Origin of the sequence: Pseudomonas sp. S49 (assembly GCF_009866785.1) — a bacterium.
GTDB lineage: Bacteria > Pseudomonadota > Gammaproteobacteria > Pseudomonadales > Pseudomonadaceae > Aquipseudomonas.
Genome location: NZ_CP019432.1, coordinates 1,395,618 through 2,318,363 on the forward strand (window position 1 = coordinate 1,395,618; position 922,746 = coordinate 2,318,363).

Annotated in this window: 808 protein-coding genes, 14 tRNA genes, 1 other RNA gene, 4 pseudogenes and 2 riboswitches (1 of these 829 cut by a window edge); of the genes and pseudogenes, 487 read left to right on the plus strand and 340 right to left on the minus strand. The window is 59.3% G+C overall.

Features of this window, described 5'->3' with window-relative positions:
• Positions 1–53 carry the 3' portion of a cell division protein FtsB gene (ftsB, locus tag PspS49_RS05995; RefSeq protein ID WP_007908838.1) on the plus strand. Its footprint begins 226 nt before the window's first position, so 53 of the gene's 279 nt are visible here — the last part of the coding sequence; its start codon lies beyond the left edge, outside the window; it ends in the stop codon at positions 51–53.
• On the plus strand, positions 50–757 hold the full coding sequence (gene ispD / locus PspS49_RS06000; RefSeq protein ID WP_127926019.1) for a 2-C-methyl-D-erythritol 4-phosphate cytidylyltransferase: 708 nt from the start codon (positions 50–52) through the stop codon (positions 755–757). Before ftsB ends, ispD begins: the two co-directional genes overlap by 4 nt.
• A gap of 144 nt (positions 758–901) precedes the next feature.
• Here the strand turns inward: ispD and PspS49_RS06005 are convergent, their stop codons facing one another.
• Positions 902–1,798 (minus strand): LysR substrate-binding domain-containing protein, encoded by an 897-nt coding sequence (locus PspS49_RS06005; protein WP_127926020.1) that lies wholly within the window; start codon positions 1,796–1,798, stop codon positions 902–904.
• 116 nt (positions 1,799–1,914) lie between these two features.
• Here PspS49_RS06005 and PspS49_RS06010 point away from each other — a divergent pair, with 116 nt between their 5' ends.
• The 8 genes from PspS49_RS06010 to rpoS all read left to right on the plus strand — a co-directional run bounded on the left by PspS49_RS06010 (position 1,915) and on the right by rpoS (position 9,152).
• A complete protein-coding gene (locus PspS49_RS06010) occupies positions 1,915–3,027 on the plus strand; it encodes an S-(hydroxymethyl)glutathione dehydrogenase/class III alcohol dehydrogenase (RefSeq protein ID WP_007908835.1) in 1,113 nt (370 codons plus the stop codon).
• A gap of 90 nt (positions 3,028–3,117) precedes the next feature.
• Positions 3,118–3,969 carry an S-formylglutathione hydrolase gene (gene fghA / locus PspS49_RS06015; RefSeq protein ID WP_174245100.1) on the plus strand — a complete coding sequence of 284 codons (852 nt, stop codon included), beginning with the start codon at positions 3,118–3,120 and terminating at the stop codon, positions 3,967–3,969.
• A gap of 44 nt (positions 3,970–4,013) precedes the next feature.
• Positions 4,014–4,487 carry a 2-C-methyl-D-erythritol 2,4-cyclodiphosphate synthase gene (ispF, locus tag PspS49_RS06020; RefSeq protein WP_034149878.1) on the plus strand — a complete coding sequence of 158 codons (474 nt, stop codon included), beginning with the start codon at positions 4,014–4,016 and terminating at the stop codon, positions 4,485–4,487.
• Positions 4,484–5,542: a tRNA pseudouridine(13) synthase TruD gene (truD, locus tag PspS49_RS06025; RefSeq protein ID WP_160038512.1), complete on the plus strand. Its 1,059-nt coding sequence runs from the start codon at positions 4,484–4,486 to the stop codon at positions 5,540–5,542. Before ispF ends, truD begins: the two co-directional genes overlap by 4 nt.
• The gene (surE, locus tag PspS49_RS06030; RefSeq protein ID WP_007908831.1) at positions 5,530–6,279 is read left to right on the plus strand and encodes a 5'/3'-nucleotidase SurE; all 750 of its coding nucleotides are present in this window, start codon (positions 5,530–5,532) and stop codon (positions 6,277–6,279) included. Before truD ends, surE begins: the two co-directional genes overlap by 13 nt.
• A 41-nt stretch (positions 6,280–6,320) precedes the next feature.
• Positions 6,321–6,956 carry a protein-L-isoaspartate(D-aspartate) O-methyltransferase gene (locus tag PspS49_RS06035; protein ID WP_172828219.1) on the plus strand — a complete coding sequence of 212 codons (636 nt, stop codon included), beginning with the start codon at positions 6,321–6,323 and terminating at the stop codon, positions 6,954–6,956.
• A gap of 212 nt (positions 6,957–7,168) precedes the next feature.
• The gene (locus PspS49_RS06040) at positions 7,169–8,038 is read left to right on the plus strand and encodes a peptidoglycan DD-metalloendopeptidase family protein (RefSeq protein ID WP_016985074.1); all 870 of its coding nucleotides are present in this window, start codon (positions 7,169–7,171) and stop codon (positions 8,036–8,038) included.
• Positions 8,039–8,144: 106 nt separating this feature from the next.
• Positions 8,145–9,152 (plus strand): RNA polymerase sigma factor RpoS, encoded by a 1,008-nt coding sequence (rpoS, locus tag PspS49_RS06045; RefSeq protein WP_160038514.1) that lies wholly within the window; start codon positions 8,145–8,147, stop codon positions 9,150–9,152.
• 509 nt (positions 9,153–9,661) lie between these two features.
• Here rpoS and fdxA read toward each other — a convergent pair.
• Positions 9,662–9,985 (minus strand): ferredoxin FdxA, encoded by a 324-nt coding sequence (fdxA, locus tag PspS49_RS06050; protein ID WP_007908827.1) that lies wholly within the window; start codon positions 9,983–9,985, stop codon positions 9,662–9,664.
• A gap of 163 nt (positions 9,986–10,148) precedes the next feature.
• Positions 10,149–12,719, minus strand: coding sequence for a DNA mismatch repair protein MutS (gene mutS, locus PspS49_RS06055; protein ID WP_174245101.1), 2,571 nt, complete (start codon positions 12,717–12,719; stop codon positions 10,149–10,151).
• A 252-nt stretch (positions 12,720–12,971) separates the two neighbouring features.
• Here mutS and PspS49_RS06060 point away from each other — a divergent pair, with 252 nt between their 5' ends.
• The 53 genes from PspS49_RS06060 (at position 12,972) to recX (ending at position 52,751) form a co-directional block, all read left to right on the plus strand.
• Positions 12,972–13,721, plus strand: a complete 750-nt coding sequence (locus tag PspS49_RS06060) for a DNA-binding protein (RefSeq protein WP_160038518.1) — start codon at positions 12,972–12,974, stop codon at positions 13,719–13,721.
• A complete protein-coding gene (locus tag PspS49_RS06065) occupies positions 13,688–14,179 on the plus strand; it encodes a hypothetical protein (RefSeq protein WP_160038520.1) in 492 nt (163 codons plus the stop codon). Before PspS49_RS06060 ends, PspS49_RS06065 begins: the two co-directional genes overlap by 34 nt.
• A gap of 561 nt (positions 14,180–14,740) precedes the next feature.
• On the plus strand, positions 14,741–15,121 hold the full coding sequence (locus PspS49_RS06070) for a DUF1090 domain-containing protein (protein WP_150774123.1): 381 nt from the start codon (positions 14,741–14,743) through the stop codon (positions 15,119–15,121).
• A complete protein-coding gene (locus PspS49_RS06075; protein ID WP_158013173.1) occupies positions 15,114–15,359 on the plus strand; it encodes a hypothetical protein in 246 nt (81 codons plus the stop codon). Before PspS49_RS06070 ends, PspS49_RS06075 begins: the two co-directional genes overlap by 8 nt.
• Before the next feature lie 64 nt (positions 15,360–15,423).
• Positions 15,424–16,158: an XRE family transcriptional regulator gene (locus tag PspS49_RS06080; RefSeq protein ID WP_007908821.1), complete on the plus strand. Its 735-nt coding sequence runs from the start codon at positions 15,424–15,426 to the stop codon at positions 16,156–16,158.
• Between the two features lie 509 nt (positions 16,159–16,667).
• Positions 16,668–17,069, plus strand: coding sequence for a tail fiber assembly protein (locus PspS49_RS06085; protein ID WP_150749432.1), 402 nt, complete (start codon positions 16,668–16,670; stop codon positions 17,067–17,069).
• A 110-nt stretch (positions 17,070–17,179) separates the two neighbouring features.
• The gene (locus PspS49_RS06090) at positions 17,180–17,602 is read left to right on the plus strand and encodes a tail fiber assembly protein (protein ID WP_160038522.1); all 423 of its coding nucleotides are present in this window, start codon (positions 17,180–17,182) and stop codon (positions 17,600–17,602) included.
• A gap of 131 nt (positions 17,603–17,733) precedes the next feature.
• Positions 17,734–18,162, plus strand: coding sequence for a tail fiber assembly protein (locus PspS49_RS06095; protein ID WP_224790070.1), 429 nt, complete (start codon positions 17,734–17,736; stop codon positions 18,160–18,162).
• A 142-nt stretch (positions 18,163–18,304) separates the two neighbouring features.
• Entirely contained in the window at positions 18,305–18,652 is a 348-nt protein-coding gene (locus tag PspS49_RS06100) for a phage holin family protein (protein WP_127926031.1), read from the plus strand.
• Positions 18,653–18,676: 24 nt separating this feature from the next.
• Complete coding sequence (locus tag PspS49_RS06105; protein ID WP_127926032.1) at positions 18,677–18,868, plus strand: hypothetical protein; 192 nt, start codon at positions 18,677–18,679, stop codon at positions 18,866–18,868.
• A gap of 91 nt (positions 18,869–18,959) precedes the next feature.
• Positions 18,960–19,451 carry a phage tail tube protein gene (locus PspS49_RS06110; RefSeq protein WP_127926033.1) on the plus strand — a complete coding sequence of 164 codons (492 nt, stop codon included), beginning with the start codon at positions 18,960–18,962 and terminating at the stop codon, positions 19,449–19,451.
• Positions 19,452–19,459: 8 nt separating this feature from the next.
• Positions 19,460–19,810: a phage tail assembly chaperone family protein, TAC gene (locus PspS49_RS06115; protein WP_127926034.1), complete on the plus strand. Its 351-nt coding sequence runs from the start codon at positions 19,460–19,462 to the stop codon at positions 19,808–19,810.
• A gap of 29 nt (positions 19,811–19,839) precedes the next feature.
• Positions 19,840–20,094, plus strand: coding sequence for a hypothetical protein (locus PspS49_RS06120; protein WP_127926035.1), 255 nt, complete (start codon positions 19,840–19,842; stop codon positions 20,092–20,094).
• 80 nt (positions 20,095–20,174) lie between these two features.
• Positions 20,175–21,377, plus strand: coding sequence for a phage tail tape measure protein (locus tag PspS49_RS06125; protein WP_238786330.1), 1,203 nt, complete (start codon positions 20,175–20,177; stop codon positions 21,375–21,377).
• A gap of 37 nt (positions 21,378–21,414) precedes the next feature.
• Positions 21,415–21,753, plus strand: a complete 339-nt coding sequence (locus PspS49_RS06130) for a phage tail protein (RefSeq protein ID WP_127926037.1) — start codon at positions 21,415–21,417, stop codon at positions 21,751–21,753.
• A 66-nt stretch (positions 21,754–21,819) separates the two neighbouring features.
• Positions 21,820–22,503 (plus strand): phage minor tail protein L, encoded by a 684-nt coding sequence (locus tag PspS49_RS06135; RefSeq protein WP_127926038.1) that lies wholly within the window; start codon positions 21,820–21,822, stop codon positions 22,501–22,503.
• A gap of 2 nt (positions 22,504–22,505) precedes the next feature.
• Positions 22,506–23,309, plus strand: a complete 804-nt coding sequence (locus tag PspS49_RS06140) for a Mov34/MPN/PAD-1 family protein (RefSeq protein WP_127926039.1) — start codon at positions 22,506–22,508, stop codon at positions 23,307–23,309.
• A 27-nt stretch (positions 23,310–23,336) separates the two neighbouring features.
• A complete protein-coding gene (locus tag PspS49_RS06145) occupies positions 23,337–23,942 on the plus strand; it encodes a tail assembly protein (RefSeq protein WP_127926040.1) in 606 nt (201 codons plus the stop codon).
• A 30-nt stretch (positions 23,943–23,972) separates the two neighbouring features.
• Positions 23,973–24,578 carry a tail assembly protein gene (locus PspS49_RS06150; protein WP_127926041.1) on the plus strand — a complete coding sequence of 202 codons (606 nt, stop codon included), beginning with the start codon at positions 23,973–23,975 and terminating at the stop codon, positions 24,576–24,578.
• Between the two features lie 68 nt (positions 24,579–24,646).
• On the plus strand, positions 24,647–28,219 hold the full coding sequence (locus tag PspS49_RS06155; RefSeq protein ID WP_160038524.1) for a phage tail protein: 3,573 nt from the start codon (positions 24,647–24,649) through the stop codon (positions 28,217–28,219).
• Between the two features lie 8 nt (positions 28,220–28,227).
• The gene (locus PspS49_RS06160) at positions 28,228–28,608 is read left to right on the plus strand and encodes a hypothetical protein (RefSeq protein WP_224794564.1); all 381 of its coding nucleotides are present in this window, start codon (positions 28,228–28,230) and stop codon (positions 28,606–28,608) included.
• Entirely contained in the window at positions 28,608–29,333 is a 726-nt protein-coding gene (locus PspS49_RS06165; RefSeq protein WP_150749427.1) for a hypothetical protein, read from the plus strand. The genes PspS49_RS06160 and PspS49_RS06165 overlap by 1 nt, the downstream gene beginning before the upstream one ends.
• Before the next feature lie 18 nt (positions 29,334–29,351).
• A complete protein-coding gene (locus PspS49_RS29785) occupies positions 29,352–30,479 on the plus strand; it encodes a phage tail protein (protein WP_224790068.1) in 1,128 nt (375 codons plus the stop codon).
• On the plus strand, positions 30,479–30,796 hold the full coding sequence (locus PspS49_RS06175; RefSeq protein ID WP_160038526.1) for a hypothetical protein: 318 nt from the start codon (positions 30,479–30,481) through the stop codon (positions 30,794–30,796). Before PspS49_RS29785 ends, PspS49_RS06175 begins: the two co-directional genes overlap by 1 nt.
• Positions 30,793–31,149, plus strand: coding sequence for a phage tail protein (locus PspS49_RS06180; protein WP_150749425.1), 357 nt, complete (start codon positions 30,793–30,795; stop codon positions 31,147–31,149). The genes PspS49_RS06175 and PspS49_RS06180 overlap by 4 nt, the downstream gene beginning before the upstream one ends.
• 90 nt (positions 31,150–31,239) lie before the next feature.
• Positions 31,240–32,208, plus strand: coding sequence for a hypothetical protein (locus PspS49_RS06185; protein ID WP_160038528.1), 969 nt, complete (start codon positions 31,240–31,242; stop codon positions 32,206–32,208).
• Positions 32,209–32,304: 96 nt separating this feature from the next.
• Positions 32,305–32,889, plus strand: coding sequence for a hypothetical protein (locus tag PspS49_RS06190; protein WP_150749424.1), 585 nt, complete (start codon positions 32,305–32,307; stop codon positions 32,887–32,889).
• On the plus strand, positions 32,886–33,065 hold the full coding sequence (locus PspS49_RS06195) for a DUF2635 domain-containing protein (protein ID WP_034154909.1): 180 nt from the start codon (positions 32,886–32,888) through the stop codon (positions 33,063–33,065). Before PspS49_RS06190 ends, PspS49_RS06195 begins: the two co-directional genes overlap by 4 nt.
• Positions 33,065–34,561, plus strand: a complete 1,497-nt coding sequence (locus tag PspS49_RS06200; protein WP_160038530.1) for a phage tail sheath subtilisin-like domain-containing protein — start codon at positions 33,065–33,067, stop codon at positions 34,559–34,561. Before PspS49_RS06195 ends, PspS49_RS06200 begins: the two co-directional genes overlap by 1 nt.
• A 67-nt stretch (positions 34,562–34,628) precedes the next feature.
• Complete coding sequence (locus tag PspS49_RS06205) at positions 34,629–34,976, plus strand: phage tail tube protein (RefSeq protein WP_007908779.1); 348 nt, start codon at positions 34,629–34,631, stop codon at positions 34,974–34,976.
• Positions 34,973–35,269 carry a phage tail assembly protein gene (locus PspS49_RS06210; protein WP_007908778.1) on the plus strand — a complete coding sequence of 99 codons (297 nt, stop codon included), beginning with the start codon at positions 34,973–34,975 and terminating at the stop codon, positions 35,267–35,269. Before PspS49_RS06205 ends, PspS49_RS06210 begins: the two co-directional genes overlap by 4 nt.
• Positions 35,270–35,399: 130 nt before the next feature.
• Positions 35,400–37,385, plus strand: a complete 1,986-nt coding sequence (locus PspS49_RS06215; RefSeq protein WP_160038532.1) for a hypothetical protein — start codon at positions 35,400–35,402, stop codon at positions 37,383–37,385.
• Complete coding sequence (locus PspS49_RS06220) at positions 37,372–38,607, plus strand: DNA circularization N-terminal domain-containing protein (RefSeq protein WP_150749421.1); 1,236 nt, start codon at positions 37,372–37,374, stop codon at positions 38,605–38,607. Before PspS49_RS06215 ends, PspS49_RS06220 begins: the two co-directional genes overlap by 14 nt.
• Before the next feature lie 3 nt (positions 38,608–38,610).
• Complete coding sequence (locus PspS49_RS06225) at positions 38,611–39,654, plus strand: phage baseplate assembly protein (protein WP_127926052.1); 1,044 nt, start codon at positions 38,611–38,613, stop codon at positions 39,652–39,654.
• 141 nt (positions 39,655–39,795) lie between these two features.
• The gene (locus tag PspS49_RS06230) at positions 39,796–40,305 is read left to right on the plus strand and encodes a phage baseplate assembly protein V (protein WP_127926053.1); all 510 of its coding nucleotides are present in this window, start codon (positions 39,796–39,798) and stop codon (positions 40,303–40,305) included.
• Positions 40,302–40,700 (plus strand): phage GP46 family protein, encoded by a 399-nt coding sequence (locus tag PspS49_RS06235; RefSeq protein ID WP_127926054.1) that lies wholly within the window; start codon positions 40,302–40,304, stop codon positions 40,698–40,700. The genes PspS49_RS06230 and PspS49_RS06235 overlap by 4 nt, the downstream gene beginning before the upstream one ends.
• Complete coding sequence (locus PspS49_RS06240; RefSeq protein ID WP_127926055.1) at positions 40,690–41,733, plus strand: baseplate J/gp47 family protein; 1,044 nt, start codon at positions 40,690–40,692, stop codon at positions 41,731–41,733. Before PspS49_RS06235 ends, PspS49_RS06240 begins: the two co-directional genes overlap by 11 nt.
• Positions 41,721–42,320, plus strand: coding sequence for a putative phage tail protein (locus PspS49_RS06245; RefSeq protein ID WP_095112473.1), 600 nt, complete (start codon positions 41,721–41,723; stop codon positions 42,318–42,320). The genes PspS49_RS06240 and PspS49_RS06245 overlap by 13 nt, the downstream gene beginning before the upstream one ends.
• A 14-nt stretch (positions 42,321–42,334) precedes the next feature.
• Entirely contained in the window at positions 42,335–43,066 is a 732-nt protein-coding gene (locus PspS49_RS06250) for a hypothetical protein (RefSeq protein ID WP_160038534.1), read from the plus strand.
• A 1-nt stretch (position 43,067) separates the two neighbouring features.
• Positions 43,068–43,493: a tail fiber assembly protein gene (locus tag PspS49_RS06255; protein ID WP_127926058.1), complete on the plus strand. Its 426-nt coding sequence runs from the start codon at positions 43,068–43,070 to the stop codon at positions 43,491–43,493.
• A gap of 57 nt (positions 43,494–43,550) precedes the next feature.
• Positions 43,551–44,645, plus strand: a complete 1,095-nt coding sequence (locus PspS49_RS06260) for a phage tail protein (RefSeq protein WP_127926059.1) — start codon at positions 43,551–43,553, stop codon at positions 44,643–44,645.
• An 8-nt stretch (positions 44,646–44,653) separates the two neighbouring features.
• On the plus strand, positions 44,654–45,220 hold the full coding sequence (locus tag PspS49_RS06265) for a tail fiber assembly protein (protein WP_160038536.1): 567 nt from the start codon (positions 44,654–44,656) through the stop codon (positions 45,218–45,220).
• 22 nt (positions 45,221–45,242) lie between these two features.
• Complete coding sequence (locus tag PspS49_RS06270; protein ID WP_127926061.1) at positions 45,243–46,169, plus strand: hypothetical protein; 927 nt, start codon at positions 45,243–45,245, stop codon at positions 46,167–46,169.
• On the plus strand, positions 46,169–46,636 hold the full coding sequence (locus PspS49_RS06275) for a phage tail assembly chaperone (protein ID WP_127926062.1): 468 nt from the start codon (positions 46,169–46,171) through the stop codon (positions 46,634–46,636). Before PspS49_RS06270 ends, PspS49_RS06275 begins: the two co-directional genes overlap by 1 nt.
• Positions 46,637–46,676: 40 nt before the next feature.
• Positions 46,677–47,597, plus strand: coding sequence for a phage tail protein (locus PspS49_RS06280; RefSeq protein WP_127926063.1), 921 nt, complete (start codon positions 46,677–46,679; stop codon positions 47,595–47,597).
• A gap of 2 nt (positions 47,598–47,599) precedes the next feature.
• The gene (locus PspS49_RS06285) at positions 47,600–48,040 is read left to right on the plus strand and encodes a phage tail assembly chaperone (RefSeq protein WP_160038538.1); all 441 of its coding nucleotides are present in this window, start codon (positions 47,600–47,602) and stop codon (positions 48,038–48,040) included.
• A gap of 9 nt (positions 48,041–48,049) precedes the next feature.
• Positions 48,050–49,210, plus strand: coding sequence for a hypothetical protein (locus PspS49_RS06290; protein ID WP_160038540.1), 1,161 nt, complete (start codon positions 48,050–48,052; stop codon positions 49,208–49,210).
• Positions 49,210–49,464 (plus strand): hypothetical protein, encoded by a 255-nt coding sequence (locus PspS49_RS06295; protein ID WP_160038542.1) that lies wholly within the window; start codon positions 49,210–49,212, stop codon positions 49,462–49,464. The genes PspS49_RS06290 and PspS49_RS06295 overlap by 1 nt, the downstream gene beginning before the upstream one ends.
• A gap of 37 nt (positions 49,465–49,501) precedes the next feature.
• The gene (locus tag PspS49_RS06300) at positions 49,502–50,068 is read left to right on the plus strand and encodes a glycoside hydrolase family 19 protein (protein WP_160038544.1); all 567 of its coding nucleotides are present in this window, start codon (positions 49,502–49,504) and stop codon (positions 50,066–50,068) included.
• Positions 50,047–50,565, plus strand: a complete 519-nt coding sequence (locus PspS49_RS06305) for a lysis system i-spanin subunit Rz (protein ID WP_160038546.1) — start codon at positions 50,047–50,049, stop codon at positions 50,563–50,565. Before PspS49_RS06300 ends, PspS49_RS06305 begins: the two co-directional genes overlap by 22 nt.
• Before the next feature lie 67 nt (positions 50,566–50,632).
• Positions 50,633–51,133, plus strand: a complete 501-nt coding sequence (locus PspS49_RS06310; protein ID WP_127926069.1) for a CinA family protein — start codon at positions 50,633–50,635, stop codon at positions 51,131–51,133.
• Between the two features lie 83 nt (positions 51,134–51,216).
• Positions 51,217–52,272 (plus strand): recombinase RecA, encoded by a 1,056-nt coding sequence (recA, locus tag PspS49_RS06315; RefSeq protein ID WP_160038548.1) that lies wholly within the window; start codon positions 51,217–51,219, stop codon positions 52,270–52,272.
• A gap of 8 nt (positions 52,273–52,280) precedes the next feature.
• Positions 52,281–52,751 (plus strand): recombination regulator RecX, encoded by a 471-nt coding sequence (gene recX, locus PspS49_RS06320; RefSeq protein ID WP_095112456.1) that lies wholly within the window; start codon positions 52,281–52,283, stop codon positions 52,749–52,751.
• A 55-nt stretch (positions 52,752–52,806) separates the two neighbouring features.
• On the opposite strand, the gene PspS49_RS06325 is transcribed toward recX, so the two are convergent.
• Positions 52,807–53,925, minus strand: a complete 1,119-nt coding sequence (locus PspS49_RS06325) for a TIGR00730 family Rossman fold protein (RefSeq protein ID WP_150749413.1) — start codon at positions 53,923–53,925, stop codon at positions 52,807–52,809.
• A gap of 351 nt (positions 53,926–54,276) precedes the next feature.
• Here PspS49_RS06325 and PspS49_RS06330 point away from each other — a divergent pair, with 351 nt between their 5' ends.
• Complete coding sequence (locus PspS49_RS06330; protein ID WP_034154934.1) at positions 54,277–54,471, plus strand: hypothetical protein; 195 nt, start codon at positions 54,277–54,279, stop codon at positions 54,469–54,471.
• Here PspS49_RS06330 and PspS49_RS06335 read toward each other — a convergent pair whose 3' ends face one another.
• Complete coding sequence (locus PspS49_RS06335) at positions 54,472–54,897, minus strand: PA3611 family quorum-sensing-regulated virulence factor (RefSeq protein WP_008077172.1); 426 nt, start codon at positions 54,895–54,897, stop codon at positions 54,472–54,474.
• A 189-nt stretch (positions 54,898–55,086) separates the two neighbouring features.
• On the opposite strand from PspS49_RS06335, the gene PspS49_RS06340 reads away from it, so the two are divergent.
• The 3 genes from PspS49_RS06340 (at position 55,087) to PspS49_RS06350 (ending at position 57,144) form a co-directional block, all read left to right on the plus strand.
• Positions 55,087–55,833 carry a tRNA-uridine aminocarboxypropyltransferase gene (locus PspS49_RS06340; RefSeq protein ID WP_160038550.1) on the plus strand — a complete coding sequence of 249 codons (747 nt, stop codon included), beginning with the start codon at positions 55,087–55,089 and terminating at the stop codon, positions 55,831–55,833.
• Positions 55,834–56,056: 223 nt separating this feature from the next.
• Positions 56,057–56,707, plus strand: a complete 651-nt coding sequence (erdR, locus tag PspS49_RS06345; RefSeq protein ID WP_160038552.1) for a response regulator transcription factor ErdR — start codon at positions 56,057–56,059, stop codon at positions 56,705–56,707.
• A 74-nt stretch (positions 56,708–56,781) separates the two neighbouring features.
• Positions 56,782–57,144 carry a diacylglycerol kinase gene (locus PspS49_RS06350; RefSeq protein ID WP_042557932.1) on the plus strand — a complete coding sequence of 121 codons (363 nt, stop codon included), beginning with the start codon at positions 56,782–56,784 and terminating at the stop codon, positions 57,142–57,144.
• Here PspS49_RS06350 and PspS49_RS06355 read toward each other — a convergent pair.
• Complete coding sequence (locus tag PspS49_RS06355; protein WP_160038554.1) at positions 57,141–58,067, minus strand: LysR family transcriptional regulator; 927 nt, start codon at positions 58,065–58,067, stop codon at positions 57,141–57,143. The genes PspS49_RS06350 and PspS49_RS06355 overlap by 4 nt on opposite strands.
• Positions 58,068–58,200: 133 nt before the next feature.
• Between PspS49_RS06355 and fpr the strand changes: the two genes are divergently transcribed.
• Entirely contained in the window at positions 58,201–58,980 is a 780-nt protein-coding gene (gene fpr / locus PspS49_RS06360; protein ID WP_007908723.1) for a ferredoxin-NADP reductase, read from the plus strand.
• Between the two features lie 110 nt (positions 58,981–59,090).
• Here fpr and tsaA read toward each other — a convergent pair whose 3' ends face one another.
• The 6 genes from tsaA to rimO all read right to left on the minus strand — a co-directional run bounded on the left by tsaA (position 59,091) and on the right by rimO (position 64,664).
• Positions 59,091–59,789: a tRNA (N6-threonylcarbamoyladenosine(37)-N6)-methyltransferase TrmO gene (gene tsaA, locus PspS49_RS06365; RefSeq protein ID WP_174245045.1), complete on the minus strand. Its 699-nt coding sequence runs from the start codon at positions 59,787–59,789 to the stop codon at positions 59,091–59,093.
• A 168-nt stretch (positions 59,790–59,957) separates the two neighbouring features.
• Entirely contained in the window at positions 59,958–60,728 is a 771-nt protein-coding gene (locus tag PspS49_RS06370) for an SDR family oxidoreductase (protein ID WP_127926074.1), read from the minus strand.
• A gap of 129 nt (positions 60,729–60,857) precedes the next feature.
• Positions 60,858–61,328 (minus strand): DUF1456 family protein, encoded by a 471-nt coding sequence (locus PspS49_RS06375; RefSeq protein WP_160038556.1) that lies wholly within the window; start codon positions 61,326–61,328, stop codon positions 60,858–60,860.
• 72 nt (positions 61,329–61,400) lie between these two features.
• Positions 61,401–62,111: an rRNA pseudouridine synthase gene (locus PspS49_RS06380; protein ID WP_150774142.1), complete on the minus strand. Its 711-nt coding sequence runs from the start codon at positions 62,109–62,111 to the stop codon at positions 61,401–61,403.
• Between the two features lie 191 nt (positions 62,112–62,302).
• Positions 62,303–62,776, minus strand: a complete 474-nt coding sequence (locus tag PspS49_RS06385; RefSeq protein WP_150774143.1) for a GNAT family N-acetyltransferase — start codon at positions 62,774–62,776, stop codon at positions 62,303–62,305.
• 550 nt (positions 62,777–63,326) lie between these two features.
• Positions 63,327–64,664 carry a 30S ribosomal protein S12 methylthiotransferase RimO gene (gene rimO, locus PspS49_RS06390; protein WP_095188906.1) on the minus strand — a complete coding sequence of 446 codons (1,338 nt, stop codon included), beginning with the start codon at positions 64,662–64,664 and terminating at the stop codon, positions 63,327–63,329.
• A 289-nt stretch (positions 64,665–64,953) separates the two neighbouring features.
• On the opposite strand from rimO, the gene PspS49_RS06395 reads away from it, so the two are divergent.
• Positions 64,954–66,855: a potassium transporter Kup gene (locus PspS49_RS06395; RefSeq protein WP_095112451.1), complete on the plus strand. Its 1,902-nt coding sequence runs from the start codon at positions 64,954–64,956 to the stop codon at positions 66,853–66,855.
• A 184-nt stretch (positions 66,856–67,039) separates the two neighbouring features.
• On the opposite strand, the gene PspS49_RS06400 is transcribed toward PspS49_RS06395, so the two are convergent.
• Positions 67,040–67,363: a DUF3077 domain-containing protein gene (locus tag PspS49_RS06400; RefSeq protein WP_160038558.1), complete on the minus strand. Its 324-nt coding sequence runs from the start codon at positions 67,361–67,363 to the stop codon at positions 67,040–67,042.
• A gap of 403 nt (positions 67,364–67,766) precedes the next feature.
• On the opposite strand from PspS49_RS06400, the gene PspS49_RS29640 reads away from it, so the two are divergent.
• Positions 67,767–67,913 carry a hypothetical protein gene (locus PspS49_RS29640; protein ID WP_174245029.1) on the plus strand — a complete coding sequence of 49 codons (147 nt, stop codon included), beginning with the start codon at positions 67,767–67,769 and terminating at the stop codon, positions 67,911–67,913.
• 196 nt (positions 67,914–68,109) lie between these two features.
• Here PspS49_RS29640 and PspS49_RS06405 read toward each other — a convergent pair whose 3' ends face one another.
• The 4 genes from PspS49_RS06405 to PspS49_RS06420 form a co-directional block, all read right to left on the minus strand.
• Positions 68,110–69,405 (minus strand): AcvB/VirJ family lysyl-phosphatidylglycerol hydrolase, encoded by a 1,296-nt coding sequence (locus PspS49_RS06405; RefSeq protein ID WP_160038560.1) that lies wholly within the window; start codon positions 69,403–69,405, stop codon positions 68,110–68,112.
• Complete coding sequence (gene mprF, locus PspS49_RS06410; protein ID WP_160038562.1) at positions 69,405–72,044, minus strand: bifunctional lysylphosphatidylglycerol flippase/synthetase MprF; 2,640 nt, start codon at positions 72,042–72,044, stop codon at positions 69,405–69,407. The genes PspS49_RS06405 and mprF overlap by 1 nt, the downstream gene beginning before the upstream one ends.
• A gap of 279 nt (positions 72,045–72,323) precedes the next feature.
• A tRNA-Met gene (locus PspS49_RS06415) sits at positions 72,324–72,400 on the minus strand.
• Between the two features lie 223 nt (positions 72,401–72,623).
• Positions 72,624–72,700, minus strand: a tRNA-Met gene (locus PspS49_RS06420).
• 280 nt (positions 72,701–72,980) lie between these two features.
• Here PspS49_RS06420 and dinB point away from each other — a divergent pair.
• On the plus strand, positions 72,981–74,042 hold the full coding sequence (gene dinB, locus PspS49_RS06425) for a DNA polymerase IV (RefSeq protein ID WP_150749402.1): 1,062 nt from the start codon (positions 72,981–72,983) through the stop codon (positions 74,040–74,042).
• Between the two features lie 102 nt (positions 74,043–74,144).
• On the opposite strand, the gene PspS49_RS06430 is transcribed toward dinB, so the two are convergent.
• The 4 genes from PspS49_RS06430 to PspS49_RS06445 form a co-directional block, all read right to left on the minus strand.
• A complete protein-coding gene (locus PspS49_RS06430) occupies positions 74,145–75,098 on the minus strand; it encodes a hypothetical protein (RefSeq protein WP_160038564.1) in 954 nt (317 codons plus the stop codon).
• Positions 75,099–75,115: 17 nt separating this feature from the next.
• On the minus strand, positions 75,116–76,831 hold the full coding sequence (locus tag PspS49_RS06435) for a proline--tRNA ligase (RefSeq protein WP_150749400.1): 1,716 nt from the start codon (positions 76,829–76,831) through the stop codon (positions 75,116–75,118).
• A 129-nt stretch (positions 76,832–76,960) separates the two neighbouring features.
• Positions 76,961–78,520, minus strand: coding sequence for an AmpG family muropeptide MFS transporter (locus PspS49_RS06440; protein WP_150651372.1), 1,560 nt, complete (start codon positions 78,518–78,520; stop codon positions 76,961–76,963).
• Positions 78,521–78,563: 43 nt separating this feature from the next.
• Positions 78,564–78,917, minus strand: a complete 354-nt coding sequence (locus tag PspS49_RS06445; RefSeq protein WP_122608732.1) for an MGMT family protein — start codon at positions 78,915–78,917, stop codon at positions 78,564–78,566.
• 161 nt (positions 78,918–79,078) lie between these two features.
• Here PspS49_RS06445 and PspS49_RS06450 point away from each other — a divergent pair, with 161 nt between their 5' ends.
• Complete coding sequence (locus PspS49_RS06450) at positions 79,079–80,086, plus strand: DUF481 domain-containing protein (protein WP_160038566.1); 1,008 nt, start codon at positions 79,079–79,081, stop codon at positions 80,084–80,086.
• A gap of 115 nt (positions 80,087–80,201) precedes the next feature.
• Here PspS49_RS06450 and PspS49_RS06455 read toward each other — a convergent pair whose 3' ends face one another.
• Positions 80,202–80,411, minus strand: a complete 210-nt coding sequence (locus PspS49_RS06455) for a cold-shock protein (RefSeq protein WP_002554837.1) — start codon at positions 80,409–80,411, stop codon at positions 80,202–80,204.
• A gap of 354 nt (positions 80,412–80,765) precedes the next feature.
• Here PspS49_RS06455 and dcd point away from each other — a divergent pair, with 354 nt between their 5' ends.
• Both dcd and PspS49_RS06465 read left to right on the plus strand, forming a co-directional pair.
• Positions 80,766–81,332 (plus strand): dCTP deaminase, encoded by a 567-nt coding sequence (dcd, locus tag PspS49_RS06460; RefSeq protein ID WP_007918616.1) that lies wholly within the window; start codon positions 80,766–80,768, stop codon positions 81,330–81,332.
• Positions 81,333–81,439: 107 nt separating this feature from the next.
• Positions 81,440–81,649, plus strand: a complete 210-nt coding sequence (locus PspS49_RS06465) for a hypothetical protein (protein ID WP_127926082.1) — start codon at positions 81,440–81,442, stop codon at positions 81,647–81,649.
• A gap of 42 nt (positions 81,650–81,691) precedes the next feature.
• Here the strand turns inward: PspS49_RS06465 and pdeM are convergent, their stop codons facing one another.
• The 11 genes from pdeM to PspS49_RS06520 all read right to left on the minus strand — a co-directional run bounded on the left by pdeM (position 81,692) and on the right by PspS49_RS06520 (position 96,193).
• Complete coding sequence (gene pdeM / locus PspS49_RS06470) at positions 81,692–82,348, minus strand: ligase-associated DNA damage response endonuclease PdeM (protein ID WP_127926083.1); 657 nt, start codon at positions 82,346–82,348, stop codon at positions 81,692–81,694.
• Positions 82,345–84,834, minus strand: a complete 2,490-nt coding sequence (locus PspS49_RS06475) for a ligase-associated DNA damage response DEXH box helicase (protein WP_160038568.1) — start codon at positions 84,832–84,834, stop codon at positions 82,345–82,347. The genes pdeM and PspS49_RS06475 overlap by 4 nt, the downstream gene beginning before the upstream one ends.
• Before the next feature lie 196 nt (positions 84,835–85,030).
• Positions 85,031–85,795 (minus strand): ATP-binding cassette domain-containing protein, encoded by a 765-nt coding sequence (locus tag PspS49_RS06480; RefSeq protein ID WP_127926085.1) that lies wholly within the window; start codon positions 85,793–85,795, stop codon positions 85,031–85,033.
• Positions 85,796–85,808: 13 nt separating this feature from the next.
• Positions 85,809–86,927, minus strand: coding sequence for a succinylglutamate desuccinylase/aspartoacylase family protein (locus PspS49_RS06485; RefSeq protein WP_150749396.1), 1,119 nt, complete (start codon positions 86,925–86,927; stop codon positions 85,809–85,811).
• Between the two features lie 28 nt (positions 86,928–86,955).
• Positions 86,956–87,666 (minus strand): ABC transporter permease, encoded by a 711-nt coding sequence (locus PspS49_RS06490; RefSeq protein ID WP_016986412.1) that lies wholly within the window; start codon positions 87,664–87,666, stop codon positions 86,956–86,958.
• Positions 87,663–88,391 (minus strand): ABC transporter permease, encoded by a 729-nt coding sequence (locus tag PspS49_RS06495; RefSeq protein ID WP_150749395.1) that lies wholly within the window; start codon positions 88,389–88,391, stop codon positions 87,663–87,665. Before PspS49_RS06495 ends, PspS49_RS06490 begins: the two co-directional genes overlap by 4 nt.
• 56 nt (positions 88,392–88,447) lie before the next feature.
• Entirely contained in the window at positions 88,448–89,230 is a 783-nt protein-coding gene (locus PspS49_RS06500) for a transporter substrate-binding domain-containing protein (protein WP_007918608.1), read from the minus strand.
• A 323-nt stretch (positions 89,231–89,553) separates the two neighbouring features.
• Positions 89,554–91,242, minus strand: a complete 1,689-nt coding sequence (locus tag PspS49_RS06505; RefSeq protein WP_160038569.1) for an ATP-dependent DNA ligase — start codon at positions 91,240–91,242, stop codon at positions 89,554–89,556.
• On the minus strand, positions 91,239–92,273 hold the full coding sequence (locus PspS49_RS06510; protein ID WP_127926089.1) for a ligase-associated DNA damage response exonuclease: 1,035 nt from the start codon (positions 92,271–92,273) through the stop codon (positions 91,239–91,241). The genes PspS49_RS06505 and PspS49_RS06510 overlap by 4 nt, the downstream gene beginning before the upstream one ends.
• A gap of 623 nt (positions 92,274–92,896) precedes the next feature.
• Positions 92,897–95,347, minus strand: a complete 2,451-nt coding sequence (locus PspS49_RS06515; protein ID WP_160038570.1) for a penicillin acylase family protein — start codon at positions 95,345–95,347, stop codon at positions 92,897–92,899.
• Between the two features lie 201 nt (positions 95,348–95,548).
• Positions 95,549–96,193, minus strand: a complete 645-nt coding sequence (locus PspS49_RS06520) for a glutathione binding-like protein (protein WP_127926091.1) — start codon at positions 96,191–96,193, stop codon at positions 95,549–95,551.
• Positions 96,194–96,339: 146 nt separating this feature from the next.
• On the opposite strand from PspS49_RS06520, the gene PspS49_RS06525 reads away from it, so the two are divergent.
• The gene (locus PspS49_RS06525; protein WP_160042472.1) at positions 96,340–96,897 is read left to right on the plus strand and encodes a cysteine hydrolase family protein; all 558 of its coding nucleotides are present in this window, start codon (positions 96,340–96,342) and stop codon (positions 96,895–96,897) included.
• A gap of 155 nt (positions 96,898–97,052) precedes the next feature.
• On the opposite strand, the gene PspS49_RS06530 is transcribed toward PspS49_RS06525, so the two are convergent.
• From PspS49_RS06530 to PspS49_RS06545, 4 genes are all read right to left on the minus strand, one after another.
• On the minus strand, positions 97,053–97,256 hold the full coding sequence (locus PspS49_RS06530; protein WP_034154967.1) for an SEC-C metal-binding domain-containing protein: 204 nt from the start codon (positions 97,254–97,256) through the stop codon (positions 97,053–97,055).
• The gene (locus tag PspS49_RS06535) at positions 97,253–97,747 is read right to left on the minus strand and encodes an LEA type 2 family protein (RefSeq protein WP_127926092.1); all 495 of its coding nucleotides are present in this window, start codon (positions 97,745–97,747) and stop codon (positions 97,253–97,255) included. The genes PspS49_RS06530 and PspS49_RS06535 overlap by 4 nt, the downstream gene beginning before the upstream one ends.
• 112 nt (positions 97,748–97,859) lie before the next feature.
• Complete coding sequence (locus PspS49_RS06540) at positions 97,860–98,336, minus strand: YchJ family protein (protein WP_127926093.1); 477 nt, start codon at positions 98,334–98,336, stop codon at positions 97,860–97,862.
• A gap of 4 nt (positions 98,337–98,340) precedes the next feature.
• The gene (locus tag PspS49_RS06545; protein WP_150749387.1) at positions 98,341–98,838 is read right to left on the minus strand and encodes a DUF6231 family protein; all 498 of its coding nucleotides are present in this window, start codon (positions 98,836–98,838) and stop codon (positions 98,341–98,343) included.
• A gap of 199 nt (positions 98,839–99,037) precedes the next feature.
• Here PspS49_RS06545 and PspS49_RS06550 point away from each other — a divergent pair, with 199 nt between their 5' ends.
• The 4 genes from PspS49_RS06550 (at position 99,038) to PspS49_RS06565 (ending at position 101,743) form a co-directional block, all read left to right on the plus strand.
• Positions 99,038–99,733 carry an OmpA family protein gene (locus PspS49_RS06550; protein ID WP_095119209.1) on the plus strand — a complete coding sequence of 232 codons (696 nt, stop codon included), beginning with the start codon at positions 99,038–99,040 and terminating at the stop codon, positions 99,731–99,733.
• Between the two features lie 91 nt (positions 99,734–99,824).
• Positions 99,825–100,547 (plus strand): OmpA family protein, encoded by a 723-nt coding sequence (locus tag PspS49_RS06555; protein ID WP_160038571.1) that lies wholly within the window; start codon positions 99,825–99,827, stop codon positions 100,545–100,547.
• A 163-nt stretch (positions 100,548–100,710) separates the two neighbouring features.
• Positions 100,711–100,992, plus strand: coding sequence for a DUF1145 domain-containing protein (locus PspS49_RS06560; RefSeq protein WP_038358130.1), 282 nt, complete (start codon positions 100,711–100,713; stop codon positions 100,990–100,992).
• Positions 100,985–101,743, plus strand: coding sequence for a collagen-like protein (locus PspS49_RS06565; RefSeq protein ID WP_160038572.1), 759 nt, complete (start codon positions 100,985–100,987; stop codon positions 101,741–101,743). The genes PspS49_RS06560 and PspS49_RS06565 overlap by 8 nt, the downstream gene beginning before the upstream one ends.
• A gap of 107 nt (positions 101,744–101,850) precedes the next feature.
• Here PspS49_RS06565 and PspS49_RS06570 read toward each other — a convergent pair whose 3' ends face one another.
• Entirely contained in the window at positions 101,851–102,309 is a 459-nt protein-coding gene (locus PspS49_RS06570; RefSeq protein ID WP_160038573.1) for a CopD family protein, read from the minus strand.
• Positions 102,310–102,408: 99 nt separating this feature from the next.
• Here PspS49_RS06570 and dinG point away from each other — a divergent pair, with 99 nt between their 5' ends.
• The 5 genes from dinG (at position 102,409) to pdxH (ending at position 110,357) form a co-directional block, all read left to right on the plus strand.
• On the plus strand, positions 102,409–104,553 hold the full coding sequence (dinG, locus tag PspS49_RS06575; RefSeq protein WP_160038574.1) for an ATP-dependent DNA helicase DinG: 2,145 nt from the start codon (positions 102,409–102,411) through the stop codon (positions 104,551–104,553).
• A 95-nt stretch (positions 104,554–104,648) separates the two neighbouring features.
• A complete protein-coding gene (locus PspS49_RS06580; RefSeq protein WP_160038575.1) occupies positions 104,649–107,129 on the plus strand; it encodes a beta-galactosidase in 2,481 nt (826 codons plus the stop codon).
• Positions 107,130–107,319: 190 nt separating this feature from the next.
• On the plus strand, positions 107,320–108,465 hold the full coding sequence (locus tag PspS49_RS06585; RefSeq protein ID WP_127926099.1) for a serine hydrolase domain-containing protein: 1,146 nt from the start codon (positions 107,320–107,322) through the stop codon (positions 108,463–108,465).
• A 113-nt stretch (positions 108,466–108,578) separates the two neighbouring features.
• The gene (locus PspS49_RS06590; RefSeq protein WP_095119202.1) at positions 108,579–109,685 is read left to right on the plus strand and encodes an OmpA family protein; all 1,107 of its coding nucleotides are present in this window, start codon (positions 108,579–108,581) and stop codon (positions 109,683–109,685) included.
• Between the two features lie 24 nt (positions 109,686–109,709).
• Positions 109,710–110,357, plus strand: coding sequence for a pyridoxamine 5'-phosphate oxidase (pdxH, locus tag PspS49_RS06595; RefSeq protein ID WP_127926101.1), 648 nt, complete (start codon positions 109,710–109,712; stop codon positions 110,355–110,357).
• Between the two features lie 5 nt (positions 110,358–110,362).
• Here the strand turns inward: pdxH and PspS49_RS06600 are convergent, their stop codons facing one another.
• Positions 110,363–110,599 (minus strand): hypothetical protein, encoded by a 237-nt coding sequence (locus tag PspS49_RS06600; RefSeq protein ID WP_150749381.1) that lies wholly within the window; start codon positions 110,597–110,599, stop codon positions 110,363–110,365.
• Positions 110,600–110,779: 180 nt separating this feature from the next.
• Here PspS49_RS06600 and PspS49_RS06605 point away from each other — a divergent pair, with 180 nt between their 5' ends.
• Entirely contained in the window at positions 110,780–111,244 is a 465-nt protein-coding gene (locus PspS49_RS06605; RefSeq protein WP_007918566.1) for a glycine zipper 2TM domain-containing protein, read from the plus strand.
• 61 nt (positions 111,245–111,305) lie between these two features.
• Here the strand turns inward: PspS49_RS06605 and PspS49_RS06610 are convergent, their stop codons facing one another.
• The 3 genes from PspS49_RS06610 to nhaA all read right to left on the minus strand — a co-directional run bounded on the left by PspS49_RS06610 (position 111,306) and on the right by nhaA (position 114,139).
• Positions 111,306–111,560 (minus strand): colicin E3-like toxin immunity protein, encoded by a 255-nt coding sequence (locus tag PspS49_RS06610; protein ID WP_127926103.1) that lies wholly within the window; start codon positions 111,558–111,560, stop codon positions 111,306–111,308.
• 7 nt (positions 111,561–111,567) lie between these two features.
• Complete coding sequence (locus tag PspS49_RS06615; RefSeq protein ID WP_160038576.1) at positions 111,568–112,788, minus strand: S-type pyocin domain-containing protein; 1,221 nt, start codon at positions 112,786–112,788, stop codon at positions 111,568–111,570.
• Positions 112,789–112,948: 160 nt separating this feature from the next.
• Positions 112,949–114,139: a Na+/H+ antiporter NhaA gene (gene nhaA, locus PspS49_RS06620; RefSeq protein WP_150775288.1), complete on the minus strand. Its 1,191-nt coding sequence runs from the start codon at positions 114,137–114,139 to the stop codon at positions 112,949–112,951.
• Between the two features lie 251 nt (positions 114,140–114,390).
• Between nhaA and PspS49_RS06625 the strand changes: the two genes are divergently transcribed.
• Positions 114,391–115,485 carry a PLP-dependent cysteine synthase family protein gene (locus PspS49_RS06625; protein ID WP_160038577.1) on the plus strand — a complete coding sequence of 365 codons (1,095 nt, stop codon included), beginning with the start codon at positions 114,391–114,393 and terminating at the stop codon, positions 115,483–115,485.
• Between the two features lie 130 nt (positions 115,486–115,615).
• On the opposite strand, the gene PspS49_RS06630 is transcribed toward PspS49_RS06625, so the two are convergent.
• The 3 genes from PspS49_RS06630 to PspS49_RS06640 all read right to left on the minus strand — a co-directional run bounded on the left by PspS49_RS06630 (position 115,616) and on the right by PspS49_RS06640 (position 118,639).
• Positions 115,616–117,229, minus strand: coding sequence for an NAD(P)/FAD-dependent oxidoreductase (locus PspS49_RS06630; protein ID WP_150749377.1), 1,614 nt, complete (start codon positions 117,227–117,229; stop codon positions 115,616–115,618).
• A 97-nt stretch (positions 117,230–117,326) separates the two neighbouring features.
• Positions 117,327–117,980: a hypothetical protein gene (locus PspS49_RS06635; RefSeq protein ID WP_150749376.1), complete on the minus strand. Its 654-nt coding sequence runs from the start codon at positions 117,978–117,980 to the stop codon at positions 117,327–117,329.
• A 59-nt stretch (positions 117,981–118,039) separates the two neighbouring features.
• On the minus strand, positions 118,040–118,639 hold the full coding sequence (locus tag PspS49_RS06640; RefSeq protein ID WP_127926109.1) for a short chain dehydrogenase: 600 nt from the start codon (positions 118,637–118,639) through the stop codon (positions 118,040–118,042).
• Between the two features lie 104 nt (positions 118,640–118,743).
• Between PspS49_RS06640 and PspS49_RS06645 the strand changes: the two genes are divergently transcribed.
• Entirely contained in the window at positions 118,744–119,658 is a 915-nt protein-coding gene (locus PspS49_RS06645) for a LysR family transcriptional regulator (RefSeq protein ID WP_160038579.1), read from the plus strand.
• A 109-nt stretch (positions 119,659–119,767) separates the two neighbouring features.
• Here the strand turns inward: PspS49_RS06645 and PspS49_RS06650 are convergent, their stop codons facing one another.
• The 9 genes from PspS49_RS06650 to PspS49_RS06690 form a co-directional block, all read right to left on the minus strand.
• Positions 119,768–120,244: a DoxX family protein gene (locus PspS49_RS06650; RefSeq protein WP_160038581.1), complete on the minus strand. Its 477-nt coding sequence runs from the start codon at positions 120,242–120,244 to the stop codon at positions 119,768–119,770.
• The gene (locus PspS49_RS06655) at positions 120,241–120,999 is read right to left on the minus strand and encodes a DNA-binding domain-containing protein (protein ID WP_160038583.1); all 759 of its coding nucleotides are present in this window, start codon (positions 120,997–120,999) and stop codon (positions 120,241–120,243) included. The genes PspS49_RS06650 and PspS49_RS06655 overlap by 4 nt, the downstream gene beginning before the upstream one ends.
• Positions 120,996–121,883 (minus strand): DUF692 domain-containing protein, encoded by an 888-nt coding sequence (locus PspS49_RS06660; protein ID WP_160038585.1) that lies wholly within the window; start codon positions 121,881–121,883, stop codon positions 120,996–120,998. Before PspS49_RS06660 ends, PspS49_RS06655 begins: the two co-directional genes overlap by 4 nt.
• A gap of 25 nt (positions 121,884–121,908) precedes the next feature.
• Positions 121,909–122,214 carry a DUF2282 domain-containing protein gene (locus tag PspS49_RS06665; RefSeq protein ID WP_127926114.1) on the minus strand — a complete coding sequence of 102 codons (306 nt, stop codon included), beginning with the start codon at positions 122,212–122,214 and terminating at the stop codon, positions 121,909–121,911.
• A 291-nt stretch (positions 122,215–122,505) separates the two neighbouring features.
• Positions 122,506–123,207 carry an ABC transporter ATP-binding protein gene (locus PspS49_RS06670; RefSeq protein ID WP_003222380.1) on the minus strand — a complete coding sequence of 234 codons (702 nt, stop codon included), beginning with the start codon at positions 123,205–123,207 and terminating at the stop codon, positions 122,506–122,508.
• A complete protein-coding gene (gene livG / locus PspS49_RS06675; RefSeq protein ID WP_077571419.1) occupies positions 123,208–123,975 on the minus strand; it encodes a high-affinity branched-chain amino acid ABC transporter ATP-binding protein LivG in 768 nt (255 codons plus the stop codon). It lies immediately after the preceding gene.
• Positions 123,972–125,228 (minus strand): high-affinity branched-chain amino acid ABC transporter permease LivM, encoded by a 1,257-nt coding sequence (locus tag PspS49_RS06680; protein ID WP_038358181.1) that lies wholly within the window; start codon positions 125,226–125,228, stop codon positions 123,972–123,974. Before PspS49_RS06680 ends, livG begins: the two co-directional genes overlap by 4 nt.
• Entirely contained in the window at positions 125,225–126,148 is a 924-nt protein-coding gene (gene livH / locus PspS49_RS06685) for a high-affinity branched-chain amino acid ABC transporter permease LivH (protein ID WP_007918526.1), read from the minus strand. The genes PspS49_RS06680 and livH overlap by 4 nt, the downstream gene beginning before the upstream one ends.
• A 231-nt stretch (positions 126,149–126,379) precedes the next feature.
• Complete coding sequence (locus tag PspS49_RS06690; RefSeq protein WP_077571420.1) at positions 126,380–127,507, minus strand: branched-chain amino acid ABC transporter substrate-binding protein; 1,128 nt, start codon at positions 127,505–127,507, stop codon at positions 126,380–126,382.
• Between the two features lie 352 nt (positions 127,508–127,859).
• Here PspS49_RS06690 and PspS49_RS06695 point away from each other — a divergent pair, with 352 nt between their 5' ends.
• Complete coding sequence (locus PspS49_RS06695) at positions 127,860–128,180, plus strand: DUF2288 domain-containing protein (RefSeq protein ID WP_160038587.1); 321 nt, start codon at positions 127,860–127,862, stop codon at positions 128,178–128,180.
• A gap of 279 nt (positions 128,181–128,459) precedes the next feature.
• On the opposite strand, the gene PspS49_RS06700 is transcribed toward PspS49_RS06695, so the two are convergent.
• On the minus strand, positions 128,460–130,658 hold the full coding sequence (locus tag PspS49_RS06700; RefSeq protein ID WP_160038588.1) for a hypothetical protein: 2,199 nt from the start codon (positions 130,656–130,658) through the stop codon (positions 128,460–128,462).
• A 194-nt stretch (positions 130,659–130,852) separates the two neighbouring features.
• Here PspS49_RS06700 and PspS49_RS06705 point away from each other — a divergent pair, with 194 nt between their 5' ends.
• Complete coding sequence (locus PspS49_RS06705) at positions 130,853–131,749, plus strand: NAD(P)-dependent oxidoreductase (RefSeq protein WP_174245046.1); 897 nt, start codon at positions 130,853–130,855, stop codon at positions 131,747–131,749.
• Here the strand turns inward: PspS49_RS06705 and PspS49_RS06710 are convergent.
• Both PspS49_RS06710 and PspS49_RS06715 read right to left on the minus strand, forming a co-directional pair.
• Positions 131,640–133,922: a bifunctional diguanylate cyclase/phosphodiesterase gene (locus PspS49_RS06710; RefSeq protein WP_160038591.1), complete on the minus strand. Its 2,283-nt coding sequence runs from the start codon at positions 133,920–133,922 to the stop codon at positions 131,640–131,642. The two genes, PspS49_RS06705 and PspS49_RS06710, sit on opposite strands and share 110 nt — an antisense overlap.
• Before the next feature lie 149 nt (positions 133,923–134,071).
• Positions 134,072–134,440 carry a YkgJ family cysteine cluster protein gene (locus PspS49_RS06715; RefSeq protein WP_034155003.1) on the minus strand — a complete coding sequence of 123 codons (369 nt, stop codon included), beginning with the start codon at positions 134,438–134,440 and terminating at the stop codon, positions 134,072–134,074.
• A gap of 301 nt (positions 134,441–134,741) precedes the next feature.
• On the opposite strand from PspS49_RS06715, the gene PspS49_RS06720 reads away from it, so the two are divergent.
• Positions 134,742–136,091: an MFS transporter gene (locus PspS49_RS06720; protein WP_160038593.1), complete on the plus strand. Its 1,350-nt coding sequence runs from the start codon at positions 134,742–134,744 to the stop codon at positions 136,089–136,091.
• Between the two features lie 185 nt (positions 136,092–136,276).
• Here PspS49_RS06720 and rapA read toward each other — a convergent pair whose 3' ends face one another.
• Positions 136,277–139,123, minus strand: coding sequence for an RNA polymerase-associated protein RapA (gene rapA, locus PspS49_RS06725; protein ID WP_127926121.1), 2,847 nt, complete (start codon positions 139,121–139,123; stop codon positions 136,277–136,279).
• 251 nt (positions 139,124–139,374) lie between these two features.
• Between rapA and PspS49_RS06730 the strand changes: the two genes are divergently transcribed.
• The 3 genes from PspS49_RS06730 (at position 139,375) to ccoM (ending at position 140,234) form a co-directional block, all read left to right on the plus strand.
• On the plus strand, positions 139,375–139,716 hold the full coding sequence (locus PspS49_RS06730) for an aspartate-semialdehyde dehydrogenase (protein ID WP_077571425.1): 342 nt from the start codon (positions 139,375–139,377) through the stop codon (positions 139,714–139,716).
• Positions 139,717–139,813: 97 nt separating this feature from the next.
• Complete coding sequence (locus tag PspS49_RS29645) at positions 139,814–139,975, plus strand: hypothetical protein (protein WP_095119184.1); 162 nt, start codon at positions 139,814–139,816, stop codon at positions 139,973–139,975.
• Between the two features lie 145 nt (positions 139,976–140,120).
• Positions 140,121–140,234: a cytochrome c oxidase subunit CcoM gene (gene ccoM / locus PspS49_RS30025; protein WP_003222396.1), complete on the plus strand. Its 114-nt coding sequence runs from the start codon at positions 140,121–140,123 to the stop codon at positions 140,232–140,234.
• 888 nt (positions 140,235–141,122) lie between these two features.
• Here the strand turns inward: ccoM and PspS49_RS06735 are convergent.
• Positions 141,123–142,598, minus strand: coding sequence for an inorganic phosphate transporter (locus tag PspS49_RS06735; RefSeq protein ID WP_034153067.1), 1,476 nt, complete (start codon positions 142,596–142,598; stop codon positions 141,123–141,125).
• A 374-nt stretch (positions 142,599–142,972) separates the two neighbouring features.
• The gene (locus tag PspS49_RS06740) at positions 142,973–143,173 is read right to left on the minus strand and encodes a hypothetical protein (protein ID WP_127926122.1); all 201 of its coding nucleotides are present in this window, start codon (positions 143,171–143,173) and stop codon (positions 142,973–142,975) included.
• Between the two features lie 652 nt (positions 143,174–143,825).
• Here PspS49_RS06740 and pcaR point away from each other — a divergent pair.
• From pcaR to pcaC, 11 genes are all read left to right on the plus strand, one after another.
• Positions 143,826–144,668: a pca regulon transcriptional regulator PcaR gene (gene pcaR, locus PspS49_RS06745; protein WP_007917109.1), complete on the plus strand. Its 843-nt coding sequence runs from the start codon at positions 143,826–143,828 to the stop codon at positions 144,666–144,668.
• 294 nt (positions 144,669–144,962) lie between these two features.
• Positions 144,963–146,309 (plus strand): MFS transporter, encoded by a 1,347-nt coding sequence (locus tag PspS49_RS06750; RefSeq protein WP_160038595.1) that lies wholly within the window; start codon positions 144,963–144,965, stop codon positions 146,307–146,309.
• 272 nt (positions 146,310–146,581) lie between these two features.
• A complete protein-coding gene (locus tag PspS49_RS06755) occupies positions 146,582–147,439 on the plus strand; it encodes a CoA transferase subunit A (RefSeq protein WP_099758203.1) in 858 nt (285 codons plus the stop codon).
• The gene (locus PspS49_RS06760; protein ID WP_064393051.1) at positions 147,439–148,218 is read left to right on the plus strand and encodes a CoA-transferase subunit beta; all 780 of its coding nucleotides are present in this window, start codon (positions 147,439–147,441) and stop codon (positions 148,216–148,218) included. The genes PspS49_RS06755 and PspS49_RS06760 overlap by 1 nt, the downstream gene beginning before the upstream one ends.
• Positions 148,215–149,420 (plus strand): 3-oxoadipyl-CoA thiolase, encoded by a 1,206-nt coding sequence (gene pcaF, locus PspS49_RS06765; RefSeq protein WP_174245047.1) that lies wholly within the window; start codon positions 148,215–148,217, stop codon positions 149,418–149,420. Before PspS49_RS06760 ends, pcaF begins: the two co-directional genes overlap by 4 nt.
• 36 nt (positions 149,421–149,456) lie before the next feature.
• On the plus strand, positions 149,457–150,161 hold the full coding sequence (pcaH, locus tag PspS49_RS06770) for a protocatechuate 3,4-dioxygenase subunit beta (protein WP_008080089.1): 705 nt from the start codon (positions 149,457–149,459) through the stop codon (positions 150,159–150,161).
• A gap of 1 nt (position 150,162) precedes the next feature.
• On the plus strand, positions 150,163–150,729 hold the full coding sequence (gene pcaG, locus PspS49_RS06775; protein WP_095119179.1) for a protocatechuate 3,4-dioxygenase subunit alpha: 567 nt from the start codon (positions 150,163–150,165) through the stop codon (positions 150,727–150,729).
• A gap of 187 nt (positions 150,730–150,916) precedes the next feature.
• On the plus strand, positions 150,917–152,215 hold the full coding sequence (locus PspS49_RS06780; protein ID WP_122845035.1) for an MFS family transporter: 1,299 nt from the start codon (positions 150,917–150,919) through the stop codon (positions 152,213–152,215).
• 46 nt (positions 152,216–152,261) lie between these two features.
• Complete coding sequence (locus tag PspS49_RS06785; protein WP_150749363.1) at positions 152,262–153,626, plus strand: 3-carboxy-cis,cis-muconate cycloisomerase; 1,365 nt, start codon at positions 152,262–152,264, stop codon at positions 153,624–153,626.
• Positions 153,627–153,638: 12 nt separating this feature from the next.
• Complete coding sequence (gene pcaD / locus PspS49_RS06790; RefSeq protein ID WP_127926129.1) at positions 153,639–154,427, plus strand: 3-oxoadipate enol-lactonase; 789 nt, start codon at positions 153,639–153,641, stop codon at positions 154,425–154,427.
• Between the two features lie 13 nt (positions 154,428–154,440).
• On the plus strand, positions 154,441–154,833 hold the full coding sequence (pcaC, locus tag PspS49_RS06795; protein ID WP_025110738.1) for a 4-carboxymuconolactone decarboxylase: 393 nt from the start codon (positions 154,441–154,443) through the stop codon (positions 154,831–154,833).
• Positions 154,834–154,955: 122 nt separating this feature from the next.
• Here the strand turns inward: pcaC and PspS49_RS06800 are convergent, their stop codons facing one another.
• Together PspS49_RS06800 and PspS49_RS06805 are read right to left on the minus strand one after the other, a co-directional pair.
• Positions 154,956–155,759: a methyltransferase domain-containing protein gene (locus PspS49_RS06800; protein WP_127926130.1), complete on the minus strand. Its 804-nt coding sequence runs from the start codon at positions 155,757–155,759 to the stop codon at positions 154,956–154,958.
• A 279-nt stretch (positions 155,760–156,038) separates the two neighbouring features.
• Complete coding sequence (locus tag PspS49_RS06805) at positions 156,039–157,298, minus strand: OprD family porin (protein ID WP_160038597.1); 1,260 nt, start codon at positions 157,296–157,298, stop codon at positions 156,039–156,041.
• A gap of 486 nt (positions 157,299–157,784) precedes the next feature.
• Between PspS49_RS06805 and PspS49_RS06810 the strand changes: the two genes are divergently transcribed.
• On the plus strand, positions 157,785–158,273 hold the full coding sequence (locus PspS49_RS06810; RefSeq protein ID WP_160038599.1) for a hypothetical protein: 489 nt from the start codon (positions 157,785–157,787) through the stop codon (positions 158,271–158,273).
• A gap of 80 nt (positions 158,274–158,353) precedes the next feature.
• Here PspS49_RS06810 and emhC read toward each other — a convergent pair whose 3' ends face one another.
• The 3 genes from emhC to PspS49_RS06825 are packed head-to-tail and all read right to left on the minus strand — an operon-like array spanning position 158,354 to position 164,121.
• The gene (gene emhC / locus PspS49_RS06815; RefSeq protein ID WP_127926133.1) at positions 158,354–159,814 is read right to left on the minus strand and encodes an efflux RND transporter outer membrane subunit EmhC; all 1,461 of its coding nucleotides are present in this window, start codon (positions 159,812–159,814) and stop codon (positions 158,354–158,356) included.
• Positions 159,811–162,960 (minus strand): efflux RND transporter permease subunit EmhB, encoded by a 3,150-nt coding sequence (emhB, locus tag PspS49_RS06820; RefSeq protein ID WP_160038601.1) that lies wholly within the window; start codon positions 162,958–162,960, stop codon positions 159,811–159,813. Before emhB ends, emhC begins: the two co-directional genes overlap by 4 nt.
• A 3-nt stretch (positions 162,961–162,963) precedes the next feature.
• Complete coding sequence (locus PspS49_RS06825) at positions 162,964–164,121, minus strand: efflux RND transporter periplasmic adaptor subunit (protein WP_150749358.1); 1,158 nt, start codon at positions 164,119–164,121, stop codon at positions 162,964–162,966.
• A gap of 266 nt (positions 164,122–164,387) precedes the next feature.
• Between PspS49_RS06825 and emhR the strand changes: the two genes are divergently transcribed.
• A complete protein-coding gene (gene emhR, locus PspS49_RS06830; RefSeq protein ID WP_007917080.1) occupies positions 164,388–165,020 on the plus strand; it encodes an efflux system transcriptional repressor EmhR in 633 nt (210 codons plus the stop codon).
• 386 nt (positions 165,021–165,406) lie between these two features.
• Here emhR and PspS49_RS06835 read toward each other — a convergent pair whose 3' ends face one another.
• The 3 genes from PspS49_RS06835 to PspS49_RS06845 are packed head-to-tail and all read right to left on the minus strand — an operon-like array spanning position 165,407 to position 167,988.
• Positions 165,407–166,456, minus strand: a complete 1,050-nt coding sequence (locus PspS49_RS06835) for an alkene reductase (protein WP_127926136.1) — start codon at positions 166,454–166,456, stop codon at positions 165,407–165,409.
• Positions 166,457–166,484: 28 nt separating this feature from the next.
• On the minus strand, positions 166,485–167,651 hold the full coding sequence (locus PspS49_RS06840; protein ID WP_160038603.1) for an MFS transporter: 1,167 nt from the start codon (positions 167,649–167,651) through the stop codon (positions 166,485–166,487).
• Between the two features lie 34 nt (positions 167,652–167,685).
• Entirely contained in the window at positions 167,686–167,988 is a 303-nt protein-coding gene (locus PspS49_RS06845; protein ID WP_007917068.1) for a metalloregulator ArsR/SmtB family transcription factor, read from the minus strand.
• A gap of 170 nt (positions 167,989–168,158) precedes the next feature.
• Between PspS49_RS06845 and PspS49_RS06850 the strand changes: the two genes are divergently transcribed.
• On the plus strand, positions 168,159–168,743 hold the full coding sequence (locus tag PspS49_RS06850; protein ID WP_160038605.1) for an ACP phosphodiesterase: 585 nt from the start codon (positions 168,159–168,161) through the stop codon (positions 168,741–168,743).
• Between the two features lie 103 nt (positions 168,744–168,846).
• On the opposite strand, the gene PspS49_RS06855 is transcribed toward PspS49_RS06850, so the two are convergent.
• Positions 168,847–169,641 carry a lysophospholipid acyltransferase family protein gene (locus tag PspS49_RS06855; protein WP_127926139.1) on the minus strand — a complete coding sequence of 265 codons (795 nt, stop codon included), beginning with the start codon at positions 169,639–169,641 and terminating at the stop codon, positions 168,847–168,849.
• Complete coding sequence (gene olsB / locus PspS49_RS06860; protein WP_016982801.1) at positions 169,641–170,396, minus strand: L-ornithine N(alpha)-acyltransferase; 756 nt, start codon at positions 170,394–170,396, stop codon at positions 169,641–169,643. The genes PspS49_RS06855 and olsB overlap by 1 nt, the downstream gene beginning before the upstream one ends.
• 153 nt (positions 170,397–170,549) lie before the next feature.
• Between olsB and PspS49_RS06865 the strand changes: the two genes are divergently transcribed.
• The 5 genes from PspS49_RS06865 to PspS49_RS06885 all read left to right on the plus strand — a co-directional run bounded on the left by PspS49_RS06865 (position 170,550) and on the right by PspS49_RS06885 (position 174,855).
• Positions 170,550–171,428 carry an acyl-CoA dehydrogenase family protein gene (locus PspS49_RS06865; protein ID WP_160038607.1) on the plus strand — a complete coding sequence of 293 codons (879 nt, stop codon included), beginning with the start codon at positions 170,550–170,552 and terminating at the stop codon, positions 171,426–171,428.
• Between the two features lie 167 nt (positions 171,429–171,595).
• The gene (locus PspS49_RS06870; RefSeq protein WP_160038609.1) at positions 171,596–172,669 is read left to right on the plus strand and encodes a serine hydrolase; all 1,074 of its coding nucleotides are present in this window, start codon (positions 171,596–171,598) and stop codon (positions 172,667–172,669) included.
• Entirely contained in the window at positions 172,666–172,962 is a 297-nt protein-coding gene (locus PspS49_RS06875; RefSeq protein WP_127926142.1) for an amidase, read from the plus strand. Before PspS49_RS06870 ends, PspS49_RS06875 begins: the two co-directional genes overlap by 4 nt.
• A 143-nt stretch (positions 172,963–173,105) precedes the next feature.
• Entirely contained in the window at positions 173,106–173,696 is a 591-nt protein-coding gene (locus PspS49_RS06880; protein ID WP_150775313.1) for a YceI family protein, read from the plus strand.
• A 1-nt stretch (position 173,697) separates the two neighbouring features.
• Entirely contained in the window at positions 173,698–174,855 is a 1,158-nt protein-coding gene (locus PspS49_RS06885; protein WP_127926144.1) for a phosphatidylserine/phosphatidylglycerophosphate/cardiolipin synthase family protein, read from the plus strand.
• Between the two features lie 140 nt (positions 174,856–174,995).
• On the opposite strand, the gene bglX is transcribed toward PspS49_RS06885, so the two are convergent.
• Positions 174,996–177,287 carry a beta-glucosidase BglX gene (gene bglX, locus PspS49_RS06890; protein WP_160038611.1) on the minus strand — a complete coding sequence of 764 codons (2,292 nt, stop codon included), beginning with the start codon at positions 177,285–177,287 and terminating at the stop codon, positions 174,996–174,998.
• Between the two features lie 261 nt (positions 177,288–177,548).
• On the opposite strand from bglX, the gene PspS49_RS06895 reads away from it, so the two are divergent.
• The 4 genes from PspS49_RS06895 (at position 177,549) to PspS49_RS06910 (ending at position 181,109) form a co-directional block, all read left to right on the plus strand.
• Positions 177,549–178,157: a LemA family protein gene (locus PspS49_RS06895; protein WP_095119162.1), complete on the plus strand. Its 609-nt coding sequence runs from the start codon at positions 177,549–177,551 to the stop codon at positions 178,155–178,157.
• A gap of 13 nt (positions 178,158–178,170) precedes the next feature.
• Positions 178,171–178,926: a TPM domain-containing protein gene (locus PspS49_RS06900; RefSeq protein ID WP_160038613.1), complete on the plus strand. Its 756-nt coding sequence runs from the start codon at positions 178,171–178,173 to the stop codon at positions 178,924–178,926.
• A 33-nt stretch (positions 178,927–178,959) separates the two neighbouring features.
• Entirely contained in the window at positions 178,960–179,577 is a 618-nt protein-coding gene (locus PspS49_RS06905) for a membrane protein (protein WP_007916305.1), read from the plus strand.
• 314 nt (positions 179,578–179,891) lie between these two features.
• A complete protein-coding gene (locus PspS49_RS06910) occupies positions 179,892–181,109 on the plus strand; it encodes an SAM-dependent methyltransferase (protein ID WP_160038615.1) in 1,218 nt (405 codons plus the stop codon).
• Between the two features lie 66 nt (positions 181,110–181,175).
• Here the strand turns inward: PspS49_RS06910 and PspS49_RS06915 are convergent, their stop codons facing one another.
• Positions 181,176–182,081, minus strand: coding sequence for a DMT family transporter (locus tag PspS49_RS06915; protein WP_160038617.1), 906 nt, complete (start codon positions 182,079–182,081; stop codon positions 181,176–181,178).
• 279 nt (positions 182,082–182,360) lie between these two features.
• Here PspS49_RS06915 and PspS49_RS06920 point away from each other — a divergent pair, with 279 nt between their 5' ends.
• The 3 genes from PspS49_RS06920 (at position 182,361) to PspS49_RS06930 (ending at position 183,789) form a co-directional block, all read left to right on the plus strand.
• Positions 182,361–182,942, plus strand: coding sequence for a DJ-1/PfpI family protein (locus tag PspS49_RS06920; RefSeq protein ID WP_095049176.1), 582 nt, complete (start codon positions 182,361–182,363; stop codon positions 182,940–182,942).
• Positions 182,943–182,955: 13 nt separating this feature from the next.
• The gene (locus PspS49_RS06925; RefSeq protein ID WP_160038619.1) at positions 182,956–183,261 is read left to right on the plus strand and encodes a ribbon-helix-helix domain-containing protein; all 306 of its coding nucleotides are present in this window, start codon (positions 182,956–182,958) and stop codon (positions 183,259–183,261) included.
• 183 nt (positions 183,262–183,444) lie between these two features.
• Positions 183,445–183,789, plus strand: a complete 345-nt coding sequence (locus PspS49_RS06930; RefSeq protein WP_102900217.1) for a YegP family protein — start codon at positions 183,445–183,447, stop codon at positions 183,787–183,789.
• Positions 183,790–183,933: 144 nt separating this feature from the next.
• Here the strand turns inward: PspS49_RS06930 and PspS49_RS06935 are convergent, their stop codons facing one another.
• Positions 183,934–184,815, minus strand: a complete 882-nt coding sequence (locus PspS49_RS06935; protein WP_160038621.1) for a dihydrodipicolinate synthase family protein — start codon at positions 184,813–184,815, stop codon at positions 183,934–183,936.
• A 22-nt stretch (positions 184,816–184,837) separates the two neighbouring features.
• On the minus strand, positions 184,838–185,620 hold the full coding sequence (locus tag PspS49_RS06940) for an aldolase (RefSeq protein WP_007911518.1): 783 nt from the start codon (positions 185,618–185,620) through the stop codon (positions 184,838–184,840).
• Positions 185,621–185,726: 106 nt separating this feature from the next.
• Here PspS49_RS06940 and PspS49_RS06945 point away from each other — a divergent pair, with 106 nt between their 5' ends.
• Positions 185,727–186,269, plus strand: a complete 543-nt coding sequence (locus PspS49_RS06945; RefSeq protein WP_150706184.1) for an XRE family transcriptional regulator — start codon at positions 185,727–185,729, stop codon at positions 186,267–186,269.
• A gap of 101 nt (positions 186,270–186,370) precedes the next feature.
• Here PspS49_RS06945 and PspS49_RS06950 read toward each other — a convergent pair whose 3' ends face one another.
• Positions 186,371–187,390 carry a DUF4917 family protein gene (locus tag PspS49_RS06950; RefSeq protein WP_160038623.1) on the minus strand — a complete coding sequence of 340 codons (1,020 nt, stop codon included), beginning with the start codon at positions 187,388–187,390 and terminating at the stop codon, positions 186,371–186,373.
• 156 nt (positions 187,391–187,546) lie between these two features.
• On the opposite strand from PspS49_RS06950, the gene yiaY reads away from it, so the two are divergent.
• Positions 187,547–188,695, plus strand: coding sequence for an L-threonine dehydrogenase (gene yiaY, locus PspS49_RS06955; RefSeq protein ID WP_160038625.1), 1,149 nt, complete (start codon positions 187,547–187,549; stop codon positions 188,693–188,695).
• Between the two features lie 28 nt (positions 188,696–188,723).
• On the opposite strand, the gene PspS49_RS06960 is transcribed toward yiaY, so the two are convergent.
• Positions 188,724–189,347 carry a hypothetical protein gene (locus tag PspS49_RS06960; RefSeq protein WP_160038627.1) on the minus strand — a complete coding sequence of 208 codons (624 nt, stop codon included), beginning with the start codon at positions 189,345–189,347 and terminating at the stop codon, positions 188,724–188,726.
• 218 nt (positions 189,348–189,565) lie between these two features.
• On the opposite strand from PspS49_RS06960, the gene PspS49_RS06965 reads away from it, so the two are divergent.
• Together PspS49_RS06965 and PspS49_RS06970 are read left to right on the plus strand one after the other, a co-directional pair.
• The gene (locus tag PspS49_RS06965) at positions 189,566–190,843 is read left to right on the plus strand and encodes a hypothetical protein (protein ID WP_150749340.1); all 1,278 of its coding nucleotides are present in this window, start codon (positions 189,566–189,568) and stop codon (positions 190,841–190,843) included.
• Positions 190,844–190,926: 83 nt separating this feature from the next.
• Positions 190,927–191,838: a LysR family transcriptional regulator gene (locus PspS49_RS06970; protein WP_127926159.1), complete on the plus strand. Its 912-nt coding sequence runs from the start codon at positions 190,927–190,929 to the stop codon at positions 191,836–191,838.
• Between the two features lie 42 nt (positions 191,839–191,880).
• Here PspS49_RS06970 and PspS49_RS06975 read toward each other — a convergent pair whose 3' ends face one another.
• Both PspS49_RS06975 and PspS49_RS06980 read right to left on the minus strand, forming a co-directional pair.
• Positions 191,881–193,047 carry an MFS transporter gene (locus PspS49_RS06975; RefSeq protein ID WP_150749339.1) on the minus strand — a complete coding sequence of 389 codons (1,167 nt, stop codon included), beginning with the start codon at positions 193,045–193,047 and terminating at the stop codon, positions 191,881–191,883.
• 15 nt (positions 193,048–193,062) lie between these two features.
• Entirely contained in the window at positions 193,063–194,298 is a 1,236-nt protein-coding gene (locus tag PspS49_RS06980) for an aminotransferase class I/II-fold pyridoxal phosphate-dependent enzyme (protein WP_238786331.1), read from the minus strand.
• A gap of 377 nt (positions 194,299–194,675) precedes the next feature.
• On the opposite strand from PspS49_RS06980, the gene PspS49_RS06985 reads away from it, so the two are divergent.
• The 10 genes from PspS49_RS06985 (at position 194,676) to PspS49_RS07030 (ending at position 203,523) form a co-directional block, all read left to right on the plus strand.
• A complete protein-coding gene (locus PspS49_RS06985; protein ID WP_127926162.1) occupies positions 194,676–195,869 on the plus strand; it encodes a CaiB/BaiF CoA-transferase family protein in 1,194 nt (397 codons plus the stop codon).
• The gene (locus tag PspS49_RS06990) at positions 195,866–196,792 is read left to right on the plus strand and encodes a hydroxymethylglutaryl-CoA lyase (RefSeq protein WP_160038629.1); all 927 of its coding nucleotides are present in this window, start codon (positions 195,866–195,868) and stop codon (positions 196,790–196,792) included. Before PspS49_RS06985 ends, PspS49_RS06990 begins: the two co-directional genes overlap by 4 nt.
• 172 nt (positions 196,793–196,964) lie before the next feature.
• A complete protein-coding gene (locus tag PspS49_RS06995; protein WP_150749335.1) occupies positions 196,965–198,296 on the plus strand; it encodes an MFS transporter in 1,332 nt (443 codons plus the stop codon).
• 333 nt (positions 198,297–198,629) lie between these two features.
• Complete coding sequence (locus PspS49_RS07000) at positions 198,630–199,364, plus strand: hypothetical protein (protein WP_160038631.1); 735 nt, start codon at positions 198,630–198,632, stop codon at positions 199,362–199,364.
• Between the two features lie 29 nt (positions 199,365–199,393).
• Positions 199,394–200,122 (plus strand): hypothetical protein, encoded by a 729-nt coding sequence (locus tag PspS49_RS07005; RefSeq protein ID WP_160038633.1) that lies wholly within the window; start codon positions 199,394–199,396, stop codon positions 200,120–200,122.
• 4 nt (positions 200,123–200,126) lie between these two features.
• Positions 200,127–200,543 carry a fosfomycin resistance glutathione transferase gene (gene fos, locus PspS49_RS07010; protein ID WP_127926166.1) on the plus strand — a complete coding sequence of 139 codons (417 nt, stop codon included), beginning with the start codon at positions 200,127–200,129 and terminating at the stop codon, positions 200,541–200,543.
• A 60-nt stretch (positions 200,544–200,603) separates the two neighbouring features.
• Positions 200,604–201,242, plus strand: a complete 639-nt coding sequence (locus tag PspS49_RS07015) for a LysE family translocator (protein WP_127926167.1) — start codon at positions 200,604–200,606, stop codon at positions 201,240–201,242.
• A gap of 79 nt (positions 201,243–201,321) precedes the next feature.
• Complete coding sequence (locus PspS49_RS07020; RefSeq protein ID WP_160038643.1) at positions 201,322–202,671, plus strand: diguanylate cyclase; 1,350 nt, start codon at positions 201,322–201,324, stop codon at positions 202,669–202,671.
• 116 nt (positions 202,672–202,787) lie between these two features.
• Positions 202,788–202,943 (plus strand): KGG domain-containing protein, encoded by a 156-nt coding sequence (locus PspS49_RS07025; protein ID WP_007911485.1) that lies wholly within the window; start codon positions 202,788–202,790, stop codon positions 202,941–202,943.
• A gap of 76 nt (positions 202,944–203,019) precedes the next feature.
• Positions 203,020–203,523, plus strand: coding sequence for a DUF4142 domain-containing protein (locus tag PspS49_RS07030; RefSeq protein ID WP_160038645.1), 504 nt, complete (start codon positions 203,020–203,022; stop codon positions 203,521–203,523).
• 86 nt (positions 203,524–203,609) lie between these two features.
• Here PspS49_RS07030 and PspS49_RS07035 read toward each other — a convergent pair whose 3' ends face one another.
• The 3 genes from PspS49_RS07035 to PspS49_RS07045 all read right to left on the minus strand — a co-directional run bounded on the left by PspS49_RS07035 (position 203,610) and on the right by PspS49_RS07045 (position 205,310).
• The gene (locus tag PspS49_RS07035) at positions 203,610–204,020 is read right to left on the minus strand and encodes a low affinity iron permease family protein (protein WP_102900234.1); all 411 of its coding nucleotides are present in this window, start codon (positions 204,018–204,020) and stop codon (positions 203,610–203,612) included.
• Between the two features lie 121 nt (positions 204,021–204,141).
• Positions 204,142–204,681 (minus strand): AidA/PixA family protein, encoded by a 540-nt coding sequence (locus PspS49_RS07040; RefSeq protein WP_160038647.1) that lies wholly within the window; start codon positions 204,679–204,681, stop codon positions 204,142–204,144.
• A gap of 125 nt (positions 204,682–204,806) precedes the next feature.
• Positions 204,807–205,310: an inclusion body family protein gene (locus tag PspS49_RS07045; protein WP_016982769.1), complete on the minus strand. Its 504-nt coding sequence runs from the start codon at positions 205,308–205,310 to the stop codon at positions 204,807–204,809.
• A 379-nt stretch (positions 205,311–205,689) separates the two neighbouring features.
• Between PspS49_RS07045 and tam the strand changes: the two genes are divergently transcribed.
• Positions 205,690–206,460, plus strand: coding sequence for a trans-aconitate 2-methyltransferase (tam, locus tag PspS49_RS07050; RefSeq protein WP_150749329.1), 771 nt, complete (start codon positions 205,690–205,692; stop codon positions 206,458–206,460).
• Positions 206,461–206,638: 178 nt separating this feature from the next.
• Here tam and PspS49_RS07055 read toward each other — a convergent pair whose 3' ends face one another.
• A complete protein-coding gene (locus PspS49_RS07055; RefSeq protein ID WP_150749328.1) occupies positions 206,639–207,367 on the minus strand; it encodes a class I SAM-dependent methyltransferase in 729 nt (242 codons plus the stop codon).
• 564 nt (positions 207,368–207,931) lie between these two features.
• Between PspS49_RS07055 and PspS49_RS07060 the strand changes: the two genes are divergently transcribed.
• Positions 207,932–208,294, plus strand: a complete 363-nt coding sequence (locus PspS49_RS07060) for a DUF6124 family protein (RefSeq protein ID WP_150749327.1) — start codon at positions 207,932–207,934, stop codon at positions 208,292–208,294.
• A 76-nt stretch (positions 208,295–208,370) separates the two neighbouring features.
• Here PspS49_RS07060 and PspS49_RS07065 read toward each other — a convergent pair whose 3' ends face one another.
• The 16 genes from PspS49_RS07065 to PspS49_RS07140 all read right to left on the minus strand — a co-directional run bounded on the left by PspS49_RS07065 (position 208,371) and on the right by PspS49_RS07140 (position 225,015).
• Positions 208,371–209,630 carry a type II toxin-antitoxin system HipA family toxin gene (locus PspS49_RS07065; RefSeq protein ID WP_127926174.1) on the minus strand — a complete coding sequence of 420 codons (1,260 nt, stop codon included), beginning with the start codon at positions 209,628–209,630 and terminating at the stop codon, positions 208,371–208,373.
• Positions 209,623–209,940, minus strand: coding sequence for a helix-turn-helix transcriptional regulator (locus PspS49_RS07070; protein WP_127930362.1), 318 nt, complete (start codon positions 209,938–209,940; stop codon positions 209,623–209,625). The genes PspS49_RS07065 and PspS49_RS07070 overlap by 8 nt, the downstream gene beginning before the upstream one ends.
• A gap of 143 nt (positions 209,941–210,083) precedes the next feature.
• Positions 210,084–210,491, minus strand: a complete 408-nt coding sequence (locus PspS49_RS07075; RefSeq protein WP_137218087.1) for a type II toxin-antitoxin system HicB family antitoxin — start codon at positions 210,489–210,491, stop codon at positions 210,084–210,086.
• A gap of 34 nt (positions 210,492–210,525) precedes the next feature.
• Complete coding sequence (locus PspS49_RS07080; RefSeq protein WP_150773830.1) at positions 210,526–210,681, minus strand: type II toxin-antitoxin system HicA family toxin; 156 nt, start codon at positions 210,679–210,681, stop codon at positions 210,526–210,528.
• A 278-nt stretch (positions 210,682–210,959) separates the two neighbouring features.
• Positions 210,960–211,033: transfer RNA gene (locus tag PspS49_RS07085), tRNA-Gly, on the minus strand.
• A 158-nt stretch (positions 211,034–211,191) separates the two neighbouring features.
• Entirely contained in the window at positions 211,192–212,076 is an 885-nt protein-coding gene (locus PspS49_RS07090) for an alpha/beta hydrolase (RefSeq protein WP_064119706.1), read from the minus strand.
• A gap of 316 nt (positions 212,077–212,392) precedes the next feature.
• Positions 212,393–213,085, minus strand: a complete 693-nt coding sequence (locus PspS49_RS07095) for a pseudouridine synthase (RefSeq protein WP_160038649.1) — start codon at positions 213,083–213,085, stop codon at positions 212,393–212,395.
• Positions 213,086–213,118: 33 nt separating this feature from the next.
• Positions 213,119–213,349, minus strand: a complete 231-nt coding sequence (locus PspS49_RS07100; RefSeq protein ID WP_127926178.1) for a cysteine-rich CWC family protein — start codon at positions 213,347–213,349, stop codon at positions 213,119–213,121.
• Positions 213,342–214,829 (minus strand): sensor domain-containing diguanylate cyclase, encoded by a 1,488-nt coding sequence (locus PspS49_RS07105; RefSeq protein ID WP_127926179.1) that lies wholly within the window; start codon positions 214,827–214,829, stop codon positions 213,342–213,344. Before PspS49_RS07105 ends, PspS49_RS07100 begins: the two co-directional genes overlap by 8 nt.
• A 384-nt stretch (positions 214,830–215,213) precedes the next feature.
• Complete coding sequence (gene atzF / locus PspS49_RS07110; RefSeq protein ID WP_160038651.1) at positions 215,214–216,986, minus strand: allophanate hydrolase; 1,773 nt, start codon at positions 216,984–216,986, stop codon at positions 215,214–215,216.
• Positions 216,987–217,010: 24 nt separating this feature from the next.
• Complete coding sequence (uca, locus tag PspS49_RS07115; RefSeq protein ID WP_160038653.1) at positions 217,011–220,643, minus strand: urea carboxylase; 3,633 nt, start codon at positions 220,641–220,643, stop codon at positions 217,011–217,013.
• Positions 220,644–220,924: 281 nt separating this feature from the next.
• A complete protein-coding gene (locus PspS49_RS07120) occupies positions 220,925–221,566 on the minus strand; it encodes an urea amidolyase associated protein UAAP2 (protein WP_127926182.1) in 642 nt (213 codons plus the stop codon).
• An 11-nt stretch (positions 221,567–221,577) separates the two neighbouring features.
• Positions 221,578–222,303: an urea amidolyase associated protein UAAP1 gene (locus PspS49_RS07125; RefSeq protein ID WP_160042474.1), complete on the minus strand. Its 726-nt coding sequence runs from the start codon at positions 222,301–222,303 to the stop codon at positions 221,578–221,580.
• 25 nt (positions 222,304–222,328) lie between these two features.
• Positions 222,329–223,117, minus strand: coding sequence for an ABC transporter ATP-binding protein (locus tag PspS49_RS07130; RefSeq protein WP_160038655.1), 789 nt, complete (start codon positions 223,115–223,117; stop codon positions 222,329–222,331).
• Complete coding sequence (locus tag PspS49_RS07135; protein ID WP_160038657.1) at positions 223,114–223,929, minus strand: ABC transporter permease; 816 nt, start codon at positions 223,927–223,929, stop codon at positions 223,114–223,116. The genes PspS49_RS07130 and PspS49_RS07135 overlap by 4 nt, the downstream gene beginning before the upstream one ends.
• Before the next feature lie 18 nt (positions 223,930–223,947).
• The gene (locus PspS49_RS07140) at positions 223,948–225,015 is read right to left on the minus strand and encodes a putative urea ABC transporter substrate-binding protein (protein ID WP_160038658.1); all 1,068 of its coding nucleotides are present in this window, start codon (positions 225,013–225,015) and stop codon (positions 223,948–223,950) included.
• 63 nt (positions 225,016–225,078) lie between these two features.
• A riboswitch (guanidine-I (ykkC/yxkD leader) is annotated at positions 225,079–225,179 on the minus strand.
• 166 nt (positions 225,180–225,345) lie between these two features.
• Here PspS49_RS07140 and PspS49_RS07145 point away from each other — a divergent pair.
• Both PspS49_RS07145 and PspS49_RS07150 read left to right on the plus strand, forming a co-directional pair.
• Positions 225,346–225,564: a hypothetical protein gene (locus PspS49_RS07145; RefSeq protein ID WP_150749320.1), complete on the plus strand. Its 219-nt coding sequence runs from the start codon at positions 225,346–225,348 to the stop codon at positions 225,562–225,564.
• A 57-nt stretch (positions 225,565–225,621) separates the two neighbouring features.
• Positions 225,622–226,029, plus strand: a complete 408-nt coding sequence (locus PspS49_RS07150; protein ID WP_127926187.1) for a hypothetical protein — start codon at positions 225,622–225,624, stop codon at positions 226,027–226,029.
• 54 nt (positions 226,030–226,083) lie between these two features.
• On the opposite strand, the gene PspS49_RS07155 is transcribed toward PspS49_RS07150, so the two are convergent.
• Positions 226,084–227,196 carry an enoyl-CoA hydratase/isomerase family protein gene (locus PspS49_RS07155; protein ID WP_160038659.1) on the minus strand — a complete coding sequence of 371 codons (1,113 nt, stop codon included), beginning with the start codon at positions 227,194–227,196 and terminating at the stop codon, positions 226,084–226,086.
• A gap of 132 nt (positions 227,197–227,328) precedes the next feature.
• Here PspS49_RS07155 and ung point away from each other — a divergent pair, with 132 nt between their 5' ends.
• On the plus strand, positions 227,329–228,021 hold the full coding sequence (ung, locus tag PspS49_RS07160) for a uracil-DNA glycosylase (RefSeq protein ID WP_007911441.1): 693 nt from the start codon (positions 227,329–227,331) through the stop codon (positions 228,019–228,021).
• 127 nt (positions 228,022–228,148) lie between these two features.
• On the opposite strand, the gene PspS49_RS07165 is transcribed toward ung, so the two are convergent.
• Genes PspS49_RS07165 through PspS49_RS07185 form a run of 5 tightly spaced genes read right to left on the minus strand, consistent with a single transcriptional unit; the run spans position 228,149 to position 233,530 of the window.
• Complete coding sequence (locus tag PspS49_RS07165) at positions 228,149–229,183, minus strand: AbrB family transcriptional regulator (protein ID WP_038358335.1); 1,035 nt, start codon at positions 229,181–229,183, stop codon at positions 228,149–228,151.
• A complete protein-coding gene (locus tag PspS49_RS07170) occupies positions 229,176–230,690 on the minus strand; it encodes a tripartite tricarboxylate transporter permease (protein ID WP_007911435.1) in 1,515 nt (504 codons plus the stop codon). The genes PspS49_RS07165 and PspS49_RS07170 overlap by 8 nt, the downstream gene beginning before the upstream one ends.
• 1 nt (position 230,691) lies before the next feature.
• Positions 230,692–231,150, minus strand: a complete 459-nt coding sequence (locus PspS49_RS07175) for a tripartite tricarboxylate transporter TctB family protein (RefSeq protein ID WP_007911434.1) — start codon at positions 231,148–231,150, stop codon at positions 230,692–230,694.
• 56 nt (positions 231,151–231,206) lie between these two features.
• Complete coding sequence (locus PspS49_RS07180) at positions 231,207–232,184, minus strand: tripartite tricarboxylate transporter substrate binding protein (protein WP_160038660.1); 978 nt, start codon at positions 232,182–232,184, stop codon at positions 231,207–231,209.
• Between the two features lie 53 nt (positions 232,185–232,237).
• The gene (locus PspS49_RS07185) at positions 232,238–233,530 is read right to left on the minus strand and encodes an OprD family porin (protein WP_127926190.1); all 1,293 of its coding nucleotides are present in this window, start codon (positions 233,528–233,530) and stop codon (positions 232,238–232,240) included.
• A gap of 236 nt (positions 233,531–233,766) precedes the next feature.
• Here PspS49_RS07185 and PspS49_RS07190 point away from each other — a divergent pair, with 236 nt between their 5' ends.
• Both PspS49_RS07190 and PspS49_RS07195 read left to right on the plus strand, forming a co-directional pair.
• Positions 233,767–234,438, plus strand: coding sequence for a response regulator (locus tag PspS49_RS07190; protein ID WP_122600688.1), 672 nt, complete (start codon positions 233,767–233,769; stop codon positions 234,436–234,438).
• Positions 234,431–235,816 (plus strand): sensor histidine kinase, encoded by a 1,386-nt coding sequence (locus tag PspS49_RS07195; protein ID WP_095119116.1) that lies wholly within the window; start codon positions 234,431–234,433, stop codon positions 235,814–235,816. Before PspS49_RS07190 ends, PspS49_RS07195 begins: the two co-directional genes overlap by 8 nt.
• A 106-nt stretch (positions 235,817–235,922) precedes the next feature.
• Here the strand turns inward: PspS49_RS07195 and PspS49_RS07200 are convergent, their stop codons facing one another.
• Together PspS49_RS07200 and PspS49_RS07205 are read right to left on the minus strand one after the other, a co-directional pair.
• Complete coding sequence (locus tag PspS49_RS07200; protein WP_016984704.1) at positions 235,923–236,744, minus strand: HDOD domain-containing protein; 822 nt, start codon at positions 236,742–236,744, stop codon at positions 235,923–235,925.
• Between the two features lie 35 nt (positions 236,745–236,779).
• The gene (locus PspS49_RS07205; protein WP_127926191.1) at positions 236,780–237,721 is read right to left on the minus strand and encodes a folate-binding protein YgfZ; all 942 of its coding nucleotides are present in this window, start codon (positions 237,719–237,721) and stop codon (positions 236,780–236,782) included.
• A gap of 150 nt (positions 237,722–237,871) precedes the next feature.
• Here PspS49_RS07205 and PspS49_RS07210 point away from each other — a divergent pair, with 150 nt between their 5' ends.
• Both PspS49_RS07210 and PspS49_RS07215 read left to right on the plus strand, forming a co-directional pair.
• Positions 237,872–238,126: a succinate dehydrogenase assembly factor 2 gene (locus PspS49_RS07210; RefSeq protein WP_007911418.1), complete on the plus strand. Its 255-nt coding sequence runs from the start codon at positions 237,872–237,874 to the stop codon at positions 238,124–238,126.
• Positions 238,110–238,562: a protein YgfX gene (locus tag PspS49_RS07215; RefSeq protein ID WP_127926192.1), complete on the plus strand. Its 453-nt coding sequence runs from the start codon at positions 238,110–238,112 to the stop codon at positions 238,560–238,562. The genes PspS49_RS07210 and PspS49_RS07215 overlap by 17 nt, the downstream gene beginning before the upstream one ends.
• Here the strand turns inward: PspS49_RS07215 and nadB are convergent.
• Positions 238,531–240,147, minus strand: coding sequence for an L-aspartate oxidase (gene nadB, locus PspS49_RS07220; protein WP_127926193.1), 1,617 nt, complete (start codon positions 240,145–240,147; stop codon positions 238,531–238,533). The genes PspS49_RS07215 and nadB overlap by 32 nt on opposite strands.
• A 559-nt stretch (positions 240,148–240,706) precedes the next feature.
• Here nadB and rpoE point away from each other — a divergent pair.
• From rpoE to PspS49_RS07240, 4 genes are all read left to right on the plus strand, one after another.
• Entirely contained in the window at positions 240,707–241,288 is a 582-nt protein-coding gene (gene rpoE, locus PspS49_RS07225) for an RNA polymerase sigma factor RpoE (RefSeq protein WP_003172477.1), read from the plus strand.
• 30 nt (positions 241,289–241,318) lie between these two features.
• Positions 241,319–241,906 (plus strand): RseA family anti-sigma factor, encoded by a 588-nt coding sequence (locus tag PspS49_RS07230; RefSeq protein WP_034153146.1) that lies wholly within the window; start codon positions 241,319–241,321, stop codon positions 241,904–241,906.
• 8 nt (positions 241,907–241,914) lie between these two features.
• Positions 241,915–242,880 carry a MucB/RseB C-terminal domain-containing protein gene (locus tag PspS49_RS07235; RefSeq protein ID WP_127926194.1) on the plus strand — a complete coding sequence of 322 codons (966 nt, stop codon included), beginning with the start codon at positions 241,915–241,917 and terminating at the stop codon, positions 242,878–242,880.
• Positions 242,881–243,090: 210 nt separating this feature from the next.
• The gene (locus tag PspS49_RS07240) at positions 243,091–244,524 is read left to right on the plus strand and encodes a DegQ family serine endoprotease (protein ID WP_160038661.1); all 1,434 of its coding nucleotides are present in this window, start codon (positions 243,091–243,093) and stop codon (positions 244,522–244,524) included.
• Between the two features lie 81 nt (positions 244,525–244,605).
• Here the strand turns inward: PspS49_RS07240 and PspS49_RS07245 are convergent, their stop codons facing one another.
• Positions 244,606–246,039, minus strand: coding sequence for a M48 family metalloprotease (locus PspS49_RS07245; protein WP_160038662.1), 1,434 nt, complete (start codon positions 246,037–246,039; stop codon positions 244,606–244,608).
• Between the two features lie 98 nt (positions 246,040–246,137).
• On the opposite strand from PspS49_RS07245, the gene PspS49_RS07250 reads away from it, so the two are divergent.
• Positions 246,138–246,377, plus strand: a complete 240-nt coding sequence (locus PspS49_RS07250; RefSeq protein WP_038358357.1) for a sulfurtransferase TusA family protein — start codon at positions 246,138–246,140, stop codon at positions 246,375–246,377.
• A gap of 31 nt (positions 246,378–246,408) precedes the next feature.
• Positions 246,409–247,479 (plus strand): AI-2E family transporter, encoded by a 1,071-nt coding sequence (locus PspS49_RS07255; protein WP_150651474.1) that lies wholly within the window; start codon positions 246,409–246,411, stop codon positions 247,477–247,479.
• A gap of 131 nt (positions 247,480–247,610) precedes the next feature.
• Here the strand turns inward: PspS49_RS07255 and PspS49_RS07260 are convergent, their stop codons facing one another.
• On the minus strand, positions 247,611–248,084 hold the full coding sequence (locus PspS49_RS07260; protein WP_007911395.1) for a peroxiredoxin: 474 nt from the start codon (positions 248,082–248,084) through the stop codon (positions 247,611–247,613).
• 10 nt (positions 248,085–248,094) lie between these two features.
• On the minus strand, positions 248,095–248,655 hold the full coding sequence (locus tag PspS49_RS07265) for a glycine cleavage system protein R (protein WP_038358363.1): 561 nt from the start codon (positions 248,653–248,655) through the stop codon (positions 248,095–248,097).
• 329 nt (positions 248,656–248,984) lie between these two features.
• Between PspS49_RS07265 and dapA the strand changes: the two genes are divergently transcribed.
• From dapA to PspS49_RS07310, 9 genes are all read left to right on the plus strand, one after another.
• Positions 248,985–249,863: a 4-hydroxy-tetrahydrodipicolinate synthase gene (gene dapA, locus PspS49_RS07270; protein WP_127926200.1), complete on the plus strand. Its 879-nt coding sequence runs from the start codon at positions 248,985–248,987 to the stop codon at positions 249,861–249,863.
• Positions 249,864–249,880: 17 nt separating this feature from the next.
• Positions 249,881–250,996: an outer membrane protein assembly factor BamC gene (gene bamC / locus PspS49_RS07275; RefSeq protein ID WP_034153155.1), complete on the plus strand. Its 1,116-nt coding sequence runs from the start codon at positions 249,881–249,883 to the stop codon at positions 250,994–250,996.
• 6 nt (positions 250,997–251,002) lie between these two features.
• Positions 251,003–251,764 carry an MBL fold metallo-hydrolase gene (locus PspS49_RS07280; protein ID WP_095119104.1) on the plus strand — a complete coding sequence of 254 codons (762 nt, stop codon included), beginning with the start codon at positions 251,003–251,005 and terminating at the stop codon, positions 251,762–251,764.
• A gap of 28 nt (positions 251,765–251,792) precedes the next feature.
• On the plus strand, positions 251,793–252,506 hold the full coding sequence (gene purC, locus PspS49_RS07285; RefSeq protein ID WP_008077821.1) for a phosphoribosylaminoimidazolesuccinocarboxamide synthase: 714 nt from the start codon (positions 251,793–251,795) through the stop codon (positions 252,504–252,506).
• 83 nt (positions 252,507–252,589) lie between these two features.
• Positions 252,590–252,679 (plus strand) — tRNA-Ser (locus PspS49_RS07290).
• A 626-nt stretch (positions 252,680–253,305) separates the two neighbouring features.
• On the plus strand, positions 253,306–254,343 hold the full coding sequence (locus PspS49_RS07295; protein WP_160038664.1) for an acyltransferase: 1,038 nt from the start codon (positions 253,306–253,308) through the stop codon (positions 254,341–254,343).
• A 162-nt stretch (positions 254,344–254,505) separates the two neighbouring features.
• Entirely contained in the window at positions 254,506–254,682 is a 177-nt protein-coding gene (locus tag PspS49_RS07300; protein WP_160038666.1) for a hypothetical protein, read from the plus strand.
• Between the two features lie 388 nt (positions 254,683–255,070).
• Entirely contained in the window at positions 255,071–258,943 is a 3,873-nt protein-coding gene (locus PspS49_RS07305; RefSeq protein ID WP_160038668.1) for a glycosyltransferase, read from the plus strand.
• 31 nt (positions 258,944–258,974) lie between these two features.
• Positions 258,975–259,955 (plus strand): class I SAM-dependent methyltransferase, encoded by a 981-nt coding sequence (locus PspS49_RS07310; protein ID WP_160038670.1) that lies wholly within the window; start codon positions 258,975–258,977, stop codon positions 259,953–259,955.
• Positions 259,956–260,138: 183 nt separating this feature from the next.
• Here PspS49_RS07310 and PspS49_RS07315 read toward each other — a convergent pair whose 3' ends face one another.
• Positions 260,139–260,900 carry a hypothetical protein gene (locus PspS49_RS07315; RefSeq protein WP_160038672.1) on the minus strand — a complete coding sequence of 254 codons (762 nt, stop codon included), beginning with the start codon at positions 260,898–260,900 and terminating at the stop codon, positions 260,139–260,141.
• Positions 260,901–261,134: 234 nt separating this feature from the next.
• Complete coding sequence (locus tag PspS49_RS07320; protein ID WP_016984684.1) at positions 261,135–261,326, minus strand: DUF1508 domain-containing protein; 192 nt, start codon at positions 261,324–261,326, stop codon at positions 261,135–261,137.
• Between the two features lie 278 nt (positions 261,327–261,604).
• Between PspS49_RS07320 and PspS49_RS07325 the strand changes: the two genes are divergently transcribed.
• From PspS49_RS07325 to PspS49_RS07350, 6 genes are all read left to right on the plus strand, one after another.
• The gene (locus tag PspS49_RS07325; protein ID WP_127926201.1) at positions 261,605–262,570 is read left to right on the plus strand and encodes a glycosyltransferase family 2 protein; all 966 of its coding nucleotides are present in this window, start codon (positions 261,605–261,607) and stop codon (positions 262,568–262,570) included.
• Positions 262,571–262,573: 3 nt separating this feature from the next.
• Positions 262,574–263,284: a class I SAM-dependent methyltransferase gene (locus tag PspS49_RS07330; RefSeq protein ID WP_127926202.1), complete on the plus strand. Its 711-nt coding sequence runs from the start codon at positions 262,574–262,576 to the stop codon at positions 263,282–263,284.
• Positions 263,281–263,667: a GtrA family protein gene (locus PspS49_RS07335; protein WP_160038674.1), complete on the plus strand. Its 387-nt coding sequence runs from the start codon at positions 263,281–263,283 to the stop codon at positions 263,665–263,667. Before PspS49_RS07330 ends, PspS49_RS07335 begins: the two co-directional genes overlap by 4 nt.
• A complete protein-coding gene (locus PspS49_RS07340; protein ID WP_160038676.1) occupies positions 263,664–265,760 on the plus strand; it encodes a DUF6311 domain-containing protein in 2,097 nt (698 codons plus the stop codon). Before PspS49_RS07335 ends, PspS49_RS07340 begins: the two co-directional genes overlap by 4 nt.
• Before the next feature lie 74 nt (positions 265,761–265,834).
• Positions 265,835–266,755, plus strand: a complete 921-nt coding sequence (locus tag PspS49_RS07345; protein WP_007911372.1) for a LysR substrate-binding domain-containing protein — start codon at positions 265,835–265,837, stop codon at positions 266,753–266,755.
• Between the two features lie 165 nt (positions 266,756–266,920).
• Complete coding sequence (locus tag PspS49_RS07350) at positions 266,921–267,286, plus strand: 5-carboxymethyl-2-hydroxymuconate Delta-isomerase (protein WP_127926205.1); 366 nt, start codon at positions 266,921–266,923, stop codon at positions 267,284–267,286.
• A 3-nt stretch (positions 267,287–267,289) separates the two neighbouring features.
• Here the strand turns inward: PspS49_RS07350 and PspS49_RS07355 are convergent, their stop codons facing one another.
• Together PspS49_RS07355 and PspS49_RS07360 are read right to left on the minus strand one after the other, a co-directional pair.
• Complete coding sequence (locus PspS49_RS07355; RefSeq protein WP_127926206.1) at positions 267,290–268,225, minus strand: LysR family transcriptional regulator; 936 nt, start codon at positions 268,223–268,225, stop codon at positions 267,290–267,292.
• A gap of 182 nt (positions 268,226–268,407) precedes the next feature.
• Positions 268,408–269,595, minus strand: coding sequence for a cyanate transporter (locus PspS49_RS07360; protein WP_160038678.1), 1,188 nt, complete (start codon positions 269,593–269,595; stop codon positions 268,408–268,410).
• Positions 269,596–270,009: 414 nt separating this feature from the next.
• On the opposite strand from PspS49_RS07360, the gene PspS49_RS07365 reads away from it, so the two are divergent.
• The 4 genes from PspS49_RS07365 (at position 270,010) to PspS49_RS07380 (ending at position 274,283) form a co-directional block, all read left to right on the plus strand.
• Positions 270,010–271,659 carry a phosphoethanolamine--lipid A transferase gene (locus PspS49_RS07365; protein WP_160038680.1) on the plus strand — a complete coding sequence of 550 codons (1,650 nt, stop codon included), beginning with the start codon at positions 270,010–270,012 and terminating at the stop codon, positions 271,657–271,659.
• A gap of 163 nt (positions 271,660–271,822) precedes the next feature.
• Positions 271,823–272,956, plus strand: a complete 1,134-nt coding sequence (gene rnd / locus PspS49_RS07370; RefSeq protein ID WP_077571546.1) for a ribonuclease D — start codon at positions 271,823–271,825, stop codon at positions 272,954–272,956.
• Entirely contained in the window at positions 272,953–273,246 is a 294-nt protein-coding gene (locus PspS49_RS07375; RefSeq protein ID WP_007911350.1) for a YcgL domain-containing protein, read from the plus strand. The genes rnd and PspS49_RS07375 overlap by 4 nt, the downstream gene beginning before the upstream one ends.
• A 104-nt stretch (positions 273,247–273,350) precedes the next feature.
• Positions 273,351–274,283, plus strand: coding sequence for a D-2-hydroxyacid dehydrogenase (locus tag PspS49_RS07380; RefSeq protein WP_127926209.1), 933 nt, complete (start codon positions 273,351–273,353; stop codon positions 274,281–274,283).
• A gap of 132 nt (positions 274,284–274,415) precedes the next feature.
• On the opposite strand, the gene PspS49_RS07385 is transcribed toward PspS49_RS07380, so the two are convergent.
• Positions 274,416–275,009 carry a nitroreductase family protein gene (locus tag PspS49_RS07385; protein WP_116028869.1) on the minus strand — a complete coding sequence of 198 codons (594 nt, stop codon included), beginning with the start codon at positions 275,007–275,009 and terminating at the stop codon, positions 274,416–274,418.
• Between the two features lie 280 nt (positions 275,010–275,289).
• On the opposite strand from PspS49_RS07385, the gene PspS49_RS07390 reads away from it, so the two are divergent.
• The gene (locus PspS49_RS07390) at positions 275,290–275,739 is read left to right on the plus strand and encodes a YcgN family cysteine cluster protein (RefSeq protein WP_160038682.1); all 450 of its coding nucleotides are present in this window, start codon (positions 275,290–275,292) and stop codon (positions 275,737–275,739) included.
• A 35-nt stretch (positions 275,740–275,774) separates the two neighbouring features.
• Positions 275,775–277,004 (plus strand): hypothetical protein, encoded by a 1,230-nt coding sequence (locus PspS49_RS07395; RefSeq protein ID WP_160038684.1) that lies wholly within the window; start codon positions 275,775–275,777, stop codon positions 277,002–277,004.
• Positions 277,005–277,107: 103 nt separating this feature from the next.
• On the opposite strand, the gene PspS49_RS07400 is transcribed toward PspS49_RS07395, so the two are convergent.
• The 4 genes from PspS49_RS07400 to PspS49_RS07415 form a co-directional block, all read right to left on the minus strand.
• Positions 277,108–277,485, minus strand: coding sequence for a DUF2892 domain-containing protein (locus PspS49_RS07400; RefSeq protein ID WP_127926211.1), 378 nt, complete (start codon positions 277,483–277,485; stop codon positions 277,108–277,110).
• Positions 277,486–277,566: 81 nt separating this feature from the next.
• On the minus strand, positions 277,567–278,037 hold the full coding sequence (locus PspS49_RS07405) for an RNA methyltransferase (protein WP_150730362.1): 471 nt from the start codon (positions 278,035–278,037) through the stop codon (positions 277,567–277,569).
• 192 nt (positions 278,038–278,229) lie between these two features.
• Complete coding sequence (locus PspS49_RS07410) at positions 278,230–278,601, minus strand: YajD family HNH nuclease (protein WP_007911336.1); 372 nt, start codon at positions 278,599–278,601, stop codon at positions 278,230–278,232.
• 48 nt (positions 278,602–278,649) lie between these two features.
• Entirely contained in the window at positions 278,650–279,336 is a 687-nt protein-coding gene (locus PspS49_RS07415; protein WP_007911335.1) for a spermidine synthase, read from the minus strand.
• Positions 279,337–279,416: 80 nt separating this feature from the next.
• On the opposite strand from PspS49_RS07415, the gene PspS49_RS07420 reads away from it, so the two are divergent.
• Positions 279,417–279,701, plus strand: a complete 285-nt coding sequence (locus PspS49_RS07420) for a hypothetical protein (RefSeq protein WP_160038686.1) — start codon at positions 279,417–279,419, stop codon at positions 279,699–279,701.
• On the opposite strand, the gene PspS49_RS07425 is transcribed toward PspS49_RS07420, so the two are convergent.
• Positions 279,698–280,171, minus strand: a complete 474-nt coding sequence (locus tag PspS49_RS07425) for a cyclic nucleotide-binding domain-containing protein (protein WP_034153174.1) — start codon at positions 280,169–280,171, stop codon at positions 279,698–279,700. The genes PspS49_RS07420 and PspS49_RS07425 overlap by 4 nt on opposite strands.
• Positions 280,172–280,372: 201 nt before the next feature.
• Positions 280,373–282,427 carry a S9 family peptidase gene (locus PspS49_RS07430; protein WP_160038688.1) on the minus strand — a complete coding sequence of 685 codons (2,055 nt, stop codon included), beginning with the start codon at positions 282,425–282,427 and terminating at the stop codon, positions 280,373–280,375.
• Positions 282,428–282,653: 226 nt separating this feature from the next.
• Here PspS49_RS07430 and PspS49_RS07435 point away from each other — a divergent pair, with 226 nt between their 5' ends.
• Genes PspS49_RS07435 through PspS49_RS07445 form a run of 3 tightly spaced genes read left to right on the plus strand, consistent with a single transcriptional unit; the run spans position 282,654 to position 284,498 of the window.
• A complete protein-coding gene (locus PspS49_RS07435) occupies positions 282,654–283,151 on the plus strand; it encodes a hypothetical protein (RefSeq protein WP_038358408.1) in 498 nt (165 codons plus the stop codon).
• A 15-nt stretch (positions 283,152–283,166) separates the two neighbouring features.
• Positions 283,167–283,943 (plus strand): class II glutamine amidotransferase, encoded by a 777-nt coding sequence (locus PspS49_RS07440; protein ID WP_007911322.1) that lies wholly within the window; start codon positions 283,167–283,169, stop codon positions 283,941–283,943.
• A gap of 12 nt (positions 283,944–283,955) precedes the next feature.
• Positions 283,956–284,498 (plus strand): DUF2937 family protein, encoded by a 543-nt coding sequence (locus PspS49_RS07445; RefSeq protein ID WP_034153178.1) that lies wholly within the window; start codon positions 283,956–283,958, stop codon positions 284,496–284,498.
• 109 nt (positions 284,499–284,607) lie between these two features.
• On the opposite strand, the gene PspS49_RS07450 is transcribed toward PspS49_RS07445, so the two are convergent.
• The gene (locus tag PspS49_RS07450) at positions 284,608–285,519 is read right to left on the minus strand and encodes a LysR family transcriptional regulator (protein WP_127926215.1); all 912 of its coding nucleotides are present in this window, start codon (positions 285,517–285,519) and stop codon (positions 284,608–284,610) included.
• Positions 285,520–285,678: 159 nt separating this feature from the next.
• Between PspS49_RS07450 and PspS49_RS07455 the strand changes: the two genes are divergently transcribed.
• The 5 genes from PspS49_RS07455 to PspS49_RS07475 all read left to right on the plus strand — a co-directional run bounded on the left by PspS49_RS07455 (position 285,679) and on the right by PspS49_RS07475 (position 290,056).
• Positions 285,679–286,965, plus strand: coding sequence for an MFS transporter (locus PspS49_RS07455; protein WP_127926216.1), 1,287 nt, complete (start codon positions 285,679–285,681; stop codon positions 286,963–286,965).
• 62 nt (positions 286,966–287,027) lie between these two features.
• A complete protein-coding gene (locus tag PspS49_RS07460) occupies positions 287,028–287,780 on the plus strand; it encodes a 5-oxoprolinase subunit PxpA (RefSeq protein WP_160038690.1) in 753 nt (250 codons plus the stop codon).
• On the plus strand, positions 287,777–288,481 hold the full coding sequence (locus PspS49_RS07465) for an allophanate hydrolase subunit 1 (protein ID WP_150749308.1): 705 nt from the start codon (positions 287,777–287,779) through the stop codon (positions 288,479–288,481). The genes PspS49_RS07460 and PspS49_RS07465 overlap by 4 nt, the downstream gene beginning before the upstream one ends.
• Complete coding sequence (locus PspS49_RS07470; protein ID WP_160038692.1) at positions 288,478–289,395, plus strand: biotin-dependent carboxyltransferase family protein; 918 nt, start codon at positions 288,478–288,480, stop codon at positions 289,393–289,395. Before PspS49_RS07465 ends, PspS49_RS07470 begins: the two co-directional genes overlap by 4 nt.
• A gap of 118 nt (positions 289,396–289,513) precedes the next feature.
• Positions 289,514–290,056: a hypothetical protein gene (locus PspS49_RS07475; protein ID WP_127926220.1), complete on the plus strand. Its 543-nt coding sequence runs from the start codon at positions 289,514–289,516 to the stop codon at positions 290,054–290,056.
• A 41-nt stretch (positions 290,057–290,097) separates the two neighbouring features.
• Here PspS49_RS07475 and PspS49_RS07480 read toward each other — a convergent pair whose 3' ends face one another.
• Positions 290,098–291,276 (minus strand): VWA domain-containing protein, encoded by a 1,179-nt coding sequence (locus PspS49_RS07480; RefSeq protein ID WP_064388394.1) that lies wholly within the window; start codon positions 291,274–291,276, stop codon positions 290,098–290,100.
• Positions 291,277–291,288: 12 nt separating this feature from the next.
• Positions 291,289–292,134, minus strand: a complete 846-nt coding sequence (locus PspS49_RS07485) for a MoxR family ATPase (protein ID WP_127926221.1) — start codon at positions 292,132–292,134, stop codon at positions 291,289–291,291.
• 288 nt (positions 292,135–292,422) lie between these two features.
• Between PspS49_RS07485 and PspS49_RS07490 the strand changes: the two genes are divergently transcribed.
• Positions 292,423–292,719: a DUF2442 domain-containing protein gene (locus PspS49_RS07490; RefSeq protein WP_238786332.1), complete on the plus strand. Its 297-nt coding sequence runs from the start codon at positions 292,423–292,425 to the stop codon at positions 292,717–292,719.
• On the opposite strand, the gene PspS49_RS07495 is transcribed toward PspS49_RS07490, so the two are convergent.
• Positions 292,679–293,755, minus strand: a complete 1,077-nt coding sequence (locus PspS49_RS07495) for a DUF748 domain-containing protein (protein WP_127926223.1) — start codon at positions 293,753–293,755, stop codon at positions 292,679–292,681. The two genes, PspS49_RS07490 and PspS49_RS07495, sit on opposite strands and share 41 nt — an antisense overlap.
• Positions 293,756–293,883: 128 nt before the next feature.
• On the opposite strand from PspS49_RS07495, the gene cysK reads away from it, so the two are divergent.
• Both cysK and PspS49_RS07505 read left to right on the plus strand, forming a co-directional pair.
• Positions 293,884–294,858, plus strand: coding sequence for a cysteine synthase A (cysK, locus tag PspS49_RS07500; protein WP_127926224.1), 975 nt, complete (start codon positions 293,884–293,886; stop codon positions 294,856–294,858).
• 184 nt (positions 294,859–295,042) lie between these two features.
• Positions 295,043–295,981, plus strand: a complete 939-nt coding sequence (locus tag PspS49_RS07505; protein WP_160038696.1) for an aspartyl/asparaginyl beta-hydroxylase domain-containing protein — start codon at positions 295,043–295,045, stop codon at positions 295,979–295,981.
• A 59-nt stretch (positions 295,982–296,040) separates the two neighbouring features.
• Here PspS49_RS07505 and PspS49_RS07510 read toward each other — a convergent pair whose 3' ends face one another.
• Together PspS49_RS07510 and PspS49_RS07515 are read right to left on the minus strand one after the other, a co-directional pair.
• The gene (locus tag PspS49_RS07510; RefSeq protein WP_127926226.1) at positions 296,041–296,241 is read right to left on the minus strand and encodes a hypothetical protein; all 201 of its coding nucleotides are present in this window, start codon (positions 296,239–296,241) and stop codon (positions 296,041–296,043) included.
• Positions 296,238–296,765: a hypothetical protein gene (locus tag PspS49_RS07515; RefSeq protein ID WP_127926227.1), complete on the minus strand. Its 528-nt coding sequence runs from the start codon at positions 296,763–296,765 to the stop codon at positions 296,238–296,240. Before PspS49_RS07515 ends, PspS49_RS07510 begins: the two co-directional genes overlap by 4 nt.
• A gap of 451 nt (positions 296,766–297,216) precedes the next feature.
• Here PspS49_RS07515 and PspS49_RS07520 point away from each other — a divergent pair, with 451 nt between their 5' ends.
• Positions 297,217–298,080 carry a DMT family transporter gene (locus PspS49_RS07520; protein ID WP_150749304.1) on the plus strand — a complete coding sequence of 288 codons (864 nt, stop codon included), beginning with the start codon at positions 297,217–297,219 and terminating at the stop codon, positions 298,078–298,080.
• A 121-nt stretch (positions 298,081–298,201) separates the two neighbouring features.
• Here the strand turns inward: PspS49_RS07520 and PspS49_RS07525 are convergent, their stop codons facing one another.
• Complete coding sequence (locus tag PspS49_RS07525; RefSeq protein ID WP_127926229.1) at positions 298,202–299,110, minus strand: DMT family transporter; 909 nt, start codon at positions 299,108–299,110, stop codon at positions 298,202–298,204.
• Positions 299,111–299,195: 85 nt separating this feature from the next.
• The gene (locus PspS49_RS07530) at positions 299,196–300,821 is read right to left on the minus strand and encodes a methyl-accepting chemotaxis protein (protein ID WP_150773804.1); all 1,626 of its coding nucleotides are present in this window, start codon (positions 300,819–300,821) and stop codon (positions 299,196–299,198) included.
• Between the two features lie 398 nt (positions 300,822–301,219).
• Between PspS49_RS07530 and aceK the strand changes: the two genes are divergently transcribed.
• The 5 genes from aceK (at position 301,220) to PspS49_RS07555 (ending at position 309,554) form a co-directional block, all read left to right on the plus strand.
• On the plus strand, positions 301,220–302,941 hold the full coding sequence (aceK, locus tag PspS49_RS07535) for a bifunctional isocitrate dehydrogenase kinase/phosphatase (protein WP_127926231.1): 1,722 nt from the start codon (positions 301,220–301,222) through the stop codon (positions 302,939–302,941).
• Between the two features lie 269 nt (positions 302,942–303,210).
• Positions 303,211–307,122 carry an ATP-dependent RNA helicase HrpA gene (gene hrpA / locus PspS49_RS07540; RefSeq protein WP_160038698.1) on the plus strand — a complete coding sequence of 1,304 codons (3,912 nt, stop codon included), beginning with the start codon at positions 303,211–303,213 and terminating at the stop codon, positions 307,120–307,122.
• Positions 307,123–307,450: 328 nt separating this feature from the next.
• Positions 307,451–308,572: a beta-ketoacyl-ACP synthase III gene (locus tag PspS49_RS07545; protein WP_116028888.1), complete on the plus strand. Its 1,122-nt coding sequence runs from the start codon at positions 307,451–307,453 to the stop codon at positions 308,570–308,572.
• A gap of 137 nt (positions 308,573–308,709) precedes the next feature.
• Entirely contained in the window at positions 308,710–309,321 is a 612-nt protein-coding gene (locus PspS49_RS07550) for an RNA polymerase sigma factor (RefSeq protein ID WP_127926234.1), read from the plus strand.
• Positions 309,315–309,554, plus strand: a complete 240-nt coding sequence (locus PspS49_RS07555; RefSeq protein ID WP_127926235.1) for a zf-HC2 domain-containing protein — start codon at positions 309,315–309,317, stop codon at positions 309,552–309,554. Before PspS49_RS07550 ends, PspS49_RS07555 begins: the two co-directional genes overlap by 7 nt.
• Before the next feature lie 255 nt (positions 309,555–309,809).
• Here PspS49_RS07555 and PspS49_RS07560 read toward each other — a convergent pair whose 3' ends face one another.
• The gene (locus PspS49_RS07560; protein ID WP_127926236.1) at positions 309,810–311,132 is read right to left on the minus strand and encodes a putative porin; all 1,323 of its coding nucleotides are present in this window, start codon (positions 311,130–311,132) and stop codon (positions 309,810–309,812) included.
• 282 nt (positions 311,133–311,414) lie between these two features.
• Between PspS49_RS07560 and PspS49_RS07565 the strand changes: the two genes are divergently transcribed.
• On the plus strand, positions 311,415–312,539 hold the full coding sequence (locus tag PspS49_RS07565) for a GNAT family N-acetyltransferase (protein ID WP_160038700.1): 1,125 nt from the start codon (positions 311,415–311,417) through the stop codon (positions 312,537–312,539).
• A 126-nt stretch (positions 312,540–312,665) separates the two neighbouring features.
• Here the strand turns inward: PspS49_RS07565 and aqpZ are convergent, their stop codons facing one another.
• The 5 genes from aqpZ to PspS49_RS07590 all read right to left on the minus strand — a co-directional run bounded on the left by aqpZ (position 312,666) and on the right by PspS49_RS07590 (position 317,864).
• Positions 312,666–313,361, minus strand: a complete 696-nt coding sequence (gene aqpZ / locus PspS49_RS07570; RefSeq protein WP_064586473.1) for an aquaporin Z — start codon at positions 313,359–313,361, stop codon at positions 312,666–312,668.
• A gap of 279 nt (positions 313,362–313,640) precedes the next feature.
• The gene (locus PspS49_RS07575; protein ID WP_038358471.1) at positions 313,641–315,473 is read right to left on the minus strand and encodes an ABC transporter ATP-binding protein; all 1,833 of its coding nucleotides are present in this window, start codon (positions 315,471–315,473) and stop codon (positions 313,641–313,643) included.
• Positions 315,474–315,561: 88 nt separating this feature from the next.
• Positions 315,562–316,119 (minus strand): peptidylprolyl isomerase, encoded by a 558-nt coding sequence (locus tag PspS49_RS07580; RefSeq protein ID WP_095119068.1) that lies wholly within the window; start codon positions 316,117–316,119, stop codon positions 315,562–315,564.
• Between the two features lie 3 nt (positions 316,120–316,122).
• On the minus strand, positions 316,123–316,926 hold the full coding sequence (locus PspS49_RS07585; protein ID WP_160038702.1) for an alpha/beta hydrolase: 804 nt from the start codon (positions 316,924–316,926) through the stop codon (positions 316,123–316,125).
• Positions 316,927–316,940: 14 nt separating this feature from the next.
• Positions 316,941–317,864: a LysR family transcriptional regulator gene (locus PspS49_RS07590; protein WP_007914443.1), complete on the minus strand. Its 924-nt coding sequence runs from the start codon at positions 317,862–317,864 to the stop codon at positions 316,941–316,943.
• A gap of 49 nt (positions 317,865–317,913) precedes the next feature.
• Here PspS49_RS07590 and PspS49_RS07595 point away from each other — a divergent pair, with 49 nt between their 5' ends.
• The 3 genes from PspS49_RS07595 to PspS49_RS07605 all read left to right on the plus strand — a co-directional run bounded on the left by PspS49_RS07595 (position 317,914) and on the right by PspS49_RS07605 (position 320,272).
• The gene (locus PspS49_RS07595; RefSeq protein ID WP_102900300.1) at positions 317,914–318,228 is read left to right on the plus strand and encodes a 3-phosphoglycerate kinase; all 315 of its coding nucleotides are present in this window, start codon (positions 317,914–317,916) and stop codon (positions 318,226–318,228) included.
• A gap of 231 nt (positions 318,229–318,459) precedes the next feature.
• Entirely contained in the window at positions 318,460–319,059 is a 600-nt protein-coding gene (locus PspS49_RS07600; protein ID WP_150749298.1) for an FMN-dependent NADH-azoreductase, read from the plus strand.
• Between the two features lie 346 nt (positions 319,060–319,405).
• On the plus strand, positions 319,406–320,272 hold the full coding sequence (locus PspS49_RS07605; protein ID WP_160038704.1) for a carboxylate/amino acid/amine transporter: 867 nt from the start codon (positions 319,406–319,408) through the stop codon (positions 320,270–320,272).
• 24 nt (positions 320,273–320,296) lie between these two features.
• Here the strand turns inward: PspS49_RS07605 and PspS49_RS07610 are convergent, their stop codons facing one another.
• On the minus strand, positions 320,297–321,595 hold the full coding sequence (locus tag PspS49_RS07610) for a mechanosensitive ion channel family protein (protein WP_160038706.1): 1,299 nt from the start codon (positions 321,593–321,595) through the stop codon (positions 320,297–320,299).
• A 191-nt stretch (positions 321,596–321,786) separates the two neighbouring features.
• Here PspS49_RS07610 and PspS49_RS07615 point away from each other — a divergent pair, with 191 nt between their 5' ends.
• Positions 321,787–323,127 (plus strand): DEAD/DEAH box helicase, encoded by a 1,341-nt coding sequence (locus PspS49_RS07615; RefSeq protein WP_007914470.1) that lies wholly within the window; start codon positions 321,787–321,789, stop codon positions 323,125–323,127.
• Positions 323,128–323,179: 52 nt separating this feature from the next.
• Here the strand turns inward: PspS49_RS07615 and PspS49_RS07620 are convergent, their stop codons facing one another.
• The 3 genes from PspS49_RS07620 to PspS49_RS07630 all read right to left on the minus strand — a co-directional run bounded on the left by PspS49_RS07620 (position 323,180) and on the right by PspS49_RS07630 (position 324,913).
• The gene (locus PspS49_RS07620) at positions 323,180–323,779 is read right to left on the minus strand and encodes a hypothetical protein (protein WP_127926243.1); all 600 of its coding nucleotides are present in this window, start codon (positions 323,777–323,779) and stop codon (positions 323,180–323,182) included.
• Positions 323,780–323,791: 12 nt separating this feature from the next.
• Entirely contained in the window at positions 323,792–324,376 is a 585-nt protein-coding gene (locus PspS49_RS07625; protein WP_160038708.1) for a papain-like cysteine protease family protein, read from the minus strand.
• A gap of 261 nt (positions 324,377–324,637) precedes the next feature.
• Positions 324,638–324,913, minus strand: coding sequence for a hypothetical protein (locus tag PspS49_RS07630; protein WP_127926245.1), 276 nt, complete (start codon positions 324,911–324,913; stop codon positions 324,638–324,640).
• Positions 324,914–325,349: 436 nt separating this feature from the next.
• Here PspS49_RS07630 and PspS49_RS07635 point away from each other — a divergent pair, with 436 nt between their 5' ends.
• Complete coding sequence (locus tag PspS49_RS07635) at positions 325,350–336,149, plus strand: hemagglutinin repeat-containing protein (RefSeq protein WP_160038710.1); 10,800 nt, start codon at positions 325,350–325,352, stop codon at positions 336,147–336,149.
• Positions 336,150–336,225: 76 nt separating this feature from the next.
• Here the strand turns inward: PspS49_RS07635 and PspS49_RS07640 are convergent.
• Positions 336,226–336,960: pseudogene (locus tag PspS49_RS07640) on the minus strand (thioredoxin family protein).
• Positions 336,961–337,136: 176 nt separating this feature from the next.
• Between PspS49_RS07640 and PspS49_RS07645 the strand changes: the two are divergent.
• Positions 337,137–337,529 (plus strand): transcriptional regulator, encoded by a 393-nt coding sequence (locus PspS49_RS07645; RefSeq protein ID WP_127926248.1) that lies wholly within the window; start codon positions 337,137–337,139, stop codon positions 337,527–337,529.
• Positions 337,530–337,651: 122 nt separating this feature from the next.
• On the opposite strand, the gene PspS49_RS07650 is transcribed toward PspS49_RS07645, so the two are convergent.
• The 3 genes from PspS49_RS07650 to PspS49_RS07660 form a co-directional block, all read right to left on the minus strand.
• Positions 337,652–338,521: a DUF6279 family lipoprotein gene (locus PspS49_RS07650; protein ID WP_150749292.1), complete on the minus strand. Its 870-nt coding sequence runs from the start codon at positions 338,519–338,521 to the stop codon at positions 337,652–337,654.
• Positions 338,522–338,599: 78 nt separating this feature from the next.
• A complete protein-coding gene (locus PspS49_RS07655; RefSeq protein ID WP_160038713.1) occupies positions 338,600–339,316 on the minus strand; it encodes a TorF family putative porin in 717 nt (238 codons plus the stop codon).
• Positions 339,317–339,523: 207 nt separating this feature from the next.
• Positions 339,524–339,712 (minus strand): hypothetical protein, encoded by a 189-nt coding sequence (locus PspS49_RS07660; protein ID WP_016985943.1) that lies wholly within the window; start codon positions 339,710–339,712, stop codon positions 339,524–339,526.
• A 340-nt stretch (positions 339,713–340,052) separates the two neighbouring features.
• Here PspS49_RS07660 and PspS49_RS07665 point away from each other — a divergent pair, with 340 nt between their 5' ends.
• From PspS49_RS07665 to PspS49_RS07675, 3 genes are all read left to right on the plus strand, one after another.
• Entirely contained in the window at positions 340,053–340,889 is an 837-nt protein-coding gene (locus PspS49_RS07665; RefSeq protein WP_160038715.1) for a S1-like domain-containing RNA-binding protein, read from the plus strand.
• A gap of 46 nt (positions 340,890–340,935) precedes the next feature.
• Positions 340,936–341,334, plus strand: coding sequence for a DUF2177 family protein (locus PspS49_RS07670; protein ID WP_160038717.1), 399 nt, complete (start codon positions 340,936–340,938; stop codon positions 341,332–341,334).
• A gap of 248 nt (positions 341,335–341,582) precedes the next feature.
• Positions 341,583–342,515: a DMT family transporter gene (locus PspS49_RS07675; RefSeq protein WP_150749647.1), complete on the plus strand. Its 933-nt coding sequence runs from the start codon at positions 341,583–341,585 to the stop codon at positions 342,513–342,515.
• Here PspS49_RS07675 and PspS49_RS07680 read toward each other — a convergent pair.
• Entirely contained in the window at positions 342,460–343,641 is a 1,182-nt protein-coding gene (locus PspS49_RS07680; RefSeq protein ID WP_160038718.1) for an MFS transporter, read from the minus strand. The two genes, PspS49_RS07675 and PspS49_RS07680, sit on opposite strands and share 56 nt — an antisense overlap.
• A 104-nt stretch (positions 343,642–343,745) precedes the next feature.
• On the opposite strand from PspS49_RS07680, the gene PspS49_RS07685 reads away from it, so the two are divergent.
• Both PspS49_RS07685 and PspS49_RS29965 read left to right on the plus strand, forming a co-directional pair.
• Complete coding sequence (locus tag PspS49_RS07685) at positions 343,746–344,639, plus strand: LysR family transcriptional regulator (protein ID WP_150749289.1); 894 nt, start codon at positions 343,746–343,748, stop codon at positions 344,637–344,639.
• 142 nt (positions 344,640–344,781) lie between these two features.
• Complete coding sequence (locus PspS49_RS29965) at positions 344,782–344,910, plus strand: PA1414 family protein (RefSeq protein WP_007914492.1); 129 nt, start codon at positions 344,782–344,784, stop codon at positions 344,908–344,910.
• Positions 344,911–345,015: 105 nt separating this feature from the next.
• Here PspS49_RS29965 and PspS49_RS07690 read toward each other — a convergent pair whose 3' ends face one another.
• The 6 genes from PspS49_RS07690 to speB all read right to left on the minus strand — a co-directional run bounded on the left by PspS49_RS07690 (position 345,016) and on the right by speB (position 350,856).
• Positions 345,016–345,264, minus strand: coding sequence for an acyl carrier protein (locus PspS49_RS07690; protein ID WP_160038720.1), 249 nt, complete (start codon positions 345,262–345,264; stop codon positions 345,016–345,018).
• A gap of 43 nt (positions 345,265–345,307) precedes the next feature.
• The gene (locus PspS49_RS07695) at positions 345,308–346,033 is read right to left on the minus strand and encodes an MBL fold metallo-hydrolase (RefSeq protein ID WP_160038722.1); all 726 of its coding nucleotides are present in this window, start codon (positions 346,031–346,033) and stop codon (positions 345,308–345,310) included.
• A gap of 349 nt (positions 346,034–346,382) precedes the next feature.
• Complete coding sequence (locus PspS49_RS07700) at positions 346,383–347,762, minus strand: sodium:solute symporter (RefSeq protein WP_127926257.1); 1,380 nt, start codon at positions 347,760–347,762, stop codon at positions 346,383–346,385.
• Between the two features lie 153 nt (positions 347,763–347,915).
• Positions 347,916–349,418: a cytosine permease gene (locus PspS49_RS07705; RefSeq protein ID WP_160038724.1), complete on the minus strand. Its 1,503-nt coding sequence runs from the start codon at positions 349,416–349,418 to the stop codon at positions 347,916–347,918.
• A 54-nt stretch (positions 349,419–349,472) separates the two neighbouring features.
• Complete coding sequence (locus PspS49_RS07710; RefSeq protein WP_160038726.1) at positions 349,473–349,895, minus strand: nuclear transport factor 2 family protein; 423 nt, start codon at positions 349,893–349,895, stop codon at positions 349,473–349,475.
• Between the two features lie 10 nt (positions 349,896–349,905).
• Entirely contained in the window at positions 349,906–350,856 is a 951-nt protein-coding gene (speB, locus tag PspS49_RS07715) for an agmatinase (protein WP_003222717.1), read from the minus strand.
• Positions 350,857–351,251: 395 nt separating this feature from the next.
• Between speB and PspS49_RS07720 the strand changes: the two genes are divergently transcribed.
• Positions 351,252–352,145, plus strand: a complete 894-nt coding sequence (locus PspS49_RS07720; protein WP_007956593.1) for a LysR family transcriptional regulator — start codon at positions 351,252–351,254, stop codon at positions 352,143–352,145.
• A gap of 18 nt (positions 352,146–352,163) precedes the next feature.
• Entirely contained in the window at positions 352,164–352,760 is a 597-nt protein-coding gene (locus PspS49_RS07725) for a DTW domain-containing protein (RefSeq protein WP_160038728.1), read from the plus strand.
• 114 nt (positions 352,761–352,874) lie between these two features.
• Here the strand turns inward: PspS49_RS07725 and PspS49_RS07730 are convergent, their stop codons facing one another.
• The 3 genes from PspS49_RS07730 to PspS49_RS07740 form a co-directional block, all read right to left on the minus strand.
• Positions 352,875–354,236: an HlyD family type I secretion periplasmic adaptor subunit gene (locus PspS49_RS07730; RefSeq protein WP_150773789.1), complete on the minus strand. Its 1,362-nt coding sequence runs from the start codon at positions 354,234–354,236 to the stop codon at positions 352,875–352,877.
• Between the two features lie 10 nt (positions 354,237–354,246).
• Positions 354,247–356,406 carry a type I secretion system permease/ATPase gene (locus PspS49_RS07735; RefSeq protein WP_160038730.1) on the minus strand — a complete coding sequence of 720 codons (2,160 nt, stop codon included), beginning with the start codon at positions 356,404–356,406 and terminating at the stop codon, positions 354,247–354,249.
• Positions 356,407–356,563: 157 nt separating this feature from the next.
• Positions 356,564–357,922 (minus strand): TolC family outer membrane protein, encoded by a 1,359-nt coding sequence (locus tag PspS49_RS07740; RefSeq protein WP_064388304.1) that lies wholly within the window; start codon positions 357,920–357,922, stop codon positions 356,564–356,566.
• 532 nt (positions 357,923–358,454) lie between these two features.
• Here PspS49_RS07740 and PspS49_RS07745 point away from each other — a divergent pair.
• From PspS49_RS07745 to PspS49_RS07760, 4 genes are all read left to right on the plus strand, one after another.
• Entirely contained in the window at positions 358,455–367,067 is an 8,613-nt protein-coding gene (locus PspS49_RS07745; protein WP_160038741.1) for a retention module-containing protein, read from the plus strand.
• Positions 367,068–367,531: 464 nt separating this feature from the next.
• The gene (locus PspS49_RS07750; RefSeq protein WP_238786333.1) at positions 367,532–369,568 is read left to right on the plus strand and encodes a hypothetical protein; all 2,037 of its coding nucleotides are present in this window, start codon (positions 367,532–367,534) and stop codon (positions 369,566–369,568) included.
• Between the two features lie 129 nt (positions 369,569–369,697).
• Positions 369,698–371,629 carry a hypothetical protein gene (locus tag PspS49_RS07755; RefSeq protein ID WP_174245048.1) on the plus strand — a complete coding sequence of 644 codons (1,932 nt, stop codon included), beginning with the start codon at positions 369,698–369,700 and terminating at the stop codon, positions 371,627–371,629.
• A gap of 224 nt (positions 371,630–371,853) precedes the next feature.
• The gene (locus PspS49_RS07760; RefSeq protein ID WP_160038743.1) at positions 371,854–374,139 is read left to right on the plus strand and encodes an autotransporter outer membrane beta-barrel domain-containing protein; all 2,286 of its coding nucleotides are present in this window, start codon (positions 371,854–371,856) and stop codon (positions 374,137–374,139) included.
• A gap of 263 nt (positions 374,140–374,402) precedes the next feature.
• Here the strand turns inward: PspS49_RS07760 and PspS49_RS29790 are convergent, their stop codons facing one another.
• From PspS49_RS29790 to PspS49_RS07775, 3 genes are all read right to left on the minus strand, one after another.
• Entirely contained in the window at positions 374,403–378,938 is a 4,536-nt protein-coding gene (locus PspS49_RS29790; RefSeq protein WP_238786334.1) for an Ig-like domain-containing protein, read from the minus strand.
• A gap of 248 nt (positions 378,939–379,186) precedes the next feature.
• Positions 379,187–379,582 carry a YbaN family protein gene (locus PspS49_RS07770; RefSeq protein ID WP_127926265.1) on the minus strand — a complete coding sequence of 132 codons (396 nt, stop codon included), beginning with the start codon at positions 379,580–379,582 and terminating at the stop codon, positions 379,187–379,189.
• 10 nt (positions 379,583–379,592) lie between these two features.
• Positions 379,593–380,180: a YecA family protein gene (locus tag PspS49_RS07775; protein WP_127926266.1), complete on the minus strand. Its 588-nt coding sequence runs from the start codon at positions 380,178–380,180 to the stop codon at positions 379,593–379,595.
• Between the two features lie 396 nt (positions 380,181–380,576).
• On the opposite strand from PspS49_RS07775, the gene recQ reads away from it, so the two are divergent.
• From recQ to PspS49_RS07790, 3 genes are all read left to right on the plus strand, one after another.
• Positions 380,577–382,706, plus strand: coding sequence for a DNA helicase RecQ (gene recQ, locus PspS49_RS07780; protein WP_127926267.1), 2,130 nt, complete (start codon positions 380,577–380,579; stop codon positions 382,704–382,706).
• 503 nt (positions 382,707–383,209) lie between these two features.
• Positions 383,210–383,644 carry a MarR family transcriptional regulator gene (locus tag PspS49_RS07785; RefSeq protein WP_007919713.1) on the plus strand — a complete coding sequence of 145 codons (435 nt, stop codon included), beginning with the start codon at positions 383,210–383,212 and terminating at the stop codon, positions 383,642–383,644.
• 127 nt (positions 383,645–383,771) lie between these two features.
• Positions 383,772–385,541 carry a FimV/HubP family polar landmark protein gene (locus tag PspS49_RS07790; protein WP_160038745.1) on the plus strand — a complete coding sequence of 590 codons (1,770 nt, stop codon included), beginning with the start codon at positions 383,772–383,774 and terminating at the stop codon, positions 385,539–385,541.
• 143 nt (positions 385,542–385,684) lie between these two features.
• Here PspS49_RS07790 and PspS49_RS07795 read toward each other — a convergent pair whose 3' ends face one another.
• Entirely contained in the window at positions 385,685–387,874 is a 2,190-nt protein-coding gene (locus tag PspS49_RS07795; RefSeq protein WP_150749275.1) for a patatin-like phospholipase family protein, read from the minus strand.
• 71 nt (positions 387,875–387,945) lie between these two features.
• Between PspS49_RS07795 and PspS49_RS07800 the strand changes: the two genes are divergently transcribed.
• The gene (locus PspS49_RS07800) at positions 387,946–388,233 is read left to right on the plus strand and encodes a SelT/SelW/SelH family protein (protein ID WP_127926270.1); all 288 of its coding nucleotides are present in this window, start codon (positions 387,946–387,948) and stop codon (positions 388,231–388,233) included.
• On the opposite strand, the gene PspS49_RS07805 is transcribed toward PspS49_RS07800, so the two are convergent.
• Both PspS49_RS07805 and PspS49_RS07810 read right to left on the minus strand, forming a co-directional pair.
• On the minus strand, positions 388,227–389,120 hold the full coding sequence (locus PspS49_RS07805; protein WP_160038747.1) for a DMT family transporter: 894 nt from the start codon (positions 389,118–389,120) through the stop codon (positions 388,227–388,229). The genes PspS49_RS07800 and PspS49_RS07805 overlap by 7 nt on opposite strands.
• A gap of 154 nt (positions 389,121–389,274) precedes the next feature.
• On the minus strand, positions 389,275–390,039 hold the full coding sequence (locus PspS49_RS07810) for an AraC family transcriptional regulator (RefSeq protein WP_160038749.1): 765 nt from the start codon (positions 390,037–390,039) through the stop codon (positions 389,275–389,277).
• 134 nt (positions 390,040–390,173) lie between these two features.
• On the opposite strand from PspS49_RS07810, the gene PspS49_RS07815 reads away from it, so the two are divergent.
• On the plus strand, positions 390,174–390,989 hold the full coding sequence (locus PspS49_RS07815; RefSeq protein ID WP_160038751.1) for a UDP-2,3-diacylglucosamine diphosphatase: 816 nt from the start codon (positions 390,174–390,176) through the stop codon (positions 390,987–390,989).
• A gap of 84 nt (positions 390,990–391,073) precedes the next feature.
• Here the strand turns inward: PspS49_RS07815 and PspS49_RS07820 are convergent, their stop codons facing one another.
• Together PspS49_RS07820 and PspS49_RS07825 are read right to left on the minus strand one after the other, a co-directional pair.
• Complete coding sequence (locus tag PspS49_RS07820) at positions 391,074–391,664, minus strand: HD domain-containing protein (protein ID WP_160038753.1); 591 nt, start codon at positions 391,662–391,664, stop codon at positions 391,074–391,076.
• A 14-nt stretch (positions 391,665–391,678) separates the two neighbouring features.
• On the minus strand, positions 391,679–391,990 hold the full coding sequence (locus PspS49_RS07825) for a DUF962 domain-containing protein (RefSeq protein WP_150773778.1): 312 nt from the start codon (positions 391,988–391,990) through the stop codon (positions 391,679–391,681).
• Positions 391,991–392,154: 164 nt separating this feature from the next.
• Here PspS49_RS07825 and PspS49_RS07830 point away from each other — a divergent pair, with 164 nt between their 5' ends.
• A complete protein-coding gene (locus PspS49_RS07830; RefSeq protein WP_202982099.1) occupies positions 392,155–393,216 on the plus strand; it encodes an AraC family transcriptional regulator in 1,062 nt (353 codons plus the stop codon).
• On the opposite strand, the gene PspS49_RS07835 is transcribed toward PspS49_RS07830, so the two are convergent.
• Positions 393,173–394,627 carry a TrkH family potassium uptake protein gene (locus PspS49_RS07835; RefSeq protein ID WP_127926275.1) on the minus strand — a complete coding sequence of 485 codons (1,455 nt, stop codon included), beginning with the start codon at positions 394,625–394,627 and terminating at the stop codon, positions 393,173–393,175. The two genes, PspS49_RS07830 and PspS49_RS07835, sit on opposite strands and share 44 nt — an antisense overlap.
• Before the next feature lie 121 nt (positions 394,628–394,748).
• On the opposite strand from PspS49_RS07835, the gene PspS49_RS07840 reads away from it, so the two are divergent.
• On the plus strand, positions 394,749–395,312 hold the full coding sequence (locus PspS49_RS07840) for a nitroreductase family protein (protein WP_160038755.1): 564 nt from the start codon (positions 394,749–394,751) through the stop codon (positions 395,310–395,312).
• A gap of 301 nt (positions 395,313–395,613) precedes the next feature.
• On the opposite strand, the gene PspS49_RS07845 is transcribed toward PspS49_RS07840, so the two are convergent.
• The 6 genes from PspS49_RS07845 to PspS49_RS07870 form a co-directional block, all read right to left on the minus strand.
• Positions 395,614–396,954, minus strand: coding sequence for a HAMP domain-containing sensor histidine kinase (locus PspS49_RS07845; protein WP_160038757.1), 1,341 nt, complete (start codon positions 396,952–396,954; stop codon positions 395,614–395,616).
• Positions 396,955–397,128: 174 nt separating this feature from the next.
• Entirely contained in the window at positions 397,129–397,578 is a 450-nt protein-coding gene (locus tag PspS49_RS07850; protein ID WP_016987938.1) for an LTXXQ domain-containing protein, read from the minus strand.
• A 231-nt stretch (positions 397,579–397,809) separates the two neighbouring features.
• Positions 397,810–398,487 carry a response regulator transcription factor gene (locus tag PspS49_RS07855; protein WP_150749267.1) on the minus strand — a complete coding sequence of 226 codons (678 nt, stop codon included), beginning with the start codon at positions 398,485–398,487 and terminating at the stop codon, positions 397,810–397,812.
• A 7-nt stretch (positions 398,488–398,494) separates the two neighbouring features.
• The gene (locus PspS49_RS07860; RefSeq protein ID WP_127926279.1) at positions 398,495–398,905 is read right to left on the minus strand and encodes a translation initiation factor 2; all 411 of its coding nucleotides are present in this window, start codon (positions 398,903–398,905) and stop codon (positions 398,495–398,497) included.
• 122 nt (positions 398,906–399,027) lie between these two features.
• Positions 399,028–399,327: a YciI family protein gene (locus PspS49_RS07865; protein ID WP_007919677.1), complete on the minus strand. Its 300-nt coding sequence runs from the start codon at positions 399,325–399,327 to the stop codon at positions 399,028–399,030.
• A gap of 1 nt (position 399,328) precedes the next feature.
• On the minus strand, positions 399,329–399,925 hold the full coding sequence (locus PspS49_RS07870) for a septation protein A (protein WP_127926280.1): 597 nt from the start codon (positions 399,923–399,925) through the stop codon (positions 399,329–399,331).
• Between the two features lie 87 nt (positions 399,926–400,012).
• Here PspS49_RS07870 and PspS49_RS07875 point away from each other — a divergent pair, with 87 nt between their 5' ends.
• The 6 genes from PspS49_RS07875 to rluB all read left to right on the plus strand — a co-directional run bounded on the left by PspS49_RS07875 (position 400,013) and on the right by rluB (position 405,038).
• Positions 400,013–400,876 carry a PHP domain-containing protein gene (locus PspS49_RS07875; RefSeq protein WP_160038759.1) on the plus strand — a complete coding sequence of 288 codons (864 nt, stop codon included), beginning with the start codon at positions 400,013–400,015 and terminating at the stop codon, positions 400,874–400,876.
• A 13-nt stretch (positions 400,877–400,889) separates the two neighbouring features.
• Complete coding sequence (locus tag PspS49_RS07880; protein WP_038363745.1) at positions 400,890–401,519, plus strand: L-threonylcarbamoyladenylate synthase; 630 nt, start codon at positions 400,890–400,892, stop codon at positions 401,517–401,519.
• 123 nt (positions 401,520–401,642) lie between these two features.
• Positions 401,643–402,341 carry a ScpA family protein gene (locus PspS49_RS07885; RefSeq protein WP_174245102.1) on the plus strand — a complete coding sequence of 233 codons (699 nt, stop codon included), beginning with the start codon at positions 401,643–401,645 and terminating at the stop codon, positions 402,339–402,341.
• A gap of 11 nt (positions 402,342–402,352) precedes the next feature.
• Positions 402,353–403,354 carry an SMC-Scp complex subunit ScpB gene (scpB, locus tag PspS49_RS07890; protein WP_160038763.1) on the plus strand — a complete coding sequence of 334 codons (1,002 nt, stop codon included), beginning with the start codon at positions 402,353–402,355 and terminating at the stop codon, positions 403,352–403,354.
• Between the two features lie 128 nt (positions 403,355–403,482).
• Positions 403,483–403,674 (plus strand): DUF1289 domain-containing protein, encoded by a 192-nt coding sequence (locus PspS49_RS07895; RefSeq protein ID WP_127926283.1) that lies wholly within the window; start codon positions 403,483–403,485, stop codon positions 403,672–403,674.
• Positions 403,675–403,817: 143 nt separating this feature from the next.
• Positions 403,818–405,038, plus strand: coding sequence for a 23S rRNA pseudouridine(2605) synthase RluB (rluB, locus tag PspS49_RS07900; protein ID WP_038363752.1), 1,221 nt, complete (start codon positions 403,818–403,820; stop codon positions 405,036–405,038).
• 190 nt (positions 405,039–405,228) lie between these two features.
• Here the strand turns inward: rluB and PspS49_RS07905 are convergent, their stop codons facing one another.
• Positions 405,229–406,194, minus strand: a complete 966-nt coding sequence (locus PspS49_RS07905; protein ID WP_160038765.1) for a leucyl aminopeptidase — start codon at positions 406,192–406,194, stop codon at positions 405,229–405,231.
• A gap of 70 nt (positions 406,195–406,264) precedes the next feature.
• Complete coding sequence (locus PspS49_RS29650) at positions 406,265–406,402, minus strand: hypothetical protein (RefSeq protein ID WP_003222780.1); 138 nt, start codon at positions 406,400–406,402, stop codon at positions 406,265–406,267.
• 892 nt (positions 406,403–407,294) lie between these two features.
• Here PspS49_RS29650 and PspS49_RS07910 point away from each other — a divergent pair.
• Positions 407,295–408,713 (plus strand): amino acid permease, encoded by a 1,419-nt coding sequence (locus PspS49_RS07910; protein WP_160038767.1) that lies wholly within the window; start codon positions 407,295–407,297, stop codon positions 408,711–408,713.
• A 74-nt stretch (positions 408,714–408,787) separates the two neighbouring features.
• Here PspS49_RS07910 and PspS49_RS07915 read toward each other — a convergent pair whose 3' ends face one another.
• Positions 408,788–410,137 carry a serine hydroxymethyltransferase gene (locus PspS49_RS07915; RefSeq protein WP_150749263.1) on the minus strand — a complete coding sequence of 450 codons (1,350 nt, stop codon included), beginning with the start codon at positions 410,135–410,137 and terminating at the stop codon, positions 408,788–408,790.
• Between the two features lie 564 nt (positions 410,138–410,701).
• Between PspS49_RS07915 and PspS49_RS07920 the strand changes: the two genes are divergently transcribed.
• Both PspS49_RS07920 and PspS49_RS07925 read left to right on the plus strand, forming a co-directional pair.
• A complete protein-coding gene (locus tag PspS49_RS07920; RefSeq protein WP_127930367.1) occupies positions 410,702–411,307 on the plus strand; it encodes a helix-turn-helix transcriptional regulator in 606 nt (201 codons plus the stop codon).
• Positions 411,291–412,169 carry a queuosine precursor transporter gene (locus tag PspS49_RS07925; RefSeq protein ID WP_122608336.1) on the plus strand — a complete coding sequence of 293 codons (879 nt, stop codon included), beginning with the start codon at positions 411,291–411,293 and terminating at the stop codon, positions 412,167–412,169. The genes PspS49_RS07920 and PspS49_RS07925 overlap by 17 nt, the downstream gene beginning before the upstream one ends.
• A 57-nt stretch (positions 412,170–412,226) precedes the next feature.
• Here PspS49_RS07925 and queC read toward each other — a convergent pair whose 3' ends face one another.
• Positions 412,227–412,925, minus strand: coding sequence for a 7-cyano-7-deazaguanine synthase QueC (queC, locus tag PspS49_RS07930; RefSeq protein WP_160038769.1), 699 nt, complete (start codon positions 412,923–412,925; stop codon positions 412,227–412,229).
• Positions 412,926–413,082: 157 nt separating this feature from the next.
• Here queC and arfB point away from each other — a divergent pair, with 157 nt between their 5' ends.
• The gene (gene arfB / locus PspS49_RS07935; RefSeq protein WP_007920134.1) at positions 413,083–413,496 is read left to right on the plus strand and encodes an alternative ribosome rescue aminoacyl-tRNA hydrolase ArfB; all 414 of its coding nucleotides are present in this window, start codon (positions 413,083–413,085) and stop codon (positions 413,494–413,496) included.
• Here arfB and PspS49_RS07940 read toward each other — a convergent pair.
• The 6 genes from PspS49_RS07940 to phhA all read right to left on the minus strand — a co-directional run bounded on the left by PspS49_RS07940 (position 413,493) and on the right by phhA (position 417,904).
• Complete coding sequence (locus PspS49_RS07940; protein ID WP_174245103.1) at positions 413,493–414,680, minus strand: MFS transporter; 1,188 nt, start codon at positions 414,678–414,680, stop codon at positions 413,493–413,495. The genes arfB and PspS49_RS07940 overlap by 4 nt on opposite strands.
• Before the next feature lie 114 nt (positions 414,681–414,794).
• On the minus strand, positions 414,795–414,977 hold the full coding sequence (locus tag PspS49_RS07945) for a hypothetical protein (RefSeq protein ID WP_127926289.1): 183 nt from the start codon (positions 414,975–414,977) through the stop codon (positions 414,795–414,797).
• 71 nt (positions 414,978–415,048) lie between these two features.
• On the minus strand, positions 415,049–415,180 hold the full coding sequence (locus PspS49_RS29970) for a hypothetical protein (protein WP_008088845.1): 132 nt from the start codon (positions 415,178–415,180) through the stop codon (positions 415,049–415,051).
• Between the two features lie 265 nt (positions 415,181–415,445).
• Positions 415,446–416,639 carry an amino acid aminotransferase gene (locus tag PspS49_RS07950; protein ID WP_160038771.1) on the minus strand — a complete coding sequence of 398 codons (1,194 nt, stop codon included), beginning with the start codon at positions 416,637–416,639 and terminating at the stop codon, positions 415,446–415,448.
• Positions 416,639–416,995, minus strand: a complete 357-nt coding sequence (locus PspS49_RS07955) for a 4a-hydroxytetrahydrobiopterin dehydratase (protein WP_003222798.1) — start codon at positions 416,993–416,995, stop codon at positions 416,639–416,641. The genes PspS49_RS07950 and PspS49_RS07955 overlap by 1 nt, the downstream gene beginning before the upstream one ends.
• Positions 416,996–417,112: 117 nt before the next feature.
• Positions 417,113–417,904, minus strand: coding sequence for a phenylalanine 4-monooxygenase (gene phhA / locus PspS49_RS07960; protein WP_007920123.1), 792 nt, complete (start codon positions 417,902–417,904; stop codon positions 417,113–417,115).
• A 373-nt stretch (positions 417,905–418,277) separates the two neighbouring features.
• On the opposite strand from phhA, the gene PspS49_RS07965 reads away from it, so the two are divergent.
• The 54 genes from PspS49_RS07965 to PspS49_RS08230 all read left to right on the plus strand — a co-directional run bounded on the left by PspS49_RS07965 (position 418,278) and on the right by PspS49_RS08230 (position 477,667).
• On the plus strand, positions 418,278–419,843 hold the full coding sequence (locus tag PspS49_RS07965) for a sigma-54-dependent transcriptional regulator (RefSeq protein ID WP_127926292.1): 1,566 nt from the start codon (positions 418,278–418,280) through the stop codon (positions 419,841–419,843).
• Positions 419,844–420,142: 299 nt separating this feature from the next.
• Positions 420,143–420,883 (plus strand): flagellar basal body rod protein FlgF, encoded by a 741-nt coding sequence (locus tag PspS49_RS07970; protein WP_007920119.1) that lies wholly within the window; start codon positions 420,143–420,145, stop codon positions 420,881–420,883.
• Between the two features lie 45 nt (positions 420,884–420,928).
• Positions 420,929–421,714 (plus strand): flagellar basal-body rod protein FlgG, encoded by a 786-nt coding sequence (flgG, locus tag PspS49_RS07975; protein ID WP_007920118.1) that lies wholly within the window; start codon positions 420,929–420,931, stop codon positions 421,712–421,714.
• A gap of 52 nt (positions 421,715–421,766) precedes the next feature.
• Complete coding sequence (gene flgH, locus PspS49_RS07980) at positions 421,767–422,462, plus strand: flagellar basal body L-ring protein FlgH (RefSeq protein ID WP_007920116.1); 696 nt, start codon at positions 421,767–421,769, stop codon at positions 422,460–422,462.
• A 27-nt stretch (positions 422,463–422,489) separates the two neighbouring features.
• Complete coding sequence (locus PspS49_RS07985) at positions 422,490–423,578, plus strand: flagellar basal body P-ring protein FlgI (RefSeq protein WP_064119566.1); 1,089 nt, start codon at positions 422,490–422,492, stop codon at positions 423,576–423,578.
• Positions 423,579–423,589: 11 nt separating this feature from the next.
• Positions 423,590–424,882: a flagellar assembly peptidoglycan hydrolase FlgJ gene (gene flgJ, locus PspS49_RS07990; protein WP_127926293.1), complete on the plus strand. Its 1,293-nt coding sequence runs from the start codon at positions 423,590–423,592 to the stop codon at positions 424,880–424,882.
• Between the two features lie 24 nt (positions 424,883–424,906).
• Positions 424,907–426,952 (plus strand): flagellar hook-associated protein FlgK, encoded by a 2,046-nt coding sequence (gene flgK / locus PspS49_RS07995; protein WP_160038773.1) that lies wholly within the window; start codon positions 424,907–424,909, stop codon positions 426,950–426,952.
• Positions 426,953–426,965: 13 nt separating this feature from the next.
• Entirely contained in the window at positions 426,966–428,534 is a 1,569-nt protein-coding gene (locus PspS49_RS08000) for a flagellar hook-associated protein 3 (RefSeq protein WP_160038775.1), read from the plus strand.
• A 108-nt stretch (positions 428,535–428,642) separates the two neighbouring features.
• A complete protein-coding gene (locus PspS49_RS08005; RefSeq protein WP_127926296.1) occupies positions 428,643–432,236 on the plus strand; it encodes a glycosyltransferase in 3,594 nt (1,197 codons plus the stop codon).
• 233 nt (positions 432,237–432,469) lie between these two features.
• Complete coding sequence (locus PspS49_RS08010) at positions 432,470–434,458, plus strand: calcium-binding protein (protein ID WP_150773766.1); 1,989 nt, start codon at positions 432,470–432,472, stop codon at positions 434,456–434,458.
• A gap of 779 nt (positions 434,459–435,237) precedes the next feature.
• Complete coding sequence (rfbF, locus tag PspS49_RS08015) at positions 435,238–436,011, plus strand: glucose-1-phosphate cytidylyltransferase (RefSeq protein ID WP_108226864.1); 774 nt, start codon at positions 435,238–435,240, stop codon at positions 436,009–436,011.
• A complete protein-coding gene (gene rfbG, locus PspS49_RS08020) occupies positions 435,993–437,075 on the plus strand; it encodes a CDP-glucose 4,6-dehydratase (RefSeq protein WP_160038777.1) in 1,083 nt (360 codons plus the stop codon). Before rfbF ends, rfbG begins: the two co-directional genes overlap by 19 nt.
• Complete coding sequence (gene rfbC, locus PspS49_RS08025) at positions 437,072–437,632, plus strand: dTDP-4-dehydrorhamnose 3,5-epimerase (RefSeq protein ID WP_150749258.1); 561 nt, start codon at positions 437,072–437,074, stop codon at positions 437,630–437,632. The genes rfbG and rfbC overlap by 4 nt, the downstream gene beginning before the upstream one ends.
• Positions 437,629–438,855: a class I SAM-dependent methyltransferase gene (locus PspS49_RS08030; RefSeq protein ID WP_150773765.1), complete on the plus strand. Its 1,227-nt coding sequence runs from the start codon at positions 437,629–437,631 to the stop codon at positions 438,853–438,855. The genes rfbC and PspS49_RS08030 overlap by 4 nt, the downstream gene beginning before the upstream one ends.
• The gene (locus PspS49_RS08035) at positions 438,852–439,703 is read left to right on the plus strand and encodes an NAD(P)-dependent oxidoreductase (RefSeq protein ID WP_150773764.1); all 852 of its coding nucleotides are present in this window, start codon (positions 438,852–438,854) and stop codon (positions 439,701–439,703) included. The genes PspS49_RS08030 and PspS49_RS08035 overlap by 4 nt, the downstream gene beginning before the upstream one ends.
• Positions 439,700–440,770 (plus strand): class I SAM-dependent methyltransferase, encoded by a 1,071-nt coding sequence (locus PspS49_RS08040; protein ID WP_150773763.1) that lies wholly within the window; start codon positions 439,700–439,702, stop codon positions 440,768–440,770. Before PspS49_RS08035 ends, PspS49_RS08040 begins: the two co-directional genes overlap by 4 nt.
• Before the next feature lie 17 nt (positions 440,771–440,787).
• A complete protein-coding gene (locus PspS49_RS08045) occupies positions 440,788–441,525 on the plus strand; it encodes a cephalosporin hydroxylase family protein (RefSeq protein ID WP_093439633.1) in 738 nt (245 codons plus the stop codon).
• A 55-nt stretch (positions 441,526–441,580) separates the two neighbouring features.
• Complete coding sequence (locus PspS49_RS08050; protein ID WP_127926302.1) at positions 441,581–444,496, plus strand: TIGR00180 family glycosyltransferase; 2,916 nt, start codon at positions 441,581–441,583, stop codon at positions 444,494–444,496.
• Positions 444,497–444,526: 30 nt separating this feature from the next.
• A complete protein-coding gene (pseB, locus tag PspS49_RS08055; RefSeq protein WP_160038779.1) occupies positions 444,527–445,528 on the plus strand; it encodes a UDP-N-acetylglucosamine 4,6-dehydratase (inverting) in 1,002 nt (333 codons plus the stop codon).
• The gene (gene pseC, locus PspS49_RS08060) at positions 445,525–446,682 is read left to right on the plus strand and encodes a UDP-4-amino-4,6-dideoxy-N-acetyl-beta-L-altrosamine transaminase (protein ID WP_160038781.1); all 1,158 of its coding nucleotides are present in this window, start codon (positions 445,525–445,527) and stop codon (positions 446,680–446,682) included. The genes pseB and pseC overlap by 4 nt, the downstream gene beginning before the upstream one ends.
• Before the next feature lie 31 nt (positions 446,683–446,713).
• Positions 446,714–447,334 (plus strand): pseudaminic acid biosynthesis-associated methylase, encoded by a 621-nt coding sequence (locus tag PspS49_RS08065; RefSeq protein WP_127926304.1) that lies wholly within the window; start codon positions 446,714–446,716, stop codon positions 447,332–447,334.
• Positions 447,331–448,026, plus strand: a complete 696-nt coding sequence (gene pseF, locus PspS49_RS08070) for a pseudaminic acid cytidylyltransferase (RefSeq protein WP_160038783.1) — start codon at positions 447,331–447,333, stop codon at positions 448,024–448,026. The genes PspS49_RS08065 and pseF overlap by 4 nt, the downstream gene beginning before the upstream one ends.
• A complete protein-coding gene (pseG, locus tag PspS49_RS08075; RefSeq protein WP_150749251.1) occupies positions 448,023–449,528 on the plus strand; it encodes a UDP-2,4-diacetamido-2,4,6-trideoxy-beta-L-altropyranose hydrolase in 1,506 nt (501 codons plus the stop codon). The genes pseF and pseG overlap by 4 nt, the downstream gene beginning before the upstream one ends.
• The gene (pseI, locus tag PspS49_RS08080; protein WP_095050171.1) at positions 449,521–450,573 is read left to right on the plus strand and encodes a pseudaminic acid synthase; all 1,053 of its coding nucleotides are present in this window, start codon (positions 449,521–449,523) and stop codon (positions 450,571–450,573) included. Before pseG ends, pseI begins: the two co-directional genes overlap by 8 nt.
• 225 nt (positions 450,574–450,798) lie before the next feature.
• Positions 450,799–451,725 (plus strand): ketoacyl-ACP synthase III, encoded by a 927-nt coding sequence (locus PspS49_RS08085; protein WP_016984292.1) that lies wholly within the window; start codon positions 450,799–450,801, stop codon positions 451,723–451,725.
• Positions 451,726–451,812: 87 nt separating this feature from the next.
• Positions 451,813–453,102, plus strand: coding sequence for a 6-hydroxymethylpterin diphosphokinase MptE-like protein (locus tag PspS49_RS08090; RefSeq protein WP_127926308.1), 1,290 nt, complete (start codon positions 451,813–451,815; stop codon positions 453,100–453,102).
• Entirely contained in the window at positions 453,099–453,365 is a 267-nt protein-coding gene (locus tag PspS49_RS08095; protein WP_127926309.1) for a hypothetical protein, read from the plus strand. Before PspS49_RS08090 ends, PspS49_RS08095 begins: the two co-directional genes overlap by 4 nt.
• A 242-nt stretch (positions 453,366–453,607) precedes the next feature.
• Positions 453,608–454,468, plus strand: a complete 861-nt coding sequence (locus PspS49_RS08100) for a flagellin domain-containing protein (RefSeq protein ID WP_016771090.1) — start codon at positions 453,608–453,610, stop codon at positions 454,466–454,468.
• A 73-nt stretch (positions 454,469–454,541) separates the two neighbouring features.
• On the plus strand, positions 454,542–454,898 hold the full coding sequence (locus PspS49_RS08105) for a flagellar protein FlaG (RefSeq protein WP_108226850.1): 357 nt from the start codon (positions 454,542–454,544) through the stop codon (positions 454,896–454,898).
• Between the two features lie 82 nt (positions 454,899–454,980).
• On the plus strand, positions 454,981–456,423 hold the full coding sequence (gene fliD / locus PspS49_RS08110; protein ID WP_127926310.1) for a flagellar filament capping protein FliD: 1,443 nt from the start codon (positions 454,981–454,983) through the stop codon (positions 456,421–456,423).
• Between the two features lie 129 nt (positions 456,424–456,552).
• The gene (gene fliS, locus PspS49_RS08115; RefSeq protein WP_095122701.1) at positions 456,553–456,951 is read left to right on the plus strand and encodes a flagellar export chaperone FliS; all 399 of its coding nucleotides are present in this window, start codon (positions 456,553–456,555) and stop codon (positions 456,949–456,951) included.
• 11 nt (positions 456,952–456,962) lie between these two features.
• Positions 456,963–457,259, plus strand: a complete 297-nt coding sequence (locus PspS49_RS08120; RefSeq protein WP_095122700.1) for a flagellar protein FliT — start codon at positions 456,963–456,965, stop codon at positions 457,257–457,259.
• Between the two features lie 172 nt (positions 457,260–457,431).
• Positions 457,432–458,907: a sigma-54 dependent transcriptional regulator gene (locus PspS49_RS08125; RefSeq protein WP_007920053.1), complete on the plus strand. Its 1,476-nt coding sequence runs from the start codon at positions 457,432–457,434 to the stop codon at positions 458,905–458,907.
• Between the two features lie 127 nt (positions 458,908–459,034).
• A complete protein-coding gene (locus PspS49_RS08130; RefSeq protein ID WP_174245104.1) occupies positions 459,035–460,228 on the plus strand; it encodes an ATP-binding protein in 1,194 nt (397 codons plus the stop codon).
• Between the two features lie 5 nt (positions 460,229–460,233).
• The gene (locus PspS49_RS08135; protein ID WP_127930368.1) at positions 460,234–461,625 is read left to right on the plus strand and encodes a sigma-54 dependent transcriptional regulator; all 1,392 of its coding nucleotides are present in this window, start codon (positions 460,234–460,236) and stop codon (positions 461,623–461,625) included.
• 128 nt (positions 461,626–461,753) lie between these two features.
• Entirely contained in the window at positions 461,754–462,083 is a 330-nt protein-coding gene (gene fliE, locus PspS49_RS08140; RefSeq protein WP_123452716.1) for a flagellar hook-basal body complex protein FliE, read from the plus strand.
• 15 nt (positions 462,084–462,098) lie between these two features.
• Entirely contained in the window at positions 462,099–463,886 is a 1,788-nt protein-coding gene (gene fliF / locus PspS49_RS08145) for a flagellar basal-body MS-ring/collar protein FliF (RefSeq protein ID WP_150749250.1), read from the plus strand.
• Complete coding sequence (fliG, locus tag PspS49_RS08150; protein WP_007920042.1) at positions 463,879–464,898, plus strand: flagellar motor switch protein FliG; 1,020 nt, start codon at positions 463,879–463,881, stop codon at positions 464,896–464,898. Before fliF ends, fliG begins: the two co-directional genes overlap by 8 nt.
• Positions 464,899–464,902: 4 nt before the next feature.
• Positions 464,903–465,709, plus strand: coding sequence for a flagellar assembly protein FliH (gene fliH, locus PspS49_RS08155; RefSeq protein ID WP_160038785.1), 807 nt, complete (start codon positions 464,903–464,905; stop codon positions 465,707–465,709).
• Entirely contained in the window at positions 465,699–467,057 is a 1,359-nt protein-coding gene (gene fliI / locus PspS49_RS08160; RefSeq protein WP_064119534.1) for a flagellar protein export ATPase FliI, read from the plus strand. The genes fliH and fliI overlap by 11 nt, the downstream gene beginning before the upstream one ends.
• A 6-nt stretch (positions 467,058–467,063) precedes the next feature.
• Positions 467,064–467,516, plus strand: coding sequence for a flagellar export protein FliJ (fliJ, locus tag PspS49_RS08165; RefSeq protein WP_127926314.1), 453 nt, complete (start codon positions 467,064–467,066; stop codon positions 467,514–467,516).
• Between the two features lie 190 nt (positions 467,517–467,706).
• Positions 467,707–468,012 (plus strand): STAS domain-containing protein, encoded by a 306-nt coding sequence (locus tag PspS49_RS08170; RefSeq protein WP_150749249.1) that lies wholly within the window; start codon positions 467,707–467,709, stop codon positions 468,010–468,012.
• Between the two features lie 5 nt (positions 468,013–468,017).
• Entirely contained in the window at positions 468,018–469,721 is a 1,704-nt protein-coding gene (locus tag PspS49_RS08175) for a fused response regulator/phosphatase (RefSeq protein ID WP_160038787.1), read from the plus strand.
• Positions 469,722–469,752: 31 nt separating this feature from the next.
• A complete protein-coding gene (locus PspS49_RS08180) occupies positions 469,753–470,100 on the plus strand; it encodes an Hpt domain-containing protein (RefSeq protein ID WP_127926317.1) in 348 nt (115 codons plus the stop codon).
• Positions 470,101–470,204: 104 nt separating this feature from the next.
• The gene (locus PspS49_RS08185) at positions 470,205–471,566 is read left to right on the plus strand and encodes a flagellar hook-length control protein FliK (protein ID WP_150749246.1); all 1,362 of its coding nucleotides are present in this window, start codon (positions 470,205–470,207) and stop codon (positions 471,564–471,566) included.
• A gap of 327 nt (positions 471,567–471,893) precedes the next feature.
• Positions 471,894–472,397 (plus strand): flagellar basal body-associated protein FliL, encoded by a 504-nt coding sequence (gene fliL / locus PspS49_RS08190; RefSeq protein ID WP_007920033.1) that lies wholly within the window; start codon positions 471,894–471,896, stop codon positions 472,395–472,397.
• A 9-nt stretch (positions 472,398–472,406) separates the two neighbouring features.
• Positions 472,407–473,375: a flagellar motor switch protein FliM gene (fliM, locus tag PspS49_RS08195; protein WP_007920032.1), complete on the plus strand. Its 969-nt coding sequence runs from the start codon at positions 472,407–472,409 to the stop codon at positions 473,373–473,375.
• A gap of 53 nt (positions 473,376–473,428) precedes the next feature.
• Positions 473,429–473,881 carry a flagellar motor switch protein FliN gene (gene fliN, locus PspS49_RS08200; RefSeq protein WP_174245049.1) on the plus strand — a complete coding sequence of 151 codons (453 nt, stop codon included), beginning with the start codon at positions 473,429–473,431 and terminating at the stop codon, positions 473,879–473,881.
• Positions 473,882–474,334, plus strand: coding sequence for a flagellar biosynthetic protein FliO (gene fliO / locus PspS49_RS08205; protein ID WP_160038789.1), 453 nt, complete (start codon positions 473,882–473,884; stop codon positions 474,332–474,334).
• Complete coding sequence (gene fliP, locus PspS49_RS08210; RefSeq protein ID WP_150649707.1) at positions 474,334–475,092, plus strand: flagellar type III secretion system pore protein FliP; 759 nt, start codon at positions 474,334–474,336, stop codon at positions 475,090–475,092. Before fliO ends, fliP begins: the two co-directional genes overlap by 1 nt.
• Positions 475,089–475,358 carry a flagellar biosynthesis protein FliQ gene (gene fliQ, locus PspS49_RS08215; protein WP_038363854.1) on the plus strand — a complete coding sequence of 90 codons (270 nt, stop codon included), beginning with the start codon at positions 475,089–475,091 and terminating at the stop codon, positions 475,356–475,358. Before fliP ends, fliQ begins: the two co-directional genes overlap by 4 nt.
• Positions 475,359–475,361: 3 nt before the next feature.
• Complete coding sequence (gene fliR, locus PspS49_RS08220) at positions 475,362–476,147, plus strand: flagellar biosynthetic protein FliR (RefSeq protein WP_160038791.1); 786 nt, start codon at positions 475,362–475,364, stop codon at positions 476,145–476,147.
• 3 nt (positions 476,148–476,150) lie between these two features.
• Positions 476,151–477,290: a flagellar biosynthesis protein FlhB gene (gene flhB / locus PspS49_RS08225; RefSeq protein WP_127926321.1), complete on the plus strand. Its 1,140-nt coding sequence runs from the start codon at positions 476,151–476,153 to the stop codon at positions 477,288–477,290.
• Positions 477,291–477,430: 140 nt separating this feature from the next.
• Entirely contained in the window at positions 477,431–477,667 is a 237-nt protein-coding gene (locus tag PspS49_RS08230; protein WP_160038793.1) for a hypothetical protein, read from the plus strand.
• A gap of 168 nt (positions 477,668–477,835) precedes the next feature.
• Here PspS49_RS08230 and PspS49_RS08235 read toward each other — a convergent pair.
• Positions 477,836–478,075, minus strand: a pseudogene (locus PspS49_RS08235) (hypothetical protein); the annotation flags it as partial.
• A 228-nt stretch (positions 478,076–478,303) separates the two neighbouring features.
• On the opposite strand from PspS49_RS08235, the gene PspS49_RS08240 reads away from it, so the two are divergent.
• Entirely contained in the window at positions 478,304–478,972 is a 669-nt protein-coding gene (locus tag PspS49_RS08240; RefSeq protein WP_160038795.1) for a hypothetical protein, read from the plus strand.
• Between the two features lie 220 nt (positions 478,973–479,192).
• Here PspS49_RS08240 and PspS49_RS08245 read toward each other — a convergent pair whose 3' ends face one another.
• From PspS49_RS08245 to PspS49_RS08255, 3 genes are all read right to left on the minus strand, one after another.
• Positions 479,193–479,552: a hypothetical protein gene (locus tag PspS49_RS08245; protein ID WP_102900463.1), complete on the minus strand. Its 360-nt coding sequence runs from the start codon at positions 479,550–479,552 to the stop codon at positions 479,193–479,195.
• 414 nt (positions 479,553–479,966) lie between these two features.
• Positions 479,967–484,046, minus strand: coding sequence for a hypothetical protein (locus PspS49_RS08250; protein WP_160038797.1), 4,080 nt, complete (start codon positions 484,044–484,046; stop codon positions 479,967–479,969).
• A gap of 152 nt (positions 484,047–484,198) precedes the next feature.
• Complete coding sequence (locus PspS49_RS08255) at positions 484,199–484,558, minus strand: hypothetical protein (RefSeq protein ID WP_127926325.1); 360 nt, start codon at positions 484,556–484,558, stop codon at positions 484,199–484,201.
• 589 nt (positions 484,559–485,147) lie between these two features.
• On the opposite strand from PspS49_RS08255, the gene flhA reads away from it, so the two are divergent.
• From flhA to PspS49_RS08325, 14 genes are all read left to right on the plus strand, one after another.
• Positions 485,148–487,277, plus strand: a complete 2,130-nt coding sequence (gene flhA, locus PspS49_RS08260) for a flagellar biosynthesis protein FlhA (RefSeq protein ID WP_127926326.1) — start codon at positions 485,148–485,150, stop codon at positions 487,275–487,277.
• An 11-nt stretch (positions 487,278–487,288) separates the two neighbouring features.
• Positions 487,289–488,629, plus strand: coding sequence for a flagellar biosynthesis protein FlhF (gene flhF / locus PspS49_RS08265; RefSeq protein ID WP_008077677.1), 1,341 nt, complete (start codon positions 487,289–487,291; stop codon positions 488,627–488,629).
• Positions 488,630–488,745: 116 nt separating this feature from the next.
• Complete coding sequence (gene fleN, locus PspS49_RS08270) at positions 488,746–489,576, plus strand: flagellar synthesis regulator FleN (protein WP_003222917.1); 831 nt, start codon at positions 488,746–488,748, stop codon at positions 489,574–489,576.
• Positions 489,573–490,313 (plus strand): RNA polymerase sigma factor FliA, encoded by a 741-nt coding sequence (gene fliA, locus PspS49_RS08275; protein ID WP_007920004.1) that lies wholly within the window; start codon positions 489,573–489,575, stop codon positions 490,311–490,313. Before fleN ends, fliA begins: the two co-directional genes overlap by 4 nt.
• Before the next feature lie 166 nt (positions 490,314–490,479).
• Positions 490,480–490,851, plus strand: coding sequence for a chemotaxis response regulator CheY (locus PspS49_RS08280; RefSeq protein ID WP_161986607.1), 372 nt, complete (start codon positions 490,480–490,482; stop codon positions 490,849–490,851).
• 18 nt (positions 490,852–490,869) lie between these two features.
• On the plus strand, positions 490,870–491,658 hold the full coding sequence (locus PspS49_RS08285) for a protein phosphatase CheZ (protein WP_034151516.1): 789 nt from the start codon (positions 490,870–490,872) through the stop codon (positions 491,656–491,658).
• A gap of 54 nt (positions 491,659–491,712) precedes the next feature.
• The gene (locus tag PspS49_RS08290) at positions 491,713–493,983 is read left to right on the plus strand and encodes a chemotaxis protein CheA (protein ID WP_160038799.1); all 2,271 of its coding nucleotides are present in this window, start codon (positions 491,713–491,715) and stop codon (positions 493,981–493,983) included.
• 49 nt (positions 493,984–494,032) lie between these two features.
• A complete protein-coding gene (locus PspS49_RS08295) occupies positions 494,033–495,181 on the plus strand; it encodes a chemotaxis response regulator protein-glutamate methylesterase (RefSeq protein WP_127926328.1) in 1,149 nt (382 codons plus the stop codon).
• The gene (locus PspS49_RS08300; RefSeq protein ID WP_016987476.1) at positions 495,181–495,921 is read left to right on the plus strand and encodes a flagellar motor protein; all 741 of its coding nucleotides are present in this window, start codon (positions 495,181–495,183) and stop codon (positions 495,919–495,921) included. The genes PspS49_RS08295 and PspS49_RS08300 overlap by 1 nt, the downstream gene beginning before the upstream one ends.
• Positions 495,922–495,933: 12 nt before the next feature.
• Positions 495,934–496,824: a flagellar motor protein MotD gene (gene motD / locus PspS49_RS08305; protein WP_064390875.1), complete on the plus strand. Its 891-nt coding sequence runs from the start codon at positions 495,934–495,936 to the stop codon at positions 496,822–496,824.
• 43 nt (positions 496,825–496,867) lie between these two features.
• Positions 496,868–497,656 (plus strand): ParA family protein, encoded by a 789-nt coding sequence (locus PspS49_RS08310; protein ID WP_008077691.1) that lies wholly within the window; start codon positions 496,868–496,870, stop codon positions 497,654–497,656.
• A 105-nt stretch (positions 497,657–497,761) separates the two neighbouring features.
• Positions 497,762–498,727 carry a CheW domain-containing protein gene (locus PspS49_RS08315; protein ID WP_160038801.1) on the plus strand — a complete coding sequence of 322 codons (966 nt, stop codon included), beginning with the start codon at positions 497,762–497,764 and terminating at the stop codon, positions 498,725–498,727.
• 90 nt (positions 498,728–498,817) lie between these two features.
• Complete coding sequence (locus PspS49_RS08320) at positions 498,818–499,303, plus strand: chemotaxis protein CheW (protein WP_007919980.1); 486 nt, start codon at positions 498,818–498,820, stop codon at positions 499,301–499,303.
• Positions 499,304–499,696 (plus strand): DUF2802 domain-containing protein, encoded by a 393-nt coding sequence (locus tag PspS49_RS08325; protein ID WP_008083419.1) that lies wholly within the window; start codon positions 499,304–499,306, stop codon positions 499,694–499,696.
• Between the two features lie 123 nt (positions 499,697–499,819).
• Here the strand turns inward: PspS49_RS08325 and PspS49_RS08330 are convergent, their stop codons facing one another.
• Both PspS49_RS08330 and PspS49_RS08335 read right to left on the minus strand, forming a co-directional pair.
• The gene (locus tag PspS49_RS08330; protein ID WP_150774407.1) at positions 499,820–500,149 is read right to left on the minus strand and encodes an EscU/YscU/HrcU family type III secretion system export apparatus switch protein; all 330 of its coding nucleotides are present in this window, start codon (positions 500,147–500,149) and stop codon (positions 499,820–499,822) included.
• The gene (locus PspS49_RS08335) at positions 500,146–501,720 is read right to left on the minus strand and encodes a flagellar hook-length control protein FliK (protein WP_127926330.1); all 1,575 of its coding nucleotides are present in this window, start codon (positions 501,718–501,720) and stop codon (positions 500,146–500,148) included. Before PspS49_RS08335 ends, PspS49_RS08330 begins: the two co-directional genes overlap by 4 nt.
• A gap of 197 nt (positions 501,721–501,917) precedes the next feature.
• Here PspS49_RS08335 and ccmA point away from each other — a divergent pair, with 197 nt between their 5' ends.
• The 12 genes from ccmA to PspS49_RS08395 all read left to right on the plus strand — a co-directional run bounded on the left by ccmA (position 501,918) and on the right by PspS49_RS08395 (position 510,122).
• Positions 501,918–502,553, plus strand: a complete 636-nt coding sequence (gene ccmA / locus PspS49_RS08340; RefSeq protein WP_160038803.1) for a cytochrome c biogenesis heme-transporting ATPase CcmA — start codon at positions 501,918–501,920, stop codon at positions 502,551–502,553.
• Complete coding sequence (ccmB, locus tag PspS49_RS08345; protein WP_007919970.1) at positions 502,550–503,218, plus strand: heme exporter protein CcmB; 669 nt, start codon at positions 502,550–502,552, stop codon at positions 503,216–503,218. The genes ccmA and ccmB overlap by 4 nt, the downstream gene beginning before the upstream one ends.
• A 78-nt stretch (positions 503,219–503,296) precedes the next feature.
• Positions 503,297–504,052 carry a heme ABC transporter permease gene (locus PspS49_RS08350; protein ID WP_016987487.1) on the plus strand — a complete coding sequence of 252 codons (756 nt, stop codon included), beginning with the start codon at positions 503,297–503,299 and terminating at the stop codon, positions 504,050–504,052.
• Positions 504,049–504,225: a heme exporter protein CcmD gene (ccmD, locus tag PspS49_RS08355; protein WP_003222944.1), complete on the plus strand. Its 177-nt coding sequence runs from the start codon at positions 504,049–504,051 to the stop codon at positions 504,223–504,225. Before PspS49_RS08350 ends, ccmD begins: the two co-directional genes overlap by 4 nt.
• Positions 504,222–504,677, plus strand: a complete 456-nt coding sequence (gene ccmE, locus PspS49_RS08360; protein WP_007919964.1) for a cytochrome c maturation protein CcmE — start codon at positions 504,222–504,224, stop codon at positions 504,675–504,677. The genes ccmD and ccmE overlap by 4 nt, the downstream gene beginning before the upstream one ends.
• A gap of 3 nt (positions 504,678–504,680) precedes the next feature.
• Positions 504,681–506,669, plus strand: coding sequence for a heme lyase CcmF/NrfE family subunit (locus tag PspS49_RS08365; protein ID WP_160038805.1), 1,989 nt, complete (start codon positions 504,681–504,683; stop codon positions 506,667–506,669).
• Positions 506,666–507,202, plus strand: a complete 537-nt coding sequence (locus tag PspS49_RS08370) for a DsbE family thiol:disulfide interchange protein (protein WP_007919961.1) — start codon at positions 506,666–506,668, stop codon at positions 507,200–507,202. The genes PspS49_RS08365 and PspS49_RS08370 overlap by 4 nt, the downstream gene beginning before the upstream one ends.
• On the plus strand, positions 507,199–507,669 hold the full coding sequence (locus PspS49_RS08375) for a cytochrome c-type biogenesis protein (RefSeq protein ID WP_160038807.1): 471 nt from the start codon (positions 507,199–507,201) through the stop codon (positions 507,667–507,669). The genes PspS49_RS08370 and PspS49_RS08375 overlap by 4 nt, the downstream gene beginning before the upstream one ends.
• Positions 507,666–508,868 carry a c-type cytochrome biogenesis protein CcmI gene (gene ccmI, locus PspS49_RS08380; RefSeq protein WP_150752212.1) on the plus strand — a complete coding sequence of 401 codons (1,203 nt, stop codon included), beginning with the start codon at positions 507,666–507,668 and terminating at the stop codon, positions 508,866–508,868. The genes PspS49_RS08375 and ccmI overlap by 4 nt, the downstream gene beginning before the upstream one ends.
• A 25-nt stretch (positions 508,869–508,893) precedes the next feature.
• Positions 508,894–509,298: a hypothetical protein gene (locus tag PspS49_RS08385; RefSeq protein ID WP_016987493.1), complete on the plus strand. Its 405-nt coding sequence runs from the start codon at positions 508,894–508,896 to the stop codon at positions 509,296–509,298.
• 204 nt (positions 509,299–509,502) lie between these two features.
• Positions 509,503–509,718 (plus strand): type II toxin-antitoxin system HicA family toxin, encoded by a 216-nt coding sequence (locus PspS49_RS08390; RefSeq protein ID WP_127926334.1) that lies wholly within the window; start codon positions 509,503–509,505, stop codon positions 509,716–509,718.
• On the plus strand, positions 509,718–510,122 hold the full coding sequence (locus PspS49_RS08395; RefSeq protein ID WP_123374656.1) for a type II toxin-antitoxin system HicB family antitoxin: 405 nt from the start codon (positions 509,718–509,720) through the stop codon (positions 510,120–510,122). Before PspS49_RS08390 ends, PspS49_RS08395 begins: the two co-directional genes overlap by 1 nt.
• A gap of 69 nt (positions 510,123–510,191) precedes the next feature.
• Here the strand turns inward: PspS49_RS08395 and PspS49_RS08400 are convergent, their stop codons facing one another.
• Positions 510,192–511,379, minus strand: coding sequence for an MFS transporter (locus PspS49_RS08400; protein WP_160038809.1), 1,188 nt, complete (start codon positions 511,377–511,379; stop codon positions 510,192–510,194).
• Positions 511,380–511,623: 244 nt separating this feature from the next.
• Here PspS49_RS08400 and PspS49_RS08405 point away from each other — a divergent pair, with 244 nt between their 5' ends.
• The gene (locus tag PspS49_RS08405) at positions 511,624–512,244 is read left to right on the plus strand and encodes a DUF5666 domain-containing protein (protein ID WP_160038811.1); all 621 of its coding nucleotides are present in this window, start codon (positions 511,624–511,626) and stop codon (positions 512,242–512,244) included.
• A gap of 239 nt (positions 512,245–512,483) precedes the next feature.
• Here PspS49_RS08405 and PspS49_RS08410 read toward each other — a convergent pair whose 3' ends face one another.
• The 8 genes from PspS49_RS08410 to gcl form a co-directional block, all read right to left on the minus strand.
• Positions 512,484–513,482, minus strand: a complete 999-nt coding sequence (locus tag PspS49_RS08410; RefSeq protein WP_038363913.1) for a sulfate ABC transporter substrate-binding protein — start codon at positions 513,480–513,482, stop codon at positions 512,484–512,486.
• A gap of 104 nt (positions 513,483–513,586) precedes the next feature.
• Positions 513,587–514,411 carry an ion transporter gene (locus PspS49_RS08415; RefSeq protein ID WP_038363916.1) on the minus strand — a complete coding sequence of 275 codons (825 nt, stop codon included), beginning with the start codon at positions 514,409–514,411 and terminating at the stop codon, positions 513,587–513,589.
• 21 nt (positions 514,412–514,432) lie between these two features.
• Positions 514,433–515,347 (minus strand): urea transporter, encoded by a 915-nt coding sequence (locus PspS49_RS08420; protein WP_160038813.1) that lies wholly within the window; start codon positions 515,345–515,347, stop codon positions 514,433–514,435.
• A gap of 137 nt (positions 515,348–515,484) precedes the next feature.
• Positions 515,485–516,900 (minus strand): pyruvate kinase, encoded by a 1,416-nt coding sequence (gene pyk / locus PspS49_RS08425; protein WP_110720781.1) that lies wholly within the window; start codon positions 516,898–516,900, stop codon positions 515,485–515,487.
• Positions 516,897–518,171 carry a glycerate kinase gene (locus PspS49_RS08430; protein WP_160038815.1) on the minus strand — a complete coding sequence of 425 codons (1,275 nt, stop codon included), beginning with the start codon at positions 518,169–518,171 and terminating at the stop codon, positions 516,897–516,899. The genes pyk and PspS49_RS08430 overlap by 4 nt, the downstream gene beginning before the upstream one ends.
• A gap of 162 nt (positions 518,172–518,333) precedes the next feature.
• Positions 518,334–519,227, minus strand: a complete 894-nt coding sequence (locus tag PspS49_RS08435) for a 2-hydroxy-3-oxopropionate reductase (RefSeq protein WP_007919937.1) — start codon at positions 519,225–519,227, stop codon at positions 518,334–518,336.
• 128 nt (positions 519,228–519,355) lie between these two features.
• Entirely contained in the window at positions 519,356–520,138 is a 783-nt protein-coding gene (gene hyi, locus PspS49_RS08440) for a hydroxypyruvate isomerase (protein ID WP_077571696.1), read from the minus strand.
• Between the two features lie 138 nt (positions 520,139–520,276).
• Positions 520,277–522,052 (minus strand): glyoxylate carboligase, encoded by a 1,776-nt coding sequence (gcl, locus tag PspS49_RS08445; protein ID WP_008083509.1) that lies wholly within the window; start codon positions 522,050–522,052, stop codon positions 520,277–520,279.
• Between the two features lie 268 nt (positions 522,053–522,320).
• Between gcl and PspS49_RS08450 the strand changes: the two genes are divergently transcribed.
• Both PspS49_RS08450 and PspS49_RS08455 read left to right on the plus strand, forming a co-directional pair.
• Positions 522,321–522,761: a heme-binding protein gene (locus PspS49_RS08450; protein WP_160038817.1), complete on the plus strand. Its 441-nt coding sequence runs from the start codon at positions 522,321–522,323 to the stop codon at positions 522,759–522,761.
• A 212-nt stretch (positions 522,762–522,973) separates the two neighbouring features.
• On the plus strand, positions 522,974–523,432 hold the full coding sequence (locus tag PspS49_RS08455) for a transposase (RefSeq protein WP_150774397.1): 459 nt from the start codon (positions 522,974–522,976) through the stop codon (positions 523,430–523,432).
• 114 nt (positions 523,433–523,546) lie between these two features.
• Here PspS49_RS08455 and PspS49_RS08460 read toward each other — a convergent pair whose 3' ends face one another.
• Entirely contained in the window at positions 523,547–524,152 is a 606-nt protein-coding gene (locus PspS49_RS08460; RefSeq protein ID WP_007919931.1) for a TetR/AcrR family transcriptional regulator, read from the minus strand.
• A gap of 135 nt (positions 524,153–524,287) precedes the next feature.
• Between PspS49_RS08460 and PspS49_RS08465 the strand changes: the two genes are divergently transcribed.
• Positions 524,288–525,202: a DUF808 domain-containing protein gene (locus PspS49_RS08465; RefSeq protein ID WP_160038819.1), complete on the plus strand. Its 915-nt coding sequence runs from the start codon at positions 524,288–524,290 to the stop codon at positions 525,200–525,202.
• A gap of 181 nt (positions 525,203–525,383) precedes the next feature.
• Here PspS49_RS08465 and PspS49_RS08470 read toward each other — a convergent pair whose 3' ends face one another.
• On the minus strand, positions 525,384–526,172 hold the full coding sequence (locus PspS49_RS08470; protein ID WP_127926343.1) for a VacJ family lipoprotein: 789 nt from the start codon (positions 526,170–526,172) through the stop codon (positions 525,384–525,386).
• Positions 526,165–527,463 (minus strand): serine/threonine protein kinase, encoded by a 1,299-nt coding sequence (locus PspS49_RS08475; RefSeq protein WP_034151543.1) that lies wholly within the window; start codon positions 527,461–527,463, stop codon positions 526,165–526,167. Before PspS49_RS08475 ends, PspS49_RS08470 begins: the two co-directional genes overlap by 8 nt.
• A gap of 224 nt (positions 527,464–527,687) precedes the next feature.
• Between PspS49_RS08475 and PspS49_RS08480 the strand changes: the two genes are divergently transcribed.
• Complete coding sequence (locus tag PspS49_RS08480; protein ID WP_077571702.1) at positions 527,688–528,056, plus strand: hypothetical protein; 369 nt, start codon at positions 527,688–527,690, stop codon at positions 528,054–528,056.
• A 98-nt stretch (positions 528,057–528,154) separates the two neighbouring features.
• Here PspS49_RS08480 and PspS49_RS08485 read toward each other — a convergent pair whose 3' ends face one another.
• Entirely contained in the window at positions 528,155–529,750 is a 1,596-nt protein-coding gene (locus PspS49_RS08485; protein WP_160038821.1) for a glycosyl hydrolase family 17 protein, read from the minus strand.
• Positions 529,751–530,036: 286 nt separating this feature from the next.
• Here PspS49_RS08485 and PspS49_RS08490 point away from each other — a divergent pair, with 286 nt between their 5' ends.
• The 3 genes from PspS49_RS08490 to PspS49_RS08500 all read left to right on the plus strand — a co-directional run bounded on the left by PspS49_RS08490 (position 530,037) and on the right by PspS49_RS08500 (position 533,096).
• On the plus strand, positions 530,037–530,888 hold the full coding sequence (locus PspS49_RS08490; RefSeq protein WP_105709413.1) for a glycine betaine ABC transporter substrate-binding protein: 852 nt from the start codon (positions 530,037–530,039) through the stop codon (positions 530,886–530,888).
• A gap of 241 nt (positions 530,889–531,129) precedes the next feature.
• A complete protein-coding gene (locus PspS49_RS08495; RefSeq protein WP_007919908.1) occupies positions 531,130–531,441 on the plus strand; it encodes a DUF485 domain-containing protein in 312 nt (103 codons plus the stop codon).
• Positions 531,438–533,096, plus strand: coding sequence for a cation acetate symporter (locus PspS49_RS08500; RefSeq protein WP_150752222.1), 1,659 nt, complete (start codon positions 531,438–531,440; stop codon positions 533,094–533,096). The genes PspS49_RS08495 and PspS49_RS08500 overlap by 4 nt, the downstream gene beginning before the upstream one ends.
• A gap of 1,104 nt (positions 533,097–534,200) precedes the next feature.
• Here the strand turns inward: PspS49_RS08500 and gltA are convergent.
• Positions 534,201–535,490, minus strand: a complete 1,290-nt coding sequence (gene gltA / locus PspS49_RS08505; protein WP_003222994.1) for a citrate synthase — start codon at positions 535,488–535,490, stop codon at positions 534,201–534,203.
• Between the two features lie 363 nt (positions 535,491–535,853).
• Between gltA and sdhC the strand changes: the two genes are divergently transcribed.
• From sdhC to PspS49_RS08565, 12 genes are all read left to right on the plus strand, one after another.
• Positions 535,854–536,228 carry a succinate dehydrogenase, cytochrome b556 subunit gene (sdhC, locus tag PspS49_RS08510; RefSeq protein WP_034156251.1) on the plus strand — a complete coding sequence of 125 codons (375 nt, stop codon included), beginning with the start codon at positions 535,854–535,856 and terminating at the stop codon, positions 536,226–536,228.
• Positions 536,222–536,590 (plus strand): succinate dehydrogenase, hydrophobic membrane anchor protein, encoded by a 369-nt coding sequence (gene sdhD / locus PspS49_RS08515; RefSeq protein WP_007977503.1) that lies wholly within the window; start codon positions 536,222–536,224, stop codon positions 536,588–536,590. The genes sdhC and sdhD overlap by 7 nt, the downstream gene beginning before the upstream one ends.
• A 3-nt stretch (positions 536,591–536,593) precedes the next feature.
• Positions 536,594–538,366: a succinate dehydrogenase flavoprotein subunit gene (sdhA, locus tag PspS49_RS08520; RefSeq protein ID WP_038363946.1), complete on the plus strand. Its 1,773-nt coding sequence runs from the start codon at positions 536,594–536,596 to the stop codon at positions 538,364–538,366.
• A gap of 11 nt (positions 538,367–538,377) precedes the next feature.
• Positions 538,378–539,082: a succinate dehydrogenase iron-sulfur subunit gene (locus PspS49_RS08525; RefSeq protein ID WP_038364054.1), complete on the plus strand. Its 705-nt coding sequence runs from the start codon at positions 538,378–538,380 to the stop codon at positions 539,080–539,082.
• Positions 539,083–539,333: 251 nt separating this feature from the next.
• Positions 539,334–542,165, plus strand: a complete 2,832-nt coding sequence (locus PspS49_RS08530) for a 2-oxoglutarate dehydrogenase E1 component (RefSeq protein ID WP_150649672.1) — start codon at positions 539,334–539,336, stop codon at positions 542,163–542,165.
• A 42-nt stretch (positions 542,166–542,207) separates the two neighbouring features.
• Positions 542,208–543,428, plus strand: a complete 1,221-nt coding sequence (gene odhB, locus PspS49_RS08535) for a 2-oxoglutarate dehydrogenase complex dihydrolipoyllysine-residue succinyltransferase (RefSeq protein WP_160038823.1) — start codon at positions 542,208–542,210, stop codon at positions 543,426–543,428.
• Between the two features lie 97 nt (positions 543,429–543,525).
• Positions 543,526–544,962: a dihydrolipoyl dehydrogenase gene (lpdA, locus tag PspS49_RS08540; protein ID WP_077571707.1), complete on the plus strand. Its 1,437-nt coding sequence runs from the start codon at positions 543,526–543,528 to the stop codon at positions 544,960–544,962.
• Between the two features lie 182 nt (positions 544,963–545,144).
• A complete protein-coding gene (gene sucC, locus PspS49_RS08545) occupies positions 545,145–546,311 on the plus strand; it encodes an ADP-forming succinate--CoA ligase subunit beta (protein ID WP_007919879.1) in 1,167 nt (388 codons plus the stop codon).
• Complete coding sequence (gene sucD / locus PspS49_RS08550) at positions 546,311–547,192, plus strand: succinate--CoA ligase subunit alpha (protein ID WP_008082972.1); 882 nt, start codon at positions 546,311–546,313, stop codon at positions 547,190–547,192. The genes sucC and sucD overlap by 1 nt, the downstream gene beginning before the upstream one ends.
• Before the next feature lie 319 nt (positions 547,193–547,511).
• Positions 547,512–548,825: a branched-chain amino acid transport system II carrier protein gene (brnQ, locus tag PspS49_RS08555; protein WP_127926346.1), complete on the plus strand. Its 1,314-nt coding sequence runs from the start codon at positions 547,512–547,514 to the stop codon at positions 548,823–548,825.
• A gap of 265 nt (positions 548,826–549,090) precedes the next feature.
• Positions 549,091–549,828, plus strand: coding sequence for a DUF599 family protein (locus PspS49_RS08560; protein ID WP_034156247.1), 738 nt, complete (start codon positions 549,091–549,093; stop codon positions 549,826–549,828).
• On the plus strand, positions 549,828–550,229 hold the full coding sequence (locus PspS49_RS08565; protein ID WP_160038825.1) for an MAPEG family protein: 402 nt from the start codon (positions 549,828–549,830) through the stop codon (positions 550,227–550,229). The genes PspS49_RS08560 and PspS49_RS08565 overlap by 1 nt, the downstream gene beginning before the upstream one ends.
• 78 nt (positions 550,230–550,307) lie before the next feature.
• On the opposite strand, the gene PspS49_RS08570 is transcribed toward PspS49_RS08565, so the two are convergent.
• Positions 550,308–550,544 carry a hypothetical protein gene (locus tag PspS49_RS08570; RefSeq protein ID WP_007919867.1) on the minus strand — a complete coding sequence of 79 codons (237 nt, stop codon included), beginning with the start codon at positions 550,542–550,544 and terminating at the stop codon, positions 550,308–550,310.
• Positions 550,545–550,702: 158 nt separating this feature from the next.
• Here PspS49_RS08570 and PspS49_RS08575 point away from each other — a divergent pair, with 158 nt between their 5' ends.
• From PspS49_RS08575 to PspS49_RS08590, 4 genes are all read left to right on the plus strand, one after another.
• Positions 550,703–551,179 carry a PaaI family thioesterase gene (locus PspS49_RS08575; protein ID WP_127926347.1) on the plus strand — a complete coding sequence of 159 codons (477 nt, stop codon included), beginning with the start codon at positions 550,703–550,705 and terminating at the stop codon, positions 551,177–551,179.
• Complete coding sequence (locus PspS49_RS08580) at positions 551,176–551,628, plus strand: PaaI family thioesterase (RefSeq protein ID WP_127926348.1); 453 nt, start codon at positions 551,176–551,178, stop codon at positions 551,626–551,628. The genes PspS49_RS08575 and PspS49_RS08580 overlap by 4 nt, the downstream gene beginning before the upstream one ends.
• A gap of 82 nt (positions 551,629–551,710) precedes the next feature.
• Positions 551,711–553,615, plus strand: a complete 1,905-nt coding sequence (gene htpG / locus PspS49_RS08585) for a molecular chaperone HtpG (RefSeq protein WP_127926349.1) — start codon at positions 551,711–551,713, stop codon at positions 553,613–553,615.
• A gap of 68 nt (positions 553,616–553,683) precedes the next feature.
• Positions 553,684–554,412, plus strand: a complete 729-nt coding sequence (locus PspS49_RS08590) for a dienelactone hydrolase family protein (RefSeq protein WP_150752225.1) — start codon at positions 553,684–553,686, stop codon at positions 554,410–554,412.
• A 350-nt stretch (positions 554,413–554,762) separates the two neighbouring features.
• Here PspS49_RS08590 and PspS49_RS08595 read toward each other — a convergent pair whose 3' ends face one another.
• Positions 554,763–555,629: a pirin family protein gene (locus PspS49_RS08595; RefSeq protein WP_160038827.1), complete on the minus strand. Its 867-nt coding sequence runs from the start codon at positions 555,627–555,629 to the stop codon at positions 554,763–554,765.
• A gap of 61 nt (positions 555,630–555,690) precedes the next feature.
• The gene (locus PspS49_RS08600; RefSeq protein WP_007919858.1) at positions 555,691–556,107 is read right to left on the minus strand and encodes an OsmC family protein; all 417 of its coding nucleotides are present in this window, start codon (positions 556,105–556,107) and stop codon (positions 555,691–555,693) included.
• Between the two features lie 153 nt (positions 556,108–556,260).
• Here PspS49_RS08600 and PspS49_RS08605 point away from each other — a divergent pair, with 153 nt between their 5' ends.
• Positions 556,261–557,292 carry an amidohydrolase family protein gene (locus tag PspS49_RS08605; protein WP_174245050.1) on the plus strand — a complete coding sequence of 344 codons (1,032 nt, stop codon included), beginning with the start codon at positions 556,261–556,263 and terminating at the stop codon, positions 557,290–557,292.
• Positions 557,293–557,422: 130 nt separating this feature from the next.
• A complete protein-coding gene (locus PspS49_RS08610) occupies positions 557,423–559,048 on the plus strand; it encodes a methyl-accepting chemotaxis protein (protein ID WP_127926354.1) in 1,626 nt (541 codons plus the stop codon).
• 271 nt (positions 559,049–559,319) lie between these two features.
• On the opposite strand, the gene PspS49_RS08615 is transcribed toward PspS49_RS08610, so the two are convergent.
• From PspS49_RS08615 to purM, 3 genes are read right to left on the minus strand one after another with little or no spacing between them, the layout of a single operon-like run.
• Positions 559,320–560,033: a DUF3108 domain-containing protein gene (locus tag PspS49_RS08615; protein ID WP_127926356.1), complete on the minus strand. Its 714-nt coding sequence runs from the start codon at positions 560,031–560,033 to the stop codon at positions 559,320–559,322.
• Between the two features lie 8 nt (positions 560,034–560,041).
• On the minus strand, positions 560,042–560,692 hold the full coding sequence (gene purN, locus PspS49_RS08620; protein WP_150752228.1) for a phosphoribosylglycinamide formyltransferase: 651 nt from the start codon (positions 560,690–560,692) through the stop codon (positions 560,042–560,044).
• The gene (purM, locus tag PspS49_RS08625; RefSeq protein ID WP_077571719.1) at positions 560,692–561,750 is read right to left on the minus strand and encodes a phosphoribosylformylglycinamidine cyclo-ligase; all 1,059 of its coding nucleotides are present in this window, start codon (positions 561,748–561,750) and stop codon (positions 560,692–560,694) included. The genes purN and purM overlap by 1 nt, the downstream gene beginning before the upstream one ends.
• A gap of 373 nt (positions 561,751–562,123) precedes the next feature.
• Here purM and PspS49_RS08630 point away from each other — a divergent pair, with 373 nt between their 5' ends.
• From PspS49_RS08630 to PspS49_RS08650, 5 genes are all read left to right on the plus strand, one after another.
• A complete protein-coding gene (locus PspS49_RS08630) occupies positions 562,124–563,182 on the plus strand; it encodes a DUF2066 domain-containing protein (protein ID WP_160038831.1) in 1,059 nt (352 codons plus the stop codon).
• 34 nt (positions 563,183–563,216) lie between these two features.
• The gene (locus tag PspS49_RS08635) at positions 563,217–564,290 is read left to right on the plus strand and encodes an AI-2E family transporter (RefSeq protein ID WP_102900818.1); all 1,074 of its coding nucleotides are present in this window, start codon (positions 563,217–563,219) and stop codon (positions 564,288–564,290) included.
• 207 nt (positions 564,291–564,497) lie between these two features.
• Entirely contained in the window at positions 564,498–565,202 is a 705-nt protein-coding gene (gene hda, locus PspS49_RS08640; RefSeq protein ID WP_007919828.1) for a DnaA regulatory inactivator Hda, read from the plus strand.
• 214 nt (positions 565,203–565,416) lie between these two features.
• Complete coding sequence (locus PspS49_RS08645; RefSeq protein ID WP_007919826.1) at positions 565,417–566,034, plus strand: NlpC/P60 family protein; 618 nt, start codon at positions 565,417–565,419, stop codon at positions 566,032–566,034.
• A 219-nt stretch (positions 566,035–566,253) separates the two neighbouring features.
• A complete protein-coding gene (locus tag PspS49_RS08650) occupies positions 566,254–566,790 on the plus strand; it encodes a C40 family peptidase (RefSeq protein WP_007919825.1) in 537 nt (178 codons plus the stop codon).
• Positions 566,791–566,925: 135 nt separating this feature from the next.
• Here PspS49_RS08650 and PspS49_RS08655 read toward each other — a convergent pair whose 3' ends face one another.
• A complete protein-coding gene (locus PspS49_RS08655) occupies positions 566,926–568,239 on the minus strand; it encodes a sorbosone dehydrogenase family protein (protein WP_160038833.1) in 1,314 nt (437 codons plus the stop codon).
• Between the two features lie 66 nt (positions 568,240–568,305).
• On the minus strand, positions 568,306–568,890 hold the full coding sequence (locus tag PspS49_RS08660) for a hypothetical protein (RefSeq protein ID WP_150774386.1): 585 nt from the start codon (positions 568,888–568,890) through the stop codon (positions 568,306–568,308).
• 163 nt (positions 568,891–569,053) lie between these two features.
• Positions 569,054–569,284, plus strand: a riboswitch (cobalamin riboswitch).
• A gap of 80 nt (positions 569,285–569,364) precedes the next feature.
• Between PspS49_RS08660 and cobO the strand changes: the two genes are divergently transcribed.
• The 14 genes from cobO to PspS49_RS08725 all read left to right on the plus strand — a co-directional run bounded on the left by cobO (position 569,365) and on the right by PspS49_RS08725 (position 580,960).
• Complete coding sequence (gene cobO, locus PspS49_RS08665) at positions 569,365–569,976, plus strand: cob(I)yrinic acid a,c-diamide adenosyltransferase (protein ID WP_003223053.1); 612 nt, start codon at positions 569,365–569,367, stop codon at positions 569,974–569,976.
• A complete protein-coding gene (locus tag PspS49_RS08670; protein WP_160038835.1) occupies positions 569,973–571,373 on the plus strand; it encodes a cobyrinate a,c-diamide synthase in 1,401 nt (466 codons plus the stop codon). The genes cobO and PspS49_RS08670 overlap by 4 nt, the downstream gene beginning before the upstream one ends.
• Complete coding sequence (gene bluB, locus PspS49_RS08675) at positions 571,370–572,020, plus strand: 5,6-dimethylbenzimidazole synthase (RefSeq protein WP_160038837.1); 651 nt, start codon at positions 571,370–571,372, stop codon at positions 572,018–572,020. The genes PspS49_RS08670 and bluB overlap by 4 nt, the downstream gene beginning before the upstream one ends.
• Positions 572,017–572,925, plus strand: a complete 909-nt coding sequence (cbiB, locus tag PspS49_RS08680) for an adenosylcobinamide-phosphate synthase CbiB (protein ID WP_160038839.1) — start codon at positions 572,017–572,019, stop codon at positions 572,923–572,925. Before bluB ends, cbiB begins: the two co-directional genes overlap by 4 nt.
• On the plus strand, positions 572,918–573,910 hold the full coding sequence (cobD, locus tag PspS49_RS08685; RefSeq protein WP_160038841.1) for a threonine-phosphate decarboxylase CobD: 993 nt from the start codon (positions 572,918–572,920) through the stop codon (positions 573,908–573,910). The genes cbiB and cobD overlap by 8 nt, the downstream gene beginning before the upstream one ends.
• A complete protein-coding gene (locus tag PspS49_RS08690) occupies positions 573,907–575,358 on the plus strand; it encodes a cobyric acid synthase (protein WP_160038843.1) in 1,452 nt (483 codons plus the stop codon). The genes cobD and PspS49_RS08690 overlap by 4 nt, the downstream gene beginning before the upstream one ends.
• A 148-nt stretch (positions 575,359–575,506) precedes the next feature.
• Entirely contained in the window at positions 575,507–576,028 is a 522-nt protein-coding gene (gene cobU, locus PspS49_RS08695; RefSeq protein ID WP_160038845.1) for a bifunctional adenosylcobinamide kinase/adenosylcobinamide-phosphate guanylyltransferase, read from the plus strand.
• A complete protein-coding gene (gene cobT / locus PspS49_RS08700; protein ID WP_160038847.1) occupies positions 576,025–577,080 on the plus strand; it encodes a nicotinate-nucleotide--dimethylbenzimidazole phosphoribosyltransferase in 1,056 nt (351 codons plus the stop codon). Before cobU ends, cobT begins: the two co-directional genes overlap by 4 nt.
• The gene (gene cobC / locus PspS49_RS08705) at positions 577,077–577,652 is read left to right on the plus strand and encodes an alpha-ribazole phosphatase family protein (protein ID WP_160038849.1); all 576 of its coding nucleotides are present in this window, start codon (positions 577,077–577,079) and stop codon (positions 577,650–577,652) included. The genes cobT and cobC overlap by 4 nt, the downstream gene beginning before the upstream one ends.
• A gap of 1 nt (position 577,653) precedes the next feature.
• Positions 577,654–578,385: an adenosylcobinamide-GDP ribazoletransferase gene (locus PspS49_RS08710; protein WP_160038851.1), complete on the plus strand. Its 732-nt coding sequence runs from the start codon at positions 577,654–577,656 to the stop codon at positions 578,383–578,385.
• A gap of 174 nt (positions 578,386–578,559) precedes the next feature.
• Positions 578,560–578,964 (plus strand): MarR family transcriptional regulator, encoded by a 405-nt coding sequence (locus PspS49_RS08715; RefSeq protein ID WP_007919794.1) that lies wholly within the window; start codon positions 578,560–578,562, stop codon positions 578,962–578,964.
• 53 nt (positions 578,965–579,017) lie between these two features.
• The gene (locus PspS49_RS08720) at positions 579,018–580,226 is read left to right on the plus strand and encodes an MFS transporter (RefSeq protein ID WP_127926370.1); all 1,209 of its coding nucleotides are present in this window, start codon (positions 579,018–579,020) and stop codon (positions 580,224–580,226) included.
• A complete protein-coding gene (locus PspS49_RS29975; protein ID WP_275113740.1) occupies positions 580,223–580,345 on the plus strand; it encodes a hypothetical protein in 123 nt (40 codons plus the stop codon). The genes PspS49_RS08720 and PspS49_RS29975 overlap by 4 nt, the downstream gene beginning before the upstream one ends.
• Positions 580,346–580,399: 54 nt before the next feature.
• The gene (locus PspS49_RS08725; RefSeq protein ID WP_160038853.1) at positions 580,400–580,960 is read left to right on the plus strand and encodes a glutathione peroxidase; all 561 of its coding nucleotides are present in this window, start codon (positions 580,400–580,402) and stop codon (positions 580,958–580,960) included.
• A 199-nt stretch (positions 580,961–581,159) separates the two neighbouring features.
• On the opposite strand, the gene PspS49_RS08730 is transcribed toward PspS49_RS08725, so the two are convergent.
• The 3 genes from PspS49_RS08730 to PspS49_RS08740 all read right to left on the minus strand — a co-directional run bounded on the left by PspS49_RS08730 (position 581,160) and on the right by PspS49_RS08740 (position 583,558).
• The gene (locus tag PspS49_RS08730) at positions 581,160–582,431 is read right to left on the minus strand and encodes an outer membrane protein transport protein (RefSeq protein ID WP_127926372.1); all 1,272 of its coding nucleotides are present in this window, start codon (positions 582,429–582,431) and stop codon (positions 581,160–581,162) included.
• 146 nt (positions 582,432–582,577) lie between these two features.
• Entirely contained in the window at positions 582,578–583,060 is a 483-nt protein-coding gene (locus PspS49_RS08735) for a hypothetical protein (protein WP_127926373.1), read from the minus strand.
• Positions 583,061–583,333: 273 nt separating this feature from the next.
• Positions 583,334–583,558: a hypothetical protein gene (locus PspS49_RS08740; RefSeq protein WP_034156218.1), complete on the minus strand. Its 225-nt coding sequence runs from the start codon at positions 583,556–583,558 to the stop codon at positions 583,334–583,336.
• A gap of 962 nt (positions 583,559–584,520) precedes the next feature.
• Between PspS49_RS08740 and PspS49_RS08745 the strand changes: the two genes are divergently transcribed.
• Positions 584,521–584,844, plus strand: coding sequence for a sel1 repeat family protein (locus tag PspS49_RS08745; protein ID WP_127926374.1), 324 nt, complete (start codon positions 584,521–584,523; stop codon positions 584,842–584,844).
• A gap of 175 nt (positions 584,845–585,019) precedes the next feature.
• Positions 585,020–586,384 (plus strand): DNA recombination protein RmuC, encoded by a 1,365-nt coding sequence (gene rmuC, locus PspS49_RS08750; protein WP_174245105.1) that lies wholly within the window; start codon positions 585,020–585,022, stop codon positions 586,382–586,384.
• A gap of 20 nt (positions 586,385–586,404) precedes the next feature.
• On the opposite strand, the gene PspS49_RS08755 is transcribed toward rmuC, so the two are convergent.
• Together PspS49_RS08755 and PspS49_RS08760 are read right to left on the minus strand one after the other, a co-directional pair.
• The gene (locus tag PspS49_RS08755; protein WP_160038857.1) at positions 586,405–589,875 is read right to left on the minus strand and encodes a PAS domain-containing hybrid sensor histidine kinase/response regulator; all 3,471 of its coding nucleotides are present in this window, start codon (positions 589,873–589,875) and stop codon (positions 586,405–586,407) included.
• Between the two features lie 222 nt (positions 589,876–590,097).
• Positions 590,098–590,640 carry a TetR/AcrR family transcriptional regulator gene (locus PspS49_RS08760; protein ID WP_150752242.1) on the minus strand — a complete coding sequence of 181 codons (543 nt, stop codon included), beginning with the start codon at positions 590,638–590,640 and terminating at the stop codon, positions 590,098–590,100.
• A 91-nt stretch (positions 590,641–590,731) separates the two neighbouring features.
• Between PspS49_RS08760 and PspS49_RS08765 the strand changes: the two genes are divergently transcribed.
• The 4 genes from PspS49_RS08765 to PspS49_RS08780 all read left to right on the plus strand — a co-directional run bounded on the left by PspS49_RS08765 (position 590,732) and on the right by PspS49_RS08780 (position 595,513).
• Positions 590,732–591,919, plus strand: a complete 1,188-nt coding sequence (locus tag PspS49_RS08765) for an MFS transporter (RefSeq protein WP_160038859.1) — start codon at positions 590,732–590,734, stop codon at positions 591,917–591,919.
• Between the two features lie 51 nt (positions 591,920–591,970).
• Entirely contained in the window at positions 591,971–592,282 is a 312-nt protein-coding gene (locus PspS49_RS08770; protein ID WP_160038861.1) for a cupin domain-containing protein, read from the plus strand.
• 105 nt (positions 592,283–592,387) lie between these two features.
• On the plus strand, positions 592,388–593,539 hold the full coding sequence (locus PspS49_RS08775) for a TDT family transporter (protein WP_160038863.1): 1,152 nt from the start codon (positions 592,388–592,390) through the stop codon (positions 593,537–593,539).
• Positions 593,540–593,638: 99 nt separating this feature from the next.
• The gene (locus PspS49_RS08780; protein WP_127926380.1) at positions 593,639–595,513 is read left to right on the plus strand and encodes an MFS transporter; all 1,875 of its coding nucleotides are present in this window, start codon (positions 593,639–593,641) and stop codon (positions 595,511–595,513) included.
• A gap of 97 nt (positions 595,514–595,610) precedes the next feature.
• On the opposite strand, the gene sugE is transcribed toward PspS49_RS08780, so the two are convergent.
• The 3 genes from sugE to rdgC all read right to left on the minus strand — a co-directional run bounded on the left by sugE (position 595,611) and on the right by rdgC (position 598,083).
• Positions 595,611–595,925 (minus strand): quaternary ammonium compound efflux SMR transporter SugE, encoded by a 315-nt coding sequence (gene sugE, locus PspS49_RS08785; RefSeq protein ID WP_122597317.1) that lies wholly within the window; start codon positions 595,923–595,925, stop codon positions 595,611–595,613.
• Positions 595,926–596,048: 123 nt separating this feature from the next.
• Positions 596,049–597,014 carry a bile acid:sodium symporter family protein gene (locus PspS49_RS08790; RefSeq protein ID WP_077571745.1) on the minus strand — a complete coding sequence of 322 codons (966 nt, stop codon included), beginning with the start codon at positions 597,012–597,014 and terminating at the stop codon, positions 596,049–596,051.
• A gap of 148 nt (positions 597,015–597,162) precedes the next feature.
• Positions 597,163–598,083: a recombination-associated protein RdgC gene (gene rdgC, locus PspS49_RS08795; protein WP_127926381.1), complete on the minus strand. Its 921-nt coding sequence runs from the start codon at positions 598,081–598,083 to the stop codon at positions 597,163–597,165.
• A 159-nt stretch (positions 598,084–598,242) separates the two neighbouring features.
• Here rdgC and PspS49_RS08800 point away from each other — a divergent pair.
• The 5 genes from PspS49_RS08800 to PspS49_RS08820 all read left to right on the plus strand — a co-directional run bounded on the left by PspS49_RS08800 (position 598,243) and on the right by PspS49_RS08820 (position 600,346).
• Positions 598,243–598,318 (plus strand) — tRNA-Val (locus PspS49_RS08800).
• Between the two features lie 19 nt (positions 598,319–598,337).
• A tRNA-Asp gene (locus PspS49_RS08805) sits at positions 598,338–598,414 on the plus strand.
• Between the two features lie 191 nt (positions 598,415–598,605).
• Positions 598,606–598,681 (plus strand) — tRNA-Val (locus PspS49_RS08810).
• 19 nt (positions 598,682–598,700) lie between these two features.
• Positions 598,701–598,777, plus strand: a tRNA-Asp gene (locus tag PspS49_RS08815).
• 204 nt (positions 598,778–598,981) lie between these two features.
• Positions 598,982–600,346 carry a hypothetical protein gene (locus PspS49_RS08820; protein ID WP_160038865.1) on the plus strand — a complete coding sequence of 455 codons (1,365 nt, stop codon included), beginning with the start codon at positions 598,982–598,984 and terminating at the stop codon, positions 600,344–600,346.
• Here the strand turns inward: PspS49_RS08820 and PspS49_RS08825 are convergent, their stop codons facing one another.
• Together PspS49_RS08825 and PspS49_RS08830 are read right to left on the minus strand one after the other, a co-directional pair.
• On the minus strand, positions 600,347–601,480 hold the full coding sequence (locus tag PspS49_RS08825; protein ID WP_174245106.1) for a catalase family protein: 1,134 nt from the start codon (positions 601,478–601,480) through the stop codon (positions 600,347–600,349).
• Positions 601,481–601,506: 26 nt separating this feature from the next.
• Positions 601,507–603,315, minus strand: a complete 1,809-nt coding sequence (locus PspS49_RS08830; protein WP_160038867.1) for a di-heme-cytochrome C peroxidase — start codon at positions 603,313–603,315, stop codon at positions 601,507–601,509.
• A gap of 270 nt (positions 603,316–603,585) precedes the next feature.
• Here PspS49_RS08830 and PspS49_RS08835 point away from each other — a divergent pair, with 270 nt between their 5' ends.
• The 7 genes from PspS49_RS08835 to PspS49_RS08865 all read left to right on the plus strand — a co-directional run bounded on the left by PspS49_RS08835 (position 603,586) and on the right by PspS49_RS08865 (position 611,708).
• Positions 603,586–604,302 carry an FKBP-type peptidyl-prolyl cis-trans isomerase gene (locus PspS49_RS08835; RefSeq protein WP_007919751.1) on the plus strand — a complete coding sequence of 239 codons (717 nt, stop codon included), beginning with the start codon at positions 603,586–603,588 and terminating at the stop codon, positions 604,300–604,302.
• Positions 604,303–604,596: 294 nt separating this feature from the next.
• Complete coding sequence (locus PspS49_RS08840) at positions 604,597–605,052, plus strand: YkvA family protein (protein ID WP_122608401.1); 456 nt, start codon at positions 604,597–604,599, stop codon at positions 605,050–605,052.
• A gap of 112 nt (positions 605,053–605,164) precedes the next feature.
• Positions 605,165–605,506, plus strand: coding sequence for a helix-turn-helix transcriptional regulator (locus PspS49_RS08845; protein WP_127926385.1), 342 nt, complete (start codon positions 605,165–605,167; stop codon positions 605,504–605,506).
• Positions 605,503–605,874 (plus strand): hypothetical protein, encoded by a 372-nt coding sequence (locus PspS49_RS08850; protein WP_003223109.1) that lies wholly within the window; start codon positions 605,503–605,505, stop codon positions 605,872–605,874. The genes PspS49_RS08845 and PspS49_RS08850 overlap by 4 nt, the downstream gene beginning before the upstream one ends.
• Complete coding sequence (locus PspS49_RS08855) at positions 605,875–606,282, plus strand: sel1 repeat family protein (protein WP_127926386.1); 408 nt, start codon at positions 605,875–605,877, stop codon at positions 606,280–606,282.
• A gap of 240 nt (positions 606,283–606,522) precedes the next feature.
• Positions 606,523–611,283, plus strand: a complete 4,761-nt coding sequence (locus PspS49_RS08860) for an RHS repeat-associated core domain-containing protein (protein ID WP_160038869.1) — start codon at positions 606,523–606,525, stop codon at positions 611,281–611,283.
• 8 nt (positions 611,284–611,291) lie between these two features.
• Positions 611,292–611,708, plus strand: a complete 417-nt coding sequence (locus tag PspS49_RS08865) for a hypothetical protein (protein ID WP_150776496.1) — start codon at positions 611,292–611,294, stop codon at positions 611,706–611,708.
• 37 nt (positions 611,709–611,745) lie between these two features.
• On the opposite strand, the gene PspS49_RS08870 is transcribed toward PspS49_RS08865, so the two are convergent.
• Together PspS49_RS08870 and PspS49_RS08875 are read right to left on the minus strand one after the other, a co-directional pair.
• Entirely contained in the window at positions 611,746–613,536 is a 1,791-nt protein-coding gene (locus PspS49_RS08870) for a bifunctional diguanylate cyclase/phosphodiesterase (RefSeq protein ID WP_150776495.1), read from the minus strand.
• 134 nt (positions 613,537–613,670) lie between these two features.
• Positions 613,671–615,755 (minus strand): carboxy terminal-processing peptidase, encoded by a 2,085-nt coding sequence (locus PspS49_RS08875; RefSeq protein ID WP_174244439.1) that lies wholly within the window; start codon positions 615,753–615,755, stop codon positions 613,671–613,673.
• Positions 615,756–615,893: 138 nt separating this feature from the next.
• On the opposite strand from PspS49_RS08875, the gene PspS49_RS08880 reads away from it, so the two are divergent.
• Complete coding sequence (locus PspS49_RS08880) at positions 615,894–616,856, plus strand: zinc-binding dehydrogenase (RefSeq protein WP_160038871.1); 963 nt, start codon at positions 615,894–615,896, stop codon at positions 616,854–616,856.
• A 145-nt stretch (positions 616,857–617,001) separates the two neighbouring features.
• Here PspS49_RS08880 and PspS49_RS08885 read toward each other — a convergent pair whose 3' ends face one another.
• The 7 genes from PspS49_RS08885 to PspS49_RS08915 all read right to left on the minus strand — a co-directional run bounded on the left by PspS49_RS08885 (position 617,002) and on the right by PspS49_RS08915 (position 622,575).
• The gene (locus PspS49_RS08885) at positions 617,002–617,655 is read right to left on the minus strand and encodes an HAD family hydrolase (RefSeq protein ID WP_007916329.1); all 654 of its coding nucleotides are present in this window, start codon (positions 617,653–617,655) and stop codon (positions 617,002–617,004) included.
• Between the two features lie 34 nt (positions 617,656–617,689).
• A complete protein-coding gene (locus PspS49_RS08890; RefSeq protein ID WP_127926393.1) occupies positions 617,690–618,679 on the minus strand; it encodes an ABC transporter ATP-binding protein in 990 nt (329 codons plus the stop codon).
• Positions 618,676–619,476: an ABC transporter permease gene (locus tag PspS49_RS08895; RefSeq protein ID WP_007916333.1), complete on the minus strand. Its 801-nt coding sequence runs from the start codon at positions 619,474–619,476 to the stop codon at positions 618,676–618,678. Before PspS49_RS08895 ends, PspS49_RS08890 begins: the two co-directional genes overlap by 4 nt.
• Positions 619,463–620,308 (minus strand): ABC transporter permease subunit, encoded by an 846-nt coding sequence (locus PspS49_RS08900; protein ID WP_102901194.1) that lies wholly within the window; start codon positions 620,306–620,308, stop codon positions 619,463–619,465. Before PspS49_RS08900 ends, PspS49_RS08895 begins: the two co-directional genes overlap by 14 nt.
• Positions 620,305–621,111, minus strand: a complete 807-nt coding sequence (locus PspS49_RS08905; protein WP_137219056.1) for an alkaline phosphatase family protein — start codon at positions 621,109–621,111, stop codon at positions 620,305–620,307. The genes PspS49_RS08900 and PspS49_RS08905 overlap by 4 nt, the downstream gene beginning before the upstream one ends.
• A 180-nt stretch (positions 621,112–621,291) precedes the next feature.
• Positions 621,292–622,359 (minus strand): ABC transporter substrate-binding protein, encoded by a 1,068-nt coding sequence (locus tag PspS49_RS08910; protein WP_007916337.1) that lies wholly within the window; start codon positions 622,357–622,359, stop codon positions 621,292–621,294.
• A 75-nt stretch (positions 622,360–622,434) separates the two neighbouring features.
• A complete protein-coding gene (locus PspS49_RS08915; RefSeq protein ID WP_160038873.1) occupies positions 622,435–622,575 on the minus strand; it encodes a hypothetical protein in 141 nt (46 codons plus the stop codon).
• 134 nt (positions 622,576–622,709) lie between these two features.
• On the opposite strand from PspS49_RS08915, the gene PspS49_RS08920 reads away from it, so the two are divergent.
• Entirely contained in the window at positions 622,710–623,423 is a 714-nt protein-coding gene (locus PspS49_RS08920) for a UTRA domain-containing protein (RefSeq protein ID WP_007916338.1), read from the plus strand.
• A gap of 526 nt (positions 623,424–623,949) precedes the next feature.
• On the opposite strand, the gene PspS49_RS08925 is transcribed toward PspS49_RS08920, so the two are convergent.
• The 8 genes from PspS49_RS08925 to minC all read right to left on the minus strand — a co-directional run bounded on the left by PspS49_RS08925 (position 623,950) and on the right by minC (position 632,114).
• Positions 623,950–625,284 (minus strand): amidohydrolase, encoded by a 1,335-nt coding sequence (locus PspS49_RS08925; RefSeq protein ID WP_160038875.1) that lies wholly within the window; start codon positions 625,282–625,284, stop codon positions 623,950–623,952.
• Between the two features lie 64 nt (positions 625,285–625,348).
• Positions 625,349–627,502 carry a mechanosensitive ion channel domain-containing protein gene (locus tag PspS49_RS08930; RefSeq protein WP_160038877.1) on the minus strand — a complete coding sequence of 718 codons (2,154 nt, stop codon included), beginning with the start codon at positions 627,500–627,502 and terminating at the stop codon, positions 625,349–625,351.
• Positions 627,503–627,580: 78 nt separating this feature from the next.
• Positions 627,581–627,757, minus strand: a complete 177-nt coding sequence (locus PspS49_RS29655; RefSeq protein ID WP_174245051.1) for a hypothetical protein — start codon at positions 627,755–627,757, stop codon at positions 627,581–627,583.
• 188 nt (positions 627,758–627,945) lie between these two features.
• Positions 627,946–629,235 (minus strand): M18 family aminopeptidase, encoded by a 1,290-nt coding sequence (locus tag PspS49_RS08935; protein WP_007919200.1) that lies wholly within the window; start codon positions 629,233–629,235, stop codon positions 627,946–627,948.
• A 178-nt stretch (positions 629,236–629,413) separates the two neighbouring features.
• Positions 629,414–630,049 (minus strand): RluA family pseudouridine synthase, encoded by a 636-nt coding sequence (locus tag PspS49_RS08940; protein ID WP_007960625.1) that lies wholly within the window; start codon positions 630,047–630,049, stop codon positions 629,414–629,416.
• Between the two features lie 91 nt (positions 630,050–630,140).
• Positions 630,141–630,395 (minus strand): cell division topological specificity factor MinE, encoded by a 255-nt coding sequence (gene minE / locus PspS49_RS08945; RefSeq protein WP_003223146.1) that lies wholly within the window; start codon positions 630,393–630,395, stop codon positions 630,141–630,143.
• The gene (minD, locus tag PspS49_RS08950; RefSeq protein WP_007913953.1) at positions 630,395–631,207 is read right to left on the minus strand and encodes a septum site-determining protein MinD; all 813 of its coding nucleotides are present in this window, start codon (positions 631,205–631,207) and stop codon (positions 630,395–630,397) included. The genes minE and minD overlap by 1 nt, the downstream gene beginning before the upstream one ends.
• 169 nt (positions 631,208–631,376) lie before the next feature.
• Positions 631,377–632,114, minus strand: coding sequence for a septum site-determining protein MinC (gene minC / locus PspS49_RS08955; RefSeq protein ID WP_026000431.1), 738 nt, complete (start codon positions 632,112–632,114; stop codon positions 631,377–631,379).
• A 117-nt stretch (positions 632,115–632,231) separates the two neighbouring features.
• On the opposite strand from minC, the gene PspS49_RS08960 reads away from it, so the two are divergent.
• Positions 632,232–633,164: a lipid A biosynthesis lauroyl acyltransferase gene (locus PspS49_RS08960; RefSeq protein WP_150775437.1), complete on the plus strand. Its 933-nt coding sequence runs from the start codon at positions 632,232–632,234 to the stop codon at positions 633,162–633,164.
• A 35-nt stretch (positions 633,165–633,199) separates the two neighbouring features.
• On the plus strand, positions 633,200–634,372 hold the full coding sequence (locus PspS49_RS08965; RefSeq protein WP_127926398.1) for a patatin-like phospholipase family protein: 1,173 nt from the start codon (positions 633,200–633,202) through the stop codon (positions 634,370–634,372).
• 90 nt (positions 634,373–634,462) lie between these two features.
• On the opposite strand, the gene PspS49_RS08970 is transcribed toward PspS49_RS08965, so the two are convergent.
• From PspS49_RS08970 to puuE, 8 genes are all read right to left on the minus strand, one after another.
• On the minus strand, positions 634,463–635,248 hold the full coding sequence (locus PspS49_RS08970) for an outer membrane protein OmpK (RefSeq protein WP_095119997.1): 786 nt from the start codon (positions 635,246–635,248) through the stop codon (positions 634,463–634,465).
• A gap of 373 nt (positions 635,249–635,621) precedes the next feature.
• Positions 635,622–636,407 carry an outer membrane protein OmpK gene (locus PspS49_RS08975; RefSeq protein ID WP_110721144.1) on the minus strand — a complete coding sequence of 262 codons (786 nt, stop codon included), beginning with the start codon at positions 636,405–636,407 and terminating at the stop codon, positions 635,622–635,624.
• A 162-nt stretch (positions 636,408–636,569) separates the two neighbouring features.
• On the minus strand, positions 636,570–637,928 hold the full coding sequence (locus PspS49_RS08980; protein ID WP_007913967.1) for a nucleobase:cation symporter-2 family protein: 1,359 nt from the start codon (positions 637,926–637,928) through the stop codon (positions 636,570–636,572).
• 166 nt (positions 637,929–638,094) lie between these two features.
• Complete coding sequence (locus PspS49_RS08985) at positions 638,095–639,402, minus strand: urate hydroxylase PuuD (RefSeq protein ID WP_150751666.1); 1,308 nt, start codon at positions 639,400–639,402, stop codon at positions 638,095–638,097.
• Between the two features lie 51 nt (positions 639,403–639,453).
• Entirely contained in the window at positions 639,454–639,957 is a 504-nt protein-coding gene (locus PspS49_RS08990; RefSeq protein WP_127926402.1) for an ureidoglycolate lyase, read from the minus strand.
• Between the two features lie 119 nt (positions 639,958–640,076).
• Entirely contained in the window at positions 640,077–641,072 is a 996-nt protein-coding gene (gene alc / locus PspS49_RS08995; RefSeq protein WP_007913974.1) for an allantoicase, read from the minus strand.
• 88 nt (positions 641,073–641,160) lie between these two features.
• On the minus strand, positions 641,161–641,676 hold the full coding sequence (gene uraD, locus PspS49_RS09000; protein ID WP_034151758.1) for a 2-oxo-4-hydroxy-4-carboxy-5-ureidoimidazoline decarboxylase: 516 nt from the start codon (positions 641,674–641,676) through the stop codon (positions 641,161–641,163).
• Positions 641,673–642,599: an allantoinase PuuE gene (puuE, locus tag PspS49_RS09005; RefSeq protein ID WP_038366990.1), complete on the minus strand. Its 927-nt coding sequence runs from the start codon at positions 642,597–642,599 to the stop codon at positions 641,673–641,675. The genes uraD and puuE overlap by 4 nt, the downstream gene beginning before the upstream one ends.
• Positions 642,600–643,019: 420 nt before the next feature.
• Between puuE and uraH the strand changes: the two genes are divergently transcribed.
• The gene (gene uraH / locus PspS49_RS09010) at positions 643,020–643,373 is read left to right on the plus strand and encodes a hydroxyisourate hydrolase (protein WP_007913983.1); all 354 of its coding nucleotides are present in this window, start codon (positions 643,020–643,022) and stop codon (positions 643,371–643,373) included.
• Positions 643,374–643,554: 181 nt separating this feature from the next.
• On the opposite strand, the gene PspS49_RS09015 is transcribed toward uraH, so the two are convergent.
• The 8 genes from PspS49_RS09015 to PspS49_RS09050 form a co-directional block, all read right to left on the minus strand.
• Entirely contained in the window at positions 643,555–645,471 is a 1,917-nt protein-coding gene (locus tag PspS49_RS09015) for a hypothetical protein (protein WP_160038879.1), read from the minus strand.
• 54 nt (positions 645,472–645,525) lie between these two features.
• Complete coding sequence (locus PspS49_RS09020) at positions 645,526–647,379, minus strand: hypothetical protein (protein WP_160038881.1); 1,854 nt, start codon at positions 647,377–647,379, stop codon at positions 645,526–645,528.
• A 95-nt stretch (positions 647,380–647,474) separates the two neighbouring features.
• Positions 647,475–649,190 carry a hypothetical protein gene (locus PspS49_RS09025; RefSeq protein ID WP_160038883.1) on the minus strand — a complete coding sequence of 572 codons (1,716 nt, stop codon included), beginning with the start codon at positions 649,188–649,190 and terminating at the stop codon, positions 647,475–647,477.
• Positions 649,191–649,425: 235 nt separating this feature from the next.
• On the minus strand, positions 649,426–651,297 hold the full coding sequence (locus PspS49_RS09030; protein WP_160038885.1) for a hypothetical protein: 1,872 nt from the start codon (positions 651,295–651,297) through the stop codon (positions 649,426–649,428).
• Between the two features lie 170 nt (positions 651,298–651,467).
• A complete protein-coding gene (locus PspS49_RS09035) occupies positions 651,468–654,974 on the minus strand; it encodes a calcium-binding protein (protein ID WP_160038887.1) in 3,507 nt (1,168 codons plus the stop codon).
• 239 nt (positions 654,975–655,213) lie between these two features.
• Positions 655,214–655,843, minus strand: coding sequence for a LysE family translocator (locus PspS49_RS09040; protein ID WP_160038889.1), 630 nt, complete (start codon positions 655,841–655,843; stop codon positions 655,214–655,216).
• Positions 655,844–655,930: 87 nt separating this feature from the next.
• Positions 655,931–657,280, minus strand: a complete 1,350-nt coding sequence (locus tag PspS49_RS09045; RefSeq protein ID WP_007914003.1) for an NCS2 family permease — start codon at positions 657,278–657,280, stop codon at positions 655,931–655,933.
• Between the two features lie 291 nt (positions 657,281–657,571).
• Positions 657,572–658,018, minus strand: coding sequence for a MarR family transcriptional regulator (locus PspS49_RS09050; RefSeq protein ID WP_127926410.1), 447 nt, complete (start codon positions 658,016–658,018; stop codon positions 657,572–657,574).
• Positions 658,019–658,100: 82 nt separating this feature from the next.
• Between PspS49_RS09050 and PspS49_RS09055 the strand changes: the two genes are divergently transcribed.
• Entirely contained in the window at positions 658,101–659,267 is a 1,167-nt protein-coding gene (locus PspS49_RS09055) for a PLP-dependent aminotransferase family protein (RefSeq protein WP_160038891.1), read from the plus strand.
• A 144-nt stretch (positions 659,268–659,411) separates the two neighbouring features.
• Here PspS49_RS09055 and PspS49_RS09060 read toward each other — a convergent pair whose 3' ends face one another.
• The 5 genes from PspS49_RS09060 to PspS49_RS09080 form a co-directional block, all read right to left on the minus strand.
• A complete protein-coding gene (locus PspS49_RS09060) occupies positions 659,412–659,783 on the minus strand; it encodes a glutathione S-transferase N-terminal domain-containing protein (RefSeq protein ID WP_127926412.1) in 372 nt (123 codons plus the stop codon).
• A 103-nt stretch (positions 659,784–659,886) separates the two neighbouring features.
• Positions 659,887–660,432 carry a GTP cyclohydrolase I FolE gene (folE, locus tag PspS49_RS09065; protein WP_003204506.1) on the minus strand — a complete coding sequence of 182 codons (546 nt, stop codon included), beginning with the start codon at positions 660,430–660,432 and terminating at the stop codon, positions 659,887–659,889.
• A gap of 77 nt (positions 660,433–660,509) precedes the next feature.
• A complete protein-coding gene (locus PspS49_RS09070; RefSeq protein WP_150751657.1) occupies positions 660,510–661,067 on the minus strand; it encodes a Smr/MutS family protein in 558 nt (185 codons plus the stop codon).
• Between the two features lie 74 nt (positions 661,068–661,141).
• Positions 661,142–661,462, minus strand: coding sequence for a hypothetical protein (locus PspS49_RS09075; protein ID WP_007914024.1), 321 nt, complete (start codon positions 661,460–661,462; stop codon positions 661,142–661,144).
• A gap of 130 nt (positions 661,463–661,592) precedes the next feature.
• Entirely contained in the window at positions 661,593–662,183 is a 591-nt protein-coding gene (locus PspS49_RS09080; protein WP_007914026.1) for a cysteine hydrolase family protein, read from the minus strand.
• Positions 662,184–662,422: 239 nt separating this feature from the next.
• Between PspS49_RS09080 and prmB the strand changes: the two genes are divergently transcribed.
• The gene (gene prmB, locus PspS49_RS09085) at positions 662,423–663,331 is read left to right on the plus strand and encodes a 50S ribosomal protein L3 N(5)-glutamine methyltransferase (protein ID WP_064118639.1); all 909 of its coding nucleotides are present in this window, start codon (positions 662,423–662,425) and stop codon (positions 663,329–663,331) included.
• 191 nt (positions 663,332–663,522) lie between these two features.
• Here the strand turns inward: prmB and PspS49_RS09090 are convergent, their stop codons facing one another.
• A complete protein-coding gene (locus tag PspS49_RS09090) occupies positions 663,523–664,314 on the minus strand; it encodes a hypothetical protein (protein WP_127926455.1) in 792 nt (263 codons plus the stop codon).
• 99 nt (positions 664,315–664,413) lie between these two features.
• Positions 664,414–665,367: an alpha/beta fold hydrolase gene (locus PspS49_RS09095; protein ID WP_127926456.1), complete on the minus strand. Its 954-nt coding sequence runs from the start codon at positions 665,365–665,367 to the stop codon at positions 664,414–664,416.
• A gap of 130 nt (positions 665,368–665,497) precedes the next feature.
• Between PspS49_RS09095 and aroC the strand changes: the two genes are divergently transcribed.
• The 5 genes from aroC (at position 665,498) to mtnC (ending at position 669,717) form a co-directional block, all read left to right on the plus strand.
• A complete protein-coding gene (gene aroC / locus PspS49_RS09100; protein WP_077571784.1) occupies positions 665,498–666,589 on the plus strand; it encodes a chorismate synthase in 1,092 nt (363 codons plus the stop codon).
• 31 nt (positions 666,590–666,620) lie between these two features.
• Positions 666,621–667,766: an MFS transporter gene (locus tag PspS49_RS09105; protein ID WP_160038893.1), complete on the plus strand. Its 1,146-nt coding sequence runs from the start codon at positions 666,621–666,623 to the stop codon at positions 667,764–667,766.
• Positions 667,763–668,389 carry a methylthioribulose 1-phosphate dehydratase gene (locus PspS49_RS09110; protein ID WP_007959997.1) on the plus strand — a complete coding sequence of 209 codons (627 nt, stop codon included), beginning with the start codon at positions 667,763–667,765 and terminating at the stop codon, positions 668,387–668,389. Before PspS49_RS09105 ends, PspS49_RS09110 begins: the two co-directional genes overlap by 4 nt.
• Positions 668,390–668,483: 94 nt before the next feature.
• Positions 668,484–669,029 (plus strand): acireductone dioxygenase, encoded by a 546-nt coding sequence (locus PspS49_RS09115; protein ID WP_160038895.1) that lies wholly within the window; start codon positions 668,484–668,486, stop codon positions 669,027–669,029.
• A gap of 4 nt (positions 669,030–669,033) precedes the next feature.
• Entirely contained in the window at positions 669,034–669,717 is a 684-nt protein-coding gene (mtnC, locus tag PspS49_RS09120) for an acireductone synthase (RefSeq protein ID WP_160038897.1), read from the plus strand.
• Between the two features lie 182 nt (positions 669,718–669,899).
• On the opposite strand, the gene PspS49_RS09125 is transcribed toward mtnC, so the two are convergent.
• Complete coding sequence (locus PspS49_RS09125) at positions 669,900–670,178, minus strand: DUF3509 domain-containing protein (protein ID WP_008080936.1); 279 nt, start codon at positions 670,176–670,178, stop codon at positions 669,900–669,902.
• A 388-nt stretch (positions 670,179–670,566) separates the two neighbouring features.
• Between PspS49_RS09125 and PspS49_RS09130 the strand changes: the two genes are divergently transcribed.
• The 10 genes from PspS49_RS09130 (at position 670,567) to PspS49_RS09175 (ending at position 679,741) form a co-directional block, all read left to right on the plus strand.
• On the plus strand, positions 670,567–672,405 hold the full coding sequence (locus PspS49_RS09130) for a long-chain-acyl-CoA synthetase (protein ID WP_150751654.1): 1,839 nt from the start codon (positions 670,567–670,569) through the stop codon (positions 672,403–672,405).
• A gap of 97 nt (positions 672,406–672,502) precedes the next feature.
• Positions 672,503–673,021 carry an ankyrin repeat domain-containing protein gene (locus PspS49_RS09135; protein ID WP_160038899.1) on the plus strand — a complete coding sequence of 173 codons (519 nt, stop codon included), beginning with the start codon at positions 672,503–672,505 and terminating at the stop codon, positions 673,019–673,021.
• A 132-nt stretch (positions 673,022–673,153) separates the two neighbouring features.
• Positions 673,154–673,684, plus strand: coding sequence for a hypothetical protein (locus tag PspS49_RS09140; RefSeq protein ID WP_150775449.1), 531 nt, complete (start codon positions 673,154–673,156; stop codon positions 673,682–673,684).
• A 71-nt stretch (positions 673,685–673,755) separates the two neighbouring features.
• Entirely contained in the window at positions 673,756–673,947 is a 192-nt protein-coding gene (locus PspS49_RS09145) for a PLDc N-terminal domain-containing protein (RefSeq protein ID WP_007914053.1), read from the plus strand.
• Between the two features lie 231 nt (positions 673,948–674,178).
• A complete protein-coding gene (speE, locus tag PspS49_RS09150; RefSeq protein ID WP_016982904.1) occupies positions 674,179–675,054 on the plus strand; it encodes a polyamine aminopropyltransferase in 876 nt (291 codons plus the stop codon).
• Positions 675,055–675,290: 236 nt separating this feature from the next.
• Entirely contained in the window at positions 675,291–675,524 is a 234-nt protein-coding gene (locus PspS49_RS09155; RefSeq protein ID WP_007914057.1) for a hypothetical protein, read from the plus strand.
• A 209-nt stretch (positions 675,525–675,733) separates the two neighbouring features.
• Complete coding sequence (locus tag PspS49_RS09160) at positions 675,734–676,081, plus strand: ribonuclease E inhibitor RraB (protein ID WP_007914059.1); 348 nt, start codon at positions 675,734–675,736, stop codon at positions 676,079–676,081.
• A gap of 487 nt (positions 676,082–676,568) precedes the next feature.
• Positions 676,569–677,978 carry a circularly permuted type 2 ATP-grasp protein gene (locus PspS49_RS09165; RefSeq protein WP_016982906.1) on the plus strand — a complete coding sequence of 470 codons (1,410 nt, stop codon included), beginning with the start codon at positions 676,569–676,571 and terminating at the stop codon, positions 677,976–677,978.
• A gap of 12 nt (positions 677,979–677,990) precedes the next feature.
• Positions 677,991–678,941 (plus strand): alpha-E domain-containing protein, encoded by a 951-nt coding sequence (locus tag PspS49_RS09170; RefSeq protein WP_007914063.1) that lies wholly within the window; start codon positions 677,991–677,993, stop codon positions 678,939–678,941.
• Positions 678,938–679,741 carry a transglutaminase family protein gene (locus tag PspS49_RS09175; RefSeq protein ID WP_038366909.1) on the plus strand — a complete coding sequence of 268 codons (804 nt, stop codon included), beginning with the start codon at positions 678,938–678,940 and terminating at the stop codon, positions 679,739–679,741. Before PspS49_RS09170 ends, PspS49_RS09175 begins: the two co-directional genes overlap by 4 nt.
• 119 nt (positions 679,742–679,860) lie before the next feature.
• Here PspS49_RS09175 and PspS49_RS09180 read toward each other — a convergent pair whose 3' ends face one another.
• Positions 679,861–680,682 (minus strand): cytochrome c, encoded by an 822-nt coding sequence (locus PspS49_RS09180; RefSeq protein ID WP_160042482.1) that lies wholly within the window; start codon positions 680,680–680,682, stop codon positions 679,861–679,863.
• A gap of 585 nt (positions 680,683–681,267) precedes the next feature.
• Here PspS49_RS09180 and PspS49_RS09185 point away from each other — a divergent pair.
• The 3 genes from PspS49_RS09185 (at position 681,268) to PspS49_RS09195 (ending at position 685,457) form a co-directional block, all read left to right on the plus strand.
• Positions 681,268–682,473 (plus strand): acetyl-CoA C-acetyltransferase, encoded by a 1,206-nt coding sequence (locus PspS49_RS09185; RefSeq protein ID WP_160038901.1) that lies wholly within the window; start codon positions 681,268–681,270, stop codon positions 682,471–682,473.
• Positions 682,474–682,497: 24 nt separating this feature from the next.
• On the plus strand, positions 682,498–684,642 hold the full coding sequence (locus tag PspS49_RS09190; protein WP_160038903.1) for a 3-hydroxyacyl-CoA dehydrogenase NAD-binding domain-containing protein: 2,145 nt from the start codon (positions 682,498–682,500) through the stop codon (positions 684,640–684,642).
• 92 nt (positions 684,643–684,734) lie between these two features.
• A complete protein-coding gene (locus tag PspS49_RS09195) occupies positions 684,735–685,457 on the plus strand; it encodes an amidotransferase (protein WP_127926465.1) in 723 nt (240 codons plus the stop codon).
• A 108-nt stretch (positions 685,458–685,565) separates the two neighbouring features.
• Here PspS49_RS09195 and PspS49_RS09200 read toward each other — a convergent pair whose 3' ends face one another.
• The 3 genes from PspS49_RS09200 to PspS49_RS09210 all read right to left on the minus strand — a co-directional run bounded on the left by PspS49_RS09200 (position 685,566) and on the right by PspS49_RS09210 (position 688,300).
• Entirely contained in the window at positions 685,566–686,537 is a 972-nt protein-coding gene (locus PspS49_RS09200) for a magnesium and cobalt transport protein CorA (protein ID WP_127926466.1), read from the minus strand.
• A gap of 134 nt (positions 686,538–686,671) precedes the next feature.
• Entirely contained in the window at positions 686,672–687,394 is a 723-nt protein-coding gene (locus PspS49_RS09205; protein ID WP_160038905.1) for a 1-acylglycerol-3-phosphate O-acyltransferase, read from the minus strand.
• Between the two features lie 216 nt (positions 687,395–687,610).
• Positions 687,611–688,300 (minus strand): crotonase/enoyl-CoA hydratase family protein, encoded by a 690-nt coding sequence (locus tag PspS49_RS09210; RefSeq protein WP_160038907.1) that lies wholly within the window; start codon positions 688,298–688,300, stop codon positions 687,611–687,613.
• Between the two features lie 295 nt (positions 688,301–688,595).
• Here PspS49_RS09210 and PspS49_RS09215 point away from each other — a divergent pair.
• Together PspS49_RS09215 and PspS49_RS09220 are read left to right on the plus strand one after the other, a co-directional pair.
• Positions 688,596–688,685 (plus strand) — tRNA-Ser (locus PspS49_RS09215).
• 143 nt (positions 688,686–688,828) lie between these two features.
• Positions 688,829–689,149, plus strand: a complete 321-nt coding sequence (locus PspS49_RS09220; RefSeq protein WP_016985528.1) for a YbjQ family protein — start codon at positions 688,829–688,831, stop codon at positions 689,147–689,149.
• Between the two features lie 60 nt (positions 689,150–689,209).
• On the opposite strand, the gene PspS49_RS09225 is transcribed toward PspS49_RS09220, so the two are convergent.
• Positions 689,210–689,494 carry a hypothetical protein gene (locus tag PspS49_RS09225; RefSeq protein WP_127926469.1) on the minus strand — a complete coding sequence of 95 codons (285 nt, stop codon included), beginning with the start codon at positions 689,492–689,494 and terminating at the stop codon, positions 689,210–689,212.
• 240 nt (positions 689,495–689,734) lie between these two features.
• Here PspS49_RS09225 and PspS49_RS09230 point away from each other — a divergent pair, with 240 nt between their 5' ends.
• From PspS49_RS09230 to PspS49_RS29660, 4 genes are all read left to right on the plus strand, one after another.
• The gene (locus tag PspS49_RS09230) at positions 689,735–689,923 is read left to right on the plus strand and encodes a hypothetical protein (RefSeq protein WP_095050941.1); all 189 of its coding nucleotides are present in this window, start codon (positions 689,735–689,737) and stop codon (positions 689,921–689,923) included.
• A 323-nt stretch (positions 689,924–690,246) separates the two neighbouring features.
• Positions 690,247–690,618 carry a hypothetical protein gene (locus PspS49_RS09235; RefSeq protein WP_038366883.1) on the plus strand — a complete coding sequence of 124 codons (372 nt, stop codon included), beginning with the start codon at positions 690,247–690,249 and terminating at the stop codon, positions 690,616–690,618.
• Between the two features lie 137 nt (positions 690,619–690,755).
• Complete coding sequence (locus PspS49_RS09240) at positions 690,756–691,175, plus strand: YMGG-like glycine zipper-containing protein (protein WP_007914081.1); 420 nt, start codon at positions 690,756–690,758, stop codon at positions 691,173–691,175.
• 122 nt (positions 691,176–691,297) lie between these two features.
• Positions 691,298–691,465 (plus strand): hypothetical protein, encoded by a 168-nt coding sequence (locus PspS49_RS29660; protein WP_007914082.1) that lies wholly within the window; start codon positions 691,298–691,300, stop codon positions 691,463–691,465.
• A gap of 75 nt (positions 691,466–691,540) precedes the next feature.
• Here PspS49_RS29660 and PspS49_RS09245 read toward each other — a convergent pair whose 3' ends face one another.
• From PspS49_RS09245 to PspS49_RS30030, 4 genes and pseudogenes are all read right to left on the minus strand, one after another.
• On the minus strand, positions 691,541–691,969 hold the full coding sequence (locus PspS49_RS09245) for a hypothetical protein (RefSeq protein ID WP_160038909.1): 429 nt from the start codon (positions 691,967–691,969) through the stop codon (positions 691,541–691,543).
• Entirely contained in the window at positions 691,966–693,978 is a 2,013-nt protein-coding gene (locus PspS49_RS29795) for an RHS repeat-associated core domain-containing protein (RefSeq protein WP_342799419.1), read from the minus strand. The genes PspS49_RS09245 and PspS49_RS29795 overlap by 4 nt, the downstream gene beginning before the upstream one ends.
• A gap of 10 nt (positions 693,979–693,988) precedes the next feature.
• Positions 693,989–694,036, minus strand: a pseudogene (locus PspS49_RS29800) (hypothetical protein); the annotation flags it as partial.
• Between the two features lie 53 nt (positions 694,037–694,089).
• A pseudogene (locus tag PspS49_RS30030) lies at positions 694,090–696,741 on the minus strand (DUF6531 domain-containing protein); the annotation flags it as partial.
• A 244-nt stretch (positions 696,742–696,985) separates the two neighbouring features.
• Here PspS49_RS30030 and PspS49_RS09255 point away from each other — a divergent pair.
• Positions 696,986–697,681: an HAD-IA family hydrolase gene (locus PspS49_RS09255; RefSeq protein ID WP_026000652.1), complete on the plus strand. Its 696-nt coding sequence runs from the start codon at positions 696,986–696,988 to the stop codon at positions 697,679–697,681.
• Positions 697,682–697,754: 73 nt separating this feature from the next.
• Here the strand turns inward: PspS49_RS09255 and PspS49_RS09260 are convergent, their stop codons facing one another.
• Entirely contained in the window at positions 697,755–698,501 is a 747-nt protein-coding gene (locus PspS49_RS09260; protein WP_160038913.1) for a 3-oxoacyl-ACP reductase family protein, read from the minus strand.
• A 126-nt stretch (positions 698,502–698,627) separates the two neighbouring features.
• On the opposite strand from PspS49_RS09260, the gene PspS49_RS09265 reads away from it, so the two are divergent.
• Positions 698,628–699,554: a LysR family transcriptional regulator gene (locus PspS49_RS09265; protein WP_160038915.1), complete on the plus strand. Its 927-nt coding sequence runs from the start codon at positions 698,628–698,630 to the stop codon at positions 699,552–699,554.
• Positions 699,555–699,674: 120 nt separating this feature from the next.
• Here PspS49_RS09265 and PspS49_RS09270 read toward each other — a convergent pair whose 3' ends face one another.
• The 3 genes from PspS49_RS09270 to PspS49_RS09280 form a co-directional block, all read right to left on the minus strand.
• Positions 699,675–700,403 carry an aspartate/glutamate racemase family protein gene (locus PspS49_RS09270; protein WP_102900795.1) on the minus strand — a complete coding sequence of 243 codons (729 nt, stop codon included), beginning with the start codon at positions 700,401–700,403 and terminating at the stop codon, positions 699,675–699,677.
• Positions 700,404–700,457: 54 nt separating this feature from the next.
• Complete coding sequence (locus PspS49_RS09275) at positions 700,458–701,996, minus strand: NCS1 family nucleobase:cation symporter-1 (RefSeq protein WP_160038917.1); 1,539 nt, start codon at positions 701,994–701,996, stop codon at positions 700,458–700,460.
• A 576-nt stretch (positions 701,997–702,572) separates the two neighbouring features.
• Complete coding sequence (locus PspS49_RS09280) at positions 702,573–703,307, minus strand: phosphoadenylyl-sulfate reductase (protein WP_141129074.1); 735 nt, start codon at positions 703,305–703,307, stop codon at positions 702,573–702,575.
• 165 nt (positions 703,308–703,472) lie between these two features.
• Here PspS49_RS09280 and thrH point away from each other — a divergent pair, with 165 nt between their 5' ends.
• Positions 703,473–704,090 (plus strand): bifunctional phosphoserine phosphatase/homoserine phosphotransferase ThrH, encoded by a 618-nt coding sequence (gene thrH, locus PspS49_RS09285; protein ID WP_095047760.1) that lies wholly within the window; start codon positions 703,473–703,475, stop codon positions 704,088–704,090.
• An 87-nt stretch (positions 704,091–704,177) separates the two neighbouring features.
• Here thrH and pabB read toward each other — a convergent pair whose 3' ends face one another.
• From pabB to PspS49_RS09305, 4 genes are all read right to left on the minus strand, one after another.
• The gene (gene pabB, locus PspS49_RS09290) at positions 704,178–705,521 is read right to left on the minus strand and encodes an aminodeoxychorismate synthase component I (RefSeq protein ID WP_160038919.1); all 1,344 of its coding nucleotides are present in this window, start codon (positions 705,519–705,521) and stop codon (positions 704,178–704,180) included.
• A 310-nt stretch (positions 705,522–705,831) separates the two neighbouring features.
• Complete coding sequence (locus PspS49_RS09295; protein ID WP_122605876.1) at positions 705,832–706,818, minus strand: alpha-L-glutamate ligase-like protein; 987 nt, start codon at positions 706,816–706,818, stop codon at positions 705,832–705,834.
• Entirely contained in the window at positions 706,818–708,353 is a 1,536-nt protein-coding gene (locus PspS49_RS09300; protein WP_150751645.1) for an inactive transglutaminase family protein, read from the minus strand. The genes PspS49_RS09295 and PspS49_RS09300 overlap by 1 nt, the downstream gene beginning before the upstream one ends.
• A 5-nt stretch (positions 708,354–708,358) precedes the next feature.
• On the minus strand, positions 708,359–708,895 hold the full coding sequence (locus PspS49_RS09305; RefSeq protein ID WP_016983749.1) for an ATP-dependent zinc protease: 537 nt from the start codon (positions 708,893–708,895) through the stop codon (positions 708,359–708,361).
• Between the two features lie 402 nt (positions 708,896–709,297).
• Between PspS49_RS09305 and PspS49_RS09310 the strand changes: the two genes are divergently transcribed.
• The 6 genes from PspS49_RS09310 (at position 709,298) to prpD (ending at position 718,197) form a co-directional block, all read left to right on the plus strand.
• Positions 709,298–710,020 carry a GntR family transcriptional regulator gene (locus PspS49_RS09310; RefSeq protein WP_172828118.1) on the plus strand — a complete coding sequence of 241 codons (723 nt, stop codon included), beginning with the start codon at positions 709,298–709,300 and terminating at the stop codon, positions 710,018–710,020.
• Complete coding sequence (gene prpB, locus PspS49_RS09315) at positions 710,017–710,910, plus strand: methylisocitrate lyase (protein WP_016983750.1); 894 nt, start codon at positions 710,017–710,019, stop codon at positions 710,908–710,910. The genes PspS49_RS09310 and prpB overlap by 4 nt, the downstream gene beginning before the upstream one ends.
• A 147-nt stretch (positions 710,911–711,057) precedes the next feature.
• On the plus strand, positions 711,058–712,185 hold the full coding sequence (prpC, locus tag PspS49_RS09320) for a 2-methylcitrate synthase (protein ID WP_160038921.1): 1,128 nt from the start codon (positions 711,058–711,060) through the stop codon (positions 712,183–712,185).
• A gap of 200 nt (positions 712,186–712,385) precedes the next feature.
• Positions 712,386–714,980, plus strand: coding sequence for a Fe/S-dependent 2-methylisocitrate dehydratase AcnD (gene acnD, locus PspS49_RS09325; protein WP_160038923.1), 2,595 nt, complete (start codon positions 712,386–712,388; stop codon positions 714,978–714,980).
• A 54-nt stretch (positions 714,981–715,034) separates the two neighbouring features.
• Positions 715,035–716,225 carry a 2-methylaconitate cis-trans isomerase PrpF gene (prpF, locus tag PspS49_RS09330; protein ID WP_160038925.1) on the plus strand — a complete coding sequence of 397 codons (1,191 nt, stop codon included), beginning with the start codon at positions 715,035–715,037 and terminating at the stop codon, positions 716,223–716,225.
• Between the two features lie 487 nt (positions 716,226–716,712).
• Entirely contained in the window at positions 716,713–718,197 is a 1,485-nt protein-coding gene (gene prpD / locus PspS49_RS09335; RefSeq protein WP_160038927.1) for a 2-methylcitrate dehydratase, read from the plus strand.
• Here prpD and PspS49_RS09340 read toward each other — a convergent pair.
• On the minus strand, positions 718,190–719,095 hold the full coding sequence (locus PspS49_RS09340) for an EamA family transporter (RefSeq protein ID WP_174245107.1): 906 nt from the start codon (positions 719,093–719,095) through the stop codon (positions 718,190–718,192). The two genes, prpD and PspS49_RS09340, sit on opposite strands and share 8 nt — an antisense overlap.
• 114 nt (positions 719,096–719,209) lie before the next feature.
• On the opposite strand from PspS49_RS09340, the gene PspS49_RS09345 reads away from it, so the two are divergent.
• Complete coding sequence (locus tag PspS49_RS09345; protein WP_160038929.1) at positions 719,210–720,619, plus strand: PLP-dependent aminotransferase family protein; 1,410 nt, start codon at positions 719,210–719,212, stop codon at positions 720,617–720,619.
• Between the two features lie 114 nt (positions 720,620–720,733).
• On the opposite strand, the gene PspS49_RS09350 is transcribed toward PspS49_RS09345, so the two are convergent.
• On the minus strand, positions 720,734–721,552 hold the full coding sequence (locus PspS49_RS09350) for a pyruvate, water dikinase regulatory protein (protein WP_007916411.1): 819 nt from the start codon (positions 721,550–721,552) through the stop codon (positions 720,734–720,736).
• Positions 721,553–721,726: 174 nt separating this feature from the next.
• On the opposite strand from PspS49_RS09350, the gene ppsA reads away from it, so the two are divergent.
• From ppsA to PspS49_RS09390, 8 genes are all read left to right on the plus strand, one after another.
• Positions 721,727–724,102, plus strand: a complete 2,376-nt coding sequence (gene ppsA, locus PspS49_RS09355; RefSeq protein WP_127926486.1) for a phosphoenolpyruvate synthase — start codon at positions 721,727–721,729, stop codon at positions 724,100–724,102.
• 183 nt (positions 724,103–724,285) lie between these two features.
• A complete protein-coding gene (locus tag PspS49_RS09360) occupies positions 724,286–725,275 on the plus strand; it encodes an alpha/beta fold hydrolase (protein ID WP_150751637.1) in 990 nt (329 codons plus the stop codon).
• 225 nt (positions 725,276–725,500) lie between these two features.
• Positions 725,501–725,992, plus strand: a complete 492-nt coding sequence (gene rraA, locus PspS49_RS09365; RefSeq protein WP_160038931.1) for a ribonuclease E activity regulator RraA — start codon at positions 725,501–725,503, stop codon at positions 725,990–725,992.
• A 22-nt stretch (positions 725,993–726,014) separates the two neighbouring features.
• Complete coding sequence (locus PspS49_RS09370) at positions 726,015–727,010, plus strand: zinc transporter ZntB (RefSeq protein ID WP_160038933.1); 996 nt, start codon at positions 726,015–726,017, stop codon at positions 727,008–727,010.
• A gap of 63 nt (positions 727,011–727,073) precedes the next feature.
• On the plus strand, positions 727,074–727,322 hold the full coding sequence (locus tag PspS49_RS09375; protein WP_008076827.1) for a hypothetical protein: 249 nt from the start codon (positions 727,074–727,076) through the stop codon (positions 727,320–727,322).
• 2 nt (positions 727,323–727,324) lie between these two features.
• On the plus strand, positions 727,325–728,149 hold the full coding sequence (locus PspS49_RS09380; protein WP_007916401.1) for a mechanosensitive ion channel domain-containing protein: 825 nt from the start codon (positions 727,325–727,327) through the stop codon (positions 728,147–728,149).
• Positions 728,150–728,239: 90 nt separating this feature from the next.
• Positions 728,240–728,830, plus strand: coding sequence for an RNA polymerase sigma factor SigX (gene sigX / locus PspS49_RS09385; protein ID WP_011333251.1), 591 nt, complete (start codon positions 728,240–728,242; stop codon positions 728,828–728,830).
• Positions 728,831–728,937: 107 nt separating this feature from the next.
• The gene (locus PspS49_RS09390) at positions 728,938–729,972 is read left to right on the plus strand and encodes an OmpA family protein (RefSeq protein ID WP_126361745.1); all 1,035 of its coding nucleotides are present in this window, start codon (positions 728,938–728,940) and stop codon (positions 729,970–729,972) included.
• Between the two features lie 97 nt (positions 729,973–730,069).
• Here the strand turns inward: PspS49_RS09390 and cobA are convergent, their stop codons facing one another.
• The 8 genes from cobA to PspS49_RS09430 all read right to left on the minus strand — a co-directional run bounded on the left by cobA (position 730,070) and on the right by PspS49_RS09430 (position 741,878).
• Positions 730,070–730,837, minus strand: a complete 768-nt coding sequence (cobA, locus tag PspS49_RS09395; protein ID WP_127926490.1) for a uroporphyrinogen-III C-methyltransferase — start codon at positions 730,835–730,837, stop codon at positions 730,070–730,072.
• 13 nt (positions 730,838–730,850) lie between these two features.
• Positions 730,851–733,565, minus strand: a complete 2,715-nt coding sequence (locus tag PspS49_RS09400; RefSeq protein ID WP_160038936.1) for a nitrate reductase — start codon at positions 733,563–733,565, stop codon at positions 730,851–730,853.
• Positions 733,565–733,882, minus strand: coding sequence for a nitrite reductase small subunit NirD (gene nirD, locus PspS49_RS09405; protein ID WP_095120050.1), 318 nt, complete (start codon positions 733,880–733,882; stop codon positions 733,565–733,567). Before nirD ends, PspS49_RS09400 begins: the two co-directional genes overlap by 1 nt.
• Positions 733,879–736,332: a nitrite reductase large subunit NirB gene (gene nirB, locus PspS49_RS09410; RefSeq protein WP_127926492.1), complete on the minus strand. Its 2,454-nt coding sequence runs from the start codon at positions 736,330–736,332 to the stop codon at positions 733,879–733,881. Before nirB ends, nirD begins: the two co-directional genes overlap by 4 nt.
• 423 nt (positions 736,333–736,755) lie before the next feature.
• Complete coding sequence (locus PspS49_RS09415; protein ID WP_160038938.1) at positions 736,756–738,426, minus strand: bifunctional protein-serine/threonine kinase/phosphatase; 1,671 nt, start codon at positions 738,424–738,426, stop codon at positions 736,756–736,758.
• Between the two features lie 7 nt (positions 738,427–738,433).
• Positions 738,434–739,645: a nitrate/nitrite transporter gene (locus PspS49_RS09420; RefSeq protein WP_095111816.1), complete on the minus strand. Its 1,212-nt coding sequence runs from the start codon at positions 739,643–739,645 to the stop codon at positions 738,434–738,436.
• A 430-nt stretch (positions 739,646–740,075) separates the two neighbouring features.
• Positions 740,076–740,651, minus strand: coding sequence for an ANTAR domain-containing protein (locus PspS49_RS09425; protein ID WP_038365449.1), 576 nt, complete (start codon positions 740,649–740,651; stop codon positions 740,076–740,078).
• 15 nt (positions 740,652–740,666) lie between these two features.
• Positions 740,667–741,878 (minus strand): CmpA/NrtA family ABC transporter substrate-binding protein, encoded by a 1,212-nt coding sequence (locus PspS49_RS09430; RefSeq protein ID WP_160038940.1) that lies wholly within the window; start codon positions 741,876–741,878, stop codon positions 740,667–740,669.
• Between the two features lie 223 nt (positions 741,879–742,101).
• Here PspS49_RS09430 and PspS49_RS09435 point away from each other — a divergent pair, with 223 nt between their 5' ends.
• Positions 742,102–743,121 carry a quinone-dependent dihydroorotate dehydrogenase gene (locus PspS49_RS09435; protein ID WP_034152862.1) on the plus strand — a complete coding sequence of 340 codons (1,020 nt, stop codon included), beginning with the start codon at positions 742,102–742,104 and terminating at the stop codon, positions 743,119–743,121.
• Between the two features lie 252 nt (positions 743,122–743,373).
• Here PspS49_RS09435 and PspS49_RS09440 read toward each other — a convergent pair whose 3' ends face one another.
• Positions 743,374–743,589, minus strand: a complete 216-nt coding sequence (locus PspS49_RS09440; protein WP_003223300.1) for a ribosome modulation factor — start codon at positions 743,587–743,589, stop codon at positions 743,374–743,376.
• 532 nt (positions 743,590–744,121) lie between these two features.
• On the opposite strand from PspS49_RS09440, the gene rlmKL reads away from it, so the two are divergent.
• Positions 744,122–746,392 carry a bifunctional 23S rRNA (guanine(2069)-N(7))-methyltransferase RlmK/23S rRNA (guanine(2445)-N(2))-methyltransferase RlmL gene (gene rlmKL, locus PspS49_RS09445; RefSeq protein ID WP_127926495.1) on the plus strand — a complete coding sequence of 757 codons (2,271 nt, stop codon included), beginning with the start codon at positions 744,122–744,124 and terminating at the stop codon, positions 746,390–746,392.
• Between the two features lie 145 nt (positions 746,393–746,537).
• Positions 746,538–748,919: a diguanylate cyclase gene (locus PspS49_RS09450; protein ID WP_127926496.1), complete on the plus strand. Its 2,382-nt coding sequence runs from the start codon at positions 746,538–746,540 to the stop codon at positions 748,917–748,919.
• A gap of 119 nt (positions 748,920–749,038) precedes the next feature.
• Here the strand turns inward: PspS49_RS09450 and dacB are convergent, their stop codons facing one another.
• Positions 749,039–750,499 carry a D-alanyl-D-alanine carboxypeptidase/D-alanyl-D-alanine-endopeptidase gene (gene dacB / locus PspS49_RS09455; RefSeq protein ID WP_127926497.1) on the minus strand — a complete coding sequence of 487 codons (1,461 nt, stop codon included), beginning with the start codon at positions 750,497–750,499 and terminating at the stop codon, positions 749,039–749,041.
• Between the two features lie 233 nt (positions 750,500–750,732).
• On the opposite strand from dacB, the gene PspS49_RS09460 reads away from it, so the two are divergent.
• Positions 750,733–751,077, plus strand: coding sequence for a YggL family protein (locus PspS49_RS09460; RefSeq protein ID WP_007916365.1), 345 nt, complete (start codon positions 750,733–750,735; stop codon positions 751,075–751,077).
• A gap of 242 nt (positions 751,078–751,319) precedes the next feature.
• On the opposite strand, the gene PspS49_RS09465 is transcribed toward PspS49_RS09460, so the two are convergent.
• Positions 751,320–752,510, minus strand: a complete 1,191-nt coding sequence (locus PspS49_RS09465; RefSeq protein ID WP_150751629.1) for a benzoate/H(+) symporter BenE family transporter — start codon at positions 752,508–752,510, stop codon at positions 751,320–751,322.
• A gap of 357 nt (positions 752,511–752,867) precedes the next feature.
• Between PspS49_RS09465 and PspS49_RS09470 the strand changes: the two genes are divergently transcribed.
• Positions 752,868–753,632, plus strand: a complete 765-nt coding sequence (locus PspS49_RS09470; protein WP_127926499.1) for a GntR family transcriptional regulator — start codon at positions 752,868–752,870, stop codon at positions 753,630–753,632.
• Between the two features lie 177 nt (positions 753,633–753,809).
• Here the strand turns inward: PspS49_RS09470 and guaD are convergent, their stop codons facing one another.
• From guaD to xdhA, 4 genes are all read right to left on the minus strand, one after another.
• Positions 753,810–755,114: a guanine deaminase gene (guaD, locus tag PspS49_RS09475; protein WP_160038942.1), complete on the minus strand. Its 1,305-nt coding sequence runs from the start codon at positions 755,112–755,114 to the stop codon at positions 753,810–753,812.
• 13 nt (positions 755,115–755,127) lie between these two features.
• On the minus strand, positions 755,128–755,985 hold the full coding sequence (xdhC, locus tag PspS49_RS09480; protein ID WP_160038944.1) for a xanthine dehydrogenase accessory protein XdhC: 858 nt from the start codon (positions 755,983–755,985) through the stop codon (positions 755,128–755,130).
• A gap of 126 nt (positions 755,986–756,111) precedes the next feature.
• Positions 756,112–758,505: a xanthine dehydrogenase molybdopterin binding subunit gene (gene xdhB, locus PspS49_RS09485; RefSeq protein ID WP_150751626.1), complete on the minus strand. Its 2,394-nt coding sequence runs from the start codon at positions 758,503–758,505 to the stop codon at positions 756,112–756,114.
• Positions 758,498–759,952: a xanthine dehydrogenase small subunit gene (gene xdhA / locus PspS49_RS09490; protein ID WP_160038946.1), complete on the minus strand. Its 1,455-nt coding sequence runs from the start codon at positions 759,950–759,952 to the stop codon at positions 758,498–758,500. Before xdhA ends, xdhB begins: the two co-directional genes overlap by 8 nt.
• Positions 759,953–760,220: 268 nt before the next feature.
• Here xdhA and PspS49_RS09495 point away from each other — a divergent pair, with 268 nt between their 5' ends.
• The 6 genes from PspS49_RS09495 (at position 760,221) to ffs (ending at position 769,484) form a co-directional block, all read left to right on the plus strand.
• Positions 760,221–760,880: a GntR family transcriptional regulator gene (locus tag PspS49_RS09495; RefSeq protein WP_160038949.1), complete on the plus strand. Its 660-nt coding sequence runs from the start codon at positions 760,221–760,223 to the stop codon at positions 760,878–760,880.
• A gap of 2 nt (positions 760,881–760,882) precedes the next feature.
• Positions 760,883–764,371 (plus strand): chromosome segregation protein SMC, encoded by a 3,489-nt coding sequence (smc, locus tag PspS49_RS09500; protein ID WP_150775100.1) that lies wholly within the window; start codon positions 760,883–760,885, stop codon positions 764,369–764,371.
• 259 nt (positions 764,372–764,630) lie between these two features.
• Positions 764,631–765,494: a cell division protein ZipA gene (zipA, locus tag PspS49_RS09505; RefSeq protein ID WP_150751623.1), complete on the plus strand. Its 864-nt coding sequence runs from the start codon at positions 764,631–764,633 to the stop codon at positions 765,492–765,494.
• 86 nt (positions 765,495–765,580) lie between these two features.
• The gene (gene ligA, locus PspS49_RS09510; protein WP_160038951.1) at positions 765,581–767,938 is read left to right on the plus strand and encodes an NAD-dependent DNA ligase LigA; all 2,358 of its coding nucleotides are present in this window, start codon (positions 765,581–765,583) and stop codon (positions 767,936–767,938) included.
• A gap of 151 nt (positions 767,939–768,089) precedes the next feature.
• A complete protein-coding gene (locus tag PspS49_RS09515) occupies positions 768,090–769,253 on the plus strand; it encodes a putative zinc-binding peptidase (RefSeq protein WP_160038953.1) in 1,164 nt (387 codons plus the stop codon).
• 134 nt (positions 769,254–769,387) lie between these two features.
• An RNA gene (gene ffs, locus PspS49_RS09520) (signal recognition particle sRNA small type) lies at positions 769,388–769,484 on the plus strand.
• Between the two features lie 196 nt (positions 769,485–769,680).
• Here the strand turns inward: ffs and PspS49_RS09525 are convergent.
• On the minus strand, positions 769,681–770,430 hold the full coding sequence (locus PspS49_RS09525; RefSeq protein WP_160038955.1) for a transporter substrate-binding domain-containing protein: 750 nt from the start codon (positions 770,428–770,430) through the stop codon (positions 769,681–769,683).
• Positions 770,431–770,575: 145 nt separating this feature from the next.
• Here PspS49_RS09525 and dnaX point away from each other — a divergent pair, with 145 nt between their 5' ends.
• The 5 genes from dnaX to PspS49_RS09555 all read left to right on the plus strand — a co-directional run bounded on the left by dnaX (position 770,576) and on the right by PspS49_RS09555 (position 776,393).
• A complete protein-coding gene (gene dnaX / locus PspS49_RS09530; protein ID WP_127926509.1) occupies positions 770,576–772,666 on the plus strand; it encodes a DNA polymerase III subunit gamma/tau in 2,091 nt (696 codons plus the stop codon).
• A 66-nt stretch (positions 772,667–772,732) separates the two neighbouring features.
• On the plus strand, positions 772,733–773,071 hold the full coding sequence (locus tag PspS49_RS09535; RefSeq protein ID WP_016984747.1) for a YbaB/EbfC family nucleoid-associated protein: 339 nt from the start codon (positions 772,733–772,735) through the stop codon (positions 773,069–773,071).
• Between the two features lie 275 nt (positions 773,072–773,346).
• Positions 773,347–774,381 carry an NADP-dependent oxidoreductase gene (locus PspS49_RS09545; RefSeq protein WP_160038957.1) on the plus strand — a complete coding sequence of 345 codons (1,035 nt, stop codon included), beginning with the start codon at positions 773,347–773,349 and terminating at the stop codon, positions 774,379–774,381.
• A 67-nt stretch (positions 774,382–774,448) separates the two neighbouring features.
• Complete coding sequence (recR, locus tag PspS49_RS09550) at positions 774,449–775,051, plus strand: recombination mediator RecR (protein ID WP_127926511.1); 603 nt, start codon at positions 774,449–774,451, stop codon at positions 775,049–775,051.
• Between the two features lie 193 nt (positions 775,052–775,244).
• Positions 775,245–776,393, plus strand: a complete 1,149-nt coding sequence (locus PspS49_RS09555) for an acyl-CoA dehydrogenase family protein (RefSeq protein ID WP_160038959.1) — start codon at positions 775,245–775,247, stop codon at positions 776,391–776,393.
• A gap of 110 nt (positions 776,394–776,503) precedes the next feature.
• On the opposite strand, the gene PspS49_RS09560 is transcribed toward PspS49_RS09555, so the two are convergent.
• Together PspS49_RS09560 and fnr are read right to left on the minus strand one after the other, a co-directional pair.
• Positions 776,504–777,052, minus strand: a complete 549-nt coding sequence (locus tag PspS49_RS09560; RefSeq protein WP_003223345.1) for an adenine phosphoribosyltransferase — start codon at positions 777,050–777,052, stop codon at positions 776,504–776,506.
• Positions 777,053–777,130: 78 nt separating this feature from the next.
• Entirely contained in the window at positions 777,131–777,865 is a 735-nt protein-coding gene (gene fnr / locus PspS49_RS09565; protein WP_003223347.1) for a fumarate/nitrate reduction transcriptional regulator Fnr, read from the minus strand.
• 154 nt (positions 777,866–778,019) lie between these two features.
• Here fnr and PspS49_RS09570 point away from each other — a divergent pair, with 154 nt between their 5' ends.
• On the plus strand, positions 778,020–778,502 hold the full coding sequence (locus PspS49_RS09570; protein ID WP_150751617.1) for a hypothetical protein: 483 nt from the start codon (positions 778,020–778,022) through the stop codon (positions 778,500–778,502).
• Here the strand turns inward: PspS49_RS09570 and hemN are convergent.
• The 6 genes from hemN to ccoG all read right to left on the minus strand — a co-directional run bounded on the left by hemN (position 778,499) and on the right by ccoG (position 785,659).
• Positions 778,499–779,881: an oxygen-independent coproporphyrinogen III oxidase gene (gene hemN, locus PspS49_RS09575; protein ID WP_160038961.1), complete on the minus strand. Its 1,383-nt coding sequence runs from the start codon at positions 779,879–779,881 to the stop codon at positions 778,499–778,501. The two genes, PspS49_RS09570 and hemN, sit on opposite strands and share 4 nt — an antisense overlap.
• Positions 779,882–780,052: 171 nt before the next feature.
• Positions 780,053–780,736: a sulfite exporter TauE/SafE family protein gene (locus tag PspS49_RS09580; protein WP_039770036.1), complete on the minus strand. Its 684-nt coding sequence runs from the start codon at positions 780,734–780,736 to the stop codon at positions 780,053–780,055.
• Positions 780,729–780,941, minus strand: coding sequence for a cbb3-type cytochrome oxidase assembly protein CcoS (ccoS, locus tag PspS49_RS09585; RefSeq protein WP_064378774.1), 213 nt, complete (start codon positions 780,939–780,941; stop codon positions 780,729–780,731). The genes PspS49_RS09580 and ccoS overlap by 8 nt, the downstream gene beginning before the upstream one ends.
• A 22-nt stretch (positions 780,942–780,963) precedes the next feature.
• A complete protein-coding gene (locus PspS49_RS09590; RefSeq protein ID WP_160038963.1) occupies positions 780,964–783,414 on the minus strand; it encodes a heavy metal translocating P-type ATPase in 2,451 nt (816 codons plus the stop codon).
• Between the two features lie 278 nt (positions 783,415–783,692).
• A complete protein-coding gene (locus tag PspS49_RS09595) occupies positions 783,693–784,232 on the minus strand; it encodes a FixH family protein (protein ID WP_127926516.1) in 540 nt (179 codons plus the stop codon).
• An 11-nt stretch (positions 784,233–784,243) separates the two neighbouring features.
• A complete protein-coding gene (ccoG, locus tag PspS49_RS09600) occupies positions 784,244–785,659 on the minus strand; it encodes a cytochrome c oxidase accessory protein CcoG (RefSeq protein ID WP_160038965.1) in 1,416 nt (471 codons plus the stop codon).
• A 524-nt stretch (positions 785,660–786,183) separates the two neighbouring features.
• Here ccoG and PspS49_RS09605 point away from each other — a divergent pair.
• Complete coding sequence (locus PspS49_RS09605; RefSeq protein ID WP_127926518.1) at positions 786,184–787,188, plus strand: metallophosphoesterase; 1,005 nt, start codon at positions 786,184–786,186, stop codon at positions 787,186–787,188.
• A 53-nt stretch (positions 787,189–787,241) separates the two neighbouring features.
• Here PspS49_RS09605 and ccoP (PspS49_RS09610) read toward each other — a convergent pair whose 3' ends face one another.
• The 8 genes from ccoP (PspS49_RS09610) to ccoN (PspS49_RS09645) form a co-directional block, all read right to left on the minus strand.
• Entirely contained in the window at positions 787,242–788,225 is a 984-nt protein-coding gene (gene ccoP / locus PspS49_RS09610; RefSeq protein ID WP_127926519.1) for a cytochrome-c oxidase, cbb3-type subunit III, read from the minus strand.
• Positions 788,222–788,407: a CcoQ/FixQ family Cbb3-type cytochrome c oxidase assembly chaperone gene (locus tag PspS49_RS09615; protein WP_003175465.1), complete on the minus strand. Its 186-nt coding sequence runs from the start codon at positions 788,405–788,407 to the stop codon at positions 788,222–788,224. The genes ccoP (PspS49_RS09610) and PspS49_RS09615 overlap by 4 nt, the downstream gene beginning before the upstream one ends.
• A gap of 5 nt (positions 788,408–788,412) precedes the next feature.
• On the minus strand, positions 788,413–789,021 hold the full coding sequence (gene ccoO / locus PspS49_RS09620) for a cytochrome-c oxidase, cbb3-type subunit II (protein ID WP_064391307.1): 609 nt from the start codon (positions 789,019–789,021) through the stop codon (positions 788,413–788,415).
• The gene (gene ccoN, locus PspS49_RS09625) at positions 789,021–790,463 is read right to left on the minus strand and encodes a cytochrome-c oxidase, cbb3-type subunit I (RefSeq protein ID WP_064391308.1); all 1,443 of its coding nucleotides are present in this window, start codon (positions 790,461–790,463) and stop codon (positions 789,021–789,023) included. The genes ccoO (PspS49_RS09620) and ccoN (PspS49_RS09625) overlap by 1 nt, the downstream gene beginning before the upstream one ends.
• A gap of 481 nt (positions 790,464–790,944) precedes the next feature.
• Positions 790,945–791,898 (minus strand): cytochrome-c oxidase, cbb3-type subunit III, encoded by a 954-nt coding sequence (gene ccoP / locus PspS49_RS09630; RefSeq protein WP_150774914.1) that lies wholly within the window; start codon positions 791,896–791,898, stop codon positions 790,945–790,947.
• Positions 791,895–792,092, minus strand: coding sequence for a CcoQ/FixQ family Cbb3-type cytochrome c oxidase assembly chaperone (locus PspS49_RS09635; protein ID WP_095111798.1), 198 nt, complete (start codon positions 792,090–792,092; stop codon positions 791,895–791,897). Before PspS49_RS09635 ends, ccoP (PspS49_RS09630) begins: the two co-directional genes overlap by 4 nt.
• A 5-nt stretch (positions 792,093–792,097) precedes the next feature.
• Positions 792,098–792,706 carry a cytochrome-c oxidase, cbb3-type subunit II gene (ccoO, locus tag PspS49_RS09640; protein ID WP_003223389.1) on the minus strand — a complete coding sequence of 203 codons (609 nt, stop codon included), beginning with the start codon at positions 792,704–792,706 and terminating at the stop codon, positions 792,098–792,100.
• Between the two features lie 10 nt (positions 792,707–792,716).
• A complete protein-coding gene (gene ccoN, locus PspS49_RS09645) occupies positions 792,717–794,141 on the minus strand; it encodes a cytochrome-c oxidase, cbb3-type subunit I (protein ID WP_034152830.1) in 1,425 nt (474 codons plus the stop codon).
• A 95-nt stretch (positions 794,142–794,236) separates the two neighbouring features.
• Here ccoN (PspS49_RS09645) and PspS49_RS09650 point away from each other — a divergent pair, with 95 nt between their 5' ends.
• From PspS49_RS09650 to rffA, 8 genes are all read left to right on the plus strand, one after another.
• Positions 794,237–794,929, plus strand: coding sequence for an alpha/beta family hydrolase (locus tag PspS49_RS09650; RefSeq protein ID WP_160038967.1), 693 nt, complete (start codon positions 794,237–794,239; stop codon positions 794,927–794,929).
• 137 nt (positions 794,930–795,066) lie between these two features.
• Positions 795,067–796,239, plus strand: a complete 1,173-nt coding sequence (locus PspS49_RS09655) for a hypothetical protein (RefSeq protein ID WP_150774912.1) — start codon at positions 795,067–795,069, stop codon at positions 796,237–796,239.
• The gene (locus tag PspS49_RS09660) at positions 796,236–796,928 is read left to right on the plus strand and encodes a WbqC family protein (protein WP_160038969.1); all 693 of its coding nucleotides are present in this window, start codon (positions 796,236–796,238) and stop codon (positions 796,926–796,928) included. The genes PspS49_RS09655 and PspS49_RS09660 overlap by 4 nt, the downstream gene beginning before the upstream one ends.
• Entirely contained in the window at positions 796,925–797,905 is a 981-nt protein-coding gene (locus tag PspS49_RS09665; protein WP_202982100.1) for a glycosyltransferase family 2 protein, read from the plus strand. Before PspS49_RS09660 ends, PspS49_RS09665 begins: the two co-directional genes overlap by 4 nt.
• Positions 797,893–798,573, plus strand: a complete 681-nt coding sequence (locus PspS49_RS09670; RefSeq protein ID WP_150774910.1) for a NeuD/PglB/VioB family sugar acetyltransferase — start codon at positions 797,893–797,895, stop codon at positions 798,571–798,573. Before PspS49_RS09665 ends, PspS49_RS09670 begins: the two co-directional genes overlap by 13 nt.
• Before the next feature lie 7 nt (positions 798,574–798,580).
• The gene (locus PspS49_RS09675) at positions 798,581–798,997 is read left to right on the plus strand and encodes a GtrA family protein (RefSeq protein WP_150774909.1); all 417 of its coding nucleotides are present in this window, start codon (positions 798,581–798,583) and stop codon (positions 798,995–798,997) included.
• Positions 798,994–799,860, plus strand: a complete 867-nt coding sequence (locus tag PspS49_RS09680; protein WP_202982101.1) for a class I SAM-dependent methyltransferase — start codon at positions 798,994–798,996, stop codon at positions 799,858–799,860. Before PspS49_RS09675 ends, PspS49_RS09680 begins: the two co-directional genes overlap by 4 nt.
• Positions 799,857–801,002: a dTDP-4-amino-4,6-dideoxygalactose transaminase gene (rffA, locus tag PspS49_RS09685; RefSeq protein ID WP_160038971.1), complete on the plus strand. Its 1,146-nt coding sequence runs from the start codon at positions 799,857–799,859 to the stop codon at positions 801,000–801,002. The genes PspS49_RS09680 and rffA overlap by 4 nt, the downstream gene beginning before the upstream one ends.
• Positions 801,003–801,336: 334 nt before the next feature.
• On the opposite strand, the gene PspS49_RS09690 is transcribed toward rffA, so the two are convergent.
• Complete coding sequence (locus PspS49_RS09690) at positions 801,337–801,804, minus strand: hypothetical protein (RefSeq protein WP_160038973.1); 468 nt, start codon at positions 801,802–801,804, stop codon at positions 801,337–801,339.
• Positions 801,805–803,006: 1,202 nt separating this feature from the next.
• Here PspS49_RS09690 and PspS49_RS09695 point away from each other — a divergent pair.
• Entirely contained in the window at positions 803,007–803,372 is a 366-nt protein-coding gene (locus tag PspS49_RS09695; protein ID WP_127926523.1) for a hypothetical protein, read from the plus strand.
• 208 nt (positions 803,373–803,580) lie between these two features.
• On the opposite strand, the gene PspS49_RS09700 is transcribed toward PspS49_RS09695, so the two are convergent.
• The 4 genes from PspS49_RS09700 to inhA form a co-directional block, all read right to left on the minus strand.
• Positions 803,581–804,051, minus strand: coding sequence for a hypothetical protein (locus tag PspS49_RS09700; RefSeq protein ID WP_160038975.1), 471 nt, complete (start codon positions 804,049–804,051; stop codon positions 803,581–803,583).
• Between the two features lie 333 nt (positions 804,052–804,384).
• Positions 804,385–805,950: a PAS domain-containing methyl-accepting chemotaxis protein gene (locus tag PspS49_RS09705; protein WP_016983500.1), complete on the minus strand. Its 1,566-nt coding sequence runs from the start codon at positions 805,948–805,950 to the stop codon at positions 804,385–804,387.
• Positions 805,951–806,052: 102 nt separating this feature from the next.
• On the minus strand, positions 806,053–806,844 hold the full coding sequence (locus PspS49_RS09710) for a CPBP family intramembrane glutamic endopeptidase (protein ID WP_160038977.1): 792 nt from the start codon (positions 806,842–806,844) through the stop codon (positions 806,053–806,055).
• 231 nt (positions 806,845–807,075) lie between these two features.
• Positions 807,076–807,762, minus strand: coding sequence for an isonitrile hydratase (gene inhA, locus PspS49_RS09715; RefSeq protein ID WP_150774903.1), 687 nt, complete (start codon positions 807,760–807,762; stop codon positions 807,076–807,078).
• A gap of 89 nt (positions 807,763–807,851) precedes the next feature.
• Between inhA and PspS49_RS09720 the strand changes: the two genes are divergently transcribed.
• Positions 807,852–808,835: a GlxA family transcriptional regulator gene (locus PspS49_RS09720; protein ID WP_160038979.1), complete on the plus strand. Its 984-nt coding sequence runs from the start codon at positions 807,852–807,854 to the stop codon at positions 808,833–808,835.
• 15 nt (positions 808,836–808,850) lie between these two features.
• Here PspS49_RS09720 and PspS49_RS09725 read toward each other — a convergent pair whose 3' ends face one another.
• The 3 genes from PspS49_RS09725 to PspS49_RS09735 all read right to left on the minus strand — a co-directional run bounded on the left by PspS49_RS09725 (position 808,851) and on the right by PspS49_RS09735 (position 812,171).
• The gene (locus PspS49_RS09725) at positions 808,851–809,240 is read right to left on the minus strand and encodes a hypothetical protein (protein ID WP_150751607.1); all 390 of its coding nucleotides are present in this window, start codon (positions 809,238–809,240) and stop codon (positions 808,851–808,853) included.
• Between the two features lie 311 nt (positions 809,241–809,551).
• The gene (locus tag PspS49_RS09730) at positions 809,552–811,378 is read right to left on the minus strand and encodes a glycoside hydrolase family 15 protein (RefSeq protein WP_150751606.1); all 1,827 of its coding nucleotides are present in this window, start codon (positions 811,376–811,378) and stop codon (positions 809,552–809,554) included.
• The gene (locus PspS49_RS09735) at positions 811,371–812,171 is read right to left on the minus strand and encodes a glucose 1-dehydrogenase (RefSeq protein WP_160038981.1); all 801 of its coding nucleotides are present in this window, start codon (positions 812,169–812,171) and stop codon (positions 811,371–811,373) included. Before PspS49_RS09735 ends, PspS49_RS09730 begins: the two co-directional genes overlap by 8 nt.
• Before the next feature lie 259 nt (positions 812,172–812,430).
• Here PspS49_RS09735 and PspS49_RS09740 point away from each other — a divergent pair, with 259 nt between their 5' ends.
• A complete protein-coding gene (locus PspS49_RS09740) occupies positions 812,431–813,603 on the plus strand; it encodes an MFS transporter (protein ID WP_160038983.1) in 1,173 nt (390 codons plus the stop codon).
• A gap of 111 nt (positions 813,604–813,714) precedes the next feature.
• Here the strand turns inward: PspS49_RS09740 and PspS49_RS09745 are convergent, their stop codons facing one another.
• The gene (locus tag PspS49_RS09745) at positions 813,715–814,848 is read right to left on the minus strand and encodes a cupin-like domain-containing protein (protein ID WP_160038985.1); all 1,134 of its coding nucleotides are present in this window, start codon (positions 814,846–814,848) and stop codon (positions 813,715–813,717) included.
• A gap of 129 nt (positions 814,849–814,977) precedes the next feature.
• Here PspS49_RS09745 and PspS49_RS09750 point away from each other — a divergent pair, with 129 nt between their 5' ends.
• From PspS49_RS09750 to PspS49_RS09770, 5 genes are all read left to right on the plus strand, one after another.
• Entirely contained in the window at positions 814,978–815,715 is a 738-nt protein-coding gene (locus tag PspS49_RS09750; RefSeq protein ID WP_160038987.1) for an alpha/beta fold hydrolase, read from the plus strand.
• 244 nt (positions 815,716–815,959) lie between these two features.
• Complete coding sequence (locus PspS49_RS09755) at positions 815,960–828,280, plus strand: non-ribosomal peptide synthase/polyketide synthase (protein ID WP_160038989.1); 12,321 nt, start codon at positions 815,960–815,962, stop codon at positions 828,278–828,280.
• The gene (locus PspS49_RS09760) at positions 828,280–841,806 is read left to right on the plus strand and encodes a non-ribosomal peptide synthase/polyketide synthase (RefSeq protein WP_160038991.1); all 13,527 of its coding nucleotides are present in this window, start codon (positions 828,280–828,282) and stop codon (positions 841,804–841,806) included. Before PspS49_RS09755 ends, PspS49_RS09760 begins: the two co-directional genes overlap by 1 nt.
• Positions 841,803–845,033, plus strand: a complete 3,231-nt coding sequence (locus tag PspS49_RS09765; RefSeq protein WP_160038993.1) for an amino acid adenylation domain-containing protein — start codon at positions 841,803–841,805, stop codon at positions 845,031–845,033. Before PspS49_RS09760 ends, PspS49_RS09765 begins: the two co-directional genes overlap by 4 nt.
• 337 nt (positions 845,034–845,370) lie before the next feature.
• Positions 845,371–847,851 carry a TonB-dependent siderophore receptor gene (locus PspS49_RS09770; RefSeq protein ID WP_150774894.1) on the plus strand — a complete coding sequence of 827 codons (2,481 nt, stop codon included), beginning with the start codon at positions 845,371–845,373 and terminating at the stop codon, positions 847,849–847,851.
• A 154-nt stretch (positions 847,852–848,005) separates the two neighbouring features.
• On the opposite strand, the gene PspS49_RS09775 is transcribed toward PspS49_RS09770, so the two are convergent.
• From PspS49_RS09775 to PspS49_RS09795, 5 genes are all read right to left on the minus strand, one after another.
• Positions 848,006–852,178, minus strand: coding sequence for a non-ribosomal peptide synthetase (locus PspS49_RS09775; RefSeq protein WP_160038995.1), 4,173 nt, complete (start codon positions 852,176–852,178; stop codon positions 848,006–848,008).
• 126 nt (positions 852,179–852,304) lie between these two features.
• On the minus strand, positions 852,305–853,966 hold the full coding sequence (locus PspS49_RS09780; protein ID WP_127926542.1) for a cyclic peptide export ABC transporter: 1,662 nt from the start codon (positions 853,964–853,966) through the stop codon (positions 852,305–852,307).
• Positions 853,967–854,128: 162 nt separating this feature from the next.
• On the minus strand, positions 854,129–855,040 hold the full coding sequence (locus tag PspS49_RS09785; protein ID WP_160039005.1) for a formylglycine-generating enzyme family protein: 912 nt from the start codon (positions 855,038–855,040) through the stop codon (positions 854,129–854,131).
• 46 nt (positions 855,041–855,086) lie between these two features.
• Positions 855,087–856,373, minus strand: a complete 1,287-nt coding sequence (locus tag PspS49_RS09790) for an aminotransferase class V-fold PLP-dependent enzyme (RefSeq protein WP_160039007.1) — start codon at positions 856,371–856,373, stop codon at positions 855,087–855,089.
• Positions 856,370–857,740 carry a dipeptidase gene (locus PspS49_RS09795; protein WP_127926545.1) on the minus strand — a complete coding sequence of 457 codons (1,371 nt, stop codon included), beginning with the start codon at positions 857,738–857,740 and terminating at the stop codon, positions 856,370–856,372. Before PspS49_RS09795 ends, PspS49_RS09790 begins: the two co-directional genes overlap by 4 nt.
• Before the next feature lie 251 nt (positions 857,741–857,991).
• Here PspS49_RS09795 and PspS49_RS09800 point away from each other — a divergent pair, with 251 nt between their 5' ends.
• The gene (locus PspS49_RS09800) at positions 857,992–859,611 is read left to right on the plus strand and encodes a PvdJ/PvdD/PvdP-like protein (protein WP_160039009.1); all 1,620 of its coding nucleotides are present in this window, start codon (positions 857,992–857,994) and stop codon (positions 859,609–859,611) included.
• A gap of 122 nt (positions 859,612–859,733) precedes the next feature.
• On the opposite strand, the gene PspS49_RS09805 is transcribed toward PspS49_RS09800, so the two are convergent.
• From PspS49_RS09805 to PspS49_RS09815, 3 genes are read right to left on the minus strand one after another with little or no spacing between them, the layout of a single operon-like run.
• Positions 859,734–861,128, minus strand: coding sequence for an efflux transporter outer membrane subunit (locus PspS49_RS09805; protein WP_160039011.1), 1,395 nt, complete (start codon positions 861,126–861,128; stop codon positions 859,734–859,736).
• 7 nt (positions 861,129–861,135) lie between these two features.
• Positions 861,136–863,109, minus strand: a complete 1,974-nt coding sequence (locus PspS49_RS09810) for a MacB family efflux pump subunit (RefSeq protein WP_160039013.1) — start codon at positions 863,107–863,109, stop codon at positions 861,136–861,138.
• Positions 863,110–864,282 carry an efflux RND transporter periplasmic adaptor subunit gene (locus PspS49_RS09815; protein WP_150751591.1) on the minus strand — a complete coding sequence of 391 codons (1,173 nt, stop codon included), beginning with the start codon at positions 864,280–864,282 and terminating at the stop codon, positions 863,110–863,112.
• Between the two features lie 319 nt (positions 864,283–864,601).
• On the opposite strand from PspS49_RS09815, the gene PspS49_RS09820 reads away from it, so the two are divergent.
• The 8 genes from PspS49_RS09820 (at position 864,602) to PspS49_RS09855 (ending at position 875,803) form a co-directional block, all read left to right on the plus strand.
• Positions 864,602–865,084 (plus strand): sigma-70 family RNA polymerase sigma factor, encoded by a 483-nt coding sequence (locus PspS49_RS09820; protein ID WP_127926551.1) that lies wholly within the window; start codon positions 864,602–864,604, stop codon positions 865,082–865,084.
• A gap of 132 nt (positions 865,085–865,216) precedes the next feature.
• Positions 865,217–866,551, plus strand: a complete 1,335-nt coding sequence (locus tag PspS49_RS09825; RefSeq protein ID WP_127926552.1) for a SidA/IucD/PvdA family monooxygenase — start codon at positions 865,217–865,219, stop codon at positions 866,549–866,551.
• A 574-nt stretch (positions 866,552–867,125) separates the two neighbouring features.
• Positions 867,126–869,825: a magnesium-translocating P-type ATPase gene (gene mgtA / locus PspS49_RS09830; RefSeq protein WP_160039015.1), complete on the plus strand. Its 2,700-nt coding sequence runs from the start codon at positions 867,126–867,128 to the stop codon at positions 869,823–869,825.
• Positions 869,826–869,967: 142 nt separating this feature from the next.
• Positions 869,968–870,684, plus strand: a complete 717-nt coding sequence (locus tag PspS49_RS09835; RefSeq protein WP_127926554.1) for an MgtC/SapB family protein — start codon at positions 869,968–869,970, stop codon at positions 870,682–870,684.
• Positions 870,685–870,861: 177 nt separating this feature from the next.
• Positions 870,862–871,257 carry a hypothetical protein gene (locus PspS49_RS09840; protein ID WP_160039017.1) on the plus strand — a complete coding sequence of 132 codons (396 nt, stop codon included), beginning with the start codon at positions 870,862–870,864 and terminating at the stop codon, positions 871,255–871,257.
• A gap of 111 nt (positions 871,258–871,368) precedes the next feature.
• Positions 871,369–871,812 (plus strand): chemotaxis protein CheY, encoded by a 444-nt coding sequence (locus PspS49_RS09845; RefSeq protein WP_160039019.1) that lies wholly within the window; start codon positions 871,369–871,371, stop codon positions 871,810–871,812.
• A 135-nt stretch (positions 871,813–871,947) separates the two neighbouring features.
• A complete protein-coding gene (locus PspS49_RS09850; protein ID WP_127930374.1) occupies positions 871,948–872,574 on the plus strand; it encodes a response regulator transcription factor in 627 nt (208 codons plus the stop codon).
• Between the two features lie 10 nt (positions 872,575–872,584).
• On the plus strand, positions 872,585–875,803 hold the full coding sequence (locus tag PspS49_RS09855; protein ID WP_160039021.1) for a transporter substrate-binding domain-containing protein: 3,219 nt from the start codon (positions 872,585–872,587) through the stop codon (positions 875,801–875,803).
• Between the two features lie 18 nt (positions 875,804–875,821).
• On the opposite strand, the gene dkgB is transcribed toward PspS49_RS09855, so the two are convergent.
• A complete protein-coding gene (gene dkgB, locus PspS49_RS09860; protein WP_160039022.1) occupies positions 875,822–876,625 on the minus strand; it encodes a 2,5-didehydrogluconate reductase DkgB in 804 nt (267 codons plus the stop codon).
• Between the two features lie 218 nt (positions 876,626–876,843).
• Positions 876,844–877,752: a LysR substrate-binding domain-containing protein gene (locus PspS49_RS09865; protein ID WP_160039024.1), complete on the minus strand. Its 909-nt coding sequence runs from the start codon at positions 877,750–877,752 to the stop codon at positions 876,844–876,846.
• Between the two features lie 105 nt (positions 877,753–877,857).
• On the opposite strand from PspS49_RS09865, the gene PspS49_RS09870 reads away from it, so the two are divergent.
• The 3 genes from PspS49_RS09870 (at position 877,858) to ycaC (ending at position 880,177) form a co-directional block, all read left to right on the plus strand.
• Positions 877,858–878,724: a pirin family protein gene (locus PspS49_RS09870; protein ID WP_160039026.1), complete on the plus strand. Its 867-nt coding sequence runs from the start codon at positions 877,858–877,860 to the stop codon at positions 878,722–878,724.
• A gap of 86 nt (positions 878,725–878,810) precedes the next feature.
• Positions 878,811–879,494, plus strand: coding sequence for an isochorismatase family protein (locus PspS49_RS09875; protein ID WP_008084027.1), 684 nt, complete (start codon positions 878,811–878,813; stop codon positions 879,492–879,494).
• 56 nt (positions 879,495–879,550) lie between these two features.
• The gene (gene ycaC / locus PspS49_RS09880; protein ID WP_127926560.1) at positions 879,551–880,177 is read left to right on the plus strand and encodes an isochorismate family cysteine hydrolase YcaC; all 627 of its coding nucleotides are present in this window, start codon (positions 879,551–879,553) and stop codon (positions 880,175–880,177) included.
• A gap of 54 nt (positions 880,178–880,231) precedes the next feature.
• Here the strand turns inward: ycaC and PspS49_RS09885 are convergent, their stop codons facing one another.
• On the minus strand, positions 880,232–881,173 hold the full coding sequence (locus PspS49_RS09885) for a transposase (protein ID WP_108227338.1): 942 nt from the start codon (positions 881,171–881,173) through the stop codon (positions 880,232–880,234).
• Between the two features lie 401 nt (positions 881,174–881,574).
• Between PspS49_RS09885 and PspS49_RS09890 the strand changes: the two genes are divergently transcribed.
• Complete coding sequence (locus tag PspS49_RS09890; RefSeq protein WP_150773980.1) at positions 881,575–883,017, plus strand: mechanosensitive ion channel family protein; 1,443 nt, start codon at positions 881,575–881,577, stop codon at positions 883,015–883,017.
• Positions 883,018–883,020: 3 nt separating this feature from the next.
• Here the strand turns inward: PspS49_RS09890 and PspS49_RS09895 are convergent, their stop codons facing one another.
• Complete coding sequence (locus tag PspS49_RS09895; RefSeq protein ID WP_160039028.1) at positions 883,021–883,602, minus strand: GNAT family protein; 582 nt, start codon at positions 883,600–883,602, stop codon at positions 883,021–883,023.
• A gap of 129 nt (positions 883,603–883,731) precedes the next feature.
• Between PspS49_RS09895 and xth the strand changes: the two genes are divergently transcribed.
• The gene (gene xth / locus PspS49_RS09900) at positions 883,732–884,526 is read left to right on the plus strand and encodes an exodeoxyribonuclease III (protein ID WP_127926563.1); all 795 of its coding nucleotides are present in this window, start codon (positions 883,732–883,734) and stop codon (positions 884,524–884,526) included.
• A gap of 101 nt (positions 884,527–884,627) precedes the next feature.
• The gene (locus PspS49_RS09905) at positions 884,628–885,470 is read left to right on the plus strand and encodes an arylamine N-acetyltransferase (RefSeq protein WP_160039030.1); all 843 of its coding nucleotides are present in this window, start codon (positions 884,628–884,630) and stop codon (positions 885,468–885,470) included.
• On the opposite strand, the gene PspS49_RS09910 is transcribed toward PspS49_RS09905, so the two are convergent.
• The 3 genes from PspS49_RS09910 to PspS49_RS09920 are packed head-to-tail and all read right to left on the minus strand — an operon-like array spanning position 885,452 to position 887,171.
• Complete coding sequence (locus PspS49_RS09910) at positions 885,452–885,877, minus strand: DUF4952 domain-containing protein (protein ID WP_160039032.1); 426 nt, start codon at positions 885,875–885,877, stop codon at positions 885,452–885,454. The genes PspS49_RS09905 and PspS49_RS09910 overlap by 19 nt on opposite strands.
• Positions 885,878–886,627 carry a hypothetical protein gene (locus PspS49_RS09915; RefSeq protein WP_102900937.1) on the minus strand — a complete coding sequence of 250 codons (750 nt, stop codon included), beginning with the start codon at positions 886,625–886,627 and terminating at the stop codon, positions 885,878–885,880. It lies immediately after the preceding gene.
• A gap of 49 nt (positions 886,628–886,676) precedes the next feature.
• Positions 886,677–887,171: a PAAR domain-containing protein gene (locus PspS49_RS09920; protein ID WP_102900938.1), complete on the minus strand. Its 495-nt coding sequence runs from the start codon at positions 887,169–887,171 to the stop codon at positions 886,677–886,679.
• A gap of 210 nt (positions 887,172–887,381) precedes the next feature.
• On the opposite strand from PspS49_RS09920, the gene PspS49_RS09925 reads away from it, so the two are divergent.
• A complete protein-coding gene (locus tag PspS49_RS09925) occupies positions 887,382–888,905 on the plus strand; it encodes a nucleobase:cation symporter-2 family protein (RefSeq protein ID WP_116255283.1) in 1,524 nt (507 codons plus the stop codon).
• 144 nt (positions 888,906–889,049) lie between these two features.
• Here PspS49_RS09925 and PspS49_RS09930 read toward each other — a convergent pair.
• Positions 889,050–889,125 (minus strand) — tRNA-Asn (locus PspS49_RS09930).
• Positions 889,126–889,344: 219 nt separating this feature from the next.
• Here PspS49_RS09930 and PspS49_RS09935 point away from each other — a divergent pair.
• Complete coding sequence (locus tag PspS49_RS09935) at positions 889,345–889,575, plus strand: hypothetical protein (protein ID WP_127926567.1); 231 nt, start codon at positions 889,345–889,347, stop codon at positions 889,573–889,575.
• On the opposite strand, the gene PspS49_RS09940 is transcribed toward PspS49_RS09935, so the two are convergent.
• Both PspS49_RS09940 and PspS49_RS09945 read right to left on the minus strand, forming a co-directional pair.
• Positions 889,572–889,772 (minus strand): hypothetical protein, encoded by a 201-nt coding sequence (locus PspS49_RS09940; RefSeq protein WP_016983541.1) that lies wholly within the window; start codon positions 889,770–889,772, stop codon positions 889,572–889,574. The two genes, PspS49_RS09935 and PspS49_RS09940, sit on opposite strands and share 4 nt — an antisense overlap.
• Positions 889,773–889,996: 224 nt before the next feature.
• Complete coding sequence (locus tag PspS49_RS09945; RefSeq protein ID WP_038363598.1) at positions 889,997–891,193, minus strand: amino acid aminotransferase; 1,197 nt, start codon at positions 891,191–891,193, stop codon at positions 889,997–889,999.
• Positions 891,194–891,530: 337 nt separating this feature from the next.
• Here PspS49_RS09945 and uvrB point away from each other — a divergent pair, with 337 nt between their 5' ends.
• Positions 891,531–893,546, plus strand: coding sequence for an excinuclease ABC subunit UvrB (gene uvrB / locus PspS49_RS09950; protein WP_007913411.1), 2,016 nt, complete (start codon positions 891,531–891,533; stop codon positions 893,544–893,546).
• 114 nt (positions 893,547–893,660) lie between these two features.
• On the opposite strand, the gene PspS49_RS09955 is transcribed toward uvrB, so the two are convergent.
• Positions 893,661–895,151, minus strand: a complete 1,491-nt coding sequence (locus PspS49_RS09955; protein ID WP_174245108.1) for an MDR family MFS transporter — start codon at positions 895,149–895,151, stop codon at positions 893,661–893,663.
• A gap of 49 nt (positions 895,152–895,200) precedes the next feature.
• Complete coding sequence (locus PspS49_RS09960) at positions 895,201–896,250, minus strand: HlyD family secretion protein (protein WP_127926569.1); 1,050 nt, start codon at positions 896,248–896,250, stop codon at positions 895,201–895,203.
• A gap of 228 nt (positions 896,251–896,478) precedes the next feature.
• On the opposite strand from PspS49_RS09960, the gene gltX reads away from it, so the two are divergent.
• The 12 genes from gltX (at position 896,479) to PspS49_RS10020 (ending at position 906,029) form a co-directional block, all read left to right on the plus strand.
• Positions 896,479–897,960 (plus strand): glutamate--tRNA ligase, encoded by a 1,482-nt coding sequence (gene gltX, locus PspS49_RS09965; RefSeq protein WP_160039036.1) that lies wholly within the window; start codon positions 896,479–896,481, stop codon positions 897,958–897,960.
• Between the two features lie 203 nt (positions 897,961–898,163).
• A tRNA-Ala gene (locus PspS49_RS09970) sits at positions 898,164–898,239 on the plus strand.
• A 79-nt stretch (positions 898,240–898,318) separates the two neighbouring features.
• A tRNA-Glu gene (locus PspS49_RS09975) sits at positions 898,319–898,394 on the plus strand.
• Positions 898,395–898,447: 53 nt separating this feature from the next.
• Positions 898,448–898,523: transfer RNA gene (locus tag PspS49_RS09980), tRNA-Ala, on the plus strand.
• Between the two features lie 80 nt (positions 898,524–898,603).
• Positions 898,604–898,679: transfer RNA gene (locus tag PspS49_RS09985), tRNA-Glu, on the plus strand.
• Between the two features lie 182 nt (positions 898,680–898,861).
• Positions 898,862–899,401 carry a TetR/AcrR family transcriptional regulator gene (locus PspS49_RS09990; RefSeq protein WP_007913421.1) on the plus strand — a complete coding sequence of 180 codons (540 nt, stop codon included), beginning with the start codon at positions 898,862–898,864 and terminating at the stop codon, positions 899,399–899,401.
• Positions 899,402–899,431: 30 nt separating this feature from the next.
• Entirely contained in the window at positions 899,432–900,265 is an 834-nt protein-coding gene (locus tag PspS49_RS09995; protein WP_150773989.1) for an alpha/beta fold hydrolase, read from the plus strand.
• Between the two features lie 46 nt (positions 900,266–900,311).
• The gene (locus tag PspS49_RS10000; protein WP_127926571.1) at positions 900,312–900,761 is read left to right on the plus strand and encodes a thioesterase family protein; all 450 of its coding nucleotides are present in this window, start codon (positions 900,312–900,314) and stop codon (positions 900,759–900,761) included.
• A 158-nt stretch (positions 900,762–900,919) separates the two neighbouring features.
• Positions 900,920–901,879 carry a tRNA-dihydrouridine synthase gene (locus PspS49_RS10005; protein WP_150773990.1) on the plus strand — a complete coding sequence of 320 codons (960 nt, stop codon included), beginning with the start codon at positions 900,920–900,922 and terminating at the stop codon, positions 901,877–901,879.
• A 121-nt stretch (positions 901,880–902,000) separates the two neighbouring features.
• Positions 902,001–902,447: an Hsp20 family protein gene (locus PspS49_RS10010; protein ID WP_127926572.1), complete on the plus strand. Its 447-nt coding sequence runs from the start codon at positions 902,001–902,003 to the stop codon at positions 902,445–902,447.
• 187 nt (positions 902,448–902,634) lie between these two features.
• Positions 902,635–903,330: a DUF1266 domain-containing protein gene (locus tag PspS49_RS10015; RefSeq protein ID WP_160039038.1), complete on the plus strand. Its 696-nt coding sequence runs from the start codon at positions 902,635–902,637 to the stop codon at positions 903,328–903,330.
• Positions 903,327–906,029: a DUF805 domain-containing protein gene (locus PspS49_RS10020; RefSeq protein ID WP_160039040.1), complete on the plus strand. Its 2,703-nt coding sequence runs from the start codon at positions 903,327–903,329 to the stop codon at positions 906,027–906,029. Before PspS49_RS10015 ends, PspS49_RS10020 begins: the two co-directional genes overlap by 4 nt.
• On the opposite strand, the gene PspS49_RS10025 is transcribed toward PspS49_RS10020, so the two are convergent.
• The 3 genes from PspS49_RS10025 to PspS49_RS10035 form a co-directional block, all read right to left on the minus strand.
• Positions 906,026–907,717 (minus strand): molecular chaperone HscC, encoded by a 1,692-nt coding sequence (locus tag PspS49_RS10025; RefSeq protein ID WP_160039042.1) that lies wholly within the window; start codon positions 907,715–907,717, stop codon positions 906,026–906,028. The genes PspS49_RS10020 and PspS49_RS10025 overlap by 4 nt on opposite strands.
• Before the next feature lie 86 nt (positions 907,718–907,803).
• Positions 907,804–911,082 (minus strand): bifunctional diguanylate cyclase/phosphodiesterase, encoded by a 3,279-nt coding sequence (locus PspS49_RS10030; RefSeq protein WP_127926576.1) that lies wholly within the window; start codon positions 911,080–911,082, stop codon positions 907,804–907,806.
• Positions 911,083–911,156: 74 nt separating this feature from the next.
• On the minus strand, positions 911,157–912,041 hold the full coding sequence (locus PspS49_RS10035; protein WP_095124821.1) for a LysR family transcriptional regulator: 885 nt from the start codon (positions 912,039–912,041) through the stop codon (positions 911,157–911,159).
• A 140-nt stretch (positions 912,042–912,181) separates the two neighbouring features.
• On the opposite strand from PspS49_RS10035, the gene leuC reads away from it, so the two are divergent.
• The 8 genes from leuC (at position 912,182) to truA (ending at position 922,693) form a co-directional block, all read left to right on the plus strand.
• Positions 912,182–913,600 (plus strand): 3-isopropylmalate dehydratase large subunit, encoded by a 1,419-nt coding sequence (gene leuC / locus PspS49_RS10040; protein WP_016984527.1) that lies wholly within the window; start codon positions 912,182–912,184, stop codon positions 913,598–913,600.
• A gap of 11 nt (positions 913,601–913,611) precedes the next feature.
• Positions 913,612–914,256 carry a 3-isopropylmalate dehydratase small subunit gene (gene leuD / locus PspS49_RS10045; RefSeq protein WP_007913445.1) on the plus strand — a complete coding sequence of 215 codons (645 nt, stop codon included), beginning with the start codon at positions 913,612–913,614 and terminating at the stop codon, positions 914,254–914,256.
• Positions 914,257–914,391: 135 nt separating this feature from the next.
• Positions 914,392–915,159 (plus strand): class I SAM-dependent methyltransferase, encoded by a 768-nt coding sequence (locus PspS49_RS10050; RefSeq protein ID WP_160039044.1) that lies wholly within the window; start codon positions 914,392–914,394, stop codon positions 915,157–915,159.
• A 54-nt stretch (positions 915,160–915,213) separates the two neighbouring features.
• Positions 915,214–916,296 carry a 3-isopropylmalate dehydrogenase gene (leuB, locus tag PspS49_RS10055; RefSeq protein ID WP_160039046.1) on the plus strand — a complete coding sequence of 361 codons (1,083 nt, stop codon included), beginning with the start codon at positions 915,214–915,216 and terminating at the stop codon, positions 916,294–916,296.
• 66 nt (positions 916,297–916,362) lie between these two features.
• Entirely contained in the window at positions 916,363–917,475 is a 1,113-nt protein-coding gene (gene asd, locus PspS49_RS10060) for an aspartate-semialdehyde dehydrogenase (protein WP_007913448.1), read from the plus strand.
• Positions 917,476–917,725: 250 nt separating this feature from the next.
• Entirely contained in the window at positions 917,726–918,736 is a 1,011-nt protein-coding gene (locus PspS49_RS10065) for an aspartate-semialdehyde dehydrogenase (protein WP_160039048.1), read from the plus strand.
• 208 nt (positions 918,737–918,944) lie between these two features.
• Positions 918,945–921,599, plus strand: a complete 2,655-nt coding sequence (locus PspS49_RS10070) for a FimV/HubP family polar landmark protein (RefSeq protein WP_127926580.1) — start codon at positions 918,945–918,947, stop codon at positions 921,597–921,599.
• Positions 921,600–921,868: 269 nt separating this feature from the next.
• Complete coding sequence (gene truA, locus PspS49_RS10075; protein ID WP_034152768.1) at positions 921,869–922,693, plus strand: tRNA pseudouridine(38-40) synthase TruA; 825 nt, start codon at positions 921,869–921,871, stop codon at positions 922,691–922,693.
• Positions 922,694–922,746: the final 53 nt, after the last annotated feature.

A 922,746-nucleotide genomic window follows, 5' to 3' on the forward strand; every position in this document is an offset into this window, starting at 1 on the left:
ACGAACTGGGCATGGTCAAGGACGGCGAAACCCTTTACCAGTTGGCCCAATGATCAATTCCCTGCCGGCCTTCTGGGCCGTGATTCCTGCCGCGGGTGTCGGTGCCCGAATGGCCGCGGACCGTCCCAAGCAATACCTGCAACTGGGCGGACGCACAATTCTCGAACACAGCCTCGGCTGTTTCCTCGATCACCCAAGCCTCAAGGGGCTGGTGGTCAGTCTTGCGGTTGATGATCCTTACTGGCCGAACCTGGCGTGCGTCAGCGATCCGCGTATTCAGCGGGTTGAGGGCGGGGCCGAGCGTTCCGGCTCGGTGCTCAATGCCTTGCTGCACCTGCATGCGCAGGGTGCTGATGATGAGGATTGGGTGCTGGTGCACGATGCGGCACGGCCCAATCTGAGTCGCGATGATCTCGACAAGTTACTGGATGAACTGGCGGATGATCCGGTGGGCGGTTTGCTCGCCGTCCCTGCGCGCGACACGTTGAAGCGCGTCGACAAGCACGGTCGTGTGGTGGAAACCGTCGATCGCAGCGTGATCTGGCAGGCGTATACGCCGCAGATGTTTCGTCTTGGGGCGTTGCATCGGGCGTTGGCGGACAGTCTGGTGGCGGATGCGGTGATTACCGATGAAGCTTCGGCAATGGAGTGGGCGGGGCTGAAGCCGCGTCTGATTGAGGGGCGGGCGGATAACCTCAAGGTGACCCGGCCGGAAGATCTCGAATGGTTGCGTCAGCGTTGGGCGAATCGCCGCTGAATTTTTGTGGTGCCTGTTGAATCGCCATCGCGAGCAGGCTCACTCCCACCTTTGAATAACGCCGAACACGAATTTTGTATCCACTGGAGATCCCCTGTGGGAGCGAGCCTGCTCGCGAAAGCGATAGTTCAGGCAACCCATCACTCAGCTTCGATACTCCGGCCGCTCAGCCAATCCTTCCTTGAGAAAATCCACCAACTTGCGCACCTTCGGCGACAGATGCCGCTGTTGCGGGTACAGCGCCCACACCGCCGTATTCGGCGGCTGGTGCGCCTCCAGCAACGAAATCAACGCACCGCTGTGCAGATGCTCCAGCACGTAATAGTCCGGTAGCTGACACAACCCCACGCCTTGAAGCGCCGCATCCAGCACCGCTTGCCCACTGTTGCAACGCCAGTTTCCCTGCACGCGCTGGGAAAATTCCCGCCCGTTTTGCTCAAGCTGCCAGATGTCTGAGCTGCCGATGAGGCAGTTATGGCGAGACAGTTCCGACAGGCTGTGTGGGCGTCCATACCGTTCAACGTAGGACGGAGAGGCGCAGAGATACATGCGTCGTGGCGCCAGCCGGGCGGCGACCAGGCGCGAGTCCTGCAACCGACCCAGGCGAATCGCCAGATCCAGCCCTTCATGCACCAGATCAAGTTGGCGATTGCTCAATTCGATATCGATGCGCAGCTGCGGATACAGCCCCATGAACCGCGTCACCAACGGCACGATAAACCGCTCGCCGTAGGCGACGGCGCAGGTCATGCGCAGCATCCCTTTTGGTTCGCTGGTCAGATCGCCGACAGCGCGCAATGCTTCCTCGCGACCATCCTGCAAGCGTTGGCAATGTTGCAGAAAGGTCTGCCCGGCCTCGGTCAGTGTCACGCGACGGGTACTGCGATAAAGCAGCCGCGTCTGCAAGCGCTCTTCCAGTCGTACGATTTGTCGACTGACGTGAGAGGAAGAAACCCCAAGACGTTCGGCAGCGGCGGTGAACTGGCTGCATTCGGCAACGGCAACAAATTCGTCGATGCCTTCCCAGCGGTTTTCGGACATTCGATTATCCCTGTACGGCAATAATATTTTGCATTTGTCCGGATTATTAATCAGTTGGCGCTGAACTACACTGGCTGTCTGGTTTTTTTATTCAATGGATTCACTGGAGAGTCAGCATGATCAAGTCGCGCGCCGCCGTTGCCTTCGAGGCCAAGAAGCCGCTGGAAATCGTAGAAGTCGATGTCGCCATGCCCAAGGCCGGTGAAGTGTTGCTGCGTGTAGTCGCTTCCGGTGTTTGCCACACGGACGCCTACACCCTGTCCGGCGCTGACCCGGAAGGCATCTTCCCGTCGATCCTTGGCCACGAAGGTGGCGCAATCGTTGAAGCGATCGGCGAGGGCGTGACTTCGGTTGCCGTTGGCGATCACGTCATTCCGCTGTACACCCCCGAATGCGGCCAGTGCAAATTCTGCAAGTCGGGCAAGACCAACCTGTGTCAGGCAATTCGCGCCACTCAGGGCAAAGGTTTGATGCCGGATGGCACTTCACGTTTCTCCTACAAGGGCGAAACGATTTTCCACTACATGGGCACTTCGACGTTCTCGGAATACACCGTGTTGCCGGAAATCTCCGTGGCCAAGATCTCCAAGGACGCGCCACTGGAAAAGGTTTGCCTGCTGGGTTGCGGCGTCACCACCGGCATCGGTGCAGTGCTCAACACCGCCAAGGTCAAACCGGGTGACACCGTGGCCATCTTCGGTCTGGGTGGCATTGGTCTGTCTGCGGTGATCGGTGCCGTGAAAGCCAAGGCTGCACGCATCATCGCCATCGACATCAACCCGGCCAAGTTCGAGATCGCCAAGCAACTCGGTGCAACCGACTGTGTGAACCCGAAAGATTTCGATCGTCCGATCCAGGAAGTGATCGTCGACATGACCGATGGTGGTGTCGACTTCTCCTTCGAGTGCATCGGCAACGTGCAATTGATGCGCGCCGCCCTTGAGTGCTGCCATAAAGGCTGGGGCGAGTCGGTAATCATCGGCGTGGCCGGAGCCGGCCAGGAAATCGCGACCCGTCCATTCCAGTTGGTCACCGGTCGCGTCTGGCGCGGTTCGGCATTCGGCGGCGTGCGCGGTCGTACCGAGTTGCCAAGCTACGTCGATATGGCTCAGAGCGGTGAAATCCCGCTGGATACTTTCATCACCCACACCATGGGTCTGGAAGACATCAACAAGGCCTTCGACCTGATGCACGAAGGCAAGAGCATCCGTACCGTCATTCATTTCTAAAAGCAGCCCCAAGTTACAAGCTTCAAGCTGCAAGCAAAGGCGCTTTTGCCTTTTCTTGAAGCTCGAAGCTTGCCACTTGCAGCTGGGAGAATCCCCATGAGTCTGGAAAACATCTCCTGTCAGAAAAGTTTTGGCGGTTGGCACAAACGCTATCGCCATCGCTCCGACGTGCTCGGCTGCGACATGGTGTTCGCCGTCTACCTGCCACCGCAAGCGGAGCAGGGCGGCAAGTTGCCGGTGCTGTATTGGTTGTCGGGCCTGACCTGCACCGATGAAAACTTCATGCAGAAGGCCGGCGCGATGCGCATGGCTGCTGAACTGGGTTTGATCATTGTTGCGCCGGACACCAGTCCGCGTGGCGCCGATGTCCCGGGTGATCCGGACGGCGCATGGGATTTCGGCCTCGGCGCCGGGTTCTATCTGAATGCCACGCAAGAACCCTGGTCGCGGCACTATCGGATGCATGACTATGTCGTGCAGGAATTGCCTTCACTGGTTGAAGCGCATTTCCCGGCATCGGACAAGCGCAGCATCAGCGGACACTCCATGGGTGGCCACGGTGCGTTGGTCTGCGCGTTGCGCAATCCTGGGCGTTACCAATCGGTGTCGGCGTTCTCGCCGATCAATAATCCGATGGATTGCCCATGGGGCCAAAAAGCATTTTCCCGCTACTTGGGCGAAGACCGTTCGAAATGGAAAGAGTGGGATGCTTGTGCGCTGATTGCCGAAGCGGATGAAAAACTGCCGCTGCTGGTCGATCAAGGCGATCGCGATGACTTCCTCGCTACCCAGCTCAAACCCGAAGCCTTGCAACAAGCGGCAAAACAAGCGGGCCATCCGCTGACATTGCGCCTGCAACCGGGCTACGACCACAGCTATTTCTTCATCTCAAGCTTTATAGACGACCACTTGCAGCATCACGCACGCGCTCTGCGCGGTTAATGCGGGTAGAATCACGCCCTGACAAAAATCGGGGCGTTTTTTTTATGCGTATTGGCCACGGCTATGATGTGCACCGTTTCGCTGAAGGCGATTTCATTACTCTGGGCGGCGTGCGCATTGCACACAGCTTCGGGCTGCTCGCTCATTCCGACGGTGACGTCCTGCTGCACGCCTTGAGCGATGCCTTGCTCGGCGCCGCTGCGCTGGGTGATATCGGCAAGCATTTCCCGGACACCGACCCGCAATTCAAAGGCGCCGACAGCCGTGCGCTGCTGCGTCATGTGGTCGCGCTGATCCACGCCAAAGGCTGGAAAGTCGGCAACGTCGATAACACCATCGTCGCCCAGGCGCCAAAAATGGCCCCGCATATCGAATCGATGCGCGCGCTGATCGCGGCGGATCTTCAAGTTGAGTTGGATCAAGTGAACGTGAAAGCTACCACCACCGAAAAACTTGGCTTTGTCGGTCGCGAAGAAGGCATCGCCGTGCACTCCGTTGCCTTGTTGCTGCGCGCATGAATGAACTGCAATTGCTCGGCCCGCGGGCCTGTGGCGAACCCCTCGGCACCGCTGTACTGAAAGCCATCGCTGAAGATTTTCAGGTCGATGAAGTGCTCGACATCCCGTTCAGCGGCGATGGCGAACACCTGTGGATCTGGGTTGAAAAGCGTGGGCTCAACACTGAGGAAGCCGCACGGCGTATTGCCAAGGCTGCCGGCGTGCCGTTGCGCACCGTCAGTTATGCGGGCCTCAAGGATCGTCAGGCGCTGACCCGCCAGTGGTTCAGCGTGCAATTGCCGGGCAAGGCCGATCCGGATCTGACAGCGGCGGAAAACGATACGCTGAAGATCCTCAAGACCACCCGCCACAAGCGCAAGCTGCAACGTGGCGCGCATTCGGCCAACGGTTTCACTTTGCGCCTAACTCAGTTCGCTGGCGACAAAGACGCGATCGAGCAGCGCCTGCAACTGATCGCTAAACAAGGTATTCCCAATTATTTCGGTGCCCAGCGCTTCGGCCATGACGGCGGTAACGTCGTCGATGCGCGTTCGTGGGCGGCACGCAAGGCCTTGCCGGAGCAACGCAATGTGCGTTCGCGGCTGCTCTCGACCGCGCGCAGTTTTCTGTTCAACAAGGTGCTGGCGGCGCGTGTTGCCGATGGCACCTGGCAAAAAGCCCAAGTCGGCGATCTGCTGGCCTTCACTGACAGTCGCAGTTTTTTCCCTGCCGGTGAAGCTGAGTGCAGCGATCCGCGTCTGGCTATTCTTGATTTGCATCCGACCGGCCCGCAGTGGGGCGAAGGTGACTCGCCGACCGCAGGGGCTGTCCATGATCTGGAGCAGGGGATTGCCGCTGGTGAAGCGGATCTGCGCGATTGGTTGATCAACGCCGGCATGAGCCACGAACGTCGCATCCTGCGGCTGCCCATTGGCGGGTTGACGTGGCATTATCCCCAGCCTGACATTCTGCAACTGGAATTCGTCCTCCCGGCCGGATGCTTCGCCACCGTATTGGTGCGCGAGCTCGTTGATCTGGTGCCGGTGGGGCAGACGGACAGCCCATGCGTATTCTGATTTCTAACGACGATGGGGTAACCGCACCCGGTCTCGCCGCGCTTTATGCTGCGCTGGCGGATTACACCGAGTGCGTGGTTATCGCCCCGGAGCAGGACAAAAGCGGCGCCAGCAGTTCGCTGACGCTCGACCGTCCGCTGCACCCGCAATACCTGGCCAACGGCTTTATCAGCCTCAACGGCACACCGACCGACTGCGTGCACCTGGGCCTCAATGGCTTGCTGGAGCGCGAGGCGGACATGGTGGTCTCCGGGATCAACCTCGGTGCCAACCTGGGTGATGACGTGTTGTATTCCGGCACCGTCGCGGCAGCGCTCGAAGGGCGCTTCCTCGAGCGTCCCTCGTTTGCCTTTTCGCTGGTCTCGCGGCAGGTGGATAATCTGCCGACGGCGGCGTACTTTGCGCGCAAACTGGTCGAGGCCCATGCCGGGCTCGATCTGCCGCCGCGCACGGTACTCAACGTGAACATTCCCAATCTGCCCATCGATCACATTCGTGGCATCCAGCTGACCCGTCTCGGCCATCGCGCGCGGGCGGCGGCGCCGATGAAAGTGGTCGATCCGCGTGGCAAGGCCGGTTACTGGATTGCCGCTGCCGGCGATGCCGAAGATGGCGGCCCGGGGACTGATTTTCATGCGGTGATGCAGGGCTATGTTTCCATCACTCCGTTGCAGCTCGATCGCACCTTCAACGATGCGTTCAGAAGCCTCGACGGCTGGCTGGAGGGACTGCGCTGATGGCCCGTGAACACGAAGACCGACTGCGCAGCGGTATCGGCATGACCTCCCAGCGTACCCGCGAGCGGCTGATCCAGCGCTTGTATGAGGAGGGCGTGTCCAACGCCAAGGTGCTGGAAGTGATTCGGCGTACGCCGCGCCACCTGTTCGTCGACGAGGCGCTGGCACATCGCGCTTACGAGGATACGGCGCTGCCGATCGGCAATAACCAGACGATTTCCCAGCCTTATATGGTGGCGCGCATGAGCGAGCTGCTGCTGGAGGCGGGGCCGCTGGATAAGGTGCTGGAGATTGGCACTGGTTCCGGTTACCAGACCGCTGTGTTGTCGCAATTGGTCGAGCGAGTGTTCTCGGTCGAGCGCATCAAGGTCCTGCAGGACCGGGCCAAGGAACGTCTGGTTGAACTGAACCTGCGCAACGTGGTGTTCCGCTGGGGCGATGGCTGGGAAGGCTGGCCGGCGCTGGCACCGTATAACGGCATTATCGTCACGGCCGTGGCCACCGATGTACCGCAAGCCTTGCTCGATCAACTGGCTCCGGGCGGGCGCATGGTGATCCCGGTGGGCTCGGGAGAAGTGCAGCAATTGATGCTGATCGTGCGTGAGGAAAACGGCTTTTCCCGGCATGTTCTGGGCGCCGTTCGTTTCGTGCCGTTGCTTAATGGGCCACTGGCCTGAGCATTTGTCTGCGTGCGCTGAATTCCTTTCGTTCGCCTGTGTCTTACTCCGGCAGCGATGGTTTAAACGCAGCAGATTGTCAACTTGCAAACGTGTGCGCGAAGCGATTTCGCTTCATTAAAGGTAAAGCCGATCCGGCCCGTTATACTGGCGACACCTCATGCCGGAATCCGGCATTTCACATTTTTCAGCCACCACAAAGGGAGCGGCGGGTGAGTCTCACAGTCATTGCGCAGCGTATGGGTAACACGAGCTTTCAGCGCCTGGTGACTGGCCTTGTCTTGAGCACCTTGCTGGTCGGTTGCTCCAGCACCAAATCGAGCAATGTCCGGGTGGTCGATCGCAACAATGCGGTGGCCCAGCGTCCTACCGTTACGACCGGACAGTATGTAGTCCGTCCGGGCGATACGATGTTTTCGATCGCGTTTCGCTACGGTTGGGACTACAAAGCCCTCGCGGCCCGGAACAATATTCCTACGCCGTATACGATCCATCCGGGTCAGACAATTCGCTTTGATGGCCGCACCGGTTCAACGCCGACGGCGGTGGTGAGCAACAGCAGTTCTTCGCCTTCTTCGTCGAGTAAAACCACGGTAATCCGGCGCCAGGCAAATGGCACGACAACCACCACAACCACCGGTTCTACGGGGGCTGTACCGTCCGTCGCCAGCAAACCGGCCCCCGCGCCACTGCCTCCAGCGGGCCCGGCCCCGACCGGCTGGGGATGGCCATCTAATGGCATTCTGATTGGAAAATTCTCTTCAAACGGTAGTTTGAATAAAGGAATTGATATCGCCGGAGATTTGGGACAGCCTGTTTTAGCTGCGTCTGATGGGACGGTGGTATACGCCGGGAGTGGCTTAAGGGGCTACGGCGAATTAGTCATCATCAAACACAGCGAAACCTACGTCAGTGCCTACGGACATAACCGCAGGCTGTTGGTTCGGGAGGGACAGCAGGTCAAGGTCGGACAGACAATTGCCGAAATGGGGTCAACGGGTACAGACCGGGTGAAACTGCATTTTGAGATTCGCCGCCAAGGTAAACCTGTAGATCCACTGCAGTTCCTGCCAAGACGTTGATTTGTAAGCCAGCCTGTTCCGTCGCGTAGAGGGGACAGGCTCCAGCGCTGCCAAGGATAAAGGCGTCGCTTGAGCTTGGGGTCGAACTCACCAAAGGACTATAACAATGGCTCTCAGTAAAGAAGTGCCGGAGTTTGACATCGACGATGAGGTTCTCCTTATGGAGACCGGCATCGATTCGGATTCGATGTCGAATGATGAAGGGGCTGCTTCACCTTCCGTTCGTTCCAAATCCAAACACTCCGCTTCACTTAAACAACATAAGTACATCGATTACACGCGGGCACTTGATGCCACGCAGTTGTATCTCAACGAAATCGGCTTTTCCCCATTGCTCTCCCCGGAGGAAGAAGTTCATTTTGCGCGCTTGTCGCAAAGTGGCGATCCGGCCGGGCGCAAGCGCATGATTGAAAGTAACCTGCGGCTGGTGGTCAAAATCGCCCGGCGTTACGTCAATCGGGGGCTGTCGCTGCTGGATCTGATCGAAGAGGGCAACCTCGGACTGATCCGGGCGGTGGAAAAGTTCGATCCCGAGCGCGGCTTCCGCTTCTCGACCTACGCGACCTGGTGGATTCGTCAGACCATCGAGCGCGCGATCATGAATCAGACCCGGACCATCCGGTTGCCGATTCATGTGGTCAAGGAACTCAACGTGTACCTGCGGGCTGCACGGGAGCTGACGCAAAAGCTCGACCACGAACCTTCACCCGAAGAGATCGCCAACCTGCTGGAAAAACCGGTGGGCGAGGTCAAGCGCATGCTTGGTCTGAACGAGCGGGTTTCTTCGGTCGACGTCTCGCTGGGTCCGGATTCGGATAAAACCCTGCTGGACACCCTCACCGATGATCGTCCGACTGATCCTTGTGAACTGCTGCAGGATGACGACCTGTCGCAGAGCATCGATCAATGGCTGTCTGAGCTGACCGACAAGCAGCGCGAAGTGGTTGTACGCCGCTTCGGCCTGCGCGGTCACGAAAGCAGCACGCTGGAAGATGTTGGCCTGGAGATCGGCCTGACCCGGGAGCGGGTGCGGCAGATCCAGGTGGAAGGCCTCAAGCGCCTTCGGGAAATCCTGGAGAAGAACGGCCTGTCGAGCGAGTCGCTGTTCCAGTAAGCGCCTCAAACGCCCGCCCGCAAAAGCCCCGACTGGTTCGGGGTTTTTTGTTGGCCTGGATTTAATGGTCATTTCGCAAGCCTTTTTCATTGTCAGACGTACGGTTGGCATTTCCATCGTTTGTAGTCTCGCGGTGTAAGCCTTGGCTTACTCTCTCGTAAGTGTTCCCTATTTTTACAAGACGGCAGACGTCGATTACTTTCAGTGCTGAGATTTAACTATTTGTTTTATATGCTTATTTTTTAATGTGAAGTGCTTATTACAGCGCTCTTCCGCTCCGAGGGCCGATTGCTCTCGGCAGGGAACTCTTTAGTATCTGGGGTGTGTCGACGGACAGACACGCCCTTCAAGGATGAGGGGAACGGACATCGCAGGACGCGATTCATCAGGACGATGAAAAGGAATACAGGGAATAGGGAAAAAATGTGGGCGGGTCATACCGCCCCTTTTTTTGTCTGCAGAAAAGCAAAAAGGCCCGCAAGGGGCCTTTTATTCGAGCGCGTGACAGATCAGCGTTCGAGGTCTTTGATCTTGCCTTTGACGCCATCCCACTCTTCGGCATCCGGCAGCGATTCTTTCTTCTCGGTGATGTTCGGCCAGATTTCAGCCAGCTCAACGTTGAGTTGAATGAATTCCTGCATCTCTTCCGGAACTTCGTCCTCGGAGAAAATGGCTACGGCCGGGCATTCCGGTTCGCACAGGGCGCAATCGATGCACTCATCCGGGTGAATCACCAGGAAGTTCGGGCCTTCGTAAAAGCAGTCCACCGGACAGACTTCTACGCAGTCGGTGTACTTGCACTTGATGCAGTTGTCGGTGACGACGAAGGTCATTTCTAATTTTCTCCTCAGGCGGCGGCAGCGTTGCCCCTTCACGGTTGGGGTCGCCAGGTTCGGGAGCGATACCTGCTGGCCAGGCTATTAGCCAGCAGCATCCCAAACCGCGCGAGATTCTAACAGCTTGAAGCCGTTTGCGTTATATCCGCTTCTTCAGTACTTATATCCGGTTCTTCAGTGCATAGAGCATTTCGAGTGCACGACGCGGGGTCATGTCATCGATATCCAGCTTGGCCAGCTCATCCAGTACCGGATGCGGCAGGCTGGCGAACATGTCGCTCTGCTGCGGTGTTGCTGGTTTGCCCTTGGCAGCCGGCTTCGGCGTCTCGTGGGGCAACGCAGTGTCTTCCAGTCGGCTCAGGTGTTCGCGTGCACGCACGATCACTTCGCTCGGCACACCGGCCAGTTGCGCCACTGCCAGACCGTAACTCTGGCTGGCCGGCCCTGGCAGCACGTGGTGCAGGAACACGATGCGTTCATTGTGCTCTGTAGCATTGAGATGCACGTTGGCCACTAGTGGCTCGGCTTCTGGCAATACGGTCAATTCAAAGTAGTGCGTGGCGAACAGAGTATAGGCACGCAGATGGGCCAAACGCTCGGCCGCGGCCCATGCCAGCGACAGACCGTCGAAGGTGCTGGTGCCGCGACCGACTTCGTCCATCAGCACCAGACTGCGCTCGGTGGCGTTGTGCAGGATGTTGGCGGTTTCGCTCATCTCGACCATGAAGGTCGAACGGCCACCGGCCAGGTCATCGCTGGAGCCGATTCGGGTGAAGATACGGTCGACCAGCGACAGTTCGCAACTGGCCGCCGGTACGAAGCTGCCGATATGCGCCAGCAGCACGATCAACGCGGTTTGACGCATGTAGGTGGATTTACCGCCCATGTTCGGGCCGGTGATCACCAGCATGCGCGTGTTGTCGTCCAGGCTCAGGTCGTTGGCCACGAACGGCGTGGTCAGCACTTGCTCAACCACCGGGTGACGACCCTGGGTAATACGCATGCACGGCTCACTGACAAAGCGCGGGCAGTTCAGGTCGAGGTTCAGCGCACGCTCGGCGAGGTTGCTCAACACGTCGAGTTCGGCCAGCGCGCCGGCGGTGTCCTGCAGCGGTGGCAACTGGCTGATGAGGTCTTCCAGCAGTGCCTCGTAGAGCATTTTCTCGCGGGCGAGGGCACGGCTCTTGGCCGACAGTGCCTTGTCTTCGAATTCTTTCAGCTCAGGCGTGATGAAACGCTCGGCCCCTTTGAGGGTTTGCCGACGGATGTAGTCCGCCGGCGCCGACTCGGCCTGTTTGCTCGGCAACTCGATGAAGTAGCCATGAATGCGGTTGTAGCCGACTTTCAAGTGGCTCAGGCCAGTGCGGGCTTTCTCGCGGGCTTCGAGATCGATGAGGAACTGGCCGGCGTTTTCGCTCAGCGATTGCAGCTCGTCGAGTTCGCTGTCATAGCCGGTTTTCAACACGCCACCGTCGCGGATCACCGCTGGCGGGTTATCGATAATGGCTTTTTCCAGCAGTGCCGCCAGTTCCGGGTAAGTGCTGGTGGTGGTCGCCAGACCTTGCAGGTGCGGCGCTTCCAGATCGGTCATCGCCACTTGCAGTTCAGGCAGGGCGCCAAGGGCGTCACGCAGCCGTGCGAGGTCACGAGGACGGGCATTGCGCAGGCCGATCCGCGCGAGAATGCGCTCGATGTCGCCGATTTCCTTGAGCTGCGGTTGCAGCTTTTCGAAACGGTAGCGATCGAGCAGGCAAGTGATCGAGGTCTGTCGCGCCAGCAGCACGGTCAGATCGCGCAACGGGCGATTCAGCCAGCGAGTCAGCAAACGGCTGCCCATTGCGGTCTGGCAGCGATCGACCACCGATTGCAGGGTGTTGTCGCGGCCACCGGCCAGGTTGGTGTCAAGTTCAAGATTGCGGCGGCTCGCGCCGTCGAGTACCACCGTGTCGTCGAGTCGTTCGTGACGCAAACTGCGCAAGTGGGGCAGGGCGGTGCGCTGGGTTTCCTTGGCGTAGGCCAACAGGCAACCGGCGGCGCCGATGGCCAGGGTCAGGTTCTCGCAGCCAAAGCCCTTCAGGTCTTGGGTGGAGAATTGCTGGCAAAGGCTTTTCAGTGCTGAGTCGCGCTCGAAATCCCACGGCGCACGGCGACTGACGCCACGGCGTTTTTCCGCAGGAAGATCCCTCGGCCAATCGTCCGGGATCAGCAATTCCACCGGGTTGATCCGCTCCAGTTCCGCCAGCAGATTTTCCCAGCCTTTGATTTCCGACACGCTGAAACTGCCGCTGGTGATGTCCAGCACGGCCAGACCGAACAGACGCTCGTCACCCAGCAGCGCAGCGATCAGGTTGTCGCGGCGCTCATCGAGCAGCGCCTCATCACTGACCGTGCCCGGCGTGAGGATCCGTACGACCTGACGCTCCACCGGGCCTTTGCTGGTCGCCGGGTCGCCGACCTGTTCGCAGATCACCACCGACTCGCCAAGCTTGACCAGTTTTGCCAGATAGCCTTCCGCCGCATGGTAAGGAATGCCACACATCGGAATCGCCTGCCCCGCCGACTGCCCACGCGCGGTCAGGGTGATGTCGAGCAACTTGGCCGCCTTCTTCGCGTCTTCGTAGAAGATCTCGTAGAAGTCGCCCATGCGGTAGAACATCAGCTGATCCGGGTGCTGATTCTTCAGGCGCCAGTACTGCTGCATCATCGGGGTGTGGGAGGACAGGTCTGAAATGGCTTTATTCATCAGGGGTTTAGCTATACCGGAAAAAGTGACAAGACAAAAAACGGGGTCGTTCGCATCTACGAAATGGCGAGTGTTTGCCAGCGATGCGGCCCGAGGGTTGATTCAGTGGGGCTGAGTATGAAGTTTTTTTGAGGTGGATGCAGCAACCCGCCGCCGCTCGGGTTGGCATTGTGTCCTATAGTGCCGAAAAGCTATCGAATGATCGGAGTTCGTGGGTTGAAGGTCAGTTGAGGAAGCAGCGTGGAACAGTCTGAAGGCATTGGCTCAGGATCGACACCGAGCGATTGCTACTACGATGCAGAAAAAATGTCCCTCACTCGGGCGCAGCGATCAGTCTGTCTGGGCAGCAATGAAAGTGATCTGTTGTTGGCATTGATCGCCGGAGTTACCGATAAGGAACAGCTCATCTCGCGGGTCTGGGGTGAGCGCGGGCTGGTGATTTCCGACAGCAGTTACTACAAGACCCTGCACTTGCTTCGCGCGCACCTCGCTGACGTCGGTTTGCCACGGGACAGTCTCAAGACCTTGCCGCGCCGAGGCGTGGTGCTGTTGTGTGAAATCAGGCTGGTCAGCGCTACTGTCGCCGAGATTGAATCCCCGCCTGCGCCAGTAGCCTCTGATGAGCAGGCTTGCATTACCGTTACGAAGTCGTCGCGCCGCTACTGGCGCTTCCTTCTGTACGTAGTCGTTGCGTCGGCAATTGCACTTCCACTGTTTTACGCTTACTTGATCTTTAAGAAGCCCGCCGATCTGGAAGAGTGGAAACTCGTCTGGCGGGAAGGCGATGCGAAGTTATATGTGGAAGAAAGTGAAAGGATGTCCAAGGACGAAATTGTAAAAGCGCTCAGCGAATTCGAACCGCTCATTGTGTTGTCCGATACGAATTTCTATGTGCGAAAGCCGCTCTCCCAGTTGTTGATCAAGTGCGTAAAACCTGAAAGTAAGGGGGAGGCCATATGCGTGAATTATCAGCTCGTTGGAAAAAAATAATCGCACTCTCGGCTATCTCATCGGTGTTGATTTTCGGTGTATTGGTTGTTCGGTATTTCTATTTGATCAATCGCGACATTCCGCGTGCACCGTGTTTTGCTTCCATCGATTTTGTGCATACCCATGATCACAAAGTTCGCTGGCATGGCGTCGGTGATATGACGATCGACCCGAAAGAAGGCGCCCTTTATGTTTATTACCTGGTGAAAACACCAGAGGGCAAAGTCTATACCTATGATCGAAAGTTCAACATTGTCCTCACTCATCTTGACACTTCCAGGTTCTTGTTCAAGACGCGATCGGTTGTAAAGTTTGACGCCGATACTGCAGAAGATGAACTGCCGTTCATGGAAAGAGGCTTTCAAGGCGGAATGGTGACGTTTAATTACTTCTCTGATGCCGATTACTACTACAACATCAATAACCTGATCAACGGCGTCTGCCACGTCCCGCGTTAGCGAAAAACCCGCTGGCGCAAGGCCCCGGAGTGACTAAGTAAGACTGAGTAAGATGCCAGTAAGGCCGTGATGGTCCTGCGTTGTTAATGTGATTCGAGTCAGGCCAATAGCCTCTGCGACTGTAACGGAGAGTCAGCGCAGTGCGGCTGTTGTTATTGCCTGCAAGCATTCGACGACGTTTAGGATATTGAGGGGGGCTTTATAAATGCTCTGGTTTTGCGTGCGTAATCATCATGGGGTTCAGGCTCCGGCATGGAAACGATCCATTGCTATTAATAAAGAGGGCACTGTATTCGTTGCAGCAGCGATTGCTGGAAAAGAAAAAGACGTGAGTATTTCCACATTATCTGATCGCACGCCGGTGTTGCTGTGTTTTGATCATGTTTACGTACCCGTGGCGTGGCTGGTCAAACACTTTCCAATATGTAAGGCGCTCTGTCGCGATATGGTGTCGGCAGCCTTGTTCGGCCTACAGAGAATATTGAGATGCCGTGATGCCTGGAGTCGCGTCAGCTATTTCTGCAACCGTTCGGGTGAGAATAGTTACTTGGGGTATGTCTCATGAGGCCAAGTCTGTTTTGCAGTCTGTCTCTGGCCGTCAGTTGCGTTTTAATCATTGATCGTTCATTCGCCGACGCGCGTCAAAGTTGCGCGCCGCGCCGTGCTGAACTTGTCCGACAAATAGAGCGCGCCAACGCAGCGGATAATGTTTATCGCAAGGCCGGCCTGGAGCAGGCGCTGGCCAATGTCGAGCGTTACTGTCGCGAACCGTCGGTAGAGGATGACCACGAAAAAGCCATCCAGAAAGCCGAAGCTGAAATTCGGCGCAGACAAAACCATCTGAAAGCGGCGCGTCAGTACGGTGATGTGAAAGTCATCAAGAAGCAAGAAGCCAGGCTCGAACGGGCCCAGGCAAAACTGCAACGGCTTGTGAATGAGTAAGCGCCAGTTCGGCTGTGAACCAACCTCTGTATCAGTGACCACCGGAAATTCGATGATGAAAAACGCACTTGTCTTTGCTTCACTCTTTACCTCTGCCATTTTGCTCTCCGGTTGCACCGCCACCGATTGGGTACACGCTGCTGGTGGAATCCTCGGCGCCAAAGACGACTACGACAAAAAAGCCCGAAACGATCGGCTCAAGCGAGCGAATGCGGCGGCACGTCGAACCAAATACTGATTTATGCATAAGTTATGCAAATCAGCATTTGTCTTCGCGTGTAACTTCAAGCACTATGCGCGTTATGCAAAAACGCAACGTAGCCTCCGTCTTAAGAGCACTGCTCGACCAGCACGGGATCTCCCCCACGGAGCTCCACCGTCGCACCGGCGTGCCTCAATCCACTCTCTCGCGGATTCTCAGCGGGAAGATCGTCGATCCCTCGGATAAACACATTTCGAAGATCGCCGAGTACTTCGCCGTGAGCACCGATCAATTGCGCGGGCGCGCAGATGTCGCCCCGTCGGCCGGTGCCGCGCGCGATGACGTACACGCGGAACTCAAGGACATAATGCTGTGGGACGACGATACGCCTGTCGATGATGACGAAGTATCGGTGCCGTTCCTTCGCGAGGTTGAATTGGCTGCTGGATCAGGAAGATTCGTCATCGAAGAGAGCGAGCGCTCTAGCCTGCGCTTCGGCAAGCGCAGCCTGCGTCATAACGGTGTGCAGTTCGACCAGGCCAAATGCGTGACCGTACGTGGCAACAGCATGTTGCCGGTGTTGCGTGATGGCGCCACCGTCGGTGTGAATGCGGGCAAGTGCGGCATCGGTGACATCATTGATGGCGACCTGTACGCGATCAATCACAACGGCCAGTTACGCGTAAAGCAGCTTTACCGCTTGCCTACCGGCATTCGTCTGCGCAGCTTCAATCGCGATGAACATCCGGACGAGGACTACAGCTTCCAGGAAATCCAGGAAGAGCAGATTGTCATCCTCGGTCATGTCTTCTGGTGGGGCATGTACGCCCGCTAACCCGACCCTCTCCAGAAAAACCCGTCCATTGGCGGGTTTTTTTTCGCCTGAATGAAACCGTCAAGCCCTTGAGTTGAGGGGCTTTCATGCATTTCAGCATTTCTTGCGCATAAATAAATGCATTTACGCATTGACTGTATATGCATACATGCATATTCTTGCCACCAAGCCGCTCGACAAAGCGGCTGGCAAGAAAGCTCTTTAGTTCCAAAAGAACAGGCAGCGATGAACCGGCCTCAACGGTTCAGAGGGTTGGCAACTGACCCGGGTGTGCAGCGTAAAGCACCAGAAGCAGTTATCCGGCGGGCAGGGACCGCGGTCGGAAAAACAATTTGAATGGACTCGTACCGCGCCAGTAGCGCCGAAAAGTCAGCTTCCTTCTTGAACACAGGATTTGAAGGAAGGCGAAGGAGCGCATTACTGAAAAGCCCGGTGCATCACCGGGCTTTTTGGAATGCCTTTATGACCGCGTTACCCATTCACCGAATCAAAAAGCGAAGGAGTATCAAATGAACCTTTATGCACTGATTGAGTACGGCAAAGTCAGTCAACTGAAAGAAAGCGAAGCCGAGCCACCTTTTGTATCGGCAATGACTGTCTGGGTCGATGTGACAGGAAATACGGAAGTGCGGGTTGGCTGGAAGGCAACACTCAATGGCGTCTGGACGTTTACTGCGCCATCCGAGCAAGACTTGCGCAATGACGCTCAGGAAAAGAAATGGCAGTTGCTGAATGGGGCCACGATGTGGCTGATGCTCAACTCTCTGCAATTCAAGGCGGATCTTGACGTAGCAGACCCGCAGGAGCAGGCGTTGCTACTTCTGCACAAACAGTACTGCATTGCTCTCAGCGATATCGATAAGCAAGCAGGTTACCCGGTGACCATTGATTGGCCAACCGTACCGTACTGACAAGAGCACATTGCCGGTCGCTCCGCTGATAGCAGTTTAAGTGCCTGCCTGAACTCGCAGATGTTTAAATCAAGGTAAGTACTGATTTAAAAATACATAAGGAAGTAACAATGAACCGTTATGCTCTTATTGAGACGGTGTATCAACAAAACTATTACGTCGTCACGCAACTAGTGGATGCGGATGATTTTCCTCCCTTCCCTGGAAATGGCGGGGGAAGCTGGATTGATACCGCGGGACTCGCGGTTCAAGTGGGTTGGCTGGCTCAATTTCAGACGTTTCAGTGGGTCTTTACCGAGCCGGACTACGAGGCTTACGTGCGACTTGCCACGGCCCGAATGAGCGAGCGTTTTGACAAAGCCATTCACTGGCTTACCTTTAATCCACTGCAATACAAAAAAGATATCGGTACTGCCACGCCTGACGATGAAGCTGCACTGCTTTCTTACAAGCAGTACTTTGTCGCCGTCAGCGAAGTAAAAAACCAGTCTGGTTATCCATCAATCATCAACTGGCCAATCGCGCCATTCTGAAAAATAAAAGGCTCGGTGAATTGCCGGCTTTCTTACATGTTCATTTACTCGCCGCACTTATTTCGACCGGATGAGTTGAAAGTCGAGAAGTGCCGAATCACGCATGTTGTTAATACAAACAAGGAATTAACATGAATCGTTACGTATTCATTGAGATGAGTAATCAGTACCCGTTTTCCCGGGTTGCGGAGATTATCGAGTCTGAAGAAACACCGCTCACTCCTCCTCAGGGGATCTCGGGCAGTTGGTACCAGGTTGCAACGGACACCATCGTTCAAGTGGGCTGGAAGGCTACGTACGCGGCAACTGGCTGGGTCTACTCGGAGCCAACGTATCAGGACTATGCCGATCTCGTCTTGACGCGTATTCGTCAGCGCATCGGTGCTGCGTCCAGCTGGCTTGATCTCAATCCCGTGCATTACAAGGTCAATCTAGGTGTCGCCACGCCAGAAGAAGAGGCCGCCTGGACTTCTTACCAGCAGTACTACATCGCTGTCACCGCTGTGAAAAATCAACCGGACTACCCGTTCACGATCGACTGGCCGGTAGCGCCCTTCTGATTACGTAGCGCCTGTCAGACGAAACCGAGAGTGCATTACTGAAAAGCCTGGCCCAAGCGCCGGGCTTTTTGGAATGCCTACCTGAAGAGACATCGCTTGAGCCCAACACACATCACTCATCAATCACCTACGGAGGCGTGAAATGACAAACGAGCAACAAGCGTTGGCAGACATGCCTATCTGGCTGGTCATCCTCCTTGCCGTCGTCGGCGGGGTGTCCGGCGAAATGTGGCGCGCCGACAAGGAGGGCGCTCGTGGCTGGCCGCTGTTACGGCGTCTGGCCCTGCGCTCCGGCGCCTGCATGATCTGCGGCGTGTCGGCGATCATGCTGCTGTATGCCGCCGGCATGTCGATCTGGGCTGCCGGCGCGTTCGGTTGCCTCACCGCAATGGCCGGGGCCGACGTGGCCATCGGTCTGTACGAGCGCTGGGCGGCCAAGCGCATCGGCGTCTGCGAAGTCCCGCCGCGCGATTCGCCGACCGATCCATGATTCCCGCAAAGAGAAACGCTGAATATGAATGACGAAGATCTGGCCGCAATCAATCGATTGGTTGCGGCGCTGCAAATCCAGTCCGACAGTCAGACGGCATTGAGTGCCTCCATTCGATTGTTGGCGCAAAGCAATCAGGCACTGGTCGATTTGATAAAGAGCCGAGAACCGGATCCCAACGCACCGCCCTATCTGGACGGTACACCTGCACCCTGACTGAACGCCGCTCGCAACGCCGAGACAGGTCCATCCGAGTAATACCCTCAACCCCGCTATTGCGGGTTTTTTGTTCAATGGAGAACGCCAGATGTCGATTCTTACCCAAGGTACTCAAATTTTCGCCCTTGTTCCGCCAGCCGCAGGCACCGGCCCTTACACCGTACTGGAAATCGAGCACGCTACTTCGTTCGATCCGGGCGGTGCCCCTGCAGAACAGATTGAAGACACCAGTCTCAACGCTGAAGAGCGCACCTATAAAAAAGGTCTGCGCACACCTGGTACCGCCAGCCTCGGCCTCAACGCCGACCCGACCAACGCCAGCCATATCCGTCTGCATCAATTGTCGGAAGCCGACGGTGATACCGGCATCAAATGGGTTGTGGGCTGGTCTGACGGCAAAGGTGTTGCGCCAACGGTGAATGCTCAGGGCAATGACTTCGAATTGCCAGCCACCCGTACCTGGTTCGCCTTCGACGGTTATGTGTCGGACTTCCCGTTCAACTTTGCACTCAATGCCGTCGTCACCACTACCGTCACTATTCAGCGTACCGGTGGGTCCGCCTGGATCAAGAAAGCCTGAGATCAGCCATGAACCTCAAACAACTGAAAGCCAAGGGCGGCATCGTCGACGGTCAGCCGATCAAAAAAGAAGTGAGTTGGACTCATCTCGATAGTCAATCGGGCAAGGAAGTCACTGACACTTTCACGTTGCACATTCGCCGACAGTCGTTCGGCGTGATTGAGCGACTGTTCGCCCAAGGTGAAAACGAACAGAGCCGGAACGCGAGTTACATTGCGGCGTCGGTCTCGTTGGGAGCCGAAGGCGCGGAAGCACTTTCCTACGACGACGCCTATAACCTCGAACCTTCGTTAGGGTTTCTGTTGCTCAACGCAGTCAATGAGGTGAATGGCACAGGCGGTAGCGCAGTAAAAAACTGACTGCCGCCGATGAGTTCTGGCACGAATTGGTGCTGAACGGAGTCGGCGGCCGCACGATTGCCGAAGCCAAGGAACGTATGACCTACCAGGAAGCCCTGGCATGGGGTCGATACATTGATCGATATGGATCGCTTCATACCGGTAGGCGGCTGGAAGCGGGTAGCGCAATGGTTGCGCTACAGACTCACCGGCTGGGCGGCGGTCTGGCGGAACTGCTGGACTTCATGCCTCATGAGCAGCGTCAGGGGCTTTCCCTCGAGCGTGCGATTGAGCAATGGCAATAGCCAGAAATTTATATGACCCGTTTCGGCGGGTTTTTTCATAGCCCGGAGAAACGCACATGGCAGTTACTTCCTCTGCAGGTTTGACGCCGAACCTCGACGGCCTTGAACAAGCCTGGACTCAGGCGTCACGTATCACCGAACAAAAGCTGCGTCAGATGCAAAAGCAGATCGAGGATGCCGCAAAGAAAATCGGCGTAACGCTGCATGCGTCGGCCAACTCGATTGCGCAAGCGAACATCGCTACTTACGTCGACGTTCAGGAGCAAGCCAGTCAGCAAGTCAACTATTCAAACGACTTCGACAAGTTGCGGCGCGATGGCTCGCTGGCTGCCGCACTCGTTGGAATGGGCTCACGAGAAAGTGATCGTGCGAAAGCGTTGAGTGAAATCGACCAGAAATATGCAGTCTCGCGAAAAGCGCTGGATACTCCTGTGTCTGGAGGTGTTGCGCCTCAAGACAGCGCCGACTACGGCACTCGACTGGCGGCGTTGAAGTCCGAGCACGACTCAATGACTCTTCAGGTTCAAAGCAACTATGAGTCGATGACCGAGGCTCAGGGCAATTGGATCAACGGGGCCACTTCGGCCTGGGATGATTACCTGACCAGCTCCAACAATGTTGCAGCTAAATCCAAGGCAGTGTTTACCAATGCGTTCAACACCATGGGCGATGCGGTTTCGACATTTGCGCTGACAGGCAAGTTTTCGTTTTCCGATTTTGCCAAATCGGTGCTTGGAGACATGGCCAAGCTGGCCGCTCAAACAGCGATGTCCAAAGGTCTGAGTTCGTTGTTCGGTCTGGTCGGAACGGCGGCGACGTCGCTGTTTGGTGGTGGCAGCGCACCTGGGGTGACGACCGCCAGAGTAGGGGCGGACACCACCATCTTCAACCCGGCTTTATCGCTTGGGTCGGATTTCAGATACACCGGATTCGCCAAGGGTGGTGCCTTTACAAGCGGCGTTGCTACGGGGCCGATCCTGGCGCCGATGGCCATGTTTGGCGAAGCAGGACCGGAAGCCATCATGCCGCTCAGCCGCGGTTCCGATGGTTCCCTCGGCGTGCAAGTGCAGGGTGGTGCGCTGGGCAGTACCAGCAGCCATCAAGTGGTGATTCAGCAAACAATCAATGTGGGTGACAGTTCAGGTGGTGGCGCAGCGGGCGACATTAATTCGCAAACCGTCGCCAAGGCCTACGCCGGTGCAGCCAAACAGGGCGCCGCCGAACAGATTGCTCGTGACCTTAAACCGGGTGGGCAGATCTGGTCCGCCATCAACGGCCGCTGACGATCAGCGGCTGCAATCACTCACGCCCGGAGAAAACATGAGCACGGAAACATTCAGCTGGCTTCCAAAAGTAGAGCCTGTCGGCAATGTCGAGTTTCGCCTCAAGTCGGCGAAGTTTGGTGACGGCTATCAACAAGTGGCCGCAGACGGTATCAACAACAAATCACAATCCTGGCCGTTGACCTTCGTCGGTGACGAGGCGCGGATCAAATCCATTGTGCAGTTTCTTGATCGTCATGCTGGAGCCGCGCCTTTTTACTGGGCGGCACCGCTGAGCGAGCCGGCCCTCTATCGCTGCAAAGGTTATCAACCGACTCCGATGGGAGCAGGTCTCTTCACTTTGGTAGCCACCTTTGAGCAGGCATTTCACCCGTAAATCGGGATACGCCTGACGCGAAAACCACCCTGCCTTGTGCGGGGTTTTCTTTGCCCGGAGATTCAAATGTCCATTACTGCAGATATCCAGGCGCTGGAACCGGGCGCCTGGGTCGAGCTGTTTGAACTCGATGCCACCAGCCTCGGCGCCGAGCTATACCGCTTCCACGGCTATCCACAGCAAGCCTCGATCTTCTGGCAAGGCCTCGAGTATTCACCATGGCCCATTCAGGCCGAAGGCTTTGAAATGACCGGGCAGGCCACACAGCCGACTCCATCGCTTTCGGTCGGTAACGTCGGTGGTTTTATCACTGCTCTGGTGTTGTATTTCGATGATCTGGTCGGGGCGCGGCTGATCCGTCATCGCACGTTGGGCAAGTACCTCGATGGTCAGCCTGAAGCCGATCCCGAAGAAGAACTGCCTCCAGATGTCTGGTACATCGAGCGCAAGGTCAGTGAAGACAGTGAAGTGGTGAAGTTCGAACTCGCCAGTGCACTGGACTTCAATGGCGTACAACTGCCGCGTCGACAAATCGTTGCCAATGTCTGCTGGTGGCTCAGTTGTGGCGGTTATCGCGGTCCGTACTGCGGCTACAACGGCGGTCCTGTGGCGGATGCCAATGACGTGATCGTCAGCGATGCGGCCAAGGACAAGTGCGGTGGACGCCTGAGCAGCTGCAAGCTGCGTTTTGGCGAAAACAATCCACTGCCATACGGCTCGTTTCCGGCCGCAGGTCTGATTCGGAGCTGATCATGAACAAGACCACGCTGGCCGCCATCGAGCGTCATGCCATTGCGCAGTATCCCGACGAATGCTGCGGTTTGCTGATTCGCGACGGACGCAGACAACGTTATGTGCCGTGCCGCAATACTGCGACGACGCCCAGTGAGCACTTTCGTCTGGCACCACAAGACTACGCAGCGGCCGAGGAGTGCGGCGAGATCATCGCCGTCGTTCACAGCCATCCTGATTATCCCGCGACGGCCAGTGAGGCAGACCGGGTCTCTTGTGAAGCCTCTGGGTTACCGTGGCACATTCTCGAAGTGCGCAAGGATGATGAAGGGCAAGTTCACAAGGGTGAACTGGTCACCATCACACCCAGTGGATATCTGGCGCCCTTGATTGGGCGCGCATTCGTCCACGGTGTACATGATTGCCTGAGCATCATTCTTGACTATTACCGAAGGGAAATGGGTATCGAACTCGGTGACTATGACCGCGAGGACGGCTGGTGGGACAAGGGCGCAAATCTCTATCTGGAGAACCTGCCCGCCGCTGGTTTTGAACAGGTCAGCCAATTGCAGCAGGGCGATATCGTGCTGATGCAAATTCGTTCGCCGGTGCCCAACCATGCCGCCATTTATCTTGAAGATGGCGTACTCAAGACTGATCCCGATCGCTTCCCCGCGCCGGGTTCAATCCTGCATCACCTTTATGGGCGAGACAGCCGGCGCGATACCTATGGCGGATACTGGACAGAAGTGACAGTGAGCTGTTGGCGGCATCAATCGAAAATTTCGCATCACCAGCCCCCTGACTCAATGACTGAAACCTGACTGGAGGTCTTCTCCTGGAGCTGTGAAATGCATCAGCAAAAACTTAGGACTATTCGCCTTTATGGCACCTTGGGTGCCAGCTTTGGTCGCGTGCACCGGCTGGCTGTGAACAACGCCGCGGAAGCCATTCATGCCTTGTGCATTCTCGTTCCGGGATTTGAGCGCTTTCTGATGGAGTCCAGGGACCGGGGGCTTACGTACTCTGTTTTCCTGGGGCGCGACAACATTGGCCATGACCGGCTCAAAGCGCCAAGTGGCACGATGGATATTCGTATTGCGCCAGTGGTTATTGGCAGCAAGCGAGCGGGCTCATTGCAGACGGTTGTCGGGGTCGTATTGATCGCCGCAGCAACATTTTTCACCGGTGGTTTTGCAGGCATTGCCGCTGGCGGTACCTGGGGCGCAGTGGGGTCTGTAGGGATATCCATGGTGATTGGTGGCGTCATGCAGATGCTTTCTCCACAAGCCAAAGGCCTGGGCACCCAGGACGGTCCTGCCAACCGAGCCAGCTACAGTTTCAACGGCCCCACCAATACCAGTGCTCAAGGCAACCCTGTGGGTCTGCTTTACGGCCAGGCCATTGTCGGCAGCGCAGTGATCAGTGCCGGGATCTACGCGCAGGATCAACTGTAGCGAGCGGCTTTTTCACTGCCGGAGAAAACTATGGCAATGCAAACAGATCAACAAAAAATTCAGACGGTCCTGTTATCCGGATCCCTTGCACGATTGTTTGGGCGCAAGCATCGCGTGACAACTTCCGGCGGGTTTCGGGATGTCATGGGCTACTTCAAGCAATTCCCCGGTTTCGAAAGGTATATGAACGAAAGCGCTGGCAAAGGGCTCCGGTTTGCGCTGTTCAATGGTCGAGAAAATCTTTCGCAAGATGAACTGGGTAAGCCAACCGGCAAAGAGGTGCTGCGAATTGTGCCAGTCATCGCAGGGTCAAAGCGCGCAGGCTCACTGCAGACCATTGTCGGCAGCGTGATGATTGCCGCCGCTTTCGTTCTGTCATTTACGCCATTCGCCGGTGCTTCACCTTTTCTGTACCAAATGGGAACCGCCATGGTGATCGGTGGCGTTTTGCAAATGCTGTCCCCCCAAGCCAAAGGCCTGGGGGCTCAGGACAGCCCCGCCAATCGCGCCAGTTACAGCTTCAACGGCCCGGTCAACACCAGCGCCCAAGGTAACCCGGTCGGTCTGCTGTATGGCCAGTTGGTCGTCGGCAGTTCCGTGATCAGCGCTGGTATCTACGCGCAGGATCAACTCTAGCGTTCGATCTTTTATTGACGTCCACCCAACCCGCCCTGTGCGGGTTTTATTTCGCCTGAAGGAAAGCCATGACTGACCTCATTCTCGCTGGCAGCAAAGGTGGCGGCGCCAAGCCGCGCCCCTCCGTGGAGGCGCCAGACAGCCTGCAAAGCACGGCTTACGCTCGTATCCTCGATCTCGTCAGCGAAGGCGAGATTGTCGGTCTGAAAAATGATTCCCGCTCGGTGTTTCTGGATGAAACACCGCTGGCCAACGACGACGGCAGCCTGAACTTCAATGGTGTCACGCTGGATGTTCGTACCGGTAGCCAGGATCAGGCACATATCCCCGGTTTTCCCGCGGTGGAAAACGAGACGGTCGCAGCGGTCGAGCTGCGTAGTGATCAACCGTGGACCAAGGCCTTTACCAACCTGCAACTGTCGGCTGTGCGGATTCGTCTGGCGGTGGCGCGACTGGCGCAGACCAATACCAGCAACGGCGACACTAACGGTTATACAGTCAAATACGCGATCGATCTGGCCACCGATGGCGGTGCCTTCGTCGAGGTACTGGCGTCCGCGTTCAGTGGCAAAACCACCACCAAGTACGAGCGATCGCACCGCATCGATCTGCCCGCGGCCAAAAGCGGTTGGACCGTGCGAGTGCGCCGTTTGACCCCTAACTCCACCAGCGGCGCCATTGCCGACACCACCAGTGTCGAATCGAGTACGGAGGTAATTGACGCCAAGCTGCGCTATCCCGGCTCGGCGATCATCGGTTTGCAATTCGACGCCTCCCAGTTCCAGTCGATACCGTCGCGTTCCTTTGAATTGCTGGGACGGATCATTCGGGTGCCGAGCAACTACGACCCGCAGAGCCGCACGTACAACGGCATTTGGGACGGTACGTTCAAATCGGCCTGGACCGACAACCCGGCGTGGATTTACTACGACCTGCTGCTGCATCCGCGTTATGGCCTGGGCCATTTGCTCAATGCCGGTCAGGTCGATAAATGGGAGCTGTACCGCATCGGTCAGTATTGCGATCAGCCTGTCTCCGACGGAAAGGGCGGGACTGAACCGCGCTTCACCTGCAACCTGTATCTGTCGGTGCGTGCCGATGCCCTGAAGGTTTTGCAGGATCTGGCTACCACGTTTCGTGGCATGTCGTATTGGGGGGCGGGTTCGGTCATGGCGGTGGCCGACATGCCGGAAGACCCGGTGTACACCTACTCCAACGGCAACGTCATTGGCGGCAAGTTCGTCTATGGCGGGTCGGCGAAAAAGACCCGTTTCAGCGTGGCGCTGGTCAGTTGGAATGATCCGACGGACTTCTACCGGCAGAAGGTTCAATACGTCGATGATGCTGAGGGTGTCGCTCGCTATGGTGTACAGCAGACTGAGATCACCGCTACCGGTTGCACGTCTCAGGCCCAGGCCCAGCGCATCGGTAAATGGGCACTGCTGACCAATCGCCTGGAAACTGAAAGTGTCACTTTCTCCGTCGGTCTGGACGGGACGCTCGCGCGTCCGGGACAAATTATCCGCGTGGCTGACAACGATCGTGCCGGCAGACGGATTGGTGGCCGCCTGCGTGGTGCAACACTCGATACGCTGACCCTGGATGCCCACGTGACCGCCGAAGCTGGCGATACGCTCACCCTGGTCATGCCGACCGGTAAAGCCGTTTCCCGCGTGATCAAGTCAGTGAGCATCAGCGACCAGGCTCAACGTGTGATCCTGGCTCAGCCCTTGAGCGAGTTGCCACCGGCACAGTCGATGTGGGCCATTGATTCCGCTTCCCTGGCTGCACAGCAATTTCGCGTGTTGTCGATTGCTGAAGACTTCACCGACACTGAAATCAAGTACAGCATCAGTGCAGTCAAACATGTGCCGAGCAAGTACGGCGCGATCGACAACGGCTCCCGTATCGAACGCCCCCCTGTCACGGTCATACCGCCAGGCGTTCAGGCGCCACCGACTTCAGTCACGATCAGTAATAACCACTTCGTCGATCAGGGCAGTGCAGTCGGTGTGATGACCATCGAGTGGGCGCGCCCGGCCAACGCCATTGCATATGAAGTTTACTGGCGCAAGAACGACAGCGAATGGGTGTTTGCCGGTCGAACCGGTGGTTCGTCGATGGAGGTACGCGGCATTTATGCCGGGCGTTACGTGGCCAAAGTGCGAGCCATCAACGCGCTGGACATCGGTTCGATCTATGCGACTTCGGTGGAAACGCAACTGTCCGGGAAAACCACGCCACCGCCTTCAGTGACTTTCCTCAAGGCTGACAGCCTGCTGTTCGGTATCGGCCTGAAATGGGAGTTTCCGGCGGGCGCCGAGGACACACAGCGAACTGAAATCTGGTATGGGCCAACGGCAAACCTTGAGGCCGCTACCAAACTGGCCGACCTGGCGTATCCGCAAAGTGATTACACGATGCAGAGCCTGTTGGCAGGCACGTCGTTCTTCTTCTGGGCGAGACTGGTCGATCGTACGGGCAATATCGGGCCGTGGTATCCGACCGGTAATGGCGTGCTGGGGCAGGCCAGTTCGGAGGCTGGACCGATTCTTGACCTGCTCGCTGGCAAAGTTTCGCAGACGGAATTGGGCAAAGACCTGCTCACCGAGATCGAGAAAATTCCGGGATTGCAGAATCAGATTGATTCGCTGGATGAAGCTTACGACTCGGCCAAGACCTATGCGAAATACGCAATTGTTCGTCTTGGCGATCGTCTGTATCAGGCCAAAGGGCCAGTGCCGATCAACCTGCCGCCACCGAATGCCGAGTATTGGGTCGATGTAGGGCAAACGGTCGAGACTGCCACTGGACTGGTTCAACAAGTCGAGACCAACACCGCCGATATCAGCAAGATCGATGGCACGGTAACGGCGCAAGCCGCGGCATTCCAGGCGTTACGAGCATCCTCCCGGGACGACAACGGGGAAGGTGAACTGGCAGATGCCCTCAAAGGGTGGACCAGTACGGCAGCCATCGCTACGGAAAGCAGTGTCCGGGCTTCCCAGAACGAAGCCACTGCCCAACGCGTTTCTACACTGGAAACAAGCATTGGAGATAACGCGGCAAGTATCCAGTCGCTCGAGAAAGTTGTAACAACCAATAGCTCGGCCACGGCGACAAAGCTTGAACAGTTGAACGTGTCCGTTGGGCAAAACACTGCAGCCGTTCAGCAAGCCTCAAGTGCCATTGCCGATACCAATGGCAAGTTATCGACGATGTGGTCGGTGAAGATGGATACGACGGCGGGCGGCCAAAAATATGCTGCGTCGTTTGGTTTGGGGCTGCAGGTCGATCCTTCTGGTGTTTCGTCACAATTCGTCGTGCGCGCCGATACGTTTATGTTATTGAATCTGGCAAACGGAAAACCGGTATCGCCTTTTACCGTGACCGGCGGTCAAACCTTTATTAATGATGCCTTTATCCAAAATGGCTCGATTAATATGTTGAAAATTGGCGATAGCTTGCAGTCGGATAATTATTATCCGGGGACATCTGGGTGGAGGCTGACCAAATCCGGTGGCTTTGAAATAAACAGCAGCGTAGTCGGGCAGGGACGAGTCATCATGACTAACAGGTCGCTACGGGTGTTTGATGCCAATAATGTCAAGCGCGTACAACTTGGAGATCTGAGTGAATGAGCTTCGGGATGACGGTATTTGATGCCAATGGTGTACAAACGTTGGGTATGGAAGATTTTACGATTGAAAAGCTGGCGCAGATGAACTTGCCCGCCGCGCGCAAGATGGGAAATGGCATCAGGTCTGATTATATTGTGATGGACGTTCCAGGGTATAACCCAGCTACTTGTTTTGTTGTGATTACACCGCGGGTTTATGCTGGGTATAGTCAACCAGGTTATCCGGATATGTGGGGATATGTACCTACCTATAAGGACTTGGGTGGGACACAGATCGGTATTTTTACATACGTGAACAGGCGGCGACCTACCGGCTATCACAATAACTACGTTGACGAATGGACCGAGCATACAGTCGAGTGCGTGGTCGAAGTCGTGAGGGTATTGTAATGGCGGATTACGGACTTTCAGTGACGAATACGTATGGGGCTGTTGTTATCTCCAGCACCTATAAAGTGATGGTGTTTTCCGAGCGTGGCAGTTTCAGAATACAGTCCAGGTATACCGATCGCGAAGGCAGCGGCGCTGTTGCGTTCGTGAAACCGATCCTGACACAGGAGGCTCCACAAGTTTTTTTCAGACATGTAAATGGGTTTCATACATCTCTGGGTGTTTATATCACCATGTTGGGAGGACCTGGGAACTGGACGGGTTTTCTGGTGACATCAGCAGTGCGTAATGGGAGTAATTTACAGAACTATTTGATGGAGTATGTCATCTGTAAGTTTTCCGATCAGCCCAGTCCGCAACGGTATGGCATGAATATCTTTGATGCCCAAGGCCGCATCGTATTTTCTTCCGAAGACAGAGTTGTTCGCTATCACAAGTTTGCCAAGTCATGGTCTCTGGTAGTAGGTGATTATGTAGATACATACAAAAGCAACCTTGTCATCGAAGCGGATGATTTCGTGTGTGTTTCGAGTATTGATCGTGGTGTCACGTGGTTTGCTGATGGTTTTGGTTTTGTAGGTATGAGCTTGCTGGATAACAATGTTCCTGTACTGAATATTACCGCACAAAGGGCGGGCGGCGGATACTGGTATTACCAAGGCACAAATGGAACTTGCTTCGGAATCCCGGTGTGCAAGTTTCCATCGTCTAGATATTACAACTAGCCAACTGAGGAGATCGGTATGCCATGGAGCAAGACCGGAACAGTAAGCGTCACAAATAATTCCAATTCAGTTATCGGCGTCGGGACATCCTTTATCGTTAATGGACGTGTAGGGGATGCGTTCAGAGGCCCTGATGGCAGTTGGTATGAAGTCACCAACATTGCCAGCGATACGGCCATGTCGATTTCGCCGAACTATCAGGGCGTGACTGACGGAGCAGGCGGGTATGCATTGGCGCCGCTGCAAGGCTACGTAAAAGAGTCAGCTGATACGTTGCGGGCTTTGGTCAACACCTACGGTACCAAGCTTGCGGCATTGGGGGCCACCGCTAACTTCGACGTGCTGCCTGTCTCGAAAGGCGGGACTGGCGGCGTGTCACCGGCCGCAGCTCGCGCTGCTCTGGAGCTGGGCAGTGCCGCTTCAGCCACCCTTCAAACCCATTACAGCGACGCCACGGCAGGCCGCGTGATGCAGGTCGGAGCATTTGGGATCGGCGGTGACGCCCCGGTCTACAACGGCAACATCGACGACACCGCAACTGTTCCGGCGGGGCGCTGTTTTGTCATTAACACCGCCACGGGCGTGAAACCGACGGGATCGTCCTACGGTTTGATGGACACCATCAAATACGTCGGTCAGCCGGTTCATCAGGCCTGGCACGAGGTCAACGGCATTGCCGGCGGTGGCACTCTACGGACCTGGGAGCGAGATCAGTACGGTACGGGCGTTTTCGGCCCATGGCGCATGGTTTACCGACAGAACAACATAATCGGCGTCGTTTCGGGTGCCGGTGCACCTACCGGAGCCATTATCGAGCGGGGGGCCAATGCCAATGGTGAGTACACCAAATTCGCCGATGGCACACTTGTCTGTTGGAAGGTGATTGCCACCAACTCGACGGGTACCTATGCCGTGGGTGCATTGTTCGGCAGTGATGCTTATGCCCCGGGTGCCTATCCATCAGCCTTTGCATCGATTCCCACTGTGACGTCGGCAGCGATTGGCAAGGTCTACGCCGACTGTGTAATGGCCAGTGCCTGGTTTCCCCCGTCTATTGCCAACTGGGGCGCCTGGCGCGCCATCGCTACAACGAACGCAGCCTCGGCTGCGCAAATCAATTTGATCGCAATAGGCAGGTGGTATTGATGAACATTGTTCTGTCTCCGCAACGCAGAGAGGATGCTCTGAAGCTGCACAAGTCGGGTGCCCTGATCACGGTGAACGGCGAAACGTTCGATTTTTCGCGGTTGTCCGACGGCGACACGCTACCGCGAGCCGCAATCGACTCTGAATGGTTCGTGGGTGACGTTTTCCACGAGAACGGCCATTTGACCCTTCACCTGTTGCTGCCGATTCCGGCCGATTACAGTCAGGCGCAAGCGTTTCCTGCCGACCTGATCGATATTCCTGACGGTGACGTGGCATTGCCACAGCCTTTGCCGCAAGCGGAGGTTGAAGTATGAACATCGACTGGTCGCAATTGATCACCAAAGCCATGAAAGAGGCAGCGGCTGCCGCAGCACGATTGACCGAAGCTCAAGCACTGCTCAAGAGCAAAAACGAGGTGGCTGCAGCGCAGGTCGCTCGCATTCAGGATCGGATCGACACCCTCGGTTACGGCATCGATCTGGGGGAGGCGACGTCTGAGGATGAGGCGGAACAGCAAGCACTGCTTGCCAACCTGAAACAGTGGAAAGCCTACAAGTTCAGCTTGGGCAAAGTGAGCACACAAGCTGCCTGGCCCGTGGCGCCAGAGTGGCCTGTCCAGCCCGATGTTCCGGTAATTGTGGTTGATCCGGTGCTGCCGCCGGGCTGACTGGCTTTCTGACAGCTACCTGATCGAGATCGTCTTGAACACCCATACCGCCGAGTGCGGTTTTTTTTCGCTTAAAAAAAGGACTGCACCATGCCATGGCTTAGAACAGGTTCGGTCAACGTCAGCAACAACTCGCCTGCAGTCATCGGTGTCGACGTTGATTTCGTCACCAACGTCCGGGTGGGCGATGCCTTCGTCGGACCTGATGGACGACAATATGAAGTCAGCAATATCGCCAGTCCGGTCTTGTTGTCGATCACCCCGGCTTACCAAGGCGCAACGGCAAACGACGCGTCCTATTCGATCATGCCGGTGCAGGGGTATCCCAAAGCACTGGCTGATGCATTCAACAACCTTAACGTTCAGTACGGCCCGAAGCTGGCAGCACTAGGTGATGCGAGTGGTTTCGATGTCCTGCCGCTGCGAAATGGCGGCACCGGAGGAACGGATCTTGTTTCTGCTCGCCAGGGCCTTGGCCTGGGTGCAGTCGCAACCGACACCATTGTGCCCATCGTACGTGGTGGCACCGGTGCGACGGATGCCGCGTCGGCGCGCCAGGCGCTTGGACTCGGTGCTGTGGCAACGGACGCTGTTGTACCGGTGGCACGAGGTGGCACGGGTGGCAACTCCCCGGCAACCGCTCGGTCGGGTCTCGGACTGGGCAGTGCCGCCGTTGCCGCGTTGGTCGGAGCGGTCAGCCAGGACAAAGGCGTTCCAACCGGAGCCGTCATTGAGCGCGGCGCCAATGCCAACGGTGAATACGTCAAGTTTGCCGACGGCACGTTGATTTGCACCCTCTGCAACACGGGCGGCGTAGTGTTTAACAACCCGTCCAACATGGGCTTCAACTGGTCTTATCCGATGCCCTTCGTGACGCTGGGATTTGTCATTGGGAATCTGGTTGGAGTATTGGGTGTGACAAGGGCGGTGACCAGCGTCAGCGCCTACAGCAGAGGGCTCGGTTTTGCCAGCATCTGCGCTTTCAGCCTTGGTCAGTTCGTACAAGGTGACGAGCTAATAGTCTCGTTTGACTGCTTCGCCATCGGCCGGTGGTTCTAAGCAAAACCCAGACTGAAAACTGCGGGCTGGGGTTCCTCGTTAAATCGGGTTGAGTACAGGCGCTGACCTGCGACCGCCCCCACTCGGTACTTCCTCATGAAAATGACCCCTCTGGTCACGCAATTGCGTGCTCAGTGCCCGACGCTGGGCAATCGGATCGCAGTAGGCATTGATGTTACGGCATTGCAAGCCGATGCCTCGCTGCAAACCCCGTGCGCCAGCATCACACCCCTGGCCGATCTGGCCAGCAACAGCACCACCCAAAACCTCACCACCCAACCGATCCGCGACCGCTTCGAAATCGTCCTGGCGCTTGACGCCACCGACGCTACAAAAGCGCTGGATCTGTTGCACGACCTGCGCGCCGAACTGTGGCGTGCGCTGGTGGGGTTCAAGCCCGATTCCGACTACAGCGCCATCGTCTACGACGGCGGCGAACTGGTCTCGATCAACAGCAGCCGCGCCTTTTACCGGCTGCGCTTTTTTGCCGAGTTCCAGCTCGGTCGCAATCTGCCGAGTCAGCCTGCGGAGAGTTGGCACGAACGCGAACTGGACGGTTTGTCGTCCTTTACCGGGGCCACCGTGCGGGTCGATGCGATCGATCCGGCCGACCCCAACCTGAAACGCCCGGGCCCCGATGGGCGCGTGGAAATGACTTTCTCTGCAGAGGTAACCCCATGAGCAATCGCATCACCGTACTGCCGGCCGCTGGCCGCGTCGTACCTGACCCGGAGGCCGGCGATCTGCTGCCGCTGGAAGGCCGTGAAGTGCTGGACAGCGCCTGGTGGCGCCGACGTCTGGCCGACGGCGATATCACCCTCAAAACCGCACCAGCCAAACAAAAGGGAGCCAAATAATGGCGATCGGATTCAGCAACATCCCCGCGGACATTCGTGTACCGCTGTTCTATGCCGAAATGGACAACTCGGCCGCCAATAGCGCGAGCTCGACCCTGCGTCGTTTGATCGTCGCTCAGGTCAACGACAACATCGCCCCGACCGAAGTCGGCAAACTGGTGCTGGTCTCCAGCGTTGCGCTGGCCAAGAGCATCGGCGGCCAAGGCTCGATGCTCGCCTCGATGTACGAGACCTTCCGCAAGGCTGACCCGATCGGTGAGATCTGGTGCCTGCCGCTGCACAATACCGAAGGCGCGATCGCCAAAGGCGTGCTGACCCTGACCGGCACCGCGACCCAGGCTGGCGTGTTGAATCTGTATGTCGGCGGCGTGCGTGTGCAAGCCACCGTGGTCAACGGTGCCACCGCTGCCCAAGCGGCCACCGCACTGGCGCAGAAAATCAACGCCACCGCCGACCTGCCGGTCAGCGCTGCCGCTGCCGAAGGTGTGGTCACCCTGAACGCCAAATGGACTGGCGACAGCGGCAACGACATCAGCCTGCAATTCAATCGCCTGGGCAAGAGCAACGGCGAAGAAACCCCGGCCGGCCTGACCACTGCGATCACCGCCATGACCGGTGGCGTCGGCGTGCCGGATCAAGTGGCGGCGATTGCCGCACTGGGCGACGAGCCGTTCGAGTTCATCGCACTGCCATGGTCGGATCTGTCGACGCTCAATACCTGGCAAGCGGTCATGGATGACAGCACCGGTCGCTGGTCGTGGGCCAAGCAACTGTTTGGTCACGTCTACAGTGCCAAGCGCGGCACTGTCGGCACTCTGGTTGCTGCCGGCCAGGCACGCAACGACCAGCACATGACCATTCAGGCGCTGGAGCCGGGCGTTCCGCAACCGTTCTGGGTGCAAGCCGCCGCACTGGCTGCACGCACGGCGGTGTTCATCTCTGCCGACGCCAGCCGTCCGACTCAGAGCGGCAGCCTGCCGGGTGTCGATCCGGCACCGGCCAGCGAACGCTTCACGCTGACCGAGCGTCAGTCGCTGCTCAACTACGGCATCGCCACCGCGTACTACGAAGGCGGCTACGTGCGTATCCAGCGCTCGATCACCACCTACCAGAAAAACGCTTACGGTCAGGCCGACAACTCCTACCTGGACAGCGAAACCATGCACCAGTCGGCGTTCATCGTGCGCCGTCTGCAAAGCGTGATCACCAGCAAGTACGGCCGCCACAAACTGGCCTCCGACGGCACCCGTTTCGGCGCCGGCCAGCCAATCGTGACGCCTGCGACCATTCGCGGTGAGCTGATCGCCCAGTACGCCAAGCTCGAACTGGAAGGCCACGTCGAGAACGCCGAGCTGTTCGCCGAGCACCTGATCGTCGAGCGCGACGTGCAGGACCCGAGCCGTGTGAACGTGCTGTTCCCACCGGATTACATCAACGGTCTGCGCGTGTTCGCACTGCTCAACCAGTTCCGTCTGCAGTACGACGACGCGGCTTGATAGCCGCGTTTGACGGTAAGTTTTCAGCCCACCTCGCGTGGGCTTTTTTATTCAAGGGAGTAACACCATGGGTCAACTGATTGCAGGCACCTGCTACGTCAAAGTCGACGGCGCACAACTGACCATCAATGGCGGCTGCGAAGCCCCGCTGATGGCGGTCAAACGCGAAACCGTCGTACCCGGTTTCTACAAGGAAACCGATATCGCGCCGTCGTTCAAAGTGACCGCGCTGCACACCGCCGACTTCCCGCTGAAGAAGCTGATCGAAGGCACCGACATCACCGTCACCTGCGAATTCAGCAACGGCAAAGTCTACGTACTGGCCGGCGCTTATCTGGTTGAAGAGCCAGTTTCCAAGGGCGATGACGCCACCATCGAACTGAAATTCGAAGGCATCAAGGGGACCTGGCAATGAGCGGCGCCGTGAAGCTTCAGGTTGCGATCGAAGCTCACGGCGAGCCCCTGACCGAACTCGTCCTGCGCCGTCCGACGGTGCAGGAAGTGCGAGCGATCAAGGCGCTGCCGTACAAGATCGACAAGAGCGAAGAAGTCAGCCTCGACATGGACGTGGCGGCCAAATACATCGCCGTGTGCGCCGGCATTCCGCCGTCGTCGGTCAACCAGCTGGATCTGGCTGACCTCAATGCGCTGAGCTGGGCCGTTGCGAGTTTTTTCATGAGTGCGGCGTCGGCGCCATCACCGACCTGATCGCCGTCGCCTATGACCTGGCCTGGTTCTGGAAGGTTGACCCCGAACAGATGATGGCCAGGCCACTGGATGTGCTCCGCGAATCGCTGGAGCACGCGCAACGGATCAATGCGATGCAGCAGGTGCAATGATGGCGAATACGAATTTGAGCCTGATTCCGCAGACCTTTCCTGTCACGGTCAACATGCTCGTGGTGCTCAAGGGCGCCGAGAAGATGGAAGCCGAAATGAAAGGGCTGCGCGGCAAGGTCGCAGCATTCAAGAAAAGCATGGAAGACAGCGGCCTCGAGCCGCTGGACGTCGCCGGGTTCATCTCCGAAGGTGGCTTGCTCAAGCCGTTTCAGGACGGCATCAAGAAAGCCATCGAGGCGCAGGATGCGCTGGCGAAAAAGGTCGCGGCGAACAAAGGCCTGAAACTGCCGAAAGTGGTGCAGGGGGAAACCTCGGCCAACCTGGCAAAGTTCAACGAAGCGCTGGACAAGATCTCGTTGAACATTGGCAATGCGTTGTTGCCAGCGGTGAACGGTATCGTTACCGCAATCACGCCGGTGATCACCTCGATTGGCCAGTTTGTGGCGAACAATCCTTCTCTTGTCGAAGGGCTGGCGGCGGCAGCCGTCGCGTTCACGGTAGTCACCGTGGGTGCGATGGGGCTGGTCGGTGTATTGGGCATTCTGACGTCACCGATCGGTTTGATTGCCGCCGCGATTGCGGCCGCGGTGGCGATTATCGTGATCGGCGCGCGCTTGATCAGCAACAACTGGGGGGCGATCTCGGGCTTCTTCAGCCGGACCTGGCAATCGATCAGCGATGCGACCCGTCGCGGCATCGACGACGTGCGCAAAGGCTGGGATGAGATGGTCGCGGATGGCAGGCAACAGTTCGAGTCGATGCGTGCCACAGCTTCGCAGAAGTGGCAGGAGATGCGCGCTGACGCTATCGCTGGTGCCAGCCGTCTGGCGGCGGGAGCGTCCGAACGTCTGCACGCATTCGGCGCGTCCATCGAGCAGACCTGGGATTCTGCTCGCAGCTCCGTCGGCGCTTACTGGGACAGTGCAGCTGCCAGCACTGCGGCTGGATTGCAAAGCCTCAAGGCCCGGTTGTACACCTCGCCACTGGAGAAGATGAGCGCACTCTGGGACTCGGCCGATGAGTCCGTCACCGGTTACTGGAATCGTAGCTATGCAGCGACGCAGTCCGGTTGGGAATCGGTCAAGTCGACGTTTGACGGCACGCTGACAGCAAAAATGTCAGGCGCATGGGATGCCGCACAAAGCGCGGTCTTCACGGCCATCGACGATATGAGCAACAGGGTTGCAACCGGTTGGTCGAACATCACATCGCTGTTCGACGGCACGCTGGCAACCAACATGTCGACGGTCTGGGGTTCTGCGCAAAGCACGGTTTTCGATGCGGTTGGCAGCATGCACAGCATTGCGGCGAGTGGTTGGGAGCAACTCAAATCGACGTTCGCCTGGTCTCCGACCGCGATGGTCGAAAGCGCCTGGCAACCCTTGGCACCGGTTTTTTCAGCGCTGTGGGACGTTCTTCGCGCGGGTGCCCAGCCATTGAAGAGCGAGTTTCAGAACTTGTTCGGCAACGCTCCCGTGGAAGCGGTCATGGCGAAATGGAATGGCGTCACGGAATATTTTTCCGGTTTGTGGGCAACGCTGAACACCGACGCACAATCGGTGAAAGCAACCTTGGGTGATCTGTTCAGTCAGTCGCCGCTGGAATCCATCCAGGAGAAGTGGCAGCCCGTTCTCGTCTGGTTCGGTGATATGTCGACAAGACTCCAAGGTATTTTCGCACAGGTCAAAGAACTGCTCGGCGGCAATGTCTCCGGGTTCTTCGCCACGATCACCGGCACCAGCGCTGCGGTGCCTGCCGGGGCGCCAGGAATGAGCAGCACACTGCCGCAAACCTCTGGCGCGCTGATTCAACAAAGTGCAATCAACAACCGCACGCAGCTCGAAGGCGGCCTGACCGTACGCTTCGAAAATGCGCCGGCCGGGTTGCGCACCGATCAACCACAAAGCAATCAACCGGGCCTGGCGCTGTCTTCGCGCATCGGCTATCGCTCGTTGTCGATGGGAGGTTCCAATGAACTGGCGTGACCGTTTGTTGCCGGCATCCTTTCGCGGTGTCGGGTTTTGGATCGATCAGGCGAAAACCCCGGTCGGTCGCAAAGGCCAGTTGCACGAGTATCCGCAACGTGACCTGCCGTATTTCGAGGACCTCGGCCAGCAGGCAAGGATTCACGATGTCACGGCCTTCATCATCGGCGCCGATTGCCTGGAACAGCGCGACAAGCTGCTCAAGGCATTGGAGGCGGGCAGTGGTGAACTGGTGCATCCGTGGCTCGGGCGCCTGCAAGTCAAGGTCGGCGAATGCGACATGACCCACACCCGCCAGGACGGCGGGTTGGTGACTTTTACCCTGAAGTTCTATCCAGACCAACCGCTGCCGTTTCCGACCGCTACCGTCAGCACACAGAAAGTGTTGCTGGCCAAGGCCGACACGCTGTTGGGGTCTGCGGTGGCGCGTTTCGAACAGGCGATGACCTTGATCAAGGCTGCGCGGATCGGCATCGCCAATCTGCGCAACAGTCTGACCGGAGTCTATGAGGTGATCAAAGAGCAGCTCAAACCGCTGATCGAGCAGTACCGGCAGATCACAGAACTGGTCAAGGCAGTGAAGGAGTTGCCCAAGGAGGTGGCGGCTGAGTTCAAAGGTTTGCTCGGCGATATCAAAGAGCTCAAGGAATTCGCGAAGGAGGGCTACCGTGGGGTGATTGCCGACGTGTCCCAACAACTCGAAGCGATTCGCAAGGCGGATGCGCCGAAGATCACCACCGGCAAGGACACCAACGCCGCGGCACAAGCCATGGCCGATCTGGTCCAGGACACGCTGATCGTGAAAGCGGCGCAGTGGATCGCATCCATGCCGGTGGCCACCAAACCGGTGAAATTGCCGTCGACACCTTCCGTCGATCAGCAGGCGAACCAGCCGATCAATCGTCCGGACGTGCCCGCCATCGATGATGTGCAGGCGATTCAGAAGACGCTGATCGAGACCCTGAATCTGGTGAAGACCAAGGCCGGCCCTGCGCACCACCAACTGATCAGTGATCTGCAGGATGCGGCGGTCGCGCACCTCAAGTCGGTCGCATCGTCCGGTGTGCGCCTGGTGACTAAAACCATCCAGGAAAGCGCTCCGGCGGTGGTAGTGGCCTACAAGTATCTGGGCGATGCCACACGGGTCACTGAAATCACTCAGCGCAACGGGATGAACCATCCAGGTTTCTCGCCCAACGATGTGAAAGTCTCCGGGGAGTGAACCATGAGCGAAATGGACAATCGCGTCACGCTGACGGTCAACAACATGGAATACGGCGGCTGGAAAAGCGTGGAAATCACCGCTGATCTGGAGCGCCAGTTTCGCACCTTCAAACTCGACATCACCTGGCAATGGCCGGGGCAGACTGTCGCCAAACCGATCAAGCCCGGTGACCCGTGCGAAGTGCGAATCGGCAAGGATCTGCTGCTCACCGGTTACGTGTTCAAAGCCCCGATCAGGTATGACGGGCGGCAGATCAGCCTGACTATCGAGGGCAGTTCCAAGACTCAGGATCTGGTCGATTGCGCCGCCAGAAACCAGCCGAACCAGTGGCAGGAGCAACCCCTGTTGAGCATCGTTCAGGCGCTGGCGATGGAGTACGGGCTGATGGTGGTCAATGAAATCCCCGAGACTGCAAGGCTGACCAAGCACACGATCGTGCCGGGTGAAACGGTGTTCCAGTCGATCGACCGGTTGCTCTCGTTGCTGCGGGTGTTTTCCACCGATGACGAACAGGGCCGGCTGGTGCTGGCCAAACCCGGCAGCGGTGGTCGGGCCAGCGATGCGCTGGAACTGGGCAAGAATATTTTGTCCGCCAGCGCGTCGATGGATTACAGCCAGGTGTTCTCCGAATACCGGGTGATCGGCCAGCAAAAAGGTTCGGATACCAAAAGCGGCGCGGCGGCCAGCGAAGTCGAATCCACAGCGGCGGACCTGACCTTCAAGCGTCGGCGCACCACGGTGATCAACGAGGGCACGCAACTGACCTTTGAGTTGGCGCAGCAGCGAGCCCAATGGGAAAGCGCGACCCGCATGGGCCGAGCGCAGACCACCACTTATCAGGTGCAGGGCTGGCGTCAGTCCAACGGCGATTTGTGGCGCCACAACACGCTGGTGCGGGTCAAGGATCCGGTGCTGGAGTTTGACGGCGACATGCTGATTTCCAAAGTCACTTATTCGCTGTCGGCACAAGGCTCGGTGACCACACTGCAAGTGGCGCCGCCGCATACCTTCGATCCTGATCCAACACCCCCGAAAAAAACCTGAGCCTGACTCCGGACCCTGTGGGAGCGAGCCTGCTCGCGAAAGCGCTGGCAGCTTCAACATCACATTGCCTGACCCAGCGCATTCGCGAGCAGGCTCGCTCCCACAGTGGATCGCGTGATGCCTACCTCTTGAGGACAATTCATGAGCCTACTGACACGCCTGCTGGCGCGCGGCACTGTCGTGCTCGCCAATTCGGCATCCAAGCTGCAATCGCTGCAAATGCGCCTCACCGCCGGTGAAGTGAACGATGATCTCGAACACTTCGAACCCTACGGTTTTACCAGCCATCCGTTGGCCGGCGCCGAAGGTGTCGTCACCTTCATCGGCGGCGACCGTTCCCACGCCATCGCTCTGGTCATCGCCGACCGCCGCTATCGCCTGCAATCGCTGGCGTCGGGCGAAGTGGCGATCTACACCGACGAGGGCGACAGGATTCACTTCAAGCGCGGGCGGATCATCGATATCGAAACCGCCACGCTGAACATCCGCGCCAGCAGCGCGGTGAACTTCGATACGCCAGTGATCAACCAGACCGGCAAGATCGTGTCCACCGGTGATCAGTTGGCCGGCGGCATCAGCCAGATCAAACACGTGCACGTCGGTGTGCAGGCCGGCAGCGGCCAGACCGGCGCGCCGGCAGGAGGCAAGTGATGCTGAGCCCGAACCTCCACGCTGCACTGACCCGCTCTGTACTGATCAGCCTGTTCACCTGGCGCCGCGCCGCCGATGACGACGCCCTCGACGACGACGAACGTTTCGGCTGGTGGGGCGACACCTTTCCCACCGTCGCCGACGATCGCATCGGTTCGCGGCTGTGGCTGTTGCGCCGGGTCAAGCTGACTCGACAAACGCAGATGGACGCCGAGTTCTACGCCCGCGAAGCCTTGCAGTGGCTGATCGACGACGGCCACTGCAGCGCCATCGACATCATCAGCGAACGCCTCGACGCCCAGCGCCTGAACCTGCGCACGGTCCTGACTCTGGCCGACGGCGAACGTCTGGACATCAACCCCGATAACAGTTGGCAGGTGATCTATGCCGTTTGAAACCCCTTCGCTGCCGGTGCTGATCAAGCGCACCCAAAGCGACCTGGCCGGCGATTCGCTGCGCCAGTCCGATGCGCAAGTGCTGGCCCGTACCCTCGGTGGTGCGGCTTATGGTCTGTACGGTTATCTCGACTGGATTGCCGAGCAGATTCTGCCGGACAAGGCCGATGAGTCGACCTTGGAACGCATTGCCGCTCTGCGTCTGAACCAACCGCGCAAACCCGCGCAAGTGGCCACCGGCAGCGTCAGTTTTACCGCCACTGCCGGCGCGGTGCTCGACGCCGATACGCTGCTGCAAACCAATGACGGCCGCACCTACAAAGTCACCGCCGCGCGCACCACCGTCAATGGCAGCAACACCACCACGATCGCCGCGCTGGATGCCGGCAGTCTGGGCAATGCCGACGCCGGGCTGGCGCTGACACCGGTGCAGCCGATTGCCGGTGTGATCGGCAACAGTTTTGTGGTGCTGGCGCCGGGACTCAGCGGCGGTGTGGCGCGGGAAAGTCTGGAGTCGCTGCGTTCGCGGGTGATCCGTTCCTACCGCGTGATTCCCCATGGTGGCTCGGCCAGTGACTACGAAACCTGGGCGCTGGAAGTGCCCGGCGTGACGCGCGCCTGGTGCCGTGGTGGCTTCCTCGGCCCAGGCACCGTCGGCGTGTACATCATGCGTGACGACGATCCGCAACCGGTGCCGAACGACGAGCAACTGGCCGAGGTGCAGGCCTATATCGAACCGTTGCGTCCGGTGACGGCTGAAGTGCATGTGCGTCCGCCGATTCAGGTGCCCGTGACCTATCGCCTGAAGTTGACCCCCGACACCAGCGCCGTACGCGCGGCGGTCGAAACCCAATTGCGCGACTTGCACAACCGTGAGGCTGACCTCGGCGAGGATCTGCTGATCAGCCATATTCGCGAAGCGATCAGCAGCGCAGCGGGTGAAACCGACCACGTACTGACGGCCCCCGTCGCCAACGTTTCGGCCAACGACAGCGAACTGCTGACCTTCGGAGGTTGCGTATGGGGGGCATAAGAACCGCCGCGCAATATCAGGCGCAACTGCGCGCCTTGCTACCCAGTGGCCCGGCATGGGATCCGGAGCGCGTGCCGGAGCTGGAAGAAGTGCTGCAAGGCGTCGCCGTCGAACTGGCACGCCTCGATGCGCGTGCTGCCGACCTGCTCAACGAAATGGACCCGGCCGGCGTCAGCGAACTGGTGCCGGATTGGGAGCGGGTGATGAACCTGCCCGACCCGTGCCTGGGCGCGACGCCGCTGTTCGACGACCGCCGCCTCGCCGTACGCCGGCGCTTGCTCGCGGTCGGCAGCCAGGCCGTCGGCTACTACCTCGACATCGCCAAAAGCCAGGGCTACCCCAACGCGACCATCACCGAACTCGAAGCCCCGCGCATGGGCCGTTCGCGTTTCGGCTCGGCGCACTGGGGCACGTGGGAGGCGCAGTTTATGTGGACGCTTAACACCGGCGGGCGCCTGTTGCTCGGTCGACGTTACGGCGCGAGCTATTGGGGTGAACGGTTCGGCGTCAACCCGGGTTCGGCGCTGGAATGCCTGATTCATCGCAGTGCGCCGGCGCACACCAAGGTGCATATCAATTATGACTAGGGAGGAATGACGGGATGGATTATCCGAAAAGTGTGCCCAGTTCAGGGCTGGTGAATGGCAAGTTTGTTGATGAAAACCCATTGATGGGCACGCCGGGATCGCTGATTCCGGCGCGGTGGGGCAACAGCGTCACCGATGAAATCATCAACGCGATCACTGCTGCCGGGCTCGTCCCCGACGAGGGCGACAGTACGCAACTCAGAGCGGCGATTTCGGCAATTGTCGAAAAGAACAAAAGTGATTCTCTGGCAACCAAGGATGAAGCAGAGGCGGGCACAAGCAGCAGTCGCCTGATGACCCCGCAGCGGGTGTTTCAAGCGATCGAAAAGAAAGTGGTGCAAGCCACGGAAGCTGTTTTTGGCTGGGCGCGGATCGCGACTCAAGCCCAGGTCAACGCAGGGACTGATGACACCACCATCGTCACACCGAAAAAGCTCTGGTTTGGTGTTTCCTACAGCATTGGCGCGAACGGCTATATCGCTTTTCCGAGCTGGCTGGGCGGCTTCATGATCCAGTGGGTCGTGATCACCATCGCTACAGATAAAACCTATGTTGCAAAACCCTGGCCGGTGGCTTTCAAGACCCAGTGCGCCGCTACCTGGGCAAGTTACTCGCACAGCGGCAACGCACCCTTTTTCGATATCGTCACTCCACCTTTGGTGACCTACTTTGATCCCAGCCAGGTTCAAGTCTTGAGCAATTCCGGTGGCTCCGGTTTTGTCACTGTCCTGGGGGTGGGGAACTGACATGAAACGTTTCTATAGCCGCACCACCGGCAACACCTATTTGTCGGGTTATCACACCAGCCTTCCAGACGATGCCGTTGAAATCGACGAGGCGCGTTATGAGTCGGTCATCGCAAACCCAGTAGCGGGTACCGAGCGATCTCATGACGATCACGGTCTGCCGATCCTGGTCGAGTTGACAGCTCTTTCTGATGAGCAAACTTCGGCCGAAGCCAAGGCGTGGCGCGATCAGGAATTCAACCGGGTTGCCTGGTTGCGCGATCGCCACCGTGACGAAGTGGAGCTGATGAAGGCCACCACGCTGTCCGACGCTGAATACCTGACGCTGCTGACTTACCTGCAGGCGCTGCGCAAGTGGCCCCAGGCGAAGAAATTTCCCGCCAAACGCTCTCGACCGAAAAAGCCTGCCTGGATGACTGCCGAGTGACTGGATGCTGCGTTGTCGGCATCGCCCATCAATGTTCCAGGTATAGGAAAACCAATTATGGATTATCCAAAAAGCGTCCCCAGCGTCGGTCTGGTCGATGGCCGCTTCGTCGATGAAAACCCGGTGGCGGGTACGCCGGGGTCGTTGATTCCGGCGGTGTGGGGCAACAGTGTGACTCAGGAAATTCTGAGTGTGATTACAGCGGGTGGGTTGGTGGCCTCAGAGGCGGACACCACTCAGTTGTTCAAGGCGATTCAGTCGATTGTCGGCAGCACGAGTCCGATGCGTTCGGTCATCACCCGATTGGCCGCGTCGAAAACCCTGACTGATGCCGAACTCGGCCTCGTCCTGATCGATGGCAGCACCGGCCCGGTGACCTTGCTGCTACCACCGGCCAACGTCGCACTCGGTGTGCGTGATGTGATTGTTCGGCGGGTGGACAACAGCGGCAACCGCATGGTCATCCAGGCATCGGGCACGGATCGCATCCGCTTTCATACGCATCTGGCGGCCAGCGGTTATCCATTTTTCGTGTTGATGGGCGGCGGAGACTGGTGGCATTTGCGCAGTGATGGGGCCGGGAGTTGGTGGCCGGTCGGACGCTTCGACAATACCCCGCTTGGCCGGCCGTTTTTCGAGACAACCATCATGCTCAGCCCCGGCGGATACGGTGCGCTTAATGGCACCGTCATGAAACGCGCGGAATGGCCGTGGCTGTGGGATCACGCTCAGCAATCAGGCATGTTGGGCGCTGAAGCCTTTCGGGCGAGCACTGAGGGCAAATGGACCACCGGTGACGGTGCAACGACGTTTCGCGGTCCTGATGGGCGAGGGGAATTCCTTCGGGTTCTGGATGAAGGTCGTGGTGTGGATACCGGACGCGGGATGGGTACTTTTCAGACTGGATCGACGCACTCGTATGCGATGGGGGCGAATGGTGGCGGCGCCGTCGGGTCGCGCTGGACGGACAGCCTGACGGCAGTGGGGGCGGATACTCGAGAGGAGCCTCAATACGTTTCGGGGTTGAGCAATGGCGGTCCGATTTATCCAGTGGGTACCAATTATCAAATGGACCCGTCAGCGACTCTGCTCTACGCCTTCAAATCCCGCCCGCGCAACATGGCCTATCCCGGTCGCATCAAACTCATCTGAGGCGCTTTATGTTCAATTATCTATTTGATGGTTCGGGCGCTCTGTCCGGGCCTGTCGAGTTCATTGCCACGCCAGGCATCGGCGTTCAGTTGCCCGGTAATGCCGTTGAGCTGGCCTACGAGTTGCCCGAGCCGGAAGCCGGTCGCAGCTGGGCGCTGATCAACGGTGTACCCCGTGAAGTGATTGACCGCCGCGGTGTGGTTTATCGCAAGGACGGCGGTGCCCAACAGATCTGGACCGAGCTGGGAGAGTTGCCAAACACCCTGACCGCACAGCCGTGGCCAGGGGAGTTCCATGTCTGGCGCGACAACGCCTGGGTACAGGATGAGCAGGCTCGCTTGGTGAGCGTAAGACAGCAATGCCTCGATCAGCGCGACGTACTGCTACGCGATGCCGTACTGCGCATCGCACCCCTGCAATACGCCGAAGACATTGGCGATGCCAGCCATGACGAACAACTGCTGCTGATCGAGTGGAAGCTCTACAGCGTCGAGCTGAACCGCATCGAAAAACAGGCCGGTTTCCCCGATGAAATTACCTGGCCGGTCGCACCCGGCGCAACCGTAGCCAACTGATTTCAGCACAGGAAGCAGTGCAATGGATTATCCAAAAACTATCCCCGGCGTGGGACTGGTCAACGGCGGCTTCGTCGATGAAAACCCGCTCGCCGGAACACCGGGATCGTTGATTCCGGCGGCGTGGGGCAACAGTGTCACGCAGGAAATTCTCAACGCGATCAAGGCCGCCGGATTGACACCGGATGAAGCCAGAACCGATCAGCTGGCCAGCGCAATCGGTGCACTGGTCGACTTCAGCAAACTGAAAAATACCCCAACCACGTTGGCCGGTTATGGCATCACCGATGCGGTGGGGCGGTTGCTGGCAGTCAGGCAGTTCGAATCCGTCGGTATCACGCTTTACAAACCCCATCCCCGAGCGAAACGCATACGTGTGCGCTTGGTCGGCGCGGGTGGTTCCGGTGGTGGCTGTGAACCTGTCCCCGCCAATAATCACCGTATTGGTGGTGGCGGTGGTTCCGGCGCCTATGCGGAGAGTCTCTACGACGTGACCGCGCAAATGCTGGCTGGCGTGCCTGTGTCTTTGGGGGCGGGCGGCGCTGCAGTCAATACGACCGGGATGACCGGGGGCGGTGCTTCCTTCGGCACCTATATGAGCGCCGCTGGCGGTGCAGGCGGGCAAATCCTTTCATTCCCGGTGACAGCAACGACGGTCGGTTTCGTCATGGGCGGTGCTGGCGGTCAAATCGTCACGGGTGGTGGTCTTGCCAACGCTCGTGGCAGCCCTGGTGAGTTCGCGATGTACAACTTCAATTGGGGTGTCGTTTCCGGCGCCGGGGCTGCCAGCCCGTTTGACGGTGGTGGCACACGTGTAGGCGTCAATGGAAATGGCATCTCCGGCGGGCGAGGCTCCGGTGGCAGCGGATCCTGTTCGGTCAATGCGTCCGCTTCAGTCGTCAGCGGCGCCGGCGGCCACGCCTTCTGTGAAATCTGGGAGTACGAGTAATGGCCGTTTATGCACGGATCGAGAATGGCGTGGTCGTCGAGCGGATCGACACCGGTGACTACGCAATCAGCCAACTGTTTGCGCCGTCTTTTGTGGCGTCGATGGTGCGAGTTCCGGATGGTCAGGCGGTCGAAATCGGCGCGCCGATCAGTGAGTTGCCGACAGCTGCCGACCCACTGCCCGCGCAGCAAAGTCCGGTGATCCTCCTGGCGCCGGTTGCTGCAGATCAAACGCCTGCGGCAGCGGAACGTAGCTGGCGTCAGGCATCCCTTTCAGCGACCGAATGGCTGGTCACTCGCCATCGCGATGAGCAGGAACTGGGGCGTGGAACCTTGCTCAAGGCTGCGCAATACCTGGAACTGCTCGAGTACCGACAAGCGCTGCGCGACTGGCCTGATTCCAGCCATTTTCCGGGAGTGGTTTCCCGGCCGTCAGTGCCGCTTTGGCTGGCCAGCGCGATTGGCTAAGGCCTGCGCGCCCACTGTATTTCAATCAAGGAGATGAACATTGGACTATCCCAAGAGTGTGCCCAGTGTCGGACTGGTCAACGGCCAGTTTGTCGATGAGGACCCAATTGCCGGAAAACCCGGTTCGCTGATCCCGGCGACATGGGGCAACAGCGTCACGCAAGAAATTCTCAACGTTGTTCAAGCTGCCGGTCTGACGCCGAACGAGTCGTCAAACAATCAGTTGCTGGGGGCGCTGCGCAGCCCGGCATTGTTCATGACAGCGCCTCAGTTTGATGGCGGGCGCTCGGCAGCAACGTCCGAGTTTGTGCAGCGGGCGCTGGGCAGCTACGCAAGTGCTCGCGGTATATTCGCCGCCACCCAATTGACCCAGGCCGACGTTGGCTGTTCGATCGGTCTCGGTGGCAACGCCACGTATACCGTGACGCTTCCGGATGCCGCTGCGGTGCCGAGTGGTGCCACGATCAGCCTGCACTGCCGTAACAGCGCTCCCGTCACCGTGGCCAGTAAAACCGGCACACAGATCAGCCCGCAAGGTGCTTATCTGGCGTCGATCGTTTTGAACAATGGTGAGAGTGCGAACTTTGTCAGAGAGTCTGGAGTGTGGGTGGTGTATGGCACCGCTGCGCTCAAGTACTCCGTCAATTACGCCGCACAGTTCGCCACAGCGGGATATCAAAAGTTTCCCAGCGGTTTGATCCTGCAGTGGGTAACGGGGGGCTCCGATGCGAATGGCAACATGACGGTGTCGCTGCCGATCAGGTTTCCCAATGCTGTCGTCGGCGGTGTTGCCAATGAAGGCTACCCGTCAGGTTGGGGGGCCTCCAACGTCACCGTTTGGGCATTTGACGGCGCGAACTCCACGACAACGACAGTGGTGGCTCGGGTCCGAAGTGTCCAGGCTTCAAGTGTCAAGGTTGATTCGGGCATTTCGGGTCGCATTCTGGTTTGGGGGTACTGACCATGACTATTTATTTCTATGCGCAAAGCCTCGGTTTTGACCGGGTCGAAAGCGCACTTCCCGAACTGCCTGAAGGGGCGGTGGAAATCACCCAGGCGCAATACTCCGAACTGTTTGCCGGCCAGGCGAGCGGCAAAATCATCAGCGCCAGTGCCAGTGGTCAGCCCGTTTTGACCGACCCCGTCGTTTCTCCTGAAACGCTTGCCAGCCACGAGCGCGCATGGCGCAACCGCGTTCTGCAAAACACCCAGTGGCTGGTGTTTCGTGATGCCGAAGAACTGGAAGTGGGCGAGGGTACGACTTTGCGCTCCGAGGAATTCAAACAACTATTGGCGTATCGGCAGGCACTGCGTGATTGGCCGAATGACCCGGACTTCCCGAATTTGCTTTCCCGACCCGTTGAGCCTGACTGGCTGGAAGGCTTGCTTCGGACAGACAGTTGAGGAACTAACGTGGACTATCCAAAAAGCGTTCCCAGCGTCGGGCTGGTGAATGGCAAATTCGTCAATGAAGACGTCGTTTCGGGATTGCCCGGATCGTTGATCCCGGCGACCTGGGGTAACGTTGTCACCGATGAATTGTTGAACGTCGTCAGATCTGCGGGTCTTGAACCCAATGAAACCGATGCGACGCAGCTGTTGCAGGCGCTGAAAAAAATCAGTCAGGCCGGTGAAGACAAGCATGCAATCGATATCGGCGCCGCCAATCTGTACATGGCCAACTACGTGCCGGCCATCAGTACGTTGAAGGACGGTCTGGCGCTGCGCTTTACTGCTGGTAATGCCAACACTGGAGCGAGCACATTCGCGCCGAATGGCTTGCTGCCCAAGCCGTTATTGAGCCTTGGGCTGAGTGCATTGCGGCCAGAGGAGATTGTCGCCAGCAGCCTGTGTTCGGTGATGTACAGCGCTGCACTGGACAGTTGGGTGCTGGTGTATGCCAGCGGCGGTAATGCTGTAAGCGGCCGGTTGTTGGGAGTGAAGACGTTTACCGCATCCGGCACCTATGAGCCGACAACCGGGATGAAGCATGTTCTGGTCAAGGTGGTGGCCGGCGGTGGCGGAAGTGCGGGAGTCGGTGCGACCACAACCTCCCAGTATGCAACCGTGGGTGGCGGCGCATCCGGAAGTTATGCTGAAGCATGGCTGTCTTCCGACACGATTGGTTCTCGTCAGGTCGTCACGGTGGGGGCTGGCGGAAGCGCGGGACTGGCAGCGGCGAATGCCGGAGGTGGTGGTACCAGTTCTTTCGGTTCGCTGGTTTCTGCTGCCGGTGGTGGAGGGTCGCCGTGGATTGGATTTGTCGCGAATCAGGGCATGGGGCTTTATACCGGAGGCTATCCCGGTCAGACGGCCAGTGGAGGCAACATCGTCAATAGCGCGGGAAATGCAGGCACCCCCGGAATATCTGTCAACGGCTCGACCCTTGCTGGGCACGGTGGCAGCTCGCCGTTGGGCGGAGGCGGTTTTGGCAACAGCGCAGCAGGCTCTCTGGCCGCACCAGGTTCCGGTTTCGGTTCCGGTGCGGGAGGAATCGCCAACGCCCCCAATCAACCTGGCAGACCAGGTGGCACAGGTGCTTCAGGCGCCGTGATCATCTTCGAGTACGCCTGATGAAAACCTACGCACGCATCACCCACAACACCGTGGTCGAACTGTTCTCGACCAACGGAAACATGGCCGAAATGTTTCATCCGGATCTGCTCTGGGTCGACATCACTGAAATCACTCCGGCACCGCAAATCGACTGGACTGCCAATTTCGGCACACTCGGTTGGATGTTCACATCCCCCGAAGAACTTGCGCCGGAGAACTCACTGAAAAATCTGGCAAGAAAATGGTTCACAGGTGTTGGTCGTCAATCGTGATTCAATCGGGGGCAATATCCAGGGAGGATCAAGCATTATGCAAATAACTGAAAACAACCTTATCGACATCATGCCCAACGCCCGCTCCCAAGCGGGCGTTTTTGTTTCTGCACTCAACAGTGCCATGGCTCGGCGGCGTATCGACACGCCTAAACGTATCGCGGCGTTCCTTGCGCAAGTCGGCCATGAGTCGGGGCAATTGCGTTATGTGCGCGAACTGGGCAACAACCAATACCTGAGCAAGTACGACACGGGTACGTTGGCCTTGCGTCTGGGCAACACGCCGGAGGCTGACGGCGACGGGCAAAAATTCCGAGGACGCGGGTTGATCCAGATTACTGGCCGTTCGAATTATCGCCAGTGCAGCCTCGGTCTGTTCGGCGATGAGCGTCTGCTGTCCCTGCCCGAACTGCTCGAACAGCCACAATGGGCCGCCGAGTCCGCGGCATGGTTCTGGGAGCAGAACGGCTTGAACGAGCTGGCCGATCGCGATCAGTTCAACACCATCACCCGACGCATCAACGGCGGGTTGAACGGGTTGCAGGACCGCCTGGAAATCTGGGCGCGGGCGAGGGCGGTGCTATGCCAATCCCTTGGCGAATGATCGGCATCCTGATGCTGGCCGCTGGTGCTTTTGCCGCGGCCTGGCAGTTTCAGGACTGGCGCTACGGGCGGCAATTGGCGGAGCAGGCACGGCTAAACGCCGAAGTCCTCAATCAACAGAATGTTGCTGCTACCTCAGCGCAACAGGCTGAGCAGGATAAACGTCTGGCGCTGGAGCAACGACTCGCCGCCAGTGAACAAACCCATTATCGAGCGCTGAGCGATGCCCAACGTGATCAGGATCGCCTGCGCGATCGTCTTGCCACTGCTGATGTGCGCCTGTCAGTCCTTCTCGACGCCAGCGACGTTGCCCCAGGCTGCAACATGCCAGCCACCGCCGGCCCCGGCGGCGTGGATCATGCAGCCGTACGCGCCCGACTTGACCCGGCGCATGCTCAACGAATTATCGCCATCACCGACACCGGCGACCGTGGATTGATTGCGCTGCAGGCATGCCAGGCCTATGTCAGAGCGCTCGCGCCTGCACATTTTGAATGAGTCTGTGTATTGAAAGCGCAACCGGCTCGTGTACGGTGGAGGCATTCCACACGATCCGGAGCACGCCGTGAAAGAGATCACTCAACTGGCCGCCGAACTGGGCCGACGTCTGCAACTGCTCAATGCCCACGTCACCACCGCTGAGTCGTGTACCGGTGGCGGGATTGCCGAAGCCATCACACGGATTCCCGGCAGTTCGGCGTGGTTCGAGGCGGGCTATGTGACGTATTCCAACCGGCAGAAAACCCAGCAACTGAATGTGCCGGCCGAGCTGTTCGAAACGGTGGGCGCGGTCAGTCGCGAGGTGGTCGAGGCGATGGTGCGTGGTGCCCAGGACAAAAGCCTGGCGCGATTTGCCGTGGCGGTCAGCGGTGTGGCCGGGCCGGACGGTGGTTCACCGAACAAACCGGTCGGCACTGTATGGCTGGCGTGGGGTGTTGGCGAAACGGTCACCAGTGAAGTTCAGCACTTTCCCGGTAACCGCGATGATGTCCGCCGACAAACGGTGAAGGCCGCGCTAGAGGGGCTCCTGCGACTAGCGGCACGAGAAATCGAAAATCAGGGGTAGGCGATCCGCGAACGCTGTGGAATAATACTGGCTACTTATACAGGTGTTGGCCGTCAGGCCTTATTGATTACGTGAGGACTTTAATGGACGACAACAAGAAGAAAGCCTTGGCTGCGGCCCTGGGTCAGATCGAACGTCAATTCGGCAAGGGTGCCGTGATGCGTATGGGCGATCAAGACCGTCAGGCGATCCCGGCTATCTCGACTGGCTCTCTGGGTCTGGACATCGCGCTCGGCATTGGCGGCCTGCCAAAAGGCCGTATCGTTGAAATCTACGGTCCTGAATCCTCTGGTAAAACCACACTGACCTTGTCCGTGATCGCCCAGGCTCAAAAAGCCGGCGCGACCTGCGCATTCGTCGACGCCGAACACGCCCTCGACCCTGAGTACGCCGGCAAGCTGGGCGTCAACGTTGACGACCTGCTGGTTTCCCAGCCGGACACCGGCGAACAGGCGCTGGAAATCACCGACATGCTGGTGCGCTCCAACGCCGTTGACGTGATCATCGTCGACTCCGTGGCGGCACTGGTACCGAAGGCTGAAATCGAAGGCGAAATGGGTGACATGCACGTGGGCCTGCAAGCCCGTCTGATGTCCCAGGCGCTGCGTAAAATCACCGGTAACATCAAGAACGCCAACTGCCTGGTAATCTTCATCAACCAGATCCGTATGAAGATCGGCGTGATGTTCGGCAGCCCGGAAACCACCACAGGTGGTAACGCGCTGAAGTTCTACGCCTCGGTTCGTCTCGACATCCGCCGTACCGGCGCGGTGAAGGAAGGCGACGAAGTAGTCGGCAGCGAAACCCGCGTCAAGGTTGTGAAGAACAAGGTCGCTTCGCCGTTCCGTCAGGCCGAGTTCCAGATTCTTTACGGCAAAGGCATCTACCTCAACGGCGAGATGATCGACCTGGGCGTGCTGCACGGTTTCGTCGAGAAGTCCGGCGCCTGGTACGCTTACGAAGGCACCAAGATCGGTCAGGGCAAGGCCAACTCGGCCAAGTTCCTGGCGGACAACCCGGAAATCGCCGCGAAGCTCGAGAAACAACTGCGTGACAAGCTGCTGACGCCGGCAGTGATCGACTCCAAGTCCTCTGCAGTCAAAGAGACTGAGGACGACCTGGCCGACGCTGATATCTGATTGCAGCGATGACCACCGCCGTACTCGATACCCTCGTCGCTGTGCGGCGAACCGCCATGGACCTGCTCGCACGCCGCGAGCATGGTCGAGTCGAGCTGACGCGCAAACTGCGTCAGCGCGGCGCCGAGGCGGAGATGATCGAAACAGCCCTCGACCGTTTAACGGAAGAGGGGCTGCTTTCCGAAGCCCGTTACCTTGAAAGCTTTGTTTCCTACCGTGCCCGTTCCGGCTACGGCCCTCTGCGGATTCGCGAAGAGCTGAGCCAGCGCGGTTTGCAACGCGCCGATATTGAACTCGCCCTGCGCGAAAGCGGTATCAGTTGGCAGGAACAACTTCAGGAAACGTGGCGCCGGAAGTTCTCCGGGCATTTACCGATTGATGCGAAGGAACGGGCCAAACAAGGCCGATTTCTGGCGTATCGGGGGTTTTCGATGGAGATGATCAACCGCTTGTTCAGCGGTCGAGGGATGGACGATTAAACTGCTTCAATAAAAACGGCCCGCTATGAAAATAGCGGGCCGTTTTTTTTTGCTCTCAAATTACCTTTGAGGGTTCGCACGAACGTTGCGCTTTTTGCGGTTTTGAATCAGCCCAGTTTTCCGGCAGGTTGATGTAGTCGATCAACTCCCTCAGACGCCCATGAGTGCGGGCATTGAAGGCAAAGGCCAGCCGCGCCAGATGGCTGAACTGTGCTTCATCCTGTTCCTCACCGCTGTAGGCGTGTTGATGGAACTGGCCGCTCAGGCACAAATCCGCGAAGGCATCCTGCATATGCTCCAGTGCCTGATCGCTGAGCTTGTGATGCATGCGGATCACGAATTGCCGCTTGAGCCAACGGCTGGAGTGGAAGTTGCTGTAGAACTGGTTGATCTGATCCACCGCCTCTTCGACGGTGTAAACCAGTCGCATCAGTTTCATGTCGGTAGGCAGGATGTAGTGGTTGGCCTCCAATTGCTGGCGGATGAAGTCCATCGCGCCTTGCCAGAATGTGCCGCCCGGCGCATCCAGCAGCACCACCGGCACCAATGGACTTTTGCCGGTCTGGATCAAAGTCAGCACTTCCAATGCTTCATCTAACGTGCCGAAACCGCCGGGGCACAACACCAGTGCGTCAGCCTCTTTGACGAAGAACAGCTTGCGCGTGAAGAAAAAATGGAAAGGCAGCAGATTACCGGTGCCATCGACAGTGGGGTTGGCATGTTGTTCGAAGGGCAGGGTGATGTTGAAGCCGAGGCTATGATCGCGGCCGGCACCTTCATGGGCGGCGGCCATGATGCCGCCCCCGGCGCCAGTGATGACCATCATCCCCGAGCGGGTCAACGCCGCGCCGAGTTCACGGGCCATGGCATATAGAGGATGTTCGACTGGTGTACGCGCCGAGCCGAACACCGTGACTTTACGTCGGCCCTTGAATTGTTCCAGCACCCGGAATGCCTGCTCCAGTTCGCGCAGGGCTTGCAGGGTGATCTTGGCGTTCCAGCGGTTGTGGTCTTCCTGAGCCATGCGCAGCACGGTCAGGATCATGTCGCGGTAGATCGGAATGTTCGGGCTGTTGGGGGAAACACGGTTGAGTTGTTCTTCGACCTTACTGATGAGGTCGGGGCCGCTTTCCTGAAAATGACGACTCAAGAGGTCATTCGGTTGGTAAGGCATTCAACGTCTCCTTCTGCACAGAGCGGTTGGCCCTGACGAGCGGCGTCAGTGCCGCGCTGCAAAAAACACACGATCGACAGTTCCTTTCCTGCCGTTGAAAAGTGATCGGGAATACTCTGAATCTAGACCCTTGCGCGCAATCGCGCTGACTTGATCATTGCGTTGCAAGGTTTTGGCTGGCAACCGTTTATTGATTTTCCGCCCGTTCCGTCACCGCTCGTCCGAACGTGCGCCGAGTGGCAATCCCTCTGATTAACTAACTCACAGGCGCCGTACGACAGCTTTGCGTCAACAAACGTACGCAAGGTGCACGCGATTCAAGGATTTGCGGGTGGCAAGGAGGCGGGGCACATGGCCAGAGTGATTCTGGAGATCGATACGCAGCTGTATCGAATGTTGAAGGCATCAGCCGAGACCAATCATCTCAGTCTCGAAGAAGAGTGCTGCCGGCGGTTGGCGGGCGGCGAGCGCCGTTCGCACTATTTACAGGCCTTGCTGGCCGAACTGCGCGCCGAGGATGAACAGCGGCGCGCCAATTCTCGATGATTACTTCTTCTTCGCCGGCCCGGCTTTCGGGCAATCCGATTCCTGGTAGCTGGCGGAGCCGATCGCTTTGTTGGTTTTCACTTCCGTGAAGTCGTAACGCATGATCGCGCCCTTGGCCATCAGCTTGCGAAACGACGGGTTGTTGCACACCGAAGCGCCCAACTGGAAATACACGGCTTTAGGATCAGCGCGCATCTTGTCGGCGTGGCTCTTCTGCACGCTCAGGTGGTTGATCAACTGCGTGCCTTCAACGGTGAAGCCCTGATCAAGAATGTCTTCACTGATGGCGCGTGGCGTGCCGACGCTGCTCTGGGCGGCGACGTTGCGCAGCTCGCGGTTCAGATTCTGCTCACTCAGGGAGGCAGCCTGAGCGGTGAAGGACGACGCCAGCAGAATGGCAGCGGTGGGAACGATAAGGCGCAGCATGAAACTCTCCTGGTTCAGTGACTGGTGGTTCGACCAGCCACGTGACTGTGCGTTCAGTGGCGGCGAATTATAGGGGAGCCGGTCGGGAGGGTACAGGCTTGTGCCCGTCGCTCTGGTAAACTGCCGGCCTTTATTGCCCTGCCGAGTGTTGTTCGTGTCGAGTTTTCCTGCTTTTCGGCGTTATCCGCGATGAATCATGCCCCCAACGCCGTCGCTCGTCTGCGTGACCAGCGTGAAGATGAAGGCATCAAGCCGATTCAGGCCCGTGGCTTTCGCTCTGAGCGTTGCCGCGACTGCCGGGTGATCATCAGCCATTGCTTGTGCGCGTGGCGGCCGAGCGTCGAAACGCGTTCGGGCGTGTGTCTGATCATGACCGGCAAGGAAGTGTTCAAACCGAGCAACACCGGTTGGCTGATTGCCGATGTCGTGCGCGATAACCATGCGTTTATCTGGTCGCGCACCGAGCCCGATCCGCAGATGCTGGCGCTGCTCAACGATCCGCAGTGGCAGCCATACCTGGTGTTTCCCGGCGAATACGTCGAGCCATCGCGCGTGACCAACACCGTCGCGATCGATAGCAGCAAACGTCCGCTGTTCATTTTGCTCGATGCGACCTGGACCGAAGCGCGGAAGATTTTCCGCAAGAGCCCGTATTTCGATCGTTTGCCGATCTTGAGTCTGCTGCCCGACAAACTTTCGCGCTACCGCTTGCGTCGTTCGACCCGCAGCGAGCACTTGTGCACTGCCGAAGTCGCCGCGTTGTGTCTGGAACTGGCCGGTGACAGCGACGCCGCCTCTGCGCTGGACGCCTATTTCGACGTGTTCAGCCAGCATTACCTCGGCGCCAAACAGCAGGTCGACATGAATGAGTCCACTCCTGCTCACGCCGAGTTGCTGCCCTATATACGAAAGCCGCAGCCGGAGTTGGCCCAATAGTGGCCCATACTGTGCACAACGGCGGCCGTGCTGCTTGACCACCCAGTCTGCGCTGGGCATGCTTGGCGCCGATTGGGGTGCGGCCAAGGTTTGAAACGCCGTGTTTGCTGTTGATTGGCGTTGAACGTGCCCCTGTGGATATCGCTGCCAAGCGGTATCTTGAGTTGCTTTGGCCAGACCGGAATGCACCGCGTCTGCCATCAAAAACAGGATCATTTGAAAAATGGCCACATACGACATCCTGATTGCCGATGATCACCCCCTGTTTCGTAGCGCCCTGCATCAAGCGGTGACGCTGGGCCTGGGCCCGGATGTGCGGTTGGTGGAAGTGGCGAGCATCGCCGAACTGGAAACCCGCCTGACCGAAAAAGCTGACTGGGATCTGGTCCTGCTGGACCTGAATATGCCCGGCGCTTTCGGATTTTCCGGATTGGTCATGCTACGCGGACAGTATCCGCAGATTCCGGTGGTGATGGTCTCGGCGCAGGAAGAAGCTTCGGTGATGGTCAAATCCCGTGAGTTCGGCGCCAGTGGCTTCATTCCCAAGTCCAGCGACCTCAGCGTGATTCAGCAAGCCGTGCGCAAAGTGCTCGACGGCGATGTGTTCTGGCCACCGCAGGCGTTCGAAGCGGTGAGCGTTTCCGACGAAGCCAAAGCCGCCAGCGATGGCCTCGCCAGCCTGACGCCGCAGCAGTTCCGCGTGTTGACCATGGTCTGCGAAGGCCTGCTGAACAAGCAGATTGCCTATGAGTTGAGCGTGTCGGAAGCGACCATCAAGGCCCACGTCACGGCGATCTTTCGCAAGCTGAATGTGCGCACTCGTACGCAAGCGGCTTTACTGTTGCAACAACTTGAGTCAATTCCGAGCCAATAATGGCTGGCGTCTTCACGCTTTTTTGACTTTTGTTGATCTAGTTTTCCCACTCCTTTTTGGTTGGTTTCTACTTTATGTCACCTTTCAAGGGCCAGACCGGCCTGAAACGCATCCTCAACGCTTCCGGCTACTCGCTGGACGGTCTGCGCGCAGCCTTCACCGGTGAGGCGGCATTCCGTCAACTGGTGCTGCTTAATGTCGTGCTGGTTCCGCTGACGTTCTTCCTCAATGTCAGCCGTGTCGAGCAGGCTTTGCTGATTGCCGTGTGCCTGTTGGCGCTGATCGTCGAGCTGTTGAACTCGGCGGTAGAAGCGGCCATCGACCGCATCTCGCTGGAACTGCACCCGCTGTCGAAGAACGCCAAGGACATGGGCAGCGCCGCGCAATTCGTGGCACTGAGCATGATCGCGCTGGTGTGGGCGGTGATTCTGCTTTAAGCGATTGTCGGCAAGACGATCTCGTCGCTGCGCTGCACCCCGGCGGTGAAAGCGCGGCACAGATCGAGAAATTCGCGCATGGCGGAAGTCTGGTACTTCTGCTTGTGCCAGATGAAGTAGAACTGCCGGGCCAGATCCAGATCCGGCGTTTCCACCGGCACCAGACTGCCGCGGCGGAACGCATCGCGCAGCGCCAGCCGTGAGATGCAGCCAATCCCCAGGCCCGATTCCACCGCGCGTTTGATCGCTTCGGTGTGTTCCAGCTCCAGTCGGATATTCAGCGCACTGCGATGGTGACGCATGGCCTGATCGAAGGTCAGGCGTGTGCCGGAACCCTGTTCGCGCAGAATCCACGCTTCATGAGTCAACTCTTCCATGCTCGCGCTGCCGCGTTGCGCCAGTGGATGCTGCGGCGCGCAGAACACCACCAGCTCATCCTCGACCCAGCTCTGCACTTCGATGTCCGGGTGGCTGCAATCGCCTTCAATTAGACCCAGATCAATTTCGTAATGGGCGACTTGTTGCACGATATTGGCAGTGTTCTGTACATGCAGCTTCACCTGACTTTCCGGGTGGCGCTGCATGAAACTGCCGATCAGCAGGGTCGCCAGGTAGTTGCCGATGGTCAGCGTCGCGCCGACTGACAGCGAGCCGAAACCGGATTTGCCGTTGAGCAGGTCTTCGATTTCCTTGGCCTGATCGAGCAGGGCCACCGCCTGCGGCAACAGCTGTTTGCCGAGGGCGTTGAGGCTCAGGCGTTTGCCGGCGCGATCGAACAGCTGGCAGCTGGATTGGCGCTCGAGCTCGGTGATCGAGGTGCTGGCGGCCGACTGCGAGAGGTTGAGCAGACCCGCAGCACGGGATACGCTTTCCTGCTGGGCGACGGCGACGAAGACTTGAAGTTGACGGAGAGTAAATCGCATATCGATATAACCGATAACCCTTATCTTAATAATCCAGTTAACAGATATTGTCGTCGCTATTAGAATGCGATGCAATTGCGCACCGTCGCCTTCAAAAGCCAGCGCAGACCCAATCTCCAGGAGTCAAACGTACATGAGCAACATGAACCACGAGCGTGTCCTCAGTGTTCATCACTGGAACGACACTCTGTTCAGCTTCAAGTGCACCCGCGATCCGGGCCTGCGCTTCGAGAACGGTCAGTTCGTGATGATCGGCCTGCAACAGCCAAACGGCCGCCCGCTTATGCGCGCTTACTCGATCGCCAGCCCGAACTGGGAAGAGCATCTGGAGTTCTTCAGCATCAAGGTGCAGGACGGCCCGCTGACCTCGCAGTTGCAGCATTTGAAGGAAGGCGACGAGATCATCATCTCGAAGAAGCCTACCGGCACCCTGGTTCTGGATGACCTGAACCCAGGCAAGCACTTGTACCTGCTGAGCACCGGCACTGGCCTGGCGCCGTTCATGAGCGTGATTCAGGACCCGGAAACCTACGAGCGCTTTGAAAAAGTGATCCTGGTTCACGGCGTACGCTACGTCAACGAAGTCGCCTACCGCGAATTCATCACCGAGCACCTGCCGCAGAACGAGTTCTTCGGCGAAGCGCTGCGTGACAAGCTGATCTACTACCCGACCGTGACCCGCGAGCCTTTCGAGAATCAGGGCCGCCTGACCGACCTGATGCGCAGCGGCAAGCTGTTCAGCGACATCGGCCTGCCACCGATCAACCCGCAGGACGACCGCGCGATGATCTGCGGCAGCCCGAGCATGCTCGACGAGACCAGCGAAGTGCTCGACAGCTTCGGCCTGAAGATCTCGGCGCGGATGCGCGAGCCGGGTGATTACCTGATCGAGCGTGCGTTCGTCGAGAAGTAAGCGTTTGGCCGGTGACGCGGAGCGTCACTGGATGCATTCCCACGCGGAGCGTGGGAACGATCAGCCCGCGTTGCCTGTTAAGGCAGCGCGGGCTTTTTCGTTTCCGGGGGTTACGCTTCGGCAGGGATGACTTCGAGAACGCGGATCTGCTCAGGCGTCGGGTAATGCCAGCGTACGTCCAGATCCCAGAACTGCGCGCCGTACTCGCGTTCCGGCACCGGGGTTTGATACGCCGGACGCGGATCCTGGGCCAGACACTGTTCAATCAACGCCACCAACGGTTCATCAAGACGCTGAGCGTGTGCGTGCGCCTGTTGCAGCGCGGAATCCGTCCACTGCACGTCAATCAGCTGTGGCGCAGCGCTGGCGATGCTGTTGGCAGCCTCGGGAATGATGTCGGCGTAAGGCACGTAGGGTTTGATGTCGAGAATCGGCGTGCCGTCGAGCAAGTCGATGCCGGAGATGAACAGGCGATTGGCTTCGACTTTGTCCAGTTTCACCACGGACTGGCCGATGCCATTAGGACGGTGTGTGGCGCGGGTGGCGAACACGCCCATGGACTTGTTGCCGCCCAAGCGGGGCGGACGGACTTTCAGTCGCGGTTTATCTTCCAGCGCTTGATGAAACAGGAACAGCAGCCAGACATGGCTGACCTGCTCCAGGCCTTGCACCGCGTCACCCTGATCGAACGGCGCCACCAGTTCCAGCACACCTCGGGCGGCTGGGGCCAGTTGCGGTTGGCGCGGGATGGCGAATTTCTCCTTGAAGCAGGAGCGCACGAAGCCGATGGGGGAGACGCTGTAAGTCATGGTTTGCATTCGAAGCGGGGCAGGGGTGGGCATGATAACCCGACAGGCCTAAAGTCTGGTGTTAGCAGGGCAGGCCTCTTCGCGAGCAGGCTCGCTCCCACAGTGGATCTATGTCGTGCACAAAACCCTGTGGGAGCGAGCCTGCTCGCGAAGGCCGCACCGCCAATCTCAGAGGCTGAACCCACCATCCAGCGGAATAATATTCCCCGTCATATAAGCCCCAGCCGTACTCGCCAGACTGATCGCCAGCGCCGCCATCTCCTCTTCACGCCCCCAACGCTTCATCGGAATCAGCGCCGTGTCTTCAGCCAATGCCTGCTGATCGCTGCCAATATGCTGAGTCATCTTGCTCGGAAAACGCCCCGGCGCGATCACGTTGACGTTGATGTGCTGGCTCACCAGCTCCCGCGCGAGAATCCGCGACAACTGATGCAGGGCCGCCTTGCTTGGCCCGTAGGCATACGCCTGCTCGCCAAACGAAGAAATCCCCGCCACCGAACCGATATTGATAATCCGCGCCGGATTCGCCGCAGAGCCGGCCTTGCGCAACAACGGCAGAAACTGCTGGATGCAGGTGAACACCGACGTTACGTTGAGCTGCATGACCTTTTCCCAGCCCTTGACCGGATAACTCTCCAACGGCGCGCCCCAAGTGGTGCCGGCATTGTTCACCAGAATATCCAGATGCGTGATCTGTTCGCCCAAGCGCGCCGCCAGTTCCTGCACGCCTTCTTCAGTCGCCAGATTCGCCGCCACGCCGTGGCACTTGCCCAAGGCGCTGAGTTCTTCAGCCGTTTGATGGCAGGCTTCGGCATCGCGCGAGCAGACATAGACACGCGCGCCAGCCTCGACAAAGGCCTTGGCGATCATTTTGCCGATACCACGGGTGCCGCCAGTCACCAGAGCGGTGCGGCCTTGCAGGGAGAAATACGGGTGCATGGCGAGTCCTGAGGATTAGGGATCAGTACACCCTAGTCGTCAGCAGCACAAAGCGGAGCCATTATTTCTGGAGGGAATGAGCAGTCATGCGTTGCGGCGGCGACCATCAGTCGCCACCGCAGAAGGGGATCAGGCCGGGCGAACGCGCAGGGTCAGACCCTTGAGGAAGTTGCGCAGCAACTGGTCGCCGCACGGGCGGTAGTTGGTGTGGCCGACCTTGCGGAACAGCGCGCTCAGCTCAGGCTTGGACACCGGGAACTCGGCGGCCTTGAGGATTGCGTGCATGTCGTCTTCTTTCAGTTCGAAGGCTACGCGCAGCTTTTTCAGGATGTTGTTGTTGGTCACCGGCACTTCGATCGGCTGCGGCGGACGGCTTTCGTCCTTGCCACGCTTGAAGATCACCAGACCGTCGAGGAAGTGCGCGATGACTTCGTCCGGGCAGCGCACGAAACCTTCTTCGTCTTCTTCCTTCTTGTCGAGCCAGGTCACTACGTCGGCGAGCGCTACGTCCATGCCACCGAGTTTGATGATCTCGACAACCTTCTTGTCGCTGATGTCGAGCATGTAGCGCACGCTGCGCAATACGTCGTTATGAATCATGTGAGTAATCCTGATAAGCGTTGTGGGCAGCACGCGGGCGCGCTGCCGGAATGTGTGGCGGCAGTGGAAGTCTTAGAACTTCTCTTTGCCGGACAGGTAGCGCCATTGGCCGACCGGGACTTTGCCGATCGAGACGCCGCCGATGCGGATGCGGCGGATGCCGATGACCTTCAGGCCGACCGCTTCGCAGAACTGGGCGATGATCCCCGGCTGCGGATTTTTCATGGCGAAGCGCAGACGGTTTTCGTTCTGCCAGCTGGCCTTGACCGGCGGCAGCTCCTTGCCCTTGTGGGTGAGGCCATGCTGCAAACGGTTGAGGCCGTGGGCGACCATGTCTCCTTCGACTTCAACCACGTATTCCTGCTCGATCTTCGCGGCGTCAGCGGTGAGCTTGCGCAGGATTTTCCAGTCCTGAGTGAACACCAGCAGACCGCTGGCCTTGGGCTGCAGATCGGCACTGGCGGTCAGGCGCAGGAAGTGCCCGCGCAGAGGGCGTTTGCTGAAGCGGTGTTCTTCGCTGAGGGTTTCGGCGCTCAGCGATTGCATGGCGGTTTCAACGTCCATGCCGGCAGGGGCGTTGAGCAGGATGGTCACCGGCTCCGGCGCGGTGGCCTTGGCGTCCTTGTCGAGCTCGACCTTCTGCTCGCCGACCTTGAATTGCGGCTCGTCAATCACTTCGCCGTCCACGGTGACCCAGCCGCCCTCGATGAACAGCTCGGCCTCCCGGCGGGAGCAACCGACCAGTTCGATGAGGCGTTTGGAGAGGCGAATCGGGTCAGTCATGACAGGGCCGTAACAAAAAAGGGGTGGGCATTGTACCTGTGTGGCGCCGGTTAAGCCCGGTTCCATTTACAGGCTGTTCGCAATTCCCTGTGGGAGCCAGCCTGCTGGCGATTGCATCACCGCGGTGTATCTGACTGACCGCGTCGCCTGCATCGCTAGCAGGCTAGCTCCCACAGTTGTTTTGGATTGTGTCAACCGTTACTGGAGCGCTGCTGGTTCTGGCGCAAACGCATATGCAACAACGGATACGGCTGGCCCATGCCATCGACCTCCGAGCGGCCGATTACCTCGAAACCCTGCTTGAAGTAGAACCCCAGCGCCTGCGGGTTCTGTTCGTTGACGTCCAGCTCATCGGCATTCAGATGCTGCATGGCATAGTTGAGCAGTTTCTTGCCCAAGCCCTGACCGCGATGATCGGGATCGATGAACAGCATCTCGATCTTGCCCGCCGCGACTCCGGCAAACCCGGTGATGCGCTGGTCGGCGTCCTTGGTGCAAACCAGCATCACCGCATCGAGATAACGCGTGAGCACCAGATTGCGCAGCAGCTCGATATAGCTGTCCGGCAGAAAGTCATGGGTGGCGCGGACCGAGGCCTCCCAGACCCGGGTCAGTTCCTGATAATCGCTGAGTTTCGGCGTGTGGATGACCGAATGGTGACGCATGCCTGTCTGCCTCTTGTCCGTTTCAAGGGAGTCCGTCCCCCGCTAAACGATAGCCGTAAAAAAGCCCCGCATCTTGTAAAAAGAGTGGGGCTTTTTGTATTTGTTGCGGTGTCTGGCTGGCTATTTCTGTCGCCAGCAAGATCTCTCCCCCTCACCCCAACCCTCTCCCCCAAGGGGGCGAGGGGGAAGGGCGCAGATCTTCGTGCTGTTCAAAACCTGAGTTCGACTCGAACGTTCAGGTCGCCGCAATTCTGAAGAACACCTCGATCAGTTCCTTCTCCCCCAAGGGGGGAAGGGCGCAGATCTTCGTGCTGTTCAAAACCTGAGTTCGACCGGATGGCTCAGGTCGGTGCAGCACGCGAGAACACATAGATCAGTCCCCGCGCCCTCCGGGAGAGGGAGAGGGCGAGGGGGAAGGGAGCTTATCTTCGTGCTGTTCAAAACCTGAGTTCGACTCGAACGTTCAGGTCGGTGCAGCTCGCAAGAACACCTCAATCAGTCCCCTCTCCCTCTGGGAGAGGGCTAGGGTGAGGGGCTTTTGATCTTCAGGTCAGATCTGCTCAGCCCACAGGTCATATTCGTCAGCGTCAGTAACCTTGCACCAGACCTTGTCACCCGGCTTCAGATTGCTGCCGTTATCAATAAACACGTTGCCATCGATTTCCGGGGCATCGAAGAAGCAGCGGCCGACCGCGCCTTGCTCGTCGACTTCGTCCACCAGCACTTCGATTTCACGGCCGATACGCATTTGCAGGCGCGCCGAGCTGATCGCTTGCTGGTGCGCCATGAAGCGATCCCAACGATCCTGCTTGACGTCGTCCGGTACGATCTCCAGATCCAGATCATTCGCCGGGGCGCCATCCACCGGCGAGTACTGGAAGCAACCGACGCGGTCGAGCTGGGCTTCGGTCAGCCAGTTCAGCAGGTACTGGAAGTCTTCTTCGGTTTCGCCCGGGAAGCCGACGATGAAGGTCGAACGGATGATCAGGTCCGGGCAGATTTCGCGCCAGTTCTTGATGCGCGCCAGGGTCTTGTCTTCGAAGGCCGGGCGTTTCATCGACTTCAATACTTTCGGGCTGGCGTGCTGGAACGGGATGTCCAGGTACGGCAGGATCTTGCCGGCGGCCATCAGCGGGATCAGCTCGTCAACGTGCGGGTACGGGTAAACGTAGTGCAGACGCACCCAGACGCCGAGGGTGCTCAGGGCTTCGCAGAGTTCGGTCATGCGGGTTTTCACCGGCGCGCCGTTCCAGAAACCGGTGCGGTATTTCACGTCAACGCCGTAGGCGCTGGTGTCTTGCGAGATCACCAACAGCTCTTTGACGCCGGATTTGACCAGACGCTGAGCTTCGTCGAGCACATCACCCACCGGACGGCTGACCAGTTTGCCGCGCATCGACGGGATGATGCAGAAGCTGCAGCTGTGGTTGCAGCCTTCGGAAATCTTCAGGTACGCGTAGTGGCGCGGGGTCAGCTTGATGCCTTGCGGCGGCACCAGGTCGATCAACGGGTTGTGATCCTGACGCGGCGGTACGACTTCGTGCACGGCGTTGACCACTTGTTCGTATTGCTGCGGACCGGTCACGGCCAGCACGCTCGGGTGCACGTTGCGGATGTTGCCTTCTTCCACGCCCATGCAACCGGTGACGATGACCTTGCCGTTTTCCTTGATCGCTTCGCCGATCACTTCCAGCGACTCAGCCTTGGCCGAATCGATGAAACCGCAGGTGTTGACGACTACAACGTCGGCGTCCTGATAGGTGGACACCACGTCATAGCCTTCCATGCGCAGCTGGGTCAGGATGCGCTCGGAGTCGACCAGTGCTTTCGGGCAACCCAGAGATACAAAGCCAACCTTTGGATTGGCCGGCGCAGGAGTGGTGGACATGTCTAACCTCGGTATTTTGTGACATCGCTTTCTTGGTGCGAAAGCCGACGGACGGGCGCTTAGGGCGCGCCTCTGATCAAAAAGTGCGCAATTCTAGCGGCGGGCAACGCACTTGACCAGCTTTATGCAGGGAAATACGACGAGTGCTGCGCTATGCTTCGCGCCGTTGAGCTTTACCAATTTTTTACAGTCAACAAAACGTCTGTAACAACAGGTAAAACAGCGCATGCTGCACCACAAAGCATAGTGCTTCATTCAAGAAGCCGGTTCTGAGAAGTAGGAGTGTTGGATGGGTCAGGCAAGTAGTCATGCGGCAGGCGCCGAGGGTTCGGCCTCCAAGCCGCTGAGCATGCTGGTCGCGGCGGTCGGGGTGGTTTACGGCGACATCGGCACGAGCCCGTTGTACACCCTCAAAGAAGTGTTTTCCGGCGCTTACGGCGTATCGGTCAATCACGATGGCGTGCTGGGCATTCTGTCGTTGATCTTCTGGTCGCTGATCTGGGTCGTGTCGATCAAATACATGATGTTCGTGCTGCGCGCCGACAACCAGGGCGAGGGCGGCATCATGGCGCTCACCGCACTGGCGCGACGGGCGGCAGGGCATCGCAAGAAATTGCGCTCGTTGTTGGTGGTTTGCGGGCTGATCGGCGCGGCGCTGTTTTATGGCGACAGCATGATCACCCCGGCGATTTCCGTACTGTCGGCGATTGAAGGTCTGGGGCTGGCATTCGATGGCATCGACCATTGGGTGGTGCCGTTGTCGCTGGTGGTACTGGTGGCGCTGTTTCTGATTCAGAAACACGGTACGGCGCGGATTGGCATTCTGTTCGGGCCGATCATGGTCACCTGGTTCCTCGTCCTCGGCGCCCTCGGTGTATATGGCATCAGTCACGCGCCAGAAGTGCTGCATGCGATGAACCCGATCTGGGCGGTGAATTTCTTCGTGGTTCATCCGGGCATGGGCGTAGCGATCCTCGGCGCCGTGGTGCTGGCGCTGACCGGTGCCGAAGCGCTGTACGCCGACATGGGCCACTTCGGCCGCAAGCCGATTGCCCGCGCCTGGTTCATCTTGGTGTTGCCGGCGCTGGTGCTCAACTACTTCGGTCAGGGCGCCTTGCTGCTGGAAAACCCGGAAGCAGCGCGTAACCCGTTCTATCTGCTGGCACCGAGCTGGGCGCTGATTCCACTGGTCGGTCTGTCGACCCTGGCCACGGTGATTGCCTCGCAAGCGGTTATTTCCGGTGCATTTTCTCTGACCCGTCAGGCGATTCAGCTCGGTTACATCCCGCGCATGTACATCCAGCACACTTCCAGCGACGAGCAGGGCCAGATCTATATCGGCGCGGTGAACTGGGCGCTGATGGTCGGCGTGGTCCTGTTGGTGCTGGGCTTCGAATCCTCCGGCGCACTGGCCTCGGCTTACGGCGTGGCAGTGACTGGCACCATGCTGATGACCACCATTCTGGTGTCGGCAGTGATGCTGCTGCTGTGGAAATGGCCGCCGATCCTCGCGGTGCCGGTGCTGATCGGCTTCCTGCTGGTGGACGGTCTGTACTTCGCCGCCAACGTGCCGAAGATTGTGCAGGGCGGTGCTTTCCCGGTCATTGCCGGTATCGCGCTGTTCGTGCTGATGACCACTTGGAAACGAGGTAAGCAGTTGCTCGTCGATCGCCTCGACGAAGGAGCGCTGCCGCTGCCGATCTTCATCAGCAGCATTCGCGTGCAACCGCCGCATCGTGTGCAGGGCACTGCTGTGTTCCTCACCGCGCGCTCCGACGCCGTGCCGCATGCGCTGTTGCACAACCTGCTGCATAACCAGGTACTGCACGAGCAAGTGGTGTTGCTGACGGTGGTCTACGAAGACATCCCGCGCGTACCGCCATCGCGGCGCTTCGAGGTCGAAGCGCACGGGGAGGGTTTCTTCCGGGTGATCCTGCACTTCGGCTTCACCGACGAGCCGGACGTGCCGCAAGCGCTGAAGCTGTGTCATCTGGATGATCTGGACTTCAGCCCGATGCGCACGACCTACTTCCTCAGCCGCGAAACGGTGATTGCCTCGAAACTTGAGGGGATGGCGCGTTGGCGTGAGGCGTTGTTTGCGTTCATGTTGAAGAATGCCAATGGGAATTTGCGGTTCTTTAATTTGCCGTTGAACCGGGTGATTGAACTCGGCACGCAGGTAGAAATGTAAGCCTGGCCTCAAGCGAAAAGCCCCCGTCAGCCTTGTGGCTGGCGGGGGCTTTTTTGTGCATGCACATAAACCTCAAACCCACGCAAATCCCCTGTGGGAGCTAGCCTGCTAGCGATGGCTGAGTGTCAGACAGCACATCTTTACCAGATCCACCGCAATCGCTAGCAGGCTAGCTCCCACAGGGTTAAGTGGTGCGTTCAGGCAGATCGATTTCAGATTCAGTCTTCGTCCGCGCAGGTCGTGGCATCAACGCCTGAATCACATCATCAATCAAGGCTTTGCCCATCACCGTCAGGTAATGCGCGGCCCAGGCATGGCGATCGGTGTCTCTGATGAAGGCAGCGTCTTCTGCGAAGGATTTGGCGAGGGATAGCAGGTCGGAGGATTGGGACAAGGCATCGATGATCGGGATGCCGGAGCGGACGTTGAAATACGCTTGATCCGAGTTGTAGAGGAAGGGGGTGAAGCCGATGGTTGTAGTGTCTGAAGGCGTACCTGTTTTACTCATTGTTTTGCTCCTTAACGCGGGGAGCTGCTCCATTTCGTTACCACGCGAAAGGGTGGCAGCTGTACGCAGGGTGGTAAACCGGGAGCAAAGAAACCGGCAGACCCGAAGGTCTCCCACGCACAGCCGCCATTACACTGAATTACAGGCATCAAAATGCCTATTGTCGTGATGGGGCGCTGTTGCGCTTTGCATAGCCGGGTTACCACACCCGATCGCTGAATGGGTCAGCGACGTCCGGAGAGTATCCCGTCGAAAAACAGCGCAATAGAGCGGCACAGCGCCCGAACACGAGTTTCGGAGTTTGCCTACAAGGTCTGTGGGCGTCATCTGATATTGCGAGACTGGAAGTAAACGATACTAAACGTCTGACACGAACTGGCGTGTGCAAATGAGCGAGGCATGTATGACGGCATCATCGGAACAAGAAAAGCATGATGATCTCGAGAACCTTCGAATTGAAGCCGAAGCGATGGAACGATTGATCAACCTCGATCCGGCTCAAGTGATCAGCCATGACGATATGCGGGCAAGATACGCTTGCCAGGACTAACGATTATTTGAGTCCAGGGCAATTCCCCTGTGGGAGCGAGCCTGCTCGCGAAGGCATAGTGTCAGTCGACGAATCTGTAAACTGACCCACCGCTTCGCGAGCAGGCTCGCTCCCACAGGGGATTTTGGTGGCTGCTGGAATGTAAAAGCCCCCGCAACCGTGAAGTTGCGGGGGCTTTTTATGGGCGTGGCTCAGATCACTCTTCGGCGACCGAGTCCTTGCTCTGACGCTTCTCGATCAAGTCCACCAGACGCTTGGCCAGCGCCGGGTAGTTCTCATCGAAGTGGTGGCCGCCAGGCAGTTTCACTGCTTCGCCAACGGCAGTCTTGTCCGTGCAGCCACTTTCATCCGTCTCTTCTTCACCATAGATGCACACAACCTTGGCCGGTGGCAGCTTGGCCATTTCCGGGCCGGTGGCGGCTTCTTTGCCGGCGTTACCCAGCCAGCCTTCGACTTCGATTTCGAAGCTGCCGGTGCGGGCGAAGGCGAGCAGGATGATTGCGTCGACGCGTTGCTGCTCGGTTTCCGGCAAGCGGTTGTAGATCGCCGGCAGGACGTCAGCACCGAACGAGTAACCGGTGAGGATGAAGCGCTTGGTGCCCCATTTCTGCCGGTAGTGCTGCATCAGTTCGGTCAGATCCAGTGCGCTTTGCTCCGGGCTCTTGTGCTGCCAGTAGTAGCGCAGGGTGTCGATGCCGACCACCGGGTAGCCTATCTTGGCCATTTCACCGGCCACGTCGCGGTCGAGGTCGCGCCAGCCACCGTCACCGGAGAGGAACAGGGTCACGGTGTCTTTGGCTTGGCCGGCCGGCACTTCAACCACCGGGATCGCCAGACCGCCGTTGGCCTTGTCGCCGCCAACGAGGATTTTACGCAGTTCGTTGTTCAGCACTTGCGGCAGGTTGATGTCGTAGTCGCTGATGCTGGTTTCGGCGTTCGGTTGGTCGCGTACGAAACCTGCGCTGGCGTCGTCCGGGTTATCGTTCCACGCCACCAGCCAGTGGCCGTGGGCGGCGGATTTTGGCAGCAGGTGAGTGCAGCCGGGTTTTTCCAGCGCCAGGTCCACGGAAATCGCTTGGGCCTTGTCGTCCTTTTGCTCGGACAACCAACGCCAGGCCAGTACCGCGCCGGGGCCGATACCGCTGACCAGCGTAGCCGGGCCGTTCAGTTCGCGCAGACCGGTTTGCAGGGCGCGGCTTTGCAGCAGGCAGTCCTTGGGCAGAATCACCTGAACGATCTGCGCCGAGGCGCTGCGGCTCAGGGTGGTCAGTTGTTTTTCAGAGAGTTTCTGGTCGTCGTTGACCGCAACCAGCACTTGAGCCTTTGGCTTGGTGCCAGGGATGACGCGGGTCATGGCGGCGCCATCGGCCGGGTTGAGCTGTTCGACGGTCGGTTCCGGTGCCGGGCGTTTGAGGTACCAGAAACCGCCGCCGGCAATCACGGCCAGCACGATCAGTGCAGCCAGGATGTACTTCAGGGAGCGTTGAATCATCAGCGTTTCACCAATCCAGTCAAGCCGCCCGCGATCAGGGCAGCAGTGTCGGCCAGCGCCACCAGCGGATCGAGTCCGGCGGGCACGGCCATATAACGGGGTTCCCAGTCAGGCTGGAACTTGTCTTTGAAGCGGCGCAAGCCTTGGAAGTTGTACAGCTGCTCACCACGGCGGAAAACCATCGAGCCCAGACGCTGGGTCAGCGGTGCACCACGGCGGGGTTGCAACCCCGACAACGGCACCATGCCCAGGCTGAAGCGCGCGTATCCGTGACTCTTATAGTGTTGAATCAGGCCGACCATCATGAATTCCATGGTCAGCTTCGGCGCATCCGGGTGCGCGCGCATCAGGTCGAGACTGGCCAGGTCATGGCTATAAGTTTCGAGCAGGTTGGCGAACGCCACCGGGCGACCTTCGAAGCGAATCACCGCGATGCGGAAATGCTTCAGGTAATCGTCGCTGAAACGGCCGAGGGAGAAACCTTTCTCACGCACGTTCTTGCCGGTCAGCCACGCATCGGAAATCACTTTCAGCTCATCCATCGGCGCCTGACCCGGCTCGTGGATCTCCAGCGACAAACCATCGCGGGTGCCTCGGTTCCAGGTGTAACGCAGATCCTTCATCTCTTTGCCCTTGGCTTCCAGGTCAAAGCGCAGCAGATCGACCCGGGCTTCTTCGCCGAGTTTGATCGCGGTCAGGCCGATGTCCATGTAGTACGGCAGGTTCTCCGCGCGCACCTGGTAGAACACCGGGCGAGCGTGGTGAATGTCACAGAGGTCGCGGAACTGCCAGATCATCTCGGCGCGTTGCTGGCCGGGGCCGATCGGGTCGTACAGCGCCACCAGACTGCGGCCACGGCGCGCGTACATCAGGAACGCTTCGTCGTTCTGGTGAAACAGCAGCGCCTTGTCACCAGTCAGCGCGAGGCCACCGTCGGGTTGCGACGACGCCATCAGGATCTTCGCTGCACGATCGAGTTCGTCAGGCGTCGGCAGGTGAATGACCGGGCGCGCGGTGCGCAGCAGCCAGGTCAACGCGATCACCAGCAGCAGGACGGCGGCGCCGAGCAGCGAACGCAGGCCACGTGGCGCGTCAGCGTCGAGGGTGAACTGCCACCACAGTTGATGGCTGTACGGCACGTCCTGATAAGCGAACAGCAGCAGCCATGTCGAAGCGCCGAGCACACAGAGGCTGGCCACTAGGTACAGCGGCGAGAACGGCAGTTCGGTCAGGCGACTCGGGCGATAGAACGAGCGACGGAACACGCCGAGCAGCGCTGCCGTCAGGGTCATCAGTGTCGCCTCTTCCCAGTCAAAACCTTTGAGCAGCGAGAGCAGGGCGCCAACCAGCAGCAGAATGGTGGTGAGCATCCATGCCGCCGACAGGCGACGACGCAGGCCCTGGGCGAGCATCAGGCAGAGCACGCCGATCAGGCTGGCGCCGAAGTGCGAGGCGTCGACCAGGCGATGCGGGATCAGAAAGCCGATGTGCTCCAGACGTGTGTCGATCTCGGGAGTAGCGCCGGAAAACAGCAGCACCACACCGGACAGGAACACCAGCACCGCCAGAATCGGCGCGGCCAGACCAGACGCGGCGCGCATGGTTTGGGTCTGAAACAGGCGCTGACCTTCGTTGATCAGCAGGAATACGCAGGCCACCAGCAGCGGCAACACCACGTAGATCAGGCGATACAGCAGCAGCGCCGCGGCCAGTGGTGCGGCACCGAGCTTGTCGGCGAAAGCGGCCAGCAGAATCGCTTCGAACACACCCACGCCGCCCGGCACATGGCTGAGTACACCGGCAGCCAGTGCCAGCAGATACACCAGCAGGAACGCGCCGAACGGTGGCGCTTCTGGCAGCAACAGATATAGAACAGTGGCAGCCGCCGCAACGTCGAGGGCGGTAATGATCAGTTGCAGGAAGGTCAGGCGACGCCCCGGCAAGCGCAGCGTGCGGCGGCCAACCCTGACCAGCAGGTTGTCGCGCAACGGTTGTTCCGGCAGGCGCCGACGGTAGATGCCGATAGCCAATACTGCGCCAAGCGCCAGCACGACAGCGGCGATGGTGCCGAGCAGTCCTTCGGACAATCCCAGCGCCTGCGAGGCAGCAGGCAGGTCGCTCAGCGTTGCCAGTGCGGCCAGCGGCGGCAAGGCGCAGCCCAGCGACAAACTGGCGAACAAGGTCATGTGCGCGACTTCCGACGCGCCCAGGCCCAGTCGTGCATATAAACGGTAGCGCACCGAACCGCCGGACAGCAGCGACAGACCGATCGCATTGCCAATCGCAAACGCGGTGAAGCCGCCCAGCGCCAATGTGCGCGGCGGCAAGGTCACGCCGGCATAGCGGCTGGCCGACCATTCGTAGCCCAGTAGAATGATGAAGCCGACCACAGTCGCAGCAAACGCACCGAGCAGGGCGGGTTTCGGCACGTCGAGAATCGAGTCGTGCAGCGCATCGAGATCAAGCTCGGCAAGCAGATGACGACAGGCAATCAGCGCAATGGCGAACAGCAGCAAAGTCACCGCCAGACCAATCGGTTGTCGGTATTTGCTCAACCGATCCAGCAAGCGCAGACGCTCGGGTTTGATCGGATGTTCCGCTGTGACGGTGTCTTGTGGATCAGACGAGTTGGCGCGCATCAATCACCTCTTGGATTGTGCGCGACAGGATGGAGGTATCCAGCCAAGTTACCAATCCCTGTAGAAAAAAATAATCACAAAATACTACGCCTCTCACCGGGTATCGGCGAGGGCAGTTCCTGGATTGCAGAGGCCTTGCCTGCGACTCAAGCATAGTCGCAAGTGAGTACTTCTGAAGATCCCAAGCGGTTCACTGCACAGTGACAGATCATTGTTGCGAAAGGACTTTTTCAACAGATACAAAAAAGGCCACTCTTTCGAGTAGCCTTTTTTGATGTTTGGTTGCGGGAGCCGGATTTGAACCGACGACCTTCGGGTTATGAGCCCGACGAGCTACCAGACTGCTCCATCCCGCGTCTGTGTGGCGGCATTCTACAGGCGAACGGCGAGGTGTCAACCGCTAATCCCGTAAAGGGTCAAATAAGTGTGCAATCGCGTCAAACGGTCGCAGGTAGCGCGTTAAGTTTCGGAAATGCAACGAATTCCTGTTTGGCGATCGCTTTCTCTATAAGAAGAGTAAATCGACAAAACAGACGCGCACAAAAAAGGCCACTCTTTCGAGTAGCCTTTTTTGATGTTTGGTTGCGGGAGCCGGATTTGAACCGACGACCTTCGGGTTATGAGCCCGACGAGCTACCAGACTGCTCCATCCCGCGTCTGTGTGTCGGCATTCTACAGAGGAACGCTGGGGTGTCAACCTTCAATCTGGATAAAATCTGTTGAGGTTCAATCGGTTAGCGCTTTTTCTCGGGCGTTTTTCCGTGCGCAGGGCAGGCGGGGCAAGGCTTTCAGCTCTATTGGAGGCCGTTTGTCGATTGAGAAAATAAATTCAAAGGCCTTTTCCCACGCGCGGAAAAGAACATTCTTACCACTGGTGCTATATACAGGTGTCAGTGAGATACTGCCCATCCGGCTCGCCACGTTTCCTTTTCTGACATGACTCAGCGAAAAATCATCCACATCGACTGCGATTGTTTTTACGCCGCCATCGAAATGCGCGATGACCCGCGTCTGGCCGGCAAGCCGTTGGCAGTGGGCGGTTCGGCGGATCGGCGCGGGGTGATCGCCACCTGCAACTATGAAGCGCGCGCGTATGGTGTGCGTTCGGCGATGGCCTCGGGGCATGCACTGAAGTTGTGTCCGGACCTGACCATCGTCAAGCCGCGAATGGATGCCTATCGCGAAGCCTCGAAAGAAATTCACACGATCTTTGCCGATTACACCGACCTGATCGAGCCGCTGTCGCTGGATGAGGCCTATCTGGATGTCTCCGACAGCGCGCATTTTGGCGGCAGCGCTACACGCATTGCCCAGGACATCCGTCGCCGGGTTTCCAATCAGTTGCACATCACCGTTTCCGCTGGCGTGGCACCGAACAAGTTTCTAGCGAAGATCGCCAGTGACTGGAAAAAACCCAACGGGCTATTCGTGATTACGCCGGATCAGGTCGAAGACTTTGTCAGCGATTTGCCGGTCAGCAAACTGCATGGCGTCGGCAAGGTCACCGCCGACAAACTGGGCAGGCTCGGCATCGTCGACTGCCTGCAATTGCGCGAGTGGGACAAGCTGGCGCTGGTACGCGAATTCGGCAGTTTTGGCGAGCGACTGTGGAGTCTGGCCCGTGGGATCGATGACCGGTTAGTGCACAACGACAGTCGGCGTCAGTCGATCAGCGTGGAAAATACCTACGACGTCGATCTGCCGGACCTGCGCAGCTGTCTCGACAAACTGCCGGAGCTGCTGGAAACCCTGAAAACCCGTATGGCGCGGATCGACAGCAGTTATCGGCCGGGCAAGCCGTTCGTCAAAGTGAAGTTTCATGACTTTACCCAGACGACACTGGAGCAGGCCGGGGCAGGGCGGGATCTGGGCAGTTATCAGTTGATGCTGACGCAGGCGTTCAATCGCGGCGGGAAACCGGTGCGGTTGTTGGGGGTTGGGGTGAGGCTGGAGGATTTGCGCGGCGGGTTTGAGCAGATGGAGTTATTTGAGCGGTAGATTTGCGGTGTCTGTCGGGGCCTCTTCGCGAGCAGGCTCGCTCCCACATTTGGAATGTATTCCACCCTGTGGGAGCGAGCCTGCTCGCGAAGCTTTTAGCTGTCAGTTCGGCCCTGGATCCGCCACCAGACGCCCGGCATCCTTGGTCAGCGACTTGAGAAACTCAGTCTGCAACTCAGGATCGTTGCGCGTCAGTTCGATCAGGCTTTGTTCCAGTTCGCTGGCTTCTTCTTCCAGACCCAGTTCCGACAGACGTTTGACCCGGTGCACCCACTGGCTCACTTCGTCGTCTTCAAGGTCGTCATAAATCAGCCCGTGCGCTTCCAGCAACTTGCCACGCAGATGACTGCTGATCATCAGCGAAGAGTCCGAGTGCACGTCATCCTTGGCGTCTTCGACACTGATCTGCAATTTGCCGACATGATTGAGATCATTTTCGGCAAACGGGCTGTCGAGCAGGTTCAGACGCAGCACACCGTTACGATCGGTGGTCATGTCGAAGGTCTGCTTGCCAGCCTTGACCTGCACCGGGCGCTCGCTCCACGGCAGGCTCGAATACTCCGTGCGCTTGTCACGCTGGATTTCATCGATACCGGCGAGGTTCTGTTGCGCACGACCGTTGGACTGCACGTTCATGAACGGGTTGAGCCCGGCAAAACCGTAGCTCAGCCAGTCCTTGGTGACGCTGTCCGGCAGGTTGCCGAGAGCAAACACATTGACCACATTGGCGCCTACGCCGCCGACCACGGCTACCGCCCCCAGCGGGATCTCGTAAACCTCCCGCCAAGGCTGGTAAGGCGTGTAGCGATCGTAGCGACGCGTCACTTCGAACTCGGTGACTTCAAAAGTCTTCTGTTCGTTGATCTTCACGCGTCGTTGCGGCAGCTCAAGCTCCTTAGGCTCACCGACATCAATCTGCAGGCTATGGTCGAGCAACTTTCGCTCGACCCGCTCTTCGTGCTCGCTGCGTTGTGACATGTGATTGGCACAGCCGCTGACCAGCAGGGCGCCGCACAGGGCGGTGCCTCCGAGGCCTAAGGTGTTTCGCTTGAACATGACGTCTCTATCTGGTTTCAGCGGCGGATACGGGCCTGAAGGAAGGACAATACGTCAGCCACCGGCAATGCTTGCGCCTCGCCTTGGGTACGACTCTTGTATTCCAGGTTGCCTTCGGCGAGGCCGCGGTCGCTGACCACGATCCGGTGTGGAATGCCGATCAGTTCCATGTCCGCGAATTTGATGCCCGGGCTGGTTTTCTTGTCGCGATCGTCCAGCAGCACTTCGAAGCCGGCGGCCGTCAGTTCGGCGTACAGCTTGTCGGTGGCTTCACGCACCTGCTCGGTTTCATAGCGCAGCGGTACCAGAGCAATCTGGAATGGCGCCAGGGTGTCGCTCCAGATGATGCCGTTTTCGTCGTTGTTCTGCTCGATGGCAGCAGCCACCACGCGGGATACGCCGATGCCGTAGCAACCCATTTCCAGGGTAACCGGCTTGCCGTTCTCGCCCAGCACTTCGCACTTCATCGCCTTGCTGTACTTGTTGCCCAGCTGGAAGATGTGCCCGACTTCGATGCCGCGTTTGATTTCCAGGGTGCCTTTGCCGTCCGGGCTTGGGTCGCCGGCGACTACGTTACGCAGGTCAGCCACGGTTGGAACCGGCAGATCGCGCTCCCAGTTCACGCCGAAGTAGTGCTTGTCGTCGATGTTCGCGCCGATGCCGAAGTCGCTCATCAGCTCGACCGAGCGGTCGATGATGATCGGCAGCGGCAGATTCAGCGGGCCGAGCGATCCGGCGCCGGCGCCAATGGCGTCACGCAGTTCGGCGTCGGTGGCCATGACCAGCGGGCTGGCCACGCCAGGTTGCTGGGCAGCCTTGATTTCGTTGAGTTCGTGGTCGCCACGGATGACCAGCGCGATCAGCTTGCCTTCTTCTTCGGCGCGTACGATCAGGGTCTTGATGGTCTTTTCAATCGGTAGATTGAATTTTTCCACCAGCGCCGCGATGGTTTTGGTGTCTGGTGTATCGACCAGGCGCAGCTCTTCGGTCGCGGCAGCGCGCGAGGTTTCGCGTGGCACGGCTTCGGCTTTTTCGATGTTCGCTGCGTAGTCGGAACCGTTGCTGAAGACGATGTCGTCTTCGCCAGACTCGGCCAGTACGTGGAATTCGTGCGAACCGGCGCCACCGATCGAACCGTTGTCGGCTTCAACCGGACGGAATTTCAGGCCAAGACGGCTGAACACGTTGCAGTAGGCCTGGTGCATGCGGTCGTAGGTGACCTGCAGCGAGGCTTGATCAGCGTGGAACGAGTACGCGTCCTTCATGATGAATTCGCGACCGCGCATCAAACCGAAGCGTGGGCGGATTTCGTCACGGAATTTGGTCTGGATCTGGTACAGGTTGATTGGCAGCTGTTTGTAGCTGCTCAACTCGTTGCGCATCAGATCGGTGATCACTTCTTCGTGGGTCGGGCCCGCGCAGAAGTCGCGACCGTGGCGGTCTTTGATGCGCAGCAGCTCAGGGCCGTATTCTTCCCAGCGCCCCGATTCCTGCCACAGCTCGGCCGGTTGGGTGCTCGGCATCAACACTTCCAGAGAGCCGGCGGCGTTCATCTCTTCGCGAACGATGGCTTCAACCTTGCGCATGACTCGCAGGCCCATGGGCAGCCAGGTGTACAGGCCCGAGGCGAGTTTGCGGATCATGCCGGCGCGCAGCATCAGCTGGTGGCTGATCACGACCGCGTCGGAAGGCGTTTCTTTCTGTGTGGCGAGCAAAAATTGACTGGTGCGCATGGTTGGCCGTTGTCGGTTGCTATGACTGGAAATGACTCCGCAGTGTACCGGCGAGTTTTGCCGACGTACAGGCGTGAGGTCAGTGGGGAGGCACGACGGCGGGATTCCTCCCGCCGTTGCCGAAACGTCTTACGATTCTTCTGTGACCGGCGTCGGCACAGGCTCGGGCGTTGGCGTCGGGCCTTCGCGGCGGCTTTCCTGGAACCAGTGCAGGGCGATCAGTACCAGTGTCGGCACGCCGAGCAGGGCAGTGATCAGGAAGAAACTGTGGTAACCGAACTTCTCGACCAGAACCCCGGAGTAGCCGCCCATCAGGCGCGGCAACAGCAGCATGATCGAGCTGAGCAGGGCGTATTGGGTGGCGGAGAACTTCAGGTTGGTCAGGCTCGACAGATAGGCAACGAACGCCGACGTCGCCAGGCCCGAGCTGAAGTTGTCGAGGGAAATGGTCACCACCAGCATCTGCAGATTCGGGCCCATGTCGGCGAGCATGACGAACAGCAGGTTGGTGGCCGCCGAGGCCGCGCCGCCGATGAACAGAATCGGCAGGATGCCGAAACGCACGATCAGCAGGCCGCCCATGCCGGCGCCAACCAGCGTCATGATCAGGCCGAAGATCTTGCTGACACTGGCGATCTGATCCTTGGTGAAACCCTGGTCGATATAGAACACGTTGGCCATGACGCCCATCACCGTGTCCGACATGCGATAGGTAGCAATCAGGCCGAGCAACAGCAGTGCCTGCCAGCGGTAACGCAGAATGAAATCGTTGACCGGCGTCAGCACCGGCGCCAGGCCGCGACGGCCCATGGTCGACAGGCACAGGCCAGTCAGCAGCGTATAGAGAATGGCGCGCAGGAAGGCGCGGTCTTCGAGCAGCAGGTCGAGCGGGCTCATGTCGCCGAACAGCACACCGGCGAAATCGGTGTTGTACAGCTGAGTGAACATCGCCGGCACCGAGACCAGCAAAACAATCAGCACAAACACCGACATCAACTGATGCATGAAGGTGTAACGCCCGGCCTGCAACTGCGTGCGTAGTGGCACTGGCGGTTCGCGCATGAATAGCGTGGTCAGCAGCGCGGGCACCATCAATGCACCGAACAGTGCGTAAGTGCCGGCCCAGGCCGAATGTTGATAGTTGAAGCCCGTGGAGCCGAAGCCCTCAGCGAAGAACAGCGCACCGGCAGTCGCCAGCAGTGCTGCCACGCGATAACCGGACATATAACTGGCGGCAAGGGCGGCCTGGCGGTTGTCCTCGGCGATTTCCAGGCGATAGGCATCCACCGCAATATCTTGAGTGGCGGAGGCAAAGGCGACGACAACGGCGATCGCGATCAGCCAGGACAGATGTTTCTGTGGATCACAGAAACCCATGCCGATCAGCCCGAGGATGACCAGCACCTGTGAGAGCACCAGCCACGAGCGGCGACGGCCAAGCTTGCCCAGCAACGGCAGGCGCCATTGGTCGAGCAGGGGTGACCAGACCCATTTGAACGCATAGGCCAGACCGATCAGGCTGGCATAGCCGATGGTTTCACGGGCCACACCGGCCTCACGAAGCCAGACGGAAAGCGTTGAAAACACCAGCATGTACGGCAGGCCGGCGGCGAAACCGAGCAACAACAGCACGAGCGTCGAAGGACTGGCATAAGCGGCTAGCGCGGCGCGCCAGGTTTTACGGGGCATGGGCTGGAGTCTGCCTCAAGATTGCGAAAACAAAGCGCGCACTCTAACCGCTGTGCTCTACCGGACGCCAGCCATGGCGCTGAATATCCACACGATTGTTCAGGACGGTGATGCCTTCCATGCGCAATCGGGCCCGTTGTTCATCGCCCGAAGGGCTGCCCACCGGCAGGCTGATCCGACCGCCGGCGCCGAGCACGCGGTGCCAGGGCAGCCTGGTATCGCCGGGCAACTGGCTCAAGGTGCGGCCGACCCAGCGGGCGGCGCGCCCCAACCCGGCAAGTTCAGCTAACTGACCATAGCTGACGACTTTGCCCTCGGGCACTTGGGCGAGCGTGGAATAGAGCGCCGTGCGTCGGATTTGCGCTTCACTGTCACGATCGTGGGGCTGCTCTGTCACGTGCGCGGCTCCTGAACATGGGCGGATTGATGCTTCAAGGGTAATCCGTCGCGGCGCAGTTGAGAAATGAACTCAATGGAAATCGTCCGGTCAGTCCTTGTCAGGGTCTTATTCCTACGGATAATGCCGACCTTTTCGCAAACTGAGCCCTAGATTCGCTTATGTTTTCCAGATCCTTGCTGTGCCTTGCTGTATTCAGCGCGTCCACGCCCCTGCTTGCCGACACCGTCTGGTTGAAGAACGGTGACAAGTTGAGCGGCACTATCACCGTGTTCGATGGCGGCAAGCTGTTGATCCAGACCAAATATGCCGGTGCGGTCACGATTGACTGGAAAGAGGTCAAGACCCTGGACAGCGATCAGCACCTGCTGGTCAAGCAGGATGCCTACACCGGGGAAGTGTCCAAGTCGCTGATGGCTGCCGAAGATGGCAAGGTCACTCTGGCCAACGGAGAGGCGCCGAAAACCGTCGAACTGGCGAGCATTCAGCAGATTCTCAAACCCAAACCGGTGGTCGAGGATCTGGTGTGGAAGGGCAATGTCGACCTGGCGCTGGACTATCAGCGCGCCGAGAAGGACACCGATGACTACGATGTCGGCTTCAAGACCTCAGCGCGTCATGGTCGCTGGCGTCATACCGCCGAAGGTGAATACAACCGCGAAGTGCAGGACGACGAAACCACCACCAACAACTGGCGCGCCGAATATGCACTCGACCGCTTCCTGACGGATCAATGGTTCTGGCAGGGCCGCCTGAACTACAAGCGTGATCACATCGAAGAGCTGGCGCGTCAGCGCGTGGTCGGTACCGGTCCTGGCTACCAGTTCTGGGATGACGAGCTGGGCGCGTTCTCGCTGGGCTCGCTGCTCAACCGTACCGATTACGAGTATCGCGATGGCAGCAAGGACAACTTCTATTCCGTCGCGATGAAGTGGGATTACAACCGTTACCTGATTGGCAAGAAGGTCGAATTCTTCACCAACGGTGAAGTGGGCAAGCCGCTGTCGGGTGTTGCCGATTACGCGCTGGATGCCGAGATGGGCTTGCGCTACAAGGTCACCGATTGGGCCTCGCTCAATCTCAAGGCTGAGCGTGACATCATCAGCGGCACCAACGATGCGGATCTGAACAAGACCCGTTATACCGCTGGGTTTGGCGTGGCCTGGTAAACCCTTCATAAAAAACGCAGCCTTCGGGCTGCGTTTTTTTGTGCCTGTACAAAACAGACGCCCACAAAAAAGCCCCGCTTTTAAGGGCGGGGCTCTTTTCTAAAGAAGCTACAAGTTAGATAACTTGTACTTCTTCAGCTTGCATGCCTTTCTGACCGCGGGTAGCGATGAAAGAAACCTGTTGGCCTTCTTTCAGGCTTTTGAAGCCGTCGGATTGGATAGCTTTGAAGTGAACGAACAGGTCGTCACCGGATTGTGGAGTGATGAAGCCGAAGCCTTTTTCATCGTTGAACCACTTAACGGTACCGGTTTGGCGATTAGACATGGTGTAACTCCTTGAACAAAGATAACTGCGACTCAGGAAGAACCCTGGCCGAGACTGAGTGCAAAGAGCAGGAAAAATTCTTGTAGATGGTTGGATCGAAATTCAACATATCGTGTAGAGATTCTCAGTGACACAAGCAACACAGTGACGCCACCTTAACCCAGTTTCCGAGAAGTGCCAATGCTTCTTGCGAAGGTTTCTCTGTTTTCGGGATCGGCGGTGTGACGGTTCGTCGCCAAAGCCCGTATTTCATGGGTGTTCGGCGAGAATTGCACCGCGCACTTTGAACCGGGCGGCGCGCCCGGTAAGATGCCGGACAGAATTTTTCCACCTCGCTATTCAGGACACCCCGCCATGAGCATCAAATCGGACAAGTGGATTCGCCGCATGGCGCAGGAACACGGCATGATCGAACCGTTCGTCGAGCGCCAGATGCGCGGCAGTGATGACAGCCGAGTGATTTCCTACGGTGTGTCGAGCTACGGCTACGACGTGCGCTGCACCAATCATTTCAAGGTGTTCACCAACATCAACTCGTCCATCGTCGACCCGAAAAACTTCGATCCGGGCAGCTTCGTCGACGTCCACAGCGACGTCTGCATCATTCCGCCGAACTCCTTCGCGCTGGCCAGCACCGTTGAATACTTCCGCATTCCACGCAATGTATTGACCATCTGCCTGGGCAAAAGCACCTACGCGCGTTGCGGCATCATCGTAAACGTCACGCCGCTCGAGCCAGAGTGGGAAGGCCACGTGACGCTGGAATTTTCCAACACCACCAACCTGCCGGCGAAGATCTACGCCAACGAAGGCGTGGCGCAGATGCTCTTCCTCGAATCCGACGAGGAATGTGAAGTGTCTTACAAGGATCGCGGCGGCAAGTACCAGGGCCAGCGTGGCGTGACCTTGCCGCGCACCTGATCGGCCCATCCGACAGATCGCGGGAATTCTTTGGCGGGCAGACACTCTATGGGGTGTACTGCCCGTTTTTGCTTTCGGCAAAACGGGCCTTCGCCGAGGAGTGCCCCATGAAGATCGATCCGCAAATCACTGCCGAACTGGCAAGGCTTGAGCCCAATCAGGTTGGCGTATTGGCCTGGTCATTGTTGGCGCATCCGTCGCTGAGCATGGCTGGCGGAATTCCCGGACAGCCCGATCCCGATACGCCCAACGAACAACCGACCGAGCCGGGCGAACCGACCCTTCCGGACGAGCCGCCACCGGCGCCTGTCGCCTGATAAGCCGTGAAAATGGTCAGCCAGACGAGGTCTGCAAAGACTTCAACTGACTGGCCATATTTCGTTGTCGCCGATGACGAAGATTCTGCAGCTTTCATCCTTCTCGACTAAATACCCCCCAGTAAAGGCGCCAAATGCCGGCAGCAGACTGATGCGTTCGCCGAGCTTGAAACACGCCAGGCGCAAGCGTTGTCGACCCTTGCCGTGCAGCCGATAGACCGGGTGTACGTGACCCGCCAGCACGTGCCTTTCAGGATGCGGGTCAGGTTCATGCTGCAAGGCGAATGGCCCGAGCAGCAGCGGTTCCGGCACCACCCGGATGTTCAGCGATTCAGGCGGGTCACCAGCGCGTTTGTCGTGGTTGCCGCGAATCAGCGTCATTGGCAGCTCAGCGTGGCGCGCACGCCATTGCGCCAGCGCGCTCAGCGTGCGTGTGGCATGAGAGCCGGGCCCGTGCAGGAAATCCCCGAGAAAGATCAATAAACGGCAGGGCAGCTTTGCCAGCAGCCGATCAATCACGGCGATATTGCTCGCCGTGGTGCCATGCGGGACCGGTTGACCAAGACTGCGGTAAGCCGCGGCTTTGCCGAAATGCACATCGGCAATCAACAGGACCTGCTGCGCGGGCCAGTACATGGCTTTCTCGGGCAGGAGCCAAAGTTCTTCGCCGGCCAGACGCACCGGGTAGGGCGCATTCATCGGGATTTATCCTTGTCGGCGCTATTCTCCAGATCACCGACCATTCGCCTGATGCGATCAGCGAGTTTTTCCGAACTCATGCTTTCGCGCATGCGTTCCACCAGCAGCGGAAACCCTAGCGGTGTAGGACGTTTGAGCTGATGCACGTCCAGTTTCATCCCGTTGATCCGCTCCAATGTCTGTTCCAGGCGACGAATATCCAGTTCTTCGCGTAAGACTTCTTCCCCGGCCTGCGCCAGCAACAGGTTGTCGGCGTCGTATTGTTTGAATACTTCGAAGAACAAACCGCTGGATGCCTGTACCTGCCGGGTGCTTTTCGGCGCGCCTGGGTAGCCGGCGAAGACCAGCCCGGCAATCCGCGCGATCTCGCGAAAGCGCCGCAGCGCCAGTTCGCCGGCATTCAGGCTGGCCATAACGTCCGTTAACAAATCATCAGCATTGAAGAGATCGGTATTCAAATACTCGGCCCAGTCGATCGGCGTAGCGCTGAGCAATTCCAGGCCGTAATCGTTCACCGCAATGGAAAACGTCACGGGCTGCCGTTGACTGACGCGCCATGCCAGCAGGCTCGCCAGGCCCAGATGCACTTGGCGCCCGGCAAACGGATAAAGGAAAAGGTGCCAGCCCTCGCGGGACTTCAATACTTCGGCCAACAGGTTTTCTGTGGTGGGCAAACCCGACCAGCGCATCTGGGTTTCCAGCAAGGGTCGCAATGCCTGCATTTCCGGGCCGATAAACTCGCCCTGCGCGGCGGCACTGAAGCGCCTGACCACGGCCTCAGCCAATTCGTTTGAAAGTGGCATCCGCCCGCCATTCCAGCGCGGTACGGCGGCTTTCTTCGCAGTGCTGCGTTTGACGTAAGCGGTCATGTTTTCCACTCGCACCAACTCCAGCAAACGCCCGGCGAAGAGAAAACCATCACCGGGTTTGAGCCGTGCGATAAAGCCTTCCTCGACACTGCCCAGCTGTTTACCACCGCCGCCCTTGCTCCAGAATTTCAGCTGGATGCTGGCATCGCTGACGATCGTGCCGATGCTCATGCGATGACGCCGCGCCAATCGTGCATCGGGCACACGCCAGACGCCGTGCTCGTCCGGTTCGACCCGGCGATAGTCCGGATAGGCTGTCAGAGACATCCCGCCATGGCGTACGAAAGCCAGCGCCCACGCCCAATCGGCGGGTGTCAGGTCACGATATGCCCAGGCACCGCGGACTTCTTCGTACAAGTCCTCAGGAATAAAGCCACCGCCAAGGGCCATGCTGACCAAATGCTGCACCAGTACATCCAGCGGTTTGTGCGGTGACAGGCGTGGTTCGATGCGCCGTTGTTCGACGGCATCGCCGGCGGCAGCCGCTTCGATCAATTCAAGGCTGTGCGTTGGCACCAGTGTCACTCGCGACGTGCGTCCCGGTGCATGACCGGAGCGCCCGGCGCGTTGCATCAAACGCGCGACACCTTTGGCCGAGCCTATTTGCAATACGCGCTCGACCGGCAGGAAATCCACGCCCAGATCCAGACTCGATGTGCAGACCACGGCTTTCAGTTGCCCGTCCTTCAAGGCCTGTTCGACCCAGTCGCGGGTCTCGCGAGACAGTGAGCTGTGATGCAACGCGATCAACCCGGCCCAATCCGGCCGTGCCTCCAGCAGTGCCTGATACCAGATTTCCGATTGCGCCCGGGTGTTGGTGAAGACCAGCGTGCTGGCGCAGGCATCCAGTTCAGCAACGACCTGCGGCAACATTTTGAGACCGATGTGCCCGGCCCAGGGAAAACGCTCGATGGCCGGCGGGAGGAGTGTGTCAACCTTCAGCGATTTTTCGCTTTGTCCTTGAATACTGATTCCGCCGCCCTGCGGGATTAGCACCTGCTCGGCGTGGGATTGATTACCGAGGGTCGCGGATACGCCCCAGACAATCAGATCAGGTTGCCAATGGCGCAGGCGGGCCAAGGCCAATTGCAACTGCACGCCGCGCTTGTTGCCCAGCAGTTCGTGCCACTCATCGACGACGATCATACGCAAACTCGACAGCGCGACTTGTGCGTCGGCGCGCGCCAGCAGCAGTGTCAGGCTTTCCGGCGTGGTGATCAGCGTGGTCGGCAGGCGTCGGCTTTGGCGGGCGCGTTCGCTGCTGCTGGTGTCACCAGTGCGCAGGCCGATGCTCCACGGGATCTGCAGATCATCGAGAGGTGTTTGCAAGGCGCGTGCAGTATCGGCGGCGAGCGCGCGCATGGGGGTGATCCACAGCACTGTCAGCGGTTCGGCCGGTTGTTTGCGTTTACGCGATGTTTCGACGGCAGGCTGCGAGCGGGCAAAGCGATTGAGCGCGGCAAACCACACCGCATAGGTTTTACCGGCACCGGTGCTCGCGTGCAGTAGACCGGACTCACCGTTTTTGACCGCCGCCCACACCTGTTTCTGAAAGGCGAACGGCTTCCAGTCGCGGGCGCTGAACCAGATTTTTGCCAGGTCGGAGGATTTCGCCATGCGGGCTGCGCGCGCTCTGGAGGGGTTCTTCCAGAGACCGCGGGGCGGGCAGACAAGTTTGATTTTTCAGGCTGGCACGGTGTGCTTTTTGTAGGAGTGAGCCTGCTCGCGATAGCGGTGTGTCAGTCACATTAGTATTGGATGTAATGACGCTATCGCGAGCAGGCTCACTCCTACAGGGGGATTGTGTGCGGCGTTATTTGAGGTTACCGCTGAGGAATTGCTTCAGGCGTTCGCTTTTCGGGTTGCCCAGCACTTCTTCAGGCGCGCCTTCTTCTTCCACCAAACCCTGATGCAGAAACAGCACTTGGCTGGAGACTTTGCGGGCGAAACTCATTTCGTGGGTCACCATGATCATGGTCCGGCCTTCTTCCGCCAGACCCTGAATCACCTTCAACACTTCCCCCACCAACTCCGGGTCGAGCGCCGAGGTCGGTTCATCGAACAACATCACCTCCGGTTCCATCGCCAACGCCCGGGCAATCGCCACGCGCTGCTGCTGGCCGCCGGAGAGAAACGCTGGATATTGATCCGCCACCCGCGCCGGCAGACCGACCTTGTCCAGATAACGCCGCGCACGATCGTCGGCTTCCTGTTTGCTGCAACCCAACACCCGGCGCGGGGCCATGGTGATGTTTTCCAGCACGGTCATGTGGCTCCACAGGTTGAAATGCTGGAACACCATTGCCAGACGCGTGCGCAGGCGTTGCAGCTCAGCAGCGTCGGCGACGTGCATGCCGTGGCGGTCGGTGACCATGCGGATCGCCTGGCCATCGAGGCTCATGGCGCCGTCGTTGGGTTGTTCGAGAAAATTGATGCAGCGCAAAAAGGTGCTTTTGCCCGAGCCGCTGGCGCCGATCAGGCTGATCACGTCGCCGGTCTTGGCCTTGAGCGACACGCCTTTGAGCACCTGATGGTCGCCATAGCTTTTATGCAGGCCTTCAACGGTCAGTTTGTACATGGGACAGACATCCTCAAGGCGAAAGTAGGTAGCCGCTGCGATAGGCTTCGGCGCCCGCGACGTGGGCGATGACCATGCCGGCGGTGGCCATGCGTCGCAGCGAGCGGGCGTACATCACGCCGGCGCTGGTGCAATGAATGGGGGTGATCCGGTCGTTGATCGGGTCGATGATTTCAGCAATCTGTTGTCCGGCTTCGAGGTATTGACCGGCCACCGCTGTGTACACCAGCAGGCCACCGACCGGCGTGATCACCGGCTCCACACCCGCCAGTGGCGTGGCGGGATAGGGCAATGGCGGCTGCGGTTTGGTTTCGCCGACGATCGCATCGGACTGGATCAGATAATCGATCAGCGCCTGGCAGTCGCGGCTGGCCAGCGGATGGGTGACGTCACCCTGGCCGCGCAACTCGACGGTCACCGAGAAACTGCCAAGCGGAATTTCGAAGTGCTCGCCGAAACGTTCCTTCAGTTGCCACCACAGCAGGGTGAAGCATTCATCGAACGACTGGCCGCCGGAATCGGTGGCCAGCAGGCTCGCCTGAGCTTCGATGTAGCGCGCCAGCGGTTCAACCTGCGGCCACGCTTCGGGCGTGGTGTAGAGGTGCACCACCGATTCGAAATCACAGTGCAAGTCCAGCACCATATCCGCGTCGCAGGCCAGCCGTTGCAGGGTCAGACGCTGGGATTGCAGTTGCGTGCTGGCGGTCTGGCGGGCGAGGGCGTTGCGCAGATGCGTGCGGATCAGTTCGAGGTTGTGCTGCGGATCGTCATTCAGCCTGCCTTCGATGGCGTTGCCGATTTCTTCACTGAGGTCGACGAACCAGCGGTTGAAGTTTTGCCCGCTCTCCAGTTCGTAGCGGCCCAGCGGTACGTCCATCAACACTTGTTCGAGGCCGACCGGGTTGGCCACCGGTACCAGCACGATTTCGCTGCGCAGGCGGCCGGCCGCTTCCAGCTCGGCCAGACGTTGCTTGAGGTGCCAGGCGACGAGCATGCCCGGCAGTTCGTCGGCATGCAGCGAAGACTGAATGTAAACCTTGCCCTTGGCCTGTTCCGGGCCGAAGTGGAAGCTGTGGATCTGTCGTGCGGTCCCCGGCAGCGGGGCCAGCAGGTCATGGATCAGGTGGCGCATTTTTTATCTCTTTATTCCTGAGCTGGGCCTAGTGAGTCGGGCCGAGGAAGGCCAGCCATCGGCGTTCGGCAAGGCGGAACAGGCCGACCAGCGCAAAGGTAATGGTCAGGTAGATCAGCGCGGCAATGCCGAACGACTGAAAGGTCAGGAAGGTCGCCGAGTTGGCGTCCCGCGCGACTTTCAGAATGTCGGGGATGGTTGCGGTGAAGGCCACGGTGGTCGAGTGCAGCATCAGGATCACTTCGTTGCTGTAATACGGCAACGATCGGCGCAGGGCCGAGGGCATGATCACGTAGGCATACAGCTTCCAGCCGGTTAGCCCGTAAGCCTTGGCGGCTTCGACTTCGCCGTGGTTCATGCTGCGAATCGCCCCGGCGAAAATCTCCGTGGTGTAGGCGCAGGTGTTCAGGGCGAAGGCGAGGATTGTGCAGTTCATCGCATCGCGAAAGAAACTGTCGAGCAATGGCTGCGCACGCACGGCGGCGAGGCTGTAGATCCCGGTGTAGCAAATCAGCAACTGGATATACAGCGGCGTGCCACGGAACAGGTAGGTGTAAAACTGCACCGGCCAGCGAATGTAGAAGTGCGGCGAAACTCGCGCAATCGACAACGGAATCGACACCAGAAAACCGATGAAGATCGAGGCGCTGAGCAGCCACAGCGTCATCGCCAGCCCGGTGATGTTCTGGCCGTCGGTATAGAGGAAGGCGCGCCAGTATTCCTGCAGAAGTTCGATCATCGTACGGCCTCCCGGGCGCCGGCGGCGTAGCGGCGTTCGAGCCAACGCAGAATGAAGTTCGAGGCACTGGTGATCAGTAGATAGATCAACGCGGCGAGAACCAGGAAGTAGAACAGTTGATAAGTGCTTTTACCGGCGTCCTGTGCAGCTTTGACCAGGTCGGCAAGGCCGATGATCGACACCAGTGCGGTGGCCTTGAGCATCACCATCCAGTTGTTACCAATGCCCGGCAGGGCGAAGCGCATCATTTGCGGGAACACCACGTAGCGAAAGCGCTGGCCGCGTTTGAGGCCATACGCGGTGGCGGCTTCAACCTGACCGCGCGGCACGGCGAGAATCGCGCCACGGAAAGTTTCGGTGAAATACGCGCCATAGATGAAGCCCAGGGTCAGCACCCCGGCGCTGAATGGGTTGATCTCGATGTATTCCCATTCCATGTAGTCAGTCAGGGACGTTAGCCAGGTTTGCAGGCTGTAGAAAATCAGCAGCATCAGCACCAGATCCGGCACGCCGCGAATCAGCGTGGTGTAGAGCTGGGCAGGCAGGCGCACCAGTTTGACTTTTGACAGCTTGGCACTGGCGCCGAGCAGGCCGAGCAACACGGCCACCAGCAGCGACAACGCCGATAATTTGATGGTCATCCAGGTGCCTTCCAACAGCAACGGGCCAAAGCCCTTGAGGCTGAAGGCTGCGAGCCCCAGATTTTGTAAGAGGTTTTCAAACATAAATCAGCAACCTGAGCGGATGGAAAAGGCGCCCATCGAGGATGGGCGCCGGGGCATTATTTGCCGCTGTACAGATTCAGATCGCCAAAGTGTTTCTTTTGAATCTCGGCGTATTTGCCGTCATCGTGTAACGCTTTGATACCTTTATCTAAAAGCGCTTTCAGCTCAGTGTTACCTTTCTTAATACCGACAGCGGTTTTGGCTGGCAGCAATTCGCTGTCGACTGGCTTGCTGACGTCATAGTCGGCGCCCTGTGGCGACTTCAAAAAGCCCAGTTCGGCTTGCAGCATGTCCTGGATACCGGCGTCGAGACGGCCGGAGGTCAGGTCGGAATACACCTGATCCTGGTTCTGATAGGCCTGGGTTTTCACGCCGGCCTTGTCCAGCACGGCTTTGGCATAGGCTTCTTGAATAGTGCCTTGCTCGTAGCCGACGGTTTTGCCCTTGAGGGACGCGACGTCTGCGGTGATGCCGGAGCCTTTCTTGAACACATAAGCGGTCGGGCCGGAGAACAGTTCGCTGGAGAAGTCGATGACTTTTTCGCGGGCCGGGGTCACGGTCATCGACGAGATCACGCCGTCGAATTTGTTGGCCTTGAGGCCCGGAATCATGCCGTCGAAGTCACTTTCGACCCACTTGCACTTGACCTTCAGTTCGGCGCAGATCGCGTTGCCCAGGTCGATGTCGAAGCCCACCAGGCTGCCGTCGGCCGCTTTCGACTCGAACGGTGCGTACGAAGGGTCAACGCCAAAGCGCAGCTCTTTGTATTCCTTGGCCAGCGCGGAGCCAGCGGCCATGCACAACGCCAGTGCAGAAAGGGTCAGCAATGCTTTTTTCATTATTCAATCCCTAAGAACCAATATGAGCGCTTGTGGCGCAGAATTATTGTTACTGGAACGCGTACGACCTATAGAAAGTAGCAATTTCCGAACCAGAGTCCCGAACAAGTGTTTTAAAAGGTTGGCGCAGCGATTGGATGAGCGAGTCAGTGCCCGCAAACGGGCACTGAAAATAGCTTGCACTGATTTAGGGCTGATCGTTCCCACGCTCTGCGTGGGAATGCAGCCCGGGACGCTCCGCGTCCCATCCAGAGCCGAACGCGGAGCGTCCGTTGAGGCATTCCCACGCGGAGCGTAGGAACGATCTTCGCGTCATGTTGAACTCAGGCGAGAAGATCCTGCAATGTGGCTAGGCTATCCGCCTCATCCACGGTTTTATCCTGGCGCCAGCGCAGCATCCGTGGAAACCGCACGGCAATTCCGCTCTTGTGCCGCCGCGACAGGGCAATGCCTTCGAAACCCAGCTCAAACACCAGACTCGGTTTCACGCTGCTCACCGGGCCAAACTTCTCCACCGTGGTCTTGCGCACAATGCTGTCGACCTGACGCATTTCCTCATCGGTCAGCCCCGAATACGCCTTGGCAAACGGCACCAGCGCGCGCTGACTCGAGTCGGGCGGGCCGTCCCACACTGCGAAGGTGTAGTCGCTGTACAGACTGGCCCGCCGACCATGCCCGCGCTGCGCGTAAATCAACACGGCATCGACACTGAACGGATCAACCTTCCATTTCCACCAGACGCCCATGTCCTTGGTGCGGCCAACCCCGTACAGCGAATCCCGCGCCTTGAGCATCATCCCTTCAACGCCCAGCCGCCGCGAGGACTCGCGCTGGCGGGCGAGGTCGAACCAGTCGCTGCCGGTCAGCACCGGTGAGGCCAGCAGCACCGGGCTGTTGCAACGGGCGATGACCTCTTCCAGTTGCGCGCGGCGTTTGGCCTGCGGCTGGTTGCGCCAGTCTTCGCCTTGCCATTCGAGCAAGTCGTAGGCGAGTACCACCACCGGCACCTCTTCGAGGATTTTCCTGTCGAGGGTTTTGCGACCGATACGTTGTTGCAGCAGGGCGAAGGGCTGCACGGCCGGCGGTTGGGTCGATTGCGGATCAAAGGCGTCTTCGGTGCCCGGATGGGTGCTTTTCCACACGACGATTTCGCCGTCGATCACCGTGCCGTCAGGCAGGCCGTGCACCAGCACTTCCAGTTCGGGAAAACGCTCGGTCAGCAGTTCTTCGCCCCGCGACCAAATCCACAGCCGCCCCTCACGCTTGACCACTTGCGCGCGGATGCCATCCCACTTCCATTCGATCTGCCAGTCGCTGGCAGGCCCGATCAGTGCTTCGAACTCTTCCACCGGTTGTGACAGGGCATGAGCGAGGAAAAACGGGTACGGCTGACCACCGCGCTGGGCATGTTCATCGCTGGACTCAGGGGCGATCAGCTTCAGGTAGCTGGCGGCGCTTGGCCGATTGGACAGGTCGGTGTAGCCAACCAGACGCTGCGCCACGCGTTTGCTGTCCAGCCCGGCCATCGATGCCAGAGCCCGGGTGACCAGCAGTTTCGATACGCCGACGCGGAAACTGCCGGTGATCAATTTGATGCACAGCATCAGGCTCGATCGATCCAGTTGCGCCCACAGGGCGGGCAGTTGTCGGCTGAGGTATTCCGGAGTTTCACCGCGTAGCGGCAGAAGTTTATCTTCGATCCACTCGGCGAGGCCGGCGTCGGAACTGTGCGGGTTTTCCGCGAGCACCAGCGAAATAGTTTCCGCCAGGTCACCGACCGCTTGATAGCTTTCTTCGAACAGCCACGGTTCCAGGCCGGAAATCTCGACAGCCAGTTCGCGCAAGATTCTCACCGGCACCAGTTGCCGGGGCCGGCCACCGGACAGAAAGTACACCGCCCACGCAGCGTCATGCGGTTCGGCCTGGGCGAAGTATGTCTGCATCGCCGCCAGTTTGGCGTTGCTCGACGTAGTTGCGTCGAGTTCGGCATATAACTCGGCAAATGCTTTCATGCGGGCATCTCGACGATGGTCGGTTCGGTGGCGATGTTTTCTTCTTCGTCATCGCCGTATTCAGTGTTGAAACCTTGGGCATCCAGGCCTTTTTCACGCAGATGCCGCACCAGCACGCCAATCGAGCCGTGGGTGACCATCACCCGTTCCGCTCCGGTCTGTTCGATGGCCCACAACAGACCGGGCCAGTCGGCGTGATCGGAGAGCACGAAACCGCGATCGACACCGCGCCGCCGCCGCGTGCCACGTAAACGCATCCAGCCGCTGGCAAACGCGTCGCTGAATTCACCGAAGCGGCGCATCCAGGTGCTGCCTCCCGCCGAGGGCGGGGCGATGACCAGGGCCTGGCGCATGATCGGGTCGCTTTTCTTTACGTCGCCGGCGTAGATCGTCGGCGGCAGGTACACGCCAGCCTCGCGGTAAACCCGGTTCAGCGGCTCGACCGCGCCGTGACTGAGGATCGGGCCGAGGCTTGCGTCGATACCGTGGAGAATCCGCTGGGCCTTGCCGAACGAATAGCAGAACAACACGCTGGCTTTGCCGGCGGCAATGTTTGCTGCCCACCACTGATTGATCTCGCTGAACACCTGCGCCTGTGGCTGCCAGCGGTAGATCGGCAGGCCGAAGGTCGATTCGGTGATGAAGGTGTGGCAGCGCACCGGTTCGAACGGGGCGCAGGTGCCGTCGGGTTCGATTTTGTAATCGCCGGACGCCACCCAGACTTCGCCGCCGTATTCCAGACGCACCTGCGCCGAGCCGAGCACGTGGCCGGCGGGATGAAAGCTCAAGGTGACACCGTGGTGCGTCAGGCGCTGGCCGTAGGCGAGGGTTTGCAGGTTGATGTCCTGCCCCAGTCGCGCGCGCAGAATCCCTTCGCTGGCGCTGCTGGCGAGGTAATGCTGGTTGCCGGTGCGCGCGTGATCGCCGTGGGCATGGGTAATGACCGAGCGCTCGACGGGGCGCCACGGATCAATGTAGAAATCCCCGGCAGGGCAATAAAGACCTTCGGGACGGGCGATAACAAGGTCCATGTCGTTACCAGGAATGGGGGGCTTGTTAGCTATGAGGTTGGCGCGTGTTCAGAAGTTCTATCGACTTTGAAGAGCGACCCTCACCCCAGCCCTCTCCCGGAGGGAGAGGGGGCCGACCGAGGTGTCTGGCGAGCTACATCGACCTGAAAAACCGAGTCGATTATGGATTCGGCAACGCACGAAACGGCTTAACTCAGGATTCGGCAGAGCACGAACCAAGTTAACTCCGGATTCGGTACAACAGTTTCAGGTCGGCGTAGACCTGCAGCATCCCCCAATCAGTCCCCTCTCCCTTTGGGAGAGGGCTAGGGTGAGGGGCTTTTGATTTACAAGGCCGACCGAGATGCCCGACGAGTTGAACCGAGCAAATTCCGGATTCGGCAGTGCCCGTTCAGGTCGGCGTATGACTCAATCAACCCCCAGTCAGTTCCCTCTCCCTTTGGGAGAGGGCTAGGGTGAGGGGTTTTTGATTTACAGGGCCGACCGAGATGCCCGACGAGTTAAACCGAGCAAATTCCGGATTCGGCAGTGCCCGTTCAGGTCGGCGTATGACTCAATCAACCCCCAATCAGTCCCCTCTCCCTCCGGGAGAGGGTTAGGGTGAGGGGCTTTTGACCTTTGCCTTATTTGCCGGGAGTAAGAGTCAAACGGGCCTTGCCATACACCCGGTCAAAGTTCTGCGGCTGCATCGGCAAACCGATGTACTGCCCCTTCAACCACGCATCGATGCCATTGAGGTAGTTGGGACTGACCGGATTCCCCGATTGCCCCGTACCGTTCTGCCCCAGCAACGGTTCAGTCTGGCCGAAGTCGACAATGAAACGCATCGATGGCGCACGTGTGGTGGTGAAATCCTGCCCCCAAGCGAACGCCGAAGTGTTCAGCGTCGTGTGATCGCCACCGGCCGCCAGCGGCCCGCGCACGGTCTGACCATTGCTGTTCTTCCAGGCATAGCTGTGCAACTTGCCCCACTGCCAGGTACGTCGATCGCCGCCCAACAGACTGTCGCCAGCGCTGATCGCCGCGGCGAAGCTGCGGGCGAGAATCACCGCCTTATCCTCTTTCTGCGGCGTGCGCAGGTCATCCCAGAACGGACTGTCTTCACGCTCCAACAGATGATCGGCCTGCGCCGCGTAAGACAAATCACCATTGGCAATAAACGCCTTCCACGCAGGGCTCGATTCCGGACCGAGCTCATCGAGGAAGATCTGCTTCATGCTTTCCTGCAGGAACAGTTCGTAAATCGCCGCGTCTGCCGAGGTCGGGCTGAGCTTGCCGTCGAACGCCATCAACCGGGTAAACGCCTCGCGGGCCTTGCTGCGATCCGCTTCCGGCAGGGCATCGATTGCCTGTTTCAGCGGTTGTTTCATGCCCGGTGCTTCGAAGACTTTTTTCAGCTTGGCGGCGAAGGTGGTGGTCTGGTCGTACTGCATAGCGAGCACGCTGCGGCTGTCGTGCTTGCCGCTGCCGGCCAGTTCCGCCAGACGTTCGCCACGCTCCGGTGCGGCCCAAGAGTTCGACAATTGCATGCCGTAACCGTGCGGGATCACGCGCTGGTTGGCGGTGCCGAGCCAGCCTTGTGCCGGATCCTGATCGTAAGGATGCAGCATCGGGTCGGCGTAACCGTCCCAGTCGTAACGACCTTCCCAGCCCGGTGATGGCAGCAAACCTTCACCTTCGCGGCGATTCGGGAAGCGCCCGGTGACTTGCCAACCAATGTTGCTTGCATCGGCGAACACCAGATTCAGGGCAATGGCGCGGATTTCCCGGCTGGCATCCGAAGCTCGTTCTACGGTTTGCGCGCGGGTCAGATCAAAAAACGCATCCAGCGACTTGTCGTCGGTGAAGCTCGGCGTTTGCAAGGCCAGGCCGAAACCGCTGCCTTGGGCCGCTGCCTGAGCACTGTTGAGCAACGCGCCGTGGCGGGTTTCGTATACCGCTTCACGAATCGGTCGCTGGCCTTTGACGAAGTAGGTTTCGTTGCGCACGCCCAGCGGCTGCCATTTGCCGTTGACCTCGTAGGTCAAACTGGTGCCCTGGCGACGGATTTTTTCCAGGAATAGGTCCTGGTTGTCGCCGAGCACGCTGGTCATGCTCCACGCCACTTTGCCGTTGAAACCGCCAAGGACCAGTGGCAAACCGGCAACCGTGACGCCTGCGGCCTGATATTTCGGTGCGCGGATCTGCACGAAGCTCCACAGCGACGGTGCGGCCAGCGGCCCATGGGCGTCGCTGGCCAGCAGGCTCTTGCCGCTGCGGCTGCGTTGCGGGGCGATCGCCCAGTTGTTCGAAGACGTGGTGCCCAGGAGGTTCAGTGCCGACAGTTGCTGGCTGGCGCTGCTCAGTTCGGTCAGCCCCGGGATTTGCCCGTTGAGCTTGAGACCTTGCAGCTTGTCAGCCTCGGCCAGTGGCAGATTCTCGTCGGGTGCGGACGGCGTCAGCCAGGCGAGTTTGTCGCTGGTCACGGTTTGCGCGAGCACCAGCGAGGAAATCTCTTCCGGCAGGTTGGCCGACTGGCTGAAATTCAGCAGGGCGAAAATCAGCGCCGAATCTTCCGGCTTCCAGTATTCAGGCTTGTAACCGCTGGAGGCGAGGTCGCCCGGCAACTTGTCGGCGTAGCGGAACAGGTAGGCGTTGACGCCCCGCGCATAGACTTCGAAGAAACGCTTGAGGCGTGGCGACGAAGCCTTGTACAGCTCGCCGGCGCTTTTCTTCAGATTGACCGCGCGCATGTAGCGGTCGGCGTCGAGCATCGATGCGCCGGACATTTCCGCCAACCGGCCCTGCGCCAGCAGGCGCAAGGTGACCATTTGATTGATGCGGTCGCTGGCGTGCACATAGCCGAGGCTGAACAGCGCGTCGTGAAAGGTGTTGCTCTCGATCAACGGCATGCCCATGGCATTGCGTCGCACCGACACGTTCTGCGCCAGGCCCTTGAGCGGTTGCACGCCGGAGGTCGGCGGGAGGGTGTCCTGAGCATTCCAGGTCTGGCAACCGGACAGGCCCAAAACACCGGCCACTGCTGCGGCAACGCCGAACCGGGGAAGAAAATGTATGAGGGCTGGCGAGGCCATGGCAAAGCTCCTGCGGGGGTGTAGAGGCTGGGGGCGCAATAAAGCCGCTACGTTAGTGAGCAGGAGGTGGCCGCGCAAGCGGGGGCAGGGGTTATTTGTGTATTTCTGTCGAATGGAAAAGATCGCAGCCTGCGGCAACTCCTGCATAGGCATGCATTCCCATGTAGGAGCTGCCGCAGGCTGCGATCTTTTGCCGTTAAATCAGGATTTGGGTGGATTGATTTTCTGCACCAAGGCGTAGGCCTTCACGGTCGCCGGGCGATCCTTGATGTGGTTGAACCAGCGCAGTACATGCGGGAAGTCTTCCAGGTTCTGGCTCTGCCATTTGTGTGAAACGATCCACGGATAAATCGCCATGTCGGCAATGCTGTATTCGCTGCCGGCGACGAATTCGTTATCAGCCAGTTGCTTGTTCAACACGCCATACAAACGTGCGGTCTCGTCGATGTAGCGCTTGATCGCGTAAGGAATTTTCTCCGGAGCGAACTGGCTGAAGTGATGGTTCTGCCCGGCCATCGGCCCCAGGCCACCCATTTGCCAGAACAGCCATTGCAACGCCGTTTGCCGACCGCGCAGGTCTGTGGGCAAAAACTTCCCGGTCTTCTCCGCCAGATACAACAGGATCGCCCCGGACTCGAACAGCGACAGCGGTTCACCGCCATCGGCCGGTTCATGGTCAACAATGGCCGGAATGCGGTTGTTCGGGGCGATCTTCAGAAAATGTGGCTGGAACTGCTCACCCTGACTGATGTTGATCGGGTGCACGTTGTACGGCAGGCCGGCTTCTTCGAGGAACAGGGAAATCTTGTGGCCGTTGGGGGTGGTCCAGTAATACAGGTCGATCATGGAGAACTCCAAAGCAGAAATGGACTTGCGTGCGGACAGCAAACGCCGGCGTCAGGTCGTCCCGTGTGCATTCGATAGCTTGCTTAACAGGAAGAGGTGATGCTGAACTGCGCAGAATTCAATGACCCCGCGTGAGAAAAATCGCCATGGAGCTTGAGGCCAACGCTGCACTGATCATCATCGACCAGCAAAAGGGCATCCTGCAGCCGCGTTTGGGACGGAGGAATAATCCTCAGGCGGAAGCGCGAATCCTTGATCTGCTGGGGCATTGGCGGCGTAGCGGGCGACCGGTGATTCATGTGCAGCACCTGTCGCGTGAGCCTGATTCAGTATTCTGGCCCGAACAGGAAGGGGTGGAATTTCAGCAGCGGTTTTCGCCGCAGAACGGGGAATGGCTGATTCAGAAACAGGTGCCGGATGCGTTTTGTGCCACCGGACTAGAGGCGCGGTTGCGTGAGGCGGGGATCGGGCAACTGATCATTGTCGGCGTGGCGACCAACAACTCGGTGGAGTCAACGGCGCGCACGGCGGGCAATCTGGGGTTTGCAGCTTGGGTGGCGGAGGATGCCTGTTTCACCTTCGACAAGGCCGATTATTTCGGCACGTTGCGAACGGCTGAAGAGGTGCACGGGATGTCGCTGGGGAATCTGGATGGGGAGTATGCGACGGTGGTCAGTGCGAAGCAGATTCTTGCGGCGGGCTGAATAACTTCGCCGTATGCGCCGGCCCCTTCGCGAGCAGGCTCGCTCCCACAGGGATCGCGGTGGGCACAAAAGCCCTGACCGGCGCAGATCAAATGTGGGAGCGAGCCTGCTCGCGAAAGCGGTCTGTCAGGCGAAACGACTGTCCGCCCAGTGCATCACGCGCCGTGGCACTTCTTGAATTTCTTGCCGTTGCCGCATGGGCAAGGGTCATTGCGGCCGACGTCTTTCAGGGCATTGCGCACCGGTTCCTGGTGGGCGTGGCCGCAGTTCGGGCCGTGAACATGGCCGTGGTCATGCTCGTGATGATGGTCATGATCGTGGTTGCAGTCAGGGCCATGGACATGAGGTTGCTGGGTCATCGGTGTTGCTCCGGAATTAAATCGGCGGGGATTATCACGCCATTGCGCTCAAGGTGCACGTAGTGAGCGATGAATAAACCGGTTTCCATTTCGCCCTGCAAACGATAGGGAATCTGCTGGTTCGGATTTTTCAGCATTTTCACCACGTCTTTTACCTTCGGCCAGAGGTTGGTGCGGATCGGCACTTTGAAATAGGCGCTGCGCTTGGGCCCGACGGTGAACCAGTGTTCATGCTCGCCTTCGGCCAGCAGCATATCGGCCAGATGAATGCGGTATTCGAGGCCCCGCACGGTCAGGTCGCTGTCGTTGGGGTTGTCGATGCGAAAGTGCAGGATGAATTTCTGTTCGAGCAGCTTGGCGCGCACCACTTCGACTTTTACCAGGTGCACGGCGGGGTCGACGCTGTCATCGCTGAACCACGACGCGCAGCCGCCGAGATTGAGGATCAGCATCAAAAACAGAAAATGTAATGTGCGCTGGCAACCGAGCATGATTTAACTCCCTTTGGTGCCAGTCTAGACGCTAAAAGATCGCAGCCTTCGGCAGCTCCTACAGAGAAACGCATTCCATATAGGAGCTGCCGAAGGCCGCGATATTTTGATCTTAAGCGCCAAAATACCCCGCACAGCACTTCTTGAACTTCTGCCCACTGGCGCACGGGCAGCTGTCATTGCGCCCCAGCTTCAACTGCACCGTCGGATCAATGAAGTACCAACGCCCGGCATTCTGCACAAACGACGAGCGTTCGCGGTGGCTGTGTTCGCCCTGGCTGTCGTGCCAGCGTGCAGTGAAAGTGACGAAGGCGTGTTCCGGCTGGCCACCGAAGACTTCCGAACTTTCGACATCGAGGCCGAGCCAGGTGCTCTGCGCGCTCCAGTCGCTGATCGACTGACGATTCAGTCCCGCTTGCTGAGCAGGCAGGGTGGTCGCCACAAGGTAATCGATCAAACCCAGCACATAGGCGCTGTAGCGCGAACGCATCAAGGCTTCGGCGCACGGCGCAGGATGGCCATCGTGATAATGACCGCAGCAGGCATCCAGCAGATTGCCGCTGCCGCAGGGGCAAATGGCTGTACTCATTGCATTACCACCAGTATTTCCCGAAGTTTTCCGGATTGGCCCAGAACCGCGAGTTGAGCCAGTCGGGGACTTGTTTGTAGTCAAGCAGATCGTAGGTGAACAGGGTCAGCACTTGATCGTCGCGTTGAAAGCGCTCGCTGGCCTGCAGCGCCAGCGAATAGAAGTCGGTTTCCTGCCAGCCGCTGGCCGACAGATCCGCCAGCACGGCAATGCGGCTGGCGTTGAGATTACGAATTCCGCCCAACAGATTCAGGCCATCGCGCTTGGGCAAGTGTTCCAGGCAATCGACCACCAGCGCCAGATCGAAACGTTGCGCGGCCAGTTCGGCGGGCAATGCGCCCGGCGCCGTATGGGCGACGACGGTGTCTGGGTGCGCCACTTTAAAGGCGCTCAGGGCTGGAAATTCGCTGGCGCCGATCAGCAGCAGACGGGCCGGGGCGTAGCGATCCAGCAAAGCGGCCAACGCCTGTTGCGGCGTGCGGGAAGAAATGGCGACGTTCATCAAGGCTCCTCAATCAGACCGCCAAGACTAGCCTGCCTGACGATGTCGGCAAAGAGCGCAGTTCCGTCAGTTACCGACGATTGCGCCAAAGTCCTGTGAACACGGTCGCAAACAGGCATGGCCTATTGCTGGCGGAGATTAAAACTCCGGTCTTTACTCCCTGAATCGGTTTTAAGCCGATCCCTCAGGAGAAAACCAGATGAGCATAGTTCGGACAGCATTACCTTTGATTCTGCTAACCAGTGTGTTGACTGGTTGCGCAGGTTTGCAGAAAACCGACTGGCCGACCTGTGCGGCGGTCGGTGGTGTCGTCGGTGCCGGTCTCGGCGCAACCGAGAGTTCGGCGTGGGCCGGCTACGGCGCGTTGTTGATCGGTGGCACGGCAGCGGCCTATTGCTGGGTACACGGTGATGGCGACGAAGACGGCGATGGCGTGCCGGACAGTCGCGACAAGTGCCCGGGCACGCCTAAAGGCGTGCAGGTCGACGCTGACGGTTGCCCTCCACCAGCGCCTGCACCCGTGGTCGAAGAAGCTGTAGTGGTCAAGGAAGAAACCATTGTTATCCGTGATGTGCACTTCCAGTTCGACAAAGCCACGCTGACCGGCCCTGACAAGCAAGTACTCGACAAGGTCGCCACCCGCCTGAAACAGGAATCCTCGACGGCGCAACTGACCGTGACCGGTCACACCGACAGCGTGGGCAGCGATGCCTACAACAAAAAACTGTCGGATCGTCGCGCGCACTCGGTGGTGGATTACCTGATCCAGCAAGGTGTGCCGCGCGCCAGCTTCGTTTCGGTGTCCGGTCTGGGTGAAAGCCAGCCAGTGGCCGACAACAAAACGGCGGATGGTCGTGCACAAAACCGTCGTACCGAAATCAAAATCCAGCGTTAAGCCCCTCTCGCATCCGCGGCTTGTGCAGTCGCGGATGCGGGTCTTTACTCCTGTGTAACCGGTATGGGCCGGTGACACAGGAGCTTTCACAATGACTGTTTTCTCAAGGTCCGTCTTGCCGGTGCTGCTGCTAGGCAGTTTGCTCACCGGTTGCGCCACCCACAGCGATGGCACTGCACCCCTCAATCAACGTACGTGGCCGATCTGCAGCCTTATTGGCGGGCTGGTCGGTGGCGGTCTCGGCGCCATTGAAAGTGGCGGCTGGGCCGGTGGCGGCGCAGCGCTGGGGATTCTTGCCGGCGGACTGATCTGTTATGCCCAGGACGGCGATGAAGACGGCGACGGCGTGTTCGACCGCCGCGACCGTTGCCCGGACACCCCGGAAAACACCCCTGTCGATCACCGTGGTTGCCCGCTGCCGCAGTACCCGGTCACGGAAAAAGTGCCGGAGCCCGCGCCGCAAACTGAAGTCATCACCCTCAGCGATGCCGGCAACGTGCTGTTCGATTTCGACAAATCCGACCTGACCCCGGCGGCGAAAGCCCAGCTCGATACGCTGATGGACAAGCTGCGCAATGCCGATGTGGTGAGCATCAAGGTCATAGGTCACACCGACAGCAAAGGTTCGGATGCGTATAACCAGGCTTTGTCGGAACGGCGGGCGAGCAGTGTCGCGGCGTATCTGCTGAGTCAGGGGCTGGCGCCGAACAAGCTTACCAGCGAAGGGCGCGGAGAAAGTGAACCGGTGGCCGATAACGCAACCGATGAAGGGCGCGCGCAGAACCGTCGTGTGGAGTTGCATATCAATCGCTAGGACGCCTCTGTAGGGCGCAGGCTAGAGCTGCCGGACGATTATCAAAGTCGTTCCGGCAGCCATTTGGCGGCGCGGCGAAGTTTTTTCATTTGTGCCTCTGGCTTATCCCCCGCAGAAGCCGTTACTGTGCGCCCAAAGAATAATTCGCAACACGGGGGAGCGTATGAAAGTGTTCTGGGGGCTGGGGCGGTTGTTGACCCTGCTGTTCTGCTGCGTGGTGCTGGCCAATCAGCTGGTGCCGTTCGTACATCCGCTGCATCTGCTGGTCAATCTGGCTGGCGGCCTGCTGTTGCTGATTCATCTACTCGAAGTGCTGCTGTGCAATCGCAGCCTCAAAGGTCGTCCGCACCCTTGGCGTGACCGTGGCCGCATCCTGCTGTTCGGCGTATTCCACTTGCAATCCATCCCGGCCCCGGCCGCTCCGGAGGCTTCTTCCCATGCGTAAACTTTACCTGCTCGCTGCATTCATCAGCCCTTTGGCCTGTGCCCAAGTGGTCAGTGTTGAAACCAATTCGCTGATGCGTTTGCCCAACACGGCCAGCACGTTGCAGCTGGAAAAACTGGAAGTGGCCGATTACGGCACGTTGCTGATTCCTGCCAACGTGACCGAACTGACCGTGGGCGAGTTGCGTCTTGGCCATGAAGCCCGTATCGCGATCGTTCCGAGCGAGAACGCTTTGGAGATGAAGGTCGTTCGTGCAGAGCTGAGCGATGGCAGCCGGATTACTGCACGGGGTGCACCGGGTACTTATGAAAAAGCCGCCCGTGCCGGGCGCAATCTGAATCTGCAATTCAAGGCATTGAACGCGCCGCAACTGTTGGTCGATGCCCGTGGCGGCACCGGTGCGCCGGGTTTTGTCGGCCTTGATGGCGGTAATGGTGAAGACCCGGGCTGCACTTATGGCTCGGCCGGGCACGGTTTTGACGGCAGCAACGGGAGCGACGGCCAACCGGGTGCACCGGGAGCGCTGGTACGCCTTGAAGTGCCGCGCGAGTTTCCGGCCGAGCTGATCAAGGTCAATGTCGCGGGCGGTGCTGGCGGCCCGGCGGGTGTGGGTGGCAAGGCAGGGAAGGGCGGCAAGTCCAAGGGCTGCCTGGTGTACCGCGCCGATGGCGGCAAGAACGGCAAGGCCGGGGCGGATGGACAGCCTGGGCCAGTGGGGGCAGCGGGGGCGGTGACTGTGCAGCGCTTGTAAGATCACTGATTGTTCCCACGCTCCGCGTGGGAACACAGCCCGTGACGCTCCGCGTCACTGGACGCAGAGCGTCCCTTGCGGCATTCCCACGCAGAGCGTGGGAACGATCACGGCCTCGCCGCCGCAATCGCCACCAATACTAACCCCACAATCAGATTAAGCCCCACCACCCGCCGAATCCGCCCCAGCACCGCCGCACCCGCCGGCCAGTCCTTTGCATCAACCGCCGTACGCAACTCCGGCAGCATCAAGCCCTGAATGCGGATAAACAGCGCCGTCATCACCACATACAAGCCCATCATCACCTGCACATATTTCGGCGCGGTCTCAAAGCCGACCTGCTGCAAATGCAACATGCCCACGCCGCTGATCGGCAACAGGAGCACCGCAACCCAGACCCAACGGAAAAAACCTTGAAACACTTCCACCCACAAGGTCAGTCGGGCAGGGCCGTCGAGGGCCTTCACAGCCGCCGGGCGCAAGACCATCCAGGCGAAAAACATGCCGCCGACCCAAACCAGTGCGGCTAATACATGCAGGGGGTAGACGAAGCTAAAAAGTGTCATTGGGTTACTCCGTTCTGCGCAGGATCGATTCGCGGGGTATGATAGCCGCCGATTCAAACCACTGAAAATTTATCCAGCGTTTTTTGCGCCCGACACTCAATGATCAGCACTGAACTCAAAACCACGATCCAGGGCGCCTATTCGCGTTTTCTAGAGGCCAAGAGCCTCAAGCCGCGTTACGGCCAGCGCCTGATGATCGCTGAAATCGCCAAAGTCCTCGGGGATATCGACACCGACGACGAAGGCCGGCGCAGTGGCGACCCCGCGATTGTCGCGGTGGAAGCCGGCACCGGTACTGGCAAGACAGTTGCCTACAGCCTGGCCGCGATCCCGACCGCGAAACTGGCCGGCAAACGCCTGGTCATCGCCACCGCGACCGTGGCCCTGCAAGAGCAAATCGTCTACAAGGATTTGCCCGACCTGATGCGCAACAGCGGGCTTAATTTCAGCTTCGCGCTGGCCAAGGGCCGTGGTCGCTACATGTGCCTGTCCAAACTCGACATGCTCTTGCAGGAAGGCCACGCGCAAACCGCCACCGCCCAGCTGTTCGAAGAAGAAGGCTTCAAGATCGAGGTCGATGAGGCCAGTCAGAAGCTGTTCACCAGCATGATCGAGAAACTCGCGGGCAATAAGTGGGACGGCGACCGTGACAGCTGGCCGAGTGCGCTGGAAGACGCCGATTGGGCGCGCCTGACCACCGATCACAGCCAGTGCACCAATCGTCATTGCCCGAACTTCGGCCAGTGCGCCTTCTACAAGGCCCGCGAAGGCATGGGCAAGGTCGACGTGATCGTCACCAACCACGACATGGTTTTGGCTGACCTGGCATTGGGCGGCGGCGCTGTGCTGCCGGACCCGCGTGACACCATTTACGTGTTCGACGAAGGCCACCACTTGCCAGATAAGGCGATCGGCCACTTCGCTCACTACACGCGCCTGCGTTCCACTGCCGACTGGCTGGAAACCACGGCGAAAAACCTGACCAAGCTGCTGGCCCAGCATCCGCTGCCGGGCGATCTTGGCAAGTTGATCGAGCAGGTGCCGGAGCTGGCGCGCGAGATCAAGGCCCAGCAACAGTTCATGTTCAGCGCCTGTGAGCAGGTCGCCGATTTCAAACCCGGCGAAGACGTCGAAGGCCGTGAGCGTCCGCGCCATCGTTTCGTCGCCGGGGTGATTCCCGAACACATGCGCGAAATGGGCATCGAGCTGAAAAAAGGCTTTTCGCGCCTCAACGATCTGTTCACGCGCCTGACCGACCTGCTCAAGGAAGGCATGGACGGCGAGGTCAACATCGGCATTGCCAGCAATCAGGCCGAAGAGTGGTATCCGCTGTTCGGCAGCCTGTTGTCCCGCGCTTCGGGCAACTGGGAACTGTGGACGGCGTTCACCGCCGAAGACCCGGAAGACAGTCCGCCGATGGCACGCTGGCTGACGTTGGCCGAAAGCGGTTCGCTGTTCGACATTGAGGTCAATGCCAGCCCGATCCTCGCCGCCGAAACCCTGCGCCGCAGCCTGTGGAACGTGGCTTATGGCTGTCTGGTGACCTCGGCGACTCTGACCGCGCTGGGCACTTTCGACCGTTTCCGCATGCGCGCCGGTCTGCCGAAAAAAGCCGTCACCGCTGTGGTGCCGAGCCCGTTCCATCACGCCGATGCCGGTGTGTTGCGCGTGCCGGATCTGAAGGCCGATCCACGCGATGCCGCCGCACACACGGCAGCGATCATCCGTGAGTTGCCTGATCTGGTTGAAGGATCGCGCGGCACCCTGGTGCTGTTCTCCTCGCGCAAACAGATGCAAGACGTGTTCGACGGTCTCGACCGCGACTGGCGCAAGCAAGTGTTCATTCAAGGCAACCTGTCGAAACAGGAAACCCTGAACAAGCACAAGGCGCGGGTCGATGGCGGTGATTCCAGTGTGCTGTTCGGTCTCGCCAGTTTCGCCGAGGGCGTCGACTTGCCGGGTGCCTACTGCGAACACGTGGTGATCGCCAAGATCCCGTTTTCGGTACCGGACGATCCGGTCGAAGCGGCGTTGTCGGAATGGATCGAGGCCCGTGGCGGTAATCCGTTCATGGAAATCTCCGTGCCCGATGCCTCGCTGAAACTGGTGCAGGCCTGCGGGCGTCTGCTGCGTACCGAAGAAGACCGCGGCACCATCACTTTGCTGGATCGGCGGCTGGTCACCCAGCGCTACGGCAAGGCGATCCTCAATGCGTTGCCTCCTTTCCGTCGTGAAATATCCTGAGACAACGGTGGGCAGTTTTGCCCACCGTGTTGTCTATCTCTCTGCCATCGCTTTTCCATTGGCCATTGTTGGTCGTTAGGGAGAACTCCGTTCTTATGATCCGCCGTTCGTTGCCTGCCGTATTCGCTTTGATCTTCGCCACGCCGCTGTTCGCAGCGCCTGCGGGTCAGCAGACCCTGTTCAACTTTGTCCGTCCTGCCGACGTGGTGAAAATCGCCACCGAAAACGCGGATCTGCCGCAGGCCAACGCCGAGCAAACGCCTGAGGGCGAAGTGCTGCGCCGGGTGACGTTCAATCCGGTGGCCCGCCCGACCTTGCGCCTGACGCCGCAGACTGGCGCCTGGGACTGGTCGCAGTCAGGCATGATGACCTTGCGTTTGCAGAGCGCAATGGACTGGGCTGTGACGGTCTACGTGCAAATCCAGAGCAATGACGGTCGCACACTGCTCAGCCGCGTCGACCTGCCGGCCGGTCCTGCGCAGACGTTGCTGGTGCCGCTGGTGGCGTCCGCACCGCTTGGCCAAGGCATGAAGGCCGGGCCGCCAATGCCAATGACGGTCGATGGTCAACGGATCCTGCTGGCCAGCAGCAGCGGCGAAATCGACCGCAGCCAAGTGGTCTCGGTGAGCCTGTCGATGGATCAGCCGAAGGTCGCGCAGAGCTTGCTGCTCGAGCGTTTCGGCGTGCAGGACGGTGAATCGGTCACCCAAGCGGTGTACGGCAATCTGGTCGACGCTTACGGGCAATCGACCCGCAGCAAGTGGCCGGAAAAAGTCGCCAATGACGAACAGCTGAAATCCGCCGCCGCCAAGGAACAGCAACAGCTGAAAACCTGGCTGGCCGAGCGCGAAAAGTCCTCGCTGGACAAGTTCGGTGGCTGGAACAAAGGCCCGGCCTTCAAGGCCAGCGGTTTCTTCCGCACCGAAAAGCGTGATGGTCGCTGGTATCTGGTCACGCCTGAAGGGCATCCGTTTTACTCGTTGGGCGTGAATACCGTCAGCCCGCAGGTCAACCAGACCTACGTGGCCGGTCGTGAGTACATGTTCGAATCCCTGCCTAAACCCGAAGAACCGTTGGCCAAGCATTTTGGCGAGGGTGACAACCGTGGCGGCAATGGTGTTGATCAGGGCCGGGGTTATGCAAACGGGCGCTGGTACGACTTCTATGGCGCCAACTTGCAGCGTGTTTACGGAGATCCGTGCAAAACAGACAGCGAAGGTAAATCCGGCGTCGCTGAAGCGGCCAAGTCCGAAGCCGCCGAATCTGCGGCGGTGAAAGCGGCTGAGCCTGTTTCGGCGCCTGCGGAGCCGAAGTCCGGTGTCGCTGAGGCAGCCAAAACTGAAACCGTACAAGTGACGACAGAAAAAGCTGCCGAGCCGTGCAAGGCCTCTATCGATGAGCAGCAGTGGACCAGCCACACGCTCGATCGCCTGCAAGCCTGGGGCTTCAACACGGTCGGCAACTGGAGTGCCGATTCGCTGACTGAAGCCGAGCGTGTGCCGTACACCTTGCCGCTGTCGATCGTCGGCGACTACACCAGCATCAGCACCGGCAGCGACTGGTGGGGCGGCATGCCCGATCCGTTCGATCCGCGTTTCGCCATGGCCACCGAGCGCGCCGTCGCCATCGCCGCCCGCGATCACCGCGACGATCCGTGGCTGATCGGCTATTACGCCGACAACGAACTGGCCTGGGCTGGTCCCGGTGATGATCCGAAATCCCGTTACGCGCTGGCCTATGGCACGTTGAAAATGACCACCGACGTGCCGGCCAAGCGTGCGTTCCTCAAGCAATTGCGCGACAAGTACCGCAATCAGGCCGGGCTGTCGAAAGCGTGGGGCATTGATCTGCCCGCGTGGGAATTGATGGAAGATCCGGGTTTTGTACCGCCGCTGCCGAACCCGGAGCACCCGGAAATCGAGGCTGACTTCAAATACTTCCAGAAGGTTTTCGCCGATACCTACTTCAAAACCATTTCCGACTCGCTGAAATGGCACGCGCCGAACCAGTTGCTGCTTGGCGGCCGTTTCGCCACCAGTACGCCGGAAGCCGTGGCGTCCTGCGCGCAGTATTGCGATGTGCTGAGCTTCAATATGTACACGCTCAAACCGCAGGATGGTTATGACTTTGCTGCGTTGGGGGCTTTGGATAAACCGGTACTGATCACCGAATTCAACTTCGGCTCAGCGGATCGTGGCCCGTTCTGGGGCGGCGTCACGCCAGTGGTCAGGGAAGAAGATCGCGGCCCTGCATACGCCAATTTCCTCAAGCAGGCCTTGAGCGAGCCGTCGATTGTCGGCGTGCATTGGTTCCAGTATCTCGATCAACCGGTGACCGGGCGTCTGCTCGATGGCGAGAACGGTCACTTTGGTCTGGTGGGCGTGACGGATCTGCCGTATCAGGGCTTTGTCGAAACCGTGCGCAAGAGCAATTTGCAGGCGATTGATCAGCTTGGCAAAGAGGCAGAGAAAGCGGCCGCAGCAGCGGAGCATGAGGCTGAGGGCGGGCGCAAAGGCGAGGCTGGTAAAGGGCCGGGGGCAGGGCATGCCGGTGGACATTCCGGCAATGGTCACTGACCTTTGATGCTCTAAAAAGATCGCAGCCTGCAGCAGCTCCTGCATGGGAACGCAATCCATGTAGGAGCTGCCGCAGGCTGCGATCTTTTGACTTGGCTTTTAACCGTCTGGCCCGCAGCTGTTCCCAAATCCCTCAAGGGCTGGAACAATGCGGGCCACTTTGTAGAGCGTTTTCGCGGGGGAGTTGCGGGTGCAGATTCAGGGACATTACGAGCTTCAATTCGAAGCGGTGCGCGAAGCTTTCGCCGCACTGTTCGACGATCCCCAGGAACGCGGCGCAGCCCTGTGCATCAAGGTCGGTGGAGAAACCGTCCTCGACCTCTGGTCCGGTACTGCCGACAAGGATGGCGCCGAAGCCTGGCACAGCGACACCATCGCCAACCTGTTCTCCTGCACCAAAACCTTTACCGCCGTCACCGCCCTGCAACTGGTCGGTGAAGGCAAGCTGCAACTGGATGTTCCGGTCGCCCGCTACTGGCCGGAATTCGCCGCCGCCGGCAAAGAATCCGTGACCCTGCGCCAATTGCTTTGCCACCAGGCCGGTCTGCCAGCTCTGCGTCAATTGCTCGCGCCGGAAGCGCTGTATGACTGGCAAACCATGGTCGATGCCCTTGCAGCCGAAGCACCATGGTGGACGCCGGGCACCGGTCACGGTTATGCCGCGATCACTTACGGCTGGTTGATCGGTGAATTGTTGCGCCGCGCCGACGGTCGTGGGCCGGGCGAATCCATCGTCGCCCGTGTCGCCAAACCTTTGGGTCTGGATTTTCACGTCGGTCTGGCTGACGAGGAATTCCATCGCGTGGCGCATATCGCGCGCGGCAAGGGCAACGCTGGCGATGCCGCCGCGCAACGTCTGCTGCAGGTGACCATGCGCGAGCCCACCGCGATGACTACCCGCGCTTTTACCAACCCACCTTCAGTGCTCACCAGCACCAACAAACCGGAATGGCGGCGCATGCAGCAACCGGCGGCCAATGGCCACGGCAATGCGCGCAGTCTGGCCGGTTTCTACGCGGGCCTGCTCGACGGCAGTCTGCTCGAAAGCGACATGCTTGAAGAGCTGACCCGCGAACACAGCCTCGGTGAAGACAAGACACTGTTGACCCAGACCCGTTTCGGTCTGGGCTGCATGCTCGATCAACCGGACGTGCCCAACGCCACTTATGGCCTCGGCCCCAAGGCGTTTGGTCATCCGGGCGCGGGCGGCTCCATCGGTTTCGCTGATCCTGAGCATGATGTCGCCTTCGGTTTTGTGACAAATACCCTTGGGCCGTACGTCTTGATGGATCCGCGCGCGCAGAAGCTCGCGCGGGTGCTTGCCACTTGTCTGTAAAGTTGCATCCGAGGTCCCAGGGTCGGAACCTCAAGCGGTTTTTCGTTTCAAAACGGCTGTTTATCCGGGCGAAAGTGCTCTGATTTTTCATTACTTCATTTTGTGGATTTTCAATGTCATCTAAAAAGACCCTCGCCCTGGCCCTGTGTGTAGCGATCACCGGTTGTGCACAGACCCCGAAAAACGATGCGGACGGCGGCAGTTGGTGGCCGTTCGGTTCGTCCGACAAAGTTGCGGCCAAGGAGCCGGCACCGGCTCCAGCCCCTCTGAAACCTGCGGCCACTGCACCCGTGGCCAAGACTGAAAGCAGCAGCCCTTGGTACTGGCCGTTCGGTTCCGATGATGAAGCCGTCAAAGCGGACATGAAGGCTGAGGTTGCCCCGGAAGCGAAAAAGCCAGTAGCCGTTGCCAAAGCTGAAGCCGACGCGGGTGGCAAATGGTGGTGGCCGTTTGGCGGCAAGGATCAACCCACGACCAAAGCCGTGCCGATGCCGGATCCGAAAGTGACCCAGGCCTGGCTCGACGATTACGAGCCGCGTCTGCGTGAAGCGGTCAAGGACAGCAACCTGCAACTCGAACGCCGTGAAAACGTGCTGGTCGTGACGGCACCGGTCGAAGGTTCGTTCAACCCGGATCGTCCAGCCATGCTGCTGCCGGTCACCCTCGGCCCGTTCACCCGAGTGGCGAAAATCCTTGAAGCCGACCCGAAAACTGCCGTGCTGGTCCTTGGCCACAGCGATTCCAGCGGTGCCGCGCCTGCCAACATCAAACTGAGCCAGGAACGTGCCCAGTCCATTGCGGCGATCTTCCGTCTCAGCGGCTTGCAGCGTGATCGCCTGATGCTGCGCGGCATGGGTTCCGAAGCGCCGCGTGCGGCCAACGACAGCGTTGAGGGTCGTGCCCTGAACCGTCGCGTTGAGCTGCTGGTGACCCCGCAGAACACCATGGTTGCCCTGCTGAGCAAGTACAACATGCCGGCACCGAAGCCAGTGACCATGGTTGCTGCGCAGGACGCCAAGCCCGCCGCCAAACCGGTAACCCCGGCTCCTGCGGCGAAAAAAGCTGCTGTTCCGGCAACCAAAAAGGCTCCGGCCAAGAAAGCCGCTGCCAAGGCTCCAGCGAAAAAAGCTCCAGCCAAGGCTCCAGCGAAAAAAACTGCACCAGCCAAAGCCGCCGCAACCGACAAGAAAGTCGCCGCGACCGATGCCACCAAAAAGTGATCCGCTAACGAAAAGGAATGCGCCATGACCCAGGCTCTGGCAGATATGCGTCGTGATTACACCCGGGATGGTCTGACCGAGGCGCAAGCCCCGGCCGAGCCGTTTGGGTTGTTCCACCAGTGGTTTGCCGACGCGGTGAAAACCGAACAGGCGCCGGTGGAAGCCAACGCCATGACCCTGGCCACGGTCGACAAGGATGGGCGACCGCACTGTCGCATTCTGCTGCTCAAGGGCCTGGACGAGCAGGGTTTCACTTTCTTCACCAACTACGACAGCGCCAAGGGCCAGCACCTGGCGGCCAACCCGTTCGCCGCCATGACCTTCTTCTGGCCAACCCTCGAACGCCAGGTGCGCATCGAAGGGCGGGTGGTGAAGGTCACGCCCGCGGAGTCGGATGCGTATTATCAGGTGCGGCCACTGGGCAGCCGTCTCGGTGCCTGGGCATCACCGCAGAGCCGGGTGATCAACGGGCGCGGTGAACTGGAAGATTTGCTCAAGGCTACCGAGCAGCGCTTCTCCGATACTCAGCCCGACTGCCCGGAACACTGGGGCGGTTATCGCTTGCTGCCGGAGCGCATCGAATTCTGGCAGGGCCGTCCGAGCCGTCTGCACGATCGCCTCAACTACCGTGTGCAGGGCGCCGACTGGATTCTTGAACGTCTGGCACCCTGAGCAGTCTACCGAGCGGGATAGCCTGCCGCAGCGGCCTCCAGCCACTTCGGCAGATCCCGGCGCTTGATCTTCTGCGCCTGAGCGTTCGCCAACTGCTCGAGCATGAAGGCGCGTTTGCCTTCATCCTTGCCGGCCAATGACAGCGCCAGGTCGCGATCCATCCAGCGTTTGATCCGCACATACAACCACCCATGGAAGTACAAACCGGCGGCCGTGGTGACGACGATGATGAAGTAATCCATGAAAATCCTTGGTGTCGGTGGCGCAGATTTGGCAATTTGGCGCTACTGTAGGGGCTATGTCAGGGAAAGCGTGCAGGCGTCTGTACCGCGCCTGAATGAAAGCCAATTTATCCGGGCTGCGTCGTGACAGGCGTCAAGCCACGGAGTTTAATGACTATATGTTTCTTTGGAGTTGATGCTATGCGTAAGTCTGTTCTGCTGGTTGCTTCCTTTTCCACGATGGCGATGTTGCTTACCGGCTGCCAATCGAGCCTGACCGGTGACTCCTACTCCCGTGACGAAGCGCGTCGTGTGCAGACGATTCGCATGGGCACCATCGAATCCCTGCGCCCGGTGAAAATCGAAGGCACCAAAACCCCGATCGGCGGCCTCGCTGGTGCAGCGGTCGGCGGCGTCGGCGGCAGCGCCATCGGCGGCGGCAAGGGCAGCATCGTTGCTGCGGTCATCGGCGCGGTGGCGGGCGGTCTGATCGGTTCGGCGACTGAAGAAGGTTTGACCCGCACCCAGGGTGTGGAAATCACCGTACGTGAAGACGACGGCAGCATGCGTGCCTATGTGCAGCAGGTGCAGGAGAATGAAGTGTTCCGCGTTGGCGAGCGCGTGCGCATCTCCACCGTTGGCGGGACCAGCCGCGTTTCGCACTAAGCGGGATGCAGGGTAAAGAAAACCCCGATCAGGTGACTGGTCGGGGTTTTTTGTTGGTTGCTTACCAATGGTCGCGGTAGACGAAAGCGACCTGAAAGTCGAAAGAAGATAAATCAATGGTTTGTCTAAAATGGGGTTGCAGGATATTGACCCATTGCGAGGGCACATCGAATCCTCCGTTGTTCACATTATTTTCGATTGGTATTCCAAGTGATTCGATAATTGAACCGTCATCACCGAAGTCTTTCGATAATTCTTCTCCTTCGCCCAGTTCAGTTTTCTTGTCATACCATTCAAGCCTGGCTCTTAATCCCATAGATCCCTCATAGATATTTCTTAATGCTGCGTTTCTTCTTTTTTGGCGGATCTAACTGCTTACCGGTTTTGTGGTCGAACGATCCCAAGTGAGTGCCATCACTTGCCCGGTACGTCTCAAGTTCTCCATGTAGAAAATCCCATTCATATATTGTTCTGCCTTTCGCATCCGTCCAGCGATCTCGGAGACCACCCGCGTATGGGGTTTTCTTTTTTGCTCTTCTCAAACCGGGAAATGCAGTGATATCGCTTGTTTCGGGAGCAGGATGGTAGGTATGTCCAGCTTCGGCGGTACCGTGGCGTCGAACATTTAGAACAATATAAACCGGCCGAACCCCGGAGTTCGGGGGAAACACCAGAATAAAATCCCGGTACTCCGGCGGATAAACCGGATTCACCAGAATTCCATCCGCCGCTTTCGTCGGCGGATAAACCCAGATGTGCGGTGCCTGCGGTGCAGCCTCCAGCGCGGGAATACCGAGGATGTCCGAGCCATCCACAGCAGGCGTCCAGATCAGTTCTACACCTTCGTCCAAGTCAGCAATGAACTGGCTGCCACGCAACTTGAACTGCACGACATCAACCATTTCCCAATCGCGATTCTTGCCGGTGTAGAAGCCGTAGCCCTTCAGGCTGCCGTCGGCCTGTTGTTCGATCCTCAGTCGAACACGGGTTCGCGCCTGTTCAAGTCCACGCAACTGCTCGTCGGTATACAGCGCACTGTCGCCAAGACTCGATGGCATGAACAGCGCAACCAAACCAACTAAAGGCGCAACAGCCGCACTTGATACAGCAGCGGGCAGTGCTTCAAACACCGATCCCGCCAAAGCCAGACTGCCAAATCCGGCCGGAACAGCAGTTGCGCCGATTTTCTTGAGAGGAACTGCGCCGCTTTCATCGGCTTCACGCGCGCCCAGCAGGATCAGGTCGCCGTAATCCTTCAGGCTGTCGGTCGGCACCATCCCCGCAGGACTGGAGTAATCGATGATCGCATCCGGCAATTTGCAGGACTTGGCGAAGACGCAGCCAGCCCGAACGGGCTCTGTCTTCTTAACCGCCACCTCACGGCTGCGCTCGAAAGCCTCCTGCCGCGCCAGCATGGCGTCGTAAGCGTTTTGTCTGGCGTCGCGCTCGGCCAGTTCAGTGGCCGTCATGTAGCGGTAGGTGACGTGATGCCCGTCGCCTTGCGGTGGGTTTTGAACCCGGGGAATGTCCTTGTTGCCAGCCACTGATCGTCCTTTCGCTCATCCATCGACAGCCCTTCGCAAAGGGCTGCGCAACGTTAACGAAGCAGGAAAGTGGTGGCTGTAGGACGCGTCGCTAAAGACGTGGGGATTTGTCGCTGTGGTATCAGAAGGGCGAGGGGAAAGTCCCCTCGCCGCAGGTTTTCTATGCGTTAGGCAATGCTGTATTCCGGCGACTCGCCGCCGCCGTCACCGCATAACCAATCAACGCCGCCAGAATCGACCCGGTCAAAATCCCCATCCGGTCCATGCCTGCGTAATCACTCACGCCCGGTTCAAACGCCAGCGAGCCGACAAACAGGCTCATGGTGAAGCCGATCCCGCACAGGATCGCCACGCCCAGCACCTGACCCCAGTTGGCGCCTTGCGGCAGCGCGGCGATTCCGGTTTTGACCGCGAGCCAGGTCAGGCCGAACACGCCGACGGTCTTGCCCAGCAGCAGGCCGACCGCGATGCCCATCGGCACGTGATGAGTGAAGCTTTCCATGGTGACGCCGGTCAGCGACAGGCCGGCGTTGGCGAAGGCGAACAGCGGCAGAATGCCGTAGGCCACCCACGGATGCAGCGCATGTTCGAGGGTCAGCAGCGGCGAGGGTTCGGCGTTTTTCGTGCGCAGCGGGATGCAGAAGGCCAGGGTTACGCCCGCCAGTGTGGCGTGGACACCGCTCTTGAGGACGCAGACCCAGAGGATCAAACCGATGATCATGTACGGCCCGAGTTTGACCACCCCGAGCCGGTTCATCGCCACCAGCGCTGCAATGCACGCTGCCGCCAGACCCAGCGACAGAGTCGACAGTTCGCCGGAGTAGAAGATCGCAATGATCACGATGGCGCCGAGGTCATCGATGATTGCCAGGGTCATCAGGAACAGCTTCAGCGATACCGGCACGCGCTTGCCGAGCAGGGCCAGCACGCCGAGGGCGAAGGCGATATCGGTGGCAGTGGGGATCGCCCAGCCGTCGAGGGCTGCAGGATTGTCACGGTTGAGGAACCAGTAGATCAGCGCCGGCACCAGCATGCCGCCGATCGCTGCGGCGCCGGGCAGGACAATCTGCGACGGTTTCGACAGCTGACCGTCGAGGACTTCGCGCTTCACTTCCAGGCCGATGAGCAGGAAGAACATCGCCATCAGACCGTCGTTGATCCACAGCAGCAGGGGTTTAGCGATTTTCAACGCACCGATCTGCGCCACCACCGGGGTGTCGAGCAGGCCGGTGTACAGCCACGACAATGGCGAGTTGTTGATAATCAGGGCCAGGATGGCTGCAGCGATCAATAACAGACCGCTGGCAGCTTCCAACTGAAAGAAACGCGTGAAAGTGCTACGCAGAGGCAAGGTCGCTCTCCATCGAATCGTCAAAAAGGTGGGACACCCTAACCCGTACTGTTAGTTGTTAAAACAAAAGTTATATTCTTTTTTGTTATATGGCGTTACAAGGTGTCTGGCTCAAGCCACGCTGAGCCTAGCAGTTGTCTGACATATTGAGACTCAGCTGTATCTGTGCGCGCTATCGGATTTTTCCTAAGCTGATGAGTGAGCCTTTCGAGCCGATTCATCTCCTGCCCGATTCAACGAGAACCCTCACCATGAGCGACAACCGACAGTGGGCCCGCGAAGCCATCCGCATCATCGAAGCGGATTTTCAGCGCAGCGCCGACACCCACCTGATTCCTTTGCCGCTGCCGGGTTTTGCGGGCATCGAGTTGTATTTCAAGGATGAATCCAGCCATCCGACCGGCAGCCTTAAACATCGCCTGGCCCGTTCGTTGTTCCTCTATGCGTTGTGTAACGGCTGGCTCAAGCCCGGCGCGCCGGTCATTGAGGCATCCAGCGGTTCGACGGCGATTTCCGAGGCTTATTTTGCGCGGATGCTCGGTGTGCCGTTCATTGCGGTGATGCCGGCGACCACGTCCAAAGAGAAGATCGCCCAGATCGCGTTCTACGGTGGCCAAAGCCATCTGGTGAAAGATCCTACGCAGATCTACGCCGAATCCGAGCGTTTGGCCCGCGAGCATGGCGGCCATTTCATCGACCAGTTCACCTACGCCGAGCGCGCGACCGACTGGCGGGCTAACAACAACATCGCCGAATCGATCTTCCAGCAGATGCGCTATGAGAAACATCCGGAACCGAGCTGGCTGATTTCCAGCCCCGGCACCGGCGGCACCACCGCGACGCTGGGTCGTTACGTGCGCTATCGCCAGCATTGCACCCGCGTGTTGTGCGCGGATGCCGAGCGTTCGGTGTTCTTTGATTACTACCAGACCGGCGACGCCGATTTGCGCCTCGATTGCGGTTCGCGCATTGAAGGCATTGGCCGGCCACGCGTTGAGGCCTCGTTTCTGCCCAAGGTGATCGATGCGATGGTCAAGGTGCCTGACGCCTTGTCGCTGGCGGCCATGCATTATCTGGCGCAGCGTCTGGGACGGCATGTTGGCGGGTCGAGCGGGACCAATCTGATCGGCGCCTTGATGGCGGCGCAGCAGATGAAAGCGGCGGGGGAGTCGGGATCGATCGTGGCGATTTTGTGCGATGGTGGCGAGCGGTATGCCGACACCTATTACGATCAGGATTGGCTGAAGGCGCAGGGGTATGAATTGAATGGGTTGATCGAAGCGGTGGCGGCGAGTGCCGAGCGCGGTGAGCTGTTACCGACCTCAGTCCTGCGCGCCAATATCTGAAGAAACACAAAAACCAATGTGGGAGCGAGCCTGCTCGCGAAGGGGGCAGCTCATTCAACATCATCGTTGACTGAAATACCGCTTTCGCGAGCAGGCTCGCTCCCACATGGATTTGAGTTACTTCAGATGATTAGTCAGTCAGGCCGAGGATGTCGCGCGCCACGGCTTCTGCAATGCGAATCCCATCCACACCCGCCGACAGAATCCCGCCCGCATAACCCGCGCCTTCACCGGCCGGGAACAAGCCCTTCACGTTCATGCTCTGCAGCGTTTCGTTACGAGTGATGCGCAGCGGTGACGAAGTACGCGTCTCGATCCCGGTCAATATCGCATCGTGCAGCGAGTAGCCGCGAATCTGCTTCTCGAACGCCGGCAACGCTTCGCGGATTGCCTCAATGGCAAAATCCGGCAAGGCCAAGGCCAGATCACCCAGCGCCACACCCGGTTTGTACGACGGTTCGACTTCGCCCAGTTCGGTCGATGGGATGTCGTTGATGAAGTCGCCAACCAGTTGCGCCGGCGCCTTGTAATCGCTGCCGCCGAGGATAAAGGCGTGGGATTCCAGGCGTTCCTGCAACTCGATCCCGGCCAGCGGGCCGCCCGGGTAATCGACTTCCGGCGTAATCCCGACAACGATGCCTGAGTTGGCATTGCGCTCGTTACGCGAGTACTGGCTCATGCCGTTGGTGACCACGCGGTTGGGTTCGGAGGTCGCCGCGACCACGGTGCCGCCCGGGCACATGCAGAAGCTGTAGACCGAGCGGCCGTTCTTGGCGTGGTGCACCAGTTTGTAGTCGGCAGCCCCGAGTTTCGGGTGGCCGGCGTACTTGCCCAGACGCGCGCGGTCGATCAGTGATTGCGGGTGTTCGATGCGGAAACCCACCGAAAACGGCTTGGCTTCCATGAACACGCCACGGCTGTGGAGCATGCGGAAGGTGTCGCGGGCGCTGTGGCCGAGGGCCAGAACCACGTGTTTCGAATGCAGGGTTTCGCCGCTCGCCAGTTGCACACCGACCAATTGGCCGTCTTCGATCAGCACATCGGTGACGCGTTCCTGGAAGCGCACTTCGCCGCCCAGTTCGCGGATCTGCTCGCGCATGTTTTCAACCATGCCGGTCAGACGGAACGTACCGATGTGCGGCTTGCTGACGTAGAGGATTTCTTCCGGCGCGCCAGCCTTGACGAACTCGTGCAGGACTTTGCGGCCGAGGAACTTCGGGTCCTTGATCTGGCTGTACAGCTTGCCGTCGGAGAACGTGCCCGCACCGCCTTCGCCAAACTGCACGTTGGATTCCGGGTTGAGCACGCTTTTACGCCACAGGCCCCAGGTGTCTTTGGTGCGCTGGCGGACTTCGGTGCCGCGTTCGAGGACGATCGGCTTGAAGCCCATTTGCGCCAGCAGCAGGCCGGCGAAGATCCCGCACGGGCCGAAACCGACAACGATCGGACGCTGGCTCAGGTCGCTTGGCGCTTCACCTACGAATTTGTAGCTGACATCCGGCGCCACGTTGACGTTACGGTCATCGGCGAACTTGCCCAACACGTTGGCCTCGTCGCGTACGTTGAGGTCGATGGTGTAGATGAAGCACAGTTCGGAGGACTTTTTGCGCGCATCGTAGCTGCGCTTGAACAAGGTGAAATCGAGCAAATCATCGCTGGCGATGCCCAGACGTTGCACGATCGCAACGCGCAGGTCTTCTTCGGGATGGTCGATTGGCAGCTTGAGTTCAGTGATTCGTAACATGGCGAGGATCCGGGTTCGCGGGGCGCACAACTGCGCCAGGGCGTTTGAAGGCCGCGATTATAAGCCGCAAAGGCCGGATCCGGTGAGGCTAAAACGCTCAGTCGTTGCGCGATCCGCCGAAATACCCGCAACCGCGCTGCACCTGGCCGTCGATGCGCAACTCGGCGCTCATGTGCTGCACGCTGCCGGTGCTGCTGTCGACGCAGCGTTGCGGCGCGACCCACAATTCGATGCGCTGATTGTTGGCTTCGCTGCTCAGGTTGAAGCGGCCGTCGCCCAATTGATCTTCAATATACGGCACGGCAAGTGGCGGCTGACCTTCGCGGTCGATGACCATGCCTTTGCCGCTGACTTTGACGTTCCATTCCGGGCCGTGGCCGGTGGCGCGCAGGATCAGCAGTTTGAAGTTGGGGTCATCGCAGGCAGTGCCCGAGCGTTCGACGCGATACAGCTGCGTCAGATCGAGTCGATCACCGGCGACTTTGCCGCGAACGTCGGCAAACAGTTTGCCTTGCTCGTCGGCGAGGGTCGCGGCTTCCTGCAGAATGCTGGTGCCACCCATGTCATTGACGACGAGTTGGCGCTGATCCTGGCATGGCTGGAACACCAGTTTGCCGTCAGCGGCGGTCAGTTGCCCCTGCATCCGCGTCTGCCCGACGTGCGAGGCACTTTCTCGCTGGCCATCGAACAACTGGCAAGCGGCAAACAACGGCAGCAGGGCAACAACGACTAACGAACGGGCAACACGCATCTTCGGCTCTCCAGACAAGTGTCGCCACGTTACGCAGCCTGACCGTTCATCACAAGGGTTTAGCCCACGTGAAATGTCTGACCTGTCTGCAGGCCTTCGACACTCTTCGCGTAGGCCAGCGCCACATCCGCCGCAGGAACCGGCTTGTAACCACGGAAATACGGGGCGTAGCTACCCATGGCTTCCAGCAGTACGGTCGGGCTGATCGAGTTCACTCGCAAGCCGCGTGGCAGTTCGATGGCCGCTGCGCGGACGAAGCTGTCCAGCGCACCGTTGACCAGTGCTGCCGAGGCACCGCTGCGGATCGGATCGTGGCTGAGTACGCCGGTGGTGAAGGTGAACGAGGCGCCATCGTTGGCGAATTCGCGGCCGATCAGCAGTAGATTGACCTGGCCCATCAGTTTGTCTTTGAGACCGAGGGCGAAGCTGTCTTCATTCATCTCACCAAGCGGGGCGAAGGTCACGTTGCCCGCCGCGCACACCAGTGCATCGAACTTGCCGGTCTGTTCGAACAGTTTGCGGATCGATGCGCTGTCACTGATATCGACATTGAAATCGCCGCTTTTGCGACCGATACGAATGACTTCGTGGCGTTGCGACAGTTCTTTGTCCACGGCCGAACCGATGGTGCCACCAGCGCCTATCAACAGAATTTTCATCGAGCCGTACCTCAAGTGATTGAACGAGGCTTCAGTCTAGAGTGGTTTTTTCTGCGGATAAGCGCGCTAATAGGCAACCTTTGGTTTTCAACTGGAAACAATCCATGAGCGAGATGGATGATCTGGCGGCGTTCGCGGTGTTGATCGAAGCGGGTAGTTTTACCCTGGCGGCGCAGCAATTGGGCTGCAGCAAGGGCCAGCTGTCCAAACGCATCAGCCAGCTCGAAGCGCAGTTTTCCGTGGTGTTGCTGCAACGCACCACTCGACGCTTGAGCCTGACCGCTGCCGGCGCAGCATTGTTACCACAAGCGCAGGCGCTGGTCGTTCAGGTGGAAAGGGCGCGTCAGGCCTTGGCGCGGTTAAAGGACGATATGGCCGGACCGGTCCGCATGACGGTGCCGGTGTCGTTGGGCGAAACCTTCTTCGATGGTTTATTGCTGGAGTTCTCGCATCAATACCCCGATGTGCAGATCGAACTGGAGCTGAACAACAGTTATCGCGATTTGTCCCGGGACGGCTTTGATCTGGCGATCCGCAGCGAGGTGGCCAATGACCAACGACTGGTGGCCAAACCGTTGCTGGCCTGGCAGGAAATGACCTGCGCCAGCCCGGCTTATCTCGAGCGTTTCGGTGAACCGCTGACACCGCAAGCACTGGCCGAACATCGCTGTTTGCTCAACAGCCACTACAGCGGGCGCGAGGAATGGCTGTATCACCAGCAGCATGAATTGCTGCGGGTTCGCGTGTCAGGACCGTTTGCCAGCAACCATTACAACCTGCTCAAGAAAGCCGCGCTCAGCGGCGCTGGTATCGCGCGATTGCCTTCCTACTTGCTGCAGGCGGAATTGGCTGACGGCCGATTGCGCTGGCTCCTGCGTGATTATCAGACACGACGCATGCCGATGTACCTGGTGCATCCGTATCAGGGCGGACTGCCGAAACGCACGCAGGTGCTGGCGGATTACTTGATCGGCTGGTTCAAGCGCAGTGGCGAAGCGCTGGATCGCCTCCAGCGCTGAACCGTTCCTTTGTAGGAGTGAGCCTGCTCGCGATAGCGGAGTGTCAGTCGCGGATGAGTTACCTGACACACCGCTATCGCGAGCAGGCTCACTCCTACAGGGATTTTGCTTAGCGGGAAAGACGGCGGGCGATCAGATGATCAATCGACAACTTGCCCGGCCCGGTCGCCATCAGGTACAGCAGCACCGCCGCCCAAGTGCCGTGAGTCGGATACGCATCGGGATACACAAACAGTTGAATGGTCATGGTCATCCCCAACAGCGCCAGTGCCGAAAACCGCGTGGCGAAGCCGATCAGGATCAGCAGCGGAAAAAAGTGCTCGGCAAACGCCGCCAAGTGCGCGGCAATCTCTGGCGACAGCAGCGGCACGTGGTATTCGCTTTTGAACAACGGAATGGTCGAATCGGCCAGACGTGGCCAGCCGACTTGAAAGGAGCCATCGATCAGATCGATCGCCAAGCCTTCAACCTTGGTCTGCCCTGACTTCCAGAACACGGCGGCAATCGAGAAACGTGCAATGAAAGCGATCACGCTGAGAGGGATTTTTTCCAGCAGCGTGATGGCACGGGCAATAAGCGTTTTCATGGCAGTTCCTTGTTATGCAAGTGGGTGATGGCGTTACGCGTGATCAGCAGGCCGAGGGTTTGCCCGAGATCGAATTCAGGACTGTTTTCGGCCGCTGTCAGTAGCGCTTGGCCGTCGATCAGGTGGCGGATAAACATGCTGGCGCCGGGCTCAAGGGCGAACACTTCGACGTCCAGACCATTGCGCAGAACCAGAGCGTGTTGCCGCCGATTGATCTCGATGCCTTCCAGCGTCGCGTTCTGTTGATGCACTGCCCAGATCGCAACCACGGCATAAACCGAATCGAGCAAGTGCAGCGATGGATGAAGTGCTAGGCAGAGTTCGCTCAAGGTGTGTGGGGAGGCTAGCGCTGCGGTGATTTGCTCTTGTCGCACCGGCTCGGCATCGGCGGCGTGATAGGCCTGTGTGCGCAGGTGCTCAAGGCGCGCGACATCGGCCAGGTAAGGCACGCTGGAGGCCGGCTCGAAGGCGTCGATGAAATCCGCGAACGCTTCGCCATAGCGACTCATCAACGGACTTTGTGGCGGCTGCTGCTGGACGAAAATAGCCGCCATGGCGCGAAAGAATTCAGCGCCGACCAATTGCGCCACCACCGGATAACTGTCTCTCAACGCATTGATCAGCGAGCCCTGCACGTTGTTGCGATACACCGCGAAACGGCTCGCCGGATCAGCGCCGTTGGCGCTACACAAACCTTCTGGGCAGGGCAGTCGCGTGTCGATGAGTGCCGCCGCGAAAGCGCGTTGAGTGCTCATGTGCGTGCTCCGGCATCCAGCAAAAGCGCATCAGCTTTCCGAGCTTCCGCCAGTAGCACCGCAAACGCCGGCACTTGATTGTCGCGCTCGATCAACGTCGCCACCGGGCCGATGCGTTGCAGCACTTGCCGGTACAACCCCCAGACGGCTTGATCGATCGGCGCGCCGTGATCGTCGATCAGCAAGCGATCGCCAAGGCTGTCGCTATCTTCGGCAAACCCGGCCAGATGAATTTCACCCACCGTGTGTAATGGCAGCGCATCGAGATACACCAGCGGATCGCGCTGATGGTTCACGCAAGAAACGTAGACATTGTTGACGTCCAGCAGCAGGCCACAGCCGCTGCGGCGGATGACCTCGGCGATGAAATCTGCCTCATCGAGGGTTGAGCTTTGAAACGCCAGACAGGTTGCCGGATTCTCCAACAGCATTGGCCGTTTGAGCGTGTTCTGCACTTGATCGATATGCTCGCAGACGCGATTCAACGTCGGCGTGTCATAGGCCAGCGGCAACAGATCATTGAGAAACACCGGGCCATGGCTCGACCAGGCCAGATGTTCGGAAAAGGCTTGCGGTTGATAGCGCTGAATCAGCTCGGCAAGGCGTTGAAGATGTTGTTTATCCAGCGGCCCTTCAGCGCCGATGGACAAGCCGACACCGTGTAGCGACAGCGGATACTGCTCGCGGATCAAACCGAGAAAATGATGAAACGGACCGCCGGCCACCATGTAGTTTTCGGCGTGGACTTCGAAGAAACCGATGTCCGGTTGTGAGCCGAGCACTTCACGAAAGTGCTCGGTCTTGAGTCCCAGCCCGACACGGGACGGGAGCCCGGTGCGGGCTGCCTGAGTGCGGGATTGGGCATGGTCATTAATAGTGAACATGATCGTCACTCAGGCAGGCCAACGATCAGGACTTGGCTTTGAAGGCTTCCAGCTGGCCGAAACCGGTCGGCGAAGTCTTGCTCTCAGTGGTGGCGCAGGTGCCTTTCGGAACGAGTTTCCAGGCGTTGGCCTGATAGTCCATTTTCGACGTGCCGGCACAGGTGGTGCCTGCGCCTGCGGCGCAATCGTTGTGACCTTTCATGGCCACGCCGAAGCATTTTTCCATGTCGGCGTCTGCGGCATGGACGGTCGATACAGCAGCCATGCTCAGGGCAGAACCGAGGGCCAGAACCAGGGCGGTGGCGGACAGGGTGCGAGTGGTAGCAGTCATGATGTTTCTCCAGTCTTGGTCAGGGTTTTTACAAGCGCGTTTGCGCTTGCTTGTCCCTCTAGAGAAACGAGGTGGCGTTGCGTTACAGCCCGCTCAAAATCTTTTTGGAAAAACGCAAAACCCTGTAGGAGTGAGCCTGCTCGCGATGGCGTCATGTCAGATACTGGCGATGTTGAATGACACGACGCCATCGCGAGCAGGCTCACTCCTGCAAGGGATTTTTGGAGAATCTGAAATCGTGCAGGCACAAAAAAACGGCCCGAAGGCCGTTTGTTTGTTTGGCGACATGCATCAACCGCCGAGATACGCCTCGCGTACTTTCGGGTCGGTCAGCAGTGCTTCACCGGTGCCTTGCATGACCACGCGGCCGTTCTCCAGAACGTAGGCACGGTCGGCGATTTTCAGCGCCTGGTTGGCGTTCTGCTCGACCAGGAACACCGTTACACCGTCCTTGCGCAGCTGTTCGATGATGTCGAAGATCTGCTGGATGATGATCGGTGCCAGGCCCAGCGACGGCTCGTCGAGCAGCAGCAGCTTGGGCTTGCTCATCAGCGCACGGCCGATGGCGAGCATTTGCTGTTCACCGCCGGACATGGTGCCGCCGCGCTGGTTGAAGCGTTCTTTCAGGCGCGGGAAGAGGCCGAGGACCTTGTCCATTTGCTCCTGATAGTCGCCCTTGTCGGTGAAAAAACCGCCCATGGACAGGTTTTCTTCAACGGTCAGGCGGGCAAACACCCGACGACCTTCCGGCACCACCGCAATGCTCTTGCGCATGATTTGCGACGAGTCCTGGCCGACCAGTTCCTCACCCATGTAGCGGATGCTGCCGCTGTGCGCTTGCGGCGAACCGCAAAGCGTCATCAGCAGCGTCGACTTGCCGGCACCGTTGGCGCCGATCAGGGTCACGATCTCACCCTGACGGACTTCGACGTTGACGCTGTGCAGGGCCTGGATCTTGCCGTAGAAGGTGGAAACGTTTTCGAACTGCAGCATTTACGCTTCCCCCAGGTAGGCTTTGATCACTTCAGGATTGTCGCGGATCTGTTCCGGCGTGCCGTCGGCCAGAGGCGTGCCCTGGTTGATCACGACGATGTGGTCGGAAATGCTCATGACCAGTTTCATGTCGTGTTCGATCAACAGCACGGTGACGTTGTGCTCCTCACGCAGCACGCTGATCAGCGCCTTGAGGTCTTCGGTTTCCTTCGGGTTCAGGCCGGCGGCCGGTTCGTCGAGCATGAGGATCCGCGGACGGGTCATCATGCAGCGGGCGATTTCCAGACGCCGTTGCTGACCGTAGGCCAAGGTGCCGGCGGTACGGTTGGCGAACTCCTTGAGGTTGACCTTTTCCAGCCAGTACTCGGCAAATTCCATGGCCTCGCGCTCGCTTTTGCGGAACGCCGGGGTCTTGAACAGGCCGGCCAGGAAGTTCGTGTTCAAGTGACGGTGCTGGGCGATCAACAGGTTCTCGACCGCCGTCATGTCCTTGAACAGGCGCACGTTCTGGAAGGTGCGCACCACGCCTTTGAGGGCGATCTTGTGGCCCGGCAGGCCTTGAATCGGCTCGCCGTCGAGCAGGATGCTGCCACCGGTAGGCTGATAGAAACCGGTCAGGCAGTTGAACACGGTGGTCTTGCCCGCGCCGTTCGGCCCGATCAAGGCAACCACTTGTTTCTCTTTGACGGTCAGGGCCACGCCGTTGACCGCCAGCAAGCCGCCGAAGCGCATGCTCAGGTTCTCAACTTTTAAGATCTCGCGGCTCATTTTCGCAACTCCATGTGTGGGCGTTGCATCGGCAGCAGACCTTGTGGACGCCAGATCATCATCAACACCATCAGGGCACCGAACATCAACATGCGGTACTCGCTGAACTCACGCATCATTTCCGGCAACAGGATCATTACCACGGCGGCCAGAATCACACCCAACTGCGAGCCCATGCCACCCAGCACCACAATGGCGAGGATGATTGCCGACTCGATGAAGGTGAACGATTCCGGGGTCACCAGACCCTGACGGGCAGCGAAGAAGCTACCGGCGAAACCGGCGAACGCAGCACCGAGGGTGAACGCCGACAGCTTGATGATCGTTGGATTCAGACCCAGTGCGCGGCAAGCGATCTCGTCTTCACGCAGCGCTTCCCACGCACGGCCGATCGGCATGCGCAGCAGGCGGTTGATGACGAACAGCGCCGCCAGCGCCAGCAACAACGCTACCAGGTAAAGGAAAATCACCTTGTTGATCGAGTTGTATTGCAGGCCGAAATACTCGTGGAAGGTTTGCATGCCTTCCGCCGCTTTACGTTCGAAGGTCAGACCGAAGAACGTTGGTTTCTCGATGTTGCTGATGCCGTTCGGACCGCCAGTGATGTCGGTCAGGTTACGCAGGAACAGACGGATGATCTCACCGAAACCAAGGGTCACGATCGCCAGATAGTCACCGCGCAGACGCAATACCGGGAAGCCCAGCAGGAAGCCGAACGTCGCCGCCATCAGACCGGCAATCGGCAGGCAGATCCAGAAGCTCAGGCCGTAGTAGTGCGACAGCAATGCGTAGCTGTAAGCACCCACGGCGTAGAAGCCGACGTAACCGAGGTCGAGCAGACCGGCCAGACCGACGACGATATTCAGGCCGAGGCCGAGCATCACGTAAATCAGGATCAGCGTCGCGATGTCCACTGCGCCACGGGAGCCGAAGAACGGCCACACCAGCGCCACCAGGATCAGCGCAATGATGAAATAGCGCTGGGTGGTTGGCAGGGTGAGGAAGTTGCTCGCCTTGGCCGGGATCAGCGGCAGGCCCGGCGACGCACGCCAGGCTTTGCTGATCTGCTGGTTGAACAGCACGCGCAGGAACATCAGCACCGAACAGATGGCGATGGTCGCCAGCACGGTCGGGCTGGTGTTGTGCACTTCCAGGTTGATGCCGACGATGGTCAGTTTCAAACCGAGTACCGGGTAGGCCACGGCCCACACCAGCAAGGCACTGAACAGTGCCTGTTTAAGATTCCTAGTCATACTTTCTCAACCTCCGGACGGCCCAGAATGCCGGTCGGACGGAACAACAGCACCAGAACCAACAAGCCGAAAGCCACGACGTCCTTGTACTGGTCGCCGAAGATATCGGCACCAAAGGCTTCCGCCACCCCAAGCACCAACCCACCGAGCATGGCGCCGGGGATGCTGCCGATGCCGCCAAGTACCGCAGCGGTGAAGGCTTTGAGGCCGACGAGGAAACCGGCGTTCGGGTTGATCACCCCGTATTGCATGCTCAGCAGTACAGCCGCAACGGCTGCCAGCGCGGCACCAATGACGAAGGTCAGGGCGATGATGTTGTTGGTGTTGATGCCGAGCAGGTTGGCCATCTTGATGTCTTCGGCGCAGGCGCGGCAGGCGCGACCCAGGCGAGAGCGGGAGATGAACAGCGTCAGGCCGAGCATGGCGATCAGGGTCACCACGAACACCACGATTTGCATGTAGGAAATCAGCACTTCTTGTGCGCCACCTGGGCCGAAGGCAATGTTGCCCGGAATCAGGTTGGGGATAGCTTTGTCCTTGGAGTCTTGCGCCAGCAGAACCGTGTTCTGCAGGAAGATCGACATACCGATCGCGGAAATCAGCGGGATCAGACGGTTGCTGCCGCGCAGGGGGCGGTAGGCGATCCGTTCGATGCTGTAACCGTAGGAACTGGTGACGACGATGCTGGCGATGAACGCCGCAGTCATCAACAGCGGGACACTGTCGAGTCCCATCATGGTCAACCCGGCGATGGCGATGAACGCCACGTAGGAGCCAATCATGTACACCTCGCCGTGGGCGAAGTTGATCATTCCAATGATGCCGTAAACCATCGTGTAGCCGATGGCGATCAAGGCATACATGCTGCCAACGTTCAGGCCGTTAACCAGCTGTTGGAAGAAGTGATAGATGTCAGGCATTACAGCGCTCCTAAAAACCTGATACGCATTTCACTGGTGGAGTCATTTTCCCGCCCGGCCCCGTGGATCTTTATCCACTTCGAATCCGGGTTTTGCCAGCGAACCGCTGATGACGGTTTTGAGATTTTCAGGTGGGGAGACTGGCGGATCACGCCAGCGCGGCCCAATACATTCGTAAAACAAAGCCCACGGCACGCCGTGGGCTTTATTGGCAGTCAGTCAGGCAGCGCCTTACTGAGGCGATACTTCAGTTTTAGGTTTGCCGTTGTGCCACTCGTAAACCACGAATTTGAAGTCTTTCAGGTCGCCCTTGGCGTCGAAGCTCAGGTCGCCAGTCGGGGTCTTGAAGGTACCGGCGTGAATGGCTTCAGCCACTTTGGTCGCGTCTTCGGATTTGGCTGCCTTGATGCCTTCGGCAATCACTTCAACCGCCGAGTAGGACGGGAACACGAACGGACCGCTCGGATCTTCTTTCTTCGCTTTGAAAGCATCGGCCAGGGCGATGTTGGCTGGATCCTGGTCGAAGGATTTCGGCAGGGTCACCAGCAGGCCTTCAGACGCGTCCTTGGCGATCTGGGTGATCGAGTCGTTGCCCACGCCTTCCGGACCCATGAACTTGGCTTTCAGGCCTTTTTCCTGGGCTTGACGCAGGATCAGACCCAGCTCTGGGTGGTAGCCGCCGTAGTAAACGAAATCGACGTTGGCTTGCTTGAGTTTGGCGATGATCGCCGAGAAATCTTTGTCGCCGGCGTTGACGCCTTCGAACACGGCAACCTTGGTGCCTTTCTTCTCGAGAGTCGATTTCACCGCGGTGGCGATGCCTTCACCGTACTGCTGTTTGTCGTGCAGTACGCCGACGATTTTCGGTTTCACGTGATCGGCAATGTAGTTACCGGCGGCAGGGCCCTGGGCGCTGTCGAGACCAATAGTACGGAAGATCATTTTGTAACCACGGGCGGTGATGTCCGGGCTGGTGGCAGCCGGGGTGATCATGATCACGCCTTCGTCTTCGTAGATGTCCGAAGCCGGTTGAGTGGAGCTGGAGCACAGGTGACCGACCACGAACTTGACGCCGTCGTTGACGACCTTGTTCGCGACCGCTACCGCTTGTTTTGGATCGCAGGCATCGTCGTATTCAACGGCTTCGAGTTTCTTGCCGTCGACGCCGCCCTTGGCGTTGATTTGCTCGATGGCCATTTTTGCGCCACTGAACTGCATGTCGCCGTACTGGGCTACTGGACCGGTTTTAGGGCCGGCGATACCGATTTTGATGGTGTCAGCTGCGAACGAATGGCTGGCAACCCCGGCCAGAACCATAGCGGCAAACAGTTTGGAAATCTGCTTAGTAGCCTTAGTCATAGTGCTCCACTCTTACTGTTGTAATTTTTTTGAGTTCTGGCGCCGTAGCAGCAGAACCGGGTCAGATATCTTTGCGATACCCTCCGGATATGCCCCCGGCAACTGTACCGGTACAGTGTAGAGCGCCGGTTGTCAGCCTGGGAAGCGGGCGCCGAGGGGCAAAACTTGGGGGTGTCGCATTTTTGAATGAAAAAGACAGAATTGCGGCGGGGCGTTCGTGGGCATATAGCCCAATCAGCAGCATTCCTTGGCTTTCCTGCTCTTTTCGTTCGGTGCAGCCTTTTGCAACCGGGTTTTGCTGGCGGACCACCAACGTTATTATTCGCGTCGATTTCTTTTCCGGACAGCACCCATGAATCAAGAACCTAGCACCCTCTATGCCAAGCTGCTTGGTGAAACCGCATCTATTACCTGGAAAGAGTTGGAGCCGTTCTTCGCCAAGGGTGCCCTATTGTGGGTCGACCCTGACCTGGATTTGATCGCGGCTGCTGAGGCCGTAGCGTCGGACGAAGGCGAGAAAGTCGCTGCCTGGCTGGCCGAAGACAAGGTCGCCAAGCTCTCTGAAACGCGGGCGCTGGATCTTTTCGAGCGCGATCCTTCGTTGTGGGCGGTGGTGGTTTCGCCGTGGATTCTGATCCAGGAAAGGGCAGTCGCTTCTGACGTTGCACCTTGATGGTGCGACCTGTCGTCAGCGAAAAGTGTGTAGCGGAGTAGCGTGATGGCACGTTGCCGTAGAGAAACACCACAAGCGCGGGCGGCCTCACGGTGACGTAAACGTAACGGGAACAGTTTAGTAAGCAGCCTAACGGCTGCTTAATTGTTTCTGGATGTTGGAAAGGCTGAAATCTTCAGTGAATTTCAAGGCCTCTTCGCGAGCAGGCTCGCTCCCACATTGGAATGTATTCCCCTGTGGGAGCGAGCCCGCTCGCGAATGGGGCGACTCGTTCTCAGATCAGACCGAGAACGACTTCCCGGTATGGTTATTGAGGGAAATAACCTTGGTCTTGCCAATCCGGTGACGATAGATCTCGCGCAGGTACTTGATCGACTTCTTCACGCAATCACGCGACAAACGAATGTCATTGATCGAAACAAACTTCTCTTTGTCGTTGATCAGCTCGCGGTACTTCTTCTCGTACATCGGCTTGATCGCGTACCAGTTGGTATCGAGGATCTTCGCCGGGTTCTCGAACTCGTTGAGCAGGTCATCGATGCGGTCTTCGTCGAACTCTTCGTTAATGATGAAATCGAGGATCGAGTTGTCCAGGGTCTCGTCGAAGCGGTACGGGTTCTTCGCGAAGCAACGTTTGATAAACGCGACGATCAGGGTCAGGAAGTCGTCCGACAGGCACGGGCTCTTCGCAATCAGCGTGGTCAGCGACAGGTTGGCCGAGGCGCCGATTACCAGTGCGTAACGCTTGAGCGTGGTGTTGGGGAACAGGCTGTTGAGGTGGGTCTTCAACCGATTCAGGTCCATGTACGACAGTTTGTAGTCTTTCGGCAGCGAGACGATCGAGACCACCGACGAGCAATTCTTGAAGAAGTGCAGATCGTGCAGGGCGGCGGCGTCGTAGTCGGAATTCTTGTACTGCTCAAGCGAAGCGCGATAACGCTTGGACTCGATCGGCAACAGGCTGATGCCTTCAATCGCCTGCGTCACTTTGTTGAAGTGCGGCAGGTCGATCGAGCGGAAGAACAGGTCGTCGATGTTCAGGCGCTGCGGCTCTTTGTCGAACACCTTGAACTTGTCGCTGCTCGGCGGCGGGGTTTCTGGCACCACCGATTCGGCGTAGGCAATCGCCACCGGGCCGGCCAGGCTCATGAACAAGTCGTTGGCGTCGAGGCGAATGGTTTCGCCAATGTCGATGCCGGCGCGGCGGAAGTAGTTCTGGTCGTAGTCAGTGGTGACTGCCTGCGCCGTCAGAATGTTGAAGATCTGCTGCGAGATGTACTGGTTGGCGTGTTTCTCCATCGCATTGACATCAATGTTCTGGATGTTGCCGTCATCGCTCTCTTCGGCGTAACGCATGATGTCGTTGGAGATCAGCATCATCGCGTTCCATGGGCGGATACGACCCATGACGCTGGCTTCGCTGCTGTCTTCATTGGCGAAGTTGTAGGAGAAATCCCATTCTTCCGAGAGGTATTTGCACAGCAGGCGACCGGCGTTGATGTGCAGCGCCTCGGACATTTCGCTGCGGTGATCGGAAATGTTCGGCAGCACGCAGATGCCGCTGGTGAAGATCGGTTCGAACACGAACGAATGACCGCTCTTGCCGTCATGTTCGTCCATCGGCTTGGTGTCGAACGTCTTGTTCATGTACGAGTGCTGCTGGGCCAGACCGAATTCCGACGCCATGCCGGAACCGGTACCGCCGCCGGCACTGAAGATCGAGAAGTACAGGCGCGACTGGTTGGCCTTGATGCCACAGCTGTCGATCAGGTACGAGTGGATCATTTTCCAGTCTGGGCTGGAGAAGCGCTGGGTGTCCTTGTTGAGGATGATCTTCGCCAGGTACTGGCCGAGGATCGGCGCGTTACCGGCGCCACCGGCGTGGACTTCGGACAAGTCCATGATCTTCATTTTGCTGTAGTCGCGCAGGAAGCCGCTTTTCTCGCCCTTGCGCGAGAACCGGATACGCCCGGCGATGTCCTTGTCGAGGTCGCCGAGCATCACCAGCGGTTCGACCAGGAACACCGGTTTGGTCGATTTGTTCGGGCCGATGCGCAGGTTGTTCTTGATCCACTGCGCCGGGCTGTAGCCCTTGTCGGCCAGTCGGCGATCCGCCGCGCGGTCTTCGTTGTTGAATTCGTTGAGGTAGAACTTGCGCGCGTTGTACACCAGTTCCGCAACATCGAGGGCGATGTTCGAGCCGCAGCGACCGAGGCCGATCAGGCACACCGAGGGGAATTCCTGATCGTTATGCTGTTCGTTGTCGCCTTCCAGGTGCGGTGGGCGCGGGAACACCAGATCGCGCAGGCCGTCGAGGTTGTCGAGGATGCGGTCGGTATTGGTTTCGGTGAAGTACAGGTATTGCTGAGTCGACAGCGGGCGCGACGGGACCAATGGCTTCGACGATGACGGGCTGTTGGCGGCGGGGCTCAAAGTCAGATCGGATACCGCAGTGGCGGGATTATTTTTAGAAGTCATTGTGCGCCATATACCTGGACTGGTTGGCTCGCTGGCCTTTGCCTACGAACCTCACGGAATAAGATCTCGCGTCTTTTGTGCGCGAATTGAGCCCGAGCATCAGGGTTTTGGCCTGACTGTCGCTGGGGGGAATCCTTTCCTGATCGTTGATGAATCGGCCATTATTCGGCGATCTTTAATCGAAAAGAGGCAAAATGATGTCAACGCTACCTTCGTTGGGGTTCGCCGGAATCGGTCTGATGGGCCTGCCCATGTGCCGGCGTCTGTTGGCAGCGGGTTACCCGCTGACCGTGTGGAACCGCAACCCGGCCAAGTGCGCGCCACTGGTCGAGGCCGGTGCCCGGCAGGTGGTGAGTCCGGCTGAACTGTGCGAACACGCCGACGTGGTGATGTTGTGTCTGGCCGATACGGCGGTGGTTCGCGAGGTGGTGTTTGGCGCTGGCGGTATCGCCGAAGGCGCGAAAAACGGCCAGTTGCTGGTGGATTTTTCCAGCCTTGAACCGACGGCTACTCGCGAAATGGCGGCGCAACTGCTGGAGAAAACCGGCATGGCCTGGCTGGACTCACCGGTGTCCGGCGGCGTGGTCGGCGCCGAGGCGGGCAGTCTGGCGATCATGGTCGGTGGTGAGGCGGCGGATCTTGAACGCGTGCGCCCAGTGCTGCTCAACCTAGGTCAGCGCGTCACGCACATGGGCGGCATCGGCGCGGGGCAAGTGACCAAGGCCTGCAACCAGATGATCGTCGCCTGCAATGCGCTGGTGATCGCCGAGGTGGTGGCGCTGGCCGAGCAGTCCGGCGTCGATGCGAGCCTGATCGCCGAAGCGTTGGCCGGTGGATTTGCTGATTCGAAACCGTTGCAGATACTCGCACCGCAAATGGCCGAAAGCCGCTTCGAGCCAATAAAGTGGCACGTACGCACCTTGCTCAAGGATCTCGATACGGCAGTGAAGTTTTCCCGCGAACAAGGCTCGGCGACACCGATCAGCGGATTGGCCGCACAATTGATGCGCCTGCATGGGGCGCAGGGCTTTTTGGCGCAGGATCCAGCGACACTGGTGCAAATGTACCGCGCGCCAGAATCAACGGATTGAGCGCGTGTGAATGTTTGCGCTGATTGATTTCTTCCAGCACCGGGCGCAGCTCGTCCAGCGGTACCGGGCGGCTGAGCAGGTAACCCTGAATGAAGTCGCAGCCCGAGCGTTCAAGAAATTCGTATTGCTCCAGGCTTTCCACGCCTTCGGTGACCACCTGCAAATGCAGGGTGTGCGCCATGACGATGATCGCCTGGACAATCTCCATGTCGGCGGTTGCCGTGGGAATGTCGAGGATGAACGAGCGGTCGATCTTCAAGGTGTTGAGCGGCAGGCGCTTGAGGTAAGCCAGCGACGAGTAGCCAGTGCCGAAGTCGTCGATCGACAGCGACACACCGAGCGCGCGGATCTGCCGCAGCAGCACCAGGGTGTTGGCGATGTTACCCATCAACGCGTTCTCGGTGACTTCCAGTTCCAGCCGTTCCGGCGCGACACCGGCAGTGCGCAAGGCACTTTCGATTTCAGTGGCCAGTTCTTCCCGGGCGAGATTGAGCGGCGAGCAGTTCCAGGCGATTTTCAGCTCTTCGCAGCCATGCCGTGACAGTTCACCCAGATCCTTGCAGGCGCGGCGCAGCACCCAGTTGTCCAGTTCGGCGATCAGGCCGTTGTTTTCGGCAATCGAGATGAAACGATCCGGGGTCAGCAAGCCATGCAGCGGATGCTGCCAGCGAATCAATGCTTCAAGCTTGGTGACGCGGCCGGTTTTCAGTTCGAAGATAGGTTGGTAATACAGCATCAAACCGTTTTCTTCGCGCAGGGCATGGCGCAGTTCTTCTTCCAGTTGCAGCTCGAAGCTGGCGCGGGTCTTGAGGTTGGAACTGAAAAAATGCAGGCCATTACGCCCCGCGCCTTTGGATTGATACAACGCCAGATCGGCGTGCTTGAGCAGTTCCTCGCAGGTGCTGCCGTCCTCCGGAAACAGACTGATGCCGATGCTGGTGGTCATCACCATGCGACGTCCGGCCAGTTCGATCGGCTCCTTCATCTTGAGCATGATGCGCTGGGCCATGTTGCGGGCTTCTTCGCGGTCATGCAGGTTGATGAGGATGCAGAACTCGTCGCCGCCGAAGCGCGCGACCACGTCTTCATGGCTGCGCACCGAACCTTTGATGTGATTGGCGATGACCTTGAGCAACTCGTCACCGGCGTCATGGCCGAGGCTGTCGTTGATCCGCTTGAAGTGATCGATGTCGAGAAACATCACCGCGAGCATGCCGCCTTCGCTGGTTTTCTGGCTGAGTTTCTCGGCGAATATCTGGTTGAAACCGCGACGGTTGATCAGGTTGGTCAGTGCGTCGTAGTTGGCCGCTTGTTGCAGCGACATGCGCGCCTGATCGAGCTGGCTGAGCAGGGCGTTGACGCGGCGCAGGTCCTCTTCTTTGTTCTGCAGTTTCTTGTCGGCCAGCGCCGCACTGATCGCACTGCCAAGGATCAGCAGGATGATCAGCGCCACGGTCAGGCCCAGTTGCAGATGCCCGTTATCGCCGCCGCTCGCTGTCAGGCCTCCCTCGGGAAGAACCAGATCCAGCGCAGCCATGCCGGTGAAATGCATGCTGATGATGCCGGCGCCGAGAATCAGCGCAGCGCTGTACTTGAGCAACTGATGCGCCACGCCGCCGCCTTCGCTCAGATAGCGGGCCACCCACAGCGCGGCGAAACTGGCGCCGATGGCGATCGTCACAGACAGCGCGAACAGTCCTGGTTGATAGTAGGCGGTGGCGCTCGACTTCATCGCCGCCATGCCAACGTAATGCATGCCGGCGATGCCCAGGCCGATGACAAACGCGGTTTTCAAGCAATGCAATGCACTCGGCTGCGCTTCGCTCAGGGTTTGCATGGCCAGCCAAGAGGCGAGCAGGGCAATCAGCAACGAGAAAAGGGTGATGCCAAGGTCGTACTGAATGTCGATCGGTGTCTGGAAAGCCAGCATGCCGATGAAATGCATGGCCCAGATGCCGCCGGCCAGGCAGGTCGCGCCGATCCAGCGCCAGATCCGCCGCGACCCCGGATCTTCGGCATTTACAACGCGCTCAGCCATATCCAGAGTGGCGAAACTGGCTGCGCAGGCGACCAGATACGCAACCATCACCAGGAGAGGGTTGTGACTGCAATCGAGGATGACCTGCCCGCTCTCCGGCAGCTCGGTAACAAACTGCAAACCAAGCCACTCCATAGCATGCCCCATCTCTGAAGTCGTCCTGACTGCGCGGTGAACGCAGGCGAATGACTGGAGTATAGAGGCGGTTTTAGCCGTGCAAGGGGTAGTGGCACATTGGCGCTAATGATTTCGGCATTAGCGTCATAGCGATTGGCGCTAAAGGCTCAAGCGATCTGTTCGAAAGGAATTTGCGCCCAGTCCGGTTGCAGCGGCGGCAAGCCAAAACGCGCGCGGGCCTTATCGCAGTCGACATTCTGTTCGCCGTTTTCCCAGGACGATTCGAATTCACGGCAAGGGCTGGAGCGCAATTCGTAAATCGAGCACTTCACCTCGCTGCCGACTTCGCCGACCAACGCCGTGCAGCGCGGCGATTTGCAGTCGGTGCCGTTCATCGCCACCCGACTGGGGCTGATTTGCGTGACCAGTTCATCGGGCACCGTGCCGCCGGAGGAAGCGCACTCACCCCAGAAAAAAGACACGCGAAAATGGGAACAGCAGGCACCGCAATTCAGACACGGACTGACTTCGGACATGGGCGGGGGTATCAAAGGGATTGATCGGGAGATCCGGACGGATCCGGCGGCCATTCTAGGCTTTGCCGCAGACTTGGGAAGGGGGGCGCGAAACTATTTTTTTGTGGCAAGGTTTTGCCGCAAAAGCCCCGGTTTCAGGGGGATTTCTGACTTATCAAGGGCTTACGTTTCGTTACAGTGCCATGGCCCGATATCAGGCAGACGAATGATCACAGACAGCCCCGTCATGCCTGACTAGATTGCAGGTTCCGGGCTCGGATGCGTTGGCAGTGAAGCCCTATAACAATAAAGAGACGGACCCATGCAGAACTCGACCCAAGCGGCGAATGCCTGGCGCATTCTGTTCCTGCTGTTCCTCGCCAACCTGTTCAACTTCTTCGACCGCACCATTCCGGCGATCATCATCGAGCCGATCCGCATGGAGTGGCACCTCAGTGACTTTCAACTGGGCATCGTCGGTACCGCATTCACGATTGTTTACGCGATTGCCGGGCTGCCGCTGGGGCGCATGGCCGACACCGGTTCGCGCAGCAAGCTGATGGGCTGGGGCCTGGCGACGTGGAGTGCACTGACGGCGGTCAACGGCCTGGTCGGCAGTTTCTGGAGTTTCCTGATCGTGCGCATGGGCATCGGCATCGGCGAGGCCAGTTATGCACCGGCGGCCAACTCGCTGATTGGCGATCTGTTTCCGGCGCATCGTCGGGCGCGGGCCATGGGCATTTTCATGTTGGGCTTGCCGCTGGGCCTGTTGCTGGCTTTCTTCACCATCGGCTGGATGGTCAAGGCGTTCGACAGTTGGCGCGCGCCGTTCTTTATTGCGGCGGTGCCGGGGCTGCTTCTGGCGATCTTCATGTTCTTTATCAAAGAGCCGAAGCGCGGCGCAGCGGAAACCGTGCAGGTCTCGCAAGAGAAGGTCGACAAGCCGATCCGGCGGATTCTGGCGGTGCCGACCTTTCTCTGGCTGGTGATGGCCGGGTTGTGCTTCAACTTCGCGACGTATGCCTGCAACTCGTTTCTGGTGCCGATGCTGCAGCGCTATTTCCTCATGCCGTTGCAGGAAGCAGCGGTGGCGACCGGGGTAATTGTTGGTGTGACCGGGCTGGTCGGGTTGACGCTGGGTGGCTGGATTGCTGACAAGATTCACCAGCGTGTGGCCAATGGTCGGTTGTTGTTCGCCGCGTTCAGTCTGATTATTTCGACGTTGTGCACGGCGTGGGCGCTGCATGCCGGCCGTATCGAAATTGGTGTGTTTGTCGCGGTGTTCAGTGTTGGTTGGCTGTTTGCCTACAACTTCTACACCTGTGTTTACACGGCGATTCAGGATGTGGTCGAACCACGTTTGCGGGCGACGGCGATGGCGTTGTTCTTTGCCGGGTTGTATCTGTTGGGCGGTGGTTTGGGGCCGGTGGTGGTCGGTGGCTTGTCCGATCACTTTGCGCATACCGCGATGGCGGCGGCGGGGGCTGAGCAGATGACCGAGGCGTTCAAGGCAGTCGGGCTGCATGATGCGATGTACCTGATTCCGGTGGCGCTGTTTCTGACGATGGTCTTTCTGTTTCTGGCGGCGCGGTGTTTTGTCCGGGATGCGCAGCGGATGAAGGAGGGGTTGGTTGCGGTGGTTGAGCCAGAGGTCGCAGCGGCGACGGCATGATGATCGTTCCCACGCTCTGCGTGGGAACGCAGCCCGGGACGCTCTGCGTCCCTTTCCGGAGCTGGAACGCGGAGCGTCCCCTGAGGCATTCCCACGCAGAGCGTGGGAACGATCTAAATCACAGGCAACAAAAAAGGCCCGCATCACTGCGGGCCTTTCTGTTTTCAGCGCTGGAGCAGGGCGGTTTAACCCGCCACCAACACCCGAATCGCTTCCAGACGCAACGCCGCTTTATCCAGCATCGCCAGACCCTGCTCACGCTGCTGGCGCAACGCGTCCAGTTCGCTGTCACGCACAGTCGGGTTGACCGCTTGCAACGCGGTCAGGCGCGCCAGTTCTTCGTCGGTGTCGGCCGCCAGACGGCGACGGGCCTCGGCCACGCGCTCGGCGTGACGCGGGGCGATCTTGTCTTCACCGGCGTTGATCCGTGGCGTCAACTGATCGCGCTGGGCCTGGATGAACTTGTTGGCGCTGGCGCGTGGCACGCTTTCCAGCTGATCGTTCAGCGTTTCGAACGAGACGCGTGGCGACAGATCGTTGCCATTGGCATCGAGCAGGCAGCGCAGAGCAGCTGGCGGCAGGTAACGGCCCAGTTGCAGCGAACGCGGCGCCACCACTTCGCTGACATACAGCAGCTCGAGCAGCACGGTGCCCGGTTTCAACGCCTTGTTCTTGATCAGCGCGACGGCGGTGTTGCCCATCGAACCGGACAGCACCAGGTCCATGCCGCCCTGCACCATCGGGTGTTCCCAGGTGATGAACTGCATGTCCTCGCGCGACAGCGCCTGGTTGCGGTCGTAAGTAATGGTCACGCCTTCGTCGTCGCCCAGCGGGAAACTGGCGTCGAGCATCTTCTCGCTCGGCTTGAGGATCAGGGCGTTTTCCGAATGGTCTTCGCTGTCGATGCCGAACGCGTCGAACAGGGTTTCCATGTAGATCGGCAGGGCGAACTGATCGTCTTGCTCGAGGATGTCTTCGACCAGCGCTTCACCTTCGCCGGCGCCGCCGGAGTTGAGTTCCAGCAGACGGTCACGACCGGTGTGCAGTTCGGCTTCCAGACGCTCACGCTCGGTGCGCGCTTCGTCGATCAGCGCTTGCCACTCGCTGTCGTCGGCTTCTTCGAGCAGCGGCAGCAGGCGCGGGCCGAACTGGTGCTGCAAGGCGTTGCCGGTCGGGCAGGTGTTGAGGAACGCGTTCAGCGCTTCGTGGTACCACTGGAACAGGCGCTCTTGCGGGCTGGTTTCCAGGTAGGGCACGTGCAGTTCGATGATGTGCTTCTGGCCGATCCGGTCGAGACGGCCGATCCGCTGCTCGAGCAAGTCCGGGTGCGACGGCAGATCGAACAGTACCAAGTGGTGAGCGAACTGGAAGTTGCGACCTTCACTGCCGATTTCCGAGCAGATCAGCACTTGCGCACCGAACTCCTCATCGGCGAAGTAAGCAGCGGCGCGGTCACGCTCAAGGATGTTCATCCCTTCATGGAACACCGTGGCCGGGATGCCGGAACGCACGCGCAGGGCGTCTTCCAGGTCCATCGCGGTTTCGGCGTGGGCGCAGATCACCAGCACCTTGGTGCGCTTGAGCATTTTCAGCTGATCGATCAGCCACTCGACGCGCGGGTCGAATTTCCACCAGCGTTCTTCTTCGCTGGCGTCCGGTTGCGCCTGGAAGCTGACTTCCGGGTACAGCTCGGCGTGTTCGCCCAGCGGCAGTTCGAGGTATTCGTCCGGGCACGGCAGCGGGTACGGGTGCAGTTTGCGCTCCGGGAAACCCTGCACGGCGGCACGGGTGTTACGGAACAGCACGCGGCCGGTGCCGTGGCGATCGAGCAGCTCACGCACGAGGCGGGCGCTGGCTTCGGTGTCGCCATCGTTGACCGCCGTCAGCAGCGCTTCGCCTTCGTTGCCGAGGAAACCCTGGATGGTTTTGTGCGCTTTGGCCGAGAGACGGCCCTTGTCGAGCAGTTCCTGCACGGCTTCGGCCACCGGGCGATAGTTGTCGCTCTCGGCGCGGAAGGCGGCCAGGTCATGGAAACGGTTCGGATCGAGCAGACGCAGGCGAGCGAAGTGGCTGTCCTGACCGAGTTGTTCCGGGGTCGCGGTGAGCAGCAACACACCGGGGATGGTTTCAGCCAGTTGCTCGACCAGGGTGTATTCCGGGCTGGCTTTTTCTTCGTGCCAGACCAGGTGATGTGCTTCGTCGACCACCAGCAGATCCCAGCCGGCAGCGAACAGCGCGTCCTGCGCTTTCTCGTCGTCGACCAGCCATTCCAGCGCAACCAGCGCCAGTTGGGTGTCTTCGAACGGGTTGCTGGCATCGCTTTCGATAAAGCGTTCTTCGTCGAACAGCGCGACCTGCAGGTTGAAGCGGCGGCGCATCTCCACCAGCCATTGGTGCTGGAGGTTTTCCGGGACGAGGATCAGCACGCGGTTGGCGCGGCCCGAGAGCAGTTGGCGATGGATCACCAGACCGGCTTCGATGGTTTTACCCAGACCCACCTCGTCCGCCAGCAATACGCGTGGTGCGATACGGTCGGCGACTTCACGAGCAATGTGCAGTTGATGCGCGATCGGTTGCGCACGCACGCCACCCAGGCCCCAGAGCGAAGATTGCAGCTGGCGGCTGGTGTGTTCGAGAGTGTTGTAACGCAGCGAGAACCACGCCAGCGGGTCGATCTGCCCGGCGAACAGACGGTCGCTGGCCAGACGGAACTGAATGAAGTTCGACAGCTGGGTTTCCGGCAGGGTGACGGCTTCGTTCTGCCCATTGAGACCGTGATAGACCATCAGGCCGTCGACATCGTCGACTTGCTGCACGGTCATCTTCCAGCCTTCGAAGTGGGTGATGCTGTCACCCGGCGAGAACCGCACGCGGGTCAGGGGCGCATTCCGTAGCGCGTACTGGCGGGTTTCGCCAGTGGCCGGGTAAAGCACGGTCAACAAGCGGCCGTCCTGTGCCAGAACGGTGCCTAAACCAAGCTCTGCTTCGCTGTCACTGATCCAGCGTTGCCCCGGTTGATACTGCTGCGCCATGCTGCCTGACTCCCACCTTGAAAAAGCGGGCTATCTTAACGGAATGAGGGCTTCAGGGCCAAAGATTACTGGGGAGGAGCTGCCGAAGGCTGCGATCTTTTGATCTTTGAGAACCCTTGAGGTTAGAGCTGTCTGATAAAGATCGCAGCCTGCGGCAGCTCCTACACGTGCCAAGTGCGTCACAGATTTACGACGGATGGCTCAAGGCGCCTTTGCCGCAGCCGATAGCCTGCTGACAGGAGACCCTTTATATGTTGCCACCGATGCTCCCCCTGAGCGCCGTGCCGATCACTTCCCAGCAGGATCCGATCCGCCAGCGGCCGGACATTCCTCCGGTGGTGCCGGTGCAGGAAAGCTCCAACGAAAGCACGATCGATCTGCAAAAACGCGATCCGGAAGAGGATCGATTGCTGGCGCGCGAAGAACAGCGTCGCCAGCAAGAACGTGATCGCCGTCGTCGCGAAGCCGATGAAGATCCGGAAGAACACCTGGCCATACCCGGTACCGAGTTGAACGCCGACAACACCGTGCCGGTGGTGCCGCTGATGGAAGATCAGCCGCGTCAGGGTTTGTGGGTCGATATCGAGATCTGATCTTCGGCTGGTCAGCGCTGGTGTGACGTTGCATTATTGACATGGTCCTGCCGGTGATGTGGCAGTTGTGATCCTTTACTGCGATGTACTGAACGCCATGAGCCAAGACGACAAACTGATCGACCTCAGCACTGAGCGCGCCAAGCGGGTGCATGACATAAAAGAGAAGCGCCTGAACGAAGTGCGCCAGGCTTTCGAGCAGGCGATGCCGTTGGGAAAAGCCAGGAAAAAGTCGAAAAACAAGCCGAAAAAGCGTTGATCTGCTCCTGCATCCTTTGATGCAGGTCATTTAATTCCCCTCCTTTATCTCCCTTCCTTGCTGGTATTGATCCCGGTCAATTTGTGCGCCTGTGTGTTTGGTAACTTAGGTCCATCGCAGCAGAGCAGGGGCCAGGAGGCCAGTCATGTTTTTCGATAACGTGGTGTTTGCCGGGGTCCTGACTGTAGGGCTGATGGTTCTGTTTTTTGCAGGGTTTGGATTTTTTATCTGGAAGGATGCGAATAAGCGCAAGAAGTGATTCTTCTGGATTGATGGGCACGCAAGGCATTTTGGGGCGACTTCGGTTGCCCCTTTTTTTTTTTGACTTGGCGGCCTTTGGGCCGACCATGTTCTTGGGGGGTTGGGTGTATATCCGTTTTTTCGGGTGTTGCCACTGGCGGTTTCGCCCTTACGGCGACTCACTTTTTTTCAAACGCCAAAAAAAGTAAGCAAAAAACGCTTGCTCCTACGTGCGGCCCGCTCGCTGGGGCTCGGGGTTCCTTCGCTGCGGGATCGATCCGGGCGCAGCGCCTACGGTTTGCTTCGCTGCACCTCCTCTCGCTGTGTTTGGCTGCGCCAAACGGTCGCTACGCTCCCACCCCCGGATCAATCCCTCCACTCAGCCTTCCGACGTCGCCTTACAGATCAAGATCAAGAGCAGGCGAGCTGACACTCGGCCTATTGAGTGGTGAAAAGCGGATGTTCGGCTTTGGAATTGTGGTGGATTTGCCCCTCACCCCAGCCCTCTCCCGAGGGAGAGGGGGCCGATTTGTGAGCCTTTCAGAATCTGAGTTCAACGCGATATCGCATGTCGGCGTGCCTCCCCCAAACACCGCGATCAGTCCCCTCTTCCTCCGGGAGAGGGCTAGGGTGAGGGGCTCTTGATCTGGCTTTTGATCTTGCTTCGGCTTTTGATCTTTTACCCCACCGTAGCGAGGGAACACTGAGCCTCAGCGAAGTGCCGTACGCCGGGGCAAAGCCTTAATTTGGGTTACCTTTTCGGCGTTTGAAAAAGGGACTCGCTGTAAGAGCGAAACCGCCAGCGGCAACCCCCGCAGCAACGGATATGCCCCCAAATTCCAAAACCCCAACCACAAAAAAAGGCGCGATCCTCTCGAATCGCGCCTTTCTCATGTACCGCTATCTATCAACTACCCAGCGCCTTCGACGCCAGCCAGAACAACCCGGCCGACAGCGCAACAGTCGCCGGCAAGGTCAACACCCACGCCAACAGAATGGTGCGAACCGTGCCACCCTGCAGGCCGCTCTTGTTGGCGACCATGGTGCCCGCCACGCCCGAGGACAGAACGTGCGTGGTCGACACAGGCAGACTGAAGATGTTGGCCATACCGATCAAACTGGCAGTAGTGATCTGCGCGGACATGCCCTGGGAGTAGGTCATGCCTTGCTTGCCGATCTTCTCGCCAATGGTCAGTACCACGCGCTTCCAGCCAACCATAGTGCCCAGGCCCAAAGCCAGTGCGACCGCCAGAATCACCCAGAACGGCGCGTATTCGGTGGTGGTGGTCAGGTCTTTGCGCAGCTTGTCGAGGTCAGCCTTTTCACGCGGTTCCAGCCCCGGCAGCTTGCCAACCTTCTTCGCGGTGTCGTCCAGGCAGAGCAGGTAACGACGCACTTCAATGCGGCTTTCCGACGACAGCGAGTGGTAGTCCGCAACACCTTTGAGGGTGTGCAGCAGGGCGCTGATGGTCGGTTCGGTCTGCTGCGGGTTGCAGCGGAATTTCTCCGGCAGGTCGCCTTCTACGCTCTTGCCCAGGGCCAGGAACTCACCCAGCGAATCGGCGTTGCGCTGGTAGAACTGGCTCAGGTGCAGGGTCGCATCGCGAGTACGTTCGATCTGATAGGTGGTGCTGTTCAGGTCGAGAACGAACTGCGCAGGCACGATACCGATCAGCACCAGCATGATCAGGCCGATGCCTTTCTGGCCATCGTTTGAACCGTGCACGAAGCTCACGGCCATGGCCGAGATCACCAGGACCAGACGGTTCCAGAACGGTGGGTGCTTCTTGTCGTCGATCTTGCGGCGCTGTTCCGGTGTCTTGTGCATCTTCGACAGCGGACGCCACCACTTCAGGCCGATCAGGATCAGCGCGGCGATCAGGAAACCGGCCATCGGCGAAAACACCAGCGAGGCGCCGATGTCGATCGCTTTCTGCCAGTTCACGCCGTCGGCCAATGGAATGTCGTTGATCAGGGCGTTGGCCAGGCCGACACCGAGGATCGAGCCGATCAAGGTGTGCGAGCTGGAAGCCGGGATACCGAAGTACCAGGTGCCCAGGTTCCAGGCGATTGCCGCGGCGAGCAACGAGAACACCATCGCCAGACCATGGCCGGTGTTCACATTGATCAGCAGTTCAACCGGCAGCAAATGGACGATGGCATACGCCACGCCAACGCCACCCAGCAGCACGCCGAGGAAATTGAACACACCGGAAAAGAACACCGCCAGGTGAGGCGGCATGGCTTTGGTGTAGATAACAGTGGCTACCGCGTTAGCGGTGTCATGAAATCCATTGATGAACTCGAAGGCGAGGACAAACGTCAGGGCGAGCAAGAGGCTCACAAGCACCCAAGCATCCAGTCCGCTGAATAAATCGATCATGAAGGTTTTCTGACCCGGTCGTAAGGGGGCGCGATTATGCCAGAAAAGACTGGAAATCGATCCCCTACCTGCTCATCGGTTACACACTTCTTCGATTTAATTTGTTGCAGCGCATGAAAACCTAGCGTTGCGCAGGGTTTTTCAAGTCATTGATTTAATTGATAAAAGCCTTTTTTCGTAGGCGATTTTACCGACGCGAAGAGGTCTCAAACGCTTGTCTGAAATATCTGTGAAACCTGTAGGACGCCCGTCCTCAGTCTGCCTGGCCGGGTGATGGCCGCTGCCCGCGGGTAGCGGGCGCGCAAGGCATCGTCGTTTCACCGCGCTTGTAACCGGTGCGGACGCAAACCTTCAAAAGATGCAAAAACCGTGGCTCAAGGCTCTTCGGCTTTGCGTTCCTTTTCGATCTTTTCGATTTCTTGCTTGAAGACCTGATCCTGAACGGTCGGGCGTTTACGCCACGCTTTGCGTTCCGGTTCTGGCTGAGCGGCGTAGGTGGTGACTTCCCCGCCGTAAACTTCCTTGTAACGTTGTTCCTGGCGCTCAAGTTCCGCGCGCAGTTCGTCTTTCGTCACAGTGCTACCTGTATGAGTTGAGTGAAGTGTCTGGTGAAACGCACTGCAACGAATCGATTGAACGAAGCCACCGAGAGTTCAATGCCCAGACAGGCATTGGTTTTATCGGTGGGACGATCAAGACTTCCGTGTTACAGGCGGCTACGGCACCAGATAAAAACTGACGCAGCATCAGTTTCCTGTTTCAGCGAGCGCAGGCGTTGCATGAGTGATGCGTGTCGGGCGCTGGCCGGGCTGTTGGCGATGGACATCGCCTCAGCGGGTGACGGCCTCGGCGATTAAAAACGAGGTGCCACTGAGGTGCATTATAGCGGTCGATTCGGGAATGACTATCTTTGCCAAGTTAAAAACGGTTCTGGATGTGTGATTGTTTTGTGACTCGCAACTTTTGTCGCTAGTTGAAGTGTGCGTTGGCCGTTATTTGCCACGCGATCGGTTTTTGGCGTCATTTAGTCGAACAACTAAAGCAGTGATTCAGATAACGGCTGAAGTTGAGCGAACCCCGGAAAGGGTTTGAAGCAAGCCGAACGGCCGATTGCGATTATCGACCGACGGTTCGATAATCGCCCAATCTTGCAGGCCAGACGCTTGTGCATTTGCCGGCGAGCCGCTTGTATAGCCCATTGATCCGTGCCGGATAAAAGGACAAGAAATGAACGATCAAATGCGCAACTCTTTCACCTCCGTGGCGCCGCCGATCGTCGCCTCGCCGGCCAAACGCATCCAGGCGCTGACCGGTGATCCGGACTTCATGACCTCGCTGGCCCGTGGCTTGGCGGTGGTGCAGGCGTTTCAGGAGCGCAAACGCCATCTGACCATCGCCCAAATCAGTCACCGCACGGAAATTCCCCGCGCCGCCGTGCGCCGTTGCCTGCATACCTTGATCAAACTCGGCTACGCCACCACGGACGGTCGCACCTACTCATTGCTGCCCAAAGTGCTGACCCTCGGCCACGCCTATCTGTCGTCGACGCCGTTGGCAGTGTCCGCCCAGCCGTACCTCGACCGCATGAGCGAGCAACTGCACGAAGCCTGCAACATGGCCACACTCGAAGGCGACGACATTCTCTACATCGCCCGTTCGGCGACCACGCAGCGGCTGATTTCGGTGGACCTGTCGGTGGGCGGTCGCTTGCCGGCGTACTGCACGTCGATGGGGCGGATTCTGCTGGCAGCACTGGACGATACGTCGCTGCGTGAATACCTCGATCACGCCGAACTGGTCGCCAAGACCAGCCGCACGATCCATACACCCGATGCGCTGCTCGAATGCCTGCAGGAAGTGCGACAGCAGGGCTGGTGCATCGTCGATCAGGAACTGGAACAGGGTCTGCGCTCGATTGCCGTGCCGGTCTATGACGCTTCCGGCCAAGTGGTCGCAGCGCTCAACGTCAGCACCCACGCCGGTCGCGTCAGCCGTACCGAGCTTGAGCAGCGCTTCCTGCCGGGCTTGCTCAGTGCCAGCCGCGACCTCAGTGCGCAGTTGTTTGCCTGATGAAGCTGTTCGATAAACGCACAGTGTTGCGTTTATCGAATTGACGCTAAAACCCTCGGATCATTAATGTCGCGGCAGCGTCATCCGGCGCTGATGTGAATGAGCCCGCCGGACTGTCGACTCCCATAATAATGACAAGAGGCAACTCACCATGCGCATGCTCCCCGACTGTCTCCGCTCCATCCCCTGTTGCCGGGTTCACCGCAACGCCTGATCCAGACCTTCTATTCTTGTGACCGTGCTGCTCTCTGGCCGGCCGCCGTTCGACTGCGTTTTTTGCGTGGAATAAAAATAATGAACCAGCCTCAGTCCGCTGTAGGTAACTGCCTCGACGTGCAGACCTTCATCAATGCCCAACCGATCTCGCGCTATCAGTGGCGGGTGGTGATCCTGTGTTTCCTGATTGTCTTCCTCGATGGCCTCGACACCGCGGCGATGGGCTTCATCGCCCCGGCGTTGTCGCAGGACTGGGGCATCGACCGCGCCAGCCTCGGCCCGGTGATGAGCGCTGCGTTGATCGGCATGGTCTTCGGCGCATTGGGTTCCGGCCCTCTGGCTGACCGCTTCGGGCGAAAAGTCGTCCTCGTCGGCGCGGTGGTGCTGTTCGGTGCCTTCAGTCTGGCGTCGGCGTACAGCACCAACGTTGAACAACTGCTGGTGCTGCGCTTCCTCACCGGCCTGGGTCTGGGCGCGGGGATGCCCAATGCCACCACGCTGCTCTCGGAGTACACCCCGGAGCGCAAGAAGTCGCTGCTGGTGACCAGCATGTTCTGCGGTTTCAACCTCGGCATGGCCGGTGGCGGGTTTATTTCCGCCAAGCTGATTCCGGCGTTCGGCTGGCACAGCCTGCTGCTGATCGGCGGGATCTTGCCGTTGATTCTCGCGGTGGTGCTGCTGTTCTGGCTGCCGGAATCGGCGCGCTACCTTGTAGTCCGTAACCGTGGCACCGACAAAATCCGCAAGACCCTGGCACCGATCGATCCGGTCACTGTTGCCCAGGCCTCGAGTTTCAGCGTGCCGGAACAGAAAACCGTCAAGGCGCGCAACGTTTTCGCCGTGATCTTCTCTGGCACTTACAGCACCGGCACCTTGTTGCTGTGGCTGACCTATTTCATGGGCCTGGTGATTGTTTATCTGCTGACCAGTTGGCTGCCGACGCTGATGCGTGACAGTGGCGCGAGCATGGAACAAGCCGCGTTTATCGGTGCGTTGTTCCAGTTCGGCGGAGTATTGAGCGCGGTGGCGGTGGGATGGGCGATGGACCGCTTCAATCCGCACAAGGTCATTGGCACTTTCTACCTGCTGGCCGGGGTGTTTGCCTACGCGGTCGGGCAGAGTCTGGGGAATATCACGTTGCTGGCGACGCTGGTGCTGGTGGCAGGGATGTGCGTGAACGGTGCGCAATCGGCGATGCCGTCACTGGCGGCGCGGTTCTATCCAACGCAGGGGCGGGCGACCGGGGTCTCGTGGATGCTGGGGATTGGCCGCTTTGGCGCGATTCTCGGGGCGTGGATGGGCGCGACCTTGTTGGGCCTGGGCTGGAATTTCGAGCAGGTGCTGACGGCGTTGGTGATTCCGGCGGCATTGGCCACCACGGCGGTGGTGATTAAAGGCATGGTCAGTCATGCGGATGCGACTTGAGTTTCATGCGTAGAAATATTCGTTGAGTGTTCTGGCCTATTCGCGAGCAGGCTCGCTCCCACATTTGGAATGCGTTCCCCTGTAGGAGTGAGCCTGCTCGCGATGCTTTTGATTCGATTGTTAGGAGAACAACAATCCGTTCGATAAACGAACACTCAGTCGATTATCGGATTGTTTGGCCATTTCCCCAGGCTTAATCTTCAGTGACTCCGGCGCTGAACCTCGCGCCTTTTTATCACTGGCGATTCATTACAAAAACAGGAGCCCGCTCCATGGCTGAGATCCTTTCGCTGCACGACGCGGTGAAGCAATTCGTCAACGACGGCGACACCGTCGCGCTCGAAGGCTTCACTCACCTGATCCCTACGGCCGCAGGTCATGAAATCATTCGTCAGGGCAAGAAAGATCTGACGCTGGTGCGGATGACGCCTGACCTGATCTACGACCAACTGATTGGCGCCGGTTGCGCACGCAAACTGATTTTCTCCTGGGGCGGCAACCCGGGCGTCGGTTCGCTGCACCGTCTGCGTGACGCGGTCGAGAAGCAATGGCCGCACGCGCTGGAAATCGAAGAGCACAGTCACGCCGACCTGGCCAATGCCTACGTCGCCGGTGCGTCCGGCCTGCCATTCGCGGTGCTGCGTGCTTACGCCGGCTCCGACCTGCCGAAGGTCAATCCACTGATCAAAACCGTGACCTGCCCGTTCACCGGTGAAGTGTTGGCGGCCGTGCCGTCGGTGCGCCCGGACGTGACCGTGATCCACGCACAGAAAGCCGACCGCCAAGGCAATGTGCTGCTGTGGGGCATTCTCGGTGTGCAGAAAGAAGCCGCACTGGCCGCCAAACGCTGCATCGTCACTGTTGAAGAAATCGTCGACGACCTCAACGCGCCGATGAACGCCTGTGTACTGCCGACCTGGGCCTTGAGCGCGGTCTGCCACGTGCCCGGCGGCGCGCACCCGTCCTACGCCCACGGTTACACCGAGCGCGACAATCGTTTCTATCAAGCGTGGGATCCGATCGCCCGCGACCGTGAGACGTTTACCGCGTGGATCAATGAATACATCCATGGCTGCGCTGACTTCAGCGCGTTCCAGGCCAAGTTGGCCGCTGCTTCGGAGGCCAAGTAATGACTTACACCACCAATGAAATGATGACCGTCGCGGCGGCGCGTCGCCTGAAGAACGGCTCGGTGTGTTTCGTCGGCATCGGCCTGCCGTCGAAAGCCGCCAACCTTGCGCGTCTGACCTCGTCGCCGGACGTGGTGCTGATCTATGAGTCGGGCCCGATTGGCGCCAAGCCAAGCGTGCTGCCACTGTCGATCGGTGACGGTGAGCTGGCGGAAACCGCTGATACCGTCGTACCGACCGGTGAGATTTTTCGCTACTGGTTGCAGGGCGGGCGCATCGACGTCGGTTTTCTCGGCGCCGCGCAGGTCGACCGTTTCGGCAACATCAACACCACCGTGGTCGGCGATTATTTCTCGCCGAAAGTGCGCCTGCCGGGTGCCGGTGGCGCGCCGGAAATTGCCGGTTCGGCGAAAAGCGTGTTGATCATCCTTAAACAGTCGGCGCGTTCGTTTGTCGACAAGCTCGATTTCATCACCTCGGTCGGTCACGGCGAGGGCGGCGATTCGCGCAAACGTCTGGGCCTGCCGGGCGCCGGTCCGGTCGGGATCATCACCGACCTGTGCATCATGGAGCCGGAAGAGGGCACCCATGAGTTCGTGGTCACCGCGTTGCATCCTGGCGTGACCCGCGAGCAAGTGGTCGCGGCCACCGGTTGGGCGATCCGTTTTGCCGAGCATGTTGAAAACACCGCTGAACCGACTGAAGTCGAACTGACTGCGCTGCGCGATCTCGAAGCGCGTACTGCCGCCGCCCACGGCCAGGCACCGGGAGAAGCATGATGCGTGACGTTTATATCTGCGACGCGATTCGCACCCCAATCGGCCGTTTCGGCGGCGGACTGTCGGCTGTTCGCGCCGATGACCTGGCCGCCGTGCCGATCAAGGCCTTGATGGAACGCAATCCCTCGGTGGACTGGAGCGCCATCGACGAAGTGTTCCTCGGTTGCGCCAACCAGGCCGGTGAAGACAACCGCAACGTTGCGCGTATGGCCCTGCTGCTGGCGGGCCTGCCGGAAACCGTACCGGGCGTGACCCTCAATCGTCTCTGCGCTTCGGGCATGGACGCCATCGGCACGGCATTCCGGGCGATTGCCAGCGGTGAGATGGAGCTGGCGATTGCCGGCGGCGTCGAGTCGATGTCCCGCGCACCGTTCGTGATGGGCAAGGCTGACGCGGCGTTTTCGCGCAACATGAAGCTGGAAGACACCACCATCGGCTGGCGTTTCATCAACCCGTTGATGAAGGCGCAGTACGGCGTCGACGCGATGCCGCAGACCGCCGACAACGTCGCCGACGACTATAAAGTCTCGCGCGCCGATCAGGACGCTTTCGCCCTGCGCAGCCAGCAACGTACCGCCGCCGCGCAGGCCGCCGGTTACTTCGCCGAAGAAATTGTTGAAGTACGGATTGCCCACAAGAAGGGCGAAACCGTGGTCAGCCAGGACGAACATCCGCGCGCCGACACTACGATTGAAGCGCTGACCAAGTTGAAACCGGTCAATGGCCCGGACAAAACCGTCACCGCCGGCAATGCCTCCGGCGTCAACGACGGTGCTGCCGCACTGATTCTGGCTTCCGCCGAAGCGGTGAAAAAACACGGCCTGACCGCCCGCGCCAAAGTGCTCGGCATGGCCAGCGCCGGTGTCGCACCTCGGGTGATGGGCATCGGCCCGGTGCCGGCGGTGCGCAAATTGATCGAGCGCCTGGGCGTCGCGGTCAGCGATTTCGACGTGATCGAACTCAACGAAGCGTTTGCCAGCCAAGGTTTGGCGGTGCTGCGTGAACTGGGTCTGGCGGATGACGCCGCGCAGGTCAACCCGAACGGTGGCGCGATTGCCCTCGGTCACCCGTTGGGCATGAGCGGTGCGCGTCTGGTGCTGACCGCGCTGCATCAGTTGGAAAAGACCGGTGGCAAGAAAGGTCTGGCGACCATGTGCGTCGGTGTCGGCCAAGGTCTGGCCCTGGCCATCGAACGCGTCTGACGCAAGCCGTGACGAAAAAGAACAGAGGAAAGCGACATGTCTGACAAGCCTGGTTACCGTCGTCCGCAGGAAGGCACTCAGCCTGAGTACCTGCACCCGACGTATCAATCCACCAACCTGCGCTCGCCGTCGAAGCCATTGGTGTTTCTGCCGCACTCGCTGTCGGAAATCACCGGCCCGACTATCGGCGCCGAGCGTGTGGGCGACACCGACAACGACTTGACCGCCCAGCATGAAGGCGAGCCACAGGGCGAACGCATCATCATTCACGGCCGTGTGCTCGACGAAAACGGTCTGCCGGTGCCGGGGATTCTGGTGGAGATCTGGCAGGCCAACGCCGCCGGTCGCTACAACCACAAACGCGACCTGCATGACGCGCCGCTGGACCCGAATTTCACCGGCACTGGCCGCACCGTCACTGACGCCGACGGCTGGTATCAGTTCCAGACCATCAAGCCCGGCGCCTATCCGTGGGGCAACCACCACAACGCCTGGCGTCCGGCGCACATCCACTTTTCGCTGTTCGGGCCGAGCATTCTCACGCGTCTGGTCACGCAGATGTACTTCCCGGGCGATCCGCTGCTGGCCTACGACCCGATCTACAACTGCGTGCCGGACACCTCGGCCAAGGAACGCCTGATCGCCAGTTTCGATCTGGAAAAAACCATTCCGTCCTACGCCCTCGGTTATCGCTGGGACATCGTGCTGCGCGGGCGTGAAGCCACGCCGATGGAGAAATAAGATGACGCTGACTGCGACCACGTCCCACACCGTCGGGCCGTATTACCACATCGGCCTGACCTGGCTGAACCGCGAAAACCTCACCGTCGAGCAGACTCTTGGCGAGCGTGTGGCGATCACCGGGCAGGTGGTGGATGGCAATGGCGATGTCGTCAACGACGCCATGCTTGAAGTCTGGCAGGCGAATGCCGCCGGCAAGTACGACCACCCGGAAGACGAGCAGGACAAACCGCTCGATCCGAACTTTGAAGGTTTTGGCCGGGTGCCGGTGGACGCTGAAGGGCGTTTCCGTTTCACCACGATCAAACCGGGCACGGTTGAAGGCTTGAAAGGTTCGACCCAGGCGCCGCATCTGGTGGTGCTGGTGTTTGCCCGTGGCTTGGTCAAGCACTTGCTGACGCGGATCTACTTTGAAGGCGAGCCGGCCAACGTCGATGATCCGTTGCTCGAATGTGTGCCGGCCGAGCGTCGTAGTACGTTGCTGGCCAAGCAGGACGCCTCGGGTGTTTACCAGTGGAATGTGATTCTGCAGGGCACTGATGCCGAGACGGTGTTCTTCGATTACTGATCGCTGCCTACTGATCGTTCCCACGCTCTGCGTGGGAATGCCGCCATGGACGCTCTGCGTCCACTGTGACGCGGAGCGTCACCGGATGCGTTACCACGCGGAGCGTGGGAACGATCGATATAGGATGTGGAACGGGACTGTTGCAAAGTATGTCTAGACTCTCACTGTCCCTATCGAGTGAAAAACAATGACAACCACCACTGCCTCCCATTACACCGGTGAAGAGCGCAGCAAGCGTATCTTTGCCATTGTCGGCGCCTCGTCCGGCAACCTCGTCGAATGGTTCGATTTCTACGTCTACGCCTTCTGCGCGATCTATTTCGCCCCGGCGTTTTTCCCCTCCGACAACCCGACCGTGCAACTGGTCAACACCGCAGGCGTGTTCGCTGCCGGTTTCCTGATGCGGCCGATCGGTGGCTGGATTTTCGGCCGGGTCGCCGACAAGCACGGGCGCAAGAATTCAATGCTCATCTCGATTCTGATGATGTGCTTCGGCTCGTTGCTGATCGCCTGTTTGCCGACCTATAAAGACATCGGCGTCTGGGCACCGGTGCTGTTGTTGTTCGCCCGTCTGCTGCAAGGGCTGTCGGTCGGCGGCGAGTACGGCACCACTGCGACCTACATGAGCGAAGTCGCCCTCAAGGGCCAGCGCGGATTTTTCGCCTCGTTTCAGTATGTGACCCTGATCGGCGGGCAACTGCTGGCGGTATCGCTGGTGGTGGTTCTGCAGCAATTCCTCACCGAAGAAGACCTGCGTGCCTACGGCTGGCGGATTCCGTTTGTGGTCGGTGCGGTGGCGGCATTGATTTCGCTGTTCCTGCGTCGCAGTCTGAAAGAAACCACCAACAAGGAAACCCGCGAACACAAAGACGCTGGCAGCATCGCTGCGCTGTTCCGCGATCACAAAGCCGCGTTCATCACCGTGCTCGGTTACACCGCCGGTGGCTCGCTGATTTTCTACACCTTCACCACGTACATGCAGAAGTACCTGGTGAACACCGCCGGCATGCACGCCAAGACCGCCAGCTACATCATGACCGGCGCACTGTTCCTTTATATGTGCATGCAGCCGCTGTTCGGCATGCTCGCCGACAAGATCGGCCGACGTAACTCGATGCTTTGGTTCGGCGCGCTCGGTACGCTGTTCACCGTGCCGATTCTGTTGAGCCTGAAAAGTGTCAGCAGTCCGTTCCTCGCGTTTGTGTTGATCACCGTGGCGCTGGCAATCGTCAGTTTCTACACCTCGATCAGCGGCCTGGTGAAAGCCGAGATGTTCCCGCCGGAAGTCCGCGCCCTCGGCGTCGGTCTGGCTTATGCGGTGGCGAACGCGATCTTTGGCGGTTCGGCGGAATTCGTCGCGCTGAGCTTGAAGAACATCGGCATGGAAAACTCCTTCTACTGGTACGTGACGGCGATGATGGCGATCGCCTTCCTGTTCAGTTTGCGTTTGCCGAAGCAGGCGGCGTACTTGCACCACGATCTCTAACCCGATGCGCGCGGGTCGCCTCGGCCCGCGCCGGCAAGGACTGTTTATGACTCAGCGACCGGGCAATCAATTGTTCGATGCCTACTTCACTGCCCGCGATATGCGTGAGGTGTTCTGCGATCAGGGCCGTGTGCAGGCCATGCTCGACTTCGAAGCGGCGCTGGCCCGGGCCGAGGCGCGGGTAGGTCTGATTCCTTCTGCGGCTGTCGCACCGATTGCTGCGGCGTGTAACGCGCGGTTATATGACTTTGCGGCGCTGGGCGAGGCGATTGCCACGGCCGGCAATTCGGCGATTCCGTTGGTCAAAGCGTTGGGCAAGCAGATTGCCGCGACCAGTGCCGAAGCCGAGCGTTATGTGCATTTGGGGGCGACCAGTCAGGACGTGATGGACTCCGGGCTGGTGCTGCAATTGCGTCAGGCATTGGTGTTGATCGAAGACGATCTGGCGCAACTGGCCGACTCTCTCGCTGTTCAAGCCCAACGCCATGCTGCAACGCCGCTGGCCGGACGCACTTGGTTGCAACACGCGACGCCGGTGACCCTGGGCATGAAAATCGCCGGCTGGTTGGGCGCCGTGACTCGCAGCCGCCAGCGTCTGCGCGAACTCAAGCCGCGTCTGCTGGTGCTGCAATTTGGCGGTGCTTCCGGGACGCTCGCAGCCTTGGGCGAACAAGCCTTGCCGATTGCCGAAGCGCTGGCTGAAGAACTGCAACTGACCTTGCCGGAACAACCGTGGCACACCCAGCGTGATCGCGTGGTCGAGTTCGGCGCGGTGCTCGGTTTGATCGCCGGCAGCCTCGGCAAATTTGGCCGCGACATCAGCCTGTTGATGCAGACCGAAGCGGCTGAGGTTTTCGAACCCTCGGCGCCAGGCAAGGGCGGTTCGTCGACCATGCCGCACAAACGTAATCCGGTCGGCGCGGCGGTGTTGATCGGCGCGGCGACGCGGGTGCCGGGTCTGGTCTCGACGCTGTTCAGCGCGATGCCGCAGGAACATGAACGCAGTCTCGGCCTGTGGCATGCCGAATGGGAAACCTTGCCGGAGATTTGCTGCCTCGTTTCGGGTTCGCTGCAACAGGCACGCTTGTTGGCCGATGGCCTGGAAGTCGATGCCGAGCGCATGGGCCGCAACCTTGATTTGACTCAGGGGCTGGTGCTCGCCGAAGCCGTGAGCATCGTCCTCGCCCAGCGTGTCGGCCGCGACACTGCGCATCATCTGCTTGAGCAATGCTGCAAACGCGCGGTGGCCGAGCAGCGCCATTTACGCGCAGTGCTAGGTGATGAACCGCAAGTCACTGCTGAGCTGAGCAACGCTGAACTCGATCATCTTTTGAACCCCGCCCATTATCTCGGTCAGGCGAAAACCTGGGTCGAGCGTGCGGTGGCCGAACACAACGCATTGTCTGACTGAAAGGAGAGGGCTGTGGCTTTCGTTCAACTCGCCGATGGCGAACTGCACTATCAAATCGAGGGCCCGGTCGATGCGCCGGTGCTGGTGTTGTCCAACTCGCTGGGCACCGATCTGCACATGTGGGACGTGCAGATGCCAGCCTTCACCGAGCACTTTCGCGTGCTGCGTTTCGACACCCGTGGTCACGGCAAATCGCTGGTGACGCCGGGCCCGTACAGCATCGAGCAACTCGGTCACGACGTGCTCGGTCTGCTGGATGCACTGCATATCGAGCGTGCGCATTTTTGCGGACTGTCGATGGGCGGCTTGATCGGCCAGTGGCTGGGCATCAATGCCGGGCATCGTCTGAACAAGCTGATCGTCTGCAACACCGCAGCTAAAATCGGCGATCCGTCGGTGTGGAACCCACGCATCGAAACCGTGCTGCGCGATGGCGCAGCGGCGATGGTTGCCCTGCGTGATGCGTCGATTGCCCGCTGGTTTACTCCGGATTTTTCGGCGGCGCATCCGACGGCGGCCAAGCAGATTACCGACATGCTCGCAGCGACTTCGCCTGAAGGTTACGCGGCCAATTGTGCGGCGGTGCGTGATGCCGATTTCCGCGAGCAACTGGCGTCGATCAATGTGCCGTTGCTGGTGATCGCCGGGACTGAAGATGCGGTGACGCCGCCGTCTGGTGGGCACTTCATTCAGGAACATGTGCGCGGTGCCGAATACGCCGAGTTCTATGCGGCGCATCTGTCCAACGTGCAGGCCGGTGCAGATTTCAGTGATCGTGTTCTGGCGTTTCTGAACGCTTGATAAGGGGATTTTCGTGGACGAGAAACAACGTTACGACGACGGTATGCAGGTACGCCGCGCGGTGTTGGGTGATGCGCATGTCGATCGCAGCCTGACCACGCTGACCGAGTTCAACTCGGAGTTCCAGGAGATGATCACCCGGCATGCCTGGGGCGATATCTGGACGCGTCCGGGTTTGCCTCGGCACACGCGTAGCCTGATCACCATCGCGATGCTGATCGGCATGAACCGCGAAGGTGAGCTGAAACTTCACCTGCGTGCGGCGGCCAATAATGGCGTGAGCCGGGGCGAGATCAAGGAAGTGATCATGCAGAGTGCGATTTACTGCGGGATTCCGGCGGCGAATGCGACGTTTCATCTGGCTGAATCTGTGTGGGATGAGCTAGGAGTTGAATCCCGGGAGTGAGGTTGTTGCCACTGACGCCTTCGCGAGCAGGCTCGCTCCCACAGGGAAATGCATTCCAATGTGGGAGCGAGCCTGCTCGCGAAAGCGGCAGACGCCGTTGCGCATCAATCAGCACAACTCATTCAAACCGTGGCAACAATAAATATCCGCTTGAACGCAAACAACGTACGCCCATCCCCCTCCTGCGGATAATGCTCATGCACCCGCATCAGGTAGTGATAGATAAACCGCGTCTGTTCCTCTGGACTCAGCGCCTGCATCACCGGCCGCAGCGCCGAGACTTTCACCCAGTCGTACACCGGTGATTTGCCGTCGACTACCTGCAACTGCTCGGTCTCCCAGATATCCAGCGACGAGGTCAGCGGCGCGAGCAAACGGTAGTAATCCTCCAGTGCCAACAACGGCCGTGCGGCCATGCGCTGACGCAGTTCTGGTGTGCCTATTGGCGTGCCGCCGGGGCCGCCGTCTTCGAGGGTGTCGAGCATCAGCCGATACCACAGCGCATCACGCCAGTCCGGCATGTGCGCTGCCAGACAACCGCCGGGATTCAGATAACCGAGCAGGTGCGGCAGCAGCGTTTCATGGCCCCCGATAAAGTGCAGTACGGCGGCAGCGAGCAGCAGATCCGCTGGCTGCTCTGGTTGCCAGTCGAGCAGATCGCAACACTTCCACTGCGCCCGGATCGGCAGACAGCGCGCTTCATCGAGCATCTGCGTGGAGCTGTCGACGCCCTGCAACTGCGCGCGCGGCCAGCGTTCGGCCAACAACTGCGTGGCAATGCCGGTGCCGCAGCCAAGGTCGTAAATGCGTTGCGGGTTGGGCAGGTCGACACGGTCGAGCAATTCATGGACTGGGCGTTGCCTGAGACGGGAAAACTGCTGGTACGCCTTGGCGTCCCAGTCGGGTGTTGCGAGACGAGAGATCATTGAGGTGGTCCTCCGGTGATCGTTGGTGTCTTCCGATGACAACCTGGCTCCCAGCTTGAGGACCGACTACGACGACGGAAGCGGAAAGGTGAAGCACCTGAATCCTTCAGGTTTTGTCACTTTACCTGCCGGCCGGCGAAGTGCCACTTCTCCTGACCAATGGCTCAGAACCAATGTGGGAGCGAGCCTGCTCGCGAAGGCGGTGTATCAGTCAACATCTCTGTTGAATGTTAAGCCCTCTTCGCGAGCAGGCTCGCTCCCACAGGGGAATATCAGTGTTTAGAGGAGGCTGATCGGGTAGCTGACGATGAGTCGATTCTCGTCAAACTCGTTATTGCTGAAGTCCCGGCGCATGGTCGAGTTGCGCCATCTGACGTTCAGATCCTTCAGCGCGCCGCTCTGCACGGTGTAGCCCAGTTCCGATTCGCGGCCCCATTCCTTGCCGTCGGTGATCGTCCCGGTGTGCACGTTGTCGCCGCTGATGTAGCGGTTCATCAGGGTCAGGCCGGGGATGCCCAATGCCACGAAGTTGTAGTCGTGACGCAGTTGCCAGGAGCGTTCCTGCGCATTGTCGTAGCTGGCGTTGTAGCTGTCGTTGGCCAGCGTGCCGCCGCTGGTGCCGTTGACGCGCATCCAGGCGCTGTCGCCGGTGAGTTTCTGCAGGCCGACGTAGAAGGTGTTGCCGCCGTACTTCGCCGAGAACATCCCCGACCAGGTTTTGTTGTCGAGGTCGCCGGCGCGGGCGCTGCCATCGTCCTTGCCGTAGAAGAAGCCAAGGTTGGCGCCGAGGGTCCAGTCGCCGAGTGGCTGGCTGTGGATCAGGTTGACGTATTGCTGGCTGTAGATGTCTTTGAGTTCGGCATTCCACAGGCCGATCTGTGTGCGTTTTTCGTTGAAAACGTACTCACCGCCCTGAAAGTTGAAGCGATCAGAGGTGAATGCCGCTTTGCCGGTCATCGACATGTCGCTCATGCTGCTGTCGTCGCGCGGGCTGTTGGCGCGGAAGTGGCCGCCGTAGAGGGTCAGGCCGTCGATTTCCTTCGAAGTGATCTGCCCACCGCGGAAGGTCTGCGGCAGCGAGCGGCCGTCGTCCGAACGCAGGATCGGCAGCACCGGCATCCACTCACCGACCTTCACTTCGGTCTGCGAAAGCTTGGCTTTGAAGGCGACGTTGGTTCGGCCGAAGTTGTCGGCCGGACGACCGTCGCGATCCAGCGGCAATAACTGGGTGCCGCCCGTGCCTTTGCCGCCATCGAGCTTTACCGAATACAGGCCGAGCACATCCATGCCGAAGCCGACGGTACCTTGGGTGAAGCCGGATCTGGCGTCGAGAATGAAGCTCTGCGTCCATTCTTCAGCCTTGCCCTGGGCCTTGGTCGGGTTGGTGAAGTTGCGATTGATGTAGAAGTTGCGCAGGTTCAGGTTGACCTTCGCGCCCTCGATGAAGCCGGCTTCTTCAGCCGCAGCGGGCAGCGCCGCGCTGGCTAGAGCCAGGGCGATCAGACCGGGAAATGCGTAAGGCGCAGGGGAAGCTGTCATGGGCTCGGGTCTCTCTTGTTTTTTTAAGGCGAACGGGTGCGCTGCTGCCGTTTTTTACGGTGCAGAAATGCGATGAATTCAGGGGGTGAAGCGACGGCGATCAGCCGGTCGGAGCAGGGCGCGGGAGCATGGTGTCGAACCTGTTGTTATTGGTTTTGTTGATCGAATGGTGCGGGGGGCGGATGTTCGGATTCAATTGGGTAAAGCGGGTTTTGGGCGATTATCGAACGCAAGATTGAACTTGGTTTTTGATCAATGGGGGCCCTTTTTCAGGCAAGCCTGTACAAACATACTTCTGGCTGGCAAAAAAGTTGCCAATCGCTGTTAGTGGTTGCTGGAATCATTATCTAATTAGATTTGCCAGTCCTATAGAATTCCTTTTGAATTGTCAACTGTCAGCTATGACAGTTGTAGGTGAGATTGCCGGGGTGTAGGTTTTGTTACTTGTAAGTGCATATTAAACTCACGATGCAGGAGGGGCTTGCTATGAATAGCGTTCATTTTGGGTCAATTAAGAAATTTGGTGAAAATCTAAATCAGGTCAGAGCTACAAGTGGTTATATTAACCTTCGAATCACCCGCGAGGGTCTACCGAGTGAAGAGCTGAAAACGGGATGGTTCAATTTCTATATTGAGAGCTGGCGTACTGTAGTCGAGGCTTATTTTGGAAATGATACTGACGAAAAGGTCCCAGCAGTGATGTTGCTGGCGAACCATAAGCTGGAGCAGAAGACCTACGAAATAAAAAATCCCTTCGACGATGATTGGCAGGTTGGCGCTATATTTGGTGCCGGCAGGCCTAATGGGGGAATTGCAGGGGATGCATTTGGTAAAGGTGTACTTAAAGTTCATCTTGTCGTTGATGATGCGGAAAAGCAGCGTATTGAAGGGACTTTTTCGTTTAATTATGTAGACGCTCTCGGGAGCGTGGTTAAAGTGGAAGCTGAAAATTTCTGGGCGGAATTTGAAAAGTGATATTTGTCTATTAAGTTTGGTTTTCTATCTTTGTTAAAAAAGCCCGCCTAAATGGCGGGCTCTTTTTGTTCAGCTGATGATCAGAACAACTTCATCTTCGGTGCTTCTTCTTTCAGCGGTTCGTTCTGCGCGGTCTGCGCATTCCAGCCACCGCCCAGGGCCTTGTACAGGTTGACCGCACTGGTCAGCTGCGCGAGGCGGTCGGTGATCAGCGCTTGTTGCGCGCTGAACAGCTGACGCTGGGCATCGAGGAAGGTCAGGTTGCTGTCGACGCCGATGCGGTAGCGACGTTCGGCCAGACGGTAGTAATCCTGGTTGGCCTGAACGAAGTCACGCTGCGCTTGCAGCTGTTCGGTGTAGGTCTGGCGGGCGGCCAGGCCGTCGGCGACTTCCTGGAAGGCCGTTTGAATGGACTTCTCGTAGTTCGCCACGCCGATGTCCTTCTGGATCTTGGCGTAGTCGAGGCTGGCGCGCAGGCTGCCGGCGTTGAAGATCGGCAGGTTGATCTGCGGCTGGAACAGCCACGTTCCCGAACCACCCTTGAACAGGCCGGACAGATCCGGGCTCAGGCTGCCCGCGTTGGCGGTGAGGCTGATGCTCGGGAAGAACGCGGCACGGGCCGCGCCGATGTTGGCGTTGGCCGCTTTCAGGTTGTATTCCGCTTGCAGGATATCCGGACGACGTTGCAGCAGGTCCGAAGGCAGACCGGCCGGTACGTCGCTGAGCAGGTCATCCGACAGCGGCTTGGCCGCTTGCAGATTGGCCGGGATACCGGTGCCGAGCAGCAGCGTCAGGCTGTTTTCGTCCTGTGCCACCTGGCGGGTGTAACGCGCCAGTTGTGCCCGGGCGTTCTCGACCGAGGTGCGCGACTGCGCCAGATCCAGCGCCGAAGCCACACCGACTTCGTTGCTGCGGCTGGTCAGCTTGTAGCTTTCTTCGAAGGCACCGAGGGTGTCCTGGGTCAGCTTGAGCAGTTCCTTGTCTGCTTGCCAGGTCAGGTAAGCATTGGCGACGCTGGCGACCAGACTGATCTGGGTGCTGCGCCGTGCTTCTTCGGTGGCGAAGTACTGTTGCAACGCTTGTTCGCTAAGGCTGCGAACCCGACCGAACAGGTCGAGTTCGTAGGCGCTGATGCCGACGGTGGCCGAGTAGGAACTGGTGATGCCCGCTTCACCGGTCTGCGATGCACGAGCCGGAACTCGCTGACGGCTGCCGCTGGCATTGGCCGAAACCGCCGGGAACAGGTCGGCACGCTGGATGCGGTATTGAGCCGCATAAGCGTCGATGTTCAGTGCCGCGACACGCAGGTCACGGTTGTTTTCCAGCGAAACCTGAATCAGCTGTTGCAGCGCCGGGTCATGAAAAAACTGTTTCCAGCCCTGCTCGGCAGCGGCCTGCGCCGGAGCCTGGGCCGGCGAATACGCCGGCCCCTGCGGGAACTGACCTGCGACCGGAGCCTCAGGCTGCTGATAGTCAGGTATCAGCGAGCAACCGCTCAGCACGAAGGCGGCGACTGCGATGGAGAGTAGCGACTTGCTCATTGGCCAGCCTCTTTAGGAGTTTCAGTAGCTTCAGCCTCGTCAGCGATTTTACGCTGGCCCAGGGACGAAACCGTAACGAAGAACAGTGGGACCCAGAAGATCGCCAGGATCGTGGCCGTGAGCATACCGCCAATCACGCCCGTACCGATCGCATGTTGACTGCCTGAACCGGCGCCCGTGGAAATCGCCAACGGTACAACACCGAGGACGAAGGCCAGCGAGGTCATGATGATCGGTCGCAGACGCATGCGGCACGCTTCAATCGCCGCATCCCGCAGGCTGCGCCCTTGCTCATGCAGTTCCTTGGCGAACTCGACGATCAGAATGGCGTTTTTAGCCGCCAGACCGATGGTCGTCAACAGGCCGACCTGGAAGTACACGTCGTTGGACAAACCGCGCAGGCTGGTGGCCAGCAGCGCACCGATGATCCCCAGCGGCACCACGAGCATAACCGCGATCGGAATCGACCAGCTCTCGTACAGCGCCGCCAGACACAGGAACACCATCAGCAGCGACAGGGCGTACAGCGCCGGCGCTTGCGAGCCGGACAGACGTTCCTCATAAGACAGACCCGTCCAGGAGATACCGACACCCGCCGGCAGCTTCTTGGCAATCGCTTCGACTTCGGCCATCGCATCACCGGTGGAGTAACCCGGCGCCGGAGAACCGAGGATCTCCATCGCTTCTACACCGTTGTAACGCGCCAGTTTGGGCGAACCGTAGATCCACTCGCCCTTGGCGAACGCGGAGAACGGCACCATGGTCCCGGCGCTGTTGCGCACGTACCACTTCTTCAAGTCTTCAGGGCTCATGCGAGCACCGGCCTGACCTTGCACGTACACCTTCTTCACCCGACCACGGTCGATGAAGTCGTTGACGTAGCTACTACCGAAGGAGATCGACAGCGTGCTGTTGATGTCGGCAATGCTCACGCCGAGGGCCTGGGCCTTCTGATCGTCGATTTCCAGGTGGTATTGCGGCTCGTCGTTCAAGCCGTTCGGACGCACCTGATAGAGCACCTTGCTCTGCGCGGCCAGACCGAGGAACTGGTTGCGCGCCTCCATCAGTTTTTCGTGACCGATACCGGCACGGTCCTGCAGGAACACGTCGAAACCGGTGGCGTTACCCAATTCCAGTACCGCTGGCGGGGCGAAAGCAAACACCATCGCGTCGCGGAAGCTGAAGAAGTGTTGCTGCGCACGCTGGGCGAGGGCGAACACGCTGTTGCTCGCGTCACGCTCGTCCCACGGTTTGAGCATGATGAACGCCAGACCCGAGCTCTGACCGCGACCGGCGAAGTTGAAGCCGTTAACGGTGAACACCGAGGACACCGCACCGGATTCTTTCTCCAGCAGGTAGGAACGCATTTCGTCGATCACGACTTGGGTACGTTCGGCACTGGAGCCGGCCGGGGTTTGCACCTGGGCGAACAGTACGCCTTGGTCTTCTTCCGGCAGGAACGCGGTTGGAATACGGGTGAACAGCCAGATCATGCCGACCACGATCAGCAGATAGGCGAGCAGGTACGGCGCTTTGCGCGACAGCATGTTGCCGACACCGCGCTCGTAGCTCTGCACACCACGGTCGAAATTGCGGTTGAACCAGCCAAAGAAACCCTTCTTCGGCGTGCCATGCTCGCCTTTCGGAATTGCCTTGAGCATGGTTGCGCACAGCGCCGGGGTGAAGATCAGCGCGACCAGTACCGACAGGGCCATGGCCGAGACGATGGTGATCGAGAACTGCTTGTAGATCACACCGGTGGAACCGCTGAAGAACGCCATCGGCAGCAATACCGCCGACAGCACCAGCGCGATACCGACCAGGGCGCCCTGGATCTGGCCCATGGACTTCTTGGTCGCTTCCTTCGGTGACAAGCCTTCCTCGCTCATCACCCGCTCGACGTTTTCCACCACCACGATGGCGTCGTCCACCAGCAAGCCGATGGCCAACACCATGCCGAACATGGTCAGGGTGTTGATGCTGAAACCGAATGCCGCGAGGATGCCGAACGTACCGAGCAATACCACCGGCACAGTCATCGTGGTGATGACGGTAGCGCGGAAGTTCTGCAGGAACAGGAACATCACCAGGAACACCAGCACGATCGCTTCGACCAGGGTTTCAACCACACCCTTGATCGACTCGGTCACCACCGGGGTGGTGTCGTACGGGAACACCACTTCCATGCCTTGCGGGAAGAACGGCTTGAGTTCGTCAATCGTCTTGCGCAGGGCTTTGGCGGTGTCGAGGGCGTTGGCGCCGTTGGCCAGTTTTACCGCCAGACCGGAGGACGGTTTGCCGTTGAACTGTGCGGAAATGGTCGAGTTCTCACCACCCAGACCGACATCGGCGACATCACCGACGCGCACTTGCGAGCCGTCCTGATTGACCTTCAGCAGAATCGCCTTGAACTGCTCAGCGGTCTGCAGACGGGTCTTGCCGATGATCGTCGCGTTCAGTTGCTGACCTGGCAGCGCCGGCAAACCGCCGAGCTGACCGGACGACACCTGGACGTTCTGCGCCGAGATGGCGGAGCTGACATCAGACGGGGTCAGGTTGTACTTGTTCAGCTTGGCCGGATCGAGCCAGATGCGCATCGCGTACTGGGCACCGAAGACCTGGAAGTCACCGACACCGGCGGTCCGCGAGATCGGGTCCTGCATGTTCGACACGATGTAGTTGGACAAGTCATCCTTGGTCATGCTGCCGTCACGCGAGACCACACCGATCACCAAGAGGAAGTTTTTCACTGCCTTGGTGACGCGGATACCTTGTTGCTGCACTTCCTGCGGCAACAGCGGGGTAGCGAGGTTCAGCTTGTTCTGAACCTGCACCTGCGCGGTGTCGGAGTTGGTGCCTTGCTCGAAGGTCGCGGTGATGGTCATGCTGCCGTCGGAGTTACTTTCCGAGGACACATAACGCAGGTTGTCGATACCGTTGAGCTGCTGCTCGATCACCTGGACCACGGTGTCCTGCACGGTTTGCGCCGAAGCGCCCGGGTAGGTCACGGAGATCGCAATGGCCGGCGGCGCAATGCTCGGGTACTGGTTGATCGGCAATTTCAGGATCGAAAGTGCCCCGACCAGCATGATCACCAGGGCAATTACCCAAGCGAAAATCGGACGGTCGATGAAGAATTTTGACATGGATTACTCCCCTTTGCCGCCGGCGGCTTTGTCAGCTGCCTGAGCGGGGGCCGGGTTCTTGTTGCCTACGTTAGTGGCTTCGGTCGGGTTGACCTGAACACCTGGACGCACGTACTGCAGGCCTTCGGTGATCAAGCGATCGCCGGCCTTCAGGCCGTCTTCGATCAGCCACTGGCTGCCGACGGTGCGGCTGGCCTTGAGCTGACGCAGTTCGACCTTGTTATCGGCGCCGACGACCAGTGCGGTCGGAGTGCCTTTGAGGTCACGGGTCACGCCTTGTTGCGGCGCCAGAATGGCCGCAGCGTTGACGCCGGCCTGCAACTGGGCGCGGACGAACATGCCTGGCAGCAGGGTGTGATCCGGGTTCGGGAACACGGCGCGCAAGGTCACGGAACCGGTAGTCGGGTCAACCGTGACTTCGGAGAATTCCAGCTTACCGTCAAGCTTGTACTGGCTGCCGTCTTCCAGGGTCAGTTTGACCGCTGCGGCGGTATCGCCGGACTTCTGCAGGCGACCGCTTTCCAGCTCGCGGCGCAGCTCCAGCAGTTCAACCGAGGACTGGGTGACGTCGACGTAGATCGGGTCCAGTTGCTGGATCGTTGCCATCGCGTCGGTCTGGCCATTGCTGACCAGTGCACCTTCGGTGACCGAAGAACGACCGATGCGGCCGGAGATCGGCGCGTACACCTTGGTGTAACGCACGTTGATCTGCGCGGTCTGCAACGACGCTTCCGATTCCATGCGGTTGGACACGGCGGTGTCGTATTCCTGACGGCTCACGGCCTGCTCGTCGACCAGTTGCTTGTAGCGGTCGGAGATCGACTTGGTCGAACGCAGGTTGGCTTCAGCGCTTTTCAGGGTCGCTTCATAGACCGACGGATCGATCTGATACAGCTGCTGGCCGGCTTTGACATCGCCGCCTTCCTTGAACAGACGCTTGAGAATGATGCCGTTGACCTGCGGGCGAACTTCAGCGATGCGGAACGCACTGGTGCGGCCCGGCAGTTCCGACGTGAGGGTAAAGGCTTGTGGTTGCAGGGTGACGACGCCGACCTGAGGCGGTGGAGCGGCCGGGGCCGCTTCTTCCTTTTTACATCCGCTGAGCAGCGATGCCAGGGCGACGGCAGTGACCAGAGCGGTAACAGCTGGCTTGAATTGCATGAAAATCCTCGGGTCAGGCGCGCGAAAAGCGCACAAGAAGTGTGGAAGGGTAAAAAAAGGTTACCGGGTGGATAAGTAGCTTGCTAAGGAATATACTTACGTTCATGGTTGTTTGTAAACACCCTGGCGTCGTATCCACCCTGTTACAAAAAACGGCGCAAGGTTTGAAATTGTAGGCTGGGGAGCCGATTCATGAGAGATCGCCCCCTCTTTATTCAGCGGATATTCAGCCATCCCTGAAACATCCTGTTTGAGGTTTTACTGCCATGGTCCGTCGTACCAAAGAGGAAGCTCAGGAGACCCGTAGCCAGATTCTGGAAGCGGCAGAGAAAGCCTTTTATGAAAGGGGCGTTGCGCGCACGACCCTGGCGGATATCGCGGCCCTGGCCGGCGTCACGCGCGGTGCCATTTACTGGCATTTCAGCAACAAGGCCGATCTGGTGCAGGCGATGCTCGATTCGTTGCGTGAGCCGCTGGATGAACTGGCCAGAGCCAGCGAAAGTGAAGACGAGCTCGATCCGCTGGGCTGCATGCGCCAACTGCTGATTCATTTGTTTCATCAAGTTGCGCTGGACCCGAAAACCCGGCGTATCAACGAAATTCTGTTTCATAAGTGCGAGTTCACCGATGAAATGTGCGATTTGCGCCAGCAGCGCCGGGACGTCAGTCTCGATTGCAATGAGCGCATCGCTCTGACGTTGCGTAATGCGGTGAATCGCGGCCAGTTGCCGGAAGATCTCGACACTGCCCGCGCGGCCATCAGCATTCACAGCTATATCGATGGCCTTCTGTATGGATGGCTTCTGGCGCCGGACAGCTTTGAGCTACATGCCGAGGCCGAGCGTTGGGTCGATACAGGGTTGGATATGCTGCGCCTGAGCCCCAGCCTGCGCAAATGAAACAAAATGCGTAATTGGCACAGCTTATGTCAATTGGCCTGCCTTTATATACGTTTGCGGCGGGGAGTTTATACGTAGCGAGCTACGCATTTTGTAGGGAATTTGTGTCGTCTGTGTGAATGAGTGTGAGCCGCTTGCCCTCACCCTAGCCCTCTCCCAGCGGGAGAGGGGACCGACCGAGGTGTTCTTTCGAGATACGCCGACCTGAAATATCAGGTCGAACTCCAGATTTGAAACGCACACAGATCGGCTCCCTCTCCCTCGGGAGAGGGCTGGGCGGGCGGCGTTCCGATGAGGGGCTACGTACTCAGCCGCGCAATAACTCTCCAGGCGAACACAAAAAAGCCCCCGACTCTCACAAGTCGGGGGCTTTGTGTTTCTGCTTCTTACAGCGCTGGATAGTCGATATAACCGACCGGGCCTTTGCCGTAGAAGGTTTCCGGGTGCGCATCATTAAGCGGCGCATCAGCCTTCAGACGAGCCGGCAGATCCGGGTTGGCAATGAACGGCACACCAAACGCCACAGCGTCAGCCTTGCCGCTGGCCAGCCATTCATTGGCGCTGTCCTTGGTGAATTTTTCGTTGGCGATGTACGGGCCACCGAAAGCTTCTTTCAGTTGTGGACCGAGGCTGTCGGCACCTTCTTTCTCACGGGAGCAGATGAACGCGATGCCGCGTTTGCCCAGCTCACGAGCCACGTAAGTGAAGGTTTCCGCCAGGTTGTCGTCGCCCATGTCATGGGAGTCAGCGCGCGGTGCCAGGTGCACACCGACACGGCCGGCGCCCCAGACTTCGATCGCGGCGTCAGTCACTTCCAGCAGCAGGCGCGCACGGTTTTCCAGCGAGCCACCGTAATTGTCAGTGCGCTGGTTGGTGCTGCTTTGCAGGAACTGGTCGAGCAGGTAACCGTTGGCGCCGTGGATTTCCACGCCGTCGAAACCGGCCGCTTTGGCGTTTTCGGCGCCGGTGCGGTAGGCGTCGACGATGTCGGCGATTTCAGCGGTTTCCAGTGCACGCGGAGTCGGGTAGTCGGCCAGTGGGCGAACCAGGCTGACGTGACCTTTCGGCTGGATCGCGCTCGGTGCCACCGGTGCTTCGCCGTTGAGGTACGACGGGTGGGAAACCCGGCCGACGTGCCACAGTTGCAGGAAGATCTTGCCGCCGGCAGCGTGAATCGCTTTGGTCACGTTGGCCCAGCCGCGCACTTGATCGTTGGACCAGATGCCCGGGGTGTCCGGGTAGCCAACGCCCATTGGCGTCACCGAGGTGGCTTCGCTGAGGATCAGGCCAGCGGAAGCACGCTGTACGTAGTACTCGGCCATCAACGCGTTTGGCACGCGACCTTCGTCGGCGCGGCAGCGGGTCAATGGGGCCATGATGATGCGGTTGGCCAGCTCGATGTCGCCGAGTTTGATCGGATCGAAAATAGTTGCCATGTCTACAACCCTCGTAAGTGGAAAGTAATCAGTTAGTTGCCGGGGCCAGATCGGCATTGCCGTTCTGACGGAAAGTAATCAGGGTCACCAGCAGGGCGAGCACGGCCAGGGCGGCGGCTGCGAGCGGTACGCTGGTCAGGCCGTAGCCGTGGGCGATGACGCTACCGCCAACCCAAGCGCCGAGCGCGTTACCGACGTTGAAGGCGCCGATGTTCAGGGTCGACACAAGGTTCGGTGCGGCTTTGCCGAAGGTCACCACGTTGACTTGCAGCGCCGGCACGGCGGCGAAACACGCGGTGGCCCAGAGGAACAGGGTGATTTCGGTCGGGATCAGCGCGACGCTGGTCCAGGTCAGCACGGTGGAGACCACGGCCATGGCGATGAATACGCCGATCAGCGTGGCGGCCATGCCTTTGTCGGCGAGTTTGCCGCCGATGATGTTGCCGACGGTCAGGCCCAGGCCGATCAGCATCAGTGTCCAGGTCACGCCACGGGGCGACACGCCGGTGACTTCGCCGAGCAGCGGGGCAACGTAGGTGAACAGGGTGAAGACGGACGCGGCGAACAGCGCGGTCATGCTCAGCGACAGCCAGATCCCGGCACCTTTGAGGGCGGCGAGTTCGGCGCGCATGTCGAGTTTTTCTTCTTCACGCTTGGCCGGCAGGAAGCGGATCAGGCCGATCAGCGCAATCACACCGATAACGGTCACCGCCCAGAATGTCGAGCGCCAGCCATATTGCTGACCCAGCGCAGTGCCCAGCGGTACACCGAGGACGTTGGCCAGGGTCAGACCGGTGAACATCAACGCTACCGCCGACGCACGCTTGTTGGCCGGCACCAGATTGGCCGCTACCACCGAACCGATGCCGAAGAACGCACCGTGGCACAGCGCGGTGATCACGCGGGCAAACATCAGCACGTTGTAATCACTGGCAATGGCGCAGAGCAAGTTGCCGACAATAAAAATGCCCATCAACGCCACCAGTGCTGCTTTGCGCGGCAGTCTGGCGGTGGCCATTGCCATGAACGGCGCACCGATGGCGACGCCGAGGGCGTAACCGGTCACCAGCCAGCCGGCGCCGGGGATCGACACACCGAGGTCGGCCGCCACATCGGGCAGCAGGCCCATGATGACGAATTCGGTGGTGCCGATGGCGAAGGCGCTCAAGGCGAGTATGAGGAGCGAGAGGGGCATGCAGGGTTCCTTGTCGGCTGGCTGACGTTAAGGGTCAGAGCTCTTTACTGAGGGTGCTGAGGAACGCCTGGATCACGTCCTCGTTACGTTTGAAAAAGTGCCATTGCCCGGCCTTCTGGCTGCTGATCAGACCGGCGCGTTGCAACGTCGCGAGGTGTGCCGAAACGGTCGACTGCGACAGGCCGCAGCGTTGATCGATCTGCCCGGCGCAGATGCCGTACTCGTGGTTGTGCAACTGTTCCGGAAATTCGTTCTTCGGGTCTTTCAGCCAGTTGAGGATGTCTCGCCGTACTGGGTGCGCCAGGGCTTTTATTATTTCGTCGAGGTCGAGGTTCATGGCAGGGTGCTCACAATGTGTACAACGCTATATCGCGATGTGGCGAAATATAAATCGTTAGATCGCGATACACCAATATGATTTTGATCTGACGTCAGCATAAATTGGTATATCGCGTTATAACGATACGTGGGTGTATGGCTTATGGGCCGCAGTGCTAAGCTGCGCCCATGAACTATCTCGCACATTTACACCTCGGTGGCCAGCGCCCCGGGCAACTGCTCGGCAGTCTGTATGGCGATTTCGTCAAAGGCCGGCTGCAAGGGCAGTTTGCGCCGGAGGTGGAAGCGGCCATTCAACTGCATCGGCGGATTGACGTGTTCACTGACCGTCATCCGCTGGTGGACATCGCGCTAGGGCGTTTTTCCGATACGCGCCGGCGTTATGCCGGGATCGTGCTCGATGTGTTTTTCGATCATTGCCTGGCGCGGGACTGGAAGCTGTATGCCGACCAGCCGCTAGAGGTTTTCACCGCTGATGTGTATAGGGTGCTGAACCGCGAGCCGCAATTGCCCGAACGATTGGCGAGGATCGCCCCGCACATGGTGGCCAATGACTGGTTGGGTTCGTATCAGCAGTTTGAAGTGCTGGAGCAGGTGTTGCGCGGGATCTCGCGGCGGTTGAGCCGGCCGGAGGAACTGGCGGGGGCGATGGAGGAATTGCGGCGGTTGTATGAGCCGCTCAGTGAAGACTTCCGACTCTTCTACCCACAACTCCAGGACTTCGCACAAAACCCTCAGACACAGAAAATCTAATGTAGGAGTGAGCCTGCTCGCGATAGCGGTGTGTCAGTCGACATCAGTATTGACTGACACACCGCTATCGCGAGCAGGCTCACTCCTACAGGGGATTTGTGTTTCAGGCGGCAATCAATTCGCCGGCACGACGCGGTTCAGCCGGTTTCGCCACTTCGCCAAACAACGCCTTCTGCACCGCCTGCTGCGCTTCAAACGCCAGCGCTGCACGCTCACGACCCTGACAGGCAAGCGGCTTGAGCAGATGCACTTCGACATCGCCGCAATCGTTGCTGAACAGGCGCATCAGGTGCGACAGCAAATCATCGTCACCAATGAACGGTGCCAGCCCATCGATTTCGCCATCGCGCAGGTAACGGATCGCCACCGGTTGCAACATCACCTCGGAATCAATCGCCGCCGCCAGCAAGCGACCATGAAAGGTTCGCAGCGAACGGCCATCGGTGGTGGTGCCTTCCGGGAACATCAGCAAGGCGTGATCGGTTTGCAGGTGACGGGTCATCTGCTTGCGGATCAACTGGCTGTCGCCCGAACCGCGACGGATGAACAGGCTGCCGGCCTTCGCCGCGAGCCAACCGGCCACCGGCCAGGTACGCACCTCGGCCTTGGACAAAAACGACAGCGGCGTGAGCATGCCGAGCAGTGGAATGTCCGTCCATGAAACGTGGTTGCTGACCCACAGCATCGGCTGTTTCGGCAGTTCACCGTGAACCGTCACGCGAAAGGGCAGGGCATTGCTCAGGCGCGCCATGAAGAAGCGCGACCAGCGCTGACGCCGCTCCATCGAATGCGCCAGGCCAATCCGTTCAAACACGCCGAAGACGCTGGCCATGGTCAACCCCAGCGAAACCACCAACAGCACCCGCGCGATCCGCGCGTACACGCGCAACCGGCTCATTACACAGCCGCCTTGAAGTGCTTGGCGTAGCGCGGGCAGAGTTCGTCGCGTTTGAGCAGGATGAACACGTCGGCGACCTGGAAGTCTTCGTCCCAGCACGGCTCACCGCAGATCTTCGCGCCCAGACGCATGTAAGCCTTGAGCAGCGGCGGCATTTCGGCGATCACGTTGGACGGAATATCCAGGGTTGGCAGCGGATTTTTCGGCTCGGCGCGCAGGTTTTCGGTGCACAGATAACGTTCGCGCAGGCGCTGCATGATCGCATGGGCCTGAATGCCGCCGTCCTGCATCGGGATGCTCGCGCAACCCATCAGATAGCTGTAGCCGCCCTGATTCAATACTTCGGCCAACTCGCCCCACAACACCGCGATGGTGCCGCCGTTGCGGTACGCCGGGTCGACGCAGGTGCGGCCGATTTCCAGAATCGGCCCTTGCAGATGAGCGAGGCCGTGCAGGCTGAATTCTTCTTCGCTGTAGAACTTGCCGAGGCTGCTGGCGGCGGTGTGATCGAGCAAACGCGTGGTCGCCACCAGACGGCCGGTGTTCAAATCACGCACGCCGATGTGGCTGCAGTGAACATCATAATCATCCATGTCCAGACCCAGTTCCGCGCCTTTCAGTTTGGCGTTGAACTCGCCGCTGAAGACGTTGAAGCGCAAGGCCTGGGCTTGCTGCAACGCCTCGGCGCCGATCAGGCGTTCGGCTTGCAGGCGGCGTTCATTGCCGGTGTCGCTGATGCGGGCGATCTGAGTCATGTGAATCTCCGTACGGGCCTTTAACCCGTCGTGGGTTGCAGCCGATCGACTTTCTTTATGCAGCCGTGTTGTGCAAAGTCAGGCTATGTAGCCCCGGTGTCATCGCCATGAAAGTTTGGTGATGCTTATATGACAGCCCACAAGGAGCCTCTTATGCCCTGGCCAGATCTGCTGCACAGCCGTGACCGATTGCCCGCCGTTGCTGACCTGGCCGAGGGTTTTGCGACGTTGTTGCAGCAACTGGGCAACGTCACGCCGTTCGAATTGGCGGTCGCGGGCGGGCGGCGAATGGCAACGCCGGGGCTGGCGTTTCTGCTCGGTTATCAAGCGGCTTTGCGCATGTTGTGGCCGAGTGCGCCGCTGAGCCTGGGCGCTTTGTGTGCGACCGAACAGCGCAGTTTGCGTCCGGCGGACATGCAGACGCGGCTCACCGATTTACGCCTGAGTGGGCGCAAGGATTTCGTCACCGCCGGCGATGCGGCGGATTGGCTGTTGATCGCTGCTCGCAGTGAAGAGCCCGGTGAAAGTCCGCGTCTGAGTCTGGCCGTGGTGTATCCCGGCGAGCCCGGCGTGACCGTGGAAAAACTGCCGGCGCTGCCGTTGATGCCGGACATCAGTCATGGCCGGTTGCAGCTTGACGGGGCGTTGTGCGAGTTGCTCGCCGGTGATGGTTGGGATGCTTACGTCAAACCGTTTCGCACGCTGGAAGATGTCTATGTGCTGAGCGCGATGACCGCGTGGCTGTATGGCGTCGGACAGGACAGCGACTGGCCGCAAGCGCTGCAATTGCGTTTGCTGGCGCTGTTGGCCGGGTGCGCGGAGGCGAGTCGGCAACCGCCGAACAATCCGGCCGGGCATGTGTTGCTGGGTGGGTTGTTTGCGCAGTTTGAGGCGCTGGAGGGGGAGGTGAGTCAGGCGTTGGCTGACGGGCCGGCAGAGTGGGCGCAGATGTGGCAGCGCGATCAAGGCGTGATGCAGTTGGCGGCGGGGGCTCGGGCCAAGCGGTTGACCAAGGCTTTGATGGTGAATTGACTGGCCCCTTCGCGAGCAGGCTCGCTCCCACAGGGGACCGCGTTTCTTCAATTGAAATGCGTTCAAAATGTGGGAGCGAGCCTGCTCGCGAAGGCGCCCTCAAAATCACCACACATCTGTCATCAACCCCGACTAGTCTCAGCAGGTTCTCCCCAAGAGCCCTCACCATGTGCAAAGGCCTGCCCCTGTTTCTGCTGCTGATCTGCTTCACCGTTCAAGCCGAACAGTGGCCCGGCGAACAATGGCCAACTGGCACGACGATTACCGATACAGGAGTTCTGGAGAATTACGCCTTCCCACCTCGCGACGACGCAACCCGCCAAGGCATCCGCACCGATGCCCTGCTGATCATCCGCGACGGTCAGATCCTCTACGAACGCTACGCCGGCCCGACCACCGAGCAAACCCCGCACCTGACCTGGTCGATCAGTAAAAGCCTGATGGCCACCGTCCTCGGCGTGGCGTACGGCGAAGGCCTGTTCAAACTCGAAGATCCCGCCGCAAAGTTCTACCCGCTACTGGCAAAATACCCGGAGATAAAAATCGCCGATCTGCTGCACTGGGCCTCCGGTATCGATTGGCAGGAAGACTACGAATATGCCCCGCTGAGGTCCTCGGTGGTGGCGATGCTTTACACCCGTGGTCATCACGATATGGCTGCGTTCACCGCTAACCACGACAGCTACGCCGCTCCCGGGCAGGCGTTCCGCTATTCCAGCGGCGACAGCAACCTGCTCGCGGCGGCGTTGAAAACCATCGTCGGGTCGCAGCGTTATTCGGATTATCCGTGGACGGCTTTGTTCGAGCCGTTGTGCATCCGTCACGCCGTGTGGGAAACCGATGCCAGCGGCACGTTTGTCGCGTCGTCTTACGCTTATCTGACAGCCCGGGATCTGGCGCGCGTCGGTCTGTTGATGGCCCGCGACGGGCGCTGGAATGATCGCCAATTGCTGCCCAAGGATTGGGTCGCGTTCAACCTTGAACCCTTCGCCGGTTACAAGGCTCATCAGGACGAAGCGGTGCCCGGCGGCCACTGGTGGCTCAATCGTCCGGCCGATGGCGCCGCGTCACCGTGGCCCGACGCACCGCCGGACACCTTCGCCGCGCTTGGTCATTGGGGCCAGGCGCTGTACGTGATCCCCAGCGAGAAACTGGTGATCGTGCGATATGGCGATGACCGCGACGGCAGCTACCGCCACAACGAATTGCTCAAACACGTGCTGAAGGCGGTGCGGCCATGAAGCGCTTTTTGCTGTTACTGCTTGTTCTGCTGCTCGGCTGGGTTGTCTACGAGCGCGAAAATCTGTGGGCTTTCCCGGACATCATCAGCGCTTACACCGCCAAGGAATATTGTTCGTGCCGGTATGTGATGAACAACGGTGCCGAGTATTGCCGTGGCTATGTCAAACAATGGCTGCCGACCAGCCAGTTCACCGATGACCCTGCCAGCAAAACCATCACCGTCAGCGGCATGGGCCGCAGCAATCGCGCCCAGTGGTTGAGCGAACGCCAAGGCTGTCGTTTACAGCCTTAAAAGATCGCAGCCTTCGGCAGCTCCTACAGGATCGGGTCCACCCTGTAGGAGCTGCCGAAGGCTGCGATCTTTTGATCTTGATGTTGCAATAACTTTGGGGGCGGTTAAGGTTCGTGCAGGTTTATCGGCCCCACGAGTGTTCAATGTTCAACCGCTCCCTGTGTGCAACCCTGTCCAGCCTGCTGCTCGCTGCCGTCACGCTGCCGGCGCAGGCCAATTGGTATCTGGACGGCGAGTCGTCGCGGCTGTCGTTCGTCAGCACGAAGAACGCCAATGTTTCCGAAGTGCAGCGCTTTCTGGTGCTGCACGGTAAGGTCGACCCTAACGGTCGCGCCGAAGTCGAAGTCGAGCTGGACTCGATCAACAGCGGCATCCCGCTGCGCGACGAGCGCATGCGCAAGGAGCTGTTCCAGATCGAGCAATTCCCCGAAGCGACCATCACCACCCAGATCGACCTGCGCCCGATCAACGATCTGGCCCCCGGTGCGCAACTGGAATTGCGTCTGCCGCTGACCGTCAACCTGCACGGCAAGCAACATGAATACCCGGCCGAACTCTTGGCAACGCGCCTTGATGATCGCCGCTTTCAGGTGGTGACGCTGGAGCCGCTGGTGATCAACGCCGAGGATTTCGATCTGCTGCCAGGGCTGGAAAGCCTGCGCAAGCTCGCCGGTCTGTCGGCCATCAGTCTGTCGGTGCCGGTGGGTGCGGTGCTGATCTTCACGGCGCGCTGACATGCGCGGCGCGGTGTTCCCGTGGCGGGACGGCAACCGGTTCGAACTGCTGATCGACGGTCCGCAATTCTTTCCGCGCATGCTCGAGCAGATTGCTGGCGCGCAGGAGCAGATCGAACTGGAGTTGTATCTGGTCGAGGCTGGCGCCTGTGCCGAAACCATCGTGCAAGCGCTGGTGCTGGCCGCCGAGCGCGGTGTGCGTGTGCGTTGTCTGTTCGACGATTACGGCAGCCTCGCCTTCACCCTCAATCTGCGTCAGCGCCTGATCCAGTCCGGGGTTGAACTGCGTTTCTACAATCGGCTGAACTGGCGGCGCTGGGTCGGCAACTTCTATCGGGATCACCGCAAATTGCTGCTGGTCGATCAATGTCTGGCGGTGGTCGGTGGCACCGGTGTCACCGATGAGTTCTGGACGCCGGGCCATGACAGCAGCGAATGGCACGAAGTGATGGTCGAGATCCGCGGGCCGTTGGTGATCGACTGGCAATTGCTCTTTGATCGTCAGTGGATTGCCAACCGTTATCGCCGCGCCTGGCGCCCGGCCGCGCATTTCGGTCTGCCGCGTTTGCCTCGAGTGCCGGACAAGGGCGAGGGCATGGGCCGCGTGGCGTATGCCGACGCCCGCCAGCACCGCGACATTCTGCAGTCGCTGTTCCGCGCCTTGAACAGTGGGCAAAAACGCATCTGGATGGCCACGCCGTACTTCCTGCCAACGTGGAAAATCCGCCGCTCCCTGCGCAAGGCTGCCGCGCGCGGTGTTGATGTGCGGTTGCTGCTGACCGGGCCGCGCACCGATCACCCGTCAGTGCGCTACGCCGGGCATCGTTATTACCCGCGACTGCTCAAGGCCGGGGTGCAAATCTTCGAATACCAGCCGTGCTTCCTGCATTTGAAAATGGTGCTGGTGGACGATTGGGTGAGCATCGGTTCGTGCAACTTCGATCACTGGAACCTGCGCTTCAATCTGGAGGCGAATCTGGAGGCGCTGGACCCGTCGTTGACGGCAGCGGTAGAGGCGAGTTTTGTGAAGGACTTCGGGCTGAGCCAGCAGGTGAGTCTGGAGGAGTGGCAGCGCCGGCCGTTGTGGCGACGGGTCAAGCAGCGGGTGTGGGGCTGGGTGGATCGGGTGGTGGTCAATATTCTCGACCGCCGCGGCTAGTCGCTCACGTTGATCGTTCCCACGCTCTGCGTGGGAATGCAGCCCGTGACGCTCCGCGTCACTGGACGCGGAGCGTCCCTTGAGGCATTCCCACGCGGAGCGTGGGAACGATCAGGCAGGGTTTTGCGGTGTGCTTGCGGTTACAGCAATTCAAAGCTCTGCTGCGTCACGTTCTGGGAATCCAGGCCGATCTGCACGTTGAACTTGCCAGGCTCTGCCGCGTACTTGAGCTGGGCGTTGTAGAACTTCAGGTCATCCTCGGTGATGGTGAAGTGCACGACTTTCTGTTCGCCGGCCTTGAGCATGATTTTCTGGAAGTTCTTCAGTTCTTTCACCGGGCGGATCATCGAACCGGTGACGTCCTGGATGTACAACTGCACCACGGTTTCGCCGTCACGCTTGCCGGTGTTTTTCACCATGACGCTGGCGTCGAGCTTGCCAGTGGCGTTGAGGGTGGTTGACGACAGCGCCATGTCGCTCAGGGCGAAGTTGGTGTAGCTCAGGCCGTAACCGAACGGGAACAGCGGCCCGGTGGTGTCATCGAAATACTGCGAGGTGTAGTTGCCCGGTTTGCCCGGCGTGAACGGCCGGCCAATGCTCAGGTGGTTGTAGTAGGTCGGGATCTGGCCCACGGAGCGCGGGAAGGTCACCGGTAGTTTGCCCGACGGGTTGTAGTCGCCGAACAGCACGTCGGCGATGGCGTTGCCGCCCTCGGTGCCGCTGAACCAGGTTTCCAGAATCGCGTCAGCCGACTGGTTCTCTTCGAGAATGGTCAGTGGGCGGCCGTTCATCAGCACCAGCACCAGCGGTTTGCCGGTGGCTTTCAGTGCGCGGATCAGCTCGCGCTGGGTTTCCGGGATGTTCAGGTCGGTGCGGCTGGAGGACTCGTGGGACATGCCACGGGATTCACCTACCGCTGCAACGATCACGTCAGCGTCCTTGGCAGCTTTCACTGCTTCGTCGATCAGCACGTTGGCCGGGCGCGGGTCATCGACCACTTCCGGCGCATCGAAGTTGAGGAAGTTCAGGTAGTCGAGGACCTTCTTGTCGCTGGTGATGTTGGCGCCACGGGCGTAGATCAGGTTCGCCTTGTCGCCGATCACCGAGCTCATGCCGTCGAACAGCGTGACCGATTGCGCAGGGCGCCCGGCGGCAGCCCAACTGCCCATCATGTCGATCGGCGCTTTGGCCAGCGGGCCGACCAGCGCGACTTTTGCGTCTTTCTTCAGCGGCAGGGTTTCGTTCTGGTTCTTCAGCAGCACCAGACTGCGGCGCGCGACTTCACGGGCCTCGGCACGGTGCAGACGGCTCTCGGCGTAGGTGTCGGCCGGATCATCTTCAGCCTTGCCGATGCGCAGGTACGGGTCCTTGAACAGGCCCATGTCGTACTTGGCCGCGAGCACTTCACGCACGGCGTTGTCGATGTCTTTCTGCTCGATCTCACCGGACTTGAGCAGCCCCGGCAGCTCTTTGCCGTACAGGGTGTCGTTCATGCTCATGTCGATACCGGCCTTGATCGCCAGCTTCGCCGCTTCACGACCGTCGCGGGCGACGCCGTGCTTGATCAGCTCGAAAATTGCACCGTGGTCACTGACCGCCAGTCCTTTGAAGCCCCAGTCGCGGCGCAGCAGATCGTTCATCAGCCAGGTGTTGGCCGTGGCCGGAATGCCGTTGATCGAGTTCAGCGCGACCATCACACCACCGGCGCCGGCATCGATCGCGGCGCGGTACGGTGGCAGGTAATCCTGGTACATCTTCACCGGACTCATGTCGACGGTGTTGTAGTCGCGACCGCCCTCGACCGCGCCGTACAGGGCGAAGTGCTTGACGCTGGCCATGATGCTGTCAGCCGCGCTCGGGGTGGCGCCCTGATAGGCGCGCACCATGACGCCGGCAATGCGCGAGGTCAGGTAGGTGTCTTCACCGAAACCTTCGGAGCTGCGGCCCCAGCGCGGGTCGCGAGAGATGTCGACCATCGGCGCGAAGGTGATGTCGAGGCTGTCGGCAGCGGCTTCTTTGGCGGCAACGCGCCCGGACTGGCCGATAGCGTCCATGTCCCAGCTCGAGGCGAGGGCCAGCGGAATCGGGAAAATCGTACGGTGACCGTGGATCACGTCGTACGCGAAAAACATCGGAATCTTCAGGCGGCTGCGCATGGCCGCGTCCTGCATCGGCCGGTTTTCCGGGCGGGTGATCGAGTTGAACGTGCCGCCGATGTTGCCGGCAGCGATCTCTTTGCGGATCAGCTCACGTGGCATTTCCGGGCCGATGCTGATCAGGCGCAACTGGCCGATCTTTTCATCGAGGGTCATTTGGCTCATCAGATTCGTGATGAACGCGTCCTTGTTTTCCAGGGGTACCGGGGTCGTGGCGGCCAATACTTGATGACTGGCCAGGCTGACGAACAGACCCAGCAAACACAGCTTCTTCATGAATATTTTTCTCAAGGGCCCAAACGGCGAGGTAACGCCGGCCAGCCAAAATTTAGGGAGCGACTATTGTTGTTCGGGTGCAGGCTCGAAAACACCGAGCCAAAAACGACAGCCGACACTCGGCAGCGTGAACGCGCAGGGCACTTTTTAGCCCATTGGCCCGTCGTAATCCAGCGACGCGGCCGATTATGCCCCAAGAGCCCGCCAAGAATGTTTCGCGCTCGGTTTTTATAATGAAATGTGCCAAGGAGCATCACTGCGATGAATGTAAGCCCAACCAATCGCTCGCGTTTGCAGGTCGCCACGCTGCTGGTGCTGGCCACGTTGTTGACCGCGTGCGGCATCAACAATATCCCGACCCTCGACGAACAGGCCAAAGCCGCGTGGGGCCAGGTGCAGAACCAGTACCAGCGCCGCGCTGACCTGATCCCCAATCTGGTGGAAACGGTGAAAGGCTATGCGGCTCACGAGCAGGAAACGCTGACCGCAGTGATTGAGGCGCGGGCCAAGGCGACCTCGATCCAGGTCGATGCCAGCACCCTCGACAACCCCGAGAAGCTCAAGCAGTTCCAGCAGGCGCAGGATCAACTGACCGGCGCGTTGAGCCGCTTGATGGTGGTCTCCGAGCGCTACCCGGATCTGAAGGCCAACCAGAACTTCCTCGCCCTGCAATCGCAACTCGAGGGCACGGAAAACCGTATCGCCGTGGCGCGCCGCGATTTCATTCTGGCGGTGCAGAAATACAACACCGAAATCCGCACCTTTCCCGGTCGCCTCTGGCACAGCGTGATGTACAGCGACCTGCCGATCCGCGAAACCTTCGAAGCCACCACGCCCGGCGCGGAAAAGGCCCCGGAAGTGAAATTCTGATTCGAGGTTGTCCATGCGCGTGTTGAAAATGGGCCTGGTGCTGATGCTGTGGCTGTTCGCCGTCAGCGCCCAGGCCGAGTTGACGTTCCCGGCGTTGAGCGGCCGGGTGGTGGACGAAGCGCAGATGATCGACCCGTCGGTGCGCGCGCAACTGGGCCAACAGTTGCAGGCCCACGAGCAGGCGACCGGCGAGCAATTGGTCGTGGTCACGGTGCCGGATCTGCAAGGCACCACCATCGAAGATTTCGGCGTTCAGCTCGGCCGGCACTGGGGCATCGGCCAGAAGGACAAGAACAACGGGGCACTGCTGATCGTCGCCCGTGACGAGCGCAAACTGCGCATCGAAGTCGGTTATGGCCTGGAAGACCGACTGACTGACGCGCAGACTTCGGTGATCATCCATCAAGTCATAACCCCAGCCTTCAAGACCGGCAATTTCAGCAAAGGCATCAGCGATGGCGTCGCGGCGATGCTGGTGGTGCTCGGTGGCAATCCGCTGGATGAACCGTCGACGGTGTATGAGTCCAGCGGTGATCCGGCCGACGATTTCATCTCGCGGCACCCGGCACTGTTCGTGTTTTTAGTGATGTTGTTCATCTTGACGGTGTTTGTCTGCCAGATGCTCGGTATCCTGCCCGCTGGCCGTGGCGGCTCCGGAGGAGGGGGCGGCTTTGGCGGTGGCGGCGGCTTTGGCGGCGGTGGTGGAGGCGGGGGCTTCAGCGGCGGCGGGGGCAGTTTCGGCGGCGGCGGTTCGTCCGGCGGCTGGTGAGATCAGAAGAATAATGAGCAGGCACTTTTCAACATGGCATTACTGACTGAACACGAACAACGCAAAGTCGCCGAGGCGATCGCCCGGGTCGAGCGCGACACCGACGCCGAACTGGTGACGGTGCTGGCCGCCCGCGCCGATGACTACGCGTACATCCCGCTGTTGTGGGCGAGCCTTTTGGCACTGGTGGTGCCGGGCGTCGTGCACTACCTGACCGGGTGGCTGACCCTGCGCAGTCTGCTGCTGGTGCAGTGGGGCGCGTTCATCGTGCTGTGCCTGCTGTTTCGTTTGCCGAAAATCACTACCCATCTGATCCCGCGCCGCGTGCGGCATTGGCGCGCATCCAACCTGGCGCGCCGGCAGTTTCTCGAGCAGAACCTGCACCACACGGTGGGCAGCACCGGCATGCTGATTTTTGTTTGCGAGGCGGAGCGGTATGTGGAGATTCTGGTGGATGAGGGGATTTCCAAACGGCTCGATAATAAGAGTTGGGATGCGATTGTTGCGGCGTTTACCGAGCAGGTGCGGCAGGGGCGCACGCTTGAGGGGTTTGTCACGTGTATCGAGGCGTGTGGGGAATTGCTCAAGGTGCATGTGCCGGTGACGCAGGTGAGGAATGAGTTGCCGAATCGTCTTGTGGTTTTGGGGTAGTTTGCAGATTTTCTCACTCGGCTTGAGGGCCATCCCCTCACCCCAGCCCTCTCCCGGAGGGAGAGGGAGCAGACCGAAGTGTCTGGCGCTCGACATCGACCTGGAAATCGGCATCGATTATTGGATTCAACGCAGATCGTTCAAGTCGGTGTATCTCGTCAATATCCCACGGTCAGTCCCCTCTACCTCTGGGAGAGGGCTAGGGTGAGGGCCGCTTTTAAAGAACCGTTCGGTAAATAAGAGCGTGTCCCCAACCCCCATCCCCCCTAAAATACCCGCCATTCCCGATTTCGCCCGTCCGAGGCCGCTTTTCCATGTCCGTTACTGCCCCGTCCATCAAGCCTACGCCCGATCACCACGCCCAGTTCATCGAGCTGCTGCAAACCAGCCTCGAACAGAACGGTTTCATCAAACTGGTGCTGGCCAAGTACGTCGGTGACGAAGCGGATCTGCAGCGGGTCATCATCAAAGCGGTGACGGTCAAGGCGCAGCCGAATCTGTCGTTCGTCTATCGCTACAAAACCCGTGACATCACCAAAAACCTGCCCTTGGTTGACGGTGTGGCGACGATTGCCGCGCTGTTGCCGGCCTCGTTCAAAAATGCGCATTTACTCGCGGTGACTGACGAAGCCCAGCTCGAATACAGCAAAAAGGGCAAGTCTTCGCTGTTCAAGAGCAAACCTCAGCAATTGCGCGAAGCGCCGTCCGCGGAACACAACCGTGAGAAAAATCGTTATCTCGAACTGAGCCGGCCGTTCCTCAAGGACTTGGGCGTGACCAACACCCAGCACGAACTGATCCCGGCGATGTCGCGCAAGTGGAAGCAGATCAACAAGTTCATCGAAGTGTTCAGCCACGCCCTGACCTCGTCGCCGCTGGCGCTGGACAAACCGGTGCGGGTGGCGGATTTCGGTTCGGGCAAGGGTTACCTGACGTTCGCGATTCACGATTACCTGCGCAACACCTTGAACGCCGAGGGCGAAGTCACGGGTGTCGAGTTGCGTGAGGAAATGGTCAACCTGTGCAACGCTGCGGCGGCGAAGCTCGATCATCCGGGCCTGGTGTTCAAGTGCGGTGACGTGCGCAGCGTGGCGCCGAGCGAGCTGGACGTGATGATCGCCCTGCATGCCTGCGACATCGCCACCGACTACGCGATCCACACCGGCATCCGTTCGGGCGCGTCGATCATCATGTGCTCGCCGTGCTGCCATAAACAGATTCGCTTGCAGATCCAGAGCCCGGCGCTGCTCAAACCGATGTTGCAATACGGTTTGCATCTGGGGCAGCAGGCAGAAATGGTCACCGACAGTTTGCGTGCGCTGTTCCTTGAGGCCTGCGGTTACGAGACCAAGGTCTTCGAGTTCATCTCGCTGGATCACACCAACAAAAACAAGATGATTCTGGCGGTGAAACGCGCCGAGCCGGTGGACCCGGCGCAGTTGTTGGTGAAGATTCAGGAGTTGAAAGACTTCTACAACATCAGCGAGCACTGCCTGGAAACCCTCCTGCGCGCTGACGGCTACCTGGCCTGACACAAAAACCTGTGGGAGCGAGCTTGCTCGCGAAGGGGCCATAACAGCCAACATCATCGTTGACTGTCAGTCCGCCTTCGCGAGCAAGCTCGCTCCCACATTTGATTTCACCGCAGTCTTGCGGCCGAGCATGACCGTTGCAATCACGCCACACGCAAACACCCAAGTAATCGGCTCGACATGTTCACCAAAGAACAGCGCCGAAAACGCGATGGTGAAGAAGATCTGCAGCAACTGGATCTGACTGACCCGGGCAATGCCGCCCATGGCCAACCCGGCGTACCAGGCAAAGAAGCCGAGAAACTGCGAAAACAGCGCCACATAACCAAACGCCCACCAGGCCTTGGCCGACACCGCACCCTGATGTTGCAGCGCCAGATACAACACTGGCCCGATCAACAGCGGCGTCGACAGCACCAGCGCCCAGCAGATCACCTGCCAGCCGCCCATCTCCTTGGCCAACCGCCCGCCCTCGGCGTAACCCAGTCCACCGACGGCAATCGCGCCGAGCATCAGCAAATCACCCGCCTGAATGCTGCCGGCCCCGGTATACAACGCATAACCGAGCACCAGCGCACTGCCCAGCGCCGCGCAGGCCCAGAAGGCTTTCAACGGACGTTCGTGGGACAACCACGCGGCATACAGCGCCACGCACAGCGGTTGCAGGCCGTTGACCAGCGCACCGTGAGACGCCGGCAAGGTTTGCATGGCCCACGCCGACAACACCGGAAACCCCAGAATCACCCCGGCGATCACCAGGCTCAGGCCTTTGACCTGCGGCCACGTTGGCCACTTCTCGCGGCGCCATAACAGAAGCAGCGCCGCCGGAATTGCCGCGAACAACGCGCGACCCAAACCGTTAAGCAGTGGATGCAGTTCCTGCACCACGATGCGGGTGAAGGGCAGGGTGAGGCTGAAGATCACCACGCCGAGCAGGCCGAGGGCCATGCCGGTGTTTTCGCGCGAGGACATGATGGGAGACCAGAATCGTAGGGAATTGGAAGGTGTCCTCATCTAGCCATAATCCGCGAATTTCGGGGTGTTACAGCTAGGCACGGACTTAGGCGTACAGTTTCAGGGCCTCTTCGCGAGCAGGCTCGCTCCCACATTTGGAATGCATTCTTCCTGTGGGAGCGAGCCTGCTCGCGAAGAACGATGACACGGTCTCAGGTAGTAGCCGGTTGTTACCCGAGCCTCCGGATAAGGTCTACCTTGAATACTCCCAAGCATTCCCCCAGAGGAGTCCTCCCCATGGCCGCGAAAAAGATTCTGATGCTGGTCGGCGATTACGTCGAAGATTACGAAGTGATGGTGCCGTTCCAGGCCCTGCAAATGGTTGGTCACACCGTTCATGCCGTGTGCCCGGACAAGGCAGCCGGTAAAACCGTACGCACCGCGATCCATGATTTCGAAGGCGATCAGACCTACAGCGAAAAACCCGGTCACCTGTTTGCCCTCAACTTCGATTTCGCCAAGGTCAGCGAGGCCGATTACGACGCACTGCTGATCCCCGGTGGCCGTGCCCCGGAATACCTGCGCCTCAACGAAAAAGTCCTCGACCTGGTGCGTGCCTTCGACAAGGCCGGCAAACCGATTGCCGCCGTTTGCCACGGCGCACAATTGCTGGCAGCGGCGGGCGTGCTTGAAGGTCGCGAATGCAGCGCCTATCCGGCCTGTGCGCCGGAAGTGCGACTGGCGGGTGGCACGTACATCGACATTCCGGTGACGGACGGCCACGTTCAAGGCAATCTGGCCACTGCACCGGCGTGGCCGGCGCATCCGAACTGGCTGGCCGGTTTCCTTGGCTTGCTCGGTACTAAAATCACTCTGTAACGAGGAATCGCCGATGTGCGAGCTCTACGTCAAGGCCGACCCGATTCTCTACGAGTCACGCTCGCGCTCGCTGCGCATCTGCGGGGTGGTGACGACGTTGCGTCTGGAGAATCAGTTCTGGGACATCCTCAGCGAAATCGCCGAAGTCGATGGCATGACCACCAACCAGTTGATCGCCAAGCTGTATGAAGAGGTGATGGATTATCGCGGGGAGGTAGTGAACTTTGCCTCGTTCCTGCGGGTGAGTTGTACGCGCTATTTGAGTCAGCGGCGGGTGAGTGCGCCGCAGTTGTCGGTGGTGCGGGCGGTGGTGAAATAGCCGGCACCGAGTTGCCTCATTCGCGAGCAGGCTCGCTCCCACTTTCGACCGCGTTCTCCAACGGGTATGCGCTCAAATGTGGGAGCGAGCCTGCTCGCGAAGGGGCCGGTACAGGCGACAGATAATCAGGACTGGTCTTTACTCTGAAGCGCGAAGTCTCTCAATCGCCAAGGAGCAACGAGCATGTCCGGATGGTACGAAATCAGTAAAAGCAGCAACGGCCAGTTCAGGTTCGTGCTGAAAGCGGCGAATGCCGAAACGATTCTGACCAGCGAGCTGTACACCACTCGCGCAGCGGCCGACGGCGGCATCGCGGCGGTGCAAACCAACAGCCCGCTCGATGAGCGCTACGAGAAGAAGTCGACGAAGGACGGTCATCCGTACTTCAATCTGAAAGCGGCCAATCATCAGGTCATCGGCAGCAGCGAGGCGTATTCATCGGATGCGGCGTGCGATAAAGGCATTGCCAGCGTCAAGGCGAACGGGCCGAGCAAGGTGATCAAGGACAAGACCTTGCCGGTGCTCTGACCTCACTTTCAAATCCATTGCAAATCCACTGTGGGAGCGAGCCTGCTCGCGAAAGCGGTGTATCAGTCAACATCATCATCGACTGATACACCGTCTTCGCGAGCAGGCTCGCTCCCACATTGGGTTTTGCGTTTTACCGGGAGATCAGCGCACGGTCTTGAGGATCATTTGCAGCTGAGTCTGGCCCGCCTCACTCAACGGGAAGACCGGCAAGCGTGGATCGCCCACCTCCAGCCCGGTCTGTCGCAACCCGGCCTTGATCGTCGCCGGCAACCCACCCTTGAGTATGAAATCCAGCAGCGGCAACTGGCGATAGAACAGATCCCGCGCCCGATCCAGATCGCCGGCCATGGCTGCGTCATAAAGATCCAGATTCAACTGCGGGATCAAATTGGGCGCCGCCGTGCACCAGCCTTTCGCCCCGGCAGCGAACGCTTCCAGCGCCAGCGGATTGCAGCCGTTGTAAAACGGCACCTGACCTTCACCGAGCAATAGCAGCTTGTGCATGCGCTGAATATCGCCGGTGCTCTCCTTGACCATGGTCACGTTTTCCACGCCATTGACGATGCGTAGAATCAAATCCACCGACATGTCGGTGCCGCTGGTGGCCGGGTTGTTGTAGAGCATGATTGGCACGCCGATGCTCTCGCCGATGGCGCGGTAGTGCGCGAGGATTTCCGCCTCGGTGAGTTTCCAGTACGAAGCCGGCAGCACCATCACCACGTCGGCACCATGGGCTTCGGCGAAACGCGCGCGGCGTACGGCTTTGGCGGTGGTCAGGTCGGACACGCTGACGATCGTCGGCACACGTTTGGCGACGTGCTTGATGCTGAACTCGGCGACCTGATCCCACTCCGCATCGCTCAGGTAAGCGCCTTCGCCGGTGCTGCCCAGCGGCGCGATGGCGTGGACGCCGCTGTCGATCAGGCGATCGATCGATTGCCCGAGCGCTGGCAGGTCCAACCCTTCGCCGTTGGCGCCGAACGGGGTGATGGTGTAGCCGATGATGCCGTGAATAGTGGACATGGGAATCTCTCCGTAACAGGTTTCAGTTCAGGCAATCGGCGTGTTGGCGCAGGTTCTGCCGGGCGTAGTAGTTGAAGGCGGCGGCGTGGCGTTTCGGCTTGGCGATCCAGTCATGCGCCTCGCGGCCCAGTTCAGGGATGATCGGTTTGATCGTGCCGGCGGCCATCGCCAGCAGTTGCAGCTTGGCCGCTCGTTCGATCAATTGGGCGATGACACAGGCCTCTTCAATCGTCGTACCGGTCGACAACTGACCGTGGTGCGAAAGCAGGATCGCGCGTTTGTCGCCCAGCGCACCGGCAATCAGCTCACCTTCTTCATTGCCCACCGGCACGCCCGGCCAACCTTCGAGAAACGCGCAGTCGTCGTACAGCGGGCACAGATCCATGTGGGAAATCTGCAGCGGTACTTCCAGCATCGACAGCGCCGCGACGTGGGTCGGATGGGTGTGAATGATGCAATTTACATCCGGGCGAGCGCGGTAAACCCAGCTGTGGAAACGGTTGGCCGGGTTGGCCATGCCGTGGCCTTCGAGGACTTCCAGATCCTCGTTGACCAGCAGCAGATTGCTCGCGGTGATTTCGTCGAAACCCAGCCCCAGTTGCTGAGTGTAATAGGTGCCGGGCTGCGGGCCACGGGCGGTGATTTGGCCGGCGAGGCCTGAGTCGTGACCGTTCTCGAAGAGAATCCGGCAGGTCAGGGCCAGCTTTTGCCGATCGGTCCACGTATTATCCGCCAGGCTTTTTTGCATCTGGGTCAGCGCTTGCTTGACCAGTTGGTCTTTGGGTAGTGCTAATGTCTTGGCCATGTCTGTGTCCTTTGGGTGATTGCAAATGACACGAAAGAGGCTATATGACACAAAGTGTCATTGGCAAGCACAAATCGTCGCTTCCTTGCTGGAATAACCGCCGCGCATGTCTATCCGTTTGAAATTATTGAGAAAAAAACTTGGCGTAACCCTTGAGGCACTGGCCGAAAAATCCGGCATGACCAAGAGTTATCTGTCCAAAGTCGAGCGCGGGCTGAACACGCCGTCGATTGCTGCTGCGTTGAAACTGGCGAAAGCGCTGAATGTGAAGGTCGAGGAGTTGTTCTCTGAGGACAACGTCAGCCTCGACAGCTACAGCCTGGTGCGCAGCCACGAGCGCCAGTCACTGGCGGCGAATGACCAGAGCCCCGGCTACGCCGTGCTCGCGCATCAGGTCAGCGAGCGCAACCTGCTGCCGTTCATCATCTATCCGCCGAAAGAGTTCAGCGACAAGACCTTCAAGGAGCACTTGGGCGAGGAGTTTCTGTTCGTTCACGAAGGGCAGGTGGAAGTGGATTTCATGAACGAGAAGGTGCTGCTGGAGCGCGGTGATGCGCTGCACTTCAATGCGCAGAAACCGCACCGGATCAGATCGGTGGGGGATGTGCAGGCGCAGTTGCTGGTGGTGGTGCACAGCAGCGAAGATTGAGGTGCGCCCCAAAAGCTTCGCGAGCAGGCTCGCTCCCACAGGTTGAATGCATTCCAGATGTGGGAGCGAGCCTGCTCGCGAAGGCGTCAGTCAGGCCTGCATCAAACCTCGACCGGCACCGATAACTTCGGATTGCCGAGCGCATGGCTCTTCGCATCAAAAAACCGCAACTCAACGCCTGTGCCTTCGAACACCTGCGCGTAATGCCGCTTCTGATGCTGAACAAACGCCGCACTGCGCGGATAAATCGAGATCGCCACCGTCGCAGGTTTCGCCAAGCGCAACGCCCGAACAATGTGCGCATCCTGCTCGCCCAACGCATGACCAAAGATGCACAAACTGCCGCCATGCCCGAGCAATTGCTCATAACAGAACGACAGATAATCCGAACTGCGAATGGTCTTGAGCTTGTCTGCACTCGGCCCTTCGGTGACGAACAGCGGTACGTCATCCAGCGTCTTGATCGTATTGTTGATCGCGAAGCTGCCGAGCAGCGTGCCTTCGGTTGAGGTCAATTTGCGCGCGGTGCCGTCCTGATTGCGCACCAGATGCAGACCGCCGTGCAGGTACAGCAAACGCGATTTTTCGGTGGTGCTTTCGCTCAGATCGAAACTGGCATTCGGGCCGTTGAACAGGTCGTCGATGGCCTCGTTTTGGTGTTGCAGCGCCCAGTAGTTGAGCAGGTCGTAATTGGTGGTGAATACTGTGCGATAGCGCGCCAGTTCTTCGTTCACCGTCGCCAGCGTCGAAGGCTTCACCAGTCGCCACGGAATGTGCACGGCGTGCACGGTATTGATCAGCGCTTCCTTGATCGCGTAGTAGCGGTTGCGCGGCGCCGCCGAACTGACGGCCAGGGCTTTGTTGACCCGGCTGGTTGTTTTCAGTGCGCCGAGTACCTGCTCGAAGCTGCGCGTTTGCATGGCGTCGAACACCGCCAGTTCCGACGGGCTCAGCGGTTTTTCTTCGACGGTGCGGGCGTTTTCGAACAGCGAGTCGTAGCCGAAGTCTTCCCACACCGCACGGCTGGCGCCATTGCCCACCAGCAAACCGCTGAAATCGGTCGCGGCGCGCAGGGTGTTCCAGTCTTCGAGGCTGGCGTCGACATCGAGAAAATCGGTCATTGCGTAGGCGGTCTCAAAACATAGGGGCTGATGGACGGCGACTTTATCACGAGCGGGCATTGAGCCAGATCAACATCGCTCGTGACCGATCGGTCGATGCTGTGTCTATCCGCCGAACCGGAGCAGTCGATTCGGCCCCTGTCAGGAGATGCGCGCATGACCAGCACCTTTTTCATTCCGGCGGTAAACATCATGGGCAACGGCTGCCTCGACGAAGCCATGGTCGCGATCCGCAACTATGGTTTTCGCAAGGCGCTGATCGTCACCGACACCGGGCTGGCCAAGGCTGGCGTGGCCACCATGGTCGCCGAGAAGCTGGCGATGCAGGACATCGATTCGGTGATTTTCGACGGCGCCAAACCCAACCCGAGCATTGCCAATGTCGAGTCGGGGCTGGGGCTGCTCAAGGAAAGTCGCTGCGATTTCGTCGTGTCGCTGGGCGGCGGTTCGCCTCACGATTGCGCCAAAGGCATCGCCCTGTGTGCGACCAACGGCGGACAGATCCGTGATTACGAAGGCATCGATCAATCGAGCAAGCCGCAACTGCCACTGATCGCGATCAACACCACTGCCGGCACCGCCAGCGAGATGACGCGCTTCTGCATCATCACCGACGAATCGCGCCACGTGAAAATGGCCATCGTCGACCGCAATGTCACGCCGCTGTTGTCGGTCAATGACCCGGAATTGATGGTTGCCATGCCCAAAGGCCTGACGGCTGCCACCGGCATGGACGCACTGACCCACGCCATCGAAGCCTACGTCTCGACCGCTGCCAACCCGATCACCGATGCCTGCGCGTTGAAGGCGATGACCCTGATCAGCAACAACCTGCGCCTGGCCGTGCGCGATGGCAGCGACCTCGCCGCGCGGGAAAACATGGCTTACGCGCAGTTCCTCGCCGGCATGGCCTTCAACAACGCGTCCCTCGGTTACGTGCATGCGATGGCGCATCAATTGGGCGGTTTCTACGACCTGCCCCATGGCGTGTGCAATGCCGTGCTGCTGCCCCACGTGCAGACGTTCAATGCGCTGGTCTGTGCCGAGCGGCTGACCGATGTTGCCCACGCCATGGGCGCAGACATTCGTGGCTTCAGCCCCGAAGAGGGCGCCCAGGCGGCGATCAATGCGATCCGCTGCCTGGCCAAAGATGTCGAGATTCCCGGTGGTTTGCGTGAACTCGGCGCCAAGCTCAGTGACATTCCGCTGCTCGCGACCAATGCGTTGAAAGACGCCTGCGGTTTGACCAACCCACGGGCGGCCGATCAGCGCCAGATCGAGGAGATTTTTCGCAATGCGTTTTGAGAGGCCGGTCAGGTTGATTTCTTGACGGTCAGGTTTTGCCCTTGCCCTTGCCCTTGCCTTCAGCTGTCACCGTAAACGTTCGAACACGGACCCAGTCAGACAACTTCCCTTTGATGTTGTGAATGGCGGATATCCGGTTCAGTCCGGGAGGTAAGGGTTTTGTAACCTGAGTACGCCATTGCTTGAGGGGGTCGACGTCGGCTTTGGCAATCATCACGCCGGTGTCCAGATCGATAATGCTAACGAAGCCTTCAGCTTTTGTGACATCTCCCGAAAAGACCGGAACCGTATTCACCTGTGCGTCCTCTTTTGGTTCGGAAACTACCGGGACGTCGATTGCCGGCCGCAGCAGCACGGTATATCTGCGCTCCTCACTCCAGTCTGACTTGATGCCTTCCCATGTCTGGTGGGCGCGAATCTCCTGCTGACCCGGAGACTGGACACCGCTGATGCTAAACGCCCATCGTCCATTTGCGCTGACCTGTCCGTCACCGAGCGAATGCTTGTCTGCAATGCTCCAAACCTGCACTAGAGCACCCGGTATACCGCTGCCGAGAAACAGTGTTGCAACCCCCGTTTCGCTGTCCCTTTTGGGGTACGTGATGGTCGGGGGCGGGACAGGTTGCGTGTCGGGCTTGTCGGGAGTGCTCATTGTGTTTCTCGTTTCAGGCTGATTTGAAACGAAACACTGGCACGGCGTGTCCCGTTTAGAACCTGTAAGAACTACCAGTTTTTTAGCTTTTTTTGCTTGGGCGGTAATTTCTTTTTGTTCTAAAAAACTGTCATTTCTGTCAGTTGTCTGGCGTGGCTGCTTCGGATCGAATGCTCTGATAACGGGGTCGACTCCGATCTCTTCAGGAGCACGCGAACATGCCAGAAGCCACTACACGTAACGCACAACTCGCAGGTGAGCCGGATCAGACGTTTGCCCATTCAGGCCTGCAAACGCTGCAGTTTCCTGGCGCGCGCAAAACCATCGGTAACAGTGTCGCAGTGATGCCCTCGGGTCGGATCATGGTCAGTACAACGGTTATCGACGCATCGGGAGCCTCGAATTACGGACTTGCACGACTGCTCCCTGACGGTCATCTCGACACCGGCTTCGGCCAGGGCGGGTACCTTGGCGGCCAGTTTGCGAATGGTCGGTTATCACAGGGCGGGAGTCTGGTCGTCGATGCGAGCGGTGCATTCTGGTTGAGTGCAGTGCTCGCAAATGCAGCAGGCAAGCTCGAGCAAATCATCGCTCGATTCAAACCCGACGGTACGCTCGATCGTGATTTTGGTGATGAACAGTCGGGCTATCGAGTCGTGCCGATGCGTATTCCCACGCTGAACAATGCCACGGGCGGCCGCTTGATATTGGCCCAATCCACTCCAGCGAAATCGATGCCGGACAGATTGCTTTTCGTCACCTCCCAAGGGGGCAGCGGGTTGTTGGCGCGTTTCTTTCTGGATGGCAGGAATGATGACGATTTCGCTGAAAATGGCTGGATACCTCTGACGCTTCCAAGTGTGGCGATCACGTTGCACGGGGTCACGCAGTTGGACGGTGGGCAGATTCTTGTCCATGGCAAGACCGAAGTGACGAATCAGGGGCTGGTCATGGCTTACGACAGTTCCGGGCAGGTTGCCAAGCCGTTCGGCAAGGACGGTACCCTACTGCTGAAACTGGACAATGCCGGTGTACCGCTTGAAAGCTCGGTGAATCGTATCGTGGTGCAATCGGCGCAGCGCTTGTTATTGATCGGATCTGCCGTCGAGTCTTCCGCCGGGGAGAAACGTCAGCATGGCTTGATCAGCGGGATCAATCTCACTGGCCAGGCTGATCCAGAGTTTAATCTCGGTCTGCCAGTCATTACCCTTGCAAAGCAGCCGCTGGATCTTAAAAGCTGGAGCGCAGGGTTCGCGCTGAATGACTCCCCCGGCCCGAGAATCGTCACGGTCGGACAGACCTCGGAGGGCACACGAGGGTTGCTGACGGCTGGCTTTCTGGCCGATGGCGCAGTGGATCCGTTATTTGATGTCGAGGGTGCAGCCGAGATCCCGTGGATTGCGCAGGATGCCTGTCTGCAGGGGGCGTCAGTGCTGGTGCTGGGGCATAGAAATGAAGCGGCTCACCTGGTGCGATTGCTGACAGCGGCGAGTTGACGGGCGGGTTCATCACATTTTCGGTGTGATTGAAATCCGGGCTATCCTGCCGACTCGGAATAACCCCAGTCAGCGAGCCCTCCATGCTGCAAAAGAGCCTGATCCGCCGCCTCGACCTGATCACCCTGCAACTGTTCGTCGCCGTCCATGAAGAGGGCACGTTGACCCGCGCGGCCTCGCGCGAAGCCATCGCAGTGTCGGCGGCGAGCAAGCGGCTGATGGAGCTGGAAGAGGCGCTCGGGATCAGCCTGTTCGTGCGTCAGGCCAAGGGCATGACGCTGACGCCCGCCGGCGAAACGCTGCTGCACCATGCGCGGCAGATGTTGTTCAACGTCGAGAAAATGGGCCTGGAACTGGGTGAACACAGCCACGGCGTGCGCGGTTATGTGCGCATGCTGGCGAACCTGTCGGCGATCATTCAGTTTCTTCCCGAAGACCTGCGCGACTTCTCCGCGCAGCACCCGCAGGTCAAGACCGATCTTGAAGAGCGACCCAGTGCCGGGGTGATTCAGGGGGTGCTCGATGGCGTGGCGGATCTCGGCATCTGCTCCAACGACAGCGACACCAAAGGTCTGCGCAGCGTGTTGTACCGCGAGGACAAACTGGTGGTGGTCATGCTGCCAGAGCATCCCTTGGCCGCGCGTGAATCGGTGGCGTTCGATGAGACGCTGGACAGCGATTATGTCGGTTTGCACGCCGCCAGCTCGATCAATATGCGCACCCATGCGGCGGCGCGTCAGGCTGGCAAAGTGCTGCGCATTCGCATTCATGTGCCGGGGTTCGACGCGGTGTGCCGGATGGTCCAGGCCAACATGGGCATTGGCATTTTGCCGCAGCGCGCTTATGAATTGTTTGGTCAGGCGCTGGGTTTGCATGCGGTGCCGTTGATGGATGACTGGTCGGATCGTGCGTTGATCGTGGTGGTGCGGGATGAGGCGGGGTTATCGCCGGTGAGTCGGATGCTGTTTGAGCACTTGCGAGGGCAGGGCTCGTGAGATTCCCGGCGGTCTGATTGAGGAGATTGTCCGCAATGCCTTCTAACGCTTGTCGCCCATCGGCGCGAATCGCACGCAGAGCATCGTGCCGACAGCGAGCAAGGTGCACAGCAGCGACAGGCGCCAGGCCTGTGGGCTGGCGATCAGACTGGCCATCGCACCAATGATTGCCGCCATCGATTGATGAATGAACCCGCTCAGTGCCATCGCATAAGCACCGGCAATCGGCGCACCATCGTTGGCACGGGACAGGCTGATCGGGTAGTTCAACGATTGGCCGAACACGGCAACGCAATACGGCAGCCAAAACAGTAATGCGATGGAACTGGCCGTCAGACTGCCCAGCAACATCACGCTGCTACCGGCCAATACCAAACCTGCACCGACCGCCATCAACCACGCCTGACCGGTGCGCAGCACGAAGTGATTGACCGCCAGCGCGCCGAGAAAATAGGCAGCGCTGATGGGCCAGCCGAGCAGTCCGTAATCCACCGACGACCACGCGAATGGCCCCTGCAGAATCAGTGGCGCCGCAGTGTTGAATGCGATGATCACGCCGTAGCCCAAGCCACCGGCCAGAGCCGGCAGCAGAAACGCCCGGTGCAACAGGATTTGCCGATAAGCCGACCACGATGAGGCGCTGGCCGGTTCGTCAGCCATCGCTGGGAAAGTGACTCGCGCCACAATCAGCGCCATCAACAGGCACGTCACGCCGAGCAGATAGAAGATCGCCTGCCAGCCCAGTGTCACCTCGATCAGCGAGCCCATATATTGGCCGATGCCCAGCGCCACCACGAACGAAATCGAAATCCACGACAACGCCCTGGCCAGCAGATCGCCGCGAAAGCTGTCACGGATCAGCACCCGTGCCATCACTGAAATACCGCTGGCACCGACGCCTTGCATCAGTCGCAGCAGCAAAAACGCTTCAAGCGTCGAACCCGACGGCAACGCCAGATTGGCCACCCCGTAAATAACCAGCGCCGCCAATAACACCGGTTTGCGTCCGATGCGTTGGGCCAGACTGCCCCAGAACAACATCGGCAGCGCCATGCCGATCAGGTACAGCGACAACCCCCACGACACCTTTGCAGCTTCCGCACCCAGGTGTAGGGCGATCTCCGGTACTGCCGGCAAATAAATACTCATGCCCAACTGGGCGAGAAAAACCGTGCTGCAGGTGATCAGAAGGGTGACGCTGGCGTTCATGACTTGTCCCTGTTTTCAGTCGTCGAAATCGCAACGGTGGGTACGCAACAGTCCGGTGATCAGTTCACAGAAGCGCCGAATCAGCGCCGGCTGCATGTCCGCGCGCAGCGTAATACGGATGGCTGCCTTGCCTTGAGCGACCACCGGGAAAAATACCGCGCTGGTGAAAAATCCCTGTTCGGCCAATTCACTGGCAATACGATTGGCCACGGCAGCCTGTGCGCACTTGATCAACCGAATGGCTATGTTGCTGTGGCACTGATCGGTGCTGATCAGGCTGTCGAAGAGGCGGATGTTAGCCGCAAGATTGCTTTGCAGCGTGACAAGCTCGGCGCTGCGATGCAGGCGGATAGACGCTCTGCCGGCACCGATCGCCGCGCAGTTGAGACTCTGCGACCAGTTGCTTGGCCCGCCGTAGCGCTGAACAAGTGTTTTCTGTCGCTCGTTGCCCAGCATCACCAACCCGCCGCTGGCGCCAAACGACTTGGCCAGTGACGCGACGATCAGGCAGTCCTCCTCCAGCGCCGCCATCCGCGGCCGAACAAGTCCGGCGCCATGCTCACCGACAGCGGACAACGCGTGAGAATCATCCAGATAAAGAAACAACCCGTAGCGATCCTTCAAGTACAGCAGACCGTCCATGTTGGCAACGCCGCCCATGCTGTACGCGCCATCAGCGACATACGCCACGCGGCCGTGTTGCTGGCAGACGCGTTCGAGGAACTCCATGTCGTTGTGCGGCGCAGTCACGACGCGGGTTTCATCGGCGCACGCGGCCTTCAAATGATTCATCGAATAATGCGCGTAACGGTCAAATACCATCACCGGTGGCCGGCCTTCGGTGAAGATGCCGCTGGCCAGTAATGGCAGGATTCCGGCGCTGGCGGCGCTGCAAGACAAGGTGCTCAGGCAGACGGCATCGAACAGTTGCGACAATTCGTTCTCGTATTGCTCGAGAATTGCCAGTTTGCAGCGGTTCTTCGAGTTGGCGACGCGCAGGCTGCCGGTTTCGCGCAACGCGGTGATGGCACCCTCGAGCAGGGCAGGGTGATGATCGAGGCCAAGGTATGAGGTCGTGCAGAAATGATGGAGTTCACGTCCGTACTGATCAAGCAGGTGGTTGGGGCTCTTCACTTCGACATTGAGGCCGGCGACTTTGCCCAGTTCGGCGATGTCCCAATCGTGGTCGGCCAGGGCGATGATTTTGCGGAAATTGGAATACAGATTGGGCGTGTGCAACGGAAGATTCACAGGTGACATTCCTTGAGCGTAGCGATCCGTGGGGTGTTGCAATTTGTGTGTGTTGCCAGACTTTACAGAGCGAAAAGTCCGGCAAAAATCGGCTGTTTCCGCGAATCCTGAGAGGCGACGGAGTTTTGTTTGTAGGGCGAAGCGACGAAAATCTGTCGAGTAATCACCTTTCTGACGTGGGCGAAAAATTGCAATCCTGCCGACACTGACCAACCCCGGTCAGTGAGCCCGACCGGCTGATGACGGACCTGAGTTCAACGAAATCTCGCCCGAGCGTTCGCATTTCGCGAACGCTCATTGCCGAGAGAAGATTGGATTCTTCGTTTGGCGTTCCTCTAGCCTTGGCCACCTATTCCAAGAACAAGAGGTACCCCGCGATGACTGCCCCCTTGAGTGCGATCAAAGTGATCGAGATCGGCACCCTGATCGCCGCGCCGTTTGCCGCGCGCATGCTCGCCGAGTTCGGCGCCGAGGTGATCAAGATCGAAGCCATGGGTCAGGGCGACCCGCTGCGCAAATGGCGCAAGCTGCACGAAGGCACGTCGCTGTGGTGGTACCTGCAATCACGCAACAAGAAATCGCTGGCGCTCAACCTGAAATCCGCCGAAGGCATCGAACTGGTCAAGCAACTGGCCAGCGATGCCGACGTCATCATCGAAAACCTGCGCCCCGGTGCGCTGGAGAAACTTGGCCTGGGCTGGGACGTACTCCACGCGCTGAACCCCAATCTCACCCTCGTGCGCATTTCCGGCTACGGCCAGACCGGTCCGTACCGCGATCGTCCCGGCTTCGGCGCGATCGGCGAAGCGATGGGCGGCATTCGTTACACCACTGGCACTCCCGGTTCACCACCGGCGCGGGTCGGCGTCAGCCTCGGTGATTCGCTGGCCTCGCTGCACGCGGTGATCGGCGCGCTGATGGCGCTGCTGCGGGTCAAGACCGGGCAGGGTGGCGGGCAGGTCGTCGACGTGTCGCTGGCCGAAAGCGTGTTCAACGTCATGGAAAGTCTGGTGCCGGAATACGACATGCTGGGTCATGTCCGTGAGCGCAGCGGCGGCGCCTTGCCGGGGATCGCGCCATCGAATACTTACCTCACGGCGGATGGCGCTTACGTGGTAATTGCCGGCAACAGCGACCCGATCTACAAGCGGCTGATGCGAACTATCGGTCGCGATGACCTGGCTGAGGCAGAGGATTTCGCCCACAACGACGGCCGCGCGGCCAAGAGCGGTTTGCTCGACGCCGCGATCACCCACTGGACCAGCAGCCTGCCGATCGACGATGTGCTCGCCACGCTCGAAGCCGCTGAAGTGCCCGCGGGGCGAATCTATTCGGTGGCCGACATCGTTGCCGATCCGCACTATCAGGCCCGGGACATGTTGCTCAATGCCGAATTGCCCGGCGGTGCAACGGTGAAGATGCCCGGCATCGTCCCGAAACTATCGGAAACCCCCGGCGAGGTGAACTGGTCGGGGCCGAAACTCGGCCAGCACACCGACGGTATTCTCGCCGGCCTCGGTCTGACTGAACTCGACATCGAACGCCTGAAAAGCCAAGGGGTGGTGCAATGATCACGGACTATTCGCAAACCCTGATCGTCCAGGAAGTCTCGCCCCGCGACGGCTTGCAGATCGAACCAACGTGGGTGGAAACCGCTGACAAGATCGCGCTGATCGATCAACTGTCGCTGGCCGGTTTCAGCCGCATCGAAGCCGGCTCGTTCGTCTCACCGAAAGCCATTCCAGCGCTGCGTGACGGCGAGCAGGTCTTCACTGGCATTCAACGACAGCCGGGGGTGATTTACGTCGCGCTGATTCCCAACCTCAAAGGTGCGCAACGTGCATTGGCGGCGGGTGCCGACGAGTTGAATCTGGTGATGTCCGCCAGCCAGACGCACAACATGGCCAACATGCGCATGCGCTGCGAGGATTCGCTGACGGCGTTTGCAGAGATTGTTGCGTTCGCCAGCGGTTCCGGTGTGCGCCTCAATGGCAGTATCGCCACCACGTTCGGTTGCCCGTTCGAAGGCCAGATCGACGAGGATCGCGTACTGCAAATCGTCGATGCTTATCAGGAGCTCGGGATTCAGGGCATTACCCTGGCCGACACCACTGGCATGGCCAATCCGCGTCAGGTCGACCGGTTGGTGTGGCGAGTGTTGCAGCGGGTTTCGGCGGCTGATCTGACCCTGCATTTCCACAACACCCGTGGTTTGGGATTGTGCAATGTGCTGGCGGCTTACGAGGCGGGGGCGCGACGTTTCGATGCGGCGCTTGGCGGTCTCGGTGGCTGTCCGTTTGCGCCGGGCGCGTCGGGCAATATCTGCACTGAAGACCTGGTAAACCTGTGCGATGAGATCGGTATTCACACCGGTATCGACTTGCCGCTGCTGCTGAAACTCTCGCGCGGCTTGCCGGATCTGCTGGGCCACGAAGTCCCCGGCCAACTGGCCAAGGCCGGGCGCAACTGCGACCTGCACCCGATCCCCACCTGACAACACCAATACCCCTGTAGGCCTTCGCCTGCTCGCGATAGCGGTGTATCAATCACCGCAAATGTTGCCTGACACACCGCTATCGCGAGCAGGCTCACTCCTACAGTTAAAAACGCATACCAGACAACAAAAACAATCGGACGCCCACCGGCAGTCCGTCTGGAGAAAAGCTATGAGCCTCAATGTAATGGAGGCGGGCGCCCGTCCGTCCGTCGATCACGACGCCGAAAAAGCCTTGGTCAGCAAAGTCGCCTGGCGTCTGATGCCGCTGATCATGGTCTGCTACCTGTTCGCTTTTTTCGACCGCATCAACATCAGCTTCGCCAAGTTCCAGTTGCAGACCGATTTGAGCCTGAGCGACACCGCGTACGGCCTCGGCGCCGGGCTGTTCGTCGTCGGTTATGTGCTGTTCGAAGTGCCGAGCAACATGATGCTGTACAAGGTCGGCGCACGGCGCTGGATCGCGCGGATCATGATGTCGTGGGGCGTAGCGACAGCGGCGATGGTGTTCGTCAACAGCGAATGGCAGTTCTATGCGCTGCGCTTTGTGATCGGTGCGATGGAAGCCGGTTTTGCCCCGGGCGTGCTGTATTACCTGACGCTGTGGTTTCCGCAGCACTTCCGTGGCCGCATCACCTCGATGCTGTTTCTCGCCTCAGCGTTTGCCGGGCTGGTCGGCGCGCCGTTCTCCGGTCTGGTACTGGAACACCTCGACGGCGTGCTGCAAATGCGCGGCTGGCACTGGCTGTTCCTGCTCGGCGGTGTGCCGTGCATCGGCCTTGGTTTTCTGGTGCTGATGCTGCTCAAGGATCGCATCGAGGATGCGCACTGGCTGACGTCTGACGAGAAAAAAATGCTGTCCAGCCGCATCGCCCAGCATGAGCCGCACAAGAGCGGTGGGTCGTTGCTCGCGGCGTTGAAGATTCCCGGTTTTCTGACCTTGGGGCTGATCTACTTTCTGATCCAGGTGGCGTCCTACGGCTTGAACTTCTGGGCGCCACAGCTGATCCGCAGCGCCGGCACCGAGAGCCCGGTGATGATCGGTCTGCTGACGGCTATCCCGTACATTTGCGGGGCGATCAGCATGGTGGTGATCGGGCGTTTGTCGGATGCGACGGGCGAGCGGCGCAAATTTGTCGCCGGGCTGGTCATCGTCGGCGCGATCGGCTTTTTCAGTGCGGGGATTTTCGCCAGCCACACCACGTTTTTGATCGTTGCTCTTGGCTTGCTTGGCGCCGGGATCATCGCCTCGATTCCGAGCTTCTGGACGCTGCCACCGAAGTTGCTGGCCGGGGCGGGCGCTGGTGCGGCGGGCGGGATTGCGGTGATCAACACGCTGGGGCAATTCGGCGGGATCGTCAGCCCGGTGATGGTCGGGCGGATCAAGGACCTGACCGGCAGCACCACGCCGGCGCTGTATGTGATTGGCGTGGCGGCGTTGATCGCTGCGGCACTGTTGCTGTGGGGCTTGCCGCAGAAGTTGCGCACGCTCGACAAGTTCTGAGATTGGCGGCGCCTGCAATGACACTTTCGCGAGCAGGCTCGCTCCCACATTTGAAATGCATTCCCCTGTGGGAGCGAGCCTGCTCGCGAAGACTGACTTCCAGAGACTGATAAATCACGGACTGATTCCATCAGTTAACAGCCACCCCATTTTTCTCAAACACACGAATCAACACCACGCTGGCAATCGCCAACATCGCCCCAACACCCGCAACGCCGTCAACGACTTCTCGCTGCCAAGCGGGAAATGCACGTTGGTTTACTGATGATTCGGTTGAAAGCGCCGATACAGCAGGGGATAGTGCGCGGCTGAAAAGTGCTCAAGGAGCGGGAAGTGACAGTGAAGTCTGGCTGGATCGGGTGTGCGGCATTGTGCGGCTGGTTGCTGGCGGGGCAGGCATTCGCCGATTGCACACCGGCGCCAACCGCGCATGAGATGGATTTTTCCCTCTGCAAAGACTGGCCGGCGTATCCCGGGCTGACGCTCACCGCTGCTGCCAATTTCTCGCCCGATCCGGTGTATGGCGAGTCAGGGACTGTAGGGCTTTACGATCTGCGTTTGGCCTTGGTGGCGAGTGCAGACTCCAAGCCGTTAGCGAGCTTTTATCAGCCCTCCGCATTCTCTGTGGATGCAATCGCGCTGGACGAACTGAAATTCGATACCGCCCGCTATAAGCTCACGCCGCAATTGCAGGCCTTTGGCGTGCGAGTACGGTTCAAAGGCTCTTCGCGCGTGAATCCTCTGGATCAAACCTGGTTGTCGCTCTATGTGAAAGACGGCAACGCATTGCGTCCTGTCATGAATCGGCTGGTGGTTTATGAATATGGCGGGGAGTGGGATGGCAATTGTGCGGGAGAGCGCTACGAGACTACGCGAACCGTGGCGCTGGCCAAGACCAGCAGCCATGGCTATGCCGATCTGATGATCAAAACGATCCGTAGCTCGACCGTTGGCGAGGGCGAGGGCGAGGCGTGTGTATCCAATACCGTCACGCAAAAACCGGTCTTGACGACACTTCGCTATGACGGCAAAAACTACGTAATGCCTGAAGATTTCAAAGGCCTCTAAGACCGATGTCTTTTACTCAAGGAAGAATAATGTTCTCGCGTACTACATTGCTGGGCTCGTTCATCGCGATGGGCCTTTTAACGATGACCGCCCAAGCCCAGGCCGCCTGCGAAGTGAAGAAGTTCGACGGCCATTCCCTTTCGCGCTGCAAAGCGTGGCCGGCGTACAACGACCAGTCGATTGCGGCGAAATCTTCATTTCTCTCCGATTCGGGCGACGACGAAATGGGGGTGTTCGATCTGGAACTGGCGCTCGTCAGTTCGACAAGCGGCAAGAGCCTCGCTACTTATGCAAAGCCGGGCGCCTACAATTCCGATGCCATCAGCTTCGACGATCTGACAATCGATACGGCCCGCTACCGATTGGCAGCAGATGTCCGTGCATTCGGATTGCGTTCGAAATTCGCCAGTCACGGCTCCAGAGCCAATCCTTACGCAAAAACCGATTTGGCGTTATATGTGCGCGAAGGCAACAAGTTGCGCCCGGTGCTGGAAGGCTTGGTGATTCGCAAGGAGTTCGGCGAAGGGACGGATGAGTGTGCCACCGAAGACACGCAAATCCGCAGGACTGTTGATATCGGCGCGACGAGCCACCATGGTTTTGCCGATCTGATCGTCAGCTCGAGTGGTTCAGTTTACAAATCCTTCCTGTCGGGCAAGGAGTGCATCTCGAAAACGATCGATATGAAGAAAACTCGCGTCGTCCTGACCTACGACGGCCAGCAATACATCGTCCCCGAAGACCTCAGAGGTTACTGACCCGATGCTCACCGGCCTCAACCACCTGACACTCGCAGTCAGCGATTTGCACCGCAGCCTCGCGTTCTATCGCGATGTGTTGCAGCTGCGCGTTGAAGCCACGTGGGACGCAGGTGCCTATCTGTCGCTGCCCGGGCTGTGGTTGTGTCTGTCGCTTGATTCAACGCGCTCAAGCGAACCGTGCGCCGATTACACCCATTACGCTTTCAGCCTCACTGCAGCCGATTTTTCAACGTTCGTAGCAAAGCTAAAAGCGGTGAACGTGCAGGAATGGCGGGATAACCGCAGCGAAGGTGCGTCGTTCTATTTTCTCGATCCCGATGGCCACAAGCTCGAAGCGCATGTCGGCGATCTCGCTTCACGATTGGCAGTCTGTCGGCAAAAACCGTACGCCGGCATGCGTTTTTACGACGAGTCATGATCAGACACATTTGTCTGATATAGACTGGCGGCCACGTGTTCTGGCGCTTGCAGGTTTTCCATGACTCCATCGTTGCTAATGGCCGTGCTGGCCTCGGGTTTCATTTATGGCATCACGCCCGGGCCGGGTGTGCTGGCGGTGTTCGGCATCGGCGCAGCCCATGGGCGGCGGGCCGGGGCGGGGTTTCTCTGCGGGCATCTGCTCGGCGATGTGGTCTGGTGCAGCACGGCGCTGATTGCGATTGTCGGCGCCCGGGAAATCGGCAGCACCGCGTTTGATGTGCTCGGTGTGCTCAGCGGCTTGTACCTGTTCTGGCTCGGCTGGCGCGCGGTGCGGGCCCAGCGTCGCAACGGCGACGAACCCCAGGGCGCGGCGCGCAACCCGTTCTGGCACGGCATTCTGTTCGGTTTGACCAATCCCAAGGCTTATCCGGTGGCGGTGGCGACGTTCACCGCGCTGTTGTCGAGCCGCGCCGAACTGCTCAACTGGTCGATGCTGCCGGCGCTGATTGCCCTGAGTTTCCTCGGTGGCTTGCTGGCCTACGCTATTCTGATTGGCGTGGTTGGCGCGCAGCGGGTACGCACGCTGTATCAACGCCACGAACTGATGATCACTCGTTTGTGTGGCGTGATGTTTATCGGTTTCGCTATCAACGCGCTGCTGCATGCGCTCCCGGGGCTGATGCCGAACAAGGCTTGAAGGTGTGTGCAGGGATGCGCAATCAAGAGGTCAGGGATGGTTGATCAGTGCTGCATTGTCCGGACACCCACGCTGAACCATGGAAAGCCGAAATTCCTCGCCGTTGGCGAGTTTTATCGATCTGTTGCTGGACGCCGTTTGTGCGGTCGACAAGCAAGGCCGCTTTGTTTTTGTCAGCGCCGCCTGCGAGCGTGTTTTCGGTTATTCGCCTGAAGAGTTGATCGGCCGGCAAATGATCGAGCTGGTGCACCCGGCGGATCGTCAACGCACCCTCGCTGCCGCCAACGAAATCATGGGTGGCGAACCCAAACTCAACTTTGAAAACCGGTACCTGCGCAAGGACGGCAGCGTCGTGCATATCCTCTGGTCGGCGCGCTGGTCGGAAGCCGATCAACTGCGCATCGCCGTGGCGCGCGACATCACCGAGCGCAAACAGGCCGAATCGCGCCAGGCTGCGCTGTATGCGATATCCGAAGCGGCCCATGCCGCGGAAGATTTGCTGGCGTTGTTCAAGCGCATCCACCTGATCATCGGCGAATGGCTGCCAGCAATGAATTTTTCCGTGGCGCTGTACGACGAGCACTGCGCACAACTGAATTTCCCTTATCACGTCGACGATCACGAATTGCAGCCCGAGCAACCGGGCACCGTCACCGGACGGCTGTGCACGGAAGTTATCCGTAGCGGCCAGCCGATTCTTCTTACGCCGGACAGTACAGATTCCCCAGCCGATTTCGCCGAGTTGGTGGCGGGGCAGAACGCGCCCTGCTGGCTCGGCGTGCCGTTGAATTCGAAAAGCGGCACCATCGGCGCCTTGATCGTCAAAAGCCTGCCCGGCGGCGAGCGCTACACCGAGCAAGACAAGGAACTGCTGCAATACGTTTGCGCCCAGGTCGCCACGGCCATCGAGCGTCAGCAATTGCACGCCCGCCTGCGACGTATGGCGCAGTACGACCAGCTGACGCAGCTGCCCAATCGTGAATTGCTGCGCGATCGCTTGAAGGCTGCGTTGGCCGGCGCACGCGAGCAATCAGGGCACATGGCCTTGTTGTATGTTGACCTGGACCGCTTCAAACAGGTCAACGACACCTTCGGCCATGGCGTCGGCGACATGCTTCTGCAAACCGTGGCCAACCGCCTAAAAGGCTGCGTGCGGGAAACCGACACGGTGGCCAGAATTGGCGGCGATGAATTTGTAGTGCTGCTGCACAGCGTTCAGGCTTCGGAAGATGCTGACGGCGTGGCGGAAAAAATCCGACAGGTACTGCTGCAGCCGATGCGTCTCGATGGCCACAACCTGCACATCGAACCGAGCATCGGCGTGGCCCGCTATCCAGAGCACGGCAGGGAGGAGCAGCAACTGTTCCGCCATGCCGATCAGGCGATGTACGCCGCCAAACGCTTGAACCATCACGCGTTGAATAGTTGATCCGGGGCCGCCGTTCGTCGCAGCGACTGCAATTTTTCTAAACCTTTGCTGGCCAGAAAATTCTCAATCTAGGCGGGCACCTGCTCGCCACGATCATTACCAAGAGGTAGAGAATCATGCCTAATTCAAGAAACTCGAACTCGGGAAACTTCGCCAACGATCGAACCAAGGCCTCTGAAGCAGGTCGCAAAGGTGGGAAAACCACCACAACGACCGTCGACAAAGAGCCAAAACCAGACATGGGCCGCAAGCCCGCTCAGAAATCGAAGTAGTCGGTGAAGGTAGTTTTGATTGAGAGGCGGGGGCGTAAGCTCCCGCTTGAATTTCGCAAGTAAGGAGGGCGCGACCATGAGCCGAATGGCCACCCGTATACGCACCATGAGTTTTGCATCGCTGTTGGGCCTGTGTGCCAGCAGTGCTTTTGCCCAGTCGCCCGCCGATTTCATCAACGATGCCTCCGCCAAAGGCATGGCCGACATCGAAGCCAGTCGTCTGGCCCACAGCAAAGCCGAATCGAAAGAGGTCAAGGACTACACCATCGTCGTCATCAACGACCGCACTACGGCCAACCAGCACCTGGCGAAAATCGCCAAAAAGCTCGACCTGCCCGTCGCGCCGCGTGAAGAGCTGGCCGACAAGGCCAGAGAATTGATGCCGCCAGTGACCGATGGCGCTTCCTTCGATCAGGCCTACGCCGCCAGTCAGGTCAAAGCCACTGAAGAGGCCATCGAGCAGATTCAGCAGCAAGCGCAGACCACTGACGTGCCGGAGATCAAGGCGTTTGCCGACGAGACCTTGCCAAAGCTGCAAAGTCATCTGGAAATGGCTCGCGCGCTGCAGGCAAGCCGCTAACCAGGATCAAAAGATCGCAGCTTCGGCAGCTCCTACACCAAACTTTGTAGGAGCTGTCGAAGGCTGCGATCTTTTGCTTTCAATCCTCAACACTCATTCAAATCCTGCTTCGACTTACTCTTCTCGCCCAACCCCTCAAGATTAAAAACCTCACCCTCGCCCAACGAGCGGTAGTGCCTGCGCAACGCCTCCAGCTGCTTCAAGTCCAGCGCCTCCAGCCCGAGCATCGCGTTCTGCGCTTCTTTGGTCACCAAGAGCAATTCATCGATCTTCAAATGGAGAATGTCGGTGTCGCGGTTCTGCGTGTTCTGGATCAGGAACACCATCAGGAACGTGATGATGGTGGTCGAGGTGTTGATGATCAGTTGCCAAGTGTCGTTGTAATCGAAGATCGGCCCGCTCAAACCCCATATCCCGATCAGGATCAATGCGCCCATGAAGGTCTTGGGACTACCGGCCACCATCGCGAGCTTCTGGGAGATTTTTGCGAATTTCATAGCGGTATTCCTTATTGGGGGAGTGCTTGAAATTCAGACATTGGCGGCGTTATGAAAATTCTACTGATGTGCAAGATGTCCCTGAAAAACCGGCCTCACGGCCGGTTTTGGCATTGGTACTCTAAAGCTTGATTTCAATGTCGACGGTCCAGTGGAAATAACCCACCACCTCACACTGCTGATTGACCAACATGAAACTCAGTTCGCATTGCACGTCGCCGGGTTTCTTCGGCGTGCAGGTCCAGAAATGGTCATCAGCCTGTCGGCTGCCCGGTGTTGTCGGGTCGTCCGGGTTGGGAGCGGGCACCGTCAGGTCGGTATGAATTTGCAGGTTCGGTTCGGAAAGCACGCCGCTGTCAGCCACTGTCATGCGGTACACAACCACACTGTGTTCGGCGATCAGGCTGACGGAGCGGCCGCGAAGGTGCAGGTCTCGGCCAATTTCTGAATGGATTATTGGTTTGCTGTCATTTATGACTATTTCTTTCGAGTTATTACCCGTGGCGAAGAAGATAAATCCATCGGTAATGCTCGTCGGCGCGGCGGCGTCCAGACTTGGATTTGGATAACGCTTCAGTACTGATTCGGCATCGACGATCAGCAACACATTGTGTGCGTCAGTGATGGCGGATGAGGGTGACGGGATCGGTTCGCTGGTCATCATGGATTCCTTTCATGATGTTGGCACAAGACGAAAGCCGCTTCGGTCAAGGCAAGACTTCCTGTTCCGGCCGCAGCGGCAGCGGATCGGTTGAGCCCCTTGTCGCCAAAGGGCTCGACACATCATCAGTTATGGATGGAGATGAACGGATCCCACGAGCAGCAGCCGATGATCTGGCAGTTGCGATCGACGATCAGGAAGTGGAAGTGATACGTCACGCGACCACAGTCCAGTGTTTCGGATGACCAATAGTGGTTGTCGACTTTCTGGCAGCTTGGCACGGATGGATTGCTTGTGTTGGGCACAGCAACGCACGCTGTGGCCTTGCGCGGGGAGGGGGGCGAGATCAGGTTCTCCCCGGCGTTGGGGATGAATTTGTAGAAAATCACCGCCTGTTCGAAGCTCTGCGACAGGCTGGTTTCGCGCCAGCGAATCAGATCGCCGACCTGAGCCTTGAGGTCCAGTTCGCCACCGGCCTGGCCACTGACGACGTTGTCCTGATTGGTGACCATGTACACATGTTTCCAATCGATCAGCGTGGGGTTCTTCGGATCCTTGCTGATGTTTGGATACTTTTTCAGAATGGTTTCGGTGTCGATGGAAACCAGAATATCCGTCACTCGAGACATGGTGATGCTCCTTTTTCATAGTGAACGTCGGACTGCAGTCCAGGCACGACGACGCTTGCTTGCCGTATGGCTTTTGCCAGCACACTACTGGGGGGAACCCACTGATCACGAGAAATGAACAGGCCGTGCTCCTTGCACGAAATCAACTGATTCGGGTTCCTTCCGATTGCCGCTCCTTGACTATAGGTACGTTTTTTAAGCTGTCAAAATCGCTTTTGTCTGGCTCGACGGACGGTCATTCAATGCATGAGAACCAACTTATTGGCGATAAGCCGACGGGGTGTTCAGACACCCTTTGCAATTGAGTCGCTCTGGAACTGTTTGCTGTGCGGCCTGTATCGTGACTAACCGCTGGTACGCCCCCCGACAGGAGAACGCAATGAGTTGGTCCGCCAAACAATACGTCGCTTTCGAAGATGAACGCACCCGCCCGGCCCGCGATCTGCTGGCGGCGATTCCCACGCCTGAAGCGCGAACAGTGGTCGATATCGGTTGTGGTCCCGGTAACTCGACTGAGTTGTTGGTGCAGCGTTTTCCCGGTGCGAAGGTCAGCGGGCTGGACAGCTCGGCAGACATGATCGACGCGGCTCGCAGGCGCTTGCCGGATTTGCGCTTCGATGTCGCCGAGATTGATCAGTGGGCCGATGCAGGGCCGTTTGATGTGATCTTCGCTAATGCCGTTTTGCAGTGGGTGCCGGATCACGCGACGTTGTTGCCGACTTTGGCCAGCAAGCTGTCGGCCGGTGGCAGCCTGGCGATCCAGATGCCGGATAACCTCAATGAACCCTCCCACCGTTTGATGCGAGAAGTCGCCGCGAATGGTCCGTGGGCGAGCAAGCTTTCCGGCGCTGCGGGGCAGCGCACCGACATGGCGAGCGCCAGTGATTATTTCTCGATGCTGCGGCCACACTGTGCGCGGGTCGATGTGTGGCGTACGACCTATCACCATCAGTTGTCTGGCGGGGCGGCGGGAGTGGTGGAATGGTTCAAGGGGAGCGGGTTGATTCCGTTTTTAAGTCCGTTGAGCGAAGCGGAAAAGGCGCAGTACCTGAAGCAGTATCTGGCGGAGGTTGAGAAGGCTTATCCGGCATTGGCGGATGGCTCGGTGTTGTTGCCATTCCCACGGTTGTTTATCGTCGCGACTCGCTGAAATAAATTGGACCCCTCACCCCAGCCCTCTCCCGAGGGAGAGGGAGCCTTGGTGTTGCTTGCAAAACCTGAGTTCGCCTCGATTTCGCATGTCGGCGTAACCCTAGAGAACAACTCGGTAAGTCCCCTCTCCCCCTGGGAGAGGGTTAGGGTGAGGGCTTCTCAAGCTGCAAACCCGCTCAGCGCTGCACCGCCACCAACATCATCATCGGCCGCTCCCGCTCTTCCGCCAGCGCCGGTTGCGCCGCCACTTCAGCTTCGCTCGGGCCCCATTCGTTGACATGACGAATCGAAAACCCCGCATCGATCAGCGAATTGAGCAATGTCCCAACCGTACGATGCTGCTTGATCACGCCCTCAGCCAACCAGTTCGTAACCCGCTCACCCTCCAACTGATAGCTGTCCAGCGGCCAACGCTTGTTACCTTCAGCGTCAATCAACCAACCCGGATTACGCGGCGCCATAAAGATTGGATGCTCAATGGAAAACACAAAGTGCGAACCCGGTTTCAGCGCCGCGTACAGGTGAGCAAACAGCCCCGGCAAATCCTTGATGTAATGCAGCGCCAACGAGCTGTAAGCCAGATCAAAACTGCAGGCGGGCAGGTCGAGCTGTTCCAGATCGGCGCGCTCATAGCGAATATTCGCCACCGTCGTGGTCTCCCGCGCCCGCTCCAGCATCTTCTCCGAGACATCAAGCCCCAAGACACTGGCCGCACCATTCTCAATGGCCCAGCGACTGAACCAGCCATAACCGCAGCCCAGATCCACCACGTTCAGGCCGTGCATGGAGGGCAACAGCGCCTTGAGCGCTGGCCACTCCGGCGCCGCGTCGAGACCGCCGATTGAACGGTTCATCTGGCTGTAGCCCTGGAAAAACTCGGGATCGTCGTAAATGTTTTGCGTCATGGTGAAGGCTCTTTTGAGTTCGGTCGTCAGCGGCAAAGTGGCCGCGATTGGAATCCCTCGAAAGTGATGGCGCGTATTCGTCGATGGCCGCGCAGGGGGGAGGGTGGTGGGTGATGGGGAAATGCTAGTCGGTTGGGCGGGAGGTGAAAACCGGTGGAGTGTTGTGGATCTGTAATGTCGGGGAAATCGCTATGTTTTATCGCCGCGTAAACGTCTTCCGAGCGAAGTGTTTAAAGGCGTGCAGTGTTACGTCCTGAAGCCTACAAATCCTTGCGCCGTTGCCTACCGCTACGCCAGAATCCGCCGGCTTGTGCGCTTTAGGGGCGGTCGGTAACTTGGTTCGCGTCACTGATTTCCAGTGATCGGGTTTAGCAGCCACGCGTTTCCACCAAATCGTACGAGCGTCATTCAGCCAGGTTCTCCTGTGCTTAATGGTGGCTGTGCGCATGGCACCCTTGGGTGCGCCGGGATTTTGGTGGATTCGCCCGGTCTGCTAACTTGCGTACAGCCGCCACCCTTTCGTGTAGCAGCGGAATGGTCGTAGCCCTATTCGGAATACACCAAATGTTCAAAGTTACGCCCAATCCGCCGGAAACCGATCCGGCATCCCCCTACGAATCACCCAACTCAAAGAAATTCCACGAAGCCGCCGAACGCGCCCTCGACCACTACCTCAGTCCGACTGCGCAGATCATGGGTTCCACCCGCGAACCCGAACCGATGTACCTCGCCAACCCTGCCTACGACACCGAGTCTCTGCTGGCCAACGCCAGCGAAACACTCGGCTCGGCCACCACCATGCTCAACAACTTCGCCGCGTTGCTGGATACCTCACACCGCAAGACAGCGCTCGGCATTGCACAGGTGGTCATGCTGGGCGAATTGGCGGTGAATCAGGCACTGGATAAGGTTGTGCCGGCGGATTAACCCTAACGCTTTAAGAAGCCAAAGAAACCGGCCAATTAGCGCCGGTTTCTCGAGACTGCAACGTGGCAGCACGAATTCAGGCAAGTAGCCCGATGTTTTGGTCGATGCGTTGTTGAATGGTGCGCAAGGTTTCCTGGGTGATCACACCCGGATACAAACTTTCAGCCATGGCTGAGAATCGGCTAGCTACCTCGCAAAATCTGTCAATGATGTCGGCGGCCGTAGCGGCGTTTACTTCAGCCTCCACTGCAAGGTTGAGCAGGTTTTCTCTTCCAATTTCCAAGGCTTCACCCATCACGTCCATCTGGTGATAGCCTCCCGGCCCCTCGCAGAACGTGACGTCATAGGCCGGCGCTAATTTCCAGTCTCCGCCAGGCGACATGATGTAAGCAAAGTTCTTCGGATGGTCGTCTCGGTTGTTGAATGCGACATTGAAGACGATCCGCTCAAACGCTACGGCTTTCTCTCGTACGTCATTGCTGCACTTATGAGTCGCACGCAGGAAGTTGACGTAGTCCAGCGCCCCGGGGGATCTGAAATCCGCACCGGTAAAGGCTGCAAGACTCTGCATGGGCACCCGTAAGTCGTTTTGTCGGTCAAAGCGTTTGGTGGCGAAAGCGGCCATTCCCTCAGACAGGCTGAAATAACGAGTGTCGGGAGTCTGGATACCGCACAAGCGTAAACATTCGGCATAGACCATTTCGATGGCGCACACCTCGGGATGTTCTTGCTGAGCCGGAAACTTCACCAACCAGGCTTCGAAACCGGGAGTGGCAGCCGTAGTAAAGGCGTCAGTGTGCGGATCGCGATACACCAGCGCTTTGGGTCGGGCGCCCTGTGGAGAGCCTCCGACCAGTAGCAGTTTCTGGAGAAGCTCTCCACCTTTACCTTTGAGTACCTCCTGCACTTCGGATGCGAGCAACTCGATGGGAGCATGCATTTGCGGTTCCAGCGCCTCGGGTGCAACAGGTTCAAACGACATGGCCCCCATGGCATTGTTGCCAATGTAGGCTAGCCGCTCCAAAGGGCCTATTCGCGCGGGGTTGAGGCCTCGACGTTTGAACAATCGGTCCATCAGTAACATGCCCCAGCCATCCGGCAGCGAGTCATAAACCGGCCCAGGCAGTCCCAACTGATGTGACGGGAAATCCCGGTTTAACCTGGCTCCCTGTAATGGAAGCCTCAAGGAGGAGAGTTCCAGCCCTCTGTTTTTTGCCTCATCGCTGTACTCAAACATGACCTGCGGGCGACCGGTCAGGGCTTTCGTCGTAGCAAGTGTGCCCCACCGCCAACGTTCACCCCAGCCCGCGTAGTAGACGTCAACTTGTTCAAGCATTGTCGGCTTTCCTTTTGATGCGATGACGCTTGGCCGTCTTTTCGTAGCGAATGATATCGTCAAGAGTTTCGAGCCTTGGCAGAAACAATCCTTCGAGCTCCTTTTCGCGTCCGAGAACCATCGCCACTCGCACCATGTTGTCGAAACTCACATTACGACCGGCTTCAAGGTTTGACACCGTATTCGTCGCAATGCCCGCGCGAGCGGCCACGTCTGCTTGTGTCATCTCCAAGGCCAATCGTTCTGTGCGCAGGCGTTGGCAAGTCCGTTTGACGATCTCGCTCGCGGTAGTGAGGCTTGAATCCAGCATGTCGTGTGTACCGTCGGCGTTCATTTTTGATTGTCAGTACACAATATACTGTGGATTAAACCTAAAAATATCATTTAACTCACAAGAAAATGTAATTAGGTTTAATGGGTAGGATAGGCCAGCACGGGTTGACGCGCCAAGGTTCAACCCTGCTGCAAAACTTTCAGAGCCGCCGACGCCAGAAAGCCCGAGCGGCTTTTTTCTTCCGGGTGATGCAACACATATTCATCAATGCGGTTGAGCAAGTGCCCCGGCAAAGTGATGTTGAGTTTCTGGGCTTTGCCCAAGTACTTCACGACATCTATATCGACCACGGCCCATGCACATCCTGCGTACTTCGGATTGGCGACGTTCACGCCGAGTTTGCTCGCAGCCGGGATCGGCGCACCGTCCTCAGCCAAAATTTCGAAATGCCCCTCGATGGCTTCGCGAGCCATGGCGACGGCATCATCCAGATCATCGCCAGCCGAAAAACAGCCCGGAATGTCCGGCACCTCCACGCCCCAGGCGTGTTCCTCATCACCTATTGAAATCGCAATCGGGTAGAGCATATTCGTTGATCTCCATGGTTGCTGACTGAGCCAATCAAAGCAGCGCTTGCTTCAACAGATCTTTCGTCGGATGCGGCACCGTGACCAGTCCAGGCTTGGTCGGATGCTTGAAATGATGGTGACTGCCTCTGACTCTCACTAAATACCAACCGTATGCAACAAGTTGACCGATTAAAAAACGGCTATTCACAACACTTCCTTGTGGTGTGATTGGTGGGTACTATACCTACCAGTGATCTGCGGGCAACAATGTAATCACCGAGCGGTCATCCGCTGTTAATCAGCTCAGTGGTTTGAAGCAGTCTAGATAGGGAGGCAACGGAGGCATGGAGAGTGTGTTGCAGGCTTTTGCGTTGTTTCAAATGTCAGATGTAAACCTTTTTTCGGGCACAAAAAAACCGGCCATCAAGGCCGGTTTTTTTTGTTCCTGCATCCCCCGTCAAACCACAACGTGAGATCAAAATTGAGTGGAGCGGGTAGAGGGAATCGAACCCTCGTCGGAAGCTTGGGAAGCTACTGTTCTACCATTAAACTATACCCGCTCAGAGCGGCTGACTTTGTACCAGACTCGGCCACGGATTTGAAGTTTTTCTTTTACTCATGAACGCTTTAAATCACTGAAATCGGTCAATCGCGGGCGAGCACTGCGGTGCGTAAAGCAAAATCCCAACCCCACAGCCTCGCTCGCGACGACTCTCTTTCAAATTGCCAATGCATGTTGATCCTGAACAAACGAGTAACGCGTTCGGCTGGTCTGCTGCGCCGGTTTCAGAAAGCCGAGCAAGGCGTTCTGGCTGTCGCGGCAGGCAGCCTTGTGTTCCATGTCGAGAAAGTGCCCGGTGGCTTGCAGCGTGGTAAACGTGCTCTGCGCCACGTGGTTGCCAAACAGGCGCGCGTCTTCGGCAGCGGTGTATTCGTCCCATTCGCCGTTGAGAAACAGCACCGGCACGTTGATCTTTTTCGCTGCATTCAGATAGCACTGCCGATCGCTGTGCAGCACGTCGCTGATGTGGAAGTGCATCTGCCCGTATTCGTGCTCTGCCAGGCTGCTGACGTGGCGATAGTTGAAGCGTTTGAACAACGACGGCAGGTGTTTGCCGATGGTGTTGTTGACCAGATGGCCGACACGGTCGCCGTCGCGCTGGCCGAGGTAGTCGACGCCGCGTTCGAGGTAATCGAGCATGTGCGCGTTGATCACTGGCGAGAACGAGCTGATCACCGCCCGTTCGATGCGCCGTGGCTGGTGGGCGAGGGCGACCAGGGTCGCGGCGCCGCCCCAGGAGAACGACAGCACGTGTTCGGCGGCGAAGTGGTCGATGAGCTCCAGCAGAATCTGCCCTTCGACGTCCTTCGTCAGATGTTTCTCGTGGCGGTTGTGGGCTTTTGACCGACCCGCGTAGGGCTGGTCGTAGCAGACCACGTTGAATTGCGGGTGCAGGTTTTTCACAGTCTGTGCAAACGACGCAGTCGTGGCCATCGAGCCGTTGACCAGGATGATGGTCTTTTCTGCGGCGTCTGCGCGATAGAACTCCGTGTAAACCCGATACTGACCCTGTATATCCAGCACAGCGATTTCTGGCCTCATGTCATAAGACTCCTGGCAAGCAAGCGGGTATGCGCGCAAATAGAGATTGCACGAGCTTTGTGACAGGTAGGCATACGCCTGGAATTTACTTGGCCCATGTCGATCCATGACTGCGGTCGACGGGTATTGTTATTGGCGGGCAGTCTGCCGGCTGAGGCGGAGCCTTGAAGGCTCTCTACCGGCAAAAAGTTTCTTGGATGTCTGTTGTGACTCATCGGTCACATTCTGGCCGACGTCCTGATTCAAGCAGGGGAGTCGGGATCGCGCAAGTGCCGTTGGTAAATTGTTCGACAACTTCTGCTGAGCGGTCGCCGGCTTAGAACAAATGAATCTCTTCGGTGCGCAAAGCGCGGTACTCGCCCGGTTTTAGCGCGTTATCGAGGTGTAGCAGGCCCATCGATTCGCGGTGTAGGCGCAGGACTTTGTTGTTGAAGAAACCAAACATGCGCTTCACCTGATGGTAACGCCCCTCGACGATGCTCAGCCGCGCCGAGCGTGGCCCGAGCAGCTCCAACTGCGCAGGCTGTGTGGTCAGGTCTTCGAAGGCGAAGTAAATGCCCTTGGCAAAAGTGGTCGCATATTCTGCGCCAATCTCTTGCTCGGTCTCGACGTAGTAGACCTTCGGCGCTTTGGTCTGCGGCTGGGTCAGGCGGCGTGACCACGCGCCGTCGTTGGTGATCAACATCAGCCCGGTGGTGTTGAAGTCCAGGCGTCCGGCGATGTGCAGGTCGTCCTTGTCCGGTTCATCGATCAGGTCGAGCACAGTCGGATGCTGCGGATCACGGGTGGCGCTGACACAGCCCGGCGGCTTGTGCAGCATGAAGTAGCGCGCCGGTTTGCCGACTTGTAGCAATTCGTCATCGACTTCGACGCGGCTGAACTCGAGCACTTCACTGTGCGGGTCGCTGACGACTTTTCCGTCAATCCGCACGCGCTTTTCCACCAGCAACAGGCGAACCTGCTGACGGTTGTAGCGGGGCAGGTTGCTGAGGAAACGGTCGACGCGCATGTTCAGTGTTCGATGAATGAAGGGTCGCGCATCTTACGGGATCGGCCGCTTGGCCGCTTGCAGTTGCGCCTCGACCTGCGCGCAACGCGGGCACAGGCAGGATTGGTTACGCAGCGCTGGCGGCAGCGCTTCAAGCACGGCCGGATCGATGCTCACGCCATAGCACCAGCATTCGCGGTCGGCGGTGCGCGGGTCGGCCAGGCTGCAATCGTTGCGGGCGCCGCAGGCCGGGCAAAGGTCGGGTTTAACGTCGGAATCAGGCATAAGTCGAGTGAGGCATTTCCACGCAGGTGCGGTTGCGGCCGGTTTGTTTGGCTCGGTACATCGCATGATCGGCCCGCGACAGCAGGCTGTGCAAGGTGTCATCGCGTTGCAGGGTGGTGGCGCCGATGCTCACCGTCAGATGGAGGCGGTGGCCGTCGTAGGCATATTCGTGTTGTTCGACGTGTTGGCGGATCTTCTCGGCAATTTTCTGACCGGTGTCGCCGTCGGTGTCCTTCAGCAACACGATAAATTCCTCGCCGCCCCAGCGGCAGACAATGTCGGCGTGGCGCAGGCAGCTTTGCAGATCGCGGGCAAAACCGATCAACACCTGATCACCGGCCATGTGCCCGTAAGTGTCATTCAACACTTTGAAGTGATCGAGGTCGAGCAGCAACGCGGTCAGCGGTTTGGTCTCGCGCTGCGCTTCGTGCAGGGCTTGCGCGGCGAGAATGTCGAAGCCACGGCGGTTGGGCAGTTCGGTGAGACTGTCGAGAATGGCCTGTGCCTGGATTTTGCTTTGGTAGCGTTTGATCACGCGGTTGAGCAGCGCCAGGACAATCAGCGTCACCAGCAGGCAGATCAGTAGGTTCAGGTACAGCGACTGACGGATTTCACTCAGGGCGCCGTCTTCGCGTTTATCGACAAACAGGTACCAGTTCAGCTCCGGGATAAACCGCACGTTGAGGAAATGCCCCTGACCGTGGGCGGAGTATTCGTAGCTGCCGCTGTGCGGTTTCGGCAACTGGCTGACCAGACTTTTCATGCTCTCGAGTTCGCCGAGACTCTTGCCGATGTGCGCGCCTTCCGGACCGCCCTCGGCGCCGGTCAATACCAGTCGACCGAAGGTGTCGACGAAATACACGCTGCGTTGATAGCGCTGTTGATACTTGTCGATCAGCTTGATCACCGCGTCCACGGTCAGACCGACGCCGGCCGCACCGATGAAGCGGTTGTGATAGTCGTAAACCTTGTAGTTGATGAAGAAGGTCAGGTTGTCCTTGTTGGCCAGATCCGGGTCGACGTTGATCTCGTACGGATCCTTCATGTCGCGCACGCGGAAGTACCAGGCATCGCGCGGTTCATCGACCTTGACCTGCTTGAGCACGCCTTTGGCGTGGTAGTAGGTGTGCGTGCTGTTGGAGACGAAGAACGCGGTGTAGGCGCCGTAGTGGGTCATGACCTCGTCGAGGTAGCGGGTCATCTGCTCGGGATTCTGCTCGCCGTTGACCACCCAGTCGCGCATAAAGGTGTCGCGGGACATCATCGAGGAAATCAGGATCGGCCTGACGAGGTCTTTCTGGATTTCCGAGTACACCGTGTCTGAGGTCAGCGGCAGCTCGGTGTTGACGATGTTGTCGCGGATCGATGCGCGGGAGGCGTAGTAGCTGAGCAACGACGTGGCGAGGAACCCGGCGCCGAGCAGGGCGATCAGCGTCAGGACCAGCGAGCGTTGCGAATACAGGGGAGAACGAAGCGGCATGGCAGTTCCGTTGGCAGTGGCCCGATGGCATGCATTCTAGTGGGATGGCCGGGAAAAGACTGCGGGATTTATGCCTGAAATGGCGGGGGATATGACGTTGAGGGTGTGTCAGAAGGATAGCTCCCTCACCCCAGCCCTCTCCCGGAGGGAGAGGGAGCTAGATTGTGGTGATTTCAAAAATTGTGTTCGGCTCGGTATCACCGAATGGCAACTATCATAAAGACACCCCGGTCAGTCCTCTCTCCCTCAGGAGTGAGGGCTGAATTGTGGTGATTTCAAAACCTGAGTTCGACGGGTTATCACTGAATGGCAATCCCCTCACAGACACCCCGGTCAGTCCCCTCTCCCTCTGGGAGAGGGCTAGGGTGAGGGTTGGTTTCTGGATCAGTTCCGAGTCTCAAGATACGCCCGCCAGCCCCCCAAATGGCTGATGTCCAGCGCACCCTCAAGACCATACGGCTCACAAACAAACCCGCTTTCCCAACGCCCATCCGCCAGTTGCACCTTGCCCAATCCAAGCGGTGCCGGAATCCCGGTGAGGAACGAGCCCAACTCACTGCTCGGCAATTCCCATACCTCCACCGCAATCGCCACACCGCCATCCTTCACTCGCACCATCCCCGGCCGCAATGGCGGGCCGCCAGCCAACGCATACAGTTGATAGTCCGGCGAACTCAACGTCGTTTCCAGTAATCGGCCACTCCGCTGCGTCAGTTGCCAGTTCAACGCCAACCCTTGCAGATGCGCGCCACATACCACGATGCGGGCGCGATCGTTGCGCGCAACGTTCGCGGGCGTCGGCAGGGCCGGGTACTGCTGGCGCTGCAGCGCATCCGCCACGCTCAGCAGATATTGATCGGTAAACGCCCGGCCAAACAGCGTCACGCCCCACGGCAACCCATTGGCCATAAACCCGCTCGGCACGGCGACGGCGGCGTAGTCGAGCAGGTTCATGAAGTTGGTGTAGTAACCCAGTTCGGAGTTGCGCAGCACCGGTTCTGCATGCAGCTCGGCCAGCGTCACCGGACGGCCGATAGTGGGGGTGAGCACGCAGTCGAGACCTTCGAGTGCCTGATCGCACAGCGCTTTCAAGGTTTGCAGCCGATACTGCGCGCGGAAAGTCTGCACGCCCGTCACCGCCGGGGCCTTGGCCAGTACGGCGCGGATCACCGGTAAAACGGCCGCGGGATTTTTCTCCATCAACTCACCCGCCACGCTATAGCGCTCGGCAACCCACGGCCCTTCGTAAAGCAAACGCGCGGCTTCAAGGAATGGCGACAGGTCCAGTTCGATCGCTTCGCCACCCAAGGCCTTGAGTTGATCGATGGCGTCGCCGAACAACAGCGGCCCTTCGACGCAACCGAAAAACTCAAGATCCTGCGCACGCGGCACACCGAAACGAAATGCGCGTGGCGCACCAAACGTCGAGCCGTCATTCCACGATGGATTGCGGCGGCTGTACTCATCGCGCGGATCAAATTTTGCCGTCAGCGCCAGCAACTGACTAGCCTCACGCGCAGTGGCGGTAAACGTGGTCACGCAATCCAGCGTGCGACACGCCGGCAGCACTCCAGCGGTGGAGATCAGCCCTTTGCTCGCTTTCAATCCAACCAGATTGTTCAGCGCCGCCGGCACCCGACCGGAGCCTGCGGTATCGGTGCCCAAAGCAAAACTCGCCACGCCCAACGCCACCGCCAGCGACGATCCGGCGCTGGAGCCACCGGACGGATACTCCGTCAGCACGCTGTTCGGGCACGCGCCATACGGCGAGCGGCTGCCGTTGAGTCCCGTGGCAAATTGATCGAGATTGGTCTTGCCCAGCGGAATCGCACCCAACGCAATCAACTGCTCGACGAGGGTCGCCGAGCGCTCCGGCACATAAGCAAAGTCCGGGCACGCGGCGGTGGTCGGTATGCCGGCCAGATCGATGTTGTCCTTGATCGCAAACGGCACGCCGTACAGCGGCAGGCTGTCGAGCTCGCGACCGTCGAGGGCGGCAAGGTAGGGCTCCAGTTCTGCGACGCTGAGCAGATGAATGAACAGGTGATAATCCGGGTTCAGCGCGGCGGCTTTCTCGCGCAGTTTCGGCAGCAGTTGACGTGGTGTGGTGTCGCCATTGCGATAGGCCTTGCGCAGAACATCGAGTTGCAGATTCATGAGTAGATCCTTATCCAATTGGCTTCAGTCGAGTTCCAGCACCACGACCCGTTGTCCGGCGCGCACCGCTGAACCGGGTTGCACGCGAATCTCGCGCACCACCCCGGCCAGCGGCGCGAGTACCGGGATTTCCATTTTCATCGACTCGAGAATCACCAGCACGTCGCCTGCTGCGACGCGACTGCCGGCCTCGACCTGCACCTGCCAGAGATTGCCGGCAATGTGGCTGTCGACGCTGTGTTCACCCTCGGCCAATGGCGCGTCTTCGGCGGATGGCGCCACGGCTTCTTCGCTATCGAAATGCGCCTGACCGCTGGCGATCCAGCGTTCGCGCTCGGCATTGAATGCGCCTTGTTGCTGAGCACGAAACGCGCTGATGCTCTCGGCTTCACGATTGAGAAACGCCTGATACTCGGCGAGGTTGAGTTGGCTCTGTTCGATGTTCAGATCGAAGCGGCCCAGCGGAAAATCGCGGCGGATGCGCAGCAGTTCTTCGGCGCTGACCGGATAGAAGCGAATCTGATCGAAGAAGCGCAGCAGCCACGGTTTGCCGTCGAACGCGGCGACTTCGCGATAGCGGTTCCACATCTGCAAGGTGCGCCCGACAAACTGATAACCGCCCGGGCCTTCCATGCCGTACACGCACAGGTAGGCGCCGCCGATGCCTACCGAATTCTCGGCGGTCCAGGTGCGTGCCGGGTTGTATTTGGTAGTCACCAAACGATGGCGCGGGTCGAGCGGCGTGGCCACCGGCGCACCGAGATAGACATCGCCGAGCCCCATCACCAGATAGCTCGCATCGAATACTGTGCGCTGCACTTCGTCGAGGTTCGGCAGGTCGTTGATACGGCGGATGAACTCCAGATTGCTCGGGCACCACGGCGCGTCCTTGCGCACGGTGGTCATGTATTTCTCGATGGCCAACTGGCAGGCCGGGTCGTCCCAGGACAGCGGCAAATGGACGATGCGTGACGGTACTTGCAGGTCGTTGGCGGCGCACACCGCGTCCCATTCGCCGGCGACGATGCCGAGCAGATCGGCGAGTGGCAGCTGCTCGGGCTGGTAGTGGATTTGCAGCGAGCGGATACCGGGGGTGAGGTCGATCACGCCGTGCAAGGATTTGTGTTCCAGCGCTTGCATGAGGGCGTGGGCGCGGAAGCGCAGGACGAGATTGAGTTCAGGCTCGCCGATTTCCAACAGTAAATGAGTATCGCCAGAAACCCGCGCAACAAGCCGCACATCCCCCTGACCCAACTCCAACACCACAGGTGACAAAAGCCCCTGTAGGAGTGAGCCTGCTCGCGATGAGGCCAGTTCAGGCACCGCATCAACTTCATCGCGAGCAGGCTCACTCCTACATTGATCCCATTTCAGGGCGAGATCGCGGGCGGTTTCGAGATTGACCGGGATGAACTGGATTTTATCGCCAGCCTTGAGCTGCCCTAGTTGCCACAGATCCGCTTCGATCACCGTCACCGGGCAAACAAAACCGCCCAGGCTCGGACCATCCGGGCCGAGGATCACCGGCATGTCGCCGGTGAAATCCACCGCGCCGATGGCATACGGATTGTCGTGAATGTTCGATGGATGCAACCCGGCCTCGCCACCGTCGGCTCGCACCCATTCCGGCTTCGGCCCGATCAGGCGGACACCGGTGCGGCTGGAGTTGAAATGCACTTCCCACTGGGTTTCAAAAAAAGTGCCGATGTAGTTTTCGGTGAAGTATTCCGGTGCAGCGTGCGGGCCGTAGATCACCCGAATCTGCCGCACCGTCGGCAACTCGCAAATGTGCTGGAGTGCCAGTTGTTGACCGCTGCTACGGTCGGCCAGCGCAGGCACATGCAACACATCCCCGGCACGCAACGCCCGCCCGCCATGCCCACCAAACTGACCCAGAGTGAAAGTGCTTTTGCTGCCCAGATAATCCGGCACCTGCAAACCACCGCGCAGGCACAGATAACTGCGTGCCCCGGCGCCACTGATGCTGCCCAGATGCAACGTCGCACCCGCCGGGATCAGCAGCGCGGTGTTCATCGGCACGCTTGTGCCTTCAAGCGTCAAGGCAATCGGCGCGCCGGTCACCGCGATCACTGCTGCACAGTTGAAGCGCAGCAACGGCCCGCTCATGGTGATTTCCAGCGCCGCCGCGCCTTCAGCATTGCCGAGCAAGCGATTGCCCAGACGCAATGCGCGGCTGTCCATCGGCCCCGACGGCGGCACACCAACGGCCCAATAACCGAGGCGGCCGGGATAGTCCTGCACGCTGGTTTGTGTGCCGGCGCTGAGCACTTCGAAAGTGTTGGCGCGATAAACCAGACCTTCCAGACAACGGGTCCACGGCTCACCGCTGGCGAACGGAGTGTCGAGGAGAATCTGCCGCAGGTAATCGCGGTTGGTTTCCACGCCGTACAACAGACTGCCGCCTAACGCTTGATGCAACTCGGCGCGCGCCTGTTCACGGGTCGGCGCCCAGGTGATGAGCTTGGCGATCATCGGATCGAAATACGGCGGAATCTCGCAGCCGGCCTCGACCCAGGTATCGATGCGCAACTGAATACCGTTGGCCAGGGGGAATTCCACCGCCGTCAGCAGACCTGGGCTCGGCTGGAAGTCGCGCCCCGGATCCTCCGCGTACAGCCGCGCCTGAATCGCATGGCCTTCAGGTTTCAGCTGGCGATACAACTCGCTCAGCGGCGGCAGATCACCGGCGGCCAGCTCAACCATCCAGCGCACCAGATCCACCCCCCAGACCTGTTCGGTCACACCATGCTCCACCTGCAGCCTGGTGTTCACTTCGAGAAAATAGAAGCGCTGCGCCTCGCTGTCGAAAACGAATTCCACCGTGCCGGCGCTGCGATAACTCACGGCTTTCGCCAGTTTGATCGCCGCCGCGCACAGCTCATCAGCCATGCCGCCCGGCAGGTTCGGCGCCGGGGTTTCTTCGAGGACTTTCTGATTGCGCCGTTGCACCGAACAGTCGCGCACGCCGAGCGCGATAACCTCACCGTGACCGTCGCCGAACACCTGCACTTCCAGATGCCGGGCGCGCTGGATGTATTTTTCGATGAACACCCCGGCGTCGCTGAAGTTGTTCTGACCGAGTCGTTTCACCGCTTCGAACGACTCGCTCAGTTCGCTGGCGCTACGGCACACGCGCATGCCGATGCCGCCACCGCCAGCGGTGCTTTTCAGCATCACCGGGTAGCCGACCTGTTCGCCTGCGATCAGCGCGGCGTCGAGGCTGTCGAGCAGTTCGGTGCCTTCGAGCATGGGCACGCCGTGCTGTTTGGCCAGCGCGCGGGCGGTGTGCTTGAGGCCGAACACGCGAAGTTGCTCCGGCGTCGGGCCGATGAAGGCGATGTTGTGCGCTTCGCAGGCTTCGGCGAACGCAGCGTTTTCCGAGAGAAATCCGTAGCCGGGATGGATCGCCGTGGCGCCGCTTTGTTTGGCAATGGCGAGGATCTTTTCGACGGCCAGATAAGTGCCGGCAGCAGCGCCTTCACCGAGGCTGTGCGCTTCATCGGCGTGCAGGATGTGCAGGCTGGCGGCGTCGGCTTCGGAATACACCGCTACACCTTTGACCTGCAGTGCAGCGAGGGTGCGCAGGATGCGGCAGGCGATGGCGCCACGGTTGGCGATGAGGATTTTTTCGAACATGGCATAACCCCTGAAGGGGAAGCGGGCCGTCCCGCTGTTTTTCGACAGACATCCGGGCCGTCCCGGATGAAAAAACCACTTCACTCAAACCCATCACAACCCCCCTGTGGGAGCGAGCCTGCTCGCGAAGGCGGTGGATCAGCCACATCAATGCTGTATGACACACCGCATTCGCGAGCAGGCTCGCTCCCACAGGGTTTAGGGGTGTTTGGGGGATTTCAGGCACTGCCCGGAGCGCGCCTGGCACAGTGCGAAAAGCCAACGGCGCAGTCGATTTAAATTCAGTTCCATACCAGCAGCTCCGCAGGTGTCGGGTTATAGGCGTTGCACGGGTTGTTCAACTGCGGACAGTTGGAAATCAGCACGATCACGTCCATCTCGGCACGTAAATCGACGTACTTGCCCGGCGCAGAAATCCCGTCCTCGAAGGTCAGCCCGCCATCCGCCGTGACCGGTACGTTCATGAAGAAATTGATGTTCGGTCCGATGTCACCTTTGCCCAGTCGCCCGTCATGGGCGCAGGCGCGCAGGTAGTTGTCGCGGCAGCTGTGCATGTAGCGTTTTTCCAGGGCGTAGCGCACGGTGTTGCTCTCTTGCGCGCAGGCACCGCCGAGGGTGTCGTGGCGTCCGCAGGTGTCGGCGACGATGGTCAGCATCGCGTGGCCGAGGTTGGAATACAGCACGCTGCCGGTGCTCAGGTAGACGCTGTTCTGCCGTCGCAAGGTGCGCTGCACGTCGTAGCGTTCCTTGGGATTGGCGAGGCTGTAGAACAACGTATCGACGGCCTGATTGCCTTCCAGGTCGAGGATGCGCAGGGTCTGGCCAGCCTTGACCTCCATCAGCCAGGGTTCGCCAGCCGGGATCGTGGCGCGATACACCGCTGTGTCGGGTTGGTTTTGCGAAGTGGCGATAGCAACTGACATGGCAGCGATCCTCAGGCGAACAAACGGTCGGTGTTGATAAAGCCGCGCTCATTTTCCGGGCGCGAGGTGCGGCAGTGTTCGGCGACGCTGGCGTCGGCGTTCATCCAGCTCAGCTTCAGCGGTTTTGGCGCGTATTCCGGCGCCGGATCCATCGGGTGTTGCAGCGCGGTGAGCACCACCAGCGTGTCCATCGGTGCGTACAGTTCGATGTAATCGCCAGCCTTGGAATTGCCCTCGATGAAATGGAAGCGCCCGGCCTCATCGACGTTCACGCGGCTGAACAGATTGAGCGTCATCAGCAGATCGGACAGGCCCAGCCCCCACTTGCCGAGCTCCACCAGCAGGTTGTCGGTGCCGTTGCGGAAGAAGCCGTTGCGCAGTTCCTGATAGCGGCCCTGGCCGTACTTTTGTGCAACTTCTTCGGCGCAGAGCACGCCGCCGAGGCTGTCGCTCCAGCCGCAGGTGTCGGCGGTGATTGCGGCGAGTACGCGGCCCATGTCCGAGTACAGGCAGTGGCCGCTGGTGAGATTGGCGGTATGTTGGCATTTGAGGCTGTCGGGCAGGTTCAGCCGTTCGGTTTTTTCATTGGCGTTGAGCAGGGTCAGGCTGACGTTGGCGCCGCCGCGCAGATCGGTCAGGCGCAGCAATTGGCCGCGCTTCAGCACGAACGAACGGTGGCCGCCGCCGGGGAGCATTTCTTCGGCGAACGGTGGAAATAGTTGGGTCGAATCGGTCATCGGTTTATTCATCGGAGCAGTCCTCTCAAGCGGTGCGAAGGGCGCCTGCCAGTGGCAACGGCAGGGCGTCGACGGCGGCGCGTTGGGCGCGGCGGTCGCTGTTCAAAGGGATGTCGTAGGTGATGCGCGCGCCATAGGCGCCGGGGGCGTGCGGGTCGAGGCGAACCTTGTCGAACACCAGCAGACGCGTGCCGAGGCTGAAGCCTTCGGACAGATCATGAGTGACCATGAACACCGTCAGTTTCGTCTCGCGCCACAACTCCAGCAGCAACGCGTGCATGTCTTTGCGGATGCCCGGATCGAGCGCGCCGAACGGTTCGTCGAGCAGCAACACCCGTGGTTTCATGATCAGCGCCTGGGCTATCGCCAAGCGTTGCTGCATCCCGCCAGACAGTTGCGCCGGGTATTTATCCAGCGCATGGCCGAGGCCGACTTTGTCCAGCAACGCCGCTGCCTGTTCGCGTGCCTCACGTTTGGCGCTGCCGAACAACCGCCCCAGCAACGGCGCACGCGGCAATTCAAGGCCGAGGGCGACGTTGTCGAGCACGCTCAAATGCGGGAACACCGAGTAGCGCTGAAACACCACGCCACGGCTGGCATCCGGTTCGCTGGCCAGCGCTTGACCGTCGAGAAGGATCTCGCCGCGACTCGCCGTTTCCTGACCGAGCAGCAGGCGCAGGAAGGTCGATTTGCCGCAACCGGACGCGCCGACCAAAGTGCAGAACTCGCCCTCGTTGACGCTCAGGTTCAAGCCTTCCAGCACCACCTGATCGGCGTATTGCTGCCAGACGTTTTTTACCGCGATGAAGCTCATTTGGTCGCCCCCTCATACCAAGGGAATGCGCGACTAGTCAGGTATTTCAGGCCCCAATCCATCAGCCAGGCGAGGAGGGTGATCCACACCACGTACGGCAGGATCACGTCCATCGCCAGATAACGCCGCACCAGAAAAATCCGGTAGCCGAGACCGTCGGTGGAGGCGATCGCTTCAGCGGCAATCAGGAACAACCACGCCGACCCCAGCATCAGTCGCAACGAGATCAACAAACGCGGCAGCAGTTGCGGCAGCACCACGCGCAGCATCAGCGTCCAGGTCGAGGCGCCGAGGGTCTGCGCCTTGATCAGCAGTTCGACGGGGATTTCCCGCGCGCGCTGTTCCAGATCGCGAGCAAGCGCCGGGGTGATGCCGATCACGATCAGCATGATTTTCGACAACTCGCCCAATCCGAAAACGATGAACAGAATCGGCAGGATCGCCAAGGGCGGCACCATCGACAGCACCGTCAACAGTGGCGACAAAGGTGCACCGAACAGCGGCAGCGTGCCGGCGGCGATGCCCAGGCACAGCCCGGCCAGCGCAGCAATACCGAGGCCGATGGCCAGGCGTCGCAGACTCGACGCGGTGTCTTGCCATAACAGGTAGTCACCGGTGCGGCTGTCGGCATTGAAGGCCAGACGTTTCACCGCGTCGGTCATCTGCACGGCGCTGGGCAGCAGTTTGTCGTTGGGGTTGTCCGCCAGGCGCTCGGCCGAGCCCATGAAGTAGGCGAACAGCAGCAGAGCGAACGGCAGGATCACCAGCAACAGGCGACTGGGGCGATCCGGGTGGCGATTGATCAGGCGCATGGCCAAATCCTCCGTGGCTTACAGCTTGGCGTCGGCGGCCATCTGCACGTAGGTCGGATCGAAACGCAGCTTGAGGTTGCCGGTATCACCACTGGTCACGCCGTTGGCGAACGCCATGCCAACCGCGCTGGTGTCCTTCGCGCCTTCCCCGAGCAAGCCGTGCTGAAAGGAGAACTCGGCGACCTTGCGCATGGTTTCCGGCAGTTGTTTGCTGGTGGTGAAACTCAGCGCTTCGCTCGGTGTGGCGAACAGTTTGGTGGTGTCGAGTTGCGCCTGGAATCCGGCCAGATCAGTGCCCGAGGCCTTGGCCATGTGTTCCAGTGCGGCTTTGCTTGCAGCGTTCTTGGCGTTCATCAGCTCGACCACTTCGAACCACGCCCCGGTCAGCGCTTTGCCCAGCGCCGGGTTGTCTTTGAGGGTGGCGCTGTTGACCACCATCATGTCCATGATTTCGCCGGGGATCTGGCTGGAGTTGAACACTTCGGTCACGCCCGGTTTGGCCTTGATGTCCGAGAGCATCGGGTTCCAGGTGGTCACGGCGTTGACCTGCTCGGTGTTGAAGGCGGCAGAGATATCGGCGTCGGAAGTGTTGACCACTTTCAGGTCTTTCTCGGTCAGGTCGACCGAATCCAGCGCGCGGGCCAGCAGGTAGTGCGAAACCGACAGCTCGACCAGATTGACGTCCATGCCCTTGAGGTCGGCGACTTTCTTGCCGTCGCCCTTGAGGACGATGCCGTCGTTGCCGTTGGAGAAATCGCTGACGATCAGCGCGGTGCTGTCGACGCCGCCAGCCGCTGGAATGGTCAGTGCGTCCATGTTGGTCATGGTGCAGCCGTCGAACTGGCCGGCGGTGTACTGGTTGATCGATTCGACGTAGTCATTGAGCTGTACGACGTCGATCTTGATGCCGTACTTCTTCGCCCATTTGTCGACAATGCCCTGGCTGCCGGCGTATTCCCATGGCATCCAGCCGGCATAAATCGTCCAGCACACGCTGAAGTGATCTTTCTGGGCGGCGGGGGCTTGGCTGCTGATGAGCGCGGCGAACGCGGCGGCGAGCAGGGCGGGCAAACGTAGTCGGGTCATGGTGGGTTCTCCAGTTGATCAAGGGCGGACAGGAAGGCAACGCGGCACCGCGAACGGTGGCTTGTCTCCCGGGCTTTTGTCCCGCCGTGTAACCTCAACTGGAGGTCGCCAACTCTCGGACCAGCCACTCGCGATTGCGAGCCGGAACCCTAGTCAGCCATTGCAAATTGTGGTGCCGCGAACCTGTGATGACTCCTGCACGGGTTTGCTAAAGCGAGACGCGTGCCAAGTCGCGTCAGGCGCTCTGGCACGGGCGCGCGGGTTGCTTAGGGGTGGCGGCGCGGGCGCTGAGGCGCTTTGTGTTGGTGCGCGGCTGCACCGTGATGCAGCGTGTTTGCCGCTGATCCGATGGTTTGCGCCGTTGGCATCGAGGCGGTTACGGACGGGGTTATCACGGCGGCGGATATCACCGTGGGCACCACTAATCAGCGGCTGAATGATGGCGTTTTTGCGGATGAACAAGGTTTCATAGAGCACTTGTTTCAACTTGTTGCAGGGACGCACCAGATGCCGAAAACGCTGTCTGATTTTTCGACAGTCACCGATTAAATGACTGTCGCCTGCCAGCGTCGCTGGTATGGCCAACCCGCGGTCCAGGAGGCCGCCATGTATAGACGAATTCTTCTGCTTGCTGCGTTGATGTTTTCCGTTACCGGTTGCGTCCCGTACTCCTACGCTGACTCGTATTACAGCTCAGAGGTCTACACATCACCCGCACCGGCCTACTACAACACTGGCGGCACGTATTACAACGGTGGCAGCAGGTATTACGCGCAACCACGCTATTACCAGCCAGCACCGCGGTATTACCAGCAACCGCGCTATTACCAATCGGCGCCGCGTTACTATCAACCGGCCCCGCGTCACTACGAAAGCCGTCGCTGGCACGGCAATGATCGCGGACGCTGGGATGGCCACCGTCGCGGCGGTTGGGATAACGATCACCGCGGTCGTGGCAACTACGACCGACACAGCGGACGTGGCGACCACAACGGGCGTGGCAACCGCTGGTAATCACCCGCCAACAGAAAGCGGCGCATATAGCGCCGCTTTTTTTGTGCCCGGATTTTAATACTGCGTCAAATCCGCCAACGGATGCCGCCCCTCCCAAACCTTGTGAAAGTGCGCCTCCACCACTGCATCCGGCACAGTGTTGATGTCCGGCCAATGCCAGTGCGGCTTCTGATCCTTGTCAATCAAGCGCGCGCGAACCCCTTCGCTGAACTCCGGATGCCGGCAGCAATTAAGACTCAAGGTGTATTCCATCTGAAAGACTTCGGCCAGCGACATATGCCGGGCGCGGAGGATCTGTTCCCAGACCAGATGCGCGGTCAGTGGCGAGCCTTCGCTCATGGTTTTCGCCGCCCGCGCGATCAACGGATCGCTGCTGTCGCGTTGCAGGCCGATGGCTTTCCAGGCGCAGGTGACGTCGCTGACATCGAGCAATTCGTCGATCTGCTGCCGCCGTGGCAACCATTGCGCCTCGGGCATCTGCGCCACGGCCTCTTGCTGCAAAGCCTTGAGCAGGCTGTTGAGTTGCACGTCGGTCTGTTCCTGCCAATTGAGCTGCAACAGGCCTTCGATCAGTTGCGGCTGCTGTTCGTCGAGCAGGAAGCGGTCGGCCAGATCCAGATCAATTGCATCCCGACCGTTCATGTGCGCGCCGGTCAGGCCCAGAAATAAACCGAGCTTGCCCGGCAGCCGGGCGAGAAACCAACTGGCGCCGACGTCCGGATACAAACCAATGCTGATTTCCGGCATCGCCAGACGGCTGCTCGGCGTAACAATCCGCGTACTGGCGCCTTGCAACAGGCCCATGCCACCACCGAGCACGTAACCATGGCCCCAGCAGATCAGCGGTTTCGGATAGGTGTGCAGGCTGTAATCCAGGCGATATTCCGCGCTGAAAAACTGCGCGGCCAGCGGTGGTACTTCGCCGGGGTGAGCGCGACAGGCTTCCACCAGGCTGCGCACCTCGCCGCCAGCGCAGAACGCTTTGGCGCCATTTCCGCGCAGCAGCACGCAGACGATTTGCGCATCCTTGGCCCAGGCGTTCAGTTTGTCGCTGAGGGCGTTGATCATCGGCAGGGACAGCGCGTTCAGCGACTTTTCAGCATCCAGGCTGGCGATACCGATGCGGGCGCCGTCGGTGCCGGTGAGTTCTTCGAAGTGCAGATTCATCGTGACCTCGATCGGGAATTTGAACGATCAGTATGATCGTTGTGTGGGAAAGTGCCGGATCTGCGTCAGATCAATTGACAAGCGTGGCCGGCTTTCCTAGGGTTCGCCCCATTGTTTTTGCCGGGTATGACCATGACTGCTGACGACCGTATCAAACTCGAACCGAGCTGGAAGGAGGCACTGCGTGCTGAGTTCGACCAGCCTTACATGGCAGAGTTGCGCCAGTTTCTGCAGCAGGAGCGGGCGGCCGGCAAGGAAATCTATCCGCCGGGACCGATGATTTTCAACGCACTGAATTCGACGCCGCTGGATAAGGTGAAGGTGGTGATCCTCGGCCAGGACCCGTATCACGGCCCGGGCCAGGCCCATGGTTTGTGCTTTTCGGTGCAGCCGGGCGTGCCGGCGCCGCCGTCGCTGGTCAACATCTACAAAGAGTTGAAACGCGATCTGAACATCGACATTCCCAATCACGGTTACCTGCAGAGCTGGGCCGATCAGGGCGTGCTGATGATCAACACGACCATGACCGTCGAGCGCGCCAACGCCAATGCGCACAAGGACAAGGGCTGGCAGTTTTTCACCGACCGGATCATTGAACTGGTCAGCGAACGGCAGCCGCACCTGGTGTTCATGCTCTGGGGCGCCCATGCGCAGAGCAAGCAGAAGCTGATCGACGCGACCAAGCATCTGGTGCTGACGTCGGTGCATCCGTCGCCGCTGTCGGCGTATCGCGGGTTTTTGGGTTGTGGGCATTTCAGCCGGACCAACAAGTTTCTCGAGCAGAATGGCGAGACGCCGATCGAGTGGCGTTTGCCGCCGATTTGATGCGCTGACTGAGCCGGCCCCTTCGCGAGCAGGCTCGCTCCCACAGGTTCTTGTGGTTGCCACAGATTGTGCGCACACCTCAAAACCCTGTGGGAGCGAGCCTGCTCGCGAAAAGGGCGACGCGGTCTTACTCCGGATTACGATTCCAGTACTTGAACAACGGCTCAGCCAGAAACAGCACAAACAAAAGCCGCATCACCTGCATCGCTGTCACCAGCGGTACTGACAGTTGCAGCGTCTCCGCCGTCAGACTCATTTCGGCGATCCCGCCGGGCATCATGCCCAGTGTCAGCGAACGCAGATCCAGATGGGTCAGCGCGCTCAACCCCAATGCCGCCAGTGTCGCGATCAACATGGTCAACGCCGTTCCGATCAACGTCCGCCCCATGAATGAAGGCGCGCGGCGGAAGAACTGCCGGTTGAAATGGCACCCCAAACCGCTGCCAATCAACCACTGGCCAATCTGACTGCCGCCATTGGGCAAGCCAATGTGCAGATCCCAGCCAATACTCACCGCGGCACTCACCAACAACGGCCCGAACAGCCAAGGATTGGGTTGGCGCAAACGCTGCCAGAGCCACGCGAGCAAACCGCCCGCCGGAAACAGAATCGCCAGCCAGCGCCAATCGACGCTGCCAGCGTGGGAAATCGGTGTGCCATCACCCAGCAGATACTTGAACGCCGCCGGCACACACAGCACCACCACCAACACCCGCAAGCTCTGTCCCGCCGCGACGTGGCTGAGCATCGCGCCGTTACGCGCGCCAAGGTTGACCATCTCCCCGGAACCGCCGGGCATGCTGGAGAAAAACGCTGTCGCGCGATCTTCACCGGTACGGCGCATCAACCATACGCCGACCACCGCCGAGACACTGGTGACCAGCGCCCCAAAGAAGATCAAACCGAAATGACTGAGCACCTGCTCCATCACTACCGGGGTGAAGTGCAGGCCGATGCCGATGCCGACGATCCACTGGCCGCACTTGCGGCCGCCAGGGATTTCCGTGAGTTGCCACGGGGTCAGGCAGCGCACGAGGATGATCGCCAGCAACGAGCCGACCATCCACGGCAGTGGCCAGCCGATCTGGCTGGCGAGGTAACCGCCCAGCAGACCGACCAGCGGGGTTCCCCACCAGGATTTCAGTGAGGCGCGATCAAACATCGGCAATGGCGCGACGCGCGACCGAACGTTTGCGCCAGATGCGCAGCAGCGGCATCAGCAGCATGATCGCGGTCAGCACCCAGACACCGAAGGTGATCGGGCTCGACCAGAGGATTTCCAGTGCACCGTTGGAAATCGACAGCGCCCGACGCAGGTTCTGCTCCATCAGGCCACCGAGGATGAAGCCCAGCAGCACCGGCGACAACGGGAAGTCGAGCTTGCGCAGGATGTAACCGAAGATGCCGATGCCGACCATCAGGAACAGGTCGAACGTGGTGGCGTGCACCGCGTAGACGCCGATCCCGGTGATGATCGCGATTACCGGCACCAGTGCCCAGTTTGGCACCGCGAGGATGCGGGTGAAGATGCGGATCATCGGGATGTTGAGGATTACCAGCATGATGTTGGCGATGAACAACGAGGCGATCAGCCCCCAGACGATGTCCGGTTGTTGCTGAAACAGCAGCGGGCCCGGGGTGATGTTGTACAGCGACAGGGCGCCAATCATCACCGCCGTGGTACCCGAACCTGGCACACCCAACGTCAGCATTGGCACCAGCGCACCGCAGGCCGAAGCACCGATGGCAGTTTCCGGTGCGGCGAGGCCACGGGCGTCACCCTGACCGAATTTGCCACTGGCACCGGCGATGCGTTTTTCGGTCATGTAAGCCACGGCGCTGGCCAGCGTCGCGCCGGCACCCGGCAACACGCCCATGATGAAACCGAGCAGACCGCAACGGATGTTCACCACGAACACCGACGACGCTTCCTTGAAGTTGAACATCATCCGCCCGGTCGCTTTCACCGCTTCCTGGCCGCGATGGGTTTTCTCCAGCAGCAACAGAATTTCACTGACCGAGAACAGGCCCAACACCAGCACGACGAATTGAATGCCGTCGGTCAGGTGAATGTTGTCGCCGGTGAAACGGTACACGCCGCTGTTGGCGTCGATGCCGACGCTCGACAGGAACAGGCCGATCAATGCCGCGATAAAGGTTTTCAACGGTCGATCCCCGGCCATGCCGCCGAGACAGACAATCGCAAACACCATCAGCACGAAATATTCCGCAGGCCCGAAGGCTATCGCCCATTTCGCCAGCAACGGCGCGAACAGGACCATGCCGCAGGTGGCGATAAACGCGCCGATAAACGAACTCCACGCCGACAACGACAGCGCCACACCGGCCAGACCTTTACGGGCCATCGGGTAACCGTCGAGGGTGGTCATCACGGTCGATGCTTCGCCGGGAATGTTCAGCAGGATCGAGCTGATCCGGCCACCGTATTCGCAGCCCAGATACACCGCTGCCAGCAGGATCAGCGCCGACTCCGGCGGCAGGCCGAGGGCGAAAGCGATCGGGATCAGCAAGGCCACGCCGTTGATCGGGCCGAGGCCCGGAAGCAGGCCGACGACGGTGCCGATCAGCGTGCCGGTCAGGGCCGTGACCAGGTTGTACGGGCTCAGCGCGACGCCGAAGCCTTGACCCAAATAACCGAGGGTATCCATATCAGTTCTCCAGCACGTCGAGCAGGCCAAGGGGCAGCGGAACGTCCATCACACGGTCGAACAGCAGGTACAGACCGATGGCCATCAGCGTGGTCACCACGATGCTCGGCATCCAGCGACCGCCATACAGACGCGCCATCGGAATGCCGATAAGGATGCTGCTGAGGATGAAACCCAGCGGTTCGAACAGACCGGCGAACACCAGCAACAGTGCGACGCAAATGGCGATCTTGGTCAGGGTTTCGCGATCCAGTGGCGGCTCGTCTTCACTGTGTTTGATCGGCGCCGGGCGGAACACCATGTACAGCAGCGCCGCGCCCATCAGGCCGAGCATCAGCAGAGGAAAGGCGCGTGGGCCGACCGGTTCGTAGGAAAAGGCCGCTTGGTACGGCCACGCCATCAATGCCAGGCCGGCGCAAACCAGCAACAGCACGGAGGCGAAAATGCGTTGAATAAGCATGGGAACTCCTGTGCCGCGTCCCCGCAACCGGGAACGCAGCCGCTAGACAGAGACGATCACTGAATCAGGCCGAACTCTTTGGCCAGCACTTTGTAGTCCGCAACCTGCTTCTTCACGTAGGTGTCCAGCTCCGGGCCGGTCATGGCGAACGGGAACAGTTCACGCTGATCGCGCAGCGTGGCGAACTCATCGGAGGCCAGCAGTTTGTCGAACGAGTCTTTCCACCAGGCGTAGTCTTCATCGCTGACTTTTGGCCCGAGGTAGAAGCCGCGCACCACCGGCCAGACGATGTCGTAGCCTTGCTCGCGAGCGGTCGGAATGTCTTTCATTTCCGGCTCGTCGAGACGCTTGTCGGCAAACACCGCGAGCAAGCGCATGTCGCCACTCTGGATGTGCGGCATGGAGTCGGAAATGTCGGTACTGCCGACCTGAATGTGACCGCCGAGCAGGGCCGTGGCGATTTCACCGCCACCTTCAAGCGCAACGTAACGCAGGTCGCGCGGGTTGATCCCGGCAGCCTTGGCGATCAGTGCGGTTTGCATCCAGTCCTGGCTGCCAACGGTGCCGCCGGAACCGATCACCACGGAGCTTGGATCTTTCTTCAGTGCCTGAACGAGATCGTCGAGGGTCTTGTAGGGCGAATCGCTTTTCACCGCGATGGCGCCGTAGCTCGTGCCTACCGCTGCCAACCAGCGGACGTTGGTCTCATCGAAGCGACCGAACTTGCCCTGCGCCAGGTTCAACAGCGAACCGCTCGACCACGCCACCAGCGTACCGGCATCGGCCGGACGCTGCGCAACCACGGCGTTGTAGGCCACTGCACCGACACCACCGGGCATGTAGGTCACACGCATCGGTTTGCTCAGCAGTTTCTGATTGACCAGTGCGCTCTGCACCAGTTTGCAGGTCAGGTCGAAACCACCGCCGGGGGAGGCCGGGGCGATACATTCCGGACGTTTCGGTTCGGCCATCAGTTGGCCGGCAAACAGCATGCAACTGGCGGCCAGTGCAACTTTACGCAGTGACAGGTTCATTCGATTCTCCACGGGCATTGTTGTTATTCGACGTGTTTTTCTTCAGCAGGCCATTACCACAACGCAACGCTATAGCTCACCAGCAAACGCACTTCGTCTGCATCGCGAGCCGAGTAGTTGGAGCGGTAAGTGGCATTACGCAAACGCACGGCGACATCCTTCAAGGCGCCGCTTTGTACTACATATTTGATCTCGGTGTTGCGTTCCCACTCTTTGCCTTCTTCGCCGTTCTTGAGCTTGATGTTGTCACCGCTCAAGTAGCGGCTCATGAAACTCAGGCCTGGAATGCCGAGCCTGGCGAAGTCGAAGTCATAGCGAGCCTGCCAGGAGCGCTCCTCAGCACCGGCGAAATCATTGATCTGCACGAAGTTGACCAGATACGGGTCGCTGCCATCGACATACGGGAAGGCGCTGTCGCCGGACATGTGCTGATAACCGGCGCTGAACTTGTGGCCGCTCAGCGCATAGCTGACCAGACCGTTGAGCGAGCGGTTGTCGATCTCGCCGCCACGGGCCGCGCCTTGGTCATCGCTGACGGCAAAACGCAGGTCAGTGGCAAACGTGCCCGGGCCCATCGGCCGTGAAGCGACCAGGCCGAAGAAGTGCTGGTTATAGACTTCGTCGAGTTGGGCGAAGTGGTAACTGCCGGTGATCTTGTCGGTGAACTTGTAGTCGACTCCGCCAAAATCGAAGTGCTTGCCGGCGGCGGTGCCGGCAAAACGGCTGTTCTTGTTGTTGAGGGCGATGTCCTCGAAATCGGTGCTGTCGCGATCCTTGGCTTTCTCCAGTCGACCACCGGTGAAGGTCAGGTTCTTGATCTCTTTGGAAGTCAGCAAACCCCCTTCAAAGGTCTGCGGCAGGATGCGCCCATCGTTGGGTTTGAGGATCGGCAGTTCAGGAATCAGGCTGCCGATTTTAAGTTCGGTGGCAGAGATTTTTACTTTGCCGGTCAGGCCGACTTTGGAATACTCGTCCGCCGCGCGCCCGTCATCGTGGGTCGGCAGCAGGCCGGTACCGGTGCGGTCCGGGCTTGAATCGAGTTTGACGCCGAGCATGCCTAAAGCATCGACACCGAACCCCACGGTGCCATCGGTGTAGCCCGATTGCAGATTGAGCATGAAACCCTGAGCCCATTCGTCACGCTTGGATTGCTGAGCGCTGGTGCCATCGCGAAAGTCGCGGTTGAAATACATGTTGCGGGTTTCGAAGGTGGCGCTGCTGTCTTCAATGAAGTCGGCAAAACTCAACGGCGAAAAACCGGCGAGGGCGGCGGCACTGACGAGGGCGGTGTGGCTGAAACGGGAAGGGCGAACAGGCGTGGACGCCTGAGGCTGCATGGACGGCATGCGGGTGTACTCCGTTTATTGTTCTTATTGGTCGAAAACGCTTCATGGCGTTTTTCGTTACGCTGTGTGGCATCAGCGACGGCAGTCGGAACTGTCCGTGGGCCGACTGTAACGAGCTAACCTTTCGCTAACCTTTCAGCTGACTTTCACGGTTTTCGGGCTTCACAGCGGCGGTTGCGGCTGTAAACTCCGCGGCAAAGCGTGGCGCCGGCCATTCCTGAACGAGGTAAAAATCCATGCGTGTTCTGCTCGTCGAAGACCATCTGCAACTGGCCGAAAGTGTCGCTCAGGCGCTCAAGAGCACCGGTCTGACCGTGGATGTGTTGCACGATGGCGTGGCCGCCGATCTGGCGCTGGGCAGTGAGGAATACGCCGTGGCGATCCTCGATGTCGGCCTGCCGCGCATGGACGGTTTCGAGGTGCTCGCGCGTTTGCGCGCTCGCGGCAAGAATCTGCCGGTGCTGATGCTGACCGCGCGCAGCGATGTGAAGGATCGCGTCCACGGCCTCAATCTGGGGGCCGACGATTACCTCGCCAAACCGTTCGAGCTGACTGAGCTGGAGGCACGGGTCAAAGCCTTGCTGCGTCGCAGTGTGCTCGGCGGCGAGCGTCAGCAGCGCTGTGGCGTACTCGCCTATGACCTCGACACCCGGCGCTTCACTCTCGGCGAAGATTTGCTGACGTTGACCTCTCGCGAACAAGCCGTACTGGAAGCACTGATCGCCCGGCCGGGACGAGTGATGAGCAAGGAGCAACTGGCCGCGCAGGTATTCGGTCTCGATGAAGAGGCCAGCCCCGACGCTATCGAAATCTACGTGCACCGCTTGCGCAAGAAACTCGATGGCCACCCGGTAGCAATCGTGACGTTCCGCGGCCTCGGTTACCTGCTGGAAAGCCGCGATGCATAAGCCCAGCAGCCTGCGCTGGCGCTTGCTGTGGAACCTCGCGTTGCTGCTGGTGGTGTTGATGCTCGCCAGTGGTTTGAGTGCGTACTGGAATGGTCGCGAAGCTGCCGACACCGCCTACGACCGCACGCTGCTGGCCTCGGCCCGGACCATCGCCGCGGGCCTGTCGCAACGTGACGGCACACTGAGTGCCGATGTGCCTTACGTGGCACTCGATACATTTGCTTATGACAGCGCCGGGCGGATTTACTATCAGGTCAATGACATCCATCAGAAGCTGATTTCCGGCTACGAAAACCTGCCCGGCCCGCCGCCGGGGACGCCGCGAACCGACAGTTATCCAGCGCTGGCACGTTTCTACAACGCCACCTACAAAGGGCAGAACGTGCGCGTGGTCAGCCTGCTCAAGGCGGTGACCGAACCGAACATGAACGGCATGGCGGAAATCCGCGTCGCCGAAACCGATGAAGCCCGGGTAAGCATGGCGCGCAGTCTGGCGGCCGATACCTTGCTGCGATTGGGCATGCTGGCGATTGGCGCTTTGTTGCTGGTGTGGTTTGCGGTCAGTGCCGCATTGCGCCCATTGGAGCGTTTGCGCACAGCAGTGGAAGAACGTCAGCCCGACGACTTGCGGCCGCTGCCATTGGTTGAGGTGCAGCATGAGCTGTGGCCATTGGTGCGCGGGCTCAATCATTTCACCGAGCGCTTGCGTGGTCAGTTCGAACGGCAGGCGCAGTTCATCGCCGATGCGGCCCATGAACTGCGCACACCCTTGGCGGCGCTCAAGGCGCGACTTGAATTGGGTCTGCGTTCTAACGAACCCGAGACGTGGCGCACGACATTGGAATCCTCGGCGCAAAGCACCGATCGCCTGACCCATCTGGCCAATCAGTTGCTGTCACTGGCGCGCGTCGAAAACGGCGCGCGGGCGATTGCCGAGGGCGGCGCGCAGTTGCTCGATCTGAGCCAGTTGGCGCGAGAATTGGGCATGGCCATGGCGCCGTTGGCGCACAAGCGCGGGGTGGCGCTAGCGCTGGAGGCGGACGAACCCGTCTGGCTGCGCGGTGAGCCGACGTTGCTGAACGAGTTGTTGAGCAATCTGGTGGACAACGCTTTGGCGCATACGCCACCGGGCGGTAACGTCATTTTGCGCGTGACCGCGCCGGCGGTGCTTGAGGTAGAAGATGATGGGCCGGGGATTCCGCTGGAAGAGCGCGATCGGGTGTTCGAACGTTTCTACCGGCGTAATCAGCAGGTGGCAGGTTCTGGGCTGGGTCTGGCGATTGTTGGAGAGATCTGTCGGGCGCATCTGGCCCAGATCACTTTGCACGATGGCGAGCAGGCGGGGTTGAAGGTGCGGGTCAGTTTTATTGCCGGGTGATTGTGGTGGTTTTGCTGGCCCCTTCGCGAGCAGGCTCGCTCCCACACTGGAACGCGTTCTCCTGTAGGAGTGAGCCTGCTCGCGATGGCCACAATAAGGTCTCGGATCAGTAAAACATCGTCCGCGACTCTTCCAGATCTTCACACAGCGCTTTGTTCTCCGGATCGATCCCAAGCTTTCTGAACGCCGGAACAGTCATTGGATCAATCCGCGCAAACGGATGATCAGTGTCCTTGTGGCAGTACAAGCTCGCCACCTGCACCAGATCGACATAGTCAATTGCAGTCGAGTCGCGCTTGAAGTCCTGATAGCGCCCCGGCAATTCCACCAGTCGCTCCGGGAACTCCCAGACGCGCAACAACTTGTCGCCCAGCAACGGATGAATGTGATCGATCACATGGTTGAGGCTGACCGGGTCCGACAGCAGTTCGTAGTGGTCTTCGGCGTAGGTCAGAATCGGCAGCACACCGATCTGATGCACCAGCCCGCCGAGGGCCGCCTGATCGGGTTTGAGCTGCGTGTAGCGGCGGCACAGCGCGTAACTGACCCCGGCAATTTCCAGGCTCTTGCGCCAGACTTCGCGCATCTTCTGCTCGACCACTTCGGAGCGGGCGTGGAAGATCTGCTCCATCACCAGACCGATCGCCAGGTTGCTGCTGTAGTTGATGCCCAACCGGGTGATGGCCGTGTGCAGGTCGGTAACTTCCTGCGCGGCGCGCAGCAGCGGGCTGTTGACCACTTTGATCAGGCGCGCCGACAGCGCCGTGTCACGGCCGATCACTTTGCTCAGGTCGCTGACGCTGATTTCCGGGTCTTCAGCGGCCTTGCGAATCTGCAGGGCCACTTCCGGCAACGTGGGCAGAACCAGGTCATCGTTATCGATGGCCTCAACCAAATCCTGTTGGACTTTTTCCGCCAGTTCGCTCATTTAAACTCTCTAGGGTGTTGCAACAAATGCTGCGATCAGCGCTGGATTTCGCGGTCGCGATCCAGTTCGTAAGGCAGGTCGAGCAGATGCAGCGCGGGACCTTCGAGGGTGCCCAGATGCAAATCACCGGCTTCGGCAGCTTCGGCCTGCAGCACCGCCAGGAGTTCAATGTTTTGCCCGGCCTTGGCGGCCAGCACCACTTCGCCGATGGAACTGTTGTGGCTTGGCGCGAACAATTGTGTGCCAGGTTCCGGCAAATCAGCAGCGTCCAGGCTCAAGCGATACAAACGACGTTTGAGTTTGCCCAGGTACTGCATGCGCGCGACGATTTCCTGGCCGGTGTAGCAGCCTTTCTTGAAACTCACGCCGCCAACGGCTTGCAGGTTGAGCATCTGCGGGATGAACAGCTCGCGGGTGCTCGGCATGACCTGGCCGATACCGGCGCGGATCTGACCCAGCAACCATTGATTCAGCTCGGCTTCAGGCAGGGCGGCGGACAATTTGGCTTTGATCGCGTCAGCCTGATCGACCGGTGCCCAGAGTTCGGCGCGATCCGGCGAAACACGAATCGCGATCAGGCTTTCATTACGCACGAGGCTGTCGGTTTCTGCCGGCAAGTCCAGACCGAGGCTGGTCAAGGCGTTATCGCCATGCTCCAGGCCGAAGCGCACCCAAGCGGCGCTTTCATCGGTCAGTTTTGATTTGGAGAACACCGCGTACTTTTTCAGATCCGCCAGTTGCGGCTCGAGCAGCTCGCTGGCCATCGCCAGGACCACGCCGTCACCTTCGAGCAGAATGCGGAAGCTCGACTGCATCCGGCCCTTCTGCGTGCAGCGGGCGCCGAGGCTGGCGCGGCTGTCGCTGAGGTAATTGAGGTTGCAGGTCAACTGGCCTTGCAGGAATTTTCCGGCATCCGCGCCGCGAACCGCGAGAACGCCTTCATGAGACAGGGTGCAGAAAAAAGCAGAATCGGCCATGGGTCATCGCAGGGTAAATAGACTGGGGCACATCATAAGGGCGCGTTGGTGAAATGGGTAGTTGATAAAGGATCGGTGGTGCCCGACCAAAGCCGACTGTGCGACCTGCGTGGGGGCTGTATACTTGCCGGCAAATTTGAGGAGGGCCCCATGGTCGAACAAGTTGAACTGAATCGCCTGTTTTGGCACAGCCGTCGCGGCATGCTTGAGCTTGACGTGTTGCTGGTGCCGTTCGTGCAGGAGGTTTACGCGACGTTGAACCAGGTGGATCGCGATCTGTATGTGCGTCTGCTGACGTGCGAGGATCAGGACATGTTCGGCTGGTTCATGGAGCGCAGCGAGTCTGAAGATCCGGAATTGCAGCGCATGGTTCGCATGATCCTGGATCGTGTCCAGCCCAAGTAACACGTTCGAATGCCGCTGGCATGCCTCGCGGCAGTTGCTGGCGGCGTATCTGTTGGCCCAGGCGTTCGCACTGGGTGCTTTGTTTCTGCTTTCGATTCCACTCTGGGCCAGTCTGCTTGGGGCTTTAGGCTGCCTGCTTCATGGCGTTTGGGTGTTGCCTCGGCAGATTCTGCTGAATCATCCCAAGGCGTTTCGTGGATTGCGTCGGGACGCCGATGGTTGGCAGGTGTGGAATCAGGCGGATGGTTGGCAAGCGGCGCAGCTGCGCCCGGACAGCCTCGCGCTGCCCTTGATCGTGGTGCTGCGTTTTCGCTTGCGCGGCGAATGGCGGGTCAGATCGATCTGCGTGCCACGGGACTCGCAGGCGGCGGATCTGCACCGACGCCTGCGAGTACGGCTCAAGTTCAGCCGACGTAGGTGGGTGGCACCAGAATAGTGTCGAGTGCTTCGGGCAGCATGTCCGGGTAGTCGAGGGTGTAATGCAGGCCGCGACTTTCCTTGCGCTCCATGGCTGAGCAGATCATCAGTTCGGCGACTTGCGCCAGATTGCGCAACTCGATCAGATCGCGGCTGACTTTATAGTTGCTGTAGAACTCGTCGATCTCGTCCAGCAGCAGACGCACGCGGTGTTGCGCCCGTTGCAGGCGCTTGTTGGTGCGCACGATGCCGACGTAGTCCCACATGAATCGCCGCAGTTCATCCCAGTTGTGCGCGATGATCACGTCTTCGTCCGAGTCGGTCACCTGACTGGCGTCCCACGCGGGCAGGGCGCTTGGCGCGGCGACATCGTCCAGCTGCGCGAGGATGTCCGCCGCCGCCGAACGGGCATAGACAAAGCATTCCAGCAGCGAGTTGCTGGCCATGCGGTTGGCGCCGTGCAGGCCGGTGAAGCTGGTTTCGCCAATCGCGTACAAGCCCGGCACGTCGGTGCGACCTTGTTGATCGACCATCACACCACCGCAGGTGTAGTGCGCGGCGGGTACGACCGGAATAGGTTGTTTGGTGATGTCGATGCCAAAACCGAGGCAGCGCTCATAAACAGTGGGGAAGTGCGTCTTGATGAAGTCTTCGGGCTTGTGGCTGATGTCGAGATAGACGCAGTCGACACCCAGACGCTTCATTTCATGGTCGATGGCCCGGGCGACGATGTCGCGCGGTGCCAGTTCGGCGCGCTTGTCGAAGCGATACATGAAGCGTTCGCCGTTCGGCAGCTTCAGGTGTGCGCCTTCACCGCGCAGAGCTTCAGTAATAAGGAAGCTTTTCGCTTGTGGGTGGTACAGGCAGGTCGGGTGGAACTGGTTGAATTCCAGGTTCGCCACCCGACACCCGGAGCGCCAGGCCATGGCGATGCCATCACCGCAGGCGCCGTCGGGATTGCTGGTATAGAGATAGACCTTGGCTGCGCCGCCCGAAGCCAGAATCACGAAGCGTGCGCCGTAGGTGTCGACTTCGCCGGTTTTGCGGTTGAGTACGTAGGCGCCGAGGCAGCGCTCGCCTTCCATGCCTAAACGGCGTTCTGTAATCAGATCAACGGCAACCCGCTGCTCCAGCAATTCGATATTCGAACGCTCTTTGGCCTGAGTCAGCAAAGTTTTGAAGATTGCGGCACCGGTAGCATCGGCCGCATGGATGATGCGACGGTGGCTGTGACCGCCTTCGCGGGTCAGATGGAATTCGAATCCGCCATCTTCAGTGCCGGATTGATCGTCGCGGGTGAACGGAACACCTTGGTCGATCAGCCACTGAATGGCTTCGCGGCTGTGCTCCACAGTGAAACGCACGGCGTCTTCATGGCACAGACCACCGCCGGCGTTCAGGGTGTCCTCTACATGGGATTCGACAGTATCAGTGTCATCAAGCACGGCGGCGACGCCACCCTGGGCCCAGAAAGTCGAACCGTTGGCGAGATCGCCTTTGCTCAAAACGGCAATGCGCAAATGACCCGGCAGGGTCAGCGCGAGACTCAAACCGGCAGCACCGCTGCCAATGACCAGAACATCGTGTTGGAATTGTTGGCTCATTACAGGATTCCGCTCAAAGCGACCCGGGTCGGGGGGTGGCGCAAGACAGCTGGATCGGCGAGTCAAGACAGCCACACAGCCCACTAGTATATAGAGGGGGGGGACGGCACAATAGCCGAGCCGATATGGCATTGTGAAACTACTGTGACGGAAAAAACCGGGTGCTTCGTCGGAAGTTTTTTTCACCCTTTTGGGAAGAACACGACTGTATCGGCGCTGAAACAGGATTTTTCTGCTCAGGGTTGCCCAATGTCCGGGCGGTGCGGCTATAAATAATTGGAACTTTTGCCAAAGGCCCAAGATCAATAGTCGGTGCCAGAAACAAGGGACGTGTCGGCTTCAGTGCGGAATCTGCGGTTGGATTCCTGCCCGGCGAAACCGATAACAAGATTATTCGCGCAGCCGGTTTATCCCGCGCTGCGTTTTTCGTGCGTGCCAAATCAGAGCTCGCAGGAAACTTGCCTGGAGGGGGAGAACTTTTGCGAAAAGCCCGAGTCTATGTTTGCAAGTCTGGTCGTTTAGTTATGCAAGTCTCCTTCGGGCTTATCGAGGAGTGTTCATGCTAACCCAGGAAGAGGATCAGCAGCTGGTCGAGCGCGTTCAACGCGGCGACAAGCGAGCTTTCGATCTGTTGGTGCTGAAGTATCAGCACAAGATTCTCGGGTTGATCGTGCGTTTTGTGCACGACACCCATGAAGCCCAAGACGTGGCTCAGGAAGCCTTTATCAAGGCGTATCGAGCACTTGGAAACTTTCGCGGCGACAGTGCGTTTTATACGTGGCTGTACCGTATTGCCATTAACACGGCGAAGAATTACCTGGTTTCACGCGGCCGCCGGCCGCCGGATAGCGATGTAAGTTCCGAAGACGCAGAGTTCTACGATGGCGATCATGGCCTCAAGGATCTCGAGTCCCCAGAACGTGCACTGCTGCGGGATGAGATCGAAGGCACCGTCCATCGAACCATTCAGCAACTGCCAGAGGATTTGCGTACGGCTTTAACTTTACGTGAATTCGATGGTCTGAGTTACGAGGACATTGCGAGCGTCATGCAATGTCCGGTGGGTACCGTGCGCTCCCGGATTTTCCGCGCCCGGGAGGCCATCGATAAAGCCCTGCAGCCGTTGTTGCAGGAAAACTGAGACAGCGGCGACAGCCAAGAGAGGAACGCCATGAGTCGTGAAGCCCTGCAGGAATCGCTGTCCGCAGTGATGGATAACGAAGCGGACGAACTGGAATTGCGTCGAGTGCTCAATGCACTGGACGATGTTGATACCCGTGAGACCTGGGCTCGTTACCAGATCGCTCGGGCAGCAATGCACAAGGATCTGCTGCTTCCACGTCTGGATATCGCTGCGGCAGTGTCTGCTGCACTGGAAGACGAAACGGCTCCGGCCAAAGTATCCCGCAGCCCATGGCGCAACCTCGGCCGTCTGGCTGTTGCGGCCTCGGTGACTGTTGCCGTTCTGGCCGGTGTTCGCCTGTACAACCAGGACGAAATCGCTGGTGTAGAGCTGGCTCAGCAGTCCAATCAGCCAACCCTGGCGACCCCACAGGTCAAAGGTCCGGCTGTTCTGGCAGGCTATAGTGAGAGTTCGGAAGCCACTGGCCCGATGGCTAACGGCGTACTGCAAGGTCAGCCAGGCTGGCACGATCAGCGTCTGCCAGGTTATCTGCGCCAGCACGCTCAACAGGCTGCACTGAAAGGCACTGAAAGCGCACTGCCATACGCACGTGCAGCAAGTCTGGAAAACCGTTAAGGAGGATCATGCGCGCCATACCTCTACTTTCGCTTCTGCTCAGTGGCTGGTTCATTGTTCCAGCCCATGCTGATGAGGCCCAGGACTGGTTGACCCGTCTGGGCCAGGCCGAGCAGCAGCAAAGCTTTCACGGCACATTCGTATACGAGCGTAACGGTAGCTTTTCTACCCATAACATCTGGCATCGCGTCCAGAATGGCCAGGTCCGCGAGCGTTTACTCCAGCTCGACGGTTCGGCACAGGAAGTCGTGCGCATTGATGGGCATACTCAATGCGTCAGCGGCACCCTGATAGCCGGACTGGGGGATTCTCCCAACTCAGCCGCTCGTCCTCTCGATCCGCAAAAGCTGAAAAACTGGTATGACCTTGCCGTCATCGGCAAATCACGCGTGGCTGGGCGTGACGCAGTGATCGTATCGCTGACGCCTCGCGATCAGCATCGTTACGGTTTTGAGTTGCATCTGGACAAGAAAACCGGCTTGCCGTTGAAGTCGTTGTTGCTGAACGACAAAGGGCAGCTGCTCGAACGCTTCCAGTTCACCAGTCTGGATACTGATGAAGTCCCTTCGGACAAAGACTTGCAGGCCGACGCAGACTGTAAAGCGATTACGCTCGACAGCGACAAGGCTTCGGCCGTCAAGACTGCTCAGGTATGGCATTCGGACTGGCTGCCACCAGGTTTCGAACTGACCAGCAGCACCTCGCACAAAGATCCGGAAACCAAGACTCAGGTCAACAGCTTGCTGTATGACGACGGTCTGGCGCGTTTTTCGGTTTTCCTTGAGCCATTGAACGGCGCAACCGTCACTGACACGCGGACTCAACTGGGCCCGACCGTTGCCGTTTCCCGGCGCCTGACCACGCCAGAAGGCGAAATGATGGTGACAGTGGTCGGCGAAATTCCGATTGGCACCGCCGAACGAATTGCTCTGTCGATGCGTAACACTGATGGCGCTGCAACCAGCAAGCAGTGAGCTGATTTCAGTCATTACCACTTCTTCGTTGAGACGTAGATGAAATGTTTGCTGAGCATTTTCATTTGCAAATACCCTGAAAATTTTTTATAGGTCAGAGCCTCACGGCTCTGGCCTTGTTTGTTGTTGCCGGAACAAAAATGCCGGTCGGTGGTTTCCGGTGTTCCTTGCTCCATATCGCTTAACCCTGCTCGTCGTAACGGGAGCTGTATGTCGATACCAAGTTTGAAATCCTGTCTTTCCATTTTCGCCACTGTGCTGTTGCTCGGTCAGGCGGTGCCTGCTGCGCAAGCGGCCGATCTGCCTGACTTCACCCAATTGGTCGAACAAGCTTCGCCAGCCGTGGTGAACATCAGTACCACGCAGAAGCTGCCGGACCGTAAAGTGAACCAGCAGATGCCTGATCTGGAAGGTCTGCCGCCGATGCTGCGCGAGTTCTTCGAACGTGGCATGCCGCCTCAGCAGCGTTCGCCGGGCGGTGGTGGTCGTCAGCGTGAAGCGCAGTCGCTGGGCTCAGGCTTCATCATCTCTCCGGATGGCTACATCCTGACCAACAACCACGTGATTGCCGATGCCGACGAAATCCTCGTGCGCCTCGCCGATCGCAGTGAAATGAAAGCCAAACTGATCGGCACTGACCCACGTTCCGACGTTGCCCTGCTGAAAATCGAAGGCAAAGACCTGCCCGTGCTCAAACTCGGTAAATCCCAGGACCTGAAAGCCGGTCAGTGGGTTGTCGCGATCGGTTCGCCGTTCGGCTTTGATCACACCGTGACCCAAGGCATCGTCAGTGCCGTCGGCCGTAGCCTGCCGAACGAAAACTATGTGCCGTTCATTCAGACCGACGTGCCAATCAATCCGGGCAACTCCGGTGGTCCGCTGTTCAACCTGAACGGCGAAGTGGTCGGCATCAACTCGCAGATCTATACCCGCTCCGGCGGCTTCATGGGCGTGTCGTTTGCGATTCCGATCGACGTGGCGATGGACGTTTCCAATCAGCTGAAGAGCGGCGGCAAAGTCAGCCGTGGCTGGTTGGGTGTGGTCATCCAGGAAGTGAACAAGGATCTGGCCGAGTCGTTCGGTCTGGATAAACCGGCCGGCGCGCTGGTTGCCCAGATTCAGGATGACGGCCCGGCAGCCAAGGGCGGCCTGCAAGTCGGCGACGTGATCCTGAGCATGAACGGTCAGCCGATCGTCATGTCTGCTGACCTGCCGCATCTGGTCGGTGCACTGAAAGCTGGCGCCAAAGCCAATCTGGAAGTGATTCGTGAAGGCAAGCGCAAGAACGTCGAGCTGACCGTCGGTGCGATACCTGACGAAGACAAAGAGCTTGATGCACTGCCGAAGTCCGGCGCTGAAAGTACCAGCAACCGCCTCGGTGTTTCAGTGGGCGAGCTGAGCGCCGAGCAGAAGAAAACCTACGACCTCAAAGGCGGGGTGGTGATCAAGGAAGTGCAGGACGGTCCTGCGGCCCTGATCGGTCTGCAGCCAGGTGACGTGATTACGCACCTGAACAACCAGGCCATCGGTTCCGCCAAGGAATTCGGCGAGATCGCCAAAGCGCTGCCGAAGAATCGTTCGGTGTCGATGCGCGTTCTGCGTCAAGGTCGCGCCAGCTTCATCACCTTCAAGCTGGCTGAATAATCCAGCGGCAGGGTAAAAAAGAAACCGCCTCGGAAGAGGCGGTTTTTTTATGCCTGAAGCTTTTGTCCCGGCGGGTAACGATCACCCCATCATGTCCTTGATCATGCGCTCCTGCTCCATCAGCTCGCGCTGACGGGCATCGATGCGTGAAGACAGCGGGAAGTTGCTGCCTGCCTTGCGCTTGGCGAAATCGAGCTGCTGGATCGCCTGACGATAATCGCCAACCAGTGCGAAGTACTCCGCGCGCGCCTGGTGCAGGCCAATGATGTTGCCCGACAAACCACGGGTTTCGGCGACTTGATACCAGACATCCGGATCATCCGGACGTGACTTGAGCAACGCTTCCAGTGCTTTCTCGGCATCAGGTGCGCGATTCTGTTTGAGCAACAGATCCACCCGAACCTGATTCAACGGATAGTTGCCGGGATATTGCGTAAGCATCCGCTCAACCCGCGATTGCGCATCCGGCAGGCGATTGTTGGTGATGTCCAGATCGACCTGGGCAAGGTTGTAGATGATTTCGTTCGGCGAGGTCGCCAGCAATTGCTTCAGATTCTCGCGCGCCTCATTCAACTGGCCGCCCTTGATCTGTGCAATCGCCAGACCGTAGCGTGCCACATCGTTTTTCGGGTTCTCGTCCAGTTGCGCACGGAAACGCTTGGCACCCAGGCCTGGCGTTTCTTCGTAGATCAACTGCACACGGGTGCGGATCAACTGATAGCGCTTGGAATCTTCGATTCCGCCTGGCTTGGCCTGTTCGGCACGGTTGCGGGTATCGGCGATACGCGATTCGGTGACCGGGTGAGTCAGCAGGAATTCCGGGGGCTTGGCGTCGAAACGGTATTGACGCATCAGACGCTCGAACATGGTCGGCATCGAGCGCGGGTCATACCCGGCCTTTTCCAGATTGAGGATACCGATGCGGTCGGCTTCCTGTTCGTTCTGACGGGAAAAGGTCCGTTGCGATTGAATCGCCGCTGCCTGTGTACCGGCAATTGTTGCGATGCCAGCGTCACCGCCACCGGCCGCCGCAATGACGATGCCGGCCAGCAGCGCGGCCATCATCGGCACCTGCATCCGCTGCGAAGCCTCGACGCCGCGCGCGAAGTGACGTTGCGACAAATGCGCCAATTCGTGTGCGAGAACCGAGGCATATTCACCCTCGGTCTGCGCATTGAGGAACAAACCGCCGTTGACCCCGACCACGCCGCCCGGCGCTGCGAAGGCGTTGAGCTGCGGGCTGTTGATCAGAATGAATTCAAGGCGTCGGTCCGTCACCTGGCTGGTCTCAACCAGCTTGTAGACGCTGGATTCGACGTAGTCCTTGAGCTGCGGATCATTAAGTTGTGAGACCTGACTGCGCAACATCGCCAGCCAAGCGCGGCCGAGCTGATATTCCTGTTGCGGCGAGACAATGGCAGAACTGGCGTCGCCGAGTGACGGCAGATCGTCGGCAAAGCCTGGTGAGGCGAGCAGGCAAGCGAGCGTCAGCAGGGTAGGGCGCAGAAAAGTCATGCACAAAGCCTTAGAAGACAAAGACCTTACTGTAGCCGGACACCGGAGCTGCGACCAGATATTCTAGGCAGCTCGACGACCCGAACCGGAGTGACGCAATGACTGACGCTGTAGCCCATGACGTGGAACTGGACGCCAGTGGCCTGAATTGTCCGTTGCCGTTGCTCAAGGCAAAAATGGAACTCAACAAACTCCAAAGTGGCGCCGTCCTCAAGGTGATCGCCACGGATGCTGGCTCACAGCGCGACTTTCGCACCTTTGCCAGATTGGCCGGTCATACGCTGCTGCGTGAAGAAGACGAAGCAGGCGTTTACCGTTACTGGTTGAAAAAGGCCTGAGCCCACAGCGTAAAAGACCTAAGGATTATTGATGTTCAAAGTGTTACGCGACTGGATTCAGCGCTATTTCTCCGATGAAGAAGCCGTGGTGCTGGCGGTGCTGCTGTTTCTCGCCTTCACCGCGGTGCTCACCCTCGGCGGCATGCTCGCGCCGGTGCTGGCAGGGATGGTGCTGGCGTATCTGATGCAAGGCCTGGTGGTCACGCTGGAGCGCCTGCGCGTGCCGGGTGGCGTGGCGGTCGGCCTGGTGTTTGCGCTGTTCATGGGCGTGCTGATGGTGTTCATCGTCGTGGTCGTGCCATTGCTTTGGCATCAATTGATTACCTTGTTCAATGAGCTGCCGGGCATGCTTGCCAAGTGGCAATCGCTGCTGTTATTGCTGCCGGAGCGCTATCCGCATCTGGTGTCCGACGAGCAAGTGTTGCAGGCGATCGAGGCGGCGCGCGGCGAGATTGGCAAGTTTGGCCAATGGGCGCTGACATTCTCATTGTCGAGTCTGCCGCTGCTGGTGAACATCATGATCTATCTGGTACTGGTGCCGATTCTGGTGTTCTTCTTCCTCAAGGACCGGGCCATGATCGGCGAATGGGTGCGTGGCTACTTGCCGCGTGAACGTGCGTTGATCACCCGGGTTGCGCAGGAAATGAACCGGCAGATCGCCAATTACATTCGCGGCAAAGTCATCGAAATCGTGATTTGTGGCGGCGTGACCTACATCGCTTTCGTGGCGCTCGGTCTCAACTACGCGGCACTGCTGGCGTTGCTGGTCGGTGTGTCGGTGGTGGTGCCGTACGTTGGCGCGGTGGTGGTGACCGTGCCGGTGCTGTTGATCGCGCTGTTCCAGTGGGGCTGGAGCGATCAGTTCATCTATTTGATGGCGGTGTACGGGATCATCCAGACGCTGGATGGCAACGTGCTGGTGCCGTTGCTGTTCTCGGAGGCGGTCAATCTGCATCCGGTGGCGATTATCTGCGCGGTGCTGTTGTTTGGCGGGTTGTGGGGATTCTGGGGGGTGTTCTTTGCGATCCCGCTGGCAACGCTGTTCAAGGCGGTGCTGGATGCGTGGCCGCGCAAGGAGCCGGCGGTGGCACCGCTGCTGTAACGATTGATCCAGATTTTGTAGAAAGGCTATTCGCGAGCAGGCTCGCTCCCACATTGGATCTGTGGCGTTCACAAGTCCAATGTGGGAGCGAGCTTGCTCGCGAAGGCGTCAATGAGGGCGACGCAAAACCATCAGGCTTTATTCAGATCCTGAGCAGCAGCCAGCACTGCATCCACATGCCCCGGCACTTTCACACCACGCCACTCCTGACGCAGCACACCGTCCTTATCAATCAGGAAAGTGCTGCGATCAACGCCCAGGTATTCCTTGCCGTACAGCTTCTTCAGCTTGATCACGTCGAACAGCTGGCAGACAGCCTCGTCCTTGTCGCTGATCAGCTCGAACGGAAACTCCTGCTTGCACTTGAAGTTCTCGTGGGACTTCAGGCTGTCGCGCGAGATTCCGAAAATCTCGGTGTTGGCAGCCTGGAACGCTGCGTACTGGTCACGAAAGCCCTGACCTTCAGTTGTGCAGCCCGGCGTGCTGTCCTTCGGGTAGAAGTAGATCACCACTTGCTTGCCCTTCAGGGCGGACAGGCTGACAGTCTGCCCGCTGGTGGCAGGTGCTTCGAAATCGGCAACCGGTTGGTCGATGACAACGGCCATGAAAGCTTCCTTACATTGGGTTCTGTGGGCGCCAGGGTTCGATCAGTGCGTCCAGGTTCATCGCATCGGAGAAGTCGAGGAACTGGTCGCGCAGCCAACTGATCTGGGTGCCGGCCGGCAGGGTCACGGTGAACGTGGCGTTGAGCATGGTGCCGCCGGTTTGCGGCGCCTGATAAGTGTCACAGGTCAGGTTTTCCAGCTCGACGTTGTGATCCATGAAGAACTGGCACAGCTCATTGATGATGTCCGGGCGATACGCCGAACTGACGTAAGCCACGTATGGTAGAGCTTGCGGACGATTTTCCAGCGGCGCGCTGCGCACCACATTGGCGGTAAAGGCGTGTTTTTTGGCCAGGCCCGGCAGGCTGCCTTCCAGGCGAGCGAGAGCGTCCCAGCTGCCGGAGATCTCGAGGATCAGCGCACTGCACTCGCCGTGGCGGGTCAGGCGCGAAGTAACCACGGCGCAGCGATTTTCATGGCTGGCGCGGCACAGGACGTTAGTCAGCTCCATGGGGTTGGCGCCAAGGGCACTGATGACAAGGAATTGTTCGCGAACTGTGGGGGTGGACATGCAGCATTCCTAAAGCGATGAGCGGTCGGTAGGTTTACGCGCGTTGGCTGCCGGGGAGTGCCTGTTCTGGCGTCCGTACTAAAAGACCCGGCAAGCGCTCGCGGCTCGCTCCACTATAGCGGGAGCGCGTCGATGCGACGCAGGAACGGGGTCTGGGAGGCCGTAAAGGAAGGCTGAAACCCGGCGTACAAGCTGATCAGTACCGATCAAAGTCTGAAGGGTAGCGAAAAGCAGCGCCAAGGGGAATGGCAGCAGCGCAGTACTTCGCTTGTGCAAGCATCTTGGCGCCAGTACCATTACCGCTCTCTTTTTCCGGCAGGAGCGGTTTCATGATTGCGGGCAGTATGGTGGCACTGGTCACTCCCATGGATGCACAAGGGCGTCTTGACTGGGACAGCCTCAGCAAACTCGTGGACTTCCATCTCAAGAACGGCACCCATGCCATTGTCGCGGTCGGTACTACCGGCGAGTCGGCAACCCTTGATGTAGAAGAACACATCGCCGTCATCAAAGCCGTGGTAAAACAGGTTGCCGGGCGCATTCCGGTCATCGCCGGCACTGGCGCCAACTCGACCCGTGAAGCCGTCGAGCTGACCCGCAACGCCAAAGAAGCCGGCGCCGATGCCTGCCTGCTGGTCGTGCCGTATTACAACAAACCGACTCAGGAAGGTTTGTACCAGCACTTCAAGTACATCGCTGAAGCGGTCGACATTCCACAGATTCTCTACAACGTTCCTGGCCGCACGTCGTGCGACATGCAGGCCGAGACCGTGATTCGCCTGTCCACCGTGCCGAACATCATCGGTATCAAGGAAGCCACTGGCGACCTGAAGCGCGCCAAGGCGATCATCGATGGTGTGAGCAAGGATTTCATCGTGCTGTCCGGCGATGATCCGACCGCCGTTGAACTGATCCTGCTGGGCGGTAAAGGCAACATCTCTGTTACCGCCAACGTCGCGCCGCGCGAAATGGCTGATCTGTGCGAGGCCGCGCTGAAAGGCGACGCCGACACTGCACGGGCGATCAACGAAAAACTGATGCCGCTGCACAAAGACCTGTTCATCGAAGCCAACCCGATTCCGGTGAAGTGGGCTTTGGTTGAAATGGGCCTGATGCACGAAGGCATCCGCCTGCCACTGACCTGGCTGAGCACACCTTGTCATGAAACGCTTCGCACGGCCCTGCGCCAGTGCAGCGTCCTGGTTTAATTGAGGAAGTACAACGCATGAAGCGAATGGCCGGACTTTCCGCACTTGCCTTGATTATCTCCAGCACCAGTGGCTGCGGATGGGTCTGGGGGCCGGAAGGTTATTTCCGCGACCGTGGTAGCGATTACCTGCAAGCGCAACAGACTGCACCGATGCAACTGCCGCCGGAAGTCAGCACTTCCAAGCGCCTGGATCCGCTGTTGCCGATCCCGCGTAACGTTGCTGATGACACCGCCAAGGGCGAATACATTGTTCCGCGTCCTCAGCCGCTGTCGGCCGTTGCCGATGCCAGCGATTACTCGCTGCAGAAGAGCGGTGATTCGCGTTGGGTCGTGGCCCAGCATCCACCGGCCGAAGTCTGGCCAGTGGCGGTGCAGTTCTTCCAGGACAACGGTTTCCGTCTGGATGAACAGCGGCCGCAAACCGGCGAATTCACCACCACCTGGCAGCATTCCGATGAACTGTCCGCGTCCATGGCCAAGCGCCTGAGCGCAGCCGGCATTGCCAGCGACAGCGAAACCCGTGTGCGTGTTCGCATCGAGCCGGGCGTGCAGCGCAACACCAGTGAAATCTACGTGGTCAGCGCCGAGCGTCCTGCCGGCAGCACTGCCGACGTCGCCTTCACCAACCGTTCGGTCAACACTGGCCTGGACGCAGCGCTGGTCGACGACATGCTTGCAAGCATGAGCCGGATCTCCGAGAAGGGCGGTTCGGTGTCGATGCTGGCTTCGCGTGATTTCGATACCCCGAGCCGTGTCAGCCTCAGTGAAGACGGCAGCGGTAACCCGGTGTTGAACGTCGGTACCGATCTGGATCGTGCCTGGTCGAGCGTTGGCCGTGCACTGGAGCAAGGCGAATGGCGCGTTGAAGACATCAACCGCAGCCTGGGCCTGTACTACATCAACCTGGCCGAAAAAGCCGAGAAGAAAGACGACAAGCCTGGTTTCTTCAGCAGCCTGTTCGGCAGTGCGCCGAGCAAGGAAGAAGTTGAAGCCCGTGCCGAGCGTTATCAGGTTCGCCTGAGCAAGGTTGGCGAGAACATTCAGGTGACCGTCGAGAAAAACATCAACACCGTCGCGCCGGCTGAAGTGGCACGCAAAGTGTTGAGCGTGATTCAGGACAACCTGGGCTGATCAACCATGCGTTTTGCCGTTCTCGGCAGCGGTAGCCAAGGGAACGGCACGCTGATCGCCAGTGCTGATACGTATGTGCTGGTGGATTGTGGTTTTTCTCTGCGGGAAACCGAAAAACGCCTGTTGCGCCTGGGTGTGAACCCGGCGCAACTGAGCGCGATACTCGTAACCCACGAACATGCCGACCACGTGCATGGCGTGGGTTTGCTGTCTCGGCGCTACAATCTACCGGTCTACCTCAGTCGCGGCACACTGCGCGGGATGCGCAAACCGATTGAACCCGCAGGCTTTCTGGCCGGCGGCGAGCAACTGCAGATCGGTGCACTGAACATCGGGGTCATTGCCGTGGCCCATGATGCGCAGGAACCGACCCAGTATGTCTTCAGTGATCACCAGCAGCGGCGCTTCGGCCTGCTGACCGACCTGGGGTCCTACTGCGAGCGGGTGCTGGACGGTTATCGGGATCTCGATGCGTTGATGATCGAGTCCAACCATTGTCGCGACATGCTGGCCCGTGGTCATTACCCGTACTTTCTCAAGCAGCGGGTGGGCGGCGAGCTGGGACATTTGAACAACCATCAGGCGGCATTCCTGGTGTCGGAGTTGGGCTGGCAGGGCTTGCAACACCTGGTCCTGGCCCACCTGAGCAGCAAGAACAACCTGCCGCAGCTGGCCCGGCAATGTTTTGTCGACACCCTCGGGTGCGACCCGGACTGGCTGCAACTGGCCGATCAAGATTCAGGGCTCGACTGGCGCCACATCGCCTAGCCCACCTACTTAGCAAGCGGAGCCCATCATGGAAAAACGTGAAGAACTCTACCGCGGCAAAGCCAAATCGGTTTACAAGACCGACGACGCTGACCGCTTGATCCTGCTGTTTCGCAACGACACCTCGGCGTTCGACGGCAAGCGCATCGAGCAGCTCGACCGCAAAGGCATGGTCAACAACAAGTTCAACGCCTTCATCATGCAGAAACTTGAAGCGGCCGGCATTCCGACCCAATTCGACAAGCTGCTGGCCGACAACGAAGTTCTGGTGAAGAAGCTCGACATGATTCCGGTCGAGTGCGTCGTGCGTAACTACGCCGCTGGTAGCCTGGTCAAGCGTCTGGGCGTCGAAGAAGGCCTGAAGCTCAACCCTTACACCTTCGAACTGTTTCTGAAGGACGACGCCAAGGGCGATCCGTTCATCAACGAATCCCACGTTGTGGCATTCGGCTGGGGCACCGCCGAGCAACTGGTTCGCATGAAGGAACTGTCGCTCAAGGTCAACGAAGTCCTGACCAAACTGTTCGACGACGCCGGCCTGTTGTTGGTCGACTTCAAGCTTGAGTTCGGCGTGTTCAGCGACGGCTCGATCGTCCTCGGCGACGAGTTCAGCCCGGATGGCTGCCGTCTGTGGGACAAGGACACCAAGAAGAAGATGGACAAAGACCGCTTCCGTCAGGGCCTCGGTGACGTCATCGAAGCCTACGAAGAAGTCGCCAATCGTCTGGGCGTACCGCTTTAATCGACGCAAGCATCTGATAGCACGAAGAAATTTTCGAAAGAGGGTTTGCTTTCGGTAAAAGTGTTGTTATGATGCGCGCCGTTGGAGAGATGCCAGAGTGGCCGAATGGGACGGATTCGAAATCCGTTGTACCTTCACCGGTACCTAGGGTTCGAATCCCTATCTCTCCGCCATTATTGAACAAGACGAAGCCCCCGTAATCATTGATGATTACGGGGGCTTTTTCGTTTCAGGTGTTTCACTTCGAGCGTTTACGGCGGTCCCGTCCCGCATCGGGTTTCCATCGCCATATCGGCTATAAGCTAACTTTCATGTAAACCACAGTGCTATCACCGTGCTCAGCCAGGTAGTGCTCATTTTTACAACATTTCGCAGCATCAAATCTTGGCACTCGTATTCGATACCCTCTGCTCATACGGCCTGGCGCCGAGTGCGAGGATCCTGTGGAAATGGAAGCTAGCCGGACGGCATCTCTTCGTAAACCCTCGAATCGAGGTGTACGGGCTTCTCCCGGGGCGCATTGATGGTGGCTCCACTTAGGGTGGCATCTCCGTGCTGGCAACTGCATAGAGCCGTTGGTGCCGTGGGCGTGTACCGCGACCGCGCATCAGGTTCTTCGTGCGCGCAGAACTCCTCGTGCGCCGTTTATCAGTAACGCTGGTAGGGGGGGGGGCGCTATTGCTGTGATTTTTTGGAATGCGACCTACTTAAATGTGATAATGCTCTACCCATGCGACTCGATAAGTCTATCAGCAGCACTCGACGTCTCTCGTTAATCACCGCAGTGGAACCTAAGTAAATGCAGAAAAACTATGTGGGCGGGATACAGGCTCTACGGTTACTTGCTTGTTTTTTTGTTCTTTTTCAGCATGTGACGTTTTTTGTCTGCGACTTTAAAGGCATAGACTACCACCCATTTTTGATGATTAATTTTGGTCGCGTGGGCGTTAGTTTGTTCTTCGTGATATCTGGCTATGTCATGGGCATGTGTCTTGATCAAGGTAGAGTGTTTCTTTGGAATCGTATTGCACGGATATATCCACCCTACTGGTTGGCCATAGTAGTCAGTTGGGTGGTTTTGGTGCCGCTTGGTGTTGATTGGGCTTTCGATATTAGATCGGTGTTGCTGTTGCCGACGTTGTTAGTAAATAGCAGCTATAAAATTCCTTACTGGACTTTGTGTTATGAGATGGCATTTTATGTGCTTGTCTTTGCGCTGGTACTAGTGAAGGCGTCACGCCAAAATATATTATGGTTCTGTGCTGCTTGGCTCTCGGTGATCATCGTCATTGATGCCTATACGGTAATTGGCGATATCGATAGTGCGCAGGTTTTTGCTTTGGTTGCTCAACCTGGCTGGGGGATTCTAGTAGCGCCTTATCCGATTTTTTTTATCGCCGGACTGGTTGCGTCGATTGGCGGGCTTGCAAGATTTGAGCGAGTTCCACCAGTCTTCTTGGTTTTTATTGCGGTTTGCACTTGGGCAGTTAGTAATAATATGAAACTACCCTCACCTGCTCCGATGTTTATTATGCAGTCATTCAGTTTTATCTGTTTGATTGCTGCTTCGAGGCAGATGGCTTTTCCTTCATTTATTACTCGATTGGGGGATTACTCATACGGTATTTATCTTGTTCATATGATAATCATCGGGGCTTTGATTGCTCTGTTTAAATCCCACGCTGTAGAAATGCGATTTTCTGGGGTTTTCGCAATTTTTATGCTGTGCTCAATTATCGGTGGCTGTGCCTTCGGTTGGTTTGAGCACAAACTTCATTCCCGTTTTGTAAAACGGTTATTTAGGCGTAAAAGTGTGCAGCCAGTCGCGATTCGTTGAATGCACAGCAGTGCTGCTCTTGTCCTCGCCTGTCGTTGACCGGCAGGCTGTGAATCCTGGTTAGGGATGACTGCTGGATTGAGTCGTCCGGTGTTGCCAATCATCGCCGGACGACTATGCGTTATGCGGCAAGCGCGTGGGGGTCGGCGGGTTGGCGTTCACATGGATCAAGCTTCGTGTCGGCCAGCCATGTCCGTGGGCACCGAACACAACCCAGGCGCCGTGCTTCTCGTTCAGTCGGTAGACATCAAACTTTTGCGCGAAGGACAGTTGAAACTGGTCGGCGGCTGGCTGGCAGTCACCTTGGATTATGTTGATTACCCCTTCCTGACTGCCTGAGTGTGAACACTGACTATTCTGTGCATTGCCTTGTCCATGCAGATGACCAAGCCAAGGAAGCGAAGACGGGGATGGCGGCGGGCAGCCAGATCTCAGGTTCGATTTTCATGAATCAATCGGAGGTCACGCAGGATGTCATCCTCGAACTGATCTGTTCCTGACAGGTGCAATCAGAGGCGCAGGGGTTCAAAGTGGCGATCAATACCTCTCTGCATTAATTAGTAATCAAATCCTCCAATTTCTTGTGCTGGTTTGATAAATTCTCCGGCTTGGTTTTGCGAGTGTGCTGCATTCGAGATGGCACAGTAGTCGATGCTTGACATCCATCTGCCAGCATCCCGTCCTGATACAATTCGTGTCCGAAAAAATACACCTGAGGGAAAAGGTAATGAACGCAACAATCACGGCTGTTATCCCGGTTATGGGGGACTACCGTCAGGTGCAACCTCTTCTCGTCAGCCTCGTGAAGGCTATGGCCACGGATTGGCCGATCAACGATACGGTTATTGATCTGCTTTTCGTTGGTGACGGCGATCATTGGGCACAAGTTGCTGATGTTGCCGGGTTACGCAAAGACCATCATGTTCGCTACGTTTCGGTAGCACAGAAGTCAACACCAGCCTGCCTGTTCAACGCAGGTGCGGAACTGGCGAAGGGTGAGTTCCTTGCATTCCTGTGGCCAGGCGTCGATGCAGTCGAGTGGTTAGCCTCGATGAATGCACTCGTGAGTAAAGTTGAGCCTGGCGATTTCCTTCTTGCGGGCGATGTTGACAAGTCGTCCGTTCGGACAGGCATACCCGGCTCCTGGCTGTGTAATCCGTCCGCAGGCATGCCGAACCTTTATCCAACGGGTTGGTTAGAGCTGAGCGATTACCTTCCAATGGCCAACTGCCTGGTGGAAAGAGCATCGTTTCTAAAGGCGGGGGGATTCTCCACCTCGGTATTGTTGCAACGTGGATTCTGGTGGGAGTTCACGCTTCGTTACGGCCGCGCTGGACGTATTCGCGCCATCGAAGGGGTGCCCTGCGCATCATCGGTCTGGTCATGGCACGAATATCCTCTTACGCACGAAGTCGTAATCTCCGGCGATCTTGTCGCACGTCGAGTGATGCGCGCTGCACTGGTCGAAAACGTCGCGCCGAGCGTGGAAGTAGATTTCGACGATGCCTTTGCGTTTTCCCAAAGTTTGAACTCGAGAACGAGAGCATGGCTGCTTAAGCAGATCAGTTGCACGTCGAGGGAATTCGACGAAATTGTCCGTAAACGCGCGCAGTCTGTACCAGAAGGAGCTCGCGAGCCTCTTCGTATCACGGTGTTGGGGGGCCCAGGCGAGCCGGCTCACAACCAGCTATGTTTCTTCAACTACTTTGCGTTGCTGGAAAAAGATCACAAGCTTACTTGGCGCACCGTGCTCGACACCGCCGCACACACGACCGACCTCGTGAACAGTGACATTGTCATTTTCAGTCGAATCAAGTCGGAAGAGGGCTGTCGTTTGATGGACTTCTGCGTCGCGACCGGCATTTCGACGATCTACATGCTTGATGATAACTGGTTCACCGTTGGCAAAGATTGGCCTGTCTATGCCGAGCTTTTTCACGAAGATTCGCCGATTGTCAAAACTTTCAGGTATTGCCTCGAGCGGGCAAGTATTGCTCTTACCTACAATCAGCTCCTCCTCGAAGACATGCGCCCGCATTCACGTACGGTAGAGTTGTTGCCGACCAACATCGAACTGTCTGAATTCAATCCGCTGCCAAGGCAAGATGGACGCAGAAAGATCGTCGGATATGTTGGCTCGCCGCGTCCCGACGACGTCGCTTTCCGGGCACTTGCAGCCGTTGCGCGCCGGCGAGACGACTTTGATGTTATGTACATGGGGGCGGCCCTGCCTGAGTGTTTCGCCGATTTGCCCGAGCATCGTTTGAAGCAAGAGTCCTATGTATTCGGATATCGCCGCTATGCGGCTATTCTCAGTGGCTATGCACCGGACGTGTTGCTGGCACCGCTCGGAGGCACTCGTTTCGACGCATCGAAATGCCCCAACAAGTTTCTGGAAATCAGTGCAGTTGGCGCGGCTGGCATCTACAGCAACGTTGAGCCTTATATCTCAGTCGTGCAGAGCGCGAAGACGGGTCTGTTCGCTTACTCTAATCAGTCTTCATGGGAAGACGCGATCGAACGGCTGCTCGACGACGACACGCTGCGCTCCGATATTCAGAAGAACGCGTACAAGAAGGTACAGGAAACGTACGCGACGGAAAATGTCTTGCCGCATTTCGAAATGCTGCTGCACCGAGCGTATGACCTACGCGGCGTGAAGCCGTCTACCGAGCGTCAGCGCGTGGCGTTTGTGTCGCATTCGCCGTATCAGGCGGGGGCTGAACGGGCGCTTGTCAACTTCGTCTGTAATCTCAATGCATCCATCGAGCCGATCGTCGTATTTCCGCTAGGCGCTGGCCCGATGCTCGATCTCGTCTTGGCAAGCGGCTTGCCTGTAATTCAGTCGGACTACGATTTCGCCGTGCCGCGAGTCGGCGACCAGTGGCATCTTCAACTCGAGGATGCTCGCCATCATGACTATGTCGGCCGATTCGGACGCGTGTTCAGGGAACTGGAACTCGACGGTGTGGTTGTCAACACCAACGTATTGCAAAGCGCGGTGTATGCAGCAGCGGTTAATTTGATCCCGGTGGTGCTTCATTCACATGGCGTCATCAGTTCGCGTCTTGATACCCGCTTGTGCGCCAAGCGCTGGCCGCACGACGATGCCGAGCAGCTAGACCTGGCGAGCGGTGTAATCTGCCCTTCTCAACTAGTAGCCGATGCATATGTTGACCTGTATTTGACCCCCGGCGACAAGTTTCATGTGGTGCCCAACGGCACCGATTGTGAGTCTTGGGAACCCTTGCCAAGCGACTCACATCCTCAGCGCTTTTCGATGCTGTGCACGCTTGAACCGAACAAGAACGTACCCATGTTTTTAGAGGCGGCTCAGCAACTCATGTCCGCCGTAGCCGAGCCCATTGAATTTCATATCTATGGGGCGGGAAGCGGTGAGTATGTTGAATTTCTGAACGATTTAGTGAAAGAGAAAGCGCTGCAAAATTGTGTCTTCTTCCATTCGAAAACGGCGAATGTGAATGATGTTTACGACAGCTCACGCGCGATCATCGTCACAAGTCAACTGGAGTCATTTTCGTTTGTCACTATCGAAGCAATGAGTCGCGGTCGCCCAGTCATTTCGACACGATGTGGCGGTCCGGAAGCGATCATCGAAGATGGTAAAACGGGCTTTCTTATCAATAAGAACGACAGTGCCGCTCTAGCACGCTTAATGTTGCTCATCCATCGTGACGATGCGCTCGCACAGCGCATGGGTGCGAACGCGCGTACGGCCGTGGAGCAGCGATTCGAAATCAAGGTAATCGCCAATGCTTATTGTGAAGTGCTAACGGACATCTTCCCAACAGCATCGTTCGCGCATCTACGCGAGAAGCGTCGTGCAGCTCTGCATTTTATTGGTACTCGGCAGGCAATCGCTTGGTCGGACACTACTTTGTCGCTGAAAAATTATCCGGTAGCGGTCGCTTCGGCGTTAGATGCGCGGGGGTCGGGATGGGATCACAAAGCACTTTTCGACTACGCGGTTGGTCTGGAGGTGCAGGCTGTCAAACTCAAGCAGGATGCTGAAGTCGACAGAGTTGCGGCAGAAATGAATCGCAGGTATGCAATTTATAATGCCAACACTGCTCCGAATGTCTTCAATGGTCTTGCTGCCCGAATTTATCGCAGATTTGGGCTGGAGGATGACCTATGGGATCTGGTGGGCCATCCGTTCTCCGCCATCAAGAGATTCTGCAATGATCGCCATGAGAGAGGTGCCACCAAGCTACTGATGACGCCAGATTTGCGTGATTTTCCCTATATCGAATATGAACTTACGCCGAACCAGCCGTACCAATGCATCAGCACGCCCATACATGTGCCGGCAGCGAACGCGCAGGGCACGTTTGGTATAGAGATCGTCAATGGCGCTGGACAGATATTGCATCAAGACACCATCCTTTTGGCCGATACCAATGCAGGTCAGCCGGTCGAGTTTTATTTTGATGATCTGAAACTGCCAGTCGGGGAGGTGTGCAGGCTGCGCCTTTTCGCTCGCGATGCGGAAGTGCCAGTCTGTGCCTACGAACTCGTCACACGCCGTTTCGCAGGCCTGAAAGCGCCTGCGAGGACGCCATTCCTAGCGCTTATGTAGCCGAACCTTGTCACCAAATAGGACTGCGGACATGAACAATCTGAACGGAATTTTTCGTGGTGAGTTGATTGAGCAATTTGGGGTGCTGACCCCCGGATACGATAGTGGCGTAGTCGATTCGTATATGACGGAGCAGTTCAAGAGCCGAGCGCAAGAGTATGTCAAAACCCATTACAACTCTGATCATGTAGACGATGTAATCGGGAAAGCGTTGCGTACATTGGGCGTCGAAGCTCCGGCGGAGGCATCAGAGTTTACGATTTTGGACGTCGGCTCGGGCGCTGGTGGATCCGTATTCACTCTGATTCGCATGTTCGGCCATCTGCCGAACGTACGTATCATTTGCTCGGATCTTTCGATGGAGATGCTTGCGCTGTTGCGGCAGGGGTTGGTTGACGTCCAATTCAAGTGCAAGATCGATGTATTGCAATTGAATGCCGAGCAACTCGATTTCCATGACGGCTCCGTAGATCTGGTGGTCGGCTATGCGATTGCACATCATCTGTATCGTCCGGATCAGATGTTCAGGCATGTCGCCCGCGTGCTCAAGCCTAACGGCCACGCAGTTTTCATGGAGCCATTCGAGAATGGCAATGTGATTCTGTCTGCGGCAATGGGCATCATTCTTGCGGACAGCCGAAAGGAGCAAATCAACCAAAACGTTCAGGAGTTCATGCGCAATATCGTAGCGGACAGAAAATCGCGAATCGGACGCGACAAGACGGCGGAGTGCTTCAGGCATCTTGACGACAAATGGATGTTCACACGCAACTATCTGCTCGAAGGTTTTCCGTCGAGTCAGGGTTCGTTGCAGATTCGTTCATTGCATCCCCCAATGAAGTTGTTTGAAAATCAGATGGCAATGTTGCTATCACTGGGGCTGTCGCTCGACAAAAGTGCGCTACCTTCGTGGGCGTGGGACGTGATTCGCACGCTCGACGACTCGATGTCTGATGATTGCAAGGAGGACGTGCTCATCGAAGGGATGGTGCTATTCACAAAGTTTTCTTGACGCCTCAAGGCGTTTGGGTCCGATATTCCATGGCAGATGATGTCTGCGATGGAGTTCGAGTTCCTACCTCTGCGCCGTGACGTAGAGAAAGCCCCGTAGATGGAAATCTACGGGGCCTTTTGTTTGTGCATGGTTGCTATCAGTCAATCGAGCAGCGATATGATGATGTTAGCTGCGCCAGCATCAGCGCATGTCAATCTCGCTGAATTTGAGGGTGAGAATTTCATCATTCAAATCATTGAATACAAGCTTGATTGCGGGCGTTTTGCTCAGCTTGCTGTTGCTTTGCTGAAAATTCAGAGTGACGCGCGTCGGGACGTTGCGGATAAGTTGGAATCTTAGCCAAGACCGATCTTCCACTTGGCCTACTCGAATCGATTCAAATTTCAGCGGCCCGCCTGATTCATCGAAAAGGCGTGTGCTTTCATCGAAACGGAAACTGCGATCCACATTCAGATTGGTCAGTTCGAATGTGCACGTAGGCAATCGACCGATATTTTCGCAGCCATCCAACTCAATACGTACGTTGTCCAAGACTTCCAACCGCTTGCCGAGCAGATTGCTCCCCTCGTTCTCGACGATTTTTGCCTGGAGTTTTGCAAATTCGAATGAGGGTTTGGCGTACTCCGTACCCAGGATAAAAAAGCCGAATGACATGCCTGCGATGATGAGGAATTGCAGGCTGCCTCTAAGAAAGGGCGTGAAATGTCGAATTTGCCATCCGATCGAAACTGCACCGAGAAACATAAATGTGCTGACCAGCAAGACCACGTTCTTCCAACTGATGAAACTAAAGCCAAATACGCTAGGGTCTGGCACTGCGTAAGTGATCAGTGCCCACATGGCGCCTAGCAGGACACCAAGTCCGGCCATGCCTCGCGTTATCAGGGAAGTCAGCTTCTGTGTCCGGGAAATGGGCGCGGATAAATCCTGAGAAGAGGTCAAAGTTACGAACTCCTTGTTTCGTAGCCTGATCATGTATCCATGAGGGTGAATGTCGGGCCGATGAGATGAAAATCCCTGGTGTGAGTGACTGGCGAATTGTGGCAGGTTGCCATTATCCATCTGCGACGATCAGGGTAAAGCCGTATGTTGCTTGCGTACAGGTCTGAGGGGACGGGTTTCAGAGAATTTACGACTCTGGATGCTGCCTATATCAATAGGCAGCACGTTCATTTCTTAAATCTCCTTCACCGGCGTCTCCCCCTGCACAGCCTTGATCAACCCGATCACATGCAAACAATCCGCTTTATTCACGTACGACTCGCCACTGGCGATGGTCTCGTGGTTACCCGCCCTCAGCCGCCAGCGCCATTGTCCTTTGCCGGTGCTCGGGGTGCCTCTGGATTGCCTGTAAATCTCGAAATACATTCAGTTCGCTCCATGCGATTGATTTTGTGCGACAGCCTGTGTGGCGCATGCTCGCAAGCCTAGCGCAGAAGCTTTTTTTGGCTATCGGACATTTGTTTCCAATCGTTCGCGGATGTTTCTGAAGGGCGCGGGCTAGAGCGTGTGGATAGGCCTCTGGATTGGCCAATATGACGCCGTCTGCTCCTTGCAACGTTGTCGACGCTGCTGCTTAATACGGGACGGCTCATGGCGTCGAATATCGTTCGGCGACCGACAAACACTATAAAAAGAGCACTCCTTTGACTGAGCACGGAACGCAACAGGCGGGGCAGGTGACGTTATCGCTGGTGGTCCCCGTATTTAATGAAGAGGACAGCCTCGACACCTTTCTGCGGCGCATCAATGACGTCTTTCAGATGCAGGCGTCAATCGATCTTGAACTGGTGTTCGTCAACGACGGCAGTACCGATGCCACGCTCGAACGCCTGCTCGAACATCAGCATCAGGATGCGCGTCTGCGTATCGTCGACCTGAGCCGCAACTTCGGCAAAGAGGCGGCGCTATCCGCCGGTCTGCAGATCGCGACCGGGCAGATCGTGGTGCCGATCGATGCTGACCTGCAGGATCCTCCGGAAGTCATTCTGCAAATGATCGAGCGCTGGCGTGAAGGCTTTGAAGTGGTGCTCGGTCACCGCATCAGCCGTCGCAGCGACACCTGGGCCAAGCAGACCTCGGCGCACTGGTTCTACCGCCTGCACAACAAAATTGCCGAACAGCCTTTACCCGAAAACGTCGGCGATTTTCGCCTGATGGATCGCTGCGTGGTCGATGCCTTGCTGACGCTGCCCGAATCCCGGCGCTTCATGAAAGGCCTGTTCGCCTGGGTCGGCTTTCGTACTACCCACGTCGATTACGAGCGCCCGGAGCGCGCAGCGGGGCAGAGCAAGTTCAATGGCTGGCGGCTGTGGAATTTCGCGCTGGAGGGCATCACCAGTTTCAGTACCGAGCCGCTGCGAGTCTGGACATACGTGGGCGCTCTGGTGTCGCTGGTGTCTTTTGCCTTCGCCATTTTCATTGTCGTGCGCACCTTGATTCATGGTGTCGACTTGCCCGGTTATGCCTCGCTGATGGTGGCCGTGACCTTTCTCGGCGGACTGCAATTGATCGGCATCGGGGTGCTCGGCGAGTACCTGGGCCGCACCTATATCGAATCCAAACGCCGGCCGGTTTTTCTGGTGCGTCGCGTCTACGACCCCAAGGACTGACACATGGATCTCAAGGAAACCGACATCCTCGGCGACAGCATCGGCGAGCATTGGTATTACTGCTCGAAAGCCGCAGCCACCAGGCGAATGCTGGGCGATGCCCGCATCAGTCGAATACTCGATGTCGGCGCTGGCTCGGGATTTTTCTCCCATCATTTGCTGACGCATACCGATGCCCGCGAAGCGTGGTGCGTGGATATCAGTTATCCCGCCGACTCCAGCGCGACCACCGCCGGCAAACCGGTGCATTACCGTCGCGCAATTGAAACCATCGATGCCGATCTGGTGCTGTTGATGGACGTGCTGGAGCATGTCGATGACGACCTCGGCTTGCTCAAGATGTATGTCGATAAAGTGCCATCGGGCAGTCGCTTCCTGATGACGGTGCCGGCATTCCAGTTTCTGTGGAGCGGCCACGATGACTTTCTTGAACACAAACGGCGCTACACCCTGGCGCAGTTCGAGACACTGGCGCGCGATGCCGGTTTGACGGTGCAGCGCGGTGCCTATTATTTCGGTGCGGTGTTCCCGATTGCGGCGGCGTTGCGATTGTTGCCGCAAAGCGCCCAAACCCAGCCGGCGCGTTCGCAACTCAAACGCCATCATCCGTTGGTGAACGGCGTACTCAAGACCTTGTGCAGCCTTGAATTGCCGTTGATGGGCATGAACCGTCTCGCCGGTTTGAGTGTTTTTGTGTTGGCGCAAAAGCCGTGACTTCAGGCGAAAAATCAGCGCTGATTCGGCGCGGTTTGCGCTTCGCCGTGACCGGTCTGTTCGTCACCCCGCTGCATGCGCTAGTGGCGGTGCTGTTCATCAACTTCATCGCCGCGCAACCGCCCCTTGCCAATGGTGTGGCGTTTGCGGTGGCAACGGTGGTGTCCTACGTAATCAACACCACCTGGAGTTTTTCTGCCCGTCTGCACGGGCGAACGCTGCGGCGCTTTCTGCTGGTTTCCACGGGTGGTTTTTTCCTCGCGATGTTCGTTGCCTGGGCGGCGCAGATTGCCGGGTTGCCTTACTTGCTGGGCATCGTCGCGGTAGCGCTGACGATTCCGGCATTCACCTTTGTCTTGCACAATTTCTGGACGTATCGATGAAGGATTCAGCAAAGCATCCGGCGTTGGGCGTTTTGCCCTTGTTGCTCGGCGTGTTGGCGTTCTTCTGCGTGATCGGGCCACAAGCGCTGGATCCGCAAAATATTGCCTGGCTGGAGCAGGGCGACCCGGCGACGCATTATCTGGGGTGGGCGTATTTCCGGCATTCCCCGTGGACCTTTCCGCTCGGGCTCAACCCGTTCTATGGTCTGGAATTGGGCAGCTCGATCATTTTTTCCGACTCCAATCCGCTGCTGGCGCTGCTGTTCAAACCGTTCAATGCCTGGTTGCCGGCGACCTTCCAGTACTTCGGTCTGTGGCTGTTGGCGTGTTTCGTTCTGCAAGCCTGGTTTGCCTGGAAGCTGCTGGGGCTGATAACAACGAATCCGCTGGTACGGCTGTTGGGAACAGGATTACTGGTGTTTTCGCCGCCAATGTTTCTGCGCATGGGCGGCCACCTTTCACTGGCCGGGCATTTTCTGATTCTTGCCGCGTTGTACCTGGCGTTGTTGCCGAAGCTGCATCGACGGCGCCTGGCCTGGGGCACGTTGTTGGCTGTGACGGCGATGGTGCATGCGTACCTGCTCGCAATGGTTGCGTTGATCTGGGTCGCTGATCTGCTCGGCAAGACCTTCAGCCAACAATTGACTCGGCGTCAGAGCCTGCTAGAAGGCATGTTGCTGTTCGCCGTGGTGAGCCTGTGTTGCTGGCAGACGGGTTACTTCGCCATTGCCGATGGCGTAAAGTCCGGCGGTTTCGGTTTATACCGGATGAATCTGCTGTCGCCATTCGATCCGGCAGGCTGGTCGTTGATTTTGCCGAATCTGCCAAAGGCCAGTGGCGATTACGAGGGCTTCAACTACCTGGGGTTGGGGGTGTTGTTGCTGGTGCCTGTAGCGATTATCGCCTGGCTGAGAAACCGCCAGCCGTTGCAGATCCAGTTGCGTGCGCGGCCATGGTTGCTGGCGGCGTTGATCGCGCTGTGGGTGTTCGCGTTATCGAATCAGATCGGCTTCGGTGCACAGACGTTCAGCTATCCATTGCCGAAAATTGCGATCGGCCTGGCCAATGTTTTTCGCGCCTCGGGCCGGATGTTCTGGCCGGTGTTGTATGTGCTTACCCTGCTGGTGATTTTTCTGTTGGTACGCGGTTTCCGTCCGCGTACGGTCATTGCTCTGCTGGCGTTGGCGCTGGCGATTCAGATCGTCGACACACGTAATGGCTGGATGGGGCTGCGGCAAAGCAAAATGCTCGCACCGTCCGCCGAATGGGCAACGCCGATGCGTGATCCGTTCTGGGCAAATGCAGCGGCGCATTACCCGAAAATCCGCAGCCTGATGCCGCAGAATCAGTCTGAACGCTGGCAGGATATCGCCACTTTTGCCGCCACTCATGGCATGAAAACCGACGCTGTTTATATGGGGCGGATGAGTTCGAAAGCGCTGGAGCAGGCTCGGCAAAAAACACAGCGCATGCTTGAGTCGGGGCAATACGACACTGACTCGCTGTACATCCTTGACGATTCCGTATTGGTCGACGCCGCGAAAAACGTCGACAGTGAAACCGATCTGCTGACCAGAGTGGATGGCCTGGTGGTGCTGGCGCCGGGCTGGAAGCGCTGTTCGCAATGCTTGAGCATGCCGGATGAAGGCCGGCGAATGTCATGGCTGGCGCTGTCGCGCCCCGGTCAGGTCATGACGTTCAACCACACCACCCGGCAGCTCACCAGCGGCTGGTCGACTCCGGAAAGCTGGGGGACATGGTCGGCGGGGCAGCGGGCGCAGATTGACTTGCGGCTGACACCCGAGGCGCGCTCGATCGTCCTCGATGCCTTGGCTTTCGTTTACCCGCAACACCCGGCGCAGCGAGTGATCGTCAGTTTGAACGGTGAGCAGGTGCTGACCACGCGGCTGACGCAACTTCAGGATAATCATCTGGAAATCCCGATCCCTGCGACGATCCGCCAGCAGTTGGCGGACAACGATCGCCTGACGATCGAGCTGCAATTACCCGACGCCATCAGCCCGGAACAAATGGGATTGAACGACGATTCACGGGTCATGGGCCTGGGCTTGAAGCACTTGACGGTGAACTGACGCACTGTGGCGATGGACGCCGGGGCCTGCGCCTTTCTACACTGCCGGTATTCCGGGGGGGCAGGGGGCAATGGATGAACCGCAATGAACTACGCAAAGCCGACATCAATCTGATGGTGGTGTTCGAGACCTTGATGCTCGAACGCAACGTGACCCGGGCCGCCGAGAAACTGTTTCTCGGCCAGCCGACCATCAGTTCGGCGCTTAACCGCTTGCGCACGATGCTTAACGATCCGCTGTTCATCCGCGTCGGTCATCGCATGGAGCCGACCGCCCGCGCCGAAGATATTTTTCGCCATCTCAAGCCGGCGCTGGATTCGCTGTCGGTGGCGTTGAGCCTGACCCGCGATTTTGATCCGGCCGTCAGCACCATGACTTTCCGCATCGGCCTGTCCGATGACGTCGAATTCGGCCTGCTGCCGCCACTGTTGCGTGCGCTGCGTCAGGAAGCGCCGAACGTGGTGTTTGTCGTGCAACACGTTGATTACTGGCGGATTCCCGATCTGCTGGCGGCGGGCGACATCACGGTCGGCATCAGTCAGACCCGTGGTCTGCCGGCCAATGCCAAGCGCAAATTGCTGCGGCATATCCAGCCGAGCATTCTGCGCGCCGACGCCAGCGATACACCGCTGACGCTGGACGAATATTGCGCGCGCCCGCATGTACTGGTTTCGCACACGGCCAACGTCAGTGGTTTTGCCGATGAGTGGCTGGCGGAGCTGGGGCGCACGCGCCAAGTGGTACTGTCGGTGCCGCAATACAGTGCTTTACCAGCGCTGCTGGCCGGTACTGATCTGATCGCCAGTCTGCCGGATTACACCGCAGCGGCCATGGCCACCTCCGGGTTACTGTTCAAGGAACCGTTTCCATTCAAAACACCGACGCTGGATCTGTCGATGGTCTGGCTCAGCCATGTGGACAGCGACCCGGCCGAGCGTTGGCTGCGCTCAAGGCTGGAGCAATTCATGAGTGAACGACCACTGACCCCATCCTGAGCCATAACACCGTGTAGGAGCTGCGGCACGCTGCGATCTTTTGATCTTCAAATCTCACGATCAAAAGATCGCAGCCTCGTTTCACTCGACAGCTCCTACAGGGATTGGTGATGAGCCGCATGTGCTATATGTACGACCTTTCTGCCAACCCACCGGGGACCTGCAATGCCACACCTGCACATGGAATACACCGCCAACCTGCCGCAGCTGAACGCCGACGTCGCATTGATCCGGCTCAACAACACCCTGGTGGGGTCCGGTCAGTTCGCGGCGGAGTTCGATATCAAAAGTCGTGCGATTAAAGTCGAGACGTTCAAGGTCGGCACCGCCATGGCCGAGCGCGCCTTCGTCTATGTGAAGCTGGCGCTGCTCAGCGGGCGTTCGCCGCAGATCAAGAAGCAGTTGTCAGAAAGCCTGTTGGCGGTCTTGCAGGACCTGTGCGAATGGCCGGCCGGCGTCGAAGTGCAGCTGTGTGTCGAGCTGGTCGATATGGATCGCGAGTCCTACAGCAAAACCGCGATTGGCGCGTAGGATTCAGGCCGCTTCGAGCTCGTTGCACACATTGACCACCTGCTCGCGCAACCACAGATTGGCGCTGTCCTGATCAACGCTCTGGCACCACTGCATGTCGAGGGTAAAGCCGGGCAAGCCGTTCGGCGCTTCACAGTGATTGAACACCGCTTCGTTGGTCAGCAAACGCTGAATACGGCGGGGCAGGGTGAGGATGAAGTCTGTCCCGGTGATCATTTTCAGCGCGGCGCTGTAGCTGTTCGAGCGCGCGACGATCTGGCGCTTCTGCGCCTGCCGCGCCAGCCAGCCGTCGACCATGTTGGTGGTTGACGTCCACGGTGTCGGGAACACGTGCCGGCGTTCGGTGAAGGCTTGCAGGCTCAGGCGCGGTTCCAGTGGCGTGGCGCGCTTGTCGAAGACGCAGACCAGATCATCCTCCAGCAGCATCCGTGATTTCAGGTCAGTGTGATGACGGTGGAAGTTGGGGCCGAAACTGATCACCAGATCGAGGCTGCCATCGCGCAACTCATCCGCCGGCACATCGGTTTCAAACTTGTGCATGTTGACCATCACCGGCAGATCGTCGAAGTCGAAACGCTTCAACAGGCGCGGCAGAATCAACTGTTCGAAGTATTCCGGGGCGCAGATGTTGAACGTGACGGCCTGTTGGGTCGGGTCGAACGTGGGGGCGCCGGCGTGGCACAGGTTGATGCTTTCGAGGATCTTCTGCACATGGCCGTACATGCTGCTGGCCTTGTAGGTCGGACGCATGCCGGTACGGGTGTTGATGAACAGTTCGTCTTCGAAACTGGTGCGCAGTTTTTTCAGACAGTAACTGACGGTGGACTGGCTGACGAACAGGGTTTCCGACACATCGGTGACGCTGCTTTGCTCATAAACGGCGAGAAATACCATGAGGTCCTGCATGTCGAGCTTGCGTAGCAAGTTACTGTTCAGCATCCGTTCTGTCTCGCTGTGCTCCTTGCGCTGAATCCGCGCAAACGTGTGCGAATGATCCTAACGGAACGATGGTGCCAGGACAAAGCCCTGTAGGACGTTTCACGGTCAGTTGTGGGACAGAAAGTTTTAGTAACACGACGTCGCCGATCAAAGCGCGGAAAGATGGCCAGAGGCCTTTAGCTTTATCCCCGAAAGTGCCGCAGGTAATGCCGAGGATCGAAGCGCCACACCATCAGCATCATCAACCCCATCACTGCCATCAGCGACCACCAGGCCCATTCGAAGCTGCCGAGTCGATCGCGGATCATTCCGGCCAACAGCGGCGAGAGGCCGGCGATCAAGTAACCAATGCCCTGCACGAAAGCAGCCAGCGCTCCGGCACGTTGCGGGTTGTCGAGGTGATCGAGCGAGACGATCAGGCTCATCGGAAACAAACCGCCAATGCCCAGCCCCAACAGGCAGGGCCACAGCAGGCTGAGATGTTGCGGGCTGAGGATCAAGCCGCAAAACCCGGCGATGATCAGCGTCAGCAGCGCCATCAGAACCGCGCGCCGATCACGGTGGCGATTGGCGATAGCGGGAACCACCAGGCCGGAAATCACCTCCAGGGCTGTCAGAAAACCTAACAGCAGCCCGGCGTTTTGTTCGCTCCAGCCTTTTTCCACGTAGTAAGGGGCGAGCCAGGCGAGCACACAGGTGTAGGACGCCGTACCCAAACCAAAGAAGATCGCCAGTAACCAGGCGCGGGAATTGGCGAAGAACGAATCCTTTCTGGCTGTCGCCATCTCCGTGGAGGGTTGCTGGCGGCGCTGGAACCACCAGAACACAAACGCGAGCAAAGCCAGAATCGCCCAGAAGGCCAGACCACTGCGCCAGCTCCCGGTTTGCACCATCACCAGCGGCGCGAGCGACGCGGCAAGTGCAGCGCCGCCCATGATCGAGGTGACGTACAAACCCATGCACAGAGCGACGTTGTCGGCGAAGCGCGATTTGATCAGCGCCGGCATCAACGCCTGAATCAGTGCTATGCCGATGCCGGCCAGCACGGCGCTTGCAATCAGTTGGGCGGCAGAGTCGATAAACAGTCGTGACAATGTCGCCAGGCCGATGATCAGCAAGGACAGCAATACCGTCCGTTGCTCACCCAGCCGTTGACTGATGCCAATGCCGAAAAACATCGCCAGCCCCATGGCCATCACCGGCAGCATGGTCAGCAGTGAAGCGACAGTGAAACTCAGCGGGATGTCACCGCGAATGGCCGACAGTAACGGCCCGACTGCCGCCATCGACGGACGCAGATTGAGGGCTACGAGAATAATGGCGAGCATCAACCAGGCGGCGGGGCGAGCGGTGGCGCGAACGTTTTCCATCATCAGACCTTTGGGCGGGGCGGATGATTAGGCGCGAAGCGGTCTAGTCCGGGCAAACCAGAAAATCCTGAGCAGTATTTAAAAACTCGATACCCCGCCGCTTTTGGTGGGAGCGAGCCTGCTCGCGAAAGCGGATTGTCTGTCACCGCAAATGTTGAATGTTCCGGCCTCTTCGCGAGCAGACTCGCTCCCACAATGGACTGCCGTGTTGTTTTTACTGAATAAAAGCTGAACCATTCTCAAATACTTCGCAAGTTTCATCACATCACCAAAAGCCAACTATTCGTTGGCGTCTTTTTCACAAAAAATTGATGGTTGCCTGCTTAAAGTTTGTCATGCCTTAGTTAATGAAATTTTCACAATTGAATTTTCTCTCCTTGACCAAGGATCTTCTTTTCAGGATCGCCCCTTTCTATGTTGAAGTTAAAAGCCGTGCGCCCGGAATGGGTGACGTTGATTGCCAGTGCCTTTCTTTTAATTGGCTGCAATGTTGTCCTCTGGCAGCACCTCTTCGAGATCACTGCCGCTGATGGCAAGGGCATCGCCATGCGCGTGGCGTTCGGGGTGATGATCCTCGCGGCATTCAACATCGTGCTGACGGTTCTGGCATTCCGCCCGTTGCTCAAACCACTGTTGACGCTGATATTCCTGATCAGCGCCGGTGTGGCTTACTTCATGAATCAATACGGCGTCATGATCGATGCCGGCATGTTTCGCAACTTTGCCGAAACCAATGCGACGGAAGTGCGTGATCTACTCTCATTGAAGTTGTTTGCATATATTCTGTTGCTCGGTGTCTTGCCCTCCTGGATATTGTGGAAGTTACCGATTAATTATCGTCGCTGGCACCGTGAGTTGTTCAGTAAAGTTATTGTCAGTGTCGCCTCGGTAGCAGTAATTGGCGGCGTGGCCCTGGCCAACTATCAGGGCTTGTCTTCACTGTTTCGCAACCATCACGAAATTCGCCTGATGCTGGTGCCGAGCAACTACATTGGCGCATCGGCCGGTTACTTGCGTGAGCAAGTGGTTTCGGCGCAGCAACCGTTCGTCAAGATCGGTGAAGACGCTGAGCGCAATCCGGATGTGAAGCTTCAGCCGCGTAAATCCCTGACCGTGTTAGTGGTGGGCGAAAGCGCCCGGGCGGAGAACTTCGGCATACTCGGTTATGACCGCGACACCACACCGACACTCGACAAGGAAGCCGGGTTGATCGCCTTTACCAATGTGCACTCCTGCGGCACAGAAACCGCCGTTTCTGTGCCGTGCATGTTCTCCAACATGGGTCGCAAGGATTACGACGCGAGCAAGGCGAAAAATGAAGAAGGTCTGCTCGACGTGCTCAAACGTGCGGGTATCGACGTGATCTGGCGCGACAACCAGTCCGGCTGCAAAGGCACCTGTGATCGGGTCACCTTGCAGGATGTCAGCAACCTGAAAGATCCGGCGCTGTGCGCCAACAGCGAGTGCCGTGACGAAATCCTCCTGCAAGGTTTGCAAAGCTTTATCGATCATCTGGACAAAGACACGGTGCTGGTCCTGCACCAGATGGGCAGTCACGGTCCGGAATACTTCAAGCGTTATCCGAAGGAATACGAGCACTTCACACCTGTTTGTGAAAGTAACGCGCTGAACAATTGCAGCCGCGAAAGTATCGTCAACGGCTACGACAACACGCTGGTGTACACCGACCATGTGCTATCGAGCCTGATCGATGTATTGCGCAGCAATCAGGACAAAGTCGACACCGCGATGTTGTATCTGTCGGACCACGGCGAGTCACTGGGCGAATACAACCTGTTCCTGCATGGCACGCCTTACATGTTGGCGCCAGAGCAACAAAAGCATGTCGCCATGCTCGCGTGGTTCTCCGACAACTATCAGAAGGCCTATTCGGTCGACACCCATTGCCTGCAGATGAGCCGCGACAAACCGCTGAGTCAGGACAACCTGTTCCACTCGATGCTTGGCCTGCTCGAGGTCAAGAGCAAGGTCTATCAGCCGGATCTGGACATGTTCGCCGGTTGCCGTGGCGCGGTGATCGACGGCGTGCTGGCCAAGGACTGAGCCGATTCGGGCCGGTCATCCTGACCTGACGGGCCTGTCTGTTTTCTCTGTCAGACTATTCTTGCTCTTTGGCAGGACATTTCGTTACAGCTCTTGCCCTTCACAGGCGCGTAAATCGCCGGTGGCGATATATACTGCGCGCCATTCTTCAAGGGAGAGCCGTGTGGCCATCGATATTCACTGGATTCGCGACAACGAAAGCCTCGCGCAGTTTTGCGCCGAGTGGCAGCAGCTGCCGTTCGTTGCCCTCGACACCGAATTCATGCGGGTCGACACCTTCTACCCGATTGCCGGCCTGCTGCAGGTGGGCGACGGCAAACGCGCCTACCTGATCGATCCGCTGACCATCAACGCCTGGCAACCGCTGGCCGCTCTGCTGGAAAACCCGGCAGTGCTCAAAGTCCTGCATGCCTGCAGCGAAGACCTCGAAGTGCTGTTGCGCCTGACCGGCAGCCTGCCGGCGCCAATGTTCGACACGCAACTGGCCGCGGCTTACCTGAACCTCGGTTTCTCGATGGGCTATTCGCGGCTGGTGCAGGAAGTGCTCGGCATCGAACTGCCGAAGGGCGAGACTCGCTCCGACTGGTTGCAGCGTCCGTTGTCCGACACGCAAATCAGCTACGCCGCCGAAGATGCGGTGCATCTGGCCGAGGTTTTCGTACAGCTGCGGCCGAAACTGTCCGACGACAAATTCGCATGGGTGCTGGAGGACGGCGCCGAACTGGTTGCCAACCTGCGCCGCGAAACCGATCCGTACGAGGTCTACCGCGAGGCCAAGCTGGCGTGGAAACTTTCGCGCGCACAACTGGCGGTACTGCGTGAGCTGTGCGCCTGGCGTGAAAAAGAAGCCCGTGCCCGCGATCTGCCGCGCAACCGCATCGTCCGCGAGCATTCGCTGTGGCCGCTGGCCCGCACGCAACCGGACAACCTCGCGGCGCTGGGCAAGATCGAAGACATGCACCCGCGTACCGTGCGTCAGGACGGCCAGTTTCTGCTTGATCTGATCAAGCGCTCTGGCAGTGTGGGGCCTGATCAATGGCCGCCCGCCGTAGCGGAGCCATTGCCGATCGAAGCGGCTGCGTTGATCAAACAACTGCGCGCATTGGGCCAGGCTGAGGCCGAGCGTCTGGGCATTGCCCCGGAACTGATGCTGCGCAAGAAAACCCTCGAAGCCCTGGTCAAAAGTGGCTACCCCGAGGGTCCTTACCAATTGCCTGAGTCGCTGCGTGGCTGGCGCCGCGAACTCATGGGTCAGAAGCTGCTCGACAGCCTGGCCACCGCCGGAGAACAGCCTTGAAACGTATTTGTTCCATCTACCAAAGCTCCAAGCGCAGCGGCATGTACCTTTATGTGCTCAAGAGCGATGCGCTTGAGCGTGTGCCGGAAGCGCTGATGCTGGCCTTCGGCAAGCCGAAGCATTCCTTCGATCTGGTGCTGTCGCCCGAGCGCAAACTGGCTAGCGAAGACATCGTCGTGGTCCTGGAGAACCTCGACAAGCAGGGCTATCACCTGCAAATGCCGCCAGCCGAGGACGAGTACATCGAGCATCTGCCCGAAGAGTTGCTGCGACGCAACGATCCGGTCTGATCTGCGAGGCTCTGTTCTGAGTCTCGGTTTACCCAGGAACTGTTTTTACCGCGATGGTCGCCCGAATCCGGCGGCCGTCTGCACGGTTTGCGAAAGGTTTGAAGATGCGCGTTCTGATTGCTGAACACGACCACGCGATTTACGCCCGGCTGCTGCGTCAGGCAGCGCCGGAGCTTGAAGTACTGACCAGTGGCGACTCCGCCGAGCTGGCCCGTCAGGCGGCCGATTGCCCGGTGTGGCTGGGCCAGCCGGATCTGCTGGCGACCCTGTTGCGTCAGGGCCATCAACCGCAATGGCTGCAATCGACCTGGGCCGGCATCACGCCGCTGCTTGCCGATGGCTTGCGTCGCGATTATCGCTTGACCCGCGCGGTGGGTATTTTTGGTCAGGTGATGGCTGAATACGTGCTGACTTACATTCTTGGCCATGAGCGCGAAGTGTTGGCGCGACTGGTCAGCCAGGTCGAGCGCAAGTGGGACAACCGCAGCGGCCAGAGTCTGGTCGGGCGCAAGGTGCTGATCGTCGGCACTGGCGACATCGGCCAGAGCGTGGCGCAATTCCTGCTGCCATTCGGCATCGAGTTGTACGGCATCGCCAGCAGCGCCCGTGAGCAGGCGCCGTTTGTCGAAGTCGGTTCGATGGCCGATCTGCCACGCCTGGTGGGCGAGGTGGATTACGTGGTCAATCTGCTGCCGAACACCGAGCACACTCACGATATCTACGACGCGGCGCTGTTCAAGCAATTCAAGCCGACCGGGTTGTTTATCAATGCCGGGCGCGGGGTCGCGGTAGTCGATGCGGACTTGGTTGAAGCATTGAAGGAAGGGCATCTGGCGGGGGCGGTGATCGACGTTTGTCGTCAGGAACCGTTGCCGCAACGGCATCCGTTCTGGACCGCCTGGGGTTTGCTGCTGACCGGGCACAGCTCGGCACCGACGTCACCGGCGTTGATGGTGCAGCTGTTTGTCGAGAACCTGAAGGCGTATCAGGCGAGCGAAGCGTTGCGCGGGGAAGTGGATTTCAACCGCGGATATTGATCTCCTTGCTTCAGATCGTTCCCACGCTCCGCGTGGGAATGCAGCCGGGGACGCTCTGCGTCCCATTGGAACGCGGAGCGTCCCTTGAGTCGTTCCCACGCGGAGCGTGGGAACGATCATTTGCGGTGTGGATTAGAGGGTGAAGTCGCCTTCCGCCGCCAGTTCGTTCAGCGGACGACGCGGGCTCGGCTCTTCACGGGCTTGCAGGTATTCAGCCAGCGTTGCCTTGTCGCCGAGTTTGCCGACAGCTACGGCCGCGTGCAGCGCATAACCTTCCGGAATATTCAGCTCCTTGCGGGTCAGCTCCTGATCGAACCCGGCCATGCCGTGGGTGTGCCAGCCGCTGATGCTTGCTTGCAGCGCCAGATGGCCCCACGCCGAACCGGTGTCGAACGTGTGCCACAACGCCGGGGTTTCTTCCGTCGCACCCGGTGCAGTAAACGTGGTTTTCGAAATCACGATCACCAGCGCCGACGCATGCTGCGCCCAGCTACGGTTGAACTCATTCAACAGGCCCAGGTAACGCTCCCAGTTCGGCGTATCGCGACGCGCATACAGGAAACGCCACGGCTGCGAGTTGTACGCCGAAGGCGCCCAGCGCGCGGCTTCGAAGAAGCTCAGCAGGGTTTCTTCCGGGATCGCTTCACCGGTGAAGGCGCGCGGCGACCAGCGGTCGGTGAATTGCGGGTGAATGGCGTAATCGGCAACGCGAGGGTTGGCACTCATCGAGAGATTCCTGGCTACGTTTGAGTAAGAGATTCGATTGCAAACCCGGCGGGATCAGGTGCGCTGAACAATGGGGTTTGGCGAGCCATGACAGTTCACCGGAATGCAACGCGGTCGAGCGTTAATGGCTTCCGGACAAGGCTCGTGACGACAGGCAAAGCTACGCGCCGCCACAAAAACTGACAAGTCCCGCACAACCGGCAGTCGCCAGCGCTTGGCCCGCCGGGCCTTGGGCACTAGACTGGCGGCCTTTTCACCACCTGATGTTGATGCTTGAGCCATGGCCGCCGAAGTCGAACCGTTCTGGAAACGCAAAACCCTCGATCAGCTGGATCACGAGGAATGGGAATCGCTGTGCGACGGCTGTGGTCTGTGCTGCCTGCAAAAGCTCGAGGATGAGGAAGACAACAGCGTTTACTACACGCGCATCGCCTGCAAACTGCTGGACCTGAAAACCTGCCAGTGCAGCGATTACCCGAATCGCATCAAATTTGTCCCGGACTGCATCCAGCTCACCCCGGGCCAGGCCGAAGAATTCAAATGGCTGCCGCCGACCTGCGGTTATCGACTGGTCAGCGAAGGCAAGGATCTGCCGTTGTGGCACCACCTGGTTTGCGGCGATCGCGACGCGGTGCACCACGAACGGATTTCCCAGTCCGGGCGCATGCTTGCCGAAGGCAGCGTGCCGGAAGATGACTGGGAAGATCACCTGATTTTCCGCGCAGGTTAAACACCTGCTGTTCCAAGCTTTACCAAGGAGTGCGTATGGCTGTCGGATTGCCGCAGGCGTTGATGGTTGCGCTACTGGCGTTGAGCGCGCCGGTCTGGGCGGCGAAGAAAGTCGATCTGGATTATCACGTGCGCCTGTTGCCGCAGAGTGATCAGGCCGAAGTGCGTCTGACCCTGGCCAAAGGCGAGGCGGTGCGCAGCCTGGATTTCGACCTTGGCGATGGCAGCCATTACTCTGATTTCAAGGCCGACGGCCAATGGCTGCTGACCCCGGGCAAAAACGCACGGGGCGTCTGGCGCCCGACCAGTGACAAGTCCAGCCTGACCTACCGCGTGCGCATCAGCCACGGCCGCAAGAACGGCAGCTTCGACACGCGCATGACCCCGAACTGGGCACTGATGCGCGGCGATGAGTTGGTGCCGCCGGCCAAACTCGATCAGCAGGACGGCACCGAACTGGTCGCGCGTCTGCAATTCGAATTACCTGAAGGCTGGAAAAGCGTCGAAACCGCTTGGCCGCGCATCGGCAAAAACAAATTCCGCATCGATAACCCGTCACGCCTGTTTGACCGCCCGACGGGCTGGATGCTCGCCGGACACCTCGGCAGCCGCCGCACACGGCTGGGCGAAACAGAAGTCACCGTGGCCTCGCCGCAAGGGCAGGGCATGCGCCGTATGGACGTGCTGACCTTGCTGACGTTCGTCTGGCCGCAGGTACAGGCGGTTTATCCTCGCCATCCGGCCAAACTGTTGATCGTCGGGGCCAACGACCCGATGTGGCGCGGCAGCCTCGGTGCGCATGAATCCATTTACGTGAACACGCGCTTGCCGCTGGTCAGCGAAAGCGGTAGCAGTGCGCTGGTACGTGAGTTGGCCCAGGTGTTCGGGCGGATCAACGACGAGCAGCGCAGCGACTGGATCAGCGAAGGTTTTGCCGAGTATTACGCCATTGAACTGGTGCGCCGTGCCGGTGGCATGAGTGATGAGCGGTATCAAACGCTACAGACGAAACTGGCCAGGGACAGCCAGAAGGTCACGACCTTGCGCGGCGAGCAGATCAGCCCGGCGCAGGTGGCGAAAGCGGTGGTGGTGCTGCAGGAGCTGGATCGCGAGATTCGCTTGAAGACGCGCAACAAGCGTTCGCTGGATGACGTGTTGCGTGGGGCGATGCATCTGGGGACGGTGAGTACCAAGGAGTTTGGGCAACTGGCGGAGAGCGTTCTCGGTGAGTCCTCCAAAGTCCTTGATACCGCGTTGCTTCAGTAATACCGCTTTCGCGAGCAGGCTCGCTCCCACAGGGGAATGCATTTCAAACTGTGGGAGCGAGCCTGCTCGCGAAGGGGCCATTAGCCCCACCGCAACTCTTGGATCAGACCCCGGCTTTCGGCGATTTCACCGAATCATTGCCGGTCACCGTGGCGGTGCTGGTCGCCGCCTCGGCATTGGCCTTGAGCTTGCTCAGCTCTTCCCCGGCCCTTTCGATCTTCGCCCGCACGTTGTTCATGTCCTGACGACTTTTCTCAAACAGGCTTTTCACCGAACTGTGCCCGGTAATCCCGCGCGCCATGGCCACGCCGCCAATCGCCACCTGAATCAACCCGAACACGCCGCCACGGCGCAGGCCTTTACCGACCATGATCACGCCGCCCGCGAGTGAGCCGATGCGCTCCCAGCCTTCGACGTTCTGCTCGGAATGGCTCTGGAACGGGGTGGATTCGATGCGTTCGACACGTTTGAGCTCGGTCATGATCTTTCTCCAGGCAATGAGTAATCGATAAACAAGCTGACTGCCGGAGCGGTCAGCTCGTTCCATCGAATGTGCGGCGCTTCAGCGGAATTTTGGCCCGGAGCGCGTGTTCAGACCCTTGGCCATGCGGTCGTAGAGCACGACGTTGACTGTCGCGGCGAGGTTCATGCAGCCGGTGGTCGGGATGTACACGACGTCTTCGCACCAGTCGCGAATATCTTTATCCAGCGAACCGTCTTCGGGGCCAAAGATGTACAGGGCGCGATCCGGGTGAGTGTATTCCGGCAGCGGGCGGGCGCCCTCGACCAGTTCCACGGCGACCGGCACGCAGTTGAGCGGAAGGATCTTTTTCAGATCGTCGATGCCGATCAGCGGGATGTCGTAGTGCACGCGCTTGGTGTCGGTGACGAAGTCGGCAGCGCGTTCATAACGCTTGCCGGTGTAAAACACCGACGCCACGCCATAGCAGCCTGCGGCGCGCATCACCGAACCGACGTTCTCCGGTGATTTGGGGTTATACAAACCAATGCAGCTGTACCGTTTGTCTGCCACGAGCGAGGTGCCTTCGGGAAAAAGAGCGCGATTATACGGGGATTGGGGGAGGGCGGGCAGATTCGAGATTTGTGGTGTCTGGCCGGCCGCCTTCGCGAGCAGGCTCGCTCCCACATTGATTTTGTGTACACCACCGATCAAATGTGGGAGCGAGCCTGCTCGCGAAGGGGCCAGTTCAGGCGCTGAAGATCATCAGTCTTCTTTTTTCATCAACCCGGCCAGTGCGGCAAACGGGTTATGAGTCGCCTTGGCAATCTTCGGCGTGCTCAGCGAGCCTTCGCTGAAATACTGCTGATCGGTATAGCGCGAGTGTTCGTTGTCGTGGCAATACAGGCACAACAATTCCCAGTTCGAGCCGTCCTGCGGGTTGTTGTCATGGTTGTGGTCGCGGTGGTGCACGGTCAGTTCGCTCAGGCGCTTGCCGGAAAACTCACGGGTGCAGCGGCCGCAGACGTGCGGGTACATCTTCAGGGCCTTGTCGCGGTAGCCCATTTCCTTGTCGCGCTGGTTATCGGCGAGGATGCGATCCAGCTTCGACGTGTTGGTTGGGGTGGACGAACTCATGGGTTCACCTTTGTAAAAGACTAATGACGGTTATGCGCAGAGTTTAGCTCAGCCCTTGAGCTTCTCGGCAATCCAGATTGTGTGCCGCGTGCCCTTGTTGCCGTGGGCGAAGACCTGGACTTCTTCGGCCTTGAAACCGGCCTTCTTCAATTTGTCGGAAAACAGCCGGTCGGCGCTGGCCGACCACACCGCCAGCACGCCTTTCGGGCGCAGGGCTTTGGCGCAGGCATTCAGACCAGCGGCGGAGTACAGCCAGCTGTTGGCCTTCTGGGTCAGGCCTTCGGGGCCGTTATCGACATCGAGCATGATCGCGTCGAAACCGTTCGGCTCACTTTGCAGGACCTTGGCCACGTCTTCCTGACGGATCACCGTGCGCGGATCGAGCAGCGGCCGGCCGGACTTCTCGCCGAGCGGGCCACGGTTCCACTCGACCACGCCGGGCACGAGTTCAGCGACTACCACTTCGGCAGTCTTGCCCAAATGCTTGAGCGCCGAGGCGAGGGTGAAACCCATGCCCAGACCGCCGATCAGCACCCGTGAATCCGGCCGGCCAGCGACCTTGCGGCAAGGGATTTCGGCCAGTGCATCTTCGGAACCGTGCATGCGCGTGTTCATCAGTTGCCCGCCGTCGCCGCCCTGGATCTTGATGACGAAATCCTCGCCATATTCGAACAGGCACAGGGCACCGCCGCTTTCAGGGATCGGGGTGGTGTCGAGCAGAACGAAACGTTTCATGGAAATCTCTACAAGGGGGAAGGCAAGCAGGCCCGTTGGGAGTAGCCTGAGCGCAGACTAGAGGCCAAACGGAGCCCTTGATGAAGCGCACCATTCTAACGGTCATTGCCCTGGCCGCGCTCACGATTACTGCAGTGCAGGCGCAACAGGCGATTCCGGTCAGCCCGGCGCCGCAACCCGGTTCGCCCGGCACCGCGACGCCGACGCCGTACCCGCAGATCACGCCGATCAACATTCCCAAGTCGGGTGCCGGCAGTGGCAGCCCGCCGCTGGTGCCGATTGAAATGCCCAGCCCGCCGAGCAAGGATCAACCGGTGCCGGGCATTGAACCGACCGGCACCAAGGCAAAATCCCCCGGCGGTTAAACCTGTTGCGCCGCCAGTTGGCCGTCGGCCATGCGCAGTCGTTTCGACAGGGAGACGGCGAGGGCGCGGATGATCTTCGCGGCGATCTTCGGCGCGTCGTTGAGCATTTTTTCCAGCGAATCCTTGCCGAGGTTCAATAGCTGGCAGTTAGTCGCGGCGACGCAGGTGGCCGAGCGTCGTTCACCGTCGAGCACGGCCATTTCGCCGAACGCGCGACCGCTGCGCAAGGTGGCCATGGTGATCACCTGACCATCGGGCCCGGTTTTCTGCACGGCGACCTGGCCGGTGTGGAGGATGCACATGAAACTGCCGGCATCGCCCTCACGGAAAATCGCCTCGCCCTCAGCCACGGTGCTGATGCTGAAGTAGCCGGAAGCGGCTGCAAAGTCGGCCAGCTGCAATTGATCAAACAGGCCGCAGTCCATCAGCCAGTCGCGGATTTCGTTGTTCAGGAAGGTCGGTTCTGACATGTCGTCACGGTCTTTTTGTTTTCACTGTTTCAGGCTTCACACGGTCTCCGTGTAGGAGCTGCCGAAGGCTGCGATCTGTTGATCTTGCCTTTGAAAAAATCAAAATCAAAAGATCGCAGCCTTCGGCAGCTCCTACAGGGGATCTGTGGAGTATCGGCCTCTCGGGTCTGGAATTAAGACCCAAGTGACCGACGGAGTTCCTCAGGCCAGACCCAAAACCTTGAAAACAAATGCGTATTCGAGTGCTACGTCACGTAATCCCTGATAACGCCCGCTCATCCCGCCATGCCCGGCGCCCAGTTCAGTCTTGAGCAACAGCACGTTGTCGTCGGTCTTGGTAGCGCGCAATTTCGCCACCCACTTGGCCGCTTCCCAATACTGCACGCGGCTGTCGTTGTAGCCGGCAATCACCAGCGTCGCTGGATAATCCTGCGCGCTGACGTTTTCGTACGGCGCGTAAGCCTTGATCCGCTCGTAAACCTGCGGCTCTTCGGGATTGCCCCATTCGTCGTATTCGGTGACGGTCAGTGGCAGATCCGGATCGAGCATGGTGTTGAGCACGTCGACGAACGGCACTTCGGCAATCGCCACGCCGAACAGATCCGGGCGCTGGTTGAGCACCGCACCAATCAGCAAACCACCGGCGCTGCCACCGCTGATCGCCAGTTTTTCTGCCGTGGTAATGCCGTTGAGGATCAGGAATTCGGCGCAGGCGATAAAATCGCTGAAGGTGTTGTGCTTGTGTTCCTGCTTGCCGGCGCGATACCAGGCCTCGCCCAATTCACCGCCGCCACGCACGTGAGCAATGGCGAAGGCCATGCCACGATCCAGAAGGCTCAGGCGGGCGTGGGAGAACCACGGATCAAGGCTCGAACCGTAAGCGCCGTAACCATAAAGATAGAGCGGCACCGCTTGGCCGACCATTTCGCGCTTCATCACCAGACTGATCGGCACTTGCGTGCCGTCCGGCGCCGTCGCCCACAGGCGCTGGCTGACGTAAGCGTCGGCGTCGAACGGACCGAGTACCGGAGTTTCTTTCAACACCGCCTGTTCGCCGCTGGCGAGGATCAGTTGGCGAACCTGTGCCGGACGGTTCAACGCCTCGTAGCGCAGACGAATGCGGTCGCTCTCGAACTCCAGGCTGTTTTGCACATAGAGGCTGTAGGCCGCGTCCGGCAATTGCACGCGATAAGGCGGCAGACCGTGTGGGTGAACTTCGATGATCGGCAGGCCACCCTCGCGCAGACTCAGGGTCATGGCCTCGGTGTTGAGGCTGACGCCATCGAGCATCACGGTGTCGCTGTGGGGGATCAGGTTTTGCCAGTCGGCCTCGGTCGGCGCGGTGCCGGTGTCCGGGGCCTGATACAGGGCGTAGTTGATGCCGTCACGATTGCTGCGGATAAACCACGTCCACACCCCATCGAGCAGGCCGTGATCGACATCGTATTCATGATCCTCGACCCGTGGCGCCAGGCAGGTGAAGGGCAGGTGCGGCTGATTGGCGTCGAGCGCCCAGACTTCGCTGGTGGTCTTGCTGCCCAGCGACAGCAGCAATTGCTGCTCGGAACTGGAACGGTAGCAATGCAGGAAAAAACGCCCGTCCGGCTCGTGGAACACCTCTTCGGCAGCCGTACCGTCGAGGCGATAACGGAACAGTTTGTGTGGACGATGGGTGTCGTCGAGCACGCCGAAAAACAGGGTCAGGCTGTCATTGGCCCAGGTCATGCTGCCGTCGCAGTCTTCGAACTCCAGTTCGCTGACCTTGTCGTTGGACAGTTCCTTGACGAACAGCGTGTAAATCTCATCGCCCGAGGCGTCGACGCTGTAGGCCAGACGTTGATGGTCCGGGCTGATGCTGAACGCACCCAGCGAGAAGAACCCGCCGTTGGCCAGTACATTCGGGTCGAGCAGCAGTTGTTCGCGGCTTTCGTCGAGGGTCAGGCTGTCGTCTGCCGGGCGTGGGCAGCGGTAATGCCGGGCGTACTCGTCGCCCGCCGTGGTGCGCGTGTAATACAGATACGGGCCCCAGGGCGAAGGCAGGGACAGGTCGGTTTCGAGGATTCGGCCCTTGATCTCTTCGAACAGGGTTTCACGCAATTCGGCCTGATCGGCGGTTTGCGCTTCCTGCCAGGCGTTTTCGGCCTTGAGGTAATCGAGCACCGCGTCGGTGTCGCGCTCCTGCAGCCAGGCATACGGGTCGGCACCGGCAGCCTTGTGGGCGATCGGGGCACTGATGACGTTGGCGGATTGGGGCATGGAAGGTTCTCGGACAATGTACGGAATAAGGGTTTTCGCAGCGCTTGAAACCGTCGCAGACCCTGTAGGAGTGAGCCTGCTCGCGATAAGGCCGACACATTCAACATCAATGTTGTCAGGCTGTCCGTCATCGCGAGCAGGCTCACTCCTACAGGTCGCATGTCTATTGGGACAAGCCGCACGGGCGAAAAGTCGTTACTATAAGCGCCTCTTTGCCTGCCTTGCCATGGACACCATGACCGAGAACGACTATCTGATCGCCTGGGGCCTCTACGCCTTTGCCGCTGTGGGCTGCCTGTTGGTATGGATGCGCCTGACTACCTGGATGTGGCGCTGGTTGCGCGAGCCGCTGCGTGTGTTGATGGCGGTGTTGCTGTTCAGCCCGACCATCATTGACCCGGTCAAGGAAAAGGTCGCGCCGGCCATTGCCATCACCGCGCTGGATCTGGCCTTCAAGGTTGGCAACAACGCCTGGCGTGCAGTCTCCGATCTGTTCATGTACGGCATGATCGCTTTCGGCATCTACCTGATTTTCGTGCTGATCCGCTTCCCGCTCGAACGTGCTTCGAAGGCGCGCCGGGAACAGGCCGAAGCCGCCAAGGCCGCCGCGCGTGCCGATGACCGCGATGACGATCAACCGTTCGGCGGCGCCGGTGATGACCGTTACGGTCGCCCGCCAGTGCCGAACAATCCGCAGCGCATGCGGGTCGAGCCGCGCCTGTAACCCGAGAGTCCGCACATGTGTGAATTACTGGGCATGAGTGCCAACGTGCCGACCGATATCGTGTTCAGCTTCACCGGGCTGATGCAGCGCGGCGGCCGCACCGGCCCGCACCGCGACGGCTGGGGCATCGCGTTCTATGAAGGCCGTGGCCTGCGCCTGTTTCAGGACCCGGCGGCGAGTTGCGAATCGGAAGTCGCCAATCTGGTACAGCGCTATCCGATCAAGAGCGAAGTGGTCATCGGCCACATCCGCCAGGCCAACGTCGGCAAGGTCTGCCTGTCCAACACCCATCCGTTCGTCCGCGAACTGTGGGGGCGCAACTGGTGTTTCGCGCATAACGGCCAGCTCGCCGATTTCACCCCGATCAAAAGTTTCTACCGCCCGGTCGGCGATACCGACAGCGAGGCGGCGTTCTGCGATTTGCTCAACCGCGTGCGTGCAGCATTCCCGGAGCCGGTCGATATAGAAGAATTGCTGCCGGATCTGGTCGCCGCGTGCGCCGAATACCGCAGCAAAGGCGTGTTCAACTGCCTGCTCAGCGATGGCGACTGGCTGTTCTGCTATTGCTCGACCAAACTGGCGCAGATCACCCGACGCGCACCGTTCGGCCCGGCGCGGTTGAAGGATGTCGATGTCATCGTCGATTTCCAGGCGGAGACCACGCCCAACGACGTGGTCACGGTGATCGCCACCGAACCTTTGACCGAAAATGAAACCTGGACCCGCTACGAACCGGGCCAATGGAGCCTGTGGCGACGCGGCGAATGCGTCAGCCAGGGCAAGACCGAATAAGGATCTACCCCGATGTTGCTCAGTTATGTACGGCTGGTGTTGTTTGCGGCGGGCCTGTTGATCGGTGTCCAGGTGCCGGGATTCATCAATGATTACGCGAAGCGGGTCGAGGCGCATCTGATCGAAGCGCAGACCGGTTTGCGCGGTTTTCAAGGGACTGCCGAGCAGTTCTTCAAGGGCGATATGCAGGCGCTGGTCGCGCATTACCGCGCCAGTGAAGATCCGATCTTCCGCAGCGACGCCGACAGTCTGAACACCTTGCTCACGCGTCAGGTGGCATTGGACAAGCAGTTCCAGGCGATGCAAGGCCCGTGGTACATCCGCTTCCTGCAAGTGGTGCTGGCCGCCGATCCGGATATCCGCAAGGAAACCTGGAACGGATACAGCTACCAGATCCTGCTGACTCCGGAAGCGATGATCTGGGGCATGAGCGGTGCGTTGCTGCTGTCGTTCGGCATTGAATGCCTGTTCCGCTTGATCGATTGGGTTGTTCTCGGCGGTCGACGCCTGCGCCAGAGCCGGCCGATCGAAGACCGCGACGTGCGCGGTCTCTGATGATCGTTCCCACGCTCTGCGTGGGAATGCCTCAACGGACGCTCTGCGTTCGGCTTTCGAGGGACGCGGAGCGTCCCGGGCTGCATTCCCACGCGGAGCGTAGGAACGATCAACTTAAAGCGATGTAGTCCTTGCCCACCTTGATCGCATATCCCTCCAGCACCTGCTGACACAACGTCACAATCTCCTCGACCCACTCAACGCCCACCCGCCACGACACCACCACCTGCAAGTTCGGTGGCCGTTGATCAACCGCCAGCAAGGTCAACTCCCCCCGCGCCAATTCCTCAGCCACCAGCACCGGTGGCAGCACACCAATGCCAAATCCATCGCGTAACAACCGCGTGATCGCCGACACCGAATTCACGCAATTCAAACGTGGCGCCATTACGCCGTTCGCCTGCATCAGCGCCAGAAGATCCTGATGCGGTCGGGAGTTTTTCGAGTAGGTGATGATGCGTTCCTGCGCCAGTTCGGCAAGGTCGGCGTAGTCACGGTTGTAGATCGAATTACTGGCGACAATCCAGCCCAGTGGATGACTGGCCAGCTCCAGACTGCGTACGCTTTCATGGCGCACCAGGTCAGTTTGCAGAACGATGTCGAGGAAGCCTTTTTGCAGCTGATCGCAGAGATTCAGCGAGGTATCCGCCACCAGCTCGATTTCCACCCGTGGATACAGATCGGTCATCTGCGCCACCAGCGGGCTGAGCCAGGTGTGGATTACCGTGTCCATCACGCCAATGCGCACCCGGCCAACCTTGCTTGAGCGGGTTTCGATCGATTGCTTCAGTGCCGACATCGTGTCGAGCATCTGCTCGGCGTACTCCAGCACTTTCAACCCTTCGGGCGTCAGGCTGACCCCGCGTGAATCACGCAAAAACAGCTTCACCCCCAGCTCGCCCTCCAGCACCGCAATGCGGCTGGAAATCGACGCCTGAGTGGTGAACAGCTTGTCGGCGGTCAGGCGAAAACTCTTCAGTCGGGCGACCCAGACAAAGGTCTCGAGAAACTTCAGATTCATGGGCAAGGCTCGGGTGACAAATTTTTCTTATGGCTAAGGCGGGGTTTTATTCGTTGGACGCAGCAGGGCCGCGCGACAAAAAATCGACGCATCCGGTTCCCACGATAGGCGTCGTCGGGGCTACGAACAAGACCAATAAAAAACCTGCGGAGATAAGCCATGAGTGCGCCCGACACCCTACAAGCATCCACGGCAACGGCGCGTCCGGGGCCGTTCGACTGGTATCGCAACATCAACCAGCAGGAGCGCCGCACGTTCTGGAGCTGCAAGATCGGCTACGGTCTGGACGGCATGGACACGCAGATGCTCAGCTTCGTCGTGCCGACATTGATTGCAATGTGGGGCATTACCACCGGCGAAGCGGGGCTGATTCACACCAGCACCTTGATCGCCTCGGCCATCGGCGGCTGGGTCGCCGGGATTCTCTCTGACCGCATCGGTCGCGTGCGCACCCTGCAATTGACGGTGCTGTGGTTCGCCTTCTTCACCTTCCTCTGCGGCTTCGCGCAGAACTACGAACAACTGCTGATTGCCCGGACCTTGATGGGCTTCGGTTTCGGCGGCGAATGGACCGCCGGTGCGGTGCTGATTGGCGAAGTAATCCGCGCCAAGGATCGCGGCAAAGCAGTGGGCATGGTGCAATCGGGATGGGCGCTGGGCTGGGGGCTGACGGCGATTTTGTACGCGCTGCTGTTCTCGGTGCTGCCGCCGGAAGACGCTTGGCGCGCGCTGTTCATCCTTGGCATCGTGCCGGCGATTTTTGTGATTTTCGTCCGTCGCCTGGTAAAAGATCCGGAGATCTACCGCGAGGCCAAAGCTCAACAAACGCCGGAGACTCAGTCGAAGTTCTACGAGATCTTCGCCCCCGGCATGCTGTTCACCACAATCCGCGCATCACTGCTGACCACGGGTGCTCTGGGCGGCTACTACGCGATTACTTCCTGGCTGCCGACCTTCCTCAAAAACGAGCGCGGTTTGAGCGTACTCGGCACGGGCGGTTATCTGGCGATGGTGATTGTCGGTTCCTATGTCGGCTATGTGATCAGCGCTTACCTGACTGACCTGCTGGGTCGGAAAAAGAACTTCATCCTCTTCGCGGTCGGCTCGTTCACCATCGTTCTGCTCTATACGCAGTTGCCGGTGAGCAACGGCGTGATGCTGTGGCTGGGCTTCCCGTTGGGTTTCTTCGCCTCGGGGATTTTCAGCGGCATGGGCGCGTTTCTCACTGAGCTGTTCCCCACGCGGATTCGCGGTTCGGGGCAGGGCTTTTGCTACAACATCGGTCGGGCGCTGGCGGCATTGTTTCCGCTCCTGATCGGTTTGCTCAGCCAGAAAGTACCGTTGAGCGTCGGCATTGGTGCGTTTGCGGCGGTGTCCTACGGCGTGGTGATTATTGCGGCGTTGAGCCTGCCGGAAACCCGCGGCAAGCAACTCGATGCGCAGTAACTGATAACCTGCGCAGCACAGTCCTACAGATAAAAAGACAAGCACCTACAGGAGTGTTCACCGTGAGCCGCCTGCTATTGAATTGCGACATTGGCGAGAGCTTCGGCAGCTGGACCATGGGTCTGGATGCCGAGGTCATGCCCTTCATTGATTGTGCCAACGTGGCTTGTGGTTTCCACGCCGGTGACCCGTGCATCATGCGCAAGACCGTCAGCCTGGCATTGAGCCACGGCGTGCAGATCGGCGCACACCCGGCCTATCAGGATCTGGTCGGTTTTGGCCGCCGCTCCATGGCGTATTCGGCGCAAGAACTGCAAGACATCCTGCATTATCAGATCGGCGCCCTTGATGGCATCTGCAAAGCCCAGGGCGGTCGTGTCAGTTACGTCAAGCCCCACGGCGCGATGTACAACGACATGATGGCCAACCCGGCGCAATTGCGTGCCGTGATTCAGGCGGTGGCCGCTTATGACCGCGGCCTGCCGCTGATGTTGATGGCCACCCGCGACAACTCCGCCGCGCAGCAGATTGGCTATGAATATGGCGTCACCCTTTGGTTTGAAGCCTTCGCCGATCGCGCCTACGACAGCGCCGGCAAACTGGTTTCACGACAATTGCCGGGCGCGGTGCATCACGACCCGGAAAAAATCATTGAGCAAGCCCTGACCATTGCCCGTGGCGACAACCTCAGTGCCAGCGACGGCAGCGCCTTGCGCCTGCATGCCAACACCCTTTGCGTGCATGGCGACAACGCCAGTTCGGTGGCCGCCGTGCAACGCATTCGCGAAGCCTTGAATCAGCAGAGCGCGCCATGAACCCAAGGATTGAAGTGGTGGCACTGGATTGCCTGATGCTGCGTCTGTTCGATGAAATCGCCGAAGCCAACATGCCGTGGATGCTCGCTGCCAGTGAGCGTTTGCGTGCGTTATTCGGCGAGCAATTGATCGATCTGGTGCCTTCCTATACGACACTGATGGTGCATTACGATTTGACTGCACTGAGTCCGAGTCAGGCGCGGGAATTGATCGCCGAGGCGCTGATTGATTTGTCGCCCAATGCGCGAAAGGCTGGCCAGTGCCATGTGCTGCCGGTCTGGTATGACTTGAGCGTCGGGCCGGAACTGAGCTTGCTCGCCGAGCGCAGTGGCTTGGCGCTGGAGGAGGTGATTCGTCGTCACAGCGGCCGCGAATATCAGGTATTTGCCCTTGGTTTCGCGCCGGGTTTCGCCTTTATGGGGCTGGTCGAAGAGATTCTCGCTGCACCGCGCTTGAATACCCCACGCAAAAAAGTCGCTGCCGGCAGCGTCGGGATTGCCGAACGGCAAACGGCGGCCTACCCGGTGGTGTCCCCCGGTGGCTGGAACCTGATCGGTCGCACGCCAGCGAAATTGTTCGACCGTCATCGTGATGGCTACAGCCTGATGCAACCCGGCGACACGGTGCGATTCGAAGCGGTCAGTCACGCTGAATTCATCAATCTGGGTGGCGATGACACGCCACTGGAGGCGCGGGCATGAGCCGACTGACGATTGAAGCCAGTACCCCGTTGTGCCTGTTGCAGGACGCGGGACGGTTTGGCGTGCGACACCTGGGCGTCACCCAGGGCGGTGCGGCGGATTGGTGTTCGATGAGCTGGGCCAACTGGTTGCTCGGCAATAACCTCGATGCAACGGTGATCGAAATCACCCTCGGCGGGTTTGCCGTCGTCGCTGCAGAGGATTGTTTGCTGGCGCTGGCCGGAGCTGATCTTGGGGCGCAGATTGATGGTCAACCGCTGGCGCCGTGGCGCAGTTTCAAGTTGGGTAAAGGACAGAAGTTGCTGTTCACGCAACCGTTGCTCGGTGCCCGGGCTTATCTGGCAGCGCCCGGCGGTTTTGATGCACCGAAGGTGTTGGGCAGCCGTGCGACGGTGCTGCGTGAGGAACTCGGTGGTCTTGATGGCATGGGGTTGCCGCTGGCCAAAGGGGCGGCGCTGAGTTATCGCGGTGAAGCGGTGTTGCTTCGCGAAGTGCCTTTGGCGTTACGGCCTGATTTGAAAGCGAATGCACCGCTGGATCTGGTACTCGGCGCACAGATCGGCCAGTTCAGCGGGCAGAGCCTGTTTGATGTGTTCAACACGACCTGGGCTGTGGACAGTCGCGCAGATCGCATGGGCATTCGCTTGTTGGGCAGCGCCTTGCACTATCAGGGGCAACCGATGATTTCCGAAGGCATTCCACTCGGGGCGGTGCAGGTGCCGCCGGACGGGCAACCGATCGTGTTGCTCAATGATCGTCAGACCATTGGTGGTTATCCACGCTTGGGGGCGCTGACACCCTTGGCGCTGGCGAGGCTGGCGCAATGTCTCCCGGGTGACAGGGTGCGGTTCACGCCAGTCATGCAAGAGCATGCATGGCAAACTCATCTCAACTATCTGAAGTCCTACTTGTAATTGTCCGTCATTCGGACTGAAGACCGAGACGATTCCGCGAGGTTTGGTAAGTCGCCCTACATCACTTGGCGATGGAGTGTGGAACTATCGGTCTTCATCTTTTACAAGGAAGTTGCAGATGCGTTATATGAAAGTAAGTGGTCAAGTTAGCGTTGAAGGGACAGCCAGTGTCGAAAGCCGTATCGTCGAGTTCTATGAGTCCGGCGTAAACGATGCCGTTTACCAAGCGAAGATGGATCGTTTCGGCAACCTGCAAAAAACGAGCACTGACAAGATCGGATTCGAAGGGCTCGCGAGTTTGATCGAGCCGTTCATATCCAAGGCAAATCTCGATATCAAGCGCAGTTTTGACCGGCATCACAGTGGAAATCCAAACGGTAAATCCATGGTGCTGATTGCCGAGGGACACACTGCAGAGGGCACTGCTACAGGTGTCACGTTTCGCTTTTTTGCAGAAGACGGCAAACTGAAACATGAAGTGTTGCACCGCCCGGAAACCGACCTGGAAAGAAAAAGCCGGCGAAAGCTGGAAGCTCAGGAGAGAATAAAAACTGATTTGTTGGCAAAAAGGCGAGGTGTGCAACCTCCGCCCATTTGCGAAACAGAAGACAGGAGCTTCATGGACAGGCTTTGCAAGTCCTACATTCAATTGGGCTGGTAAATTTGATTGTTCCCACGCACCGCGTGGGAACAATCCGGCTGTCATTTGGACAAAAACCGCATCCCTTCCTCAAGCCCGCGCAACGTCAACGGATACATCTGATCCTCGATCAGATCCCGCACGATATTGGTCGATGAGGTATAGCCCCAAGTGTCTTTCGGGTACGGGTTGATCCAGATGAGCTTCTTGTACTTCTCCATAAAGCGCTGCATCCACACGTAACCCGGCTCTTCGTTCCAGTGCTCGACACTGCCGCCGGCCTGAGTGATTTCATAAGGTGCCATGGCGGCGTCACCGATGAAGATCACTTTGTAGTCGGCGCCGTACTTGTGCAGCAGATCCTGAGTCGAAGTGCGCTCCGACGTGCGGCGCATATTGTTCTTCCACACCGATTCGTAAACGAAGTTGTGGAAGTAGAAGTACTCCAGATGTTTGAACTCGGTCTTGCAGGCCGAGAACAGTTCTTCGCAGATCTTCACGTGCGCGTCCATCGAACCGCCGATGTCGAACAGCAACAACAGCTTCACCGTGTTGCGGCGCTCGGGGCGCATCTGGATGTTCAGCAGACCGGCGTCCTTGGCGGTGTGGTCGATGGTGCCGTCGATGTCCAGCTCTTCTGCCGCGCCTTGGCGGGCGAATTTGCGCAGTCGGCGCAGGGCGACTTTGATATTGCGCGTGCCCAGTTCCACCGAGTCATCGAGGTTCTTGTACTCGCGCTGATCCCAGACTTTTACCGCTTTACCCTGACGCTTGCCGGCATCGCCGACCCGAATGCCTTCCGGGTTGAAGCCGCCGGAACCGAACGGGCTGGTGCCGCCGGTGCCGATCCACTTGTTGCCGCCGGCATGGCGTTCCTTCTGTTCTTCCAGACGCTTCTTGAACTCTTCAATCAGCTTGTCCAGGCCACCGAGGGACTGGATCTGCGCACGTTCCTCATCCGTCAGCGAGCGCTCGAACTCCTTGCGCAGCCAGTCTTCGGGAATCAGCGCCTGCAAGTGATCATCGAGTTTTTCCAGGCCATTGAAGTAGGCGCCGAACGCACGGTCGAACTTGTCGAAATGGCGTTCGTCCTTGACCAGAATCGCCCGCGACAAGTAGTAAAACTCGTCCATGTCGGCGAAGGTCACGCGCTGTTTCAGCGCGTTGATCAGGTCGAGCAACTCGCGCACCGACACCGGCACCTTGGCTGCTCGCATTTCATTGAACAGGTTGAGCAACATGGCATCAGCCTCTTAGCGGGTGCCGCGACGGCTCATGAACGCCAGGCGCTCAAGCAGTTGCACGTCCTGTTCGTTCTTCACCAACGCGCCGGCCAGCGGCGGAATGGCTTTGGTCGGATCGCGCTCGCGCAGCACCGCTTCGCCGATGTTGTCGGCCATCAGCAGTTTCAGCCAGTCAACCAGTTCCGAGGTCGACGGCTTCTTCTTCAGGCCCGGCACCTTGCGCACATCGAAGAACACGTCCAGCGCTTCGCTGACCAGATCTTTCTTGATGTCCGGGTAGTGCACGTCGACGATTCTTTGCAGGGTCGGGCGATCCGGGAAGGCGATGTAGTGGAAGAAGCAACGGCGCAGGAAAGCGTCCGGCAGCTCTTTTTCGTTGTTCGAAGTAATGATGATGATCGGGCGTTTTTTCGCCTTGATGGTCTCGTCGATCTCGTAAACGTAGAACTCCATCTTGTCGAGTTCTTGCAGCAAGTCGTTGGGGAACTCGATGTCAGCCTTGTCGATCTCGTCGATCAGCAGAATGACCCGCTCTTCAGACTCGAAAGCCTCCCAGAGCTTGCCTTTCTTCAAGTAGTTGCGCACGTCGTGGACTTTTTCATTGCCCAGTTGCGAGTCGCGCAGACGGCTGACCGCATCGTATTCGTACAGACCCTGATGGGCCTTGGTGGTGGATTTGATGTGCCAGGTGATCAACTTGGCGCCGAACGATTCGGCCAGTTGCTCGGCGAGCATGGTCTTGCCGGTGCCCGGCTCGCCCTTGACCAGCAGCGGCCGCTCCAGGGTGATGGCGGCGTTGACCGCCAGCTTCAGGTCATCGGTGGCGACGTAGGCCTGGGTGCCTTCGAACTTCATCTGCTAATCCTCGAACGGTAACGCCGACCTGACGGGCAGGGCGGGGGCGAAATAATCGGATGCCCGACTATAACGCGCAGCCCGGTCGACTGTGAACGCAGACGGCTTATTCAGTCTCTGAATGGGGCGTCACATGTTGACTCAGTCTCGGCCGATGGCCGGTATTCAGGCCTCGTTGATTTGACGATAGCCTTCAGGATGTCCACTGAATCTGTGGCGAGGGAGCTTGCTCCCGCTGGGCTGCGAAGCAGTCCCCATGTGCCTGGAGGCGCTGAATTGATGCTATCCATGAAACGACCACGCTTGGCGGCTGTTACTACACTCTCTGATTGCCGGCTTGCACTGGACTTTGTTGATGGTCGAGCGCTGACACTCGATTTGAGTCGAGATATTCAAACGTGTAAGCAGTTGCAGCCCTTGCTTGATCCCCAAGTCTTTGCGACTGCCATCTGGGGCGATAAAGGTTGGACCGTTGAATGGCCGGCCCCGGATATTCAGATTGGCGCCGATACTCTATATCTGGATGCTTTTCCAGAAATGAGCCCTAACCCGCATCCGGCTTCGGCCGCTCATACCGGGCATTGAATGCCTGTACGAAACCATTGCGCAAAATCTGCAAAAACGCTTCGAACGCGCTGATATTTTGCTGATGCACGTTGCCGCTGAGTTCGACCTTGGTGGCGAACTGGTTTTTCGCCTGGTTCTTCAGCACGGTTTCCGTGCCGCCCACCAATGCCTCCCAGACCGAGCGGAAGATGCTCTTGTTCTTGTTTTCCACGTCCTGCTGCCAGTTGAACACTTCGACGTCGCGCAGCAGCGGCTTGATGTAACCGTTGACCTGGGCCTTTTTGGCTTGGGCTTCGATCACCACGTCACCGTGGCCGGCGTTGAAGTCGAACTTGCCGTAGGCCGAGGCGAAGTCGTTCATGCGCTTGAGTTCGATGTCTTTGGCGCGCAGGCGGAATTCGAAGTCCTCGAAGTTGCTCAGAGGGTCGAACGTTGCGGTGGTTTCCAGCGGTGCATGCCCCAGCAGCAGGGCTTTGCCTTCAAAGCGGGCGTCGCGTTTGCCCTGTTTGTCGACCACGTTGGTCAGGTTGTAGATGCTTGCGTCGACATTGGTCGCGTTCATGTTCACTGGCGGTTTTGAATTGAAGTTGCGGAAATTGATGCGGCCATCGCTGATCTGCACTTCATCGAGGGTGATCGGCAGCAATTTGCCCAGTTGCTCGCGCCAGTCGGTGCCTTGACCGGTCTGCGAGTTCTGTTTGTTGGCGCCGCCATCGACGAAGTTAACCTCAGGTTTGACGAATTTCACCTGCGCCACCACAGCATGGTCGTACCACAGAGAATGCCAACTGACTGCCAGATCGATCAGCGGTGCATTGACGAAAGGCACCGGCACCTTGCCGTCGACCTTGACGATCTTCAGCCCATTGATCTTGTAGGCGCCACGCCATAGGGCCAGATCGACATCAGTGATCTGGCCCCGGTAATCGCCCATGTTCGCGAGTTTGTCGTTCAGGTAATCGCGCACCATGTAGGGCAGGGCGATGTGCAGCGCGAGCAGCAGCACAACGATTCCCGCGAAAATCCACAATGGCCAGCTGTAGCGACGTTTCATGGCAGTCATTCCCGAACGATTCAAAGCGATTGACTGTTGGCGGCCCCAGACGTTCGACCCGACTGGACTGCGATGGGCAACAGGCTTACCTTGGAACGCTGAATTCAATGCTGCATAAGGACCCAGCCATGAGCCGTATTTTTGCTGACAACGCCCATTCCATCGGTAATACGCCGCTGGTGCAGATCAACCGCATCGCGCCGCGCGGTGTGACCATTCTGGCCAAGATCGAGGGGCGCAACCCCGGTTATTCGGTCAAGTGCCGGATCGGCGCCAACATGATCTGGGACGCCGAAAGCAGCGGCAAACTCAAACCGGGCATGACCATTGTCGAGCCGACGTCGGGTAACACGGGCATTGGCCTGGCATTTGTTGCCGCTGCCCGTGGTTATAAATTGATGCTGACCATGCCGGCCTCGATGAGCATCGAACGCCGCAAGGTTCTCAAGGCTCTGGGCGCCGAACTGGTGTTGACCGAGCCGGCCAAAGGCATGAAAGGCGCAATCGAGAAGGCGGCCGAAATCGTCGCCAGCGATGCCGACAAATATTTCATGCCGGCACAGTTCGATAACCCGGCCAACCCGGCCATCCATGAAAAGACCACCGGCCCGGAGATCTGGAACGACACTGACGGTGCTGTCGATGTATTGGTTGCTGGCGTCGGTACTGGCGGAACCATCACCGGCGTCTCGCGGTATATCAAGAATACCCAGGGCAAACCGATCCTGTCGGTGGCGGTGGAGCCGATGTCGTCACCCGTGATCACCCAGGCGCTGGCCGGCGAAGAGATCAAGCCGAGCCCGCACAAGATTCAGGGGATTGGCGCCGGTTTCGTGCCGAAGAACCTGGATCTGTCAATGGTCGACCGGGTCGAGCAGGTCACCGACGACGAGTCCAAGGCCATGGCGCTGCGGTTGATGCAGGAAGAGGGGATTTTGTGCGGTATTTCCTGCGGTGCAGCGATGGCGGTAGCGGTGCGTCTGGCGGAGACGCCAGAGATGCAAGGCAAGACCATCGTCGTGATTTTGCCTGATTCGGGCGAACGTTATCTGTCGAGCATGTTGTTCAGCGATCTGTTCACTGAGCAGGAGACTCAGCAGTAATCCAGTTGATTCAGGTCAGCCAGGGTTCAGGATCGTTATGCTAATAAATGCTTTGTTGCGCAATTCTTAACACTGAATCTTGTGTCAGGCGGGTTTTTCCCGAAGCCGGTAGTGTTTATCATGGCCGGCTGCCATGCCGGGTAAAAGGCATTGCGCAGCGTTGTCTTTATTCAAGGAGTTGTTGATGACCTTTTCGTTTGCCGCCAAGGCGTTTGTGCTGCTGCTCTTTTTGGGCAGCACACTCTATGTGCATTTGCGCGGCAAGGCGCGTTTGCCGGTTCTGCGTCAGTTCGTCAACCACTCGGCGCTGTTCGCCCCGTACAACGCCTTGATGTACCTGTTCTCCGGCGTACCGTCCAAGCCTTATCTGGATCGCAGCAAATTCCCGGAGCTGGACGTGCTGCGTGATAACTGGGAAACCATTCGCGACGAAGCCATGCACCTGTTCGATGAAGGCTACATTCGCGCGGCGGAAAAGAACAACGACGCCGGTTTCGGTTCGTTCTTCAAGAAGGGCTGGAAGCGTTTCTACCTCAAGTGGTACGACAAACCGCTGCCATCGGCCGAAACCCTGTGTCCGAAAACCGTGGCGCTGGTCAGTGCAATTCCCAACGTCAAAGGCGCGATGTTTGCGCTGTTGCCGGGTGGCAGCCACTTGAACCCGCATCGCGATCCTTTTGCCGGCTCGCTGCGCTATCACCTCGGCCTGTCGACGCCAAACTCCGACGATTGCCGGATCTTTGTTGATGGTCAGGTTTATGCCTGGCGTGACGGCGAAGATGTGATGTTCGACGAGACCTACGTGCACTGGGTCAAGAATGAAACCGACAAAACCCGCGTGATCCTGTTCTGCGACGTCGAGCGTCCGCTGAGCAACCGTCTGATGACTCGCATCAACCGCTCGATCAGCGCCTGGCTCGGCCGTGCCACCGCACCGCAGAACCTCGACGATGAACGCGTTGGCGGGATCAATCAGGCCTACGCCTGGAGCAAGAGCTTCAGTGACAAGTTCAGTGGCGTGGTCAAACAGTGGAAACGCCGTCATCCGAAGGCTTACCGCGTGATGCGGCCGGTGCTGGCAGTGGCGGTGTTGACGTTGTTGGGGTATTGGCTGTTTGGTTAAGGCTGATTCGCAGGCAATAAAAAACCGCTCCTTGTGAGCGGTTTTTTATTGCCTGCGAATCAGCGCCGCCCAGCGAGAACGTTGGGTTCATCTACGTCAATGCCATCGACAAGAACCTGCAGAAATCGTTGCTGGTTGGTGGATAACACTAAATCCCCCAGCTTTTCATCGGCTTTGCGTGATCCCTTTTTCGAGGGGGCTCGTTTAACAACCTTACGCATTTTTTTGCCCTCGCTGATCATTAATTGAACAGTTTTCACAATACTTTACCCTCCACTGCGAGCACAAGCCGGCCATCCAAATCAAATGTGAAGCCGAGCTGTCTATATTTCGGAATGGCTCCTTGCATGGGCTCCTGAACTTCAATCAATCTGCTGCCAATAATTTGGGCAAATTCGTCAATGGCCAGCATCGCCAACGCCGCGATACGGTTTTTAAGTGGATGCGCTTCCCCTGGCCTTCCCTCTAGCCGCACGATTCGAATTCGCTGACGGCTATTGTTTGGAATGACAAAACACAGCCCGCAGAGCTCTTGTTCAAACCAGATCGCGACATCCAGAGACAAGGGTTCTCGGGTCTTCCAGGTGGCGACATCTCCCCAGGAAAAATGCGGGTTATCCCAAAGCTCAAAAGCACTCATTGCCTGAGCATCGATGGCTTCGAAGCGTACTTTCGAAAAGTCTGCTCCCTCATGAAAAAGCATTTTCTTGGTGGTGATACTAGCCGCCTTTCTCGCCTCTGACCGATACAACTGATAGCGCAGATAACTCCGTTCCCTTGGCATATGATTTCGAGCATTCCATGTCTCCCCATCGATAGGTGTAGCCGTTGCTCAACAGCCTATTCAGCTCTCATGGATCCGTCGCTACTGGCCCTTTGTCCAAATCATTGCAATCCATGTCCCACGCTGGTTATAGTCGGCGCTCGTGAGTCGTATGCCTCACCTTCCACACTCTCAAAAAAGATCTGCGCCAATGCCTGCATCCCTCATCAACGCGGTAGTCGATTCAGCGGTCAACGCTGTCGTGGTGCCGTGCGGGAATCAGCAGCCCAAGCAGATCAGTCATTACCCCCCACCTGTCAGTAGCACGCCGGTGTGCGCAGTCGTATCACCGCCGGGCGTTGGCGTTTCGGGCTGATCAGCACTGTCTGCTGAGTCCTGCCGCCCGCCAGAAAAACCTACTGAATTTCAGCTTCGGCTGAGTTGGCTTCTTGCCTGACTACAGGTGGTATTCATGTTTGTCCTGTCGAAAAAATCCGCGCTCGCGGCCGCGTCCACGAGCCTGTTCGTTCTGCTGTGGAGCAGCGGGGCGATCTTCTCCAAATGGGGTCTGGCCCATGCTTCCCCGTTTGCCTTTCTGCTGATTCGCTTCGCGATTGCCTTGTGCGGGCTGGTGTTGCTGGCGCCGTTGCTCAAATTGAAGTTGCCCAAGGGCGGGCGGCCAATGCTGTTTGCGATCGCCACGGGCGTGGTGTTGTTGGGGGCCTATCAGATTTTCTATCTATTGGCGCTCAACACCAAAGTCACCCCCGGTGTGATGGCGACCATCATGGGTGTGCAGCCGATTCTCACCGTGGTCTTGATGGAACGGCAACGCTCGGCCAGCCGGATGTTCGGTCTGGCGCTGGGGCTGGCGGGGCTGATCATGGTGGTTTACCAGGGCATCGGTCTGGCCGGGATGTCCTGGGCGGGGATGCTGTTCGGGTTGCTGGCGCTGGCGAGCATGACGCTGGGCTCGATCATGCAGAAACGCATCACCGACAATCCCCTCGGCACGCTGCCGGTGCAGTATCTGGCCGGGCTGTTGTTGTGCGGGATCTTCGTGCCGTTTCAGCCGTTCCATTTTGAACACAGCACAGGTTTTATCGTGCCGGTCTTGTGGATGGGGCTGGTGGTTTCGGTGCTGGCGACGTTGTTGCTATATCGGTTGATCGCGCGGGGCAATCTGGTGAATGTCACCAGTCTGTTCTATCTGGTGCCGGCGGTGACGGCGGTGATGGACTATCTGATTTTCGACAATCGCCTGGCAGCGTTGAGTGTGCTGGGGATGTTGTTAATTGTGGTCGGTCTGGCATTTGTGTTTCGTGAAAGGGGGTAATAGATCATCAGGTGGCGGCTTTTAGGCCGCCGATCGCGAGCAGGCTCACTCCTACAGGGGAACGCATTCCAATTGTAGGAGTGAGCCTGCTCGCGATAGCCTTTTTGGCAACAGCACTAATTTATCGGGCCGGCACCTCAGCCGGTTTCACCACCGCCGGCTTCAAAACCAGCCACAGCGCAATCGCGATCAACACCCCGCCATAGATGTGCGCCATCGATAACGGCTCATCCAGCAACAACGCCCCCCACAACACGCCGAACGGCGGAATCATGAAGGTCACCGTCATCGACTTCACCGGACCGATCGAGCTGAGCAGGCGGAAGTAAATGATGTAGGCAAACGCCGTGCAGCCAAGACCCAGGCCCAACAGCGACAGCCAGACATTCCAGCCGCCCCAACTGACCGGCGGTGACGTGATCACGCTGTAGCCGAACAACGGCAACAGGAACAACGTCGCACCGAGCATGCTGCCCAGCGCCGACAATCGGCTGTCCAGTCCACCGGCCTGATCCAGCCAGCGCCGCGCGAGGAAACCGGCAAAACCATAACAAGTGGTCGCCAGCAAGCAGGCGAGGGCGCCCATCAACAGCTGCATGTCAAATGCCACGGGACCGGCGCGGGTCAGCACGCCAACGCCTAACAGACCGAGGAACACCCCGCCCAGTTTGGCTGCGGTGAGTTTTTCACTGAAGAACAACCCGCCAATCAGCACGCCCATTAGCGGCGTGGTGGCATTGAAAATCGCCGAATAGCCGGCTGGCAATACCTGGGCCGCGACCGAGTACAGTGTCGCCGGAATGCCTGAGTTGATCACGCCCAGCAGCATCACGGTTTTCAGTTTGCCTTTGAAATCCCAGCGCACGCGCATCAGCCCGAGGATTACCAGCAAACCTGCAGCCGCAATCGACACGCGAAGGAACCCGGTCGGGATCGTGCCAATCACCGGCGCAATAATGCGCATGAACAGAAAACTTGCGCCCCAGATGGCCGCCAGCGACAACATACGGAAAATATCGACAGGGCTCACGACGGGTCTCCTTCCTTGATCGGGACGAGAGTGTTGCCGAGCGCCCTGACGAAGGCAACCGCTATTCGGGCATGCAACTTATCGGTCAGATCACAAAGCGTGTCACCAGACTGTTGAGGTCCACGGCCAGACGCGACAGTTCCTGGCTTGCAGCCGAGGTCTGAGTGGCGCCAGCGGCGGTCTGCGTTGAGAGGTCACGGATGGTCACCAGATTCTGATCGACCTCGCGCGCCACCAAGGCCTGCTGCTCGGCCGCGCTGGCGATCACCAGGTTGCGTTGGTTGATCTGCGAGATCGACGCGGTGATTTTTTCCAGTGCCTGCCCGGCACTGTTGGCGCGGCGCAGCGTCTGACCCGCCTGCTCGGCACTGCTCTGCAAAGCGCCAACGGTCGCCCCGGTGCCTTGCTGGATGCTGCTGATCATCAGCTCGATTTCTTCGGTGGAATTCTGCGTGCGTTGCGCCAGCGAACGGACTTCGTCCGCGACCACGGCAAAACCGCGCCCGGCTTCACCGGCGCGCGCCGCTTCGATCGCCGCATTGAGCGCCAACAGATTGGTCTGCCCGGCAATCCCGCGAATCACCTCCAGCACTTTGCTGATGTCCTGTGCCTGCGTGGCCAGGCCCTCGGCTTGTGCGGAAGCACCGAGTACCGCATCGACCAGTTGCTGAATCGAACTGATGGTTTCGCTGACCTGTACGTGGCCGTGCTTGCTGTCCTCGTTCGACGCGGCAGACGCCTCGGCGCTGGACACCGCGTTGGCGGCGACTTCGTCCACCGCCGTGCTCATCTCGGTGACCGCGGTGGCGGCTTGTTCAATCTGATCGTTCTGCTGCTGCAGGCCGCGGGTGCTTTGCTCCATCACCGAACTCATTTCCTCGGCAGCGGAAGCCAGTTGCTGTGCCGATTCGCTGATACCGCGAATGGTCGAGCGCAGATTGCCCTGCATCTCGGCCAAGGCATGGAGCAGCTGCGACGCCTCATCCTTCCCGGTGCTGGTGATCTGTCCGCTGAGATCACCGGCAGCAATGCGCCGCGCGACATCCAGTGCCTGATTGATCGGGGTGGTGATGCTGCGGGTCAGCAGCCAGGCCAATAACAAGGTGGCAATCAGGGCGACCACGATGATCGACGTGACGATCCACAATGCCTGCTGATACATCGCCGCAGCGGCTTTGGCGGCGGCATCCGCACCTTGTTGGTTGAGGCTGATCATCTGCTCCAGCGTCTTATCGAGCACAGTGCCCTGCGGCGCCAGTTCATTGCTCAAACGCGTGGCAGCCTGCTCGTTCTGCCCCGCGTCAATCTGGCTGACAATCTGATCGAGAATGCTCAGGTATTTGCCGATGGCCGCGTTCAAGCCGTCGAGCATCGCCTGTTCCTGATCACTGGCGATCAAGGCTTTGTGATCGTTGAGGCGTTTGAGCAACTCCTCGCGTTGCGCCTTGAGGATATTTTTGCTTCGGTCGCGCACCGCAGGCTGGGAGTTGGTGATCAGACGCAACGATTCGAGACGGATGCTGGCGATGTTCGCCGCCGCGTCATGAATGCTCTCGATGCTGGGCATCCATGACTCTTCGATCACCGCTGCACTTTCGCGCAGGGTTTTCATCTGGCCCAGACCGAACAGGCCGACCACCACCAGCAGACTGGCCAAAACGGCAAAGCTCAAACTGGCGCGCAAACCTATGCGCAGATTCCGGATAGACATCAGTGTGCTCCTTGATCTTTGAAGGGGGGGAGGTCGTCCTCGTCAGCGAGGATCTTGTTATGAGGCGGGTAATGGCGGGCTGTATATCAAAGTGCCACTATTTTGGTAAGACCAATCTGGAGTCGTTGCTGACGATCCGCGTAGTTGCAGCAAAGCCACGGACTAGAAGCGTGCATTGGGTCTTGGATCCGAAACCCAGAGAATTCACGGGCTGGCGCAGGGCGGCGAGAAGAACCGCTCAGGCGTTAACTGACCGAACGGTTGATTAAAAAAACTTTGCCAAAACGCTGATGGCGTACAACCCCGGCGCAGATTTGGCAGAAATTGCACTTCACCTGTGTGCGCATCCGTGGCTAAGCTCAGGCACAGATTTCCAAACGCACGCCGAGGTCTCATCTATGCCGCAGCAATGGCCAGCCACCGACATCGCCCGCATGATCCTCGATGGCTTTGACGATTACCGCGAGCATTTCCGGCGCATCACCGACGGTGCCCGTGAGCGCTTCGAGCAGGCGCGCTGGCAGGAGACGCAAACGGCGTCGGCGGCGCGGATCAATCTCTATGAAGAAAAGGTCGGCGAAACCATCGCCCGTCTGCGCGAATACTTCGACGATGAGACGCTGATGAATGTCAGCTGCTGGCCGCTGGTGAAAAGCGCCTACATCAGCGTCATCGACCTGCGCTTCGACGATGAGCTGTCCGAGACCTGGTACAACTCGATTTTCTGCGGTCTGTTCAGCCATGACCTGATCAGCGACGGCTGCATGTTCATCCACACCACACGCCCGAGTCTGCGCCGTGCCCGCGCCGCGCAGACCCGTACCTACAAACCGCAAGGGCAATTGTCGGGGATGCTCGCGAGCATTTTTGCCGACTATCGCTTCAGCGAGGATTACGCCGATCTGCCCGGCGACTTGCTTCGCCTCGAAGCGCAGCTGCGCGAGAACCTGCCGGACTGGGTGTGCAAAGACCCGGAACTCAGCGTCGAGCTGTTTTCCTCGGTGCTGTACCGCAACAAGGGCGCGTACCTGGTCGGGCGCATTTACACCCGCGACGAGCAATGGCCGTTGGTGATCCCGCTGCTGCACCGCGAAGGGCGCGGGATCCAGATCGATGCGCTGATCACCGACGAAGCCGACGTGTCGATCATCTTCTCGTTCACCCGTTCGTACTTCATGGTCGATGTGCCGGTGCCGGCGGAATTCATCGGTTTCCTGCGGCGCATCCTGCCGGGCAAGCACATCGCCGAGCTGTACACCTCGATCGGCTTCTACAAGCATGGTAAATCCGAGTTCTACCGCGCACTGATCAATCACCTGGCCAACACCGATGACCAGTTCATCATGGCCCCGGGCGTGCGCGGCATGGTCATGAGCGTGTTCACCCTGCCGGGTTTCAACACCGTGTTCAAAATCATCAAGGACCGTTTTTCGCCGTCGAAAAACGTCGACCGCGCCACGGTGATCGAGAAGTATCGGCTCGTAAAAAGCGTCGACCGGGTAGGGCGCATGGCCGATACCCAGGAGTTCGCCGATTTCCGTTTTCCGCTGAGCAAGTTTGATCCGGCGTGTCTTGAGGAATTGCTGGAAGTCGCGCCATCGACAGTCTCGGTCGAGGGCGAGACGGTATTGATCCGCCACTGCTGGACCGAACGGCGGATGACCCCGCTCAATCTGTATCTGGAAAACGCCAATGACGCACAGGTGCGCGAGGCGCTGGAGGATTACGGTCTGGCGATCAAGCAACTGGCGGCGGCGAATATCTTTCCAGGCGACATGTTGTTGAAAAACTTTGGCGTCACCCGGCATGGGCGGGTGGTGTTTTATGACTATGACGAGATTTGTTTCCTGACCGAGGCCAACTTCCGCCACATCCCCGCGCCGCGTACACCGGAGGACGAAATGGCGTCCGAGCCGTGGTACTCGATCGGGCCGCTGGATGTGTTTCCCGAGGAGTTTCCACCGTTTCTGTTTGCCGATTCGGGGCAGCGCAAGTTGTTCGATCAGTTGCATGGCGAGTTGTATAACGCCGATTACTGGAAGAGCCTGCAGGAGGCGATTCGGGCGGGGAAAGTCATTGATGTCTTCCCGTATCGGCGTAAAGGGTTGGATAACGAATAAGCCAGAAACCCTCACCCCAACCCTCTCCCAGAGGGAGAGGGGGCCGACCGAGGTGTCTTGCGTCAAGCATCGACCTGAAAGAGCTTGGCGATTATGGATTCGGTGATGCGCGTTCAGGTCGGCGAGGCTGGCAAAGTTGACTCGGTCGGTCCCCTCTCCCTCCGGGAGAGGGCTAGGGTGAGGGCAGCAATCCCCCTGACACGCCACAAATCCGCCAAATCTGCGACAATCCGCCCCCTGCATAAATAGACGACCGAATTGCCTACCCGATGACCGACGAATCGCCCTCCATCGACAAACTGCTGAAAAACCTCGATCACGCCATGCTCGCCGACCGTCACCGGCTGCGGCGGCAGTTGCTTGAGCTGCGCAAGAAACCCGACGAGGCCAAACTGGCCCAGTGGGTGACGCGCATGCAGGCGTCCTGTGATCAGGTGCTGGCCCGCCGTGCCAGCCTGCCGGTGATTCGTTACGACGACAGTCTGCCGATCGCCGCCAAGCGTGACGAGATCAAAAAGGCGCTGGAAAAACACCAGGTGCTGATCATCGCCGGCGAAACCGGCTCGGGTAAAACCACCCAGTTGCCGAAGATCTGTCTGGAAATCGGTCGCGGCCAGCACGGTCTGATCGGCCACACCCAGCCACGTCGCATCGCTGCACGCAGCGTCGCCAGCCGGGTCGCCGAAGAACTCGCTACGCCGCTCGGTGCGCTGGTCGGCTATCAGGTACGTTTCGAGGATCAGAGCGATTCCAACACCCTGATCAAGCTGATGACCGACGGTATTCTGCTCGCGGAAACCCAAAATGATCGCTATCTCGAACGCTACGACACGATCATCGTCGACGAAGCCCACGAACGCAGCCTCAACATCGATTTCCTGCTCGGCTACCTGAAAACCCTGCTGCCGCGTCGCCCGGATCTGAAAGTCATCATCACTTCGGCGACCATCGATCTGGAGCGCTTTTCCAAGCACTTCGACGACGCGCCGATCGTTGAAGTCTCCGGTCGTACCTTCCCGGTGGACACCTGGTATCGCCCGCTGACGTTGGAGCAGGACGAAGAGGGCAACCGCGTCGAGGATGACCTGACGGTGGATCAGGCGATCCTCGCGACCCTCGATGAAATCGCCGCTTACGAGCGCAGCGAACGTCGCAGCCCCGGTGATGTGCTGGTGTTCTTGCCAGGTGAGCGCGAGATTCGCGATGCTGCCGACATGCTGCGCAAGGCTCAGCTCAAACACACTGAAATCCTGCCGCTGTACGCGCGCCTGTCGCCGGCCGAACAGCAGCGGATTTTCCAGTCGCACCCGGGCCGTCGCGTGGTGCTGGCGACCAACGTTGCCGAAACCTCGCTGACGGTGCCGGGCATCCGCTACGTGATCGACAGCGGCACCGCGCGCATCAGCCGTTACAGCTATCGCGCCAAGGTCCAGCGTCTGCCGATCGAGGCGATTTCCCAAGCCAGTGCCAATCAGCGTAAAGGTCGCTGCGGCCGGGTCGAGCCGGGCATTTGCATTCGGCTGTACAGCGAAGAAGATTTTAATGGGCGCCCGGAGTTCACCGATCCGGAAATTCTGCGCACCAACCTCGCGGCGGTTATTTTGCAGATGCTGCATCTGCGCCTCGGCGAAATCACCGCGTTCCCGTTTATCGAGCCGCCGGACGGCAAGGCGATCAGCGACGGTTTCAACCTGCTGCAAGAACTCTCGGCGGTGGACCGCAACAGCCAGTTGACCCCGCTCGGTCGCCAGTTGGCGCGCTTGCCGGTCGACCCGCGCATGGGCCGTATGCTGCTCGAAGCGGCCAAGCTCGGTAGCTTGCAGGAAGTGCTGATTGTCGCCAGTGCCATGTCGATTCAAGACCCGCGCGAGCGTCCGCCGGAACGTCAGCAAGCGGCCGATCAGGCCCACGCGCAATGGAAGGATGTCGATTCGGATTTCGCCGGTTTGGTAAATCTGTGGCGTGGTTTTGAAGAGCAACGCCAATCGCTGACTGCGAGTCCGCTGCGCAACTGGTGCCGCAAGAACTTCCTCAACTATCTGCGTCTGCGCGAGTGGCGCGATTCCCATCGGCAGTTGAGCCTGATCTGCCGCGACATGCAGTTGAGTCTGAATAAAGAACCGGCGGATTATCCGAAACTGCACAAAGCGGTGCTGGTCGGCCTGCTGAGCCAGATCGGTCAGAAAACCGAAGATGGCGATTACCTCGGCGCACGTCAGCGGCGTTTCTGGATTCATCCGTCGTCGGGCATTGGCAAGAAGCGTCCGCAATGGCTGATGACCGCCGAACTGGTGGAAACCACCAAGCTTTACGCGCGCATGGTCGCCAAGATTGATGCCGACTGGATCGAGCCGCTGGCCGGGCACCTGATCAAGAAAAACCACTTCGAACCGCACTGGGAGAAGAAGCGCGGCCAGGTCGTGGCGTTCGAACAGATCACCCTGTTCGGGCTGATCGTGGTCGGCCGCCGCCCGGTGCATTACGGCCCGGTGGATCCGGTGGTTTCGCGAGAGCTGTTTATCCGCGAAGGTCTGGTGCGTGGCGAGATTCAGTCCAGAGCCAAGTGTCTGAGCGCCAACAAACAACTGCTGGAACAGCTCGACGAACTGGAAGCCAAGGCTCGTCGCCGCGACATTCTCGCCGACGAAGAAACCTTGTATGCGTTCTACGATGCGCGGCTGCCGGCGGAGATTCACCAGACCGCGACCTTCGACAGTTGGTATCGCATCAACAGCCAGAAGAACCCGCAACTGCTGATCATGCGCGAAGAGGACGTACTGGCCCGCGAGGCCAGTGAAGTCACTGCGCGCGATTACCCGGACACGCTGCACATCGGCGATCTGGAGCTGGCGCTGACCTATCACTTCGAACCCAATCACCCGCGCGACGGCGTGACCCTGCGCGTGCCGGCACCGCTGTTGCCGATGCTGCCGCCGGAGCGCTTGGAGTGGCTGGTGCCGGGGATGATCGAGGCCAAGTGCATCGCCCTTGTGCGCAACCTGCCGAAAGCGCTGCGCAAGAATTTTGTGCCGGTGCCGGACTTCATCAAGGCTGCCTTGCAGCGCATGACCTTTGCCGAGGGTTCGTTGCCGCAAGCGCTCGGTCGCGAACTGCTGCGCATGACTGGCGCGCGGGTCAGCGACGAGGCGTGGGCCGAAGCTGAGCAAGGCGTCGAGGGGCATCTGCGGATGAACCTGGAAATCGTCGACGGCCAGGGCAAGTTCCTCGGTGAAGGTCGCGATCTGGCCGAATTGACCGCGCGGTTTGCCGAAGCCAGTCAGGCCGCGTTGGCGGTGCCGCAGAGCGCGAAAAGCCAGCAACCGGTGGAGGCGAAAGTCTTCGCGCCGGTGGCGGAAAAGACTCAACAGAAGATCGCCGGGCTATCGATGACGGTGTATCCGGCGCTGGTCGAAGAGGGCGGCACGGTCAAGGAAGGGCGCTTCTCGACCCCGGCCGAAGCCGAGTTCCAGCATCGTCGTGCCTTGCAGCGGTTGTTGATGCAGCAACTGGCGGAGCCGGCCAAGTTTCTGCGCGGCAAGTTGCCGGGGCAGACTGAATTGGGCCTGCTCTATCGCGAACTGGGCCGGGTTGATGCGCTGGTTGAAGACATTCTCCTGGCCAGCCTCGACAGCTGCATTCTTGAAGGTGAAGACCCACTGCCCCGTGACGGTGCCGGGTTGGCGGCGTTGGCCGAGCGCAAACGCGGCAGTTGGACCGAGCACGCCGAGCGCGTGGCCCGGTTGACGCTGGAGATTCTCAAGCTCTGGCACGGTCTGCAAAAACGCTTCAAGGGCAAGATCGATCTGGCGCAAGCCGTGGCGCTGAATGACATCAAGCAGCAGATCAATAATCTGGTTTACCCGGGGTTTGTCCGCGAGACGCCGATGCAGTGGCTCAAGGAGTTGCCGCGTTACCTGAAAGCGGTCGAGCAGCGTTTCGAAAAGCTCGGTGCGCAGGTGCAGAAGGATCGCGTCTGGAGCGGCGAACTTGCCGGCCTCTGGGCGCAATACCAGACCCGCGCAGCGAAACATGCGCAGGAAGGCAAACGCGACCCGCAACTTGAGCTGTACCGCTGGTGGCTGGAGGAATACCGGGTGTCGCTGTTCGCCCAGCAATTGGGCACCAAGGTCCCGATCTCCGACAAACGCCTGAACAAACAGTGGAGCCAGGTCGAACCCTGACCTTGAGCCGCACGCCATCCCCTGTGGGAGCGAGCCTGCTCGCGAAAGCGGTGTGTCAAACAAGAATCTGGTGACTGACACTCCCCCTTCGCGAGCAGGCTCGCTCCCACATTGGGATTTGGGTTGTGCTTGAGAAAGGCGCCAAAAGTCCACGTTTATGGCAAACTTCGCGACCATAAACGCCGGTTTCGCGACCCAGAGCCTTCGGCCGTGGTGCGAGACGGAATAAAGCGATGCCAGGTTTGCGTCCCCCGGATGGGAATAGACCCTTTGTGTGTTGGTACGACGGTTCCAGCACTTTCTGCCTGAACAGATTAGAGAAACGACCATGCATAACGTCGTCATCAGCGGCACCGGCCTGTACACCCCGGCCAACAGCATCTCCAACGAAGAGCTGGTGCAGTCTTTCAATACCTACGTCGCCCAGTTCAACGCCGACAACGCCGACGCGATCGCCAGCGGCGAAGTCCAGGCCCTGACCGAATCCAGCGCTGCGTTTATCGAAAAGGCTTCCGGCATCAAGAGCCGCTTTGTCATGGACAAGGACGGCATCCTCGATCCACAACGCATGGCTCCGCGCCTGCCGGAGCGTTCCAACGACGAATGGTCGGTGCTCTGCCAGATGGCCATCGGCGCAGCCGAACAGGCCCTGCAGCGCGCCGGCAAAACCGCCGCTGACATCGACGGCGTGATCGTCGCCTGCTCCAACCTGCAGCGCGCCTACCCGGCCATCGCCATCGAAGTCCAGGAAGCCTTGGGCATTCAGGGCTTCGGTTTCGACATGAACGTGGCTTGCTCCTCGGCCACCTTCGGCATCCAGGCTGCGGCCAACAGCGTGCAACTGGGCCAGGCCCGGGCAATCCTGATGGTCAACCCGGAAGTCTGCACCGGGCACTTGAACTTCCGCGACCGCGACAGCCACTTCATCTTCGGCGATGCCGCGACTGCGGTGATCATCGAGCGCGCTGACACCGCGACGTCCAAGCACCAGTTCGATGTAGTCAGCACCAAACTGCTGACCAAGTTCTCCAACAACATCCGCAACAACTTCGGCTTCCTCAACCGCGCAGCGGAAGAGGGCATCGGTGCCCGCGACAAGCTGTTCGTGCAGGAAGGCCGCAAGGTGTTCAAGGATGTCTGCCCGATGGTTGCCGAACTGATCGGCGAGCATCTGCAAGAGAACCAGCTCAACGTCGGCGACGTGAAGCGCTTCTGGCTGCACCAGGCCAACCTGAGCATGAACCATCTGATCGTGCGCAAACTGCTCGGCCGCGAAGCCACCGAAGAAGAAGCGCCGGTGATCCTCGACACATACGCCAACACCAGCTCTGCAGGCTCGGTGATTGCTTTCCACAAATATCAGGACGATCTGGCTGCCGGTTCGCTGGCGGTGTTGAGTTCGTTCGGTGCGGGCTATTCGATCGGCAGCGTGATTCTGCGCAAGCGTTGAAAATTGGTTTAATTTCCTCTTAATCGCGCCGACCTTTCCTACATCCGAATCGGCTCAAACGCTGTAATTTTTCGGAAATGGCGGCAGGTGAAGACCTGTCGCCGTCATTTTCGGAATCGGCACAAGGAAATTTTTGGATGGCGGCTGACGACACCCAACTGCTTGCGCGCCTGCTGGCAGGTGAACAACAGGCTTTCAAGGAACTGGTGACGACGTATCAGAGCGCCATGCGCGCCGTGGCGTATGCCATTGTCGGCCAGCGCCACGTTGAAGAAGTGGTGCAGGACGCTTGGCTATCGGTGGTGCGCCATATTGCCAGTTTCGAAGGTCGCTCCAGTCTCAAGACCTGGCTGTTGACCATCACCGCCAACTCGGCGAAAAGTCGCTATAAACAAAATCGCCGGGAAGTGTTGATGGATGATTTGCCATCGCCCCATGGCACGATCGACGACGACCGCTTTTCTCCCGGTGACGGCCATTGGCTGGTCGCCCCCTTCGCCTGGCACCAGGACACGCCGGAAGCGCTGCTGACCGAGAGCGAATTGCGCGAATGTCTGGAGCACACCCTGTTGAATCTGTCGGAACTGCAAAGCAGTGTTTTGCTGCTGCGTGAGCGTCAGGGGCTGGAGCTTGAAGAGATCTGTAATCTTCTGGAGATCTCGCTCTCCAATGTCCGTGTGCTGCTGCATCGTGCGCGGCTGAAAGTCTTCGCGACCGTGGAGCATTTTGAGGAGACCGGAGAATGCTGACCTGTAAGGAACAAGTGGCGCGCTCCAGCGATTATCTCGATGGCCAACTGAGCTTTCGCGAAAAGTGGATGGTGCGTCATCACCTGATGTTTTGCCCGAACTGCCGGCGTTTCATTCGCCAGATGCGTTTGATGCAAGCCACATTGAAGGCGATGCCGGAGAAACCGGAAGAAGGCGTCGATGCCTTGGCTGAACGCCTGGCCGAGCAACGACGAAAAGATAATCCCCTGTAGGAGCTGTCGAGTGAAACGAGGCTGCGATCTTTTGATCTTTTTCAAGATCAAGATCAAAAGATCGCAGCCTTCGGCAGCTCCTACAGGGGATTTTCGCATCCTGCAGAAATAGCCCGGCGCGAGCGAAACGAACGGATGATGGGGATCGTCCCGCCCGCACCGGGCTATAAGAGAGTCAGTTGCAAGCGCCAAGTCTCAAGCTGCAAGTAATGCTTTGACTTGCAGCTTGAGGCTCGAAGCTTGCAACTGCTGTTTTTAGAACTTGGCTTCGGCGTCCAGCTGTAAGGTGTTGGCGTCAGCGTCACGCTGGGTACGGCTGGCGAAGTCGGCCTTGGTCAGGAAGTACGTAGCGCCAATGGCGAAGTTCTTGTCGATGTCGTAACCGACCTTGAACTTGTGACCACGGGAACCGGTGGTGCCGTTGGCGAAGTCGGAGTCGGTGAAGGCGCCGACCACGGCGTTGCGCTGCACGTCACGATAGTTGTAATCGAGGTTCAGGCCGAAGACTTTCGACTTGGCGCCCAACAGCCACGCGGTGTCCTGATCGGTCACGGCATCATTGTTCTTCACGTATTGACCGTAGAACGACAGTGGCATCGGCAGACCGCCAATGTCGACCTGGCTGAACCCTTCATACAGACGGAATTCGTTGTTGGCCGAGTTGCCATTGACCGCCAGCGCACACGGCGTGGAAGTGCCGGTGCAGCGGCTGTCTTCGTCGTTCTGGTAGGCGTAGACGCTGCCGCCCACAGTCACTTTCAGGTTGTCGGTGATGTTGAAGCGGCTACCCAACTGGCCAGCGGTCAGACGCAGGTCGTGACGGAATTGCACGCCATCGCCGTCAACGTTGTCCTTGAGGTTGTAGTTACCCAGGCTGCCGAACAGTTCGGCGCTGCTGCCCAACGGGTATTTGTAAGTAACGGCCAGACCTTCCGGGTTGATGTCGCTGTCCCAGATCACGTCGCCCATGCTGACCCACGGCTGAAGCATCTTGCCGCCGATGATGTGCAGGTTCTTGATCTGATCCGGGTGGTAGTCGATGTAGCCCAGGTCGAGCCAGATCTGCTTCTTGTCGAAGTAGTTGTCCTGATCCTGGTTGGTGGAACGGGCATCGTCGCCGCCGCCGGTGGCGATACGGATGCCGGTGTCGACCTGTGGGTTGATCTCGGTGTAGGCGCCCAGACGGGCACGGATGCGCTGACGGTCCTTGTCGCGGCCGCCGTTGTTCGGTTCGCCGTCGATCTTGATGGTTTCCTGACGAATACGCACGTCACCCTTGAACTGGGTCTTCGCGGCCCAGGCCAGTTTCTGGTCGAAAGCGCTTTGCTCGTTGCTCTTCTTCGCGACAGCCGCGACTTGTTCGTTGGTCTCTTGCTGCGCCTGCTGCGCGATTTGCTGAGCCTTCTGATCCTTGGCCAGTTCAGTTTGCAGTTCGATGTACTGCGCCTGGGAAATGGAACCGTTAGCCTTGAGCATGTCGAGCAGTTTGGCGTCGACTGCGGCACTGGCCGGAACACTCATGGCCAGCAACAGGCCGCCACACAGGGCCGCCGCAGTTTTCGTGGAAGCAAGACGCATAGCAATCTCCGAAGATGAGAGGGATGGCTGAACCATCCCGGGCACAACCGACGATTTGGACGTCGGAAAACAGTGTCCGGGTAGAACCCGGCGCTCTAAAAACAGGCGCCAGTATCGCGATGGTTTATGACAGAGCAGTGGCACAGTGATGGCAGGTTGATGACGATATCGATTCGCCCTGAACTATTGATCCAGAGCGCTGTCGGCCGATTGCGGGTGTGCAATGCCGCGCAATCGGCGATACTCGCCGGGCGCTGAAGTCCTGTTGTGGAGAGCTTGTTGATGCCGTTGCAACGCCTGCAAAACCTGTCGGAAATCGCCTCGGCAAGCTGGGATGCGCTGGTGCCTGAAAGCCAGCCGTTTCTGCGCCACGCTTTTCTCAGTGCACTGGAGGACAGTGGTAGCGTTGGCCCCCACACTGGCTGGCAACCTGAGCATTTGCTGCACATCGAAGATGATCGACTGATCGCCGCGTTACCCAGTTATCGCAAGTGGCATTCCTACGGCGAGTACGTGTTCGATCACGGCTGGGCCGATGCCTGCGCCCGTGCCGGCATCGATTACTACCCCAAGCTTTTGACGGCTGTGCCGTTCAGTCCGGTGAGCGGCCCGCGCCTGTTGGCGGCCAATGTCGAAGACGGTTTCGAACTGCTCAAGAGCCTGCCGGGTTATCTGGAAATCGAAGGGCTTTCCAGCGCGCACATCAATTTCACCGACGCTTTCACTGATGCGGCGATGGCCGAACAACCGGGCTGGCTGCAACGCATCGGCTGTCAGTATCACTGGCAGAATCGCGGGTATCGTGACTTCCAGGATTTCCTCGATGTACTCAGTTCGCGCAAGCGCAAACAGATGCGCAAGGAGCGCGAGCAAGTGGCGGGACAGGGCTTTGAGTTCGAATGGCTGGAGGGGCGCGAGCTGGACGAGGCGCAGTGGGATTTTGTCTACGCCTGCTACGCCAACACCTACGCGGTGCGACGCCAGACGCCGTATCTGACGCGGGAGTTTTTCAGCCTGCTGGCCGAGCGCATGCCCGAGGCAATCCGCGTAGTGCTAGCGAAACAGGGCTCACGGCCGGTGGCGATGGCGTTAAGTCTGGTCGGGGGCGACAGTTTCTACGGCCGCTATTGGGGATGTCTGGCGGAGTTTGATCGACTGCACTTCGAGACCTGTTTTTATCAGGGCATGGATTACGCGATTGCGCAGGGTTATCAGCGTTTCGATGCTGGCGCCCAGGGCGAGCACAAGCTGATTCGCGGGTTTGAACCGGTGATCACCCACTCTTGGCATTACCTGCGGCATCCGGGTCTGAAAGCAGCAGTGAAAGATTTCCTGCATCAGGAACGCGCCGGCATCCTCGCGTATGCCGAAGAAGCCAAAACAGCCTTGCCCTACCGCCAAGCCTAGATCCCCTGTAGGAGCTGCCGAAGGCTCGGGCCGCGATCGGACGATCTTTTGATCTTGCTTTTTTGAACATCAAGATCAAAAGATCGCAGCCTTCGGCAGCTCCTACAAGGGGATCTCAGGCACCCCTCAGGTTTCTTCTTTGCCCAGCCAACGATAGATCCCGCCACCCACCACCGCGCCAATCAGCGGCGCGACCCAGAACATCCACAGCTGCGCAATCGCCCAGCCGCCGACCATCAGCGCCGGCCCGGTGCTGCGCGCCGGGTTCACCGAGGTATTGGTGACGGGAATCGAGATCAGGTGAATCAGCGTCAGGCCCAGGCCGATGGCGATCGGTGCCAGTCCCGGCGGTGCGCGTCTATCGGTGGCGCCGAGGATGATGATCACAAACATCGCGGTCATCACGAGCTCAGTGACAAATCCCGCTGCCATCGAGTACTTGCCCGGTGAATGCTCACCATAGCCGTTGGACGCCAGGCCGGCGGCGATATCGAAACCCTCTTTGCCGCTGGCGATGTGGGCGATCAGCGCCGCCGCGAGAATCGCACCGAGCACTTGGGCAATGATGTAAGCGGGCAACTCCTTGGCCGGAAACCGACCGCCAACGAACAGACCGACCGAGACGGCCGGGTTGAGATGACAGCCGCTGATGTGGCCGATGGCAAACGCCATGGTCAGCACCGTCAAACCGAACGCCAGGGCCACCCCCAGCACCCCGATTCCCAGCGGTGAAGACGCGGCGATCACCGCGCTGCCGCAACCACCCAATACCAACCAGAACGTACCCAACAACTCAGTGACTGAACGTTTGAACAGAGACATGAGAGGCGTCCTTGATAGCCCTGCTATCGAGACTGCATCGAGTTGTGCATCCTTGCAGACTTACGACAGGCTCCGTTCCGGAACCTTGGCTGAGTACAGCAGGCTTTTAACGGATTTCCAGCGGCCACAAAAAACCGCCAGCGCCCGTGGTTGGCGGGCTGTGGCGGTGATCGTTCCCACGCTCTGCGTGGGAATGCTTCAAGGGACGCTCCTCGTCCAGTGACGCGGAGCGTCACGGGCTGCATTCCCACGCAGAGCGTGGGAACGATCTTGGAGGGGTCAGTCGATGCCGACAAACCCTCCGGTCTGGTGCGCCCAAAGCCGTGCATACAGACCGCGATGAGCCAACAGTTCAGCATGGGTGCCGCTCTCGGCAATCTTGCCGTTCTCCAGCACTACCAGCCGATCCATACGGGCAATGGTCGAGAGCCGGTGCGCAATCGCGATCACGGTTTTGCCCTGCATCAACGTTTCCAGGCTTTCCTGAATCGCCGCCTCGACTTCCGAATCCAGCGCCGAGGTCGCTTCGTCCATGATCAAAATCGGCGCGTCCTTGAGCAGCACCCGCGCAATTGCAATGCGCTGACGCTGACCACCGGACAATTTCACTCCACGCTCACCGACATGCGCATCGAAACCGGTGCGGCCCTCAGCGTCCGACAGCAGCGGAATGAACTCATCGGCACGCGCCTTGTGCACTGCATCCCACAACTCGGCATCGGTCGCATCGGGTTTGCCGTACAACAAATTGTCGCGGATCGAACGGTGCAGCAGCGAGGTGTCCTGGGTGATCATGCCGATCCGTGCGCGCAGGCTTTCCTGACCGACTTCGGCGATGTTCTGGCCGTCGATCATAATCCGTCCGCCTTCGACGTCGTACAGGCGCAGCAGCAGGTTGACCAGCGTTGATTTGCCGGCGCCGGACGGCCCGATCAAACCGATTTTTTCGCCCGGTTTGATGTTCAGATTGAGGTCGCCGATGATCCCGCGCTTCTTGCCGTAGTGAAAATCCACGTGCTCGAAACGCACTTCGCCACGGGCCACGTCCAGCGGTTTGGCCTGCTCGTGATCGGTGACGCTGACCGGTTGCGAAATGGTGCGCAGACCGTCCTGGACCATGCCGATGTTCTCGAAAATGCCGGTGACTACCCACATGATCCAGCCGGACATGTTGACGATGCGGATCACCAGGCCGGTCGCCAGGGCAATCGCGCCAACGGTAATCAACGACTGTGTCCACAGCCACAAGGCCAACGCAGTAGTGCCGACGATCAGCAAGCCGTTCATGGCGGTAATTACCACGTCCATGCTGGTGACGACGCGGCCGGCCATCCGCGCTTTGACGGTCTGTTCTTCGATGGCTTCCTTGGCGTAGTGCTGTTCGAAATTGGTGTGGGCGAACAGCTTCAGCGTGGCGATGTTGGTGTAGCCATCGACGATGCGCCCCATCAGTTTTGAACGCGCATCGGAGGCTTCCACCGAGCGGTCTTTCACCCGAGGTACGAAATAATAGAGCGCGCCGATGTAGGCAACGATCCACGTCAGCAGCGGGATCATCAGGCGCCAGTCGGCCTCGGCGAACAACACCAGCGAGCTGATCGCGTAGATCACCACGTGCCACAGCGCGTCCACTGCTTGCACTGCCGAGTCACGCAGCGAGTTGCCGGTCTGCATGATTCGCTGGGCGATGCGCCCGGCAAAGTCGTTCTGGAAGAAATTCAGGCTCTGTTTGAGCACGTAGCTGTGGTTCTGCCAGCGGATCATGCTGGTCATGCCGGGACTTAACGTCTGGTGCACCAGCAAGTCATGCAGGCCGAAGAAGATCGGTCGCAGCACGAGGGCAACCACCAGCATCCACGTCAGTTCGAGGGCATGGTCGCTGAAGAAATTCGGGTTCGGTGTGCCTTGGGCCAGGTCGATGATGCGGCTCAGGTAACTGAACAGCGCCACTTCGATCAATGCGGCGAACAGGCCAACGACGAGCAGGGCGGCGAAACTTGGCCAGACCTGCTTGAGGTAATAGGTATAGAAGGGGAGAACGCGGTCCGGCGGAGACGCCGTCGGGGCTTCACGGAATATGTCGATCAGTTGTTCGAAACGGCGATAGAGCATCAGATAACCGCCCGGAGCACGGGCTCTCCTTTTATCGGTGTGAGCGGCGTGGGGTTAATCCAGCGCCGCTCGATACGCCCTGTACAGCTTAGTCGATGACTTTGGCCGACTTGATGAATACAGGGTCGGCAGGTACGTCTTTCATGCCGCTTTTGGTGGTGGTCGGCGAGTTGACGATGATGTCGACCACGTCCATGCCTTTGACCACTTTGCCGAATACTGCGTAGCCGTCGCCCTGGTCGAGGAAGTCGTTGTCCTTGACGTTGATGAAGAACTGGCTGGTCGCCGAATCAGGTACGGAAGTGCGAGCCATGGACAAGGTGCCACGAACGTTAGCCAGACCGTTTTTGTGTTCGTTCTTGATAGGGGCCTTGGTTTCTTTTTGCTGCATCTGTTGAGTGAAACCGCCGCCCTGAACCATAAAGCCCGGGATCACGCGGTGGAAAATCGTGTTGTTGTAGAAGCCGCTGTTCACGTAATCCAGAAAGTTCTTGGTACTGATCGGCGCCTTGACCGGGTCCAGCTCAATTTCGATCTGGCCGTTTGTGGTGTCCAGCAGCACGTGCGGTGCTTTGACCGGCGTGGCTGCCATGAGGTTGGCGGCAAACAGCACAGTACCAGCGGCGAGGGCGAGTTTTTTCAGCATGGGTCAGTGATCCTGAGTTTGAATTTCGGCTGCGGCGAGGAACTCCAGCAGCGTTTGATTGAAGCGTTCGGGTTGATCGAGCGGGGTGGCGTGGCGCGAATCGGCGATCACCACCAGCCGCGCATTCGGCAGCAGTTTTACATAGGTTTCTTTCAGTGCCACCGGTGTGTAATCACGGTCGGCGCTGATGACGAGCGTTGGACAGGTCACTCGGGAAAGTCGTTCCTGAACGCCCCAGCCAACAATCGCATCGAAGCTGGCGAGATAAGCACGTTTGTCGTTTTTTGCCCAGCGCTCAGCCATTTTCTGCCGCAGATCGGCTTGTTCCGGTTTCGGAAAAAGCTTGCCGCCAAGGGCTTCGCCGATGGTCGCGAGGCTGAGTACGCGCATCAGGCTCCAGCGTTTGAACCACTGCCAGTAATCGTCGCGGCTGCGGATTTTGACTTCGGGGGCGCTGTTGACGATGGTCAGACTCTTGAGCAGATGAGGCTGATCGACGCCGAACTGGAAGCCGATCATGCCACCCATCGACAGCCCGACGTAATGCACCGGGCCGAGGTTCAAGTGCTCGATCAGCGCGAGCAGGTCGGCGCTGAAACCGGCAATGCTGTAGCGCTCGCGCGGTTTGTCCGAGCGACCGTGGCCGCGAATATCCGGAACGATCACCCGGTAATGCGCGGCCAGTGCCGGGATCTGCATTTCCCAGTCCAGTGTGCTCGAGCCGAGCCCGTGAACCAGCAGCAACGGCGTGCCGTGGCCATATTCCTCGTAGTGCAGGTTGCAACCATCGTGCTCGAAATACGCCATCGGTGAACTCCGTGTCAGGCTTGTTCAGGGGCGGCGAACGGTGCGTCCAGCGGCAAGGTGTCGAAGGTACGCAGCAGTTCGATGAGAATTTGCGTGGCCGGGCCCAAGGGTTTGTCCTTGTTCGAATACAGATAGAAGCTCGAGTTGCGGTTGCCGCCCCTGTCCAACGGTAGCAGCTTGAGCGAACCATCTTTCAGTTCGCGTTCGATCATATGCCGTGGCAGCCAGGCAAAACCAAGTCCGCTGCTGACGAACGTGGCCGCCGTGGCGAGGCTGCCGACGGTCCAGCGCTGTTCGGCGCCGAGCCAGCCGACATCACGCGGCTGCTGGCGGCCGGAGTCGCGAATCACCACTTGCATCTGGGTTTCCAGATCCTGAAAGCTCAATTCGCGATTGAGCCGATGCAGCGGGTGATCGGGATGAGCAACGGCGACGAATTCGACGTCGCTCAGTTCCGCACCAAGGTAACCGGGAATGCTCAGACCGGTGATGGCCAGATCAGCCACGCCTTCGAGCAGCACTTCCTCGACCCCCGACAATACCTCCTCACGCAGACGCACGCGGCAGCCGCGACTCTGCGGCATGAACGCGGTCAACGCGCGGACGATGCGCGCACTCGGGTAAGCAGCGTCGACCACCAGACGGACTTCAGCTTCCCAACCTTGCTCCATGTGGTGGGCGAGGTCTTCCAGTTGGCTGGCCTGTTTCACCAGTTGCCGCGAACGGCGCAGCAACACGCCACCGGCTTCGGTGAGCACGGCTTTACGCCCGTCGATGCGCAGCAACGGCACACCGAGCTGATCCTGCATGCGGGCGACGGTGTAACTCACCGACGATTGCGAACGGTGCAAGGCCTCGGCGGCTTGGGCGAATCCGCCGTGGTCGACCACGGCCTGCAATGTTCGCCATTGATCAAGGGTCACGCGGGGCGCTTTCATCAATAGCTCCTCTTGTCCTAAGCTGGCCGTCCCTCATGGAGACTGCCGAATGAAAAAATTCTGTTGTGTGCTGCTGGCGCTGCTTCCGTTGACTGCTTTCGCGTACCCGATTGATGTGCAGAAAGAACTCAACGGCATGAAGATCGATTACGAGACCTTCGACACCGATAACGACATCGGCTCGATTCGGGTGGCCAACTATGGTGATGTCGATGCAACGTGCAAAGCGGTGTTCAGCAACGGCCCGGAAGCACCACGCACGCGCACGATCGATGTACCGGCCGGCAAACATAAAAACGCCACGGCCAAGTTCACCCGCGAGATCATCAAGCTGCGCATCAAACTGACCTGCACCCCGAAATAACGGTCGACCCCTTGTAGGAGTGAGCCTGCTCGCGATAGCGGTGTCCCAGATAAATCAATATCGCCTGACACGCCGCTATCGCGAGCAGGCTCACTCCTACAGGAGCATGGTTCAGCATCTAAACGAATTATTCGATGCTTTGCAGCAATTATTTGCGCTTTTTCATCGATTCGACTCTGTTTAACCTTCACTCCATCGACCTACAACATTCTCGGATGGAGGCTACACACCATGTCCCGCGTTCTGATCATCGAAAGCAGCGCCCGCCAGCAAGATTCGGTATCCCGTCAACTGACCCAGACCTTCATCAGTCAGTGGAAAGCGGCGCATCCGGCCGATCAGATCACCGTGCGTGACCTCGCCGTGAACCCGGTGCCACACCTGGACATCAATCTGTTGGGCGGCTGGATGAAACCTGCCGAGCAACGCAACGCCAACGAGCAAGCTTCGCTGGACCGCTCCAACGAACTGACTGATGAATTGCTTGCTGCCGACGTGCTGGTGATGGCCGCGCCGATGTACAACTTCGCCATCCCGAGCACCCTCAAGGCCTGGCTCGACCACGTGCTGCGTGCCGGCGTGACCTTCAAGTACACCGAAACCGGCCCGCAAGGCCTGCTCAGCGGCAAACGTGCCTACGTGCTCACCGCTCGCGGCGGCATCTACGCCGGCGGCCCGGCGGATCATCAGGAACCGTACCTGCGTCAGGTCATGGGTTTCATCGGCATCAACGACGTGACGTTCATTCACGCGGAAGGCATGAACCTCGGTGGCGACTTCCAGGAGAAGGGCTTGAATCAGGCCAACGCCAAGCTGTCCCAGGTCGCTTGACAGGTTAATCCCCAGATAATCGCCGATTGTTTAAGTGACCTGGCGCAACCCCTTCAAGGCTCTACGCGCATCGAACCTCCCTTTGCACTTGTTGCTCCTGAGTGCTGTAGCCCGATTGAACGCATTAGCGAGATCGGGCTTTTTTTTGCCTGTATTTTTTGAACGACGCAAAACTCCTGGTGGGAGCGAGCCTGCTCGCGAAAGCGGTGTATCAGACAAGTATCTGCCGTCTGACACTCTGCCTTCGCGAGCAGGCTCGCTCCCACAAGGGAAATTTGTATTTCCGGCTATTCGCAGTGAGACCAGAAAACCGCTATCGTCGCCGCCATTCGATTTCGAGGCGAGCATGGGCTATCTACTTTTTGTCACGCTGATTCAGGCGTTTTCCTTCAGTCTGATCGGTGAATACTTGGCCGGTCATGTCGACAGCTACTTCGCGGTGCTGGTGCGTGTGGTGCTGGCCGGGCTGGTGTTCATTCCATTGACCCGCTGGCGCTCGGTCGAACCTTCATTCATGCGCGGCATGCTGGTGATCGGCGCGCTGCAGTTCGGTGTGACCTATGTCTGTCTGTACCTGAGTTTCCGTGTGCTGACGGTACCGGAAGTGTTGCTGTTCACCATCCTCACGCCGTTGCACGTGACCCTGATCGAAGACGCGCTGAATCGGCGCTTCAATCCGTGGGCGCTGATCGCCGCGCTGGTCGCGGTGGGCGGGGCGGCGGTGATTCGTTTCGACAGCATCAATCCGGATTTCTTCATGGGCTTCTTGCTGCTGCAACTGGCCAACTTCACCTACGCGGCAGGGCAGGTGATGTACAAGCATCTGGTGGCGAAACACCCGAGCGATCTGCCGCACTATCGGCGTTTCGGCTTCTTCTACCTCGGCGCGCTGGCGGTGGTGCTGCCGGCATTCCTGATGTTCGGCAAAGCCAACTTCCTCCCGGAAGCGCCGCTGCAGTGGGGCGTGTTGCTGTTCCTCGGCCTGGTCTCGACCGCGTTGGGCATGTACTGGTGGAACAAGGGCGCGTGCATGGTCAACGGTGGCACGCTGGCGGTGATGAACAACCTGCATGTGCCGGTGGGGCTGCTGCTGAATTTGCTGATCTGGAATCAGCATGAGGAACCGGGGCGGTTGTTCCTTGGCGGCAGCGTCATCCTCGCTGCCGTATGGATCAGCCGACTGGGCATCCGCAAATCCCCAGCCACCGCATAACCCCTGTAGGAGTGATCGGTGGGGTTACATGAGGTGTTTTTGCGGCTCGGGAATGCTGGCCGCGCCGAGCACCGCCGGCAGCAGGCCAGAGCGCAAATCCCCGCCACTCGGTTGCTGATACAGGCTCAAGCCAAACTCCGGCAGCACCGCCAGCAGATAATCGAAAATATCCCCCTGAATCCGCTCGTAATCGGCCCACGCTGTGGTGCTGGTGAAACAGTAGATTTCCAGCGGAATCCCCTGCGCGGTGGTTTGCATCTGCCGGACCATACAGGTCATGTTTGGCTGAATCTCCGGATGACTTTTCAGATACGCCAGCGCATACGCGCGGAACGTACCGATATTGGTCATCCGCCGGCGGTTCGCCGACATCGCCGCGACATTGCCCTGCGCCTCGTTCCACGCCTTGAGCTCGGCTTTCTTGCGGCCCATGTAGTCAGTCAGCAGGTGCACCTGGGTGAGCTTTTCTTCTTCGTCATCGCGGATGAAACGCACGCCGCTGGCATCGATGAACAGACTGCGCTTGATCCGCCGGCCGCCGGATTGCTGCATGCCGCGCCAGTTTCTGAACGACTCGGACATCAGGCGCCAGGTCGGGATCGAGACGATGGTCTTGTCGAAATTCTGCACCTTGACCGTGTGCAGAGTGATGTCGACCACATCACCGTCGGCACCGACTTGTGGCATTTCGATCCAGTCACCGACGCGCAACATGTCGTTGCTGGTCAACTGCACGCTGGCGACGAATGAGAGCAGCGTGTCCTTGTAGACCAACAGAATCACCGCCGACATCGCACCCAGACCGGACAGCAGCAACAGCGGTGAACGGTCGATCAACGTTGCGACGATGATGATCGCGCCGAACACGTACAAGACCATTTTCGCCAGTTGCACGTAGCCCTTGATCGAGCGCGTGCGTGCATGTTCGGTGCGTGCATAGATGTCGAGCAGAGCATTGAGCAGGGCGCTGACCGAGAGCAGCAGGAACAGAATGGTGAACGACAACGCCACGTTCCCGAGAAAGGTCATCGCGGTTTTGCTCAGTTCCGGCACCAGATGCAGACCGAACTGGATCACCAGCGACGGCGTCATCTGCGCCAGGCGCTGAAACACCTTGTTGTGGCGAAAATCATTGATCCAGTGCAGCGCCGGCTGGCGGCCAAGCATGCGGCTGGCGTGCAAGATCAGGTAACGCGCCACTCGTCCGAGTACTAGCGCGATGACCAACAGCAGCATCAGCGCCAGGCCGGCTTGCAGAAATGGATGCTGTTCCAGGGTGCCCCAGAGGTCCTGGGCTTTGAGCCAGAGCTGTTTGAAATCCATATGAGTAACGATTCTTCTGTAGGAAGCGATGGGCGATTAGAGCATTTAAGACGCCGTGTATTACCGTTGGAGACAAATCGAGCAACAAAAAAGCCACTGATTACGTCCGTTTGTATAAAGAAACTCGGCCTGAGCGCTCGAAACCGGTAACCTATGCAGCTGTTTTTTTGCATATCTTCGAGGTAGCACCCGTGTTTTCCCAATTCGCCCTGCACGAACGCCTGCTTAAAGCTGTGGCCGAGCTGAAATTTGTCGAGCCAACGCCTGTGCAAGCCGCGGCCATCCCGCTGGCGCTCCAAGGGCGTGATCTGCGGGTGACGGCGCAAACCGGTAGCGGCAAAACCGCCGCTTTCGTTCTGCCAATCCTCAATCGCCTGATCGGCCCGGCCAAGGTTCGCGTCAGCATCAAGACGCTGATCCTGCTGCCGACCCGTGAACTGGCCCAGCAGACCCTGAAGGAAGTTGAACGCTTTTCGCAGTTCACCTTCATCAAGTCCGGCCTGATCACCGGCGGTGAAGACTTCAAGGTCCAGGCCGCGATGCTGCGCAAAGTGCCGGACATCCTCATCGGCACCCCGGGCCGGATGATCGAGCAACTCAACGCCGGCAATCTCGACCTCAAAGAAGTCGAAGTGCTGGTGCTTGACGAAGCCGACCGCATGCTCGACATGGGTTTCGCCGAAGACGTACAGCGTCTGGTCGACGAATGTCCGAACCGTCAGCAGACCATGCTGTTCTCGGCCACCACCGGCGGTTCCGGCCTGCGCGACATGATCGGCAAGGTGCTGAACAACCCTGAGCACCTGCAGCTCAACGCGGTCAGTCAGCTGAACTCGACCACCCGTCAGCAAATCATCACCGCCGACCACAATCAGCACAAAGAGCAGATTGTGAACTGGCTGCTGGCCAACGAGACCTACCAGAAGGCCATCGTCTTCACCAACACCCGCGCCATGGCCGACCGCATCTACGGCCGCCTCGTGGCTCAGGAATACAAAGCGTTCGTGCTGCACGGCGAGAAAGACCAGAAGGATCGCAAACTGGCGATCGACCGTCTGAAGCAGGGCGGCGTGAAGATCCTCGTGGCCACCGACGTTGCGGCCCGTGGTCTGGACGTTGATGGTCTGGATCTGGTGATCAACTTCGACATGCCACGCAGCGGCGACGAGTACGTGCACCGCATCGGTCGTACTGGCCGCGCCGGTAACGACGGTCTGGCGATCTCGCTGATCTGCCACGGCGACTGGAACCTGATGTCGAGCATCGAGCGCTACCTCAAGCAGAGCTTCGAGCGCCGTACCATCAAGGAGGTCAAAGGCACCTACGGCGGGCCGAAAAAGGTCAAGGCCTCGGGCAAAGCCGTTGGTGTGAAGAAGAAAAAGACCGACGCGAAGGGCGACAAGAAGAAAACCGCCGCCAAGACGCCGACCAAGCGCAAGAGCGCCAACCGTCCGAAGCCGGATTCGTTGGTGAGCAGCGACGGCATGGCCCCGCTGAAGCGCCGCAAGCCAGCAGAACCTGCGGCTGAGTAAGTTTCAGGCGCGCATAAAAAACCCGGACAATGTCCGGGTTTTTTTTCGTCCATCAGTTGCCGAGCTGGCCACTGGTGTCGGCGTCAAAGCGCCGCTTGGCTTGATCCGCTGCCGGTTTCAGTGCGGCGAGCAGTGTTGCTTCGCTGTACAACTGCGTGGTCGCCAGTTCTTTCGGTGTTGGCTCGATCGGGATCAGCACGTCTTCACCGTCGGCATGCAGCCAGATCGCGACAACGTGCAGGGCCGAGACAAACAGCACGCGCAACTCAACGGTCTTGCCCTGAAGTTGCGGCGCTTGCTCTGCCAGTTTCAACGCTCCCACTGTCGCGGCGGCGTGATCGCCGTGGTTCAACGAGGCGAACTCGACGTGACCGCGCACTTCAGCCAATTGCGCATCGGCAATCGTCACGCCGTCGGCAAATACCAGGTAATGCCAGTCGCCGAGGCGAGCCTCCTTCAGGCCTTTGCCGTGGCTCAGGTCCTCCAGGTTCAACGAGTAGCCGCGATAGGCTTCGCTGAGACTGATTTTTGCAGGTGCCGTGTTGGCGAACTGGCGATTGGCGCCAAAGCCCTGGGTTTGCAGCGCGGCTTGCAGCGCCGGGCGCAAAGTCTGAACGCCGTTGGAAGGCGCCTTTGGATAAGTCAGTTGCATGATGTCGCCCTCCTAGTTTTTTACCGTGAAGTAGGTGTGAGTCCAATTGCCGCCGCCGTTGTAGGCGCGGGGGAATGCGTTCAGTGCGCGGGTCGAATAACCGTAGATCGAGTCTGCGACCAACACGTAATCGCCGTTGGTACCGTAAATCGTCAGGAAATGCGCACCACCACCGTACCAGGCGCAACGCAAGCCGACGGGGCGGCCCATGCTGATCTGGTTCTGGATGGCCGACATCTGCAGCGAACCCTGATTCATGCCGTTGTAGCTACGGGTGGTTTGCAGCGCCGAATCCAGATAGCCGTAGACGTTGCACGGCCCCGGCTGATTGCAGCAGTTGCGATCGAGCTGGGTGCTGGCGACGCCGCACTGCGTCCAGTTGCCGGTGCCGTAATAGTTGCCGACCGAGGCGGAAACGGCGGCCCAGCACCAGTTGGTCTGGGTCTGTTTCTGCATGTTGAAGTTGAGGCTGCCGGCGGCGAGGGCGCTGAGCTGTTCAGCGGCTTCGACTTCGGTGAGTTGGGGGTCGAGCAGGTGGCCGGCCAGGCACCTTGGCAGTGATTCGCCGGTGAATTGTGTTGCTGCTGTGGTTAACATTTTTCAATCCTCCATGAGTGAAAACAAGCGTCCAGCTTGTGTGGGTATAGCGGTGTTGCCGAGCGATCGGTGCTTAACGGGTGCCATCTTCTGTGGCCGGTTCCGATCTCCTTGCTCGAGGTAACCCTAGCCAGAGATATGCGTTAGTGCAAATAAATAAATGCGTTAATGCATTTTTAGTGGCAAAAGATCGCAGCCTTCGGCAGCTCTACAGGGTTTTGTGTAGGAGCTGCCGCAGGCTGCGATCTTTTGATCTTGCTGTTAGCCCTCGGTCTTCTTCTCGGCAGAATTCAGTTCTTTCAACCGCTGATCAATCAACTGACATTTATCCGGCAGATCCGCACTGGCCGTACCCAGATCCATCTTCTGCAATTCGGCATTGATCTCTTTGGCCTTGGCCGGATTCTGCTCGGTCAGCTTCGAGACTTCCTTGGCCAATTGTTCGCGCTTTGCGGTGGCTTCTTCAGGCGTGCAGGCCCAGACGGGCAGGGCACAGGTGAGGGTGGCGGCGAGGGTGAGTTTGATCAGGGTTTTCATGGGGGCAGGCCTCAGTTCCGGTTAAGGCGGGTTAATCGGTTGAGGGTTCAAAGACGTGAAAAGTTCAGTGCTGCTCGCTTGCAGCCCCGATCGGATTATGCAAACAACAGGTAGCGATCTTCGCCAAAATTACATATTTATGAGCGCAGCCCGCGAGCTAGAGCGGTTGCGAGAATAGTGGCGTAGCGGCTTATTGACGCCAGAATGATGGCGATCTAACATCGGGCTGTCACATTGATATCAATGTGTGTTTTCGAGGGATCGAACAGAAGTTTCGCAGCCTGTCTGCGATTGTTTAGCAATGCTTTGGACGCTCTGACCATTGCGCTAAATCTCCTGATTCAGCTTATGACTCACCGGCACTCTGGTTTTGGCTGGTCGGGGATTGCTTTGCCTGTTGTTTTTGCCAATCAACCTGCAGCAACGAGATCTCAACATGGATGTTCGCCCGTACGCGGTATTCACGCATCAAGCCTCTGGCGCCCTCGGAAAATCTGAGAAGGTCTGCGGCGTACCCAAACGCGGCCTGGCGTTTTTGCTGGCGAACGTCATGTTCTGGCAACCGATGTGGGCGCAGGCTGATGGCATTGTGGTGGCCAACCCGAACACCTCGCTGGATCGCGCCGGCAACGGCGTGCCGATCATCAATATCGCCACGCCTAATGCCAGTGGCCTGTCGCACAACCAGTTCCACGACTACAACGTCGGTGCGCAGGGTCTGATCCTCAACAACGGCTCGACGCAGAATAATCTCACCCAGTTGGGCGGGCATATCGTCGACAACCCGAACCTGAAAAACAGCGGTTCGGCGCAGGCGATTCTCAACGAAGTCATCAGCGGTAACCCGAGCCAGTTGCGCGGCTACACCGAAGTGGCGGGGCAGTCAGCGCGGGTCATCGTCGCCAACCCTTACGGCATTACCTGTAATGGCTGCGGTTTCATCAACTCGCCACGGGTGACCTTGACCACCGGTAAACCAGTGCTCGACAACGGTCGGCTGGATCGTTTTCAGGTTGATCAGGGTTCGGTGGCCATCGAAGGTGCAGGCCTCAACGCGACCAACGTCGACCGTTTCGAAATCATCACCCGCAGCGCAAAGATCAACGCGCAACTGCAGGCGCAGAACCTGACGATTGTCGCCGGGCGCAACGACGTCAACGCACAAACCCTGAATGCCACCGCCCGCGCCGATGACGGCAGCAGCAAACCGCAACTCGCCATCGACTCCTCGGCGCTGGGCGGCATGTACGCCGGGGCGATCAAACTGGTCGGCACCGAGGCCGGTGTCGGCGTGAAACTCGACGGCAAGCTGATTGCCAGCGGCGGTGATATTCAACTCGATGCCAACGGTCAGTTGAGTCTGGCCGACACCTCGGCCACTGGCGCGGTCAACGTCAAGGCCGCCAGCCTCGACGCGCGCGGCCCGGTTTACGCCGGCACCGCGCTCAACGTGCAAACCCAAGGCAACCTGACCAACCGCCAGACCCTCGCGGCCCGCGACAGCATCAGCCTCAGCGCGAGCGGCCAACTGACCAACGCCGGCGCCATCGAAGCCGGAGTCAATGCCGACGGCAGCCGCAATGCCAGCGGCGACCTGAGCCTCACCGCGCAGAATCTCGACAACACCGGCAAAAGCCTCACCGCCAGCCGCAATCTGACGGTCAACACCGCGCAAACCCTGAACAACCAGAGTGGCACGCTCAATGGGCAAACCACCGTCATCACGGCGGCGACACTGAACAACAGCAACGGCGAGATTGCCAGCAGCGGCACCACCCGGCTCAACGCCGGTACGGTGAACAACCGCAGCGGCCAGATTCTCGGCGACCTGGGCCTGAATATCGACCTCAGCGGTGCCATGGACAATCGCGACGGCGTACTCGGTTCTGCCCAGTCGGTGAGTTTCACAGCCGCCAGCCTGGATAATCGAGATGCCGGCGCGCTGGTCAGCGATGGTTACCTGACCGCGCGCGTCAGCGGGTTGCTCGATAACCGCAACAAAGGTGAGATCACCGCCAAAGGCGCCATCGATGCGCAGACCGGCAGCCTCGACAACCGCGACGGCAAAGTCATCGGCAAAACCACCTTGGCATTGCGCAGTGATTCGGCGGATAACCGCGTTGGAACAATTCAGGCCGACCAGCAACTGACGCTGAATGTCGGTCAACTCGACAACCGCGACAAAGGCAAGGTCAGCGGCAAGGCCGGGATCGCTTACTCCGGCTTACGTCTGGATAACAGCGGCGGCTTGATCAGCGCTGTCGGCCCGGTCACGCTCACTGTCGCCGAGGTGCAAAACGCGCTGGGGCGTATTTCCAGTCAGGGTGATCTGCTCGCCACAATTGGTCTTTTGCAACAGCAGGGCGGTGCACTGGTGGCGCAGGGCAACCTGAGTCTGACGGGCAAAACCCTCGATAACCGCAACGGCGGGTTGGTGGGCACCACGAAAGCACTCACGGTGAATGTCGAAGAAATCGACAACCGCGCCGGGGAACTCTCCGCCAGCCAGTTATTGACCCTCACCGGACAGCGTCTGAACAACGCCGACGCTGGCAAGGTCCTCGCTGGCAAGAACCTGGCGCTGGCAGTCGCTACGGTCAACAACCAGAACAAGGGGCTGATCAGCGCCAAAGGGGCGGCGACGGTAACGGGCCGCGTGCTGGATAACAGCAACGGCAACCTCGAAATTCTCAGTGGCCTGGACATTACCCTCGACGAAGCTTTGCTCAACGTACAAGGTCTCATCAGCAGTGAGGGTTCATTGACCGCTCATGCCGGTCGTATCGACAACAGTGCCGGTAGTCTGGGCAGTGCCGGTGAGCTGCTGTTGAACAGTCGTGGCGATCTGCTCAATCAGGCCGGTTCGATCAGCACTGACAGCAGTTTGACCCTCAACAGTGACCGTCTCGATAACAGTCGCAAAGGTTTGATCTCCAGCAAGGCAATCGCCCGGCTCGGCAGCGGCGATTTCGATAACAGCCAGAGCGGCCAGGTGGTCAGTGGTGCAGCGCTGGATATCAGGGCAAAGCAGGTCAATAACGGCACAGGACGAATTGCCAGCCAGCAGGCCCTGACGATGTCGGTCAGCGGGCTGGATCAGCAGGGCGGTGAACTGTTCAGCAAGGCTGATCTGACCCTCGACCTGAACAACGGCCAGTTGAATAATCAGAAAGGTTTGATCAACGCACCTAGTGCGTTGTTGCTGAAAAACCTCAACGGCGTGAACAACCAGGGTGGTGAAATTTCCAGTCAGCAAGCCTTCACGCTGGCAGCACAGGAACTCGATAACAGCAACGGCAAATTGCTCAGCCAGCTGGGGCTGATGCTGCGTATTGCACGAGCGTTGAACAACACCAAAGGCATTATTGCCGGCGCTTCGCTGGACAGTCATAGCGACAGCCTCGACAACCACGAAGGGCTGATCAGCAGCCGTGGCGAGCTATTGCTGGTCACCGAAAAGATGCTGGATAACCAGCTTGGTACGCTCATTGCCGACGGACAACTCACGCTTGCGGCACAGGCGCTGGATAACGCCGGCGGCAACATTGCCAGCAAGGCCGATGCCACCGTCAATGCACAGAGCCTGAACAACCAGAAGGGCCAACTGATCGCCACCGGTGTGCTCGGTCTGACCGCTGAAACACTCGATAACCGCCAAGGTGGACTTCTGGGGGCTACGCAGGCCCTGACCCTCAACAGCGGCGAGATAGACAACCGTGGAGGCGAAATTACCAGCAACTCGACCGTGACGATCACCGCCGACAACGTCGACAACAGCGATGCCGGGCAGATTTTCTCGGGGCAGGCGCTCACGCTGACAGTCGATCGCTTGCTCAATCGCAACAGCGGTCTGATCAATTCCCGATCCCTGTTCAATCTGCACGGACGTGTGCTGGATAACAGCGCTGGCAATCTGTTCAGCCTGCAGCAGGCGCACCTGGATCTGAGTGGTGCATTCGACAACAGTCACGGCAAGGTCAGTAGCGAACGCCAGTTGACGATCAGTACGGCTCAACTGACCAACACCATGGGCAGTCTGTCGAGTGCTGAAGATTTGACGCTCGACAGTCAGGGCGCAGTCGCAAATCAGGGTGGTTCGCTGGTGACTGACGGCGTGCTCAAGCTCGTCAGCACCCGCCTGGATAACAGTCAGAACGGCACAATCAGCGCCAAGGGCGCGGTGACGGTCACCACCGGGGCGTTTGACAACAGCCAGTCTGGACAGCTCAACAGCGCCAGCACGCTGGATCTGCACGCCGCTCAGGTGAATAACCGTGACCGAGGACGTATCGGCAGCGAAGAAGCGCTAACTGCATCGGTCACCGGGCTTGACCAGCAGGGCGGCCAATTGTTCAGCAAAACCAGCCTGAGCCTGGACATGAACAACGGTCAGTTGAACAACCAGAATGGCCTTATCAACGCGCCCGGTGCCTTGCTGCTCAAACAATTGAATGGCGTCAACAATCAGGGCGGTGAGATCTCCAGCAAACAGGCCTTCACGTTGACTGCGCAAAACCTGGATAACAGCAATGGCAGGCTTTTAAGCAGTCAGGGCCTGACGTTACGCATTGCCAATGCGCTGGATAACGTCAAAGGCTTGATCGGCGCGACGTCGATTGACGTTCGCAGCGCCAGTTTGAACAACAGCGGTGGCAGTCTGGACAGCCGAGGCAGGCTTGATCTGACCGTCGACGGCGTGTTGCGCAACGACGCCAATGGCGTGATCAACGCCGATAAAGCGCTGCAGATCAGCAGTGGCGATTTGAGCAATGACGGCGGGATGATACTGGCGGTGGACGCCATCACCTTAAACGCCATGGCGTTGAACAACCGTAACAACGGTTTGATCAACAGTCGCGGGACGCTGTCACTGACCGGTACGACCCTGGATTCCAGCAACGGCGGCGAGGTGTCCGCCAAGGATGATATCCATCTCACGCTGACCGCACTGACCCAGAACGGTGGCCGCTTACTGGGCGAAAAGGCCGTCACGGTGAATCTGGCGGATGGTGATCTCGACAACCGTAACGGTTTGCTCACAGCCAACGGCTTGCTGACCCTTGAACGTCTGCGTGATCTCGATAACGACAGCGGCGAAATCTCCAGCAGCCTCGGATTCGACGTGGTTGCACGGAACGTGATCAACAACGCTGGCAAGTTGATCAGCAGCCAGAAACTGACCCTCGACGGCACTCGTCTGGTCAACCGCAACGGCTTGATTTCAGGTTGGGAAGGCCTGGTCGTCAAAGGCGCCAGCCTCGATAACCGCAGCGGTGGCACGCTCTCCAGTCGCAATGGCAATGTGTTCGTGGCCATGCAGGGTGACCTGCTCAACAGCGGTTCTGGCGCTCTGGTCAGTCATGGCAGGCTGAACGTCGAGGCCGGCAGTCTGGACAACAGCGACAAAGGCATTATCAGCAGTGGCGAGGGCCAGACACTGGCGGTGGACGGGACGCTCAATAACGCTGGGGGGGGCCTGATCGACAGCGGCGCCGCACTGACTATCAACAGCGCCACATTGAGTAACGTCGGCGGTACGGTCAATGCGCAACAGGCGATCGATGTCGGCGCAACGGGGCTGGACAACAGTAACGGCCAGATCGTCAGTGATGCTGCGATCAACCTCCGGCTTTCCGGAAAACTGAACAACAGCGCCGGCAAACTGGCCGGCGCGGGGCCTTTGAGCATCAAAGGCGTTACCGATCTGGGCAACCGCAACGGTCAACTGATCAGCCAGAGCACACTGGATCTGCAGGCGCAGTCGCTGGACAACAGCGACAAGGGCACCATTGCCGCCAAGGGCGATCTGACCATCACCGCCAGTGGGACCGTACTCAATCATGGCGATGGCTTGATCTATAGCCAGACCGCCGGTCTGCTGCTCAAGGCCAACAGCCTGACCAACGCCAAAGGCGCAATCCAGAGCCAGAACGGTTTGACACTCGATGTCATCGGCGACCTCGATAACCAGAGCGGCAGAATCATTGCCGAAACCGGTGCCGTCAGTCTCAACGCTGCCAACATCGACAACCGTGGCGGTGTGCTGGCGAGCATAAAAGGCGCATTGGAAGCACGCACTGTTGGCGTCCTGCGCAACGGCGTCGATCTGAACAACAATCGCCAGGGCGGCATCATTCAGGCGCAGGGTCTCAAACTCACGGCTCTGGCCGGATTGAGCAACAATGGCGGGCGGATCTCGGCGCAGGCCGCGGATGTGAGCATTACCACGGCGGCGCTGGATAACGGCAGCGGCGGTCTCTACGCGAAAAACCTGCTCAGCGTGAGCGGCACCCGGCTGGACAACAATGTCGGCCAGATCGCTGGCAATCGTATCGACCTGAATCTGCTCAACGATTTGAACAACCGTGGCGGTGTCATCGAAAGCGACACCACTCTGGCAGTCAAGGCGGCCAGCCTGGATAACCAGACCGGCAAGCTGCGCTCGCTGAGCAACAGTGGCAAAACCGCCTTTCAGATTGGCGGGCTGCTGGACAATCGCTACGGCGTACTGGAAACCGGTAACACCGATTTGACACTGGCCGTCGGCAGCTTTCAGAACAGTGGCGGTCAACTGCTGCATCTGGGCGAGGGCACGTTTGATATTTCCACGGCCAATGTCACCGGCGCAGGCGGCAGTATCGTCACCCGCGGCGGGCTGACCCTCAATGCCGATAGCTGGAGCAACTCCAGCGTGATTCAGGCAGGTCGGTTGAACGTCAACGTCAACAATTTCAGCCAGACTGCCAGTGGTCAGATACTGGCATCCACGCACCTGCAAGGGCGCGGTGGCAACTGGAACAACGACGGCTTGATCGCCAGTGACGGCACTCTGGATGTACAACTGACGGGCAGTTACGGCGGCAATGGCCGGGTTTCAAGCGTGGGTGACCTCACGCTCGGTGCGGCGCAACTGACTGTCAACGAGGCTGCCAGTGTCGCCGGTGGCGGTTTGACCAAGCTCAATGTGGGCGGCCAATTGACCAACATGGGGCGGCTGACATCGGCTGATGCAATGGAAATCAGAGCCGCTACGGTGAGCAATCTCGGCACGCTGGCCAGTGCCAGAAACCTGTTGATCAACGCGCAGAACCTGACGAACAACCGCATCCGCGTCAATCAAGGCTCACTGCTGTTCAGCGGTGGCCATATGAACCTGCAAGTCGGCACCCTGACCAACACTTACAGCGATATGTACAGCCTGGGTGACATCAATGTGTCGGGTTACAACGGTGCCGACCGTGCAGGCCGGATTGACAACCTGTCCGGGCGGATCGAGTCCACTGGCGATATGTCGTTGAAGTCGGCCGTGGTCAACAACAAGATGGAAAACTTCAGCGTCACCACTACCGAGGGCGATTCTTCGTCCATCGGGGTGCGTTGCTTCAACTGTGATTCCGCCCGGCCCAAGCATATGGAGGACGTTGATTCACACCTGGTCTGGCAGCAGACGTTCAACGTCACGGTTTCGGGTGACGCCGATGCTTCGAGCATCACCGCCGGACGTAATCTGAGCGTCACTGGTTCGGAGTTCATCAACTCCAACTCCACCGTGTCCGCGTCGTCCGACATCACCATCAATGTCGATACGTTCAACAACTCCGGCAGTTCGCTGGGCAGCTATTCGTCGCTCAAGTACATCACCAACAAGGCGCCGACCAGGACACTTTGGAGTCAAATTGTCGACTACAACAGCCACAATGATGCAGGTTACAACAAGGACATCCGGTTCTGGACTGCAGGAGGTGCAGAGTCGTCGGTGACACCTTGGCTCAAGAACAACCCCCACATCCTCGAGACCAGTACTCAATATATCGGTACGTATGCAAATGATGCCTCGGGTGGCGGTTATGTCACTTTTGGAGCGTCGCAATATGCTTCAGGGGTTCGCGTGCAGGCGCCGGCGGAAATCATCAACGCCACGCCGTTCCAGACGGTCATTACCGAGTCGGCGGGCAAGACCTATGTCCCGGCGATTGTGCAGGCCGGTGGCAACGTAGTGATCAACGCGACCAACAACATCAGTAACGGCGAACTGAAGTCGTTCAGTGCAACCGCTGCCGGCCCGGGGAAGACAGCCGACACGCGCGCCGGGGGTGGGGCCAAACCTACCGTAATCAGCCTCAACCGCCAATTGCCGCCAGATCTCGCGCAACAACAGGTCAACCCGTTGGCATCCCCCGGATTCGCACTGCCGAGCGGGCAAAACGGCCTGTTCCGCTTGAGCGGTCAAGGCGCCAGTTCGGGCGGCGCAGCGCCGCTGCCCGGTGGTTCGCAGAACTGGACCATCGGCGGCGCGTCAGTCACGCAAACCCAGCGTCAGGCCGAAGTGCCAAGTGGCGGGCGGACACTGACATTTGACTCGATCAACCCGGTCGGCGTGACTGATCGGCAACTGAGCACAGCCGATCGTAAAGGCGCAGATCCGAGCTCCGGCCAGAGCGCCATTGATGTCAGCGTCCAGTTCGGTGGTGGCTCGTCGAGCGGCGTCCCGAGCGCTCCGCTCAAGGACAACACCGGCCAGACGCTGGCCAGGGTACAGGGGCTGCCCAATACCCAGGCGGCATCGAATGCGCACAAGTACTTGATTGAAACCAACCCGGTACTCACCGAACTCAAACAGTTCATGAGTTCCGATTATCTGCTGGCCAAACTCGGTTATGACCCTGACCAAAGTGCCAAGCGCCTGGGCGATGGTTTGTACGAGCAGCGCTTGATTCAGCAGGCGGTGGTCGAGCGCACCGGACAGCGCTTCATTGATGGTCAGACTTCCGATGAGGGCCTGTTCAAGTACCTGATGAACAATGCTATCGCCAGCAAGGATCAACTCAATCTGTCGGTGGGGGTGACGCTCACCGCCGAGCAGGTTGCGGCGCTGACCCACGACATCGTCTGGCTCGAAGAGCACGAAGTGAATGGCGAGAAAGTGCTGGTGCCGGTGCTCTATCTGGCTCAGGCCAATAATCGGCTGGCGCCAAATGGTGCGTTGATCCAGGGCACTAACGTCAAGTTGATTGCTGGCAACGATCTGCAAAACGCTGGCACCCTGCGAGCCAGTAACAACCTGACAGCGGCAGCCGGCAATGACTTGGTCAATAGCGGCCTGATCGAGGCGGGCAACCGTCTCGACTTGCTGGCCGGCAACAGCATTGTCAACCAATCGGGCGGCATCATCACCGGGCGCGATGTCAATCTGGTCGCGGTGAAGGGCGACATCATCAACGAGCGCACGGTGACCAGCAGCGGTTTTGCCACACAGGGCTACTCACAGCATCGTGAGTACCTCGACAATGCATCACGCATCGAGGCCACCAACGATCTGAAAGCCAGTGCCGGCCGCGACTTCATCAGCACCGGCAGTGCACTGGTCAGTGGGCGCGATACCGTGATCGAGGCGGGGCGCGACGCGAGCATCGTTTCGGCGCAAAGCAACAATTCCGCGTTTACCGGTGCCACCACCAGCAGCGTTCATCAGGTCGGTTCGACTGCCACGGCCGGACGCGATTTTACCGTCAATGCCGGTCGGGATCTGTCGGTGATCGGCAGTCAGATCAGCGCCCAGCGTGATATCGGCATGAGCGCCGACCGTGATCTGTTGATCGTCTCGGCCGAAGAGGAATCCCATTCCTATTACAAATCGAAAAAGGTCACCGCGCAGGAAGACCATATTGATCAGATTGCCAGTTCGATCAGCGCCGGTGGCAAGGCCGGGTTCACCTCAGGTAAAGACCTGACCGTGGTGTCGAGCCGGATCACCGCAGGCGACGAAGCCTATCTGTTCGCCGGCAATGACATCAATGTGTTGGCCGCCGAGGATTACGACTATTCGCTGTACGACAAAAAGAAAAAAGGCAGCCTGGGACGCAAGGAAACCCGGCGTGACGAGGTGACCAAAGTCACCCATATCGGCAGTGAAATCAGCAGTGGCGGCGATTTGACGATTGCCAGTGGCGGTGATCAGCTCTATCAGGCGGCCAACCTGAAGGCCGGCAAGGACCTGACCATCAGCAGCGGCGGTGACCTGATCTTCGAAAGTGTCACCGACCTGAAAAAGGAGAGCCACGAGAAAAGCAAGAGCAGTCTGGCCTGGACCTCAGCCAAAGGCGCCGGGCAGACCGACGAAAGCATTCGCCAGAGTCATCTGCTTGCGGCCGGTGACATCGTTATCAAGGCGGCCGGCGACATTCGTATCGATGTCAAGGAAGTCAACCAGAAGACCGTGGCCGACAGCATCGATGCGATGGTCAAGGCTGATCCGCAACTGGCATGGCTCAAGGACATGCAGAACCGCGGCGACATCGACTGGCGCATGATCAAGGAAGTGCATGACCAGTGGGACTACGAAAGTTCCGGCATGGGCATGGGCGCCGCGATTGCCGTGGCGATCATTGTCACGGTGTTGACGGCCGGCGCCGCGAGCGCGGCAGTCGGCGGCACTCTGGCATCCGGAACCGGATCGACGTTCGCAGCGGCGACAGCAACCACCGCTGCCGGCGTTGGCAACGTTGCCTTGACTGCGGTGATCACCTCGATGGCCAGTACGGCGGCAGTCAGCGCTATCAACAACAAGGGCAATCTGGCCGACACCCTCAAAGACGTGCTCTCGGAAGAAAACATCAAGAGTTATGTCACGGCGGCGATCATTGCCGGTGCCGGCTCCTATACCAACACCTGGGGCAAAGTGACCGGGCCGCAGGGCAACCTGATCACCCAGAATGTCACCGAGCGACTCAAGGCTTATGCGGTCAATACCGCGCTCAAGGGGTTGCTGACCGGCGACGGCAGCGACAAGTCATGGCTGACCATTGCCGGCACCGGTGCGCTGGCGGAAATCTATGCGTACTGGACCGGTCGCGGACCTGATATCCGGCCGGGTGAAGACCGTGCGGGCGGCCCTAAATTCACGGAACTCGAGAATGGTCTGGTGCCACGCGAATGGATCAATGGCGAGTGGGTCGAGGGCAAGAACATTGGTCTGAATCAAGAATGTGCATCGTTGCTGGCGGTCTGTCACGGCACACTGATCAGCAATATTGCCAACTCGGTACCGGGCATGAATGCCTTTGCCACGTTGCATGACACCTGGATGGATAAGCTGATCATTGCCAAGAATGGCGTGGACATGACGTGGTATGAAAACGTCGGCAGCATGCCGCCGGCGTTAGTCGTCAACTACGGTGCGCTGTATGACCAGTATCGGCCATTGATTGAACAGACCAAGCGTGAAGCCAGGCAGTGACGCCATGGTCTCTAGAAGTACTCGGGCCTGGCTCGAGTACTTCAGCGAGTAGCTTTTTTGACGGCTTTTCTATTGATTACTGCTCATGGCAGCAACCGGAATTGCTGCCGCCTTCATATCGATCATGGTGCCGCACCCATTCCATGATCTCGTCCTCATTCCTGCCCTTGGGCGTGAGGTCGAGGTAGTTGTAGGCACCGACCAGCATGTCGAGACCGCGAGCGTAGGTCGAGTAGGTATGGAGAATCTCCCCGGCCTCATCACGATAAAACACACTCAACCCCGGCATTTCTTCCTCGGCGCTGTCAGTCTTTTCGTAGTTGTACGTAGCCTTTCCGGCCGCGACATCCTCAGCCCGGGCGCACACGCCGAAGTCATAGTTGAAGTCGCAACCCTCTGACGACACCCAGTCAAACTTCCAGCCCATGCGCCGTTTAAAGTCCTGGAACTCGTTGAACGGCGCATGAGATACCGCAACCACGGCGATGTCGTGATGAGCCAGATGCTGGTTGGCACCGTCGATGTGGTCGCTGAGGAACGAGCAGCCCTGACAGCCTTCCTCCCAGTCCTTGGCAAACATGAAGTGATAAACCACTAATTGGCTGTGTTTGCCGAACAGATCAGCCAGCTTTAATTCGCCGTTCGGCCCTTGGAAGTGGTAGTCCTTGTCGACCTTCACTCATGGCAATGCGCGACGTTTGGCGCTGAGGCGGTCGCGTTCTTTGGTGAAGGCTTTTTCGTCGGCGAGATGTTGCTTGCGGGCGGCGAGCCATTCTTCGCGCGATACCACCGGATGATTCTCAACGTTCATGATGATTTCTCCTGCGGGGGTTGAAACCGTCTGTTTCAGACTAGTCGTTTAACCCTGCGGGAAATCGACAGACCGCCGGTCGGTCGGCTCGGCAAATGCGGCTGAACGGCTGGGAACCGCTCAGGTCACAACCTATGAACGCGCCATAAATCACGCGCACCGGAGGTTGGATCAGGATGACGATTTATAACTGGGATTTGATTGAGCGATTGCTGCACGAAGTGCAGAACAGTGCTGGCCACAGCTTCGCCCCCCGGGCCTACGCCGAAGACTATGCGGCGGAGAAAGCCAGTGCGGGCGAACCGATCGAGAACCTTGATCACCTGAAAACGCTGGCTTGCGACTATGAAAGACTGTTGCTCCTGCGCGGCTATATCGCACCGCGTCCGGACGAAGAGGGCAGCACCGGAAACAATTTTGTCCTGACCCCGCGCGGTTCCAGCCTGCTGAGCCTGATCGACAGCAGCATTCCCGGCAACGATCACCCGCGTCAGGTGCTGGATGAGCAGGAGGATGCGCTGGCCGAGGCCACGTTTGATGAAGTGGCATCTAAAGCTCAGATCGCCTGAGTCCAAAGGTATCCCCATGTGGGAGCGAGCCTGCTCGCGAATACGGTCTGTCAGTGACATTTGAAGTAACTGATGCACCGCTTTCGCGAGCAGGCTCGCTCCCACATTGATCTTCGTGTTGTTCAGGTTTTTTGCGCAGCCTTCAGGCATTTGAGGTCGTTGAAGTCTTTGCGCACGCCTTCGATCTTCTTCAACAAGCGCTGACGCTGTTGCGGCGTACTCTCGGCCATCAAGTCCACCGCCAGCGAGCGTCCCTGCGCTTCAGTATCGGCGAAGGCTTTGCGGTAATCCGCTGTCCATAAACTCTCTCGATTGACCAGAAGCGTCTCGATTCTCTGTGGGAATTCGGGGCTTTTGCGTTGCGCCACGGCAGCACTGAACTGCTTCTGCCAATGGGCGCGATTGGCGATCCATTGGGTGTACTGATCGCCCAACGCGGTCGACCAAGCCATGACCCGCTGTTCCTGGGTGGCGCTCAAGGGGCCGAGCCAGTCATTCAAGCGTTTAACCATTCGCGCGCCACGCTCGGCAATTTGTTGATCAAGCGGTGGTTTGAGGTATTCCTGCTGACGCTTGCGCAGATCCTTGGCAAACGCGTCATTCATCTCGGCCACTTGCTTGTCATCCAGACCTTGCAACAGCTCAATGGCCGAAGGGGTGATCTCTCGAGCGGTTTCGGCAATGGCCTGCTTGGCTTCCGTCGTGCGCGCCTGTAACGCGGCATCGGTGACCTGATTGGTTTCGACCATGGTCTGCAGGCGATCAAGCCAGTCCAGATAACCCGGTAATTGCGTGGTGCAATGCCAGCTCAGGTGGTCCTTGAGGCGTTCGTTGAACCAGTCCTTCTGCTCGCCGTTCATGTCCAGGTAATCACCGAGCGTCCACGGAATAATGACGTCGAGATTGCGATAGGCCAGGCCGACGCGACTGCAAGCGCCGAGGGCGAGGGTGAAAATCAGTAGAGCGGCGATGTGCTTGAACCAGCGAGACATGGGCGAATCCTTGCGTGAGCCTGGCTTCGAGGATCTGATTCCTATGTGAACGCAGAATGAACCCGGCAGTTCAGCCGATCAATAGAACGCGCGTTCGGCCTTGAGGGTGACGAGGCCGTCGCACTGGCTGTTGTGCCCGGAATAGGCCGAGCAATCGCTGCCGCTGAGGCTGGAATTGCTGTAGATCAGGTCGAGATCGACCCCCATGAACGGTCGGGACAATTTCACTGACCAGTCGGTAAAACTGCTGACAGAACCACCGTCCACGGCGACTGGCGTGTTCAGTTGGTGAGTGGTGTATTTCATGCTGACGCCGATGCCGAACGGTTGATTGCCGCCAAGGTCGGCAAACAAGGTGTTGTTCTGTTTGTCCGGGTCGTTGCTCAAGGCCACGCCGAAACGACTGCCGAGCAGGGTCAGGCCGCCGAACAGCTCCTGACTGTCGAGGGTGTCTACTTCGGGATAGCTGTAGTGGATCATGCCGACTTCGTAGCCAAGGATCTGATCGAAAGGCTGTTTAAAGCCGACGTAGGAGTCGATCTCGAGGTTCTTGCCAGGGCTGATGCCCATACTCGGTGCGTACTGGCCGACATAGAGGCCGCTATCGTGGCTCAGGTCGAGGCCGCCGTGGAACGAACCGACGGCTGCCGGTTTGACCAGGCCCTGAGCCATGCTACGCGTGGGCGTGGTGCCGAGTTTGAGATCGAAGTCGCCCAGTTCACGCTGGAAAATCTGCGCGTGCGCAGTCGCGCAAGCCAGCAGGCCTACAAGTGATAAACACGAAGATTTGCGCATGCGTCACTCCATGAACAGCGCGGGCAGGGTGGCGGGCCTGCTGAAACGCTTGATCTAGACGCGTGCAAGGATACCGGCGAATGATCGGCATTGAAGGCCGTTCGTCGATTTACAAGAATTTTTGTTTAAAGCGAAGGGGATATTGCGCGGTGCCAGTCCAGGCGCTTCAAAGCTCAAAGCGCCTCTGGACGGGTGTAAAACCGGATGTTACTTCTTGCCCAGGCTGATCTGCTTGGACGGGCCGAATGTCTGGCCACTGACGCCTTTGGCAATTTGTTGAATCTCGCCGCCGGACTTGAGGAACGCCGCAATCTGATCGTTGATCGATTCGCTGGTTTCAACGGCTGGAGCTGGCTTTGCTTTGCTGGTGGATGCTTTTACACGCATGGCGGCCATTAACCTGTAGAAAAGTAACTCGGCCAGGCATCGTACAGGAATAACTTGACAATTGCTTGGTAAATATCCCCGGGAATAACCCACCGCTGTACTGCATTATTCTCGATTAAATATTCGAAATATCCGGCTAACCTGCTGTTTTAAATAGGAACATTCAGGTTTGCAGGCATTGAAATATTCAACCGCGAGCGCTGGGGTCTGCCTGACGAGCGGCACCTCAGCCCAGCCGCACACAAGGAAAATCAGGGCGTTGCGCAGAATTCTGACGCGTGCGGATCTGCCGCCCGACGGCCAGCACAAAAACGGGTAGAATGCCGCCCACGCAATGAGGGTTCTGGAAATGGCTTTAGTCGGGCGTTACAACAGTTTACAAGTGGTTAAACACACTAACTTCGGTTTATATCTGGACGGCGGTGCCGACGGCGAAATTCTTTTGCCCAACCGTTATATCCCTAAAGATATTCCCAGCGAAGATGAAGACTGGCTCAACGTATTTGTTTATCTGGACAGCGAAGACAAACTTCTCGCTACCACGGAAAAACCGAAAGTTCAGGTCGGCGAATTTGCCAGTCTGAAAGTCGTTGAAGTCAACAGCATCGGTGTGTTCCTCGATTGGGGGCTGCCGAAGGATCTGTTGCTGCCGTACTCCGAAGAAAAGCGCCAGATGACCGCCGGCGAATACTGCGTGGTGCACGTCTATCTCGACAAGCACACCCGCCGCATCACCGCTACCGCGCGTCTGGATCGCTACCTCGACAAGACCCCGGCCAACTACAGCCAGGGCCAGGAAGTTGATCTGCTGGTTGCCGAAGCCACCGACATGGGCTTCAAGGCGATCATCAACAACAAGCATTGGGGTTTGATTCACAAGAACGAAATCTTCAAGTTCATGCGCGCCGGCATGATCGAGAAGGGCTACATCAAGGAAATCCGTGCCGACGGCAAGATCGCCTTGAGCCTGCAACCGGTTGGCCAGGAAGCGGCGAGCAGCCTGAACTCGAAGATCCTCGCCAAGTTGCGCGACAACAGCGGCACGCTGCCGGTCAGCGACAAGAGCGATCCGGCGTTGATCAGCAGCCTGTTCGGCGTCAGCAAGGGCAACTTCAAGAAGGCCATCGGTGCGCTGTACAAGGAAGGCAAGATCGTTATTCATGCCGATCGCATTGAACTAACCTGAGCCTTGGGTGGCCCATGTTGCATGGGGCACACACGAGGTCGGGTCGATGAAAAAAGCGCTGATTGCCTACGTTGCCACGCTGGTGACGTTTCTGTTGCTCGACGGTATCTGGCTCGGCCTGTTGATGGCGCCGACCTATCGCGAACTGCTCGGTTCGCTGATGCTCGAAAAACCGCTGCTGGTTCCGGCAGCGGTTTTTTATTGCCTGTATGTTTTTGGCAGCGTGGTGTTTGTGGTGCTGCCGGCCGTGACGTGGCAATGGGCGGCGAAGCGGGGCGCGTTGTTAGGGCTGGTAGCTTACGGCACGTATGACCTGACGAACTGGGCAACATTGCGAGGGTGGTCAGTGCAGGTGACGTTGATGGATTGGGCGTGGGGGACGTTTGCTACTGCTGTGGCTTGTAGCGTCGGGTTTTTACTGTCTAGGCGGTTGGGCAAGGTCTGATTCGAAATGTAGGTAAGCAATGCCGGCCCCTTCGCGAGCAAGCTCGCTCCCACAGGGAAATGCATTCCAATTGTGGGAGCGAGCCTGCTCGCGAATGGCGGCGCAGCCGACAGCCATCCACTGCTACCGCCACTGAAGAAACAAATGTCTTTTCCAGACGGCTTTTTCCGCCCGACTGATTGATAATCCCCAGCATTGTTTTTGACCATTGGATGGCCTGCCATGTTGTGCGTGTTCGAGGTGTTGCGGTGAGTGTCGAGCGGCGTAATGCCGACAGTTTTGCCCTGCAAGTGATGATCGGCCTGTGTCTGATCTGGGGCGTACAGCAGGTGATGATCAAGTGGGCGGCGCCAGACATCGCCCCTGTGATGCAAGCGGCGGCGCGCTCGGGGATTTCCGCGCTGCTGGTCGGGCTGCTGATGTGCTGGAAGGGCGGCTGGAATCAGGTCGGCAACACCTGGCGCGGCGGCTTGCTGGCCGGTGGGTTGTTCGGTCTGGAATTCTTCTTCATCGCCGAAGGCTTGCAACTGACCACCGCAGCGCACATGTCGGTGTTCCTCTACACCGCGCCGATTTTCACTGCGCTGGGCGTGCATTTCCTGTTGGCCAGTGAGCGGCTGCGACCGCTGCAATGGCTGGGCATTCTGCTCGCGTTTATCGGCATCGCGATTGCCTTCGCCGGTGGCGTGTCATGGGACAACCTCGACCGGCGCATGCTGCTCGGCGATGCCTTTGGCGTGTTGGCGGGCGCCTGCTGGGGCGCGACCACGGTGGTGGTGCGCGCCTCACGTCTGTCGGAAGCACCGGTGACGTTGACTCTGTTCTATCAGTTGATCGTCGGCTTCCTTGGCCTGCTGCTGATTGCGCTGTTCAGCGGCCAGATCACCCACGTCAGTCTGACTCCCGTAGCGGTGGCCAGCGTGTTGTTCCAGGGCCTGGTGGTGTCGTTCTTCAGTTATCTGATCTGGTTCTGGTTGCTGCGCCGTTATCTGGCGGCCAACCTCGCGGTGTTTTCGTTCATGACGCCACTGTTTGGCGTGACCTTCGGTGTGATTTTGCTGGGCGAGCAGTTGAGTCTGAACTTCGTTATCGGCGCGGTGCTGGTGTTGCTCGGCATCACCTTTGTCAGCGCCGAGCAGTGGCTGCGTCGGCGTTTGCGCAAAGCGCTGGGCCAGCGCTAGTCGATTGCATCGCCAGACCGCCGGCAATCAGCAAGCCGCTGCCGGCGATCACCAAGGCAGGGTGCAAACTGCCGCTGAAATGGCTGCTCAACGCCGCCAGCAACGGGCCACTGAGTTGGCCGAGCGCAAAGCACGCGGTGAGCATGCCGGCATTGCGCTGGGTGGCATGGGGCGCCAGTTCCCGCGAGCGTTGCATGACCAGTTGCATGCACGCCAGGAACGGTGTGCCGCAGAGGATCACGCCCAGCGTGAGGCCGAGGCCGCTGCCGAGCAGGCAGGCAAACACACCGGCCGCTTGCAGCCACAACGTTGCCATCAGCCAGTGGCGGGTGGTTGCGGGATCGTGACGGCGCAGACTCACCAGCAACACGCCAAGCGCCGCGGCCAGACCGAAACACGGCCAGAACAGGTCGGCCTGCCATTGTCCATGGAACTGCGCGTTGGCCATTTGCGATAGAAAGGTCGCCGGGATGATGTAGCCGACGCCGTACAGCGCATAAATCACCGCCAGCCGCCCAATGCCCCGATTCGACAGACTGACCGGCGCAGCAACCGCCGTTGTCGTTGCGACGGGCGTTGGCAGCAATCGCCAGACGCTCAGTAACATCAGCAACGCGGCCGCCGCATAAATCAGCCACAACGTCGCGGATGTCTGATTCAGCAGATGTGAGACCAGCGCCAGCAACCCTGTCAGAAAAATCCCCAACCCCGGTCCGGCAAAGACCAGGGCGCCCAAACGCGGACGACCCGCAGCGGCAGCCAGCGGCTGACTCAGCGAAGTGATCATCACCAGCACCCACGCACTTGCCACCCCTGTGCCAAAGCGCAGCACCAGGTGCGACCAGAAACCGTCAGCCCAAAACGACGCCAAGGTCAGCAGTACGCACAGCCACAAGCCGCCGTGCAGACGTCTGAGAACCTGCTGCGGGCGATGGGCGAACATCGCGTCGACCGCACCGAGCAAGTAGCCGAGGTAGTTGGCCGCAGCGATCAGACCGGCGGCCGTCAGGTCGATCTGCCCTTCGCTGAGCAGGTGTGGCATTTGTGGAGTGAGGGCGAAACGCCCGATGCCCATGGCCATCATCAGGGCAACGAAGCAGGCGGATAAGCGAATCAGGGGCGACATGGTCGGGATTCCTTTGAAGGAGCAATGACCGTCAGGCTAGGACTGATTGACTTTCTTTAAAATTGAATAATAGTGAGTAACTTGTTCTGTTATGGAGAAAGCTTGTGGAGTTCAGCCAACTGCGGATCTTTCAGGCCGTCGCCGAAGAAGGGTCAATCACCCGCGCAGCCGAACGCTTGCACCGAGTGCCGTCGAACCTGTCGACGCGGCTCAAACAGCTGGAAGAGCAACTCGGTGTCGAACTGTTCGTCCGTGAGCGTCAGCGTTTGCAGCTCTCGCCTGCGGGAAAAGTCCTGCTGGACTACACCGGCAAGTTATTCGCGTTACGCGATCAGGCCAGCGCTGCAGTCATGGGCGGGCAACCGGCGGGGGATTTTGTCCTCGGCACCATGTACAGCACGGCGGCAATTCATCTGCCGGCGTTGCTGGCGCGCTATCACAAGCAATACCCGGCGGTGAATCTGCAAGTACAGTCGGCGCCGAGTGCCGAGCTGCTGGAGGGTTTGCTCACCGGACGACTCGATGCGGCGCTGGTGGATGGTCCGCTGGAACTGGCTGGACTTGATGGTGTGCCGTTGTGTGAAGAGCGGTTGGTTTTGATCACCGAACCCGATCATCCGCCAGTGCACAGCGCCCGGGACGTGGAAGGGCGGTCGGTGTTCACCTTTCGTCGCGGGTGTTCGTATCGCATGCGCCTGGAGGCGTGGTTTTCGCACTATCACGCGGCGATGGGCCGGGCGATGGAGATCGAGTCCTATCAGGGCATGCTCGCCTGCGTGATTGCCGGCAGTGGCGTGGCGTTGATGTCGGAGTCGATGCTGGCCAGTCTGCCGGGGCGCGAGAGTGTCGCAGTGCACCCTTTGGCCGAATCATTCGCGGGTGCGACAACATGGCTCATGTGGCGCAAGGGCATGCTCGGCGCCAACCTGAACGCGTGGATCGAGGTGCAGCAGGCTGTCTATCCTGCGGCTCGGATCGAAACCCGGGAAACAGCCTGAACCAATGGTGGCGAACTCTGTTCAATTCAGTAACAGATCATTGCGGATTTGGCCGAGCATTGCGTAGGACTTCGGACTATTATCAGTGCGAAGCGGCCTCAGAATTCCGGCCGCTCAGCACCACCCTGAAGGGGGCATGACGATGAAAGAGAAAATTCAAAACTGGCTGCACGACTTGGGTGTTGCCCTCGGTCTGATCGAACCGCCTCTGCAACCTGTACCGATCCGCACCGATGACGAGCAGCGCCGCCGTCAACAACGGCGCCGGTAATGCCCCCGATCCGAGATCAAAGGATTCAAGATCAAGAGATCGCAGTCTTCGGCAGCTCCTGCACGGATTAATGTAGGCGCTGCCGAAGACTGCGATCTTTTGCTTTTAATGACGGCCGATCTCCAGCAAAAACCGGCTCAAGTCATTCGCCGTGTTCGCGGTCTTGAGCATGCGGTCTTCCTCGGCGGTGAACGCCGTCAGTCCGAATTCGTCTTCCAGATGAAAGATCAAATCCTCGATGTCGGCTTTCTCCAGGCCCAGTTGCACCAGGCTGGTGTTGTCGTTGAATTCGCGGGTTTCCAGTAAACGCCGGATATATCGATGCACGGCGGCACGCACGGCAGCTCTTCTCATGGCAGATTTTTCTGATTGTTGTTGTGCTTGAGTGAAGCAGGCCTCAGGCGTGGCTGCGCAACCACTGGTCAATCATCGAGCGCAAATGCTCCCCGGAAAAACTGCCGAAGTGCCCGCCATGCACCGTGCGGATCGGCAGCGCCTGTAAACGTCTCAGGCTGGTGGCGTAATCCTCAAGATTGGAGTGGTAGGCGTCTTCGATGAGCGGCCCGTCGTAAATGATGTCGCCGCTGAACAGGGTTTGCGTCGCTGCCTCATACAGGCTGATCCCGCCCGGCGAATGCCCCGGCGTGTGCAGCACTTGCAGCGTACGATTGCCCAGATCGAGCACATCGCCGTCCTCGACAAACCCGGTCGCCGGCGCGGCTTTGACCCGGTATTCGGCGTAGCACAACGGGCAGTCCGGATGTGCTTCAAACATGTCGTCGCCGACGAAGGCGCGGCTCAAATCGTTTTCGCCATCCGGCGCCGCCAGAATGTCTGCCTCGGCGGGATGCACCAGTCGTTCGGAAAATTCATGGTGGCCGGCGATATGGTCGAAGTGGCAATGACTGGCCACTGCCACTAACGGGCGTTCAGTCAGCCACGGCAACTGCTCACGAAGGCTGACCAGCCCTGAACCGCTATCCAGCAACAAGTCTTTGTCACGGCCCTGAACGTGCCAGAGGTTGCATCGGTAAAACGGCCGAATATACGGCTCGTGAATCAGCCGAATGCCGTCACTCAGGTGTTGTACTTCGAACCATTGATCGCGAGAAACAATCTTCATCAGCACTTTCCTTCAGACGAAAAAAACGGGTGTGGCAAGTGGGCGTGTCCTCCCTTATTTCCTGCACCGCGCCGGATCTGATGTCGTGCAGGGCAAGGCGCGAGGAGCGTAGTTTGGTTTTTCCAAATAAGCTCCGAGCAACGCAGCCCTGCACGACATCAGCTCCGGCCCTCCGGGTTGTGCCTAAAAGCGAGCCAGGCTGCGTTGCAGTCCTTGGCAAGGAAACAACCCTTACCTACGGACTGCGCCTTGCCTGGCTCGCTTTTAGGCGCAACGCGGTGCAGGAAATAAGGGAGGACACGCCCGTGCCACACCCGTCGAAGAAAGCATCAAGTCGTTACATCAGAGCTTAGATCGCACTCGCCACCGTCGCCGGGCGAGGGGAGAGCAGGCTGACCACCACGAAACTCACCAGACCCACAGCCAGGCTGTAGTAGATCGGCGTGTTCGCATCCAGACCGTCCTTGAACATGAACAGCAGCGCCGTGGCAAAACCCAGGCCCATGCTGGCGATGGCGCCGGCAGTGGTCGCGCGTTTCCAGAAGATCGCACCCATCAGCGGGATCAGCATGCCGCCCACCAACAGGTTGTAAGCGAGAGTCAGCGCACTGATCACATCGTTCACCACCAGCGCGATACCCAGCACGACGATGCCGGTGAGCAGGGTGAACAGGCGGTTGATGCCCAGGCTCGACGGTTTGCCGCCACGCAGTTTCGGCAACAGGTCTTCAGTCAGGGTGGTGGCTGCGGCAAGCAGGCCGGCGCTGGCGGTGGACATCATCGCCGCCAGTGCAGCCGCGATCACCAGACCCCGTATGCCGTCCGGCAGCGACAGTTTGACGATGGCGGCGAAGGCGTTGTTGACGTTGTCCAGATCCGGGATCAGCACGTGTGCAGCCATGCCGATCAGCGCGCAAGCCAGGCCGTAGAGGATGCAGTAGATACCCGCGATGCTGCCGGCGTATTGCGCGACTTTGGCGGTCTTGACGGTGAACACCCGTTGCCAGATGTCCTGACCGATCAGGATGCCGAAGAAGTAGATCATGAAGTAGGTGATGATCGTGTCCCAGCCGATGGTGGTGAAGCTGAAGGCAGTCGCCGGCAGTTTCAGCACCAGTTCGTCCCAACCGCCGACGCGGTACAGGCAGATCGGCAGCAGGATGAACATCAGGCCCACGGTCTTGATGATGAACTGGACGATGTCAGTCAGGGTCAGCGACCACATGCCGCCGATCGCCGAATAGATCACCACCACGCCACCACCGACGAGTACCGAAACCCAGAATGGCAGGTCAAACAGCACTTGCAGGACGGTGCCGATCGCGAGGATCGAGGTCACGCCGATCATCAGCGCGTAGGCCAGCATGATTGCCGCGCTCGCCGAGCGGGCCATCGGGTTGTAGCGTTTTTCCAGCACCTGGGTAACGGTGTAGATCTTCAGTTTCAGCAGCGGTTTGGCAAGAAACAGGTTCAGCGCAACGATGCCGCAACCGAGAGCCGCGCACAGCCAGAAACCGGAAATACCATGCACGTAGCCCAGACGCACGGTGCCGACCGTGGACGCACCGCCCAGAACGGTTGCGGCCATGGTGCCCATGTACAGGCTTGGGCCGAGGTTACGACCGGCGACGAGAAAGTCCTCGTTGGTCTTGGCCTTGCGCATGCCGAAGTAGCCGAGCAAGAGCATGCCGGCGGCGTAGATGAGGACGACGAATAAATCCAAAGCCATGATGGCGTGTCTCCGATTGTCTTTTTTATGTTGAGGCTGAATTCGAATCTCACTGTGGGAGCGAGCCTGCTCGCGAAGGCGGTCTGTCAGTCACATGAATGTTGAATGTGCTGAAGTCTTCGCGAGCAGGCTCGCTCCCACAGGGGACCTGCGTCAGGCGGCCTGACGCAGTTCAGGTTTTTCTATGGCTTGGTTGCGGGCATCCTTCGGGCCGAACACTTCGCGCGGTTCCGGGAACAGGCTCAGCAGCGTCAGGTACACCACCGAGGCCAGGCCCAGGGTCACCGGCAAGCTGATGTCGATACCGCCGGCCATTTCACCCAGTGGGCCGACGAACTGCCCCGGCAAATTGACGAAGCACAGGCCAACCGCCGCGCTCGGGATCCACGCCCCCAGACCGCGCCAGTTCCAGCCGTGGCTGAACCAGTAGCGTCCGCCCTGTTCGCCACGGGTGAACACTTGCAGATCATCCGGGCAGTAGAAGCCGCGACGCACCACCAGGCCGATGATCATGATCACCATCCACGGGGTGGTGCAGGTGATGATCAGCACGGCGAAGGTCGACACGCTCTGCACCAGGTTCGCGGCAAAGCGGCCGATGAAGATGAAGGCAATCGACAAAACGCCGATCAGCAGCGTCGCTTTCACGCGTGACAGCACTCGCGGGAATACGCTGGACATGTCCAGCCCGGTGCCATACAGCGAGGTGGTGCCGGTGGACATGCCGCCAATCACCGCAATCAGGCACACCGGCAGGAAGAACCAGCTCGGCGACACTGCCAGCAAACCACCGACATAGTTGTTCGCCGCGATGTAGTCCGGCGCCTTGATCGCGACGATGGTCGCGGTGCTCAGGCCGAACAGGAACGGGATGAACGTGGCGATCTGCGACAGCACCACCGCCGCCATGATCCGTTGCTTGGAGGTGTCACGCGGGATGTAGCGCGACCAGTCGCCGAGGAACGCGCCGAAGGAAATCGGATTGCTCATCGCAACCAGCGCGGCGCCGATGAACGCGGCCCAGAAGCCCGGCTGACCGAGGCTGACGGTGCCAGCGTAATGGGCGTCGAAAGGACCGGCGAAGGCGAAGATGCCCAGCAGGAACAACAGGCTGGCGCTCCACACCGCGATCTTGTTCACCCACAGCAAAAAGCGGAAGCCGTAGATGCACACGGTCAGCACCAGGATCGCGAACAGACCGTAGGCCAGGCCCAGAGACAGGTCGGTTTCCGGCAGACCGATCAGGCGTTTTGCACCACCGATCAGCGCATCCCCCGAACTCCACACCGAGAGCGAGAAAAACGCGATAGCGGTCAACAGCGACAGGAACGAACCGACGATCCGCCCGTGCACGCCGAAGTGCGCACCGGACGACACGGCATTGTTGGTGCCGTTGAGCGGGCCGAACAGGCCCATCGGTGCGAGGATCAGCGAGCCAAGCAGTACGCCCAGCACAATCGCCCAGACACCGGCCTGAAAAGACAGACCGAACAGCACCGGGAAACTGCCGAGCACGGCGGTGGCAAAGGTATTCGAACCACCGAAGATCATCCGGAACAAGTCCGTCGGGCCTGCGCTGCGTTCGTGGTCCGGGATCTGTTCGACCCCGTGGGTTTCAATCTGCGTAAGGCTTTGGTCGTTGTTGTTGTTATTCATGATCTGCTCCGATCATAAAGGCGCGCTCATCGTGCGTGAGCGTCACCTGTTTGGCTAAGGGGATGGCAGCCCTTCCGGCATTGCGGACAAATGTTCGTGGCAGGCCAGCCAATGGCCTTGTTGTTCTAGGCTCGACGCTTGTTTCCTGAAAACAATCGTCTCGCGCTCCTGGCTGAAGTGTTGCTCCCCTTGCATGCGCAGCTCGGTGGCCACGTCATGGATGAAAATCGCCATGTCACCTTGCAGGCTGACGAAGGCGTTGCTGGAGGTGCACGCAAGCACCTCGAAGCCATCCTCGGCGCGCCAGCTGTCCCACAAGGCCTGATAGGCATCGCGCGACAGCAACGGCTGTTCGAGGGTGTAGAAAACGAAACTTGCATCGGCGCTGAACGCGCCGAAATAAGCTTCGCGATCGTTACGGGCAAAGGCAGCCACCAGTTCGGCGGCCGCTCGCAAAACCTGATCACGTTCGTTCATGACCCGACCCTCAGCGATGGACCACGCCAGGCAGTACGCAGAGCATTTCGTACAGCAGGTTGGCGGCCAGCAGCGAGGTGTTGCCGGTGGTGTCATAAGCGGGCGAGACTTCTACCAGATCGCAACCGATCAGGTCGAGACCTTGGCAGCCGCGGACGATTTCAATTGCCTGAATGGTCGTCAGACCACCGATTTCCGGAGTGCCGGTGCCAGGCGCCCAGGCCGGGTCGATGCCGTCGATGTCGAAGCTCAGGTACACCGGACCGCCGCCGACTTTCTCGCGCACTTCAGCCATCAGCGGTGCCAGCGACTTGTGCCAGCATTCTTCGGCTTGTACGACGCGGAAGCCCTGATCGCGGCTCCAGTTGAAGTCGTCAGCGGTGTAACCCTGCGCGCGCAGACCGATTTGCACGACGCGGTCGCAGTCCAGCAGACCTTCTTCGACAGCGCGACGGAAGGTCGTACCGTGGGCGATCTTCTCGCCGAACATGTGATCGTTGACGTCCGCGTGGGCATCGATGTGTACCAGACCGACCTTGCCATGCTTTTTATGAATCGCCCGCAGGATCGGCAGGGTGATGGTGTGGTCGCCACCCAGGGTCATCGGGATCACGTTGTGCTCGAGGATGTTGTCGTAGGCTTCTTCGATGATGCGCACGGCGTCGAGCAGGTTGAAGGTGTTGATTGCCACGTCACCGATGTCGGCCACCGACAGTGAGTCGAACGGCGCAGCGCCAGTGGCCATGTTGTACGGGCGGATCATCACCGATTCGGTGCGGATGTCGCGTGGCCCGAAACGGGTGCCGGGGCGCAGCGAAGTACCGATGTCCAGTGGCACGCCAACAAAGGCAGCGTCCAGGCCGGCAGCGGTCGGTACATGGGGGAGTCGGAGCATGGTGGCGATGCCGCCGAAGCGCGGCATTTCGTTGCCGCCCAGTGGTTGGTGAAGAATCTTGTCCACGGGTAAGGCCTCATCGTCTTTGTTTTATTTATGTCGGCGCGCCGTGGAGCACAGGTTCGGACGCCGCTGTGGGGCCGATGATGCGAAATGTAGTGGGGGGAAAGAATCGCTACGGGCAAAAACTTAGTTCAGATTTTTCTAAACTAATGGCGAGGCTGGGATTAGACTTTGGCGGGTTCAAGATTGTGATCGGCTGGGGATTGCTGCCCTCACCCCAGCCCTCTCCCAGAGGGAGAGGGGGCCGACCGAGTTGTTGGCGGAATCTGCATCGACCTGAAAAATCGAGTCGAGCTCAGGATTTGAAAGCCATGGAGATCAGCTCCCTCTCCCTAGGGGAGAGGGCTGGGGTGAGGGGCTTTTCCCACAGACACACAGTTGCAAAGCCCGGAGTAGACATGGCCAACGCTTTACCCGACCTGAAACTGTTACGCATCTTCGTCAGCGTCGTCCGTCATCAGGGCTTCGCCAACGCCCAGCAGGAACTCAACCTGTCGACCTCGGCGATCAGCACCTACATGAGCCAGCTCGAAGCCGCGCTCGGCCTGGTGTTGTGCCATCGCGGGCGCGGCGGGTTCAGCCTGACCAGCAAGGGTGAACTGTTCCATCAGGAAACCCTGCGCCTGCTCGCCGAGCTCGAAGGCTTCGAGCAATACGCCGCCGCGCTCAAGGGCGAACTGCGCGGCACGCTGAACCTTGGGGTGATCGACTCCACCGTCAGCGACAAGGCCTTGCCGTTCGCCGAAGCCATCGGCGCCTACAGCCAGGAACACCCGGCGGTGCATCTGCATTTGTCGGTGATGAGCCCCTACGAATTGCAACTCGGCGTGCAGGACAACCGCCTCGACCTGGCCATCGGTGCGTTCTCCACGCGCATGAGCGGTCTGGTCTACATGCCGTTGTACCGCGAGCAACACTGGCTGTATTGCAGCAGCCGGCATCCGTTGTTCAACGAGCGGCGCATTCCCGAGCAAGTCATCACCCAGCAACGCATGGTCGGGCGCGGTTACTGGAGTCAGGCGGAACTGGCGCGCCACGGCTTCAAACACAGCGCCGCTACGGTGGAAAGTATGGAGGCGCAGCTGATTCTGGTGCTGTCCGGCGCCTATATTGGTTACCTGCCGGAGCACTACGCTCAGGCCTGGGCCGACAAGGGCGACCTGCGCGTGCTGCTACCGGCGACCTTCGGTTATCAGGCACCGTTTTCGATGATCATGCGCCGGGGCCGCAGCCGCGAGCCGCTGATCCAGACCTTCCGCGATTTGCTCAAAGCTCAGCTCAATCAGGCTTAGCTTGTAGGGAAAAGAACCATGTCCAGACCTCAATGCCCGCGCTGCCTGCGCCCCCAGACCCATTGCCTGTGCCCGCTGATCCCGCGCCTCGACAGCCGCACGCGAGTGTTGCTGTTGCAGCATCCGAGCGAGGTCAATCATGCGCTTAGTACTGCGCGGTTAGCAGCGTTGGGACTGACCAATGCCGAGCTGATTGTCGGTGAAGTATTCGAAGATCTGCCGGCGCTGCTGAACCGTCCGGGCTATCGGGCGCGGTTGTTGTTTCCGGCTGATGATGCGCAACCGATGCAGGCTTACGGCGAGTCCGATGAACCACTGTTACTGGTCGTTCCGGACGGCACCTGGCGCAAGGCGCGCAAGATGCTGCACCTCAATCCTCTGTTGGCGGCGTTGCCACGGGTGACGTTGGCCGAAGGTGGCGTGTCGCGCTATCGCTTGCGCAAGGCACCGGGGCCAGGGGCGTTGTCGACGATTGAGGCAATTGTGCAGGCGTTGCAGACGCTGGAAGCGCCGAGGTCATTCGAGCCGTTGCTCAAGCCGTTCGAGGCGTTGATCGAGGGGCAGATTGCGGCGATGGGGGAGGAGACCTTCCAGCGTAATCATGGCGACAAATGATCGTTCCCACGCTCTGCGTGGGAATGCATCCAGTGACGCTCTGCGTCACAGTCGCAAAGGGACGCGGAGCGTCCCGGGCGGCATTCCTTTGCTGCGCGTGGGAACGATCATCGGCTAGCGTTCGCGCATCGCCTCGGTCCGAGCTTTGAGCACCGGTTTCAGCAAGTAATCCAGCACACTTTTCTCCCCGGTAATAATGTCCACCGTCGCCACCATCCCCGGAATAATCAGCAGCGGTTTCACATCCCCGCCCAAATGGTTTTTATCGGTGCGCACCTGAATCAGATAAAAGCTGTTGCCCTTGTCATCGGTAATCGTGTCGGCGCCGATCAACTCAAGCTTGGCGCTCAACCCGCCGTAAATCGTGTAGTCATAGGCACTGAACTTGACCATGGCTTTCTGGCCCGGATGCAGGAACGCAACGTCCTGCGGGCGCACTTTGGCCTCGATCAACAGGTTGTCTTCCAGCGGTACGATTTCAACCATGTCGCTGCCGGGCTGAACCACGCCGCCGATGGTGTTGACCTTCAATTGCTTGATCACCCCGTGTACCGGTGAGGTCACGGTGGTGCGGGTGACGCGGTCGTCGATGGCGATGCTGGTGGCAGTGATTTTCGACAGGTCGGTGCGTTTCTCATTCAGCTCTTTCGCCGCCTCGGAACGGAAGGTCTGTTCCGACTCGTCGATCTTGCTGCGGATCTCGGCAATCGCTGATTCGGCGCGGGGAATGGCCAGCGTCGTCGCGTTCAATGAACCTCGGATTTCTACCGCGCTGCGCTTGAGTCGAAGGATCTCAACAGGAGAAACCGCACCGGTTTTCACCAGCGGTTCGGACATGTTCATCTCTTGCTGCAGCAACGCCAGACTCGAGCTGAACTGACCTTGTTTGGAGCGAAACTCGGCGAGTTCCTGAGTCTTCTGCCGCAGTTGTTCGCTCAACGTTCGTTGCTCGCTTGCCAGTCGGCGCTGACGTTGTTCGTACAGCGAACGCTCGTCTTCGGCGACTTGCGGCGCCTTGGCGATGACCTCATCAGAGAGCTTGAACGGCCGGCCCTCGGCCTCCGCCGACAACCGTTCGACCTGCGCCGTCAGCGCATAACGATCCGCCTCGCTTTCGCCCTTGTTCGAACGAAATCGCGTGTCATCCAGGCGCAGCAGCGTGTCGCCCTTGTTCACCATTTGCCCTTCGCGGACGAATATCTCAGTGACGATCCCGCCCTCAAGGTTCTGGATCACCTGAATCTTGCTCGAAGGAATCGCCTTGCCTTCGCCCATGGTCACTTCTTCGAGCACGGCAAACTTGGCCCAGACCACCGCGCTGATCAGCAGCGCCGCCGCCAGCCACACGGTGATCCGCGACCAGCGCGGCGAGTCCTGCAATGAAGCGCCGGCGGTTTCCGGCATGAATTCGGCTTCGGCGCTTTTGCCGAAACTGTCGAAGTAGCCTCGATCTTTGCTATCGGAGGAAGCAGACATGGGGCAACTCCTAGACCGCCGCCGAGCCGACACGGCCCTTGCGCAGTGCATCGATGACCGCTTCTTTCGGGCCGTCGGCGACGACCCGGCCGTTGTCCAGCACCAGCAACCGGTCCACCAGGCTCAGCATCGAGGTACGGTGGGTGACCAGCAGCAGCGTCTTGCCTTGTACCCAGCCGTGCAGCTTCTGCCGCAGCAAGTCTTCGCTGCTGTTGTCCATGGCACTGGTGGGTTCGTCGAGCAGCATGATCGGTGGATCGAGCAACAGCGAGCGCGCCAGCAAAACGGCCTGACGTTGGCCGCCGGAAAGCAATTGTCCTCGCTCGCCCACCGGACGATCGAAGCCTTGCGGATGTTGGCGAGCGAGTTCGGTAACGCCGGTCAGTTCGGCGACTTCGAGCATGCGTGAATCGCTGATGTAGCGCGCGCCGAGGGTCAGGTTATCGCGCAGGCTGCCCGCCAGCAGCGGCAGATCGTGGGCGACGTAACCGATCTGCTGGCGCAGGTCGGCGACATCGAGCTGGCGCAGGTCGAGGCCGTCGAGCAACAGCTGGCCTTCTTCGGGTTCATAGAAACCCATGACCAATCGTGCCAACGTACTTTTGCCCGAACCGCTGCGGCCGATGATGCCGACCCGCTCACCGGGTTTCAGGCTGAAACTGACATTGCTCAGCGCCGGCGCATTCTGGCCGTTGTAATGGAAGGTCACGCCGTTGACGTCCAGCGCGCCTTGCAACTGCGTGCGCTCCAATGGCCGCTGTTTGCCGTCGCGTTCCTGCGGCAAGGCCATCAGCGCATCGGTGCTTTTCATGGTCAGTTGCGCTTGCTGATAGCGGGTGATCAGCCCGGCGATCTGCCCCAGCGGCGCGAGCACGCGGCTGCCGAGCATGTAACTGGCGACCAGCGCACCGACGCTGAGGTTACCGGCGATGATGCTGTAGACCCCGGCGACAATGGTCGCCATCCCCGAGAACTGTTGAATGAACAACGTGCCGTTGGTGGCCAGCGCCGACAGATTGCGCGCGTGGCTGTCGAGACGGGTGAGGGCGCCGTGGGTGCTTTCCCATTTGTGCTGGCGCTCGCTTTCGGCGCTGCAGGCCTTGAGGGTTTCCAGGCCACCGAGGGTTTCGATCAGCACCGCTTGGCGTTCAGCGCCGAGGCTCAGGCTCTTTTGCACGGTGTCACGCAGACGTACCTGAATGATCATCGCGAAGACGATGGTGATCGGAAACGCCAGCAGCGGAATGACCACCAGCCAGCCGCCGAGCAGGCCGATGACCACCAGCATCAGCACGACGAAGGGCAGGTCGATCAGGCTGGTCAGGGTTACCGCCGTGAGAAATTCACGCAGACCCTGAAAGTCATGAATGCTCTGGGCGAAACCGCCAATGGTCGCCGGCCGGGCCTTCATCGACATGCCGGTAATGCGCTCGAACAATGTGGCGGAAAGGATCACATCGGTTTTCTTGCCGGCAGTGTCGAGCAAGTGCGCACGCACCACCCGCAACACCAGTTCAAACCCGGTGCCGATCAACAACCCGATCGACAGCACCCACAAGGTCGAGGTGGCCTGATTCGGCACCACGCGGTCGTAGGTCTGCATGACGAACAGCGGCACCATCAGGCCTAACAGGTTGATCAGGAAACTGGCGAGGATCGCATCGCTGTAGAGCCATTTCGACAGTTTCAGGGTGTCGCGAAACCATGCATGTACCCGCGGCACCAGCGGTGAACGGAGGTCTTCGAGTTCGTGGCGCGGCCGAGCGAACAAGGCTTGGCCGCTGTAGTGCTCGCTGAGTTCTTCGCGGCTGATCCATTGCTCGCCGCCATCGGCTTCGCTGGGCAGGATCAGCGCTTTGCCGTCGTCGCCGAAGCGCCGTAAAACAGCAGTGCGACCGTCGTTGAGCAGCAGCAGAATCGGCAGGTTGAGCGGCGAGATGTCTTTCAGCTCGCGGCGCAGAATTCGCGCCTGCAACCCGGCCCGGGCGGCGGCGCGCGGCAGCAAGTCGAGGCTCAGGCGTTGTTTGTTCAGGGGCAGCCCGGCACTCAGGCTGGCGCGACTGACGGTGGCGCCATGCAGTTTGCAGAGGATCAACAGACCGTCGAGTAACGGATCATCGAAGCTCAGCCGCGGATCGATCCCGGTATGGCCGGGTTCCATGCTGGTCATATTGATCGCCTCTGTTGAACGGGCACGGGAATCCACACATTGATCGTTCCCACGCTCCGCGTGGGAATGCAGCCCGGGACGCTCCGCGTCCCAAAGCGGACGCAGAGCGTCCATTGAGGCATTCCCACGCATAGCGTGGGAACGATCAACAGGGGACTTATTTCAGTTCCGGCAGGCGCGCTTCGTTTTTGACCTCAGTCGCGGCGATGGCATCGGCTGGCAGCACCACCCTTTGTTTGCTCAGCAACTGGCCCATGTTCGCCAGCACGCGGTACATCGAGTACTCCTCGGTGTAGCGGATTTCGGTGTAGCGACGGTTGGCGTTGTACAGCTCGTTTTCACTGTCGAGCAAATCGAGCAAAGTCCGTTGGCCGAGGCCGAACTGATCCTGATACGCGGCGCGTACACGTTTGGTGGTTTCGGCGTATTCGCGGGCGGTCGGAGTCTGCTTCTTCGCGTTGACCATGGCATTCCAGGCCAAATGAATGTTCTCGTTCAACTGACGCAGGGCGTTGTTGCGGATGTCCATCGCCTGGTTGATCTGGTGCGCATCGGAGGCCAGTCGCGCCTTGTCGCTACCACCCCGGAACAGGTTGTAGTTCATCACCACACCCACACGCCATTCGTTGTCGTGGCCTTCATCGCCCTGCACGTTGTTGTTCGCGCCGACGGCCGCTTCAGCATCGAAGCGCGGGTAGAACGGCGACTTGGCGACTTCGTACTGGCTCTCGGCCGATTGCACGTCAGCCTGCGCCGATTTCAGATACGGGTTGTTCTCGACCATGCTCTGCTGGGCTTCCGGCAGGCTGGTCGGCAACTCGCCACGGGTCGAGGCCGGGGTTTCCAGCTCATCGGGCATGCGTCCGACCACGCTGTAGAAGTTCGATTCGGCGTCGGCCAGATCGACTTCGGCGGTGTCGAGGTTGTTTTGCGCCAAGGCCTTACGGGCTACCGATTGGTCGGAGTCAGCGGTGCTGCCGACGCCACGCTCGGTGCGCAGGCCGATCTGGTCATTGACGCGCAAGTGCGCCTGCAGGTTGTTCTTGGCCAGGGTCACCAGCTCGCGACGTTTGAGCACTTCGAGGTAGACCTCGATGGTACGCAAAGCCAGATCCTGGGCGGTGCCTTGCGCGTAATACGCGCGCGAATTGGACACGCCTTTGGTGCGCTCGACTTCGTTGGCGGTGTTGAAACCGTCGAACAGCATCTGCCGCAGGCGCAGCTCGGACTGGGTGTAATTGAGGATTTCGGTGTGGTGATTACCGAAGGCTCGGGTATTGGTGTTGTCGCTGTAGCCACGACCATACGCGGCGTTCAAATCGACGGACGGATAGAAGCCGCCCTTGGCCACTTTGACTTGTTCATCAGCCGACAGGCGGGCGTCCACGCGCGAGGCCAGTTCCGGGTGAGTGGCGATGGTGCTTTGAATAGCCTCGGTAAGGTTCATGGCCTGGGCTTGAGAAGTGCAAGCCATGGCCAGCAAAACCGCGCTGCAGAGGGGGGTTAGAACGCGCATGGGTGCATCTCCCTGAGTCCTGATGGTGTGTTACTGTCGCCAAATATTTGACGATATTTATAGGTCTAAGCGTTTCACTCTTGTAACAACAGAGCTAAGAACATCCTGAAGCGTAGCTAAGAAAAAATTTTCATAAGGCTTATGCCGAAAAAAACTTATGCGCTTTGTAAAAACCGGCACATTGTTCAGCACGAAAGCCTTTGTTTTATGCGCTTTAGGGAGCGCAAAAAGGCTTGAGGAAAGTTCCACTCACTTTGCGACATACGGCGAAGTACTGCTGAAGGGGAGGGACGCGTAGCGGCTGAGGGGTGACAGATTTTTGTCACTCGGGTGATTCATCAGCGTTACGTAGCGTTAGTGGGCGTATTGCTTTGATCGGGATGCGGAAGTGCTTGATAGCACTGATGTTTCCGAAAGAAGCCACCTGCGAAACGAACTGTTGAAGGTGCGAGCGTCGCCTCCAACAACCCGGTTGAGCCATGGGCTGCTTCGCTTACCAGTGCCGACGGTGGTCGGCAGCGGAGGATTTCACATGGCAACGCTCATCGGCACAGTCACTAAAGTCATTGGCCAGGTTTTCGCCCAGTCAGCCGACGGTACCAAACGCGCACTGGTTGAGGGGGATCGCCTGTTTGCCGGCGATCAACTGATCACCGGCGCAGAAGGCGCCGTCGCCGTTCACCTGCAAAACGGCCAGGAACTGACCCTCGGACGCGGCAGCAGCATGACCATGACCGGTGAACTGCTGGCGGGTCAGGCGGCGCATGTCAATGCCGCTGAGGCCGTGACCCCGAGCGACGCGCAATTGACCGACGTCGAGCAGATCCAGAAAGCCATCGCCGCCGGGGACGACCCGAGCAAAACCGCTGAAGCCACCGCGGCCGGTCCGAATGCCCCGGGCGGCGCACCGGGAGAGGCGGGCGGCGGCCACAGTTTTGTTCTGCTGACCGAAGTGGGCGGACGGGTCGACCCGATCATCGGTTTCCCCACCGCCGGGTTCGGCGGTATTCCCGAATTCCCTGAAGAACGCCACAACGCGGTGATCGACAACGGCGATGACACCCCGGCTGTGGTGGTGCCGCCACCGGTGAACAATCCGGTGACCCTCACCGGCCTGAATGTGGCGGGCGGCGAACTGAACCTCAGTGAAGCCAATCTGCCTGACGGTTCGTCGGCCAACCCGGGTGCACTGACGCAAAGCGGCAGCTTCACGGTGTTGGCGCCGGATGGTCTGACCAGCCTGAGCATCGGCGGCATCAACGTTATCGTTGGCGGTGTGCCGATCGGCTTCCCGCAATCGATCACCTCGCAACTGGGCAACACCCTGACCATCACCGGCTACAACCCGGCGACTGGCGTTGTCAGCTACAGCTACACCCTCAACGGCAACGAAACTCATGCGGCCGGCGACGGCGTGAACAATCTCAGCGAACAATTCACGGTGATTGCCGGCGACAGCAATGGCGACACCGCGACCGGCACGCTCGACGTCAACATCACCGACGACGTGCCAAAAGCCTTTGATGACAGCAATGGCACGGCATCTGAAACGCAACTGACACTGACTGGCAACGTGTTGACCAATGACGTGCAAGGTGCTGATCGCGTGCCAACCGGTCCGGTAACCCCGGGCACTTTCACCGGCACTTACGGCACCTTGGTGCTGAATGCCGACGGCACGTACACCTACACGCTGAACACCAGCGACGCGGACTTCAAAAACCTGCACGGTGGCGGCAATGGCACGGAAACCTTCGCCTACACCATCACCGACTCGGACGGTGATACCAGCTCCGCCAACCTCGTCCTGCAGATCCACAACAACGACGATCCAGTGGTCATCAATGGCCTGAACGTCGAAGGCGGGGAGTTGACGGTCTACGAGAAAAACCTCAGCGACGGCAGCGCACCGGATGCCACCGCGCTGACTCAAAGCGGCACGTTCACCATCACTGCACTCGATGGTGTAACGACGCTCACTGTCGGTGGCATCGCCGTCGTCACCAACGGCGTGGCCGCAGGTTTCCCGCAATCGATTACTACACCGCTCGGCAGCACGCTGACCATCACCGGTTTCAACGCCACCACCGGTGTGGTTAGTTACAGCTACACCCTGGTCGACAACGAAGCGCATCCAACCGCCAACGGCGCGAATAACCTGCCTGAGCAGTTTGCCGTCACCGTGGTCGATGACAACGGCACCACTGCCAACGGCACGCTCGACGTGAACATCACCGACGACGTACCCAAAGCCTTTGATGACAGCAATGGCACGGCGTCTGAAACGCAACTGACACTGACCGGCAACGTGCTGACCAACGACGTGCAGGGTGCCGACCGCGTGGTGACCAATGAAAGTGCCGGGCCGATCACCGCCGGAACATTCACCGGGACTTACGGCACGCTGGTCCTCAACGCCAACGGCACGTACACCTACACTTTGAACACCAACGACGCCGACTTCAAAAACCTCCACGGCGGTGGCAACGGCACGGAAACCTTCGCCTACACCATCACCGATTCCGACGGTGATACCAGCACTGCCAACCTCGTCCTGCAGATCCACAACAACGACGATCCGGTAATCATCAACGGCCTCGACGTGAATGGCGGCGAACTCACCGTCAACGAAAAAAACCTCAGCGACGGCAGTGCGCCGGATTCCACCGCGTTGACCCAAAGCGGCACGTTCACCATCACCGCACTCGACGGCGTAACAACGCTGACCGTCGGCGGCATCGCTGTCGTCACCAATGGCGTGGCTGCAGGCTTCCCGCAATCGGTCACCACGCCGCTGGGCAGTACGCTGACCATCACCGGTTTCAATGCGACCACCGGCGTGGTCAGCTATAGCTACACGCTGGTCGACAACGAAACGCACCCGACGGCCAACGGCGCGAACAATCTGCCGGAGCAGTTCGCCGTTACCGTAGTCGATGACAACGGCACCACCGCCAATGCCACTCTCGATGTGAACATCGTCGATGACCTGCCAAAAGCTGTGGATGACAGCAACGCCGGCACCGCATCGGAGACCCTGCTGACGCTGACCGGCAATGTCCTGACCAATGACGTGCAAGGTGCGGATCGCGTACCGAGCGGCCCGGTAACCCCGGGCACTTTCACTGGCACATACGGCACCTTGGTGCTCAGCGCCAATGGCACTTACACCTACACCTTGAACACCAGCGATGCCGACTTCAAAAACCTCCACGGTGGCGGCAACGGTTCGGAAACCTTCACCTACACCATCACCGATTCCGACGGCGATACCAGCACCGCCAACCTCGTCCTGCAGATCCACAACAACGACGATCCGGTGATCATCAACGGCCTCGACGTCAATGGCGGCGAACTCACCGTTTACGAGAAAAATCTCACGGACGGCAGCACACCGGACGCCACCGCGTTGACCCAAAACGGCACGTTCACCATCACTGCACTCGACGGTGTCACCACGCTGACTGTCGGCGGCATCGCCGTGGTCACCAACGGTGTAGCCGCAGGTTTCCCGCAATCGATCGTCACGCCGCTCGGCAGTACGCTGACCATCACTGGTTTCAATGCGACCACCGGCGTGGTCAGCTACAGCTACACCCTGGTCGACAACGAAGCGCATCCAACCGCCAATGGCGCGAACAACCTGCCTGAGCAGTTCGCCGTCACCGTGGTCGATGACAACGGCACCACCGCCAATGCCACCCTTGATGTGAACATCGTCGATGACCTGCCAAAAGCCGTGGATGACAGCAACGCCGGCACCGCATCGGAAACCTTGCTGACCCTGACTGGCAATGTCCTGACCAATGACGTGCAAGGTGCTGATCGCGTGCCAACCGGTCCGGTAACCCCTGGCACTTTCACCGGGACTTACGGCACCTTGGTGCTGAATGCCAACGGCACTTACACCTACACCCTGAACACCAACGACGCCGACTTCAAAAACCTCCACGGCGGCGGCAACGGCACGGAAACCTTCGCCTACACCATCACCGATTCCGATGGCGATACCAGCACGGCGAATCTGGTTCTGCAGATCCACAACAACGACGATCCGGTGATCCTCAATGGCCTCGACGTCAACGGTGGCGAACTCACCGTCTATGAGAAAAACCTCAGCGACGGCACCAGCCCCAACACCCCGGCGCTGACCCAGAGCGGCACCTTCACCGTCAGCGCCCTCGATGGTCTGCAAACCCTGACCGTGGGTGGCATCAACGTGGTCACCGGTGGCGTGGCCGCAGGCTTCCCGCAATCGATCGTCACGCCGCTCGGCAGCACGTTGACCATCACCGGTTACAACCCCGCTACCGGTGTGGTCAGTTACAGCTACACCCTGGTCGACAACGAAACCCATCCAAACGCCAACGGCGCCAACAGCATCACCGAGAACTTCAACGTCGTCGCGACCGACACCGATGGCAGCACCGCCAACGGCCAGATCAACGTCAACATCGTCGATGATTTGCCGAGCGCTCATCCTGATTCTGCTTCGGTGGCAGAGGGCGGCACGGTCAGTGGCAATGTCCTGAACAATGACATCGGTGGCGCCGACGGCCCGGCTGTGACCGGTGCCGTGGTCGGCGTGCGCGCCGGCTCCGATACCTCAACCTCGGCCATCGGCGGCCTCAGCAGCAACATCAACGGCACCTACGGCTACCTGACCCTGGACGCCAACGGCAACGCGGTCTATCACAGCAATCCCAACGTCGTGAACGGCCCGGGCGCAGTGGATGTGTTCACCTACACCGTGCGCGATTCCGACGGTGATGAAAGCACCACCACCATCACCATTGATGTCTACAACAGCAAGCTGTGCGCGACCAGCGACACCGACGTCACCGTCTACGAGAAAGCGCTGGACCTGACCAAGGACGGCGCGGATCTGGCGCCCGGCACGGTCACTGGCAGCGACCCGACCAGCACCGGCGAAACCGCGTCCGGCACCCTGGTCGGCTCGGTCACCGGGGCGGTCGGCGCGATCAGCTATGCGCTGGTCGGCAGCGCCACCGGCAACTACGGGCAGATCGTCCTCAACCCCAACGGCACGTACACCTACACCCTGACCTCGCCGGCGAGCACCACGCCGCATGCCGACGATGGCGCCAACAGCCTGAGCGAAACCTTCACCTATCAGGCCACCGATTCGCTCGGCAACATCGTCACCAGCACCATTGTCGTGAATATCGTCGATGACGTGCCGAAAGCCGTGAACGACAGCAACGCCAACAGCGCCTCGGAAACCCAGCTGACCCTGACTGGCAATGTGCTGAGCAACGATGTGCAAGGTGCCGATGTGGTCGCGACCGGACCGAATGCCGGACCGATCACCCCCGGCACCTTCACCGGTACTTACGGCACCCTGGTGCTCAATGCCAACGGCACTTACACCTACACGCTGAACCCCAACGATGCCGACTTCAAAAACCTGCACGGCGGCGGTAACGGCAGCGAGACGTTCAGCTACACCCTGACCGATGCCGACGGCGACACCAGCACTGCCAGCCTGGTGCTGAACATCCACAACAATGACGATCCGGTGGTGCTCAATGGCCTCGACGTCAATGGCGGCGAACTCAGCGTTTACGAGAAAAACCTCAGCGATGGCACCAGCCCCAACACCCCGGCGCTGACCCAGAGCGGCACCTTCACCGTCAATGCGCTCGATGGCCTGCAAACCCTTACTGTGGGCGGCATCGCCGTGGTCACCAACGGTGTTGCCGCAGGCTTCCCGCAATCCGTCGTCTCGCCGCTGGGCAGCACCTTCACCGTCACCGGTTACAACCCGGCGACCGGTGTCGTCAGTTACAGCTACACCCTGGTCGACAACGAAACCCACCCGAACGCCAACGGTGCCAACAGCCTCACCGAGAACTTCAACGTCGTGGCGACGGACACCGATGGCAGCACCGCCAACGGCCAGATCAACGTCAACATCGTCGATGACCTGCCGACTGCCAAACCCGACACCGGCTCGGTGGCCGAGGGCGGTACGGTCAACGTCAGCGTGCTGGGCAATGACATCAGCGGTGCCGATGGTGCAGCGACGGTGGTCGGTGTGCGTGCCGGCAGCAACACCGGCACCTCGGCCGTCGGCGGCCTCAACAGCAACATCAATGGCAACTTCGGTTACCTGACCCTCGACGCGGCCGGCAACGCCGTTTACCACAGCAACCCGAACTCGGTGAGCCCACCGGGCGCCACCGACACCTTCACCTACACCATCCGTGACAGCGACGGCGATGAAAGCACCACGACCATCACCATCAACGTTGCTGACAGCAAGCTGGTGGCCTCGGTCGATCAAGACGTGACGGTCTACGAAAAAGCCCTCGACCTGAGCAAGGACGGAGCGGATCTGGCTCCCGGTACGGTCACCGGCAGCGACCCGAGCAACACTGGCGAAACCGCGACCGGCACACTGGTCGGCGCCGTCACCGGCGGCAGCGGCGCGATTACCTACACCTTGGTCGGCAGCGCCACCGGCACCTACGGGCAGATCCAGCTCAACGCCGACGGTACCTACACCTACACGCTGACCTCGGCGCCGAAAACCTCGCCGGGCGCCAACGACGGGGCGAACACCCTCAGCGAAAGCTTCACCTACAAAGCCACCGATGCACTGGGCAACAGCACCACCAGTACCCTCGTGGTCAACATCGTCGATGACGTGCCAAAAGCCGTGGCGTCGGATCGTTCGGTGGCAGCGGTGGAGATCGACTCCAACCTGCTTATCGTCCTCGACATCTCCGGCAGTATGGCCGACGCCTCGGGTGTGCCGGGCCTGTCGCGGCTGGACCTGGCCAAGCAGGCGATCAGCGCCTTGCTCGACAAGTACGACGACCTCGGCGATGTCAAAGTCCAGCTCGTTACCTTCAGCAGCAACGCCACTGACCGAACCTCGGTGTGGGTCGATGTCGCGACCGCGAAAACCATTCTCGCCGGCCTCACCGCAGGCGGCGGCACCAACTACGACGCCGCGGTGGCGGTGATGCAAACCGCGTTCAACACCTCGGGCAAACTCACCGGGGCGCAGAACGTCGGTTACTTCTTCTCGGACGGCAAACCCAACGAAGGTGACATCAACGCTGCTGACGAAGCCGCGCTGAAAAACTTCCTCGATGCCAACAACATCAAGAACTACGCGATTGGCCTGGGCAGCGGCGTGAGCAACGCCAACCTCGATCCGCTGGCGTATGACGGCATCAGCCACACCAACACCAATGCGGTGGTGGTGACCGACCTCAATCAACTCAACTCGGTGCTGTCGGGCACCGTCCAAGGCGCGCCGGTCACCGGTTCGTTGCTGGGCGAGGGCGGCACCTTCGGCGCCGATGGCGGCTTCATCAAATCCATTGTCGTTGACGGCACCACTTACACCTATGATCCAAAAGCGCTCAGCGGCCAAGGCTCGTTGACGCCAAGTGGCGGCACCAATCACGGCACCTTCAACACCGCCAACAATACGTTGAGCATCGCCACCAATAACGGCGGCACACTGCTGATCAACCTCGACACCGGTGACTACACCTACACCTCGCAGAAAACCACCGCTGTGGTCATCACCGAGAACATCGGCTTCACCCTCAGCGACAACGACGGCGACCTCGCCAGCTCGATGCTGACGGTAAAAGTGATCCCCAATGCGCCGCCAGTGGCGGTGGATGACCACGTCATCACCAACGTGCTGTCGGGCAACATCGTGGTGCCGGGCGAGCTGCTGCTGGCCAACGACACCGATCCGAATGGCGATACGCTCAACGCCACACCGACTACTTTCAACACCGGTTGGATAGCGAAGGGCGCGGATTTCACCGGTACCGGCGCGATTACTTTCAACGGCAACAGCAACACCGCCGCCAACCAGACCCTGGCCGATGTGCGCAGCGCGTTTGCGGCCAACACGGCGGCAATGACCGCCGTGCTGGTGATCAGCGGCTACCTCGGCGCGGTGACCAACGCCAATGCCAACGATGAAGACCTGATCACGGTCAAACTGAAACAGGGCGAAACGCTGAACCTGGATCACAACCTGGCGGCCGGGCATATCACTATGGAGTACTCGCTCAATGGCGGCGCGTTCGTCGCGATTGCCGATGGCGGCACGATCACTGCCAGCGCCGATGGCACCTACCAGATCCACGTCACCAATATCAGCAACCCCAACGGCGGCGGTAACCCCAATACGGCAGAAAACTATCAACTGACCATGACGGTCAACTACGCCGGGGCCCACGACATCACTCCGGACTTCCACGGCACTTACACCGCCAACGACAACCATGGCGGCAGCGACACGGCCAACGTCAGCATCAGCTATCAGGACGGCCACACCCTCACCGGCACCTCGGGGGATGACGTGCTGGTGGCCGGCAGCGGCGACAACATCATCAACGCCGGCGACGGCAACGATGTCCTCAGCGCCGGTTCAGGCAACAACGAACTGCACGGCGGTGCCGGTAACGACTTGCTCTACAGCGGCCCGGGCAATGACCTGCTCGACGGCGGCACTGGCATCGACACCGCCAGCTACGCCCACGCCACGGCTGCCGTCACCGTCAACCTCGGCCTGCTCGGTGCGCAAAACACCCTCGGCGCCGGTACCGACACGCTGACCGGCATCGAAAACCTCGTCGGCTCGAACTTCAACGACACCCTCACCGGCGATAACAATAACAACGTGATCACCGGCGGCCTCGGTAATGACATCCTCAACGGTGGCGGCGGTGACGACCTGCTGATCGGCGGCATGGGCAACAACACCCTGACCGGTGGCGCAGGGGCCGACACCTTCCAGTGGCTCAAGGGCAACAGTGGCCATGACCTGATCACCGATTTCACCCCCGGCACCGACAAGCTCGACCTGTCGCAACTACTGCAGGGCGAAAACGGCACCAGCGCCTCACTGGACGACTACCTGCACTTCACCGTCACCGGCAGCGGCGCCTCGGTGATGACCAGCATCGACGTCAGCGCCATGGCCGGCGCCACGCCGAACCAGACGATTGATCTGGCCGGCGTCAACCTCGCCAGTCACTACGGCGTCACGCCGGGGGCGGGCGGCATGGTGGCTGGCGGGCATGACACGGCGACGATCATCAGCGGCATGTTGAATGATCATTCGTTGAAGGTGGATACGGTGTAAGCGCAGTCTGAAACGAAAAACCCGCCGTTCCGTTCAACCGGGGCGGCGGGTTTTTTCTACCTGAAGGCAGGGCGTTGTTCCTCCGTCAGTCTGCGCGAGCAGGCTCGCTCCCACATTGGAGCGCGGTTAACTGTGGGAGCGAGCCTGCTCGCGAAAGCGCCGGATCTGACTCCGAATAATTCAGCGATTGATCACACCTGCATCAACCCGGCGGATTTTGCCGTAGCCGTAGGCGATGACGCGAGGTCGTGTAGCTCGATTTGTTGCCTGCGCGGTTCTGATAAGCGCACATGTTTAATCCCCCTGCGTACGAGCATTGATTCCGACGAACGGTAGCAAAACCTGTAATTTCTGACAGTAGGCAGCGCCCGGCTTTGCGCATTAAATCGAACCCATGCAGCGGCGGTATCACCCTGTTGATACCCGCACACCAACGTTTGGTTAATTGTCGCGGAGCGTCCTACATGCAGCCCCCGGAACACACACAAGGCCCGCACAGTGCAAATCCGCAACCATCAGGAGTCACCGCTTTGCCGGTTCCGCAAGTGCCGGTCATTCTCAAGGACGAACACGGTGCAGAAAGTCCCGACGGACTGTTGCCGCGTACGGAGTTGAACCGTGATCTGCAGTTGATTGTTCCAGCGTGGAGCTTCTCAACCGATCCTCTTTTCAGGCGCGATATTGTCAAAGTGGGATTTCGCCCGTTTGGGGATGAATTTCGCGAGGTCGATGAATTTGAGTTTTTTATACCTATCGAACCCGGGGACAAGATCGTATCAGTCCCCAGGGACTATCTGGACAATGGCATCTACGACCTGTCTTACATCCTGATCCAGGGGGGCAACCCTGCTGAGTCCGCTAAAAAACGTATTACCGTGGACAGGGTGGCCCCGGATGATGGTCAGGAACCCGCCTTGCTGGAAATGCTCGATGTCGTCGGCGCTATCACCGACGACTACTTGAAGGAACATGGGCAGGTTCGTTTTCAAGTGCGCAGTTATGTGGGAATACAAGCCCGGGACAGAGCCATTTATTTCTGGACCGATACGGATAAACCTTCCGACTCGGAAACCGAGATTGATGAACAGGAATTCAGTCAGACAGACATTGACCTTGATGAACTGTTTATCACCATGCGCGAACAGGACATTCGTGATCGGGGTGAGGGGCCCCGTTATATCTACTACCGTCTACGAGACTGGGCGGGTAATAAAGGCCCCAGATCAGAACTGTTGCAACTGTTGGTCGATCTGAACGCGGCGCCCGGAAATCTCAAGCCGCCTCGCGTGCCGTTGTCGGACAGAGGGTTGATTGACCGCCAGCATGCCCGTGAAGGTGCGGTGGCTCAGGGTGCCGTGACGGTAGAAATCGATCGTTATGACAATCCAGGTAGTGACAACGAAATTCTGCTCGACTGGAATGGCACACCGCTAGCGCCGGTGCCGGTTGATCCTTCCAGCTTTCCCGTGGTCGTGCCAGTGTCTTGGCCAGCTCTTACGGCTAAAGGGCTGGGGCCCTTGACGGCGTCGGTGACTTACAGAGTGCGACGTCCTGCAGGTACCACACAACCCTCTCTGGAAACCCGGGTTCCCTTGGATCTGACCCTCGCAGGGCAGGACCACGCCAATGCCCCGGCATTGCTCAACCCTGATCTGGCAAAAGTAGAAATATACGGCGTCAATTCGAAACACCTCAACACGCTGACGTCGGCTGATTTTGGCGAGCCTGCCGAAGGGATTCTAGCGCTGTTTGATGCGCCACTTGCCGGGCAGACAATCAGCCTGTTCTGGGGAGCAATCGCCACCCCTGCAGCACAATATATCGTCCAGCCCGGTGATGTAGCCGGTAAGCGCGTGCCGTTCAGCATTCCCTGGTCGATCATTGACCAGGACCGGGAAAACCCTGCATTACCGGTCTATTACACGACCAGCAACAACGTCAATCTGCAACAGGCTCTGACAACGTCAGTCAATGTATCGATTGTGGTGATCGACAACCTGAAAGAGCCATCCTTTCCGCATGCGAACAAGAATGGTGTTCTTGACTGTTGTGCATGTCCGCGACTCTGGAAAGGGGTCTGGGTGAAAATCGAGGGGAATGCCGCCTTCGACAAAGATGATGAAGTGACTCTGCATTGGCAAGGATCTGAAGGGCTGAATGGCTCTGAACCTATTCCCGGAGTGACAGACGAGTTCCCCACGATATTGAATGACGCGCAAGCGCGTGATGGCTTTGAAGTGCATGTCGCGGACTTTGAACGTTTGATTGCCCCTATGGTGAATGATGGCTCTGCACTGTGTCATTACACACTTAAGAAAGCCAAGGGCGGCGTGGGCAGTTCAAAAGAGGAGTTCGTCATTATTAATAGAACCCTGCCCAGCGGTATTGTCTGTTCCGATAAGGAGGGCGAGGATTACTGTGGTTCGCCCTGCGAGAATTCCGGATGGGGTAAAAAGTTTGCAGAACACTTGTCTGCGAAGTTGCCAGGCTTGTTGAAATAAGCAGTTCCTGAATTTCACGTTTCTCGTGTCTGACTCAAGTAATGCCTTTCAGTGACAAGAAGTTAACCAGTGCCAAACGTATGCCTGCGTTGTTGCGTATGCGTGGGCGTCTTCTCCAGGAGCGATAAAATGACCGTTTATAAAAAACTCACCCCCGCACAGCAAAGTCGACTGGATTACAAGAGAATCCGCCTTGCAGCCCCGAAGATGGATGCAGACCCCCCTCAAATACACCCTGATAATCCCTTGCTGCCTGATCAAGTCGGTGATGGCAAGAATCAGGTTCCGCTTTCATTACAGGGCTTGGAATTGAAAGTAAATATACCTCGGCCTCCACGAGCAGGTGATATACCCTCCGTGCCGGGGCTTATTGATTTGATGTGGAATGGCACGAGGTTGCCACAAACGCGATATAGCTACACCACGCCTCTTGACGCTGGCATTCTCTTGATCCCTATGACGCTGCCGGCCAACCTGACCGACAGAGAGGGTAAACATGAATTGAGCTACTACCTCAGTCAAGGCGGGAACATTGGTGTCGTAACACCCGTGGAGATTAATGTTGACAGAAGCCCGCCGCTGCCGATAACAGAGGTCAATGTTCCCACCGAAGTAGAGCGTGACGGTATCACTAAAAAATATCTCGACGATAATGGTCATGTGCTGATAACTGTTCAGGAATATGCCGGCCATATGCTCAATGATGTGGTTGATTGTTTTATTGGCACTTCCGTACCTTTGCCGACGTTGATTGGAACAATTACTCGTACGGATCTGGCTACGCCTCTGGAATTTCAACTGACCGCGGCAATGCTGGACGATGAAGAGGGAGTAAGGGCTATTTATTGGCAGGTGACGGATCGCAAGGGCAATAAAAGCCTTCATTCACCTTATAAGCGCTTGAACGTCACGCTGACAGATCCTCCTGCAGGTTTGCTGCCGCTGGATATTCCCCTGTATAGCGACAACCTGATTGATTTGGAAGATGCTCAGCAACCGATTGGCGTCGGGATTAAAGATGAATACACCAACTTCATTGATGGCGATCAGTTGGAAGTCACTTGGGATGGCCAGTTACAGTCGGCGGTCACGATTCCCGGGTTTCCCTTTTATGTCGATGTGCCCTTCCGCAATGTCTTCAACGGCAATGCCGGCCTGAAGACTGTTACAGCCAGTTATCAGATACGGCGCAAGGGTGTCGCTCATCCTCTTGTTCCGGTCGAGCTGGACAACATCAGCGTGGATTTGCGCAAGCCAGGCGCGCCAATAGATCCCGACAAGCCAGGCAACCCGAACCCCGATCTGCCAACAGTGTCAGTACAAGGCAACGATGGCGGGCTTCCCAATCAGTTGAGGGAGGCTGATAACACTGGCCCGGTAATTGTAACGGCTACGCTCTATACCGAGGCCAAGGAGAATGACGAAGTACAACTTTACTGGAAAGGTGAGCCGGTAAGCGAGGCAGACGGCGGGATTGTAAAAATCGGTGCTACGCTTCCAGCCGACTTGGAATGGACTGTTCTATGGAAGGTTTTCGAGGACGCAGGTAACGGTAATCCGATCAAGACCCATTATGTGATCAGCCACGATGTAAACGATAACGTGGATGTTTCGCTCGCGACGGATGTTGATGTACTCGTTCGTGACGGTGTCGTCCCGGAGGTGAAGTTCCAACACCTCGATGACGACTTCGGCTTGCTGAATTGCTTGTCTTTGCGAAGGGATAGCGTTGCCGGCGTTGTAGTCGAAGTGTTGGTCGCGGGGGGCGAGCCTCAATTGGCAGATAAGGTATTGACGTTCACTTATCAAGGCTACATTGACGACGGAAGCACAACTAAACCCGATACCGAAGCCAAAGTTACCTACACCCCCTCCAGTCAGGAAGCAACCGCCGGGTTCATTGTAAAGATTCCCTATGATCCGGCGATCCTGACCACGGAAAACGCGTGGGGAGGCATAAGCTACTCGGCTGTTATTGATGGGCGCGACACACCCTCTGCAGAACATGTGGTAAGGGTTTATATGGTTGATCCGGCGGGCGGTTCATGCCCCCTACCTTAAGAAGGTGCTGAAGTCGCCAAGGAAGGTACTGCATGTACCTTCCTTTTTAAATAGTTAACGAGTAGCCAGTGGAAAATGGTTACGAATTTTTTAAGGACTTTTACCCTGTGAACTTCAGAAAAATCCTACGTTGGTTGGATTGTGGCATTCGGTATTGTTCGACGCTGAATTGTCTGGCGGGTAAACAAATTTGCCGGAGTTAATTAATCGAAGGATAGTCAATCATGAAACCCGAAGTCTTTTCATTTTGCAGAATCACTTCCACCGGAAGCTTTCGAATGCTGGTAGCGATACCGGCATTTTTTTTGTTGGGTTCACCCGCGTTCGCGGTCATCGTCGATAACAGTACGCTGGATGTGGACTCGACAGTGCCGCCCACTGATTACCTGGTGCGCAATAACGGAGTACTGAATCTTGCCCAGGCCATGACTCATACCCTGAATGTGATTTCCGGATCGACACTGAACATCAATGGTGCCACGGTGAATGCTGAAAGTGGCATTGAGGGAATTTCCATCACGGCCAGTCGAGGCAATCTTGTGCAGGCCGATGTCACCAGCGACTCGATAGGAATGATGGTCAATCGGTCTTTCTCTTCGACGCAAGGGTCGACTGTCACCGCGACTGACAGTCAATTCAGGGGGGGCGAAGCCGGGATACAGATAACCGCGTTAAGCAACCTGATACTGATCGGCAGTGAAGTGACGGGACAGGCCGCGGGCAGTGTCGGCCTGAGTATGATCGGCGGTGAAGTGCACGCTACAGCCGGTACTCGTATCAGCGGCGACCGGGCGGGTGTGCGGATGGTCAACGACTCGTCCGTTTCAGGCAGCAATACGCTGGTACTGGACGGTGCCAGTATAGAGGGACGCAATGGGCCGGCGATAGAGGTTGCCGGTGGTGCAGACGTCAGCATCGAGGTGCTGAACAACTCCACTTTGCAAGGTAGCGCTAATCAATTGCTGGCGGTTCAAGAGGCTTCGACCGCCGCGGTAAAGGTTGGCAACAGTACGTTGATTGGCAACTTTTCAGTGACGGGTTCCAGCACGGCTGATTTCATTTTCGACCGAGGCGATATGACCGGAGACATGCTGGTTGAGGACGGCTCGACGGCCAACGTCACCTTGCAGAACCAGTCGCAGTTCACCGGTCGTCTGGACAAGGTCGCCAGCGTCAACATCAATGACAGTTCAAACTGGACCTTGACCGGCGATGACTCTGTTGGCGCAATGCGCCTGGAGGGCGGCCGGGTTACTTTCGGCGCAGCGCAGGCACCCACAACCTACTATCAACTGACGGTCGGCGCACTTGCCGGTACCGGCACGTTTGAGATGAAAGGTGATTTTGCCAACGGGCAGAGTGATTTCCTCAATGTTCTTGGTCAGTCAGAGGGGCAGTTCGATCTCGCGGTGAAGGCTTCGGGGCTGGATGCGGCGTCGCCTCAGCAATTGACGCTAGTGCGTACCGGCACAACCGGTGGAGCGAATTTTGCGCTGGCCGGCGATCAGAGAGTGGATGTCGGGACCTGGTCGTACGGTTTGGCCAGTCGGGAAATCGAGGGGGGAGCGAAGGAGTGGTTTCTCGACCCGACCACCGAAGTCATCAGCCCCGGCGCGCGCTCGGTACTGGCCTTGTTCAACACAGCCCCGACCGTCTGGTATGGCGAGTTGAGTTCGTTGCGCAGCCGCATGGGCGAATTGCGTTTCAACGGTGGCCAGGCCGGCGGCTGGATCCGCACCTACGGCAACAAGTACAACGTTGCCGATGGCTCGGGCGTGGGCTATCAGCAGACGCAACAGGGTTTGTCCCTTGGCGCCGACGCTCGACTGGGCGAAAGCCAGGTGCTGGTCGGGGTACTCACCGGCACGAGCGAGTCCGATCTGGATCTTGATCGCGGTACGTCGGGAACGGTGAAAAGTTACTACGTCGGGCCTTATGTCACCTGGCTCGACAGTGATACCGGTTACTACTTTGACGGCGTGCTCAAGTTCAACCGTTTTCGCAACGAGTCCAAGGTCAACCTGAGCGACGGCAGCCGGACCAAAGGTGATTACGACAACTGGGGGGTAGGCGGTTCTGCCGAGTTCGGTCGGCATATCAAACTGGCCAACGACTACTTCGTCGAACCGTTCGCGCAACTGTCGGCGGTGCAGATCCAGGGCAAACACTACACGCTGGACAACGACATGGACGCCGACGGTGATCGTATGCGCTCACTGCTCGGCAAGGCGGGTGCCACGTTCGGACGTAACATCGCACTCGCTAACGGCGCTGTCGCCCAACCCTATGTGCGCGCGGCGGTTGCTTATGAATTTGCGACCAACAACGAAGTGAAGGTCAACAACAACGTGTTCAACAATGACTTGTCCGGCTCTCGGGCGGAGTTTGGGGCGGGGGTGGCGGTGGCGATGTCCGAGCGGTGGCAGGTGCATGTTGATCTGGACTATGCCAATGGGGAGCATATCGAGCAGCCTTACGGTGTGAATCTGGGATTGCGGTACAGCTTTTAACTACTGCTTGTTAAAGGGAAAGTGCCTCGTAATCAACGAGACACCTTTACGACGGCCGCTGTTCTGTCGAGGAGCAGCGGCCTTGTCATTTTTGTTAATCGGTTTTGCCAGATGCCGAAGCCATCCGCTGTCCAATGCTGCCGCCAGCATGGGGAAGGATTCCCTCCTTGGCGCAATGGCGCGCCTTCATCGGGTTTGGCTTGGGATTTTTGTTGGCAGGTATGGCTCCTTCGCGAGCAAGCCCGGTCCCACATTTGAAATGCTCAAGGTGTGATGCCCACTCCGGGTATTACATTCAGGTTCATAATCGCTCTTTCTTCCCCTGTAACCAGATTTCTACAGTGATAGTACGGATTGGGGTTGGGCCAATAAAGGATCGACTCATTAGACCAGTAGAATGAATTACCCAATGGCCAACGATTTCCAAAAGAACTGCTTATTGCTCGTAACTCGCCCATTGAAGGCAACCTCAGGCCTCGACTTTTTGCCTCATCCCCTACCCTGGACAACCAGTTTGCGCTTAATCCATAACATTGCGTAACCGCTGTTACCGTCACCAAATAGCTTTTCCTTTGTCCCGCCTGATCCGTTACCGAAATCGTTGCACTGCCGTTACTTCGCGCAGTGACGAGTCCACTTTGCGAATCCACGTCAGCCACGTTGTCATTACTGGTGCTGTAAGTGTAGCGAGGTTGGCCACCACTCGCCTGGTGCTGCACTGAAGTGCCTGGGCCGAAGGCTGGCAATACAGGGCTTCCCGGAATGAGATAAATCCTGCCGCTCAAGGTTACGGGGTTGGTATTGAAGTACAGCGGCGGTATCACCGGCAGTACCGTAAAGGTACGAGCTGGCTGAGACTCCTGGCCGGTGCTGACAGCTTTGACTTTCAAGGAATGACCCCCCTCAAGCACCGCCAGTGTGGTGCTCCACGCGTCGCCGATCGCTCTCACCGTGTGCTTTGGATTGTTGTTGTCGTAGACCTGCACTTCACGGTTGGGCGTAACGTTGCCACGCAAGTTGACCAAGGTCTTTTTGGTTGTTCCACCATTGCCGATTTCACTGACGCCGTCATGCACAGACGTCAGCGTCGGCGCGATGTGGGCGGCGACCTTGAAGTCTCTCGCCGGGCTCTCCACCGGAACCGCGGCATACAGTGCCCGGGCCTTGAGGCTTTGGTCGCCGATCGTCAAATGAGTGACAGACGCCGTCCATTGTTTATCGGCATTGACGTTGACCGGCGAGCCGACGGCAGTGCCATTGTTGTACATCTGGATCTGCTCGCGCGGGGTGGCTTCGCCTTCGACGGTGACCGCGTTGTCATAAGTCGTTTCATTCGGTCCCACCGCGCCGACCGAGTCAGTGACCGTGGTAATCGTCGGTGAAATAAAGGCTGCAACAGAAAAGACTCTGGGCGGGCTCGACTCTGGATTGCTGCCATAGTCGCCCAGCGCAGTGAGGCGGTAAGTGGTCGACAGGCTCAGGTTATTGAAAACGTATTCCCAATCGCCGCTGGCGATGACATCGATCGTATCGATGGCCGTGCCAGCGTTGCGCAGAATAATCTTTTCATTCGGGCTGGCCTTGCCCGTCAGAGTGACGCTCCGGTAGTAGGTCGTACCGTCGGCGGCGACTTCACCGCGCAGGTCAGTCACGCGAGAGATCGTCGGCGTGACCGCTTGTGCCACGACAAAATTGCGCGGCGGACTGGTCGCAGGGTCAATCTCGTATAACGCCTCGGCAGTGAGGCTGTAGGGGCGAACTCCCAGATCATTGAGGCGATGGTTCCAGTCACCCTTATCGTCGACATCAAGGGTAATGAGCGGCTGTTTGTTCTCCAGCAGTTTGACCTGCAGGTTTGGCGTCGCGCTGCCGGCCACCAGCACACTGTTGTCATAGGTGGTGGTCCCATGGGCAACGTCCCCCCGTGAATCGGTGACCGAAAGAATCGCCGGGGTCTCTGCGAATTTGACGGTGAATGTTCGCGGAACGCTGGACACCGGGTCGGCGTCATACATGGCCTTGGCGGTGATGCTGTAGGGTTTCTCGGTCAATGGACCGATCTCGCGGCGCCACGTGCTGTCGGCTTCCACCAGCGCCGTGCCCATCGATGTCGTCGGTCCATCGAACAGCTCGACCGTTTCGCCTCGCGTAGCGGTGCCGCTGACGGTGACCTTTTCATCGCGGGTTTTGCCAGCCTCTTCGACATCGCCCCGTGAGTCCGTCACGCCGGTGATGACCGGTTGCACGTAGTCGTAGCGGGTTCTGATGGTCAGGGGTAGCTGTGGGAATAAGCAGGCGATGTCCTCTTTTTCACTGCCATCGAATGCCACTTTGCAGATCAAACTGGCGGGCGTGGAGTGGCCCAGTTTCATCAGTTCGCTTCTGAGCAAGGTTTCGTTGAGGCCGCTGCTGACTTCGGTGGAGGTTATTTCCCGACCGGGGATTAGCGGGATAGTCAGGGACGCGCTTGAAGTTGTTTGTCCTGTCAGGTAGAACCAGACGCGCTGTTTCAGTGCAATAAAGGGCCATATAGCAAGGATGGCTTTAGCATCGCCACTGAATGTCATCAGATCCAGGATGTTGTCCTGTGCCTGGGGTACTCGCGGGTGGGGCAGTTCGTTTTCGGGGTCCTGAAAGTCTGAAACATACAGGTCGAGCATTTGCGAAGGCGTTGTGAGGGTATAGCGGGTTACTTCGTATTCAACCATCACCCTTTTCGCAATATTGGCGCCAATCACTGAAGGGGGTAAATGGAATTGCACGGTGCCTGTCGGACTGCCTGGCAGCTCCAGGTCGTCTGAGGTTCCTGCGCCAGGCGTCCCTAACCATTTCAGACGGATCATATCCTGAGCCGGGTTCATGCTGGGGTAGCTGACTTTGACGTCCACCCCGTTCAAACCATCCTTCGGGTTGAGGATTTTGTCGGGCGCCTGTACCACCTCGGGCGGCGGTAACTCACCGACCAGTTCTCCTATAAGCAAATTGAGCGTGGCCGAGTGCTCGTACCGTTTGTTCGAGGCACGCAATACCGTGTAGCGCACTTTCACGTACTGGCCGATGTTGGCCGTCACAAACTCTGCATCCACCCGAAAACGTACCGGTTGACCAGCAGTTACTGTGGTGATGGGCAGCCAGTCGCTGGTACTGGCAAAAGGATTGGGACTGCGCCAGTAATAAGTCAGTACATCACCCTTGAGGGTGTTCGCTTCGGCGATCAGCACATGGACAATATCGAACACCTTCGACGGATCCAGCACATCCCCCGGCGGATCGGCCTCTTCCACGACGGGTGCCGGCAGCGTCGCCCGGGCCTTTTCGACCCTGGCCAGCAACCGCTCGGATTCCCTGATGTCGAGGAGGCCGGGTGCATCGTTCGCGACCACGTAGAAAAGGTCGAGCGTGCCGTTATCAAGCACACTGATGTGCTCGGAATCGATGAATAACGTGACCAGGCCTTCCTTGGCTTCGTTGTCGCTGACGATATGCGGAACTTCATGCAGATAGTCATCGCCATTGGACTTGATGCCGGTCCATCTCAGACAGATCAAGTCGCCATTTTTCATGTCGTAGCGCACGTCGACAGTGGCGTAAAGCTCGTCCGGTTCGAGGGTATCGCCGATCAATTCCCGAATGCTCGGCTCCGGGAGGATGTTGACGTCGCCCTCTACCCGCGCAATGGTGCGCTTGGAAGACACCGGGTCGCCCCCGTCCTTTTTGTAGCGGATATAAGACGCATCGGCGCGACCCTGGGCGATGGCCCTGATTAACTCATAGGGCACCGGGATTTCCAGCACTGAGGGGACGTTATCAATGTCGCGGGTTTCGCTGCAGATGATCGGCTCACCGTTATTTGGCGGCGTGCCGATGAAGGTCATTTTCACGCTGTCGCCCACAGCGAAGTACTCGCTGCTGACATGGATCTGTATCGTCACCGGCAGTTTGTTCAGATCCCTGATGGTAATGACGCCGTGGATGGCTTCCTTGATGATCGGGGCCTCCAGACGCCCGCCCCCCGCGTCCACATTAATGTAGGTGCGTTTGGAGTGGCGGTCGGCCCAGTTCCAGACTTCGTCATTGATGTCGTACTTGATTTCCCGTCTGAGACCGTCGCCGGCACCGAGGATGGCGTCCTGATCAATGAGGATCTCGATCGGCTGCTGGCCGTCGGCTTGCGCCGGCGTGATGGGGTGTGCAGGAAGCGAATAGTCGCCCAGCTTTAAGCGGACCTGATCGTTACGCGTGCAAAACACATAATGAGGGATTGTGGCCAGCACACCTTTTTTAGCCCATTCGGCGTCTATCACGCCCTGTTCGACCAACTCGGGCGGCAGTTGCACGATGTTCAACTCTGAATGGCCGTCGGGCAAATGCGGTTCCTTGTCACGATCTCCCGGCCTGTCAAGCTTGACCCATATCCGCAAGGCCGCCGAGGGTGGGTCGGGTACAGTTGCGTCCACGCGGGTCAGCACATAGTGGCAGTTTTCAATCCACCCCGACTCGACAGGCGTCGGCAGATAAAAGAACACCCGTTGGTTGACTTCGTCGGCCTCAACGAATCGTTCGAGCACTTTCTCGTTGTTCGCATAGATCTCAAGCTTGTCACCGTCGCTCATGGGAGGCAGATAAGGATTGATGACGCACTGCAAGCCGTTGGGGTCATCGGTGGCGATCTTGATGCTGATCCCGCCATCGCCGTCTTGCACCGGCTCGACCATTCCTGGAATCAGCAGGGGACGCAGTGCCAGTGTTGCGGTGCTTTCCGTGAGGGGAGGGAAGCGAAAATTCTTGTGAGAAGGCATCAGGCAAGTCCTCTTGAAGAGCATTCAGGCGTCGCGTGGCGACGACCGGTGAAATCAGGCTCATTGAGGATCAGGGATCTTTCAGGCTCGGGGGCGTTGGCGAACATGGAAATGCACTCCTGTCGGATGATGGAGTGATTGAACCTGTGTGGATCGGTTTGCGCACCTGTCAGATCTGACAGGTGCATGTGGGAATCAGACGAGTGGTATCAACGAGGCACCGTTTCCCGCTCGTAATTCAGCGGCGTTCAAGGCTTGCGAAGTGTCTTCTGACGCACGATATAAATCGTCACCAACACCGCACTGGTCAGCATGAAACCCCGCGCCCACGGCAGTGGCACGAGGTAGCACGAGAACAGAATGCTCGCCCACATCAGCCCGATCGCGTAGACCTTGCCCTTGAGCGGAATGCCGTTGCCGTCGAGGTAATCGCGGATCCATGGCCCCAGCCGTGGATGTTCGACCAGCCATTGATAGAAACGCGGAGAGCTGCGCGCGAAGCAGGCTGCGGCGAGCAGAAGGAAAGGGGTGGTGGGCAGGACGGGCAGGAAGATCCCGATCACCCCCAATGCCACGCTTAGCCAGCCGACGGCCAGCAGGAAGTAGCGCAACATCAGGGGGCGGTTGCCTATGGGGTTGTCCATAGGCCGGATCTTAGTGGTGACGTGGCTTGAGGATCGCCGGTTTTTCGTCGGGTGCCTGGCACAGCAGGTACAGCGCGGTCAGGGCTTCCGGAATCTGCACGATCATGTCGTCCATCAGGTTGGCGTCTTTGGCGATGTCTTCGAATTCTGGCTGTTCGTCGAACAGGCCCGAACCGACCATGATCGGCAGCAACATTTCGCTGACTTCTTCTTCGGCGGTTTCGAACCACGCCGCTTCACGCAGGAATACGCCTTCCATGAAGCCAATGCACCAGCCGCGCAGTTCGGAATCGTCCGGATCGTCGCCCAGATCCAGTTCGCACGGCAGCTCGAATTCTTCATCCGAAGCCAGTTGACGGGCGATGTGCGCCTTGAGGCCGATCAGGGTGGCTTCGATCTCTTCGCGCTGGGCGTCGCTGCTGTAATGCGGCTCTTCGGCGAACAGCGCGTCGATCCACTCGCGCTCCGGCACGTCTTCGGCGCAGATCGACAGGGCGGTGAGGTAGCCGTGAGCGGCCACGTAATCCAGCGCCTCGTCATGCAGCTCGTCGGCGTCGAGGAAAACTTGCAGGCGGGTCAGTTGCTCAGCGAAGGACATTACGGGGCTACCTTGGGGAATAAACAATGCGGGAATTCTAGGCCTTCTTGCGCGCTCAAGCCAGCCGCATGGCAGATTTGCCGCAATTGCCGGGCCGCATGCCAAACCTGTGGGAGCGAGCCTGCTCGCGAAAGCGGCGTATCAGGCACCTTGGTATCGACTGATCCACCGTATTCGCGAGCAGGCTCGCTCCCACAGGGTTTTGTGTGTTGCAGGTTTATCAGTGTCTTATCAGCGGCACCCTGTGCAGGGGAGGGCTCGGGTATACTGCCGCGTTTTGCGATCCCTGCCCGCCTTGCGGCTGCCGTGCAATGCGCTCTTACGTTTTGTTTAAGCAGCCTTGGCTGTTCTGAACCAGCCTGAGCAGGGATGTATTGGTAGATTTTTGGAGTTTTTATGCTCGAACAGGCTCAACGCGTCCTCAAGGACATCTTCGGCTACGACAGTTTCCGTGGCCGTCAGGGTGCAATCATTGAGCGCGTGGCCAGCGGCGGTGATGCGCTGGTGCTGATGCCTACCGGTGGTGGCAAATCCCTGTGCTTCCAGGTGCCGGCGCTGTTGCGCGATGGCCTGGCGGTGGTGGTGTCGCCGCTGATCGCGCTGATGGACGATCAGGTTGCCACCCTCGAAGAACTCGGTGTGGCCGCCGCAGCGCTTAACTCCACTTTGAGCGCCGAGCAGCAGCGTGACCTTGCGGCGCGGATCAAGCGCGGTGAAGTGAAGATGTTGTATCTGGCGCCCGAGCGCCTCGTGCAGCCCCGCATGCTCTCATTCCTGCAAGGCCTGAACATTGCGCTGTTCGCCATCGACGAAGCGCACTGCGTATCGCAATGGGGCCACGATTTCCGTCCGGAATACCTGCAACTGGGCCAGTTGGCCGAGATGTTCCCCGACGTACCGCGCATTGCCCTGACCGCCACCGCCGACAAGCGTACTCGCGAAGAAATCGTCACCCGTCTGCATCTGCAGAATGCCGAGCGCTTCCTGTCGAGTTTCGACCGTCCGAACATCTTTTACCGCATCGTGCCCAAGGAGCAGCCGCGCAAGCAGTTGCTGGCGTTCCTGGCCGAGCGGCGCAGCGATGCCGGCATCGTTTATTGCCTGTCGCGCAAGAAAGTCGAGGAAGTCGCGGCGTTCCTCAGCGAGCAGGGCTTCCCGGCGCTGCCGTACCACGCCGGTCTGCCGAACGATCTGCGCGCCTTCAATCAGAAGCGCTTCCTCAACGAGGAAGGCCTGATCATGGTCGCCACCGTGGCGTTCGGCATGGGCATCGACAAGCCCAACGTGCGCTTCGTCGCGCACCTTGATCTGCCGAAATCCCTTGAGGCGTATTACCAGGAAACCGGGCGCGGCGGCCGTGACGGTCTGCCGGCGGATGCGTGGATGGCCTACGGTCTGCAAGACGTGGTGATGCTCAAGCAGATGCTGCAGAACTCCGAAGGCGACGAGCGGCACAAGCGCCTTGAGCAACACAAGCTCGACGCGATGCTGTCGCTGTGCGAAGAAACCCGTTGCCGTCGTCAGACCCTGCTCGCGTACTTCGATGAAGACATGCCCGAGCCGTGCGGCCATTGCGACAACTGTGTCGATGGCGTGCAGACCTGGGACGCCACCGAGCCTGCACGTCAGGCGCTGTCGGCGATTTTCCGTACCGGTCAGCGTTATGGCGTCGGTCATCTGGTTGACGTGCTGCTGGGCAAGGACAACGAAAAAGTCCGCAGTTTCGGTCATCAGCATCTGTCGGTGTATGGCGTCGGCAAGGCGTTGAGCGAGAGCGAATGGCGCTCGTTGTTCCGCCAGTTGGTGGCGCGAGGTCTGGCGGATGTCGACCACGAAGGTTATGGCGGTCTGCGTCTGAATGACAGTTGCCGACCGCTGCTCAAGGGCGAAGTGAGCCTGGAGCTGCGCCGCGACCTCAAACCACAGGTCACCGCCAAAACTGCCAGCAAGAGCCCGGCCAGCCAATTGGTGCGCGGCGAAGAGCGCGAACAGTGGGAAGCCTTGCGCGCGCTGCGCCGCAAACTGGCCGAAGAACATGGTGTGCCGCCGTACGTCATCTTCCCCGATTCGACGTTGCTGGAAATGCTGCGCAGCCAACCGACTTCGCTGGCGGAGATGGCTCGGGTCAGCGGTGTCGGCGCACGCAAGCTGGAACGCTACGGCGATGCCTTCCTCGAAGTGCTCGGCGGCGAGGTCGAGGCGCCGAAAGCGGTGGCCGATGTGCGCCATGAGCTGATCACGCTGGCTCGCGCGGGGATGACGCCGTTGCAGATCGCCGGTCAGTTGCAGTGCTCGGAAAAGAATGTGTACACCATGCTTGCCGAAGCCATCGGCAAGCAACAGTTGTCGCTGGAGCAAGCGCTGGACTTGCCGGAAGAGTTGATGGGCGAAGTGCAGGACGCGTTCCTTGATGGCGAGGGCGAGTTACCATCGGTCGCCGAGGTTGCGGAGCTGTTTGCCGGGCGTGTGCCGGAAGGCGTGCTGTATTGCGTGCGGGCTGCATTGCAGTCGGAATTCGAGATGTAATTTGGCCGCCTACCCTCACCCCAGCCCTCTCCCAGAGGGAGAGGGGGCCGACCGAGGCGTCTGAGGTTTGACATCGACCTGAAAGAACCAGTCGATTATGGATTCGGTAAAGCAGGATCAGGTCGGCGTAACCCTGAAGCATCCCCCATTCAGTCCCCTCTCCCTCTGGGAGAGGGCTAGGGTGAGGGCCTTCCAATTCTGGATTCAGCAAAGCACTCCCAGGTCGCTGAATCTCTAAAGCATCCCCCATTCAGTCCCCTCTCCCTTTGGGAGAGGGCTAGGGTGAGGGCCTTCCAATTCCGGATTCAGCAAAATACTTCCAAGTCGCTGAATATCTAAAGCATCCCCCATTCAGTCCCCTCTCCCTCCGGGAGAGGGTTAGGGTGAGGGAGCCTCGAGATGTAACGATTCAGTACAGACCGCCACTTGCCTATAACTGCAGCTCATGCTTAGCTGGCTAATAATTAGAAATTTCTTATTTTAAGTCTAACCGTGAGTGTTTTATGCCGTTAACCGATCAACACCGCTTTGGCATGCAACTGGCCCAGATGTCGCGTGGCTGGCGTGCCGAACTGGATCGACGCCTCGCCGGGTTGGGGCTTTCCCAGGCGCGCTGGCTGGTGCTGCTGCATCTGGCGCGTTTTGAAGAAGCACCGACCCAACGCGAGCTGGCGCAGAGCGTCGGCGTCGAAGGTCCGACTCTTGCGCGCTTGCTCGATAGTCTGGAAAGTCAGGGCCTGGTGCAACGCCAGTCCGTGATGGAAGACCGCCGGGCGAAAAAGATCGTCCTCTGCGCACCGGCCCTGCCGCTGATCGAACAAATCGAAACCATTGCCACGCAACTGCGCCACGAATTGTTCGAAGGCGTCGACGAAGCGGATTTAAAGGTGTGCATGCGGGTTCACGGGCACATTCTGGCTAACCTGGAAAAATCTTGAGGCACATCCACGTGCCGGATCTTTGAGAGATCGCGCTGAGCCGACTATAAGAACTACTGGGCAATATCGTGTTCGTACCGGATGTGCGAACGCATAGAAGTCGGTTTTGCTTATTTAAGGGATGCTCATGCTCGCAAGTCGGCACGTGGTACTGCGCAGTGGCGCCAAATGGTTGCTGGTCGCTGGCATATTCAGCTATTCGGCCGGGTCGATGGCCTTGGGGCTGGGCGATATCACTGTTCATTCAGGCCTCAACCAGCCGCTCAAGGCCGACATCGCCCTGATCGATGTCGGTGGGCTGACGCAAAACGATCTTTCGGTGAGCCTGGCCACGGCAGACGAGTTCGCTCAGGCCGGGGTCGAGCGGGTGTTTTTTCTCAACGACCTCAAGTTCATTCCGATTCTGCATGGCAATCGCCAGATGATTCGGGTGACATCCAGCAAACCGGTCAACGAACCCTTTGTGAATTTCCTTGTGCAGCTCAATCAGCCCAATGGCCGGTTGCTGCGTGAGTACACGGTATTGATCGATCCACCGGGTTCACCGGGTATCGTACCGGCCACTGATGAGCCGGATCCGCGTGCGCAATCCTCCGAATTCCCCACCGTCGAACCTGCCGTGGTTGCACCACAGGCGCCTCAAGCCAAGCGCGATACCGTGCCAGCACCCACGCCTGCGACCCCACCCGCCAACGATGCACTGGCCGAGCAACTGGCTGCCAGTGTGTTGCTGAATCAGCAATTGCAAAAGAGCGTCGATGAGCTGAACGCCAAACTGCAAACACAGGATGTGCAGATTGCCGCTGGCAAGCAGCAGATTACTGAGCTGCAAACGCAATTGGTCGAACTCAGGAAAGCACCTCCACCGACCGAGGCAACCCCTGCACCTGTCCCGGTGGTGGCATCTGTTGAGTCCACAGATAACGGTTTGAACTGGCCATTGCTCGGTGGCCTGGTGCTGTTGCTGGGGGCCTTGGCCGGATTGTTCGTACACCGTCGACGGCAACAACAGATACCGACTGACGAGCCGCTGCCGCTTTTGCCGCAGGGGCGTGAGCCGGACGTAGCTGATGCCGAAAGCGCAGAACCCGTCAGTACCCATGCTTCAGCCCAACACCGCGAAGAACCGGCGGCGGGCGATGTGCTGGAGGCGGTGGGGATCTATCTGGCGTATGGCCGATTGGGCGAAGCCGCCGGATTGTTGCGCGATGCCTTGCACAAGGAACCGGAGCGCACCGACATCGGTTTGCAGTTGCTTGAAGTACTGGGGCGTCAGGGTGACAGCGCCGCGTATGAACAACAGGAAAGTCATTTGCGTGAGCAGGGCGTGGATACCCAGACGTTGCAGGATGTTCGCGCCCGACATCCGAAACTCGCGGTTACCGCAGCGTTGGCCGCTGTGCCGCCGATCGTGGCGGCGGTTCCTGTTGTTGCAGCACAACCGGCGCCTGAAGCTGATTTCGAGTTGAATCTGGGCGAGCTGTCGATGGATTCCAGTTGGGATCTGGAAGACAGCCGCACGGCCACTACTGAACCAGCGGCAGACACCTCGGCGCTCGGCTCCGGTCTGCAGGTGCTGCCACAGGACTTTGAATTGCCGCAAGCGTCCAGCGAAGATCCTGAGCTTGAGTGGATCCCTGAACCGGACGCCGGGCCGCTGGATGAAGATTTTCTCAATGAGTTTGCCGATGCCGAGCCTTCACTGGCGTTGCAACCGCTGGACTTGCAGGAACCCGAGCCGCTACACGACGAAAACTCCGGCAAGCTCGAACAGGCGCAGACGTGCATTGACGACGGCGATATCGACAGTGCGATTGCGTTGCTCAATGAGTTGCTCAAAGAGGGCGATGAGCCTTTGAAGCAAACGGCGCGGACGTTGCTGGCGGGGATTCGCTGAACCCCTGATCGATTTGCGGTGGATCTGATACCGTCTTCGCGAGCAGGCTCGCTCCTATATTTGAACTGTATTCGCAGAACCATTGTGGGAGCGAGCCTGCTCGCGAAGACTGACGGTCAGACAACACCAATTCCTGACCCCGGTCAGAAGGTCTGCCCCAGATTCAGATAAACCGCCTGCTCATTCGCATCATTCAACCCATAACTGAAATTCAAAGGCCCCAGCGGTGTGTCAAAGCCAATGAACACGCTCGCGGCGTTGATGTAGCCACTGTCGAACTCATTGTCGTTGTTCCACGCTCGTCCACGTTCCAGCGAGGCGCCGGCATACAGCGGGAAGTCCAGCGGCAGATACGAGCGCGGCGTCAGACGGCGGTAATACACCGCGCGCATCAGGCTGATGTTCTGCCCGGAAATCGCGTCTTCACGGAAGCCCGACAACTGCCGCGCACCGCCGAGCAGGAAACTTGAGGTCACCACGTTGGCATCATCCAGCGTACGCCCGTAGCGCCCGCCGAGAATCAGCGTATCCGGGCCATGGCTCATGGCTTTATCGATTTTAAAGTCCCACTGTCGATAGCGCGTGTCCGACCCCAGGCCCGGTTCAAACTGCGTCAGCGTCAGGCTGACGTCCTTGCCTTCGTGAGGGAAGTACACGTTATCCAGTGAGTCGTAGGAATACTTCAGCGCGTAAAAGCCTTCGTTGAAGTTTTCACTCGGCAGATCCTGATCGCCAATGCGCACATCGGCCTTGCCCCAGGCCTCGCCAACACCGAAGCGCACCTCGCCGTTGTTGCCGATCTGTCGGCCGAAGTTGAGGCCGAACCCGTAGCGCTCGACGCGATACTGCGCGATCGGATCGTTGTCGAGCACGGCTTCAACGTTCTGCGCTTCGAACGAGGCGTACGGCGCGACGAAGTAACGCGAGCCGACGTCCAGCGGTTGGTAGAACTCGGTGTACAGCTCTTGTTTGTCGCCAATTTGCGCGCGGGTCAGCCATTCCGCGCCGAGGCGGTTGATGCCGTTGATGCGGTAACTGGCGCCGAGGTTGAAGGCGCTGTCGCCGCGCATGTCATCCGACAGATTGAGGCCAACCCGCAAGTAATCGGTGCCGCTGCGTTTACCCCGGGCGCTGATCACCAGCGTGTGATCCTGGCCCTTGTGCACCACGCGGTATTGCACCTGCTCGAAGTAATCGAGGCCGTACAAGGTGCCCATGTCCGAATGCAGACGCCCCAGATCCAGCGGTTCGCCGATGTGCTGGCGAATGTAGTAGCGGATCACGTCGTCATCGACTTTCGAGTCGTTCTCGACGCGGATCGCGGTGATGATCGGCGTGCGTTGACCCGGTGAGCGCGCGGCGTTGAGTTCGGCGTCCTGAGAGTCGACGGGTTTGAGCACGGCGAGGCGTGCGTCGAGGATTCGGGTGGCTCGGTAACCGGCGTCGATCATCTCCTGAGCCTTGCCGAAATCGGTGACGCCGAACGCCGCCAGCGCCGGCTGGATCAGCACATCGGAAGGCTTCAGGGCCGCCAGTTGTTCTTCGGAGTTGCTGCGCGTCATCAGGGTGATCGACTGGTTCAGTACATCGACCACGGTGGTCAGTTGTTTGCGATTGCGCAGCGGCGTGCCGATGTCGACGACGATGGCCACGTCAACGCCCATCTCACGCGCGACATCGAGTGGAATGTTGTCGGTCATGCCGCCGTCCACCAGCAGACGGCCATCGAGTTCGACCGGGGCGAATACCGCCGGGATCGACATGCTCGCGCGGATCACTTGGGGCAAGTGGCCTTTGCGGAACACCACTTTTTCGCCGTTGGCGATGTCGGTGGCCACGGCGCGGAACGGGATCGGCAGTTTGTCGAAATCCCGGGTGTCGCTGGTATGCGCCAACAGGCTTTCCAGCAGCAGCGCGAGGTTCTGGCCCTGAATCACGCCCAGGGGCAAGCCGAGACTGCCGTCGTCGCGAAAGCTGAGTTTCTGCTTGACCAGAAAGTCGCGGTCATCCTGCTTGCGCCGAAACGGCACGTCTTCACGCGGAGGGGCGTCGGACAGCGCGGCTTGCCAGTCGATGTTCAGCGCGAGTTTTTCCAGTTCATCGATCTTGTAACCCGAGGCGTACAAGCCACCGACCACCGCGCCCATGCTGGTGCCGGCAATCGCATCGATCTTGATGCCTTGCTCTTCCAGGGCCTTGAGCACCCCGATATGCGCCAGCCCGCGCGCGGCACCGCCGGACAGCACCAGGCCGACTTTTGGCCGTGAAGCTTCACCGGCATGGACAAGCAGAGGAAGGAAACCAAGCAGCAGGCAGAACAGCAGACGGCGCATTGTGAGTCTCGGGGCAAGCATTAAAGCCGGCTATTATAGCGGCGCCCTCTGTCTCAGGAGTTTCAGCAAACATGACTGTCGCAAAAGCAGAAGTTGTCATCACCTATTGCACCCAATGCCAGTGGCTGCTGCGCGCCGCGTGGCTGGCGCAGGAACTGCTCAGCACCTTTGCTGATGACCTCGGCAAAGTCTCGTTAGTGCCGGGCACTGGCGGAGTGTTTCAGATTACCTGCGCGGGCGTGCAGATCTGGGAGCGCAAGGCTGACGGCGGCTTTCCGGAAGCCAAGGTGCTGAAGCAGCGAGTTCGCGATCAGATCGATCCTGACCGCGACCTCGGTCACAACGACCGCACTCAGTGAGACGCGGCCTCGGCGGCGACGGTTTTGTTGTCGGCGCTGCCGGACATCCGCGCGGAAACGACGATGGCGATGATGATCAGTGCGCCGCCCATCAACATCCGTAGCGTCGGGTTTTCGTTGAACAGCAGCCAGGCGATGGTAATGCCGTAAACCGGCTCCATGGCAAACACCACCGCCGCCGTGCGTGCTTTGATCACCGCCAGACTGGCGACGAACAGGCTATGAGCGACGCCGGTGCAGAACACCCCGAGCAAGCCGATCCAGAGCCAGTCCAGTGCGCGCACTTCGCTGAGTTGCGGCGCCGCAACCGGCAGCAGACACAGCGCCACCACCACGTTTTGGCACAGTGCCGCTTGCACCGCCGGGATGCGCCCGGAGCTGGCGCGGTTGGTCAGTGACAGCAGCGAGAACAGCAGGCCCGACAACACCGCCCAGAGCAGGCCGGTGGTTGCGCCGCTGGCCAGATCGAACGCCGGGGTTACCAGCACCAGACCAACCGTTACCAAGACAACGAGGATGATTTCATTGGCGCGGATGCGTTCGCGGAAAATCAGCCCTTCAAGAATCACCGTAAAGGCCGGGAAACTGGCAAAGCCCAATGTTGCGATGGCGACACCGGCGACCTTCACCGAGATGAAGAAGCTCACCCAGTGCCCGGCCAGCAACACACCGCTGAGGGCCAGACGCCGCCAGTCCACGGCCTGCAGTTTCTGCCAGCCGCTCTGGCTGGCGAAACGGGCGAAGAACGCCAAGGCAAGCACGGCGAACGCAGCACGACCGAAGACGATCACAGCGGGGGAGGCGGCAGCGAGTTTGCCGAACACACCGGTCAGGCCAAACATCAAAGCACCGATATGCAGAGCGCCGAGGGCGGTACGCGGAGTCATTGCAATCCTTCTATCTCAAACACGATTTCAACTGTAGGAGCTGCCGCAGGCTGCGATCTTTTGATCTTGCTTCTAAAAAACAACATCAAAAGATCGCAGCCTGCGGCAGCTCCTACATATTGAACCGGGGGAAGACCGTGAGTCTGTCGGCAGACTATCGTCTTTTGTCGCAGGAATCGCGCCGAAGCTGGCCGGGTGATGCACCGAACTCACGTAGGACGGCAGCCGAGAAAGCACTCTGCGAGCTGTAGCCGACGCGACTGGCAACTTCGCCGATCGGCAGGGCTGTGTCGCGTAGCAGTTGTACTGCCAGATGCAGGCGACGGCTGCGGATGTAATCCATCGGTGTCTGCCCGCATTCGGCCATGAACCGTGCATGCAAACGCGCACTGGACAGCCCGGCCACTCGTGCCAGATCGGCAACCTGCAAAGGGTAAGCGGCGTTTTGCTCGATGTGTGCATCCAGCGCTGCATACGGCAAACGGCGGGTGGCGAGTTCGGCTGGTTGCGCATGATTGAGACTGGCCAGCAGCAACACCGCGCCTTGCTGCGCGATCAACGGGTCGCTGACCGGACTGTTCGCCAGCCAGCTGACCAACTGGCTTTGCCGCGAATCCAGTGACAGGCGCGCAGGTTGATCGAGCAGGCGGTGACTGGCCTCGGCATGCTCGCCGAGTGAATCGGTCACCCATGGCCCTTCAGGGATATCGAGCACCAGACAGCGGCTGCCGTCGGGGCTGCCGCAAGCGTGATGCGCACCAGAAGGAATCACCACAAAACTCTGCTGACGCACCTGGCTGCCGCAACCCTCGACCTCGAAATCAAGCGCACCGGACAGCCCGAACACCAGTTGCGCGTGCTCGTGGCTATGCACAATCAAATCGTGGGTGTACTGACGCAGGGTGAGGATCGGGCGCATGGCAAGGTTCTCCGGGCAGGTCGCCAGTCTACACCGGCGCACGCAGATTGCGTTGTCACAGGACTGACTCGCACTTGTCATGGTCGATTAACCGGGCAGGCGCAGAGTGGCGAAAACATCGCAGAGGGTTGCCCATGACCAGCGCCGAGCTCGCCAGACCCAGCCGTAAACAACGCGTGCGCACCCTGTGGATCTCCGACGTGCACCTGGGCACGCGCGATTGCCAGGCCGAGCACTTGTCGCAATTTCTCAAGGGCTATCACGCCGACAGGATTTATCTGGTCGGCGACATCATTGACGGCTGGAAACTGCGTGGCGGCATGTACTGGCCACAAGCACACACCAACGTGATCCGCCGCTTGCTGACCATGAGCAAGCGCGGCACCGAGGTGATTTATGTCACCGGCAACCACGACGAATTCCTGCGCCGTTATTCGAAGCTGATTCTGGGCAACATCCAGTTGGTTGACGAGGCGGTGCATGTCACGGCCGATGGTCGACATCTGCTGGTGATTCACGGCGATCAGTTCGATGTAATCACCCGTTATCACCGCTGGCTGGCGTTCCTTGGTGACTCCGCCTACGAATTCACCCTGACCCTCAATCGCTGGCTCAACCACTGGCGTGCGCGCTATGGCTACGGTTATTGGTCGCTGTCGGCATATCTGAAGCACAAGGTGAAGACGGCAGTGAGTTTTATCAGCGACTTTGAAGAAGCCATCGCCCACGAATGCGTGAAGCGCGAGTTGCATGGTGTGGTGTGCGGGCACATTCACCACGCCGAGATCCGCAAGGTGGGCGATGTGGATTACCTCAATTGCGGTGATTGGGTGGAGTCGTGCACAGCGCTGATCGAGCATTGGGACGGCACGATCGAGTTGTATCGACTGGCAGATGCGCAGGCGCGGGAGGCGGAGCTCAAGGCGGCCAAAGTCGCCGAACTCGCATAAAAGCAAAAGATCGCAGCCTTCGGCAGCTCCTACAGAGGTACACATTCCAATGTAGGAGCTGCCGAAGGCTGCGATCTTTTGATCTTAGGCCGGGCTATGTTCTTGCATTGCTGCCTTGTAAATCGAGTTCTTCGGCTGCGCAAACAACCGTTCCATCATCGGCTCAAAGAAGCTCAACGGCAGCGTGTCATAGTCAGGATCAAACGCCGCCGCATCGTATTTGGCACAAAACTCGGCGGTCGCTTGATACTGCGGATGGCCGGCGAACTGCTCGCGCAGATGCCGATCCATGCCCAGGTGATGAAAGAAGTAGTAGCCCTGAAACACACCATGCTTTTCGACCATCCACAGATTCTCGGCACTGACGAATGGCTTGAGAATCGCCGCGGCAATGTCCGGGTGGTTATACGAGCCGAGTGTGTCGCCGATGTCATGCAGCAACGCGCAAACCACGTATTCCTCGTCGCGCCCGTCACGAAAGGCGCGGGTCGCGGTTTGCAGCGAGTGGGTCAGACGATCCACCGGGAAACCACCGAAGTCGCCTTCGAGCAGTTTCAGGTGAGTCAGGATTCGCGAAGGCAGTTGTTTGGCGTAGGCACTGAAATCTGCGGCGATGATCGCCCAGTCTTCCTGCGTACCGTCCTTCATGTGAGTGAAGCGGGCATTGGCATTCATTGGCTGACCCTCATTCAGAACGCCACGCGACCCAGAATCATGTCGCGGTACATGACGAAGTCGCCGAGCAGGCTGTACAGCGGATGCTGAAAGGTCGCCGGTCGGTTCTTTTCAAAGAAGAAGTGCCCGACCCAGGCAAAGCTGTAGCCGGCCAGCGGCACGGCCAATAACAGCAGCCAGGCGCCCTTGGCGATGGTCATCGCGACAATGAAGATCACCAACGTGGTGCCGATGAAGTGCAGGCGCCGGCAGGTGCTGTTGTTGTGTTCGCTGAGGTAGTACGGATAGAACTCAGCGAAGCTGTTGAAATGCTTGATGTTTTCCACGACCGCGTTCTCTGTGGTTATTGTTCTGGCGACGAGTTGTTCTGCGGGTAGCTTATTTGAGTCTAGAGTGATCATTGGCGTGGGCCAGTGACAATCGGCGCCACTTTAGTATCCTTGGCAAATCAGGCCGTAGCATGCGGCCCCTCATGTAAAAGAAAAACGCCATGAGCGAACGAACGACTTCTGCAAGCTGGGCGATGGGGATTGTCAAAGCATTGGAGATGGACGGCCTGGATTGCCGGGTTCTGTTCAAGCAACTGGGGCTCGATTACACGGCTCTGGATGATCCGGATGCACGCTTTCCGCAAGATTCCATGACCCGTCTCTGGCAACGGGCGGTCGAGGTGTCCGGTAATCCGGCGATCGGTCTGAACATGGGCAAGGTGGTGCGACCGGCGTCGTTTCATGTCGCCGGCTACGCGTTGATGTCGAGCAATACCCTGGCCGAAGGCTTCCAGCGACTGGTGCGCTATCAGCGGATCATCGCCGAAAGTGCCGACCTGAGCTTCCGTCTGCTGGAAGAAGGTTATGCGCTGATTCTGACCGTGCACGGCGATCATCTGCCGCCGACCCGGCAGAGTGCCGAAGCCTCGCTGGCCTGTGCGCTGGGGCTGTGCGGCTGGTTGACCGGGCGCACGCTGCATCCGGTCAAAGTGCTGGTGCAGGGTGATCAGCCGGAAAATCTGCAACCCTACAAACAAGCCTTCCACGCGCCATTGGTGTTCAACGCGCCGTACGATGCGCTGATCTTCGAACGCGCCGACATGGAAGCACCGCTGCCCACCGCCAACGAGGCGATGGCGCTGTTGCATGACCGCTTTGCCGGGGAGTATCTGGCACGATTTTCCGAAAGCCGCGTCACCCATAAGGCGCGACAGGTGCTGTGCCGGTTGCTGCCACAAGGCGAACCGAAGCGCGATACCGTGGCGCAGACCCTGCATCTGTCGCAGCGCACCTTGCAGCGGCGGTTGCAGGAGGAGGGCACGAGTTTTCAGCAACTGCTCGATGACACCCGCCGCGAACTGGCCGAGCAGTATCTGGCGCAGCCGAGCATGACCTTGCTGGAAATCGCATACCTGTTGGGTTTTGCCGACCCAAGCAATTTCTTTCGTGCGTTCCGCCGCTGGTTCGACACCACGCCCGGCGATTACCGGACGCGGTTGTTGCAGGCGCCGGGTACGATCAGTGACGCCAAAAGGCCGGAATACACAGTACAAACACCGTAATGATCTCCAGTCGGCCGAGCAGCATGCCGAACGACAGAATCCATTTGGCCGCATCGGGCAGGGTGGCGAAGTTGCCCGCCGGGCCGATGGTTTCGCCAAGGCCTGGGCCGACGCCGGACACGGTACTGGCGGCACCGGTCAGGGCGGTCATCCAGTCGACGCCGAGCAGCGACAGCAGCAGAGCGATCACGCAGATCGTGATGGCGAAGAAGAACGAAAAGGTCAGAATCGAGCGCACGATCTCTTCGTCGAGGCGGTGACCGTTGTACTTCTGCTTGATCACCGCGCGCGGGTGAATCAGCTGATTAAGGTTGGCCTTGAGCAGGATATAAGCGACCTGGAAACGGAAAATCTTGATCCCGCCCGCCGTCGACCCGGAACAGCCACCGACAAACCCCAGATAGAAAAACAGCATCAGCGAGAAGTTGCCCCACAGGCTGTAATCACCGAGGGCAAACCCGGTGGTGGTGACCACCGACGTCACGTTCAGCGCCACGTGGCGCAGCGCTTCGAGCCAGTGCAGCTTGGTCGTCCACCAGTACCAGGTACCGAGCACCAGCCAGGTCACCAGCAGCATCCCGAGCAAACCCTGCACCTGTTGATCCCTGATCAGCGCTTTGCGGTTGCCGCGCAGCGTCGCCACGTACAGGGTGAACGGCAGGCTGCCGAGAATCATGATGACCACCGCGACCCAGTGCACCGCCGGTTGCGTCCACTTGGCCAGGGATTGGTCGGAGGTCGAGAACCCGCCGGTGGAAATCGCCGACATCGCATGGTTGATCGCATCGAACGGGCTCATCCCGGCCCACCAGAATGCCAGGCTGCCAAGGATGGTGATGCCGACGTACGCGGCTACGATCAGCCGCGCCACCATGTGCGAGCGGGGCATGACTTTCTCCGAGCGGTCCGAGGACTCGGTCTGGAACAGGCGCATGCCACCGATGCGCAGCAGCGGCAGAATCGCCACCGCCATACCGATAAAGCCGATGCCGCCGATCCAGTGCAGCAGCGAGCGCCACATCAGAATGCCGGGGGACATGGTGTCGAGGCCGTTGAGCACGGTCGAACCGGTGGCGGTGATGCCGGACATGCTTTCGAAAAACGAATCGGTGTAGCTGATGTGCTGGGTCAGCAGAAACGGCAGCGCGGCAAAGATGCACACCACCAGCCAACTGCTGACCGTCAGCAGATACATGTCACGCGGACGCAGGTGAATGTGTTCCGGTCGGCCGGGAATCACCAGCGCAAGGCCGGCGACGAAAGTGATCATGCTCGCCCAGAGGAACGACGGCAGGTCGCTGGTGCGCTCGAAAATCACCAGGGTGGCCATGGGCACGACCATGGCCACGGCCAGGGTGATCAGGAAGATGCCGATGATGAAACCAATGATCCGTAAGGTCGGCAACGCCATGAAGTCCGCTCGGGCTGATGTGGGAAGGGCGCCATTCTACCCGTGGGGCAGGGCATGTAAACCGGCATCCTGTGTACAGATAAAGCTAGAATAGCCGCACATATTTTTCAGGAGGTGGCCGATGCAGGCTCTCGACGCGTTGCTCAACCGTGTTTCCGTTCCACGACTGGTCGAACCGGCCCCCACTGCCGAGCAGCGCGAAGCTCTGTTTGGCGCCGCGTTGCGCGCGCCGGATCACGGGCATTTGCAGCCGTATCGTTTTCTGACCGTCGAAGGCGCGGCGCGTGAGCAGATGGGCGAGTTGCTGGCCGAGGCTGCACAGATGCAGGAAGGCGAAGTCACCGAAGCGATGATCGACAAGGCGCGCAACGGCCCGCTACGGGCGCCGCTGGTGGTTGTGGTGATCGCTAAATTGCAGGAACACGTTAAATATCCGAAGGCCGAGCAGTTGCTCGCGGCCGGGTGTGCGGCCCACGGGATTTTGCTGGCGGCGTATGCGCAGGGGATTGGTGCGGTGTGGCGTACGGGGGATTTGGCTTATTCGAAGCACGTAGCCAAAGGTTTGGGGTTGTCGGAGGGTGAAGAGGTGATTGCGTTTCTTTACCTCGGCACGCCGCAGAAAGAACCGCGTGTGGCGGAGAAGGTTGATCTGGCTGAGTTTGTTAGTGCCTGGCCTGGTAAGTAAAGCGAAGAGCCCCTCACCCTAGCCCTCTCCCAGAGGGAGAGGGGACTGATTGGGGGATGCTTTAGAGGTACGCCGACCTGAAAGTGCTCGGCTGAATCCAGAATCGATAACGGCTCCAATGCATTTCGAGCTCGGAGTCGATAACGGTTCCGATGCATTTCGAACCCAGAGTCGGCGACGATTCACGTGCCTTCCGGGCCCATAATCGACTCGGTGTTTCAGGTCGATGTATGACGCAAGACACCGCGGTCGGCCCCCTCTCCCTCTGGGAGAGGGCTGGGGTGAGGGTCGCTTTTAGCTCTTAAAGTTGTACCACCGCCCCGGGTACAAGCGGCAATTCCAGACTGGCAATAAACCCACCCTGCGGATGATTGGCCAACGTCAAACTCCCGCCATGGCGCTCCGCCGCCCTGCGTGCAATCGCCAGGCCCAAACCATGTCCTGCCGCCGTCTGTCCCGGCGCGCGATAGAACGGTTCACCCAACTGACTCAAATGCTCGGTCTGCACCCCCGGCCCATGGTCACGCACACTCACGACAATTTTTTCGCCCTGACGAGAGGCCTGCATTTCAATCGCCTGACCTTCCGGATTGAAGCGCTGGGCATTGCGCAACAGGTTATCGACGGCGCGCTCGATCATGGTCGGCCAGCCCTTCAGATTCAGTTGCGGCTCGGCATCGAGACGCACGATCTGCTCGGGCGATCCAAGTTCCGCATCCTTCTGCAACGTGCCGAGCAGGACATTCAGATCCACATCTTCGGCACTGGCGTTGTCGGCATCGACTCGCGCCAGCACCAGAATTTCACTGATCAACGCTTCCAGCCGATCACACTCGCGGGTCAGCCGTGGCCAGAGTTTCTCGCGTTCTTCAGGATTCGCTCGTTCGGCCAGCGCCAAGGCAATCCGCAGCCGGGCCAACGGTGAGCGCAATTCATGGGAGACGTCGCGCAGCAACTGACGCTGGCTGCCAATCAGGCTCTGCAGGCGCGCACCCATGCGGTTGAAATCGGTAGCGAGTACGCCGAACTCGTCGCGGCGGTTGGCCAGTTTCGCCAGGCTGTTCTGCTGATACGTGGTCTGCCCGAGATCATGCACCGCGCCGCGCAAACGGCTGAGCGGGCGGGTGATGGAGAAGGTCACCAGCAGACTGAACAAGGTCAGCACCACCAGCGCGATGCCCAGTGCGCTCAGCGGCCAGAGCAGGCTTTCGCGGTGCCAGGCGTCGAGTTCCGGGTGCGGGATGCGGTAGATAAACAGGTAGGTGTCACCGGTTTTTTCGCTGGTGAACTCATCGGTCAGGCGGCGCCAGGGCAGGCGGCGGTCGTCGTTATTCTGGCGGGCTTCGAAGGCAGCGGCGCGGCGCGGGAAGGTGCCGCGCACTACCGGATCGCCGGATTCGTTGAGTACCTGAACGTCGATGTGATATTGGCGTTTGCGCTGTTCGAGAATGTCCTGAGCGGCTTCTTCGCCCTGGGCTTCGTAAGTTTGTGTCCATTCGCCGGCGAGGGTGTTGAGGCCCGGATGACGGCTGAGGATCCACGCGTCCTGGTTGAGCATGTGCCCGAGCAGAATGGACAGCCCGGCCACCAGAGCGATGGCCAGCCAGAAGCTCGCGAGAATACGCCAGAACAATGAACGCACAGAAAATCCTCAATCAAACACAAATCCCTGTAGGAGTGAGCCTGCTCGCGATAGCGGTGAGTCAGACAAGTATCCGTTGACTGACACACCGCTATCGCGAGCAGGCTCACTCCTACATTGGATCTGTGGAAAAAGACCCGACGGTGTTTAGCCGTCGGGTCCGGGGTCAGAACATTATTGCGCCTTTTGCGCCTGTTGCGCTTTCCACGCCTTGAACTCGGCCCATTCGGCGCGACGCTCGGCCTGTTTCTTCTGGATCTCGTCGAATTTCTTCTGTTGATCCGGTTTCAGCACGGCGCGCACATCGGTTTCGGCTTTCTTGTGGTTGGCCGCCATCTCGTCCTTCATGGCTTTCTGGTCAGCCGGCGAGAGTTTTTCCAGGTACTTGTCGACCACTTGCTTACGCTCGTGCATCTGCTCGCCCATGATCTTGCGGATCTGCTCGCGCTGTTCGCGGGACAGGTCGAGTTGGCTGTACGGGCCTTTGCCGTGCATGCCGTGCATCTGACCGCCGTGGCGTGGGCCGTCAAGCGGGCCACCCATCGGGCCGCCGTCTTGCGGCATGGCCATGGCGACGGTTGGCAGAGCGGCAGCGAACATCAGAGCGATAAGAGTCTTGCGCATGGTGAATCTCCTTGTCTCGTTCCCGGTACGTTCCGGATGAGTACAGATTACGGAGATCAAGGTCAGCGGCGGTCAGCGCTGGGTAAAGCTTCGGTAAAGACGCTTCGCGTACATCCTTACACATGCCCTGTGTAGGAGCTGCCGAAGGCTGCGATCTTTTGATCTTGTTTTTAAAAGACAGATCAAAAGATCGCAGCCTTCGGCAGCTCCTACAGTGGGAATGGGCGCGGTTCAGAGGCTATAGAAGTAACCGCGGCTGCGCAGGGCGACGATCCGTGGGCGGCCGTCGGGGTGCGGGCCGATCTTCTTGCGCAGGTTGCTGACGTGCATGTCGAGGCTGCGGTCGTACAGGGTCAGCTTGCGGCCGAGGGCGAGCTGCGCCAGTTCCTGTTTGTCCAGTGGTTCGCCAGGCTGCTTGAGCAGCGCTTCGAGCAGACGGCTTTCGGACACGGTAAGGGTCAGTTCTTTTTCGTCGATGCTGACCACACCACGCACCGGGCTGAAACTCAGGTCGCCCAGTTCGAGTTGCGTCGACACGGCCGCAGGATGACTGCGGCGCAACACCGCACGCAGGCGCGCAGTCAGTTCGCGCGGATCACAAGGTTTGGCCAGGTAATCGTCGGCGCCCAGTTCCAGGCCGAGGATACGGTCCAGCGGCTCACCACGGGCCGAGAGCATCAGCACCGGCAGGTCGGCGTGATCGTGGCGCAATTGCTTGAGCAGCTCCAGACCGCTGCCGTCGGGCAGCATCACGTCCAGCACCACCGCCGCCGGGGCCGTTTCAGCCAAGGCCTTGCGGGCGCTCTGGCCATCGTGGCAGGCACGCACCTGGAAGCCTTCCTGGCTCAGCCAGCTACTCAGGAGTTCGCACAACTCCTGGTCATCATCAATCAGTAACAGCTCGCTCATGACTCACTCAATTTAGCCATTGCCGACGTTTTCGGCTTGCTCCACTGGCAAAGATACCGCAGAGCAGCGCCAATAGCGCTACTCCGCCTCCCGTAACGAACCACTGCTGCTGGTCAGTCAGCAGGCGCGGCAAGGGACTTGCCTGGGCTTCCTTGAGTTGCAGCTTGAGACGCTGGTTCTCCTGGCGCAACCGGGCAAGCTGGGCGCTCTCGCGGGTATTGTCGGCATTTTGCAGTTGTTTGCTCAGTTCTTCCCGCTGCTGCTCGCTGGCCTTGAGGCGCTGCTGCAACTCGGTGATCTGGCTGCCGGCGCTTAACGACAATGGCGTGGAGCTGCCGCCTTCGGTGGATTCCTCACCATGGGCGGGCGCCATGATCGACAACGTGACCAACATCAGACACAACGGACCCTTGCGCATCGCAACACCTGCTTCCAAATGGATATTGGGCAGGTTGTCGGCAGGCAAACGAGAATAATGAGCGATTGAGAACGCGATGAACCGACAAGGTTCATCGCGTGGGAGAGACTTGCGCAGGAAAGTTACGGCAGGACTTGCTTGAATGGCTTGACGACCACGTTGGCGTAGACGCCAGCGGCGATGTACGGGTCGGCGTCAGCCCACGCTTGCGCGGCGCTCAGGGAGTCGAATTCGGCGACGATCAGGCTGCCGGTGAAACCCGCTGCGCCCGGATCATTGCTGTCGACGGCAGGGTGCGGGCCGGCCAGTACGATGCGGCCTTCGCCCTTGAGCGCTTGCAGGCGTTCCAGATGCGCAGGGCGCGCGGCCAGGCGTGCTTCGAGCGAGTTGGCGACGTCGGTGGCAATGATGGCGTAGAGCATGTCAGTCCTCGGTTTTTGGAGTTGTGGTATCGGCATCGTGCAGATGGCGCGACAGGTAAATGCCCTGTGCGACCAGGAACACCAGGGTCATGCCCAGGCTGCCGAACACCTTGAAGTCCACCCAGTAGCTCTGGAAGGTGAAGGCGACGAACAGGTTGGCAGCGCCGCAAAACAGGAAAAAGGCGATCCAGGCGATGTTCAGGCGGGTCCAGACCGGATCCGGCAGGGTCAGCGCGTGGCCCATGATACGTTTGATCAACAGGCGATCGCCGATGAAGTGGCTGCCGATGAAGGCCACGGCAAACAGCCAGTTGACCACCGGCGCTTTCCACTTCAGGAAGGTTTCGCTGTGGAAGGCCAGTGTCAGGCTGCCGAACACCAGGCAGGCGATCAGGGTCAGCCATTGGCTCTTTTCCAGCTTGCGCTGTTTGATGAACAACGCGCCGTACACCACCAGGGAACTGATGATCAGCATCGCCGTGGCGCTGTAAATACCGCCTACAGTCACTTCATGGCCAGCGATGTCGACGACCCGTGGATCAAGTTTGTAAACGATGAAGAACAGCAGAAGCGGGATGAAATCGATGAATTGTTTCACAGTGAGAGCCAGAAGCTGGATGTGGCGGCATAATAACAAACATATGGGCGCGCGATAGCGCCAGCTGATTTGAGGTTACAACTCCCCGTGAATGTTGATTTGCACTGCCATAGCACGGCCTCCGATGGCGCCCTGGCGCCTGCGGTTCTGGTTGCGCGTGCGTTCGAGAACGGCGTGCGAGTCCTGGCGTTGACCGACCACGACACCCTCGAAGGTCTCGCCGAAGCGCGCACGGCGGCCAATGAATTGGGCATGCAGCTGGTCAACGGCGTCGAGTTGTCCTGCACCTGGGGCGGCGCGACCATTCATGTGTTGGGCTACGGTTTCGACGTCAATGCGGTACCGTTGGTCGAGGCCATCGCCAAATTGCACGATGGCCGCTGGCTGCGGTCGGAAGAAATAAGCCGCAAGCTCGCCCTTAAAGGCATGCCCGGTGCGCTCGACGGTGCGCGGAAAATCCAGCAGGAACTGGGCGACAGCGGCAACGCGCCGGCCCGTCCGCATTTCGCCGACTGGATGGTGCGTGAAGGTTTTGTAAAGGATCGCGCCGAGGCATTCCGCAAGTGGCTCGGTGCCGGCAAGCTGGGCGACGTCAAGTTGCACTGGCCGACGCTGGAAGACACCGTCGGTACACTGCGAGCCGCCGGAGCCTGGGTCAGCCTGGCGCATCCGTGGCACTACGATTTCACCCGCAGCAAGCGCCGAAAGCTGATTGCCGACTATATTCAAGCAGGCGGGCATGCGATCGAGGTGGTCAATGGCCATCAGCCTGCGGAACAGGTGGGCAGCCTGGCAATCCTTGCCCGTGAGTTCGGTCTGCTGGTCAGCGCCGGCAGTGACTTCCATGGCCCTGGCGGCTGGTCCGAGATCGGCCAGTACCGGCCGGTTCCCGAGGACCTTCCACCCCTGTGGTGTCGGTTCAAACATGACACAGATATTGCCGCCGTCTGAACAGGTAGAGAATGTGAGTCAATTTTTCCAGATACATCCGGAAAACCCGCAAGCGCGCCTGATAAAACAGGCAGTCGAGATCATCCGCAAGGGCGGGGTGGTGGTTTATCCCACGGACTCTTCCTACGCGATCGGTTGCCAAATCGGCGATAAAACCGCGATCGAGCGCGTGCGTCGCCTGCGTCAGCTCGATGAAAAGCACAACTTCGCGCTGATCTGCAGCGACCTGTCGCAACTGGGCAATTACGCCAAGATCGACACCGGCACCTTCCGCATTCTCAAGGCGCATCTGCCGGGGCCGTACACCTTCATTCTCAACGCCACCCGCGAAGTGCCGCGCCTGCTGCTGCATCCGAAGAAGCGCACCATCGGCTTGCGTGTGCCGAGCCATCCGATTGCGCTGGCGCTGTTGGCCGAACTCGGCGAGCCGCTGATGAGCGTGACCCTGATCATGCCCGGCGATGAAGACCCGCTGAGCGATCCGTACGAAATGCGCCAGTTGCTCGAACATCAGGTGGACTTGATCGTCGACGGCGGCTTCGGCGGCATCAAGGCCTCCACGGTGATCGACCTGACCGGCGACGACCCGGAAGTGGTTCGCGTCGGTTGCGGCGATCCGACGCCGTTCATGGTCGAGGCCTGAATGTCCGCAGTGGAAACCGTTGCCGATCCCCAGGCCGGCGCTCAGCAAGAGCTGCCGTTTGCCATGGTCTATGGCCAGGCGGTCATGGAAATGCCGCTCGACCTGTACATCCCGCCGGATGCGCTGGAAGTCTTTCTCGAAGCCTTTGAAGGGCCGCTCGACCTGCTGCTGTACCTGATCCGCAAACAGAACATCAACATCCTCGACATCCCGGTGGCGGAAATCACCCGCCAGTACATGGGCTATGTCGAGTTGATGCAGTCGGTGCGCCTGGAACTCGCCGCCGAATATCTGGTGATGGCCGCGATGCTCGCCGAGATCAAGTCGCGCATGCTCCTGCCGCGCGCTGAAACCGTCGAAGACGAAGAGGACGACCCACGCGCCGAACTGATCCGCCGCTTGCAGGAATACGAGCGCTTCAAGGCGGCCGCCGAAGGTATCGACGGCTTGAGCCGGGTCGGTCGTGACGTGATCGTGCCCAGGCTCGACGCCCCGGAAGCCCGCGCGCGCAAGCTGTTGCCGGATGTCGCGCTGGAAGAGATTTTGATGTGCATGGCCGAAGTGCTGCGCCGTGGCGATATGTTTGAAAGCCACCAGGTCAGCCGCGAGGCACTGTCGACCCGTGAGCGCATGAGTGATGTGCTGGAACGGCTCAAGGGCGGCGGATTTGTGCCGTTCGTCGAACTGTTCACCGCCGAAGAGGGCAGGCTGGGTGTGGTAGTGACCTTTATGGCGATCCTTGAACTGGTCAAGGAATCCTTGGTCGAGCTGGTGCAGAATGAGCCGTTCGCCGCGATCCACGTGCGAGCCCGAGCCGAATAACGAGTCGAAACATGAACCTGACTGAACCCCGCGAGCTGGCATCCCTGCTTGAAGCCTTTCTGTTGGCCTCGGGAAAGCCGCAATCCCTTGAGCGCCTCTTTGAACTGTTTGAAGAGGGCGAACGCCCCGAGCCTGCAGTTTTCAAGAAAGCCCTGACCCTGCTCGGCAAGTCCTGCGAGGGCCGTGCTTTCGAACTCAAGGAAGTCTCGTCGGGCTATCGCTTGCAGATCCGCGAGAAGTTTTCGCCGTGGGTTGGCCGCTTGTGGGAAGAGCGCCCGCAGCGTTATTCCCGTGCGCTGTTGGAAACCATCGCGCTGATCGCCTATCGCCAGCCGATCACCCGTGGCGAGATCGAAGACGTGCGTGGCGTGGCGGTAAACAGCAACATCGTCAAAACCTTGCTGGAACGTGAGTGGATCCGCGTCGTCGGCTACCGCGATGTGCCGGGCAAACCGGCGATGTTTGCCACCACCAAGATGTTTCTCGATCACTTCAACCTGAAGAACCTCGAAGACCTGCCGCCGCTCGCCGAACTGCGCGAGATGGAAACTGACCCGGTGCTTGATTTCGACGATGCGCCGGTGCCGCAGAACTTGCAGGAACTGGCCGACGCCAGCGCCGAGCCGGAGGAGGAGAAGGAAGAGACCAGTTTCCATACGTTGTTGCTGGAGCTGGACAGCATGGAAGAGGGGATCAAGACCGACTTCGACGATTTGCTGCGGGATGCGGTGGATGGTGAAGCGCCGACGGTTGATGCAGAAACCGAGACTGAGCCTGAGCCTGAGCCACAGATCGGCGAGCCAACCATCGAAGTTGAACTTGAAGCTGAGCCAGAAGCCGAACCGGAAGAGGACATTCTTGGCGTCGCCGAAGCCCGCGAAAAGCTGTTGGCTGCCGTCGCCGCCCTCGAACAACCGGCGCCAGAACCCGAACCGGAGCTGAGCGAAGAAGAAGCCGAGGCCCGCGCCCTGGCCGAAGCCATCGAAGCCGAACGCCGCGAATTCGAAGACTGATTACGAACAACTGTGGGAGCGAGCCTGCTCGCGAATGCGGTGTGTCAGACAACGATGATGTCGACTGACAGGGCCCTTTCGCGAGCAGGCTCGCTCCCACAGGAAACGGTGCATATTTGGAGTGAGTGATGAGTTCCACCAAAGACCCGTGCATCAGCCTCTGCAAATTCAGCGACGACATCTGCCTCGGCTGCGGCCGCAGCAAGCGCGAAATCAAAGCCTGGAAGAAACTCGACAAGGACGACAAGCGCACCGTACTCGCCGAAGCCGCGCTGCGCCTGATCAAACTGGGCAGCGCCGGTCGGCGGAAAAAGAAATAACTGTCGATCGATCAGCTAGTCTCTGATGCGCGACGGCGCACATCCGCGTATGATTCGCGACCCTTCGCCGATCCCTTCGGCTGAGTACCCAGATTTCAATGCTTCAGGCGCCGCCTGAACAGACCACACCGGGAGGTGCCCAGATGAGCGACATCATTCAGAAAGACGACCAGGAAATCGGCCCAGCAGGCGAAAAGCTGCAGAAAGTCCTCGCCCGTATCGGCGTCGGCTCGCGCCGTGACGTGGAATCCTGGATCAGCCAGGGCCGGATCAAGGTCAATGGCAAAGACGCCACCCTCGGTCTGCGCGTCGACATGCACGACGCCATCACCATTGATGGCAAGGTGATCAAGCGCGAAGAGGCGGCCGAATCGGTGCGCCGCGTGATCATGTACAACAAGCCCGATGGCGAGATCTGCACCCGTGACGACCCGGAAGGCCGTCCGACCGTGTTCGACAAGCTGCCGCGTCCGAAAGAAGGTCGCTGGATCAACATCGGTCGTCTCGACATCAACACCACCGGTTTGCTGATGTTCACTACCGACGGTGAACTGGCCAACCGCCTGATGCATCCGTCTTACGAGATGGACCGTGAGTACGCCGTGCGTGTACGCGGTGAAGTCGACGACGAAATGATCGAGCGCCTGAAGGCTGGCGTGGTGCTGGAAGATGGCCCGGCCAAATTCACCGACATCAAGCAGGCCCCGGGTGGCGAAGGTTTCAACCACTGGTATCACTGCGTGGTGATGGAAGGTCGTAACCGTGAGGTTCGTCGTCTGTGGGAATCCCAAGGTCTGGTGGTCAGCCGTCTGAAACGCGTGCGTTTCGGCCCGGTGTTCCTCAACTCCGACCTGCCAATGGGCCGCTGGCGCGAAATGAGCCAGTACGAAGTCGACATCCTCAGTGCTGAAGTCGGCCTGACGCCGGTTGCGATGCCGCAGCTGAACGCCAAGAGCAAAGACAAGCTTGAGCGCATGCAGCGCAAATCGTCGCGTCCGATGGGCAAGACCGAGCGCGTCCGCACGCTGCGTCCAGCCGCTGGCGCGCCGACCGGCCCACGCCCAAGCCGTGAGCCGCAGATCGAAGGCGAGCGTCCAGGTCGCAAGCCAGTCGCCCGTGACGGCGAGCGCGCTCCGCGTCCGGCCAACGGTCGCACTGAGCGTGGCGAGCGTGGTGCACCTGCCGGTCGTGGTACGCCAGTGGCGGATCGTCCAGCAGACACCACCAACAAGCGTCCGGCCAAGCCTGCGCCGAAGCGCCCGGGGATCAAGCTGGTTGATGGCGACAAGCCGTCGGGCAAACGTCGTGGTGCACCGGCAGGTTCCGGTCAGCGTCCGGGGTTTGGTCGCAAGAAACCTGAGTGATCGGGTTTAGCGCCGAATGAAAAAACGCCAACCGCAGGGTTGGCGTTTTTTTTTCGTCTGGCGCACACCGATCGTTCCAACGCTCTGCGTGGGAATGCCTCAACGGACGCTCCGCGTTCGGCTCTAGAGGGACGCGGAGCGTCCCGGGCTGCATTCCCACGCGGAGCGTGGGAATGATCAGGTGCCGGCCCTAAAACACAAACCGGCCATCAAACACCGGCTTGTCATCCAGCGCCAACACCCCGCCAGAAAAGATCAGGTCCAGGTGATGACTGCCCTTGGCGCCACCACCCAACCCAAGGTGCAAGCCACAATGCCGCTCCTCAAACCCGGCATTGCGCGCATACAGATCCTTCACGCCTTCGTTGGTGCCAATCCCCAGCTCTTCAATCCGCCGGTTCGAAGGATTGGCGTTCAGGTATTTGTTGAAGTCATGCTCCAGCCCCGGCACGTCCGTGGCGATGCGGCTGATGGTCGAGTTCTCGATCCACAGTTCCAGCGGTGATTCCAGCACGCCGTATTTGCGTGCAAACGGAATGGTGCTGAGGAACGTGCCCTTGAATTTCACATGGCCGTTGATGGCTTCGCTGTGAGTCGCGATTTCCCCGGGGGCCAGGTCGAAGTTGCCGACGCCGTTGATGTCGGTCCATTTCTTGATGCTGCTCAGCGGCGTTTCAAACCATGAGCCGTCGTCGTCCTTGAAGCTCAGCGTGGTCGCCTGGGACATGCGCTGGATCAGGTGACTGTTGAGCCCGGCAATCCGCTGCGGGGTGACGCTGAAGGTGTCGTAGAAATACTCGCCGTAGTCCTTGAACAGCAGCGACTTCTTCCAGTTTTCCGCCATCACGCTTTGTAGCGCACGGACGAACTCCGGGCCGTCGGGCCGCGGGTTGGCCAGGGTGGAAGAGTCGTAGAAGAAAATGTACAGATCGCTGTCGGTGATTGCCGAGGTCAGCGTTGCGGTGCTTTCCAGGTCCAGGCGTCGGGCGCTGAACTGGAAACGAGGATGATCGCCAGCCTGTTCGGCGATGGCGCCGGTCAGCGCTTCGTAATCAGCCGTGTGGCCGAGCAGTACCTTCGCCGAGTCGAGGCCGGCAAGGGCAGGGTGGTGTTCGAGGTAGTAAAGGAAATGCGAGATCGCGCGGGGCTTATCCATGAGTCCTCCCTGACTGACCGTGAAGAAAGCGGCAGGCACGACCGGCCGGATCGTGCCTGCCCGGGATGTCTTACAGAGGCCACATCGCCGTGCCGAACGGAACTACCGCGTCGGCTTGCATCATTTCTACAGCCGCCTCGTGGGTCGGTGCTTCAAACCATTCGTCCAGTTGCAGTTCGGTATCCAAGTCTTTTTCCAGTGCTTGCATGGTCGATCTCCTAGATGACTTTCACGGTTGTGACTGGCCGGTCGAGGTGGCCGGCGAGACGTGAAGAACCTAGTTCAGGGACTTTTGTAATGCAAAAAATTATTTATTTAATTTTTAAATAGACTTTTTATTCTGTTTTTCGGCGGCAGTTTTCTTATTTGAAAACAAAAAACTAAACGGCACGTTTCATTAGCAAGCTAGCTACCGTCAATTTGCAGACGTCTGACAGATATTTCTGAAATGGAAACTCTGCGTTACGCGTCGTAAAGAAATGTTTACAAAAAAGCCGATAAAACCGAGTGAATCCAGACTTCCATGCGCGCTGTAAGGAAAAGCTGCCGAAGCCTGATTGGCCGGGCGTTGCGCAAGGCTCTGGCGCGCTTGTTTCAGCGGCGTTGGCAGGGTGAGATGCGCCCCATGCCTGTCGTGCAGGTGCATAACAAGAAGGAGGCGCAATGAACGCCGCGACTGATCTCCACCTCTCTCCGTGGGACGGTTTTTTCCTCGTCCACGCCGATGGCCTGCAAAGGCCTGACTCAATTTTTGCAGCCGCCCGAGCGTCTCGAGGCGGACACACGCAATCCCGGCAACCGACACGCTGATCCAGCGGGGTCTGGCAGCAGGGGGTTAGCGGTGTACAATGCGCCGCGTTTTAACTGTGACCCTCTGCGTAATCGCGCAATCTCAAGGCTACCCGCCTTGTTCACTCCGTGGCGCCACAAGCGTTTCGGGTTCGATTTCGTCACAGATAAAAACAAACAGGTGACGCATGACCGTTGTAAACAAGCTGAACTCCTGGTGCCTGCGCTGGGGTTTGATCGGGGCTGCCTGAAATCGCAACCTTGCAGCAACGTCTACTGAACACCATCAAACCTTGCGTGAGACCTTTTTCATGAGTGGACAACCCTCGCAATCAGGCGAGCTGAAACGCGGCCTGAAAAATCGCCACATTCAACTGATCGCCCTCGGTGGCGCGATCGGTACCGGATTGTTCCTCGGCTCGGCCGGGGTGCTGAAATCCGCCGGCCCGTCGATGATCCTCGGCTACGCCATCTGCGGCTTCATCGCCTTCATGATCATGCGCCAGCTCGGCGAGATGATTGTCGAAGAGCCGGTGGCCGGTTCCTTCAGCCATTTCGCGCACAAGTACTGGGGCGGCTTTGCCGGCTTCCTGTCGGGCTGGAACTGCTGGATTCTGTACATTCTGGTGGGCATGTCGGAGCTGACCGCGGTCGGCAAATACATCCACTACTGGGCGCCGGACATCCCGACCTGGGTCTCTGCGGCAGCCTTCTTCGTGCTGATCAACGCGATCAACCTGGCCAACGTCAAAGTCTTCGGTGAGGCCGAATTCTGGTTCGCGATCATCAAGGTCGTGGCGATCGTCGGCATGATTGCGCTGGGCAGCTACCTGCTGGTCAGCGGCAACGGCGGCCCGCAGGCCTCGGTGAGCAACCTGTGGTCGCACGGTGGTTTCTTCCCCAATGGCGTCAGCGGTCTGGTGATGGCCATGGCGATCATCATGTTCTCCTTCGGCGGTCTGGAAATGCTCGGTTTCACCGCTGCTGAAGCTGACAAGCCGAAAACCGTGATCCCGAAAGCGATCAACCAGGTGATCTACCGGATCCTGATTTTCTACATTGGTGCGCTGGTGATCCTGCTGTCGCTGACCCCGTGGGACAGCTTGCTGGAAACCCTCAACGCCTCCGGCGATTCGTACAGCGGCAGCCCGTTTGTGCAAGTGTTCTCGATGCTTGGCAGCAACACCGCCGCGCACATCCTCAATTTCGTGGTCCTGACCGCCGCGTTGTCGGTGTACAACAGTGGCACCTACTGCAACAGCCGCATGCTGTTGGGCATGGCCGAGCAGGGCGATGCGCCGAAAGGTCTGGCGAAGATCGACAAGCGTGGTGTACCGGTGCGTTCGATTCTGGCTTCGGCGGCGGTGACGCTGGTCGCTGTGTTGCTCAACTATCTGATCCCGCAGCACGCGCTGGAACTGTTGATGTCGCTGGTGGTTGCAACGCTGGTGATCAACTGGGCGATGATCAGCTTCTCGCACTTCAAGTTCCGCCAGCACATGAACAAGACGAAGCAGACGCCGCTGTTCAAGGCGCTGTGGTATCCGTACGGCAACTACATCTGCCTGGCGTTCGTCGCGTTCATCCTTGGCGTAATGCTGCTGATCCCGGGCATTCAGATCTCGGTGTACGCGATTCCGGTGTGGGTCGTGTTCATGTGGGGCTGCTACGTGATCAAGAACAAGCGCGGCGCGCAGCAGGCCGTGCATGCGGCAGGTGCCGCCAAGTAAGCGCTGACGCAGAAACAAGAAAACCGGCCTGAGTGCCGGTTTTTTTGTATGCGCAAATGCTGTGAGTCGAGGTGCTATACGTAGTCGGCGACCGGATAATCCCTGCACAAGGTTTCGACCTCTGAGCGAAACTGCGCAAGGAGCAGGGGTTCCAGCGTGTAATCCTGTTCGCCGAGCGGCGCCACAGTATTCAGAATCCGGCCGATCAAATTGACGATCTGGCGGCTGCCGTGGACATCGACCCGGCGTTGCGCCAAGGCACCCGTGCCGATGCGCAGCCCGCTGGTAACAAGTGCCGAGCGGGGGTCGCCGGGTACGCGATGTTTGCTGACGATGATCCCGCAATGCCCCAGCGCCGCCTCCGCGATGGCGCCCGTAATGCCGCCACGCAAGCGAACCAGTACCGTATGGTTTTCACTGCAGCCGCCGACCACTTCATAGTCCAGTGCCTGAAACGCCTTGGCCATTTCATCCGCCGTACTGCGGATCTGCGCCATGCAGGCATCGAATTCGGCAGACATTGCGTAGCCCAGCGCCGCAGCCTTTGCCGCGATCATATTGGCGGCAGGCGTGCCCTGCATTCGCGGGTAAGCGGCTTGATCGAGGAGGCGGCTGAAGGTGGTCCGCAAGCCGGGAATCTTGGTGTTCGCGTCACGCCCGCTGAGGATCACGCCACCCCGAGGTCCGGCGAGTTGTTTGTGCGTGCAAGTCACGGTGACGTGTGCGGCGTCGATCGGGCTTGGGTGCCTCCCGGTGGCGACAAGCCCGGCGATATGCGAAATGTCGGCGAGCAGGATGGCACCGGCTTCATCGGCAATTTCACGAAACCTTTTGAAGTCCACCACTCGCGAATAGGCGGTTGCGCCGCAGAGGATGACGCGGGGGCGATGGGCGAGCGCCAGCAGGCGTACCTTGTCGTAATCGATGAGGCCGTCGGATGTTGTGCCGTACTGGATCGCCTTGTAGTAGGCGCCGGAAAACGCAGCGAGGCTGCCATGCGTCAGATGACCACCGTGTTCCACTGCCATGCCCAGCAAGGTATCGCCCGGCTCCAGCAATGCTGTCAGCACCTGGTAAACGGCGTTCGACGCCGAGTGCGGCTGGACGTTGGCGTATTGGGCCGCGAACAGTTCCCGCGCCCTGCGGATGGCCAGCGACTCGACCCGTTCGACGTTCTCGCATCCTGCGCTGTGAGGCTTGCCGGACATGCCTTCAGCTGTCACGTTGACCAGCACTGAAGCGCATGCCACCAAGGTTCGTGGTTGCACTGCGCAGGAAGATGAGATCAACGAAAGCGTGTGCTGTTGACGCGTGACTTCAGCATCGAGAATGGCCGCCAGTTCGGCATCTTCTGCGCGAAGATCCGCCAGGCCACGTCGCAACAAGTCAGCCTGATTCTTGAGCGGTTCAGTAGTGAATGCCATTGCTTGATTCCTTCCCTGTTTACTGTGCGCTGCGAACAGCAGCGCGCCTTCCCTGGTTTTGCGTGATGCGAACATCCTGCTTGCCGAATCTGTACAGGCGAATCCATGTTCTGCCGCGGTGCGTGCAAAACCAAACCCTGTACAGGCCTCCCGTTTTTTGTTGTTTCACTCTCTAAAATGAGAAGCCGGCTCGACGCATCATAGATTTTTCAGTGAGGAACGCCACAGAATTAATCAAAAAAATGAACATTATTCAAAGAAAATGATTCTTTTTGTAGGCGCTGCGGGTGTAAAACAGGCATTGCTCAGTGCCGACTTTCAGGCACCGGGTGAAAGGCAACAGAACGGACGGATCAGTCCAGAGGCTGAAATGATCCTGCAAGTGGGCGGGGTACAGCCTGTGAAAGCTGACTTTTTATACCGAATCCAGGGAGGGAGGGTGCTATGATTTCGCGCGGCACTGACAGGGATAAAACTGCAATTTCCTACCTCACTTGTGTATGTCCGGAATGATCATTCGGGACGTGACATTGATTGCAGTTCAAAATGGATGATAAGCATGTGATGCATAGAAGAGAAAGATCGGAGAATCTGAAGAACAATATCAAGTACCTGATCAAGAGTCGCGGGGAGACGCAGCTGTCCTTGTGTCACTCCAGTGGTTTGACCCGAACGACCATCTACAACATCCTTGAAGGCAAGGTGGTTAATGTCCAGCAGTCCACTGTTCGCAAGATTTCCGATTTCTTCGGGGTGTCTTACGAAGAAATAGAGACGCTTGATTTTGAAGAAAAGGAAATCATCGAAAGCAGTATTTCGCCACAGGGCAACATGAATCCAGCCGCTGTGCCTGTCATCAAGGAAAGCATGCTGCTGCAAAGTCTGGATAAAAGAATTGGTGAGTTGGCCACGATTTATCCGCTGACTTACTATTTTGGCGCGTCTTTCAACCTGATTGGCGTACTTCTGGAAAACGAAATCAGTGGCATGAATGAGCCCGGCGATCTGTTGATCGTGCAGAAAGGAGCGTCGAGCAGCGACAGGGAAAAACTGGTGTATGACAAAATCACAGCGAAGTTATCTATAAGCCATGAAGGCAGCTTTGATACGGATCGTGTATGCGTGATCGGAGATGTAATCGAGGAACGATTTAATGGATTGCAGTGTTGAAATGGAAAACAGCAAGTACAAATTGCTGGGATTCGAGAATGGAAAAAGCCTGGCCGTCATCATGGTCATCGCGACAGGCAAAATAATTAAAATAAAGCTAAGTGAAGTGTTGAATAGTGAGATTATGGATAATCTGAACAAGATCGAAGTGAAAAACCTCTACAAGAAGTTTTACTCGCAGGGTGGAGCACTCACCGCTTACGAAATAAATGACCGGCATGAGAGTTCCTGGATGATCTACATCATCCTGAACCTGATGCTGTTCACGCTTTACATTTTCACCAGTATTGCTGCGACAAAACCGATCTACCTCGAGTATTTCGATATTGTCGTAACGCCGGGTACCTTCCTCTATCCGCTGACGTTTCTGATCGTCGACTTGCTCAACGAAACGTTTGGCCTGAGGCTCGCGCGAAAAGCGATCCTGTTCGCATTCATCAGTAATGCCGCGATTATCATTCTGCTGGCCATCACTACCCATCTTCCGGGACTGCCGGGCTGGAAACTCGATGGGGCTTACAATGATGTTATCAGTCAGTTGTCCGCAGTCCTGGTAGCGTCTTCTATATCCTTTCTGGTTTCCGAGAACATAAATTCATATCTGTTGTGCAAGATCAAGGAACTCACGAATTCCAGATTCCTGTTTTTGCGAGTGTTTTTAAGCACGCTGTTTGCCGTGATCATCGACAGTTTTCTTTTCTGCTACATTGCTTTCTACGGGACGATGGAAAATAGCGCGATACTGGGCATGATCTACGTTCAGATCGCAATCAAAGTGGGTTTCGCATTCTTTAATATTTTGCCTGCGTACGGGGCAAGGTCTTTGTTCAAGAAATATCTGACGGGTGCGCAGACGCAGTAAGAGAGGAGGGCGCTCACTGTTGGCGGCATGCTGGAGTGAGCGCTTCTTGTCGCGGTTTTACTTTAAGCCGAGTTTCTCTTTCAAGCTTTGAGTGACCTGCAATTTATTGTTCAGGAACTCATTCAAGCCTTTTGCACGAAGATGGCAGGCATCGCAATCGGAACATCCAACGCCTTTGATGCCGTTGTAGCAAGTCAAAGTTTCTTCGCGAACCAGTTCCAGTTGATTGTGGTAATCAGCCAAGGCCCAGGTCTCTGCCTTGTTCAGCCACATCAATGGCGTATCCAGTTTCAGCTTATAGTCCATGCCTGATTCAAGGGCTTTATTCAGAGCCTTGACGAACTCATCCCGGCAATCGGGGTAGCCTGAGAAGTCGGTTTCACAAACACCGGTAATGACCGTTTTAGCCTGGACTTGATAGGCATAGATAGAGGCCAGGGTCAGAAAAAGAATGTTACGCCCCGGGACGAAGGTGCTTGGCAGGCTCTCGCCGGAGCTGTTAACGGTCGGGACCGGAATGTTGTCGCGCGTCAGACTGCTGATGGCTAGCTCGTTGAGCAAGGACACATCCAGCGTTTTATGCACGGTCACGCCGAGTTTTTTGGAAAGTTGCTGCGCAACTTCAATTTCCGCGTGGTGACGCTGACCATAATCAAAGGTAATGCAGTGGACTTCATCGTAGTGGGTCAGTGCATGGATCAGGCAAGTCGTAGAGTCCTGGCCACCACTAAACACGATAACTGCCTTGTTGCTCATAAGTCTGCTTCCTGCATTAAACGGGTAGTTTTAAAGGTCGCAATGGTAACTCGAAATGACGCTCGATATAAGTGCGCCGGAAGTTGCGCCTGCAGGCCACAGGTCGCTTTGCGGCTAATCGCGGTATCCTGTGCGCTCTGATTAAGGGCGTTTTTCCATGCTGGTGATTTCCAACAACGTGCATCTGCCGGATGCCGAGATCGAACTGACGGCCATTCGCGCACAAGGCGCCGGTGGGCAGAACGTCAACAAGGTCTCCAGCGCCATGCACCTGCGCTTCGACATTCCAGCCTCGTCGTTGCCCGAGTTCTACAAGGAGCGGCTGCTGGCGCTGCGCGACAGTCGCATCACCAGCGATGGCGTGTTGATCATCAAGGCCCAGCAATACCGCACGCAGGAAGCCAATCGCGCCGATGCGCTGGAGCGTCTGGTCGAGCTGATTCTCAGCGCCACCAAAGTCGAAAAGAAACGCCGTCCGACCAAGCCGACCCTCGGCTCAAAGAAGCGTCGGCTCGAATCGAAAACCAAGCGCGGTAGCATCAAGGCCGGGCGCGGCAAGGTGGATTTCTAGTCTTCGCGGTACTTGGCGGTGTGCTTGTACAGATACACGCTCAGCGCCAATCCACTTAGCGAGGCGAGGGCGGCGAACAGGAAGATCGAGGCGAAACCGAAACCTGCCGCAATCGCCCCGGCCAGTGGCCCGGTGATCCCCAGCGACAAATCAATGAACAGCGAATAGGCGCCAACCGCTGCGCCACGGCTGGACGCCGGCACCAGATTCACCGCTTCCACACCCAGCGCCGGAAATACCAGCGAGAAACCAAACCCGCTCAACGCCGCGCCGGCCAACGCCCAATGCGCGTCCGGCGCGAGCCACAACAGCAGCAGGCCAAGGGTTTCCACCGACAGACAGGCAATCGCCACGCGAAAGCCGCCGAGACGGTTGATCAGGTTGCCGAATAGCAGGCGCGCGCCGATGAAGCTGGCGCCGAACAGGCTCAGGCACAACACCGCGTTGTCCCAATGCTGGGTGGCGTAATACAGGGTGATGAAGGTGGCGATGGTGCCAAAACCGATCGAGCCCAGCGCCAGACCGCAACCGTGGGGAAACACTTTGCCGAGCACATGCATGAACGGCAGGCGTTCGCCGGCGACAATCGGTGCCGGGGTTTTTGGCCAGGCGAGCAGAAGGCCGAGCGCGGCCAGCAGGATGATGCTGACGCCCATGCTCCACAAACCCAACTGGGCGACCAGCCACACGCCGAACGGCGCGCCGACCGCCAGTGCGCCATAACTGGCGATGCCGTTCCAGGAAATCACCTTGGCGGTGTTTGCCGCGCCAACGCGGCCAATGCCCCAGCCAATCGAGCCGGAGCCCACGAGGCTTTCCGCGCTGCCCAATACCAGTCGACCGATCAGCAGACTGATCAAACTAAGCATCGGCAGGTTTGGTGTCCACGCCGAAATCAGCATGAACACACCGCTCAAGCCGCACCCGGCGAGGCCAATCATCACCGCGCGCTTGCTGCCCTGGTTGTCGATGATCTTGCCGGCATACGGGCGACTGAGCAGGGTGGCGAGGTATTGCACGCTGATCACCAGGCCAGCGATCACTGCGCCAAAGCCCAGATCGCTGTGGACGTAACCCGGCAATACCGCGAGCGGAATACCGATGTTCAGATAACCGATAAAGGTGAAGAGGACGATGGAGACGACTTGCAGCGTGACCGCCAGGGGACGCTGGGGTTCTGGCATAGAGGACGACATGGGTAACGATCCACGGGAACGGCAGATTAGATAGGCTGCTTATGATACCGGCGTGGAAGACTCTGGGGCGGGAAAAGTAAAACTATTTGCCGGCTGGCGGCTTCAAGGCTTGTCCGGGGCGACCATCTGCGTGGTAACCAGGGCGGCGAGGGCGTTTTCCTCTGTGCCGAAACGCGCGAGCAGGGCGGCCTGTTTCTCGGGCGAGAGGCGATTCCAGATCTCGATCATTTTCTCGGTCGCACCGATCAGTACGGCGGCTTGGCTTTCAGAGAATTCGTCGGTCATGGCAGGCTCGGGGTTCAGGCAGTGTGGAAAGCGCATGTTAGCGCTTTCCACACGGTCTGTACGACGGGGTCTTACTCTTCGTTGTCGGCCGGGCGGCTCTCAACGGCTTCTTTCGGCTCGGGCTGTTGGGCGCCGGCTTGCTGCGTGGTCGTCTGCTCAGGTACGTGCAGGCTTGGGAAGGGGAGATTAGGAATCTCGTGCATGGTTGCGCTCCTCGCTAAGTCTGTTGATAGATCTGGTAGATCCGCGCTTTTGGAAAGCCTGCGCAGGATACAGCAGGAAAAATGACAATCAGACTTTTAATTCAAATTAATGCGACAGATGGCCGCAGGGGAGCAAAGTCGGCGGGTTGATCGTTCCAACGCTCTGCGTGGGAATGCCTCAATGGACGCTCTGCGTCCGCTGTTGGGACGCGGAGCGTCCCGGGCTGCATTCCCACGCGCAGCGTGGGAACGAGCATGGGAGGGATTACTTGCAGACGCTGGCGATGGCGTCGGCCAGCAGCGCGAGGCGCGTAGCGTCGATACCGGCAACGTTCGCCCGGCCTGAGCTGACCATGTACACGCTGTGATGCTCGCGCAGTTGTTTCACTTGCTCCGGTGACAGCCCGGTGTAAGAGAACATCCCGCGTTGCACGCCAATGTGCGCAAAGCGCTCGCGCAGGCCATGCGGCTCCAGGGCTTCGACCAGACCGCTGCGCAGTTGCGCAATACGCAGACGCATGGCTTCCACTTCATCGGCCCAGCGCGTTTTCAGCTCTGGGTCGGCGAGGATCGTTGCGACCACCGCCGCACCGTGATCCGGCGGCGTCGACCACAGGTTACGGGCGATATTGGCCAGTTGGCTGCGGATGTCGATGAGCTTGTCGGCGCTTTTCGCGCAGACGATCAGCGCACCGGTTCGATCGCGGTACAGACCGAAGTTCTTCGAGCAGGAACTGGTAATCAGCAGCTCAGGCACCTCGGCCGCGAACAGTCGGGTCGACCACGCATCCTGTTCCAGACCATCGCCAAAACCCTGGTAGGCAAAGTCGATCAGCGGCAGCAGATTGCGCTTGCGCACCACTTCGAGCACGCGCTGCCAGTCGTCATGGCTCAAGTCAAAACCGGTCGGGTTGTGGCAGCACGCGTGCAGCAACACCACATCACCGTTCGGCACTTCATTGAGCACGGCAAGCATGGCTTCGACGTCGAGGCGGTTGTCACTGCCCACGTACGGGTAGTGACTGACCTTGACCCCGGCCGCGGCGAAAATGGTTTCGTGGATCGGCCAGGTCGGGTTGCTCAGCCACACGCCTTTGCCCGGCAGGCACTGAGCGATGAAGTCGGCAGCCAGACGCAGGGCACCAGTGCCGCCCGGGGTCTGAGTCGTGCCGGCACGTTGTTCGGCGATCAGCTTCGAGTCGGCGCCGAGCACCAGCTCATTGATGACTTTGCCGAACAGCGGGTTGCCGTGGCCACCGATGTAGGTCTTGGTGTCCTGGCTTTCGACCAATCGTGCTTCAGCAATTTTCACCGCTTCCGGGATCGGCGTCAGGCCCTGGGCGTCCTTGTAGACGCCAACGCCCAGGTCGAATTTGCGCGGGTTAGTGTCCTGCGCATACGCCTCCATCAAGCCGAGGATCGGGTCGCCGGGTACCCGGCCGATGGCGTCGAAGTGCATTACTTGCGTCCTTCTGCAGTCTTGGCCACTTCGTCAGTGCGCGCGGCCATGATGAAGTCGTTGCGGTGCAGGCCTTTGATCGAGTGGCTCCACCAGGTCACGGTGACTTTGCCCCATTCGGTCAGCAAGCCCGGGTGGTGACCTTCGGCTTCGGAGATTTCACCGACAGCGTTGGTGAAGGCCAGCGCGTGTTTGAAGTTCTTGAACAGGAAGACCTTTTCCAACTGCATGATGCTGTCGCGTACTTCGATGTTCCAGTCAGGGATCTGCTTGATCAGGATCGGCAGTTCTTCGTCGCTGACTTGTGGCGCATCGGCGCGGCAGGCTTCGCAGTGGGCTTGGTTCAAAGTGGACATGGCGTATTCCTGAAATCGAGTGTGTTTTTTTTATAAAGGCTTCTGAGTCGTCAATGCCGTCACGCTAAACCAAAGTGGCGGCGACTGACAGGCTCAATTGTCAGCAAAAGTCGCGGTTCACGCGGCTTTGGGTTTTGGCGGAAATTTCGGTGCGTGCAGACCCAGCTGCATGCCTTGGCGAACCATGGCCATGATGTCTTCATGAGCCACGTCGAATAGACGCTTGAGGTTCGGCAGAACAAAGTACAGCGGTTGCAGGATGTCGATGCGATACGGCGTGCGCATGGCTTCGAGCGGATCGAAGGCTTGATGCTCAGGCTCGTCCGACAGCGAGTAAACGGTTTCTTTCGGTGAGGACAGAATGCCGCCGCCGTAGATGCGCTTGCCTTGCGGGGTGTCGACCAGGCCGAACTCGATGGTCATCCAGTACAGGCGCGCCAGGTACACGCGTTCTTCTTTGGTCGCTTGCAGGCCGAGCTTGCCGTAGGTGTGGGTGAATTCGGCGAAGTACGGGTTGGTCAGCAGCGGGCAGTGACCAAAGATCTCGTGGAAAATATCCGGCTCTTGCAGGTAATCCAGCTCTTCGCGGGTACGGATAAATGTCGCGACGGGAAACTGCTTGCTGGCGAGCAATTCAAAGAAGGTCTGGAAGGGAATCAGCGCCGGAACACGGGCGACCTGCCAACCGGTGGTCTCGCCGAGCACCTTGTTGATCTCGCCCAGTTGCGGGATGCGGTCGTGGGGCAGACCGAGTTTTTCGATACCGTCCAGGTACTCCTGGCAGGCACGCCCTTCGATCACTTTCAATTGGCGAGTGATCAGCGTGTTCCACACCGCGTGTTCTTCGGCGGGGTAGTCGATAAAACCTTGCGCATCGGGCTCGCGGGCCACGTATTGCGTCTGCTTCATACTGCTCTCCTGCTAGGGGAATTCGTTCTTGTTATGTCCAGCGATGGATTCAGAATTACCTGAGAGCGGGTTGATGTGCAGCAGGTTGAATGGCCTGTGCGTAGGAAATTTCTCTCTAATTCGTAAAGTTATCGTTACGGTTTGGCGGATATCTCGCGTTTGCAGTGATTCATGGGTTTGAAAAGGCGGTTGGCTGTCACATAATCTTGACAACTATCTGCGTGCCACCACAGAAAAGTCTGGCGCGGTCCCCTGTAGGAGTGAGCCTGCTCGCGATAGCGGTGTATCAGTCAGCATCAATATCAACTGACCCAAAGCCATCGCGAGCAGGCTCACTCCTACAGGTTTCTCATCGTTTATTCGGGCGATTTATATGCGCATCAAAGTCCACTGCCAGAACCGCATCGGCATCCTGCGCGACATCCTCAACCTGCTGGTCGCCTACGGGATCAACGTGGCGCGCGGTGAGGTCGGTGGCGAGCATGGCAATGCGATCTACCTGCACTGTCCGAACCTGATCAATATTCAGTTTCAAGCGCTGCGCCCGAAGTTCGAGGCGATCGCCGGGGTGTTTGGCGTCAAGCGGGTAGGGCTGATGCCCAGCGAGCGGCGGCACATGGAGTTGAACGCCTTGCTCGGCGCGCTGGAGTTTCCGGTGCTGTCGATCGACATGGGCGGCTCGATCGTCGCCGCCAACCGCGCGGCGGCGCAGTTGCTCGGGGTGCGCGTTGATGAGGTGCCGGGGATTCCACTGTCGCGCTATGCCGAAGATTTCGACTTGCCGGAACTGGTGCGCGCGAATAAATCGCGAATCAACGGCATGCGGGTCAAGGTCAAGGGCGACATCTTTCTGGCCGACATCGCGCCGCTGCAATCGGAGCATGACGACAGCGAAGCCATGGCCGGCGCGGTGCTGACCTTGCATCGCGCCGACCGCGTTGGCGAGCGCATCTATAACGTGCGTAAGCAGGAGCTGCGGGGCTTCGACAGCATCTTCCAGAGTTCGAAAGTGATGGCCGCCGTCGTGCGTGAAGCGCGGCGTATGGCCCCGCTCGATGCGCCGCTATTGATTGAAGGCGAAACCGGCACCGGTAAGGAGTTGCTGGCGCGTGCCTGCCACCTCGCCAGTCCGCGTGGGCAGTCGCCGCTGATGGCGCTCAACTGCGCCGGCCTGCCCGAGTCGATGGCCGAGACCGAGCTGTTCGGCTACGGTCCCGGCGCCTTTGAAGGTGCGCGGGCCGAAGGCAAGCTCGGGCTGCTGGAGTTGACGGCGGGCGGTACGCTGTTTCTTGATGGCGTCGGTGAGATGAGCCCGCGCTTGCAGGTGAAACTGCTGCGCTTTCTTCAGGACGGTTGCTTCCGTCGCGTTGGCAGCGATGAAGAGGTTTACCTGGATGTGCGGGTGATCTGCGCCACCCAGGTGGACCTGTCCGAGCTGTGCGCGCGCGGCGAGTTTCGCCAGGATTTGTATCACCGCTTGAATGTACTGTCCTTGCACATCCCGCCGCTGCGCGAATGCCTCGACGGCTTGACCCCGCTGGTCGAGCACTTCCTTGATCAGGCCAGTCGGCAGATCGGCTGTTCGCTGCCGAAACTGGCACCGGCGGCGATGGATCGACTCAGTCATTACCACTGGCCGGGCAACGTGCGGCAACTGGAGAACGTGCTGTTCCAGGCGGTTTCGCTGTGCGAGGGCGGCACGGTGAAGGCCGAGCATATTCGTCTGCCGGATTACGGCGTGCGTCAGCCGCTTGGCGATTTCTCGCTGGAGGGTGGGCTGGACGAGATTGTCGGGCGCTTCGAGAAAGCGGTGCTGGAGCGGTTGTATTCCGAGCATCCGAGCAGTCGGCAGTTGGGTAAGCGTTTGGGGGTTTCGCATACCACCATTGCCAACAAGCTGCGTGAATACGAAGTCGGCAAAGAGTCGGGCAGCACGTGATCGTTCCCACGCTCTGCGTGGGAACGCAGCCCGGGACGCTCCGCGTCCCAAAGCGGACGCAGAGCGTCCATTGAGGCATTCCCACGCGGAGCGTGGGAACGATCATTCGAGGGATTGCCGCCAAGCGGCATAACACCGCCGGTTTTTCGACTTCGATACATTTCACATTTCCCCTCGCCATCCCTCAAGTCCTTTGTTTACCGGGCCTTTGTGCGCCAGAAAAAAGTTGGTCTGCAAATTGCTTATGGCTCAGCAGTACAGCGGTGGGCGGCAAACGTCCGGCATGCAGAGGAAAGAGTGTGGACAAGTACCTTTATGTGGCAATGACCGGCGCCAGCCAGAACGCGCTGGCGCAAAAGGCGCATGCCAACAACCTGGCGAACATCTCCACCAACGGTTTTCAGCGCGACCTGGAGCAGGCGCGTTCGATGCCGGTGTTCGGTGACAGCTTTCCGGCGCGTGCGTTTGCCATGAGCGAACGGCCCGCCACCGATTTCACCCCAGGCTCGCTGGTGCAGACCGGTCGTGACCTCGACGTCGCCGTCACCGGCAACGGTTTTATCGCCGTGCAGAACCCTAACGGCGGCGAAAGCTACGTGCGTACCGGCAGCCTCAACGTCGACGCCCTCGGTGTGCTGCGCGCCGGCAACGGCATGCCGGTGATCGGCAATGGCGGGCCGATCGCCGTGCCGCCCGAGCAGCAAATCGAAGTCGGCGAAGACGGCACCATCAGTATTCGTGCGATGGGCGAAGGCCCGCGTGTCATGGCGGAAGTCGACCGGATCAAGCTGGTCAACCCGGACATCAAGAACATGAACAAGGGCCTCGACGGCTCGATCTACACCAAGGACGGCCAGCCTGCGCCGGCCGATGCCAACGTCAAACTGGTGTCGGGTTTCCTTGAGTCGAGCAACGTCAACGCCGTTGAAGAGATGACCTCGGTGCTGGCCTTGGCCAAGCAGTTCGAGTTGCACGTCAAAATGATGAATACCGCCAAAGACGACGACCAGGCCATGGCTCGGGTCTTGCAGATCAGCTAATTATCAGAACGTCGCGCCGAAAAACAGGCGCACGAGGAGAATCGAATGCTTCCGGCTCTATGGGTTGCCAAAACCGGTCTGTCCGCCCAGGACACCAACCTGACCACCATTTCCAACAACCTGGCGAACGTGTCGACCACGGGTTTCAAACGTGATCGCGCCGAGTTCCAGGACTTGCTGTATCAGATCAAGCGCCAGCCAGGCGCCCAGTCGACCCAGGACAGCGAACTGCCGTCGGGTCTGCAACTGGGTACCGGTGTGCGCATCGTCGGCACCCAGAAAAACTTCACCGCCGGCAGCCTGCAAACCACTGAGCAGCCGCTGGACATGGCCATCGACGGTCGCGGTTTCTTCCAGATTCTGCAGCCGGACGGCACCACGTCCTACACCCGTGACGGTACCTTCCACCTCGACTCCAACGGCCAGATCGTCAACGCCAGCGGTTTCGCTCTGGAACCGGCCATCGTCATTCCGAACGATGCCCAGACCTTCACCGTCGGCCGTGACGGCACCGTGTCCATCACGGTTGCTGGCAACGCTGCGTCTCAGGTGATCGGCAATCTGCAAACCGCCGACTTCATCAACCCGGCCGGTCTGCAGGCAGTGGGCAACAACCTGTTCCTGGAAACTGCCGCTTCCGGCGCGCCGCAAGTCGGCACCCCGGGTCTGGCCGGTTTCGGTACGACCCTGCAGAACACTCTGGAAACCTCCAACGTCAGCACTGTTGAAGAGATGGTCAACATGATCACCACTCAGCGCGCTTACGAGATGAACTCCAAGGTGATCTCCACCGCTGACCAGATGCTCTCGTTCGTAACGCAGAATCTGTAATCAAGTCTATGAGGCGGCCATGAGGTCGCCTGCAACACCGTGAGGTAGGGTCATGAATCGCTTTGTATCTGTTCTGGCATTGAGTGGGGTCGTCTCGCTCGCGGGCTGCGTCGCCCCGACGCCCAAGCCCAATGACCCTTACTACGCCCCGGTGTTGCCGCGCACGCCGTTGCCGGCTGCGGCCAATAATGGCTCGATCTATCAGGCCGGCTTCGAGCAGAACCTGTACAGCGACCGCAAGGCTTTCCGGGTCGGTGACATCATCACCATCACCCTGAACGAGCGCACGCAGGCGAGCAAGAACGCCAACTCGCAGATGGACAAGAACAGCGATAACAGTGTCGGTCTGACTTCGTTGTTCGGCTCCAGCCTGACCACCAACAATCCGATTGGTGGCGGTGACCTGAGTCTGAACGCCGGCTATAGCGCTGACCGTTCGACCAAGGGCGACGCCAAGTCCGGGCAGAGCAACAGCCTGACCGGTTCGATCACCGTGACCGTCGCTGACGTGCTGCCCAACGGCATCATCGCCGTGCGCGGCGAGAAGTGGCTGACACTGAACACCGGTGACGAACTGGTGCGCATCGCCGGTCTGGTGCGCGCCGATGACATCGCCACGGACAACACCGTGTCGTCGACCCGGGTCGCCGATGCACGCATCACCTACTCGGGTACCGGCGCGTTTGCCGATACGAGTCAGCCAGGCTGGTTCGACCGTTTCTTCCTCAGCCCGCTGTTCCCTTTCTAGGTGGCTACGTTGAATCTGAAAAGCCTTATGGTGGCCGCGCTGTTGATGTCGGCGGCCTTCAATGCACAAGCCGAACGGTTGAAAGACATCGCCAGCATTTCCGGCGTGCGCTCCAACCAGTTGATCGGTTACGGCCTGGTGGTCGGGCTTAACGGCACCGGTGACCAGACGACGCAGACCCCGTTCACCCTGCAGACCTTCAACAACATGCTCTCGCAGTTCGGCATCAAGGTGCCGCCAGGATCGGGCAACGTGCAATTGAAGAACGTCGCGGCGGTGTCGATCAGTGCTGACTTGCCGGCGTTCGCCAAGCCAGGTCAGCAGGTCGATATCACGGTGTCTTCGATCGGTAACTCCAAGAGCCTGCGCGGCGGCACCTTGCTGCTGACCCCGCTCAAGGGTATCGACGGCAACGTCTACGCAGTCGCTCAGGGCAACCTGGTGGTTGGCGGTTTCGACGCAGAGGGCCGTGACGGTTCGAAGATCACCGTCAACGTTCCGTCGGCCGGTCGCATTCCGGGCGGTGCCTCGGTAGAGCGCTCGGTGCCGAGCGGTTTCAACCAGGGCAACAGCCTGACGCTGAACCTCAACCGTTCCGACTTCACCACCGCCAAACGTATCGTCGACAAGATCAACGACATGCTCGGCCCTGGCGTCGCGCAAGCCATCGATGGCGGTTCGATCCGCGTCACCGCGCCACTCGATCCGAGCCAGCGCGTCGACTACCTGTCGATCCTGGAAAACCTCGAAGTCGATCCGGGTCAGGCGGTGGCGAAAGTCATCATCAACTCGCGTACCGGCACCATCGTCATCGGCCAGAACGTGAAAGTGTCGCCAGCCGCCGTGACCCACGGCAGCCTGACCGTGACCATCACCGAAGACCCGATCGTCAGCCAGCCCGGCCCGCTGTCCAATGGCCAGACCGCTGTTGTACCGCGCTCGCGGGTAAATGCCGAGCAGGAAGCCAAACCGATGTTCAAGTTCGGCCCGGGCACCACCCTCGACGAGATCGTGCGTGCGGTGAACCAGGTCGGCGCGGCACCGGGTGACTTGATGGCCATCCTCGAAGCGCTGAAGCAGGCCGGTGCGTTGCAAGCCGACCTGATCGTGATCTGAGGCCGACCCTTATGGATATGCGCAAAAGCGGTCTGGTCAGCAGCAGCGATTCGGGTTCCTACTCGGACCTCAATCGCCTGAACCAACTCAAGGTCGGCGACAAGAACAGCGATGCGAACCTGCGCAAAGTGGCGCAGGAATTCGAATCGCTGTTCCTTGGCGAAATGCTCAAGTCGATGCGCTCGGCCACTGAAGCGCTGGGCCAGGACAACCCGCTCAACACGCCGGCAGCCAAGCAGTATCAGGAAATGTACGACCAGCAACTGGCCGTTTCCATGTCCCGCGAGGGCGGTGGTATCGGTCTGGCCGACGTGCTGATGCGGCAGATGTCGAAGAACAAACCGCTGGCGCCGGGTGAGGCGGCGGCCGCGTCCGCCGCCAAGCAGGAAGAGGCCAAGGCGAAAGCTGCGGCCGTGGTCACACCGGTTGCCGCTGGCACCGTTGCTACCAACGGCCCGTTGTCGCGCCTCAATGGCGAGCGTCCGTTGTGGGCATCGCGTTCGGTGAGCGCGCCGAACACGCAACTGGCTCATCGCAATGACATGGAGCTGATCAATCAGCGTCGTCTGGCTCTGCCACCGAAACTGGCCGATCGTTTGCTCGCAGGCCTGGTGCCATCGGCTACGCCGGCAGCGGCCACGCAATTGCCGCAGCGCGCGACCACGGCTGCTACCACCGGCGCCGGCCCGCTGTACAACGGCGACTGGCTGGCACGTGCCGAGAGCGAAAAATCCGCTGGCGGGCAGATGCAGATCTACGGTCGCGCCATGGCGCAGATTCCGCTGGCGCCGGCGAAGAAAGCCTTCAGTTCCGCCGATGAATTCGTCAACACCATGCTGCCGATGGCCAAGGAAGCGGCCGACCGTATCGGCGTCGATCCGCGTTATCTGGTGGCGCAGGCGGCACTGGAAACCGGTTGGGGCAAATCGGTCATGCGCGCCCAGGATGGCAGCAGCAGCCACAACCTGTTCGGCATCAAGGCGAGCAGTAACTGGAAGGGCGATTCGGCCCGGGCGATCACCAGCGAGTTCCGCGATGGCGCGATGGTCAAGGAGACGGCCGAGTTCCGTTCCTACGCCTCGTACAAGGACAGCTTCCACGATCTGGTGACTTTGCTGCAGAGCAATAATCGCTATCAAGATGTCGTGAAGTCTGCCGATAACCCAGAACAGTTTGTACGCGAGTTGCAAAAGGCCGGTTACGCAACCGACCCGAACTACGCCAGCAAGATTTCGCAGATAGCCAAGCAGATGAACAGTTTCCAAAACTACGCTGCGGCGGGTGTATCCACCACGCCTTTATAAGGCACAAGGTATAAGGTCTGAACCATGAGTTTGCTCAATATCGGGATGTCGGGACTGTCGGCCAGCCAGTCCTCTCTGGCTACGACAGGCAACAACATTGCCAACGTCGACACCGCCGGTTATTCACGCCAGCAAACCGTGCAGGGCACCAAATCCTCGCAGCAGTACGGCACCGTGTTCATCGGCACGGGCACCACCCTGGCCGACGTGCGCCGGGTGTACAACTCGTACCTGGAAAGCCAACTGCACACGGCAACTTCGCTCGACAGCGAATCTGCCGCGTTTCTGGCTCAGGCCACACCGCTGGACTCGATGCTGTCAGACACCAACACCGGCCTGACCGGCGTGCTGCAGAAATTCTTCACCACGATGCAGGGCGTTTCGACCTCGGCGACCGATGACACTTCCCGTCAATCGGTGCTGACCGGCGCACAGGCGCTGACCAGTCGCTTCAACACCATCGCCAAGCAGCTCAACGACCAGAACACCACCATTAACGGCAGCCTTGGCGACATGGCAGCTCAGGTGAACAAGCTGGCCACCTCGATCGCCAACCTGAACCAGAAGATTGGCGAGATCTCCACCAGCGGTGGTGCGCCGAACGATCTGCTCGACAGCCGTAACGAAGCCGTACGTCAGTTGTCCGAGTTGACCGGCGCGCAGGTCGTCGAGCGTGGTACCAGTTTTGACGTGTATATCGGCAGCGGCCAGCCGCTGGTCATCGGTAACACCACCAACACGCTGAGCACCGTGCCGCTCAAGGATGATCCATCGCGCATGGGCATCCAGATGGATCGCGGTTCGAGCACCATCGACATCACCTCGGCGATGAGCGGTGGCGAAATCGGTGGCCTGCTGACCTATCGCAAAGAAGTCCTCGATCCATCGCTCAATGAGCTGGGCCGCGTAGCGCTGGTGATCGCTGATCAGGTCAACAGCCAGCAAGCCCAGGGCATCGACAAGAACGGTGACTTCGGCGCGGCGATTTTCAACAACATCAACAGTGCCGCGCTGATCAGTTCGCGCAGCATCGCGCAGTCGGGCAACAGCACCGGTTCGGGTAACCTCGATGTCACCATCAAGGACACCGGCAAGCTGACCACCAGCGATTATCAAGTGACGTTCACCAGCGCCACTGACTACACCGTCAAGCGCTCCGACGGCACCGATATGGGCGCCTTCAGCACCACGACCAATCCGCCGCCAGTGATCGACGGTTTCACCCTCGCTCTCAAGGGTGGTGCGTTGAGCGCCGGTGACAGCTTCAAAATTACCCCGACCCGCAATGCGGCCGCGAGCATCCAGACGGTGCTCACCGATCCGAAGAAAATCGCCGCGGCCGGTCCGTTGACCGGTGTGGCCAGCGCCAATGGTCTGGGCACTTTCACCCAGCCGACGCTCTCCAGCAAGATCGATATCTACAACCCGACTGCCCAGGCTGACATGCAGGCGGCGCTGAAGAACTCGACGCCGGTCAAACTGGTGTTCGGTGCGGTTACCGGGGGCAGCCAGTCCTACACTTTTGTGGATGCCAAGGGCGGCCTCATCAGCAGCGGCACTATCGTTCCCGGTCAATCGAACACGCTGGAACTTAAGGTCGGTATCGTCGATGCCAGCGGCAACCCGGTGCTGGACACCAGCGTTACGCCGAACGTGCAGAAAACCTTCTCCGTACAGACCACCGTTGGCGGCACGCCAAAGTCGGGCGAAACCTTCACCATGAACCTGACCGGTGCGGCGTCTTCGGACAACCGCAACGCGCAATCGCTGGTCGCCCTGCAAACCAAGCAGACCATCGACACCGGTTCGGCCAGCAAGGGCATCAGCCTGACTGACGGCTACAACAAGCTGGTGACCAACGTCGGCACCAAGACCGCTCAAGGCAAGTCTGACAGCGCCGCCACCACAGCGATTCTGGACAACGCCAAAGGCGCCCGCGATTCGCTGTCCGGGGTCAACCTGGATGAAGAAACCGGCAACCTGGTCAAATATCAGCAGTACTACACAGCGTCTTCGCAGATCATCAAAGCTGCGCAGGAAACTTTCGCCACGCTGATCAACAGCCTTTAAGGAGTCGTAATTCATGCGCATTTCCACCGCCCAGTATTACGGCACGCAAGCGTCGGACTATCAGCGTAACTTCAACAAGGCTGTTGCCAGCGCCAGCGAGGCGAGCAGCCTGCAGCGCATTACCAATGCGTCCGATGATCCGATCGGTGCCGGGCGTTTGCTGCAATTGGGTCAGCAGGCGGCGATGCTGGATCAGTACAAGACCAACGTTGATACCACCAAAAGTGCGTTGACCGTGCAGGAGTCCACGCTGGAGTCCATCACTACCGCATTGGCGCGCGCCAAGGAACTTGCCCTGGCGGCCAACAACGGCACGGCCACCGACAAGGACCGCCAGGCTTACGCATCGGAGCTGGGCCAGATCCAGCAACAAGTGCTGGGCCTGATGAACTCCAAGGATGCCGGCGGCAATTACCTGTTCTCCGGTTCGAAAACCGATACCGCACCGTACTCGCAGAATGCCGACGGCACCTACACCTACAACGGTGACCAGACCACGATCAATCTGGGCATCGGCGACGGTATGACGGTTGGCACCAACACCACCGGTTGGGCCGCTTTCCAGCAGACCATCAATACCGCGCGCACCAACGTCACCATGACGGCGCCGGCCGTGGACGACGGCCGCGTTGTGCTGTCCAACGGTACGGTCGGCACTGCCGCCACCTATGATTCCAAATTCACTGCCGGCCAGCCTTACACCGTCAGCTTCCTCAGCAGCACCCAGTTGAAAATCACTGATGCCCTGGGCAATGACGTGACCGCTGAAGCGAGCCAGAACGGTCTGGTCAGCAACAGCAGCGGCGCCAACCAGACGGTGAGCTTCCGTGGCGTCGACATGAAGTTGAATATCAACTTGAAGACCGGCGACACCAACCCGGACGCGGTGATTGCCGGCCACAGCTTCCAGTTGTCGACCGCGCCGGACTCGTTCACCACGACGCGCAGCCCGGGCAACCCGTCGACCGCGGTGATCACTGGCTCCAGCATTACCGACCAGGCGGCCTACACCGCGGCATTCCCGCAGGGCGGCGCCGTCCTCAAGTTCACCAGCGCCACCGCCTTCGATCTGTACGCAGCGCCGGTCACTGCCGACAGCAAACCCGTGTCCTCAGGCACTATCGTGGGTAACAACGCTACCGCGGCGGGCGTCACGTTCGCACTGGGCGCTGCCCCGGCTGCCGGTGATCAGTTTTCGATCCAGCCGAACGACCACCAGACCCAGAACGTGCTCGACACCCTGGGCCAGATGATCACGGCGTTGAACACTCCGATCGATGGTGATCCGGTGGCCAAGCAGAAATTCCAGGGCGCGATGGAGGCGGGTATCGGCAACATCGATGCGGCCAACAATCAAATCGGCAACGCAGTCACCGAGATCGGTGCCCGTGGGCAGGCTCTGGATATGCAAGCCATCACCAATGACAGCCTGAGCACCGCGAACACCACCACCCAAGGTTCGATCCGTGATTCGGATCCGGCCGAAGTGATGACTCGTCTGACCCTGCAGCAAACCATGTTGCAAGCCTCGCAACTGGCGTTCAGCAAGATCAGCCAGTTGGGTCTGTTCAACAAGATCTGACCGTCAGCGGGCGTGTAAGCGCCCGTTTGGCCTGCCCCTCAGTTATGTTTTTTAGCGGTTTCAAGGGCTCGCTTTTCCGAGCGGGCTCGTACCGCCTGTGAGCCCGCCGTGAATTCACTTCCTCTTGTCAGCCTCGTTATTCCCGCCTTCAATCCGCGCTTCTTCGAGCGGGCATTGAACAGTGCTGTCAGCCAGACCTACGCGCACCTTGAAATCATTGTCTGTGACGACAGTCGTGGCCACGAGATCGAAGGGATTGTTATTGCCGTGGCCGAGCAGTCCGGCGTCGCCGTGCGTTATGTGCGCAATCCGCGCACCCTGGGCATGGTCGGCAACCTGAAGGCGTGCCTGGATCAGGCGCAGGGCGAACTCATCAAGTTCCTGTGTGACGACGACCACCTTTATGCGGCCTGCATCGAACAGCAGGCGCACGAGATGTTGCGCGAAGAAGTCAGCCTGGTGCTGGCCCAGCGACTGTTCTGGGATGCCAACGACATCATCCTGCCGGCGCGCCTGGAAAACACCTCGTTGTCGCCCCACAGCGGTCTGTTCAAGGGGGACGACCTGCTGGGCATTTTTGAAAAATTCCCGGTCAATGTGCTGGGCGGTTTCACCAACGCTTTGTTTCGACGTGCGGATCTCGTCGAGCTGTTGCCGGCTCTGACTCAGGATGGGCACTGTTTTGTCGCGACCCTGGATTTCGCCCTGTACGTCTGTCTGATGCGGCGCGGCAATCTGGCGGTATCCAACAATGTGCTCAGTGCCGAGCGGCTCTACCCGGAGCGTCTGAGCGCACAGCAACCAATGAAAGATGCGGTTGAGGTCGAGCGCGAGTGGATTCTGCAAATGCTCAAGGCTCGCAGTGGTGAGTCCGCGCCGGCGCCGGGCTGGGTGCGCTATATCCCGCTGACCAAGGCTGACGAGTCGCCGCGAGTCTGGGAGGAGCTGCCGCTCAGCCGTACGCTCGGCACCAAGCAGAGTCGCCAGGAGTGGTGTGTCGGTATCGATAGCTGGAGCTTCGCCGAACTCTATGCACACTGGCTGCAATGCCGCAGTCTCAGCGAGGGGCAACGCAAGTTGCTGCCAGAAACCCTGGCCGCCTGGCCGCAGCAGCCGCGAATCGTGCCGATCATCATTGATGCCCAAGGCAGTCGCGATGGCGTTGAACGCACGCTGCAAGCGCTCGCAGCCCAGGACTATCCGCCGGAGCTGATTCTGCTGTTGTCTGCGGACTGTACCGAGGCGACGCTGGACGGGCGGGTGTTCCGCATGCCGTTGCAGGATGACGGGTTGGCACAGATCAACACTCTGTTACCGCAACTCGAAGGTGCCGACTGGTTCTACCTGTTGCAGGCCGGTGATCGTCTGGTGGTGCCGGCCTTGCTGGTCATGGCTGATCGAATAGCGCATTCGCCCTCGCTGAGTTGCGTGTACAGCGATGAAGGCAGCCTGCGCGATGGCGAATCGGCAGAGCCCGCCTTCAAACCGGATTTCAACCTCGACCTCATGCGCAGTTATCCATACGTCGGGCGTGCCTTGGCGTTCAAGCGCGAACGCTTCCTGGTGCTCGGTGGATTCGACGCGACGTTCGCCGAACTGGCGCCCCATGACATGCTGTGGCGTATGGTCGAAAGCGACGGTACACAGGTGATCGGGCATGTCGCCGAAGTCTTGCTCGAGTCGCCATTCGATCTGTCCGGGTGGCTGGCCGAACCAGCGGTGATCGAACAAAACCCACGGGTGATTGAAGCACACCTGCAACGTCTGGGGATTGCCCACGAAATACGCCGTGGCAGTTGCGAATTGCTCAATCGTATCGACTACCAGCATGGCCGGCGTCCGCGGGTGTCGATCATCATCGTAACTCGCGATCAGACGGCTGCCTTGCAGCGCTGTGTCGAGACCGTGCTGGAGAAAACCGCTTACTCCGAATACGAGCTGTTGCTGGTCGACAACGGCAGTGAAAGCGCCGAGGCGCTGGCATGGCTGGATGGTATGGCGCAGTTGGGCGGTGAGCGGATTCGCGTTCTGAGTTACCCGCAGCATGACAACATGGCGGCCCTGCATAACTTTGCCGTGACACAGGCCCGTGGCGAGTATGTGCTGTTGCTCAATACCTTCGCGGTGATCACCCACACCGACTGGCTGGACGAGCTGCTCAATCAAGCGCAGCGCCCGGAAGTCGGCGTGGTCGGCGCCAAGTTGTTCAACCCGGATGGTTACGTGTTGCACGCCGGCATGATTCTCGGCCTGCAAGGGGCGGTCGGGTTGCCGTTTTATGGGCAGTCGCTGCAGTCCGACGGCTACATGTTCCGGTTGCAGGCTGCCCAAGACCTGAGTGCCGTCGGCGGTGATTGCGTGATGGTACGCAAGGCTGTTTTCGAGTCTGTCGCAGGGCTCGACGAGCAGGATTTGAAACAGGCGCTGAATGTCGTCGACCTGTGCTTGCGCATCGGTCAGGAAGGTTATCTGGTGGTGTGGACGCCCTATGCCTTGCTGGCTCAGGGCGCGCGGCCAACCGTCGGGGCGACCGCCGAAGAAGGCCAGCAGCACATGCACGAGCAGGAGACCTTCTACAAACGCTGGTTGCCGCGCATTGCCCGTGATCCGGCGTTCAACGTCAACTTGTCATTGCAGGGTATCGGTGCAACGAGCTTCAGTCTGGAGCCGGGCCTGCGCACCGGTTGGACGGCGTTTTCCCGCCCGCAACTGCCCAACGTACTCGCGGTGCCAATCAACGCTTCTGCGATTGGCCACTACCGCATGAGTCAGCCGCTGATCGAGCTGGAAGCGGCCAACCGCGCCGAAGGGTGTATTCGTTACGGCTTGCCGTCGCTCATTGAAATCGAGCGTCAGTCGCCGGACGTCATCGTCTTGCAAGGGCGCTACTCGCAAGGTGCCATCGATGAAATTCCACCGCTGAAGAAGTTCTGCCATGCCCGGCGAATATTCGAGCTGGATGACTATGTGATCGATGTTCCGCATCGTAATGCCCATATCCGCAACATGCCCAACAAGCACGAGATGGAGCGCATGGTGCGCCAGGCGATCGGTTTGTGCGATCGCGTGGTGGTGTCGACCCAGCCACTGGCCAATGCGCTGTCGGATATGCACCACGACATACGCGTCGTGCCCAACATGCTTGCCCAGAACCTCTGGACCGGCCTGCGCAGCCTGCGTCGTACTTCGAAAAAACCGCGTGTCGGTTGGGGCGGCGGTACCAGTCACCACGGCGACCTGGCAGTGATTGCCGATGTCGTGCGTGAGCTGGCCAATGAAGTCGACTGGGTGTTTTTCGGCATGTGTCCGGATGATCTGCGGCCGTACATGCACGAATTTCACGGGGTGATTGCGCTGGACGTCTATCCGGCGAAACTGGCCAGCCTCAACCTTGACCTGGCGCTGGCACCGCTGGAGTTCCACATCTTCAACGACTGCAAGAGCAATCTGCGCTTGCTGGAGTACGGCGCCTGCGGTTACCCGGTGATTTGCACCGACACCGAAGCCTATCAAGGCTACCTGCCGTGTACGCGGGTCAAGACCAACAGCACGGATGAGTGGCTGCAAGCGATCCGCATGCACCTGGCTGACCCGGACGCCAGCTATCGCATGGGCGATGATTTGCGCGAAGTGGTGATGCGCGATTACGTGTTGCGCGGTGACAACTTGCGTTACTGGGAGAATGGCTGGCTCGCCGATTGACCGAGCCACGCATGATCTACGGAAAAACAGGCGACCTGGCAATCGCCTGTTTTTTTTTGCTCTGAAAACCTTACTAGCATCCTTCTCGATACATTTTTGTACCGAGGCTCAAGCTTCGCCTGCTGGTAGTCGATACCTTTTTATTCGTTCATCCATCAGGCAGGGATTGCACGCTTGAACGGTCTCTCTCTGCCGACAGAACCGCTTTCAACAACAACGCAAGGAAGACGCAAATGTCAGTAGTGAATGGAACGAGTGAAGCGGATGTCCTCTTGGGCACCGACGATAATGACGAACTCTATGGACTGGAGTCGGATGATGTACTGATCGGCAGTGCAGGTTCTGATGTGCTGGATGGCGGAGAAGGGTTCGACACGGCGACCTATTACGCGATGTCGTCGGGTGTCAGTGTCGAGTTCGGCAAAGATGCCACGACTGTCGCAGGGGCTGAAGGCAAGGTCGACACCCTCATCGGTGTCGAGAAAGTCTTCGGTACGTTCCACAACGATACGTTTACCAGTTCGGTCGGCGGTGTGACGTTCGAGGGTAGCGTCGGGGATGATCTGTACATCGTCGACAGTGAGGATGTGACAATTGTCGAGGAAGACAACGGGGGTTTTGACGAACTGCGCACCAGCCTCAACACCTTCAAGATGGACCCGTTCATTGAAAAGCTGACCTTCACCGGCACCGGCGATTTCAAGGCTTACGGCAATGCCAGTGACAACGAAATCATTGGCGGTGCCGGTAACGACTGGCTGTGGGGCGGGGATGGTGCCGATCACTTCGTTGGTGGTGATGGCTACGATACGGTCAGCTACAGCGACAGCCTTGAGGGCGTGAGAGTCGAAGACTTTGCCAACTTTGACGGGCTGACCATTGCCTACGGTGACACCTTCACCGGCATTGAAGCGTTGCAGGGTTCGGGCTTCGATGATGTGATTTATCGTCACAAAGACTTTATGAGCATCGATGGTAGTGACGGCCATGACACCGTGAGTTATCGCTACGCTTTCGATCCGGTCAATGTTTTGATCGGCGGCGGTGTCAATGCGGCGGGCGACACACTGATGAATGTGGAAGAGGTTATTGGTTCCACCGATGCCGACCACTTCACCGTGAACACCAGTGGTGTGGTCGTCGCTGGCGGTGGCGGTGACGATGTCTACACGATCAACAGCGCCGGCGTGACCATCGAGGAAATCGAAGGCTACATGGGCGGTACCGATCACGTGTTCACCAGCCTGTCCGAGTTGAGACTGAGTGCGTTCGTTGAAAACCTGACCTATACCGGCAGCGCTGACTTCGTTGGCTACGGCAATGACGAGAACAACACCATCGTCGCCGGCGCCGGCAATGATGTGCTGTTGGGCGGTGCGGGTGCCGATAACTTTGAGGGTGGCGCTGGTATCGATATCGTCAGCTATGACGACAGTAGCGAAGGCTTGAGCGCTTCGCTGAAATGGGGCGTGCAGAGTGGTATTGCGTTCCACGATGTTTACATCGATATCGAAGGCTTGCGTGGTAGCCAGTTCAATGACGTTCTTGAGGGCGACTGGGGCGATAACATTCTTGAAGGCGGCGCGGGCGACGACCAGATTCAGGGTGGCGATGGCAACGATCACCTCTATGGTGGCCTGGCCTCCGGTCTCGATGTCGCCGGTCAGTCCGACAGCCTGTCGGGTGGCGCCGGTGATGACGTTATCGTTGGTGCCGTCAATGATCTGTTCACCTGGGCCAGTGGTGACGATGGCAATGACAGCATCACGCTGGGGCGAGGGTTTGCTTTCGGCGGCGAGGGTAATGACGTGCTCACCGGCACTGGCAGCGACTACATGCTGCAGGGCGATAGGGGCAATGATGTGTTGATTCTTAACCTTGCCGGTCAGTCGAATTCCGGCGGCAGTGCGTATGGCGGTCAGGGCGATGACACCTACGTGGTCAACACCACCGGGCTGGTGACGATTCAGGATGAGGGCTGGGATCTGAACGACACCCTGATCCTCAACACGATCGCCAACGCCAGCCAGTTGAACGTCACCCGCATCGGTGATGACGCTTATCTGCACAGTGCCAATGACGGCAGCACTGGTGTGCCGGACAACGGCGTGAAACTGGCGGGTTGGTACGCCGGGTTCAACAACATCGAGCACCTTCAGACTGCCGATGGTCAGGTTTTTGAGGTGCCGGTTAGTGGTGATGGGTTTGCCATGTTTGGGTAGTCGTTTGCATTGTTGATCTGGCTTGTGGAACGGGATGAATCTTTGGGTTCATCCCTTTTTTTGTCTGGGGCTTGGCGGCCTTTGGGCCGACCATGCTCTTGGGGGGGGGGGTATCCGTTGCTGCGGGTGTTGCTGGTCAGGGTTCCGCCCTTACGGCGGGTCACTTTTTCCAGACGCCGAAAAAGTAACCAAAAAGGCTTGCTCCTGCGTGCGGCCCGCTCGCTGGGGCTCGGGGTTCCTTCGCTCCGGGATCGATCCGGGCGCAGCGCCTACGGTTTGCTTCGCTGCACCTCCTCTCGCTGTGTTTGGCTGCGCCAAACGGTCGCTGCGCTCCCACGCCCGGATCAATCCCTCCACTCAGCCTTCCGACGTCGCCCGTGGGTCAAGATCAAGAGCAGGCGAGCTGACACTCGGCCTATTGAGTGGTGAGGAGCGCGGCGTGATCGGCTTTGGGTTTGTGGTGGATTTGCCCTTGCCCCAGCCCTCTCCCGGAGGTCGAGGAGCCGATTTTTGGGCTTTTCAACGCTTGAGTTCGACTCGGTATCGCACGTCGGCGTACTTCTCCCGAACTCCTCGGTCAGTCCCCTCTCCCTTTGGGAGAGGGTTAGGGTGAGGGGCTTGTGGAGCTGGCGCGTTTCCTGCAAGTCCCCTGTAAATCGCCATAAAACGAGCGCTCGCGGTCACTCCAGCGGCGCACGGATCGGCAAAAGGTTTAGCCAGAAGGCCCGCAAAGCTCAAGAAAGCGGCGCGCAGCCCGGTGAAGAACAAGAGGGGAGACGATGAAGGCAGTTATTTTGGCGGGTGGCCTCGGCACGCGCATCAGTGAAGAGTCGCACCTCAAGCCCAAGCCGATGATCGAGATCGGCGGCAAGCCAATTCTCTGGCACATCATGAAGCAGTATTCCGCCCACGGGATTCATGACTTCGTGATCTGCCTCGGCTACAAGGGCTATGCGATCAAGGACTTCTTCGCCAACTACTTCCTGCACACCTCCGACGTCACCTTCAACATGCGCGAGAACCGCATGGATGTGCACCAGAATTACAGCGAGCCGTGGAGCGTCACGCTCATCGACACCGGTGAGGAAACCATGACCGGTGGCCGGCTGCTGCGGGCCGGCCGTTATCTGAAAGATGAAGAGGCGTTCTGCTTCACCTACGGCGATGGCGTTTCCGACATCAACATCGCTCAGCTTGTGGATTACCACAAAGCCCACGGTCGTCTGGCGACCGTCACCGCTGTGCAACCGCCGGGTCGTTACGGCGCGCTTGAGCGTCAAGGCGATCAAGTGCTGGGTTTTACCGAAAAACCTCGTGGTGACGGTGGCTGGATCAATGGTGGCTTCTTCGTGCTCTCGCCAAAAGTGCTGCCGTACATCGCCGATGACGCTACCACTTGGGAAGCCGAGCCGCTGGCGCGTCTGGCGGCCGACGAACAGTTGAAAGCCTTTGAGCACGAAGGCTTCTGGCACCCGATGGACACCCTGCGCGACAAGAACCATCTCGAAGCGCTGTGGCAGAGCGGGGAGGCCCCATGGAAGCAATGGGCCTGAGTGCGGACTTCTGGCGCGGCAAACGCGTTCTCGTCACCGGACATACCGGTTTCAAAGGCAGTTGGCTGACCCTGTGGCTGCAAAGCCTCGGCGCGCAAGTCAGCGGCTTTTCCCTTGAGCCGTCGACCGAGCCGAGCCTGTTCGAGCTGGCGCGGGTGCACGAAGGCATCAACGATCAGCGCGGTGATTTGCGTGATCTGGGCGCCTTGCTGGAAATCATCGCCGAAACCGAGCCGGAGATCGTGCTGCACCTGGCCGCTCAGCCGCTGGTGCGCGAAGGCTATCGCGATCCGCTCGGCACTTACTCCAGCAACGTCATGGGCACGCTGAACCTGCTCGAAGCGATTCGTCAGGTCGGTTGCGTGCGCGCCTGTGTGCTGGTGACCACCGACAAGGTCTACGCCAACAAGGAATGGCTCTGGCCGTACCGCGAAGACGAAGCCCTCGGTGGCCACGATCCTTACAGCAGCAGCAAGGCCTGCTGTGAACTGCTCGCGCAATCCTATGCCGCGTCGTTCTTCCCGGCCGACAAGTACGCTGAACACGGTCTGGCCTTGGCCACTGCGCGTGCCGGTAACGTCCTCGGCGGCGGTGATTTTGCCCCTGAGCGACTGATTCCCGACGTGCTCAAAGCCTGGACGGCCGACGAGCCGGTGACCCTGCGCTATCCGCAAGCCGTACGTCCGTGGCAGCACGCGCTGGAGCCGTTGGCCGGTTACCTGCAACTGGCCGCCGGCCTCTACGAACAAGGGCCGGAATATGCCGGGGCGTGGAACTTCGGCCCGGGCGAAGCGGACATGTGCAGCGTTGGCGAAGTCGTCGAATTGCTCGCCAGCCGCTGGCCGCAGGCGCGCGGTCTGCGCATCGAAAAAAGCGAACTGCACGAGGCCGGCCTGCTGCGTCTGGACAGCAGCTGCGCCCGCCAGGTACTCGGCTGGCAGCCGCGCTGGACCTTGCAGCAGTGCCTGACCCAGACCCTCGACTGGCACCTGGCCTGGCAGAACGGCGATGACATGCGCAGCGTCACCCTCGGCCAATTGAACCTGTATCGAGGCGCGCTGTGAGTGAGTTTTCTCTGAAAGCGTTGCCGCTGGCCGGATTGTTCAGCGTCCAGCACAAACGTTTCGAAGATCAGCGCGGGCACTTCGCACGGCTGTTTTGCGAAGGCAGCCTGAGTGCGTTCGGCAGTGAATTCCATATCCGTCAGATCAACCATTCCTGCACCCGCGAGAAGGGCAGTGTGCGCGGTCTGCATTATCAGAACGCCAACGCGCCGGAAGCCAAATTGATCACCTGCCTGCGCGGTGAAGTGTGGGACGTGGCGGTGGACCTGCGTCCGGATTCCGAAACGTTTCTGCACTGGCACGCCGAGCATCTGAAGGCCGGTGATGGCCGCAGCTTGTTAATCCCGGCTGGCTTCGCCCACGGTTTCCAGACGCTCAGTGAAGATGCCGAGTTGCTCTATCTGCATAGCGCCGATTACGCGCCGGAACACGAGGGCGGTCTATCGGTGAACGATTCACGGCTGGCGATTGCCTGGCCGTTGCCTGTCAATAATTTGTCAGCGCGTGATTCCAGCCATCCCGCGCTCGATCAACACTTTGCTGGAGTGCGTCTATGAACTGCCGTGGGTGCGCCGCACCGCTGAGCCTGCCGCTGATCGACCTCGGCACCTCGCCACCGTCCAACGCCTACGTGCACGCCGATCGCCTGGAACAGGCCGAGCAATGGGTGCCGTTGAAGGTCGCCGTGTGCCAGCAATGCTGGCTGGTACAGACCGAGGATTACACCCGCGCCGACAGCTTGTTCGATGCCGAGTACGCCTACTTCAGTTCGTTCTCCAGCACCTGGCTGGCCCATGCCGAGCGTTATGTCGCCGAGATGGTTGAGCGCTTCGGCCTGAGCGCTGACAGCCGCGTGGTGGAAATCGCCGCCAACGACGGTTACTTGCTGCAGTACGTGGCCGGTCGCGGCATTCCGTGCCTCGGTGTTGAACCAACGCGCAGCACCGCGCAAGCGGCTCGGGAAAAAGGCCTCGAAATTCGTGAACTGTTCTTCGGTCGCGACACAGCTGCGCAGTTGCAAGCCGAAGGCTGGGGCGCCGACCTGATGGCGGCCAACAACGTGCTCGCGCATGTGCCGGATATCAACGATTTCCTCGGCGGCTTCGCGACGCTGCTCAAGCCAACCGGCGTGGCCACCTTCGAATTCCCGCAACTGCTGACGCTGATGGCGGGCGCGCAGTTCGACACGCTGTATCACGAGCACTATTCCTATCTGTCGCTGACCGCCGTGCAGACCCTGTGCGAGCGCAATGGTCTGGAAGTGTTCGACGTCAGCCAACTGACCACCCACGGCGGTTCGCTGCGCGTGTTCGTGCAGCGCAAGGACGGCCAGCGCCGCGCGGTTCAACCTGCGGTGCAACAACAGTTGCAAGCCGAACTGGATGCCGGGGTAAAAACCGCCGAGTACTACGCGACCCTCGCGCCTGCCGCTGAACGCATCAAGCATGAACTGTTGCGTTTCCTGTTGCAGGCCAAGGCTGACGGTAAACGTGTGGTCGGTTATGGCGCGGCGGCCAAAGGCAACACCTTGCTCAATTACGCCGGGGTCAAACCGGACCTGCTGGCCTGGGTCGCCGATGCCAATCCGCACAAGCAGGGCAAGTTCCTGCCGGGTAGCCGCATTCCGATTGTGGCGCCGGCGCAGATTGATCTCGAAAGACCGGATTACGTGCTGGTGCTGCCGTGGAACCTGCTGCACGAAGTCAGCCAGCAACTGGCGCAAGTGCGTCAGTGGGACGGCCGCTTCGTGATCGCCGTGCCTGAGTTGAAAGTGCTGTGAAGGTTCTGGTCACTGGCGCCACAGGGTTTGTCGGTCGGCATCTGGTCGCAGCATTGCTTGCACGCGGCTGCGATGTTCGCGCCGCGGCGCGTAATGCGGAAACCGCGCAAGGCATGCCGTGGATCAACGACGTCGAGTTCATCGCAGCGGATATTCACGCCGCCGATCTCGATATCCACGCGTTGACCGATGGCATCGACGCGCTGGCGCATCTGGCCTGGCCGGGCTTGCCGAACTACCGGGCGCTGTTCCATTTCGAACACAACCTGATGGCCGATTACCGCTTTATCAAAAGCGCGGTCGAGGCGGGCGTGCAGCAGGTTCTGGTGACCGGCACCTGTTTTGAATACGGCATGCAGAGCGGGCCACTCAGCGAAAGCACCGAGCCTCAGCCGAGCAATCCTTACGGTCTGGCCAAGCACACGCTGCACCTGTTTTTGCAAAATCTGCAGCAGGAGCATCCGTTTACTTTGCAGTGGACGCGCCTGTTCTATCTGCATGGCGAAGGGCAAAACCCCAACAGTCTGTTGGCCGCACTGGACCGGGCGATCGATGCCGGTGAAGCGTCGTTCAACATGTCCGCCGGTGAGCAGTTGCGCGATTTTCTGCCGATTGAACGCGCTGCCGGTTACCTCGCCGCGATCCTGCAAAAAACCGACTTCAACGGCGTGATCAATTGCGCCAGCGGCCAACCGGTGTCCGTGCGTGCGTTGGTCGAACAACGCCTGCGCGAACGCGACGTGTCGCTGCATCTGAACCTCGGCCACTACCCATACCCAACCCACGAACCGCTGGCGTTCTGGGCGGTGAGCGAGCGTTTGCAACAGTTACTGGGAGAGCCGCAATGAAGCACGAGTTGTATCGGGTCACCGACCTGCCGGTGCTGCAGAACCGCACCTTTGCCGATGCCGCATCGGCACAGGCCTCGGCCAGTGCCGACATGCTGTTGGTGCAGGACGAGCGCAGCGGTTTGATCTACAACGCCGCGTTCGACGCCGACAAGCTCAGCTACGACGCCGATTACCAGAACGAGCAGGCGCATTCCGGCCAGTTCCAGAAGCATTTGAGTGACGTCGAAGGCATCATCGCCAAGCACTTCAAGGGTCAGGAACTGATCGAAGTCGGCTGCGGCAAGGGCTACTTTCTTGAGTTGCTCAAGGGCCTCGGTTATGCGATCACCGGCATCGATCCGGCTTACGAAGGCGAAAACGCCGACGTGATCAAGGCGCCGTTCACCCGTGGTCTCGGGCTCGCCGCAGACGCCATCGTGCTGCGCCATGTGCTGGAACATATTCAGGATCCGGTGAGCTTCCTCGCCGAAATCGCCAATGCCAATCAGGGCGGGCAGATCTACATCGAAGTGCCGTGCTTCGACTGGATTCTCGAGCACAAAGCCTGGTTCGACCTGTTCTACGAACACGTCAATTATTTCCGCCTCGATGACCTGCGGCGGATGTTCGGCACGGTGCACGAAGCCGGGCACCTGTTCGGTGGCCAATATCTGTACATCGTCGCTGACCTTGCGACGTTGCGCCTGACCCCGGAACAACCGGTGCCGCGCCTGACGCTGCCTGACGGTTTCACCGCCAGCCTCGATCGCGCCGTGCAGATCATTCAGTCCGCCCCCGAGCAGGGGTCCGCGATCTGGGGCGCCTCGTCCAAAGGCGTGATCTATTCGCTGTTCCTGCAACGCGCAGGTGTCGCAGTGGATCGCGTGGTGGATATCAACCCGGCCAAGCAGGGGCGTTATCTGCCGCTGAGCGGTGCCCGCGTTTCTTCACCGCAAGAGGCGATGGACGCGTTACCCGAAGGCGCCAACCTGTTTGTGATGAATTCCAATTACCTCGAAGAGATCAAGCGGATGACCGGTGGACGCTACGTCTATCACGCCGTCGACAGCGCTTCGTTTCAGTGACCCTTGAGATTATTAAAATGACCGACAACAGCATCAACCAAGCCTTCGAAGCCGAGTGCCGGGAACAGATTGCCCAGCAGGGTGACGACCAGAAACTCACCGGTCTGGCCCGCGATTTCTTCAATGAATCGGCCAAGCACAAATACAGCTACCACTTCTCGTGGATGGGCCGTCCGATCATCCAGTTGCCACAAGACATGATGGCCATGCAAGAGATCATCTGGCAGGTCAAACCGGATCTGGTCATCGAGTGCGGCATCGCCCACGGCGGTTCGATCATCTACTACGCCTCTTTGCTGGAACTGCAAGGCCACGGCGAAGTGCTGGGCATCGACCTCGACATTCGCCCGCACAACCGCGAGGCGATCGAAAGCCACCCGATGGCCAAGCGCATCAAGATGATCGAAGGTTCGAGCATCGACGCCGGCATTGCCGCCCAGGTGCAGGCTGCGGCCAAAGGCAAGAAAGTCATTCTGGTGCTCGACTCCAACCACACCCACGATCACGTCCTCGAAGAGCTGCGTCTGTACGCTCCACTGGTGTCGGTCGACAGCTACTGCGTGGTCATGGACACCGTGGTTGAAGACATGCCGGCCGATTTCTTCCCGGATCGTCCATGGGGCCCGGGCGACAACCCGAAAACCGCTGTGTGGAAATACCTGGAAGAGAATCAGGATTTCGAGATCGACCAGCAGTTGCAGAACAAGCTGCTGATCACCGTGGCGCCGGACGGCTATCTGCGTCGCGTCCGTTAATTCGCAACATCCCCAAAGCGTTATCTCGGCGAGTCGCCGGTTGTGGAGAGAAGTTATGCAAGGCAAGTACAGTTCTGAACTGACGCTACCGCTCAACGATCTGTTGACGGTGGTGCTGATTACTCACAATCGGCCGGCGTTTCTGCGCCGGGCGGTGAAGTATTACAGCAGCTTGCCCTGCAAAGTCATGGTGCTGGACTCCACATCGGAACGTCCCGAAGGCGATTTTTCCAGCGTCGATTATCACCATGTGCCGCAATTCGCTTATTGGGGCATGCAGGCCAAACTGGCCTATGGTGTGGAGCAACTGACCACGCCGTACATGGTGCTGGCGGCCGATGACGATTTCATCCTGCACGATTCGCTGGCCGAGTCCGTGGGTTTCCTGCACGCCAATCCGGATTACGGCATGTGTCACGGCTATTGCCTGATGTACCTGGCGTTGGCCGGTGGCGTCAGCTACTACCGTCGCGACAAGAAGGTCCAGGAAGACTACTGTGCCGACAAGGCTCAGGATCGGGTCGTCGATTACATGAGCCAGTACATTCCGCCGTTTTATGCGGTAACCCGTACTGATCTGATGAAGAGCTGGCATTCGGCGTTGCCGCCGGGCACCAATTTCCAGTGGCAGGAAATCGGTCACGTGTATTACCTGTTGGCCAGTGCCAAGGCGCGAATTCTGCCGATACCGTATGTGGTGCGTGAGATCAACTATGGTGCCTCCGAACACAGTACAGAGGTGTATCACTCGCTGACCTACGTCGACGCCAAATCCGTGGCCGAGCGTGAAGCGTTTGCAGAGTTCCTCGCCGCGTTGCCGACCGAAATCAAGGGTCTTGATACCGAGCAGGGCAAGGCGTTCGCCCTGCAAAGTTTCGAAGCGATGGTTGACAGCCTGCAATCGGGTCGGGCGCTGACGGCGGAACTGATCATCCAGTCCACCTGGAATCAGGAACTCAAGTATCCGGATCGCCGGTTCGGGCCGTTGCAGTACGTCGAAATGCCGTTCTACAACGAGGCGTTCTTCGACCGCTTGGCGCAGTTCGAATTCATGCTGCACGCCATGCCGGCGGGGCGTATTCAACTGGAAGGACTTGAGGGTATCTGGACCCGTCAGGCGCATTTGCTTCAGACGCGCAACAATGACACACCGGAAAGCGTGCTTGATCGTTTGTGGCAGGCCCATGACCTGAATGCGTTCAATCGCACGGTGGTCAAACGTCTCGCCGCTCAACTGGCGTCGATGGGCGAAGCTCAAGAAGCGCAAGACATGCAGGCATGGATCGAGCGTCTCGAAGCGTTGACCGTTGAAGATCATCATGCGGTCATGGACAAGATGCAGTCCGGTCGCTTGCTCAAGTGGCTGGCTGCGCGCCAGCCCGGCGGGCAGCAGGTCGAGGCGATCAGCCAACATCTGGCGCAGAATGGCGGTGGCCCGCAGTTCGGCATTTTCCTGCTGGATCTGGACGACGATATCGACAAGCTCCAGGTCTCTCTCGACAGTTTGCTGGAAGGGCAGTGCAAGGCCTTCCGGATTGTCGTGTTCACCACCGGCGAAGCGCCGGCCGCCACCACCGCGCAGAACACCTTGCACTTTGTTCGGGTGACACCGGGCAATCTGGTCGACAAGCTCAATCAGAGTGCGCGTCAGTCGCCGTGCGACTGGCTGCTGTTGGCTGAGGCCGGCGATGAGTTCACCGCCAGCGGCCTGTTGCGCGCCAGTCTGGAGCTGATGAACGCCGGCGATTGCCGTGCGGTGTCCACAGACGAAATCCAGCGCCAGGAAAACGGAGCACTGCTGGACGTGTTCCGTCCGGGCTTCAATCTTGACTTGTTGCTCAGCCTGCCATCCTTGATGGCGCGGCACTGGCTGGTGCGCCGCGATGCGCTGGTGGAGGTCGGCGGCTACCGCGCCGATTTCAACAAGGCGCTGGAACTCGATGTGCTGTTGCGCCTCATTGAAGAGCATGGTCTCAACAGCCTGGCTCACCTCGATGAGCCGTTGCTGATTACCGAGGCGCCGAAGCTGGTCGAGAACCCTGACGAGCGTCTCGCGCTGCTGCGTCATTTGGGTAATCGCGGCTACAAAGCCAAGGTCACTTCGGCGGTACCGGGGGTTTATCAGATCGACTACCACCACAGTGAACGCCCGCTGGTGTCGATCATTATTCCGGCGGGTGATGATCTGGCCGTGCTGCAACGCTGCGTCGAAGGTGTGCTGCTGCGCACCCGTTATCACCAATATGAAGTGCTGATCGCCGCCACGGCGGATCAGGTGGCTGAGGTCAATGACTGGCTTGGCACTTATCAGCATTCGAAAGTCCAGGTGCTGCGTACCGATCGGGCATTGAGCGAAACGGCCTTGTACAACGCGGCCAGCCGCCAGGTGCGGGGCGAGTATCTGGTGTTGTTGGCCGCCGATGCCGAAGTGGTCAATCCGAACTGGCTCGATTCTCTGCTCAATCATGCCCTGCGCCCGGAAGTCGGGGTGGTCGGCCCGAAACTGATCGACCGTGATCGCAAGATCAGCCAGGCCGGTCTGATCCTGGGCATGAACGGTGGTGTCGGTTCGGCCTTCGTCGGCGAAAAACACGATGCCGACGGTTATCTGCATCGCCTGGCGGTAGAACAGAATTATTCGGCGGTATCGAGCGTCTGCCTGATGGTGCGCAAAGATCTGTTCGACGCACTGGGCGGTCTCGACGACAGCACCTTCAACGACGGCTTCAGCGACGTCGATCTGTGCCTGAGCGCGGCTCAGGCCGGTTATCTGACAGTCTGGACGCCAGCGGTGCAGGTCATCCATCAGGGCGCGTTGCCGCAGGCACCGAAAGCGCTCGCGGCCCTGAAGGAAAAATGGGCAGCCGCTTTCGCCCAGGATCAGGCCTACAACGCCAACCTGAGTCTGGACGGCAAAGGTTTCGCGCTCAATGCCAGCGCTGCGCTGGACTGGCCACAGTTGCTTGCTTAAGCCTGCCGGACAGGGAAGAGGAATCAGTACATGTTCAACGGTAAATCAATCTTCATCTCCGGCGGCACCGGTTCGTTCGGGCGCAAATTCATCGCCCGACTGCTCGAGCAATACCAGCCCAAGCGCGTGGTGGTGTTCTCCCGTGACGAGCTGAAGCAGTATGAAATGCAGCAGACGTTCAACGCGCCGTGCATGCGTTACTTCATTGGTGATGTGCGTGACGCCGATCGTCTGCGCCAGGCCATGCGCGGCATCGACTACGTGGTGCATGCCGCAGCGTTGAAGCAAGTGCCGGCGGCGGAATACAACCCGACCGAATGCATCCGCACCAACGTCAACGGCGCGGAGAACATCATCGCCGCCGCCATCGATAACGGCGTGAAAAAAGTTGTCGCGCTGTCCACCGACAAGGCGGCCAGCCCGATCAATCTGTACGGCGCGACCAAGTTGCTTTCGGACAAATTGTTTGTCGCCGCCAACAATATTGCCGGCGAGCAGGAAACCCGTTTTGCTGTGGTGCGCTACGGCAACGTGGCCGGCTCGCGTGGCTCGGTGGTGCCGTTCTTCAGCCAGCTGATCGCCGACGGTGCTCAGGAGTTGCCGATCACCGACGAGCGCATGACGCGGTTCTGGATCACCCTCGACCACGGCGTGCAATTTGTCCTCGACAGCTTTGCGCGCATGCACGGCGGCGAAGTGTTCGTGCCGAAGATCCCGTCGATCCGCATCGTCGATCTGGCGCGCGGCATGGCCGAACATCTGCCGCACAAGAACGTCGGCATTCGACCCGGTGAAAAGCTCCATGAGTTGATGGTGCCGCTGGACGATGCGCGGATGACCCTTGAGTTCGAAGATCACTACACCATCCAGCCGTCGATTCGCTTTACCAGTGTCGATGTCGATTTCGCCGTCGACAGACTCGGTGAGCAGGGGCGTGTCGTCAGCGAAGATTTCGAGTATCGCTCCGACACCAACCCGCATTTTCTCTCGGTCGGCCAGATCGCCGATCTGCACGCGAAGCTCTCGGTATGATTCCCTACGGTCGGCAAAGCCTCGATCAGGCAGACATCGATGCCGTCGTCGAAGTGCTGCAGTCGGACTGGCTGACCCAAGGGCCGAGCATCGAGCGTTTCGAGCAGGCAATGGCCGAACGTTGCGAGGCAGACTTCGCCGTTGCGGTGTGCAACGCCACGGCGGCGCTGCACATTGCCTGTCTGGCCGCAGGCTTGGGGCCGGGTGATCGTTTGTGGACGACGCCCAATACCTTTCTTGCCTCGGCCAACTGTGGACGTTATTGCGGGGCCGAAGTTGATTTCGTCGACATCGATCCGCTGACCTGGAACCTTGATGCCTTCGCCCTCGACGCAAAACTCGATCAGGCCGAGCAGGATGGCACTTTGCCCAAAGTGCTGGTGGCGGTGGCGTTCTCCGGGCAGAGCTGCGACATGCGCAAGATTGCCGAACTGGCCGAGCGCTACAACTTCACCGTGATCGAAGATGCGTCTCACGCGGTCGGTGCGTGCTATGCCGGACGCCCGGTCGGTTGCGGCGAATTTGCGGCGATGACTGTATTCAGTTTTCACCCGGTAAAAATCATCACCAGCGCCGAGGGTGGCATGGTGTTGACCAGCCGCCCGCAACTGGCCGAGCGCCTGCAACGTTTACGCAGCCACGGCATGACCCGCGATCCGCAGCAGATGACTGAATCGAGCCACGGCCCGTGGTACTACCAGCAGATCGAGCTGGGCTTCAATTACCGGATCACCGATCTGCAAGCCGCGCTGGGCTTGTCGCAACTGGGCAAACTGGACGAATTCATCGCCCGGCGCCGCGAACTGGCCGCGCGTTATGATCGCCTGCTGACGTATTTGCCGGTGACGTTGCCCAGTCTCCAGCCGGAGGCGGATTCGGCTTGGCATCTGTATGTCATTCGCTTGCAGACGGATCGCATCAGCCGCAGCCACCGTCAGGTGTTTGAAGGCTTGCGTGCTGCCGGTGTTGGCGTGAATCTGCATTACATTCCCGTGCACTTGCAGCCGTACTATCGCGACCTGGGTTTCGCCGAGGGCGATTTCCCCGAAGCCGAGCGTTATTACGCCGAGGCGATCAGCCTGCCGCTGTTTCCGCTGTTGAGCGATGAACAACAGGATTACGTGGTCGAGCAATTGCGTCGGCTGACCGAATAATTGCCGCTGAGGCAAAGGATGAGTATCTGCAATGCGTCATTTGAGTGAGCAGGAAAAGTTCTGGCAGGGCGACTTCGGTAACCAGTACGTCGAGCGCAATGTCGGCCAACCGCTGGTGGCGACGAATCTGGCGTTGTTTGCCAAAGCCCTGAGCCGTGCCGCAGGCATCGAGAGCCTGGTCGAACTGGGCACTAACGCCGGCAATAATTTGCAGGCGTTGCATCAACTTCTGCCCCGTTGCGAGCTGTTCGGCGTCGAGATCAATGACAGCGCCTGTGCTCAGGCACGGGCGTTGGACATTGCACAGATCTGGCATGGCTCGCTGTTCGATTTCCCGCGCGAGCGCCGCTACGACCTGACCCTGAGTAAAGGCGTGCTGATTCACTTGGCCCCGGAGCTGTTGCCGACCGCTTATGCGCAGTTGTACGAGCTGAGCCAGCGCTACATCCTGATCGCCGAGTATTACAATCCGGCACCGGTGGAAGTGTCCTATCGTGGCAACAGCGGCAAGCTGTTCAAGCGCGATTTTGCCGGGGAGATGCTTGATCGCTATGCCGATCTGCACCTGCTCGATTACGGTTTTGCCTATCACCGCGATCCGCAATTCCCGGCGGACGACATCACTTGGTTCCTGTTGGAAAAACGTCCTTGAGCAACGTTGCAATCATCCCGGCCCGTGGCGGCAGCAAACGCATCCCGCGCAAGAATCTCTTGCCATTCGATGGCGTGCCGATGATTGTCCGTTCGATCCGCACTGCGCTGGAATCGGGCTTGTTCGATCAGGTCGTGGTCAGCACCGACGATGCCGAAATTGCCGATGTGGCGCGAGCCCATGGCGCGCAGGTGCCATTTTTGCGCCCGGCAGACCTGGCCGATGAGTTCACCGGCACGGCGGCAGTGATCGTGCATGCCTTGCAGCAGTTGCCGGCGTACGATTACGCCTGTTGCGTGTATGCCACGGCGCCGCTGTTGCAGGCACGCTATCTGCGCCAGGGCATCGAATTGCTGGAGCAGCACCTGGAGAAGTCTTTCGCGTTCTCCGTGTGCAGTTTCGGTTTTCCGGTGCAGCGTGCGCTGACGCTGGACGGGCAGGGTGCGTTGAGCGCTTTGTATCCGGAATTTCGCAATACACGTTCGCAGGATTTGCCCGAAGCATTTCAGGACGCCGGTCAGTTTTACTGGGGGCGCACTGAGGCGTGGTTGCGCGGCGAGGTGCTCTATTCGCCAGCCAGCCTGCCGGTGATTCTGCCCCGGCATCTGGTGCAGGACATCGACACCCTTGAAGACTGGAAGCGCGCCGAATATCTATACGCCGCGCTCAAGGCGGGTGGAGAGTTGCAATGAGAGTACTGATTCGTGCCGACGCCTCGCCAACCATCGGCAGCGGCCACATTGCCCGCTGCCTGACGCTGGCGCGAGTGTTGCGCGGGCAGGGCAGCCATGTCGCGTTTGCCTGTCGAAAATTGCCGGGACATCGGCTCGATATGCTGAGCGCCGAAGGGTTCGAGACATTTGCGTTGCCGGATCTCTATTGTGATGAAGACCCACAGCAAGCCATCGAATCCATGCTGCCGTGGCAGGCCGACATCGACGCGCTGGATCTGTTGTTGGCCGGCCATGCCGGGTTCGACTGGATCATCGTCGATCATTACGGCCTCGATCATCACTGGCAAACCGCCGCCCGGCGCTGGGCGCAGCGCATAGCGGCAGTCGACGATCTGGCTACCCGGCGCTACAGCGCGGATCTTTTGCTCAATCAGAATCTGTCCGGTCTGCATGAAAATTATCAGCCGCTGTTACCCGACGGCTGTCGCACCTTGCTTGGCCCGCGCTATGCCATGTTGCGCGAAGAGTTCTGTTGCCCGGCCATCGAAATCAAACCCAGGGCTCGCCGCGTGCTGGTGAATTTCGGCGGCTTCGATGCGGCCATGCAGACTCATCACGCAATGCTCGCCCTGGCCGAATACAGCGATCTGCAAGTGGACTTTGTCGCCGGTGCCGACAATCCGGCGTGGACGCCGATGCAGGCCTTGGCCGAGACGCGGCCGAACTGGCGCCTGCACAGCTTCGTCAGCGATTTCCATCAGCGCATGACTGAAGCGGATCTGTTTATCGGCGCTGGGGGCGGCACCAGTTGGGAGCGGGCGGCGATGGGGTTGCCGACGATCTGTATCGCCGTGTCGAACAACCAGCAGAGCAACGGCGAAGTCATGGCCGCGGCGGGCGCGCATGTGTTCATGGGCGCTCGTGAGCAGGTCAGTGTCGAGCAGTTGCGCGACGCCATCGGCTTTGTCACCGGCAATCATTATTTGCGCCAAAGCCTGGCCGAACGCTCGCGACAACTGGTCGACGGGCGTGGTGCCGAGCGTGTTGCGGTGGCACTGGCCGGTGCGGTGCTGAAGGTGCGTGCGGCGACTCTGGATGATGCGCAGTTGCTGTTCGATGGGCGTAATGCCGAAACGGTACGGCGCTGGTCGCTGGACAGCGGCGTGATCGACTGGCCGCAGCACCTGAACTGGCTGACGGCGAGTTTGCGCAATCCACAGCGCCTGCTGTTGATCGCCGAGGCGGATGACGGCGCGGTCGGCGTTGTGCGGTATGACCTGCGCGGGTTTGAAGCCGAAGTCTCGATTTACCTGCTCGAACGGCGGATGGGTCTGGGGTGGGGCAGGGCGCTATTGGCCCGTGGTGAGGCATTTGTTGCCGCGCACTGGCCGCAACTGAAGGTCATCACCGCTCGGGTGTTGCCGGACAATCGTCCCTCGTTGAATGTGTTTCGTGACGCCGGGTTCACTCAGAGTGCTTGTGCGTTCACCCGTGTTTTGAAGGATTCCCCGCATGACTAGTTTCAAGATCGGCAACCGCTTGATCGGTGCCGACGCGCCACCCTTCATCATCGCCGAGATGAGCGGCAACCATAACCAGTCACTGGACGTCGCCCTGCAAATTGTCGAGGCAGCGGCCAAGGCGGGGGCGCATGCGCTGAAGCTGCAAACCTACACCGCCGAAACCATGACGCTGGATTTGTCTGAGGGCGAATTCTTCATCAAGGATCCGGGCAGTCTGTGGGCGGGTACTTCGCTCTACGATTTGTATGAAAAAGCCCATACACCGTGGGAATGGCATGCACCGATTTTTGCTCGTGCCAAGGAACTGGGGATGCTCGCGTTCTCGACACCGTTCGATGACAGCGCCGTGGACTTTCTCGAAAGCCTCGATGTTCCGGCCTACAAGATCGCCAGTTTCGAAAACACCGATTTGCCGTTGATCCGTCGTGTGGCCGCCACTGGCAAGCCGCTGATCATTTCCACCGGCATGGCCAGCATCGCTGAACTGGATGAGGCCGTTCGCGCCGCGCGCGAGGCCGGTTGCAAAGATCTGGTGTTGCTCAAATGCACCAGCACTTACCCGGCAACGCCGCTCAACAGCAACGTGCGCACGATTCCCCATCTGCGTGAGTTGTTCGGTTGCGAAGTGGGGCTGTCCGATCACTCGATGGGCGTTGGCGTGTCGGTGGCGGCGGTGGCGCTTGGCGCGACGGTGGTGGAAAAGCACTTCACCCTCGACCGTTCAGCGGGTGGCGTCGATGCCAGTTTCTCGCTGGAGCCGGCAGAAATGGCCAGTCTGGTGGTGGAAACCGAGCGCGCCTGGCAGGCCATGGGGCAGGTGCATTACGGCGTCACAGAGGCTGAACGCAAGTCGCTGGTGTATCGCCGCTCGCTGTATGTCACGGCTGACATGGCCGCCGGTGACACCTTTACCGGGGACAATCTGCGCGCCATTCGCCCGGGTCTCGGTCTGCCGCCCAAGCACACCGACGCCGTCCTCGGCCGCCGCGCCCGCGCGCCGATCAAGCGCGGCACGCCTCTGGACTGGTCGTTGGTCGAATAACCCGATCTGCACCGATTCGGCAAAATAGCGTGACCTGCGAGTCATAACGCGCATCTTCACTGTATTGTATTGATCGGGGAGATGGCGCCTGGCTCGTTTTCGATTCCAGTGATAGCCCTTTGCGCTCCCCGTGGCTGCCCGTTGTGGCGGCCGTTTCTATTTGTCGGCGCCCCTCGAAATCCTTGCGAGCGGTGGTCTTGGGCTGTTTTTTATTGGGAAGCCGTAATGATTGGCATAAAAAGCATTGCGAGCTACGTTCCTGTAGCCGGCGTGGACAATTACGCACAAGGTGCAAAATTCGAGAAGGATGAAGAATTCATCCTTGGCAAGATCGGTTCGGCGTTTCTGCCACGCAAAGACGCTGAACAGGAAACCTCCGATCTGTGCGTGGAAGCGGCCAATGCGCTGTTTGCCAGCAACCCTGAACTGAAGCGTGAGTCGATCGACGCCTTGATCGTCGTCACCCAGAACGGTGACGAAGAAGGCCTGCCACACACCGCCGCCATCGTGCAGGACAAACTCGGTCTGCCGACCAACGTTGCGGCGTTCGATATTTCCCTGGGCTGCTCCGGTTACGTCTACGGCATCTACGCGATCAAGGGCTTCATGGAAGCCGCTGGCCTGAAGAATGGTCTGCTGATCACCGCTGACCCGTATTCGAAAATCGTCGACCCTGAAGACCGCAACACCACTATGCTGTTCGGCGATGCCGCGACGGCTACGTGGATGGGCGAAGAGCCGACCTGGGCGCTGGGCAAAGCCAAGTTCGGTACTGACGGCTCCGGTGCACCGCATTTGAAAGTGACCGATGGCGTGTTCTTCATGAACGGTCGTCAGGTGTTCAACTTTGCCTTGCTGAAAGTCCCGGCACACTTGCACGAGTTGCTGGATGACTCAGGTCTGAAGGCGGATGACATCGATGCCTTCTGCATTCACCAGGGCAGTGCGGCAATTGTCGATGCGGTGGCGCGACGTTTCGAAGGTGAGCCGGAAAAATTCATCAAAGACATGGTTGAGACCGGTAACACCGTGTCGTCGAGCATTCCGTTGCTGCTGGAAAAACACGTCATCGATTCCGACTGGCAGCGTATTGCCTTGAGCGGTTTTGGCGTCGGTCTGTCGTGGGGCTCGGCGATCATCTATCGTCCTTGAGTCTGATCAAAAACGGCGGATACAAAAATAGCGTTCAAGGTTAACCTTGAACGCTATTTTTTTGCCTGTAAGGGAGCGCGAGGCGCCATGAGCGAGTTTTTTCAAGCCAATGCCGAGGTGTTGCAACGGCGCTGGCCGGCGCTGTTCGAGCGACTGATGGCGGAAGACAGTGCGGCAGTCCAGGCCGAACTGGTGCAGGGGTTGGGATCGACGCTCAGCGTTAATGGTGTTCAGCTCACCAGCCGCCATGACCGCATCCATGAAGCCCGGATTCAGGCGGCAAGCCTGGCGGACAAGCCGCAATTGCATGTCTACGGTACCGGCCTCGGCGATTTGCCCAGCGTGCTACTGGAGCGTGAAGGGCTTGAGCGTCTGTACGTGCACATCCTCAATGGCGCATTGTTCGCGCTGGTGGTGCAACTGCTCGATCAGCGCCATTGGCTGGAAGATCCGCGCGTCGAGTTGTTTTACGCCGGCGACCATCCAGACTTTTTTACGCCGTTTTTTGCCCTGCCTGCCGAGATGCTGCTGGCCGACGATTTCAACGCGAAAGTGCGTGATCGCTTGGTCAGCGAAGTGCACCTGAGCTTCAACAATCGGGATTTCGATCCGCAGTCACCGCAGATTCAACAGCGTTTGCAGGAATGCCTGCCGGTGCTGCTCGCCGATGCGGATGTGGCGCAGTTGTTCGGCACCTGTGCCGGCCGGGAAATCTACGTGATCGCCACCGGGCCGACGCTGGAGCAGCATTACCAGCGTCTGGCGGCAATCCGTCAACGCGCCGAACGCCCGTTGTTCCTCTGTGTCGACACCGCGTATCGACCGCTGCGCGAACACGGGATTGTGCCTGACCTGGTGGTGAGCATTGATCAGCGCATCAGCTTTCGCCATCTGCCGTTCGAGGAGTCCGACGGCATCCCGCTGGTGTATCTGCCGATGAGCGATCCGTCGGTGTTGAAGGCGTGGAAGGGCAAGCGTTACGGTGGTTATTCCGCGAGTCCGATCTACGCGAATCTGCGTGAGCAACACCCGCGAGCGCAGTTGCACGTGGGCGGCAGTGTGATTCACCCGGCGGTGGATCTGGCGGTAAAGATGGGTGCCACCGGCATCACGCTGTTTGGTGCTGACTTCGCCTTCCCGATGAACAAGACCCATGCAGGCTGGAACGACGGCGATCTGGGGCCACCGGTGAATCAGGCGCGGCATTGGGTGCGCGATGGCCATGGTCAGCGGGTGACCACACAGCTCAACTTTCGCGGTTATTTGTGTGTGCTGGAGCGCTATATCGCTGCACATCCACAGGTCGAATTTCTCAACAGCAGCCGCTCCGGGGCGCTGATCGCCGGAACCGGCTTCAACCCGGAGTTTGTGCGATGAGTACGCTGAGCCTCTGTAAGGATGAATGTCGCCAGTGTGCGGGTTTGTTTCGCCTCGGGCGCGATGTCGAAGCGGCGCTGACGATGGTCGATGTGTTTGAAAAGGCCCAGCAATGTTTAGCGTCTGCCCCGGCAGAGGTTCAGCAGGAGTGGGCGCAGCTGTTAATGCAAATGCTCGAATGCCAGGAGCGTCAGGACTGGTTGGGGCTGGCTGACTCTATGGAGTACGAGCTGGTGGATTTGCTGGGAAGTGTTCGGGCCTGAACACGCCGACAGCACTGGCCCGCAGGTTTGCGCGGCAGTCGGTTTTATGACGTCATTTTTTCGCGGCGGATGGGCTGCTAAGTCTTTGTTTTCTCGGGGGTGGCAGGGTGATGGCAAATTTTTTTCAAAAAGCCCTCAAGCAACCTGCAAACCCGACGATAACTATTACGAAGGTTCTCTAGGCCATACCCGGCGGTTGCCAGGGCCGGAAGCCGCAGTACCCAACCAACGAGGAATTCGTCATGGCTTTAACAGTAAACACCAACACCACGTCGTTGAACGTTCAGAAAAACCTGAACCGCGCTTCCGACGCTCTGTCGACTTCGATGCAGCGCCTGTCTTCCGGCCTGAAAATCAACAGCGCTAAAGACGACGCCGCTGGCCTGCAGATCTCGAACCGTATGTCCTCGCAGATCCGTGGTAACACCCAAGCCATCCAGAACGCCAACGACGGTATCTCCGTTGCCCAGACCGCTGAAGGCGCTCTGCAAGCTTCGACCGACATCCTGCAGCGTATGCGTGAACTGGCTGTTAAAGCACGTAACGGCACCAACGGCACTGCTGACCAGACCGCAACCAACGCTGAATTCGCTCAGATGTCTGACGAAATCACCCGTATCTCGGCTGCTACCAACCTGAACGGCAAAAACCTGCTGGACGGTTCGGCTGGTACTGTGACTCTGCAAGTTGGCGCAAACACCGGTTCGGCTAACCACATCGACCTGGTACTGAGCTCCAAGTTCGACGCCGTCAGCCTGTCGGTTGGTAGCGGTACTGTAGTTCTGACCGGTACTTCGGGTACTGGTGCTGGTTCTGCTTCGCAGAACATCGACAACGCGATCACCGCAATCGACGCCGCTATCGCTGCTATCGGTGCAACCCGTGCCAGCCTGGGTGCTTCGCAAAACCGTCTGACCAGCACCATCTCCAACCTGCAGAACATCACCGAAAACACCACTGCTGCACAAGGTCGCGTACAAGATACCGACTTCGCCGCAGAGACTGCTAACCTGACCAAGCAGCAAACCCTGCAACAGGCTTCGACCTCTGTTCTGGCTCAAGCCAACCAACTGCCTTCCGCTGTACTGAAGCTGCTTCAGTAATTTCGGATCGAGTTTGGGCGGGGGAGTGCGCTGGTCGCGCTCTCTCGCCTTTTTACGTTAAGAGGTGATGGGCATGGACATGAGCGTAAAGCTTAACGTGTCTTATCCGGCTCCCAAGCCAGTGCCACCGGTTGCTGACAAATCGTCAGAGATGCCTAAAGTTGCCAAGACTGAAGCGCCGGTCGCTGCCAAGAGTCAGGAAACGGACGACGCCAAGTTGAAACTGGCGGTGCAGGAGATCGAAAAGTTTGTACAGTCGATCAAGCGCAATCTGGAGTTTTCGATCGACGAACACTCCGGGAAGGTCATCGTCAAGGTGATCGCAAGCGAGACGGGTGAGGTCGTACGACAGATTCCCTCCGCAGAAGCCCTCAAGCTGGCAGACAGCCTCGCCAATGCGAGTCACGTGTTGTTCGACGCCAAAGTCTGATAGCTGGCATGAATAGTGTTTGTCCGTTCTCAGGGCGCGTGTAACGGTCAAAAGAATGGCAACAATCTGAAGGGAGATGCACATGGCAAGTCCAATTCTACCGGGTTCCGGACTGGGTTCCGGCCTGGACATCGGCGCGATCGTCACCGCGCTGGTAAACGCCGACAAGTCTGCCAAACAGACGCAGATCGATACCGCAACTAAAACCAACACCCTGAAGATTTCCGGTGTCGGTACGCTGAAAAGCGCGTTGGCGGCCTATCAGAAGGCAATGACCGATCTGAGCAGCAAGACCAACCCTGCGTTTGCCGGTTACACGGCGACCTCGGCTACCCCGGCAACGCTGACCGCTACTTCCGATAACACGGCTGTTTCGGGCACATACAGTGTCGTGGTGAATAACCTGGCCACCGGCTCGAAAGTAGCCAGTGCATCCTTTGCCGGCGGCGCGGCCAGTGCCATTCCGAGTGGTACCCTGAAAATCAGTCAGAATGGCACTGATTACAATGTCGATATTCCGGCCAATGCCACCTTGCAGACCACCCGTGACGCCATCAACAAGGCGCAGGGTATCAACGGCATTTCCGCCAACATCGTGACCGACAGCTCGGGCGCTTCGCGTCTGGTGATCAGTTCGAACAAGACGGGCGCCGGCTCCGACCTGACGGTCAGTGGCATTGCCGGTCTGGAAATCGATGGCACCAAGGTCATGTCTGCCACCCCGACCGCCGGTGATTCAGGGTCTGTGGGCGACATTGCCAAGGATGCGAAGCTGACCATCGATGGTCTTACCGTGACCAGCAAAAGCAACACGGTGAGCGGCGCCATCAGTGGCTTGACCATGAACCTGGTAGAAGCCAGCCCTACGGCGGTGAAGGTCTCAGTCGATACCAACACCAAGGGCTTGCAGGCTTCTGTTCAGCAATTCGTCGACGCCTTCAACACGCTCAAGACCACCATCGATAGCCTGTCCAAGGCAACGCCAGACGAAGATGGCAAGTTGACGGTGCAGGCCGCGTTTACCGGTGACTCTCTGCCGCGTACGTTGATTGCAGACATTCGTGCTCAGTTGACCACTTCGTCGCCAGGCGAGCTGGGTGTGCTGTCGCAGATCGGTGTCATGACTGATCGCGACACCGGTAAGCTGACGCTGGACGCTACTGCCTTCAACAAGGCTATGTCTCAGCCAGGCATGACGGGTCAGGTTCAGCAGTTGTTCACCGGCACCGACGACAAGAACGGTCTGCTGGCGCGTATGACCAAGGCGGTCGATCCGTACCTCAAAGCTTCTGCTGATGGTAAAACCACCAGCGGTCTGCTTGATCAACGTATGACCATTCTGAACAACAACACCCGCAGCCTCACGTCGCAGCAATTGGCGCTGGACCTGCGTGTGGCCAACCTGACCAAGACGTTGACTGCCAAGTACAACGCCATGGACTTGCTGGTAGGGCAGATGAAGGCTACGGCGAGCAACATCACGTCGTTCTTCAGCTCGCTGAACGCGCAGCAATCCGCGAAGTAACAGGCAGGAACGACAAAAACCCGGCTACGCTTTATCGGCGTGTGCCGGGTTTTTGTCTTCTGCTCTAAAGTTTTGTGATTCGTTGGCGATACACTGGTTATACGAGTCATTGTGGCAATGAGGTAGAACATGAATCCGATGTTAGCCCTTCGGCAGTATCAGAAAGTCGGCGCACACGCTCAGACATCCGAAGCGAGCCCGCACCGTCTGGTGCAAATGTTGATGGAAGGTGGACTGGCCCGTATCGCTCAGGCCAAAGGCGCCATCGAGCGCAAGGACATTCCAGGCAAATGCACTTCGATCAGCAAGGCGATCGGCATTGTCAGTGGTCTGCGCGAAGGCCTCGACCTTGAAAACAGCGCAGACACCCTGGCTGATCTGGACGGGCTGTACATCTACATGATGAAGCGCCTCGCCGAGGCGAACATCAGCAGTGATCTGCGCATTCTCGACGAGGTTGCAGGCTTGCTGAGTACGGTAAAAGAAGGCTGGGATGCGATCGCGCCTACGCCAGCTCCGCAGTTCTGAAGGAGATCGTCATGAGTCTTGTATTGCAGCGAATCGCCGATACCCGTGAAGCGTTGGTCACAGCATTGGCCGAGCGTAATTGGGAAGCCATTGGCGAGCTGGATCTGGCTTGCCGTTCCTGCATGGAAGACGTCATGGCTGAGGCTTCGCTGGACGAAGTCGCGTTGCGCGACAATCTTGAAGAGTTGCTCCATGTCTACAAGGAGCTTCTTGAGGTGGCCATGGGTGAGCGGCAAGCGATTGCCAACGAGATGTCGCAGATCACCCAAGCGCAGAACGCGGCAAAGGTTTACCATCTGTTTGGTTAATTAACCCCCAGTTAATCCAGACATGTGCGCCATAAATTTGACTGTGCACGGTTTTTTGACTTAACTAGTGGCTGTTTTCAGATTTCAGGCGTCTACAGGCACATGGTGTCCTGCAAGCGTCTCGCTTGCCCCATTTTTCGGGCATTGAGTTGACTAGGGAAGTTGCTATTGCATGTGGCGTGAAACCAAAATTCTGCTGATCGATGACGATAGCGTCCGCCGCCGCGACCTGGCGGTGATTCTAAATTTTCTCGGCGAAGAAAATTTACCCTGCGGCAGCCATGACTGGCAGCAGGCAGTCGGCTCTTTGTCGTCTAGTCGTGAGGTCATTTGCGTACTGATCGGGACCGTTAATGCTCCTGGCGCGCTTTTGGGCTTGTTAAAGACACTCTCAACCTGGGATGAGTTCCTTCCGGTTTTGTTGATGGGCGATAATTCTTCCGTTGACTTGCCTGAAGACCAGCGTCGCCGAGTGCTTTCGACCCTCGAAATGCCGCCCAGCTACAGCAAATTGCTCGACTCCCTGCATCGTGCCCAGGTCTATCGCGAGATGTATGACCAGGCCCGCGAGCGCGGTCGTCATCGCGAACCCAACCTGTTCCGCAGCCTCGTTGGCACCAGCCGTGCGATTCAGCACGTGCGCCAAATGATGCAGCAGGTCGCCGACACCGACGCCAGTGTTCTGATCCTCGGCGAGTCCGGCACCGGCAAGGAAGTGGTTGCGCGTAACCTGCATTACCATTCCAAGCGTCGCGATGCGCCATTCGTTCCGGTCAACTGCGGGGCGATCCCGGCAGAGCTGCTCGAAAGCGAATTGTTCGGTCACGAGAAGGGCGCCTTCACCGGTGCGATCACCAGTCGTGCCGGCCGCTTCGAACTGGCCAACGGCGGTACGCTGTTCCTCGACGAAATCGGCGACATGCCGCTGCCGATGCAGGTCAAACTGCTGCGCGTGCTGCAGGAGCGCACCTTCGAACGCGTGGGCAGCAACAAGACCCAAAGCGTCGATGTGCGCATCATTGCCGCAACGCACAAGAATCTCGAAAGCATGATCGAGATCGGCACCTTCCGCGAAGACCTCTACTATCGCCTGAACGTGTTCCCGATCGAGATGGCGCCGTTGCGTGAGCGCGTCGAAGATATTCCGTTGCTGATGAACGAACTGATCTCGCGCATGGAACACGAAAAGCGTGGCTCCATCCGCTTCAACTCGGCAGCGATCATGTCCCTGTGCCGTCACGGCTGGCCAGGCAACGTCCGCGAGCTGGCCAACCTGGTCGAGCGCATGGCGATCATGCATCCGTACGGGGTGATCGGCGTGGTCGAACTGCCGAAGAAATTCCGCTACGTCGATGACGAAGACGAGCAAATGGTCGACAGCCTGCGCAGTGATCTCGAAGAGCGCGTGGCGATCAATGGCCATACGCCGGACTTCACCGCCAACGCCATGCTGCCGCCGGAAGGCCTGGACCTGAAAGACTACCTCGGTGGTCTGGAGCAGGGCCTGATCCAGCAGGCGCTGGACGATGCCAATGGCATTGTGGCGCGTGCCGCTGAACGTCTGCGTATCCGTCGTACCACGCTGGTCGAGAAGATGCGCAAGTACGGCATGAGCCGGCGCGATGGAGATGAACAGGCGGAGGATTGACGCCTGTTTTTCAACTGCTTCATTTATAAGCAGTTTTTTTTAGGCACGGGTATTGCTACAGCCCTCGCAACGTTCCGTTTAACTGACGGTCAGCCAAGCGAGAAGCACAATGCCCCAAGCCGCCCAGATGTCTTCTGCCTCCAGTCCCGAGGGGCAACCGTCCTCCGTAGAACAGGCAAGCCGACAGGGTCTTGAGCAGGCCTTCGAGCTGTTCAGCCAGATGTCCAGCCAACTGACAGACTCCTACAGCATGCTTGAGGCGCGGGTGACCGAGCTCAAGGGAGAGCTGGCGGTAGTCAGCGCCCAGCGCATGCAGGAGCTGGCCGAAAAAGAGCGCTTGGCCAATCGTCTGCAAAACCTTCTTGATCTGTTGCCCGGTGGTGTCATCGTCATTGACGGTCACGGCATGGTGCACGAGGCCAACCCGGCTGCCATCGAGTTGCTCGGGCTGCCGCTTGAAGGCGAATTGTGGCGCCACGTCATTGCCCGCTGTTTTGCCCCGCGTGAAGACGACGGTCATGAAATATCTCTGAAAAATGGTCGACGCCTGTCGATTGCCACCCGCTCGCTGGACGCCGAGCCGGGTCAGTTGGTGCTGCTCAACGACCTGACAGAAACCCGTCATCTGCAAGATCAACTGGCGCGCCACGAGCGTTTGTCTTCGCTGGGGCGCATGGTCGCCTCGCTGGCGCATCAGATCCGCACGCCATTGTCGGCTGCCTTGCTCTACGCCAGTCATTTGACTGAGCAGGAGTTGCCGGTCGCCACCCAGCAGCGTTTCGCCGGGCGCCTGAAAGAGCGTCTGCATGAGCTGGAGCATCAGGTGCGCGACATGTTGGTGTTCGCTCGCGGTGAATTGCCGTTGACCGACCGCCTCACACCCAACGCTTTGATGCAGGCCCTGCAAGCTGCGGCGCTGACCCATGTGCAGGATCTGCCCATCCGCTGGCAGTGCGACAGTCATGTCGGCGAGCTGTTGTGCAATCGCGACACGCTGGTCGGGGCACTGTTGAATTTGATTGAAAACGCGATTCAGGCCAGTGCCGGCGACGTTCGCCTGAAAGTGCATTGCTACACCCGCGACAACAGCCTGCGCCTGTGCATCAGCGACAGTGGCAGCGGCATCGAACCGGCTGTTCTGGCGCGGCTCGGCGAACCGTTTTTTACCACCAAAGTCACCGGTACTGGCCTCGGCCTGACCGTGGTCAAAGCGGTAGCGCGTGCACATCAGGGAGAATTGCTGCTGCGTTCGCGAGTCGGGCGTGGCACGTGCGCGCAGGTCATCCTGCCGCTGTTTTCCGCAGTACAGGGAGCTGAGTGAACGTCATGGGCATCAAGGTTTTACTGGTCGAGGATGACCGCTCGTTGCGTGAAGCACTGGCTGATACGTTGCTGCTGGCCGGGCACGATTACCAGGCGGTCGGATGCGCTGAAGACGCGTTGACGGCGGTCACGCGCGAAGCGTTCAGTCTGGTGGTCAGTGACGTCAACATGCCAGGCATGGATGGTCATCAATTGCTCGCGCTGTTGCGTGCTCGCCAGCCACAATTGCCGGTGTTGCTGATGACCGCTCATGGCGCCGTCGAGCGCGCGGTCGATGCGATGCGCCAAGGCGCGGCGGATTATCTGGTCAAACCGTTCGAACCCAAGGCTTTGCTGGACCTGGTGGCGCGGCATGCACTGGGCACTATTGGCGCGAGCGAAAGCGAAGGCCCTATTGCTGTCGAGCCGGCCAGTACGCAACTTCTCGAATTGGCCGCACGAGTGGCGCGCAGCGATTCTACCGTGTTGATTTCCGGCGAGTCCGGTACTGGCAAAGAAGTGCTGGCGCGCTACATTCACCAGCAATCCCATCGTGCCAGCCAGCCGTTCATTGCGATCAACTGCGCGGCGATCCCGGACAACATGCTCGAGGCGACGCTGTTCGGTCACGAGAAGGGTTCGTTCACCGGTGCCATCGCGGCGCAGGCCGGCAAATTCGAACAGGCTGACGGCGGCACGCTGCTGCTCGACGAAATCTCGGAAATGCCCCTTGGCCTGCAAGCCAAACTGCTGCGCGTGTTGCAGGAGCGCGAGGTCGAGCGCGTCGGTGCGCGTAAACCGATTGCTCTGGATATACGCGTGGTCGCCACCACCAACCGCGATCTGGCGGGCGAAGTGGCAGCGGGGCGTTTCCGTGAAGATCTTTTTTACCGTCTGTCGGTTTTCCCTCTCGCTTGGCGTCCACTTCGCGAGCGCACTGCCGATATCTTGCCGCTGGCCGAAAGGTTGCTGGCCAAACACGTCAATAAAATGAAGCACGCCACAGCGAAACTCTCGCCTGAGGCGCAAGCGTGTCTGACGGCTTATCCGTGGCCGGGCAATGTGCGTGAGCTGGATAACGCCATTCAGCGTGCGCTGATCCTGCAGCAGGGTGGTTTGATTCAGCCGCAGGATTTCTGCCTGGCCGGTCCCGTGACGTACACCGCGATGCCCGTCAGCGCGCCGGTTTCTGCTGTGATTCGCGAAGTGGAAATCGAAGCGGATTCTGCCGGTGCACTGGGCGATGACCTGCGCCGCCGGGAGTTTCAGATGATTATCGACACCCTGCGCGCCGAGCGTGGACGCCGCAAGGAAGCCGCAGAAAAGCTCGGTATCAGCCCGCGCACCCTGCGCTACAAACTGGCGCAAATGCGCGATGCCGGGATGGACGTCGAAGGTTATCTGTTCGCCACCTGAGACGTGCCGCAAAAAATTGAAAATGCTTTTCTGAAAGGGGTGTCCATGAGCTGGCACCCTTGTTGCTAATACCTGTGTACCCGCCGAGTGAGTGTCAAAAAATTGCGGGCCGCCCAAGAGAGTAGACCATGAGCCAAGGTATTGAATTTAATCGGTTGATGACAGACATGAAGGCCATGAAGCTGGATGCCATGTCTGCGCCGAAATCGACGACCGCTGTCCCTGAACTGGCGGGCAGCAGCTTTTCCGACATGCTCGGTCAGGCGATCAACAAGGTCAGCGATACCCAGCAGGCGTCGACTCAGTTGGCCAACGCATTTGAAGTGGGCAAGAGCGGCGTCGATCTGACGGACGTGATGATCGCTTCGCAAAAAGCCAGCGTGTCGTTCCAGGCTCTGACCCAGGTGCGCAACAAACTGGTTCAGGCTTATCAAGACATCATGCAGATGCCGGTTTAAGGACGAGATTGAGTCATGGCAGAAGCAGTCGCCGATAACGTTCCGGCCAAGGCCACCCCGATAGACGGCAAACCGCCGCTGTTCGGCCTGTCCTTCCTGGAAAACCTCTCCGAGATGACCATGCTGCGTCAGGTGGGCCTGTTGGTCGGCCTGGCTGCGAGCGTGGCGATTGGCTTTGCCGTGGTGCTGTGGTCGCAGCAGCCGGATTACCGCCCGTTGTACGGCAGCCTTGCCGGCATGGACGCCAAGCAGGTCATGGAAACCCTGGCCGCCGCCGACATTCCTTACAACGTCGAACCGAATTCCGGCGCCTTGCTGGTCAAGGCCGACGACCTGTCCCGTGCGCGGATGAAACTCGCTGCTGCTGGTGTCACTCCCAGCGACGGCAACATCGGTTTCGAAATCCTCGACAAGGAACAAGGTCTGGGCACCAGCCAGTTCATGGAAGCGACGCGTTACCGTCGTGGCCTTGAAGGTGAACTGGCGCGGACCATTTCCAGCCTGAACAACGTCAAGGGTGCCCGCGTGCACCTGGCTATTCCGAAGAGTTCGGTGTTCGTGCGTGATGAGCGCAAGCCAAGCGCTTCGGTCCTGGTCGAGTTGTATTCCGGTCGTTCGCTGGAGCCGGGTCAGGTGATTGCGATCATCAACCTGGTGGCGACTTCCGTTCCCGAGCTGAGCAAATCGCAGATCACCGTCGTCGATCAGAAGGGCAACCTGCTCTCCGATCAGGCGGAAAACTCCGAAATGACCATGGCCGGCAAGCAGTTCGACTACAGCCGTCGCATGGAAAGCATGCTCACCCAGCGCGTGCACAACATTCTGCAACCGGTATTGGGCAACGATCGCTACAAGGCTGAAGTCTCGGCCGATATCGATTTCAATGCCGTCGAATCCACAGCCGAGCAGTTCAACCCGGATCAACCGGCGTTGCGCAGCGAGCAGTCGGTCAACGAACAACGTACCGCCAGCAATGGCCCGCAAGGTGTGCCGGGTGCCCTGAGCAACCAGCCGCCGTCGCCAGCCTCGGCACCGCAAACCACCGGTGGCGCCGCCGCGCCGGCCGCGATGGTGCAGCCAGGTCAGCCATTGGTCGATGCCAATGGTCAGCAGATCATGGATCCGGCCACCGGCCAGCCGATGCTCGCGCCGTACCCGGCGGACAAGCGTCAACAATCGACCAAGAACTTCGAACTCGACCGTTCCATCAGCCACACCAAACAGCAGCAGGGTCGCCTGAATCGTCTGTCGGTGTCGGTGGTGGTCGACGATCAGGTCAAGGTCAACGCGGCCAACGGCGAAACCACCCGTGCGCCGTGGAGCGCCGACGAATTGGCGCGCTTCACCCGTCTGGTCCAGGACGCCGTCGGTTTCGACGCCAGCCGTGGCGACAGCGTCAGCGTGATCAACATGCCGTTCTCCGCCGAGCGCGGCGAAGTGATTGCCGATATTCCGTTCTACTCCCAGCCATGGTTCTGGGACATCGTCAAACAAGTGCTGGGTGTGTTGTTCATTCTGGTGCTGGTGTTTGGTGTGCTGCGTCCGGTGCTCAACAACATCACCGGCGGCGGCAAAGGCAAGGAGCTGGCCGGTCTTGGCAGCGACGTGGAACTCGGCGGGATGGGCGGCCTGGACGGCGAACTTTCCAACGACCGCGTGAGCCTCGGTGGTCCGCAGAGCATTCTGTTGCCGAGCCCAAGTGAGGGTTATGACGCGCAACTGAATGCAATCAAGAGTCTGGTGGCCGAGGATCCGGGTCGCGTGGCTCAGGTCGTGAAAGAGTGGATTAACGCAGATGAGTGATAACCGAGCCGCAACCGTCAAACTGAACAAGGTCGACAAAGCCGCGATTCTGCTGCTGTCCCTGGGTTCGACCGATGCCGCGCAAGTGCTGCGCCACATGGGTCCGAAAGAGGTTCAGCGCGTCGGCGTGGCCATGGCGCAGATGGGCAACGTCCATCGCGAACAGGTCGAGCAGGTCATGAGCGAGTTCGTCGACATCGTCGGCGACCAGACCAGCCTCGGCGTCGGTTCCGACGACTACGTGCGCAAAATGCTCACCCAAGCCCTGGGTGAAGACAAGGCTAACGGCCTGATCGACCGCATCCTGCTCGGTGGCAACACCAGCGGCCTCGACAGCCTGAAATGGATGGAGCCGCGCGCCGTTGCCGACGTGATCCGTTACGAACACCCGCAGATCCAGGCGATCGTGGTCGCGTATCTCGACCCGGATCAGGCCGGTGAAGTGCTCGGCAACTTCGACCACAAGGTGCGTCTGGACATCATCCTGCGCGTGTCGTCGTTGAACACCGTGCAGCCAGCAGCACTGAAAGAGCTCAACCAGATTCTCGAGAAGCAGTTCTCCGGCAACTCGAATGCCTCGCGCACCACCCTGGGTGGCATCAAGCGTGCGGCGGACATCATGAACTTCCTCGACAGCTCGATCGAAGGCCAGCTCATGGACTCGATCCGCGAAGTCGACGAAGACCTGTCCGGTCAGATCGAAGACCTCATGTTCGTGTTCAACAACCTTGCCGATGTCGACGACCGTGGCATCCAGGCGTTGCTGCGCGAAGTGTCTTCCGACGTGCTGGTGCTGGCCCTCAAGGGTTCGGACGAAGGCGTCAAAGAGAAGATCTTCAAGAACATGTCCAAACGTGCCGCCGAACTGTTGCGCGACGATCTCGAGGCCAAGGGCCCGGTGCGCGTCAGCGACGTCGAAACCGCGCAGAAAGAAATCCTCACCATTGCCCGTCGTATGGCCGAAGCCGGCGAAATCGTACTCGGTGGCAAAGGTGGCGAGGAAATGATCTAAGCCCATGGACAAGCACGACGACGATGTGACGGATCTGATCCGTGCCCGCGATGTCCGTGGTTTCGAATCCTGGGCCATGCCCAGCTTCGACCCGCCGAAACCGGAACCCGAGCCCGAGCCGGAGCCCGAACCGCCGGAAATGGAAGAAGTGCCGCTGGAAGAAGTCCAGCCACTGACCCTGGAAGAACTCGAAAGCATCCGTCAGGAGGCTTACAACGAGGGCTTCGGCATCGGCGAAAAAGAAGGTTTTCACAGCGCCACGCTCAAGGTCCGTCAGGAAGCTGAAGTGGCGCTGGCGGCAAAACTTGCCAGCCTTGAGCAACTGATGGCGAACCTGTTCGAGCCGATCGCCGAGCAAGATACGCAGATCGAAAAGTCGCTGGTCGACCTCGTGCAACACATCACCAAACAGGTGATCAAGCGCGAACTGGCCATCGATTCCAGCCAGATCGAACACGTCATGCGCGATGCGCTCAAGCTGTTGCCGCTGGGCGTCGACAACGTGCGCCTGTACGTCAATCCGCAGGACTTCGAACAGGCCAAGGCCCTGCGCGAGCGTCATGAGGAAACCTGGCGCATCGTCGAGGACGAAGCGCTGTTGCCGGGCGGCTGCCGGGTTGAAACCGAGCACAGCCGCATCGATGCCAGCATTGAAACCCGCGTTGGTCAGGTTATGGCCAAGCTGTTCGATCAGTTGCACGAACAGGCTTTGCACCCGGCTGAAGCGGATCTGAGCCTGGACATTCCAGAAGACGTAAAACCGGCGGCTGTCCCTGACGAGCCGCTCGCGGACAACCCCGATGCGCCTTGAACGCACCAGTTTCGCCAAGCGCCTGAGCACTTACGCTGAGGCCACCGAGATTGCCGGCGCGCCGATTCTTGAAGGTCGCCTGCTGCGCATGGTCGGCCTCACCCTCGAAGCCGAAGGCCTGCGCGCCGCCATGGGCACACGTTGCCTGGTGATCAATGACGACAGCTATCACCCGTCACAGGTGGAAGCGGAAGTCATGGGGTTTTCCGGCAGCAAAGTCTTTCTGATGCCGGTCGGCAGCGTCGCCGGCATCGCCCCGGGTGCCCGTGTGGTGCCACTGGCTGATACCGGGCGTTTGCCGATGGGCATGAGCATGCTCGGTCGCGTGCTTGACGGCGCCGGCCGTGCGCTGGACGGCAAGGGCGGCATGAAAGCCGAAGACTGGGTGCCGATGGACGGCCCGACGATCAACCCGCTGAACCGTGACCCGATCAGCGTGCCGCTCGACGTCGGCATCCGTTGCATCAACGGTTTGCTGACGGTCGGGCGTGGCCAGCGTCTGGGTCTGTTTGCCGGTACCGGTGTCGGTAAATCCGTGCTGCTGGGCATGATGACGCGCTTTACCGAAGCCGACATTATCGTCGTTGGTCTGATCGGTGAGCGGGGTCGGGAAGTTAAGGAATTCATCGAGCACAGCCTCGGTGAAGAAGGCCTCAAACGCTCCGTCGTGGTTGCCTCGCCAGCGGACGATGCGCCGCTGATGCGTCTGCGCGCAGCGATGTACTGCACGCGCATCGCCGAATATTTCCGCGACAAGGGCAAGAACGTCCTGTTGCTGATGGATTCGCTGACCCGTTTCGCTCAGGCGCAGCGAGAAATCGCCCTGGCAATCGGCGAGCCGCCGGCGACCAAGGGTTATCCGCCATCGGTGTTCGCCAAATTGCCGAAACTCGTTGAACGTGCCGGTAACGCAGAGAAGGGCGGCGGTTCGATTACCGCGTTCTACACCGTGTTGTCCGAGGGCGATGACCAGCAGGACCCGATTGCCGACTCGGCCCGAGGCGTGCTCGACGGTCACATCGTCTTGTCCCGGCGTCTGGCGGAGGAAGGACACTATCCGGCCATCGACATCGAAGCGTCGATCAGCCGGGTGATGCCGGCGGTGGTCTCGCCGGAACACATGCAGCGCGCGCAATACTTCAAGCAGTTGTGGTCGCGCTATCAGCAGAGCCGCGATCTGATCAGCGTCGGTGCCTACGTTGCCGGTGGCGACCGCGAGACCGATCTGGCGATCTCCCTGCAACCGCAGTTGGTCCGGTATCAGCGTCAGGGCCTCAACGACAAAATCAACATGGGCGAAAGCCAGGCTTACCTCGAAACCCTGTTTGCCCCGGCGGCGGGCGGCTAACCGGTCATGGCCACTGTCAGTCGAGCCGCGCGTCTGGCGCCGGTGGTGGACATGGCCGAACAGGCCGAGAAAACCGCCGTGCAACGCCTGGGCTATTTTCAGGGTCAGGTGAAGGTCGCCGAAAGCAAACTCGCCGACCTCAATGCCTTCCGTCTGGACTACTCCGAGCAATGGATCGTGCGTGGCGCCACAGGCGTGACCGGCCAATGGCTGCTGGGTTTTCAGGGCTTTCTGGCGCAACTCGACACGGCGGTTGATCAGCAGCGGCAGAGCCTGGTCTGGCACCAGAACAAACTCGAAAAGGCCCGTGAGGAATGGCAACAGGCGTTCGCCAAGGTCGAAGGGCTGCGCAAACTGGTGCAGCGTTATCGCGAAGAGGCGCAACGCCTTGAAGACAAGCGCGAGCAGAAGTTGCTTGATGAGTTGTCGCAGCGCTTGCCACGGCAGAATCCGTTTTAAAACGCACCGCCAGACCCTGTGGGAGCGAGCCTGCTCGCGAATGCATTCGGTCAGTTGACTCAATTGTTGACTGGCACGACGCCTTCGCGAGCAGGCTCGCTCCCACATTTGTTCCTGCGTTGCGCCTTGCTGCAACCCTGTGCAAGTGCTAAACCTTGTACAGGTTCGTCAATGACAAGGAAGCCAGTCAATGTCAGTCGTTACAGAAGTCTCTCCAGATGGTCAAAAACTGACGATTTTGGTCAAGGGTCGTTTTGATTTTGGTCGCCATCAGGAGTTTCGCGAGTCCTATGAGCGACTTCCCAAGAAGCCTGACTCCATCGTGGTCGATCTGAAAGAAGCCACCTACCTCGACAGCTCGGCACTGGGCATGCTGCTTCTGCTGCGGGATCACGCCGGCGGCGATAACTCGGACGTGCGAGTAGTCAACAGCAGCTCCGACGTGCGCAAGATCCTCGCCATCTCCAATTTCGACAAACTCTTCGACATCACTTGACGGCCATGCAGGTGCAAGAGCCGCTGACGATCCTGATCGCCGAAGACAGCGCCGCCGATCGCTTATTGCTGTCGACCATCGTCCGCCGCCAGGGTCACGAAGTCCTGACGGCGGCCAATGGTGCCGAGGCGGTCGATCTGTTTCGTCGGCAACAACCCGATCTGGTCTTGATGGACGCGATGATGCCGGTCATGGACGGCTTTGAGGCCGCAAGGCAGATCAAGGCGTTGGCCGGTGAAACTCTTGTGCCGATCATCTTCCTGACGTCGCTGACCGAAAGCGAAGCGCTGGCCCGTTGTCTTGAAGCCGGTGGTGACGACTTTCTGGCGAAGCCTTACAACCAGGTGATCCTTGCCGCCAAAATCAAGGCGATGGATCGCTTGCGCCGTTTGCAGGCAACGGTTCTGCAACAGCGCGACCTGATCGCTAAACATCATGATTATCTGCTCAACGAACAGCGCGTGGCCAAAGCGGTGTTCGACAAGGTTGCGCACTCCGGCTGCCTGAGCGCGGCGAATATCCGTTATCTGCAATCACCGTATGCCTTGTTCAACGGTGATCTGCTACTGGCGGCCTACACGCCGGCGGGCGACATGCATGTGCTGTTGGGCGATTTCACCGGTCATGGCCTGCCAGCAGCGGTCGGGGCGATGCCCTTGGCCGAAGTGTTTTATGGCATGACCGCCAAGGGTTACGGCCTGGCGGAAACCCTGCGCGAAATGAACGCCAAGCTCAAACGCATCCTGCCGGTGGACATGTTCTGCTGCGCCACGCTGCTGTGCCTGAGTTTTCAGCGGCGTTCAGTCGAAGTGTGGAACGGCGGCATGCCTGACGGTTATCTGCATCGGATCGCCAGCGGTGAGCGTGTACCGCTGGCAGCGCGGCACTTGCCACTGGGTGTGCTGAGTGCGCAGGCGTTCGACGACCGTACGGAAGTGCATCCGATGGCCGCTGGTGATCGGGTGTTCCTGTTGTCCGACGGCGTCATCGACACCAGTGATGCCAGTGATCAACTGTTCGGCGTCGAGCGCTTGCAGCAGGTGTTCGCCGCCAACCGCGAGCCGGATCGCTTGTTCGAGGACATCGAGCAGGCGCTGCGGGATTTTCGCGGCGAGGCGCGCGACGATATCAGCATGGTTGAGGTCAGCCTGCTGGAACCGGCGCAGGTCAAGCCGTCGGCACCGGTGTACTCCGACAGCGGCCAGTCTTGTCCGCTGGACTGGGCGGTGAGCTTCGAATTCCGTGGCGCGACGCTAAAACGTTTCAATCCGTTGCCGTACCTGTTGCAGTTGCTGCTTGAGGTGCATGGGCTGCGGGCGCAGAGTGGTGCTTTGTACAGTGTGCTGGCCGAGTTGTATTCCAATGCGCTGGAGCATGGCGTGCTCGGTCTGGATTCCAGTCTCAAGCGCGATGCGGCGGGGTTCGCTCGCTACTATCAGCAGCGCAACGATCGGCTGGAGGCGCTGCAGGACGGTTTCGTGCGCGTGCATTTGCAGGTGCAGCCACAAGGCGAGGGCGGTTGTCTGGTGATTCGGGTTGAAGACAGCGGCAAGGGTTTTGATGTAGCGCGAGTCATGGAGCGACCGCTGGACGGAGTCCGTTTGTCGGGACGTGGCGTCAGTCTGGTCCGGCAATTGGGGCGCAACGCCAGTTGGTCGGACGAAGGTCGTAGTGCCCGCGTGGAGTTTTCCTGGGAGGTTGAGGCATAATCCGCGCAATTCTTGATCAAGGAGTGAGCAAGTGGCTGACACACATATTGATCGCGAGGCGCTGAGCGTACTGCGCGAAGTCATGGAGGAGGGTTATCCGGAGCTTCTGGATACCTTTCTGACGGATTCCGAAAGTCGCTTGGTTGTGCTGCAAAAAACAGCGGATGCCAAGGTGTTGTCGGAAGTGGCCCATAGCTTCAAGGGCAGCGCCAGCAATATGGGAGCTGTCCGCTTGGCGGCGCTCTGCCAGGAGCTGGAATCGGAAGCCAAAGATAAAAGCCCCTCGGAAATCGCCAGGCTGGTGGCTGACATCAGTGGCGAGTTCGCAGATGTCCGCCCGGTTTACGAAGACGAGCGACAGCACGCGTTGACTCACTGATCCCGCCGTCCGGCGCTTTTCTCAAGCGCCGGACAAAACTGGCCCGGCACTTGCAGCTATCTCCGCAACTGTACCTACGATCCCAGTGCAGCGGAGACCGTTTCATGCCTGCGACCCCCAACATCCTTCTTCAGAACGCCGCTCAGGCCAAGGCGCAAGCCGCCTCTGCGAAAACGTCGGCCATGGCCGTAGATACCGGGGATAAGGCCTCAAGCTTCGCAAAAGTGTTCGCCGATCAGGGACCGGGCAAGCCAGTCGCAAGCACCGATAATTCGCCCAAGGCGTCGCGCGACAAAGTCGCTGACAACAGCGGCAAAAAGGATATCGGTAAGGATCCGTCTGCCGCTGCGCAACCGGCGGTTGCCGATAGCGGCAACGACTTGCCTGCCGATAAAACCGCAGCTAGCGATGACACATCCGCCAGCAGCGACGACAGTACCAATACTGCCCAGACGCCAGTGGTTGATGCGGCACCGGTTGACCCGACACTTGATCCGGCATTGGCCGTCGCTGTGCAGCCGGTTGTCACCACGCCAGTGGTGCAAGCCCCGGCCGCCGTCCAGCCTGAAGCTGAAAACCCCGCGCTCGCCGTGTTGCCGGGAGTGGTCAAAGATCCGGCACCGACCACCGACAGCGATTTCGACCCTTCGGCCGATCCGCTCGACTCGATGCCGGCCGTGCGTATGGCGATGGAGCAGGGCGGGCACATTTCCGCTGCCAGCCAGGCGCAACCGAAGGCTTCGCCGGCTCAGGCTCAGGCTGACGGCGAATTGACTGCGGCGCAGAACTTCGCCGCCGGCATGGCCAGCATGCTTGACGTGCAAGCCGACAAGGACAGCACCAGCCAGGGCGGCGAAAAAGCCTTCAGTGGTTTGATCGACGATGGCCTCAAAGATCTCAAGACGGCGACCAGCGATACCCGCGTGGATGACTTCGCCAACCGTCTGGCGGCATTGACTCAAGCCGCCACGCCGAAGACCGCGAACGCGGTGCCGGTAAATCAGCCGATCGCCATGCATCAGAGCGGCTGGACTGAAGAAGTGGTCAACCGCGTCATGTATCTGTCGAGCGCCAACCTCAAGGCGGCGGATATTCAGTTGCAACCGGCCGAACTGGGGCGCCTGGATATCCGCGTCAACATGGTCCCGGATCAGCAGACGCAAGTGACGTTCATGAGTGCGCACCCGAGCGTGCGTGAAGCGCTGGATGGTCAGATGCATCGCCTGCGCGACATGTTCAACCAGCAGGGCATGGGCCAGGTCGACGTCAATGTCTCCGACCAGAACCGTGGCTGGCAGGGGCAGCAAGGCCAGGAGCAGGCACAGCAGGGCCAGAGTGGTCGCACCAGCGCTGCCGGCGGTCGCCTCGACTCGGCGGATGAGGAGTTGGCGCCTGCCGCCATTGCTGAAGCCGCTGCTCAAACCACCAGCGTGATTGGCACCAGCGCCGTCGACTATTACGCCTGATCAAATCAAGAGCCCCTCACCCTAGCCCTCTCCCAGAGGGAGAGGGGACTGATTGGGGGATATTGGAGATTTACACCGACTTGAAATAGCGTCTGTGAATCCATGATCGCCAAGACTTGATGGATGACTCCCTAATCGACTCGGTCTTTCAGGTCGACGAATCACGACAAAGCAACTCGGTCGGCCCCCTCTCCCTCCGGGAGAGGGCTGGGGTGAGGGTGCCTTTGACTTTAGCGTTGTCTCCACCATCACCGACACTTCTGGCATAACACTTGCTCTTGCCTTGCCGTGCGACTGTGAAAACCCGAATAGTGACGGATTATTGGCATGGCGAAGAGCGAAACAGCAGCAGTGAAAGACCCCGCAACCAAAGGCAAACTCAAGCTGATCATTGTGATCGTGCTGGCGTTGCTATTGGCCATTGGCGCATCCGTGGGGGCGACCTGGTTCTTCATGCACAGTGCCCAGAGCAAGCCTGCCGAGGCCGCCGATGCAGCGCCCGTCGGCAAGCAGCCAGCGATTTTCGAGCCGATGGCGCCAGCCTTCGTTGCCAACTACAACCAGAACGGCCGTCAGCGCTACATGCAGGTGAGCATCACCATGCTGGCGCGTAATCAGGCCGATCTGGAAGCGCTCAAAGTGCACATGCCGGTGATCCGCAACAACCTGGTAATGCTCTTCTCCGGTCAGGATTTCGCCACCTTGGCGACCCCGGTCGGCCAGGAGATGTTGCGCCAGAAGGCCACAGCCAGCGTCCAGGAAGTGGCGCAGAAAGAGCTGGGCAAAGTGGTGATCGAACAGTTGCTTTTCACTAATTTCGTACTGCAGTAGGAACACGACATGGCCGTGCAGGATCTGCTGTCCCAGGATGAAATCGATGCGCTGTTGCATGGCGTCGACGATGGTCTGGTACAGACCGATAACGCTGCCGAACCCGGCAGTGTCAAAAGCTACGACCTGACCAGCCAGGATCGCATCGTCCGTGGACGCATGCCGACTCTGGAAATGATCAACGAGCGTTTTGCCCGTTACACCCGCATCAGCATGTTCAACATGCTGCGCCGCTCGGCGGACGTTGCCGTCGGTGGCGTACAGGTGATGAAGTTCGGCGAATACGTGCACTCGCTGTACGTACCGACCAGCCTCAACCTGGTCAAGATCAAACCGTTGCGCGGCACCGCGCTGTTCATCCTTGACGCCAAACTGGTGTTCAAACTGGTGGACAACTTCTTCGGCGGCGACGGTCGTCACGCCAAGATCGAGGGGCGTGAATTCACCCCGACCGAACTGCGCGTGGTGCGCATGGTGCTGGAGCAGGCCTTCGTCGATTTGAAGGAAGCCTGGCAGGCGATCATGGAAGTCAATTTCGAGTACATCAACTCGGAAGTGAACCCGGCCATGGCCAACATCGTCGGCCCGAGCGAAGCGATCGTGGTCTCCACGTTCCATATCGAACTCGACGGCGGTGGCGGCGATCTGCACGTGACCATGCCGTACTCGATGATCGAGCCGGTACGCGAAATGCTCGACGCCGGTTTCCAGTCGGACCTCGACGATCAGGACGAGCGCTGGGTCAACGCGCTGCGTCAGGACGTGCTCGATGTCGATGTGCCGATCGGTGCCACCGTGGCGCGCCGCCAGTTGAAGCTGCGCGACATCCTGCACATGCAGCCGGGCGATGTGATCCCGGTCGAGATGCCGGACGAAATGATCATGCGCGCCAACGGCGTGCCGGCCTTCAAGGTCAAGATGGGCTCGCACAAAGGCAACCTCGCGTTGCAGGTGATCGAGCCGATCGAGCGTCGCTGAAGCAGCGCTCAAATCCCCAAGCCTTTAACTGAATTTTTGCCCGCCGAGGACAAATGATGAACGATGATATGAACGCCCAGGACGATCAGGCACTGGCCGATGAATGGGCTGCGGCTCTGGAAGAAACCGGTGATGGTCAAGCTGACATCGACGCCCTGCTGGCCGCCGACGCAGCTGGCGGCTCGCGTCTGCCGATGGAAGAGTTCGGCAGCGTGCCGAAGAACAACGATCCGGTGACCCTCGACGGCCCGAACCTGGACGTGATCCTCGACATCCCGGTATCGATCTCGATGGAAGTGGGCAGCACCGACATCAACATCCGTAACCTGCTGCAACTGAACCAGGGTTCGGTGATCGAGCTTGATCGTTTGGCCGGCGAGCCGCTCGACGTGCTGGTCAACGGCACGCTGATCGCGCATGGCGAAGTGGTGGTGGTCAACGAGAAGTTCGGCATCCGCCTGACTGACGTGATCAGCCCAAGCGAACGCATCAAGAAGCTGCGCTGAGTGAAACGGTTTCTCTGGGCTCTGCTGGCACTGCCATTCAGCGTGCTGGCTGCCGAGCCGTCGACAGCCACGACAGTGCCTGCCGCCACCGCGCCGATGGTCACCAGCGGCGTGGCCGGGCAACTGACGCAACTGGTGTTTGGCCTGTTGCTGGTGCTGGGCGTGATCTTCTTCCTCGCCTGGCTGTTGCGCCGGGTGCAGCAGGCCGGGCCGGCAGGCAAGGGGCAAGTGATCGAGCTGATCGGCTCACGCGCACTGAGTCCGCGCGACCGCTTGCTGCTGGTGCAGGTCGGCAACGAGCAGATCCTGCTCGGTCTGAGCCCCGGCACCATCACCGCGCTGCACGTGCTCAAGGAACCGGTCGACGTGCCGGCGACCAGTGAAAAAGCGACCCCGGAATTTGCCCAGCATCTGCTGAAGATTCTCGGCAAGGATCAGAAGGATACGAAGTAATGGGTGCGCTACGCATCGTCTTGACGCTGGCCCTGTTGCTGGCCGCGCCACTGGCGTTCGCCGCCGATCCGTTGTCGATCCCGGCGATCACGCTGGGCACCAACGCCGATGGCGCGCAGGAGTATTCGGTCAGTCTGCAGATCCTGCTGATCATGACCGCGCTGAGCTTCATCCCGGCGGCCGTGATTCTGATGACCAGCTTCACCCGGATCATCATCGTCTTCTCGATCCTGCGTCAGGCCCTCGGCCTGCAACAGACGCCGTCGAACCAGATCCTCACCGGCATGGCGCTGTTCCTGACCCTGTTCATCATGGCCCCGGTGTTCGACCGGGTGAACAAGGACGCGCTGCAACCGTATCTGGCGGAAACCCTTACCGCCCAGCAAGCGGTGGAGAAGGCCCAGGTGCCGATCAAGGACTTCATGCTCGCGCAGACCCGCACCAGCGATCTCGAACTGTTCATGCGTTTGTCCAAGCGCACCGACATCGCCACCCCGGATCAGGCGCCGCTGACCATTCTGGTGCCGGCGTTCGTCACTTCCGAGCTTAAAACCGCGTTCCAGATCGGCTTCATGATCTTCATTCCGTTCCTGATCATCGACCTCGTCGTGGCCAGTGTGCTGATGGCGATGGGTATGATGATGCTCTCGCCGCTGATCATCTCGCTGCCGTTCAAGATCATGCTGTTCGTGCTGGTGGATGGCTGGGCGCTGATCATCGGCACCCTGGCCAGCAGTTTTGGAGGTGTCTCGCCATGACGCCGGAAGTTGCGGTCGATATCTTTCGTGAAGCCCTTTGGCTGACCACATTGATGGTCGCGATTCTGGTGGTACCGAGCCTGTTGGTCGGCTTGTTGGTGGCGATGTTTCAGGCCGCGACCCAGATCAACGAACAGACCCTGAGCTTCCTGCCGCGTCTGCTGGTGATGCTGGTCACGTTGATCATCGGTGGTCCGTGGATCGTGCAGACGTTCATGGAATACATCATCCAGTTGTACAAAAACATCCCGATGGTCATCGGCTAAGCCATGCAATCGCTGCTTCAGCTGACCGACACCCAGATCAGTACCTGGGTGGCCTCGTTCATGTTGCCGCTGTTTCGCGTGGCATCGATGCTGATGGTCATGCCGGTGTTCGGCACCACCCTGGTGTCGCGGCGGGTGCGCCTGTATTTCGCCGTGGCCATTACCGTGGCGATTGTGCCGAGCCTGCCGCCGATGCCGCCGGTCAGCCCGCTCGACCTGAGTGGCTTGATGCTGATTGCCGAACAGATCCTGGTCGGTGCCGTGCTCGGGTTTTCCCTGCAGCTGTTTTTCCAGGCGTTTGCCGTGGCGGGGCAGATTGTCGCGATCCAGATGGGTATGGGCTTCGCCTCGATGGTCGACCCGGCCAACGGCGTCTCGGTGGCGGTGATCGGGCAGTTCTTCACTATGCTCGTCACGTTGCTGTTCCTGTCGATGAACGGCCATCTGGTGGTCTTCGAGGTGCTCACCGAGAGCTTCACCACGCTACCGGTCGGCAGCGGTCTGATGACTGTGCATTACTGGGAGCTGGCCGGCAAACTCGGCTGGGTCCTCGGTGCAGCGCTGTTGCTGGTATTGCCGGCAGTTACGGCGCTGCTGGTGGTCAACATCGCGTTTGGCGTGATGACCCGCGCCGCGCCGCAACTGAACATTTTTTCCATCGGTTTTCCGCTGACCTTGGTCCTCGGCCTGTTTATCGTCTGGGTTGGTCTGGCGGACATTCTCAATCAGTATCAGCCGCTGGCCACTGAAGCCTTGCAGCTGCTACGCGAACTGGCACGGGCGCGCTGAGTCATGGCAGAGAGCGAAAGCGGTCAGGACAAAACAGAAGACCCCACGGACAAACGCAAAAAAGATTCCCGTGAGAAGGGTGAGATTGCCCGTTCCAAAGAGCTCAACACCCTCGCCGTGATGATGGCCGGCGCCGGCGCGCTGCTGGTGTTCGGCGGCATGCTGGCCGAAGACCTGATGGAGCTGATGCGCCTGAACTTCACGCTCTCGCGCGAGGTGATCATGGATCAGGGCGCCATGGGCGCGTTTCTGTTGCAGTCCGGCCAGATGGCGCTGGTGGCGATCCAGCCGATCATGATCACCCTTTTGCTGGCGGCGCTGATCGGGCCGATATCTCTCGGTGGCTGGCTGTTTGCGGCGGGTTCCTTGGCCCCCAAGTTCAGCCGGATGAACCCGGCGGCAGGCCTCAAACGGATGTTTTCGTTCAAGGCTGTGGTCGAGCTGCTCAAGGCGCTGGCCAAGTTTCTGATTACCTTGGGTGTGGCGTTGGTGGTGTTGTCGGCGGACGTCGATGACTTGTTGCGTATCGCCCACGAGCCGCTGGAAATGGCGATCATTCACAGCGTCACGCTGGTGGGCTGGAGTACCTTGTGGCTGGCCTGCGGCCTGATCATCATTGCCGCCGTCGACGTGCCGGTGCAGCTCTGGGAAGCGCACAAGAAACTGCTGATGACCAAGCAGGAAGTGCGCGACGAGCACAAGGACCAGGAAGGTCGCCCGGAAGTCAAACAGCGCATCCGCCAGACCCAGCGCGAAATGTCCCAGCGGAGGATGATGGCGGCGATTCCCGACGCCGACGTGGTCATCACCAACCCGACCCACTACGCCGTCGCGCTCAAGTACGACTCGGAGAAGGGCGGCGCGCCGATATTACTGGCCAAGGGCAGCGACTTCCTCGCGTTGAAAATCCGCGAAATCGCCGTCGCCAACAATGTCATGCTCCTCGAATCGCCGGGGCTGGCGCGTTCGATCTATTACTCCACCGAACTCGAGCAGGAAATCCCCGGCGGACTGTATCTGGCGGTTGCTCAGGTCTTGGCTTACGTCTACCAGATCCGCCAGTACCGCGCGGGCAAGGGCAAACGGCCGGATCCGCTTAAGGATGATTTGCCGATTCCGCCGGATCTGCGTCGCGATTCCTGACGGTGCTTTGCAGCCATTGGTCTGAGATCTCCCTTCACTGTCAACTCTGACAGGTGTGCTTGCCGTGATTTTGCAGTTTGATGCAAGGTGGCGCCGCGAACCTGGTGCGGTCATGCGAGCGAGTGCAAGGGAGCACGACAATGAAAGGTATTTTCAGCAGTTATGATGAAAAAACCGGAAGCGGCACCATCACGCCGAAGCAATCGGGACGCTGTCTTTCGTTTGCCGACGCCACGGGTTTTTTTCTGACCGCCAAAGAATACCGCTTCAGCATTCCATTGGCTGATGCCTTGCAGGCGAATATCAAAGTGGGCGGCGAGGTCGAGTACGAATTGCCCAGGAACAAGAATGGAAAAGTGAAAATTCTTCGGTATTGAGCAATTGATCGCAAAGCCGCTGAAAACGGGGCGGCGGTTTTTTATGATCGTTCCCACGCGCAGCAAAGGAATGCAGCCCGGGACGCTCCGCGTCCCTTCCAAAGCCGAACGCGGAGCGTCCGTTGAGGCATTCCCACGCAGGAGCGTGGGAACGATCATCGCGTGTCGCTACTGCGGCAACTCCAGATTATCCATCACCCGATTCACCGCCAGCTCCCTGAGCATGATCAATTGCGCAATCCCCAACAGCGTCCGGCGCTGCGACGCGGGTATGAGGTGGGCGAAGTCATGGGCGATGGTTCTGGCTGAGGCGAGTGTTTCGCTGGCATCGGCCAGCAGTTCCTCGTTTTTGAAGTCGGCAGTGACGGCGTACATTCGGCGGGTTTTGCGTGGCGGTGGGGTGGAGCCAGAACGGAAAATTATCTGGGAGAAAAGGTGGTCCGTACTGAAATCCCCGGCTACCAGATCCGTCGTTACCTTGGTTCGCTCAAGAATGATTTGCCGCTGCGCCGGGCTTTCTGACGGCTACCGCCTGTCTGAAATACCCCCGTACCTGTTAGTTCTGACAGTAGACGGCCGCCGTGAAAATCGATGACATGGGTTGCGGAATTTCTCCGCAATTCACGGAGCACGATCATGGCAGAACGTATCTATCGCAAGCTTGAAGGCATGACCCTGGAGTATGTTTCGGGGCGGTTGGAGGAAAACCCGAAGGAAAACTCCATTCGGTACGAGGTCACCGTCGACATGGATCTGGACTTCACGCACTTTGTACAAATGGCCAATGCCTATATCCCGGATTATCTGGGCAATCCGGTCAACGCCATCAGACCTGAGCTGGATGGGCTGGCTTATCACTATTCCTACAACTACCTGTTCGATGCAGCCGGAAAAATCAGCGACAACCAAGCGTTGTTCGGACTCTTCAACTCGCCCAGGTATTACATGGATCAATGGGCAAACGGCCTTCATTTGCGGGTGCGTTATGGCAAACCGGAATTTGTGCAGGTCGGGCGCAAGCTGCGCGTGACTGCACGCAAAGACTTCCGACCGCTGGATGACACTAGCCAGATCGAAATCGGTGATTTGCCGGTCCTCCAGTTTCATTGGGCGCTCAATCTGCTGCAAAGTGACCTGACAGTCCCAGGACTCATTGCGCCAGCGACCAAGGTCGTGCTGATGTACATGGATGAGGACTTCGTTGAGGTCGAAGGTGAGCAACTTTTCCGGGGTACGCGGTACATCAATGGCAAGCAACTGAGCTTCGGCAATATTGCACCCAAGCAGATTCTGACTGCGCAGTAACCCGGGTAAAAAACCGCCGCCCCGATTCAACGGAGCAGCGGTTTTTTTATGCCTGAAGACACGTGTCGGCTGTGAGGTCGCCTTCGCGGACAAGCCCGCTCCCACCTGTTCGTCGGTGGATCATGGATATGTGAACGGCGCAGATCCCTGTGGGAGCGGGCTTGCCCGCGAAGACGTCAGCAGCCACTACGCCTTATTCAGAGCTTGTCGCGGATCCTTGCTACTGCGGCAACTCCAGATTATCCATCACCCGATTCACCGCCAGTTCGCCGAGCATGATCAGTTGCGCGATCCCCAACAGCGTCCTGCGCTGCGACGCGGGTATGAGGTGGGCGAAGTCATGGGCGATGGTTCTGGCGGAGGCGAGTGTTTCGCTGGCATCGGCCAGCAGTTCCTCGTTTTTGAAGTCGGCGGTGACGGCGTACATCCGGCGGGTCTTGCGCGGTGGCGGCGTGGAGCCAGGTGGGCAGAGGTAGTGATCGAGGGCGCGGTCGGCGGCTTCGTGGAGTTTTTTTGAATCGAGGGATTCGTAGGGGGAGGTGGGGTCGGTTTCGGGTGGGTTTGGCGTTGGTTTGATCATGGTGAAGCTCCTGAGTTTATGGAGCCACTCTTTCCCTGTCGCTAAACAGGTGAAGGTGGCAGCTGTACGCAGGTTAGCGAACCGGTCTCAGGCACACCGGTAGACCCAAAGGTCTCCCGCATACAGCCGCCATAACGTAATTGCGGGCGAAGAGTCCCACAACGAAGCCACGAACGCTGATGCACTGAGTTGGTCCGAGTCGCTAAACCCGATCGCTGATTCGTCAGCGACCGATCCACAATAGAACCCGACCCCAAAGCGCACAAGCCGGCGGATTCTGGCGTAGCTGTAGGCAACGGCGCAAGGATGTGTAGCCTTGAAGGCGTGTCTGGAGGTGTCTTTTAAACACTTGAGTTTAAAAGGCAAGGAATCGGGCGACTGTCTGGTTGGAAACGTGGTCTGTCCCTGATATCGCTAAAAACATATTGCGCACTTGTCAGGGTGCGGCACTTCAATTCCGCTTTCGGACGTATGAGCGGTGAAGGGGGCAACGTATTGCCACGAAGGCCCGTTTTTTTGAATATAGCTTATCCAGTAACCTCCGCCTGGACCTGTGTAAGGCACTGGTTGATACCCGGTTAGGATCTCGAAGAGACGAATGGTGCCGTTGACCGGGTCGAATCTGGCAAATAGTGCGAGGTCATTTCCATTAATCACTGTTCCTCCTACTGATACTCGCCAATTGTAGGCTCCGCGGTCAGAAAGACCTGTAGTGTTCACTCGAGGCTTGAATACATTGCTTACCTTAACTTCGAAACTACCCGAACGGTTGAGGCTGTCAGTCACAATGATCCGTGTGTTCCCGTTCCACTCGCTTCTTACGCATCCCTTTGAATCAACTGACGCTGTTGCACTGCTTTCGGAACGGAAAGTATAGGGCGGGGCACCACTAGTAGGATGGCGAATGGCGAAGGTTCCGACGGGATCAATTTCAGTGCGAGGCCAATTAAGCCCCGTGCCATCAATAGACAAGCAGCGACCAGATAAAACGAGAGTAGATGTATCTATAACGAATGGCGGCGCTACGGTCAGTGTTCTGGCAGCCGACACGACGCCGGAACCGTACAACGCCTTAGCGGTAAAACTGTGTACTGCCACAGCCAAGCCATCGGCGAGCAACGTCCAGTCACCGATTGTGGCATCTGCATTGGCCTGACCTTTGGAGGCAGTGCCGTCAAAGATTTCGACCTTCTGGCCTTTGGCTGCGACGCCGCTGAGAGTTACGGCAGTTTCTACTGTGCTCCCGCCTTGAGGGATTTCGACGTCGCTGGGTGAGCCTTTGACCGAGGTTATGGTTGGTGCTGAGTCTGCCGCCACCGTCAAATTCCGCACATTCGAATACAACGGATTACTCGGATAACAGGCCTCGGCGTACAGCCGCCGCGCGCCGAGTGGCACGGTAATCGGAAGTTCCCAGATACCTGTCGTTCCGTTGGCGGTCGCGGTTCCCCTTGTGGCCGAGCCGGAACCGGTGCCGTCACGGATATTGATCTGCTGACCCAGGCTCGCGGTTCCTTTAAGTGTCAGCTCGGTACTGACCGTCGTTGTGCCTTCCAGCACTTCCACATTGCTGGCGTCCCATACATTGCTCAGCGTTGGCACAACTACGGCCGTGACGATCAACGTTCTGGCAGCCGAGGAGGCCCCCGAACCGTATAACGCCCTGGCGGTAAAACTGTGCGGCGCGACGCTCAGGCCGGTGACGGCCAATGTCCAGATCCCGGTTGCTGAATCGGCGGTCGGTTCACCTTTGGACGTTGTGCCGTCAAGCACGCTGACTTTCTGGCCTTTGGCGGCACTACCGGTCAAGGTCACGGCCGTTTCGACGATGATTGCGCCCTCGATAACTTCATCACCGCTGGGCGATCCAGTGACCAAAGTGATGCTCGGCGTCACATCTTCGATGGCCCTGATCGTATAAACCTTCACCGGCGCATCAATCGCCTCAGCCTCCTCACGACTCAACGTCAACGCCGCTTTGAAATGCAATTCCAGCCGACTGCCATCCGCCAGGTCCTTGATGGCGTTGTACGCCAGCGTATGTGTGTATTGACCGCTGTTGAACCAGTTTTGATTAACGTAGGAAGACGGCCACGGCCATACCACGTGATGGAAGGCATCGCCGTTATTCTTCGTACCTTTGAGGTTCAGTCCTACCCGATGATTGGCGGCTATAAACGCCCAGACGCCAGCGAGAATCGTTGCGCCCAACGTCACCTTCGTCAGATCCAGCACCGTGCCATCGGCTTGTTCAATGCTGATTTTGTCCAGCTCTGTCGCAGGCAGCGGCGTGACGCTGACGGTCAAAGGCAAAGATGGAGTTGTCTGGCCTGCCGTGACTTCGTAGCTGAGTGTGAAGGTTTTGGTTTCATTGCCGATGTTGGCTGCGATGGCTGTGGCGGGAATCAGGAACTCGACGCTGCCGCTGGCAACGCCTTGTTTGGCCGGGATGTCCGGTGAGCCGACGCCGGGCGTGCCCGCCATGGTCAGTTTGATATTGTGTTTTTCATTCATGCCGGTGTAGGCCACGACCACGCGGGCACCCGCTTGGGCGTCGAGTGGCGCCAGGGTCACGCTGGCACCATTGCCGGTGGCTTCCGGCATCTGTGGCAATGGCAAGGGGTTTTCCAGCGCCACCCCGACACTGAACTCCAACGGCTCGGCATAACTCGTCCCACCGGCCGCACGCTTGATTTCGTACCTGGCGATCACCGTCCCGCCTTCATTGCCCTTGATCACCTCGGCCGGGATGTTGAACGGTACTTCCTTACCGGCGGTGAATTCGTTCAGCTTGATCGAGTCGGGGTATTCGCCGGTGATCGAGCCGATCCAGAACATGAAGACTTCATCGCCTTTGACCGTTTCGGTGTACGGCACGGTCAGGGTTGTGCCGGCGGTGTCGGCTGGCAGAACGCCGTCCACCACGCCGTCCACCACGCCGGCCACCACCGGTTCGGGCAGTTCCAGGCGTGGTTCGCCGACTTGCAGGATGTCGGTGTGGATCGACTCGCGAATGGCGCGGGTAGCCTCGAACGGGTTCAGTGTGGCGAGCACTGCGTCGGCGATCAGTTGCTGATAATAGAACTCGGCCGTGCCACCGTTGACCGGGGCCAGGTGTTTGCCGTCGATGTTGTACAACAACGGTTTCGCCGCAACGATGTCGTTGCGGGTGATGAGGCGAAGAGGCAAGTCAGGCAGGTAAGGTTTGAGACCAGGCGTGGTGCCGAGCATGAATATCTTGAGAACCTGGCCTTCGGCAAAGGATTTGTCGAAGGGGATCTCGAGACGCACCTGGGCCAGCGTCGGGTCCAGCGCCCCGGAGTCCTCGTCCAGCATGATCGGCGCGGCCAGCCGCTGGACTTCGCCGATGGCGCGGATGAATTGGCTTTTGGATTTCAGATCTTTGGAACCGTCGGCTTTTTTCAGGCGGTATGACAAGGTGATCTGCGACTTGGCCAACTGGCGCAGCACGGCGTTGGGGGCCTTGATTTCAATAATGCTCGGCACGCTGGTCAACGCCGCGCCTTCTACTTCCAGATCAATCGGCGCACCTTCGACCGGCGTGCCCTTGATCTTGATGAACGGGATGTCACCGATTTTGAAGTTGGTCGTGTCTGTGGCGATAATTTGCACGGTGCCGTCAGCGTCACCCAGTTGGTCGACATCCAGCACGTTGTTCAGCGTTTCCTTGAGCAACGGCGCGATCAGCCGGGTCGCATCAACGGCCACTACCACACGCTGTTCGGGGCTCCAGTCCTCGGAACGGTTGAAGACCTTGTCGTACACCTCGAACACCACGGCTACGCCGGGAAACTCTGCATCACCGGCGTCGGTGATGAAGTCTTTTTCGATTTTCACGATGATCGGCGTCTTGCCTTCGGCCTGTTCCTGAGTCAGCGGTTCACTGAGCACGAAGATCCCGCCCCAACTCACGCGACAAATATCGCCGGCTGCGGCGTAGGGATAGGGGGGTGTGCCGTCGGCCTTGCCAATGCTGATCTTCACGCCTTTTTCCGCAATCTCCTTGTCGATGCCACCGTCAAGAATGTCTTGGGGAATGATCATGATCAGCTTGGAATGCCCGCCGTCACCGTTTTCGTCATGGCCGCCCGGGCGCGTCAGCTTGACCAGCACCTGCATGACTTCAGACGGTTGATCCGTGCCGCCCAACGGCTTGACGACATAGGACACCGCGAACTGACCATCGACCATGTGCCGGGAAGGCACGAACATGCGCAATTGCGTGCCGACCTCATCCTTGAGGACGGTCTTGCCCCCCGCGTCCAGCCCGGTGCCCCAAAAGATCGTCAACCTGTCGCCGCTCGCCATATTCCCCCATGGTCCGGCCTGGCACTGCAGGCCATGCAGGGGAAAGTTGCCCAGCGCGGCGGCGATGTTGATGCCCCAGATATCGGGATCCGTCGACACCGGGTCCTTGCTGCGACCCGGGATGCCGAGTTCCGCGAGTAGCAGGGGTTTGTTGGGGCTGGCCATGGCAACGACTCCGGGCGGGAAAGTGACGGAGTGATTGAACGGCTAAAAGCGAGATTGCGCACCTGTCAGATCTGACAGGTGGCGACGAGTGGTCATTGGCGCGAGACTGAAAAGCCAAAGATCGCAAAAGCGGAAAGCGTGGTCTGGCCTGTTTAGCCCGGCAACTCCAGATTATCCATCACCCGATTCACCGCCAGCTCCCCGAGCATGATCAATTGCGCAATCCCCAGCAGCGTCCTGCGCTGCGACGCCGGTATCAGATGGCCGAAGTCATGGGCGATGGTTCTGGCTGAGGCGAGTGTTTCGCTGGCGTCGGCCAGCAGTTCTTCATTTTTGAAGTCGGTGGTGACTGCGTACATTCGGCGGGTTTTGCGTGGCGGTGGGGTGGAGCCGGGTGGGCAGAGGTAGTGATCGAGGGCGCGCTCGGCGGCGTCGTTGAGTTTTTTTGAATCGAGGGATTCGTAGGGGGAGGTGGGGTCGGTTTCGGGTGGGTTGGGTGTTGGTTTGATCATGGTGAAGCTCCTGGAGTCGTTGGAGCTGCCAGCGTTCGCTGCGAGACGAATGAGGGTGGCAGCTATACGCGGGTCGCAGACCGGGACTCTAGAACCGGCAGACCCGAAGGTCTCCCACGTACAGCCGCCATAAGCAAAGCGGATGTTGTGCGTCCAGAGATCGACGGGCTGCGAGACCCGATCGCTGATTCGTCAGCGACCAATTCACAATAGAACCCGACCCCAAGGCGCACAAGCCGGAGGATTCTGGCTTGACTGTAGGCAATGGCGCAAGGATTTGTAGCCTTGAAGGCGTGTCCTGAAGTGTCTTTTAAACACCAGAGTTTAATAGGCACTTTGTGCTGACTTCACTGGCCCCTTCGCGAGCAGGCTCGCTCCCACATTTGGATTGCATTCCACTCCAATATTTGGAATGCATTTCCCCTGTGGGAGCGAGCCTGCTCGCGAAGGGGGATCCCGGTCAGCAGAAAATTCACGGTCAAAACCCCTCTGTTTAAATTCCAGGCAAAAGTTGGAAAGCTTCTTGCAGTACCCGCCGTGAGCCCGCTCTGGGCGTCAAAAGTTTGCTTTAAAGGAACGGGGAAAACCGGTGGATCGCTCTCAGTTATTCAACACTGCTCGCACGAATGTTGCCGACCTCAGTCGAGGCAATCTGGGCGTGCCGTTGTTGCTGCTGGTTATGTTGGCAATGATGATGTTGCCGATTCCGCCGTTCCTGCTCGACGTGTTTTTCACCTTCAACATCGCGCTGTCGATCGTCGTCCTGCTGGTCTGCGTGTATGCGCTGCGGCCGCTGGATTTCGCCGTGTTCCCGACGATTCTGCTGGTCGCGACGTTGCTGCGGCTGGCGTTGAACGTGGCCTCGACGCGGGTGGTGATGCTCCACGGTCAGGACGGCCACGCCGCTGCCGGTAAGGTGATTCAGGCCTTCGGTGAGGTGGTGATCGGCGGTAACTACGTGGTCGGTATCGTGGTCTTCGCGATCCTGATGATCATCAACTTTGTCGTGGTCACCAAAGGTGCCGGGCGGATTTCCGAGGTGAGCGCGCGTTTCACCCTCGATGCGATGCCCGGCAAACAAATGGCGATCGACGCCGACCTCAACGCCGGTCTGATCGACCAGAACCAGGCCAAGGCACGCCGTCAGGAAGTCGCCCAAGAGGCCGAGTTCTACGGTTCGATGGACGGTGCCAGCAAGTTCGTCCGTGGTGACGCCATCGCTGGCCTGCTGATTCTGTTCATCAACCTCATCGGCGGCATGGCCGTCGGTATCTTCCAGCACAACATGAGCTTCGGCGATGCGGGCAAGGTTTACGCCTTGCTGACCATCGGTGACGGTTTAGTGGCGCAATTGCCATCACTGTTGTTATCGACAGCGGCAGCGATCATGGTGACCCGTGCTTCCGGTTCGGAAGACATGGGCAAGCAGATCAATCGCCAGATGTTCGCCTCGCCGAAAGCGCTGGCAGTGGCGGCCGGTCTGATGGCGGTCATGGGCCTGGTGCCGGGCATGCCGCACTTCTCGTTCCTGACCATGGCCGCGCTGGCCGCTGGCGGCGCGTACCTGTTCTGGAAGAAGCAGAACGTGGCCAAGGTCGTGGCGCTGGAAGAGGTCAAGCGCCAGCAGGAACTGCTGCCGTCGCCGGCTCGCGCCATGGAAACCAAGGAGCTGGGCTGGGACGACGTGACGCCAATCGACATGATCGGTCTGGAAGTCGGTTATCGCCTGATCCCGCTGGTGGATCGCAACCAGGGCGGGCAGTTGCTGGCGCGGATCAAGGGTGTGCGCAAGAAACTCTCGCAGGATCTGGGCTTCCTCATGCCGACCGTGCACATCCGCGACAACCTCGATCTGGCGCCAAGCGCCTATCGCCTGACCCTGATGGGGGTGATCCTCGCCGAAGCCGAGATCTATCCGGATCGCGAACTGGCGATCAACCCGGGCCAGGTCTACGGCACGCTCAACGGTATCAACGCCAAAGATCCGGCTTTCGGCCTGGAAGCGGTGTGGATCGAAATCAGCCAGCGCGCGCAGGCACAATCGCTCGGTTACACCGTGGTCGACGCCAGCACCGTGGTTGCGACGCACTTGAACCAGATTCTGTACAAGCACTCCAGTGAGCTGATCGGCCACGAAGAAGTGCAGCAACTCATGCAATTGCTGGCCAAAAGCTCGCCGAAACTGGCTGAAGAGCTGGTGCCGGGCGTGGTCACGTTGTCGCAGTTGCTCAAAGTGCTGCAAGCGCTGCTCGCCGAACACGTACCTGTGCGCGATATCCGCAGCATCGCCGAAGCCATCGCCAACAACGCCGCGAAGAGTCAAGATACCGCCGCGCTGGTGGCTGCTGTGCGGGTCGGCGTATCGCGCGCCATCGTCCAAAGCATTGTAGGCACTGAGTCCGAGCTGCCTGTGATCACCTTGGAACCAAGGTTGGAACAAATATTGCTCAATAGTCTGCAGAAGGCAGGACAAGGCTCGGAAGAGGGCGTTCTGCTGGAGCCAAGCATGGCCGAGAAGCTGCAGCGTTCGCTCATCGAAGCGGCGCAGCGTCAGGAAATGCAAGGTCAGCCGGTGATCCTTTTGGTCGCTGGCCCGATCCGCGCGATGCTCTCGCGCTTTGGCCGCCTCGCAGTCCCTGGGCTGCATGTGCTGGCCTACCAGGAAATACCGGACAACAAGCAAGTGACCATCGTTGCGACAGTAGGGCCCAACGGCTGAGGTAGTGGTTTATGCAAGTTAAGCGTTTCTTTGCCGCCGATATGCGTCAGGCCATGAAGCTGGTTCGTGATGAGCTGGGCGCTGATGCCGCCATCATTGGCAACCGCCGCATTGCTGGCGGTGTCGAGCTGACGGCGGCACTGGATTACAAATTGTCGGCGCTGGCGCCACGGGTTCCGAACATGGAACTCGAAGACGAGCTGCGCAAGACCCAGTCGCGCATCGTCACCGCCCAGGCCGAACTGAGCCTGCGTGGCGAAGCCGACGGCAACAGCAATCGCCAGATCTTCGCCGGGCTGCCGTTGACCGCTGGCCTGCCGCTGACTGCCGCTGAACCGCTGAGCGAGCCGACTTACGCTGCTCCAGCGCGTCCGGCCCCGGCGCCTGCGCAGTCTTCTGGCGGCGTTGATCCGCGTGCACTGGATTCGATGCGCTTTGAATTGAACAGCCTGCGCGAGCTGATGGAAGTTCAGCTCGGCACCCTGGCCTGGAATCAGCTGCAAGGCAGCCGTCCGGCGCAAGCCAACCTGTATCGCCGTCTGCAACGTATCGGTCTGTCCGGTCCGTTGTCGCGCGATCTGCTGGCGATGATCACTGACATCGAAGAGCCGCGTCAGGCCTGGCGCATGCTGCTTGCGCACCTGGCGCGGATGATTGCCGTACCGGAAGTCGAGCCGCTGGAAGAGGGCGGTGTGATTGCCATGGTCGGCCCGGCCGGCATGGGCAAGACCACGACTCTCGCCAAGCTTGCCGCGCGTTATGTGCTGAAATACGGCGCGCAGAATGTCGCGCTGGTGAGCATGGACAGCTTCCGCATCGGCGCTCAGGAACAACTGAAGACACTGGGGCGGATTCTCAATGTGCCAGTGACCCACGTCGATCCGGGCCAGTCGCTGGTGCAGGCACTGGATCCACTGCTACGCAAACGCGTGGTATTGATCGATACTGCCGGCCTGCAAGCCAGCGATCCGGCGCTGCGCATGCAGCTCGAAAGTCTGGCCGGGCGTGGCATCCGTTCAAAAAATTATCTGGTCTTGGCAACCACCAGCCAGAAACAGGTTCTAACCGCCGCTTATCACAGTTACAAGCGTTGCGGGCTTGCCGGCTGCATCCTGACTAAACTGGATGAAACGGCCAGCCTTGGCGAAGTGTTGAGCCTGGCGATCAGTCATGAATTGCCGGTCGCGTACCTGACCGATGGCCCACGGATTCCGGATGATTTGCATCTGCCGCGCCGTCATCAATTGGTCAGCCGCGCCGTCAGCGTGCAAATGCAGGAAGAACCCAGCGAAGAAGCCATGGCTGACATGTTCGCTGATATCTATCACAGCCCGACCAAGCAGGTAGGCTGAGGTATTCATGAACAGTTTTTGTACCTACATCGATGGTCTGCCATGCATTGTTCCGGTTGTGAACGCGCAGCCAGTAATGTGGCCTCCGTCTATGCAAGACAAGGTAAAGAAATAACATGGGCAGCATGCATCCCGTACAGGTGATCGCGGTGACCGGCGGCAAAGGTGGCGTCGGCAAGACTAACGTGTCAGTGAACTTGTCTCTGGCGCTGGCAGAGCTTGGCCGTCGGGTCATGCTGCTGGACGCCGATCTGGGACTGGCGAACGTCGACGTTTTGTTGGGTCTGACCCCTAAACGCACATTGGCCGACGTGATCGAAGGCCGCTGCGAATTGCGCGACGTGCTGTTGCAAGGCCCCGGAGGCATTCGCATCGTCCCGGCCGCGTCCGGCACGCAGAGCATGGTGCACCTGAGCCCGGCGCAACATGCCGGTCTGATTCAGGCGTTCAGCGACATCGGCGACAATCTCGACGTACTGGTGATCGACACCGCTGCGGGTATTGGTGACTCGGTAGTCAGTTTCGTACGCGCCGCGCAAGAAGTGTTGCTGGTGGTCTGCGACGAGCCGACCTCGATCACCGACGCCTACGCGCTGATCAAATTGCTCAACCGCGATTACGGCATGAACCGCTTCCGCGTCCTCGCCAACATGGCGCAGAGCCCGCAGGAAGGGCGCAACCTGTTCGCCAAGTTGACCAAGGTCACGGATCGCTTCCTTGACGTGGCCCTACAATACGTCGGCGCCGTGCCTTACGACGAAAGCGTGCGTAAAGCGGTGCAGAAGCAGCGTGCGGTGTACGAAGCCTTCCCGCGTTCCAAGTGCGCACTGGCGTTCAAGGCGATCGCGCAGAAGGTCGACACCTGGCCGCTGCCCGCCAATCCGCGTGGCCACCTTGAGTTTTTCGTCGAGCGCCTCGTGCAGCAAACGGCAGGGCCCGTGCTATGACCGCAAGCGGTATGAACTACTACAAGAAGTCGGCACGTGACGCGCAGTACGAACTGATCGAGCGTTACGCGCCCCTGGTCAAACGCATTGCCTACCACTTGCTGGCACGCTTGCCGGCGAGTGTGCAGGTCGAAGACCTGATCCAGGCCGGGATGATCGGCCTGCTCGAAGTCTCGACCAAATATGACGCCAGCAAAGGCGCCAGTTTCGAAACGTACGCGGGCATTCGAATCCGCGGCGCGATGCTCGACGAAGTGCGCAAAGGGGACTGGGCGCCACGCTCGGTTCACCGCAATACCCGTATGGTCAGCGACGCAATTCGCTCAATTGAAGCTAAAACCGGCCGTGACGCTAAAGATCACGAGGTTGCGGCCGAACTCCAATTGAGTCTCGACGATTACTACGGGATTTTGAATGACACCTTGGGCAGCCGCCTGTTCAGTTTCGACGACCTGCTGCAGGACGGCGAACACGAAGGGCTGCACGAGGATGGCGCGAGTGCTCATCTTGAGCCGTCACGCGATCTGGAAGATGAACGTTTCCAGGCTGCGTTGGCGGACGCGATTGCCAATTTGCCGGAGCGTGAGCGACTGGTGTTGGCGCTGTACTACGACGAAGAGCTGAACCTCAAGGAGATCGGTGAAGTCCTTGGCGTCAGTGAATCGCGGGTCAGCCAGTTACACAGCCAGTGCGCGGCCCGTTTGCGGGGGCGTTTGGGGGAGTGGCGAGCGCGCTGAAGGCAGTGTGGGGACACTGCGAACGAGGCTGGTGCGGTGATGAACGGCACCGGTCTTGCTCTGTTGTGCTCCAGACAGTCTTCGAGTGCTGCGCCGATTGATTGAAGTGGCGCGTCCAGGTGCTGGGCGCGTTTAAGACTGCTTGGAGGTCGAATTGAACAAAGACATGAAAATCCTCATCGTTGATGACTTCTCAACGATGCGGCGGATCATCAAGAACCTGCTGCGTGATCTTGGGTTCACCAACACCGTCGAGGCTGACGATGGCGTCACTGCCATTCCGGTGCTCAACAGCGGCAGCATCGACTTTCTGGTAACGGACTGGAACATGCCGGGCATGACCGGTATCGACCTGCTGCGTCACGTGCGTGCCGATGAAAAACTCAAGCACTTGCCGGTGTTGATGGTGACGGCTGAAGCCAAGCGCGAGCAGATCATTGAAGCCGCTCAGGCCGGTGTAAACGGCTACGTAGTCAAACCTTTCACGGCTCAGGCGTTGAAAGACAAAATCGAGAAGATTTTCGAACGCATCGGCTGATGAACGCGCGGGGGAGCTATGGAGCATAACGAATCTTCACAGGGCGATTTCGAGTCGACCCTGAAAAAACACGCGGTCGAACTGGTCGAAAGCCTTGAAAAAGGCAGGTTCGGTGACGCTGTGCAACTGATCCATGAGCTCAATCAGACCCGTGACCGTGGCCTGTACCAGGAAGTGGGCAAGCTCACACGTGAACTGCACAGTGCGATCGTCAACTTCCAGATCGACCCGAACATGCCGCAGGCCGAGGAAGTGTCGCAAATCACCGACGCCACCGAACGCCTGGGCTATGTGGTCAAGCTGACAGAGGCCGCGGCCAACCGCACCATGGATCTGGTGGAAAGCGCCACACCGGTGGTCAATGGTCTGGCTGACGAAGCCCAGACTTTGAGCGCCGATTGGGGTCGCTTCATGCGTCGCGAGGTCGGGGCTGAAGAGTTCCGCGAACTGGCGCGCCGGGTCGACGGTTTTCTGTCACGCAGCAGCACGGACAACCGTGCGGTGTCGAGCAATCTCAACGACATCCTGCTGGCCCAGGATTACCAGGACCTGACCGGTCAGGTGATCAAGCGTGTGACCCAACTGGTCACCGAAGTCGAAAGCAATTTGCTCAAACTCGTGCTCATGGCCAGTCAGGTTGACCGCTTTGCGGGCATCGAACATGACCGCGCCGCGATGCTTGCAGAAAAAGATCCACAAAAACATCTCTCGCAGGGTGAAGGTCCGCAGATTCATGCCGATAAACGAGAAGACGTTGTGTCCGGTCAGGACGATGTGGACGATTTGTTATCCAGCCTTGGATTCTAGTGTTTTGGAATTTTAGGTTTTTTGGGTTTTTAGACCTGTAGGAGCACCCCATTAATGAGCTTCGGCGCCGATGAAGAGATCCTTCAGGATTTCCTGGTTGAGGCCGGCGAGATTCTTGAGCAACTGTCCGAACAACTGGTCGAGCTGGAAAGCCGCCCGGATGACGCAGATCTGCTCAACGCAATTTTTCGCGGTTTCCACACTGTAAAAGGGGGCGCCGGCTTCCTTCAGCTCAATGAGCTGGTGGAGTGCTGTCACATCGCCGAAAACGTGTTCGACATCCTGCGCAAGGGTGAGCGTCGCGTTGATGCAGAACTGATGGACGTTGTCCTCGAAGCGCTGGACGCGGTGAACAGCATGTTCACTGAGGTTCGTGAGCGTGCGCCGATCACCGCTGCCACCCCGGAACTGCTGGCCGCCCTGGCGCGTCTGGCCGAACCGCAATCGGCGGACGAAGCCCCGGCTTCGCCAGTGGCCGAGATGATCGAAGAGCTGGTCGTCGAAGGCGACTCGTCGGGCGACATCACCGATAACGAATTCGAACAGCTGCTGGATTCGCTGAACGCCGTCAAGGCCGAAGCCGAAGCCCCGGCCGCTGCTGCACCTGCGCAAACTGCCAATGAAGCAGCGAGCGATGAAATCACCGATGCCGAGTTCGAGTCGTTGCTCGATCAGTTGCACGGCAAAGGCCAGTTCGCGGTGGACGCAGTTGCACCAGCGGTGGCAGCCCCTGCGGCACCGGCCAAGGGCGACAGCTCTGACATCACCGACGACGAATTCGAAGCCCTGCTCGATCAGTTGCACGGCAAGGGCAACTTTGCCGTCGATGCGCTGGAGTCGGCGATTGCTTCGGCACCGGCGCCGGCTGCTCCAGCGGCCGCCGCTGCCGGCAGTGATCTGATCAGCGATCACGAGTTCGAATCGCTGCTCGACGAATTGCACGGTAAAGGCAAGTTCTCCGAAGTCGGCACCGCTGCTGCTGGCAGTGCTTCGACCGTCGCCACGCCTGCCGCCAAGGCACCGGCCGCTGCTGCAGCGCCCAAGGCTGCCGCCAAGCCTGAGCCGAAAGCCGAAGCGCCAAAACCGGCTGCCGCTGCTGCACCGGCCCCGGCCCGTGCTGCGCCGACACCGCCACCGGAAAAACCGGCGAGCGAAGCCGAAACCACTGTGCGCGTTGACACGGCACGTCTCGACGAAATCATGAACATGGTCGGCGAGCTGGTGCTGGTGCGTAACCGTCTGGTGCGTCTGGGCCTGAACAGCGGCGATGAAGCCATGCAAAAGGCAGTGTCTAACCTCGATGTGGTCACGGCTGACTTGCAGACCGCCGTAATGAAGACGCGGATGCAGCCGATCAAGAAGGTCTTCGGGCGCTTCCCGCGTCTGGTTCGAGATCTGGCGCGGCAGTTGAAGAAAGAGATCAACCTGGAACTGGTGGGCGAAGAAACCGACCTCGACAAAAACCTTGTCGAGGCCCTGGCCGACCCGCTGGTCCACTTGGTGCGCAACGCGGTCGACCACGGCATCGAGTCGCCGGAAGAACGCGAAGCGTCGGGCAAGGCCCGTGGCGGTCGTGTTGTTCTGGCGGCCGAGCAAGAGGGCGACCATATCCTGCTGTCGATTTCCGATGACGGCAAAGGCATGGACCCGAACGTCCTGCGCGCCATCGCGGTTAAACGCGGGGTGATGGACAAGGACGCGGCCGATCGCCTGAGCGATACCGAGTGCTACAACCTGATTTTCGCCCCGGGTTTCTCGACCAAGACCGAGATCTCCGACGTCTCCGGCCGTGGTGTCGGCATGGACGTGGTGAAGACCAAGATTTCCCAGCTCAACGGTTCGATCAACATCTACTCGACCAAGGGCCAAGGCTCGAAGATCGTCATCAAGGTGCCGCTGACCCTCGCGATCATGCCAACCCTGATGGTCATGCTCGGCAATCAGGCGTTTGCGTTCCCGTTGGTCAACGTCAACGAAATCTTCCACCTCGACCTGTCGACCACCAACGTCGTCGACGGCCAGGAAGTGGTGATCGTGCGGGACAAGGCGCTGCCGTTGTTCTACCTCAAGCGCTGGCTGGTCAGCTCCGCCGCTCACGAAGAGCAGCGTGAAGGCCACGTGGTGATCCTTTCGGTGGGCACCCAGCGGATCGGCTTCGTCGTCGATCAACTGGTCGGCCAGGAGGAAGTGGTCATCAAGCCATTGGGCAAAATGCTGCAGGGCACTCCGGGCATGTCCGGCGCCACCATCACCGGTGACGGCCGCATCGCGCTGATTCTCGATGTTCCAAGCATGCTCAAGCGTTACGCCGCACGGCGTATTTGAATCCGGGGCGGCGGGGCGACAACGTCCCGCCGCACCTAATGGAGTGTTTATGGCAGTCAAAGTCCTGGTGGTGGACGATTCGGGTTTTTTCCGCCGCCGCGTCTCGGAAATTCTATCTGCGGATCCGAGCATTCAGGTGGTCGGCACTGCAACCAACGGTAAAGAGGCGATCGATCAGGCGCTGGCACTCAAGCCGGACGTGATCACCATGGACTACGAGATGCCGATGATGGATGGCATCACGGCAGTGCGGCACATCATGCAGCGCTGCCCGACCCCGGTGTTGATGTTCTCCTCGCTGACCCACGAAGGCGCCCGGGTCACTCTGGACGCGCTGGATGCCGGCGCGGTGGATTTCCTGCCGAAGAATTTCGAAGACATCTCGCGCAATCCCGAGAAGGTCAAGCAATTGCTGTGCGAGAAGGTGCATAGCATCTCGCGCAGTAATCGTCGTTTCAGTGCTTACAGCGCACCGGCTCCCGTTGCTGCCCCAGCACCGACGCCTGCTCCGGCGCCGTCGAGTTTCGGCAGCCACAGCAGCAGTCACAGCACCAGCGTGCCGGCACGTCCGGCTCCAGCGCCGGCACCGACTCGCGCCCCGGCCGCCAGCGCTTCGTCGCCCGCGCCGAAACGCAAAGCTTACAAACTGGTTGCCATCGGTACTTCGACGGGCGGCCCGGTGGCCCTGCAACGCGTGCTGACTCAGTTGCCGGCGAATTTCCCGGCGCCGATCGTGTTGATCCAGCACATGCCGGCGGCATTCACCAAGGCCTTCGCCGAACGTCTCGACAAGCTGTGCCGCATCAGCGTCAAGGAAGCCGAGGATGGTGACATCCTGCGTCCGGGCCTGGCGTTGCTGGCACCGGGTGGCAAGCAAATGATGATCGACGGCCGTGGCGCGGTGAAAATCCTCCCGGGCGACGAGCGTCTGAACTACAAGCCATGCGTGGACATCACCTTCGGTTCGGCGGCGAAATCCTACGGCGACAAAGTTCTGGCGGTGGTGTTGACCGGCATGGGCGCTGACGGCCGTGAAGGCGCGCGTCTGCTCAAGCAGGGCGGCAGCGCGGTGTGGGCACAAGATGAGGCAAGCTGCGTGATCTACGGCATGCCGATGGCCATCGTCAAAGCTGACCTCGCCGACGCGGTGTACAGCCTCGACGACATCGGCAAACACATTGTCGAGGCGTGTATCTGATGGATGTTTTAAGCCTTATCGGGATCATCATGGCGTTCGTCGCCATCATCGGTGGTAACTACCTTGAGGGTGGTCACCTCGGTGCGCTGGCCAACGGCCCGGCGGCATTGATCGTACTGGGCGGCACCATCGGTGCCGCACTGCTGCAATCGCCGATGAGCGCGTTCAAACGCGCCATGCAGATCCTCGCCTGGATTCTGTTTCCGCCACGGGTCGATCTGGCCGGTGGCATCGATCGCGTCGTCAACTGGAGCCTCACCGCGCGCAAGGAAGGCTTGCTTGGTCTGGAAGGCGTGGCCGATGCCGAACCCGACAACTACTCGCGCAAAGGCCTGCAATTGTTGGTCGACGGCGCCGAGCCGGAAGCGATCCGCAGCATCCTCGAGGTGGATTTCTACACCCAGGAAGCCCGCGATATCGAAGCAGCGAAAGTCTTTGAAAGCATGGGCGGCTACGCGCCAACCATCGGTATCATCGGTGCGGTGATGGGCCTGATCCACGTGATGGGCAACCTCGCCGATCCGACGCAACTGGGCAGCGGCATCGCCGTCGCCTTCGTCGCGACCATTTACGGCGTCGCCAGTGCCAACCTGGTGTTGCTGCCAATCGCCGCCAAGCTGAAGTCAATCGCGTTGCGGCAGTCGCGTTATCGCGAAATGTTGTTGGAAGGGATCCTGTCGATCGCCGAAGGTGAAAACCCTCGCTCCATTGAGTTGAAGCTGCAAGGCTTCATGGACTAAGGGAATAACCTCATGGCTCGTCGCAGGCATCAGGAAGAACACGTCAATCACGAGCGCTGGCTCGTGTCCTACGCGGATTTCATCACGCTGTTGTTCGCGTTCTTCGTGGTGATGTACTCGATTTCGTCGATCAACGAAGGCAAGTACAAGGAAATTTCCGAAGCGCTGGTCGGTGTCTTCAAAGACTCCGACCGCGCGCTCAAACCGATCCAGATCGGCGACGAACGGCCGAAAACCGTGACACCGGCCAAGCCGCTGGTCAAGGACGCCGAGCAGATCGATGCCGGTATCGCCGGCGCCAGCGATCCGTTGAAAAGCATCGCCGATGACATCAGCGCCGCATTCGGCGACTTGATCAGCTCCAACCAGATGACCGTGCGCGGCAACGAGTTGTGGGTCGAGATCGAACTCAACTCCAGCCTGCTGTTCGGCAGTGGCGATGCCATGCCAAGCGACATCGCCTTCAACATCATCGACAAGGTGGCGGCGATTCTGAAACCGTTCGATAACCCGATTCACGTCGAGGGTTTCACCGACGATCAACCGATCCGCACGGCGCAGTATCCGACCAACTGGGAACTGTCTTCGGCGCGTTCGGCGAGCATCGTGCGCATGCTGGCCATGCAGGGTGTGAACCCTGGCCGATTGGCATCGGTGGGTTACGGCGAGTTTCAACCGGTGGCCAACAACGCTACCGCTGAAGGCCGGGGGAAAAACCGCCGGGTGGTTCTGGTGGTCTCGCGAAACCTCGATGTGCGCCGCAGCCTGACGGGCACTGGAACCGCTAACGCGCAACCGGACGCTGCGTTGAAGCGTGCTGGCACACAAACTGCACCGACCCCGGTCAAGACGCCGGGACGCGAGAGTGCCGTCAATTCTCCGTCACCCGCATTAACACGCTGAGCTATGTCTCGGTCGAGCATATCGGCCGGGAGGAACGAACTGAATGAGAGTCTGGGCAGTCGCCAATCAAAAGGGTGGTGTCGGTAAAACCACATCTTCCATCGCTTTAGCCGGATTGCTGGCCGAGGCGGGCAAGCGCGTGGTTGTGGTCGATCTCGACCCGCACGGCTCGATGACCAGCTATTTCGGCTACGACCCCGACAGCCTGGAACACAGCAACTACGACCTGTTTCTGCACAAGGGCAGCGTGCCGCAAGGCCTGCCGGGGCAGTTGTTGTTGTCGACCAGTGACGAACGTATTTCCCTGCTACCGTCGAGCACCGCACTGGCGACCCTTGAGCGTCAGTCGCCGGGGCAGAGTGGTTTGGGTCTGGTGATCGCCAAGAGTCTGGCGCAGCTGTGGCAGGATTTCGATTACGCGGTGATCGACAGCCCGCCGTTGCTCGGTGTGCTGATGGTCAACGCCCTCGCGGCGAGCCAACAGTTGGTGATCCCGGTGCAGACCGAACACCTGGCCGTCAAAGGTCTGGAGCGTATGGTCAACACCCTGGCGATGATCAACCGCTCGCGCAAACAGGCATTGCCGTTCAGCATCGTGCCGACCCTGTTTGATCGCCGTACTCAGGCCTCGATGCATACCTTGCGCGTGCTGCGTGACAAATTTCCCGACGAGATCTGGCAGGGTTATATCCCGGTCGATACCCGTCTGCGCGACGCCAGCCGGGCCGGTGTCACGCCTTCGCAATTCGACGGCAAGAGCCGTGGCGTGCTGGCGTATCGCGCGCTGCTCAAGCACCTGTTGGCGCAACAACTTGTTCCGCAGGTGGCTTGAGATGAACCTGTCCCGATCACGCCTGCCTGACTTGCACAAATCCTGTGGGAGCGAGCCTGCTCGCGAAGCAGGCGACGCGGTTTCCCTATCCGGCGCTGTTGACCGATGAACCGCCCAGTCAAGCTCACATCGCGTCCGCAATTGGCGCTGCAGTCTTATCTGGATAATTTGCTGCAGGAAATTCCTGAGGAGCTGCCGCCGGTCATTGAGGCGCAGCCTGAAGTTGTGGAAAGCAGCGAGGCGCTGGACGAGTTCCAGGCTGCGGTACTGGAAGAGCAGGCACGTGATGCGCAGAAGGCTGCCCGGCCTGCTGCGCCGGTTGCCGCGCCTGCCGCCGCAGCGGTGACCAAAGCACCGATTGCATTGATCGAAGAAGCCGAGCCGGTTCGCGCATCGGTGTCGACACTGGCACCGCTGCTGCAAACCCAGTTACTGAAAACCGCGCCGGAACCGGAAGTGGTCGAACCGGCTCCAGCACCTGCTCCGGTTGCACCCGCACCCGTCGAGCAGACGCTGGTGCCGCCGCTGGTGGAAGTGCATCTGCCGCCTAACAACACGCCGCCACCGGTGGAAACCGATGGTCGCCCGGCCTGGGCCTCGGAAGCGTTCGAATGCCTGCTGTTCGACGTCGCCGGGCTGACGCTCGCGGTGCCTCTGGTATGTCTCGGCTCGATCTATTCGCTGGCCGGTCAAGAGCTGACGCCGTTGTTCGGTCAGCCGGAATGGTTCCTCGGGATCCTGCCGAGTCAGGCCGGCAATCTGAAAGTGTTGGATACCGCGCGCTGGGTCATGCCGGATCGCTATCGCGATGACTTCCGTCAGGGCTTGCAGTACGTGATTTCGGTACAAGGTTACGAGTGGGGGCTGGCGGTGCATCAGGTCAGCCGCTCGTTGCGTCTGGACCCGAATGAAATCAAATGGAGAAGTCACCGGGGTCAGCGGCCATGGCTCGCCGGCACCGTGATTGAGCACATGTGTGCATTGCTTGACGTTTCCGCACTGGCCGAGTTGATCGCCAGCGGTGGGGCAAAGCACCTGAGCGGCCACAAGCCGCTACATAAACCGACATAGCAGCCGACATAACAATCAGGCGACGGCATTGTTGAATGCCGCCACACAGAACACACACCGCCCAGAGCGGTTTTTTCGAGGGGTCAGGGTATGAGTAGTCAGGCGACGAATGCAAAAGGTTCTGAAGATCCGATCCTGCAATGGGTTACCTTCAAACTGGACAACGAAACCTACGGCATCAACGTGATGCGCGTTCAGGAAGTGCTGCGCTACACCGAGATCGCTCCGGTGCCGGGCGCGCCAAGCTACGTGCTGGGCATCATCAACCTGCGCGGTAACGTGGTTACCGTGATCGACACCCGTCAGCGCTTCGGCCTGAACAGTGGCGAGATCAGCGACAACACCCGTATCGTCATCATCGAAGCCGACAAGCAAGTCGTCGGCATCATGGTCGACAGCGTGGCCGAAGTGGTTTACCTGCGTCAGTCGGAAATCGAGACGGCGCCGAACGTCGGCAACGAAGAGTCGGCCAAGTTCATCCAGGGCGTGTGCAACAAGAACAACGAGTTGCTGATCCTGGTCGAGCTGGACAAGATGATGAGCGAAGAAGAATGGTCGGACCTGGAGAATATCTGATTGATTCTCGAGGTTGCGGTCATTGTCCTGTTCCTCTTCTGGGCAGGCACGCTGGCAATGTTTGTGTCGTACATCAAGGCGCAAAAAGTCATTGCTGCGCAACAGGCTCAGGGCGATGCGCTGCGTGATCAGCGCATCAAGGACCTGGCCAAGCGCGTCGACGATTACCAGAACGGTAATGTGCGCATGGGCGAGGCGCTGCACGAGTTGCGTGCGGTAGTCAGTCCGTTGCCGGACAAAATCGTTCAGCTGGAACAGCGCGATCCATCGAGCCTGTCATTCGCCCAAGCGGCGAAACTGGTGGGCATGGGTGCGAGCGTTGATGAACTGACTCAGTCCTGCGGGTTGACCCAGGCTGAGGCGGAGTTGATGCGCAAACTTCACAAGAACTGATTGTCGTACCGGGATCGTTCCCACGCTCTGCGTGGGAATGCATCTTGGGACGCTCCGCGTTCCGCCTGTGAAATGTGACGCAGAGCGTCACGGGCGGCATTCCCACGCAGAGCGTGGGAACGATCAGTAATCATCCCCGCGATCGGTGATGTCCTTCTCGACCATCGGCGCATTCGGGTCCTGCCCCTCTGGGAATTTGCCCTTCAGATTCCACGCAAACGCGATGATCTCGGCGATGGTGCGATACAGCTCCTCTGGAATGCTGTCGCCCAATTCCATGCGCGCCAACAAGCGCACCAATTCGGCGTTCTCATAGATTGGCACTTCGCAATCGCGAGCAATGCGCAGGATTTCTTCGGCCAGTTCCTCATCACCTTTGGCGGTGAGGGTCGGGGCGTGGTTGCCGTCGTACTTGAGGGCGATGGCCTGGCGTGGGGCAGTGGAATCGTTCATGCGGTTTCGTCGACCCAGCGGTGTTCGAGGCGGGTTTGGTTGCCTTGCGGCGGGGTGCCGAGGTGGCAGTCGATGTCGCCAACGTTGAGCCCGCGATCGAGTAGGCGCTGACGCAGGGCGAACAGGTTGTTGCCGATCAGATCGGCGGTGTACGGCCGTTCGGCCCACAGTTGGCTGGACAGGCTGCCGGCGATCAGTTGCGCCTGAATCTGCATCGGCCCGAGCGGCTCCATGTCGAACGCCAGATCGACGCGCCACAGCTGTTGCTTGGGCTCGCGCTCGTCGCGGCGTTCGTTTGGTTGCGGCTCTCGCTCCGGCGCTTCTTCACGCTGGAACTTGACCTGCAACGGCACGATGTCCTGCAGGTTGCGCATGGGGATCTCCAACTGCCAGGTGCTGAGCAGACGCCCGTCGTCGGTAACGCCGGTCTGTTCCAGGCTCGACAGTTGGTGGCTTTGCAGGCGCGAAACCGCTGCGGCGGCGAGGCGCAACAACTGTTCCAGATCACCTTCGCCGTCCAGGCTTTGCAGCAAACGCTCGGGCAGCGGGAAGCTGCTCGGTACCGGTTTGGCGCTGACCTGGCCGAGCATGCCGAGGGCGTTGCGGACGAAACTCGGCAGCGCTTGCGCCAGGGTGTTGGCGGCGATGATCGCGTTGAAACTGGTGTTGCTCGGCAGGCCCGGGGTCAGTTGTGCGATCAGCTTGAGCAAATCGGCTTTCATGTCCGGAGCCAGCGTCGGGTTCTGGCCGGTCAACAGTTTGGCTTCGAGGAACGCGCCGCTGTTGGCCAGCGCCAGCGCCACGCCTTTGGCGGTGCTCAGTTGTTGCACGTCCGGGAGGCTGGCGAGCAGTTTTTCGACCGCCGCACGCAGATCTGCCGAGGTCGAGTCATCGGCTGGCGGCAGATTCTGTAATGCGTTCAACAGACCGCTGAGCGAAGCCTGGCGACTTTGCTGGCCGACCAGTTGCTGACTGACGGCCAGTTGTTCCTGGCGGCTGCTCATGGGCAGAAACTTGAGAGTTTGTGAATCTTCCACCAACGCCGAAAGCAAAGTGCCAATGCGCAGCGGCTGCGGGCTGTCGATGGTCAGTGTGCTGCCGCTCTGCGCGGTATTGAGCAGGGTGACCAGCGAGCGGAATACCGCGGCTTGCCCCGGCGTCTGCGGCAGCGCCTGCGAGGTCAGCACCTTGCCTTGCAGCAGCGTACCGACCGGCAATTGTGCGGTGTCGATGCGGGTGAGGGCGGCGACGCTGCTGGCAATGGCTTGCTGCACGGTAATCGCCAGGTTGCCCGCCGATGGCTGGGTGATCGCCAGGCTGGTGCCTTGGGGCAACGGCAGATTGCTGGTCGCCTGCACAGTAGTCTGGCGGCCGCCGTCGACGGTGACCTTTAGCAATAACTGAAAGGTCTGATCCGCCTGCTTGAGCGACAACACCTCGGCCTTGGCGCTTTGCCCGGCGCCGATCAGGCCTTCGACCGGGGTCAGCAGCTTGAGCAGCTCACCGACCTGCGGGCGAACGGTCGCCGGGGTGGTGGGCGGGAGCGGGAGGATGTTCATTTCGCCTGTCATACGCGGACACAACCTGAGGAAAATGCACTCTTGAGAGTAAGGCACGACATGTATAATGCCGCCCGTCTTGCGCTTCGAATAAAAAACATAGCAATTGTTTGACCCAGCTCTCTAGATCGAGCCGTCAATGCATCTATGCTGCATCTCTTTAACGGCCGCGCCAGAGCCGACTTGAACCGTATAAGGCCCGTGATCCCTTGACCAGTCCTGTCCTGCAAACCGTTGCCCTCGCGTGTGAACGTGATCTGCGGCTGCTCTTCGAAAATCTCGAATTGAGACTCGCCAGTGGCGATATGGTGCAGATCAGCGGACCCAACGGCAGCGGCAAGACTAGCCTTTTGCGTCTGTTGTCCGGGCTGATGCAGCCGACCGCCGGGCAAGTCCTGCTCAATGGCCTGCCGCTGACCGAACAGCGCAGCGAACTCGCCCGCAACCTGCTGTGGATCGGCCACGCCGCCGGGATCAAGGATCTGCTGACTCCGGAGGAGAACCTGTCGTGGCTCTGCGCCCTGCATCATCCCGCCGAACGCGAGGCCATCTGGCAAGCGCTGGCAGCAGTAGGATTGCGCGGTTTCGAAGATGTTCCCTGCCACAGCCTGTCTGCCGGTCAACAACGTCGCGTGGCGTTGGCACGCCTGTATCTGGACAGCCCGCCGCTGTGGATTCTCGATGAGCCGTTCACTGCCCTTGATAAACAAGGCGTGGCACAACTTGAAGAACATCTGGCCGGGCACTGCGAACGCGGCGGTCTGGTGGTGTTGACCACGCACCACACGCTGAGCCGGATGCCGGCCGGTTATCGCGACATCGATCTGGGGAACTGGGCAGTATGAGTGTGTTTGGCCTGCTGGTTGCCCGTGAATCCCGACTGCTGTTTCGCCGCCCGGCGGAGCTGGCCAATCCACTGATTTTCTTCGCCATCGTCATCGCATTGTTCCCGTTGGCCGTCGGCCCGGAAACTCAAGTGTTGCAAAACCTGTCCCCCGGGTTAGTCTGGGTGGCGGCGCTGTTGTCGGTCCTGCTCTCGCTGGACGGTCTGTTCCGCAGTGATTTCGAAGACGGATCCCTGGAACAGTGGGTCCTTTCGTCGCACCCGCTGCCACTTCTGGTCTTGGCCAAGGTGCTGGCACACTGGCTTTTCTCCGGTCTGGCACTGGTTCTGCTCTCACCGCTGCTGGCATTGATGCTCGGTTTGCCTGCCGCCTGTCTGCCGGTTTTGCTGCTTTCGTTGCTGCTGGGAACACCGGTGCTGAGCTTGCTCGGCGCGGTGGGCGCGGCGCTGACGGTCGGTTTGAAGCGTGGCGGCCTGTTGCTGGCGCTGCTGATTTTGCCGTTGTACATCCCGGTGTTGATCCTTGGCAGTGGCGCCTTGCAGGCCGCTCTACAAGGCATGCCGGCGACCGGGTATCTGCTGTGGCTGGGTAGCCTGACCGCCCTGGCGATCACCCTGACACCGTTTGCAATAGCTGCTGGCCTGAAGATCAGCGTCGGCGAATAATGAGGTCTGGTTAAAATTTAACCAGCAAAGACCCTGAGACTGCTCACACCGATGAGCGGCACCCGTGATGGAAACAGTATGAACTGGACCTGGTTTCACAAGCTCGGCTCGCCCAAGTGGTTCTACGGCATCAGCAGCAAGTTCCTGCCGTGGTTGAGCATTGCAGCGTTGCTGCTGATTGGTGTCGGCGTCGTTTGGGGCCTGGCCTTCGCGCCGCCGGACTATCAGCAAGGCAACAGCTTTCGCATCATCTATATCCACGTACCCGCCGCGATGCTCGCTCAGTCGATCTACGTGATGCTGGCGGTGTGTGGTGTGGTCGGGCTGGTGTGGAAGATGAAACTGGCCGACGTCGCCCTGCAATGCGCCGCTCCGATCGGCGCGTGGATGACCGCCGTGGCGCTGGTCACCGGGGCGATCTGGGGCAAACCGACGTGGGGCTCGTGGTGGGTCTGGGATGCGCGCCTGACCTCGATGCTGATTCTGCTGTTCCTGTATTTCGGCGTGATCGCGCTGGGCAATGCGATCAGCAACCGCGACAGCGCCGCCAAGGCCTGCGCGGTGCTGGCCATCGTCGGTGTGATCAACATTCCGATCATCAAATACTCGGTGGAGTGGTGGAACACCCTGCACCAGGGCGCGACCTTCACCCTCACGGAAAAACCGGCGATGCCGGCGGAAATGTGGCTGCCGCTGCTGCTGACGGTGCTGGGCTTCTACTGCTTCTTCGGCGCCGTGCTGTTGCTGCGCATGCGCCTTGAAGTGCTCAAGCGCGAAGCCCGCGCCAGTTGGGTGAAAGAAGAAGTGCAGCACAGTCTGGAGGCCGCTCGATGAGTTTTGCTTCATTCGGCGACTTCCTCGCCATGGGCCATCATGGCCTCTATGTCTGGTCGGCCTACGGCATCTGTCTGGCGGTGCTGATCCTCAACGTGGTGGCGCCGATTGCGGCCCGCAAGCGCTATCTGCAACAAGAGGCGCGTCGTCTGCGCCGGGAGAACGGCAAGTGAATCCGCTGCGCAAGAAACGTCTGATCATCATTCTGGCCATTCTGGTCGGGGTCGGCGCTGCCGTCGGCCTGGCCCTCAGCGCCCTGCAGCAGAACATCAATCTGTTTTACACGCCGACTCAGATCGCCAATGGCGAAGCGCCGCAAGACACGCGCATTCGCGCCGGAGGCATGGTTGAGGCCGGTTCGCTGCAGCGCTCGAAGGATTCGCTGGACGTCAAATTCGTCGTCACCGACTTCAATAAATCCGTGACCATCGCCTATCGCGGCATCCTCCCGGATCTGTTCCGCGAAGGGCAGGGCATCGTCGCCCTCGGCAAGCTCAACGCCGACGGTGTGGTGGTGGCCGATGAAGTGCTGGCCAAGCACGACGAGAAGTACATGCCGCCGGAAGTGACCAAAGCCTTGAAAGACAGCGGTCAATCCGCGCCAACGCCTGCGAAGGAGGGTTGATCGATGACGTCGGCAATTTTTATTCCTGAGCTCGGCCATCTGGCGATGATTCTGGCGCTGTGTTTCGCGCTGGTGCAGGCCGTGGTGCCATTGATTGGCGCCTGGCGCGGTGACCGTTTCTGGATGAGTCTGGCCCAGCCGGCGGCGTGGGGGCAGTTTGCTTTTTTGCTGTTTGCATTTGGTATTCTGACCTACGCGTTCATGACCGATGACTTCTCCGTCGCCTACGTGGCAAACAACTCCAACACCGCGTTGCCGTGGTATTACAAATTCAGCGCGGTGTGGGGTGCCCACGAAGGGTCGTTGCTACTGTGGGCGCTGATTCTCGGCGGCTGGACCTTCGCCGTGTCGGTATTCTCACGCCAGTTGCCGCAGGTGATGCTCGCCCGCGTTCTGGCGGTGATGGGCATGATCAGCACCGGTTTCCTGCTGTTCCTGATCCTGACGTCCAACCCGTTCAAACGCATCCTGCCGCAGATGCCCAGCAACGGCGCTGACCTCAATCCGCTGCTGCAAGATATCGGCCTGATCGTTCACCCGCCGATGTTGTACATGGGGTACGTCGGCTTTTCGGTGGCGTTCGCCTTCGCCATTGCGGCGTTGATGGGCGGTCGACTGGATGCCGCGTGGGCACGCTGGTCGCGTCCTTGGACCATCGTCGCCTGGGCCTTCCTCGGCATCGGCATCACCCTCGGTTCGTGGTGGGCGTACTACGAACTCGGCTGGGGCGGCTGGTGGTTCTGGGACCCGGTGGAAAACGCTTCCTTTATGCCTTGGCTGGTCGGCACCGCGCTGATCCACTCGCTGGCGGTCACGGAAAAACGTGGCGTGTTCAAGAGCTGGACGGTGTTGCTGGCGATTGCCGCGTTTTCGCTGAGCCTGCTTGGGACTTTCCTGGTGCGTTCCGGCGTACTGACTTCGGTGCACGCGTTTGCTTCCGATCCTGAGCGCGGCGTGTTCATCCTGATCTTCCTGTTGTTCGTGGTTGGCGGCTCGCTGACGCTGTTCGCCCTGCGTGCGCCAGTGGTGAAAAGTCAGGTCGGCTTCAACCTGTGGTCGCGGGAAACCCTGCTGCTGGGCAACAACCTGGTGCTTGTCGTGGCCGCGTCGATGATTCTGCTCGGCACGCTGTACCCGCTGATTCTCGATGCCCTCAGCGGCGCGAAGATGTCGGTCGGCCCGCCGTACTTCAATGCGCTGTTCATTCCATTGATGGCGTTACTGATGACGGTCATGGCGGTCGGCGTGATCGTTCGTTGGAAGGACACCCCGGTGAAATGGCTGGGCAGCATGCTCACGCCAGTGCTGCTTGGCAGCGTCGCGCTGGCGGTGGTGGCCGGTGTCGCTTACGGCGATTTCAACTGGGCGGTGATCGCGACTTTCCTGCTCGCCGCGTGGGTGTTGCTCGCCGGTGTGCGTGACATTGTCGACAAGACTCGCCACAAAGGCCTGATCAAAGGTTTGCCAACGCTGACCCGCAGTTATTGGGGCATGCAGATCGCGCACCTCGGCATCGCCGTGTGCGCGCTGGGCGTAGTGTTGTCGAGTCAGAACAGTGCCGAACGCGACTTGCGTCTGGCGCCGGGCGAGTCGATGGACCTGGCCGGTTATCACTTCGTCTTCGAAGGCGCCAAGCACTTCGAAGGGCCGAACTTCACCTCTGATAAAGGCACCATTCGGGTGATCCGCGCCGGCAAGGAAATCAGTGTTCTGCACCCGGAAAAACGTTTGTACACCGTGCAGAACTCGGTGATGACCGAAGCCGGGATCGACGCCGGTTTCACCCGCGACCTCTACGTTGCCCTCGGCGAACCGCTGGACAACGGCGCGTGGGCGGTGCGGGTGCACGTCAAACCGTTCGTGCGCTGGATCTGGTTCGGCGGTTTGCTCACCGGGTTCGGTGGTTTGCTGGCAGCGCTGGATCGACGGTATCGGGTCAAGGTAAAAGCCAAGGTGCGTGAAGCGCTGGGCATGACGGGAGCGGCGGCATGAGACGTTGGTTGATGCTGGTGCCATTGGCGATTTTCCTGCTGGTGGCGGTATTTCTTTATCGCGGTCTGTACCTCGATCCGGCGGAGTTGCCGTCGGCGATGATCAACAAGCCGTTCCCGGAGTTTTCCCTGCCAAACGTGCAGGGCGACAAGAGCCTGACCAAGGCTGACATTCTCGGCAAACCGGCGCTGGTCAACGTCTGGGGCACCTGGTGCATTTCCTGCCGGGTCGAGCATCCGGTGCTGAACAAGCTCGCCGAGCGTGGCGTGGTGATCTACGGCATCAACTACAAGGACACCAACGCCGATGCCTTGAAATGGCTGGCCGAATTCCATAATCCGTATGCGCTGGACATCCGCGACGACGAAGGCTCGCTGGGCCTGAATCTCGGCGTCTACGGTGCGCCGGAAACGTTTTTCATCGACGCCAAGGGCATCATCCGCGACAAGTATGTCGGCGTGATCGACGAGCAGGTCTGGCGCGAAAAACTCGCCGCGAAGTATCAGGCGCTGGTCGATGAGGCCAAGCCATGAAGCGCTTTATGGCTGCGCTGGTATTGGGTTTGAGTCTGGTCGGTGTTGCCCATGCCGCCATCGACACCTACGAGTTCGCCAAAGAAGGTGATCGCGAGCGTTTCCGCGAACTGACCAAGGAACTGCGCTGCCCCAAGTGCCAGAACCAGGACATCGCCGACTCCAACGCGCCGATTGCCGCGGACTTGCGCAAAGAGATTTTCCGCATGCTCGGCGAGGGCAAGGACAACCAGCAGATCATCGATTTCATGGTTGATCGCTACGGTGATTTCGTCCGCTACAAACCGGCGCTCAATGCCAAAACGGCGTTGCTGTGGTTCGGCCCGGCCGGGCTGCTGCTCGGCGGTGTCGTGGTGATCGCGGTGATCGTCCGCCGTCGTCGCGGCCAGCGTGCCGAGACTCCGCAAGCGCTGTCCAGCGAAGAGCGTCAGCGCCTCGACCAACTGTTGGATAAAAACCAAGAATGATTGATTTCTGGCTTGCCGCAGGGCTGTTGCTTCTGGTCGCCCTGAGTTTCCTGCTGATCCCGGTGCTGCGTGAGCGTCGCGCCCAGCGTGAAGAGGATCGTACTGCCCTGAACGTCGCGCTGTATCAGGAGCGTGTCGCCGAGTTGCAGTCGCAACAGGCTGAAGGCGTACTCGACGCTGCGCAAATGGACAGCGGTCGTGCCGAGGCAGCACGTGAGTTGCTGGCGGATACCGAAGGTGTCGCCGCGCCACGGGTTTCCCGACTGGGCAAACCGTTGCCGCTGTTGGCGGCAGTGCTGGTGCCGGTGTTGGGTCTGGGCCTGTATATGCACTTCGGTGCTGCCGACAAGGTCGAGCTGACCCGCGAATTCGCCCAGGCACCGCAGTCGATGGAAGAGATGACCCAGCGTCTGGAACGTGCCGTCGCGGCGCAACCGGACTCTGCGGAAGGCTTGTACTTTCTCGGCCGTACTTACATGGCGCAAGAGCGCCCGGCGGACGCGGCGAAGATGTTCGAACGCGCTGCCAATCTTGCCGGTCGTCAGCCGGAACTGCTTGGCCAGTGGGCGCAGGCGCAGTACTTCGCCGACGGCAAAAAATGGTCGGCAAAGATTCAGGCGCTGACCGACGAAGCGCTGAAGGCTGATCCGAAAGAAGTCACCAGCCTCGGTCTGCTCGGCATCGCTGCGTTTGAAGGCGAGCGTTATCAGGAGGCCATCAATTACTGGAACCGCTTGCTTGCGCAATTGCCGCCGGAGGATAGCTCCCGCGCCGCGTTGCAGGGCGGGATCAAACGCGCCGCCGAGCGCCTGGAAAGCAGTGGCGGCAAAGTCGCTCAGGCACCCGTAGCCGCGAAAGCCGCGCTGTTGAAAGTCAGCGTCGATCTGGCCAGCGAACTCAGAAGCAAAGTGCAACCGGGTGACAGCGTGTTCATCTTTGCCCGCGCCACCTCCGGCCCACCGGCACCGTTGGCGGCCAAACGTCTGACCGTGGCCGATTTGCCGGTGACCGTCGAACTGGGCGATGCCGACGCAATGATGCCGCAGTTGAAACTGTCGAACTTCCCTGAAGTCCAACTGGTTGCGCGCATCTCACGGGCTGGTCAACCGACCGCCGGTGAGTGGGTCGGTCGCAGCGGCCCTCTGGCCAGCAGCACCACTGCGCTACAAAAACTGACCATCGACAGCCCGGACAAATAGCCGGACACAACAGGAAAGCACCGCCATGCACACCATCGCCCGAATCACAGTCCTCACACTGGCCCTGGGCTTGAGTGCATGTGCGGTGCAACGACCGGAACCGACGACCAACCTGCCGCCGATTCCGCCGTCACAACCGAGCCCGACCCCGTCGACCTCACCGACGCCTGGCAAAAGTATTCCGGCGAAACCGGCAAAACCCGTCCCGCGCACTTCAGCCAGCTTCGCCCCACCACCGGGCGGCAACAGCCACTGGGACCAGAAACTCGGCGTCTACGTCCTCGACGACCAGACCAATACCTTCTACCGCCAGCGCACCTACTACCGCTGGAACAACGGTTGGAGCCGCTCCGTCAGCCCCAATGGCCCGTGGGAAGACACCAACATCCACGGCGTGCCACCGGGGTTGGGCAAGCAGTTTGGGCAGTAAATGAAAACGGCGATCTTTGGATCGCCGTTTTGCTGTGTGCCTGTTGGGTTCGCACAGGAATTGCTCAAGGAGGTGCTGCGCAAAGCTCAGGGTCTAGCGTTTCAATCACACTCTGTAAAACAACCGGACGTCGCTCTCTGGATTTCTGTGCTTGAGTAAAGATAACTCTAGGGTTATTTTTAAAGGGCCAAGCCAAGGAGGCGATTGGTACAAAGCAGGCAATTGATCAAGGAGCTGGAGGAGGCTGGCTGGGCGCTGGATCGGATCACCGGCAGTCATCACATCTTCACTCACCGATACAACCCGTACACGATTCCCGTCCCTCACCCGAAAAAGGATTTGCCGCTGGGGACGGTCAAAAGCATCAGGAGGCGTGCCGGGTTGTACAACCCGCCAGCCAGTTTCGAAGGAGATCCATAATGCAATATCCAATCTGCATCGAGTGGGGTGACGAAAATACCGCCATCGGTATTCAGATCCCCGATATTCCCGGCGCCGTTACAGCAGGGGATAGCTTTGAAGATGCCTACAAGGCGGCGGTTGAAGTCGCCCACATCATGCTGCAGGAGATTGCGGCGGACGGGGAGTCGATTCCTATGCCGACTTCGGCATCCGCTCATCGCAGTAATCCCGAATTTGCCGATATGGGCTGGGGCATGCTTGAGCTGGACATTTCGCCCTATCTCGGCAAGACCGAGAAGGTCAACGTAACGCTGCCCGGTTACGTGATTCAGCGCATCGATCGTTATGTGCGCGAGCACAACGTCAAAAGCCGCTCCTCCTTTCTGGCGGATGCGGCGATGGAAAAGCTGGTTCGATATTAAGCCTCATCGCTCCCCCAGGCTCAATGAATAACCTGTGGGAGCGAGCCTGCTCGCGAAGCTTTTGCGGCCTTACGCCGTTGCCAATGAACTGCGCTGCGAAGCACTCAAAAACCGCAACAACGCCAGCAGCGGAAACAAACTGCCCACAATCACGATCCACAACCAGCCGCCATGCTCATACACCGCACTGGCCACCGATGAGCCGAAGGCGCCGCCGATGAAGATGCTGGTCATGTACAGCGCGTTCAAACGGCCACGGCTTTTCGCGTCCAGCGAGTAGACGGCGCGCTGACCGAGGACCATGTTCATCTGCACGCAGAAATCGAGCACCACGCCGGTCACGGCCAGGCCGATGACGCTGTAAGCCGGGTGAATGAAGGCGGGCAGGAAGCTCAGGCTGGCGAACAGCATGGCCAGCAGCGAAGCGATGCGAGTGTGGCCGGCGTCGGCCAGGCGTCCGCTGATCGGTGCGGCGATGGCACCGATGGCGCCGACCAGGGCGAAGATGGCGATTTCGCTTTGTGACAGGCCATGGTTGCGTGCCAGTTCCAACGGCACGGCAGTCCAGAACAGGCTGAACGTGGCGAACATGCAGCCTTGGTAAAACGCCCGTTGGCGCAGTACCGGTTGCTGGCGCAGCAACGTCCACAGCGAACCGATCAACTGACCATACGTGGCGCTGTGATCCGGCTTGCGCTTGGGCACGGTCAACGCGAGCACCACGCTGATCGCCGCCATCAGTGCGGCGGCAATCATGAACATCGCCCGCCAGCCCAAGTGGTCGGCAACCACGCTAGAAACCGGCCGCGCCAACAAAATGCCCAGCAGCAAGCCGCCCATGATCCCGCCAACCACCCGGCCACGGGATTCTTCCGGTGCCAGATGCGCCGCCAGTGGAATCAGGATCTGTACCGACACCGAGCTAAAACCGACCAACAACGAGATCAGCAGAAACACATTCGGCTGATCGGTAAACGCCGCCGCCAACAGGCTGGCAATCGCCACCACCGTGGTGATGATCATCAACCGGCGGTTTTCCAGTAGATCGCCCAGTGGCACGAGGAAGAACAGGCCCAGCGCATAACCGATCTGCGTCAGCGAGACGATGAAGCTGGCCATGGTGTCGGAGAGACCGATGTCCGGCGCGATCAGGCCGATGATCGGCTGTGCGTAGTAGATGTTGGCAACGATCGCGCCGCAGCAGAAGGCGAACAGCAGCACCATGCCTCGGGTCATTGCGTGAGTGGTGGTGGTCATAAGGTTTCTCGATCCAGCGAAAGGGAATGCGATGAGGCTAAGGGTTAATCCGCAAGGGCAGAAGGCGCCGGCGATTGATATCAGTTATTCCGTTGCGGAATGGCCGGGTGCTAGCGGCGTGTCATCCATCGGCGGGCCTTGCGTCCGACCGTTGCGGGTCAATGATACATTCACTTACATCCTGTTCGATAGCGTGCTTATGTTTGCATCGGGCTTGTTCAACATTGATGACCGGAGGATTGCAATGTTTCGTCAGCAGCTTCGCCACACCGCAACGATTGTCTTGATCACCCTGCTCGGCGCGACGAGCGTGCAGGCAGCCGATGCTCCGGGGATGCGCATCGGTGTGCGCGGAGAGATCACCGGGGTCAATACCGACAGCCTGAAAGTCCACGTCAACAGCGGCGAGAACGTGGTGATTCAGCTGACCGGCGACACCAAAATTCGCGCGGTCACCCTGGCCGATATCGAAGACATCAAACCCGGCAGCTACATCGGTTCGGCGGCGATGCCGCAAGAGGACGGCACGCTCAAGGCGCTGGAGGTGCATGTGTTTCCGCCGGAGCTGGCGGGCAGCGGTGACGGGCATCGACCGTTCGACCTGGCCAAGGGCAGCAGCATGACCAATGGCAGTGTCGGCGATCTGGTGGTGAGCAACGGGCGGGTGCTGACGGTGAACTACAAGGGCGGGCAGCAGAAAATCCTGGTGCCGGAGGATGTGCCGATCGTTAATTTGATGCCGGGGGATCGGAGCTTGCTGAAGGTTGGGGTGAAGATCGTTATGTTCGTCACGCAGAGTGCGGATGGCACGCTGACGGCGCAGTCGATTTCTGCGGGGAAGGATGGGGTGACGCCACCGATGTAAAAGCCCCTCACCCTAACCCTCTCCCGGAGGGAGAGGGGACTGATTGGGGGATGCATGAGAGGTACGCCGACCTGAACGTGCTGTGGTGAATCCATAATCGATAAGGTCTTTCAGGTCGATGTAACTCGCCAGACACCTCGGTTGGCCCCCTCTCCCTCTGGGAGAGGGCTGGGGTGAGGGTAAAGCGGCCACAAAAAAAGGCGACCTTAGTGGGTCGCCCTTTCATACCTGCTTAAACCTTACTGCCCGCTATAGATCTGATCGAAAACCCCACCATCATTGAAGTGAGTCTTCTGCACCGTACGCCAGTCACCAAAGGTCTTCTCCACCGAGAGGAAATCAACTTTCGGGAAGCGATCGGTGTACTTCGCCAGTACCGCCGGATCACGCGGACGCAGGTAGTTTGCCGCGGCAATCTCCTGACCTTGCGGCGACCACAGGTACTTCAGGTACTCATCCGCCGCCGCACGCGAACCTTTTTTGTCGACCACTTTGTCGACCACAGACACCGGCGGCTCAGCCTCAGCCGAAACACTCGGGTAGATCACTTCAAACTGATCACGACCAAACTCGCGGGCAATCATTTCCGCTTCGTTTTCGAAGGTCACCAGCACGTCGCCGATCTGGTTGGTCATGAATGTGGTGGTCGCCGCACGGCCACCGGTATCCAGCACTGGCGCTTGCTTGAACAGTTTGCCGACGAAGTCCTTGGCCTTGTTTTCGTCGCCACCGTTCTTCAGCACATAACCCCAGGCCGACAGGTAGGTGTAGCGGCCATTACCCGAGGTTTTCGGGTTTGGCACGATCACTTGCACGCCATCCTTGAGCAGATCCGGCCAGTCTTTCAGGGCTTTCGGGTTGCCTTTGCGGACGATAAACACGGTGGCCGAAGTGAACGGTGCGCTGTTGTTCGGCAGACGCGTGACCCAATTCTCCGGGACCAGTTTGCCGTTGTCGGCGAGGGCGTTGATGTCGGTGGCCATGTTCATCGTAATGACGTCAGCCGGCAGGCCATCGATCACCGAACGCGCTTGCTTGCTCGAGCCGCCGAAGGACATCTGTACGGTGATGTTTTCGTTGTGCTCGGCTTGCCAGTGTTTCTGGAACGCAGTGTTGTAGTCCTTGTAGAAATCGCGCATCACGTCGTAGGAAACGTTGAGCAGCGTCGGGGCTGCCTGGGCGATGTTGGCCAAGGCCAGGCCGGCGGCGAGAAGTGAGGCGCCAAAGAGTTTTTTCACTGCGCATTCCTTGTTTTATCTGTGTAGGAGCAGGGGGTGATATTCAATTGCCACTGACTATAACGGGGCGCGCATAGTCGTTTAAAGATTTAAAAGCTCTTTGCTTATTCCAATTTCTTGAACAACGCATTGCCACATCGCGAGCAAAATGCCGCGCCGTGTTCATGGCTGTTTTTCTTGCACACCGGGCAGTCGTGTTGCAGCTGTTCACCGCGCATGGCGTTGGCCAGTTCGGCGGTGAAAATCCCCGTCGGCACGGCGATGATCGAGTAACCGGTGATCATCACCAGTGACGAAATTACCTGACCCAGCGGGGTCTTCGGCACGATGTCGCCGAAGCCCACCGTGGTCAGCGTGACGATCGCCCAATAGATGCCTTTGGGAATGCTGGTGAAACCATGCTCCGGGCCTTCGATCACGTACATCAAGGTGCCGAACACCGTCACCAGGGTGCAGACGCTGACCAGAAACACGACGATCTTCTGCTTGCTGCCACGCAGCGCCGACATCAAGTAATTGGCTTGCTTGAGGTACGGGCTGAGCTTGAGCACACGGAAAATCCGCAACATCCGAATGATCCGGATAATCAGCAGATACTGCGCATCGCTGTAATACAGGGCGAGGATGCCCGGCACGATCGCCAGCAAATCCACCAGCCCGTAAAAGCTGAAGGCGTAGCGCAACGGCTTGGGCGAGCAGTACAGGCGCAGGATGTACTCGCCGAGAAAGATGATCGTGAAGCCCCACTCGATGTAGGCCAGCACGTTCGCGTAGTTCTGGTGAATGCTGTCGATACTGTCGAGCATCACGATCACCAGACTGGCGAGGATGATCAACAGCAGGATGCCGTCGAAGCGACGCCCGGCGCGGGTGTCGCTCTGGAAAATCATCACGTAAAGCCGTTCGCGCCAACTGTTGCTGCTGTCCATGGATAACGCCTGAATCGAAGATCAGCGCAGCCTAGGTTGATTCTCCCCGTGAGCGCAAGACGCGTTGTCGACCGAGGCTTTGCCGAGCATCTGAATACCGGCGCGGATCAGCCAGCAAGCGAGGATGAATGGCGCGGTCAGAGTGGCGAGGCCGACGGCAGCAAATAGCGGAGTGACCAGCAGCGCCAGCACGATGCCGAGTAGCGGCAGCCACGGTTGTTGGCGTTGCGAGGAGAAGGCGAGGGCGGCGAGCACGGCGTTGTAGCTGCCGAGACCGAGCAAAGCGGAGCTGGTTTCGTGATGCAGCAGGCTGGAGGCGAGGCCGATTGCAGAAGCCAGCATCGCCCAGCAAAACGCGCGACGATCAGCGATCAGCAATCCGGCAGCAATCAGCGCGCCGGCCAGCGGATGACCGAGGAACATCACTTGGCCCAAACCGCGTAGTTCGGCAGCGAGCAGATTGACCGTATTCATCTCGATCTGCGCTATCGGTGCCGAAGGTTCGGCAAACAGCAGCAATACCCAGCTCATGGCCACGAACGGCGAGGTGTAGGCCGGTATGGAGCGGCTGCTGTACACATGTTTCAGCCATTGCTGCGTGACCATCGCGCTCAAGCCGCCAGCGGCGAGAATCAGCGGTGGCAGCAGCGGCGACCACGGGAAATACAGGCTCAGCAACAGGCCAAGCAAAATGCCGTTGTAGCTGAACAGCCCGGCCTGGCGATCAGCCTTGGCGTAGTTGCGCCGTTGCGCGGTGAGCAATCCGGCGACGGCACCGAGCAGCGCTCCGGCGAACAGCACCGGCGCGGTCAGCAGGATCGCCAACAGACACAGCAGGCCGCACAGCGGATGGCGCTGGAGGAATATTTGACTGAAGCCGTTGAGCAAAGCCTCGGCCCAGTCGGGGCAGTGGGTGTTGAAATGATTGGCAGGCATGGCAGGTCATTCGATACTGATCGTTCCCACGCTCTGCGTGGGAATGCCTCAAAGGACGCTCTGCGTCTGCTCTTGGGACGCAGAGCGTCCCGGGCCGCATTCCCACGCAGAGCGTGGGAACGATCATGGTGGGGGGCTTAAATCAATGTTTCGATCCGCAGCGAGTTAGTCGAGCCCGGCTGGCCGAACGGCACGCCGGCAGTGATCAGCAGCGTGTCACCGCGCTCGGCCATACCCTGCGCCTGGGCGATTTCCAGCGCGGTCGAGCAGACTTCGTCGACCTGACGCAGGCGATCGTTGACCACCGAGTGAATCCCCCACGCCACGCTCAAACGGCGTGCGGTTTGCAGGTTCGGCGTCAGGTTGAGGATCGGCGCTTTCGGCCGCTCCCGCGCTGCACGCAAGCTCGACGTTCCCGACTCGCTGTAGTTGACCAGCACCGCCACCGGCAGCACGTTGCTGATGCGCCGGATCGCGCAACTGATGGCATCGGAAACGGTTGCCTCGGCTTTCGGCCGACTGACGTCGAGCTGGGTCTGATAATCCGGACCGTTCTCAACCTGGCGAATGATCTTGCTCATCATCTGCACGGCTTCCAGCGGGTACTCGCCGGAGGCGGTTTCCGCCGACAGCATCACCGCATCGGCACCTTCGGCCACGGCGTTGGCAACGTCCGTCACCTCAGCGCGGGTCGGAGCAGGGGAGAAGCGCATCGACTCAAGCATTTGCGTTGCCACCACCACCGGTTTGCCCAGTTCGCGGCAGGTAGTGATGATGTTTTTCTGAATCTGCGGCACGCTTTCGGCCGGCACTTCGACGCCGAGGTCACCGCGAGCCACCATGATCGCGTCGCTCAATTCAGCGATTTCACGCAGTTGCTCAACGGCCGACGGCTTCTCGATTTTCGCCATCAAAAAGGCTTTGTCGCCGATCAGTGCGCGGGCTTCGATGATGTCCTGCGGGCGCTGCACGAACGACAGCGCGACCCAGTCCACACCCAGCTCCAGACCGAAGCTCAGATCGCGGCGATCCTTGGCGGTCAGCGGGCTGAGGTCGAGCACCGCTTGCGGCACGTTGACGCCTTTGCGATCCGACAGTTCGCCGCCATTGAGCACGGTGGTATCGATCGCATCGTCGTACTTGGTGACCACGCGCAGACGCAGTTTGCCGTCGTCGAGCAGCAGATCCATGCCCGCTTCCAGCGCCGCGATGATTTCCGGATGCGGCAGATTTACCCGGCGTTCATCGCCCGGCGTCGCGTCCAGATCCAGACGGAACGCCTGCCCACGATGCAGTTGCACCTTGCCGTCGGCGAACTTGCCGACGCGCAGTTTCGGCCCCTGCAAGTCCATCAGAATGCCCAGCGGGTAGTTGAGCTGGCGCTCGACTTCGCGGATCCACTGATAGCGCTTGGCGTGGTCGGCGTGATCGCCGTGGCTGAAGTTCAGGCGGAAGATATTTACCCCGGCCTCGACCAGCTCACGGATGTCTTCAATGCCGTCGACGGCAGGCCCAAGGGTGGCGAGGATTTTGACCTTTTTATCAGGCGTCATGATTTGCAGCTCTCAAGGATCAGAATGGCGCGGAAGTCGTTGACGTTGGTGCGGGTCGGCTCGGTGACGATCAGCGCATCGAGCGCCTCGAAATAGCCGTAGCCGTTGTTGTTATCCAGCTCGTCGCTGGCGCTCAAACCGAGGGCGGCGGCGCGGGCGTAGCTGTCCGGGGTCATGATCGCGCCGGCGTTGTCTTCCGAGCCGTCGATGCCGTCGGTGTCACCGGCCAGCGCATAGACGCCGGGCTGGCCCTTGAGGCTGTCGGTGAGGCTCAGGAGAAATTCGGCGTTGCGCCCGCCACGGCCATTGCCGCGCACGGTCACGGTGGTTTCGCCGCCGGAGAGAATCACGCACGGCGCTGCCAATGGCTGACCGTGATGGATGATCTGGCGGGCGATGCCGGCGTGGACTTTCGCCACTTCACGGGATTCGCCTTCGAGGTCGCCGAGGATCAGCGTGCTGAACCCGGCCTGACGGCATTTCACCGCAGCAGCGTCCAGGGATTGCTGAGGACGGGCGATCAACTGGAAGTGGCTGCGCGCCAAGGATGGATCGCCGGGTTTGACGGTTTCCGACTCAGGGCTTTGCAGCCAGTTGCGCACGGAAGCGGGGATCTCGATGCCGTAGCGTTTGATGATCGCCAGCGCTTCAGCGGAAGTGCTTGGGTCGGCCACGGTCGGGCCGGAAGCGATGACCGTGGCGAGGTCGCCCGGTACATCGGAAATCGCGTAGGTGTAGACAGTGGCAGGCCAGCAAGCCTTGCCGAGACGGCCGCCCTTGATCGCCGAGAGGTGCTTGCGCACGCAGTTCATCTCGCCGATGGTCGCGCCGGATTTCAGCAGGGCTTTGTTGATCGACTGCTTGTCAGCGAGGGTGATGCCTTCGGCCGGCAACGCCAGCAGGGCAGAGCCGCCACCGGAGAGCAGGAAGATCACGCGGTCGTCTTCGCTCAGGTTGCTGACCAGTTCGAGCACGCGTTTGGCCACGGCCAGACCGGCAGCGTCCGGCACCGGATGTGCGGCTTCGACCACTTCGATTTTTTCGCACGGGGCGCCGTGACCGTAACGGGTCACCACCAGGCCAGACACTTCACCTTCCCAGCAACGCTCGACCACTTGCGCCATCGCGGCGGCGGCTTTGCCGGCACCGATGACGATCACCCGGCCGCTGCGATCGGCAGGCAGATGGGTTTCGAGGACCTGGTTCGGATGGGCCGCGTCGATGGCTGTGGCAAACAGCTCGCGCAGCAGTTGTTGCGGATCGACCGACATGGCGGGCTCCCAATCTTATTGTTCTTGGTTAATGCTGATGATCGTTCCCACGCTCTGCGTGGGAATGCCTCAATGGACGCTCTGCGTCTGCTTCGGCAGGGACGCGGAGCGTCCCGGGCTGCATTCCCACGCGGAGCGTGGGAACGAGCGACGGGGCAGGGCTTATTTGTTGTCGCGAATCGAGAAGTTGGCCATGTGCTCCAGACCTTTGATCAGCGCCGAGTGGTCCCAGTTGCTGCCACCGATGGCCGCGCAGGTGCTGAACACTTGCTGGGCGTTGGCGGTGTTCGGCAGGTTGATGTTCAGCTCCTTGGCGCCTTGCAGGGCCAGGTTCAGGTCCTTCTGGTGCAGGCTGATGCGGAAGCCTGGATCGAAGGTGCCTTTGATCATGCGCTCGCCGTGCACTTCAAGGATCTTCGAGGACGCGAAACCGCCCATCAGTGCTTCACGCACCTTGGCTGGATCGGCACCGTTTTTCGAAGCGAACAGCAGGGCTTCAGCCACGGCCTGAATGTTCAGCGCGACGATGATCTGGTTCGCGACTTTGGCGGTTTGACCGTCGCCATTGCCACCGACCAGGGTGATGTTCTTGCCCATGGCCTGGAACAGCGGCAATGCGCGTTCAAAGGCATCGGCGTCGCCACCGATCATGATGCTCAGGGTCGCGGCTTTGGCGCCGACTTCACCACCGGATACCGGTGCGTCGAGGTATTGCGCGCCTTTCTCGTTGATCTTCGCCGCGAACGCTTTGGTAGCGGTCGGCGAGATCGAGCTCATGTCGATGACGATTTTGCCTTTGCTCAGACCTGCGGCAACGCCGTCGGCGCGGAACAGTACGTCGTCGACCTGTGGGGTATCCGGGACCATGACGATGATGAATTCTGCTTCCTGCGCGACTTCGCGCGGGTTGGCCAGGGCGACGGCGCCAGCGGCAACCAGGTCAGCAGGGGCGGCGTCGTGGTGCGCCGACAGGAACAGGCTGTGACCGGCTTTCTGCAGGTTCGAAGCCATTGGGTGGCCCATGATGCCGGTGCCGATAAATCCGATTTTAGCCATGAGAAAATCCTCTTGTTTTTATAAACAGCCGTAGGAGCTGCCGAAGGCTGCGATCTTTTGACTTTGCTTTTGAAGGTCAAGATCAAAAGATCGCAGCCTTCGGCAGCTCCTACAGGGTCATGTGTAAGTCAGATTGCGTTGTGGGTTTTCAGCCAGCCCAGGCCTGCTTCGGTGGTGGTCAGCGGCTTGTATTCACAGCCGACCCAACCCTGATAACCGATGCGATCGAGGTGTTCGAACAGGAAGCGGTAGTTGATTTCACCGGTGCCTGGTTCGTTACGCCCAGGGTTGTCCGCGAGCTGCACATGGTTGATCTCGCCCAGGTGCGATTGCAGGGTGCGGGCCAGATCGCCTTCCATGATCTGCATGTGATAGATGTCGTATTGCAGGAACAGATTGGCGCTGCCGACCTGTTCGCGAATCGACAGGGCTTGCGCCGTGTTGTTCAGGTAGAAGCCCGGGATGTCGCGGGTGTTGATCGCTTCCATCACCAGTTTGATGCCCGCTGCCTGCAGCTTGTCGGCGGCGTATTTCAGGTTGGCGACGAAGGTCTTTTCCACGGTGGCATCGTCTACGCCTTGCGGACGGATACCGGCCAGGCAGTTGATCTGGGTGTTGCCCAGCACTTGTGCGTAAGCGATGGCCAGATCGACACCGGCGCGGAACTCTTCGACACGATCCGGCAAGCACGCGATACCGCGTTCGCCCTTGGCCCAGTCACCGGCCGGCAGGTTGAACAGCACTTGGGTCAGACCGTTGGCATCGAGCTTGGCCTTGATTTCGGCGGAGCTGAAGTCGTACGGGAACAGGTACTCGACACCGCTGAAACCAGCCTTGGCGGCGGCGTCGAAACGGGCAAGGAAATCCTGTTCGGTGAACAGCATGGACAGGTTGGCTGCGAAACGCGGCATGGTGGTCTCCCGTTCTAGATTCTCGTTCCCACGCTCTGCGTGGGAATGCCTCAATGGACGCTCTGCGTCCGCTTTGGGACGCAGAGCGTCCCGGGCTGCGTTCCCACGCAGAGCGTGGGAACGATCAGCGGTCAGCAGTTAATCAAGCAGCGAAATCGCCGTTGGCGCATCGTTGCCGACCAGCGCCAGGTCTTCGAATTCGTTGACGGCGTTGATCTCGGTACCCATGGAGATGTTGGTCACACGCTCCAGAATGATCTCGACGATCACCGGCACCTTGAACTCTTCGATCATCTGTTCGGCCTTGCGCAGGGCAGGGGCGATTTCCGAGGGTTCGAACACACGCAGTGCCTTACAGCCGAGGCCTTCAGCCACTGCGACGTGGTCAACACCGTAACCGTTGAGTTCCGGCGCGTTCAGGTTATCGAAGGACAGCTGCACGCAGTAGTCCATTTCGAACCCGCGCTGGGCCTGACGGATCAGACCCAGGTACGAGTTGTTCACCACGACGTGGATGTACGGCAGTTTGAACTGAGCGCCGACCGCCAGTTCTTCGATCATGAACTGGAAGTCATAGTCCCCCGACAGGGCCACGACTTTACGGTTCGGATCGGCCTTCACCACGCCCAGCGCTGCCGGAATGGTCCAGCCCAACGGGCCTGCCTGGCCACAGTTGATCCAGTGACGCGGCTTGTAGACGTGCAGGAACTGCGCGCCGGCAATCTGCGACAGACCAATGGTGCTGACGTAGCAGGTGTCCTTGCCGAACACCTGGTTCATTTCTTCGTAAACGCGCTGTGGTTTGACCGGCACGTTATCGAAGTGGGTTTTGCGATGCAGGCTGGCTTTGCGCTGCTGGCAGTCTTGCAGCCAGGCACTGCGGTTTTTCAGCTTGCCGGCGGCTTGCCATTCACGGGCCACTTCGATGAACACGGTCAGTGCTGCAGCGGCGTCGGAAACGATGCCCAGATCCGGCGTGAACACACGACCGATCTGCGTGCCTTCGATGTCGACGTGAATGAACTTGCGGCCTTCGGTGTAAACGTCAACCGAACCGGTGTGACGGTTGGCCCAACGGTTACCGATCCCCAACACCACGTCGGATTTCAGCATGGTCGCGTTGCCGTAACGGTGCGAAGTCTGCAAACCAACCATGCCGACCATCAACGGGTGATCGTCAGGGATGGTGCCCCAGCCCATCAGGGTCGGGATCACCGGGATGCCGGTCAGTTCAGCGAATTCAACCAGCAGATCGCTGGCGTCGGCGTTGATGATGCCGCCGCCGGCAACCAGCAGTGGACGTTCAGCCTGATCCAGCAAAGCCAGAGCCTTTTCGACCTGAACGCGGGTCGCGGTCGGTTTGGCCAATGGCAGCGGCTGGTAAGCGTCGATGTCGAATTCGATTTCGGCCATCTGCACGTCGAACGGCAGATCGATCAGCACCGGGCCTGGGCGGCCGGAGCGCATTTCAAAAAACGCTTTCTGGAACGCGTACGGCACTTGGCCCGGTTCCAGAACAGTGGTCGCCCACTTGGTCACTGGCTTGACGATGCTGGTGATGTCGACAGCCTGGAAGTCTTCCTTGTGCATACGGGCGCGGGGTGCCTGGCCGGTGATGCAGAGGATTGGAATCGAGTCGGCCGAGGCGCTGTAGAGCCCGGTGACCATGTCGGTACCGGCAGGGCCGGAAGTACCGATGCACACGCCGATGTTGCCGGCCTTGGTGCGGGTGTAGCCCTCGGCCATGTGCGAGGCGCCTTCAACGTGGCGAGCAAGGACGTGATCGATGCCACCGACTTTCTGCAAGGCGGAGTACAGCGGGTTGATGGCAGCGCCCGGGATGCCAAAAGCGGTATCAACCCCTTCACGGCGCATCACCAGAACGGCGGCTTCGATTGCTCTCATTTTGCTCATGGTTTTGTGCCTCTTTACGTTTTGTAATTGTATACAAGTGGCTTTGCGCAGATTGTATTCACGGCGGACGGCGCAGGTCAATCCATTTTCTCAAGCGCCTGTTTCATTCGTCGGAAGCCTGTCTGACTGTGGCTTTTCGTCGCATGTGGCGCTTTTCGAGAATTATTGTATACAAAAAAATAACTCATTGTGTTCTATTTGTTGCATCGGCCTGCGGCAGAAAACCGCAGGCCCACGACTTTCCCTATAACAAAATGAGAACGGCACCATGAGCGCTTTAACCTTGAAAGTCGCAGTCAACCTGGTCAACGAAGCCATCAATGCAGGGCGCGGCATCAACGCCGCGCCGCTGACCATCGCGGTACTCGATACCGGCGGCCACCTGATCGCCCTGCAACGCGAAGACGGCGCCAGCCTGCTGCGTCCGAATATCGCCATTGGCAAAGCCTGGGGCGCCATCGCCCTCGGTAAAGGCTCGCGCCTGCTCGCACTGGACGCACAACAACGCCCGGCGTTTATTGCCGCGCTCAACAGCATGGGCCAGGGCAGCGTCGTGCCGGCGCCGGGTGGTGTGTTGATTCGGGATCAGGCGGGGAATGTGCTGGGCGCGATCGGGATTAGCGGGGATTTGTCGGATATTGATGAGCAGGTGGCGATCAGGGCGGTGGAGGCGCTGGAGTTGAGGGCGGATGCGGGGGGGGCTGCTTGAATCTGCGTTGATTGAATAACCGCTATCGCGAGCAGGCTCACTCCTACAGGAATTTTTGTTCAGACACAAAATGTATGAACACCCCAGATCCCCTGTAGGAGTGAGCCTGCTCGCGATTGCTATCTACCAGACACATCCAGCCAACAGTTGACCGCTCCATTTGTCTTTCCCGGTACTAGCCTTTTCATGACCTGATCACAGAGGGCAAAGGAATGCCGGATCTACCTGCTGCACATAAATTGCGAGTCGGGCGCTATACCGAAGTCAGTCGAATCTATCTGTTAACCAGCACCACTTATCAACGAAAGCCGATTTTCACGGATTTTGCCTTGGGAAAACTGGTCGCTGATCAATTTCGACACGCGCAAGATTCGGGGCTGGTGAACTCATTAGCCTGGGTAGTGATGCCAGATCATTTCCATTGGCTGATTGAATTGCGACGAGGTTCATTGAGTGAGGTGATGCAAAAAACCAAATCGCTGAGTACCAAGGCCGTCAGGCAAGCTTCCGGTGGAAACAGCGTTCTCTGGCAGAGAGGGTTTCATGACCGCGCGCTGAGGCGGGAAGACGATTTGGTGAAAATGGCGCGATATGTCGTGGCCAACCCGTTGCGGGCCGGGCTGGTGGAGAAGCTTGGCGACTATCCGCTGTGGGATGCGATTTGGGTTTGAGCGTTATTCTGTGTTGCCGCCATTCGCGAGCAGGCTCGCTCCCACAGGGGATTTGTGAACGCCACAGATCCAATGTGGGAGCGAGCCTGCTCGCGAAGCAGTCACCGCGGTGTTTCAGTCCGGCTCACACCCCTTCAACACCAACCGGATAATCGTCTGCGCCGCCGCTTCATAATCCGCCTCGTCCAGCTTGTCCTTACCCGTGACCGCAGAAATCTGCCAGTCGAAGTCGGCGTAGGTCTGGGTTGCGGCCCAGATGCTGAACATCAGGTGGTTGGGGTCGATCGGGGCTATTTGCCCGCGGTCGATCCAGCTCTGGATACAGTCGATGTTGTGCTTGGCCTGGCCGTTGAGCTGCTCGACCAGGTCGGCGCTCAGGTGCGGGGCGCCGTGCATGATTTCGCTGGCGAATACTTTCGAGGCGAAGGGCAGGTCGCGGGAGATGCGGATCTTCGAGCGGATGTAGCCACTCAGCACTTCGCTTGGCACGCCGTCCGGGTTGAACGGGGTCGAGGCCTGCAAAATCGGCACGATGATGCTTTCCAGCACCTCGCGGTAGAGGTTTTCCTTGGACTTGAAGTAGTAGTAAACGTTGGGCTTGGGCAATCCCGCCTTGGCGGCGATGTCGCTGGTTTTGGTCGCAGCGAAGCCCTTGTCGGCAAACTCCTCACTGGCGGCACGCAGGATCAGTTCTTTGTTACGCTCGCGGATTGTGCTCATAAACCCGGTGGTTCCTTGCCTGTTCTGGCGGTTGCGCATGGTAGCACCGGCCTCGCGCGACGCTCAAGAATGCCCCGCGTGGTCTAAGGTCGCGTTATGCTTCGCAACATTCATACATAAAAGGAAACAGGATTCATGGCAGGAAGCAGTTTGCTGGTGCTGGTCGACGATATTGCCACCGTGCTGGACGACGTGGCGTTGATGAGCAAAATGGCCGCCAAGAAGACTGCCGGCGTGCTCGGCGACGATCTGGCGCTCAACGCCCAGCAGGTCTCCGGTGTACGTGCCGAGCGGGAAATTCCCGTGGTCTGGGCTGTAGCCAAAGGCTCGTTCGTCAACAAACTGATTCTGGTGCCCTCTGCGCTGGCGATCAGTGCGTTCGTGCCGTGGCTGGTGACGCCGCTGTTGATGGTCGGTGGTGCGTACCTGTGTTTCGAAGGTTTCGAGAAGCTTGCGCACAAATTTCTGCACAGCAAGGCTGAAGACGAGGCCGAACATGCGCAACTGACTGAAGCAGTTGCTGATCCGGCGACCGATCTGGTGGCATTCGAGAAGGACAAGATCAAAGGCGCGATCCGCACTGACTTTATCCTCTCGGCAGAGATTATCGCGATCACCTTGGGCACCGTGGCGGATGCATCGTTGACGCAGCAAGTGATTGTGATGTCTGGTATCGCCATCGTCATGACTGTCGGCGTTTATGGTCTGGTGGCGGGCATCGTCAAGCTCGACGATCTCGGTCTGTGGCTGACGCAAAAACCTGGGCAGTTCGCGAAGAAAGTCGGCAGCGCCATCCTCAGCGCCGCACCGTACATGATGAAAACCTTGTCGGTGGTCGGTACGGCAGCGATGTTCCTGGTCGGTGGCGGCATTCTCACCCACGGCGTGCCGGTGATTCATCACTGGATTGAAGGTGTTGGCGCGGCGGCCGGCAGTGTCGGGTTTGCGGTGCCGATGTTGCTCAATGGCGTGGCGGGGATTATTGCCGGTGCGGTGGTGTTGGCGGTGGTTTCTGTCGTCGGCAAAATCTGGAAAGCCCTGAAAAACTGACATTCAACACAAAACCCTTGTAGGAGTGAGCCTGCTCGCGATAGCGGTGTATCCGCCTCATAAGTGTCGCCTGACACACCGCCATCGCGAGCAGGTTCACTCCTACAATTTGATCTGTGTGATGCCATGAAAAAGGGCCATTCGACTCGCATCGAATGGCCCTTTTTTGTGCCTGTCGGAATTACTCGGCGATCTGCAACTTGCGCGCTTCGGTGTACACGTAACGCACTTTCTCGTACTCGAACGGCGAGTTCATCTGGCCATAACGGAAACTGGTCTGATAACGCTTGTCGACCGCACGCAGGGCCCAGACTTCCGGATGGTTGGAGCTGACTTCCGAGACGTTGAGGAAGTTGATCGCCGATTCGGTGGTGTAATCCACGGCCAGACCTGCGGTATCGCGGATGTTCGACGGGCCGAAGATCGGCAGCACGAAATACGCACCCCCCGGCACCCCATAGAAGCCCAACGTCTGACCGAAGTCTTCGCTCTGACGCGGCAGGCCCATGGCGGTGGCCGGATCCCACAGACCGGCGATGCCGATGGTGGTGTTGAGCAGCAGGCGCGCGGTGGTTTCCATCGAACGCTGGCCCTTGAACTGCAACAGGCTGTTGACCAGGTTTGGCACGTCACCGAGGTTGTTGAAGAAGTTGCTCACGCCCGTGCGCAAAAAGCTGGGTGTGATGTAACGGTAGCCATCGACCACCGGCAGGAACACCCATTGGTCGAAGCGATAGTTGAAGTGGTAAACCCGGCGGTTCCACGATTCCAGCGGGTCGTAGACGTTCAGCGCGTTGAGCGTCGAGCGCTCGAACTCGCGCTGATCCAGCCCCGGGTTGAATTTGAGTTTGGACAGCGGCTCCTTGAAGCCGTCGCTGTCGACCACGACGGGCGCGTTAGCTTTGCTGTTGTCGGCCTGGGCCACGCCTGCGCAGAGAAGCGCTGCAATCAGCAGGAGATATTTAGCCACGGAAGAACTCCAGCATGGCGTCGCTGTTGACGCGGTAGTTAAGGTTGCCGCAGTGGCCGCCCAGTGGGTAAACGGTCAGGCGATCACCGAAGGTCTTGCGCAGGAAACCGAGGTCGCCCGGGCCGAGGATCACGTCATCGGCGTTGTGCATCACGGCGATTTTCGGGCTGTCATGCAGATAATCCTTCAGCGCATACAGGCTGACCTGATCGATCAGTTGCAGCAGGCTGCCGCCGTCGGTGCGCGCACGCCACATCGGGATCACTTGATCGGTCAGGTAGCAATCGAAATCGCATTGCAGCGCACGCTTGAGGAACGGCGTGAGGCTGGTGCCTTCGGTGATCGGGAATTTCGGCGGGGTGATCAGGCCGCGACGGTTGATCAGGTCCGAGGTGAACGCAATGTCGGCTGCCGAGAAACGGAACGAGGTGCCAATCAACATCGCCATCTGTTCGTTGGTCAGGTGTTGCTTGGACTGCTGGAAGTCGTAGAGCAGCGCGTCATTGAGGTCGATGTAGCCTTTCTGCTGGAAGTAGCGAGTCAGCTTGGACAGCACCAGCTCATAGAATGTCGTGCTGGTGTTGATGCCTTTAACTTCGGTTTGCACCAGTTTGTCGAGGTTGGTGACCGAGGTGTAAAGGTTGACCGGCGGGTTGAGCAGCAGGACTTTCTTGAAGTTGAAGCTGCGGCGCGTCTCGTCCAGATGCGCGACGAACGCGGCATCCAGAGCACCGAGGCTGTAACCGGTCAGGTAATACTCGGTCACCGGCAGTTTCGGATTCTGCGCCCGTACAGCCTGCATCACCCGGTACATGTCTTCGGCGTCTTCCTTGGTCACGCCCGGGGTGGCGAAACGCGAGGCAGCGCTGATGAAGTCGAAACTGGTCGGCGACGACAACTGCACGACGTGGTAGCCGGCCTTGTAGTAAAGCTTTTTCAGGTATTCGTTGAGCGTGCTGTCATAGCGTGCGCCCGTGCCGGCGATCAGGAAGATCAGCGGTGCCGGTTTGTCCTGGGTGGCGATGCGGTAGGTGAGCTTTTTCACCGCCCAGAAGTTGTCTGGCAGGATGAACTCTCGCTCGGGGCGCAACGTCAGGCTGCGGTCCGACTGATTGATGTCGTCGTCCAGCGGCAGCTCCGGGCGTAAATCGGGCGGGGTCGTGGCGATGGTCGCCTCGAACGGATTGGTCAGCGGGTAGCCATAGCTGGCGGCATCGATATCCACCGCCAGTGCGGACGCACTCAAAATAAGGCCGCTGAACAGCGCGGCGAAGCGCAAGGAACGGAGCATGACTAGATCCCTTAGAGGAAGGTGCCGAATGAAGTTCGCAGGCTATGACCACCGGGGTTGCGCCAAAGTGCCATGCTGCGGCACCAAACAGGCAGAATTCGGAGTAATAGTAGCTGGACGATACACTTTGCACCGACTGAATGAACAGTTAACAGTTGTTAGTTCTTGCGAACGGCTGGCGGCAGATTAAGCTGGCCGCCGATTCCCGAAGATTGGAGTGTTTCATGTCCCGCCGCTTGCCCGTGATTTTGCTGCTCGTTCTGTTGCCGTTGTGGCTGGCCGCCAGTTATGGAGCGCGTTATGGCTTTATGGAAGACGGAAAATGGGTGGGCATCTGCGTGGATGAGGCCAGCCGCTGGGAATGTCAGGTGCGTTCGAATCTGGGCTTGATGATTCACTTCAAGGTGCTGGGCTGGACGGCGCTGGGCGCGGCGCTGATCGGTTTTGTCGTGCCCGGGCGGGCAGGGTGGTGGCTGGCGGTGCTGGCGCTGGTGTTTGGGGTGCCGGCACTGGCGTTGTACAACACCACGTTGGCGGTGTTTGCGTTGGTGATTGCCGGGTTGCGGTTGGTCCGTAAGTCCCGCAGCGTCTGATCGTCAGCTATCGCGAGCAGGCTCACTCCTACAAGGGGAACGCATTCCAAACTGTAGGAGTGAGCCTGCTCGCGATTGGGCATTTCAGTCGATGAATATTAAATCTTGTGAACGCGCAGGCAGCGCCACAAAGCAGCCACCATCAACACACTCACCAGCGCCCAGCCCCACGCCTGCTGATTCTGCAAACCTTCCTGATACAACTGTGGCGCAATCCCCGCGCCGACAATAAACGTCAGCAGGGCAATTTCCCGGCGCGGCACACTCACCGGGCGACACAGATAAACCAGCGCCGGCAGCACAAACGCCATGCTCGCAAAGCTGCGATAACGCGGATCGAACACCATCTCCAGCATCATCACCGCAGCGGCAAAACCTGCCGCCGCGACCAGCCAGCCGGCGCGACGCTCCAGCAGATTGAACGCCCGTTCACGCCAGCCAGTGCGCGGGCTCAACGTCAATGCTGCGTGCGCCAACACCAACAGATTCAACGCGGTCAGTAAACCGACCCATAGCCACTCACTGGCAAATCGCGTAGTCACCCGCGCCAGATCACCCCAGGCGCCAATCGAGCAGGCGGCGAGGGCGCCCAGCAGCGGCAACACCAGCGCCGAGCGCGTCGTGCGAACGCGACCGCCGAGCATCAGTGTGCCAAGAAAAATCAAACCACCGACCGCCAGCCATTCCTTCCAGTACGGCACGTTGGTCACCGGCCCGGCGAGCACGCCTTTGTCCTGACGATCCGCGTCGAACAGCCCCCAGTAACCGCCGACCGCGCCTTCACTGCCGCGCTTCCACGGCTGGTCAAACGCTTCGATCAGGTTGTAATGCCAGCCCTCCTTCTCGGCCATCGCGACAAAACCACGAATGAATTTGGCCTCGTTGACCCGACTCGGCAGGGCGGTCTCGCGCTGGCGGCCTTCGCTCGGCCAGCCGGTTTCACCGATCATCACGTCTTTCGGTGCGAACTTGTTGCCGAACACTTGGCGCACATCCGCGACATGTTGCAGGGCGGCATCGATGTTCGATGGATCATCTTCCCAGTACGGCAGCAAATGGATGGTCAGGAAGTCCACTGCCGGCGCGACTGCCGGATGCTTGAGCCAGAACTCCCAGACATCGGCGTAGGTGACCGGTTGCTTGATCTGGCTCTTGACCTTGTTGAACAACCGGACCAGTTGCGCGCCGGTGACTTCCTTGCGCAGCAGCGCTTCGTTACCGACGATCACTGCACTGACCACGTCCGGGTTGGCGTTGGCCGAGGCGATCAGCAGGTCGACTTCTTTCTCGGTGTCTACCGGGTTGCTGTTGACCCATGCGCCGATCATCAATTTCAGACCATGTTTACGCGCCAGATCCGGCAGCGCCTCAAGGCCCGTCATCGAATAGGTACGAATGCACTCAAAGCGAGTCGCCAGCAACGCGAGGTCGGCGTCCATGCGCTCCGGGCGCAGTTTGAATGGCACGTCGAACGGTGATTGGTCTTTATCGAACGGTGTGTACGAGGCGCACTGCAGCTTGTGCGTCGGCGTCGCCGCATCCGGCAGAATCACCGGTTGGCCGAGGCCGTACCAGAAGCCACCGAGGGCAAACAGCCCGAGCAGGCAGGCGAAGAGATAAGGCAGAGTGGGGAAACGGGAAGTCGCGGACATGGTCAGGCCGAGTGGCTGCAAAGCGAGGCATGTTACCTGCATTTATAGAGGGGTTGGTGACCTGCATGATTTGCACATGCAAAGTTCGGGCGGATTATTTGGCGTCATTTATATAGTCGCGATTAATGGCCTTCTGATGTCGTTTCTCGTTGCCTTGAGGTCGCTGACAGAGCAGGTCGCCTGCGGCGTCAGGTTGATGATCAGGGCATCAGTACTCCGCTGATGTTCGAGTTGGTTTGCGGTCAGGCGTGATGGGGGCGCTGTGCACCATAACAATACGTTGACGATGCCCGGCATCCGTCGGGCGCAGCATTTCGGGGAAGTAACGATGAAGATGCGACGACTTTTAGGCGCAGGTGCCGCTCTGGTGCTTGCGATGAGTTCCACTTTCGCCAGCGCAGAAAAACAGACCCTGAACATCGGTTACGTTGACGGTTGGTCCGACAGCGTCGCGACCACCCACGTGGCGGCCGAAGTCATCAAACAGAAACTCGGCTACGACGTGAAGCTGCAAGCCGTCGCCACCGGGATCATGTGGCAGGGTGTTGCCACCGGCAAGCTCGACGCCATGCTCTCGGCCTGGCTGCCCGTGACCCACGGCGAATACTGGACGAAGAACAAGGATCTGGTCGTCGATTACGGCCCGAACTTCAAGGATGCGAAAATCGGCCTGATCGTGCCGGAGTACGTTAAAGCCAAGTCGATCGAAGACCTGAAAACCGATGACACCTTCAAGAATCGCATCGTCGGCATCGACGCCGGTTCAGGCGTGATGCTCAAGACTGATCAGGCGATCAAGGATTACGGCCTCGACAAGTATTCCCTCAAGGCCAGTTCCGGCGCCGGCATGATCGCCGAGCTGACCCGTGCCGAGAAGAAAAACGAATCCATCGCCGTCACCGGTTGGGTGCCGCACTGGATGTTCGCCAAGTGGAAACTGCGCTTCCTCGACGACCCGAAAGGCGTGTACGGTGCAGCTGAAACCGTGAACAGCATCGGCAGCAAAGAACTGGCAACCAAAGCGCCGGAAGTGGCCAAGTTCCTGAAGAACTTCCAGTGGGCGTCGAAAGACGAAATCGGCGAAGTCATGCTGGCGATTCAGGACGGTGCCAAGCCTGACGCGGCGGCCAAGGATTGGGTGGCCAAGCACCCGGATCGCGTGGCTGACTGGACCAAATAAAAGCTTCACCGCCTAACCCTGTGGGAGCGAGCCTGCTCGCGAATGCGATCTATCAGTTGATACAAACATCGACTGAACCGACGCCTTCGCGAGCAGGCTCGCTCCCACAGTTGTTTTGTGGCGTACCGGAAATTGGCAAAAGTGTCATGGCGTTCTACTACTAAGGTCGTCTGTTACCGCGCTCGCAGCCGCATACATTAGCTATGTTCCAATAATAATCTGTGCTGCGAGGATAAAAACAATGAACGACAGCATTTACCTCTCGATTCAAAACAGTCCCCGATTCAAGGAGCTGGTGCGAAAAAGGGAAAAGTTCGCCTGGATACTCTCGGCGATCATGCTTGGGCTTTACTCTGGCTTCATTCTTCTGATCGCTTACGGGCCGCATATTCTGGGCGCGAAACTCAGTCCTGAGTCCTCGATTACCTGGGGCATCCCGATTGGTGTCGGACTGATTCTTTCTGCATTCATCCTCACCGCTATCTATGTGCGCCGCGCCAATGGCGAGTTCGACGACCTGAACAATGCGATTCTCAAGGAGGCTCAGCAATGATCCGGCGTCTACTGGCTTTATTGAGTGTTGCGACTTTCGCACCGGGTGTCTGGGCGGCTGACGCGTTGACGGGGGAGGTGGCCAAACAGCCGCTGAACATTCCTGCGATCCTGATGTTCGTCGCCTTCGTTGGCGCGACGTTGTACATCACCTACTGGGCCTCGAAGAAAAACAACTCGGCGGCCGACTACTATGCGGCGGGCGGTAAAATTACCGGTTTCCAGAACGGTCTGGCGATTGCCGGTGACTACATGTCGGCGGCGTCCTTCCTGGGGATTTCCGCACTGGTGTTCACCTCCGGCTACGATGGCCTGATCTACTCGATCGGCTTTTTGGTGGGCTGGCCGATCATCCTGTTCCTGATCGCCGAGCGTCTGCGTAACCTGGGTAAATACACCTTTGCCGACGTGGCGTCCTACCGCCTCGGGCAAACCCAGATTCGCACCCTGTCTGCCTGCGGTTCGCTGGTGGTCGTGGCGTTCTACCTGATCGCGCAAATGGTCGGTGCCGGCAAGCTGATTCAGCTGTTGTTCGGTCTGGACTATCACGTCGCGGTGATTCTGGTCGGTGTGCTGATGTGCATGTACGTGCTGTTCGGCGGCATGCTGGCGACCACCTGGGTGCAGATCATCAAGGCTGTGCTGTTGCTGTCCGGTGCCTCGTTCATGGCGCTGATGGTGATGAAGCACGTAGGCTTTGACTTCAACACATTGTTCTCCGAAGCGATCAAGGTTCACGCCAAGGGCGAAGCGATCATGAGCCCGGGTGGTCTGGTCAAGGACCCGATTTCGGCCTTCTCGCTGGGTCTGGCGCTGATGTTCGGTACCGCTGGCCTGCCACACATTCTGATGCGCTTCTTCACCGTGAGTGACGCAAAAGAAGCTCGCAAGAGTGTGCTCTACGCAACTGGCTTCATTGGCTACTTCTACATCCTGACTTTCATCATCGGCTTTGGCGCGATCCTGCTGGTCAGCACTAACCCGGCCTTCAAAGATGCTGCTGGCGCGCTGTTGGGCGGCAACAACATGGCGGCGGTGCACCTGGCCAACGCAGTTGGAGGCAGTATCTTCCTCGGCTTTATCTCGGCGGTGGCGTTCGCAACCATTCTGGCGGTTGTGGCAGGCCTGACGCTGGCGGGTGCCTCGGCGGTTTCTCACGACCTGTATGCCAGTGTGATCAAGAAGGGCAAGGCGAACGAGAAGGACGAGATTCGTGTCTCGAAGATCACCACCATTGCCTTGGCGGTGCTGGCGATTGGTTTGGGCATCCTGTTCGAAAGCCAGAACATTGCCTTCATGGTGGGCTTGGCGTTCTCGATCGCGGCGAGCTGCAACTTCCCGGTACTGCTGCTTTCGATGTACTGGAAGAAGCTGACCACTCGTGGGGCGATGATTGGCGGCTGGTTGGGGCTGGTCAGTGCCGTTGGTTTGATGGTGCTTGGGCCGACCATCTGGGTGCAGATTCTGCATCATGAGAAGGCGATCTTCCCTTACGAGTACCCGGCGTTGTTCTCGATGATCATTGCTTTTGTGGGGATCTGGTTCTTCTCGATTACTGACAAGTCGGCGGCTGCGGACAATGAGCGGGCGCTGTTCTTCCCGCAGTTTGTGCGTTCGCAGACTGGGTTGGGGGCGAGTGGGGCGGTTTCGCATTGATGGTTTGATGGTTTTGTAATGTTGTGCTGAATGCCCCGGTTGAGAGATCGGGGCATTTTTATTGGGCGGTTATCGGCTGGAGCTGTGTACATATCCGTTGCTGCGGTAACGGCTTCTTAGGGTTTCGCCCTTACGGCGACTCACTTTTTTTTACAAACGCCTAAAAAAAGTAAGCAAAAAAACGCTTGCTCCTACGTGCGGCCCGCTCGCTGGGGCTCGGGGTTCCTTCGCTGCGGGATCGATCCGGGCGCAGCGCCTACGGTTTGCTGCGCTGCACCTCCTCTCGCTGTGTTTGGCTACGCCAAACGGTCGCTGCGCTCCCACGCCCGGATCAATCCCTCCACTCAGCCTTCCGACGTCGCCCGTGGATCAAGATCAAGAGCAGGCGAGCTGACACTCGGCCTATTGAGTGGTTAAGAGCGGATGTTCGGCTTTTGATTTGCGTTGTTGCTGCCCCTCACCCCAGCCCTCTCCCGAGGGAGAGGGAGCCGATTTGTGAGCTTTTCAGAATCTGAGTTCAACGCGGTATCGCACGTCGGCGTATCTCCCCCAAACACCACGATCAGTCCCCTCTCCCTCCGGGAGAGGGCTAGGGTGAGGGGCTCTTGATCTGGCTTTTGATCTTGCTTTGGCTTTGGCTTTGGCTTTGGCTTTGGCTTTGGCTTTGGCTTTGGCTTTGGCTTTGGCTTTGGCTTTGGCTTTGGCTTTGGCTTTGGCTTTGGCTTTGGCTTTGGCTTTTGATCTTTTGCCCCATCGGTAGGCCGAGCGTAGGTGTTCATCCGGGGGGTAGGCGCGCAGCGCCGTGCGGCGAAGCCGCATACATCGAGAGGAGGTGCAGCGAAGCAAACCGTAGGCGATGCCCCCGGGTGGACACCGTAGCGAGGGAACACTGAGCCTCAGCGAAGTGCCGTACGCCAGGGGCAAAGCCTTTTGGTTCCTTTTTGGCGTTTGAAAAAGGGACTCGCTGTAAGAGCGAAACCGCCAGCGGCAGCACCCGAAGAAACGGATATGCCCCCAATCCCAAACCCCAGACAAACAAAAACGGCCCCTATATAAATAGAGGCCGTTCCCGGTACAACTCAAGACTTCATCGCAAGACAAATCTTATTTGCGGTCTTCCAGCTTGGTAATGTCACGCGACTCGTAGCCGGTGTACAACTGGCGCGGACGGCCAATCTTGTACGGGCTGGAGAGCATTTCTTTCCAGTGGGAGATCCAGCCAACAGTACGTGCCAGCGCGAAAATCACGGTGAACATGCTGGTCGGAATGCCGATCGCCTTGAGGATGATCCCCGAGTAGAAGTCGACGTTCGGGTACAGCGAGCGTTCGATGAAGTACGGGTCGGTCAGCGCGATCTCTTCCAGGCGCATGGCCAGTTCGAGTTGCGGATCGTTGTTGATGCCCAGTTCCTTCAGTACTTCGTCGCAGGTCTGCTTCATTACAGTCGCGCGAGGATCGCGGTTCTTGTAAACGCGGTGACCGAAGCCCATCAGTTTGAACGGATCGTTCTTGTCCTTGGCCTTGGCGATGAACTTGTCGATGTTGGAAACATCGCCAATCTCGTCAAGCATGGTCAGCACGGCTTCGTTCGCACCGCCGTGGGCAGGGCCCCACAGTGCGGCGATACCGGCGGCGATACAGGCAAACGGGTTGGCACCCGAAGAACCGGCCAGACGCACAGTAGAAGTCGACGCGTTCTGCTCGTGGTCGGCGTGGAGGATGAAGATCCGGTCCATGGCCTTGGCGAGCACCGGGCTGATCGGTTTGATCTCGCACGGGGTGTTGAACATCATGTGCAGGAAGTTTTCCGCGTACGTCAGGTCGTTGCGCGGGTACATCATGGGTTGGCCCATGGAGTACTTGTAAACCATCGCTGCCAGGGTCGGCATCTTGGCAACCAGACGGATCGCGGAAATTTCGCGATGCTGCGGGTTATTGATGTCGAGGGAGTCGTGGTAGAAGGCCGAGAGGGCGCCGACTACACCGCACATGACGGCCATCGGGTGGGCGTCGCGACGGAAACCGTTGAAGAAGGTTTTCAGCTGCTCGTGAACCATCGTGTGGTTTTTCACGGTGCTGACGAACTGGGCCTTCTGCTCTGCGGTCGGCAGTTCGCCGTTGAGCAGCAGGTAGCAGGTTTCCAGGTAGTCCGATTTTTCAGCCAGCTGTTCGATCGGGTAGCCGCGGTGCAACAGAATGCCGTTGTCGCCGTCGATATAGGTGATCTTCGATTCGCACGAGGCGGTCGACATGAAACCTGGGTCGAAAGTGAAGCGGCCCGTGGCCGTCAGGCCCCGAACATCGATTACATCGGGACCAACGGTGCCGGTTAAAATGGGCAGCTCGACGGGGGCTGCGCCCTCGATGATCAACTGCGCTTTTTTGTCAGCCATGTGGCCTCCTATTTATGCTTGAACCATCAGACAGACCCCCCACGCAGGGCCCGCACCACTATAGTGAGATAAATTCGAATGTCAATTTGCCTAAAGTCTTGCTCCAGAAGGCTTTAAGCGCACTTTTTCCTCGAAATTGACTGCCATTTACGCCTTTTATACGACTTGTGCAATCAGCTATTTGGGGTAGGTGATTGCGTTGTCATTAGTAGCCTAACTGTCTATACTCGGCCACCGACCGCCAAGGGCTTTTGGGCTTGCTTTCATTGGGGGTCGCATCCCTGGGTGGTGGTTACCTGACCAGTGCACTCCCCAACAACTTTGCCCTGATTGTTAGGGGCTCTTCAGTGTGAAAAAAAAGCCGTGAAAAGCCAACGACCTGTAAACCTAGACCTAAGGACCATCAAACTCCCCATCACCGGCGTTACGTCGTTTCTTCACCGTGTTTCCGGCATTATCCTCTTCCTGGGTATCGGCTTCATGCTTTATGCATTGGGCAAGTCTCTGGGTTCCGAGGAAGGTTTTGCCGAGGTGAAGGCATGCTTGACCAGTCCGCTGGCCAAGTTCGTAGCATGGGGCCTCCTGTCCGCTCTGCTGTATCACCTGGTAGCCGGTGTGCGCCATTTGATCATGGACATGGGCATCGGTGAGACGCTGGAAGGCGGCCGCCTGGGCTCGAAAATTATCATCGCCGTTTCCGTGGTGCTGATCGTTCTGGCAGGAGTTTGGATATGGTAACCAGCGTTACGAACCTTTCGCGTTCGGGCCTCTATGACTGGATGGCGCAACGTGTGTCTGCGGTTGTTCTCGCGGCTTATTTCATCTTCCTGATCGGATACCTTGCAGCGAATCCGGGCATTGGCTACGACCAGTGGCACGGCCTGTTCGCTCACAACGGGATGCGTATCTTCAGTCTGCTGGCCCTCGTTGCCCTTGGCGCTCACGCCTGGGTCGGCATGTGGACCATCGCGACCGACTACCTGACGCCAATGGCGCTGGGCAAGTCCGCGACTGCAGTACGTTTCCTTTTCCAGGCAGTATGCGGCGTTGCGATGTTCGCTTACTTCGTCTGGGGTGTGCAGATTCTCTGGGGTATCTGAGTCATGGCTAACATTCCAACGATTTCTTTCGACGCCATCATTATTGGTGGTGGCGGTGCCGGCATGCGCGCTGCGCTGCAACTGGCACAGGGCGGTCACAAGACTGCCGTGATCACCAAGGTTTTCCCGACCCGTTCGCACACCGTATCCGCTCAGGGCGGCATCACGTGCGCAATCGCGTCCGCTGACCCGAACGATGACTGGCGCTGGCACATGTACGATACCGTCAAGGGTTCCGACTACATCGGTGACCAGGACGCTATCGAATACATGTGTCAGGAAGGCCCGGCCGCTGTTTTCGAGCTGGACCACATGGGTCTGCCGTTCTCGCGTACCGAGCAGGGCCGTATCTACCAGCGTCCGTTCGGTGGTCAGTCCAAGGATTACGGTAAAGGCGGTCAGGCTGCACGTACTTGCGCCGCTTCCGACCGTACCGGTCACGCACTGCTGCACACCCTTTATCAGGGCAACCTGAAAGCCGGTACCACGTTCCTGAACGAGTACTACGCTGTCGACCTGGTGAAAAACCAGGAAGGTGAATTCGTCGGTGTGATCGCTATCTGCATCGAAACCGGCGAAACCACCTACATTCGCGCCAAGGCCACCGTACTGGCTACCGGCGGTGCAGGTCGTATCTACGCTTCCACCACCAACGCCCTGATCAACACCGGTGACGGCGTCGGCATGGCTCTGCGTGCTGGCGTGCCGGTACAAGACATCGAAATGTGGCAATTCCACCCGACCGGCATCGCCGGCGCCGGTGTACTGGTTACCGAAGGTTGCCGTGGTGAAGGTGGTTACCTGATCAACAAGCACGGCGAGCGTTTCATGGAGCGTTATGCTCCGAACGCCAAAGACCTTGCCGGTCGTGACGTGGTTGCTCGTTCGATGGTTAAAGAAATCATCGCCGGCAACGGTTGCGGTCCGAATGGCGACCACGTAATGCTCAAACTCGACCACCTGGGCGAGGAAGTGCTGCACAGCCGTCTGCCAGGCATCTGCGAACTGTCGAAGACTTTCGCTCACGTTGACCCGGTTGTTGCGCCGGTTCCGGTTGTTCCGACTTGCCACTATATGATGGGCGGCGTTGCCACCAACATTCACGGCCAGGCGATCACCCAGAACGCTGAAGGCGTGGACCAGATCATCCCTGGTCTGTTCGCAGTAGGTGAAGTGGCTTGCGTATCGGTGCACGGTGCCAACCGTCTGGGCGGCAACTCGCTGCTCGACCTGGTGGTATTCGGCCGCGCTGCAGGTCTGCACCTGGAAAAGGCGCTCACCGACGGCATCGAATACGACGACGCTACCGAAGCCGACATCGAAGCTGCCCTGTCGCGTCTGAACGCGCTGAACAACCGTACCGACGGCGAAGACGTCGCTACCCTGCGTCGCGAGCTGCAAAGCTGCATGCAGAACTACTTCGGCGTATTCCGTACCGGCGAATACATGCAGAAAGGTATCGCTCAGCTCGCTGACCTGCGTACCCGCATTGCCAACGTGAAGATCAACGATAAGTCGCAGGCGTTCAACACTGCCCGTATCGAAGCGCTGGAACTGCAAAACCTGCTGGAAGTGGCTGAAGCTACCGCCATCGCGGCCGAAGTACGTAAAGAGTCGCGCGGTGCTCACGCCCGTGAAGACTTCGAAGATCGTGACGACGAAAACTGGCTGTGCCACACCCTGTACTTCCCGGGTGACAAGCGCGTCACCAAGCGTGCCGTGAACTTCTCGCCGAAGACTGTTCCGACTTTCGAACCTAAAGTCCGGACTTATTAAGGGTGACCGCCATGTTGCAAGTCAGTGTTTATCGCTACAACCCTGATCAGGACGCTGCGCCGTTCATGCAGGAATTCCAGGTCGATACCGGTGGTAAAGACCTGATGGTGCTGGACGTGCTGGCCCTGATCAAAGAGCAGGACGAGGGTTTCTCCTATCGTCGCTCTTGCCGTGAAGGCGTCTGCGGCTCCGACGGCATGAACATCAACGGTAAAAACGGTCTGGCGTGCATCACGCCACTGTCCGCCGTTGTAAAAGGTAACAAGCTGATTGTTCGTCCGCTGCCAGGTTTGCCGGTTATCCGTGACCTGGTTGTCGATATGAGCATCTTCTACAAGCAATACGAGAAGGTGAAGCCTTACCTGCAGAACGACACGCCGGCTCCGGCCATCGAGCGTCTGCAGTCTCCGGAAGAACGTGAAAAACTCGACGGTCTGTACGAGTGCATCCTGTGCGCTTGCTGCTCGACCTCTTGCCCGTCCTTCTGGTGGAACCCGGACAAGTTCCTGGGTCCAGCTGCGCTGCTGCAAGCTTATCGCTTCCTGGCAGACAGCCGTGACACCAAGACCAACGAGCGTCTGGCTTCGCTCGATGACCCGTTCAGCGTCTTCCGCTGCCGGGGCATCATGAACTGCGTCAACGTATGTCCGAAAGGCCTGAACCCGACTAAGGCCATCGGTCACATCCGTAACATGCTGCTTTCGAGCGGCGTGTGATTCAGCTGCTGTAACCGCTGCACCGTAGAGGCTGTGGCGCGGGCTTCAACCCGCGTCATGGCTATAACCAGAGCAGTAGCCATAAGCTGCGGCTCTTATTTTGAAGAAATGAGACAAGCAGGGGCATCCGGGCTGGTACCCGGACTATCAGTGTGATCCTAAGTGGCTTGTTTTAGTCGCTGCATTCGGACTTCTGCAAGTTTGCTCGGTGTCGACATCGATGGTGTTCCCCTAACCGAGGGTGACCAAGCATGCAAGAAAGCGTGATGCAGCGCATGTGGAACAGCGCCTACCTTTCAGGTGGAAACGCTGCCTATGTGGAAGAGCTTTATGAGCTCTACCTGCACGACCCTAACGCTGTGCCAGAAGAGTGGCGCACCTACTTTCAGAAGTTGCCTGCCGACGGCAACTCTGCCACTGATGTTTCGCACTCGACAATTCGCGATCATTTCGTGCTGCTGGCAAAGAACCAGCGCCGCGCCCAACCGGTTTCCGCCGGCAGCGTGAGCAGTGAGCACGAGAAGAAGCAAGTTGAAGTGCTGCGATTGATCCAGGCCTACCGTATGCGTGGCCACCAGGCAGCCCAGCTTGACCCGCTGGGGCTGTGGCAGCGTCCTGCACCTGCAGACCTGTCGATCAATCATTACGGCTTGACCAATGCCGATCTTGATACGACCTTCCGTGCCGGCGACCTGTTCATCGGCAAAGAGGAAGCGAGCCTACGCGAAATTCACGAAGCGTTGCAGCAGACATATTGCCGCACCATCGGCGCTGAATTTACGCACATCACCGATTCCGAGCAGCGCCAGTGGTTCCAGCAGCGTCTGGAAAGCGTGCGTGGTCGTCCGACGTACTCCGCCGACATCAAGAGCCACCTGCTTGAGCGCGTGACTGCCGGTGAAGGCCTGGAAAAATACCTGGGCACCAAATACCCGGGCACCAAGCGTTTCGGTCTGGAAGGCGGCGAAAGCCTGATTCCGATGCTCGACGAACTGATCCAGCGTTCCGGTTCCTACGGCACCAAGGAAGTCGTCATCGGCATGGCCCACCGTGGCCGTCTGAACGTACTGGTCAACACCTTCGGCAAGAACCCGCGCGAGCTGTTCGACGAGTTCGAAGGCAAGAAGAAGGTCGAGCTGGGTTCCGGTGACGTTAAGTATCACCAGGGCTTCTCGTCCAACGTGATGACCGCCGGCGGTGAAGTTCACCTGGCCATGGCGTTCAACCCGTCCCACCTGGAAATCGTTTCCCCGGTGGTAGAAGGTTCGGTTCGCGCCCGTCAGGATCGTCGTAACGACCCGACCGGTGAGAAGGTTCTGCCGATCTCCATCCACGGTGACGCTGCATTCGCAGGTCAAGGCGTGGTCATGGAAACCTTCCAGATGTCGCAGACCCGCGGTTTCAAAACCGGCGGTACCGTGCACATCGTGATCAACAACCAGGTCGGTTTCACCATCAGCAACCCGCTGGACTCGCGTTCCACCGAGTACGCCACCGACGTTGCGAAGATGATCCAGGCGCCGATCCTCCATGTGAATGGTGATGATCCGGAAGCCGTGTTGTTCGTGACCCAGCTGGCCATCGACTACCGCATGCAGTTCAAGCGTGACGTGGTGATCGACCTGGTCTGCTACCGTCGTCGCGGCCACAACGAGGCCGACGAGCCAAGCGGCACCCAGCCTCTGATGTATCAGCAGATCACCAAACAGCGCACCACCCGTGAGCTGTACGCTGATCGTCTGACCCAGGGCGGTGTGCTGGACGCAGAGCGTGTTCAGGCGAAAGTCGACGAATACCGCAACGCGCTGGACAACGGTCTGCACGTCGTGAAATCGCTGGTCAAAGAGCCGAACAAAGAGCTGTTCGTGGACTGGCGTCCGTATCTGGGCCACGCCTGGACTGCGCGTCACGACACCCGCTTTGATCTGAAAACCCTGCAAGAACTGTCCGCCAAGCTGCTGGAAATTCCGGAAGGCTTCGTGGTTCAGCGTCAGGTCTCGAAGATCTACGAAGACCGTCAGAAAATGCAAGCCGGCGGCCTGCCGATCAACTGGGGGTACGCCGAAACCATGGCGTACGCGACCCTGGCGTTCGAAGGTCACCCGATCCGCATGACCGGTCAGGACATCGGCCGCGGTACGTTCTCGCACCGTCACGCTGTGTTGCACAACCAGAAAGACGCAGGCACTTACATTCCGCTGCAGCACTTGTACGACGGTCAGCCACGCTTTGACCTGTACGACTCGTTCCTGTCGGAAGAAGCGGTACTGGCATTCGAATACGGTTACTCGACCACCACGCCGGATGCGCTGGTGATCTGGGAAGCCCAGTTCGGCGACTTCGCCAACGGTGCACAGGTTGTAATCGACCAGTTCATCACCAGCGGCGAGCACAAGTGGGGCCGTCTCTGCGGTCTGACCATGTTGCTGCCACACGGTTACGAAGGTCAGGGCCCTGAGCACAGCTCGGCACGTCTTGAGCGTTACCTGCAACTGTGCGCCGAGCACAACATTCAGGTCGCCGTACCGACCACGCCAGCACAGATCTACCACTTGCTGCGTCGTCAGGTGATTCGTCCGCTGCGCAAGCCGCTGATCGTTCTGACTCCGAAGTCGCTGCTGCGCCACAAACTGGCCATCTCGACCCTGGAAGATCTGGCCGAAGGTTCGTTCCAGACCGTGATCCCGGAAATCGATACTCTGGACCCGAAAAAGGTCGAGCGTGTTGTTCTGTGTAGCGGCAAGGTCTACTACGACCTGCTGGAAAAACGCCGTGCCGAAGGCCGTGAAGATATCGCCATCGTGCGTATCGAGCAGCTGTACCCATTCCCTGAGGACGACTTGAAAGAAGTCCTGGCTCCATACACCAACGTCAAAAATGCCGTTTGGTGTCAGGAAGAGCCGATGAACCAGGGGGCCTGGTACTGCAGCCAGCACCACTTGCGTCGCAGTATTGCGAACCTCGACAAGTCTCTCGTACTTGAGTACGCGGGCCGTGAGGCTTCTGCTGCCCCAGCTTGTGGTTACGCATCGATGCACGCCGAGCAGCAGGAAAAACTCCTGCAAGACGCGTTTACCATTTAATGCCTTCGCGCACCTGAAACCGAATTTAAGGAACCACAGATAATGGCTATCGAGATCAAAGCCCCCACTTTCCCGGAATCGGTTGCCGATGGCACCGTTGCCACCTGGCACAAACAACCGGGCGACGCTGTCAAGCGCGACGATCTGATCGTCGACATCGAAACCGACAAAGTCGTACTGGAAGTTCTGGCTACCGCTGATGGCGTGCTGGGCGCAATCGTCAAGAACGAAGGCGACACCGTTCTGTCCGACGAAGTGCTGGGCTCCATCGAAGCGGGCGGCGCTGCTGCTGCTCCAGCCGCCGCTGCTGCTCCGGCCGCTGCTGCCGCTGCACCGGCTGCTGCCGAAGGCGAAGATGATCCTGTTGCTGCACCGGCTGCGCGCAAACTGGCTGAAGAAAACGGCATCAACATCGCTTCCGTTGCCGGCACCGGCAAGGGCGGTCGTGTGACCAAGGAAGACGTGGTTGCAGCTGTTGCTGCCAAGAAAGCCGCTCCGGCTGCCGCGCCTGCCAAGGCTGCTGCTCCTTCGGCCGCCGCTCCTGTGTTCGCTGCTGGCGACCGCATCGAGAAGCGCGTACCGATGACCCGCGTTCGTGCCACCGTGGCCAAGCGTCTGGTTGAAGCTCAGTCGAACATGGCGATGCTGACCACTTTCAACGAAGTCGACATGACTGAAGTCATGGCCCTGCGTTCGAAGTACAAGGACCTGTTCGAGAAGTCCCACAACGGCGTACGCCTGGGCTTCATGTCGTTCTTCGTCAAAGCAGCTACCGAAGCGCTGAAACGCTTCCCGGCTGTCAACGCGTCGATCGACGGCGGCGACATCGTTTACCACGGCTATGCGGACATCGGCGTTGCCGTTTCCAGCGACCGTGGCCTGGTGGTTCCGGTTCTGCGTAACGCCGAGCTGATGAGCCTGGCTGAAATCGAAGGCGGCATCGCCACTTTCGGCAAGAAAGCCCGTGACGGCAAATTGTCGATGGACGAGATGACCGGTGGTACCTTCACCATCACCAACGGTGGTACCTTCGGTTCGATGATGTCGACCCCGATCGTCAACCCGCCGCAGGCAGCGATTCTGGGCATGCACAACATCATCCAGCGTCCTATGGCCATCAATGGTCAGGTCGTTATCCGTCCGATGATGTACCTGGCACTGTCCTACGATCACCGTCTGATCGATGGCAAAGAAGCTGTGACCTTCCTGGTGACCATCAAGAACCTGCTGGAAGATCCGGCTCGTCTGTTGCTGGATATCTGATAGAAGCAGTCGCGGGCTTCAGGTTTCAAGCTGCAGGAAAGGGCAGCTTGGCTTGGGGCGCGCGGCTTGAAGCTTTTCGCTAAAGAGGATTTTTTGAATGTCGCAGAAATTTGACGTAGTAGTGATCGGTGCTGGCCCTGGTGGCTACGTGGCTGCCATCAAGGCCGCGCAGCTGGGTCTGACCACTGCCTGCATCGAGAAGTACACCGACGCAGAAGGCAAGCAAGCCCTGGGCGGCACCTGCCTGAACGTGGGCTGCATTCCTTCCAAGGCGCTGCTCGACAGCTCCTGGAAATACAAGGAAGCGAAAGAAAGCTTCAACGTTCACGGTATCTCCACTGGCGAAGTCAAAATGGACGTCGCTGCGATGGTTGGCCGCAAGGCTGGCATCGTCAAGAACCTGACCGGCGGCGTTGCCACCCTGTTCAAGGCCAACGGCGTTACTTCGATCCAGGGCCACGGCAAACTGCTGGCTGGCAAGAAAGTCGAAGTCACCAAGCCAGACGGCTCGGTTGAAGTCATCGAAGCTGAAAACGTGATTCTGGCTCCAGGTTCGCGTCCGATCGACATTCCGCCAGCTCCGGTTGATCAGAAAGTCATCGTCGATTCGACTGGCGCACTGGAATTCCAAAGCGTACCTAAGCGTCTGGGCGTGATCGGCGCTGGCGTGATCGGTCTGGAACTGGGTTCGGTGTGGTCGCGTCTGGGCTCCGAAGTTGTTGTCCTGGAAGCACTGGACACTTTCCTGATGGCAGCGGACACCGCTGTTTCCAAGGAAGCGCTGAAAACCCTGACCAAACAAGGTCTGGACATCAAACTGGGCGCTCGCGTAACCGGCTCGAAAGTGAACGGCGACGAAGTCGTTGTGAACTACACCGATGCCAACGGCGAACAGACCATCACTTTCGACAAGCTGATCGTAGCCGTTGGTCGCCGTCCGGTGACCACTGATCTGCTGGCTTCCGACAGCGGCGTGACCCTCGACGAGCGCGGTTTCGTGCACGTTGACGATCACTGCGCGACCACCGTACCGGGCGTTTTCGCCATCGGTGACGTGGTTCGCGGCATGATGCTGGCTCACAAGGCATCGGAAGAAGGCATCATGGTTGTCGAGCGCATCAAGGGCCACAAAGCCCAGATGAACTATGACCTGATCCCTTCGGTTATTTATACTCACCCGGAAATCGCGTGGGTTGGCAAAACCGAGCAGGCCTTGAAAGCTGAAGGCGTTGAAGTTAACGTCGGCACCTTCCCGTTCGCCGCTTCCGGCCGTGCCATGGCCGCCAACGATACCGGTGGTTTCGTCAAGGTCATCGCTGATGCCAAGACTGACCGCGTATTGGGCGTGCACGTGATTGGCCCGAGCGCTGCAGAGCTGGTTCAGCAGGGCGCGATCGGTATGGAATTCGGCACCAGCGCTGAAGACCTGGGCATGATGGTTTTCTCCCATCCGACCCTGTCTGAAGCCTTGCACGAAGCTGCTCTGGCTGTGAATGGCGGCGCCATCCACATTGCCAACCGCAAGAAGCGTTAAGACACAATAAGAAACCACGGCGGTAACGGCCCGTCGTGAGCCTTGCGAGCAAGTCTCACCGCGGAATGTCCGCTGGACGCAGTCTTGCGTAGCTCAGCTACGCAAGCAGCAGTCACAGGTGGCGCGGCACTCAAACGAGCGCAGCGCCGAATGCGCAGTACCTAACGAAGACGGTAAAAAGCATGAATCTTCACGAGTATCAGGGTAAGCAGCTGTTCGCTGAATACGGCCTGCCAGTTTCCACTGGTTACGCAGTAGACACCCCGGAAGCAGCAGCAGAAGCTTGCGACAAAATCGGCGGCAGCGAGTGGGTTGTCAAAGCCCAGGTCCACGCCGGTGGTCGCGGTAAAGCGGGCGGCGTCAAGCTGGTTCGCAGCAAAGAAGACGCCAAAGCCTTCGCACAGCAGTGGCTGGGCAAGCGTCTGGTGACTTACCAGACTGACGCCAATGGCCAGCCAGTCACCAAGATCCTGGTTGAATCGTGCACTGATATCGCTAAAGAGCTGTACCTGGGCGCTGTCGTTGACCGTTCGAGCCGTCGCATCGTGTTCATGGCTTCCACCGAAGGTGGCGTGGACATCGAGAAAATCGCTCACGACACTCCAGAAAAAATTCTCAAAGCCACTATCGATCCACTGGTTGGCGCTCAGCCATTCCAGGGTCGCGAGCTGGCATTCCAGCTGGGTCTGGAAGGCAAGCAGGTTGCTCAGTTCGCCAAGATCTTCGTAGGTCTGGCCAAACTGTTCAAGGATCACGACCTGGCTCTGCTGGAAGTGAACCCGCTGGTGATCAAGGCTGACGGCGATCTGCACTGCCTGGACGCCAAGATCAACATCGACGCCAACGCAATGTACCGTCAGCCTAAGCTGAAGACTTTCCACGATCCGTCGCAAGACGATCCGCGCGAAGCGCACGCTGCCAAGTTCGAACTGAACTACGTGGCACTGGAAGGTAACATCGGCTGCATGGTCAACGGTGCTGGCCTGGCCATGGGTACCATGGACATTGTCAACCTGCATGGCGGCAAGCCAGCCAACTTCCTCGACGTAGGTGGTGGCGCTACCAAAGAACGCGTAACCGAAGCGTTCAAGATCATCCTGTCCGACACCAACGTCGCTGCAGTACTGGTCAACATCTTCGGCGGCATCGTTCGCTGCGACATGATTGCCGAAGGCATCATCGGCGCTGTGAAAGAAGTCGGCGTGAAAATCCCGGTTGTTGTTCGCCTTGAAGGCAACAACGCTGAGCTGGGCGCTAAAGTACTGGCAGAAAGCGGTTTGAACATCATCGCTGCTACCAGCCTGACCGACGCTGCTCAACAAGTTGTCAAAGCTGCGGAGGGCAAATAATGAGCGTCCTGATCAATAAAGACACCAAAGTTATCTGCCAGGGTATTACCGGTTCGCAAGGTAGTTTCCACACCCAGCAAGCCATCGAATACGGCACCAAGATGGTGGGTGGCGTTACTCCTGGCAAAGGCGGCACCGAGCACCTGGGTCTGCCAGTGTTCAACACCGTTAAAGACGCAGTAGAAGCCACTGGCGCTACCGCCAGCGTGATCTACGTTCCGGCTCCTTTCTGCAAAGACTCGATCCTGGAAGCAGCTTTCGGCGGCATCAAGCTGATCGTCTGCATCACCGAAGGCATTCCTACCCTGGACATGCTGGACGCTAAAGTTAAGTGCGACGAGCTGGGCGTAGTCCTGATCGGCCCTAACTGCCCAGGCGTGATCACCCCAGGCGAATGCAAGATCGGCATCATGCCAGGTCACATTCACTTGCCAGGCAAGGTCGGTATCGTTTCGCGTTCCGGCACCCTGACCTACGAAGCTGTGAAGCAGACTACTGACGCCGGTTTCGGTCAGTCGACTTGCGTCGGCATCGGTGGTGACCCGATCCCGGGTTCGAACTTCATCGACATCCTGAAGCTGTTCCAGGAAGACCCGAAGACCGAAGCGATCGTGATGATCGGTGAGATCGGCGGTTCGGCTGAAGAAGAAGCGGCTGCCTACATCAAGGCACACGTGACCAAGCCGGTTGTTTCCTACATCGCTGGTGTGACTGCTCCTCCGGGCAAGCGCATGGGCCATGCTGGCGCAATCATCTCTGGCGGCAAAGGCACTGCAGACGAGAAATTCGCTGCACTGCAAGACGCAGGCGTTAAAACCGTGCGTTCGCTGGCAGACATCGGCAAGGCCCTGGCCGAGCTGACTGGTTGGGCTGTCAAGTAAGCCTCGCGCTTAGCTTGCAACTCTGCTGACAAAGGCCACCTTCGGGTGGCCTTTGTCGTTTCTGGCATTCGCTGATTTATAGGCTTGCCCCCAATTACATGCAAAAACGCGACACGGAAACGTCGCGTATCGGATAGTTCGCCCTCTAACAGTGCGTTTGCAAAGCAAATTGGTTAGGCTAGCAGCCATTTTTGCGTCTGCCGCCCACAAGGCATGCAACGCGCTTTAAGGGTCAGTCCCATACGGATCGACAGCATTTCCCTAATTACACAGGGCAATCCCCCTCTAAATTCCGATTCAGTAGTGTGGTATTACCTTAATGAAAGTTTTGAAAGGTCAGGACATCCTGGCACTTGGCTTTATGACGTTTGCCCTGTTCGTCGGGGCTGGCAACATCATTTTCCCGCCTATCGTTGGCTTGCAGGCCGGACCTCACGTCTGGATGGCCGCGCTGGGCTTCCTGATCACCGCAGTGGGTCTGCCGGTGATCACCGTCGTTGCACTGGCCAAGGTCGGTGGGGCAATGGATGCGCTGAGCAGCCCGATCGGCAAGCTGGCTGGCGGCATTCTGGCGGCGGCGTGCTATCTGGCGGTCGGCCCGTTGTTCGCCACCCCGCGCACCGCGACGGTGTCGTTTGAAGTAGGTCTGGCGCCGCTGACCGGCGAGAGCCCGTTGGCACTGTTCCTCTACAGTTCGGTGTACTTCCTGCTGGTGTTCTTCATTTCGCTCTATCCGGGCCGTTTGCTGGACACCGTTGGCCGTTTCCTCGCGCCATTGAAGATCATCGCGCTGGCGGTCCTTGGCATCGCTGCATTCGCCTTGCCGGCGGGTGACATCGGTCACGGCACGCCGGAATACGTGGCGGCACCGTTCTCTCAGGGCTTCATCAATGGTTACCTGACCATGGATACCTTGGGTGCACTGGTGTTCGGCATCGTCATCGTTAACGCGATTCGCTCCCGTGGCGTCGAGTCGCCGGCGCTGATCACCCGTTACGCGATCATCGCCGGGCTGATTGCCGGTGTCGGTCTGGCGCTGGTGTATGTCAGCCTGTTCCGCCTCGGTTCCGGCAGCCACGAAGTGGCAGCAGGCGCGACCAACGGCGCGGCGGTATTGCACGCTTACGTGCAACACACCTTCGGTTCGCTGGGCAGCGGTTTCCTTGCCGTACTGATCTCGCTGGCGTGTCTGGTGACAGCGGTCGGCCTTACCTGTGCTTGCGCTGAGTACTTCAGCCGTGTGCTGCCACTGTCCTACAAGACCCTGGTGATCATTCTGGCGGCGTTCTCGCTGCTGGTGTCCAACCTGGGCCTGACCAAGTTGATTGCCTTCTCGATTCCGGTGCTGACCGCGATCTATCCGCCGTGCATCGTGTTGGTGGCGCTGAGCTTCTGCAAAGACTTCTGGCATGAGCACGGCCGGATTCTCGGTCCGGTGATGCTGGTGTCGTTCATCTTTGGCACCATCGACGCGCTGAAAGGCGCCGGTCTGGCCGACTGGATGCCATCGCAACTGGCGCACTTGCCGCTGAGCGAGCAGGGCCTGGCGTGGCTGGTGCCGTGCGTGATGACCCTGGTGGTTGCAGTGGTTTGCGATCGCCTGCTGGGCAAGCGCAGCGAAGCGGTTGCCTGACGTTGCCTGACCCGCCATAAGCGGGTCTTCAACGCTTGAACAGAAATGCCCCGTATCAATCGATACGGGGCATTTTTTATGCGCGTCAGGCAGTGTCTTTTTCCCTGAGCTAACGTCGAAGGGTTGCCGAAATCTCAATGTGGGAGCGAGCCTGCCCGCGAAAGCGGCGTATCGCGCAACATTGATGGCGGCTGACACACCGCTTTCGCGAGCAGGCTCGCTCCCACAAGTAATCAGTGCGTGTACACACCTCACAAGGAATTGCATGTCGTTCATCCAAGCCAACCTGATCCACCTGCTCGCGGCCGTCTGGTTCGTCATCTGCTGGGGCGGTTATACCCGTTATGCCTCTTGGAAGGGCCGCGATACAGCATGTCTGGCGAGTGTGCTGCACCTGTACCGCGAAGACTGGATGCGTCGCATGCTGCTGCGTGACAACCGGATCGCCGACGCCAGTGTGATCGGCAATCTGGAGCGCAACGCTTCGTTCTTCGCCTCCAGCACGTTGATCATCCTCGCCGGCATTCTCACCGTGCTTGGCGCGTCCGAGCGGGCAGTGTCGTTGCTGGCAGACATTCCGATGGTGCAACAGGCGTCGCAGGGCATGTCGGAAATCAAGTTGCTGTGTCTGGCGATGGTGTTCGTCTACGCGTTCTTCACCTTCAGTTGGTGCATGCGCCAGTACAACTTCGCGGCCGTGTTGGTTGGCTCGGCGCCGATGATCGGTGAACGACATGTTTCCGAACAGGAGCGCAAGGCTTTCGCTGCGCGGGCGGCGCGGGTGATTTCGATGGCGGCCAACCAGTTCAACTTCGGGCTGCGCTCCTACTACTTCGGCATGACCATGCTGGCCTGGTTTGTCAGCCCATGGTTGTTCATGCTGATGAGCGCCGGAGTGGTATTGGTCTTGTACCGCCGCGAGTTTCACTCCGACGTTCTCGATGTCATGGTCTATACCCCTACAGAAGCCCCCATTCCCGAGACAAACAAAGAGGTCGCTTGATGAGTATTCCGTTCTGGTGTGTGTTTATCACTGCGCTGTTGATTTATATCGCGCGTATGCCGGTGGGCAAGGCGATGAAAGAGCAGGGCGGTTACAACAACCACCTGCCGCGCCAGCAGCAGGCGCAACTGACCGGTTACGGTGCGAGTGCGCTGGCGGCTCACCAAAACAGTATCGAAGCTTTCATCCTGTTCGCAGTCGGTGTGTTGATGGCGCACACCACGCAAACGGCAGGCTGGCTGATCGATACATTGGCGATCATTTTCGTGATCGCGCGGATCCTCTACTTGTGGTTCTATCTGGCCGATCTGCCCAAGCTGCGCAGTCTGGTATGGCTAGTTGGTTTAGTCTGTTCGCTGTTGTTGATGATTAGTCCGACTTTTAGAACGGTCTTGCTCTAAGGCGACCTTGTCACTAAATGACAGGCAAAAGAAAACCCGCACTTGGCGGGTTTTCCTTTTTCTGTAGCAAAAAGCGAATTATTGCTTCTTGGCAGCTTCTTCTTGTGCAGCAGCGTTCGATTCAGCCTGAGCTTTGGCAGCTTCGGCGTTTTCTTTCGCAGCGTCGTTCACTTTATCCTGAGCTTTGTTCATGTCTTGCTGAGCTTGTTCAGCATGTTGGTTGGCATCTTGAGCTTTGTCCTCGGATTTTTTATCGCAGGCAGCGAGACCGAGGGAAGCGGTCAACATCAAGGCAATAGCAAAAGTCTTACGCATGGGGTGTTTCTCCTTATGGAAAATAACTACTGGCCTTAAGAACTCGGCGCTACAGGTTAAGTTCCTCATTTCTTTCAGATATATAAGTTTGTTTTGCTACGGAACTTTTGGTCTGTTCGCTACTACTGGCCAATGGCTTTAACGAGAGTAATTATCATATGGCTGAAAACCCCGTTTTTGAGCGCGCGACGCGATTTCTTTCAGCGTTAAGACACTGTCAGGTACTTGGTTTGCGAGTACATGAAGCCTCCAGCGAAGGGCTCACGGTGGTCCTGCCTTATAGCCCGCAAATAGTCGGTAATCCGCAGACCGGGGTTATTCATGGTGGCGCAATTACCTCGTTAATGGACACCGCTTGCGGGATGTCAACGCTCTGTGTGTTGCCGGAATTCGAAGTCTGCCCGACCCTCGATTTGCGCATTGACTATATGCACGCCGCCAAACCGAACAAAGACGTCTATGGCTTCGCCCAGTGCTACCGGGTGACCACCGATGTGATCTTCGCTCGCGGTTTCGCCTATCAGGACGATCCCGAACAACCCATCGCCCATGTCGTCGGTACATTCATGCGCATGGGTAAGGGGCTCAAAGGCACCAAAGGCTTTGGCGGCGTGATCAAGGGAGAAGGGCAATGAGCGACGACCTGAAGCTGCAGTTGCAGCAGGCTCACGCTCAGGGCGATTACGCGCCGCTGTTGCAGTTGATTCCCTACGCCGGGCTGATCGGCATCGAATGCTCACGCGTCGGCGATGAACTGTTGTTCAAGCTGCCGGCGAACAAGGACAACATTGGTAACCCTTTATTGCCGGCGATCCACGGCGGGGTGATTGCCGGGTTCATGGAGCTGGCCGCCGCCCTGCATCTGTTGATCTTCACCGGCGCACCAGGTGTGCCAAAGATTATCGACTTCTCCCTGGATTACCTGCGTGCCGGGCAATTCCGCGATACCTGGGCCAAGTGTCAGGTCTGCCGCCAGGGCCGGCGCGTCGCCAACGTCGCGATCACTGCCTGGCAAAGCACGGAAAGTGAACCGATTGCCACTGCTCGTGCGCACTTCAAAATCGATGAGCCCTTGAAATCCTGAACAGCGCCCCAAACTCACAAGACAACCCGCCGCCGACCATCTCGGGTCGCGGCCACTGCCATCTGATTGGAGTTTGATGACCATGAGTGTGGAAACTCAAAAGGAAACCCTGGGCTTCCAGACCGAGGTAAAGCAACTGCTGCACCTCATGATCCATTCGCTGTATTCCAACAAGGAAATTTTCCTTCGCGAATTGATCTCGAACGCCTCTGACGCTGTAGATAAATTGCGCTTCGAAGCCCTGGCCAAGCCAGAGTTGCTTGAAGGCGGCGCTGACCTGAAAATCCGTGTGAGCTTCGACAAGGACGCCAAGACCGTCACCCTCGAAGACAACGGTATCGGCATGAACCGTGACGATGTGATCACCCACCTGGGGACCATCGCCAAATCCGGCACCGCCGATTTCATGAAGAATCTCTCGGGCGATCAGAAGAAAGATTCGCACCTGATCGGCCAGTTCGGTGTGGGCTTCTACTCCGCCTTCATCGTTGCCGACCAGGTTGACGTGTACAGCCGTCGCGCCGGCACTCCAGCCAGCGAAGGCGTGCACTGGTCGTCGAAAGGCGAGGGCGAATTCGAAGTCGCCACCATCGAAAAAGCAGAACGTGGTACCCGCATCGTCCTGCATCTGAAAGCGGCAGAAGACGAATTCGCTGATGGCTGGCGTCTGCGCAACATCATCAAGAAGTACTCCGACCACATCGCTTTGCCGATCGAGCTGCCGAAAGAAGCGGCTGCTGCCGAAGGCGAAGAGGCTCCGGCCGTTGAGTGGGAAACCGTCAACCGCGCCAGCGCCCTGTGGACCCGTCCGCGCACTGAAGTGAAGGACGAGGAATACCAGGAGTTCTACAAGCACATCGCTCACGACTTTGAAAACCCGCTGGCCTGGAGCCACAACAAAGTCGAAGGCAAGCTCGAATACAGCTCGTTGCTGTACGTGCCGGCCCGCGCCCCGTTCGACCTGTACCAGCGTGAAGCGCCGAAAGGCCTGAAGCTGTACGTGCAACGCGTGTTCGTCATGGATCAGGCCGAGTCGTTCCTGCCGCTGTACCTGCGCTTCATCAAAGGCGTGGTCGATTCCAACGACCTGTCGCTGAACGTGTCGCGTGAAATCCTGCAGAAAGACCCGATCATCGATTCGATGAAGACTGCGCTGACCAAGCGCGTGCTCGACATGCTGGAAAAACTGGCGAAGAACGAGCCTGAGCAATACAAAGGCTTCTGGAAGAACTTCGGTCAGGTCATGAAAGAAGGCCCGGCAGAAGACTTCGCCAACAAGGAAAAAATTGCCGGTCTGCTGCGTTTCGCATCGACCCAAGGCGACGACGGCGAGCAGATCGTCGGTCTGGCCGACTACCTGGCACGCGCCAAGGAAGGTCAGGACAAGATCTACTACCTCACCGGCGAAACCTACGCGCAGGTCAAGAACAGCCCGCACCTGGAAGTCTTCCGCAAGAAAGGCATCGAAGTGCTGCTGCTGACCGACCGTATCGACGAGTGGCTGATGAGCTACCTCAGCGAGTTCGACGGCAAGACTTTCGTCGATGTGGCACGTGGTGATCTTGATCTGGGCAACCTGGACTCGGAAGAGGACAAGAAGGCCGCAGAAGAAGTCGCCAAGTCCAAAGAAGGTCTGGTTGAGCGTCTGAAAACCGCGCTGGGCGATTCCGTGGCTGAAGTACGGGTTTCCCATCGTCTGACCGATTCGCCGGCGATTCTCGCCATCGGCGAGCAGGATCTGGGTCTGCAAATGCGCCAGATCCTCGAAGCCAGCGGGCAGAAGGTGCCGGATTCGAAGCCGATCTTCGAATTCAACCCAAGCCACCCGCTGATCGAGAAGCTCGATGGCGAGCAGAGCGAAGAGCGTTTTGGCGACCTGTCGCACATCCTCTTCGACCAGGCTGCGCTGGCGGCGGGTGACAGCTTGAAGGATCCGGCCGCTTATGTGCGCCGTCTGAACAAGCTGCTGGTTGAACTGTCGGTTTAACCAAGTTGTAGAAAAGCCCGCTTCGGCGGGTTTTTTCATTCTGGTGTTTAACAAATCAGGAGTCAGAAATGAGCCAAGTCACTGTACGTTCCGTGGTCTATCAGATTGACGGCCAGCCTTATGAAGGTCGTCTGGCGTTCGACGTCGAGCACAAAGGTGCGCGTCCGGGTTTGTTGATGGCGCCGAACTGGATGGGCGTCAGCGCCGGTGCCGAAGAGATCGCCAAGTCGGTGGCGGCCGAGGGCTACGTGGTGTTGATCGCTGACGTTTATGGCCAGGCCGTACGTCCGCAGAATGCCGATCAGGCGGGCGCGGCGATGATGCCGTTGAAGGACGACCGTGCGTTGCTGCGCACGCGTATGCAAGCGGCGTTCGAGCAGTTGCAGAAGCAGGGTGAGGCGGCGGTTGATACGTCGAAACTGGCAGTGTTCGGCTTCTGCTTTGGCGGTTGCTGTGCGCTGGATCTGGCTCGCACGGGGGCGGCGGTGAAGGCTGCGGTGTCGTTCCACGGTACGCTGGATTCGCCGAATCCTGCCGATGCGCAGAACATCAAAGGCTCGGTTCTGGTGTTGCACGGTGCCGCAGATCCGTTGGTGCCGAAAGAGCAGTTGCCGGCGTTTGAAGACGAGATGAACGCGGCGAAGGTCGATTGGCAGTTGCTGAGCTATGGCGGTGCGGTGCATTCGTTTACCGATCCGCATGCCAATGTGCCGGGCAAGATGATGTACGACGCGAAGACCGCCAAGCGCGCGTTCAAGTCGATGCATGATTTGCTGGATGAAGTGTTCAAGGGCTGAAAAGCGAAGAGCCCCTCACCCTAACCCTCTCCCAGAGGGAGAGGGGACTGAATGGGGGATGCTTGGGAGTTACGCCGACTTGAAAGGGCTGTGCTGAATCCATAGTCGCCAAGACTTTTCAGGTCGATGTATGACGCAAGATACCTCGGTCGGCTCCCTCTGCCTCCGGGCGGTCCGACGTTTCGGGAGGGCAGGGTGAGGGTGCTGATGGTGGACGCTCAACCAATGCGCCGACCTGATAGGGCATTACCGAATCCATAATCGATAAGGTCTTTCAGGTCGGCGTATAACCTGAGACCACTCGGTCGGCTCCCTCTCCCTCCGGGAGAGGGCTGGGGTGAGGGTGCTTTTCAGCGCGGCAACTCGATCCGGTCAACTTCCCCCGGCACCGTCGGCCAGTCCCCGCCCGCCCATTTACGCCGTGCTTCATCAATCGCCGCCGGATCGCTCGCGACAAAATTCCAGTTGATCCGCCGTGGCCCGTCCAATGGCGCGCCGCCAAATACCACGGCATGCACATCGCTTTCGGCAAACAGACTCATCTCTTCCCCGGCCGGCAATACCACCAACGCATGCGGCTCAATCGCTTCGCCATTCAATTGCGCATCCCCACTCAACACATAAACCGCCCGCTCTTCATGCTCGGTCGGAATCAGCAAAGTGGTCGCGGTTTGCATGTTCACTTCCGCGTACAACGTAGGAGAAAGCACCGGCACCGGCGATTCCAGGCAAAAGCCTGACCCGGCAATCATGCGGATCTGTACGCCAAGGTTATCGCTGACCGGCAATGTCGCTGCCGGGTGATGGCTGTAATGCCCCGGGCCTTGCTCGTGATCCTTGGGTGACGCCAGCCAGATCTGCAAACCGTGCATCGTGAAACTCTGGTCCCACAACGGTTCCGGTGTGCGCTCGACGTGTGCAATCGCACTACCAGCGGTCATCCAGCTGACGTCACCGGCACTGACCACCTGATCCGAGCCAAGGCTGTCCTTGTGCTGGATCTGTCCTTCAAACAAATAGGTGAGCGTCGACAGACCGATGTGCGGGTGCTGTCGGATGTTCATGCCTTTGCCCGTCGGATAAACCGTTTCGAGCATGTGATCAAAAAACACGAAAGGCCCGACGCTGCGGCATTTGGCTGACGGCAGCGGGCGCAGAATCGGCTGCCCTTCGACGTCTTCGGCGCGTGGGCGGATGATCAGAGGTTGCGTGTCCATGGTGCATTCCAGGCTGAGCGGGTGATGCCAGAAGCATAACCCGCCGCTGGCGTGAGGAGGATTACTGGCTGTCGAAGCCTTGTGGGGCGTGGGTTTCGATGCTGACGTCGGTGGTCGTCATCAGTTTGTGAATCGGGCAACGGTCGGCGACGCGCAGCAGTTCCTCGCGCTGGGCGTCGGTCAGGACGCCTTTGAGAGTAAGGGTGACGTGCAAGACGTATTTACCTTTTTGCTCTTCGCTGTTGTCACGTTTGACGTCGACACCGACGCCGGTCAGCGGGATGTCTTTCTTCTTCGCGTACATCTTCAGGGTCAGCGCTTTGCAGGCGCCGAGGGCCGCATCGAAATAGTCGTGCGGCTCAGGTGCCGAGCCTTCGCCGCCGGCGGATTTCGGTACGTCGGCAAACAGTTCGTGGTCATCAATCTGTACGGTATGGCGGAAACCTTCAGCGGAGACGGTATTGACGGTAACGGTCATGGGAACCTCACTGGCAGTAGGAAAAGTCGCTTCGATCAAAAAAGACCTTGCAGTTATAGAGCATTCCCACCGGTACGCGTTCCACTTTCCTGCGGGATGAACCCTTGTTGTCGGGGCGCGGTCTAGGCTATGCCTACTTTCTGGAGATTACTTGTGTCCCTGTATCGTTTGAGTCTCGCCTGCCTTCTGCTGCTTGCCGGCAACGTCAGCGCCCGCGAATACACCTACAGCGATGCGCACCTGCATTACGTCGATTTTTTCCAGGAAAGCGCGGGCATGGCGAAATTGCTGACGGCCATGCAGGACAATTCCATCGAGCATGTGATGATTTCCGGCATTCCGGTTGCTAAGAAGTGGCATGAGGACGAACCCAAGCGCCCGCGCTATTACGCCGGGGATGACGCCGATGCTTACTGGTATAGCGCGACTGACGTGATTGTCGCCGACGCCGTGCAAAAACTGAGCGCAGAACAACGCCCGTACTTTCATCCGTTTCTTTCCGGATTCAACCCGAACGACAAGAACTCCGCCGCGCACATCCAGCGCATGCTCGATCTTTATCCGGGGCTGTGGCAGGGCATCGGCGAGGTGTTCACCCGCCATGATGACCTGACAGCGCTGACCTCTGGCGATACGCCGCGCGCCAACAACGAAGCGATGACCAAGATCTATCACCTGGCAGCCGAGAACGATCTGCCGGTGTTGCTGCATTCCAACATCACCTCCAAGCGTGAGAAAAATCCGCTGTACCTGAAGGAAATCGAAGAACCGCTGCGTAATCATCCGCACACGCGATTCATCTGGGCCCACGCCGGGACCAGCGCGGAGATTCATCGACATCAGACCCAGCTGACATTTCTGCTGCCAACCCTGACGCGTATGCTTGAGGCGTATCCCAACCTGTTTATCGATCTGTCCTGGAGCATGCTCAAGCCGTATCTGCTGGACGAGCAGGGCAAACCGCGACCGGAATGGCTGGCGTTGGTCGAGAAATACCCCGAACGCTTCATGCTTGGCTCCGATGTGGTAGGGCGTTTCAATAAGCTCGGTCAGGAAATACACAGCTTCAAGCCGTTCCTTGATGCCCTGCCGGAGAACATTGCGCAAAAGGTCGCGAGAGATAACTTCCTGGCTATCTTGCCGCGAACGGAGTTCAAGTCCGGCAAAACCACGCTGAATCGTTAATGCCGACGGTTCGAAGGATCAAGGCCTTTTGATATCGCCTTTTCGTCTTACGCAAATTTTCACCGGGCCGATACCTTCTAAAGCAACCAGCTGCAGGGTTGATGCAGCGCTTTTGGAAGGAACCAGAGCAATGAGTATCCGTAGTCTCAATATTGCCCCGCGCGCCGGCCTCGGTTTTGGCTTGTTGGCGTTGATGGTATTTGCCCTTGGGGCGTTCGCTTTATTGCAAATGTCGAACATGCGCGCGCAGTCCGACGAGGTTGATAACAACTGGCTGCCGAGTGTCATGGCAGTCGGTGAGATGAGTCAGGACATGCTGCGCCTGCGCGCGCTGACCATGCGTCTGTTGCTCAATCGGGATCCGCAGACGCTCGAACAGAACGTTGCCAAGCTCAATGAATTACGCGGTGTGCTCAGTGAGGCCCAGCAGCGTTATGACGTGCTGATCGTACTGCCCGAGGAGCGCAGGCTGTTCGACCGCTTCAAGGTTGCCGAGCACCAGTATCTGGAGTTTCAGGCACAGGTCATGCAGTTGTCGGCGCAGAATCGGGTCGAGGAGGCCGCGACCATTCTCAATGGGCAGATGAGTCCCTTGGCCGATGAAATCGCAGTGCTTTTGCGCGAGCTGGTTGAGCTGAATAAACACAATGCCAATCTCGCCACCGAAGCAGCGCGGCTGGTGTTTACCAATTCGCGGGTTTGGGTCGGGGTGATGATCGGCGTTACCGCGCTGATCACCATAGGCCTGGCCCTGCTGCTGACGCGCAGCATCGTGCTGCCGCTGGCGCAATCGCTGGGTGTCGCCGAGGTGGTGGCCGGTGGTGATCTGACTGGCGATATCAGCATCAGTGGCAAGGACGAGCCGGCGCGACTGCTGCACGCACTCAAGAGTATGCAGCACAACCTGCGCGACACGATTCGGCAAATCTCCGAGTCCTCCAGCCAGTTGGCCTCGGCGTCGGAGGAGCTGAGTTGCGTCACGGAAGACGCTACGCGCGGGTTGCACCAGCAGAGCCTGGAAATCGAACAGGCGGCTACGGCGGTCAATCAGATGACGGCCGCAGTGGAGGAAGTGGCAAGCAATGCCGTGGCCACCTCCGAGGCGTCTCGTGAATCCGATCGCATTGCCCAGCATGGCCGCGAGCAGGTGCATCAAACGGTGCTGTCCATTGAGTCGCTGGCCGATGATGTGACAGCCAATGCGAGTCAGGTGGAAGATCTGGCGCAGAAGGTCTACAGCATCAGCAAAGTGCTGGATGTGATTCGTTCGATCGCTGAGCAGACCAATTTGCTCGCATTGAATGCCGCGATTGAGGCTGCTCGCGCCGGTGATGCCGGGCGTGGGTTTGCGGTTGTAGCGGATGAGGTGCGGGCGTTGGCCCATCGCACGCAGCAGTCGACCCGGGAAATCGAGCAGATGATCGGCGGGATTCAGCAGGGCACCGATTCGGCGGTGAGTTCGATGCAGCAGAGTAATGTGCGCGCGCGTTCGACGCTGGAGCTGGCCAAGGCGGCCGGGACTGCGCTTGAAGAGATCGCCTCGGCGTTCACGCTGATCAATGAGCGCAATCTGGTGATCGCCAGTGCCTCGGAGGAGCAGGCGGCGGTGGCGCGGGAGGTGGATCGCAATCTGATGAACATTCGTGATCTGGCGATGCAGACCTCGGCGGGGGCCAATCAGACCAGTGCGGCGAGTCAGGAGCTGTCGCGGTTGGCGGTGGATTTGAACAGCATGGTCGCCAAGTTCTCGGTTTGAGGTTTGCCTTCAAAAGCCCCTCACCCTAACCCTCTCCCAAGGGGAGAGGGGACTGACCGTGGGAGATTGGCGAGTTACACCGACCTGATCTTGCTTTGGCGAATCCCTAATCGACTCGATTTTTCAGGTCGATGCATAAAGCCAGACATCTCGGTCGGCTCCCTCTCCCTCGGGAGAGGGCTGGGGTGAGGGGCGAGCCAGGCACAAGTCTCCAATCCAGCAGGCAAAAAAAAGCCCCGCATTTCGCGGGGCTCTTTGTTCTTGCGGCGGATCAGCTGCCTTTAACGGTTTTACCGTTGACGGTGCCGTCCTGGAGCATGATGTTGTACTCCTTGCCGTCGGTTTCAACCTGTTGCAGGCGAACCAGCAGGTAATCCCAATCCTTGGCGAACCACAGCACGGTAGTGCGCTTGCTTTGTGTCGGGTCGCGTACGCGCTCGACCTTGATCGCATCGATCTTGCCAGCCTTGGTCTCGACTTTTTCCGAGCCCAGCACGCGGAAGTCATAGGTATCGACTTCACCATCATCGACCACTTGATAGCTCATGGTCTTCTTGCCGGCAGCGACGTCATGCTGCAGTGCCAACTGATAGGTGGACTTGTCGACCATGCCACGGTTCAGCGGGATCTTCACCGCGTCGCCACGGTCGGTACCGGTGACCATTTTGCTGTTCCAGTCGAAATCCAGATCAGCCTTTTTCGCCTTGCCCAGACCGCCACGTTCAAAGTGGTAGGACTGCGGCAGCAAAGTGTCTTTGTCCAGGGTCAGGGTGCTTTCTTCCGTCAGGCTGGCGATCATCATCGAGGCCTTGAAGCTGAGCTTCCAGACGCCGTTGGCTTCCTTGACCAGGCTGCGCTCGGCGGTGCCGCTCATTGGCAGTTGCTTCCAGTCGGCGGTGTAGCTGGCGGAGAACGGTTGAAGGTCCGCTGCCTGCGCGAAGGGCAGGGCGAGCAGAGCGCAAGCGAAGAGCAGGGCGCGACGCATAATATCTCCTAGTGTCGAATCAAGTGGCCGCTGGCCGCGAGTAACTGGCCATCCAGTAAAGCACCGTGTTCACCGAGTGCCAGTCTGCCCTCGGCGAACCAGCGAACTGCCATCGGGTAGATCAGGTGTTCCTGAACGTGTACTCGCTGCGCAAGACTCTGCGGCGTATCGTGCAACTCTACCGGTAATACTGCTTGTACGACCAGTGGTCCGCCATCGAGTTCCTCGGTGACGAAGTGCACGGAGCAGCCATGCTCAGTGTCGCCGGCCTCCAGCGCGCGCTGATGAGTGTGTAACCCTTTGTATTTGGGCAGCAGCGACGGGTGGATGTTGAGCAGGCGACCCTGGTAGTGGCGAACGAAATCAGCGCTGAGAATGCGCATGAAGCCGGCCAGCACCACAAGTTTCGGATTGAATTCGTCGATCAGTTCGATCAGAGCAGCATCGAAGGCCTCGCGACCTTCGAATGCCTTGTGATCCAGTGAGCGGGTAGCGATACCCGCGTCACTGGCGCGTTGCAGGCCGTAGGCGTCGGCGCGATTGGAAATCACTGCAGCGATGTGGACCGGGTTGTCGCCGGTCCGCGTGCTGTCGATCAGAGCCTGCAAGTTACTGCCGGTGCCGGACAACAGCACCACGACATCACAGGTTGCGGACATTAATGAGCCTTAAGGTTCTGCAGATCAACCTGAGCAGCGCCTTCGGCAGCGGCAGCGATCTGACCGATGACCCAAGGCTGTTCGCCGGCGTCACGCAGGGTGTTCAGCGCAACTTCTACGTGTTCCTGAGCCACGCAGATGACCATGCCAACGCCGCAGTTCAGCACGCGGTGCATCTCGGTTTCGTCAACGTTGCCTTTTTCCTGCAACCAGTCGAATACCGCCGGGCGAGTCCAGCTAGCCACGTCAACCACCGCCTGAGCGCCTTTTGGCAGAACGCGCGGGATGTTGTCGAGCAGGCCGCCACCGGTGATGTGGGCCATGGCTTTGACGGCGCCGGTGTCTTTGATCAGCTTGAGCAGCGGCTTCACGTAGATGCGGGTCGGGGCCATCAGCAGGTCGGTCAGCGGTTTGCCGTCGAGCTGGATGTTTTCGATGTCGGCACCGGAAACTTCGATGATCTTGCGGATCAGCGAGTAGCCGTTGGAGTGCGGGCCGGACGATGGCAGCGCGATCAGCGCGTCACCGGTGGCGACTTTCGAGCCGTCGATGATTTCAGCTTTTTCCACAACGCCGACGCAGAAGCCGGCCAGGTCGTAGTCTTCGCCTTCGTACATGCCTGGCATTTCAGCGGTTTCGCCACCAACCAGCGAGCAACCCGACAGTTCGCAGCCAGCGCCGATACCGGTTACCACTTGGGCAGCGGTGTCGACATTGAGTTTGCCGGTGGCGTAGTAGTCGAGGAAGAACAGCGGCTCGGCGCCGCAAACCACCAGGTCGTTGACGCACATGGCAACCAGGTCGATGCCGATGCTGTCGTGCTTGTTCAGGTTCAGCGCCAGACGCAGCTTGGTGCCAACGCCGTCGGTGCCGGACACCAGCACTGGCTGCTTGTAGCCGGCCGGGATTTCGCAGAGGGCGCCGAAACCGCCCAGGCCGCCCATGACTTCCGGGCGCGCAGTGCGCTTGGCGACGCTCTTGATGCGTTCGACCAATGCTTCACCGGCGTCGATGTCTACACCGGCGTCCTTGTAGCTCAGGGAGGGTTGCTTGCTCATGATCCAGGCCTTTAGGGGAGGGGATTCAGGGGTAACGACCGAGTTCAGCGGGAACTTCGAAATCGTGGGGGCGATGGCCTCACGCGAGTTTCGAGGTGCCCGGCTATTGCCGGTCTGCGAAGGCGCGCGATTTTATCAGGCTTGAGGGGCAGCGGCCATCCTCGCACCGACGGGCAGGGCCATATCAGCGGAAATTTTTTGCAATTGAGGTGTATGAACGCCTGTATAAGGTGGGGCGATTAACCGTCTATCGTTATCACTGTGCAAAAACTTACCGCTGTCGTGTGAATGTTTGGTGCTGGCAGATTGTCACAGCCTTGCTCAACCGGTTCACGCGGCGTGTTCCAGCCGCTCCTGTCGACGGGAATTCTCCATGCGTTTTTGTAAATTGTTGTTTGTGGGTTGTTTGTCTCTGATCAGCCTGGCGAGTCACGCCGAAAACCTCAAAGGCCTTTATCAAGTGCGCGAGCCGGTCAACGGTCAGGCGCCGGAAGAACGTGATCGCGCCACGCAGGCAGCGCTCGATACCCTGGTGTTGCGCCTGACCGGTGATCCCAAAGCCCCGCAGAGTCCGGGGCTGGCGGCGATTCGCAAGGATCCGCAGCAAATCATCAGTCAGTTCGGTTTTGATGCCGGGCCACCGGAGGTGCTGAAGGTCGATTTCGATCCGGCGACCACCGAGCAGGCGTTGCGGCGTGCCGGGTTGTCCGTGTGGGGCGCCAGTCGCCCGTCGATTCTGAGCTGGTGGCTGAATGATTCGGCTGAAGGTTCGAGTCTGATCGGTGATGGTCAGGCCGCTGCGGCGCCGTTGCGTACGGCTGCGCAACACCGCGGCTTGCCGTTGCGTTTGCCGCTGGCTGATTTGAGTGAGCAGTTGGTTGCCACTGCGCCAGCGCTTGAGGGCACGGATCCGGCGCCACTGCGCGGTGCTTCGGAGCGCTACAACGCTGACGCCTTGCTGGCGGTGCATGCCCGTGAAGAAGGCGGGCAGTGGCAGGCCAAATGGCACTTGTGGCTGGGCGATCAGAAAGAGGCGGGCAGCGTGCAGGGCGCCGATCAGGCTGCTGTCGCTGACGCAGTGATGCTGGCGGTGGCTGAGCGGCTGGCGCCACGTTTTGTCGCAAAGCCCGGTGCTTCGGGGCTGCAAACCCTGGAAGTGCAGGGCATGAATCTGGAGCATTACGCGGCGTTGTTGCGGTTACTCGAACCGTTTGGCGTGCGTCTGCAAAGTGTTGATGGCGATCGTATCGTTTATCGGGTCAATGGCAGTGCCGATCAGATGCGTGCGCAGTTGTCGCTGGCCAGGTTGCAGGAGTTGCCCGCCGAAGCACCCGCCCCGGTGGCGGCGCCGCAGCCAGTGGCTGGCGGTGCAACACCTGTCGCGGCGCCAGCCCCGACACCGGCAGCACCATCGTTGCGGTTTCGCTGGTAAGTCTTTCTTTATATAGAAGCAACAGGAGTGGTAAATGGCCGATACGCGGCGTTGGTTCTGGCTCGGTGGGGTTGTCCTGCTTTGCGCGTTTGTCTGGTTGCTGCACCCGATCCTCACGCCGTTTCTGGTGGCGCTGCTGCTGGCCTATCTGTTCGATCCGCTGGTGGATCGCCTGGAGCGGCTTGGTTTGTCGCGAACCTGGGGCGTGATCGCGGTGTTTGCTCTGTTCACCTTGATCGTCACGGCGCTGATGCTTGTGCTGGTGCCGATGCTCGCCAAGCAGTTGCTGCGTTTGTACGAACTGGCGCCGCAAATGCTCGATTGGCTGCAGCACACGGCAGTGCCGTGGGCGCAGTCGAAGCTGGGGTTGTCGGACGGTTTCTGGAAGTTCGACAAGGTCAAGGCAGCCATTAGCGAGCACATGGGTCAGACCACTGACATTGTCGGCGTGGTACTGAGTCAGGCGACGGCTTCGAGTCTGGCGCTGATTGGCTGGTTGGCCAATCTGGTGCTGATCCCGGTAGTAAGTTTTTACTTGTTGCGCGACTGGGACGTGATGATGGCCAAGATCCGCAGCCTGCTGCCGCGTGATCGGGAAGAGACCATCGTATCGCTGGCCGGTGAATGTCATGAGGTACTGGGCGCGTTTGTTCGCGGTCAGTTGCTGGTGATGGTGGCGCTGGGCGTGATCTACGCAGCGGGCCTGATGATCGTCGGGCTGGAGCTGGGGCTGTTGATCGGCCTGATTGCGGGGCTGGCGGCGATCGTGCCTTACATGGGCTTCGTGATCGGTATTGGCGCTGCGCTTATTGCCGGGTTGTTTCAGTTCGGTGGCGATCTGTATCCGATGGTCGGGATCGTCGCGGTGTTCATGGTCGGTCAGGCGCTGGAAGGCATGGTGCTGACGCCTTTGCTGGTGGGCGATCGTATCGGTCTGCATCCGGTGGCGGTGATTTTCGCGATTCTGGCCGGCGGTGAGCTGTTCGGTTTCACCGGCGTGCTGCTGGCATTGCCGGTGGCGGCGGTGATCATGGTGCTGGTGCGCCATGTGCACGACTTGTACAAGGACTCCGACATCTATAGTGGCGTTGACGATCCGCAGTTGTAATGGCACAGGGGCGGCCCGGCAAATCGCCGGGTTGGCCCGTGTCCTGCAGGCGCTGGCGCCAAAGAATCTGTCATAAAACCAGCGTGTTAACGCAAACCTTTGATTTTGCTTGGACTCTGTCGCATTGTGCGCTCAGCTTCACGGGTATAAACTTCGCAAACTTTACACAGAGGCCACTAACGGTTCCTTGAGAACTGTTCAGTCAGCATGAAACCGATTCAGCTGCCCCTAGGTGTGCGTCTGCGTGACGACGCCACCTTCATCAACTACTACCCAGGCGCCAATGCCGCTGCACTCGGCTATGTCGAGCGTCTATGCGAAGCCGACGCCGGCTGGACAGAAAGCCTGATCTACCTGTGGGGCAAACACGGCGTAGGGCGTACGCATCTGTTGCAGGCGGCGTGTCTGCGATTCGAGCAGATGGGTGAGCCGGCGGTGTACTTGCCGTTGGCCGAGTTGATGGATCGCGGTGTCGAAATCCTCGATAACCTTGAACAGTACGAACTGGTTTGCCTGGACGACTTGCAGGTGATTGCCGGCAAGGCTGACTGGGAAGAGGCGATGTTTCATCTGTTCAACCGTCTGCGTGACAGCGGTCGGCGTCTGCTTATCGCCGCTTCCACGTCTCCGCGTGAACTGCCGGTCAAACTGGCTGACTTGAAATCGCGCCTGACCCTGGCGCTGATTTTCCAGATGCGTCCGCTCTCCGATGAAGACAAATTGCGTGCCTTGCAGTTGCGCGCATCGCGTCGCGGTCTGCACCTGACCGATGAAGTCGGGCATTTTATTTTGACTCGCGGCACCCGCAGCATGAGTGCGCTATTCGACTTGCTTGAACAGCTCGATCAGGCTTCGTTGCAGGCTCAGCGCAAGCTGACCATTCCCTTCCTGAAAGAAACGCTAGGCTGGTAACGGCGCGGCTTTCAGCGTGTCTCGGCATATTTCAGGCGCCAGAAAATCCGCTTTCCTGCAGGGTGTGCAGGCCGCGTATCGGTTCAAATGGGCTTAAGCGCTTAGATGTAAACGAGAAACCGAGAAGTCACAAAAAGATCGATTGAATTTGCAAATGAGGTTGATAGCGGGCATAGTCTCGGCTTCTTTACAACTATCAGCCACGGTCGTGCCCATGCTAAAGCGCTTCGCACCCCTCGTGCCTCTCGCACTCGTCACCCTGTTGTACGGTTGCGCTGCTCATTCTCCAGTTCAAGAGCAGCCTCAACAGGTTAAAAATTCTGCCACGGCCCAGTCTTCCGTTATTTACCAGGAAGAGCTGGACACCGAAAAAGAACTCAACGAATTCAATGGCAAGAAGCCTTACCAGCTTCCTGTTCTGGCCGACAGCATCCTCGAACGCGGCATGTCCCTGATCGGTACCCGTTACCGTTTCGGCGGTACCTCTGAAGCCGGTTTCGATTGCAGCGGTTTCATCGGTTATCTGTTCCGCGAAGAAGCCGGCATGAACCTGCCACGCTCCACTCGCGAAATGATCAACGTTGATGCGCCACTGGTTTCGCGCAGCAACCTTGAGCCGGGCGATCTGCTGTTCTTCGCCACCAACGGTCGTCGCGGTCGTGTCAGTCACGCCGGGATCTACCTGGGTGACAACCAGTTCATCCACTCCAGCAGTCGTCGCAGCGGCGGTGTTCGCATCGACAGCCTGGGTGATAGCTACTGGAGCAAGACTTTCATCGAAGCGAAACGCGCATTGGCCAACGCTCCGACTGTAGTCACTGCTCGCAAATAATCCCCCGTTGTCGCTGCGTTCGCGGCGACAATCAGGCTTCCGGTAACGGAGTAGACCTAGACTTTACAAGGTGAAGTTAAAGTCTTACTTGAAGTTTGCCGCGTAGCCGCTAGAATCCTGTATCTATATTGATGGCAAACCGCCTGCGTGCTCACGCAGGCGGTTTTGTTTTCTGTCCTCCGGCAGAAAAAGCCGCAGCCAGATCAGGATGTTCTGCTTATGACGATGTCGGCCCGCCTCACCTTGATCTTCTTCGCAGCGCTGCTCAGCGCCTGCGCCAGTCGCACACCGCCTCCTGCGCCGGTGGTTCGCGCGCCGGTCGTGTTCGGCCCCTCCCAAGCTTTTTCACCGGCTGCTGAAGACGTGCTGTTTCGCGCGCTCGGTCTGGTCGGCACGCCTTATCGCTGGGGCGGCAACACGCCGGATTCGGGGTTTGATTGCAGCGGGCTGATTGGTTTTGTCTACCGTGATGCGGCGGGCATCTCTTTGCCGCGTTCGACGCGTGAGCTGATCGTCATGCAGGCACCGAATGTCGGCAAGGAAGGCTTGCAGACCGGCGATCTGATCTTCTTCGCCACCAATGGCGGCTCGCAGGTCAGTCATGCGGGGATCTACGTCGGCGAAGGGCGCTTTGTGCATGCGCCGGCCACGGGCGGCACGGTGAAGCTGGACAGTCTGTCGAAGGCGTATTGGCAGAAGGCTTATCTGAGTGCCAAGCGGGTGTTGCAGCCGGAGCATTTGGCGCATAACCCTTAATTCAAGCCGCACACAATCCACTAATGTAGGAATGAGCCTGCTCGCGATAACGGTCATTCAGTTAACGATGATGTCGACTGATATGGCACTATCGCGAGCAGGCTCACTCCTACAGTTGTTTGTGCATGGCGAAAATTATTTGCTGGCCGACACTCGCCAAACCTTGTTGCCGACATCATCCGCCACCAGCAAGCCACCCTGCTGATCGATCACCACGCCCACCGGGCGGCCCAGTGCATTCTCATCCTTGTCGAGGAACCCGGTCAGCACATCCACCGGTGTGCCACTCGGCTTGCCGCCGGTAAACGGCACGAAAATCACTTTGTAGCCACTGTGCGGTTTGCGATTCCATGAGCCGTGCTGGCCGATAAAGGCACCTTCCTTGAACTGCGCCGGCAGGTTGTTGCCCTCGGCGAACGTCAGGCCCAAAGACGCAGTGTGCGGCCCGACGGCGTAATCCGGGGCAATGGCCTTGGCCACCAGATCCGGGTTTTGCGGCGTAACGCGGACATCGACATGTTGGCCGTAGTAGCTGAACGGCCAGCCATAGAAACCACCGTCCTTCACAGAGGTGATGTAGTCCGGCACCAGATCACTGCCGATCTCGTCACGTTCATTCACTGCCGTCCACAGCGCGCCACTGGTGGGTTCCCAGGCCAGGCCATTGGGGTTGCGGATGCCCGAGGCAAAGATCCGGTGATTGCCGGTCGCCCGATCAACTTCCCAGATCGCGGCGCGACCTTCTTCCTTATCCAGACCATTTTCGCCGACGTTGCTATTCGAGCCGACCGTGACGTACAACTTGCTGCCGTCCTTGCTGGCGATGACGTTTTTGGTCCAGTGGTGATTCAGCGTGCCGCCAGGCAAATCGACAACCTTGATTGGCTGCGACTTGATCTCGGTCGCGCCCGGTTCGTAGTTAAAGCGCAGCAGGCGATCGGTATCGGCGACGTACAGATCGTTGCCGACCAGCGTCATACCGAAAGGTGAGTTGAGGTTTTGCAGGAACACTGTGCGCGTCTCAGCGACGCCATCGTGGTCGGCGTCACGCAGCAAGGTGATGCGGTTTGGGCTGGGCACGCCAGCGCCGGCCTTGCCCATGACCTTCTTCATGACCCAGCCGCGAATCCCGCTGCTGTCATCCGGTTTTGGCGGAGCATTGGTTTCCGCCACCAGCACATCGCCGTTGGGCAGCACATACAACCAGCGCGGATGATCGAGGCCTTCGGCGAACGCTGCCACCTGGGTGCCAGCCGCCGCTGTCGGTTTGCCGCCCTCGGGCCAGCCGATCGCCGGGGCGATGTTCACCGTCGGGATCAGGGTCTTGTTCGGTTCGGGCAGCTTCGGCGACGGGCCGGTGCCGTCGGAGACTTGCAGGCTGGAGGTCTCACCGCAGGCGGCGAGCCCTCCGGCGAAGGCGATGACAAAAACGAGCTGGGGCTTGCGCATTGCTGATCTTCCCTATGAATGCATTCCTAATCATAGAGGAGGGCGCAAGCCCGATGGTTCAACTGCTCAGCTGCGGGCTTCCTTGAACAGCACGGCGATGCCCGGGTGATAGTTGCCCGCTTCGCTGCGCAACTTGCGGTAGGCGTAAGGGAAATACCAGGCGACCGCGCAGGTGTGTTCCTTTTGCAGATCGTCGACCATGTCCTGCAGCTCTTCGGGGCTGGCGCTGTGCTGGGGTTTTTGCGGCGCGATAAACAGGCAGCCGAGCTTGAGGTCGCTGGCATAGCTGATGCGTTTGGCGTCGTTGGTGATATCGAGCAGGGCTTGGGTCAGATTCAGGTTGGTGACCTTCGGCCAGCGTTGAGTGGCCTGGATAAAGGCGCGGTCTTCGGCGCCGGCCAGAAACAGATCGGCGCGAGCGTTGCGCTCGCCTTCTTCGTTCTGCTTGCGCGTGGGAGTTTCGTTCAAAGTCACCAGCTCAGCCATCCAGGCCGCCGCCGAGAGCAGTCCGAGATTGGCTTTCTCGTCATGCCAGTAAGGCGTGTCGCTGTCGCCGCGCACGGCGTTGTAACGGTCGATACAGTCAAACCAGCGTTCGAGCACCGGGCGCAGGAATTCCAGGCGCGGGTTGCTGATGATCATGCCTTGCATCGTCATCATCCTTTATTGTTGTGGTGGGCTTTTCGGGAAAAGCATGGCTCTTTGATATCACTTGTATCAGTGTGGCACAAGATTGGCGGCAGATAATTGATTGGCGGCAGTTATTCGCCCGATGGCCGCCTCTTTAATTGACGCTCCACCCCCAACCCTCTAACCTTCGCGGCTTGTTTCAGGTGCTCTGTGACCTGCGTCGACAGAGTGAAACAGGGAAGCCGGTGAGGGTTGTCTTCAAGCGAAGAACTACCACGATCCCGGCGCTGCCCCCGCAACGGTAAATGAGTGAAAGCTGCGCCTTGAGCCACTGCCTCGAAAGAAGCGGGAAGGCGCGCAGTCAGGCCAACGCCGCTCATGAGCCCGGAGACCGGCCTGATCCATCCAGCGGCATCACGGTGGGCGATGCCAGGCTTTTTGCCGTCTATTCTTGTGCCTGCCCGCCGTTATCCAGCCTCAACGGAGAGCTCCCCCATGACTGATTCCCCCGAGCGCGACGAACGCCATCTGGCGCGTATGCAGCGCAAAAAAGCCGTGATCGACGAACGCATCGCCAACTCGCCTGACGAGTGTGGCCTGGTGCTGGTGCTGACCGGCAACGGCAAAGGCAAAAGCAGCTCGGCGTTCGGCATGCTCGCCCGCGCCATGGGCCACGGCATGCAGTGCGGTGTGGTGCAGTTCATCAAGGGCCGCAACAGCACCGGCGAAGAGTTGTTTTTCCGCCGCTTCCCCGAGCAGGTGCGCTTCCACGTGATGGGCGAAGGCTTCACTTGGGAAACCCAGGATCGTCAGCGCGACATCGCCGCCGCCGAAGCCGCGTGGGCGGTGTCCCGCGAACTGCTGCGCGATCCGTCGATCGGTCTGGTGGTGCTCGACGAATTGAACATCGCTCTCAAGCACGGCTACCTCGATCTCGATCAGGTGCTCAGCGATTTGCAGGCGCGTCCGCCGATGCAGCACGTGATCGTTACCGGTCGCGCGGCCAAGCCGGAAATGATCGAGATGGGCGATACGGTCACCGAAATGGGCATGCTCAAACACGCCTTCCAGGCCGGCATCAAAGCGCAGAAAGGCGTCGAACTTTGAATCAACCACGTCACTGCCCGGCGGTGCTCATCGCCGCGCCGGCTTCCGGTCAGGGCAAGACCACCGTCACCGCCGCGCTCGCCCGTTTGCATCGCAATCAGGGGCGCAAAGTGCGCGTGTTCAAATGCGGCCCGGACTTCCTTGATCCGATGATTCTCGAGCGCGCCAGCGGTGCGCCGGTGTATCAATTGGACATGTGGATGGTTGGCGAGCAGGAGAGTCGTCGTCTGTTGTGGGAAGCCGCTGCCGAGGCGGATCTGATTCTGATCGAGGGCGTGATGGGCCTGTTCGATGGCACGCCGTCCAGTGCCGATCTGGCGCGGCACTTCGGTGTACCGGTGCTTGGCGTGATTGATGGGACGGCCATGGCGCAGACCTTTGGTGCGTTGGCTCTAGGTTTAGCGAAGTATCAGCCGGATCTGCCGTTTGCCGGTGTGCTCGCCAATCGCGTCGGCACCTTGCGCCATGCGCAGTTGCTCGAAGGCAGCCTCACGGAGGGGCTGCGCTGGTACGGCGCGTTGTCCCGCGAAACAGGCATCGAACTGCCGAGCCGGCATCTCGGCCTGGTGCAGGCCAGCGAACTGAATGACCTCGATGTGCGTCTCGACGCCGCTGCCGACGCTCTCGCCAGCAGCTGTGAGGTAGCCCTGCCACCGGCGGTTGAGTTCGCCGCGCCTGACATCATCGCTGTCGAGCCGCTGCTGAAGAATGTACGAATCGCCGTCGCCCGTGATGAAGCGTTTGCCTTCACCTACGGCGCGAGTCTCGATCTGTTGCGGGCGATGGGTGCTGAGTTGAGTTTCTTCTCGCCGATCCGCGACACGCAATTACCTGAAGCGGACAGCGTGTATCTGCCCGGTGGTTATCCGGAGTTGCATCACGTTGCGCTGGCGCAGAACACCGCGATGGTTGAAGCGATTCGTGCGCATCATGCAGCGGGTAAACCGTTGCTCGCTGAATGTGGCGGGATGCTGTATCTGCTCGATTCGCTGACGGACGTTGAAGGCACTCGCGCCGAATTGGTTGGGCTGCTCAAAGGCGACGCGGTGATGCAGAAGCGTCTGGCGGCGTTGGCGTTGCAAGCGGTGGATCTGCCGGAAGGTTCGTTGCGTGGGCACACTTATCATCATTCCCTGACGACTACCGAACTGGCGCCGATTGCACGGGGTTTGAGCCCGAATGGTGGGCGTGGGGCCGAGGCGGTTTATCGGGAAGGGCGGATGACGGCCTCTTATGTGCACTTCTATTTCCCGTCGAATCCTGTGGCTGTCGCAGCATTGTTTGCACCGTCCCTTGAGGACGCTATCGCGAGCAGGCTCACTCCTACAGTGGGCGATGTCGTGCCTGACGAAATGCAATCCCCTGTGGGAGCGAGCCTGCTCGCGAAAGGGCCATGACCGACAACGCATTCTCCGAAGCCGAACGCGAAGCGGTTTATCGAGCCATCGCCGAACGCCGCGACATGCGCCACTTCACTGGCGGCACGGTCGAGCCGGATCTGCTGCGCCGACTCTTGGAAGCCGCCCACCAGGCCCCAAGCGTCGGCCTGATGCAGCCCTGGCGCTTCATCCGTATCAGCGACCGAGCCCTGCGCGGGCAGATCCAGAACCTCGTGGAAGAAGAACGCGTGCGCACCGCTGAAGCCCTCGGCGAGCGCAGTGACGAGTTCATGAAGCTCAAGGTCGAGGGCATCAACGATTGCGCCGAAGTGCTGGTCGCCGCGCTGATGGATGATCGCGAAAAGCACATTTTCGGTCGTCGCACGCTGCCGGAAATGGACATGGCGTCGTTGTCTTGTGCGATCCAGAATTTGTGGCTGGCCTCGCGCGCCGAAGGCCTCGGCATGGGCTGGGTCTCACTATTCGAGCCGCAGGCGCTCGCCGATTTGCTGAAGTTGCCCGAAGGTGCCAAGCCTCTGGCCGTTTTATGTCTGGGCCCGGTCAAGGAATTCTATCCGGCGCCGATGCTGGTACTCGAAGGGTGGGCGCAGGCGCGACCGCTCAATGAGTTGCTGTACGAAAATTATTGGGGAGTGAGTCAATGAGTGTGGCGTTGTTGAGTGTCGCCGCGGTGGCGCTGGATGCGCTGCTCGGTGAACCGAAACGCTGGCATCCGCTGGTGGCGTTCGGCAATTTTGCCGGGCGCATCGAGCAACGTTTCAACGCCGGTGGTCGTGGCTGGCGCAGCCATGGCGTCACCGCGTGGGTGATCGCGGTGCTGCCGCTGACCTTGCTCGCCACGGCGTTTTCCTGGGCGCCGTACGTGGGCTGGGTCGTCGAGATTCTCGCGTTGTATTGCGCCCTCGGCATGCGCAGCCTCGGCGAGCATGTCGCGCCAGTGGCTGCTGCCTTGCGCGCGGAAGATCTTGAAGAGGCGCGCAAACGCGTCGGCTATCTGGTCAGCCGCCAGACCGATGAACTCGACAGCACCGCCGTCGCCCGCGCCGCCACCGAATCGGTGCTGGAAAACGGCAGTGATGCGGTGTTCGCCGCGCTGTTCTGGTTTGTCGTGGCGGGTGCGCCGGGCGTGGTGCTCTATCGCTTGAGCAATACGCTCGATGCGATGTGGGGCTATCGCAACGAACGCTTCGAACGTTTCGGTTGGGCGGCGGCGAAAATCGACGACGTGCTCAACTACATTCCTGCGCGTCTGGTGGCGTTGACCTACGCGCTGCTCGGCAAAACCCGACTCGCGTTGAAGTGCTGGCGCACCCAGGCGCCGCAATGGGACAGCCCCAACGCTGGCCCGGTGATGGCTGCCGGCGCTGGTGCACTGGGCGTGGAATTGGGTGGGCCGGCGATTTACCACGGCGAACTTCACGACCGTCCTCAGCTTGGCGAGGGCGCAGCGGCTGACGCAGATTCCATTGATCGTGGCTGGCAATTGGTCCAGCGCGGCGTATGGTTATGGCTGCTGATTCTCTGCGTGGGGGCTGAATTCTATGCTTGAGCACGGTGGCCGGCTGCGCAAGGCGGCACTCGATTACGGCATTGCCGAAGCGGATTGGCTCGACCTGTCCAGCGGCCTCGCGCCGTGGCCATTCCCGATCCCGGACATCCCGCTGCGTGCCTGGGCGCGTTTGCCGGAAACCGATGACGGCCTGGAGCAAGCCGCGTGCGATTACTACGGTGCCGCGCAAGTGCTGCCGGTGGCCGGTTCGCAGATGGCCATTCAGTTGCTGCCGCGCTTGCGCCGCGCCGGCAAAGTCGGCGTGTTGTCACCGTGTTATGCCGAACATGCCGAAGCCTGGCGCCGCAGCGGTTACATCGTGCGCGAAGTGCTGGAGCAGGAAGTCGAATTTTTTCTCGATAGCCTCGACGTGCTGGTGGTGGTCAACCCGAACAACCCGACCGGTCTGAGTCTGACCCCGGCACGATTGCTCGACTGGCACGCGCGGCTTGCCCGGCGTGGCGGCTGGCTGGTGGTCGATGAAGCTTTCATGGATAACACGCCGCAACTGAGCCTGGCGCCGCATGCGCATCAAGTCGGGCTGATCGTGTTGCGTTCTTTCGGCAAGTTTTTCGGTCTGGCCGGGGTGCGTCTGGGCTTTGTGCTGGCCGAGCGCAAGTTGCTCAAGCTGCTCGCCGAACAGGTCGGGCCATGGGCGGTGAGTGGGCCGACGCGGGTGCTCGGGCAAGCGTGTCTGCAAGACACCGAAGGGCACACACGCCAACGGATTCGCAGTGATGAGGCCAGTGAGCGGCTGGCAGCGCTGCTTGAACGCTACGGCTTCAAGCCGCAGGGTGGTTGCGCGCTGTTCCAGTGGCTGATCACCGAACACGCCGAGGTGTTGCACGCATTCATGGCCCGTCGCGGCATTCTCCTGCGCATCTTTACCCACAACAGCAGTTTGCGTTTTGGCCTGCCTGCCGACGCGGCTGAAGAGGCGCGTCTCGAACAGGCTTTAATCGCTTTCGCCAAGGATCACGCATGACCACCCTGATGGTGCAGGGCACCACTTCCGACGCCGGTAAAAGCACACTGGTGACGGCGCTGTGCCGCTGGGCGACCCGCCAAGGTGTCGCGGTCGTCCCGTTCAAGCCGCAGAACATGGCGCTCAACAGCGCGGTGACCGCTGATGGTGGTGAGATCGGTCGCGCGCAAGCCGTGCAGGCGCAAGCGGCGTTTCTTGAACCGCACACCGACATGAACCCGGTGCTGCTCAAGCCCAACAGCGACACCGGCGCGCAAGTGATCATCCATGGTCGCGCCGTGACTTCGATGAATGCCGTGGCGTATCACGACTACAAAGCCATCGCGATGAAAGCGGTGCTTGCGTCCCACGAGCGGCTCAGCGCTGCGTATCCGCTGGTGATGGTCGAAGGCGCGGGTTCGCCGGCGGAGATCAATCTGCGTGCCGGCGACATCGCCAACATGGGGTTTGCCGAAGCGGTAGATTGCCCGGTGCTGCTGATCGCCGACATCAATCGCGGCGGGGTTTTCGCCCATCTGGTCGGCACCCTGGAGTTGCTCTCGCCGAGTGAACAGGCGCGGGTCAAAGGTTTCATCATCAATCGCTTCCGTGGCGACATCGCCTTGCTGCAACCGGGCCTTGACTGGCTGGAACAGCGTACCGGCAAACCGGTGGTGGGCGTGTTGCCCTACGTGATGGATCTGCATCTGGAAGCCGAGGACGGCATCGATCAGCGCCAGACCGACAAGGCTGAGCAGGTGTTGAAAGTGGTGGTGCCGGTGCTGCCGCGCATCAGCAATCACACCGATTTCGATCCGCTGCGCCTGCATCCGCAAGTTGATCTGCAATTCGTCGGCCCGGGGCAGGCGATTCCGGCAGCTGACCTGATCATTCTGCCGGGCTCGAAAAGCGTGCGCAGCGATCTGGCTTATCTGCGCGCCAATGGCTGGGATACGGCGATCTCTCGGCACTTGCGTTACGGCGGCAAAGTGCTGGGGATCTGCGGCGGTCTGCAGATGCTCGGCGAGCAGGTGCATGACCCGCTCGGCCTCGAAGGCGCGCCGGGCACGAGTGCCGGTTTGGGCTTGCTGGCGTTCGAAACCACACTTGAAGCCGAGAAGCAGTTGCGCAATGTGCGTGGACGGCTGGCGCTGGAAGATGCCGACGTCAGCGGTTATGAAATTCATGCCGGCGTGACCAGCGGACCGGCGTTGGAAAACGCTGCGGTGCATCTGGATGATGGCCGTTGCGACGGTGCACAGAGTGCCGATGGGCAAGTGTTCGGCACGTATCTGCATGGCCTGTTTGAATCGCCGGCGGCGAGTGCGGCGTTGCTGCGCTGGGCCGGGTTGAGCGATGTGCAGGAGGTGGATTACCACGGCTTGCGCGAGCGCGATATCGAACGGCTGGCGGATCTGGTGGAGAAGTATCTGGATACGGATCTATTGCGTCGACTCTGTGGGATTTGAGTTGCCTGGGCTGGCCTCTTCGCGAGCAGGCTCGCTCCCACAGTGAATGCGGTTAGCCATACATTTTGAGTACAACTCATAACCCTGTGGGAGCGAGCCTGCTCGCGAAAGCGGCGGCTGCCTCACTTGAATTTTCCTGGATGAACCCATGCTCCAACTGATCCTCGGCGGCGCCCGCTCCGGCAAAAGTCGCTTGGCGGAAAAACTCGCCAGCGACAGCAACCTCTCGGTCACCTACATCGCCACCAGCCAACCGCTCGATGGCGAGATGAGCGCCCGCGTCGCCCACCACCGCGCGCGCCGTCCCGCCGAATGGGCGCTCATCGAAGAGCCGCTGGAACTGGCCCGCGTCCTGCGCGAATCCGCCAGCGCCGAGCGTTGCTTGCTGGTCGATTGCCTGACCCTGTGGCTGACCAATCTGCTGATGCTCGATGACGCCGAACGCCTCGCCGCCGAGCGCGAGGCCTTGCTCGAATGCCTGGCGTCTTTGCCGGGTGAAATCATTTTTGTCAGCAACGAGACCGGAATGGGTGTCGTGCCGCTGGGCGAATTGACTCGCCGCTACGTCGATGAAGCCGGTTGGCTGCATCAAGCTCTGGCCGAGCGCTGTCAGCGTGTTGTCCTGACCGTTGCCGGCCTGCCCCTGACTCTGAAAGGACCTGCGTTATGACTCAAACCTGGTGGCTGAACCCGTGCAAACCGGTCGATCTCTACGTCGTTGAGCAAGCGACGGCGCGACAACAGCAATTGACCAAACCGGCCGGTTCCCTCGGTCGACTGGAATCGGTCGCGGTGCAACTGGCCGGCCTGCAAAGCCAGGTCAAACCGACACTCTCGCAAGTGTGGATCGCGATTTTTGCCGGTGATCACGGCGTGGTCGCGGAGGGTGTTTCGGCGTTCCCGCAGGAAGTCACCGGGCAGATGCTGCTCAACTTTGTCAGCGGCGGTGCGGCGATCAGTGTGTTGGCGCGGCAGCTCGGCGCGCAGCTGGAAGTGGTCGATCTGGGCACCGTGAATCCAGCACTGAACCTGCCGGGTGTGCGTCATTTGAACATTGGCGCGGGCACGGCGAACTTCGCTCAGGGCGCGGCAATGACTCAGGCCCAGGGCGAACTCGCGTTGCAGGCCGGTCGCGACAGTCTGCTGCGAGCAAAAGCGGCGGGCGCGCAGCTGTTCATCGGTGGCGAAATGGGCATTGGCAACACCACCGCGGCGAGCGCATTGGCCTGTGCCTTGCTCGATTGCCCGGTGGCGCATCTGACCGGCCCCGGCACCGGGCTGAATGCCGAAGGCGTCAGCCATAAAGCACAAGTGATCGAGCGTGCGCTGGCATTGCACGCCGCACAGCGTGGCGATGCGTTGCAGACCCTGTGCAATCTCGGCGGTTTTGAAATCGCCGCACTGGTCGGTGCGTATCTGGCAGCGGCTCAAGAAGGCGTGGCGGTGCTGGTCGACGGTTTTATCTGCACGGTCGCGGCGCTGGTCGCGGTGCGTTTGAATCCGGCCTGTCGCGAGTGGCTGTTGTTCGGCCATCGCGGTGCCGAGCCGGGCCATCGTCATGTTCTGGAAACCCTGCAGGCCGAGCCGTTGCTGGAACTCGGTTTGCGTCTGGGCGAGGGCAGTGGCGCTGCCCTGGCGGTGCCTCTGTTGCGCTTGGCTTGTGATCTGCACGGGCAGATGGCGACATTCGCCGAAGCAGCGGTAGCGGATCGTCCGGCATGACCCTGCAACTGGATCTGCTGCGCCACGGTGAGACTGAACTTGGCGGTGGTTTGCGCGGCAGCCTCGACGATGCGCTGACGGAAAAGGGCTGGACGCAAATGCGTGCAGCCGTGGTCGAGGGCGGGCCGTGGGATCGGATCGTCAGTTCGCCGTTGCAACGTTGCGCGCGGTTTGCCGCAGAGCTGGGTGAGCAACTGAACCTGTCAGTGCATCTGGACAAGGATCTGCAGGAACTGCATTTCGGTGCGTGGGAAGGGCAGAGCGCGGCAGCGTTGATGGAGACCGATGCTGAAGCGCTGGGGTTGTTCTGGGCCGATCCGTATTCGTTTACGCCGCCGCAGGGTGAACCGCTCAGCGAGTTTTCTTCTCGAGTGCTGGCGGCCGTTGCGCGCCTGCACAGTGCTTACGCCGGTGAGCGGGTGTTGCTGATCAGTCATGGCGGCGTGATGCGTTTGTTGCTGGCGCAAGCGCGCGGGTTGCCGCGCGAACAACTGCTCAATGTCGAGGTCGCTCACGGCGCGTTGTTTGCGCTGACGGTCGAAACTGATGGTTCGCTCAAGGAAGGTCACTGACATGTTGCCGCTGTGGATCGCCCTGCAATTTCTCAGCAGCCTGCCGATTCGTTTGCCGGGGATGCCCGAACCGGAACAGCTTGGGCGGTCGCTGCTGTTTTATCCGCTGGTTGGGCTGCTGTTTGGCGTGATCCTGTGGGCGTTGAATCTGGCGTTGGCGGGCGCGCCGTTGTTGTTGCATGCGGCGCTGTTGCTGACGGTGTGGGTGTTGCTCAGTGGCGCGTTGCATCTCGATGGCCTGGCCGACAGCGCCGACGCCTGGCTCGGCGGTTTTGGTGATCGCGAGCGCACGCTGACGATCATGAAAGATCCGCGCAGCGGGCCGATTGCGGTGGTGACGCTGGTGTTGGTGTTGCTGCTCAAGTTCGCGGCGCTATTGGCGCTGATCGAGCAACAGCAAGGCCTTGCGTTGATCATCGTGCCGTTGCTCGGGCGGGCGGTATTGCTTGGGTTGTTTCTGACCACGCCGTATGTGCGGGCCGGCGGGTTGGGGCAGGCGTTGGCGGATCATTTGCCGCGCAGGGCTGGTTGGTGGGTGTTGGGCTTCAGTGCGTTGGCCTGTGTGTTGATCGCCGGGTTTGGTGCGGTTGTGGCGCTGGTGATTTCGGTCGTTGTGTTTGTCTGGCTGCGGCAGGTGATGATGCGGCGGTTGGGCGGGACGACGGGCGATACGGCGGGGGCGTTGCTGGAATTGCTGGAGATGGTGGTGTTGGTTGGATTGGTTTTGGTCTGATGGATTCTACTGGTCATGCCGGCCCCATCGCGAGCAGGCTCACTCCTACAATTTGAAATGCATTCCCCTGTAGGAGTGAGCCTGCTCGCGATAGCGGTGTGTCAGGCAGCACAATGTTATGGGTAAACTCATCTGTAACTTGATTTAACACAGTCGCGGGTATATACACGCATCATGCTTCCATCTCAGTGTTTGTGCACCAACCTGCGTCGCGCCGCTCGTGGCGTCAGCAGGCATTACGACGGCGCTCTCGACGGCTTCGGGATCAACGTTGCCCAGTATTCTTTGCTGTGCAACTTGCAGCGTCTGGATCAACCGAGCATCTCGGAACTCGCCGAAGCCATGGGCCTGGACCGCAGCACCCTCGGGCGCAATCTGCGGGTGCTGGAAGGCGAGGGGCTGGTGGCGCTGGCCGAGGGTGAGGACATGCGTAACCGCATCGTCAAACTCACCGAAACCGGCGTGCAACGCCTGGCCGCAGCACTGCCGGCCTGGGAGGCGGCGCAGCAGCGGTTGATCGATCGACTGGGTGCCGAGAAGCGTGAAACCTTGCTCAGATTGCTGGATGAACTGGCCTGAGGCCGGTTTTTTCCAAACTCAAGCGGGTATATACCCGCAAGCGGAGAACAACAATGACATCGATGTGGCGTACGTGCGGTTGGGTGTTGGTGGGGAGTGCGCTGATCCTGGCGTTGTCATTGGGCGTGCGACACGGTTTTGGCTTGTTTCTGTCACCGATGAGCGCGCAGTTCGGCTGGGGGCGCGAGGTGTTTGCCTTCGCTATCGCTTTGCAGAATTTGATCTGGGGCCTGGCGCAGCCGTTCACCGGGGCACTCGCTGACCGCTTCGGTGCGGCGAAAGTGGTGCTGATCGGTGGTGTGCTCTATGCCTTGGGCCTGGTGTGCATGGGCCTGTCGGATTCGGCGATGACGCTGTCGCTGAGCGCTGGTCTGCTGATTGGTATCGGCCTGTCCGGCACGTCGTTCTCGGTGATTCTCGGTGTGGTCGGCCGTGCCGTGCCGCCGGAGAAGCGCAGCATGGGCATGGGCATTGCCAGCGCCGCCGGTTCGTTCGGCCAGTTCGCCATGTTGCCGGGCACCCTCGGATTGATCGGCTGGCTCGGTTGGTCGGCAGCGCTGTTGGTGCTGGGCCTGTTGGTGGCGTTGATCGTGCCGCTGGTGAGCATGCTCAAGGACAAGCCGCTGCCGGTACTCGGCCATGAACAAACGCTGTCCGAGGCCCTGCGCGAAGCCTGTTCGCATTCGGGTTTCTGGTTGTTGGCATTCGGCTTTTTCGTCTGCGGTTTTCAGGTGGTGTTCATCGGCGTGCACCTGCCGGCCTACCTGGTCGATCAGCATCTGCCCGCCAGCGTTGGCACCACGGTGCTGGCGTTGATCGGATTGTTCAATATCTTCGGCACCTACACCGCTGGCTGGCTCGGCGGACGCATGTCCAAGCCACGCTTGCTGACCGCGTTGTATCTGTTGCGCGCGGTGGTGATCGTGCTGTTCCTGTGGCTGCCGGTGACGACCACGTCGGCCTACCTGTTTGGCATGGCGATGGGTTTCCTGTGGCTGTCGACGGTGCCGTTGACCAACGGTACGGTGGCGACCTTGTTTGGTGTGCGAAATCTGTCCATGCTCGGTGGCATCGTGTTCCTGTTCCATCAGCTCGGCTCGTTTCTGGGCGGCTGGCTGGGCGGGGTGGTGTATGACCGAACCGGGAGTTATGACTTGATCTGGCAAGTGGCGATTCTCTTGAGTCTGCTGGCGGCCGCGCTGAACTGGCCGGTGCGTGAGCGGCCGGTCGCACGTCTGCAAGCCGCTGCGAGCGCCGTATGAGTCAACTCTGGTCGCGAATCGTCATCAGCGCACTCGGCGCCGCATTGCTGGCGCTGGTGTGGTGGGGCTGGCAGCAGGGTGGTCTGACCCTGATGCAGTTGGGCATGAGCATTTGCTAGAAACAGGCATGGCGAGTAACGTCAAACTCTGACGACTGCTCAAGGATGTTCGACATGCTGATGCGCTGGTGTGCTGTTCCCGCGTTGTTGATGGCGTTGACTGGTTTGGCCCAGGCCGCTGACTGTCCCGAATTGCTGCAAGGCTCGCTGCCCAAGCTGCGAGCCAAGGAATCCATCGATTTGTGCAAGCAGTACGCCGACAAGCCGTTGGTGGTGGTCAATACCGCGAGCTTCTGCGGTTTCGCGCCGCAGTTCGAAGGCCTGGAGTCGCTGCATAAGCGCTACGAAGGTCAAGGGCTGGAAATGCTCGGTGTGCCTTCCAATGACTTCAAGCAGGAGTCCAAGGACAGCGCCGAGACCGCCAAGGTCTGTTACGCCAATTACGGCGTGACGTTCGCCATGACCGAGCCGCAGAAGGTTCGTGGTGATGACGCGACGCATCTGTTTCAAGTGCTGGCGGCACAGAGCAGCGCGCCGAAGTGGAATTTCTACAAGTATGTGGTCGATCGCCAGGGCAAGGTGATCGCCAATTTCTCCAGCCTGACCAAGCCTGATGATCCGGAATTTATCGCCGCGATCGAGAAGGCCATCGCCTCGAAACCGCTGAAGCCTTGAATCCGAAGGCCGGCGATGATTTTGTAGGAACTGCGGCACGCTGCGATCTTTTGACTTTAAAAAACAGATCAAAAGATCGCAGCCTCGTTGCACTCGACAGCTCCTACAGGTCGCACAAATTTCAGGCATAAAAAAGCCCCGCCTCTGCAAAGAGAGCGGGGCTTTATTGTGGGCGAGGGGTCAGCCTCGCCATGCAGCATCAGAAGCGGTAGGTCGCGCCGACACCGAAACCGTTTGCCGAGTTTTCATACTTGGCGTCGTAGGTCTGGCCACGATTGTTTTCGTTGCGGATCTTCACCGACTCTTCCTTCAGGTACGAGTAAGCGACGTCGATGGTCAGGTCGTCGGTCGGGCTCCAGCCGGCACCGATACTGAAGATAGTGCGGTCGCCAGTCGGAATGCGTGGCGAACGGTCTTCGTTATTGGTCGGCGACTGGTCGAAGGTCAGGCCGGTACGCAGTACCCATTCCTTGTTCAGCTGGTACGAAGTACCCACGGCGTAAGCCCAGGAGTCATGCCAGTTCTGGTCTTCGTTGATCGAACCGAACTGGCCGGCCAGCAGCGGCTGAACGCCAGAGTTTTTCACGGTGATTTTTTCCAGCTGGCTCCAACGGGTCCAGGTGGTACCGGCATACACGTTCCAGCGATCGTTGATCGCCTGGGTAACCGAGAGGTCGACCGATTCAGGTGTGGTGATCTTCAACGAAGCGTCGTACTTCTGGCTGGAGCCCAGGCCGACTGCGGCCAGTGCGCCGTAGTTGACCTTGGTGTTGCCTTCGAGCTTGTAGTCGACTTTCGAGTGGTAGGTCAGGCCCACGCGAGTGGTGTCGGTGGCTTGTACCAGCAGGCCGACGTTGTAGCCCAGTGCGGTGTCGTCACCCTTGATCTTGACCTTGCCGTCCGGCAGGGCTTGAGTGATCGACAGGTTGGATTCCAGCGCACCGTCAATGCGGTTGATGGTTGGGCCGAAACCGATCGACACTTTGTCGTTGAAGGCGTAGCTGACGGTCGGTTGGAAAGTGATGACCTGCACTTCGGACTTGCTGCCGAAGTAACGGCCGGCAAAGCCGTTTTCATAATCAGTGATCAGGCCGAACGGCACATAAACACCGAGGCCGAATGCCCAATGCTCATCGATCGGTTTGACGTAGAAGCCCATAGGTACAGCGGTGAGGGGCACCATGTCGCCTTTGTTGCTGCCGCCGTTGGGGCTGGAACTGGCATTGCTGATATCGGTGTGAGCATCGACAACGGCTACGCCACCGGTAACCTGTTCGCGCTTGATGCGCGACATGCCGGCAGGGTTGCCATAAACAGTGCTTGCGTCGTCGGCAGAAGAAGATCGCCCGGCAAAACCAGTCCCCATCCCACTGATGCTTTGTTCGTTGAGGGCAAAGCCGGCCGCGAAAATTTGCGTGGAGGCGAGGGTAACGGCGAGGCTAAGGGTGGTTTTGAGCATGACTTTTTTCATTATTAGAACTCCTGGTGATCACCGGGGCGAAAATTACCAACATTTTCGTCCCAGCGCCATAGTCCGTATGCCTTGAGTTAGAGCGGTTTTGTAGGACAATCAGACCAGATTCGCCACCTGTTGGCAGATCTTCGGAAACCGGTCGGTCAGCACGCGACCTGATTCACCGGTGAAACACAGGTGCGCCATGCGTAAGTGAAATCACGCAGACGACCCTGGGGTTGAAAGGTCTGACGCCAGATACGCGCCATTGCGAGCAAATCGTTCGGATCGGGGAGGGTGGGGTTTTGTTCTTCAACCAGTAGCCAGGCGATGGCGGTGGCGTAACGCAGATTCACCGTCAGTTCCAGGTGTGGGCCAGTCAGGAATGCATGCTGACTGGCGAGACCGCGAACCAGGCTGGCGCGTTCCGGATCGAGCGCCAGATAGTCGTCCCACAGGGCTTGATGGCGATGCTCGGCGATGCGGTAGAGGCCGTGGCCACGGCGGTCATGCAGGGCGGATCCGAGGGCTGACTGGCTGGCGGCGATGCCCAGCAGCAATGATTCGGCGGTGGCGCAGTGACGTCCCAGATAGATCAGCGTTGGACGGATCACATATCGACACAGTTCGCTGGCAGCGATACCCATAAAACCCTCGGATCTTGTTAGGAATGGCGAGTCCTGAAGGGGGCTTGGCAGCAATGGATCGGTTCAGGCTCGCCGTAAGCGGATCACGCCGCTTGAGTTGAAGTGTAGTGTCATATTCGCGACGTAAAGGCCTGTTTTTAAAATATTTCCGGCTTCGAGTTATAACCGTTATACCCGTTGGTGCTTAGGCGCCAAGGGCAAAAAGTGAAACATCGGGCAATAAAAAGCCCCGCATTTTGTGCGAGGCTTTTGCTTTTGCAGCCTTTTCGGCTCTCAGGCAATCAATGCCTGACGTGTACGGTCGATCACGGCCTGCAGCGGTTCGGCGCTGGAGTACTGATCGGGGTACAGACGCTCGCTGTGGCGGGCGATACCGTGTTCGTTGACCAGTGTGAAGCTGAAGCAGCCTTTGCGAGCGGCCATGATCAGGCAGTTCATTGGTGCAAAAGCGTTGGTTAGGGTGCGAATGGCATCCTGAGTGTGGATTTGAGTAGACATAGTTATTAGGTGTTCCTACAAATGACACGGATAAGAACCGTGCAACGTTAAAACGTTCCAGTAACGTCGACCACCATTGGTCGAACGAAGAACCCGACTGGAACAAAGCAGCCAGTTTGAAGCGCTATTAAGTTGGCGCGCTTGGGCTGGCAGGTAGGTACTTAGGAGGGCAGGCAGCACAACGAGGGCAAAGGTTCTGGGCCCGGGGTGAAGATCCTGATCAATTTGCAGGTTGGTTCGGTCAGAGTAAGTGGTCTTCGCAACACCCTTCGCATCATTGGAAGGCAGTGTTGTCGCAAGATTTACCTGGAAACCATCGAGGGGTCGTTCCCGCTTTTTTCGGTAGGTCTTCTTTGTAGAAGGCTGACCGTGGGGATGTGTTCGACCGGAATTGACTTTCAGCTTGGTACTAACGCCGCGGATACTAACGGATCGAAACCGGTAACGCAAACTTCCTGTGGAAAAAGATTGCAGTGACTGACCGAGTCTGCTTTGCGAGCCGCTTGATTGCGCGTAATTGGCGCATTTTTTGACCGCCGGTCGGTGAAGATATCTTCATCAAAGCGTGCGGCAGACTGGCTTATCCCCAGACTGACTGCGAAAACGACCCGAAAAAGCGCACCGATATAACCGGGTAACAGGTACTTGTGCACATTAGTTGCGCAAGCTGTAACGGCACTGTCACATCAATCCTGACCCCGATGGCTGCCTGTATCGAAAGTTTAAGTCAATGAAAAACATCGCTTTTTTTTGTTGGTGAAAAAATCGTCAGTTTGACTGCGAGCCCCATTCCATAAGGCTTTGCGAGGGTTGGAGAGCGGTTGTCCACTGAGTTATCCACAGCTTCTGTGGATTGTCCCGAGCGCTTGCTCTAGGACGGGCGTGCCGGGTTGTTTTTCGACTTTACCTGTAAGAAAAAGAGAGTAGAGTGGCGCGCCTTCCGATTCGTCCCACAGTGCTTTATGAAGTTTCGCTCAGTATCAGACTCTGTTACCTCACAACCTCCTCCTGTTACCCCGCCCAAGCGATTTACTGTTCGCGTCGCCGAGTGGTTGCTCGACAGTCCGCGCCTGAGCGACAGTCATAATGCCAAGCACCTTGCTGGCCGCCTCCTCAAGCAACCGGCACGAGAAGGTGTGGTGGCTGCGCAAAGCCGTCTTGGGCAGTTGATGTGCCGTGAGTGTGGCAACGCACGGGATCGTCGCATCGGTCAGGATCTGCTGCGTCAGGCCGCCCGCGCCGGCGACCGTCGCGCGCAACAGGAACTCGGTCTGCTCGAAGACTGAGCTGTCCAAGACCTGACACCTTGGTTAACCTTCAGGCTTTATCGAATCGGCAGGAGTCGCTATGGCTATGGACTTGACCAGCGTGTTGCTCGGTCTCGCAGGGGCAGGGCTGCCATTGTTGGCACTCGCCTGGCAACTGCAGCACCGTGCGAGCAATGGCCAAGCCGAGGTCGCCTTGCTCGAAGAGCGGCTGGCCATGGCACAGCTGGCCCAGGACGGACTCAACGCGGAGCTCGACGCCAGCCGCGATGAAATCGCCGATCTTGGCCAGGCCAACGCCGCCAAACAGGCTGACCTGGCGGCCCTGCGCCGGGAAGTCGAACTGTTGCAGATCGAGCGCGACGACGCCCGCGATGCCTCCCACGCCTGGAACCTCGAACGCGCGAACAAGGAAGCCGAGCTGCGCCGTCTGGACGCCCAGGCCGCTTCGCTGAACGCCGAGCTGCGTGAGCAGCAGGAAAGCCACCAGCAACGCCTCAGCGACCTGCAAGGTTCGCGCGATGAACTGCGTGCGCAGTTTGCCGAGCTGGCCGGGAAGATCTTCGATGAGCGCGAGCAGCGCTTTGCCGAGACCAGTCAGCAACGGCTCGGTCAGTTGCTCGATCCGCTCAAGGAACGCATTCAATCCTTCGAAAAACGTGTGGAAGAAAGCTATCAGGCCGAAGCCCGCGAGCGCTTCTCGCTGGCCAAGGAGCTTGAACGGTTGCAGGCGCTCAACCTGCGTTTGAGCGACGAAGCGACCAACCTGACCCGCGCCCTCAAAGGCCAGAAAACCCAAGGTAACTGGGGCGAGCTGATTCTTGAACGTGTGCTCGAACACGCCGGTCTGGAGAAGGGCCGCGAGTACCAGACTCAGGTCAACCTCAAAGGCCCGGACGGCGAGCGCTTCCAGCCTGACGTGATCATTTACCTGCCGGGCGACAAGCAAGTGGTGGTGGACTCCAAGGTGAGTCTCACCGCCTATCAGCAATACGTGGCTGCCGACGACGACACCCTCGGGCAGATCGCGATCAAGCAGCACGTCCTGTCGTTGCGCAATCACGTCAAAGGTCTGGCCGGCAAGGACTACAAACGTCTGGAAGGCCTGCACAGCCTCGATTTCGTTTTGCTCTTCGTGCCGATCGAAGCGGCGTTTTCGGCGGCGTTGCAGGCGGAGCCATCACTGTTTCAGGAAGCCTTCGACCGCAACATCGTCATCGTCAGCCCGACCACCTTGCTGGCGACTCTGCGGGTGATCGACAGTCTGTGGAAGCAGGAGCGTCAGAGCCAGAACGCCCGGGAAATCGCCGAGCGCGCCGGGTGGCTGTACGACAAGTTCGTGCTGTTTATTCAGGATCTGGACGAGGTTGGCAATCGTCTGCAACAGCTGGATAAAGCCTACAGTTCAGCGCGCAACAAGCTCACCGAGGGGCGCGGCAATCTGGTCAGTCGCAGTGAACAGCTGAAATTGCTCGGCGCGCGGGCGAGCAAAAGCTTGCCGGCAGATTTGCTGGAGCGGGCGATGACAGATGTCGATGGCCTCGTCGAGCTTCCTGAATAAAGATCAAAAGATCGCAGCCTCTATAGCGGCAAGTACCGACTCAACAACGCCCGCAACGCCGCCGGTTTCACCGGTTTCGGCAGATAATCCAGCCCCGCCGCATGCACCTGCGCAACCATCTCCGGTCGCCCGTCAGCACTGATCACCACCCCCGGCACCGGCTCGCCCAGCGTGGTGCGCAACCACGCCATCAGCTCGGTGCCGGTATCACCGTGATCGAGGTGATAGTCGACCAGCGCCAGTTGCGGTCGCACGCCTTCACTCAACAGTGCCGCACATTCCTCACGATTGCGCGCCGTCCACACTTGGCAGCCCCAGCGGCTCAGCAGGCTGTTCATGCCGATCAGAATGCTGTCTTCATTGTCGATACACAGCACCTGCGCGCCGCTCAGCAACTTGCCATTCAATTCGACGGCGGCGCTGGCCGGCACGGCTTGTGAGCGGGCCAGCGGCACGCTGACACTGAACACACTGCCGCGCCCCGGCCACGAGCGCACACGCAAGGTATGCCCGAGTACGCGACACAAACCATCGGCAATCGCCAAACCCAGCCCGAGGCCTTTTTCGGCGCGGGTCTGATGACTGTCGAGGCGTTTGAACTCCTCGAAAATCACCTGTTGTTTGTCTTCCGGAATGCCTGGCCCGCGATCCCACACTTCCAGACACAGTTCGCCGCCACGTCGGCGCACGCCCAGCAACACCGGGCCTTTGGCATAACGGAATGCGTTGGTGAGGAAGTTCTGCAAAATGCGTCGCAGCAATTTGATGTCGCTGTCGATGCGCAAATGACTACCGCGCACTCGAAAGGTCAAACCCTGTTCCTGCGCCAATGCCTTGAACTCGGCGCCGAGAATGTCGAACAGCTCATTGACCGCAAACGGCTTGCGATCCGGGTTGATCTTGCCGTTTTCCAGTCGGGAAATATCCAGCAGGTCACTGATCAAATCCTCGGCCGAGCGCAGCGAACTGTCGAGGTGCTGCACCAGTTTCTGCGCCTCGCTGCTCAAACCGTCGTCCTGATGGGAGAGGGCGGCGGAGAACAGTCGGGCGGCGTTCAGCGGCTGCATCAAGTCGTGGCTGACCGCCGCGAGGAAGCGGGTTTTCGACTGGTTGGCGGCTTCGGCGGTGCCCTTGGCTTCGGTCAACGCGACGTTGAGTTGCGACAGTTCCTGAGTGCGCTCGCTGACCCGTTGCTCCAGCCCTTCGTTGGCCTCGGTCAGCGCTTGTTCGGCTTCGCGGAACGCGGTGATATCAGTGAAGCTCATAACGAAACCGCCACCGGGCATCGGGTTACCGATCAGCTCGATCACCCGGCCGTTGGGGAACAGCCGCTCAGACGTGTGGGCGCGGCCCTGGCGCATCCAGTGCAAACGGCGGGCAACGTGCACTTCGGCTTCACCGGGGCCGCACAGACCACGCTCGGCGTTGTAGCGAATGATGTCGGCAATCGGCCGGCCGACGCTGATCAAACCGTCCGGGTAGTTGAACAGTTCCAGATAGCGGCGGTTCCACGCCACCAGTTTCAGCGACTGGTCGACCACGCTGATACCTTGGGTGATGTTTTCGATCGCGCCTTGCAACAGCGCGCGGTTGAACTGCAGCACTTCAGAAGCTTCGTCGGCGATGCGGACTACGTCCTCCAGTTGCATTTCCCGACCTTCGATGGCGGCTTTTACTACAGCGCGCGTCGAAGAAGCGCCGAGAACACCGGCCAGCAAACGCTCGGTATGAGCAATCCATTCGCCGTCGGCATTCTGGTTCGGGTTGAAGCCTTTGCCTTGACGATAGGCGAAGCGAATAAAGCTCTGGCGCGCACGTTCTTCACCAACAAAGCGCGCGGCCAATTGCAGCAAATCGTCGATCTGCACCGCGAGCATCGAGCGAGCACTCGGGCGGGCGCTGATTTCCTGACCGATGAAACGCCCGGCCTGCCAGTGCTCCGAGACGCGCGTACGCGACAGCACCGAGACCCAGGCGAACAAAGTGAAGTTGCCGGCCAGCGACAGCACCACACCTTGGGTCAGCGGGGTGATCGGCAAATTCAGCGGATTGCTGTGCAGCCACGCCAGCCCCGGAAAACTGTTCAATGACCAGCCGAGACTGTGCGCGGCGATCGGCAGAATCAGTGTGTAAAACCACAGGAAAGTGCCGGCGGCCAAACCTGCAAAAACGCCACGGCGGTTGGCCTGCTTCCAATACAAGGCACCGAGCATGGCGGGTGCCAGTTGCGTGACGGCTGCAAAAGCGATCTGGCCGATGGTCGCCAGGCTCGCCGTTGAACCGAGCAAGCGATAGCTGACGTACGCCAGCAACAGAATCACCACGATGCTCACCCGGCGCACCGAGAGCATCCACTGACGGAACACTTCGAATGGGCGCTCGGCGTTATTGCGGCGCAGCAACCACGGCAACAGCATGTCGTTGGAGACCATGGTCGATAGTGCCACGCTGGCGACAATCACCATGCCCGTGGCCGCCGACGCGCCGCCGATAAACGCCAGCATCGCCAGCGCTGGATGCGCCTGTGCCAAGGGCAGGCTGATCACGAAGGAGTCTGGCAGTACGTCGCTGGGCAACATCATCTGACCGGCTAAAGCGATCGGGACTACAAACAAAGCAGCCAGTGCGAGGTAGGCCGGAAACACCCATTTGGCCAGACGCAGATCCTGCGGATCGATGTTCTCCACCACGGTGACGTGAAATTGCCGGGGCAGGCAGATGATCGCCATCATCGCCACGCCGGTCTGCACCACCATCGACGGCCAGTTGATGGTTTCTTTCCAGTATTCCTCAAGTCGCGGGGCGAGCATGGCCTGATTGAACAGGTCATCGAAACCGTCATACAGGCCATAGGTGACGAAGGCGCCAACGGCGAGAAACGCGAACAGTTTGACCAGCGATTCGAAAGCAATCGCCAGCACCATGCCACGGTGGTGTTCGGTAGCGTCGAGGTTGCGCGTGCCGAACACGATGGTGAACAGCGCCAGCACCAGCGACACGATCAGCGCGGTGTCCTGCGCACGAGTGCCCATGGCGTCGGCACCGGCGCCGATCAACAGATTCACGCCGAGAACGATGCCTTTGAGTTGCAGGGCGATGTAGGGGAGGACGCCGACCAGACAGATCAGCGCTACGACCACCGCCAGCGATTGCGATTTGCCGTAGCGTGCAGCGATAAAGTCAGCGATGGAGGTGATGTTCTCCTGTTTGCTGATCATCACCATTTTCTGCAGGACCCACGGCGCGCCCACCAACAGCAGGATCGGTCCGAGGTAAATCGGCAGGAATGACCACAGTTGTTCGGCTGCCTGGCCGACCGCACCGAAGAACGTCCAGCTGGTGCAGTAAACCGCCAGCGACAGGCTGTACACCCAGGCACGCACGCGCGGCGGCAACGGCGCGCTGCGTCGGTCGCCGTAGAAGGCGATGGCGAACATGATGGCCATATAGGCCAGGGCGACGGCGGCGATCAGCCCGGTGGACAACGACATGCAACACTCCCGACAAAAGACTCCCCGGCACTCCTGCCCGGGCGGACAGTCTCGCATGCGCGGGGCGGTTAGTCAGTGTCGACCAAGGTCGTGGCGTGGCGGGGTGTCGCAGGGGCGGAACCGGGTGGTTTTGGTGGTGACTCTTGAGGCCTCATCGCGAGCAGGCTCACTCCTACATTTGAAATGCATTCCCCTGTAGGAGTGAGCCTGCTCGCGATGGCGTCAGTCCAGCCGCAGCGCGATATCGATCAGATAATGCAATTCTTCCACTTCAAGCGCCGCCGCCGAAAACAGAATCCGGAACACCACCGGCGCCACCACCAGATTGATCAACCGATCAACGCTCGGCGCCACTTCATCCGGGTGCCGCTCAATGATTGTCTGCAACTGCGCGCCAATGATCGTCACGCAATAGCCCGGCGTAGCGCTCGCCTGCACGTCGCGCATCATGTTGCGCCCAGGCTCCGAACTCATCTCATCGAGATACTGCTCGGCCCACGCGCGGATATCGCTGCGCAAGCTGCCGGTTTGCGCCGGTTCGCTGTCCGGGCGCATGCGGGCGAGGGCGACGTCTGCTAGCAACGCGGACAGATCACCCCAACGCCGGTAAATCGTCGATGGCGTAACCCCCGCACGTGCGGCGATTTGCGGGACGGTCACGGTCGAACGCTCCTGTTCTTGCAGAAGCGCGCGGACTGCCGAATGAATTGCATCTTGCACCCGGGCACTGCGGCCGCCGGGGCGTAAACCTTCTTTAATAGCCATGGCGCAGACCTTAACACAAAGAATTTGCTTTAAGCGCGAAGCGGTAGCACACTCCGCAAAAGCAAAAAATTAGCTTTTGCGGAGTGTGCACATGACCAGCCTTGCTTCCAATCGTTCCAGCCTGTGGTTTCTGGCGATCACCTTACTCAGTTTTCTCGCCGCCTCCACCGCGCCGACGCCGTTGTATCACCTGTATCAGGATCAACTGCAATTCTCGGCTGCGGTGCTGACGCTGATCTTCGGCGTTTATGCGCTCAGTCTGTTGGCGGCCTTATTAACCGTCGGCTCGCTGTCCGATCACCTTGGACGCAAACCGGTGATCTTCACCGCCGTGTTGCTCAACGCCTTGGCGATGCTGCTGTTTATCTACGCCGACAGCGTCGCATGGCTGATCAGCGCGCGAGTCCTGCAAGGGTTTGCCACCGGCATGGCCACCGCTGTTTTAAGCGCGACATTGCTCGACACCGATCGTCAGCAAGGGCCGCTGATCAACAGTGTTGCACCGTTGCTCGGTATGGCATTGGGCGGTATGGGCTGCGGTTTGCTGGCCGAGTTTGCGCCGGCGCCGTTGCAACTGACCTATTGGCTGCTGCTCGCACTGTTCGTCTTGCAGGGCGTGTATGTGTGGCGCTTGCCGGAAAGCGTCACCCCGCAAGCCGGGGCGTGGGCTTCGTTGCGCCCGACCTTGCACGTGCCGGTGCAGGCGCGCTCGACGTTGTGGCGCGTGTTGCCATTGAACACCGCGACCTGGGCGCTCGGTGGTTTCTATGCGTCGCTGGCACCTTCGCTGGTGCGCACCGCCACCGGTTCGACTTCCAATCTGATCGGCGGCGCAACCGTGGCAGCCCTGACGGTGACCGGAGCATTGATGATTTTCACGTTGCGCAATCGTCCCGCGACAAGGGCGTTGCAGTTGGGCGCGAGCCTGTTGCCAATCGGTTTGGTGTTGATTCTGCTGGGCGTACACAGCGCCAGTCTGGCGTTGTTTTTCCTCGGTACGCTGGTGGCCGGTTGCGGCTTCGGTTCGGGATTTCTCGGCGCCGTGCGCAGTTTGGTACCGCTGGCTTTGCCCCATGAACGAGCAGGATTGATGGCAGCCTATTACGTGCTCAGTTATCTGGCGTTCTGCCTGCCGGCGTTGCTCGCCGGGCACTTGTCGCGCAATTACGGTTTGCTGGCGACCACCGATGGTTACGGTGCGGTGTTGATTGTGCTGGCCGTCGGCGCACTGTTGCTCAGCCTGCGTCCCGTGGCAGCCAAGGCGTGCAGCGCTCCATAAGCGTTGCGGTTTCGGTTAGCCTTGGCCAGCCCTGTTCTCACGGATCGACTCATGAAGATTATTCGCAGCAAGACCTTCACTGCCGAGCGCGCTTGGGGCGCGCTGGAGATTGCCAACATGAACGGCATCACCACGCGCCTGCACTGGACCGATCAGCCGTACAAATGGCACATCAACGACGGCGAGGAAGTGTTTGTGGTGCTCGATGGCCAAGTGGTCATGCACTACCGCGAGCTGGGCGAAGAAAAACAGGTGCAGCTCGACGTTGGTGACATCTTCTACGCGAGCGTCGGCACCGAGCACGTCGCCCATCCGCAGGGCGCAGCGCGGATTCTGGTGATCGAGAGCGAAGGCAGCGTATAACCGCTTATTGGTAAAACAGATAACAGTTAGAGATATTACCCGTTATATAGATATTCGATTCGGTTCTACCATGGGCTCAACCTCACCAGAGGACAGGAGTTCATGATGATTTGCCCCAATAGCGCCAAACCCGGCATCAAGCCGTTCCGCCAGCTTCAGCATCCGCGCGAAGTGATCCGCCAGTTCACCCCGAACTGGTTCGCTGCCACCATGGGCACGGGTGTGCTGGCGTTGGCGCTGGCGCAATTGCCTTTGGCCATTCCAGGCCTGCACGCCATCGCCGAAGGTTTGTGGTTGTTCAACATTCTGTTGTTCAGCCTGTTTACCGCTGCTTATGCCGCGCGCTGGATCTTGTTCTTTGATGAAGCGCGGCGGATCTTCGGTCACTCCACGGTATCGATGTTCTTCGGCACGATTCCGATGGGCCTGGCGACGATCATCAACGGCTTTCTGTTGTTTGGTCTGTCGCGTTGGGGCGACGGTGTGATTCATCTCGCCGAAGTGCTGTGGTGGATCGATGTGGCCATGTCGCTGGCTTGCGGCGTGTTGATTCCGTACATGATGTTTACCCGTCAGGAACACAGCATCGACCAGATGACCGCCGTTTGGCTGTTGCCGGTAGTCGCAGCCGAAGTGGCGGCGGCCAGTGGTGGTCTGCTTGCGCCGCATCTCACCGATGCTCACTCGCAACTGGTGGTACTGACAACGAGCTACGTGCTCTGGGCCTTTTCCCTACCGGTAGCGTTCAGCATTCTGACGATCCTGCTGCTGCGCATGGCCCTGCACAAACTGCCCCACGAAAACATGGCTGCCTCGAGCTGGCTGGCCCTCGGCCCGATCGGCACCGGTGCGCTGGGCATGTTGCTGCTGGGCGGTGATGCGCCAGCGATCTTCGCGGCAAACGGTCTGCCGGGCATCGGCGAAATCGCTTCGGGTCTTGGACTTATTGCAGGGATTACGCTGTGGGGCTTTGGGCTGTGGTGGATGCTGATGGCGCTGCTGATCACCGTGCGGTATTTGCGTGACGGCATCCCGTTCAACCTTGGCTGGTGGGGATTTACCTTTCCGTTGGGTGTGTATTCGCTGGCAACCCTGAAACTGGCGAGCACCTTGAACCTGACGTTTTTCAGCGTCGTCGGCACGCTGTTGGTGATGTTGCTGGCGGTGATGTGGCTGATCGTCGGTAAACGCACGGTGCAAGGCGCCTGGCGTGGCGAGCTGTTTGTCTCGCCGTGCATCGCAGGTTTGAAGAAATAACCTGAAAAGTTTAGGTAAGGTGTGGCCTGGATCGCGGTTCGAGAATCCAATAAGCAGTACCCAGGCCTCTCTACCTTAAACATCAGGGAAACACGGAAGATGAGTCACCCCTCACAGTTCAACCTGCTGCGCACCCGGCGCTTCTTGCCGTTCTTCATCACGCAGTCGCTCGGCGCCTTCAACGACAACGTGTTCAAGCAGTCACTGATCCTCGCCATTCTCTATCGGCTGACCATTGAGGGTGACCGTTCGATCTGGGTCAACCTGTGTGCGCTGCTGTTTATCCTGCCATTTTTTCTGTTCTCGGCCCTGGCCGGGCAGTTCGGCGAAAAGTTCGCCAAAGACGCGCTGATCCGTCTGATCAAGCTCGCGGAAATCGCGATCATGGCCGTGGGATCGGTCGGTTTCCTCTTCGATCACTTGTCGCTGATGCTGGTGGCGCTGTTCGCCATGGGCACGCACTCGGCGCTGTTCGGGCCGGTGAAGTACTCGATCCTGCCGCAGGCGCTGCGCGAGGATGAACTGGTTGGCGGCAACGGCCTGGTGGAAATGGGCACGTTTCTGGCAATTCTCGCCGGGACGATTGGTGCCGGGGTCATCATGTCTTCGAGTCACTATGCGCCGTTGGTGTCCTGCGCGATCGTCGGGATTGCCGTGCTGGGCTATCTGGCCAGCCGCAGCATTCCACGTGCAGCGGCGTCCTCCCCGGAAATGCGCCTGAACTGGAACATCTTCAGCCAGTCGTGGGCGACGTTGAAACTCGGTCTGGGCCAGACTCCGGCGGTGTCACGCTCGATTGTCGGCAACTCGTGGTTCTGGTTTGTCGGGGCGATTTATCTGACGCAGATTCCGGCTTACGCCAAGGAATGGATGCACGGCGATGAAACTGTTGTAACGCTGATTCTCACTGTGTTCTCGGTCGGTATCGCGCTGGGTTCGATGCTTTGCGAGAAGCTGTCCGGGCGCAAGGTCGAGATCGGTCTGGTGCCGTTCGGCTCATTTGGTCTGACTGTGTTCGGCCTGCTGCTGTGGTGGCACTCCGGCGGAATTCCCGACAGTGTCACTGGCCACAGCTGGATCGAGGTGCTGGGCTTCGTGCACACCTGGGCGGTGTTGGTCGATATTCTTGGCCTCGGCATCTTCGGTGGTTTCTACATCGTGCCGCTGTATGCCTTGATCCAGTCACGTACCGCCGAGAACGAGCGGGCGCGGGTGATTGCCGCCAACAACATTCTCAACGCGTTGTTTATGGTGGTATCAGCCATCGTCTCGATCGTGCTGCTGAGCGTGGCCAAGCTGTCGATCCCGCAGTTGTTCCTCGTGGTGTCGCTGCTGAACATCGGCGTCAACGCCTACATCTTCAAGATCGTCCCCGAGTTCAGCATGCGCTTCATGATCTGGCTACTCAGCCATTCCATGTACCGCGTCGAGCACCGCAACCTTGAAGCGATTCCCGATGAAGGCGCGGCATTGCTGGTGTGCAACCACGTGTCGTTCGTCGACGCCTTGCTGATTGGCGGCGCGGTGCGTCGGCCGATTCGCTTTGTCATGTACTACAAGATCTACAACTTGCCGGTGTTGAACTTTATCTTCCGCACGGCGGGGACGATTCCGATTGCCGGACGTAATGAAGACATCCAGATTTACGAAAAGGCCTTCACGCGCATTGCTCAATATCTGAAGGATGGTGAGCTGGTGTGCATCTTCCCGGAAGGCAAGCTGACGGCGGATGGCGAGATGAACGAATTCCGGGGCGGGCTGACGCGGATTCTTGAGGAGACGCCGGTGCCGGTGATTCCGTTGGCGTTGCAGGGGTTGTGGGGGAGTTTCTTCAGTCGCGATCCGAATAAAGGTGTATTTCGGCGGTTGTGGTCGCGGGTGACGTTGGTGGCGGGAGCGCCGGTGGGCGTTGATGCGGCTGAGCCGGCGAAGTTGCAGGGGTTGGTGGGGGAGTTGCGCGGGGCAGTCAGGTAGTCGCTGATTGTGTTGGCGTTATCGCGAGCAGGCTCACTCCTACATTTGAAATGCGTTTCCCTGTAGGAGTGAGCCTGCTCGCGATTGCGGTAGATGCCTAAGCGCTGACCTTAAGGCCAATCAACCCGGTAATGATCAACGCCACACTGGCCAGGCGAATCAACGCCATTGATTCGCCAAACAGGATAATCCCGGCAATCACCGTACCCACGGCACCAACACCGGTCCAGATCGCATAGGCCGTGCCCAGCGGTAATTCCTTCATCGCAAGGCCCAGCAGGCCCAGGCTGATGGCCATGGCCGCGATGGTCAGAACGGTGGGGAGTGGGCGGGTGAAGCCGTCGGTGTATTTCAGGCCGACGGCCCAGCCGACTTCGAACAGGCCGGCGAAAAACAGAATGATCCAGGACATGAAAGACCTCCATCGATTGACGGGGTCGTCCCCAGATTAATGACTCGATCGAGCCGCAGGGTCGTCCCCGCGTTGCGCAATAGTTTGACGAGCATTAACCCGGGGATCAAGTTTCGAGGTCAGTCAGTCAGCCGCTCGCTGCGCCAGTGTTTCGCGATCTTCCTTTTCACTCATACGCCGGAAGTACGTCGACAGCAGTGCGCCGGAAATATTGTGCCAGACGCTGAACAGCGCACTCGGCACCGCCGCCAACGGCGAAAAATGCGCACTGGCCAATGCCGCGCCCAACCCTGAATTCTGCATGCCCACTTCCAGCGCCAGCGATTTGCGCTGGGCCAACGGCAACTTGAACAGGCGCCCGGTGAAATAGCCCAGCAAATAACCGAAGCTGTTGTGCAGCATGACCACGGCCATGATCAACAGGCCGGACTCGGCGATCTTTGCCTGACTGGCGGCCACCACGGCGGTGACGATAATCACGATGCTGACCACCGACACCAGCGGCAATACATCCACTGCGTGACGCACTTTGTCGCCGAGCAAACGCTGGGCAACCACACCGAGAATGATCGGCAGCAGCACCACTTGCAGGATCGACCAGAACAGCTCCATGAACGACACCGGCAACCACGCTGAAGCCAGCAGCCAGATCAGCGCCGGCGTCAGCAGCGGGGCGAGGAGGGTGGTGACGGCAGCGATAGCCACCGACAATGCCAGGTCGCCGCGAGCCAGCCAGGTCATGACGTTGGAAGAAGTACCACTCGGGCAGCAGCCGACCAGAATCACCCCGACGGCGATTTCCGGTGGCAGGTGAAACACCTGGCAGAGTAACCACGCCACGCCGGGCATGATCACGAAATGTGCAACCACGCCCAGCGCCACGCGCCACGGATGGCGGGCAACGGCAGCGAAGTCGTCGAGTTTGAGGGTCAGGCCCATGCCGAACATGACAAGCCCGAGCAACGGTACGATCGCGCTTTTCAGGCCGAGGAACCATGCTGGTTGCAGGAACGCAATCACCGCGAAAATCAGAACCCAGTAAGCGAAGGTATTGCCGACAAAGCGGCTCAGTGCAGCCAGTGCGCGCATGGGCTGATCCTTATTATTAAATGAGCAACACAAAACAAATGTAGGAGTGAGCCTGCTCGCGATAGCGGTCTTTCAATCAACACATTAGTTGAATGTCAGTCCCTCATCGCGAGCAGGCTCACTCCTACAGTTTGGACATCACAAGGCGTTAGATCCCCTGCGGAGTCTCTTCGCCACCCAACGCTTCAACCAGCGCTGGCAGGAAGTCGCCGAAGGTCAGCATCATCAGGGTGAAGCTGGCGTCCAGTTGCCCCAGTGCCTCATCACCGCCGTCCTGTTCCGCTTGGTCCTGCAGCAGATCTTCGAACTTCAGACGTTTGACGGTCATCTTGTCATCGAGCATGAACGACAGTTTGTCCTGCCAGGCCAGCGACAGTTGAGTAACGACTTTGCCGGTGCTCAGGTGCAGCTGGATTTCTTCGCTGGTCAGGTCCTGACGTTTGCAGCGGACGATGCCGCCGTCCTCGTGGGTGTCGCGCAGTTCGCACTCGTCCAGTACATAGAAGTCATCGGCCGCTTTCTGCGTGGTGACCCACTCGGTCATGACGGCTGTCGGTGCCATTTTTACCGTCAGCGGACGGACGGGCAGGGTGCCGATTACTTCGCGCAGGGTCGACAGCAGGTCTTCGGCGCGTTTCGGGCTGGCCGAGTTGACCAGAATCAGGCCTTGTTTCGGCGCGATGGCGGCGAAGGTCGACGAGCGACGGATAAAGGCGCGCGGCAGGAACGCCTGGATGATTTCATCCTTGATCTGATCGCGTTCCTTCTTATAGACCTTGCGCATCTGCTCGGCTTCGATCTCTTCGACCTTTTCCTTGACCGCGTCGCGCACGACGCTGCCTGGCAGAATGCGTTCTTCTTTACGCGCGGAAATCAGCAGGAAGTCACCGCTGACGTGCACCAGCGGAGCATCTTCGCCTTTGCCGAACGGCGCGACGAAACCGTAGGTGGTCAACTCCTGGCTTGCACATGGACGCGCCAGTTTGGTGGCCAGTGCAGTTTCCAGCGCCTCGGCATCGACAGGCAGGTCTTGGGTCAGGCGATAGATAAGCAGGTTTTTGAACCACATGGGGTGAGTCTCTCCTTTATACAAAGGGGGGCATTATTGTCTTCGCCGTCTCATAGGCCAACCCTTCTCTAAGCCTTTGGAAGGCCTGAGAAAATTATTTAAAAAAGTGCTTGCCAGAGGTTGGGTCGCTCCGTAGAATGCGCGCCACACCGAAGCGAAGGGTGATTAGCTCAGCTGGGAGAGCGTCTGCCTTACAAGCAGAATGTCGGCGGTTCGATCCCGTCATCACCCACCATTCGTTTCAAGTGTTTAGCGCAGCGGTAGTTCAGTCGGTTAGAATACCGGCCTGTCACGCCGGGGGTCGCGGGTTCGAGTCCCGTCCGCTGCGCCATATTCGGTAACCTGGACCACTGAACGCCAGGTCACCACGGAAGAACCCGCCAAGGCGGGTTTTTTTCTGCTCCAAGGTTGTACCCGCGGGATGTGTCGTTTCACCGGTTTTCGGATTTATTTGAAAAAAAATTCAATTAAATCAACACTTTACGAAAACTTGTGGCATAATGCGTCCCGTAACGAAGCGAAGGGTGATTAGCTCAGCTGGGAGAGCGTCTGCCTTACAAGCAGAATGTCGGCGGTTCGATCCCGTCATCACCCACCATTCGTTTCAAGCGTTTCGCGCAGCGGTAGTTCAGTCGGTTAGAATACCGGCCTGTCACGCCGGGGGTCGCGGGTTCGAGTCCCGTCCGCTGCGCCATATTCGGAATCTGGAACACTGAACGCCAGATTCCACAGAAAGCCCGCCTTGTGCGGGCTTTTTGCTGTCTGGCGTTTGGGTATTTTTCGCTGCGTATAACTATGTAGTGCCTGCCGGGCGTGCCGCTTTCGGAGAATGGGCGATGTTTTTCATGACTCTCTGCCGTCATGAAATCAAACCCATTGCCTGACGAGAGCTGCCCCAATGTCTGCAAATCCTGCTGAAACCCTTGCTCCGCCCGTCGCCGATGATGTGCAGGCGTTGTCCTTTCTGTCGTCCAGCCCAGCCTTTCTTTCGAGCGATGACGCCGCGGCATGCCTGCACGCTCTGTTGAAGCATCCGCGAAACAGTGAGTTCAATGGATTCATTCTGAAAACTCGTGATGCGCGATTCATTTGCGCACAGCTTATCGAAGCGCCAATAACCGCTGCCGAAAACCATCCGGGCGCCACGGTATCCGTTCAGAGCGGCGCACCGGCTGTAACAGTCAGCGTAGCGGGGGAGCTGATTATCCCGAGAGGTCTCACTCTCGAAGCAAGTTTTCATGCCCGTCCTGTCAAAGCTCAAGGTATTGATGAGGCCACAGCCGAATGGATTCAGCGCACTCGTTTTTTCGCGATAGCGGATTTGTCGGCCGTGATGAGTTCGCATCGTAAATATTCAAAATGTTATCTGGCCGCACGTAACGGTGGCCTGCTTTCCTACACATCGAAAAATCGGCCTTTTGAACAGGAACTGGCGCCGCGGCTTTCCAGGAAAAATGATGGTCAGCCACGACAATTCGAGACGTTGTATGAAAATGGTTCGATTCCCAGCAGTCTGTGGATCTTGCTGGCTTTGGCGGCCGGGGATGTAAGGGTCGTGGTAAACGGTGATCTTTGGCTGCGCCGAGGGCAGCTCAAAGCCAGTTGGAGGGCGGACCTTCTGCAGGTGCCGGCTAAAATCGAATCAATGCCGATTTTCGGGCCGATTTTTCGCGATGCCAAGGATGTTGCGCTCTACCTGCGAAACCAATTGCCTGCGCCGACCGCTGTTCTGCCCAACACAGGCTTCATTCTTAAACATAATGTCAGTGACTTCTTTATCGTCACCGAGCCGGTTTCCAGTGATTACGCCACCTCTGACCAAGAGCGAATGTTTCCCAAGGGTCGGCAGGGCACGCCATTGATCCCTCGCGAGTTTCGGATGCATGGCCTTTACCATTCAATCCTGCCCCTGCCTGCGGCACTCCTGGCACCTCGTGAGGCGGAACTTCAGCAGAATTTCTTTTCTGCAGCGGATCTAAAGGCCGGTCTGGAACGTGTCAGCGTGGCACCGCATCAACGTTTATTTGTCGTCACCCCCGACGGGGCGGTGCTGCGTTTTGCCAAGCCAATAATGCCCAAGGTCCGGGCGTTGCTCGTTGAGTTGGCGGACAGTCTTGAGCAGAAAATAATCTCAGGTGCGATCACACCGCAGATGCTGGTCGACAAAGTGGCGAGCGCCGGCATTCTCAGCGTCCTGCTGGCAAGCAAAACCTGGCCCGACACTGGAAGGTTCCGCGCATCAGCCACTGCCATTACACAATGATCACTCGCCATTTCGCTGATGGCGATAGTCACTGACGGCCTCGTAAACCGCTTTGCGCAACCGGTTGATTCCGCCGATCGGTCGATGCGCCTCAATGCCAAACCACGGGTTGAACGCCAGATTGTCGCATTGCAGATTCAGCGCCGGAGTATCGAAATCCTGCGGTGGCAAAGTGATCCGCGCGACGGTTTCGAAGGGCGAATCCTGCTCGCGCCATTCGATGCTGGTGTCCTCGATCGGCATGTATTGATGGGCATCCTGACGCTGGATCTGCAGTACGAAACAGGCCGGCACGCGATCCGTCGATAACTGCTGGTTCAGCGCGCTGCGCAGGAAGTTCGGCAGGTCGTGGTTCTGTTTGGGCAATGTGTACGCAGGGCAATTGTCCGGATCCGGCGCGACCCGGAACTTTGCATTCGCCTCACCGAATTTGTAGGGCGAAACTGAAAAGTAGGTAGTCCCGGTCGGGCTGTCCGGCGGCGGCGACAAGGTTGCCAGTGCAATAAACAAATGACGGATCTGCCAGGTGCGTGGATCCCATCCGGGGAAAAACGCCATGACCTTTTTGCCTTCAGCCTGCGCCGCCACATTCTGACGGTACTCGGCGACATCACTGACAAAGAAGTTCGGGTGGCTGAACATCACGAAGTCCTGTTCAGGCTGTGCCTGGCGGTTGCCGAGCAGCTGTTTTGCGGAAACGTCGAGCAGTTTGATCGCCATGCCTCTGGCATCGCGAATGCTGTCGAACTGCGGGTAGGCATTGCCGTTGGACAGGCGAATCATCGCTTGCCAGGTTTTGCCTGGCTCACTGAACACGCCCTGTCGCAGCGACTGCGCGAGTTCCGGCAGCACCTGCACTTGCGCCTTCACACAGCCATGGGCCTTGGCATGGGCGTCGCGAAGATACCGTGTGCTTTCGCGATGCTGATCGACGATGCGCACGGCGGTCTGGATCACGTCCTGGGTCATTGCCGCTTCGCCGGGTGGAATCTGTTCCAGCGTCGACACCGGGCCGCGGTGTTGCCAGGCAAACCATGCTGTGGCGATGGCCCAGCCGAGCAGGCCAATGGCGAGCGCTATCAGCAGCGCTTTGCCAAGCAGACGCCCAAGCCATAACCAGATTCTGGCCAGCAGTGACTGTTCTTTCTTGAAGGTCGAGATCATGGCAATTGCGCCTCCAGTGGACCGCCAAGGACTTTCAGGTATTCAAGCAGCGCCCAACGTTCTTCCGGCTGCAACAACCGGCCAATAACGCCGTTACCGCGCTCGCCTGCACGGAATTCATGGCCGCTGTTATGGTTGCCGGTGATCCGCGTATCGAACAGGAAGCCATTGGTAAACGCTTCAGTGCGATACCCCAGGTGGCGCGGATCGAATTCGAAGGTGCCTTTGAAGAAGGTCGTGGCGCGCTCGTCCTGTGGCGACAGCAACTGATAAATGCTCGGCACCGAACCGTTGTGCAGGAACGGCGCGGTGGCCCACACGCCAGCCAGCGGGCGCGCCTTGTAGGCGACTTTTTCGCGCACGCCGATGGGCAGGCCGAAACCGTCCATGCGGGGTTTTTCCTGCGGCGTGATCTTGGCTTCGCGGTAGGCGCGCTCTTCGACAAAAGCGGTGACGTAAGCCAGGCCCTTGGCCACCGACAACTGACTGAGGTCCAGCGGCTCCTTGGGCGTCGGGTGCAGTTTGACGTCCATGGTTTCGAGTTCCTTCAGGTCCCATTGCAGGGCGGTCAGATCGAAACGGTGAGTGGCGATATTGTTGGCGGCATTCGGATCGGTGCCGATGACAGCGACCGGCAGCATGTGCAAATGCTGCACCCAGCGATCACCTTCCTGAGTCTGGCGCGGGACGTGGCAGCCGGCGCAATTTTCGCTGAACAGCGTGCGTCCCTTGGCGGCGAGGGGCTTGTCGATGGCGCCAAACAGCTCCTCTGGCCAGGCGGGCGGCTTGAGCTTTTGCAGGGTTTCTTCGATCTTGTGCAAATCACGCACGCGCACGCTCGAGGCATAACGCGCATCGCCTTGCAGTGGCTGGCCGTTGGTGTCAAAGAAATTCAGAGTGGCGCCGACGCCCAGTGCCTCGCCGATGTTGCGCGCCATCGGCTGCTGCGCCGAGCCGTTCCACTGCACCCAATCAAATGTCCACATGTCCCACAGTTGCGGGTAATCCACTGGCGCATTGGCCACGCGGTAGTTGGCCGGGGATATCGCATCGCCGAACGTGGCATTGGCAATGCGGCCAAAGGCGTCGGCGCGGCCGGGCCCTTCGTCGGTCGGGTAGAGACCGCGATGGGTATCGTTCCAGGCGACCTTGAGGAATGTGTTCAGAGAGGTTTTGAAGTCTTTGCGCAATTGCTCGTGGCGCGCGTCGTACTCGTCGCCCAGCACGGTTCTGGCAAAACGTTCGAATTTCCATGGGTTGTAGTAAGTCGAGGTCAGGCTTGCCACCAAAGCCTGTCCGAAACTGCCGCCTCGTAAAGTAGGAACACTGGAAGGCAGCACGTGTTGCGCTGTACCGCCGTCAATCCGCACGGCCTGGCCTTTAAAGCGCAATTCGCCGGTATGGCAAGCGGCGCAAGTGATGTCCAGATATTGTTCGGAGCTGCCCGGATTTTGATGCCGGGCAAAACCGACGGGGAGGTTGCCGGGGTTGTTCGTCGTGGCTTTCTGCTGCGGATCGATCAGAAAACCAAAGCGTGCGAGGTAATCGGGCGCGGCGAAACGTTGCTGCGAGAAGGACAATTCCAGCGCCTGGAACCATTCATAGCGCAGGCCTTTGACCTGCGTGCCCTGAGGCGTGAAATAGTAGGTTTGCCGCTCTTCGTCACTCCACTGATTCAGGTAATGCACCTGCTCGGCGGGGGGGTAGAAGGGCAATTTCGGGTTGGCGACGTAATACAGCACCACGGCGAGAACGAGCACCAGCAGCACGACGATCAGGGTCAGCACACGGATTAAGAGGCGCAAGATAAACATCCTTGTCGAATTGTTGCGCAGTTATGCCTGAGCCGGACCCTATGCGGCAAGTGGCCATTACGCCAGATGATGCAAGCAGAGTCGCCGGGCATTGTCGGGACAAGATGACAGAAGCTTCATCGCGCCTTTGCCCAAATGCGTTTTAATCCCTGAACTTATCGTCGCTTTACTGCTCTCATGCCGGTAGCCATTGGTCGTGGCGGCCTGATAAGCTCGCGGCTTTACTCGATTGCCCTTTCGGCGCATGAACAAGGAAATAGCATGAAACAGCATCGGTTGGCGGCGGCGGTTGCCCTGGTTAGCCTGGTCCTCGCGGGTTGTGATTCGCAGACCAGCGTAGAGCTGAAAACCCCGGCGCAAAAAGCTTCCTACGGTATCGGCCTGAACATGGGCAAGAGCCTGGCTCAGGAAGGCATGGATGATCTGGACTCCAAAGCGGTAGCCCAGGGCATCGAAGATGCCGTCGGCAAGAAAGAACAGAAGCTGAAAGATGAAGAACTGGTCGAAGCCTTTGCCGCGCTGCAAAAGCGTGCTGAAGAGCGCATGGCCAAGATGAGCGAAGAGTCGGCTGCGGCTGGCAAGAAATTCCTCGAAGAAAACGGCAAGAAGGCTGGTGTGACTACCACCGCTTCCGGCCTGCAGTACGAAGTGGTCAAGAAAGCCGACGGCCCACAGCCTAAGCCGACTGACGTAGTGACCGTTCACTACACCGGCAAGCTGACTAACGGCACCGTATTCGACAGTTCCGTCGAGCGCGGCAGCCCGATCGATCTGCCGGTAAGCGGCGTGATTCCGGGTTGGGTTGAAGGTCTGCAACTGATGCACGTTGGCGAGAAGTACAAACTGTACATCCCTAGCGATCTGGCTTACGGCGCTCAGTCGCCAAGCCCGGCAATCCCGGCCAACTCGGTTCTGGTCTTCGACCTGGAACTGCTGGCCATCAAGGATCCAGCCAAAGAAGCTGCCGCTGCCAAGTAATTGGCAAAGGCTTCAACAACAACGCCTCGCTTATGCGGGGCGTTGTTGCATCTGGAGTCTGGCAAGGGTAAACAGAGCGAACCGATGGCGGTCGCGAGAGTCATAGCCATTGAGGCTGCCCGCGCTAGCCGCCCTGAGCAGCCAAGTCAATGAAATGTTGGGGTTTTTTATGTGAGTAAAAAACGCCCGATCTGAGCGCAGCCCTTATGAAACGGGGCTTTCAGCGCTGAAATGCAGCTCTGTTCACAAGGTTATCCACAATTTGTGTGGATAACATTTCAACGGGAGGAATAGATGAAAGCTCCGTGGAATTTCGCTCGATTCCTGCCTCTGGCCGGCCGTTTGTTAGCCCGTGGACGTTTGCCAACCTTATTGTTTGCGGTCGCCAGCAAAGGCGCCGCGCAAGGCAATCGCCTCGGCAAACTCAAAGACGATTTACGTTTACTCCAGGCATTGTGCCTGGCCTATTGGCGCGGTGAGTATCGGGCCATCAGCGGCAAAGCACTGGTTTCGGTGGTGGCGGGTCTGATGTACTTCCTCAGCCCGGTCGATGCGATTCCGGATTTCATTCCCGTGTTCGGCATGCTTGACGACATCGCTGTCCTCGCCTGGCTGATGAAAACCCTCGACGATGAACTCAATGCCTTCCGCCTCTGGCGCAACCGCCAGCAGCCGGAAAAACTGGCAGTCGTCGAACGCCTGCCGGATACCCCCGAACAATTGCAACTTCAGGGGCCGAAAAAGTCCTGATTATCAACCGCCTCTTACAGATAGATACCCCCCGCGACCTTGGCCGCTGTTAGGATTACACTTCTAGGGAAAAGTGCCGACTCGCTAAGTGTTGTTGTCCTACGGGGTAGTCATGGATATTCAGATAATTGCACGCGATGGCGAACCCGAATACGCGGTTCTGCCGTGGGCTCAGTATCAGGCTCTACTAAAAGCAGCAGGCATCAACGAAGCACCGTCGCGTCCGGCAGCCACGCCGCTCGCGGCCTCACCAGACACGATTCTTCCAGGTCTGGATCAACTACGCAGTTTGCGCGAAGGGAAGGGCATCGCCATTGAGGCGTTGGCCCGCACGGTAGGCATCAGCCCGTCATATCTGGCCATGATCGAAAGTGGCGAGCGTCAGCCCGACGCCGCGATTCGCCGCAGCCTGGCCTGGGAATTGACGGTGCCAGGGTGGAGGGATGAATCGTGAGCGTACGCATTAGTCGTCAACATTGGGACGGATTGCTGGGGGAACTGGATCAGGCGCGTCGCCAGCGCCATCTGCTGACTTATCGGGCCTTGCTGGAGCGGTTGCAACTGCCGACACCGGCGATGCAGACCCTGACCGCCGCCCTCGAGCATCTGGCCGCGCTGGATGCGAAGGCCGAACAACCGTTGCGCAGTTCGCTGGTGATCAGTCAGGGCGCGAGCCGTCTGCCACGCACCGGTTTCTTTGAGTGTGTCGAACGTCTGGGGCGTTTTTCCGGGCCATCCGATGGTGTAGCTGCGGCCTCTTGGCATGCTTCGGAAGTCGTCCGGGTTTTTGAATACGAGTACCCGGAATCGGCGGAGGCCTGAGTGTTTTTACGACTCAAGGCGCGGGCGAGCTACTGGCTGGCCCGCCGGCTGTTTCACTGGTCATGGTTTGTCCGCCAGCCACGTGGCTGGCGTTGGCTTGAGGGTCAGTTTGCGCGCATGGCCAATCTCGGCGATGTCAGTGCGCAAAGCTTTTATGGGCACATCCTGACCTTTCGTGGCGTCGGCCTCGGAGCACGTGAAGAAGGTGTGCGCCTATTGCGGCTGGCGGCACTTGCGGGTGATGGCAAAGCGGCTTACCAGATCGGTGTGATCAGCCTGGCGGGAACACCGAGCAAGTCACCGGATCCTGTCGAAGCCGCACGCTGGTGGGGTATGGCTGCCAAGGCCAGACACCCGTTGGCTGAGCTCAAATTGAAAGAGCTGAGCGCTCGGGATTCAACGCAGTAAATCCAATTGTGTCCGTCCTGATAAACGCGGCGTGAGGTTTTCCTCACGCCGCGTTTGCGTTTTGCGTGACTGTTTATCTATTGCTCATTTATTACAGACAAGTCCTACAGCCATCGCCTACTTGCCTGACTTCTTTCCTGATTGATCCCCCGCACAGTTCCCGCGCCTAATTTTTTTGCGCGAGGGAACGCTCATGTTTGATCCACTTATTCAGTCCACTTCGCACACCCGCGTGCGCTGATGGAAGCCGTCACCCGCATCGAGCAAGCACTCGACAGCTTTCCCGCCACCCTCAGTATTTACCGCGAACAGCTCAGGCATTGGGCCAGTCGAGCGGCGGACAAGGTCAGCCACGCGGCGGATCTGCCGTCGTTGATGGGGATGGAGCGGGTCATCCGCTTCGGTGCCGACAGCACTGTCGTCAGCAGCACCGACAACGAGTTTTTCTCCGGCGTCGTCCAGTGCCCGAAGGGCGGGGTGATGGAGATCGAGAGCAAGTTCGAGTCGGTGTACGACATTGCGCTCGGCAACATTGTGGTCGATGTGATCGCCATGGATGGTGGTGAAACCACGCCCGTGACGCTCGACGCGCAGGGCAAGGGCTCGTTCAGAGGCGTCGCGGGGAAGTTCTACCGGGTGCAGGTGCACAGCGAGGTCACTGAGAGTCAGGTCGAGGCCCTGTTCAAAGCCTATGACGGCCTGACCGCTGAGCTGGACGGCTGGTTACGCAGCGAGTGGCAGGGTTTCAAACCGCAGTGGTCGCAGTCGGTGGCGACGGCAGCGGGCAACGGCATGCTTGCCGGGAGTTGGGCGGCGATCGAGGGGGTGTGGGACAGCATTGGCCTGCTGTCGGACATTCTCAAGGATCCCGGAGCGTTCGCCGAGCGGCTGGGTGAGGGCGCCACGCAGTTGATGGCGCTGGCAGCGACAGCCCCCGACGTCATGGAAAAGCTTCAACTGCTGGTCAGTGACGAAGCTGCACTGTGTTTATTGCTGCGCACGGCCAGCCTTTGGCTGGAGATGCTGCCGCCCAGTGAAATCGCCGGCAAAACCGCGGAAGCGGCGTCGATGATGATGGTGCAGTTGCTCATCGATGTGCTGATCAGTGTCGTTCTGACGTTCGTCAGTGGTGGCGCAGGCATCGCTTATCTGACGTTGCGTCTGGCGGATCGCGCCGTTCAATTGCTGTCGGCGGTGAAGCGTTTGGTGAAGGCGATGTTCGGCATCGTCGAAGGGTTCATCAAATACGTCGATCAATACAAAGCCGTTGCCGCCCGCGGCATCGCCGCCGGGGTGAAAAAGGGCCGGATGCAGTTGCGCTGGGATGCGCAGCGCAACACCTTGTTGAAGAAAGACGAGCCTCACGACGACTCGCCGGATCAGGCGAAAAATCCCAACGGTGACGGCGCTGATTGCGTGCCCTTCACCTGCACCAACGGCTGTCCGGTGTCGATGGTCACCGGCGAAGAACTGCTGACCCTGACTGATGGGGTGCTTGATGGCGTGTTGCCGTTCGAGTTCACGCGGTTGTATCGCTCTAGCGCCGCCGAGATCGATGTCGGGCTGGGGTTTGGCTGGAGTCATTCGCTGGCGCATCGGCTGGAATTTTTCGCTGATGAGGTTGTTTGGGTCGATCACGAGAACCGGCGCACCCGCTTTCCGCTGCCGAGTATTGAGCGACCGGCGATTCACAACAGCCTGTCGCGGGCGGCGATTTTCCTGGGCGATGAACCGGAAGAGCTGATCCTCGCACTGGCCGGGGACGCGGCGCGGTTTTATCACTTTCGTGCAGGACGGCTGACGGCGATCAGCGATGCCTATGGCAATCGTCTGACGGTGCAGCGCGATCGCTCTGACCGGGTGCAGCGCCTGGACAACGGTGCCGGGCGCTCGCTGCTGTTGCGGTATGACCGCGCGCAGTTGCTCGGTGTGGATTATCAGGTGTTTCGCGAAGGTGCCTGGAGTACCGAGCAAGCGCTGGTCAGTTACCGCTACGACGCTTATCGGCACCTGATCGAAGCGACTAACGCCGTCGGCGACAGCGAGCGCTACGACTACGACGACGCCCACGTGATTCTGCAGCGGCAACTGGCCGGCGGCGCGAGTTTTTTCTGGGAGTGGGAGCGGTCGGGGAAAGCCGCGCGTTGCGTGCGTCACTGGGCATCGTTTTCGCAGATGGACACGCGTTACGTCTGGAATGACGACGGCAGCGTCGCGGTGCATTACGTCGATGGCACCGAAGAGGTTTACGTCCACGACGAGCGTGCGCGGCTGGTGCGCAAGGTCGAGGCCGACGGTGGCGAGCAGCTCAAGGCCTATGACTCTTCGGGGCGGTTGATCGCCGAGCAGGATGCCTTGGGCGCGGTCACCGAATACCGCTACGACGAGGTCGGACGGCTGGTGGCGCTGATTCCGCCGGACGAGGCGCCCACGTCCTACGAGTATCGCAACGGCTTCCTGCATAAACGCTCTCGCGGTGACGCGGTGTGGATCTACCGGCGCAATGCCGAGGGTGATGTCACCGAAGCGGTCGACCCCGACGGCCAGGTCACCCATTACTACTACGACACCCGGGGTCAGTTGCTGTCGATCCGCTATCCGGACAGCAGCCGCCATCGCCTGGTCTGGAATAACCTCGGCCAACTCATTGAAGAGACTTTGCCCGACGGCGGCGTGCGGCGTTTTTCCTACGATGCATTGGGGCGGCGGACCACAACCGCAGACGAACACGCTGCGGTCACCCGTCAGCATTGGGACGCCGTTGGCCGACTGATTCAGACGACATTTCCTGACGGTGCGATCCGCGCCTACAGCTACGGCGCCTACGGTCAGGTCACTGCCGAGCGCGATGAGCTCGGGCACATCACCCGCTACGAATACGACGATGACCTGCACCTGGTCTCGCGGCGGATCAACCCCGATGGCACGCGGGTGCAATACCGCTACGACCATGCGCAGCTACTGCTCACCGAGATCGAAAACGAGTCCGGGGAAAAATACCGGCTGGACTACACGCCGACCGGGCTGATTCGTCAGGAAAGCGGTTTTGACGGCCGGCGCACGGCGTACGCCTACGACCTCAACGGCCATCTGCTGGAGAAGACCGAGTTCGGTGATGACGGCTCTTGTCTGCTCACCGCTTATGAGCGCGATGCGGCCGGACGTCTTCTGGTCAAAACCCTGCCCGACGGCCTCAAGGTTGTTTATCAATACGACCGTCTCGGCCGACTGATCGGTGTTGATGACGGCCAGCAACACCCGCTGGCCTTCGAGTACGACCGCCAGGACCGGCTGATCACCGAGCATCAGGGCTGGGGCACTCTGCGCTACCGCTACGACGCCTGCGGCCAGCTCAAGCGCATGCGTCTGCCGGACAACAGCGTGCTCGACTACCGCCACGCCAAGGGCGGCGCGCTGACCGACATCGACCTCAACGGCACGCCGCTGACCCGTCACGTCTATAAGTCCGGTCGCGAACAACAACGTCAGCAGGGCCTGCTGCTCAGCGAATACTCCTACGACGATCAGGGACGATTACTCGCCCACGCCGTAGGCCATCAGCGCGATGCGTTGTACCGCCGCGATTATGCCTACAACGCCAACGGCAATCTCGCGCACATTGCTGACAGCCGCCACGGCCAGCGCACCTACGGCTACGACGCCCTCGACCGGCTGACCCGCGTACGCCACTCACGCGACGAACTGCCGGAAAGCTTCGCCCACGACCCGGCCGGCAACCTGCTGATGCAGGACCGCCCCGGCCCGAGTCAGATCAAAGGCAACCGCCTGCTGATGCAGGGCGACCGCCACTACGATTACGACGCCTTCGGCAACCTGATCCGCGAACGCCGCGGCCGCGCGCAGACACTCGTCACCGAATACCGCTACGACTGCCAGCACCGCCTGATCGGCCTGACCCGTCCGGACGGCCAGACCGCGTCCTACCAATACGACGCCTTCGGCCGGCGCATCCGCAAAACCGTCGGCGACGCCACCACCGAATTCTTTTGGCAAGGCGACCACCTCGTCGCCGAAAGCAGCGAACACGAATACCGCAGCTACGTCTACGAACCCGGCACCTTCCGCCCGCTGGCATTGCTCGACGGCAAAGGCCCGAAAAAAGCCTGCCCGTTCTACTACCAACTCGACCACCTCGGCACCCCGCAGGAACTCACCGACTACAGCGGCGACATCGTCTGGTCCGCGCAATACGACGCCTACGGCAAAGTCGCCGCCCTGACCTTGGCCGGCGAGGACTACCTGAACCAGCCGCTGCGCTTTCAGGGGCAGTACTTCGACGGCGAAAGCGGCCTGCATTACAACCGGCACCGGTATTACGACCCGAGGCTGGGGCGGTATCTGACGCCGGATCCGATCAAGTTGGCCGGTGGGTTGAATCAGTACCAGTACGTGCCGAATCCGACGGGGTGGGTGGATCCGTTGGGATTGAGCTCTAACTGCCCTCCACCCAAAAAAAATAAGAACCAGAAGTGCTCGGTACCAACTCAGGCTAACAAGCCTAATGTAAATCAAGGGTTGCCTGTCGTTCCGGCTGTTGGCAAAGATGGGCCGCAAAATGAAGCTGAAGCTAAGCGTCAGGTATTAGCTTGGAACAGACAATACAGAATGCACTCAGTAGAAAAACATGGGCCAGAGATTGATGATGCAGCTTTAAAGCAGAGGTCAATAGACGGCTCGCATCCAACAAAAAAAGGCGTTAGAGGGATGGTGGGCCCGAGCTCTCAATTCAGTAGTTGGATGATGCAATTTCGAGCGTTGCATTTTGCTTTATCTAGAATGCATAAAAAAAATCCTGAGCCGACAGGATATGATGCTGACCAAAACCCTATTGTTAGGATGAAACTGCCAGGGGCAGGCCGTGGCTACAAGCCCAATACAAGAGATCTAAGCAACCCTCGTTATATAGATAGCTTGGATGGGGCAGAAGTGAAGTTTGACAAGCGAGATGTTACACGACCATTTACTGGCTTTCCAAGATAGGTGAACTTATGTTGATGCTACCATTTACAAGGTTGCCATATGAGCCCCGGCTCTCTAACGTTCTGAGTGGGATATCGATTTATGATCGGGAAGAGACGCTTGGTCAGGCATTGTGGAATTATGATCCAAATAAGTATGCTGATCGACAAGAAATAATTAAAAATTTCATTGTTCCGGAGTTTGATTATTTAACCTATCGTCATAGATATTTGATTCATAATCTCATTGAAAGTCATTTGCAGGATGCTTGTTTTGATTTTTCTGGAGAGTTTGAAAGTAACTATGAAGATCCGAGAGTGCTCGCATGGGACGAAACAAAAATAATAGACGCTCGTGGTTTTTTTGAACATATATACGAAGTCGTAAGTGAGTCATGGAAGGATGATTTACTTCGGGCGAGTCTTGAAGATCAAACACAATGGTGATTTTGATTGATCTAGCTAATTCGCGAAGTTGAAGGAATCAACGTTGGCCGACTAGTTGCGATGGATGGAGGTCTGGAGCAGTGAGACTATCTATCACGTGCACGCTATACCCCGGAACATTCTTCGCATGATGCTTCGCCTGGGAAGCCATTTCCGCAAGCTGACTGGCGTCGAGTTGTGCGCAGGCTTCAGGGTGTAGATGCACCACGCCAATGGAAAGCGACAACAACGGAAACTCCTGCCGCACCCCTTGACGATTCGGTGCGATGAAGCAACCCGCCTCAAGGTGTTCGGGGCGATAGAAGCGTCGGCATTGGCTCTGAAAGTCATCAAGCAGTTGATTGAGGCGTTTGCGCCAGTCTTCCGGGCCGAGGACGAGGAGGAAGTCGTCGCCGCCAATATGGCCAACGAAGTCGCGGGACGGATCGACCCGTTCATTCAGGCATTGCGCCAGACACAGCAGAACTTCATCACCCCGTCCGTAGCCGTAGATATCGTTAAAGGGTTTGAAGCTGTCGATGTCGACGTAGCAGATGACGGATTCTCGTCCCTGTTGCAGCAGGCGAGTCAGGCACTGCTGGATCGGCACATTGCCGGGCAGCAGAGTCAGTGGGTTAGCGTAGCGAGCCTGTTGGATTTTCAGTTCGGTGATCAGTTTGAGCACGTCGATCACTCTGCCAAGGCCGAGATACCCGCCGTTGAGGGTGATGATGAAGTCTTCTTCGATGCGCTGGCGGGCACGGCTGGTGATCAGGCGGCTGACCTGTTGCAGCGACTGGCTCATTTCCACGGCGAGGAAGTCGTCGTTCATCAGGCGGCTGATCGGTTTACGGGCGAACAGGTCGGTGGCGAACGGTTTGAGTAGGGCATCGGACAGGGAATGACGATGGACAATGCCGCAGGGTTGGCCTTGTTCGTCGAGTACCGCCAGTGAATTGAGGTTGGCCTGGCGGCGAAAGGCCTCCAGTACGTTGGCGGTGGGTGTGTCGCGATGCACGGCCGGTTGCTCGTTGAGCAGGGCGCTGAGGTCGCTGCCTTCGTCGTTCAGCGCAACGCTGCTGCTGTCGTGTTTGGGCATCAAGGCGCGGGCATCGCGCGGAGGGTGTTCCTGAGGGCGGCCGAGCAAGTAACCCTGCACCAGATCGACACCCATTTCGGTCAGCACCGCGAGTTCTTCCGGCAACTCGATGCCTTCGGCGATGACTTGCGCCCGAGAGGCTTTGGCGATTTGCAGAATCGAGCCGACGAACTCGCGCTTCAACGCATCCTGATGAATGCCGTCGATGAAGTGTCGATCGATCTTCACGTAGTCCGGACGAAGTTCTGACCACAACCGCAGGCTCGAATAGCCGGCACCGAGATCATCCAGTGCAATCGAAAACCCCATTGCCCGATAGTGATGCAAGGCAGTTTGCAGCAACTGAAAGTCGTCGATCGGCGTTTGTTCAGTCAGTTCGATGACGACCTGGCTGGGCGGAATGCCGAAATCCTGCAGCAACTGCAACGTGCGCCCCGGTTGATGCGCGGCTTCAAGCAAGGATTCCGGCGAGACGTTGAGAAATAGCTTGCCTGGCAGTTGCTGCTCGTTGAAGCGGCGACAAGCGCTCTGGCGGCAGGCGATCTCCAGTTCGCTCAAACGTCCGGCCTGACGTGCCACGGCGAACAGCGCGATCGGCGAGTGGAGAGGACTGTTGGAAGGGCCGCGCGTGAGCGCTTCGTAGCCGAGAATGCGGCGTTCGGAGAGGCTGATGATCGGTTGGAACAGGCTGTGTAAACCGCTTTGAGTCAGGATCGAGCTCAAGGCACTCAGCTGTTCGGTCGTGGTCATGGCAATCTCTGGCGATAAAAAAAGGACTGGGAGCGTTCTCGATGAAGAGAGTGGCTCCCAGTCCTTTATTGCACGACAGAATGATGACTGTTTGATGACGATCCGGGGATCGTCAGCATTAAATTGCCATCACCTTACTTCTTGGCCACCTGATTGCTCAGCTTCAGGTAATCCAGCAGCACGCGCCCGGTTTCGCTCAGGTAGGCATCGTCTTCCGGTTTGACCTTGTCCGGGTCGGCGGCTGCAAGGGCGTCTTCGTCTTCTTTCTTCAGTTCTTTGAGCGGCTCTTCGCCTTTGGCTTTGCGACGGATGTTTTCCATCGTCAGTTGCTTGGCGTCGATGTCGTTGTGCTGGGCACGGCGTTCGGCTTCGTTGAGGCTGACGGTTTTTTCTTCCATCAGTTTCTGCGCCAGGGCCAGCTTGTCGCGGATGAACACGAACTCGGCATCCTTGGCGGTGCGCGTGTCATGCTCGGACTTGAGCTGGGCCAGGAACGGCTTGAACGGATCGGCCGCCGGTTTGATTGCCGCGCGGATGGTGTCCCACGGCATGGCTTCCGGCAGGGCGCTCTCGCCGATTTCCTTGGTGTCGATCAGCGACGGATAGTCGATGTCCGGCAGCACGCCTTGATGCTGGGTGCTCTGACCGGACACACGGTAGAACTTGGCCAGCGTCAGCTTCAGTTCGCCATGGTTCAGCGGTTGAATGGTCTGCACGGTGCCTTTACCGAAGGTCTGGCCACCGATGATCAGCGCGCGGTGGTAGTCCTGCATGGCGCCGGCGAAGATCTCCGAAGCCGAAGCGGACAAGCGGTTGACCAGCAATGCCATCGGGCCTTTGTAGAACGCGCCCGGGTTTTCATCTTCGAGTACGTCGACACGGCCATCGGCATTACGTACGAGTACGGTCGGGCCTTTGTCGATGAACAGACTGGTCAGCTCGGTGGCTTCCTGCAGGGAACCGCCGCCATTGTTGCGCAGGTCGATGACCACGCCGTCGACTTTGTCTTTCTGCAGCTCGGTGAGCAGCTTCTTGACGTCACGGGTAGTGCTCTTGTAATCCGGATCACCGGCACGGAACGCCTTGAAGTCGAGGTAGAAGGCTGGAATCTCGATGACGCCGAGTTTGTAGTCCTTGCCGTCCTGTTTCAGGTTGAGCACGGACTTCTTCACGGCCTGGTCTTCGAGCTTCACCGCTTCCCGGGTGATCGGCACGATCTTGGTGGTCTGGTCGTTCGGCGCATTGCTCGCCGGAATCACTTCCAGACGCACCACGGTGCCTTTCGGACCACGGATCAGTTTGACCACTTCGTCCAGACGCCAGCCGACCACGTCGACCATTTCTTTGTTGCCTTGGGCAACGCCGATGATCTTGTCGGCCGGGGCGACCTGTTTGGTCTTGTCGGCCGGGCCTGCCGGCACCAGACGCACGACTTTCACCTGGTCGTTGTCGCTCTGCAACACGGCACCGATGCCCTCGAGGGACAGGCTCATGTTGATGTCGAAGTTTTCCGCGTTATCCGGCGACAGATAGTTGGTGTGCGGATCGTAAGACATGGCGAAGGTGTTGATGTACGCCTGGAAGATGTCTTCCGGACGGGTCTGGTCCAGGCGCGCCAACTGATTTTTGTAGCGCTTGGTCAGGGTTTCCTGGATCTGCTTCGGCTCTTTGCCGGCGATCTTCATCCGCAGCACTTCGTCCTTGACGCGTTTTCGCCACAGGTCGTCGAGTTCAGCGGTGGATTTGAGCCAAGGGGCGTCCTTGCGATCGATCAGCAAGGTTTCCCTGGTGGTGAAGTCCATCTTGTCGACGCCTTTGTTCAGCTCGGCAAGGGCGAAGTCCAGACGCGACTTGACGCGGTCCAGATAGCGCTTGTAGATGGTGAACCCGGCGTTGAGGTCGCCGCTTTTGAGGAAGTCGTCGAACTGCGTCTTCCACTTGTCGAATTCGCTGATGTCGCTGGCCATGAAGTAGCTGCGCGACGGATCCAGCAGCTTGAGGTAGCTGTCGTAGATGATCACCGAGCGCGCATCGTCGAGCGGCGGCTTGCTGTAGTGGTGACGCTTGAGCAACTCGACGACGTTCAGGCTGGCGATGACTTCATCGCGATCAGGCTGCAATTTGTCCCAGCTGTTGGCTGCGAATGTATTGCCCGACACCGGCAACAAACCGATACCGATGAAAAGAGCGAGGGCGGTGCTGGGGAGCAAATGCTTCATGCTGATTCGACGCGGGGACAATTGATAACGCATATTAGGCCGTCTTTGAAGTCGCCGGTTCTACGAGAGCCGGTCGCATAATGCAAAAAGCCCGGCGCTACAGCTTCGGGCTCAGTCCAGACTCACTATGGAGGCACTGTGAAGGCATTGCAAGGCGTTGACGGTCAAGTGGCATGGGTTGAAGAGCCGAGTCCTACGTGCGATGTAGGACAAGTCCGCATTCGAGTGGCGGCAGCCGGCCTCAATCGCGCCGATTTATTACAGAAAGCAGGGCTCTATCCGCCGCCCCCAGGAGCCAGCCAAGTGCTCGGTCTTGAGTGCTCAGGGGTCATCAGCGAGGTCGGCGCGGGCAGTGCGTGGCAGGTCGGTGACCGGGTTTGCGCCTTGCTGGCCGGGGGCGGCATGGCCGAAGAGGTGGTCGTCGACGGGCGGCACGTGCTGCCGGTTCCCGAAGGCGTCTCGCTGATCGAGGCCGCTGCATTGCCTGAGGTTTATGCAACAGTCTGGCTGAATGTGTTTCAACTTGCGGCGCTCAAACCGGGTGAGAAAGTTCTCTTGCACGCCGGCGCAAGTGGAATCGGTTCAGCCGCCATTCAGTTGTGCAAGGCGTTTGGCAATCCGTGTTGGGTCAGCGTCGGTTCGACCGAGCGTTTGGCTTATTGCGAGGCGCTGGGCGCGCAGGGCGGGGTGGTGCGCACCGATGATCTGGAGAGCCTGCGTGATTTCGGGCCGTTCAATGTAATTCTCGATCCGGTGGGTGGCAATTATTCGGCGTTGAATCTCAAGCTGATGGCGCTGGATGGGCGATGGGTGTTGATCGGTTTGATGGGCGGTCGTGAGGCGAAACTGGATCTGGCGCAGATATTGGCCAAGCGTGTGCAACTGCTGGGCTCGACGTTGCGCAGTCGTGACGATCAGTTCAAGGCGGATCTGTTGAGTGATCTGGGCCAGCAGGTGTGGCCGCTGTTTGCTGAGGGTCGCTTGAGTCCGCAGTTGGCCAAGGCGTTTGCGGTGAAGGATGCCGAGGCGGCTTTTGCCGAGTTGGCGAGTAATACCGTTTCTGGAAAATTGGTATTGGTGATCGACGAAAGTCTGAGCTGAGATCAAGACAAAAAGCCCCTCACCCTAACCCTCTCCCAAAGGGAGAGGGGACTGACCGGGTTGTTCTGCCGGGCTACATCGACCTGATGCATCGGGTCGAACTCAGGTTTGGAATATCAGCCTGCCTGTGCAGATTAAATCTTTGTCATTTCCAGAGATGGATTGGCCAGTTGGCCTTTTCGGCGTGTTCCAGCAGCACTGGGTCTGGATTCACCACGTGCGGGAAATCCACTTTCAGCAACAACGGCAGATCATTGCGCGAGTCGGAATAGAAACTCGCACCTTCCAGGTTCTCTTCTTCAGCATCCAGCCATTCCAGCAAGCGGGTGATCTTGCCTTCGCGGTAGGTCAGGGTGCCAACGGTATGCCCACTGTAAACGCCATGGGCGACTTCCAGTTCAATGCCGAGAATCTCATCGATGCCCAGTCGATCGGCAATCGGTCTGACCAGATGCGTGCCTGACGCCGAGATCACCAGAATCCGGTCGCCGGCCTTGCGGTGGGCGGCGATGGTTTTGGTCGCGTCGCTGAAGATGATCGGTTCGATGAAGTCTTCAACCCATGGCCCGACCAGGTGTTCGACTTCTTCCGGCGTACGCCCGATCAAGGGCTCCAGGCTGAATTCCATGTAGTCTTCCATGCGCAATTTGCCATGGCTGTAGGCGTCCATCAGTTCGTTGTTCTTGCGCATGAACGACTCGGGATCGACCCAGCCCAGGCGCCCCATCTGCTCGCTCCAGAGGGTGGCGCAGTCGCCGTGGATCAAGGTTTCGTCCAGATCAAAAATTGCCAGGGCCATCAGTGCAGTTCTCTCTTCAACGTCAGCAAAGTCATCAGGCTACCTCACACAGGGCCGTTGGATCGATGGAAAGCGCCAGTCGCTGACCGTCGGGATGGAGATCGGCCGCCGAGCGGTTGAGCACATCCACCACCAGTTCCACGCCGCGCGCTTCGATCCGGTAACGGATGACGTTGCCGAGCAGGCTGTGGCTGCGGATCTGCGCGTCGAGTTCGCCGTTGAGGCTCAATTCGATGGCTTCCGGGCGAATGGCGATGCGGTGGCTGATCGGGCGCTGCAGCAGCTTCGACGCATCGTCGGCATCGAGCAGGTTGTAGTTGCCGATGAAGCCTGCGGCGAACACATCGACGGGTGCGGTGTACAAGGTTTCGGCATCGCCGCTTTGTACGATTTTTCCCTGATTCATCAGGAAAATGCGATCAGACATGGTCAGCGCTTCTTCCTGATCGTGGGTGACGAAAATCGTCGTCAGGCCGAGTTCGCGCTGAATCTGGCGGATCTGTTCACGCAGGTGTTTACGAATCCGCGCATCCAGTGCAGACAGCGGCTCATCGAGCAGCAGCAAACGCGGACGTGTGACCAGCGAGCGGGCGAGGGCCACGCGCTGACATTGTCCGCCGGACAGTTGATGTGGATAGCGGCTGGCGAAGTCGTTCAGTTCAACAAGTTTCAACACCTCGGAAACGCGTTTATGGCTGTCGTCGGCATTGACCTTCTGCATGCGCAAACCGAAGGCGACGTTTTGCTCGACGGTCATATTGGGGAACAGCGCATAACTCTGAAACACCATGCCAATCCCGCGTTTCTGCGGGCTCAACGGCACGATATCGACGCCATCCAGCAGAATCTTGCCGCCATCGACCGGCGTCAGACCGGCAATGCAACGCAGCAGGGTCGACTTGCCGCAGCCGGAGGGGCCGAGCAGGGTGACGAACTCGCCTTTGTTGATTTCGCAGTCGATGTCGCTGAACACCGTGGTGCCGGCGTAACTTTTCTGCAGGTGTTGGACGCTGACATAGCTCATTCGCTTTTGTCCTTGTTCAAGATGTTGGCGATCCAGGTCAGGACCAGCACGAAAAAGAAATACGAAATAACCAGCGCGCTGGTGAAGTGGCCGCTGCTGTTGCGCATGTTGTTCAGATAAACCTGCAGGGTTTCGTAGCGGGTGCCGACGAGGATGTTGGCAAACACGAACTCACCAAACAGGAACGAGAACGACAGCAGCAACGCGACCATCAGGCCTTTGCGCAGGTTCGGCAGCACCACCAGAAACGCTGCCTGAAAGGTGCTGGCGCCGAGCAGTTGCGCAGCGTCCATCAGGTCTCGCAGGTTGATCGCTTGCAGGTTGTTGGTGATCGCCCGGTACATGAACGGCAGCGCCACGGTGAAGTAGCAGCCGATCAGAATCCACGGTGTACCGACCATGGCCATCGGCCCGGAACCGTAAAGTTGCAACAGTCCCACCGACGACACCACTGGCGGCACCGCGAAGGGCAGCAGGATGAGGATGTTCATCAGCGCATCGAGTTTCGGAAAGTGGTAATGCACCACGAACAGCAGCGGCAGGATCAGTACCACCGACAGCACCAGCGCGCCGACACACACCAGCAGCGACTGGCCGAAGGCGTGAAGAAAGCGCGGATCGCTCCACAACTGGATGTACCACTTGAAGGTGAAACCGCTGGGCAGGATGGTCGCCGACCAACTGCTGGCGATCGAATAGACCAGCGTGCCCACGAGTGGCAGCAAGAGGATGGCGAACAACAGATAAACCACGACGCGGTGGTAGAGGCCGGCCGGGCCGGATTCAGCGCGAGACATGGTAGCTCCTCTTCAACAGCAGTTGATGCACGACGGTGACGATGGTCATCAGCGCCACCAGCACCACGGCCAAAGCGCTGGCCAGATTCGGATCGAGGGAAATATCGCCGGAGACCATCGCCGCAATGCGGATCGGCAGGACGTTGAAGTTGCCCGTCGTCAACGCGTACACCGTGGCGTAGGCACCGAGGGCGTTGGCCAGCAGGATCACGAATGTACCGAGCAGCGCCGGGGTCAGCACCGGCAAGCCGATATGCCGCCAGAATTGCCAGCCATTGGCGCCAAGCAGTGCGGCGGACTCGCGCCAGTCTTCACGCAAGGCGTCGAAGGCGGGATAGAGCAGCAGCACACCAAGGGGAATCTGGAAGTAGGTGTAGAGGATGATCAGCCCGGTTTTCGAGTACAGGTTGAAATCCTGAATGATCCCCGACTGCTTCAGCATGATCGTGATGCTGCCGTTGAAACCGAGCAGGATGATGAACGCGAAGGCCAAGGGTACGCCGGAAAAATTGCTGGTCATGTTGGCGAAGGCATTCACGAAATTGCGCAGTTTCGAATCGACCCGGCGCAGGGAATACGCACCCAGTACGGCAATGATGATGCCGAACACGCTCGACCAGAAACTGATTTCGAGGCTGTACTGGATCGCCTGCAAATAGAACTTCGAGCTGAAGATCTTGCTGAAGTTGGCCAAGCCCCAGCCGAATTCTTCTGATTGCAGGCTGCTGATCATCACCCAGGTCAGCGGAGCGATTTCGAAGACGATAAAGAACAGCGCGAAGGGCACCACGCACAGGGCTGCCAGCCATTTACCGCGAGTCATTGAGTTCACTTGAGCAACTCCCGGCACACCGGTTTGTCATGGGGCACGCCGAGCAGTTCGCAGACCGTGCCGCAGATTTCGGTCTGCTTCGGTGCGGCGTCAGCGTTGAGGCTGAACGCGTCACCGAGGACAAACAGCGGCACCTGACGCTCTTCCGGCAGCAGGCCGTTGTGCGAGCGATCGTTGTTCATGCCGTGGTCGGCGGTCACCAATACCTGATAGCCAGCGTCGAGCCAGTTCTGCAGATAGTCGGCGAGGATGATGTCGGCGAAGCGCGCGCTGTTGCGGTATTGCGAAGAGTCGAGGCCGTGTTTGTGCCCGGCGTCGTCGATGTTCATCGGATGGATCAGCAGGAAATCCGGATCGTGGCGCAGGCGCAGGTTTTCTGCGTCGGCGAACAGGTGCGAGTCCGGGTAGTGATCGCTCCAGTAGAAATGCCCGTGCTGGATCGGCAGCGACAGATTGTCGGTGTGGCGGTCGCGTGCTGCCACGAACGGCGAACGGTTATACAACTCGCTAACCCAGTGATACGCCGCTGCCGCGGTTTTCAGGCCGGCATCGCGGGCGTAGTGATAAATGCTGCGCTGATTGGACAAGCGCGAGACGTTGTTGTGGACGATGCCGCTGTCGATCGGCGGCACGCCGGTGAGGATGCATTCATAAAGCGGTCGGGACAGGGCCGGCAGTTCGCACTCCAACTGGTAGAGCGCGGCGCGTCCTGCGCCAACATAAGCCTGCAGATGCCCCATGGCGTGACGCGCGACCTCGTAGTTGAGGCCGTCGAGCACGACAAGGATGACGTTGTGCTTCATAGGGGCAAAAACTCCGCGAAATTCAATTATTCCGAAATCAACTCAATCCTCCTGTGGGAGCGAGCCTGCTCGCGAAAGCGTCGTGTCAGTCACATCATTGTTGAATGACACGACGCATTCGCGAGCAGGCTCGCTCCCACATTTGGAACTCCAGCGGATCCCGAAGAGGGATCTACAGGCTTACTTCATCTCGACGATGACTTCTTCGTTCCACTGCTGTGGCAGGGCCTTGGAAGTCTTTTCCCACGCATCGGCGTCTTTGATCGGGGTGACCTTTTTGTACTGCTCGTTCGGCAGCAGTTTGGCTTTCACGTCTTCCGGCAGTTGCAGGTGTTCGGCGCGGATCGGACGGGCGTTGCCGCGCGCGAGGTTGGTCTGGCCGGCGTCACTGAAGATGTATTCGCGGGTCAGCTTGGCGGCGTTCGGGTTTTTCGCGTACTTGTTGATGATCGTGGTGTAGCCGGAAATCACCGAACCGTCGGACGGGATCAGCACCACGTAGTCATCCGGGTTGGCCATCTTGGCTTTGTAGCTGAGGCCGTTGAAGTCCCAGACCACACCGACTTCGATCTCGCCTTTTTCCATGGTGGCGATGGTCGGGTTAGCCATCGACAGACGACCTTGCTTGGCGATGTCGGCGAACAGCAGCAGCGCAGGCTTGATGTTTTTCTCGTCGCCACCGTTGGCCAGTGCTGCAGCCAGAACGCCGTTGGCGGCTTGTGCGGCGGTGCTCACGTCACCGATGGAAACCTTGTATTTGCCGCCCTTGAGGTCTGCCCATTTGGTCGGTACTTCGGAGCCGTGCAGCAGTTTTTTGTTGACGATGAAGGCGATGGTGCCGGTGTAGGCCAGCGCCCAGTTGCCGTCCTTGTCCTTGGCCCAGTCCGGAACCTGATCCCAGGTGCTTGGCTTGTACGGTTGCACCACGCCTTGTTTGACCGCAATCGGGCCGAAGGCCGCACCGACGTCGCCGATGTCGGCGGTGGCGTTATCTTTTTCTGCGGCGAATTTGGCGATTTCCTGGGCCGAGCTCATGTCGGTGTCGATGTGTTTCAGGCCGTAGGTTTTGGCCAGGTCTTCCCAGGTGCCTTTCCAGTTGGCCCAGTCATCGGGCATGCCGACGCTGTTGACGGCACCTTCCGCTTTCGCAGCGGCTTCGAGGGTTTTCAGATCGGTGCCGGCCGCCATGGCGGAGGTGCACATTGCAATGGTCGAGCCTAACAGTGTTGCCAGGAAAAGCTGTTTCATTCCGAAGCTCCTTGGTCGTGTTCAACGCTGCGATTGCGGTGTGTGTTGGTCTAGGTCAGCAATACCTGAGCCAATTTAGGCGGGCTGGATGACACTTTGATGTCGGCGGCCCTGCGGCAGGTCTTTTGTTTGCTCGGTATCAGCGGTTGCCAGATAAGCGTAGACCATGCCCAAGCCCCGGCGGACAAGGGACTTGGCCGATGTATTGCAAGTCATGAGGACGACCGTTCGGTAGTTTTGTCATCTCTCGGTCATCTGCACTGCCTAGGCTTGCAATACCACGCAACGGCTCGATTGCCGTGCGATTTTGCCCTGAAACAGTGCTGGTCTAGTCCAGATAGGTAACGTTGATGCGCGATGAGGCAACAAAAGCGGTGACAGCGATTGGCCAGGTGCTGCAGGAACAACTCGATCACGGGTTGCTGGCGGCGGGCAGCAAGTTGCCGGCCGAGCGCAAGCTCAGTGAGTTGTTCGGTACGACGCGGATTACCGTGCGTGAGGCGTTGTTGCAGTTGGAGGCGCAGGGGCAGATTTATCGCGAGGAGCGACGGGGCTGGTTCGTTTCGCCGCCGCGTCTGGCGTACAACCTGATGCAGCGCAGTCACTTTCACGCAATGGTCAGTGCGCAGGGGCGGGTGCCGTCGACCGAGGTGATTTCGGCACGTTTGCAGCCGGCGTCGGCGGCGGTGTGTGCCTGGTTGCAGTTGCCGGCGTTGTCGAGTGTGATTCAGATTTGTCGGTCACGGCGGATTGATGGGCGGTTGGTGTTGTATGTGGAGCACTATTTGAATCCGCAGTTTTTTCCGGGGATTCTTGAGTTTGATTTGAATCAGTCGATGACCGAGTTGTATGCGCGGCATTACGATTTGCACTATGGGCGGGTGCGTTTTGAGATTGTGCCTACGTCGTTGTCGGTGGATGCGGCGGCGGCTTTACGGGTTTCGGTGGGGAGCCCGGGGTTGCGGATTGCTCGGGTCAATTATGATCAGCATGAGCGGTTGATTGATTGTGATCTGGAGTTTTGGCGGCATGATGCGATTCACGTTGGGGTTGATGTTGTTTGAGCTTTGACCTTGGCGGCCTGTGGGCCGACCAGGCTATTGGGTTCTGTGTGAATATCCGTTTCTGCGGGTGTCGCGGCTGGCGGTTTCGCTCTTACAGCGACTCACTTTTCCAGGCGCCGAAAAGTAAGCAAAAGGCTGGGCCCCGGCGTTCGGCCCGCTCGCTGGGGCTCGGGGTTCCTTCGCTCCGGGATCGATCCGGGGGCATCGCTTCCGGTTTGCTTCGCTGCACCTCCTTTCGATGTGTTCGACTTCGTCGAACGGTCGCTACGCTCCCACCCCCGGATCAATCCCTCCACTCAGCCTGCCGAAGGGGCCGGCACGGCAAGATCAAGAGCGGTACTCGAGCTTGCGCTCATTGTGTTGAGTGGGGCGGCTTTGCCGCGTGGGTTGTTCGCAAATCAAAACTGTGGGAGCCAGCCCTGCTGGCGATGGCGGCCTGACAGCCGACCTGTTTCTGGCAGGCTGCACACGTTCCAAATGTGGGAGCGAGCCTGCTCGCGAAAGCGCCCCCACAGTCACCTCATCCCTATTTGCCTGCCCCCGCATTGGCATACAAATAATCCGTCGCCAACGAGGCCAATGTCCTCACGCCCACCACCAGCGCCGACTCATCCACAAAGAACCCGGGATTATGATTCGGCGCTGCCTTGCTCATGTCCTGATCCCTCGGTGTCACGCCGAGAAACACAAACAGCCCCGGCACTTCCTTGGCAAAGAACGAAAAATCTTCCGCGCCCCCCACCAGCGGTGCATTCACCACATCATCCTTGGCCGCCCACTTCAACGTCGGCAGCATCTTTTCCGTCAGCACCGGATTGTTGATGGTCGGGTCGTATTTTTCGATGATGGTGACGTCGGCTTTGGCGCCGCCGCTTTCGGCGATTTTTTCCACGGTCTGGCGTACGTCGGCATGCAGTTTCTGGCGGATGCCGTAGTCGTAGGAGCGGATCGTGCCGGTCATGTCGACCGTTTCGGGAATGATGTTGTAGCGCGTGCCGCCGTTGATGGTGCCGATGCTGACCACTGACGGATAAGAGGAGATATCGGTGCGGCGGCTGACCACGGTTTGCAGGCCGACGATGGTTTGTGCGCCGACGGTGATCGGGTCGATGCCGTCCCATGGGCGGCCGGCGTGGGTTTGTTTGCCGAGGATTTTGATGCGCAGGTCGTCGGAGCTGGCGAGGGTGGCGCCGGGGCGGTAGGCGATCTGGCCGGCGGGGACGCCGGCCCAGACGTGCAGGCCGAAAACGGCGTCGGGTTTCGGTGATTTCATCACGCCTTCCTCTACCATCATTTTCGCGCCCCAGGTGTTTTTGCCGTCGGGGATGAAGTCGCTCGGGCCTTCCTCGGCGGGCTGGAAATAGAACACCACGGTGCCGGGCAGGGTGTCGCGCATGCCCGTGAGAATTTTCGCCGTGCTCAGCAGGATCGCGGTGTGGGCGTCGTGGCCGCAGGCGTGCATGACGTCGACTTCTTTGTCCAGATAGATGCCTTTGGCTTTCGAGGCGAACGGCAGGTCGGCGACTTCCTTGACCGGCAGCGCGTCCATGTCGGCGCGCAGGGCCACGGTCGGGCCGGGCAGGGCGCCTTTGAGGACGGCGACCACGCCGGTACGGGCGACGCCGGTTTTCACTTCCAGGCCCATGGCCTTGAGTTGTTTGGCGACCAGTTCGGCGGTGCGTTTTTCAGTGTTGCCGAGTTCTGGATGAGCGTGGATGTCGCGGCGGGTTTCCAGCAGTTCCGGCTCGAGCTTTTGCGCTTGTTCGGCGATTTGCGTGCGGGTGCTTTCCAGCGTCGCGGCGCCAGCGTGGCTGGCGAACAGGGTGAATAGAACGGCTTGGGCAATGCGCGTCAGTTGCATCGGGTTCTCCTTGATTATTGTTGTCGGGCTTCCCTGCCTGTGACTGCAACCGCGCGCCTGAGTGCTATTCCTTCGGCTGACCGCCACCGGCAGTGATCACTTGCACGCTCATGCGCGGCGTTGCCAGATCGAGTCCGGCTTCGTCGAGATGGCGTTTGAGCGACAGGTTGAAGGCTCGGGACACTTCCCACTGTTTGATTGGCGCGGTCTTGAACCGCGCCCGCAGAATCGCGCTGCCGGATTCGAAACTTTCGACCCCCTGAATCTCCAGCGGCGACCAGATGTTGCGCCGCTGTAGCGGATCGGTACGCATCTTCTGCCCGACTTCACGCATCAGTTTGATCGCGTCGTCGATTTCCATGTTGTACGGCACCGCGACGCGGAAGATCGCGTAGCCGAATTCGCGGGAGTAGTTCTTGATGCTTTTGATTTCGCTGAACGGGATGGTGTGGACGATGCCATCGATGTCGCGCAGGCGCACGGTGCGGATGGTCAGGCCTTCGACGGTGCCGAGGTGGCCGCCGACGTCGACGTAGTCATCGATGGCCAGCGAGTCTTCGATGATGATGAACAGGCCGGTAATCAAGTCCGCGACCAGCGACTGTGCACCGAAACCGATGGCCAGACCGATCACACCGGCACCGGCCAGCAGTGGCGTGACGTTCATGCCCATGTTCGCCAGCGCGACGATCAGCGCAATGATGAAGATCGCTACGAACAGCACGTTGCGGATCAGCGGCATCATCGTTTGCGCACGGGCATTGGCCAGGCCTTTGCGCGAGCGGGTGAGGGCGTGGTGTACAGCGGTGTCGGCGAGGATCCAGATCAGCCAGGAGAAAATCAGTGTGCCGATCAGGCTGAACAGTTTGACGCTGACGTCATGCCCTTCGCCCTCGGCGAAACCGATCAGCGACTGGCCCCACACGCGCAGGCCGAGTTCGATAAAGACCAGCCACACCAGCAGATGCGCGAGGGTGTAGAAGAAGCTTTTCAGCCGCTCCGAATACAGCGCGTGACGTTTCGGCCCGCGTTGCGGTTTCAGTGAGTGGCGGCGCACGAGGCCGTTGATCACCATGCACAACACCAGCAACACGGTGCAGATCAGTGACTGGCGCAGTGCGGTGCTGGTGTCGCCGGCGGAAACGAACGTGGCAAACAGCGAGATGCCGACCAGCACCAGCGCCGGCACGTACCAGAAGGTGCCGAGGATTTCGATGGTGTCGCTGAGGGCGCGGCGGGTCAGGCGTCGTGACAGCGGCTGGTTGCGGATCAAGTGCGCGATCGGTCGACGGAAACGCAGAATGAACAGGCCGGTCGACAGTGCTGCGAGGACATTGGCGATGGTCGCGGCGGTGTGGGCCAGATGCACGCCGAGGCTTTCGATCAGGCGTGGATCGTTCAGCGCTTCGCCGAACGCGGCGAAGCTGCCGATCAGCCACAGCGGACGGAACGCCTGATGACGCAGGATATACAGCGCACGATGGCGGTGCGGGCCGTCCAGCAGCGAAAACGCGATCACGCAGATCGCCGAGAAGCAGGTGCCGACCACCAGCGCATAGGCCAGCACCATCGCCAGGCTTTTGCCCAGCGACGACGGCAGGGCGTAGCTCATGTAGACGGTCATCACCAACGCGATCAGCCACGGCCCGAGCTTGCGCAAAGCGAAGCGCAGCATGTCGAGGGCCTTGGGGTGTTGCGGCAATTCTTCGGTGAGGCCGAAGCGCATGCGCACCCGGTGACCGAGCCAGATCAGCGCAGCGGCGAGCAGACTCCACACCATCAGAATCATGGCAAAACCGAAGATGATCGGCAGCCATTCGTTGGCCGGCAGCATCATCGCGCTCAGTTCGTCCTTGGCCTGGTCGAACTCGTTGCCCCAGCGGTTGAGCGGGCTGTCGGCGCCGGTGAATTGTTTTTCGAAGTTAGCGAGGGTGCCGCCGATCAAGCCCAGAACGCCTTCTTCGGGGCTGGCCTGAGCCTTTTTGGTGGCGTCGCGCAGCTTCTTCAGGTCAGTCAGCAGCTGTGCGCGTTGCTTGTCGTTTTCCAGCGACTTGATGACTTCGTCGAGGGATTGACCCAGCGGTTCCTGCGCTTCGGGCTGTGCCTTGTTGGTGTTGAGCAGACCGGGCAAGCCGACCGCGTGGGCGGGCGCCAGCGGCAACAGCGTCATCAGGCAGACGAGGAACAGACTGGGCAAAGCAAAAAGACGAGCGAACACTAGGCGGTCAACCTCGCAAGGGGCGGATTCGCTGGAGTGTACGAGGCCCACTAAAGCAATGCGAGCCGGGCGCGGATTTTATTCGTTGAGTTTGGCGAGGATCTTGTACACCACGGTGGCGAGGATCGTCAGCATGCCGACCCACATGGCAAACACCCCGGCGTTCTTGTCGCGGAAGTTGAAGCCGATGGCCAGCAGGATCATTCCGCTCAGAATCGGAACGAGCATGGCGTGGAACGAAGACATCGAGATCATGGAGACTGCCTTGTCGAAATGAATGATGTAAGTCTAGGTCGGTTTTGGCGGAGCGGTTCTGATGTGTATCAGAATTGAGCCGGTTTCAGGATGAAATTTGTAGGGTCTGAACTGGCGCTTTCGCGAGCAGGCTCGCTCCCACAGTTTGGAATGCATTCCAGGGTGGGAGCCAGTCTGCTGGCGAAGTTTTACGGCAACTCGCGGCAGGCGTAGAACGCGCTGAGCACTTTAACCAGGTGCGCCAGATCGTGGCTGCCGCACAGTTCGCGGATCGAGTGCATGGCGAAGGTCGGCAGGCCGATATCGACGGTGCGCACGCCCAGGTGGCTGGCGGTGATCGGGCCGATGGTCGAGCCACAGCCCATGTCGCTGCGCACCACGAAGCTTTGCACCGGGACTTCTTCGGCCATGCACAGATGACGGAAGAAGCCGGCGGTTTCGCTGTTGGTCGCATAGCGCTGGTTGCTGTTGACCTTGATCACCGGGCCGGCGTTGAGTTTCGGGCCGTGGTTGGCGTCGTGCTTTTCGGCGTAGTTGGGGTGTACACCGTGGGCGTTGTCGGCCGAGACCAGCAGGGATTTCTGGATGGTGCGGACGAACTCGTCACCTTCCGGCAGCAGACGGCGCAGGGTCTGTTCGAGCATCGGGCCGTCGGCACCGCAGGCCGAGCAGGAACCGACTTCTTCGTGGTCGTTGCACACCAGCACGCAGGTTTCGTCGGTTTCGGCGGTGAGCAAGGCTTGCAGGCCGGCGTAGCACGACAACAGGTTATCGAGGCGCGCGCCGGCGATGAAGTCGCCATTGAGGCCAATCACTGCAGCACTTTGCGTGTCGTAGAAACTCAGCTCGTAATCGAGCACGACGTCGGCGTTCAAGCCATGTTCGCGGGCCAGTTGATCGGTGAGCACGGCACGGAAGTCGACGCGTTCGTCACCGGCAAATTGCGCGAGGATTGGCGGCAGTTCGGTCTGCGCGTTGATCGCCCAGCCTTGATTGGCTTCACGGTTGAGGTGAATGGCCAGGTTCGGAATGATGGCGATCGGCGCTTTGAAGTCGATCAACTGGCTTTCGACTTTGCCGTCGCGGCGGAAGGTCACGCGGCCGGCCAGCGACAGGTCGCGGTCGAACCACGGTGCCAGCAGCGCGCCGCCGTAGACTTCAACGCCGAGTTGCCAGAAGCCCTGACGCTGCAGTTCCGGTTGCGGCTTGACCCGCAGGCACGGGCTGTCGGTGTGTGCGCCAACCAGGCGGATGCCGCCGTGCAGGGGGGAGGTGCGGCCCATTTTGATCGCGACGATCGAAGAGTCGTTACGGGTGACGTAGTAGCGGCCGTTAGGCTCGGTGGTCCATGGCTCACGCTCGTCGAGGCGCACGAAACCGGCGGCCTCCAGACGCTGAACCAGACTGGCGGTGGCGTGGAACGGGGTAGGGGAGGCCTTGAGAAAGTCGATCAGGCCTTGGTTCAACTCTTCGCGCATAAGAAACTCCAGACAGCAATGGGCGGGAGTTTAACGCATCGGCCGGGGAATTGAATCTGCACCCGAACCCTTGTGGGAGCGAGCCTGCTCGCGAAAGCGATTGATCAGTCAACATCAATGCTGAATGTGAAACCGCTTTCGCGAGCAGGCTCGCTCCCACAGGGGGCAGTGTGGTCTGTCAGAACGGCGCGGGACACTCGAAGCGCAGGCGTTCGCCGGTTTGCGGATGGGTGAAACTGAGCATGCTCGCGTGCAGGCACAAACGTGGCCATGCCGCCAGTGCCTGCTCATGGGCGTAGAGCCCGTCACCAAGCAGCGGATGCCCGATCGACAGCATGTGCACGCGCAATTGATGCGAACGACCAGTGATCGGCGTCAGCTCTACACGACACCAGTCGCCGCAGCGCTCCAGCACACGCCAGAAGGTCAGCGCATGCTTGCCGAATTCATGGTCGACCACATGACGCGGCTTGGTCGGTGGGTCGTAACGCAGCGGCAAGTCGATGCTGCCACTGTCGAGTTCCGGCTGACCCCAGGCCAACGCGGTGTAGGCCTTTTCGGTTTCGCGGTCGTGAAACTGGCGCGACAGTTCGCGATGAGTGTCGGCGTCACGCGCGAGCAAAATGATGCCGGAGGTTTCCCAGTCCAGGCGATGGACGATGCGCGCTTCCGGGTAGCCGTTTTCCTGCAAACGGGTAATCAGGCAGTCCTTGTTGTCGTCAGCGCGACCGGGCACCGAAAGCAGCAAGGTGGGTTTGTCGACCACCAGTACAGCGGCGTCCTGATGAATGATGCGGATGTTGGACAGCGGCATTAAAACAGCCTCGTAACAAATGCCAACGGCGGTTCAGGGCCATTCCACTGAAGGAATGGCCCTGAACCGCCGTCGTACCTGCCAAATCGACTCAGCGATCGGGCAGGGTGATGTTGAGTTCCAGAATCGAGCAACTGCCCTGGCTTTCCAGTGCAACATGTACGTCGTCGTTGCCGATGTTGACGTACTTGCGGATCACGTCGACCAGTTCCTTCTGCAAGGCTGGCAAGTAATCCGGCGTGCTGCGCTGGCCGCGCTCATGCGCCACGATGATCTGTAGACGCTCTTTCGCTACCGAGGCGGTACTTGGCTTTTTGTTGGCACGAAAGAAGTCAAAAAGGTTCATTACCTACCTCCAAACAGGCGCTCGAAGAATCCCTTCTTCTCGACATCGAGGAAACGGTGGGCTTTTTCTTTGCCCAGCAAACGGTCGACGGTATCGCTGTACGCCTGACCGGCATCGCTCTGGTCGTCGAGAATCACCGGAACGCCCTGGTTGGATGCCTTGAGCACCGCCTGGGATTCCGGGATCACGCCGAGCAGCGTTACCGAGAGGATTTCCTTGACGTCTTCAACGCCGAGCATTTCGCCCTTTTCAACACGCTCCGGGTGGTAGCGGGTGATCAGCAGGTGTTCCTTGATCGGATCTTCGCCACGTTCGGCGCGGCGCGATTTGCTCGCCAGCAGGCCGAGCATGCGGTCCGAATCTCGTACCGAAGACACTTCCGGGTTGGTCACGACGATCGCTTCGTCAGCGAAGTACATGGCCAGGTGCGCACCTTTTTCGATGCCCGCCGGGGAGTCGCAGACGACGAACTCGAATTGTTCCTTGAGCTCCATCAGGACTTTTTCCACGCCTTCGACGGTCAGCGCGTCTTTGTCGCGGGTCTGACTGGCGGCCAGTACGTAGAGGTTTTCCAGGCGCTTGTCTTTGATCAGCGCTTGTTGCAGGTTGGCTTCGCCGTTGACCACGTTGACGAAGTCATACACCACGCGGCGCTCGCAACCCATGATCAGGTCAAGGTTACGCAAGCCCACGTCGAAGTCGACGATCACTGTTTTGTGGCCGCGCAGTGCGAGGCCGGTACCGATAGCGGCGCTGGTGGTGGTCTTACCCACACCACCCTTGCCGGATGTAACCACGAGAATCTTGGCCAAGGTGTTTCACCCCTAAGGAAGAAGGACTTTTTAGCCCCTGAAAAACATCTCTTGAAAACTACTGCAGTCGGACAGCCTTGGCTGGAATTCGGCGTTGAGCCTTTTTCCTACTTCGTTTGAGCCGTTTTCGCTACGTTTTAGAGATGCTTGGAAAATGCGGCAGTATCCGTTAAAGCCGAATGATGTTCAACACGTCGCCCGACAGGCTGACCTGTACGCCCGAGCCCCACATCGGGTCGCGGCGCAAATCTTCGGAAACCTTGTAATGACCGGCGATGGAGATCAGTTCAGCGCTCAATTGCTGACAGAAAATCCGTGCCTTGGTGTCACCCTTCACGCCGGCCAGCGCCCGACCGCGCATCGGGCCGTATACATGGATGTTGCCATCGGCAAGAAGTTCCGCCCCCGGGCTGACCGAGGACACCACGACCAGATCGCCACCCTGGGCATATATCTGTTGGCCACCACGTACTGGCGTGGTGATGACGCGGGTCGGTTTGACCGTTGGCTCCGGCGGTTTTTCCGGCTTCTTTTTGACTTCGGCTTCGGGAGTTTCCAGCGGCCGTTCGCGGGCGCCCGACGGCGGCAGCACCGGAATGTCGATGGCGATGGCGGCGGCGATGTCTTCGATGCGGCTGGCGCGAATCGCCAGGGTGCGCAGGCCATGTTGGCGGCAGACGCGCATCAGGCCCGGCAGATCGACGGCGCCTTCGCTCGGCGGCAGTTTGTCCAGCGCCAGAACCAGCGGCGCGTTGCTGAAGAAGTTCGGCGCTTGGGCGACTTTGGCGGCCAATTGCCGATCGAGGCTTTCGAGGTCGTTACGGGCCAGTTCCAGCACAGTAATGGCCAGCATGCTGCCCTTGAGCTGGAATACGGGATCTTGGTCTAACGGTTCGGTTTGGCTCATGTCGGCATACAACGGCTTGTCACTAAAAGTGCCGAGACTTATAACGAGAACGCCCGCGAGCCGCAAGCCGGGTCGAACGATGTAGAATGCGCGGCCACTGTATTTACGGAAGCTTTAATGGATCGCCCGCGTTTTCGAAAAGCATTTTTATCGCCACGCTTCTGGCCGCTCTGGTGCGGTCTGGGGCTTTTGTGGCTGATCGTGCAGCTGCCTTATCCGGCGTTGCTGACCATCGGTCGAGTTTTGGGCGCCTTGATGTATCGCGTGGCTGGCGACCGGCGGCGCATCGCCAAGCGCAATCTTGAGCTGTGCTTCCCGGAAAAATCCGCTGCCGAGCGCAAACGTCTGCTCAAGGAAAACTTCGCCTCCACCGGAATCGCCTTTTTTGAAATGGCCATGAGCTGGTGGTGGTCGCGTGAGCGCCTGGCCAAGCTGGCCCATGTCGAAGGCCTGGAGCATTTGCAAAAGGCCCAGCGCGAAGGCAAAGGCGTGATCCTGATGGCCGCGCATTTCACCACGCTGGAAATCGGTGCAGCGCTGCTCGGCCAGCAGCACACCATCGACGGCATGTACCGCGAGCACAAGAATCCGTTGTTTGACTATGTTCAGCGTCAGGGCCGTGAGCGGCACAACCTCGATTCGCTGGCGGTGGAGCGTGACGACGTGCGCGGCATGCTCAAGTTGCTGCGTTCCGGTCGGGCGATCTGGTACGCACCGGATCAGGACTATGGCGCCAAGCAGAGCATCTTCGTGCCGCTGTTCGGCATTCAGGCGGCGACCGTGACGGCGACCACCAAGTTCGCGCGTCTCGGCAAAGCGCTGGTGGTGCCGTTCACGCAGGAGCGTCTGGCCGACGGCAGCGGTTATCGGTTGGTGATTCATCCGCCGCTGGAAGATTTCCCCGGCGAAACCGAAGAAGCCGACTGCATTCGCATCAATCGGTGGGTCGAGAGCGCTTTACGTGCCTGCCCTGAGCAATACCTGTGGGCGCATCGACGCTTCAAGAGCCGTCCACCGGGCGAGCCGAAGTTGTACGCCAAACGCGGTTGATTGACCCATCCCTATAAGCACCATGGAGCGTTGCGATGAGCCCAGCTGAACCGGTCACAGGTTTGATTCTTTCCGGCGGCGGGGCTCGGGCGGCGTATCAGGTGGGCGTGTTGGCGGCGATTGCCGAATTGCTGCCGTTGGGTGCGGACAATCCGTTTCCGGTGATCGTCGGCACCTCGGCCGGGGCGATCAACGCCGTCAGCCTCGCCAGTGGCGCAACCGATTTTCGCGCTGCGATCGAGCGTCTCACCTTGTTCTGGCAAGGCTTTCGCAGCCATCGCGTGCTACGCAGTGACTGGCCCGGTGTTATTCGTCAGGCCAGCCGCTTTGTCAGCCACAGCTTGTTGGGGATGGGGCGGCAACTACCGGTGGCGTTGCTCAACAGTTCACCGCTGCGCAAACTGCTCAATGAAAAACTGCACATGCCTGGCATCGCCGAATCCATCGCGCGCAAGCAATTGCATGCGGTGGCGGTGACCGCGTTCGGCTATGAGTCGGGGCAAGCGGTGACGTTCTATCAGGGCGGCGGCACGATCGATTCATGGCTGCGCCATCGGCGCATTGGTGTGCCGACGCAACTGTCGGTGGATCACTTGCTGGCCAGCTCGGCGATTCCGTTGTTGTTCGCGCCGGTGAAAATTGGCGATGAATACTTTGGCGATGGCGCGGTGCGGCAATCGGCACCGATCAGCCCGGCGCTGCACTTGGGCGCGAGCCGGGTGCTGGTGGTCGGTGTCAGCGGCAACCCGCGCGGGTTTGATCCGCAGCAGCCGCTGGAGCGCACTTACACGGGGCAACAGCCGACGCTGGCGCAGATTGGCGGACACATGCTCAACAGCACGTTCATCGACAGCCTCGAGAGCGATATCGAGTTGCTCCAGCGTCTCAACCAGTTCAGCCACTTGATGCCCGCCGGCACGCCGACCCGCGAGTTGGGCGTGGCACCGGTGGAGGTGTTGGTGATTTCGCCGAGTCAGCCGATCGATGAGATCGCGGCGCGGCATCGCCAGGAGTTGCCGGCGGCGTTGCGTTTGTTTTTGCGTGGGCCGGGGGCGACCAAGACCAGTGGGGCAGGGGTGTTGAGTTATCTGCTGTTCGAGGCGGGGTATTGCAGCGAGTTGATTGATCTGGGGCGCAGGGATGCGTTGGCCAAGCGTGAGGAGCTGTGCCGGTTTTTGGGCATATCCGAAGCGGTGGTCCCGGCCTGAAATCTGCGGGGAGGCCTTCGCGAGCAGGCTCGCTCCCACATTGGAACTCGGTCGAATGTGGGAGCGAGCCTGCTCGCGAAGCTCTTGAAATCAGAAGTGGAACTTCACCAGGAAGCTCGTGGTGCTCTGATTGGTCTTGAACGCACCGGTGTCGTCGATGCCGTACTTGTCTTTCCAGTAGTCGTATTCAACACCGACATACAACTGCTTCTCGCCAAAACTCAACGCCTTGCCCAAGTCGTATTTGACCTGTGGGTTGAAGTGCAGGTTGGCGTGGTAATCGCCTTTGGAGTTGGAGTCGTTGTCGGTGACCCAGTCCATGAAGCCGTCGATCAGGATGTCCGACTTGCCGACCGGGATGGTGTAGGACCAGACCGGGGTGATCTGCCAGACGTTGTCACCGGCGCGAGCACCCTGGGTGTGACGCTGGTAGAAGTTCAGCTGGAAGTAGTCGAAGCCCGGAATCGCCAGGTCGAAGCCTGGACCGATCAGGTACGACTCGGTGTCGCCTTCGCCGAACTCGTAAGTCATCGCCACCAGGACGTCTTTGATCGGGCCGAACTCGATTTTCTGGTCGAGCACTTTGCCCAGCGAGATGCGCGGGCTGAACTCACCGTAGTAGGTGTTTGGACCGTTGCTAAAGTCCTTGCCACCGTTGTAGAAGATCTTGTCGAAGAAGAAGAAGTTGTCCCCATAAGTCCACGCATCGGCGTGCTCGAAGGTAACGGTTTGCTGGATGCGCGGGTTGACCTGGAAGTCCTTGCCATACAGGTAGGTCAGGCTGTTGTTCTGCCACTGCAGCAGGCCCTCGGCCATGGCCTGGCCGCCGGCCAACATCGATCCCGCGAGCATCAGGCTGGTGCACATACGTTTCATTCGGTTGCTCCCAAAGTAGGTGTTCCACGTTTATTTTTTTAAGATCGGCGCTCTGGTGTGGCGCCTTTTTTCGTTGCTGCAAAAGTCATCCGATCGGTCAGCTTCGTTGCTGTTAGCAAGAGCCGAGCCAAGGCTTTCGAAAAGCAAAAAAACACCCGCTCGGCTGCTGAAAAACAGTCGATTGAGTGTGTTTTCGGGATGCCTCGGTACTGACCGGGGCCGGGATAAGTTGGCTTTTCGGTCAGGAATTAAATCCGGGCTTTTTTTTAGACCGAATTCAAGAGGCCGCGGAGAATACTGACTCAACGGCCAGGCCTCAAGTGCCCCGCAACAGAGCACCGACGACAGGTATGGGGCACGGTTGCGGGCCATCTTAAAAGTGCACCTTGACCAGCAGGCTGGCGGTGTTCTGATTGGTGTCGAAGTTGTGCGTGTTTTCAACGCCGTATTTATTTTTCCAATAACTGTATTCGGTGCCGACATACAGTTGCTTGTGGCTCCAGCCGAGGGCTTTGCCCAAGTCATATTTGATCTGCGGATTGATGTGCAGGTTGGCGTGGTAGGTGCCGCGCGAGTTCTCATCGTTGTCGACCACCCAATCGAGGTAGCCGTCGATCAGCACATCGGAGTTACCCAGGGGAAAGCTGTAGGACCAGCCGGGGGTGATCTGCCAGACGCCGTCGCCGGGGCGCGGGCCTTCGGTCTGGCGGCGGAAAATGTTCAGGGTGACGTAGTTGAAACCGGGCACCTTGAGGTCGAAGCCGGGGCCGATCAGATAGGCCTCGCTGTCGCCTTCGCCGTACTCGTAAGTCATCGCCAGCAAGACGTCTTTGATCGGGCCGAACTCGAGTTTCTGGTTGAAGATCTTGCCGAAGGAGAAGCGCGGGGTGAATTCACCGTAGAACGCGTGCGGGCCTTTGTTCGCGTCTTCTTTGCCGTTGTAGAAGATCTTGTCGACGAACAGGAAGTTGTCGCCGTACTTCCACTTGTCGGCGTGCTCGAAGGTCAGCGTCTGCTGAATCGACGGGTTGATCGCGAAGTTCTTGCCGTACAGATAGCTGAGGCTGTTGGTCTGCCACAGCAGCAAATCGCCGGCCATGGCCTGACTCGCGGCCAGCAGGCCGCCACTCAACAGAACGTTGGTTTGCGTGCGAATCATCTGTTGCTCCCTCTTGTTTTTATTGTTTGAGGCGCAGAGCTGTTGCGCGCCCTTGTAGGAGTGAGCCTGCTCGCGAAGAGGGCGTGTCAGTCGCCATCACTGTTGAATGACATACCGCTTTCGCGAGCAGGCTCGCTCCCACAGGGTTTTGTGGTGACTCCGTCAGTGCTGGTGGGCGTGGCAGTCGTTGATCGCTGCGCGCTCTTTGCCGCCGAGAATGTTGAACAGCAGGTTCAGCGTCAGCGCGCTGAGGGTCGCCATGGCGATGCCGCTGTGAGTGATCGGGCTCATCCACAGTGGCAGATGCGCGAAGAACTCCGGACGCACTACCGGGATCAGGCCCATGCCGATGCTCACCGCGACCAGCAACTGGTTGCGACGGTCACCGATGTCGGCTTCCTGGAGAATCTTGATGCCGGTGGCCGCGACCATGCCGAACATCGCGATTGCTGCGCCGCCGAGTACCGCCGGTGGAATCGACGCCACCAGAAACGCTGCTTTCGGCAGCAGGCTCAGGACGATCAGCAAGCCACCGGCAACGATGGTCACCGAACGGCAGCGCACGCCGGTCATCTGCACCAGACCGATGTTCTGCGCGAACGAGGAATGGGTGAAGGTGTTGAAGAAACCGGCGACAAACGAGGCGCCGGCATCACACAGCAAGCCGCGACGCAGCATGCGTGGGCAGACTTCCTGGCCGGTGATTTTGCCCAGGGCGAGGAACATGCCGGTGGACTCGACAAAGATGATCACCACCACCAGACACATCGACAGGATCGGCGCGAGTTCGAATTTCGGCATGCCGAAATGCAGCGGAGTGACGAACTGAACCCATGGCGCGTTGGCCATGCCGCTCAGATCCACCATGCCGATCGCGCCGCACAGGATGTAGCCGAAGCACATGCCGATCAGTACGGAAATGTTGACCCAGAATCCGCGCATGAAGCGGTGGACCAGCAGAATGGTACCCAACACCAGTGCGGCGATGGCCAGATAAATCGGTGAGCCGAATTGCGCTGCGGCGGCGCCGCCACCGGCCCAGTTCACGGCCACGGGGAACAGCGACAAACCGATCGAGGTGATGACCGTGCCGGTCACCAGCGGCGGAAAGAAGCGCACGACTTTGGACATGAACGGCGCGATGAGCATGCCGAAGAAACCGGCGGCAATCGTCGCACCGAAGATGCCTTGCAGACCGATACCGGGCATGCCGGCCATGGCGACCATGCTGCCGACAGCTGCAAAACTGGCGCCCATCATCACCGGCATGCGAATGCCCATCGGGCCGATGCCCATGGACTGCACGATGGTGGCGATACCGGCGACCAGCAGGTCGGCGTTGATCAGGAAGGCAATTTCTTCACGACTCAGGCCAGCGGCCTGTCCAATGATCAGCGGCACCGCGATGGCACCACCGTACATCAGCAGAACATGTTGCAAACCGACCAGGATCAGTTGCAAAAGGGGCAATCGCTGAATGGCGGGTGCGTCGGGGATGCGCGCTTTGGACAGCTCGGACATGCAACACCTCGGATCTTTTTATTCTTGTGATTAACAGCTGCCGGGTTGCTCGCAGCTGTTTCTTTGCATCAGGCAGACCGCATTGCGGCCATTCGCGAGCAGGCTCGCTCCCACAGGGATTGAAGGTGTCCTTGTGGGAGCGAGCCTGCTCGCGAAGCTTTGTTGCTTAGTTGGTCTGTGCTCCCTGGGCAATCCATGCACCGATCAGGTCACGTTCCTGCTGGGTCATCTGCGTGATGTTGCCCAGTGGCATGATCTGCGTGGTGATGGCTTGCGCCTGGATGCGCGCCGCGTTCTGACGGATCTGCTCAGGGGTGTCGAGCATCACACCCGCTGGAGCTGCGCTGAACAATGGGCTGGTTGGTTTGGCCGAGTGGCAAACCGCGCAACGTTCTTGAATCACGGTGTGGACTTTGTCAAAGCCAGGACCTGCGTTGGAGGCTTGTGCGGGTGCAGCAGGTTCAGCAGGGGCTGCCGGTGCTGCTTCAGCCGGTTTCGCGCCACCGCCCAGTGCCGTTTCCGGCAGCGGTTGGTACTCGATTTTCGCTGGTGCCTTGGCCACTTCCGGCGCGGTCGACATCGGCATCGGGCCGGTGACGTACGCCAGACTGATCATGCCCACCGCTGCCACAGGCAAGGTCCAGGCAAACTTGTGGCTGTCGTGACGGGTGTTGAAGTAATGACGCACCAACACCGCCAACACGGCGATCCCGGCCAGGATCAACCAGTTGTACTGGCTGCCATACGTGCTCGGGAAGTGGTTGCTGATCATGATGAACAGCACCGGCAGGGTGAAGTAGTTGTTGTGACGTGAACGCAGCAAGCCTTTGGCTGGCAGCGCCGGATCCGGCGTGCGGTTCTCGGCAATCGCCGCCACCAGTGCGCGTTGCGCCGGCATGATGATGCGGAACACGTTACCGACCATGATGGTGCCGATGATCGCGCCAACGTGCAGGTACGCACCACGACCGCTGAACACTTTGCTGAAGCCATACGCCGCGCCGATGATCAGCACGAACAGAATGAAGCCCAGCAGAGCAGGGCGTTTGCCCAAGGCCGAGTCGCACAGGAAGGAGTAGATGAACCAGCCGAGGAACAGCGAGCCGATACCGATGGCCACGCCTTCAGGGCCGCTCAGTGTGCTGCCCGGAGCCAGCAGGTAGAGCGTTGGGTTGGAGTAGAACACCACGCACAGCAGCGCGATACCCGACATCCAGGTGAAGTAGGCTTCCCATTTGAACCAGTGCAGGTTCTCCGGCATCGACGGTGGGGCCAGTTTGTATTTTTCGAGGTGATAGATACCGCCACCGTGGATCGCCCACAGGTCACCGGCCAGACCGGTTTTCGGGTTGACGCGGTTGAGGTTGTTCTCCAGCCAGACGAAGTAGAACGACGCGCCGATCCAGGCCACGCCAGTAATCATGTGAACCCAGCGCACGCTCAGGTTCAGCCATTCCAACAGATGTGCTTCCACAGTCTTTACCTCTCGCCTGTCACTCTTGTTGTCGAGTGATCAGACCTTCTCTTATTGGTGGGGGGCGAGGATCAAACGCTCATCCTCTTTGAAAAAATGCTCATCGCAGTTATTGCCTGTGCCACTGCGATCAACCACCAGGAAGTCATCCCGCTTTTCGATCGTCAGCACCGGATGGTGCCAAACGCCGCGATGGTAATTGATGCCCTGCCTGCCGTTGGTGACGAAGGCGCGGACCAAGCCTGATACAGGTTCATCGCCAATTGGCGCGACCACGATCAGAAAGGGGTTGCCGAGCAGCGGTATGAAAGCCTGGCTGCCCAGCGGATGGCGTTCCAGCATGCAAACGGTCAGCGGCATGTCCTGCGCGTCGGCGCGGAAAATGCTGATGATCGCGTTGTCCTCAGGCTGAGCGGTTTCGACCGTCGCCAGTTTATGGAAGCGCATGGTCGAACCGTTGTTGATCATGAAGTGATCGCTGCCGTCGGTTTCGATCACGTCACCGAAAGGGGCGAAGGCTTCTTTGGTCAGCGGTTCAATCGTTAGTGTGCGCATGCTGTTCTTCTTATCCGAATTCTGTGTTGACTGTTCTGACGCCTTCGCGAGCAGGCTCGCTCCCACCTTTGGAATGCAATCCCTTGTGGGAGCGAGCTTGCTCGCGAATGGGTTCAACCTTATTTAGCGACCTTGCCGAGAACGCGCAGGCGACTCACACCACCATCCGGGAACACGTTCAGGCGGATGTGGGTGATCGGGCCCAGCGCTTTGATCTGCTCGACGAAGGTGTGCTCGGCGTGCATTTCCAGCTTCTGGCTTGGCAGCAGTTCACGCCAGAACAGCGACTGGGTTTCGATCTGGCTGTCAGTACCGCCCTTGACGAACGCGCCCTGGATCGAGCAAGTGTCCGGGTAGTTGCCTTTGAAGTGCAGGGTGTCGACGACGATCTTCTCGATCTCGCCCGGGTGACCCAGTGCGACGATCACCCAGTCATTGCCCGGCGTGCGGCGACGTGCGGTTTCCCAGCCGTCGCCCATGTTGATGCCACGGCCCGGGTTGAGGATGTTGCTCATGCGGCCGAAGTGTTCGTCGGAGCAGGCGAGGGCGCGGCCACCATTGAGGGCTGCTGCCAGATCGACTTGCTCGTTGTCGCCAACCGCCGACCAGTCGCGGAACGGAATGCCGTACACGCGCAGACGGGCGACACCGCCGTCCGGGTAGATGTTGAAGCGCAGGTGGCTGAACGCTTGGTCGTTGCTGATTTCGTGGTAGTGGTGGCTGTTGCCCTGCAGCTCGACGGCCGACAGCACTTCCGTCCACTGGGTGTTTTCATCAGGCTCGCCCGACGCCAGGAAGCACGCCTCGAGAGAGGCCGATGGCGGGAAGTTGCCGGTGAAGAATGAAGTGTCGATGTCCACGCCTTTGATCGAGCCCGGTACGCCCAGACGGATCACTGCGCTGTCGAAGCCTTCGAAGCGCTTGCGGCGCGATTCCCAGCCGTCCATCCACTTGCCGTTGTCATCGAACACGCCCTCCTTCCATACGGCCGGGGTCGGTTGGAACAGACGATTGGCGTCTGCGAACCAGTCATCGGTGACCGAGATGATTTTGGTGCCCAGACGGGCATCGGCCAGGTTGACGAATTTTTCGAAAGGTACGGCGTAAGCTTTCATTCTTCTTGTCTGCCTTTAAATAAGTGGCTGGGGATGCTTGCAAGACCCTGGGTGCTCTCCGCGTCTGATGCACTCGGGTCAGGCTTCGCTAAAGAGTCAGTAAACGGAACAGGGCGATCTTGTTGATCTCCGCCAGCGCGCATTTGAACTCGGTGTCTTGCGAGTTGTGAATACGCGTTTCGAACGCCGCGAGGATCTGATGCCGGTTGCTGCCTTTTACCGCCATGATGAAGGGAAACTTGAACTTGGCTTTGTAGGCGTCGTTCAGCTCGGTGAAGCGCTGGAACTCTTCGGCCGTGCATTGGTGAATACCGGCGCCAGCTTGTTCATTGGTGCTGGCTTCGGTCAGTTGGCCCTGGACGGCAGCTTTGCCGGCCAGGTCCGGGTGAGCGTTGATCAGGGCCAGCTGACTGGCGTGATCGGCGCTCAACAGGATGTCGCTCATGCGCTGGTGCAGGGTTTCGATCTCGTCGATCGACGCGTCCGCGCCCAGGTCGTAGGCCTTCTCGGCTACCCATGGCGAATGTTCGTAGATGTCGGCGAAAGCGTTGACGAAAGCGTCGCGGCTCAGGCTCGACGGTTGCAGGGTTTGAAAGCGGCTCATTGGGCGGCCCCTTGGTACGGCTGGGTTTCGTGCCAGTGACGCGCGATATCGACGCGGCGGCTGAACCACACCTGTTCATGACTTTTGGCGTATTCGATAAAGCGTTTGAGCGAAGCGATGCGACCCGGACGGCCGATCAGGCGGCAGTGCAGACCGATCGAGAGCATTTTCGGTGCTTCAGCGCCTTCGGCGTAGAGCACGTCGAACGCATCTTTGAGGTATTCGAAGAAATCGTCACCCTTGTTGAAACCCTGCACTTGGGTGAAGCGCATGTCGTTGGTGTCGAGGGTGTACGGGATCACCAGATGCGGTTTGCCGGTCGGGTTGTTCGGTTCCCAGTAGGGCAGGTCGTCGTCGTAGGTATCGCAGTCGTAGAGGAAACCACCTTCTTCCATGACCAGACGACGGGTGTTCGGCCCGGTGCGGCCGGTGTACCAGCCCAGTGGGCGCTCACCGGTGATCTCGGTGAGGATGCGGATCGCTTCGAGCATGTGCTCGCGTTCCTGCGCTTCGTCCATGTACTGGTAGTCGATCCAGCGGTAGCCGTGGCTGCAGATCTCGTGGCCGGCATCGACCATTGCGCGGATCACGTCCGGGTGGCGCTGGGCGGCCATGGCGACGGCGAAGATGGTCAACGGAATGTCGAATTCCTTGAACAGTTTCAGAATCCGCCAGACGCCGGCACGGCTGCCATACTCGTAAAGCGATTCCATGCTCATGTTGCGCGCGCCTTGCAGCGGCTGAGCGGCAACCATTTCAGACAGGAAGGCTTCGGATTCTTTGTCGCCGTGCAGAATGTTGCGCTCGCCGCCTTCTTCGTAATTGAGTACGAACGACAGAGCGATGCGGGCATTGCCCGGCCAGTGTGGGTGAGGAGGGTTACTGCCGTAACCGATCAGGTCGCGTGGGTAGTCAGCGCTCACTGCAGTCTTCCTTCTTGTTCGTTGACAGATGTATGTGGCGGCCTGGCAGGCTGGCGTCACAGCGATGGGCTGATTGTATACAACTTTATTCGCAATTTGTAAGCCTGAATTTTCGCATTTTTCACCGACTGTCATCTTTTACTGCTATTGGCGTGAGCCTGCAAGAAACCTGCCTGACCAGTCAGCTAATGGATAGGAGGTTCAATGAATAGGCGTATCGCTGGCTCATCGGCAGGAAACCCCCGAATGGCGGGGGTGATGAGAAAAATGTCGTTTTTATTGTGTACAATTTTTTTGAAAAGTGTCTTAATCAATCGCTCGCCGCAGCGTTTCGTGCTCCGAATCGGTGCGGTCTCCTTTTTATCTGACTTCGGGAGGCGCGAGGTCTGACTGCTCCACGCAGGCAGGCGCGCAGAACCAATGGGACGTTTGACAACACACGTTTTGGACGCTGCACACGGTTGCCCGGGCAGTTCGATCAAGGTCGAGCTGTACCGCGTTGAAGGTTCGCACCTGGAATTGGTCGCCAGCGCGGTCACCAACAGCGATGGCCGGGTCGATGCGCCGCTGCTGCAAGGCGACGATTATCGCACCGGCGTTTATCAGGTTCAGTTCCACGCGGGCGATTACTACCGCGCCCGTGGCGTTCAGTTGCCGGAACCGGCATTTCTGGACGTGGTTGTGCTGCGCTTCGGCATTTCTGCCGAACAGGATCACTACCATGTGCCATTGCTGATTTCGCCGTACAGCTATTCCACGTACCGGGGCAGCTGACCCCCAAGCAGCTGCCCCACCGGGAAGCGACTGCGCATATAGCTTCTTTGGTCTTTCGCCCGCTCACACTGCGGGCTTTTTTTCGTCTGCGCACTTGCCTGTCAATGAATGGCAGGCCAAGAGATGGCTGAGATTTTCAGCTCAAGTGAATTTCGCCAGTTTGCGTTGCGTCGAGAAAAAGTCAGCGAAGCCTGGTGATGACAAGACTGTTTCCCTTGGCGGAATGCGGATCGTTGGTACCCACTAAATAAATGATCTTGTCCGCAGCGAGATGATCTTGCAGGGTTATTTTGTCGTGGAGTGCGATTTTATTGACCAGTGCCTTTTTCTTCAGCCAGACAGTCGGGTCCTCGGCAAACATGCTGTCGCCCCTGAATTTGTTGGTGAGCAGGATGAACACCGTATCGATACCCTGTCGCTGGATCAGCAGTGCATCCTGCGCTTTATTGCGAAAGCTATAAGACACCCGGTAGCCATTTCCGCGAAGGACAACGTTGAACAAATCGCGTATGGAGTGACCCTCTGTCAGATAGTGCGTTTCGAAAAACGTGTGTGCCTTGAAGTCGATTCGCTGCAACCCTTCAGCGGAAGGCAGAGGCATATGGACGTAATCGTTCGCGTCGACCGCAAGGGGGGAAAGGAGCATCAACGGATCGCTCAAGTCCTGGCGCAGGGTTCTTTGATCGCTTACCGACGTTGGGCGATTCTCCCAGTACTTGATCGTGTCGAATAAATCATTGATACCCGGACCAGTCAGTTCTTCCGAGTGACTGGCCCGATTGAAAATCTCCCGCGCCACCTTGTTCGCGGAGTGATTTGAAAGATAAGCAAAGTGGTCGCTGACGTACTGCGTCAGGCTTTTACGAAATGGCAGGCCATCGACGATTCGCCATGAGTCTGCAGCGTGGCCGGTTCTCGAATCCGCCAGCTTCACCACGCCTTGGGGTTGTAACTGTGGAGTAGTGAGGAGCATGTTTTCGAAAGCATCGAAACGTGTGGCAGAAAACTGTGGATGTTTGATAAACGCCAGCGCGTCAACAGCGTGCGTGGGTTGATCAAGTATGGAAAAGTGCCTGCCGGCGATTTCGATGGAGTCGCCTGCAATGGGTTTTGTGGCGCTCCCCCAGGTTTGCCAGTCGCCAGGATTGTTTACAGGAATCGATGGGTCGAGCAGGTCGCTGTCTCCGGGCAAGCGCGCACGTTTGCTCGGGCCTGGGCTGGCCTCTTCCGGCGGCTGGAGGGTTCGCGAGGTGCCCGGTTGTGGATCCGGTTGCGCACTTGCGGTCTGCAACTGGAGGCGCCAGAGAAATTGCCCGGGAATCTGTTCGACAGTTAAATCGGGCACGTTCGTAGTCGTCGCAGAGGTGAGTTTGTATTCGCCTCGTTCATTCCTGCGAACCATGATGGTTCCGTCTGCAATATCGACGTAGGTTTTCCCCCGTGGCCCTTTTCTGATGCCATTCGGGGATTCATGTGCGGCCGGAAGCAATGTCGCCAGATACGGGTCGACGAAGAGAATCGTTGATGGCAGCTCGGCAGCCACTCCAGGCACTGGCAGACGTCCCGTCGCGGATCGGGCGACATACCACGGTGCTTCAAGGCGCCAGCGTGGCTGGCCGTCGATTTTTCTCAGAATAGGCGGCGTTACCCCCGGTGCCGCGGGCCACGGGATCTGGTAGATACCGTCGCTGTTGAGTTCTGCCCGGTAATATCCGCCTTCTTCCAGCTGTGCGTAAATCTGCCCTTCTGGTGTTACATGCAGCCCGTCAACGGATTCGTGCGCCCGTAACAGGTGAGCCTGCAATCCTGGCAGGGAAATCTCTGCCAGCCGGGCGTTGGCTTCGGTAATCAGCGGATCGGTAATGTAGCTCACCACCACATGGGGCTCGGCTACGACGTCGCGGCCTGATGCAGTGGCAATCAACGGGTCGGGCACTCGATTGGGGTCAGGAGATAAAGTGGCAGGATGTCCGTTGTTGCTTGCACGGTCCGTGACGACATCGACATCGACATCGACATCGACTTCGATCACGGGCCTGGTGGTTGTGGATGTGTCGGGCGACACAGGGCGAACGGTGATTTTGCTCGTTTTAATCATGGCAATTGCTCTAAACGGTCCTTCGTCATATCGCCGACTGGCTCGATTGATTTCTCATCGATCCCTGATGATAAAAAGCGTGATTTGCCCCAACGCATCGGTCTGGATTCCACCGAGCAGATAGCTGATCCGGTTTTCCTGCCGGTAAGCAGCGAGAGGCTTTTGTCCACTGATCGGGGTTTGCAATAACGCTCCATTCAGTTCGGCACCCTCTGCGCTAAATCGCGGCAGTCTGCGGTTGACGAGAGCTGGCAGTTTGAGCACAAACACATGATCGATTTTCTCGCGATGAAACACTAACGCGTCGCCATCGAGCCTCTGCTCCGTCGAAGTCATGACGTAACCGTCATCGTTCAGAAGCTGGCTGAACAGTCTTCGCAGGTGGGCCGCAGTCGGCTTGCTGGCGTAGTCGTTCCAGTGCCTGGGGAAGCGGCCCGGATCAAAATCCAGGCGCATCAGACCTTCACCGAGCGCTAAGGGAATCGCCAGGGTATCCGCCGTTTCGGGCTGGCTGCGTAACATCAACAGTGGGTCAGCCAGCTCTCGATGTGGCGCCTTGCGCAGTCCCCTGTTTTGCCAATAGCGAAACACCTGGTTGAGCATTGCCAACCCCGGGCCGATGATGATCTCGGAGCGGTTCGCTTGATTGAACATGGCCCGGGCAAGTGAACTGACCGATAGATCCGACAGGTATTTGAAGGTTCTGGAAATGTACTGCGTGATCGGCATTTCAAACGGAACGACGTCGTCCAGTACCGTCCAGTGTTCGGTTCTTTTAACGGCGAATTTTGGCTGCAGCGACGGGTTGTCCCGCAGCATGTATTCGAAGGCGTCATACAGGGCCGGTGAAAACAAGGGATGTTGCAGATACACCAGATGCGGGTCCGGTCCCAGTTGCTGTTGCACGATCCGGTAAAACTGTCCGTCTATTTCAATGTGCTGACCCAACTGCGGCCGGATACTGCGCCCCCAGTTTCGCCACAAGCCGAAACTCAGGTTGATCGCCTCGGGATTGGCTGACAGCAAGCTTTCGGTCAGCGCATGCGTGGTATCTGCCCCTTCGTCCACATGAGGGCGTTTGCTGGGGCCTGCCGTGGCTTCTGGCATTTCGGTCGCGACGACACCCGCTTCCCCGGTGGAACTCTGCGAGTCAGGTTGGTCGTCAGCAAACTTGCGTCGCCACAGTCGGGTTCCGGGAATCTGTTCGAACAGCAACGTGGACGAGTTGCGTGTCGTCGCAGAGGTTTGCTCATACTGACCGTCGGCGTTTTTACGCACCCTGACGGTGCCATGCGCGGTGTCGATGTAGGTCTTGCGGTGCTTGTCGTAGCGGATTCCTTCGGCGGTATACAGGGGCGAAGAGAGCAGGGCGGCGTCATCGGGGGCCAGGTACATTGGCTGTTCGACAGCGGGCCCTTCAGCGCCCGCATTTCGCCTGTCGCTCTCTGAGTGTTGCGTCATCCAGGCCGGTCGTTCGAAAGTCCACAGGGGTTGGCGTTCTGCTTTGACCAGAAAGGGTCCAGGCAGGTGCGGAGCGAACGGGAAAGGAATCTGGTAGCGACCATCGCGCTGAAGTTCGACCAACAGGTGCCCTTCATGCTCGACATGGGCATATAGCTTGCCGTCAGGGCTGATGAACAGTCCGCTTTCGGCATCCATACGCCGCAGCAGATGTACTTGATCGGCAGGCCAGGTGATTGAGCGCAGAGCGGCTGCGACTGACAGTGGCGAAGGCGCTGGTATTTCGTTGACGTGCACTGACGGTTGCCGCGCAGGTGTGTCTGGCAAACCTGTGGAGGATTGTGTGGTGATCAGGCTTTCGCCCGAGAGTCTGTGGGAGGTGCTCCCGGTGTTCGGACGGATATCGGGCGCAGTAATCCCTGCCACACGCTTCGGTGGTTTGACCATTGATTTAATCTCGCTGTGTGAAATGAGCGGTTGTTCAGATTGAGGGTTGCCCACAGGCACTTGCGGACAACTCGCTGAAAAGCCAGTTGGCGCAGTCAACCTTCTCTGACAATGAACAGGGTCGAGCTATCGGGGGATATCTGCTCTTTGCCGCCCAGCAGATAAATCACTTCGTATTTTTGCAAATGCTCGGCCAGCGCCTGTTTATCCTTTGCACTGAGTGTGCTCAGGAAAAGCGGTTGGGAAAGTTCGGAACCAACGGCGGTATAACGAGGAACAGGTCCTTGCGTAGCAGGGGACAACCTCAACACGAACACAGCGGCGATGCCGTCGCGGTGAAAGATCATGACGTCTTCGCCACTCGGATGCGGATGTCTTTTCGGATTGATGCTGTAGCCGCTGAGCCCAAGGAACCTTTCGAACAAGTCGCGTGTGCTTGAAGGGTTCGGCATGATATCCGGTTGTTGGACGTCGAAGTCCAGTCGCTGCAATCGGTTCGAGGAGTACGCCGGCAAGGAGAGTGTTCCGCCGGCATATTGGGCATGGTGCTGGGCGGGCAATGTGGGTAGCAGCATCAGCGGGTCGGAAAGAACGCGCTGGGGCGAGGTGTTGTTGATTCTGTCTGTCCAGTGCCGAAACGTCTGCGTCATTACCGACAGCCCAGCGGCATCAATCCCTTGATGTGTAGACACACGATCAAACACGGCTCTGGCGAGGTTATTTGCCGAATGTTCAGACAGGTGGCTCATGGCCCGGGATGCATATTGCGTAGGCGACATTTCAAACGGCAGTTGATTATCCACCACCCTCCATTGGCCATCGCGTTTAAGCACCCATTTCGGCTGCTTCGAGGGTTCATGGCGCAGCATGTTTTCGAATCCGTCAAAATCCTCAGGTTTAAACCCCGGGTGTTGCAGATAAACCAGTTCGGTATCGGCGCGTAAAACCTGCTTCACCGTCGGATAGTGCAGTCCATCTATCTCGATCGACTCACCCGTTTGCGGTTTCGTGGTTTTTCCCCAGTTCTTCCACTGTGCCGTGGACAAATCCAGCGCAGGTGACCGTTGGACCGACAGGCGTCTGACCAGCGTGCCTGCATTCGATGTCACGTCGACTTCTTCGGACAGGTGTGGGCGCTTGCTCGGACCGGGCGTGGCATCGGTCGTTTCAGTGGACGCTGCGTCGGTTGCGGCTCGATGGCCTTGTCGAGGCCCGTCAATTTCACGCCAGAGCTTAGAGCCTGGAATCTGTTCAACCCTTTTACCCGTCGGCGTCGATTCTCCGGCATACGTCTGCCTCCAACCGTCCGGGGTACTGCCCAGCATGATCATGCCGCCTTGCATTTCGACATACACTTTATTGTGCTTGTCGTACCGAATTCCCTCTTTGGTGTCTGGCTGCAACTTCAGCCGGTTTGCCGATTCGGCGTTGATAAAGACCGGGTGTTGCACTCGCCCGCTTGTGGAGCTGCTTGCGACCGCTGCCTGCTGGTTTTCGCTGTAGTGAAGGGCTACCCAATTTGCGACATTTGATGGGCCAGCACCCTCAGGGAAGTGGTGAACGATGACTGAGGGGCGCTCGGCGACGGGAGCCGGAAGGTGGTGGATGGTGATAGTGGGGCGGTGTTCGGGCAACGCCCCAAAGGCGCTTGAAGAAGACGAACCGGCTGCGGCAGGCAGGCTAGCAGTGCCTGGAACAGGATGAACGATTTCGCCGGTAGTGGCCCCTCGAGGATTGCCTGAATGTTCGGTGGGTGTCCCGGACGAATCGGCTGGAAGCGTGCGCGGAACTTTCTTGGGTGGCTTGGCCATTGGGTGACTCCTTGGAATTGCTGATCCGGTCGTTTGCATAGAGGCAGATGATCAGGTCGACGCGGTGAAGCTCTCTGACCACTGACTGTGGAGGGGGCATGTTCGTGAAAAAATCTCCCGGATGTGCGGTACATATGTATTGCTCTGCCAGCAAGTACCGCACGATGTTGCACAATCTTCCAAGTGTGAAAAAACGCTCGCCGGCGCACGGCCGACGAGCGTTTTTTATCGTTCCTCAGCGCTCTCTGATGATGAATACCGAGTCCGGAGTCGACTCGACCTTCAAGACGCCACCGATCAGCCATACCACTTTGTTTTGTGCCGTTGCGGTGGTCAGGGCGAGAAACGCATCGTTGCCAATCCTCGCCGGCAACCCCGGGTCTGCCAGTTCATTCCCCGGGGTGTGCGACAGGCCGACATGTTCTACCGAGCCCAATTTCAGAAAGTAAACCTGATCATGGGTGGCATGCCTGAACACCAGCGTTGGCATGTGATGTTCGTGTGTCAGTGGAAAAACGTCGTAGCCGCTGCGAATCAGCAAGGCACCGAGCAGGCGTCTGAGGTTCAGGTCTGTGGGGTACGTTTTATAGTGGCCCCACTCGATGGGAAACCGCTGTGGATCGAAGGTGAGCCGTTGCAGTTCGCTGTCCACCTGGGAGGGCATCGGAATAAGCTTTTTTCTTCCGGCATCGATGGATGGCGCCACCGCGAGCATATTGAGCGGGTCGGCGTACGCCGGTGCGGTGGGAAACGGCTTCTGCTTCCACTGATGCAGGACAGCCTGAATATTGACCAGGCCGGTGCCGGTAATGACGGCGGAGTTGTCTGCCAGTTCGTAGAGTCTTCTCGCAACAGCCCATGAGGTCGGCGCAGAAAAGTCGGGAAACGCACTGGCCACCGACTGCGCTAAAGGCTCCTCGAAAAAGCGTTTGCCGGGGTGTACTTCTCCCGGATCGTTACCGATGCGAAAGGTGGCAACAGGTTGCAGTGACGGTGCTGTGCGCAGCATCGTTTCAAAGGCAACGAAGCCGGCCGGGGCAAAGTCAGGGTGCTGCACAAAATAGACTTTTGGTGAGCGGTTGGAGCCAATCGGCACGATCGGATAATGAAACCAGCCAAGCTGCACCGACTCGACCACTGGCGGCTTGTTCAAATGCCCCCACTGTAACCAGAAGAACGGTGTCTGTTCGGTCGGGACGGTGGCGTCGAGAGTGGCCGCTGGAAATGGCTCGGGTGGCCTGGACGTATCAAGGCGTGGACGTTTGCTGGGGCCGGGTACTTGCTCGTCCGGTTCCGCGGCGGGCCGGGACTGACCCGCAACAGGGCTGTCAGCGGCCTGTGCTGTTTGAGCCTTTTGGCGCCAGAGTAGCGTGCCGGGCATCTGTTCAAACGTCAGATTGAGCGAGTCTCTGCTGGTGGCTGAGGCATATCGGTATTCACCCTGTTGGTTTTTACGCACCATCACTGTGCCTTCTGCCGTATCGACGAAGGTTTGCTTGAGCTTGTTGTAACGGATCCCCTCCGATGAAAGTTCCGCTCGGGTCAGGGTGTTTGCATCCTCCGGCGACAGGTAGGCGAGGGGCTGCGCTGTGACAGGCGTCTCGGATCGGGTCCGCATGGGTTGCCAGCCGGGGCGCTGAATGTGCCAACTGGTCAGGCCTTCAGACCTCGTTACCACCGGTCCCGGCACACCGGGTGCAAAGGTCAGCGGCACGTAATAGTTGCCTCGCCGATCCTGTTCGACGACGAACCGGCCTTCGTTGCCGAGTTGGGCGTAGGTTCGTTGATCCGGTCCGGTGAACAGTCCGGGGGTTTCTGCGACCGGTGTCAGCTCATTCAAACGGTTCTGTGGCCAGGCTATCGCACTGCGCGCGGAGCTGTAGGTGTCGCTACCGAGTCCCGGCATTTCGCTGACGGTAACAGCCGGCGGCCGTGTGACTGAGGTACCGGACGCCGCAGATCCAGTGGTCGAATCGATGCCAGACATCGGGGTGTCGGGCAAGTGAATACTGTGAGGAGCGCCTGAACCTGCTTGCACAGGTCTTGTTGTAACTGTTGTATCGGCGGCGGCTGCTGTCACAGAAACTTTCTTGGGGGGCTTGGCCATACTCAATTACTCGTGGAGGGGTGATATCGAGCGCAAAAAGCGTCTCGTCGCATTGTTCAGGCGCACTCGTCGACATCCCGCAGAGCCGTGGCCGGGAACGAGATGAAGAAGTCGGATTACTTCAATTTCGGAGTGCGCGAGGGGAATGGGGCTTGGCTGATGGAGGCAGGTTACGCAGGAGGAACCTTGAGCAAGGTAATCAGGGGGGCCTGATGGGTACAACGATTGACGACCCGAAGTTCTGAAAACTCAACGCGGGACTTGTCGCTGCGCAGGATCCAGTTGTAAGCGGAAAAACTGTAACTGAACGCTCCCGGCCAGTTGTCGGCAAAGATGATATTGCGCACTTTGACCTCTTGATTGGCCATCGACGCAAAAGCGTCAGGCAAGGCTTTTGTCGAGTCAGGCTCTTCAAAGAACCGCGCATCAAGCCCATCCAGATAGATCCGGTCAAAGGAAAGATCCACTACATGGACAATGCCATGTTCGGAAATAACGCGTACCTGATCGATCAGGTCTTCTTCGTTTTCGTAAACCGGTAGATGAACAATGCAGGAGCCGATGAGTAACTGATTGTTTTCCAGTTTGACCTCGACCTTGCCGAGCTTGGTCGCATCGAGTTCCCAGGTCGATGAGTAAGGCAGTCTTGTCACAGCGTTCGCCAACGCACCGGGGGTCGTGAGTTTCAAGGTCATATTGGCAACCAGATGGACCAGGTAGGTGGCACCTTCACCTTCCAGGCTTTCCATCGCGGTCCGAATGGCTCTGGACTCGATGCTGGCGCAAGCATTCAGTGCATTGAGCTTGTACGCCTCGTTTGACGGCAACTCATAGGCGAATTGCTTCTGTCGAAATTTCAAGGGCAAGCGAAGTGGTGTTGTCCAGTGCTTGAAGGAATGCATCTCGTAATTGTCGTCGGCCGGAGCCACGTCTGTTTCAGGTGTAAGCCCGGCATTAAGAGCGACGCCGTCGTTGAAAATCAGCAAATATTTATGACTGGGGCGAACAGCCATGGTCCGCAGGATCTTGATCATGTTCTTTGGATCAGAACCGCCACGCGCCCAGGAAAAGTGTTTTAGCGTCACGATCTTTTCGCCAAAGTGATAGGTCAGATCACAGCCGGCTATCAGATCTTCACGTTTTTCGGACTGCCTTGCACTAAAGTGCGCTTCAACTTTGCTCAATTCGTCGCTGGCGTAATCCAGGTAAACGAAGGTGACGACGTCGGGACGATCGGCTGAATAGAATGTGACACTTTGCTCGGAGCGCGGAATGTAATAACGCGCTTCATGCTGGTGCTTTGTCCAGCATTCGGAGTTGTAAACAATCAGCGGTTTCGCGGGTTGCCCGTGTTTAATGATGTCGACTTCGATATCGATATTTTTGCCGCTTTCGATTGTTTCAGGCAGATCAGGTTTCAGCTGATAACGGTCCTTGGTCAAAAAGACCAGTTTGCCGTTTTTCAGTCGGGTTTCTTTCTCGTCTGTTTCATAGATGTCGTGGATGACGACGACGCTTTTTGGCTTGTCGTAAAAGTAGAATCCGGAGGTAATGATCAGCGAATTCTTTTCGATTACCCAACTTTCAATGAGATCGATCGGCCAGTTCAATTCAATGGTACTTTGCTGTTTACCATCCTCGAAGATGCACACACGACCTTCCAGGTGGTCGATGAAATACTCGTCGATACCTTCTTCACCCGAGGCTGTTGCACTTTTATGCAACAACTGTATCTGGTCGTTCCCTGCCCCCGCTTTTATGACGTCCTGGCCGCGAGACTTGATAATGTTGCGCTCATGGGTGCCTGTCACTACGTTCGCCGCGCCGCTCAGGGTTTCAACGTTTTCGATATTTTCCAAAAGACTGTGAAATTTATAAGTCGCGCCGTCCTCTGCATCGGGATTCGGAGTTCTTACCTGCAGTGTGCCTGCGCTTAAATCGATGTCATATCCTTTCGGCGTCTGGTGAACACCGTTCAGAGACAGGGTGTCGTTACCGGCGCCCCCCTTCACCTTCGAATAGGTTGATACTTCGATGTTTTTCTTGATCAGATCGGCGGCAGCCTCGAACACGAAGTGATCGTTTTTTTCACCACCTGTCAGGTCTTTGATCCCCGAGCCATAGTGGAAAATATTCGGTTTTTTTATCACTCCTTTGATCGAATCACGACCGTCACCCAAGTACCACAAGGTATTTTTGTTTTCCCCGGCAACGCCTACTACTGCGCCGGGCATATCCTTGGTAACGCCGTCGCTAGCATCAATAGTGTCGTCCCCACCGCGTATTACGGGTACGTTTTCCGTTTGCCAAGAGTCTATTTTCGTCCACCAGTTGCGCTTCCAGACTTGCGTGGGAACGAGATCAACTTCAAACGAGCCATTGACGACGGCTTCGGTGGAATCCTTTAGCTGAACGTCGAGCAATCTGCGAGCATTGCGTTTTAGCTGTTCCGTGTGCTGGATCAGGGTTCTTGCCTGGTTGTAGCGGTCCTTGACGCCTTGCTCGACGTCCCACATGCAGAATGAAAGGAAGCCCGAGCGCCACCGCTCACCCAGGGTCAGTTCAATGTAGTCATCAATGTCATCGACAATGCGCACCGCGCCATACACCTGTGATCCGATTGCCAGAAACGCACCGAACAAAAGGCCCGCCGGACCCACAAAAGACAATCCTGCCATTGCCGCTGTACCGAGGATAACGGTCATGGCCGCGCTGGTGATGCTCAACCCGGCGCTGATGTAATGATCCATGGCTTCTTTGCCGGTGGCATTGCTTGCGGCCTTCAGGGAGTTGACGGTGGTGTACACATCAAATGGCAAAGTCAGCGCCCCGCCAATCAAGCCACCGGATCGACTCAACCTCAGCGCAAACCTGGTTTTGGCGAAATCCTTGAAAGCATTTTTTCCGGCCGCCAGCATCTCGTTGGCAATCTTGCTGACGCCAACGTCAACGGCGATGGAGCCAATTTCCGAGGCAACACCTGTGGCGTTGATTACAACCTCTTTGGTATCGCCGGATTTCATCGCAACCAATATTCCGCGCAATCCCGTGTATATCCCGAATGCCTGGAGTCCGACACTGGAGCCGACTGTCAAGTGGGCCTTTACCGAGGCGACCCAGCGCCGAGTATTGTTTGGTAGTTGCGTGTGCTGCAAATCCAGCTTCTGCGCAGAGCTCAGAAGCTTCTCGATTTTGCTGCGGTAGTTTCCAGGATCAACCTCGATTGATGATGTTTCTCGGGTTATGTTCGGGGCGGTTATCGGGCGGTGGCTGGCCATGTCGAACAGCAAAGAAGGCAATAGATAAATATCGTAACCCGTCGCGGACTTCATATGATGTGCGATATCGCTGGCGCTGAATTGTAACGAGTTGATGAATGAGCGCTTGGGAATGCGGAAGAATGTGTTTGTGCCGTTCAGCGGGTGCCCGTCAATTGTCGCACCCAAGGCGTCGAGGGATACCCGTGTTATCGATATCTCGCCAATTTGTATTGGCCCGAACACCGAGTCGTTAGTTCTTAACTGTTCGATTTTTCGCTTTTGAGGCTGGTCCAGTGGCTTGTCGGAATTGCTGTTGATATCGATGGTTGAATCAGTATGTTTGTTCGACTCGGCGTGCATATCGGTAATGACGACTGCATCACTGTCTATTAAAGCTTCGCTTATCAGGGTGGCCATTTGAACTTCCTTGTTCTGGCGGGTGGGAAAAGCAGGTCGAGATAGTACGGGGGACGTACGAGGAATGTATATAAACGGGTTGTTGCGGTGTATTGCATATCAAAGGCATGCAATTACTGTCGGGAGAATTTGTAGTGCGCAATGCCAATCGGTCGTGGAGAACACCAGCCAGACTCGGATCTTGCAAGTCTGGCTGGCTGCAGCCAAGTAACAATCAGTCAAACAACCATTCAAATGCCTCAGTGACTGCTGAGTAACGATGCTGTCCCAGCGCCGCCGAACAAACCGGCGCTGATCCGGTTAAACCAGCTCTGTCCTTTGCCGCTGCGCAGATAACGCGCGGCACCGTGGGCGCCCAGACCGTAGGCCAGTTTGCACAGCAGATCCAGCAGGGTCCAGGTTACGATCATCACCAGCAGTTGTGGCAGGAATGGTTGCTCGGCACTGAGAAACTGCGGCAGAAACGCGGCGAAGAACAGGATGTCTTTGGGGTTGCTGGCACCGAGCACGAAAGCGCGTCCGAACAACGCGCGAAAACGTGGCACAGGCGCGGCTTGCGGCACGTCAGCGCCGACTGCTGGCTGACGCGATTGTTGCCAGCTCTGCCAGGCGAGGTAGAACAGATACAGTGCGCCGACGATTTTCAGCACGCTGAAGAGTTGCTCCGAGGCCAGCAGCAATGCGCCAAGGCCCAATGCCGATGCACTGAGCAGACAGATCGAAGCCGTCACGCCGCCGAGAAATGCCGGGTAGGAACGACGCAAACCGTAATTCAGACTGTTGCTGATCATCAGCAACGACAGTGGCCCCGGAATCAGGATCACCACCAATGCAGCACCGCTGAACAGCAGCCAGGTTTCCAGACTCATCACTTTGCTCCTTTCTATTGTTATCAAGATGCACAAAAGCCCCACCCGCAAAGGTGAGGCTGTTTGGAAACCTGAACCGCGTAGCGCTTACAGGAAAATGAACTTGGCGATGAAGATCGCGCAGAGCACCCACAGGCTGACGGAGATTTCCTTGTACTTGCCGGTACCGGCCTTCAACGCCACGTAGGTGATGAAGCCCAGCGCAATGCCGTCGGCGACCGAGAAGGTCAGCGGCATCATGATTGCGGTCACGATGGCCGGGATCGCATCAGTGGCTTCGTCCCATTCGATGTGGGCCATGCCGCCCATCATCAGCATCGCAACGTAGATCAGTGCACCGGCGGTGGCGTAAGCGGGAATCATGCCGGCCAGCGGTGCGAAAAACATCGCCGCTATAAATAGCACACCTACAGTGACGGCGGTAAGACCAGTCCGACCACCAGCGGCCACGCCGGCAGCACTTTCCACATAGCTGGTGACTGGAGGCACACCGACCACGGCGCCGAAAACGCTGGAGGCACTGTCGGCTTTCATGGCGCGGGAGAGGTTTTCGATACGGCCGTCAGCGTTGACCAGATTGGCGCGCTGGGCCACGCCCATCAGGGTGCCGGCGGTGTCGAACATGTGCACAAAGAGGAAGGCCAGCACCACGCTGATCATGCTGACGTTGAACACGCCGGCGACGTTCATGGCCATGAAGGTCGGCGCCAGACTCGGCGGCGTCGACATGATCCCTTCGTAGTGCACGATGCCCAGGCCCCAACCGGCGAGGGTCACGGTGATGATGCTGATGAGGATCGCGCCGAATACACGGTGATAGCTGAGGATTGCAATCATCAGGAAGCAGATGGCCGCTAGCAGCGGGCCGGGTTCACGCAGGGAGCCGAGTTTGATCAGCGTCGCCGGACTGTCGACGACGATGCCTGCGGTTTTCAGACCGATCAGGCCGAGGAACAGACCGACACCGGCGCCCATCGCAAAACGCAGACTGACTGGAATACTGTTGAGCAGCCACTCGCGAATCCGTGAGAAGGTCAGGATCATGAACAACACGCCCGAGACAAACACCGCACCGAGCGCGGTTTCCCAGTTGTAGCCCATGGTGCCGACCACGGTGTAGGTGAAGAACGCGTTGAGGCCCATGCCCGGCGCCAAACCCACCGGCCAGTTGGCGTAGAGGCCCATCAACAGGCAGCCCAATGCAGCGGCGATACAGGTGGCGACGAAGGCTGCACCGTGATCGATCCCGGCATCGGCCATGATGTTCGGGTTGACGAAGATGATGTAGGCCATGGTAATGAAGGTTGTCAGACCGGCAATCAGCTCGGTCTTCACCGTGGTGCCATGCAAGCTGAGTTTAAACAGACGTTCCAGCAAGCCACTGCGTAATGGTGGCGAGAGGTCCAGCGTCGATGCTTCGGATTTGCGGCTTTCCACAGCGAGTACTCCTCAAGAGTTTTATTGTTATTTCCAGGGCCGGACCCATGAGGGGTGGCAGCGGCCCTTTGAGGCATACGCGAATTTGTTGACCATGCGGTCAGGAACTCGCACGCTGTGGATTATGCTTTTGTGTACAAATAAAGCAAATATTGTTTTTGGTTTTGTTTACGAAAGTTCCGTCGATAGCGATATATCGCCTGTACTGGCCCCTTCGCGAGCAGGCTCGCTCCCACATTTGAAATGCGATCCCCTGTGGGAGCGAGCCTGCTCGCGAAGAGGGCGCACCTGTCAGTCGAGATGTGTCTGACTGTTCCCCAATGCCAGATTCACCGCCAACCAGCCATTCACCGCCGCTTCCCCAGCCTCGGCGAACACCCGCTCCAGCAACTTCACCTGCTCACGCCGCAAAGCCTGCTCAAACTTCGCGCCTTCCGCCGTCAACTCCAGCAGACGCTTACGCTTGTCGGCCTCGGACGCCACGCTGTCCACCAAATGCATTTCCTGCAACTGCCGCAACGGCATGTTCAGCGCCTGCTTGCTCACACCGAGCAATGCCAACAACTCCTTCACGCTCAAGTTCGGGTACCGCGCGATGAAAAACACAATGCGTTGATGCACTCGGGAGAGGCCGCGCCGCTCGAGCATTTCATCAGCCTTGGCGGTGAACGCCTGATAGCCGAAGAAAAAAGCTTCCATCGCCTGTTGCTGACTGGATGGGTTTTTAAGGTCAAGCATGTTGACGTACTCGCTCAAGCTGTCGTAATTTCAGTCAACCAGTTTGACTCATATTTCACACGCCTCGCTACCGGTGACTTCCATGGCTTTTTCCGAACGTGTCTCGCGCCTTAAAAGTTCTTTGATTCGTGAAATCCTTGCCGCCGCCCAGCGCCCGGAAGTCATGTCGTTTGCGGGCGGCTTGCCCGCCGAAGCCATGTTGCCGAAGGTCGAGTGGGCCGACATGCCGCTGTCGCTCGGCCAATATGGCATGAGCGAAGGCGAGCCGGCGTTGCGTGAAGCGTTGGCGGCGGAGGCGAGGGCGCTTGGGCTGGAATGTCAGGCGAGTCAGGTTCTGGTGGTCAGCGGTTCCCAGCAAACCCTCGATCTGGCGGCCAAGCTGTATATCGACAAGGGCACGGAGATTTTGCTGGAAGCGCCGACCTATCTCGCCGCGCTGCAAATCTTTCAGTTGTTCGGTGCTGATTGCCTGACCGTGCCGCAAGAGTCCGATGGCCCCAACCTCGCGCAATTGCGCGAGCGTCTGGAGCAACATCGTCCGGCGTTCATCTACTTGATCCCGACCTTCCAGAACCCGTCAGCCGTGCGCTACAGCGAAGCCAAACGCGCAGCGGTCGCGGCGTTGCTCGATGAATTCGGCGTCACCCTGATCGAAGACGAACCCTACCGCGAACTGACTTTCGATGGCGGCAGCGCCAAACCGATTGCCGGTCGACTGAAAAAATCCAGCTGGATCTACACCGGTACCGTATCGAAAACCCTGCTGCCGGGTCTGCGCGTTGGCTATCTGATCGCCAGTCCCGATCTGTTTCCGCACTTGCTCAAACTCAAGCAATCGGCGGATCTGCACACCAATCGCATCGGTCAATGGCAGGCGTTGCAGTGGATCGGTAATGACAAGTATCAGCAGCATTTGAGTGAGTTGCGCGGTTTCTATCGACAGCGGCGGGATGCCTTCCAGGCGGCGCTGGAAACACATTTTTCTGATCTGGCGGATTGGAACACGCCACAGGGCGGGCTGTTTTTCTGGCTGACGCTGAAGCAACCGCTGGACACGCGAACGTTGCTCAACGAGGCGTTGGCCAATGATGTGGCGTTTATGCCGGGGGAGCCGTTCTTTCCAGAACCGGATAACCATCATGGGCACTTGCGCTTGAATTTCAGCCACATTGATCCGTCGCGGCTGGATGAAGGATTGAAGCGATTGGCGGCGGTGGTGCGTCAGGCGCAGCTGGATAAGGCTGCCTGAAAACAAATAAACCGGCTCACAGGCCGGTTTATTTTTGACTGGGATTCGTGGTGACTGAGAGGGCCTCTTCGCGAGCAGGCTCGCTCCCACAGTGGAAATGCATTCCAAAGGTGGGAAGGGGCCATCAGCCCCAATACAGAAACATCAGACCGCCGCGAAGCGCTTATCCAGATAATCAATGATCACCTTGGACTCATACATCCAGGTCGTCTGCCCATTCTCTTCAATCCGCAGGCAAGGCACCTTGATCCGGCCGCCCTGATCCAGCAGGGCCTGACGATCCTGTTCATTGTTCTTCGCATCCTTCAGCGTCACCGGCACATTCAAACGACGCAAGGTGCGGCGGGTTTTCACGCAGAACGGGCAGGCGTGGAACTGATACAAGGTCAGGTCTTTTGCAGCTGCATCCACCTGAGCCTGAGCAGCGGCGGGGCGCTTTTTCTTGCCCGGACGGGTGATGAAGTCGATGAAGATAACCAGTTGGCCGAGGCCGACACGAAGCGCTTTGACGAACACGTTGAAGCCTCACGGTGCATATTGAGAAAGGCGCGCAGCTTACCCGATTTTTCACGGACGAAAAAAAACCGGCGATGAATGCCGGTTTTCTTCGTGGCGCAAATTACTTGATCAGGCTGAGAAACTCGCTGCGAGTCGCGGCGTTTTCACGGAACTCACCGAGCATCACCGAGGTGATCATCGACGAATTCTGCTTCTCGACACCGCGCATCATCATGCACATGTGCTTGGCCTCGATCACCACGGCTACGCCCAGCGCGCCGGTGACTTGTTGCACTGCATCGGCGATCTGACGGCTGAGGTTTTCCTGAATCTGCAGACGGCGGGCGTACATGTCGACGATCCGCGCGACCTTCGACAGGCCCAGCACTTTGCCGCTCGGGATGTACGCAACGTGCGCCTTGCCGATGAACGGCAGCAGGTGGTGTTCGCACAACGAGTACAACTCGATGTCCTTGACCAGCACCATTTCGCTGTTGTCGGAGCTGAACAGGGCACCGTTGGTAACCTCTTCGAGCGTCTGTTCATAACCGCGGCAGAGGTACTGCATGGCTTTGGCGGCACGCTTTGGCGTGTCGAGCAGGCCCTCGCGGGACACGTCCTCGCCCAATTGGCCGAGAATCGCGGTGTAATTCTGTTCCAGGGACATGAAACTACCTGTGGGGATTTTCGCAAAGGGCAAGGGTACGGTGGCGGACACAACCCTGCAAGTTCGGTGTAACGCGATTATTCGTCGCGGCCTTCCATCATGGTGCGTTTGAGCATCACGTAAACCGCGCCGGCACCACCGTGTTTCGCCTGGCATGAGCAGAAACCCAGCACTTGGGCATGCTGGCGCAACCAGGTGTTGACGTGGCTTTTGATCATCGGCCGCTTGCCGTCCAGGCGCACGGCCTTGCCGTGGGTGACGCGTACGCAGCGGATTTCGAATTTGGTCGCTTCGGCGAGAAACGCCCAGAGGGTTTCGCGGGCCTTTTCCACGCTCATGCCGTGCAGGTCGAGGCTGCCTTCGAACGGAATCTGGCCGACCTTGAGCTTGCGCATCTGACTTTCCTGCACGCCGTCGCGGGCCCACATCAACTCGTCTTCCGGGCCGACGTCGATCACGAACTGATCGGACAGGCCATCAACGGTGGTGGCATCGGTGCGCACGGTGGCGGACTGGCGCAGCTTGGCAATTTGCGCGCGGTCAGCCTTGGGTTTGCCGGTGTCGGCGCGGTCGTGCTTGATCGGCTTGACGCCTTGGATCGCACTTTTGAACAGGGAAAAATCGTCGTCTTGCATGTCAGCCTCCGCGAAGGGCGGCCAGTTTACCCAAGTCGAAACAAAACGGCCCGGCAAAAAGCCAGGCCGGTGAGTCAGTCGTGTTTTTTCATCAGGTGCGGGGACATGTTCAGTTCCCGCGATTGCCGTGCGCGACGGCGGCAGCGGCGCCACAGGGCGACACCGAAATACAGAAACAGCAAGCCGACCGCCAGAATGATCGCCGAGCCCATCGGCGTAGCGTTCAAGTCACCGAGTGCCGGTGGGCGCCCGAGCAGGCTGGCCGCCCCGGCCATCGCCAGCAGCACGCCGAACGTCGCCAGAATGGCCGCGATCGCCGCGCCGAATCGAAATCGCCAGTTGCTTTGGCCTTTGGGCCGCAAGCGGCGTGCGTCAAATCCATCGGATAACTTCATTCCGACCTTCCTCAATGGGTATCGGCCCTTCGACCGGGAGTTGACCGGGTTGTTCCTGAGGCTATGGCATTTGCGGCAAATGAGAGGACTTTGCGGATGAGCGGCGTGCTGAGCCGCTCATCAGAGCAGATCAGATCAGGTCTTGAGTCAGTGCGAGGGTGGCAAAGTTATCCGCCATGATCGCCATTTCAGCTTCCTGCACGACTGCGGCGCTGAGCACACGGCCTTTGAATGGCAGGTCGCGGGTGGCGCAGGCGTCTTCTACCAACGTGCAACGGAAGCCCAGGTTCTTCGCCGCGCGCACCGTGGTGCTGACACTGGAGTGGCTCATGAAACCGCAGACGATCAAGTCCAGCGAGCCAAGGTTTTGCAAACGATCGAGCAACTCGGTGCCATGGAACGCGCTCGGCAGCAGTTTGCCGATAATGGTTTCATCACCTTGTGGCTCCAGGCCCGGGATGAACTCGCCGCGCTCGCCCTGCGGGTCGAACAGGCCACCGACGGTGCCGAGATGACGCACGTGCACGATCGGCCGACCGGCTGCACGGGCTGCGGCAACCACTTGTTTGATGTTCGCGACGGCCGCGTCCATGCCGCTCAGGGCCAGGGGGCCACTGAGGTATTCTTTCTGGGCATCGATGATGACCACGGTGGCATGGCTCAGTGTGGCCGCTGCGTAACCGCGACCGCTGAGTTGAAACATCGTTTTTGGAACGGACATTCTGGGGCTCCTTGGGGTGGGGCTTTTGCGACATTGTCCTCTGGCTGAGCGGTTCTGTGAATCGCTACCATCGTAGGCACCGTCGTTACTGGCCTGCAGCCTTGTCAAGTTACACGTTCTGTTCAATAGCTGATGCAAAAAACAGAAAACTCCTACCGTCGGGGCTATGTTTTTCCTGCGTCGTCGTCACGCGTTTTGGCTGGTAGAATCGCCAGTCGTTTTTTCTGGAGTTCTGCCCCGTGATCACTTCCCGACTTCGTACCCTGCGCGACCACATCCGTTGGGCCGTCAGCCGCTTCCATGGGGAGGATCTGTTTTTCGGCCATGGCACCGACAATGCCTGGGACGAAGCCCGGCAACTGGTGCTCGGCGCGTTGCACCTGCCGTGGGAAATCGCCGACAGCTATCTCGATTGCGCGCTGGAAGACGACGAACTGGTCAACCTGCAACGCCTGCTCAAGCGCCGCATCGAAGAACGTATTCCCACCGCTTACCTGTTGGGTGAAGCGTGGTTCTGCGGCATGTCGTTTATCGTCGATGAGCGTGTGTTGATCCCGCGTTCGCCGATTGGCGAATTGATCGAAAACCACTTCGCCCCGTGGATCGGCACCGAACCTGCGCGGATTCTCGACCTGTGCACCGGCTCCGGTTGCATCGGCATCGCCTGTGCCTACGAGTTCCAGAACGCCGAAGTGGTGCTGGCGGATCTGTCGTTCGAAGCGCTGGAAGTGGCCAACCAGAATATCGAGCGCCATGGCGTTGATGAGCGCGTCTATACCGTTCAGGGTGATGGTTTCGATGGTTTGCCGGGTCAGCGCTTCGACCTGATCGTGTCGAACCCGCCCTATGTGGATGCGGAAGATTTCGCTGACATGCCGGACGAGTATCAGCATGAGCCTGAGCTGGGTCTGGCGTGTGGCGATGATGGTTTGAATCTGGTTCGGCGGATGCTGGCTGAAGCCGCGGATCACCTGACCGAGAAGGGCTTGCTGATTGTCGAAGTGGGCAACAGCCAGGTGCACGTTGACGCGCTGTACCCGGAAGTCGATTTTGCCTGGCTCGAATTCGAGCGTGGTGGGCATGGGGTGTTCATGCTGACGGCGGAACAGTGCCGCGATCATCAAGCCCTGTTCGCTTCCCGCATCTAATCGAGACGGATCGTTCCCACGCTCTGCGTGGGAATGCCTCAATGGACGCTCTGCGTCCGCTGTTGGGACGCGGAGCGTCCCCGGCTGCATTCCCACGCGGAGCGTGGGAACGATCAAGCAGGGTTGGTGTACGACACAAATCCTGTGGGAGCGAGCCTGCTCGCGAATGGCCGCGACGCGGTCTCAAGCCATCAACGGTGCGTAGCAATCCAGATCAACAGCCCCGCCTGAAACACCGCAAACGCCACCAGACACGTAATCGTGAAGCGCAACCCGGCGTCTTCACGCTTGAACTTGCTGACTTTGTCTTCCTGCTTCTTCAGCTTCACTTCCTGCTCGGCCAGATTCTGTTCGGCCTGTTGAAGCATTTGCGCCGCTTCAAGAATCTCGACGATCTGCAGCTTCTCGCTGTTCCAGTCACCGAGCAAATCGCCAACCTGCACTTCCTTGACGCTGCCCTTCAAATGCTGGGCATCGGCGTACACCACATCAAAACCATGCACACGCAGGAAATGATCGCGGCGCAGACGCGTGTCTTCGTTCAGCGCGTCCTTGTTGTTCAAGTCCATGCCGTCGACGGTGTAGGTCGGCCAGCGCTTTTTCGCCCAATTGATGCCTTGCGCGGCCATGTAACGGCCGATGCCACGGTTCATCGGTTCGATCTGCAGGCCGCTGTCCGGGCCGAAGTGCACACGCTTGGTGGTGTGATCAACCCACACATCCAGCTGATTCTGCTCTTTGCGCACACGCTGACCGGGTAGTTTGATCGCCATGCGCATCAGGCTTTTTTCTTTGCTGCTGCGCTCGGCATAGCCGAACTCGACGAAGCGCAAGGGGCGGCCGCCGGTGTTGCGGTCGGTTTGCAGCGGGGCCAGGCGGAGCATCTTGTGGTGCTCGACGTGGACATCCGCCCACGGCAGCTCGACCGCTGGCGGTGCGTCTTTTTCAGCGGTGGTGTCGGGTGAAGTCTGGGTATCAGTCATAACGGCGAGATCCTGTCCAAGCCCTGCTTGCCGCCAGCCATTGCGCTGGCGACAAAGGCTTATCGGCCGTTTTTTGCAGGACTAGAGGGCAAACAACGGTTAACTGGCGCGAAGTCCGTCAATAAATTCGATGATTTTGCTGCCCAGTTCCGCAGCCAGCGGCAAATTAGGATCCTTGTACGAAGCCAATTGCCGCTTCATATCGTTGTGCACGATGCGCATGACGTGGTTCATGCCTTCGATCACCACCAGATCGGCGTCCGGTTTGACGGCTTTGAGGCGTTTCGCGTCCTCGGTACCGACCTGAATGTCGTTGCTGCCCTGAACAATCAGCGCCGGCATCTTCAGTTGCGCGAAGGCTTTTGCCGGATCCTGACGGAACAGTGAAATCAGATACGGCTGCACACTCGGGCGGAAAATCACCTGCAACGGCTGCGGCACATTGTCATCGGTGTGACCGGCCTTGAGGCTGTCGAGCAGTTCGTTACTGCGCAGCATCAGCGGTGGCGGCAGGCTGCGGGCCAATTGCTCGCGGATCACCTGATCGACCGGTCGGGCACTGCCGGACAGAGAAATCACCGCCGCCGCATCGACTTTCGGCGCAGCGAGGCTGGCAATCAGCGCGCCTTCACTGTGGCCGAGCAGGATCAGTTTGCCGAAACGCGGATCGGCCTTGAGCTTCTGCCCCCATGCCACCGCATCCGCGGCGTAGGCTTCTATCGACAAATTGCGCTCATCCGGCGTCGCCGCCAGGCTCGCGGCCACCCCGCGTTTGTCATAACGCACGCTGGCGATATTGTGTTTAGCCAGCACCCAGGCCAAGCGCTTGAGGCTATCGTTGCGCCCGCCGTCGGGGTTGTTTCCGTCACGGTCTGTAGGACCCGAGCCAGAAATAATCAGGACAACCGGCACCGGGTTGTCAGATTTTGGCAGCAGCAGCGAACCGAAAAGTTCGCCGGTGCCGGTATCCAAAGTAACCGGGCGTTGTAGGACCGTCGCTTGGGCAAAGCCCGTAAAGAGGGTAAGACTCAAGATCAAAACTCGCAGCATCATCACGCCATCATTCGCCAAGGTGCCGGTTGGACTCGCCAGCACCACTAAGGTTCGAGGATGAACTACTCGGTTAGCCTGCGTATACTGGCGCGCATCACGAATTTGGGTTTGATTTCACGGAGCGTCCTGCATGTCCGGCAATACCTACGGCAAGTTGTTCACTGTCACCACCGCTGGCGAAAGCCATGGTCCGGCGTTGGTCGCGATTGTCGACGGCTGCCCACCGGGCCTGGAGATCTCCCTCGAAGACCTGCAGCGCGACCTCGATCGGCGCAAGCCGGGCACCAGCCGCCACACCACCCAGCGTCAGGAAGCCGACGAAGTCGAAATCCTTTCCGGCGTGTTCGAAGGACGCACCACCGGTTGCTCGATCGGCCTGCTGATCCGCAACACCGACCAGAAGTCCAAGGACTACTCGGCGATCAAGGATCTATTCCGCCCGGCCCACGCCGACTACACCTATCACCACAAATACGGTGAGCGCGACTACCGTGGCGGTGGCCGCAGCTCGGCGCGCGAAACCGCGATGCGCGTGGCGGCGGGCGCGATTGCCAAAAAGTATCTGGCCAGCCAAGGCATCGTCATTCGTGGCTACATGAGCCAGCTCGGCCCGATCGAAATCCCGTTCAAGACCTGGGATTCGGTGGAGGAGAATGCCTTCTTCAGCCCCGATCCAGACAAAGTCCCGGAGCTGGAAGCCTACATGGATCAGTTGCGTCGCGACCAAGACTCGGTCGGCGCGAAAATCACCGTCGTCGCCGAAGGCGTGATGCCGGGTCTGGGCGAGCCGATTTTCGACCGCCTCGACGCTGAGCTGGCTCATGCGCTGATGAGCATCAACGCCGTCAAAGGCGTGGAAATCGGCGCCGGTTTTGCGTCGGTCGCTCAACGCGGCACCGAACACCGCGATGAAATGACCCCGGAAGGTTTCCTCAGCAACAACGCGGGCGGCATCCTCGGCGGTATCTCCTCCGGTCAGCCGATCGTTGCGCATCTGGCGTTGAAGCCGACTTCCAGCATCACCACCCCGGGCCGTTCGATCGACATCCACGGCAACCCGGTCGATGTCATCACCAAGGGCCGTCACGACCCGTGCGTGGGCATCCGCGCCACGCCGATAGCCGAAGCGATGATGGCCATCGTGCTGATGGATCACCTGCTGCGTCACCGTGGCCAGAACGCCGATGTGCGCGTGAGCACGCCGGTGCTGGGCCAGCTTTGATGGCGGGCTCTAAAGCCGTCGCGGCATAACCGTGGCGGCGCTCCCTTACTGGCGGCTGTCCAGTTTCTATCTGTTCTATTTCGCCTTGCTCGGTTCGACAGCGCCGTTTCTGGCGCTGTACTTCGATCACCTCGGCTTCAGTCCGGCGCGGATCGGTGAGCTGGTCGCCATCCCGATGCTGATGCGCTGCGTGGCGCCGAACATCTGGGGCTGGCTCGGCGATTACACCGGCAAACGCCTGGCCATCGTGCGCTTTGGCGCGGTGTGCACGCTGCTGACCTTCTCGTTGATTTTCGTCAGCAAGACCTACGCCTGGCTGGCGATGGTCATGGCGCTGCACGCATTCTTCTGGCATGCGGTGCTGCCGCAATTCGAAGTCATCACCCTGGCGCATTTGCAGGGGCAGACCTCGCGTTACAGCCAGATTCGCCTGTGGGGCTCGATCGGTTTCATCATCACCGTGGTCGCGCTCGGCCGGTTGTTCGAATGGCTCAGCCTCGATATCTACCCGGCGGCGCTGGTGCTGATCATGGCCGGCATCGTCCTCAGCAGTCTGTGGGTGCCGAATGCGCAACCGCCGCAGGGCAATCGGCCGAACGACGAGGGCTTCCTCAAGCAACTGCGCAATCCCGGCGTGCTGGCGTTTTACGCTTGTGTCGCGCTGATGCAGATGAGCCACGGCCCGTATTACACCTTTCTGACCTTGCACCTTGAACGACTCGGCTACACACGCGGCACCATCGGCATGCTCTGGGCCGTGGGTGTGGTCGCCGAAGTGCTGATGTTCATGGCGATGAGCCGGATTCTTGCGCGGTTTTCCCTGCGTCGGGTACTGATGGCGAGTTTTCTGCTGGCGGCGCTGCGCTGGTTGCTGCTAGGTTCGTTCGCCGAGTTTCTCTGGGTGTTGCTGTTCGCGCAGATTCTGCACGCAGCAACCTTCGGTAGCTTTCACGCCGCTGCCATCGCGTTCGTGCAACGTAGCTTCGGCGCGCGCCAGCAAGGGCAGGGCCAGGCGCTGTACGCCGCACTGGCCGGCACCGGCGGTGCGCTCGGCGCGTTGTATTCCGGTTACAGCTGGAATGCCCTCGGCGCGACATTGACCTTTAGTATTGCCAGTCTCGCGGCGCTCGCTGCTGCCGTTATCATTGCCACACGTATGCAAGAGGACAGGCCATGAGCCTTACGCGTGAACAACTCGCCCAGCAAATCGTCGACGCCGGGCGTTTTCTTTATGGTCGCGGCTGGTCGCCGGCCACCAGCAGCAACTATTCGACGCGCCTGTCGCCGAGCGAAGCGCTGCTGACCGTGTCGGGCAAGCACAAAGGCCAGTTGGGTCTGGACGATGTGCTCGCCACCGACCTGTCGGGCAACAGTCTGGAACCGGGTAAAAAGCCGTCCGCGGAAACCCTGCTGCACACTCAGCTGTATAGCTGGCGGCCGGAGATCGGCGCAGTGCTGCACACCCATTCGGTCAACGCCACGGTGCTGTCGCGCCTGACCCCGCAAGACTTTATCGAGTTCGAAGACTACGAACTGCAGAAAGCCTTCAGCGGCATCTCGACTCACGAATCACGGGTGCGCGTGCCGATTTTCGACAACGATCAGGACATTGCGCGCCTCGCCGCCAAGGTGCAGCCTTGGCTCGACGCCCATCCTGATTGCGTCGGTTATCTGATTCGCGGTCACGGCCTCTACACCTGGGGCGCGCAGATGAGCGACGCGCTGCGGCAGATCGAGGCCTTTGAATTTCTGTTTGAATGCGAGTTGAAAACCCGCAGCGTTATGAACCGCCAAGGCTGACTTCACCAGAAGTAGCCCATTTGCCTGATGAAATGCTGTGCCCGACCGGTCTGCAAGAACCGGACGGCAAGGCCGATACCGAGGAATTGCCCCAATGAGCAGCCTGTCCGTCTATCACGTTTCCAGCCCCGACATTCCGAACAAGGTGCTGACCCATTTCGAAGACATCGCCTCGACCCTGGCCGAGCAGGGCGTGCGCTTCGACCGCTGGCAAGCCGCCGCAAAGATTCAGCCCGGCGCCACCCAGGAAGAAGTGATCAGCGCCTATCAAGAGCAGATCGACCAACTGATGACCGAGCGCGGTTACATCACCGTCGACGTGATCAGCCTGAACAGCGATCACCCGCAAAAAGCCGAATTGCGCGCCAAGTTTCTCGAAGAGCACCGTCATGGCGAAGACGAAGTCAGATTTTTCGTCGCCGGCCGTGGCCTGTTTACCTTGCACATCGACGATTATGTCTACGCCGTACTGTGCGAGAAGAACGATTTGATCTCGGTTCCGGCCGGCACCAAACACTGGTTCGACATGGGCGAGCATCCGCACTTTGTCGCGATCCGTCTGTTCAACAACCCGGAAGGCTGGGTTGCCAACTTCACCGGCGAAGACATCGCCGACCGCTTTCCGCGTCTGGAGGACTGATTCGATGTCGATCAAAGCCATCGTCACTGACATCGAAGGCACCACCAGCGCGGTGAGTTTCGTCTTCGACGTGCTGTTTCCGTATGCCGCTAAACACCTGCCGGAATTTGTCCGCCAGAACGCCGAGCGCCCCGATGTGGCCGAGCAACTGGAGGCTGTGCGCCGTGACAGCAATGCGCCGCAGGCCGATGTTGAACGGATTGTTGAAATTCTCTTGAGCTGGATCGAGGAAGATCGCAAAGCCACGCCACTCAAGGCCTTGCAAGGCATGGTCTGGGCCCAGGGTTATCACGCCGGGCAGTTGAAGGGGCATGTTTACCCGGACGCGGTTGAAGCGCTGCAACGCTGGCATGCGGCGGGTTATCAACTGTTTGTGTATTCGTCGGGGTCGATTCAGGCGCAGAAGCTGATTTTCGGCTGCTCGGAGGCGGGGGATCTGACACCGCTGTTCAGTGGTTACTTCGACACGACGTCGGGGCCCAAGCGTGAGGTGCAGTCGTACACCAATATTCAGCAAGCCATCGGCGTTGAACCGCAGGAGATCCTGTTTCTTTCGGACATCGTTGAAGAGCTAGACGCTGCTCAAGCAGCCGGCCTGCAAACCTGCGGTCTGGCCCGTGAAGGCGGGGAGCTGGGGAGCCACCTCACCGTCGACACGTTCACCGGCATCGACCCCGAGGCCTTCTGATCTCACCGATCTAGTGTGGGAGCGAGCCTGCTCGCGAAAGCGTCCGTTCAGCCAGCATTTTCAGTGGATGACACACCCTACTCGCGAGCAGGCTCGCTCCCACAGGGTTTTGCATCAGGCACAAAAAAACAGGCCGTGAAGCGAAAGCTCCACGGCCTGTTTTGTTTAAAGCGCTTTAAAAATTACAGCGAGTGATACGTCGGCAGGGCAAAACGCTGCTGGCTCTGCAGCATGGCAATTTGCGGCAGTTCACTGGCTTGTTCAGCCAGGTCGCGGCGAATTGCACTGATCGCCCACGACAGTTGGTCGCCGGCATGCAGTTGTTGATAAGTCAGTGCGCGCTTAAACACTTTGCCGTCGCTGCTGCGCAGAGTCAGCAGAATCCCGCCATCGGGACGTGGCGCAGTGGTGACGTCGAAGTTGGAGAACAGGGAGGTAAATTTTTCTTGGATCAGGCTCATGTCTATCAGCTCCGTATGCACTTGAATGGCAAGCATGCAGAGGAGGTTGCAGCGATTGTGCCAGCATTTGAAAATAATAAAATCCTTATAAATCAATAAGTTAAAAACTATGAAAATTCAAGTCGTCGTGCAAACTGCATGAATGGCCATCGTGCATCCTGCATTTTGCGGGATCGTTATCGAAACAACGGAACCAATCGCTTACCCGATGATCACCGCCACCGTCGGCCGATCAGCGGATACAAAACATTGCAAAAACCGCGTGTACAGCCCGAGAAGCGCTGACGTATTTTCGATCTCGACCCGCGCTTGAGTGCGCTGGTTGCTTCAAGCAAGCCCGAAAAATAAAAACATCGACCTGCACGCCAAGGTCGGACGGGGAGCTTTCATGAGCCACGCGCCAAGCGACACGATTACCTGGGGCATGATGCTCCGCAAACTGCCGATGATTGCCAAAGCCATTCCGCGAGTGGTCAAGGGCATGAAGGTGGCCAACGTCACGGATCCGACTCAAAGCTGTGGCCTTGGCTGGACATTCGAACAAGCGACGCTGCGCAATCCCGAGGGCCCGGCGTTACTGCAGGGCGATGTGCGGCTGACCTATGCGCAGGTCAACCAGTGGGCCAACCGCATCGCGCACTATCTGAACGGGCAGGGCATCGGCAAGGGCGATGTAGTCGCGGTGTTTATTGAAAACCGCCCGGAATTGCTGGTGACCATTCTGGCGCTGGCCAAGGTCGGCGCGGTCAGCGCGCTGCTCAATACCTCGCAGACGCGCGACACGCTGATCCACAGTGTGAATCTGGTGGCGCCGGTGGCGATTGTGGTCGGCGAAGAACTGCTTCCGGCTTATGCGGCGATTCGCGAGCAAGTGGCGATTACCGCGCCGCGCACCTGGTTTGTCGCCGATCAGGACACCTATAGCCATCCGGGCATTGCGCCCGAAGGCTACGTCAATCTGATCAGCGCCAGTGCCGATGCCTCCAGCGAGAATCCGTCGAGCAGTCAGCGGGTGTTTTTCGACGATCCGTGTTTCTACATTTACACCTCCGGCACCACCGGCCTGCCCAAGGCCGGGGTGTTCAAACATGGCCGCTGGATGCGCAGTTCTGCCAGTTTCGGCATGATCGCCCTCAATATGGGCCCCGACGATGTCGTCTATTGCACCTTGCCGCTGTACCACGCCACCGGTCTCTGCGTGTGCTGGGGCTCGGCAGTCAACGGCGCCTCAGGCTTCGCAATTCGCCGCAAATTCAGCGCCAGCCAGTTCTGGAACGATGTGCGCCGTTATCGCGCGACCACGATCGGCTATGTCGGCGAGTTGTGCCGTTATCTGGTCGATCAACCGGCCAGCGCCGATGACAACCGCCACGACGTGCGCAAAATGATTGGTAACGGCTTGCGCCCGGGCGCCTGGGCCGAGTTCAAGACCCGTTTCGCCGTCGACCACATCTGTGAGCTGTACGCGGCGAGCGACGGCAACATCGGCTTCACTAACATTCTCAACTTCGACAACACCATCGGTTTTTCGCTGATGGCCTGGGAGTTGGTGGCTTACGACCATGACAGCGGTGAGCCGCTGCGCAGCACCGACGGTTTCATGCGCAAGGTCGGCAGGGGCGAGCAGGGCCTGTTGCTGGCGCGGATCGACGAGAAGGCACCGCTGGACGGTTACACCGATCCGCAAAAAACCGCCAAAGTTGTCCTTCACGACGTGTTTAGCAAAGGCGATCGTTTTTTCAACACTGGCGATCTGCTGCGCAACATCGGTTTTGGTCACGCGCAATTTGTTGATCGCCTCGGTGACACCTATCGCTGGAAGGGCGAAAACGTCTCGACCACTGAAGTCGAAAACCTGCTGCTGCAACATCCGCACATCTCCGAGGCGGTGGCGTATGGCGTGGAGATCCGCAATACCAACGGCCGCGCCGGCATGGCGGCAATTACGCCGGCGGAATCCCTCGCGACCCTGGATTTCGCCGAGTTGCTGACCTTCGCCCGCGAACGTATGCCGGCCTACGCGGTGCCGTTGTTCCTGCGGGTGAAGGTGAAAATGGAAACCACCGGGACCTTCAAATACCAGAAAACCCGACTGAAAAATGAAGGTTTCGACCCTGGCCAGACGGGCGATGATCCGATCTACGCATGGCTGCCTGGCACGCAGACTTACGTTCGGGTCACCGACGAGGTGCTGGCGGAAATTCATCAAGGCAAACATCGTTATTGAATCTGGCTATGAGCCGGCTTGAGAAAAAGGGGGTGACAGCCACCGTCTCGCTCGGGAAACTGTCGGCTTTCCGATTGACCGAAAGTGGAGTTGCCCCATGTCCGACCAAAGCCGCCAGATGACCCCTGAAGAAGCTGCCGAATTCACCGAGCAGGTTTTCAACAAGGCGCGCGACGGTGATGCCGAGATGCTCGATCGCCTGGTCACCGCCGGTTTGCCGGTCAACCTGAAAAACAGCAAGGGTGACACGCTGCTGATGCTGGCCAGTTACTACGGCCATGTCGATGCGGTGAACGTACTGCTTAAACACAAGGCTGACCCGGAAATGCGCAATGGCAACGGCCAGAGCCCGATTGCCGGTGCGGCGTTCAAAGGCGATCTGGCGGTGGTCACGGCGTTGGTCGAGGCGGGCGCCGAGATTGAAGGCTCGTCGTTCGATGGACGTACGGCGCTGATGATGGCGGCGATGTTCAACCGTGTTGAAATCGTTGATTACCTGATCAGCAAAGGCGCCAACGCGCAAGCCAAGGACGCCAACGGCGTGACGGCGCTGGACGCGGCCCGCACCATGGGCGCGGTCGACACCACCGCACAGCTGGAAAAACTGTTGGGTTGATAAGATCAGAAGGTCGCAGCCTGCGGCAGTTCCTGCACGGATCCCTTGTAGGTGCTGCCGCGGGCTGCGATCTTTTGCTTTGTGCGCTATCCTCCGCGCCCTCGAAATTCACCTGCCACAGGATCCGCCCTCATGAAAGCCGCACTCGCCGAACTCATCAGCAAAATCAGCTCCGGCTGCATGGGCGAGGACGAGATCCTGAAAGTCGCCGACGAAGCGGCGCAGGCCTACGCCGATGCTGATGCCTTTCTGACCGCCAACCCCGACATCAACTACGACGAGACCTTCCCGATTCCGCTGGGCGAGTGGGTCGTGGTCGGCAGCCTGCCGGAAACCGTGCTGTTCCAGGCAGACACCTATGTCGACCTGTTCGCGCAGATCGTCGCCTCGTTTGGCCCAGGTGTGGATTTCAACCTCAAGCCCAAGCAATTGGCCAAGACCGAAGCCCTGACTGCACTCAACCGCATCCAGGTGCAGATGAGCAGCATGAACAAGGAAAACGGCGGCTACACGCTGATGAACTTCAGCCAGTTGCTCGACGACGAACTGCAGATGGTTTTGGTCTACGGCAACGACGTGCCTCGCGTACTGGAGTTGTGCGCCGAGGTCGGCATCGCCGCCGCTCCTTCGCTGGAAGCCTTGAAGATCGCCGTTCACGTCTGAACGCAATAAAAGGGAACCCTGCGCGCGACCGTCTATCCTAAAAGTGCATGCCACTATTCTGGAGCGACACCATGGGTTCCACGTTCAACGGTCTGATTGGCCTGATCATTCTTGCCCTCGACATCTGGGCCATCATCAATGTGCTGAAAAGCGGCGCCACCACCGGGATGAAAATCGTCTGGGTACTGCTGATCATCCTCCTGCCAGTGCTGGGCCTGATCATCTGGGCGATCGCCGGACCGCGCGGCAACGTGCGGATCTGAATCAGCTAACACCGCAATACCCCCTGTAGGAGCTGCCGAAGGCTGCGATCTTTTGATCTTGCTTTTAAAAATCAACGTCAAAAGATCGCAGCCTTCGGCAGCTCCTGCAAGGATTGTGGTTTGCCGATGAAGTGAGGTTCGACCTGTCATCTTCGGCAACGTAGAATGCGCGCCTTTCCCGGGCAATCGTCCCCACGATTGACGCCCGCGCATTCACCGGAGCACTTCACCATGACCGTTACCAAAACCAGCGAGTACCTGGAAACCCTCTACGAAGGCTACGGCCAGCGTTTTCGCATGGAAAAACTGCTGCACGAAGTGCGCACCGAACACCAGCACCTGGTGATCTTCCAGAACCCGCGCATGGGCCGTGTCATGGCGCTGGACGGCGTGATTCAGACCACCGAAGCCGACGAATTCATCTACCACGAAATGCTCACCCACGTGCCGATCCTCGCCCACGGCAGCGCCAAGCGCGTGTTGATCATCGGCGGTGGTGACGGCGGCATGCTCCGTGAAGTGACCAAACACGCCGGCGTCGAGCACATCACCATGGTCGAGATCGACGGCACCGTGGTCGACATGTGCAAAGAGTTCCTGCCGAACCATTCCAGCGGCGCCTACGACGATCCGCGTCTGAACCTGGTGATCGACGACGGCATGCGTTTCGTCGCCACCACCACGGAAAAGTTCGACGTGATCATCTCTGACTCCACTGACCCGATCGGCCCGGGCGAAGTGCTGTTCTCGGAAAACTTCTACCAGGCGTGCCACCGCTGCCTGAACGAGGGCGGCATCCTCGTGACCCAGAACGGCACGCCGTTCATGCAGATCGACGAAGTGAAAACCACGGCCGGTCGCCTGAACAGCCTGTTCCCGGACTGGCACTTTTATCAGGCTGCGGTGCCGACCTACATTGGCGGCTCGATGACCTTTGCCTGGGGCTCGACCAACCCGGCTTACCGCAAGCTGAGCCGTGAAACCCTGCAACAGCGCTTCATCGGCAGCGGCATCGTCACCCGCTACTACAACCCGGAAATCCACATCGGCGCGTTCGCCTTGCCGCAGTACGTGCTGCAGGCGATCAACAAGCCAAGCAACGACTAAAAGAACACTGCAACTCCCCTGTGGGAGCGAGCTTGCTCGCGAAATCGGACTGTCAGCCAACATATTTGTTGAATGAAAAACCGCTTTCGCGAGCAAGCTCGCTCCCACATTTGCTTCCCCGTGATGTAGATGTCGTTTTATTCACGTTCGTGCGCTGTAATCCTTTTGAACCAACTTTCGGCGCACCAGTCGATTTAGGTGTAAGCCCATTTGCGGGTTTGATCGAGGAGGCACCGATGCAAAAGTGGAAAGTCACTTTCGTGGACGATCATGGTGAAATTGTCGATGAGGTGTTCGAGCGCGCGGAATGCCCCAGCGACGATGAGGCCGCTCGATTGATCAAGGCACGGCTCCTGCCCGTCGCCGCCGAACTGGATCTGAACGATCTGGAAGGGCGCACCGCCGATGCTGGCGTCAAAAGCCTGAAAACCCAGAACAGCATCGAAATCCGCAGCATCACCCCAATCTGAAAATCTTCCTTCATCCGAAGCAACCAGGCCTTGGCAGCAGCTCTATCTTGGGGCTACTCTGCAAGCGAGATCAGCGAACGGATCGCTAAGGTCTGGTCTTGTCAGCTACATGCTTGTTCCCGCGTGCAACCACGTTGCCGTCGTACTTTGGCCAGAGGCCCGGGGCGGGAATACGGAAAGTCTATCCATCTATGCGAGGGGGACGATTCATGAGCACAGCCTATCAAGAAGACATCAGCAGCAATGTTCTGCGCCGCATGAAAGAAGGCGGTTTCGATTTTTCCCGATTCCATCCCATCGAGTTCTACGCGATTTTCCCGGACGAGGAGCGGGCGCGCAGGGCGGCAGGCAAATTTCGCGGTGAATCCATCAATGCCCAGGTCAGCGTGCGTGATGACGGTGCGTGGGCGCTGGAATTAAGCAAAGTGATGTACGCGACCTATGACGATATCGGCGACTTCGAGCAGGGATTCTCTGCCGTGGTTGAACCTCTGGGCGGCATTATCGAAGGCTGGGGTGTGAAACAGGAGGTGCGCAACCGCCACCGTTTGAACTGATCTCTGGTTTCATTTGTTGAACAACGGCTGACCTTCGGGTTGGCCGTTGTCATTTCCGGCGTAAGCAAAATGCTGTGGCAAAACCCTGAAACAAGAAACCGAGGCAAAAAAAAGCCACCGGAGAGGGTGGCTAAAAGGGAAGACCGATAAGGAGAGGAAACCGGTCAGGGTTACAGCGGGGCGGGCTGCCGAGGCAATCCCGATCAGTTGAGCTGGGCGCTTCGTGACGTGGTAGTCAGCGAAGTTTTGCAGCGAATGCGCGGATTATCCGCAGGCAGCGCCGGGCAGTGAAATCAACTCTGACTATGCTGGTGATAGGCGATGCAGTGCGTCGCAATGAAGCGGGGGCAATCCGGTTGGGGCATTTGCCGCACAGGAATGGTGCGGTGTCTGTAGCGTGAATATCCAACCGATTGAAATCAAAGCGTTTATGCCGATGGCACGGGCCTTGCGAAGGCCTGTAGGTCCGGGTGACAAGGAGTACGGCATGATCCGCACCTATTTTGATGAGATGTACGATGCCGGCGGCCAGGTTCGCCCGCATTATCGGGAGTTCGCCCGATGGCTGGCCGACACGCCTGACGAGCTGCTGGCTCAACGGCGACGCGAGGCCGATCTGCTGTTCCATCGCGCCGGCATTACTTTCACGCTCTATGGGGATGAGCAGGGCACCGAGCGCCTGATTCCCTTCGACACCATTCCGCGCAGCATTCCCGCCAGCGAGTGGCGGATCGTCGAGCGCGGCTGCATCCAGCGGGTCAAGGCGCTGAACATGTTTCTCGCCGACCTCTATCACGAGCAGCGCATCATCAAGGCCGGGATCATTCCTGCCGAACAGGTGCTGGCCAACGAGCAATATCAGTTGGCGATGCAAGGTCTGGATCTGCACCGCGATATCTATTCGCACATCTCCGGCGTCGATCTGGTGCGCGATGGCGACGGCACCTATTACGTGCTTGAAGACAACCTGCGCACACCGAGTGGCGTCAGCTACATGCTCGAAGACCGCAAGATGATGATGCGCCTGTTCCCGGAGCTGTTCGCCGCCCAGCGCATTGCGCCAATCGATCACTACCCGAACCTGCTGCTCGACACCCTGAAGAGCTCGAGCCCGATTGACGACCCGAGTGTGGTGGTGCTGACGCCGGGTCGCTTCAACAGTGCATTCTTCGAACACGCGTTTTTGGCGCGGGAAATGGGCGTGGAGCTGGTCGAGGGCGCGGATCTGTTCGTGCGTGATGACAAGGTCTTCATGCGCACCACCGACGGCCCGAAAGCAGTGGACGTGATCTACCGCCGGCTCGACGACGCTTTCCTCGATCCTCTGGCGTTCAACCCGGACTCAATGCTCGGCGTGCCGGGGCTGCTGTCGTCCTATCGCTCGGGCAACGTAGTACTGGCCAACGCCATCGGCACCGGTGTGGCGGACGACAAATCGGTGTATCCGTTTGTCACTGACATGATCCGTTTTTATCTCGACGAAGAACCGATCCTGAAGAACGTGCCGACCTGGCAGTGCCGCAATCCGTCTGAACTTTCCCATGTGCTGGCCAATCTTCCAGATCTGGTGGTCAAGGAAACCCAAGGCTCCGGCGGGTACGGAATGCTGGTGGGTCCGGCGTCGACGACGGCCGAAATCGACGCGTTCCGCGAGCGGATCAAGGCCAAGCCCCACGCGTATATCGCGCAACCGACGCTGTCGCTGTCGACTTGTCCGACCTTTGTCGAAAACGGCATTGCGCCGCGCCATATCGACTTGCGTCCGTTTGTCTTGTCCGGGCGCGAAACCCGCGTGGTGCCCGGCGGTTTGACCCGCGTCGCGCTGCGCGAAGGCTCTCTGGTGGTGAACTCCTCCCAGGGCGGCGGAACCAAGGACACCTGGGTGGTCGAGGATTGAAGGAAGCTTGCCATGTTAAGTAGAACTGCCTCGGATCTGTATTGGATGTCGCGTTACCTGGAGCGGGCGGAAAACCTCGCCCGGATGCTCGACATCAGTTATTCGCTGTCGCTGATGCCGCAGGACGGTCGCGGCGATGGTCTGCACGAACTGGCGATGCCGCTGCTGATCACCGGCACCCTTGATGATTATCTGGAGCGTCACGGCGCGTTGCATGCCGAACGCCTGCTGCACTTTTTTGCCCTTGACGCGGCTAATCCGGCGAGCATCTACAGTTGCCTCGGCGCGGCGCGGGCCAGCGCCCATGCTGTGCGTGGACGCATCACCGCAGACATGTGGGAAAACATCAACGCGACGTGGCTGGAGATTCGCGGGATCGCCGAGCAGGGTCTGAGCCGTTACGGCATGAGCCGCTTTTGCGAATGGATCAAGGAACGCTCGCACCTGTTTCGTGGCGCGTCCTACGGCACGATCATGCGCAACGATGCGTTTCGCTTTATTCGTCTCGGCACGTTTATCGAGCGCGCCGACAACACCCTGCGGTTGCTCGATGCACGTTATGAAATGGCCGGCGATCAGGCTGAGGCGGTCAGTGACGGCACGGCACACGCTTATTACCAGTGGAGTGCCTTGCTGCGCGCCTTGTCGTCATTCGAGGCCTACACCGAAATCTACCGCGATGCGCCCGGCGCCCGTCACGTCGCCGAGTTGCTGCTGTTGCGTGCCGATGTCCCTCGTTCACTGCGCGCCTGCACCGAGGAGATCGATCAGATTCTCGCGCAGTTGCCCGGCGCCAATGGCCGACCGGCCCAGCGCCTCGCGGCAGAGATGGACGCGCGCCTGCGCTACACCGGCATCAACGAAATTCTCGAGGAAGGCCTGCACGCCTGGCTGACCGAATTCATCCCGCTGGTGCGCCAGTTGGGTAACGCCATTCACAGTTCCTACCTGGAGGCTGCATGAGACTTTCCATAAGCCACGAGACCACCTATCACTACGAAGATCAGGTGCGGGCGAGCATCCAGTACCTGCGGCTGACACCCCACGACAGCGAGCGTCAGCACGTGTTGAGCTGGCAACTCGACCTGCCACGCCCGGTGCGCGCGCAACTCGATCCGTTCGGCAACATCCTGCACGTGCTGACCATGGATGAACCGCACGAAGCGATCATCATTGGTGCGCGCGGTCAGGTTGATATCGACGAGCTGCGCGAGGCCGAGCATGAAAGCCAGTCGGCGCTGCCGTTCCTGCGCTTTACCCGATTGACCGAGGCCGACGAGGCATTGCGCGCGTTCGCCGAGAGATCCTGCAAGCAGCGGCGCGATCGCACCGCGCTGATCGATCTGATGCACGGTTTGAATCAGCACATGACCTACACGCCGGGTTCCACCGAAGTCGACACCAGCGCGGCGGAAGCCTTCGCCGGGCGTGCCGGGGTTTGTCAGGATCACGCTCACGCGTTCCTGGCTTGTGCACGTAGTCTCGGGATTCCGTCGCGTTATGTGTCGGGCTACTTGTACAGCGAAGATTGCGAGCATCTGGCCAGCCATGCCTGGGCGGAGGCCTGGCTGGATGACGCCTGGTACAGCTTTGACGTGACCAATGAACTGGCACGGCCGGAGCGGCATCTGAAACTGGCGGTGGGTCTGGATTATCTGGATGCCTGCCCGGTGCGCGGCATGCGCCGGGGCGGTGGGTGTGAGCAGATGCATGCGAAAGTGTTCGTCTCACCAACCCCAGTCATCTCCGTACAACAACAGTAACGGGCTAACACAAAACCCTTGTAGGAGTGAGCCTGCTCGCGATAGCGGTCTGACAGTTGAATTATCAGTGTCTGACACTCCGCTATCGCGAGCAGGCTCACTCCTACAAGGAAATGTGCTCAGGGCTTAACCTTGCGCCCAGCCATGTGTTTCAAATATCCCACCAACATCTGCAAATCGCCATCCGGCAACACCTCCACCGAAAACCCCGGCATCTTCGCCTGCGGCCACTGCCGCAAACTCTGCGGATCACGAATGTAGCGCTTGAGGAAATCCGCGCCGAAATACTCGGTCGGGTTATACGGAATATTCAGATCCGGCCCGAACTGCGCATCCCCCGCACCGTTCAACCGGTGACAGGCCAGACAATTCTTCTGAAACAGCGCAAAGCCCAGATTGACTGGGTCATCCGCCTTCAACGCAGGATCCGGCAGCAGGGCAGGGAAGCGCTCGGCCACCGGCGCCAAGCGCTTGATGCTCGCGACTTCGAACGGCCATTGCTCCGGGCTGATATTGCCGGCCTGCGGATCGGTCCAGACCAGATAGAACGGCCCGGCGCTGTGCTTGCCCTCTGACAGCGCTGGCCACGGCTGAGCCGGATCCTCAATGGCCAGCCAGGCCCGTGCGCCTTTTGCGTTGAGCAGCGGCGCTGCGGCCAGCTCGGCCGCGAACCCGTCCAGCGCCACCGCTTGCAGGTGATCTTGCGGTTTGATCCCGGTCAGCAGCGCGGCCACGGGCACGGCGCGATAGGTCATGTCCTTCTTGTAGGACACATCGTTTTTGATGGTGAGGGTTTGTACCTGAGGATGCTTGAGTAATTCCTCGGTCTGCCAGGTGCGGCTGTTTGCGCCCAGTTGCAGATCCAACTGTGCGGCAGCCAAGGGCATGCTCAGCAGCATGGCGCCGAATACGATGAGCGCTTTCAAATGATCGCCGTCCATGTCGTGGGAGTGCGCAAAGATTGGCACAGCCACGCTGGCCCGGGTAGCGGGCCAGTCACATTTTCAGTGGCGATAAACAGCACCTGCCGCTCGATTCAGCCGATGACCTTGGTCAGATTCGGCAAAATCAACAACAGCGTCGTGGCGAAAAGAATGAGCCCTGCTTGACGAACTTTCGGTTGTTTGAACATGGCTTGACCGCCTTTATTGTTATTTCCTGATGCTTGCCTGCATATCCATGACGGCAAGCGCTGCACTTCCTGTTGAAGAACGTCGGCCTCGGCAAAACCCGACGACCCTGACGTACATGTACTACCTTAGGGCCCGCGTCACGCTTGGCTTAGATCCATTTCATATGGAGCTGTGATGAATTGCGATTAAAACGGCATGAGGCTTATTGCCAGCTTCTGTGCCGCCCGCTGGCTAGACAACTCGCCGACCTGAACCGGTTCACCCAGCCGCCGACGACCGTCCGTCTGAGCGCGTGCGTCAAGCGCATTGAGCGCTGTGGTCATTGAATCAATGGCCGGTGGGGGCAAGAGTGGAGCCACAGGAAATCACTCACCGCCCTGGTTCGAGGACGTCATGACCCAAGCTTTGATATTCGATGCGTTACGTACGCCACGCGGCAAAGGCAAGGCCGATGGCGCCTTGCACAGCGTCAAACCGGTGAGCCTGCTGGCCGGTCTGCTGACCGCGCTGCAAGCGCGCACCGCGTTGGACACCAGTCAGGTCGATGACGTGGTGGTCGGCTGCGTGACGCCGATTGGCGATCAGGGCTCGGACATCGCCAAAACCGCTGTGCAAGTCGCCGATTGGGACGTCAGTGTCGCGGGCGTGCAGATCAACCGCTTTTGCGCCTCGGGGCTGGAAGCGGTCAACCTTGGCGCGATGAAAGTGCGTTCGGGCTTCGAAGACCTGGTGGTGGTCGGTGGCGTCGAGTCGATGTCGCGGGTACCGATGGGCAGCGATGGCGGCGCCTGGGCGCTGGACCCGCAGACCAATCTGCACAGTCATTTCACTCCGCAAGGTGTTGGCGCGGACCTTATCGCCACGCTGGAAGGCTTCAGTCGTCAGGACGTCGATGCCTACGCCTTGCACTCGCAACAGAAAGCCGCACGGGCGCGGGCCGACGGCTCGTTCAACAAGTCGCTGGTGCCGGTGCAGGACCAGAACGGCATCATCCTGCTCGATCACGATGAGTTCATTCGTGCCGAGTCGACTCTGGAAGGCTTGGGCAAGCTCAAGCCGAGTTTCGAAATGATCGGGCAGATGGGCTTCGACGCGACCGCGCTGCGGGTCTACAGCCATGTCGAGCGAATCAATCACGTGCACACACCGGGTAACAGTTCCGGGATCGTCGACGGTGCCGCGCTAATGCTGATCGGCTCCGAAGCCAAGGGCCGCGCGCTGGGGATGCAACCTCGGGCGCGGATTGTCGCCACGGCGGTTACCAGCACCGATCCAACGATCATGCTCACTGGCCCTGCGCCGGCAACGCGCAAGGCACTGGCCAAGGCCGGGTTGCGCGTTGAAGACATCGACCTGTTCGAGGTCAACGAAGCGTTTGCTTCGGTGGTGCTGAAGTTCATCAAGGACATGGCCGTCGACCCCGACAAGGTCAATGTCAACGGCGGCTCCATCGCCATGGGCCACCCGCTGGGCGCGACCGGTTGCGCGATCCTCGGCACCTTGCTCGATGAGCTGGAAGTGCGGCGCCTGCGCTATGGCCTGGCGACGCTGTGCGTCGGCGGCGGCATGGGCATTGCCACCATCATCGAACGCCTCTGAGCCCCGAATTCAAGGAACCTTGTTATGAGCGAAGCCATTCGTTACGAAAAAGGCCAGGACGCGATCGTCGTGCTGACCATCGACATGCCGGGCCAGAGCGCCAACACCATGAACGCTGTGTACCGCGAGGCCATGGCTGCGTGCGTCGCCCGGCTGGTGGCGGAAAAAGACAACATTGCCGGGGTCATCATCACATCGGCGAAGAAAACCTTCTTTGCCGGCGGCGACCTCAATGAGCTGATCAAGGTCGGCAAGCCAGAAGCCAAAGCCTTCTACGACATGGTGCTGACCCTCAAGGGGCAATTGCGCACTCTGGAAACCCTCGGCAAACCGGTGGTCGCGGCGATCAACGGCGCGGCGTTGGGCGGCGGTTGGGAAATCTGCCTCGCCTGTCATCATCGCGTGGCGCTGGACGATGCATCGGTGCAACTCGGTCTACCGGAAGTGACCCTCGGCCTGTTGCCGGGCGGCGGCGGGGTGGTGCGCATGGTGCGTATGCTTGGCATCGAAAAGGCGCTGCCGTATTTGCTCGAAGGCAAGAAAGTGCGTCCGCAACAGGCGTTACAGGCGGGTTTGATTGATGAACTGGCGGCGGATCGCGATGAATTGCTGGCCAAGGCGCGCGCCTGGATCGTTGCCAATCCGACGGCAGTGCAGCGCTGGGATGTGAAGGGTTATCAGATTCCGGGCGGCACGCCGTCGAACCCGAAAGTCGCGCAGATGCTGGCGATTGCGCCGTCGATTCTGCGCAGTAAGACCCAAGGGACAATGCCGGCGTCGGAGAAAATCCTCTGCGCGGCAGTCGAGGGCGCTCAGGTCGATTTCGACACCGCGCACCTGATCGAAACCCGTTACTTCACTGAACTGACCACCGGGCAGATCTCGAAAAACCTGATCGGCACGTTCTGGTTTCAACTCAATGAGATCAACGCCGGAGGTTCGCGGCCACAGGGCTTTGCGCCTTATAAGACGCAGAAGGTCGGCGTGCTCGGCGCCGGGATGATGGGCGCGGGGATTGCATTTGTCAGTGCTTTGGCGGGGATTGAAGTGGTGCTCAAGGACGTCAATCTGGCTGCCGCCGAAAAAGGCAAAGCACATTCTGCCGCGTTGCTGGACAAGAAAGTCGCTCGCGGACAGATGGATGCTTCGAAGCGTGATGAGGTGTTGGCGCGGATCAAGCCGTCCGAAAGTGATGCCGACCTCGCGGGTTGCGATCTGATCATCGAGGCGGTGTTTGAAGATCGCGATCTCAAGGCCAGGGTTTCCTCTGCCGCCCAGCAAATTGTCGGCGCCGAAGCTGTCATCGCCTCGAATACATCGACGCTGCCGATCACCGGCCTGGCAAAGGCTGTGCCTGATCCTGGAAAATTCATCGGTCTGCATTTCTTCAGTCCGGTAGAGAAAATGCCATTGGTGGAAATCATCAAAGGCGCGCAGACCAGCGACGAAACCCTGGCTCGAGGTTTCGATTTCGTCCTGCAAATCAAGAAGACCCCGATTGTGGTCAACGACAGTCGCGGCTTCTTTACCTCGCGGGTATTCGGCACGTTCACCAATGAAGGCATTGCCATGCTTGGTGAAGGCGTGAGCGCGCCAATGATCGAGACCGAAGCGCGCAAGGCCGGGATGCCGGTCGGACCTCTGGCGATCTCCGACGAAGTTTCCCTCAGCCTGATGAGCCATATCCGTCAGCAAACCGCCAAGGACCTACAGGCAGAAGGGAAATCGCTGATTGAGCACCCGGCCTTCGCCGTGATTGACTTGCTGCTTAACGAATACAAGCGTCCGGGCAAAGCGGCGGGTGGCGGTTTCTACGATTACCCGGCCGGTGCACAGAAACATTTGTGGCCCGAGTTGAAGACGCATTTCGAAAAGGCTGATGGGCAGATTTCGCCCAAAGACGTGCGCGACCGGCTGCTGTTCGTGCAAGCGATCGAAACCGTGCGCTGTGTGGAGGAGGGTGTGCTGACCTCGACGGCAGACGCCAACGTTGGCTCGATCTTCGGTATCGGTTTTGCAGCGTGGACGGGCGGCGCATTGCAGTTCATCAACCAATACGGGGTGAAGGATTTCGTCGCCCGTGCGCAGTATCTGGCCGAGCAGTATGGCGAGCGTTTCGCACCGCCAGCGTTGCTGCTGGATAAAGCGGCAAAAGGTGAAATGTTCTAAGGGCAGCGAGCATTCCGGGGCTTGCCTTGCCAGGGTGTTTCAAGGCAGGCTCTGGGGTGTTCATTATTCCCATCACGTGTCAGGTATTTTTTATGTCGCTACGCATCTGCATTCTGGAAACCGACATCCTGCGTCCGGAACTGGTCGATCAATATCAGGGTTACGGGCAGATGTTTCAGCGCCTGTTCTCGCAGCAACCGATTGCCGCCGAGTTCACCGTCTACAACGTGATGCAGGGCGAATACCCGAGCGACGACCTGAGCTTCGACGCGTACCTGGTCACCGGCAGCAAGGCTGACTCGTTCGGTACTGATCCGTGGATCCAGACCCTCAAGGAATACCTGCTGACTCGTTACGAGCGTGGCGACAAACTGCTCGGCGTGTGCTTCGGCCATCAACTGCTGGCGCTGTTGCTCGGTGGCAAGAGCGAGCGTGCGACGCAGGGTTGGGGTGTCGGCACCCATAACTACAAACTGGCGGCGAAGGCGCCTTGGATGAGCCCGGTGCGTGAGGAACTGACGCTGCTGATCAGCCACCAGGATCAGGTCACAGCGCTGCCGGAAAACGCGACGGTTATTGCTTCCAGCGATTTCTGCCCGTTCGCGGCGTATCACATCAATGATCAGGTGCTGTGCTTCCAGGGGCACCCGGAGTTCATCCACGATTATTCGCGGGCATTGCTCGATTTGCGTCAGGAGGCGCTCGGTTCGCAGATCTACAGCAAAGGCGTGGCGAGTCTGGAGCAAGAGCACCATGGTGCGACGGTTGCGGAGTGGATGATGCGTTTTGTGGCGCATAAGCCAGAAACTGTCTAAGGCCAAAAGCTTCGCGAGCAGGCTCGCTCCCGCATTAGATTTTCGGTGCACCACCGATCAATGTGGGAGCGAGCCTGCTCGCGAATGTTCCAGACAACTCGGTCTGCTCTACAACCACCCGGATTTCTTGAAACTCGCCCACAAACTCACACACCCCACCGCAATAAACCCCAGCACGCCGAAATAGCCGTAGTGCCAACTCAACTCCGGCATGTTCTGGAAGTTCATCCCGTAAATCCCCGCCACCGCCGTCGGAAACGCCAGAATCGCCGCCCAGGCAGCAAACTTGCGCTGCACCACGCTTTGCCGTGAGGCCTCGAGCAATACCCCAATCTCAATGGTCTGGCTGGCAATGTCGGCGAGCGTGCTCAGGTCTTCCATCTGCCGCGTGACGTGGATCTGCACATCGCGGAAGTACGGGCGCATGTTCTTGTCGATGAACGGGAAGCTCAGCTTCTGCAGTTCCTCGCCAATCTCCACCATCGGCGCCGCGTACCGGCGCAGGCGTACAACGTCACGGCGCAAGCCATGCAGCCTCTGAATGTCACGCTCATTCAGTGCGCTACACAGCACGTTGCGCTCCAGTTCATCGATTTCGGCATGGATCGCTTCACCGACTGGCTGATAGTTCTCGATGACGAAATCGAGCAGCGCATAGAGTACGAAATCTTCCCCATGCTCCAGCAACAGTGGACGCGCCTCACAACGTTGGCGGACATGGGCGTAGGACGCCGAGTGGCCGTTACGCGCGGTGATGATGTAGCCCTTGCCGGCAAAGATGTGCGTCTCGATAAATTGCAGAACGCCGTTTTCGCGTATAGGCGAGTAGGTGACGATAAACAAAGCGTCGCCAAAGGTTTCCAGCTTCGGTCGACTGTGTTTTTCCAGAGCATCTTCGATGGCCAGTTCGTGCAGGTTGAACTGACGTTGCAGATTGGACAGTTCTTGAGCGTCCGGCTCTTCCAGACCGATCCAGACAAAATGTCCGGTTTTCGCGGCCCAGGCGGCGCCTTCGTCGAGGCTAATATTGGTGACTTTCTTGCCTGCGCTGTACACCGCAGCAGCAACAACTCGACCCATGGTGGTGATTCACTTCTTCTTGGCAGGTGGCAGGGAATGCAAGGCTTCAGCTTAGCCGTGTCGCTGCTTGAGAGTCAGTGAAATCTGTACAGTTCACCGGGCAAAAGAAAACCCGCACAGGGCGGGTTTGCTTTTCACGCGGCTTGTAGCTGTCGATCCATCGAATCGATGCACTCGCGCATCTGTTCGCGGCACTGATTGATGAGCATGGGCATGTCGTCCATGGTCAGTCCGGCTGTGGGAATTGCCGGCAACGAGCGTATGAGGATTTTCCCGCTGCGCCAGCGATTCAGACGCATGTGCTTGATGTAACTGCTCACGCAAACCGGAACGATCGGTACACCAGCGGCAATTGCCATCTGGAACGCGCCTTTCTTGAACGGCAGCAATTCTTCGCCGAGGTTGCGCGTGCCTTCCGGAAACACCCAGATCGAGGTGTCTTCGTTCTGCAAGGTATTGGTGGTGGTCAACATCGACTGGCGCGCTTTGTGCGCATTCCCGCGATCGATCAGTACATTGCCAGCCAGCCAGAACAGTTGCCCGAACAGCGGCACCCACTTCAGGCTCTTCTTGCCGATACACACAGTACGACGGGGCACGACGTTGCCGAACACGAACAGATCGTAGTTGGACTGATGGTTGGCGATGATCACGCAGCTGTCAGGCTTGTTCATCAAGCCACTGACGTCTGTTTTCACCCGCAGGCGCAAAATGCACATGGCTGGCAATGCGTAGAGGCGGGCGCACAGACGGCTGTTGTCCGGATTGAACGGACGGCAGATCCCGAGGATCACCCCGAGCACACCCGCCAGAATAAAGTGCAGGCCCATCAATAACATACGAAGCACGAACAGCATTTTCAGGCCCCACCGGGACAAAAGGTGGCGCAGTGTACGGATGTGCACTGTTTTCGGCAATTGCCGCTATAGAGTGCGGAGATAGCCGATGTTTAAGCGCATGTTTCAGACTTGCTTGTCAGACCCGTCCTAGAGCAGCCACGGCGTCTTCAACCGAGCGTGCAAGAAAAAGCCCGACACGATGGTCGGGCTTTTCTTTATTGCATGTGTCTGGGGTTAACCGAGATGTTCCTGATCCTGGATGATCGCGTTATCCAGGGTTTCCAGCAGCGTCTTGCGTACTTTCAACTTGGTGTTTTTGTGCGCGAGCATGTTGATCTTCTTCAGCTGACGCGCAGCGGCGAGGGCGGCACCTTGCAACTCCTCGGCGGAAACCACTTTGTCGAGGAAACCGGCATCCACGGCGCTTTGCGGATCGAACATCTCGCCGTTGATCACTGAGCGGTGGAACGCCGAACGACGCAGACGATCACGCGCCAGCTCGATACCAGCGTGGTGCATGGTCATGCCGATCTGCACTTCGTTCAGGCCGATGCTGAACGGACCGTCGACGCCGATACGGTAGTCGGCAGATAACAGAATGAAAGCGCCTTTTGCCACAGCATGACCCGGGCAAGCGACGATGACCGGGAACGGGTGAGAGAGCAGGCGACGCGCCAACGTCGAACCGGCAGTCACAAGCGCCACGGCTTCTTTAGGGCCGGCGGTCATCACTTTCAGATCGTAGCCGCCGGACAGAATCCCTGGCTGACCGGTAATGATCACGATGGCACGATCAGTCACTGCCTGATCCAGCGCCGCGTTGAATGCCGCAATCACGTCCGGAGAAATGGCATTGACCTTGCCATTGCTCAAGGTCAGGGTCGCGATACCGTCTTCGAGGTTGTAGGAAATCAACTCACTCATGACGCTATTCCTTGTAAGAAAGATGGGCAGACGTTACCCACCGTCGCAGGCCAGGTAAAGCGCCGTGACTGACCCGCCAGTCACCGTTTCCCGGCGTAGCCAGCGCGGCGAGGCATTCTGCTTCTATATAGAAGGGTCACCTCCACCGAAGATTGGCCGGTTTGCCATGGCCTGACGGTCGGCGAAACGGCTTTTTCTCTTAACCGCATGAAAATTCTGAAAAAAAGTTTGCCATCGCAAAAGCTTTCGACTACATTAGCGCGCCTCGACAGACAGAACATGTTTGAAGAGATACGGTGAAGTGTCCGAGTGGCTTAAGGAGCACGCCTGGAAAGTGTGTATACAGGAAACTGTATCGAGAGTTCGAATCTCTCCTTCACCGCCACATTAAGTACACAAAACCCCTGACTTCGAGAGAAGTCAGGGGTTTTGTGCATTCTGGCGTCCGGATTTTATTGGCGGCGAGTTGAGTTCAGCGTTGAGCGATTACAATCGCCGACTTATCTATCAGTAAAGGAACGCCATTCCATGATCATTTCCACCACTCACGCCATTGAAGGCCGGCAGATCACGGCCTATCTGGACATCGTCAGTGCCGAGTCGGTGCAGGGCGTGAATGTGATCCGTGACATGTTTGCCGGTATGCGCGACTTTTTCGGCGGGCGTTCGCAGACCCTGGAGCGGGCTTTGAAGGAGGCGCGTATTCAGGCGACCGAAGAAATACGGGAGCGTGCGCGTGCTCTGCAGGCTGATGCGGTGGTCGGGGTGGATTTCGAGATCAGCATGCCCGGCGGCAAGGGCGGGATGGTTGTGGTGTTTGCGACGGGAACGGCGGTCAAGTTGCGCTGAGTTTGCTTGACGGTGTGTGAGCCCGTTCAGAGATTGAACGGGCTCAATCTTTCTGTGTAATCAGCCTTGTGGCTTGAGGATCACAGCGCCTCTCGCGTCATAGGTGAGCGGCGTGTCGATGGCGACAAGCGGAGGTGTGTCGGAAGGTTGGTTCGGTTGCACTGGCTGGCTCGGATGGTAAATGACGCCAGGCTGCAGAACCGGCGTATCGGGGCCCGGATATTTGATGGTGATTTCACCGGAAGCGATCTTGTCCTTGAGTTTTTCCGCCCCGGCTTTGCCGGCTGCGATTTGTTCGTCCGTGAGCTTTACGACAGGTAGATTCGGGAATCCGTTGATTTGCATGTTCTCTCCTTGAGATTCATTTGTATGAAAAAGGGCAACGGCCTACCTCCGGAATTCTTTAGCGGTGTAGGACCAATGGCAATTCTTCGCGTTGAGTTTTTGTAGGCCATTCGTCGGGCATCAGGAGATCTGAATAACAAGTCCAGGAATGACCAGCTAGTCTCAAAAGCGTTGGAGGTCGATATTTTTTCAGGCGAATGGGTTTTTGCCGGTGTCGACCGGTGGCGAAGGGGCGATGGTATGACTGATCCGTATATCGAAGACGATGGCGCTGAATTTTCCTTCAATAACTGTGTACGGTGCGGTCAGACCGAGTACCAGTCAGGCTTTGGCGAGGACCGGGTGCAGACCGGCAAGATCAAATCCACAGCACCGAAAGGGCCGAAGGCAAAATTTCTGCCCAAAGTCAGCGCGCGATCCAGAAAATAATCTGTCACTGCATAACCCCGTCATTGAACGGGGTTTTTTATGGCTGATTGAGTGAGGACATGTCCTACGCAGTTTGGTGGCGAATGCAGTGGGCTTTCACAAACTTTTCACGTCTACCCCGGTAGGGTGAAGCCATCCGTTAGAAAGCAAGTCTCCAGCCCGTCTCCCCAGCGGGCTTTTTTTTGCCTGTCATAAAACCTTTTCCGGAATCGCTGTCCAATCGGCGCCAAGTGCGCGAAGCCACTGATATCGGCTGGACTTTTTCGCGGCGACGGCATTAAATCCCGGCCCTTTTTGTCATCCCAATTTTTGAGGTTTTCGTCATGCGTTTAACACTGCCTGCTCTGGTTCTGGGGCTTCTGGTTGCTCAAGGTGCAATGGCTGCCGGCGATGGCACCGCTGCGCTGGGCGGTGGTCTGGGTGGCGCGCTGGGTAATGTGGTCGGCCAGAAAATGGGCGGTAGCACTGGCGCGGCAATTGGCGCAGGCGTTGCTGGCGCGGCAGGTAGCGCAATGGCGGCGCGTAAGGGCAGCCGGACGAAAGCGGCGATTGGCGGTGGTGTTGGTGCAGCTGGCGGTTCGGTGATCGGCAACAGCCTGGGCGGCAAGACTGGCGCCACGATTGGTGCAGGCCTGGGCGGTGCGGCTGGCGGCGCGGTGGGCAGCAACCTGTCCAAAGGGCATAAGCGTCACTGAGATTGATCGTTTGTCAGAGAAAGCCCGGCTTGATGCCGGGCTTTTTCATGGCTGAACGTTTTTCCCGTTTGCGTCTCCAATCTCACATAGGCCCATGTCTGGGCGGACTGTCCCGCTTCGGGAACTGTGAGGTTCATATGCGATTGTCATTATCTGCACTGTTTTTCGGGTTGCTGGTCGCTCAGGGGGCTATGGCCGCCGGTGATGGCACCGCCGCTGTGGGTGGCGGCTTGGGCGGCGCGCTCGGCAATGTGGTCGGTGGACAACTCGGTGGCAGTACTGGCGCGGCGGTAGGTGCGGGTGTTGGCGGCGCGGCCGGCAGTGCCGTCGGGGCGAATAAACGCAATCGAACCGAAGCGGCCATTGGCGGTGGTCTCGGCGCGGCGGGTGGCTCGGTCGTCGGCAACAGCCTCGGCGGCTCTACGGGTTCGACCATTGGCGCAGGGTTGGGCGGCGCGGCGGGTGGTGCGGTCGGTAATAACCTCGGTGACGATGGTGGCTCTCATTCGGGTGGTGGTCACAAACACAAGAACAAACATAAAAACCGCCATCATTGATGGTGGGTTAAACGGAAACCCGGCATTTTGCCGGGTTTTTTGCATTTGCTCGTCGGACTCTGGAACGATTGGCTGTAGGGCTATTCGAAAGTCATACACTCCACCAGATGACGAGGTTTGCCATGACTCCCGAAACTGAAGGCAAGGAAGAGAAAGGTTCGAGTGGACTGCCGTTTATCAATGACCCGGGGAATGAGGATCCGGGGTCGTTGATGGATGATGCGACGGTGCCGTTGAATGATTCGGATGAGGCGGATATGGAGTATGAAGAGGATGAGGATGAGCAGTGAGGGGGAATAGGGTGGGTTGAAAGTCTGGAATTGGTTTTAAGGGCCTGAGTGAACAGGCCCTTTTGGTGGTCGTGTCTAATCGGTTTCTTTTGAGTCAGCCAATACATACAGGTTGCTTATGCCTGACATTTTTTTGATTTTTTTTAGCTCTATATATTCTTTGAGTTCTTTTTTAATGGTTTCTTCATCGCAATATTTTCTATGTTTAGAGGGTCTTTCACGGGCAAAGTTGTATAGGCGCCAAGTATCAAACCCATTGATTTCACCGTTAGGGCCATAGTCAAAATCTACGCTTCCTGTCGATAAATTGATGCGGCAGCCAATACCATGCAATTCATATTTAACGCCTCGAGTGACTCTCCCGCATCGCTTTATTGCCTTGGTGCGCCAAAGCCTTCTAATGTCTCGAGTGCCAAATTTTCGCTCAAATATCAGGGTGCTGGACTCCACCATGGAGATGAAGTCATTTATCAGGATGTCCAAAGTTTCATTTTGATCGCTCATCTTCTTCTCCGATGCTCCAATCTGTCTAAACCTACGTTGTTTGCTGACTCTATTACATCTTCAATACTGTTTAGAGTTCTGTCGTATTTTATAAGGTCGGTTATGAGTTTGATTGTCACATTTGTTGAGGTTTGTCGTGCGGCTGCTGCGCGATGGTGTCCGTCCAAAATATATAGGTTGCCGTCATGTTCTATGACCTCGATGGGATCTGTTGGGTCGTACCCGCCGCGCATTTTATTTTTATAATCCTCGACTTTCTTGGTTGAGGTCTTTCCCTCTATTGTATGTATTCGCTTCAAAGTTTTTGGATCTATATTGTGAGCAATGTTCGGTAGTTTCGGCTCTCCCTCATCTACCTTAGCGCCATCAATCCCACCCGGCACCTCACACCCAGGTTTATTCGGCGGTGGGCAGTTGGAGTTCAACCCCAACGGATCCACCCATCCCGTCGGATTCGGCACGTACTGGTACTGATTCAACCCACCGGCCAACTTGATCGGATCCGGCGTCAGATACCGCCCCAGCCTCGGGTCGTAATACCGGTGCCGGTTGTAATGCAGGCCGCTTTCGCCGTCGAAGTACTGCCCCTGAAAGCGCAGCGGCTGGTTCAGGTAGTCCTCGCCGGCCAAGGTCAGGGCGGCGACTTTGCCGTAGGCGTCGTATTGCGCGGACCAGACGATGTCGCCGCTGTAGTCGGTGAGTTCCTGCGGGGTGCCGAGGTGGTCGAGTTGGTAGTAGAACGGGCAGGCTTTTTTCGGGCCTTTGCCGTCGAGCAATGCCAGCGGGCGGAAGGTGCCGGGTTCGTAGACGTAGCTGCGGTATTCGTGTTCGCTGCTTTCGGCGACGAGGTGGTCGCCTTGCCAAAAGAATTCGGTGGTGGCGTCGCCGACGGTTTTGCGGATGCGCCGGCCGAAGGCGTCGTATTGGTAGGACGCGGTCTGGCCGTCCGGACGGGTCAGGCCGATCAGGCGGTGCTGGCAGTCGTAGCGGTATTCGGTGACGAGTGTCTGCGCGCGGCCGCGGCGTTCGCGGATCAGGTTGCCGAAGGCGTCGTAATCGTAGTGGCGGTCGCCCTGCATCAGCAGGCGGTTGCCTTTGATCTGACTCGGGCCGGGGCGGTCCTGCATCAGCAGGTTGCCGGCCGGGTCGTGGGCGAAGCTTTCCGGCAGTTCGTCGCGTGAGTGGCGTACGCGGGTCAGCCGGTCGAGGGCGTCGTAGCCGTAGGTGCGCTGGCCGTGGCGGCTGTCAGCAATGTGCGCGAGATTGCCGTTGGCGTTGTAGGCATAATCGCGGCGGTACAACGCATCGCGCTGATGGCCTACGGCGTGGGCGAGTAATCGTCCCTGATCGTCGTAGGAGTATTCGCTGAGCAGCAGGCCCTGCTGACGTTGTTGTTCGCGACCGGACTTATAGACGTGACGGGTCAGCGGCGTGCCGTTGAGGTCGATGTCGGTCAGCGCGCCGCCCTTGGCGTGGCGGTAGTCGAGCACGCTGTTGTCCGGCAGACGCATGCGCTTGAGCTGGCCGCAGGCGTCGTAGCGGTAGCGCAGAGTGCCCCAGCCCTGATGCTCGGTGATCAAGCGGTCCTGGCGGTCGTACTCGAAGGCCAGCGGGTGTTGCTGGCCGTCGTCGACGCCAATCAAACGACCGAGTCGGTCGTATTGGTAACTGACCTTGATCCCGTCGGGCAGGGTCTTGATTAACAGGCGCCCGGCAGCATCTCTTGCATATCCAGTAATCAGCGTCGAGCCGTCATCACCGAACTCGGTCTTCTCCAGCAGATGGCCGTTGAGGTCATAGGCGTACGCCGTGCGCCGGCCGTCAAAACCGCTTTCCTGACGAATCAGCCCAGTCGGCGTGTAGTCGAGTCGGTACTTTTCCCCCGATTCGTTTTCAATCTCGGTGAGCAGCAGTTGCGCATGGTCGTAGCGGTACTGCACCCGTGTGCCATCGGGGTTGATCCGCCGCGAGACAAGGTGCAGGTCATCGTCGTATTCGTAGCGGGTGATGCGCCCGAGTTCATCGCGCTCGGCGGTGACCTGACCGTAGGCGCCGTAGCTGTAGGCGCGGGTCGCACCGTCAGGAAAAGTCGTCTGAATCAGTCGGCCAACGGCGTCCCAATGCTGACGAGTGACTGCACCGTGTTCGTCGGCGGTTGTGGTCCGCCGACCCAGTGCGTCGTAGGAAAAACGCCGCACGCCACCGTCGGGCAGGGTTTCTTCGGTCAACTGGCCGAGGGCATTCCAGACCAGCCGATGCCGGCTGCTGTCCGGGTAGCGGATCGACAGCAACTGACCCCGGGTGTCGTAGTAGTAATGGGTGACCTGACCGTCGGGGTCGACCGCCTCGGTGACATCGCCCTCGGCATTGCGCCGGTAGATCCACACCGCGTCACCGCGCGAACGGCGAAACAGGAAACCGTTGCGATACTCGTAGGACGTGGGCGCGTCATCCGGCGGAATCAGCGCAATCAGCCGTCCGACCTCGTCGTAGCGGTATTCGGTGACCGCGCCTAACGCATCCTGCTCGGCGATCAAGCGCCCGGCATCGTCATAAGCCTTGAGCTGCTCGCCACCGTCGGCCTCGACCTTGCGCACCAGCCGCGCCCGCTCGTCGTGGACGTACGTTTCTTCAGTGCCATCGACGTAATGCACCGCCACGCTGCCGTCGTCATTCCAGACGTAACGGGTGTCCATCTGCGAAAACGACGCCCAGTGACGCACGCAACGCGCGGCTTTCCCCGACCGCTCCCACTCCCAGAAAAAACTCGCGCCGCCGGCCAGTTGCCGCTGCAGGATTACGTGAGCGTCGTCGTAGTCGTAACGCTCGCTGTCACCGACGGCGTTGCTGGCCTCGATCAGGTGTTGATAAGCGTCGTAGCGGTAGCTGACCAGCGCCTGTTCGGTGCTCCAGGCACCGTCGCGAAACACTTGGTAATCAACACCGAGCAACTGCGCGCGGTCATACCGCAACAGCAGCGAGCGCCCGGCGCCGTTGTCCAGGCGCTGCACCCGGTCAGATCGATCGCGCTGCACTGTCAGACGATTGCCATAGGCATCGCTGATCGCTGTCAGCCGTCCTGCACGAAAGTGATAAAACCGCGCCGCGTCCCCGGCCAGTGCGAGGATCAGCTCTTCCGGTTCATCGCCCAGGAAAATCGCCGCCCGCGACAGGCTGTTGTGAATCGCCGGGCGCGAAACGCCAGGAAGCGGAAACCGTGTTCGACGGTTTTCATGGTCGACCCAGACAACAAAGTCACCCTCAAACGCGAGCCGATGCGCCAGCGAGTGACTCCAGCCAAACCCCAGCCCGACATCGATCTCGGCGGCGCTAGAGCGATACAACCGCGTGAACTCGAACGGCAACACGCCATCAAGCACCCCATCAGTCAGGGTCAGCAGTTCTTCGCCAGTGACCATCGACACCGGACAACCGTTGGTGCAGGTGCGCGGCACGCAATCGGCGCTGTCGCCGTTGGGGTTTTTCGCCTGATCCGGCGAATCGTCGTGAGGCTCATGCCGTTCCAACCGGCTCGAAGCGCCAGACTTGTCCCGCACAACAGGCGCCGGATTCGGCACCGTCAACACCAGCGAGTCGGCCTGACGAATGTTCAGCGGTATCGCCGGTGTCGGTTTCAACTCAACGTCGCGCACATTGAGCATCAGCGGTTTCAAAACGCTGGCGTGCCGCGTCAGATCCGCCGAGGACATCAGTTCGGCCAAGCGCAAAGCCGAAGCCGCCAACCACTCCCGAGCGCGTGGTGACTTGACCTTCGCCAGCACTTTGCTGCTCAGGCGCACCGGCACGCCGACGCCACCCGACAACCCCATCAACAGAAAGCTGATCAGCAGTTCGACCCGCACCTCGGCCACCACTTCAGCCAGATACTGCGGCGGTAGCATCTTCAGCCAACTGGTAAACGCGGCCAGATGAATAAACAGAAGAGGTTCGTCACTGAGGATCAACAAGCCGTTGGCAATGGCGTCGCTGGAGGCATTCAATAACGCCTCAAGCTCGGCCTCGCTGAGGTATTCCAGCAATTTTTCACTGTTGGCCTGCAGATCGGCGAGCAGGGCGAATACCTGTTTGATGTCATCCCAAACACCATTCAGTGCTTTCTCGAATCCACGCCAGTCGGCCTGTTGCAGCTGACCGTAACGCTGAAGAAATCCGGCGCTGGAAAACTCCGTCCACTGGGGTTGAAACCCTGTCCACTCATCGCGCAGCCAGCCTTCCAGGCCTGCAATGACACCTTCATAAGAGGCATACAGAGCACGCACATGGTCGGTGGACACATCGGGAAAGAAGGTGATGCGATAACGCTGGCCCCGATCGCAGTCGGTCACTTGCAGAATGCCGCTGGGGCCGATGGTGTAATGCAGCGCTTCGCCGAAAGTCAGCACGCCGCCGACATCGGCAAGCACCGGTTCGAGCGTCACCGGGGTGTTGCCAATCGGCACGAACCGCGCGGCCTCGAACATGTGCACCAGCGTCAACGCCCCGCTGGCCGAGCACATGACCACCGATGAGCTGAGCGGTTGTTGCGACTTGATCGGCGCGCTGAGACGCACGTCGTTGCCGACAGTGAACACCTGCTCGATATCCAGCGCGGCGCCTGTCCAGAACTGCTCTGCCCAGGCGTCGTAGTGGTTCAGGCACAGGCGGAATTCGCGGATCAGATGTTCGAAGTCCGGCTCATCGGGATTCAAAGCAGCAACAACGAGCAGGCCGATGCTGTTGTTCAGGGCCAGCAGCCGATCGGTTGGAAGCATTCGCAGTCTCTCGCGCACATCAAAAAGGTGCGGGGACTTTGCGGGGGATCAATCAGGAAAGAAGTCGGGCGAGTAGGTGTTATCTGTAGGATGTTTCGCTAAATGTCTGCGAGTAGTTCATCGCCCAACAAACATTGCCCGTTGCTCAATGTCTGCCGCGCTCGTTATGCTGCTGAACCCTTTAATCAGATCCGAGCAGCGGCATCACCTGCCGCCTGGGATGTCTTTGTTAACGGATCCGATGATGAATGCACCGCTGAAGGCGTTCGGCCCGATCAAGGCCGTGATTTTCGATATGGACGGTTTGCTGCTGGACACCGAGGGCATTTATACCGAGGTTACCTCGCTGATTGCCCAGCGTTACGGGCGCACCTTCGACTGGAGCGTCAAGCAGAACATCATTGGTCGCGGGGCCAACGATCTGGCCAATTACGTGGTGCAGGCGCTGGATCTGCCGATCACCGCCGAAGAGTTTCTGGTCATCCGTGAACCGCTGATGCGTGAGCGTTTCCCGACCGCGCAAGCGATGCCGGGTGCCGAGGAGCTGATTCGCCATCTCAAGGCGCACAACATCCCGATTGCCGTGGGTACCAGCTCGTCGCGTCAATCGTTCGGGCAGAAAACCACGCTGCACCGCGACTGGTTTGCGTTGTTCGACTTCATCGTCACTGCAGACGATCCGGAAGTCGGCGCGGCCAAACCGGCACCGGATATTTTCCTCACCGCCGCTCGCCGTCTGGGCGTGGCACCTGAGGATTGCCTGGTGTTCGAGGATTCGCCGTTTGGCGTGACCGCTGCGAAAGCCGCAGGCATGACAGCGATCGCCATCCCCGATGCCGCCATGGCCGATGAAAAATACGCACACGCTGACGGGATTCTTCGTACTCTGAAAGCGTTCACGCCCAGTGCCTGTGGTTTGCCGGCGCTGGAATGGGCGTAAACATCTGACACAAAAAACGCCGCCCCTCTGTAACAAGATGGGCGGCGTTTTTCGTTCGGGCGACGCGGAGATATCAGGCGCCGAAACCACCGTCGATGGTCAGGCTTGCACCGGTGATGTAGCCGGCTTCCGGACCTGCCAGATAAGCGACGAAGCTGGCGATTTCTTCGGCTTTACCGTAACGACCCACCGCCATCAGCGGAATCAGGCTTTCGGCGAAGTCACCGTGCGCCGGGTTCATGTCGGTGTCGACCGGGCCGGGCTGCACGTTGTTGACGGTGATACCGCGTGGGCCGAGGTCGCGGGCCAGGCCTTTGGTCAGGCCGACCAGTGCCGATTTGCTCATTGCATACACACCGCCACCGGCGAAGGGCATGCGGTCGGCGTTGGTACTGCCGATGTTGATGATGCGCGCGCCTTCGCCCATGTGTTTGGCGGCTTCCTGCGAGGCGATGAAGACGCTGCGAATGTTGATCGCTACGGTCTGGTCGAAGTCTTCAAGTTTGAAGTCTTCCAGTGGTGCGACGGCCAGCACGCCAGCGTTGTTGACCAGAATGTCGAGGCGGCCAAAAGCTTCGACGGTGGCGCTGACGGCGTGGCGGATGGCAGCGGCATCGGCGCTGTCGGCCTTGATCGCCAAGGCTTTGCCACCGTTGGCGGTGATGCTGTTCTGCAGCTCTTCGGCTTTTGCGCTGGAGCTGACGTAAGTGAAGGCTACAGCGGCGCCTTCAGCGGCCAGGCGGTTGACGATGGCAGCACCGATACCACGGGAACCGCCTTGAATCAGAGCGACTTTGCCGCTGAGGTGTTGAGTGGTCATGTTCGATCTCCAGACTATTCAAGGCGAAATGCCTTGGTGTTGGTGCCGAGTATCGGCGTGGTATCGACAACTGTGTAGACCATGATTGCTATAGTCTGTGTAAACCAGAAGTTTATAGTGGCGAACATGGAAACCTTCAGCAGCATCGAATGTTTTGTGCGTAGTGCCGAAGTCGGCAGCTTTGCCGAGGCCGCACGACGCTTGAGTCTGACCCCGGCAGCCGTCGGCAAAAGTGTGGCCAAGCTCGAAGTGCGGCTCGGCGTGCGGCTGTTCCAGCGTAGTACACGCAGCCTGACGCTGACCGAGGCCGGGCAACTGTTCCTCGATCAGGTGAGTGGCAGTTTGACGACCATTCAAAATGCCGTGGCCAATCTGTCCAGTGTCGAAGGGCTACCGGCGGGAACGCTGAAAGTCAGCATGGGCGCAGCATTTGGCTGTCTGCATATCGTGCCGATGCTCGGTGAGTTTCTACAACGATATCCGGCGATCAATCCGGACTGGCACTTCGATAATCGACAGGTCGATCTGATCGCCCAGGGCTTTGATGCGGCCATCGGTGGTGGTTTCGAACTGCCGCAAGGCGTGATCGCACGCAAGTTGAGCCCGGCGCATCGGATATTGGTCGCGTCCACCGACTATTTACAGGCCAATCCCGAGATCATCGAACCAGACGACCTCAGCCACCACGACGGTATTCTGATCCGCTCGCCGCAAACCGGACGCGTGCGTTCCTGGCAATTGACCGGACGTAATCCACAGAATTGTCGGCCGTTGATGCTCAAGGCGCGAATGACCATGAGTGATTCCGAGGCCGCTTGCAGGACTGCAGCACAAGGCTTGGGAATCGCGCTGGTGAGCATGCCGTTTGCGGTGGGCTATCTGCAGGCGGGGACGTTGCAGCGGGTGTTGCCGGACTGGTTTGTCGATGACGGCAACATCTCGATTTACTACGCCGAGCATAAATTGTTGCCGGGGAAGACGCGGGCGTTTGTCGATTTTCTGATTGAGCAGTTTGCGGAGCGGGGGTTGGCGCAGCGGTTCAGTGCTATCTGAGCAAGGTAACAGATCGAGTTGTCGCCTTCGCGAGCAGGCTCGCTCCCACATTTGGAATGCGTTTCCCCTGTGGGAGCGAGCCTGCTCGCGAATGGAGCGACTCGGTCTACGATGAAGAATTCAGCGGGCAAACCGCCCCGGCCAGCCAATAATGTTCTTCGGCCGTGGCGTCGCGTAAGTTCGCACTTTCGAGGTTGATAACTTCAGTCGAACCAGCGATTCCGCAATCGTCACCGCCGCCGTCACCCCGTCCACCACCGGCACGCCAGTACGTCGACGAATCTGCTCATCCAGCCCGGCCATGCCGCCGCAACCCAGGCAGATCACCTCGGCTTTGTCCTGCGTCACCGCCAACTCCGCCTGATGCACGATCGCTTCCAGCGCGCGCTGCGGCTCGTGCTCCAGCTCTAGAACGGCCAGGCCACTGGCCCGCACCGATGCACAACGATCCCACAGACCGGACAATTTCAGCCGATCCTCGATCAGCGGCACGGTGCGATCCAGTGTGGTTACCACCGAATACGCGTGCCCCAGAAACATTGCCGTACTCGCCGCCGCATCGGTGATGTCCACTACGGGCACATTGAGCAATTCCTGCAAACCTTCACGGCCATGTTCGCCATAACCGGCCTGAATCACCGCATCGAACGGCTGATCGTAGGACATCACCCGATCCATCACCGCGATGGCCGCCAGATAGCTTTCGAAGTTGCCTTCAATCGAATCGGCGCCGAAGTACGGCGTCAAACCGACAATTTCAGTTCCGGGCGAAGCAACGGCCTGTGCCGAACGGGCGATGGCCTCAGTGATGGATTCGGTGGTGTTGACGTTGACCACGAGAATACGCATGGGGAAATCCTTATAGCGGGCAGTTCTGCGGCCCGAAACCGGGCCGCGAGGGAGTTAATGGCAGACGTTGTCGACAGCGATCGATTCGCCGCTGATGTCGGCGTAGTGCGGTTGGCGTTTGGCGATGATCAGATAGAGCATTCCGGCGATCCCGGCGCCGATCAGCCAAGAAAACGGCGAGACACTGTGGAAGCCCGGAACCAGCGCCAGGACAATGGCGATCAATGCCGCAGGAATAAACGCCGCCACCGCGCGGAAATTGACGCCGTGGCTGTAGTAATAAGCGCCGTTCGGGTCTTCGCTGTAGAGCTGCGGTACGTTGATCCGACCTTTGCGGATCAGCCAGTAGTCGACCATGATCACGCCGTACAACGGGCCGAGCAGGGCGCCGAGACCGGACAGGAAGTACACGATCACCAGCGGGCTGTTGTAGAGATTCCACGGCAGGATCAACACGGCGATGGTCGCGCTGATCAGCCCGGCGCGGCGGAACGTCAGGTACTTCGGCGCCAGGTTGCTCAGCACGAAGGCCGGGGCGACGAAGTTGGCCATGATGTTCACCGCCACGGTGACAATCAGGAATGCCAGGCAACCGAGCACCAGGAAGAAGGTGTTGGGAATCGAGGCGATGATCTCGGTCGGGCCTTCGATGATCCGGCCATTGATCTGAAATTGCGCACCGCAGAGCAGGACCGTGATCGCGGCGAACACCAGAATATTCACCGGCAAACCCCAGAAGTTTCCTACCTTGATGGTCTTGCGGCATGGCGAAGAGCGGGCGAAGTCGCAGAAATTGAGGATCAACGTGCCGTAGATCGCCAGCCACAAAGCGCCGCCGGCAAAGATGTTGCGCCACATCTCGCCACCCGTGAGCGGTTCGCGGGTCGACCAGGCGATGGTCGCGTCGGCCTGGAAGTACATCCACGCGGCGAGGGCGGCCACGGTCAGCAGAATCACCGGTCCGGCAAACGCTTCGTAGCGGCGCACCATTTCCATGCCGTAGGCAAGGATCGCCAGTTGCACGAACCAGATCGCCACGAAACACACCCAACCCAAAGTCGACAGACCCAGAATCGCGTTGTGGTCGTATTCGGCGAAACCGGGATGCACCGCTGTGAGCAGTACGCGGAACACCACTGAGGCCAGGTACGTCTGAATCCCGAACCAGGCAATGGCGATAACCGCCCGGATCAGTGCAGGAATTTGCGCGCCATGGATGCCGAAACTGATCCGGCTGATGACCGGAAACGGCACGCCGGTTTTCTGTCCCATGTAGCCGGACAGGTTCATGAAGAAGTACACCAGCGCCGCGCCGATCCCCAATGACAACAGAATCTGCCAGCCACCCAGGCCTAGGGCGTAGAGGCCGATGGCGAAGGAGTAGTTGGCGATGTTGTGCACGTCGTTCGTCCACAGGGCGAAGATGCTGTATTTGCCCCAGCGTCGACCTTCGGCCTTGGTCGGCGCGAGGTCGCTGTTGTGCAGGCGCGGACTGAGTTGTAACGGCTCGGTCAGACCGTCATCGGGTGACGGTTGGTCGAGGGCAGAGGCGGGCAGATTCAGCGTGATGTTATTGGAGAGACTTGTACGCATTCCGGCAGGCTCCTGATGTTCAGGGCCGCGATGACTGTGCATAAGCCACAGGGCTCGACAAATCTTCGTCGCGGCAGTGAAAGCATCACTGGTTACGGGGCATCTGCAGCCTGTACGGGATAGGGCGCTTCAGGCTTGCGGATCGAAAGTGTGTATGTTTTGCAGTTTTGTATACAAAACATGTATGCACTAAAGCCAGATTTGTGCCACTTGGCGATCTATGTGTAGCCGTGTTCATTTCGAAAAGTTATCGATGAACGCTAAGTGGTTGAAAATAATTGGTTAAAAATTGACCGTTCGAACAGGTATTTATTTTTGGTGGGGGATTTTGATGGCGGGCGGAGGCGAGGGGTTTTTGGCAGCGATGTAACTTTTCAGGGCGCTGAAAGTAAAAAGTGCACACATAAATGGCACCGATGGTGACATTACTGTGTACACATTTATTGAATCGCTAGTGACCTTTGTAGGAGTGAGCCTGCTCGCGATAGCGGTGTATCAGCCAAAAAATTCATCGACTGAGACACCGCTATCGCGAGCAGGCTCACTCCTACAGGGGGAAATCAGCGCGGCAGGGAGTTACGCCTTGCTAATGATATTGCCGGCATGCAACCCGCACTCTTTCTGCGTCGCCTCTTCCCACCACCAGCGGCCCTCGCGCTCATGCTGGTTCGGCAGCACCGGGCGGGTGCACGGTTCGCAGCCGATGCTGATAAAGCCGCGTTCATGCAGGCTGTTGTACGGCAGCTCAAGCATGCGGATGTAGCCCCAGATCTCTTCGCTGGTCATCTGCGCCAACGGGTTGAACTTGTACAACGTGCGCTCCGGCGTGGAGAACGCGGTGTCGATTTCCATCACCGCCACAGCGCTACGCGTGCCCGGGCTCTGATCGCGGCGCTGGCCGGTGGCCCAGGCTTTGACGCCGGAGAGTTTGCGCCGCAGCGGTTCGATCTTGCGGATGCCGCAGCATTCGCCGTGGCCGTCCTTGTAGAAACTGAACAGGCCTTTTTCCTTCACGAACGGTTCGAGTTTCGTGTAGTCCGGCGACACCAGTTCGATGTCGATCTTGTAGTGCTCGCGCACCTGATCGATGAAGCGGTAGGTCTCTGGGTGCAGGCGGCCGGTGTCGAGGCTGAACACCTTGACGTTCTTGTTGAGCTTCCAGGCCATGTCCACCAGCACCACATCCTCGGCGCCGCTGAAAGAGATCCACAGGTCATCGCCGAACTCGGCAAACGCGAGTTTCAGAATGTCCTGGGCGGATTTATTGGCATAGGTCGTGGCGAGTTCCACGACGTCGAACGTTGCACTCATCAGGGCGGCTTCCTACAGGTCGGTGGCGCTGGGCGCTCTATATGGCGCTGATGGTAACAAAAAGCTGCACGGCTCGGGGGCGTGCTGTGCGTTGCGCGTCTGCATGTGAGCCGCTAGAGTTCGGCCTCGCTCGACTCAAATAATCAATACAAACGGGAGTGTCTTGTGGAAATTGCTTGCCTGGATCTTGAAGGGGTGTTGGTGCCGGAAATCTGGATCGCCTTCGCCGAAAAAACCGGAATCGAATCCCTCAAGGCCACCACCCGGGACATTCCCGATTACGACGTGCTGATGAAGCAGCGTCTGCGCATCCTCGACGAGCACGGCTTGAAGCTGTCGGACATTCAGGAAGTGATCGCCACCCTGAAGCCGCTGGACGGCGCAGTGGAGTTCGTCAACTGGCTGCGTGAGCGCTTTCAGGTGGTGATTCTGTCGGATACGTTCTATGAATTTTCCCAGCCGCTGATGCGCCAACTGGGCTTCCCGACCTTGCTTTGCCATCGTCTGATCACTGACGAAACCGGGCGGGTGACCAGCTATCAGTTGCGTCAGAAAGATCCCAAGCGCCAGTCGGTGCTGGCGTTCAAGAGCCTGTATTACCGTGTGATTGCGGCGGGGGATTCGTATAACGATACGACGATGCTGGGCGAGGCGGACGCCGGGATTCTGTTTCATGCGCCGGAGAATGTGATTCGCGAGTTTCCGCAGTTTCCGGCGGTGCATACGTTTGCCGAGTTGAAGCAGGAATTCCTGAAGGCTTCGAACAGAGAGTTGAGTTTGTAGTCGTCTGAAAAGACGCCATCGCGAGCAGGCTCACTCCTACAGGGGATCGCATTCCAAATGTAGGAGTGAGCCTGCTCGCGATAGCTTTTAAAGGTTCTGCAGGGTTTCGAGGAGGATTCTGACTTTGGTGATCGACTCCTGATACTCAGCCTGCCAGTCCGAGTCGGCGACAATCCCGCCACCGCCCCAGCAACATACCTGCGCATCCTTGACCAGCAGACTGCGAATCGCGATGGAGCTGTCCATCTCGCCGCGTACGTCCAGATACAGCAACGAGCCACAATACAAACCGCGTCGGGTCGGTTCCAGCTCATCAATGATCTGCATCGCGCGAATCTTCGGCGCGCCGGTGATCGAGCCGCCGGGGAAACTGCCGGCAATCAAATCCAGTGCGTCGCGATCATCCGCCAGTTCACCGGTGACGCTGCTGACCAGGTGATGCACGTTCGGATAGCTTTCCAGACTGAACAGCTCCGGCACTCGTACCGAACCGATGCGGCAGGTGCGGCCGAGATCGTTGCGCAGCAGGTCGACGATCATCAGGTTTTCTGCGCGATCCTTGGGGCTGGCCAGCAGTTCGGCGGCGTTGGCCGCATCTTCGGCGGGTGTCAGGCCACGGGGGCGAGTACCTTTGATCGGGCGGGTTTCCACCTGGCGTTCGCTGACTTTGACGAAGCGCTCCGGCGACAGGCTCAACACCGCGCCGCCCTCGGGCAGGCTCTGGAAACCGGAGAACGGTGTCGGGCAGGCTTCGCGCAATGCGCAATAAGCCAGCCACGGATCGCCCTGACACGCCGCACGGAAGCGCTGAGCGAAGTTGACCTGATAGCAGTCGCCGGCCTGGATGTAGTGCTGAATGCGTTCGAAGGCTTGGCGGTAATCGTCGGCCGAGAGGTCGGCGGTCATCGGGGCGTTCAATTTGAACGGGGTCAGCGCATCAGCATGTGGCTGAGTGAATAACGCAATCAGGCGTTGTTTTTCGCCGTCGATCACGGACGGGTGGAAGACCAATTGGCTGGTGGCCATCTGGTGATCGCTGATCAATGCCCAGGCGTACAGGCCAAAACGCGCGTCCGGCAATTGCAGATCATCCAACGCCTGGCTCGGCAGGTTTTCCAGATGCCGACCGAAATCGTAGCTCAGGTAACCGATCAAACCGCCAGCGAATGGAAGCTCGAAACTTGCTGGCAAATCAGCCTCACCGAGGCGATTCAGATTGTCACGCAGACGTTGCAGGAAATGATTGCCGCTTTCGTCGGGCAACACCGCCAGTTGTTCCAGCGGCCAGGCGCTGAGCAGGTCATAACGACCACGGTCGGCACTTGGCCGGCCGCTGTCGAGCAGTACGGCGCCGGGCGCGTTGCGGATGGCCGCGAAGTAGTCGGCGGGATTGGCGCGGTAGGGCAGCGGGTGTACGGAACAGGTCAACATGGGCGGGGCAGATCGGCCGTTGAGGCGGGGAGGGGATTGTAGTCCTCTCCGATGCCAGATCAAAGTCAAAAGCCTCCCCCTCACCCCAACCCTCTCCCCCAAGGGGGCGAGGGGGAAAGGGGGCAGATCGGGGGCTTTTCAAAACTTGGGTTCGGCTCGATATCTTGGGGGAAGGGCGCCGATCTTCATGCTTTCAAGACCTGAGTTCGACTCAGGACGTTCAGGTCGGCGTACTTCCCACATCCACTTCGGTCAGTCCCCTCTCCCTCTGGGAGAGGGCTAGGGTGAGGGGCTTTTAGTTTTTCAGCTCTTAGCCTTCGACCGCAGGAATATGCCCAAACATTTCCTGAGTAAACGCCACCCGCTCTTCAACCGATTCCGTCACCCCACGCGCCTTCAGCTCTTCCAGTCGCGCTTCCACCGCGTGCGTACGCAACGTCAGCCCACAATCATTGGCGATCTGGATATTCAGCCCCGGCCGCGCATTGAGCTCGAGAATCAGCGGGCCTTTCTCTTGATCGAGCACCATGTCCACACCGATATAGCCCAGCCCGCACAGCTCATAACAGCCTGCCGCGAGCTTCATGAAACCGTCCCAGTAGGGCAGTTGCACGCCGTCCACCGCGTTGGTGGTGTCGGGGTGTTTGGTGATGATGTTGTTCAGCCAGGTGCCACGCAACGTCAGACCAGTGGCGAGGTCGACACCGACACCGATGGCGCCTTGGTGCAGGTTGGCCTTGCCGCCGGACTGCCGGGTCGGCAGGCGTAGCATCGCCATCACCGGATAACCCATCAGCACAATGATGCGGATATCCGGTACGCCTTCGTAGCTGATGCTCTTGAAGATCTGGTCCGGGGTCACCCGGTATTCGATCAGCGCCCGATCGCGGTGACCGCCCAGCGAATACAAACCGGTGAGGATGCTCGAGATGTGATGCTCAAGCTCTTCGTGGGCAAGGATCTTGCCCGACACCGTGCGATAGCGACCCTCGAAACGGTCGGCAATCACGATGATGCCGTCGCCGCCGGCGCCCTGGGCCGGTTTGATCACGAAGTCGCTGCGCCCGCCGATGATCTCGCCGAGCTTGTCGATTTCCTTTTCGGTGGAGATCACGCCATACAGCTCCGGCACGTGAATGCCGGCCTTGATGGCGCGTTCCTTGGTGATGATCTTGTCATCGACGATCGGGTACAGGCTGCGCTTGTTGTACTTGAGCACGTAGTCGGCGTTACGCCGATTGATGCCCATGATGCCCCGCGCCTCCAGCGCCTTCCAGGTCTTCCAGAAACCGAACATCAGGCGTCAGCCTTCTTCAGGAAAGCCTTGAAACGCACCAGTTCGGTCAGGCGGTAGCCGCGATAGCGACCCATCGCCAGCATGAAGCCGACCAGAATCAGCAGGATCGCCGGGAAGGTGAACACGAAGTACACCAGTTCAGGCACGGTCATGATCAGGTGCGCCAGAGACGCGGCGAACAGCGTACCAATCGCGACTTTCATCGCATGGCTGGCACCGCGCTCTTCCCAGGTGATCGACAGGCGTTCGATGGTCATGGTCAGAATCACCATCGGGAACAGCGCTACAGACAAGCCACGCTCCAGACCCAGTTTATGGCTGAACAGACTGATCGCCGCGATCAGCACCACGACAAAGGTCAACACCACCGAGAGTCGCGGCAGCATTTGCAGCTTCAGGTGTTCCAGATACGACCGTAATGACAGGCCCAGCGCGGTGATCACGGTAAACAGCAGAATGCCGAAGCCCAGCTGCGTTTCGCGGAAGGCGAGGGCGATCAGTACCGGGGTGAACGTGCCGAGGGTCTGCAGGCCGATCAGGTTGCGCAGGATCAGGATCACCAGCACGCCGATCGGGATCATCACCATGATCATGAAGGTCTGCTGGGTCTGTAGCGGCAAGCCGTACAGCGAGTATTCGAGGAAGTTGGCGTCGGTGTTTTCGTCGGTCAGCTTGGCCAGACGAATCGCGTTCATCTCGCTGTTGTTCAGGCTGAAGGTCACGTTGGCTTTTTTGCCGCCGTCGACGGTGATCAGGTTTTCATCGCCAGTCCACCACAGCAGGCGGTCGGTCGGCAGGCCTTGCTCGCCGGTTTCCGGGTTGAAGTACAGCCAGTCGTTGCCGTTGAAGCTGCGCAGCCACAGCTCAGGCATTTGTGGCTGGTCGGCGACGAGGCGGATGGTGTGGACCTTTTCCACCGGCACGTGGGCGATGGACAGCAGCAGCTCGACGATTTTGGCTTTGTGCGCAGTCGATGGATCACCGGCCAGCAGCAGTTTCACGTTGTCATCGTTGACGTTGTTGACGCGTTTGATCGCCTCGCCAATAAAGGTTTCGACGTCAGCCGAGTGCTGGCGGATCGGCGCAAGCAGGGCTTCGGCGGCGATTTTCTCCGGGCCTTCGATGGCCATGCTGTCGCGGAAGGTCGGGCCTTTGACCTTGGATTTTTCGGCGGTGTAACGCTTGGTCAGTACCAGACGGTAATAAAGGGTCTGGTTGCCCTTGGCGCGGCGTGCCGACCAGGTGACCTTGCGGTTGCCATCGACGCGGTTCACCGCAACGCCGTAGTTATTGGAGATAAAGCTCTCGTTGAGGCTGACGTAATCGCGGCTCAACGGTGGCACGAACATCTGGATCTTCACCGGATCCTTGGTGCTGGCGACGAACTCGACCTTGGCGTCGATGTTCCACAAGTCGTCGGTGGCGTCTTCGGTCACCGGGATGCCGAGCACGAAAATCTGATAGGCCGTAACCGAAACGCCCAGGAGCACCAGAATGGTGATCAGGATTTTCAGGTGGAAGGTTAGAGAACGCATGGAAATTACTCGGCGGTATGAGCGGCGATGGTGCAGGCGGGTTTGCCGGCAGCGTATTTAAGACTGGGGTCGACCAGCGCGTCGAAGCGTTTCAGCGCCTCGGAGCCGATCAAAAGCGGATATTGGAACGCACTTCGGTCGGTCAGGTTCACTTCGATGCTGCGCATCGCTGATCCCATGCAGATATCCAGCTCGATCACCGGACGGGCGGTGTACTTCTTGCCTTCTTCCGGGTCGTAGTCGCCAGCACGGCGCTTGATCTTGCTGACCCGGGCCAGCGGCCGTTCGATCGGGTGCGAGTGCGCGGCGTCGATGGCCAGGTAGAAACGAACCCAGGACTCACCGTTGCGTTTAAAGCGTTTGATGTCGCGGGCACTCAGCGAGGCGGTTTTCGCGCCGGTGTCGAGTTTGGCCGCGACTTCGAGATTGATGCCGTCAAGCGAAGCGTATTCGTTGAGGCCGTACACGGTTTTTTCCCCCGCGGCGGCGAGGCCGGGCAGGCAAAACAGGGCAAAGAATGTGGGGAAGGGCTTGAGTCTCATAAATCCTGGTGCGCAGCGTTCCGTTTTCGGTTCAGGTCCTTGGCAAAACTTGCGCAAGGCCCTTCGTGTGCCTGGCAGCTTTATATGACAAGCCGTACAAATGGCCAGCAAATGCGGGCGGCATTCTAGCACGGTGGGTTTATGGCGCCAGCGCCCGAGCCGGTCTATACCCCTTTGGGAACCCTGTGGGAGCCTGCTCGCGAAGGCGGTGCGTCATCCCATGCAGATGCTGACTGACAGTACGCTTTCGCGAGCAGGTTCGCTCCCACAGGGATTAATCGACCAATGGGAGATTGCCTACGGTTATTAGACGATTGTCGACAATACCTATTTATCCTTTGACTGATGCGGGCGAATTGGCTAGTTTTTGCCGCATTGGATTTGAAGGTGTCGACAATCATGTTGGATCAACTCGATCCCCCGGTCATCAGCGGCGACGATTCCGAGACACTCTCGGAAAACGTCTTCCGGCGCATTCAGGCAGCCATCGTCAAAGGCGAGATCGCCCCGGGCAGCAAGATCTCCGAACCGGAGCTGGCACGCACCTACGGCATCAGCCGTGGACCGTTACGCGAGGCGATTCACCGTCTCGAAGGCCAGCGTTTACTGGTACGCGTGCCGCACGTCGGCGCGCGGGTGGTGTCGCTCAGCCACGCCGAATTGCTCGAACTCTATGAAATCCGCGAATCCCTCGAAGGCATGGCCTGCCGTCTGGCGGCCGAACGCATGAGCGTTGAAGAAATCGACGAACTGCGCCGGGTGCTGGAAACCCACGAGCGCGACGCGGCGTTTCAGGCTGGCGTTGGCTACTACCAGCAGGAAGGCGATTTCGACTTTCACTACCGGATCATCCAGGGCAGCGGCAATCGCACGCTGACGCAGATGCTCTGCGGCGAGCTCTATCAATTGGTGCGCATGTACCGCATCCAGTTTTCCACCACACCGAACCGCCCGCGCCAGGCTTTTGCCGAACACCACCGGATTCTCGATGCCATCGCCGACCGTGACGGCGAGCTCGCGGAATTGTTGATGCGCCGTCACATCGGCGCCTCGAAACGCAACATCGCCCGTCATTACCAGGACGGCGCCCACAATAAGACAGCCACTGAACGAGGTGAGTCATGAGTTCCAAGCACAGCACTCCAGGCCAGCGTTTCCGCGATGCGGTCGCCAGCGAGCATCCATTGCAGGTGGTCGGTGCAATCAACGCCAACCACGCGCTGCTGGCCAAGCGCGCCGGTTTCAAGGCGATCTACCTGTCCGGTGGCGGGGTGGCTGCAGGCTCGCTCGGCGTGCCGGATCTGGGCATCACCGGTCTGGATGACGTGCTGACCGACGTGCGCCGCATCACCGACGTTTGCGATCTGCCGCTGCTGGTCGACGTCGACACCGGTTTCGGTTCCTCGGCATTCAACGTCGCGCGCACGGTCAAATCGATGATCAAGTTCGGCGCGGCGGCGATTCACATCGAGGATCAGGTCGGCGCCAAGCGCTGTGGCCACCGTCCTAATAAAGAGATCGTCAGCCAGCAGGAAATGGTCGACCGCATCAAAGCCGCCGTCGATGCCCGCACCGATGACAGCTTCGTGATCATGGCGCGCACCGATGCGCTGGCGGTGGAAGGTCTGGAATCGGCACTCGATCGCGCAGCGGCGTGCATCGAGGCTGGCGCTGACATGATCTTCCCGGAAGCGATCACTGAGCTGGAAATGTACAAGCTGTTCGCCAACCGTGTGAAGGCGCCGATTCTGGCCAACATCACCGAGTTCGGCGCGACACCGCTGTACACCACCGAGCAACTGGCCGGCGCCGACGTGTCGCTGGTGCTCTATCCGCTGTCGGCGTTCCGCGCGATGAACAAGGCTGCGGAAAACGTTTACACCGCGATCCGTCGCGATGGTACGCAGCAGAATGTCATCGACACCATGCAGACTCGCATGGAGCTTTACGATCGCATCGATTACCACACGTTCGAGCAGAAGCTCGATGCGTTGTTTGCACAAAAGAAAGGCTGAATCAAACCCTGTGGGAGCGAGCCTGCTCGCGAAGGACGCCAACGATAACGCGGTGTCCCTGATGCACCGAGGTGTTCCAGCCACCTTCGCGAGCAGGCTCGCTCCCAGAAGTTTCCCCATACAAATTCAAGAAGATTGGAGAACACAATGGCCGAAGCAAAAGTACTCAGTGGCGCCGGGCTCCGTGGCCAGGTCGCCGGGCAAACCGCACTGTCCACCGTGGGCCAGGCCGGTGCCGGGCTGACCTATCGCGGCTACGACGTGCGCGAACTCGCTGCCGATGCGCAATTTGAAGAAGTCGCTTACCTGCTGCTCTACGGCGAGCTGCCAACCCAGGCGCAACTCGACGAATACCAAGGCAAACTGAGCAAGCTGCGCGACCTGCCACAAGCGCTGAAAGAAGTGCTCGAACGCATCCCCGCCGACGCCCACCCGATGGACGTGATGCGCACCGGTTGCTCGTTCCTCGGCAATATCGAGCCGGAGAAAGACTTTTCCGAGCAACGCGACAAGACTGACCGCTTGCTGGCCGCGTTCCCGGCGATCATGTGCTACTGGTATCGCTTCAGCCACGACGGCAAACGCATCAATTGCGTCAGCGACGAGCCGACCATCGGCGGCCACTTCCTGCACCTGCTGCACGACAAGAAGCCGATCGAATTGCACGTGAAAGTGATGAACGTCTCGCTGATTCTTTACGCCGAACACGAATTCAACGCCTCGACGTTCACCGCGCGCGTCTGCGCCTCGACCCTGTCCGATTTGTATTCTTGCGTAACGGCCGCTATTGGTTCGCTGCGCGGTCCGTTGCACGGCGGCGCCAATGAAGCAGCGATGGAAATGATCGAGCGCTTCGCGTCGCCGGAAGAGGCGATCAAAGGCACCCTCGGCATGCTTGAGCGCAAGGACAAGATCATGGGCTTCGGCCACGCGATCTATAAGGACAGCGATCCGCGCAACGAGGTGATCAAGGGCTGGTCGAAAAAACTCGCGGATGAAGTCGGCGACAAAGTGCTGTTCCCGGTTTCCGAAGCCATCGACAAGACCATGTGGGAGCAGAAAAAACTGTTCCCCAACGCCGATTTCTACCATGCCTCGGCGTACCACTTCATGGGCATCCCGACCAAGCTGTTCACGCCGATCTTCGTCTGCTCGCGCCTGACTGGCTGGGCTGCGCATGTGTTCGAACAACGCGCCAACAACCGCATCATCCGTCCAAGCGCCGAGTACGTCGGCGTCGAACAGCGCAAGTTCGTGCCAATCGAACGTCGCTGAAATGGTGAGCTGACGCGATCCCGGAAAACACCGCAAATCCCTGTAGGAGTGAGCCTGCTCGCGATGACGGACTGACATTCACCATCGATGTCGACTGATCCACCGCTTTCGCGAGCAGGCTCGCTCCCACAGTGGATGGTGTGTAACTCAGGTTTGTGTCAGCCACCCTTTGCAACTACCGTGACCCGAGTCCTGACCCGATGAACACAGAATTTCGCAAAACCCTGCCCGGCAGCCCTCTGGATTATTTCGACGCCCGTGCGGCTGTCGAAGCGATTCAGCCCGGCAGTTACGACACCCTGCCGTACACCTCCCGCGTGCTGGCGGAAAACCTTGTGCGTCGCTGCGACCCGGCCACGCTCACCAATTCCCTCAAGCAACTGATTGAACGCAAACGCGACCTCGACTTCCCGTGGTTCCCGGCGCGCGTGGTCTGCCACGACATTCTCGGTCAGACCGCGCTGGTCGACCTCGCTGGCCTGCGCGACGCGATCGCCTTGCAGGGCGGTGACCCGGCGCAGGTCAACCCGGTAGTGCCGACGCAATTGATCGTCGACCACTCGCTGGCAGTGGAGGCAGGCGGTTTCGACAAGCAGGCGTTCGAGAAAAACCGCGCCATCGAAGACCGTCGCAACGAAGACCGTTTCCACTTCATCAACTGGACCAAAAAGGCCTTCAAGAACGTTGACGTGATCCCACCGGGCAACGGCATCATGCACCAGATCAACCTGGAGAAAATGTCTCCGGTGATCCAGGTGCGTGAGGGCGTGGCGTTCCCCGACACTTGCGTCGGCACCGACAGCCACACCCCGCACGTCGATGCTTTGGGCGTGATTGCCATCGGCGTTGGCGGTCTCGAAGCCGAGAGCGTGATGCTCGGTCGCGCCTCGTGGATGCGCCTGCCGGAAAGCGTCGGCGTCGAACTGACTGGCAAGCTGCAACCGGGCATCACTGCCACCGACATGGTGCTGGCGCTGACCGAATACCTGCGCAAACAGAAAGTCGTCGGCGCGTGGCTGGAGTTCTTCGGCGAAGGCGCCGCTGCGCTGACCCTCGGCGACCGCGCGACCATCTCCAACATGGCCCCGGAATACGGCGCCACGGCGGCGATGTTCTACATCGACCAGCAGACCATCGATTACCTGAAACTGACCGGTCGCGAAGACCAGCAAGTGCAGTTGGTCGAGCAGTACGCCAAGCTCACCGGCCTGTGGGCAGACAGCCTGAAAGGCGCGCAATACGAGCGAGGGCTGAGCTTCGATCTGTCCTCGGTCGTGCGCAACATGGCCGGCCCGAGCAACCCGCATGCCCGCGTCGCGGTGGCGGATCTGGCCGCCAAAGGCATCTCCGGCCAGTGGGATGACGTGCCGGGACAAATGCCCGACGGCGCAGTGATCATCGCCGCCATTACCAGTTGCACCAACACCAGTAACCCGCGCAACGTCATCGCCGCCGGCCTGCTCGCGCGCAACGCCAACAAACTCGGCCTGACCCGCAAGCCATGGGTGAAATCCTCGCTAGCGCCGGGCTCGAAAACCGTCGCGCTGTACCTCGACGAAGCGGGGCTGACCACGGAGCTGGAGCAGCTCGGATTCGGTGTCGTCGCCTTCGCTTGCACTACCTGCAACGGCATGTCCGGTGCGCTCGATCCGGTGATTCAGCAGGAGATCATCGACCGCGACCTGTACGCCACCGCCGTGCTCTCGGGCAACCGCAACTTCGACGGCCGCATCCACCCGTACGCCAAGCAAGCGTTCCTCGCTTCGCCGCCACTAGTGGTCGCTTACGCCATCGCCGGGACCATCCGTTTCGACATCGAGAAGGACGTGTTGGGCGTGGTCGACGGCAAAGAAATCCGCCTGAAAGACATCTGGCCGAGCGACGAAGAAATCGACGCCGTGGTGAAATCTTCGGTCAAGCCTGAGCAGTTCCGTCAGGTCTACATTCCGATGTTCGCCGTCCACGAAGACACCGGCCCGAAAGTCACGCCGCTGTACGACTGGCGCGAAATGAGCACTTACATCCGCCGTCCGCCGTACTGGGAAGGCGCGCTGGCCGGCGCACGTCCGCTTAAGGGCATGCGCCCGCTGGCGGTGCTGCCGGACAACATCACCACCGATCATCTGTCGCCATCCAACGCGATCATGCTCGACAGCGCTGCCGGCGAATACCTGGCGAAAATGGGCCTGCCGGAAGAGGACTTCAACTCTTACGCCACGCACCGTGGCGACCACTTGACCGCGCAGCGCGCAACGTTTGCCAACCCGAAACTGTTCAATGAAATGGTCGTGGAAAACGGCAAGGTCAAACAGGGTTCGCTGGCGCGTGTCGAGCCGGAAGGCAAAGTGATGCGCATGTGGGAAGCCATCGAAACCTACATGGAACGCAAGCAGCCGCTGATCATCATTGCCGGCGCCGATTACGGTCAGGGTTCGTCCCGCGACTGGGCGGCGAAAGGCGTGCGTCTGGCCGGTGTCGAGGCGATTGCCGCTGAAGGTTTCGAGCGCATTCACCGCACCAACCTGGTGGGCATGGGCGTGTTGCCGCTGGAGTTCAAGCCGGGCACGGACCGTCATACGTTGGCCATCGATGGCAGCGAAACCTATGACGTGATCGGCGAGCGCAAACCGCGCGCGGACCTGACGCTGGTGATCCATCGCAAGAACGGCGAGCGCGTTGACGTGCCGGTGACCTGCCGTCTGGATACCGCTGAAGAAGTATCGATCTACGAGGCCGGCGGCGTGTTGCAGCGCTTCGCTCAGGACTTCCTTGAAGAGTCGGCGGTTGCCGTTTAAATCAACTGATGCGGGCATGGGATTTTAAGTCCCATGCTTTCGGTAAGGAGCAATATGGCTCACGCACCACAAATAAAAATCCCCGCCACCTACATGCGCGGCGGCACCAGCAAAGGCGTGTTTTTCAGCCTCAAGGATCTGCCTGAAGCGGCGCAGATTCCCGGTCCGGCTCGCGACGCTTTATTGCTGCGCGTGATCGGCAGTCCCGACCCGTACGACAAACAAATCGACGGCATGGGCGGCGCGACGTCGAGCACCAGCAAAACCGTGATCCTGTCGAAAAGCATCAAGGCTGATCACGACGTCGATTACCTGTTCGGTCAGGTCTCCATCGACAAGCCCTTTGTGGACTGGAGCGGCAACTGCGGCAACCTCTCGGCTGCGGTCGGTTCGTTCGCCATCAGCAATGGCCTGGTCGATGCCAGCCGCATTCCGCACAACGGTGTCGCGGTGGTGCGCGTGTGGCAGGCCAACATCGGCAAAACGATTATTGCCCACGTGCCGATCACCAACGGCGAAGTGCAGGAAACCGGTGATTTCGAACTCGATGGCGTGACTTTTCCGGCTGCTGAAGTACAAGTCGAATTCATGGACCCGGCGGCGGAAGAAGAGGGTGGCGGTGGTTCGATGTTCCCCACTGGCAACCTGATTGATGAGCTGGAAGTGCCGGGTGTCGGCACGTTCAAAGCGACCATGATCAACGCTGGCATCCCGACGATTTTCGTCAATGCCGAAGACATTGGTTACACCGGGACCGAGTTGCAGAGCGCGATCAACAGCGATCCGCAAGCGCTGCAGATGTTTGAGAAGATTCGGGCTTATGGCGCGCTGCGCATGGGCCTGATCTCCAATCTGGACGAAGCGGCCAAGCGGCAGCACACGCCGAAAGTCGCGTTTGTCGCCAAGCCTGCAGATTACGTGGCGTCGAGTGGCAAAGCGGTTGGCGCTGGTGATGTGGATTTGCTGGTACGTGCGTTGTCGATGGGCAAGTTGCACCACGCGATGATGGGCACGGCGGCGGTGGCGATTGGTACGGCGGCAGCGATTTCCGGCACGTTGGTGAACCTTGCGGCGGGTGGCGTTGAACGTAATGCCGTGCGCTTCGGGCATCCGTCCGGAACGTTGCGCGTTGGCGCTGAAGCCAGTCTGGAAAACGGCGAGTGGGTGGTGAAGAAAGCCATCATGAGCCGTAGCGCACGCGTTCTCATGGAAGGCTACGTGCGCATCCCGGGTGATTCTTTCTGATTTGAGATTTTTCACCCTCACCCCAGCCCTCTCCCAAAGGGAGAGGGGGCCGACCGAGGTGTCTGGGGTTGTACATCGACCTGAAAGATTGAGTCGATTATGGGTTCAAGGGGCCGACCGAGGTGTCTGGGGTTGTACATCGACCTGAAAGATTGAGTCGATTATGGGTTCAGGGGGCCGACCGAGGTGTCTGGGGTTGTACATCGACCTGAAAGATTGAGTCGATTATGGATTCAGGGGCCGACCGAGGTGTTTGAAATTGTGCATTGACCAGATCGATTATGGATTCAATGGCGATCGTTCACGTCGGTGAACCTCCACAGCATCCCCCAATCGGTTCCCTCTCCCTCGGGAGAGGGCTAGGGTGAGGGGCCCACCCACTGAAGAAACACAAAACAAGCAGGCACCCCAGACCTGCAATCACCCAAACCCGCCAAGCCCTGAGGAAGACCGCACCCACTCATCATTCCCGCACAGGAGAACCGCAATGAGCGCCAACGTCGACCTGAACAACCGCCCCGACTACGACCATGTCCTGCAGGACATCGCCGATTACGTCCTCACCTTCAAAGCCCCCTCTGCCGAAGCCCTCGACACCGCCCGCAACTGCCTGATGGACACGCTGGGCTGCGGCCTGCTGGCACTGCGCTTTCCCGAATGCACCAAGCATCTCGGCCCAATCGTCGAAGGCACCGTCGTGCCGTTTGGTGCGCGAGTCCCGGGTACGTCTTATCGCCTCGACCCAGTGAAAGCCGCGTGGGACATCGGCTGCATCGTCCGTTGGCTCGACTACAACGACACCTGGCTCGCCGCCGAGTGGGGCCATCCATCGGACAACCTGGGCGGCATTCTTGCGGTGGCCGATCACCTCTCGCAGAAGCGCCTGGCCAATGCTGAAGCGCCGCTGACCATTCGCGATGTGCTGGAAGCGATGATCATGGCCCACGAGATTCAAGGCGTGATTGCTCTGGATAACTCCTTCAATCGTGTAGGACTCGATCACGTCATTCTGGTGAAAGTCGCCTCGACCGCCGTTACCGCCAAACTGATGGGCGCCAATCGCGAGCAATTGTTGTCGGCGCTTTCCCATGCGTTCGCCGATGGTCAGGCGCTGCGCACCTATCGTCATGCGCCGAATGCCGGCTCTAGAAAGTCCTGGGCGGCGGGGGATGCGACGAGTCGTGGCGTGCGTCTGGCCGACATCGCCATGCGCGGCGAAATGGGTATTCCCGGCGTGCTGACTGCGAAACAGTGGGGCTTTTATGACGTACTGTTCAGCCACACCAATAGCGATCTGGCGCTGAAACCGGAAGATAAACGCGCTTTCAGTTTTTCGCGGCCGTTCGGCAGTTACGTGATGGAAAACGTCCTGTTCAAAATCAGCTTTCCCGCCGAGTTCCACGCGCAAACCGCCTGCGAAGCGGCAGTGACCTTGCACCCGCAGGTGCGCAATCGTCTGCACGAGATCGACCGTATCGTCATCACCACCCACGAATCGGCGATCCGCATCATTTCCAAGGTCGGGCCGCTGGCCAACGCCGCCGACCGTGACCACTGCATCCAGTACATGACCGCCGTGCCGCTGGCGTTCGGCAATCTGGTCGCCGAGCAGTACGAAGACGATTTCCACCGGGCACATCCGGTCATTGATGTGTTGCGCGAAAAAATGGTCATCGTCGAAGAGCCACGTTTCACCCGCGAGTATCTCGAGGCCGACAAACGTTCGATCGCCAACGCCGTACAAGTGTTTTTCAAGGACGGCAGCAGCACCGAAAACGTCGTGGTGGAATACCCGATCGGCCATCGCCGGCGCCGTGCCGAGGGCATTCCGTTGCTGGAGGACAAGTTCAAAGCCAATCTGGCCACGCGCTTCACCGGCCAACGCAGCGGCGAGATCTTTGCGTTGTGCAAGGATCAGGCGCGGCTCGAAGCCACCCCGGTCAACCGCTTTGTGGATATGTTGGTTATCTGAACCACTTTTCCACAGGCAATTTGGTAATCGCAAAACCGCTCAACAAAATCGCCGAATAGATCATCAGTTCCCGGGACAGGGTTTGCCCTTCGTACCAGGCGCCGATGATCACGGCGAACACCGGAAAAATGATGAACACGAACGACAGGATGATCGGGCTCAAGCGTTTAAGCAGCAAAAAGTAAACGATGAATCCACCCACCGATGCCACCAACCCGAGATACAGCAGGGCGCCCCACGAGCGGGCGCTGACGTCACTGAACGCCGGCGTCTCAATGCTCAGACCGACAATAAATAACATCAGGCCGGCAATGCCGATCGGCAGCGTGTTGTAGGTGATCACGCTGATCGCGCTGCCGTGTTTTTTCGTCACCACGTAGCACAGCGCATGCATCACCGCTGCACACAGAATTGCCAGTACGCCAAGCCATTCCGCCTGATCCAGATGCAGACCCTGACTGCGAATAATCATGAACAGACTGCCAAAGCCAATCGCGATGCCGAGCATTTGCGACGGGTAGATTTTCTCGCGCAGAAACAGCGCCGAGAACAGCAGGATAAAAACTGGCATGCAACTGAACAGCAGGGCGGTCAGGCCCGATGACACGTGCATCTCGCCGTAGTTGAGCAGGTAGTAGGGCAGGCTGAAATACGACAGCGTGACGAACACAAAGAACCAGCGACTTTGCTTTGGAAAAAACAGCGGTTCCTTGCGCAACAGCGCGAAGCTCAGGAACAGCGGAAAAGCGATCAGAAAACGCAGCCCGGCGGCGGTCAGCGGTGGCACGCTTTCCACCGCAATCTTGATACCCAGCCACGTCGTGCCCCAACTCAGGCAGACGATCAGAAACAAGGTACTGGTGATCAATCCGGCGAGCCAGGGTTTGCTGATGTTCATCGGTGTGCTGACGGCGGTCGACATGCGGCGTGCTCCGAACGGTGGAATTGACCTGATCGCGGAAACGGTCTATTCCTGATTGAACCTGTTATAAGCACGCTATTCGGGGTGACAATGACTGTCAAAGTAAGTATTGCCATGGTGTCAATCCTTCGCGATAGCCTCGTCAACGGCGTGGGCGTGAAGTACAAACGTCTGGCGGATGCAGTCGCGCAAGCCATCGATGAGGGCGTCATCGATGCGGGATGCAAGTTGCCGCCGCACCGTTTGCTGGCGGACAGCCTGGGGGTGACCATCGGCACCATCAGCCGTGCCTACGGTGAACTTGAACGTGTCGGATTGGTGGTGGCTCGCGTAGGAGATGGCACCTATGTGTGTCAGCGCGGGATGGAGCGGCCGCAGGACAAAGGCTTTCGCAATGTCAGTGATGAGCCGTCAGCCTGTTTCGACATGAGCCGCAATCAACCGATTCCAGCGCAAGAAGCGGCGTTCATGAGCCAGAGTCTGCAGGAACTGGCAAGCGATCCGCGGGTGTTACAGCAGTTGACCGGGTACACCGCTGAAGGTGGGCTGGCACGGCACCGATTGGCGGGTGCGGTCTGGCTGCAGCACGAGGCGTTTGTGCCGCACGTCGATCAGGTGTTGTGCGTCAACGGTGGCCAGCATGGTCTGTTGTGCGCACTGATGGGCCTGCTCAAGGCCGGCGACACGGTGGTCACCGAGCATTTGTCCTACCCCGGATTGATTGGCGTCGCACGCCAGCTCGGGATAAAGCTCATTGGCGCGGCGATGGACGACGAAGGGCTTTTACCGTCGGCGCTGGAGGACATTTGCCGTCAGCATCGTGTTTCAGCGCTGTATTGCACCCCAACGATCCAGAATCCTACAGCCGCTGTGATGTCGATCCCACGGCGCGAGGCGCTCGCCGAGCTCTGTCGCCAGCACAATTTGTTGATCATCGAAGATGAAGCCCACGCAGTACTGGATCGCCAGCGCCCGTTGCCGCTCAGTTATTTTGCGCCGGAGCGTTCAGTGCTGATCGGCAGTTTGAGCAAGGCTGTTTCAGCGGGTTTGCGCGTTGGTTATCTGCACGCGCCGCAAGCGTTGATCGGGCGTTTGAGTGCCGCCATCCGCGCTACCTGCTGGATGGCCAATCCGTTATCGATGGAAGTGGCGAGCCTGTGGATCGAAAGCGGCATGGCCGAGCGTTTGCTGGACGAGCAGATCAGCGAGATCGCTCGGCGCAAAGCGTTGGTGGCGCCTGTTCTGCAGGGTTTGAATTACAAGACTCACCCTTACAGTCCGCATTTCTGGGTGGAGGTGCCTGAGCTGTGGCGGGCGTCGCAGATTGCGGCGGAGTTGAAGGAAAACAACTATCTGGTAGCCACCGCCGAGGTGTTTGCGGTCGGGCATTCAGCGGTGCCGCAGTTCATTCGGGTAAGTGTGTGTAATGCGGTGGGGGATGATCGGTTGTTGCTGGCAGGTTTTGAAGCTCTGGCCAAGGCATTAACAGACACCGTGTAATCGTTCTTCGCGAGCAGGCTCGCTCCCACATTCGACCGCATTTCAACGGGATAAACGCGATCAAACTGTGGGAGCGAGCCTGCTCGCGAAAGCGTCAGCCCAGACACCACAAATCTATTTGAACCGCCGCTCCACACCTTTCTCCACCAGAATCTTCGCCGAAATCTCTTCCACCGAAAAATGGGTGGAGTTGATGTTGGGGATGTTTTCGCGGCGGAACAGATTCTCCACTTCACGCACTTCGAATTCGCACTGGGCGTAGCTCGAATAGCGGCTGTTGGGCTTGCGCTCGTTGCGGATCGCGGTGAGGCGGTCCGGGTCGATGGTCAGGCCGAACAGCTTGTGCTGATGCGCGCGCAGGGCAGTAGGCAGGGTCAGACGCTCCATGTCGTCTTCGGTCAGCGGATAGTTGGCCGCGCGGATGCCGAACTGCATGGCCATGTACAGACACGTCGGCGTTTTGCCGCATCGCGACACGCCCACTAGTATCAAATCGGCTTTGTCGTAATAGTGCGTGCGCGCGCCGTCGTCGTTGTCGAGGGCAAAGTTAACCGCCTCGATGCGCTCCATGTAATTGGAGTTGTGCCCGATCGAATGGGATTTGCCGACGGTATAGGAAGAATGCTCGGTCAGTTCCTGCTCCAGTGGGGCGAGGAAGGTCGAGAAAATGTCGATCATGAAACCATTGGACGTTGCGAGAATCTCACGGATGTCCTGATTGACGATGGTGTCGAAGATGATCGGACGGAAGCCGTCGGTTTCAGCGGCTTTGTTGATTTGTTGTACCATGGCTCGCGCTTTATCCACGCTGTCGATGTACGGTCGCGTGAATTTGCTGAAGGTAATGTTTTCGAACTGCGCCAGGAGGCTTTGACCCAGGGTTTCGGCAGTGATGCCGGTGCCATCGGAGATGAAGAAAGCAGATCGTTTCATTTGCACCTTGGGCCTTAAGCTAGTCATCAATCTTGGATATGATAGGCGCGATTTGCCGGCCGCCAATGGCCAGCATTCTCACTTATTTTCCAGGTCCAGGCCATACAACCGGCCAAGGCTCCCCCGGGCCGCCGGTTTCTGAGCTTTTCCAACACAGTTAGTGGAGAGATCACCTTGGTAGAGTACGTAGTTTCCCTCGATAAGCTCGGCAAACACGATGTTGAGCATGTGGGGGGCAAGAACGCATCCCTGGGCGAGATGATCAGTAACCTGGCAGGCGCCGGTGTTTCGGTCCCCGGCGGCTTCGCCACGACGGCTCAGGCCTATCGTGATTTCCTCGAACTGAGCGGCCTCAACGACCAGATCCACCAGGCCCTCGACGCGCTCGACGTCGACGACGTCAACGCCCTGGCCAAGACCGGCGCGCAGATCCGTCAATGGATCATGGAAGCCGAATTCCCCGAAAAACTGAATGCCGAGATCCGCACCGCGTTCGCCGCGCTGTCGGCCGGCAACCCTGACGTGGCCGTGGCCGTGCGTTCTTCCGCTACCGCCGAAGACCTGCCGGACGCCTCCTTCGCCGGTCAGCAGGAAACCTTCCTGAACATCCGTGGTGTGGAAAACGTTATCCGCGCCGCCAAAGAGGTGTTCGCTTCGCTGTTCAACGACCGTGCGATTTCCTACCGCGTGCACCAGGGCTTCGACCACAAACTGGTCGCCCTGTCGGCTGGCGTGCAGCGCATGGTGCGTTCGGAAACCGGCACTGCCGGCGTGATGTTCACCCTCGATACCGAATCCGGTTTCCGTGACGTGGTGTTCATCACCGGCGCTTACGGTCTGGGCGAAACCGTTGTACAAGGCGCGGTCAACCCGGATGAGTTCTACGTCCACAAGGGCACGCTGGAGGCCGGTCGTCCGGCGATTCTGCGTCGTAACCTGGGCAGCAAAGCCATCAAGATGATCTACGGCGACGAGGCCAAGGCCGGTCGTTCGGTCAAGACTGTCGATGTCGACAAGGCTGATCGTGCACGTTTCTGCCTGAGCGACGCTGAAGTCAGCGAGCTGGCCAAGCAAGCGATGATCATCGAAAAGCATTACGGCTGCCCGATGGACATCGAGTGGGCCAAGGACGGTGACGACGGCAAGCTGTACATCGTGCAGGCCCGTCCGGAAACCGTGAAAAGCCGCACCCAGGCCAACGTCATGGAACGTTACCTGCTGAAAGAAACCGGCACCGTGCTGGTGGAAGGTCGTGCGATTGGCCAGCGCATCGGCGCCGGTAAAGTGCGCATCATCAAGGACGTCTCCGAGATGGACAAAGTCCAGCCGGGCGACGTGCTGGTTTCCGACATGACCGACCCGGACTGGGAACCGGTCATGAAGCGCGCCAGCGCCATCGTCACTAACCGTGGCGGTCGTACCTGCCACGCAGCGATCATCGCTCGCGAGCTGGGTATTCCGGCTGTGGTTGGTTGCGGCAACGCCACCCAACTGCTGAAGGATGGCCAGGGCGTGACCGTGTCTTGCGCCGAAGGCGACACCGGTTACATCTTCGAAGGCGAGCTGGGTTTCGACATCAAGAAGAACTCCGTCGACGCCATGCCGGAGCTGCCGTTCAAGATCATGATGAACGTCGGCAACCCGGACCGCGCCTTCGACTTCGCGCAGTTGCCGAACGCCGGTGTCGGCCTGGCCCGTCTGGAATTCATCATCAACCGCATGATTGGCGTACACCCGAAAGCGCTGTTGAACTACGACGGTCTGCCGCAGGAAATCAAGGAAAGCGTCGACAAGCGTATCGCTGGTTACGACGATCCGGTCGGTTTCTATGTCGAGAAACTGGTTGAAGGCATCAGCACCCTCGCTGCCGCGTTTGCACCGAAGAAAGTCATCGTGCGTCTGTCGGACTTCAAGTCCAACGAATACGCCAACCTGATCGGCGGCAAGCTCTACGAGCCGGAAGAAGAAAACCCGATGCTGGGCTTCCGTGGCGCTTCGCGTTACATCAGCGAATCGTTCCGCGACTGCTTCGAGCTTGAATGCCGCGCGCTGAAGCGTGTGCGCAACGAAATGGGCCTGACCAACGTCGAAATCATGGTGCCGTTCGTCCGTACCCTCGGCGAAGCCAGCCAAGTGGTGGATCTGCTCGCCGAAAACGGCTTGAAGCGCGGCGAGAACGGTCTGCGCGTGATCATGATGTGCGAATTGCCATCCAACGCGATCCTTGCTGAAGAATTCCTCGAATTCTTCGACGGTTTCTCGATCGGTTCCAACGACCTGACTCAGCTCACGCTGGGCCTGGATCGCGATTCCGGTATCATCGCGCACCTGTTCGACGAGCGTAATCCGGCGGTCAAGAAGCTCTTGGCCAACGCGATTGCCGCGTGCAACAAGGCCGGCAAGTACATCGGTATCTGCGGTCAGGGTCCATCCGACCACCCGGATCTGGCCAAGTGGCTGATGGAGCAGGGCATCGAAAGCGTGTCGCTGAACCCGGACACCGTGCTGGAAACCTGGTTCTTCCTGGCGGAAGGCCAAGCGCCGGCCTGATAAGTATGTGAACGGCCCGTTCCCTGTGGGAACGAGCCTGCTCGCGAAGACGGAGCAACATCCGCCATGGATATTGGCTGACACTCCGCTTTCGCGAGCAGGCTCGCTTCCACAGGAGGCGGGTTTTGAGATTCAAGTAGGGCGGGCTCCTGTAGATGCCGCCCTTTTTTGTGCAAGAGCATTATGCAAAGCAGCAGTGACCTATTTCCTGTCGCCCTGATCAGCGCCGAACGGCGCGGCGATCTGAGCGAAGACGTGTATCGCCTGAAACCCGGCAACAGCCCCGACTGGTCCGTGGAAATCGCTGTGACCCGGTTGGGCATGGCCGATGACTCGGCGCCTCGCGGTGTGCCGGTGATTTTGCTGCACGGCAGTTTTTCCAATCGACGTTTCTGGTTTTCACCGAAAGGCCTGGGCCTGGGCGCGTATCTGACGCGACTTGGGTTCGACGTGTGGATTCCGGAGATGCGCGGTCACGGTTTGTCGCAGCGCAACGAGGAATACCGGCGCAACCGTGTCGCCGACTACGCCCGTTACGATCTGCCGGCGATTGCCGCGTTCGTGCGTGAGCAGAGCGGGCAGATTCCGCACTGGATCGGCCATTCGCTGGGCGGCATCACCCTGGCGGCGGCACTCGGTGGCGAATATCTTGGCGAGCCGGCGGTGGCTTCGGCGGCATTTTTCGGCACCCAGGTCAGCCGTACTTACTGGCCGCTGAAAATCCCGCCGGTCGAGTGGAGCGGGCGCTTTATTCTCAAGCGCTTTGCGCAATTGTCGGGTTCGCGGCTTAAACGAGGCCCGGAAGATGAACCGATCGGCCTGGCGCTGGAAAGCATGCGCTGGTACGGCTTGTTCGGCCGTTTTGGTGATAAGGACAAGGATTGGTGGGCGGGTCTGGCCGACGTCAAGGTGCCGGTGCTGGCAGTGACGGCGGCGGGGGATCATCAGGATCCGGCCTGGGCCTGTCGCAAACTGTTCGAACAGATCGGCTCCGAGCACAAGCAATTCGTCAATCTGGGGCGCGAGCAGGGTTTCACCGATAATTTCGGTCATGTTGAAATGTTGGTGAGCAAAGCGGCGCAGAATGAAGTGTGGCCGTTGGTAGCGCGCTGGTTGAACGATCAGCAAACGCCGTTACTGGGCGAGAAGCCTGATCTGGCTGCTGCGGTCTGAGACGGGGCTGGGTAAAGGGCATTTCGTTCAGGTCGGCTTGCGGCTAAGATATGACGAATTGTGCGGTTCTGGTCATATTCGGTGGCAGTTTAGCGATTACGTTTCAGCGTTTGTTCAGGTCCATTCAGCGAACATTCAATGAGCTAAGGTAAACAGCGACCACCGGAGCTCGTCTCTTCAGAACGCGGCATCCTTGATCGTCTTGCTTTTTACAGGAGTTTTTCGATGAACCATTACCTTACGCCTGACCTGTGCGACGCCTATCCGGAGCTGGTGCAGGTGCTGGAACCGATGTTCAGCAATTTCGGTGGCCGTGATTCATTCGGCGGCGAAATCGTGACCATCAAATGCTTCGAAGACAACTCGCTGGTCAAGGAACAAGCCGAACTCAAAGGCAACGGCAAGGTGCTGGTGGTTGATGGCGGCGGTTCGCTGCGACGTGCATTGCTGGGCGACATGATCGCCGAGAAAGCCGCTAAAAACGGTTGGGAAGGGCTGGTGATCTACGGCTGCATCCGTGACGTCGACGTCATTGCCCAGACCGATCTGGGCGTGCAGGCGCTGGCCAGCCACCCGATGAAAACCGAAAAACGCGGCATTGGTGACCTCAACGTCGCGGTGACGTTTGCCGGCGTGACGTTCCACCCGGGCCACTACATTTATGCGGACAATAACGGCGTGATCGTCTCGCCGAGCCCGCTGAAAATGCCTGAATAAGATTTTCGACAAAGGGATGCGGATGTTCGAGGAAGAAAACGCGCAATGGGGGCTGGTGCATGCCCTGGTGCTGGACGGTAAAGGCGGTGCGCGTTCGATAGCCCGGACTGAGCTCGACGATTTGCAGCTGCAGGCCCATGAAAGCCTGTGGCTGCATTGGGATCGCAGCCATCCGCAAACCCAGACCTGGCTGCGCAAATCCAGCGGCCTAAATGAATTCACCTGCGACTTGCTGCTGGAAGAGAACACTCGACCGCGCCTGTTGCCGTTGCCCGATTCCGAATTGCTGTTGTTCTTGCGCGGCGTCAATCTCAACCCGGGTGCCGAGCCGGAAGACATGGTCTCGGTGCGGATTTTCGCTTCCGCCCCGCGGGTGATTTCCCTGCGTTTGCGTCCTTTGCGTGCCACTGATGAATTGTTGGTGCAATTGGCGGACGGCAAAGGCCCGAAAACGGCTTCTGAACTCATTCTTTATCTGGCGCAGTTCCTCACCAACAAGGTGCAGGATCTGGTCACCTGCCTCTCGGAAATCGCCGATGAGGAAGAAGAAAAGATGGATGCCGACGAACGGTATACCCCCGAGCATGGTGTCATTTTGCACATCCGGCGCAGGGCCGCTGGGTTGAAGCGTTTTCTTGCGCCGCAGCGGGATATTTTCGGACAACTGACGCGGATAAAACTGCCTTGGTTTGTCGATGACGATGCCGATTACTGGAACGAATTGAACAACAGCCTGACCCGCTATCTCGAAGAGCTCGAATTGACCCGGGAGCGCGTGGGGCTTGTGCTGGAGGCGGAAGACCGGCGTTTGAGCGAGCGCATGAATCGCACGATGTACCGCTTCGGGATCATCACCTGCATCTTTTTGCCGATGAGTTTCATCACCGGTCTGCTGGGCATCAACGTTGGCGGAATTCCATTCTCCAGCAGCCCTTATGGCTTCCTGATCGCCTGCTTGACGGTGCTCGCTCTGGCCTTCGGTCAGTGGTGGTTATTCCGTCGTTTGCGCTGGGTCTGAAAATGGCGCATGTGACCCGACCAAATCTGCCCGCGTCTTTCACAGACATCACGAGAGGTGCGTATGCACGATCCGTTTGAACAGTCTTTGCGCGACATGCTCAACGCTTCGCCGTCCAGCCGCGACGACGATGCCTGTCTGGGCCGCGTACTCAAAACCGCCAACCGCCAGGTTGGCGCCGGTGATCTGTTCAGCCTGCTGGGCCGCTGGCTGCCCGCGCTGATGATCGCCCTGAATAACGGCTCGGCCCATGTCTCGCCGGTTTCCCGTCTTCGTAAACCTACCGCTCGCACTGCTGATAAGGCTGATTGAATATGGAACTCGACCTCTGGACTCAGAGCCTCGTCACTGCAATGACTGCGTTGTGGACCAAAGTAGCCAACTTCATTCCGAACCTGTTCGGCGCACTGGTCGTGCTGCTGTTGGGTTTCGTCGTGGCCAAGCTGCTCGATACCTTGCTCTCCAAACTGCTCGCCAAACTCGGCCTCGATCGCCTGATGGGTGGCACCGGCCTGACCAAATTAATGTCGCGGGCCGGCCTGCAAGTGCCGATCTCGACCCTTATCGGCAAAATCGTCTACTGGTTCGTTCTGCTGATCTTTCTGGTTTCGGCAGCAGAATCCCTTGGCCTTGAGCGAGTTTCAGCTACGCTGGATATGTTGGCGCTCTATTTGCCGAAAGTATTCGGCGCGGCGCTGGTGTTGCTGGTGGGTGTATTGCTTGCGCAATTGGCCAACGGGCTGGTGCGCGGGGCGGCAGAAGGTGTGGGCCTGGACTACGCTTCGGGGCTTGGGCGAATTGCCCAGGGGCTGGTGATCATCATCAGCATCTCGGTCGCGATCAGTCAGCTAGAGGTCAAGACCGACCTGCTGAACCATGTGATTGTCATCGTTTTGATTACCGTTGGTCTGGCGGTTGCGCTGGCCATGGGTTTGGGAAGCCGGGAAATTGCCGGTCAGATTCTTGCGGGAATCTATGTGCGTGAGTTGTATCAGGTTGGGCAACAAGTGCGTGTTGGCGAGGTCGAAGGGCAGATCGAGGAGATCGGCACGGTGAAAACCACATTGCTGACCGATGAGGGTGAGCTAGTCTCTCTTTCCAATCGGATCCTGCTGGAACAGCATGTGAGTAGCCGCTAATCCGGCAAACCCTGCTAATGTATGCCGCCGCGAAATGCCAGCTGATGCTGGTCGCGGTGGACATTGACCTGACTGTCGGCACGACTTGTTTTGAATAAAGCCCAAACGCTATCCACGCGCTACGACCCCCGCGAGCTCTCTGATGAGGAGTTGGTCGCGCGCTCGCATACCGAGCTGTTTCACGTAACGCGCGCCTATGAAGAACTGATGCGGCGTTACCAGCGAACATTATTTAACGTTTGTGCGAGATATCTTGGGAACGATCGCGACGCAGACGATGTCTGTCAGGAAGTCATGTTGAAGGTGCTGTATGGCCTGAAGAACTTCGAGGGGAAATCGAAGTTCAAAACGTGGCTCTACAGCATCACGTACAACGAATGTATTACGCAGTATCGGAAGGAACGGCGAAAGCGTCGCTTGATGGACGCATTGAGTCTTGACCCCCTCGAGGAAGCGTCCGAAGAAAAGGCGCCGAAACCCGAGGAGAAGGGCGGGCTTGATCGCTGGCTGGTGTATGTGAACCCGATTGACCGTGAAATTCTGGTGCTACGATTTGTCGCAGAGCTGGAATTTCAGGAGATCGCAGACATCATGCACATGGGTTTGAGTGCGACAAAAATGCGTTACAAACGTGCTCTAGATAAATTGCGTGAGAAATTTGCAGGCATTGCTGAAACTTAGTTCAGCGCAAATATCTCTTACGTGTAGGCAAGTTCTGATAGACTTGCCGCCGAGTTGTCCCCCGGTTTGCGGGACTGCTTCACAATCACCAGATGGGGATTTAACGGATGAAACTGAAAAACACCTTGGGCTTGGCCATTGGTTCTCTGATTGCCGCCACTTCGTTCGGCGCTCTGGCACAAGGCCAAGGCGCAGTTGAAATCGAAGGCTTCGCAAAGAAAGAACAATTCGACAGCGCTCGTAACTTCAAGAACAACGGCAACCTGTTCGGCGGCTCGATCGGTTACTTCCTGACCGACGACGTTGAACTGCGTCTGGGCTACGACGAAGTGCACAACGTACGTGCCGATGATGGCAAGAACGTAAAAGGCGCTAACACCGCTCTGGACGCTCTGTACCACTTCAACAACCCAGGCGACATGCTGCGTCCATACGTCTCGGCCGGTTTCTCCGACCAGAGCATCGACCAGAACGGTTCGAACGGTCGTAACCGTTCTACCTTCGCTAACGTTGGTGGCGGTGCCAAGCTGTACTTCACCGAGAACTTCTACGCTCGTGCCGGCGTTGAAGCTCAGTACAACATCGACCAGGGCGACACCGAGTGGGCTCCTAGCGTTGGTATCGGTGTGAACTTCGGTGGCGGCTCCAAGCCTGCTGCTGCTCCAGTTCCAGCACCAGCTGAAGTCTGCTCCGACAGCGACAACGATGGCGTTTGCGACAACGTTGACAAGTGCCCGGACACCCCAGCCAACGTAACTGTTGACGCTGACGGCTGCCCAGCAGTTGCTGAAGTTGTTCGTGTTGAGCTGGACGTTAAGTTCGACTTCGACAAGTCGGTTGTGAAGCCAAACAGCTACGGCGACATCAAGAACCTGGCTGACTTCATGAAGCAGTACCCATCCACCACCACTACTGTTGAAGGTCACACTGACTCCGTCGGTCCTGACGCTTACAACCAGAAACTGTCCGAGCGTCGTGCAAACGCCGTTAAGCAAGTTCTGACCAACCAGTACGGTGTTGAATCGTCCCGCGTTCAGTCTGTTGGCTACGGCGAATCCCGCCCAGTTGCTGACAACAAAACTGACGCTGGCCGCGCTGTAAACCGTCGCGTAGAAGCGCAGGTTGAAGCTCAAGCTAAGTAATTAGCTGCCGCTCTGAGAAAAGCCCGGCTTAGGCCGGGCTTTTCTTTGCCTGCGATTTGGCTTTGCAGCTTTAAAAGATCGCAGCCTTCGGCAGCTCCTACATGAAATCTGCATACGTCCTGTAGGAGCTGCCGCAGGCTGCGATCTTTTGATCTTCACCAGCAGCCGCCACCGCACCAATCACCAGAATCGCCGGGCTCTTCAATCCGAAAATTCCTGCGTCATCGCTCATGCTCATCAGATCACTGCGGCATTCGCGCTGCTCTGGCAACGAGGCATTCTCGATCATCGCCACCGGCGTATCTGCGGCCATCCCGCCCGCCAACAACTGATCGCGAATCTCGCCCAGCTTGGCCACGCCCATATAAACCACCAGCGTCGTCCCGCCCTGCGCCAGCGCCTGCCAGTTCAATTGGCTGTCATCCTGCGTGTGCGCGGTCACCAGGGTCACGCCGCGTGCCACACCGCGCAACGTCAGCGGAATATCGCACTGCGTCGCCCCAGCGAGCCCAGCGGTGATGCCATTGACCAACTCCACCTCAACGCCACGTTCACGCAACCACTGTGCCTCTTCACCGCCACGGCCGAAAATGCATGGATCGCCACCCTTGAGCCGCACCACACACTTGCCGTGGCGGGCATAGCGCAGCATCAGCCGATGGATGAACGCCTGCGGTGTCGAACGGCAACCACCGCGTTTACCCACGGCAATGATTCGCGCGCCAGGGCAATGTTCCAGCACCGCGTCGTTGACCAGATCATCGATCAGCACCACATCGGCCTCGCGCAACGCACGCACCGCTTTTAGGGTCAGCAATTCGGGATCACCAGGACCTGCACCCACCAGCCAGACTTTTGCGTTCATGGTGTTTTCCTCATCAGATGACGGCGACCGGCTGCACATCGGCAGCCAGCAAGCGTTTTATTTCCGGGACACAGGAGCCGCATTGCGTGCCGCAGCCCAAATTGTTTTTCAAACCTTGCAGATCCAGACCCTGGCGAATGCCGGCGCAGATCGCGTTGAGGCTGACGTTCTTGCAGTTGCACAGGGTTTTATCCGCAGCAATTTGCGCCCCGGCACTGCCCGGCGGCGCACTCATCGGTGCCAGCAACCAGCGCCGCAGTTGTTCGTCTGCACGACCTTCCAGCCACAACCCCTGTAGCCAATGCTGGGCAAGGGTTTCACCGGCCAGGCGGATCGCGGTGATGCGGCCGTTTTCAATACGCACGCGTTTGCCAATGGCCCGGCGCGGATCGTCGTAGGCCAAAACCGGGCCGTCGATCAGCGACAAGCAATGATCGATTTCACTGAGCAATTGCGCATCCGGTGCCTCTCTGTTGGCAGCGCGTATCAGCAATGCCGATCGTTCACGTCCGACAAGGCTGAGACTCACGTAGGAAAATGCCTCACAGAGCGGTCGTAGGGCCTCGAAATGCCGTTGAACATCACCCTCGATGAGTGCGAAAAGCTGCCACGGCAGATTGACCGGCTCCAGGCGCACGCCGCTGTGTTTCAGTTCCGGTTGTTTCGACAATGGATCGAGGGCCGGCAGGGTCAGGCTGTTTACGCCGCCCTTGAGAAAGCGGTCCCCCCAGTGCATCGGCAGAAACGCTTGTCCCGGACGTACGCTGTCGTCGCTGCCAACCGCGACGATCACTGCGCCGCGACGACTTTTAAGGTTGACCAGATCTCCCGGCTGCAAACGATGCCGACGCATTTCGTCTGGATGCAGGCTCAACACCGCTTCGCTGACATGCCCGAACAGTTGCGCCGCCGTACCGGTGCGGCTCATACCGTGCCATTGATCGCGCAAGCGGCCAGTGATCAATGTCAGCGGAAAGCGTGCATCACGCTGTTCTTTGGCGGCGCGGTAAGGTTCGGCAATGAAATGAGCGCGTCCGTTGGCGGTTGGGAAAATCCCGTCTTCGTACAGTCGTGGTGTTCCTTGTCGTGCGCCGACAGGGAAGGGCCATTGCTGCGGTCCGATCTCGTCGATCAGCGCATGACTGATCCCGGACATATCCAGATCGCGGCCATGCGTCAGCCCTTTGAATTCATCGAACAACTGCGCGGGCTGAGTGAACGTGAACAGGCTTGGCCCGGCGGGGCGCAGACGTTTCTCCAGGCGTTGTGCGAAATCTACCGTGATCGCCCAGTCCGGCCGCGCTTCGCCCGGTGGGAGAATGGCTTTGCGTACGTGGGAAATGCGTCGCTCGGAGTTGGTCACCGAGCCTTCCTTCTCGCCCCAACTGGCGGCAGGTAGCAGGAGATCGACGAATGCTGCGGTTTCGGTGGTGCGAAAGGCTTCTTGCAGAACCACAAACGGGCAAGCTTCCAGCGCCGCGCGCACCGCACTCTGATCCGGCATCGATTGCGCAGGGTTGGTGCAGGCAATCCACAACGCCTTGATCTTGCCGCTGCGCACTTGCTCGAACAGTTCGATGGCGCTGAGACCAGTGCTTTCCGGCAGTTGATCCACACCCCAATAAGCCGCCACTTCGGCGCGGTGTTCAGGGTTGGCCGCGTCACGATGACCCGGCAACAGGTTCGACAAACTGCCAGTTTCCCGTCCACCCATGGCATTTGGCTGACCGGTGAGAGAGAAAGGTCCTGCACCCGGACGGCCAATTTGCCCGGTGGCCAAGTGCAGATTGATCAGCGCGCTGTTCTTCGCACTGCCAGCCGTGGACTGGTTCAGCCCCATGCACCACAGCGACAGAAAACCTGGCGAAGTGCCCACCCATTCAGCGCACTGCTGCAATTGCTCAACGCTGATGCCACACAACTGCGAAACCATTTGTGGGGTGTAATCACGCACCAGACTTTTCAGTTCAGCGAGGCCATCGGTGTGCGCCTTGACGAAGTCGCGATCAATCCAGTCTTCCCACAACAACAGATGCAAAATCCCATGGAACAAGGCGACGTCGGTGCCGGGCAGAATCGCCAGATGCAAATCGGCGAGGTCGCAGGTGTCGGTGCGCCGTGGATCAATGACGATGACTTTCATCTGCGGGCGGCGGGATTTTGCCTCTTCCAGCCGACGGAAAAGTACCGGGTGGGCGTAGGCCATGTTACTGCCGACAATCATCACGCAATCGCTGAGTTCCAGATCCTCATAACTGCAAGGCGGGGCGTCGGCACCTAGGCTGCGCTTGTAGCCGACCACGGCTGAGGACATGCACAGGCGAGAGTTGCTATCGATGTTGTTGGTGCCGACCAGCGCCCGCGCCAGTTTGTTGAAGGCGTAGTAGTCCTCGGTCAGCAACTGCCCGGAAATATAGAACGCCACACTGTCCGGGCCATGCTCGGCGATGGTCTCGGCGAACACGTTGGCGGCGTGTTCCAATGCGGTGTCCCAGTCCGTGCGGCTGCGGGCCAGGCCTTTGCCCAGGCGCAGTTCCGGGTACAGCGCGCGAGCCGCGAGGTCGCCGGTCAGGTGCAGGGTCGAGCCTTTGCTGCACAGTTTGCCGAAGTTGGCCGGGTGCGCCGGATCGCCGCTGACGCCGAGGATGCGCTCGCCGTCATGCTCGATCAGCACGCCGCAGCCGACCCCGCAATAACAGCAGGTCGAGGCGGTCGTCTGGCGGTTCATCAGATGGCGTCCCGCAGGGCCAGTTGCACACGACCGTTTTCGACCCGCGCCGGGTGATGGTGCGCGCAACCGATGTCCGGCGCCTGAGCTTCGCCGGATTCGAGGTCGATTTGCCAGTTGTGCAGCGGGCAGGCGACGCGTTTGCCGTAGATCAACCCTTGTGACAGTGGTCCGCCCTTGTGTGGGCAGCGGTCGTCGAGGGCGAAAACTTCGTCGTCGCTTGTACGAAAAATCGCGATGTCACCTTTCGGTCCGGCAATGATCCGCGAACCGAGGGTATTGATCTCGTCGAGGGCACAGATATCGAGCCAGTTCATGCAGGCACCTCCAGATTTTTCACCGGGATTACGTCGAATTCTTTCTTCAGTTGCGGCTGCGCCAGGCGTTCTTTCCACGGGTCTTGCTCGAACGACAGGGAGAATTGCAGGCGCTCGTTCAGGGCTTTGCGGCGCTCGGGATCTTCCAGCACGGCTTTCTTGATGTGTTCCATGCCGACCCTTTGCAGGTAGTGCACGGTGCGTTCGAGGTAGAAGGCTTCTTCGCGATACAGCTGCAGGAAGGCGCCGTTGTATTCGCGGACTTCTTCGGCGGTTTTCAGCTTGACGAAGAATTCGGCGACTTCGGTTTTGATCCCGCCGTTGCCGCCGATGTACATCTCCCAGCCGGAGTCGACGCCGATGATTCCTACGTCTTTGATTCCTGCTTCCGAGCAGTTGCGTGGGCATCCGGAGACCGCGAGTTTCACTTTGTGCGGCGACCACATGTTGAACAGGTCGTGCTCGAGTTCGATGCCCAGTTGTGTCGAGTTCTGCGTGCCGAAGCGGCAGAACTCGCTGCCGACGCAGGTTTTCACCGTGCGGATGGATTTGCCGTAGGCGTGGCCGGAGGGCATGTCGAGATCCTTCCAGACGCCGGGCAGATCCTGCTTCTTGATGCCGAGCAAATCGATACGCTGGCCGCCGGTGACCTTGACCATCGGCACCTGATACTTGTCAGCCACATCGGCAATTCGCCGCAGTTCCGAAGGGTTGGTCACGCCGCCCCACATGCGGGGTACCACCGAATAGGTACCGTCCTTCTGAATGTTGGCGTGCGCACGCTCGTTGATCAGGCGCGATTGCGGGTCGTCCTTGGCTTCGCCGGGCCAGGTGGAAATCAGGTAATAGTTGAGGGCAGGGCGGCACGTTGCGCAGCCGTTCGGCGTGCGCCAGTTGAGGTAGCTCATGGTGCCGGCGATGGTCAGCAGATGCTGTTCGCGAATCGCTTGGCGAATCTGCCCGTGGTTGAGATCGCTGCATCCGCAGATGGCTTTTTCGCTTTTCGGTTTGACGTCGGCCGCGCCGCCAACGGTGTTGATCAGGATCTGTTCGACCAGCCCGGCACAGGAACCGCAGGAGCTGGCAGCCTTGGTGTGTTTCTTCACCTCATCGACGCTGAACAGGCCGTGTTCCTGAATCGCTTTGACGATGGTGCCTTTGCACACGCCGTTGCAGCCGCAGACTTCGGCGGTGTCGGCCATGACCATGGCTTTGTCCTGGCCCTGATGTCCTACGTCGCCCAAAGCGTTTTCGCCAAACATCAGGTGATCGCGGATCTCGCCGATGGCGTGATTCTCACGAATCTGGCGGAAATACCAACCGCCATCTGCCGTATCGCCGTACAGACAGGCGCCGACCAGCACGTCATCCTTGATCACCAGTTTTTTATACACGCCGCCGATCGGGTCGGAGAGGGTGATGGTCTCGGTGCCTTCGCCGCCCATGAAGTCGCCAGCGGAAAACAGGTCGATGCCGGTGACTTTCAATTTGGTCGACGTCACTGAGCCCTGATAACGGGCGAAACCCAATTGTGCGAGGTGGTTGGCGCAAACCTTGGCCTGTTCGAACAGCGGCGCGACCAGACCGTAGGCAATCCCGCGATGGCTGGCGCACTCGCCGATCGCGTAGATGCGCGGATCGTAGGTTTGCAGGGTGTCGTTGACCAGGATCCCGCGATTGCACGGGATGCCAGCCTTTTCCGCCAGTTCGGTGTTGGGGCGAATGCCGGCCGCCATCACCACCAGATCAGCGGGAATGATGTCGCCGTTCTTGAATTGCACCGAGCCAACCCGGCCATTGCCGGCATCGTGCAGGGCCTGGGTCTGTTCGCACAGACGGAAGTGCAGGCCACGGGATTCGAGGGCGCTTTGCAGCAGTTGACCGCTGGTTTTGTCCAGTTGCCGTTCCAGCAGCCATTCGCCGATGTGCACCACGGTGACGTGCATGCCGCGCAGCATCAGGCCATTGGCGGCTTCGAGACCGAGCAGACCGCCACCGATAACCACCGCGTGTTTGTGGGTTTTGGCGGTGTCGATCATCGCTTGGGTGTCGGCGATGTCGCGGTAACCGATCACCCCGTGCAAGGTGTTGCCGGGGATCGGCAGGATGAACGGCGTCGAACCGGTGGCGATCAGCAGGCGATCGTATTCGGCTTCGGTGCCGTCCTCGGCGATCACCCGGCGTTTGACCCGGTCGATCTCCACCACTTTGCGGTTGAGCAGCAACTTGATGTGGTTTTCCAGGTACCAGTCGAGGTCGTTGAGCACGATCTCCTCGAAGGTCTGCTCACCGGCCAGCACCGGTGAGAGCAGGATGCGGTTGTAGTTGGTGTGCGGTTCGGCGCCGAAGACGGTGATGTCGTACAGCTCGTTGCTCAGCTTGAGCAGTTCTTCGAGGGTGCGGACTCCGGCCATGCCATTGCCGATCATCACCAGTTTGAGTTTTTTCATCAGGTTCTCCGGGGAGCTGCGGCTGGCCTCTTATGGGCAGTCAGGCCTTGCTCGAGAAATTTTGCGCAAACAAAAAAAGGCGTCCCGCTAGTTGCCTAGCGAGGACGCCTTTGTCCTGGTCCCGTTCTCTCGGGAAGCGCAGCCTTCGTCGTTGAAGGTTGGGCTTTATGTGTGTGTTGGTTGGGGTAATGCAGTGGTTGTGCCAAGTGGGGACGGTGGCGGGTTTATTGGGGGGGACAGATTTTGAGGGTGGATTTTTTGCACTGATTCGAAGCAGGTTGCTCGTTCGTGGGGCATTCAGGCAGTTGAATTTGTAGTGATTGGGTGGGCGCCTTCGCGAGCAAGCTCGCTCCCACAGGGGATTTGCGAACGACACGAATCTCTTGTGGGAGCGAGCCTGCTCGCGAATGGCGCGACGCGGTGTCAGCCATGAAACAACAAAACCAGCAGCACCAGATTCCCCAATAAAGCCACGATCGCCATCGTCCGCCAGACCTTCAGCGGCTCACGCTCCAGTAACGGTCTGGGCCGCACACTCAAACTCCGCCGCTCGCCCTGCTCCAACACCAGCAACCACTCCTCAGCCGTTTCAAACCGTTGTTGCGGATCAGCCGCCACCCCACGCTCCAGACTCTGCGCCAGCCATTCCGGCAGATCCGGCCGAAATCGACTGGCACTCACCGCCACGCCAAATCGCGGCCGCTGAAACGCTTCGATCTCGCCATAGGGAAAATGCCCGGTGAGCAGGAAGTACAGGGTCACGCCGACTGCATACAAATCCTGCTGCGCACTCGGCGGATCGCCGCGAAACGCTTCCGGGGCGATGTAGCTTGGCGTCCCCGGTAAAGTCGACGGCGCGTCTTCGGACAAGCCTGGGCAGTACGCCAGGCCAAAATCCAGCAAACGCAATTCGCCGTCATCACTCCAATGCAGGTTTTCCGGTTTTATATCGCGGTGCAGAATCTGCCGTCGATGCAGCAGTCCGGCCGCGCGTAGTAGACGCTCCGCGATGTCCTGCCATTGCGCTAGGGGTAAAGGCCCATTTTGTTGAAGAATCTGCGCCAGCGTCGTCCCGGAATATTCGCGCATCACGTAGTACAAATGCTGACGCTGCTGGCACGCATGGACTTCAGGAAAATGCCGCCCGGCCACACGTTTCAGGAACCATTCTTCGGACAACAACGCTTGCCCGGCGTAGGAATCATCGGCGGAGCGCGTGGGCAGGGTTTTCAGCAACCACCTCTGACCTTGCCCATCATGCACTCGATAGAGCAGCGATTGCTGACTCTGAGCAACAATCCCTTGCACCTGCCAGCCTTCAAAGTGCTGCCCGGGTTTCAGCGCTGGAGGCAGTGGCCATTGCTGCAAATGAATCAGTGCATCGCCGATATTTGCCTCACCCAAAGCATCAACCCGTACCAGCAATGCACTGGCATTGTCCTGGCTCCCCGCCAGATGCGCGGCGTTGACCAGCGTCTGCGCGGCGCTGTGAAGATCCGGCTGATCACGCAGAATCGCCGCAATGGCGGTATCGCCGAGTGTCGACCAGACACCGTCACTGAGCAAAACAAAGCACTCGCCGTGGCGCAGTTCACCATCAAGGAAGTCCAGCACCAGATGCTGATCCAGCCCCAATGCACGTTTGAGCACATGCTGCATGCCCGGCTGATCCCAGACATGATCTTCAGAGATCCGCTGCAAACTGTCGGCGTGCCAGCGATACACCCGGCAGTCGCCGACGTGGGCGAGGGTGAAGCGCCGACCGCGCATGACCAAGACGCTGACCGTGGTGAGCAGCGGTTGCCCACCGCCATTGGCCTGCAGCCAGCGGTTTTGCGCGAGCAGCAGGCGATCCAGTGCCTGCGCCACGCTCCAGGTTTCCGGCGTGGCGTAGTAGTCGAGCGCCAAGGCCTGCAAGGTCGAGCGCGCAGCCAGTCCGCCATCGGCGCATTGGCTGACGCCGTCGGCGATGGCAAACAGAAAACCTTTGCTCGCCGCCAGCGCCGGAGCGGGTGTGACCAGGCGCAAAGCGTCCTGATTCTCCGCGCGTGGGCCGGTGGCGCTGGCTTCGGCAAAGCTCAGTTGCAGGGCCATTGATGCCTCAGACCCGCGCCGCCGTCACCGCTGCCGAGCCCCAGGTGGTTCTCCAGCGACGCTTGACGCCGTGCAGACCAAACCACGCCAATACGCCGAGGCTGGCGAACAACCACAGGGCCAGTTGATAGCTGCCGGTGCTCTGTTTGATCGCGCCCATGCCGGCGGCCAAGGCAAAACCGCCGATGCCGCCGGCCATGCCAATCAACCCGGTCATCACGCCGATCTCCAGGCGAAAGCGCTGCGGCACCAGTTGGAAAACCGCACCATTGCCTGCCCCTAAACCGAGCATCGTGCAGACGAAAAGCGCCAGTGCCGCGTAGGAACTTGGCAGGTTGAAGCCGACGGCCGCGATGCACACGGCAGCGACGGTGTACATCGCCAGCAAGGTGCGTATGCCACCGAAACGGTCAGCCAGGGCGCCGCCCAGCGGACGCATCAGACTGCCGCCGAACACGCAGGCTGCGGTGTAGTAACCGGCCGTCACCGGGCTCAGGCCGTATTGATCGTTGAAGTAGCCGGGCAGGGCGCTGGCCAGACCGATGAAACCGCCGAAGGTCACGCTGTAGAAAAACATGAACCACCAACTGTCACGGTCGCCGAGGGCTTTGAAGTAGTCAGCCATGGCTTTGGCTTTTGGCCGCTCAGGCGCATTTTTTGCCAGCCAGGCGAACAGCACCAACGTCAGGATCAACGGAATCAGAGCGAAACCGAAAACATTGCTCCAGCCGAACGCAGCGGCGAGCACCGGCGCAAGCAATGCGGCGAACACGGTGCCGGAGTTGCCCGCACCGGCAATGCCCATGGCTTTGCCCTGATGCTGCGGTGGATACCATTGCGAGGCCAAGGGCAGGGCGACGGCAAACGACGCGCCGGCCATGCCGAGGAACAGGCCGAGTATCAGCGCCTGCTCGTAGCTATGAATGCCGATTTTCCAGGCGCCGAACAGCGCGCAAATCACAATGACCTGACCGATCAGCCCGGCGGTTTTCGGCGACAACCGATCGGCGAGCATGCCCATCACAAAACGCAGCACCGCACCGGCGAGGATCGGCGTGGCGACGACGAGGCCGCGTTGTTGGGTGGTCAGGTGCAGGTCGGCGGCAATCTGCACCGCCAACGGGCCGAGCAGGTACCAGACCATGAAGCTCAGGTCGAAATAGAGGAAGGCCGCGAACAATGTCGGGGTGTGGCCGGATTTCCAGAAGCTTGAATTCATCGCGCACCTCAGCTGAAAAGAGTCTCGAAAGGAGTCATGCAACAGCAGGTGGGGCGCCGCCACGGCCGCACCACCGGCCCCGAGCTGTGGGGCCAAAACGCAAAAACGCCGCTACCTGATTCGCCGAAGGGGCGAACGGGGTGAGCGACGTCTTTGTCGTGGGTGGGGCAACCGCCGTTGGTTACCTGTGCGTTTTACATAGCGAGATTTGTGCCAACTGGTGAAAGAGCAAAAGCCCCTCACCCTAGCCCTCTCCCGGAGGGAGAGGGGACTGACCGAGGTGTCTTGCGCCAAACATCGACCTGAGAAACCGAGTCGATTATGGATTCACAGAAGGAATTGCAGGTCGGCGTACATCGCGAGCATCCCCCAATCAGTCCCCTCTCCCTTTGGGAGAGGGCTAGGGTGAGGGGGCTCTTAAGAGGACACCTCAACCCAGCAACTCACTCATGGCAATAATCTGCTCCGCCACCTGAATCAGCTTCTGCTGCCGGCTCATCGCTTGGCGCCGCATCAAGGTGTAAGCCTCTTCCTCATTGCAGTCCTTCATCTTCATCAACAAACCCTTGGCCAGCTCGATGCGCTTACGCTCAGCCAATTGCAGATCACGCGCCTGCAACTGCGCGCGCAAGGCCTGATCACTCTCGAATCGTGCCATCGCCACATCAAGAATCGGCTGCAAACGCTGGGCGTGAATGCCTTCGACGATGTAGGCACTGACCCCGGACTTGATCGCCTGGCGCATCACTCCGGGGTCATGCTCGTCGGTAAACATCACGATTGGCCGTGGCTGGTCGCGGCTGACCAGCACGACTTGCTCCATGACATCGCGGCTCGGTGACTCGGTATCGATCAGGATTACGTCCGGGCGCACCGTTTCGACGCGCGCGGGCAGGTCGATGGTCAGACCGGATTCATCGATGACTTCGAAACCGGCTTCAGTCAGCGCGGCTTTCAGGCGCCCGACTTTTTTCGCTGTGTCGTTGATCAACAGAATGCGCAACATGTTCGCGGTCTCCTGTCAGCGGCGGGCGAGAAGAGGGGCGTCGTCGTTCAACGCGTGCAGCTTGAAACTGCGCGCGTAAGCGGCCGGGTCGCTGCCGTCCCAGATTTTGCCGTCGAGCAACTGGCTGCTGCGCATGTCGGTGCCCCACGCGGCAACACCGACCTCAGTAGCGGCGTCGCGATACAGATCGAGTTGCTGAACCTGACGGGCGACAGCGAGGTAATCCGGGTCTTCGCGCAGCAAGCCCCAGCGGCGGAACTGGGTCATGAACCACATACCGTCCGACAGATAAGGCAGATTCACTTCGCCGTTACCGTGAAAGCGCAGCGCGTGCGGATCCTGCCAGCGATTGCCGAGGCCATCGGCATAATCACCGAGAAAACGCGGCTCGATGCACGAAAGCGGCGCGTCCAGATACTCCGGCGCGCTGAGCAATTGCGCGGTGCTGCGACGGTTCTCCGGGCTTTCCTCAATGAAACGGCTGGCCTCAAGAATCGCCATCACCAACGCCCGCGCGGTGTTCGGGTATTGCTCGACAAAATCGCGGGTGCAACCAAGGACTTTTTCCGGGTGATCGGGCCAGATGGTCTGGCTGGTGGCCAAGGTAAACCCGAGATTCTGCTGCACCGCGCTAGCAGCCCAAGGCTCGCCGACGCAAAAGCCGTCGATGCGCCCGGCTTGCAGATGCGCAACCATTTGCGGCGGCGGCACCACCACACTGTCGACATCCTGCAACGGATGAATGCCCTGACTCGCCAGCCAGTAATACAGCCACATCGCATGAGTGCCAGTGGGAAAAGTCTGGGCGAAGGTGAGTTTTGCGCGGCTTTGGTGCACGTGCCGATCCAGCGCTTCAGGACTGCTCACGCCGAGGTTCTGCAGGCCGTGCGACAGGTTGAGGCTTTGGCCGTTCTGGTTCAGCCCCATCAGCACCGCCATGTCAGTCGGGGCGACACCGCCGATGCCCAAGTGCACGGCGTAGATCAGACCATACAGACTGTGGGCGGCATCCAGTTCGCCGCTGACCAGATTGTCGCGCAGATTCGCCCAAGAGGCCTGGCGCTTCAGGTTCAGCGTTAGTCCATAAGGCTGGGCAAAGCCCTGTGTGGCAGCAACGACAACCGATGCGCAGTCGCTCAACGCCATGAAACCGAGGTTGATTGCAGTCTTTTCCGGGGCATCGCTGCCATTGACCCAGGCCAGTGGCCCTACCGAAGGTTCATTCATACACCGCCACCTCGAAAAAAAGCGCCGCCGCGGACTTTGCGCAGGCAAAACCCGGGACGACGCCATTGTCCTTGCCCGCGTGCCGTCATTGGCCTGCGCGCTGATAGTCAAGGAGGGTGCAAGGCATATGCCAGTGCCAGTGATTTGCGCATGCGCCTCGCGCCGCAGGTCGATGCCCGGCTATAATCGCCGCCTCTTTTCGCCGCCCGAGTCATCGCCGCCCATGTACACCCTGGCCCGTCAGCTGTTGTTCAAACTTTCCCCGGAAACCTCCCACGATCTGTCGCTGGATCTGATCGGCGCGGGTGGGCGTTTGGGCCTCAACGGCTTGCTGTGCAAGGCGCCGGCGAAGAAGCCGGTGACGGTCATGGGCCTGGAGTTCCCGAACCCGGTGGGGCTGGCGGCCGGTCTGGACAAGAACGGCGCGGCCATCGATGGCTTCGCGCAACTGGGTTTCGGTTTTGTCGAAATCGGCACCGTGACCCCGCGCCCGCAGCCGGGCAACCCGAAACCACGGATCTTCCGCTTGCCGGAAGCCGAGGCGATCATCAACCGCATGGGTTTCAACAACCTCGGTGTCGATAACCTGCTGGCGCGTGTGGCCGCAGCGAAATACAAAGGCGTGCTGGGCATCAACATCGGCAAGAACTTCGATACGCCGGTTGAACGCGCGGTCGACGACTACCTGATCTGCCTGGACAAGGTCTACGCCCACGCCAGCTATGTGACGGTCAACGTCAGTTCGCCGAACACCCCGGGCCTGCGCAGCCTGCAGTTCGGTGATTCGCTCAAGCAGTTGCTCGCCGATCTGGCCACGCGCCGTGCTGAACTGGCGTTGCGTCATGGCAAACATGTGCCGTTGGCGATCAAGATCGCGCCGGACATGACCGATGAAGAAACCGCGCAGGTTGCCCAAGCGCTGATCGAAACCGGTATGGACGCGGTAATCGCGACCAACACCACCCTGAGCCGTGTTGGCGTTGAAGGCATGGAGCATGGAGACGAGGCGGGCGGTTTGTCAGGTGCGCCAGTACGTGAGAAGAGCACCAATACCGTGAAGGTGCTGGCCGGTGAGTTGGCTGGGCGGTTGCCGATCATTGCGGCGGGTGGGATTACTGAAGGCAAGCATGCGGCTGAGAAGATTCTGGCGGGTGCGAGCCTGGTGCAGATCTATTCCGGCTTCATCTATAAAGGCCCGGCGCTGATCCGTGAATCGGTAGACGCGATCGCCGCCCTGCGCTGATCCATAGACACCACTGTTCCCTTGTAGGAGTGAGCCTGCTCGCGATAGCTTTCTTTCGGTCACTTCATCAGCGACTGACAGACCGCTATCGCGAGCAGGCTCACTCCTACAGGTTATGCGCTCGGCACAAAAATCCATGCAATAAAAAGGGCTCCTCGAAGGAGCCCCTGGGCCGGAGCCCGCCGTCCGGGAAGGACGTGCATGGTAAGTCGTTACAAATTCAGATTGTCGTGTCGGAATTAATGCCCTGTGTCAGCCGACGGCGTGAAGTTCGTTGAGTCTGTGAATTCCCGCAGTGCCGGTCATACCGTCCCAGTTGTCGCCGCGTCCTTCTCGCCAGCCGTTAATCCAGGCTTGGCGTACCGACGGTAGAGTAAATGGGCAAAGCTCACGGGATTTGCCACCAACGCCATATTGATATCCGCGCAAAAATGCTCTTTCCAACGGATCACGCTTAAGTCTTCTCATAGGGTGTTTCCCTCACTTGTTGACTGTTTTGTGTCGCGTTGACCTCAACTGAGGTCTGGCAGAAGAAACCTGCCATGGTGCGGCTCGCTGCCGGCGTGGCGAGCCAAGGTGTTGACGCCGTTGCGACGTCAACCTGTGTTCATTTCTAACCAATGAGTCACAGCGATGGAATGACCGTTTTGTCATAAGGACGTAACGAAAAGAGTGCTATAGCGATAAGTAACCGCTTATTTATTGAACGTTTATTGAGCAAACCCCGGTATGATCGGCCCCGCGCTGGATGATGGGGTTAATTCTTTAGTGAGAATGACCCACGTTTGCGCTGGGGTATAAAGCGACGAAGGGTCGCTTTAAGACTTTTTGTTGCATCAACTTTTTTATCTGTCCCGGCATCTAAGCTCTTTTAACCCGAGCAGCGGGGATGGAACGGCACACCTTCGTGCCACGCGGGCGCTCTTTTAGAAAAGCGCCTGATTGAAAACCGGATCGGCAATGCGTTGCCGATTCACTAGCCAAAGGCTCTGGAAATACCATGTCCGACCGTTTCGAACTCTTCCTCACTTGCCCTAAAGGCCTTGAAGGCCTGCTCATCGAGGAAGCCGTCGGGCTTGGCCTTGAAGAAGCGCGCGAGCACACTTCCGCCGTGCGTGGCATGGCGACCATGGAAACCGCTTATCGCCTGTGCCTCTGGTCGCGTCTGGCCAACCGCGTATTGCTGGTGCTCAAGCGTTTCCCGATGAAAGACGCTGAAGACCTCTACCACGGTGTGCTCGACATCGAGTGGCAGGATCACATGCTCAGCGACGGCACCCTGGCCGTCGAATTCAGCGGCCACGGCTCAGGCATCGACAACACCCACTTCGGTGCCCTGAAAGTCAAAGACGCCATCGTCGACAAACTGCGCACCCCGCAGGGCGACCGTCCGTCGATCGACAAGCTCAACCCGGATCTGCGCATTCACCTGCGTCTGGATCGCGGCGAAGCGATCCTCTCCCTCGACCTGTCCGGCCACAGCCTGCACCAGCGCGGCTATCGCTTGCAGCAAGGGGCGGCACCGCTGAAGGAAAACCTCGCGGCAGCCATCCTGATCCGTTCCGGCTGGCCGCGCATTGCTGCCGAAGGCGGCGCGCTGGCTGACCCGATGTGCGGCGTCGGTACGTTCCTCGTCGAAGCCGGCATGATTGCCGCCGACATGGCGCCGAACCTGCGCCGTGAGCAGTGGGGCTTTACCGCGTGGCTCGGTCACGTGCCGGCGCTGTGGAAAAAACTCCACGAAGAAGCCGTCGAACGTGCCGCTGCCGGTCTGGCCAAGCCACCGTTGTGGATTCGTGGCTACGAAGCTGATCCGCGTCTGATTCAGCCGGGTCGCAACAACGTTGAGCGTGCGGGCCTGAGCGAGTGGATCAAGATCTACCAGGGCGAAGTCGCGACCTTCGAGCCGCGTCCGGATCAGAACCAGAAAGGTCTGGTGATCTGCAACCCGCCGTACGGCGAGCGTCTCGGTGACGAGGCCAGCCTGCTGTATCTCTACCAGAACCTCGGCGAGCGTCTGCGTCAGGCCTGCTTGAACTGGGAAGCGGCGGTGTTCACCGGCGCCCCGGATCTGGGCAAGCGCATGGGCATTCGCAGCCACAAGCAGTATTCGTTCTGGAACGGCGCGCTGCCGTGCAAGCTGCTGTTGATCAAAGTGCTGCCGGATCAGTTCGTCACGGGCGAGCGTCGCACTCCGGAACAGCGTCAGGCCGAGCGTGAGCAAGCGGCTTACGACCAGACCCCGGACGAACCGCAAGAGCGCAAGTTCAACAAGAACGGCAACCCGATCAAACCGACGCCAGCCCCGGTTCCGGTGATCGAGCAGCCGCGCTTGAGCGAAGGCGGGCAGATGTTTGCCAACCGCCTGCAAAAGAACCTCAAGGCCATGGGCAAGTGGGTCAAGCGCGAAGGTATTGATTGCTACCGCGTCTACGATGCCGACATGCCAGAGTACGCGATGGCCATCGACCTGTACCACGATTGGGTGCACGTTCAGGAATACGCCGCGCCAAAATCGATCGACCCGGAAAAAGCCTCGGCACGCATGTTCGATGCACTGGCAGCGATCCCGCAGGCACTGAACGTCGACAAGAGCCGCGTGGTGGTCAAACGCCGCGAGCGCCAGAGCGGCACCAAGCAGTACGAGCGTCAGGCTGCGCAAGGCAAGTTCAATGAAGTCACCGAGGGCGGCGTGAAGTTGCTGGTCAACCTCACCGACTACCTCGACACCGGCCTGTTCCTCGATCACCGTCCGATGCGTATGCGCATTCAGAAAGAGGCCGCCGGCAAGCGCTTCCTCAATCTGTTCTGCTATACCGCGACCGCCAGCGTGCACGCGGCCAAGGGCGGCGCGCGCAGCACCACCAGCGTCGACCTGTCGAAGACTTATCTCGACTGGGCACGTCGCAACCTGTCGCTGAACGGCTATTCGGACAAGAACCGTCTGGAGCAGGGCGATGTGATGGCGTGGCTGGAAAGCAGCCGTGACGAGTACGACCTGATCTTTATCGATCCGCCGACCTTCTCCAACTCCAAGCGCATGGAAGGCATCTTCGACGTGCAACGTGATCAGGTGCAGTTGATTGACCTGGCCATGGCCCGTCTGGCGCCGGGTGGTGTGCTGTATTTTTCCAACAACTTCCGCAAGTTCCAGTTGGAAGAAAACCTCGCCGAGCGTTACGCGGTCGAGGAAATCAGCGCGCAGACCATCGATCCGGATTTCGCCCGCAACACCAAGATCCACCGCGCCTGGAAAATCACGGCTCGTTGACGCTTTGCGCAATTGGATCCACAGAGCCTTGATTTTTAAAGGCTCCGTGGATCTGCCCGCGCTAGCTAAATTAGTGGCTAATAGCTATAACTCACACACGGTCAATGGGGTTTTCCCGTAAATGCTGGCGTAGTGAGTTGTCTTTATGTCGTTGCACCCCGTGCGCCCAAAGATTCTGGGTTTCATCAGCGAAGACGTCTCGGCCTGGCTGGTCGCGCTGCTGGTATTGCTCGCCGGTGGGATTCTCACGGGGCTGCTCGCCTGGGCCACCCTCAATCAGTTTCAGCAACAATCCCGTCAGCGTTTTCAACTGTTGGCCAACGAACGTTACAGCCGCATCGAAGAACGCTTTCAGGATCAGGAGCAACGCCTCGACGGTCTGCGCCGCTTCTTCGCCAACTCTGAATCGGTATCCCGCACCGAATTCGACGGTTACACCCAACCCTTATTAATGCGTACCCAGGCCTATTCGTTTGCCCTCAAGGTCAGCGGTGCCGAGCGCGCGGCATTCGAGCAGCGGGTGCGTGATGAAGGTCTGAGCAACTTTACCCTCCGTGAATTGAATGCCCAGGGCGAGCTGCAACTGGCTGGCGTGCGCGATGAATACGTGCCGGTGCTCTACAGCCAGACGCAAAGCCGGCTCGGCTCACCGTTGGGTTATGACTTGCTGGCGCAACCGCTGCGGCGCGACACCCTGCAACGTGCCGATAAGCTCGGCGGGCTGGCGGTGTCGCAACCGATGCACCTGGTTAGCATTGAGCCGTCCTACGCGCGCGGCGTGTTGCTGGTGGCGCCGGTCAGCCGCAACGGCGAGCGGCAGTCGTTCGGCTACGTGATGGCGGTGATCAGCATGCGCCAGTTGCTGGCTGACGGTTTGCCGGATGCCTTCCATGATTACCTGTCAGTGCGCATTCTCGACATGTCGACCCATGATCAGCACGAGGTGTTGTTCGAGTCGAGCAACGACCCGGCACTGAGCGATTTGTCCGCCACGCGTCTGGTGCGCATGGCCGATCACGACTATCAGGTCGATATCTTGCCGAGCGACGCGTTCGTTCAGGCCAACCATTCGTCGGTGGGCAGTGTGATCATTCTGGGTGGGTTACTCAGTCTGCTGCTCAGCGCCTTGCTCTACGTGTTGGTCAGTCAGCGCCAGCGCGCCTTGCTTATGGTGGAGCAGCGCACGCAGGAATTGCATGCCAGCGAACAGGAGCTGCGCGGCACCCACGGCCAGTTGCGCGGCGTGCTGAATGCGGCGACGCAGGTGGCAATCATCGCCACCGACTTGCGCGGGGTGATCAACACCTTCAACCCCGGCGCCGAACAAATGCTCGGCTACAGCAGCGCCGATGTCGTCGGCCACATGACCCTGGAAAACCTGCACCTGCCCCGCGAGCTGACGGCCCGCGCTGCCGAGTTGAGTGCGCGTTACGGCAAGACCATCCCGACCTGCCACGCGATGCTGGTCGAGGGCGGCGAAGTCGGCGGCCATGAGGCACGCGAGTGGACGCTGGTGCGCAGCGATGGCAGCCATATTCCAGTGAACATGCTCGCCACCCCGGTGCTCGATGAGCAGGGTTTGTGGGTCGGGCATCTGGCGATCTGCATCGATATCACTGAGCGCAAGCGCGTGCACGAGGTGCTGGCGGCGCGGGATGTGTTGCTGAAGAAGCTCAGCGCTCACGTGCCCGGTGGCATCTATCAGTTCAAGATGGAATTCGACGGACGCTTCAGTGTGATCTACGCCAGCGACGGCATTCGCGAGATCTACGAACTGGAGCCGGATGTGCTGCTGTTCAACGCGGAAGCGATCTTCACGCGCATTCATCCACAGGACGTTACTCGTGTGCGCTCTTCGATTCGCGCCTCGGCCGACAGCCTCAGCCCGTGGCGCGAGGAATACCGTGTGCAGTTGCCCGAGCGCGGTCTACGCTGGGTACGCGGCGAGGCGACGCCGGAAGAACTGCCGGGCGGCGGCGTGCTGTGGCATGGCTATATCTCGGACATTTCCGACCTCAAACGCGTGGAAGAAGAACTGCGTGCGCTGTCAGTGACCGACTCGCTGACCGGCATTCATAACCGTCGCTATTTTCAGGAACGCCTGACCACCGAAATGGCCCGGGTCGAGCGCGGTGGCGGCGAGCTGTCGGTGATCATGCTCGACATCGACCATTTCAAACGCATCAACGATCAGTATGGCCACGCCGTCGGTGACCGCGTGCTGCAAGCGGTGTGCGAACGCATCGGCCATCGTCTGCGGCGTACCGATGTGTTCTGCCGGTTGGGCGGTGAGGAGTTCATGGTGCTGTGCCCGGACATCGACGGCGAACATGCGTACATGCTGGCGGTTGAACTGTGGCAGGGTTTGCGCAGTGCGCCGGTGGATGTGGTCGGCGTGGTCACGGCGAGTTTCGGTATCGCCAGTTGGCGCTCGGGGGAGGGCGCGGATGCGCTGTTGCTCAGGGCGGATTCGGGTGTGTATATGGCAAAGCAGCGCGGACGCGATCGTGTCGAGCAGATGAGCTAGCCGCGACGCTAAACCCTTGTAGGAGTGAGCCTGCTCGCGATCGCGATATGTCAGTCACTTTGATGTGCCTGAACTGACGCTATCGCGAGCAGGCTCACTCCTACAGGGGGCCGCGGTGATCAGAGGACCGAAGCGGTCTGCGCCAGTTTCGGTTGCTTGTACAGATCCAGCAGCACCTGATCGAGCACCGACGACGCGCCAAACGGCGCCTTGTCATTGAGGATCGCCACCACCGCCCAGGTATTGCCATTCACATCACGGCTGAAGCCGGCAATCGCCCGCACAGTGTTCAACGTACCTGTCTTGACGTGTGCCTCACCGCGCATCGCCGTGGTTTTCAGGCGTTTACGCATGGTGCCGTCGGTACCGGCGATCGGCAGCGAGCTGATGTATTCCGCGGCATACGGGCTGTGCCATGCCGCTTGCAGCATGCCCGCCATTTCCCGTGCGCTGACGCGTTCGGCGCGAGACAGGCCGGAACCGTTCTCCATTACCAGATGCGGCGCGGTGATGCCTTTCCTGGCCAGCCACTGGCGCACGACGCGTTGCGCAGCCTTGGCGTCGTCACCGTCGGCATCGTTGCGGAATTTTTGTCCCAGGCTGAGGAACAGCTGCTGGGCCATGGTGTTGTTACTGTATTTGTTGATGTCGCGGATGATCTCCGCCAGATCCGGCGAGTAGGCACGCGCGAGCAGTTTGGCGTTGCCCGGTGTCGAGGCCAGACGATCCTTGCCCTGAATGCTGCCGCCCAGTTCTTTCCAGATCGCGCGCACGGCGCCGGCGGTGTAGGTTGCGTGGTCGAGCAGCGACAGGTAAGTCTGCGAGCTGCAACCTTCGCCCAACTGGCCGGCAACGGTCACGTTGACGCTGCCATCGGCCTGCGCCACCGGGTTGTAGCGCACGCCACCGGTGCATTGTTTGGACGGCAGGGCTTTGACGGTGTTTTCGATGTGGATGCTGGCAATCGGCGGTTCTACCGAGATCAGCACGCGACCGCCGTCATTGCGCGCAACGAAGCGCAGGGCCTTGAGGTTGACCAGCAGCGAATCCGGTTTGACCAGGAACGGTTTGTTCTCGTCATTGCCGTCATCGTTGAATTCCGGCAGTTGCGGCTGCACGAAGAAGTTGCGGTCGAGTACCAGATCGCCGGTGATCTGGGTCACGCCGTTGGCGCGCAGGTCGCGCATCAGCAGCCAGAGTTTTTCCATGTTCAGCTTCGGATCACCGCCACCCTTGAGGTAGAGGTTGCCGTTGAGGATGCCGCCGTTGAGGTCGCCGTCGGTGTAGAACTCGGTTTTCCACTGATGATTGGGGCCGAGCATTTCCAGCGCCGCGTAAGTAGTGACCAGTTTCATGGTCGAGGCCGGGTTGACCGACACGTCGGCGTTGAACACGGTCGGCGTGCCCGGGCCGTCGAGCGGCACCATCACCAGCGACAGGGCGCTAGGCTGCAATTTGCTCGCCTTGAGGGCTTTTTCAACGTTGGGGGTCAGGGAAGTATTGATGGTGGCAGCAGAAACAGGCAGCGCCAGAGGCAGAAGAAGGCCGGCGAGAAACAGTGGACGCAACGATTTGATCATATGAAATAAAACCCTACAGCCGAGGGGAAAAAGACGAGGACATGGATGAAAAGGTCCTCAGTGGTCACGAAAGTGTCGGCATTATGCCCCAACCTGTAACAGGTTGTGCCTTGTCCGGGCAGGCCAATACGTTATTTTTTTACAGGCGGTCGGTTGCTGTGTCCAGAGAGTCGGGCAATCGATTGCTTAAACTGGTAAAGTGCCCGCCGTATTTACTTAAGAGGATTGTTCCAATGGCGACTAACCGTTCCCAGCGTCTGCGCAAAAAACTGTGCGTTGATGAATTTCAAGAGCTGGGTTTCGAACTGAACCTGGACTTCAAAGAAGACTTGTCCGAAGAAGCCATTGACGCTTTCCTCGAAGCCTTCATCAAAGAAGCCATGGAAGCCAATGGTCTGGGTTATGTGGGCGGCGACGACTTCGGTCTGGTTTGCCTGCAGAAGCGTGGCTCGGTCAACGAAGAGCAGCGCGCTGCCGTTGAAGCCTGGCTGAAAACCCGCTCCGAGCTGACCAAGTATGAAGTCAGCCCGTTGCTGGACGTTTGGTATCCGGAAAAGCCGATCAACGCGGCTAAGTGATACTGAAAAAAACGGCGACCTGAGGGTCGCCGTTTTTTTTCGTCTGGTGTTTGGGTGTTCGGTTTGGGATTTGTGGTGAGGCTACCCCTCACCCCAGCCCTCTCCCCGAGGAGAGGGAGCCGATATGCGAGCTGTTCAATACCTGAGTTCGACTCGGTATCCCACGTCGGCGTATTTCTTCCAAGCACCTCGGTCAGTCCCCTCTCCCCCGGGGAGAGGGTTAGGGTGAGGGGCTTTTGACCTTAAGCCTTACGCCAATTCAAAATCACCAGCGTCAAAACCCCCGCAACAATGCCCCAAAATGCCGAACCAATGGAAAACAGCGTCAGCCCCGATGCCGTGACCATAAAGGTAATCAACGCCGCCTCACGCTCCTTGACCTCGGTCATGGCAATGCTCAAACCATTGATGATCGAACCAAACAGCGCCAGCGCCGCAATCGACAGCACCAGTTCCTTCGGCAACGCGGCAAACAACGCCGCCAACGTGGCGCCGAACACACCGGCAATCCCGTAGAAAACCCCGCACCAGACCGCAGCGGTGTAGCGCTTGTTGCGATCCTCATGGGCGTGCGGCCCGGTGCAGATCGCTGCGCTGATCGCTGCCAGGTTGATGCCGTGCGAACCAAACGGCGCCAGCAAAAGTGAAGCGATGCCGGTGGTGGTGATCAGCGGTGAGGCCGGGACGTTGTAGCCGTCGGCGCGCAGTACGGCGATGCCGGGCATGTTCTGCGAGGTCATCGCCACCACGAACAACGGAATGCCGATGCTGATGGTCGCGGCGAGCGAGAAGTGCGGCGTGGTCCACACCGGCGTCGCGACTTCCAGATGAAAGCCGCTGAAATCCAGCAAGCCCATGAAGCCCGACAGCGCGGTGCCGATCAGCAGCGCGGCGAGCACCGCATAACGCGGCGACAGGCGCTTGACCAGCAGATAGGTAAAAAACATCCCTAGCACCAGCCCGGTACGGTGCTGCGCGGCGACGAAAATTTCGCTGCCGATCTTGAACAGAATCCCTGCCAGCAATGCCGCCGCCAGTGAGGCTGGAATCTTTTTCACCAGCCGTTCGAAGCTGCCGGTCAGGCCGCAGATCGTCACCAGCACCGCACAGGTGATGTAGGCGCCGATGGCCTCGCCATAGCTGACGCCGCCCAGACTGGTGATCAGCAACGCCGCGCCGGGCGTCGACCAAGCGATGGTGATCGGCGTGCGATAGCGCAGCGACAGGCCGATCGAACAGACCGCCATGCCGATCGAAATCGCCCAGATCCACGAAGAAATCTGCCCGCTGGTCAGACCCGCCGCTTGCCCGGCCTGGAACATCAGCACCAGCGAGCTGGTGTAGCCGGTCATCATCGCGATGAAACCGGCGACGATCGCCGAGGGCGAGGTGTCGGCCAGAGGGCGCAGTCGGATTTGGGTGGCGTCGTTCATGACGGCGGTGTTCCTTATAGCAATGAAGATGTCCCCTGTACGCCAAACCCCTGTGGGAGCGAGCCTGCTCGCGAAAGCGGTGTGTCAGTCAACATTCATTTTGAATATGAAACGGCTTTCGCGAGCAGGCTCGCTCCCACAGGGGATTGTGGTCGACCAGCGGATTCTGCGAACAAGCCTAAACTCAAACGTAACGGATCGTTGCAATACAGCCGAAGTCACAAACAGCCGTACAGTCGTGTTGCCACCTTTCATTGTGTACAATCGCGCTGTTTTTTACGCGATACTTGCCAGCGACCTACTGTGCCGTATTACAGTCACGGTCTATTCGCCGCAGTTCTCCCGACTCGAGTGCCCATGAACGAACAGTTGCAACCCCTCAAGAAACAACCGCGAGCAGGCAAAGCCGGTCGCAGCGGAACCCAGGACGATATTGTCTACGCACATATCTTCGAGGCCATCCTCGAACAGCGTCTGGCGCCCGGCACAAAATTGAGCGAAGAAGCGCTGGGGGAAATCTTCGGGGTCAGCCGCACCATCATTCGCCGCGCGCTCTCGCGTCTGGCCCATGAAGGCGTCGTGCTGTTGCGGCCGAACCGTGGCGCCGTGGTCGCCAGTCCGAGTGTGGAAGAGGCGCGTCAGGTGTTTCTCGCCCGCCGTCTGGTCGAACGCGCGATCACTGAGCTGGCGGTGCAACACGCCACCGCCGAGCAGATCGCCGAGCTGCGTCAGATGGTCAACGATGAGCGCGACAGCTTCTCCCGTGGCGATCGCGGCGCCGGTATTCGTCTGTCGGGCGAATTCCACCTGAAACTGGCGGAAGCGGCGATGAACGCTCCGTTGATCAGCTTCCAGCGCAGCCTGGTGTCGCAGACATCGCTGATCATCGCTCAGTATGAAAGCGGCAACCGTTCGCACTGTTCGTATGACGAACACACCCAGTTGATCGACGCGATCGAGAAACGCGACGATGAGCTGGCGGTGAATTTGATGATGCATCACATGGATCACATCGACAGCAAGCTCAATCTCGACGAGGAAGGCGCGTCGGATGATCTGCATGCGGTGTTCTCGCATTTGTTGCAGACCAAGAAGCCGGGGCGCCCTGCGGCCAAGCTCTAACTGACCGATAGAAAAATCCCCCGCAGCTGAAAAGTTGCGGGGGATTTTTTGTGCCTGCCTGATCGTTCCCACGCTCTGCGTGGTAATGCCTCTGGGGACGCTCCGCGTCCAGTGACGCGGAGCGTCACGGGCTGCATTCCCACGCGGAGCGTGGGAACGATCATGGGGCGGGGGAAATTAGCGCTGATGCACCAAAGCACCCGCCGCATACGTCTGCTGCACCGTGCGGTCATCGCCCAGCGTCATCAACACAAACAACGTCTCGGCAATGTTGTTGGCCTGCTTCAGGCGATAGCTCAGCAGCGGCGTGGCATTGTAATCCAGCACCAGGAAGTCAGCGTCGGAACCCGGTTGCAGGTTGCCGATCTTGTCTTCCAGGCGCAGCGCCCGTGCACCACCCAGTGTCGCCAGATACAGCGACTTGAACGGGCTCAGTCGCGCACCTTGCAGTTGCATCACTTTGTACGCTTCGTTCAGCGTCTGCAGCAGCGAGAAACTGGTACCGCCGCCGACGTCAGTACCCAGACCGACATTGAGTTTGTGCTTCTCGGCCATCGGCAGGTTGAACAAGCCACTGCCGAGGAAGAAGTTGGAAGTCGGGCAGAACGAGATCGCCGAGCCGGTTTCTGCCAGTCGCGCGCATTCTTCGTCGCACAGGTGCACGCCGTGAGCGAACACCGAACGCTCGCCGAGCAATTGGTAGTGATCGTAAACGTCGAGGTAGCCCTTGCGCTCCGGGAACAGCTCCTTGACCCACTCGATTTCCTTGAGGTTTTCGCTGATGTGGGTCTGCATGTACAGATCCGGATACTCGGTCAGCAGTTGGCCGGCGAGGGTCAGCTGTTCCGGGGTGCTGGTCGGTGCGAAACGCGGGGTGACCGCATAGTGCAGACGACCCTTGCCATGCCAGCGCTCGATCAGCGCTTTGCTGTCGACGTAGCTCGATTCGGCGGTGTCGGTCAGGTAGTCCGGGGCGTTGCGATCCATCATCACTTTACCGGCGATCATCCGCAGGTCGAGCTTCTCGGCCGCTTCGAAGAGCGAGTTCACCGATTGCGGGTGCACGCTGCCGAACACCAGCGCGGTGGTGGTGCCGTTGCGCAGCAGCTCTTTGACGAAAATGTCAGCGACTTCGTCGGCGTGGGCCTTGTCGCCGAACTGGCTTTCGCACGGGAAGGTGTAGGTATTCAGCCAGTCGAGCAGTTGCTCGCCGTAGGCACCGACCATGCCGGTTTGCGGAAAGTGAATGTGAGTGTCGATGAAGCCCGGGGTAATCAACGCGTCCTGGTAGTGCTCGATTTCGATGTCTGCCGGCAGGGTCGGCAGCAAATCACTGGCGTGGCCAAGGGCGCAGATCTTGCCGCCATCGACCACCAGCAGGCCGTCCTCGAAATATTCGTAGGAGGCTTCGATCCCGACTTCGGCGGGGTCGGCGATGCTGTGCAGGATGGCGGCGCGGTAGGCTTTGCGAGTCAGAGGCATGAGGGTTCTCTAATCAGTTTGAGGCTTTGAGTTTGGTCGCCTGACTGCGCCGCGAAACCGGCAGCAGTTTGGCAATCGGTTCGGCGCTGGCAGTCTGCTGGCCGAAGTTGGCGTTGTAGGTGGCGATGATTTCGCCGGCGATGGAGATGGCGATTTCCACAGGCAATTTGCCTTTGACTTCGCCGATGCCCATCGGGCAGCGCATGCGTAGCACCACGCCGCTGTCGAAACCGCGATCACGCAAGCGATGTTCGAACTTGACCCGTTTGGTCTTCGAACCGATCAGGCCGAAGTAGGCGAAGTCGTTGCGCTTGAGGATCGCAGCCGTGAGTTCAAGGTCGAGCTGATGGTTGTGGGTCATGACGATGCAATAACTGCCGGCGGGCAGGTCATCGATCTCATCCACAGGCTCTTCGGCGACGATTTTACGCACGCCGTGCGGGATCTGTTCGGGGAATTCGGCATCACGCGAATCGATCCAGCGCACCCGGCAGGGCAGGCTGGCGAGCAGCGGCACGAGGGCGCGGCCAACGTGGCCGGCACCGAACACGGCGATTTGCGCCTGCACCTGGCCCATCGGTTCGAACAGCAACACGGTGGCGCCGCCGCAGCACTGGCCCAGGCTGGCGCCGAGGCTGAAGCGCTCCAGATGAGTGTCCTGCTTGCCGCTGGCGAGCATCTCGCGGGCGATCTGCATGGCTTTGTATTCCAGATGCCCGCCACCAATGGTGTCGAAGCTCCGGTTAGCGCTGATGACCATTTTCGAGCCGGCGTTGCGTGGCGTCGAGCCGAGTTCTTCGATGATCGTCACCAGCACACAGGGTTCGCCCTGGTTCTGCAGGTCGGCGAGGGCGTCGATCCAGTTGTACATACACACCTCTCAGATCGTTCCCACGCTTTGCGTGGGAATGCATCACTGGACGCTCCGCGTCCGCTGTTCAGGATGCGACGCAGAGCGTCGCGGGCTGCATTCCCACGCAGAGCGTGGGAACGATCATCAAACAACCGCGGTTTCAGCTTCAACGGCTTTCACCGCTTTCAACTGACGCATCTGCTCACACCCCCACAACACCCGCTCCGGGGTCGCCGGCGCATCGATCTGCGGCTGATGTTTGTAGTCACCGAGACTCGCCACCGCATCCTTGATCGCGCACCACGAAGCAATCCCGAGCATGAACGGCGGCTCACCGACAGCTTTGGAATGGAACACCGTGTCTTCCGGGTTCTTGCGGTTTTCCACCAGCTTCACGCGCAGGTCCAGCGGCATGTCCGCCACGGCCGGGATCTTGTAGCTGGCCGGGCCGTTGGTCATCAGCTTGCCTTTGTTGTTCCAGACCAGCTCTTCCATGGTCAGCCAGCCCATGCCCTGAATGAAACCACCCTCAACCTGACCGATGTCGATGGACGGGTTCAGCGAGGCGCCGACGTCGTGAAGAATGTCGGTGCGCAGCATTTTGTATTCGCCGGTCAGGGTGTCGACGATCACTTCGCAGCACGCCGCGCCGAAGGCGAAGTAGTAGAACGGACGACCACGCGCCTGGCTGCGGTCGTAGTAGATTTTCGGGGTCTTGTAGAAGCCGGTGCTCGACAGCGACACCTGATTGAAATACGCCTGCTGGATCAGCGCTTCAAAGGTCAGGATATGGTCGCGAACGCGCACGTGGCCGTTGTGGAATTCAACGTCTTCCTCAGTGACTTTGAAGTGCCGCGCAGCGAATTCGATCAGGCGTTTCTTGATGATTTCCGCCGCGTTCTGCGCCGCTTTACCGTTCAGGTCAGCGCCGCTGGACGCCGCTGTCGGCGAGGTGTTCGGCACCTTGTCGGTGTTGGTCGCGGTGATCTGCACGCGATCGATTTCGACCTGGAACACTTCTGCCACGACCTGCGCGACTTTGGTGTTCAGACCCTGGCCCATTTCTGTGCCGCCGTGGTTCAGGTGGATGCTGCCGTCGGTGTAGATGTGGATCAGCGCGCCGGCCTGGTTCAAGAAACTCGCGGTGAAGGAAATGCCGAATTTCACCGGGGTCAGCGCCAGACCTTTTTTCAGGATCGGGCTGTTGGCGTTGTAGCGACGGATCGCTTCGCGGCGTTCGTGATACTGGCTGCTTTCTTCCAGTTCGGCGGTCATTTCCTCGAGCATGTTGTGCTCGACGGTCTGGTAGTAATGGGTGACGTTGCGCTCGGTCTTGCCGTAGTAGTTGGCCTTGCGCACCGCGAGCGGATCGAGTTGCAGGTGACGGGCAATCGCGTCCATCACTTCCTCGATGGCGACCATGCCTTGCGGGCCACCGAAACCCCGGTAAGCGGTATTCGACGCGGTGTTGGTCTTGCAGCGGTGACCATTGATGGTCGCGTCGCCGAGGTAATAAGAGTTGTCCGAGTGGAACATCGCGCGGTCAACGATCGAGGCAGACAAGTCCGGCGAGCAGCCGCAGTTGCCGGCCAGGTCCATGTTGATCCCGTGCAGGCGTCCGGTGCTGTCGAAACCGACGTCGTACTCGACGTAAAACGGGTGACGCTTGCCGGTCATCAGCATGTCTTCGACGCGCGGCAGGCGCATTTTCGTTGGCTGACCGGTGAGGTGCGCAACCACCGCGCACAGGCAAGCCGGGCTGGCCGCCTGGGTTTCCTTGCCACCGAAACCACCGCCCATGCGGCGCATGTCGACGACGATTTTGTTCATCGACACGTCGAGCACTTCGGCGACCAGTTTCTGCACTTCGGTGGGGTTCTGCGTCGAGCAGTAGACGATCATGCCGCCGTCTTCAGTCGGCATTACCGAGGAGATTTGCGTCTCCAGATAGAAGTGTTCCTGGCCGCCGATGTGCAGCGTGCCTTGAATGCGGTGTTCAGCCGTCGCCAGTGCGGAAACCGAATCGCCGCGCTGGTGAGTGTGGCTGTCGAGGACGAAGTGGCGTTTGCGCAAGGCTTCAACCACGTCGAGCACAGGTTCGAGGTCTTCGTATTCGATGATCGCGGCCATCGCGGCTTTACGCGCGGTTTCCAGATCTTTCGCGGCGACGGCGAGCACCGGTTGACCGACGAATTGCACGTCATCGATGGCCAGCAGCGGGTCGCCCGGCATCAACGGGCCGATGTCTTTCAAGCCCGGAACGTCTTCGTGGGTGATGGCGATGCGCACGCCTTCGAAGGCATAGCACGGCGAGGTGTCGATGCTGATGATTTTCGCGTGGGCGCGGTCCGACATGCGTGCATACAAGTGCAACTGGTTGGGAAACTCCAGGCGATCATCGATGTACTGCGCTTCACCGGACACGTGCTTGGCGGCGCTGTCGTGCTTGACGCTGCGACCGACACCGGAGGTCAGATCCTTGGCGAACAGTTCAGCCAGTTCAGCCTGGGTTTTTTCTACGCCGTGATGGTTAGACATAAGCGGTCACCCGAGTCTCGATGTGCGGTGTTTGCAGTTCGATGAAGTATTTGCGCAGCAGGTTCTGCGCGCTGAGCAGGCGATATTCCTTGCTGGCGCGGAAGTCCGAGAGCGGCGTGAAGTCTTCCGCCAATGCGGCGCAGGCACGTTCGACCACGGCGTTGTTGAACGGCGCACCGATCAGCGCGGCTTCACAATGGGCGGCGCGTTTCGGGATCGCAGCCATGCCACCGAAGGCCATGCGCGCATCGGTGATCACGCCGTTTTCGACGCGCAGGTTGAACGCGGCGCAGACGGCGGAGATGTCGTCGTCCAGACGCTTGGAGACTTTGTAGGCGCGGAACAACTGCTCGGCAGTGGCGCGCGGCACGATGATCTTCTCGATGAATTCACTTTCCTGACGGGCCGTGACTTTGTAATCGATGAAGTAATCGTCGAGGTTCAGGGTGCGGCGGGTTTCGCCCTTGCACAGCACGACTTGCGCGCCGAGGGCGATCAGCAGCGGTGGCGAGTCACCGATCGGCGAGGCGTTGCCGATGTTGCCGCCGAGGGTGCCCTGATTGCGGATTTGCAGCGAGGCGAAGCGGTGCAGCAGTTCGCCGAAGTCTGGGTACTCGGCGTTCAACGCTTCGTAGCAGTCGGAGAGGGCGGTGGCGGCGCCGATTTCGATGCGGTCTTCGAAGGTGTCGATGCGCTTCATTTCCGCGACGTTGCCGACGTAGATCATCACCGGCAAGGTGCGGTGGAACTGGGTAACTTCCAGTGCCAGGTCAGTACCGCCAGCGAGAAGCCGTGCTTGTGGATAAGCGTCATAGAGATCGGCCAGATCAGCGACGGTCAGCGGTACCAGACAGCGCTTGTCGCCGCTGTTGAGTTCGCCGATATCGGTCGGGGCGATGGCTTTCAGTCGGGCGATGGTTTCCGCTTCGCGGGCATCGAACTGATCCGGTTGCTTGCCGCAGCAGGATTGCTCGGCAGCCGCCAGAATCGGCCGGTAGCCGGTGCAGCGGCAGAGGTTGCCGGCCAACGCTTCGTGGGCCTTGGCGTGATCCGGTGCCTCGCTGTTCTTTTGCAGGGCGAACAGCGACATGACGAAACCGGGGGTGCAGAAACCGCACTGCGAGCCGTGGCATTCGACCATGGCTTTCTGCACGCTGTGCAGTTCACCTTTGTGCTTGAGGTCTTCGACGCTGATCAATTGTTTGCCGTGCAGCGACGAAACAAAGGTCAGGCACGAGTTGAGGCTGCGATAGCGAATGTGTTCGCGGCCAGCGTCATCCGTCTGCAACTCGCCGACCACTACGGTGCAGGCGCCGCAGTCACCGCTGGCGCAACCTTCTTTGGTGCCGGACTTGCCCACGTGTTCACGCAGGTAATTGAGCACAGTCAGATTCGGGTCCAGGGCGTGCTCGCTACGGAGTTCCTGGTTAAGTAAAAACTGGATCACGGAAGGCCTCGCAGACTCATTATTGTTGTTAACCGACTTGAGCCGAATTTAGCAGGTCTGACTTTTCGGTCAATGGTTTTCTGACTTAAAGGTCAGGAAAGTCCATTTCGTCGATCAACTACGTGTCTATTCATTATTGACCTTCATCGGTCACCCTGCTTTTTTGCGGGAATCGTGCCAAAAACCGCTGAGTGGGCACTCCGCCATGACCGTGCATTTGCGCTACACTGCGCCGCTTGTGCAGATCGATAGAGTTTGAAGGACAACCATGACGTTCAAGGCGCCGGACAGCCTCGCCGAGCAAATCGCTCACCACCTCGCCGAACGCATCATTCGTGGCGAAATGAAGCCGGGAGAGCGCATCCAGGAACAGAAGGTCACGCTGGCCCTCAATGTCAGCCGCGGCTCGGTCCGCGAAGCCTTGCTGATCCTCGAACGCCGCCACCTGATCGCGATCCTGCCGCGCCGTGGCGCGCACGTCACCGAGCTGACGCCGCACAAGGTGCAGAGCCTGTGCACGCTGATGAGCGAGTTGTACATCCTGCTCGGCAATTCAGTGGCCAATGGCTGGCAAGTGCAGTCGGACATGGCGCCGTTCGTGCAGATCCAGCAGCGCCTGACTGCCAGCTACGAGCGTCAGGACATCCGCAGCTTCGTCGACGACAGCTTCGCGGTGATGCGCGCCGCCTATCCGTTCGCCAACAACCCGTACCTGCAAGAGACCGTCGAGAACCTGCAACCGGCGATGAGCCGCGCCTACTTCCTCGCCCTCGAACAGCGCAAGGCTTCAATGAGCGAGTTCCTCGAACTGTTCGAACGCCTGCTAGCTGCCGTGCTTGCCCGTGATTTGCCGCAGATCCGCATCGTGCTGACGGCTTACGCCCAGCGCAGTTGCGATCTGGTGGTCTCCGCGCTGACGGTTGCCTAAGCGTGCGGCTCAAGTGCATCAAACTGGCGGGATTCAAATCCTTCGTCGACCCGACCACGGTGAACTTCCCCAGTAACATGGCGGCGGTCGTCGGGCCGAACGGTTGCGGCAAGTCGAACATCATCGACGCCGTCCGCTGGGTGATGGGCGAAAGTTCGGCGAAGAACCTCCGTGGCGAGTCGATGACCGACGTCATCTTCAACGGTTCGACCAGTCGCAAACCAGTGAGTCAGGCCAGCATCGAGCTGGTCTTCGACAACTCCGACGGCACGTTGTTGGGCGAATACGCGGCCTACGCCGAGATCTCGATTCGCCGCAAAGTCACCCGCGACAGCCAGACCACGTATTACCTCAACGGCACCAAATGCCGTCGGCGCGACATCACCGATATCTTCCTCGGCACCGGTCTGGGTCCGCGCAGCTATTCGATCATCGAGCAGGGGATGATCTCCAAGCTGATCGAATCCAAGCCCGAAGACCTGCGTAACTTCATCGAAGAAGCGGCCGGCATCTCGAAATATAAAGAGCGCCGCCGCGAGACCGAAAACCGCATCCGCCGCACCCACGAAAACCTCGCGCGTCTGACTGACCTGCGTGATGAGCTCGAGCGTCAACTTGAGCGCCTGCACCGTCAGGCCGAAGCGGCGAAGAAGTATCAGGAATTCAAAGCCGAGGAGCGCCAGCTCAAGGCGCAACTGTCGGCCTTGCGCTGGCAGGATCTCAACGATCAGGTCGGCCAGCGCGAGTCGATCATCGGCACCCAGGAAATCAGTTTCGAAGCGCTGGTCGCCGAGCAGCGTAATGCTGACGCGGCCATCGAACGCCTGCGTGACGGTCACCATGACCTGTCCGAACGCTTCAATCTGGTGCAGGGGCGCTTCTATTCGGTCGGCGGCGACATCGCCCGGGTCGAGCAAAGTATCCAGCACGGCCAGCAGCGTTTGCGGCAGTTGCAGGACGACTTGAAAGAAGCTGAACGTGCGCGCCTCGAAACCGAGTCGCACCTGGGCCACGACCGCACGTTGCTGCTGACCCTCGGCGAAGAGCTGGACATGCTCACCCCTGAGCAGGAAGTCACCAGCGCCGCCGCCGAAGAAGCCGCCGCTGCACTGGAAGATTCCGAATCCGTGATGCACGGCTGGCAGGAACAGTGGGACGCCTTCAACCTGACCGCCGCCGAACCGCGCCGTCAGGCCGAAGTGCAGCAATCGCGCATCCAGCAGCTGGAAACCAGCATGGAGCGTCTTGCTGACCGGCAAAAGCGTCTTGGCGAAGAGCGCGCGTTGCTCTCGGCCGACCCGGAAGACGCGGCGATCATGGAGCTCAACGAGCAGCTCGCCGAGTCCGAAGCGACCCTCGAAGATTTGCAGACCAGCGAAGAAGCGCAGGTCGAAAAACTCGAACAACTGCGTCAGGAATTGCAGCAAGCGTTGACTGCGCAGCAGCAGGCGCAGGGCGACTTGCAGCGTCTCAACGGTCGCCTTGCGTCCCTTGAAGCCTTGCAGCAAGCCGCGCTCGATCCGGGCACCGGCACCGCCGAATGGCTGAAGGAACACAACCTCGCCGAGCGTCCGCGTCTGGCCGAAGGCCTGAAGGTCGAGGCCGGTTGGGAACTGGCGGTGGAAACCGTGCTCGGCGCCGATCTGCAAGCGGTGCTGGTCGACGACTTCAGCGGCTTCGATTTGTCCGGTTTTACTCAGGGCGATTTGCGCCTGCTCAGTCCGGCCAGCGATGGCGTGCGCGTGGCGGGCAGCTTGCTCGACAAGGTCGACGCGCAAATCGATCTGTCGCCGTGGCTCGGTCAGGTCAAACCGGTCGACAGCCTTGAGCAGGCGTTGGCCTTGCGTGGGCAGTTGAGCACCGGCGAAAGCCTGATCAGCCGCGACGGTTACTGGATCGGTCGGCACTTTTTACGCGTGCGTCGGGCCAGCGAAGCGGAAAGCGGCATGCTCGCCCGTGGCCAGGAAATCGAAGCGCTGCACCTCGAGCGTGAAGAGAAAGAAGCCACGGTCGAGGCCATGGAAACCCGTCTGCAAACCCTGCGCGCGCAACAGCGTCAGCAGGAAAACGGCCGCGAGCATTTGCGTCGTTTGCTGCAAGACGAAGCGCGCCAGCAGGGCGAATTGAAAGCGCAACTGTCCGCTGGCAAAGCCAAGGCCGAACAGTTGACCCTGCGTCGTACTCGCCTCGATGAAGAGCTGGTCGAACTCGGCGAGCAACGCGAACTCGAGCACGAACAGATCGGCGAAGCGCGCATGCAATTGCAGGACGCGCTGGATGCCATGGCGCTGGACACCGAGCAGCGCGAGTTGCTGTTGGCCCAGCGCGACAGTCTGCGCGAACGCCTCGACCGGGTGCGTCAGGAAGCGCGGCAGCACAAGGATCACGCGCATCAATTGGCCGTGCGTCTTGGCTCGTTGCGCGCGCAGCACGACTCCACGCGTCAGGCGCTGGAGCGTCTGGAAATGCAGGCCGAGCGCCTGACTGAAAAGCGCGAACAGTTGAGTCTGAATCTGGAGGAGGGCGAGGCGCCGCTGGAAGAGTTGCGCCTGAAGCTCGAAGAGCTGCTCGACAAGCGCATGACCGTCGACGAAGAACTGAAGACCGCGCAGATCGCCCTCGAAGACGCCGACCGCGAATTGCGCGACGCGGAAAAACGCCGGACTCAGGCTGAGCAGCAATCGCAGTTGATTCGTGGCCAGCTCGAACAGCAGCGCATGGAATGGCAAGCCCTGACCGTGCGCCGCAAGGCTTTGCAGGACCAACTGCTGGAAGACGGCTACGATCTCAATGGCGTCCTTGCCACACTGACTGCACAAGCCAGTGAACGCGAAGCCGAAGAAGAACTCGAACGCATCAACGCGCGGATTCAGCGCCTGGGTGCGATCAACCTCGCGGCCATCGACGAATACACGCAACAATCCGAGCGTAAACGTTATCTGGATGCGCAGGACGCCGATCTGGTCGAAGCGCTGGAGACCCTGGAAAACGTTATTCGCAAGATCGACAAGGAAACCCGCAACCGCTTCAAAGATACCTTTGATCAGATCAATGGCGGTTTACAGGCACTTTTTCCAAAAGTTTTCGGTGGTGGACGGGCGTATTTGGAACTGACGGGCGAAGATCTACTCGATACAGGGGTAACGATCATGGCGCAGCCGCCAGGGAAGAAGAACAGCACCATCCATTTGCTCTCCGGCGGGGAAAAAGCCCTGACCGCGCTGGCACTGGTTTTTGCCATCTTCAAATTGAACCCGGCGCCGTTCTGCATGCTCGATGAGGTTGACGCGCCACTGGATGACGCTAACGTTGGACGCTACGCACGATTGGTCAAAGAGATGTCGCAGACCGTGCAGTTCATCTATATCACCCACAACAAGATCGCCATGGAAATGGCCGAGCAGTTGATGGGCGTGACGATGCATGAGCCGGGTTGTTCGCGACTGGTAGCCGTGGATGTCGAGGAGGCGATGGCGATGGTGGACGCCTGAGCCAGCGTGGTGTCGGAAAGGTAATTGAGGGTTGTAGGACTTTTTTACCGGGTTCGACTTGCTGGCCAATCGACATATTCGCGCAAGCCAATGAGACAGACGGTGTAAAGTTGTCTTTGGTCGTGCTAGTTTAATGTCAATTTTTCGTATACGTGGGCAAAACGCCTGTCAGAACATAGAGTTGGCGCCACGTTTTAAAGCGGTTTGCACAATGTAAACCCCTTATTTTTCAGCATTTTTTATAGAGGCACGGGATTACATGGAAATCGGTCTGCGCGAGTGGCTGATCGTCATCGGCATCATTGTGATAGCCGGTATTCTTTTCGATGGCTGGCGCCGTATGCGCGGCGGCAAGGGAAAACTGAAATTCCGTCTTGACCGAAGTCTGTCCAACCTGCCGGACGAGGACACCAGCGCTGAGTTGTTGGGCCCGGCCCGTGTATTGGATACGCATCAAGAACCGCAACTGGATGAACACGATCTGCCGTCGGTGAGCATGCCGGCCCGCGAAGCACGCGAGCCTCGCGAGTCCGGCTCGAAACGTGGCAAGCGCGGCAGCAATGGCCCGGCTCAGGGCGACCTGAACCTCGACCTGGATCTGGACGGCGGCCCGAGCTTCAGCAGCCGTGACGACGACTTCGTTGAAGGCACCAAACCTGCGCCGGCGGCGGTCGACAAGGATCAGCCACAAGCCGAAGAAGTATTGGTCATCAGTGTGATCTGCCGTGACGCTGCCGGCTTCAAAGGCCCGGCACTGTTGCAGAACATCCTGGAAAGCGGCCTGCGTTTTGGCGAGATGGATATTTTCCACCGTCACGAAAGCATGGCTGGCAACGGTGAAGTACTGTTCTCCATGGCCAACGCGGTCAAGCCGGGCATCTTTGATCTGGACGACATCGACCATTTCAGCACCCCGGCGGTGAGCTTCTTCCTCGGCTTGCCAGGTCCGCGTCATCCGAAGCAGGCCTTCGACGTGATGGTGGCGGCAGCACGCAAGTTGTCCCAGGAACTGAACGGCGAACTGAAAGATGACCAGCGCAGTGTTCTGACCGCGCAGACCATCGAGCACTACCGTCAGCGCATCGTCGAATTCGAACGTCGCGCCCTGACCCAGAAGCGTTGATTGAAAAGATTGCCTCGGCATAAGAGGCAGTCGGCAATATAGATTGAGCAGCCTCGGCTGCTCTTTTGCTTTATGAGAGAACACCCATGACCGCCGCCAAAAACCGCATTCTCGAGCTGCGCGCTGAACTCGATCAGCACAACTACCGTTATCACGTCCTCGATGAACCAAGCATTCCGGACGCCGAGTACGACCGGTTGTTCCACGAACTCAAGGCGCTGGAAGCGGCCAATCCGGAATTGATCACCAGCGACTCGCCGACCCAGCGCGTCGGCAGCGTGGCGCTGACCGCGTTCACCCAGGTGCGTCACGAAGTGCCGATGCTCAGCCTCGGTAACGCCTTCGAAGAAAGCGACATGCGCGAGTTCGATCGCCGCGTCACTGAAGGCCTGGATCTACCGGTCGGCGATCTGTTCGGCGGCAGTGCGGCGGTTGAGTACAGCTGCGAGCCGAAACTCGATGGCCTGGCGGTCAGCCTGCTCTATCAGGACGGCGTGCTGGTGCGCGGCGCCACGCGCGGCGACGGCACCACCGGCGAAGACATCAGCGTCAACGTGCGCACCGTGCGCAACATTCCGCTGAAGCTGCACGGTGAAGGCTGGCCGGCGACCCTGGAAGTGCGCGGTGAAGTGTTCATGTCCAAGGCCGGTTTCGAGCGCCTCAACGCCTCGCAACTGGAAATCGGCGGCAAGACCTTCGCCAACCCACGCAACGCTGCGGCTGGTAGCCTGCGCCAGCTCGACTCGAAGATCACCGCCAACCGTCCGCTGGAGTTCTGCTGCTACGGCATCGGTCAGGTTTCCCACGATATTTCCGACACCCACATCGGCAACCTCAAGCAGTTGCAGAAGTGGGGCATGCCGATCAGTCACGAATTGAAATTGGCCAAAGGCATCGATGAATGCCTGGATTACTACCGCGACATCGGCGCGCGCCGTAACTCGCTGACGTATGAAATCGACGGCGTGGTGTTCAAGGTCAACAGCATTGCCGATCAGCGTGAACTGGGCTTCCGGGCTCGTGAGCCGCGTTGGGCGATCGCGCACAAATTCCCGGCGATGGAAGAACTCACCGAGCTGCTCGACGTGGAATTCCAGGTTGGCCGCACCGGCGCCGTGACGCCAGTGGCGCGTCTGAAGCCGGTCAAGGTCGCCGGCGTCACCGTGGCCAACGCCACGCTGCACAACATGGATGAAGTCGCACGTCTGGGCTTGATGATCGGCGACACCGTGATCATCCGCCGTGCCGGTGATGTGATCCCGCAGGTGGTGCAAGTGGTCACCGAGCGTCGTCCGGAAAACGCGCGTGCGGTGCAGATACCTGAAAGTTGCCCGGTCTGCGGTTCGCACGTTGAGCGCACGCAACTGATCAAGCGCAGCAAAGGCAAGGAAACCGTCAGCGAAGGTGCGGTGTATCGCTGCGTCGGCCGTCTGGCCTGTGGCGCGCAACTGAAGCAGGCGATCATTCACTTCGTCTCGCGCCGGGCGATGGATATCGAAGGCTTGGGCGACAAAAGCGTCGAGCAACTGGTCGATGAAGGCCTGGTCAGTTCGCCAGCCGATCTGTATGCGCTGAAGTTTGACGATATCGTCGATCTGGAAGGCTTTGCCGAAGTCTCCAGCAACAAGTTGTTGGCGGCGATCGAAGACAGCAAGAAGCCGGGGCTCGCACGTTTCATCTATGCCTTGGGCATTCCCGATGTCGGCGAAGAGACCGCCAAGGTGCTGGCGCGCTCGCTGGGTTCGCTGGAGCGCGTGCAGCAGGCGTTGCCACAAGTGCTGACCTACCTGCCGGATGTCGGCCTGGAAGTGGCGCACGAGATTCACAGCTTCTTTGAAGATGCGCATAACCAGCAGGTGATCACCGAGTTGCTCGGCCATGGTTTGCAGATTCAGGATCAGGGCGAGTTGGGCGCCGAGTTTGCTGCCAGCACGACGCTGGGTGGCTTCCTCGACAAGCTGCACATTCCTTCGGTCGGCCCCGGTGGCGCGCAGAAACTGGCGGACAAGTTTGGCTCGCTGGAAGCGGTGATGGATGCGGACTGGCTGGACATGCGTCAGGCTTTGCCGGAGAAACAGGCGAATTCGGTGCGCGAGTTTTTTGCACTGCCTGAGAACCGGCAACTGGCTGAGGCCTCCGAGAAGCAACTGCGTGATTTCGGCATGCACTGGCAGAGCGAGAAGAAAGTTGTCGAAGGTTTGCCGTTGTCTGGCGAGACCTGGGTGCTGACCGGCAAAGTTGAGTTGATGAGCCGTGATGTCGCCAAGGAACATCTGGAAAGCCTTGGCGCCAAGGTTGCCGGTTCGGTGTCGGCGAAGACTCATTGCGTTGTGGCAGGCCCCGGTGCCGGTTCCAAATTGACCAAGGCCAATGAGCTGGGTGTGAAGGTGATGGACGAAGAAACTTTCATCGCGTTCCTAAAAAAACACGGCCTGAACGTCTGATCGTTCCCACGCTCCCGCGTGGGAATGCCGCTCCGGACGCTCCGCGTCCGCTGTGACGCAGAGCGTCACTGGATGCATTCCCACGCAGAGCGTTGGAACGATCAACCCGCAAGAATGATCTAGTCTTGGCAAGCCCCAGGGAGAGATCGCCATGCACCGCTTTTTCGAGCAGCTCAGTTCCCGCATCATCGCGCCGTTCATGGGCGAATCCTCACGCAACAGCAAAGTCTGGCCGTGCCGCTGCGGCCAGTCACTGTTCTTTCGCAACAGCCAGTGCCTGGCGTGCAATGCCTTGCTCGGTTATCAACCCGAAGAAAGTCGTCTGACTTCGCTGCAACCGGGCCCGTACGAGGGCACCTGGACGCTCGACGCCGATTCCGACGCTGGGCTGTTCCGCCGCTGCGCCAACCTCGACACAGCCGCCGCGTGCAACTGGCTGCTGCCGGCCAACGATCACGACAGCCTGTGCATCGCTTGCAGCCTCAACCGCACAATCCCCGACCTTTCTGATCCGGACAATCCCGAACGCTGGCGCAAAGTCGAAATCGCCAAGCGCCGTCTCGTCGCGCAACTGATCACCCTCGGCTTGCAGGTCATCCCGAAAACCGTCGATGAAGACACTGGGCTGGCCTTCGATTTCATCGGCGTCGACCTCGAAGGCAACGCGCCGATGACCGGCCACGCCAACGGCCTGATCACCCTCGACATCAAGGAAGCCGACGATGCTCACCGTGAGCAGGTGAGGGCGGCGATGCACGAACCCTATCGCACGCTGCTCGGGCATTTCCGTCATGAGGTCGGCCATTATTACTGGGATCGCCTGATCGCCAACGGTCCATGGCTCGGCTCATTCCGCAACCTGTTCGGCGACGAGCGCGCCAGTTACGCCGAGGCGCTTGATCGCCACTATCAGCAAGGCGCACCGCTGGACTGGCCGCAGCACTACGTCAGCGCTTACGCAACCATGCACCCGTGGGAAGACTGGGCGGAAACCTGGGCGCATTACCTGCACATGATGGATGCGGTGGACACGGCGCTGGGTTTTGGCATGAGCGCACGGGAAATGGATTTCGACTACCAGCCGTTTCCGACCAGCACGCTCTACGACCCGGAGCATCCCGGTGGCGAGGCGTTCCTGTCATTCGTCAATGCGTGGATCGAATTGGCGGGGATGCTCAACGAATTGTCGCGCAGCATGGGGCAGCCGGATTTCTACCCGTTCGTGCTCCCGGCGCCGGCGATTGCCAAGCTGCACTTCATTCATCTGGTGATCCAGCAGGCGGGCGGCAGGGCGGATGAGGTTCTGGCCCTCTAGAAGCTGCCGCAGGCTGCGATCTTTATGTCCTTGAACCCGTTCATATTTTTAATCTGCAACCAACGGTTGTAACTTCGTCTCAGATAGGTACAATGGCGCGGCTCGCCGATAGGCAAGCGTCGTTATGGTGACCCCATCGGTCCCCCCGCAACGATTACCCGTGAACCTGGTCAGAGCCGGAAGGCAGCAGCCACAGCGGGAACATTGTGTGCCGGGGTGTGGCTGGTGGGGTTACCACCTTAACGAACAATCGAACGCTTCAATCAGAACTGCATGGGTTTCGCCCACTGCGGTTTTTTTGTGTCTGCGATTTGTCAGGTCGGCACAAATCCCTTGTAGGAGTGAGCCTGCTCGCGATGGCGGTGTGTCAGTCAGTTCATTTTTGGGAGACAGGACGCCATCGCGAGCAGGCTCACTCCTACAGGGGTTATGGGGTGTTTTCAGAGCTGCCGGTATAGAGCCGGATAATCTGATCAATCTCCCCCGACATTTTCATCCGCAACAACGTGCGCAAAATCCGCTGCACCGGCACCTTTGGGTCATTCCTCACATAACAGCCGACCTTTTGCTCCTGCAAAACTGCTACCCCTTGCAGTTGCTGCGCGGGCATCAAGCGCTGATTGAACCAGTCCAGCGTCCACTGATTGCTCACCGCATAGCGATAACGCCCGGCCAGCAGCTTCTCCAGCACCTGCTCCTGATTCCGCGCATCTTCGCGTTGCAGCAGATCAGCATCAAACAGCGGTTGCAGAGTGGGGTAGGTGTAGCCGAGGACGGTGCCGATGGATTGGCGGGGCAAATGCGCGGGGACGACACTGGCAGGTTGATCCTTGCGGCTGATCAACAGATCGCGCTGGAAGAACAACGGCAGACTCCAGATGTAGTCCCCCGACTGATTTGGCAGCCATGACTGTGCGGCATAGCAGCGCACGTCGATCTCGCCGTGTTCCATGGCGCTCTGCACGCGGGCGCGGGGCAGGACGTGAAATTGCGCCGGTACGCCGACCTGCGTGGCCAGGCTGAGCATCAGGTCGTAAAGAATGCCCTGGGTCGGGCGGCCGCGTTCGTATTGCACCATCGGCATCGCCCAGCTGTCGGGCATGGCGAAGCGCAACGGGGCTTGCGCTGCCGTCACATTCAGGCTGATTCCCAGCAACGCCCCCACGGCCCACCGCATAAACGCTCCGGTAATTCCCGATCCCGAGCCGATAAAAGCCTCTGCTGATGCAGCTTAGCCATATTAGACGAGGACACCGGATGCAATTTTGCCCTTGCTCCGCTAGCATTAGCCGCTTCTGCTTCCTTCGCTGCGACGGTTTTCGATGAGTTATCAGGTTCTTGCACGTAAATGGCGTCCGCGCTCGTTCCGCGAAATGGTCGGCCAGACCCATGTGCTCAAAGCTCTGATCAATGCCTTGGACAGCCAGCGGCTGCACCACGCGTACCTGTTCACGGGTACGCGCGGGGTGGGTAAAACCACAATTGCGCGGATCATTGCCAAATGCCTGAACTGTGAAACAGGTATCACTTCCAGCCCGTGCGGCGAATGCTCGGTGTGCCGCGAAATCGACGAGGGTCGCTTCGTCGACCTGATCGAGATCGACGCCGCGAGCCGCACCAAGGTCGAAGACACCCGCGAACTGCTCGACAACGTGCAGTACGCGCCGAGCCGTGGGCGCTTCAAGGTCTACCTGATCGACGAAGTGCACATGCTTTCCAGCCATTCCTTCAATGCGCTGCTGAAAACCCTCGAAGAGCCGCCGCCGTACGTCAAGTTCATCCTCGCGACCACTGACCCGCAGAAACTTCCGGCAACGATTTTGTCGCGCTGCCTGCAGTTCTCGCTGAAGAACATGACGCCGGAACGTGTGGTCGAGCATTTGACCCACGTCCTGACCGCCGAAAACGTGCCGTTCGAAGACGATGCACTGTGGTTGCTCGGTCGCGCCGCTGACGGTTCGATGCGTGACGCCATGAGCCTGACCGATCAGGCAATTGCTTTCGGTGAAGGCAAGGTTCTCGCTACCGACGTGCGGGCGATGCTCGGCACGCTGGATCACGGACAGGTCTATGACGTCCTGCATTCGTTGATCGAAGGCGATGCCAAGGCGTTGCTCGAAGCGGTGCGTCACCTGGCCGAGCAAGGCCCGGACTGGAACGGCGTGCTCTCGGAAATTCTTAACGTGCTGCACCGTGTGGCCATCGCTCAGGCGTTGCCGGAAGGTGTCGACAACGGGCATGGCGACCGCGATCGCGTGTTGGCATTGGCCCAGGCCTTGCCCGCCGAAGATGTGCAGTTCTATTACCAGATGGGCCTGATCGGTCGCCGCGATTTGCCGCTGGCGCCGGATCCGCGCGGTGGTTTCGAAATGGTCCTGCTGCGGATGCTCGCCTTCCGGCCGGCAGATACGGCGGACGCCCCGAGGCAACCGCTAAAGCCAGTGGGGATCAGCCAGGCCACAGTTGATTCCGCAAACTCCGTGGCTGCCGCGCCTAAACCTGCGCCGGTAGTCGCTGCGGCGGTTGTGCCGGCTCCAGCTCCGGCACCCGTGGTAGCACCAGCACCGGCTCCCCAGCCCGCGCCGGTTGCTCCTGTTGCCGCGCCAGAACCTGCGCCTGTCGTTGCCGAAGCCGTCGTCGATCTGCCGTGGAATGACCCGGTAGCGCCCGAGGCTGAGCCCGAGCCCGAACCCGCGCAGCAACCCGCCGTCGAACCCGTGCTGGAAACCACCGCCGAGCAACCCGAGTTGCCGCCAATGCCGCTGCCGACCCCGGACAGCGTCGTTCCGGAAGCTCCAGAATGGGCTGCCGCACCGATTCCCGAGCCGTCGGTCGCCGACGTCGATGCCGCCACACCGGGCATGGACATGGACGACGAGCCGCCGCTGGACGAGGACTACATCGAGCCGGACATGGATTCGGCCTACAGCTACCTCGACGAACTGGCCAGCGAACATGCCGCCGAGCCTGCCCCGGAACCCGAGCCAGAACCGGCTGCGGCGCCGGCCACAGGTCTGGCGCTGCAGTGGCTGGAGCTGTTCCCGAAACTGCCGATTTCCGGCATGACCGGCAGCATTGCCGCCAACTGCACATTGATCGCCGTCGATGGCGATCATTGGCTGATGCACCTCGATCCGGCGCACAGCGCACTGTTCAACGCCACGCAGCAGCGGCGTCTGAACGATGCGTTGAACCAGTTCCACGGCCGCACGCTGAGCCTGACCATCGAGCTGATCAAGCCCGAGCAGGAAACCCCGGCCCAGGCCGCGTCCCGTCGCCGTGCCAACCGTCAGCGCGAGGCGGAGGAATCGATCCACGGTGATCCGTTCATCCAGCAGATGGTTCAGCAGTTCGGCGCGGTGGTGCGACACGATACTATTGAACCTGTCGAGGCTCTGGTCACTCAGGGCTAATAACTGAAGGCGTTCGGCTCCATTGGCCGGGCGCTGTTTTGATCCAAGTACTTTGAGGTGATTCCCATGATGAAAGGTGGCATGGCCGGCCTGATGAAGCAGGCGCAGCAGATGCAGGAAAAAATGGCCAAGATGCAGGAAGAGCTGGCCAACGCCGAAGTCACCGGTAAGGCCGGCGGCGATATGGTCACCGTGGTGATGACCGGTCGTCACGACGTCAAAAGCGTGAGCATCGACCCAAGCCTGGTCGAAGGCATGAGCGAGGACGACAAAGAGATGCTGGAAGCGGTCATTGCCTCCGCCGTCAACGACGCTGTGCGCAAGATCGAAAAAAACAGCCAGGACAAAATGGGCAACATGACCGCCGGCATGAACCTGCCAGCCGGTATGAAACTGCCATTCTGATTCGCCAATCGGCGGCAGATGAGCTACACAAAATGCCAGGCATTGCGCCTGGCATTTTTGTTTCTGACTGATCGTTCCCACGCTCTGCGTGGGAATGCAGCCCGGGACGCTCCGCGTCCCAAGTACAGAGCCGAACGCGGAGCGTCCGATGAGGCATTCCCACGCGGAGCATGGGAACGATCAGCCCCGACACCTGAATAAACATCGAACGCCCCATCGCCTCAACGGTCTGCTCCCTATACCCGCTGAATTCACCATTCACAGGAGACGCTGACATGTCCGACCCGCTTACGCTCAACCAACGTTTCGTCCTCGCCTCGCGCCCGGTCGGTGCGCCGACCCCGGAAAACTTCCGCCTCGAACGCGAAGCGCTGCCGGATCTGGCGGACGGCGAGATACTGCTGAAAACCCTGTACCTGTCCCTCGATCCCTACATGCGCGGACGCATGAGTGACGCGCCGTCCTACGCCGCCCCGGTACAAATCGGCGAAGTAATGACTGGCGGTGCTGTCAGCCGTGTCGAAGATTCGCGTCATCCAAAATTCCATAAAGGTGATCTGGTGGTCGGCGCCACCGGTTGGCAGAGCCACAGCATCAGCGACGGCCGCAACATCATCCCGATCCCGGCCGGGCTGCCGAGCCCGTCGATGGCCCTGGGTGTGCTGGGCATGCCGGGGATGACCGCGTATATGGGCCTGATGGACATCGGCCAGCCGCAAGAAGGCGAAACCCTCGTTGTCGCAGCGGCTTCCGGTGCGGTCGGCTCGGTGGTCGGGCAAGTGGCGAAGATCAAAGGCCTGCGCGCGGTTGGTGTGGCCGGCGGTGCCGACAAATGCAAATACGTGGTCGAAGAACTGGGTTTCGACGCCTGCATCGATCACAAGGCGGCGGATTTTGCCGAACAACTGGCCAAAGCCTGTCCCGATGGCATCGACATCTATTACGAGAACGTCGGTGGCCATGTGTTTGATGCCGTGGTGCCGCTGCTCAATCCCAAGGCGCGCATTCCGTTGTGTGGCCTGATCGCCGGTTACAACGCCTCCGAAGCGCCGCAAGGCCCGGATCGTCTGCCAATGCTGCAACGCACACTGCTGACCAAGCGCGTGCGGATTCAGGGCTTCATCGTGTTCGACGACTACGGTGATCGTCAGCCGGAATTCATCAGCCACATGGTGCCGTGGGTGCGCGACGGCAAGGTGAAATTCCGCGAGGACGTGGTGGAAGGCCTGGAGCAGGCGCCCGAGGCGTTTATCGGCCTGCTGGAGGGGCGCAACTTCGGCAAACTGGTGGTGAAGGTCGCGCAGGACTGAGTATTTGACGCTGGCCAGAGGCGCGGGTATAAACCGCGTCTCGTTGTTTTGTCGGACTTTTTTACCCATGAGCTTCAGCCCTTTGATTCGCCAACTGATCGACGCGCTGCGCACTTTGCCGGGCGTGGGTCAGAAAACCGCCCAGCGCATGGCGTTGCAGTTGCTCGAGCGTGACCGCAGCGGCGGCTTGCGTCTGGCCCAGGCCCTGAGCCAGGCCATGGAAGGGGTCGGCCACTGCCGCCAGTGCCGCACGCTGACCGAAGACGATCTGTGCCCGCAGTGCGCCGATACCCGCCGTGACGACACGCTGCTGTGCGTGGTGGAAGGGCCGATGGATGTGTATGCCGTCGAGCAGACCGGCTTCCGTGGGCGCTACTTTGTGCTCAAGGGGCATTTGTCGCCGCTTGATGGTCTGGGCCCGGAAGCGATCGGCATTCCGCAGTTGATGACGCGGATTGAAGAGGCGGGGACGTTTACCGAAGTCATCCTTGCGACCAACCCGACCGTGGAGGGTGAGGCGACGGCGCATTACATCGCGCAGCTGCTGAACAACAAAGGCTTGGTCGCTTCGCGGATTGCTCACGGCGTGCCGCTGGGTGGTGAGCTGGAGCTGGTCGATGGCGGCACGCTGGCGCATTCGTTTGCCGGGCGTAAACCGATTTCCCTCTAAGTTATGCGGCGTCTGATTTGACGCCTTCGCGAGCAGGCTCGCTCCCACATTGGTTTTGTGTCATTCACAAATCCCCTGTGGGAGGGAGCCTGCTCGCGAATGGCGCACCTCGGTCAATCTGATTCACACAATTGAGTTGAAAACCAAGCAAGCGCTCGGTTAAGTTCGGCGAACCCTTCCGTGGAGCTCGCCCATGCCTGCCTTTCAGGAATACTTCGATCCCAGCCATCAATTGGTCCGCGACAGCGTCAGGCGCTTCGTCGAGCGCGAGATCCTGCCGGACATCGATCAGTGGGAAGAAGCCGAAAGCTTTCCCCGCGAGCTATACCTGAAGGCTGGCGCGGCAGGCATCCTCGGCATTGGTTACCCCGAAACGCTGGGAGGCAGCCATGAAGGCGATGTGTTCGCCAAGGTCGCCGCCAGTGAGGAGCTGATGCGCTGCGGCTCAGGCGGGCTGGTAGCGGGTCTCGGCTCGCTGGATATCGGCTTGCCACCGATCGTCAAATGGGCCCGTCCCGAGGTGCGTGAGCGTGTCGTGCCGCCAGTGCTCAGCGGCGAGAAAATCAGCGCTCTGGCGGTTACCGAGCCGGGCGGCGGCTCCGATGTCGCCAACCTGCAAACCCGCGCCGTGCGCGACGGCGACTTCTATCGCGTCAGCGGCAGCAAAACCTTTATCACCAGTGGCGTGCGCGCCGACTTCTACACCGTTGCGGTGCGCACCGGTGCGCCGGGTTTCGGCGGTATCAGCCTATTGTTGATCGAAAAGGGCACGCCGGGCTTCACCGTTGGCCGTCAGCTTAAGAAAATGGGTTGGTGGGCGTCGGACACCGCCGAATTGTTCTTCGACGATTGCCGCGTGCCTGTAGGAAATCTGATCGGCGCCGAAAACATGGGCTTCGCCTGCATCATGGGCAACTTTCAAAGCGAACGACTGGCGCTGGCGCTGATGGCCAACATGACCTCACAGCTTGCGCTGGAAGAGAGCCTGAAGTGGGCGCGACAGCGTGAGGCGTTTGGCAAGCCGATCGGCAAGTTCCAGGTGATCAAGCATCGCCTCGCCGAGATGGCGACCGCGCTGGAAGTCTCACGGGAGTTCACTTACCGGCAAGCGGCGAAGATGGCGGCGGGGCAGAGTGTGATCAAGGAGATTTCCATGGCGAAGAATTTCGCTACGGATACTTCGGACAGGATTACTACCGAGGCGGTGCAGATTTTTGGCGGGTTGGGTTATATGCGCGAGAGTCTGGTGGAGCGGCTGTATCGGGATAACCGCATCTTGTCGATTGGCGGCGGTACGCGGGAGGTGATGAACGAGATCATCAGCAAGCAGATGGGGCTTTAGGTTTTGCAGTCAGGCTGCCGGCCCCTTCGCGAGCAAGCTCGCTCCCACAGTTGGAATGCGTTCCCCTATGGGAGCGAGCTTGCTCGCGAAAGCGGTTTAGCAGGCGCTACTTACTTATCAGTCAGGGCAAACTGCGTCAGGCAGAAGGTAGGAATGCCCATGTCCTCAAGCCGCTGCGACCCGCCCAACTCCGGCAAATCAATGATCGCCGCCGCCTCATGCACCCGCGCGCCCATGCGGCGAATCAGGTTGGCTGCCGCGATCAGCGTGCCGCCAGTGGCGATCAAGTCATCGAACATCACCACCGAGTCGCCTTCACACAGGCTGTCGGCGTGCACTTCCAGGAACGCTTCGCCGTACTCGGTTGCGTAACCCTCGGCCAACACGTCCGCCGGCAGTTTGCCCTGCTTGCGGAACAGCACCAGCGGCTTGTTCAACTGATAGGCCAGCACCGAGCCGATCAGAAAACCGCGCGCATCCATCGCACCGATGTGGGTGAAATCGGCTTCCACATAGCGGTGGGCGAAGCTGTCCATCACCAGACGCAGGGCCTTGGGCGATTGAAACAGCGGGGTGATGTCGCGAAAGATCACGCCCGGTTTCGGGAAGTCGATCACTGGGCGGATAAGCGATTTGATGTCGAAGGAGTCGAAGACCATCGTCGAGGTGTCCTGGCAGGGCTGCAAACGGCGCAGTATACCCGCGGCTGAAACGCTTCGCTCAACCGCGGATCGACATTAACCTTCGAGTGAGCCACCGGCCAGCGCGCAGAGCTGGATCGGGTCGAGGATGTGAATCTCCTTGCCCTCGGCGGCGATCAGCTCATTTTGCTGGAAGCGCGTGAACACGCGGGACACGGTTTCCACCGCCAGACCGAGGTAGTTGCCGATTTCATTGCGCGACATGCTCAGGCGGAACTGATTGGCCGAGAAGCCGCGAGCGCGGAAGCGGGCGGACAGGTTGACCAGGAAGGTGGCGATGCGCTCGTCGGCGGTTTTCTTCGACAACAGCAACATCATTTGCTGGTCGTCACGGATCTCGCGGCTCATCACGCGCATCAACTGGCGGCGCAGCTGCGGCAGTTGCAGGGCCAGTTCGTCGAGGCGTTCAAAAGGGATTTCGCAGACCGAGGTGGTTTCCAGCGCCTGGGCCGACACCGGATGTTTCTCGGTGTCCATGCCGGACAGACCGACCAGTTCGCTCGGCAGGTGGAAACCGGTGAGCTGTTCTTCGCCGCTGTCGCTCAGGCTGAAGGTCTTCAGGGCGCCGGAGCGTACTGCATAAACGGAATCGAACGTGTCGCCCTGGCGGAACAGGAACTCACCCTTTTTCAACGGGCGGCCGCGTTTAACGATTTCGTCCAGCGCATCCATGTCTTCCAGATTCAGAGAAAGTGGCAGGCAGAGAGGGGCCAGGCTGCAATCCTTGCAATGGGCCTGGTTATGAGCGCGCAGTTTAACTGGCTCGGACATTTCTTTAATCCTTGTGGGAAAACACACATAAGCCGTAAGGGTAACCCACGGGAGGACATTCAGGCCAGTCTGGGGCGACTTTGCCCTACAGCCATAAAGCCACAGGGCCAGCAGCCGATAAACAGGTATCGAAGTGCATACAAGGAACGAATCGATGGCCGCCATTGGCACGCTGAGCCCCGGTAGCAGCGACGTTGCGGCATTGCCGGAAACGTTAAAAGCTTCGTCGGGCACTGCACGCGAACCAGACTTGACCGTAGAGGCAACCCCGACTTTGGTCGAGGGCGTCAAAGTGTCGCTGTCCGGTGCGTCAATCGCAAAATCCGCCGGTGTCGGAGGTGAAAACAGCGACATCGACGACAGCGGATTGCCGGAGAACGTCCAGCAATTGCTGAAAATGATTCGCAAGTTGCAAAAACAGATTGCCGAGAAAAAGGCGCTCATCGAAGCGGTCATGGCCGACAAGCGCCTTTCCAGCGAAGAAAAGATCAACAAGGTCGCGGCTCTGCGTGGCGCCATTGCCGCGTTGAATACCGGTCTGATCACGGCCAATCTTGCCTTGTCCAAAGTGGTGGGGCAGTCGGGCCTGACCGCGGATCAGAATATGAAAGTCGGTTCGCTGCTGATGAAAAACTAGATCACCCGCGAAAAACGCTGGCGGTTCTGCTGTTCCAGGTACGCATCGAACACCATGCACACCGAGCGCACCAACAGACGTCCGGCTGGCAATACTTCAATCCGTTCGCGATCCAGCTCAATCAGGCCATCGCTGGCCATGCCTTGCAGCTGCGGCCACAGCGCGCCGAAGTAACCCTGAAAATCGATGTTGAACTGTTGCTCGATCTCGGCGAAATCCAGGCTGAAATTGCAGATCAGTTGCTGGATCACCGCGCGGCGCAAGCGATCATCGGCGTTGCACACCAGGCCTCGGCTGGTCGCCAGTTGCGCGGCGGCGAGGGTGTTCTGGTATCCGTTGAGGTCGCTGCTGTTCTGACAGTACAGGTCGCCGATCTGGCTGATGGCCGAGACCCCCAGACCAATCAGATCGCAGTGACCGTGCGTGGTGTAACCCTGGAAATTGCGTTGCAGGGTTTCCTCTTCTTGGGCAATGGCCAGCTCATCGTCGGGCAGGGCAAAGTGGTCCATGCCGATGTAGCGATAGCCAGCGGCGGTGAGCTGTTCGATGGTGCGTTCAAGCATTTCCAGTTTCTGCGCGGGCGCCGGCAACTCATTGCCATTGATCCGCCGCTGCGGCATGAAACGTTCCGGCAGGTGCGCATAGTTGAACACCGAGAGTCGGTCCGGTTGCAGGCTGATCACTTCCTCGACGGTGCGGGCGAAGTTTTCCGGGGTCTGCTTGGGCAAACCGTAGATCAAGTCGATATTGATCGAGCGAAATTGCAAAGTGCGCGCGGCATCGATCACTGCGCGGGTTTCTTCCAGGCTTTGCAGGCGATTGACCGCGCGCTGTACCGCCGGATCGAGGTCTTGCAGGCCGATGCTGACCCGGTTGAAACCGAGTTCGCGCAGCAGGCCCATGGTCGACCAGTCGGCTTCGCGCGGGTCGATCTCGATGCCGTAATCGCCGGAGTCGTCCTCCAGCAGATTGAAATGCTTGCGCAGGTGCGCCATCAGCTGCCGCAGTTCGTCATGACTGAGAAAAGTCGGCGTGCCACCGCCAAAGTGCAGTTGCTCGACTTTTTGTGCCGGGTCGAGATGGCAGGCGATCAACTGGATTTCCTGCTCCAGCCGTTGTAAATATGGCGCCGCGCGACCTCGGTCCTTGGTGATGACCTTGTTGCACGCGCAGTAGTAGCAAATGTTCGCGCAGAACGGCACATGCACGTACAGCGACAACGGGCGCAGGGCCTTGCGGCTGTCGCGCAGGGCATGGAACAGGTCGAAGGTGCCGACCTGACCGTGAAATTGCACGGCCGTCGGATAGGAGGTGTAGCGCGGCCCCGCCAGGTCGTAGCGGCGGATCAGATCAGAGTCCCAACGAATGGCGTCGAGCATGCGGGCATTCCCCCGGATAGGCTGGCAGTGTGAGCGAGTCTATCGGGGTGCGGCGATGGGGCTCTTGATTTGCATCAACAGCATAAGATCAAAAGATCGCAGCCTTCGGCAGCTCCTACAGGGAAACGCATTCCAAAGGTAGGCGCTGCCGAAGGCTGCGATCTTCTGATCTTAATGGCCCATGAGCCAATGCTGATGCGGGCCGGGAAGGGTCCAGATGCCGAACAGAATCACCAGCAAACCACCGGCCATGCGCACGCTGCGTTTGCGCAACAGCGCCGTAACCCGCTCAGCCGCAAGCCCCGTGGCGAGCAACACCGGCCAGGTGCCGAGGCCAAACGCGAGCATCAACAACGCACTGTCCAGCGCATTGCCCTGACTCGCCGACCACAGCAACGTGCTGTAAACCAGTCCGCACGGCAGCCAGCCCCACAGTGCGCCAAGTAGTAGTGCGCGGGGCAAACTCGACACCGGCAACAAGCGATTGGCGACCGGCTGAATGTAGCGCCACAAACCGCGTCCAAGACTTTCAATGCGCGTCAGCCCGCTCCACCAGCCGGCCAGATACAAACCCATGGCGATCAGCAGCAGCCCGGCCAGCACACGCATGAACAGTGCCGCTGGACTGTTGGCCACCGCCCAGCCCGCCAGGCCGATCAGCAATCCTGCGGTGGCATAACTGAGGATTCGCCCAAGGTTGTACGCCAGCAGCAAACGAAAGCGCCGACTGCGCTGTTCCTTGGGAATCGCCAGGGTCAGCGCCCCCATCAAGCCGCCGCACATGCCCAGGCAGTGGCCGCCACCGAGCAGGCCGAGGATCAATGCCGAGACCAGCAATGGCGCCAGTTCAAGCATGGGGTGGGGCCTTGTCGTCCGGTTTGCTTGGGTTGGCTTCGTCCACGGCAGCGGTGTGGTTCGGATCCTGATCATCGAAGAGGATGCTGTGCGCCGGGCCGTCGAGGTCGTCGTACTGGCCGCTGTCCACCGCCCAGAAGAAGATGTACACGGCGATGGCCACGATCAGCAGGGCGGCCGGGATCATCACGTAGAGAGCTGGCATCTGTACTCCAGGCCCGCGCGGCTCAGGCCGGCAGCGGGCGGGTTTGCGAGCGGGTGCTGGCGGGCGGCGGACTCGGCAGGCGAGTCAGGCGCAGCGCGTTGAGCACCACGGTCAACGAACTGATCGACATGCCGACGGCGGCCCACACCGGGGTTATCCAGCCGAGGGCGGCGAACGGCAACATGAGGCCATTGTACAGCGCCGCCCACAGCAGGTTCTCGATGATTACCCGGCGGGTGCGCCGTGCGAGTGTGAAGGCTTGGACCAAGGCGTCGAGGCGATTGGACAGCAGCACGGCATCGGCGCTGGTTTTCGCCAGATCGGTGGCTGAACCCATGGCCACGCTGATATCAGCGGCAGCCAGCACCGGCACGTCGTTGACGCCGTCACCGAGCATCAGCACTTTGCGACCTTCCTTGTGCAGTTGCTGCAACACTTGCAGTTTGTCGTCCGGGCGCAAGCCGCCACGGGCCTCGTCGATGCCCAGCTCCGTCGCCACACTAGCGACCATCGGCGAGCTATCGCCGGACAGCAACAGCGTACGCCAGCCACGTGCCTTGCACGCAGCGAGCAAGGCTGGTGCGTCATCCCGCAAGCGGTCGTCGAGGACGAACCATGCCAGCGGACCCTGAGTGTCGGCGAGCAGCAGCCATTGGCCGGCCTCGTCCGGCATTGTCGGCATGGGCGCACCGCTGAGGGCGCAGACAAACTCGGTCTGGCCGATGCGCAAACGCTGTCCGCCCACCAAGCCTTCGAGGCCAAGCCCCGGCGTGCTGTGGACGTCTTCAGCGGCCAGCGGTGCACGGCCGAAAGCGCGGGCAATCGGGTGTTCCGAACGGTTCTCCAGCGCGGCCGCAAGGCTCAGACATTGATCACTGTCGAGCGCCGCGAGTGGACGAATCGAGCGCAGCACCAGTCGGCCTTCGGTGAGGGTGCCGGTTTTGTCGAAGATCACCGTGTCGATCTGATTCAAGCCTTCCAGCACATGGCCGCGCGTCAGCAGCAAACCCAGTTTGTGCAAGGTGCCGGTGGCGGCCGTGAGCGCGGTCGGCGTCGCCAGCGACAGGGCGCACGGGCAGGTGGCGACGAGCATGGCGAGGACAATCCAGAACGCGCGCGACGAATCCAGTTCCCACCACAACAGGCCGATGGCCGCAGCTGCGATCAGCGACAGCAGCAGGAACCATTGCGCGGCGCGGTCGGCGATTTCTGCCAGTCGCGGTTTTTCCGCCTGGGCGCGATCGAGCAGGCGGACGATGGCCGACAGGCGCGTATCTTGACCCAGTGCCTGCACTTCCACGGTCAACGCGCCTTCGACATTGAGCGTGCCAGCGGTGACCGCATCGCCCGGCATGCGCGGTTGCGGCAGGTACTCGCCGGTGAGCAGCGATTCGTCGATGCTCGACTGGCCGTCGATGATTTTGCCGTCCGCCGGCAGGATCGAACCGGCTTGCACCAGAATCCGCTCGCCGAGACGCAGTTCGCTGAGCAGGATGCGTTCGCTCTGACCGGTGCTGTCCAGCCGCAGACACGAGGCCGGCAATAGATTCACAAGTTGTGCCGTGGCGGCAGCGGTGCGCTCGCGGGCACGGCGTTCGAGATAGCGCCCGGCGAGCAGGAACAGCGCAAACATGCCGACCGCATCGAAATACAACTCACCGACGCCGGTGATCGAGGTCCAGATCCCGGCGATGTAAGCGCTGCCGATCGCCAGCGACACCGAGACGTCCATGGTCAGGTGGCGCGTGCGCAGATCGCGCATCGCGCCTTTGAAGAACGGCGCGCAGCTGTAGAACACGATCGGTGTGGTCAGAAACAGCGCGACCCAGCGCAGGATCGTGTGCAGCTCGGGGCTGAGGTCGATGTTGAATTCCGGCCAGGTGGCCATGGTCGCCATCATCGCCTGAAACCACAGCAGGCCGGCGACGCCGAGCTGGCGCAGGGCCAGACGATTTTCGCTGGCCAGTTGTTCGCTGGCGCGATCAGCCTGATACGGGTGGGCGGCGTAACCGATGTGGCGCAGTTCGGCGAGGATCTGGCTCAGTGGCAGTTGCGCGTCGGCCCAGCTCACGTGCAAGCGATGGTTGGAAAGGTTCAGCCGCGCCTCGGCCACCGCCGGCAACGTGCGCAGGTGTTTCTCGATCAGCCAGCCGCAGGCGGCGCAACTGATGCCTTCCATCAACAGGGTGGTTTCAGCCAGATCGCCTTCGTGGCGCACGAAAGGTTGCTGCACATCGGCGCGGTCGTACAGCGCCAGTTCGTCGGTCAGTTGCACCGGCAGCGCTTCGGGGTTGGCTGAGGCTTCACTGCGATGCTGGTAATAGCTTTCCAGACCGCCGGTGACGATGGCTTCGGCCACAGCCTGACAGCCCGGGCAGCAGAATTCGCGGGATTGCCCGAGCACGACGGCGGTGAAGCGGCTGCCGGACGGGACGGGCAGGGCGCAGTGGTAGCAGGGGAGTGGGCTGGTCATGGCATTGTTGAGGGAGTAAGCCCTTGCATTGGAGTTGTCCGCTTGCCCTCACCCCAGCCCTCTCCCAGAGGGAGAGGGAGCCGATCGGTGTGAGCCTGGATCTTCACTGTCATACACAAAACGTGCAAACGCTCGAGATCAGTTCCCTCTCCCGGTGGGAGAAGGAGCCGATCGGTATGAGCCTGGATTTTCACTGTCATACACAAAACGTGCAAACACTCGAGATCAGTTCCCTCTCCTGGGGGAGAGGGTTAGGGTGAGGGGGCTTTTGAAATTGTTTACTTCTTCAAGTCTTCGGCACCTTGCAGCGGTTCATCACCGAGCAGAAGATCCTTGTCATGGCTGACCAGTTCTTCTTCGAACATGCGCCACACATGGTCATCCTGACTGCCGAGCAGTTCAACAAAGCGACGACCCTCAACCTTGTCACCCAACTGACCGATGTAACGGCCGGTTTCGCTTTCGCTGCGGGTCAACACGATCTTGCGATCCTTCTCCGGCTGCGTCGGCGAGATCAGATTCAATTCCAGCGTCTTTGGCTGACTGTCACCGCTCAAACGCAAATCAACTTCACCGGTCATGCCATCCAGATGCACAGCCGCACGCATCTTCAAATTCTGCGCCAACAATTCACGGTCCAGCGAACGGTTGATGCCTTTGCCCGCCTCGTAGTAGTTGTCGTTGACCAGGTTGTCCGGGTTGTTCACCGCGATGGTCACCATCGACAGGGTCAGGGTCACCGAACAGGCCAGAATCCCGATGATGATCCATGGCCAAAGGTGCTTGTACCAGGGGCTTGCGGCGTTTGCTGCGGGCATGTTCAGTTCTCTCAACGGATTTGTGGGCCGATGAATCGGCTCTTGGCTTCAACGTGGACGCTGTCATCATCGGCATCCTTGAGGATGAATTTCACCTCGTTGGTGCTCGATGGCAGTTGTTCCGGTGCGCTCGACAACTCGACCGGCATGCTGACGATGTCGCCGGCCGCGACCTTGATCTCGCGTTTGCCTTGCAAGCGCAGATCCGGCAAGCCGGCGGCTTCGAGCACGTAGGTGTGGTCGCGCTGATCCTTGTTCATGATCTTCAGGCTGTAGACGTTTTCGATTCGGCCTTCAGCGTTTTCGCGGTACAGCACGCGGTCCTTGCTGACGTCGAAACCGACCAGCGAGCGCATGAAGAACGCGGTGACCAACAGGCTGATCATCGCCAGTAACACCACGGCGTAACCGATCAAGCGTGGCCGCAGTTTATGGGTTTTCTGCCCGGACAGGTTGTGCTCGGTGGTGTAACTGATGAGCCCGCGCGGGTAATCCATCTTGTCCATGATGCTGTCGCAGGCATCAATGCACGCGGCGCAACCGATGCACTCGATCTGCAGGCCGTCGCGGATATCGATGCCGGTCGGGCAGACCTGCACGCACATCGTGCAATCGATGCAGTCACCGAGTCCCTGAGCCTTGTAGTCGACACCTTTCTTGCGCGGGCCACGGCTTTCACCGCGACGCGGATCGTAGGAAACGATCAGCGTGTCCTTGTCGAACATCACGCTCTGAAAGCGCGCATACGGACACATGTAGATGCACACTTGTTCGCGCAACCAACCGGCGTTGCCGTAGGTGGCGAGGGTGAAGAAACCCACCCAGAAGTACGACCAGCCATCGGCCTGGCCAGTGAAGAACTCGAAGACCAGTTCACGGATTGGCGAGAAATAACCGACAAAGGTCATGCCGGTGACAAAACCGATCAGCAGCCACAGCGAATGTTTGGCGGCTTTGCGCAGGAATTTGTTGGCGCTCATCGGCGCCTTGTCGAGCTTGATGCGCTGGTTGCGGTCGCCTTCGGTGACCTTCTCGCACCACATGAAAATCCACGTCCAGACACTTTGCGGGCAGGTGTAACCGCACCAGACCCGGCCGGCATACACGGTGATGAAGAACAGGCCGAACGCGGCAATGATCAACAAACCCGAGAGCAGAATGAAATCCTGTGGCCAGAAGGTCGCGCCGAAGATGAAGAACTTGCGCTCAGGCAGGTTCCACCACACGGCCTGATGGCCGCCCCAGTTCAGCCACACCGTGCCGAAATACAACAGGAACAGGGCCGCACCGCCCATCATCCGCAGATTGCGGAACAGGCCGGTGAAAGCACGGGTGTAGATTTTTTCTCGAGAGGCGTAAAGATCAACGCTGTTGTTCGCGTTTTTGCTCGGTGGTGTGACGTCGTGTACCGGAATCTGGTTGCTCATCATTGCATCCCACGGCAGTGGAAAAATGCCTTGGTCGATACGTGCCAACCAAGGTCAAAAAGGGGCGTTGCAGTGGCGCAATGATACGCCGGTCGCTCTGGCTCAAGGGTGCGACCTTTGGTCGCGTTGGGGAAAAAACCTGAATGGTGTAGCGAACGTAGAAAAGCCTGACGCAGGTCAATTGACTTGTTGAGTATGGACGGTTTTGGCGTGGCAGCTAATCCATTGTTGTCCCTGGGGGGATCAGCTCGACGCCGTTGCCACCACACGCCTCACTGAGAGTGCGCGCACGGACGCGGTCATCTTCAGGTTTTCAATGGCAGCAGTCGATACATGAGTCTTTTAAGTCGCAACTTCAAACATTGTCTTTTGCATTGGATGTTGCTGTAAGTTTTCTGTGGCTGAAATATATCTAATTAATTGCTCTCGGTCGTGGCTTTGAAGTTTTCTGGTTTTTCGAATAAGTTGCGCTTTCGCGAAATATTATTTGCGTGCAATTAATTAATTTAAATGGAATTTAAGGTATGGCTTTCAATAAGTTTGCAAGCGTTGTGCTGAGTATTTGTTTATTGGCTTCGGTCACTTCCGTTCAGGCTATAACAGGAACGCCGAAACACATGGTCTTTGCCTCGGATACTCAATATCCATGGACAGACAAGACGGATAGCGGGGACTTTGAATCCGGCTCCGAATTCGAAACCCGCTCCAAGTGGCTGGTTGAAACACAGTTGGCGAGCATTGCCGATTTCAGAAATCAGCAGGGCTCGCAAGCCCAGGTGCCCCTGATGATCAATGGCGATATAACTGCTTTTGGTCATGGCTGGCAGCGCTCGTTCATGAAGGGCATGTTGGACAAATACTTCAAGGGTGAGTACTTGTACGGCTTGGGTAATCATGATTATGAAAACAATGTCGATGATTGTTTTAGCAATAGCTGTGCGGCGGGAAGCATCGTCGAGTTTAAGGAGCATCACGAGGGCAAGGTAGATAACTTTGATCTGAAAGTTACCGGTGGATTTCTGAGCAGGACCTATTCTGGCAGCCTCGCTTATTCAAAAACCATCGGTGAAGTTCATATGGTGCAGCTCAATAATGAGCCAACCTATACCACCCGGATCTCTCATCCACTGAACCCGACAACGTTTGAAATCAACGACGCACTGGACTGGTTGGAGACCGATCTCAGGCTGGCCCGTGTCGGGGGTTACGCCATTATCATCAATATGCATAAACCGTTCGGCGACAAAGTTTCCCCGGCGCAGAATAAGCGTTTCCTCGACATGATCAGCAAATATCAAGTGACCGCCATTTTTGCCGGCCATTTGCATAGGGACGGAGGTGATGCCTACTGGAAGGGAAACGTGCCGATGTATCTGAGTGGCAGTACTTCTCAGCAAACCTATCTGATCACCAGCTTTACCGAAGACCGTAAGCAGCTGCAGATCTATCTGGTGAAAAACAACCAGTGGCGCGATCGAACACTGATCGATACCGTCGAGGTGCATTCAATCTTTGCCAGGCGTCCATAAGAAAGGCCCCGCCAATGCTCATTGGTGGGGCCTTTTTGTTTCAAGCGATGGCCTTATTCGGCGTTCGCTTCCGGTGCTTTTTCACCATGGGACAGGCTGTAAACATACGCCGCCAGCAGGTGCACCTTGTCGTTGCCTTGCAGTTGTTCCTGCGCCGGCATCTGGCCCTGGCGGCCGTAACGGATGGTTTGCTGCAGTTGCGCGAAGCTCGAGCCGTAGATGAAAGCACCCGGGTGGGTCAGGTCAGGCGCGCCCATGGCGGGTGTGCCTTTGCCGGCCGGACCGTGGCAGGCCACGCAGTTGGCGGCGAACAGTTTTCCGCCGTTGGCCGGATCAGCCTTGATGCCTTCCGGCAGTTTGCGGCCATCCAGGTTGGTCACGACAAACGCTGCCACGTCGGCAACGCCTTGCTCCCCAATCACTTCAGCCCAGGCCGGCATCACCGCGTGACGACCGCCCATGATGGTGGTCTTGATGGTTTCCGGCTCGCCGCCCCAGCGCCAGTCGGCGTCGGTCAGGTTAGGGAAACCGTAAGCGCCCTTGGCGTCGGAACCGTGGCACACCGAGCAGTTGGAGGCGAACAGACGACCACCCATTTTCAGTGCTTGCGGATCCTTGGCGACTTCTTCGATTGGCATCGCGGCGAATTTGGCGAAGATCGGACCGAACTTGGCGTCCGAGCGAGCCATTTCCTTTTCCCACTCGTGCACGCCGGTCCAGCCGGTCTGGCCGTTGGCGAACGCGGTCTGCTTGTCGTTATCGAGGTAGTTGTAACCCGGCAGCAGGCCTTTCCAGTTGCCCAGGCCCGGGTACAGCACCAGGTAACCCAAGGCAAAAATGATCGTGCCGACAAACAGCATGAACCACCATTTCGGCAGTGGGTTGTCGTACTCCTCGATCCCGTCGAAGGAGTGCCCGACCGTCTCGTCCGTCTGTTCGCTGCGCTGGCCCTTGCGGGTCGACAGCAGCAGCCAGGTCAGGGCGAAGATCGTACCGAGACTGAGGACTGTGACGTACAGACTCCAGAATGTAGTCATTCTTTGTTACTCCTAGAAGCTTGCTCGACGTGCTTGATGGCTTCGGGATCATCCGCAAAAGGCAACAAGGTCGCGTCTTCAAACTCCGACTTGCGCTTGGGGCTGAACACCCATAGCGCCAGACCGATGAAGGCCACCATCACAACAACGGTGCCCAGGCCACGAATCATCCCGATATCCATCTAATTCACCGTTTGCTTTTGATGATGGTGCCCAGGCCTTGCAGATAGGCCACCAGCGCGTCCATTTCGGTTTTGCCCTTCACGGCATCCTGGGCACCGGCGATGTCTTCGTCGGTGTAAGGGACGCCGAGCGTGCGCAAAACCTCCATTTTCTTGGCGGTTTCCTTGCCGTCGAGCTTGTTTTCCACGAGGAACGGGTAAGCCGGCATTTTCGACTCAGGCACCACGTTGCGCGGGTTGTACAAGTGCGCACGTTGCCAGTCATCGGAGTAACGACCGCCGACCCGGGCCAGATCCGGACCGGTACGCTTGGAACCCCACAGGAACGGGTGATCCCAGACGCTTTCACCAGCCACCGAGTAGTGGCCGTAGCGTTCGGTTTCGGCGCGGAACGGACGGATCATCTGTGAGTGGCAGCCGACACAGCCGTTGGCGATGTAAACGTCGCGGCCTTCCAGTTCCAGTGCCGAACGCGGCTTCATGCCTTCGACCGGTTTGTTGGTGACGTCCTGGAAAAACAGCGGAACGATTTGGGTCAGGCCGCCAATGCTGACGGCGATGACCATGAAGAAGGCCAGCAGGCCAATATTCTTCTCGACAGCTTCATGCTTCATCAGTGAGCTCCAACGACAGCGATCTGGGCAGCGGCTTCGGCTTCCGCCGGGTTCGAGGCGCGCACGGTGCGCCAGACGTTGTAAGCCATCAGGAACATGCCGCTGGCGAAGAATGCACCGCCCAGGGCACGCACGATGTAACCCGGGTGACTGGCTTGCAGCGCTTCAACGAACGAGTAGGTGAGGGTGCCGTCGTCGTTGATGGCTCGCCACATCAGGCCCTGAGTGATGCCGTTGACCCACATCGACGCGATGTACAGCACGGTGCCGATGGTCGCGAGCCAGAAGTGCGCGTTGATCAGGCCGACACTGTGCATCTGCGCACGGCCGAACAGACGCGGGATCATGTGGTAGATCGCGCCGATCGAGATCATCGCTACCCAGCCGAGAGCGCCGGCGTGTACGTGGCCGATGGTCCAGTCGGTGTAGTGGGAGAGCGAGTTGACGGTCTTGATCGCCATCATCGGACCTTCAAAGGTCGACATGCCGTAGAACGCCAGCGATACCACGAGGAAGCGCAGGATCGGGTCGGTGCGCAGCTTATGCCAGGCGCCCGAGAGGGTCATCATGCCGTTGATCATGCCGCCCCAGCTTGGCGCCAGGAGGATGATCGACATCGCCATGCCCAGCGATTGTGCCCAATCCGGCAGCGCGGTGTAGTGCAAGTGGTGCGGGCCGGCCCAGATGTACAGGGTGATCAGTGCCCAGAAGTGCACGATCGACAAGCGATAGGAGTAGATCGGACGCTCGGCCTGTTTCGGCACGAAGTAGTACATCATCCCGAGGAAACCGGTGGTGAGGAAGAAGCCCACCGCGTTGTGGCCGTACCACCACTGGATCATCGCGTCGGTCGCGCCCGAGTAGGCAGAGTAGGACTTGAACAGGTTCACCGGCAGGGAAGCGTGGTTGACGATGTGCAGCATCGCCGTGACCACGATGAACGCACCGTAGAACCAGTTACCCACGTAGATATGCTTGGTTTTGCGCTTGGTGATGGTGCCGAAGAACACCAGACCGTAGGTGACCCAGACAATGGCCAGCAAAATGGCGATCGGCCATTCCAGTTCCGCGTATTCCTTGGTGGTGGTGTAACCCAGCGGCAAGGTGATGATCGCGCCGACGATCACCGCTTGCCAGCCCCAGAAGGTGAAGGCCGCGAGGCTGTCGGAAATCAGTCGCGTCTGGCAGGTTCGCTGCACGACATAGTAGGAAGTGGCAAATAGTGCACAACCACCGAAGGCGAAAATCACCAGGTTTGTGTGCAACGGGCGCAGGCGTCCAAAGCTCGTCCACGGCAGACCGAAGTTCAACTCCGGCCAGACCAGTTGCGAGGCGATGAAGACACCGAGCCCCATGCCAAGGATCCCCCAGACCACCGTCATGATGGCGAACTGGCGGACTACCTTATAGTTATAAGCAGTCGGACTGATTGCTGTGCTCATTCTAAGGTTCCACGGTTTGGGTGTTTTATTAGGATTAAAATCGGCCGCAAGTATGCAGAGAGCAGGGGGTCATTGCAACGCGCCATGACCTGGGTCAATGCTTTCCAACGCTGATTCTGCGGCCTTTCCATGCGCCGCGTAAGGACAAAATCGGCCTCGGACAAAATGTCGCAGCGGACGAAAAAAGCGAGGGGTTCAGGTCGCTTGTAACGGGGTGTGTTCAAACGCTCAGTTCGGGTGACGGATGGCAAATGGCACGTCAGCCGGTATCTACCGGCGTTTGCGGCCACATCAGTCAGCCGGTTCGCAGAACACAGCAGTCAGCGTTGACCTGGAACCGGCACAAGCCAGTCCGCATCGAGCAAGCGTAGACCCGAATCCGGGGAACCGAAAGGAGAGGGTGTGAAGGGTGCGACAATGCGTCGCAAAGGGGCTGGATGCTGCCGCACCGAGAATGGTGCGGCAGTGGTGTTCGCAATGCTTACTTCTTGTTGTCTTCAGTAATCAGTTTTTCTGTATTCAATCCGTGCGACAGGCTGTACACATAAGCGGCCAGCAATTGCACTTTATCGTTGCCCAGCAGCTCGTTCTGCGCCGGCATATGACCCTGACGACCGTGGCGAATGGTCTGCTCGAGTTGGGTCAGGCTGGTGCCATAGATAAACCCGGCCGGGTGCGTCAGATTCGGCGCCCCCATGGCTTCAGTGCCGTGGCCGGTTGCCCCATGACAGGCAACGCAAGTGGTGCTGAACGCTTGCTGTCCGGCTTGCAGGTCAGCCTTGCTATCAGCGGGCAGCGGCAGGCCGGCGAGTTCGTGACGCACATAGGCGGCCACGTTCTTCACCCCGGCCTCGCCCAACACTTCACCCCAGGCCGGCATCGCCGCCATCCGGCCACCCATGATGGTGGTCTTGATGGTCTCGGCCTCGCCGCCCCAGCGCCAGTCGCTGTCGGCGAGGTTAGGGAAACCGAACGCGCCTTTGGCGTCCGAGCCGTGGCACACCGAGCAGTTGGAGGCGAACAAGCGGCCACCCATTTTCAGCGCCTGCGGGTCCTTCGCCACTTCTTCCACCGGCATGGCGGCGAACTTGGCGAAGATCGGGCCGAATTTGGCGTCGGCCTTGTTCATTTCCTTTTCCCACTCGTGCACGCCGGTCCAGCCATCCTCGTAACCGGGCAGGATGCCTTTCCAGTTGCCCAGGCCCGGATAGAGGATCAGATAGCCCACGGAAAACACCAGCGTGCCGGCGAACAGCATGAACCACCACTGCGGCAGCGGGTTGTCGTACTCCTCGATGCCGTCGAAGCTGTGGCCCATGGTCTGGTCGACGCTGCCTTTGGTCTCGCCCCGGCGGGTGCCGATCAGCAGCCACGTCAGGCCGATCAGGCTGCCGATGGTCAGTACGCAGATCCACGTACTCCAGAAGGTGGTCATGGCCGGGTACTCCTTGTTTCAGATGCTTGGTTTTGTTCGGGCTGTGGCTCGTCGGCGAACGGCAGCAGACGTGCTTCGGCGAACTCCGGGGTGCGCTTGCGGTTGAATACCCACAAGGTCAAGCCGACGAACGCTACAAACACGACAACGGTGCCTAAACCACGGATCAGCCCTGCGCTCATTTCAAAGACCATCGTGCTCACCTCTTGCTCTTGATCGCAGTGCCGAGCACTTGCAGGTAGGAGACGAGGGCATCCATTTCGGTCTTGCCCTTGAGGCTGGCCACCGCGCCGCTGATGTCGTCGTCGGTGTACGGCACGCCGAGGGTGCGCATGGTCTTGAGCTTGGTTTCGGTGTGGCTGCTGTCGACCGCTTGCGTGACCAGCCATGGATAGGCCGGCATCTTCGATTCCGGTACGACGTTGCGCGGGTTGTACAAGTGCGCGCGGTGCCAGTCATCCGAGTAGCGTGCGCCGACCCGGGCCAGATCCGGACCGGTACGTTTCGACCCCCACAGGAACGGGTGATCCCAAACGCTTTCACCGGCTACCGAGTAGTGCCCGTAGCGTTCGGTTTCGGCGCGGAACGGGCGGATCATCTGCGAGTGGCAACCGACGCAGCCTTCGCGGATATAGATGTCGCGGCCTTCCAGTTGCAGCGCGGTGTAGGGTTTCATGCCTTCCACCGGTTTGTTGGTGACGTCCTGGAAGAACAGCGGGACGATCTGGGTCAGGCCGCCGATGCTCACGGCGAACACCATGAGCAACATCAACAGGCCGACGTTCTTTTCAATCGTTTCGTGTTTCATGGCGGACTCCTCAGGCCATCTGCGCGGCAGCAACGACGTCAGCAGGCTGCGAGGCCCGCACGGTGCGCCAGGTGTTGTAAGCCATCAGGAACATGCCGCTGAGGAAGATCGCCCCACCGATCAGCCGCACGACGAAGCCAGGGTGGCTGGCCACCAGGGTTTCGACGAAGGAGTAGGTCAGCGTGCCGTCCTCGTTCACCGCGCGCCACATCAGGCCCTGGGCGATACCGTTGACCCACATCGAGGCGATGTAGAGCACGGTGCCGATGGTTGCGAGCCAGAAGTGCGCGTTGATCAAACCGACGCTGTGCATCTGCGCTTTACCGAAGATTTTCGGGATCATGTGGTACAGCGCGCCGATGGAAATCATCGCCACCCAGCCGAGGGCGCCGGCGTGTACGTGGCCGATGGTCCAGTCGGTGTAGTGGGAGAGGGCGTTGACGGTCTTGATCGCCATCATCGGACCTTCGAAGGTCGACATGCCGTAGAACGCCAGCGACACCACGAGGAAGCGCAGGATCGGGTCGCTACGCAACTTATGCCAGGCGCCCGAGAGGGTCATCATGCCGTTGATCATGCCGCCCCAGCTCGGTGCCAGCAGAATCAGCGACATCACCATGCCCAGCGACTGTGCCCAGTCCGGCAGCGCGGTGTAGTGCAAGTGGTGCGGGCCGGCCCAGATGTACAGGGTGATCAAAGCCCAGAAGTGCACGATCGACAGGCGATACGAATACACCGGACGCTCGGCCTGTTTCGGTACGAAGTAGTACATCATCCCGAGGAAACCGGCGGTGAGGAAAAAGCCTACGGCGTTGTGGCCGTACCACCATTGCACCATCGCGTCGGTTGCACCGGCGTACACCGAGTAGGACTTGGTGAAACTCACCGGCAACTCAAGGTTGTTGACGATGTGCAGAATCGCCACGGTGATGATGAACGCACCGAAGAACCAGTTGCCCACATAGATGTGCTTGGTCTTGCGCTGCATGATCGTGCCGAAGAACACGACGGCGTAGGCGACCCAGACGATGGTGATCAGGATGTCGATCGGCCATTCCAGCTCGGCGTATTCCTTGGAACTGGTGTAACCCAGTGGCAGGCTGATCGCCGCCAGCAGAATCACCAGTTGCCAGCCCCAGAAGCAGAACGCGGCGATTTTCGGCGCAAACAGCTGAGTCTGGCAGGTGCGTTGCACCGAGTAGAACGAACTGGCGAACAGCGCACAGCCACCGAAGGCGAAGATCACCGCGTTGGTGTGCAGCGGGCGCAGACGGCCGAAACTGGTCCAGGGCAAATTGAAGTTGAGTTCGGGCCAGACCAATTGGGCCGCGAGAAAAACCCCGAGCCCCATGCCGACGATGCCCCACACCACCGTCATAATGGCGAATTGGCGGACCACCTTGTAGTTGTAGGCGGTACTGATAGAAGTGTTCATGGTTCCCCATCCACGGTTCAGCCGAAGTGAGCGCGCGCAAGACACGCGGCGAATCCTTCGTCTGGAGTTATAGGCAGACTAAAAGCGAGGCAAGCATGGACAAACAGCACAAGGCCAGTATTGACGGGGATCAATGGGCGCAGTGCGTGCTCGATCATGGATGGCTTTGGGATGCCGCCAGTGGTGAAGCTTCAGCGACGTTGATCCTTGCTCACGGTGCCGGCGCGCCGATGGATAGCGATTGGATGAACGACATGGCTGGGCGCCTTGCCGGGCTTGGGGTGAATGTGTTGCGGTTTGAGTTTCCTTATATGGCGCAGCGGCGCGTTGATGGGGTGAAGCGGCCGCCGAATCCTGCGGTGAAATTGCAGGAATGTTGGCGTGAGGTGTTTGCTGAAGTGCGACGTCATGTCACTGGGGTTTTGGCCGTTGGCGGGAAGTCGATGGGCGGGCGAATGGCGAGCTTGGTGGCGGATGAGTTGAGGGTTGATGCGTTGGTATGTTTTGGGTATCCGTTTTACGCGGTGGGTAAGCCGGAGAAGCCCAGGGTTGAGCATTTGGCTTCTTTGCAGACTCGGGCGTTGATTGTGCAAGGCGAGCGGGATGCGCTGGGCAATCGGGAGGCGGTTGAGGCTTACACCTTGTCACCGAGTATTGAGGTGACGTGGTTAGCGGCAGGGGATCATGACCTGAAGCCACTGAAGGTTTCCGGGTTTACCCATGAACAGCATTTGGCCAGCGCTGCGCAGAAAGTAGCCGAGTTTTTCAAGGATTTAGCGAAGTTCTGACCCCGCATGAAGATTGGTCCCCGCGCCCGACAAGGCGCGCGGGGCGCCAGTGTCTACCCCGCAATGCCTATGACATTTGTTGTACATTTCAACGCTTTAGACTAGCCTCGCGGATTCGACCAGCATTTGAGCAGAGCATGGATTTTCCTTCGATTGGCGATGCGCCCCAGTATTTGGAAGTAGCTACTGCGTGCGCGCATTTCCTCTTGGGCAGCGATTCCCCGGGCGCTACCTGTTATCACGACTATCGCCCCATCGGCATTGTGCTTTATTACGCCCTTCCGTTGCTGTTCACGGATGATCCGATTCTGGTGAGCTATATCACGCTGTTCCAGAACCTCCTGTTCCTCATGCTGTTGGTCTATGCGGGCCTTACGCTTCTGCGACGATTCTCGGGCGTCGAGGCCGACACTTTGCGGTCCCGTGTACAGGGGCGGCCACTCTTCGGCGATGCCTTGCTGGTCATTCTGATCACACTGTTCTCAATCGGCTACATATCAGTGCGTCTGTCCGATCTTCAAAGTCTCACGCTATTTCTGCTGTCATTCTGTTTGTTAAGTGCTGACGGACTTAACCCATCGAAAGGCAAGGCATTCCTGGCCGGGATATTGATAGGCGCTTCGATATTGATGAAGCAGAATTTCGCGGTAAGCGCGGTGTTGATTGTGCCACTGTGGCTCGCTCTGGTTGGCAGGCGCGATATAAAATCCGCACTTCCACCACTCATCTTTTTCTGCTGCGGTGCATCGCTGGGATTCGTACAGATTTTGTGGGTTTATCTGCATTCGGGAATGCCGTGGCTATATGATCCGCGGGCGATGGCCGTATTCGATTCCGCCAATCGTCAACCCTATGTAGAACTGGCTGTGTATATGGAGCCGACACCGTTTGTGTATTTTTCGAAGTTGGTTACACAGGTTCCGGAGTTTCAGTATTTCGCCACCAAGTTCTGGAACGGCCTGTCCAAGTTCTACTGGGCGGTGTACGCAGGGCGGCCACCGGCCGACGCATTGTTGCCGATAATCAACTATACCGCCGCCGAAGTTACCGGCACCGTGGTCGCATTTTTGCTAGTTGCGCTCCTGTCCTTTGCGTCGATCGCGTCTGGCCAGCCGTGGCTCGCGCTGCTGGTGATCACTGCGTTCTGCTCGGTATCACTGAACATGGCAATTGCCCACGTCGAAAACCGTTACTTTTACTTCCTGCGTGTTGTGTTCGTGATCTACTTTATCGCGCTCGCTCGTCTTGCGCTCGCGCGATGGCAGTGTCGACGAGCGCTAGCCGTGCCTGCGTCGGCGGATCCAAAATGACCAAGAAAGTTGCCATTCTTCAGTCGAACTATGTCCCATGGAAAGGTTACTTCGATTTGATCCGCGCAGTTGACGAGTTCATCCTGTACGACGAGGTGCAGTACACAAAGAATGACTGGCGCAATCGTAATCGCATCAAAACTCAAACCGGCGTGCAATGGCTTACTATTCCGGTCCGGCAGGATCGACTGGGACAGAAGATCAGCGAGACGCGAGTAGCCGATTCGCGCTGGGCAGCACGGCACTGGAGAACGATCGCTAACAATTATGCACGTGCGCACAACTTCGAAAAATATGCTGCGATGGTTGAAGCGTGGTATGGCGAGGCCAGTGCGTATGAACTACTGCCGGACATTAATGTGTTTTTCATTCGTAAGGTCTGCGCAATTTTAGGCATCACCACACCCATCACGTCATCAAAACACTATGAGCTCGAAGGTGATCGGGTAGAGCGGCTGGTGGGTATCTGCCGACAGGCGGATGCAGATGTTTATCTGTCGGGACCGGCCGCTCGTGAATACCTCGACGAAACTCTCTTTATCGATGCAGGTGCGCGCGTCGAATGGATGCAATATGATGGCTATCCCGAATACCCGCAGCTCTTTCCTCCGTTCGCTCATGGCGTGAGCATACTCGATCTGCTTTTCAACGTAGGCCCCGAGCATTCGGCCTTCATGAGGGCCAGATGATGCTAAAGCTTTCCGTAGTCACCAGCCTGTACCGGTCGACACGCTACCTCGACGAGTTTTATCGGCGCATAGTGGTTGATGCGCAAAAACTCACATCGTCTTTTGAGATTGTGTTTGTCAACGATGCGTCTCCCGACGATTCGTTAGACGTGGCGCGTCGGTTGTGCGCGATTGATCCGCGCGTCAAGGTGATCGACCTTGCGCGCAACGTCGGTCAGCATCGCGCGCTGATGGCCGGCATGCGCTATGCAGGCGGCGAGCGTGTTTTCGTGATAGACGTCGATCTCGAGGAAGAACCGGAAAATCTTGGTCACTTCTGGCGCGTTATGGACGAGGATCCGGAAGCCGACGTAGTGGTAGGGCAACTCGAAAAGAAGACGCTTCCTTTCGCGAAAGCGCTCACCAGCGACCTCTTTTACAAAGTGTTCAATGCGCTCTCGCCGGTGAAGGTGTCAGATCGCGATATCGTCTCGCGCCTCATGAAACGTAGCTACGTGAGCGGACTGCTGCAGTATGGTGAAACGGAGCTGTTTCTGCCCGCAGTCTGGAAAGATGCGGGGTTCAGGCAGAAGCGCATCGTTGCGACAAAAACATTCGATGGCAACTCGTCGTATACCTTTCGCAAGAAAGTATCAATGGCAGTCGACGCGATCACCTCGTTCAGCAGCAAGCCGCTTACCGGGATCTTCTATCTGGGCCTTCTTTCGTCAGGCATCGCTGCGACAGTGATTCTCTACCTCCTCGCGCGAAAGCTGTTCTGGGGCCATGTATTTCTCGGCTGGACGTCGCTGATGGCAGCGCTGTTCCTGATTGGCGGCGTCATTATTTTTTCGATCGGTGTGGTCGGAATCTACATTTCCAAGATCTTTCTCGAAGTGAAAAAACGACCGGCTTCGCTGGTTAGAGCCATCTATCATGGCGACCGCGTTCACGCGCCATCCGACGAATCACACAAGGAGCGCGAATGGCAGGGTTGATCATTTTTGGTGCCGGTCCGTTTGCACAACTCGTTTGCCGCTACGCTACAAACGATCTCGGCATACAGGTTCACGCGTTTACCGTCGACGAATCGTATCTGCCCGAGGGAATCTCAGAGCTCGACGGCATACCGTTGCTCGGCTGGCAAACTGTGCGCAATCGCTTCACACCCACTGACGTGATGCTGTTCGTCGCGGTTGGCTATCGGAGCATGCCGGGAAGGGCAAGCGTGTATCGCGCGATTAAACAATGCGGCTATCCCCTTGCCAATTTAATGCATCCGGCCGCGTGGATCGCGACCGATGCGGTCATCGGGGATAACGTGATTGTCATGCCTGGCGCTGTCATCGAGACAGGTGTAAAGCTCGGCTCGAATAACGTGGTCTGGTCGAACGCAACCCTGTGCCACGACAGCAATATCGGCGATCACAATTTCATCGCCGCGAATGCGACACTCGGCGGGAATGTCACGATCGGTGCTCGCAATTTCATCGGCTTCTCGGCCGTGGTGATGCAAGGCAGGCGCATCGGAGACGATACCCTGATTGGGGCCCAGTCGATGGTCAATCGTGACACGGAAGATCTCTGCGTCTATGTTGGGGTCCCGGCAAGACGGCTACGCACGCTTGATCCGGCAACGGCCGTAACCGTCAGCGATCCAGTGTGAGTAGGCAATGACACCGCAATCGTGCGCATCGCTCGCCCAACTGCTTCGTTATGGCCTTGTTGGTGGGGCCGTAAATTTAGGCGGCTATCTCCTGTTTCTGTTAATCACTTGGCTCGGCATGGAGCCGAAGACGGCCATGACGGTACTTTATATTGCGGGAGCGGTCGCTGGGTTCTGGAGCAACCGCAACTGGACATTCGGCTACCGCGGCGGTATTGCCGGGCCAGCGTTCAAGTACCTAGCTGCCCATGTGTGCGGGTATCTGCTGAACTACGTGATTCTTGCGTACTTCGCCGACCACCTGCACTTTCCATATCGTGTTGTGCAAGCGGTGGCGATACTGGTGGTAGCGGTTTTCTTGTTCGTCACATTCAAATTTCTAGTGTTTCCTCGTCCCGATCCGATCGTCAGGAGCAACCCGTGAAGCGGTGCCTCAGTTGCGACACGTTGTACCCGGTCAGCGATATGGCCTGCCCGGCTTGCCGCTGGCAGCCGGAGCTGGAAAACGGGCTACCGACATATGCGCCAGCACTGAGTGCAGAAAGCTCCGGCTTTAAGGCAAGCCACTTCGCCGAGCTCGCAGCGGTCGAAGCTGGCAATTTCTGGTTCGAAGCTCGTAATCGGTTGATCATTTGGGCGCTAAACCGCTATGCGCGCGACTTCGACTCGTTTCTTGAGGTGGGCTGTGGCACCGGCTATGTGCTATCCGCCCTTGCCGCGGCTTTTCCGCAAGCACGCGTCGCAGGTAGCGAGATTTTTTCGGCAGGGCTTTCGTTCGCTGCAAACCGTCTGCCCGGCGCTGTTTTCATGCAAATGGACGCGCGCGACATTCCGTTTTCTGGCGAGTTTGGCGCGATTGGAATGTTCGATGTGCTCGAGCACATCGTGGAGGATGAAACGGTGCTGAGCCAGGCGCATGCGTCGTTAAGGCCGGGCGGTCATCTACTGCTGACTGTGCCTCAACATCAGTGGCTGTGGAGTTCCACCGACGAGTACGCATGTCATGTGCGCCGATACGCTGCTGCTGATCTGCACGCGAAGGTACGTGCTGCGGGGTTTTCGATCGTCCGTAGCACGTCTTTCGTCGCAATGCTGTTGCCTCTGATGATGCTGTCGAGATTCAGTCGTCGCGGCGCCGATGCTGAAGCAGGCGGAACTGAACTCAGTGTTGCGCCGTGGTTGAATCGTCTGCTTGGCGCGGCAATGGTGACTGAAGCGCGGATGATCCGCGCGGGCGTCGATTTCCCGTTGGGCGGCTCGCGTTTTCTCATTGCAAGGAAGATATGATCCACATCCCGTTCAATAAGCCGTATATGACAGGGCAGGAGCTGGCCTACATCTCCGACGCGCACGCGAATCTGCAATTTGCTGGCGATGGTGCGTATACAAAGCGCTGCCATGCATGGCTTGAGGCACGCACTGGTGCTGCGCGAGCTCTGCTTACGCATTCATGCACAGCGGCGCTGGAAATGAGCGCCATACTCGCAGGAATCAGGCCCGGCGACGAAATCATCATGCCGTCCTATACATTTGTATCGACCGCAAATGCGTTTGTATTGCGTGGCGGTGTGCCTGTATTTGTCGATGTTCGCGCGGATACTCTGAATCTCGACGAGCGTCTCATTGAAGCCGCGATCACGCCGCGCACGCGCGCAATTGTGCCGGTGCACTACGCGGGTATCAGTTGCGAAATGGACTCCATCCTCGCGATCGCTCGGCGTCACAACATCCTTGTTATTGAGGACGCGGCGCAAGGCGTAACATCTACATATCGGGGGAGGGAGTTGGGCAGTATCGGAGATTTTGGTACGTACAGCTTTCACGAAACCAAAAATGTGATTTCCGGCGAGGGCGGTGCTCTTCTGGTCAACAATCCAGAGTGCGTACTGCGCGCCGAGATCATCCGAGAGAAAGGTACGGACCGGAGTCGTTTTTTTCGCGGCGAGGTGGACAAGTACACATGGCAGGAGGTCGGCTCGTCATTTCTGCCGGGCGAACTGACAGCGGCTTTTTTGTGGGCGCAACTGGAGCATTCTGAACGCATCCGGGAAGAGCGCCTCTCGTCGTGGCGCTATTATCATGATTGCCTGGAGGCTGCAGATGCCGCCGGCGTTCTGCGCCGCCCGATCGTGCCCGGCACGTGCACGCATAATGGACATATGTACTACGTTCTGCTCGCGGCGGATGTGGATCGTGACGCAGTGCTCCAACGCATGAAGAGTTGTGGTATTGGCGCAGTATTTCACTATGTGCCGCTGCACACGGCGCCGGCCGGACGCGTTCTGGGGCGTGCACATGGCGCGCTGCATGTTACCGAAACGCTACCAGCGCGACTGATCCGACTGCCGTTATGGGTGGGCTTGACACATAATGAGCAGAACGAAGTAATTGAAGTGCTGTTGCGCTCCATCGACCTTGCGAAACGATAATCCGATGTAAACGAGAGGGCAGGTCAAATGGTGCTGATGGCTGAAAACCCGCGAGCACCGCTCTTGCTCTTCTGTAGAAGTGATCCCCTCGCGATTGTGGCCTGGGACTCACTCGTGAGCGCCGGGTTCCTGTTGCTGCCGGTCTACCAACCCGCGTACGGCCGCCACCCACTCGTTTGGTAGCGATGGTGACGGCTCGAACTGAATGTGCGGGGTACGCCGACTTGAGATACCGAGTCGGACTCAAATTCTGAGATGTACAGAGATCGGCTCCCTTTCCCCGTCGCCCCTTGGGGGCGATCCGACGTGATGGATATCCGTTGCTGCGGCAACTCTATAGGTCGTCTCTATGCAGGTGGAAGTTTCCCTGCACTTCTAGCAGTTTTCCGGAATTATGATAAAGCGCTCTAAAGCTTGCGTCGACTGTTCCTGCGAGCGGATCCAGGTTCCTGATGTCCAGTTGCGCGCCTTCGGGACGAACAACGATAAACTCCGTACCGTTTGGAAGTCTGCGGCTATATATGTATGAAGCTACAAGTTCATCCGAGAGTGTATAGACTTTACTGAAAGGCTCGTCGCTGATATAGGGCACTGAAAAAACGAGTCCGATATAGGTGCCGTCGTCGGTACTGCCGAGCCAGCCATAGAATTCCCAGGTTTTTTTGTCAAAGTTTTCATTGTAATAGTATTCAAATACTGTGCCGTCAGCGACTGATTCATCGCCATTCGAGCGCCATTTAAACTTGTTGTCCGGTTTGAGTGTGGTGCGGGAACCTGGAATATAGAATCTTTGCATGTTCATCGTCTTTCCTCGGAATTTTTTGGTAATGGGGGATTTAACAGGCTTTTGAAGTGTTTGAGTCATTGGGGGAGATGTCAACTGTCATTGTTGACAGCTATACAGGTAGGATTTTTTGTGATTTTTCTACCGGGGTGTTGAATTAAACACGGATAAACTGGATTAACGCTTGTCAGGCTGGGTGATTAATAATTGAGTGGCTGAGTGGTTAAATTGCGAAGAGGACCAACGCTGACGATATACAATTCAACAATTGAAATGTGGAAGCTTGTGCGATCGATTTTTTCAATGAAGAGGATGATCAAGAATGCAGACTGCCACTTATTTTTTCGCCCTAATGGCGACTCACTTTTTTACAAACGAAACGCCTGAAAAGTAAGCAAAAAAACGCTTGCTCCTACGTGCAGCCCCTTCGCTCCGGTATCCATCCGAGGCATCGCCCTCGGTTTGCTTCGCTGCACCTCCTCTCGCTGTGTTTGGCTGCGCCAAACGGTCGCTGCGCTCCCACGCCCGGATCAATCCCTCCACTCAGCCTTCCGACGTCGCCCGTGGATCAAGATCAAAAGCAGGCGAGTTGACACTCGGCCTATTGAGCGGTGAAGGGCGGATGTTCGGCTTTAGTGTTGTGGTGGATTTTCCCCTCACCCCAGCCCTCTCCCGGAGGGAGAGGGAGCCGATTTTTGAGCTTTTCAGAATCTGAGTTCAACTCGGTATCGCATGTCGGCGTATCTCTTCCATTCCACGCGTTCAGTCCCCTCTCCCTCTGGGAGAGGGTTAGGGTGAGGGGCTATTTCGCTGACACGATAAAAAACTGGAAGCGCTCACTGTCCGGCATTTCCCGTGCGTAAACATGATTTTGTGAGCACGTTTAAATTACACAGCCCGTTACGCTACGGGGCCTACAACACCTTGCGCCGTTACCTACGCGTACGCCAGAATCCGCCGGCTTACACGACCATGGCGCGGGCTATATCGTTTCCCTGCCACTGCCCATCAGTGGTCGGGTTTAGTAGCCCGTATGGTTTTAGTAAGTGCATAGGTCCCATTAAGTCAGGCGCATTTGCCTGTACTCAATGGTGGCTGTGCTCAGGGCGCTTTCGAGCGCGCCGGTCTTGCTAATTCCTCCGGTCTACTAACCTGCGCACAGCCGCCACCCTTCTTTTAGTAGAGAGCGGTCGCGGCCCTTGATCAGGAATTAGATATTTATGTTCAAAGCCACGCCAAACCCTCCGGGCATCGACCCAACCCCTCACGACCCAGTGCTTGAGTCTCAAAAGACAAAAGAAGCGACGGATCGCGCCCTCGACTACTACCTCAGACCCGAAGCACTGGGAGCCCCACCAAGCTCGCCCAAGTTTCGCCCCGTCTTTCTCGTCGACCCCACGCTGGATGACGAAACCCTCCTGGTCGAGGCGAGCGAGTCGCTTTCATACGCCCATGCCATGGCCGGTAATATCGCCAACTCAATCGGCGGCCCGGAGCGCAAACCGCTGCTGGCGCTGCAACAGGTGATCATGCTCAACGAGCTGTTGGTCAATCGACTGCTGGATAAGCTGAAGCTGCCTCAATAATTTCGCCGGCTGTTATGGCCCCTTCGCGAGCAGGCTCACTCCTACAGGAGATTGTTGTCGGGCACATGACCTGTGGCCACCGCATATCTAATGTAGGAGTGAGCCTCCTCGCGAAAGCGTTACACGGCTATAAGGTGTGCTATATCGATTGCCTGTCACTGAAAAAATTTTTTATGCCAGAGCGGGTCGAAGCGTTGTTCGAAGAAGATCACAAATCATCTCTTAACAAGTTGAAAGTTCCTTTAGGCTGCGTACGATAACCATGACTTTTAAACTTTGCTTCAAATGTACCTGTAGCAATCCCCTTGGTGGGATGGATGTCGATCTTGACTGTAGCCTCATCAGCATCAACGTAGGTAAATCCATAAAATCCAGATGGTGCAGGCGATGAGTGGCCGTGCTGGAATATCAGTCCATCTTTTAATGTATAGGTTTTATTGAACGGGGCGTCATTGGAATAGGGGATCGAGAAAAGGTAGAGAAAGATATTTTCGTCCTCCAGCGTTCCTGTCGATCCTGAGATTGACCAGCTCTTTTCGCCTGTCGGGATAAAATGGTGTAGATCAAAAAAAGTTATTGTGGACGTCGTTACGGGATTGGTGCCGAATTGCCAAGTGAGGATATTTCCCTGTTTCTGAGTGAAGTTTGTTTTCGGTAAGTAAATGTGTTGTGCAGTCATCTTTAACTCCTTGGTCATATCGTGAGAACAATTGCGAGTTGTCTGTCCGAGGATTTATAGATAAACCCATGAAAGTTGACTGTCTACTGTCAGACCTGACAGTAGACAGTTGCAATGTTTTGTGGGTTTGTTTTGGAATGTTCAACACAAGGTTTTTTAGAGAAGCGCACCGTGGACTTTAGATTTCCAGGGTCGGCGGTTGTGGCGAAATGTATGACTGAGCTCTTCATGCGTAGCTCGACTCAAAGCGTACCCCGGATTGGGTAATTTCACTGACCCAACAAAAAACCCGGAAGCTCTCGCCCTCCGGGTTTTTTGTTAACGCCAGTTCAATCAGCGGTTAAACCGCTCCACCAACGAATACTGCGTATTCGCCGTCTTCGTCAGCTCTTCACTCAGCAACGCCGAGTTGTGCGCCTGTTCCGACGTCTGATCCGCCAACTCCGAAATGTTGCTGATGTTGCGGCTGATCTCTTCAGCCACCGCACTTTGCTCTTCGGTCGCGGCAGCAATCTGCGTGGTCATGTCGGTGATGTTGGCCACCGCTTCACTGATCCCGACCAACGCCTGATCCGCTTCCAGCACCCGCGCTACACCTTCTTCAGCCTGACGATGCCCGGCTTCCATGGTCTGCACGGCGCTCGAAGCCGTCTGCTGCAACTTGGCGATCAAGGCGTGAATCTGCCCGGTCGATTCGCTGGTGCGTTGCGCCAGTTGACGCACTTCGTCAGCCACCACGGCAAACCCACGACCCATCTCACCGGCCCGTGCGGCTTCGATCGCCGCGTTGAGGGCGAGCAGGTTGGTCTGGTCGGCGATGCCTTTGATCACATCAACCACGCCGCCGATTTCGTCGCTGTCCTTGGCCAGTTGGGTCACGGTCAGACCGGTTTCACCGACCACTACGGACAAGCGCTGAATGGCTTCGCGGGTTTCGCCGGCGATGTCACGACCGCGACCGGTCAGGCGATTGGCTTCCTGAGTGGCGTCAGCAGTGCGCTGTACGTGGCTCGCCACCTCCTGAGTGGTCGCGGCCATCTGGTTGACAGCGGTGGCGACCTGTTCGGTTTCCACGCGCTGACGTTCCAGACCGGTGGAGCTGTTGTGCGCCAGCGCGTCGGACTGCTTGGCCTGATCGGTCAGGTGTTCGGCGGTGTCCTGCAGACGGGTCAGGCAGGTTTTCAGGCGTGCTTCCTGGCTGAGGATCGACATTTCCAGACGCGCCTGGGCGCCACGACTGTCGGTGTACATCTGCGCGATCAGTGGGTCGGAGGTGGTCTGCTCGGCCAGGCGCAGCAGGCGCTTGAGCCCGCGTTGCTGCCATTGCAGGCCCATCAGGCCCAGTGGCACCGACAGACCGGCGGCGAGGGCGAAGCCCCACTGCGAGTTCAGGGTGGCGCCGATCATGAAACTCAACTGGCTGACCAGAATGAACGGCAGCCAGTCTTGCAGCACCGGTAGCCATTTATCGGTGGAGGGGATCGCCGACTTGCCCTGGTTGATGCGTTGGTAGAGCGCTTCGGCACGGCGGATCTGTTCGGCGGTGGGTTTGACCCGCACCGACTCGTAACCGACCACCTGATTGCCGTCGAACACCGGAGTCACGTAGGCGTTAACCCAGTAGTGGTCACCGGTCTTGCAGCGATTCTTGACAATGCCCATCCATGGCAAGCCTTGTTTCAGTGTGCCCCACATGTGCGAAAACACCGCCGCCGGGACGTCGGGGTGACGGACCAGGTTGTGCGGCGCACGGATCAGTTCCTCACGCGAAAACCCGCTGATTTCGACGAAAGCGTCGTTGCAGTAGGTGATCACGCCCTTGGCGTCGGTTGTGGAAATCAACCGCTGCTGAGCCGGGAAAGTCCGTTCGCGTTGTGTAATGGGCTGGTTATTACGCATGGTTTTTCAATCCGCAAGGCTTTGAAAGGTTGTCGGCGGTGACAGCTTTTTATTGAAATTTTTTTTCAATAATCAGCACAGCGTCGCAAAACGGCGCTTGCTTCAGCCGGCGAGCATCGGATAGGTGAACAGGCCGAAATGCAGCAAGTTCAGGCCGAAATGCGTGGCGATCGCCGCGCCGAGCCCGCCAAAACGGTAGGCCAGACCATAGCCGACCCCCGCCAGGCCTGCCAGCAACACCCAGGTCCATCCCGCGCCGGCGTGCACCAGACCAAACAGCAGCGAGGCCAGCAGCAGGGCGAGGTTTTCACCGTAAGGCAGGTGTTTGAGGCGCTGGCTGAGGCCGCCCTGTATATAGCCGCGAAACAGCGCTTCTTCGACCAAGGTCACCAGCAGCAGATTATTGAGCACCCACAGCCACGCTTGATCGGGCCACTTCGGTGCCCAACTGATCACACCCAGCAATAGCGCGCCGCCGAGGGCGAGAATCGCGCTCAAGGTCAGGGCGAGGGCGGTGGCGTACACGCTCAGGCGCAACGAACGTCGCCCGACAATCCATGGGCAAACCAGCAACAGCCAGAAGCCAACCAGCGGTTTATCAAGATTCAGGTACATCGCGAACGGCACGGCGTCATCGGTGAAGCGTTGCGGATCAATGGCGCGACCGTTGGCGAAGCCCGGCAGCCAGTGCAGGGCCAGCGCCAAGGCCAGCACGATGAACAGGCCATGACCGAGAAACCGCGCGACCGGCACCTGTTGCTGGCGCACGGCAAAGCCTGCGAACACCAGCAATCCAACGGAAATCAAAGCCAGCCAGCCGAGGTGGCCGTAGCTTAGCGCCCATCCGTAACCGAGGCTGAGAAGCGCCAGATAGAGCCATGGCAAAGCCTTCATCGAAAGTCCCTGTGCAAATTTGTGGAAGGGCTTTCTACACGGGTGGGGGCGTGGGGACAAGTGAAGCTGTGGCGGAATGTGGGGACGGCAAACAAACCCTCGCCACACACAAATCCCATGTGGGAGCGAGCCTGCTCGCGAAAGCGGTCGGACAGACAACATTGATGTCGACTGATCCGCCGTCTTCGCGAGCAGGCTCGCTCCCACATGGGATTTGTGTAGCGCTTGGGATCAGCGCAAGTTGAGTTTCGCCGCAGCACGCTCGGTGATTTCCGTGCGCAGCTTCAGCGATGGCGCTGCACGCAAGCGAGCTTCATCGACAATCGCACCCGGCGCAGTCTCCGGGGTGCCCGCGTTGAACGGCGGCGCCGGGGCATATTCCAACTGCAACTGGATCAGTTGCGCCGCGTCGGCCCCCACCAACTCTTCAGCCAGCACCAAGGCAAAATCGATCCCCGCCGTAATCCCGCCACCGGTAAACAGATTATCGTCACGCACCACCCGATCCTTCACCGCGATCGCGCCCAGCGTCGGCAGCAGATCGTGATACGCCCAATGCGTAGTCGCGCGTTTGCCTTGCAGCAAACCCGCTGCGCCGAGGACCAGCGAACCGGTGCACACCGATGTCACATACTTCGCCTGAAGGGCCTGGCGTTTGATGAAATCCAGTGTCTGCGCGTCTTCCATCAACGGCCCGACACCGCCGCCACCGGGAATGCAGATCACATCCAGACACGGGCAATCCGCGAACGTCGTGGTCGGTTTCAACAACAGGCCGGTGCTGGCAGTGACCGGCATCAAATCCTTCCAGATCAGATGTACCTGCACGCCCGGCAACGAGGCGAGCACGTCGTAAGGGCCGGTCAGGTCAAGTTGCTGAACCTGTGGAAACAACAGAAAACCGATCTGCAACGTCATCGTTCTTGCTCCATGAAAAAGGGTGGACGGCTTCACTGTAGGCGCGTAGGTTCTGGCGCATACGCCAATTACCCCACGAATTACGCCAAATGCCCAAAGCCATCCACGTACTCGCGTTTGCCAACATGCAGATCCTCGACGTCACCGGGCCGTTGCAAGTATTCGCTTCTGCCAACGACATCGCCCGTCAGCGCGGCTTGCCGATCCCTTATGCGCCGAGCGTGATCGCAAGCGGTGGCGGGGCGGTGATGTCGTCGGCGGGTCTGGCGGTGTTGGCCGAGCCGTTGCCTGAAGCGCCCAGCGATACGTTGATCATCGCCGGTGGTTGGGGCATTTATCCGGCGGCTGAAGATGTGCTGCTGGTGGGTTGGGTGCGCGAGCACGGCGGCAAGTGTCGACGCGTGGCGTCAGTGTGTACTGGTGCTTTTCTATTGGCGGCCAGCGGCTGGCTCGACGGTCGACGCGTGGTTACCCACTGGACTCGCTGCGAGCAACTGGCGCAGCAGCATCCGAATCTGCACGTTGAGGCGAATCCGATTTTCATCAACGACGGCCCGGTGTGGACCTCGGCGGGTGTCACCGCTGGCATCGATCTGGCCTTGGCGATGGTTGAAGAGGACCTGGGCAGCGACATTGCTTTGGACGTCGCCCGGCATCTGGTGGTGTTCCTTAAGCGCCCGGGCGGACAATCGCAGTTCAGCGTCACCTTGTCGTTGCAGAATAAAGGCAATCGTTTTGATGAGCTGCACGCGTGGATCGCCGAGAACCTTACCTGCGACCTCGGCATTCCGACCCTCGCCGAGCAGGCGGGCATGAGCGAACGCAGTTTCGTCCGCCACTACCGAGCCGACACGGGGCAGACCCCGGCGCGAGCGATCGAACTGATCCGCGTCGAGACGGCGCGGCGCCTGCTCAGCGACACTGGCCTGCCAGTCAAACGCATCGCGGCCAATTGCGGGTTTGGCAGTGAAGAGACGTTGCGCCGCAGTTTTCTGCGCGCGATCGGGGTGACGCCGCAGGCGTATCGGGAGCGGTTTTCGGTTAGCGCTGCAACAGATCCGCTAACGCCGTGAGCGGGGTTCCTTGCCCTAAGCCTCGGCTTCCGCCACCTGATTGAAATACTTCGTCCGATCCGGCGTAAACGTCACCCGCATCTTCGTCCGCGAACACGTCAGCGAACGCTCCGCAGTCAAATCGATATCCAGATTCTCGCCACGCAAGCCTTGCCACTGAGCGAGGTACTTCAGCGAGCCGTACTTTTCGTTTTTCTTCAGGCTGCGGCTCACACCACCTTTCCAGCCGAGCACCGGCAGTTCGTCGGCGAGGCATTTTTGTGCGAGGTCGGGGAAGCGGATTGCGCGCTGGCGGCCGATTTCCCAGCATTTGATCAGGCCTTTGTCCGCGGCTTCCCAGAGTTGGGTGCGGGTCAGGCCGCTGCGAAGGGGCGTGTCGATGGTGCGCTGGACGTGCTGAGACATTCTGGTTCCTTGAATTCGGGTTTTATTGGACAGCTCCGCTGTGCCCGTTGCGGTGGATGGTAGGGGCGGATGTAACGGCTGGCAACAAGGTATTTCGGGGTGTAAGTGCAAGTTACGAGGGTGGCTCTGCGTGGCGTTTGTGAGTTTTTTGCAGGCATTGATTTACACAAAGTGTCGCCGCAGGTAACCGGTGCAGGGGGCAGCGCCGAAATTCGGCGCTGGGTTATGTGTGTGGTGTGTAGTCCGGCTTCCTACAAATGGCGTTTAAAGTACGATTTATCTGACGGACGCTGACGAAGAACCGGACGACATCAAGGCTGCCACTCACTCTTTTCCCCGCTCAAACGTCGATCCAGAAAGCTCGCCGCGCTGATCAACGCCAAATGCGTCAGTGCCTGCGGTGTGTTGCCCAGATGCCGGCCATGGCTGTCAAACTCTTCGGCGTATAGTCCCAGCGGATTGGCGTAACGCAACAGCTGTTCAAACTCCAGATGGGCTTTTTCCACCTGGCCGGCCCGAGCCAAGCATTCGACGTACCAGAACGAGCACGCCGCAAACGCGCCTTCGGTGCCGGCCAGGCCATCGATATTGCTGTCGTCGTTGCGGTAGCGATAAACCATCCCATCACGGACCAAGGTCTTTTCGATGGCTTCGAGGGTCGAGAGCCAGCGCGGATCCTTAGCGCTGACGAAACGCACCAACGGCATCAGCAACATCGAGCCATCCAGTGCGGTGCCGCCCTTGTACTGAACGAAATGCCCGCGTTCTTCGTTCCAGAAGTTGTCCCAGATGTCGGCGTAAATTGCTTGCCGAGTCTGGTCCCATTGCGCGAACGGCGCCGGCAACGAGCGTTTCGAGGCCAGCCGAATGGCCCGGTCCAGTGCCACCCAACACATCAGCCGCGAGTGCAGAAAGTGGTGCTGCTCACCGCGCATTTCCCAAATGCCGACGTCTTTGGTCTGCCAGGTCTCACAGACTTGATCGACCACTTCGCGCACATGCTTCCAGCCTTCGTGGGAAATCGCATCACCGTACTTGTTGACCAGATACACCGCGTCCATCAGTTCGCCAAAGATGTCGAGCTGGATCTGGTCATACGCGCCATTGCCGATGCGCACCGGTTTCGCGCCGCCGTGTCCCGACAGATGATCCAGTTCGGTTTCCGGCAATTCCTGTTGGCCGTCGATGGCATACAAAATATTCAACTTCACCGGCTTGCCGCAGCAATCGCTGACCCGCCCCCGCAACCAGCCCATGTAGGCGTTGGCTTCGCCGACAAAGCCCAGGCGCATGAACGCGTACACGGTGAACGAGGCGTCGCGAATCCATGTGTAGCGGTAGTCCCAATTGCGTTCGCCGCCCGGCGTTTCCGGCAGACCGAAAGTGGCTGCGGCGAGAATGGCGCCGTGTTTGCGCGAGGTCAGCAGTTTGAGCGCGAGTGCCGAGCGGTTGACCATTTCCCGCCAGCGCCCGCGGTAAATCGATTGGCCGAGCCAGTCGCGCCAGAACTTCAACGTGCGTTCCATGCACAGTTGCGCCGCGCCTTCCTCGAAACGTGGATCGTCTTCACCGCCGAGCATAAACGCGGCAGTCTGATTCTGTTTCAAGGTGAACGACGCCAGTGCAGCGTCGGCCTCAATGTGCAATGCCTGATCCGAAGTCAGGCGCATCGATGGCTGGCCATCGGCACTGAAAATCACCGCTTGCCGGTCCATCCGCGCGCGAGTGTCGGCGCGAGCGTAGTCATGGCGCACCGCGCAACGCACGTAGAAGGTCGCTTCACCGCTGACCACGCGCACCCGGCGCATCAGCAGCGGCAAGTCGTCTTCGTTGTCCGCTACCGGCAACAGATCGGTGACTTCAACCACGGCGCGCTCACTCAGCCAGCGGGTTTGCAGGACGTTGGTGTCAGGCAGGTAAATCTGCTCGCGGCGCGCGTCGGGCAAGTCCGGGGCCAGTTGGAAAATCCCCGCGTCGGGAGTATCCAGCAGCGAGCAGAAAATCGACGGGCTGTCGAACTCCGGCCAGCAGAAAAAATCCACGCTGCCTCGGTCGTTGATCAGCGCCGCACTGCGCATGTCGCCGATGATGCCGTGGGCATCGATGGCGCTTTGTCGTTCCTGGTGATGCTCAGCCATTGCCGCGAAACTCCGGATAGAGGCTCATGCCGCCGTCGATGAACAGGGTGGTGCCAACGATGTAATCAGAGGCATCCGAGGCGAGGAAAACCACCGCGTTGGCAACGTCTTCGACCTCGCCGATGCGGCCATAGGGAATCAGTTCCAGCAGCTTTTCAGCGGCCGCGCCTTCGGTGGCTTGTTGATTGATTGCCGTGCGAATGGCTCCCGGGGCGATGCCGTTGATGCGGATGCGTTGGTGGCTGACTTCCTGCGCGAGCGTCTGCATCAACTGATCGACGCCACCCTTGGATGCGGCGTAATTGACGTGCCCGGCCCAGGGAATGCGCTGGTGCACCGAACTCATGTGGATGATCTTGCCGGCCGCGCGGGACACGCCTTCGCGAATGCCCTGGCGATTGAAGATCCGCAGGGCGGCGCGGGCGCAGAGAAACTGGCCGGTGAGGTTGACGCCGATCACCGCGTTCCAGTCGTCCAGGGTCATGTCCACGGCGGCCGCGTCTTTTTGCATCCCGGAATTGGCGATCAGAATGTCCAGCGAGCCGAAGGCATCGATGGCCGCAGCGAACAGCCGTTCAACCTCGTCTTCTTTCGACACATCGGCGCCGATGGCGATGGCTTGGCCACCGTCAGCAATGATCTGCCGGGCCAGTGCTTCGGCCGGTTCTGCCTGGCGGTTGTAGTTGATGACCACCGCCGCGCCGGCTGCGGCCAGGGCTTTGGCGGCCGCGTGGCCGATGCCGGAGCTGGCGCCGGTGATCAGGGCTACTTGTCCGGTGAGGGAGATGTGCATGCGGTGGCGCGCCTTGAGTGAGGGCTTATTTAGCTGACCGGCGGCTGACGCTGAGAGTTCATTCGGCAGAAAGGGCTGTGGTGATTTCGTAGACGTTTTCGCGAGCAGGCTCGCTCCCACAGGGGATTTGTGTACACCGCTGATTCAGTGTGTGAGCGTGCCTGCTCGCGAAAGGGCCTTCACATTCCACCAACAATTCCCCGCTTCCCCGACACCCGACCCTATGGCAACTTGGCGGCCCTTGATGAGGCCGCAGTCCATGGCAAACCCCTACCGCGAATTGTTCAACGCCCCCGGCGCACGAAGTTTTGTGCTGGCCGGGATGATCGCGCGCATGCCGATCTCCATGACCGGCATCGGCGTGATCACCATGCTTTCTCAGTTGAAGGGTGGCTACGCTTTGGCTGGTGGCGTGGCGGCGACATTTGCCCTCGCCACGGCGTTTTGTGCGCCGCAGGTTTCAAGGCTGGTGGACCGTTTCGGTCAAGGGCGGATTCTGCCGGTATCGGCGTTGATCGGCGGCGGCGCACTGTTGATGTTGCTGCTCTGCACGCGGTTACAGGCGCCGAACTGGACGCTGTTCATCTGCGCCGCACTGGCCGGTTGCATGCCGAGCATGTCGGCGATGGTGCGCGCACGCTGGACCGAGATCTATCGCGGTCAGCCGCAATTACAGACCGCGTATGCGCTGGAATCGGTGCTTGATGAGGTCTGCTTTATTGTCGGTCCGCCGCTGTCGGTGGGCTTGTGCGTGGCGGTGTTTCCCGAGGCCGGGCCGCTGGCGGCTTTGCTGGCGCTGGCGATCGGCGTGACGGCGTTCGTCGCCCAGCGCAGCACCGAGCCGCCGGTGCACCCGCATGCGTGCGAACATCAAGGCTCGATCATTGGTTCGACTGACGTTCAGTTACTGCTGGCGCTGATGATCGCCATGGGCGTTATCGTCGGTGTCATCGATGTGGTCAGCGTCGCGTTTGCCCAACAACAGGGGCAACCGGCGGCGGCGAGCATCGTGCTGTCCGTGTACGCCATCGGCTCGTGCCTGGCCGGCATCGCTTTCGGGGCAATGCGTTCGAAATTGCCATTGCCGCAGTTGTTCCTGTACGGCGGCGTGGCGACGGCGGTGACGACGTTACCGCTGTTGCTGGCGAGCAATATTTTTGGCTTGTCGCTGGCCGTGTTCGTTGCCGGGTTGTTCTTCTCGCCGACGCTGATTGTGGCGATGGCGTTGATTGAACGCATTGTGCCAGCGGCCAAACTCACCGAAGGGTTGACCTGGCTGGTGACCGGTTTGAGTATCGGCGTGGCGGTGGGTGCTGCTGGCGCCGGCGCGCTGGTCGATGCCTTCGGAGCGCGCAGCGGATTCTGGCTGGCGATCGCGGCCGGGGCGGTGGTGCTGGGCTCGGCGATACAGAGTTACCGCCATCTGAAATGAAATCACCATTGTGGGAGCGAGCCTGCTCGCGAAAGCGGTGTGTCAGGCAACATTCAGATTGAATGTGAAATAGCTTTCGCGAGCAGGCTCGCTCCCACAGGATTTGCAGTGTTACCAGCCCCGTCCCGAGTTGACCCAGAAATTCACTGACAGTGAAGTCGACACCGATTCCACCTGATGGAACCAGCCCTCCGGCAAAAACAGCAAATCCCCAGCCTCCAGCGTTACGCGCAGGAAGGTCACGTCCCGAGCAGCGGGGAAGCGCTCGTAGTCCGGCGCATCGGGGTTGAAATCACAACCATCCAGACCGCCCTTGGGCGCCGTCGACCAGGTGCCCAAGGCTTCACGATGATGCGGCGCAGCGAGGGTGAATTTCTTCTGCCCCCAGACCTGCGCGAAGAGGTTGTCGGTGTCGTCACGATGCAACGGCGTCAACGTGCCTTTCGGCCCGATCCAGATACGCGGCGGGATGAATAACGAGGCGTCGAAGTAGGCCGGGTATTTGATCTGTTGCATCAACTGCGCCGGCAGGATGTTGTTGCCCATGTAGGCGGGTGGTTCGCCATTCGCACCTTTGACCGCCGGTTGATCCAGCGAGGCGATGAAGTCGGCCATCGACGTGGAGCGGAAATCACGTTCGGTGGAGAAGGTCTTCTTCACGTAGTCGCCATGGCGAGTGATGCCTTGCAGCTCGGCGAAATGCACCAGCGATTCTTCACGGCTGAGCTTGAACAGTGGCCAGTCGTGCAGCGCATTGCTGACCACCACCGGAATGCCATTGGGCAGGTAGCGGCTTTTGAATTCGGCGACCGACAGATCACTGCGGGAAAGGCGTTCGATGCTGCTTTGGATCGGCAGGCTGGCGGTGAGTTTTTCACTGAAGCGTGGCGGGGTCGGGTAGCGCTTGTTCATGTCGACTTTTTCCGCCACGGCGCCACCGTGCATCGCATGTTCGATGATCTGCGGCAGCATCGTTGCCAGGCCCATGTTGCCGCCGATCTTCAGGCGCCCGCTGGCGAACAGCTCCTCAACGTTGGCCATGCCGCTCATGATCCCGAGAAAGTCGCGCTCGGCGACTTCAATGGTCACGTCCGGGCTGGCGTGGCGTCCGGGCACGGTGCGGCTGCTGGCCTTGACCTCGGACCAGTAGGCCTGCTGCGGACCAAACACGAATTGAAAAACGCCTTCGATGCCGACGGCGCCGGCATTGGCGAACAGTTTGCCCAGGATGCTCTGCAGGTCCACGGTGATCCCTCATTATTGGTTTTGGCCTGAACAGTTAACGAGCGCCTGTTGGGGGAATTTACTGTTCGATGACTAATTTACCCGGCGTGGGATCCGTCTCTCTCTACAGATGAATTTTTCGAGGAAAGCGTGGTGACCAAGCTGACCCTGCTGTGCCTGCCGTATTCCGGCGCCAGTGCCATGGTCTACAGCCGCTGGCGGCCGAAACTGCCGCAGTGGTTGCAGTTGCAACCGGTTGAGCTGCCGGGACGTGGCGCACGTTTTGGTGAGCCGCTGCACACCGACATGCGTGGGCTGGCGATGCAGCTGGCCAAGGAATTGCGCCCGACACTCAACGCCCCTTATGCGCTGTTCGGCCACAGCCTGGGCGCGTTGCTGGCCTGCGAAATGGCGCACGCCCTGCGTGCGCTGGGTTGCCCGGAACCGGTGGCGCTGTTCGCTTCCGGCACGGCGGCGCCGACCCTGCGTGCCGATTACGATCGCGGCTTTGCCGAGCCCAAGACCGACGCCGAGTTGATCGAACAACTGCGCACGCTCAATGGCACCAGCGAGGAAGTGCTGGCCAACGAAGAGCTGATGAGCCTGACCTTGCCGATCCTGCGCGCGGATTTTCAACTGTGCGGCAAGTTCGAGCCGCTGGCGCGACCGCTGCTCAACTGCCCGGTGCATGTGCTTGGCGGCAAGGCTGATCGCGCCACCACTGAACAATTGATCGGCTGGAGCAAGGAAACCCGCGGCAGTTTTTCGGTGGACATGCTCGCCGGCGGGCACTTCTTTATTCATGAGCATGAAGCCAAAGTGCTCAAGGTGATCAAGGATCAGCTCGATGTGCATCATCGCCGCCACGCCATGGCCGCGACTGCCTGAACACCTTATAACCTGTGGGAGCGAGCCTGCTCGCGAAAGCGTCGCAACAGTCAGCATTTTCATTGCCTGACATACCGCTTTCGCGAGCAGGCTCGCTCCCACCTTTGATTTGTGGTGCCCGAGAAATCCCCGCTCTGCCTCCCGCCTGACAGTTCTTCTCATTCGCTAATTTTTCCGGTCTGCATTCGTTTTATAGGGACGACGTGCCTTTGTGCTTCCTGCCTACTGATCCGGATGCTGAGAAATGAATGCTGAAGACTCCCTGAAACTTGCTCGCCGGTTTATCGGGCTGCCCCTGGAAAAGCGCCAGATGTTCCTCGCTGCCCTGCAGAGGGAAGGGGTGGATTTTTCCCGGTTTCCGATTCCGACCGGCGTCGAGGCCGAGGATCGGCAGGCGCTGTCTTACGCACAGCAACGCATGTGGTTTCTCTGGCAGCTGGATCCCCAAGGTGGCGCCTATAACCTGCCGGGCGCGGTGCGGCTCAATGGCCGCTTGAACCTGGCGGCACTGGAGCAAGCCTTCGCCAGCCTGGTCGAGCGTCACGAAACCCTGCGTACGGTGTTCCAGCGCGAGGCCGATGACAGTCTGCTGCAAGTGCCAGCCACCGCGCCGCTGGTGATCCGCCATGAAGACTTCAGCACACTGCCGGCCAGCGAGCGTGAACAGGCCGTGATGCAGGCCGCCGAGCAACAGTCGGTGTTGCCATTCGACTTGGCCGTGGGTCCGCTGCTGCGGGTGACGTTGCTCAAGCTCGCCGATCAGGAGCATGTGCTGCTGCTGACCTTGCACCACATCGTTTCCGATGGCTGGTCGATGAACGTGCTGATCGACGAATTCATCCGTTGCTACGACGCGTTCGATGCCGGTCAGCAGCCGCAACTGGCCGCGCTGCCGATCCAGTACAGCGACTACGCCTTGTGGCAGCGCCGTTGGCTGGAGGCGGGCGAACAGGCGCGCCAACTCGATTACTGGCAGGCGCAACTGGGCGACGAACACCCGGTGCTGGAGCTGCCGCTGGATCATTCGCGTCCGGCGATGCCGAGCTATCGCGGCACTCGCTATGAGTTCGCTGTCGATGAACAACTGGCCGGGCAACTGCGCAACACCGCGCAGCAGCATCAAGTCACGTTGTTCATGCTCTTGCTCGGTGCCTTCAACGCGCTGCTGCATCGCTACACCGGCCAGACCGACATCCGTGTCGGCGTGCCGATTGCCAACCGCAACCGTGGCGAAATCGAAGGGCTGATCGGCTTCTTCGTCAACACTCAAGTGCTGCGTACCCAACTGGACGGGCAGACCCGGATCGACGATCTGCTGCGCGCCGTCAAGGACACCGCGCTCGGCGCTCAGGCGCATCAGGATCTGCCGTTCGAGCAACTGGTCGAAGCGCTGAAGCTGGAACGCAGCCTCAGTCACACGCCGCTGTTTCAGGTGATGTACAACCACCAGCCGCAAGTAGCGGACATCGCCAGCATCAGCACTGCTTCCGGTCTACTGCTGAACAGCCTCGACTGGCAGAGCCGTACCACCCAGTTCGACCTGACCCTCGATACCTACGAGAAGGGCGGCAAGCTGCATGCGGCGCTGACGTACGCCAGCGACTTGTTCGAGCCGGCGACCATCGAGCGCATGGCGCGCCACTGGTTGCGTCTGCTCACGGCCATGGTTGCCGATCCGTCGCAACGCGTCGGCGAATTGTCGCTGCTGGAGGCCGAGGAACAGCACACGCTGGTGCACGACTGGAACAGCGTCCAAGCGGTTTACCCGACCGAAACACCGATCCATCAACTGATCGAAGCGCAGGTGGCGCGCACGCCGAATGCGCCGGCGCTGCTGTTCGGCGAGCAGACCCTGAGCTACGCCGAACTGGATGCCCGGGCCAACCGCCTCGCGCATTTGCTGGGTGAACAAGGCGTGCGGGCCGACAGTCTGGTCGGCGTTTGTGCTCTGCGTTCGGTGGAAATGGTTGTCGCGCTGCTGGCGATTCTCAAGGCTGGCGGCGCTTATGTGCCACTCGATCCGGAATACCCGCAGAAACGTCTGGCGTACATGATCGAGGACAGCGGCATCAACTTGCTGCTGACCCAGGATGCTTTGCTGGCATCGCTGCCGACTGACGGCGTGCAGGTCATTACGCTGGATCAGCCGGGCCTGCTCGACCGCTACAGCGATAGCCGCCCGAACGTCAGCGTCGATCCGCTGAACCTGGCCTATGTGATTTACACCTCGGGTTCCACCGGCAAACCGAAAGGCGCCGGCAACAGCCACGCGGCGCTGGTCAACCGCTTGTGCTGGATGCAGGAAGCGTACGCGATCGACGCCAGCGATTCGGTGTTGCAGAAAACCCCGTTCAGCTTTGACGTTTCGGTCTGGGAATTCTTCTGGCCGCTGCTGACCGGCGCGCGTCTGGTGGTTGCCGCGCCAGGTGCGCACCGCGATCCGCTGCAACTGATCGACATCATCAACTGCCACGGCATCAGTACGTTGCACTTTGTGCCGTCGATGTTGCAGGCGTTCATTCATGAGGCGGGTGTCGAAAGCTGCGTCGGCCTCAAGCGCATCGTCTGCAGCGGTGAAGCGCTGCCACTGGACGCGCAACTGCAAGTCTTCGCCAAACTGCCGAATGCCGGCCTCTACAACCTCTACGGCCCGACCGAAGCGGCGATCGACGTGACCCACTGGGCGTGTGTTGACGAAGGCGCCGACAGCGTGCCGATCGGCCGGCCGATCGCCAACCTGCGCACCCATGTGCTTGATGCCGAGCTGCTGCCGGTACCGAGTGGCGTGGCCGGCGAACTGTACCTGGGCGGCGCCGGGCTGGCGCGCAGTTATCACCAGCGTCCGGCGCTGACCGCCGAGCGTTTTGTGCCGTGCCCGTTCCATGACGGCGCGCGCCTGTACCGCACCGGTGACCGTGTTCGTCAGCGTGCCGACGGGGTGATCGAATACCTTGGTCGTCTCGACCATCAAGTGAAACTGCGCGGTCTGCGCATCGAGCTGGGTGAAATCGAAACCCGCCTGATGCAGCATCCGCTGGTGCGCGAAGCGGTGGTGCTGGTGCAGGGCGGCAAGCATCTGGTCGCGTATCTGGTGCTGGAACAGGCTCAGCCGGACGAACAGTGGCAGCAGGACGTCAAGGCGTGGCTGCTCGGCAGCCTGCCGGAATTCATGGTGCCGACCTACCTGATGACGCTGGAAAAACTGCCGGTAACGGCCAACGGCAAACTCGATCGCAAAGCCTTGCCGCAACCGGACGCCGCGCCACAACAAGCGTTCGTCGCGCCGCAGGATGTGCTGCAAAAAGCCCTGGCGGCGATCTGGGAGGACGTGCTCGGCCTTGAGCGCGTAGGCCTCGAAGACAACTTCTTCGAACTGGGCGGCGACTCGATCATTTCGATTCAAGTCGTCAGCCGTGCGCGGCAGGCCGGGATTCGTCTCAGCCCGCGCGACCTGTTCCAGTATCAAACGGTGCGCAGCCTTGCGCTGGTCGCCACGCTGGATAATCAGACCTTGGTGGATCAGGGGCCGGTGACCGGCGACGCCGTGCTCGGGCCGATTCAACAGCATTTCTTCAGCCGCGCGATGCCGCTGCGTGAGCACTGGAACCAGTCGCTGCTGCTGACCCCGCGCGACACCTTGAACGCGCAGTGGCTCGATGCTGCACTAACCGAGGTGATCAATCATCACGACGCGTTGCGCCTGCGCTTTGTCGAAAGCGCCGACGGCTGGCAGCAGAGCCATGGCCCGTTGGTTGGCAGCGCTGACTTGTGGCAGCGCGATGCCGAGTCCGCAGAACAACTGCAGACGCTGTGCAACGAAGCCCAGCGCAGCCTCGATTTGCAGAACGGTCCGCTGTTGCGTGCATTGCTGGTGACGCTGGCCGATGGCACTCAGCGCCTGAACCTGATCATTCACCACTTGGCGGTGGACGGCGTTTCCTGGCGCGTGCTGCTGGAAGATTTGCAACAGGCTTACGAGCAGCGCTCGGCGGGCGGCGGCATTCAGTTGCCGGCCAAAACCAATGCCTTCCAGAGCTGGACCGCGCGTCTGGAAAGCGCCACTGCACGCTTCGATGAACAACTGGATTACTGGAAAACCCAGCATCAAGGTGCGCAGGATCTGCCGTGCGAACGTCCCGATGGCAGCCAGCAAAACCTGCACGGCGAGAAAATCGAATGGCGCCTCGACGCCGAGCGTACCCGTCAGTTGCTGCAACAGGCGCCGGCGGCGTATCGCACGCAAGTCAATGACCTGCTGTTGACCGCACTGGCGCGCACCATCAGTCGCTGGAGCCAGCAGCCCGGCACGTTGATCGAACTCGAAGGCCATGGCCGCGAAGACCTCTTCGATGACATCGACCTGACCCGCACCGTGGGCTGGTTCACCAGTTTGTTCGCGGTCAAGCTGACGGCCGCCGACGATCTCGACGGGTCGATCAAGTCGATCAAGGAGCAACTGCGCGCCGTGCCGGACAAAGGTCTGGGCTACGGCGTGCTGCGTTATCTGGCTGCGCCATCGGTGCGCGCCGAACTGGCAACGTTGGCGCCGCCACGGATTACCTTCAACTACCTCGGCCAGTTCGATCGTCAGTTCGACGACGCGGCGCTGTTCGTGCCGTCCGCTGAAACCAGCGGCGTTGCGCAGGATCCGGCAGCGCCGTTGGCCAACTGGCTGACGCTGGAAGGCCAGGTCTATGGCGGTGAGCTGTCGATGAACTGGGGGTTCAGCCGCGAGATGTTCGACAGCGCGACCGTGCAGTATCTGGTCGATCAATACGCGCTGGAACTGCATGCGCTGATTGAACATTGCTGCACGTTGCCAACCGCACAAGCAACGCCATCGGACTTCCCGCTGGCGCGCGTGACCCAGGCACAACTGGATGGGTTGCCGGTGCCGGCAGGTCAACTCGATGATGTTTATCCGCTGTCGCCGATGCAACAGGGCCTGCTGTTCCATACCCTTTATGAACAAGCGGCGGGTGAGTACATCAACCAGTTGCGCGTCGACGTGCAAGGTCTCGACCCCGAGCGTTTCCGCGCTGCGTGGCAGGCCACCGTCGATGCGCAGGACATTCTGCGCAGCGGTTTCGTCTGGCAGGGTGAGCTGACGCAGCCGGTGCAGATCGTCCACAAGCAGGTGCAACTGCCATTCAGCACGCTGGACTGGCGCGACCACGAGGATCAGCCGGCAGCGCTCGCTGCGCTGGCAGATGCCGAGCGCCAGCAAGGTTTTGATCTGAGCTGTGCGCCACTGCTGCGACTGCTGCTGGTGCAGACCGGCGCCGAGCAATGGCACCTGATTTACACCCATCACCACATCCTTATGGACGGCTGGAGCAACTCGCAGTTGCTCGGCGAAGTCTTGCAGCGCTACAGCGGCCGCACGCCGCTGAATGGCGGCGGGCGTTATCGCGACTACATCGCCTGGCTGCAACGTCAGGACGGACAACTGAGTGAAGATTTCTGGAACGGCCAACTGGCCGCCCTGCAAGAGCCGACCCGACTGGCGCGCGCGGCCACCGCTGGCGAGATTGCCAGCGGCCACGGCGATCACTACCTGACGCTGGACGTGCAACGCACCCAGGCGCTGGAAACCTTCGCCCGCCAGCAAAAAGTCACCGTCAACACCTTGGTGCAAGCGGCGTGGCTGCTGTTGCTGCAACGCTATACCGGTCACGAAGCCGTGGCGTTCGGTGCGACCGTGGCCGGGCGTCCGGCGGATCTGCCGGGCATCGAGCAGCAGGTCGGTCTGTTCATCAACACCTTGCCGGTGATCGGCGCACCGCGTCCGGATCAAAGTGTTGGCAGCTGGCTGCAAGCGGTACAGGCGCAAAACCTCAGCCTGCGCGACTTCGAGCACACGCCACTGGCGGACATCCAGCGTTGGGCCGGACAGGGCGGTGAAGCACTGTTCGACAATATTCTGGTGTTCGAAAACTACCCGATTGCCCAGGCGCTGAGTCAGGCCGGGCAAGGGCTGACATTCGGTGATGTCGGTAATCTCGAACAAACCCATTACGCGCTGAGCGTGGCGGTCACCCTCGGTCAGCAGTTGGCGTTGCACTACAGCTTTGATCGCGGCCAGTTCGCCAGCGATGTCATCGCCGGCATCAGTGCGCACCTGCTGCAATTGCTTGAGCAGTTCGCCCTGTCGGCCGAGCGCAACCTCGGTGAAATCGCTTTGGCGGACGCTCAAGAGCAGGTGCGCCAGCAAGCCGAAAACCACCCGCAGCCGTACCCGGTGGACATCGGCGTGCATCAGCGCATTGCCGCGCTGGCTGCGCAAAATCCGCAGCGCACGGCGGTGATCTTCAACGGTCAGCGTTTCAGCTACGGCGAGATCGACCAGCGTGCCAACCAACTGGCGCACGCACTGATCGCCCGTGGCGTCGGCGCGGAAACCCGCGTCGGTGTAGCCCTGCTGCGCAGTGAGTCGGTGATCGTCGCGCTGCTGGCCGTGCTCAAGGCAGGCGGCGCCTATGTGCCGCTGGATACCAGCTATCCGCGCGAACGCCTGGCCTATCTGATCGAAGATTCCGGGCTGGCGTTGTTGATCAGCGACTCGTCGGTGTCGACGCAATTACCGGTCGATGAATCGGTGCCGCTGCTGGAACTGGATCGTCTCGATTTGCGCGAGTTGCCGATCAAGGCGCCGCACGTGCAGCTCGATCCGCACAACCTCGCCTACGTGATTTATACCTCCGGTTCCACCGGCAATCCGAAAGGCGTCAGCGTCGCCCACGGCCCGTTGGCCATGCATTGCCAGGCCATCGGTCAACGCTATGAAATGCGCGACAGTGATTGTGAATTCCATTTCATGTCGTTCGCCTTCGACGGTGCCCACGAACGCTGGCTGACCAGCCTGACCCACGGTGCGTCGCTGCTGATTCGCGACGACAGCTTGTGGACGCCGGAGCAGACCTACAACGCGATGATCGAACACGGCGTGACCGTGGTCGCATTCCCGCCGGTGTACCTGCAACAACTAGCCGAACACGCCGAGCGCGTCGGTAACCCGCCGAAAGTGCGGATCTATTGCTTCGGCGGTGATGCGGTGCCGAACGCCAGTTTCGAGCGGGTCAAACGCGCGCTCGATCCGGACTACATCATCAACGGTTACGGCCCGACCGAAACCGTGGTCACCCCACTGATCTGGAAGGCCGGGCGCGAGGTGCCATGCGGTGCTGCGTATGCGCCAATCGGCAGCCGTATCGGTGACCGCAGCGCCTACGTGCTCGACGCTGATCTGAACCTGCTGCCGCAAGGCATGGCCGGTGAGCTGTACCTTGGTGGCACGGGGTTGGCGCGGGGTTATCTGAACCGTCCGGGGCTGACTGCCGAGCGTTTTGTGGCTGACCCGTTCAGCACCAACGGCGGTTTGCTTTATCGCACTGGCGACCTGGTCCGTCAGCGTGCCGATGGCACGTTCGATTATCTGGATCGCATCGACAATCAGGTGAAAATCCGCGGTTTCCGCATCGAGCTGGGCGAAGTCGAAGCGGCGCTGCAAGCCCTCGACGGCGTACGCGAAGCGGTGGTCGTGGCGCAGGAAGGCAGCGCCGGCAGTGGCAAGCGTCTGGTGGCGTATGTGGTGGGCGATTCCAGCCGTGCCGACTTCACTGACGATCTGCGTGCACAACTCAAGGCGACGTTGCCAGCGCACATGGTGCCGGCGTATGTGCTGCGTCTGGAGCGCATGCCGCTGACGCCGAACGGCAAACTCGATCGCAAGAACCTGCCGAAACCGGACGTCAGCCAACTGCAGCAAACTTACGTTGCACCGCAAACCGCGCTTGAACAGCAACTGGCGACGATCTGGCAGGACGTGCTCAAGCTTGAGCAAGTGGGCGTCAGCGACAACTTCTTCGAGCTGGGCGGCGACTCGATCATTTCGATTCAGGTGGTCAGCCGTGCGCGGCAGGCCGGGATTCGCTTCACGCCCAAAGACCTGTTCCAGCACCAGACCATCGCCGCACTGGCGTTGGTGGCACAGACCGGAGAAGCGCTGCAATTGATCGATCAGCAACCGGTCACCGGCAGCACGGCGTTGCTGCCGATCCATCAGGAATTTTTCGCGCAGGCGATTCCCGATCGTCATCACTGGAACCAGTCAGTGATGCTCAAGCCAACGCAGGCGCTGGACCCGCAGCTGCTGGAACACGCGCTGGATGCGCTAGTGTTGCATCACGACAGCTTGCGCCTGGACTTTGTCGAGCAGGCTGACGGCTGGGGCGCGCAATACCGCGACGTTGCCACGCAAGCCGGCGAGACCATCCTCTGGCAAGTCGATGTGGCTGATCTCGCGGCGCTGGAGGCCCTGGGTGAAAAGGCCCAGCGCAGCTTGCAATTGAGCGGCGGCTCGCTGATTCGCGCGGTGTTGGCGAACCTGGCTGACGGTACGCAACGCCTGTTGCTGATCGTCCATCACCTGGTGGTTGATGGCGTGTCGTGGCGGATTCTGTTCGAGGATCTGCAAAACGCTTATCGGCAGATCCTTGCCGGTAACCCCGTGCAATTGCCGGCCAAGACCAGTGCAGTCAAAGCCTGGGCGGCAGCGTTGCAGGACTATGCGGCAACCCCAGCGCTGCAAACCGAACTGGGCTTTTGGCAGCAGCAGTTGCAGGGCGCTTCGGCTGCCTTGCCTTATGACCATCCGCACGGCGGGCAGCAACACGATCAGGCGCTGACGATCCGCAGCAAACTGGACAAAGCCCTGACCCGTCAACTCTTGCAGGATGCGCCGCAGGCCTATCGCACGCAGGTCAACGATCTGCTGCTGACGGCGCTGGCGCGAGTGATGGTGCGCTGGACCGGTGACGACAGTGCGTTGGTCTTGCTCGAGGGTCACGGTCGCGAAGACCTCTTCGACAGCATCGACCTGACCCGCACTGTGGGCTGGTTCACCAGCGTGTTTCCGGCGCGTCTGTCGCCGGTGGCCGAACTGGGGGCTTCGCTGAAACAGGTCAAGGAGCAACTGCGGGCGATTCCGCACAAAGGCATCGGCTTCGGTGCGCTGGCGCATCTGGGCGATGAACAGGCGCGTGAAACCCTGCAGGCCTTGCCGGCACCGTGCCTGACTTTCAACTATCTGGGCCAGTTCGACGGCAGCTTCGATGCGGCCGACCAAGCCTTGTTTGTGCCGACCAGCGAAGCCGGCGGTGCCGAAGTCAATATGCAAGGTCCGCTGGGCAATCCGTTGGCGCTGAACGGCAAAGTCTTCGGCGGCGAGCTGGACCTGAGCTGGACCTACAGCGGCGCGATGTTCGACGCGGCGACGATCCAGCGTCTGGCCGATGATTATGTGCAGGAACTGACGGCGCTGATCGGCCACTGTTGCGACAGCGGCAACCGTGGCGTGACGCCGTCGGACTTCCCGCTGGCGCAACTGTCGCAAGCGCAACTGGATGCGCTGGTGCTGGAACCGCAAGGCATCGATGACATCTATCCGCTGTCGCCGATGCAGCAAGGCATGTTGTTCCACACCTTGCTCGAACACGGCAATGGCGACTACATCAACCAGATGCGCCTCGACGTCGATGGCGTCGACCCGCAGCGTTTCCGCGCGGCCTGGCAAGCAGTGGTGGATGCCCACGATATTCTGCGCAGCGGATTCTTCTGGCAGGGCGACTTGCCGCAACCGGTGCAAGTGGTGCAGCGGCAGGTGGACGTGCCGTTCAGCGTGCTCGACTGGAACGGCAAGGTTGATCTGGAGGCGGCGCTGCAAATCCTGGCTGACGAGGAGCGAGCGCTGGGCCTGGACCTGACCTGCGCGCCGCTGTTGCGCCTGGTGCTGGTGCGCACGGCGACTGATCGTCATCACCTGATCTACACCAACCACCACATCCTGATGGACGGCTGGAGCAGCGCGCAGTTGCTTGGCGAAGTGCTGCAGCACTATCGCGGCGAAGCGGTGCCGCGCCCGGCGGGTCGCTATCGCGATTACATCGGTTGGCTGCAACGTCAGGATGCAACCGCGGCTGAAGCCTACTGGCTGGCGACGCTGGTCAATCTGCACGAGCCGACGCGTCTGGCCAATGCCATTGCACGGCCAGTCGACGCTTTGCCGAATGTCGGTTATGGCGACCATTACCAAGTGCTGGACGCTGATCTGAGCGTACGTCTGGGTGAATTTGCCCGGGCCTCGAAAGTCACTGTTAACACGCTGGTGCAAGCCGCGTGGCTGTTGCTGTTGCAGCGCTACACCGGCAAGGACTGCGTGGCGTTCGGCGCGACCGTAGCCGGACGTCCGGCGGATCTGCCGGGGGCCGAAGAACAGATCGGTCTGTTCATCAACACCTTGCCAGTGGTGGCCGCGCCGCAAGCGCAGCAGAGTCTGGCCAGTTGGCTGCAAGCCGTGCAGGCGCAGAACCTCGCTTCACGCGAGTTCGAACACACGCCGCTGGCGGACATTCAGCGCTGGGCCGGGCAGGGCGGTGACGCACTGTTCGACAGCCTGATGGTGTTCGAAAACTACCCGATTGGCGAAGCGCTGGAGCGCGGTGCGCCGCAGGGTTTGCGTTTTGGTGCAGTGGTCAATCAAGAGCAGACCAACTATCCGTTGACCTTGCTGGTGAGCATGGGCGCGCAACTGTCGGTGCATTTCAGCTATCAGCGCGACAGCTTCGCCCCGGCCAGCGTGGCGCAGTTGGGCGCGAGTCTGCAGCGTTTGCTGACGCAGATGGCTGCAGCAGGTGAACGCTCGTTGAGCGAGTTGAACCTGATCGACAACGGCCCAAGTGTCGAGACCGACTTCGTCACCGAGCTGTGCATTCATCAAGGCATTGCCCGCCAAGTGGCAGCAACCCCGGATGCGCTGGCGGTGACCTTCGCCGATACGCGACTGACCTACGCCGAACTGGACGCGCAAGCCAACCGTCTGGCGCACAAGCTGATCGAGTTGGGTGTCGGCCCGGAAGTGCGCGTGGGCGTGGCGATGCCGCGTTCCGAGCAGTTGCTGATTGCCTTGCTGGCGGTGCTCAAGTCGGGTGGCGCGTATGTGCCGCTGGACCCGGATTATCCGGCCGATCGCGTTGCCTACATGCTCGAAGACAGCCGTGCGCGGGTGTTGCTCACCGAGCAAGCGGTCGCTGCGACGCTGAGCGTGCCGGGCGATACGCAAGTACTGCTGATGGATCAGGTTTCGCTGAGCGGTTACTCAGATGTCGCGCCGCAAACGGCGGTGCAGCCGGACAACCTCGCCTACGTCATCTACACCTCCGGTTCCACCGGCAAACCGAAAGGCGTGGCGATTGCTCACCGCAACGTCATGGCGCTGATCGACTGGTCGGCCAAGGTCTACAGCCGCGACGACATCCAGGGCGTGCTGGCCTCGACTTCGGTGTGCTTCGACCTGTCAGTGTGGGAGCTGTTTGTCACGTTGGCCAACGGCGGTTCGCTGATCATCGCGCGCAATGCTTTGGAGCTGGCAAACCTGCCGGCTTGCGATCAGGTGCGTCTGATCAACACCGTGCCATCGGCGATCGCTGCGCTGCAACGCGCCGGGCAGATTCCGCCGAGCGTGCGCATCATCAACCTGGCGGGTGAGCCGCTCAAACAAGGGCTTGTCAACGCGCTGTATCAGCAGTCGACAGTCGAGCATGTCTACGACCTGTACGGTCCGTCGGAAGACACCACCTATTCGACCTGGACCCGCCGCATCGCCGGTGGTCAACCGCGCATCGGTCGTGCTCTTGATCACAGCGTCAGCCATTTGCTCGACGCCGATCTGCAAGCGGTGCCGCAAGGGATTTCGGCGGAGCTGTACTTGTCCGGCGCCGGCATCACCCGCGGTTATCTGGGGCGTGCGGCGATGACCGCCGAGCGCTTCGTGCCGAATCCGTTCGTCGGCAATGGCGAGCGCATGTACCGCACCGGCGACCTGATTCGTGAACGCGAAGAGTGCGCGCTGGAGTACATGGGCCGAATCGACCATCAGGTGAAAATTCGTGGATTCCGCATCGAACTGGGCGAGATCGAGGCGCGATTGCTCGCTCAACCGGCGGTCACCGAAGCGGCGGTGCTGGCCGTTGAAGGAGAGGGCGGTGCGCAACTGGTGGCCTACGTGGTCGCCCCGCAACTGGATCTGTACGACGGCGAAGCGCAACGGCAACTGCGCGACGGACTAAAGACTGACCTCAAGTCTTCGTTACCTGACTACATGATTCCCGCGCACCTGCTGTTCCTTGAGCAGTTGCCACTGACCCCTAACGGCAAACTCGACCGCAAGGCCTTGCCGGCGGTGGATGCCAGCCAGATGCAGGCCGCGTACGTCGCGCCGCAGAGTGAGCTTGAGCAGCAGGTCGCGGTGATCTGGCAGCAGGTGCTCGAGGTTGAACGCATTGGTCTGAACGATCACTTCTTCGAACTGGGCGGGCACTCGCTGCTGGCGGTCAACGTGGTGTCGCGCATGGCCCTTGAGCTGGGCCTGACGCTGACCCCGCAACTGTTATTCCAGCACCCCGTCCTGAGCGAATTTGTCGCTCGACTCGATACAGGAGGCGGGGCAATCAACGAACAGAAACTGAGCAAGCTGGAAGCCCTGCTTGACGATATGGAGGAAGTCTGATGGACAAGAGTGTTGCTTTGAGGGTAGCCAAGCGCTTTATCACTCTGCCGCTGGACAAACGTAAGCTGTACCTGGAAAAGATGCTCGAAGAGGGCGTCTCTCCGGCCAACCTGCCGATCCCGGAAACACGTTCCGGGTTTGCAGCGATTCCTCTGTCGTACGCTCAGGAACGCCAACTGTTCCTCTGGCAAATGGACCCGCACAGCACCGCGTATCACATTCCCAGCGCCTTGCGCCTCAAGGGGCAACTGGATGTGGCGGCGCTGGAGCGCAGCTTCAATGCCGTGGCCGCGCGTCATGAAAGTTTGCGCACCACGTTTGCCGAGCACGGCGAAACCTTCTGCCAGGTGATTCACCCGCAATTGCCGCTGCGGATCACCCTGGCACCGTTGCCGGCAGGCCTCGACGCCGCTGGCGAAGAGGCGGCGATCAAGGCGTTTGTCGAAGGCGAAACCGCGCGCCCGTTCAATCTGCAACAGGGGCCGCTGCTGCGCGTGGCATTGCTCAAGGTCGCTGATGACGATCATGTGCTGGTGTTGATCCAGCACCACATCATCTCCGATGGCTGGTCGATCAAAGTGCTGGTCAACGAGTTGATCCAGCATTACGCCGCCGACACCGCCGGGCAGCCACTGGCATTGCCGGAACTGGAGGTGCAATACGCCGACTACGCGATCTGGCAGCGTCACTGGCTGGAAGCGGGCGAGCGCGAGCGGCAACTGGCTTACTGGATCAAGACGCTGGCCGGCGAGCAGCCGGTGCTGGAATTGCCGATCGATTTTCCGCGTCCGGCGGTGCAAAGCCTGCGCGGTGCACGTCTGCAACTGGACCTGCCAGCCGCCCTCGGCGATGCGCTCAAACAACTGGCTCAGCGCGAAGGTGCGAGCCTGTTCATGGTGTTGCTGGCGTCGTTTCAGGCGTTGCTGCATCGCTACAGCGGTCAGGCGCAGATTCGCGTCGGCGTGCCGACCGCCAACCGCAACCGGGTCGAAACTGAAGGCCTGATCGGCTTCTTCGTCAACACCCAAGTACTCAATGCCGAAGTGCATGGTCAACTGCCGTTCAACCAATTGCTGGCGCAGGTCAAGCAAGCGGCGATGGCCGCGCAGGCGCATCAGGATCTGCCGTTCGAGCAGTTGATCGAAGCGCTGCAACCGGAGCGCAGCCTGAGCCACAGCCCGGTGTTCCAGGTGATGTTCAACCACCAGACCAGCCGTGATCAGGGCCGTAGCGCGGTGCAACTGCCGCAGCTGAGCGTCGAAGATGTGCAGTGGGAAGGGCGCACCGCGCAATTCGACCTGACGCTCAATACCTATGAATCGAATGACGGTTTCGCCGCCGAGCTGACCTACGCTACCGATCTGTTCAAGCCGGAAACGGTCGAGCGTCTGGCGCGTCATTGGCAAAACCTGTTGCAAGGTATTGTGGCCGCACCGACTCAACGGGTTGGCGAGTTGCCCTTGCTGGAAAGTGCCGAGCACGGCGTGTTGTTGCAGGACTGGTTCCGCGTGGCTGACCGCTGCGCGCAGGCCGAGTGCGTGCAGCAGGACTTTGCCTTGCAGGCGCAACGAAACCCGCAGGCCACGGCGCTGATCATCGGCGACGATGTACTGACGTATGGCGAACTGGATGCCCGGGCCAATCAACTGGCGCATCACCTGATCGAGGCCGGCGTCGGCCCGGATCAGCTGGTCGGCATCGCGGTGGAGCGCAGCGTTGAGATGATCGTCGGCCTGTTGGCGATCCTCAAGGCCGGCGGCGCTTATGTGCCGCTGGACCCGGCCTATCCAGAAGATCGTCTGGCCTACATGATCGAGGACAGCGGTCTGCAATTGCTGCTGACCCAAATGCATTTGCAAGCGCAGTTGCCGATCCCGGCGGGTGTGCAAACCCTGTTGCTTGATCAGTCAGGTGACTGGCTAGCGACTTATCCACAGACGGCGCCGGACGTTGCCGTCAATGGCGAGCATCTGGCGTACACGATCTACACCTCCGGCTCCACCGGCAAACCGAAAGGCGTGATGGTGCGCCACGCGGCACTGAGCAATTTTGTCGCGAGCATGATCAAGCAGCCGGGGATTGCCGCTGCAGATCGCATGCTGTCGCTGACCACGTTCTCGTTCGATATTTTTGGCCTGGAAATCTATGGCCCATTGCTCGCCGGCGCGTGTGTGGTGCTGACCGGCAAGGATGTGCATCAGGATCCGCAAGCGGTGCTCGAACTGATCGAGCGTCATGCCGTCAGCGTCCTGCAAGCCACGCCATCGACCTGGCGCATGCTGCTCGACAACGAACACGCAGCGATTCTCAAGGGCCGCACGTTCCTCTGTGGTGGTGAAGCGCTGCCGCAGGAGCTGGCCAATCGCATGCTGGCGCTGACGCCGAGCGTGTGGAACCTGTATGGCCCGACCGAAACCACGATCTGGTCGGCGCAACACGCACTGAGCGCGGACCACAGCCGTCCATTCCTCGGCACGCCGATAGACAACACCGCGCTGTACATTCTCGGCAGCGACCTTGAGCTCAATCCGCTCGGCGCACCCGGTGAATTGCTGATTGGCGGTGACGGTCTGGCCCGTGGTTACTTCCAGCGCCCGAGTCTGACCGCTGAACGGTTTGTGCCGGATCCGTTCTCGGCAAACGGTGCGCGTCTGTACCGCACCGGCGACCTGACCCGTTATCGCGCAGAAGGCGTGATCGAGTACATCGGGCGCATCGACCATCAAGTTAAAATCCGTGGTTTCCGAATCGAGCTGGGCGAGATCGAGGCCCGTTTGCTCGCGCTGGACAGCGTCCGTGAAACCGTCGTCGTCGCTCAGGACGGCCCGACCGGCGCGCAACTGGTCGGCTATGTGGTGCCATCCGCCAGCGCTGTTGACGAAGTCGAACTGCGCGCCGCTCTGAAAGCCAGCCTCAAGGCTGAACTGCCGGAATACATGGTGCCGGCGCACCTGCTGTTCCTTGCGCAACTGCCGCTGACCCCCAACGGCAAAGTCGACCGCAAAGCCTTGCCAGCACCCGATGCCAGCCAGTTGCAATCGACCTATATCGCGCCGCAAACCGCGACTCAACACAGTGTCGCCGAGATCTGGCAAGCGGTGCTCAAGCTTGAGCGTGTCGGTCTCAGCGACAACTTCTTCGAACTCGGCGGCCATTCCTTGCTGGTAACGCAAGTGGTCTCGCGAGTGCGTCAGACGCTGAACGTTCAGGTGCCGCTGCGTACGCTGTTCGAACACAGCGTTCTGGAAGACTTCGTCGCCGCCCTGGGTGTCGATCAGGCGACGCAGGAACCGGCGATTGTCGCGCTGCCGCGTACGCAACCGATGGCACTTTCCTATGCGCAGGAACGTCAGTGGTTCCTTTGGCAACTGGAGCCGACCAGCACCGCTTACCACGTTCCGGCCGCACTGCGTTTGCGCGGTGAGCTGGATCTGCTGGCGTTGCAGCACAGCTTCAATGCACTGATCGAGCGTCACGAATCCCTGCGCACCTGTTTCGTCGAACAGCAGGGCCAGACCCTGCAAGTGATTCAGGCCCAAGGCACGCTGGATCTGCAAGTACAGGACGTAGCGGGGTTGGACGATGCGGCGCTGCAAGCGCTGGTCGCCGAAGAAACCCTGCACTTGTTCAACCTGCAGCAAGGCCCGTTGCTGCGAGTGAAACTGCTGCGTCTGGCTGCCGATGACCATGCGCTGGTGATCACCTTGCACCACATCGTCTCCGACGGTTGGTCGATGAACATCATGGTCGATGAACTGGTGGCGCTCTATGCCGCGTACAGCCAGGGCCAGACCGCGCAATTGCCGGCGTTGCCGGTGCAATACGCCGACTATGCCGTGTGGCAGAAACAGTGGATGGACGCCGGTGAGTGCGAGCGTCAGCTGAATTACTGGACCGCGCAACTCGGCGATGGCGATCAGCCGTTGCTGGAGCTGCCGACCGACCGTCCGCGTCCCGCCGAGCAAAGCTATCGCGGCGCGCGTCGCGATATCCCGCTGAGCCTCGAACTGGCCGCTGCCCTCAAGCACGTCGCGCAGCGTGAAAACGTCACCCTGTTCGCGCTGTTGCTGGCGTCGTTCCAGACCTTGCTGCACCGCTACAGCGGTCAGGCCGACATCCGCGTTGGTGTGCCCGTGGCCAACCGCAATCGGGTGGAGACTGAAGGGCTGATTGGCTTCTTCGTCAACACTCAGGTACTCAAAACCGAATTCGACAGTCAGCAGACCTTCCGCAGCCTGTTGCAACAAGTGAAGAACACCGTGCTCGGCGCTCAGGCGCATCAGGATCTGCCGTTCGAGCAACTGGTCGACGCGCTGCAACCGGAGCGCAGCCTCAGCCATAGCCCGCTGTTTCAAGTGATGCACAACCACCAGAGCCAAGCGCGGCAGGCACAAGGCGCGACACGCTTGCCGCAACTGCACATCGAAGGCCTGCCGTGGGCGTCGAATACTGCGCAGTTTGATTTGACCCTGAACACCTTTGAATCGACCGACAATGTCTGGGCCGAGCTGACTTACGCCACCGACCTGTTCGACGTCGAAACTATCGAGCGCCTGTCGCAACACTGGACGAATCTGCTGCAAGGCATCGTCACCGACAGCGGCCAGCGTATCGCTGAGCTGCCGCTGCACGACGCCGCCGAACGCGCAGCAACCCTGCTGCAATGGAACCCGGCCGTGGCCGATTTCCCTAACGAGCAGTGCCTGCATCACTTGATCGAAGCCCAGGCCGCCCGCGCACCGCAAGCGGTGGCCGTGACGTATGCAGAACAGTCCTTGAGCTACGGTGAACTCAACAGCCGCGCCAACCAGTTGGCCCACAAACTGATTGCCAGTGGCGTCGGCCCGGACGTGCGCGTCGGCCTGGCCGTTGAGCGCAGCCTCGACATGCTGGTCGGACTGCTCGCCATTCTCAAGGCCGGCGGTGCTTACGTGCCGCTGGACCCAGGCTATCCGGAAGAGCGCCTGAGCTACATGATCGGCGACAGCGGCATCGGCCTGCTGTTGAGCCAAAGTCATCTGCTCGGTCGACTGCCCGTACCGGACTCGGTGCGCAGCCTGATGCTCGATCAGGATCGCGAAGACCTCGAAGGTTACAGCGACAGCAATCCGCACGTGCGCATGAGCGCCGATAACCTCGCGTACGTGATCTACACCTCGGGTTCGACCGGTCAGCCAAAGGGCACCTTGCTCGCGCACCGCAACGTGCTGCGCCTGTTCGAAGCCACTGCGGCGTGGTTCGATTTCGGCCCGCAGGATGTCTGGAGCCTGTTCCATTCCTACGCATTCGACTTCTCCGTGTGGGAGATTTTCGGTGCGCTGCTGTACGGCGGCAAACTGGTGGTAGTGCCTTACGAGGTCAGCCGTGCGCCGGAAGATTTCTTCGCTTTGCTGTGCCGCGAAGGCATCACCGTGCTCAACCAGACGCCGTCGGCGTTCAAGCAGTTGATGCAAGTTGCTTGCGCCCCGGAGCACACCGCGCAACAGCCGGCGCTGCGTTATGTGGTGTTCGGCGGTGAAGCGCTGGACGTGAAGAGCCTGCGTCCATGGTTCGAGCGTTTCGGCGATCAGGCGCCACAACTGATCAATATGTACGGCATCACTGAAACCACCGTGCACGTGACTTACCGGCCGTTATCGATGGCCGATTTGCAGCGTGACGCCAGCAGCCCGATCGGCGAGCCGATTGCCGACCTTTCGTGGTACCTGCTCGATGGCGACCTGAACCCGGTAGCCAAGGGTTGTATCGGTGAGCTGTATGTTGGCCGCGCCGGTCTGGCGCGCGGTTATCTGAACCGTGCCGACCTGACCACGCTGCGCTTTATTCCCGATCCGTTTGCCGCTGACGGCGGTCGGCTGTACCGCACCGGTGATCTGGCGCGCTATCGCGCCGATGGCGTGATCGAATACATCGGGCGGATCGACCATCAGGTGAAGATTCGCGGTTTCCGCATTGAGTTGGGCGAAATCGAAGCGCAACTGCTCGAACAGGCTGCCGTACGCCAGGCGGTGGTGCTGGCGCAGCCGGGCCTCAGTGGTCAACAACTGGTTGCGTATCTGGTGCCGATTGATGCGGCGTTGCTCGACGCCAGCGCCGCTGAACAAGCGCAATGGCGCGACAGCGTGCGTGCCGAGCTCAAGGAAAATCTGCCGGATCACATGATCCCGGCGCACCTGTTGTTGCTCGCACAATTGCCGCTGACCGCCAACGGCAAGCTCAACCGCAGCGCGTTGCCGTCGCCGGATGCCAGTCAGGCGCAGCAGGCCTATCAGGCGCCGCAAAGCGAGCTGGAACAACGCTTGGCCACGATCTGGCAAGACGTGCTGAAGCTGCCGCAAGTGGGCCTCAACGACAACTTCTTCGAACTGGGCGGCGACTCGATCATTTCGATTCAGGTGGTCAGCCGCGCGCGTCAGGCCGGTATTCGCCTGAACCCGAAAGACCTGTTCCAGCACCAGACCATTCAGCGACTGGCACTGGTCGCGCAGTTGGGCGACGACGAAACGAGCATCGATCAACAAGCGGTCACCGGCGCAGCGTTGCTGTTGCCGATCCAGCAGCAGTTCTTCGACGATGAAATCCCTGAGCGTCATCACTGGAACCAGTCGGTGCTGCTCAAACCGCGCCAGCCGCTGGACGGGGAGAAAATCGAGCAAGTATTGCGCGCGCTGGTCGCACATCACGATGCCTTGCGCCTGAGCTTCACTCAGCACAACGGCGTGTGGCAGGCCGAGCATCGCGCGGTTGAAGATCAGCCGCACAACCTGCTGTGGCAGGAAGACGTCGCCGATGCGGCTGCGCTGGAAGCCTTGGGCAACCGCGCGCAGCGCAGCCTCGATCTGCAGAACGGGCCGCTGTTGCGCGCCGTGTTGGCGAATCTGGCCGATGGCACGCAGCGCTTGCAGTTGGTAATCCATCACCTGGCCGTCGACGGTGTGTCGTGGCGGATTCTGCTGGAAGACCTGCAAAACGCTTATCAGCAATTGCTCGACGGTCAGCCACTGAAGCTGCCGGCGAAAACCAGCGCCTTCAAGGACTGGAGCGAGCACTTGCAGCGCTACGCCAACAGCGCGGCGTTGCAACAGGAACTGGCTTACTGGCAGGCCTGCCTGAGTGATGTCGGCAGCGATCTGCCGTGCAAGCGGATGGACGCCGGTCAGCAGAACAGACTGGCGCAGACGGTACAGACCAGACTGGGCGCGGAGCTGACCCGACAACTGCTGCAAGAAGCGCCGGCGGCGTATCGCACTCAGGTCAACGACCTGTTGCTCACCGCACTGGCGCGGGTTATCGGGCGCTGGAGCGGGCAGGCTTCGACACTGATTCAGCTCGAAGGTCATGGTCGTGAAGAGCTGTTCGACGGTGTTGACCTGACCCGTACCGTCGGCTGGTTCACCAGTCTGTTCCCGGTGCGCCTGACCCCGGCAGCTACGGCCGGCGAGTCGATCAAACAGATCAAGGAACAACTGCGCTCGATCCCCAACAAGGGCATCGGTTTCGGCGCACTGCGTCATCTTGGCGATGCTCAGGCACAACAGAGCCTGCGTGAATTGCCGACCCCGCGCATCACCTTCAACTACCTCGGCCAGTTCGACGGCAGTTTCGAGGGCGATGACGGCGCGCTGTTCGCACCGGCGCCGGACAACGCCGGTCTCGACCAGAGCCCGGATGCGCCAATGGGCAATTGGTTGACCCTCAACGGTCAGGTGTACGGCGGCGAATTGCGCGTAGGCTGGACATTCAGCAGCGAGCGTTTCGACAGTGCTGTGATCGAAGCACTGGCGGCGGATTACGCCGAGGAACTGGCCGCTTTGATCGGCCATTGCCTGACCCCGGGCGTCGCTGGGCTGACGCCTTCGGACTTCCCGCTGGCCGGCCTGACCCAGGCGCAGCTTGACGGCTTGCCAACCCGCCCACAGCAGATTGAAGACATTTATCCGTTGTCGCCGATGCAGCAGGGCATGCTGTTCCACACCCTTTACGCGCAACAGTCCGGTGATTACATCAACCAGATGTGTGTGGCCGTCGATGGCTTGCAGGTCGAGCGTTTCCGCGATGCCTGGCAAGCGGCGATGGACAGCCACGAAGTGCTACGCAGCGGTTTTGTCTGGGAAGGCGATCTGCCCAACGCCCTGCAAGTGGTGCACAAAGGCTTGCAAGTGCCGTTCAGCGTGCTCGACTGGCGTGATCGCGGCGACCTGGCGCCAGCCCTGAAAGCCCTGGAGCTTGAGCAACGCCTGCAAGGTTTTGATCTGCACGTCGCGCCGTTGCTGCGTCTGGTCGTGGTGCAGGTGGCGGCTGAGCGTTTCCATCTGATTTACACTTCGCACCACATTCTGATGGACGGCTGGAGCAACTCGCAGTTGCTCGGCGATGTATTGCAGCGCTATCACGGCCACGCGCCGGCGATGGGGGCGGGGCGTTATCGCGATTACATCGAGTGGTTGGCGCAGCAGGATGCGCAGGTCACGGAAAACTTCTGGAAGGGCCAACTGGCCGACTTCGAGACACCGACGTATCTGGCCGATGCTGTGCCGCACCTCGTTGATGCAACCGTCACCGGTCAGGGTGAATACCTGCTGACCCTCGACACTCACGCGACCGCCGAGCTCAACAGTTTTGCCCGGGCGCAAAAGGTCACGGTCAACACGCTGGTGCAAGCCGCGTGGCTGTTGCTGTTGCAACGCTACACCGGGCAGGACACTGTCACGTTCGGCGCCACGGTATCGGGGCGACCGGCGCAGTTGAATGGCGTCGAAGGCCAGATCGGTCTGTTCATCAACACCTTGCCGATCATTGCCAGCCCACGTGCCGAACAGTCGTTGCCGCAATGGCTGCAACAGGTGCAGGCACAGAACCTGTTGCTGCGCGAGCAAGAGCACACACCGCTGTTCGATATTCAGCGTTGGGCAGGGCAGAGCGGTGAGGCGTTGTTCGATAACATTCTGGTGTTCGAGAACTACCCGATTGCCGAAGCCTTGCAGCAAGCCGAATCGGCTGACCTGCGCTTTGGCGAGGTTGACCGTTATGAGCAGACCAACTATCCGCTGACGTTGATGGTCAACCTCGATCAGCAACTGACCGTGCACTTCAGCTATCAGCACACAAGCTTTGCCGCCAGCACCGTGATCAAACTGGCGACACAGTTGCAGCAACTGTTGAGCGGCATGCACGCCAGCGTCGATGCCTGCCTGGGCGAGTGGAACTTGCTGGAGGAAGGTGACGAGCAACGTATTCTGCGTGACTGGAATCCGCAGGCAACCGCTGACCTAGAGCCGATTTGCATCCACCAGGCCATTGAGCGTCAGGTCGCTGCCCAGCCGGACGCGCGCGCCGTGACGTTCGGCCAGCAGTCCTTCACCTATGGCGATATCGATGCCCGGGCCAATCGTCTGGCGCACCGTTTGATCAGCACGGGCGTCGCCGCCGAAGTGCGCGTCGGTGTGGCGATGCAGCGCTCCGACAATCTGCTGGTGGCATTGCTCGCGGTCCTCAAGGCCGGTGGCACCTACGTGCCGCTGGACCCGGATTACCCGGCGGATCGGGTCGCCTACATGCTTGAGGACAGCCGCGCCCGCGTGCTGCTGACCGAGACCGATGTGGCGGCCACCTTGTCGCTCGCCAGCGACATGCAAGTGTTGCTGCTGGATCAACTGGATCTCTCGGCCTACAGCACGGTCGCGCCTGTCACTGGCGTGAGTGTGAACAATCTTGCCTACGTGATTTACACGTCTGGTTCCACCGGCAAGCCCAAAGGCGTATCGATCAGCCATGCCAACATCATGGCGCTCAGCGACTGGTCGAAGCACCTCTACAGCCGCGAGGACATTCAAGGTGTGCTCGCTTCGACGTCGGTGTGTTTCGACCTGTCGGTGTGGGAGCTGTTTGTCACCCTGGCCAATGGCGGTTCGTTGATCATTGCGCGCAACGCACTGGAGTTGCCGCACTTGCCGGCGCGCGATCAGGTGCGCCTGATCAATACCGTGCCGTCGGCAATCAATGCCTTGCAAGACTCTGGCGATATTCCTGCCAGCGTACGCATCATCAACCTGTGCGGCGAAGCGCTGAAGCAGAACCTCGTGGACACGCTGTATCAACAGGCGACCATCGCCGATATCTTCGACTTGTACGGCCCGTCGGAAGATACCGTTTACTCCACCTGGACCCGTCGAGAGGCAGGCGGCACGGCGAACATCGGTCGACCGATGATCCGCACCGCCAGTTATGTGCTGGGCGGCGATCTGCAACCGGCACCACAGGGTGTGTCGGCGGAGTTGTACCTGGCCGGTGCCGGCCTCAGCCGTGGCTATCTGGGCCGGGCGGCGATGACCGCAGAGAAATTCGTGCCCAATCCGTTCGCCGGCAATGGCGAGCGTATGTACCGCACGGGCGACCTGACCCGTTATCTGGGCGACGGCACGTTGCAATACGTCGGGCGTATCGATCACCAGGTGAAGGTGCGCGGTTTCCGTATCGAGCTGGGCGAAATCGAAGCGCGTCTGTTGCAGATCGACAACGTCAGCCAGGCACTGGTGGTGGCGCAACCGATCGCCTCCAGCCATCAACTGGTGGCGTATGTGGTGGTGGATGATGCGACCGTGGCCAGCGCCGATGCGGCCGCGCAAGCGCTGCTGCGCGAAGCGCTGAAGACGCAACTCAAGGTGCACCTGCCGGACTACATGATTCCGGCGCACGTGCTGTTCCTCGCCAGCCTGCCGCTGACGCCGAATGGCAAGGTCGACCGCAAAGCCTTGCCGAGCATCGACGCGTTTGTCGCGGCGGGTGACTTCGTTGCCCCGGTCGGTGAACTGGAACAGCAGATCGCAGCCATCTGGCAAAACGTCCTGGAGCTCGATCAGGTCAGCCGCGAGGATCATTTCTTCGAACTGGGCGGGCACTCGCTGCTGGCCACTCAGGCAGTCTCGCGTTTGCGCCATTTGACCGGCGGCACGTTGAGCCTGCGGGACCTGTTCAACCATCCGCGTCTCAAGGATCTGGCCACCTGGATGGCCGAAGATCAGACACCGGCCCTCGGCGGGGCGGCCAGTCAGGCAGTTCCACTGAAGGCCTGGGGCGCCAAGTCGACGGCACCGCTGTCGTTGGTGCAACGGCGTTTGTGGGTCGCCGAGCAATTGTCCGGCGGCAGTTCGGCCTACGGCATGCCGCTGGCCCTGCGCTTGCGCGGTGAGCTGTCGGTCGAGCGCTTCATGAGCAGTTTTGCCGAAGTGGTGCGCCGTCATGAAGTGTTGCGCACCGCGTATTCGCAAGATGACGAAGGTGATCCGATTGCGCTGATTGCCGAGACGGTCGATGTCGACTTCCCGTTGCTCGATTTGTCCGGTCTGTCGCGCAGTGCTCAGGAAGAACAGGTCGCGCAAGCAGCGCTGGATAACGCGCGAACGCCGATCGATCTGGAGCAGGCGCCATTGTGGCGCGGGCGCATCCTGCATCTGTCACCGACCGAGCATGTGCTGCTGTTCTCCATGCATCACATCATTTCTGACGGTTGGTCGATGGGCGTATTGGTCAACGAACTGGTGCAGATCCATGAGTTGAGCAAGGCCGGTGACACCACGCCGTTGCCGGCGCTGGAAGTGCAATATTCCGACTTTGCCCTGTGGCAGCAGGAACTGGAACGCCAAGGGATTCTCGGCCAGCAGGCGGATTACTGGAGAGATGCACTCAGTGGCTACAGCGGGCAGCTCAACCTGCCGCTGGACACCCCGCGCGGGCCGGTGGCGTCGTACGACGGTGATGCCGTGCAGTTTCATCTGCCGAAGGATTTGGGCCAGGCCTTGCGCAAGGTTGCCAGTGATGCGGGCGTGACCTTGTACAGCACGCTGCTGGCGTCGTTCCAAGTGTTGTTGCATCAATTCAGCGGCGGCGACGACGTAATGGTTGGCGCCGACGTTGCCGGGCGCGAGCAGGCGCAGCTGGAGCGGCTGATCGGCTTCTTCGTCAACGTTTTGCCGCTGCGTTCACGCTTCTCGGCAGACACGGCGTTCTCGACATTCCTGGCGCGCACTCAGGACACCCTGCTCGGCGCGCTGGAGCATCAGGACCTGCCGCTGGACATGATCGTCGAATCCTGTGGCGTGCCGCGACACAAGGGCATGAACCCGTTGGTGCAAGTGTTGTTCGTGATGAACAACCTGCCGGGCCGCACCCAATCCATGGGCGGTCTGAGCGTCGAGCCGCTGGCGGCGCTGCAGAGCCATTCTAAATTCGACATGGCATTGTTCGTTGACGAAGAAGAAGGGCAATTGCTGGGTAATTGGCAATTCGCCACAACCTTGTTCGGACACGAGCGCATTCAGTACCTGGTGAAGGCCTGGATAGCCCTGTTGGAACAGATCGTCGCTGATCAGGACATTCAATTGGGAGCTATCAGCATGCCAGTCGACAATTTAGCAGTGGCCGCCAAACCCGCTGCCCCCGGACCCAAGGCCGACAAACTGGGCAAGTTCCTCAAGCGTGGCGCCGCCCCGGTGGCCAAGGTTCGCCCGGCGCCGATCCGCGAATCGCTGATCGCTGCGCCGCAGCCGTTCCCGCTGTTGATGGAACCGAACGAGCCGCAGCTGGATTTGATCGAGTGGATCAAGCACAACCGGCCGCTGATCGAAGAAAAACTGGCGACCCACGCCGGCATTCTCTTTCGCGGTTTCGAGCTCGACGGCATTCAGGGTTTTGAAGCGTTCGCCGAAGCGATCCAGCCAGGTCTGTACGGTCAATACGGCGATCTGCCGAAGAAGGAGGGCGGCAAGAACACTTACCGCTCCACGCCGTACCCGGAACGCAAGATGATCCTGTTCCACAACGAGAGCTCGCACCAGGATCGCTGGCCGCGCAAGCAGATGTTCTATTGCGAGCAAGCGGCGCCGGTCGGCGGTGCAACGCCGGTAGTCGACTGCCGCTTGATGTACGAAAAACTGCCGGCAGACCTGCGTGACAAGTTCGAGTCCAAAGGCTTGCTGTATGTGCGCACCTTCACCGACAACCTCGACGTGTCGTGGCAGCACTTCTTCAAGACCGAAGACCGTGCCGAAGTCGAAGCCCGCTGCCGCGCCGGCGGTATCGAGTGGCGCTGGCTCGACAACAACGAACTGCAAACCCGCACACCGGGACCGGCGATCATTCGTCACCCGATCACCGGCGCCAAGTCGTTCTTCAATCAGGTGCAGTTGCACCACATCTACTGGCTGGAGCCGGATGTGCGTGAAGACCTGTTGTCGATGTTCGGCGCCGAGCGCATGCCGCGTCACGTGTATTACGGCGACGGCACACCGATCGAAGTCGACGTGATGCAGCGCATTGGCGAGCTATACGAAGAGTGCGCCGTGCGATTCGACTGGCAGAAAGGCGATGCCATTCTGCTCGACAACATGCTGGTGGCGCATGCCCGCGATCCGTTCGAGGGTCCGCGCAAGATTGTCGTCGCCATGGGTGACATGTACGACCACAGCAGCCTGGAGCGCCCGGCCAGCAACGCCCGGGCGGCATTGAACACCGAGGAAAGCGGCGCATGAGCGAAGTCATGAAGGACGAGCAGGATCCGGGTTTCGCCCTGACGCCTGAGCAACAGGCGCTGCTTGAGCGCCTGTCGAACACCGCCACCTGTGGCGAGGCCTTGCGCTGGCTCAGCGTTGTCATTGACGGAGATCTTGACCCGCAACGTTTGCAGGCCGCGTTCGATACCGTGCTGACACAGCAGCCGATGCTGTTGGCGCGGCTGGACAAGGTCAGCGGTTTCCACGGTTTGCGTCAGGCTGCGGCCGACGCCGGACGTTTCCCGCTGATGATCCATGCCGGCGAGCAGTGCGCCGAGGACGTTCAGGCGCAAATCAGCGAATCGCGGGAACGCGCCTTTGTCGTCGGCGAATCAGCCAGTGTCCAGGCCGTGCTTTATCGCCTGGCGCCCCAGCAATGGCAGCTGCTGCTGGGCATTGCTCGCTACAGTGCCGACACGCCATCGTTGAACCTTGTGCTGGAGCAAGTGCAGCAAGCGTACGCCGGGGTTCTGCCAGCCGAAGACGAAGAGTCGGGGGAGTTTGCCCAGTATCTGGAATGGCGCAGTGAGGTGGTGCTCGATGAAGACGCCGTCACCGCGCGCAGCTACTGGCAGCAGCACCTGCAAGGTGTGCAGGCGGACATCGCAACGCCATGGCTGGCCGCTCGCAGCGTCAGCCTCGAAGCGAGTGCTGCCGATTCGCGCGTATCGCTGAATCTGCAGTCGGCGCAGCGTGATGCTCTGCAGGCCTTGGCCGAGCAGCTCGGTCAGCCAGTCGCCACGTTGCTGCAAGGTGCGTGGTGGGTGTTGCTGGGGCGTTTGAGCGGGCTTGATCAGGCACTGGTCGGTCTGCGGCATGACAGCCGTGCTGACTATGAATATTTCGCCAACGCCGTGGGCGTGTTCGAGAAAACCTTGCCGCTCTCGCTGGAACTGCCTGGCAGTGCGCGCTTCAGTGACTGGCTGGGGCAACTGGCAGCGCGCCTCGAAGAGCATCGCACCTGGCAGGAATACTGGACGCCGGAACTGGCGCCCGACGCAGCACGTCCGGCCTACGGCTTCAGCCTTGGCCAGATCGGCGTTGCCGCGAGCAGCGGCGGTCTGCGCTGGAATGCGGCTGACACCGTGCAGGTGCAACCGGATGCTTTCGAGTTGTTCTTGCAGGTGCAACTGGACGACAACCAGCGTCTTGCCGGTGTCGGTCTGCAGTACGCCGCTTCGCGCTATTCGCCAGCGGCAGCCAACGCCGTACTGGAACAGTTCGGCGTGCTGTTGAGCGCGATTGTCGATGCGCCGCACACCGTGCTGGCGCAACTCAACCTGCTCAGCCGCGCCGCCGAACAGCGCTTGCTGGCGATCAATCCGGCGATACAGATGCTGGCCGACCAGCGTTATCTGCCACAGCGCATCGCTGATCTGGCGCTGCGTACGCCGGATGCCATCGCCTTGACTGATGCTGGGCAGCCATTGAGCTACAGCCAGTTGCAAGCGCGCGTCGATAGCGCCGCCCAAGGCCTGAACAATCAAGGTGTCAGCGCAGGCTCGATCATCGCGCTGGCGTTGCCACGCTCGGCGGATCTGGTGATCGCAATGTTGGCGAGCTGGCGCCTCGGGTGCGCGTATCTGCCGCTGGATGTGCAATGGCCGCAGGCGCGTCAGGCATTGATGCTGGAACAGGCCGGCGCCGCACTGTTGCTGACCGATGAGGCGCACGTCACGGCTTGGCAGGATCAGCCGTACAAAGCTCGCACGCTGGCAGAACCCGGCGCATCGGGCGCGCCGTTGCCGGCGCTCGCGACGCAAGGCACCGACATCGCTTATGTGCTGTTCACCTCCGGCTCTACCGGCATGCCTAAAGGTGTGGTGATCGAGCATCGACAATTGCTCAATTACGTCGCTCAGGCCAGTCAGGCACTGGGTCTGGAACAGTGCAAAAACATCGGCTTCAGCTCCACTGTCGCGGCAGATCTGGGCAACACGGCGTTGTTCGGGGCGTTGTTCAATGGGGCGACCCTGCACGTTGCCAGCGATGCGCAGATGCAGGACGGTGCGTTGTTCGCCGAGTACCTGCAGCAGCATCAGATCGATTGCCTGAAAATCGTCCCGTCGCACCTTGCGGCGTTGCTCGATCATCAGCAGGCAACCTTGCCGCACACGCTGGTGCTGGGGGGCGAGCCGGTTGCGCCGACGCTGATCGAACGCATTGCGCGGCTGCGCAGTGATTGCCGGGTGTTCAACCACTATGGCCCGACCGAAGCCACCGTCGGCGTGATGATTCATCCACTGACACTGGACGGCACGGCCAGCGATTGCTCGGCGCTGAGCCACGTGCTGGGCAACAATCAGGTGTATGTGCTGGACGCTGATTTGCGTCTGGCCCCCGTCGGTGTGCTGGGCGAGTTGTACCTGGGCGGTGCGCAATTGTGCCGTGGTTATCTGAATGCCGAGGCTGATGCGCAGACGTTCGTGCAGAGTCCATTCGATCCTGCGCAGCGTCTGTATCGCAGCGGAGATCTGGCGCGTTACCGCGCTGACGGGGCGATCCAGTTGCACGGTCGGCGCGATCAGCAGGTCAAGGTGCGCGGATTCCGTATCGAACTCGCGGAGATCGAAGCCGAGCTGCTGCGCCTGCCAGCGGTTGCCGAAGCGCTGGTGCTGCCTGCCGCGTCGGCTGAACAGGGCTTGCTGGCATTTATCGTGGCGCAACCGGGGGCAACCGCGGGTCAGCTCGACACCGCACGTGCCGAACTGAGTGCACGTCTGCCCGCGGTGATGGTGCCGCAACACCTGCAACTGATCGAGCGTTTTCCACGGCTGGCCAACGGCAAGATTGATCGCAAGGCGCTGCAACAATTGGCCGCTACGGCAGCGGATGACGAAGGCGTTGCGCCGCGTGATGCACTTGAGCAATTGCTCGCCGTGCGCATGGCGCAACTGCTTGGGCTTGAACGCTTGAGCATCGAGCGCGACTTTTTCGCGGCCGGAGGCCATTCGTTGTTGGTGATCAAACTGGTGGCCGGTATTCGCAAGTTGCTGCAATGCGAAATCCATCCGGGACTGGTTTTCGATCATCCGACCGTGGCGTCGTTGGCGCTGGCGTTGCGGGCGGTGGAAAGCAGCCCGGGGCAGTTGGAAAAAATGGCTCAGGTACGACTGCGCATGGAGGCGATGAGTCCCGAGGAAAAGGCGCGTCTGACCGAGCAGGCGCGACAGTTGCAGGCCGCCAAGGCTGCGCAAACCAGCTGACACAGAAAGAAACAAAAGGCCGTCGCCCAACAGCGTCGGCCTTTTTTTTAACTTTTTGCGTTAATGATAAATAAACTCATTCCGGTTTTTTGGAGGTGCTGCGTCTTAATAGGGTATGTGGGCAAATCGTGTCAGGCAGGGCCGCCAATGCACCGGTTTGTTCAGCAGAAAATATTTCGCCGATGTCCAGCCAGATGATCGAGCCCGGGGAGGGGCAGATCGCCACGCACTGCCAGGTCGCCCGCAGGGCCAGCGACAGTGTGCGGTTCACGTGTGCAGACAGCGGCGGGCCCGTCGGCCCAATGGACTTTCACTTCTACCAATAATAGAGAGCACGATGTCAGCAATTCATGAGTTGAAACCTTTGTTCAAGGCACTCGTCATGTCCCGCGGCCTGCGTTCACGCCGAGTGTTGACGGGGCTGGGGCTGGTCTGTGTATTGCCTTTGAGCGCTCAGGTGATGGCTGAAAGCGTCAGCATCAATATCCCGGCGCAATCGTTGCCACAGGCGCTGCAGGCGTTTGGTCAGCAGACCAACCAGCAAGTGATCTACAACGCTGACGACATGGCCGGGCTCAAGAGCCACGCGGTCAGCGGCAAGATGAGCCCGCAGGCGGCCATCGCCGAATTGCTCAGGGGCACCGACGTGCGCTACAGCGTCGAGGGCAACACCCTGATGCTGGTGCGGGGCAGCAACACCCAGGGCCTGGAACTGGGCGCGACCAACATCAGCGCAAGTCAGGTCGGCGCAACGACCGAAGGCAGCAACTCCTACACCTCCAACGCAGTGACGATTGGCAAGGGCACCCACACCCTCAAGGAAATCCCCCAGTCGGTCACGGTGATGACCCGCAAGCAGATGGACGACCAGGACCTGGTCGACCTCAAGGATGCGCTGAACCAGACCACCGGTGTCGTGGGTCTGCAGGGCGTCGGCAAGGGTTTGATCATCTCCTCGCGCGGTTTCCAGATCGATGACTGGCAGTACGACGGCGTACCGATTCCACGCAACACCTATTCGCTGGGTAACTGGGCGACTCAGGATCTGGTGTTTTTCGATCGCCTGGAAATCCTGCGCGGTGCCTCCGGGTTGCTGCAAGGCACTGGCAGCCCGGGTGGCGCCATCAACCTGGTGCGCAAGCGCGGCCAGGCTGCACCGACTGTATCCGTGACCGCCAAGGCGGGCTCCTGGGACCATTACGGTCTGCAAGTAGACGCGGGCGGCCCGCTGAACCAGGCCGGCACCATCCGCGGTCGCCTGGTGGCCGATCAGGATCAAAGCAACTCGTTCATTGATCACGACTGGAGCCGGACGCTGTCGCTGTACGGCTCGCTGGACTTCGACCTGAGCGAAGACACCACCCTGGGCCTGGCCGTCAGCCGTTCCGACGGTGATTCGCGTCCGATGATTCGTGGCCTGCCACGTTACGCTAACGGCAAGATGCCGGATGTCTCGCGCTCCACCTACACCGGTGCACGCTGGAACAGTTCCGACATCGACGTCACCACGCTTTACGCCGACCTCGAACATCGCTTCAACGAAGACTGGGCACTCAAGGTCGGTGCGGTGCGCATGACCGAAAGCAACAAGGCGAAAAACCAGCGCGTGCAAAGTGCCGGCGACGGTCTGGAACCGGATGGCAGCGGCGTGCAGTACGCCAACTTCGTGACGGATTTCGACTCGACAAAAGTCGGTATCGACATGAACCTGAATGGCAAGTTCGAAGCCTTGTCGATGCAGCAGGAAGTGATGTTGGGCGGTAACTTTTCCCAGCTCGAAACGGACGATCAGCTCGCCCGTACCTTCAGCAACAGTAGCGACACGATTTTCGGCGTCAACAATGACCGTCCCGATATCAACTACGACAGCCTGATCGCTTCGGGTGGTCGCGGCACGCTGAGTAAATACGACGTACGCCAGAAAGGCCTGTATGGCACCTGGCGCGTCAAGCCGATCGACGATCTGACCCTGGTGCTCGGCTCCCGTGTCAGCTGGTATGACTTCAGCTACAAATCCAAGGCGCAATCCTCGTTCGGCGGCATCACCAAGAACGACCCAAGCACCGCGACCGAAACCGGGGAAGTCACGCCTTACGCCGGTATCGTCTATGACCTGAGCCGCGAGTGGGCGGTTTACGCCAGTTACACCGACGTGTTCCAGCCACAGACCAACCGCGATGCCGGTGGCACCGTGCTCAAACCGGTGGTCGGCAGCAACTACGAAATCGGTCTCAAGGGCGAGCTGATGGACGGCCGGGTCAACACCTCCTTGGCGCTCTTCCGCTACGACCAGGAAAACCGTGCGGTCAACGATATTGCGGGTGGCTTCGAGTGCGACGGTTCGTACTGCTCGACGGCCTCGGGCAAAGTGCGCAGCCAGGGTATCGACGCCGAGATCAGCGGCGAAGTAGTGGAAGACCTGCAACTGTTCGCCGGTTACACCTACAACACCACCAAGTACCTCAAAGACCCGGACAGGGAAGGTCGCGTGTTCAGCACCTGGACGCCAAAACACATGCTGCGCATGTGGGCCAACTACCAGTTGCCGGGTGAGTGGGATCGTGTCAGCACCGGTCTGGGCTTCACCACTCAGAGCCATACGCTGGGCTATGAAGGGACCTACGATGTCGCGGGTTACACCGTATGGAACGCCCGTGTCGGTTACCAGCTGACACCGGAAGTCGATCTGGCCGTGAACGCCAACAACCTGTTCGACAAGAAGTACATTGCGGCCGGTTACAACCAGCTCGACGGCAACAACAACTTCGGTGATCCACGCAACCTGATGTTCTCCGTGAAGTGGACCCCAAAGTTCTGATGCACTGAAGGGCCTTCACCGAAGCGGCCCACACTTCTCGAAAGAGGGTGTGGGCCGTTTTTTTTGGCATGCCGCCCACAGGTTATGTTTCAAATCACGCAAACAAAAACGCAGAAGCCAGCGCTTCTGCGTTTTTTGTTTGCCAGTATGAAAGTCAGTTGTTCAGTGCCGCCTCACACGTCAGGAACACCGCTTCAAAGGACTCAAGCAACGACTCACCGTAAATCATGCTGCGGTGGGGCAGGGTGGAATGCACCGAGCCTTGCAGGCGTCCACTGACGGTGTGTTCACGCAGCACCTGTTCCGAGTGCAACACCTGCTCCAGCGTCTTGTGCGACAGCGACCACCAGCAACTGGCCTCGACCTTGAGCGTCGGCAGCGTGAACGCGTCGTAGGATTTCACCAGTCGGTCGTGAATCTCGAACGCCTGGGCGTTCATGATTTCCTGTCTGATGGCGTCCAGTGTCGCTACCATTTCCTGTTCGCTGGTGGCGGCCTGTTGGCTGGCCCACTGGTAGAAAGCCTTGAGATCGGTTTGCGGATTTTCGGCGAGGAAGCGTGCCGCCGGCTCGTGCAGGTGAGCGAACATCAGGCTGAACATTTCCACCGCCGTCGCCAGTTCATTTTGGGCACTGAAGTACTCGGGATTTTCCTCTTCCAGCGGTTTGCGCGGCAGATCTGCCGGTAGCAGGCTGTCCGGCAGTGTGGTATCGACCAGACCGAGGAAGCTCACTTCACGTCCCTGACGCTCCAGTTCGGCGGCGATGTCCATGGCGATGGAGCCGCCGAGCGACCAGCCCATCAAACGATACGGGCCGTCAGCCTGTTTATCGATAATCTGTCGGGTGTAATCGGCGATCATTTGCGCCCATGTCTGGGCGTGGGCGTGTTTGTCGGCGAAGCCTGTGTGCATCACGCCGAAAGTGCGCGCGTGTTTGCTCAGGCGTTTGGCCAGTGGTTGGTAGCAGAACACGATGCCGCCGCTGGGATGCAGGCAGAACAGCGGTGGGGCGCTGGCGGCCGAGGCCGAGAGTTCCACCACGCATTGGGCTTGCTGCTGGTGTTGCGTAGCAATGAATTGCGCCAGGGCTTCGACGGTGGCGTGGGCGAGCATTTGCTGCAAAGCGAGTTTGATCCCCAGGCGCGCATTGAGTGCGGCAATAAACTGGATGGCCAGAATCGAATGCCCGCCCAGTTCGAAGAAGTTGTCGTCGAGGCCGACCCGGTCAACGTGCAGGGTTTCCTGCCAGAGTTCGGCCAGCGCTTGCTCCAATGCAGTTTCCGGGGCCTTGAAGCGGGTCTCCGATTGACTGATGTCAGGCAGCGGCAACGCCTTGCGATCAAGCTTGCCTGTCGGGCTGACGGGCATGGCTTCCAGCACCAGCAGATGGCTCGGCACCATGTAGGCGGGCAGACGGCTGTTCAGTTCAGCCTTGAGGGCTGCACGCAGTTGATCGTGCTGTTCACTCGACAAATCACCGTCGCTCGGCACGATATAACCGATCAACTGCATCCCGGCCAATCCTTCGCGGGCAAGGACCAGGGCTTCGCGAACGGCCGGGATTTGCAGCAGGCAGGATTCGATTTCACCGAGTTCGATACGGAAGCCGCGAATCTTCACTTGATGATCGAGTCGGCCGACGTATTCGATGACGCCATCGGCGCGATAGCGCGCCAGATCACCGGTTCGGTACAAACGCCCGCCCTGCGTGCTGAACGGGTCAGGCATGAAGCGTTCGGCGGTCAGATCCGGGCGCTGGAAATAGCCCCGGGCCAATAGATCGCCGGCAATCACCAATTCACCGACGACGCCCACCGGGACCGGTTGGCCACCGCTGTCCAGCAGGTAAATGGCGCGTCCAGCCAAGGGGCGGCCGATCGGCATGGTTTTCGGCAGTGGCGCATGCCCGGTGACGTAGTCCTTGCAATCGAGCACCGTGGCACTGACCGTGGTTTCCGTCGGGCCATAGGTGTTGAGCAGGCGCACATGGTCAAGTCCCGCCTTGCCCCACGCCGCCACGCCTTCCGGTGGCATGGCTTCGCCGCCCACGATCACCTGGCGTAACGGGCCATAGTCACGGACACCGACAGCGGCAAAATCCCTCGCCAGCATGTTCCAGTACGTGGTGGTGAGGTCGCTGACCGTGAATTGCTTGTCGAGCAACTGCTGGTACCAGGTTTGGCTGTCCCAGATGTCCGGCCCGCGCAGTACCACCGACGCGCCGCAGATCAGCGCCGGGTAGAGCTGTTCGACAAAGGCATCGAAGTTGAACGTGGCAAATTGCAGCGAACGATCGGCGGCTGTCAGGCCGAGGAATTCCAGGGCGACTTGCGCGTGCCGGGTCAAAGCCGCCTGGGTAATCCCCACACCTTTTGGTCGACCGGTGGAACCTGAGGTGAACATCACGTACGCCAGGTTATGGCCATGGGTACGGCAGGTCGGGTTGTCGCTGTGCGCGCTATCGGCGAGGTCGAGTTCGTCGACGCACAGCACGCTCACCGCGTCTACCGAGGGCAGGCGCTGGAGCAAGGAGCGCTGGCTGAGCAGCACGCTCAAGCCGCTGTCTTCGATCATCCACGTCAGGCGTTCCTGCGGGTATTCGGGATCGAGGGGCACGTAAACACCGCCGGCCTTGAGCACCGCCAGCAGGCTGACGATCATCCGCGCCGAACGCTCGACCGCGATGCCTACCCGCACTTCCGGGCCCACGCCGTAGCCGTGCAGGGCCTGCGCCAGACCATTGGCTGCCGAGTTGAGTTGGGCATAGCTCATGCGCACGTCATCGCAAATCAGCGCGAGGGCATGCGGCGTGGCCAGTGCCTGGCGTTCAAAGAGCTGATGCACGCCTTCGCTCGGCAATGGCGCAACGGCTGGGTTCCATTGTTCGCGTTGCTGGCGGCACTCGGTGTCGCTCAGCAGCGGCAATTCGCTCAGGGCAACATCGGGATTTGCGGTGATGGCGTGCAACAGGTTCTGCCAATGCCCGGCCAACCGCTCGATGGTGGCGGGGCGGTACAGGTCGCGGCTGAATTCGATGTTGGCGTCGATGCTGTTCAGGGAATAACTGACGTCCAGCGACAGGTCGAATTTCGCCTGCCCGCTGCCGGCATCGACAAAGTCCAGGGTCAATTCGCCCAGGTTCAGCGGCACCGAGGTGCCGCCGTCCGTGCGCCAGTTGAACAGTACCTGGAACAACGGATTGATCTGCTGACTGCTTTGCAGTTGCAGGTCGTCGAAGCTCAATTCCAGGGGGTAGTCGGCATGGTCGAGCGCGGCCAGCGATTCGCGGCGCAGACGCAGCAGAAAGTCCTTGCAAGGCTGCTGCGGGTCAATCCGCACGCGATACACCTGCGTGCTGACAAAGAACCCGACCAGGTCCTGAATTTCACTGCGGTTGCGTGTGGCGTTGGGCACACCGACGGTGAAATCGTCCTGGCCACTGTAGCGGCTCAGGAGCAATTGCCAGGCACCCAACGCGACCACAAAGGGAGTCAAACCGTGCTGCTGGCAGAAGCGATTGAGTGCTTGCGCCAATGTGGCGGGCAGGCTGAAGTCGTGTTTGCCGGCCGCATGGCTATGCTGGTCATTGCGCGCAAAGTCCACCGGCAGATCCAGCGGCGGCAACGTCTGGCCCAGATAATTCTGCCAGTATTCGGCGCTGGTCTTGCAGGCCGGGCTGTGCAGATAGTCGCCACGCTGCCAGTCGGCATAGTCGGCGTACTGGATGGCCGGGCGCGCCAGTGGTGCGCTCATGCCCATTGCCGCTTGCGCGTGGGCGCGGGTCAGGTCCTGCATCAGAATCGCGTTGGACCAGGCGTCCGAGGCGATATGGTGCATGTTGAGCAACAGCAAGTGCTCCGTGTCAGCGACTTGCAGCAGTGTCGCGCGCATCAGTGGCGCCTGTTTCAGGTCGAAGGGCTTGGCGGCCTCTTCGCCAATGCGCTGGGCAATCTGCTGTTCACGCGCTTCAGCGCTCAGGCCGCGCAGATCATCGAACCCCAACTGCAGCGTTGCGTGTGCATCGACCACCTGCATGGCTACGCCGTCGATCTCGACGATCGCGCTGCGCAGGACATCGTGGCGTGCGATGACTTTATTCAGCGCCATTTCCAGATGCTGTGCTTGCAGGGCGCCACTCAGGCGTACGGCGCGTGGCAAGTTGTAAGCGGCACTGTCAGGTGTCAGCTGTTGTACGAACCACAGTCGCTGTTGCGCGAAGGAGAGGGGGGCCGGTGCCGGGTGGGGACGGGCAATGATGCCTTGGGATTGCTCGCCGGCATCTGCCATCAGCAGCGCCAGTACCTCATCATCGAGTAAGTCGTTCATCGGGCTCTCGTGGTTGGCAGCACCGTGAGCGCTGACGGCGTTGCCGACAGTCGGGTCCACGGCGATAAACATTCGGATTGAAGGCCGGCAGGACGGGTGTCCGGCCGGCTGCAAAGGTGCAATCGATCAAGCAGTCTCGAGGGGCTTTTTGTGGGTGACCACTCGGCCTCCCTCCATCCTCACCAGTTGATCGGCGACGTCGAAGTAGCGGTCATCGTGGGAGATCACGATGATGGTCTTGCCCATCTGTTTCAGCTCCGGCAGCAGCTCGGTGTAGAAAATGCGCCGGAAGGCCGGGTCCTGATCGGCAGCCCATTCGTCGAACACCAGCACCGGACGCTCTTCCAGCCAGGCGTTGATCAGCGCCAGGCGTTTGCGCTGGCCGGTGGACAGATCGGTGGTGCTGAAAACACCGTCGTTAATGCTCACCTTGTGCGCAATCTCCAGGCGTTCCAGATAGCGGCTGGTGTCGGCCGGCACTTGTTTGTCGCCCTGTACCAGTTCATCGAACAGGTAGTAGTCGGCGAAGATCGTGGTGAACAGTTGGCGATAGTCATCGCGAGCCTGGGCATCGACCACCTGGCCATTGAGCAGGACTTCCCCGCGTTGTGGCGCATAGAGTCCCAGCAACAATTTGATCAGGGTGGTTTTACCGCCGCCGTTCTCGCCGACGATAAACACGATGTCACCCTGCGCGATGTCCAGATTGACCGGCCCCAGTTCAAACGCTGCGCTGCCCTGAACCGGCGGGAAGGCGTAATGCACGTTATGCAGTTGCAACTGCTGCACGGCGGTCTTGCTCGCGGGCGTCGACTCGCGCAGGAGCAAGTGCGGTTCCGGCGAGGAAAACTGTTCGGCCAGCTCGGCGATGCGTTTGAAGGCAATGTTCGCGCGACTGACCACCGGCAACGTGGTGACCAGATATTCCAGTGGGCCTTTCATGTACAGCAGCACCAGCACGAAACCGCTGAGCACCGCTTTATCGGTACCGAGCCAGAACGATTGCAGCGCCAGGGCCAGACCGATCACCACGAAAAACAGCATCGAGCCAAAGGTTTTCGCCACCACGAACGTGTTGATCGAGCGGATGTGCGTGTTGCAGATGTAATCCGCCGTGCCCTCGATGCGCTGGCTGAACATGCGTTGGCGGCGCGGGCGATGAATACGCAGTTCCTTGGCACCCGCAGCGATTGCGCTGTAGTGCTTCTGCAATTCGTCTTCGGCCTCGCGCGCCGCTTCGAAACCTTTGATGCCTTTGGCGCGGGCAATGTATTGCACGACGGTGCCGATCACGATCGCGATCAACAGCAGGGCAAACATCGGCAGGGACAGGTAGGCCAGGTAACCCAGGCAACCGAGGGTGACGGTGAAAGCGATCGCCAGCGGCGCGAAGGAAAACGCGAAATCACTGACGGTGTCGACATCATGGGTCAGCACCGGAATCAGGCGATGGCTGCGAAACCGTTCGATCTGCTCGATAGGCGCGAGCAGGACTTTTTCGCCGAGTGATTTACGCAGGCCGGCGATGATGTGCTGGCCGACGTGGTTGGTGCCGATGTCCGACAGAATCGAAGTCAGCAGTGCAAACGCGCAGAGGCCGGCAAATGTCAGCAGCACGCTGGCTGACGGAACACCGGTGCCGTTCAGGGCTTTGTTGATGGTCGCCAGCAGGGCAGTGACGCTGACGCCACCGAGCATGCCGAGCAGGATCGACAGCGCCACGACGACCCGGTAAGGCTTGAGCAGGCCGAGGACTTCACTGATGGCTCCGCGCGATTTTGTGGTCATGGAGGTTTCCGCTTCTAGTGCCGCTAACGGCATCGTTTCAAGGATTGGGCTGGTTAAAAGACGAAACCCGTGGGCGGCGATTTAGCCGACCACGGGTTTATCGAGGCTGAAGCGACGAGCGAGCGGCCAGCGCCGTCGTGGCGGCTGCCGGTGCAGCTGTCCTTACAGATCTCGCGCGACGCGAAAACCAATCCAGTCGCCGCGGGTGTCGCTGTAGGTGGCATTGCGATTGCCCGAGCGCGAGAACACCGGTGCTTCACCCCAGTCGTTGCCGCGGATGCGGCGAATCTTGCAGTCACCGGTCAACTCGGCGCTGCCATCACTCGGCGCGCCGACATAGTTTTCGTTGTAGCAGTCGGCGGTCCATTCGTAGATGTTGCCGTGCATGTCGTAGACGCCGAAGGCATTGGCCGGGAACTTGCCTGCCGGAGCGGTGAAGTTGTAGCCGTCGGCGGCGCCATAGGTGTTGGCGTGTTTGGCGATGCTGTATTCCTTGCCCTCATCGAAGGGGAACGGGAAAGGCCCGGTGCTACCGGCACGGGCGGCGTATTCACGCAGCGATTCGCTGACCAGTCGATACGATTTACCGGTTTTCTTCGACAGCCAGGCTACATAGGCCTCGGCCTCGGGAAAGTCCATGCACACCGCCGGATGCTTGTCGGTGTACTGCTTTTTCGGATCGCTGCCCGCGTAGTCGGGAATACCGGCCTTGCACGCGCGGCCCGGGCGTTTGTCGCCGTCGGGCATCTGATAGCCGGTGTCGGCGAGGTAGGCGTCCCATTGCCCTTTGAGCACCTGGAAACGACTGATGGCCAAGGGTTGGGCAAAGGTCACCGGGTGCATCGGACCTTCGTCCGGCTCGCGGCCGACTTCGTCCTCCGGGGTGCCCATGGTGAAGGTGCCGGTGGGCAGCACGACCATTTCCGGGCAGTCCTTGCAGTCCTTGAAGACTTTGCCCGGTTTGAGCGGTTCGGCCGCTTGCGCCAGCCCCGGCAAGGCACAACCGAGCAATGCGGCCAGACCGAGCGCGGGCAACGCTTTCAAGGAAAAATTACGCGGTTCACTACTGTTCATCATGACTCTCGATAACAGGTTGAAAGGAAACGTGGGAGCGTGGCGCCTACAGCTGTTTGGCCAGTAACGCCATCAAACGATCGATTTGCGCTTCGTCGTTGAGCAGGCCCGGTGCAGTACGAATCACCGGGCCCACGTCGCGGTTCACGGCGTCGGCGACCACGCGGTTCTGCATCAGGTACGCGGCGACTTTGTCGCTGTCCTGGCCCTTGACTCGAAAGAAGGTAAAACCGGCCGACAGTTGCGGACTCAGCGGGGTGACGAGTTCGATTTGCGGGTGTTCCAGCAGGCGCTTCTTCAGGTAGCTGTTGAGCGCGTGGATGCGCGCTTCGACCTCGGCCTTGCCCAGTTGCAGGTGCAGCTTGAAGGCTTCGTCCAGCGCCCAGCGATACTCGAAGGAGTGATAGCCACCGGGCGTCATGGTGGTGGAAAACGCTGTGGCCTCGGAGAAGGTCGGGGTGATCGGCGTCACGTATTTGACCTCCTCGAAACGGCTGCAGACGATGCCGGTGCCGCGCGGGCCAAACATCCACTTGTGGGTGCCGGCGATGAAGAAATCACAGTTCATCTGCGCGAAACTCAGGTTGTCGACGCCGAAACCGTGCACGCCGTCGACCACATAAATGATCCGCTCGGCATCGCTGCGGCCACGGTTGTGCTTGTCGACGATGGCGCCGATGTCACCGATCGGCAGCTTCACGCCGCTGCCCGAATGCACCCAGCACATGCCCAGCACACGGGTTTCCGGGCGGATGGCCGTGTCGATGGCGGCGAGGATTTCGGCTTTGGTCGCGGTCTGCGGATCCTTGAACAGACGGATCTTGCGCACCTGCGTGCCTTCACGTTCCTTGCGCAAGGCGAGGATGGTGTGGGTGGCATAGTGTTCGTGGGCGGTGGTGAGGATTTCCTGATCGGGGCGCACATGCACACCGCCGTAAATCATCGTCAGACCTTCAGTAGTGCTGCCGGTCAGGGCGATCTGTTTGGCCTTGGCTTGCAGGTATTGGCCGGCCCAGACTCGCACGTTTTCCTCGCGCTGCTCGATCACGCCGAGGTCCCAATCCATGGCCAGGCCGGGATTTTTGTCGAGGGCGGCGCGATGTCGTTCGATCGCTTCGCGCACGGGTTTCGGGTGCGAGGTGATCAGGAAGTTGGAAAAGTGCAGGTAGTCCGGATCCTGATCGAACAGTTGCTGCAACTGCGTCCATTTGTTGCGCGGTGCAGGTGCGGAGGCGGCAACCGCGGCGCTGGCAATAGTCGGCAGGCTGGCGCCCAGTGGCAACGCGGCGGCGAGCACCCCGGCCTGTTTCAGAAAATCACGACGATTACTCATGGCTGCGTCGTTCCCTGCGCGTTGGCCAGCGCCGGTTTCGCGGCTTTTTCGACCTGATCCCAGACGCGCAGGAAGTTGCCACCCCAGAGTTTGCCGATGTCGGCTTCGGAGTAACCGCGCGACAGCAGTTCAGCGGTGACATTGCGGATCTCGCCGACGTTCTCGAAACCTTTGACGCCGCCGCCTTCATTGAAGTCGGAGCTGATACCGACATGGTCGATGCCGATCTTGCGCACGGCGTATTCGATGGCGTCGCCGAAATCCTTGAGGCTGGCCTTCGGTTCGTCTTCGAGGATCGCGTAGAGGCGGCTGGCGTACAGGCCGAATTTCGTTTCGGACCAGGCCGCAATGATCGGGTCGCCCGGCATCAGCGCCATCGCCAGGTTCGGCAGTGGCGGCAGGCCGAACTCCTTGCGCAGCTCGTTGAGGCGATCCTGGGTCTTCTGGGTCAGCGGGCGCAGGTACTGCGAGAACGCGACGATCTGCACCACGCCGCCGCTGTTCTTTATCAACTGCATCTCTTTGTCGCTGAGGTTGCGTGGGATGTCGACCATCGCGCGCGGCGCCGAGTGCGAGGCAATCAGCGGCGTACGGCTCAACTGTGCGACTTGCTCAAGGGCCTTGGTCGACATCTGCGACACGTCGATGATCACGCCCAGATCATTGAGGCGCTTGACCGCCTGCTTGCCCAGATCGGAGAGACCGTCGAGGGCGTCCGGTGAGTCATTGAGGAATGGCAGTGGGCGAGACGAATCCGCCCAGTCGTTGTTGCCGATGTAGCTGAAGCCGAACATGCGCATGCCACGCGCTGTCCACAGGTCCAGCAGATTCAGATCATGGCCCAGTGGATAGGCGTTGAGCATGCTGATGAAAATCGCGAACTTGCCTTCGCCGTGCAGGCGGCGCATATCGTCCGGCGTGTAGGCGATCGCGACTTGATTGGGGTAGTCGCGAACCATGCCGGAGATGATCCGGTAACGGATTTCCTGCTGGTTGCGGGCTTCGTCGATGAAGCCGGCAGTCGGCTTGTGGGGGGCATCGGGGCCGTTCCACATTTCCGGCCAGCCGAAAATGGTCAGCGCCGCTCCAGACAAGCGACCGCGACTGGTTTTGGCCAGATCGAACTGGCCGGAGCCATCCTTGTCGGCTTCGTTACCGTTGGTGCCGAAGTTCTGCGTCAGGCTGACATGGCTGTCGAAAGAAAGCATGCGTTCGTGCAGTTCATCTGCCTGTTTCACAATCTTGGCGTCATAGCCAAGGTCGTCCTTGAACCAGTGCTGCCAAGCGGCAAAGCCTGCACCGGCGCTGATCGCCAGGGCTAAGGGCAGGCCGATGAATAAAGCCTTTTTCGAACGTGGTTTTGTCATTGCCATCTCAGTCGGGTTCGCCATCGAGGTGCAGGCGCAAAGCCTTTGCTATCTGGGAGGAACGAGTGGATGGCCGTGGAATTTAGGTTGCCAGGTTAAAAGATCGCAGCCTTCGGCAGCTCCTGCAGGGATATACATTCGATGCAGGAGCTGCCGAAGGCTGCGATCTTTTCAAACCCACATAAATTTACCCGCGCAACAAACGTTCTAGCTTGGATAAAGCCTGCTTCATGGCTGACACAGGTAGGGCAATGAAGATTTCTCGACGATGGTTCATGGCGGGCCTGGCGCTGACCGGCGCTGCCGTGCCGGCGGCTTATTTTGGGCATCGTGAATGGACGAAGCCGGATCCGACGATCACTCCGGGTGAAGCGTCTTTCGACGTCGCCGATCTCGCCGGGCAACGTTTGGCCAGTGCCTTGCGAGGCGTCTGGGATATTCGCTTCGAAGGCCGTGACGCAGGCCTTGAAGGGCTTCCGGCCCAGGGGCTGCAAGTGTTCCTCGACATCGGTCAGAAAGGTCGTGGCGTCTGTGGTTTCCTTGATACGCCGGAGCGTTTGCGCTCCGGCGAAACACCTCGTTACCGAATTCTTGGCGATCTGGCCGGTGCCGATGCGGCGAAACTGAGTTGGCGGCTGGTGGGTGCGCAAGGCCAGATCAACTATGAGCTGGAAATGATCCTCGATGAGGTCTGGGCTGATTTCGGCAACGCCGGCAAAGGCACCCTCAGCGGAAAAGCGATGCGTCTGGATCGCCCCCTGGCCTTGCCAGCACAGGACAATGGATTTGTCGCAGTCAAGCGACTGTTTCCCGAGGCGCGTGAACGGACACCGTTGAATCCGACGCTGCTGGCCTGGTTGATTTCCCCCGAGCACCGACTGTTCCACCAGTTGTGGCATGCCACGCGGGACAAGTGGCACACCTTGCCTGAAGACAAACGTGAAGCCTTGCGCGGCATCGGCTGGCAGCCCGGACCGCGTGACAAGGAGCGCGATGCCCGTGGGCCGCGCAAGGACCGCAACGGCTCCGGTGTGGATTTCTTCTTCATGCATCGGCACATGCTCGGCACGGCGCGTTCAATGCAGGACCTGCCATCGTGGCAATACTTTCCGCTGCCACAACCGGAATTGATCCGTGATCGCCCGGGCTTCGCCCGTTACTTCGACAACCATGACGGCACGGCGCTGCCGCCCGCATGGCTGGCGGACGGTGATGACGAGTACAGCAAGTGGGTCAGCGACATCAAGACGGCCGAGACCTACGAAAGCAACTTCCAGGTCTGGGAGTCGCAATACCGTGATCCGGTGTACCTGGCCAGACTCACGCTCGGTCAGTTCGGTTCCGAGGTTGAATTGGGGCTGCACGACTGGCTGCACATGCGTTGGGCGTCGGTGCCGCGTGATCCGTCCAACGGCCAGCCAGTGCCGTTTGCCCGCGATCAGGCCGATTTCGCGCCGCGCTGGTATGGCGCGGAAAACGACTTTCTGGGCGATCCCTTTTCGTCTCACGTCAACCCGGCGTTCTGGCATTTCCATGGCTGGATCGACGATCGCATTGAGGACTGGTTCCGCGCCCACGAGCGCTTCCATCCGGGTGAAGTCACTCGCAAGGTGGTCAATGGTGTGCAGTGGTTTGCACCGGGACGCTGGAACGAAGTCGATGATCCCTGGCTAGGGCCAGTCACCCATGGTTGCAGCACCACACCGGGGTTGCAGGCGGGCAAGACGGTGGAGATGGACCCGGAGACCATGAAGCTGGCGCTGCGCATCACCTTCCTCAATGACGAGAAGAAACTCGCCGGGCTGTTCCGCCGCGTGCCGCCACGGCCGTGGTATGCGCGCAATCTGAAGGCCAAACAGACTCAGGCCTGATTACCGCGTCAACTTCTTCGCGAGCAGGCTCGCTCCCACAGGTTGGCCGCATCCCACCAGTTGAAATGTGATCTCTTGTGGGAGCGAGCCTGCTCGCGAAAGCGCTTGGCCGGGCTGCGCGATTACAGTGCCTGCCACCCGCCGCCCAATGCCTTGTACAAGGCAATGCTCGCCTGCATTCGCGACAGCCGCAGTTGCACGTTCTGATCCTGCGCCGCATACAGCGTGCGCTGGGTTTCCAGTACGGTCAGCAAATCCTCGGCGCCGGCCTGATAACGGCTCTGGGCGATGTTGAAGGCGGTTTGCGCCTGGTTCAGTTCTTCGCTCTGCCACTGCCGTTGTTGATCAAGTCCACGGATGCTGTTGAGGGCTTTTTCGACGTCGGCGAAACCGTTGATGATGGCGCCGCGATAAGTTTCCAGCAGCTCCTCCTGACGAGCCGTCGCTTTGTCGCGTTCGGCACCCAATCGACCATTGTTGAAGATCGGTGCGATCAGCCCGGCGGTGAGGTTGTAGAACGGACTGCGCAACAGGTCATCCGCCTGGTTGGCGCCGGAGCCGATGCTCGCGCCTAGAGTGATTTTCGGCAGCATCGCCGCCCGTGCCACCGTGACGTTCGCCTGAGCTGCTGCCAATTGCGCTTCGGCACGGGCGATGTCCGGACGCCGGGTCAGCAGTTCGCTGGGCACGCCGGCGGATATTGGCGGCCATTGCAACTGGTCGAAGGACTCGTGGCTGGCCGGCAGGTCTTGCACCGGGCGGCCGAGCAGTGCGGCCAGAGCGATCTGCGCGTCTCGGGCCTGTTGCTGGACGGTCGGCAGTTGGCGTTGCTGCGCGGCCACCAGGCTTTTTTGTTGCGCCAGCTCCAGCGCGGTGGCGGAGCCGGCGTTGTAGCGTGTCTGTACCAATTGCAGAACGTTTTGCGCGTTGGCCAGATTAAGCTCGGCAATGCGACTCTGTTCCTGCAGTGACAACACCTGGGTGTAGCTGTTGGCGACGCCACTGAGCAACGTCAGCTCGACGGTGGCGCGATCGAACTCGCTGGCTTGCAGGCTGAATTGTGCGCTGTCGCGCGATGCGCGCTTACCGCCCCAGAAGTCGATTTCGTAACTGGCGCTGAGGCCGACGTCGAAGTAGTCCACCGCCCTGTTACTGCTGTCGGCATCCAGTTGACGATAGCCCTCGCCACGCAACAGCTTCTGCCGATTGGCATTGCCGGTGCCTTGTATTTCCGGCAGCTGCGAACCGCCGGCAATCACCGTGTCGGCACGCGCCTGACGGACGCGAGCGATGGCCGCGGCCAGGTCATAACTGCCGACCTGGGCCTGTTCGATCAGTTGATTGAGTTGCGGGCTGGCGAAGCGCGTCCACCAGCGCAGGGCATCGCGTTCGGCGCTGGTGCTCTGCGGCGATTGCCAGGCGGCCGGCGGCACGATGCCGCTGTCCGGGGGTTGTGGGGTACTGCCGCAAGCGCTGAGTATCAGGCAGACGGTCAACAGACTGAGGCGCGGTTTCATAGAGCGATCATTCACTGGTAAGGGCCGTGACCGGGTCGAGTCGGGCAGCTTTGCGGGCCGGCATGAAGCCGAAGACAACACCGGTGACCAAGGCGCAACCAAAAGCGCCGAGTACCGCCATCAATGAGAACGCCACCGCGACTTCACTGAGAATCAGCACGCCGCCAATGATCAGCGCCAGGGCGATGCCGGCGATGCCGCCGACCACCGAGAGCATCACCGCTTCAGTGAGAAACTGGCGCAGGATGTCGCGCTGGCGGGCGCCGGTGGCCATGCGGATGCCGATCTCGCGAGTGCGTTCGCGAACGGTCATGAGCATGATGTTCATCACGCCGATGCCGCCTACCAGCAACGAGATCGCCGCAATCGAGCCGAGCATCAGCGACAGGGTGTTTTGCGTGCGCGCTTCGGCCTGGATCATCGCCGCGTTGTTGGTCAGTTCGAAATCCTTCTTGCCGTTGTGCAGGTTCAGCATCAGTTGTTCGATGGCGTGTTCGCTGTCCTTGACCTTGCGCGCGTCGGCGGCAGCGATGGCCACGTACTCTGGATTGCGCGTGCCGAACAGTCTTACGCTGGCGGCGGAGTAGGGCACGGCGATGCGGTTGTCACTGTCGGAATCGCCGGAACTGGCGCCTTTTTCCGCCAATACCCCGACCACCTGAAACGGCACGTTCTCGATCAGAATGTACTGGCCAATCGGGTTGGCAACGTCTTTGAGGAGTTTGGTCCGCACCTTGTGGCCAATCACCGCAACGGCTGCTGCGTTCTGTTCATCGGCCTCAGTGAAGTAACTGCCCTGAACCACTGGCCAGTTGAAGATCGCCGGGAAGTTGGTGTCATTGCCGCCGACGTAACTCAGGTGGTCGGCATTGCCGAAGCGCACACCGGCCTCGGCCCCATTCACCGGCATGATCCGCTGTACTTGGGGCAGGCTCGCCAGGGCATGCACATCGTCGAGGGTGATGATGCCCGGTGGCGTTCGCGGGTTGGGCGCCGAGCCGCTGAGATAAATGATGTTCGAGCCGAACGCGCCCATCTGCGCCATGACCTGACGCTTGCTGCCTTCGCCGACCGCAAGCATCACCACCACCGAGGCTACGCCGATGATGATGCCGAGCAGGGTCAGCGCGGTGCGGAAGCGGTTGATCCACATCACCCTCCACGCCGCGTGCAGGGCGTCCACCAGTTCGCCTTTCCAGGCCCCGGGAGCTTCGGCGCCTTCGCTCAAGCGCTTGCGCAGATCCACCGCTTGCAGGGCGCCGGGATTGGCGCTGGTCTGGGCGTCAGGATTGTTTCTGGCGCTATCGCTGATGATCAAGCCATCGCTGATTTCGATGATGCGCTTGGCCCGCGCCGCCACTTCGCGGTCGTGGGTGATGAGAATGACCACATGGCCCTGGCTCGCCAGTTCATCGAGCAGCGCCATGACTTCCTTGCCGCTGTGGCTGTCGAGGGCGCCGGTCGGTTCGTCAGCGAGGATGATGTGGCCGCCATTCATCAGTGCGCGGGCAATCGACACGCGTTGTTGCTGGCCTCCGGACAGTTGATGCGGGCGGTTGCCGGTGCGCGCGGCCAGACCGAGGCGGTCGAGCAGGGCGGCGGCGCGGGCATGCCGTTCGGCGGCGGGGGTGCCGGCGTAGATGGCCGGCATCTCGACGTTTTCCTGGGCCGAGCCGGACGGAATCAGGTGATAGCCCTGGAACACGAAACCGAAGGCTTCGCGCCGCAGCCAGGCGAGTTCATCGCTGTCGAGGCCGGCGACGTTTTCCCCGGCAAAACGGTATTCACCGTTTGTCGGTCGGTCGAGGCAGCCAAGAATGTTCATCAATGTTGATTTGCCGGAGCCGGACGCCCCCACAATCGCCACGAATTCGCCGGCGTGAATCGACAGGTCGATGCCGCGCAACACGTGAACTTCGGGAGCGTCACCGCCGCCGTAGGATTTGCGGATGTCCTGCAGTTCGATCAGAGGCGTTTGCATTCAACCTCCGCTGCCGTCGGCCGGGCCGATCAACAAGTGATCGCCTTCGTTCAAGCCCTCGACAATCTGCACTCTAAGACGGTCGCTGATGCCGGTGCGTACTTCGCGGGACTGAATCTCGCCATTGGCGGTGATGACCTGCGCGGTCTGCCGATTGGCCACGGCGCTGCCTTGCAGGGCGGCGACCGGTGCGGTGAGCACGTTTTTCGCCTGGTCAGCGACGAAGAACACTTGCGTGGTCATCTCTGCCATCAAGGCGTTGTCGGCGTTATCGACGTCCAGCAGCACGGTGTACAGCACCACGCGCGCGCTGCCGCTTTTACTTGAGCTGGCCGGGCTGCCACCGCCTTGACTGGTCTGGTCCAGCGGCTTGGGTGGCACCGGCAGAATTTGCCGAACGGTGCTGCTCCAGCGCCGATTACCCCCGCTGAGCGTGGTGAAGTAAGCGGTCATGCCCGGTTTGACATGGCCGATATCGGCCTCGGAAACCTCGGCCCAGACCGTCATCGGCGAAAGTTTGGCGATGCGCAGAATCAGTGGCGTCTGTTGCTGGGCATTGAGTGTCTGGCCTTCGCGGGCATCGAGTGCGACCACGGTGCCTTCCATCGGCGCATAGATGCGTGTGTAGCCGAGCTCGGCCTGATCACTGCGCAGGCTGGCCTCGGCTTGGCGGATCTGGGCGCGGAACATGTCGATACGCGCCTGGGTGGCCTTGAGTTCGGCGCGGGCTGTCTGCACGTCTTCTTCACGGGTGGCGCCGCCAGCCGCGAGGTTCTGCTGGCGCTGGTACTTCTGCCGCGCCAGTTCGTGCTGGGCCTGTTGTTCTTGCAACTGCGCCTTGAGGTTTTCGATGGAGAACTGGCTGGCGTCGAGCTTGGCCTTTTGCGTGGACGGATCGATTTCCACAAGCAATTGGCCTTGCTTGACCACGTCGCCGACTTCCACATGGATTTTGCGGATTTGCCCGGAAGCCTGGGCGCCGACGTCCACATAGCGCCTGGGCTGTAACGTGCCCAGCGCGGTGACGCTGCTTTCAATGTCGCCGCGACTGACTGGTACGGTGGCGAACTTGTCCCGGCCGGGGGGCAATATCTGCCAGGCGGCTACGGCGACAACGGGAATCAGACAAAGGGCTGCGAGCAGGGCGCGTCGGGCGGGGCGGGGACGTTTCATGCAGGGTTCCGGCCAGTGAAAATCGACCCGTCATCCAGCCGGCACCGCACGCGGGCCACGACCGAACGCTGACGCAGGAGGCGACAGATACGGGGAACTGTCCTTTAAACGAGAGACGCGATGGGTAATTTAAGCGCTGCAAAACGCGGTAACAGGTATAGCGGGCAACAATTTGTCGGGCAAATCGAAACAGCGCTTTAAATCTATATGAGAATTACTATAAATTACGCATCTGAAATTGCCACCATCCTGCCATTGTCGTTTTGACCATCGCGGATCTGGCTCAAGGATCGAAACCGCACCGCAGCGGTCGGGAGTCATGTTGGAGAACTACTATCGCGAGCTGGTGTGTTTCCTTAACGCCAGGCTGGGCAACCGTCAGGTGGCCGAAGATGTGGTGCATGACGCTTATGTGCGGGTGCTGGAGCGTTCCAGCGATACGCCGATCGAACAACCGCGGGCTTTCCTTTATCGCACGGCATTGAACCTGGTCATCGATGATCATCGGCGCAACGCCTTGCGGCAGGCCGAGCCGCTTGACGTGCTGGACAGCGAAGAGCGTTATTTCACCCCGTCGCCCCATGGCACACTTGATCACGGTCAACGTCTGGCGATGCTTCAGCGCGCACTGGCAGAATTGTCACCGCTGTGCCGCGAAAGTTTTTTGCTGCGCAAGATCGAAGGTCTGTCCCATAACGAAATCGCCGAGAGCCTGGGGATTTCCAAAGCGCTGGTGGAGAAACACATCGTCAATGCCATGAAACATTGCCGGGTGCGGATCAAACAATGGGACGCCCATTGATCCTTCCTCAGTAAATTTTTTTTCACCGTCCTCGTTCCTACTCAACAGACGATCTGCTGTCCTGCTTCGGGCCGGTCAGGTCACCCAGGCTTTATCCCCACGGTTGAGGGGTTCATCCAGAGGACACTGGAAATGACACAGGCAATTGCATCGCCCATCGTTCACGACCTGATCGGCGTCGGTTTCGGCCCTTCGAACCTGGCGCTGGCCATCGCTCTGCAAGAGCGCGGCCCGATCCAGGGCGAGCTGGATGTGCTGTTCCTCGACAAGCAGGCCAACTACAGCTGGCACGGCAACACCCTGTCGACGCAAAGCGAGTTGCAGATTTCCTTCCTCAAGGATCTGGTGACCCTGCGCAATCCGACCAGCCCGTACTCGTTCGTCAACTATCTGAAGGATCACGGCCGTCTGGTCGACTTCATCAACCTCGGCACCTTCTATCCGTGCCGCATGGAGTACAACGATTACCTGCGCTGGGTCGCCGGCAAGTTCACCGCGCAGAGCCGTTACGGTGAGGAAGTGCTGACCATCGAACCGGTGCTGCACAACCATCAGGTTGAAGCGCTGCGCGTGATTTCCCGTGGCAGCGACGGCCTGCAACATGTGCGCACCACCCGTTCGGTGGTGGTCAGCGCCGGCGGCACGCCGCGTATTCCTGAGGCGTTCAAAGCGCTGAAGGGTGACACTCGCGTGTTCCACCACTCACAGTACTTGTCGCAAATGGCCAAACAGCCGTGCGTGAACAATCAGCCGATGAGCATTGCGATCATCGGTGGCGGGCAGAGTGCGGCGGAAGCCTTCATCGACCTGAATGATTCGTTCCCGTCGGTACAGGTCGACATGATCCTGCGCGGCTCGGCACTGAAGCCTGCGGACGACAGCCCGTTCGTCAACGAAGTGTTCTCGCCGGAATTCACCGACCTGGTGTTCCAGCAAAACAGCGCTGAGCGTGAGCGTCTGGTCAACGAGTACCACAACACCAACTATTCGGTGGTCGACATCGACCTGATCGAACGCATCTACGGCATTTTCTATCGCCAGAAGGTTTCCGGGATCGCCCGTCACGCATTCCGCACCCTGACCACCGTGGAAAAAGCCACCGCCACCGAAAACGGTATCGAACTGGCCGTGCGCAACAGCGCCACCGGCGAAGTCACCGTGCGCAATTACGACGCTGTTGTTCTGGCCACCGGTTACGAACGGCAGATGCACCGCAAACTGCTGGCGCCGCTGGAAGAATACCTGGGCGACTTCGAGGTTGATCGCAACTACAAACTGATCACCGACGAGCGCTGCAAGGCCGGCATCTACATGCAGGGCTTCTGCCAGGCCAGCCATGGTCTGAGCGATACGCTGCTGTCGGTGTTGCCGATTCGCGCGGACGAGATTGCCGGCTCGCTGTACGAGCATGGCAAGAACCGTGGGCATCGGTCGATGGCGGATCTGCTGTTGGCGACTGCCAGCTGATTTTTTAGCGCCTCACATACCGCTTTCGCGAGCAGGCTCGCTCCCACAATGGTTCTGTGTACGCAGGACAAAATGTGGGAGCGAGCCTGCTCGCGAAGGGGCCATTGAAATCACCGCAAAATCCGAATCCTGAACCCTTCCTGAACATCCCCCCACATTCCCCGACTCACTGCCTTTTGCGGGTTTACTCTCCAATCATCGGAGCGTAAGCTTCGCGCGTTTTCATCAATAGCGGAGACCCACAGTGGGTACTTGTTCGAGTGACAGTTGTCGGCCGGTCTCGGTAACCGGCAGATTCTCGGCAAGATAACGCGCAGACTTTCTCTGTCGTTGTCTCGCCGTAAAAGCGAGCAGCGGCATCCCGTGCATGACCCGTCCTGGGCCATGTCTCGACGTCCTTCTCATCGACGCTGAACAGAGCGTGATTTCGACTTCACTGTCGAGATCGCAGCCCTATCGACACGCCTGTCTTTTCTGACCGGCGCGCCAGGCCTTGCCGTGCCGGTTTTTCCGGCGGACGAGGCGCGGCCGTACCTGCTCGACGGTTTCCCGGCTGACCATAGGGGCAACAGCCATGAAACTTACGCTCAAGGAATTCTTCGCAGGTTTTCTGCGGACCCGCCACATCGCCCGGCACTTCCGTCGCCTGGCGCTGCTGGAATCGATCAACGACACCACGGTCAGCCGTGAAGTCCCACCCACGCTGGCCAACACCCTGGTCGATGCCGCGCAGTGCGACAGCGGTGTGTTGCTGTCTTCACTGGGCACGCATGCCGATGGCCTGACCGATTTCGAAGTCGATGCGCTGCGTGCGCAATACGGCCTCAACGAAGTCGAACACGAGCAGCCGCTGCCATGGTGGACGCACCTGTGGCACTGCTACAAAAACCCCTTCAACCTGCTGCTGACCCTGTTGGCGGTGATCTCGTGGCTGACCGAAGACCTCAAGGCTGCCGTGGTGATTTTCTCCATGGTCGTGCTGTCGACGCTGCTGCGCTTCTGGCAGGAAAGCAAATCCAACCAGGCCGCCGATGCGCTGAAAGCCATGGTCAGCAACACCGCCACGGTGATGCGCCGTGACGCGCCACGCAGCGAATTGCCGATCAAGCAATTGGTGCCGGGCGATCTGATTGTGCTTTCGGCCGGTGACATGATTCCTGCCGATTGCCGCGTGCTCAGCGCCAAGGATCTGTTCGTCAGCCAGGCGGCGATGACCGGCGAATCGATGCCGGTGGAGAAGTTTCCGCGTCAGGCTGATCGCGACACGCGTAATCCACTGGAGCTGGACAACATCCTGTTCATGGGCACCAACGTCGTCTCCGGCACCGCTGTAGCGGTGATTCTCACCACCGGCAACAGCACTTATTTCGGTGCGCTGGCCCAGCGTGTTGGCGCAACTGATCGCGCGGTCACTTCGTTCCAGCAAGGCGTGAATAAAGTCAGCTGGCTGTTGATCCGCTTCATGTTCGTGATGGCGCCGCTGGTGCTGTTCATCAACGGTTTCACCAAGGGTGACTGGACTGAGGCGCTGCTGTTCGCGCTGTCGATTGCGGTCGGCCTGACCCCGGAAATGCTGCCGATGATCGTCACCTCGACGCTGGCCAAAGGCGCGGTGTTTCTGTCGCGCAAAAAAGTCATCGTCAAACGCCTCGATGCGATCCAGAACTTCGGCGCCATGGACGTGCTCTGCACCGACAAGACCGGCACACTGACTCAGGACAAGATTTTCCTCGCGCGTAATGTCGACGTCTGGGGTGAAGACTCCGATGACGTGCTGGAAATGGCTTACCTCAACAGCTACTACCAGACCGGCCTGAAAAACCTGCTGGATGTTGCGGTACTGGAACACGTGGAAATCCACCGTGAACTGAAAGTCGGCACGGCGTTTCGCAAGGTCGATGAGATCCCGTTCGACTTCAACCGTCGGCGCATGTCGGTGGTGGTCGAAGGGCGTGGCCAGCCACATCAACTGATCTGCAAAGGCGCCGTGGAAGAAGTCCTGGCGGTGTGCAGCCGCGTGCGTCACGGCGAGGTCGATGAAGCCTTGAGCGATGAATTGCTGACCCGGATTCGTCAGGTCACCGCAGCATTCAACGCTGAAGGCTTGCGCGTGGTGGCGGTGGCTGCCCGCTCGATGCCGGAAGGTCGAGAAGTTTATAGCCTGGCCGATGAGCAGGAACTGACGCTGATTGGTTATGTGGCGTTCCTCGATCCACCGAAGGAAAGCACCGCACCAGCGCTCAAGGCCTTGGCCGAACACGGTGTGGCAGTGAAGGTGCTGACCGGTGACAACGAACTGGTCACCGCGAAAATCTGCCGCGAAGTCGGCCTGGCGCAACAGGGCCTGTTGCTGGGCAATGACGTTGAGCGCATGAGCGATGCCGAACTGGCCGTGGCCGTAGAGACCACCAATGTGTTCGCAAAACTGACGCCGTCACACAAGGAGCGCATCGTGCGCATCCTCAAAGGCAATGGCCACGTGGTCGGCTTCATGGGCGACGGCATCAACGATGCGCCAGCGCTGCGTACCGCTGACATCGGTATTTCGGTGGACAGTGCGGTGGACATCGCCAAGGAAGCGGCCGACATCATCCTCCTCGAAAAGAGCTTGATGGTGCTGGAGGAGGGCGTGCTCGAAGGGCGTCGCACCTTCGCCAACATGCTCAAGTACATCAAGATGACCGCCAGTTCCAACTTCGGCAACGTGTTCTCGGTGCTGGTCGCCAGTGCGTTCATTCCATTCCTGCCAATGCTGCCGATGCATCTGCTGGTGCAAAACCTGCTCTACGACATTTCGCAGATTGCCATTCCGTTCGATAACGTCGACGAGGAGATGCTGAAAAAACCACAACGCTGGCAGCCGGGCGACGTCGGGCGCTTCATGCTGTTCTTCGGTCCGATCAGTTCGATCTTTGACATCACCACGTTCGCCTTGATGTGGTACGTATTCGATGCCAACACCCCGGATCACCAGACCCTGTTCCAGTCAGGCTGGTTCGTGGTCGGGTTGCTGACCCAGACGCTGATCGTGCACATGATCCGCACGCCGAAGATTCCGTTCCTGCAAAGCCGAGCAGCGATGCCGCTGCTGGTCATGACCGGGATCATCATGGCGGTCGGCATCTTCCTGCCGATGGGGCCGCTGGCGCACTACTTCAAATTGCAGGCGCTGCCGTCGCTGTACTTCGTGTTCCTGCCGGTGATTCTGCTGGCGTACATGGCGCTGACCCAGGCCGTGAAAGGTTTCTACATCCGCCGGTTCGGCTGGCAATAACAGCACGGCCAACACCGTTCCCCTGTGGGAGCGAGACTGCTCGCGAAGGCGTTTTTTCAGCCACAGCTGTAGTGGCTGACACTCCGCTTTCGCGAGCAGGCTCGCTCCCACAGGGGGAATTTGTGTTCTCAAGGATTTCATCATGCAAGCCATCAACAACCTCAACCTCGATTCGCTGCTCGACACCCTCGTCAGCCTCAGCGCCGCGTTCATTCTCGGTGGTCTGATCGGCTTCGAGCGCCAGTACCGGCAACGCACCGCCGGCCTGCGCACCAATGTGCTGGTCGCCGTCGGTGCAGCGATTTTCGTCGACATGGCCAACCGTCTCGCCGGCGCTGAAGGCGCGGTGCGCGTGGTTGCCTACGTGGTGTCCGGCATCGGTTTTCTCGGCGCCGGGGTGATCATGCGCGAAGAAGGCAACGTGCGCGGCCTCAACACCGCCGCAACCCTGTGGACTTCGGCGGCGGTTGGCGCCTGTGCCGGGGCCGATCTGCTCGCCGAAGCCGTACTCGGCACGCTATTCATTCTGGCCGCCAACACTTTGCTGCGGCCGATCGTCAACAACATCAACCGCCAGCCGCTGGACGTGGTTTCGGCGGAAGTCACCAATATCGTCTATGTCATCGCCCGCCGCTCGCAGCAGACCGCCGTGTTCGCTTTGCTTGAAGCAGAGCTTGAGCGCAGCAACTACCCAGCCAGCGACGTCGATGTGCATGCGTTCGGCGCCGATGAAATCGAGATCGAAGCGACGCTGGCGACGACGTCGGTCGATGGTGATGAACTGGATGCACTGGTGGCGCGGATTGCGACGTCGGCGTTGGTGGTGCAGGCGTTCTGGAGTCCGAGTACCACCGAATGAACCGCGCTCGTCCGTTCAGTAGCAACGCCACATCCGGTCATGCCGGGTGTGGCTTTTTTGCTTGCTCTCGGCTGTTCTCCATTCATTTTTAAGATTCGTCCTACAGGCGTCACGGCACCTTTTGATTAGCCTTGTCATTCACGTGATGAGCGTGATTTTCCTGGGCTGTGAAAGACTATGTCCTACAAACGCTGGCGAATCCTTATTGCCGACGAGCAACGGGCGCTGCATGTGCGAATAAGCAAATGCCTCAACGAACTCGGCTGTCGCGGCAACGTGTCGGTGTATTCGTTTCGTGAGCTGCTGGGTGCGACGCATTACTCGTCCGATCCGTTTGAGCACTATGACCTGCTGATCATCGGCGCTGAGCTGATGGCGGTCGGTGGAGTCGATCCTTTGCGTTTTTTTCAATGCAACCTGCAGATTCGTCATGCCGTTATTTATGACAAACGTCGCGGCGAGGTGTGCACACAGGCGATATGCAGCACTGATCGACGCTATTTGACCCTGATCCGAACACCGGATCGGCAGACACTCGGCCCTTTGATCGCTGACCTGGCGACAGCACAGTGATGGGCATGACTCGGATGAGTAACCTTTTTTTTCGGATTATTCCTACAGAACCTGCCACGCAGCTTGCGTAGTCTTGCCGCACCCAGAAACCCTGACACCGGGAGATCGATCATGATCAATAAAGCCCTGCGCATCCTGATCGCAGACCCTCAGCATTTTCACCGGATGAAAATCGAGCGACTGTTCAACGGCCTCAATTATTACCGCATTGCTCCGGTGCAGAACCTTACCGAGCTGCTGACTCTGGTGGACTACGGTTGCGAGCCTTTCGATGTGGTGGTCATCAACGCCGAACTCGCTGCAGGCTCGCTGGATCTGACGGGTTTTTTCCTCGATAACCCGCAGGTTCGTCAGGCGTTGATCTACAACGAGCAAACGGCGCCGTTGCAACTGTCCTCCGGCTTCGCTCAGGAAAATGTCCAGATCAGCCATTTGTCACTGCCATCAAAACAGTCGATCGACCAGTTGATGGCGCTGGTCGACGCTCCGGCACGGGCACAGACGTTATCAGCCCCCAGGGTAAATCCGTTGGTGCAGAGCGCTGCGCGTGCATAGAAAATCATTTCCTGCAACTGTCAGATCTGACAGGTGATTTGCGCGCCGTTACGTGTAACAGTCCCTGCGCAGCCACTGAGTCCGGAGCAGCCCCAATCGGTGGCCTGTTCGTCAGACTTTGCATCGGGAGTGGCCATGAAGTCAGCGCTTGTCGTCGATGATCATCCGGTGGTGCGCGCCGCCATCCGAATCGTGTTGCAAGGCGAAGGATTCAAGCGGATATACGAGGCGTCCCAAGGCAACGAGGTGGTGTCGCTTATTCGTGAGCACGCGCCCCAACTGGTGATACTTGATCTGAATTTGCCAGTACTTGATGGACTCGACGTTCTGGAGCGGATAAGGGTCAATTATCCGCGATGCCGAGTGCTGGTTTTCAGTACACACGAACCCATGTTCTATCAGGAGCGCTGTGTGCGTGCCGGAGCCATGGCCTACGTGACCAAAACCAATCAACTGGAACAGTTGCGCAATGCCATTCAGGCAGTCGTTTCGGGACATACCTATTTTTCCGTGCTTCCGGACTACCTCAGCACGCTGAATGCCGTGCAAACCACCGAAAAACAGATGATCGATCAGCTCTCTGATCGTGAGTTGACTATTTTCGTGCAACTGGCGCGGGGCAAATCGAACAAGGCGATTGCCGAGGACATGCACCTGAGCCACAAAACCGTCAGCACCTATAAAACCCGTCTGATGAAAAAACTCGGGGTTTACTCATTGGTGCTCTTGCGCGAATTCGCCAAGCGCAATCATGTGATCTGAGTAATCGCACATGCGGCAGGGATGCTGGATTGTCTGCCTGTGGTTGAGCCTGATCGCCAGTAGTTGGGCGGGTGACGCGCCGCAGGTGCTGCAGGTACTGACCCGTACCGGCCTGGCAAACGTCCAGCTGCGGCTGGACGAGCAGGACCGCCAATGGCTGCGTCAGCACCCGGTGCTACGCATGGGTATTTCCGGTCCGGATTACCCACCGTTCGAGATCACCCGCAATCAACAGGAACTCGAAGGGCTCACCGCCGATTATGCTGATCTGCTGGCGCAGTTGCTCGGCACACGCATTGAAGTCCGGCGCTTTGCCAACCGCGATGCGGTGATGGCGGCACTCAAGCGTGGTGACCTCGATCTGCTGGGAACCTCGAACAATTTTGAAGCCGCCGACCCGGATTTCATCCTGTCCCGCGCTTACGCCGAAGATCAGCCGATGCTGGTAACTCGCCTCGATGAAAAGCTGCCGGCAGATCTTGCCGGCAAGCGCGTGGCCATGGTCGAGGATTATTTGCCACTGGCGAATGTGCAGGGGTTTTATCCCTATGCCAGTGTGCAGCGTTACCCTTCGGCGATGGATGCGCTCGGTGCGGTGGCCTTCGGCGCGGATGATGTGTATCTGGGCGACTTCATCAGTGCCAACTACCTGATCAACACCAATTATCGCAACGACCTGCAATTGGCCGGCCCGTCGGGGCTGGACGCCAATTCGTTCGCTTTTGCCTTGTTGCGCAGCGATGTACGCCTCAAGCGCATCGTCGACAAGGTGTTGACCGCCATTCCCATGGAGCATCGCCAACGCATCGAGCAGCGCTGGAGCGTCGGCCTTGCCGAGATGGCTGAACAATCACGGGTACAACTCAGTGCCAGTGAGCAGGCCTGGCTGGACCAGCATCCACGGGTGCGGGTCGGTGCCATCGACGATTTTGCGCCGCTGACTTTTTTTGATGCCGACGGCCGCTTCAACGGGTTGTCCGCGCAGTTGCTGAGTGTGATCAGCCAGCGCAGCGGATTGAATTTTGAAATCGTGCGCGGTGTGTCGCTCGATCGGCAGATCGAACAACTCAAGGCCGGTGAGCTGGATGTGTTGCCAGTGGTGACGCCGAGCAGCGAGCGCGAAACCGAACTGCAATTTACTCGCGCCTATCTGAACAATCCGTTTGTGCTGGTCAGTGCAATCACCGCGCAGGGGCCGCTCAACCTTGATGACCTGGCCGGTAAACGGCTGGCGATTTATCGCGGCCACCCGTTGCGCGGATATCTATTGGAACGCGTGCCGGGCATCCGTCTGATCGAAGTCAAAAGCCCTGCCGAAGGCATGGCGCTGATTGCCAAGGGGCAAGTCGACGCCACGGTGAGTTCGTTGCTGGTGGCGCGCTTTCTGATCGCCCGGCACTACCGCGAACGTCTGCGCATTACCGGCACGGTCGGCGATCAACCGGCGCGCATTGCGCTGGCGACCGCACCGCAAATGCCCGCACTGCATTCGATCCTGAACAAGGCGTTGTTGAGCATCGCCCCACAACAGATGGACGAGTTGGTTGAACGCTGGAGCCACGATGTGGTGGTGGATGACAGTTACTGGTTACAACATCGCCGCGAGATTCTCCTCGGCTTTGCCGGTGCGGCGGTCTTGCTGGCACTCGCGCTGGCCTGGATCGTTTTTCAGCGCCAGCAGATCCGCCGACGCCAGCAATGGTTGCAGCAATTGCAGGAAGCCAAGGACGCAGCAGACGATGCGAATCGGGCGAAAACCACGTTTCTGGCGACCATGAGCCATGAAATCCGTACACCGATGAATGCCTTGATCGGCATGCTCGAACTGGCCCTCAAGCGCGCAGAAGAAGGCGTGACCGATCGTCTGGCGATTCAGGTGGCGTCCAATGCCGGGCAACAATTGCTGGCGCTGATCGGCGACATTCTCGACATCGCACGGATCGAGACCGGGCACCTGTCACTCGCGCCCGAACGCGCCAACCTGCGCGAACTGGTGGCGTCAGTGTGTCGGGTGTTTGAAGGGCTGGCGCGGCAGAAGCGCTTGTTGTGGCACATCGAACTGGATCCCCGCAGCAACGTTGATGTGCTGATTGATCCGACGCGGTTCAAACAAGTGCTATCGAATCTGCTGAGCAATGCAATCAAGTTCACTGAAGAAGGCGAGGTCAGTCTGCGGCTGGTGGTGAGCGCAGCGGTGACAGAAACACTGGCCGTGAAAGTGCGGATCGAGGACAGCGGGGTCGGGATCAGCCACGACGATCGGCGGCGCTTGTTCAGCCCGTTCGTGCAGGCGAGCAATCACTCGCAATCGGCACGCAGCGGCTCCGGGCTGGGCCTGGTCATCAGTCGCAGCCTCTGCGAAATGATGGGCGGCACGCTGCGGCTCGACAGTGCGCCGGGCGAGGGAACGCAAGTCGAAGTCAGTCTCGAACTGCCGCTGTTGGCCGCCCTCGCTCAGACCCCGGCACCCCCGCAAGCCGTCGTTGCTGCTGCGTGTTCTCTGAGTGTGCTGGTGGTGGACGATCATCCGGTGAACCGTCTGCTGCTGTGCTGGCAGTTGAGTCAACTCGGCCATCGCACGGTCGACACCGAAAACGGCGATGAAGGCCTTGAGCGCTGGCGCACGCAAGTGTTCGATGTGGTGATCACCGATTGCAATATGCCGAGGCGCAACGGTTATCAACTGGCGCAGGCCATTCGTGAAGAAGAAGCGATTGCCGGGCGCAAGCCTTGCCTGATTCTTGGCTTTACCGCCAACGCGCAGGCCGAGGAACGGACGCGCTGCCTGAAGGCTGGCATGGACGAGTGCCTGTTCAAACCGATCCGCTTGCACGATCTGGCGCAGGCATTGACGGCGGCCAGTCATTGCGACATCGCGGCGGCCTCCAGCGCGGCGCCAGCATTGGCGGAGATCGATCTGAGCACCCTGGAGCAAATGGCCGGGAATGATCGTGGCTTGATCGAGCATTTACGCAAGGAGGTGCTCAACAGCTTGCACCTCGATCTGCAACGTCTGGATCTGTTGCAGCAAGGCCAGGATCGCGCGGGGCTTCGCGAACTGGCTCATCACATCAAGGGTGGGGCGCAGATGGTCGGGGCCGCGCGGGTGGTGGCGGCGTGTATCGAGCTTGAGCAGGCGTGCAGCGAAGCGCACGCGGCGCCGTTGGGCATGGCAAGCGATACGTTGCGCGAGGCCATGGCCGGCCTCGCGCAACATCTGCAATCCTGAACTGGCAATATTGCTGAATCAGTCCCAGTCTGGCGCGATGCCTTTCGGGCTGGTCAGGCGATGGCCGCGATCCAGCGTGGCAATCAGCGCCATGTCGGCATCGCTCAAGGTCAGCGCCGTGGCGGCAAGGTTGCTTTGCAGGTTGGCGCGTTTGGTCGACGACGGGATCACCGCATAGCCCGACTGCATTGCCCAGGCGAGGGTGACTTGTGCCGGGGTGGCTTGCCGGCGTTCGGCGATCTGCTGGATCAGCGGGTCTTTCAGCACTTCACCGTAGGCGAGGGTCATGTACGAAGTGATGTGGATGCCTTGGCTGCGGGCAAACTCGACGACTTTACGGTTTTGCAGGTACGGGTGCAGTTCGATCTGGTTGGTCGCGATGTTTTCTGCACCGACCGCAGCAATCGCCTGCTTCATCAAATCGATGGTGAAGTTGGAAACACCGATCTGCCGGGTCAGGCCCAGGCATTTGGCTTCGAGCAGGGCGCCCATGAATTCTTCCACCGGGACCTGGTTTTCCGGCGACGGCCAGTGAATCAAGGTCAGGTCGAGGTAGTCGGTCTGCAATTTCTGCAGGCTGTCCTTGAGGCTGTCGATCAAGCGATCCTTGGCGAAGTTGGCGACCCAGATCTTGCTGGTGAGGAACAGCTCTTCGCGCGGGATGCCACTGGCGGCGATGGCCTCGCCGACATCGGCTTCGTTTTCGTAGATTTGCGCGGTGTCGATGACCCGGTAACCGAGTTCGAGGGCGGTACTTACCGAATCGATGACCACCTGGCCTTGCAGACGAAACGTACCGAGACCGAAAGCGGGAACAGACATGAAAGACTCCAGAGGTTGCAGTGGGAATGGGCAGGAGTATCCGCGTCTGTATCGTTGAGAAAAACCGCTGGTGGGGCAAAGCACTGTTGACCGGAAGTCATGAATCATTTCCAGGATTTGTGTTGTCCGGGCTGGCCTCTTCGCGAGCAGGCTCGCTCCTACATTGGAATGCGTGCTCATGTGGGAGCGAGCCTGCTCGCGAAGGGCGCACCGCCGATTCAGGCAATGTCGCTGCGGGCAAACTCCTCCCCGAGAAAATCAATCAACGTCCGCACCGACGGCAACAACCCGCGTCGCGACGGAAAGATCGCATGCACCACTCCGCACTTCGGCGCCCAGCCCGGAATCAATTCCACGACGCGTCCGGCGGCAATGTCCTCTCGCACGACTACGCTCGGCAGATGCGCCACGCCAACCCCGGCAATCACCGCCTGACGCAAGGCAATCAAGTCATCGGTGACCATCCGCGGCGTATGGCGGATCAGCGCCGTGTTGCCATCCGGCCCCAGCAACTCCCACTGATATTCCCGCTGCGCCGCGCCCCAATGCAGGCTTGGCAAACCATTGAGGTCAGCGGGCGAGGGCGGTGATGACAGGCGTTCGACAAACTGTGGGCTACCGACCACCGATTGCGTGCTGTTGCCCAACACCTTCATGACCATGTCGGTGTTTTCCAGCGGCGGAAAACGCACGCGCAGCGCGATGTCGAACCCTTCATGAATCAAGTCGACCCGGCGATTGGTGCTCTCGATGAACAACTCCACCAGCGGGTACTTGAGCATGTAACGCGTGAGCATCGGCCCGACCCAGGAGTTGAGCAGCGCCGTCGGGCAACTCAGGCGCACCAGACCCTGCGGTTCGGAGCGGTTGCGTTCAATCAGTTCGGCGGCGCTCTCGGCTTCGATGCGCATGGCCAGGCAACGCTGGTAATAGGCCTGGCCGATTTCGGTCAATGAACAATGACGGCTGGTGCGGTGCAGCAGGCGCACGCCGAGGCGTTCTTCCAACTCGGCAATGCGCCGGCTGAGTTTTGATTTGGGCATGTCCAGCGCGCGCCCGGCGGCCGCGAATCCGTGGTGCTCGACCACTTGGGTGAAGTAGTAGAGGGTGTTGAGGTCTTCCACCATCGTTCTCCAGATAGAACGCTAAGGCTGATTTTTGCAGTCTAGTGCATTAATGGTCATGGATTTAAGCTTAATCCATCGCATCACTCACCCCCATTGGAGACAACCATGAAAAACATCATCGGTATCTATACCAGCCCGCGCGGCCATTGGGTCGGCGATGGTTTCCCGGTTCGCACGCTGTTTTCCTACGACAACCTGGGCAAACACATCAGCCCGTTCCTGCTGCTCGATCACGCTGGTCCAGCCGATTTCACCCCGACCACCGAACGGCGTGGCGTTGGTCAGCATCCGCACCGTGGTTTCGAAACCGTGACTATCGTTTATGAAGGCGAAGTGCAGCACCGCGACTCGACCGGCAGTGGCGGCGTGATCGGCCCGGGCGATGTGCAATGGATGACCGCCGCTTCCGGAATCCTCCACGAGGAATTTCACTCGGAAAACTTCGCCAAAACCGGCGGCAAACTGGAAATGGTGCAGCTGTGGGTCAACCTGCCGGCCAAGGACAAAATGGCCGCGCCGGGCTACCAGACCCTTCTCGACAGCGACATCCCGAGCATCGCGCTCAAGGACAACGTGGGCAGCCTGCGCCTGATCGCCGGTGAATTCGATGGCCACACCGGCCCGTCGCGCACCTTCACACCGATCGACGTGTGGGATCTGCGCCTCAACGCCGGCAAATTGTTGACGCTGGATCTGCATGAAGGCCGCAACACCGCGCTGGTGGTGTTGAAAGGCTCGGTGCAGGTCAACGGTGTGGAAGCGGTGCGCGAAGGGCAGTTGGCGCTGTTCGAACGTGACGGCCATCAGATGACGCTCGAAGCCAGCCAGGATGCCGTGGTGTTGCTGCTCAGCGGCGAGCCGATCGACGAACCGATCGTTGGCCATGGCCCGTTCGTGATGAACACCGAGCAGGAAATCCACCAGGCGTTCGCCGACTTCCAGTCCGGCCGCTTCGGCCAGATGCACGCTTAACGCACCACCACTCCGCTCTACACAGGACGCGTAGGCCGGTTCGCAGGCCAGGGATGGCTATTGCCTAAAGAAAAGAGGACACGCACATGAATACTGTCAATGCAGCGAACTTCGACGGCCAGAAACCGACCATCGATGCCAGCGACGCGGCCATGTTGTTGATCGACCATCAGAGCGGTCTGTTCCAGATCGTCAAAGACATGGACGTGCCGCAACTGCGCGCCAACGCCGTAGCGCTGGCGAAAGCGGCGACCCTGCTGAAGATGCCGGTGATTACCACGGCATCGGTGCCGCAAGGGCCGAACGGGCCGTTGATCCCGGAAATTCACGAAGCCGCGCCGCATGCGCAATACGTGGCGCGCAAGGGCGAAATCAATGCCTGGGATAACCCAGAGTTTCACGCGGCAGTCAAAGCCACCGGCAAGAAAACCCTGGTGATCGCCGGCACGCTGACCAGCGTCTGCCTGGCGTTCCCGTCCATCGCCGCTGTGCATGAGGGCTACAAGGTGTTCGCCGTGGTCGATGCGTCCGGTAATCACTCGAAACTCGCCACTGATCTGACAGTTGCCCGTTTGGCCCAGGCCGGGGTGGTGCCGATCGACATCATGGCTACGCTTTCCGAGCTGCAGGGCTCGTGGAACCGTCCCGATGCCGAGCAGTGGGCGGCCGTCTACGCCCAGGCCATGCCGCATTATCAATTGCTGATCGAGAGCTACCTCAAGGCTCAGCAAGTCGCGAACGAACACGAAGTGCTGGATTCCCAGCGCTGATCGAGTCCCCGGAGGTCGACCCTCGTCGGCCTCTACCACCCGCGAGGATTACTGCAATGACCACTCAATACAAACGTCTGGATAAGAACAACGCTGCGGTACTGCTGGTCGACCATCAGGCCGGGCTGCTGTCGCTGGTGCGCGACATCGAGCCGGACAAGTTCAAGAACAACGTGCTGGCGCTGGCCGATCTGGCCAAGTACTTCAAGCTGCCGACGATCCTCACCACCAGTTTCGAAACCGGCCCCAACGGCCCGCTGGTGCCGGAGCTGAAAGCGCTGTTTCCGGAGGCGCCGTACATCGCCCGGCCAGGCCAGATCAACGCTTGGGACAACGAGGATTTCGTCAAGGCGATCAAGGCGACTGGCAAGAAACAACTGATCATTGCCGGTGTAGTGACGGAAGTTTGCGTGGCGTTCCCGGCGCTGTCGGCATTGGAAGAGGGCTTTGATGTGTTCGTGGTGACCGATGCGTCCGGTACGTTCAACGAACTGACTCGCGAATCGGCGTGGAACCGCATGTCCAGCGCCGGTGCGCAATTGATGACCTGGTTCGGTCTGGCCTGCGAGCTGCACCGCGACTGGCGCAACGACATCGAAGGGCTGGGCACGCTGTTCTCCAACCACATCCCCGACTACCGCAACCTGATGACCAGCTACAGCACCCTGACTAACGGTAAATAACCCCGGGCCACACCGCAGTCCCCTGTGGGAGATTCTATGGTTGAGGGGAAGCCCTCAACTGACTTTTGTCTGATATTCGCTTTGCCCTTTCAGCAAGGCGAATACCACCCGAGCAAGTTTGCGAGCCAGCATCACCAACGCCTGCGTGGTGCTGAAACCCCGTGCTCTTTGGGCTTCGTAAAACCCTTTCCAGGCTATCGTACGGCTAGCCGACATCGCTGCGTTGTGCAAAAGTCGGCGGGCCTCGGGGTCTCCGCGCTTGGTCAAGCTGCGGCGACCGTCCTTTTGCCCTGATTTCGATACCCGTAAATCCATGCCCAGGAAGGCGATAAACGCATCCGCGTTGCTAAATTCCCCCCGCTGAAACGCCGTGAGCAGGCGCGCTCCGGTCAGAAATCCAATGCCCTCAACTTTCAGGCAACGCTTCAATTGGCCGAGCAAACCGGCTTGTTTGAGCTGATCGTTGATCGTCTTTTCGATCATCGTTTCAAGCCGCTGCATGGATTTTATTTGTTCAGCAAAAGCTGCCTTCAACAGCGGCTCATTCGACCAGCTCTGCACCAGGCCGACCCTTGCCTGGACCAAAGCCGCGCGGCGGCGGAAAAGGCTCAGGAGCTGGCGGTACAGCGGTGATGGCGGGGTCCAGGGGCGCAACTCCTCGGCTTCGTTCTTCAGGTAACGGGCCAGCAACTTGGCGTCCAAGGCGTCGGTTTTGGCGCGGATCTTCACGCCTTCGCGGTAATGTTTGAGTTCATAGCCGCCCACCATGTAAATCGTGCAACCGGCCGCATAGGCCAAATCAGCGAATTCCAGGTGGTAGATGTTGGTTGCCTCAATGGCAATAGACACGGGGCCGAGCAAGGCCTTCAGCCACTGCTTGATGGATGTTTTGGTGTTGGGAATCGCTTCAAGCAGATCGCTATCGGCCTGATAAATCACCAGTTCATTTTTGGCGACATCCACGCCAACGATCGGATTTGATAGAGCGACTGGCATTGCCACAGGATTTCCTCCGGGATAAGGTTTGAGCACTTGAAGGGCTCACCCAGAGGCGCAGGCTTGTTCCTATCGTCGGTCTAGCCAGATGCATTCTTTATCGGCGCTTGGGTGAAAGGAGGAGGGGCGAAATCTCCCACGGTCTGTGCTGCGTCAACAGTCAGAATCGAGCCTTGTCCCTCCTCCTCCCTTCAAGTCCTACCATACAAGCGAGCCTGCTCGCGAAGGCGTCATGTCAGTCGATGCACCTTTGACTGATCGACCGCATTCGCGAGCAGGCTCGCTCCCACATTTCGTTTTGTGGTGTTTTGGCGCGGGCATTCATGCTCTGAAATCAATTGCTCCTACACTTGCTCAATCTGTGCGATCTTCTCGCGATTGGCCCCCGTCGGAGTTGTTTGATGCTGTCTCTGCTCACCGAACACCCGTTGTTCTGCGCGTTGATCCTGATCCTCCTCGATCTGGGCCTGTGGCGTCTGATCAGTTCCCATGGCAGTGAGTGGAAACTGCTGGTGCGGGTGCTGATTTTCACGCTGTTCAGCGTGCTGCTGTTCAACGAAGGCCTCAACCCGATGGAGCCCGCACCGTGGGCCGACAACGTGCCGCTGCACCTGGCGGCGACCGGCTTGCAGATTGGCTGGTGGCTGTTCGGCGCGCGGACTTTGACGGTGTTGATCGGTGCGGTAATGATGCAGCGAGTCGGTCACACCGGGCGGCTGTTGCAGGATTTGCTCGGCGCGGTGATTTTCCTTATCGCAATCATCGCGGCGCTGGCCTATGTGCTGGATCTGCCGGTCAAAGGTGTGCTGGCGACGTCCGGTGCGCTGGCGATCATCGTCGGTCTGGCTTTGCAGAGTACGTTGAGCGATGTGTTCTCCGGGATCGTCCTCAACACCACCAAGCCTTATCAACTGGATGACTGGATCTCGATCGACGGCACCGAAGGGCGGGTTACCGACATCGACTGGCGCGCCACACGCCTGCAAACCAGTCAGGGCAGCATGGCGGTGATTCCCAACTCGCTGGCGGCCAAGGCCAAGATCATCAACTTCAGTCGGCCGAGCAACATGTTTGGCGTCGCAGTCAGCGTGCAGGTCAGCCCGCATGCGCGGCCCAGTTCGGTGATCGATGCGCTGGAGCGGGCCATGCAGGGCTGCCGTCAACTGCTCGACACGCCTGCACCGAGCGTCGCCCTGAAAAGCTCCGGCAGCAGTGGCGCGGAATACGAGATCAGCGGTTTCGTCGCTTCGATGGGTGAGAAGCGCGTGGTGCGCAATCAACTGTTTGACCTGGCGTATCGGCACTTGCAGGCGTCCGGGGTCAATCTGCTGTCGAGTGATGAAAGCACTGCGCCGACCAATTTGTCGCGACCACGGGCGCTGCTCGACAGTTCGCCGATCTTCTCGACCCTGCGCCAGGAAGAAAAAGACACCTTCAGTCAGAACATGAGCCTGCAAACCTTCCGTGCCGGCGAAGTCATTCTCGCGGGCGGCGAGGTCAGCGATCATCTGTTCATTATTGAGTCCGGTGTGGTGTCGGTGACTTTGAAGCGTCACGGCACGCCGTTCGAATCCGGGCGCATGGGGCCGGGCGAGGTCATCGGCGAGGCGGGGATTCTGTCCGATTCCTCGTTGCCGGCGGACTTTTCGGCGAAAACCTTTTGCGTGCTGTACCGCATTGAAAAGTCCTACCTGAAGCCATGCCTCGATGCCCGTCACGACATCAACGACGCGATGCAAGCCTTGCTCGATTATCGCCTGCACAAGGCGCAATCGCTGACCGAGGAAACACCGGTGGTCGCACCGAAAAAAGGCTTCCTGCAATGGCTGCGCAATCGCGCCTGAGCATTACCGGTCGCCGGCGAGTTTCTGTTCCAGGTGCAGACGCACCTGCGGCCACTCGTCGTCGATGATGCTGAACCGTACCGAATTGCGCTTGCGCCCGTCCGGCATGATCCGCTCATGACGGACGATGCCTTCCTGCTGTGCGCCAAGGCGCAGAATCGCATTGCGTGACTTCTGGTTATTCTCGTCGGTGGTGAACTGCACCCGCACGGAATCGAGCACGTCGAAGGCGTGACACAGCATCAGGTACTTGGCCTCGGTGTTAACGAAGGACTTCTGCCAGCGTGCCGCAATCCAGCTGCTGCCGATTTCCAGCTTGCGATTGAGCGGGTCGATCTTCCAGAAGCGCGTTGAGCCGATCACTTCGCCAGTGTCTTTCAAGACAATGACAAACGGCATGACCGTGCCAGCGTCACGGCCATCGAGGGCTTTTTTCAGGTAGCTGTCGACGGTGCTGGCCGACGGCACGACCGTGACGGTGAGGTTCCACAACTCGCCGTCGGCGGCAGCGTGGAGCAGGGCGGCAGCATCTGAATACTGAAGCGGGCGCAAAAGGATGCGCTGACCTTGCAGCGTGGTTGACATGGGATTGCGGTCTCGGCAGTGCGGGCGAATGGCGAGCGCCTATTACGCCGCAGCGGGTGGATCCGATGCAACCGTGGCGATGTTCACGAGGTCACAATTTTCACAGCCCATGGGCAGGAGCCTCAGCCGATGAAAAACCTGCGGATCGCCACCTACAACGTCAACGGCCTGCGCGCGCGGTTGCCGAATCTGCTGGATTGGCTCAAACGCGAGCAACCGGACATCGCCTGCCTGCAAGAACTCAAATCCCTCGACAGCGCATTTCCAGCGGCGGAACTGGAATCTGCGGGGTATGGCGCAATCTGGCAGGGCCAGGCCTCGTGGAACGGCGTGGCAATTCTCGCCCGCGATGCGCAGCCGCTAGAAAGTCGACGCGGCTTGCCGGGAGATCCCGCTGACAAGCACAGCCGTTATCTGGAAGCAGCGGTGCACGGCGTTCTGGTCGGGTGCCTGTACCTGCCCAACGGCAACCCGCAGCCCGGACCGAAATTCGATTACAAATTGGCCTGGTTCGAGCGACTGATCAGCTATGCGAAAGACCTGCAAAGCAGCGATCACCCGGTGGTGCTGGCCGGTGACTACAACGTCGTGCCCACCGACATGGACATCTACAACACCCGCTCCTGGCTCAAGGATGCGCTGCTGCAACCTGAGAGTCGTGAGTGTTATCAGCGCTTGCTCGATCAAGGCTGGACCGATTCGCTGCGGCATCTGTATCCCGAGGATCGCCTCTATACGTTCTGGGATTACTTTCGCCAGCACTGGCAAACCAACTCCGGGCTGCGCATCGATCATCTGCTGCTCAACCCGGCGCTGAGTCCCTATCTGCACGAGGCCGGCGTAGACGCCTGGGTGCGCAACGAACCGCACGCCAGTGACCATGCGCCGACGTGGATTCGTATCGGTTCACGCAAGAAACGCTAGCGGGCGATTGGCGAAATCAATTGTCGAAAACAGTGCCCGATCCCGTATACATGGCGACCATCAACGCAGTGACCTGCGGCCCCATGCATAAGGATCGAGCAATGAGTGAGCCACGCCTGACGAATCTGAAACTGTACCTGCAACGTTTGGGTTTCGACACACCACCCGCGCCGACGCTGGACAGCCTGCGGCAGTTGCAACTGCGCCATACCGGCGTCTTCCCTTTCGAGAATCTGGCGACGATAACCGGTGCACCGGTGCTGATCGATCTGTCGTCCATTGAAGAAAAAGTCTTGCTCGGTGGGCGCGGTGGGTACTGCTATGAACTGAACAATCTGTTTTTTGCCTTGTTGCTGGAACTGGGCTTCGACGCACGCGCTATCAGCGGGCGTGTAGTGATGAATCAGCCGGAAGGCAGTTGGACGGCGCGCACGCACCGCTTGAGCCTGGTGACGATCGACGATGTGCGCTACATCACAGATGTCGGTTTTGGTGGCATGGTGCCGACTGCACCGCTGCTGCTGGACACCGAAGCGGAGCAACCAACGCCACACGAACCTTATCGCATTGAAAAACAGGCCGACGGCTACATGCTGCGTGCCAACGTGGCGGGGGAATGGCGGCCGATGTACCTGTTCGATCTGCAACGCCAGGAAGACATCGATTACACCGTCGGCAATTGGTATGTCTCGACTCACCCTGAGTCACCGTTCAGCCAGCGTCTGATGGTGGCGCGCACCGGGGAGGGCTGGCGCAAGACGCTGAACAACGGCAGTTTCGCTGTTCACCGCATGGGCGCCGAGAGCGAGCGGCGTGAGGTCGCGGACGTCGAGGATCTACTCGATTTGCTTGAGGCTGAGTTCGGGATACGTGTCGCGCGCCCAGAGTTGTCAAGGCCGGTGCTCGGACACCTTATCCAGCCTGGTCAGGGATCCTCAGCGTAAGCATCGACCTGGATCGTGAAGCGATTGATCTTCGCCCACGACTCCCGTTGCCTGACCTCTGTTTCCTCTGAGCCAATGCTGATCAGGTAGTTGATGCCTGTTGCTGGATCTCTGAATCCATTTTGGGTCGAGTCCCAGACACAACAGGCGCGCGTGATCGGCGAAATCCCGAAGTGCTGTTCAAGGTACTGTTCGGCTTTCGAAGCATTGGCCCCGGATACTTCGTAGCTGGCTGAAAATGGCTGGCCCATGCGATCAAGCGCCTGTGTGCAGCCTTTGAATTCAACAAACGATGGCTTGTCTGCGAGCTTCGACAGAAAGTCATCACAGCCAAAGTCGGCACTGGCACTGCTGGCAATGACCAGCAACAGCGCGGGTATCAATCGGATAAGTAGCAACCGTTTCAATTATTTCTCCACCAGCAATTCACCGACATATTTCCCGCCTTCACCTTTGACTCGCCGGCAGATCAGGTAGTCGTAAACATCGTTCCATTTGATCAGCTCATAAAAGGTGACACAGCCGTCGGACAAATGGCCGACGTGGATGTAACGACTGCTGTTGCCTTTTGTGCCTTGCAGTTCAATGGGAAACCAGACGTCGGTGCAATGCAGATTACCTTGTGCCTTGTAGCCACCTGTGGAGATATTTCCGTGGGAGCGGTCGGGTGCCATGATCCGGTGGCGTCCGGGAGGAATCGGGGTAAATTCGCCGCCCCACTGGCTGTTCAGCGTCACCTTCGCCGTTTTTCCATTGAAGCTGACCTGTGCCCATTGCTGCAGAAGTTTGCCTTTGAACTCCGATATCGCATGGGCCGGTGCTCCGGTGTACTTGACCTTGACGGTGGCCGGCGCCGTTGGCGGGGTATCCATCAGGTACTTCAAGGCATTTTCGGTTTTCAGGCTGGCCGTCTGCCCGACGAACTCAGAATTGCCGTCGGCGATGCGGAAGTAGGTCCGACCACCGGATTCCTTGGTGAAGGTCACTTTGGTGTATTCGCAGAGGGCGACAAGTGTGCCCTTAGGCTCGAGTTTGACACTCAGCCAACCGTTTTCGTCAGCCCGTTTGGTGTATTTGGTGACAACGACCGCCGGATGCGTACTGCCACCCTGTCGGTTCGAGGGAGCCTGGTTATTGTTGAGGATTGCCTGCGCCATGCTGGTTACAGCTCCTTTCAGGTGAATTCAGCCGCTGGTTTTTTTCTGCTCAGGCTAGGTCGTCAGGCTCCAGATGCAGCATTTCGCTCGCGCGGGTCGACACTCTTTGAGTCAGTCCGCGCTCATTGGTGACACCGCGGATTACCTTGCCCGACGCGGTGGTGATCTTGTAAGCGAAGTCGGGTACGGGCTCGCCATCGGCGTCCAGCAACGTGAACTGTTCGTCGAAACCCAAGTTGATCGGCGGAACGGGGCTGATCGCTGCGCCACCGCCGCTCTGGCCAATGATGACGGTGCCGGAACCGCCGACGATAACGTCGCCGTGGCTGCCCAGGCTGCCTTGCGTGGCGGCGTTTTTACCATTGATGAAAACGGTCGCGGAAATGTTGCCGCTGATGGAGCTGCCGCAAGAGGCGGGGTCGCCGAGGCGCGCGGCTGGCAAACCATCGAAGAATACGTCGGGGGAGCCGGCAACTATTTTCTGTGCCGCATGGGCAGGGCATGTCGTGGCATCTGTTGCGCGTGCAGCGGGCTTTCCACTCATGGTGATGTCCTTTTCTTGCCCGGCAGCGGGCATCCATTAATCCGTACGGCGTGGTGCTTGATCCTGCCACGTGATAGGGGAGCACTCAAGTGGTCAGGCCGTTTGAGTGATGAGTAACCCTCCGCTGTTTTTTTGTATACAAAACCATGGACACTTGTCGCGAGTTTTGAATACAGTGTGCGCATAACAAAAACCAGGGAACCCCCCACCATGAAAACGCCCCATGTTTCACACCAACGGCCCGAGGACGAAAATCTCGGGGTCGGCGCGAATATGGCTTACGGCCTGCAACATGTTCTGACCATGTACGGCGGTATCGTTGCGGTGCCACTGATCATCGGCCAGGCGGCCGGCCTGTCGCCGGCAGACATAGGTTTGTTGATTGCTGCTTCATTGTTTGCGGGGGGGCTGGCGACACTGCTGCAAACCCTGGGTCTACCGTTTTTTGGCTGTCAATTGCCGCTGGTGCAGGGCGTGTCGTTCTCCGGCGTGGCGACCATGGTCGCGATCGTCAGCAGTGGTGGGGAGGGCGGCTTTCAATCTGTGCTCGGCGCGGTGATAGCGGCGTCCTTGATAGGTCTGCTGATCACGCCGGTGTTCTCGCGAATCACCAAGTTCTTCCCGCCACTGGTTACCGGCATCGTGATCACCACCATCGGCTTGACGCTGATGCCAGTGGCCGCACGCTGGGCGATGGGCGGCAACAGCCATGCGCCGGACTTCGGCAGCATGCAAAACATCGGTCTGGCGGCGGTCACGCTGGTATTGGTGCTGCTGCTGAGCAAGGTCGGCAGCTCGACCATCTCGCGTCTGTCGATCCTGTTGGCCATGGTGATCGGCACGGTGCTGGCGGTGTTCCTCGGCATGGCAGACTTCTCCAACGTCACCACTGGCCCGATGTTCGGCTTCCCGACGCCGTTCCATTTCGGCATGCCGACCTTCCACTTCGCCGCGATCCTGTCGATGTGCATCGTGGTCATGGTGACGCTGGTAGAAACGTCGGCAGACATTCTGGCGGTCGGTGAAATCATTGGCACCAAGGTCGATTCCAAGCGTCTGGGCAACGGTCTGCGGGCGGACATGCTGTCGAGCATGTTTGCGCCGATCTTCGGCTCGTTCACCCAGAGTGCTTTCGCCCAGAACGTCGGGCTGGTGGCGGTCACCGGGATCAAGAGCCGTTACGTGGTGGCCACTGGCGGGATCTTCCTGGTGATCCTTGGCCTGCTGCCGTTCATGGGCCGCGTCATCGCGGCGGTGCCGACGTCGGTACTCGGCGGCGCCGGTATCGTGCTGTTCGGTACAGTGGCGGCAAGCGGCATCCGTACGCTGTCGAAAGTTGATTACCGTAACAACGTCAACCTGATCATCGTCGCTACCTCGATCGGCTTCGGCATGATCCCGATTGCTGCGCCGAACTTCTACGATCATTTCCCAAGCTGGTTCGCGACCATTTTCCACTCGGGCATCAGCTCGTCGGCGATCATGGCGATCCTGCTCAACCTGGCGTTCAACCACTTCACCGCCGGTAACTCGGATCAACAGTCGGTATTTGCCGCAGCGGAAGAGCGCACCTTGCGTTATCGCGATCTGGCGGCGCTGCGTGAAGGTGATTACTTCAGCGACGGCAAGCTGCATGACTGCGACGGCAAGGAAGTGCCGGTGATCGAGCCGGATGATCACGATCATGGGCAGGGTGCGCCGAAGGTGCAGGTGAAAAGCAGCGAGCATGTCTGACGCTGTAATGGAATAGAAAAGGGCCGATCTGTTTGTTGCAGATCGGCCCTTTTCATTTCGAGATCAAAAGATTGCGATCTTTTTGATCTTTTCGAGCGCCCACAAAAAAACCCCTGAATCTTTCGATTCAGGGGCTTTGCTATTTGGCTCCACAACCTGGACTCGAACCAGGGACCCAATGATTAACAGTCATTTGCTCTACCAACTGAGCTATTGCGGAATTGGTGCGTATGTTACTGATTCAAAAAGAGAAGTCAAGCACCGGTTGCAAAAATGAGTGAATTTTCGGGATGGATGGCGGTTTGTCAGCGATTGGCGGTTACCAGAACCGTAGCAGAGGTCTACCATGGCCGCCCGGAAGTGGTCACACGCGCTGCCGGCCATTCGCCGCAAAGGTACGTGCCATGAAGCAGTCAATCCGCAACAACGAGGTGTTCGCATGAGCATCGCGCAAATCAGCTTGCCCAAAGGCGTCGGCCCCCACGCCGAAAAACTCTTGGATGCAATCACCCAGGCCAGTACCGCCGAGGAATTGAACCGCGCGGGCGGTAAGGCTGAAGGTTTTGTCCTGGGTCTTGAAAGCACCAAGGCGATCAAAAGCCAGATCGCCGAATCGCTGTACGTCGTCTATGACGATGCCGCGACTCAGCGCGCGACTGAACTGGCTTAACTGCCGAAGGTGATAGTGCCCAGCATCAGTTTGGCGTAGGCCGCAGTGGCTGCCAGTTGCACCAGCCACAGCGCCAGGCCACCCAGAAACACCCCGGCGGCGACTTGCAGCACCAGGCTTTTTTCGCGTTTGGCCGAGGCGCGGGGGATGAAATCATCCAGGTCGTCACGGTCGGCACGCAGGTTGTCGTTTTTCATATGGGGTCTCTTCAGAAATCTCGGGTGTACACAAAACCTGTAGGAGTGAGCCTGCTCGCGATAGCGTCGTGTCAGCCGAAGATTCATTACCTGACACGCCGCTATCGCGAGCAGGCTCACTCCTACAGTTTGATTTGTGTGCAGTCTAGAGGGTATGGGGCGTTATTCGTGACAATAAAAAACGGGAAGCCCAAAGGCTTCCCGTTTTTCATCACGCGGCGAAATCAGATGACCTGAACAATCGCATCCGTCACAGCCTTGATGTTGCTCTGGTTCAGCGCTGCTACACAGATACGGCCGGTATCCAGTGCGTAAATGCCGAACTCGTTACGCAGGCGATGTACTTGCTCAGTGGTCAGGCCCGAGTAAGAGAACATGCCGCGCTGACGACCAACGAAGCTGAAATCGCGGCCCGGTGCTTTCTCGGCCAGCAGGGCAACCATCTGCTCACGCATGCCGCGAATGCGCAGACGCATTTCAGCCAGTTCCGCTTCCCACTGCGCACGCAGTTCCGGGCTGTTCAACACCGCAGCGACGATGCTGGCACCGTGGGTCGGCGGGTTGGAGTAGTTGGTGCGGATCACGCGTTTGACCTGCGACAGCACGCGCGCACTTTCTTCTTTCGATTCGCTGATGATCGACAGCGCACCCACGCGCTCGCCGTACAGCGAGAACGACTTGGAGAACGAACTCGAGACAAAGAACGTCAGACCGGACTCAGCGAACAGACGCACGGCAGCGGCGTCTTCGTCGATACCGTCGCCAAAACCCTGATAAGCCATGTCGAGGAACGGCACGTGACCTTTGGCTTTAACCACTTCCAGCACGTTGTTCCAGTCCGCCGGGGTCAGGTCGACACCGGTCGGGTTGTGGCAGCAAGCGTGGAGGATAACGATCGAGCCGTTCGGCAGGGCGTTGAGGTCTTCGAGCATGCCGGCACGGTTAACGTCGTGGGTGGCAGCGTCGTAGTAACGGTAGTTCTGCACCGGGAAACCGGCGGTTTCGAACAGCGCGCGGTGGTTTTCCCAGCTCGGGTCGCTGATCGCCACAACGGCGTTCGGCAGCAGTTGCTTGAGGAAGTCGGCACCGATTTTCAGGGCGCCGGTCCCGCCGACGGCCTGGGTGGTGATGACGCGACCGGCGCTGATCAGCGGCGAGTCGTTGCCGAACAGCAGCTTTTGCACGGCCTGGTCGTAGGCAGCGATGCCATCGATCGGCAGGTAACCGCGCGAAGCGTGTTGAGCGACGCGAATCGTCTCGGCTTCGATCACGGCGCGCAGAAGTGGAATTCGCCCCTCTTCGTTGCAGTAAACACCCACGCCCAGGTTGACCTTGGTGGTCCGGGTATCGGCGTTGAATGCTTCGTTGAGGCCCAGGATTGGATCGCGGGGTGCCATTTCGACAGCGGAGAACAGGCTCATTATTGCGGCGGCTCTGAATGGAGAATGGAGGGACGTGTCGCGCTCCAGCCGGATGCACTAGAGCGGTGCACAAACGGGGAGCTAGTATAGAGGCCATTACGGAACAATGGCGACAGGCGATTCGGCTTTTAGGGTAAGTTTTTCCGATTATTTCTTGACCGTTAGTCGACTGCTCGTGTCAGAGTCTTTAGCGGATGTAGGACGTTTGCCTTGAAAGAGCGGGCAATCGCCACCACATTGAGCACAATCCAGCTTTTTTCTTGCGCGACACCGGTCGTTTGCGGTCGTCCCCGTGGTGCTCCGCTTTGCTCGGAATGCCGCGATCCCAGAGGTGTATATGTCCGAATTCCAGCTCGTCACCCGCTTCGAGCCCGCCGGCGATCAACCGGAGGCCATCCGCCAATTGGTGGAGGGCATCGAAGCCGGGCTGGCGCACCAGACGCTGCTCGGTGTGACCGGCTCGGGCAAGACCTTCAGCATCGCCAATGTCATCTCGCAGATACAGCGCCCGACCCTGGTGTTGGCGCCAAACAAGACGCTGGCCGCGCAGTTGTATGGTGAATTCAAGGCGTTCTTCCCGAATAACGCGGTCGAGTATTTCGTTTCCTACTACGACTACTACCAGCCCGAAGCCTATGTGCCGTCGTCCGACACCTTCATCGAGAAGGATGCATCGATCAACGACCACATCGAGCAGATGCGTCTGTCCGCGACCAAGGCGCTGCTCGAGCGCAAGGACGCGATCATTGTCACCACGGTGTCGTGCATTTACGGTCTGGGTAGCCCGGAAACCTATTTGAAGATGGTCTTGCACGTCGATCGCGGCGACAAACTCGATCAGCGTGCGCTGCTACGGCGTCTGGCCGACCTGCAATACACCCGCAACGACATGGATTTCGCCCGCGCAACCTTCCGCGTGCGCGGCGATGTGATCGATATCTACCCGGCGGAATCCGATCTCGAAGCGATTCGCATCGAGCTGTTCGATGACGAGGTCGAAAGCATTTCCGCGTTCGATCCGCTGACCGGCGAAGTCATCCGCAAGATGCCGCGCTTCACCTTTTACCCGAAGAGCCACTATGTGACGCCACGGGAAACCCTGCTCGACGCCATCGAACACATCAAGGTCGAACTGCAGGAACGCCTCGAATACCTGCGCAGCAACAACAAACTGGTGGAAGCCCAGCGCCTTGAACAGCGCACCCGTTTCGACCTGGAAATGATCCTCGAACTGGGTTACTGCAACGGTATCGAAAACTACTCGCGCTACCTGTCCGGGCGTCCGGCCGGTGCCGCGCCGCCAACGCTCTACGATTACCTGCCGGCCGATGCCTTGCTGGTGATCGACGAGTCCCACGTCAGCGTGCCGCAGGTCGGCGCGATGTATAAGGGCGACCGTTCGCGTAAGGAAACCCTGGTCGAATACGGTTTCCGTCTGCCTTCCGCGCTGGACAACCGGCCAATGCGGTTCGACGAGTGGGAAGGGGTCAGCCCGCAGACCATTTTTGTCTCGGCGACACCAGGCAACTACGAAGCCGAGCACGCCGGGCGCGTGGTCGAGCAAGTGGTGCGGCCGACCGGTCTGGTCGACCCGCAGGTAGAAGTGCGTCCGGCGCTGACTCAGGTCGACGACCTGCTCTCGGAAATCAGCAAACGTGTGGCGGTCGAGGAACGGGTGCTGGTCACCACGCTGACCAAGCGCATGGCCGAAGACCTTACCGATTACCTCGCCGACCACGGTGTGCGCGTACGTTATTTGCACTCGGACATAGACACCGTCGAGCGCGTGGAAATCATCCGTGACCTGCGCCTCGGCACCTTTGACGTGCTGGTGGGTATCAACCTGCTGCGTGAAGGCCTGGACATGCCGGAAGTGTCGCTGGTGGCGATTCTTGATGCCGACAAGGAAGGCTTCCTGCGTTCCGAGCGCTCGCTGATCCAGACCATTGGCCGCGCGGCGCGTAACCTCAATGGCCGGGCGATTCTGTATGCCGATCGCATGACCGGTTCGATGGAGCGAGCGATTGGTGAGACCGAGCGTCGTCGCGACAAACAGATCGCCTTCAACCTGGAAAACGGCATCACCCCGCGCGGTGTGATCAAGGACGTCGCCGACATCATGGAAGGCGCCACCGTGCCGGGCTCGCGCAGCAAGAAGCGCAAAGGCATGGCCAAAGCCGCCGAAGAGAACGCCAAATACGAAGCCGAACTGCGCTCGCCGAGCGAGATCACCAAACGCATTCGTGCGCTGGAAGAGAAAATGTATCAGCTGGCGCGGGATCTGGAGTTTGAAGCGGCGGCGCAGATGCGCGATGAGATTGCCAAGCTGCGCGAGCGGCTATTGGCTGTTTGATCTCTAGCGCCGGACAGGGCCTCTTCGCGAGCAGGCTCGCTCCCACATTGGAATTGTGTCGTTCACAAATCCCCTGTGGGAGCGAGCCTGCTCGCGAATGGCGGCGACTCGGTCTTAATGAGACTCCCCAGCCTTCAATCCTTGTGGCAATTTTTTGGTCAACAAAACCGCCAGCATGCTGATCCCCAACGCAATCCCGACAAAGTGAAACGCATCGTTGTAAGCCATGATCGCCGCCTGCTGATGGACGATCTCGCTCAACTTGCCCAGCGCCGCCGTGTCACTGCCAAACCGATCGGTCATCGATGCCAGTCGCTCGGCCACTTGCGGATTGGTCGGCACCACCGCTTCACGCAGATAATCGAAGTAAGTCTTGGTGCGCGCGTCCAGCAGCGTCGCCAGCAGAGCAATGCCAATCGCACCGCCAAGGTTACGCAGAATATTGAACAGACTCGACGCCGACCCCGCATCCTGCGGCAGGATGTACGCCGTGGCGATCAGCGAAATGGTCACCATGATCAACGGCTGGCCCAGTGCGCGGATGATCTGGATCTGATTGAACTGCGGCCCGGCAAAATCCGGGTTGAGCACCCCCGACGAAAAACTCGCCAGACCAAACAAACCAAACCCCAGCGTGCACAGCCATTTCGGCGAAACAAACTTCATCAGCTTCGGCACCAGCGGAATCAGAAACAGCTGTGGCACGCCCATCCACATGATCACTTCGCCGATCTGCAGGGCGTTGTAGTTCTGAATCTGCGCCAGATACAGCGGCAACAAATAGATCGAACCGTACAGTCCGACACCCATGCCCAGGCTGGAAATACTCGATAAACCAAAGTTGCGATTGCGCAGGATTCCCAAGTTGATCAGTGGATTCGGTTTGGAGATCTGCACGATGACAAAGGTGATCAGACTCACCAGCGCAATGCTGCCCAGCGTCACAATCAGGCTCGATTCCAGCCAGTCCTTGCGATGGCCCTCTTCAAGAAACACCTGCAAGCACCCGAGGCCGATGCCCAGCGTGAGGATGCCGGTGTAGTCGGTGCTTTTCAGTAATTCCCAGTGCGCTGCTTTCTTTTCCAGTCCGTACATCAACCCGGCGATCATGATCAGGCCCGGCGGAATGTTGATATAGAAGATGTATTCCCAACCCCAGTTTTCCGTGAGCCAGCCGCCCAGCGTCGGGCCGATGGACGGCGCGAAGGTCGCGGTCATGGCGAACATCGCCATGCCTTTGGCGCGGTGGTGTTCGGGGAGTTTGATCAGGGTCAGGGTGAACGCCAGCGGGATCAGCGCGCCGCCGGTGAAACCCTGCATGGCGCGGAAGACGATCATGCTCTCCAGGCTCCAGGCCATCGAGCACAGCAGCGATGACAGCAGAAAGCCCAGCGACACCCACACCGCCAGACGGCGCGCCGACAGCAACTGCACCAGCCACGCGGTCAGCGGGATCATGATGATTTCCGCGACCAGATACGAGGTGGAAATCCACGAGCCTTCTTCCAGTGTCGCCGACAGCGCGCCCTGAATATCTTTCAGCGACGAGTTGGTGATCTGGATGTCGAGCACCGCCATAAAGGCGCCGAGCATCACGCTCATCACCGCAATCCAATCGCGCCGGGTCGGCTCGCCGACCGGGCGGATCAGCGAATCACCGGCCATTGTCCGGGGCGTCTTTGATGTTCACGGTGGCGGTGACGGACATGCCCGGACGGATCTTGCCGTGCAGCGGGTTGTCGGCCTTGAAAGTCAGTTTCACCGGAATCCGCTGTACGACTTTGGTGAAGTTACCGGTGGCGTTGTCCGGCGGCAGCAGGCTGAACTGTGCGCCGGACGCGGCGAACAGACTATCGACCCGCGCTTCGATCGGCGTATCGCCATAGGCATCGAAGGTCAGCTCGGCTTTTTGGCCGGGTTGCATATGACCGATCTGGGTTTCCTTGAAGTTGGCCTGCACCCAGATGTCTTCGTCCGGGACGATCGACAGCAGATAAGCGCCGGCCTGCACCACTTGACCATTGCGCGCGGCGCGCTGGCCGACCAGACCGCTGATCGGCGCGTGGATTTCGCTGCGAGTCAGGTTGAGTTCGGCTTGCGCGAGATCGGCGCGGGCGTTGGCAATCTGCGCGTCGAGGCGTTTGATTTCCGCGTTCAGGGCGTTGACCTGTTGGCGCTGGCCTTGCGCATCAGCCTGCGCCTTGGCCACTTGCGAGCGAGCAATGTGGGCGTCGGCGGAGAGGGTGGTCACCCGTTCTTCGGAAACATAGCCGGGTTTGCGCAGGGTTTCGGCACGCGACAAATCCATCTGCGAGCGGCCGAGGGTAGCTTGGGTGGTCGCCACTTGCGCATCACTGGAAGCAATCAGACTGGCTTGCTGAGTCAATTTGCTTTGCGCTTGCAGGCGTTCCGCTTCGCGGGTGGCGAGGGCGGCATTGGCGCGATCGATGGCCAGGCGGAAATCATTGGGTTCGAGGCGCACCAGCAACTGGCCTTTTTCGACGTGCTGATTGTCCTGTACCAGCACTTCGTCGATGCGCGCGCTCAACTGGCTCGACACACGGGTGATTTCGCCCTGGACATAAGCGTTGTCGGTGCTTTCATAGAAGCGTCCCTTGAAAAACCAATGAGCAAAAAAGCCCCCGGCAATCAGCAGGACGAGCAGCAGAAATATCAACAGGCGACGCTTGAGTTGGGCAGGCATGGGCAAACTGTAGTCGAGGAATTGTAAGGAAAGTTATCAGCAGGCGAATCTGGCATACAGCCGATCAACGGTAAATGCCATCCGCTGATATTTGCCCATTCACCACGACTTACCGGCGTTCCAGAGGCAAACTTGGCTTAAATGCCCTGCCTGCTGGAGCGGGGCGGGTGTCGCCTGTTACCATTCGCCGCTTGATTGTTTTGCTTTTCATTCTTTTCGAGACATGCCATGACCACCGTCCGCACTCGCATCGCGCCATCGCCTACCGGGGATCCCCATGTAGGTACCGCTTACATCGCATTGTTCAACTACTGCTTTGCCAAGCAGCATGGCGGTGAGTTCATCCTGCGGATCGAAGACACCGACCAGTTGCGTTCGACCCGCGAGTCCGAACAGCAGATCTTCGACGCCCTGCGCTGGCTGGGTATCGACTGGAGCGAAGGCCCGGACGTCGGCGGCCCGCACGGTCCATACCGGCAGAGCGAGCGCGGCGAGATCTACCAGAAGTACTGCCAGCAACTGGTCGAAATGGGCCATGCGTTCCCATGCTTCTGCACCGCTGAAGAGCTGGATCAGATGCGCGCCGAGCAAATGGCCCGCGGCGAAACTCCACGTTACGACGGCCGCGCACTGCTGCTGTCGAAAGAAGAAGTCGCGGCCCGTCTGGCCGCCGGCGAACCCCACGTGATCCGCATGAAAGTGCCGAGTGAAGGCGTTTGCGTGGTGCCGGACATGCTCCGTGGCGATGTCGAGATCCCGTGGGATCGCATGGACATGCAAGTGCTGATGAAGACCGACGGCCTGCCGACGTACTTCCTCGCCAACGTCGTCGACGACCATTTGATGGGCATCACCCACGTGCTGCGCGGCGAAGAGTGGCTGCCGTCGGCGCCAAAACTGATTCTGTTGTACGAATACTTCGGCTGGGAACAACCCGAGCTGTGCTACATGCCGCTGCTGCGTAACCCGGACAAGAGCAAGCTGTCCAAGCGCAAGAACCCGACCTCGGTGACGTTCTACGAGCGCATGGGCTTCATGCCTGAGGCGATGCTCAACTACCTCGGTCGCATGGGTTGGTCGATGCCGGACGAGCGCGAGAAGTTCTCGCTGCAGGAAATGGTCGACAATTTCGACCTCAAGCGTGTCTCGCTTGGCGGGCCGATCTTCGACATCGAGAAGCTGTCGTGGCTCAACGGCCAGTGGCTGCGTGATCTGCCGGTGGAAGAGTTCGCCAGCCGTCTGCAAACCTGGGCATTGAACCCGGAATACATGATGAAGATCGCGCCGCTGGTTCAGGGTCGCGTCGAAACCTTCAGTCAGGTTGCACCGCTGGGCGGGTTCTTCTTCGCTGGTGGCGTCAATCCGGATGCCAAGTTGTTCGAATCGAAGAAACTCTCCGGCGATCAGGTTCGGCAGTTGATGCAGTTGATCCTGTGGAAGCTGGAAAGCCTGCGTCAGTGGGAGAAGGACAACATCACTGCGACCATTCAGGCTGTGGTCGAATCGCTGGAGTTGAAACTGCGCGATGCGATGCCGCTGATGTTCGCTGCGATCACTGGTCAGGCGAGTTCGGTGTCGGTGCTCGACGCCATGGAAATCCTCGGCCCGGATCTGACCCGTTATCGTCTGCGTCAGGCGATTGACCTACTGGGCGGCGTGTCGAAGAAAGAAAACAAAGAGTGGGAAAAGCTGCTGGGCGCTATCGCTTAAGCACGCCTGACTCTGCAGGAACCACCGAAGGCCGGGATCTTTTGATTCCGGCCTTCGGCGTTGTTCCCCCCGAATTTACGGGGGAGGGCGGTAAGTGATTGTTATGCCGACGAAAAACTTTGAAAAATTTCAAAAATAAGTTTGACAGGCTTTCGATACGCCCTTAAGATTCGCCCCGTCCTCAGCGATGACATCAACGATGAGGGGCTATAGCTCAGCTGGGAGAGCGCCTGCATGGCATGCAGGAGGTCAACGGTTCGATCCCGTTTAGCTCCACCAATTTACACTTCGAAGCCTGGCCACACCGGCTTCGAAGCGATCAACACTCAGCGTTGATCAGTTGTATAGAAGGGTTTGCGTCCCCTTCGTCTAGTGGCCTAGGACACCGCCCTTTCACGGCGGTAACAGGGGTTCGAGTCCCCTAGGGGACGCCAGTTTTACAGAAGCGATGTTGCAAGATGTCGCTCCGCCGCGAGGCGAAAAATCCGGGGCTTTAGCTCAGCTGGGAGAGCGCCTGCATGGCATGCAGGAGGTCAGCGGTTCGATCCCGCTAAGCTCCACCAATTTTACACGTTCAAGGTCTGGCCACACCGGCCTTGAATCGATCAGTTCTCAGCGCTGATCAGTTGTATAGAAGGTTTGTGTCCCCTTCGTCTAGTGGCCTAGGACACCGCCCTTTCACGGCGGTAACAGGGGTTCGAGTCCCCTAGGGGACGCCACGATTACCCGCTCTGCGGGATTTTATAAGGGTCATTCAATTATTGAATGGCCCTTTTGTTTGTCTGGCGTTTGGCCAACTCTCCTTTTTCCTTACACTGTGCTTCAGACCAGCGGTCATATCCTTGACTTGCAGAATATTATTATGCGAATAATATTCTAGTCGTAATATTCGGAGGCAACGATGAACGATAAAAAAGCTCAAACCCGCGAACGCATCCTTAAGGCTGCCAGCGCCGCACTGATTCAGCGTGGCCCGGCCGACCCGAGCGTGGGCGAAGTGATGGGCGCAGCCGGCCTCACCGTCGGTGGCTTCTACGCGCACTTCGAAAGCAAGGACGCAATGATGCTCGAAGCGTTCAAGCAATTGCTCGGCCGCCGCCGTGACCTGATTGCCGACATGGATGCCGAACTGACCGGTGAAGAGCGCCGCGCCCTGGTCGCTGCGTTCTACCTGTCGCGCAAGCATCGTGATTCCAGTGACGCGGCATGTCCGATTCCAGCTTCGATCGGCGAATTGGGCCGTTTGCCGGAGTCGTTCCGCATCGCGCTGAACGAGCACCTGGAATTGATGATTGCGCAGTTGGCGTCCAGCCCTGAGGACACCGACAAAGCCTTGGCCGATGTGGCCTTGATGGTGGGTGGTCTGGCACTCGCAAGAGCGCTCGGCCCGGGAGATTTATCCGATCGATTGCTGCGCGCTGCCAAGTCGGCGGTGCGTTGACCTGAAGGCAATACGCCTGAGGAGAGAGCGATGAACACGTTGAAGTGGATTCGTGGCGTTAATGGCACCTTGGGCTGGATTGCACCGAAACGGGTTGCGAGCAAAATGCGTCTGGCGTTCATGACGCCGCGCGCGCTGCCATTGCGCGATTGGGAGCTGCCGCTGCTGGCAAGTTCCGAGCGGATCACTTTGCGCTTCGGTCTCTCGGCGCTGCGCTGGGGCCAAGGCCCGGCGGTGTTGCTGATGCACGGCTGGGAAGGGCGGCCAACTCAGTTCGCCGCGCTGATCACCGCGCTGGTCGACGCCGGTTATACCGTCGTCGCGCTCGATGGTCCGGCCCACGGACGTTCGCCGGGGCGTGAAGCCAATGTCGTGTTGTTCGCTCGGGCGATGCTCGAAGCGGCTGCCGAGCTGCCACCATTGCAAGCGGTCATCGGTCATTCCATGGGCGGCGCCAGCGCCATGCTCGCCGTGCAATTGGGCTTGCGCACCGAAACCCTCGTCAGCATCGCCGCGCCTGCGCGCATTCTTGGCGTACTGCGCGGATTTGCTCGCTACGTTGGTATGCCGCCTCGGGCCCGTTCCGCTTTCATTCGCCAGGTCGAACAAGATGTCGGCATGCGCGCCGCGACTCTCGACGTTGCCCACTATCAACTGGATATGCCCGGCCTGATCGTGCATGCCGAGGACGACAACTTCGTCTCGGTCAAGGAATCGCAACTGATCCACGAATCCTGGTTCGACAGTCGCCTGTTGCGCCTTGAAGGCGGCGGTCATCAGCGTGTGCTGGCCGACCCTCGAGTGGTTGATGGCGTGTTATCCCTGCTGGCCGGCCGCAGCCTTCAGGCGCGCCAATCGGCCTGAGCTCCGTTACACTGCCCCGGTTGAATACATTGACCGGGAGTGGGGCATGGGCTGGGATCGGGCAACGCCGTTTACCATTGATCTGCAAGTAGGCGCCGAGGACATCGACGGGCTGGGCCACGCGAACAACGCGGTGTACGTGACCTGGCTCGAACGCTGCGCCTGGCGCCACTCGCAGCGTCTGGGTCTGGATCTGGTCGAGTATCGGCGACTGGATCGGGCGATGGCCGTGGTCCGTCACGAGATCGATTATCTCGCTGCGGCCTATGAAGGCGATGAACTGCAATTGGCGACCTGGATCGTTGATTGGGATCAGCGTCTGAAGATGACCCGGCATTTCCAGCTCAAGCGCCCGAGCGACAACACCACGCTGCTGCGCGCGCAAACCACGTTTGTCTGCATTGAACTCTCCACGGGCAAGCCCAAGCGCATGCCGGCCGAGTTCATCGAGGGCTATGGCCCGGCGATCCAGATCCCGGAATCTGCCCGAATCTAAACTGTAGGAGTGAGCCTGCTCGCGATAGCGGTGTGTCAGCCAACATATGCCTCACTGACACACCGCTATCGCGAGCAGGCTCGCTCCCACAAGGTTTCTGCGATTTCTTGCGATATCCAGTAAACTGCCGCACGTTTTTCTTCAAGTAGTGTTTTCCCATGCAAATTGCTCTGGCGCCCATGGAGGGGTTGGTCGACGACATTCTCCGCGACGTGCTGACCCGCGTTGGCGGCATCGACTGGTGCGTGACCGAATTCATTCGGGTCAACGATCAGTTGCTCACGCCGGCCTATTTCCACAAGTTCGGCCCTGAGCTGCTCAACGGCGCGCGTACCGCATCTGGCGTGCCATTACGCGTGCAATTGCTCGGTTCCGATCCGGTGTGCCTGGCGGAAAACGCTGCACTGGCCTGCGAACTCGGTTCTGAAGTCATTGACTTGAACTTCGGCTGCCCGGCCAAGACCGTCAACAAATCTCGTGGTGGTGCGGTTCTGCTCAAGGAGCCGGAACTGCTCAATCAGATCGTCGAACACGTGCGCCGCGCCGTACCCGCGCATATTCCTGTGACCGCAAAGATGCGCCTGGGCTTCGATAGCCCCGACGGTTCGCTGGTCTGCGCCACGGCATTGGCTGAGGGCGGCGCCGAGCACATTGTGGTTCACGCCCGAACCAAGATGGATGGCTACAAACCGCCCGCACACTGGGAGTGGATTCCGCGTGTGCAGGACGTGGTCAAAGTCCCGGTGTTCGCCAACGGTGATATCTGGAGCGTCGAAGACTGGCGTCGTTGCCGCGAGATCAGTGGCGTAGAAGACATCATGCTCGGTCGCGGTCTGGTGTCGCGCCCGGATCTGGCCAAACAGATCGCTGCCGCCCGCGCTGGCGAAGAAGTGGTCGAGATGACGTGGGCCGAGCTGATGCCGCTGATCCAGGACTTCTGGTTGCAAGCCAAAGCGCAGATGACCTCCCGCCAATCGCCGGGCCGATTGAAGCAATGGCTGGCCATGCTGACGCGCAATTATCCCGAGGCCACCGAGCTGTTCACCGTCCTGCGCCGTGAGACGGAACCGGATCACGTCTCGCGTTTGCTCGGTCTGCCGGTCGCCGAAGCGGCCTGAAAAAAATCTGCAAATAGTCTCTTGAAATCATTTCAGCGGTCCCTATCTAAGGGTTACGCGATGCCGAATTCGGGTCGCGGAGTCAAAAAACCTTGCTGATTGTTTTCAGGAGATTTGAACCATGAGTACTGCATTTTCCCTCGCGCCACTGTTCCGTTCCTCGGTAGGTTTCGACCGTTTCAACGACCTGTTCGAAACTGCCCTGCGCAACGAGCCAGGCAGCAGCTACCCACCTTACAACGTCGAAAAGCACGGTGATGACCAGTACCGTATCGTCGTTGCCGCCGCCGGTTTCCAGGAAGATGACCTGGAGCTGCAAGTCGAAAAAGGTGTGCTGACCATCAGTGGTGGCAAGCGTGATGCCAACGAAGGCGTGACCTTCCTGCACCAAGGCATCGCCCAGCGTGCGTTCAAGCTGTCCTTCCGTCTGGCCGATCACATCGAGATCAAGGCTGCCGATCTGAAAAACGGTCTGCTGAGCATCGACCTGTTGCGCGTGATCCCGGAAGAAGCGAAAGCCAAACGCATCCCGATCAACGGGACGCAGAAACCGGCGTTGCAGCACTGAGTCATGTGCCGCAACACAATCGCCTGAACCGGCGATGAGCCGCTGAATGAAGGCCCCGATACGTCGGGGCCTTTTTTGTGCGCGCAAGAAAAGCGCTGTGCGACTTTGCCGCTGGCGGCGGTTTCTCTACAATCCGCCGCAGTTTTGCCGACCCCATTCCTCACCGGTCGGCCTGGAGCCTTTTTTCATGGACGAGATTCAACAGCGCTGGCTGTGCGCCCTGTCTGCGCCAATGGCGGCGATCAATACCGGTGCCAGCTACGACGACCCGGCGTTCTGCAATGATCGCTACATCGATCTGCAGGACAGTTGGGGGATCGATGACCGTGGGCAATTGTTCGACATGCTCGAGCGGATGACCGACGACGGCCATGCCAAGCACCTCAGCGCGGCCTATCTGGCGTGGCAGCGCTGTCTGCCGAGTGAATGGCAGGCCTTGCTCGACGACCTGAGTCCCCGCGAACGCATCCTGCATGAGTTTGCCAGTCGCACGTTCGGCAGTTGCGGGCCGGGTGGGATTTTGTCCTGGGACTATGGCCGCATGGGTTTTCTCTTGCGCTGTGCGGTGCGCAATCAGTGGGTCGACCTGGACGAAAGCAATTGGCTGCACAGTCGTTTGGCCCTCAGAGCGCAATTTCACTACGGTAGCTGGATGGCTTACTTCGATGGCTTTGTCGTGGGCCGGACGTTTTGGTCCTGCCTGAGTGCCAGCGACGATGAGTTGGCGCGCGAACTCGATCGACAAGGCGCCAACGCCCTTAACCTGCGGATTGCCCGCGGCCTTGCCGAAAACATCCCTCGGTTCCTTGCTGATTTGCCGTGGCATATGGAAATCGATTTGCCGCCACGCCCGGCATCGCTCAAGGAGTTCGACTGGTCATGAGTTGCTGGATCCGCCTGGGCATCGAGCCTACTAACGACGAAAACCTTATCCGCAAGGCCTACCGCGCACGTTTGCCGGCGCATCATCCGGAGACCGACCCGCAAGGCTTCCAGGCGCTGCGCGCGGCCTACGAAAACGCCCTGCGTCTGGCGCGTGAAGACGAGGAAGAAGAGCCCGAGGACGAGTACGAGTCCCAAGCCTCAGAACAGACTGTCGTTGAGGTCCCTCCGGTGTTCGGGGATTTTTGCGAGCTGCTGGATGATCCCGCGCGTCGGTTCAATTTCGCCGCGTGGCAGGTATTTGTCCGAGGGCTGGATGAGCTGTCGCTGGACGTGCTCGATGAAGTCAGCTGGGGCCTGTACCACCGGATGGCCGACGCCGGTCCGTTGTCGTACCGCTGCGCGAATCTGTTGGCCAAGCGTATGGCCTGGGATCAACAGTTGCTGGATCTGGGCTTCGACGACGCACATCAGGTGGGGTTCTTTCTCCAGCGAATCGAAACGCCGGACCCGTTTGATACGGATCTGATGAGCACATGGTCAGAGGCAGCCCAGACTGAATCGCTGTGGTACGCCCGTAGCCTCGACTTCATCTTCAACCAGCGTCCACTGCAGGAGTTCGCCGACTTCGCCAGTCAGCACACCTGCCTGCCGTTGCCGGAGGATGCCGCGTTCCTCAAGCGGCTGCTGGTGCAGTTCACTCAGGCAGGTATCGGCGGCCCGACGTTTTTGCAGTGCTGTGTCGAACAGCAGCTTGCTGCACCGGATGATGTCGACTGGCTTTACCTGTTGGCCTGTCAGAGCAGTCTGCTGGGCCGGGACGATCAGGCATTGCCGTGCTGGATCCGGCTGTGGAACGAGCATCGCCATCCGATGGCGGAAAGTCGTCTGCTGGAGCTCTGCGCCAAGCGCCAGCCGACTTTTCTGCCCCTGTTGATTCAGGCATTCGATCGCCTGCAGGGCGTCTGTGACTGGCCAGAGGATCTTGGCGATGACACCCAGGTGTATGGCTGTCCGTCACAACACCCCGAGACGCTGAACCGCTGGCTGGGTGTCGGGCGGTTAAAGCTTGAGAGCCTTGCGCACAGTTTTGTCGATTGGCGCATGAGCGGTGATGAGCTGCCCTTGCTCGCGCAATTGCTGGGCGAAAATGCCGACAGCCGATTGCTGCATCTGTACCGCCACGCCTGGGCGCTGCATCGCGGTGATACGGTGTTGTTGCAGCAGATTGTGGATGCGCCGCTGCCCATTGATGCCCTCGAAAGCCTGGTGATGAGCGGATTCAAGTATCAGGCCGCGCAACACCTGTGCTGGCTGAACGAGGCACCGATAGCGCTGGCCATGAGTGCTTTCTGCGATGCGCATTCAAGTGCCCGGCCATTGCCGCAGGTGCTGACAAAAGGTGAGCCGCACAAAGTCTGTCGTCTGTGGTTGTGTCGCTTGCGGCCTTACAGCGACGCTGCGCTGGAACGACTGGCAGACGCGTTCACGCTGGCCGCGGTCAAAGATGATTGCGACTTGTCCGAACTCGATTTGATTCTGCAGTTGAGCCGGCGCGGGATTCAGTTGCCACCGGTCGGGCTGGGTGAGGCCACCTGGGAGTGGCACGCGCAGACCTTGTTCTTGCTGGCATTGCTGGAACAACCCGAACGCTGGCTGCAAATGATGGATGCGCAGTGCGTGGAGCGCCTGCCTTTCAATCCGGCCCATCCTTTGAGTCGCCTGCAACCTTTGTTGCGGCGCTTGCAGCGTGAGCAAGGCCACTGCGCCGGCTTGCTCGGATGGCTGCAGGGCAGTGACCCGGTGCACGGCTTGTTGGTGCAGCAATTGTTCAGCGTACAGCAGGCACTCGACAGCGCGCGATTGCCGGCCAATACCCTGCTTTACACCTGCCTTGAAAGCGATCGTGCGGCATGCGGCGACGATTTGCTGGGTTTGATGATGTTCTGGGGCGTGCTCTATCACGACCCGAGCCTGAGTGCCGAGCAGCATCGTGCATTGTTGCAGTCGATCGCGGCGGTCAGCTGCGAGGACTATTGGTTCGAAGGCTTCCGCGACGGTTTGATCAAAGGCGAACCGGTGTGGCCGCCGCGCAAAGTGCTGACCGATTTTGGCGTCGACAAACTGCTGGCGTATGAAGCGCTGGATGCGCTCAAGGGCTTGATTCGCTATGGCGCTGCCGGGGTGCCGAAAACGCGCGTCCTGCGCCAACTGCAACAGGGCAAGGACGATGTGCAGAACAGCGTCGGGTTGCGCCTGGCCCTGTGCGCGATATTGTCCTGGTCGGAACGATTACTGTTGGCGAAAAGCGATGTGCAGCCGGTACCGGCGAGAGCGATCTGGCGTCTCGGCTCGCGGTTGGGGCGCAAGGCTTTTATCGCTCAGGTCTTGGGGTGTTTGGTGATTGCGCCGGTAGCGGGGTTGATCAGTGGCACTACGGGCGCTGGCATTCTTATCCTGTTATTGGCCGTGCTGCTGGTGTTCGGCGCTATTCTGCGCCGCTTGCACGACATGGGCCGGGGCATTCCGACGTTGCTGATCTTCATGGCGCTGACGCCGGTTCTGCCATTTTTGCCGTTGGTGTTGTTCGGGCTTGCCGGTGACAAGTTGCCCAACCGCTATGGTGTGCCACCGGACAGCGGCGATTCCGAGATGCTGTCCGGCGGCCTGCAGGCTGCCTTGCGGCGACTCAACGGCTAGAGGCGCAGTTGATCCAGCGCCTTGTTCAGCTCTGAGCGATGGCTGGCAATCTCCGAGGGTTGCTGGCCGCCGAGCACGGTAGTGAAGTTGTGCAGCCATTCGGCAATGTGCTCGCGTTGCGTGCCGAGGCTTTGCATCCATGCCCGCTCCAGGCGGGCCAGCAACGTGCGGTTGGGCAACGCATCGCGCGGATGGACTTTCAGTGTCGACAGCCGGTTATGGCTGTCGCGACGTGCTTGCTCATTCAGACCGGTGGGGCTGCGGTCGATGCTGTGACTGTGGCGCTCACCGGTTTCGAGCAGGGTGACGTCCACCTCGAGCAAACCGTTGATGTCATAGCTGAAGCGTACATCCAGCTCCTGGATGTGTTCAGTGGGCGTCAACGTCACATCGAAAGCATCAATCAGAATGTTGTCGCAAACCCACGGCCGTTCACCCTGATAGACGGCGATGCGCAGCGCTGTTTGCTTAGGTTGGGTGGTGTAATAGCGCTCCACCCTTGACGTCGGAATGATGGTGTTACGTTCGATGATGGGCGAGAAGGCACCTTTGATGTCTTCGCCACGCATGGTCGCAATCCCCAGCGTATACGGGCAGACATCCGTCAGAATCAACTCTTCAACCGCACCGTCGCGCGCCTTGCACGCCGCTTGCGTCGCCGCCCCCAGCGCAACAATCGTGTCCGGATCAAGATGCCGGTAAGGCAGGCGTCCGAACAGCGTGGCGACCATTTGCTGGACTGCCGGCATGCGCGTGGCGCCGCCGACCAGCACCAGGCTGTCGAGGTCGCGAGGTTTGAGGCGAGCATCGCGCAAGGCCTGTTCGATCGGCGCGCGCAAACGCGCCAGCAGCGGCTCCCAGATTTTTACCGCCGCCGCTTCGTCCAGAGACCATTCAAACGTCTTGTCAGCGTGACGCCAACTCAGTTGTTGAATGCCTTCACCGAGTTTGCATTTGAGCTGCTCAAGCGCATCACCGAGGCTGGCCATGCTTTGCGCATCGACCATGGCCGGGGTCAGTTGCCAGTGTTTCAGGCAGGCCTGCAACAGCGCGGCGGTGAAGTCTTCGCCACCGAGAAAGTTGTCGCCGGTGGAGGCGTGCACTTCGATCAGTGGCAAAGCGTATTCCAGCACCGTGACATCGAAGGTGCCGCCGCCCAGATCGAAGATCAGCGTGCGTTCGAATTTCTGCTCATGCAGCCCGTAAGCCATGGCCGCAGCGGTCGGCTCGTTGATCAGGCGTGTCACCGAGAGCCCGGCCAGTTCGGCGGCAAACAGCGTGCGTTTGCGTTGTTCGTCGCTGAAATACGCCGGGACGGAAATCACCGCTTCTGCAACCGGGTGGCCGAGAAAGGCTTCGGCGTCCTGCTTGAGTGAGCCGAGCACCAGCGCCGACAACTCTTCGGGGCTGAACTGACGTGTGCCGAGCTGGACTTGTTTGTCGCTGCCCATGAAACGCTTGAATGCTGCAGCGGTTCGTTCCGGGTGCGTGGTCAGGCGGGCGCGGGCGGCTTTGCCGACCAGAATCGTGTCGTCTTCATCGAGGCTGACCACCGAGGGCGTCAGCACATCGCCCAGAGCGTTGGGAATCAGGCGGGCCTGACCGTCCTGCCAGACGGCAATCAGACTGTTGGTGGTGCCAAGGTCGATGCCCAGCAGAGCCGGGCGGGGGAGGGATGCATCCTGCATGACAGATCTCGAAACGGCGCAAAAAACGCGACCCTACAGGTTGCCGCAAATCGTGGCAATTGCGCGTCTGTTGCAACGTGCACCGGTTATGGCAGGAGCTTTTTCAGATCCTCCAGCGCAACCGGTCGACTGTGCAGATAACCCTGATACAAATGGCAGCCCAAACCCTGCAGGAACGCCAGTTGTTCGCGGGTCTCCACACCTTCGGCAATCACCTCCAGCTCGAGGCTGCGCGCCATGGCGACAATCGCGCGAATGATCTCGGCGTCGTTGGGGTCAGTGGTTGCATCACGAATAAACGACTGATCGATTTTCAGCGTGTCCACCGGTAGCCGCTTGAGGTAAGTCAGCGACGAATAGCCGGTGCCGAAGTCATCCATGGCGAAACTCACACCGAGCTTTTTCAGCCGGCGCATTTTGCTGATGGTGTCTTCCAGGTTCTGGATGACGATGCCTTCGGTGATTTCCAGTTTCAGCAGCGAGCAGGGCAGACCGTGGCTGGTCATGCTGTGCTCGATGCGCTCGACAAAATCGTTCTGGCGGAACTGTCGCGGGCTGATGTTCACGCACAGGCTGAACTTGAGCGGGTCGACCAGTTTCAGTGCGATCAGTTGTTTGAAGGCATTGCAGGCCTCGTCGAGGATCCACGTGCCGACCTCGAGAATCAGGCCGCTGTCTTCCAGTACCTTGATGAACTCGGTAGGCGACTGCGCGCCCAGTTCCGGGTGATTCCAGCGCACCAGGGCTTCGGCGCCGATGATGCGGTCGTCGCGGGCATCGACCTGCGGCTGAAAGTGCACATTGAATTCCCCGCGCGACAGCGCCAGGCGCAAGTCGGTCTCCATGCGCAGCCGTTCGCTGGCCGCTTTCTGCATGGTGTTGTGGTACATCTGCGTGGTGTTGCGTCCGGAGTCCTTGGCCCGGTAAAGGGCAATGTCGGCGCGTTTGAGCAAGTCGGTCGGCGTCGAGCCGTGATCGGGGATCAGCGCCACGCCAATGCTCGGCGTCACCTGCAAGCGTTGGCCGTCGAGGAACATCGGTTCCGACAACAATTCGCGCAGAGTGTCGGCCAGATTGCGCACTTGTGTGCTGACGTCGTTACGCGAACCTTCGAGGCCGCTGAGCAATACCACGAACTCGTCGCCACCGAGGCGCGCGACCGTGTCTTCCATGCGCACGCTGGCTTCGAGCCGCGCGGTGATGATCTTCAGCACCGTGTCGCCGACCGGGTGGCCGAGCGAATCGTTGATGTGCTTGAAGTGATCAAGGTCGAGAAACAGCAAGGCACCGCGCAGGTTGTGGCGCTTGAGCAGGGCGATCTGCTGGCTCAGGCGATCCATCAGCAAGGCGCGGTTGGGCAGGTTGGTCAGCGGGTCGTGATAAGCCAGATGACGAATCTGCGCTTCGGCATTTTTCAGCAGGCTGACGTCGCGCGCGGTCAGCAACAGGCACGCGGTTTCATTGAGGGTGATTGGTTCGATCGAAACCTCCACCGTCAGCAACTCGCCGCGCTTGTTGCGGCCGAGCATTTCCTGATGGTGCACGCGGCCCTTGATCTGCAGCTCGGCGAGTAATGCCGAGCGCTGCTTTTCTTCGGCCCAGATACCCACCTGATACACCGTTTTGCCCACCACTTCTTCGGCGCGATAGCCGGTGAGCCGGCAGAAACCGTCGTTGACCTCCAGATAACGCCCGGTGTCGCGCTCGGTGATGGTGATCGCGTCGGGGCTGGAGTGGAACGCTTTGGCGAATTTCTCTTCACTGGCTTTCAGCGCCGCTTCCGAGCGCTGCTGCTGGGTAATGTCGCGCAGGGTGGTGACGATGCACGGCTGGTCGCCAACGCTGATCTGCCGGCTGGAAATCACACAGGTCAGCGACTGGCCGTCCTTGTGCTGGACGATGATCGCGACGTTGCTCAAACCCTGTTCGCGGATAACCCGCTCGATGCGCTGCAGGCTTTTCGCCGAGGCGTCCCACAGGCCGATTTCTTCGGCGGTGTGGCCAATGACGTCGGTGGCGCTCCAGCCAAAGGTCTGGGTAAAGCTGTTATTGATTTCGATGAACTCGCCACTGTCCTGGCGGGTGACGCAGATCGGGTCGGGGCTGACCTGGAACAGCGTGGCGAATTTCTCTTCCGAGGCCACCAGCCGCTGCTCGCGCTCGACCTGATCGGTGATGTCGAGCAGCGTGCCGGCCATGCGCAGCGGCGCGCCGTTGTCGTCACGATAGAGGCGCGCGCGACTTTCCAGATAGCGCGAGCTGCCGTCCGGCAGTTGCACGCGATAGGTCAGTTGGTAATTGCCTGCCGGGCCTTCGCGCAGGCTGCGGTAGGCGTCGCGCATGCTGTCGCGCTCTTCGCCGGGCACGCCTTCGAAAAACTCTTCGAACGATTCATGAAACGGTATCGGTTCGAGCCCGTGCAGTTGCGCGGCGCGGGCCGAGCCGTAGAGCATGCCGCTGGGAATGTGCCAGTCCCAGGTACCTAGCTGCGCGGAGTCCAGCGCCAGGTCGAGGCGTTCCTGGCTGTCCTTCAAGGCGTGTTCGGCGGCTTTGCGTTCGGTGGTGTCGAGGAAGGTGCTGAGCAGATACGGCTGGCCTTCAAGTTCGACTTTCTGCGCACTGAGAATGCCATCGTGAACTTGCCCGTTGCTGGCGCGAAACTGCACCTCCATGCTGATCAGTTCGCCCTTGGTGTTGGTCTTCTTGACCAGTTCGGCGCGCTGCTCGGGGTGCACCCACAGGCCCAGTTCCAGCGTGGTGCGGCCAATAGCGCTTTGTACCGGCCAGCCGAACAGGCTTTCGAAATACTGATTGGCCTCGCTGATCAGGCCGTCTTCCTGGCGGGTCAGCAGGACCATGTTCGGGCACAGGTGAAAAAGTGTCGCGAAACGTTTCTCCGAGCTGCTCAGCGCCTGTTCGCGTTGACGCTGGTGGGTGATTTCACGAATCACCCCGATCATTCGGGGGCGGCCGTGTTTATCCGGCAGCAGGCTGCCGCTGATTTCCAGCCAGTGCAGGCTGCCGTCAGGCCAGCGGATGCGGTGGTGCATCGCTTGTTCCAGCGGTGCACCGGCAATTACCGCGTGGAAGGCGCGGACGGTTTTCGCCCGGTCTTCCGGCGGCAACAGGTCGAGGTATTCCAGATCTTCGGGCAACGGTTGCCGAGGATCGAAGCCGAACAAGGCTTGGGTGCCACGCGACCAGCTGATCTGCCCGCGCTCGATGTCCCAATACCAGGCGCCGAGCCGCGCGCCGTTGAGCGCCGCCAGCAATTGCGGCGCGCTTTCCCAGCTCTGCTCGGAATGACGCGGGTCAATCGCCTGAATACGCGGCATCGGCGGAATTCGGTCAACAGATTTCGGCATTGTGGACAGGCCTTGAGCTGATGGTGGCGTTAGGCACAGGAGCAGCGGCTCTATAGGAGTAGCACAAGTTGGCCTCAAGTCCCTGGCAGATCGATTTGTGCGTCGAGCAGTGCCATAAAGGCTTTTGCCGCATTCGATAGCGTCCGTTCGGTGTGCAGGATATAGCCTAGCTGGCGAGTGAGCTGTATGCCCGGTAAAGCGATGCTCGCCACCTGCTCATCGAGCATGGTGCGCGGCAAAACGCTCCAGGCCAGGCCAATCGAGACCATCATCTTGATGGTTTCCAGGTAGTTGGTGCTCATGGCGATGTTCGGCGTCAGGCCCTGAGCCTCGAATAACCGTTGGACAATATGGTGGGTAAAGGTGTTGCCACCGGGGAAAACCGCCGGATGACCGGCAATGTCCGCCAGGCTGACGGCGCCGTTATTGATCAGCGAATGCTCCGGGGCGACCACAAAGTCCAGCGGGTCGTCCCACACCGGCGTGGCTTTGACCAGTGCGTGCGGCTCCGGCGCGAGGGTGATGACCGCCAGTTCGGCGCGGCCATGGAGAATTTCCTCGTAGGCCACTTCCGAATCGAGGAACTGAATATCCAGCGCCACTTGTGGGTAACGGCGGGTGAATTCCCTTAATAGAGGCGGCAAACGGTGCAAACCGATGTGGTGACTGGTGGCGAGGGTCAGGCGACCGCTGACTTCGCCGGTCAGGTTAGTCAGCGCGCGGCGGGTGTCATCCAGCACGTTGAGAATCTGATAAGCCCGGGGCAGCAGGGCGCGGCCGGCCTCGGTCAGGCCGACTTCACGGCCCAGCCGATCAAACAGGCGCACCTTCAATTGCTGCTCCAGCCCGGCGATGCGTTTGCTGATCGCCGGCTGCGTCAGGTGCAGGCGTTCGCCGGCGCCGGAGAAGCTGCCGGTCTCGGCAATCGCGATAAAAGCGTTGAGGTTGGCCAGATCCATGTTCGTATTCCAGTTGGTTATCCAAAGCATAAAAAATATGAATTTGAGTTATTTAATCTAACCCCATAGGATCGGCCTCACAAGCCAAAGGGTTATTGATAAGCCCAGGGCATAGAAACAAGCTGATGAGGAACCGTCTGATGGCCGGCAAAACGCTCTACGACAAGCTCTGGGATTCGCATTTGGTCAAGCAGCGCGACGATGGCTCGGCGCTGATCTATATCGATCGTCACATCATTCACGAAGTGACCTCGCCGCAAGCCTTCGAGGGCCTGCGTCTGGCCGGGCGCAAGCCTTGGCGCATCGATGCCAATATCGCGACCCCGGACCACAACGTACCGACGACCCCGGAGCGCAAGGGCGGCATCGAAGCCATTGCCGATCAGGTCTCGCGTTTGCAGGTTCAGACCCTTGATGACAACTGTGATGAATACGGCATCGTCGAGTTCAAGATGAACGACGTCCGCCAAGGCATCGTCCACGTCATCAGCCCGGAGCAGGGTGCAACCTTGCCGGGCATGACCGTGGTCTGCGGCGACTCGCACACCTCGACCCACGGCGCATTCGGCGCTCTGGCGCACGGTATCGGCACTTCAGAGGTCGAGCACGTGCTCGCCACCCAGTGCCTCGTCGCGAAGAAAATGAAGAACATGCTGGTGCGCGTTGAAGGGCAATTGCCGTTCGGCGTGACCGCCAAGGACATCGTCCTCGCGGTGATCGGCAAGATCGGCACCGCCGGCGGTAACGGCCACGCCATCGAATTCGCTGGCAGCGCGATCCGCGATTTGTCCGTTGAAGGCCGCATGACCATCTGCAACATGTCTATCGAAGCCGGCGCCCGCGTCGGTCTGGTGGCTGCGGATCAGAAGACGGTCGACTACGTGAAGGGTCGTCCGTTTGCACCGAAAGGCGCCGAATGGGACATGGCCGTCGAAGCCTGGAAAGACCTGGTCTCCGACGCCGACGCCAAATTCGACACCGTGGTTGAACTCGACGCCGCGCAGATCAAGCCGCAAGTCAGCTGGGGCACTTCGCCTGAGATGGTTTTGGCCGTTGATCAGAACGTGCCGGATCCGGCCAAAGAGATGGATCTGGTCAAACGCGACTCGATCGTCCGCGCCTTGAAATACATGGGTTTGACCGCCAATCAGGCGATCACCGACATTCAGCTGGATCGTGTATTCATCGGTTCCTGCACCAACTCGCGGATTGAAGACTTGCGCGCTGCGGCGGTGATCGCCAAGGGCCGCAAAGTCGCTTCGACCATCAAGCAAGCGATCGTGGTGCCGGGCTCGGGTCTGGTCAAGGCTCAGGCAGAAGCCGAAGGTCTCGACAAGATTTTCCTCGAAGCCGGTTTCGAATGGCGTGAGCCGGGTTGCTCGATGTGCCTGGCGATGAACCCGGACCGTTTGGAGTCCGGCGAGCATTGCGCCTCGACCTCCAACCGTAACTTCGAAGGCCGTCAGGGCGCCGGTGGCCGTACCCACCTCGTCAGCCCGGCCATGGCGGCTGCGGCAGCGGTGAACGGTCGTTTCATCGACGTTCGTGAATTGATTTAAAGGAGCGCAGCATGAAAGCTTTTACCCAGCACACTGGTCTTGTCGCGCCTTTGGATCGTGCCAACGTCGACACTGACCAAATCATTCCGAAACAGTTTTTGAAGTCGATCAAGCGCACCGGTTTCGGCCCGAACCTGTTTGACGAGTGGCGTTACCTCGATGTCGGCCAGCCGTATCAGGACAACTCCAAACGTCCGCTGAACAAGGACTTCGTCCTCAACGCCGAGCGTTACCAAGGCGCCAGCGTGTTGCTGGCCCGCGAGAACTTCGGTTGCGGCTCCAGCCGTGAACACGCGCCGTGGGCCCTGGAAGAATACGGTTTCCGCAGCATCATCGCGCCGAGCTACGCCGATATCTTCTTCAACAACAGCTTCAAGAACGGCTTGTTGCCGATCATCTTGAGCGACGCTGAAGTCGATGAATTGTTTAAGCAGGTTGAGGCTGAGCCGGGTTATCAATTGCAGGTCGATCTGCAGGCGCAGACCGTCACCCGTCCGGATGGCAAGGTGTACAGCTTTGAGATTGATGCGTTCCGTAAGCACTGCCTGTTGAATGGTCTGGACGATATTGGTCTGACCTTGCAGGACGGTGATGCAATTGCGACGTTTGAGGCCAAGCACCGTGTGAGCCAGCCGTGGTTGTTTCGCGACGCATAATTTGCGTATGGCGAATGGCGCCATCGCGAGCAGGCTCACTCCTACATTTGAAATGCGTTCCCCTGTAGGAGTGAGCCTGCTCGCGATGAGGCCCTCAAAAGCACCACAAGACTCACCCTAAAAAGGAAGTCCCCAATGACCAGCACCGCCCAGCACACCCAGGTCGTACAAAAGCAATTCGGTGAACAGGCCGCTGCCTACCTGAGCAGCGCCGTTCACGCTCAAGGCACCGAATTCGCACTGCTACAGGCTGAGCTGGCCGGGCAGGGCGAGGCCCGGGTGCTGGACTTGGGTTGCGGCGCCGGTCACGTCAGTTTTCACATCGCGCCGCTGGTCAGGGAAGTGGTCGCCTACGACCTGTCGCAGCAGATGCTTGATGTGGTCGCCGCCGCGGCCGTTGATCGCGGTTTCACCAACATTGCCACGGTCAACGGCGCCGCCGAGCGTCTGCCGTTTGCCGATGGCGAGTTCGACTTCGTGTTCAGCCGTTATTCGGCGCATCACTGGAGCGATCTCGGCGTGGCCCTGCGCGAGGTGCGTCGGGTGCTGAAGCCGGGCGGTGTGGCGGCGTTCGTTGATGTGTTGTCACCGGGCAGTCCGTTGTTCGACACTTACCTGCAAAGCGTCGAAGTGCTGCGCGACACCAGCCACGTGCGCGATTATTCAGGCGCCGAGTGGCTGCGTCAGGTCAGCGAGGCTGGTTTACATGTACGCAGCACCACGCGTCAGCGTCTGCGTCTGGAGTACACCAGTTGGTTTGAGCGCATGCGCACGCCGCAAGTGATGCGCGCAGCGATCCACCAGTTGCAGCAGTCGATGGGCAACGAAGTGCGCGAATATTTTGAGATTGATGCCGACGGCTCGTTCAGTACAGATGTCATCGTGCTGATGGCCGAGCGATAAGAATTTTTCCGGGCGTGCCGGTAAAGGCGCACCGACTGAAGACACGAGGAAAGCATGAGCAAGCAGATTCTGATTCTCCCAGGTGACGGTATTGGTCCGGAAATCATGGCCGAAGCGGTCAAGGTGCTGGAGCTGGCCAACGACAAGTACAGCCTGGGCTTCGAGCTGAGCCATGACGTGATCGGTGGCGCCGCCATCGACAAGCACGGCGTGCCGCTGGCCGACGAAACCCTCGACCGCGCTCGTGCTGCCGACGCTGTGCTGTTGGGCGCCGTTGGCGGCCCGAAATGGGACACCATCGAACGTGACATCCGCCCTGAGCGCGGTCTGCTGAAAATCCGTGCGCAACTGGGTCTGTTCGGCAACCTGCGTCCGGCGATCCTGTACCCGCAGCTGGCCGATGCTTCGAGCCTGAAGCCGGAAATCGTTGCCGGTCTGGACATCCTCATCGTTCGTGAGCTGACCGGTGGCATCTACTTCGGCGCGCCGCGTGGCACCCGCACTTTGGAGAACGGCGAGCGTCAGTCCTACGACACGCTGCCATACAGCGAAAGCGAAATCCGCCGCATCGCCCGTGTCGGTTTCGACATGGCCATGGTTCGCGGCAAGAAGCTCTGCTCGGTGGACAAGGCCAACGTGCTGGCCTCCAGCCAACTGTGGCGTGAAGTGGTCGAGCAAGTGGCCAAGGATTACCCGGAAGTCGAACTGAGCCACATGTACGTCGACAACGCCGCCATGCAACTGGTGCGCGCACCGAAGCAGTTCGACGTGATCGTCACCGACAATATGTTCGGCGACATCCTGTCCGACGAAGCGTCGATGCTTACCGGTTCCATCGGCATGCTGCCGTCGGCCTCGCTGGACTCCAACAACAAGGGCATGTACGAGCCTTGCCACGGTTCCGCTCCGGACATCGCCGGTAAAGGCATTGCCAACCCGTTGGCGACCATTCTGTCGGTGTCGATGATGTTGCGTTACAGCTTCAATCTGCATGACGCGGCCGATGCCATCGAGAAAGCCGTGAGCGTGGTGCTGGATCAAGGCCTGCGCACTGGCGACATCTATTCGACCGGTTGCACCAAAGTCGGTACGCAGGAAATGGGCGACGCAGTAGTCGCCGCGCTGCGGAATCTGTAATCTCTCGGGCCCGCTGCGAAATTCAATACAAAGCAGCGGCCCACTTTTCAAGAAGGTGTAGTTGCGATGAAACGTGTAGGTCTGATCGGTTGGCGCGGGATGGTCGGTTCCGTGCTCATGCAGCGGATGCTGGAAGAGCAGGATTTCGATCTAATCGAGCCGGTGTTTTTCACCACGTCCAACGTCGGTGGCCAAGGCCCGTCCGTGGGCAAGGACATTGCTCCGCTCAAGGATGCTTACAGCATTGATGAGCTGAAGACCCTCGACGTGATTCTGACCTGCCAGGGCGGCGACTACACCAGCGAAGTGTTCCCGAAGCTGCGCGAAGCCGGCTGGCAGGGTTACTGGATCGACGCGGCCTCGAGCCTGCGCATGAACGATGACGCGGTGATCATTCTTGATCCGGTCAACCGCAAGGTCATCGACCAGCAACTCGACGCGGGCACCAAGAACTACATCGGCGGCAACTGCACCGTCAGCTTGATGCTGATGGGCCTGGGCGGTCTGTTCGAGGCCGGTCTGGTCGAGTGGATGAGCGCCATGACCTATCAGGCGGCCTCCGGTGCCGGCGCGCAGAACATGCGTGAACTGATCAAGCAAATGGGCGCGACCCACGCCGCGGTCGCCGATCAACTGGCCGATCCGGCCAGCGCGATCCTCGACATCGACCGTCGCGTGGCCGACGCCATGCGCAGCGAAGCGTACCCGACCGAAAACTTCGGCGTACCTTTGGCCGGCAGCCTGATCCCGTGGATCGACAAGGAACTGCCGAACGGCCAGAGCCGCGAAGAGTGGAAAGCTCAGGCCGAGACCAACAAGATCCTCGGTCGCTTCAAGAGCCCGATCCCGGTCGACGGCATCTGCGTGCGCATCGGCGCCATGCGTTGCCACAGCCAGGCGCTGACCATCAAGCTGAACAAAGACGTGCCGATCGCCGACATCGAAGGGCTGATCAGCCAGCACAACCCTTGGGTCAAACTGGTGCCGAACCAGCGCGAAATCAGCATGCAGGAGCTGAGCCCGACCAAGGTCACCGGCACCCTGAATGTTCCGGTGGGTCGTCTGCGCAAGCTGAACATGGGTTCGCAATTCGTCGGTGCCTTCACCGTCGGCGACCAACTGCTGTGGGGCGCGGCCGAACCGCTGCGTCGCATGCTGCGGATTTTGCTTGAGCGTTGATCGTTTGAAGCAATGAAAGAGCCCGTGCCTTGAAAGGGGTGCGGGTTTTTTTATGCTTTGGATTTCTCGGTTGCCTGGTCTGGCCCCTTCGCGAGCAGGCTCGCTCCCACAGGGGAATGCTTTTCAAATGTGGGAGCGAGCCTGCTCGCGAAGAGGCCGGTGCAGCCGCCGCAAATGTTGGGCAGAAATTGCCTGTGCGCCAGTCACCCGGTAAAGTGCCGCTCCCCCCGTTTCGCCAGAGGCTCGCACCATGACCCAGACCCTAGATATTGCCGTGATCGGCGCCACCGGTACTGTCGGCGAAACCCTCGTACAGATTCTCGAAGAACGCGACTTCCCGGTCGGCAACCTGCATCTGCTGGCCAGCAGCGAATCTGCCGGCAGCTCGGTGCTGTTCCGCAACAAGAACGTGCGCGTTCGCGAAGTCGACGAGTTCGATTTCAGCAAGGTCAAACTGGTGTTCTTCGCTGCTGGCCCGGCGATCACTTTGAGCTACGCTGCGCGCGCTCATGCCGCCGGTTGCTCGCTGATCGACCTGTCCGGCGCCTTGCCGGCCGATCAGGCGCCGCAAGTGGTGCCGGAAGCCAATGCCAAAGTGCTCGCCGCTTTGAAAGCACCGTTCCAGGTCAGCAGCCCAAGTCCGTCGGCTACTTCGCTGGCCGTGGTATTGGCGCCGCTGCTCGATCTCATTGACCTGCAATATGTCAACGTCACCGCCAATCTGGCTGTTTCCGCGCAGGGTCGTGAAGCTGTGACCGAGCTGGCGCGGCAGACCGCCGAGCTGTTGAACATGCGCCCATTGGAGCCGACTTTCTTCGACCGGCAGATGGCCTTCAACCTGCTGGCCCAGGTCGGCACGCCTGACGCGCAGGGCCACACGCTGCTGGAAAAACGCCTGGTGCGCGAGTTGCGTCAGGTGCTGGCCAAGCCTTTATTAAAGATTTCCGCAACTTGCGTTCAAGCCCCGGTGTTTTTTGGCGATAGCTTTAGCGTGACCTTGCAGTCAACGTCGGCTGTCGACCTGGCAAAAGTCAACGCTGCACTCGAAGATGCGCCGGGTATCGAGTTGGTCGAGGCCGGCGATTATCCGACAGCGGTCGGTGACGCGGTGGGGCAGGACGTTGTCTATGTCGGTCGCGTGCGCAGCGGTGTCGACGACCCGGCGGAACTAAATCTGTGGCTGACGTCAGATAACGTACGCAAAGGCGCGGCCCTTAACGCTGTGCAGGTGGCTGAGTTGTTGATAAAAGACCTGCTGTAAAAGATACTTGGCAACAATTTGTCGACTGATTCTAGGTGAGCGCTATGCTTGCCCAGATTGCTTGATAACGTGTCACCCTCCGGGACATTCCGGGGCATCAAAGAAATGATCGCGCGCGACATCTGTCGTCGTCGCGCGCAATGCCTTACGGCAGCGGTATTCAACATCTTCTCGCTGGCCGAGGAACGTTCAAACAAAGGATGAGGCTATGGTTCAAGTTCGCAAACTGGTGTTAGCAATAGCGGCCGCCTCGGCGCTGTCCTCCGGTATGGCGCATGCCCTCGGGCTCGGGGAGCTGACCCTGAAGTCGACCCTGAACCAGCCGCTGGTGGCTGAAATCGAGCTGCTCGACGTCAAGGATCTCACCGCTGCCGAAGTGGTGCCGAGCCTGGCTTCCCCTGAAGATTTCACCAAGGCCGGCGTCGATCGTCAGGCCTTCCTCAATGACCTGACCTTCACTCCGGTACTCAACGCCAGTGGCAAAAGCGTGCTGCGCGTAACGTCGAGCAAGCCGCTGTCGGAGCCGATGGTCAAATTCCTCGTGCAGGTGATGTGGCCGAACGGCCGTTTGCTGCGCGATTACAGTGTGCTGCTGGATCCATCGAAGTTCTCGCCAGAGACCGCTGACGCCGCCGCACAACCGGCGCCGTCGCAGACCATCACCGCACCGACCACTGGCGCCACGCACCCGACGCAATACACCACCACGCCGCGCGATACCCTCTGGGAAATCGCCGCGAAGGCGCGCAACGGTGGTTCGGTGCAGCAGACCATGCTGGCGATTCAAGCGTTGAACCCTGATGCGTTCATCGGCGGCAACATCAACCGTTTGAAAACTGGCCAGGTACTGCGCCTGCCGGATGCGGTGCAGAGCACGGCGTTGCCACAGTCCAAGGCCATTGCCGAAGTCGCGGCGCAGAACGAGGCCTGGCGCTCGGGCCGTCGTTATGTGGCGAAGCCGGGCACCGGTCAGCAGCAACTCGATGCGACCAACCGTGGTCGTGGCAATACCGGTGCAGCACAGAACGCCCAGGACAATCTGAGTCTGGTCTCCGCTGAAAGCGCCAAGGCGCGCGGCAAAGGCCCGGCGGGTGACGCCAAGGCGCTGAGTAACAAGCTTGCGGTCACTCAGGAAAGCCTCGACACGACCCGTCGTGATAACGAGGAACTGAAAAGCCGCATGTCCGATCTGCAAAGCCAGATGGACAAGCTGCAAAAACTCATCGAGCTTAAGAACAATCAACTGGCGAAGCTGCAGGCCGAAGGCGCGGGCGCTGCGCCGGCCGCGAACGGCGCAGTCGCACCAGTTCCGGCGATCACTGCTGAGCTGGCTGCCACACCGCCGGCTACTCCTGCAGAAGCAGCGCCGACACCAGAGTCTGCCATTGCGCCACCCGCCGAGACGCCGGTTGAGCCTGTGGTCGAACCGGTTGTCGAAACCACGCCTGCCGCCGATGATGAAAAGACCTTCAACGAACTGCTGACCAACCCGATCCTGCTGGGGCTGATTGGTGGTGGCGCCGTCGTTCTGCTGCTTCTGCTGTTGCTGCTGGCGCGTCGCCGCAAAGCCCAGCAAGAGGCCGAGAAACATCTGCGCATGGCCCGCGCCCTGTCGGAAGAGCAAGAGTTCTCCGCCGAGCAGGATCTGCCGGAAAGCAGCTTCGAAGGTCTGGAAACCCCGGCGGCGAGCGTCAAGCTCAACACCCCGGCGCCTGCTCCTGCTCCAGTCGTGGCTCCGGTAGTGGCGCCGATCGTGATGGCTGAGCCGATCGCCGCGCCGCTGGTGGCACCGGCCGCCGAACGTTCCGATGACGTGCTCGACAAGGCGCAATCGCACATCAACGCCGGTCGCCTGAATCAGGCTGCCGCGTTGCTGGAAGAAGGCGTCAGCCTGGAGCCGCAGCGCAGTGATCTGCGTCTGAAGCTGATGGAAGTCTACGGTCAGCAGGGCGATCGCGATGCGTTCGTCGGTCAAGAGCGTCAGCTGGTGGCCAATGGTGACAACTTCGCCAAGGTCGAAGAGCTGAAAAGCCGCTTCCCGGCCATGGCCGTGGTCGCGGCTTCGGGTCTGGCCGCTGCTGCGGTGGCCGCCGAGCTGGACGCGCAATACGTCAAGGATCTGCTGCTGGACGAGCCAGAAGCACCTGCGCCAGCGCCGGCTGAAGATGACCTGGACAGCGCGTTTGATCTGAGCCTGGACGATCTCGATAACATCACCCCGGTAGAGCCTGCGCCCGTGGTTGAGCCGGAAGCGCCGGTCGAGCTGGACGAATTCCCGTCCGACGATGACCTGAGCTTCGAATCGGTGCTGCAACAGCAGACCGATATCAAAGAGAATCTGGATGACCTGTCGGACTTCGACCTTGATCTGGACCTCGGTGCCGAGCCGGCGGCTCCGGCAGTTGACCTGGCGGACGATGACTTCCTGCTGGATCTGGACGAAGGCGTGAAGGATCTGCCGCCGGTCGAGGCACCGGTGGTGGCTGACGTGCCACAGGATGATCTGGAGCTGCCGGCCGACTTCGATCTGTCGCTGGCCGACGAAATGGACAGCAATCCTGCGGCCGAACCTGATGCGTTCGCTACCGAACTGGATGATGTCAACGCCGAGCTGGATCGCCTGTCGCAAAGCCTGGCCGAGCCGACCTTCACCGAAGCCGATGCCATGAAGGGTGATGATCTTGGCGAAGACGATTTCGACTTCCTCGCCGGCACCGACGAAGCGGCGACCAAGCTTGATCTGGCTCAGGCCTACATCGACATGGGCGACAGCGACGGTGCGCGCGACATCCTCAACGAAGTGTTGACCGAGGGTGACGAGAAACAGCGTGGCGAGGCCAAGGACATGCTTTCGAGCTTGTAGTAAGTCCAGCGGTAAACGAAAGCGGCAGCCCATTGAGGCTGCCGTTTTTGTTTGGGCCGGATTCAGTGGTGTCTGAAGGATTGCTATCGCGAGCAGGCTCGCTCCCACCTTTGGAATGCGTTCCCCTGTAGGAGTGAGCCTGCTCGCGATAGGGCCAGAACTGCCAATAGAGAGTTCTGGCATCCCTGAACCACAGCCTTATAATGCCCGCCTTTGCACAAACAGCAGGCTGTCCCACATTGGCAAACATAGATAACCCGGTCGCCGAAATGGCCCCCGACGGCTTTTACCGCGTCGCGCTGGGCGTTGAGTACAAAGGCTCGCGCTACAGCGGCTGGCAGCGTCAATTGACGGGTGTGGCGACGGTGCAGGAAGAACTCGAAAAAGCCCTGTCGAAAGTCGCCAATTCGCCGGTTTCGCTGCAGTGCGCCGGGCGCACCGACGCCGGCGTGCATGCCTGCGGACAAGTGGTGCATTTCGATACGACGGTCGATCGTTCGCTGAAGGCCTGGGTCATGGGCGCCAATATCAATCTGCCGCATGACATCAGCGTCAGTTGGGCGCGGGTGATGCCGGCGCATTTTCACGCGCGGTTCAAAGCCATCGCGCGGCGTTATCGCTATGTGATCTACAACGATCAGATCCGCCCGGCGCATCTCAACGAAGAAATCACCTGGAACCACCGCCCGCTGGACGTCGAGCGCATGGCCGAGGCCGCACAGTACTTGATCGGCACTCACGATTTCAGTGCTTTTCGTGCCGGCCAATGCCAGGCCAAGTCGCCGATCAAGAAGATGCATCATCTGCGCGTGACCCGGCACGGCAAGATGATCGTGCTCGACATCCGCGCCAATGCGTTCCTGCATCACATGGTGCGCAATATCGCTGGCGTGCTGATGACCATCGGTGCCGGCGAGCGCCCGGTGGAATGGATGAAAGAAGTTCTTGAAAGCCGCGAGCGCCGTTCCGGCGGTGTCACGGCGCATCCGTACGGCTTGTATCTGGTGCAGGTCGAGTACCACGATGAATTCCCGTTGCCCGAGCGTTTTATCGGGCCACATTTCCTTACGGGTTTCTCCGAACTTGACGGCTGACGCCCTCGAACGCTTTTGTTACCATCCGGGACTTTCCCGGATTTTGCCTCGGA

Bases quoted from the DNA above. Each gene is read 5' to 3' on its own strand.
- PspS49_RS08580 (WP_127926348.1), top strand. From the start codon at position 551,176: ATGAGCGACGACCTGAAGCTGCAGTTGCAGCAGGCTCACGCTCAGGGC.
- PspS49_RS06580 (WP_160038575.1), top strand. From the start codon at position 104,649: ATGATCCGCCGTTCGTTGCCTGCCGTATTCGCTTTGATCTTCGCCACG.
- PspS49_RS08460 (WP_007919931.1), bottom strand. From the start codon at position 524,152: ATGAGCACAATCCGCGAGCGTAACAAAGAACTGATCCTGCGTGCCGCC.
- PspS49_RS08385 (WP_016987493.1), top strand. From the start codon at position 508,894: ATGCACACCATCGCCCGAATCACAGTCCTCACACTGGCCCTGGGCTTG.
- PspS49_RS06285 (WP_160038538.1), top strand. From the start codon at position 47,600: ATGACTATTTATTTCTATGCGCAAAGCCTCGGTTTTGACCGGGTCGAA.
- PspS49_RS07495 (WP_127926223.1), bottom strand. From the start codon at position 293,755: ATGAAACGTCGCTACAGCTGGCCATTGTGGATTTTCGCGGGAATCGTT.
- PspS49_RS09270 (WP_102900795.1), bottom strand. From the start codon at position 700,403: ATGCGTATTCTCGTGGTCAACGTCAACACCACCGAATCCATCACTGAG.
- flgJ (WP_127926293.1), top strand. From the start codon at position 423,590: ATGGATATGCGCAAAAGCGGTCTGGTCAGCAGCAGCGATTCGGGTTCC.
- PspS49_RS06440 (WP_150651372.1), bottom strand. From the start codon at position 78,520: ATGCCCCGTAAAACCTGGCGCGCCGCGCTAGCCGCTTATGCCAGTCCT.
- PspS49_RS08590 (WP_150752225.1), top strand. From the start codon at position 553,684: ATGAGCCAAGTCACTGTACGTTCCGTGGTCTATCAGATTGACGGCCAG.
- PspS49_RS06205 (WP_007908779.1), top strand. From the start codon at position 34,629: ATGGGTCAACTGATTGCAGGCACCTGCTACGTCAAAGTCGACGGCGCA.
- PspS49_RS09425 (WP_038365449.1), bottom strand. From the start codon at position 740,651: ATGTTGCGCATTCTGTTGATCAACGACACAGCGAAAAAAGTCGGGCGC.
- leuB (WP_160039046.1), top strand. From the start codon at position 915,214: ATGAGCAAGCAGATTCTGATTCTCCCAGGTGACGGTATTGGTCCGGAA.
- PspS49_RS09345 (WP_160038929.1), top strand. From the start codon at position 719,210: ATGACTGTCAAAGTAAGTATTGCCATGGTGTCAATCCTTCGCGATAGC.
- gcl (WP_008083509.1), bottom strand. From the start codon at position 522,052: ATGAGCAAAATGAGAGCAATCGAAGCCGCCGTTCTGGTGATGCGCCGT.
- PspS49_RS06240 (WP_127926055.1), top strand. From the start codon at position 40,690: ATGCCGTTTGAAACCCCTTCGCTGCCGGTGCTGATCAAGCGCACCCAA.
- PspS49_RS08595 (WP_160038827.1), bottom strand. From the start codon at position 555,629: ATGGACACGCAACCTCTGATCATCCGCCCACGCGCCGAAGACGTCGAA.
- purC (WP_008077821.1), top strand. From the start codon at position 251,793: ATGGAAAAACGTGAAGAACTCTACCGCGGCAAAGCCAAATCGGTTTAC.
- PspS49_RS08990 (WP_127926402.1), bottom strand. From the start codon at position 639,957: ATGCGCACACTAACGATTGAACCGCTGACCAAAGAAGCCTTCGCCCCT.
- PspS49_RS09350 (WP_007916411.1), bottom strand. From the start codon at position 721,552: ATGAAACGATCTGCTTTCTTCATCTCCGATGGCACCGGCATCACTGCC.
- PspS49_RS09095 (WP_127926456.1), bottom strand. From the start codon at position 665,367: ATGATGCTGCGAGTTTTGATCTTGAGTCTTACCCTCTTTACGGGCTTT.
- PspS49_RS07760 (WP_160038743.1), top strand. From the start codon at position 371,854: ATGAAACCCGAAGTCTTTTCATTTTGCAGAATCACTTCCACCGGAAGC.
- dinB (WP_150749402.1), top strand. From the start codon at position 72,981: ATGACTCAGCGAAAAATCATCCACATCGACTGCGATTGTTTTTACGCC.
- PspS49_RS06265 (WP_160038536.1), top strand. From the start codon at position 44,654: ATGTTCAATTATCTATTTGATGGTTCGGGCGCTCTGTCCGGGCCTGTC.
- PspS49_RS07560 (WP_127926236.1), bottom strand. From the start codon at position 311,132: ATGCGTCTTGCTTCCACGAAAACTGCGGCGGCCCTGTGTGGCGGCCTG.
- PspS49_RS08230 (WP_160038793.1), top strand. From the start codon at position 477,431: ATGAAAGGTATTTTCAGCAGTTATGATGAAAAAACCGGAAGCGGCACC.
- PspS49_RS09730 (WP_150751606.1), bottom strand. From the start codon at position 811,378: ATGGCTGAGCATCACCAGGAACGACAAAGCGCCATCGATGCCCACGGC.
- PspS49_RS08040 (WP_150773763.1), top strand. From the start codon at position 439,700: ATGAAGCACGAGTTGTATCGGGTCACCGACCTGCCGGTGCTGCAGAAC.
- PspS49_RS06810 (WP_160038599.1), top strand. From the start codon at position 157,785: ATGAATAGCGTTCATTTTGGGTCAATTAAGAAATTTGGTGAAAATCTA.
- PspS49_RS08240 (WP_160038795.1), top strand. From the start codon at position 478,304: ATGGCAGAACGTATCTATCGCAAGCTTGAAGGCATGACCCTGGAGTAT.
- PspS49_RS07065 (WP_127926174.1), bottom strand. From the start codon at position 209,630: ATGCTTGAACAAGTTGACGTCTACTACGCGGGCTGGGGTGAACGTTGG.
- PspS49_RS08780 (WP_127926380.1), top strand. From the start codon at position 593,639: ATGAGTCACCCCTCACAGTTCAACCTGCTGCGCACCCGGCGCTTCTTG.
- PspS49_RS06465 (WP_127926082.1), top strand. From the start codon at position 81,440: ATGAAGATCGATCCGCAAATCACTGCCGAACTGGCAAGGCTTGAGCCC.
- PspS49_RS07020 (WP_160038643.1), top strand. From the start codon at position 201,322: ATGGAAAGCCGAAATTCCTCGCCGTTGGCGAGTTTTATCGATCTGTTG.
- PspS49_RS06640 (WP_127926109.1), bottom strand. From the start codon at position 118,639: ATGAAAATTCTGTTGATAGGCGCTGGTGGCACCATCGGTTCGGCCGTG.
- PspS49_RS07950 (WP_160038771.1), bottom strand. From the start codon at position 416,639: ATGCACTTCGACGCCATCGGCCGGGTACCCGGCGACCCGATCCTCGGC.
- tam (WP_150749329.1), top strand. From the start codon at position 205,690: ATGAGTTGGTCCGCCAAACAATACGTCGCTTTCGAAGATGAACGCACC.
- PspS49_RS07150 (WP_127926187.1), top strand. From the start codon at position 225,622: ATGTATAGACGAATTCTTCTGCTTGCTGCGTTGATGTTTTCCGTTACC.
- PspS49_RS07720 (WP_007956593.1), top strand. From the start codon at position 351,252: ATGGCCAACGCTTTACCCGACCTGAAACTGTTACGCATCTTCGTCAGC.
- PspS49_RS06525 (WP_160042472.1), top strand. From the start codon at position 96,340: ATGGAGCTTGAGGCCAACGCTGCACTGATCATCATCGACCAGCAAAAG.
- PspS49_RS08740 (WP_034156218.1), bottom strand. From the start codon at position 583,558: ATGTCTACTCAAATCCACACTCAGGATGCCATTCGCACCCTAACCAAC.
- PspS49_RS09705 (WP_016983500.1), bottom strand. From the start codon at position 805,950: ATGCGTAATAACCAGCCCATTACACAACGCGAACGGACTTTCCCGGCT.
- recX (WP_095112456.1), top strand. From the start codon at position 52,281: ATGACCACCGCCGTACTCGATACCCTCGTCGCTGTGCGGCGAACCGCC.
- PspS49_RS06510 (WP_127926089.1), bottom strand. From the start codon at position 92,273: ATGGACCTTGTTATCGCCCGTCCCGAAGGTCTTTATTGCCCTGCCGGG.
- PspS49_RS07860 (WP_127926279.1), bottom strand. From the start codon at position 398,905: ATGCGCAAGGGTCCGTTGTGTCTGATGTTGGTCACGTTGTCGATCATG.
- PspS49_RS10020 (WP_160039040.1), top strand. From the start codon at position 903,327: ATGAGTTGCTGGATCCGCCTGGGCATCGAGCCTACTAACGACGAAAAC.
- dkgB (WP_160039022.1), bottom strand. From the start codon at position 876,625: ATGTCTGTTCCCGCTTTCGGTCTCGGTACGTTTCGTCTGCAAGGCCAG.
- PspS49_RS08185 (WP_150749246.1), top strand. From the start codon at position 470,205: ATGCCTGCGACCCCCAACATCCTTCTTCAGAACGCCGCTCAGGCCAAG.
- PspS49_RS09935 (WP_127926567.1), top strand. From the start codon at position 889,345: ATGAGCATCGCGCAAATCAGCTTGCCCAAAGGCGTCGGCCCCCACGCC.
- PspS49_RS08770 (WP_160038861.1), top strand. From the start codon at position 591,971: ATGAAGATTATTCGCAGCAAGACCTTCACTGCCGAGCGCGCTTGGGGC.
- fliM (WP_007920032.1), top strand. From the start codon at position 472,407: ATGGCCGTGCAGGATCTGCTGTCCCAGGATGAAATCGATGCGCTGTTG.
- brnQ (WP_127926346.1), top strand. From the start codon at position 547,512: ATGAAAGTTTTGAAAGGTCAGGACATCCTGGCACTTGGCTTTATGACG.
- PspS49_RS08125 (WP_007920053.1), top strand. From the start codon at position 457,432: ATGTGGCGTGAAACCAAAATTCTGCTGATCGATGACGATAGCGTCCGC.
- PspS49_RS07565 (WP_160038700.1), top strand. From the start codon at position 311,415: ATGCCGTTGCAACGCCTGCAAAACCTGTCGGAAATCGCCTCGGCAAGC.
- PspS49_RS08095 (WP_127926309.1), top strand. From the start codon at position 453,099: ATGAGTACGCTGAGCCTCTGTAAGGATGAATGTCGCCAGTGTGCGGGT.
- PspS49_RS06385 (WP_150774143.1), bottom strand. From the start codon at position 62,776: ATGCGTCACCATTCGGTCATCCACACGCCGAAACTCAGCGATTATCAG.
- PspS49_RS06805 (WP_160038597.1), bottom strand. From the start codon at position 157,298: ATGACAGCTTCCCCTGCGCCTTACGCATTTCCCGGTCTGATCGCCCTG.
- rimO (WP_095188906.1), bottom strand. From the start codon at position 64,664: ATGTCCACCACTCCTGCGCCGGCCAATCCAAAGGTTGGCTTTGTATCT.
- PspS49_RS08090 (WP_127926308.1), top strand. From the start codon at position 451,813: ATGAGCGAGTTTTTTCAAGCCAATGCCGAGGTGTTGCAACGGCGCTGG.
- PspS49_RS06915 (WP_160038617.1), bottom strand. From the start codon at position 182,081: ATGTCCTCGCGCGAAAACACCGGCATGGCCCTCGGCCTGCTCGGCGTG.
- PspS49_RS06215 (WP_160038532.1), top strand. From the start codon at position 35,400: ATGGCGAATACGAATTTGAGCCTGATTCCGCAGACCTTTCCTGTCACG.
- PspS49_RS06865 (WP_160038607.1), top strand. From the start codon at position 170,550: ATGCCCTGGCCAGATCTGCTGCACAGCCGTGACCGATTGCCCGCCGTT.
- PspS49_RS06010 (WP_007908835.1), top strand. From the start codon at position 1,915: ATGATCAAGTCGCGCGCCGCCGTTGCCTTCGAGGCCAAGAAGCCGCTG.
- fnr (WP_003223347.1), bottom strand. From the start codon at position 777,865: ATGTCCGAGCCAGTTAAACTGCGCGCTCATAACCAGGCCCATTGCAAG.
- PspS49_RS06255 (WP_127926058.1), top strand. From the start codon at position 43,068: ATGAAACGTTTCTATAGCCGCACCACCGGCAACACCTATTTGTCGGGT.
- PspS49_RS09875 (WP_008084027.1), top strand. From the start codon at position 878,811: ATGAATACTGTCAATGCAGCGAACTTCGACGGCCAGAAACCGACCATC.
- PspS49_RS06065 (WP_160038520.1), top strand. From the start codon at position 13,688: ATGCGTGAATTATCAGCTCGTTGGAAAAAAATAATCGCACTCTCGGCT.
- PspS49_RS09925 (WP_116255283.1), top strand. From the start codon at position 887,382: ATGAAAACGCCCCATGTTTCACACCAACGGCCCGAGGACGAAAATCTC.
- PspS49_RS09895 (WP_160039028.1), bottom strand. From the start codon at position 883,602: ATGTCAACCACGCTGCAAGGTCAGCGCATCCTTTTGCGCCCGCTTCAG.
- truA (WP_034152768.1), top strand. From the start codon at position 921,869: ATGGCCCCCGACGGCTTTTACCGCGTCGCGCTGGGCGTTGAGTACAAA.
- PspS49_RS07625 (WP_160038708.1), bottom strand. From the start codon at position 324,376: ATGTTAACCACAGCAGCAACACAATTCACCGGCGAATCACTGCCAAGG.
- PspS49_RS09960 (WP_127926569.1), bottom strand. From the start codon at position 896,250: ATGCCTGCCCAACTCAAGCGTCGCCTGTTGATATTTCTGCTGCTCGTC.
- PspS49_RS08120 (WP_095122700.1), top strand. From the start codon at position 456,963: ATGAGTCTTGTATTGCAGCGAATCGCCGATACCCGTGAAGCGTTGGTC.
- PspS49_RS09940 (WP_016983541.1), bottom strand. From the start codon at position 889,772: ATGAAAAACGACAACCTGCGTGCCGACCGTGACGACCTGGATGATTTC.
- PspS49_RS08935 (WP_007919200.1), bottom strand. From the start codon at position 629,235: ATGCGCGAAGAGTTGAACCAAGGCCTGATCGACTTTCTCAAGGCCTCC.
- PspS49_RS06910 (WP_160038615.1), top strand. From the start codon at position 179,892: ATGTCCGTTACTGCCCCGTCCATCAAGCCTACGCCCGATCACCACGCC.
- PspS49_RS07530 (WP_150773804.1), bottom strand. From the start codon at position 300,821: ATGTCTATCCGGAATCTGCGCATAGGTTTGCGCGCCAGTTTGAGCTTT.
- PspS49_RS06925 (WP_160038619.1), top strand. From the start codon at position 182,956: ATGTGCGAGCTCTACGTCAAGGCCGACCCGATTCTCTACGAGTCACGC.
- cobA (WP_127926490.1), bottom strand. From the start codon at position 730,837: ATGAACGCAAAAGTCTGGCTGGTGGGTGCAGGTCCTGGTGATCCCGAA.
- PspS49_RS09020 (WP_160038881.1), bottom strand. From the start codon at position 647,379: ATGGTCAAACCACCGAAGCGTGTGGCAGGGATTACTGCGCCCGATATC.
- PspS49_RS07140 (WP_160038658.1), bottom strand. From the start codon at position 225,015: ATGACCCGACTACGTTTGCCCGCCCTGCTCGCCGCCGCGTTCGCCGCG.
- PspS49_RS06175 (WP_160038526.1), top strand. From the start codon at position 30,479: ATGAACATTGTTCTGTCTCCGCAACGCAGAGAGGATGCTCTGAAGCTG.
- PspS49_RS06230 (WP_127926053.1), top strand. From the start codon at position 39,796: ATGAGCCTACTGACACGCCTGCTGGCGCGCGGCACTGTCGTGCTCGCC.
- PspS49_RS06395 (WP_095112451.1), top strand. From the start codon at position 64,954: ATGGGTCAGGCAAGTAGTCATGCGGCAGGCGCCGAGGGTTCGGCCTCC.
- livH (WP_007918526.1), bottom strand. From the start codon at position 126,148: ATGCCTGACATCTATCACTTCTTCCAACAGCTGGTTAACGGCCTGAAC.
- PspS49_RS08465 (WP_160038819.1), top strand. From the start codon at position 524,288: ATGGCAGGAAGCAGTTTGCTGGTGCTGGTCGACGATATTGCCACCGTG.
- PspS49_RS07895 (WP_127926283.1), top strand. From the start codon at position 403,483: ATGAGTTCCACCAAAGACCCGTGCATCAGCCTCTGCAAATTCAGCGAC.
- PspS49_RS08905 (WP_137219056.1), bottom strand. From the start codon at position 621,111: ATGAAGCACAACGTCATCCTTGTCGTGCTCGACGGCCTCAACTACGAG.
- PspS49_RS08835 (WP_007919751.1), top strand. From the start codon at position 603,586: ATGAAACAGCATCGGTTGGCGGCGGCGGTTGCCCTGGTTAGCCTGGTC.
- PspS49_RS08290 (WP_160038799.1), top strand. From the start codon at position 491,713: ATGAGCTTCGGCGCCGATGAAGAGATCCTTCAGGATTTCCTGGTTGAG.
- dapA (WP_127926200.1), top strand. From the start codon at position 248,985: ATGATTGCGGGCAGTATGGTGGCACTGGTCACTCCCATGGATGCACAA.
- ccoM (WP_003222396.1), top strand. From the start codon at position 140,121: ATGTTTTTCGATAACGTGGTGTTTGCCGGGGTCCTGACTGTAGGGCTG.
- PspS49_RS06430 (WP_160038564.1), bottom strand. From the start codon at position 75,098: ATGTTCAAGCGAAACACCTTAGGCCTCGGAGGCACCGCCCTGTGCGGC.
- PspS49_RS09070 (WP_150751657.1), bottom strand. From the start codon at position 661,067: ATGCAAGACGACGATTTTTCCCTGTTCAAAAGTGCGATCCAAGGCGTC.
- PspS49_RS09295 (WP_122605876.1), bottom strand. From the start codon at position 706,818: ATGTTCGGTTTCTGGAAGACCTGGAAGGCGCTGGAGGCGCGGGGCATC.
- PspS49_RS08870 (WP_150776495.1), bottom strand. From the start codon at position 613,536: ATGACCACGACCGAACAGCTGAGTGCCTTGAGCTCGATCCTGACTCAA.
- PspS49_RS07755 (WP_174245048.1), top strand. From the start codon at position 369,698: ATGACCGTTTATAAAAAACTCACCCCCGCACAGCAAAGTCGACTGGAT.
- PspS49_RS09590 (WP_160038963.1), bottom strand. From the start codon at position 783,414: ATGACCAGCCCACTCCCCTGCTACCACTGCGCCCTGCCCGTCCCGTCC.
- PspS49_RS09075 (WP_007914024.1), bottom strand. From the start codon at position 661,462: ATGAAGTTATCCGATGGATTTGACGCACGCCGCTTGCGGCCCAAAGGC.
- PspS49_RS09560 (WP_003223345.1), bottom strand. From the start codon at position 777,052: ATGGTCTTCGACTCCTTCGACATCAAATCGCTTATCCGCCCAGTGATC.
- PspS49_RS06350 (WP_042557932.1), top strand. From the start codon at position 56,782: ATGTCACCTTTCAAGGGCCAGACCGGCCTGAAACGCATCCTCAACGCT.
- PspS49_RS06800 (WP_127926130.1), bottom strand. From the start codon at position 155,759: ATGATCTCTCGTCTCGCAACACCCGACTGGGACGCCAAGGCGTACCAG.
- PspS49_RS06540 (WP_127926093.1), bottom strand. From the start codon at position 98,336: ATGAGTACAGCCATTTGCCCCTGCGGCAGCGGCAATCTGCTGGATGCC.
- emhR (WP_007917080.1), top strand. From the start codon at position 164,388: ATGGTCCGTCGTACCAAAGAGGAAGCTCAGGAGACCCGTAGCCAGATT.
- PspS49_RS07235 (WP_127926194.1), top strand. From the start codon at position 241,915: ATGCGCGCCATACCTCTACTTTCGCTTCTGCTCAGTGGCTGGTTCATT.
- emhC (WP_127926133.1), bottom strand. From the start codon at position 159,814: ATGAGCAAGTCGCTACTCTCCATCGCAGTCGCCGCCTTCGTGCTGAGC.
- PspS49_RS09275 (WP_160038917.1), bottom strand. From the start codon at position 701,996: ATGCGTACAAGTCTCTCCAATAACATCACGCTGAATCTGCCCGCCTCT.
- PspS49_RS09340 (WP_174245107.1), bottom strand. From the start codon at position 719,095: ATGAACATCAGCAAACCCTGGCTCGCCGGATTGATCACCAGTACCTTG.
- PspS49_RS09225 (WP_127926469.1), bottom strand. From the start codon at position 689,494: ATGCAAATCAACGGATTCCCGAATCTACCTGTCGTAAAGCTCACGGAC.
- PspS49_RS06340 (WP_160038550.1), top strand. From the start codon at position 55,087: ATGAATCATGCCCCCAACGCCGTCGCTCGTCTGCGTGACCAGCGTGAA.
- PspS49_RS09125 (WP_008080936.1), bottom strand. From the start codon at position 670,178: ATGAGCCTGATCCAAGAAAAATTTACCTCCCTGTTCTCCAACTTCGAC.
- ccmI (WP_150752212.1), top strand. From the start codon at position 507,666: ATGATTGATTTCTGGCTTGCCGCAGGGCTGTTGCTTCTGGTCGCCCTG.
- pseB (WP_160038779.1), top strand. From the start codon at position 444,527: ATGTTCAACGGTAAATCAATCTTCATCTCCGGCGGCACCGGTTCGTTC.
- tsaA (WP_174245045.1), bottom strand. From the start codon at position 59,789: ATGACTTACAGCGTCTCCCCCATCGGCTTCGTGCGCTCCTGCTTCAAG.
- fleN (WP_003222917.1), top strand. From the start codon at position 488,746: ATGGGCAGCATGCATCCCGTACAGGTGATCGCGGTGACCGGCGGCAAA.
- PspS49_RS06225 (WP_127926052.1), top strand. From the start codon at position 38,611: ATGAGCGAAATGGACAATCGCGTCACGCTGACGGTCAACAACATGGAA.
- PspS49_RS09655 (WP_150774912.1), top strand. From the start codon at position 795,067: ATGGATTTTCCTTCGATTGGCGATGCGCCCCAGTATTTGGAAGTAGCT.
- PspS49_RS08085 (WP_016984292.1), top strand. From the start codon at position 450,799: ATGATTGGCATAAAAAGCATTGCGAGCTACGTTCCTGTAGCCGGCGTG.
- PspS49_RS07330 (WP_127926202.1), top strand. From the start codon at position 262,574: ATGGATCTCAAGGAAACCGACATCCTCGGCGACAGCATCGGCGAGCAT.
- PspS49_RS08450 (WP_160038817.1), top strand. From the start codon at position 522,321: ATGAGCGCTTTAACCTTGAAAGTCGCAGTCAACCTGGTCAACGAAGCC.
- PspS49_RS08395 (WP_123374656.1), top strand. From the start codon at position 509,718: ATGCAATATCCAATCTGCATCGAGTGGGGTGACGAAAATACCGCCATC.
- PspS49_RS07605 (WP_160038704.1), top strand. From the start codon at position 319,406: ATGGGCTATCTACTTTTTGTCACGCTGATTCAGGCGTTTTCCTTCAGT.
- PspS49_RS06600 (WP_150749381.1), bottom strand. From the start codon at position 110,599: ATGGATTACTTCATCATCGTCGTCACCACGGCCGCCGGTTTGTACTTC.
- PspS49_RS09615 (WP_003175465.1), bottom strand. From the start codon at position 788,407: ATGGATATCGGGATGATTCGTGGCCTGGGCACCGTTGTTGTGATGGTG.
- yiaY (WP_160038625.1), top strand. From the start codon at position 187,547: ATGACCAGCACCTTTTTCATTCCGGCGGTAAACATCATGGGCAACGGC.
- pseC (WP_160038781.1), top strand. From the start codon at position 445,525: ATGATTCCCTACGGTCGGCAAAGCCTCGATCAGGCAGACATCGATGCC.
- fliN (WP_174245049.1), top strand. From the start codon at position 473,429: ATGATGAACGATGATATGAACGCCCAGGACGATCAGGCACTGGCCGAT.
- PspS49_RS07130 (WP_160038655.1), bottom strand. From the start codon at position 223,117: ATGAGCTTCATCGCGGTAAAAAACGTCTGGCAGCAATACGCCGATCAG.
- PspS49_RS10070 (WP_127926580.1), top strand. From the start codon at position 918,945: ATGGTTCAAGTTCGCAAACTGGTGTTAGCAATAGCGGCCGCCTCGGCG.
- PspS49_RS07505 (WP_160038696.1), top strand. From the start codon at position 295,043: ATGACCTTTTCGTTTGCCGCCAAGGCGTTTGTGCTGCTGCTCTTTTTG.
- PspS49_RS08300 (WP_016987476.1), top strand. From the start codon at position 495,181: ATGGATGTTTTAAGCCTTATCGGGATCATCATGGCGTTCGTCGCCATC.
- PspS49_RS07055 (WP_150749328.1), bottom strand. From the start codon at position 207,367: ATGACGCAAAACATTTACGACGATCCCGAGTTTTTCCAGGGCTACAGC.
- PspS49_RS06180 (WP_150749425.1), top strand. From the start codon at position 30,793: ATGAACATCGACTGGTCGCAATTGATCACCAAAGCCATGAAAGAGGCA.
- PspS49_RS07045 (WP_016982769.1), bottom strand. From the start codon at position 205,310: ATGTCTCGAGTGACGGATATTCTGGTTTCCATCGACACCGAAACCATT.
- PspS49_RS07650 (WP_150749292.1), bottom strand. From the start codon at position 338,521: ATGTCTCGCTGGTTCAAGCACATCGCCGCTCTACTGATTTTCACCCTC.
- aroC (WP_077571784.1), top strand. From the start codon at position 665,498: ATGTCCGGCAATACCTACGGCAAGTTGTTCACTGTCACCACCGCTGGC.
- arfB (WP_007920134.1), top strand. From the start codon at position 413,083: ATGCTGGTGATTTCCAACAACGTGCATCTGCCGGATGCCGAGATCGAA.
- PspS49_RS08960 (WP_150775437.1), top strand. From the start codon at position 632,232: ATGGATCGCCCGCGTTTTCGAAAAGCATTTTTATCGCCACGCTTCTGG.
- PspS49_RS08895 (WP_007916333.1), bottom strand. From the start codon at position 619,476: ATGTCTCGCGCTGAATCCGGCCCGGCCGGCCTCTACCACCGCGTCGTG.
- erdR (WP_160038552.1), top strand. From the start codon at position 56,057: ATGGCCACATACGACATCCTGATTGCCGATGATCACCCCCTGTTTCGT.
- PspS49_RS06485 (WP_150749396.1), bottom strand. From the start codon at position 86,927: ATGCGCCACCTGATCCATGACCTGCTGGCCCCGCTGCCGGGGACCGCA.
- PspS49_RS06260 (WP_127926059.1), top strand. From the start codon at position 43,551: ATGGATTATCCAAAAAGCGTCCCCAGCGTCGGTCTGGTCGATGGCCGC.
- PspS49_RS06590 (WP_095119202.1), top strand. From the start codon at position 108,579: ATGTCATCTAAAAAGACCCTCGCCCTGGCCCTGTGTGTAGCGATCACC.
- PspS49_RS06750 (WP_160038595.1), top strand. From the start codon at position 144,963: ATGAACCAGCCTCAGTCCGCTGTAGGTAACTGCCTCGACGTGCAGACC.
- PspS49_RS07385 (WP_116028869.1), bottom strand. From the start codon at position 275,009: ATGAGTGCCAACCCTCGCGTTGCCGATTACGCCATTCACCCGCAATTC.
- PspS49_RS09580 (WP_039770036.1), bottom strand. From the start codon at position 780,736: ATGCTTGAACTGGCGCCATTGCTGGTCTCGGCATTGATCCTCGGCCTG.
- PspS49_RS09050 (WP_127926410.1), bottom strand. From the start codon at position 658,018: ATGCTTGACCTTAAAAACCCATCCAGTCAGCAACAGGCGATGGAAGCT.
- PspS49_RS07705 (WP_160038724.1), bottom strand. From the start codon at position 349,418: ATGAATAACAACAACAACGACCAAAGCCTTACGCAGATTGAAACCCAC.
- PspS49_RS06840 (WP_160038603.1), bottom strand. From the start codon at position 167,651: ATGCCCCTCTCGCTCCTCATACTCGCCTTGAGCGCCTTCGCCATCGGC.
- ccoP (WP_127926519.1), bottom strand. From the start codon at position 788,225: ATGACTACATTCTGGAGTCTGTACGTCACAGTCCTCAGTCTCGGTACG.
- PspS49_RS09605 (WP_127926518.1), top strand. From the start codon at position 786,184: ATGGCTTTCAATAAGTTTGCAAGCGTTGTGCTGAGTATTTGTTTATTG.
- PspS49_RS07070 (WP_127930362.1), bottom strand. From the start codon at position 209,940: ATGCTGGATTCAAGCCTCACTACCGCGAGCGAGATCGTCAAACGGACT.
- cobU (WP_160038845.1), top strand. From the start codon at position 575,507: ATGCTCCAACTGATCCTCGGCGGCGCCCGCTCCGGCAAAAGTCGCTTG.
- fliI (WP_064119534.1), top strand. From the start codon at position 465,699: ATGCGCCTTGAACGCACCAGTTTCGCCAAGCGCCTGAGCACTTACGCT.
- cobO (WP_003223053.1), top strand. From the start codon at position 569,365: ATGACTGATTCCCCCGAGCGCGACGAACGCCATCTGGCGCGTATGCAG.
- livG (WP_077571419.1), bottom strand. From the start codon at position 123,975: ATGAGCCGCGAGATCTTAAAAGTTGAGAACCTGAGCATGCGCTTCGGC.
- PspS49_RS08575 (WP_127926347.1), top strand. From the start codon at position 550,703: ATGGCTGAAAACCCCGTTTTTGAGCGCGCGACGCGATTTCTTTCAGCG.
- PspS49_RS09435 (WP_034152862.1), top strand. From the start codon at position 742,102: ATGTACACCCTGGCCCGTCAGCTGTTGTTCAAACTTTCCCCGGAAACC.
- PspS49_RS08775 (WP_160038863.1), top strand. From the start codon at position 592,388: ATGATTTGCCCCAATAGCGCCAAACCCGGCATCAAGCCGTTCCGCCAG.
- PspS49_RS06130 (WP_127926037.1), top strand. From the start codon at position 21,415: ATGAGCACGGAAACATTCAGCTGGCTTCCAAAAGTAGAGCCTGTCGGC.
- cysK (WP_127926224.1), top strand. From the start codon at position 293,884: ATGAGCCGTATTTTTGCTGACAACGCCCATTCCATCGGTAATACGCCG.
- xth (WP_127926563.1), top strand. From the start codon at position 883,732: ATGAAAAACCTGCGGATCGCCACCTACAACGTCAACGGCCTGCGCGCG.
- PspS49_RS09160 (WP_007914059.1), top strand. From the start codon at position 675,734: ATGAGCACAGCCTATCAAGAAGACATCAGCAGCAATGTTCTGCGCCGC.
- PspS49_RS06200 (WP_160038530.1), top strand. From the start codon at position 33,065: ATGGCGATCGGATTCAGCAACATCCCCGCGGACATTCGTGTACCGCTG.
- PspS49_RS07025 (WP_007911485.1), top strand. From the start codon at position 202,788: ATGCCTAATTCAAGAAACTCGAACTCGGGAAACTTCGCCAACGATCGA.
- PspS49_RS07120 (WP_127926182.1), bottom strand. From the start codon at position 221,566: ATGTCAGTTGCTATCGCCACTTCGCAAAACCAACCCGACACAGCGGTG.
- PspS49_RS08000 (WP_160038775.1), top strand. From the start codon at position 426,966: ATGCGCATTTCCACCGCCCAGTATTACGGCACGCAAGCGTCGGACTAT.
- fliE (WP_123452716.1), top strand. From the start codon at position 461,754: ATGAGCCAAGGTATTGAATTTAATCGGTTGATGACAGACATGAAGGCC.
- flhF (WP_008077677.1), top strand. From the start codon at position 487,289: ATGCAAGTTAAGCGTTTCTTTGCCGCCGATATGCGTCAGGCCATGAAG.
- PspS49_RS09690 (WP_160038973.1), bottom strand. From the start codon at position 801,804: ATGAACATGCAAAGATTCTATATTCCAGGTTCCCGCACCACACTCAAA.
- dnaX (WP_127926509.1), top strand. From the start codon at position 770,576: ATGAGTTATCAGGTTCTTGCACGTAAATGGCGTCCGCGCTCGTTCCGC.
- pdeM (WP_127926083.1), bottom strand. From the start codon at position 82,348: ATGAATGCGCCCTACCCGGTGCGTCTGGCCGGCGAAGAACTTTGGCTC.
- PspS49_RS07415 (WP_007911335.1), bottom strand. From the start codon at position 279,336: ATGAAACGTTTCGTTCTGCTCGACACCACCCCGATCCCTGAAAGCGGC.
- PspS49_RS09835 (WP_127926554.1), top strand. From the start codon at position 869,968: ATGCAAGCCATCAACAACCTCAACCTCGATTCGCTGCTCGACACCCTC.
- PspS49_RS09375 (WP_008076827.1), top strand. From the start codon at position 727,074: ATGCACGATCCGTTTGAACAGTCTTTGCGCGACATGCTCAACGCTTCG.
- PspS49_RS06095 (WP_224790070.1), top strand. From the start codon at position 17,734: ATGAATCGTTACGTATTCATTGAGATGAGTAATCAGTACCCGTTTTCC.
- PspS49_RS07730 (WP_150773789.1), bottom strand. From the start codon at position 354,236: ATGTCTGCTTCCTCCGATAGCAAAGATCGAGGCTACTTCGACAGTTTC.
- PspS49_RS08655 (WP_160038833.1), bottom strand. From the start codon at position 568,239: ATGCGCAAGCCCCAGCTCGTTTTTGTCATCGCCTTCGCCGGAGGGCTC.
- PspS49_RS08100 (WP_016771090.1), top strand. From the start codon at position 453,608: ATGGCTTTAACAGTAAACACCAACACCACGTCGTTGAACGTTCAGAAA.
- purN (WP_150752228.1), bottom strand. From the start codon at position 560,692: ATGTCCGCAACCTGTGATGTCGTGGTGCTGTTGTCCGGCACCGGCAGT.
- PspS49_RS08065 (WP_127926304.1), top strand. From the start codon at position 446,714: ATGCGTCATTTGAGTGAGCAGGAAAAGTTCTGGCAGGGCGACTTCGGT.
- PspS49_RS06530 (WP_034154967.1), bottom strand. From the start codon at position 97,256: ATGACCCAGCAACCTCATGTCCATGGCCCTGACTGCAACCACGATCAT.
- minC (WP_026000431.1), bottom strand. From the start codon at position 632,114: ATGAGCCAAACCGAACCGTTAGACCAAGATCCCGTATTCCAGCTCAAG.
- PspS49_RS07490 (WP_238786332.1), top strand. From the start codon at position 292,423: ATGAAACGACCACGCTTGGCGGCTGTTACTACACTCTCTGATTGCCGG.
- PspS49_RS07905 (WP_160038765.1), bottom strand. From the start codon at position 406,194: ATGGATAAGCCCCGCGCGATCTCGCATTTCCTTTACTACCTCGAACAC.
- sugE (WP_122597317.1), bottom strand. From the start codon at position 595,925: ATGTCCTGGATCATTCTGTTTTTCGCCGGCCTGTTCGAAGTCGGCTGG.
- PspS49_RS06880 (WP_150775313.1), top strand. From the start codon at position 173,106: ATGTTCAACCGCTCCCTGTGTGCAACCCTGTCCAGCCTGCTGCTCGCT.
- PspS49_RS06300 (WP_160038544.1), top strand. From the start codon at position 49,502: ATGCAAATAACTGAAAACAACCTTATCGACATCATGCCCAACGCCCGC.
- ispF (WP_034149878.1), top strand. From the start codon at position 4,014: ATGCGTATTGGCCACGGCTATGATGTGCACCGTTTCGCTGAAGGCGAT.
- PspS49_RS07280 (WP_095119104.1), top strand. From the start codon at position 251,003: ATGCGTTTTGCCGTTCTCGGCAGCGGTAGCCAAGGGAACGGCACGCTG.
- PspS49_RS09840 (WP_160039017.1), top strand. From the start codon at position 870,862: ATGTCCTACAAACGCTGGCGAATCCTTATTGCCGACGAGCAACGGGCG.
- PspS49_RS06185 (WP_160038528.1), top strand. From the start codon at position 31,240: ATGCCATGGCTTAGAACAGGTTCGGTCAACGTCAGCAACAACTCGCCT.
- PspS49_RS08940 (WP_007960625.1), bottom strand. From the start codon at position 630,049: ATGCCGCTGTCCAACATCCGCATCATTCATCAGGACGCCGCTGTACTG.
- PspS49_RS09155 (WP_007914057.1), top strand. From the start codon at position 675,291: ATGCAAAAGTGGAAAGTCACTTTCGTGGACGATCATGGTGAAATTGTC.
- PspS49_RS07360 (WP_160038678.1), bottom strand. From the start codon at position 269,595: ATGGAAAACGTTCGCGCCACCGCTCGCCCCGCCGCCTGGTTGATGCTC.
- pdxH (WP_127926101.1), top strand. From the start codon at position 109,710: ATGACCCAGGCTCTGGCAGATATGCGTCGTGATTACACCCGGGATGGT.
- PspS49_RS09205 (WP_160038905.1), bottom strand. From the start codon at position 687,394: ATGCTGTTCGTGCTTCGTATGTTATTGATGGGCCTGCACTTTATTCTG.
- PspS49_RS07155 (WP_160038659.1), bottom strand. From the start codon at position 227,196: ATGAATCTGCACTTCGAAGAACTCACCGGCACCGACGGCGCCCGCATC.
- mtnC (WP_160038897.1), top strand. From the start codon at position 669,034: ATGTCGATCAAAGCCATCGTCACTGACATCGAAGGCACCACCAGCGCG.
- PspS49_RS06875 (WP_127926142.1), top strand. From the start codon at position 172,666: ATGAAGCGCTTTTTGCTGTTACTGCTTGTTCTGCTGCTCGGCTGGGTT.
- PspS49_RS08975 (WP_110721144.1), bottom strand. From the start codon at position 636,407: ATGATTCGCACGCAAACCAACGTTCTGTTGAGTGGCGGCCTGCTGGCC.
- bluB (WP_160038837.1), top strand. From the start codon at position 571,370: ATGACCGACAACGCATTCTCCGAAGCCGAACGCGAAGCGGTTTATCGA.
- PspS49_RS08485 (WP_160038821.1), bottom strand. From the start codon at position 529,750: ATGCAGGTAACATGCCTCGCTTTGCAGCCACTCGGCCTGACCATGTCC.
- PspS49_RS06555 (WP_160038571.1), top strand. From the start codon at position 99,825: ATGACTGTTTTCTCAAGGTCCGTCTTGCCGGTGCTGCTGCTAGGCAGT.
- sucC (WP_007919879.1), top strand. From the start codon at position 545,145: ATGAATCTTCACGAGTATCAGGGTAAGCAGCTGTTCGCTGAATACGGC.
- PspS49_RS07410 (WP_007911336.1), bottom strand. From the start codon at position 278,601: ATGAGTTCGTCCACCCCAACCAACACGTCGAAGCTGGATCGCATCCTC.
- zipA (WP_150751623.1), top strand. From the start codon at position 764,631: ATGGAAATCGGTCTGCGCGAGTGGCTGATCGTCATCGGCATCATTGTG.
- PspS49_RS06550 (WP_095119209.1), top strand. From the start codon at position 99,038: ATGAGCATAGTTCGGACAGCATTACCTTTGATTCTGCTAACCAGTGTG.
- PspS49_RS09035 (WP_160038887.1), bottom strand. From the start codon at position 654,974: ATGGCCACCCTGATAAGCGAAGCTTTAATAGACAGTGATGCAGTCGTC.
- PspS49_RS09775 (WP_160038995.1), bottom strand. From the start codon at position 852,178: ATGAACGACTTACTCGATGATGAGGTACTGGCGCTGCTGATGGCAGAT.
- PspS49_RS29660 (WP_007914082.1), top strand. From the start codon at position 691,298: ATGACTCCCGAAACTGAAGGCAAGGAAGAGAAAGGTTCGAGTGGACTG.
- PspS49_RS09815 (WP_150751591.1), bottom strand. From the start codon at position 864,282: ATGAAACGTCCCCGCCCCGCCCGACGCGCCCTGCTCGCAGCCCTTTGT.
- PspS49_RS29640 (WP_174245029.1), top strand. From the start codon at position 67,767: ATGACGGCATCATCGGAACAAGAAAAGCATGATGATCTCGAGAACCTT.
- PspS49_RS08455 (WP_150774397.1), top strand. From the start codon at position 522,974: ATGCCGGATCTACCTGCTGCACATAAATTGCGAGTCGGGCGCTATACC.
- PspS49_RS06490 (WP_016986412.1), bottom strand. From the start codon at position 87,666: ATGATCGAACTTCTGCAGGAATACTGGCGCGCCTTCCTCTATACCGAC.
- PspS49_RS08600 (WP_007919858.1), bottom strand. From the start codon at position 556,107: ATGACCGTTACCGTCAATACCGTCTCCGCTGAAGGTTTCCGCCATACC.
- PspS49_RS10010 (WP_127926572.1), top strand. From the start codon at position 902,001: ATGAGTACTGCATTTTCCCTCGCGCCACTGTTCCGTTCCTCGGTAGGT.
- PspS49_RS06665 (WP_127926114.1), bottom strand. From the start codon at position 122,214: ATGACTGCTACCACTCGCACCCTGTCCGCCACCGCCCTGGTTCTGGCC.
- cobT (WP_160038847.1), top strand. From the start codon at position 576,025: ATGACTCAAACCTGGTGGCTGAACCCGTGCAAACCGGTCGATCTCTAC.
- PspS49_RS09460 (WP_007916365.1), top strand. From the start codon at position 750,733: ATGGCGACTAACCGTTCCCAGCGTCTGCGCAAAAAACTGTGCGTTGAT.
- minE (WP_003223146.1), bottom strand. From the start codon at position 630,395: ATGAACCTTTTTGACTTCTTTCGTGCCAACAAAAAGCCAAGTACCGCC.
- PspS49_RS06785 (WP_150749363.1), top strand. From the start codon at position 152,262: ATGACTCAGCGACCGGGCAATCAATTGTTCGATGCCTACTTCACTGCC.
- PspS49_RS06135 (WP_127926038.1), top strand. From the start codon at position 21,820: ATGTCCATTACTGCAGATATCCAGGCGCTGGAACCGGGCGCCTGGGTC.
- PspS49_RS07750 (WP_238786333.1), top strand. From the start codon at position 367,532: ATGCAGCCCCCGGAACACACACAAGGCCCGCACAGTGCAAATCCGCAA.
- PspS49_RS09595 (WP_127926516.1), bottom strand. From the start codon at position 784,232: ATGCCCGCAGCAAACGCCGCAAGCCCCTGGTACAAGCACCTTTGGCCA.
- hda (WP_007919828.1), top strand. From the start codon at position 564,498: ATGAAACCGATTCAGCTGCCCCTAGGTGTGCGTCTGCGTGACGACGCC.
- PspS49_RS07255 (WP_150651474.1), top strand. From the start codon at position 246,409: ATGTTCAAAGTGTTACGCGACTGGATTCAGCGCTATTTCTCCGATGAA.
- PspS49_RS07635 (WP_160038710.1), top strand. From the start codon at position 325,350: ATGGATGTTCGCCCGTACGCGGTATTCACGCATCAAGCCTCTGGCGCC.
- dinG (WP_160038574.1), top strand. From the start codon at position 102,409: ATGATCAGCACTGAACTCAAAACCACGATCCAGGGCGCCTATTCGCGT.
- PspS49_RS08980 (WP_007913967.1), bottom strand. From the start codon at position 637,928: ATGTCCGAGCTGTCCAAAGCGCGCATCCCCGACGCACCCGCCATTCAG.
- PspS49_RS09755 (WP_160038989.1), top strand. From the start codon at position 815,960: ATGAATGCTGAAGACTCCCTGAAACTTGCTCGCCGGTTTATCGGGCTG.
- PspS49_RS09725 (WP_150751607.1), bottom strand. From the start codon at position 809,240: ATGTCTCAGCACGTCCAGCGCACCATCGACACGCCCCTTCGCAGCGGC.
- PspS49_RS08840 (WP_122608401.1), top strand. From the start codon at position 604,597: ATGAAAGCTCCGTGGAATTTCGCTCGATTCCTGCCTCTGGCCGGCCGT.
- PspS49_RS07855 (WP_150749267.1), bottom strand. From the start codon at position 398,487: ATGAGCGAGCTGTTACTGATTGATGATGACCAGGAGTTGTGCGAACTC.
- PspS49_RS09220 (WP_016985528.1), top strand. From the start codon at position 688,829: ATGATCATTTCCACCACTCACGCCATTGAAGGCCGGCAGATCACGGCC.
- ccoG (WP_160038965.1), bottom strand. From the start codon at position 785,659: ATGAGCAACCAGATTCCGGTACACGACGTCACACCACCGAGCAAAAAC.
- PspS49_RS06145 (WP_127926040.1), top strand. From the start codon at position 23,337: ATGCATCAGCAAAAACTTAGGACTATTCGCCTTTATGGCACCTTGGGT.
- PspS49_RS09200 (WP_127926466.1), bottom strand. From the start codon at position 686,537: ATGGGTCGAGTTGTTGCTGCTGCGGTGTACAGCGCAGGCAAGAAAGTC.
- pcaH (WP_008080089.1), top strand. From the start codon at position 149,457: ATGTCTGACAAGCCTGGTTACCGTCGTCCGCAGGAAGGCACTCAGCCT.
- PspS49_RS08500 (WP_150752222.1), top strand. From the start codon at position 531,438: ATGATCCGGCGTCTACTGGCTTTATTGAGTGTTGCGACTTTCGCACCG.
- PspS49_RS06635 (WP_150749376.1), bottom strand. From the start codon at position 117,980: ATGCGTGTTGCCCGTTCGTTAGTCGTTGTTGCCCTGCTGCCGTTGTTT.
- PspS49_RS29650 (WP_003222780.1), bottom strand. From the start codon at position 406,402: ATGCAAGCACTGGAAAAAGACTTGGATACCGAACTGCAACTGGACGAA.
- odhB (WP_160038823.1), top strand. From the start codon at position 542,208: ATGGCTATCGAGATCAAAGCCCCCACTTTCCCGGAATCGGTTGCCGAT.
- PspS49_RS07600 (WP_150749298.1), top strand. From the start codon at position 318,460: ATGTCCCGCGTTCTGATCATCGAAAGCAGCGCCCGCCAGCAAGATTCG.
- PspS49_RS07710 (WP_160038726.1), bottom strand. From the start codon at position 349,895: ATGAACGAACGTGATCAGGTTTTGCGAGCGGCCGCCGAACTGGTGGCT.
- PspS49_RS09820 (WP_127926551.1), top strand. From the start codon at position 864,602: ATGTTGGAGAACTACTATCGCGAGCTGGTGTGTTTCCTTAACGCCAGG.
- PspS49_RS07295 (WP_160038664.1), top strand. From the start codon at position 253,306: ATGCAGAAAAACTATGTGGGCGGGATACAGGCTCTACGGTTACTTGCT.
- PspS49_RS08860 (WP_160038869.1), top strand. From the start codon at position 606,523: ATGGAAGCCGTCACCCGCATCGAGCAAGCACTCGACAGCTTTCCCGCC.
- PspS49_RS06630 (WP_150749377.1), bottom strand. From the start codon at position 117,229: ATGTTACGAATCACTGAACTCAAGCTGCCAATCGACCATCCCGAAGAA.
- PspS49_RS07105 (WP_127926179.1), bottom strand. From the start codon at position 214,829: ATGCCGCTTCGTTCTCCCCTGTATTCGCAACGCTCGCTGGTCCTGACG.
- PspS49_RS09670 (WP_150774910.1), top strand. From the start codon at position 797,893: ATGGCAGGGTTGATCATTTTTGGTGCCGGTCCGTTTGCACAACTCGTT.
- PspS49_RS29785 (WP_224790068.1), top strand. From the start codon at position 29,352: ATGCCATGGAGCAAGACCGGAACAGTAAGCGTCACAAATAATTCCAAT.
- ccoP (WP_150774914.1), bottom strand. From the start codon at position 791,898: ATGACCACCTTCTGGAGTACGTGGATCTGCGTACTGACCATCGGCAGC.
- purM (WP_077571719.1), bottom strand. From the start codon at position 561,750: ATGAGCAAGCAACCCTCCCTGAGCTACAAGGACGCCGGTGTAGACATC.
- recR (WP_127926511.1), top strand. From the start codon at position 774,449: ATGAGCTTCAGCCCTTTGATTCGCCAACTGATCGACGCGCTGCGCACT.
- PspS49_RS09245 (WP_160038909.1), bottom strand. From the start codon at position 691,969: ATGAGCGATCAAAATGAAACTTTGGACATCCTGATAAATGACTTCATC.
- PspS49_RS08925 (WP_160038875.1), bottom strand. From the start codon at position 625,284: ATGCAACTGACGCGCATTGCCCAAGCCGTTCTATTCACCCTGTTCGCC.
- PspS49_RS06330 (WP_034154934.1), top strand. From the start codon at position 54,277: ATGGCCAGAGTGATTCTGGAGATCGATACGCAGCTGTATCGAATGTTG.
- PspS49_RS09915 (WP_102900937.1), bottom strand. From the start codon at position 886,627: ATGGCGCAGGCAATCCTCAACAATAACCAGGCTCCCTCGAACCGACAG.
- PspS49_RS09185 (WP_160038901.1), top strand. From the start codon at position 681,268: ATGACCCAAGCTTTGATATTCGATGCGTTACGTACGCCACGCGGCAAA.
- PspS49_RS07670 (WP_160038717.1), top strand. From the start codon at position 340,936: ATGAAAAAAGCGCTGATTGCCTACGTTGCCACGCTGGTGACGTTTCTG.
- PspS49_RS08875 (WP_174244439.1), bottom strand. From the start codon at position 615,755: ATGAAGCATTTGCTCCCCAGCACCGCCCTCGCTCTTTTCATCGGTATC.
- PspS49_RS07915 (WP_150749263.1), bottom strand. From the start codon at position 410,137: ATGGCATTCACTACTGAACCGCTCAAGAATCAGGCTGACTTGTTGCGA.
- PspS49_RS07585 (WP_160038702.1), bottom strand. From the start codon at position 316,926: ATGGCGTATTTCGAGCACGATGGTTGCAACCTGCACTACGAGGAATAT.
- PspS49_RS09305 (WP_016983749.1), bottom strand. From the start codon at position 708,895: ATGAGACTCAAGCCCTTCCCCACATTCTTTGCCCTGTTTTGCCTGCCC.
- PspS49_RS07620 (WP_127926243.1), bottom strand. From the start codon at position 323,779: ATGCAACTGACTTATCCAAAGGCGCCTTCCAACGGCGTTCAGACTTTG.
- ccoN (WP_034152830.1), bottom strand. From the start codon at position 794,141: ATGAACACTTCTATCAGTACCGCCTACAACTACAAGGTGGTCCGCCAA.
- PspS49_RS07810 (WP_160038749.1), bottom strand. From the start codon at position 390,039: ATGCGCCCGATCCTCACCCTGCGTCAGTACACCCACGATTTGATTGTG.
- PspS49_RS07400 (WP_127926211.1), bottom strand. From the start codon at position 277,485: ATGACCGAGCTCAAACGTGTCGAACGCATCGAATCCACCCCGTTCCAG.
- PspS49_RS07940 (WP_174245103.1), bottom strand. From the start codon at position 414,680: ATGCCAGAACCCCAGCGTCCCCTGGCGGTCACGCTGCAAGTCGTCTCC.
- prpB (WP_016983750.1), top strand. From the start codon at position 710,017: ATGAGTTCCAAGCACAGCACTCCAGGCCAGCGTTTCCGCGATGCGGTC.
- PspS49_RS06270 (WP_127926061.1), top strand. From the start codon at position 45,243: ATGGATTATCCAAAAACTATCCCCGGCGTGGGACTGGTCAACGGCGGC.
- hemN (WP_160038961.1), bottom strand. From the start codon at position 779,881: ATGCTCGACGCCATTCGTTGGGACTCTGATCTGATCCGCCGCTACGAC.
- PspS49_RS07785 (WP_007919713.1), top strand. From the start codon at position 383,210: ATGCCGTTAACCGATCAACACCGCTTTGGCATGCAACTGGCCCAGATG.
- PspS49_RS29975 (WP_275113740.1), top strand. From the start codon at position 580,223: ATGAGTCAACTCTGGTCGCGAATCGTCATCAGCGCACTCGGCGCCGCA.
- PspS49_RS06565 (WP_160038572.1), top strand. From the start codon at position 100,985: ATGCGTAAACTTTACCTGCTCGCTGCATTCATCAGCCCTTTGGCCTGT.
- PspS49_RS07925 (WP_122608336.1), top strand. From the start codon at position 411,291: ATGGATTGCAGTGTTGAAATGGAAAACAGCAAGTACAAATTGCTGGGA.
- PspS49_RS07005 (WP_160038633.1), top strand. From the start codon at position 199,394: ATGTTCTCGCGTACTACATTGCTGGGCTCGTTCATCGCGATGGGCCTT.
- PspS49_RS08645 (WP_007919826.1), top strand. From the start codon at position 565,417: ATGCTAAAGCGCTTCGCACCCCTCGTGCCTCTCGCACTCGTCACCCTG.
- PspS49_RS07320 (WP_016984684.1), bottom strand. From the start codon at position 261,326: ATGTATTTCGAGATTTACAGGCAATCCAGAGGCACCCCGAGCACCGGC.
- PspS49_RS06375 (WP_160038556.1), bottom strand. From the start codon at position 61,328: ATGATTCATAACGACGTATTGCGCAGCGTGCGCTACATGCTCGACATC.
- aqpZ (WP_064586473.1), bottom strand. From the start codon at position 313,361: ATGTCTCTGTTCAAACGTTCAGTCACTGAGTTGTTGGGTACGTTCTGG.
- ccmD (WP_003222944.1), top strand. From the start codon at position 504,049: ATGAGTTTTGCTTCATTCGGCGACTTCCTCGCCATGGGCCATCATGGC.
- PspS49_RS29655 (WP_174245051.1), bottom strand. From the start codon at position 627,757: ATGATCTCGATGTCTTCGTTCCACGCCATGCTCGTTCCGATTCTGAGC.
- PspS49_RS09430 (WP_160038940.1), bottom strand. From the start codon at position 741,878: ATGAATGAACCTTCGGTAGGGCCACTGGCCTGGGTCAATGGCAGCGAT.
- PspS49_RS06610 (WP_127926103.1), bottom strand. From the start codon at position 111,560: ATGGGATTAAGAGCCAGGCTTGAATGGTATGACAAGAAAACTGAACTG.
- PspS49_RS06070 (WP_150774123.1), top strand. From the start codon at position 14,741: ATGAGGCCAAGTCTGTTTTGCAGTCTGTCTCTGGCCGTCAGTTGCGTT.
- PspS49_RS08790 (WP_077571745.1), bottom strand. From the start codon at position 597,014: ATGCGCGCACTGGCTGCACTGAGCCGCTTTGTCGGCAATACCTTCGCT.
- PspS49_RS07475 (WP_127926220.1), top strand. From the start codon at position 289,514: ATGCGTTATATGAAAGTAAGTGGTCAAGTTAGCGTTGAAGGGACAGCC.
- PspS49_RS07175 (WP_007911434.1), bottom strand. From the start codon at position 231,150: ATGCTTATTCAACGCATTTTCGCCTCCGTGCTGTTGCTGGTTTGCGCC.
- PspS49_RS09570 (WP_150751617.1), top strand. From the start codon at position 778,020: ATGGCCGCCATTGGCACGCTGAGCCCCGGTAGCAGCGACGTTGCGGCA.
- PspS49_RS06220 (WP_150749421.1), top strand. From the start codon at position 37,372: ATGAACTGGCGTGACCGTTTGTTGCCGGCATCCTTTCGCGGTGTCGGG.
- PspS49_RS07210 (WP_007911418.1), top strand. From the start codon at position 237,872: ATGGTCGAACAAGTTGAACTGAATCGCCTGTTTTGGCACAGCCGTCGC.
- PspS49_RS08630 (WP_160038831.1), top strand. From the start codon at position 562,124: ATGCGTTTTTGTAAATTGTTGTTTGTGGGTTGTTTGTCTCTGATCAGC.
- PspS49_RS09390 (WP_126361745.1), top strand. From the start codon at position 728,938: ATGAAACTGAAAAACACCTTGGGCTTGGCCATTGGTTCTCTGATTGCC.
- PspS49_RS09175 (WP_038366909.1), top strand. From the start codon at position 678,938: ATGAGACTTTCCATAAGCCACGAGACCACCTATCACTACGAAGATCAG.
- dcd (WP_007918616.1), top strand. From the start codon at position 80,766: ATGAGCATCAAATCGGACAAGTGGATTCGCCGCATGGCGCAGGAACAC.
- PspS49_RS07260 (WP_007911395.1), bottom strand. From the start codon at position 248,084: ATGGCCGTTGTCATCGACCAACCGGTTGCCGATTTCGAAGCACCTGCC.
- prpC (WP_160038921.1), top strand. From the start codon at position 711,058: ATGGCCGAAGCAAAAGTACTCAGTGGCGCCGGGCTCCGTGGCCAGGTC.
- PspS49_RS07910 (WP_160038767.1), top strand. From the start codon at position 407,295: ATGAGTGGACAACCCTCGCAATCAGGCGAGCTGAAACGCGGCCTGAAA.
- PspS49_RS06695 (WP_160038587.1), top strand. From the start codon at position 127,860: ATGAATCAAGAACCTAGCACCCTCTATGCCAAGCTGCTTGGTGAAACC.
- PspS49_RS06005 (WP_127926020.1), bottom strand. From the start codon at position 1,798: ATGTCCGAAAACCGCTGGGAAGGCATCGACGAATTTGTTGCCGTTGCC.
- htpG (WP_127926349.1), top strand. From the start codon at position 551,711: ATGAGTGTGGAAACTCAAAAGGAAACCCTGGGCTTCCAGACCGAGGTA.
- PspS49_RS07430 (WP_160038688.1), bottom strand. From the start codon at position 282,427: ATGCCCCAATCCGCCAACGTCATCAGTGCCCCGATCGCCCACAAGGCT.
- PspS49_RS07865 (WP_007919677.1), bottom strand. From the start codon at position 399,327: ATGCTCTACGCCATCATTGCCACCGACGTCGCCAACTCGCTCGAAGCA.
- PspS49_RS06155 (WP_160038524.1), top strand. From the start codon at position 24,647: ATGACTGACCTCATTCTCGCTGGCAGCAAAGGTGGCGGCGCCAAGCCG.
- PspS49_RS07435 (WP_038358408.1), top strand. From the start codon at position 282,654: ATGGACACCATGACCGAGAACGACTATCTGATCGCCTGGGGCCTCTAC.
- PspS49_RS08375 (WP_160038807.1), top strand. From the start codon at position 507,199: ATGAAGCGCTTTATGGCTGCGCTGGTATTGGGTTTGAGTCTGGTCGGT.
- PspS49_RS06735 (WP_034153067.1), bottom strand. From the start codon at position 142,598: ATGATCGATTTATTCAGCGGACTGGATGCTTGGGTGCTTGTGAGCCTC.
- PspS49_RS07775 (WP_127926266.1), bottom strand. From the start codon at position 380,180: ATGTCCTTCGCTGAGCAACTGACCCGCCTGCAAGTTTTCCTCGACGCC.
- PspS49_RS07310 (WP_160038670.1), top strand. From the start codon at position 258,975: ATGAACAATCTGAACGGAATTTTTCGTGGTGAGTTGATTGAGCAATTT.
- PspS49_RS06720 (WP_160038593.1), top strand. From the start codon at position 134,742: ATGCAGAACTCGACCCAAGCGGCGAATGCCTGGCGCATTCTGTTCCTG.
- PspS49_RS09845 (WP_160039019.1), top strand. From the start codon at position 871,369: ATGATCAATAAAGCCCTGCGCATCCTGATCGCAGACCCTCAGCATTTT.
- PspS49_RS07840 (WP_160038755.1), top strand. From the start codon at position 394,749: ATGCAGGCTCTCGACGCGTTGCTCAACCGTGTTTCCGTTCCACGACTG.
- PspS49_RS07800 (WP_127926270.1), top strand. From the start codon at position 387,946: ATGACTGTCGCAAAAGCAGAAGTTGTCATCACCTATTGCACCCAATGC.
- PspS49_RS08405 (WP_160038811.1), top strand. From the start codon at position 511,624: ATGTTTCGTCAGCAGCTTCGCCACACCGCAACGATTGTCTTGATCACC.
- PspS49_RS06405 (WP_160038560.1), bottom strand. From the start codon at position 69,405: ATGATTCAACGCTCCCTGAAGTACATCCTGGCTGCACTGATCGTGCTG.
- PspS49_RS06970 (WP_127926159.1), top strand. From the start codon at position 190,927: ATGCTGCAAAAGAGCCTGATCCGCCGCCTCGACCTGATCACCCTGCAA.
- PspS49_RS06670 (WP_003222380.1), bottom strand. From the start codon at position 123,207: ATGCTGCAGTTCGAAAACGTTTCCACCTTCTACGGCAAGATCCAGGCC.
- PspS49_RS07340 (WP_160038676.1), top strand. From the start codon at position 263,664: ATGAAGGATTCAGCAAAGCATCCGGCGTTGGGCGTTTTGCCCTTGTTG.
- PspS49_RS10030 (WP_127926576.1), bottom strand. From the start codon at position 911,082: ATGCCGAAATCTGTTGACCGAATTCCGCCGATGCCGCGTATTCAGGCG.
- PspS49_RS08910 (WP_007916337.1), bottom strand. From the start codon at position 622,359: ATGAAACAGCTTTTCCTGGCAACACTGTTAGGCTCGACCATTGCAATG.
- PspS49_RS07035 (WP_102900234.1), bottom strand. From the start codon at position 204,020: ATGAAATTCGCAAAAATCTCCCAGAAGCTCGCGATGGTGGCCGGTAGT.
- PspS49_RS09115 (WP_160038895.1), top strand. From the start codon at position 668,484: ATGAGCAGCCTGTCCGTCTATCACGTTTCCAGCCCCGACATTCCGAAC.
- PspS49_RS07445 (WP_034153178.1), top strand. From the start codon at position 283,956: ATGTTGCTCAGTTATGTACGGCTGGTGTTGTTTGCGGCGGGCCTGTTG.
- PspS49_RS07580 (WP_095119068.1), bottom strand. From the start codon at position 316,119: ATGCTGAAAAAACTCGCCCTCGCCGCTGGTACTGTGCTGTTTGCCGCC.
- PspS49_RS06835 (WP_127926136.1), bottom strand. From the start codon at position 166,456: ATGGCAACTATTTTCGATCCGATCAAACTCGGCGACATCGAGCTGGCC.
- PspS49_RS09255 (WP_026000652.1), top strand. From the start codon at position 696,986: ATGAATGCACCGCTGAAGGCGTTCGGCCCGATCAAGGCCGTGATTTTC.
- fdxA (WP_007908827.1), bottom strand. From the start codon at position 9,985: ATGACCTTCGTCGTCACCGACAACTGCATCAAGTGCAAGTACACCGAC.
- PspS49_RS07075 (WP_137218087.1), bottom strand. From the start codon at position 210,491: ATGCTCTACCCGATTGCGATTTCAATAGGTGATGAGGAACACGCCTGG.
- asd (WP_007913448.1), top strand. From the start codon at position 916,363: ATGAAACGTGTAGGTCTGATCGGTTGGCGCGGGATGGTCGGTTCCGTG.
- fliF (WP_150749250.1), top strand. From the start codon at position 462,099: ATGGCAGAAGCAGTCGCCGATAACGTTCCGGCCAAGGCCACCCCGATA.
- PspS49_RS09990 (WP_007913421.1), top strand. From the start codon at position 898,862: ATGAACGATAAAAAAGCTCAAACCCGCGAACGCATCCTTAAGGCTGCC.
- PspS49_RS09870 (WP_160039026.1), top strand. From the start codon at position 877,858: ATGAAAAACATCATCGGTATCTATACCAGCCCGCGCGGCCATTGGGTC.
- fpr (WP_007908723.1), top strand. From the start codon at position 58,201: ATGAGCAACATGAACCACGAGCGTGTCCTCAGTGTTCATCACTGGAAC.
- PspS49_RS06115 (WP_127926034.1), top strand. From the start codon at position 19,460: ATGAACCTCAAACAACTGAAAGCCAAGGGCGGCATCGTCGACGGTCAG.
- PspS49_RS07040 (WP_160038647.1), bottom strand. From the start codon at position 204,681: ATGACCAGCGAACCGATCCCGTCACCCTCATCCGCCATCACTGACGCA.
- PspS49_RS06110 (WP_127926033.1), top strand. From the start codon at position 18,960: ATGTCGATTCTTACCCAAGGTACTCAAATTTTCGCCCTTGTTCCGCCA.
- PspS49_RS06195 (WP_034154909.1), top strand. From the start codon at position 32,886: ATGAGCAATCGCATCACCGTACTGCCGGCCGCTGGCCGCGTCGTACCT.
- PspS49_RS06545 (WP_150749387.1), bottom strand. From the start codon at position 98,838: ATGAACGTCGCCATTTCTTCCCGCACGCCGCAACAGGCGTTGGCCGCT.
- PspS49_RS06870 (WP_160038609.1), top strand. From the start codon at position 171,596: ATGTGCAAAGGCCTGCCCCTGTTTCTGCTGCTGATCTGCTTCACCGTT.
- PspS49_RS08415 (WP_038363916.1), bottom strand. From the start codon at position 514,411: ATGGACAGCAGCAACAGTTGGCGCGAACGGCTTTACGTGATGATTTTC.
- PspS49_RS09735 (WP_160038981.1), bottom strand. From the start codon at position 812,171: ATGCACATCTCCCTCACCGGACAAGTAGCCCTGATCACCGGCGCCAGC.
- queC (WP_160038769.1), bottom strand. From the start codon at position 412,925: ATGAGCAACAAGGCAGTTATCGTGTTTAGTGGTGGCCAGGACTCTACG.
- PspS49_RS08720 (WP_127926370.1), top strand. From the start codon at position 579,018: ATGACATCGATGTGGCGTACGTGCGGTTGGGTGTTGGTGGGGAGTGCG.
- hrpA (WP_160038698.1), top strand. From the start codon at position 303,211: ATGACCGACGAATCGCCCTCCATCGACAAACTGCTGAAAAACCTCGAT.
- flhB (WP_127926321.1), top strand. From the start codon at position 476,151: ATGGCAGAGAGCGAAAGCGGTCAGGACAAAACAGAAGACCCCACGGAC.
- PspS49_RS09675 (WP_150774909.1), top strand. From the start codon at position 798,581: ATGACACCGCAATCGTGCGCATCGCTCGCCCAACTGCTTCGTTATGGC.
- PspS49_RS07015 (WP_127926167.1), top strand. From the start codon at position 200,604: ATGACTCCATCGTTGCTAATGGCCGTGCTGGCCTCGGGTTTCATTTAT.
- PspS49_RS07595 (WP_102900300.1), top strand. From the start codon at position 317,914: ATGAAAAAATTCTGTTGTGTGCTGCTGGCGCTGCTTCCGTTGACTGCT.
- PspS49_RS06985 (WP_127926162.1), top strand. From the start codon at position 194,676: ATGACTGCCCCCTTGAGTGCGATCAAAGTGATCGAGATCGGCACCCTG.
- fliD (WP_127926310.1), top strand. From the start codon at position 454,981: ATGGCAAGTCCAATTCTACCGGGTTCCGGACTGGGTTCCGGCCTGGAC.
- PspS49_RS09090 (WP_127926455.1), bottom strand. From the start codon at position 664,314: ATGACTGATACCCAGACTTCACCCGACACCACCGCTGAAAAAGACGCA.
- PspS49_RS09710 (WP_160038977.1), bottom strand. From the start codon at position 806,844: ATGAAGGCTTTGCCATGGCTCTATCTGGCGCTTCTCAGCCTCGGTTAC.
- PspS49_RS08820 (WP_160038865.1), top strand. From the start codon at position 598,982: ATGTCTGCAAATCCTGCTGAAACCCTTGCTCCGCCCGTCGCCGATGAT.
- PspS49_RS09465 (WP_150751629.1), bottom strand. From the start codon at position 752,510: ATGAACGACGCCACCCAAATCCGACTGCGCCCTCTGGCCGACACCTCG.
- PspS49_RS09145 (WP_007914053.1), top strand. From the start codon at position 673,756: ATGGGTTCCACGTTCAACGGTCTGATTGGCCTGATCATTCTTGCCCTC.
- rfbG (WP_160038777.1), top strand. From the start codon at position 435,993: ATGGAAGCAATGGGCCTGAGTGCGGACTTCTGGCGCGGCAAACGCGTT.
- PspS49_RS06035 (WP_172828219.1), top strand. From the start codon at position 6,321: ATGACCTCCCAGCGTACCCGCGAGCGGCTGATCCAGCGCTTGTATGAG.
- PspS49_RS09920 (WP_102900938.1), bottom strand. From the start codon at position 887,171: ATGAGTGGAAAGCCCGCTGCACGCGCAACAGATGCCACGACATGCCCT.
- PspS49_RS08610 (WP_127926354.1), top strand. From the start codon at position 557,423: ATGAGTATCCGTAGTCTCAATATTGCCCCGCGCGCCGGCCTCGGTTTT.
- PspS49_RS07240 (WP_160038661.1), top strand. From the start codon at position 243,091: ATGTCGATACCAAGTTTGAAATCCTGTCTTTCCATTTTCGCCACTGTG.
- olsB (WP_016982801.1), bottom strand. From the start codon at position 170,396: ATGACTCAGATCGCCCGCATCAGCGACACCGGCAATGAACGCCGCCTG.
- PspS49_RS08420 (WP_160038813.1), bottom strand. From the start codon at position 515,347: ATGCCTGCCAATCATTTCAACACCCACTGCCCCGACTGGGCCGAGGCT.
- fliS (WP_095122701.1), top strand. From the start codon at position 456,553: ATGAATCCGATGTTAGCCCTTCGGCAGTATCAGAAAGTCGGCGCACAC.
- PspS49_RS07610 (WP_160038706.1), bottom strand. From the start codon at position 321,595: ATGGATTTCAAACAGCTCTGGCTCAAAGCCCAGGACCTCTGGGGCACC.
- PspS49_RS08915 (WP_160038873.1), bottom strand. From the start codon at position 622,575: ATGACTTGCAATACATCGGCCAAGTCCCTTGTCCGCCGGGGCTTGGGC.
- PspS49_RS09055 (WP_160038891.1), top strand. From the start codon at position 658,101: ATGGCTTTTTCCGAACGTGTCTCGCGCCTTAAAAGTTCTTTGATTCGT.
- PspS49_RS08480 (WP_077571702.1), top strand. From the start codon at position 527,688: ATGTCCCGCCGCTTGCCCGTGATTTTGCTGCTCGTTCTGTTGCCGTTG.
- PspS49_RS07575 (WP_038358471.1), bottom strand. From the start codon at position 315,473: ATGCTCTATCGCCGTTTCGAACAACTGATCGACATATTCCGTGAAGCC.
- fliL (WP_007920033.1), top strand. From the start codon at position 471,894: ATGGCGAAGAGCGAAACAGCAGCAGTGAAAGACCCCGCAACCAAAGGC.
- PspS49_RS07350 (WP_127926205.1), top strand. From the start codon at position 266,921: ATGCCACACCTGCACATGGAATACACCGCCAACCTGCCGCAGCTGAAC.
- PspS49_RS07945 (WP_127926289.1), bottom strand. From the start codon at position 414,977: ATGACCGACGAATTCTCTGAAAGCCAAGCCGCCGTACTGATCGGTGCG.
- speE (WP_016982904.1), top strand. From the start codon at position 674,179: ATGACCGTTACCAAAACCAGCGAGTACCTGGAAACCCTCTACGAAGGC.
- PspS49_RS07205 (WP_127926191.1), bottom strand. From the start codon at position 237,721: ATGGCCGATTCTGCTTTTTTCTGCACCCTGTCTCATGAAGGCGTTCTC.
- PspS49_RS07745 (WP_160038741.1), top strand. From the start codon at position 358,455: ATGGCAACGCTCATCGGCACAGTCACTAAAGTCATTGGCCAGGTTTTC.
- PspS49_RS06700 (WP_160038588.1), bottom strand. From the start codon at position 130,658: ATGACTTCTAAAAATAATCCCGCCACTGCGGTATCCGATCTGACTTTG.
- fos (WP_127926166.1), top strand. From the start codon at position 200,127: ATGCTCACCGGCCTCAACCACCTGACACTCGCAGTCAGCGATTTGCAC.
- PspS49_RS10025 (WP_160039042.1), bottom strand. From the start codon at position 907,717: ATGCAGGATGCATCCCTCCCCCGCCCGGCTCTGCTGGGCATCGACCTT.
- PspS49_RS07725 (WP_160038728.1), top strand. From the start codon at position 352,164: ATGTCCAGACCTCAATGCCCGCGCTGCCTGCGCCCCCAGACCCATTGC.
- PspS49_RS08430 (WP_160038815.1), bottom strand. From the start codon at position 518,171: ATGTCGGTCGATCCGCAACAACTGCTGCGCGAGCTGTTTGCCACAGCC.
- PspS49_RS06950 (WP_160038623.1), bottom strand. From the start codon at position 187,390: ATGACCGATTTTCTCGATGTCGACGCCAGCCTCGAAGACTGGAACACC.
- gltX (WP_160039036.1), top strand. From the start codon at position 896,479: ATGACCACCGTCCGCACTCGCATCGCGCCATCGCCTACCGGGGATCCC.
- PspS49_RS06090 (WP_160038522.1), top strand. From the start codon at position 17,180: ATGAACCGTTATGCTCTTATTGAGACGGTGTATCAACAAAACTATTAC.
- PspS49_RS07125 (WP_160042474.1), bottom strand. From the start codon at position 222,303: ATGACCGATTCGACCCAACTATTTCCACCGTTCGCCGAAGAAATGCTC.
- PspS49_RS07190 (WP_122600688.1), top strand. From the start codon at position 233,767: ATGCGTGTTCTGCTCGTCGAAGACCATCTGCAACTGGCCGAAAGTGTC.
- PspS49_RS09695 (WP_127926523.1), top strand. From the start codon at position 803,007: ATGTTCAAAGCCACGCCAAACCCTCCGGGCATCGACCCAACCCCTCAC.
- PspS49_RS07365 (WP_160038680.1), top strand. From the start codon at position 270,010: ATGTTGAAGTTAAAAGCCGTGCGCCCGGAATGGGTGACGTTGATTGCC.
- PspS49_RS06570 (WP_160038573.1), bottom strand. From the start codon at position 102,309: ATGACACTTTTTAGCTTCGTCTACCCCCTGCATGTATTAGCCGCACTG.
- prpF (WP_160038925.1), top strand. From the start codon at position 715,035: ATGGCTCACGCACCACAAATAAAAATCCCCGCCACCTACATGCGCGGC.
- rluB (WP_038363752.1), top strand. From the start codon at position 403,818: ATGAGCGACATCATTCAGAAAGACGACCAGGAAATCGGCCCAGCAGGC.
- PspS49_RS06710 (WP_160038591.1), bottom strand. From the start codon at position 133,922: ATGGAGTGGCTTGGTTTGCAGTTTGTTACCGAGCTGCCGGAGAGCGGG.
- PspS49_RS06080 (WP_007908821.1), top strand. From the start codon at position 15,424: ATGCAAAAACGCAACGTAGCCTCCGTCTTAAGAGCACTGCTCGACCAG.
- PspS49_RS06515 (WP_160038570.1), bottom strand. From the start codon at position 95,347: ATGGCCTCGCCAGCCCTCATACATTTTCTTCCCCGGTTCGGCGTTGCC.
- PspS49_RS07380 (WP_127926209.1), top strand. From the start codon at position 273,351: ATGCGCGTTCTGATTGCTGAACACGACCACGCGATTTACGCCCGGCTG.
- PspS49_RS09440 (WP_003223300.1), bottom strand. From the start codon at position 743,589: ATGAGAAGACTTAAGCGTGATCCGTTGGAAAGAGCATTTTTGCGCGGA.
- PspS49_RS09495 (WP_160038949.1), top strand. From the start codon at position 760,221: ATGACGTTCAAGGCGCCGGACAGCCTCGCCGAGCAAATCGCTCACCAC.
- PspS49_RS08495 (WP_007919908.1), top strand. From the start codon at position 531,130: ATGAACGACAGCATTTACCTCTCGATTCAAAACAGTCCCCGATTCAAG.
- pseG (WP_150749251.1), top strand. From the start codon at position 448,023: ATGAGAGTACTGATTCGTGCCGACGCCTCGCCAACCATCGGCAGCGGC.
- PspS49_RS07795 (WP_150749275.1), bottom strand. From the start codon at position 387,874: ATGCGCCGTCTGCTGTTCTGCCTGCTGCTTGGTTTCCTTCCTCTGCTT.
- PspS49_RS09265 (WP_160038915.1), top strand. From the start codon at position 698,628: ATGGAAACCTTCAGCAGCATCGAATGTTTTGTGCGTAGTGCCGAAGTC.
- PspS49_RS06150 (WP_127926041.1), top strand. From the start codon at position 23,973: ATGGCAATGCAAACAGATCAACAAAAAATTCAGACGGTCCTGTTATCC.
- PspS49_RS07850 (WP_016987938.1), bottom strand. From the start codon at position 397,578: ATGCGCAAGACTCTTATCGCTCTGATGTTCGCTGCCGCTCTGCCAACC.
- PspS49_RS06755 (WP_099758203.1), top strand. From the start codon at position 146,582: ATGGCTGAGATCCTTTCGCTGCACGACGCGGTGAAGCAATTCGTCAAC.
- PspS49_RS09855 (WP_160039021.1), top strand. From the start codon at position 872,585: ATGCGGCAGGGATGCTGGATTGTCTGCCTGTGGTTGAGCCTGATCGCC.
- PspS49_RS09300 (WP_150751645.1), bottom strand. From the start codon at position 708,353: ATGCGTTCTCTAACCTTCCACCTGAAAATCCTGATCACCATTCTGGTG.
- PspS49_RS10035 (WP_095124821.1), bottom strand. From the start codon at position 912,041: ATGGATCTGGCCAACCTCAACGCTTTTATCGCGATTGCCGAGACCGGC.
- PspS49_RS07480 (WP_064388394.1), bottom strand. From the start codon at position 291,276: ATGTTGCTCAACCTGTTCAATGAAATGCGAGCAGCCAAGGTGCCGGTG.
- atzF (WP_160038651.1), bottom strand. From the start codon at position 216,986: ATGAATCTGCAACTCGATGTTCTGCGCAAGGCCTATCGCAATGGCGAC.
- pyk (WP_110720781.1), bottom strand. From the start codon at position 516,900: ATGACGCCTGATAAAAAGGTCAAAATCCTCGCCACCCTTGGGCCTGCC.
- ccoS (WP_064378774.1), bottom strand. From the start codon at position 780,941: ATGCCAGCTCTCTACGTGATGATCCCGGCCGCCCTGCTGATCGTGGCC.
- PspS49_RS09380 (WP_007916401.1), top strand. From the start codon at position 727,325: ATGGAACTCGACCTCTGGACTCAGAGCCTCGTCACTGCAATGACTGCG.
- nirD (WP_095120050.1), bottom strand. From the start codon at position 733,882: ATGAACTGGCTCGATATCTGTGCCCTCGACGAGATCAATACCCTCGGT.
- PspS49_RS08970 (WP_095119997.1), bottom strand. From the start codon at position 635,248: ATGAAACGTATGTGCACCAGCCTGATGCTCGCGGGATCGATGTTGGCC.
- PspS49_RS09740 (WP_160038983.1), top strand. From the start codon at position 812,431: ATGGCAAACCCCTACCGCGAATTGTTCAACGCCCCCGGCGCACGAAGT.
- PspS49_RS09400 (WP_160038936.1), bottom strand. From the start codon at position 733,565: ATGAACCGCCAGACGACCGCCTCGACCTGCTGTTATTGCGGGGTCGGC.
- PspS49_RS09140 (WP_150775449.1), top strand. From the start codon at position 673,154: ATGAAAGCCGCACTCGCCGAACTCATCAGCAAAATCAGCTCCGGCTGC.
- PspS49_RS09180 (WP_160042482.1), bottom strand. From the start codon at position 680,682: ATGGACGGCGATCATTTGAAAGCGCTCATCGTATTCGGCGCCATGCTG.
- PspS49_RS06895 (WP_095119162.1), top strand. From the start codon at position 177,549: ATGAATGTAAGCCCAACCAATCGCTCGCGTTTGCAGGTCGCCACGCTG.
- PspS49_RS10000 (WP_127926571.1), top strand. From the start codon at position 900,312: ATGGGCTGGGATCGGGCAACGCCGTTTACCATTGATCTGCAAGTAGGC.
- PspS49_RS09905 (WP_160039030.1), top strand. From the start codon at position 884,628: ATGAGTGAGCCACGCCTGACGAATCTGAAACTGTACCTGCAACGTTTG.
- PspS49_RS08715 (WP_007919794.1), top strand. From the start codon at position 578,560: ATGCTTCCATCTCAGTGTTTGTGCACCAACCTGCGTCGCGCCGCTCGT.
- PspS49_RS07425 (WP_034153174.1), bottom strand. From the start codon at position 280,171: ATGTCAGAACCGACCTTCCTGAACAACGAAATCCGCGACTGGCTGATG.
- PspS49_RS06705 (WP_174245046.1), top strand. From the start codon at position 130,853: ATGATGTCAACGCTACCTTCGTTGGGGTTCGCCGGAATCGGTCTGATG.
- PspS49_RS09080 (WP_007914026.1), bottom strand. From the start codon at position 662,183: ATGTCCGTTCCAAAAACGATGTTTCAACTCAGCGGTCGCGGTTACGCA.
- PspS49_RS07555 (WP_127926235.1), top strand. From the start codon at position 309,315: ATGCTGACCTGTAAGGAACAAGTGGCGCGCTCCAGCGATTATCTCGAT.
- PspS49_RS09195 (WP_127926465.1), top strand. From the start codon at position 684,735: ATGTCGCTACGCATCTGCATTCTGGAAACCGACATCCTGCGTCCGGAA.
- PspS49_RS07770 (WP_127926265.1), bottom strand. From the start codon at position 379,582: ATGGACAACCCCATAGGCAACCGCCCCCTGATGTTGCGCTACTTCCTG.
- PspS49_RS08435 (WP_007919937.1), bottom strand. From the start codon at position 519,227: ATGGCTAAAATCGGATTTATCGGCACCGGCATCATGGGCCACCCAATG.
- cbiB (WP_160038839.1), top strand. From the start codon at position 572,017: ATGAGTGTGGCGTTGTTGAGTGTCGCCGCGGTGGCGCTGGATGCGCTG.
- PspS49_RS09700 (WP_160038975.1), bottom strand. From the start codon at position 804,051: ATGACTGCACAACACATTTACTTACCGAAAACAAACTTCACTCAGAAA.
- prpD (WP_160038927.1), top strand. From the start codon at position 716,713: ATGAGCGCCAACGTCGACCTGAACAACCGCCCCGACTACGACCATGTC.
- PspS49_RS09825 (WP_127926552.1), top strand. From the start codon at position 865,217: ATGACACAGGCAATTGCATCGCCCATCGTTCACGACCTGATCGGCGTC.
- PspS49_RS07250 (WP_038358357.1), top strand. From the start codon at position 246,138: ATGACTGACGCTGTAGCCCATGACGTGGAACTGGACGCCAGTGGCCTG.
- lpdA (WP_077571707.1), top strand. From the start codon at position 543,526: ATGTCGCAGAAATTTGACGTAGTAGTGATCGGTGCTGGCCCTGGTGGC.
- rlmKL (WP_127926495.1), top strand. From the start codon at position 744,122: ATGTCCGACCGTTTCGAACTCTTCCTCACTTGCCCTAAAGGCCTTGAA.
- PspS49_RS08560 (WP_034156247.1), top strand. From the start codon at position 549,091: ATGTCGTTCATCCAAGCCAACCTGATCCACCTGCTCGCGGCCGTCTGG.
- PspS49_RS08365 (WP_160038805.1), top strand. From the start codon at position 504,681: ATGACGTCGGCAATTTTTATTCCTGAGCTCGGCCATCTGGCGATGATT.
- PspS49_RS07735 (WP_160038730.1), bottom strand. From the start codon at position 356,406: ATGACCAGCATGGAACCCGGCCATACCGGGATCGATCCGCGGCTGAGC.
- PspS49_RS08765 (WP_160038859.1), top strand. From the start codon at position 590,732: ATGACCAGCCTTGCTTCCAATCGTTCCAGCCTGTGGTTTCTGGCGATC.
- sucD (WP_008082972.1), top strand. From the start codon at position 546,311: ATGAGCGTCCTGATCAATAAAGACACCAAAGTTATCTGCCAGGGTATT.
- PspS49_RS07100 (WP_127926178.1), bottom strand. From the start codon at position 213,349: ATGCCTGATTCCGACGTTAAACCCGACCTTTGCCCGGCCTGCGGCGCC.
- PspS49_RS08710 (WP_160038851.1), top strand. From the start codon at position 577,654: ATGTTGCCGCTGTGGATCGCCCTGCAATTTCTCAGCAGCCTGCCGATT.
- PspS49_RS09370 (WP_160038933.1), top strand. From the start codon at position 726,015: ATGTTCGAGGAAGAAAACGCGCAATGGGGGCTGGTGCATGCCCTGGTG.
- PspS49_RS09795 (WP_127926545.1), bottom strand. From the start codon at position 857,740: ATGACAAAACCACGTTCGAAAAAGGCTTTATTCATCGGCCTGCCCTTA.
- PspS49_RS06435 (WP_150749400.1), bottom strand. From the start codon at position 76,831: ATGCGCACCAGTCAATTTTTGCTCGCCACACAGAAAGAAACGCCTTCC.
- PspS49_RS07060 (WP_150749327.1), top strand. From the start codon at position 207,932: ATGTTCAAAGTTACGCCCAATCCGCCGGAAACCGATCCGGCATCCCCC.
- PspS49_RS09235 (WP_038366883.1), top strand. From the start codon at position 690,247: ATGCGTTTAACACTGCCTGCTCTGGTTCTGGGGCTTCTGGTTGCTCAA.
- PspS49_RS06730 (WP_077571425.1), top strand. From the start codon at position 139,375: ATGTTGCCACCGATGCTCCCCCTGAGCGCCGTGCCGATCACTTCCCAG.
- PspS49_RS07920 (WP_127930367.1), top strand. From the start codon at position 410,702: ATGCATAGAAGAGAAAGATCGGAGAATCTGAAGAACAATATCAAGTAC.
- PspS49_RS08330 (WP_150774407.1), bottom strand. From the start codon at position 500,149: ATGAACGATTCCACTGCCCCACGCCAGGCCATCGCCCTCAAGTACGAC.
- cobC (WP_160038849.1), top strand. From the start codon at position 577,077: ATGACCCTGCAACTGGATCTGCTGCGCCACGGTGAGACTGAACTTGGC.
- PspS49_RS06335 (WP_008077172.1), bottom strand. From the start codon at position 54,897: ATGCTGCGCCTTATCGTTCCCACCGCTGCCATTCTGCTGGCGTCGTCC.
- rpoS (WP_160038514.1), top strand. From the start codon at position 8,145: ATGGCTCTCAGTAAAGAAGTGCCGGAGTTTGACATCGACGATGAGGTT.
- PspS49_RS06325 (WP_150749413.1), bottom strand. From the start codon at position 53,925: ATGCCTTACCAACCGAATGACCTCTTGAGTCGTCATTTTCAGGAAAGC.
- dacB (WP_127926497.1), bottom strand. From the start codon at position 750,499: ATGATCAAATCGTTGCGTCCACTGTTTCTCGCCGGCCTTCTTCTGCCT.
- PspS49_RS07830 (WP_202982099.1), top strand. From the start codon at position 392,155: ATGAGCGAACGAACGACTTCTGCAAGCTGGGCGATGGGGATTGTCAAA.
- PspS49_RS06535 (WP_127926092.1), bottom strand. From the start codon at position 97,747: ATGCTCGGTTGCCAGCGCACATTACATTTTCTGTTTTTGATGCTGATC.
- PspS49_RS09800 (WP_160039009.1), top strand. From the start codon at position 857,992: ATGAAGATTTCTCGACGATGGTTCATGGCGGGCCTGGCGCTGACCGGC.
- PspS49_RS09030 (WP_160038885.1), bottom strand. From the start codon at position 651,297: ATGGCCAAGCCCCCCAAGAAAGTTTCTGTGACAGCAGCCGCCGCCGAT.
- PspS49_RS06855 (WP_127926139.1), bottom strand. From the start codon at position 169,641: ATGAGCCGGTTGCGCGTGTACGCGCGGATCGCGCGGGTGCTGTTGGTG.
- PspS49_RS06690 (WP_077571420.1), bottom strand. From the start codon at position 127,507: ATGACTAAGGCTACTAAGCAGATTTCCAAACTGTTTGCCGCTATGGTT.
- emhB (WP_160038601.1), bottom strand. From the start codon at position 162,960: ATGTCAAAATTCTTCATCGACCGTCCGATTTTCGCTTGGGTAATTGCC.
- PspS49_RS07985 (WP_064119566.1), top strand. From the start codon at position 422,490: ATGGTGGCCGCGCTGTTGATGTCGGCGGCCTTCAATGCACAAGCCGAA.
- PspS49_RS07390 (WP_160038682.1), top strand. From the start codon at position 275,290: ATGGCCGCCGAAGTCGAACCGTTCTGGAAACGCAAAACCCTCGATCAG.
- PspS49_RS08285 (WP_034151516.1), top strand. From the start codon at position 490,870: ATGGAGCATAACGAATCTTCACAGGGCGATTTCGAGTCGACCCTGAAA.
- PspS49_RS09515 (WP_160038953.1), top strand. From the start codon at position 768,090: ATGCACCGCTTTTTCGAGCAGCTCAGTTCCCGCATCATCGCGCCGTTC.
- flgG (WP_007920118.1), top strand. From the start codon at position 420,929: ATGCTTCCGGCTCTATGGGTTGCCAAAACCGGTCTGTCCGCCCAGGAC.
- PspS49_RS06140 (WP_127926039.1), top strand. From the start codon at position 22,506: ATGAACAAGACCACGCTGGCCGCCATCGAGCGTCATGCCATTGCGCAG.
- uraH (WP_007913983.1), top strand. From the start codon at position 643,020: ATGGGACGTTTGACAACACACGTTTTGGACGCTGCACACGGTTGCCCG.
- PspS49_RS08105 (WP_108226850.1), top strand. From the start codon at position 454,542: ATGGACATGAGCGTAAAGCTTAACGTGTCTTATCCGGCTCCCAAGCCA.
- PspS49_RS06210 (WP_007908778.1), top strand. From the start codon at position 34,973: ATGAGCGGCGCCGTGAAGCTTCAGGTTGCGATCGAAGCTCACGGCGAG.
- PspS49_RS06965 (WP_150749340.1), top strand. From the start codon at position 189,566: ATGCCAGAAGCCACTACACGTAACGCACAACTCGCAGGTGAGCCGGAT.
- PspS49_RS29645 (WP_095119184.1), top strand. From the start codon at position 139,814: ATGAGCCAAGACGACAAACTGATCGACCTCAGCACTGAGCGCGCCAAG.
- PspS49_RS07660 (WP_016985943.1), bottom strand. From the start codon at position 339,712: ATGGCCGCCATGCGTGTAAAAGCATCCACCAGCAAAGCAAAGCCAGCT.
- PspS49_RS09025 (WP_160038883.1), bottom strand. From the start codon at position 649,190: ATGGCCAAGCCACCCAAGAAAGTTCCGCGCACGCTTCCAGCCGATTCG.
- PspS49_RS09805 (WP_160039011.1), bottom strand. From the start codon at position 861,128: ATGAAACCGCGCCTCAGTCTGTTGACCGTCTGCCTGATACTCAGCGCT.
- xdhC (WP_160038944.1), bottom strand. From the start codon at position 755,985: ATGTACAACTGGATCGACGCCCTCGCCGACCTGCAGAACCAGGGCGAA.
- PspS49_RS29970 (WP_008088845.1), bottom strand. From the start codon at position 415,180: ATGCACGAGATTCCTAATCTCCCCTTCCCAAGCCTGCACGTACCTGAG.
- PspS49_RS06100 (WP_127926031.1), top strand. From the start codon at position 18,305: ATGACAAACGAGCAACAAGCGTTGGCAGACATGCCTATCTGGCTGGTC.
- PspS49_RS06655 (WP_160038583.1), bottom strand. From the start codon at position 120,999: ATGAGCACTCAACGCGCTTTCGCGGCGGCACTCATCGACACGCGACTG.
- PspS49_RS08170 (WP_150749249.1), top strand. From the start codon at position 467,707: ATGTCAGTCGTTACAGAAGTCTCTCCAGATGGTCAAAAACTGACGATT.
- PspS49_RS06990 (WP_160038629.1), top strand. From the start codon at position 195,866: ATGATCACGGACTATTCGCAAACCCTGATCGTCCAGGAAGTCTCGCCC.
- PspS49_RS07645 (WP_127926248.1), top strand. From the start codon at position 337,137: ATGACGATTTATAACTGGGATTTGATTGAGCGATTGCTGCACGAAGTG.
- pabB (WP_160038919.1), bottom strand. From the start codon at position 705,521: ATGTTGACCTGTTCCGTACACCCGCTGCCCTACCGCGCCAATCCCGCC.
- PspS49_RS06960 (WP_160038627.1), bottom strand. From the start codon at position 189,347: ATGAGCACTCCCGACAAGCCCGACACGCAACCTGTCCCGCCCCCGACC.
- PspS49_RS06250 (WP_160038534.1), top strand. From the start codon at position 42,335: ATGGATTATCCGAAAAGTGTGCCCAGTTCAGGGCTGGTGAATGGCAAG.
- PspS49_RS06975 (WP_150749339.1), bottom strand. From the start codon at position 193,047: ATGAACGCCAGCGTCACCCTTCTGATCACCTGCAGCACGGTTTTTCTC.
- PspS49_RS07455 (WP_127926216.1), top strand. From the start codon at position 285,679: ATGAGTGCGCCCGACACCCTACAAGCATCCACGGCAACGGCGCGTCCG.
- leuD (WP_007913445.1), top strand. From the start codon at position 913,612: ATGAAAGCTTTTACCCAGCACACTGGTCTTGTCGCGCCTTTGGATCGT.
- PspS49_RS08755 (WP_160038857.1), bottom strand. From the start codon at position 589,875: ATGTCGTTGTCCACCGGGCTGATCGCCGCCGTCGCCCTGGCCTATATG.
- PspS49_RS09415 (WP_160038938.1), bottom strand. From the start codon at position 738,426: ATGGCCCTGCAACTGAGCTTTGCCGAAGCCAGCGCCACCGGCCCACGC.
- PspS49_RS08730 (WP_127926372.1), bottom strand. From the start codon at position 582,431: ATGAAAAAAGTCATGCTCAAAACCACCCTTAGCCTCGCCGTTACCCTC.
- scpB (WP_160038763.1), top strand. From the start codon at position 402,353: ATGAACCTGACTGAACCCCGCGAGCTGGCATCCCTGCTTGAAGCCTTT.
- PspS49_RS09015 (WP_160038879.1), bottom strand. From the start codon at position 645,471: ATGATTAAAACGAGCAAAATCACCGTTCGCCCTGTGTCGCCCGACACA.
- PspS49_RS07305 (WP_160038668.1), top strand. From the start codon at position 255,071: ATGAACGCAACAATCACGGCTGTTATCCCGGTTATGGGGGACTACCGT.
- PspS49_RS08310 (WP_008077691.1), top strand. From the start codon at position 496,868: ATGAGAGTCTGGGCAGTCGCCAATCAAAAGGGTGGTGTCGGTAAAACC.
- PspS49_RS08650 (WP_007919825.1), top strand. From the start codon at position 566,254: ATGACGATGTCGGCCCGCCTCACCTTGATCTTCTTCGCAGCGCTGCTC.
- PspS49_RS08890 (WP_127926393.1), bottom strand. From the start codon at position 618,679: ATGAGCTATGTCAGCGTCCAACACCTGCAGAAAAGTTACGCCGGCACC.
- PspS49_RS09810 (WP_160039013.1), bottom strand. From the start codon at position 863,109: ATGCAAACGCCTCTGATCGAACTGCAGGACATCCGCAAATCCTACGGC.
- PspS49_RS08745 (WP_127926374.1), top strand. From the start codon at position 584,521: ATGAAGTTTCGCTCAGTATCAGACTCTGTTACCTCACAACCTCCTCCT.
- PspS49_RS07590 (WP_007914443.1), bottom strand. From the start codon at position 317,864: ATGAAAGCGCCCCGCGTGACCCTTGATCAATGGCGAACATTGCAGGCC.
- PspS49_RS06945 (WP_150706184.1), top strand. From the start codon at position 185,727: ATGTCTATCCGTTTGAAATTATTGAGAAAAAAACTTGGCGTAACCCTT.
- PspS49_RS06085 (WP_150749432.1), top strand. From the start codon at position 16,668: ATGAACCTTTATGCACTGATTGAGTACGGCAAAGTCAGTCAACTGAAA.
- PspS49_RS10050 (WP_160039044.1), top strand. From the start codon at position 914,392: ATGACCAGCACCGCCCAGCACACCCAGGTCGTACAAAAGCAATTCGGT.
- PspS49_RS08350 (WP_016987487.1), top strand. From the start codon at position 503,297: ATGAACTGGACCTGGTTTCACAAGCTCGGCTCGCCCAAGTGGTTCTAC.
- motD (WP_064390875.1), top strand. From the start codon at position 495,934: ATGGCTCGTCGCAGGCATCAGGAAGAACACGTCAATCACGAGCGCTGG.
- PspS49_RS09420 (WP_095111816.1), bottom strand. From the start codon at position 739,645: ATGAATTCAAGCTTCTGGAAATCCGGCCACACCCCGACATTGTTCGCG.
- PspS49_RS07135 (WP_160038657.1), bottom strand. From the start codon at position 223,929: ATGCGCCTGATCAATCGCCACCCGGATCGCCCCAGTCGCCTGTTGCTG.
- PspS49_RS07180 (WP_160038660.1), bottom strand. From the start codon at position 232,184: ATGAACCTGTCACTGCGTAAAGTTGCACTGGCCGCCAGTTGCATGCTG.
- phhA (WP_007920123.1), bottom strand. From the start codon at position 417,904: ATGAAGCAGACGCAATACGTGGCCCGCGAGCCCGATGCGCAAGGTTTT.
- PspS49_RS09890 (WP_150773980.1), top strand. From the start codon at position 881,575: ATGCTGTCTCTGCTCACCGAACACCCGTTGTTCTGCGCGTTGATCCTG.
- PspS49_RS09135 (WP_160038899.1), top strand. From the start codon at position 672,503: ATGTCCGACCAAAGCCGCCAGATGACCCCTGAAGAAGCTGCCGAATTC.
- PspS49_RS07465 (WP_150749308.1), top strand. From the start codon at position 287,777: ATGAACCCAAGGATTGAAGTGGTGGCACTGGATTGCCTGATGCTGCGT.
- ispD (WP_127926019.1), top strand. From the start codon at position 50: ATGATCAATTCCCTGCCGGCCTTCTGGGCCGTGATTCCTGCCGCGGGT.
- PspS49_RS06905 (WP_007916305.1), top strand. From the start codon at position 178,960: ATGGCATTACTGACTGAACACGAACAACGCAAAGTCGCCGAGGCGATC.
- PspS49_RS08965 (WP_127926398.1), top strand. From the start codon at position 633,200: ATGAGCCCAGCTGAACCGGTCACAGGTTTGATTCTTTCCGGCGGCGGG.
- PspS49_RS09230 (WP_095050941.1), top strand. From the start codon at position 689,735: ATGACTGATCCGTATATCGAAGACGATGGCGCTGAATTTTCCTTCAAT.
- PspS49_RS09280 (WP_141129074.1), bottom strand. From the start codon at position 703,307: ATGAGTGCAACGTTCGACGTCGTGGAACTCGCCACGACCTATGCCAAT.
- PspS49_RS08370 (WP_007919961.1), top strand. From the start codon at position 506,666: ATGAGACGTTGGTTGATGCTGGTGCCATTGGCGATTTTCCTGCTGGTG.
- PspS49_RS06845 (WP_007917068.1), bottom strand. From the start codon at position 167,988: ATGAACCTCGACCTCGACGAAATAATAAAAGCCCTGGCGCACCCAGTA.
- PspS49_RS09665 (WP_202982100.1), top strand. From the start codon at position 796,925: ATGATGCTAAAGCTTTCCGTAGTCACCAGCCTGTACCGGTCGACACGC.
- PspS49_RS09760 (WP_160038991.1), top strand. From the start codon at position 828,280: ATGGACAAGAGTGTTGCTTTGAGGGTAGCCAAGCGCTTTATCACTCTG.
- PspS49_RS09850 (WP_127930374.1), top strand. From the start codon at position 871,948: ATGAAGTCAGCGCTTGTCGTCGATGATCATCCGGTGGTGCGCGCCGCC.
- bglX (WP_160038611.1), bottom strand. From the start codon at position 177,287: ATGAAGAAGCTGTGTTTGCTGGGTCTGTTCGTCAGCCTGGCCAGTCAT.
- PspS49_RS08295 (WP_127926328.1), top strand. From the start codon at position 494,033: ATGGCAGTCAAAGTCCTGGTGGTGGACGATTCGGGTTTTTTCCGCCGC.
- nirB (WP_127926492.1), bottom strand. From the start codon at position 736,332: ATGAAAAAACTCAAACTGGTGATGATCGGCAATGGCATGGCCGGAGTC.
- PspS49_RS07395 (WP_160038684.1), top strand. From the start codon at position 275,775: ATGGCTGTCGGATTGCCGCAGGCGTTGATGGTTGCGCTACTGGCGTTG.
- PspS49_RS08045 (WP_093439633.1), top strand. From the start codon at position 440,788: ATGACCGACAACAGCATCAACCAAGCCTTCGAAGCCGAGTGCCGGGAA.
- PspS49_RS06480 (WP_127926085.1), bottom strand. From the start codon at position 85,795: ATGTACAAACTGACCGTTGAAGGCCTGCATAAAAGCTATGGCGACCAT.
- acnD (WP_160038923.1), top strand. From the start codon at position 712,386: ATGAACACAGAATTTCGCAAAACCCTGCCCGGCAGCCCTCTGGATTAT.
- PspS49_RS08130 (WP_174245104.1), top strand. From the start codon at position 459,035: ATGTCTTCTGCCTCCAGTCCCGAGGGGCAACCGTCCTCCGTAGAACAG.
- guaD (WP_160038942.1), bottom strand. From the start codon at position 755,114: ATGCCTCTGACTCGCAAAGCCTACCGCGCCGCCATCCTGCACAGCATC.
- PspS49_RS08335 (WP_127926330.1), bottom strand. From the start codon at position 501,720: ATGACAGGCGAAATGAACATCCTCCCGCTCCCGCCCACCACCCCGGCG.
- fliG (WP_007920042.1), top strand. From the start codon at position 463,879: ATGAGTGATAACCGAGCCGCAACCGTCAAACTGAACAAGGTCGACAAA.
- PspS49_RS08920 (WP_007916338.1), top strand. From the start codon at position 622,710: ATGCGCGATGAGGCAACAAAAGCGGTGACAGCGATTGGCCAGGTGCTG.
- PspS49_RS08865 (WP_150776496.1), top strand. From the start codon at position 611,292: ATGTTGATGCTACCATTTACAAGGTTGCCATATGAGCCCCGGCTCTCT.
- PspS49_RS07820 (WP_160038753.1), bottom strand. From the start codon at position 391,664: ATGAATGCCAATGCCCGCTTCACTCACATGAAGGACGGTACGCAGGAA.
- PspS49_RS09995 (WP_150773989.1), top strand. From the start codon at position 899,432: ATGAACACGTTGAAGTGGATTCGTGGCGTTAATGGCACCTTGGGCTGG.
- ccmB (WP_007919970.1), top strand. From the start codon at position 502,550: ATGAGTGTGTTTGGCCTGCTGGTTGCCCGTGAATCCCGACTGCTGTTT.
- PspS49_RS07955 (WP_003222798.1), bottom strand. From the start codon at position 416,995: ATGTCCACTTTGAACCAAGCCCACTGCGAAGCCTGCCGCGCCGATGCG.
- PspS49_RS07485 (WP_127926221.1), bottom strand. From the start codon at position 292,134: ATGAAGTTCGAAGGCACCCAGGCCTACGTCGCCACCGATGACCTGAAG.
- PspS49_RS08050 (WP_127926302.1), top strand. From the start codon at position 441,581: ATGCAAGGCAAGTACAGTTCTGAACTGACGCTACCGCTCAACGATCTG.
- PspS49_RS08490 (WP_105709413.1), top strand. From the start codon at position 530,037: ATGAAGATGCGACGACTTTTAGGCGCAGGTGCCGCTCTGGTGCTTGCG.
- PspS49_RS09885 (WP_108227338.1), bottom strand. From the start codon at position 881,173: ATGCCAGTCGCTCTATCAAATCCGATCGTTGGCGTGGATGTCGCCAAA.
- PspS49_RS06505 (WP_160038569.1), bottom strand. From the start codon at position 91,242: ATGAAAGCATTTGCCGAGTTATATGCCGAACTCGACGCAACTACGTCG.
- mgtA (WP_160039015.1), top strand. From the start codon at position 867,126: ATGAAACTTACGCTCAAGGAATTCTTCGCAGGTTTTCTGCGGACCCGC.
- PspS49_RS09785 (WP_160039005.1), bottom strand. From the start codon at position 855,040: ATGAACAGTAGTGAACCGCGTAATTTTTCCTTGAAAGCGTTGCCCGCG.
- PspS49_RS07545 (WP_116028888.1), top strand. From the start codon at position 307,451: ATGCATAACGTCGTCATCAGCGGCACCGGCCTGTACACCCCGGCCAAC.
- PspS49_RS07520 (WP_150749304.1), top strand. From the start codon at position 297,217: ATGTTTGTCCTGTCGAAAAAATCCGCGCTCGCGGCCGCGTCCACGAGC.
- recQ (WP_127926267.1), top strand. From the start codon at position 380,577: ATGCTCGAACAGGCTCAACGCGTCCTCAAGGACATCTTCGGCTACGAC.
- PspS49_RS08885 (WP_007916329.1), bottom strand. From the start codon at position 617,655: ATGGCCCTGGCAATTTTTGATCTGGACGAAACCTTGATCCACGGCGAC.
- PspS49_RS09865 (WP_160039024.1), bottom strand. From the start codon at position 877,752: ATGGTGGAAGACCTCAACACCCTCTACTACTTCACCCAAGTGGTCGAG.
- PspS49_RS07165 (WP_038358335.1), bottom strand. From the start codon at position 229,183: ATGTTTGATCGCGCCTCACTGAAATCCTGGTGGGGAACCCCGCTGGTC.
- surE (WP_007908831.1), top strand. From the start codon at position 5,530: ATGCGTATTCTGATTTCTAACGACGATGGGGTAACCGCACCCGGTCTC.
- PspS49_RS07790 (WP_160038745.1), top strand. From the start codon at position 383,772: ATGCTCGCAAGTCGGCACGTGGTACTGCGCAGTGGCGCCAAATGGTTG.
- PspS49_RS09240 (WP_007914081.1), top strand. From the start codon at position 690,756: ATGCGATTGTCATTATCTGCACTGTTTTTCGGGTTGCTGGTCGCTCAG.
- PspS49_RS06455 (WP_002554837.1), bottom strand. From the start codon at position 80,411: ATGTCTAATCGCCAAACCGGTACCGTTAAGTGGTTCAACGATGAAAAA.
- PspS49_RS08175 (WP_160038787.1), top strand. From the start codon at position 468,018: ATGCAGGTGCAAGAGCCGCTGACGATCCTGATCGCCGAAGACAGCGCC.
- PspS49_RS09790 (WP_160039007.1), bottom strand. From the start codon at position 856,373: ATGAGTAATCGTCGTGATTTTCTGAAACAGGCCGGGGTGCTCGCCGCC.
- pcaG (WP_095119179.1), top strand. From the start codon at position 150,163: ATGACGCTGACTGCGACCACGTCCCACACCGTCGGGCCGTATTACCAC.
- PspS49_RS06475 (WP_160038568.1), bottom strand. From the start codon at position 84,834: ATGGCGAAATCCTCCGACCTGGCAAAAATCTGGTTCAGCGCCCGCGAC.
- PspS49_RS07835 (WP_127926275.1), bottom strand. From the start codon at position 394,627: ATGGCGTTGCCGACCTTACGGATCATTGGTTTCATCATCGGCATCTTC.
- PspS49_RS09165 (WP_016982906.1), top strand. From the start codon at position 676,569: ATGATCCGCACCTATTTTGATGAGATGTACGATGCCGGCGGCCAGGTT.
- PspS49_RS08315 (WP_160038801.1), top strand. From the start codon at position 497,762: ATGAACCGCCCAGTCAAGCTCACATCGCGTCCGCAATTGGCGCTGCAG.
- PspS49_RS07680 (WP_160038718.1), bottom strand. From the start codon at position 343,641: ATGTCGCCCCTGATTCGCTTATCCGCCTGCTTCGTTGCCCTGATGATG.
- PspS49_RS07195 (WP_095119116.1), top strand. From the start codon at position 234,431: ATGCATAAGCCCAGCAGCCTGCGCTGGCGCTTGCTGTGGAACCTCGCG.
- PspS49_RS09210 (WP_160038907.1), bottom strand. From the start codon at position 688,300: ATGAGTGAGTTGATTTCCTACAACCTCGAAGACGGTATCGCGACCCTG.
- PspS49_RS09450 (WP_127926496.1), top strand. From the start codon at position 746,538: ATGTCGTTGCACCCCGTGCGCCCAAAGATTCTGGGTTTCATCAGCGAA.
- PspS49_RS09040 (WP_160038889.1), bottom strand. From the start codon at position 655,843: ATGAGTCTGGAAACCTGGCTGCTGTTCAGCGGTGCTGCATTGGTGGTG.
- PspS49_RS06190 (WP_150749424.1), top strand. From the start codon at position 32,305: ATGAAAATGACCCCTCTGGTCACGCAATTGCGTGCTCAGTGCCCGACG.
- pcaF (WP_174245047.1), top strand. From the start codon at position 148,215: ATGATGCGTGACGTTTATATCTGCGACGCGATTCGCACCCCAATCGGC.
- PspS49_RS06780 (WP_122845035.1), top strand. From the start codon at position 150,917: ATGACAACCACCACTGCCTCCCATTACACCGGTGAAGAGCGCAGCAAG.
- PspS49_RS08030 (WP_150773765.1), top strand. From the start codon at position 437,629: ATGAACTGCCGTGGGTGCGCCGCACCGCTGAGCCTGCCGCTGATCGAC.
- PspS49_RS09190 (WP_160038903.1), top strand. From the start codon at position 682,498: ATGAGCGAAGCCATTCGTTACGAAAAAGGCCAGGACGCGATCGTCGTG.
- PspS49_RS06160 (WP_224794564.1), top strand. From the start codon at position 28,228: ATGACGGTATTTGATGCCAATGGTGTACAAACGTTGGGTATGGAAGAT.
- PspS49_RS08010 (WP_150773766.1), top strand. From the start codon at position 432,470: ATGTCAGTAGTGAATGGAACGAGTGAAGCGGATGTCCTCTTGGGCACC.
- PspS49_RS07095 (WP_160038649.1), bottom strand. From the start codon at position 213,085: ATGCGCGTCGACCGTTTCCTCAGCAACCTGCCCCGCTACAACCGTCAG.
- PspS49_RS07245 (WP_160038662.1), bottom strand. From the start codon at position 246,039: ATGACTTTTCTGCGCCCTACCCTGCTGACGCTCGCTTGCCTGCTCGCC.
- PspS49_RS08320 (WP_007919980.1), top strand. From the start codon at position 498,818: ATGAGTAGTCAGGCGACGAATGCAAAAGGTTCTGAAGATCCGATCCTG.
- PspS49_RS07230 (WP_034153146.1), top strand. From the start codon at position 241,319: ATGAGTCGTGAAGCCCTGCAGGAATCGCTGTCCGCAGTGATGGATAAC.
- PspS49_RS06940 (WP_007911518.1), bottom strand. From the start codon at position 185,620: ATGGCCAAGACATTAGCACTACCCAAAGACCAACTGGTCAAGCAAGCG.
- PspS49_RS06370 (WP_127926074.1), bottom strand. From the start codon at position 60,728: ATGCACCCGTATTTCTCCCTGCAAGGCCGCACCGCTCTGGTGACTGGC.
- bamC (WP_034153155.1), top strand. From the start codon at position 249,881: ATGAAGCGAATGGCCGGACTTTCCGCACTTGCCTTGATTATCTCCAGC.
- PspS49_RS06495 (WP_150749395.1), bottom strand. From the start codon at position 88,391: ATGTTTGAAAACCTCTTACAAAATCTGGGGCTCGCAGCCTTCAGCCTC.
- ycaC (WP_127926560.1), top strand. From the start codon at position 879,551: ATGACCACTCAATACAAACGTCTGGATAAGAACAACGCTGCGGTACTG.
- PspS49_RS29965 (WP_007914492.1), top strand. From the start codon at position 344,782: ATGAAAGAGAAAATTCAAAACTGGCTGCACGACTTGGGTGTTGCCCTC.
- PspS49_RS09470 (WP_127926499.1), top strand. From the start codon at position 752,868: ATGAACGAACAGTTGCAACCCCTCAAGAAACAACCGCGAGCAGGCAAA.
- cobD (WP_160038841.1), top strand. From the start codon at position 572,918: ATGCTTGAGCACGGTGGCCGGCTGCGCAAGGCGGCACTCGATTACGGC.
- PspS49_RS08135 (WP_127930368.1), top strand. From the start codon at position 460,234: ATGGGCATCAAGGTTTTACTGGTCGAGGATGACCGCTCGTTGCGTGAA.
- sdhA (WP_038363946.1), top strand. From the start codon at position 536,594: ATGGCTAACATTCCAACGATTTCTTTCGACGCCATCATTATTGGTGGT.
- PspS49_RS09765 (WP_160038993.1), top strand. From the start codon at position 841,803: ATGAGCGAAGTCATGAAGGACGAGCAGGATCCGGGTTTCGCCCTGACG.
- PspS49_RS07815 (WP_160038751.1), top strand. From the start codon at position 390,174: ATGACCAGCGCCGAGCTCGCCAGACCCAGCCGTAAACAACGCGTGCGC.
- PspS49_RS08565 (WP_160038825.1), top strand. From the start codon at position 549,828: ATGAGTATTCCGTTCTGGTGTGTGTTTATCACTGCGCTGTTGATTTAT.
- alc (WP_007913974.1), bottom strand. From the start codon at position 641,072: ATGAAAGCTTACGCCGTACCTTTCGAAAAATTCGTCAACCTGGCCGAT.
- PspS49_RS07090 (WP_064119706.1), bottom strand. From the start codon at position 212,076: ATGAGGCCAGAAATCGCTGTGCTGGATATACAGGGTCAGTATCGGGTT.
- nadB (WP_127926193.1), bottom strand. From the start codon at position 240,147: ATGAGCCAACAATTCCAACACGATGTTCTGGTCATTGGCAGCGGTGCT.
- PspS49_RS08475 (WP_034151543.1), bottom strand. From the start codon at position 527,463: ATGCTCCGTTCCTTGCGCTTCGCCGCGCTGTTCAGCGGCCTTATTTTG.
- PspS49_RS06165 (WP_150749427.1), top strand. From the start codon at position 28,608: ATGGCGGATTACGGACTTTCAGTGACGAATACGTATGGGGCTGTTGTT.
- PspS49_RS06645 (WP_160038579.1), top strand. From the start codon at position 118,744: ATGAGCGAGATGGATGATCTGGCGGCGTTCGCGGTGTTGATCGAAGCG.
- rdgC (WP_127926381.1), bottom strand. From the start codon at position 598,083: ATGTGGTTCAAAAACCTGCTTATCTATCGCCTGACCCAAGACCTGCCT.
- PspS49_RS06760 (WP_064393051.1), top strand. From the start codon at position 147,439: ATGACTTACACCACCAATGAAATGATGACCGTCGCGGCGGCGCGTCGC.
- PspS49_RS06680 (WP_038358181.1), bottom strand. From the start codon at position 125,228: ATGACTAGGAATCTTAAACAGGCACTGTTCAGTGCCTTGCTGGTGTGG.
- PspS49_RS08690 (WP_160038843.1), top strand. From the start codon at position 573,907: ATGACCACCCTGATGGTGCAGGGCACCACTTCCGACGCCGGTAAAAGC.
- PspS49_RS10015 (WP_160039038.1), top strand. From the start codon at position 902,635: ATGGACGAGATTCAACAGCGCTGGCTGTGCGCCCTGTCTGCGCCAATG.
- uvrB (WP_007913411.1), top strand. From the start codon at position 891,531: ATGTCCGAATTCCAGCTCGTCACCCGCTTCGAGCCCGCCGGCGATCAA.
- PspS49_RS07470 (WP_160038692.1), top strand. From the start codon at position 288,478: ATGAGCCGACTGACGATTGAAGCCAGTACCCCGTTGTGCCTGTTGCAG.
- PspS49_RS08250 (WP_160038797.1), bottom strand. From the start codon at position 484,046: ATGGCCAGCCCCAACAAACCCCTGCTACTCGCGGAACTCGGCATCCCG.
- PspS49_RS08660 (WP_150774386.1), bottom strand. From the start codon at position 568,890: ATGCAAGGCATGATCATCAGCAACCCGCGCCTGGAATTCCTGCGCCCG.
- PspS49_RS06500 (WP_007918608.1), bottom strand. From the start codon at position 89,230: ATGAAAAAAGCATTGCTGACCCTTTCTGCACTGGCGTTGTGCATGGCC.
- PspS49_RS07630 (WP_127926245.1), bottom strand. From the start codon at position 324,913: ATGAAAACCCTGATCAAACTCACCCTCGCCGCCACCCTCACCTGTGCC.
- fliJ (WP_127926314.1), top strand. From the start codon at position 467,064: ATGGCCACTGTCAGTCGAGCCGCGCGTCTGGCGCCGGTGGTGGACATG.
- PspS49_RS06850 (WP_160038605.1), top strand. From the start codon at position 168,159: ATGAACTATCTCGCACATTTACACCTCGGTGGCCAGCGCCCCGGGCAA.
- PspS49_RS06625 (WP_160038577.1), top strand. From the start codon at position 114,391: ATGAGCGACAACCGACAGTGGGCCCGCGAAGCCATCCGCATCATCGAA.
- PspS49_RS09535 (WP_016984747.1), top strand. From the start codon at position 772,733: ATGATGAAAGGTGGCATGGCCGGCCTGATGAAGCAGGCGCAGCAGATG.
- PspS49_RS07515 (WP_127926227.1), bottom strand. From the start codon at position 296,765: ATGCCAAGGGAACGGAGTTATCTGCGCTATCAGTTGTATCGGTCAGAG.
- pseI (WP_095050171.1), top strand. From the start codon at position 449,521: ATGACTAGTTTCAAGATCGGCAACCGCTTGATCGGTGCCGACGCGCCA.
- PspS49_RS09635 (WP_095111798.1), bottom strand. From the start codon at position 792,092: ATGGTCTTTGAAATGAGCGCAGGGCTGATCCGTGGTTTAGGCACCGTT.
- PspS49_RS08400 (WP_160038809.1), bottom strand. From the start codon at position 511,379: ATGACCACCACCACTCACGCAATGACCCGAGGCATGGTGCTGCTGTTC.
- PspS49_RS09360 (WP_150751637.1), top strand. From the start codon at position 724,286: ATGCAAAGCAGCAGTGACCTATTTCCTGTCGCCCTGATCAGCGCCGAA.
- PspS49_RS09720 (WP_160038979.1), top strand. From the start codon at position 807,852: ATGCCCAAAGCCATCCACGTACTCGCGTTTGCCAACATGCAGATCCTC.
- fliP (WP_150649707.1), top strand. From the start codon at position 474,334: ATGGGTGCGCTACGCATCGTCTTGACGCTGGCCCTGTTGCTGGCCGCG.
- truD (WP_160038512.1), top strand. From the start codon at position 4,484: ATGAATGAACTGCAATTGCTCGGCCCGCGGGCCTGTGGCGAACCCCTC.
- PspS49_RS08245 (WP_102900463.1), bottom strand. From the start codon at position 479,552: ATGATCAAACCAACGCCAAACCCACCCGAAACCGACCCCACCTCCCCC.
- rpoE (WP_003172477.1), top strand. From the start codon at position 240,707: ATGCTAACCCAGGAAGAGGATCAGCAGCTGGTCGAGCGCGTTCAACGC.
- PspS49_RS07965 (WP_127926292.1), top strand. From the start codon at position 418,278: ATGCGCATCAAAGTCCACTGCCAGAACCGCATCGGCATCCTGCGCGAC.
- fliR (WP_160038791.1), top strand. From the start codon at position 475,362: ATGCAATCGCTGCTTCAGCTGACCGACACCCAGATCAGTACCTGGGTG.
- PspS49_RS06560 (WP_038358130.1), top strand. From the start codon at position 100,711: ATGAAAGTGTTCTGGGGGCTGGGGCGGTTGTTGACCCTGCTGTTCTGC.
- PspS49_RS09170 (WP_007914063.1), top strand. From the start codon at position 677,991: ATGTTAAGTAGAACTGCCTCGGATCTGTATTGGATGTCGCGTTACCTG.
- PspS49_RS08760 (WP_150752242.1), bottom strand. From the start codon at position 590,640: ATGGCTATTAAAGAAGGTTTACGCCCCGGCGGCCGCAGTGCCCGGGTG.
- PspS49_RS09525 (WP_160038955.1), bottom strand. From the start codon at position 770,430: ATGCGGTGGGCCGTGGGGGCGTTGCTGGGAATCAGCCTGAATGTGACG.
- rraA (WP_160038931.1), top strand. From the start codon at position 725,501: ATGAACCATTACCTTACGCCTGACCTGTGCGACGCCTATCCGGAGCTG.
- PspS49_RS08635 (WP_102900818.1), top strand. From the start codon at position 563,217: ATGGCCGATACGCGGCGTTGGTTCTGGCTCGGTGGGGTTGTCCTGCTT.
- PspS49_RS06245 (WP_095112473.1), top strand. From the start codon at position 41,721: ATGGGGGGCATAAGAACCGCCGCGCAATATCAGGCGCAACTGCGCGCC.
- PspS49_RS09945 (WP_038363598.1), bottom strand. From the start codon at position 891,193: ATGAGCCTGTTCTCCGCTGTCGAAATGGCACCCCGCGATCCAATCCTG.
- hyi (WP_077571696.1), bottom strand. From the start codon at position 520,138: ATGCCGCGTTTCGCAGCCAACCTGTCCATGCTGTTCACCGAACAGGAT.
- PspS49_RS08255 (WP_127926325.1), bottom strand. From the start codon at position 484,558: ATGATCAAACCAACACCCAACCCACCCGAAACCGACCCCACCTCCCCC.
- PspS49_RS07185 (WP_127926190.1), bottom strand. From the start codon at position 233,530: ATGCCGTCCATGCAGCCTCAGGCGTCCACGCCTGTTCGCCCTTCCCGT.
- rfbF (WP_108226864.1), top strand. From the start codon at position 435,238: ATGAAGGCAGTTATTTTGGCGGGTGGCCTCGGCACGCGCATCAGTGAA.
- pcaR (WP_007917109.1), top strand. From the start codon at position 143,826: ATGAACGATCAAATGCGCAACTCTTTCACCTCCGTGGCGCCGCCGATC.
- PspS49_RS07805 (WP_160038747.1), bottom strand. From the start codon at position 389,120: ATGACTCCGCGTACCGCCCTCGGCGCTCTGCATATCGGTGCTTTGATG.
- recA (WP_160038548.1), top strand. From the start codon at position 51,217: ATGGACGACAACAAGAAGAAAGCCTTGGCTGCGGCCCTGGGTCAGATC.
- PspS49_RS07740 (WP_064388304.1), bottom strand. From the start codon at position 357,922: ATGCGCGTTCTAACCCCCCTCTGCAGCGCGGTTTTGCTGGCCATGGCT.
- PspS49_RS06355 (WP_160038554.1), bottom strand. From the start codon at position 58,067: ATGCGATTTACTCTCCGTCAACTTCAAGTCTTCGTCGCCGTCGCCCAG.
- leuC (WP_016984527.1), top strand. From the start codon at position 912,182: ATGGCCGGCAAAACGCTCTACGACAAGCTCTGGGATTCGCATTTGGTC.
- PspS49_RS09780 (WP_127926542.1), bottom strand. From the start codon at position 853,966: ATGACCACAAAATCGCGCGGAGCCATCAGTGAAGTCCTCGGCCTGCTC.
- folE (WP_003204506.1), bottom strand. From the start codon at position 660,432: ATGTCCCTGGAACAGAATTACACCGCGATTCTCGGCCAATTGGGCGAG.
- PspS49_RS09260 (WP_160038913.1), bottom strand. From the start codon at position 698,501: ATGACCACTCAACACCTCAGCGGCAAAGTCGCTCTGATTCAAGGCGGT.
- PspS49_RS06995 (WP_150749335.1), top strand. From the start codon at position 196,965: ATGAGCCTCAATGTAATGGAGGCGGGCGCCCGTCCGTCCGTCGATCAC.
- mprF (WP_160038562.1), bottom strand. From the start codon at position 72,044: ATGCGCGCCAACTCGTCTGATCCACAAGACACCGTCACAGCGGAACAT.
- PspS49_RS07550 (WP_127926234.1), top strand. From the start codon at position 308,710: ATGGCGGCTGACGACACCCAACTGCTTGCGCGCCTGCTGGCAGGTGAA.
- PspS49_RS06900 (WP_160038613.1), top strand. From the start codon at position 178,171: ATGCGCGTGTTGAAAATGGGCCTGGTGCTGATGCTGTGGCTGTTCGCC.
- uraD (WP_034151758.1), bottom strand. From the start codon at position 641,676: ATGAGCCGCTTTCAAACCCTGCAACCGTCGAGCCTGAGCCGCGACGCT.
- fliA (WP_007920004.1), top strand. From the start codon at position 489,573: ATGACCGCAAGCGGTATGAACTACTACAAGAAGTCGGCACGTGACGCG.
- PspS49_RS08280 (WP_161986607.1), top strand. From the start codon at position 490,480: ATGAAAATCCTCATCGTTGATGACTTCTCAACGATGCGGCGGATCATC.
- ccoN (WP_064391308.1), bottom strand. From the start codon at position 790,463: ATGAGCACAGCAATCAGTCCGACTGCTTATAACTATAAGGTAGTCCGC.
- xdhB (WP_150751626.1), bottom strand. From the start codon at position 758,505: ATGTCTAACCATCACGGCGTAGAAAAAACCCAGGCTGAACTGGCTGAA.
- fliQ (WP_038363854.1), top strand. From the start codon at position 475,089: ATGACGCCGGAAGTTGCGGTCGATATCTTTCGTGAAGCCCTTTGGCTG.
- PspS49_RS08525 (WP_038364054.1), top strand. From the start codon at position 538,378: ATGTTGCAAGTCAGTGTTTATCGCTACAACCCTGATCAGGACGCTGCG.
- PspS49_RS09130 (WP_150751654.1), top strand. From the start codon at position 670,567: ATGAGCCACGCGCCAAGCGACACGATTACCTGGGGCATGATGCTCCGC.
- PspS49_RS06930 (WP_102900217.1), top strand. From the start codon at position 183,445: ATGTCCGGATGGTACGAAATCAGTAAAAGCAGCAACGGCCAGTTCAGG.
- PspS49_RS08570 (WP_007919867.1), bottom strand. From the start codon at position 550,544: ATGCGTAAGACTTTTGCTATTGCCTTGATGTTGACCGCTTCCCTCGGT.
- ligA (WP_160038951.1), top strand. From the start codon at position 765,581: ATGACCGCCGCCAAAAACCGCATTCTCGAGCTGCGCGCTGAACTCGAT.
- PspS49_RS07695 (WP_160038722.1), bottom strand. From the start codon at position 346,033: ATGAAGATTGTTTCTCGCGATCAATGGTTCGAAGTACAACACCTGAGT.
- PspS49_RS07355 (WP_127926206.1), bottom strand. From the start codon at position 268,225: ATGCTGAACAGTAACTTGCTACGCAAGCTCGACATGCAGGACCTCATG.
- rffA (WP_160038971.1), top strand. From the start codon at position 799,857: ATGATCCACATCCCGTTCAATAAGCCGTATATGACAGGGCAGGAGCTG.
- PspS49_RS07655 (WP_160038713.1), bottom strand. From the start codon at position 339,316: ATGCGCAAATCTTCGTGTTTATCACTTGTAGGCCTGCTGGCTTGCGCG.
- PspS49_RS06520 (WP_127926091.1), bottom strand. From the start codon at position 96,193: ATGATCGACCTGTATTACTGGACCACCCCCAACGGCCACAAGATTTCC.
- PspS49_RS06400 (WP_160038558.1), bottom strand. From the start codon at position 67,363: ATGAGTAAAACAGGTACGCCTTCAGACACTACAACCATCGGCTTCACC.
- PspS49_RS06380 (WP_150774142.1), bottom strand. From the start codon at position 62,111: ATGACTGACCCGATTCGCCTCTCCAAACGCCTCATCGAACTGGTCGGT.
- PspS49_RS07665 (WP_160038715.1), top strand. From the start codon at position 340,053: ATGGCTTTAGTCGGGCGTTACAACAGTTTACAAGTGGTTAAACACACT.
- PspS49_RS07030 (WP_160038645.1), top strand. From the start codon at position 203,020: ATGAGCCGAATGGCCACCCGTATACGCACCATGAGTTTTGCATCGCTG.
- PspS49_RS07170 (WP_007911435.1), bottom strand. From the start codon at position 230,690: ATGGATACCCTCGGTTATTTGGGTCAAGGCTTCGGCGTCGCGCTGAGC.
- PspS49_RS09770 (WP_150774894.1), top strand. From the start codon at position 845,371: ATGTCAGCAATTCATGAGTTGAAACCTTTGTTCAAGGCACTCGTCATG.
- PspS49_RS06075 (WP_158013173.1), top strand. From the start codon at position 15,114: ATGAGTAAGCGCCAGTTCGGCTGTGAACCAACCTCTGTATCAGTGACC.
- PspS49_RS06825 (WP_150749358.1), bottom strand. From the start codon at position 164,121: ATGCAATTCAAGCCAGCTGTTACCGCTCTGGTCACTGCCGTCGCCCTG.
- PspS49_RS07265 (WP_038358363.1), bottom strand. From the start codon at position 248,655: ATGTCCACCCCCACAGTTCGCGAACAATTCCTTGTCATCAGTGCCCTT.
- PspS49_RS09660 (WP_160038969.1), top strand. From the start codon at position 796,236: ATGACCAAGAAAGTTGCCATTCTTCAGTCGAACTATGTCCCATGGAAA.
- PspS49_RS07300 (WP_160038666.1), top strand. From the start codon at position 254,506: ATGGATCAAGCTTCGTGTCGGCCAGCCATGTCCGTGGGCACCGAACAC.
- aceK (WP_127926231.1), top strand. From the start codon at position 301,220: ATGCCGCAGCAATGGCCAGCCACCGACATCGCCCGCATGATCCTCGAT.
- rapA (WP_127926121.1), bottom strand. From the start codon at position 139,123: ATGGCGCAGCAGTATCAACCGGGGCAACGCTGGATCAGTGACAGCGAA.
- PspS49_RS06295 (WP_160038542.1), top strand. From the start codon at position 49,210: ATGAAAACCTACGCACGCATCACCCACAACACCGTGGTCGAACTGTTC.
- PspS49_RS06650 (WP_160038581.1), bottom strand. From the start codon at position 120,244: ATGAAAACGCTTATTGCCCGTGCCATCACGCTGCTGGAAAAAATCCCT.
- ung (WP_007911441.1), top strand. From the start codon at position 227,329: ATGACTGCTGACGACCGTATCAAACTCGAACCGAGCTGGAAGGAGGCA.
- PspS49_RS06715 (WP_034155003.1), bottom strand. From the start codon at position 134,440: ATGTCCGAAGTCAGTCCGTGTCTGAATTGCGGTGCCTGCTGTTCCCAT.
- ccoO (WP_003223389.1), bottom strand. From the start codon at position 792,706: ATGAAACACGAAACGATTGAAAAGAACGTCGGCCTGTTGATGTTGCTC.
- PspS49_RS06660 (WP_160038585.1), bottom strand. From the start codon at position 121,883: ATGTTCACTATTAATGACCATGCCCAATCCCGCACTCAGGCAGCCCGC.
- PspS49_RS07345 (WP_007911372.1), top strand. From the start codon at position 265,835: ATGAACCGCAATGAACTACGCAAAGCCGACATCAATCTGATGGTGGTG.
- PspS49_RS06885 (WP_127926144.1), top strand. From the start codon at position 173,698: ATGCGCGGCGCGGTGTTCCCGTGGCGGGACGGCAACCGGTTCGAACTG.
- PspS49_RS07450 (WP_127926215.1), bottom strand. From the start codon at position 285,519: ATGAATCTGAAGTTTCTCGAGACCTTTGTCTGGGTCGCCCGACTGAAG.
- PspS49_RS06935 (WP_160038621.1), bottom strand. From the start codon at position 184,815: ATGTCCACTATTCACGGCATCATCGGCTACACCATCACCCCGTTCGGC.
- PspS49_RS06275 (WP_127926062.1), top strand. From the start codon at position 46,169: ATGGCCGTTTATGCACGGATCGAGAATGGCGTGGTCGTCGAGCGGATC.
- PspS49_RS09110 (WP_007959997.1), top strand. From the start codon at position 667,763: ATGAGCCTTACGCGTGAACAACTCGCCCAGCAAATCGTCGACGCCGGG.
- uca (WP_160038653.1), bottom strand. From the start codon at position 220,643: ATGTTCGAAAAAATCCTCATCGCCAACCGTGGCGCCATCGCCTGCCGC.
- fliH (WP_160038785.1), top strand. From the start codon at position 464,903: ATGGACAAGCACGACGACGATGTGACGGATCTGATCCGTGCCCGCGAT.
- PspS49_RS08735 (WP_127926373.1), bottom strand. From the start codon at position 583,060: ATGGGTATCGCTGCCAGCGAACTGTGTCGATATGTGATCCGTCCAACG.
- PspS49_RS09650 (WP_160038967.1), top strand. From the start codon at position 794,237: ATGGACAAACAGCACAAGGCCAGTATTGACGGGGATCAATGGGCGCAG.
- ccoO (WP_064391307.1), bottom strand. From the start codon at position 789,021: ATGAAGCATGAAGCTGTCGAGAAGAATATTGGCCTGCTGGCCTTCTTC.
- PspS49_RS06305 (WP_160038546.1), top strand. From the start codon at position 50,047: ATGCCAATCCCTTGGCGAATGATCGGCATCCTGATGCTGGCCGCTGGT.
- PspS49_RS09555 (WP_160038959.1), top strand. From the start codon at position 775,245: ATGCCTGCCTTTCAGGAATACTTCGATCCCAGCCATCAATTGGTCCGC.
- PspS49_RS07200 (WP_016984704.1), bottom strand. From the start codon at position 236,744: ATGAGCGAACTGGCGGAAAAAGTCCAACAGGATTTGGTTGAGGCCATC.
- PspS49_RS07420 (WP_160038686.1), top strand. From the start codon at position 279,417: ATGAAGCGCACCATTCTAACGGTCATTGCCCTGGCCGCGCTCACGATT.
- PspS49_RS07700 (WP_127926257.1), bottom strand. From the start codon at position 347,762: ATGGCTTTGGATTTATTCGTCGTCCTCATCTACGCCGCCGGCATGCTC.
- inhA (WP_150774903.1), bottom strand. From the start codon at position 807,762: ATGACGTTGCAGATCGGTTTTCTGTTGTTTCCACAGGTTCAGCAACTT.
- PspS49_RS09545 (WP_160038957.1), top strand. From the start codon at position 773,347: ATGTCCGACCCGCTTACGCTCAACCAACGTTTCGTCCTCGCCTCGCGC.
- PspS49_RS08845 (WP_127926385.1), top strand. From the start codon at position 605,165: ATGGATATTCAGATAATTGCACGCGATGGCGAACCCGAATACGCGGTT.
- PspS49_RS10065 (WP_160039048.1), top strand. From the start codon at position 917,726: ATGACCCAGACCCTAGATATTGCCGTGATCGGCGCCACCGGTACTGTC.
- PspS49_RS07440 (WP_007911322.1), top strand. From the start codon at position 283,167: ATGTGTGAATTACTGGGCATGAGTGCCAACGTGCCGACCGATATCGTG.
- PspS49_RS29790 (WP_238786334.1), bottom strand. From the start codon at position 378,938: ATGCCTTCTCACAAGAATTTTCGCTTCCCTCCCCTCACGGAAAGCACC.
- PspS49_RS06920 (WP_095049176.1), top strand. From the start codon at position 182,361: ATGGCCGCGAAAAAGATTCTGATGCTGGTCGGCGATTACGTCGAAGAT.
- PspS49_RS08530 (WP_150649672.1), top strand. From the start codon at position 539,334: ATGCAAGAAAGCGTGATGCAGCGCATGTGGAACAGCGCCTACCTTTCA.
- PspS49_RS06605 (WP_007918566.1), top strand. From the start codon at position 110,780: ATGCGTAAGTCTGTTCTGCTGGTTGCTTCCTTTTCCACGATGGCGATG.
- PspS49_RS06450 (WP_160038566.1), top strand. From the start codon at position 79,079: ATGTTTTCCAGATCCTTGCTGTGCCTTGCTGTATTCAGCGCGTCCACG.
- PspS49_RS10005 (WP_150773990.1), top strand. From the start codon at position 900,920: ATGCAAATTGCTCTGGCGCCCATGGAGGGGTTGGTCGACGACATTCTC.
- flgH (WP_007920116.1), top strand. From the start codon at position 421,767: ATGAATCGCTTTGTATCTGTTCTGGCATTGAGTGGGGTCGTCTCGCTC.
- PspS49_RS07690 (WP_160038720.1), bottom strand. From the start codon at position 345,264: ATGAGAAGAGCTGCCGTGCGTGCCGCCGTGCATCGATATATCCGGCGT.
- PspS49_RS06105 (WP_127926032.1), top strand. From the start codon at position 18,677: ATGAATGACGAAGATCTGGCCGCAATCAATCGATTGGTTGCGGCGCTG.
- PspS49_RS08725 (WP_160038853.1), top strand. From the start codon at position 580,400: ATGCTGATGCGCTGGTGTGCTGTTCCCGCGTTGTTGATGGCGTTGACT.
- flgK (WP_160038773.1), top strand. From the start codon at position 424,907: ATGAGTTTGCTCAATATCGGGATGTCGGGACTGTCGGCCAGCCAGTCC.
- gltA (WP_003222994.1), bottom strand. From the start codon at position 535,490: ATGGCTGACAAAAAAGCGCAGTTGATCATCGAGGGCGCAGCCCCCGTC.
- sdhD (WP_007977503.1), top strand. From the start codon at position 536,222: ATGGTAACCAGCGTTACGAACCTTTCGCGTTCGGGCCTCTATGACTGG.
- PspS49_RS08615 (WP_127926356.1), bottom strand. From the start codon at position 560,033: ATGCGTCGCGCCCTGCTCTTCGCTTGCGCTCTGCTCGCCCTGCCCTTC.